Source organism: Neobacillus mesonae (assembly GCF_001636315.1).
In the GTDB taxonomy this organism is placed as follows: domain Bacteria; phylum Bacillota; class Bacilli; order Bacillales; family Cytobacillaceae; genus Neobacillus; species Neobacillus mesonae.
Map to the genome: position 1 here is coordinate 4,287,426 of NZ_KV440949.1, position 922,746 is coordinate 5,210,171.

Annotated in this window: 927 protein-coding genes, 3 tRNA genes, 12 pseudogenes, 6 riboswitches and 3 other annotated features (2 of these 951 running past the window's edge); of the genes and pseudogenes, 721 read left to right on the top strand and 221 right to left on the bottom strand. The window is 39.7% G+C overall.

Annotated features, from left to right (window positions below):
• The 5 genes and pseudogenes from A6749_RS20045 to A6749_RS20075 form a co-directional block, all read left to right on the top strand.
• Positions 1-590, top strand: partial view of an ABC transporter ATP-binding protein gene (locus A6749_RS20045; RefSeq protein WP_066395037.1) — the 3' portion only. Its footprint begins 478 nt before the window's first position; 590 of the gene's 1,068 nt are visible here — the last part of the coding sequence; its start codon lies off the left edge, out of view; it ends in the stop codon at positions 588-590.
• Positions 591-1,526, top strand: a complete 936-nt coding sequence (locus A6749_RS20050; protein WP_066395040.1) for an ABC transporter ATP-binding protein — start codon at positions 591-593, stop codon at positions 1,524-1,526.
• A 324-nt stretch (positions 1,527-1,850) separates the two neighbouring features.
• Positions 1,851-2,544 (top strand): annotated as a pseudogene (locus tag A6749_RS27805) (transposase).
• Positions 2,545-2,955: 411 nt separating this feature from the next.
• Positions 2,956-3,816 carry an ABC transporter permease subunit gene (locus tag A6749_RS20070; RefSeq protein WP_066395052.1) on the top strand — a complete coding sequence of 287 codons (861 nt, stop codon included), beginning with the start codon at positions 2,956-2,958 and terminating at the stop codon, positions 3,814-3,816.
• Positions 3,809-6,205 carry an ABC transporter permease subunit gene (locus A6749_RS20075; protein WP_066395058.1) on the top strand — a complete coding sequence of 799 codons (2,397 nt, stop codon included), beginning with the start codon at positions 3,809-3,811 and terminating at the stop codon, positions 6,203-6,205. Before A6749_RS20070 ends, A6749_RS20075 begins: the two co-directional genes overlap by 8 nt.
• 36 nt (positions 6,206-6,241) lie before the next feature.
• Here A6749_RS20075 and A6749_RS20080 read toward each other — a convergent pair whose 3' ends face one another.
• The gene (locus A6749_RS20080) at positions 6,242-6,427 is read right to left on the bottom strand and encodes a hypothetical protein (RefSeq protein ID WP_066395065.1); all 186 of its coding nucleotides are present in this window, start codon (positions 6,425-6,427) and stop codon (positions 6,242-6,244) included.
• A gap of 559 nt (positions 6,428-6,986) precedes the next feature.
• Here A6749_RS20080 and spxA point away from each other — a divergent pair.
• The 5 genes from spxA (at position 6,987) to pepF (A6749_RS20105) (ending at position 13,230) form a co-directional block, all read left to right on the top strand.
• On the top strand, positions 6,987-7,382 hold the full coding sequence (gene spxA / locus A6749_RS20085; protein WP_066395071.1) for a transcriptional regulator SpxA: 396 nt from the start codon (positions 6,987-6,989) through the stop codon (positions 7,380-7,382).
• A gap of 344 nt (positions 7,383-7,726) precedes the next feature.
• Positions 7,727-8,392: an adaptor protein MecA gene (gene mecA / locus A6749_RS20090; RefSeq protein ID WP_066395073.1), complete on the top strand. Its 666-nt coding sequence runs from the start codon at positions 7,727-7,729 to the stop codon at positions 8,390-8,392.
• A 74-nt stretch (positions 8,393-8,466) separates the two neighbouring features.
• On the top strand, positions 8,467-9,978 hold the full coding sequence (cls, locus tag A6749_RS20095) for a cardiolipin synthase (protein WP_066395074.1): 1,512 nt from the start codon (positions 8,467-8,469) through the stop codon (positions 9,976-9,978).
• An 84-nt stretch (positions 9,979-10,062) separates the two neighbouring features.
• A complete protein-coding gene (locus A6749_RS20100) occupies positions 10,063-11,265 on the top strand; it encodes a competence protein CoiA (protein WP_066395082.1) in 1,203 nt (400 codons plus the stop codon).
• A gap of 141 nt (positions 11,266-11,406) precedes the next feature.
• Positions 11,407-13,230 carry an oligoendopeptidase F gene (gene pepF, locus A6749_RS20105; protein ID WP_066395084.1) on the top strand — a complete coding sequence of 608 codons (1,824 nt, stop codon included), beginning with the start codon at positions 11,407-11,409 and terminating at the stop codon, positions 13,228-13,230.
• 584 nt (positions 13,231-13,814) lie between these two features.
• Here pepF (A6749_RS20105) and A6749_RS20110 read toward each other — a convergent pair.
• The 4 genes from A6749_RS20110 to A6749_RS20125 all read right to left on the bottom strand — a co-directional run bounded on the left by A6749_RS20110 (position 13,815) and on the right by A6749_RS20125 (position 17,776).
• The gene (locus A6749_RS20110) at positions 13,815-14,717 is read right to left on the bottom strand and encodes a nuclease-related domain-containing protein (protein WP_066395085.1); all 903 of its coding nucleotides are present in this window, start codon (positions 14,715-14,717) and stop codon (positions 13,815-13,817) included.
• A 1,014-nt stretch (positions 14,718-15,731) separates the two neighbouring features.
• Positions 15,732-16,616: a ClpXP adapter SpxH family protein gene (locus tag A6749_RS20115; protein WP_066395087.1), complete on the bottom strand. Its 885-nt coding sequence runs from the start codon at positions 16,614-16,616 to the stop codon at positions 15,732-15,734.
• Positions 16,597-17,010 (bottom strand): globin domain-containing protein, encoded by a 414-nt coding sequence (locus tag A6749_RS20120; protein ID WP_066395088.1) that lies wholly within the window; start codon positions 17,008-17,010, stop codon positions 16,597-16,599. The genes A6749_RS20115 and A6749_RS20120 overlap by 20 nt, the downstream gene beginning before the upstream one ends.
• A 175-nt stretch (positions 17,011-17,185) precedes the next feature.
• Positions 17,186-17,776 carry a CYTH domain-containing protein gene (locus tag A6749_RS20125; protein ID WP_066395091.1) on the bottom strand — a complete coding sequence of 197 codons (591 nt, stop codon included), beginning with the start codon at positions 17,774-17,776 and terminating at the stop codon, positions 17,186-17,188.
• A gap of 106 nt (positions 17,777-17,882) precedes the next feature.
• Here A6749_RS20125 and A6749_RS20130 point away from each other — a divergent pair, with 106 nt between their 5' ends.
• From A6749_RS20130 to A6749_RS20145, 4 genes are read left to right on the top strand one after another with little or no spacing between them, the layout of a single operon-like run.
• A complete protein-coding gene (locus A6749_RS20130; protein WP_066395098.1) occupies positions 17,883-18,242 on the top strand; it encodes a UPF0738 family protein in 360 nt (119 codons plus the stop codon).
• Positions 18,243-18,263: 21 nt separating this feature from the next.
• A complete protein-coding gene (locus A6749_RS20135; RefSeq protein WP_066395100.1) occupies positions 18,264-18,902 on the top strand; it encodes a GTP diphosphokinase in 639 nt (212 codons plus the stop codon).
• A 40-nt stretch (positions 18,903-18,942) separates the two neighbouring features.
• Positions 18,943-19,737, top strand: a complete 795-nt coding sequence (locus A6749_RS20140) for an NAD kinase (RefSeq protein WP_066395102.1) — start codon at positions 18,943-18,945, stop codon at positions 19,735-19,737.
• Between the two features lie 21 nt (positions 19,738-19,758).
• Positions 19,759-20,661 (top strand): RluA family pseudouridine synthase, encoded by a 903-nt coding sequence (locus A6749_RS20145; RefSeq protein ID WP_066395107.1) that lies wholly within the window; start codon positions 19,759-19,761, stop codon positions 20,659-20,661.
• A 27-nt stretch (positions 20,662-20,688) separates the two neighbouring features.
• Here the strand turns inward: A6749_RS20145 and prpE are convergent, their stop codons facing one another.
• The gene (gene prpE / locus A6749_RS20150; RefSeq protein ID WP_066395110.1) at positions 20,689-21,429 is read right to left on the bottom strand and encodes a bis(5'-nucleosyl)-tetraphosphatase PrpE; all 741 of its coding nucleotides are present in this window, start codon (positions 21,427-21,429) and stop codon (positions 20,689-20,691) included.
• Positions 21,430-21,491: 62 nt separating this feature from the next.
• On the opposite strand from prpE, the gene A6749_RS20155 reads away from it, so the two are divergent.
• The 3 genes from A6749_RS20155 to A6749_RS20165 all read left to right on the top strand — a co-directional run bounded on the left by A6749_RS20155 (position 21,492) and on the right by A6749_RS20165 (position 24,859).
• Positions 21,492-23,363 carry a monovalent cation:proton antiporter family protein gene (locus A6749_RS20155; RefSeq protein WP_066395120.1) on the top strand — a complete coding sequence of 624 codons (1,872 nt, stop codon included), beginning with the start codon at positions 21,492-21,494 and terminating at the stop codon, positions 23,361-23,363.
• A gap of 89 nt (positions 23,364-23,452) precedes the next feature.
• Positions 23,453-24,223, top strand: coding sequence for an enoyl-ACP reductase FabI (gene fabI / locus A6749_RS20160; protein WP_066395127.1), 771 nt, complete (start codon positions 23,453-23,455; stop codon positions 24,221-24,223).
• Between the two features lie 117 nt (positions 24,224-24,340).
• On the top strand, positions 24,341-24,859 hold the full coding sequence (locus A6749_RS20165) for a CotO family spore coat protein (RefSeq protein WP_066395132.1): 519 nt from the start codon (positions 24,341-24,343) through the stop codon (positions 24,857-24,859).
• Between the two features lie 40 nt (positions 24,860-24,899).
• Here A6749_RS20165 and A6749_RS20170 read toward each other — a convergent pair whose 3' ends face one another.
• Entirely contained in the window at positions 24,900-25,424 is a 525-nt protein-coding gene (locus A6749_RS20170; RefSeq protein ID WP_066395134.1) for a CotY/CotZ family spore coat protein, read from the bottom strand.
• Between the two features lie 144 nt (positions 25,425-25,568).
• Here A6749_RS20170 and A6749_RS20175 point away from each other — a divergent pair, with 144 nt between their 5' ends.
• The 7 genes from A6749_RS20175 (at position 25,569) to A6749_RS20200 (ending at position 29,196) form a co-directional block, all read left to right on the top strand.
• Positions 25,569-25,922, top strand: a complete 354-nt coding sequence (locus A6749_RS20175) for a DUF1360 domain-containing protein (RefSeq protein WP_066395136.1) — start codon at positions 25,569-25,571, stop codon at positions 25,920-25,922.
• 320 nt (positions 25,923-26,242) lie between these two features.
• The gene (locus A6749_RS20180) at positions 26,243-26,707 is read left to right on the top strand and encodes a YhcN/YlaJ family sporulation lipoprotein (protein ID WP_153043042.1); all 465 of its coding nucleotides are present in this window, start codon (positions 26,243-26,245) and stop codon (positions 26,705-26,707) included.
• A 15-nt stretch (positions 26,708-26,722) separates the two neighbouring features.
• Entirely contained in the window at positions 26,723-27,199 is a 477-nt protein-coding gene (spoVAC, locus tag A6749_RS20185; protein WP_066395145.1) for a stage V sporulation protein AC, read from the top strand.
• A complete protein-coding gene (spoVAD, locus tag A6749_RS20190; RefSeq protein WP_066395151.1) occupies positions 27,200-28,216 on the top strand; it encodes a stage V sporulation protein AD in 1,017 nt (338 codons plus the stop codon).
• Between the two features lie 14 nt (positions 28,217-28,230).
• Positions 28,231-28,587 (top strand): stage V sporulation protein AE, encoded by a 357-nt coding sequence (gene spoVAE / locus A6749_RS20195; protein WP_066395154.1) that lies wholly within the window; start codon positions 28,231-28,233, stop codon positions 28,585-28,587.
• Between the two features lie 107 nt (positions 28,588-28,694).
• Entirely contained in the window at positions 28,695-28,814 is a 120-nt protein-coding gene (locus tag A6749_RS27810; protein ID WP_084797914.1) for a YjcZ family sporulation protein, read from the top strand.
• A gap of 127 nt (positions 28,815-28,941) precedes the next feature.
• Entirely contained in the window at positions 28,942-29,196 is a 255-nt protein-coding gene (locus tag A6749_RS20200) for a sporulation-specific transcription regulator SpoVIF (RefSeq protein WP_066401067.1), read from the top strand.
• Positions 29,197-29,214: 18 nt separating this feature from the next.
• Here A6749_RS20200 and A6749_RS20205 read toward each other — a convergent pair whose 3' ends face one another.
• The 5 genes from A6749_RS20205 to A6749_RS20225 all read right to left on the bottom strand — a co-directional run bounded on the left by A6749_RS20205 (position 29,215) and on the right by A6749_RS20225 (position 33,739).
• On the bottom strand, positions 29,215-31,515 hold the full coding sequence (locus tag A6749_RS20205; protein WP_066395161.1) for a UvrD-helicase domain-containing protein: 2,301 nt from the start codon (positions 31,513-31,515) through the stop codon (positions 29,215-29,217).
• Between the two features lie 116 nt (positions 31,516-31,631).
• Positions 31,632-32,054 (bottom strand): GNAT family N-acetyltransferase, encoded by a 423-nt coding sequence (locus A6749_RS20210; protein WP_066395170.1) that lies wholly within the window; start codon positions 32,052-32,054, stop codon positions 31,632-31,634.
• A gap of 7 nt (positions 32,055-32,061) precedes the next feature.
• Positions 32,062-32,574, bottom strand: coding sequence for a YjcG family protein (locus tag A6749_RS20215; RefSeq protein ID WP_066395173.1), 513 nt, complete (start codon positions 32,572-32,574; stop codon positions 32,062-32,064).
• Positions 32,575-32,697: 123 nt separating this feature from the next.
• The gene (locus A6749_RS20220) at positions 32,698-33,420 is read right to left on the bottom strand and encodes an alpha/beta hydrolase (RefSeq protein WP_066395180.1); all 723 of its coding nucleotides are present in this window, start codon (positions 33,418-33,420) and stop codon (positions 32,698-32,700) included.
• A 100-nt stretch (positions 33,421-33,520) separates the two neighbouring features.
• On the bottom strand, positions 33,521-33,739 hold the full coding sequence (locus tag A6749_RS20225; protein ID WP_066395183.1) for a hypothetical protein: 219 nt from the start codon (positions 33,737-33,739) through the stop codon (positions 33,521-33,523).
• A gap of 189 nt (positions 33,740-33,928) precedes the next feature.
• On the opposite strand from A6749_RS20225, the gene A6749_RS20230 reads away from it, so the two are divergent.
• The 3 genes from A6749_RS20230 to A6749_RS20240 all read left to right on the top strand — a co-directional run bounded on the left by A6749_RS20230 (position 33,929) and on the right by A6749_RS20240 (position 36,193).
• A tRNA-Val gene (locus A6749_RS20230) sits at positions 33,929-34,001 on the top strand.
• A 203-nt stretch (positions 34,002-34,204) separates the two neighbouring features.
• Complete coding sequence (locus A6749_RS20235) at positions 34,205-35,500, top strand: LysM peptidoglycan-binding domain-containing protein (protein ID WP_066395200.1); 1,296 nt, start codon at positions 34,205-34,207, stop codon at positions 35,498-35,500.
• Positions 35,501-35,629: 129 nt separating this feature from the next.
• Complete coding sequence (locus A6749_RS20240) at positions 35,630-36,193, top strand: GNAT family N-acetyltransferase (protein ID WP_407937517.1); 564 nt, start codon at positions 35,630-35,632, stop codon at positions 36,191-36,193.
• A gap of 235 nt (positions 36,194-36,428) precedes the next feature.
• On the opposite strand, the gene A6749_RS20245 is transcribed toward A6749_RS20240, so the two are convergent.
• Both A6749_RS20245 and A6749_RS20250 read right to left on the bottom strand, forming a co-directional pair.
• Entirely contained in the window at positions 36,429-37,064 is a 636-nt protein-coding gene (locus A6749_RS20245; RefSeq protein ID WP_066395208.1) for an endonuclease III domain-containing protein, read from the bottom strand.
• An 18-nt stretch (positions 37,065-37,082) separates the two neighbouring features.
• Positions 37,083-37,937 (bottom strand): DNA-3-methyladenine glycosylase 2, encoded by an 855-nt coding sequence (locus A6749_RS20250; protein ID WP_084798095.1) that lies wholly within the window; start codon positions 37,935-37,937, stop codon positions 37,083-37,085.
• A 178-nt stretch (positions 37,938-38,115) separates the two neighbouring features.
• On the opposite strand from A6749_RS20250, the gene A6749_RS20255 reads away from it, so the two are divergent.
• The 4 genes from A6749_RS20255 (at position 38,116) to A6749_RS20270 (ending at position 42,267) form a co-directional block, all read left to right on the top strand.
• Positions 38,116-38,631, top strand: coding sequence for a methylated-DNA--[protein]-cysteine S-methyltransferase (locus A6749_RS20255; RefSeq protein WP_066395211.1), 516 nt, complete (start codon positions 38,116-38,118; stop codon positions 38,629-38,631).
• Positions 38,632-38,706: 75 nt separating this feature from the next.
• Positions 38,707-39,153 carry a carboxymuconolactone decarboxylase family protein gene (locus A6749_RS20260; RefSeq protein WP_066395222.1) on the top strand — a complete coding sequence of 149 codons (447 nt, stop codon included), beginning with the start codon at positions 38,707-38,709 and terminating at the stop codon, positions 39,151-39,153.
• A gap of 32 nt (positions 39,154-39,185) precedes the next feature.
• Complete coding sequence (locus A6749_RS20265; protein WP_066395227.1) at positions 39,186-40,112, top strand: aldo/keto reductase; 927 nt, start codon at positions 39,186-39,188, stop codon at positions 40,110-40,112.
• Between the two features lie 580 nt (positions 40,113-40,692).
• Positions 40,693-42,267, top strand: coding sequence for an LTA synthase family protein (locus A6749_RS20270; RefSeq protein WP_161487160.1), 1,575 nt, complete (start codon positions 40,693-40,695; stop codon positions 42,265-42,267).
• A 59-nt stretch (positions 42,268-42,326) separates the two neighbouring features.
• Here the strand turns inward: A6749_RS20270 and A6749_RS20275 are convergent, their stop codons facing one another.
• On the bottom strand, positions 42,327-43,496 hold the full coding sequence (locus A6749_RS20275) for a pyridoxal-phosphate-dependent aminotransferase family protein (RefSeq protein WP_066395235.1): 1,170 nt from the start codon (positions 43,494-43,496) through the stop codon (positions 42,327-42,329).
• 159 nt (positions 43,497-43,655) lie between these two features.
• Here A6749_RS20275 and cccB point away from each other — a divergent pair, with 159 nt between their 5' ends.
• The 4 genes from cccB to A6749_RS20295 all read left to right on the top strand — a co-directional run bounded on the left by cccB (position 43,656) and on the right by A6749_RS20295 (position 47,048).
• Positions 43,656-44,018: a cytochrome c551 gene (gene cccB, locus A6749_RS20280; RefSeq protein ID WP_066395239.1), complete on the top strand. Its 363-nt coding sequence runs from the start codon at positions 43,656-43,658 to the stop codon at positions 44,016-44,018.
• A gap of 226 nt (positions 44,019-44,244) precedes the next feature.
• The gene (locus A6749_RS20285; RefSeq protein WP_066395241.1) at positions 44,245-45,255 is read left to right on the top strand and encodes a Delta(5) desaturase DesA; all 1,011 of its coding nucleotides are present in this window, start codon (positions 44,245-44,247) and stop codon (positions 45,253-45,255) included.
• Between the two features lie 38 nt (positions 45,256-45,293).
• Complete coding sequence (locus A6749_RS20290) at positions 45,294-46,445, top strand: sensor histidine kinase (protein WP_236719707.1); 1,152 nt, start codon at positions 45,294-45,296, stop codon at positions 46,443-46,445.
• 3 nt (positions 46,446-46,448) lie between these two features.
• Entirely contained in the window at positions 46,449-47,048 is a 600-nt protein-coding gene (locus A6749_RS20295) for a response regulator transcription factor (RefSeq protein ID WP_066395254.1), read from the top strand.
• Positions 47,049-47,094: 46 nt separating this feature from the next.
• Here the strand turns inward: A6749_RS20295 and A6749_RS20300 are convergent, their stop codons facing one another.
• The gene (locus A6749_RS20300) at positions 47,095-47,940 is read right to left on the bottom strand and encodes an alpha/beta fold hydrolase (protein WP_066395260.1); all 846 of its coding nucleotides are present in this window, start codon (positions 47,938-47,940) and stop codon (positions 47,095-47,097) included.
• 206 nt (positions 47,941-48,146) lie between these two features.
• Between A6749_RS20300 and A6749_RS20305 the strand changes: the two genes are divergently transcribed.
• Positions 48,147-48,341, top strand: coding sequence for an IDEAL domain-containing protein (locus A6749_RS20305; RefSeq protein WP_066395264.1), 195 nt, complete (start codon positions 48,147-48,149; stop codon positions 48,339-48,341).
• Between the two features lie 95 nt (positions 48,342-48,436).
• On the opposite strand, the gene A6749_RS20310 is transcribed toward A6749_RS20305, so the two are convergent.
• A complete protein-coding gene (locus A6749_RS20310; RefSeq protein ID WP_066401070.1) occupies positions 48,437-49,045 on the bottom strand; it encodes a YczE/YyaS/YitT family protein in 609 nt (202 codons plus the stop codon).
• A 253-nt stretch (positions 49,046-49,298) separates the two neighbouring features.
• Between A6749_RS20310 and A6749_RS20315 the strand changes: the two genes are divergently transcribed.
• From A6749_RS20315 to A6749_RS27820, 6 genes are all read left to right on the top strand, one after another.
• Positions 49,299-49,751, top strand: coding sequence for a CoxG family protein (locus tag A6749_RS20315; protein ID WP_066395268.1), 453 nt, complete (start codon positions 49,299-49,301; stop codon positions 49,749-49,751).
• Between the two features lie 110 nt (positions 49,752-49,861).
• A complete protein-coding gene (locus tag A6749_RS20320; RefSeq protein WP_066395271.1) occupies positions 49,862-50,104 on the top strand; it encodes a hypothetical protein in 243 nt (80 codons plus the stop codon).
• A 2-nt stretch (positions 50,105-50,106) separates the two neighbouring features.
• Positions 50,107-51,147 (top strand): GerAB/ArcD/ProY family transporter, encoded by a 1,041-nt coding sequence (locus tag A6749_RS20325; RefSeq protein ID WP_066395275.1) that lies wholly within the window; start codon positions 50,107-50,109, stop codon positions 51,145-51,147.
• A gap of 154 nt (positions 51,148-51,301) precedes the next feature.
• Positions 51,302-51,727, top strand: a complete 426-nt coding sequence (locus A6749_RS20330; RefSeq protein ID WP_066395278.1) for a CotY/CotZ family spore coat protein — start codon at positions 51,302-51,304, stop codon at positions 51,725-51,727.
• A 134-nt stretch (positions 51,728-51,861) separates the two neighbouring features.
• Positions 51,862-51,963 (top strand): YjcZ family sporulation protein, encoded by a 102-nt coding sequence (locus A6749_RS27815; RefSeq protein ID WP_084797915.1) that lies wholly within the window; start codon positions 51,862-51,864, stop codon positions 51,961-51,963.
• A gap of 20 nt (positions 51,964-51,983) precedes the next feature.
• Positions 51,984-52,115 carry a YjcZ family sporulation protein gene (locus tag A6749_RS27820; RefSeq protein WP_084797916.1) on the top strand — a complete coding sequence of 44 codons (132 nt, stop codon included), beginning with the start codon at positions 51,984-51,986 and terminating at the stop codon, positions 52,113-52,115.
• A gap of 60 nt (positions 52,116-52,175) precedes the next feature.
• Here the strand turns inward: A6749_RS27820 and A6749_RS20335 are convergent, their stop codons facing one another.
• A complete protein-coding gene (locus tag A6749_RS20335) occupies positions 52,176-53,885 on the bottom strand; it encodes an AAA family ATPase (protein ID WP_407937535.1) in 1,710 nt (569 codons plus the stop codon).
• A gap of 193 nt (positions 53,886-54,078) precedes the next feature.
• Here A6749_RS20335 and A6749_RS20340 point away from each other — a divergent pair, with 193 nt between their 5' ends.
• From A6749_RS20340 to A6749_RS20350, 3 genes are all read left to right on the top strand, one after another.
• Complete coding sequence (locus A6749_RS20340) at positions 54,079-55,662, top strand: peptide chain release factor 3 (protein WP_066395284.1); 1,584 nt, start codon at positions 54,079-54,081, stop codon at positions 55,660-55,662.
• Positions 55,663-55,828: 166 nt separating this feature from the next.
• Entirely contained in the window at positions 55,829-56,575 is a 747-nt protein-coding gene (sigI, locus tag A6749_RS20345; RefSeq protein WP_066395291.1) for an RNA polymerase sigma factor SigI, read from the top strand.
• Positions 56,572-57,792, top strand: coding sequence for an anti-sigma factor domain-containing protein (locus A6749_RS20350; protein WP_066395294.1), 1,221 nt, complete (start codon positions 56,572-56,574; stop codon positions 57,790-57,792). The genes sigI and A6749_RS20350 overlap by 4 nt, the downstream gene beginning before the upstream one ends.
• Before the next feature lie 46 nt (positions 57,793-57,838).
• Here the strand turns inward: A6749_RS20350 and A6749_RS20355 are convergent, their stop codons facing one another.
• Both A6749_RS20355 and A6749_RS20360 read right to left on the bottom strand, forming a co-directional pair.
• On the bottom strand, positions 57,839-58,039 hold the full coding sequence (locus A6749_RS20355; protein ID WP_066395297.1) for an alpha/beta-type small acid-soluble spore protein: 201 nt from the start codon (positions 58,037-58,039) through the stop codon (positions 57,839-57,841).
• A 105-nt stretch (positions 58,040-58,144) separates the two neighbouring features.
• Positions 58,145-58,504 carry a DUF3905 domain-containing protein gene (locus A6749_RS20360; RefSeq protein WP_066395301.1) on the bottom strand — a complete coding sequence of 120 codons (360 nt, stop codon included), beginning with the start codon at positions 58,502-58,504 and terminating at the stop codon, positions 58,145-58,147.
• A 134-nt stretch (positions 58,505-58,638) separates the two neighbouring features.
• Here A6749_RS20360 and A6749_RS20365 point away from each other — a divergent pair, with 134 nt between their 5' ends.
• Positions 58,639-58,842, top strand: a complete 204-nt coding sequence (locus A6749_RS20365) for a hypothetical protein (RefSeq protein ID WP_066395304.1) — start codon at positions 58,639-58,641, stop codon at positions 58,840-58,842.
• A 113-nt stretch (positions 58,843-58,955) separates the two neighbouring features.
• Here A6749_RS20365 and A6749_RS20370 read toward each other — a convergent pair whose 3' ends face one another.
• Positions 58,956-60,704 carry a B12-binding domain-containing radical SAM protein gene (locus A6749_RS20370; RefSeq protein ID WP_066395314.1) on the bottom strand — a complete coding sequence of 583 codons (1,749 nt, stop codon included), beginning with the start codon at positions 60,702-60,704 and terminating at the stop codon, positions 58,956-58,958.
• A 319-nt stretch (positions 60,705-61,023) separates the two neighbouring features.
• Between A6749_RS20370 and A6749_RS20375 the strand changes: the two genes are divergently transcribed.
• The 9 genes from A6749_RS20375 (at position 61,024) to A6749_RS20415 (ending at position 71,470) form a co-directional block, all read left to right on the top strand.
• Positions 61,024-62,037 carry a 2-oxoacid:acceptor oxidoreductase family protein gene (locus tag A6749_RS20375; RefSeq protein WP_066395317.1) on the top strand — a complete coding sequence of 338 codons (1,014 nt, stop codon included), beginning with the start codon at positions 61,024-61,026 and terminating at the stop codon, positions 62,035-62,037.
• Positions 62,037-64,331 carry a transketolase C-terminal domain-containing protein gene (locus A6749_RS20380; protein ID WP_066395320.1) on the top strand — a complete coding sequence of 765 codons (2,295 nt, stop codon included), beginning with the start codon at positions 62,037-62,039 and terminating at the stop codon, positions 64,329-64,331. Before A6749_RS20375 ends, A6749_RS20380 begins: the two co-directional genes overlap by 1 nt.
• Positions 64,332-64,551: 220 nt before the next feature.
• On the top strand, positions 64,552-65,679 hold the full coding sequence (locus A6749_RS20385) for an ATP-binding protein (RefSeq protein WP_066395325.1): 1,128 nt from the start codon (positions 64,552-64,554) through the stop codon (positions 65,677-65,679).
• 210 nt (positions 65,680-65,889) lie between these two features.
• Positions 65,890-67,062 (top strand): pyridoxal phosphate-dependent aminotransferase, encoded by a 1,173-nt coding sequence (locus A6749_RS20390; RefSeq protein WP_066395334.1) that lies wholly within the window; start codon positions 65,890-65,892, stop codon positions 67,060-67,062.
• Positions 67,063-67,239: 177 nt separating this feature from the next.
• Complete coding sequence (locus A6749_RS20395; protein WP_084797917.1) at positions 67,240-67,482, top strand: aspartyl-phosphate phosphatase Spo0E family protein; 243 nt, start codon at positions 67,240-67,242, stop codon at positions 67,480-67,482.
• A 518-nt stretch (positions 67,483-68,000) separates the two neighbouring features.
• Positions 68,001-68,822, top strand: a complete 822-nt coding sequence (locus tag A6749_RS20400; protein ID WP_066395337.1) for an electron transfer flavoprotein subunit beta/FixA family protein — start codon at positions 68,001-68,003, stop codon at positions 68,820-68,822.
• A 44-nt stretch (positions 68,823-68,866) separates the two neighbouring features.
• Complete coding sequence (locus A6749_RS20405) at positions 68,867-69,898, top strand: electron transfer flavoprotein subunit alpha/FixB family protein (protein WP_066395345.1); 1,032 nt, start codon at positions 68,867-68,869, stop codon at positions 69,896-69,898.
• Positions 69,891-71,186, top strand: a complete 1,296-nt coding sequence (locus A6749_RS20410; protein WP_066395348.1) for an FAD-dependent oxidoreductase — start codon at positions 69,891-69,893, stop codon at positions 71,184-71,186. The genes A6749_RS20405 and A6749_RS20410 overlap by 8 nt, the downstream gene beginning before the upstream one ends.
• On the top strand, positions 71,186-71,470 hold the full coding sequence (locus A6749_RS20415; RefSeq protein ID WP_066395350.1) for a ferredoxin family protein: 285 nt from the start codon (positions 71,186-71,188) through the stop codon (positions 71,468-71,470). The genes A6749_RS20410 and A6749_RS20415 overlap by 1 nt, the downstream gene beginning before the upstream one ends.
• A gap of 152 nt (positions 71,471-71,622) precedes the next feature.
• Here the strand turns inward: A6749_RS20415 and A6749_RS20420 are convergent, their stop codons facing one another.
• From A6749_RS20420 to A6749_RS20430, 3 genes are all read right to left on the bottom strand, one after another.
• Complete coding sequence (locus A6749_RS20420) at positions 71,623-71,970, bottom strand: hypothetical protein (RefSeq protein WP_153043043.1); 348 nt, start codon at positions 71,968-71,970, stop codon at positions 71,623-71,625.
• A 165-nt stretch (positions 71,971-72,135) separates the two neighbouring features.
• A complete protein-coding gene (locus A6749_RS20425) occupies positions 72,136-73,380 on the bottom strand; it encodes an MFS transporter (protein ID WP_066395356.1) in 1,245 nt (414 codons plus the stop codon).
• A gap of 115 nt (positions 73,381-73,495) precedes the next feature.
• On the bottom strand, positions 73,496-75,007 hold the full coding sequence (locus A6749_RS20430; RefSeq protein WP_066395358.1) for a PAS domain-containing sensor histidine kinase: 1,512 nt from the start codon (positions 75,005-75,007) through the stop codon (positions 73,496-73,498).
• A 184-nt stretch (positions 75,008-75,191) separates the two neighbouring features.
• On the opposite strand from A6749_RS20430, the gene A6749_RS20435 reads away from it, so the two are divergent.
• Positions 75,192-75,632: a MarR family winged helix-turn-helix transcriptional regulator gene (locus A6749_RS20435; RefSeq protein WP_066395361.1), complete on the top strand. Its 441-nt coding sequence runs from the start codon at positions 75,192-75,194 to the stop codon at positions 75,630-75,632.
• A 104-nt stretch (positions 75,633-75,736) separates the two neighbouring features.
• Positions 75,737-77,431, top strand: coding sequence for a M3 family oligoendopeptidase (locus A6749_RS20440; protein ID WP_066395364.1), 1,695 nt, complete (start codon positions 75,737-75,739; stop codon positions 77,429-77,431).
• A gap of 33 nt (positions 77,432-77,464) precedes the next feature.
• Here A6749_RS20440 and A6749_RS20445 read toward each other — a convergent pair whose 3' ends face one another.
• On the bottom strand, positions 77,465-79,615 hold the full coding sequence (locus tag A6749_RS20445; RefSeq protein ID WP_066395366.1) for an ATP-dependent Clp protease ATP-binding subunit: 2,151 nt from the start codon (positions 79,613-79,615) through the stop codon (positions 77,465-77,467).
• A 190-nt stretch (positions 79,616-79,805) separates the two neighbouring features.
• On the opposite strand from A6749_RS20445, the gene A6749_RS20450 reads away from it, so the two are divergent.
• Complete coding sequence (locus A6749_RS20450) at positions 79,806-80,861, top strand: YkvI family membrane protein (protein ID WP_066395368.1); 1,056 nt, start codon at positions 79,806-79,808, stop codon at positions 80,859-80,861.
• Positions 80,862-80,903: 42 nt separating this feature from the next.
• Here the strand turns inward: A6749_RS20450 and A6749_RS20455 are convergent, their stop codons facing one another.
• Positions 80,904-81,518, bottom strand: a complete 615-nt coding sequence (locus tag A6749_RS20455; RefSeq protein WP_066395370.1) for a CPBP family intramembrane glutamic endopeptidase — start codon at positions 81,516-81,518, stop codon at positions 80,904-80,906.
• 139 nt (positions 81,519-81,657) lie between these two features.
• Between A6749_RS20455 and A6749_RS29010 the strand changes: the two genes are divergently transcribed.
• Complete coding sequence (locus A6749_RS29010) at positions 81,658-81,777, top strand: DUF6254 family protein (RefSeq protein ID WP_236719708.1); 120 nt, start codon at positions 81,658-81,660, stop codon at positions 81,775-81,777.
• A gap of 55 nt (positions 81,778-81,832) precedes the next feature.
• Here A6749_RS29010 and A6749_RS20465 read toward each other — a convergent pair whose 3' ends face one another.
• Positions 81,833-82,021 (bottom strand): YkvS family protein, encoded by a 189-nt coding sequence (locus A6749_RS20465; RefSeq protein ID WP_066395377.1) that lies wholly within the window; start codon positions 82,019-82,021, stop codon positions 81,833-81,835.
• 225 nt (positions 82,022-82,246) lie between these two features.
• On the opposite strand from A6749_RS20465, the gene A6749_RS20470 reads away from it, so the two are divergent.
• The 11 genes from A6749_RS20470 to A6749_RS20520 all read left to right on the top strand — a co-directional run bounded on the left by A6749_RS20470 (position 82,247) and on the right by A6749_RS20520 (position 92,399).
• A complete protein-coding gene (locus tag A6749_RS20470) occupies positions 82,247-82,441 on the top strand; it encodes a hypothetical protein (protein WP_066395383.1) in 195 nt (64 codons plus the stop codon).
• Positions 82,442-82,482: 41 nt separating this feature from the next.
• A complete protein-coding gene (locus A6749_RS20475; protein ID WP_066395391.1) occupies positions 82,483-83,031 on the top strand; it encodes a glycerol-3-phosphate responsive antiterminator in 549 nt (182 codons plus the stop codon).
• A gap of 199 nt (positions 83,032-83,230) precedes the next feature.
• A complete protein-coding gene (locus tag A6749_RS20480; RefSeq protein WP_066395392.1) occupies positions 83,231-84,058 on the top strand; it encodes an MIP/aquaporin family protein in 828 nt (275 codons plus the stop codon).
• A 32-nt stretch (positions 84,059-84,090) separates the two neighbouring features.
• Entirely contained in the window at positions 84,091-85,581 is a 1,491-nt protein-coding gene (gene glpK, locus A6749_RS20485) for a glycerol kinase GlpK (protein ID WP_066395402.1), read from the top strand.
• A gap of 229 nt (positions 85,582-85,810) precedes the next feature.
• Positions 85,811-87,502 carry a glycerol-3-phosphate dehydrogenase/oxidase gene (locus tag A6749_RS20490; RefSeq protein ID WP_066395404.1) on the top strand — a complete coding sequence of 564 codons (1,692 nt, stop codon included), beginning with the start codon at positions 85,811-85,813 and terminating at the stop codon, positions 87,500-87,502.
• A gap of 268 nt (positions 87,503-87,770) precedes the next feature.
• Positions 87,771-88,037, top strand: a complete 267-nt coding sequence (locus A6749_RS20495; RefSeq protein WP_066401072.1) for a phosphocarrier protein HPr — start codon at positions 87,771-87,773, stop codon at positions 88,035-88,037.
• Positions 88,034-89,746: a phosphoenolpyruvate--protein phosphotransferase gene (gene ptsP / locus A6749_RS20500; RefSeq protein WP_066395406.1), complete on the top strand. Its 1,713-nt coding sequence runs from the start codon at positions 88,034-88,036 to the stop codon at positions 89,744-89,746. The genes A6749_RS20495 and ptsP overlap by 4 nt, the downstream gene beginning before the upstream one ends.
• 115 nt (positions 89,747-89,861) lie before the next feature.
• The gene (locus tag A6749_RS20505; protein WP_066395412.1) at positions 89,862-90,647 is read left to right on the top strand and encodes an SDR family oxidoreductase; all 786 of its coding nucleotides are present in this window, start codon (positions 89,862-89,864) and stop codon (positions 90,645-90,647) included.
• A 95-nt stretch (positions 90,648-90,742) separates the two neighbouring features.
• Positions 90,743-91,219, top strand: coding sequence for a hypothetical protein (locus A6749_RS20510; protein WP_066395421.1), 477 nt, complete (start codon positions 90,743-90,745; stop codon positions 91,217-91,219).
• Positions 91,220-91,259: 40 nt separating this feature from the next.
• Positions 91,260-92,132, top strand: coding sequence for an NAD(P)-dependent oxidoreductase (locus A6749_RS20515; protein WP_269085706.1), 873 nt, complete (start codon positions 91,260-91,262; stop codon positions 92,130-92,132).
• Between the two features lie 87 nt (positions 92,133-92,219).
• A complete protein-coding gene (locus A6749_RS20520) occupies positions 92,220-92,399 on the top strand; it encodes a hypothetical protein (protein WP_066395422.1) in 180 nt (59 codons plus the stop codon).
• Between the two features lie 46 nt (positions 92,400-92,445).
• Here the strand turns inward: A6749_RS20520 and A6749_RS20525 are convergent, their stop codons facing one another.
• From A6749_RS20525 to A6749_RS20540, 4 genes are all read right to left on the bottom strand, one after another.
• The gene (locus tag A6749_RS20525) at positions 92,446-93,600 is read right to left on the bottom strand and encodes an aminotransferase A (RefSeq protein ID WP_066401074.1); all 1,155 of its coding nucleotides are present in this window, start codon (positions 93,598-93,600) and stop codon (positions 92,446-92,448) included.
• A gap of 64 nt (positions 93,601-93,664) precedes the next feature.
• The gene (locus tag A6749_RS20530) at positions 93,665-94,141 is read right to left on the bottom strand and encodes a YkyB family protein (RefSeq protein ID WP_066395423.1); all 477 of its coding nucleotides are present in this window, start codon (positions 94,139-94,141) and stop codon (positions 93,665-93,667) included.
• A 114-nt stretch (positions 94,142-94,255) separates the two neighbouring features.
• Positions 94,256-95,131 (bottom strand): metallophosphoesterase, encoded by an 876-nt coding sequence (locus tag A6749_RS20535; RefSeq protein WP_066395425.1) that lies wholly within the window; start codon positions 95,129-95,131, stop codon positions 94,256-94,258.
• Between the two features lie 136 nt (positions 95,132-95,267).
• On the bottom strand, positions 95,268-96,113 hold the full coding sequence (locus tag A6749_RS20540) for a C39 family peptidase (RefSeq protein ID WP_066395428.1): 846 nt from the start codon (positions 96,111-96,113) through the stop codon (positions 95,268-95,270).
• Positions 96,114-96,258: 145 nt separating this feature from the next.
• On the opposite strand from A6749_RS20540, the gene A6749_RS20545 reads away from it, so the two are divergent.
• The 12 genes from A6749_RS20545 (at position 96,259) to A6749_RS20600 (ending at position 106,374) form a co-directional block, all read left to right on the top strand.
• Positions 96,259-97,467, top strand: a complete 1,209-nt coding sequence (locus tag A6749_RS20545; protein WP_066395430.1) for an EAL domain-containing protein — start codon at positions 96,259-96,261, stop codon at positions 97,465-97,467.
• A 71-nt stretch (positions 97,468-97,538) separates the two neighbouring features.
• Positions 97,539-97,775 carry a hypothetical protein gene (locus A6749_RS20550; protein ID WP_066395433.1) on the top strand — a complete coding sequence of 79 codons (237 nt, stop codon included), beginning with the start codon at positions 97,539-97,541 and terminating at the stop codon, positions 97,773-97,775.
• Positions 97,776-97,997: 222 nt separating this feature from the next.
• Positions 97,998-98,234, top strand: coding sequence for a YkuJ family protein (locus A6749_RS20555; protein ID WP_066395438.1), 237 nt, complete (start codon positions 97,998-98,000; stop codon positions 98,232-98,234).
• Positions 98,235-98,347: 113 nt separating this feature from the next.
• Positions 98,348-98,803, top strand: a complete 456-nt coding sequence (cbpB, locus tag A6749_RS20560) for a cyclic-di-AMP-binding protein CbpB (RefSeq protein ID WP_066395445.1) — start codon at positions 98,348-98,350, stop codon at positions 98,801-98,803.
• A 49-nt stretch (positions 98,804-98,852) separates the two neighbouring features.
• On the top strand, positions 98,853-100,355 hold the full coding sequence (locus tag A6749_RS20565; RefSeq protein WP_066395448.1) for an MDR family MFS transporter: 1,503 nt from the start codon (positions 98,853-98,855) through the stop codon (positions 100,353-100,355).
• Positions 100,356-100,388: 33 nt separating this feature from the next.
• Positions 100,389-101,276 carry a LysR family transcriptional regulator gene (locus A6749_RS20570; protein ID WP_066395451.1) on the top strand — a complete coding sequence of 296 codons (888 nt, stop codon included), beginning with the start codon at positions 100,389-100,391 and terminating at the stop codon, positions 101,274-101,276.
• 72 nt (positions 101,277-101,348) lie between these two features.
• Positions 101,349-102,053, top strand: coding sequence for a 2,3,4,5-tetrahydropyridine-2,6-dicarboxylate N-acetyltransferase (dapD, locus tag A6749_RS20575; protein ID WP_127486255.1), 705 nt, complete (start codon positions 101,349-101,351; stop codon positions 102,051-102,053).
• A 54-nt stretch (positions 102,054-102,107) separates the two neighbouring features.
• On the top strand, positions 102,108-103,232 hold the full coding sequence (locus tag A6749_RS20580; protein ID WP_066395458.1) for an N-acetyldiaminopimelate deacetylase: 1,125 nt from the start codon (positions 102,108-102,110) through the stop codon (positions 103,230-103,232).
• 281 nt (positions 103,233-103,513) lie between these two features.
• Positions 103,514-104,062 (top strand): peroxiredoxin, encoded by a 549-nt coding sequence (locus A6749_RS20585; protein ID WP_066395461.1) that lies wholly within the window; start codon positions 103,514-103,516, stop codon positions 104,060-104,062.
• Between the two features lie 68 nt (positions 104,063-104,130).
• Positions 104,131-104,586 (top strand): TlpA family protein disulfide reductase, encoded by a 456-nt coding sequence (locus A6749_RS20590; RefSeq protein ID WP_066395463.1) that lies wholly within the window; start codon positions 104,131-104,133, stop codon positions 104,584-104,586.
• 140 nt (positions 104,587-104,726) lie between these two features.
• Positions 104,727-105,629 carry a DUF4349 domain-containing protein gene (locus tag A6749_RS20595; RefSeq protein ID WP_066395465.1) on the top strand — a complete coding sequence of 301 codons (903 nt, stop codon included), beginning with the start codon at positions 104,727-104,729 and terminating at the stop codon, positions 105,627-105,629.
• 43 nt (positions 105,630-105,672) lie between these two features.
• Positions 105,673-106,374 carry a potassium channel family protein gene (locus A6749_RS20600; RefSeq protein WP_280525599.1) on the top strand — a complete coding sequence of 234 codons (702 nt, stop codon included), beginning with the start codon at positions 105,673-105,675 and terminating at the stop codon, positions 106,372-106,374.
• Between the two features lie 304 nt (positions 106,375-106,678).
• Here the strand turns inward: A6749_RS20600 and A6749_RS28160 are convergent.
• From A6749_RS28160 to A6749_RS20610, 4 genes and pseudogenes are all read right to left on the bottom strand, one after another.
• Positions 106,679-106,863, bottom strand: a pseudogene (locus tag A6749_RS28160) (transposase); the annotation flags it as partial.
• Positions 106,862-107,013, bottom strand: a pseudogene (locus tag A6749_RS27825) (transposase); the annotation flags it as partial. The pseudogenes A6749_RS28160 and A6749_RS27825, both read right to left, overlap by 2 nt.
• A gap of 201 nt (positions 107,014-107,214) precedes the next feature.
• Positions 107,215-108,882 (bottom strand): ribonuclease J1, encoded by a 1,668-nt coding sequence (rnjA, locus tag A6749_RS20605; RefSeq protein ID WP_066395468.1) that lies wholly within the window; start codon positions 108,880-108,882, stop codon positions 107,215-107,217.
• A 6-nt stretch (positions 108,883-108,888) separates the two neighbouring features.
• The gene (locus A6749_RS20610) at positions 108,889-109,098 is read right to left on the bottom strand and encodes a DNA-dependent RNA polymerase subunit epsilon (protein WP_066395471.1); all 210 of its coding nucleotides are present in this window, start codon (positions 109,096-109,098) and stop codon (positions 108,889-108,891) included.
• 542 nt (positions 109,099-109,640) lie between these two features.
• Here A6749_RS20610 and A6749_RS20615 point away from each other — a divergent pair.
• Complete coding sequence (locus tag A6749_RS20615) at positions 109,641-110,411, top strand: Cof-type HAD-IIB family hydrolase (RefSeq protein ID WP_066395474.1); 771 nt, start codon at positions 109,641-109,643, stop codon at positions 110,409-110,411.
• Between the two features lie 81 nt (positions 110,412-110,492).
• On the opposite strand, the gene def (A6749_RS20620) is transcribed toward A6749_RS20615, so the two are convergent.
• Positions 110,493-111,047, bottom strand: a complete 555-nt coding sequence (def, locus tag A6749_RS20620; RefSeq protein ID WP_066395479.1) for a peptide deformylase — start codon at positions 111,045-111,047, stop codon at positions 110,493-110,495.
• A 155-nt stretch (positions 111,048-111,202) separates the two neighbouring features.
• On the opposite strand from def (A6749_RS20620), the gene A6749_RS20625 reads away from it, so the two are divergent.
• The 6 genes from A6749_RS20625 (at position 111,203) to A6749_RS20650 (ending at position 117,615) form a co-directional block, all read left to right on the top strand.
• Positions 111,203-111,865: a YkyA family protein gene (locus A6749_RS20625; protein WP_236719709.1), complete on the top strand. Its 663-nt coding sequence runs from the start codon at positions 111,203-111,205 to the stop codon at positions 111,863-111,865.
• A gap of 454 nt (positions 111,866-112,319) precedes the next feature.
• Entirely contained in the window at positions 112,320-113,435 is a 1,116-nt protein-coding gene (gene pdhA, locus A6749_RS20630; protein WP_066395482.1) for a pyruvate dehydrogenase (acetyl-transferring) E1 component subunit alpha, read from the top strand.
• A 3-nt stretch (positions 113,436-113,438) separates the two neighbouring features.
• Positions 113,439-114,416 (top strand): alpha-ketoacid dehydrogenase subunit beta, encoded by a 978-nt coding sequence (locus A6749_RS20635; protein ID WP_066395484.1) that lies wholly within the window; start codon positions 113,439-113,441, stop codon positions 114,414-114,416.
• Positions 114,417-114,502: 86 nt separating this feature from the next.
• Positions 114,503-115,825 carry a dihydrolipoamide acetyltransferase family protein gene (locus tag A6749_RS20640; RefSeq protein ID WP_066395487.1) on the top strand — a complete coding sequence of 441 codons (1,323 nt, stop codon included), beginning with the start codon at positions 114,503-114,505 and terminating at the stop codon, positions 115,823-115,825.
• 4 nt (positions 115,826-115,829) lie between these two features.
• The gene (gene lpdA, locus A6749_RS20645; protein WP_066395491.1) at positions 115,830-117,245 is read left to right on the top strand and encodes a dihydrolipoyl dehydrogenase; all 1,416 of its coding nucleotides are present in this window, start codon (positions 115,830-115,832) and stop codon (positions 117,243-117,245) included.
• Between the two features lie 127 nt (positions 117,246-117,372).
• The gene (locus tag A6749_RS20650; RefSeq protein ID WP_066395494.1) at positions 117,373-117,615 is read left to right on the top strand and encodes a hypothetical protein; all 243 of its coding nucleotides are present in this window, start codon (positions 117,373-117,375) and stop codon (positions 117,613-117,615) included.
• Positions 117,616-117,645: 30 nt separating this feature from the next.
• On the opposite strand, the gene A6749_RS20655 is transcribed toward A6749_RS20650, so the two are convergent.
• Complete coding sequence (locus A6749_RS20655; protein ID WP_174842917.1) at positions 117,646-118,080, bottom strand: DUF1885 family protein; 435 nt, start codon at positions 118,078-118,080, stop codon at positions 117,646-117,648.
• A 162-nt stretch (positions 118,081-118,242) separates the two neighbouring features.
• Between A6749_RS20655 and A6749_RS20660 the strand changes: the two genes are divergently transcribed.
• Both A6749_RS20660 and A6749_RS27830 read left to right on the top strand, forming a co-directional pair.
• Complete coding sequence (locus A6749_RS20660) at positions 118,243-118,548, top strand: DUF3055 domain-containing protein (protein WP_066395500.1); 306 nt, start codon at positions 118,243-118,245, stop codon at positions 118,546-118,548.
• Between the two features lie 154 nt (positions 118,549-118,702).
• Positions 118,703-118,825, top strand: a complete 123-nt coding sequence (locus tag A6749_RS27830) for a GapA-binding peptide SR1P (protein ID WP_084797918.1) — start codon at positions 118,703-118,705, stop codon at positions 118,823-118,825.
• Between the two features lie 57 nt (positions 118,826-118,882).
• On the opposite strand, the gene A6749_RS20665 is transcribed toward A6749_RS27830, so the two are convergent.
• A complete protein-coding gene (locus A6749_RS20665) occupies positions 118,883-120,355 on the bottom strand; it encodes an aminotransferase class I/II-fold pyridoxal phosphate-dependent enzyme (protein WP_066395504.1) in 1,473 nt (490 codons plus the stop codon).
• A 202-nt stretch (positions 120,356-120,557) separates the two neighbouring features.
• Here A6749_RS20665 and A6749_RS20670 point away from each other — a divergent pair, with 202 nt between their 5' ends.
• The gene (locus A6749_RS20670; protein WP_066395507.1) at positions 120,558-121,517 is read left to right on the top strand and encodes an NAD(P)H-dependent flavin oxidoreductase; all 960 of its coding nucleotides are present in this window, start codon (positions 120,558-120,560) and stop codon (positions 121,515-121,517) included.
• Positions 121,518-121,558: 41 nt separating this feature from the next.
• Positions 121,559-121,831: a UPF0223 family protein gene (locus A6749_RS20675; RefSeq protein WP_066395508.1), complete on the top strand. Its 273-nt coding sequence runs from the start codon at positions 121,559-121,561 to the stop codon at positions 121,829-121,831.
• 54 nt (positions 121,832-121,885) lie between these two features.
• Here the strand turns inward: A6749_RS20675 and A6749_RS20680 are convergent, their stop codons facing one another.
• Positions 121,886-122,518, bottom strand: a complete 633-nt coding sequence (locus A6749_RS20680; RefSeq protein WP_066395516.1) for a YktB family protein — start codon at positions 122,516-122,518, stop codon at positions 121,886-121,888.
• A 176-nt stretch (positions 122,519-122,694) separates the two neighbouring features.
• On the opposite strand from A6749_RS20680, the gene A6749_RS20685 reads away from it, so the two are divergent.
• Together A6749_RS20685 and A6749_RS20690 are read left to right on the top strand one after the other, a co-directional pair.
• Positions 122,695-122,889 carry a hypothetical protein gene (locus A6749_RS20685; protein ID WP_066395524.1) on the top strand — a complete coding sequence of 65 codons (195 nt, stop codon included), beginning with the start codon at positions 122,695-122,697 and terminating at the stop codon, positions 122,887-122,889.
• Between the two features lie 255 nt (positions 122,890-123,144).
• The gene (locus A6749_RS20690) at positions 123,145-123,942 is read left to right on the top strand and encodes an inositol monophosphatase family protein (RefSeq protein ID WP_066395527.1); all 798 of its coding nucleotides are present in this window, start codon (positions 123,145-123,147) and stop codon (positions 123,940-123,942) included.
• A gap of 276 nt (positions 123,943-124,218) precedes the next feature.
• Here the strand turns inward: A6749_RS20690 and A6749_RS20700 are convergent, their stop codons facing one another.
• A complete protein-coding gene (locus tag A6749_RS20700) occupies positions 124,219-124,404 on the bottom strand; it encodes a YlaF family protein (protein ID WP_066395535.1) in 186 nt (61 codons plus the stop codon).
• A gap of 141 nt (positions 124,405-124,545) precedes the next feature.
• On the opposite strand from A6749_RS20700, the gene typA reads away from it, so the two are divergent.
• Genes typA through A6749_RS20715 form a run of 3 tightly spaced genes read left to right on the top strand, consistent with a single transcriptional unit; the run spans position 124,546 to position 127,021 of the window.
• The gene (typA, locus tag A6749_RS20705; protein ID WP_066395537.1) at positions 124,546-126,384 is read left to right on the top strand and encodes a translational GTPase TypA; all 1,839 of its coding nucleotides are present in this window, start codon (positions 124,546-124,548) and stop codon (positions 126,382-126,384) included.
• A gap of 16 nt (positions 126,385-126,400) precedes the next feature.
• Positions 126,401-126,715, top strand: a complete 315-nt coding sequence (locus A6749_RS20710; RefSeq protein ID WP_066395540.1) for a YlaH-like family protein — start codon at positions 126,401-126,403, stop codon at positions 126,713-126,715.
• 15 nt (positions 126,716-126,730) lie between these two features.
• Positions 126,731-127,021: a hypothetical protein gene (locus A6749_RS20715; RefSeq protein WP_066395544.1), complete on the top strand. Its 291-nt coding sequence runs from the start codon at positions 126,731-126,733 to the stop codon at positions 127,019-127,021.
• Between the two features lie 63 nt (positions 127,022-127,084).
• Here the strand turns inward: A6749_RS20715 and A6749_RS20720 are convergent, their stop codons facing one another.
• Positions 127,085-127,285: a YlaI family protein gene (locus A6749_RS20720; protein ID WP_066395546.1), complete on the bottom strand. Its 201-nt coding sequence runs from the start codon at positions 127,283-127,285 to the stop codon at positions 127,085-127,087.
• A gap of 170 nt (positions 127,286-127,455) precedes the next feature.
• Between A6749_RS20720 and A6749_RS20725 the strand changes: the two genes are divergently transcribed.
• Positions 127,456-127,911 carry a pyridoxamine 5'-phosphate oxidase family protein gene (locus A6749_RS20725; RefSeq protein WP_066395550.1) on the top strand — a complete coding sequence of 152 codons (456 nt, stop codon included), beginning with the start codon at positions 127,456-127,458 and terminating at the stop codon, positions 127,909-127,911.
• A gap of 23 nt (positions 127,912-127,934) precedes the next feature.
• On the opposite strand, the gene A6749_RS20730 is transcribed toward A6749_RS20725, so the two are convergent.
• Positions 127,935-128,525, bottom strand: a complete 591-nt coding sequence (locus A6749_RS20730; protein ID WP_066395557.1) for a YhcN/YlaJ family sporulation lipoprotein — start codon at positions 128,523-128,525, stop codon at positions 127,935-127,937.
• 183 nt (positions 128,526-128,708) lie between these two features.
• On the opposite strand from A6749_RS20730, the gene A6749_RS20735 reads away from it, so the two are divergent.
• Positions 128,709-130,037 (top strand): PhoH family protein, encoded by a 1,329-nt coding sequence (locus A6749_RS20735; RefSeq protein WP_066395560.1) that lies wholly within the window; start codon positions 128,709-128,711, stop codon positions 130,035-130,037.
• A 59-nt stretch (positions 130,038-130,096) separates the two neighbouring features.
• Here the strand turns inward: A6749_RS20735 and A6749_RS20740 are convergent, their stop codons facing one another.
• A complete protein-coding gene (locus A6749_RS20740) occupies positions 130,097-130,594 on the bottom strand; it encodes a hypothetical protein (RefSeq protein WP_066395563.1) in 498 nt (165 codons plus the stop codon).
• A 169-nt stretch (positions 130,595-130,763) separates the two neighbouring features.
• On the opposite strand from A6749_RS20740, the gene A6749_RS20745 reads away from it, so the two are divergent.
• The 3 genes from A6749_RS20745 to pyc all read left to right on the top strand — a co-directional run bounded on the left by A6749_RS20745 (position 130,764) and on the right by pyc (position 135,944).
• Positions 130,764-131,045: an Fpa/YlaN family protein gene (locus A6749_RS20745; protein ID WP_066395566.1), complete on the top strand. Its 282-nt coding sequence runs from the start codon at positions 130,764-130,766 to the stop codon at positions 131,043-131,045.
• 181 nt (positions 131,046-131,226) lie between these two features.
• Complete coding sequence (locus A6749_RS20750; RefSeq protein WP_066395570.1) at positions 131,227-132,432, top strand: FtsW/RodA/SpoVE family cell cycle protein; 1,206 nt, start codon at positions 131,227-131,229, stop codon at positions 132,430-132,432.
• A gap of 65 nt (positions 132,433-132,497) precedes the next feature.
• The gene (gene pyc / locus A6749_RS20755; protein ID WP_066395573.1) at positions 132,498-135,944 is read left to right on the top strand and encodes a pyruvate carboxylase; all 3,447 of its coding nucleotides are present in this window, start codon (positions 132,498-132,500) and stop codon (positions 135,942-135,944) included.
• Between the two features lie 42 nt (positions 135,945-135,986).
• On the opposite strand, the gene A6749_RS20760 is transcribed toward pyc, so the two are convergent.
• Positions 135,987-136,892 (bottom strand): COX15/CtaA family protein, encoded by a 906-nt coding sequence (locus A6749_RS20760; RefSeq protein WP_066395575.1) that lies wholly within the window; start codon positions 136,890-136,892, stop codon positions 135,987-135,989.
• Between the two features lie 585 nt (positions 136,893-137,477).
• On the opposite strand from A6749_RS20760, the gene cyoE reads away from it, so the two are divergent.
• From cyoE to A6749_RS20795, 7 genes are all read left to right on the top strand, one after another.
• Positions 137,478-138,404: a heme o synthase gene (cyoE, locus tag A6749_RS20765; protein ID WP_066395578.1), complete on the top strand. Its 927-nt coding sequence runs from the start codon at positions 137,478-137,480 to the stop codon at positions 138,402-138,404.
• Between the two features lie 117 nt (positions 138,405-138,521).
• Positions 138,522-139,580, top strand: a complete 1,059-nt coding sequence (gene coxB, locus A6749_RS20770) for a cytochrome c oxidase subunit II (protein ID WP_066395581.1) — start codon at positions 138,522-138,524, stop codon at positions 139,578-139,580.
• A 30-nt stretch (positions 139,581-139,610) separates the two neighbouring features.
• Positions 139,611-141,479: a cytochrome c oxidase subunit I gene (gene ctaD, locus A6749_RS20775; RefSeq protein WP_066395585.1), complete on the top strand. Its 1,869-nt coding sequence runs from the start codon at positions 139,611-139,613 to the stop codon at positions 141,477-141,479.
• The gene (locus tag A6749_RS20780; RefSeq protein ID WP_066395593.1) at positions 141,479-142,108 is read left to right on the top strand and encodes a cytochrome (ubi)quinol oxidase subunit III; all 630 of its coding nucleotides are present in this window, start codon (positions 141,479-141,481) and stop codon (positions 142,106-142,108) included. The genes ctaD and A6749_RS20780 overlap by 1 nt, the downstream gene beginning before the upstream one ends.
• Before the next feature lie 2 nt (positions 142,109-142,110).
• Positions 142,111-142,446 (top strand): cytochrome c oxidase subunit IVB, encoded by a 336-nt coding sequence (ctaF, locus tag A6749_RS20785; protein WP_066395597.1) that lies wholly within the window; start codon positions 142,111-142,113, stop codon positions 142,444-142,446.
• 159 nt (positions 142,447-142,605) lie between these two features.
• A complete protein-coding gene (ctaG, locus tag A6749_RS20790; protein ID WP_066395600.1) occupies positions 142,606-143,508 on the top strand; it encodes a cytochrome c oxidase assembly factor CtaG in 903 nt (300 codons plus the stop codon).
• A 109-nt stretch (positions 143,509-143,617) separates the two neighbouring features.
• A complete protein-coding gene (locus A6749_RS20795) occupies positions 143,618-144,082 on the top strand; it encodes a DUF420 domain-containing protein (protein ID WP_066395601.1) in 465 nt (154 codons plus the stop codon).
• 45 nt (positions 144,083-144,127) lie between these two features.
• Here A6749_RS20795 and A6749_RS20800 read toward each other — a convergent pair whose 3' ends face one another.
• The gene (locus A6749_RS20800) at positions 144,128-144,490 is read right to left on the bottom strand and encodes a YugN family protein (RefSeq protein ID WP_066395603.1); all 363 of its coding nucleotides are present in this window, start codon (positions 144,488-144,490) and stop codon (positions 144,128-144,130) included.
• A gap of 185 nt (positions 144,491-144,675) precedes the next feature.
• Between A6749_RS20800 and A6749_RS20805 the strand changes: the two genes are divergently transcribed.
• The 9 genes from A6749_RS20805 to coaD all read left to right on the top strand — a co-directional run bounded on the left by A6749_RS20805 (position 144,676) and on the right by coaD (position 150,061).
• Positions 144,676-145,107, top strand: coding sequence for a CBS domain-containing protein (locus A6749_RS20805; RefSeq protein ID WP_066395606.1), 432 nt, complete (start codon positions 144,676-144,678; stop codon positions 145,105-145,107).
• A gap of 169 nt (positions 145,108-145,276) precedes the next feature.
• Positions 145,277-146,308: a CAP domain-containing protein gene (locus A6749_RS20810; protein ID WP_066395609.1), complete on the top strand. Its 1,032-nt coding sequence runs from the start codon at positions 145,277-145,279 to the stop codon at positions 146,306-146,308.
• A 104-nt stretch (positions 146,309-146,412) separates the two neighbouring features.
• Positions 146,413-146,820 carry a YlbD family protein gene (gene ylbD / locus A6749_RS20815; protein ID WP_066395612.1) on the top strand — a complete coding sequence of 136 codons (408 nt, stop codon included), beginning with the start codon at positions 146,413-146,415 and terminating at the stop codon, positions 146,818-146,820.
• A 21-nt stretch (positions 146,821-146,841) separates the two neighbouring features.
• The gene (locus tag A6749_RS20820; protein WP_066395620.1) at positions 146,842-147,081 is read left to right on the top strand and encodes a YlbE-like family protein; all 240 of its coding nucleotides are present in this window, start codon (positions 146,842-146,844) and stop codon (positions 147,079-147,081) included.
• Between the two features lie 99 nt (positions 147,082-147,180).
• A complete protein-coding gene (locus A6749_RS20825) occupies positions 147,181-147,609 on the top strand; it encodes a hypothetical protein (RefSeq protein WP_066395630.1) in 429 nt (142 codons plus the stop codon).
• A 58-nt stretch (positions 147,610-147,667) separates the two neighbouring features.
• Complete coding sequence (locus tag A6749_RS20830; protein WP_066395635.1) at positions 147,668-148,099, top strand: YlbF/YmcA family competence regulator; 432 nt, start codon at positions 147,668-147,670, stop codon at positions 148,097-148,099.
• A gap of 93 nt (positions 148,100-148,192) precedes the next feature.
• Positions 148,193-148,468, top strand: coding sequence for a YlbG family protein (locus A6749_RS20835; RefSeq protein ID WP_066395638.1), 276 nt, complete (start codon positions 148,193-148,195; stop codon positions 148,466-148,468).
• 531 nt (positions 148,469-148,999) lie between these two features.
• Positions 149,000-149,560, top strand: coding sequence for a 16S rRNA (guanine(966)-N(2))-methyltransferase RsmD (gene rsmD, locus A6749_RS20840; protein ID WP_066395640.1), 561 nt, complete (start codon positions 149,000-149,002; stop codon positions 149,558-149,560).
• A gap of 12 nt (positions 149,561-149,572) precedes the next feature.
• Positions 149,573-150,061 carry a pantetheine-phosphate adenylyltransferase gene (gene coaD, locus A6749_RS20845; RefSeq protein WP_066395642.1) on the top strand — a complete coding sequence of 163 codons (489 nt, stop codon included), beginning with the start codon at positions 149,573-149,575 and terminating at the stop codon, positions 150,059-150,061.
• 33 nt (positions 150,062-150,094) lie between these two features.
• Here coaD and ylbJ read toward each other — a convergent pair whose 3' ends face one another.
• Positions 150,095-151,315 (bottom strand): sporulation integral membrane protein YlbJ, encoded by a 1,221-nt coding sequence (gene ylbJ / locus A6749_RS20850; RefSeq protein ID WP_066395644.1) that lies wholly within the window; start codon positions 151,313-151,315, stop codon positions 150,095-150,097.
• 218 nt (positions 151,316-151,533) lie between these two features.
• Here ylbJ and A6749_RS20855 point away from each other — a divergent pair, with 218 nt between their 5' ends.
• Positions 151,534-152,319 carry a patatin-like phospholipase family protein gene (locus tag A6749_RS20855; protein ID WP_066395647.1) on the top strand — a complete coding sequence of 262 codons (786 nt, stop codon included), beginning with the start codon at positions 151,534-151,536 and terminating at the stop codon, positions 152,317-152,319.
• Between the two features lies 1 nt (position 152,320).
• Positions 152,321-153,343: a SepM family pheromone-processing serine protease gene (locus tag A6749_RS20860; RefSeq protein WP_066401078.1), complete on the top strand. Its 1,023-nt coding sequence runs from the start codon at positions 152,321-152,323 to the stop codon at positions 153,341-153,343.
• A gap of 18 nt (positions 153,344-153,361) precedes the next feature.
• Here A6749_RS20860 and A6749_RS20865 read toward each other — a convergent pair whose 3' ends face one another.
• Positions 153,362-154,579 carry a nucleotidyltransferase gene (locus tag A6749_RS20865; protein ID WP_066395658.1) on the bottom strand — a complete coding sequence of 406 codons (1,218 nt, stop codon included), beginning with the start codon at positions 154,577-154,579 and terminating at the stop codon, positions 153,362-153,364.
• Positions 154,580-154,807: 228 nt separating this feature from the next.
• Here A6749_RS20865 and A6749_RS20870 point away from each other — a divergent pair, with 228 nt between their 5' ends.
• The 4 genes from A6749_RS20870 to A6749_RS20885 all read left to right on the top strand — a co-directional run bounded on the left by A6749_RS20870 (position 154,808) and on the right by A6749_RS20885 (position 157,172).
• Positions 154,808-155,332 carry a YceD family protein gene (locus A6749_RS20870; protein ID WP_066395664.1) on the top strand — a complete coding sequence of 175 codons (525 nt, stop codon included), beginning with the start codon at positions 154,808-154,810 and terminating at the stop codon, positions 155,330-155,332.
• Positions 155,333-155,390: 58 nt separating this feature from the next.
• Complete coding sequence (gene rpmF / locus A6749_RS20875; protein ID WP_042456138.1) at positions 155,391-155,564, top strand: 50S ribosomal protein L32; 174 nt, start codon at positions 155,391-155,393, stop codon at positions 155,562-155,564.
• Positions 155,565-155,686: 122 nt separating this feature from the next.
• A complete protein-coding gene (locus A6749_RS20880) occupies positions 155,687-156,448 on the top strand; it encodes an enoyl-CoA hydratase/isomerase family protein (RefSeq protein WP_066395667.1) in 762 nt (253 codons plus the stop codon).
• A gap of 91 nt (positions 156,449-156,539) precedes the next feature.
• Positions 156,540-157,172, top strand: a complete 633-nt coding sequence (locus tag A6749_RS20885) for an RsfA family transcriptional regulator (protein ID WP_066395670.1) — start codon at positions 156,540-156,542, stop codon at positions 157,170-157,172.
• Positions 157,173-157,202: 30 nt separating this feature from the next.
• On the opposite strand, the gene A6749_RS20890 is transcribed toward A6749_RS20885, so the two are convergent.
• Positions 157,203-157,679 carry an N-acetyltransferase gene (locus tag A6749_RS20890; RefSeq protein WP_066395673.1) on the bottom strand — a complete coding sequence of 159 codons (477 nt, stop codon included), beginning with the start codon at positions 157,677-157,679 and terminating at the stop codon, positions 157,203-157,205.
• A gap of 236 nt (positions 157,680-157,915) precedes the next feature.
• Between A6749_RS20890 and A6749_RS20895 the strand changes: the two genes are divergently transcribed.
• The 48 genes from A6749_RS20895 to pyrE all read left to right on the top strand — a co-directional run bounded on the left by A6749_RS20895 (position 157,916) and on the right by pyrE (position 207,439).
• Positions 157,916-159,253: an acetyl-CoA carboxylase biotin carboxylase subunit gene (locus A6749_RS20895; protein WP_066395675.1), complete on the top strand. Its 1,338-nt coding sequence runs from the start codon at positions 157,916-157,918 to the stop codon at positions 159,251-159,253.
• A 13-nt stretch (positions 159,254-159,266) separates the two neighbouring features.
• Positions 159,267-159,479, top strand: a complete 213-nt coding sequence (locus A6749_RS20900; protein ID WP_066395677.1) for a biotin/lipoyl-containing protein — start codon at positions 159,267-159,269, stop codon at positions 159,477-159,479.
• Positions 159,480-159,493: 14 nt separating this feature from the next.
• Positions 159,494-161,035, top strand: coding sequence for an acyl-CoA carboxylase subunit beta (locus tag A6749_RS20905; RefSeq protein ID WP_066395678.1), 1,542 nt, complete (start codon positions 159,494-159,496; stop codon positions 161,033-161,035).
• A gap of 119 nt (positions 161,036-161,154) precedes the next feature.
• Positions 161,155-162,057 carry a 2-dehydropantoate 2-reductase gene (locus tag A6749_RS20910; protein WP_066395685.1) on the top strand — a complete coding sequence of 301 codons (903 nt, stop codon included), beginning with the start codon at positions 161,155-161,157 and terminating at the stop codon, positions 162,055-162,057.
• Positions 162,054-162,449 carry a DUF3397 domain-containing protein gene (locus A6749_RS20915; RefSeq protein ID WP_066395687.1) on the top strand — a complete coding sequence of 132 codons (396 nt, stop codon included), beginning with the start codon at positions 162,054-162,056 and terminating at the stop codon, positions 162,447-162,449. Before A6749_RS20910 ends, A6749_RS20915 begins: the two co-directional genes overlap by 4 nt.
• A gap of 91 nt (positions 162,450-162,540) precedes the next feature.
• On the top strand, positions 162,541-164,175 hold the full coding sequence (bshC, locus tag A6749_RS20920) for a bacillithiol biosynthesis cysteine-adding enzyme BshC (RefSeq protein ID WP_066395689.1): 1,635 nt from the start codon (positions 162,541-162,543) through the stop codon (positions 164,173-164,175).
• Between the two features lie 145 nt (positions 164,176-164,320).
• A complete protein-coding gene (gene mraZ / locus A6749_RS20925; RefSeq protein ID WP_066395692.1) occupies positions 164,321-164,752 on the top strand; it encodes a division/cell wall cluster transcriptional repressor MraZ in 432 nt (143 codons plus the stop codon).
• Positions 164,753-164,818: 66 nt separating this feature from the next.
• Positions 164,819-165,751 carry a 16S rRNA (cytosine(1402)-N(4))-methyltransferase RsmH gene (gene rsmH, locus A6749_RS20930; RefSeq protein WP_066395694.1) on the top strand — a complete coding sequence of 311 codons (933 nt, stop codon included), beginning with the start codon at positions 164,819-164,821 and terminating at the stop codon, positions 165,749-165,751.
• Positions 165,752-165,772: 21 nt separating this feature from the next.
• Entirely contained in the window at positions 165,773-166,135 is a 363-nt protein-coding gene (gene ftsL / locus A6749_RS20935; protein WP_066395698.1) for a cell division protein FtsL, read from the top strand.
• A complete protein-coding gene (locus tag A6749_RS20940; protein WP_066395701.1) occupies positions 166,132-168,360 on the top strand; it encodes a penicillin-binding protein in 2,229 nt (742 codons plus the stop codon). Before ftsL ends, A6749_RS20940 begins: the two co-directional genes overlap by 4 nt.
• A gap of 118 nt (positions 168,361-168,478) precedes the next feature.
• Positions 168,479-170,398 carry a stage V sporulation protein D gene (locus tag A6749_RS20945; RefSeq protein ID WP_066395704.1) on the top strand — a complete coding sequence of 640 codons (1,920 nt, stop codon included), beginning with the start codon at positions 168,479-168,481 and terminating at the stop codon, positions 170,396-170,398.
• 174 nt (positions 170,399-170,572) lie between these two features.
• Positions 170,573-172,033: a UDP-N-acetylmuramoyl-L-alanyl-D-glutamate--2,6-diaminopimelate ligase gene (locus A6749_RS20950; RefSeq protein WP_066395709.1), complete on the top strand. Its 1,461-nt coding sequence runs from the start codon at positions 170,573-170,575 to the stop codon at positions 172,031-172,033.
• 2 nt (positions 172,034-172,035) lie between these two features.
• Complete coding sequence (locus A6749_RS20955) at positions 172,036-172,485, top strand: hypothetical protein (protein ID WP_066395723.1); 450 nt, start codon at positions 172,036-172,038, stop codon at positions 172,483-172,485.
• Between the two features lies 1 nt (position 172,486).
• Complete coding sequence (mraY, locus tag A6749_RS20960) at positions 172,487-173,461, top strand: phospho-N-acetylmuramoyl-pentapeptide-transferase (RefSeq protein ID WP_066395734.1); 975 nt, start codon at positions 172,487-172,489, stop codon at positions 173,459-173,461.
• On the top strand, positions 173,462-174,814 hold the full coding sequence (gene murD, locus A6749_RS20965; RefSeq protein ID WP_066395741.1) for a UDP-N-acetylmuramoyl-L-alanine--D-glutamate ligase: 1,353 nt from the start codon (positions 173,462-173,464) through the stop codon (positions 174,812-174,814).
• A 133-nt stretch (positions 174,815-174,947) separates the two neighbouring features.
• Positions 174,948-176,012, top strand: coding sequence for a stage V sporulation protein E (gene spoVE, locus A6749_RS20970; protein WP_407937536.1), 1,065 nt, complete (start codon positions 174,948-174,950; stop codon positions 176,010-176,012).
• A gap of 144 nt (positions 176,013-176,156) precedes the next feature.
• Complete coding sequence (gene murG, locus A6749_RS20975) at positions 176,157-177,260, top strand: undecaprenyldiphospho-muramoylpentapeptide beta-N-acetylglucosaminyltransferase (RefSeq protein WP_066395752.1); 1,104 nt, start codon at positions 176,157-176,159, stop codon at positions 177,258-177,260.
• Between the two features lie 62 nt (positions 177,261-177,322).
• Positions 177,323-178,231, top strand: a complete 909-nt coding sequence (murB, locus tag A6749_RS20980; RefSeq protein WP_066395761.1) for a UDP-N-acetylmuramate dehydrogenase — start codon at positions 177,323-177,325, stop codon at positions 178,229-178,231.
• Positions 178,232-178,423: 192 nt separating this feature from the next.
• Entirely contained in the window at positions 178,424-179,194 is a 771-nt protein-coding gene (locus A6749_RS20985) for a cell division protein FtsQ/DivIB (RefSeq protein ID WP_066395764.1), read from the top strand.
• Entirely contained in the window at positions 179,195-179,890 is a 696-nt protein-coding gene (locus A6749_RS20990) for a DUF881 domain-containing protein (RefSeq protein WP_066395768.1), read from the top strand.
• A 6-nt stretch (positions 179,891-179,896) separates the two neighbouring features.
• A complete protein-coding gene (locus tag A6749_RS20995) occupies positions 179,897-180,628 on the top strand; it encodes a DUF881 domain-containing protein (protein ID WP_066395770.1) in 732 nt (243 codons plus the stop codon).
• Positions 180,628-180,990, top strand: coding sequence for a small basic family protein (locus tag A6749_RS21000; protein ID WP_066395772.1), 363 nt, complete (start codon positions 180,628-180,630; stop codon positions 180,988-180,990). Before A6749_RS20995 ends, A6749_RS21000 begins: the two co-directional genes overlap by 1 nt.
• Before the next feature lie 123 nt (positions 180,991-181,113).
• A complete protein-coding gene (gene ftsA, locus A6749_RS21005; RefSeq protein WP_066395774.1) occupies positions 181,114-182,406 on the top strand; it encodes a cell division protein FtsA in 1,293 nt (430 codons plus the stop codon).
• A gap of 41 nt (positions 182,407-182,447) precedes the next feature.
• Entirely contained in the window at positions 182,448-183,596 is a 1,149-nt protein-coding gene (gene ftsZ, locus A6749_RS21010; RefSeq protein WP_066395782.1) for a cell division protein FtsZ, read from the top strand.
• Positions 183,597-183,829: 233 nt separating this feature from the next.
• The gene (gene spoIIGA, locus A6749_RS21015) at positions 183,830-184,768 is read left to right on the top strand and encodes a sigma-E processing peptidase SpoIIGA (protein WP_066395785.1); all 939 of its coding nucleotides are present in this window, start codon (positions 183,830-183,832) and stop codon (positions 184,766-184,768) included.
• Between the two features lie 44 nt (positions 184,769-184,812).
• Positions 184,813-185,532, top strand: coding sequence for an RNA polymerase sporulation sigma factor SigE (gene sigE / locus A6749_RS21020; protein ID WP_066395788.1), 720 nt, complete (start codon positions 184,813-184,815; stop codon positions 185,530-185,532).
• Between the two features lie 159 nt (positions 185,533-185,691).
• Entirely contained in the window at positions 185,692-186,471 is a 780-nt protein-coding gene (gene sigG, locus A6749_RS21025) for an RNA polymerase sporulation sigma factor SigG (RefSeq protein ID WP_066395791.1), read from the top strand.
• An 89-nt stretch (positions 186,472-186,560) separates the two neighbouring features.
• Entirely contained in the window at positions 186,561-186,824 is a 264-nt protein-coding gene (locus A6749_RS21030) for a YlmC/YmxH family sporulation protein (protein WP_066395793.1), read from the top strand.
• Between the two features lie 54 nt (positions 186,825-186,878).
• Positions 186,879-187,709 (top strand): peptidoglycan editing factor PgeF, encoded by an 831-nt coding sequence (gene pgeF / locus A6749_RS21035; RefSeq protein WP_066395802.1) that lies wholly within the window; start codon positions 186,879-186,881, stop codon positions 187,707-187,709.
• Positions 187,706-188,383, top strand: coding sequence for a YggS family pyridoxal phosphate-dependent enzyme (locus tag A6749_RS21040; protein ID WP_066395806.1), 678 nt, complete (start codon positions 187,706-187,708; stop codon positions 188,381-188,383). The genes pgeF and A6749_RS21040 overlap by 4 nt, the downstream gene beginning before the upstream one ends.
• Positions 188,384-188,394: 11 nt before the next feature.
• Positions 188,395-188,844, top strand: coding sequence for a cell division protein SepF (locus tag A6749_RS21045; protein WP_066395814.1), 450 nt, complete (start codon positions 188,395-188,397; stop codon positions 188,842-188,844).
• A 6-nt stretch (positions 188,845-188,850) separates the two neighbouring features.
• A complete protein-coding gene (locus tag A6749_RS21050; RefSeq protein ID WP_066395827.1) occupies positions 188,851-189,114 on the top strand; it encodes a YggT family protein in 264 nt (87 codons plus the stop codon).
• A gap of 23 nt (positions 189,115-189,137) precedes the next feature.
• Positions 189,138-189,911, top strand: a complete 774-nt coding sequence (locus A6749_RS21055) for a YlmH family RNA-binding protein (protein WP_066395829.1) — start codon at positions 189,138-189,140, stop codon at positions 189,909-189,911.
• Positions 189,912-189,987: 76 nt separating this feature from the next.
• Positions 189,988-190,503, top strand: coding sequence for a DivIVA domain-containing protein (locus tag A6749_RS21060; protein WP_066395831.1), 516 nt, complete (start codon positions 189,988-189,990; stop codon positions 190,501-190,503).
• A gap of 49 nt (positions 190,504-190,552) precedes the next feature.
• Positions 190,553-190,782, top strand: a binding site (T-box leader).
• Between the two features lie 73 nt (positions 190,783-190,855).
• A complete protein-coding gene (ileS, locus tag A6749_RS21065; protein ID WP_066395839.1) occupies positions 190,856-193,627 on the top strand; it encodes an isoleucine--tRNA ligase in 2,772 nt (923 codons plus the stop codon).
• Between the two features lie 138 nt (positions 193,628-193,765).
• A complete protein-coding gene (locus tag A6749_RS21070) occupies positions 193,766-194,062 on the top strand; it encodes a hypothetical protein (RefSeq protein ID WP_066395842.1) in 297 nt (98 codons plus the stop codon).
• A gap of 138 nt (positions 194,063-194,200) precedes the next feature.
• Positions 194,201-194,692: a signal peptidase II gene (gene lspA / locus A6749_RS21075; RefSeq protein ID WP_066395845.1), complete on the top strand. Its 492-nt coding sequence runs from the start codon at positions 194,201-194,203 to the stop codon at positions 194,690-194,692.
• Complete coding sequence (locus tag A6749_RS21080) at positions 194,664-195,575, top strand: RluA family pseudouridine synthase (protein WP_066395848.1); 912 nt, start codon at positions 194,664-194,666, stop codon at positions 195,573-195,575. The genes lspA and A6749_RS21080 overlap by 29 nt, the downstream gene beginning before the upstream one ends.
• A gap of 175 nt (positions 195,576-195,750) precedes the next feature.
• On the top strand, positions 195,751-196,293 hold the full coding sequence (pyrR, locus tag A6749_RS21085) for a bifunctional pyr operon transcriptional regulator/uracil phosphoribosyltransferase PyrR (protein WP_084797919.1): 543 nt from the start codon (positions 195,751-195,753) through the stop codon (positions 196,291-196,293).
• Positions 196,294-196,461: 168 nt separating this feature from the next.
• Complete coding sequence (locus tag A6749_RS21090) at positions 196,462-197,775, top strand: solute carrier family 23 protein (RefSeq protein ID WP_066395851.1); 1,314 nt, start codon at positions 196,462-196,464, stop codon at positions 197,773-197,775.
• 167 nt (positions 197,776-197,942) lie between these two features.
• On the top strand, positions 197,943-198,881 hold the full coding sequence (locus A6749_RS21095) for an aspartate carbamoyltransferase catalytic subunit (RefSeq protein WP_066401080.1): 939 nt from the start codon (positions 197,943-197,945) through the stop codon (positions 198,879-198,881).
• Complete coding sequence (locus A6749_RS21100) at positions 198,841-200,127, top strand: dihydroorotase (RefSeq protein ID WP_066395861.1); 1,287 nt, start codon at positions 198,841-198,843, stop codon at positions 200,125-200,127. Before A6749_RS21095 ends, A6749_RS21100 begins: the two co-directional genes overlap by 41 nt.
• Positions 200,124-201,215, top strand: a complete 1,092-nt coding sequence (locus tag A6749_RS21105; RefSeq protein WP_066395863.1) for a carbamoyl phosphate synthase small subunit — start codon at positions 200,124-200,126, stop codon at positions 201,213-201,215. Before A6749_RS21100 ends, A6749_RS21105 begins: the two co-directional genes overlap by 4 nt.
• Positions 201,208-204,414 (top strand): carbamoyl-phosphate synthase large subunit, encoded by a 3,207-nt coding sequence (carB, locus tag A6749_RS21110; protein WP_066395865.1) that lies wholly within the window; start codon positions 201,208-201,210, stop codon positions 204,412-204,414. Before A6749_RS21105 ends, carB begins: the two co-directional genes overlap by 8 nt.
• Positions 204,411-205,184, top strand: a complete 774-nt coding sequence (locus tag A6749_RS21115; protein WP_066395872.1) for a dihydroorotate dehydrogenase electron transfer subunit — start codon at positions 204,411-204,413, stop codon at positions 205,182-205,184. The genes carB and A6749_RS21115 overlap by 4 nt, the downstream gene beginning before the upstream one ends.
• Positions 205,181-206,122 (top strand): dihydroorotate dehydrogenase, encoded by a 942-nt coding sequence (locus tag A6749_RS21120; RefSeq protein ID WP_066395874.1) that lies wholly within the window; start codon positions 205,181-205,183, stop codon positions 206,120-206,122. Before A6749_RS21115 ends, A6749_RS21120 begins: the two co-directional genes overlap by 4 nt.
• The gene (gene pyrF / locus A6749_RS21125) at positions 206,094-206,810 is read left to right on the top strand and encodes an orotidine-5'-phosphate decarboxylase (RefSeq protein ID WP_066395875.1); all 717 of its coding nucleotides are present in this window, start codon (positions 206,094-206,096) and stop codon (positions 206,808-206,810) included. Before A6749_RS21120 ends, pyrF begins: the two co-directional genes overlap by 29 nt.
• Positions 206,807-207,439, top strand: coding sequence for an orotate phosphoribosyltransferase (gene pyrE / locus A6749_RS21130; RefSeq protein WP_066395877.1), 633 nt, complete (start codon positions 206,807-206,809; stop codon positions 207,437-207,439). The genes pyrF and pyrE overlap by 4 nt, the downstream gene beginning before the upstream one ends.
• A gap of 27 nt (positions 207,440-207,466) precedes the next feature.
• Here pyrE and A6749_RS21135 read toward each other — a convergent pair whose 3' ends face one another.
• Positions 207,467-209,179 carry an Rqc2 family fibronectin-binding protein gene (locus A6749_RS21135; RefSeq protein WP_066395880.1) on the bottom strand — a complete coding sequence of 571 codons (1,713 nt, stop codon included), beginning with the start codon at positions 209,177-209,179 and terminating at the stop codon, positions 207,467-207,469.
• A 213-nt stretch (positions 209,180-209,392) separates the two neighbouring features.
• On the opposite strand from A6749_RS21135, the gene A6749_RS21140 reads away from it, so the two are divergent.
• The 17 genes from A6749_RS21140 (at position 209,393) to spoVM (ending at position 227,270) form a co-directional block, all read left to right on the top strand.
• Positions 209,393-212,071, top strand: coding sequence for a calcium-translocating P-type ATPase, SERCA-type (locus A6749_RS21140; RefSeq protein WP_066395883.1), 2,679 nt, complete (start codon positions 209,393-209,395; stop codon positions 212,069-212,071).
• 93 nt (positions 212,072-212,164) lie between these two features.
• Positions 212,165-213,040 (top strand): YicC/YloC family endoribonuclease, encoded by an 876-nt coding sequence (locus A6749_RS21145; protein WP_066395887.1) that lies wholly within the window; start codon positions 212,165-212,167, stop codon positions 213,038-213,040.
• A gap of 60 nt (positions 213,041-213,100) precedes the next feature.
• Positions 213,101-213,364, top strand: coding sequence for an extracellular matrix/biofilm regulator RemA (gene remA, locus A6749_RS21150; RefSeq protein ID WP_066395890.1), 264 nt, complete (start codon positions 213,101-213,103; stop codon positions 213,362-213,364).
• A 10-nt stretch (positions 213,365-213,374) separates the two neighbouring features.
• Entirely contained in the window at positions 213,375-213,989 is a 615-nt protein-coding gene (gene gmk, locus A6749_RS21155; protein WP_066395893.1) for a guanylate kinase, read from the top strand.
• 2 nt (positions 213,990-213,991) lie between these two features.
• Positions 213,992-214,213, top strand: coding sequence for a DNA-directed RNA polymerase subunit omega (gene rpoZ, locus A6749_RS21160; protein WP_066395895.1), 222 nt, complete (start codon positions 213,992-213,994; stop codon positions 214,211-214,213).
• Positions 214,214-214,371: 158 nt separating this feature from the next.
• Complete coding sequence (coaBC, locus tag A6749_RS21165; protein WP_066395904.1) at positions 214,372-215,595, top strand: bifunctional phosphopantothenoylcysteine decarboxylase/phosphopantothenate--cysteine ligase CoaBC; 1,224 nt, start codon at positions 214,372-214,374, stop codon at positions 215,593-215,595.
• A complete protein-coding gene (priA, locus tag A6749_RS21170) occupies positions 215,582-217,993 on the top strand; it encodes a primosomal protein N' (protein WP_066395910.1) in 2,412 nt (803 codons plus the stop codon). Before coaBC ends, priA begins: the two co-directional genes overlap by 14 nt.
• Positions 217,994-218,059: 66 nt before the next feature.
• Positions 218,060-218,545, top strand: coding sequence for a peptide deformylase (gene def, locus A6749_RS21175; protein WP_066395919.1), 486 nt, complete (start codon positions 218,060-218,062; stop codon positions 218,543-218,545).
• Positions 218,542-219,489: a methionyl-tRNA formyltransferase gene (gene fmt / locus A6749_RS21180; protein WP_066395923.1), complete on the top strand. Its 948-nt coding sequence runs from the start codon at positions 218,542-218,544 to the stop codon at positions 219,487-219,489. The genes def (A6749_RS21175) and fmt overlap by 4 nt, the downstream gene beginning before the upstream one ends.
• Before the next feature lies 1 nt (position 219,490).
• Positions 219,491-220,840: a 16S rRNA (cytosine(967)-C(5))-methyltransferase RsmB gene (gene rsmB / locus A6749_RS21185; RefSeq protein ID WP_066395928.1), complete on the top strand. Its 1,350-nt coding sequence runs from the start codon at positions 219,491-219,493 to the stop codon at positions 220,838-220,840.
• Positions 220,841-220,971: 131 nt separating this feature from the next.
• Positions 220,972-222,063 carry a dual-specificity RNA methyltransferase RlmN gene (gene rlmN, locus A6749_RS21190; protein WP_066395936.1) on the top strand — a complete coding sequence of 364 codons (1,092 nt, stop codon included), beginning with the start codon at positions 220,972-220,974 and terminating at the stop codon, positions 222,061-222,063.
• Positions 222,064-222,067: 4 nt separating this feature from the next.
• Complete coding sequence (locus A6749_RS21195) at positions 222,068-222,820, top strand: Stp1/IreP family PP2C-type Ser/Thr phosphatase (RefSeq protein ID WP_066395939.1); 753 nt, start codon at positions 222,068-222,070, stop codon at positions 222,818-222,820.
• Positions 222,821-224,797, top strand: a complete 1,977-nt coding sequence (gene pknB, locus A6749_RS21200) for a Stk1 family PASTA domain-containing Ser/Thr kinase (protein WP_066395941.1) — start codon at positions 222,821-222,823, stop codon at positions 224,795-224,797.
• A gap of 59 nt (positions 224,798-224,856) precedes the next feature.
• Entirely contained in the window at positions 224,857-225,738 is an 882-nt protein-coding gene (rsgA, locus tag A6749_RS21205) for a ribosome small subunit-dependent GTPase A (RefSeq protein WP_066395943.1), read from the top strand.
• A 2-nt stretch (positions 225,739-225,740) separates the two neighbouring features.
• Positions 225,741-226,391: a ribulose-phosphate 3-epimerase gene (gene rpe, locus A6749_RS21210; RefSeq protein WP_066395946.1), complete on the top strand. Its 651-nt coding sequence runs from the start codon at positions 225,741-225,743 to the stop codon at positions 226,389-226,391.
• 36 nt (positions 226,392-226,427) lie between these two features.
• A complete protein-coding gene (locus A6749_RS21215) occupies positions 226,428-227,075 on the top strand; it encodes a thiamine diphosphokinase (protein ID WP_066395949.1) in 648 nt (215 codons plus the stop codon).
• Between the two features lie 111 nt (positions 227,076-227,186).
• On the top strand, positions 227,187-227,270 hold the full coding sequence (gene spoVM, locus A6749_RS21220; protein WP_066395955.1) for a stage V sporulation protein SpoVM: 84 nt from the start codon (positions 227,187-227,189) through the stop codon (positions 227,268-227,270).
• Between the two features lie 141 nt (positions 227,271-227,411).
• Here spoVM and rpmB read toward each other — a convergent pair whose 3' ends face one another.
• Positions 227,412-227,600, bottom strand: a complete 189-nt coding sequence (gene rpmB / locus A6749_RS21225) for a 50S ribosomal protein L28 (protein WP_007087786.1) — start codon at positions 227,598-227,600, stop codon at positions 227,412-227,414.
• A gap of 281 nt (positions 227,601-227,881) precedes the next feature.
• Here rpmB and A6749_RS21230 point away from each other — a divergent pair, with 281 nt between their 5' ends.
• The 90 genes and pseudogenes from A6749_RS21230 to A6749_RS21680 all read left to right on the top strand — a co-directional run bounded on the left by A6749_RS21230 (position 227,882) and on the right by A6749_RS21680 (position 324,083).
• Positions 227,882-228,244, top strand: coding sequence for an Asp23/Gls24 family envelope stress response protein (locus A6749_RS21230; protein ID WP_066395957.1), 363 nt, complete (start codon positions 227,882-227,884; stop codon positions 228,242-228,244).
• 15 nt (positions 228,245-228,259) lie between these two features.
• Positions 228,260-229,942 carry a DAK2 domain-containing protein gene (locus A6749_RS21235; protein ID WP_066395963.1) on the top strand — a complete coding sequence of 561 codons (1,683 nt, stop codon included), beginning with the start codon at positions 228,260-228,262 and terminating at the stop codon, positions 229,940-229,942.
• Between the two features lie 127 nt (positions 229,943-230,069).
• Positions 230,070-230,732, top strand: coding sequence for an L-serine ammonia-lyase, iron-sulfur-dependent subunit beta (gene sdaAB / locus A6749_RS21240; RefSeq protein WP_066395969.1), 663 nt, complete (start codon positions 230,070-230,072; stop codon positions 230,730-230,732).
• Positions 230,733-230,765: 33 nt separating this feature from the next.
• Entirely contained in the window at positions 230,766-231,650 is an 885-nt protein-coding gene (gene sdaAA / locus A6749_RS21245; protein ID WP_066395972.1) for an L-serine ammonia-lyase, iron-sulfur-dependent, subunit alpha, read from the top strand.
• Positions 231,647-233,695: an ATP-dependent DNA helicase RecG gene (gene recG, locus A6749_RS21250; RefSeq protein ID WP_066395981.1), complete on the top strand. Its 2,049-nt coding sequence runs from the start codon at positions 231,647-231,649 to the stop codon at positions 233,693-233,695. The genes sdaAA and recG overlap by 4 nt, the downstream gene beginning before the upstream one ends.
• A 161-nt stretch (positions 233,696-233,856) precedes the next feature.
• On the top strand, positions 233,857-234,423 hold the full coding sequence (gene fapR, locus A6749_RS21255; RefSeq protein WP_066395983.1) for a transcription factor FapR: 567 nt from the start codon (positions 233,857-233,859) through the stop codon (positions 234,421-234,423).
• A 12-nt stretch (positions 234,424-234,435) separates the two neighbouring features.
• On the top strand, positions 234,436-235,425 hold the full coding sequence (plsX, locus tag A6749_RS21260) for a phosphate acyltransferase PlsX (protein WP_066395990.1): 990 nt from the start codon (positions 234,436-234,438) through the stop codon (positions 235,423-235,425).
• Positions 235,426-235,439: 14 nt separating this feature from the next.
• On the top strand, positions 235,440-236,387 hold the full coding sequence (gene fabD, locus A6749_RS21265; RefSeq protein ID WP_066395998.1) for an ACP S-malonyltransferase: 948 nt from the start codon (positions 235,440-235,442) through the stop codon (positions 236,385-236,387).
• Positions 236,384-237,127 (top strand): 3-oxoacyl-[acyl-carrier-protein] reductase, encoded by a 744-nt coding sequence (gene fabG / locus A6749_RS21270; RefSeq protein ID WP_066396000.1) that lies wholly within the window; start codon positions 236,384-236,386, stop codon positions 237,125-237,127. The genes fabD and fabG overlap by 4 nt, the downstream gene beginning before the upstream one ends.
• A gap of 54 nt (positions 237,128-237,181) precedes the next feature.
• Positions 237,182-237,415 (top strand): acyl carrier protein, encoded by a 234-nt coding sequence (gene acpP, locus A6749_RS21275; protein WP_066396001.1) that lies wholly within the window; start codon positions 237,182-237,184, stop codon positions 237,413-237,415.
• Positions 237,416-237,578: 163 nt separating this feature from the next.
• Positions 237,579-238,310, top strand: a complete 732-nt coding sequence (gene rnc / locus A6749_RS21280; RefSeq protein WP_066396007.1) for a ribonuclease III — start codon at positions 237,579-237,581, stop codon at positions 238,308-238,310.
• 54 nt (positions 238,311-238,364) lie between these two features.
• Complete coding sequence (gene smc, locus A6749_RS21285) at positions 238,365-241,931, top strand: chromosome segregation protein SMC (RefSeq protein WP_066396010.1); 3,567 nt, start codon at positions 238,365-238,367, stop codon at positions 241,929-241,931.
• 19 nt (positions 241,932-241,950) lie between these two features.
• Positions 241,951-242,940, top strand: coding sequence for a signal recognition particle-docking protein FtsY (ftsY, locus tag A6749_RS21290; RefSeq protein ID WP_066396018.1), 990 nt, complete (start codon positions 241,951-241,953; stop codon positions 242,938-242,940).
• 188 nt (positions 242,941-243,128) lie between these two features.
• Positions 243,129-243,461 carry a putative DNA-binding protein gene (locus A6749_RS21295; RefSeq protein ID WP_066396021.1) on the top strand — a complete coding sequence of 111 codons (333 nt, stop codon included), beginning with the start codon at positions 243,129-243,131 and terminating at the stop codon, positions 243,459-243,461.
• A 12-nt stretch (positions 243,462-243,473) separates the two neighbouring features.
• Positions 243,474-244,826: a signal recognition particle protein gene (gene ffh / locus A6749_RS21300; RefSeq protein ID WP_066396027.1), complete on the top strand. Its 1,353-nt coding sequence runs from the start codon at positions 243,474-243,476 to the stop codon at positions 244,824-244,826.
• Between the two features lie 108 nt (positions 244,827-244,934).
• A complete protein-coding gene (gene rpsP / locus A6749_RS21305) occupies positions 244,935-245,207 on the top strand; it encodes a 30S ribosomal protein S16 (RefSeq protein WP_066396030.1) in 273 nt (90 codons plus the stop codon).
• A 10-nt stretch (positions 245,208-245,217) separates the two neighbouring features.
• Entirely contained in the window at positions 245,218-245,448 is a 231-nt protein-coding gene (locus tag A6749_RS21310) for a KH domain-containing protein (protein WP_066396032.1), read from the top strand.
• Positions 245,449-245,529: 81 nt separating this feature from the next.
• Positions 245,530-245,910 (top strand): YlqD family protein, encoded by a 381-nt coding sequence (locus tag A6749_RS21315; protein ID WP_066396044.1) that lies wholly within the window; start codon positions 245,530-245,532, stop codon positions 245,908-245,910.
• 13 nt (positions 245,911-245,923) lie between these two features.
• Positions 245,924-246,442, top strand: a complete 519-nt coding sequence (gene rimM, locus A6749_RS21320) for a ribosome maturation factor RimM (RefSeq protein ID WP_066396046.1) — start codon at positions 245,924-245,926, stop codon at positions 246,440-246,442.
• Positions 246,439-247,182: a tRNA (guanosine(37)-N1)-methyltransferase TrmD gene (trmD, locus tag A6749_RS21325; protein ID WP_066396053.1), complete on the top strand. Its 744-nt coding sequence runs from the start codon at positions 246,439-246,441 to the stop codon at positions 247,180-247,182. Before rimM ends, trmD begins: the two co-directional genes overlap by 4 nt.
• A 143-nt stretch (positions 247,183-247,325) precedes the next feature.
• Entirely contained in the window at positions 247,326-247,670 is a 345-nt protein-coding gene (gene rplS / locus A6749_RS21330) for a 50S ribosomal protein L19 (RefSeq protein WP_066396060.1), read from the top strand.
• Between the two features lie 182 nt (positions 247,671-247,852).
• Positions 247,853-248,410 carry a signal peptidase I gene (gene lepB / locus A6749_RS21335; RefSeq protein ID WP_066396067.1) on the top strand — a complete coding sequence of 186 codons (558 nt, stop codon included), beginning with the start codon at positions 247,853-247,855 and terminating at the stop codon, positions 248,408-248,410.
• A gap of 19 nt (positions 248,411-248,429) precedes the next feature.
• Positions 248,430-249,281 (top strand): ribosome biogenesis GTPase YlqF, encoded by an 852-nt coding sequence (gene ylqF / locus A6749_RS21340; protein ID WP_066396072.1) that lies wholly within the window; start codon positions 248,430-248,432, stop codon positions 249,279-249,281.
• A gap of 41 nt (positions 249,282-249,322) precedes the next feature.
• Positions 249,323-250,108, top strand: a complete 786-nt coding sequence (locus A6749_RS21345) for a ribonuclease HII (protein WP_066396080.1) — start codon at positions 249,323-249,325, stop codon at positions 250,106-250,108.
• A 214-nt stretch (positions 250,109-250,322) separates the two neighbouring features.
• Entirely contained in the window at positions 250,323-251,483 is a 1,161-nt protein-coding gene (sucC, locus tag A6749_RS21350; protein ID WP_066396084.1) for an ADP-forming succinate--CoA ligase subunit beta, read from the top strand.
• Between the two features lie 23 nt (positions 251,484-251,506).
• Positions 251,507-252,409: a succinate--CoA ligase subunit alpha gene (gene sucD, locus A6749_RS21355; RefSeq protein ID WP_066396087.1), complete on the top strand. Its 903-nt coding sequence runs from the start codon at positions 251,507-251,509 to the stop codon at positions 252,407-252,409.
• Positions 252,410-252,500: 91 nt separating this feature from the next.
• Positions 252,501-253,379 (top strand): DNA-processing protein DprA, encoded by an 879-nt coding sequence (gene dprA / locus A6749_RS21360; protein WP_066396090.1) that lies wholly within the window; start codon positions 252,501-252,503, stop codon positions 253,377-253,379.
• Between the two features lie 340 nt (positions 253,380-253,719).
• Complete coding sequence (gene topA, locus A6749_RS21370) at positions 253,720-255,798, top strand: type I DNA topoisomerase (RefSeq protein WP_066396096.1); 2,079 nt, start codon at positions 253,720-253,722, stop codon at positions 255,796-255,798.
• A gap of 156 nt (positions 255,799-255,954) precedes the next feature.
• The gene (gene trmFO / locus A6749_RS21375) at positions 255,955-257,262 is read left to right on the top strand and encodes an FADH(2)-oxidizing methylenetetrahydrofolate--tRNA-(uracil(54)-C(5))-methyltransferase TrmFO (RefSeq protein ID WP_066396099.1); all 1,308 of its coding nucleotides are present in this window, start codon (positions 255,955-255,957) and stop codon (positions 257,260-257,262) included.
• Positions 257,263-257,605: 343 nt separating this feature from the next.
• A complete protein-coding gene (gene hslV, locus A6749_RS21380; RefSeq protein WP_066396102.1) occupies positions 257,606-258,148 on the top strand; it encodes an ATP-dependent protease subunit HslV in 543 nt (180 codons plus the stop codon).
• A 17-nt stretch (positions 258,149-258,165) separates the two neighbouring features.
• On the top strand, positions 258,166-259,569 hold the full coding sequence (gene hslU, locus A6749_RS21385) for an HslU--HslV peptidase ATPase subunit (protein WP_066396108.1): 1,404 nt from the start codon (positions 258,166-258,168) through the stop codon (positions 259,567-259,569).
• Positions 259,570-259,666: 97 nt separating this feature from the next.
• Positions 259,667-260,446, top strand: a complete 780-nt coding sequence (codY, locus tag A6749_RS21390; RefSeq protein WP_066396110.1) for a GTP-sensing pleiotropic transcriptional regulator CodY — start codon at positions 259,667-259,669, stop codon at positions 260,444-260,446.
• A 223-nt stretch (positions 260,447-260,669) separates the two neighbouring features.
• The gene (gene rpsB, locus A6749_RS21395) at positions 260,670-261,374 is read left to right on the top strand and encodes a 30S ribosomal protein S2 (protein WP_066396113.1); all 705 of its coding nucleotides are present in this window, start codon (positions 260,670-260,672) and stop codon (positions 261,372-261,374) included.
• A gap of 147 nt (positions 261,375-261,521) precedes the next feature.
• A complete protein-coding gene (gene tsf, locus A6749_RS21400) occupies positions 261,522-262,406 on the top strand; it encodes a translation elongation factor Ts (protein ID WP_066396116.1) in 885 nt (294 codons plus the stop codon).
• Positions 262,407-262,537: 131 nt separating this feature from the next.
• On the top strand, positions 262,538-263,263 hold the full coding sequence (gene pyrH, locus A6749_RS21405) for a UMP kinase (RefSeq protein WP_066396121.1): 726 nt from the start codon (positions 262,538-262,540) through the stop codon (positions 263,261-263,263).
• The gene (gene frr, locus A6749_RS21410) at positions 263,263-263,820 is read left to right on the top strand and encodes a ribosome recycling factor (protein ID WP_066396124.1); all 558 of its coding nucleotides are present in this window, start codon (positions 263,263-263,265) and stop codon (positions 263,818-263,820) included. Before pyrH ends, frr begins: the two co-directional genes overlap by 1 nt.
• Positions 263,821-264,030: 210 nt before the next feature.
• A complete protein-coding gene (locus A6749_RS21415) occupies positions 264,031-264,807 on the top strand; it encodes an isoprenyl transferase (RefSeq protein WP_066396132.1) in 777 nt (258 codons plus the stop codon).
• 79 nt (positions 264,808-264,886) lie between these two features.
• Positions 264,887-265,669, top strand: coding sequence for a phosphatidate cytidylyltransferase (locus A6749_RS21420; protein ID WP_066396140.1), 783 nt, complete (start codon positions 264,887-264,889; stop codon positions 265,667-265,669).
• A 26-nt stretch (positions 265,670-265,695) separates the two neighbouring features.
• Positions 265,696-266,838, top strand: coding sequence for a 1-deoxy-D-xylulose-5-phosphate reductoisomerase (dxr, locus tag A6749_RS21425; protein WP_066396143.1), 1,143 nt, complete (start codon positions 265,696-265,698; stop codon positions 266,836-266,838).
• A gap of 81 nt (positions 266,839-266,919) precedes the next feature.
• Complete coding sequence (rseP, locus tag A6749_RS21430; RefSeq protein ID WP_066396147.1) at positions 266,920-268,182, top strand: RIP metalloprotease RseP; 1,263 nt, start codon at positions 266,920-266,922, stop codon at positions 268,180-268,182.
• Positions 268,183-268,344: 162 nt separating this feature from the next.
• Positions 268,345-272,670 carry a PolC-type DNA polymerase III gene (locus A6749_RS21435; RefSeq protein ID WP_066396150.1) on the top strand — a complete coding sequence of 1,442 codons (4,326 nt, stop codon included), beginning with the start codon at positions 268,345-268,347 and terminating at the stop codon, positions 272,668-272,670.
• A 229-nt stretch (positions 272,671-272,899) separates the two neighbouring features.
• Positions 272,900-273,370 (top strand): ribosome maturation factor RimP, encoded by a 471-nt coding sequence (gene rimP / locus A6749_RS21440; protein WP_066396151.1) that lies wholly within the window; start codon positions 272,900-272,902, stop codon positions 273,368-273,370.
• Between the two features lie 45 nt (positions 273,371-273,415).
• Entirely contained in the window at positions 273,416-274,537 is a 1,122-nt protein-coding gene (nusA, locus tag A6749_RS21445; protein ID WP_066396152.1) for a transcription termination factor NusA, read from the top strand.
• A 17-nt stretch (positions 274,538-274,554) separates the two neighbouring features.
• Positions 274,555-274,839: an RNase P modulator RnpM gene (gene rnpM, locus A6749_RS21450; RefSeq protein WP_066401081.1), complete on the top strand. Its 285-nt coding sequence runs from the start codon at positions 274,555-274,557 to the stop codon at positions 274,837-274,839.
• On the top strand, positions 274,836-275,138 hold the full coding sequence (locus A6749_RS21455; RefSeq protein ID WP_066396155.1) for a YlxQ family RNA-binding protein: 303 nt from the start codon (positions 274,836-274,838) through the stop codon (positions 275,136-275,138). The genes rnpM and A6749_RS21455 overlap by 4 nt, the downstream gene beginning before the upstream one ends.
• A gap of 21 nt (positions 275,139-275,159) precedes the next feature.
• A complete protein-coding gene (gene infB, locus A6749_RS21460; protein WP_066396159.1) occupies positions 275,160-277,487 on the top strand; it encodes a translation initiation factor IF-2 in 2,328 nt (775 codons plus the stop codon).
• Positions 277,484-277,765: a DUF503 domain-containing protein gene (locus tag A6749_RS21465; protein ID WP_066396160.1), complete on the top strand. Its 282-nt coding sequence runs from the start codon at positions 277,484-277,486 to the stop codon at positions 277,763-277,765. Before infB ends, A6749_RS21465 begins: the two co-directional genes overlap by 4 nt.
• A 17-nt stretch (positions 277,766-277,782) precedes the next feature.
• The gene (gene rbfA, locus A6749_RS21470) at positions 277,783-278,154 is read left to right on the top strand and encodes a 30S ribosome-binding factor RbfA (protein ID WP_066396162.1); all 372 of its coding nucleotides are present in this window, start codon (positions 277,783-277,785) and stop codon (positions 278,152-278,154) included.
• Positions 278,155-278,222: 68 nt separating this feature from the next.
• The gene (truB, locus tag A6749_RS21475) at positions 278,223-279,143 is read left to right on the top strand and encodes a tRNA pseudouridine(55) synthase TruB (RefSeq protein WP_066396165.1); all 921 of its coding nucleotides are present in this window, start codon (positions 278,223-278,225) and stop codon (positions 279,141-279,143) included.
• Positions 279,144-279,174: 31 nt separating this feature from the next.
• Positions 279,175-280,131, top strand: coding sequence for a bifunctional riboflavin kinase/FAD synthetase (gene ribF / locus A6749_RS21480; protein WP_066396168.1), 957 nt, complete (start codon positions 279,175-279,177; stop codon positions 280,129-280,131).
• Between the two features lie 159 nt (positions 280,132-280,290).
• Entirely contained in the window at positions 280,291-280,560 is a 270-nt protein-coding gene (gene rpsO, locus A6749_RS21485; RefSeq protein WP_066396170.1) for a 30S ribosomal protein S15, read from the top strand.
• A 226-nt stretch (positions 280,561-280,786) separates the two neighbouring features.
• On the top strand, positions 280,787-282,904 hold the full coding sequence (gene pnp, locus A6749_RS21490; protein WP_066396173.1) for a polyribonucleotide nucleotidyltransferase: 2,118 nt from the start codon (positions 280,787-280,789) through the stop codon (positions 282,902-282,904).
• A 208-nt stretch (positions 282,905-283,112) separates the two neighbouring features.
• Entirely contained in the window at positions 283,113-284,060 is a 948-nt protein-coding gene (locus tag A6749_RS21495) for a polysaccharide deacetylase family protein (RefSeq protein WP_066396176.1), read from the top strand.
• Between the two features lie 95 nt (positions 284,061-284,155).
• Complete coding sequence (locus tag A6749_RS21500; protein ID WP_066396178.1) at positions 284,156-285,391, top strand: M16 family metallopeptidase; 1,236 nt, start codon at positions 284,156-284,158, stop codon at positions 285,389-285,391.
• 107 nt (positions 285,392-285,498) lie between these two features.
• A complete protein-coding gene (locus tag A6749_RS21505; RefSeq protein WP_066396182.1) occupies positions 285,499-285,744 on the top strand; it encodes a YlmC/YmxH family sporulation protein in 246 nt (81 codons plus the stop codon).
• Positions 285,745-286,087: 343 nt separating this feature from the next.
• Positions 286,088-286,987 carry a dipicolinic acid synthetase subunit A gene (dpaA, locus tag A6749_RS21510; RefSeq protein ID WP_066396189.1) on the top strand — a complete coding sequence of 300 codons (900 nt, stop codon included), beginning with the start codon at positions 286,088-286,090 and terminating at the stop codon, positions 286,985-286,987.
• A complete protein-coding gene (dpaB, locus tag A6749_RS21515) occupies positions 286,987-287,586 on the top strand; it encodes a dipicolinate synthase subunit B (protein ID WP_066396193.1) in 600 nt (199 codons plus the stop codon). The genes dpaA and dpaB overlap by 1 nt, the downstream gene beginning before the upstream one ends.
• 186 nt (positions 287,587-287,772) lie before the next feature.
• A complete protein-coding gene (asd, locus tag A6749_RS21520) occupies positions 287,773-288,828 on the top strand; it encodes an aspartate-semialdehyde dehydrogenase (protein WP_066396195.1) in 1,056 nt (351 codons plus the stop codon).
• Positions 288,829-288,855: 27 nt separating this feature from the next.
• A complete protein-coding gene (gene dapG / locus A6749_RS21525) occupies positions 288,856-290,124 on the top strand; it encodes an aspartate kinase (protein WP_066396198.1) in 1,269 nt (422 codons plus the stop codon).
• Positions 290,125-290,172: 48 nt separating this feature from the next.
• Positions 290,173-291,048: a 4-hydroxy-tetrahydrodipicolinate synthase gene (gene dapA / locus A6749_RS21530; RefSeq protein WP_066396203.1), complete on the top strand. Its 876-nt coding sequence runs from the start codon at positions 290,173-290,175 to the stop codon at positions 291,046-291,048.
• Positions 291,049-291,298: 250 nt separating this feature from the next.
• Positions 291,299-292,966, top strand: coding sequence for a ribonuclease J (locus A6749_RS21535; protein ID WP_066396212.1), 1,668 nt, complete (start codon positions 291,299-291,301; stop codon positions 292,964-292,966).
• Positions 292,967-293,109: 143 nt separating this feature from the next.
• Positions 293,110-293,865 (top strand): ClpP family protease, encoded by a 756-nt coding sequence (locus A6749_RS21540; RefSeq protein ID WP_066396221.1) that lies wholly within the window; start codon positions 293,110-293,112, stop codon positions 293,863-293,865.
• On the top strand, positions 293,862-294,098 hold the full coding sequence (locus A6749_RS21545) for a YlzJ-like family protein (protein WP_066396232.1): 237 nt from the start codon (positions 293,862-293,864) through the stop codon (positions 294,096-294,098). The genes A6749_RS21540 and A6749_RS21545 overlap by 4 nt, the downstream gene beginning before the upstream one ends.
• Before the next feature lie 112 nt (positions 294,099-294,210).
• Positions 294,211-296,556, top strand: coding sequence for a DNA translocase FtsK (locus A6749_RS21550; RefSeq protein ID WP_066396240.1), 2,346 nt, complete (start codon positions 294,211-294,213; stop codon positions 296,554-296,556).
• Positions 296,557-296,754: 198 nt separating this feature from the next.
• Positions 296,755-297,480, top strand: coding sequence for a GntR family transcriptional regulator (locus A6749_RS21555; protein WP_066396244.1), 726 nt, complete (start codon positions 296,755-296,757; stop codon positions 297,478-297,480).
• A gap of 82 nt (positions 297,481-297,562) precedes the next feature.
• Complete coding sequence (locus A6749_RS21560; RefSeq protein WP_066396246.1) at positions 297,563-298,648, top strand: BMP family lipoprotein; 1,086 nt, start codon at positions 297,563-297,565, stop codon at positions 298,646-298,648.
• Between the two features lie 207 nt (positions 298,649-298,855).
• On the top strand, positions 298,856-300,391 hold the full coding sequence (locus tag A6749_RS21565) for an ABC transporter ATP-binding protein (RefSeq protein ID WP_066396248.1): 1,536 nt from the start codon (positions 298,856-298,858) through the stop codon (positions 300,389-300,391).
• Complete coding sequence (locus A6749_RS21570) at positions 300,384-301,430, top strand: ABC transporter permease (RefSeq protein ID WP_066396250.1); 1,047 nt, start codon at positions 300,384-300,386, stop codon at positions 301,428-301,430. The genes A6749_RS21565 and A6749_RS21570 overlap by 8 nt, the downstream gene beginning before the upstream one ends.
• A 9-nt stretch (positions 301,431-301,439) precedes the next feature.
• On the top strand, positions 301,440-302,390 hold the full coding sequence (locus A6749_RS21575; RefSeq protein ID WP_407937537.1) for an ABC transporter permease: 951 nt from the start codon (positions 301,440-301,442) through the stop codon (positions 302,388-302,390).
• A 153-nt stretch (positions 302,391-302,543) separates the two neighbouring features.
• Positions 302,544-303,824 carry an EF-P 5-aminopentanol modification-associated protein YfmF gene (gene yfmF, locus A6749_RS21580; RefSeq protein WP_066396254.1) on the top strand — a complete coding sequence of 427 codons (1,281 nt, stop codon included), beginning with the start codon at positions 302,544-302,546 and terminating at the stop codon, positions 303,822-303,824.
• Positions 303,824-305,113: an EF-P 5-aminopentanol modification-associated protein YfmH gene (gene yfmH / locus A6749_RS21585; protein WP_066396263.1), complete on the top strand. Its 1,290-nt coding sequence runs from the start codon at positions 303,824-303,826 to the stop codon at positions 305,111-305,113. The genes yfmF and yfmH overlap by 1 nt, the downstream gene beginning before the upstream one ends.
• 68 nt (positions 305,114-305,181) lie before the next feature.
• A complete protein-coding gene (gene ymfI / locus A6749_RS21590; RefSeq protein ID WP_066396266.1) occupies positions 305,182-305,904 on the top strand; it encodes an elongation factor P 5-aminopentanone reductase in 723 nt (240 codons plus the stop codon).
• Between the two features lie 82 nt (positions 305,905-305,986).
• Positions 305,987-306,232, top strand: a complete 246-nt coding sequence (locus A6749_RS21595; protein WP_066396272.1) for a DUF3243 domain-containing protein — start codon at positions 305,987-305,989, stop codon at positions 306,230-306,232.
• A gap of 139 nt (positions 306,233-306,371) precedes the next feature.
• On the top strand, positions 306,372-307,163 hold the full coding sequence (locus A6749_RS21600; protein ID WP_066401082.1) for a YmfK family protein: 792 nt from the start codon (positions 306,372-306,374) through the stop codon (positions 307,161-307,163).
• 23 nt (positions 307,164-307,186) lie between these two features.
• Complete coding sequence (locus A6749_RS21605; protein ID WP_066396282.1) at positions 307,187-308,098, top strand: helix-turn-helix domain-containing protein; 912 nt, start codon at positions 307,187-307,189, stop codon at positions 308,096-308,098.
• 91 nt (positions 308,099-308,189) lie between these two features.
• A complete protein-coding gene (gene pgsA / locus A6749_RS21610; protein ID WP_066396286.1) occupies positions 308,190-308,774 on the top strand; it encodes a CDP-diacylglycerol--glycerol-3-phosphate 3-phosphatidyltransferase in 585 nt (194 codons plus the stop codon).
• 16 nt (positions 308,775-308,790) lie between these two features.
• A complete protein-coding gene (locus tag A6749_RS21615; RefSeq protein WP_066396292.1) occupies positions 308,791-310,041 on the top strand; it encodes a competence/damage-inducible protein A in 1,251 nt (416 codons plus the stop codon).
• A gap of 256 nt (positions 310,042-310,297) precedes the next feature.
• A pseudogene (locus tag A6749_RS21620) lies at positions 310,298-310,588 on the top strand (recombinase RecA); the annotation flags it as partial.
• Between the two features lie 836 nt (positions 310,589-311,424).
• Positions 311,425-313,302 (top strand): group II intron reverse transcriptase/maturase, encoded by a 1,878-nt coding sequence (gene ltrA, locus A6749_RS21625; RefSeq protein ID WP_066396301.1) that lies wholly within the window; start codon positions 311,425-311,427, stop codon positions 313,300-313,302.
• 128 nt (positions 313,303-313,430) lie between these two features.
• Positions 313,431-313,751 (top strand): annotated as a pseudogene (locus A6749_RS21630) (recombinase RecA); the annotation flags it as partial.
• Positions 313,752-314,083: 332 nt separating this feature from the next.
• Positions 314,084-314,515 (top strand): annotated as a pseudogene (locus tag A6749_RS21635) (recombinase RecA); the annotation flags it as partial.
• Positions 314,516-314,819: 304 nt separating this feature from the next.
• The gene (rny, locus tag A6749_RS21640; protein ID WP_066396304.1) at positions 314,820-316,379 is read left to right on the top strand and encodes a ribonuclease Y; all 1,560 of its coding nucleotides are present in this window, start codon (positions 314,820-314,822) and stop codon (positions 316,377-316,379) included.
• An 88-nt stretch (positions 316,380-316,467) separates the two neighbouring features.
• Positions 316,468-317,265, top strand: a complete 798-nt coding sequence (locus tag A6749_RS21645) for a TIGR00282 family metallophosphoesterase (protein ID WP_066396314.1) — start codon at positions 316,468-316,470, stop codon at positions 317,263-317,265.
• A 204-nt stretch (positions 317,266-317,469) separates the two neighbouring features.
• Positions 317,470-317,730, top strand: coding sequence for a stage V sporulation protein SpoVS (gene spoVS, locus A6749_RS21650; protein WP_038541258.1), 261 nt, complete (start codon positions 317,470-317,472; stop codon positions 317,728-317,730).
• A 499-nt stretch (positions 317,731-318,229) separates the two neighbouring features.
• The gene (locus tag A6749_RS21655; RefSeq protein WP_066396322.1) at positions 318,230-319,966 is read left to right on the top strand and encodes a 2-oxoacid:acceptor oxidoreductase subunit alpha; all 1,737 of its coding nucleotides are present in this window, start codon (positions 318,230-318,232) and stop codon (positions 319,964-319,966) included.
• Positions 319,967-320,833 (top strand): 2-oxoacid:ferredoxin oxidoreductase subunit beta, encoded by an 867-nt coding sequence (locus tag A6749_RS21660; RefSeq protein ID WP_066396336.1) that lies wholly within the window; start codon positions 319,967-319,969, stop codon positions 320,831-320,833.
• A 210-nt stretch (positions 320,834-321,043) separates the two neighbouring features.
• The gene (gene miaB / locus A6749_RS21665) at positions 321,044-322,588 is read left to right on the top strand and encodes a tRNA (N6-isopentenyl adenosine(37)-C2)-methylthiotransferase MiaB (RefSeq protein ID WP_066396343.1); all 1,545 of its coding nucleotides are present in this window, start codon (positions 321,044-321,046) and stop codon (positions 322,586-322,588) included.
• A gap of 1 nt (position 322,589) precedes the next feature.
• On the top strand, positions 322,590-323,036 hold the full coding sequence (locus A6749_RS21670) for a YlbF/YmcA family competence regulator (protein ID WP_066396346.1): 447 nt from the start codon (positions 322,590-322,592) through the stop codon (positions 323,034-323,036).
• A gap of 203 nt (positions 323,037-323,239) precedes the next feature.
• Entirely contained in the window at positions 323,240-323,785 is a 546-nt protein-coding gene (locus tag A6749_RS21675) for an outer spore coat protein CotE (protein WP_066396348.1), read from the top strand.
• A 97-nt stretch (positions 323,786-323,882) separates the two neighbouring features.
• Positions 323,883-324,083 (top strand): hypothetical protein, encoded by a 201-nt coding sequence (locus A6749_RS21680; protein WP_066396354.1) that lies wholly within the window; start codon positions 323,883-323,885, stop codon positions 324,081-324,083.
• A gap of 58 nt (positions 324,084-324,141) precedes the next feature.
• On the opposite strand, the gene A6749_RS21685 is transcribed toward A6749_RS21680, so the two are convergent.
• Complete coding sequence (locus A6749_RS21685; RefSeq protein WP_066396364.1) at positions 324,142-325,032, bottom strand: LysR family transcriptional regulator; 891 nt, start codon at positions 325,030-325,032, stop codon at positions 324,142-324,144.
• Positions 325,033-325,275: 243 nt separating this feature from the next.
• Between A6749_RS21685 and hpaB (A6749_RS21690) the strand changes: the two genes are divergently transcribed.
• From hpaB (A6749_RS21690) to hpaD (A6749_RS21715), 6 genes are all read left to right on the top strand, one after another.
• On the top strand, positions 325,276-326,757 hold the full coding sequence (gene hpaB / locus A6749_RS21690; RefSeq protein ID WP_066396369.1) for a 4-hydroxyphenylacetate 3-monooxygenase, oxygenase component: 1,482 nt from the start codon (positions 325,276-325,278) through the stop codon (positions 326,755-326,757).
• A 110-nt stretch (positions 326,758-326,867) separates the two neighbouring features.
• Complete coding sequence (locus A6749_RS21695) at positions 326,868-327,344, top strand: flavin reductase family protein (protein WP_066396374.1); 477 nt, start codon at positions 326,868-326,870, stop codon at positions 327,342-327,344.
• 15 nt (positions 327,345-327,359) lie between these two features.
• Positions 327,360-328,256, top strand: coding sequence for a riboflavin kinase (locus A6749_RS21700; protein WP_066396377.1), 897 nt, complete (start codon positions 327,360-327,362; stop codon positions 328,254-328,256).
• 294 nt (positions 328,257-328,550) lie between these two features.
• Positions 328,551-329,471, top strand: a complete 921-nt coding sequence (gene hpaI, locus A6749_RS21705; protein ID WP_174842918.1) for a 2,4-dihydroxyhept-2-ene-1,7-dioic acid aldolase — start codon at positions 328,551-328,553, stop codon at positions 329,469-329,471.
• Between the two features lie 79 nt (positions 329,472-329,550).
• Positions 329,551-331,077, top strand: coding sequence for a 5-carboxymethyl-2-hydroxymuconate semialdehyde dehydrogenase (gene hpaE, locus A6749_RS21710; protein WP_066396385.1), 1,527 nt, complete (start codon positions 329,551-329,553; stop codon positions 331,075-331,077).
• 61 nt (positions 331,078-331,138) lie between these two features.
• Entirely contained in the window at positions 331,139-332,122 is a 984-nt protein-coding gene (hpaD, locus tag A6749_RS21715; protein ID WP_066396389.1) for a 3,4-dihydroxyphenylacetate 2,3-dioxygenase, read from the top strand.
• A 79-nt stretch (positions 332,123-332,201) separates the two neighbouring features.
• On the opposite strand, the gene A6749_RS21720 is transcribed toward hpaD (A6749_RS21715), so the two are convergent.
• Positions 332,202-333,416 carry an MFS transporter gene (locus tag A6749_RS21720; protein ID WP_066396394.1) on the bottom strand — a complete coding sequence of 405 codons (1,215 nt, stop codon included), beginning with the start codon at positions 333,414-333,416 and terminating at the stop codon, positions 332,202-332,204.
• Positions 333,417-333,771: 355 nt separating this feature from the next.
• Here A6749_RS21720 and hpaD (A6749_RS21725) point away from each other — a divergent pair, with 355 nt between their 5' ends.
• From hpaD (A6749_RS21725) to A6749_RS21850, 26 genes are all read left to right on the top strand, one after another.
• Positions 333,772-334,758 carry a 3,4-dihydroxyphenylacetate 2,3-dioxygenase gene (hpaD, locus tag A6749_RS21725; protein WP_066396396.1) on the top strand — a complete coding sequence of 329 codons (987 nt, stop codon included), beginning with the start codon at positions 333,772-333,774 and terminating at the stop codon, positions 334,756-334,758.
• A gap of 115 nt (positions 334,759-334,873) precedes the next feature.
• A complete protein-coding gene (locus tag A6749_RS21730; RefSeq protein ID WP_066396399.1) occupies positions 334,874-335,722 on the top strand; it encodes a MerR family transcriptional regulator in 849 nt (282 codons plus the stop codon).
• Positions 335,723-335,841: 119 nt separating this feature from the next.
• Positions 335,842-337,281 carry an aldehyde dehydrogenase family protein gene (locus tag A6749_RS21735; RefSeq protein WP_066396409.1) on the top strand — a complete coding sequence of 480 codons (1,440 nt, stop codon included), beginning with the start codon at positions 335,842-335,844 and terminating at the stop codon, positions 337,279-337,281.
• A gap of 120 nt (positions 337,282-337,401) precedes the next feature.
• The gene (locus tag A6749_RS21740; RefSeq protein ID WP_066396424.1) at positions 337,402-338,196 is read left to right on the top strand and encodes a fumarylacetoacetate hydrolase family protein; all 795 of its coding nucleotides are present in this window, start codon (positions 337,402-337,404) and stop codon (positions 338,194-338,196) included.
• A complete protein-coding gene (locus tag A6749_RS21745) occupies positions 338,193-338,951 on the top strand; it encodes a fumarylacetoacetate hydrolase family protein (protein ID WP_066396428.1) in 759 nt (252 codons plus the stop codon). The genes A6749_RS21740 and A6749_RS21745 overlap by 4 nt, the downstream gene beginning before the upstream one ends.
• Positions 338,952-338,968: 17 nt before the next feature.
• On the top strand, positions 338,969-339,355 hold the full coding sequence (locus A6749_RS21750; RefSeq protein WP_066396430.1) for a 5-carboxymethyl-2-hydroxymuconate Delta-isomerase: 387 nt from the start codon (positions 338,969-338,971) through the stop codon (positions 339,353-339,355).
• A 139-nt stretch (positions 339,356-339,494) separates the two neighbouring features.
• Positions 339,495-340,178, top strand: coding sequence for a GntR family transcriptional regulator (locus tag A6749_RS21755; RefSeq protein ID WP_066396431.1), 684 nt, complete (start codon positions 339,495-339,497; stop codon positions 340,176-340,178).
• Between the two features lie 217 nt (positions 340,179-340,395).
• A complete protein-coding gene (locus A6749_RS21760) occupies positions 340,396-341,583 on the top strand; it encodes a cytochrome P450 (RefSeq protein ID WP_066396433.1) in 1,188 nt (395 codons plus the stop codon).
• Positions 341,584-341,613: 30 nt separating this feature from the next.
• The gene (locus A6749_RS21765) at positions 341,614-342,801 is read left to right on the top strand and encodes an ABC transporter substrate-binding protein (protein ID WP_066396443.1); all 1,188 of its coding nucleotides are present in this window, start codon (positions 341,614-341,616) and stop codon (positions 342,799-342,801) included.
• Positions 342,802-342,881: 80 nt separating this feature from the next.
• Positions 342,882-343,763 carry a branched-chain amino acid ABC transporter permease gene (locus tag A6749_RS21770; RefSeq protein ID WP_066396447.1) on the top strand — a complete coding sequence of 294 codons (882 nt, stop codon included), beginning with the start codon at positions 342,882-342,884 and terminating at the stop codon, positions 343,761-343,763.
• Positions 343,764-343,777: 14 nt separating this feature from the next.
• Positions 343,778-344,836, top strand: a complete 1,059-nt coding sequence (locus tag A6749_RS21775) for a branched-chain amino acid ABC transporter permease (RefSeq protein WP_066396458.1) — start codon at positions 343,778-343,780, stop codon at positions 344,834-344,836.
• Positions 344,833-345,624: an ABC transporter ATP-binding protein gene (locus tag A6749_RS21780; RefSeq protein ID WP_066396468.1), complete on the top strand. Its 792-nt coding sequence runs from the start codon at positions 344,833-344,835 to the stop codon at positions 345,622-345,624. Before A6749_RS21775 ends, A6749_RS21780 begins: the two co-directional genes overlap by 4 nt.
• The gene (locus tag A6749_RS21785; RefSeq protein WP_066396473.1) at positions 345,617-346,357 is read left to right on the top strand and encodes an ABC transporter ATP-binding protein; all 741 of its coding nucleotides are present in this window, start codon (positions 345,617-345,619) and stop codon (positions 346,355-346,357) included. Before A6749_RS21780 ends, A6749_RS21785 begins: the two co-directional genes overlap by 8 nt.
• A gap of 79 nt (positions 346,358-346,436) precedes the next feature.
• Positions 346,437-346,745 carry a Rieske (2Fe-2S) protein gene (locus A6749_RS21790; protein WP_066396475.1) on the top strand — a complete coding sequence of 103 codons (309 nt, stop codon included), beginning with the start codon at positions 346,437-346,439 and terminating at the stop codon, positions 346,743-346,745.
• Positions 346,746-346,822: 77 nt separating this feature from the next.
• Positions 346,823-348,160, top strand: a complete 1,338-nt coding sequence (locus A6749_RS21795) for an aromatic ring-hydroxylating oxygenase subunit alpha (protein WP_066396478.1) — start codon at positions 346,823-346,825, stop codon at positions 348,158-348,160.
• Positions 348,150-348,650, top strand: coding sequence for a 3-phenylpropionate/cinnamic acid dioxygenase subunit beta (locus tag A6749_RS21800; RefSeq protein WP_066396481.1), 501 nt, complete (start codon positions 348,150-348,152; stop codon positions 348,648-348,650). The genes A6749_RS21795 and A6749_RS21800 overlap by 11 nt, the downstream gene beginning before the upstream one ends.
• A 370-nt stretch (positions 348,651-349,020) precedes the next feature.
• Positions 349,021-349,857: an MBL fold metallo-hydrolase gene (locus tag A6749_RS21805; RefSeq protein ID WP_066396485.1), complete on the top strand. Its 837-nt coding sequence runs from the start codon at positions 349,021-349,023 to the stop codon at positions 349,855-349,857.
• Between the two features lie 149 nt (positions 349,858-350,006).
• A complete protein-coding gene (locus A6749_RS21810; RefSeq protein WP_066396488.1) occupies positions 350,007-350,867 on the top strand; it encodes an MBL fold metallo-hydrolase in 861 nt (286 codons plus the stop codon).
• A 42-nt stretch (positions 350,868-350,909) separates the two neighbouring features.
• Positions 350,910-352,169, top strand: a complete 1,260-nt coding sequence (locus tag A6749_RS21815) for an MFS transporter (protein WP_066396491.1) — start codon at positions 350,910-350,912, stop codon at positions 352,167-352,169.
• Positions 352,170-352,255: 86 nt separating this feature from the next.
• Positions 352,256-353,713: an NAD-dependent succinate-semialdehyde dehydrogenase gene (locus tag A6749_RS21820; RefSeq protein ID WP_066396494.1), complete on the top strand. Its 1,458-nt coding sequence runs from the start codon at positions 352,256-352,258 to the stop codon at positions 353,711-353,713.
• A 43-nt stretch (positions 353,714-353,756) separates the two neighbouring features.
• Positions 353,757-355,139 carry an aminotransferase family protein gene (locus A6749_RS21825; protein ID WP_174842919.1) on the top strand — a complete coding sequence of 461 codons (1,383 nt, stop codon included), beginning with the start codon at positions 353,757-353,759 and terminating at the stop codon, positions 355,137-355,139.
• Positions 355,140-355,370: 231 nt separating this feature from the next.
• The gene (locus tag A6749_RS21830; protein ID WP_066396498.1) at positions 355,371-356,726 is read left to right on the top strand and encodes an APC family permease; all 1,356 of its coding nucleotides are present in this window, start codon (positions 355,371-355,373) and stop codon (positions 356,724-356,726) included.
• A 67-nt stretch (positions 356,727-356,793) separates the two neighbouring features.
• Positions 356,794-357,627, top strand: coding sequence for an MBL fold metallo-hydrolase (locus A6749_RS21835; protein WP_066396503.1), 834 nt, complete (start codon positions 356,794-356,796; stop codon positions 357,625-357,627).
• 140 nt (positions 357,628-357,767) lie between these two features.
• On the top strand, positions 357,768-358,985 hold the full coding sequence (locus tag A6749_RS21840) for an ROK family transcriptional regulator (protein WP_066396506.1): 1,218 nt from the start codon (positions 357,768-357,770) through the stop codon (positions 358,983-358,985).
• A gap of 13 nt (positions 358,986-358,998) precedes the next feature.
• Complete coding sequence (locus tag A6749_RS21845; RefSeq protein WP_066396516.1) at positions 358,999-359,592, top strand: chromate transporter; 594 nt, start codon at positions 358,999-359,001, stop codon at positions 359,590-359,592.
• Positions 359,593-359,611: 19 nt separating this feature from the next.
• Positions 359,612-360,154 carry a chromate transporter gene (locus A6749_RS21850; protein ID WP_066396526.1) on the top strand — a complete coding sequence of 181 codons (543 nt, stop codon included), beginning with the start codon at positions 359,612-359,614 and terminating at the stop codon, positions 360,152-360,154.
• 13 nt (positions 360,155-360,167) lie between these two features.
• On the opposite strand, the gene A6749_RS21855 is transcribed toward A6749_RS21850, so the two are convergent.
• Positions 360,168-360,722: a GNAT family N-acetyltransferase gene (locus A6749_RS21855; protein ID WP_066396529.1), complete on the bottom strand. Its 555-nt coding sequence runs from the start codon at positions 360,720-360,722 to the stop codon at positions 360,168-360,170.
• A gap of 154 nt (positions 360,723-360,876) precedes the next feature.
• Here A6749_RS21855 and A6749_RS21860 point away from each other — a divergent pair, with 154 nt between their 5' ends.
• The gene (locus A6749_RS21860; protein ID WP_066396530.1) at positions 360,877-361,344 is read left to right on the top strand and encodes a flavin reductase family protein; all 468 of its coding nucleotides are present in this window, start codon (positions 360,877-360,879) and stop codon (positions 361,342-361,344) included.
• 52 nt (positions 361,345-361,396) lie between these two features.
• Here the strand turns inward: A6749_RS21860 and A6749_RS21865 are convergent, their stop codons facing one another.
• On the bottom strand, positions 361,397-363,103 hold the full coding sequence (locus A6749_RS21865) for a sigma-54 interaction domain-containing protein (RefSeq protein WP_084797924.1): 1,707 nt from the start codon (positions 363,101-363,103) through the stop codon (positions 361,397-361,399).
• A 350-nt stretch (positions 363,104-363,453) separates the two neighbouring features.
• Here A6749_RS21865 and hutU (A6749_RS21870) point away from each other — a divergent pair, with 350 nt between their 5' ends.
• The 7 genes from hutU (A6749_RS21870) (at position 363,454) to A6749_RS21900 (ending at position 373,251) form a co-directional block, all read left to right on the top strand.
• Complete coding sequence (hutU, locus tag A6749_RS21870) at positions 363,454-365,175, top strand: urocanate hydratase (protein ID WP_066396532.1); 1,722 nt, start codon at positions 363,454-363,456, stop codon at positions 365,173-365,175.
• A gap of 120 nt (positions 365,176-365,295) precedes the next feature.
• Positions 365,296-366,651 (top strand): YjiH family protein, encoded by a 1,356-nt coding sequence (locus A6749_RS21875; RefSeq protein ID WP_066396535.1) that lies wholly within the window; start codon positions 365,296-365,298, stop codon positions 366,649-366,651.
• 81 nt (positions 366,652-366,732) lie between these two features.
• Complete coding sequence (gene hutI / locus A6749_RS21880; RefSeq protein ID WP_066396537.1) at positions 366,733-367,986, top strand: imidazolonepropionase; 1,254 nt, start codon at positions 366,733-366,735, stop codon at positions 367,984-367,986.
• 19 nt (positions 367,987-368,005) lie between these two features.
• The gene (locus A6749_RS21885; protein ID WP_066396539.1) at positions 368,006-369,172 is read left to right on the top strand and encodes a M20/M25/M40 family metallo-hydrolase; all 1,167 of its coding nucleotides are present in this window, start codon (positions 368,006-368,008) and stop codon (positions 369,170-369,172) included.
• 227 nt (positions 369,173-369,399) lie between these two features.
• Positions 369,400-370,719 (top strand): Na+/H+ antiporter family protein, encoded by a 1,320-nt coding sequence (locus tag A6749_RS21890; RefSeq protein WP_066396549.1) that lies wholly within the window; start codon positions 369,400-369,402, stop codon positions 370,717-370,719.
• 53 nt (positions 370,720-370,772) lie between these two features.
• Positions 370,773-372,293: a histidine ammonia-lyase gene (gene hutH, locus A6749_RS21895; protein WP_066396553.1), complete on the top strand. Its 1,521-nt coding sequence runs from the start codon at positions 370,773-370,775 to the stop codon at positions 372,291-372,293.
• A gap of 160 nt (positions 372,294-372,453) precedes the next feature.
• On the top strand, positions 372,454-373,251 hold the full coding sequence (locus tag A6749_RS21900) for an ABC transporter ATP-binding protein (RefSeq protein WP_066396560.1): 798 nt from the start codon (positions 372,454-372,456) through the stop codon (positions 373,249-373,251).
• 37 nt (positions 373,252-373,288) lie between these two features.
• On the opposite strand, the gene A6749_RS21905 is transcribed toward A6749_RS21900, so the two are convergent.
• Complete coding sequence (locus A6749_RS21905; protein WP_066396562.1) at positions 373,289-373,918, bottom strand: LysE family translocator; 630 nt, start codon at positions 373,916-373,918, stop codon at positions 373,289-373,291.
• Between the two features lie 139 nt (positions 373,919-374,057).
• Positions 374,058-375,506 (bottom strand): 4-hydroxyphenylacetate 3-monooxygenase, oxygenase component, encoded by a 1,449-nt coding sequence (hpaB, locus tag A6749_RS21910; protein ID WP_066396566.1) that lies wholly within the window; start codon positions 375,504-375,506, stop codon positions 374,058-374,060.
• Positions 375,507-375,732: 226 nt separating this feature from the next.
• On the opposite strand from hpaB (A6749_RS21910), the gene A6749_RS21915 reads away from it, so the two are divergent.
• The 6 genes from A6749_RS21915 to A6749_RS21940 all read left to right on the top strand — a co-directional run bounded on the left by A6749_RS21915 (position 375,733) and on the right by A6749_RS21940 (position 378,457).
• The gene (locus tag A6749_RS21915) at positions 375,733-376,137 is read left to right on the top strand and encodes a hypothetical protein (protein ID WP_066396568.1); all 405 of its coding nucleotides are present in this window, start codon (positions 375,733-375,735) and stop codon (positions 376,135-376,137) included.
• 87 nt (positions 376,138-376,224) lie between these two features.
• Complete coding sequence (locus A6749_RS21920) at positions 376,225-376,785, top strand: hypothetical protein (protein ID WP_066396573.1); 561 nt, start codon at positions 376,225-376,227, stop codon at positions 376,783-376,785.
• A gap of 82 nt (positions 376,786-376,867) precedes the next feature.
• Positions 376,868-377,083 carry a hypothetical protein gene (locus A6749_RS21925; RefSeq protein WP_066396576.1) on the top strand — a complete coding sequence of 72 codons (216 nt, stop codon included), beginning with the start codon at positions 376,868-376,870 and terminating at the stop codon, positions 377,081-377,083.
• 14 nt (positions 377,084-377,097) lie between these two features.
• The gene (locus A6749_RS21930) at positions 377,098-377,484 is read left to right on the top strand and encodes a hypothetical protein (RefSeq protein WP_066396579.1); all 387 of its coding nucleotides are present in this window, start codon (positions 377,098-377,100) and stop codon (positions 377,482-377,484) included.
• Positions 377,485-377,657: 173 nt separating this feature from the next.
• Positions 377,658-378,191, top strand: coding sequence for a hypothetical protein (locus A6749_RS21935; RefSeq protein ID WP_066396580.1), 534 nt, complete (start codon positions 377,658-377,660; stop codon positions 378,189-378,191).
• Positions 378,192-378,211: 20 nt separating this feature from the next.
• Entirely contained in the window at positions 378,212-378,457 is a 246-nt protein-coding gene (locus A6749_RS21940) for a hypothetical protein (RefSeq protein WP_066396591.1), read from the top strand.
• 80 nt (positions 378,458-378,537) lie between these two features.
• On the opposite strand, the gene A6749_RS21945 is transcribed toward A6749_RS21940, so the two are convergent.
• Entirely contained in the window at positions 378,538-379,824 is a 1,287-nt protein-coding gene (locus A6749_RS21945; protein WP_066396592.1) for an MFS transporter, read from the bottom strand.
• Positions 379,825-379,940: 116 nt separating this feature from the next.
• Positions 379,941-381,158 (bottom strand): MerR family transcriptional regulator, encoded by a 1,218-nt coding sequence (locus A6749_RS21950; RefSeq protein ID WP_066396594.1) that lies wholly within the window; start codon positions 381,156-381,158, stop codon positions 379,941-379,943.
• Between the two features lie 199 nt (positions 381,159-381,357).
• Here A6749_RS21950 and A6749_RS27835 point away from each other — a divergent pair, with 199 nt between their 5' ends.
• Together A6749_RS27835 and A6749_RS21955 are read left to right on the top strand one after the other, a co-directional pair.
• On the top strand, positions 381,358-381,486 hold the full coding sequence (locus A6749_RS27835) for a YjcZ family sporulation protein (protein WP_084797925.1): 129 nt from the start codon (positions 381,358-381,360) through the stop codon (positions 381,484-381,486).
• Positions 381,487-381,594: 108 nt separating this feature from the next.
• The gene (locus A6749_RS21955) at positions 381,595-382,320 is read left to right on the top strand and encodes a ZIP family metal transporter (protein ID WP_066396597.1); all 726 of its coding nucleotides are present in this window, start codon (positions 381,595-381,597) and stop codon (positions 382,318-382,320) included.
• Between the two features lie 298 nt (positions 382,321-382,618).
• On the opposite strand, the gene A6749_RS21960 is transcribed toward A6749_RS21955, so the two are convergent.
• On the bottom strand, positions 382,619-383,857 hold the full coding sequence (locus A6749_RS21960; RefSeq protein WP_066396600.1) for a benzoate/H(+) symporter BenE family transporter: 1,239 nt from the start codon (positions 383,855-383,857) through the stop codon (positions 382,619-382,621).
• Between the two features lie 308 nt (positions 383,858-384,165).
• On the opposite strand from A6749_RS21960, the gene A6749_RS21965 reads away from it, so the two are divergent.
• The 21 genes from A6749_RS21965 (at position 384,166) to A6749_RS22070 (ending at position 404,174) form a co-directional block, all read left to right on the top strand.
• Positions 384,166-384,360: a hypothetical protein gene (locus A6749_RS21965; protein WP_066396603.1), complete on the top strand. Its 195-nt coding sequence runs from the start codon at positions 384,166-384,168 to the stop codon at positions 384,358-384,360.
• Positions 384,361-384,433: 73 nt separating this feature from the next.
• Positions 384,434-385,867 (top strand): MocR-like pyridoxine biosynthesis transcription factor PdxR, encoded by a 1,434-nt coding sequence (gene pdxR, locus A6749_RS21970; protein ID WP_066396604.1) that lies wholly within the window; start codon positions 384,434-384,436, stop codon positions 385,865-385,867.
• Between the two features lie 265 nt (positions 385,868-386,132).
• Complete coding sequence (locus A6749_RS21975; RefSeq protein ID WP_066401086.1) at positions 386,133-386,663, top strand: CBO0543 family protein; 531 nt, start codon at positions 386,133-386,135, stop codon at positions 386,661-386,663.
• Between the two features lie 279 nt (positions 386,664-386,942).
• Positions 386,943-388,886, top strand: a complete 1,944-nt coding sequence (locus A6749_RS21980) for a CoA-disulfide reductase (RefSeq protein ID WP_066396607.1) — start codon at positions 386,943-386,945, stop codon at positions 388,884-388,886.
• A gap of 323 nt (positions 388,887-389,209) precedes the next feature.
• Positions 389,210-389,593, top strand: coding sequence for a DUF302 domain-containing protein (locus A6749_RS21985; protein ID WP_066396609.1), 384 nt, complete (start codon positions 389,210-389,212; stop codon positions 389,591-389,593).
• Positions 389,594-389,790: 197 nt separating this feature from the next.
• Positions 389,791-390,171, top strand: a complete 381-nt coding sequence (locus A6749_RS21990) for a rhodanese-like domain-containing protein (RefSeq protein ID WP_066396613.1) — start codon at positions 389,791-389,793, stop codon at positions 390,169-390,171.
• 13 nt (positions 390,172-390,184) lie between these two features.
• Positions 390,185-390,448 (top strand): metal-sensitive transcriptional regulator, encoded by a 264-nt coding sequence (locus A6749_RS21995; RefSeq protein ID WP_066396616.1) that lies wholly within the window; start codon positions 390,185-390,187, stop codon positions 390,446-390,448.
• A 346-nt stretch (positions 390,449-390,794) separates the two neighbouring features.
• The gene (locus tag A6749_RS22000; protein WP_066396619.1) at positions 390,795-391,274 is read left to right on the top strand and encodes a DsrE/DsrF/DrsH-like family protein; all 480 of its coding nucleotides are present in this window, start codon (positions 390,795-390,797) and stop codon (positions 391,272-391,274) included.
• 47 nt (positions 391,275-391,321) lie between these two features.
• Positions 391,322-391,681: a rhodanese-like domain-containing protein gene (locus tag A6749_RS22005; RefSeq protein WP_066396622.1), complete on the top strand. Its 360-nt coding sequence runs from the start codon at positions 391,322-391,324 to the stop codon at positions 391,679-391,681.
• A gap of 83 nt (positions 391,682-391,764) precedes the next feature.
• The gene (locus tag A6749_RS22010) at positions 391,765-392,352 is read left to right on the top strand and encodes a sulfurtransferase TusA family protein (protein WP_066401087.1); all 588 of its coding nucleotides are present in this window, start codon (positions 391,765-391,767) and stop codon (positions 392,350-392,352) included.
• On the top strand, positions 392,349-393,485 hold the full coding sequence (locus A6749_RS22015) for an MBL fold metallo-hydrolase (RefSeq protein ID WP_066396624.1): 1,137 nt from the start codon (positions 392,349-392,351) through the stop codon (positions 393,483-393,485). Before A6749_RS22010 ends, A6749_RS22015 begins: the two co-directional genes overlap by 4 nt.
• A gap of 16 nt (positions 393,486-393,501) precedes the next feature.
• The gene (locus tag A6749_RS22020; RefSeq protein ID WP_066396627.1) at positions 393,502-393,729 is read left to right on the top strand and encodes a sulfurtransferase TusA family protein; all 228 of its coding nucleotides are present in this window, start codon (positions 393,502-393,504) and stop codon (positions 393,727-393,729) included.
• 213 nt (positions 393,730-393,942) lie between these two features.
• Entirely contained in the window at positions 393,943-394,287 is a 345-nt protein-coding gene (locus A6749_RS22025; protein WP_236719710.1) for a DsrE/DsrF/DrsH-like family protein, read from the top strand.
• 15 nt (positions 394,288-394,302) lie between these two features.
• Complete coding sequence (locus A6749_RS22030; RefSeq protein WP_066396631.1) at positions 394,303-394,683, top strand: peroxiredoxin family protein; 381 nt, start codon at positions 394,303-394,305, stop codon at positions 394,681-394,683.
• Positions 394,684-395,130: 447 nt separating this feature from the next.
• A complete protein-coding gene (locus A6749_RS22035; RefSeq protein ID WP_066396634.1) occupies positions 395,131-395,733 on the top strand; it encodes a YdhK family protein in 603 nt (200 codons plus the stop codon).
• A gap of 185 nt (positions 395,734-395,918) precedes the next feature.
• Positions 395,919-397,292 (top strand): sensor histidine kinase, encoded by a 1,374-nt coding sequence (locus tag A6749_RS22040; protein ID WP_066396637.1) that lies wholly within the window; start codon positions 395,919-395,921, stop codon positions 397,290-397,292.
• A 24-nt stretch (positions 397,293-397,316) separates the two neighbouring features.
• Positions 397,317-397,991: a response regulator transcription factor gene (locus A6749_RS22045; RefSeq protein WP_066396642.1), complete on the top strand. Its 675-nt coding sequence runs from the start codon at positions 397,317-397,319 to the stop codon at positions 397,989-397,991.
• Positions 397,992-398,425: 434 nt separating this feature from the next.
• Positions 398,426-398,791: a carboxymuconolactone decarboxylase family protein gene (locus A6749_RS22055; RefSeq protein ID WP_066396651.1), complete on the top strand. Its 366-nt coding sequence runs from the start codon at positions 398,426-398,428 to the stop codon at positions 398,789-398,791.
• 164 nt (positions 398,792-398,955) lie between these two features.
• On the top strand, positions 398,956-399,381 hold the full coding sequence (locus tag A6749_RS22060; protein ID WP_066396654.1) for a pyridoxamine 5'-phosphate oxidase family protein: 426 nt from the start codon (positions 398,956-398,958) through the stop codon (positions 399,379-399,381).
• A gap of 87 nt (positions 399,382-399,468) precedes the next feature.
• Positions 399,469-399,762 carry a DUF378 domain-containing protein gene (locus A6749_RS22065; RefSeq protein WP_066396659.1) on the top strand — a complete coding sequence of 98 codons (294 nt, stop codon included), beginning with the start codon at positions 399,469-399,471 and terminating at the stop codon, positions 399,760-399,762.
• A 332-nt stretch (positions 399,763-400,094) separates the two neighbouring features.
• Entirely contained in the window at positions 400,095-404,174 is a 4,080-nt protein-coding gene (locus A6749_RS22070; RefSeq protein ID WP_066396661.1) for a S8 family serine peptidase, read from the top strand.
• 182 nt (positions 404,175-404,356) lie between these two features.
• Here the strand turns inward: A6749_RS22070 and A6749_RS22075 are convergent, their stop codons facing one another.
• The 3 genes from A6749_RS22075 to A6749_RS22085 all read right to left on the bottom strand — a co-directional run bounded on the left by A6749_RS22075 (position 404,357) and on the right by A6749_RS22085 (position 406,873).
• Positions 404,357-405,586, bottom strand: a complete 1,230-nt coding sequence (locus A6749_RS22075; RefSeq protein ID WP_066396663.1) for a helix-turn-helix domain-containing protein — start codon at positions 405,584-405,586, stop codon at positions 404,357-404,359.
• 274 nt (positions 405,587-405,860) lie between these two features.
• Positions 405,861-405,934 (bottom strand) — tRNA-Arg (locus A6749_RS22080).
• 201 nt (positions 405,935-406,135) lie between these two features.
• On the bottom strand, positions 406,136-406,873 hold the full coding sequence (locus A6749_RS22085) for a YwaF family protein (RefSeq protein WP_066396669.1): 738 nt from the start codon (positions 406,871-406,873) through the stop codon (positions 406,136-406,138).
• Between the two features lie 197 nt (positions 406,874-407,070).
• Between A6749_RS22085 and mutS the strand changes: the two genes are divergently transcribed.
• Together mutS and mutL are read left to right on the top strand one after the other, a co-directional pair.
• Complete coding sequence (gene mutS / locus A6749_RS22090; RefSeq protein WP_180321142.1) at positions 407,071-409,692, top strand: DNA mismatch repair protein MutS; 2,622 nt, start codon at positions 407,071-407,073, stop codon at positions 409,690-409,692.
• 20 nt (positions 409,693-409,712) lie between these two features.
• Positions 409,713-411,656: a DNA mismatch repair endonuclease MutL gene (gene mutL / locus A6749_RS22095; RefSeq protein ID WP_066396671.1), complete on the top strand. Its 1,944-nt coding sequence runs from the start codon at positions 409,713-409,715 to the stop codon at positions 411,654-411,656.
• Between the two features lie 233 nt (positions 411,657-411,889).
• On the opposite strand, the gene mreBH is transcribed toward mutL, so the two are convergent.
• Positions 411,890-412,897 carry a rod-share determining protein MreBH gene (gene mreBH, locus A6749_RS22100; protein WP_066396672.1) on the bottom strand — a complete coding sequence of 336 codons (1,008 nt, stop codon included), beginning with the start codon at positions 412,895-412,897 and terminating at the stop codon, positions 411,890-411,892.
• Between the two features lie 348 nt (positions 412,898-413,245).
• Between mreBH and miaA the strand changes: the two genes are divergently transcribed.
• The 7 genes from miaA to glnA all read left to right on the top strand — a co-directional run bounded on the left by miaA (position 413,246) and on the right by glnA (position 420,082).
• Positions 413,246-414,202, top strand: coding sequence for a tRNA (adenosine(37)-N6)-dimethylallyltransferase MiaA (gene miaA, locus A6749_RS22105; protein ID WP_280525614.1), 957 nt, complete (start codon positions 413,246-413,248; stop codon positions 414,200-414,202).
• Between the two features lie 28 nt (positions 414,203-414,230).
• Positions 414,231-414,461 carry an RNA chaperone Hfq gene (gene hfq, locus A6749_RS22110; protein ID WP_066396684.1) on the top strand — a complete coding sequence of 77 codons (231 nt, stop codon included), beginning with the start codon at positions 414,231-414,233 and terminating at the stop codon, positions 414,459-414,461.
• 147 nt (positions 414,462-414,608) lie between these two features.
• The gene (gene spoVK, locus A6749_RS22115; protein WP_066396686.1) at positions 414,609-415,559 is read left to right on the top strand and encodes a stage V sporulation protein K; all 951 of its coding nucleotides are present in this window, start codon (positions 414,609-414,611) and stop codon (positions 415,557-415,559) included.
• 83 nt (positions 415,560-415,642) lie between these two features.
• Positions 415,643-416,899: a GTPase HflX gene (hflX, locus tag A6749_RS22120; RefSeq protein ID WP_066396689.1), complete on the top strand. Its 1,257-nt coding sequence runs from the start codon at positions 415,643-415,645 to the stop codon at positions 416,897-416,899.
• 15 nt (positions 416,900-416,914) lie between these two features.
• Complete coding sequence (locus A6749_RS22125) at positions 416,915-418,186, top strand: methionine gamma-lyase family protein (RefSeq protein ID WP_066396692.1); 1,272 nt, start codon at positions 416,915-416,917, stop codon at positions 418,184-418,186.
• 132 nt (positions 418,187-418,318) lie between these two features.
• A complete protein-coding gene (locus A6749_RS22130; protein WP_066396702.1) occupies positions 418,319-418,720 on the top strand; it encodes a MerR family transcriptional regulator in 402 nt (133 codons plus the stop codon).
• 27 nt (positions 418,721-418,747) lie between these two features.
• On the top strand, positions 418,748-420,082 hold the full coding sequence (gene glnA, locus A6749_RS22135) for a type I glutamate--ammonia ligase (protein WP_066396713.1): 1,335 nt from the start codon (positions 418,748-418,750) through the stop codon (positions 420,080-420,082).
• 96 nt (positions 420,083-420,178) lie between these two features.
• On the opposite strand, the gene A6749_RS22140 is transcribed toward glnA, so the two are convergent.
• Together A6749_RS22140 and lexA are read right to left on the bottom strand one after the other, a co-directional pair.
• Positions 420,179-420,466, bottom strand: a complete 288-nt coding sequence (locus A6749_RS22140) for a DUF4257 domain-containing protein (RefSeq protein ID WP_066396720.1) — start codon at positions 420,464-420,466, stop codon at positions 420,179-420,181.
• 180 nt (positions 420,467-420,646) lie between these two features.
• Entirely contained in the window at positions 420,647-421,270 is a 624-nt protein-coding gene (lexA, locus tag A6749_RS22145; protein WP_066396722.1) for a transcriptional repressor LexA, read from the bottom strand.
• A 157-nt stretch (positions 421,271-421,427) separates the two neighbouring features.
• On the opposite strand from lexA, the gene yneA reads away from it, so the two are divergent.
• From yneA to A6749_RS22185, 8 genes are all read left to right on the top strand, one after another.
• Positions 421,428-421,751, top strand: a complete 324-nt coding sequence (gene yneA / locus A6749_RS22150) for a cell division suppressor protein YneA (RefSeq protein WP_066396725.1) — start codon at positions 421,428-421,430, stop codon at positions 421,749-421,751.
• 12 nt (positions 421,752-421,763) lie between these two features.
• A complete protein-coding gene (locus A6749_RS22155; RefSeq protein ID WP_066396727.1) occupies positions 421,764-422,417 on the top strand; it encodes a YneB family resolvase-like protein in 654 nt (217 codons plus the stop codon).
• 76 nt (positions 422,418-422,493) lie between these two features.
• Positions 422,494-422,724, top strand: coding sequence for a DUF896 domain-containing protein (locus tag A6749_RS22160; protein WP_066396729.1), 231 nt, complete (start codon positions 422,494-422,496; stop codon positions 422,722-422,724).
• A 173-nt stretch (positions 422,725-422,897) separates the two neighbouring features.
• Entirely contained in the window at positions 422,898-424,904 is a 2,007-nt protein-coding gene (gene tkt, locus A6749_RS22165) for a transketolase (RefSeq protein WP_066396731.1), read from the top strand.
• A gap of 212 nt (positions 424,905-425,116) precedes the next feature.
• Entirely contained in the window at positions 425,117-425,557 is a 441-nt protein-coding gene (gene sirA, locus A6749_RS22170; protein ID WP_066396734.1) for a sporulation inhibitor of replication protein SirA, read from the top strand.
• A gap of 76 nt (positions 425,558-425,633) precedes the next feature.
• A complete protein-coding gene (locus tag A6749_RS22175) occupies positions 425,634-425,846 on the top strand; it encodes a YneF family protein (RefSeq protein ID WP_066396735.1) in 213 nt (70 codons plus the stop codon).
• Between the two features lie 163 nt (positions 425,847-426,009).
• Positions 426,010-427,761 (top strand): ABC transporter transmembrane domain-containing protein, encoded by a 1,752-nt coding sequence (locus A6749_RS22180; RefSeq protein ID WP_066396738.1) that lies wholly within the window; start codon positions 426,010-426,012, stop codon positions 427,759-427,761.
• Between the two features lies 1 nt (position 427,762).
• Positions 427,763-429,556, top strand: a complete 1,794-nt coding sequence (locus tag A6749_RS22185; protein ID WP_066396741.1) for an ABC transporter ATP-binding protein — start codon at positions 427,763-427,765, stop codon at positions 429,554-429,556.
• A gap of 73 nt (positions 429,557-429,629) precedes the next feature.
• On the opposite strand, the gene A6749_RS22190 is transcribed toward A6749_RS22185, so the two are convergent.
• Positions 429,630-429,806 carry an aspartyl-phosphate phosphatase Spo0E family protein gene (locus A6749_RS22190; protein ID WP_066401088.1) on the bottom strand — a complete coding sequence of 59 codons (177 nt, stop codon included), beginning with the start codon at positions 429,804-429,806 and terminating at the stop codon, positions 429,630-429,632.
• Positions 429,807-430,042: 236 nt separating this feature from the next.
• On the opposite strand from A6749_RS22190, the gene A6749_RS22195 reads away from it, so the two are divergent.
• Positions 430,043-430,750: a cytochrome c biogenesis CcdA family protein gene (locus A6749_RS22195; RefSeq protein WP_066396748.1), complete on the top strand. Its 708-nt coding sequence runs from the start codon at positions 430,043-430,045 to the stop codon at positions 430,748-430,750.
• 187 nt (positions 430,751-430,937) lie between these two features.
• Positions 430,938-431,417, top strand: a complete 480-nt coding sequence (locus A6749_RS22200; RefSeq protein ID WP_066396751.1) for a CcdC family protein — start codon at positions 430,938-430,940, stop codon at positions 431,415-431,417.
• A gap of 602 nt (positions 431,418-432,019) precedes the next feature.
• Here the strand turns inward: A6749_RS22200 and A6749_RS22205 are convergent.
• Positions 432,020-432,451 (bottom strand): DUF2621 domain-containing protein, encoded by a 432-nt coding sequence (locus A6749_RS22205; RefSeq protein ID WP_066396760.1) that lies wholly within the window; start codon positions 432,449-432,451, stop codon positions 432,020-432,022.
• Positions 432,452-432,661: 210 nt separating this feature from the next.
• Between A6749_RS22205 and A6749_RS28165 the strand changes: the two genes are divergently transcribed.
• The 8 genes from A6749_RS28165 to A6749_RS22240 all read left to right on the top strand — a co-directional run bounded on the left by A6749_RS28165 (position 432,662) and on the right by A6749_RS22240 (position 441,383).
• A tRNA-Sec gene (locus A6749_RS28165) sits at positions 432,662-432,758 on the top strand.
• Positions 432,759-432,972: 214 nt separating this feature from the next.
• Complete coding sequence (locus A6749_RS22210) at positions 432,973-433,257, top strand: hypothetical protein (RefSeq protein WP_066396764.1); 285 nt, start codon at positions 432,973-432,975, stop codon at positions 433,255-433,257.
• A gap of 346 nt (positions 433,258-433,603) precedes the next feature.
• Positions 433,604-434,188: a general stress protein gene (locus A6749_RS22215; protein ID WP_066396769.1), complete on the top strand. Its 585-nt coding sequence runs from the start codon at positions 433,604-433,606 to the stop codon at positions 434,186-434,188.
• Positions 434,189-434,556: 368 nt separating this feature from the next.
• A complete protein-coding gene (locus A6749_RS22220) occupies positions 434,557-435,384 on the top strand; it encodes an electron transfer flavoprotein subunit beta/FixA family protein (RefSeq protein WP_066396775.1) in 828 nt (275 codons plus the stop codon).
• A complete protein-coding gene (locus A6749_RS22225; RefSeq protein WP_066396778.1) occupies positions 435,385-436,419 on the top strand; it encodes an electron transfer flavoprotein subunit alpha/FixB family protein in 1,035 nt (344 codons plus the stop codon).
• Between the two features lie 640 nt (positions 436,420-437,059).
• Positions 437,060-438,313: an MFS transporter gene (locus tag A6749_RS22230; protein WP_066396779.1), complete on the top strand. Its 1,254-nt coding sequence runs from the start codon at positions 437,060-437,062 to the stop codon at positions 438,311-438,313.
• A 46-nt stretch (positions 438,314-438,359) separates the two neighbouring features.
• A complete protein-coding gene (locus tag A6749_RS22235) occupies positions 438,360-439,541 on the top strand; it encodes a M20 metallopeptidase family protein (RefSeq protein ID WP_066396781.1) in 1,182 nt (393 codons plus the stop codon).
• A gap of 600 nt (positions 439,542-440,141) precedes the next feature.
• Positions 440,142-441,383, top strand: a complete 1,242-nt coding sequence (locus tag A6749_RS22240) for an ATP-binding protein (protein ID WP_066396783.1) — start codon at positions 440,142-440,144, stop codon at positions 441,381-441,383.
• A gap of 70 nt (positions 441,384-441,453) precedes the next feature.
• On the opposite strand, the gene A6749_RS22245 is transcribed toward A6749_RS22240, so the two are convergent.
• Positions 441,454-441,570, bottom strand: coding sequence for a YjcZ family sporulation protein (locus tag A6749_RS22245; RefSeq protein ID WP_066396788.1), 117 nt, complete (start codon positions 441,568-441,570; stop codon positions 441,454-441,456).
• A 74-nt stretch (positions 441,571-441,644) separates the two neighbouring features.
• A pseudogene (locus tag A6749_RS27840) lies at positions 441,645-441,746 on the bottom strand (YjcZ family sporulation protein); the annotation flags it as partial.
• Between the two features lie 633 nt (positions 441,747-442,379).
• Between A6749_RS27840 and A6749_RS22250 the strand changes: the two are divergent.
• Complete coding sequence (locus A6749_RS22250) at positions 442,380-442,601, top strand: spore germination protein (protein WP_066396803.1); 222 nt, start codon at positions 442,380-442,382, stop codon at positions 442,599-442,601.
• Positions 442,602-442,652: 51 nt separating this feature from the next.
• Here A6749_RS22250 and A6749_RS22255 read toward each other — a convergent pair whose 3' ends face one another.
• Both A6749_RS22255 and A6749_RS22260 read right to left on the bottom strand, forming a co-directional pair.
• The gene (locus A6749_RS22255; RefSeq protein WP_066396812.1) at positions 442,653-443,981 is read right to left on the bottom strand and encodes a cation:proton antiporter; all 1,329 of its coding nucleotides are present in this window, start codon (positions 443,979-443,981) and stop codon (positions 442,653-442,655) included.
• A gap of 49 nt (positions 443,982-444,030) precedes the next feature.
• Complete coding sequence (locus A6749_RS22260) at positions 444,031-444,480, bottom strand: hypothetical protein (protein ID WP_127486466.1); 450 nt, start codon at positions 444,478-444,480, stop codon at positions 444,031-444,033.
• Positions 444,481-444,675: 195 nt separating this feature from the next.
• On the opposite strand from A6749_RS22260, the gene A6749_RS22265 reads away from it, so the two are divergent.
• A complete protein-coding gene (locus A6749_RS22265; RefSeq protein ID WP_153043079.1) occupies positions 444,676-445,029 on the top strand; it encodes a PepSY domain-containing protein in 354 nt (117 codons plus the stop codon).
• A gap of 136 nt (positions 445,030-445,165) precedes the next feature.
• Positions 445,166-445,597 carry a DUF2680 domain-containing protein gene (locus A6749_RS22270; protein WP_066396825.1) on the top strand — a complete coding sequence of 144 codons (432 nt, stop codon included), beginning with the start codon at positions 445,166-445,168 and terminating at the stop codon, positions 445,595-445,597.
• Positions 445,598-445,652: 55 nt separating this feature from the next.
• Here the strand turns inward: A6749_RS22270 and A6749_RS22275 are convergent, their stop codons facing one another.
• The 3 genes from A6749_RS22275 to A6749_RS22285 all read right to left on the bottom strand — a co-directional run bounded on the left by A6749_RS22275 (position 445,653) and on the right by A6749_RS22285 (position 447,641).
• On the bottom strand, positions 445,653-445,925 hold the full coding sequence (locus tag A6749_RS22275) for a YqhV family protein (protein WP_084797927.1): 273 nt from the start codon (positions 445,923-445,925) through the stop codon (positions 445,653-445,655).
• A 136-nt stretch (positions 445,926-446,061) separates the two neighbouring features.
• Positions 446,062-446,346 carry a hypothetical protein gene (locus A6749_RS22280; protein ID WP_066396828.1) on the bottom strand — a complete coding sequence of 95 codons (285 nt, stop codon included), beginning with the start codon at positions 446,344-446,346 and terminating at the stop codon, positions 446,062-446,064.
• Between the two features lie 50 nt (positions 446,347-446,396).
• Positions 446,397-447,641, bottom strand: a complete 1,245-nt coding sequence (locus tag A6749_RS22285) for an MFS transporter (protein ID WP_066396846.1) — start codon at positions 447,639-447,641, stop codon at positions 446,397-446,399.
• A gap of 168 nt (positions 447,642-447,809) precedes the next feature.
• Here A6749_RS22285 and A6749_RS22290 point away from each other — a divergent pair, with 168 nt between their 5' ends.
• Complete coding sequence (locus A6749_RS22290) at positions 447,810-448,577, top strand: phosphosulfolactate synthase (protein WP_066396857.1); 768 nt, start codon at positions 447,810-447,812, stop codon at positions 448,575-448,577.
• On the top strand, positions 448,562-449,110 hold the full coding sequence (locus A6749_RS22295) for a histidine phosphatase family protein (protein WP_066396864.1): 549 nt from the start codon (positions 448,562-448,564) through the stop codon (positions 449,108-449,110). Before A6749_RS22290 ends, A6749_RS22295 begins: the two co-directional genes overlap by 16 nt.
• Positions 449,111-449,133: 23 nt before the next feature.
• Here A6749_RS22295 and A6749_RS22300 read toward each other — a convergent pair whose 3' ends face one another.
• Positions 449,134-449,751 (bottom strand): YitT family protein, encoded by a 618-nt coding sequence (locus tag A6749_RS22300; RefSeq protein ID WP_066396867.1) that lies wholly within the window; start codon positions 449,749-449,751, stop codon positions 449,134-449,136.
• Positions 449,752-450,169: 418 nt separating this feature from the next.
• Here A6749_RS22300 and A6749_RS22305 point away from each other — a divergent pair, with 418 nt between their 5' ends.
• The 3 genes from A6749_RS22305 to htpG all read left to right on the top strand — a co-directional run bounded on the left by A6749_RS22305 (position 450,170) and on the right by htpG (position 454,645).
• Positions 450,170-451,639 (top strand): PAS domain-containing sensor histidine kinase, encoded by a 1,470-nt coding sequence (locus tag A6749_RS22305; protein WP_066396876.1) that lies wholly within the window; start codon positions 450,170-450,172, stop codon positions 451,637-451,639.
• 132 nt (positions 451,640-451,771) lie between these two features.
• On the top strand, positions 451,772-452,623 hold the full coding sequence (locus A6749_RS22310; protein ID WP_066396879.1) for a 2OG-Fe(II) oxygenase: 852 nt from the start codon (positions 451,772-451,774) through the stop codon (positions 452,621-452,623).
• A 141-nt stretch (positions 452,624-452,764) separates the two neighbouring features.
• Positions 452,765-454,645, top strand: a complete 1,881-nt coding sequence (gene htpG, locus A6749_RS22315) for a molecular chaperone HtpG (RefSeq protein WP_153043080.1) — start codon at positions 452,765-452,767, stop codon at positions 454,643-454,645.
• 76 nt (positions 454,646-454,721) lie between these two features.
• Here htpG and A6749_RS22320 read toward each other — a convergent pair whose 3' ends face one another.
• Positions 454,722-455,564 (bottom strand): MBL fold metallo-hydrolase, encoded by an 843-nt coding sequence (locus tag A6749_RS22320; protein ID WP_066396898.1) that lies wholly within the window; start codon positions 455,562-455,564, stop codon positions 454,722-454,724.
• A gap of 261 nt (positions 455,565-455,825) precedes the next feature.
• Here A6749_RS22320 and A6749_RS22325 point away from each other — a divergent pair, with 261 nt between their 5' ends.
• Together A6749_RS22325 and A6749_RS22330 are read left to right on the top strand one after the other, a co-directional pair.
• Positions 455,826-456,668, top strand: coding sequence for an aldo/keto reductase (locus A6749_RS22325; RefSeq protein ID WP_066396901.1), 843 nt, complete (start codon positions 455,826-455,828; stop codon positions 456,666-456,668).
• A gap of 176 nt (positions 456,669-456,844) precedes the next feature.
• A complete protein-coding gene (locus A6749_RS22330; RefSeq protein ID WP_066396910.1) occupies positions 456,845-457,738 on the top strand; it encodes a YitT family protein in 894 nt (297 codons plus the stop codon).
• 55 nt (positions 457,739-457,793) lie between these two features.
• Here the strand turns inward: A6749_RS22330 and A6749_RS22335 are convergent, their stop codons facing one another.
• Positions 457,794-459,029, bottom strand: coding sequence for an MFS transporter (locus tag A6749_RS22335; protein WP_066396912.1), 1,236 nt, complete (start codon positions 459,027-459,029; stop codon positions 457,794-457,796).
• Positions 459,030-459,054: 25 nt separating this feature from the next.
• Positions 459,055-459,510 carry a CBS domain-containing protein gene (locus A6749_RS22340; RefSeq protein WP_066396920.1) on the bottom strand — a complete coding sequence of 152 codons (456 nt, stop codon included), beginning with the start codon at positions 459,508-459,510 and terminating at the stop codon, positions 459,055-459,057.
• A 196-nt stretch (positions 459,511-459,706) separates the two neighbouring features.
• Between A6749_RS22340 and A6749_RS22345 the strand changes: the two genes are divergently transcribed.
• Both A6749_RS22345 and aspA read left to right on the top strand, forming a co-directional pair.
• Complete coding sequence (locus tag A6749_RS22345; protein ID WP_066396931.1) at positions 459,707-460,132, top strand: MarR family winged helix-turn-helix transcriptional regulator; 426 nt, start codon at positions 459,707-459,709, stop codon at positions 460,130-460,132.
• Between the two features lie 76 nt (positions 460,133-460,208).
• Complete coding sequence (aspA, locus tag A6749_RS22350; protein ID WP_066396938.1) at positions 460,209-461,633, top strand: aspartate ammonia-lyase; 1,425 nt, start codon at positions 460,209-460,211, stop codon at positions 461,631-461,633.
• A 36-nt stretch (positions 461,634-461,669) separates the two neighbouring features.
• Here aspA and A6749_RS22355 read toward each other — a convergent pair whose 3' ends face one another.
• A complete protein-coding gene (locus A6749_RS22355; protein WP_066396941.1) occupies positions 461,670-462,005 on the bottom strand; it encodes a hypothetical protein in 336 nt (111 codons plus the stop codon).
• 267 nt (positions 462,006-462,272) lie between these two features.
• On the opposite strand from A6749_RS22355, the gene A6749_RS22360 reads away from it, so the two are divergent.
• Positions 462,273-463,247: a VanW family protein gene (locus A6749_RS22360; RefSeq protein WP_066401090.1), complete on the top strand. Its 975-nt coding sequence runs from the start codon at positions 462,273-462,275 to the stop codon at positions 463,245-463,247.
• A gap of 70 nt (positions 463,248-463,317) precedes the next feature.
• Here A6749_RS22360 and A6749_RS27845 read toward each other — a convergent pair whose 3' ends face one another.
• On the bottom strand, positions 463,318-463,524 hold the full coding sequence (locus A6749_RS27845; protein WP_084797928.1) for a methionine aminopeptidase: 207 nt from the start codon (positions 463,522-463,524) through the stop codon (positions 463,318-463,320).
• A 184-nt stretch (positions 463,525-463,708) separates the two neighbouring features.
• On the opposite strand from A6749_RS27845, the gene A6749_RS28655 reads away from it, so the two are divergent.
• From A6749_RS28655 to A6749_RS22375, 4 genes are all read left to right on the top strand, one after another.
• On the top strand, positions 463,709-463,885 hold the full coding sequence (locus A6749_RS28655; protein ID WP_169809868.1) for a hypothetical protein: 177 nt from the start codon (positions 463,709-463,711) through the stop codon (positions 463,883-463,885).
• A gap of 135 nt (positions 463,886-464,020) precedes the next feature.
• Entirely contained in the window at positions 464,021-464,368 is a 348-nt protein-coding gene (locus A6749_RS22365) for a PadR family transcriptional regulator (protein ID WP_066396957.1), read from the top strand.
• Positions 464,349-464,987, top strand: a complete 639-nt coding sequence (locus tag A6749_RS22370) for an HAAS signaling domain-containing protein (protein WP_066396959.1) — start codon at positions 464,349-464,351, stop codon at positions 464,985-464,987. The genes A6749_RS22365 and A6749_RS22370 overlap by 20 nt, the downstream gene beginning before the upstream one ends.
• 73 nt (positions 464,988-465,060) lie before the next feature.
• Positions 465,061-466,521 carry a DUF4153 domain-containing protein gene (locus A6749_RS22375; protein ID WP_066396963.1) on the top strand — a complete coding sequence of 487 codons (1,461 nt, stop codon included), beginning with the start codon at positions 465,061-465,063 and terminating at the stop codon, positions 466,519-466,521.
• A 96-nt stretch (positions 466,522-466,617) separates the two neighbouring features.
• Here A6749_RS22375 and A6749_RS22380 read toward each other — a convergent pair whose 3' ends face one another.
• Positions 466,618-467,406, bottom strand: a complete 789-nt coding sequence (locus A6749_RS22380; RefSeq protein WP_066396970.1) for a TIGR00266 family protein — start codon at positions 467,404-467,406, stop codon at positions 466,618-466,620.
• Between the two features lie 336 nt (positions 467,407-467,742).
• Between A6749_RS22380 and A6749_RS22385 the strand changes: the two genes are divergently transcribed.
• From A6749_RS22385 to A6749_RS22405, 5 genes are all read left to right on the top strand, one after another.
• Positions 467,743-469,515, top strand: a complete 1,773-nt coding sequence (locus tag A6749_RS22385; RefSeq protein ID WP_066396972.1) for a SulP family inorganic anion transporter — start codon at positions 467,743-467,745, stop codon at positions 469,513-469,515.
• Positions 469,512-469,862 carry an ArsR/SmtB family transcription factor gene (locus A6749_RS22390; RefSeq protein WP_066396976.1) on the top strand — a complete coding sequence of 117 codons (351 nt, stop codon included), beginning with the start codon at positions 469,512-469,514 and terminating at the stop codon, positions 469,860-469,862. Before A6749_RS22385 ends, A6749_RS22390 begins: the two co-directional genes overlap by 4 nt.
• A gap of 395 nt (positions 469,863-470,257) precedes the next feature.
• Positions 470,258-470,458, top strand: coding sequence for a cold-shock protein (locus tag A6749_RS22395; RefSeq protein ID WP_042463935.1), 201 nt, complete (start codon positions 470,258-470,260; stop codon positions 470,456-470,458).
• A gap of 136 nt (positions 470,459-470,594) precedes the next feature.
• Positions 470,595-471,743, top strand: coding sequence for an exonuclease SbcCD subunit D (locus A6749_RS22400; protein WP_066396981.1), 1,149 nt, complete (start codon positions 470,595-470,597; stop codon positions 471,741-471,743).
• Entirely contained in the window at positions 471,740-474,877 is a 3,138-nt protein-coding gene (locus tag A6749_RS22405) for an AAA family ATPase (RefSeq protein WP_066396987.1), read from the top strand. The genes A6749_RS22400 and A6749_RS22405 overlap by 4 nt, the downstream gene beginning before the upstream one ends.
• Before the next feature lie 273 nt (positions 474,878-475,150).
• On the opposite strand, the gene A6749_RS22410 is transcribed toward A6749_RS22405, so the two are convergent.
• Positions 475,151-476,806, bottom strand: coding sequence for an FAD-binding dehydrogenase (locus tag A6749_RS22410; RefSeq protein ID WP_066396989.1), 1,656 nt, complete (start codon positions 476,804-476,806; stop codon positions 475,151-475,153).
• A 142-nt stretch (positions 476,807-476,948) separates the two neighbouring features.
• On the opposite strand from A6749_RS22410, the gene A6749_RS22415 reads away from it, so the two are divergent.
• The 7 genes from A6749_RS22415 (at position 476,949) to A6749_RS22445 (ending at position 481,569) form a co-directional block, all read left to right on the top strand.
• The gene (locus A6749_RS22415) at positions 476,949-477,515 is read left to right on the top strand and encodes a sugar O-acetyltransferase (RefSeq protein WP_066396992.1); all 567 of its coding nucleotides are present in this window, start codon (positions 476,949-476,951) and stop codon (positions 477,513-477,515) included.
• 81 nt (positions 477,516-477,596) lie between these two features.
• Entirely contained in the window at positions 477,597-478,106 is a 510-nt protein-coding gene (locus A6749_RS22420; protein ID WP_066396994.1) for a hypothetical protein, read from the top strand.
• Positions 478,107-478,122: 16 nt separating this feature from the next.
• Complete coding sequence (locus A6749_RS22425; RefSeq protein ID WP_066397001.1) at positions 478,123-478,704, top strand: uracil-DNA glycosylase; 582 nt, start codon at positions 478,123-478,125, stop codon at positions 478,702-478,704.
• 97 nt (positions 478,705-478,801) lie between these two features.
• Positions 478,802-479,410 carry a histidine phosphatase family protein gene (locus A6749_RS22430; RefSeq protein ID WP_066397004.1) on the top strand — a complete coding sequence of 203 codons (609 nt, stop codon included), beginning with the start codon at positions 478,802-478,804 and terminating at the stop codon, positions 479,408-479,410.
• Complete coding sequence (locus tag A6749_RS22435) at positions 479,397-480,614, top strand: MFS transporter (protein ID WP_066397006.1); 1,218 nt, start codon at positions 479,397-479,399, stop codon at positions 480,612-480,614. The genes A6749_RS22430 and A6749_RS22435 overlap by 14 nt, the downstream gene beginning before the upstream one ends.
• Positions 480,615-480,640: 26 nt before the next feature.
• Positions 480,641-481,102, top strand: coding sequence for a GNAT family N-acetyltransferase (locus A6749_RS22440; RefSeq protein WP_066397009.1), 462 nt, complete (start codon positions 480,641-480,643; stop codon positions 481,100-481,102).
• Positions 481,102-481,569, top strand: a complete 468-nt coding sequence (locus tag A6749_RS22445; protein ID WP_066397011.1) for a hypothetical protein — start codon at positions 481,102-481,104, stop codon at positions 481,567-481,569. The genes A6749_RS22440 and A6749_RS22445 overlap by 1 nt, the downstream gene beginning before the upstream one ends.
• 108 nt (positions 481,570-481,677) lie before the next feature.
• Here A6749_RS22445 and A6749_RS22450 read toward each other — a convergent pair whose 3' ends face one another.
• The 3 genes from A6749_RS22450 to hxlA all read right to left on the bottom strand — a co-directional run bounded on the left by A6749_RS22450 (position 481,678) and on the right by hxlA (position 484,459).
• On the bottom strand, positions 481,678-482,979 hold the full coding sequence (locus A6749_RS22450) for an Nramp family divalent metal transporter (protein WP_066397018.1): 1,302 nt from the start codon (positions 482,977-482,979) through the stop codon (positions 481,678-481,680).
• Between the two features lie 264 nt (positions 482,980-483,243).
• Positions 483,244-483,801 (bottom strand): 6-phospho-3-hexuloisomerase, encoded by a 558-nt coding sequence (hxlB, locus tag A6749_RS22455; RefSeq protein ID WP_066401091.1) that lies wholly within the window; start codon positions 483,799-483,801, stop codon positions 483,244-483,246.
• A gap of 16 nt (positions 483,802-483,817) precedes the next feature.
• Positions 483,818-484,459: a 3-hexulose-6-phosphate synthase gene (hxlA, locus tag A6749_RS22460; RefSeq protein WP_066397020.1), complete on the bottom strand. Its 642-nt coding sequence runs from the start codon at positions 484,457-484,459 to the stop codon at positions 483,818-483,820.
• A 302-nt stretch (positions 484,460-484,761) separates the two neighbouring features.
• On the opposite strand from hxlA, the gene zwf reads away from it, so the two are divergent.
• The 12 genes from zwf to selB all read left to right on the top strand — a co-directional run bounded on the left by zwf (position 484,762) and on the right by selB (position 500,882).
• On the top strand, positions 484,762-486,219 hold the full coding sequence (gene zwf, locus A6749_RS22465; protein ID WP_066401092.1) for a glucose-6-phosphate dehydrogenase: 1,458 nt from the start codon (positions 484,762-484,764) through the stop codon (positions 486,217-486,219).
• 39 nt (positions 486,220-486,258) lie between these two features.
• Complete coding sequence (locus A6749_RS22470) at positions 486,259-487,599, top strand: glucose-6-phosphate isomerase (protein ID WP_066397022.1); 1,341 nt, start codon at positions 486,259-486,261, stop codon at positions 487,597-487,599.
• A 19-nt stretch (positions 487,600-487,618) separates the two neighbouring features.
• Positions 487,619-489,037: an NADP-dependent phosphogluconate dehydrogenase gene (gndA, locus tag A6749_RS22475; RefSeq protein ID WP_066397025.1), complete on the top strand. Its 1,419-nt coding sequence runs from the start codon at positions 487,619-487,621 to the stop codon at positions 489,035-489,037.
• A 294-nt stretch (positions 489,038-489,331) separates the two neighbouring features.
• Positions 489,332-489,580 carry a ferredoxin gene (locus A6749_RS22480; RefSeq protein WP_066397028.1) on the top strand — a complete coding sequence of 83 codons (249 nt, stop codon included), beginning with the start codon at positions 489,332-489,334 and terminating at the stop codon, positions 489,578-489,580.
• A gap of 658 nt (positions 489,581-490,238) precedes the next feature.
• Positions 490,239-491,351 (top strand): histidinol-phosphate transaminase, encoded by a 1,113-nt coding sequence (gene hisC, locus A6749_RS22485; protein ID WP_066397030.1) that lies wholly within the window; start codon positions 490,239-490,241, stop codon positions 491,349-491,351.
• Positions 491,352-491,367: 16 nt separating this feature from the next.
• Positions 491,368-492,363, top strand: a complete 996-nt coding sequence (locus A6749_RS22490) for a C-terminal binding protein (protein WP_066397033.1) — start codon at positions 491,368-491,370, stop codon at positions 492,361-492,363.
• 98 nt (positions 492,364-492,461) lie between these two features.
• Positions 492,462-493,997, top strand: a complete 1,536-nt coding sequence (gene hutH / locus A6749_RS22495) for a histidine ammonia-lyase (protein WP_066397040.1) — start codon at positions 492,462-492,464, stop codon at positions 493,995-493,997.
• A 288-nt stretch (positions 493,998-494,285) separates the two neighbouring features.
• A complete protein-coding gene (locus A6749_RS22500; RefSeq protein WP_066397044.1) occupies positions 494,286-494,957 on the top strand; it encodes a hypothetical protein in 672 nt (223 codons plus the stop codon).
• 215 nt (positions 494,958-495,172) lie between these two features.
• Positions 495,173-496,825 (top strand): helix-turn-helix domain-containing protein, encoded by a 1,653-nt coding sequence (locus A6749_RS22505; protein ID WP_066397048.1) that lies wholly within the window; start codon positions 495,173-495,175, stop codon positions 496,823-496,825.
• A gap of 190 nt (positions 496,826-497,015) precedes the next feature.
• A complete protein-coding gene (locus A6749_RS22510) occupies positions 497,016-498,335 on the top strand; it encodes a Na+/H+ antiporter family protein (RefSeq protein WP_066397052.1) in 1,320 nt (439 codons plus the stop codon).
• A 148-nt stretch (positions 498,336-498,483) separates the two neighbouring features.
• Entirely contained in the window at positions 498,484-498,852 is a 369-nt protein-coding gene (locus A6749_RS22515) for a winged helix-turn-helix transcriptional regulator (RefSeq protein WP_066397058.1), read from the top strand.
• Between the two features lie 149 nt (positions 498,853-499,001).
• The gene (selB, locus tag A6749_RS22520) at positions 499,002-500,882 is read left to right on the top strand and encodes a selenocysteine-specific translation elongation factor (RefSeq protein ID WP_084797932.1); all 1,881 of its coding nucleotides are present in this window, start codon (positions 499,002-499,004) and stop codon (positions 500,880-500,882) included.
• A gap of 53 nt (positions 500,883-500,935) precedes the next feature.
• On the opposite strand, the gene A6749_RS29300 is transcribed toward selB, so the two are convergent.
• Positions 500,936-502,462, bottom strand: coding sequence for a TerD family protein (locus A6749_RS29300; RefSeq protein ID WP_066397065.1), 1,527 nt, complete (start codon positions 502,460-502,462; stop codon positions 500,936-500,938).
• 205 nt (positions 502,463-502,667) lie between these two features.
• On the opposite strand from A6749_RS29300, the gene A6749_RS22530 reads away from it, so the two are divergent.
• The 10 genes from A6749_RS22530 (at position 502,668) to A6749_RS22575 (ending at position 512,873) form a co-directional block, all read left to right on the top strand.
• Positions 502,668-503,492, top strand: coding sequence for a M55 family metallopeptidase (locus A6749_RS22530; RefSeq protein ID WP_066397068.1), 825 nt, complete (start codon positions 502,668-502,670; stop codon positions 503,490-503,492).
• 13 nt (positions 503,493-503,505) lie between these two features.
• Entirely contained in the window at positions 503,506-504,438 is a 933-nt protein-coding gene (locus A6749_RS22535) for an ABC transporter permease (RefSeq protein ID WP_066397071.1), read from the top strand.
• Complete coding sequence (locus A6749_RS22540) at positions 504,439-505,392, top strand: ABC transporter permease (RefSeq protein WP_066397072.1); 954 nt, start codon at positions 504,439-504,441, stop codon at positions 505,390-505,392.
• A 4-nt stretch (positions 505,393-505,396) separates the two neighbouring features.
• Complete coding sequence (locus tag A6749_RS22545) at positions 505,397-506,392, top strand: ABC transporter ATP-binding protein (protein ID WP_066397081.1); 996 nt, start codon at positions 505,397-505,399, stop codon at positions 506,390-506,392.
• Positions 506,393-506,422: 30 nt separating this feature from the next.
• On the top strand, positions 506,423-508,057 hold the full coding sequence (locus tag A6749_RS22550) for a peptide ABC transporter substrate-binding protein (RefSeq protein WP_066397089.1): 1,635 nt from the start codon (positions 506,423-506,425) through the stop codon (positions 508,055-508,057).
• Between the two features lie 72 nt (positions 508,058-508,129).
• The gene (locus tag A6749_RS22555) at positions 508,130-509,053 is read left to right on the top strand and encodes a S66 peptidase family protein (protein ID WP_066397093.1); all 924 of its coding nucleotides are present in this window, start codon (positions 508,130-508,132) and stop codon (positions 509,051-509,053) included.
• 14 nt (positions 509,054-509,067) lie between these two features.
• Complete coding sequence (locus A6749_RS22560; RefSeq protein ID WP_066397096.1) at positions 509,068-510,168, top strand: dipeptide epimerase; 1,101 nt, start codon at positions 509,068-509,070, stop codon at positions 510,166-510,168.
• Positions 510,161-511,081 (top strand): C40 family peptidase, encoded by a 921-nt coding sequence (locus tag A6749_RS22565; protein ID WP_066397102.1) that lies wholly within the window; start codon positions 510,161-510,163, stop codon positions 511,079-511,081. The genes A6749_RS22560 and A6749_RS22565 overlap by 8 nt, the downstream gene beginning before the upstream one ends.
• Positions 511,082-511,083: 2 nt before the next feature.
• Positions 511,084-512,094: an ABC transporter ATP-binding protein gene (locus tag A6749_RS22570; RefSeq protein WP_066397106.1), complete on the top strand. Its 1,011-nt coding sequence runs from the start codon at positions 511,084-511,086 to the stop codon at positions 512,092-512,094.
• Between the two features lie 2 nt (positions 512,095-512,096).
• Entirely contained in the window at positions 512,097-512,873 is a 777-nt protein-coding gene (locus A6749_RS22575; protein WP_066397115.1) for a serine hydrolase, read from the top strand.
• A 95-nt stretch (positions 512,874-512,968) separates the two neighbouring features.
• Here the strand turns inward: A6749_RS22575 and A6749_RS22580 are convergent, their stop codons facing one another.
• From A6749_RS22580 to A6749_RS29190, 5 genes are all read right to left on the bottom strand, one after another.
• Positions 512,969-514,426: an alanine/glycine:cation symporter family protein gene (locus tag A6749_RS22580; RefSeq protein WP_066397118.1), complete on the bottom strand. Its 1,458-nt coding sequence runs from the start codon at positions 514,424-514,426 to the stop codon at positions 512,969-512,971.
• Between the two features lie 255 nt (positions 514,427-514,681).
• On the bottom strand, positions 514,682-517,858 hold the full coding sequence (locus tag A6749_RS22585) for an MMPL family transporter (protein ID WP_066397121.1): 3,177 nt from the start codon (positions 517,856-517,858) through the stop codon (positions 514,682-514,684).
• A gap of 3 nt (positions 517,859-517,861) precedes the next feature.
• Positions 517,862-518,311: a MarR family winged helix-turn-helix transcriptional regulator gene (locus A6749_RS22590; RefSeq protein WP_066401094.1), complete on the bottom strand. Its 450-nt coding sequence runs from the start codon at positions 518,309-518,311 to the stop codon at positions 517,862-517,864.
• 152 nt (positions 518,312-518,463) lie between these two features.
• The gene (locus A6749_RS22595; protein WP_066397124.1) at positions 518,464-518,658 is read right to left on the bottom strand and encodes a hypothetical protein; all 195 of its coding nucleotides are present in this window, start codon (positions 518,656-518,658) and stop codon (positions 518,464-518,466) included.
• Between the two features lie 86 nt (positions 518,659-518,744).
• Positions 518,745-518,879 carry a hypothetical protein gene (locus tag A6749_RS29190; RefSeq protein WP_269085707.1) on the bottom strand — a complete coding sequence of 45 codons (135 nt, stop codon included), beginning with the start codon at positions 518,877-518,879 and terminating at the stop codon, positions 518,745-518,747.
• Positions 518,880-519,036: 157 nt separating this feature from the next.
• Positions 519,037-519,251, top strand: a binding site (T-box leader).
• 48 nt (positions 519,252-519,299) lie between these two features.
• Here A6749_RS29190 and proS point away from each other — a divergent pair.
• Complete coding sequence (gene proS / locus A6749_RS22600; RefSeq protein ID WP_066397134.1) at positions 519,300-520,730, top strand: proline--tRNA ligase; 1,431 nt, start codon at positions 519,300-519,302, stop codon at positions 520,728-520,730.
• A 48-nt stretch (positions 520,731-520,778) separates the two neighbouring features.
• On the opposite strand, the gene A6749_RS22605 is transcribed toward proS, so the two are convergent.
• Positions 520,779-521,366 carry a YdcF family protein gene (locus A6749_RS22605; protein WP_066397136.1) on the bottom strand — a complete coding sequence of 196 codons (588 nt, stop codon included), beginning with the start codon at positions 521,364-521,366 and terminating at the stop codon, positions 520,779-520,781.
• Between the two features lie 200 nt (positions 521,367-521,566).
• On the opposite strand from A6749_RS22605, the gene hmpA reads away from it, so the two are divergent.
• The 6 genes from hmpA (at position 521,567) to A6749_RS29195 (ending at position 526,525) form a co-directional block, all read left to right on the top strand.
• Positions 521,567-522,778 carry an NO-inducible flavohemoprotein gene (gene hmpA, locus A6749_RS22610; protein WP_066397137.1) on the top strand — a complete coding sequence of 404 codons (1,212 nt, stop codon included), beginning with the start codon at positions 521,567-521,569 and terminating at the stop codon, positions 522,776-522,778.
• A gap of 153 nt (positions 522,779-522,931) precedes the next feature.
• A complete protein-coding gene (locus A6749_RS22615) occupies positions 522,932-523,708 on the top strand; it encodes an SGNH/GDSL hydrolase family protein (protein ID WP_084797934.1) in 777 nt (258 codons plus the stop codon).
• Between the two features lie 14 nt (positions 523,709-523,722).
• Positions 523,723-524,637 (top strand): ABC transporter ATP-binding protein, encoded by a 915-nt coding sequence (locus A6749_RS22620; RefSeq protein ID WP_066397140.1) that lies wholly within the window; start codon positions 523,723-523,725, stop codon positions 524,635-524,637.
• Positions 524,630-525,610: an ABC transporter permease gene (locus A6749_RS22625; RefSeq protein ID WP_066397147.1), complete on the top strand. Its 981-nt coding sequence runs from the start codon at positions 524,630-524,632 to the stop codon at positions 525,608-525,610. Before A6749_RS22620 ends, A6749_RS22625 begins: the two co-directional genes overlap by 8 nt.
• A 150-nt stretch (positions 525,611-525,760) precedes the next feature.
• Positions 525,761-526,276, top strand: a complete 516-nt coding sequence (locus A6749_RS22630; protein WP_066397159.1) for a hypothetical protein — start codon at positions 525,761-525,763, stop codon at positions 526,274-526,276.
• 123 nt (positions 526,277-526,399) lie between these two features.
• Positions 526,400-526,525, top strand: coding sequence for a hypothetical protein (locus A6749_RS29195; protein ID WP_269085708.1), 126 nt, complete (start codon positions 526,400-526,402; stop codon positions 526,523-526,525).
• A 45-nt stretch (positions 526,526-526,570) separates the two neighbouring features.
• Here the strand turns inward: A6749_RS29195 and tatA are convergent, their stop codons facing one another.
• From tatA to A6749_RS22665, 7 genes are all read right to left on the bottom strand, one after another.
• Entirely contained in the window at positions 526,571-526,786 is a 216-nt protein-coding gene (tatA, locus tag A6749_RS22635) for a twin-arginine translocase TatA/TatE family subunit (RefSeq protein WP_066397161.1), read from the bottom strand.
• Positions 526,787-526,871: 85 nt separating this feature from the next.
• Positions 526,872-528,071 carry a D-alanyl-lipoteichoic acid biosynthesis protein DltD gene (dltD, locus tag A6749_RS22640; RefSeq protein ID WP_066397168.1) on the bottom strand — a complete coding sequence of 400 codons (1,200 nt, stop codon included), beginning with the start codon at positions 528,069-528,071 and terminating at the stop codon, positions 526,872-526,874.
• On the bottom strand, positions 528,068-528,304 hold the full coding sequence (dltC, locus tag A6749_RS22645) for a D-alanine--poly(phosphoribitol) ligase subunit 2 (protein ID WP_066397176.1): 237 nt from the start codon (positions 528,302-528,304) through the stop codon (positions 528,068-528,070). The genes dltD and dltC overlap by 4 nt, the downstream gene beginning before the upstream one ends.
• Positions 528,305-528,318: 14 nt before the next feature.
• Complete coding sequence (gene dltB / locus A6749_RS22650; protein ID WP_066397180.1) at positions 528,319-529,476, bottom strand: D-alanyl-lipoteichoic acid biosynthesis protein DltB; 1,158 nt, start codon at positions 529,474-529,476, stop codon at positions 528,319-528,321.
• Complete coding sequence (gene dltA, locus A6749_RS22655; RefSeq protein ID WP_066397185.1) at positions 529,473-530,990, bottom strand: D-alanine--poly(phosphoribitol) ligase subunit DltA; 1,518 nt, start codon at positions 530,988-530,990, stop codon at positions 529,473-529,475. Before dltA ends, dltB begins: the two co-directional genes overlap by 4 nt.
• A gap of 15 nt (positions 530,991-531,005) precedes the next feature.
• Positions 531,006-531,155, bottom strand: a complete 150-nt coding sequence (locus A6749_RS22660) for a teichoic acid D-Ala incorporation-associated protein DltX (RefSeq protein ID WP_066397187.1) — start codon at positions 531,153-531,155, stop codon at positions 531,006-531,008.
• A 226-nt stretch (positions 531,156-531,381) separates the two neighbouring features.
• Entirely contained in the window at positions 531,382-532,431 is a 1,050-nt protein-coding gene (locus A6749_RS22665) for a M42 family metallopeptidase (protein WP_066397188.1), read from the bottom strand.
• 222 nt (positions 532,432-532,653) lie between these two features.
• Between A6749_RS22665 and A6749_RS22670 the strand changes: the two genes are divergently transcribed.
• Positions 532,654-532,974, top strand: coding sequence for a hypothetical protein (locus tag A6749_RS22670; protein WP_066397191.1), 321 nt, complete (start codon positions 532,654-532,656; stop codon positions 532,972-532,974).
• Positions 532,975-533,041: 67 nt separating this feature from the next.
• Here A6749_RS22670 and corA read toward each other — a convergent pair whose 3' ends face one another.
• Positions 533,042-533,992 carry a magnesium/cobalt transporter CorA gene (corA, locus tag A6749_RS22675; protein ID WP_066397193.1) on the bottom strand — a complete coding sequence of 317 codons (951 nt, stop codon included), beginning with the start codon at positions 533,990-533,992 and terminating at the stop codon, positions 533,042-533,044.
• Between the two features lie 162 nt (positions 533,993-534,154).
• Between corA and A6749_RS22680 the strand changes: the two genes are divergently transcribed.
• From A6749_RS22680 to A6749_RS22690, 3 genes are read left to right on the top strand one after another with little or no spacing between them, the layout of a single operon-like run.
• Positions 534,155-535,489 (top strand): spore germination protein, encoded by a 1,335-nt coding sequence (locus tag A6749_RS22680; RefSeq protein ID WP_066397199.1) that lies wholly within the window; start codon positions 534,155-534,157, stop codon positions 535,487-535,489.
• Between the two features lie 24 nt (positions 535,490-535,513).
• Positions 535,514-536,584, top strand: a complete 1,071-nt coding sequence (locus tag A6749_RS22685) for an SLC5/6 family protein (RefSeq protein ID WP_066397201.1) — start codon at positions 535,514-535,516, stop codon at positions 536,582-536,584.
• Positions 536,581-537,681, top strand: coding sequence for a Ger(x)C family spore germination protein (locus tag A6749_RS22690; protein ID WP_084797935.1), 1,101 nt, complete (start codon positions 536,581-536,583; stop codon positions 537,679-537,681). Before A6749_RS22685 ends, A6749_RS22690 begins: the two co-directional genes overlap by 4 nt.
• A gap of 85 nt (positions 537,682-537,766) precedes the next feature.
• Here A6749_RS22690 and A6749_RS22695 read toward each other — a convergent pair whose 3' ends face one another.
• On the bottom strand, positions 537,767-538,915 hold the full coding sequence (locus tag A6749_RS22695; protein ID WP_066397203.1) for a TIGR04053 family radical SAM/SPASM domain-containing protein: 1,149 nt from the start codon (positions 538,913-538,915) through the stop codon (positions 537,767-537,769).
• A 225-nt stretch (positions 538,916-539,140) separates the two neighbouring features.
• Between A6749_RS22695 and A6749_RS22700 the strand changes: the two genes are divergently transcribed.
• A complete protein-coding gene (locus A6749_RS22700) occupies positions 539,141-539,770 on the top strand; it encodes a TVP38/TMEM64 family protein (protein WP_066397206.1) in 630 nt (209 codons plus the stop codon).
• On the opposite strand, the gene A6749_RS22705 is transcribed toward A6749_RS22700, so the two are convergent.
• Positions 539,767-540,117, bottom strand: coding sequence for a hypothetical protein (locus A6749_RS22705; RefSeq protein WP_066397209.1), 351 nt, complete (start codon positions 540,115-540,117; stop codon positions 539,767-539,769). The genes A6749_RS22700 and A6749_RS22705 overlap by 4 nt on opposite strands.
• A gap of 223 nt (positions 540,118-540,340) precedes the next feature.
• Positions 540,341-541,720: an MFS transporter gene (locus A6749_RS22710; protein ID WP_066397212.1), complete on the bottom strand. Its 1,380-nt coding sequence runs from the start codon at positions 541,718-541,720 to the stop codon at positions 540,341-540,343.
• A 203-nt stretch (positions 541,721-541,923) separates the two neighbouring features.
• On the opposite strand from A6749_RS22710, the gene A6749_RS22715 reads away from it, so the two are divergent.
• Genes A6749_RS22715 through A6749_RS22725 form a run of 3 tightly spaced genes read left to right on the top strand, consistent with a single transcriptional unit; the run spans position 541,924 to position 545,568 of the window.
• Positions 541,924-544,242: a xanthine dehydrogenase family protein molybdopterin-binding subunit gene (locus tag A6749_RS22715; protein ID WP_066397215.1), complete on the top strand. Its 2,319-nt coding sequence runs from the start codon at positions 541,924-541,926 to the stop codon at positions 544,240-544,242.
• Positions 544,242-545,069, top strand: a complete 828-nt coding sequence (locus tag A6749_RS22720; protein WP_066397216.1) for an FAD binding domain-containing protein — start codon at positions 544,242-544,244, stop codon at positions 545,067-545,069. The genes A6749_RS22715 and A6749_RS22720 overlap by 1 nt, the downstream gene beginning before the upstream one ends.
• Before the next feature lie 43 nt (positions 545,070-545,112).
• Positions 545,113-545,568 (top strand): (2Fe-2S)-binding protein, encoded by a 456-nt coding sequence (locus A6749_RS22725; protein ID WP_084797936.1) that lies wholly within the window; start codon positions 545,113-545,115, stop codon positions 545,566-545,568.
• A gap of 253 nt (positions 545,569-545,821) precedes the next feature.
• Here A6749_RS22725 and A6749_RS22730 read toward each other — a convergent pair whose 3' ends face one another.
• Positions 545,822-547,906, bottom strand: a complete 2,085-nt coding sequence (locus tag A6749_RS22730) for a peptidoglycan D,D-transpeptidase FtsI family protein (RefSeq protein ID WP_066397217.1) — start codon at positions 547,904-547,906, stop codon at positions 545,822-545,824.
• A 111-nt stretch (positions 547,907-548,017) separates the two neighbouring features.
• Here A6749_RS22730 and A6749_RS22735 point away from each other — a divergent pair, with 111 nt between their 5' ends.
• Entirely contained in the window at positions 548,018-548,434 is a 417-nt protein-coding gene (locus A6749_RS22735) for a hypothetical protein (RefSeq protein WP_236719711.1), read from the top strand.
• A 48-nt stretch (positions 548,435-548,482) separates the two neighbouring features.
• On the opposite strand, the gene A6749_RS22740 is transcribed toward A6749_RS22735, so the two are convergent.
• From A6749_RS22740 to A6749_RS22750, 3 genes are read right to left on the bottom strand one after another with little or no spacing between them, the layout of a single operon-like run.
• Entirely contained in the window at positions 548,483-548,971 is a 489-nt protein-coding gene (locus A6749_RS22740; RefSeq protein WP_066397220.1) for a (2Fe-2S)-binding protein, read from the bottom strand.
• A complete protein-coding gene (locus A6749_RS22745) occupies positions 548,968-549,804 on the bottom strand; it encodes an FAD binding domain-containing protein (protein WP_066397223.1) in 837 nt (278 codons plus the stop codon). The genes A6749_RS22740 and A6749_RS22745 overlap by 4 nt, the downstream gene beginning before the upstream one ends.
• Positions 549,801-552,146 carry a xanthine dehydrogenase family protein molybdopterin-binding subunit gene (locus tag A6749_RS22750; RefSeq protein ID WP_066397228.1) on the bottom strand — a complete coding sequence of 782 codons (2,346 nt, stop codon included), beginning with the start codon at positions 552,144-552,146 and terminating at the stop codon, positions 549,801-549,803. The genes A6749_RS22745 and A6749_RS22750 overlap by 4 nt, the downstream gene beginning before the upstream one ends.
• 237 nt (positions 552,147-552,383) lie before the next feature.
• On the opposite strand from A6749_RS22750, the gene A6749_RS22760 reads away from it, so the two are divergent.
• The 9 genes from A6749_RS22760 (at position 552,384) to katA (ending at position 563,203) form a co-directional block, all read left to right on the top strand.
• Complete coding sequence (locus tag A6749_RS22760) at positions 552,384-553,925, top strand: carboxypeptidase M32 (RefSeq protein WP_066397238.1); 1,542 nt, start codon at positions 552,384-552,386, stop codon at positions 553,923-553,925.
• A 276-nt stretch (positions 553,926-554,201) separates the two neighbouring features.
• Positions 554,202-554,987: a TerC family protein gene (locus tag A6749_RS22765; protein ID WP_066397255.1), complete on the top strand. Its 786-nt coding sequence runs from the start codon at positions 554,202-554,204 to the stop codon at positions 554,985-554,987.
• 158 nt (positions 554,988-555,145) lie between these two features.
• Entirely contained in the window at positions 555,146-556,630 is a 1,485-nt protein-coding gene (locus tag A6749_RS22770) for a sensor histidine kinase (protein ID WP_066397258.1), read from the top strand.
• Positions 556,602-557,288 carry a response regulator transcription factor gene (locus A6749_RS22775; RefSeq protein WP_174842922.1) on the top strand — a complete coding sequence of 229 codons (687 nt, stop codon included), beginning with the start codon at positions 556,602-556,604 and terminating at the stop codon, positions 557,286-557,288. Before A6749_RS22770 ends, A6749_RS22775 begins: the two co-directional genes overlap by 29 nt.
• 120 nt (positions 557,289-557,408) lie before the next feature.
• Positions 557,409-558,077, top strand: a complete 669-nt coding sequence (locus A6749_RS22780) for a phosphatase PAP2 family protein (RefSeq protein ID WP_066397261.1) — start codon at positions 557,409-557,411, stop codon at positions 558,075-558,077.
• A gap of 20 nt (positions 558,078-558,097) precedes the next feature.
• On the top strand, positions 558,098-558,799 hold the full coding sequence (pssA, locus tag A6749_RS22785; RefSeq protein WP_084797938.1) for a CDP-diacylglycerol--serine O-phosphatidyltransferase: 702 nt from the start codon (positions 558,098-558,100) through the stop codon (positions 558,797-558,799).
• Between the two features lie 139 nt (positions 558,800-558,938).
• The gene (locus A6749_RS22790) at positions 558,939-560,654 is read left to right on the top strand and encodes an ABC transporter ATP-binding protein (protein WP_066397264.1); all 1,716 of its coding nucleotides are present in this window, start codon (positions 558,939-558,941) and stop codon (positions 560,652-560,654) included.
• A 143-nt stretch (positions 560,655-560,797) separates the two neighbouring features.
• Positions 560,798-561,550, top strand: coding sequence for a Cof-type HAD-IIB family hydrolase (locus A6749_RS22795; protein ID WP_269085709.1), 753 nt, complete (start codon positions 560,798-560,800; stop codon positions 561,548-561,550).
• A 192-nt stretch (positions 561,551-561,742) separates the two neighbouring features.
• Entirely contained in the window at positions 561,743-563,203 is a 1,461-nt protein-coding gene (gene katA / locus A6749_RS22800) for a catalase KatA (RefSeq protein ID WP_066397268.1), read from the top strand.
• 496 nt (positions 563,204-563,699) lie between these two features.
• On the opposite strand, the gene A6749_RS22805 is transcribed toward katA, so the two are convergent.
• Positions 563,700-564,389, bottom strand: coding sequence for a nuclease-related domain-containing protein (locus A6749_RS22805; protein ID WP_066397270.1), 690 nt, complete (start codon positions 564,387-564,389; stop codon positions 563,700-563,702).
• 309 nt (positions 564,390-564,698) lie between these two features.
• Between A6749_RS22805 and A6749_RS22810 the strand changes: the two genes are divergently transcribed.
• The 19 genes from A6749_RS22810 to A6749_RS22900 all read left to right on the top strand — a co-directional run bounded on the left by A6749_RS22810 (position 564,699) and on the right by A6749_RS22900 (position 581,277).
• Positions 564,699-565,532 carry an oxidoreductase gene (locus tag A6749_RS22810; RefSeq protein ID WP_066397272.1) on the top strand — a complete coding sequence of 278 codons (834 nt, stop codon included), beginning with the start codon at positions 564,699-564,701 and terminating at the stop codon, positions 565,530-565,532.
• A 74-nt stretch (positions 565,533-565,606) separates the two neighbouring features.
• Entirely contained in the window at positions 565,607-566,938 is a 1,332-nt protein-coding gene (locus A6749_RS22815) for a CapA family protein (RefSeq protein ID WP_153043044.1), read from the top strand.
• Between the two features lie 239 nt (positions 566,939-567,177).
• Positions 567,178-567,657: a GyrI-like domain-containing protein gene (locus A6749_RS22820; protein ID WP_066397287.1), complete on the top strand. Its 480-nt coding sequence runs from the start codon at positions 567,178-567,180 to the stop codon at positions 567,655-567,657.
• 90 nt (positions 567,658-567,747) lie between these two features.
• Positions 567,748-567,894, top strand: a riboswitch (FMN riboswitch).
• A 119-nt stretch (positions 567,895-568,013) separates the two neighbouring features.
• Entirely contained in the window at positions 568,014-569,096 is a 1,083-nt protein-coding gene (ribD, locus tag A6749_RS22825) for a bifunctional diaminohydroxyphosphoribosylaminopyrimidine deaminase/5-amino-6-(5-phosphoribosylamino)uracil reductase RibD (RefSeq protein ID WP_066397297.1), read from the top strand.
• 12 nt (positions 569,097-569,108) lie between these two features.
• Positions 569,109-569,768: a riboflavin synthase gene (ribE, locus tag A6749_RS22830; RefSeq protein WP_066397300.1), complete on the top strand. Its 660-nt coding sequence runs from the start codon at positions 569,109-569,111 to the stop codon at positions 569,766-569,768.
• Positions 569,769-569,808: 40 nt separating this feature from the next.
• Positions 569,809-571,002, top strand: coding sequence for a bifunctional 3,4-dihydroxy-2-butanone-4-phosphate synthase/GTP cyclohydrolase II (locus A6749_RS22835; protein WP_066397302.1), 1,194 nt, complete (start codon positions 569,809-569,811; stop codon positions 571,000-571,002).
• Positions 571,003-571,019: 17 nt separating this feature from the next.
• Complete coding sequence (gene ribH, locus A6749_RS22840; RefSeq protein WP_066397304.1) at positions 571,020-571,490, top strand: 6,7-dimethyl-8-ribityllumazine synthase; 471 nt, start codon at positions 571,020-571,022, stop codon at positions 571,488-571,490.
• A gap of 76 nt (positions 571,491-571,566) precedes the next feature.
• Positions 571,567-571,760: riboswitch (cobalamin riboswitch) on the top strand.
• Positions 571,761-571,925: 165 nt separating this feature from the next.
• Positions 571,926-572,891 carry an ABC transporter substrate-binding protein gene (locus A6749_RS22845; protein ID WP_066397308.1) on the top strand — a complete coding sequence of 322 codons (966 nt, stop codon included), beginning with the start codon at positions 571,926-571,928 and terminating at the stop codon, positions 572,889-572,891.
• A complete protein-coding gene (locus A6749_RS22850; protein WP_066397319.1) occupies positions 572,857-573,915 on the top strand; it encodes a FecCD family ABC transporter permease in 1,059 nt (352 codons plus the stop codon). The genes A6749_RS22845 and A6749_RS22850 overlap by 35 nt, the downstream gene beginning before the upstream one ends.
• Before the next feature lie 2 nt (positions 573,916-573,917).
• Positions 573,918-575,384: a heme ABC transporter ATP-binding protein gene (locus A6749_RS22855; RefSeq protein ID WP_066397331.1), complete on the top strand. Its 1,467-nt coding sequence runs from the start codon at positions 573,918-573,920 to the stop codon at positions 575,382-575,384.
• Positions 575,381-576,340 carry an adenosylcobinamide-phosphate synthase CbiB gene (cbiB, locus tag A6749_RS22860; protein ID WP_066397338.1) on the top strand — a complete coding sequence of 320 codons (960 nt, stop codon included), beginning with the start codon at positions 575,381-575,383 and terminating at the stop codon, positions 576,338-576,340. The genes A6749_RS22855 and cbiB overlap by 4 nt, the downstream gene beginning before the upstream one ends.
• Entirely contained in the window at positions 576,321-576,905 is a 585-nt protein-coding gene (locus A6749_RS22865) for a bifunctional adenosylcobinamide kinase/adenosylcobinamide-phosphate guanylyltransferase (RefSeq protein WP_066397341.1), read from the top strand. The genes cbiB and A6749_RS22865 overlap by 20 nt, the downstream gene beginning before the upstream one ends.
• The gene (locus A6749_RS22870; protein WP_084797940.1) at positions 576,902-577,759 is read left to right on the top strand and encodes a cobyric acid synthase; all 858 of its coding nucleotides are present in this window, start codon (positions 576,902-576,904) and stop codon (positions 577,757-577,759) included. Before A6749_RS22865 ends, A6749_RS22870 begins: the two co-directional genes overlap by 4 nt.
• The gene (gene cobS / locus A6749_RS22875) at positions 577,756-578,523 is read left to right on the top strand and encodes an adenosylcobinamide-GDP ribazoletransferase (RefSeq protein ID WP_066397345.1); all 768 of its coding nucleotides are present in this window, start codon (positions 577,756-577,758) and stop codon (positions 578,521-578,523) included. Before A6749_RS22870 ends, cobS begins: the two co-directional genes overlap by 4 nt.
• Complete coding sequence (locus A6749_RS22880) at positions 578,481-579,092, top strand: histidine phosphatase family protein (protein WP_066397349.1); 612 nt, start codon at positions 578,481-578,483, stop codon at positions 579,090-579,092. Before cobS ends, A6749_RS22880 begins: the two co-directional genes overlap by 43 nt.
• Positions 579,044-579,484, top strand: coding sequence for a bifunctional adenosylcobinamide kinase/adenosylcobinamide-phosphate guanylyltransferase (locus A6749_RS22885; protein WP_066397352.1), 441 nt, complete (start codon positions 579,044-579,046; stop codon positions 579,482-579,484). Before A6749_RS22880 ends, A6749_RS22885 begins: the two co-directional genes overlap by 49 nt.
• Positions 579,484-580,068 (top strand): cob(I)yrinic acid a,c-diamide adenosyltransferase, encoded by a 585-nt coding sequence (locus tag A6749_RS22890; RefSeq protein ID WP_066397356.1) that lies wholly within the window; start codon positions 579,484-579,486, stop codon positions 580,066-580,068. Before A6749_RS22885 ends, A6749_RS22890 begins: the two co-directional genes overlap by 1 nt.
• Positions 580,058-580,564: an ECF transporter S component gene (locus A6749_RS22895; RefSeq protein WP_066397360.1), complete on the top strand. Its 507-nt coding sequence runs from the start codon at positions 580,058-580,060 to the stop codon at positions 580,562-580,564. Before A6749_RS22890 ends, A6749_RS22895 begins: the two co-directional genes overlap by 11 nt.
• Positions 580,561-581,277, top strand: a complete 717-nt coding sequence (locus tag A6749_RS22900) for an ATP-binding protein (protein ID WP_066397363.1) — start codon at positions 580,561-580,563, stop codon at positions 581,275-581,277. Before A6749_RS22895 ends, A6749_RS22900 begins: the two co-directional genes overlap by 4 nt.
• 143 nt (positions 581,278-581,420) lie before the next feature.
• Here A6749_RS22900 and A6749_RS22905 read toward each other — a convergent pair whose 3' ends face one another.
• Positions 581,421-583,523: a transglycosylase domain-containing protein gene (locus A6749_RS22905; RefSeq protein ID WP_066397371.1), complete on the bottom strand. Its 2,103-nt coding sequence runs from the start codon at positions 583,521-583,523 to the stop codon at positions 581,421-581,423.
• 177 nt (positions 583,524-583,700) lie between these two features.
• Between A6749_RS22905 and A6749_RS22915 the strand changes: the two genes are divergently transcribed.
• The 4 genes from A6749_RS22915 (at position 583,701) to A6749_RS22930 (ending at position 586,397) form a co-directional block, all read left to right on the top strand.
• A complete protein-coding gene (locus A6749_RS22915) occupies positions 583,701-584,393 on the top strand; it encodes an ABC transporter ATP-binding protein (RefSeq protein WP_066397376.1) in 693 nt (230 codons plus the stop codon).
• Entirely contained in the window at positions 584,390-585,736 is a 1,347-nt protein-coding gene (locus A6749_RS22920; RefSeq protein WP_066397379.1) for an ABC transporter permease, read from the top strand. Before A6749_RS22915 ends, A6749_RS22920 begins: the two co-directional genes overlap by 4 nt.
• A gap of 116 nt (positions 585,737-585,852) precedes the next feature.
• A complete protein-coding gene (locus tag A6749_RS22925) occupies positions 585,853-586,119 on the top strand; it encodes a phage holin (protein WP_066397382.1) in 267 nt (88 codons plus the stop codon).
• 62 nt (positions 586,120-586,181) lie between these two features.
• Positions 586,182-586,397, top strand: a complete 216-nt coding sequence (locus A6749_RS22930; RefSeq protein WP_066397385.1) for a hypothetical protein — start codon at positions 586,182-586,184, stop codon at positions 586,395-586,397.
• 12 nt (positions 586,398-586,409) lie between these two features.
• On the opposite strand, the gene A6749_RS22935 is transcribed toward A6749_RS22930, so the two are convergent.
• Positions 586,410-586,640: a hypothetical protein gene (locus A6749_RS22935; protein ID WP_066397387.1), complete on the bottom strand. Its 231-nt coding sequence runs from the start codon at positions 586,638-586,640 to the stop codon at positions 586,410-586,412.
• A gap of 153 nt (positions 586,641-586,793) precedes the next feature.
• Here A6749_RS22935 and A6749_RS22940 point away from each other — a divergent pair, with 153 nt between their 5' ends.
• Genes A6749_RS22940 through A6749_RS22950 form a run of 3 tightly spaced genes read left to right on the top strand, consistent with a single transcriptional unit; the run spans position 586,794 to position 590,734 of the window.
• Positions 586,794-588,386, top strand: coding sequence for a spore germination protein (locus A6749_RS22940; RefSeq protein WP_066401103.1), 1,593 nt, complete (start codon positions 586,794-586,796; stop codon positions 588,384-588,386).
• A 2-nt stretch (positions 588,387-588,388) separates the two neighbouring features.
• Positions 588,389-589,603: a Ger(x)C family spore germination protein gene (locus A6749_RS22945; RefSeq protein WP_066397389.1), complete on the top strand. Its 1,215-nt coding sequence runs from the start codon at positions 588,389-588,391 to the stop codon at positions 589,601-589,603.
• A gap of 18 nt (positions 589,604-589,621) precedes the next feature.
• Positions 589,622-590,734 carry a GerAB/ArcD/ProY family transporter gene (locus tag A6749_RS22950; RefSeq protein WP_066397391.1) on the top strand — a complete coding sequence of 371 codons (1,113 nt, stop codon included), beginning with the start codon at positions 589,622-589,624 and terminating at the stop codon, positions 590,732-590,734.
• A gap of 51 nt (positions 590,735-590,785) precedes the next feature.
• Here A6749_RS22950 and A6749_RS22955 read toward each other — a convergent pair whose 3' ends face one another.
• The 3 genes from A6749_RS22955 to A6749_RS27850 all read right to left on the bottom strand — a co-directional run bounded on the left by A6749_RS22955 (position 590,786) and on the right by A6749_RS27850 (position 593,003).
• Complete coding sequence (locus A6749_RS22955) at positions 590,786-592,081, bottom strand: ATP-binding protein (protein ID WP_066397393.1); 1,296 nt, start codon at positions 592,079-592,081, stop codon at positions 590,786-590,788.
• A gap of 105 nt (positions 592,082-592,186) precedes the next feature.
• Complete coding sequence (locus tag A6749_RS22960) at positions 592,187-592,690, bottom strand: GNAT family N-acetyltransferase (RefSeq protein WP_066397397.1); 504 nt, start codon at positions 592,688-592,690, stop codon at positions 592,187-592,189.
• Between the two features lie 160 nt (positions 592,691-592,850).
• Positions 592,851-593,003, bottom strand: a complete 153-nt coding sequence (locus A6749_RS27850) for a YpzG family protein (RefSeq protein ID WP_084797941.1) — start codon at positions 593,001-593,003, stop codon at positions 592,851-592,853.
• A 301-nt stretch (positions 593,004-593,304) separates the two neighbouring features.
• On the opposite strand from A6749_RS27850, the gene A6749_RS22965 reads away from it, so the two are divergent.
• Entirely contained in the window at positions 593,305-594,243 is a 939-nt protein-coding gene (locus A6749_RS22965) for a manganese-dependent inorganic pyrophosphatase (RefSeq protein WP_066397400.1), read from the top strand.
• Between the two features lie 58 nt (positions 594,244-594,301).
• Here A6749_RS22965 and A6749_RS22970 read toward each other — a convergent pair whose 3' ends face one another.
• Positions 594,302-595,048, bottom strand: coding sequence for a hypothetical protein (locus tag A6749_RS22970; RefSeq protein WP_066397403.1), 747 nt, complete (start codon positions 595,046-595,048; stop codon positions 594,302-594,304).
• A 204-nt stretch (positions 595,049-595,252) separates the two neighbouring features.
• Here A6749_RS22970 and A6749_RS22975 point away from each other — a divergent pair, with 204 nt between their 5' ends.
• Both A6749_RS22975 and A6749_RS22980 read left to right on the top strand, forming a co-directional pair.
• A complete protein-coding gene (locus A6749_RS22975) occupies positions 595,253-595,954 on the top strand; it encodes a pirin family protein (protein WP_066397406.1) in 702 nt (233 codons plus the stop codon).
• Positions 595,955-596,049: 95 nt separating this feature from the next.
• A complete protein-coding gene (locus A6749_RS22980; protein ID WP_066397417.1) occupies positions 596,050-596,640 on the top strand; it encodes a DNA-3-methyladenine glycosylase I in 591 nt (196 codons plus the stop codon).
• A gap of 21 nt (positions 596,641-596,661) precedes the next feature.
• Here A6749_RS22980 and A6749_RS28660 read toward each other — a convergent pair whose 3' ends face one another.
• Positions 596,662-596,817, bottom strand: coding sequence for a hypothetical protein (locus A6749_RS28660; RefSeq protein ID WP_164745639.1), 156 nt, complete (start codon positions 596,815-596,817; stop codon positions 596,662-596,664).
• 280 nt (positions 596,818-597,097) lie between these two features.
• Here A6749_RS28660 and A6749_RS22985 point away from each other — a divergent pair, with 280 nt between their 5' ends.
• The gene (locus A6749_RS22985) at positions 597,098-597,742 is read left to right on the top strand and encodes a TetR/AcrR family transcriptional regulator (RefSeq protein ID WP_066397418.1); all 645 of its coding nucleotides are present in this window, start codon (positions 597,098-597,100) and stop codon (positions 597,740-597,742) included.
• Positions 597,743-597,767: 25 nt separating this feature from the next.
• Positions 597,768-598,508 carry a GTP pyrophosphokinase gene (locus tag A6749_RS22990; protein WP_084797942.1) on the top strand — a complete coding sequence of 247 codons (741 nt, stop codon included), beginning with the start codon at positions 597,768-597,770 and terminating at the stop codon, positions 598,506-598,508.
• Positions 598,509-598,565: 57 nt separating this feature from the next.
• On the opposite strand, the gene A6749_RS28665 is transcribed toward A6749_RS22990, so the two are convergent.
• Entirely contained in the window at positions 598,566-598,730 is a 165-nt protein-coding gene (locus A6749_RS28665; RefSeq protein WP_164745640.1) for a hypothetical protein, read from the bottom strand.
• A 641-nt stretch (positions 598,731-599,371) separates the two neighbouring features.
• Between A6749_RS28665 and A6749_RS22995 the strand changes: the two genes are divergently transcribed.
• On the top strand, positions 599,372-599,716 hold the full coding sequence (locus A6749_RS22995) for a metal-sensitive transcriptional regulator (RefSeq protein ID WP_066397422.1): 345 nt from the start codon (positions 599,372-599,374) through the stop codon (positions 599,714-599,716).
• Positions 599,717-599,752: 36 nt separating this feature from the next.
• On the opposite strand, the gene A6749_RS23000 is transcribed toward A6749_RS22995, so the two are convergent.
• Together A6749_RS23000 and A6749_RS23005 are read right to left on the bottom strand one after the other, a co-directional pair.
• Positions 599,753-601,027, bottom strand: a complete 1,275-nt coding sequence (locus A6749_RS23000; protein WP_066397424.1) for an MFS transporter — start codon at positions 601,025-601,027, stop codon at positions 599,753-599,755.
• A gap of 77 nt (positions 601,028-601,104) precedes the next feature.
• Positions 601,105-602,412: an alkaline phosphatase family protein gene (locus tag A6749_RS23005; protein WP_066397426.1), complete on the bottom strand. Its 1,308-nt coding sequence runs from the start codon at positions 602,410-602,412 to the stop codon at positions 601,105-601,107.
• A 250-nt stretch (positions 602,413-602,662) separates the two neighbouring features.
• Here A6749_RS23005 and A6749_RS23010 point away from each other — a divergent pair, with 250 nt between their 5' ends.
• Together A6749_RS23010 and A6749_RS23015 are read left to right on the top strand one after the other, a co-directional pair.
• Complete coding sequence (locus A6749_RS23010; protein WP_084797943.1) at positions 602,663-603,139, top strand: CarD family transcriptional regulator; 477 nt, start codon at positions 602,663-602,665, stop codon at positions 603,137-603,139.
• Between the two features lie 206 nt (positions 603,140-603,345).
• On the top strand, positions 603,346-604,407 hold the full coding sequence (locus A6749_RS23015; protein ID WP_066397428.1) for an ATP-grasp domain-containing protein: 1,062 nt from the start codon (positions 603,346-603,348) through the stop codon (positions 604,405-604,407).
• A 97-nt stretch (positions 604,408-604,504) separates the two neighbouring features.
• Here A6749_RS23015 and A6749_RS23020 read toward each other — a convergent pair whose 3' ends face one another.
• A complete protein-coding gene (locus tag A6749_RS23020) occupies positions 604,505-605,575 on the bottom strand; it encodes a putative glycoside hydrolase (RefSeq protein WP_066397430.1) in 1,071 nt (356 codons plus the stop codon).
• Positions 605,576-605,787: 212 nt separating this feature from the next.
• Between A6749_RS23020 and A6749_RS23025 the strand changes: the two genes are divergently transcribed.
• The 4 genes from A6749_RS23025 to A6749_RS23040 all read left to right on the top strand — a co-directional run bounded on the left by A6749_RS23025 (position 605,788) and on the right by A6749_RS23040 (position 611,922).
• Positions 605,788-607,299 carry a helix-turn-helix domain-containing protein gene (locus A6749_RS23025; protein WP_066397432.1) on the top strand — a complete coding sequence of 504 codons (1,512 nt, stop codon included), beginning with the start codon at positions 605,788-605,790 and terminating at the stop codon, positions 607,297-607,299.
• Between the two features lie 185 nt (positions 607,300-607,484).
• A complete protein-coding gene (gene hutU, locus A6749_RS23030; protein WP_066397436.1) occupies positions 607,485-609,158 on the top strand; it encodes a urocanate hydratase in 1,674 nt (557 codons plus the stop codon).
• A 22-nt stretch (positions 609,159-609,180) separates the two neighbouring features.
• Positions 609,181-610,455, top strand: coding sequence for an imidazolonepropionase (gene hutI, locus A6749_RS23035; RefSeq protein ID WP_066397439.1), 1,275 nt, complete (start codon positions 609,181-609,183; stop codon positions 610,453-610,455).
• A gap of 183 nt (positions 610,456-610,638) precedes the next feature.
• Positions 610,639-611,922 carry a YjiH family protein gene (locus tag A6749_RS23040; RefSeq protein ID WP_066401105.1) on the top strand — a complete coding sequence of 428 codons (1,284 nt, stop codon included), beginning with the start codon at positions 610,639-610,641 and terminating at the stop codon, positions 611,920-611,922.
• A gap of 226 nt (positions 611,923-612,148) precedes the next feature.
• Here A6749_RS23040 and A6749_RS23045 read toward each other — a convergent pair whose 3' ends face one another.
• Both A6749_RS23045 and A6749_RS29200 read right to left on the bottom strand, forming a co-directional pair.
• A complete protein-coding gene (locus A6749_RS23045) occupies positions 612,149-612,733 on the bottom strand; it encodes a hypothetical protein (protein ID WP_066397442.1) in 585 nt (194 codons plus the stop codon).
• 178 nt (positions 612,734-612,911) lie between these two features.
• On the bottom strand, positions 612,912-613,046 hold the full coding sequence (locus tag A6749_RS29200) for a hypothetical protein (RefSeq protein WP_269085710.1): 135 nt from the start codon (positions 613,044-613,046) through the stop codon (positions 612,912-612,914).
• Between the two features lie 364 nt (positions 613,047-613,410).
• Here A6749_RS29200 and A6749_RS23050 point away from each other — a divergent pair, with 364 nt between their 5' ends.
• From A6749_RS23050 to A6749_RS23125, 16 genes are all read left to right on the top strand, one after another.
• Entirely contained in the window at positions 613,411-614,505 is a 1,095-nt protein-coding gene (locus tag A6749_RS23050) for a serine/threonine-protein kinase (RefSeq protein WP_066397444.1), read from the top strand.
• Between the two features lie 39 nt (positions 614,506-614,544).
• Entirely contained in the window at positions 614,545-615,678 is a 1,134-nt protein-coding gene (locus A6749_RS23055; RefSeq protein WP_330220452.1) for a glycosyltransferase family 4 protein, read from the top strand.
• Entirely contained in the window at positions 615,678-616,481 is an 804-nt protein-coding gene (locus A6749_RS23060; protein WP_236719813.1) for a HipA family kinase, read from the top strand. The genes A6749_RS23055 and A6749_RS23060 overlap by 1 nt, the downstream gene beginning before the upstream one ends.
• Positions 616,482-616,651: 170 nt before the next feature.
• Positions 616,652-617,539 (top strand): UTP--glucose-1-phosphate uridylyltransferase GalU, encoded by an 888-nt coding sequence (gene galU / locus A6749_RS23065; RefSeq protein ID WP_066397446.1) that lies wholly within the window; start codon positions 616,652-616,654, stop codon positions 617,537-617,539.
• Between the two features lie 234 nt (positions 617,540-617,773).
• Positions 617,774-618,019, top strand: a complete 246-nt coding sequence (locus A6749_RS23070; RefSeq protein WP_066397447.1) for a glutaredoxin family protein — start codon at positions 617,774-617,776, stop codon at positions 618,017-618,019.
• A gap of 133 nt (positions 618,020-618,152) precedes the next feature.
• Positions 618,153-619,127 carry a M20/M25/M40 family metallo-hydrolase gene (locus A6749_RS23075; RefSeq protein WP_066397457.1) on the top strand — a complete coding sequence of 325 codons (975 nt, stop codon included), beginning with the start codon at positions 618,153-618,155 and terminating at the stop codon, positions 619,125-619,127.
• Positions 619,128-619,234: 107 nt separating this feature from the next.
• The gene (locus tag A6749_RS23080; protein ID WP_066397460.1) at positions 619,235-619,951 is read left to right on the top strand and encodes a hypothetical protein; all 717 of its coding nucleotides are present in this window, start codon (positions 619,235-619,237) and stop codon (positions 619,949-619,951) included.
• A gap of 94 nt (positions 619,952-620,045) precedes the next feature.
• Positions 620,046-620,155, top strand: a riboswitch (TPP riboswitch).
• 70 nt (positions 620,156-620,225) lie between these two features.
• Positions 620,226-621,035, top strand: coding sequence for a hydroxyethylthiazole kinase (gene thiM / locus A6749_RS23085; RefSeq protein ID WP_066397463.1), 810 nt, complete (start codon positions 620,226-620,228; stop codon positions 621,033-621,035).
• Between the two features lie 294 nt (positions 621,036-621,329).
• Entirely contained in the window at positions 621,330-622,148 is an 819-nt protein-coding gene (gene thiD, locus A6749_RS23090; protein WP_174842923.1) for a bifunctional hydroxymethylpyrimidine kinase/phosphomethylpyrimidine kinase, read from the top strand.
• Positions 622,145-622,792 (top strand): thiamine phosphate synthase, encoded by a 648-nt coding sequence (gene thiE / locus A6749_RS23095; RefSeq protein ID WP_066397476.1) that lies wholly within the window; start codon positions 622,145-622,147, stop codon positions 622,790-622,792. The genes thiD and thiE overlap by 4 nt, the downstream gene beginning before the upstream one ends.
• Positions 622,785-623,306: an energy coupling factor transporter S component ThiW gene (thiW, locus tag A6749_RS23100; protein WP_066397479.1), complete on the top strand. Its 522-nt coding sequence runs from the start codon at positions 622,785-622,787 to the stop codon at positions 623,304-623,306. The genes thiE and thiW overlap by 8 nt, the downstream gene beginning before the upstream one ends.
• A 178-nt stretch (positions 623,307-623,484) precedes the next feature.
• The gene (locus A6749_RS23105; RefSeq protein WP_066397482.1) at positions 623,485-624,768 is read left to right on the top strand and encodes an acetylornithine deacetylase; all 1,284 of its coding nucleotides are present in this window, start codon (positions 623,485-623,487) and stop codon (positions 624,766-624,768) included.
• 1 nt (position 624,769) lies between these two features.
• A complete protein-coding gene (tenA, locus tag A6749_RS23110) occupies positions 624,770-625,441 on the top strand; it encodes a thiaminase II (protein ID WP_066397485.1) in 672 nt (223 codons plus the stop codon).
• A gap of 7 nt (positions 625,442-625,448) precedes the next feature.
• Positions 625,449-626,177 carry an ABC transporter ATP-binding protein gene (locus tag A6749_RS23115; RefSeq protein WP_066397488.1) on the top strand — a complete coding sequence of 243 codons (729 nt, stop codon included), beginning with the start codon at positions 625,449-625,451 and terminating at the stop codon, positions 626,175-626,177.
• Entirely contained in the window at positions 626,167-626,940 is a 774-nt protein-coding gene (locus tag A6749_RS23120; protein ID WP_066397489.1) for an ABC transporter permease, read from the top strand. Before A6749_RS23115 ends, A6749_RS23120 begins: the two co-directional genes overlap by 11 nt.
• 114 nt (positions 626,941-627,054) lie before the next feature.
• Positions 627,055-628,053, top strand: a complete 999-nt coding sequence (locus A6749_RS23125; RefSeq protein ID WP_066397490.1) for an ABC transporter substrate-binding protein — start codon at positions 627,055-627,057, stop codon at positions 628,051-628,053.
• Positions 628,054-628,131: 78 nt separating this feature from the next.
• Here the strand turns inward: A6749_RS23125 and A6749_RS23130 are convergent, their stop codons facing one another.
• A complete protein-coding gene (locus tag A6749_RS23130) occupies positions 628,132-629,397 on the bottom strand; it encodes a dicarboxylate/amino acid:cation symporter (RefSeq protein ID WP_066397491.1) in 1,266 nt (421 codons plus the stop codon).
• 237 nt (positions 629,398-629,634) lie between these two features.
• Here A6749_RS23130 and A6749_RS23135 point away from each other — a divergent pair, with 237 nt between their 5' ends.
• Together A6749_RS23135 and dcuS are read left to right on the top strand one after the other, a co-directional pair.
• On the top strand, positions 629,635-630,315 hold the full coding sequence (locus A6749_RS23135; protein WP_269085711.1) for a response regulator: 681 nt from the start codon (positions 629,635-629,637) through the stop codon (positions 630,313-630,315).
• A gap of 51 nt (positions 630,316-630,366) precedes the next feature.
• Positions 630,367-631,956, top strand: a complete 1,590-nt coding sequence (gene dcuS, locus A6749_RS23140) for a DcuS/MalK family sensor histidine kinase (RefSeq protein ID WP_066401109.1) — start codon at positions 630,367-630,369, stop codon at positions 631,954-631,956.
• On the opposite strand, the gene A6749_RS23145 is transcribed toward dcuS, so the two are convergent.
• Positions 631,951-632,679, bottom strand: a complete 729-nt coding sequence (locus A6749_RS23145) for a protein-glutamine gamma-glutamyltransferase (RefSeq protein WP_066397497.1) — start codon at positions 632,677-632,679, stop codon at positions 631,951-631,953. The two genes, dcuS and A6749_RS23145, sit on opposite strands and share 6 nt — an antisense overlap.
• 144 nt (positions 632,680-632,823) lie before the next feature.
• Positions 632,824-634,044: an MFS transporter gene (locus A6749_RS23150; protein ID WP_066397500.1), complete on the bottom strand. Its 1,221-nt coding sequence runs from the start codon at positions 634,042-634,044 to the stop codon at positions 632,824-632,826.
• 175 nt (positions 634,045-634,219) lie between these two features.
• Here A6749_RS23150 and A6749_RS23155 point away from each other — a divergent pair, with 175 nt between their 5' ends.
• Positions 634,220-635,017 (top strand): hypothetical protein, encoded by a 798-nt coding sequence (locus tag A6749_RS23155; RefSeq protein WP_066397503.1) that lies wholly within the window; start codon positions 634,220-634,222, stop codon positions 635,015-635,017.
• Between the two features lie 30 nt (positions 635,018-635,047).
• Here A6749_RS23155 and A6749_RS23160 read toward each other — a convergent pair whose 3' ends face one another.
• Positions 635,048-635,332, bottom strand: coding sequence for a hypothetical protein (locus A6749_RS23160; RefSeq protein ID WP_066397508.1), 285 nt, complete (start codon positions 635,330-635,332; stop codon positions 635,048-635,050).
• 186 nt (positions 635,333-635,518) lie between these two features.
• Here A6749_RS23160 and A6749_RS23165 point away from each other — a divergent pair, with 186 nt between their 5' ends.
• From A6749_RS23165 to A6749_RS23175, 3 genes are all read left to right on the top strand, one after another.
• The gene (locus A6749_RS23165) at positions 635,519-635,872 is read left to right on the top strand and encodes a hypothetical protein (RefSeq protein WP_180321143.1); all 354 of its coding nucleotides are present in this window, start codon (positions 635,519-635,521) and stop codon (positions 635,870-635,872) included.
• A gap of 129 nt (positions 635,873-636,001) precedes the next feature.
• Complete coding sequence (locus tag A6749_RS23170; RefSeq protein WP_066397512.1) at positions 636,002-637,360, top strand: MATE family efflux transporter; 1,359 nt, start codon at positions 636,002-636,004, stop codon at positions 637,358-637,360.
• A gap of 87 nt (positions 637,361-637,447) precedes the next feature.
• The gene (locus A6749_RS23175) at positions 637,448-638,347 is read left to right on the top strand and encodes a TraB/GumN family protein (protein ID WP_066397518.1); all 900 of its coding nucleotides are present in this window, start codon (positions 637,448-637,450) and stop codon (positions 638,345-638,347) included.
• Between the two features lie 53 nt (positions 638,348-638,400).
• Here A6749_RS23175 and A6749_RS23180 read toward each other — a convergent pair whose 3' ends face one another.
• Positions 638,401-638,598 carry a hypothetical protein gene (locus A6749_RS23180; protein WP_066397520.1) on the bottom strand — a complete coding sequence of 66 codons (198 nt, stop codon included), beginning with the start codon at positions 638,596-638,598 and terminating at the stop codon, positions 638,401-638,403.
• 159 nt (positions 638,599-638,757) lie between these two features.
• On the opposite strand from A6749_RS23180, the gene A6749_RS23185 reads away from it, so the two are divergent.
• Entirely contained in the window at positions 638,758-639,285 is a 528-nt protein-coding gene (locus A6749_RS23185) for a cupin domain-containing protein (RefSeq protein ID WP_066397522.1), read from the top strand.
• A gap of 92 nt (positions 639,286-639,377) precedes the next feature.
• On the opposite strand, the gene A6749_RS23190 is transcribed toward A6749_RS23185, so the two are convergent.
• From A6749_RS23190 to A6749_RS23205, 4 genes are all read right to left on the bottom strand, one after another.
• Entirely contained in the window at positions 639,378-640,481 is a 1,104-nt protein-coding gene (locus A6749_RS23190) for an AbrB family transcriptional regulator (protein WP_236719714.1), read from the bottom strand.
• Between the two features lie 196 nt (positions 640,482-640,677).
• Positions 640,678-641,694 (bottom strand): NAD-dependent epimerase, encoded by a 1,017-nt coding sequence (locus A6749_RS23195; protein ID WP_066397524.1) that lies wholly within the window; start codon positions 641,692-641,694, stop codon positions 640,678-640,680.
• A complete protein-coding gene (locus A6749_RS23200) occupies positions 641,691-642,935 on the bottom strand; it encodes an AarF/UbiB family protein (protein WP_236719715.1) in 1,245 nt (414 codons plus the stop codon). Before A6749_RS23200 ends, A6749_RS23195 begins: the two co-directional genes overlap by 4 nt.
• Positions 642,932-643,996 carry a glycosyltransferase gene (locus tag A6749_RS23205; RefSeq protein WP_066397526.1) on the bottom strand — a complete coding sequence of 355 codons (1,065 nt, stop codon included), beginning with the start codon at positions 643,994-643,996 and terminating at the stop codon, positions 642,932-642,934. The genes A6749_RS23200 and A6749_RS23205 overlap by 4 nt, the downstream gene beginning before the upstream one ends.
• A gap of 245 nt (positions 643,997-644,241) precedes the next feature.
• Between A6749_RS23205 and A6749_RS23210 the strand changes: the two genes are divergently transcribed.
• The 5 genes from A6749_RS23210 (at position 644,242) to A6749_RS23230 (ending at position 647,443) form a co-directional block, all read left to right on the top strand.
• A complete protein-coding gene (locus A6749_RS23210; RefSeq protein WP_066397528.1) occupies positions 644,242-646,236 on the top strand; it encodes an acetoacetate--CoA ligase in 1,995 nt (664 codons plus the stop codon).
• Positions 646,237-646,346: 110 nt separating this feature from the next.
• Positions 646,347-646,628 (top strand): hypothetical protein, encoded by a 282-nt coding sequence (locus A6749_RS23215; protein WP_066397532.1) that lies wholly within the window; start codon positions 646,347-646,349, stop codon positions 646,626-646,628.
• Between the two features lie 3 nt (positions 646,629-646,631).
• The gene (locus A6749_RS23220; RefSeq protein ID WP_066397535.1) at positions 646,632-646,862 is read left to right on the top strand and encodes a hypothetical protein; all 231 of its coding nucleotides are present in this window, start codon (positions 646,632-646,634) and stop codon (positions 646,860-646,862) included.
• Between the two features lie 43 nt (positions 646,863-646,905).
• Positions 646,906-647,139: a hypothetical protein gene (locus tag A6749_RS23225; RefSeq protein ID WP_066397543.1), complete on the top strand. Its 234-nt coding sequence runs from the start codon at positions 646,906-646,908 to the stop codon at positions 647,137-647,139.
• Between the two features lie 67 nt (positions 647,140-647,206).
• Entirely contained in the window at positions 647,207-647,443 is a 237-nt protein-coding gene (locus tag A6749_RS23230) for a hypothetical protein (protein WP_066397546.1), read from the top strand.
• A 124-nt stretch (positions 647,444-647,567) separates the two neighbouring features.
• Here A6749_RS23230 and A6749_RS23235 read toward each other — a convergent pair whose 3' ends face one another.
• The 8 genes from A6749_RS23235 to A6749_RS23265 all read right to left on the bottom strand — a co-directional run bounded on the left by A6749_RS23235 (position 647,568) and on the right by A6749_RS23265 (position 656,402).
• Entirely contained in the window at positions 647,568-649,511 is a 1,944-nt protein-coding gene (locus A6749_RS23235) for an FtsX-like permease family protein (protein WP_066397558.1), read from the bottom strand.
• On the bottom strand, positions 649,501-650,262 hold the full coding sequence (locus A6749_RS23240; RefSeq protein ID WP_066397561.1) for an ABC transporter ATP-binding protein: 762 nt from the start codon (positions 650,260-650,262) through the stop codon (positions 649,501-649,503). Before A6749_RS23240 ends, A6749_RS23235 begins: the two co-directional genes overlap by 11 nt.
• Before the next feature lie 100 nt (positions 650,263-650,362).
• Complete coding sequence (locus A6749_RS23245) at positions 650,363-651,367, bottom strand: sensor histidine kinase (protein ID WP_066397564.1); 1,005 nt, start codon at positions 651,365-651,367, stop codon at positions 650,363-650,365.
• On the bottom strand, positions 651,364-652,056 hold the full coding sequence (locus tag A6749_RS23250; protein WP_066401122.1) for a response regulator transcription factor: 693 nt from the start codon (positions 652,054-652,056) through the stop codon (positions 651,364-651,366). The genes A6749_RS23245 and A6749_RS23250 overlap by 4 nt, the downstream gene beginning before the upstream one ends.
• A 96-nt stretch (positions 652,057-652,152) precedes the next feature.
• Complete coding sequence (locus A6749_RS28670) at positions 652,153-652,305, bottom strand: hypothetical protein (protein ID WP_164745641.1); 153 nt, start codon at positions 652,303-652,305, stop codon at positions 652,153-652,155.
• The gene (locus A6749_RS23255) at positions 652,306-653,757 is read right to left on the bottom strand and encodes a carbon starvation CstA family protein (RefSeq protein WP_066397565.1); all 1,452 of its coding nucleotides are present in this window, start codon (positions 653,755-653,757) and stop codon (positions 652,306-652,308) included.
• A gap of 174 nt (positions 653,758-653,931) precedes the next feature.
• Positions 653,932-654,663 carry a LytR/AlgR family response regulator transcription factor gene (locus A6749_RS23260; protein WP_066397566.1) on the bottom strand — a complete coding sequence of 244 codons (732 nt, stop codon included), beginning with the start codon at positions 654,661-654,663 and terminating at the stop codon, positions 653,932-653,934.
• Positions 654,603-656,402 (bottom strand): sensor histidine kinase, encoded by a 1,800-nt coding sequence (locus tag A6749_RS23265; protein ID WP_066397568.1) that lies wholly within the window; start codon positions 656,400-656,402, stop codon positions 654,603-654,605. Before A6749_RS23265 ends, A6749_RS23260 begins: the two co-directional genes overlap by 61 nt.
• Before the next feature lie 198 nt (positions 656,403-656,600).
• Between A6749_RS23265 and A6749_RS23270 the strand changes: the two genes are divergently transcribed.
• On the top strand, positions 656,601-657,875 hold the full coding sequence (locus tag A6749_RS23270; protein ID WP_066397569.1) for an MFS transporter: 1,275 nt from the start codon (positions 656,601-656,603) through the stop codon (positions 657,873-657,875).
• 41 nt (positions 657,876-657,916) lie between these two features.
• Here A6749_RS23270 and A6749_RS23275 read toward each other — a convergent pair whose 3' ends face one another.
• The 3 genes from A6749_RS23275 to A6749_RS29025 are packed head-to-tail and all read right to left on the bottom strand — an operon-like array spanning position 657,917 to position 659,768.
• Positions 657,917-658,111, bottom strand: a complete 195-nt coding sequence (locus A6749_RS23275; RefSeq protein ID WP_174842924.1) for a hypothetical protein — start codon at positions 658,109-658,111, stop codon at positions 657,917-657,919.
• 53 nt (positions 658,112-658,164) lie between these two features.
• Positions 658,165-659,472: an aminotransferase class V-fold PLP-dependent enzyme gene (locus A6749_RS23280; RefSeq protein WP_236719716.1), complete on the bottom strand. Its 1,308-nt coding sequence runs from the start codon at positions 659,470-659,472 to the stop codon at positions 658,165-658,167.
• Positions 659,454-659,768, bottom strand: coding sequence for a hypothetical protein (locus tag A6749_RS29025; protein WP_236719717.1), 315 nt, complete (start codon positions 659,766-659,768; stop codon positions 659,454-659,456). Before A6749_RS29025 ends, A6749_RS23280 begins: the two co-directional genes overlap by 19 nt.
• 124 nt (positions 659,769-659,892) lie before the next feature.
• Here A6749_RS29025 and A6749_RS28675 point away from each other — a divergent pair, with 124 nt between their 5' ends.
• From A6749_RS28675 to A6749_RS28465, 3 genes are all read left to right on the top strand, one after another.
• Positions 659,893-660,033, top strand: coding sequence for a hypothetical protein (locus tag A6749_RS28675; protein WP_164745590.1), 141 nt, complete (start codon positions 659,893-659,895; stop codon positions 660,031-660,033).
• Between the two features lie 207 nt (positions 660,034-660,240).
• Positions 660,241-660,411 carry a Fur-regulated basic protein FbpA gene (locus A6749_RS27855; RefSeq protein WP_084797945.1) on the top strand — a complete coding sequence of 57 codons (171 nt, stop codon included), beginning with the start codon at positions 660,241-660,243 and terminating at the stop codon, positions 660,409-660,411.
• Between the two features lie 324 nt (positions 660,412-660,735).
• Complete coding sequence (locus A6749_RS28465; RefSeq protein ID WP_161487161.1) at positions 660,736-660,912, top strand: hypothetical protein; 177 nt, start codon at positions 660,736-660,738, stop codon at positions 660,910-660,912.
• A gap of 110 nt (positions 660,913-661,022) precedes the next feature.
• Here the strand turns inward: A6749_RS28465 and A6749_RS23285 are convergent, their stop codons facing one another.
• A complete protein-coding gene (locus A6749_RS23285; protein WP_066397571.1) occupies positions 661,023-661,946 on the bottom strand; it encodes an MBL fold metallo-hydrolase in 924 nt (307 codons plus the stop codon).
• Between the two features lie 266 nt (positions 661,947-662,212).
• On the opposite strand from A6749_RS23285, the gene pepF (A6749_RS23290) reads away from it, so the two are divergent.
• From pepF (A6749_RS23290) to cysI, 12 genes are all read left to right on the top strand, one after another.
• On the top strand, positions 662,213-664,000 hold the full coding sequence (pepF, locus tag A6749_RS23290) for an oligoendopeptidase F (protein ID WP_066397573.1): 1,788 nt from the start codon (positions 662,213-662,215) through the stop codon (positions 663,998-664,000).
• Positions 664,001-664,845: 845 nt separating this feature from the next.
• Positions 664,846-665,457 carry an NAD(P)-binding protein gene (locus A6749_RS23295; RefSeq protein WP_066397576.1) on the top strand — a complete coding sequence of 204 codons (612 nt, stop codon included), beginning with the start codon at positions 664,846-664,848 and terminating at the stop codon, positions 665,455-665,457.
• A gap of 60 nt (positions 665,458-665,517) precedes the next feature.
• Entirely contained in the window at positions 665,518-666,357 is an 840-nt protein-coding gene (locus A6749_RS23300) for a DUF4362 domain-containing protein (RefSeq protein WP_066397578.1), read from the top strand.
• A gap of 183 nt (positions 666,358-666,540) precedes the next feature.
• Positions 666,541-666,641: riboswitch (SAM riboswitch) on the top strand.
• An 89-nt stretch (positions 666,642-666,730) separates the two neighbouring features.
• On the top strand, positions 666,731-666,859 hold the full coding sequence (locus A6749_RS23305; RefSeq protein ID WP_407937538.1) for a YezD family protein: 129 nt from the start codon (positions 666,731-666,733) through the stop codon (positions 666,857-666,859).
• Positions 666,860-666,960: 101 nt separating this feature from the next.
• The gene (locus A6749_RS23310) at positions 666,961-667,677 is read left to right on the top strand and encodes a phosphoadenylyl-sulfate reductase (protein WP_066397592.1); all 717 of its coding nucleotides are present in this window, start codon (positions 666,961-666,963) and stop codon (positions 667,675-667,677) included.
• A gap of 13 nt (positions 667,678-667,690) precedes the next feature.
• Positions 667,691-668,743 (top strand): inorganic phosphate transporter, encoded by a 1,053-nt coding sequence (locus tag A6749_RS23315; protein WP_066397594.1) that lies wholly within the window; start codon positions 667,691-667,693, stop codon positions 668,741-668,743.
• 170 nt (positions 668,744-668,913) lie between these two features.
• On the top strand, positions 668,914-670,062 hold the full coding sequence (gene sat, locus A6749_RS23320) for a sulfate adenylyltransferase (RefSeq protein ID WP_066397596.1): 1,149 nt from the start codon (positions 668,914-668,916) through the stop codon (positions 670,060-670,062).
• A 13-nt stretch (positions 670,063-670,075) separates the two neighbouring features.
• A complete protein-coding gene (gene cysC, locus A6749_RS23325) occupies positions 670,076-670,675 on the top strand; it encodes an adenylyl-sulfate kinase (protein ID WP_066397600.1) in 600 nt (199 codons plus the stop codon).
• A 36-nt stretch (positions 670,676-670,711) separates the two neighbouring features.
• Positions 670,712-671,488 (top strand): uroporphyrinogen-III C-methyltransferase, encoded by a 777-nt coding sequence (cobA, locus tag A6749_RS23330; RefSeq protein WP_066397604.1) that lies wholly within the window; start codon positions 670,712-670,714, stop codon positions 671,486-671,488.
• Positions 671,489-671,639: 151 nt separating this feature from the next.
• The gene (locus A6749_RS23335) at positions 671,640-672,365 is read left to right on the top strand and encodes a sirohydrochlorin chelatase (protein ID WP_066397609.1); all 726 of its coding nucleotides are present in this window, start codon (positions 671,640-671,642) and stop codon (positions 672,363-672,365) included.
• Positions 672,366-672,405: 40 nt separating this feature from the next.
• Positions 672,406-674,211: an assimilatory sulfite reductase (NADPH) flavoprotein subunit gene (locus A6749_RS23340; RefSeq protein ID WP_066397619.1), complete on the top strand. Its 1,806-nt coding sequence runs from the start codon at positions 672,406-672,408 to the stop codon at positions 674,209-674,211.
• A 28-nt stretch (positions 674,212-674,239) separates the two neighbouring features.
• On the top strand, positions 674,240-675,961 hold the full coding sequence (gene cysI / locus A6749_RS23345; RefSeq protein WP_066397621.1) for an assimilatory sulfite reductase (NADPH) hemoprotein subunit: 1,722 nt from the start codon (positions 674,240-674,242) through the stop codon (positions 675,959-675,961).
• A 331-nt stretch (positions 675,962-676,292) separates the two neighbouring features.
• On the opposite strand, the gene guaD is transcribed toward cysI, so the two are convergent.
• The gene (guaD, locus tag A6749_RS23350; RefSeq protein ID WP_066397623.1) at positions 676,293-677,657 is read right to left on the bottom strand and encodes a guanine deaminase; all 1,365 of its coding nucleotides are present in this window, start codon (positions 677,655-677,657) and stop codon (positions 676,293-676,295) included.
• Positions 677,658-677,766: 109 nt separating this feature from the next.
• Here guaD and A6749_RS23355 point away from each other — a divergent pair, with 109 nt between their 5' ends.
• Positions 677,767-678,366, top strand: coding sequence for a dienelactone hydrolase family protein (locus tag A6749_RS23355; RefSeq protein ID WP_066397625.1), 600 nt, complete (start codon positions 677,767-677,769; stop codon positions 678,364-678,366).
• Positions 678,367-678,409: 43 nt separating this feature from the next.
• Here A6749_RS23355 and A6749_RS23360 read toward each other — a convergent pair whose 3' ends face one another.
• Entirely contained in the window at positions 678,410-679,225 is an 816-nt protein-coding gene (locus A6749_RS23360) for an EcsC family protein (protein WP_066397635.1), read from the bottom strand.
• Positions 679,226-679,510: 285 nt separating this feature from the next.
• On the opposite strand from A6749_RS23360, the gene A6749_RS23365 reads away from it, so the two are divergent.
• A complete protein-coding gene (locus A6749_RS23365; RefSeq protein WP_066397638.1) occupies positions 679,511-681,400 on the top strand; it encodes a Xaa-Pro dipeptidyl-peptidase in 1,890 nt (629 codons plus the stop codon).
• 408 nt (positions 681,401-681,808) lie between these two features.
• Here the strand turns inward: A6749_RS23365 and A6749_RS23370 are convergent, their stop codons facing one another.
• Complete coding sequence (locus A6749_RS23370; RefSeq protein WP_127486629.1) at positions 681,809-683,503, bottom strand: hypothetical protein; 1,695 nt, start codon at positions 683,501-683,503, stop codon at positions 681,809-681,811.
• 184 nt (positions 683,504-683,687) lie between these two features.
• On the opposite strand from A6749_RS23370, the gene A6749_RS23375 reads away from it, so the two are divergent.
• Complete coding sequence (locus tag A6749_RS23375; protein ID WP_066397644.1) at positions 683,688-684,548, top strand: gamma-glutamylcyclotransferase family protein; 861 nt, start codon at positions 683,688-683,690, stop codon at positions 684,546-684,548.
• 156 nt (positions 684,549-684,704) lie between these two features.
• On the opposite strand, the gene A6749_RS23380 is transcribed toward A6749_RS23375, so the two are convergent.
• Positions 684,705-685,220: a J domain-containing protein gene (locus tag A6749_RS23380; RefSeq protein ID WP_066397647.1), complete on the bottom strand. Its 516-nt coding sequence runs from the start codon at positions 685,218-685,220 to the stop codon at positions 684,705-684,707.
• Between the two features lie 145 nt (positions 685,221-685,365).
• Between A6749_RS23380 and A6749_RS23385 the strand changes: the two genes are divergently transcribed.
• From A6749_RS23385 to A6749_RS23425, 10 genes are all read left to right on the top strand, one after another.
• Positions 685,366-686,388 (top strand): threonine aldolase family protein, encoded by a 1,023-nt coding sequence (locus A6749_RS23385; RefSeq protein WP_066397650.1) that lies wholly within the window; start codon positions 685,366-685,368, stop codon positions 686,386-686,388.
• A gap of 202 nt (positions 686,389-686,590) precedes the next feature.
• On the top strand, positions 686,591-687,553 hold the full coding sequence (locus A6749_RS23390) for a S8 family peptidase (protein ID WP_066397653.1): 963 nt from the start codon (positions 686,591-686,593) through the stop codon (positions 687,551-687,553).
• A 210-nt stretch (positions 687,554-687,763) separates the two neighbouring features.
• Positions 687,764-688,255 (top strand): CDP-diacylglycerol--serine O-phosphatidyltransferase, encoded by a 492-nt coding sequence (gene pssA / locus A6749_RS23395; RefSeq protein ID WP_066397660.1) that lies wholly within the window; start codon positions 687,764-687,766, stop codon positions 688,253-688,255.
• Positions 688,256-688,337: 82 nt separating this feature from the next.
• On the top strand, positions 688,338-688,478 hold the full coding sequence (locus A6749_RS28470; protein WP_161487162.1) for a hypothetical protein: 141 nt from the start codon (positions 688,338-688,340) through the stop codon (positions 688,476-688,478).
• A gap of 437 nt (positions 688,479-688,915) precedes the next feature.
• Positions 688,916-689,845 (top strand): glutaminase A, encoded by a 930-nt coding sequence (gene glsA / locus A6749_RS23400; RefSeq protein ID WP_066397662.1) that lies wholly within the window; start codon positions 688,916-688,918, stop codon positions 689,843-689,845.
• Positions 689,846-690,157: 312 nt separating this feature from the next.
• On the top strand, positions 690,158-691,786 hold the full coding sequence (gene abc-f / locus A6749_RS23405; RefSeq protein WP_066397670.1) for a ribosomal protection-like ABC-F family protein: 1,629 nt from the start codon (positions 690,158-690,160) through the stop codon (positions 691,784-691,786).
• A 252-nt stretch (positions 691,787-692,038) separates the two neighbouring features.
• The gene (locus A6749_RS23410) at positions 692,039-692,704 is read left to right on the top strand and encodes a hypothetical protein (RefSeq protein ID WP_066397672.1); all 666 of its coding nucleotides are present in this window, start codon (positions 692,039-692,041) and stop codon (positions 692,702-692,704) included.
• A 116-nt stretch (positions 692,705-692,820) separates the two neighbouring features.
• Positions 692,821-693,456: a pentapeptide repeat-containing protein gene (locus A6749_RS23415; protein WP_066397675.1), complete on the top strand. Its 636-nt coding sequence runs from the start codon at positions 692,821-692,823 to the stop codon at positions 693,454-693,456.
• 163 nt (positions 693,457-693,619) lie between these two features.
• Entirely contained in the window at positions 693,620-694,606 is a 987-nt protein-coding gene (locus tag A6749_RS23420) for a ketoacyl-ACP synthase III (protein WP_066397678.1), read from the top strand.
• A 119-nt stretch (positions 694,607-694,725) separates the two neighbouring features.
• Positions 694,726-696,318, top strand: a complete 1,593-nt coding sequence (locus A6749_RS23425) for a WG repeat-containing protein (RefSeq protein ID WP_066397686.1) — start codon at positions 694,726-694,728, stop codon at positions 696,316-696,318.
• Positions 696,319-696,385: 67 nt separating this feature from the next.
• Here the strand turns inward: A6749_RS23425 and A6749_RS23430 are convergent, their stop codons facing one another.
• Genes A6749_RS23430 through A6749_RS23445 form a run of 4 tightly spaced genes read right to left on the bottom strand, consistent with a single transcriptional unit; the run spans position 696,386 to position 700,500 of the window.
• Entirely contained in the window at positions 696,386-697,483 is a 1,098-nt protein-coding gene (locus A6749_RS23430; RefSeq protein WP_236719718.1) for a GerAB/ArcD/ProY family transporter, read from the bottom strand.
• A gap of 22 nt (positions 697,484-697,505) precedes the next feature.
• A complete protein-coding gene (locus tag A6749_RS23435) occupies positions 697,506-697,727 on the bottom strand; it encodes a hypothetical protein (RefSeq protein ID WP_066397697.1) in 222 nt (73 codons plus the stop codon).
• Positions 697,724-698,923, bottom strand: coding sequence for a Ger(x)C family spore germination protein (locus tag A6749_RS23440; protein ID WP_084797950.1), 1,200 nt, complete (start codon positions 698,921-698,923; stop codon positions 697,724-697,726). Before A6749_RS23440 ends, A6749_RS23435 begins: the two co-directional genes overlap by 4 nt.
• Positions 698,920-700,500, bottom strand: coding sequence for a spore germination protein (locus A6749_RS23445; RefSeq protein ID WP_066397700.1), 1,581 nt, complete (start codon positions 700,498-700,500; stop codon positions 698,920-698,922). The genes A6749_RS23440 and A6749_RS23445 overlap by 4 nt, the downstream gene beginning before the upstream one ends.
• A gap of 195 nt (positions 700,501-700,695) precedes the next feature.
• Between A6749_RS23445 and A6749_RS29305 the strand changes: the two genes are divergently transcribed.
• From A6749_RS29305 to A6749_RS23455, 4 genes are all read left to right on the top strand, one after another.
• Positions 700,696-700,848 (top strand): hypothetical protein, encoded by a 153-nt coding sequence (locus A6749_RS29305; protein WP_330220453.1) that lies wholly within the window; start codon positions 700,696-700,698, stop codon positions 700,846-700,848.
• A gap of 24 nt (positions 700,849-700,872) precedes the next feature.
• Entirely contained in the window at positions 700,873-701,754 is an 882-nt protein-coding gene (locus A6749_RS23450; protein WP_330220454.1) for a beta-carotene 15,15'-monooxygenase, read from the top strand.
• 225 nt (positions 701,755-701,979) lie between these two features.
• Positions 701,980-702,123, top strand: a complete 144-nt coding sequence (locus tag A6749_RS27860; RefSeq protein ID WP_084797951.1) for a YrzI family small protein — start codon at positions 701,980-701,982, stop codon at positions 702,121-702,123.
• Between the two features lie 244 nt (positions 702,124-702,367).
• On the top strand, positions 702,368-703,138 hold the full coding sequence (locus A6749_RS23455) for an alpha/beta fold hydrolase (RefSeq protein ID WP_066397703.1): 771 nt from the start codon (positions 702,368-702,370) through the stop codon (positions 703,136-703,138).
• 32 nt (positions 703,139-703,170) lie between these two features.
• On the opposite strand, the gene A6749_RS23460 is transcribed toward A6749_RS23455, so the two are convergent.
• On the bottom strand, positions 703,171-703,695 hold the full coding sequence (locus A6749_RS23460) for a phosphatase PAP2 family protein (RefSeq protein ID WP_066397709.1): 525 nt from the start codon (positions 703,693-703,695) through the stop codon (positions 703,171-703,173).
• Positions 703,696-704,125: 430 nt separating this feature from the next.
• Between A6749_RS23460 and A6749_RS23465 the strand changes: the two genes are divergently transcribed.
• The gene (locus A6749_RS23465) at positions 704,126-705,172 is read left to right on the top strand and encodes a glycosyl hydrolase family 18 protein (protein WP_236719719.1); all 1,047 of its coding nucleotides are present in this window, start codon (positions 704,126-704,128) and stop codon (positions 705,170-705,172) included.
• Positions 705,173-705,247: 75 nt separating this feature from the next.
• Here the strand turns inward: A6749_RS23465 and brnQ are convergent, their stop codons facing one another.
• The 3 genes from brnQ to A6749_RS23480 form a co-directional block, all read right to left on the bottom strand.
• Positions 705,248-706,600, bottom strand: a complete 1,353-nt coding sequence (brnQ, locus tag A6749_RS23470; protein ID WP_066397713.1) for a branched-chain amino acid transport system II carrier protein — start codon at positions 706,598-706,600, stop codon at positions 705,248-705,250.
• Positions 706,601-706,929: 329 nt separating this feature from the next.
• Positions 706,930-707,127, bottom strand: a complete 198-nt coding sequence (locus A6749_RS23475) for a YwbE family protein (protein WP_066397720.1) — start codon at positions 707,125-707,127, stop codon at positions 706,930-706,932.
• Positions 707,127-707,321 (bottom strand): hypothetical protein, encoded by a 195-nt coding sequence (locus A6749_RS23480; RefSeq protein ID WP_066397724.1) that lies wholly within the window; start codon positions 707,319-707,321, stop codon positions 707,127-707,129. Before A6749_RS23480 ends, A6749_RS23475 begins: the two co-directional genes overlap by 1 nt.
• Before the next feature lie 269 nt (positions 707,322-707,590).
• Between A6749_RS23480 and A6749_RS23485 the strand changes: the two are divergent.
• From A6749_RS23485 to A6749_RS23525, 9 genes and pseudogenes are all read left to right on the top strand, one after another.
• Positions 707,591-707,957 (top strand): annotated as a pseudogene (locus A6749_RS23485) (alcohol dehydrogenase catalytic domain-containing protein); the annotation flags it as partial.
• A 182-nt stretch (positions 707,958-708,139) separates the two neighbouring features.
• Entirely contained in the window at positions 708,140-708,628 is a 489-nt protein-coding gene (locus A6749_RS23490) for a GNAT family N-acetyltransferase (RefSeq protein WP_066397729.1), read from the top strand.
• 143 nt (positions 708,629-708,771) lie between these two features.
• A complete protein-coding gene (locus A6749_RS23495) occupies positions 708,772-709,182 on the top strand; it encodes a GNAT family N-acetyltransferase (RefSeq protein WP_066397738.1) in 411 nt (136 codons plus the stop codon).
• Positions 709,183-709,429: 247 nt separating this feature from the next.
• Positions 709,430-709,900, top strand: a complete 471-nt coding sequence (locus A6749_RS23500; protein ID WP_066397744.1) for a GyrI-like domain-containing protein — start codon at positions 709,430-709,432, stop codon at positions 709,898-709,900.
• Between the two features lie 344 nt (positions 709,901-710,244).
• Positions 710,245-710,991, top strand: a complete 747-nt coding sequence (locus A6749_RS23505; RefSeq protein ID WP_066397753.1) for an alpha/beta fold hydrolase — start codon at positions 710,245-710,247, stop codon at positions 710,989-710,991.
• A gap of 505 nt (positions 710,992-711,496) precedes the next feature.
• Positions 711,497-711,952 (top strand): C40 family peptidase, encoded by a 456-nt coding sequence (locus tag A6749_RS23510; protein ID WP_066397757.1) that lies wholly within the window; start codon positions 711,497-711,499, stop codon positions 711,950-711,952.
• A 269-nt stretch (positions 711,953-712,221) separates the two neighbouring features.
• The gene (locus A6749_RS23515; RefSeq protein WP_066397761.1) at positions 712,222-712,488 is read left to right on the top strand and encodes a hypothetical protein; all 267 of its coding nucleotides are present in this window, start codon (positions 712,222-712,224) and stop codon (positions 712,486-712,488) included.
• Positions 712,489-712,693: 205 nt separating this feature from the next.
• Positions 712,694-713,083 (top strand): DUF5661 family protein, encoded by a 390-nt coding sequence (locus tag A6749_RS23520; protein WP_201787878.1) that lies wholly within the window; start codon positions 712,694-712,696, stop codon positions 713,081-713,083.
• 415 nt (positions 713,084-713,498) lie between these two features.
• Complete coding sequence (locus tag A6749_RS23525) at positions 713,499-714,014, top strand: DinB family protein (RefSeq protein WP_066397763.1); 516 nt, start codon at positions 713,499-713,501, stop codon at positions 714,012-714,014.
• A 430-nt stretch (positions 714,015-714,444) separates the two neighbouring features.
• Here A6749_RS23525 and A6749_RS23530 read toward each other — a convergent pair whose 3' ends face one another.
• Positions 714,445-715,143: a VIT1/CCC1 transporter family protein gene (locus A6749_RS23530; RefSeq protein ID WP_066397767.1), complete on the bottom strand. Its 699-nt coding sequence runs from the start codon at positions 715,141-715,143 to the stop codon at positions 714,445-714,447.
• Between the two features lie 428 nt (positions 715,144-715,571).
• Here A6749_RS23530 and A6749_RS23535 point away from each other — a divergent pair, with 428 nt between their 5' ends.
• The 3 genes from A6749_RS23535 to A6749_RS23545 are packed head-to-tail and all read left to right on the top strand — an operon-like array spanning position 715,572 to position 716,812.
• A complete protein-coding gene (locus A6749_RS23535; protein WP_066397769.1) occupies positions 715,572-715,895 on the top strand; it encodes an ArsR/SmtB family transcription factor in 324 nt (107 codons plus the stop codon).
• Positions 715,896-715,898: 3 nt separating this feature from the next.
• Positions 715,899-716,288: an SRPBCC family protein gene (locus A6749_RS23540; RefSeq protein ID WP_066397771.1), complete on the top strand. Its 390-nt coding sequence runs from the start codon at positions 715,899-715,901 to the stop codon at positions 716,286-716,288.
• 59 nt (positions 716,289-716,347) lie between these two features.
• A complete protein-coding gene (locus A6749_RS23545) occupies positions 716,348-716,812 on the top strand; it encodes a phage tail protein (RefSeq protein WP_066397773.1) in 465 nt (154 codons plus the stop codon).
• Positions 716,813-716,996: 184 nt separating this feature from the next.
• Here A6749_RS23545 and A6749_RS23550 read toward each other — a convergent pair whose 3' ends face one another.
• From A6749_RS23550 to A6749_RS23560, 3 genes are all read right to left on the bottom strand, one after another.
• Positions 716,997-718,514, bottom strand: coding sequence for a serine hydrolase domain-containing protein (locus tag A6749_RS23550; RefSeq protein ID WP_066397775.1), 1,518 nt, complete (start codon positions 718,512-718,514; stop codon positions 716,997-716,999).
• 753 nt (positions 718,515-719,267) lie between these two features.
• Entirely contained in the window at positions 719,268-719,672 is a 405-nt protein-coding gene (locus tag A6749_RS29030; protein ID WP_066397778.1) for a DUF6223 family protein, read from the bottom strand.
• A 115-nt stretch (positions 719,673-719,787) separates the two neighbouring features.
• A complete protein-coding gene (locus tag A6749_RS23560; RefSeq protein ID WP_084797954.1) occupies positions 719,788-720,240 on the bottom strand; it encodes a DUF6220 domain-containing protein in 453 nt (150 codons plus the stop codon).
• A 303-nt stretch (positions 720,241-720,543) separates the two neighbouring features.
• On the opposite strand from A6749_RS23560, the gene A6749_RS23565 reads away from it, so the two are divergent.
• The 5 genes from A6749_RS23565 (at position 720,544) to A6749_RS23580 (ending at position 724,205) form a co-directional block, all read left to right on the top strand.
• Entirely contained in the window at positions 720,544-721,230 is a 687-nt protein-coding gene (locus A6749_RS23565; RefSeq protein ID WP_066397780.1) for a response regulator transcription factor, read from the top strand.
• Positions 721,227-722,345, top strand: a complete 1,119-nt coding sequence (locus A6749_RS23570) for a sensor histidine kinase (protein WP_066397782.1) — start codon at positions 721,227-721,229, stop codon at positions 722,343-722,345. The genes A6749_RS23565 and A6749_RS23570 overlap by 4 nt, the downstream gene beginning before the upstream one ends.
• Before the next feature lie 341 nt (positions 722,346-722,686).
• The gene (locus tag A6749_RS23575) at positions 722,687-723,172 is read left to right on the top strand and encodes a DinB family protein (protein ID WP_066397784.1); all 486 of its coding nucleotides are present in this window, start codon (positions 722,687-722,689) and stop codon (positions 723,170-723,172) included.
• Positions 723,173-723,268: 96 nt separating this feature from the next.
• Positions 723,269-723,418 (top strand): DUF2975 domain-containing protein, encoded by a 150-nt coding sequence (locus tag A6749_RS28170; RefSeq protein ID WP_127486660.1) that lies wholly within the window; start codon positions 723,269-723,271, stop codon positions 723,416-723,418.
• A 166-nt stretch (positions 723,419-723,584) separates the two neighbouring features.
• Positions 723,585-724,205, top strand: coding sequence for an NUDIX hydrolase (locus tag A6749_RS23580; protein WP_066397786.1), 621 nt, complete (start codon positions 723,585-723,587; stop codon positions 724,203-724,205).
• A gap of 287 nt (positions 724,206-724,492) precedes the next feature.
• Here the strand turns inward: A6749_RS23580 and A6749_RS23585 are convergent, their stop codons facing one another.
• A complete protein-coding gene (locus tag A6749_RS23585) occupies positions 724,493-725,047 on the bottom strand; it encodes a cysteine hydrolase family protein (RefSeq protein ID WP_066397789.1) in 555 nt (184 codons plus the stop codon).
• 118 nt (positions 725,048-725,165) lie between these two features.
• On the opposite strand from A6749_RS23585, the gene A6749_RS23590 reads away from it, so the two are divergent.
• The 5 genes from A6749_RS23590 (at position 725,166) to A6749_RS23605 (ending at position 728,028) form a co-directional block, all read left to right on the top strand.
• On the top strand, positions 725,166-725,612 hold the full coding sequence (locus A6749_RS23590; protein WP_066397793.1) for an Lrp/AsnC family transcriptional regulator: 447 nt from the start codon (positions 725,166-725,168) through the stop codon (positions 725,610-725,612).
• Between the two features lie 85 nt (positions 725,613-725,697).
• The gene (locus A6749_RS23595; protein WP_066397795.1) at positions 725,698-726,228 is read left to right on the top strand and encodes a dihydrofolate reductase family protein; all 531 of its coding nucleotides are present in this window, start codon (positions 725,698-725,700) and stop codon (positions 726,226-726,228) included.
• Positions 726,229-727,062: 834 nt separating this feature from the next.
• Positions 727,063-727,206 carry a hypothetical protein gene (locus tag A6749_RS28685; protein ID WP_164745644.1) on the top strand — a complete coding sequence of 48 codons (144 nt, stop codon included), beginning with the start codon at positions 727,063-727,065 and terminating at the stop codon, positions 727,204-727,206.
• Positions 727,207-727,256: 50 nt separating this feature from the next.
• Positions 727,257-727,544: a GNAT family N-acetyltransferase gene (locus A6749_RS23600; protein WP_066397799.1), complete on the top strand. Its 288-nt coding sequence runs from the start codon at positions 727,257-727,259 to the stop codon at positions 727,542-727,544.
• A gap of 94 nt (positions 727,545-727,638) precedes the next feature.
• Positions 727,639-728,028, top strand: a complete 390-nt coding sequence (locus A6749_RS23605) for a cupredoxin domain-containing protein (RefSeq protein ID WP_066397802.1) — start codon at positions 727,639-727,641, stop codon at positions 728,026-728,028.
• Between the two features lie 136 nt (positions 728,029-728,164).
• Here A6749_RS23605 and A6749_RS23610 read toward each other — a convergent pair whose 3' ends face one another.
• Positions 728,165-729,589 carry a PQQ-dependent sugar dehydrogenase gene (locus A6749_RS23610; RefSeq protein WP_066397805.1) on the bottom strand — a complete coding sequence of 475 codons (1,425 nt, stop codon included), beginning with the start codon at positions 729,587-729,589 and terminating at the stop codon, positions 728,165-728,167.
• 319 nt (positions 729,590-729,908) lie between these two features.
• Between A6749_RS23610 and A6749_RS23615 the strand changes: the two genes are divergently transcribed.
• Entirely contained in the window at positions 729,909-731,144 is a 1,236-nt protein-coding gene (locus A6749_RS23615) for an ATP-grasp domain-containing protein (protein ID WP_066397808.1), read from the top strand.
• A 200-nt stretch (positions 731,145-731,344) separates the two neighbouring features.
• Here the strand turns inward: A6749_RS23615 and A6749_RS23620 are convergent, their stop codons facing one another.
• Positions 731,345-731,644, bottom strand: a complete 300-nt coding sequence (locus A6749_RS23620) for a DUF3243 domain-containing protein (RefSeq protein ID WP_066397811.1) — start codon at positions 731,642-731,644, stop codon at positions 731,345-731,347.
• A 267-nt stretch (positions 731,645-731,911) separates the two neighbouring features.
• Here A6749_RS23620 and A6749_RS23625 point away from each other — a divergent pair, with 267 nt between their 5' ends.
• Positions 731,912-733,468 (top strand): amidase family protein, encoded by a 1,557-nt coding sequence (locus A6749_RS23625; RefSeq protein WP_066397813.1) that lies wholly within the window; start codon positions 731,912-731,914, stop codon positions 733,466-733,468.
• A 122-nt stretch (positions 733,469-733,590) separates the two neighbouring features.
• Here the strand turns inward: A6749_RS23625 and A6749_RS23630 are convergent, their stop codons facing one another.
• Together A6749_RS23630 and A6749_RS23635 are read right to left on the bottom strand one after the other, a co-directional pair.
• Positions 733,591-734,418 carry a GNAT family N-acetyltransferase gene (locus tag A6749_RS23630; protein WP_066397816.1) on the bottom strand — a complete coding sequence of 276 codons (828 nt, stop codon included), beginning with the start codon at positions 734,416-734,418 and terminating at the stop codon, positions 733,591-733,593.
• Positions 734,419-734,811 carry an ABC transporter ATP-binding protein gene (locus tag A6749_RS23635; protein ID WP_236719815.1) on the bottom strand — a complete coding sequence of 131 codons (393 nt, stop codon included), beginning with the start codon at positions 734,809-734,811 and terminating at the stop codon, positions 734,419-734,421.
• Between the two features lie 231 nt (positions 734,812-735,042).
• Between A6749_RS23635 and A6749_RS23640 the strand changes: the two genes are divergently transcribed.
• Together A6749_RS23640 and A6749_RS23645 are read left to right on the top strand one after the other, a co-directional pair.
• Complete coding sequence (locus A6749_RS23640) at positions 735,043-736,950, top strand: 3'-5' exonuclease (RefSeq protein ID WP_066397818.1); 1,908 nt, start codon at positions 735,043-735,045, stop codon at positions 736,948-736,950.
• A 112-nt stretch (positions 736,951-737,062) separates the two neighbouring features.
• Entirely contained in the window at positions 737,063-737,518 is a 456-nt protein-coding gene (locus tag A6749_RS23645; protein ID WP_066397822.1) for an ASCH domain-containing protein, read from the top strand.
• Positions 737,519-737,544: 26 nt separating this feature from the next.
• On the opposite strand, the gene A6749_RS23650 is transcribed toward A6749_RS23645, so the two are convergent.
• Positions 737,545-739,605, bottom strand: coding sequence for an ATP-binding protein (locus tag A6749_RS23650; RefSeq protein ID WP_161487163.1), 2,061 nt, complete (start codon positions 739,603-739,605; stop codon positions 737,545-737,547).
• A gap of 88 nt (positions 739,606-739,693) precedes the next feature.
• Positions 739,694-740,383: a response regulator transcription factor gene (locus A6749_RS23655; RefSeq protein WP_066397829.1), complete on the bottom strand. Its 690-nt coding sequence runs from the start codon at positions 740,381-740,383 to the stop codon at positions 739,694-739,696.
• 142 nt (positions 740,384-740,525) lie between these two features.
• Between A6749_RS23655 and qhpC the strand changes: the two genes are divergently transcribed.
• From qhpC to A6749_RS23695, 8 genes are all read left to right on the top strand, one after another.
• Entirely contained in the window at positions 740,526-740,846 is a 321-nt protein-coding gene (qhpC, locus tag A6749_RS23660; RefSeq protein ID WP_066397831.1) for a quinohemoprotein amine dehydrogenase subunit gamma, read from the top strand.
• A gap of 16 nt (positions 740,847-740,862) precedes the next feature.
• The gene (gene peaA, locus A6749_RS23665) at positions 740,863-742,485 is read left to right on the top strand and encodes a quinohemoprotein amine dehydrogenase subunit alpha (RefSeq protein WP_066397832.1); all 1,623 of its coding nucleotides are present in this window, start codon (positions 740,863-740,865) and stop codon (positions 742,483-742,485) included.
• 17 nt (positions 742,486-742,502) lie between these two features.
• Positions 742,503-743,945 carry a radical SAM/SPASM domain-containing protein gene (locus A6749_RS23670; RefSeq protein ID WP_066397834.1) on the top strand — a complete coding sequence of 481 codons (1,443 nt, stop codon included), beginning with the start codon at positions 742,503-742,505 and terminating at the stop codon, positions 743,943-743,945.
• Entirely contained in the window at positions 743,942-745,024 is a 1,083-nt protein-coding gene (locus tag A6749_RS23675; protein WP_127486669.1) for a YncE family protein, read from the top strand. Before A6749_RS23670 ends, A6749_RS23675 begins: the two co-directional genes overlap by 4 nt.
• An 89-nt stretch (positions 745,025-745,113) precedes the next feature.
• On the top strand, positions 745,114-746,052 hold the full coding sequence (locus tag A6749_RS23680; protein ID WP_066397839.1) for a hypothetical protein: 939 nt from the start codon (positions 745,114-745,116) through the stop codon (positions 746,050-746,052).
• 18 nt (positions 746,053-746,070) lie between these two features.
• Entirely contained in the window at positions 746,071-747,066 is a 996-nt protein-coding gene (locus tag A6749_RS23685) for a peptidase U32 family protein (protein ID WP_066397840.1), read from the top strand.
• 8 nt (positions 747,067-747,074) lie between these two features.
• Positions 747,075-748,751, top strand: coding sequence for an ABC transporter ATP-binding protein (locus A6749_RS23690; RefSeq protein ID WP_066397846.1), 1,677 nt, complete (start codon positions 747,075-747,077; stop codon positions 748,749-748,751).
• Complete coding sequence (locus A6749_RS23695) at positions 748,723-749,454, top strand: S8 family serine peptidase (RefSeq protein WP_066397848.1); 732 nt, start codon at positions 748,723-748,725, stop codon at positions 749,452-749,454. Before A6749_RS23690 ends, A6749_RS23695 begins: the two co-directional genes overlap by 29 nt.
• Before the next feature lie 115 nt (positions 749,455-749,569).
• On the opposite strand, the gene A6749_RS23700 is transcribed toward A6749_RS23695, so the two are convergent.
• Both A6749_RS23700 and A6749_RS23705 read right to left on the bottom strand, forming a co-directional pair.
• Complete coding sequence (locus A6749_RS23700; RefSeq protein WP_084797956.1) at positions 749,570-749,959, bottom strand: hypothetical protein; 390 nt, start codon at positions 749,957-749,959, stop codon at positions 749,570-749,572.
• A gap of 11 nt (positions 749,960-749,970) precedes the next feature.
• Positions 749,971-750,165, bottom strand: coding sequence for a hypothetical protein (locus A6749_RS23705; RefSeq protein ID WP_066397870.1), 195 nt, complete (start codon positions 750,163-750,165; stop codon positions 749,971-749,973).
• Positions 750,166-750,417: 252 nt separating this feature from the next.
• Here A6749_RS23705 and A6749_RS28175 point away from each other — a divergent pair, with 252 nt between their 5' ends.
• Positions 750,418-750,534 (top strand): DUF4177 domain-containing protein, encoded by a 117-nt coding sequence (locus A6749_RS28175; protein WP_127486675.1) that lies wholly within the window; start codon positions 750,418-750,420, stop codon positions 750,532-750,534.
• A gap of 238 nt (positions 750,535-750,772) precedes the next feature.
• Here A6749_RS28175 and A6749_RS23710 read toward each other — a convergent pair whose 3' ends face one another.
• On the bottom strand, positions 750,773-751,777 hold the full coding sequence (locus A6749_RS23710; protein WP_066397872.1) for a DUF3231 family protein: 1,005 nt from the start codon (positions 751,775-751,777) through the stop codon (positions 750,773-750,775).
• A 248-nt stretch (positions 751,778-752,025) separates the two neighbouring features.
• Between A6749_RS23710 and A6749_RS29425 the strand changes: the two are divergent.
• A pseudogene (locus A6749_RS29425) lies at positions 752,026-752,224 on the top strand (flavin reductase family protein); the annotation flags it as partial.
• 98 nt (positions 752,225-752,322) lie between these two features.
• A complete protein-coding gene (locus A6749_RS23725; RefSeq protein ID WP_066397887.1) occupies positions 752,323-752,808 on the top strand; it encodes a peptide ABC transporter substrate-binding protein in 486 nt (161 codons plus the stop codon).
• A gap of 104 nt (positions 752,809-752,912) precedes the next feature.
• Here A6749_RS23725 and A6749_RS23730 read toward each other — a convergent pair whose 3' ends face one another.
• A complete protein-coding gene (locus tag A6749_RS23730) occupies positions 752,913-754,196 on the bottom strand; it encodes an MFS transporter (RefSeq protein WP_066397892.1) in 1,284 nt (427 codons plus the stop codon).
• 216 nt (positions 754,197-754,412) lie between these two features.
• On the opposite strand from A6749_RS23730, the gene A6749_RS23735 reads away from it, so the two are divergent.
• From A6749_RS23735 to A6749_RS23770, 8 genes are all read left to right on the top strand, one after another.
• The gene (locus A6749_RS23735; RefSeq protein ID WP_066401147.1) at positions 754,413-754,817 is read left to right on the top strand and encodes a GNAT family N-acetyltransferase; all 405 of its coding nucleotides are present in this window, start codon (positions 754,413-754,415) and stop codon (positions 754,815-754,817) included.
• Positions 754,818-754,981: 164 nt separating this feature from the next.
• Positions 754,982-755,830, top strand: coding sequence for a phosphotransferase (locus A6749_RS23740; protein WP_066397895.1), 849 nt, complete (start codon positions 754,982-754,984; stop codon positions 755,828-755,830).
• 1 nt (position 755,831) lies between these two features.
• Positions 755,832-756,296 carry a hypothetical protein gene (locus A6749_RS23745; RefSeq protein ID WP_066397898.1) on the top strand — a complete coding sequence of 155 codons (465 nt, stop codon included), beginning with the start codon at positions 755,832-755,834 and terminating at the stop codon, positions 756,294-756,296.
• 55 nt (positions 756,297-756,351) lie between these two features.
• Positions 756,352-756,909 (top strand): cysteine hydrolase family protein, encoded by a 558-nt coding sequence (locus A6749_RS23750; protein WP_066397901.1) that lies wholly within the window; start codon positions 756,352-756,354, stop codon positions 756,907-756,909.
• A 21-nt stretch (positions 756,910-756,930) separates the two neighbouring features.
• Positions 756,931-757,518, top strand: a complete 588-nt coding sequence (locus A6749_RS23755) for a DedA family protein (RefSeq protein WP_066397904.1) — start codon at positions 756,931-756,933, stop codon at positions 757,516-757,518.
• A 183-nt stretch (positions 757,519-757,701) separates the two neighbouring features.
• Positions 757,702-758,874 carry an MGDG synthase family glycosyltransferase gene (locus A6749_RS23760; protein WP_066397905.1) on the top strand — a complete coding sequence of 391 codons (1,173 nt, stop codon included), beginning with the start codon at positions 757,702-757,704 and terminating at the stop codon, positions 758,872-758,874.
• Positions 758,875-758,894: 20 nt separating this feature from the next.
• Positions 758,895-760,097, top strand: coding sequence for an MGDG synthase family glycosyltransferase (locus A6749_RS23765; RefSeq protein ID WP_066397906.1), 1,203 nt, complete (start codon positions 758,895-758,897; stop codon positions 760,095-760,097).
• A 1-nt stretch (position 760,098) separates the two neighbouring features.
• The gene (locus tag A6749_RS23770; RefSeq protein WP_066397908.1) at positions 760,099-760,785 is read left to right on the top strand and encodes a polysaccharide deacetylase family protein; all 687 of its coding nucleotides are present in this window, start codon (positions 760,099-760,101) and stop codon (positions 760,783-760,785) included.
• 133 nt (positions 760,786-760,918) lie between these two features.
• On the opposite strand, the gene A6749_RS23775 is transcribed toward A6749_RS23770, so the two are convergent.
• Positions 760,919-761,506 carry an undecaprenyl-diphosphatase gene (locus A6749_RS23775; RefSeq protein ID WP_066397910.1) on the bottom strand — a complete coding sequence of 196 codons (588 nt, stop codon included), beginning with the start codon at positions 761,504-761,506 and terminating at the stop codon, positions 760,919-760,921.
• Positions 761,507-761,764: 258 nt separating this feature from the next.
• On the opposite strand from A6749_RS23775, the gene A6749_RS23780 reads away from it, so the two are divergent.
• Both A6749_RS23780 and A6749_RS23785 read left to right on the top strand, forming a co-directional pair.
• Positions 761,765-762,478 (top strand): response regulator transcription factor, encoded by a 714-nt coding sequence (locus tag A6749_RS23780; RefSeq protein ID WP_066397915.1) that lies wholly within the window; start codon positions 761,765-761,767, stop codon positions 762,476-762,478.
• Positions 762,456-763,829 carry a sensor histidine kinase gene (locus A6749_RS23785; RefSeq protein ID WP_066397918.1) on the top strand — a complete coding sequence of 458 codons (1,374 nt, stop codon included), beginning with the start codon at positions 762,456-762,458 and terminating at the stop codon, positions 763,827-763,829. Before A6749_RS23780 ends, A6749_RS23785 begins: the two co-directional genes overlap by 23 nt.
• Positions 763,830-763,872: 43 nt before the next feature.
• On the opposite strand, the gene A6749_RS23790 is transcribed toward A6749_RS23785, so the two are convergent.
• From A6749_RS23790 to A6749_RS27870, 4 genes and pseudogenes are all read right to left on the bottom strand, one after another.
• A complete protein-coding gene (locus tag A6749_RS23790) occupies positions 763,873-764,511 on the bottom strand; it encodes a DedA family protein (protein WP_066397920.1) in 639 nt (212 codons plus the stop codon).
• Between the two features lie 134 nt (positions 764,512-764,645).
• Complete coding sequence (locus A6749_RS28690; protein ID WP_164745645.1) at positions 764,646-764,804, bottom strand: hypothetical protein; 159 nt, start codon at positions 764,802-764,804, stop codon at positions 764,646-764,648.
• 71 nt (positions 764,805-764,875) lie between these two features.
• Positions 764,876-765,178: a hypothetical protein gene (locus tag A6749_RS23795; protein ID WP_084797957.1), complete on the bottom strand. Its 303-nt coding sequence runs from the start codon at positions 765,176-765,178 to the stop codon at positions 764,876-764,878.
• Between the two features lie 58 nt (positions 765,179-765,236).
• Positions 765,237-765,365, bottom strand: a pseudogene (locus A6749_RS27870) (LysR family transcriptional regulator); the annotation flags it as partial.
• 128 nt (positions 765,366-765,493) lie between these two features.
• Between A6749_RS27870 and A6749_RS23800 the strand changes: the two are divergent.
• Both A6749_RS23800 and A6749_RS23805 read left to right on the top strand, forming a co-directional pair.
• Positions 765,494-766,071: pseudogene (locus A6749_RS23800) on the top strand (LysE family translocator).
• Positions 766,072-766,142: 71 nt separating this feature from the next.
• Positions 766,143-766,586: a cell wall hydrolase gene (locus tag A6749_RS23805; RefSeq protein WP_066397923.1), complete on the top strand. Its 444-nt coding sequence runs from the start codon at positions 766,143-766,145 to the stop codon at positions 766,584-766,586.
• Between the two features lie 197 nt (positions 766,587-766,783).
• Here A6749_RS23805 and ppsA read toward each other — a convergent pair whose 3' ends face one another.
• The 3 genes from ppsA to A6749_RS23820 all read right to left on the bottom strand — a co-directional run bounded on the left by ppsA (position 766,784) and on the right by A6749_RS23820 (position 770,616).
• Positions 766,784-769,399 carry a phosphoenolpyruvate synthase gene (gene ppsA / locus A6749_RS23810; RefSeq protein WP_066397926.1) on the bottom strand — a complete coding sequence of 872 codons (2,616 nt, stop codon included), beginning with the start codon at positions 769,397-769,399 and terminating at the stop codon, positions 766,784-766,786.
• Between the two features lie 165 nt (positions 769,400-769,564).
• Positions 769,565-769,981: a DUF1284 domain-containing protein gene (locus A6749_RS23815; RefSeq protein WP_066397929.1), complete on the bottom strand. Its 417-nt coding sequence runs from the start codon at positions 769,979-769,981 to the stop codon at positions 769,565-769,567.
• Positions 769,982-770,148: 167 nt separating this feature from the next.
• On the bottom strand, positions 770,149-770,616 hold the full coding sequence (locus A6749_RS23820; protein ID WP_066397931.1) for a DUF3291 domain-containing protein: 468 nt from the start codon (positions 770,614-770,616) through the stop codon (positions 770,149-770,151).
• Positions 770,617-770,880: 264 nt separating this feature from the next.
• Between A6749_RS23820 and A6749_RS23825 the strand changes: the two genes are divergently transcribed.
• From A6749_RS23825 to A6749_RS28475, 8 genes and pseudogenes are all read left to right on the top strand, one after another.
• Positions 770,881-771,405 carry a GNAT family N-acetyltransferase gene (locus A6749_RS23825; RefSeq protein ID WP_066397934.1) on the top strand — a complete coding sequence of 175 codons (525 nt, stop codon included), beginning with the start codon at positions 770,881-770,883 and terminating at the stop codon, positions 771,403-771,405.
• A 1,022-nt stretch (positions 771,406-772,427) separates the two neighbouring features.
• Positions 772,428-773,174, top strand: a pseudogene (locus tag A6749_RS23830) (phosphotransferase family protein).
• Positions 773,175-773,462: 288 nt separating this feature from the next.
• Positions 773,463-773,810, top strand: coding sequence for a PadR family transcriptional regulator (locus tag A6749_RS23835; protein WP_066397936.1), 348 nt, complete (start codon positions 773,463-773,465; stop codon positions 773,808-773,810).
• A complete protein-coding gene (locus A6749_RS23840) occupies positions 773,797-774,795 on the top strand; it encodes an HAAS signaling domain-containing protein (RefSeq protein WP_066397939.1) in 999 nt (332 codons plus the stop codon). Before A6749_RS23835 ends, A6749_RS23840 begins: the two co-directional genes overlap by 14 nt.
• A gap of 250 nt (positions 774,796-775,045) precedes the next feature.
• On the top strand, positions 775,046-775,408 hold the full coding sequence (locus A6749_RS23845) for a VOC family protein (RefSeq protein ID WP_066397942.1): 363 nt from the start codon (positions 775,046-775,048) through the stop codon (positions 775,406-775,408).
• A gap of 182 nt (positions 775,409-775,590) precedes the next feature.
• Positions 775,591-776,244: a DsbA family oxidoreductase gene (locus A6749_RS23850; protein ID WP_269085733.1), complete on the top strand. Its 654-nt coding sequence runs from the start codon at positions 775,591-775,593 to the stop codon at positions 776,242-776,244.
• Positions 776,245-776,465: 221 nt separating this feature from the next.
• A complete protein-coding gene (locus tag A6749_RS23855) occupies positions 776,466-777,347 on the top strand; it encodes a polysaccharide deacetylase family protein (RefSeq protein WP_066397951.1) in 882 nt (293 codons plus the stop codon).
• 150 nt (positions 777,348-777,497) lie between these two features.
• The gene (locus tag A6749_RS28475; protein ID WP_161487165.1) at positions 777,498-777,647 is read left to right on the top strand and encodes a hypothetical protein; all 150 of its coding nucleotides are present in this window, start codon (positions 777,498-777,500) and stop codon (positions 777,645-777,647) included.
• A 239-nt stretch (positions 777,648-777,886) separates the two neighbouring features.
• On the opposite strand, the gene A6749_RS23860 is transcribed toward A6749_RS28475, so the two are convergent.
• Together A6749_RS23860 and A6749_RS23865 are read right to left on the bottom strand one after the other, a co-directional pair.
• Positions 777,887-778,372, bottom strand: a complete 486-nt coding sequence (locus tag A6749_RS23860; RefSeq protein ID WP_066397953.1) for a C40 family peptidase — start codon at positions 778,370-778,372, stop codon at positions 777,887-777,889.
• A 193-nt stretch (positions 778,373-778,565) separates the two neighbouring features.
• Positions 778,566-780,521 carry a GTP-binding protein gene (locus A6749_RS23865; RefSeq protein WP_066397956.1) on the bottom strand — a complete coding sequence of 652 codons (1,956 nt, stop codon included), beginning with the start codon at positions 780,519-780,521 and terminating at the stop codon, positions 778,566-778,568.
• 177 nt (positions 780,522-780,698) lie between these two features.
• Here A6749_RS23865 and A6749_RS23870 point away from each other — a divergent pair, with 177 nt between their 5' ends.
• The 20 genes from A6749_RS23870 (at position 780,699) to A6749_RS23965 (ending at position 803,140) form a co-directional block, all read left to right on the top strand.
• Positions 780,699-781,436, top strand: coding sequence for a TerC family protein (locus A6749_RS23870; protein WP_066397960.1), 738 nt, complete (start codon positions 780,699-780,701; stop codon positions 781,434-781,436).
• Between the two features lie 254 nt (positions 781,437-781,690).
• Positions 781,691-782,929 carry a serine/threonine transporter SstT gene (gene sstT, locus A6749_RS23875; protein WP_066397962.1) on the top strand — a complete coding sequence of 413 codons (1,239 nt, stop codon included), beginning with the start codon at positions 781,691-781,693 and terminating at the stop codon, positions 782,927-782,929.
• A 173-nt stretch (positions 782,930-783,102) separates the two neighbouring features.
• A complete protein-coding gene (locus A6749_RS23880) occupies positions 783,103-783,882 on the top strand; it encodes an IclR family transcriptional regulator (RefSeq protein WP_066397964.1) in 780 nt (259 codons plus the stop codon).
• A 25-nt stretch (positions 783,883-783,907) separates the two neighbouring features.
• The gene (gene gucD / locus A6749_RS23885) at positions 783,908-785,374 is read left to right on the top strand and encodes an alpha-ketoglutaric semialdehyde dehydrogenase GucD (protein ID WP_066397966.1); all 1,467 of its coding nucleotides are present in this window, start codon (positions 783,908-783,910) and stop codon (positions 785,372-785,374) included.
• A gap of 96 nt (positions 785,375-785,470) precedes the next feature.
• Complete coding sequence (locus A6749_RS23890) at positions 785,471-786,421, top strand: U32 family peptidase (RefSeq protein WP_066397968.1); 951 nt, start codon at positions 785,471-785,473, stop codon at positions 786,419-786,421.
• A gap of 30 nt (positions 786,422-786,451) precedes the next feature.
• Positions 786,452-787,396: a fumarylacetoacetate hydrolase family protein gene (locus A6749_RS23895; protein WP_066397971.1), complete on the top strand. Its 945-nt coding sequence runs from the start codon at positions 786,452-786,454 to the stop codon at positions 787,394-787,396.
• 166 nt (positions 787,397-787,562) lie between these two features.
• Complete coding sequence (locus tag A6749_RS23900; protein ID WP_066397974.1) at positions 787,563-788,693, top strand: 2-keto-3-deoxygluconate permease; 1,131 nt, start codon at positions 787,563-787,565, stop codon at positions 788,691-788,693.
• 45 nt (positions 788,694-788,738) lie between these two features.
• The gene (locus A6749_RS23905; RefSeq protein ID WP_066397977.1) at positions 788,739-789,863 is read left to right on the top strand and encodes a UxaA family hydrolase; all 1,125 of its coding nucleotides are present in this window, start codon (positions 788,739-788,741) and stop codon (positions 789,861-789,863) included.
• Between the two features lie 19 nt (positions 789,864-789,882).
• On the top strand, positions 789,883-790,197 hold the full coding sequence (locus A6749_RS23910) for a UxaA family hydrolase (RefSeq protein WP_066397987.1): 315 nt from the start codon (positions 789,883-789,885) through the stop codon (positions 790,195-790,197).
• On the top strand, positions 790,194-791,351 hold the full coding sequence (locus A6749_RS23915; RefSeq protein WP_066397993.1) for a UxaA family hydrolase: 1,158 nt from the start codon (positions 790,194-790,196) through the stop codon (positions 791,349-791,351). The genes A6749_RS23910 and A6749_RS23915 overlap by 4 nt, the downstream gene beginning before the upstream one ends.
• A 373-nt stretch (positions 791,352-791,724) precedes the next feature.
• A complete protein-coding gene (locus A6749_RS23920) occupies positions 791,725-792,759 on the top strand; it encodes a TRAP transporter substrate-binding protein (RefSeq protein ID WP_066397995.1) in 1,035 nt (344 codons plus the stop codon).
• Positions 792,760-792,773: 14 nt separating this feature from the next.
• On the top strand, positions 792,774-793,289 hold the full coding sequence (locus A6749_RS23925; protein WP_084797959.1) for a TRAP transporter small permease: 516 nt from the start codon (positions 792,774-792,776) through the stop codon (positions 793,287-793,289).
• A 48-nt stretch (positions 793,290-793,337) separates the two neighbouring features.
• Complete coding sequence (locus tag A6749_RS23930; protein ID WP_066398019.1) at positions 793,338-794,612, top strand: TRAP transporter large permease; 1,275 nt, start codon at positions 793,338-793,340, stop codon at positions 794,610-794,612.
• A gap of 22 nt (positions 794,613-794,634) precedes the next feature.
• Positions 794,635-795,657, top strand: coding sequence for a C-terminal binding protein (locus tag A6749_RS23935; protein WP_066398022.1), 1,023 nt, complete (start codon positions 794,635-794,637; stop codon positions 795,655-795,657).
• Between the two features lie 27 nt (positions 795,658-795,684).
• Positions 795,685-796,734: a TRAP transporter substrate-binding protein gene (locus A6749_RS23940; RefSeq protein ID WP_066398025.1), complete on the top strand. Its 1,050-nt coding sequence runs from the start codon at positions 795,685-795,687 to the stop codon at positions 796,732-796,734.
• Positions 796,735-796,761: 27 nt separating this feature from the next.
• Positions 796,762-798,012, top strand: coding sequence for a nickel pincer cofactor-dependent isomerase, group 22 (locus A6749_RS23945; protein ID WP_066398031.1), 1,251 nt, complete (start codon positions 796,762-796,764; stop codon positions 798,010-798,012).
• A 34-nt stretch (positions 798,013-798,046) separates the two neighbouring features.
• Entirely contained in the window at positions 798,047-800,254 is a 2,208-nt protein-coding gene (locus tag A6749_RS23950) for a dihydroxy-acid dehydratase domain-containing protein (RefSeq protein ID WP_084797960.1), read from the top strand.
• 132 nt (positions 800,255-800,386) lie between these two features.
• A complete protein-coding gene (locus A6749_RS23955; RefSeq protein ID WP_066401151.1) occupies positions 800,387-801,160 on the top strand; it encodes an IclR family transcriptional regulator in 774 nt (257 codons plus the stop codon).
• An 82-nt stretch (positions 801,161-801,242) separates the two neighbouring features.
• The gene (locus tag A6749_RS23960) at positions 801,243-802,139 is read left to right on the top strand and encodes a fumarylacetoacetate hydrolase family protein (protein WP_066398035.1); all 897 of its coding nucleotides are present in this window, start codon (positions 801,243-801,245) and stop codon (positions 802,137-802,139) included.
• Between the two features lie 71 nt (positions 802,140-802,210).
• Positions 802,211-803,140, top strand: a complete 930-nt coding sequence (locus A6749_RS23965) for a dihydrodipicolinate synthase family protein (RefSeq protein ID WP_066398036.1) — start codon at positions 802,211-802,213, stop codon at positions 803,138-803,140.
• Positions 803,141-803,178: 38 nt separating this feature from the next.
• Here A6749_RS23965 and A6749_RS23970 read toward each other — a convergent pair whose 3' ends face one another.
• Positions 803,179-803,847 carry a hypothetical protein gene (locus A6749_RS23970; protein ID WP_066398039.1) on the bottom strand — a complete coding sequence of 223 codons (669 nt, stop codon included), beginning with the start codon at positions 803,845-803,847 and terminating at the stop codon, positions 803,179-803,181.
• Between the two features lie 290 nt (positions 803,848-804,137).
• On the opposite strand from A6749_RS23970, the gene A6749_RS23975 reads away from it, so the two are divergent.
• From A6749_RS23975 to A6749_RS24000, 6 genes are all read left to right on the top strand, one after another.
• A complete protein-coding gene (locus tag A6749_RS23975; protein ID WP_066398042.1) occupies positions 804,138-804,533 on the top strand; it encodes a VOC family protein in 396 nt (131 codons plus the stop codon).
• A 36-nt stretch (positions 804,534-804,569) separates the two neighbouring features.
• Positions 804,570-804,947, top strand: a complete 378-nt coding sequence (locus A6749_RS23980) for a VOC family protein (protein ID WP_066398044.1) — start codon at positions 804,570-804,572, stop codon at positions 804,945-804,947.
• Positions 804,948-805,085: 138 nt separating this feature from the next.
• Positions 805,086-805,415: a hypothetical protein gene (locus A6749_RS23985; RefSeq protein WP_066398046.1), complete on the top strand. Its 330-nt coding sequence runs from the start codon at positions 805,086-805,088 to the stop codon at positions 805,413-805,415.
• A gap of 136 nt (positions 805,416-805,551) precedes the next feature.
• On the top strand, positions 805,552-806,037 hold the full coding sequence (locus A6749_RS23990) for a GNAT family N-acetyltransferase (RefSeq protein WP_066398049.1): 486 nt from the start codon (positions 805,552-805,554) through the stop codon (positions 806,035-806,037).
• A 135-nt stretch (positions 806,038-806,172) separates the two neighbouring features.
• Positions 806,173-806,382 (top strand): helix-turn-helix transcriptional regulator, encoded by a 210-nt coding sequence (locus tag A6749_RS23995; protein ID WP_066398051.1) that lies wholly within the window; start codon positions 806,173-806,175, stop codon positions 806,380-806,382.
• Positions 806,379-806,840, top strand: a complete 462-nt coding sequence (locus tag A6749_RS24000) for a hypothetical protein (protein WP_066398054.1) — start codon at positions 806,379-806,381, stop codon at positions 806,838-806,840. The genes A6749_RS23995 and A6749_RS24000 overlap by 4 nt, the downstream gene beginning before the upstream one ends.
• Before the next feature lie 62 nt (positions 806,841-806,902).
• On the opposite strand, the gene A6749_RS24005 is transcribed toward A6749_RS24000, so the two are convergent.
• A complete protein-coding gene (locus A6749_RS24005; RefSeq protein WP_066398057.1) occupies positions 806,903-807,346 on the bottom strand; it encodes a GNAT family N-acetyltransferase in 444 nt (147 codons plus the stop codon).
• Positions 807,347-807,589: 243 nt separating this feature from the next.
• Between A6749_RS24005 and A6749_RS24010 the strand changes: the two genes are divergently transcribed.
• From A6749_RS24010 to A6749_RS24035, 6 genes are all read left to right on the top strand, one after another.
• The gene (locus tag A6749_RS24010) at positions 807,590-808,036 is read left to right on the top strand and encodes a GNAT family N-acetyltransferase (RefSeq protein WP_066398059.1); all 447 of its coding nucleotides are present in this window, start codon (positions 807,590-807,592) and stop codon (positions 808,034-808,036) included.
• A 355-nt stretch (positions 808,037-808,391) separates the two neighbouring features.
• Entirely contained in the window at positions 808,392-808,799 is a 408-nt protein-coding gene (locus tag A6749_RS24020) for a GNAT family N-acetyltransferase (protein ID WP_066398065.1), read from the top strand.
• A 96-nt stretch (positions 808,800-808,895) separates the two neighbouring features.
• The gene (locus A6749_RS24025) at positions 808,896-809,162 is read left to right on the top strand and encodes a DUF3949 domain-containing protein (protein WP_066398071.1); all 267 of its coding nucleotides are present in this window, start codon (positions 808,896-808,898) and stop codon (positions 809,160-809,162) included.
• A gap of 244 nt (positions 809,163-809,406) precedes the next feature.
• Complete coding sequence (locus A6749_RS29035; RefSeq protein ID WP_236719720.1) at positions 809,407-809,511, top strand: DUF2087 domain-containing protein; 105 nt, start codon at positions 809,407-809,409, stop codon at positions 809,509-809,511.
• A 525-nt stretch (positions 809,512-810,036) separates the two neighbouring features.
• The gene (locus tag A6749_RS24030) at positions 810,037-811,443 is read left to right on the top strand and encodes a M28 family peptidase (protein WP_066398073.1); all 1,407 of its coding nucleotides are present in this window, start codon (positions 810,037-810,039) and stop codon (positions 811,441-811,443) included.
• A gap of 124 nt (positions 811,444-811,567) precedes the next feature.
• Complete coding sequence (locus tag A6749_RS24035) at positions 811,568-812,974, top strand: M28 family peptidase (RefSeq protein WP_066398075.1); 1,407 nt, start codon at positions 811,568-811,570, stop codon at positions 812,972-812,974.
• A gap of 73 nt (positions 812,975-813,047) precedes the next feature.
• On the opposite strand, the gene A6749_RS24040 is transcribed toward A6749_RS24035, so the two are convergent.
• Together A6749_RS24040 and A6749_RS24045 are read right to left on the bottom strand one after the other, a co-directional pair.
• Positions 813,048-813,692 carry a GGDEF domain-containing protein gene (locus A6749_RS24040; protein ID WP_066398087.1) on the bottom strand — a complete coding sequence of 215 codons (645 nt, stop codon included), beginning with the start codon at positions 813,690-813,692 and terminating at the stop codon, positions 813,048-813,050.
• Positions 813,693-813,706: 14 nt separating this feature from the next.
• Positions 813,707-814,630 carry an HD-GYP domain-containing protein gene (locus tag A6749_RS24045; protein WP_066398094.1) on the bottom strand — a complete coding sequence of 308 codons (924 nt, stop codon included), beginning with the start codon at positions 814,628-814,630 and terminating at the stop codon, positions 813,707-813,709.
• Positions 814,631-814,855: 225 nt separating this feature from the next.
• On the opposite strand from A6749_RS24045, the gene A6749_RS24050 reads away from it, so the two are divergent.
• The 3 genes from A6749_RS24050 to A6749_RS24060 all read left to right on the top strand — a co-directional run bounded on the left by A6749_RS24050 (position 814,856) and on the right by A6749_RS24060 (position 818,599).
• Positions 814,856-815,149, top strand: coding sequence for a HesB/YadR/YfhF family protein (locus A6749_RS24050; RefSeq protein ID WP_066398096.1), 294 nt, complete (start codon positions 814,856-814,858; stop codon positions 815,147-815,149).
• A gap of 214 nt (positions 815,150-815,363) precedes the next feature.
• Positions 815,364-816,710, top strand: coding sequence for a glycosyltransferase family 2 protein (locus A6749_RS24055; protein WP_066398108.1), 1,347 nt, complete (start codon positions 815,364-815,366; stop codon positions 816,708-816,710).
• A gap of 185 nt (positions 816,711-816,895) precedes the next feature.
• Entirely contained in the window at positions 816,896-818,599 is a 1,704-nt protein-coding gene (locus A6749_RS24060) for a Na/Pi cotransporter family protein (protein WP_084797962.1), read from the top strand.
• Positions 818,600-818,636: 37 nt separating this feature from the next.
• Here A6749_RS24060 and A6749_RS24065 read toward each other — a convergent pair whose 3' ends face one another.
• Positions 818,637-819,029: a C40 family peptidase gene (locus tag A6749_RS24065; RefSeq protein ID WP_084797963.1), complete on the bottom strand. Its 393-nt coding sequence runs from the start codon at positions 819,027-819,029 to the stop codon at positions 818,637-818,639.
• Between the two features lie 167 nt (positions 819,030-819,196).
• Here A6749_RS24065 and A6749_RS24070 point away from each other — a divergent pair, with 167 nt between their 5' ends.
• Positions 819,197-820,072, top strand: a complete 876-nt coding sequence (locus tag A6749_RS24070) for a proline iminopeptidase-family hydrolase (RefSeq protein WP_180321144.1) — start codon at positions 819,197-819,199, stop codon at positions 820,070-820,072.
• A 105-nt stretch (positions 820,073-820,177) separates the two neighbouring features.
• On the opposite strand, the gene A6749_RS28480 is transcribed toward A6749_RS24070, so the two are convergent.
• Entirely contained in the window at positions 820,178-820,321 is a 144-nt protein-coding gene (locus tag A6749_RS28480) for a hypothetical protein (RefSeq protein WP_161487166.1), read from the bottom strand.
• A 186-nt stretch (positions 820,322-820,507) separates the two neighbouring features.
• Between A6749_RS28480 and A6749_RS24075 the strand changes: the two genes are divergently transcribed.
• Positions 820,508-821,833 carry an MDR family MFS transporter gene (locus tag A6749_RS24075; protein WP_066398123.1) on the top strand — a complete coding sequence of 442 codons (1,326 nt, stop codon included), beginning with the start codon at positions 820,508-820,510 and terminating at the stop codon, positions 821,831-821,833.
• 86 nt (positions 821,834-821,919) lie between these two features.
• Here the strand turns inward: A6749_RS24075 and A6749_RS24080 are convergent, their stop codons facing one another.
• The 3 genes from A6749_RS24080 to A6749_RS24090 are packed head-to-tail and all read right to left on the bottom strand — an operon-like array spanning position 821,920 to position 825,576.
• On the bottom strand, positions 821,920-822,954 hold the full coding sequence (locus tag A6749_RS24080) for an ABC transporter ATP-binding protein (protein WP_066398130.1): 1,035 nt from the start codon (positions 822,952-822,954) through the stop codon (positions 821,920-821,922).
• Entirely contained in the window at positions 822,935-824,518 is a 1,584-nt protein-coding gene (locus A6749_RS24085) for an ABC transporter permease (RefSeq protein ID WP_066398139.1), read from the bottom strand. Before A6749_RS24085 ends, A6749_RS24080 begins: the two co-directional genes overlap by 20 nt.
• Positions 824,518-825,576: an extracellular solute-binding protein gene (locus tag A6749_RS24090; RefSeq protein ID WP_236719721.1), complete on the bottom strand. Its 1,059-nt coding sequence runs from the start codon at positions 825,574-825,576 to the stop codon at positions 824,518-824,520. The genes A6749_RS24085 and A6749_RS24090 overlap by 1 nt, the downstream gene beginning before the upstream one ends.
• 303 nt (positions 825,577-825,879) lie before the next feature.
• Here A6749_RS24090 and A6749_RS24095 point away from each other — a divergent pair, with 303 nt between their 5' ends.
• From A6749_RS24095 to A6749_RS24125, 7 genes are all read left to right on the top strand, one after another.
• Complete coding sequence (locus A6749_RS24095; RefSeq protein WP_066398142.1) at positions 825,880-826,665, top strand: ABC transporter ATP-binding protein; 786 nt, start codon at positions 825,880-825,882, stop codon at positions 826,663-826,665.
• The gene (locus A6749_RS24100) at positions 826,649-827,410 is read left to right on the top strand and encodes an ABC transporter permease (protein WP_066398144.1); all 762 of its coding nucleotides are present in this window, start codon (positions 826,649-826,651) and stop codon (positions 827,408-827,410) included. Before A6749_RS24095 ends, A6749_RS24100 begins: the two co-directional genes overlap by 17 nt.
• Positions 827,411-827,440: 30 nt before the next feature.
• Positions 827,441-828,442 (top strand): ABC transporter substrate-binding protein, encoded by a 1,002-nt coding sequence (locus A6749_RS24105; protein ID WP_066398156.1) that lies wholly within the window; start codon positions 827,441-827,443, stop codon positions 828,440-828,442.
• Positions 828,443-828,625: 183 nt separating this feature from the next.
• The gene (locus A6749_RS24110; protein ID WP_066398158.1) at positions 828,626-829,204 is read left to right on the top strand and encodes an SCO family protein; all 579 of its coding nucleotides are present in this window, start codon (positions 828,626-828,628) and stop codon (positions 829,202-829,204) included.
• 71 nt (positions 829,205-829,275) lie between these two features.
• On the top strand, positions 829,276-829,821 hold the full coding sequence (locus A6749_RS24115) for a sigma-70 family RNA polymerase sigma factor (RefSeq protein WP_066398160.1): 546 nt from the start codon (positions 829,276-829,278) through the stop codon (positions 829,819-829,821).
• A gap of 1 nt (position 829,822) precedes the next feature.
• Entirely contained in the window at positions 829,823-830,467 is a 645-nt protein-coding gene (locus A6749_RS24120) for a helix-turn-helix domain-containing protein (RefSeq protein WP_066398162.1), read from the top strand.
• 154 nt (positions 830,468-830,621) lie between these two features.
• Positions 830,622-831,017, top strand: coding sequence for a GNAT family N-acetyltransferase (locus tag A6749_RS24125; protein ID WP_066398163.1), 396 nt, complete (start codon positions 830,622-830,624; stop codon positions 831,015-831,017).
• Positions 831,018-831,048: 31 nt separating this feature from the next.
• Here A6749_RS24125 and A6749_RS24130 read toward each other — a convergent pair whose 3' ends face one another.
• On the bottom strand, positions 831,049-831,561 hold the full coding sequence (locus A6749_RS24130; RefSeq protein ID WP_066398164.1) for a gamma carbonic anhydrase family protein: 513 nt from the start codon (positions 831,559-831,561) through the stop codon (positions 831,049-831,051).
• 162 nt (positions 831,562-831,723) lie between these two features.
• Here A6749_RS24130 and A6749_RS28485 point away from each other — a divergent pair, with 162 nt between their 5' ends.
• The 4 genes from A6749_RS28485 to A6749_RS24145 all read left to right on the top strand — a co-directional run bounded on the left by A6749_RS28485 (position 831,724) and on the right by A6749_RS24145 (position 835,645).
• Entirely contained in the window at positions 831,724-831,882 is a 159-nt protein-coding gene (locus A6749_RS28485; RefSeq protein ID WP_161487167.1) for a hypothetical protein, read from the top strand.
• Positions 831,883-832,279: 397 nt separating this feature from the next.
• Positions 832,280-832,530 (top strand) — a binding site (T-box leader).
• 71 nt (positions 832,531-832,601) lie between these two features.
• Positions 832,602-833,867: a threonine ammonia-lyase IlvA gene (gene ilvA, locus A6749_RS24135; RefSeq protein WP_066398172.1), complete on the top strand. Its 1,266-nt coding sequence runs from the start codon at positions 832,602-832,604 to the stop codon at positions 833,865-833,867.
• Between the two features lie 126 nt (positions 833,868-833,993).
• Positions 833,994-834,719 carry a sulfite exporter TauE/SafE family protein gene (locus A6749_RS24140; RefSeq protein ID WP_066398178.1) on the top strand — a complete coding sequence of 242 codons (726 nt, stop codon included), beginning with the start codon at positions 833,994-833,996 and terminating at the stop codon, positions 834,717-834,719.
• A 206-nt stretch (positions 834,720-834,925) separates the two neighbouring features.
• Positions 834,926-835,645, top strand: coding sequence for a YebC/PmpR family DNA-binding transcriptional regulator (locus A6749_RS24145; protein ID WP_066398188.1), 720 nt, complete (start codon positions 834,926-834,928; stop codon positions 835,643-835,645).
• A gap of 42 nt (positions 835,646-835,687) precedes the next feature.
• Here the strand turns inward: A6749_RS24145 and A6749_RS24150 are convergent, their stop codons facing one another.
• The gene (locus A6749_RS24150) at positions 835,688-836,614 is read right to left on the bottom strand and encodes a DMT family transporter (protein ID WP_066398193.1); all 927 of its coding nucleotides are present in this window, start codon (positions 836,612-836,614) and stop codon (positions 835,688-835,690) included.
• A gap of 176 nt (positions 836,615-836,790) precedes the next feature.
• Between A6749_RS24150 and A6749_RS24155 the strand changes: the two genes are divergently transcribed.
• Together A6749_RS24155 and A6749_RS24160 are read left to right on the top strand one after the other, a co-directional pair.
• Positions 836,791-837,309 (top strand): YbaK/EbsC family protein, encoded by a 519-nt coding sequence (locus tag A6749_RS24155; RefSeq protein ID WP_066398196.1) that lies wholly within the window; start codon positions 836,791-836,793, stop codon positions 837,307-837,309.
• Between the two features lie 261 nt (positions 837,310-837,570).
• Positions 837,571-838,026: a hypothetical protein gene (locus tag A6749_RS24160; protein WP_066398198.1), complete on the top strand. Its 456-nt coding sequence runs from the start codon at positions 837,571-837,573 to the stop codon at positions 838,024-838,026.
• Between the two features lie 53 nt (positions 838,027-838,079).
• On the opposite strand, the gene A6749_RS24165 is transcribed toward A6749_RS24160, so the two are convergent.
• The 5 genes from A6749_RS24165 to treC all read right to left on the bottom strand — a co-directional run bounded on the left by A6749_RS24165 (position 838,080) and on the right by treC (position 842,607).
• On the bottom strand, positions 838,080-838,484 hold the full coding sequence (locus A6749_RS24165; protein WP_236719722.1) for a hypothetical protein: 405 nt from the start codon (positions 838,482-838,484) through the stop codon (positions 838,080-838,082).
• Positions 838,485-838,615: 131 nt separating this feature from the next.
• On the bottom strand, positions 838,616-839,233 hold the full coding sequence (locus tag A6749_RS24170) for an RraA family protein (protein ID WP_066398200.1): 618 nt from the start codon (positions 839,231-839,233) through the stop codon (positions 838,616-838,618).
• Between the two features lie 211 nt (positions 839,234-839,444).
• Positions 839,445-840,122, bottom strand: coding sequence for an SOS response-associated peptidase (locus tag A6749_RS24175; RefSeq protein WP_066398202.1), 678 nt, complete (start codon positions 840,120-840,122; stop codon positions 839,445-839,447).
• Between the two features lie 85 nt (positions 840,123-840,207).
• Positions 840,208-840,924 carry a trehalose operon repressor gene (treR, locus tag A6749_RS24180; RefSeq protein WP_066398210.1) on the bottom strand — a complete coding sequence of 239 codons (717 nt, stop codon included), beginning with the start codon at positions 840,922-840,924 and terminating at the stop codon, positions 840,208-840,210.
• 15 nt (positions 840,925-840,939) lie between these two features.
• Entirely contained in the window at positions 840,940-842,607 is a 1,668-nt protein-coding gene (treC, locus tag A6749_RS24185) for an alpha,alpha-phosphotrehalase (protein ID WP_066398212.1), read from the bottom strand.
• Between the two features lie 36 nt (positions 842,608-842,643).
• Between treC and A6749_RS28490 the strand changes: the two genes are divergently transcribed.
• The gene (locus tag A6749_RS28490) at positions 842,644-842,784 is read left to right on the top strand and encodes a hypothetical protein (protein ID WP_161487168.1); all 141 of its coding nucleotides are present in this window, start codon (positions 842,644-842,646) and stop codon (positions 842,782-842,784) included.
• 39 nt (positions 842,785-842,823) lie between these two features.
• Here A6749_RS28490 and treP read toward each other — a convergent pair whose 3' ends face one another.
• Complete coding sequence (gene treP, locus A6749_RS24190) at positions 842,824-844,248, bottom strand: PTS system trehalose-specific EIIBC component (RefSeq protein WP_066398214.1); 1,425 nt, start codon at positions 844,246-844,248, stop codon at positions 842,824-842,826.
• Positions 844,249-844,739: 491 nt separating this feature from the next.
• On the opposite strand from treP, the gene A6749_RS24195 reads away from it, so the two are divergent.
• The 3 genes from A6749_RS24195 to A6749_RS24205 all read left to right on the top strand — a co-directional run bounded on the left by A6749_RS24195 (position 844,740) and on the right by A6749_RS24205 (position 846,749).
• Positions 844,740-845,456 (top strand): TerC family protein, encoded by a 717-nt coding sequence (locus A6749_RS24195; protein ID WP_407937539.1) that lies wholly within the window; start codon positions 844,740-844,742, stop codon positions 845,454-845,456.
• 444 nt (positions 845,457-845,900) lie between these two features.
• Positions 845,901-846,263 carry an N-acetyltransferase gene (locus A6749_RS24200; protein ID WP_066398233.1) on the top strand — a complete coding sequence of 121 codons (363 nt, stop codon included), beginning with the start codon at positions 845,901-845,903 and terminating at the stop codon, positions 846,261-846,263.
• Between the two features lie 66 nt (positions 846,264-846,329).
• A complete protein-coding gene (locus A6749_RS24205; protein ID WP_330220464.1) occupies positions 846,330-846,749 on the top strand; it encodes a VOC family protein in 420 nt (139 codons plus the stop codon).
• 73 nt (positions 846,750-846,822) lie between these two features.
• Here the strand turns inward: A6749_RS24205 and A6749_RS24210 are convergent, their stop codons facing one another.
• On the bottom strand, positions 846,823-847,215 hold the full coding sequence (locus tag A6749_RS24210) for a thiol-disulfide oxidoreductase DCC family protein (RefSeq protein WP_066398252.1): 393 nt from the start codon (positions 847,213-847,215) through the stop codon (positions 846,823-846,825).
• Between the two features lie 162 nt (positions 847,216-847,377).
• On the opposite strand from A6749_RS24210, the gene A6749_RS24215 reads away from it, so the two are divergent.
• From A6749_RS24215 to A6749_RS24240, 6 genes are all read left to right on the top strand, one after another.
• The gene (locus A6749_RS24215) at positions 847,378-847,749 is read left to right on the top strand and encodes a DUF2500 domain-containing protein (RefSeq protein WP_066398258.1); all 372 of its coding nucleotides are present in this window, start codon (positions 847,378-847,380) and stop codon (positions 847,747-847,749) included.
• Positions 847,750-847,960: 211 nt separating this feature from the next.
• Positions 847,961-849,040: an NAD(P)H-dependent flavin oxidoreductase gene (locus A6749_RS24220; protein WP_066398269.1), complete on the top strand. Its 1,080-nt coding sequence runs from the start codon at positions 847,961-847,963 to the stop codon at positions 849,038-849,040.
• 53 nt (positions 849,041-849,093) lie between these two features.
• Positions 849,094-849,741, top strand: a complete 648-nt coding sequence (locus tag A6749_RS24225) for a phosphatase PAP2 family protein (RefSeq protein ID WP_066398271.1) — start codon at positions 849,094-849,096, stop codon at positions 849,739-849,741.
• A 215-nt stretch (positions 849,742-849,956) separates the two neighbouring features.
• On the top strand, positions 849,957-850,679 hold the full coding sequence (locus tag A6749_RS24230; protein WP_066398274.1) for an amino acid ABC transporter ATP-binding protein: 723 nt from the start codon (positions 849,957-849,959) through the stop codon (positions 850,677-850,679).
• A gap of 25 nt (positions 850,680-850,704) precedes the next feature.
• Positions 850,705-851,493, top strand: coding sequence for an ABC transporter substrate-binding protein (locus A6749_RS24235; protein WP_407937518.1), 789 nt, complete (start codon positions 850,705-850,707; stop codon positions 851,491-851,493).
• 67 nt (positions 851,494-851,560) lie between these two features.
• The gene (locus tag A6749_RS24240) at positions 851,561-852,214 is read left to right on the top strand and encodes an amino acid ABC transporter permease (protein WP_066401158.1); all 654 of its coding nucleotides are present in this window, start codon (positions 851,561-851,563) and stop codon (positions 852,212-852,214) included.
• Between the two features lie 41 nt (positions 852,215-852,255).
• Here the strand turns inward: A6749_RS24240 and A6749_RS24245 are convergent, their stop codons facing one another.
• The 4 genes from A6749_RS24245 to A6749_RS24255 form a co-directional block, all read right to left on the bottom strand.
• Positions 852,256-853,587, bottom strand: a complete 1,332-nt coding sequence (locus A6749_RS24245) for a D-serine ammonia-lyase (protein WP_066398296.1) — start codon at positions 853,585-853,587, stop codon at positions 852,256-852,258.
• 115 nt (positions 853,588-853,702) lie between these two features.
• A complete protein-coding gene (locus A6749_RS27880; protein WP_084797967.1) occupies positions 853,703-853,807 on the bottom strand; it encodes a YjcZ family sporulation protein in 105 nt (34 codons plus the stop codon).
• 98 nt (positions 853,808-853,905) lie between these two features.
• On the bottom strand, positions 853,906-854,238 hold the full coding sequence (locus A6749_RS24250) for a DUF2642 domain-containing protein (protein ID WP_066398299.1): 333 nt from the start codon (positions 854,236-854,238) through the stop codon (positions 853,906-853,908).
• 139 nt (positions 854,239-854,377) lie between these two features.
• On the bottom strand, positions 854,378-854,806 hold the full coding sequence (locus tag A6749_RS24255) for a YugN family protein (protein ID WP_066398302.1): 429 nt from the start codon (positions 854,804-854,806) through the stop codon (positions 854,378-854,380).
• 140 nt (positions 854,807-854,946) lie between these two features.
• Here A6749_RS24255 and A6749_RS28495 point away from each other — a divergent pair, with 140 nt between their 5' ends.
• The 5 genes from A6749_RS28495 to A6749_RS24275 all read left to right on the top strand — a co-directional run bounded on the left by A6749_RS28495 (position 854,947) and on the right by A6749_RS24275 (position 858,462).
• On the top strand, positions 854,947-855,114 hold the full coding sequence (locus A6749_RS28495; protein WP_161487169.1) for a hypothetical protein: 168 nt from the start codon (positions 854,947-854,949) through the stop codon (positions 855,112-855,114).
• Positions 855,115-855,193: 79 nt separating this feature from the next.
• Complete coding sequence (locus A6749_RS24260) at positions 855,194-855,439, top strand: transcriptional regulator SplA domain-containing protein (protein WP_066398309.1); 246 nt, start codon at positions 855,194-855,196, stop codon at positions 855,437-855,439.
• A gap of 16 nt (positions 855,440-855,455) precedes the next feature.
• A complete protein-coding gene (splB, locus tag A6749_RS24265; RefSeq protein ID WP_066398312.1) occupies positions 855,456-856,481 on the top strand; it encodes a spore photoproduct lyase in 1,026 nt (341 codons plus the stop codon).
• Between the two features lie 231 nt (positions 856,482-856,712).
• Positions 856,713-857,288, top strand: a complete 576-nt coding sequence (locus A6749_RS24270; RefSeq protein ID WP_066398314.1) for a sulfurtransferase TusA family protein — start codon at positions 856,713-856,715, stop codon at positions 857,286-857,288.
• A 46-nt stretch (positions 857,289-857,334) separates the two neighbouring features.
• A complete protein-coding gene (locus A6749_RS24275; protein ID WP_066398317.1) occupies positions 857,335-858,462 on the top strand; it encodes an MBL fold metallo-hydrolase in 1,128 nt (375 codons plus the stop codon).
• A gap of 421 nt (positions 858,463-858,883) precedes the next feature.
• On the opposite strand, the gene A6749_RS28695 is transcribed toward A6749_RS24275, so the two are convergent.
• Complete coding sequence (locus tag A6749_RS28695) at positions 858,884-859,060, bottom strand: hypothetical protein (protein ID WP_164745649.1); 177 nt, start codon at positions 859,058-859,060, stop codon at positions 858,884-858,886.
• A gap of 289 nt (positions 859,061-859,349) precedes the next feature.
• Between A6749_RS28695 and A6749_RS24280 the strand changes: the two genes are divergently transcribed.
• The 7 genes from A6749_RS24280 to A6749_RS24310 all read left to right on the top strand — a co-directional run bounded on the left by A6749_RS24280 (position 859,350) and on the right by A6749_RS24310 (position 863,947).
• The gene (locus tag A6749_RS24280; protein ID WP_066398320.1) at positions 859,350-860,126 is read left to right on the top strand and encodes a sulfite exporter TauE/SafE family protein; all 777 of its coding nucleotides are present in this window, start codon (positions 859,350-859,352) and stop codon (positions 860,124-860,126) included.
• A gap of 202 nt (positions 860,127-860,328) precedes the next feature.
• Positions 860,329-860,724, top strand: a complete 396-nt coding sequence (locus A6749_RS24285; RefSeq protein ID WP_066398322.1) for a DsrE/DsrF/DrsH-like family protein — start codon at positions 860,329-860,331, stop codon at positions 860,722-860,724.
• A 110-nt stretch (positions 860,725-860,834) separates the two neighbouring features.
• Positions 860,835-861,224, top strand: coding sequence for an OsmC family protein (locus tag A6749_RS24290; protein WP_066398329.1), 390 nt, complete (start codon positions 860,835-860,837; stop codon positions 861,222-861,224).
• Between the two features lie 77 nt (positions 861,225-861,301).
• Positions 861,302-861,970, top strand: a complete 669-nt coding sequence (locus tag A6749_RS24295; RefSeq protein WP_066398332.1) for a hypothetical protein — start codon at positions 861,302-861,304, stop codon at positions 861,968-861,970.
• A 76-nt stretch (positions 861,971-862,046) separates the two neighbouring features.
• Entirely contained in the window at positions 862,047-862,613 is a 567-nt protein-coding gene (locus A6749_RS24300) for a peroxiredoxin family protein (protein ID WP_066398334.1), read from the top strand.
• 12 nt (positions 862,614-862,625) lie between these two features.
• Positions 862,626-863,315, top strand: coding sequence for a response regulator transcription factor (locus tag A6749_RS24305; RefSeq protein WP_066398336.1), 690 nt, complete (start codon positions 862,626-862,628; stop codon positions 863,313-863,315).
• Between the two features lie 23 nt (positions 863,316-863,338).
• Complete coding sequence (locus A6749_RS24310; protein WP_066398339.1) at positions 863,339-863,947, top strand: class I SAM-dependent methyltransferase; 609 nt, start codon at positions 863,339-863,341, stop codon at positions 863,945-863,947.
• Positions 863,948-864,070: 123 nt separating this feature from the next.
• Here A6749_RS24310 and A6749_RS24315 read toward each other — a convergent pair whose 3' ends face one another.
• From A6749_RS24315 to A6749_RS24325, 3 genes are all read right to left on the bottom strand, one after another.
• On the bottom strand, positions 864,071-864,415 hold the full coding sequence (locus tag A6749_RS24315) for a hypothetical protein (RefSeq protein WP_066398345.1): 345 nt from the start codon (positions 864,413-864,415) through the stop codon (positions 864,071-864,073).
• A gap of 66 nt (positions 864,416-864,481) precedes the next feature.
• Positions 864,482-865,636, bottom strand: coding sequence for an MFS transporter (locus tag A6749_RS24320; protein WP_066398356.1), 1,155 nt, complete (start codon positions 865,634-865,636; stop codon positions 864,482-864,484).
• A 408-nt stretch (positions 865,637-866,044) separates the two neighbouring features.
• Positions 866,045-867,595, bottom strand: coding sequence for an ABC-F family ATP-binding cassette domain-containing protein (locus A6749_RS24325; protein WP_066398359.1), 1,551 nt, complete (start codon positions 867,593-867,595; stop codon positions 866,045-866,047).
• Between the two features lie 167 nt (positions 867,596-867,762).
• Here A6749_RS24325 and A6749_RS24330 point away from each other — a divergent pair, with 167 nt between their 5' ends.
• Together A6749_RS24330 and A6749_RS24335 are read left to right on the top strand one after the other, a co-directional pair.
• Entirely contained in the window at positions 867,763-868,239 is a 477-nt protein-coding gene (locus tag A6749_RS24330; RefSeq protein WP_066398361.1) for a hypothetical protein, read from the top strand.
• A 90-nt stretch (positions 868,240-868,329) separates the two neighbouring features.
• Positions 868,330-868,512 (top strand): spore germination protein, encoded by a 183-nt coding sequence (locus tag A6749_RS24335; protein ID WP_066398364.1) that lies wholly within the window; start codon positions 868,330-868,332, stop codon positions 868,510-868,512.
• A 50-nt stretch (positions 868,513-868,562) separates the two neighbouring features.
• On the opposite strand, the gene A6749_RS24340 is transcribed toward A6749_RS24335, so the two are convergent.
• Both A6749_RS24340 and A6749_RS24345 read right to left on the bottom strand, forming a co-directional pair.
• A complete protein-coding gene (locus A6749_RS24340) occupies positions 868,563-869,873 on the bottom strand; it encodes a nucleobase:cation symporter-2 family protein (RefSeq protein ID WP_066398366.1) in 1,311 nt (436 codons plus the stop codon).
• The gene (locus A6749_RS24345; protein ID WP_066398368.1) at positions 869,873-870,466 is read right to left on the bottom strand and encodes a xanthine phosphoribosyltransferase; all 594 of its coding nucleotides are present in this window, start codon (positions 870,464-870,466) and stop codon (positions 869,873-869,875) included. The genes A6749_RS24340 and A6749_RS24345 overlap by 1 nt, the downstream gene beginning before the upstream one ends.
• 177 nt (positions 870,467-870,643) lie before the next feature.
• Positions 870,644-870,745: riboswitch (purine riboswitch) on the bottom strand.
• Between the two features lie 209 nt (positions 870,746-870,954).
• Here A6749_RS24345 and A6749_RS24350 point away from each other — a divergent pair.
• From A6749_RS24350 to A6749_RS24360, 3 genes are all read left to right on the top strand, one after another.
• A complete protein-coding gene (locus A6749_RS24350; RefSeq protein ID WP_066398371.1) occupies positions 870,955-871,953 on the top strand; it encodes an NAD(P)H-dependent flavin oxidoreductase in 999 nt (332 codons plus the stop codon).
• A gap of 494 nt (positions 871,954-872,447) precedes the next feature.
• A complete protein-coding gene (locus A6749_RS24355; protein ID WP_066398372.1) occupies positions 872,448-873,638 on the top strand; it encodes a glycine C-acetyltransferase in 1,191 nt (396 codons plus the stop codon).
• A gap of 31 nt (positions 873,639-873,669) precedes the next feature.
• Entirely contained in the window at positions 873,670-874,632 is a 963-nt protein-coding gene (locus A6749_RS24360; RefSeq protein ID WP_066398384.1) for an L-threonine 3-dehydrogenase, read from the top strand.
• Between the two features lie 34 nt (positions 874,633-874,666).
• Here the strand turns inward: A6749_RS24360 and selD are convergent, their stop codons facing one another.
• Positions 874,667-875,719, bottom strand: a complete 1,053-nt coding sequence (gene selD, locus A6749_RS24365) for a selenide, water dikinase SelD (RefSeq protein ID WP_084797968.1) — start codon at positions 875,717-875,719, stop codon at positions 874,667-874,669.
• Positions 875,720-875,865: 146 nt separating this feature from the next.
• Between selD and A6749_RS24370 the strand changes: the two genes are divergently transcribed.
• On the top strand, positions 875,866-876,105 hold the full coding sequence (locus A6749_RS24370) for an Rdx family protein (RefSeq protein WP_407937519.1): 240 nt from the start codon (positions 875,866-875,868) through the stop codon (positions 876,103-876,105).
• An 82-nt stretch (positions 876,106-876,187) separates the two neighbouring features.
• Here the strand turns inward: A6749_RS24370 and A6749_RS24375 are convergent, their stop codons facing one another.
• On the bottom strand, positions 876,188-876,589 hold the full coding sequence (locus A6749_RS24375) for an Hsp20/alpha crystallin family protein (RefSeq protein WP_236719723.1): 402 nt from the start codon (positions 876,587-876,589) through the stop codon (positions 876,188-876,190).
• Positions 876,590-876,689: 100 nt separating this feature from the next.
• Here A6749_RS24375 and selA point away from each other — a divergent pair, with 100 nt between their 5' ends.
• Positions 876,690-878,099, top strand: a complete 1,410-nt coding sequence (gene selA / locus A6749_RS24380) for an L-seryl-tRNA(Sec) selenium transferase (RefSeq protein ID WP_066398403.1) — start codon at positions 876,690-876,692, stop codon at positions 878,097-878,099.
• Positions 878,100-878,155: 56 nt separating this feature from the next.
• Here the strand turns inward: selA and A6749_RS24385 are convergent, their stop codons facing one another.
• On the bottom strand, positions 878,156-878,296 hold the full coding sequence (locus tag A6749_RS24385) for a small acid-soluble spore protein P (protein WP_066398406.1): 141 nt from the start codon (positions 878,294-878,296) through the stop codon (positions 878,156-878,158).
• A 111-nt stretch (positions 878,297-878,407) separates the two neighbouring features.
• On the opposite strand from A6749_RS24385, the gene A6749_RS24390 reads away from it, so the two are divergent.
• Entirely contained in the window at positions 878,408-878,680 is a 273-nt protein-coding gene (locus A6749_RS24390; RefSeq protein ID WP_066398410.1) for a hypothetical protein, read from the top strand.
• Between the two features lie 44 nt (positions 878,681-878,724).
• Here the strand turns inward: A6749_RS24390 and sspO are convergent, their stop codons facing one another.
• A complete protein-coding gene (gene sspO, locus A6749_RS24395; RefSeq protein ID WP_066398412.1) occupies positions 878,725-878,874 on the bottom strand; it encodes a small acid-soluble spore protein O in 150 nt (49 codons plus the stop codon).
• Between the two features lie 319 nt (positions 878,875-879,193).
• Between sspO and acnA the strand changes: the two genes are divergently transcribed.
• The 8 genes from acnA to A6749_RS24435 all read left to right on the top strand — a co-directional run bounded on the left by acnA (position 879,194) and on the right by A6749_RS24435 (position 886,900).
• Positions 879,194-881,899, top strand: a complete 2,706-nt coding sequence (acnA, locus tag A6749_RS24400; RefSeq protein ID WP_066398414.1) for an aconitate hydratase AcnA — start codon at positions 879,194-879,196, stop codon at positions 881,897-881,899.
• A 354-nt stretch (positions 881,900-882,253) separates the two neighbouring features.
• Positions 882,254-882,793: a redoxin domain-containing protein gene (locus A6749_RS24405; protein ID WP_066398416.1), complete on the top strand. Its 540-nt coding sequence runs from the start codon at positions 882,254-882,256 to the stop codon at positions 882,791-882,793.
• Positions 882,794-882,961: 168 nt separating this feature from the next.
• A complete protein-coding gene (locus tag A6749_RS24410; protein ID WP_066398431.1) occupies positions 882,962-883,093 on the top strand; it encodes an FbpB family small basic protein in 132 nt (43 codons plus the stop codon).
• Between the two features lie 67 nt (positions 883,094-883,160).
• On the top strand, positions 883,161-883,301 hold the full coding sequence (locus A6749_RS24415) for an acid-soluble spore protein N (RefSeq protein WP_066398434.1): 141 nt from the start codon (positions 883,161-883,163) through the stop codon (positions 883,299-883,301).
• 152 nt (positions 883,302-883,453) lie between these two features.
• Positions 883,454-883,690 (top strand): small acid-soluble spore protein Tlp, encoded by a 237-nt coding sequence (tlp, locus tag A6749_RS24420; protein ID WP_066398436.1) that lies wholly within the window; start codon positions 883,454-883,456, stop codon positions 883,688-883,690.
• 95 nt (positions 883,691-883,785) lie between these two features.
• Positions 883,786-886,134 carry an AAA family ATPase gene (locus A6749_RS24425; protein WP_236719724.1) on the top strand — a complete coding sequence of 783 codons (2,349 nt, stop codon included), beginning with the start codon at positions 883,786-883,788 and terminating at the stop codon, positions 886,132-886,134.
• Between the two features lie 22 nt (positions 886,135-886,156).
• On the top strand, positions 886,157-886,585 hold the full coding sequence (locus A6749_RS24430) for an acyl-CoA thioesterase (RefSeq protein WP_066398438.1): 429 nt from the start codon (positions 886,157-886,159) through the stop codon (positions 886,583-886,585).
• A gap of 24 nt (positions 886,586-886,609) precedes the next feature.
• On the top strand, positions 886,610-886,900 hold the full coding sequence (locus tag A6749_RS24435; RefSeq protein ID WP_066398447.1) for a hypothetical protein: 291 nt from the start codon (positions 886,610-886,612) through the stop codon (positions 886,898-886,900).
• A gap of 340 nt (positions 886,901-887,240) precedes the next feature.
• Here A6749_RS24435 and A6749_RS28500 read toward each other — a convergent pair whose 3' ends face one another.
• Both A6749_RS28500 and plsY read right to left on the bottom strand, forming a co-directional pair.
• Positions 887,241-887,408 (bottom strand): hypothetical protein, encoded by a 168-nt coding sequence (locus A6749_RS28500; RefSeq protein ID WP_161487170.1) that lies wholly within the window; start codon positions 887,406-887,408, stop codon positions 887,241-887,243.
• A gap of 145 nt (positions 887,409-887,553) precedes the next feature.
• Positions 887,554-888,153 carry a glycerol-3-phosphate 1-O-acyltransferase PlsY gene (plsY, locus tag A6749_RS24440; protein ID WP_066398449.1) on the bottom strand — a complete coding sequence of 200 codons (600 nt, stop codon included), beginning with the start codon at positions 888,151-888,153 and terminating at the stop codon, positions 887,554-887,556.
• Positions 888,154-888,428: 275 nt separating this feature from the next.
• Between plsY and A6749_RS24445 the strand changes: the two genes are divergently transcribed.
• The 12 genes from A6749_RS24445 to A6749_RS24500 all read left to right on the top strand — a co-directional run bounded on the left by A6749_RS24445 (position 888,429) and on the right by A6749_RS24500 (position 904,442).
• Entirely contained in the window at positions 888,429-889,253 is an 825-nt protein-coding gene (locus tag A6749_RS24445; protein WP_066398453.1) for a sensor histidine kinase, read from the top strand.
• Between the two features lie 73 nt (positions 889,254-889,326).
• Positions 889,327-889,746: a CoA-binding protein gene (locus A6749_RS24450; RefSeq protein WP_066398455.1), complete on the top strand. Its 420-nt coding sequence runs from the start codon at positions 889,327-889,329 to the stop codon at positions 889,744-889,746.
• Positions 889,747-890,021: 275 nt separating this feature from the next.
• Positions 890,022-892,001 carry a DNA topoisomerase IV subunit B gene (gene parE / locus A6749_RS24455; protein WP_066398460.1) on the top strand — a complete coding sequence of 660 codons (1,980 nt, stop codon included), beginning with the start codon at positions 890,022-890,024 and terminating at the stop codon, positions 891,999-892,001.
• The gene (gene parC / locus A6749_RS24460) at positions 891,998-894,442 is read left to right on the top strand and encodes a DNA topoisomerase IV subunit A (protein WP_066398461.1); all 2,445 of its coding nucleotides are present in this window, start codon (positions 891,998-892,000) and stop codon (positions 894,440-894,442) included. The genes parE and parC overlap by 4 nt, the downstream gene beginning before the upstream one ends.
• Before the next feature lie 120 nt (positions 894,443-894,562).
• A complete protein-coding gene (locus tag A6749_RS24465; protein ID WP_066398463.1) occupies positions 894,563-895,312 on the top strand; it encodes a hypothetical protein in 750 nt (249 codons plus the stop codon).
• Between the two features lie 327 nt (positions 895,313-895,639).
• Entirely contained in the window at positions 895,640-896,089 is a 450-nt protein-coding gene (locus A6749_RS24470) for a MarR family winged helix-turn-helix transcriptional regulator (RefSeq protein ID WP_066398470.1), read from the top strand.
• A gap of 15 nt (positions 896,090-896,104) precedes the next feature.
• Positions 896,105-897,832 carry an ABC transporter ATP-binding protein gene (locus tag A6749_RS24475; protein WP_066398479.1) on the top strand — a complete coding sequence of 576 codons (1,728 nt, stop codon included), beginning with the start codon at positions 896,105-896,107 and terminating at the stop codon, positions 897,830-897,832.
• Complete coding sequence (locus A6749_RS24480) at positions 897,829-899,715, top strand: ABC transporter ATP-binding protein (RefSeq protein ID WP_066398488.1); 1,887 nt, start codon at positions 897,829-897,831, stop codon at positions 899,713-899,715. Before A6749_RS24475 ends, A6749_RS24480 begins: the two co-directional genes overlap by 4 nt.
• Before the next feature lie 146 nt (positions 899,716-899,861).
• Positions 899,862-900,560 carry a response regulator transcription factor gene (locus tag A6749_RS24485; RefSeq protein ID WP_066398498.1) on the top strand — a complete coding sequence of 233 codons (699 nt, stop codon included), beginning with the start codon at positions 899,862-899,864 and terminating at the stop codon, positions 900,558-900,560.
• A gap of 2 nt (positions 900,561-900,562) precedes the next feature.
• Positions 900,563-901,603, top strand: coding sequence for a sensor histidine kinase (locus tag A6749_RS24490; RefSeq protein WP_066398500.1), 1,041 nt, complete (start codon positions 900,563-900,565; stop codon positions 901,601-901,603).
• Between the two features lie 123 nt (positions 901,604-901,726).
• Positions 901,727-902,491: an ABC transporter ATP-binding protein gene (locus A6749_RS24495; protein WP_066398502.1), complete on the top strand. Its 765-nt coding sequence runs from the start codon at positions 901,727-901,729 to the stop codon at positions 902,489-902,491.
• On the top strand, positions 902,481-904,442 hold the full coding sequence (locus A6749_RS24500; RefSeq protein ID WP_066398505.1) for an FtsX-like permease family protein: 1,962 nt from the start codon (positions 902,481-902,483) through the stop codon (positions 904,440-904,442). The genes A6749_RS24495 and A6749_RS24500 overlap by 11 nt, the downstream gene beginning before the upstream one ends.
• A 55-nt stretch (positions 904,443-904,497) precedes the next feature.
• Here A6749_RS24500 and ade read toward each other — a convergent pair whose 3' ends face one another.
• The 8 genes from ade to A6749_RS24540 form a co-directional block, all read right to left on the bottom strand.
• Positions 904,498-906,240 carry an adenine deaminase gene (gene ade / locus A6749_RS24505; protein WP_066398507.1) on the bottom strand — a complete coding sequence of 581 codons (1,743 nt, stop codon included), beginning with the start codon at positions 906,238-906,240 and terminating at the stop codon, positions 904,498-904,500.
• Between the two features lie 66 nt (positions 906,241-906,306).
• Positions 906,307-907,674, bottom strand: coding sequence for an NCS2 family permease (locus tag A6749_RS24510; RefSeq protein ID WP_066398511.1), 1,368 nt, complete (start codon positions 907,672-907,674; stop codon positions 906,307-906,309).
• Between the two features lie 295 nt (positions 907,675-907,969).
• A complete protein-coding gene (locus A6749_RS24515) occupies positions 907,970-908,284 on the bottom strand; it encodes an XdhC family protein (RefSeq protein WP_066398514.1) in 315 nt (104 codons plus the stop codon).
• Positions 908,281-909,081 (bottom strand): XdhC family protein, encoded by an 801-nt coding sequence (locus A6749_RS24520; protein ID WP_066401162.1) that lies wholly within the window; start codon positions 909,079-909,081, stop codon positions 908,281-908,283. Before A6749_RS24520 ends, A6749_RS24515 begins: the two co-directional genes overlap by 4 nt.
• Positions 909,082-909,095: 14 nt before the next feature.
• Positions 909,096-911,456: a xanthine dehydrogenase family protein molybdopterin-binding subunit gene (locus tag A6749_RS24525; RefSeq protein ID WP_236719725.1), complete on the bottom strand. Its 2,361-nt coding sequence runs from the start codon at positions 911,454-911,456 to the stop codon at positions 909,096-909,098.
• A complete protein-coding gene (locus A6749_RS24530) occupies positions 911,453-912,331 on the bottom strand; it encodes an FAD binding domain-containing protein (protein ID WP_066398518.1) in 879 nt (292 codons plus the stop codon). Before A6749_RS24530 ends, A6749_RS24525 begins: the two co-directional genes overlap by 4 nt.
• Positions 912,328-912,933, bottom strand: coding sequence for a nucleotidyltransferase family protein (locus A6749_RS24535; RefSeq protein WP_066401165.1), 606 nt, complete (start codon positions 912,931-912,933; stop codon positions 912,328-912,330). The genes A6749_RS24530 and A6749_RS24535 overlap by 4 nt, the downstream gene beginning before the upstream one ends.
• A gap of 4 nt (positions 912,934-912,937) precedes the next feature.
• Positions 912,938-913,423, bottom strand: coding sequence for a (2Fe-2S)-binding protein (locus A6749_RS24540; RefSeq protein WP_066398521.1), 486 nt, complete (start codon positions 913,421-913,423; stop codon positions 912,938-912,940).
• 243 nt (positions 913,424-913,666) lie between these two features.
• A riboswitch (purine riboswitch) is annotated at positions 913,667-913,766 on the bottom strand.
• Between the two features lie 135 nt (positions 913,767-913,901).
• Between A6749_RS24540 and A6749_RS24545 the strand changes: the two genes are divergently transcribed.
• From A6749_RS24545 to A6749_RS24600, 12 genes are all read left to right on the top strand, one after another.
• A complete protein-coding gene (locus A6749_RS24545) occupies positions 913,902-914,258 on the top strand; it encodes a Na-translocating system protein MpsC family protein (RefSeq protein ID WP_066398528.1) in 357 nt (118 codons plus the stop codon).
• Between the two features lie 233 nt (positions 914,259-914,491).
• The gene (locus tag A6749_RS24550; protein ID WP_066398531.1) at positions 914,492-915,820 is read left to right on the top strand and encodes a nucleobase:cation symporter-2 family protein; all 1,329 of its coding nucleotides are present in this window, start codon (positions 914,492-914,494) and stop codon (positions 915,818-915,820) included.
• Positions 915,821-915,901: 81 nt separating this feature from the next.
• Positions 915,902-917,371: an allantoinase AllB gene (gene allB, locus A6749_RS24555; protein ID WP_066398533.1), complete on the top strand. Its 1,470-nt coding sequence runs from the start codon at positions 915,902-915,904 to the stop codon at positions 917,369-917,371.
• 20 nt (positions 917,372-917,391) lie between these two features.
• Complete coding sequence (locus A6749_RS24560) at positions 917,392-917,994, top strand: cysteine hydrolase family protein (RefSeq protein ID WP_066398535.1); 603 nt, start codon at positions 917,392-917,394, stop codon at positions 917,992-917,994.
• 3 nt (positions 917,995-917,997) lie between these two features.
• On the top strand, positions 917,998-918,558 hold the full coding sequence (locus tag A6749_RS24565; RefSeq protein ID WP_066398544.1) for a UbiX family flavin prenyltransferase: 561 nt from the start codon (positions 917,998-918,000) through the stop codon (positions 918,556-918,558).
• Positions 918,555-919,892 carry a UbiD family decarboxylase gene (locus tag A6749_RS24570; protein ID WP_066398546.1) on the top strand — a complete coding sequence of 446 codons (1,338 nt, stop codon included), beginning with the start codon at positions 918,555-918,557 and terminating at the stop codon, positions 919,890-919,892. Before A6749_RS24565 ends, A6749_RS24570 begins: the two co-directional genes overlap by 4 nt.
• Before the next feature lie 37 nt (positions 919,893-919,929).
• A complete protein-coding gene (locus tag A6749_RS24575) occupies positions 919,930-920,193 on the top strand; it encodes a BMC domain-containing protein (protein WP_066398549.1) in 264 nt (87 codons plus the stop codon).
• A gap of 17 nt (positions 920,194-920,210) precedes the next feature.
• Positions 920,211-921,176 (top strand): hypothetical protein, encoded by a 966-nt coding sequence (locus tag A6749_RS24580; protein ID WP_066398554.1) that lies wholly within the window; start codon positions 920,211-920,213, stop codon positions 921,174-921,176.
• Between the two features lie 40 nt (positions 921,177-921,216).
• Positions 921,217-921,639: a BMC domain-containing protein gene (locus tag A6749_RS29310; protein ID WP_066398559.1), complete on the top strand. Its 423-nt coding sequence runs from the start codon at positions 921,217-921,219 to the stop codon at positions 921,637-921,639.
• A 31-nt stretch (positions 921,640-921,670) separates the two neighbouring features.
• Positions 921,671-921,952 (top strand): BMC domain-containing protein, encoded by a 282-nt coding sequence (locus A6749_RS24590; RefSeq protein ID WP_407937540.1) that lies wholly within the window; start codon positions 921,671-921,673, stop codon positions 921,950-921,952.
• A gap of 23 nt (positions 921,953-921,975) precedes the next feature.
• Positions 921,976-922,698, top strand: coding sequence for a hypothetical protein (locus A6749_RS24595; protein WP_127486802.1), 723 nt, complete (start codon positions 921,976-921,978; stop codon positions 922,696-922,698).
• Positions 922,699-922,713: 15 nt separating this feature from the next.
• Positions 922,714-922,746, top strand: the 5' portion of a protein-coding gene (locus A6749_RS24600; protein WP_066398569.1) for a EutN/CcmL family microcompartment protein. Its footprint extends 231 nt past the window's final position; the window shows 33 of its 264 coding nt (coding positions 1-33); its start codon is at positions 922,714-922,716; its stop codon lies off the right edge, out of view.

Genomic DNA, 922,746 nt, shown 5'->3' on the forward strand with positions numbered 1-922,746 from the left:
TGAGACAACGGGCCATGATTGCGATTGCGCTTGCGGCAAATCCAAGCTTGTTAATTGCCGACGAACCAACAACTGCGCTTGATGTTACGATTCAAGCACAGATTTTAGAATTAATGAAGGATTTACAAAAGAAAATGGATACGTCCATTATCTTTATTACCCATGACTTAGGTGTAGTTGCCAATGTAGCTGATAGGGTCGCTGTCATGTATGCGGGACAAATTGTTGAAATTGGTACCGTTGATGAAATTTTCTATGACCCGCGCCATCCATACACTTGGGGACTGTTAGCATCAATGCCAAGTTTGGATAGTGATCATAAGACAGAACTTGCCGCAATTCCAGGCACACCGCCGGATTTAACAAATCCTCCAAAAGGTGATGCATTCGCTGCTAGAAATCAATATGCAATGGCGATTGATTTTGAGGAAGAGCCGCCAATGTTCCAAGTTTCAGAAACTCATTTTGCCAAAACATGGCTGCTGCATCCGGATGCCCCTAAAGTAGAGCCGCCGGAAGCAGTTAAAATAAAGATGCGAAAATTATCCTCTACCTTTGAAAAACCAGTACTTGTGAAGGAGGGGAAATAAATGGCGGAAAAATTAGTAGAAATTAAACATTTAAAGCAGTATTTTAATATCGGCCGTCCCAATCAGGTAAAAGCTGTGGATGATGTTAGCTTCGATATTTACAAAGGCGAAACATTAGGGCTTGTTGGTGAATCAGGCTGTGGAAAATCGACAACCGGACGAACAATTATCCGCCTTTATGATGCGACAAGTGGACAAGTCTTGTTTAATGGTGAGAATGTCCACGGCAGAAAGTCTATATCGGAATTAAAAAAATTCAACCGAAAAATGCAAATGATTTTCCAAGACCCATATGCCTCCTTGAACCCAAGGATGACGGTCGCTGATATTATTGCTGAGGGTATTGATATTCACGGCTTGACTAAAAACAAAAAAGAGCGGATGGAGCGTGTATATCAGCTGCTTGAAACGGTTGGTTTAAATAAAGAGCACGCTAATCGTTATCCGCATGAATTTTCCGGTGGTCAAAGGCAAAGAATTGGAATTGCCAGAGCTTTAGCTGTTGAGCCAGAGTTTATCATTGCAGACGAACCAATCTCAGCTCTAGACGTTTCAATCCAAGCTCAGGTTGTTAATTTAATGAAAAAATTGCAGCGGGAAAAAGGGCTTACGTATTTATTTATTGCCCATGATTTATCCATGGTAAAATACATTAGTGACCGAATTGGGGTTATGTATTTTGGAAAGCTCGTAGAATTGGCCCCGGCTGATGATCTTTATAAAAATGCGATGCATCCATATACTAAATCGCTCTTATCGGCAATCCCGCTTCCAGACCCTGAGTCTGAAAGAACCCGCCGCCGGATTTTATATGATCCAGCATCACACCATTACGCTGAAAACGAAAAACTTGAAATGCGAGAAATTTCGCCAGGTCATTTAGTATACTGCTCCGAAAAAGAATTTGAACAATATAAAAAAGAATATAAAAAATAAAACGGTCTCCATGACCGTCAGGCTGTCGAAAAACTTTCGATAGCCTTTTATTTTATATAAATACTTTAATATTTCACCGCGTTAATTTATTATAATATTATTAAGATATATGCCTTTCAATAGGTCTGTTGATTTCCGCTCCAGGCGGCTTCGCTTTCCGCGGGCGTGCCGGGGAGCCTCCTCGGCGCTGAAGCGCCTGCGGGGTCTCCCCCTGCCCCGTACTCCCGCAGGAGTCTTCGCCGCCTTCCGCTCCAATCAACAGTCTGTTATTAATAAAGAGCTTCCGTTCAACTAATAAATAATTAAAAAGAAGTGGTGAAAACAATGTTTAAGCCAAAAGAGTTTAGCCAAAGTGAATATGAATTTGTGAGTATTGATGAGTTAGTTCCAGACGACCACCTCCTTCGCTTGATTGACAAATACATTGATTTTTCATTTCTTCTAGAAAAAGTTCGTCCTTATTATAGTCATGATAACAGACGCCCTACTGAGCCCCTTATTCTTTTTAAAATGATGTTTATTGGGTACATTTACAGCATTCGTTCTGAATGTCAATTAGAAAGGGAAATAAGGACAAACGTCGCCTACCGCTGGTTTATTTCCTAAATGGAAATTCTCGTATGATAAAGACCGTAATCTATATGTTTTTCCTAATAAGCAAGAATTAACGTACAAAACAACTAACCGGGAGGGACATCGAGAATACAAGGCAGATCCAAAGAAATGTGAAAACTGCCCACTTCTTTCCCAATGTACACGATCTAAAAATAAGGTCAAGGTAGTGACACGTCATGTTTGGGGAGAGCACAAAGAAAAGGTTAGATTAAACCGTTTATCAAAATCGGGAAAAATACTTTATAAATTTAGAAAGGAAAAAATTGAGCGAAGCTTTGCAGATTCAAAAGAACTGCATGGGCATCGCTACTGCCGGTTACGGGGATTGAAGAAAGCAAGTGAACAGGCTCTCCTTACGGCAGCCTGCCAAAATATAAAAAAAAATTGCAACACACTTAGCTAGGATAGAAAAAGTTTGTTGCAATACTTCAGGTTGATTTGCCCCCTGTTGATTGGAGCGGAGGGCACTCGACTCCTGCGGGATAGAGAGGTCACTGGAGACCCCACAGGCGCTAAAGCGCCGCGGAGGCTCCAGGAACCTCCCCGCGGAAAGCGAGTGCCCGGAGCGGAAATCAACAGGCCCGTTAGCATAGCTAATCTTTTAATAAAAAGCAGTATTTTAGGTCTGACAAAATGAAAAATTGTCGAGAAAAATACCCTTTCTCGACAATCTGACGGTCTCCATGACCGTTTTATTTTTTTATATTTAAATGCTTTCTAAATATATTGAAAATTATTGACAATATTGTGACAAAACAGGAAAATAATAAAGTAACTATGTATAGCAATATAGTATAAGCAAAGGGGGACAAGGATGAGAATTTTACAGCAAACTATTTTTATTTTCCTTCTAATCATCTTTCTTGCTGCCATGCCGTCGATCATCGTAATCAACCCAAACGGACTAAATATTTCTTTCGATGCTAGCCATCTTGGAAAATTATATGGCCAGTTTATAACGGAACTTGCAAGCGGGAGTTTAGGTACATATCAGCTTGGTGATCAAGTAAGGCTTATTTCCGAGGATATAAAAGGTAATGTCATGATTAGCTTATTTATATTGCTGATAGGGGTGCTCGCGGCAGTAATAATAGGATTATTATTTGGGGTATTTTTAAGCCGTTTTATCATTACGCGATTCTTTAATATGCTGCTAAATATTTTAGCTACCATACCCGATTTTATTTTAATTGTTTTTTCATTAGTTTTGGCAATCAAAATCTACGAGGTTACCGGTGTCAGAATCATTTCTTTAAGGCCTGATGCAGGAGCGCTAAATCTTTGGTATCCGATAGTACTAACGGGTATAGCACCAACTCTTTATATGTTTAAATTGCTTGCCGTGCAATATTATCAGACAAGCGGAGAAGATTATATCCGTACGGCAGTTTCAAAAGGAATGCGGGTAAATTACATAAACTTTCAACATGTGTATAAGAATATAGAGCCATTCATTATAGCGGAACTAACAAAGGTGGTTTCTTTAGCTATTGGTAACCTATTTATTATTGAATACTTGCTTAATGTTCCAGGTATAACGAAATTTATTTTCCAAAACAATGAATTTCAACCAATTTCTATCGGACTTTTTTCCATGCTATTGATTTCTTTAATCGTTTATTTTTCTATTAGATTACTACTTTATATCTTTAAACGAGGATTTATATATGAATAGATTATTTTCTATTAATTATTCTTTATATGCCGGGATATTATTATCAGCTATTCTAATCTTTCTTGCCATATTTGGACCTATTTTAGCGCCGCATACATTGACGGAGACTCTTAAGTTGCGCTATGAAAATGGGACCATATTTGCACCTCCGCTTGGTCCATTTAAATCAAATGAGTTCCTGCTTGGGACAGATCAATCAGGATATGATTTGCTATCAATGATTTTATATGGAATTCGATATACCATCATTATTTCGTTTACTGTGACGCTATTCAAAATGACAGCAGGAACGCTTATTGGGTTATATGTTGGTACTTGGAAGAAAACACCGCAATGGCTTGAGGCATTTGAAAATGCTTGGAGTTATGTGCCGCTTTTTCTGATTATGTTTTTCTTTCTTAGGCCGATTACGTTTAATGTAATGCTGGACCCAAATGTGCTGGTTTTCTACTTTATTATTATTGCATCAATTGTTAGTACTCCAAGTATTGTGTCCTCGGTCCGAAAAAAGTCAAGAGAAATCTCAACCGCAACCTTCATCGAAGCAGCACGGACTTTAGGTGCAAATCGTCATCGACTTGTTTGGAAGCATATTTTCCCACAGCTTAAGGAATCGCTCCTGGTAATGTTTATTTTGGAAATAGTGCAAGTGATTGCCTTAATGGGACAGCTCGCCTTAATGAAAATTTTTATTGGCGGTACCATATATAGACCTGATAACCAAATCTATTTATCAATCACAAAAGAAATTTCCGGACTGGTCGGAGCGGCGCGGGAAAGTATTTATAGTAATTCAACTTATATATTATACGTTCCATTAATCCTATTGTTAATTATCACTATTTCCTTTAGCTTATTAGCAAATGGCTTGAAAAATCGTTTTCAGTCTAATTATCAACGTACACCTTGGATAAAGACAGGCTTTGAACCCTTATTAAGGCCTAAGAGAAAGGTTTATAAAAAAAAGCGCAGCTTCTATCTAACCGGTGAAAGCCTAGCCTTCGTTGTCCTAATTCTCACTTTTGTGGGGTTCGGAACATATGTCTATATAACAAAGGATAACGATATCGGGGTGAAAAATTATAGCAGAGCAGCGTACTACTTGAATTTGAAAATGGGCAACGAAGGTAAATTTACGACCAATGCAAAAATTACTGTAACTAATGAATCCGATAATAAATGGGAAGATCTCGTTTTTTATTTTATTCCGAATGCATTTACAAAAGGTCATTCCATTAAATCTGTTAAAGGGTTTTCAGTTGTTGATATAAAAGAGATCAAAGTAAATGGAGAAAAAGCGGATTTTTCCTTGAATCATGATACATTAAGAATCCTGCTAAATAAGAAAATGGAAAGCAGGGAGCAGGCAAAGGTTGAAATAATCTATCAGTTTACTGTTCCGGGAGAAGGTAGCCGGTTTTCCAAAGTAAAGGATCATTACTATCTTGCACAGTGGTATCCTATGCTGGCAACATTTCAAAATGGAAAATGGAATAAAGAGGATTATCAGGATGGTTTTGAAACCTTCCACACCGATTTTTCCAATTATGTGGTTCATTATGAAATTCCAAAAGAATACTCCTTCATTTCTACTGCAGATAAAGATCCGGGATTAAACGAACACAAAGGTCAAGTGAAAGTTAAAAAAGTACGGGATTTCTTCATTGCTGTGGTTAAAGATTTCAAAATGTATACCACTGCTGTTAATGGAGTAGAGGTTCGCTTATTTACAAAAGAGGATCATGATAAAGCACCGAAGGATACTTTAAAACTTGCAAAAAAAGCTTTAGATTTTTATCAAAAAAATATTGGTGAATACCCGCTTTCACAATTAGATGTTATCTTAGATAATGGTCAGAATATGGAGTACCCTGGAATTATTACGGTAGACCCATACCATGACAATTCACAGTTTTTCAAAATTGCACTTGTTCATGAAATCGCCCACCAATACTTTTATGGTGTTGTCTCAAATGATCAGTATCATGAAGCATGGCTGGATGAAGGGTTTACTGAATTTGCCACAAATATGTATTTTTATTTAGCGGAACATCAAGGGCCATATCAGGCGCAGGCATTCTCCATGTACAGGATGAGGAAAATAGAAGAACTTGGATTGGGCAGTCAGATTTCCAATGTCCCATTATCTGAACATCCGAATGCAGGTTATATTTATGGTCAGCCGGCACTAAAGTTGTTCGAATTAATTAATCATAAACATGATGTAAGAAGGGAGGACTTAAATACATCAATTGTGAATTACTTGGCAGCTTACTATAACCGTTTTAAATATAAGGAAGTGAACACACCAGAGTTTATTCGATTTACAATGGATTACTATCAAGTGCCGGAAGAATACTTCAACGATTGGTTATCTATAAGAGAATAAGAAAAAGGACAAAACGCCAGCGTTTTGTCCTTTTCTTTATTTCTTCTTCCCACCAACAGCCTTCCAGCCGGTTTGGAAACGGGCATTCTGATCCACATATTCACTGCGGCGCTTTCCGCCAAACAGCCTTTCCCCGATACCATTTGTAATGTCACCCATAAATGCGGTAATTCCAATAATTAATAAGGCAACAACAACTAAATCCGTTATGTAAGCACCCATTAAAGTCCCTCCATTTATTATAATCAAATATTTGCAATGCAAAATATTGAATATCCCTCCCCCTTATTTTAAAAGAACTGAGACTTTATTTAAAGGGGAAAGTTTATTAAGTTTATGACAGTATTGTATGCGTTTTCATTTAGGTTTTATTATTGAGAAAATAGGGAAATTGTCTCTTGTTAAAAAGGTTTAAATTGTATATAACGGTGGTATAAGAAAAAATAACAAGAACATGCCCGCAAAAAAATATTTTAAGAAACGACATTATATGAAAGGACAAATGAAATCATTAAAAACTTTTTAGCAAAAAAGAATAAAAAAGTGAAACTTTTGCCCAAATTAAACGTTTAATATAGTAGGACTGGAAAAAGCGCTGCTTGTATGCTACTAAACAATATTTTTAGAAAAAGGGATACCCTTTTCAGAAACAGTGGTGTATAATAAACAATAGAAATTACTTATTTATAATAATTTTAATTATTGATTTTTCTTATCTATGCATATACAAAATTTCTATTTATATAGTGGATTGCAAATAAAAGAGGAGTGTGAAGAACAAATGGTAACATTATACACTTCACCTAGTTGTACATCATGTCGAAAAGCAAAATCTTGGCTGGAAGAGCATGAAATTCCGTATAAGGAAAGAAATATATTTTCTGAACCTTTATCCATGGAAGAAATTAAAGAAATTCTCCGAATGACGGAGGATGGTACAGATGAAATTATTTCAACGAGATCAAAGACATTCCAAAAATTAGATGTTAATTTGGATTCTATGCCTTTGCAAGACTTATTTAAATTAATAAAGGAAAATCCAGGTCTGCTTAGACGTCCAATCATTATTGATGAAAAGCGTCTTCAGGTTGGATACAATGAAGACGAGATTCGTCGTTTTCTCCCTAGAAAGGTTAGGACCTACCAGTTACGCGAAGCACAGCGTATGGTTAATTAATAGCAAAGCCTCTTATTAAAAGAGGCTTTTTTTTTATCAAACTGTTTGTGGTTTTTCCTTTTATTTGCTACAATTAAAGGAATATCCTTAATTAATTTCCTAAGACAAAATGCTTCTGTATACTGTAAATAGGCATTTTCACCGTTTTGTTTTATTTCGGATTTTTTATTTCCCTTAACAGTGATTTTGTCATAAAATGAGAGTACAGGGGTATTTAGTTTTCAGAAGGGGAGAACCCCTATATTAATGGAATAACCCTCTTTGTTGGAGTGAATACTAAGATGCATTATCTGCCTGGGGGTATTTTGTCCCTTCAATATGGACAATGGAGGGGAGAGGTAAAGATGGAAATTGAACGTATCAATGAATATACAGTAAAATTTTATATTTCCTATGTTGATATAGAAGAGAGAGGCTTTGATCGTGAAGAAATTTGGTACAATCGCGAACGAAGTGAAGAACTCTTTTGGGAAATGATGGATGAAGTTCATGAAGAAGAGGAATTCTCGATGGAAGGACCGCTTTGGATTCAAGTTCAAGCACTTGATAAAGGATTGGAAGTGCTTGTTACTAGGGCACAGCTTTCCAAGGATGGTCAAAAGTTTGAGCTTCCAATCCCAAATAGTAAAGTAAATGATTTGCCTGTCGATGAGAAAATCGAAGAAATCTTGGATCAGCATTTTAATCCGAACTATTCTGATGACGATATCCTTGATGATGATACTTTAGAATTCATCCTTGCCTTTAAAGATTTCGAAGATGTGATCAGCCTAAGCTCTAGGCCAGGTTTGGACGATATGATAACAAAGCTGTATCATTTTGAAGGTAAATATTATTTATACGTAGAATTTCCAGAAGATGAATTTGAGGAAGAGGAAATTGATGATATTTTAAGTGTTCTGCTGGAATACGGCTATGAAACCCAGCTAACGATTCATCGAATTCAAGAGTATGGAAAAGAAATAATAGCTGATAATGTTTTTGCTGAATTACGAAAATATTTTAGTTAACGAAAGTGCCGATTTCAAAATTGAAATCGGTATTTTACATATTGAAAATATACTATTGTCTGGTAGGTGAGGGTATGAAAAATACAGTAAGGGTGATCCTTTTCCTATTGGTACTATCCATCCTTTTGTTTTTCTTTCGGGACCGGTTGGAGAGCGGTGTTTTGGGCTTTCTTAGCGTGATGATTTCATTATCTGTTATTTTTATTGGATTTGTTATCTTTTTGGAGAATCGTCATCCATCCCAAACAATCACATGGCTTGTCGTACTTGGGAGCTTCCCGCTTGTGGGCTTTATTTTTTATCTCTTGTTTGGCCGAAATTATCGTAAAGAAAAAATGTACCGAGAAAAATATTTTCTTGATAAACAAGCATTTTTAACGGTTGAGGGTGATGATGACCCGAGAAGCGAGGAGAAGCGAGCTTTAATGGGAGAACATCACGGACAGTTATTTACCTTAGCACAAAAGCTTGGAAATAGTCCGATTTCCTTCGATACTGCGACAAATGTATTAACAAATGGGGAAGAAACCTTTCGTCATATTATTCAAGAATTAAAAAAAGCCAGGCACCATATCCATATGGAATACTATATTGTCCGGCATGACGAGATTGGTCAGGAAATTAAAAATATATTAATGGAAAAAGCAAATCAAGGAGTCAAGGTACGTTTTATGTTTGATGCGGTTGGTTCCTGGAAGCTTTCTAAGACATTTATCAATCAATTAAAAAATGCCGGAGTTGAAACTGTCCCATTTGGGCCGGTTAGATTACCTTTTTTAAACAATAAATTTAATTTCCGCAATCACCGTAAAATTGTTGTGATTGATGGCAACATTGGATTTGTCGGTGGATTAAATATTGGAGATGAATATCTTGGCCGGGATAAAAATATTGGTTTTTGGCGGGATACGCATTTAATGTTAAGAGGAGAGGCTGTCCGGAGTTTACAGCTAATTTTTCTGCAAGATTGGTACTACATGACAAATCACAGTTTTTTAACAGCGGAATATTTATCGCCACAAATTGATCATAAAAGCCATGGCGGTGTCCAGCTGATTGCGGGAGGACCCGATAATGAATGGAGTGTCATCAAAAATATCTTTTTCTCGATGATTACCGCGGCAAAAAAGTCAGTTTGGATTGCATCCCCATATTTTATTCCCGATGAGGATATTTTTTCTGCCTTGAAGGTCGCTGCCTTAAGCGGTATTGATGTTAGATTGCTTGTTCCTAACCGGCCTGATAAGCGAATTGTTTTTCATGCGTCAAGGTCATACTTTCCGGAACTGCTTGAAGCCGGGGTGAAAATTTACGAATATGAACGAGGTTTTATGCACAGTAAAATTGTTATTGTTGATGATGAATTGGCCTCAATAGGAACCTCTAATATGGACATGCGCAGCTTTCATTTGAATTTTGAAGTCAATGCCTTCTTGTTCAGAACGAAAAGCACGGAAAAACTTGTTGAAGAATATGTGAATGACCTGCAATACTCCAAACAAATGGACTTAAAAGCATTTGAAGAGCGGCATATAGGCTTTCGCCTGCTGGAATCGACCGCACGTCTTCTGTCACCGCTATTGTAAAAAACTCGTCACTTTTGACGAGTTTTTTTAAAAGGATTCCTGCTAAATTTGTCGAATAGTGTTTACATGAAAGGAGGGATTCACTTGTTAACAGCATCGACAAAAGCAGGGAAAACGATCTGTCTCGGAAATGAATATAGGAAAGAAACTCTTATTTCGCTTAGAGAAAAAGAAGAGTTTATCTGCCCGATTTGTGGTGAGGGTGTGATTCTTAAATTGGGAAACCAGCGAATTTTCCATTTTGCGCACAAAAGAGGGGGGACATGTGCTGATTTTTTTGATGGAGAAACCGAAAATCATTTGGAAGGAAAGCTGCAGTTGTATCGCTGGCTGATTGGTCAAAAAATTCCTGCCATCTTAGAGTATTATGACCGTGAGATTCAGCAGCGGCCCGATATAATGTTCAAGTATCAAGGACATAAATACGCATTAGAATATCAGTGTTCACCTTTACCAGAGCAGGTTTTTATTAAACGGACAAGGACATACTTACAAAATGGGTATATACCGATTTGGATAATCTCCAGTGAGCAGCTTCATTTTAAGAAGAATAATATCGTTTCTTTAGCAAACTTTCACTATTTATTTCTACGTTCATCTGAGAAGGGGAGTTTATATATACCTGCCTATTGCCCCGAAAAAAGATTTTTTCACTTCCTGGATTCCATCATACCTTTTTCAGTTAAAAATGCGTTTGCACACCATTCTGTCCATCGGCTTGATAACACCAATTTACAACATTTATTAGCCCCGGCTCGTTCTTTTTATAAGATTTCTTTTACAAAATGGGAAGCGGAAGTCAATCACTTTAAACTTCATTGGGGATTAAGTTCAGGGGCGCGCTCAAATCACTTTCTGTATGATTTGTATAATCATAATTTGAACCTGTTTTTATTGCCTTGCGAAATCGGTTTGCCGGTCCCGCATTCTTTATTTTTCCAAACTTCGCCTATTGTCTGGCAAACTTATCTATATTTTGATGTTCTGATGGGAAGAACTCAAGGTGATCTTTGCACTCTAGGTGAGATCAAATACCTGATTAACAGAAGAATCAAGCGAAAAGAACTGATTGTTCGGCATTTGCCGCAGCTTGACTCAGTGCCTTATATGGAGGCGGTAATGGACTATTTTTTCTTATTAGAGCGACTAGGGGTTTTAACTAAAATATCTGAAACGACCTTTCAGCTGAAGAAAAAATTTATTATACCAGGGTCGAATCGTGAGAAGGAAGAAATGAAAGATCTATTTCATCAAAAAATAAAAGCATTCTCCAGGAATAATAAATGAAAATTAAGCAATGGGTATAATAAAGAGGAGGGCTTCGTCTTTTTCTCGATTATAAAAGAGGAAAAAAGACTTAGTGAAAAGAATATATGTAATTGGAATACTATTCGTATTCCGAACTAAAAGTCGAATGGAGGATTAGTTATGACAAATGAATCGGCTGTAAAGTCACTACCGGCACGAAGTGAACTTCCCGCCCAGGATACTTGGAAATTAGAGGATATTTTTGCTAACGATGAAGAATGGGAAAAAGAATTTCAAGCAGTAAAAGGTCTAATCCCGGGAATTAAGGAATATGAAGGGAAACTCGGTGAAAGCGCAGATACATTTTATAAGGCGTTACAGTGTGAAGACCAGCTGCTTGAGCGTATTGGCAAGCTATATACATATTCACATATGAGATATGACCAGGATACCACCAATTCCTTTTACCAAGGCTTAGATGACCGGATGAAAAATCTTTATTCGCAGGCTGCCAGCGCGTTAGCCTTTATCGTTCCGGAAATACTCTCGATTGATGAAAGTAAGGTTTCCAGCTTTTTGAATGAAAAGCCGGAATTAAAGCTTTATGAGCATGCTCTTGAGGAAATTAATCTCCAGCGGCCGCATGTCTTAAGTGCTGAGCAGGAAGCACTTCTAGCGGAAGCAGTCGAAGTAATGGATGCCTCCAGCAACACGTTTGGGATGCTCAATAATGCGGATTTGGAGTTTCCCTCCATAAAGGATGAAAACGGTGAAGAGGTGGAAATTACCCACGGACGTTATATCCGCTTCCTGGAAAGTAGTGATCAACGGGTCCGTCATGATGCCTTTAAAGCTGTTTATCAAACATATGGAAAGTTTAAAAACACGTTTTCAAGTACTTTAAGCGGCAATGTTAAAAAGAATAATTTCAATGCAAGAGTACGGAAATACGACTCAGCCAGACATGCAGCACTATCGGCGAATAATATTCCAGAAAGCGTCTATGACAACCTTGTAAATGCGGTTAATGAAAACCTGCATTTACTGCACCGCTATGTGAAGCTGCGGAAAAAAGTTTTAGGGTTAAACGAATTGCATATGTACGATTTATACACACCGCTGGTAAAAGACGTAAAGATGGAAATTAAGTATGAAGAAGCAAAAGATTTGGTCCTTAAAGGCCTGGTTCCATTAGGAGAAGAATATGCAAAGGTTCTACAAGAAGGGTTTGAAAACCGCTGGGTAGATGTTCATGAAAATAAAGGAAAGCGCAGCGGGGCGTATTCTTCAGGGGCTTTCGGCACCAACCCATATATCTTAATGAACTGGCAGGATAATGTTAATAATTTATTTACACTTGCACATGAATTCGGCCACTCAGTTCATAGCTACTATACACGAAAATCACAGCCATATCCGTATGGAAATTATTCCATATTTGTTGCGGAAGTTGCTTCAACTTGCAATGAAGCTTTGCTAAATGATTACTTATTAAAAACAATAGATGACGAGCAGAAGCGGATTTATCTTTTAAACCATTATTTAGAAGGCTTCCGCGGCACGGTGTTCCGTCAAACTATGTTTGCTGAATTTGAACATTTAATTCATCAAAAAGCCCAAAACAACGAAGCGTTAACAGCTGACTCGTTAACAGAAATTTATTATGAGTTAAATAAAAAGTACTTCGGTGAAGAGGATATTGTAATTGATGAGGAAATCGGCTTGGAATGGGCACGAATTCCGCATTTCTATTACAATTATTATGTATACCAATATGCTACAGGCTTTAGTGCAGCCACTGCATTAAGCAAGCAAATCTTGGAAGAAGGCGAACCGGCAGTCAAACGCTATATAGACTTTCTAAGTGCCGGAAGCTCAGATTATCCGATTGAAGTTCTGAAAAAAGCAGGCGTGGATATGACCAGCGCCGACCCAGTTAAAAATGCATTGAAGGTGTTTGAAGAAAAACTTGGGGAATTGGAACAATTATTAGTACATCAATAATGCAAAAGGCTGGTACCCGCGGCGGCACCAGCCTTTCCTTGTAGGAAATGGTGTTGATTAAGTTTATTGGCGATAAAAACTCAGGTGGAAAGGGGGGAAAGTGTTTCTAATGAGGGTTATTGGCGACAAAACACTGTTGGAAAAGGGGCTAAGTGTTTCTAATGAAGGCTATTAGCGACAAAACTCGAGGAAAAATAAGGCGAAGTGTATCCAATGAGGACTATTGGCGACAAAACTCTGTTGGAAAAGGAGCGAAGTGTATCCAATGAAGGCTGTTGGCGACAAAACTCTGTTGGAAAAGGTGCGAAGTGTATCCAATGAAGGCTATTGGCGACAAAACTCTGTTGGAAAAGAGGCAAAGTGTTACCAATCGTGGCTATAGGCGACAAAACTCGAGGAGCAAGAGAGTAAAGTGTATCCAATGAGGGCTATAGGCGACAAAACTCGAGGAAAAATAAGGGGAAGTGTATCCAATGAAGGCTATTGGAAACAAATCTTAGGAAGAAAAGGGAAAAATGTTTCCAATGAAGCACAAAAAATAACCATTTGGAAAATGGTTATTTCTTCATAGGTAAATTCAGTATTTACACGTAATAAGTCCACTGACCATAACCAATAGCTTTGAAATGTCTCTTTAAAATTCTTGTAATCCGAATTTGACTCGTAATTACTTGACACCATTCTTGAACAACATTAGTAGTAATTTTTTTATCAGGAAAAAGCAATATAAGTTCTCTTACACTTCGAATGACAGCAGATTCGATATCTTCTTCAGAACCACAATCATAGCAAAATATTTTTCTACCATTAACCCCAATTGAAAATGACAGGCATGCTTTACATGTAAATCCCTTTTTCGATTGCTCATAATTATATTTTGGTAAATCCGTATAAGGGTTATCGGTTTGATGCAATGAAGATAATAGTTTAGCTATATCAAAGGCTCTGCTATTTAAATTCCTGGATGAAGTGCTTAATTTTTTTAATAAATAATCAAGTTGGGTAGGATAAATGATCGGTTGGTTCTTAGGTGCTTGATATAAAGTAAATGCTGGATTAATAAAAACAACCCATGACTCTATCGGGTTATTGTAGCCGTTTTTATGAAGCAATTGACTTACTAGGGATTCAGCTCGATTTAACTGGTGCAGTGGATTTTGAATTTTGCTTCCGTTCATTGTATAGAAATTGTCTGATTCGTAATAAAAGTCCCCTTCATAATTTTTTATTTCAAAGAGATAAGTAATTTCTTTAATCATGAACGAAACTATTTGAAAAGTGGAATTATTACTTTTAAGTAATAAATCGTTCAATATTAGCGATTCGCATTGAAGTTTTTCGATAAGCGTATCGAACATTACCTCTCCTTCAAAGCCTTTCTGAAGATTTAACAAATGCTGTTTGTCCGTTTCATTTAAAATCGTTCTTCTGTTTAAGGATCTTAAAATTTTTATCGTATCTGATTCAGTCCTATGCTTAAAGAACATACTAAGCTCCCCAATCATTTTTCGACTTCTGCGCCTATTAGTTCACCTGGATTTGCGTGCAATACCTTATTTAGAACAAGCGCCCCAATAAGCTATTAATTACATTTTAAATAAAAAATCGTTGTTTTTTGATTATAGTAATGAACATTTTGTTAACATTCAAAATTTTTCGGGAACCCTTCTTTTACAAATCTACAAAGTATCTAGAATTAGTGGGTATTGCAAAAAAACTAGAGAGAAAATGAGCAAAATGTTTCCAATCCGGGTTATTACCGACAAAACTCGAGGAGTAAGAGAGTAAAGTGTTTCCAATGAGGGCTATAGGCGACAAAACTCAAGGAGAAAAAAGGTGAAGTGTTTCCAATGAATGTTATTGGCGACAAAACTCAAGGAGAAAAAGGGAAAAGTGTATCCAATGAAAGCTATTGACGCCTAAACTTAAGTTCAATAAGGATGGGATGCTTCAAAATAATACAATGCAATCAGACAAAGAGAATACAATCACTATTTGCACCGTTGGCAAATAGTGATTACGAAGCAACTTTTAAAAACCCCTAAACCTTTTTCGGTTATTAAAGTGGAGCAATATGAATACTATCGATAGAAATAATAATGGTATGCTAATAAATAAAGAAAAAATCTTCATAATAGCAAGTATATGAAGAAAAAAGGCAATGACAAAAAAGAGGAGCATCATGATATAAGGTAACTTCTTCAATGCTTGTATGCCACCTTTAAAATCGGATTCACATACTATATGTGTATTGTCCATTTCGTGAATTTATGACTTTTTGACAATTATGTGAAATATAGCACAAACTTATTGTTCCAAATGTGCCTCCATGCTATATTTAAGACGTGAAGTTGATCACCAACAAACATATACCCCTTTGTTTGACCGTGAAAAATTTCTCCCATCCCCTTTGTTCGTATCTATAGAAAATACCTTGCAGACAATTTACTGCAAGGTATTTTTTTGACTGATAAAAAAATATGCCGGACTGCAGCCGACATTTATTTTCCTTCAATATACCTCCAAAATGTACCGTATTTTGCAGGAACCTGTTCTACCATTTGCTTCAATAGGAGCTTTTTCATTTCTTTTTCAATTTGCGAAATCGGCATATTATAAACGACTGCAATTTCTTTTGACGCCACAAACTTAAAGAACTTCAAAAACGCTTCAAGCGGCGGCGGCGGGGACTTGACTGGTTTGATGGTAAGCATCTCCTCCAAAATTTGCACGTATACCTCATAAGGATAAGTGCCGGTAATCTTGATTCCTTCATCCTCAACATTTTCATTAAAGAAAACAAGGGTCGGAATTTCGGTTACATCCATTTCAGAAGTGATTTGTAAGTCACATTGAAAGGCCTTCGCAGCGCTTTCCGAATGCATATCATTAATGAATTCTCCAACGTCAAGCCCGGCACTTATCGCACATTCCTGAAGCACCGCTAAATCAGAAATATTCTGCTTTTCTAAAAATACAACTTCCTGCATCCTTCGCAGGAAGCGGATCCCGGCACGCCTGCCTTGTAGTTCTGCCGCTTTCAGCGCTAGCGAAACGTTGTAGGGAGCGTCGACGGGATTTTCCAGCCAAAGACTGCCGTCACAGGACATTCCTGATCTGCTTGCAGTTTTTTCCCAAACCTTCGCGATATTTTCGTAATTTTTTTTGCTGCTAAGGTTTAAATTTGCGAGTCTTCCACTTAGAACATGTTTTATCGAAAAGTACCGTCCGTATTCAATCCGCAGCTTTTTAATGATTGGCTCCAGCGCCCAGCACTCAGGGCATAACGGGTCGATAAACATATATATTTCAATCGGCTTTTTATCATGGCCATAACAGTTTTTCTTTGAGCCAGGATACCAAGAGCTATTCACGAAAGTCACCATCAATTTCTTCACCCGAATCCGGGGTATTAATCATATGTTGGGCTGTTAAATATAAACGGGAATAGAAATCATCCCTTATCGGTCCAGTCATTCCAACCTTGTCCATCGCCTGATTCATACATGAAAGCCATGCCCTTGCCCTAGTGGGTGTGACCGGATGGGGCATGTGTCTAGCACGCAGCATTGGATGACCATGTTCATCTGTATAAAGCGGTGGTCCGCCTAAATATTGTGTTAAAAATTGCTTCTGCTTTCGAGCAGTTTCGGTTAAATCCTTCGGGAATATGGGAGCAAGATCAGGATGTTGTGCAACAAGGCCATAAAAAGTGTCGATAAGACGATGAAGAGTTTCCTCACCGAGACGATCGAATGGTGTCATATTGTCCTCGATCATGTTGACAACTCCTTTTAGTTTCATTGTATGTTTATTGTAGCAATGCCTTTTTCATATCACAAATTAATTGCTTGAAATGCAAATTAAATCATTTCATCAGTTATTAATGTGTACAATGTGATGGGTTTTAGTAGAATCACAACCTAAAAAAAGTAAGCTATAATAATGAAACAGGTTATTTACTGCTGCTTTGTACATATTTTTCCTGATAAAAACGACGAATTTTATTCATTGTCTTACGCTCTGGAATCCTATTGTCCTGGAGCAGTTTTATGAAAGCATCTTTCCCCGTTTGATAATCCTTAACCTCATACTCCAATTCATAATCCTCTTTATTCAAATAAAGGCTGTGGTCAAGGACTAGCAGCCCAATTTCATATTTCATCTCTACGCGTTTGGTAACAAGTGATCCGAAGTATTGAATAGCAGTAAAAGAGATTCCTTTCTCTTCAAGTATATTTTTAATTTTACCCGACGGCAGTCTGCCAAATTGAATTGCTTCGGCAGCTTCATCTTTATTTATTTGTTGATTGGTTTCCAACAGACCAATCGAGGCAGGCTGTTTTAAAGTCATTTCAAACTGATCTTTTTTTCTTCGTATTCTTAGTGCAGACTCGATATTTTTTAAAGCAAACTCCGGCGTATCGAAGTAATGGTTTTCTTGTATAAAAATTTGCTTTTCATCAATGCGAAAGGTGTGCAGCAGCTTTTCATACTCTTGTTTTGTCAGCATATTTTTGAATTCAATTTCTAGATTTTCCGTCATTAATCTTCAAACCTTTCGTTAAAGTTTCCTTTTGTGTCACCGCAACTCTTGGGTGAATGGTCCCCGTTATGCTAAAATAAGGGTGTTAAAGAATGGGGGGAAAAAGATGAAGCAAAGAATAACAGTCTCAAAAGCAAGTATAACCGAAACAAAGCTTCAATTAGAAGTTTCTGAAACGCTCACTGGTTTAATTCCTACAGGACAAATACTCGTGGATTCTGACCAATACTCCTTCATCTATTTAATGGAGGCCGAAGAGGATTATACATATATCGTTTTACCAGAACTAACATGGTCTGTTTTAAAAAGTGGTTTAGATCAGTCATTGCCTGTATCGCTAATAGGACCTGACCAAGAAGTAGAATTAGTCCAATTTTATGATGAATTAGACTATATCATTAGCAATATTAAAGGCAATAGCAATTACGGGAAAGAAATGGTCGTAAAGGTAGAAGAAATTTTTTAGATAGACATCGAGGTGGATTCAATGAAGCATTGGGACCAATTTTTAGCCCCATATAAACAAGCGATAGATGAACTGAAAGTTAAATTAAGGGGCATGAGAGGGCAATTTGATCTGGACTCGGACCATTCACCAATTGAGTTTGTAACCGGCCGGGTCAAACCAATCGCCAGTATTCTTGATAAGGCAAATCAAAAAGGAATTCCACTTGATAAATTAGAAGAGGAAATACAGGATATCGCGGGCCTTCGAATTATGTGCCAGTTCGTGGAGGATATCCATCTGGTTGTTAGATTATTAAGAAATCGTAATGATTTTGAAATTCTCGAGGAAAGGGATTATATCTCTCATAAAAAAACTAGCGGCTACCGCTCATACCATGTCGTCATTCAGTATCCCGTCCAAACCATTCACGGGGAAAAGAAAATTCTTGCGGAAATTCAAATCAGAACGCTCGCAATGAATTTCTGGGCGACAATTGAACATTCTCTTAACTATAAGTATAAAGGTTTGTTTCCTTCCGATATTCAAATGCGGCTGCAGCGGGCAGCGGAGGCAGCCTTCCGACTTGACGAGGAAATGTCATTAATTCGTGGGGAAATCAAAGAGGCCCAGGCTTTTTTTACTCGAAAAAAAGAATTAAAGCAGCAAGAGAAAAGCTAGTCAATCGTTTTGGACTATTTTCAAATGAGGAGAATATGAAATGAGATTTGCGATTACGTCAAAAGGAGATCAGAAATCGAATATTTTGATGCATAAGATTAGGACGTATCTACTCGACTTTGATCTCATTTACGATGAGGACCAGCCGGACATTGTTATTTCCATTGGCGGTGATGGCACGCTGTTATATGCATTTCATCGCTATAGCAGCCGTTTAAGCAAAACGGCATTCGTTGGAATTCATACCGGGCATCTAGGGTTTTACGCTGACTGGATTCCCGACGAAATTGAAAAGCTTGTTATTGCCATTGCGAAAACCCCTTATCAAGTGGTGGAATATCCGCTGCTTGAGGTTATTATCCGTTATTCGCATGCCGGTAAAGAAGCAAGGTATTTAGCTTTAAACGAGTCAACCGTTAAAAGTATTGATGGGACACTTGTCATGGACGTGGAAATCCGCGGGCAGCATTTTGAACGTTTCCGCGGCGACGGTCTATGTGTCTCCACACCTTCAGGTAGTACTGCATATAATAAGGCTCTTGGCGGGGCAATTATTCATCCGTCAATTTCCGCAATTCAGATTGCCGAAATGGCCTCAATTAACAATCGAGTGTTTAGAACAGTGGGTTCCCCGCTGATACTTCCAGCGCATCATACATGTTTGTTGAAACCAGTCAATCGCTCTGATTTTCAGATCACGATTGATCACTTAACGCTGCTCCATAAGGACGTGAAGTCGATTCAGTTTAGAGTTCCGGAGGAAAAAATCCGCTTTGCCCGTTTCCGACCGTTTCCATTCTGGAAGAGAGTACATGATTCCTTTATCTCTGATTAAGCAGCAGCAGGGGGGAATTCAATGTCATCACAGTTTCAACTGAACTGGGTTATGGATGATAGTAATGCAGGGCTGTTAATTAAGGATTTCTTGAAAAATGAAGAAATTTCTCGGACGGCATTAACGGATATTAAATTTAAGGGCGGCAGCATCCTTGTCAATGGGGAAGCGGTGAATGTAAGGTATAAACTGCAGACAGGTGACGAACTAACCGTCATTTTTCCGCCAGAAACACCAAGTGAAGGGGCAAAGGGTGAAGATGTGCCGCTTTCGATCTTGTTTGAAGATGAGTTTATTCTTGTGGTAAATAAGCCTGCCGAGATGAATACGATTCCTTCCAGAGAGCATCCTTCTGGAAGTTTAGCGAATGCCCTTGTCGGTTATTATGACAAATTAGGCTTTTGTGCGGCACCGCATATTGTCACAAGACTGGACCGGAATACATCAGGAATAGTTCTTGTGGCAAAGCATCGCCATGTCCATCACTTATTTAGTTTAATGCAGCGAAAAGGCCTGGTTCATAGAACATATGAGGCCTTCGCCAGCGGTGTGATTCTTGAAACAAGCGGGACGATAACGGCGCCGATTGGCAGGAAAGGGGACAGCATAATTGAGCGAGAGGTGAGGGATGATGGTCAATATGCTTGTACACATTATCGAGCATTACAAAGACATCATTCCTTTACCCGCGTTGAACTTAGGCTTGAGACCGGCCGAACGCACCAGATTCGAGTCCATATGGCCTTTCTTGGACATCCTTTGGTCGGTGATGATTTATATGGTGGTCCCATTTCCACTGTAATTCAAAGACAGGCACTTCATTGTAAAAAAATAAATTTCATACACCCATTTCTACGGGAGGAAATGACTTTCACTGCGTCATTGCCTTCCGATATGGAAAAGTTTTTAGAGGCTGACGTGTAATGTGTTCAGCCTATTTTTTATATTTTCTTAATCAAATCGTTTAAATTTTTCTTCGATGTATGGCATAGTAGAAGGAACAGAAATTAGTTCCTTTTCTGGATACCTTAATGCCGTCAGTTTTCCGCCAAAAACTGAACCAGTGTCAATGTTATACGTATTGTTAATAATCCGCGGTTCCTTTACCGGGGTATGGCCGTAGACAATACAAGCTGGTCCATCATAGTTTTTAGCCCAATCCCTTCTAACAGGGGAACCATCAGGGTGTTTTTCTCCGGTAATGTCTCCGTATAGGACAAACGTTTTTACCTTTGCATGCTGCTTTCCGATCAAGTCCTGTTTTATTCCTGCGTGCGCGATAATAAGCTTTCGATCATCCAAAACAGCATAAAGCGGAGCATTTTCATATAGCTGGATAAATTTTTTACGAATGGACTGCTGATCTACTTTATATAATGATTCATATTCTGCGACTGTTGTTTCTAGTCCATGAGTAACTTGGACCTTGTTGCCGAGAAAATAACGATATAGCTTATTGCAATGATTTCCTGGTGTATAAACGGCCTTTTTCCATTCGATTACTAATTTCCAGACAACATCAACCACCTTAAGGGATTCTGGCCCCCGGTCTGTTAAGTCACCAACAAAACCTAAAATCCTATTTTCTGAATGGAGAGGAATGCCGCTTTCCCAATCGTAACCAAGCTTAAGAGTAAGTTCGTGTAATTCCTGAAAACATCCGTGAATATCACCGATGATATCAATTTTCATAAATGATCACCTTTTATCTAAATTTATTACAATAATTCTCATTCAAAGGAGGAGGAAGAAAAATGGAGCAGAATGTTTCCGTCATTTCATTGCTTATTGTGGTCACAATGGCATTTTTAACACCAATAATTTTACATCGTTTGAAATTAAATTTTATTCCTGTTGTTGTTGCAGAAATTATTATGGGATTAATTATTGGGAAGAGCGGTTTTGATATCGTGCATGAAGATATGTGGCTATCCACATTATCAACTCTTGGCTTTATTTTCTTAATGTTTTTAAGCGGATTAGAAATTGACTTTACCGCCTTTACGGGAAGTAAGAAACGCGAAATTCTGCCGAACGGGAAAAAGGAACCGAATTCATTTGCTGTTTCATCCATTATTTTCGCTGGAATCTTTGTGCTTTCATTAGGTTTATCCTACTTATTTGTACTAGCAGGCTTTATTGAAAATGCCTTTTTAATGACACTGATTATATCCACCATTTCATTAGGTGTCGTTGTACCGACTTTGAAGGAAGCACACCTAATGAAGACGGTGATTGGACAGATTATTTTATTAATAGCTGTAATCGCTGATCTAGTGACAATGATATTATTAGCTGTTTTTGTATCCATTTATGAACCGCAGCATGAAAATACCTGGCTGTTATTGGTTTTATTTGCGGCCGGGATCGTTCTGTATTTTGTCGGCAAACGGTTTAAAAACCGTACCTTCGTTGAATCACTGTCAACCGGAACCGTGCAAATTGGCACGAGAGCGGTTTTTACGTTAATCATCGTGTTAGTTGGTTTATCCGAAACAGTTGGTGCAGAAAATATTTTAGGTGCCTTCCTGGCTGGGGTTTTAGTCTCCTTATTATCACCGAATCAAGAGCTGGTGCATAAGCTTGACTCATTCGGCTATGGCTTTTTAATTCCGATTTTCTTTGTGATGGTAGGGGTAGAGCTTGATATTTGGTCATTATTAAGTGAAAAAAAACTGCTAATGTTAATTCCCCTCTTGCTCATCGGATTATTAGTTTCGAAGATTATACCAGTGTACCTTCTGAAGATTTGGTATGACATGAAGACAGTTATCTCATCGGCATTTTTGTTAACCTCGACATTATCATTGGTCATTGCCGCTGCTACAATTGGGGAGCGTATTGGGGTTATTACAGAACAAATGAAAGGGACATTAATCTTGGTGGCCGTGATCACCTCGATTTTGACCCCAATCGTTTTTAAAAAGCTGTTCCCGAAAGAGGTGCTGGCAAATAGAAAAATTCCGGTTGCTTTCCTAGGGGCTAATCAAATCACCCTGCCTATTTCAAGAGAATTAAAATCTGGTTTATATGATCCAATTCTTTATCATCCGAAAATGGAAAAAGCAGAAAAGCAGGTTTCCAATTCGCTATTTGAAATCGAAGAGATCCCTGATTACTCGTTAGAATCAATTGAAAACACAAAGGTTTATCAGTCGGAGGTTGTTGTCATTTCTACCGGTGAAGAAGAGTTGAACGCGAAATTGGCAATTGCTGCGAAAGAAAAGGGTGTGCCGAGGGTCATTGTTAGAATTGAAAGCCCTGATTTAGAGCAGTCATTAAGGGAACATAATGTCGAAGTATTTTCTTCTTTCATGTCGACGAAAGCCTTGCTTCGGGCACTGATTGAGTCGCCAAATGTCATTAATATTCTAACAAACCAAGAGACCGGCCTTTATGAGATTGTGATGAAGAATGAACATTTTGAAGGGATGTCGCTGCGTAAATTCCCGTTTACAGGAGATGTCATCATCGTCCGGATATTCCGCGGCAAGGACTCGATCGTTCCGCATGGAGATACTGAACTCGAGATGTATGACCGTTTAATTGTAACAGGTACAAAAGAATACGTAGATGAACTGAAACGAGAATTGGAATTTGCCGAGGGTACGAAAAGTTTTTATTAAATTATACAGTACTTTTCATTTTTCAAGAATTGGTGTAAAATTAGTACCAAGTACTAATATCAGTTGATAACCTAGGAGGACTTTTTGAAATGAATTTTTCATTAGCTGGAAAAACATTTATCGTAATGGGAGTTGCAAATAAACGCAGTATTGCCTGGGGGATTGCCCGCTCGCTTCATAATGCCGGCGCCCGCCTTGTTTTCACATATGCAGGTGAAAGGCTTGAGAGCAGCGTTCGTGAACTGGCTGATTCTTTAGAAGCAGAAGGTACTCTTGTTCTTCCTTGTGATGTAACAAGTGATGAAGACATCGCAAACTGTTTTGCACAAATTAAAGAAGCCGTTGGAACAATTCACGGTGTAGCGCATTGCATTGCGTTTGCTAAAACGGAAGAGCTAAAAGGCGAGTATTTAAATACTACAAGAGACGGCTTCCTGCTTGCGCATAATATCAGTTCATATTCGTTAACAGCTGTTGCCAAGGAAGCACGCGGCCTAATGACAGAAGGCGGCAGCATTGTTACCTTGACATATCTTGGCGGTGAGCGTGCGATTAAGAATTACAATGTAATGGGTGTGGCGAAGGCTTCACTTGATGCAAGTGTCCGCTATTTAGCAGCTGACCTTGGAAAAGATGGAATTCGCGTAAACTCCATCTCTGCCGGTCCAATCAGAACATTGTCTGCAAAAGTTATTGGTGAATTCAATACAATCTTAAAAGACATTGAAGAAAATGCACCGCTTAGAAGAACAACTACGCCTGAAGAGGTTGGCGATGCTGCTGTATTCTTATTCAGCAACATGTCTCGCGGTATTACCGGTGAAAATATTCACGTTGATTCAGGATATCATATTTTGTAAGTTAAAAAGCCCGCACTTGCGGGCTTTTTTGCATGGAGAAGGGGAATTAGTCGTTAACCCGAATAGGCCTTTTGCATACATATAAAGTGTAGGAAGACGCAACTGGAGGTGATGTCAATGTCAAAAAGGAAAACGAAGGGGCCTCTGCTTTTTATTAATCAAACTTATAAACGCCCTTCATTCAATAATAATATGCAGGAAGTTTATACTATTAAGCCGGAAATAGAAGATGCAGTTGAAGAAATCAAAGCAGGTTCAGAAAAGAAGATCAATGCAGCGTCAAAAGCAGGAAGTTTCCGAGAACCTATACCGATTGAAATAAACAAGATGAATATTCGTCCAGCGGTTGAGGATACGGAAACAGAAACAAAGCCTAAAGCTTCTATCAATTCCACATTAAAGAGGGTAAAACCATTTAATGAAATGGATATTAGAGAGCGAATTGACTATTTGCTCAATATTCCAAAAGTACTTCCGCCAGTCCCATGTGTTTTTTACACCACTAACCAGAATTATCAAGGTTATCTCCTAAATCATGATGAAAACCAGATCACCATTCAATTTCATAATAAAACAACGAAAACGATATCGGTCGATGAAATAAAAAATATCATCATGATTGGGTTGAAAAGGTAAAAAAGAAATGGCCAGCCGTTTTTAACGACTGGCCATTTGATTAGTGACAAATTCCTAAATCTACATCAGCGATACATTGGATGGCACAGAAGCAGCTTAAGTCCACTGTTACGCAATCGTTTGTAGCTTGAAAGGCTGTTACTTCACAAACTGCCGAAAGATTAATGCAGCATCCAGAATCACCCTTGGTAGAATTAGAAACCAGATTTATTGGAACAAAGGCACCCGTAGAGTTTGTAGTTCCAGGTGCTAATACGCGAAGTGTGGCACAGCAGTTATCAAAAACTTCTTCTACGCGGAAATAGATGGATACGCAAGTAGGATTGTTGTTTTCGAAAAAGAATGCATTAAATGGAGTTCCATCTGCCGTTTTTAGAACAAACACCCTTGTATCTGCTTGTGTTGTTGTAGGTGATACTAGCGAACCAAGCGGCTCGTTGAAGCAGCTGGTACATGGCTGGCATTCTTCAGCAGCAACGGCTTGTTGGAGATCATTAATCGCGCGGACTACTTGGCATACACAGTTTCCACTGCTAAATTCGTGGTGAGATTTTCCACAACCCATTTATTTTTCCTCCTTAACCCGTAATATATCTTACATTACTAACATATTTCACGACAGCCATTTGGGTTACGGACAATTGCCTTATTTAGCAAAATTAGGCGGATTCAATACATTAGGCAAAGTTTAACAGGAAGGACGTTTCAAATGGAGAATATCACATTTTTGCAGCTGTTGACCTTGGCATTAGCCAGCTTCAGGCTGACAAGATTATTGGTGTTTGACAAAATAACTGAATTCATCAGAACCCCATTTTTTGATGAAATTGAAGAGGAAAATGAAGCAGGTGAACAGGAAATTTATTATATCCCCAAACAATCAGGGATAAAACGATTCTTCGGAGAACTTCTAAGCTGCTATTGGTGCACGGGGATTTGGGCGGCTATATTTATTGTGGGATTTTATCTATTTTTTCCAGTATATTCAGGCCCGATTATTTTGATTTTAGCAGTAGCCGGAATGGCGTCATTAATTGAAACAATTATTCAACAAATTATCTAAAAATGATGATTTTTGCCTCAGACAAGACTCTCACTCCTTTCATATGCTAACAAGAGAAAATAATCGGTAAATTTGAAGGGGAGAAGAGCATGAAGAAGAAAAAAACAGGTACAAAAACAGTAAAGGTTAATCAATCATCTAATTTAGCCAAGAAAAAAGGCTGCGGCTGTGGGAAAAAGACAAGTAAATAAAAATGTAACTGCTGGAGATTCTCTGGCAGTTTTTTATTTTTGATACCAGTTTAGTCATAATTTTAACCAATGTCGAAAAAACTATATGGTACTGATAGTCGATTTTATCGAAAAGGGGAAGGAATATCTATGCTCACGATTCGTCATTTATTGTTATTTGCATGCTTGCTGCTGCTTACCTCCTGCAATCAAAATCAAGATGCGAAGGATAGCCAATTAGCCCTTATGAAAACAACTAACCCTGGACCGGTGGTGACAGATCATCACAACCTAAACTTAGGGGAAAATGTAAAAAATGATGTAAGTTCATTGTCGGAGCTATATGACGTGGCTGTTGTAAAAGGCGAAAAAAATATCCTTGTTGTTTACAAGGTGAAACATATGCAGCGCTTTCGGATGAAAAAAATTGAGAAAAACGTAACTAAAATGCTGGAAAAAAAGTATCCGGATGAGAAATTTACAGTATCGAGCGATTATAAAATTTTTCTTGAAGCAGTCAGACTGGAGGAAAAAATAAAGTCCGGTAAATTCTCAGAACAAAGAGCAGAAAAACGTTTAAAGGAAATAGTCAAAATGACGGAAGCTAGGACGTAGGAAAGGAAGAAGAAGATGGCAAGCAAACAAAAGAAAATGACGCCGCAGCAGCAAAATTATCAACAGCTTCAGCAAAAGCATGAAATTAAAAGACCTATTCTTAAAAATTGTATCAAGGCTTTTTTTGTTGGCGGACTGTTTTGTGTTGTTGGTCAAGCTGTTAGTTATTTCTACATTTACTTTTTTAATTTTACCGAGCAGAGTGTTGGTAACCCGACGGTTGCTACAATGGTGTTTTTTTCCATGCTATTAACAGGTTTTGGTGTTTATGACCGAATTGGCCAATTTGCCGGAGCAGGAAGTGCGGTGCCTGTTACTGGATTTGGAAATGCGGTTATCTCTGCATGTATTGAACATAGAACAGAGGGTTTTGTCCTCGGAGTTGGCGGAAATATGTTCAAACTTGCCGGCTCGGTGATTCTATTTGGGGTATTTTCAGCATTTGTTGTTGCATTGATTAAGACGTTACTGAAAATCTGGGGGGTATTGTAATTGTTAAAGGGACATCAATCATGGGTCTTTGACAACCGGCCTATGATCACAGCAACGGGTGTAACGGGAGGTCCATTTGAAGCAAATGGAAAACTGGCCAATGAATTTGACCTCCTGTTTGAAGATCTATGGATTGGACAAGACTCCTATGAAAAGGCCCATAGGGTATTAATTGAAGAAGCGGCAAAAATTGCGTTAAAAAAGGGAAACATTCAAAAAGAACAGGTGCAGTTTATGTTTGCCGGGGATTTAATTAATCAAATTACACCAACTAATTTTGCCGCACGGACATTGCAGATTCCGTATTTCGGTCTATTTGGTGCTTGTTCAACATCAATGGAAGGTTTGGCGCTGGCATCCTTTGTTATCAATTGCAAAGGCGCAAACTATGTTTTAACCGGTGCAGCCAGTCATAATGCTGCAGCTGAACGGCAGTTCCGATATCCGACAGAATATGGGGGTCAAAAGCCGCCGACTGCTCAATGGACAGTAACAGGATCTGGCATGGCTCTCCTTCAGCCAAATGATCCGGAACAACATTTGCCAGTCACAACTTCGGCGACAATTGGAAAAGTAATTGATATGGGCTTAACGGATCCGTTTAATATGGGAGGGGCAATGGCACCGGCAGCAGCAGATACAATTATGGCTCATTTTCGCGACTTACAATTAGATCCATCTTATTATGATTTGATTATTACCGGAGATCTTGGTCGAATTGGTCATGATACAGCATTTGAACTGATTAACAAAAGCGGTCTGGCATTACAGCGGAAACAATTCCAAGATTGCGGCTTACTTATTTATAAAGAAGACCAGCCGGTGAGTGCCGGCGCAAGCGGTGCTGCTTGTTCAGCTACTGTTCTTTATGGTCATTTACTAAATGAAATGAAAAAGGGGACTTATAAGCGAATATTAGTTGTAGCAACAGGGGCATTATTATCCCCACTCAGCTTTCAGCAAAATGAGTCCATACCATGTACTGCACATGCTGTTGCTATCGAAATGAATCATTAATAGGGGGGATCTCTTTGTTTGCAATGTTTTTTTGGGCATTTGTTATTGGCGGTCTAATTTGCGTTATTGGTCAGCTCTTATTTGATGTGGCAAAATTAACACCGGGGCATACATTAAGTTTACTCGTTGTAGTTGGTTCAGTTTTGGATGGTTTTGGGTTATATGAGCCGCTAATTGATTTTGCCGGAGCGGGAGCGACTATTCCAATCACAAGCTTTGGAAATTCATTAGTACATGGTGCACTTCAGGAAACTGATAAGCATGGATTGATTGGTGTATTAACGGGAATGTTTGAAGTAACTAGTTCAGGAATTTCCGCCGCCATTGTGTTTGGTTTCATTGGCGCTCTAATATTTAAGCCTAAAGGATAAATGCTCATTTTTTATTCTATTGTTTGATATGCTTGCCCGTGCCTATACACATCGTTTAGTGATTTCATATGTTATTAATGAGATTACTAAAGTGAGGTGACTCTATTATGTGCTTCGGTGGATATGGCGGCTACGGATATGGTGGTGGCTTTGGTTACGGCGGTACTTTCGTGTTAATCGTTGTATTGTTTATCCTATTAATTATTGTCGGCGCAAGCTGGTATTAATTAATCTTCATGGGGTAGATTTAGAAAGGGTTGTCCAAAAGGGGCTGCCCTTTCTTTGTTCAAGATTCACCAAATTTCACTTTCTTCATAAAATAAAGTAGTTTATGAAGGAGTGTGAGTTTTGAACATGGATAATGGTTTCTTTAAGAATATAGAAAAGAAAACCGGCGTGAATATGAAGGATGTTTTTGAATTAGCCAATTCCTTACAACATGCAAATTTTAGGGACGAAAAAACGGTCCGCGGTGTTATTAAAAAAGTTTCACGACTTGCGAATAAACCAGTCAGTAAAGACCTGGAGGATCAAATCGTCAAAACAATCATCAATGATGGCAGTAAGCTGAACTTTGATACAATTTCAAAAATGATCAATAAAAAATAATCAAAAAGGCCGTTTTCCTTATTGGAAATTGGCCTTTTTGCGTGGGGTGAGCAAGGGTCTCAAAAATCTCGTGCGAGCGGCATTTTTTCCACGGCGATTGTCCGGAACGGAAATGAAGAGCTCATTTTGTGCCCGCGTCATTGCAACGTAAAAAAGTCTTCTTTCTTCCTCAAGCGGGGAAAAATCCCCATTCCTTGAGCTTTCTAATGCATGGTCATGCGGAAGGCTGCCGTCAACCGCTCCTAGAAGATAAACGGTTTTATATTCCAGGCCCTTTGCCCGGTGAATCGTACTAAGGGAAATGGCTTCAGTAAAATGTTTACTTAATTTTTTTATTTCTTTATTCATTGCTGACATATGCTCAGCATGTGCTATTAATGCATCGATAGTATTAAAGCTTTTTGCAGCAGTCTTTAAATCCTTTAGATCATCTGAGCCTTTTTCTAATTGATTTGATTCACTGCCGCGCTTTTTTAAATAATCGAGAAAGCCTATCTCTTTCTCAATTTTTTCAATGGCTTGAACAGGTGTTAATGTTTTAAGGCTTTGAATAATGGGAACCGTCTTTTTTAATTTCTTTTCCTGAAACGCATGAGTGGTATTCAAGAGTGATAACGTCTCAAGGAAACTGCAATCTTTGAGGATACTTAGCGCTTTGATTTCTTTTAACATCGTCTGTTTTATAAATAATATCGGCAATATATCTGACAGGCTTTCGGAATCATCCTCATTTAAGCTGAGCTTAAGAAAGGACAAGGCAGATCTTACTATATAGCGGTCATAAAATGAATCTGCGTCCTGGTCAATGATAAACGGCAGGTTTGAACTGGCTAATCGCTCGAATACTGCTCTAGAGGCTGCATTTGTCCGATAAAGAATCGCAAAATCAGATGGACTTGCCCCGTTTAAGATCCTCTCCTGTAGATCAGTCACAATCATCGTAGCTTCTTCCTCTTCATCATATGGAAAAAATAGAAGCGGCGGGCTGCTGTTTGAAAATTGTGCCTTCATTTGTTTCGGCCTTCTTGTTTTATTGGAAGCAATCATTTGATTGGCAGCTGCCACAATCTCATGCGCAGATCGATAATTTTGCTCAAGTGTAATCACCTTCGCTGACGGAAAATCTTTTTCAAAATCTAGTAAATAACTCGGGTCACTGCCCCTAAACGAATAAATGGCTTGATCATCATCACCGACAGCGCAAACATTTTGATTTTTACCGGATAATAGTTTCATTAGTTCATATTGTACTTTATTAATATCCTGAAACTCGTCAATTAAAAAATAATGAAAACGTTGTTGATAATAATCAAGAATCTCAGGAGAATTGCGCAACAGCTGATAACAGCCAAGCAGCATGTCATCGAAATCAAACAAGGTGTTTTGGCGCTTGTATTCCTCATATTTTTTATATAAAAATAAGGCATTTTTGTCCCAATCAGTTAAAGGTTTAACATCCTGTGGCATGATTAATGAGTTTTTCCAATATCCTATTTGCTGGAGTGCCGCATCATAGGCAAATTCCTTTTCTGATAAACCTAGCTCTTTACCTGCTTCCTTTAAGATCTTGTCGCGCTGCCATTCTTTCTTCAGCAGCTTGTCATTTGCCCAATTTCCGGAATCATGAAACATCAGAATCCGGTAAAAGATGCTGTGAAATGTGCCGGTAACAAGCCGCTGAATCTGGTCTCGTTTCATTTCAGGATAGGATAGCAGGCGATTCTTCATTTCAGAAGCAGCTTTCGAGGTAAAGGTAACGAGCATGATGGAACGCGGGTCAATTTGTTTAACCTTTAGCAAATAGGCTGTTCGTGCCGTTAATACCCTCGTTTTGCCGCTTCCGGCCCCAGCAAGTACAAGTAATGAACCTTCTGTCTGCGTAACAGACGCTGCTTGGTTTTCATCAAGTGTTACCCCGTTTTCAGCCAAAAGCTGAAGATAGGGAGAGTTAAATGGAAGTGTAACAGTACTGGTGCCCCTATTAAAGGTAACGGATGATTCAATTTTATTGGCATGTTTGAAAAGGTTGACCACAGTTGCTGCTCCAGAAATCGTTCTTCCTTTTGGAATTTGAAAACCGTCTCTCTCTATGTAGTGATCGCTAACTTGAGCCGGTGCAGGTCCAGGACATTTTTTTTCGAGAGCGTTGATATGATAGAAATGGGGCTCATGTTGAATACCTAGGTATAGCTGGACTGTTTCTTTACAGCTGGGACAATGCAATTGGCCGCTTTTTCCGAGTGTATATATTTTTTGGAATTCTTCTCGATTTAATTGTTCAAGTGAAATGGTCTGATTTCCGTAAATGGCTGTTTTCATATTAAATACCTCTTTTTAAAATGACACATATTCTATCATATCAAATCGCTAAGCAGGGGGAAAGACTATTTCGATATGAAAAAACACTTGCCGCTTAACACAGCAAGTGTCTGAACTTAAACATTTTTCATCATCGTTTTATGAGGGATGCCAGCATCCATAAATTCATCAGAGACCACTTGAAAACCAATTTTCTCATAGAATGGAATGGCGTGGGTTTGAGCATTTAGCTTCAGCTTTTGAATGCCGTTTTTTAAGGCATACGTTTCAATTGAATCCATTATGGCTTTTCCGGCGCCAAGTTTGCGTGCTTCCTCTAACACACAAATGCGCTCCACTTTCCCAATGCCGTCGATAATGCGGAATCTTCCGGCGCCGATTGGCATATCTTCGTGGTACATGACAAAATGAACCGCATCTTGTTCAAATTGGTCAATTTCTTCTTCAATCGGAACATGCTGCTCCTCAACAAAGACAATCTTTCTTACTTTATAAGCATCTTCTAATTCTTGCTTACTTTCAACTACTTTAACTGTCACTTTTAACCTATTCCTTTCCAAGACGAAATGTTTCAAAAACGGTCCAAGAACCGTTATCAAGCTGATAGAGCAGATGGAAGCGGTCAATCGTTTCTTCATGATCGATTTTTGTCATCCTTAGTGCACCAAATACATCCGAATGCTCATCATTGGATAGCTTCTGGCCGATTGTTATGTGAGGGACAAAAGCATATTCGGATTTAAACTCACTAAATTCAGTATGAATCTCAGCGTGTAACGAAATTAGTTCTTTAACCGGTTCTATTTTTAAATAAATTACATTGTTTACCGGATGAAAAGAACTGATTTTAGAAGTTTTTAAAGTGAAAGGGTTGGTACGATCGGCGATTTGCTGTAATCTTTCAGCAAATTCTCTTGCATCCTCTTCAGTTGCATCAAAAGCATTTAATAAAGTTAGGTGTGGAGTAATTAGGTCATAGTGCGGGTCATAACGCTTACGGTAGGAATTAGCAAAGTCTTGAAGATTTTTGGATGGAAAAACAACAACTCCGAATTTCATAGATTTACCTCCAATAAAAAATTTTCTATTAAAAGCCGGAAATTCCGGCTTGGTTAAACTTAAAAAAGCCTTCTTAATATTATAGCAAATTTTCGAAATATAAGGAATAAATATCTGTCAACCTTAAAACATCATTTTCAGTGCTCGTCTTAAATCAGGCTGCCAGTAAGTCCAGGTATGATTGCCTTGGAATTCTTCATAAAAGTAGGAAAAAGACCGGTCTGAAATTAGCTTTGTAAGTTCCCGGTTTGGAGTAAGGAAGTCACTAATTTTACCGTCCGTTGTTTTTACTTCTGTTTCTTGCTCCCCAATCACATGATAAATTTCCAGCAGCTCCGGCTCCTTAAAGCTCTTGACTAAATCGATGATCTTCTTGTCTACATAAGGTGATTGGAGCAATACTTTCCCAAAGGTATGGGGGTATTGAAGAGCTGTCATCAAGGAGACGGCAGCACCAAGCGAATCTCCAATAAGTGCTCTAGCCCGTCCCATTTGATAGGTAGGGAACTCCTTGTCAAGATATGGTGCTAATTCATATGCCAGGAAGCGAATATATTGCTTGTTTTGTGATCCCTCCGGATGATATTTCCGGCGGCGGTCTGCAACATTTTTATAAGGTATTCCAACAATAATTAGGTTTTCTATTTCTTTTTGATAAAGAAATTCATCGGCCAACCGTCCAATTCTTCCTAGTTGAAAATAATCGCGGCCATCCTGAGCGATTAATAATGAATATTTATAGAGCGGTGAGAAATTCGCCGGAAGATAAATGAGCAGCTGCAAATCTTCGTTTAGTTCTTGACTGTGAAAGGTTAATTCTTTGATGGTGCCTCTTGGATAGTCCATATGAAAATCCCCCTGTGTGCAATAGTTACAAAATGAATTTTAACATATTAAATGGGAAAATGCAGATGGGTGTCTTTCGGATTATAGGGGGAAAGAAGGATTAGTGCAGATATTTTGAATGATTTTCAGGCATAATGGAAAGGATGTTTTCACGTCTAAAGGTGCGGACTTGTTTTCTCAGCAGGCAGTATGCGCGAATGAACTCATTATTTACTTCTTTAATAATCAATTTTCGCTGCGTGATTTCCTGGTTTTTATTTAGGTAAATCATCTCTAACGGAATATGCTCTTCAATTGATCGGATAAATAGTCCATCCATTTGAATCACTCCTTTCTTAAAATATAATATCATTATAACCGAACGTTAGTTCTTTATTCAATAAAATTAAGAACGGACGTTCCTGTTGATTTATGTAAGAAATCCGTATTTTATTATTTTTGTTTTTTGTGATTTTTTTATTGACTTTTTTAGTTTTTTTACTATAATTAAATTTGTAGCTTAATAAGAGATCTGTTAGCTCAGCTGGGAGAGCGCAACCTTGACAGGGTTGAGGTCGGGGGTTCGAACCCCTCACAGGTCATAAATTAATCCTAACATTTGTTGTTAGGATTTTTTGTCGTTTTAATTCTAAGTCATGAAAATTTTCTTCTTTTATGCCAATTGTCCGATTAATTAATTTTTGTTTGTAGTAATAAGGACAGAAAACTATACTGAACTCCGAATATACTTTATGGGAGATAAGTTTGATAGTATACATATAGATTCGAGGAGAAATAGGTTACGATGACTAAAGAATTGTTTGTAAATGGTGAATTAGTACTAATGAGGAAGGATGTTTATGCTAAAAGCAGGCAGGTAAGAGAGGTACCCGTTTTCACCTCAAGAATGCAAAAACGGGAATATTATCAAAGCGTAAATCCCTTTGATATCAGAAATGCATTAGATATTAAAGGATTGCTAAAAGAAATTAGTGCAAATTGGAATACATATGTTTCACAGGTTCACCAGTGGATTCAAAAAATTCCAGTAAAAAGGCTTATTGTTACTGGTGTATTTACTGTTGTTCTAGGGTGTTTTGCGAGCACTTCAAATGCAGCGTTTATTCAAGAATACGTTTACCAGGTAAAAAGTGGCGAAAATATTGAAGTAATTGCGAAAGAACATGGTGTAACAGCACAAGAAATATTAGATGCCAATGGATTAACCTCAATTGATGGTAAAAAAATTCTATTACCAAAAGTACATAACAGAATTGTAACTGCAACAATACTAAATATTCGGTCTCTCCCAACCACTTCGAGCAGTATTATTGGAAAATATAAAAAAGGGGATGTTGTTAAGGTTGCATTCGTGGAGAACGGATGGGCGGGCATTCTGATTAAAGGGAGAGTTTGTTATATAAACATGGATTATCTTACTCAAAAACAAGAAAATGCTGTTACTACTGACAAAAATACTAAAACAATCAAATCTCAAGCAAAAACGATGTATGTAACGGCGGCATCATTACGAGTAAGGGAAGGAGCTTCAATAAATAGTACGGTAGCAGGTTCGTTAAATTTAAATGATCGTGTGTCTGTAATAAAAAGTTTATATGGCTGGGCTCAGATTAATTTCAATGGAAAAACAGCATTTGTAAATGAAGCATATTTAACTAGTGTCGAACCGAAAAAAATAATAAATGATTCAAATACAAACAGCAGTAAAACAATAAGTTCATCTGAATATGTAATTAAAAGCGGAGATACATATACAAAAATCGCTAAAGAATTAAGAACCTCTGTCTTATCAATTCAAGAACTAAATCCAACAGTAGATCCTTATAAATTGAAAATTGGACAAAAAATTAAAATCCCGACTTCAACTACATCTACTGATATTCATGTAAAAGTAACAGCACATATAGCAGGAATAGACTCTAAGGGAACTTTTCGTTTTATTGCGCTTGATGGGAAGAATTATGCTGCAAAAGCGTCAGGAGATTTGATAAATGAATTATTTAAACGCCAAGGGGAAATAGCAACACTAACACTTAAAGGAAAAAGAGGTCAATTGATGACTTTAATATCTCTTCAATAAATAGAGAAGGCACATGAAAAAAATCATGCGCCTTCTCTATTTATTTTGTTTTTCTTGCCATTGATTTTATAAACTAAAAGATTTATCATTGGAAAAATAAGAAATTTTTGAAAATATAAGGGAGTGATAATGTTGAACCCAATTTTAAAAGAATTTCCTGAAGAATTTTCTACAGAACGATTGCTAATTAGAATGCCAAGACCGGGTGATGGTAAAGTTGTATATGACGCTATTAAGGAATCCATTGATGAACTGAAACCCTGGCTGCCGTTTGCACAGCAGGAGCAGTCTGAACAGGACGTAGAATTAAATATTCGAGAAGCGCATATTGCTTTTTTAAAAAGAGAGGATTTGAGATTACTAGTATTTTTAAAAGAAACAGGCGAATTTATTGCATCTACAGGTCTACACAGGATCGATTGGACTGTTCCAAAGTTTGAAATAGGATATTGGATTGACAGCCGCCAAGGTGGAAAAGGCTATATGACTGAAGCAGTTAAGGGGATTTCCGACTTTGCGTTTCAGGAATTACATGCGCGAAGAGTAGAAATTCGTTGTGACGTGAAGAATTATAAGAGCAGGGCAATCCCGGAAAGGTTAGGATTCACGCTAGAAGGAACTTTAAAAAATGACGATTTAGCTCCGGATACAAAGGATATAAGAGACACTTGTATCTATGCAAAGACTGTTTAGGAAGTTCAATAAACACTAAAGGAAGAAAAACGTGCCGTGAAGTGTACTACATAGAGGGGTTCAATGAACACCTGAGAGAGGAAAAACGGCTGAGAAGTGCACATAGAGAGGTTCAATGAACACCTGAGAGAGGAAAAACGGCTGAGAAGTGCACATTAGAGAGGTTCAATGAACACCTAAGAGAGAAAAAACGGCTAGGAGGTGCACATAGAGTAATTAAACAACCAAGTATGTATTACAACCTCCGTTCACAAACCTCTAAAAGCGGGCATCCACCACAAATCGGTGTTTTTTTGCAATGCACCTTTGAATGCTCGACAAGCAGGGCATGGTATTCATTAAAAAGCACCAGATCCCCGGGCAGCTCAACTTCAATCTGCATTCTAAAGTCATCGTAAGTATCTGGCATATCATATCCAAGGCGGTAAAAAATCCGCCTTGCGTATGCATCGACGATGAAAATCGGGATGTCAAAGGCGTAGAGCTGGATTACGTCAGCGGTTTCCGGACCAATCCCCTTTATGCTAAGCAGTTCACCACGTAATTTAACCCGATCTATTTTTTTGACCTGTTGAATGTCATATTCATAGGTTTTAAACCATTCGATATAAGACTTAATCCGCTTCGCCTTTATATTGAAAAATCCACTTGGCCTTATTAATTCGGCCAGTTCCTCGACCGAAATCTTTTCAATCACATAAGGCTTTAAAAAAGGCATCAAATTAATCAGCGCCTTTTCCACATTACGCCAGCTTGTATTTTGCACAAGGATGGCACCAATCATCATTTCAAATGTCGTTTCCGCCGGCCACCACCCCTGCGGACCATAGTATGTAAATAATTTATTATATATCTTTAGAAAATCCTGCATTTTATAACTCCAATTTTTTTAGTAATTAACCCGCCATAAATAAAAGGTTGCATATGCCTGCCAGGGATCCCACTTTGCCGAAAACGCCATAAGCTCCTCTTTGGAAGGCTTTCTTTCTGCAGCAGTAACCTGTTTGATCGAGTTATGCAATCCGACGTCATCAATTGGAAAAGCAGAAGTAAATCGCAGGCAGCGCATTAGCACATAATTCGCCGTCCAAGGACCAATCCCGCGAATCTTAATTAAACTTTTTTCCGCTTCCTTAAGCGACCCCAATCCCAACAATTTCTCCTTAGATAATTCCCCGCTTGTCATTAATTGAGCAATGCCAATAATAAACTCGCTTTTTCTTCTGGTCATTTTAATTTCAGCCAAATCATCAGGCGTCAATTGCGCGATTTGTTCATAAGAGGGAAAAATCCAATACTTCCTTCCGCTCCATTCGATAGAATCACCATATTTTTCAACAAATTGCTTTTTTAATGTATAAGCAAACGCTAGATTAATTTGTTGTCCGAGAATCCCCCAGCAAAGCGCTTCAAATAAATCGGGAACACCGATAACCCGTAACCCATAAAAGTTTTGAACAGGCCCCTTTAGAAGCGGGTCTGCACTTGCCATTTCATAAAATGGTGTTAGATCTCTATTGAGATCGAACCATTCGCGGATGTAGGCGGCAACCTTAGCACTATCTAGTTTGCTAGTTTTAATACCATTAACAAACTGGACGAACATTTGATTTTGTTCGTTGACGTTTAACCGAACTAAGTGCCTAGTTTCCCCGACAACAATCACCCTTGTAACGGTCTCATTTTCAACCTCAAACATGCATTCATTCCTATTTCGCTCAAGATAGCCAAGGTTTGCCTTCATGTTAAAATCTGCCGGGAGGTCAATAATAATGCAGTCATTGTCAATATGCCAGCCATCAATAACGTTTGCTTCTATTTCCACAGGCGTTCCTCCATATGTTTGATAAAAATTATACTGTTAAAAGACATCATGTTATTTTAAATTTTACGTTATAATAAAAGAATGGGGGTGAATTATTATGTTAGAACAAAATCCGGTTCAAATCTATTGGTCTCTATTAAATCATAAAAATTGGAAAATGTATATCGCCGCCACTTCAAAAGGGCTTTGTTATGTAGGTTCTCAGAATCAACCTTTTGAGGAATTGGCAGAGTGGTCAGCAAAGCACCTTCCTGGAACTCCTCTTGTTGAAGAACATCAAAAATTAAAGCCATTTGCAACAGAAATAATTGATTATCTTGATGGAAAGCGAAAGAGCTTTACGATTCCATTTGATTGCCATGGGACAGAATTTCAAACAGCTGTCTGGAATGCTCTTTGTGAAATACCGTATGGTGAAACTAAATCCTATTCTGACATTGCAAACTCTATAAATAGACCATCCGCTGTCCGGGCAGTAGGGACAGCCATTGGGGCCAACCCGGTCTTAATCACGATTCCATGTCACCGTGTTGTCGGAAAAAATGGTAAACTGACGGGCTACCGCGGCGGCCTGGAAATGAAGCAGCAGTTGTTGGAAATAGAGAAGTCTTGACATAAGAAGTTTATTACCCCATTTAAGGTTTATCCTATTTAATGTGAAATTTTTTACACTTTGGAGGTAATTACATTGGAACAACGCCTAAATTACTATGATATTGCACCCGAAGCACTAAAAATCATGCTTGAAATGGAGAAATATCTTCAATCGACTTCATTAGATAAAAAACTTCGCGAACTCGTTAAAATCCGAGCATCGCAAATTAATGGCTGCGCATTCTGTTTAAATATGCATACAGTGGATGCTAGAAAGATAGGTGAGACCGAACAACGCTTATATTGTGTCAGCGTCTGGGAAGATTGCGATTTTTACACAGATGAGGAAAAGGCCGCATTAGAATTAACGGAATATGTGACGCGATTATCAACAAAACGTGTACCAGATGCATTATATAATCATGTTCGTCAATATTTTGGTGAAAAAGAATATGTAGATTTAATTTTTATGATTAATCAAATTAACAGCTGGAACCGTCTGTCTATTTCCATGGGAAACTTTGCGACATCCGAGAAATGATTCCCTAAATACTACTGAAAGAAGGAGTCCATATGAAATACATAAGCATTGCAAACACTGATATCGAAGCTTCTAACTTAATTATGGGCAATATGCGTTTAACTGAGCTCACAGTCCCGGAAGCGGAAAAATTAATTCGTACAGCAATGGAAGAGGGAATTAATTTCTTTGACCATGCCGATATATATGGAAAAGGGCGCTGTGAAGAAATTTTTTCTGAAGCTATTCAAATGAATCCAGCGATTCGCGAGAAGATGATTTTGCAAAGTAAATGCGGCATTGTCTCTTCTAAAGGTTATTTTGATTTTTCAAAAAAACATATCATTAGCTCTGTTGATGGAATATTAAAAAGACTAAGGACCGACTATCTTGATATTCTGCTATTGCACCGGCCTGATCCATTAATGGAGCCGGAAGAAGTAGCGGAAGCGTTTGAAGAGCTGAGAACAAGCGGCAAGGTTAAATACTTTGGGGTATCAAACCATAATCCGATGCAGATTGAACTGTTGCAAAAATATATAAAGAGTAAACTGGTGATTAACCAGCTCCAATTCAGCATTGCCCACACTCCAATGATTGACTCGGGGATTACGTTGAATATGAAGAATGACCAAGCGATTAACCGAGATAGCAGCATTCTCGAATATTGCCGGCTGAAAGACATCACCATCCAAGCATGGTCGCCGTTCCAGCACGGTTTCTTTGAAGGGACATTTCTTGGTGATTGGGAGAAATACCCGGAGCTTAACAAAACAATTGATAAGATTGCAGAAAAATATGGTGTCACGAATACAGCCATTGCTGTTGCGTGGATTACCCGCCATCCAGCTAATATTCAAGTAGTACTTGGAACAACTAATCCTAACCGCATGAAAGATGCCTGCAAAGGTGCAGAGATGTCCTTAACAAGGGAAGAATGGTATCAAATCTATAAAGCTGCGGGAAATATTGTTCCATAAAAAGTAAAATTATTCCTTATAACTTTTCTCATTTTGTAAATACTATAAATAATGAAATAACAGCAAAATTAAATGCTTAGGCACTCGGGAGAGAGTGCCTTATTTGATTTAAATATGTTATCGTGTTTGTTAAAATAGAAACAACCTATAAAAGGGGTGATTCCAAATGAGAAAGGTTTTGAAAGCGGATTCGTTATTTTTTTATTTCTTTATTTCTTTATTGTGGATGGAGGTCATCTTTCGAGTATCAGTGATGAAACAATCCTTTTCCTTTGGTATCCTCATCTCATGCGTTTTCTTACTCTCCTTAGCGTTCCTGTTTTTCTTCCTATGCAGTTTTTTTAAAAGGAAGGCCGGTTTTTTTCTATCTATATGTCTTCTTGGACTGTCATCATTTATTTACGCTTCACAATTTATATATTTCAAGTTTTTTAGGACTTACTATAGTTTATATTCCGTAAGCAATGGGGGTCAGATTGTTGAATTTTGGCGGGATATTGCGGCTTTTGCCGGTAAGCATTCAATTTTATTATTCCTTTTTTTCGCTCCGGTATTGTTTCTTGTAGTTTTCGGTAAAAAAATGCTAGTGTTTAAATCTTGCAGTACCGTTAATAAACTTTCCCTTGCCTGCTGTGCGCTCCTTGCGCATGGAACAGGTATTGCTGCTGTATATGCCGGGGGGAAAGCGCCAAATTCAGCTTATGATTTATATTTCAAAAATAGTTACCCACAATTGTCTGTCGAGCGTTTAGGCCTGCTAACGACGATGAGACTCGACCTGCAGCGGCTTATTACCGGCTGGTCTCCTGACATTGAATTAGCGGCACCTCGTGACTCTAAATATATTCCCGCACCCGCACCTTCCGACAAAGCCAAAGAAGATCCAAATGAGCGGGAAACATCCGGGAAAATCGTTGAATATAATACGATGGATATTGATTTTACCCAACTTGCCGCCAATGAAAAGAATCACCAGCTTAAAGAAATGCATCAATATTTTGAGCAAGTCCAGCCTACGGCCAAAAATGAATATACAGGGAAATATAAGGGCTATAATTTAATCCTCATTACCGCGGAAGGTTTTTCACCTTATGCAATCCATAAAGGTGTTACCCCGACATTATATAAATTGGTTAATAGTGGTTTTCAATTTACGAACTTTTATAATCCAATATGGGGGGTCAGTACCTCTGATGGTGAATATGTTGCCTGCACCGGGTTGATTCCTAAGAACGGAGTATGGAGTTTTAAACAGTCAGGTAAGAATTATCTTCCTTTTGTAATGGGGAATCAGCTGCAAAAGCTGGATTACAAAACGATGGCTTTTCATGATCACTCTTATACGTATTACGGAAGGAATATTTCCCATCCTAACATGGGTTATATATATAAGGCGTTAGGAAATGGACTGGATGTGAAGAAAACCTGGCCGGAATCAGACCTGGAAATGATGGAAAAAACAATCCCGGAATTCATTCATAATCAGCCCTTCCATACCTATTACATGACCGTAAGCGGGCATATGCAATATTCTTTTACGGGGAATTACATTGCCCATAAAAATAAAAATCTTGTGCAGGATTTGCCTTATTCGGAACAAGCAAAAGCGTATATTGCCACACAGGTTGAGCTGGACCGGGCATTAAAATATTTATTAGATCAGCTTGAGGAGGCAGGGGTTGCTGATAAAACCTTGATTGCCCTTAGTCCTGACCACTATCCATATGGATTGGATATGAAAACGATTAATGAACTGGCAGGGCATACTGTAGAAAAAAACTTTGAATTATTTAAAAGTACATTTATTCTCTATACAAAAGGGATGAAACCGATAACGGTGACAAAACCAATTTCGAGTTTGGACATAATCCCAACTATTTCTAATTTGCTCGGTCTCGAATATGATTCCCGGCTGTTAATGGGACAAGATGTTTTCTCAAATGCAAGCCCGCTTGTTATTTTTTCGAATAAAAGCTTTATAACCGACAAAGGGAAATATAATGCGGTAACAAATACATTTATAACGAATAATGGTGAAACAGCAGCCGACGAATATATAAAAAGAATGTCAGCAATCGTGGAAGGTAAATTTCATTATTCAGCAAAAATACTTGAAACTGATTATTATCGAAAAATATTTTCAGGGAATCAATAATGGATATAAAGAAGGCAGCTGATATCTTTTCCAGCTGCCTTCTTTATTTATGAAAAAATTTATTTGGTGCAAAGGGAAATGGCTTCGTTAAACCGCGCCGTTGCCTTGCTGGAATCAACATGAACCCCAAGCTCGTTCATTGTTTCACCAATCAAAACGATGGCTTTTTCGAGCATTTGTGCAGTTGTATTCCCCATATGGCCAATCCGGAATGCTTTGCCGGCTAAATGGGCAAGGGCTCCGGAAACGATCATCCCTTTTTCCGCTAGCGCAGCACGGAAAGCGGCATCATTTAGTCCATCCGGGTAAAGAATACAGCTTAAGGTAGCAGCCGCTACGTCTTCTTCCGCCAAGGCCATCATTCCGTATTCTTTCAGAGCTGCCCTGACGCCTTTGCCGTATGCTTCATGGCGTTTGTACCGTTCGTCCATTCCCTCGGCAAGCACGAGCCTCATGCCTTCATCATAGGCATAAATGAGGTTCACAGGCGGTGTGGCAAAATATTTTGAAGGGTCGTTCATAATTGGAATCCAATTATAAATATCACAATAGTAGGCCGGTACACCCTTGATTTTCTGCCTTGCTGCCAAGGCCGATTGGTTAAAAGCAACAATGGCAAGCCCCGGTGGGACACCAATTGCTTTTTGTGAACCGGTAAGAATTACATCAATCTTATAGTCAGGAGCTCCATATGTTTTACTCATATCCTCTTCCATCGCGGCAGTTGCGCAGACACCATCTAGAATAACGAGGGCACCGTGTTCTTTAATGACAGGCACCAGGGCATCAAGATCAGCAGCCACACCTGTTGAAGTATCGGCGTGTGTGATTGTAACCGCTTTAAATTCTCCTTCTGCCAGTCTCTTTTCAACTTCTTCAGGTGAAACTCGTTTACCCCACTCCGCTTGAAGGACTTCGACTTGAATGCCGAAGGCTTTGCCTAATTGGATAAAACGGTCGCCAAAATAGCCGTGGCTGATGACGAGCAGTTTTTCCCCGCTGCTGACAGTATTCACAAGCGCCATTTCCATTGCCAGTGTACCTGACCCGGAAATAACAAATACTTCGCCATCTGTCTTTAACATTTCTCTTGTTTTTTCAATTGCGCTTCGGTAAATAGCAACAAACCTTGAATCAGTATGACTTCTTGTTTCCTCAGCAAGGGCATCGTAGATAGAATCAACCACTGGTGTAGGCCCTGGAATAAGGAGCATTTCTGTATTCCTCATGATTAAATCCTCCTATCATATCGTTACACTATACGACTTCGATAATAAGCTTAAAAATCCTCTTTTATTTTTTTTGTTTTAGGAAATAAAACTATGGGTACCTTTATGAATATTGCAGGTTAAAATAACAAAATCTAAATTTTAACGGAGGTGAAATAAATGAAGAAAATTTTATATGGAGCGATTTGCTGCATGTTTCTTGTTTCTCTGACAGCTTGTGGGGGCGGGACTGATAAAGATACGACGAAAGATAAAGACACCACCACTAATAAAACAGAGCAGCAAGCCCCCGCACCTACGTCAGCTGATGGCGAAAAAGTGTATCAAGGAACATGTGCTGCATGTCACGGCGGTGATTTAAAAGGTGGCGTAGGTCCTAATCTAACCAAGATTGGCTCTGAGCTTTCAAAGGATGATATTTTAAATATTATTCACAAAGGTAAAGGACAAATGCCGGCACAAACTCAGCTTTCAGACGCTGATGCCGATGCCGTCGCAACATGGCTGGCAGCAAAAAAATAATAAAACAAAAAACCAGAATGGATTTCAATATCCATCTGGTTTTTTGTTGAACGGGGACGGTTCTTCTGTTTCATCAAATTCCGCAAGAATAATCGTGACAAGGGAAACGTATTTCGGCACTATATGACATTTGTCATATATATGCTATGACATGTATGACTAAAAATCATGTTTTTATTTCTATATAATTTGAGATATCAATAAAAGAAAGGGATTTCAAAACAAGATGGAAAAACAAAAAATTTTGCGAAAACAGATGACCCCTTACGAGAAGTCGGATCGTTTAGCCAGTGTATGGCAGATATTAAATACAATTGTGCCTTTTTTTCTCCTATGGATTTTAAGTTATAAAAGTCTTTCGATATCTTACACGCTTTCATTAGCTCTGGGTGTTATTGCGGCAGGATTTTTAGTTCGAACCTTTATCATTTTTCATGATTGCTGTCACTATTCTTTCTTTAAAAATCGAAATGCCAACAAAATTCTTGGAACGCTGACCGGTATATTAACAATGTTCCCTTTTAGTCAATGGCAGCATGATCATTCTGTTCACCATGCAACAAGCAGTAATCTTGATAAACGAGGGACTGGAGATATTTGGTTTCTGACGGTCGATGAGTATATGGCAGCATCCACATGGAAGAAGCTGCAATATCGATTGTACCGTAATCCTCTTGTTATGTTTGTTCTTGGTCCGATTTATGTCTTTCTTATCAAAAACCGGTTTAACCGAAAAGGAGCAAGGCTGAAGGAACGTCTAAACACGTACCTAATCAACATAGCCATTGCGGTTATTATTGGTGTACTATGCTGGACGATTGGCTGGAAAGCGTTACTATTAGTACAGGGTCCGATATTCTGGATTGCCGGAGCGGCTGGGATTTGGTTATTTTATATTCAACATACGTTTGAAGATTCTTATTTTGAAGAAGATAAAGAATGGGAATATGTCAGAGCTGCTGTGGAAGGAAGCTCGTTTTATAAACTTCCAAAGCTGCTACAATGGCTGACAGGTAATATCGGTTACCACCATGTGCACCATTTAAGTCCAAGAGTGCCGAATTATAAGCTTGAAGAAGCGCATAATAATACACCGCCATTGCAAAATGTACCGACAATTACCTTAAAAACGAGCTTAAGCTCATTGAAGTTCCACCTATGGGATGAACAGCAAAAAAAGTTTATCAGGTTTAAAGATGTTGGATTTTCCGTTAAAATAAATAGTGTGAAGGGATAATTCAACCTGTAACGGTTAGCGGGATGAAGGGGATTCATGTGAAAAGAGATGCGACGACAAAATTAAAAAAGTATATTACATTTCAAAAAAGCAACGGAATCGCTCCATATATATGGACGGTTCTTTGTATTTTACCTTTTTACTTTATCTTTCAAGCGCCGTCTACACTCCAAATTGTACTCGGAATTTTGCTTACATTAGCCTTCTTTATCCTTTATCGTATCGCTTTTATTTCAAAAGGCTGGCCTGTCTATCTTTGGACTTTGATATTAATCGCAATATCCATCACAGCGACGAGCCTTTTTAGTTATGTTTACTTTGCATTTTTTCTAGCCTATTTCTTAGGCAATATAAAAGATCGAATTGCCTTTTTTACGCTTTATTTTATTCATTTACTCAGCACATCAGCATCCATCAATTATGGAATTGTGATGCATGAAAAAATTTTTTTACAGCAATTGCCGTTTATTATCATTATTTGGGTTAGTGTTATACTTCTTCCTTTTAGCATTTATAACCGTAAGGAGAGGGGACAGCTTGAGGAAAAGCTGGAGGATGCGAATAAACGGATTTCGGAGCTTGTAAAATTGGAAGAACGTCAGCGAATTGCCCGCGACCTTCATGACACTCTTGGACAGAAGCTCTCACTAATTGGCTTAAAATCGGATTTGGCCAGGAAACTGATTACAAAAGACCCTGACCAGGCAAGAAGTGAATTAAAGGATGTTCAGCAAACTGCCCGGACAGCACTAAGTGAGGTAAGAAAAATGGTTTCGTCGATGCGCGGCATACGCTTAAAGGATGAGCTTGCACGCATCAAACAAATATTAAAAGCGGCGGAAATCAATTTGACGGTTGAAGGAGAATATTCCCCTAAAAATATTTCATTATTAACTGAAAATATATTAAGTATGTGTTTAAAGGAAGCGGTAAACAACGTCGTTAAACACAGCGGGGCGGAAAATTGTAAGATTATCTTTGAACAATCTTGGAAGGAAGTCGTAATGAAGGTAATGGATGATGGGGAATTTATCGTTCAAAATGGAGAACCGGTAGAAGGGAATGGACTTACTGGAATGAGAGAGCGGCTGGAATTCATCAATGGCAGTCTAGAACTTTATACCAATAAAGGAACCGCATTAATCATAAAAGTACCACATGATGTCAAACCGGGTGAGAAGGAGGGCTGAAACTTGATTAGAATAGTGATTGCTGAGGATCAGCAAATGCTCCTTGGGGCGTTTGGTTCGCTGCTCAATTTGGAGGAGGATATGGAGGTCGTCGGTCAGGCGACAAATGGTGAAGAGGCTGTATCTCTTGTAAAAAAGCTTCAGCCCGATATCTGTATCATGGATATTGAAATGCCGGGAAAGACCGGACTTGAAGCTGCCGAAGAACTAAAAGGGTTAGGGTGTAAACTAATTATCCTTACTACCTTCGCTCGTTCAGGATATTTTCAGCGTGCCTTAAAAGCAGGGGTAAGCGGTTATTTATTAAAGGACAGCCCCAGCGATGAACTGGCAAAAGCCATTCGAAGTGTGATGGGAGGAAGACGCATCTATGCACCTGAATTAATGGACGATGTTTACGGAGAAGGAAATCCATTAACAGACAGGGAAAAAGAGGTGCTCGAACTAATTGCAGACGGAAAAAACACTAAAGAAATTGCCGAGGAGCTTAGTATTAAAACTGGTACCGTCCGCAACTATATCTCTGTCATCCTTGATAAACTTGAAGTGAAAAATCGCATAGAAGCGATCACTCAATTTAAAGAAAAAGGCTGGTTTAAATGAGAAGTGTTTTATACGGTCACAGGCACCGCCAAAAACACTTCTTTTACTATTCAGCTGCCATTTGACTTTTTTCCATAAATCCTTTTATATATTCAAAAATCTCCATAGGCCGTTCCTCAGGGAGTGCATGACCGGTTTCTCTTATAACAATTAGTTCGGAATTTCTTAAATCCTGTTTTAGTTTTTCACCAAACTTCAGCGGTATTGATTTATCGTGATCACCCCAAATCAATAAACATGGAGTTTGGATTTGGTTAAGAATTTTTCGGGGAAGATCACCTTCACGGTCACGAATCATTCTTGTTAACGCCATAAATATTTCATCCTTCAGAAAAGGCTCCATGTAGCCATTAATCATCTCCTCATTAATAATCGAATGATTATATAGCGCATCTTGCAAATTCCTTTTTACCCCAGTTCTAGCAAACCAATATTTTACAAACCGGTGGAAATATGGAAGGTAGCTTGTGAGAACCAGCGGCATTTTTGCCCGTTTCAAATAGGCTGAACTGCAGAGCAAAATGGCTTTATCGGCGATTTCCTGTCTCATATGCAAAATATTTAAGACGATTTGCCCCCCCATGGAATGTCCGATAAACACCATTTTCTTAAGTCCAAATAATTCGGTTAATTTAATCACCGTTTCCGCTAAATTTTTATATGAGTAAACATAACGATTCGACTTAGCGCTTTTTCCGAATGGCGGAAGATCAACCGACAGAACCTGATAATCTTTTTTTAGTAAAGAAATCAAATGACGGTAGGTAAATGTTGATGAAAGAAAACCATGCAATAGGACAAAGGTTTTGTCGGATGATTGATTAGGGTAAAATTCATAATAAACATTTGTGTCATTTACCGGTTTATAGCCAGTCAATACATCTTGTTCCATTATTCCTTCACTCCTAGTCCTTCAATAAATAGATGAATTTAATGTTCCCAAATTGTTTTTTCTTACACCATCCTAATGATGGAAAGCAGTTGCAGGAAAAAGTAAACGGAATTTCCAAAAAAATTTTTTCAAAAAATCAAACAAAATGTTTGAATTGTTTGAAAACTACTAGTATAATTAAAAAAAGCTCAAGGAGTTGATTCCGAATGGAAAAGAAGTTACTTCGTTCACCACAACAGCCAAATGAGTACACAGATTCCGAGTTTGCCGAGATGATTTTAAATCATGCCCTTGTGCAGTTTAAAAGGGAGAAACTCCTAAAAGAAATCGACCTGACATTAGAAGAGGGCGATAAAGAATTGTTCCTTCAATTAACTGAGGAACTAAAGAAAATTTCTTAAGACAGCAGTCACTTTGACCTTACTCAATTAAGCAGCCCCGTCTCATTGGACGGGGCTGCTCTGCCTTTTCATCTTTTTTCAGAATAATATTCTGACTATATCACAATGCCTTCCTGAGTTTTGTTTTTCTTTTTTTGTAAAAATTCCACCAACGCCCTGAAGACTTTCAATGATCGTTGGAAGACAGGACTTTGAATAAATGTATAAACGAAAGTCGCAATGAACACAGGTCCTCCCAATAAAAATCCGATGATTAACACAAGGCTTTCAACAATGATTCGGGCATTGCTGACCGAAAGTTTTGTTTTATCGGATATAGACAGCATAAAACCATCCCGGGGTCCAGCACCGATTCCGGCTGCAACATACATTCCCCCGCCAATGCCTGTAATCACAATGGCCGAGAGCAGGATTAAATAGTCAATCCACGAATTCGTCGCCTTTGGTAATAAATCGAGCCAAAGAAAAAAGTCCATAATAGGTCCAATCAGCAGCGCATTTAAGAACGTTCCAATATTAATATACCGCCGGTCAATTAATAAGGATATGATAATGAGAACCAAACCGCATACAACACCCCAGGTGCCGATGGTTAATCCAAAATGTTGGTAAAGAGCCACATTAAGAACTTCCCATGGGTGCAGGCCCACATATTTCACTTTTATGGCAATAGCGTTTCCTAAGCCAAAAAAGGTTAACCCCATAAAAAATAATACATATCTATACAGTTTCAACTATGCAACCTCCAGTAAACGTATATACTTATCTGAATTTTCAAATCCATTTTATAATCTTAAAATATGCTTTCAAAATAATCAATGGTAAATTTACGATGCGGGATTTATTCTAATGGATAAAAGAGATTTCCTTCTATAATTCTCTTGCCTTTCATATCCTGTTAAAAAGACTTCCTTATTAGAGAAGGTCTTTTTATCCTGATATGGAAAGAGGGAAACTATGCCAAGCGGAATGCATCAAGTTGAATTTGATCTGCCTATTGAAGATATTTGGAATTTCGTGAAGGATATGGACAATTGGGCTCCTCTTGTCCCTAATTATATCTACCATGAAAAATTAACCGATCGAATGTCCACCTGGGAATTTAAAAGCGACATTGGTATTATGAAAAAGAAAATTAGTCTAATCATTGATATAAAGGAGTGGCTCGAGCCAACCAGAGTGAGTTTTGAGTTGAAGGGGAAGAGTGAAAAATATGGTGGGGAAGGCTATTTTGAAGCAAAGCCGATAAATTTGAATCGAACTAAGCTTACTGGGTTTTTAGAGGTAATTGCGATTGGAAAAATGTCGAATGCCGTTAATTCAAAGCTAGAAACAGCCCTTCCAAAAGCAATAGAGGAAATGTCACTGGCAATCTGTTCAAAGCTTGGAGAATTAAAGCGTGTAAAATAATATGAAAAGAAGCCCAACAATAATAATTGCTGGGTTTTTGTTTTTGTTATTGGATAAAATCTACTTTGTATTGGCAAAATAAGGTGACAAATTTATTGGGGATGTTTTTCATGGTTACATTGGCTTATTTTATACTGACTGTTCTTTTAACGTTGTTAATCGCCTTTTTTGATACAAGAATATTTGAATATTCATATGTGGAAGCGCTAAGAAATCTTTTCTTCACTGAAATTGCTGCCGGTAAATATATCGTGTTCGCGGGATTACTAGTTGGACTAATGATCAGTATGATTATTGATGTAAGAATCTTTTTATCGAAGAAAAATATTAAGACAAACGGGAACCAAGCATAGTTATGGAAAAGGAAAATATTTCTCTTAGCCAGCTGTTAACATTGTTAGTCAACTTTCTTTTAGGCAGTGCTATAGTTGTCGGGATTGGCGGAAATGCAAAAAATGATGCCTGGATTGCCATTTGTATTGCCGCCTTGCTGGGAATTGGCATCATGATGTTTTATCACTATATGATGGCTCGTTTGCCAGAAAGTAATTGGTTTCAATTACTTGAATTTTGTTTTGGAAGAAAGATTTCTATCGTTTTCGGTTTCTTATATGTTGTTTACTTCTTATATATTACCAGCAGGGTAGTGCGGGATTTTGGGGAATTAATTACCTCAGCTATTATGCCGCATACACCCATTGAGGTTATTTCCGTTACCTTTTCTCTTTTGATGGGTTATGTTGTTTATTTAGGTCTTGAAGTGCTGGCAAGGACATCGGAAATTTTCACGCCCTATCTGATGATTTTTTTTATTCTGCTGACCATTTTTTTATTTGTTAGCGGTAATACCGAATTTCAACAAATCCAGCCGATTCTTCGCGAAGGCTGGAACCCGATTTTAGCAACGGCCTTTAAGGATTTGGCATTTTTTCCATACGGGGAATTGATTGCCTTTACGGTAATTCTTACATATGTGACCAATAAGAAATACAGCATGAAGGTTTCACTGCTTGGAGTAGCAGCCGCTTCTTTCCTGCTTATCGCTTCTGCCCTTTTAATGTTAATGACGCTGGGGGTAGATTCGATTGTGCGTTCCAATTTTCCTCTGTTAAGCGCCGCCCGGAATGTTTCAATTGGTAACTTTATCGAACGAATCGATGCGCTTGCGGTTTTTATTATGATGCTGGGAATTTTTGTGAAGGGATCTGTTTTTTTATTTGGCGGGTTGAAGGGGCTGGAGTACATCTTTCGTCTTCCATTCCGCTATTTTGCTGTCCCGCAATCACTATTAGTGTCATTCTTTTCTGTTTTATATGCCATTGTTGATGTTCAGGTTAGAGTCAAGATCAGAAGATCAGGTATTCGTACAAAAAGCTTAATTAGTAATGAAAAATGAGGAATAGCCGAAAAAGCAACTTTCGGTTTTTAATCCTGCAGGGTACTTTGGCTAATTAGTAATTCGTTTTGACATGAAAGATGCCTATACCATCTATTCCGAATAGAATATTCTAAAATAGGGTGATTTTTGGTTTATAGAAAGGGGGATAGATATGGATAGACACAGAGAGAGTTGCTTTTGCATTGAATTGAAACAGCTTTTCGAGGAGCAAGAAAAACTATCATTTAAAGATTTTCGGTTTGTCTGTGATATGCTGGGATATGATACCATCCCCTTGATCATTTCCAATCAAAAATGTCCCTTAGAGGCATTTGGAAGGACCGTGAATGGAAAGTTTTTTGTGACGTCAGTATTTAGGCTGGAGAAGCTTGATACAAAGCATTGCTGTGCAACCCTTTCACTTCTTGAACCTGTTGATATGGATGGCTGCCCGATTGAATTTTTTTGTGACGAAATATATTCACTTAACAAAACCGATCAGTGCATTATTGTTGATTTAAGTTGTTTCTGTAAAATTGAACCGCTTTCCCCTAAATTAGTTAACCGGCCATTGCCCATTATTGAACCAAAATGTTGAATTTGCATGATAAAGCCCTGCCCGAGAATGGGCTTTTCTTTTTTATTATAAACAAGTAATGAGGATATGAGTCTATTGCACATTTTTATTTTACTGAATAGGATATATAGACTTTAAAAAAGGAGGTAGAGTAAATGACTGCAGCAGGTGGATATGGAGCTGGATTCGCGTTAATCGTTGTTCTGTTCATTTTATTAATTATTGTAGGTGCTGCTTGGGTCGGAGGATTTTATTAAAATATAAAGGAGGTAATTATATGTTTGGATATGGAGGCTACGGCTGCGGAGGCTATGGATATGGAGGATTCGGTTACGGTGCCGGCGGTTTTGTATTAATCGTCGTATTATTTATCCTCTTAATTATTGTAGGCGCTGCTTGCTACTATTAAAAATAAAAAAACCGCTTGGTACGGTGGCCAAGCGGTTTTTTTGCGTCATACGTCATTATTTTATTGCTGCCATACAATATTTTCTACTTCTGTGCCTTCCAGTGTTTCCTTTTTTAATAACGCATCGACTAAATGCTGGTATTGTTCATGATGACTGTTGATTAAGTTTTCGGCTTTTTCCAACCCTTTTGCAAATAATTCCTGCATTTTTGTTTCTTTATCTTTACTGCTGAATGTTAAAGTAAAACCGTCTTGCAGCATACCTGTATCAACCATTTGCTCAATAATCTGTTTCGCCTGCTGGACATCGCCGCCGACGCCAATACTATGCTCTCCTAAATGCATTCTTTCAGCAACGCCGCCCGCCAAAATCATCGCAATCCGGTCGAGCAGGTCACTTGTGGTTGATAAATGCATCTCTTTGGGAATCGGTGCAACATATCCCAGAGCTTCACCACGGGGAATGATTGTTGCTTTTCTAACTGAACCTGGCTTTGTTACCGAAGCTACAAGAGCATGTCCTGCTTCATGGATAGCTACACGATGTTTTGTTTCATGATCCTGCAGTGTGCGCGATGTACTGCCTAAGATGGTACGGTCCAATGCATAATCAAGATCTTCTTTTCGAACTGTTTCATGCCCATTGCGAACAGCTCTTCTGCTTGCCGTTTCGAATAAGGAATGAAGCTCAGCACCCGAGAAACCCGAAGTGCTTTCAGCTAAATCGTCTAATGAAGCAGCCACTTCAGGGGCAAGCGCTATTCCTTTAGTATGGATGTTAATAATCTCTTTTCTTCCTTTAGTATCTGGGAGCGGAACATGGAAACTAAAGTCAATTCGACCCGGGCGTAAAAACGCTTCGTCAAGCATGTCTTTGCGGTTTGTTGCGGCAATGAATAATATTCCGTCATTTGAATGACCGCCATCAAGCTGGACCAAAAGCTCAGTTAATGTCTTTTCAGCTTCTTCACCGCCGTGTGCCTTTCTTCTTCCCGCAAGTGCATCAACCTCATCAATGAAGATTACAGCGGGAGTCTGTTTTCTGGCCGACTGAAACAATGTTCGAACACGACTGGCACCGACTCCGACAAAGAGCTCGTTAAATGCTGAACCGCTCGCCGAAAAGAAAGAAGCGTTTAATTCATGGGCAATTGCTTGTGCCAATAAGGTTTTCCCAGTTCCGGGGGGACCATATAATAGGATGCCTTTCGGCGGTTTGATTCCTAATTGAATGGCCCGTTCCGGCTCTTTTAGAGTAGTCAATGTCTGCTGGATTTCCTCCTTCATTTCTTCACCAAGACCGCCGACATCTTTTAAGCTGATGTTTGGAAGCGGCCGGGATTTGGCCACGCTGTTCTTCATGGAATTTAGTCCGAAACTTCCTTTTGTTTTTTGAAGTGCAAATGCTGCACCCGCCAAAAGAAGGATTAGACCGCCTAAAATCCATTTGCCGTAACGGCTGCTTGTAGAGAAGGAGTAATCAATATTATATTTTTCTACTAATTTATTAATCATTTGACTATTTGGCGGAACATGTGAAATGTATTTTGCATTACCTGTTTCAATATAAATACTGCCGTCGGCTTGTTCAGTAAGGGCAATCTTTTTTCCATGCTGATTTTGAATCATCTTTTCAACTGAAGAAAAGGGAATGGAAATCTCATCTTTCGCAGACTGTATATACCAAATGCTGCCGGAAATGATTATAATTAACGCAATGATAAGCGGAATAAACTTCGATACAATGATTTTGCTTCGATTCAATGAAATCCTCCTCCTTGACCAGAGTACTATTCCATTATAAAACGACTTCCAGAAAAATGGATGTGGGAATTGGTGGAAGACTATATTGTGGCAAAAAGAAAAATATTAAGTCCGCTCATTGACATATTGCAAAGTGAAGGTTTCAGCGCTAAGATAAAAGTTATGGACAAAAACTTTTGTCAAAAGAGAGGAAGACATGATGGGTAACAATTTTAAAAATGAAGTATTATCGCGCCGGACATTTGCGATCATTTCCCACCCGGACGCCGGTAAAACGACACTAACGGAAAAATTACTGCTATTTGGCGGGGCCATTCGCGATGCTGGTACTGTAAAGGCAAAAAAGACAGGTAAATTTGCCACAAGTGATTGGATGGAAATAGAAAAACAAAGAGGGATCTCTGTTACTTCTAGTGTAATGCAATTTCAATATAACGATTTCCAGGTAAATATTCTTGATACTCCTGGTCACCAGGATTTTAGTGAAGATACGTATAGAACGTTAATGGCTGTCGATAGTGCGGTGATGATTATCGATTCAGCGAAAGGGATCGAGGAACAAACGATAAAGCTTTTTAAAGTTTGCCGCATGCGCGGAATCCCGATTTTTACATTTATTAATAAACTTGACCGTCAAGGTAAAGCGCCGCTTGAACTGCTTGCTGAATTAGAGGAAGTTCTTGGTATTGAATCATATCCAATGAATTGGCCAATCGGCATGGGAAAAGAGTTTCTTGGAATTTATGACCGTTATTATAATCGGGTAGAGCAGTTCCGCGGAAATGAAGAAGATCGATTTATCCCATTAAACGAGGATGGGGAAATTGAAGGAGAGCATAAGCTGAAAACTTCAGGCTTATATGATCAAACACTTGAAGAAATGATGCTCCTTAATGAAGCGGGGAATGAATTTTCCGAGGAGAGAGTGGCAAATGGGACATTAACCCCTGTCTTTTTTGGAAGTGCGCTAACCACCTTTGGTGTTCAAACATTTTTGGAAACTTATTTACAATTCGCTCCTGCTCCAAAGGCGCGTAATTCATCCATTGGTGAGATTGACCCGCTGTCGGATCAATTTTCCGGCTTTGTATTTAAAATTCAAGCTAATATGAACCCTGCGCACCGGGACCGAATTGCTTTTGTCCGCATCTGTTCCGGCAAGTTTGAACGGGGAATGACTGTCAATATACCACGGTTAGGGAAACAGCTTAAGCTTTCACAATCCACTTCCTTTATGGCTGAGGAACGAAGCACCGTAGAAGAAGCAGTCAGCGGTGATATAATTGGGTTATATGATACAGGAACGTATCAAATTGGCGATACGTTAACAACTGGAAAGAATGATTTCCAATTTGAGAAATTACCGCAATTTACACCGGAATTATTCGTTCGGGTATCGGCTAAAAATGTAATGAAACAAAAATCGTTTTATAAGGGAATACAGCAGCTTGTTCAAGAAGGAGCGATTCAGCTTTATAAAACGGTGAAAACGGATGAATATTTGTTAGGTGCTGTAGGTCAGCTTCAATTTGAGGTTTTCGAACACCGAATGAAAAATGAGTATAATGCAGAGGTTTTAATGGAACGTTTAGGGTCGAAGATTACACGCTGGATCGAAAATGATACTGTTGATGAAAATCTTTCAAGTTCTAGAAGCTTATTGGTAAAAGACCGTTATGACCACTATGTATTTTTGTTTGAAAATGATTTTGCCTTAAGATGGTTTCAAGATAAAAATCCTAATGTTAAACTATATAATCCAATGGATCAGCATGAACAATAATGGCGGGGCCCTTACCCGCCATTTTTTTTATTAAAAAAACATAAAATTTTAATTTCAACCCCCCTGAAATTGAAAAAGTAAACGTAACCTGTAGATGAACAGGAAAATGCTTACCTCCCAAAAAGAACCGAACATATGATATAATTGGTCGAATAGAGGTGAGCATATGCTGAGTTTATTGTTTATGGCTAAAAAAAAGAAACCAACAATAGAAGAAACAGTTGCCTTAATTCAAGCGGGTGACAATTCGCTGCTGAATGAGCTGATTGAGGCATATAAACCATTTATTGCAAAGACGGTTTCTTCTGTGTGTAAAAGATATATTTATGAGACCGATGATGAATTTAGCATAGGATTAATTGCCTTTAATGAGGCTATTGAAAAATACTCACCAGAGCGCGGAAGTTCTCTCTTAAACTTTTCAGAAATTATCATTAAACGTAGAGTAATAGATTATATTCGGAAACAGACCAAGAACCAACATATCAGCATTGACCTGACAAATAACACAATTGAGGAAGAAGCGTCTGGGAATGCAATTGTAAATGAGCTTTCCCTTGAAGAGTACCAAAAAAAGAATGATGAAGAACTTCGAAAAGAAGAAGTGCTGCAGTTTCAAAATCTTCTGGCTGCTTTTGACTTAAGTTTAAGTGATTTGGTGGAAAACTCCCCTAAACATAGTGACGCGAGAATAAATGCAATAATGGTCGCAAAAAAATTAGTGGACGACCAAGAGTTAAAAGAATTATTACTAGCAAAGAAACGGCTGCCAATTAAGCAGCTGGAAAAAAAGGTCGATGTCAGTCGTAAAACAATAGAACGGAATCGCAAATACATTATTGCCATTGCACTTATTTTATCCGGCGATTATCTATACTTACAGGATTATATAAAGGGGGTACTTGAAACATGAAAAAAGGAATTGTAATGGAAATAGAAGGTGCTTTTCTTACACTTCTGACCCCTGAAGGAGAATTTTTAAGGGCAAAAAGGCAGGATCAGCCATATATAATTGGCGAAGAAATTTATTTTTATCCAGTTCCGATTATCAAAAAAACTAACAATATTCAAAGAATCGGCGATTTATTTCGGTTTAAGCCGGTTTGGATTGTTACCCTAGCACTTATTATTATACTAGGGAGTTTATTTCCAATCATTCAAAATGATAAAGCGTATGCCTATATGTCCATAGATGTCAATCCAAGCATAGAGCTTGGGGTTAATAATAAAATGCAGGTTATTGAATTGACCGGTTTTAATGAAGCAGGGAAAAAGATTGTTTCCGATATGTCTGAATGGAAGAAACAGGATGTGTCTCAGCTTACAAAAACATTGTTATTAAAAATAAAACAGGCTGGTTTTCTGGATCAAAATCAGCAAGTCATTTTTTCAACTGTTCGAACTAAAGAAGAGGATAAGGATGCTGAAGAAAAGCTACAGGAACATATAAAGGAAATTAAAGCCGCTATTAATTCCCAAGCATTAGAAGTTACAGTTGTAAATTGTACAGAAAAAGAGTTAAAAAAGGCCCATCAACTTGGGGTCACTGCTGGAAAGTACGAAGCTAATAATCGTAATAAAGCAAAAATCAATGTGAAAACCAGTGAAAAGAAAAAAGCTGAAAATAGCTACCGGGCCGAGCTAAAGAAAAACCAGACTTCCCAAATACCTGGGCAATATAAGAAGCAATCAATCTTTTCTAGCGAGAACAAAGACGGGGAAAACGAGAATAAATCTTCAGGAAAAAAGATTCCGCCCGGGCAGCTCAAAAAAATGAATGGGGAAAAAGCCAAAAATTTCGGTCAATTAAAGAAGGAGAAAAATCAACAATTTCAAGCGGGACAAAAGGAAAAGCAGCAAACCAAACTAAAAGAAAAACAGCAGACCAAGCAACAAATCAAGAACCAGCAGACAAAGCAGCAAACCGAGCAGCAGACAAAGCAGCAAACCGAGCAGCAGACAAAGCAGCAAACCAAGCAACAAAAAAAGGATGCCGTAAAGCACCGAGGCAATAACAAAAAACATCCCCAGCAGAGAAACAAAAATAGAGAAGAACATCACAACCACAATCACAATCACAATCACAAACTAAAGCAAAAGCCATATGGAAAATATAAGGGTAAGAAATAAAAAGGAGTCCGGCAATATTCGCCGGACTTTTTCCATTTGTATTTAATTACTGGTTATTTCTGCCCGAGAGCTGGGCCTGAGCTTGCTGTACTAATCTTTTCGTAATTTCCCCGCCGACCGAGCCATTAGCTCTTGAAACGGTATCAGAACCCAATTGAACCCCAAATTCCTGGGCGATTTCATATTTTACCTGATCCAAGTATTGTTCAATCCCTGGAACCAATAGTTTATTTCTGCTGTTTGCCATTTTGCTTCACTCCTTTTTTACCAGAGAATTTATAAACCTCTGTACAAATATTATTGATTTGAAGCATTGTTTTCATAAGTGGTAATGTTTTTCGATATTGGATAATTAATCTGTTCCTTTACTGACATCCTTAGTTGGATGCATAAAAGGAGCTCCCTGCGGTTTTCTTTTACTTTCAAGCAGTTCCCGATTTTCTGTAGTATTCCAGCCAATATCGTTAGTTGGATGGACCCAATCATCTCCTGACATAATGGCCGGGTCGGTTTCATCTGACCAGTTTTCAAGCGGCGAATTTTCTGAAGCATAAAGGCTGTCACCAATCACGACTCCGTAATTGTTGACATATGGGGCTTCCATTTTTATGCCTGTGCCTTTAAAGCTTGGAGCGCTGATCTGATGTGGAAGCGTTTCGTTAATACTTACTTTTTTCTCTAATTGTGTTTGCTTATTCTTTTCCTTTTTCATATGATTTCACCTCTTTTAATGAGTATTTTTTGTAAGGGACTAAAATTTATTTATGAAAATATAGCCAGCGCATATTAAATGAAATTTGATTAACACTATAAACTGTAGTTCATCAAAAGGGGGGGAATATCTTTATGGCAAAGCGAAAGGCAGAATTTGACGCAGTTGAAAAGTATACAAAAACACCGCGGAAAAATATCCAGGAAAGTGAATTCTCTGCTGAATTCACCGATAATAATAACGCGATAAGGTTTGCTAATCGAAATTCTAAACAAGGTCAAAAAGGAAGAAGTAATAATGAAAAGACGTCGCAAAACACCTCCAAGTATACCGACTGAGGAATTTTCTTTTCGAATTTTGCGATGTAATCTACATTCCGCTTATAGAAACAAAAAATCGGAAGAAAAAGGATAAGGTAAAATAAAAAAAATAAGCCGGGGATTACTCCGGCTTATAAAGCTTCTACGTATGAAAAAATTAAGGTTTGTTCTTTTGCTGGTTCAAAGTATGCCAATAAACATGAAGGCTGCTTTTCAATTATTCCAGCTGACAAATATTTCTCCAAATTAAAGGCAAGTTCTTCTACCATCGTATGTTTGTATAAATCTTTTTCATTTAATTGTAGATCAAGAAACGTTTGTCCTAATAGCTTTGGATTGTTAATAACTTGATGATAGACGGCAGACCGTTCTGATTTATCAAATGTTGGGTTCCACCATGGCTTTCTCGGTTTATATTTATGACTTTTTAAATAATCATACTTCATTAAACCGCTAATGATATCAAGCTGTTCAATCGATTTTTCCTCTAAGAAAGAAATCAAACGGCGGAATAAATCCTCAAGCTGATGCCCAATTCTTGACCACCCCTGTTCATCCCAGTAAGTCCCAAATTCTTGGAAGAAATCAAACGGTGTTGAGAACACATTAGTAACCAAGTATTCCACTGTGGTGTCCATTCGATGGTCATTCCAATATTTCTCCAAGACATCCTCCACCTGTTTAATCCTAACAATGTCATCAAAGGATAATACATTATTGCTTAAAATTTCATAAGGAGAATGGTCCATATAAACATACTGATGTTCTTCGGCACGAATACGTACACCAGTGCCCCTTAGCATTTTCAGGAAGCCTAATTGTAATTCCTCCGGCCTCATGGCAAACACATCGTTGAACGTTTTACGAAATGATGAATAATCCTCCTCCGGCAGCCCAGCAATTAAGTCAAGATGCTGATCAATTTTCTTTCCTTCCTTCACCATTGTGACCGTTCTTTTCAGCTTCTCAAAGTTTTGTTTGCGCCGAACCAATTCATTTGTAAAATCATTTGTTGATTGAACACCGATTTCAAACCGGAATAACCCCCTTGGCGCATTTTGATTTAAGAATTCGATGACCTCCGGGCGCATAATGTCAGCTGTTATTTCAAATTGAAAAACAGTGTCTGGCAGGTGTTCATCGATTAGAAATTGAAACATCTCCATGGCATAGCTTCGGCTGATATTAAAGGTCCGGTCGACGAATTTTATTGTCTTTGCACCATTTGCCATTAAATAACGGATATCGTCTTTAATTTTCTCGCGCTCAAAATAACGGACCCCCACCTCGATGGATGAAAGGCAAAATTGACAGCTGAACGGGCAGCCGCGGCTTGTTTCGATATAGGTAACACGTTTTGCGAGCTGGGGTATATCCTCAGAAAAACGATATGGAGATGGAAGTTCTTTCAAATCCAGTTTATTTCTTTGTAATGTAGAATGGATCTGCCCATTTTTGCGATAAGCAATACCGGGAACATTTTCAAATGCCTGCGATGACTCCATTTCTGTTAGCAGCTGTTTAAAGGTTTGTTCCCCTTCACCGATAACAATAAAGTCAATTTCTGGATAGTTCTCCATCCACCAAGCGGTATCATAGGTTACCTCGGGTCCGCCAAGGACTATGGAGATGGAAGGATCAATTTTTTTCAGCATATTTACTACTTTAAGAGTTTCTTCGATGTTCCAAATATAGCAGCTAAAGCCAATGACGTCAGGTTTTTGTAGATAAAGGTCAGAAACAATATTCATAACCGGATCCTTAATCGTATATTCCTTAATCCGGATCTCAAATTCCGGGGCAGCAAATGCCTTAAGATATCGGATAGCAAGATTGGTATGGATATACTTTGCGTTCAATGTAGAACAAATAACATTCATAAAAAAAGCTCCTTTTTAAAGATAAACCATTTAAAATTATAGCCTATTTTAATTAAAAAAGACAAAAGAGAATAAAAAGTATGCTTTTTAACCCTGTTATAATACATTGGGGGTGCTGTTATATAAAAATAATATAAATATAAATTCAATAAAGACAAAGACTTTTTGGGATTGAGGAGAAGTGTGTTAAGGATTTTTTTATCGTGTTTGACTTTTGTCACAGCCAAATGATTAAAAATGACCTAAAATACGGATGAACAGGTATATTGTATTTCTTTTTCAATAACCGTTTTTGAACGAAAGTGGGGGAAAGGATCGTATGTCTATATTACCGAAAAAAAATGAACTGGGATTTTTTGAAATCCGCCTGGAGTCCATTGGCGGGCTTGGGGCAAATTTGGCTGGAAAAATGCTGGCAGAGGCAGGGGTGTTAAGTCTTGGTTTAAAAGGATCTAACTTCTCATCTTATGGATCGGAGAAAAAAGGATCACCCGTAAAAAGCTTTATCCGTTTCTGCGACCCTGAAGTTGAAATCAGAGACCATAGTCCGATAGAACAGCCGCACATTGTCGGCGTATTTCATGAAGCATTGTATAAAACAGTAAATGTTGTAAGCGGTCTTGATGCGGAAGGAATTGTCTTAGTCAACACATCAAGAGATTTTGATGATGTTAGAAGAGATTTGCAGCTCGAATATGGAACTCTTGCAATTATTGATGCATTATCCATTGCCGTAGAGGAAAAAACAAAAGTCAATACTGCGATGCTGGGGGCATTGTATCGAATTTGCGATTTTCTAGATCCTGAGTCCATGCGTGATGTGATTAGAAAAACCTTCACAAAAAAATATCCGCATTTAGTTGAGCCCAATATTCGTACATTTGACAGAGGATATAATGAGGTGCAATTTAAAACCTATGAAGTGCCTGAAGGAGCAAAAGGAAAAAACTTTACCCGGTCCAAGCCTCAGTTAGGGTTTCTAACCCAGGAAATAGGCGGGGTCATTACTGCTCAAGCCAATAGCATATTAAAAGATTTAAGCGGCTCAAGACAGGGATTTCTTCCGGAATTTAAGCAGGAAAAATGTATTCATTGTGCTGCATGTGATAATGTTTGCCCTGATTTTTGTTTTGTTTGGGAAGAAGGGGAAGATAAGCGCGGCAGAAAGCAAATGTTCCTTAAAGGGATTGATTATCAATATTGCAAAGGCTGCCTAAAATGCGTCGAAGCATGTCCGACCGACGCACTTGGCGACTTGCGAGAACTGCTCGGTTATGCAGATGAAAACCGGGTGAAGCAAAACTTTCCATTTGTAGCAGGAGGTAGGTTCTAATGGCAATTTTAGAAGATCAATTAACAGCCCAAAACGCCGCGGAGCAGGTTTTCACCTTTGAATCTGGAAATGAAATGGCTGCAATGGCTGCTGCGCAAATTAATTATCATATAATGGGATACTTCCCAATTACCCCTTCAACTGAAGTTGCCCAGTTTTTAGATCAAATGAAAACGCGCGGCGAGCATGATATTAAGCTTATTCCGGCTGACGGGGAACATGGTTCGGCAGGGATTTGTTACGGTGCGGCTGTAACTGGTGCACGTGTCTTTAATGCAACTAGTGCAAACGGATTCTTATACATGATTGAACAGATGCCTGTCCAATCAGGCACGCGTTTTCCAATGGTGCTTAACCTGGTTACTCGTTCGGTAAGCGGACCACTGGATATCCGCGGAGATCATTCCGATCTATATTATGCTTTAAATACAGGCTGGGTTATTTTAACAGCTAAAACACCTCAGGCTGTTTACGATATGAATATCATGGCATTGAAAATTGCCGAACATTCAAAAGTTCGTCTGCCGGTCATTGTTGCCTATGACGGTTTCTTTACTTCGCACCAAAAACGGAGAGTCGAGTACTTTAAAGACCGCCGTGTTGTACAACAATTTGTCGGCGAGTGCCCGACTGATTATAATTTTGCCAGGGATCCAAAAAAACCGGTAACCATTGGTGCTCATATGAGTGGTGATGATTTCATCAATAATCATTATCAGCAGTCGGAAGCAATGTACAATGCCTCAGATGTATTTAAAGAAGTTGCGGCCGAGTATCGGAAACTTTCAGGCAGGGAATATCCTGTTCTTGACCTATATAAAATGGAAGAGGCGGAAGTGGCATTATTCCTTTTAAATTCAGCAGCTGAATCCGCCAAGGATGTGGCTGACCAGCTTCGTGCTAAGGGAATAAAGGCCGGGGTAATCAGCCCTAATATCATTCGTCCATTTCCGGCACAAGAAATTCGTGAAGCACTTAAGGGTGTGAAAGCATTGTTGATTGGCGAGCGTGCAGATTCCTATGGTGCAAATGGTCCTAACTTAACACACGAAGTGAAATCTGCGCTTCAAGATGATAAAGATAATAAAACGATTTGCTTAAGCCGGGTATTTGGATTAGGAGGTAAAGATTTCTACGCAAGTGATGCCGAAAATCTGTTTGCAATGGCGATTGACGCAATGGAGAAAGGCTATGCTGAAAAACCTTTTGATTACTATGGCCATGTTCCAGGTGATCCGGAAAAAAACCTTAAGCCTGTGATTCTCCCTCAGCATGGAGATGTCTATAATTCAGGGATGATTGAGGTAAAAATGGATGAGGAAACAAATAAATTAAAAGTGAAAATCCCGCCGCTGCGCGCATTAACAAGCAAGCCAAAACGAATTGCTTCAGGACATGGGGCTTGTCCCGGATGCGGAATTTTTGCCGGATTAGAGCTTTTCTTTAAAGGGATCGAGGGAGATATTGTGACCCTGTTCCAAACTGGCTGTGCGTATGTAACAACAACCGGTTATCCACATACATCACATAAACAGACAATGATGCACAATTTGTTCCAAAACGGTGCCGCAACTCTATCCGGTACTGTTGAGGCATTTATGGAATTGAAGCGCCGCGGGGAAATTAAAGTTTCAGACGATGCTACATTTGTCATGGTAACGGGTGACGGAGGTATGGACATCGGTATGGGATCAGCTATTGGCACGGCACTAAGAGGACATAAATTGATTATGCTTGAATATGATAATGAAGGCTATATGAATACTGGTTCTCAAATGTCCTATTCCACACCAATCGGTCATATGACGAGCACTTCTGGTGTTGGGAAAGCCCAGCGCGGCAAGGCTTTCCATCACAAGGATACGGCGCAAATTATGGCAGCGACCAATATGCCATACGTTTTCACAGGGTCAGAAGCCTTTCCGCAGGATTTGGTCAAAAAAGGTGCAAAAGCACAATGGTATGCTCAAAATGTCGGAACAGTATACGGCAAGATCTTGATTACCTGCCCATTAAACTGGAAGTCTGATGACCGGTACGGAACAAAGATTGTCGAAGCAGCTGTAAATTCTTGTTTCTTCCCTCTCTATGAGGTAGAACAAGGAATCACAACCATAACTTATAATCCAGAGGAAAAAAATAAACGGATTTCGTTGTCAGAGTGGCTTAGATACATGGGAAAAACGAAACATCTGTTAAATGAAGAAAACAAGCCATTATTAGAAGAATTTGAAGAAGAAGTTGAAAAAAGATGGCAGCGCTTGAAAGCAAAGCATGAAAACCCAATGCTATAAAAAACAACAAACGCAAAGCGACAACGCTTTGCGTTTGTTATATTTGATGGAATTGCTTTAGATAATTTTGAATCTATGGTGCTTGGAATGGAATTCAACCAAGTTTAAAGTAGCTTTTTAATAAATAAAAATTTGATGAAAAGGAATTTTCCCGCTATATGTCGAATAGAGTTTATATTATTGCTTGATATGGATGTAAGCGAGGGGGCATTAAGAAAAAATGCAGTTCGATCAGGAGAATGCTATTCCTCTAAAACAAAAAGAGGAAAGTATTTTACAAGAAAACCAAGAAAGATATAAACGGGTTTTTGAGGACTCAATTGATGGACTGATCCTTTGGGATCACCATTCTCGGATTGTGGACATCAATCTCGCCGGCGAAAAGCTATTTGGCCAATCCAAAAAGGAGCTGCTCGGTCAATTTGTATATGATCCTTTTCATTCTAAAAAACAACTAATGCAAGAAATTATTCAACATCTCGAAATGACGTTAAAAAATCACCGTCATACCTCTACTATTATTTTTGATGATACAAATGGCAATAGCAGAAGTATAGAGTGTAATTCCAAAATTAATATTACTGAAGGATTAAATCTGACTGTTTTTAAGGATAATACCGAAAAAGCGGCTATGGAGGAACAGCTGCGCAAATCAGAAACTTTAAATGTCATCGGCGAGCTTGCCGCCGGAATTGCTCATGAAATTAGAAACCCGATGACGGCATTAAAAGGCTTTATCCAATTACTTGAAAGCAGTATTAAAAAAGAGCATGCAATGTACTATCAGGTAATAACCGCTGAACTAAAGAGAATTGACTCTATTATTAATGAGTTTTTGCTGCTGGCAAAGCCTCAGGCGATCAAGTTTCAGAAGAAAGATATCAGACAAATCATGCGGGAGACAATTGACTTATTACATGCACATGCCGTCCTACATAATGTACAATTCTTAACTAAATACGATGAAGACCTTCCACCTCTTTTTTGTGAGCCAAATCAACTAAAAAAAGTTTTTATCAATTTAATCAAAAATGCTATTGAAGTAATGCCAAAAGGTGGAAACATTTCTGTTGAAGTAAAGAAACTTGAAAATAATCGAGCCTACATTTCCATTCAAGATGAGGGGACTGGAATCTCAAAAGAAAAAATCAAAAAACTTGGAGAGCCCTTTTATACAACAAAGGAAAGAGGAACAGGGCTGGGACTAATGGTAAGCTATAAAATTATCGAAGAGCATCAAGGAACGATTAAAATTGAAAGTGAAGAAGGTAGAGGGAGTATTTTTCATATTATATTGCCGCTCAATTTCAAACTTGAAGCCAATCAAGCAGAAAATGATCTTATTTAAAAAAGTAATTCGAAAATCGAATTGCTTTTTTAGTAAGGCTATCTGTTAATTGCGCTAAAAAGTAACAGATGGATAAATATCAGTAATAAATTTTTAGAATTTTTGCTTTACAAGACTGGATAAAAGTAATATCATTTGTGACTAGAATTTCAAATTTTAAAAAAAGCCAATCATTAAAGATTCATGAGAAAAGATAAAGCAGGTGAAGACATGACGAAATTTCCGTCATCTGAATTATTAAATAGTCTGCCAAAGCAATTTTTTGCAGCGTTGACGAAGAAGGCTAGCCAGTTCATTGAGCAGGGATATGATGTCATTAATTTAGGACAGGGCAATCCGGATCAGCCAACCCCAAAGCATATTGTTGCAAAGCTCCAGGAAGCAGCAGCCAATCCACTAAACCATAAATATTCTCCATTTCAAGGGTTTAGTTATTTTAAGCAGGCTGCAGTCGATTTTTATATGAGAGAATATGGGGTTTCGCTTGACCCTGATAAGGAAGTGGCAATTTTGTTTGGCGGTAAGGCGGGCCTGGTAGAAATTCCCCAGTGTCTGTTAAATCCGGGCGATACAATTCTTGTCCCAGACCCGGGTTATCCTGATTATTGGTCAGGGATTGCCTTAGCAAAAGCGGAAATGGTAACGATGCCGTTACGTGAAGAAAATCACTTTCTGCCGAATTACCAAGAACTTTCCTCAGATAATTTGGCGGATGCAAAATTAATGTTTTTAAATTATCCTAATAACCCAACCGGCGCCGTGGCAACAAAGGAATTTTTCGAAGAAACCGTCAAACTTGCAAATGATCATAATATTTGTATAGTTCATGATTTTGCTTATGGGGCAATTGGTTTTGACGGAATTAAGCCGCTAAGCTTTTTGCAGGCAAAAGGGGCAAAAAATATCGGAGTTGAGATCTACACATTATCTAAAACCTACAATATGGCCGGCTGGCGGGTTGCTTTTGCTGTGGGGAATGAGAGTATTATCTCAAGCATTGAGCTCCTGCAGGATCACTTATATGTCAGTTTGTTTGGAGCGGTCCAGGAAGCGGCAGCAGAAGCGCTGACAGGGCCGCAGGAGTGTGTAAGGGAATTAACTAGATTATATGAACAAAGAAGGAACGTACTGATTGACGGACTTAAGGCAATCGGCTGGGAAGTAACTGCTCCAAAGGGCTCATTTTTTGCTTGGTTGAAGGTACCAAAAGGGTATACATCAGAGGAATTTTCCACGATTTTACTCGAACAGGCTCATATTATGGTTGCACCTGGGATAGGATTTGGTTCATTTGGAGAAGGATTTGTCCGCGTGGGTCTCTTGTCATCAGAAGAACGTCTTATAGAGGCTGTCAGCAGAATCAGAAGTCTACAAATTGTTTAAAAACGACTTTGTCGAAAAAACAAGAAATTTATTAATGTATTTGTCGAAACACAAGAGAAATAGAATGTTTTGTCTACTTTTGCGAAGCTATTTACTTTTATAAAAAATCTGTCATAATTCTTCAAGTAGTCTAATTTTTTCACTAAAAAAGTAGAAGCTTAAGAGGTAGGGATAAAAGTGTACGGATCCAGTAATAGTCAAACTGAAATGATTGAAGAGATAAAGGTCAAAAGAGAATTAATGATAAAAAGTGCGAATACATTTGGATTTACCAGTGATGAAACCATCAGGTATAGTCAGGAACTGGACGAACTGATTAACGAATACCATAGAATGATGGGACAAGCTTCTTCACCATGTGAAGAGGTAAGGCTGGCTTTTAAACAAACCATAATGATCTGGCCAAAAGTTCTTGTATAACGTATTTAAGCTTTCTTTACAGATTAATAACACTCATTTCTTAGGCTTTGGGAGCAGCAAAGAGGCCTTCTGATCCATTTTATATTAAATTGTTTGAGGGTCTCTTGCTGTTATTACAATTCTGCAGTGATCAATATGTAAATCATAAACCTCCATTCACAAAAATGTCATTTTCTCCACTTATAAACACTACTGTGATTTTTATCATTGTTTATATCCCAATATTTCATATAGTTATATTAATAGTATCTCAATTTTCACATCACAATTTAAGCATGCTCCAAAATAATAATTCTTGCTCCTTTGTCATACATACTGTATCAAAAGTCCAAAATCTTTTTTTAAGGTCATTATACTGTCTCATTTTTGCGTAATTTTTATTTTTATGTAAAGAAATCTTTTCCTGTTGGTCTATGCTTATATGGCGATTCATATATCGTTAATAAAAGCATTTTCTATAACCAAGCAAGGCAAACGCTTACAACATTCTAAGATCCTTTGGGGGAGGGAAGTCCTACATGCACATTGTCGTATGTGTTAAACAAGTACCAGACACAAAAATTATTAAAATTAATCCCAAAACCAACACGCTCGACCGCCGAAGTGCTCCTGCTATTTTAAATCCTTATGATGCACATGCTGTTCAGGAGGCTGTTAAAATTAAGGAAGAAACCGGCGGTACAATCTCCGTATTATCAATGGGACCGCCGCAGGCAACGGCAGTAATCAAAAAAAGCATTGAAATTGGTGCCGATAGAGGATATTTAATTTCAGACCGCGCATTTGCGGGTGCTGATACACTTGCCACAAGCTACGCTCTATCAAAAGCGCTTGAAAGGATAGGTAAAGACCTTCCTGTTGATATGATTATTTGCGGAAAGCACGCCATTGATGGGGATACAGGACAAGTTGGACCAGGAATTGCCCGCCGGCTGGATATTCCGCCGATTACAAGTGTTATAGAAGTAACGGAAGTGAATCAGCAGGAGAAAACGGTTCTAATCAAACGAAAACTCACCAGCGGGTATGAATTAATTCAGTCCGAACTGCCTTGCTTATTAACGGTTGAAAAAGAAATAAATGAAATTGAATATTCACCGATGCCAAATATGGTTAAAGCCGCAAGATACGATCCTATTATCTGGACGGTAAATGATTTAGAAAATGTTGATCTGTCTCAGCTAGGGTTAAAGGGCTCACCAACCATTGTTGGTAAAATGTTTACACCTCCACGGCCAGAAGGCGGTAAAAAGGTCGAAGGCTCTTCCGCCGAGCAGGTTAGCCAGCTAATGGAAATCTTGAAAGAGAAAAAAGACCTATTTACCTTACAGTCAAAATAAAACTGTGAAAATTAATGAGCTTGTCTTTTTAGGGAGGGGTACACATGAACTTAGACGATTACCGTGGAGTTTGGGTATTTATTGAACAAAACGATGGAAAAATCGAAGGGGTCTCATTAGAATTGCTGGGTGCCGGAAGAAAGCTTGCTGATAAATTAGAGGTTCCTTTGGCTGGCTTTTTACTTGGCGATGGGATAAAAGCTTTAGCAAATCAATTAATAGCTTACGGGGCTGATCAAGTATATGTGATAGATCATCCGGTATTAAAACATTATCGGACAGAGTCTTATATGAAGGGTGTCATCAGCTTAGCGCAAAACTACAAGCCGGAAATTATCCTATACGGTGCGACGCCTAATGGGAAAGACCTCGCCAGCGCGGTTGCAACCGATTTAAATACCGGTCTTACCGCTGATACGACAATGCTGGACGCGGATGAAAGCAATCGCTTGCTGGAGGCAAGCCGGCCTGCATTCGGGGGCAATATCATGGCCACGATTCTTTGTAAAAAGCATCGTCCGCAAATGGCCACTGTTAGACCAAAAGTGATGAAAGCGTTAGTGCCTGATTCAAGCCGAACAGGTCAAATTATTGAAGAGAAAATATCCTTAAAAGAAGAAGATATGCGTACAAAAGTACTACAAATTGTGAATGATGTAACAAAAAAGACGAATTTAGCAGATGCACATGTCATAATATGTGGTGGAAAAGGCATGGGCGATTTGCAAAATTTCCAATTAATCCATGAATTGGCTGAAACGATAGGCGCGGCCGTTGGCGGTACACGTGATGTGGTGGAGGCAGGGTGGCTGCCGCATGAACAGCAAATCGGTCAGACAGGTGAAACGGTTACACCTAAGATTTATTTTGCCATCGGGGTATCGGGAGCTATTCAGCATGTTGTGGGGATGAAGAATTCCGAGCTGATCATTGCCATTAATAAAGATCCCAATGCACCGATATTTGATGTCGCAACATTCGGGATTGTAGGCGACGCAATGGAAATAGTACCTAAACTTATCGAACAATTTAAAAGCTTGAGGACAGAAAAAGGCGGTGAAGTAAGCTATGCCTGAAAAGTTTGATGTAATTATCGTTGGAGCCGGCCCCGCAGGTACATCGTGTGCCTTAACTTGTGCAAGGAACGGATTAACTGTTTTACTTATTGAAAGAGGAGAATATCCTGGGGCTAAGAACGTAATGGGCGGTGTATTATACCGCCAGCAAATGGAGGAACTTATTCCTGAATTTTGGAAGGAAGCACCCCTGGAAAGGCCGGTAATAGAGCAGCGTTTCTGGATGATGGATAAAGAATCTGTTTTGTCATTCGGTTATAAAGGACTTGAATGGGCTGTAGAGCCGTATAACAATTTCACTGTGCTGCGGGCGAAATTTGATCAATGGTTTGCTCAGAAAGCAGTTGAGGCTGGCGCGCTGTTGATTAATGAAACTGTTGTTACCGAGTGTATCGTCGAAAACGGGAAGGTTGTCGGAGTTCGTACGGACCGCCCTGACGGCGAAGTTTATGCAGATGTTGTTGTTCTTGCCGATGGGGTTAACTCGCTTTTATCAAAGCAATTAGGCTTCCATAAGGAATTTCGCCCTGATGAAGTTGCGTTGACAGTAATGGAAGTAATTAATTTACCAAAAGATAAAATTAATGACCGTTTTAATCTTCAAGATAATCAAGGCTGTACAATTGAAATTTTTGGCGACTCTACAAAAGGGAACCTAGGCACAGCATTTCTTTATACGAATAAAGAAAGTCTAAACATTGGTGTTGGCACGACCCTATCAAGTATGATTAAGGCCAAATTGAAGCCGTATGAGCTGTTGGATTATCTGAAAAATCATCCGATGGTAAAGCCGTTAATTGACGGGGGGGAATCAGCCGAGTATCTCGCCCACCTTATCCCAGAAGGAGGCTTTCGCTCGGTTCCGAAAGTGGCTGGAAATGGCGTTCTCGTAGTAGGAGATGCGGCTCAGCTGGTTAATGCGATTCACCGTGAGGGATCGAACATGGCGATGCATTCAGGTCTTTTAGCTGCTGAGGCCGTCATTGAAGCGAAGAAGCGAGGCAACTATAGCGAGACTAGTTTAAATAGTTATCGCGAAGCCTTATATAATAGCTTTATAATAAAAGATTTAGAGAAATATAAGGATGCGGCCCATACCTTTGAAAAATATCCTCAATACTTTAAAGAGTATGTGCCGATGATGAATCAAGCGGCAAGTAAATTCTTTACAGTCGACGGAACACCAAAACGCGATAAACAAAAGGAAATCATTAAGAGTATGACTGCTGAAAGAGGAACACTCAGGGTATTACAAGATATTTATCGTGCTTGGAAGGCGGTGAAATAATGTCAACGAAGAATATTGAAGAAAAACAGTATCTTCTAAGATTCAAGTGTGATACAAAGTCCCATTTGACCGTACTTGACCATGACATTTGCATGACCCAATGCCCGGATAAAATCTGCACCGTCTTTTGCCCTGCCGAGGTGTACAAATGGGAAGGAACGAGGATGCAGGTTGGTTATGAGGGCTGCCACGAATGCGGCAGCTGCCGAATCGGCTGTCCGTACCAGAATATTAAATGGGAATATCCAAAAGGCGGACACGGAATTGTATTTAGGTTAGCATAGAAAATAAAAAAAGTGTTGTTTGCGTATTATGATAGCAAACAACACTTTTTTATTAATAATTTTAATAAATCATTATTAGAAAACAATATATGTATGTTTTTTCACAAGGGATTGTAAAAAGAAGGTGAAGCAGAAGGAATTGATGTTGAGGATTAACTTATTTTTTCTAACAATGTGGCTTCAGTAAGAGCATCTTTTTTAGCGAAGGAAACAAACGATGAACCAAGCGAAATGGCATGATCGATAACTTCCATATTTACAGAACAATAATAAGGTACTTTCCAGTTAAAATTACCATCACTTGTGGCCGGGTATATACTTACTTTCCAATGAAAATAGATTTTAGCTTGAGGGAGCTGCACACCTTCCACAGCAATCAGCCAATGTGTAAATGGGTATTCCAGGATAAATGTTTGAGATTCTTGGAGGGCTGTAAGGTCTCTATTGCCAATTGGTATTAATGCCATTTGATAAAAATCGTGATAATTCGGGGTTCTCATTTTATTTCCTCCCTTATTTATGTTGATACATTTATTATATGAAACTTTTAAAGTTTTTTGAGTGATAAATGTTAAAATTTTTTGAAAAATAGAGTAATTTTCATAAAATTGACAAAAATTATGCATTAAGTAAAAAAGATGAAGGCGTTGTGCCTCCATCTATCGTCATGATTTTTTATTATTCCATTCCCAAACTTTTTGGTCGGAAGGAAGCAGAAAAGCTGTTAAACCTAGGATTGGTAAAACTCCAAGCCAGGTAATCATCGTCTGAAGACCGATTAAATCCGCAATAACCCCAAGTCCTACTGAACCAATAGCGCCCATTCCGAACGCAAGCCCGACGGTCAGTCCTGACATAGTGCCGATTTTTCCTGGCACTAATTCTTGCGCATACACGACAGTCACCGAAAAGCTAGTCATTAGGATAAACCCTGTGAGAACGAGAAGGATAAATGCTGTAACAGGTGAAACATTAGGAAGCAGCATTGATAAAGGAAGAGTCCCAAGCATCGAAAATGAAATTACCTTTTTCTTTCCGAATTTGTCTGCCAGCGGACCGCCAAAGAATGTTCCAAATGCTCCCGAAACTAAAAAGGCAAATAAAAAAAGCTGGGATTGCTTGATCGTTAGGGCATATTCCTTAATTCCATAAAAAGCATAGAAATTGGTCATTCCGGAAATATACCAAGACCTTGCAAAGATTAATAATAAAATTAACACTAAAGCTTTTTTTATTTCCTTGGATAACCCCTTTTCATGAGACGCGCCGACATTCTTTTTCTTAACCATTACCGGGTTAGCCCTTAATCTTTCGCTGTACCATTTGGCAATGTAGATTAATAATAAAACAGCAAGAGCAGCAACAATTGAAAACCATGATGCCCCGATTTGCCCTAATGGTACAAAAATGAGAGCTGTAATCAATGGGGCCAATGCCTGGCCGGTATTCCCGCCGACTTGATAAATCGATTGTGCCAGTCCCCTTCGGTTTCCTGCGGCCATATATGCAACCCTTGAACCTTCGGGATGGAAAACGGCCGATCCTATTCCAATAAATAGTACGGAGATGACAATCATTCCAAAATTAGGCGCAAAGCCGATCCCCAATACCCCGATAAAGGTAAAGCTGAGCCCGATTGGCAAGGCGAAAGGCAGTGGTTTTTTATCAGTGAAGATCCCAACAACAGGCTGCATCACGGAGGAAACCATATTAAGGGCAAATGCTATAATTCCCAGCTGGGTAAAAGATAATCCCATCGACTTTTCCAGAATAGGGAACATTGCTGGTACAACTGCTTGTATTGCATCATTCAATAAATGGCACAGCCCAATAACGAAGAGAATTTTGTAAAGGGTTGCTTCGGATGTATTGGAAGCTTGCTGTCTAGGTAAAATTGCTTGTTGACTCATAGTAGTCTCCTTTTCTTCAAATATATACCTGAATTTTCTCTTACTATATATTACTACCATAATGCTTAATTGAGAAATATTTATTTCGGAACTGGAAATAAAAAACGGTACCGATTTAGGATCGATCCCGTTTTTTATTGGCAAGCGGTAAGGTAATGACAACGCTTGTTCCAATTGATTCCTTACTATAAATTTTAATTGTTCCTTCAAAGGAATTTATAATCCGCCTGCAAATGACTAGTCCAAGCCCGGTACCTGTTTCTTTTGAAGTGTAGAATGGACGGAAGATTTTTTCCAAAGCTTCTTCAGGAATTCCTTTCCCGTTATCGAGGATTTCGAGCTTGCATTGGTCATAAGATAGATATAATTTGATTTGGATAGTTCCACTAATTTCAAAAGAATCAAAGGCATTTCTGGTTAGGTTTAGAATAACCTGTTTTATTTGGTCTTTGACACATTTTACAATGACCGGTTCATGGGTAATCTGCCATACACATTCAACATTATGGGCATTTCCTTCAGAAATAATCAGCGGTTTAAGTTCAAGCAGTGTATCTGTAATATTGACTGCCTCAAGATGCTGTGCTGTAGGTTTACCAAGAACTAAGAATTCGCCGACAATTTCATTAATTCTTTTTAATTCTGAATTTATAACATCAAAATAATAGCGATCTTCTTTATCCGTATATTTTTCACTTAATAATTGAATAAGACCTTTTACCCCGGTTAATGGGTTTCGAATTTCATGGGCGGTGCTTGCAGCCAAGGTTCCAACTAACTCCAGTTTTTGAACCTCGTTTTCCTTGCGTTCCTTTAACGTCCGAATTCGCAATAAAATGTATTCAATTAGAAGAAAGAGAACATGAGTAACAATAAGCAGGATAAATAACGTTTGACCAAGATTTTTAGCAATCTCTTTTACAGCCCGATCAGCAATTTTCACCTTAATATTCCATGGTAATTTGTCCATTGGGTATGAAACCCATTGATCGTTTCTCTTCAGTTCCTTGTCATTGACATTCATTTTAAGCAGAATGGTATTTTCATTCACCACATAAAGCTTTGTATCGGGCGTCAGCACCTTCATCAGATTTTCCATATAATCGATTCGTAAGTCGGCAATGAAAATCCCTATTAATTTACGCTCATCATTTAATACCGGTGTCGCCAAACTAATAATTCTTTGGTTGTTTTTTAAAATTTCTACATGACTGGAAATAATAATATCTTTTGTCTTAATCACTTCTTTAATAAGAGTTTTTTCGGGGAATGCATCCTTATTGTGCAATGAAGCAGTTCCGCTCAGTAATTTCCCGTTATAATCCAGTAAAAAGAGACCGCCGTATCGCGGGTCATTCCGATTTACTTGGCGCAGCAGCGGTTCCATTTTTTCAGGTGTATCTAAATTTTCATTAGCTGAAAAAGAAAGGATTTTCAAGCTCGTCAGTGTTTCACCAATAAACTGGTCCCAGTTCTTTTGATAGATTGAGGCAATCCAAAGTGCATCATCTTTTCTTTTTATGTCATTTTCTTTTAAAATTTGATTATAAAAATATAAGCCTAATAGAATGACGGGGACAATTACAACCACGAAGTAAATGAAAATGTTACCTTTATGAATTTTCATGCCTATACCTCAAATGATAGTTTATATTAAAATTTATTATACAACATGAAAATGTTCAGTTCCTTCTTTTTTCCATCTTAAATTGACAGGAAGGTCGAAATTTTTTATAATAACTTTGAAATCGAGATAATTGCAATGTTTTAATTGTGGTAAATGTTTTAATAATCTTAAAGGATGCGTTAATATGGAAAAGGATTCAACAGCAACATCTTTAAAACTATTTATTGTCCTTTCTAGGGCTTATAAAGCAATAAATGAGCATGTGAATAAATCTATTCAGGCAAAAGGGTTAAATCCTACTGAATTTGCTGTATTGGAGCTTTTATACCATAAAGGGGATCAGCCTTTGCAGCAAATAGGTGCGAAAATATTGCTTGCCAGCGGCAGTATTACTTATGTAGTTGATAAGCTTGAACAAAAAGGACTATTAAAAAGGGTTGCCTGTCCAAAAGATCGAAGAGTTATTTATGCGCAAATTTCTGATGAGGGAAAAACATTAATTCAGGATATTTTTCCTGAACATGCACGACAAATTGATCAGCTCATGTCAAGTCTCACTGACTCAGAAAAGACAGCAGCTATAGACTTATTAAAAAAATTGGGAATTCCTGCAGGGAAATTCTAATACGGCCATCTGGTCGTATTTTTTTTGTTGTAAGGACTATATTAGGTTAGTATATAATAAGATAGATTGAAAAATTAGAAAAAATTTGAAAGGGGCTTAGAAATATGAGTTTTGAAAATTATACATACGTACGTCCTAATTTGGATGAAATAACGGCAAAATTCGAAGCGGCACTGGACCGTTTTTCAAAAGCTGCTTCTGTCGATGAACAAAGCAGTGTTATGAATGAAATCAATCAAATTAGAAATGATATTGGGACTATGTTTACCCTTTGTAGTATCCGCCATTCTATTGATACAAATGACGAATTTTATAAGGCGGAGCAGGATTATATGGATGAGCTTGGTCCGGAAGTGGAAGGGCTGGTAACAAAGTATTATCAAGCGCTGATTGATTCAAAATTCCGCTCAGAGCTAGAGATGAAATGGGGGCTTCAGCTTTTTGCGTTAGCTGAAAGCCAGCTTAAAACGTTTAAACCTGAAATTGTACCGCAGCTGCAGAAGGAAAATCGTCTTGTTACAGAATATACGAAACTAATTGCTTCGGCCAAGATTGAGTTTGAAGGTGAGGAGAGAACCCTGGCTCAAATAGATCCCTTTATTGAATCAAAGGATCGTGAAATGCGCAAGAGAGCCAGTGAAGCGAAATTCGGATTTTTTGCTGAGCATGAAGCGGAGCTCGACAGGATTTATGACGAGCTTGTCAAGGTAAGAACAGAAATTGCACATACACTAGGTTACAAAAACTTTGTTGAACTTGGTTATCATCGAATGATGCGGACAGATTACAATGCAGAAATGGTAGCTAACTTCCGCCAGCAGGTAAAGGATTTTATTGTTCCAATTGCAACAAAGCTGAAAGAACGGCAGCGGGAACGTTTAGGTTTAGATCAATTAAAATATTATGATGAAAGCTTTAATTACTTAACTGGTAACGCCGTTCCGAAGGGAAGTCCGGAATGGATCATTGAGAACGGGCAACAAATGTATGAGGAGCTTTCAAAAGAAACGGGCGAATTTTTTAAGTTTATGCAGGAAAATAACCTGATGGATCTCGTAGCGAAAAAAGGCAAAGCAAGCGGTGGTTATTGTACATATATTGAGAACTATAAAGCGCCATTTATTTTTTCCAACTTTAATGGAACCTCGGGGGATATTGATGTTTTAACGCATGAAGCTGGTCATGCTTTCCAGGTGTATTCAAGCCGTCATTTTGAAATTCCGGAATATTATTGGCCAACCTATGAAGCCTGTGAAATTCATTCGATGAGTATGGAATTTTTCACTTGGCCATGGATGGAATTATTCTTTAAAGAGGACACAGATAAGTATAAGTTTTCACACTTAAGTGATGCCCTATTATTCCTGCCGTACGGTGTTTCAGTGGATGAATTCCAGCATTGGGTATATGAAAATCCGGGAGCATCACCAAAAGAGCGGAAGCAGGCATGGCGGGAAATCGAGCAAAAATATTTGCCGCATAAAGATTATGATGGTTTTGAATACCTAGAAAACGGCGGGTTCTGGCAGCGTCAGGGACATATTTATAATTCACCATTCTATTATATTGATTATACGCTTGCCCAAATTTGTGCCTTCCAATTCTGGAAGCGTTCCAGAGAGAATCAAGAAGAAGCTTGGAGCGACTATGTTAAGCTATGTGGGCTTGGAGGCGGCATGTCGTTCACAAAGCTTGCAGAAGCCGCTAATTTAATTTCACCATTCGAAAATGGCTGTGTCGAATCGGTTGTTGGAGTCATCGAAAATTGGCTGAATACAATCGATGATAAGAACCTATAAAAAAAGCGAAGCCGCTTGGCTTCGCTTTGCTTATTACTGTACTGCTATTGCTTCGGCAGTAACTTTCAATTCACCATTTTCTACAATAGCCGTAATATTCTTGGTGTAAGGCTGGTCTAAAATAAAATCAGCAATTTGATCCTCAAGCTCCTCCTGAATAACGCGGCGGAGCGGACGGGCACCAAATGCGGGATGGTAGCCAAGTTTAGCTAATTTTTCCTTAGCTTCATCTGTAATCATTAACTCAATATTTTGCTCCCTTAGTGTATCCTTCAATTCGTTAATCATTAGGTTAACAATGCTTAAGATATGCTCTTTATCAAGTGATTTAAATTCAATAATACCATCGAATCGGTTCAGAAATTCCGGTTTAAAGAATCCGCCTAGGGAGTCAAGAATACTTGCTTCTTCAACCGCTTCATTTGTGCCAAAGCCGACATGAATTGGTTTAAATGAAACACCGGCATTACTTGTCATGATGATAACTGTGTCTTTGAAGCTTACGACCCTGCCCTGGCTGTCAGTAAGTCTGCCGTCTTCAAGAATTTGCAGGAACATATGCTGTACATCCGGATGTGCCTTTTCAATTTCATCCAGTAAAATAATACTGTATGGATTGCGGCGTACTCTTTCTGTTAATTGTCCTGCTTCATCAAAGCCGACATATCCTGGAGGTGCACCGATTAATTTAGATACACTGTGTTTTTCCATGTATTCGCTCATATCGAGACGAATCATCGAATCTTTTGTACCAAATAGTTCTTCAGCCAATGTTTTAGTAAGCTCGGTTTTACCAACACCTGTTGGACCGACAAATAGGAAGGAACCAATTGGACGGTTCTTTGCCTTTAAGCCGGCACGGCTGCGGCGTATGGCCTTAGCAATTTTTTGGACCGCTTTTTCCTGACCAATGACTTTCTTGTTTAAGTTTTCTTCTAAATGTTTTATTTTTAGCTGTTCGTCCTGCTGCAATTTACCAACCGGTATACCAGTTTTTTGCTCAATGATTGCTTGGATATGGTCAACTGTCACAACAGGTCTTTCGGAACTGAAATCATCGTTTAATGCCTTTTCTAATTTTGTTTCCTCATCACGAAGCTTAGCCGCTTTTTCATATTGTTCATTCTTAAGGGCTTCTTCTTTTTCAGATGCAATTTCTTTTAAGCGGCTTTCAATTTGGTCCTTACTCTTATAATCGGATGCAAGGTTTAATTTTGAGCCGGCTTCATCGAGTAGGTCAATCGCTTTATCGGGTAAGAAGCGGTCTTGAATATAACGTTTTGATAGCGTTACACAAGCGCGGACTGCCTCGTCTGTGTAACAGACATCGTGATAATCTTCATATTTCTTCTGAATGCCTTTTAATATTTCAATTGCTGACTCCGTATTTGGTTCTAATACCTGAATTGGCTGGAAGCGGCGCTCCAATGCGGCATCCTTCTCAATTTGGCGATATTCTTTTAAGGTTGTGGCCCCAACCACCTGCAGTTCACCGCGGGCAAGTGCGGGTTTTAGGATGTTTCCGGCATCCATTGAACCTTCAGCAGAGCCTGCACCTACTAATAAGTGAATTTCATCAATAAAGAGAATGACATTTTTCCGTTCCTGTAATTCAGAAATCAGCTGTTTCATTCTTTCTTCAAATTGCCCGCGTATGCCGGTGTTAGCAACGAGCGAAGCAACATCGAGCAGATAGATCTCTTTATTTTGAAGTTTGTTTGGTACATCGCCTTCAGCTATTTTTAATGCAAGACCTTCAGCAATCGCTGTTTTTCCGACACCAGGTTCACCAATTAATACAGGGTTGTTTTTGTTGCGGCGATTCAAAATTTCAATAACCCGTTTTACTTCCTCATCACGGCCGATAACAGGATCGATTATTCCGGCTTTTGCCGCATGTGTTAAGTTACGGCCGAATTGGTCAATAAAACCGCCGCCGCTTTGAGCCTTATGTTCTGTATCCGGAACAAATTGACCAGTCATATTCTGACCTTGATTTATATGAAAGAAGTTTTCGAATGGAAATCCTTGAAATGGATCCATCTTCATACCAAATCCTGAGTTTAACGACTGTTTTTCTTTAGCATAACATGTATGGCATAGTTTAATATCTCTTCGTTGTCCATTTACATTTACGGTTAATTGTACATTTGCTTGGTTTTGATTACATTTTTGACAAAGCATATAAAATAACCTCCTTGATATTAGCTTTTATCAATTTGACTTTGACTAACTTTGACCTTACGAATTTAGTATACTCTGACCTTCTTTGACTTTCAAGATATTTGTTTAAAGTAAATGTTAACAAATAAGGAAAAATGCTCGTCATTGTTTGTCCCTTTATTCATATATTTGATGATAAGGGGGAGATGGTGTGAGGAAAAATAGAAATTGGAATCAAGCCTTTCAAATTGCTGCGGTGTATGTTGGAACCGTAGTTGGAGCCGGATTCGCCACAGGGAAGGAAATCGTTGAATTCTTTTCACGATTTGGTTTCTTTGGCTTTATTAGTATATTAATGAGCGGTTATCTTTTTATTATGATTGGTTCTAAATTAATGAGAATGGCAGCGCAAATTGAGGCAAAATCCTATCAGGAATTTAATGAACATCTTTTTGGAAAATGGCCAAGTAAAATTATTAATTTTTCAATGCTTTTTATGCTCCTTGGGGTTAGTGCGGTAATGCTTGCAGGGGCTGGTGCCGTTTTTGAAGAACAGCTGGGACTTCCGAAGAATGTAGGTGTGTTTCTGACGATTTTTCTTTCCTATATTGTCATGCTTGTAGGTACAAAGGGACTGTTTGCTGTAAATACCTTTGTTGTCCCGATCATGATTAGTTTTAGCCTTATATTAATGTTTTTATCACTTCGAATCCCTAACTTTTTAGACCAATTTTTATTCATTCCGCATGCATCAGACGGCTGGAAAAGCGTAATTGCGCCGTTTTCTTATGCAGCCTTAAATCTGGGATTAGCCCAGGCCGTTTTGGTGCCGGTGGCAACGGAGGTAAAAGATGATTGGACAATAAAATGGGGAGGTATCCTTGGCGGATTAGGATTAACTCTTATTTTAATAGCCAGCCATTTTACTTTGATTATGCTGCCAAATTTGGAGCTTTATGAGATTCCGATGGCAATCATTATGAAAAATTTAGCACCGTTTTTTTATTGGATTTTCATTCTTGTCATTTACGGGGAAATCTTTACCTCGGTCATTGGTAACGTCTTTGGTCTTGACCGGCAATTGAAGCAATATATGCCAATTCCCACAATGATGTCGGTTACGGCTATTTTTGCCGTTTCTTATTTGATCAGCCTGGTCAATTATGGAACCCTTCTTTCAAATTTATATCCGTTATTCGGTTATATTTGTATGACCTTTTTCATTTTGCTATGGATGAAACCATTTGAACCAAATTTAACAGAATAATAAAAGCAGCTGCGCCATTCACATGGGCAGCTGCTTTTATTGTTAATTAAATGGTAAAATGATAAACAGCATTAAATCAAAGATAATATGTGAAACAATTACCAGCGGCATACTTCTTTTCCAAAAATATAGGCCTCCCCAAGCAAGCCCTGATAGAAAAGCGGCGAAAACTAATAAAGATGAACCTGAGTAAATTTGGACTGAAGCATAAAAAAAAGAGCCAATTAAAATACTTCCCATAGGTTTAAAATATTTTAGCAGTCTTTTTTGGAGAAAGCCGCGCCAGAATAATTCTTCACCCGGGGCAGCAACCAGGACTAGTGCAATGTATTGCCAAAAATACAAAGGGGCATACCATTTATATAATTTCCGAATTTCTTTATCAAACGGAAAGGATGTTAATTCAATCAACTGATGGCCTAACCAAAATATGGCGTACAATATCATTCCGGAAATTACACCTAAAAATATATATTGAATAAATGAAGACTCGTCGTCCACATCGCCCTGGAACATGGAATAAACGATTAAAACAAGAATTGACCCAGTAAAGATATACCAAAAAATAGCTTTATCATGGAATGCGAAATAAATAAGGATATGAGCAAGGATCAATCCAAAAATTAGCCGAAAATCAAGTGTTAGATTTTTTAACATGTTTAACTCCTTACAAAATCGATCACCTGTATTTTATCAAAAAAAGTTTCAAAAGGAAATGTCATCAATCATTTTATCCAATTCATATCATAAGAACCTGCAATTAGGAAAAAATAAAGGAGTGAAAGGAGTGAGAAGCATGAGTAAAGCGAAAAGACAAGAGGAACGGGAATGGACTGTTCGGAAACAGGATCAAAATCCGCATGGAAAAGTAAAATCTTTCAAAGAACTTGTCAACGGAACTGAAAAGAAAAGATAAAAAATAAAAAATAAAAAGGCAGACTATATTCTGCCTTTCAAACCAATTTAGGCCATTAATAAGCGCTTTCTTTTATAACCCGATAATTTTTATGATTGACTACAGTCCGTTGGTCTAATTCTAAATCACGGAAATTATCCATATATGTTAGGTCAACGATTACAGAATTTTCATTTACCTTTTCAACAATCCCTTGCAAACCGCCGTGAAATTCGATAATATTACCAACCTCTGCTTTCTTCAATTCGACCCTCTCCTTTTTCTACCAAACTTTTAAACTGTTTACATAACAGTTTGCACCAATTTTGCAAATTCGTAAAGGATTTTATTTGACAATTTGGTTAATTATTACTGATTATATGTTAAAAAACTAATAAAAAGTTGGGAAACTCTTTCGTGAGAAATAAATAGTTTTTTATGGCTTTATCAAACATTCCTAAGCTAAAATTCAATTAAAGGTGGTGTAGTAATGACGGAGGAGTTTATCAATGATATTTTGAATCGTTTAATGACTGGGGAGCTGTCTGAATACTATGTGAAAAATGAAGATTTTATGGATTTTCGCCGTGTGCTGGTAAAAAGAGAAGATTTTAAACATTTTCGAGGGATTAGCCAAAGAGGCGGCGATGTATTGTATAAATATTTAGAGGAACCTAGAAGCTAACTTGAAAAGAAGGGTAATTTTAAGAATAGGTGAATGAAACGATGAGACAAAAAATTTTACCTGTTTCAACAAATATGAAGGAATTTGAGCGCTTTTTGAAAAGCCCATATGAAATTGGCGTTTTTTTAGACATGCATATTGCTCAATTAAAAAATATCAACCAAATGTCAAGACAATATGGAAAGAAAATGGTTTATCATGTTGATTTAATTCACGGTATTAAAAATGATGAATTTGCTACGGAATATATATGCCAAGAATTCAAGCCTTTTGGTTTAATCTCAACAAAAGCAAGTGTCATTCAAAAGGCAAAACAAAAGGGAGTAATTGCTGTTCAAAGAATCTTCTTAATTGATAGTCATGCGCTTGAAAAAAGTTATAAACTGCTTGAGAAAACGGAGCCAGACTATATTGAGGTTCTGCCTGGGGCTATCCCTTGGATGATCACAGAGGTTAAGGAGCGTGTTAATATTCCTATTTTGGCCGGAGGGTTAATACGCACTGAAGAAGATGTGAGAAATGCCTTACAGGCAGGTGCCGCTGCAATTACAACATCGAAAAGAGAGCTTTGGGATATTTTTAAGGATTAAATTTCCACTATATTTTATCATTAGAAAGTTATTGACAACGTTTTCACTTATTTATATACTTAGAGCAAGTTAATAAATTGTGACGGAGACAAGGAGATTCACATAGAGACCTTATTTTAAAGGTTATTCTATTGTGAATCTCCTTTTTTTTCGTCATAAAAAGATAACTAATTTATCTTTTTTCGAGGAGTGGACAGAATTGACACCATTTGTGGGAGAATTAATCGGAACGATGATTCTAATCGTATTCGGTGCTGGTATTGGAGCGGGATCTTCATTAAAGAAGTCATACTCTAATAATCCTGGCTGGATTGTTGTTACTCTTGCTTGGGGATTAGCCGTTACTATGGGGGTTTTTGCTGTTGGATCAATTAGCGGGGCACACTTGAATCCAGCTGTAACCATTGCTTTAGCGATAAATGGGGATTTTCCGTGGACGGAAGTGCCTGGATATATACTTGCCCAAATGCTTGGAGCGATTATAGGGGCTGCACTTATTTACGTACATTACCTGCCACATTGGAAAGAAACGGATGACCCCGCAGTAAAGCTCGGGGTGTTCTCGACCAGCCCAGCCATTCCAAATACATTTGCCAATCTATTTAGTGAAATTTTTGGTACTTTTATTCTTTTATTGGGGTTATTATTTATTGGAGCAAATAAATTTTCTCAAGGTTTAAATCCCATAGCTGTAGGTTTGTTGATTGTTATCATCGGAATGTCTCTTGGCGGAACCACTGGATATGCCATTAACCCGGCTCGCGATCTTGGCCCGCGGGTTGCTCATTTCTTTTTGCCGATACCTGGAAAAGGAAAGTCTAATTGGGGTTATGCATGGATTTCCGTAGTCGGACCAATTCTTGGTGGCAGCTTTGGGGCCGTTTTTTATCAGGCAGTCTTTTTAGGAAAGCTCACAAGTAATTTTTTTGTAGTGGCCGCGATGAATATTTTAGCCTTACTCTTAGCTTTTATTCATAGTAAGAGAAATAATGATACAATCACAAAACTAACAAAGAGATCAGCATAAAAAATAATGCTGGATGATATGGAGGGGTAATGATGGAAAAGTTTATTTTATCATTGGATCAGGGGACTACAAGTTCACGGGCCATTCTTTTTAATAAAAATGGAAACGTTGTCCATTCTGCGCAAAAAGAATTTACTCAATATTTCCCAAAGCCGGGCTGGGTTGAGCATAACCCTAGTGAAATCTGGGGATCTATACTATCGGTTATCGCTGAGGTGTTAACCGAATCTGGAACCAAGCCTGAACAAATTGCCGGAATTGGGATCACCAATCAGCGGGAAACAACCGTTGTCTGGGACAAGGAAACAGGGCTTCCTGTTTACAACGCGATAGTTTGGCAATCAAGACAAACTAGCGAAATTTGCGAGGGGCTGAATGGTCAGGGGTATAATGATTTATTTCGAGAAAAAACGGGGCTGTTAATAGATGCTTACTTTTCCGGTACAAAAGTAAAATGGATTTTAGATAATGTTGAAGGGGCACGGGAGAAAGCAAATGCCGGAAAACTATTATTCGGTACAATTGATACATGGCTGGTTTGGAAGTTGTCAGGCGGCAGGGCTCATGTTACCGATTATTCCAATGCGGCACGGACACTTATGTTTAATATTCACGATTTAAAATGGGATGATGAATTATTAGAGATTCTTGGGGTGCCAAAATCAATGCTTCCTGACGTGCGTCCTTCATCGGAAATTTATGCAAATACGATTGATTATCATTTCTTTGGCAAAGAAATACCGATTGCAGGAGTGGCTGGAGATCAGCAAGCGGCATTATTTGGGCAGGCATGTTTTGACCAGGGGATGGCCAAAAATACGTATGGCACGGGCTGCTTCATGCTGATGAATACCGGAGAAAAAGCTGTAAGTTCAGAGAATGGTTTATTAACCACCATTGCCTGGGGATTAAATGGTAAAGTGGAGTATGCTTTGGAGGGCAGTATTTTTGTGGCGGGTTCAGCAATCCAATGGCTTCGTGATGGCTTAAGAATGTTTAAGGATGCAAAGGATAGTGAAGAGTATGCCCTAAACGTTGAATCTACAGACGGTGTTTACTTAGTTCCAGCATTTGTAGGTTTAGGCACACCATACTGGGACAGTGATGTCCGTGGAGCGGTATTTGGGTTAACGAGGGGGACTACAAAGGAACATTTTATTCGGGCCACACTTGAATCACTTGCCTATCAAACGAAAGATGTTTTATCTGCAATGGAAGCAGATGCCGGAATCCAGTTAAAAACACTACGTGTAGATGGGGGAGCAGTGAATAATAATTTCTTAATGAAATTTCAAAGCGATATCTTAAATGTTCCGGTAGAAAGACCAGTTGTGAATGAGACTACTGCATTAGGAGCTGCTTATTTAGCGGGATTGGCTGTTGGTTTCTGGGAAAGCAAGGAAGAGATCGCAAACCAATGGGCCATTGATCAGCAATTTAATCCATTAATGCCGGAAGCTGTTCGGGAAAACTTATATGATGGCTGGAAAAAGGCAGTTAAGGCGGCTATGGCTTTTAAATAATGAAAAGTATTTTCTAATAAAGCATTTTATGGTATAATAAAAACAAGTTAATAACTGTCAGGAGAATGGGAGAGACCACAAATACACTATTTTAACATAGTGTACTTTGTGGTCTCTTTTTTGTTTCTCCGCTGTAAATATTTTCCCTGACGAAATTAGGAAGTTTAAATATATATATCCTAGGGGAAATGGATGAAATATGGCTTCTCGATAATAGGAGGAAAAAACAATGAATTTTTCAAATTTAAATCGTCAAGAAATTGTTAAGAAAATAAACGCAGAAATTTTTGATGTATTGGTAATCGGCGGCGGAATTACAGGAGCAGGAATTGCGCTTGACGGACAAACAAGAGGTATGAATATGGCACTTGTGGAAATGCAGGATTTTGCTGCAGGAACCTCAAGCAGATCAACGAAGTTGGTTCACGGAGGATTACGTTATTTAAAACAGTTTGAGGTAAAAATGGTAGCAGAAGTTGGAAAAGAGCGGGCTATTGTTTATGAAAATGGTCCTCATGTCACGACTCCAGAATGGATGCTGCTTCCAATGCATAAAGGTGGTACTTTCGGTAAATTCAGTACATCAATTGGCTTGCGAGTTTACGATTTTTTAGCGGGAGTTAAAAAGTCGGAACGAAGGACTATGTTATCTGCGGAGGAAACATTAGCAAAAGAGCCACTTGTTAAAAGAAACGGCTTGAAGGGCGGCGGCTATTATGTTGAGTACCGGACAGATGATGCACGTTTAACCATTGAGGTTATGAAGGCAGCGGTTGAAAAAGGGGCTTTTGCTTTGAACTATACAAAGGTTGTGAAGCTTGTCTATGATAATGAAAAAGTTATCGGTGTAGTGTGTGAAGACATGCTGACTGGAGAAACCTATGAGATCTATGCGAAAAAGATTGTCAATGCAGCTGGACCTTGGGTGGATACAATACGTGAGATGGATCGTTCGAAAAAAGGAAAGACATTACAGCTTTCTAAAGGTGTTCACATTGTATTAGATGGTTCCCGTTTCCCTTTAAAACAAGCAATCTATTTTGATACCCCGGACGGCCGAATGGTATTTGCAATTCCTAGAGATGGTAAAACCTATGTGGGAACTACGGATACATTTTATAATGAAGATACAGTGAATCCGATGATGACGATAAGTGACCGTACCTATATTATTAATGCCATTAACTATATGTTTCCAGAAGTAAAAATTAGTGAAAAAGATATCGAATCCAGCTGGGCAGGTGTCCGGCCGTTGATTTATGAAGAAGGAAAAAATGCATCTGAAATATCTAGGAAGGATGAAATATGGGAGTCTAGATCTGGCCTGATTACAATTGCCGGCGGTAAATTAACCGGATATCGAAAAATGGCAGAAACAGTTGTGGATTTACTTACTGTCAAGTTTCAAGCAGAAGATGACAGGAGCTTTAAATCATGTCAGACAAAACATCTGCCCATTTCTGGCGGGAATGTGGGAGGCTCAGCAAAATTAAGGGCTTATGTTGCCGCCCATGTAGACAAAGGGATAGAAATTGGCCTCTCAAGCGAAGAAGCTGAAAAATTAGCCAAAATATATGGTTCAAATATTGATATAGTGTTCGAGCTTTTAAGGGAAAATAAGGATGATGCTTTAAAATATGGTTTGCCGATGGAGCTATTTGCAAAGCTTGTCTATGCAATGAAAAAAGAGATGATCGCCACCCCAATTGATTTCCTAAATAGACGGACAGGAGCCATTTTATTTGATATTCAGACAGTAAGAAAATGGAAGAGTCAGATTGCTTCCTACATGGCTGATGAGTTTGAATGGTCTGTAAAGGAAAAAAACAAGTATTTGCTATCAGTTGAAAAAGCATTAGAAGCTGCCATAATTCCTATTGATGAATGTAATGAATTTTCTCATACAGCCAGCGGCAATTAATCAAAAGAAAGCTGTCAATGAGGGCAGCTTTCTTTTGTAATTATAAATTAATATATTACAGATTTTTGAATAATTAGTGTTGATAAAAGAAATTTTCATAGAAATAGGTAATAATAGTATCCGTCAATGTTCCGCATATGAGGGGCTGATACTTGTATAGTCAGGTTAAAAAATGCTATTCTATCCTCTGTGAGAATTAAATATATTTTCAAAGCCAAAATATGAGGAAACAGTATACCTCAAATTCATTAAAGGAGTCGAATCAATGATGGCGGAAAAACAATTTAAAGTAATTGCGGATACTGGGATTCATGCTAGACCTGCAACACTTTTAGTACAAACAGCCAGCAAATTTGATGCTGAAATCAATTTGGAATATAAAGGTAGAAAAGTGAATTTAAAGTCAATAATGGGTGTTATGTCTTTAGGGATTGGCAAAGGCGCTGATTTCACGATTTCCGCTGAAGGCAGTGATGCCGAATCGGCTTTAAACAGTTTAGAAGAAACTTTAAGAAAAGAAGGTTTGGCAGAATGACATTCTTACAAGGAATTGCAGCGTCTAATGGTATCGCGATTGCCAAGGCTTACCGTTTGGTAGAACCTAATTTATCTTTTGAACAAAGAACAATTGAAGATGCGTCCGCTGAAGTAGAACGTTATCGTCAAGCACTAGCAAAAGCAAAATCAGAGCTGGAAACAATCCGCGACCGAGCCAAAGTCGATTTAGGACCGGATAAAGCGGCTATCTTTGAAGCGCATCTGCTTGTATTAAGTGACCCTGAATTAAATACCCCAATTGAAGATAAAATTACATCCGAAAAGGTCAATGCTGAGTCGGCTCTAAAAGAAACAGCCGATATGTTTGTGATGATGTTTGAACAAATGGATAATGAGTATATGAGAGAACGTGCCGCAGATATTCGAGATGTGACGAAACGCGTTCTGGCACACTTGCTTGGTGTCCAGCTGCCAAATCCAAGTATGATTGCTGAAGAAGTGATTATTGTCGCCGAAGATTTAACACCATCGGACACAGCCCAGTTAAACAGGCAATTTGTCAAAGGATTTACCACCAATATCGGCGGCAGAACATCCCATTCCGCGATTATGGCCCGTTCCTTAGAAATTCCCGCGGTTGTTGGAACGAAAACAGCTGTTGAGGAGATTCATAACGGCGATTTAGTCATTGTTGATGGGTTAAAAGGGGAAGTCCATATTAACCCTACACCTGAGTTGGTTGAACAATACCGCCAAGTTCATCAAGAGTATGAAAATCAAAAAGCTGAATGGGCAAAACTTGTAAATGAATCTACCGTTTCTAAGGACGGCCATCATGTTGAATTAGCCGCTAATATCGGTACACCAAATGATTTAAAAGGTGTAGCGGCGAATGGCGGTGAAGGGGTTGGACTCTATCGTACGGAATTCCTTTATATGGGCAGAGAACAGCTGCCTACCGAAGAGGAGCAGTTTGAGGCCTATAAAGCTGTCCTTGAAGGGATGAATGGAAAACCTGTCGTTGTCCGAACATTAGATATCGGCGGAGACAAAGAACTGCCTTATTTAGAATTGCCAAAAGAAATGAATCCTTTTTTAGGCTTCCGTGCCATTCGTTTATGTCTGGAGGAGCAGGGAATCTTCCGTACACAGCTGCGTGCGTTACTGCGTGCCAGCACTTTCGGTAATTTAAAAATTATGTTTCCGATGATCGCAACGTTGGATGAGTTCCGGTCCGCTAAAGCAATTCTCGAGGAAGAAAAGCAAAAGCTTATTTCTGAAGGGCAAAAGGTTGCCGATCAGATTGAGCTCGGTATTATGGTAGAGATTCCATCAACGGCTGTTTTAGCAGATCAGTTTGCCAAAGAGGTGGACTTCTTTAGTGTCGGCACAAACGATTTAATCCAATATACAATGGCAGCGGATCGGATGAATCAGCGTGTATCTTATCTCTATCAGCCATATAGCCCGTCGATTTTAAGACTGGTCAAAATGGTTATCGATGCTGCCCATGCCGAGGGAAAATGGGCAGGGATGTGCGGAGAAATGGCCGGAGATGAAACGGCTATTCCGATTCTTCTTGGTCTGGGACTGGATGAGTTTTCGATGAGTGCAACATCTATTTTGAAGGCTCGTTCCTTAATTAAAAATCTGAATAAATCAGATATGAAAAATCTCGCAGATGAAGTATTAAATATGCAAACGACCTCTCAAGTAGTGGACGCCGTTAACGCAGCTATTAAATAAAAAAAAGACCGGCCATAAAAATGGCCGGTCTTTACAAATTTGAAACAACTTTCGAGGTAATTGCTATTTTAATCCTGTATAATCTAAGGTAGACAATCATACGAGGAGTGAGATTATGGATTTAAATTTAAGCGGGAAAACTGCGCTCATTTTAGCCTCAAGCCAAGGGCTGGGGTTCGCTATTGCCGAACGGCTTGTGAAGGAAGGAGCGAATGTTGTTATCTCTGGAAGGGATGTGGAAAAGTTAAAAGCACAATGCAGGCAGCTTGAGGAAAATGGACTTGGCAAAGCAGCCTATCAAAAAGCCGACATTATGAATCCCGATGACATTAAGCGGCTTGTATCACATACTGTGGAAATCTTCGGCACGATCGACATGCTGGTCAATAACGCTGGCGGGCCACCTGCAGGTTCGTTTGAAGAATTGACAGATGAACAGTGGCAAGCCTCATTCGAATTAAATTTACTGTCTTTTATCCGGGCAATTCGTGCGGCTCTGCCTTACTTAAAAGAACGCGGCGGAAAAATTCTCAATATTGCCTCATCTTCCATCAAAGAACCGATTCCGGGTTTGATTTTATCAAATACGTTCAGGACGGGAATTATCGGCCTAACAAAGACGCTAGTTTCGGAATTGGCGCCGTATAATATCTTGATAAATACGATTGCACCCGGAAGAATTGCGACCGATCGGGTCAAGCATTTAGATCAAGTGAATGCAGATAAGCAAGGAATTGATATTGCTTTAATTGAAGAACAAATGAAAGCTAGTATTCCATTAAAGCGCTATGGCACCCCGGAGGAGTTCGCAAATGTCGCCGCATTTCTGCTTTCAGATGCCAATTCATATATTACCGGCAGTGCATTATTAGTGGATGGCGGTATGGTGAAAGCCATTTAATCAGCATCAGAGAGAAATTACCACAGGAGACCTCCATTTACGTTTATGACCAAATTTTTTTGGCTAAGGTAAACATAGAAAAGGAGTGTTTTTACATGCTTAGAAAAGTACATGTGGTTGTTGTTCTGCTGATCGTTTTAGTTAGTTCCAGTCTATTAAGCGGATGCGGTGCTATTTTGTCAAATGAATCAATTGTGAACCGCTATGCGGATGCTCTCTTAACAAAAAATAATGAAATCCAATTCCGCTTTCATATTAATAATGAAATAATCGAAGGAGAGCACCAAATATACAAGGTGAAGGTAATGATTCATGACGATAAATTAGCGGCCGCTATTGGAAAACGAGAGATTGTGTACGGTGAGGATCAAGTGCTAAATGGGGAATATTTAGATGTAAGAGGTAAAGGTGAAAAATATATTTACATGAATCCCATCCCATTAAAAGAGGATTTACATGTACAAGAATTACAAAATATGATCGAACAAAACAATGCTGTTTCCATTGAAGTTTTTAATAATAAAGAGGTATTTGGACGAGCCTATTTAACTAACTTTTCTTCGGAGCTTTAAGTTTTATGAAAAAATAAATATAAAGAGAGGGGAATTGAATTTGAGGGCAGATATTACAATCGGTTTTATTGGAACAGGCGTGATGGGGAAAAGTATGGCATCCCATTTAATGACCGCGGGTTATCCGTTGGTTGTCTATTCAAGAACAAAAGAGAAAGCAAAAGAATTAGTGGAAAAAGGCGCATATTGGGCACCAACACCAAAGGAAGTGGCGGAGAAGGCCACGGTAATTTTTACAATGGTCGGCTACCCTGCCGATGTGGAGGAAGTATATTTAGGAGAAAATGGCTTAATTCAGCATGGGGGTTCCGGAAGTTATTTTATTGATATGACGACCTCTGCACCATCACTTGCCGTTAAGATTTATCAAGAAGCTAAGAAACGGGGGATTCATGCAATCGATGCACCTGTTTCGGGCGGTGATGTTGGTGCCAGGGAGGCAAAATTATCGATTATGGCCGGCGGAGATTCTGAGGCCTTTGAAGCGGTACGTCCCATTTTAGCTTATTTGGGGACAAACATTGTTTACCAAGGTAAACCAGGATCGGGCCAGCATACAAAGATGTGCAATCAAATTGCGATTGCCTCCAATATGATTGGTGTTTGTGAGGCTATTATTTATGCTGAAAAGGCAGGATTAGATCCGGAAACTGTACTGCAAAGCATTTCAACCGGGGCAGCCGGAAGCTGGTCATTAAGCAACCTTGCACCAAGGATGTTAAATGGAAATTTCGAACCAGGATTCTACATAAAACATTTTATTAAAGATATGAAAATTGCCATTGATGAGGCAGAGCAAATGGGGATGGAAGTTCCGGGGCTTGCTTTAGCAAAGTCGCTGTATGACCAATTAGCGGAAAAAGGCGAAGAAAATAGCGGAACGCAGGCATTATATAAATATTGGAAAGACTAGCAAAAATCTATTGGGTGCAACTGGCAGGCATATATTCCTTCGTCTAGCTGAAAACTAGTAATAGTTTGTTGATAGGAGGAATAGTTAATGGCGAAACGAACGAAAAAGAATGATGCGAAACAAAAAAATAAAAAAGGCTTCGACTCAGCTGTTCTAAACGAAGAATTTGCTCATGAAATGGGTGCTGCTGACACTAATAAAATCCACAAGGATAAAGCGAAAAAAGTCAAAGCGGCAAAAAATAACGGTGAATGGACCGGACAATAAAACTAGAAACCCTTCAGGTTCGACAGCCTGAAGGGTTCTTCTATGGTTATCTCCACTTTTGCAGGTATTGTTCAATCCGGCCTAAACCGAGCTCTAACGTTTCTTTTGAACAGGCAAATGATAAGCGGAAATAGCCTTCACCAAACTTTGAAAACGCGCTTCCTGGCACCACAGCCACCTTTGATTCCTTTACAAGGTCAAGGGCGAAATCAAAGCTATTTAAAGGGATCGTATCAGGAATTTTGACGAAAAAGTAGAACGCCCCCTCCGGTTTAACCGTTTCGAGGCCCATCGCCTGCAAGCTTTGAAAAACATAATCTCTTCTGGCTTCATATTCTTTTCTCATCGTTACCGCGTCATTCAATCCGGCTGTAAGTGCTTCATAAGCCGCTTTTTGTGCAATCGAATTTGCACAAGACACGTTATACTGGTGAACCTTAAGAATATGCTTGGCGATATTCTCCGGTGCAAATAAAAAGCCAATCCGCCAGCCGGTCATGGAATGGGATTTAGACAACCCATTAATAATAATCGATTTCTCCTTTAAAAAACAGCCGATTGATTTGTGGGAACGGCCAAAGGTTAGTTCACTATAAATTTCATCCGCTAAAATAAAGATGTCGAGGTCTTTAAAATAACCGGCTATTTCCTTTAATTCCTCCTCCGTCAGACTTACTCCTGTTGGGTTAGATGGATAAGGAAGTACAATGCAGCGTGTTTTGTCGGTAATATAAGGTTTGATTAAATCTAATGTAAAGCGGAATTGGCTTTGACGGGTATCAACATGTACCGGAATCGCACCCATCATTCGGATAATCGGTTCATAGCCCGGATAAATTGGTCCAGGTAAAATAACCTCCGTTCCTTCAGTTAAAATGGTCCTAAAAGTGATATCAATTGCCTCGCTGGCCCCCATTGTGACAATCACTTCCGATTCCGGATTATAATCCAATCCATATTTTTCAGAGGCAAAATGACTAGCAGCTTTTCTTAATTCTAATGTCCCGGCATTATGGGTATATGTAGTGAAATCTGCTTCAATCGCTTTTATCCCTGCATTTTTAATATGCGCTGGTGTCGGAAAATCCGGCTGTCCTATCGTGAGCGAAATGAGGCCGTCCGTTTGTGAAACCATATTAGAGAATTTTCGAATTCCTGATATTTCGATGTCTTTTACGTGCTGGTTTAATAAGTGTTCCAATCTTGCCCATCCTTCCATTTTTTAAAGCCAGGAATTCTCCTGGCTTTATTTCAAAAGCTTAATATTAATACCTTTCGCCTAATTTTTTGAAGACCGGTTTTTGATACGTGCGCCCGGTTTTACGCTGAGATCTTGGCGAATCTTCATGCTCCATTATTCCGGTATAGGATTGTAAAATGGCTTTAGCGGTATTAAGAGACATAATGGTCTTCGGGTTTCTTACCTGGCCATCAAGTTTTCCTAAATGGGGCAGGTTAGTAAAGTCCGCTTTCGCAGGGGGGATATGAAAAAAGTATCTCCCGCATTCTACCAGACAATCAGATTGCTGCTGGCTATTCCTTGGGTTTTCGGAAAAATGAAGACCTACTTTTTTGGCTTTTCCTTCTTCGATTAATCTCTTTAATGATTCCTGCTTTAATTTGTATAAGAATTTGGGATTAATCGCTGTTTTAGCATGGCGATTAACGATAAAGACAGCTTGTGAGAGGTTTTCGATGGTTAGATTTTCTTTTTGTTGAGGGTGTTTCTGATCGGGATTCAAAATTTTTTCTCCTTTCTATTATTTCAACCATCTATATTATACCTTTTTTTTATAAGAATAGAAAAGTGTAAGTAAAATAATTATTGAAAAAAATGAAAGGAGAAAGCATGATTCTTATGCCTTCTCCTTGTTTAAGGTGAAAACTGTTAATTCTGGTTTGGATAAGAATCGAAAAGGGAGTCTGGTGGTCCCTAGACCTCGATTGACATATAGGGTTAATTTGTTTCCTTCCCCAAGGGTGTAAAGCCCTTCTAGATATTTTTGGGCAAAAGGCGGTTTGATCAGGGCCCCTATCAAAGGAATTTTTACCTGTCCGCCATGGCTGTGCCCGCTTAATTGCCAGTGAATTGGGTAGTTTTGGGCATCGTCGGCAAGGTCGGGTGCATGTGATAACAGGATGGTAAAATTATTTTTAGGAACATTTTTTAACGCTAAAGGCAAATCGGGGCTGCCTAACATCGCATCATCGATCCCCAGTAAATAGATTTTGCTGTGATCCTGAAGTTTAATGACAGATGACTGATTTAAAAGTACTGTAAAATTTGCTGCTTCCATAATATTACGGTACAAATCGGAGCCATAGCCGCCGTGGTCATGATTGCCAAAAATACAGAACTTTCCAAGAGGGGCATGCAGTTTTTCTAAAATCGGCACAAGCTTGTTCATTTCCGTATACCTATTCGGTTCATCCATTAAATCGCCGGTGAAAAAAATCAGATCCGGCTTTAACTGATTTATTTGATTGACAAGTTTTTTTAATTGATGAAGTGTATATTGAAAACCAAGGTGGGTATCACTGAATTGAACAATTCTAATGCCATTAAAGCTGTCGGGGATAAGCGAGTGTGTTATAGTGATTTGCTCAATTCCAAGCATCGAGGGTTCAATTTTATTTGCGTAATAGTATCCCCCTGAACTAAGGCCAAATAAGGTGAATAATGAGCCGATAGTTCGTTTTAAAAAGGTTCTCCTCGTCGTTTTTTTGGGCATATTTTCTACCAGCCTATACTTTATTAATTCATATGTATTGTCTTTAAAAATCCAAAATTTTGCAAGAAAAAAGGTCTTTGTAAATATATATGCGGTAAATTCATAAAAAAGCAGCCAGTCCGGCTGCTTTACTAAATTATTTGTAACTGACAGCCCGGCTTTTCAAGGCTTTCCATGAAGAAATAAATCGCTGTTTTTCTACTTTAACCTGCTTTCTACCTGACAGCGGGTCATTTAAATAAACATATTTGGCATCATATCCTACCAGCACCACTACATGCAGGTCAAGCGGTGTCTTAATAAATTCTTTTCCATGGTACCATCCTTCAGGGCGGTCTGGCGGACGGTAATCTCCGGTAGTCCAAATGACAACTGGATAGCCCGATGACACATGGGCTAAGACACGCTCGAATGGCTTATTGGTTAAATTGACAGCCCTGCCCGAAAGCTTCTTGTTAATTAAGTCAATCATTGGTTTGTCAAAAGCCGCATAGCCTGGTTCCTTTCCCGTCATATCACCGACAAAGCCATCGGCGGGATTCCCCCAGCGCAAGATATCTCCCTTTGTGGATTTAATAAGAGGGTCGGGATCTTTGGTAATTAAACGGTAAAGCTCCATTTTGTTTGTTTTCACGCCTGCGTAATTTAACATCATCGCCAGGCTGGTTACTTCGCAGCCATATTTTAACTCGGGGTTTTGTTTAATTAAATTCACATCAAGCATAGCTGAATCTTTTTTCGGCACGCCATTAACTGGCTTCTTGGTTTTAGTGGGACTGCCAACATTTATTAAATGGTCATTTAGATTGTTGGCTGTATATTGTCTTTTTTGTTCGCCGGGTAAACTTGTATGTCTTTGTTCCGCTGTTGTACCAGCATTATTTTGATTATTTATTTGTAAATTGGTTTGTTTGTTATCCTCATCTGTTGGGCTGCAGCCTAACATTGGCAGAACAAGGGCTAATATGCTGAGTCTTTTCATTTGACCTGATCCCCCTTTAGTGCGAACTGCCCTTATTGTTTGATTGTTTCTTCCCGGCTATAATGGTATCCTTTTGGCAAAGAACGCGAACCATTCGTTTAGCGTATGGTATAATGATGAATATTAAAATTTTGGAGGTACTTGGATGGATGCGTTGGAAATTCTCTCGGATTTAGAAAATTGTTTTCCTTATTTCCAGCCGATTTTTAGTGCCGATGAACAGTTAGTTATTGCTTATGAAGTATTGGGAAGATATCAATCAGAGGGGACAGTCATAAGCTTAGGACCTTTTTTTCAGGATGATCAAATTCCTGATGAATATAAATTAGAAGTGGATTTCCTTTTAGTAAATAAGGCCCTTGAAAAAGCACTGGAGCTCGACGAGGATATAAGTATTTGTTTAAACCGCAATGCAGAACTGCTCATGTACGGAAATGGTGAACCGTTTTTACAACAACTATTGGAGTTTGAAAAAAAAGGCTTGAGCTTAAATCGAATTGTCTTAGAAATATCCGATCGTCATTATGATGGCGATTTGGATCAATTTGACCACCTTTTACAATATTATCGGACATATGGAATTAAAATAGCACTTTCCAGCATTGTCAAAGCAAGCCATTTTGAGCGAATAGCCGAGCTAGAGCCTGATATTTTAAAAATTAATTTAGAGGCGCTGAAATCAACGGCAACTGGAATGAATTTTAATGATGTGTTATTTACTATTTCGCTTTTAGCCAGAAAAATCGGCTCAACTCTTTTATTTGAAAACATTGAAATGAGCTATCAGCTGCAGTTTGCCTGGAAGAATGGGGGCCGCTATTATCAAGGCTTTTATTTACATCCGCCTGCTGGTGAGTTTGTTCCACGTGATTTTTTAAGGCATCGTTTAAAGGAAAAATTCCATGACTTTATTTCCTATGAAAAACGAAAGCTGGAAGCGTTGTATTTAACGGCTGAATTCTTTCAGGCGAAAATTCACGATTTAGTACTTAAAAATAAAAAATTAGGCTATGAAGGTCTTTTTCAAGCAATTGTGAAGGAAATGGACCAAGTTGCTTTTAGAATGTATATTTGTGATGAAGATGGCTTTCAGAAATCAAGCAACTTTTTCAAAGGAGCGGAAGGATGGTTTTTACAAGAGGAATATAAAGATAAAAACTGGAGCTGGCGGCCGTATTTTCTAGAAAATATTATAAAAATGCGGAATGAACGGAAGGGAATTCTGTCGGATCTATATAGTGATATTGAAACAGGCGAAACGATCCGCACCTTTTCTTTTCCAATGAACGGTAACGAATATTTATTTATTGATATTTCCTATCATTACCTTTTTGAACATGATCAATTATTGTAAGAATGAACCTGTATAGAAAGATTCATGGAGTGGGATTTTAAGTATAAATCAAAATGAAGGAGAAAAGACTCATGAATCTATTTGAAATGACAATCGCCATTCTGATTGTAGCTATTTTGGCGTTTTCACTGTTTTATACATTGGTCGTTGGAAGGCAGCATAAAGCAGTTCAAGGGGGAGTTGATAAACAAATCCCAGACCATGTTCAGAAAAACGTTTATGCCAAAAATCCAGTCTTCCTCGCATACGGGATTTTTTTTGCGTTACTTTTATTCATCATCTTTTTCATTGCCATCACATTTTACTAAAGGTCTCAGCTAAAAAAGAGACCTTTTTTGTTTTTTGAAATAAAAAATTTCCTGTTTTCTTAAATTTTGTTTGGACAAATTAGAAGCATTATTTTATGCTTTTAATATTGGCATGTAACAAAAACCAAAAAATAACTAAATAATTCATTAGGATAGAAACATGTCTATTGCAAAACATAACGGTAGAAAGTTTGTTTGTGTTTCGAAAGGAGTCGAAAAGCTATGTCACAGCTTCAAGGAATATTAACAAGATTAAAAAATCTTCAAGAACAATCAATTAATGGGGAACCAGCCCAGCGTTATTTCGAAGTAAACGGGGAAAGAAAATGTCAGGTCACCTATCATCCCAAGACCGAAACATTTGAATTAGAAGTATACAATGAAAAGGAAAAGCCGAAACGTTATCAATTTGATAATATTGATATGATTACAATTGAAATTTTTGATTTAATACAATAGGAGCCATTTTGGTTCCTTTTTTTCTGGGTTTGGCGGATTAATCTTTTCACAGACAGCCGCTAACTATGATAAAATAAAGTTGAAGAAATACAAATATTGAGGAGTTTTCGGCGATGATCAGTCTTCCTAGCGGAGAGTTTTTAGAGTTGACCATTAAAGAATTATTGATCCCATCTGAGCGGGTTGCGCATGTCCAAGTTGGCAACAGCCTTGAACATGCCCTTTTAGTGTTAACAAAGAGCGGTTATACCGCAATACCGGTATTAGATCCGCATTACAAGCTTCATGGGCTGATTAGTACGCCCATCATCATGGATTCCATTCTTGGACTGGAAAGAATAGAATTTGAACAGCTGGAGAAAAAAAGGGTAGAAGAGGTCATGAAAGTATCCATGCCAAGAATCCAAATTTCCGCATCATTTCCAAATTGTCTTGATCTACTTGTCAATCATCCGTTTCTCTGTGTCGAGACTGAGGATGGTTATTTTGCCGGGATTTTACCAAGGAGCACGGTATTAAATCAATTAAATAAAATGGTCAAAAGATTTAAGTTGAATGAAAAATGTTAGGCTCCCTAAAAAGGGAGCCGTAATTTTTGATTGAGTTTGAGGTGTTGGTATGGGGGAGGAAGCTAAAAAAACATTACAACAAAGAAAACAAACGAAAAAGCCGCTGGTATTAGCCTCAGTCATGCTGGCGATGTTTATGGGGGCAATTGAGGCGACAATTGTTTCAACCGCGATGCCGGCAATAGTGGCTGATTTAGGCGGATTCACATTGTATAGCTGGGTGTTTTCAGCCTATTTATTAATGAATTCGATTACTGTACTGATTTATGGGAAATTGTCCGACTTATTTGGAAGAAGGCCGATTCTTACTTTTGGAATTATTCTCTTTTTAATTGGCTCCATCCTTTGCGGATTTGCCACTTCTATGCAAATGTTAATTATTTTCCGCTTAATTCAAGGATTTGGTGCCGGCGCAGTTGCCCCAATAGCCACAACAATTGTAGGTGATATCTATACGCCAGAGGAAAGAGCAAAAATTCAAGGATATCTTTCCAGTGTTTGGGGGATTTCGGCCATTACAGGTCCTGCTATTGGCGGTCTATTGGTCCAATATGTCAGCTGGAAATATGTATTCTGGATTAATGTTCCTCTTGGGATTCTTTCCCTTATTGGTTTATGGTTATTTTTACATGAAAATGTTCAGCAGAAAAAACATGAAATTGATTATGGTGGTGCTGTCCTCTTAACTATTACCATTTCCACTATTATGCTGCTCTTGGTTGAGGGAGGAAGCCGCTGGTCATGGGGGTCCTGGCAGGCTCTCGGGTTATTAGTTCTAGCCTTGATCGCGCTGTGCGCTTTTGTCTTTCAGGAAGGCCGGGCTAATGAACCGATGATGCCATTTTCAATTTGGAAACAAAAATCGATTTTTATTGCCAATATTGTTTCGTTGACAACAGGAATCATGTTAATCGGTATATCTAGTTTCCTGCCGACATTTGTACAAGGGGTAATGGAAAAGACTCCGATTGTAGCGGGTTTTACCTTAACAACGATGTCAATCGGCTGGCCGATTGCCTCAACGCTCTCAGGCAGAATGCTTATTTCCATTGGCTATCGTAAGACTTCCATTATTGGTGGTGTATTTTTAATCATTGGAAGTATCGCTTTTGTGACAATGTCAGCTTCCTCAGGTCCGTTATGGGCAGCTGTCGGTTCTTTTTTAGTAGGGGCAGGAATGGGGTTAACTTCAACGGCATTTATTGTTTCCATTCAAAGTACTGTCGGCTGGGAACAGCGTGGAATTGCTACGGCAGCGAATATGTTTATGCGGAATCTGGGAAATACCATTGGTGCGGCTCTTTTAGGCGGAATCTTAAATAACCGCATGATGAATTATTTTCATCAGAAAGCAGCAGAGCTTACTGTTGACGATGCTAATAAGCTGTTAAAGGCGGAAGAACGTGCCAATCTATCAAGCTCCATTAAAACAATCTTACAAAATGGGCTGACGAATTCCTTGCATTCTGTCTACTATGTGGTTCTCGCATTTGCCGTTATCAGCCTGTTGTTTATATTATTTATACCGAAAAGTAATGAACGTTCTGTATAAACTACATGGCTTTTTGGAAAGGAGTGCTTAAACATGTCCTCGTTATCCGAATTTCAATTACTTGCTGTTTTAGCGCAGGAAATGAATATGCGAAAAGCGTCTGAACGTTTATTCGTATCACAGCCAGCCTTGTCACAGCGTCTTCAGACAATTGAAAAAGAATGGGGGACGAAGCTGTTTATTCGTTCGCAAAAAGGGCTGTCATTAACCCCTGCTGGTGAGCTGGTTATCGAGTTTGTAAATGACGTCCTTAAAAAGGAAGAAAAGGTTCGCGAAACATTATATTCACTGCAATCGGGTGTTTCCGGAACATTAAGAATTGCGGTGGCATCAATTGTAGGCCAGAATTGGCTGCCGGAAGTATTAAAGAAATATGTTGATAAATATCCTCAGGTGAAAATTTCGCTGATGACCGGATGGAGCAGCGAAATATTAAATTGTTTGTATGATGATCAAGTACATATCGGGATTATTAGAGGCACTCCTGATTGGAAGGGAGTCAAAATTCATCTTTTCCAAGACCCGCTTTATCTCGTTGACAGGGAGATTACACAACAAGATCAGGTGTTAAAAACTGACCGTCCATTTATTCAATTCAAAAGCGATTCGAACTATTATCAGGAAATTCAGGATTGGTGGATGCGTAATTTTAAAACATCGCCAAAGAGAACAGTTGTTGTTGACCAAATTGAAACATGTAAGCAAATGGCGTTTAATGGTATCGGTTATGCCATTTTACCCGCGATAACGTTAACGAAGGCCGGGCAAAGTATTTTTAAAATCCCGCTTGTTGATGAGAATAATCTCCCAGTTGCCAGGGATACATGGTTATTAGGATATGAATCTGCCTTCCAGTTGAAACAGGTTCAAGCGTTTGTTGAACTGGTTAAAGAACATATTTCTGAATCCTCAGACCAATAAAATATTTTTTCTTGTTTTCACTGCCTTAGTTTGTTAAAGTATTTTTTAGTATGAAAAAAGGGGGAACTATAAATGATGGATGCACATGAAATTATTTCTTTTATCCAAAATAGCAAAAAATCCACACCGGTTAAGGTATATGTAAAAGGTGACCTAGAAGGTATTGAATTTGGAAGTAATTCAAAATCCTTTATCAATGGATCTACAGGTGTTGTTTTTGGTGAATGGTCAGAAATCGAAGCTGCTTTGGAAGCGAATAAAGCGAAAATAGAAGATTTTGTGATTGAAAGCGACCGCCGTAATTCAGCCATTCCATTATTGGATACAAAGCATATTAATGCTCGCATTGAACCGGGTGTCATTATTCGTGATCAGGTAGAAATTGGTGATAATGCTGTCATTATGATGGGTGCTGTTATTAATATTGGCGCAGTGATCGGTGAGAAAACGATGATTGACATGGGGGTCGTTCTTGGTGGACGAGCAACGGTCGGAAAGAACTGCCATATTGGCGCCGGTACGGTGTTAGCTGGTGTAATTGAACCGCCGTCCGCGAAACCTGTTATTATCGAGGATGATGTAGTAATTGGCGCAAATGCGGTTGTACTTGAAGGCGTGACTGTAGGAGAGGGTGCGGTTGTTGCTGCCGGTGCCGTAGTTACTCAAGATGTTGCACCATTTACAGTAGTCGCAGGTACACCTGCACGGAAAATTAAAGATATCGATGAAAAAACAAAATCAAAAACAGAAATAATGCAGGAACTAAGACAATTATAATAAACAAATAAGCGTGGAAGCTATTCCACGCTTATTTTTAAAGGAGTGACGAAAATGAATAGCTTAATTCAAATACGCCGGGACCTGCATCAAATTCCTGAACTGGGCTTTCAAGAATATAAAACTCAGGCCTATATATTAAATTACCTACATTCAATGCCTCAGGACCGGCTTACAATAAAAAAATGGAAGACTGGCTTATTTGTTAAGGTTCACGGTATGAATCCAAAGAAAACGATTGGTTACAGAACAGATATCGATGGACTGCCAATAACGGAAGAAACCGGGCTGTCGTTTTCCTCCACACATGAGGCCAAAATGCATGCTTGCGGTCACGATTTTCATATGAGTATAGCTTTAGGGGTACTAACCCATTTTGTACATAATCCGATTGACGATGACCTATTATTTATTTTTCAGCCGGCGGAGGAAGGGCCGGGCGGGGCGGAACCGATGCTGCAGACAAAAGAAATGCAGGAATGGATGCCAGATATGATTTTTGCTTTGCATATTGCTCCGGAATATCCGGTCGGAGCAGTGGCGGTCAAAGAGGGATTATTATTCGCCAATACTTCTGAATTATTTATTGATTTAAAAGGGAAAGGTGGGCATGCCGCGATGCCACACCAAACAAATGATATGGTGATTGCGGCATGTGCACTGGTTTCTCAATTACAAACAATTATTGCGAGAAATGTAAATCCTTTAGATTCTGCGGTTATTACGATTGGAAAGATTACAGGGGGAACGGTTCAAAATATAATTGCGGAAACGGCAAGACTTGAAGGGACGATTCGAACACTAACTCCGGAATCAATGGCAAAGGTGAAGCACCGCATTGAGGCCATTGTTGCCGGTATTGAGACAGGCTTTGAATGTGAAGCAAATATTGATTATGGTTCTATGTATTATCAAGTCTATAATCATGAAGAACTAACACGGGAATTTATGAGTTTTCTCAAGGAAGATCCGGAGGTTAAGCTAATTGAATGTAGGGAAGCGATGACTGGAGAAGATTTTGGTTACATGTTAAAGGAAATACCTGGATTCATGTTTTGGCTTGGCGTTAACACTCCATATGGTCTCCATCATGCAAAGTTAAACCCAAATGAGGATGCAATTGGAGCGGCGGTAAGAATTATGACAAATTATATAACATTTAAGGGAAATCATAAGTGAGAATAAGAGTCGTTTTATTTTATTGTTATGGTTAATTATGCTAAAATGATGGTGGATTAAGGGAAAATATGTTACATATCGTCGTTTATTCTTCCATAGTCAGGGCAAACTGATTAAGGGGAATTGAGGCAGAATATTATAATTAATATTTATTTAAATTAATTATAATTTAATATTGACTCAAAATAAGAATTAGCCTATAATGAAACATGTAAACAAGATAGCAAATGAGAATTGCTATAAAAACTCATTTTATCAATATACTATGGAGGGATTTTAAAATGCCAGAACGTATGGTAGGTAAACAAGCTCCACGTTTCGAAATGGACGCAGTATTACCAAATAAAGAATTTGGTAAAGTAAGCCTTGAAGAAAACATGAAAAATGACAAATGGACAGTATTGTTCTTCTATCCAATGGATTTCACATTTGTGTGCCCGACTGAAATTACAGCAATGTCTGACCGCTATGAAGAATTTGATGATCTAGATGCAGTGGTAATTGGTGCTTCTACTGATACAATTCATACCCACCTTGCTTGGATTAAAACAGATCGTAAAGAAAATGGTCTTGGCGATTTAAACTATCCTTTAGCTGCGGATACAAACCACGTTGTTGCTCGTGACTATGGTGTATTAATCGAAGAAGAGGGTGTTGCACTTCGCGGCCTATTCATCATCGACCCAGAAGGCGAATTAAAATACTCTGTAGTAAACCACAACAACATTGGCCGTGATGTTGATGAAACATTACGTGTTCTTCAAGCATTACAAACAGGCGGACTTTGCCCAGCAAACTGGAAGCCTGGACAAGCTACACTTAATGTGTAATTTTAAATGAAATTGATAGACCTAACCATACTGTGTTAGGTCTATTTTTAAAATAAGGGGGCGTTTAAATGAAGTTACGCGAACAGATGCCGGAATTAACAGGAGCAACCGAATGGCTTAATGGACAAGTAACGAAAGATGAACTGGTCGGCCAAAAACCAACACTAATTCACTTCTGGTCCATTAGCTGTCATTTATGTAAAGAAGCCATGCCGCAAATCAATCAATTCCGTGACCAATATAACGATAAATTAAACGTTGTAGCTGTCCATATGCCAAGGTCAGAAAATGATTTAAATATTGAAGAAATCAAGCAGGTTGCAGCTGAGCACGGAATTACGCAGCCGATTTTTGTAGATAGCGAGCATAAATTAACCGATGCATTTGAAAATCAATATGTTCCTGCATATTATGTATTTGATAAAGACGGTAAGCTTCGTCACTTCCAAGCTGGCGGAAGCGGCATGAAGATGCTGGAAAAACGAGTTAACCGTGTTTTAGACGAGTTAGAAAAAGCTGAATAACTTTTGAAGGTTTAGGACTGTTCGTTTTGAATAAACGAGCAGTTTTTTTATTTTCGACTTGGAACATATTGTAACCTCACCCTTTTTTTATCGTCGGTAATAGTAACCGTGATTTTAACACTAAAAAGGGGTGTCATGAGTTGAAAATACTAATAAAATGGCTGTCGATCGTATTCCTGCTTTTTACGCTTGCTGCCTGCAGTTCAAGTAATTCCGAAAGCAAAGAGGCAATGGATTCAGCAAAAAGTATGGCTGGGGAAAGTACAGGAATCATTGCAAAGAATGATGACCGCGCCGAAACAGATCAGAAAGCAACTGAAAATAATGTACAGGCTGAAAAAGTTGCCGCGCCTGCAAAGATGGTTATTTATCAAGCAGATTTACACCTTAGGGTAAAGAATTTCGAAAGAACTGTTCAAGTAATTGAGAAAAATGCGGCGAAATATGGCGGTTATATTGCGGAATCTAATGTCACAAGAGAGGGTAAAGAGCAATTAAGCGGTATGATAAAAATTCGGATTCCACAAACACATTTTCACCAATTTTTGGACGATGCTGAAGGAGAGGCAGCAGAGGTTCTCCAGCGTAATATTATCGGACAGGACGTAACTGAAGAGTATGTTGATTTACAGGCTAGATTGAAATCGAAACGGGTAGTTGAGGAACGATTATTGTCGTTTATGAAAAATGCCGTAAAAACCGAGGACTTATTAAAAATTTCTAATGATTTAGCTGCTGTTCAGGAGGAAATTGAAACGATTGAAGGGAAAATGAAATACCTGGAAAACCAGACCTCCTACTCAACAGTTACGATTACACTTTATGAAAATAAGGTGATTGTTCCGGAGATTGAAAATGATCAATTAAATACATGGGACAAAACGAAAAAACAATTCATGAAAAGTACCAATTTATTACTGTCCGCTGTTTCGAGTTTAGTTGTCTTCATTTTCGGAAACCTGCCAATCATCGTAACAATAATTCTTCTTGGATTCATTGGTTTTTATATTTATAGAAAAAGGAAAAGAAATAATCAAAACTAACCATGAGCGGTAAAAACTTAATATAGCAAAAAAAGGTACCGTAATGATACAATATGAAGTAATTGTAATTGTTGGGGGAGTTTTTGTGAAAAAGAGTTTTGCAGTCATAGGTTTAGGTCGTTTCGGAGGAAGTATTTGCCGCACCTTAACGGATGAAGGAATGGAAGTACTAGCAATTGACGTTAATGAAGAACGAGTGAATGAATTTTCCATGATTGCCTCCCATGCGGTAGTCGGAGATACAACCGATGAAGCAGTATTGAAAAGCCTGGGGATCCGCAATTTCGATCATGTTATCGTTGCTATAGGGGACGACATTCAATCAAGCATCCTTACTACATTGATCTTAAAAGAGTTAGGGGTAGCATGTGTTACCGCTAAGGCTCAAAATGATTATCATGAAAAGGTATTAAGAAAGATTGGCGCCGACCATGTCGTCCACCCGGAAAGAGATATGGGAAAAAGGATTGCGAACAATATGACTTCCAGTAATGTTGTTGACTATCTTGAACTATCAGATGAACATAGCATCGTGGAAATCGTCGCTAATGGAAAGATAGGCGGACATACGATCATGGATATGGATATTCGTAAGAAATATGGGTTAAACATCGTCGCTATTAAAAGGGGAGAAGACATCATTGTTTCACCGCTGGCATCGGAAATGATCCATATCAATGACGTTTTAATTGTAATAGGAACAGATAATGATATCGATCGATTTGAAAAAAAAGTTATGGAATAAGTGCAAAGCAAAACAGAGAAGCGATGCTTCTCTTTCAGATTGTCGAGAAAGGGTATTTTTCTCGGCAATTTTTCATTTTGTCAGACTTAAAATACGGATTTTATAATAAGATTGACCATGCTAACGGGGCCTGTTGATTTCCGCTCCGGGCACTCGCTTTCCGCGGGGAGGTCCTGGAGCCTCCTCGTTGCTTTGCGCCTGTGGGGTCTCCAGTGACCTCTCAATCCCGCAGGAGTCGAGTGCCCTCCGCTCCAATCAACAGGGAGCAAATCAACCTAAAGAATTGCAACACACCTTTTCCAACCTAGCTAAATGTGTTGCAATCTTTTTTTATATTTTGGCAGGCTGCAGTAAGGAGAGCCTGTTCACTCGCTTTCTTAAATCCCCGTAACTGGTAGTAAGAAGCCCATGCAGTTCTTTTGAGGCTGCAAAGTTTCGCTTAATTTTTTCCTTTCTAAATTTATAAAGCAGTTTTCCCGATTTAGATAAAAATCTCCTGGAAAATATTTGTTCCTTAAATCGATGTTGACGATTCCAGCTAATCGTGGAGTGATGTGGAACTGAATCCTTGAATTTTAAACCTAAAAACCAGCGGTAGGCTACGTTTATTCTTATTTCCCTTTCTAATCTCTTTTGGCTTAAACATTGATTTCACCACTTATTTAAATTATTTATTTGTTGAACGAAGGTCTTTATTGAAATCAACAGACCTGTTGAAAAGCTTATATATTAATATTATTATAACGAATTAACGCAGTGAATCATTAAAGTGTTAATATAAGATAAAAGGCCATCGAAAGTTTTTCGACAGCCTGAAAGAGAAGCGATGCTTCTCTTTTTTTATACTTCCATAATAATTGGTAAAATCATTGGTCTGCGTTTTGTTTTTTCGTAAAGGAAAGGAGCTAATGTATCAGTAATTTCATTTTTAATTTCCGACCATTGACTTGTTTTTCGTTCCATAATCTTATTTAAATGTTTAGTGATTAGATTTTGTGCATCATTAATTAAATCACCAGATTCGCGCATATAAACAAATCCGCGGGAAATAAGGTCCGGACCGGAAGCAATTTTGAATTCCTTCATATTAATGCTGACAACTACCACAACAAGGCCTTCTTCAGAAAGAATTCTTCTATCCCTTAAGACGATGTTCCCGATATCACCGACACCACTGCCATCGATATAAACAGAGCCTGATGGGATTTTCCCAGCAATTTGTGCTGAAGAATCAGAAAGCGCAAGAACTTCGCCATTATCCATAATAAAGCAGTTTTCTTCCTCAACACCGCAATCCACCGCAAGTTTAGCATGCATTTTCTGCATTCGGTATTCACCGTGAATAGGCATAAAGAACTTTGGTTTAATTAAACGAAGCATTAGCTTTTGTTCCTCTTGGCCGCCATGGCCGGATGTGTGGATATTGCTTAATTTGCCATGAATAACATCCGCGCCGGCACGATATAACAAGTTGATGGTGCGGCTGACACTTATTGTATTCCCAGGAATTGGTGATGAAGAAAATACGACAGTATCCCCTGGGATAATTTGAATTTGCCGGTGGGTCCCATTAGCAATTCTTGATAATGCCGCCATCGGCTCACCTTGACTTCCTGTACAAAGAATCGTTACCTTTTCGGCTGGAATGCGGTTAATTTGTCCCGCATCAATAAACGTATCCTTTGGGGCGCTAATATAGCCTAAATCCAGGCCAATATTAATTGCAGCCTCCATGCTCCGGCCAAACACGGCAATTTTTCGTCCATTTGCGACCGCTGCTTCGGTTACCTGCTGCAGGCGGTGAATATTAGAGGCAAAGGTAGCAAAAATAATCCGTCCGTTTACCTTGCGGAAAATATCCTGAATACTTTCACCGACTCGTCGTTCTGACATCGTAAATTCCGGTATTTCACTATTTGTACTGTCAGATAGCAAACATAGTACACCATCTCTGCCAATCTCAGCCATTTTAGTCAAATTCGCTGGTTCTCCCACAGGGGTAAAATCAAATTTGAAGTCACCTGTATGGACAATCTGCCCTGGAGGGGTCTTGACAACAATTCCGTATGAATCAGGAATACTGTGAGTGGTACGGAAGAACGTAACAGATGTTTTGCGGAATTTAATCACATCATCTTCTTTGATTTCAATCAATTTTGCACTCCGGAGTAACCCATGCTCTTCTAATTTATTTTTAATTAACCCAAGAGCAAGTTTGCCTCCGTAAATAGGAATGTTAACTTCCCGCAGCAAATAAGGGATTCCGCCGATATGATCTTCGTGGCCATGGGTAACAAACAATCCTTTTATTTTCTCCTCGTTTTTCACTAAATAAGTATAATCTGGGATTACATAATCAATCCCTAACAATTCATCTTCAGGGAACTTTATTCCAGCATCTATTAATATAATTTCATCCTGAAATTGTACCCCATAAGTGTTTTTGCCAATTTCGCCTAATCCCCCGAGGGCAAAAACAGCTGCTTGATCATTTTTTACAAATTTCATAAATTATCAAATCTCCAATACTTTAAAGTCTTCATTTTGTTGTTCATATTCTAAATAAGCCCCTTTTACTTCTTGAATTAATTCTATATTAAATCCTTTATCCGCAATTTTGGTATAGACCTCTCTAACAGATTCAGCATTAATAAAAATTGTTCTCGTTTTTTCCCTTACCGGTACTTCAGTTTTTGATTCCTGATAATATACTTTAAAAATCACTGTAATCTCGCTCCTTATAAAATCATAACTTTTTCTATTATATAAAAGATTTTCATCTTTTTCATTTATTTTATTGGAATTATTAGGTCTATTGTGAAAAACTATGTAAAAATAAAGTTACTGTTAATCACTTTACAATAACGAAGGAGCCCTTCGCAACTTTGAAGGGCTCAAAAAGTTTTTAATGTCCAGGAAGTAAACTTTTTTTAGGCAATAGATTTTTTTCGCAGTAAGTCTTTCCACTGTTTTAAAAGCTTTTTCTTTAGCTTCTTTAACATAGTGGATCATCTCCTTAAGTTTATTTTAAACGTTCCTTGTCCAAAGTAAAGTCAACAATGACAAATAATTGAAATTTTTTTACTTGCTTAAAAGATTTACCGTTCAAATTCATATTTTTACTATATATTATATGATGAAAATGCGGATTTTCTCATGGATAATCATGGAATTGAAGTGAAGGAAAATTGACTTTCTGTTGTATATGGTTTAGCTTTTTAGAGGATATAAACGAAGAGAAGAACCTTTTAGGAGAAGATGTGGTTATGAAAAAAATTGTTTTTTTTGATATAGATGGGACGTTGCTGGATCATCAAAAAAATCTTCCTAACAGTACAAAAGAGGCCATTCAAAAATTGAAGGAAAATGGTGTTTTTACTGCAATTGCTACTGGCAGGGCGCCGTTTATGTTTGAAAATTTGCGAGAAGAACTGGGTATTGATTCCTTTGTTTGCTTTAACGGGCAATATGTTGTTTTTGAGAATGAGGTCATCTATAAAAATCCATTATCACAGGAAGAATTAGAGAGATTTACTGAATGTGCAAAGGATAACAGCCACCCGTTAGTATTTATGGATGAAAAAACGATGAAAGGCAGTGTCAGGCACCATCAATTTATTGAACAAAGTCTGACAAGCTTAGGATTTCCCCATCCGGAAGAAGATTCCGATTTTTATCTGAATAAAAAAATATATCAAGCTTTACTTTTTTGTGAAGAAAATGTTGAGCAACAGTATTTCGACGAGTTTGAGCAATTTCGTTTCATCCGCTGGCATCCTTACAGTGTAGATGTGCTGCCTAACGGAGGATCGAAAGCAGAAGGAATCAAGAAGCTGATTGAGCGATTGGGATTCGATTTGAAAGACGTCTTTGCATTTGGTGATGGGTTAAATGATTTAGAAATGCTGAAAGCTGTCGGAACTGGCGTTGCAATGGGAAATGGCGTACCCGAAGCGAAAAAACAAGCCGACCTTATCACCACCGATGTATCCGAAAATGGCATCTGGAACGGCCTAAAAGAATTGGAACTGATATAAAGATCATTTTAATGGTGATTGAAGCGAAGAGCCTGGAGCGGAAATCACATAAAAAAACCCGGCTCAAGAGAACCGGGTTTTTTATCTATCAATCTCAACTGCATCCTCAATCGGTTTAAATGGATTATCTTTATTAATATGATCATAAAACATAATCCCATTTAAATGATCAATCTCATGCTGGAAACAAATCGCCGGCAACCCCTTTAAGCGAATCTTAACCTCTTTTCCATCTGCGTTGAATCCTTTAACAGTCACTCTAGCATATCGGGGGACATAGCCGGGAATCGACTCATCCACCGAAAGACAGCCTTCACCGGACTTTAAATAGGCCTTTTCAACAGAGTGGCTAATAATTTTTGGATTATAAAGAGCATAGCTGATAAGTTCGTCCCGGTCACCGTTAACATGAACGGCAATCATCCGTTTTGATACATTGATTTGCGGTGCTGCCAGCCCTATTCCGGGACGCAAACCATATTTTTCGGCAATTTCGCTATTTTGACTATTGATCACATATTCCAATAGACTGTTTAATATTTGTTTATCTTCTTCAGACGGCGGCAAAACGACCTCTTCGGCCATTTTTCGAAGTGTTGGATGGCCATCTCGAATGATATCATCCATCGTTATCATGACGTTCACTCCTGTGATTTAAATTTATGTAATATGAAAATAGTCTATCAAACAATCCGCAAAATGTTAACAAAAGTAAAACGGAAACTTTCCCATTTTGATTGTAAATCAGACCTTATGTCGGTATAGTTAAGAGTGGTAAGGGGGATTGTTAAGTGATTTTTTTAAGAAAAAGTCAAATCATGATTACCATTTTTGCGATTTTTGCTATTCTTTCAGGCTGTACTGAGAAAAATACGGCTGTTCAAGATATATATGATGTGTTGGAAAAGACGGTGGCTAAGGAAAAAGTATTTGAAGATCAGCAGGGGCCGCTAGTCGCATTGGAGAAAAAGGAAAAAGAGATTTATGACCAAATCATTTATTTAGGCATGAAACAATATGATCAGATTGTAAAGCTGTCCGATCAAGCTATTTCTTCTGTTGACCAAAGAAAAGAATTAATGGAAAAAGAAACAGCGAGCATTAAGGAATCAGAAAAGGAATTTCAAAAAATAGAGGCCCTAAAGGTGAAATTAGAGGACCCGGAATTAAGAAAAATTACTGATGAATTGTACGATATTATGATGAAAAGATATCAGGTTCATAATGAATTGTACAAGGAATATTCAGATGCATTAGAAAATGATAAAAAATTATATGAAATGTTTAAAAACAAGAATCTACCCATTAAAGACCTTGAGGAGCAGGTGAAAAATCTTAATCAAATCTACAATCGAATTTCCGATGCTAATGAAAGCTTTAATGGGCTGACAGAACAATATAATGAAAAAAAGCAAGCTTTTTATAAAAAAGCAGGTCTTACCGAAAAAAAATAATAGCATTCTTAAAAAATCGGCTGATTTGGCCGATTTTTTCTATATTATAACAACTGAGAAAAAATCGTGATTTTATATAACAGTTCTGCATTTTTGATTGATACAGTCGATCACAAATGCTGAATGATTAATAAGTTATTAATGGTGAAAAATTATTGCATTAAGTATTTGACGGAGTGAAATGAATGATGTAAACTCAAAATGTATTCAAAAATTGTATTAATATTTATTGGTATAAAATTGATACAGTATAATTGGTGGTAACATGGTGATTTTATGGTTTTAACTTGTCTTTTCTGTGAAAAGCTAACAATAAGTTGATCCTTGAATTCACTAAAATGGTCCAGAATTCCCCAGTAATAATGTAAATGCTTTTTATTTATATTTGGGGCATTCTATGCAAAGGCATATTTTAATTTTACTTAAATTTAAATAGAAAGGACGATGTGACAAAATGGCTTCAAAAACGCAAAACGCCTCTATTGATGGAAAAAAGACACTCGAAGTAGTTGAAGAGCAATTTCAAACACTGCAAATTCTTAATGAGGATGGAGAAATTGTAAATGAGGCAGCAATGCCAGATCTCTCCGACGAACAGCTTCAAGAGCTAATGCGTCGAATGGTTTACACGCGTATCCTAGACCAAAGATCTATCTCCCTGAATCGTCAAGGCAGACTAGGTTTCTACGCACCAACTGCAGGTCAAGAGGCATCACAGCTGGCAAGTCAATTTGCACTTGAAAAAGAAGACTTTATCTTACCGGGATATCGCGATGTTCCGCAATTAATATGGCATGGCCTGCCATTATACCAAGCCTTCTTATTCTCACGCGGACACTACCAAGGAAATCAAATCCCTGAAGGTGTTAACGTATTGTCACCTCAAATTATTATCGGGGCTCAATATATTCAAGCAGCCGGTGTCGCACTTGGCATTAAAAAGAATGGTACGAAAGCCGTAGCAATTACTTATACTGGTGATGGCGGTGCTTCCCAAGGTGATTTCTATGAAGGAATTAACTTTGCGGGTGCTTTCAAGGCTCCGGCAATTTTCATTGTCCAAAACAACCGCTTTGCCATTTCAACTCCTGTTGAAAAGCAATCAGCTGCCAAAACAATTGCCCAAAAAGCTGTTGCGGTAGGAATCCCTGGAATTCAGGTGGATGGTATGGATCCATTAGCAGTGTATGCGGCTACCCGACAAGCACGTGAACGCGCCATCAACGGAGAAGGTCCTACATTAATTGAAACATTAACATATCGGTATGGGCCACATACGATGGCTGGTGATGACCCAACTCGATACCGTACTGCTGACCTTGATAATGAATGGGAAAAGAAAGACCCTATTGTTCGCTTCCGCAAGTTCTTGGAAAAGAAAGGACTTTGGAGTGAAGAAAGAGAAAACGAAGTAATTGAACAGGCAAAAGAGGATATTAAAGAAGCAATCAAAAAAGCGGACGCGGCTCCTAAACAAAAGGTTACTGATTTAATGTCGAATATGTTTGAAGAAATGCCAAATTACTTAAATGAACAATATGAAATTTATCAAGCAAAGGAGTCGAAGTAAGTCATGGCTCAAATGACAATGATACAAGCAATTACTGATGCTCTCCGTACAGAGCTGCAAAATGATTCGAAAACATTAATCTTTGGGGAAGACGTTGGCGTAAACGGCGGGGTATTCCGTGCTACGGAAGGACTTCAAAAAGAATTTGGCGAAGACCGCGTATTTGATACACCGCTTGCTGAATCTGGAATTGGCGGTTTATCAATTGGCTTGGCGCTTCAAGGGTTCCGTCCAATCCCTGAGATTCAATTCTTCGGATTTGTTTTTGAAGTGATGGACTCTATTGCCGGACAAATGTCCCGTATGCGCTACCGTTCAGGCGGACGCTACCATATGCCAATTACTGTTCGTTCTCCATTTGGCGGCGGTGTTCATACTCCTGAGCTTCACTCAGACAGCTTAGAAGGCTTAATGGCCCAAACTCCTGGATTAAAAGTTGTTGTGCCATCAACACCATACGATGCAAAAGGATTGTTACTCTCAGCTATTCGTGACAACGATCCAGTCATTTTTCTTGAGCATTTAAAATTATACCGTGCGTTTCGTCAGGAAGTGCCGGAAGAAGAATATACAATTCCGCTTGGAAAAGCAGATGTAAAACGAGAAGGCACTGATGTATCTATTATCACATATGGTGCAATGGTCCATGAATCATTAAAAGCTGCAGATGAATTAGCAAAAGAAGGTTATTCTGCAGAGGTTATTGATTTACGTACAATCAGTCCGCTTGATATTGATACAATTATTGCATCTGTTGAAAAAACTGGCCGCGCTATTGTCGTACAGGAAGCACAGAAGATGGCCGGGGTTGCAGCAAATGTTGTGGCCGAAATCAATGATCGTGCCATCCTAAGTCTAGAAGCTCCAGTATTACGTGTGGCGGCACCTGATACCGTTTATCCGTTCTCACAAGCAGAAACTGTTTGGCTTCCAAACTATAAGGATGTAATCGAAACGGCTAAAAAGGTTTTAACATTTTAATGAAAGGGGAAATAGACAGAGTGGTCTGTTTCCCTATTAGGCTTTACTATATTAAATAATTTGGAAAAAATAGGAGGAAAAACCTAATGTCATTTCAATTTAAAATGCCTGACATTGGTGAAGGTATTCATGAAGGCGAAATTGTCAAATGGTTTATTAAACCAGGTGATAAAGTAAAAGAAGATGATGTACTTTGTGAAATCCAAAATGATAAAGCTGTTGTTGAAATCCCTTCTCCGGTAGAAGGAACCGTTATAGAAGTTCTAATAGGTGAAGGAACTGTTGCAACTGTAGGACAAGTTCTGGTTACTTTTGATGCTCCGGGCTATGAGGATCTACAATTTAAAGGCGATCACGGTGAAGAAGAGACGAAACAAGAAGCAGCACCTGAAGCTGCTCCAGCACCTGAAACAAAACCCGAAACAGTATCACAACCGGCTGCAGTAGAACCAGCGAAGCAAGCTGAAGTGGATCCAAACCGTCGTATTATTGCAATGCCGTCTGTAAGAAAGTATGCACGCGAAAAAGGCGTTGATATCCATTTAGTGGCTGGAACAGGCAACAATGGCCGGATTATGAAGGATGATATTGATGCATACTTAAATGGAGGCGCGCAAGCTGTTCAAACCGCCCCTGCTGCTGAAACGAAGGAAGAGGCGGGAAATACGGTTGAAACGACCCAAGCCGCTGCTGTTCCGCAAGGACAATATCCGGAAACTCGTGAAAAATTAAGCGGAATCCGTAAGGCAATTGCCAAAGCGATGGTTAACTCTAAGCATACAGCTCCTCATGTTACTTTAATGGATGAGGTGGATGTAACGAAACTTGTGGCACATCGTAAGAAATTTAAAGAAGTTGCAGCACAAAAAGGTATTAAGCTGACATTCCTTCCATATGTCGTAAAAGCTTTAACAAGTGCTTTACGTGAATATCCGGTATTGAATACATCTATCGATGATGCAGCAGGCGAAATCGTTCACAAGCATTACTACAATATCGGTATCGCCGCTGATACGGAAAAAGGATTATTAGTTCCGGTTGTTAAAGACGCTGACCGTAAATCGGTTTTTACAATTTCACAGGAAATTAACGAATTAGCTGATAAAGCACGCAGCGGCAAGCTGGCTCCAGACGAAATGAAGGGCGGCTCTTGCACAATTAGTAATATCGGTTCTGCAGGCGGTCAATGGTTTACTCCGGTCATTAACCATCCGGAAGTTGCAATCCTGGGTATTGGCCGTATTGCTGAAAAACCAATTGTCAGAGATGGAGAAATTGTTGCAGCACCAGTCTTAGCAATTAGTTTAAGCTTCGACCATCGGATGATTGATGGTGCGACTGCACAAAATGCAATGAATCATATTAAACGATTATTAAACGACCCAGAACTTTTGTTAATGGAGGCGTAATAACATGGTAGTTGGAGATTTCCCAATAGAAACAGATACTATAGTCATCGGTGCCGGACCTGGGGGATATGTTGCTGCAATCCGCGCGGCCCAGCTTGGACAAAAAGTTACCATTGTTGAAAAGGAATATATGGGCGGTGTTTGCTTAAACGTCGGCTGTATTCCTTCTAAAGCAATTATTGCAGCTGGTCACCGCTATGAAACAGCAAAGCATTCCGATAAATTTGGGATCACTGCAGAAAAGGTAACAGTTGATTTTTCAAAGGTCCAACAATTTAAAGCTGATGTCGTTAAAAAATTAACCGGCGGCGTAGAAGGTTTATTAAAGGGCAATAAAGTGAATATTGTCCGCGGTGAAGCTTACTTCGTTGATAATACATCCTTAAGAGTGATGGGCGAAAATTCAGCTCAAACCTATACATTCAAAAATGCGATTATTGCAACCGGCTCACGTCCAATCGAGCTTCCTGCATTTAAATATTCAAAACGTGTACTGGATTCGACTGGGGCACTTAATCTTCAAGAAATTCCGCAAAAGATCGTTGTAATTGGCGGCGGTGTAATCGGGGTTGAACTAGGTGGAGCTTATGCAAACTTTGGCAGCCAGGTTACCATTTTAGAAGGCGCGGACGAAATCCTTGGCATGGGTGTATTTGATAAACAAATGGCAGCCCTTGTTAAGCGCAGCCTGAAGAAAAAAGGCGCAGAAATTATCACGAAAGCTTTAGCTAAAGGCGTCGAAGAAACAGAAAACGGTGTAACTGTCACATATGAAGCTAAGGGTGAAGAAAAGAAAGTAGAAGCTGATTATGTATTCGTTATGGTTGGCCGTCGTCCTAATACGGATGAAATGGGTCTTGAACAAGCCGGCGTCAAAATGACCGAGCGCGGCCTAATTGAAATTGACAAGCAATGCCGTACAAACGTTAGTAATATTTATGCTATTGGAGATGTTGTAGCTGGCCCGCAGCTTGCACATAAAGCTTCTTATGAAGCGAAAATTGCGGCTGAAGCCATCTCTGGACATCCTTCAGAAATTGACTACCTAGGAATCCCAGCTGTTGTCTTCTCGGATCCAGAGCTTGCTTCTGTAGGCTACACCGAGCAGCAGGCAAAGGATGAAGACATTGAGATTACAGCTGCGAAATTCCCATTTGCGGCTAATGGCCGTGCCTTATCATTAGACAGCACTGACGGGTTCTTAAAGCTAATTACCCGCAAAGAAGATGGTCTAGTTATCGGTGCACAAATTGCCGGTGCTAATGCATCTGATATGATTGCAGAGCTTGGCCTTGCGATTGAAGCTGGCATGACAGCAGAAGATTTAGCCATGACCATCCATGCCCACCCAACATTAGGTGAAATCACCATGGAAGCAGCAGAAGTGGCACTTGGAACACCAATTCACATCGTTAAATAAATCAAAAAAAGTCCTCTTAGCACCATGCGTGGAGGACTTTTTTTATTTTTAAAAAACTAATTTGGAAAATACTACAGATGTCAATCATATATATTAAAATAATGTGCTTTTAAAAGTGGTGATTGAAGTGAAAAGCTATGTAGTTGTCCTGCTGCAGTTTATTATTTGGAGCGGTTATACATTTATTGAATGGCTGTCAAAACATGATCAGCTTATTTATAAAGTGATTATGTTCTTTGTCTTTTTTTATTTGGCCTTTATCATTGGTAATAAAGTAACACAATCTGCTGGGAAAACATTTTTTATCACGACGTTAAGCTTAGTTATCTATGCTTCAATTCATTATACGATGGCGATGTTAATCCATTAAAAAAAGCCCCATAAAAGGAGCATTAGAAAATTATTTTCTTGGGTAAAAGTACATGATTCTTCCGTTGAATAAATGAAGTTCGCCTTGAAGCTTTTTAGCAAGGAATTTACAAAATTCATTCGCCTTCCCCTTATCTCCAAAGGTAGATTGATCGGGAAGCGTCACCTGAATGTAAGCCTGTTCGTTCTCGCTGCCATCTTCGCCGCGAACAATTTCGGTGTCAATGCCTAATAAGATGACATTATAACGCTCGTGATTCGAGTGTAAATAAAACCACTTTCCTTCACTGTCTTCTGTTTCTTTCATTTCATAAGGAAAAGCAGCGTTTTCAAATTGCCAGTCTAATTGGTCGCCTGTTTTTGTTGTAATATTTTTATAGTAGTGGAATAATTCTTTTACTTCATCAGTTGATATTGTTTGTTTTGCAGATGAGGGCACAAGTTTAATAAATGCATTTTCCGCCATCATCATTCCCCCCTATTAGCCGATAATATACATCCTCTTTTATTCTAGCATTGAATAATAGAGGCTACAACTTATATAAAAATAATTTGGTTATTTTCTTGTACTTTTTGCTGAAATCAATTATAATAAAATTCTAAATATTATAATAAGTGGAGGGGTTAAATGGAATTATTTGAAAAGCTCTATGATGAGCATGAAAAAGTTAAAGTAAGATTTATTGGTTTCACAACAGAACATACACGCTATGACTTCGGTATTGTTTACACCAATATGTTCTTCGGTAAGCCTCTGGTCGTATGTATGCAAACTGGGCGTTCAACCCTCCTCGATCCTAAAGACATTGAAGATACTGATCACCTTCAAACCTTATTTCGTATCCCTGAACAACAGCAGGCGGCGGATTTAGCTGAATTTTTCAAAACAGCACTGCCGGAAATTCCATTTGTCACACAATATGATTATGATTAAAAAAAGGCTATTAGGCCTTTTTTTTATGTTTATTTTTTAATTGTGACATACAAATTAGGCTTGAAAAATTAAATGTGATATATTATTATATTCTCAAGGATGTTTAAACGCTTTCATAAGTGATAATATTCCATAATGAAAAGGGGATAGAACGATGGGTACTCTAGTATGTCAAACATGTAATTCAACGATTGATCATTTTGAGGATGAAAAGGTTACTGTCCTTTATTCAAAATGTAATTGCTGCTGCGACCATCATACAGACGAAGAAGTGTAATTTTGCTAATTGGAATAAAAACAGGATTCCTGACTGGAATCCTGTTATTTTTTTCTATTATAAAATTGCTTTGTATTCTTTAATGACATGAATCGTCTTTAGGTCATCATCTTCAGGGCCTTGAACAGGCAGACCTGCTTCTAGGTTTTTCTTAATGTAATGCAGATTTTCCTTCGTCATGATTTCACCAGGAATAATAATTGGTATTCCCGGCGGATAGACCATCACAAATTCCGCGATTATCCTGCCTGCAGATTCTTCAAATGGAACCACTTCAGTCTCTGAATAAAAAGCATCCCTAGGTGTTAAAGCCAGAACTGGGATTTCAGGAAGGAGAACTTCCACCGGTTCTGTTTTCGCGGCACTGTGTTCAAATTCAAGGGAAAGATCTTTTAATGCATTTACAAGTTGATCTGCTTCATACTCTGTATCGCCAAATGTTACGATACAAAGAATGTTATACAGGTCAGACAATTCAACTTCAATATTATGTTTTTCCCTAAGCCATTTTTCGACCTCGTATCCTGTTAAACCTAAATCCTTTACGGAAATTATGAGCTTCATGGGGTCGTAATCATAGGCGGCTTTTGAACCTAAAATTTCTTCACCGGCACAATAAAGATGATCAATTTCGTTTATTCTTTTGCGCATTGTTCCCGCTAAGCGAATTGTTTTATCAATTAAGTCCCGGCCTTTCACAGCTAATTGCTTACGGGCTACATCCAGTGATGCCAGCAATAAATAGGAAGTTGAAGTCGTCGTCAGCATACTGAGAATGGACTGTACATGCTTAACGGATACTAATCCTTCTTTTACATTAAGAACGGAACTTTGCGTCATTGAACCCCCAAGTTTATGAACACTTGTCGCCGCCATATCGGCACCGGCTTGCATAGCTGAAAGGGGTAGTTCATCATGGAAATGGATATGAACACCATGAGCCTCGTCAACAAGCACTGGGATATGATAGGAATGGGCAATTTCTACAATCTTTTTTAAATCTGCAGAGACGCCAAAGTAAGTAGGATTAATAACCAGCACCGCCTTGGCATCCGGGTGCTGCTCAAGCGCCTTTTCAACAGAATCTGTTGTAATCCCATGAGAAATTCCAAGCTTTTCATCGATTTCCGGATGAATAAACACTGGGATGGCACCGGAAAAAACAATAGCAGACATAACAGACTTATGGACGTTTCGAGGAACGATTATTTTTTCGCCGGGGCCGCATACAGCCATAACCATCGTCATAATAGCCCCGCTGGTACCTTGAACTGAAAAGAATGTATGATCCGCACCAAAGGCTTTTGCAGCTAATTCTTGAGCTTGTTTTATCATTCCTTTTGGATGATGCAGGTCATCAAGGGGGCCGATATTAATTAAGTCAATTGATAAGGCGTTGTCACCGATAAATTGACGAAATTCCGGATCAATCCCCGCACCTTTTTTATGACCGGGAATATGGAATTGAATAGGATTTCTCTTTGCATGTTGTAATAATCCGCTAAATAACGGTGTTTGGTTTTGCGACAATTTAGATCCACACCTCTTTATTTATAAAAATACATAATTTATTTGACGAAACAATAAACAAAAAACAAGTGAATTATAGCATTATTCTTATCTATTGCATAGGAGTTTTCCCTTTTTCTTTTTGATTAGTTTCTCAAACATAAAGGAAAAATAATCTGTTTAGCCGAAATAACATATAGTAACAATTATAGGAGGGTCTAAAGTGAACTGGCAAACACGTGTAACGGAAATTTTAAATATTCAATATCCAATCATTCAAGGCGGACTTGCTTACCTAGCCTACTCAGATTTGGCAGCTGCGGTATCGAATGCTGGGGGGCTCGGGCAAATTACCGCGATGTCGCTGGAAAAACCAGAACAGCTTAGGGATGAGATCAGGAGAGTAAGACAATTGACTGAAAAGCCATTTGGTGTGAACTTTGCTATAGGGCAGCACGGAAGATCGTTTAGTGAATTTTTACAAGTTGCGATTGATGAGGAGGTACCTGTTATTTCCATGACAGGAGGAAATCCTGCTCCAATCTTTGAGCAATTAAAAGGTACTAATGCCAAAACACTTGTCCTTGTTGCCGCAAGGAGACAGGCTGTTAAAGCGGAGGAGCTTGGGGCAGATGCGGTCATGGTTGTCGGGCAGGAGGGAGGGGGCCATTTAGGCCGTGATGATATTGGTACGATGGTATTAATTCCGCAAGTTGTTGATGCGGTCTCGATTCCGGTTATTGCCTCCGGAGGAATTGGCGATGGCCGAGGGTTAATGGCAGCCTTGAGCTTAGGTGCTGAAGGTATTGAAATGGGCACAAGATTTATTGCCACCCAGGAGTGTGTTCATGCAAGTGAAGTATATAAACAAGCACTTGTGGAAGGGACGGAAACGGATACCGTCGTCATTAAACGTACCCTTGGTTCTCCCGCCAGAGCGATTGCGAACGGTTGGACCGAAAAAATATTGGACATTGAAAAGAATAACGGCGGCTACGAAGAGCTAAAAGAGTATATCAGTGGAAAAGCTAATAAAAAATACATATATGATGGTGCTGTAGATAACGGCTTCGCCTGGGCCGGACAGGTGATGGGGTTGATCAGAGATATCCCAACAGTCGCCGAACTGTTAAACAGAATCATTTTAGATGCGGAACAAATTCGTACAAAATGGGGAAAATAATGATAAAATCATAAATATAAGTTTAGTGAGCAGGTGAGTTTATGGAATATCAATACCCAATTGATTACAGCTGGACAACAGAGGAAATTATTGATGTAGTTAAATTTTTCGAGGCTATTGAAAAGGCTTATGAAACAGGAATTGAACGTGATGGCCTGTTGCAGGCTTATCGCCGCTTTAAAGAGATCGTCCCAAGTAAAGCGGAAGAGAAGACGGTTTGTGGCGAATTTGAAGAAATAAGCGGCTATTCTTCCTACCGTACCATCAAAAAAGCAAAAGAAGCTGCAGCGGGTGAAAAGATCACGATGCCGTAAATAAAAAGTAGAACGAAGGTGTCAGGACCGCTTAGCGGTGCCTGACATCATTTACTATTTTATTCCCATAGCGAGTTTATATAACGGGACGACCTTTTGAAAAACATCATTAATCTGTTCAACCAGCCCCTCTGAACCTAGCTGAATGACTTGTTCTCGATCTATTGTATACCCGCATAACAGCTCGGCTTTTTTGATAGTACTGAGCCGTTCAAACATCTTCTTTAAGTCATCTTTGGCCATTTGTTGATGCAAGATTGTTTCCGGTTTTGTGTGATCAATTGACCAAACAAAATCTTTAGGGATTTCTTTATGTATTTTGGCGGTCTTTTTACTAAAGCGTTTCCCAATTTCACTCTTTTGTGGTGCTTCATATATAACCGCAAACCAAATAAACAAATGGGTGTTCCATAAGCCGATTTGAAAATGAGGCAGCATTTTATATCCTCTTTTGTTATTAGCAAAGGCAACCCACGTATCTTTAGGAGGGTTAATCGTTCTTCTGGCGTGCTTGGCAACATGGACAAACATTTCCTCGCCCGTAATCGCAGATAGGGTAGGTGCAAAATAACTTCCCAATCCCTCTAATTTTGGTCGAATTCGATCCTTTAATGCTTCCATCCTTGGCTCTAGGCCATCTATTAAAAAAACCTCAAAATCTTCATTTGTAAAGCCTATAAATTCCATACAATGAACCTCCTACATTATATGTCATTTATTGTAGCATAACCAAAAAAAATGACGTAATATGTTGCCTTTCTAGGTGAACGCACATATTTGTTCCAACATTTCTGAATCGCTCATAATATACAGTAAATAAATTATCAGAAAGTTAAGTAAATACTTGAAAGGGGAGGAGAAATGTGAAACAATTGATGAACACTTCTTTGAAAAAAGTTGGCGAAAAGGAAAGGACCGCGGTCTTAAGATTAGAAATGGACTATGAACTGGCAACATTATTTGAGGCTATTGAAGAAAATGATGAAAAGAAGATCAAACTTTGCAAACAAAAGCTTGAAAAGATTCGCCAAGAATTATTACGATTAAAGGCTTTTTAATATGAATAAAGTATTATAGCTAAGGAGCAGCAAAATAGAATGAATCGAAAGAAAAATTTGGTGATTTAAACGAACTCCATAGTATAAGGGGGAGTTCGTTTATTATTGAGCTTTTATGTTGAAATTGTTTATTAAAGACGCCAAAAAGTTGCCGCCGTCAGTGAATTTGATTAAGCTATAGATGTACATATTCACTCCGATGTGATTTAAACTATATACGAAGAAATGAAAGTTTGCGTTCAATGGAGGATTTTTATGAATTGGGAAGCAGTTTATCATGATGCTAAACAATGGGTTAAAGAGGCTGGTGAAAGAATTCGTTTGTCTTTTCAGCAAACTTTAACGATTAAAACGAAGTCAAATCCAAATGATTTGGTGACAGATATCGACCAAGAAATTGAGCAATTCTTTATTCGCAAAATTAGAGACGTTTATCCGGAACACAAAATACTGGGTGAAGAAGGTTTTGGCGATCAATTGGATCAGCTTAACGGAACAGTGTGGCTGCTTGATCCGATTGATGGAACCATGAACTTTATTCATCAGCAGAGGAATTTTGCCATTTCGCTCGGAGTTTATGAGAACGGTATAGGCAAAATTGGGATTATCTACGATGTGGTACATGATGAAATGTATCATACTCTCTGCGGCAATGGTGCTTATTTAAATGAGAGGCCGATTGCCCCATTAAAGGAAAGGGGAGTGAAGGAATCCATTATTGCCTTAAACGCAACGTGGGTGATGGAAAATCATCGAATCAACCATCAGATATTAATACCATTAGTCAGGGATGCCAGAGGCACGCGATCATACGGCTCCGCAGCCCTTGAAATGGTTTATGTAGCAACAGGAAGAGTGGACGCCTATATTTCTATGCGCTTATCCCCGTGGGACTTTGCCGCTGGAGCAATCCTAGTTGAAGAGCTGGGCGGGATTGTCACCAATTTACGCGGTGAAAAGCTTGATTTCCTGTCAAAAGATTCATTGTTTGCCGCAAAACCTGGACTGCATCAGGATATCTTAAAAAATTATTTAAAGAATGGAAATTGGTAAAAAAGAAGCCTTTTCGGCTTCTGAGGCTGTCGAAAAACTTTCGATGGCCCTCGACTCCTGCGGCATCGTGAGGTCACTGGAGACCCCACAGCCGCAAAGCGACGAGGAGGCTCCAGGACCTTCCCCGCGGAAAGCGAGTGCCCGGAGCGGAAATCAACAGGCCCCATTAGCAGGGTCAATCTTATTATAAAATCCGTATTTTAGGTCTGATAAAATGAAAAATTGCCGAGAAAAATACCCTTTCTCGACAATCTGAGAAGCCTTTTCGGCTTCTTTTTATAATTCTCCTCGTTCCCGTAATTTCTTTTTTGTTTTAAAACCCATACCCATAATGGCAATCAGGGCAATGATACATCCGGCTATTCCGATAAGACTTTTTTCGGCAATGGCGACCCCGATTCCCATAATACTTACTGCGGCTAAAATTGCATACATAAGTAAAGACCATTTTATTTGCTTCATTTGTTAACTCCTCATAAACTAATTTATTTTTATTTTACCGAAAAAGTTTTTAGTTTTCCACTACTAATGTGGTATAATGTTTTAGTTGTGCATGAAACTATAGACAACTGAAGAGTTTTTTATAAATAGGAGTGGGACACTTTGAAACTAAGAGAAGATATTAGAAATATTGCCATAATTGCACACGTTGACCATGGTAAAACAACATTGGTGGACCAATTATTAAAGCAGTCAGGTATTTTTCGTTCAAATGAACATATTGAAGAACGTGCCATGGATTCAAATGACATAGAAAGAGAACGCGGGATTACAATCTTAGCTAAAAATACCGCCATTCAATATAAAAATAAACGAATTAATATCTTGGATACACCGGGACACGCTGATTTCGGCGGTGAGGTAGAACGTATTATGAAGATGGTGGATGGCGTTTTACTTGTTGTGGACGCCTATGAAGGCTGCATGCCGCAGACTCGTTTTGTTCTTAAAAAAGCCCTTGAACAAAACTTAACACCAATTGTTGTCGTTAACAAAATTGACCGTGATTTTGCCCGTCCGGCTGAGGTGGTCGATGAAGTTATCGATTTATTTATTGAACTGGATGCAACAGAGGAACAATTAGAGTTTCCGGTTGTTTATGCTTCCGCTATTAATGGAACGGCCAGTTTAAATCCGGAAAAACAAGATGAAAACATGCAATCATTGTATGAGGCAATTATTGAACATATCCCTTCACCAATTGATAATAGTGAAGAACCGCTGCAATTCCAGGTAGCGCTGCTTGATTATAATGAATACGTCGGCAGAATTGGGATCGGCCGAGTGTTCCGGGGGACCATGCAGGTTGGACAGCAGGTTGCCCTGATGAAGCTTGACGGATCTGTCAAATCATTCAGAGTGACGAAAATCTTCGGTTTCTTTGGCTTGAAACGTCAAGAGATTCAAGAGGCAAAAGCAGGAGATTTAGTGGCTGTTTCAGGGATGGAGGATATTAACGTCGGTGAAACTGTTTGTCCGATTGACCATCAGGAAGCACTGCCGGTGTTGAGAATTGATGAACCAACGCTGCAAATGACGTTTGCCGTCAATAACAGCCCATTTGCCGGCCGTGAAGGAAAATATTTAACGGCTAGGAAAGTTGAAGAAAGACTGCTTGCACAATTACACACAGATGTCAGCCTGCGGGTTGAAAATACGGATTCTCCTGATGCTTGGGTTGTTTCCGGACGGGGTGAGCTCCATCTTTCTATTTTAATTGAAAATATGCGCCGTGAAGGTTATGAACTGCAGGTTTCAAAACCTGAGGTTATTGTAAAGGAAATTGATGGAGTACGCTGTGAGCCTGTGGAACGAGTACAAATCGATGTGCCTGAAGAGCATACCGGCTCTGTTATGGAATCGATTGGTGCCCGTAAAGGGGAATTGTTAGATATGGTTAATAATGGGAATGGTCAAGTCAGGTTAATCTTTAATGTTCCTGCCCGTGGATTAATTGGCTATACAACTGAGTTTTTAACCCTTACTCGCGGATATGGAATTATCAATCATACATTTGACAGCTATCAGCCAATGCTTTCAGGGCAAGTGGGCGGAAGACGAAATGGGGTTCTTGTTTCAATGGAATCTGGAAAAGCTTCCACTTATGGTATAATGCAGATAGAAGACCGCGGAACGATTTTCGTTGAGCCTGGAACGGAAATCTATGAGGGTATGATTGTAGGTGAAAATACTCGGGAAAATGATTTAGCAGTTAATATTACAAAAGTGAAACAGGCCACTAACGTTCGTTCTGCAACGAAGGATCAAACATCTGTGATTAAAAAGCCGCGAATTTTGACGCTAGAGGAATCTTTAGAGTATTTGAATGAGGACGAATATTGTGAGGTTACTCCAAAGTCAATTCGTTTAAGAAAGAAAATTTTAGATAAAAATGAACGTGAAAAGATGGCTAAAAAGAAAAAATATGCTGAAATGAGCTAAGTGGAGGTTAGATAACATGGATGTTGGAGAACATCTTTCATTCTTCGCTGCTTTATATAAAGTGAATGAACAGCCAAAAGTTGGTATGTGGCTCCTTTACCTTACCATTGTTGTTTTATCCATTATCGTTTATAAACTAGGATTTGCCAAAAAGCTGCCGCTTGGAAAAAACATAATCATCTATATAATTTTAGCTCTCGGTTGTTCGATCTTTACCTTCTTTGGAATCTTTCTGCCAGTTGCTGAAGGTTTAGTTATTGCGGCATTGATTTTAAGTATTTATAAAATTCGTCTGCATCAATCTAAAAAACAGCAAACAGAGGCAAAGTAACGGGGGGTAGGGGAAATGAGTTCGGTACAGGATGTTATATATAATTGGCTGACGATTAAGGTCGTTTGTGATGCACGTCCGGACGATACAGCCGCAGTGGAAACGAAAAAACATTTTGAAGAAATGCTCTCTGAACACAAAATTAGCAATATCGACATTACCACTGACGATGTTATGTATTATGTTACCTATAACCATGAAGATGAAAGTAAAAAAACACGTTTTCCTCGCGAATTAATAGAGATTATGCTTAATCAAATTAATTCGGAGCCTGATAAATATGTAAACTATCCGGAAGAAAAATAACAAAAAAGCCTCATGTCCTTTTAAAGACATGAGGCTTTTTTAAATTGTTCACGGTTGATTTAATCACCATTCGTCCTTTTCCGGTCGTGAGCGGTACAGCCGAAAATTACCAGATTCAATCCTGGCATTGGTTTTATCGCGGATTCTGTCATGACATTCTGTACACATATATGTATGGATTGGACGATTGCGCAGCCGTTTAGCAATCATTGATTCATTGTCAATATTTTCTACTTTATCACAAATTACGCATTTTACTCGCATCCTAAAGGCACCTCTTCATATTATTTGCATAAAAGATTATCTATACTATACCATGGGAACTCTATTCGGGGGAATCTGCATGTGTTTAAGTTGCTGAAAAAACGCCATAGTAGTAATATGAGAATAACTGTTTGTTACAGTATGCAGAATCGATAAAGGAGTTATGAAAAATGGCAAACCAAGTGGAACCAAGGCTGATCCAGCCTTTATATGATGAATTGCAAAAGGAAAGATTTGTGACATTAGCAACCATTGATTATGAAACAGGCGGGCCGAATGTCAGCGCCATTTCATGGGTATTAGCGAAAGATGAAAGTACTATTTATTTTTCGGTTGATAATCGTTCACGGATTCTTGAAAATATTGCCGCGAACAACAAAGTGGTAATTAATTTGATTGCAAATGAATCTACATACTCTATTGCCGGCGAAGCAATAATTAAAGAGGAAATACTGCAGGATGTTCCATTAAAGCTTGCTTTAATAGAAGTTTCCATCAATGAGGTCAGGGATGTTATGTTCTACGGCTCAAAAATTGTTTCTGAAATCCAATATGATAAAACGTACGATAAAAGAGCGGCGGAACGTCTAGATAAGCAAGTCATGGATGCAATGAAAAAAGCTTAGTTGGCACTAAGCTTTTTTCATTGTTATTTATGATAGTTCGATTGCTTTTCTTGTTCTTTTTTTAACCTTTTTTCTTCTTTGGGTGAAAGCTTTTTATCAGGCTTTTCAGTTGCTCGTTTCGGATTCGGTGTGATTAAGTCCCCAGGGATTTGTGGGATTAAGCGGCCGGCAACATCCGCAAGCTCCTCCATAATCCCTTGAATTGGTCTGTTGTTTCTAATATCGGCTTGTATTTCTTTTAGTCTTTGGGTTGTATCCGGGTCAGCTACGACGACCGCATTTGCGCCATACGGATCCTTCTTAAGGCTTTCGGCAACAGAATATTTAATGCTGCCCACCTGTGAACGTTCAAGTTTGGCGTTAACGTCAATCCCTACAATCGCATATCTCCCCAAAACAACGGCAGTTGCATCATTTACGTTGGGAATACTTGTCGCCAGTTCCACTAACCGTTTGGAAATTTCCTGTCCCGACTTTCGATCCACACTTTCAATGTAACTGTTTTTGACATTCACTAATGATTGCTGTTTGCCGTCTGTAATTTGTTTTTCGTTATTGTTATTGCATCCGGCCACAAAAAAACAGATGACCATTGCACAAAGAGTTTTTTTCATACATGATCGCCTCCAACTGCCTTTAAATTTAAAGCAAATTCTTATATTCGACATACATTTATTGTGCGGAATACCTTCTATCTTTATTCCAATAAACATATATTTTACCAATGTCCCATCTATCAAGAGGTTGGCTATATTCAATTAACTGGACTTACACCATGTGAAGCAGGAGGCGTTTCTTTGGGTAAAATATACGTCTTAGATACAAATGTATTATTACAAGATCCCTATTCCATTTTTTCCTTTGAAGATAACGAAGTTGTGATTCCAGCTGTAGTCCTTGAAGAAGTGGACTCAAAGAAAAGGTATATGGATGAGATTGGAAGGAATGCGAGGCACGTATCGAGATTAATAGATGGTCTTAGAACAACTGGAAAGCTTCATGAAAAGATCCCGCTGGACAATGGCGGTACGATTAGAATTGAACTTAATCACAGGTCGTTTCATGAGCTTCAAGATATTTTTGTGGAAAAAACAAATGATAATCGGATTCTTGCGGTGGCAAAGAATCTATTCTTAGAAGAGCAGACAAAAGAGGATGGGAAGCCTGTTATCCTTGTAAGCAAGGATGCCCTTGTTAGAGTGAAAGCGGATGCCCTGGGACTAACTGCGGAAGATTTTTTAAACGATCGTGTCGTGGAAATTGATCACATTTATACAGGCTTTTCCGAAGTTTTCGTTCCTGTTGAAAAGGTAAAGCAGTTCTATGACAAAGGAGAATTGCTGCTAGCAGAAATTGTGAAATATTCCTTTTATCCGCATCAGTTCCTGATTTTAAAAGATGCCCTTGGAAGTTCAGCTTCGGCTATTGGAATGGTTGATCAAACAGGTAAAAAGGTAAAAAAACTAATTCTTAATCAAGAGCATGTATGGGGCATTCATCCAAGAAATGTACAGCAAACAATGGCCATTGAATTATTATTGCGTAAAGACATACCGCTGGTTACCTTAATTGGAAAGGCCGGCACAGGTAAAACCTTGCTTGCTCTTGCAGCGGGGTTAATGCAAACGGAGGATTTTCGTGAATTTAAAAAATTATTGGTAGCAAGACCCATTGTGCCGGTGGGGAAGGATTTAGGTTTTTTACCAGGGGAAAAACAAGAAAAATTAAGGCCGTGGATGCAGCCGATTTACGATAACTTAGAGTACCTATTCAATACAAAAAAGCCCGGTGAGCTGGATGCGATTTTAGCAGGGATGGGTTCGATTGAAGTAGAGGCGTTAACGTATATACGAGGCAGAAGCCTTCCAAAACAATTTATCATCATTGATGAGGCGCAAAACCTTACGAAGCATGAGGTCAAAACGATTTTAACCCGTGTTGGAGAAGGTAGTAAGATCGTCTTAATGGGTGATCCTGAACAAATTGACCATCCATATCTTGATGCCTATAATAATGGTCTTACCTATGTTGTGGAAAGGTTTAAAGACCAGAACGTTTCCGGGCATGTGAAGCTTTTAAAGGGTGAAAGGTCAGGTTTGGCCCGATTAGCGGCTGATTTGTTGTAATATTCCGGATAACAAAGAAACGGGCGCCTGATGGGCTCCCGTTTCTGCTATATCGCCTTCTATTTGACGAAAAACCCGGTTACATTTTTGATTGGGTCATCTTGATTGGAACCATCCCCATAATAAATATGGACGGGTCCATCTGCCGTAATTGGTTTTCCGTTATCGGAAAATTTTAAGATAAGATCGACTGCTTCTTTGAAAGGCAGCTCTATTTCACCATTTTTTGTTTGGATTAGAAGAATAGAAGCATCTGCTTCAGGTTCGGAATTCATAAGGAAAGGTTTAAACAGCATTCCGAATGTGCCGGTTAATACTTTCTCTTTTTCAAATTTTTTCTCTGTTTTTAATGTTGGCGGAAAAACTGCGCCTTCCATTATTTCACGATCCCAATGTTTCGATACCGCTTTCGTATATTCTTCCAAAGAATTGTCTGCTTCTTTTTCTTTTATAAAATAGGTAGTTAAATCAAGACGGCGATCATCAAATATCCACGTAGTTGGATCAAGCGTAATCGAGTACTTAACCTTTCCTGAAATCATAATAATATTTTCCATCGTGTATACCCCCTAATGAATAACCACAATTAATTATAGCGTTTTTTGATCGGAATTCATAATCCTAACTGTTTTCAGTTACAATCCTCATAGTTCTTGCAATTTTCACGTGTAAACGGTAAAATTTATAGATAAGTTGAATAATCGCTCTGAAACGGGGGGATCAATGTTGGCGTCTGAAATGATCGTGAATCACCAAGAAAAAGCATATGCCTTATTACAGGCTGACGCTGAGAAAATTTTGAAGCTTATTAAAGTGCAAATGGACAATCTCACGATGCCTCAATGCCCTCTTTATGAAGAGGTATTGGATACACAAATGTTTGGCCTGTCTAGAGAAATAGACTTTGCTGTTCGATTGGGCTTAATAGATAGTAAGGATGGTAAAGCGATTATTGATACATTGGAAAAAGAATTATCTGCGCTTCACGATGCATCCCTAGGAAAGTAAAAGGGAAAAACTCAAACAATTCTCCTTGAATTGTTTGGGTTTTTTATTATTTTTTTACTCATCCTGTCTGAATATTCAATATTAAAATGTTGTAACAAAATATCTTTTCAGTAAGTCAAAGCGTTCATTTTCTATTATAATAGATGGATATAAAACCATTATGAAAATGAGGACGGCTTATATGGGTAAAAAAATATTGAAATCATATGATTATTCTTTAATCATCGCAATATTTTTATTGTGTGCGTTTGGTTTAGTCATGATCTACAGCTCAAGCATGGCATGGGCAGGTCCGCGGTATGGAGTGGCACCTGATTTTTTCTATCAAAAACAAAAGTTGTGGCTCTTAGGATTTCTGCTGATTTTTCTATTTACTGCCACCATTCCCTATAAGATCATGAAGTTCACAAACATTCTAGTGATTATTGTGGGGGCTTCAATTGTTACACTTTTGGGATTGTTTGTTTTTGGTTATACTGCAGGAGGCGCTCAAAGCTGGTATAAAATCGGCTCGTTAAAAATTCAGCCTGCTGAATTTGTAAAGCTTGCCGTGATCATTTACTTAGCGGCAGTTTACGCTAAAAAGCAGGCCTATATCAATCAATTTAATAAGGGTGTATTACCGCCGCTTGCTTATTTGTTTATTGTTTGCTTCTTGATTATCCTGCAGCCAGACTATGGAACAGCGAGCATTATTGCACTTATTGCCGGAACAATTGTTTTTTGCTCCGGTATGAATTTTAAAAATATCGCGAAATTATTGATTATGACGCTTGTAATTCTCTTACCGGTAGCGTTAGTTTTAAAGGGTCATTTCTTAACCGAAAAGCGATCGAGCCGATTTGCGGTATTGGACAACCCGTTTGCCGCGGAATATGTGAATGACGCGGGCTTTCACTTGGCCAATTCATATATTGCCATTGGATCAGGCGGCATCAATGGGTTGGGGCTTGGAAAAAGTATACAAAAGCTGGGCTATCTGCCGGAATCCCACACGGACTTTATTATGGCTGTCATAGCTGAGGAGCTCGGGGTTTGGGGAGTAGGGTTTGTGATTCTATTACTCTCATATATTGTTTTAAGAGGAATCTATATCGGGCTTCAATGTAAGGATCCATTCGGAAGTCTTTTGGCCATCGGGATTTCTAGTATGATTGGGATTCAATCCTTTATCAATCTAGCAGGTGTTTCTGGAATTATTCCGCTTACCGGCGTAACGCTTCCATTTATTAGCTACGGTGGTTCATCGCTCCTAATGCTTGCCGCGGCAGCAGGAATATTAGTAAATGTCTCAATGTTTGTGAGGTTTGAGAAAAAATACAAAAATAAACAGGGACAAGCTGATAATAGCAAGCAGCATCGTGATGGGAAAGTTTATTATATTTAACCTAAGCGACGGGACCTATTTAAGGTCCTGCGCTTTTAAATACACATATATAAAAGAGGTGCTTTCTGGTGACAAGACAAATCAATAAAGTGTTAGTTGCTAACAGGGGAGAAATAGCAATAAGGGTTTTTCGTGCTTGTACTGAACTGAATATTCGCACTGTTGCAATATATTCGAAAGAAGATTCCGGTTCATATCACCGCTATAAAGCAGATGAAGCATATCTGGTTGGCGAAGGAAAAAAGCCGATTGATGCCTATCTGGATATTGACGGCATTATTGCCATCGCCAAAAAAAGCGGGGCTGATGCAATTCACCCTGGATATGGTTTCTTATCTGAAAATATTCATTTTGCGAAGCGCTGTGAAGATGAAGGAATCATTTTTATTGGTCCGACAAGTGAACATTTAGATATGTTTGGTGACAAGGTTAAGGCGAGACATCAAGCTGAGCTTGCAGGTATTCCGGTGATCCCTGGGAGCGGGGGACCTGTTCAGGATTTGGGCGAAGTAGAAGAATTTACAGATGCTTTTGGATTCCCAATCATGATTAAAGCGGCATTAGGCGGCGGCGGAAGAGGTATGAGAATTGTCAGAAGCCGTGATGAAGTACAGGAAGCTTTTACCCGAGCAAAATCAGAAGCAAAGGCTGCATTTGGCAATGATGAGGTCTATGTTGAAAAATTAATCGAAAAACCGAAGCATATAGAAGTTCAAATTATTGGCGATAAACAAGGAAATATTGTTCATTTATATGAGCGGGATTGTTCCGTTCAGCGTCGTCACCAAAAGGTGGTCGAAATTGCACCTAGTGTTTCCCTATCGGATGAGTTAAGAAAGCGAATTTGCGATGCAGCAGTAAAATTAATGAAAAATGTCGGTTACGTCAATGCCGGGACTGTTGAATTCCTTGTTGCCGGTGACGATTTTTATTTTATTGAGGTTAATCCGCGTATTCAGGTAGAACATACTGTTACAGAAATGGTAACAGGAATTGATATTGTTCATACCCAGATTTTCATAGCGGAAGGTCATGAGCTCCATGGTCCAATGATCGGCATCCCTCAGCAAAAGGAAATTCCGTTATTTGGCTATGCGATCCAATCTAGGGTAACAACAGAGGACCCGCTAAATCAATTTATGCCGGATACCGGAAAAATCATGGCTTATCGTTCCGGCGGTGGTTTTGGTGTCCGTCTGGATGCAGGGAACGGCTTCCAAGGGGCAGTGATTACTCCATACTATGATTCATTGCTTGTGAAACTTTCAACATGGGCATTGACATTTGAACAGGCTGCGGCAAAGATGGTTCGAAATTTACAAGAGTTTAGAATAAGAGGCATTAAAACGAATATTCCATTTTTAGAAAATGTTGTTAAGCACGAGAAGTTCTTAAATGGCGAATATGACACTTCATTTATCGATACGACACCTGAATTATTTATTTTCCCTGTTAGTAAAGACCGTGGTACAAAAATGTTGAATTATATCGGAAATGTTACAATAAACGGCTTCCCGGGAATTGAAAAGAAAAAGCGTCCGGTTTTTACAAAGCCAAGGGTTCCAGAACTCCCATATGATTACCCAACAAAAGCAGGTACGAAACAAATCCTTGATACTCAGGGTGCCGAGGGACTTGTAAATTGGGTGAAAGGCCAAAAACAGGTATTATTAACGGACACCACATTCCGCGATGCTCATCAATCACTGCTCGCGACACGAATGAGAACTACGGATATAGCACATATTGCTGAACCTACAGCCAAACTTCTTCCGGATTTATTTTCCTTCGAAATGTGGGGCGGAGCGACTTTTGATGTGGCATACAGATTTTTAAAAGAAGACCCATGGGAACGTCTATTAACATTGCGGGAAAAAATCCCTAATGTATTATTTCAAATGCTGTTCCGCGGTGCGAATGCGGTCGGCTACAAAAACTATCCGGATAATGTTATTAGGGAATTTGTGAATCACTCAGCAGCAGCCGGAATTGACGTGTTTAGAATCTTTGACAGCTTAAACTGGGTAAAAGGAATGGAGACAGCCATTGATGCAGTAAGACAATCAGGCAAGATTGCAGAAGCTGCCATTTGTTATACTGGTGACATTTTGGACCCAGCAAGGACTAAATATAACTTGGAATACTATAAGAACCTTGCTAAAGAGCTGGAAAACCAAGGAGCACATATACTCGGCATCAAAGATATGGCTGGTCTTTTGAAACCAGAAGCAGCTTACCGCCTGATTTCTGAATTAAAGGAAGCTGTTGATATACCAATCCACCTTCATACCCATGATACTAGCGGTAATGGGATCTTTACCTACGCCAGAGCAATTGAAGGCGGAGTAGATATTGTCGATACAGCATTAAGTACAATGGCCGGTTTAACATCGCAGCCAAGTGCAAATTCACTTTATTATGCTCTTCAGGGCAGCGATAGGAAACCTGCAGTTAGGATCGAGGCGCTTGAAAAGCTTTCCTATTATTGGGAGGATATCCGTAAATACTATCAAGATTTTGAATCCGGAATGATGGCACCCCATTCTGAGGTTTATCAGCATGAAATGCCTGGTGGACAATATAGTAATCTGCAGCAGCAGGCAAAGGCGGTAGGTTTAGGTGATGAGTGGGATGACGTTAAAGAAATGTATTCCCGTGTGAATCAAATGTTCGGGGATATTGTCAAAGTAACACCTTCTTCCAAGGTTGTTGGGGATATGGCGTTATTTATGGTACAAAATAATTTAACGGAACAGGATGTTTTAGAAAAAGGAAACGCGCTCGATTTTCCTGATTCAGTAGTAGAATTATTTGAAGGCTACCTTGGCCAGCCGCATGGAGGATTCCCTGAAGAATTGCAAAAAGTCATTCTTAAAGGGAAGAAACCATTGGAGGTACGGCCTGGCGAGTTACTTGAGGCAGTGGATTTTGATCGACTTAAAGATGAGCTATATGGTGAACTTGGCCGACAGATAACTGACTTTGAAGCTATTTCCTATGCATTATATCCAAAGGTTTTCTTAGAATATATTAAAACTGTCGAACTGTTCGGGAATGTCTCTGTTCTTGATACACCGACCTTCCTTTATGGCATGAGATTAGGGGAAGAAATTGAAGTAGAAATTGAAACCGGGAAAACTTTAATTGTTAAGCTCGTTTCGATTGGACAGCCTCAGGCTGATGGTACGAGAGTAATTTACTTTGAATTAAATGGTCAGCCGCGTGAGATTATCATTAAGGACGAAAACATTAAAGCAACGGTAGTTTCGCGATTAAAAGGGGATCCAAAAAACGAAACACATATTTCCGCTTCAATGCCTGGTACGGTCATAAAGGTTATTGTGGAAAAAGGCGAAAAGGTGGAACGAGGCGACCATCTCATGATCACTGAAGCAATGAAAATGGAAACGACGGTTCAAGCTCCATTCTCCGGTGTAGTAAAGGATATTTTCGTTTCCAGCGGTGATGCGATTCAAACTGGGGATTTAATGATAGAACTAGTAAAAGCATAAATGAAAAAGCTGCCGGGCGAATCCGGCAGCTTTTTTACGTGTTTAATGATATCGTCTAGACCTGGAATATAACAGGATGAAATAACTTAATATCCCAAAAAGGCAAGTGATAAATAATGCATGCATCAAGGCGATATAAAGATTAAGTCTGCTGAAGATGATAAATGCTCCTGCAATGACCTGCATGGAAACGAGGATAAAGGAAATAATCCATCCCCAATATAAAACTTTTTCCTTTTTATAATGGCGAATTACTAAAAAAGTCACATAAGCAATCCAAAGAAACAAAATACCTGCCGCAGTCCTGTGTCCCATCTGTACCCATTCATATAAATTTCCTGGGAGGGAAGGACTATCGTTTAAGCATAAAGGCCAGTCACGGCAAATTAAACTTGAATTTGTGTGGCGGACAAGAGCCCCTGTATAAATAACGAGATAACTATAAATGCTAATAGCAATGATATGGAACCCCATTCTTTTATCGATAAAAAGACTTTCTGCATCAAACTTTTTATCAATTTCAAAAATAAGCAGTGTTAATAAGAAAACAGATGCGAAAGATATGAGCGATATGCCAAAATGCAGGGCAAGTACAAAGTCAGATTGTCCCCAGACAACGGCAGCGGCACCAATTAACCCTTGCAGTAGTAAAAAGAAAATGGAAAGAAAGGAGAGAAATTTTGTTTCTCTAATATGACCTATTGCTCTCCATGCCCAAATGGATAAAACTAACACCATGAGACCGCCTAAACCAGAGACTAGACGATGGGCAAGTTCAATGATTAACTCTGGAGTGATGTCAGTTGGAAGAAATTGTCCGTGACATAATGGCCAGGATTTGCCGCACCCCATACCTGAACCGGTCTTTGTTACTAGTGCCCCGCCTAATAAAATAAAAATCATGACAATCGTAGTGGCGACCGCCAACCACTTTAAAGTTCGACGCAAAAAAATTCACCTTCTTAACTAATAATTCAAAAGTTTGTATTTGGTTAATGTTGACAGTATAATGAACCCTAAGGAAAACCCCTATCCATCATAACTAATTCCACGTCAAAAGAACAGAATTTCTACCAATTATTTTTTGAAATAAAAGAGCTGAAAAAATAATTTTTATTTACCATCATTATTATAGTGAAAATAGTTGAAACTTTAATAAGAGTTTGTTAGAACTATAAATAGGAGTCTTATTTAGAATTATTACATAATTAAAATGAAACTTAATATAGGCAAAAAATCCCTTTTTATCCATAAAATTTTAATCTATTATAGAAAAGTATTAATAAAGTGGAAAAAACCATTAACAATAAGGGGAAAATTACTTCGTTCACAAATTAGACAAAAATTATTCAAAAAAAGTTCACAAAAATAACTCAAAGTGTGATTTAATATACAGAGAAAGTGTTATGAAATTCACTGGCATATTTTGACATCGGAAAATACATACATACTTTGAAATTAATCATTAATTTTTAGTATTGATTACTATATGTTTGAGAATATTGGTATTAAGTAATTTAGGAGGAGAAATGGATGTCTAACTCAAAGGCTGCCATCCAAAATGGAGCAGCAAGTTTGCCTGCGGACTCTTATAAAACTTCCGCATGGAAAGATTTTATGGCCCTGATTAAAATCGGGATAGTAAATTCAAACTTGATTACTACTTTTACGGGTCTATGGCTTGCATTGCATTTTACTGGTCAAAGCTTTTTAGATAATCTCGATATTATTTTCTATACAGTGGCAGGCTCCTCACTTATCATTGCGGGTTCCTGTGTGATCAATAATTATGTTGACCGCGACATTGATCATTTAATGGAAAGAACAAAAACCAGACCGACTGTAACAGGTAAGGTTATTCCTGCAAAAGTTTTAGGACTTGGTATATTTTTAATTGGTTTAGGAACATTGTTTTTATTTCTTACTACCGTAACTGCAACAGTAATAGGACTGCTTGGGGTTTTTAGTTATGTTTTCCTTTATACGTTGTGGTCAAAACGGCAATTAGTATCCAATACGATTATCGGAAGTATTTCCGGTGCTGTCCCCCCATTAATTGGCTGGGCAGCGGTGGATGCAAATCTTGATATGATGGCTTGGGCTTTATTTGTTCTAATGTTTGCTTGGCAGCCTCCACATTTTTATGCGCTGGCAATGAGACGGGTTAATGAATACCGAGCAGCAGGTATACCAATGCTTCCAGTTGTGAAGGGATTTAAAACAACAAAAATCCACATTATTTGTTGGGTAGCGGTACTCTTGCCGATTCCGTTTCTTCTTATTAAGTTAGGAATCCCATTTCTAATTCTAGCCACCCTATTAAATGTAGGCTGGCTTGTCTTAGGGATTTATGGATATAGGATCAAAGATGACATAAAGTGGGCAAAACTAATGTTTGTTTATTCATTGCAATATTTAACTATTATTTTTGTAGCGATGGTACTTGTTACATTAATTTAGTTTTGCCGACAGCTCTAACGTATGATTGCCGCTTGGCTGTTATGCGGGGGAGAACCTACATACTTCTTTGATCTAACTAAAAAGAATTTTTATGCGAAAGAGGGGTTTGATGAAGCTATGAAAAGGCTTGCGAATTGGCGTTTAGTTTCGTTATTTGCGATGCTGGCGCTTGCGCTTTCCGGATGCAGCGGGAAACCGTTTGTTTCGGCTTTAAGGCCTGCCGGTGAAGTTGCAGATATCCAATATGATTTAATGAAGTTAAGTACTTATATCATGGTTGGAGTAATTGTAGTAGTAATGGTTGTTTTCATCATTGTTTTTTTCCGTTTCCGGAGAAAAGATGACACTATTCCAAAACAGGTGGAAGGAAGTCATACTTTAGAGATTATTTGGACCGTTATTCCAATTCTTTTACTATTAATCTTAGCTGTACCAACAGTGGCAGCAACTTTTAAGCTTGCTGATGTAAAAGAAATGGATAAGAAGAACTCTGATGCATTAGTGATTAAAGTACGCTCTCATTTGTATTGGTGGGATTTTGAATATGAAAAACAAAAAATCGTTACCAGCCAAGACCTTGTTGTACCTACAAATGAAAAAGTTTATTTTGATTTAAAATCTTTAGATGTTAAACACTCATTCTGGATTCCGGCTGTCGGCGGGAAACTTGATACCAACACTGATAACGTTAATAAATTCTGGCTGGTATTTGACGATAAGCGGGCAAATGAAGCAGGCAACCTGTTCTATGGGAAGTGTGCAGAGCTTTGCGGACCATCACATGCTTTAATGGACTTCAAAGTAAAAGCAATCAGCCGTGATCAGTTTGATACATGGGTAAAAGATATGCAGGCTGTGAAAGCACCTGAAAAAGCACAAACAGATTTAGCAGCTCAGGGACAGGACATTTTTAATAAGAGCTGTATTGGCTGCCATGCTGTGACTCCTGATGTTAAACCTGAAGCAGCTCGTATTGCACCAAACTTAACAAACTTTGGTGAAAGATCACGTGTTGCAGGGATCCTAAAACATGATAAAGAAGAATTGAAAAATTGGATTAAAAATCCTGAAACCTATAAACCAGGCAACGAAATGACAGGTAAGTATCCTGAAATGACGGATGCAGAGCTTGATGCGTTGGCTGAATATCTAATGGGCTTAAAAGTTCAGGACTAAGGGGATTTGGAAAGAAAGGGAGGTTACATTGTGAGTACCTATGCTCAAAAAAAAGGAATTGGCGGAACTATTTGGGACTATTTAACAACAGTAGACCATAAAAAGATCGCTATCCTATATCTCATGGCAGGTGGATTGTTTTTCTTAATAGGTGGACTTGAAGCGATATTTATCCGTATTCAGCTTGCAGTCCCAAATAATGATTTTGTTAGTGCCGGCGCATTCAATGAAATTATCACAATGCACGGAACCACAATGATTTTCTTAGCCGCAATGCCGCTGTTATTTGCTTTTATGAACGCGGTTATGCCATTGCAAATTGGTGCACGTGACGTTGCATTCCCATTTGTCAATGCATTAGGCTTTTGGTTATTCTTTTTCGGTGGTATCTTTTTAAACCTTTCATGGTTTTTAGGAGGAGCGCCTGATGCTGGATGGACTTCTTATGCATCACTTGCCATTCATTCAAAAGGTCATGGTGTTGACTTCTATGTATTAGGGTTGCAGATTTCCGGTTTCGGTACGTTAATGGGCGGTATTAACTTCCTTGTAACGATTATTAATATGCGTGCACCTGGTATGACTTATATGCGGATGCCGCTGTTTACTTGGACAACATTTGTTGCATCAGCAATGATTCTATTTGCCTTCCCTCCATTAACAGTTGGCCTAACATTAATGATGTTTGACCGTTTGTTTGGAGCTAACTTCTTTGAAGTGGCAATGGGCGGTAACACGATTATTTGGGAACATCTTTTCTGGGTATTCGGGCACCCTGAAGTATACATTTTAATACTTCCAGCGTTTGGTATTTTCTCGGAAATTTTCTCGACTTTCTCTAGAAAGCGTCTTTTCGGTTACTCATCCATGGTGTTTGCGACTGTTTTAATCGGTTTCTTAGGATTCATGGTATGGGCACACCACATGTTTACAACTGGTTTAGGTCCTGTAGCGAATGCCATCTTCGCTGTAGCTACAATGGCAATCGGGGTTCCAACCGGTATTAAGATCTTTAACTGGCTGTTCACTATGTGGGGGGGGAGCGTTAAGTTCACCACTCCGATGTATTATGCATTCGGTTTTATTCCATCGTTCGTATGTGGTGGTGTTACCGGTATCATGGTTGCCACTGCAGCTGCTGACTATCAGTATCATGATACGTATTTCGTCGTAGCTCACTTCCACTATGTAATTGTCGGTGGTGTTGTATTAGCACTTCTTGCCGGAACACATTATTGGTGGCCTAAAATGTTTGGTACAATGTTAAACGAAACACTAGGTAAAATTGAATTTTGGTTATTCTTTATCGGTTTCCATTTAACATTCTTTATCCAGCACTTCTTAGGACTTTGGGGAATGCCGCGCCGTGTATTTACGTTCCTTCCAGGGCAAGGCTTTGACGCTGCAAATGCGGTAAGTTCTGTTGGAGCTGCATTCATGGCTGCAGGCGTACTGACTTTGTTAGCTAATGTTATTATTACGCAAGCTAAAAACGTTAAAGTGGACAATGACCCATGGGAAGATGGAAGAACTCTTGAGTGGGCAATCCCGTCACCGCCTCCATTCTATAACTTTAAACAGCTACCGCTAGTTAGAGGCTTAGATGCACTATGGTTAGAAAAAATGGAAGGCAAAAAAGGTATGACACCTGCTGAACCACTTGGTGATATCCACATGCCAAATGCATCATTTATTCCGTTTATGATTTCTTTAGGATTGTTTATTGCGGCATTTGGTGCAATGTATCATGTAAATGATAAGGCATGGGCAATTCCATTATTAATCTTTGGATTAGCAGTAACATTTGGATCTATGTTAGTTCGTTCGCTTAAAGACGATCATGGATTCCATATCCATAAAGAGGAATTAGTAAAAGATGAAAAGGGGGCTGGGGCATAATGCAAGCAGAAGAAAAAGTAACATATGAAACATGGCCTGCTTCGCCTGAAAAATCCACCCTTGAAGCGAAAAATAAATTTTTAGGTTTTTGGTTATTCTTAGGGGGAGAGACGGTTCTGTTTGCCTCTCTCTTCGCAACCTATCTTTCACTGAAGGATAAGGTGCCGGATTCAACCCATCATTTGGCAAAGGACATCTTTTCATTACCGCTGACACTTGTTGCAACAATGCTCTTATTAACAAGTTCATTAACAAGTGTATATGCTATGTATCATATGAAAAACTTTGCCTTTAAAAAAATGATGGTATGGCTGGCTGTTACCGTATTATTAGGTTTTGGCTTCTTAGGCCTTGAGATCTACGAATTTAATCATTACGTACATGAATACGGACATACTTTCACAAGCAGCGCTTTTGCTTCTGCTTTCTATACGTTGGTTGGATTTCACGGTGCTCACGTATGCTTTGGTTTAGGCTGGATATTGGCTTTGATGATCCGTAACTATAAACGCGGTCTTAGCCTTTACAATGCTCCTAAATTCTATGTTGCAAGTTTATACTGGCACTTTATCGACGTTGTATGGGTATTCATCTTTACGGTAGTATATTTAATGGGGATGGTGGGATAAATATGACAAATCAGCCATTAAGCTCAAGCAACCCTAGAGTTGACCTTGAATATCGCCGCAAGAAAAATGCGGAGGAAATGCGCCATCAAGTTATTTCCTTTACCCTTATGATTTTCTTAACATTCGTGGCATTCGCTGCTGTAGCTGTTAAAGGATTTACAGCATGGTTTATCGTACCATTTATTCTTCTTTTAGCAGCAGTACAGGTTGTATTTCAACTCTTTTACTTTATGCATATGAGCCATAAGGGGCATGAAGCACCAAGTATGTTTCTTTTTACAGGTTTATTCATGGGGTTAGTCATCGTATTAGCCTTTATGACGATCATTTGGTGGTAATTTCATAACTGTAAAAATGCCGCAAAAAGGCAATTAATAAAAAAGAGAGAATCGGCGTTTAGCCGATTTTCTTTTTGACCATTCTTCTTTTTTGTATCTTCTAAATAACACGGGTATAATAAAGACGGGATTCTTTATAATAATCGAGGTGAATGTAAGGTGCCGTTAAATATATTTGGATTTAAAGCCCTTTGGAGCCCGTATTTCTTAACGATCTTGCTAATAGTTACTGTCCTATTTTTTCTCATTACTACTAAATTTCGCTCAAGATTTCAGGACAGTGAGCCGTTAAAAACAAAACAGGCAGTTTTATTCCTTGCTTCTGTTTTCTTATTGTATGCTATTAAAGGCTCACCTCTGGATTTAATGGGACATTTAATGTTTTATATTCATGGGATCACGATGGTAATCTTAGTCTTATTGATTCCTCCAATGTTTATTAAAGCCGTTCCGCCATGGCTATGGAGGGCATTTTTGCAAATTAAACCGGTCAATTCGGTTTTCAATTTGGCGGTTAAACCAGTTGTGGCAGTACTTTTGTTTAATGGTCTGTTTTCGATGTACCATATCCCTACCGTATTTGATCAAATAATGCAAAATCGTTTTTATCATGGTGGCTATTCCATTCTCTTATTTGCCGCGGCCGTTTGTATGTGGTGGTCATTAGTTAGTCCGCTGCCAGAATATCAGCCTATTAGCGGGATTAAAAAGGTTGCGTTTTTATTTGCTAACAGCATGTTGCTGACACCAGCTTGTGCGATGATTATTTTTGCCGATACCCCGCTTTATGCAACATACTCCGACCCTGAGGTTTGGGGAAAAGTCATGAGCCTTTGTTTCGGGCCAGCTGCATTTTCCAATTTAAATTTAAGCGGTCCTGAATTGTTTACATCCATGCAGGTTGTAGATGATCAGCGTCTTGGCGGTGTTGTGATGAAAATCATTCAGGAAATCATTTATGCAGTTGTGCTGGCACAAGTATTTTTTGAATGGTACAAGAAAGATCAAGAAGAATCGGAAAAGGAAGTCAATCAAATCTTACATCCTACACCTTTAAAATAAACTCCCAGTTATCTTGGGAGTTTTTTTACGGAAAAAATGGTATGATTTGAATAAGAGTGGAAACTACTCTAAAATAATGGAAGAGAATATGATAAAGAGAGGACCTAAAATGAATACTTTGCCGATTTTACCGACGATTAGTACGTCATTTATAGTTTTAAGCGGTATTACTGTTGCAATAGGATGGTGGCAGATTAAACAAAAAAAGATAGAAGCCCATCAAAAAACTATGTTTTTAGCCGCTGTTTTTGCACTTATTTTCTTTATTATTTACGCATCTAGAACCATATTTATCGGAAATACGTCATTCGGCGGACCGGATCATATAAAAATTTACTATACTATCTTTTTAATTTTTCATATTACATTGGCGACAATTGGAGCAGTACTGGGGATTCTATCCCTTTATTCCGGTAATAAAAATAAACTCTCATTTCACCGTAAACTTGGTCCGGTTACAAGTATTGTCTGGTTTTTCACTGCGATAACCGGTGTAGCGGTATACTTATTATTATATGTCTTTTATAAAGGCGGAGAAACAACTTCGATGATTAAAGCAATACTTGGATTATAATGTTTAATAAAAAGACGCATGGATTGTCCATGCGTCTTTTATTGATTATTTTTGCGAAAACTTTTCTACTTCTGCTTTAACCTCCTCGATAATTTTCTTACATTGATTTACAAGACTTGCTGGATAGTTTTCGTCTGCCCCATATTCAACACCATGTGGATAATAATGTTTTCCTAAAACTGGTGTCATCAGTTGAATAGTGGCATTAAAGGTATCTACATCACCATTAAGTGCATAGCCTTGGATGCGAAGATAGTAGGTACCTTCTCTCAATTCAAATTTTCGATCGTATGTAACCCGTTCGTAGTCCCATTGGCCGGCACGAACTAAACCGTGTTGTTCCATCACTTCATCCAAACGGTTTAAATCCGCTTTGAACTTTTCAATACCGGTATTTTCAAATTTCATTATGAATCCCTCCTAAAAACAATGCCAATACCCCAATATTCATTATTTGGTTATATTGCAAGATTAATTCATTTTAATAATAGATGAAAACGCCATAACTTGCAATGGATTCATACAACGAATAATTCATTCCTGTTTGGAAAAGATAAGATTGTTTGAATTTAATTAATATAGGGGGTGATATGATGGAAAAAATTCGCGATATCATGACGGAAGATGTGGAGTGCTGCACCCTTTTAGATAATGTATACGAAGTAGCAGTAAAAATGAAAGAATTAAATGTTGGTGCGATTCCAATTGTAGATAACGAAAAATTAGTCGGAATGATAACTGACCGTGATATCGTCATTAGAGGTGTGGCCGAAAAAAATCCTCCATCATCAAAGGTAGAGAAAGTGATGAGTGATGAACTGATCACGATTTCGGCTGATGCAACTTCAAGAGAAGCGGCGCGATTAATGGCTGAACACCAAATTCGCCGTCTTCCGGTTGTGGACGATGGAAAATTAATTGGGATTGTTTCCCTTGGTGATTTTGCGATTCGCGAGTTAACGGATGATCAGGCGAAAGAAGCGCTGACACAAATTTCGGAGCAAACAGCTCCTCCTCAACATTAAAGTATTAGAAAACAGGTACAATCCTCCGTACCTGTTTTGTTTTTTATACGATTCCTATATCAAACATTAACAGAAATGATATAATTATTTTATCTATAAATTAAGAGGTTAGAGAGGATGATAGCCTCTGCGTACTTTATTTAGAATTTTAATTCTTTCGGCTGTATTTTTGACCGTAGGTTTTTATATCAGCCTTAATGATCAAGCGCAAGATAAGGTTCTTATAAAGGAAGACCATACGAAGGTAATGGACCAGCCATGGTCGAATAAACCAGATTTTAAACAAAACAAAACTACAGCGGTTGAACTGCCTAAAGAAGGCTTGGCCTTATTAATTGGAAAAAATATTGCAAGCGTAAAAAAAGTTTTAGGCACCCCGCAGCGGATAGATGACACTCATTATGGCTATCAATGGTATGTTTATAAACAGGATGATAAAAGATACTTACAAGTTGGAGTAGAAAAAAATCATGTAGTAACATTATTTGCTCTTGGGGAAAATTTGGATGTTGCTCCGTTTGAAATCGGCCAGCCTGTGGAGGAAATTTTTAATACTCAATATATTGATACAAACATTAACATTGAAATTAATAACAACTCCTACAGGTTTGAGCTTAACGATACCGATTTAAATCTTCGTCCAATTGTTCAGCTTGGAAATATCTATGCCCAATTGTACATAGATAAATTTACTGGAGTTTTATCAAGTGTCAGGTTTTTAAATGCCGAAACATTGATTAAACAGCGTCCCTACGAACTTGTATATAGCGGTCAGTTAATGGAGGCCGCGGCGCCTAGTGTGGAGAAATGGCAATTAATTGAAGCAGGAACTGCTAAAGAAATATTTGATATTACCAATGTTCTAAGAGTTAGATATCAAATAAATCCATTAACCTGGGATCAAAACACAGCAGATGCTGCCTTTTTGCATAGTAAGGATATGGCGGAAAATAATGACTTCTCTCATACCTCCAAAAAGTTCGGGAGCCTTTCTGACCGGCTTAATAAAGCTAAAGTAGTTTATCAAGCAGCAGGAGAAAATATCGCGGCAAAATATACAGACGGTCCTGAAGCCGTAGAAGGGTGGCTCAACAGTAAGAGTCACCGGGACACATTGTTAAATAATGAATTTACCCACATGGGAGTGGGAGTGTATCAAGAATTCTATACCCAAAATTTCATACAAAAAACGGCGGAATAAGGAGACCTCTTATTAAAGTAGGGAGTGTCTCCTTTTTACATTTTCACATTTCTTATTTTTTTTCATATTGTATCGTAGGTATGAATACGGCAGAGGTGAAAAAAATGACGCAAAAAAAATTACACCCATCCGTCCTAAAGTTTAAAGAATTTGTAAAAAATAATCCAACACTGATTCAAGAGGTAAGAAAGGGAAATTCTACATGGCAAGAATTATATGAAGATTGGTATTTATTAGGGGAAGACGACAAACGATGGGAAAACATTGGTACCGAGAGCAAGGCTGAGCCTGATTCAAGTACTGAATCATCAAAAGGGGACTTCATGTCCAATATCGTTGGTATGTTTAAAAATATGGACGCCAATCAAATGCAGTCACATTTAAATAATTTAAGTCAGGCAGTAGGTGCCATTCAAGGGCTTCTTGCGCAATTTCAAGGGTCTGGCGGCGGTGGGAATCCGGTAAACCCGCCTGAGGGGCCAAAGAACCCATTTTCATTTAGGCAAGATTAGCTAAGAAAGCGGGGTATCAATATGCGAAGAGAGGTATTTGATTATTTAGAACGCCAAAAGGATTTAAAGCGATTTGTACGTGAACAGCCACTATGGTACAGGAAATTATCGAGAAACCCATATGACCTGCAGTCACTTGAAATTGCATCATTGCATTATTATAAAAAAACAATTCCTCATCAAGTCGAAAAATTCTCTAACAGTGTACAAATGGCATCAATGATGTATTCCATGTTTCAGACAATGAAAGATCAAAATTAACGAAGGACACATTGATTTAATGTGCCTTTTTTTAATGGATGACAGTTAGACTAAAATTCAAATAGGAGGTGAAAAATACAACCATAAGGAGTGATCAACTTGTTAAAAGTACTTTATCTTTTTCTGGCAGCGGGTATTTTTTCCGGTACGTCAAATTTACATGGCACATCAAAGGTCACGGCGGAAAAGCAATTCGTTAATCGAAAAGAGCCAGCCGAGGTTTACAAACCAAATCCACAAGATCATCCTTTTCCCGCATTATTTGTTCAGCACAAAATAAAAGGTGATCATGTTTTCATTGAATGTATCGTAACAGGAATTACTTTCAGAGAGACTGAGCAAGCAACGCAAAAGGTTGGAAAAATGATTGTTTGGATTGATGGAAAACGAAATTCAGTCGTAGATTCCGCGGCATTTATCATTAAAGGGTTAAAACCAGGTAAACATAAAATAAAGCTGGAGGTAGTAAGCCTGCAAAATGTGCCATATGGTCTTGATAAGGAGTTTATGGTAAATATCCCAGAGTAATCGGATTCTCGCTTTCTCCCATTTTTCGTGCTAAAATGATGGTGGAGGTGGGCTTAAATTGCTTGCTACTTTAGAAAGAGTTCAATTATTGGAATATGCCGAAGACTTGGCCAAAATGGTCCTGGATTCTGACATTGCGGAACAATACCAGGATAGTTTATATAAAATGCAGCATAATCAGGAAACACAAAAAAAAATCAAGCGCTTTGTTGGTATGAAAGAGCTTTATGAAGAAGTGCAGCGGTTTGGTAAGTATCATCCCGATTACAAAAGGGTAATGAGCCAAATACGTGAGTATAAAAGGGAAATGGATTTAGATCCAAATGTTGCCGCATTTAAATTGGCAGAGAACGATCTTCAAACATTGCTTGATCAAATCAGCAAAGCGATAGGCTCGGCTGTCTCGGAGCATATCAAGGTGCCATCGGGAAATCCATTTTTCGAAACTGGCCACGGCTGCGGCAGCGGAGGCAGCTGCGGCTGTGGTTAAGGAAATTGAATTCAATTGAAGTTTGAATTGAAAAAGAATGTTTTATTATGCTAGACTTTATGTAATATGAGGTTTGATGAAGGGGAAAAGGGTATGTTTGTACAAAGGCAGGGACTGGTCATTTGGCTTTATTCTTTAAAACATGCGAAAATGCTAAGACGGTTTGGTAATGTCCATTTTGTATCAAAAAAGCTTAAATATGTTGTTTTATATTGTAATCAAGAGGATATCCAGGAAATAATGGATAAGTTGGATTCCTTTTCCTTTGTCAAAAAGGTAGAGCCGTCTTATAAACCTTTCTTAAAACTGGAATATGAGAATTCCTCACCGGATAAGGCAAAGGAATATGATTATAAAATGGGAATTTAGAAAGGTGGGGTTATACCTCACCTTTTTTATTTTTGAATAAAAAAAACCCCGTAGAAATCTACAGGGTCCTTCCAAATCCCTTATAAAAGGATAGAAGGCAAAGGGAGAGGAGAAACCGGAGGAAGAACTTATGGGGAAACGTAAGTCTTCTCCGCGGTTGGCAACAACATCCTCGAATTGATGTTGTTACTATCATTATTTCCACAACCCAAAAGCTTATACGTTTTTTTTAATTTTTTTCCTTCAGAATTGATTCACCTTCCCCATAAGTCTTATTTGTCTACCTTTATGGAATTATGATAGGATGTAGAAGATAATCTGTATGTATGGAAAAGGGGCAGATAGCCAAAAAAGCAAATTTTATAAGATAAAATTATAGTGGAAAATATATATTGCATACTCGATTAAAGTAAATCTGTGCTCTGCTCACACCGCCTTTATTGGCAAGGAAAGTTTTTCTGAATTAGTTTTGATAGTAAATGATGGCGTGAAACGCCAAATAAGTTTTGAGAAAAAATGTGGTGATGATTGATGAGGGTGGTTTCTGGCATTTGTAAAGGAAGACCTCTTAAAGCTGTACCGGGAAATACAACCAGACCAACAACTGATAAAGTAAAAGAAGCAATTTTTAATATGATTGGGCCCTATTTTGATGGCGGTATAGGCTTGGATCTTTTTGCCGGCAGCGGAGGGCTGGGACTGGAAGCACTTAGCAGGGGCCTTGAGAAGGTTATATTTATTGATCGGGATCCCAAGGCAATCCAAATAATTTACGAGAATATTAAAGCGTGCCGATTAGAAGATCAGACAGAGGTATTTCGAAATGATGCCGACAGGGCTGTTAAAGCGTTGGTGAAGAGGGGAATCGGTTTCGATTACATATTTATGGACCCTCCATATAAAAAACAGCATCTTATTTCTTTAATGGAAAAAATGGATGACCAGAATATGATAAATGATAACGGAATAGTTGTGTGTGAGCATAGTTTTGACGTAAAATTACCTCATACAGTGGGGAGACTGGGACAAATAAAATACGAACAATATGGGATTATAGCGGTTACAATTTATTCAGTATTAAATGGGGAATAAGGGGGAGATCATTTGGGTAGCATAGCCGTTTGTCCAGGTAGTTTTGATCCAATTACGTACGGTCATCTAGATATTATCCGCAGGGGTGCAAAGGTATTCGATCAGGTATATGTTGTCGTTTTAAATAATTCTGCGAAAAATCCATTGTTTTCGGTTGAAGAACGGATTAATCTGATTAAAGAAGCCACAAAGGAAATTCCAAACGTAATGGTGGATGAGTTCTCCGGTCTTCTCGTAGATTACGCTAAGAATGTCAATGCAACGGCTATTTTGAGGGGACTTCGGGCTGTTTCCGATTTTGAATATGAAATGCAGATTACTTCAATGAACCGATATTTAAATGACCATGTAGAGACCTTTTTTATAATGACAAACAATCAATACTCTTTTTTAAGCTCAAGTATGGTGAAGGAAGCAGCCAAATATAATGGGAATATATCTGGGCTTGTTCCAGCTGTTGTTGAAAGAGAATTGAAGAAGAAGTATAATGGGGAACAATAAGTATAAAACCGGAGGCATGATGCCTCCGGTTATTTAGATTCTAGCCTTTTTTAATCGGATAAATAGTATCCCAATGTATATGGTCAGTGAGAAGATGGTAATCAGCGGTCCCATTTCGAGCATCTTTTGATATGTATCATATGCCCATGATCCTTCTCCAAAAAAGCCGACTGGGAGCGCGTTTGTAGGCCGTTCTTGATCGCTCAAGCGCAGGTAAACTGAGTTCCAAAATAAAAGGGTGAAGACACTGGCAAAGATTCCTTGCAAAATCCTTGCGAAGAAAAATGGTTGAAAACGGATATCTGTTTGTGCCAGAATGCTTGCTACCTGGGCCTGAACACTTAAACCGCTGAAGCCTAAGATGAAACTTGTAATCATCGCCTGCTGCAGAAGAGTAGCATCCTGGACGGAACTTGTCAGCTGACTGCCTAAAGTGATTTCAAATATACCTGAAATAAATGGAATACTTAACATCTCCGGAAAGGCAAGGCTTGAGAACAGGAACTCCACCACCTTGCCTAAGGCCGCTGTAATGTGTAATAAGTATAGAATTTTGTTAATGACGGAAAAAATGATAATAAATCCGCCTACCATCAGTAACGTTTGAATCGATGAATTGACAGCATCCCCAAGCAGCTGGCCGATTGGACGGTTATCCTTCAATCTTGTTTGATGAAGTGCCGAAAACGCCCAGCGGATTGTGACTTTTTTATGTTTTTCCATTGTTCCCTTTGATGATTTCCCTCCATAAAACCTCATGACAATGCCTACGGAAAGATTGCCTAAATAATGTGCCAAAGCCAAAATGATTCCAAGCTTCGCGTTATGAAAAAAACCTACAGCAACAGCACCAAATATAAATAACGGATTGGAGGAGTTTGTAAACGAAACAAGTCTTTCCGCCTCTATTCGCGTTAGCTGTCCTTCTTCCCGCAGTCTGGCAGTAAATTTCGCTCCAGCCGGGAAACCGGAAGCAAGCCCCATCGCCCACACAAACCCTCCAGCCCCTGGCACACGAAATAGGGGTCTCATCAATGGCTCAAGCAGTACGCCAATAAACCTGACAACCCCGAAGCCAATTAATAATTCGGAAACAATGAAAAACGGGAGGAGCGAAGGAAATACGATCTTCCACCACATATTTAGTCCCCTTCTTGAGGCTTCAAGAGACTCTTGCGGAAAAAAAATCAGCGATGCTGCTAAGATTGTAACCGATATTGATAAAATGATGGTTTTAAGTTTAGACTGGAACAATCAAGAGTCCTCCCTCCTAGAGGTGCTACTAGAAAATTTATTTATTGAAATGGTAAAATAGGAATAATTCTTTGAAATTGTACAGCTGCAGCGCTTTTAGCTTTGCCTGTCCCCATATAAAAGAAATATACTCATAGAACATTAATTTAGACCATAAGATTGAACGAGATTTCCTAAATTAAACGAAATTTGTTTCGTGATCAGGTAGGAGGGTCCTTATGAAGCACCCTAAAATAGGCTTGGCGCTTGGCTCCGGGGGTGCACGTGGGTTTGCTCATTTGGGTGTCATTAAAGTATTAAAGGATGCGGGGATTCCGATTGACTTAATTGCCGGCAGTAGCATGGGGGCTCTTGTTGCCTGTTTTTACGGGGCAGGAATCGACCTTAACAGGCTATATACATTGTCGACGGCCTTTAAGCGAAAGTACTTTTTAGATTTTACGGTTCCCAAAATGGGTTTTATCACGGGCAAGAAAGTAACGGAATTTATCAGAATGTTTACCCATGGGAAGAATATTGAGGACTTTTCGATTCCAATATCCATTGTAGCAACTGATTTATTAACTGGGGAGAAAGTGATTTTTACAAAGGGATCTGCCGCTGAGGCGGTAAGAGCAAGCATTTCCATTCCGGGAATTTTCGTTCCGGTAAAATATAATGGAAGACTTCTAGTTGATGGCGGTGTGACAGACCGCGTACCGATTTCAGTAGCAAAGGAAATGGGAGCAGACATTGTCATTGCAGTGGATGTTTCACGGGTTAAGCAAAACGCCGAGATAACCTCCATTTACGATGTCATCATGCAAAGTATTGATATTATGCAAACGGAGATTATTAACATCCAGGAAAGTGCGGCAAATATCATGATTAGACCTCCGGTTGAGGACTTTAGCTCCAGGGCTTTTACAAATATCGAAGAAATTATTAAACAAGGGGAGGAAGAAACGAAAAAACACCTTGACCAAATTGCTGCTGAAATTGAACATTGGAAGGGAAGAAATTAGCTTGCGTAAAAAAATTTATGTTGGTTCCTTTATTTTACTCATCTTTTTGTTAATTGGGGGAATGTATTATTCTCTGCCATATTACGTTTCGAAACCGGGAATGGCGAAGGAGCTTGCCCCAATTATAACAGTTGATGATGGGTATCAAGAAAAAGGAAATTTCATGTTAACAACAGTTCGAATGGGCAGAGCCAATATTTACTCTTATTTAGAAGCAAAAATGCGGAAATATGAAGAAATATATCCTATTGAAATGATTTTAAACAAGGAGGAAACTGAGGAAGAATATAACGTCAGGCAGCTCCATTTAATGGCGGCATCGAAATTGAATGCCATTGAAGTGGCATATCGTAGAGCGGGACTGCCTGTTCAGTATAATTATAAAGGAATTTATGTTATGCAGGTTTTCCCGGGCATGCCTGCCGATGGTATCTTACAAGCAGGTGACCGGATTTTTAAGATTGACGGAAAGAGTTTTTCTTCTTCGGAAAAGTTTATTAGTTATGTAGGGAAAAAGCATGCAGGAGATCATGTAACATTAACCTTTACAAGGAAAAACACCGAAAAAACAGCCAAATTGACCCTCAAACCTTTAAAACAGGACCCTAAACGGGCGGGAATTGGCATTACATTAGTGGATGACAAAGAAATTGTTGTTAAGCCAAACGTAAAAGTAAAAACAAACGATATCGGCGGTCCATCTGCCGGGCTTATGTTTACGTTGGAAATATATAATCAACTGACAAAGGAAGATTTCACGAAGGGATATCAAATTGCCGGAACCGGTACGATGGATGCTGCCGGTAACGTTGGACCTATTGGCGGTATTGAACAAAAGATTGTTGCCGCCGACAAAGCTGGCGCGGAAATCTTCTTTGCTCCAAACGAAAAGGGGGCAAAAGACTCCAACTATCGCGCCGCGGTAAAAACGGCTCGCGATATTAACACAAAAATGAAGATCATTCCTGTTGATACGTTTAATGAAGCAGTAGAATACTTGAAGAAACTGCCTAAGAAAAAATAAGATGGTGCTTACACCATCTTATTTTTGTATAAAAATCGGCGGCTGGTTAAATTCCTGTCGGATCATTTGTTTTCTTATATGTTTTGGGAAAGCCATTGCATAAATTCGGGCGGCTTTAATATCCAATAAAATTTCTTTTTCTTTATATGCGGATAATTTCGATATGATTGGCAGGCTGAAATGTTTTTTCATTTTGTTTAAATAATCTTTTCCTGTTTGAGTCATCCCCAGCAGTCTTATATATTCCGCTTGTATGCTATTTTTCATATCGGTTTTCTTGGCATTGGTTAACACATGGACGGAAAGTCTTTGCAGTCTGGTCCATGTATATCGCTTTGTTTTGATATTATCCATATATTCCTTAAAGTCTGCTGACGTAAGGGCAGCATCAACTAATCTATTCTCTAAGCCTTCCTCCATCTCATAAATATTTTTTAATTCATCAGCAGATGAGGTAATAAGCTTGTATTGAAGAAGGTCCCAATAATTTTCCCAGTGGTGATAACTGCCAAATCGCTGTTTATATTCTTGTAATAATCGGTTCGTTGGTTCCGGAACATACTGTTCAATATTGGGTGAATGCATTTCCTCCTCCGCAAAAATAGCTTTTCTGATACTTGTTGCACTTGCAATTGTTTCGGAGGCAAAATGTTCATCATGATAGTCCGCATTTTTTCTGGCAACTGTTAACGGCTTGAGCTGGCTATTTTGCTCGAGAATTGCCTTCATATATTGAAAGCCAAGAATATTATTTGGTTTGGCCAAATTTAAAAATTGATCCGAGCCGGATAGTCCTTGATAAGAAAGGGCAATGGCTTTAGGATAACTGACGCCGTTTTCCATATGCTGTTTAATGCTTGCGTCAAAAAGCTGTTGATTCTCTTTCAAAAAGCTAATGGTTTGCAAAAAGGAAGTCAGATCCCCGCTTTCACTGCCAAAGCATAAAGCTTCACAGCCCGCCGCATCTAAGATGGATACCGCTCCGCTTGCGAATGTTTCCGCTTTTTGTACGGCAAATCTATAGGGCAGCTCAAAAACGAGATCCACTCCATTTAATAAGGCCATTTGTGTTCGATACCATTTGGAAACTAATGCGGGTTCCCCGCGCTGCAGGAAATTCCCGCTCATGACAGCGATGACCACATCCGCCCCCGCTGCTTCCTTTGAAGCCTGCAAATGGAAGGCATGACCGTTATGAAAAGGGTTATATTCGACAATTAGACCAACAGCCTTCAAATAGGTTCTCTCCTTACGTAAAATAATTTCTATTATAGCAAAAATAAATAAAAAATAAGCATTATATATGGAAAATGTTTGTAAATACATCAGATGGATAGACTATAATGGTAAAACATCGATAAAATGGATTTAAATTAAAAATCACCTATTTCGGTGTAAAGAAAAAATATTGACAAAAATATTATCGAAGGCTATAATTACCTTTGTTGCCTTGGGGTGATTCAAGTGAAATGGACAATCAGTCAATTACAAAAATATCGAAACAAGGAATTCTCGTTTGATGAGATAATTCAGCTGGATGATCTTAATCAAGATGATCCAACCATACGAGAAGTATCACCGATGCATATTAAAGGTCGCGGTGATATCGATTCAACGAAAGCAACTTTCCATTTTAACATTGATGGTTATTTAATCCTTCCTTGTTCTCGTACTTTAGTGGATGTAAAATTCCCAATTAATGTCGAAACAACAGAAACATTTCTCTTGCAGAATGCTGTTTATCAGTCTGAAGAGGAAGTCCATCAAGTAAAAGGTGAAGTAATTGATTTAAAACCGATTATTCGGGAGATTCTTTTACTTGAAATACCGATGCAGGTCTTTTGTGAGGACGTGAAGTCTCCTGATGCTGCACCACAGTCCGGAAAGGATTGGGAGGTCATCTCTGAAGAAGCGGAATCCAAAAGAATAGACCCAAGACTAGCTGGACTCGCAAAGTTTTTTGACAATGACAATCAAGGAAAAAAGTGAAGAACCAATTCCCGGTTTCTTTATTACTTTCTTTATACTCTTAAAGGAGGTGTTTGAAGTGGCTGTACCTTTTAGAAGAACTTCTAAAACTGCAAAAAGAAAACGTCGTACTCATTTTAAATTAAATGTTCCTGGTATGGTAGAATGCCCAAACTGTGGTGAAATGAAACTTGCTCACCGCGTTTGCAAAGCTTGCGGAACATACAAAGGAAAAGAAGTAGTTAACGACTAATAACAACTTCGTTTACAGAGCACAAGGAGCTTTTTAGCCCTTGTGCTTTTGTTGTTTTCAGATAGATTTTTTTTACTATTCATATTACGATAGTTATAGAATTTCTATGGGAAGGAAGAGGGATGTTGGAATTCTTAATTGAAAAAAAGGATAAAGGTTACATATTATTTACAATTACAAGAAATGAAAAACGTAATGCGATTAATTATGAAGTAATGGAAGGGCTGCAAAAGGCGATAAACGAAACAGCAGGAGCTCCTGATGTTAAGGCACTCGTCATAACCGGAGAAGGGGAAAGGGCTTTTTGCTCAGGCGGCGATTTATCTGTTTTTCATTCGCTATCTACTAAAGACGAGGCTTACACAATGCTCTCTAAAATGGCTGATATACTTTATTCCTTAACAACTCTTTCTAAACCAACAGTTGCCCTTGTCAATGGTACAGCGATTGGCGGCGGCTGTGAGCTTGCGTCTGCATGTGATTTCCGTCTTGGCAGACAAGGAATAAAGGCAGGTTTTGTACAAGGAAAACAAGCGATTACCACAGGATGGGGCGGGGGGTCTATCCTTGCGGAAAAACTGCCGCAGCATGCCGCGATGAAATTGTTAATGGAGGCAGAACCGCAGACAGTGGAATATTTATTTGATCTTGATTTTTTTCATGGTATTTATGAAGAAGAATCTCTTTCCGCCTGTGAAGCCTTCTTGGATAAAACTTTAGCCTGTGATGTAAATGTACTTGAGTCATATAAAAAAATATGGATTAATAAATGGGCTGCAGTAAATCTTCGTGAAAGAATGGAAGAAGAAGTAAAAAAATGTGCGGTGTTATGGGAAAGTGATGCCCATCATCAATATGTTAAAACTTTTTTAAACAAAAATTAACAAAAGACAAAAAACTCAGGGCTTTGTTTAAGTCTATCTTTTCTAGTAGTTGCATATGTATGATAAAAACACTACTAGGAGGGATGTTCTTATGTCATCAACCCGACAGGATGCTTGGTCCCAAGACGAGGATCTGCTGCTAGCGGAAGTGGTCTTAAGGCATATCCGGGAAGGCGGCACACAGCTGCAGGCCTTTGAGGAGGTTGGCAAACAGCTGTCAAGGACTGCTGCCGCATGCGGTTTCCGCTGGAATTCATATGTAAGGAAGCAATATAAATCGGGCATTGAGCTTGCAAAGAAGCAGCGTAAAGAGCTAAAACTGCAGCCTGTACCAAGTGAAACTATGGCAGCGGCGAATACTGAACAACCGAAAAGTGAACCTGCAGTTTTAGAAAAAGCTGTAGAAAATAGGAAAATCTCGTTTGCATCAGTGATTGAATTTTTAGAAGAGCTGAATAGAAAAGCGGTATCCCAAGAGGGCATGGAAGATGAACGGGATAAGTCTATTGAGAAGATAAAAGAATTAGAGAAGAAGACATACTATTTGGCTGCTGAAAATGAAAGACTCAGTAAAAATTTGAAGGCAATAGAAGAGGATTACCGCTCCCTTATTGAAATTATGGAAAGAGCCAGAAAAATGGTCGTACTTCAGGAGGAAGATAAACAGCAAAAGGTAAAATTCCAAATGGACAAAAACGGTAATCTCGAAAGAGTACAAAAATAGAAAAAGCGGACAATACGTCCGCTTTTTCTATTAATCATTATGCTGTGCTTCTACACCTTCAGGGTACCAGACTAGCGGATTCTCTCCGCGGTCACGTTCCATTTCGTAATCGACGCTGGTAAACTCCATCTTCTCCCAGAAGGTGCGTGATTGCATCCTAGGGTTTGTTTTAATTGGAAGATTCATACTCTTTGCAAATTTAACAAGCTGTGTGCCGTACCCTTTTCCTTGATAATCCGGAAGGACTTCAAGCTTCCATATTTCTACATAATTCTGCGGCGGGAAGAAATAACGGTCAAATTTTGCATCAATTTGATAGAGGCTCATACGGGCTACAAGTTTGTCACCAAAGTAAATTCCATAAAATGGTGACTCGCTGTCGTTATCAATTATATTCGCTTCAAGGTCTTCAAGCATAGACAGCTCTTGAAGGCCATATTCTTTAAATTTTTTAAACTCTTCTAAAGTTTTAAAGTTTATTTTTAATTTCTCCACTTTTGTTTCCATATTGCCCCTCCTAAGGTAAAATGCTGTATTTTTCGTATATATTTAAATACTATTGAATACCATGAAGTGAATAATTTTCGTATTATTCAAAATGGATTACATTAATTATATAACAAAATCAAAAAAATTTCTTCAAAGAAAGATTAGGAAGCGTTTTCAAAAAATGCAGGAATTTTTTCTAATCATGTAGAAACATATAAATGGAGGTTAATTGGGGTTAGGAAAGGGGAAGAACTATGCAAAGAATTTTAATTGCCAATAGGGGAGAAATTGCTCTTAGAATTATTAAAACCTGTGAAGCAATGGGAATTGAAACAATTGCTGTTTATTCGGAAGCCGATAAAGAATTGCCATTTGTAAAAGCTGCATCAAAAGCAGTTTGTATTGGTGAGCCTCCAGTTAACAAGTCCTATTTACAGGCGGAAAAAATATTAGAAGCTGCTATTGCCGAAGGGGTCGATGCCATTCATCCAGGTTATGGCTTCTTGTCAGAAAATGCAGCCTTTGCCCGGCAAGTCATAAATGCCGGAATGGTATTTATCGGACCTAAGCCAGAAACCATTGAATTGATGGGAGATAAAATTATTTCTAGACAAACAATGGAAAAAGCGGGCGTGCCGGTAGTGCCTGGAAGCGGTAACGGATTAAAGACAATCGAAGAGGCACTTGTCCTTGCAGCGGAAATCGGCTATCCGGTGATGCTAAAGGCGAGCGGCGGGGGCGGCGGGATTGGCATGGTTTTATGTGAAGATGAGCAAGCGCTCGTTAAGTCCTTCGCTTCTACAAAATCTCGGGCAATGACTTATTTTGGCTCTGATGAAGTATTTATAGAAAAATATATAGCAAATGCCAGACATGTTGAGGTCCAAGTATTTGGAGACCAGCATGGAAATATCGTCCACTTATTTGAACGGGACTGCTCTGTTCAACGAAGACATCAAAAGGTTATCGAAGAGTCCCCATCACCGTTTCTAACCGATTCAGTGCGAAAAATAATGTATGAAACAGCCGTAACAGCGGCACGGGCTGTCAATTATACAAATGCCGGTACAATTGAATTTATTGTCGATGAACAAGAAAATTTTTATTTTTTAGAAATGAATACAAGATTACAGGTAGAACATCCGGTAACAGAGATGATTACAGGGCTTGATTTAGTAAAATGGCAAATTCTTGCGGCAAAAGGGGAAAGCCTCCCTTTATTGCAGACGGAGATCAGTTCATCTGGCCATGCAATTGAATTTCGACTGTATGCCGAAGATCCGGTGCGCTTTTTTCCTTCTCCAGGGAAAATTACCTCGTTCTATTGGCAGCCCCAGCCGGGAATCAGAATAGATACCGGTTATGAAGCAGGCGACACAGTCACACCATTTTATGACCCGATGATTGCCAAATGTATTTTTTATGGTGAGACAAGGAAAGAGGCATTAGCCAAGGCTGAAAGTTTTTTCAATGACCTTGAAATTGAGGGAATCAAGACAAACGCCCCGCTTTTCAAAAATATCCTTAAAAATGAAGCCTTTATTAACGGGGATTATACAACAAGCTTTTTAACGAAAAAATTAGTGAACTAAGGAGTGGCAGAAGATGAAAGAAATCACAGCATCTATGGCAGGAACTGTTTTAAATGTATTTGTAAACAGCGGTGACGTAATCCGGCTGGGGCAGGAAGTTATTATGCTGGAATCCATGAAAATGGAAATACCGATTGAAAGCAGCGGCGAAGGGGTTGTAAAAGAAGTAAAGGTCAATGTTGGTGATTTTGTGAATGAAGGCGATACATTAATTGTTTTAGTATAGTGAGGTGAAAATGTATGGAAACAACAACCACATATAATCGTCAATTAAATGAAAATCGAAAGCAAATAGAAGCTGGTGGTCTGCCGAAATATCATGAGAAGGCAAAGGCGCAAAATAAGCTGTTTGTGCGTGAACGCCTGGCATTATTATTTGATGATGGGAAATATGAAGAGGACGGAAAATTCGCCAATTTTACCGCCGGTGATTTACCTGCTGATGGAGTTGTTACTGCGATTGGTAAAATTAATGGTCAGACAGTGTGCGTCATGGCAAATGATTCAACAATCAAAGCCGGTTCCTGGGGGGCGCGTACAGTTGAAAAAATAATCCGGATACAGGAAACAGCCGAAAAACTAAAGGTACCAATCTTCTATTTAGTAGACTCGGCAGGTGCCCGGATTACTGACCAATTGGAAATGTTCCCGAACCGCCGGGGTGCCGGAAGAATTTTCTATAATCAAGTAAAGCTTTCCGGAATGATCCCGCAAGTGTGTATTTTGTTCGGTCCATCCGCCGCCGGCGGTGCCTATATCCCTGCATTTTGCGATATCGTGATAATGGTGGATCAAAATGCCTCGATGTATCTAGGATCGCCGAGGATGGCGGAAAAGGTAATCGGCGAGAAGGTGACTTTGGAGGAAATGGGCGGTGCTAGGATGCATTGCACGACCAGCGGCTGTGGAGATATCCTGGCTTACAGCGAGGAAGAGGCCATTGAGTCAGCGAAACAATATATCCGCTTTATGCCGGCAAGCTTTAAAGAGATGCCAAAAATGATGGAAGGGTTCGTTCCGAAAGAAGGGAGAAAACTAGAGGAGATTATCCCTGAAAATCAAAATGCTCCATTTGATATGTATGAATGTATTGACCAACTAATAGATGCCGGGAGTTTTTATGAAATAAAAAAATTGTTCGCTTCAGAAATCATTACTGGACTTGCCCGGATTAATGGGAGAACAGTCGGCATTATTGCGAATCAGCCAAAGGTAAAAGGGGGGGTGCTATTTGTCGATTCTGCCGATAAAGCTGCGAAATTTATCCAGCTTTGCGACGCCTTCCATATTCCGTTGTTGTTCCTGGCCGATGTGCCTGGGTTTATGATTGGAACAAAAGTGGAGCGGGCTGGTATTATCCGCCATGGTGCCAAATTAATTGCGGCGATGAGCTCAGCCACTGTTCCAAAGATTTCCGTTATCGTAAGGAAAGCATATGGGGCCGGTCTTTATGCAATGGCAGGACCTGCTTTTGAGCCGGATTGCTGCATTGCCCTGCCAACAGCTCAAATTGCCGTTATGGGTCCAGAGGCAGCAGTAAATGCGGTCTATTCAAATAAGATTAATGAAATTGAGGATCCAAAGGAAAAAATCGCTTTTGTTCAGGCGAAACATCAGGAATATAAGGAACATATTGATATTTATAAGCTGGCATCAGAATTAATTGTCGATGAAATTGTCGCTCCTTCTGAATTACGCGATGTTCTCATCGAACGTTTCAATTATTATGAAACAAAAGAGCTAACCTTCAGTGTCAGGAAACACCCGGTATATCCAGTATGAAAAAGTCCCTTGCCGTAATTTTCGCGGCAAGGGATTTTTTTCTTCATAGTCATTAACACCAGCCTGACATTATTTGATAAAATACAATTAAAGACTTTCGGTAGAATGAGGGAGATCAAATGAAGGTTGGCGTAGTTGGTGCGGGATCAATTGGATTGCTATTCGCTGCCTATTTAAGCAGACGTTTTAATGTAACTGTTTATACAAGGACAGAGGCGCAGGCATCAGAAATTAATAAATTTGGTATTTTATTAAAAAATTCCGGCAGGACAATTTCTTTTGTCACCGCTTTGCCATTTTCAGAGTGGCAGGGGATGGAGGATTTGTCGATTATTACCGTTAAGCAATATCAACTGGACGATATTATTGGGCATATTTTGCAGATGCCTGCTGAACCTGAAAATCTGTTGTTTTTACAAAATGGCATGGGGCATTTAGAAAAACTACAATCACTTGCTGTTCCGAACCTATTTGTCGGTACGATTGAACACGGGGCGCTTAGGGAAAATTCCTATACTGTCAGCCATAATGGCTTCGGGGTAACCAATATTGCTGTTTTCAGGGGGGATAGCAATCAGTTATTTCGATTTATTTCATCTGCTCCTGAGGAATTCCCTTTTGTTTTCAAAGAAAGATACGAGGATATGCTGCTAAATAAATTAATTGCGAATGCAGTCATTAACCCATTAACAGCCATACTTAAAGTGGAAAATGGAGATTTAATCGAAAATCCTTATTACCTCAAGGTGTTGGATTCCCTTTTTACTGAAATTGCAGCTGTTTTGGAATTGGACAATGCACAAAGCGACCTAGAGCGGGTAATAAATATTTGTCGTACTACGGCAGAGAATCGTTCCTCGATGTTAAAAGATTTAGAGGCAAATAGATTAACCGAAATTGACGCAATATTAGGATATATTTTAGCTAAAGCGAACAAACAAGATAGGAAGGTCCCGCTTCTTGAAAGTCTTTATTATATCATAAAAGGGAAAGAAAACGGTGGAAGAGAGGTAGTAAAATGACCAGCATACTTTCCAACGTAATCACATTATTATTTTCGATGCCGATGATTGGATTTTTGTTTATTTTTTTTATCTACAAGCTAGTTTCTAAGAATACCCGTAAATCCGTACATAAGGCGCTTGATTATACGACAATTTTATTTATTATATCCGTCCATTTTTTAATTAAAACAATTTGGGGCCATTCATTATTAGGAATGATTCTTCTTTTCATCATTATGATCGCCATGGTATTTGTGATTGTTCATTGGAAAGTAAAGGGAGAAATTGATTTCAAAAAAGTAATGAAAGGATTTTGGCGGTTTAATTTTATCTTCTTTTTTCTTGCTTACATAAGTTTGACTGTATTTGGTTTAATATATAGGGCAATAATGTTTACATTTTCCGCTTGAAAAATTTCAGGCAAAGTTTTTTTTAAAACAGGCGGTGAATGGTATACTTCTAAAGAGAATGAATTTGGATGACCAGAAAGGAAGTACATGAATGGAGATGTTAAATCTCTCTTTACCAGCAACCAACCGGTTTGCTTCGAATTATTTAGAGCAATCAACGGAGATTTTACCGTTTTTTCATTATCGTTATAATGATGAGATTGAAGATGCAAATCGATTAACGGAGTTAAATGACCGGCAGTTTCAGAGGATCGAGGCAGCTAACCATATAAAGCACTTTATGGAGCGCTATCCTTCCTCGGATGCAGTAAATAGATCGATTGAAAAGTTGAAAGAACCAAATAGTGTTGTTGTCATTGGCGGACAGCAGGCAGGTATTCTAACTGGACCGCTTTATTCCATACATAAAATTATCTCAATCCTCAAGTTAGCGGAGCAGAAGGAAAAAGAATTAGGCGTTCCAGTTGTTCCAGTATTTTGGATTGCCGGAGAAGACCATGATTTTCAGGAAGTCAATCATGTGAATGTCCCAATCCAAAAAAAGGTCGATAAATGGACGTATCCGGAAAAAGTATGGCAAAAGAAGATGGTTTCAGATATCCAATTGGATAAAGATTTGTGTCTTTCTTGGGTGAAAAATGTCATCGAAACATTTGGTGAGACAGAGCATACCAATGCGCTGCTGGAATTTGCCCAGGAACAAATATTGAAATCGACAACTTTTGTTGACTTTTTCGCTCATATTGTTATGGAGCTGTTTAAAGAAGATGGCCTGTTAATCGTAGATTCCGGAAATGCTGATTTTCGTCAGCTGCAGAAGGAATTTCTCAAACAGCAAATCGATCAACACGATGCCATTACTTTTTCATTACTTGAGCAGCAAAAGGAAATCAGTAAAGCAGGTTTTCCACTTGCAATTGAAGCAAGCGAGCATTCGGCGAATTTATTTTATTACGACTCCAAACGCCAAGAGAGGATTTTACTTGAATATGATCGTGAATTGGAACGATTCGTGGGGAAAAGTGGAGCTGTTTCCTTTTCAGAGCATGAATTGGTGGAGCTTGTTAATGAAAATCCTGCATGTTTAAGCAATAATGTGGTAACCAGACCGCTGATGCAGGAATGGCTGTTTCCTGTCATCGCCTTTATCGCGGGGCCTGGTGAAATAGCATATTGGGCAGAGCTAAAGCTGGTGTTTGAGCATTTCAATATTAAAATGCCGCCAATAGTACCTCGTTTAAATATTACTTTTCTGGATCGGTCAGTTGAAACCGACCTAGTGGAATTAAATTTAGAGCTTGCTCACGTTTTACAATTCGGAACGAATCGTGTTAAGGAGCAATTTTTAGAGACGATTAAGGATCGGGAAGTTGAGGAATTGTTTTCAGCCGCAAAAGAAAAGCTGATAGAGCAATACCAATTTATTGAGGCGAAGACACAAGCGGTGGATAGCGGCCTTTTACCGCTGCTAAAGAAGAATGAGGCATACTTGCTAAAAGAAATTAGCTTTATGCAGGCAAGGATGGAGGAAGCCATAAAGCAAAAACATAATATCGTTCTCCAAAAGTTTGCCCGTGTTGACATGGAATTAAGGCCAGACGGATTTCCACAGGAGCGGGTTTGGAATATCTTTTATTATTTAAATCAGTATGGAATGAATTTTATTCAAGATTTAATGACATTAACCTATATATTCGATGGAAGTCACAAAGTAATCAAATTGTAAAGAAACTCCACCAAGCGCGGTGGAGCTTCTTTTTTTTTAAATAAAAAAAGAGGATTTTAAAGAAAATGGAGCGAATTGTATAAAAATAGGTGGAGGAAAGTGGGGGAATGTGGTACATTTTTAATAGAAAGTGGGGGTAGTGGGTATGTTCATGGGTGAATACCATCATAGCATTGATAATAAAGGCCGTTTAATTGTGCCCTCCAAATTTCGTGATGACCTGGGCGAAATGTTCATTATCACTAGAGGTTTGGATCAATGTTTGTTTGGTTACCCATTATCAGAGTGGAAGCATATTGAAGATAAATTAAAAGCTTTACCTTTGACAAAAAAAGATGCCCGTGCCTTTACCCGTTTCTTCTTTTCCGGAGCAACAGAGAGTGAACTTGATAAACAGGGAAGGATTAATATCCCAGCACCGCTTTTGCAATATGCGAAATTAGATAAGGAATGTGTGATTTTGGGTGTTTCCAATCGAATTGAAATTTGGAGCAAACAGATCTGGGAAGACTATTTTGCACAGTCTGAAGATTCTTTTGCGGAAATAGCAGAAAATATGATTGGCTTTGATATATAATGGGAAAGTTATATCAATATATTTTTCTGTTATGTATAGGTTTTGATTGGAAAAGGTGGTACGAACATGTTTAAACATACAACAGTGTTATTGGAAGAAGCTGTTAACGGCTTGAATATTAAGTCAGATGGAATTTATGTCGATTGTACATTAGGCGGAGCTGGCCATAGCTCTTACATTCTTTCGAAGCTTTCGGAGGACGGTAAGCTCTATGCGTTTGATCAAGATGAGGTAGCAATTGCTCATGCCAGCCAAAAATTAGCTGAATATGGCAGTAACTTTGAAATCATCAAAAGCAATTTTCTTCATCTGCGGGAAGAGCTTGAAGACCGCGGTATTTACAAAGTAGACGGGATCCTGTATGACCTAGGTGTGTCATCACCGCAATTGGATACACCGGAAAGAGGCTTTAGTTACCATCATGACGCACCTCTTGATATGAGGATGGATACAGACGCCCCTATTTCCGCTTACGATGTTTTGAATCATTGGTCCTATGAAGAGTTAGTCCGCATCTTTTTTCGCTATGGTGAGGAGAAGTTTTCGAAGCAAATTGCCAGAAAGATTGAAGCGGCAAGAGAGATTAAACCCATTGAATCAACTGGGGAATTAGTAGAACTAATTAAGGATGCAATTCCTGCACCGGCCAGAAGAAAAGGCGGACATCCGGCAAAACGGATTTTTCAAGCTGTTAGAATCGCGGTTAATGATGAATTAGCTGTATTTGAAAAATCTCTTAACCAGGCAATAGATTTATTGAATCCTGGTGGAAGAATTTGTGTGATTACTTTTCATTCTTTAGAGGATAGAATTTGTAAAGCAGCTTTTAAAAACGCGAGTACAACTCCTGATTTGCCTCATGGGCTGCCTATTATACCGGATGAGTACAAGCCTATTTTAAAGTTAATTACCCGGAAACCGATTCTGCCGTCTGAGGAAGAATTGGAACAAAACAATCGCGCGAGGTCGGCGAAGCTTCGAATTGGAGAAAAAATATAAAATTAACCGGAGGGGAAATGCGTGAGTAATCTTGCCAGGAAAATTCAACAACAACAGCAGCGAGTGGAACAGCCAAATCAAAAAGAAAGGCAAATAAAATTAAAAAAGTCCTGGCTGACTCCAGGGGAAAAAATAATGGGAGTCGCATTTGCCGGACTGGTTTGTTTTGGCGCTGTCCACTTAATAACTAATCAAGCGACAATTTATCAAATGAATAAGGAAATTCAAAACGTTGAAACAAAAATTAATGAGCAGAAAAAGGTCAATGCTGATTTGCAAGTTCAAGTTAAGGATTTAAGCAACTATGAACGAATTTACAAAGAAGCTAAAAAGATGGGTTTAGATCGAAATAATGATAACGTCAAGGTAGTGCCTGCACAATGAATAAGAAACAGCCATATATGAATGTTGGAGCAGCGATATTGTTTGTGATATTCGGTCTGCTCTTTTTTGTAGTACTTTTTAGATATTTCTCGATTCAATTTACGGGTGAAGCAGCAGGACAGCCGCTAGTCGCTAAAGCTCAGCAAAAATATGCCCATCAGACCATTCTGCAAGCATCGAGAGGGGAAATCCTCGACCGTAATGGCGAGATTGTTGCCGAAGATACTTCAGCTTATAAGTTAGCAGCGGTATTGAGTAAAAAGATGCCTAAACACGTAAAAGACCCGGAGAAAACGGCAAGAGAACTAGCAAAGTATCTTGATATGGATGAAACGGAGATTTATAGTAGATTAACAAATGGGATCAAGAAGAAGCGGTTTCAGGTCGAATTCGGTAAAGCTGGAAAAGACATCAGCTACGATACAAAAGCGAAGATTGAGAAATTGAAGTTGCCAGGAATCATTTTTCAGCGTGATTCAAAACGTTACTATCCTAATGGAGTGTTTGCTTCCCATTTGGTAGGATACGCCGACCAAATTAAGCAAGATAACGGAACTTATAAAACCGTAGGAAAAATGGGAATTGAAAGTGAATTTGATAAAGAGTTAACCGGAAAAAATGGCAAAGTAAATTTTGAAAGTGATGTATGGGGCTACATCCTTCCTGGTGATAAGCAAAAAATCACCCCGGCCAAAGATGGAGATGATATTTACTTAAACATTGATAAAAAAATTCAAACCTTCCTTGAAGACGCAATGGATAAGGTCGATAAGGAATATAAACCGAAAAAGATGATTGCGATTGTCGCCGACCCAAAGACCGGTGATATCTTGGCAATGGGGCAGCGTCCGACATTTCAACCAAAAACAAGGGAAGGAATCACTGACAGCTGGCATAATGAAGCAATCGAAACGTCTTTTGAACCAGGCTCAACAATGAAAATCTTCACCCTTGCTGCTGCCGTACAGGAGGGTGTGTTTAACCCTAATGAACAGTATATGTCAGGCTCTTATCGAGTTACGAATAAATCCCAGCCCATCCATGATCATAATTATTCAGGCTGGGGCAAGATTTCCTATTTGGAGGGTGTACAGCGCTCCTCCAATACTGCATTTGCGAAAATAGCCAAGGAAAAGTTAGGGTTTGATACATTTCGTAAATATTTAACAAAATTTGGATTTGATAAACCAACCGGGATTGAGCTGCCAGATGAAACTTCAGGGAAAATTCAATATACCTATCCAATTGAAAAAATAACAACAGCCTATGGTCAAGGGACGGCTATAACACCGATTCAGCAAATTCAGGCGGCAACAGCGATTGCGAACGACGGCAAGATGTTAAAGCCTCATGTGGTTAAAAAAATTGTGAATCATAATACGGGGAAAACAATCGAGGAAACGGTACCTGAAGTAGTATCAACTCCGATTTCCAAAGATACTGCCAAAAAGGTGCGGGATTATTTGGAAACGGTTGTTACCTCGAAAAACGGCACTGGCAGACGATATAAAATTGAAGGCTATAGTGTTGCCGGGAAAACAGGGACTGCTAGTATTCCAGGATCCGATGGCAAGTATCTAACGGGGGCCAATAACTATATGTTTTCCTTTTTAGGAATGGCACCAAAGGAAAATCCGAAATTAATTGTCTACGTAGCTGTGCAGCAGCCGGAGTTAACGGGGGAGAAAGCAGGTCAAGGGGCTTATCCGGTTTCAGAAATTTTTAATCCGGTCATGCAAAACAGCCTGCATTATTTAAATATTCAACCGTCTAAGGTTGAAAAAACAGCCCTAAATAAGCTGGCGGATTTCCAAGAGAAGTCAGTTGATGAAACGGTTAGAAGCTTAAAAGCTAAAGGACTCGAAGCAGTCGTGCTTGGAAAAGGAATGAATGTAACCGATCAGATTCCTAAGGAAGGAACAACTGTTTTAGAAGGTGAAAAGGTCATCATCCAAACTGATGGGGATTTAACGGCCCCTGATATGACGAATTGGTCGTTAAGGGATGTCATGAAGGTAGCCAACATGGCAGGGCTGAAATTGAGCACAAAAGGCAAGGGCTATGTGATTGGACAAAGTATTAAACCAGGAACCACTTTAACGGAAGGTGATTTCCTTATCGTAAATTTAAAAACCCCGGAAGAGAAGTGGACAGAAGAATCCTCTGCCGCAGGTAAGGAGAAGGGAACATCTAAAGAAAGTTCTAAAGATATTATTCAAGATTAACAGAGGAATCCCGCTATGATTAGCGGGATTTTTTCATGAACTGGATTTTAGGCACGTTCTAGATAAAAAAGTACAAGCATATAAATGAATGATACTGAAAAGGAGGATCGTTCATACTATGCGTGTTTCCAATGTAACTGTCCGAAAACGGTTATTGATTGCATTAATCACAGGAATTCTTATTTTCTTAATTATTGATGTCAGGCTTGGATATGTACAATTTTATTTGGGTGATATGTTGACAGCCCGGGCCAAAGACTCATGGAGCCGAAATATACCTTTTGAACCTGAACGAGGAAGAATTGTTGACCGTAACGGAATACCATTGGCAACAAATATTAGTGCCCCTACAGTTTGGGTTGTTCCAAGGCAGGTAAAGGACCCGGCGATGACAGCCGAGAAGCTTGCTTCCGTTCTAAATATGTCAAAAGAAAAGGCATATCGCGAGATCACCCAAAAAGAGCGGATTGTTCGAATCAAAGAAGGCAGGAAAATTTCCCATGATAAGGCGAAAAAAATTAGAGCTTTAGGCCTGGAAGGAATATATATCGGTGAAGATTCCAAGCGCCATTATCCTAATGGAAGTTATTTATCGCATGTCCTTGGCTTTGCCGGAGTGGACAACCAGGGCTTAATGGGCTTGGAGAAATATTATGATAAAGAGCTGAGCGGGGAACGTGGTTCCGTGAAATTTTACGCGAATGCTAAGGGTGAACGGATGAATGATATGGCAGATGATTATGAACACCCTGCGAACGGCCTTGACCTAAAGCTGACGATTGATTCGAAAATCCAAACTATTGTTGAAAGAGAATTGGATATTGCGGAAGCAAAATATAATCCTGATGGTTTAATTGCGATTGCGATGAACCCGAACAATGGTGAAATTTTAGCGATGTCGTCAAGACCGACATTTGACCCGGCAAAGTTTCAAAGTGTGCCGCAAGAAGTATATAACCGAAATCTTCCAGTATGGATGACCTACGAACCAGGTTCAACCTTTAAGATTATTACTCTTGCTGCGGCGTTAGAAGAGGGAAAAGTCAATTTGGAAAAGGAACATTTTCATGATTCCGGTTCTGTCCAGGTTGCCGGCGCCCGTTTAAAATGCTGGAAAAGAGGCGGTCACGGTGATCAAAGCTTCTTAGAGGTTGTTCAAAACTCGTGCAACCCAGGGTTTGTGGAGTTAGGCGAACGGCTTGGAAAAGAGAAATTGTTCAAATATATTAAGGATTTTGGATTTGGTCAGAAAACAGGTATCGACCTCCAGGGGGAAGGTACAGGGATTTTGTTTAATATGGACCGGGTAGGACCTGTGGAACTAGCGACGACTGCTTTCGGACAAGGTGTTTCCGTTACGCCGATTCAACAGGTGTCTGCCGTTGCTGCGGCGGTAAATGGCGGAACCTTATACCAGCCTTTTATTGCTAAGGAATTAATTGATCCGGTGACAAAAGAAGTCGTCATGCGTAACTCACCGGCCGCGAAAAGAAAAGTCATATCTGAGAAAACATCTAAAGAAATCCGCCATGCACTTGAAAGTGTAGTTGCCCAAGGGACAGGAGGAAAGGCTTTTGTTGATTCCTATCGTGTTGGAGGAAAAACAGGGACAGCACAGAAGGCCGAGGGCGGCCGATATTTAGAAAATGAGTTTATTGTATCGTTTATTGGTTTTGCTCCAGCAGATGATCCGCAAATCGTCGTATATGTGGCGGTCGATAATCCGAAAGGTGTTCGAGCGTTTGGGGGAACAATCAGTGCGCCGATTGTCGGCAATATCATGAATGACAGCTTAATCGCGCTGGATGTGGATCCACGGAAAAAACAAATTGAAAAAGAAATCAAGTACCCGGATTCACCATTAATTGAACTGCCGGATTTTGTCGGGCTGAAAAAGAAAGAACTTCAGGGGCAGCTAGTTAATTTACGAATTGATGCAAGCGGAGAAGGGGATGTTGTTGTCAGCCAATCTCCAGAACCAGGGACTAAAGTAAAAGAAGGATCAAAAATTAGGCTTTACTTTGGCAGTGGAGACTAATAGTACTAGAAAGAGGGCAGGCATTATGAACTATTGCCGCCCTTTTTTCATATAAAGTTGGTGAACAAATAGCAAAAAAATTTATTTTCATGTAAAATAAGGTGGAACTTTCGTCAGGCACATTTTTTGTCAGCCGGCAAAGTGATGTAAGGGCATGAGAGGATTTGAGAATAAATGAAATTACAACAGCTGCTTAAGTGTTTGCATCCAATAATCCCTTTTAAAGGGGAAGACCCGGAAATTACATCGATTGAAAACGATAATCGAAAGGTGCAAAACGGAAGCTTATTTATTTGTATTAAGGGGTATACGGTAGACGGTCATGATTTCGCGTCATCTGCAGTCAAAAATGGTGCTGCAGCGGTCTTAGCTGAAAGACCGCTGGACATTGACGTTCCGGTAGTAGTCGTAAAAGATACCAATAGGGCGATGGCGGTATTAGCAGATGCCTTTTTCGGGCAGCCAACGCAACAGCTGCGATTAATTGGAATCACCGGCACAAATGGAAAAACAACAACGAGTCATTTGATTGAAAAAATACTTGCTGACCGCGGTCAAAAAACTGGGCTAATTGGAACCATGTATACGAAAATAGGTGAGAAAACGATTGAAACGAAAAATACAACTCCAGAAAGCTTAACCCTGCAAAAAACCTTTCACCAAATGGTCGAGGAAGGTGTTGAAACAGCAGTTATGGAGGTATCTTCGCATGCCTTGGATTTAGGCAGAGTCCACGGATGTGATTATGATGTTGCCGTGTTCACCAATCTGACCCAGGACCATCTGGATTACCATAAAACAATGGAAGAATATAAGCGGGCAAAAAGCTTATTGTTCTCTCAGCTTGGCAATTCGTATGAGGTCGGCCGGCCTAAATTTGCTATTTTAAATGCCGATGATGCTGCCTCTGCGATGTTTAAACGTTCAACAGCTGCACATGTGTATACATATGGAATTGAAGAAAAGGCAGATTTACAGGCGGTCAATATTCAAATGACTTCCTCTGGAACGAGCTTTGATCTCGTCATTGGCCAGGAACAATATCGTGTTGAACTTCAGCTGATTGGCAAATTCAGCATCTATAATGTATTGGCGGCCTTATCAGCAGCCGTTGTTTCAGATGTACCGATTCATGAGGCCATTACCTCAATAGAAGCGGTAAAAGGGGTTGCAGGACGATTTGAACTCGTAAATGCGGGTCAGAACTTCACTGTCATCGTGGATTATGCGCATACGCCTGATAGTCTTGAAAATGTTTTAAAAACCATTCAGCATTTTGCAAACAAAAAGGTTTTTGTCGTAGTTGGATGCGGCGGCGACAGGGATCGGACTAAACGTCCGTTAATGGCGCAAATTGCCTGCCGTTATGCGTCCAATCCAATCTTTACTTCTGATAATCCAAGAAGCGAGGAACCAATGGCAATTCTTAAGGAGATGGAAGCAGGGGTCCAAGGTGAGGATTATATTGTTATTGAGGATCGTAAGGAAGCAATTCATACGGCTATAAAACAGGCAGAAGCCGGTGATGTTGTATTAATTGCTGGGAAAGGTCATGAAACTTATCAACAGATTGGTAACGTAATTCATGATTTTGATGACCGGCTTGTCGCAAGGGAAGCGATTGAGGAGAGATAAACATGTATTTGGCGTCAACAGATTTAGCCATATTATTTCCTGACAAACAAGGAATTAAGGACGATATTTTATTCCAAATAGTTTCCGATCAGGCGAATGTATTGCAGCCGAAAGGATTGTTTATCCCGCTTAATAATCAGCAGGATAAGCTGATTGAGGCTATTGCAAATGGAGCCGTAGCAGCTATTTGGACACAGGGAGAATGCCTTCCGTCCTATACGCCAAATCATTTCCCAGTGTTTTTTACCGCTGATTTGGCGGAAGCGGTAAACAAGCTGCTGCAGTTTTATTTAGAATATGTAAACGGAGAAAAAAATCACAAAATGGATACTACTAACTTTATTTTTTCAAATAAAAAACTTCTTAATAAAAATAATGAAACATATGATATTGCAGTAATGGTAAATAAAATCGCTGAAGTAAAAGCTAGAAATTCAGAAAGGAGGGGGTAATATGCTGGAGCAGGTTATCTTTTTCCCAATTATTATGGCATTTCTCATTTCTGTTTTACTTTCGCCAGTATTTATTCCCTTCTTACGCAGGTTGAAATTTGGACAAAGCATTCGTGAAGAAGGACCTAAATCACATCAAAAAAAATCAGGAACCCCTACAATGGGCGGTATTATTTTTTTATTTTCGATTGTGATTACGACGATTGTGATGACCGGAAAATTTTCTGAGCCGACCGTAAAAACGTATTTACTGCTGCTGGTTACACTTGGTTTTGGATTACTCGGCTTTTTAGATGATTTTATTAAAGTGGTAATGAAAAGAAATTTGGGACTCACATCAAGACAAAAGCTGTTGGGGCAGATTATTATTTCCGGTATTTTTTATTTAGTCTATAAACAAATGAATTTTTCTACCGAAATTAATATTCCATTTACGGATTCAAGCATTGATTTAGGCTGGTTTTTTGTCTTATTCATTATATTTTGGCTGGTTGGTTTTTCTAATGCCGTCAACTTGACGGACGGACTTGACGGATTGGTGTCAGGCACTGCGGCGATCGCCTTTGGAGCCTTTGCTGTTCTTGCCTGGAGTCAATCACAAATGGAGATTGCCATTTTTTCTGTAGCGGTGGTGGGTGCTGTTCTTGGCTTTTTAGTGTTTAATGCTCACCCTGCCAAGGTGTTTATGGGCGATACCGGGTCGCTGGCACTCGGCGGGGCAATTGCCACAATTGCCATATTGACGAAGCTGGAGCTGCTGCTAATCATTATTGGCGGTGTGTTTGTCATTGAGACATTATCTGTAATCCTTCAGGTTGCATCGTTTAAAACGACAGGTAAGCGAATTTTCCGGATGAGCCCGCTTCATCATCATTACGAGCTAATTGGCTGGTCTGAATGGAGAGTCGTTGTCACTTTTTGGAGTGTAGGATTAATCCTTGCCATTTTAGGAATCTATATCGAGGTGTGGTTGTAATTGAAGCAGATAAAGACTTATCATCATAAAAAAATTCTCGTATTAGGTTTGGCCAAAAGCGGTGTAACGGCTGCTTCCTTGCTACATAAGCTTGGTGCTTTTGTCACCGTCAATGATAAAAAGCCTTTTTCAGAAAATCCGGAGGCACAAGGACTCTTGGAACAAGGGATCAAAGTGATTTGCGGTGAGCACCCAATTGAACTTTTAGACGAAGGGTTCGAGCTGATTGTAAAAAATCCCGGAATTCCATATGAAAACCCAATAATCCAAAGTGCAATTGAAAAAGGAATACCGGTTATAACTGAAGTAGAGCTCGCTTATCAAATATCTGAAGCGCCTTTTATTGGTATAACCGGTACAAACGGAAAAACGACGACAACAACACTGCTTTATGAAATGATGAAGGCAGGAAATAAAAGACCATTAATTGCCGGGAATATCGGCACGGTTGCTTCTGGTGTCGCGGAACAAGCAGCAAAGGAAGATACTATTGTCATCGAATTATCTTCCTTTCAATTGATGGGAATAAAAACGTTTAATCCGCGGATCGCGATTATTACAAATATTTATGATGCCCACCTTGACTACCATGGAAGCAAAGAGGCTTATATTGCAGCAAAAGCGAATATTACTCAAAATCAAACCGAAGCTGAATATTTAATTATCAATGCGGACCAAGAGGAAACGATGGAAATCGCGCGACACTCTGATGCCAAAATTATCCCATTCTCAGCAAAAAGAGTATTGGAAGATGGGGCATTTATTCAGGATGGATGGATTTGCTTTAATGATGAAAAAGTGATGCCAATAGCTGAAATTGCATTGCCAGGCACACATAATCTTGAAAATATTTTATCGGCCGTTGCCGCTGTAAAGCTATCCGGTGTCGATAATCATGCCATTCATGAAATATTGACGACCTTTACGGGTGTCAGGCACCGTCTTCAATTCGTAGCAGAAGTGTCTGGAAGGAAATTCTATAATGATTCCAAAGCAACCAATATTTTAGCGACAATCAACGCGCTTGCCGCATTTAACAGCCCGATTGTGCTCCTTGCCGGAGGGCTGGATCGCGGGAATGAATTTGATGAACTAATTCCTTTTTTGAAGAATGTAAAAGCAATGATTACTTTTGGGCAGACTGCCCCTAAACTAGAACGAGTTGGTAAATTAGCGGGAATAAATGTAATGGAGCGTGTCGATAATGTTGACAAGGCCGTTCCTGCTGCATTAGCTTATTCACAGCCAGGTGACGTTATTTTGTTATCTCCTGCCTGCGCCAGCTGGGATCAATATAAAACTTTTGAAGTCAGGGGAGACATTTTTATCGAAGCGGTGCATAAGCTTAAATAGAGGCTTGTACCATAAGAAGCAAAAAGCGCTTGAGCAAAACAGCTTAGATTGGATTGGTGCATGATAGCCTGAAAACTTGTTAGTTGAGGTGTATAGTGTGCCGACAAAGAGAACAACTCCCGACTTTATTTTAATGATTGTAACCTTTACACTGCTCGCGATAGGACTCATTATGGTGTATAGTGCAAGCGCAATTTGGGCGGAATATAAATTTCATGATTCTTTTTTCTTTGCCAAACGGCAGACGCTGTTTGCTGTGGTTGGAGTAGTTGCGATGTTTTTTATCATGAACATTAACTATTTGACATGGAGAACATGGTCGAAAACAATTTTAATTGTTTGTTTTGTCCTTTTGATTCTTGTACTGATTCCCGGTATTGGAAATGTTCGTAATGGTTCAAGAAGCTGGATCGGGGTTGGCGCTTTCTCGATTCAACCCTCTGAATTCATGAAGCTTGCGATGATTGCCTTTCTTGCCAAATATCTTTCAGAACGGCAAAAGCTGATTACTTCCTTTAAAAAAGGTCTGGTCCCGTCACTCGGGCTAGCCTTTCTCGCTTTTGCGATGATCATGCTGCAGCCCGATTTAGGAACAGGCACTGTCATGATGGGAACGTGTGTAGTCATGATTTTTATCGCGGGTGCAAGGGTTAGCCATTTTGCTTTCTTAGGATTATTAGGAGTTGCTGGTTTTGTTGGACTGATTGCGTCCGCCCCGTATCGAATTAAACGGATTACGTCGTTCCTTGATCCCTGGTCGGACCCGCTGGGAAGCGGCTTTCAAATTATTCAGTCGCTTTATGCAATTGGACCGGGCGGTTTGTTCGGTCTAGGACTAGGAGAGAGCAGACAAAAGTTTTTTTATCTGCCGGAACCGCAAACGGATTTTATCTTTGCAATACTCTCTGAAGAGTTAGGCTTTATTGGCGGCTCATTTATAATTCTTTTATTTGCTTTGCTTTTATGGCGGGGAATCCGGATTGCTTTAGGGGCTCCTGATTTATATGGCAGCTTCCTTGCCGTAGGAATTATTGCGATGGTGGCAATTCAAGTGATGATCAATATTGGCGTAGTTACCGGACTAATGCCGGTTACGGGGATTACTCTTCCCTTTCTAAGCTACGGTGGATCGTCGTTGACACTAATGCTGATGGCGATTGGTGTTCTCCTGAATATTAGCCGTTATTCAAGATACTGACGTAAGCCCTGTTTTTGTGCAGGGTTCTTTTTATTTGAGATATACGCAAATTTCATTACATTTCCGTAACATTATTTTTTCATAGGCTTTTTTTCCTTTGTTTTTATAGTAGAATGTGTTTAGCAGAGTTTTAGGGGTGAAAGAATGAAGATTGCAGTCAGCGGCGGCGGTACAGGAGGACATATTTATCCTGCGCTCGCCCTTATTAGAGAAATTCAAAAACTAGATAAAGAAGCAGAGTTTTTATACATAGGAACGCAAAATGGATTGGAAAGCAAGCTTGTACCGCGTGAAAATATACCGTTTAAGTCTATTTATATCACTGGATTTAAACGAAAGCTTTCCTTCGATAATATTAAAACGATCTTTCGCTTCCTTAAGGGAGTAAAAGATAGCAAGAAATATTTGAAAGAATTCAAGCCGGATGTTGTCATTGGAACCGGTGGTTATGTGTGCGGACCCGTGGTTTATGCGGCTGCTAAGCTCGGTATTCCAACGATTATCCATGAACAAAACAGCGTTCCGGGACTTACAAATAAGTTTTTAAGCCGTTACGTGAACAAGATTGCCATCTGTTTCGATGAGGCTAAGCAATTTTTCCCAGCCAACAAGACCGTTTTTACGGGGAACCCGCGTGCTTCTGAGGTACTTGGGAAAGATGGGATTAAAGGCCGGCTTTCAGCTGGGCTAAGTACAACAAAGCCCGCGGTATTAATTTTTGGCGGAAGCCGCGGGGCAAGGCCGATTAATGAAGCAGTGGTGAAAGGATTTACGGAATTTTCCGGTAAGCCTTACCAAGTTCTTTATGTAACTGGAGATGCCCATTTTGAAGATGTCAAAAAGGAAGCGGAGCTTGTTGGAAATCCAGACAATGTGGTGATCAAGCCGTTTATTCATAATATGCCGGAGATTCTTGCCGGTATGGATTTAGTTGTATCAAGGGCGGGAGCAACTACGCTTGCGGAGTTAACTTCACTTGGAATTCCAAGCATTTTAATTCCGAGTCCTTATGTCACAAACAATCACCAAGAAAAAAACGCTCGTTCTCTTAGTGATCACGGGGCAGCAGAGCTTTTACTGGAAAAAGATTTAACCAGCAATACTTTAATCGGACATATTGATCGAATCATGTTAAATAAACAAACAAATGAGGAAATGAAGCTTCAGTCTAAGAAAATGGGTGTTCCGGATTCGGCATCAAGACTTTACAAAGTTATAGAACAGCTGATAAAAGAAAATCAAAAGTAGCCCAATTTCAATTCTTGCATAAATTAAAATTAGACGGATGGATGAAAGTAAGGGTGATATTTATGAATGAAATTATAAAGGAGTTAGAAGCTTTAAATGTCGGGAAAGTAAAGCGTGATGAACCGCTTGCAAACCACACGACAATTAAAATTGGCGGGCCTGCCGATCTGTTTATTGAACCATCATCAGTTGATAATCTAAAAAAGGTAATGACTGTTGTTGAAAAACACAATTTAAATTGGCGGGCAATTGGCCGTGGCTCTAACCTGTTGGTTTCTGATAAAGGAATTGAAGGTGTTGTAATTAAACTTGGCCAAGGTTTAGACCATTTAGAAATAAATGGGACTGAAATCATAGCAGGCGGAGGTCACTCGCTTGTTAGCTTATCAACTTTGATCAGCCGCAAAGGACTTTCAGGACTGGAGTTTGCCAGCGGCATCCCCGGGTCTGTCGGCGGGGCAGTCTACATGAATGCTGGGGCGCATGGGTCAGATATTAGTAACATTTTAACAAGGGCCCATATATTATTTAATGATGGATCTATGGAATGGCTTACCAATGAAGAAATGGAGTTCTCATACCGAACTTCCATTCTGCAGAAAAAACGCCCGGGTATTGTAGTTGAGGCAGTGTTTCAATTGACTGAAGGCGAACGTACTGAAATTGTTGCTTTAATGCAAAAAAATAAAGATTATCGTAAAGTTACGCAGCCATGGAACTTTCCATGTGCAGGAAGTATTTTCCGTAACCCGCTGCCAAACTATGCCGGCAAGTTAGTTGAGATAGCCGGTTTAAAAGGCTACAAAATCGGCGGAGCTGAAATTTCCCAAATGCACGGGAATTTCATCGTTAATGCTGGAAATGCAACCGCAGGTGACGTGCTGGCTCTTATCGAGCATGTCAAGGATACAATCTACAGTTTATACCAAATCAAAATGGAAACTGAGGTTGAAATTATTGGCAGAAGGTAAGAAGAAATAGGCACAAAATGTACAAATTTTGTGTTATAATAACTGATAATATTATCGGTTATTATCCAGAGAAAAGGCATGACGGCATGATTCATCGTGCCGTTGTTTTCTCTTTTTATGACCGGCTTCTATAAATATGGACAAGCTATTGAATTGATTTTTGTGTACCACTTGTAAGGTGGAGGAATTTTTATGGAAAACGGGAAAATTGTTGCACTTGAAGACCGCATACCCAAATTAAAGGAGCAAAGGCGCCGAAAAGCGAATAGACGGCTTGTAATCTTGTTGGTATTGTTTTTTATCATGATTGCGGCCATTGCTTATACACAATCACCCTTAAGCCATGTCAAAACAATCATGGTGAAAGGCAATGAAGTTTATACAAATAAAGAAATTATACGGAAAAGCAGTCTGACAAATCATTCGAATATTTGGAAAGTGAACCAAAAGAAGATTGCTCGAGACATCGAGAAATTGTCGGAGGTAAAAAGTGCTGAGGTTATGGTTCATTGGCCGAACACCATTGTGATTACAGTCAAGGAATTTAAAAGAATTGCTTATTTGAAAAAGGAGCAAGATTATATTCCGGTAATGGATAATGGTAAGCTATTAAATAACAAAAAATCTCAAATCATACCGGTTAATTCTCCGATTCTATTTGAATTTAAAGAAGGGCCAGCCCTTATTGAATTGATTAAAAGCTTAGAAACTCTTCCTGCGGAAATTATTAATTCAATTTCCGAAATCCATTATACTCCAACAAAAACAGACCCTTATCATATTTCCTTATTTATGAATGATGGCTTTGAGGTTAGTGCGACGTTAAGAAGTTTTTCGCAAAAAATGATACATTATCCATCCATCATAAGCCAACTAGATCCCAATAAAAAAGGAATTATCGATTTAGAAGTTGGTTCATATTTCAAGGCCTTTGAAGAAGCGGAGGGAAAAGAGGGTGAATAGATGAAGGTAAAGGGTAACCATCTTATTTTGTCCCTTGTCAGCCTTGTTCTTGGATTTATTATTGCTTTTTCCTATCATTTGACACAAATTGAGAATGAGAAGCCTAAGCTTTCAGATAAACAATATGAACAAACCCTGGCATTACGAAATCAATTGATAGAACAAGAGGAAACAAACAGGAAACTTCAATTAGAGTTAAAACAAAAACAGGATAAGGTTCAAAAAAATGAAAAAGACCTTGCGAAAGAAGCTCAAGTTTTTTCCAACTTAGCAGAGGATACTGAAAAGTATCGGTTGTTCACAGGGAGAGTAAAGGTAAAAGGTAATGGAGTTAAGGTGACACTTTCGGATGGGGCATATAATCCGAAGGAAGATAATGTTAACAACTATTTGGTTCATGAACATCATGTTTTTAAGGTAATTACTGAACTTTACATATCGGGGGCTGCGGCCGTTGCCATTAATGGTCAAAGACTGACAAGCCATTCTTACATTGTTTGTAATGGACCGGTTATTACAGTTGATGGGGTGCCATACCCGGCACCATTTGTGATTACGGCAATTGGTGATCCAGACGTGCTTTCTTCATCTTTAAACTTAACAGGCGGGGTAAAGGATCAGCTTGTAAATGATAATATTATTTTTAAATTGGAGAAAGCAGATAATATTATTTTTGATCCAATTTTAGGTGGTTAATCTATAGTGGACAAGAAAAAGGTGAATCTTAGTTTTACAATAATTGCGACAGTCATTGGTTTTATGATTGCCGTCCAATTTCAAACAATAAAAAAACCGGTTGACCGTGATACAAGAGATATCTGGGAGCTGCGCGCTGCTCTTTTAAAAGAAAAGGAACTGCAAAGCAATTTGGTAACTCAGATTCGATCAACTGAAGAAAAACTAGCAGCTTATGAATCAAAACGAAAGCAAAGCAAGGAGCAGGCATTGCGGGAAACTTTGGATGAATTAAAGAGTGAAGCTGGTTTAACGGAAATAACCGGGCCTGGAATTACCATAATGATTGAGCCGGTTATGGAAGATATTAAACTGGGCAAACCGTTGGCGAATGTTATCTCTCCAGATTTGCTGCAAAGGTTATTAAATGAATTGAATATGTATGAAGCGGAATATGTTTCAATTGACGGGCAAAGAATTATCAATACAACCGTGATTAGAGACATTAACGGGGAAACAAAAATTGACGGTCACTCCATAAAGAAATTACCGGTGGAAGTGAAAGTGGTTACAGCTGACCAAGGTACTGCCGAAAAGATTTATAATCGGATGAATGTATCAAAAGCAAGAGATGAATTTTTTATTGAAAGCTTACGGTTAAATATCAAAAAGCCAAACCCGAATATTACCGTTCCTGCTTATAGTAATCCAATAAGGATCCAGTATTTGGAGCCGGTAAAAGAAGGAAGTGGTTCCTAATGTGGCTGCCGTTTATTGGGTTGATTATCGGAGTCATTCTTGGATTGTTAACGGAGATTAGAATCCCTGAAGAATATTCCAATTATTTGTCGATAGCTGTATTGGCAGCATTAGATACATTATTTGGTGGAATCAGGGCCTATTTACAAAATATATATGATGAAAAGGTCTTTGTTTCAGGTTTCTTTTTTAATATAATACTAGCTGCAAGTTTAGCTTTTCTCGGTGTACATCTTGGTGTAGACTTGTATTTAGCAGCTGTATTTGCATTTGGTGTCAGGCTGTTCCAAAATATTGCCGTAATACGCAGAATATTATTGACGAAATGGACAACGAACAAAGAAAAATTAGAAAAAAGTTGAAAATTTTTAAAGGGAATCATTCAGTTGTGACGAATAATTTTATAAGATATGAATATAAGAACTTTCATTTAACTAAAGGAATTGTTGTTCGACTGAAAGGAAATATTAAGGAGGTGCCAGAGAATGAACAGCAATGAAATATATGTTAGTCTTGACATCGGTACATCCAGTGTAAAGGTAATCATTGGTGAAATGGTCAATGACTCAGGAAAAGGCTCATTAAATATAATTGGTGTCGGGAATGTTAAATCTGAGGGCTTGCGAAAAGGATCGATTGTCGATATGGACGACACCGTTCATTCCATTAAACGTGCAATTGAGCAGGCAGAAAGAATGGTAGGCTTAGAGATTAATGAAGTGGTGGTCGGGATTCCTGGACACAGTATCTTACTCCAGCCATGCCATGGGATTGTTGCCGTTTCCGGGCAAAATCGTGAAATAACTAACGAAGATGTAACACGTGTGATTGAAGCTGCATACGCTGGCTCCATCCCCCCTGAGAGAGTTAATATGGGGGTTATTCAAAGACAATTCATTTTAGATGGAAAAGATGAAATCAACGACCCGCGCGGGATGATTGGAGTTCGTTTGGAAATGGATGGGACGCTTGTGACCGGTTCTAATTCCATCCTTGCTAATATTATCCGCTGTGTTGAGCGTGCCGGGCTAAACTTCTCAGACATCATTCTTCAGCCGCTTGCGGCAGGGGACTATGCACTCTCACGGGATGAAAAAAATCTTGGTGTTGCCCTGATTGATATTGGCGGAGGGTCAACAACGATTGCTGTATTTGAAGAAGGGTATTTAAAAGCGACAAGTGTCATTCCGGTTGGAGGGGACTTGCTTACAAATGATCTTTCAAAGGTATTGCACACATCAACGGAGGATGCCGAAAACATTAAAGTGAAATATGGACATGCCTTCTATGATCATGCTTCGGAAGATGAGTTTTTCAGTGTTCCAATTATAGGCAGTGATCAGCATCAACAATTTAATCAGCTTTATGTTTCGGAAATCATTGAAGCCAGAATGGAAGAAGTATTTGAACTGGTTGCTAAAGAATTAAAACGATTAGGCGTAACAGAGCTGCCGGGAGGGTTTGTATTAACAGGTGGAACTGCCAATATGCAAGGTGTATTGGAACTAGCCCAGGATATGTTTAAAAATCCGGTCCGCATTGCCAGACCAGACTATATCGGTGTAAGAGAACCTCAATATACAACTGCGGTTGGTTTAATTAAGTATGCATACAAGAATGCTAGATTACCAGGCAGTACTGCCAGTTCTCAGGCTGCTGTTTCTGAACCGGCCGAAAAGAAAATACCAAAACAACAACCAAAAGCTAAAGTAGAAAAACATCCGGAAGAAAAAATGTCATCAAAAGTAAAAAAATTCCTTGGTTACTTTTTCGAATAAGATGAGCGAAAAGGAATATCGACGAATTAGGAGGATTTTTCATGTTGGAATTTGATACAAATTTAGATTCTCTTGCAACGATAAAAGTAATTGGTGTTGGCGGCGGCGGCAATAATGCGGTAAATCGAATGATTGAACACGGTGTTCAAGGTGTAGAATTTATCGCCGTCAATACCGATGCGCAGGCATTAAACCTTTCGAAAGCGGAAGTAAGAATGCAGATTGGTTCGAAGATTACACGTGGTCTTGGGGCCGGTGCTAACCCGGAGGTCGGTAAAAAGGCAGCAGAAGAGAGTAAGGAGCAAATTGAGGAAGCGCTGCGCGGCGCCGATATGGTCTTCGTTACCGCTGGAATGGGCGGCGGCACTGGAACAGGTGCGGCACCGGTAATTGCTCAAATCGCCCGCAATTTAGGGGCTTTAACTGTTGGTGTGGTAACACGTCCATTTACATTTGAAGGAAGAAAACGGGCAAATCAAGCTTCCGGTGGTATTGGCGCAATGAAAGAAGCGGTGGATACGCTGATCGTCATTCCAAATGACCGTCTTCTTGAAATTGTTGATAAGAGCACTCCTATGCTTGAAGCATTCCGTGAAGCTGACAACGTTCTCCGCCAAGGGGTTCAAGGTATTTCCGATTTAATTGCAGTTCCAGGCTTAATTAATCTGGACTTCGCCGATGTGAAAACAATTATGTCCAATAAAGGCTCAGCATTAATGGGAATAGGTATGGCAACCGGTGAAAACCGGGCAGCAGAGGCAGCTAAAAAAGCGATTAGCTCGCCATTACTGGAAACCTCAATTGATGGGGCACAAGGTGTACTGATGAATATTTCCGGCGGCACGAATTTGAGCCTTTATGAGGTTCAGGAAGCTGCTGATATTGTTGCTTCGGCTTCCGACCAGGAAGTAAATATGATTTTTGGCTCAGTGATTAATGAGGATCTGAAGGATGAAATTATTGTAACGGTCATTGCTACTGGCTTTAATGAGGAAGTTCTTCAGCCAAAACCAGCACGTCCAACCTTCGGACAAGCTAAGCCGCAGGTGACCCCCGTAAAACGGGAGCAAAAACGCGAAGAGGTGCGTGAGGAACCGGTTCGTACGAACAATAGTCCAAATAGCCACACACCTCAAGAAGAGACACTGGACATCCCGACTTTCCTACGAAATCGAAATCGCAGAAGATAAAATACTTTGAACTAATAATGGCATGGTCTCATTTAGAGCCCATGCTTTTTCTATTTTTATTTGACAAATTCCGTTGGTAATAGTGGAAATTTTCGCTGTTTTGGTTACAGAAAGTGACACACTTCAAGCCTAGAAGTAGGTTATACTTTTCCATAAACAGAATAGTAGAAATGCCAATGGACAATAGAAAAGCGGGCAGCCCTTGTTGGGAGGTAAATAAAGGGGGAAGCTTGGTGGTTGTATATTTAGATATAATCTGGATGCTGAATTTATTATTTGATAGCCTCCTTCTTTATTTAACAGCTATTTTTCTTAAAAGAAAAATTCGCTTTTGGAGGTTAGCAGCTGGCGGTATTATCGGGTCGTTAATTATTTTATTATCGTTTACACCGTTAAATGTTTATTCTAACCATCCCGTGGCTAAATTGTTTTGTTCCATCATGATGGTGCTGGTTACCTTTGGTTATAAACGCTTGTCATTTTTTTTGAAAGCTTTAATGACTTTATATGTTTCGACATTTTTAATAGGCGGAGCATTAATTGGCGCCCACTATTTTTCACAATATGATGCAAAACTAACTGAACAGCTCCTTTACTCCAGTGTGAAAGGGTTTGGTGATCCAATTAGCTGGTTGTTTGTTCTGATTGGCTTTCCGATTGCCTGGCATTTTTCAAGAAAGAATATTGAAAGCATGGAAATGACTAAAATTCAATTTGAACAAATTGTTCAAGTGCGTGTTGAAATTGAAAATGAAAAATTTATCTTTAAGGGGCTTGTTGATAGCGGCAATCAGCTTTATGACCCATTATCAAGGCTTCCTGTTATGTTTGTTTCAATTAAAAATCAGATGGAGGCATTTCCGGAACCAATTAAAAAAATAGCTTTTGAGCCTGATTCTATTTTAATGGGCAGTGATGAACTTCCAGGAGAATGGCAGGGACGACTGCGGATCATTCCATATACTGTAGTGGGACAAGAGCACCAGCTGATTGCCGCGATTAGACCAGATAATATAATAATCGAACATAATGGAGATGAATATGTGAGCGCAAAAGGTTTAATTGCTTTTACCATGCAGCAGCTTTCGAAAGACGACACCTTCCAATGTATTGTTCATCCGAAAATGCTGACAGGACCAAGGCAGGAGACAAAAAACGAGAAAGTAAGTTAATAATACTATACTCGAGAATTCACAATTTAGAAGGGGGAGCACTCATGATAAAGTGGAAAATTCGCTTATCCTACTATTGGTACAAATTATTAATTAAATTAGGTCTGAAAACAGATGAAGTCTTTTACATAGGTGGAAGCGAAGCACTGCCGCCTCCTTTAAGTAAGGACGAAGAGGAGATATTATTAAAAAAACTGCCGGACGGTGATAAGGCAGCAAGGTCCATCCTAATTGAACGGAACCTTCGTTTAGTTGTTTATATTGCCCGTAAATTCGAAAATACCGGCATTAATATCGAGGACCTCATTAGTATTGGAACGATTGGCTTAATTAAGGCCGTTAACACCTTTAATCCGGAAAAGAAAATCAAACTTGCTACATACGCATCCAGGTGTATTGAGAATGAAATACTAATGTATTTACGAAGAAATAATAAAATCCGCTCAGAGGTTTCCTTTGATGAACCGTTAAACATTGATTGGGATGGAAATGAACTATTGTTGTCAGATGTATTGGGGACCGATGATGATATTATTACCAAGGACCTAGAAGCCAATGTTGACAGGAAACTCCTATCAAAAGCTTTACATCAGCTGACTGACCGGGAAAAGCAAATCATGGAACTCCGCTTTGGTCTCACAAACGGGGAAGAAAAGACACAAAAAGACGTCGCGGATATGCTTGGAATTTCCCAATCCTATATATCAAGGCTTGAAAAAAGAATCATCAAACGCTTACGTAAAGAATTTAATAAAATGGTGTAAAAAAAGAAAAATTTTTCCACTATAAAACCCTTATTATGTCATGATTTCATCGGTATTTTTGAAGTGTATGCACCTATCCTTGCCATGGGACAGGTGCATATTTTTCCTTTCCAAGGAGATACTGTTTTTTGTACAGCAGCTCCTGAGGAGGGAACAGAATTGACTCGAAATAAAGTTGAAATTTGCGGTGTAGACACATCAAAACTTCCAGTATTAAAAAACGAAGAAATGAGAGTACTCTTCAAGCAAATGCAAGAGGGCGATATAACTGCCCGGGAAAAGCTGGTCAACGGTAATTTACGTCTCGTATTAAGCGTTATTCAAAGGTTTAATAACCGAGGTGAATTTGTTGATGACCTATTTCAGGTTGGCTGTATCGGACTGATGAAATCAATTGATAATTTCGATTTAGGTCAAAACGTCAAGTTTTCCACTTATGCTGTTCCAATGATTATTGGTGAAATACGGCGCTACTTACGTGATAATAACCCTATTCGCGTTTCCCGGAGTTTGCGTGATATAGCCTATAAAGCACTGCAGGTAAGAGAAAGATTGATGAGTGAAACATCACGGGAACCGACTGCCGAAGAGATTGCCAAGGTTTTGGAAGTACCGCATGAGGAAATTGTCTTTGCTTTAGATGCGATTCAAGATCCTGTTTCTCTTTTCGAGCCCATTTACAATGACGGCGGCGATCCAATTTATGTAATGGACCAATTAAGTGATGAAAGAAATAAGGACATTCATTGGATTGAGGAAATCGCATTAAAAGAAGGAATGCGCAGATTAAATGAACGTGAAAAATTAATTTTACGAAAACGATTTTTCCAAGGAAAAACCCAAATGGAGGTTGCTGATGAAATCGGCATTTCTCAGGCCCAGGTTTCACGATTGGAAAAAGCGGCAATTAGACAAATGAATAAAAATATTCAAAGCTAAAAGCTGCCTTAGGGGCAGCTTTTTTCAATGATATATTCCGAAACCCCATCATATATTTAGTTATAGTATGGAAGATGGGAGTGGTGAAAGTGGTGAAAATTTCGGAATTTCAAATTAAAGATGTAGTTAATGTATCGGACGGCAGACGGCTTGGAAATATTGGTGATATTGAGATTAACCTAACCACAGGAAGAATTGAAGCGGTCGTCATTTCCGGAAGCGGAAGGATGCTTGGCTTTTTTGGCAAAGAGGAAGAAATCGTCATCTCTTGGAAAAACATAATCAAAATCGGCCAGGATGTGATTTTGGTAAGATATAAGGGGTTCGAAGAAAAACTATCTGATGAAGGATAGTAGAAATGAGTTTTCCTTTCATGGTAAACTATAGAAAACAAAAGAGGTAGAAGAATGGAACCCTTTGTAAGAAACAATCAATCTTATTTGGCAATTGAAAGCTGGATGGATCAGTTTCCCGGGCTTGTAGCCGGCATCACTACGAAAAGCGGCGGTGTGAGCAAAGGGAATTTTGAAACATTGAATTTAGGCTTTCATGTCGGGGATGAAGTAACTGATGTTTGTGTTAATCGAAAAGAAGTCGCACGACAGCTGGATTTTTCATTGAACTACTGGGTCGGTGCTGAGCAAATACATGATATAGTTCTGAAGAAAGTGGGGCAGGAGGATCGCGGGAAAGGCTCGGATTCATATGATCAGTCGTTTAAAGGCACTGATGGGTTTTATACGAATGAAGATGGGGTTCTCCTAACTCTTTGTTATGCCGACTGTGTCCCATTATTTTTTATAGCCCCTAAATCTAGAATGATTGGCACGGCACATGCAGGCTGGAAAGGCAGCGTTGGGCAAATTGCCAGGCGAATGGTCGTAGCCTGGGAAGACGAAGGTATTGAAGCAAAAGATATTCATGTTGTAATTGGGCCCTCTATTTGCGAAAATTGTTATATTGTAGATAATCGTGTCGTTAAATTAATCGAAAATATACTAGAAGATGTCGATAGAAAACCATATAATTTAGTTAGTGATGGACAATTTTCATTAGATTTACGGGAATTAAACCGCATGCTTCTTATTGCGGCAGGAGTTCCGGAAGGGCAAATTATGGTGTCTGGTTTCTGTACCAGCTGCAACCGGGAATTATTTTTTTCCCACCGGCGCGATCAGGGGAGAACTGGAAGGATGTTAAGTTTTATTGGTTGGAAGGAGTTATCAAATCATTCATGAAAGTAGCAGCGAAACTTGAATTAATTCGACAGCAAATCAATCAAGCTTGTCAGATTGCAAATCGTAAACCTGATGAAATTACATTAATTGCCGTTACGAAATATGTTAGTATTGAACGGGCTTATGAGGCGTTAGAGGCAGGAATTAAAGATCTAGGTGAAAACCGTGATGAAGGGCTGCTAAATAAATGGGAGGCTCTCGGGGACAAGCCTGTTTGGCATTATATCGGTACATTACAATCAAGAAAAGTCAAAAACATCATCGATATTGTAGAGTATATTCACTCGTTAGACAGGCTTTCTTTGGCAAAAGAAATTAACAAACGAGCCAGCCGAAAGATCAAATGCCTGGTCCAGGTGAATGTTTCTGCCGAAGAATCCAAACACGGTTTAGCTCCTGAAGACGTCATTCCGTTTATTGAAGCACTCCATCCATTTGAGAATATTAGTGTTGAAGGCTTAATGACAATGGCGCCTTTTATAGATGATGAGCAGGTCCTAAGGGATTGTTTCCGTAAACTTAACAAGCTTCGCGGGCAAGTCCAGGCGCTAAATCTCGATTTTGCCCCATGTACTGAACTTTCGATGGGAATGTCCAACGACTTTTCAATCGCCATTGAAGAAGGTGCAACAATGATAAGGGTTGGCACGGCGCTTGTAGGTGAAGAAGAGTAGGGGAGAAAAAAATGACGATTAAATCAAAATTGAAAACATTTTTCTTTTTAGATGATGAATATGTTGAAAGCGAAGGTTTGGAAGAGCGAGCCGAGACTAAGAAACCACAGAAACAGCCAATAAATACACAAAACGTCGTCAATCTTCATAGTGTTCCAAAAATGTCAAACGCACAAAAGGCCTCAAAAGTGATTCTTGCGGAACCTGCAACCTATGCTGAAGCGACAGAAATCGCTGACCATTTAAAAAATCGGCGGGCCGTGGTCGTTAATTTGCAGCGGATTGATCAAGTACAGGGAAGACAGATTTTGGACTTTTTAAGCGGGGTTGTGTATACACTCGGCGGGGACATGCAAAAGATTGGCGTAAGTATTTTTTTATGTGCTCCGGATAATGTTGAAGTCTCAGGAAATATATCTGATTTATTTCCTGAACAAGATTTACATAAAGCGAGGTGGTAAACAAAGATGTACCTAGTTTTTTATTTTTTACAAAAGATAATTGAAATTTATTCTTGGGCCTTAATTATTTACATCTTAATGTCCTGGTTTCCGAATGCCCGGGAAACTTCTATCGGAAGGTTTTTATCTAGAATATGTGAACCATATTTAGAACCATTTAGAAGAATTATCCCGCCTATCGGCATGATTGATATTTCACCAATTGTTGCGTTTCTTGTGTTGAATTTTGCCCAAAGAGGCTTATTTAGCGTCTACCATTTAATTAGTTAATCATTCCATAGGTTGTGGTATACATGAATATTTATCAGCATTTCCGCCCTGAAGAACGGGAGTATATTGACCAAGTGCTGGATTGGAAGGACTATGTCGAGCAGCAATATACTCCTAAGCTGACTGATTTCCTTGACCCGCGGGAACAGCACATTTTAAAAACCATTATTGGTGAGAATGGCGATGTTAAATGTTCCCTTTTTGGCGGTACTTCAGACGGGGAAAGAAAACGGGCGCTTTTATATCCTGACTATCTAACACCAAGTGATGAGGATTTTCAGGTGAGTCTTTTTGAAATCCATTATCCGAAAAAGTTTGTTACCATTGAACATCGGCAGGTACTAGGAACACTTATGTCGTTAGGATTAAAACGGGGAAAGTTTGGCGACATTCTCCTCAGCGGGGAACAAATTCAATTTTTTGCTGCAAAAGAGGTTAATAATTATATTAAAAACCATATGGACTCGATTGGCAGGGCAGGGGTAAAGCTTTCTGAGAAACCGCTTAATGATGCCGCCATCCAAAAGGAACAGTGGGAAGAAATGAATGTAACAGTATCTTCTTTACGCCTAGATACTGTTATTTCTAGTGTATTCCATGTTTCTAGGCAAAAATCATTAACGTATATTCAACAGGGAGTTATAAAAGTAAATTGGTCGGCAATAGAAAATTCTTCGTTTCAGTGTGACGAAGGTGACATAATTTCTGTGCGCGGTTGTGGAAGAGTGAAAATTCTTCAGATTGAGGGAAAAACCAAAAAAGATAAGTGGCGAATTGTTGTCGGAAAGCAAAAATAAATTCGATTTTTTGAAGGAATTTTGAAAACCTTGTCGAATATTACCTAATACATATGAGATTGTTGGAGGTGGCATCATGCCGTTAACGCCGTTAGATATTCATAATAAAGAATTTAATAAAGGTTTTAGAGGGTACGACGAGGATGAAGTTAATGAATTCTTAGACCAAGTTATCAAGGATTATGAACTTGTTCTTCGGGAAAAGAAAGAGCTGGAAGAACGTTTGAATGATATGGATGATCGTTTAGGCCATTTTATAAATATTGAAGAAACACTGAATAAATCTATTATTATTGCTCAGGAGGCCGGCGAAGAGGTTCGCAGGAATGCCCAAAAAGAAGCCAAGCTGATCATTAAAGAAGCTGAAAAAAATGCTGACCGAATTATTAATGAATCGCTGTCAAAGGCGAGAAAGATTGCACTTGAGATTGAGGAATTGAAGAAGCAGTCCAAGGTATTCCGTACCCGTTTTAAAATGCTGATTGAAGCACAGCTCGATATGCTGAACACAGACGACTGGGATCACCTCCTAGAATATGAAGTGGATGCAACTGAGTTGAAAATCCACGAAGAAGAAGATTCCTTAGCTTGACGAAAGGTGCAATCGTAGCATATAATTTTTTAACAAGTTATATAGAATGGAAATGACGATGAGAGGGACAGTACAATTTTTCATGTGCTTTTGCAGCGAATCAGGGAAGGTGAAAGCCTGATAGAGCCGATTAATTGGAAGATCACCCTTGAGTTCCAGGTCGAACCTTTTTAAAAAGTAGACCTAGGCGTGTTATTCACGTTACGAATCAATAAGAGGATGGAATAATTCGGTTCCGTCTATCAGGGTGGTACCGCGGGAAACCTTCTCGTCCCTATCATAGGGATGAGAAGGTTTTTTTATTTACAAAAATGTCAATTCTATTCAATAATATGTATTTGGAGGCAGAAAGATGGAATACAAAGAAACGTTATTAATGCCGAAAACGGAATTTCCGATGCGCGGCAATCTTCCAAAGCGCGAGCCTGAAATGCAGGCAAAATGGGAAGAAATGAATATTTATCAAAAGGTTCAGGAACGCACGAAAGGACGGCCGATGTTCGTCCTGCATGATGGACCGCCGTATGCAAACGGGGATATCCATATGGGTCACGCCCTCAATAAAATCTTAAAGGATTTTATCGTCCGCTTCAAATCAATGAGCGGTTTCCATGCACCATATGTCCCGGGCTGGGATACACACGGCTTGCCAATTGAGCAGGCGTTAACCAATAAAGGTGTTAAAAGAAAAGAAATGACTGTTGCTGAATTCCGCAAGCTTTGTACCGAGTATGCGTATGAACAAATTGATAATCAGCGGACACAGTTTAAACGTCTCGGGGTTCGAGGTGACTGGGTTAACCCATATATTACTTTAAAGCCGGAATATGAAGCCCAGCAAATTAAGGTTTTCGGCGAAATGGCGAAAAAGGGCTATATTTATAAAGGTCTAAAGCCTGTATATTGGTCACCATCAAGTGAATCAGCGCTTGCTGAAGCGGAAATCGAATACAAGGATAAGCGTTCCCCATCTATTTATGTTGCCTTCAAGGTGAAGGATGGCAAGGGGGTGCTTGATCAGAATACGGAAATTGTAATCTGGACAACAACACCTTGGACCATCCCGGCAAACTTAGGAATTTCTGTTCATCCTGAGCTTACCTACGTTGTGGTCAGCGTGAATGGACATAAATATTTAGTTGCGGAGAGCTTGCTTGAAGCTGTTACAAAAGAAATTGGCTGGGAAAATCCAGAATTGGTACAAAAGGTAAAAGGTGCTGAATTAGAGAATATAGTTGCCAGCCACCCGTTATATGAGCGAGATTCATTAGTTATGCTTGGAGAGCATGTAACGACCGATGCCGGTACAGGCTGCGTTCATACCGCACCGGGACACGGGGAGGATGACTTCCTTGTTGGTCAAAAATATGGTTTGGATGTCCTTTGTCCAGTAGATGATAAAGGCAGTATGACAAGTGAAGCACCGGGTTTCGAAGGTCTATTTTACGAAGATGCTAATAAACCAATTGGGCAAAAACTTGAAGAAAATGGCGCGCTTTTAAAGCTTGCGTTCATTACTCACTCCTATCCGCATGATTGGAGAACGAAAAAGCCGGTTATTTTCCGTGCAACTGCTCAATGGTTTGCTTCCATCAAGGATTTCCGTGAACAATTGCTTGAGGCAGTGAAAGAGACGAAATGGGTACCTGCCTGGGGTGAAACCCGCCTTTTCAACATGGTACGTGACCGCGGTGACTGGTGTATTTCGAGACAGCGCGTATGGGGAGTACCGATTCCGGTTTTTTATGCCGAAAATGGTGAAGAAATTATTACAGATGAAACGATTAATCATGTTTCCCAACTATTCCGCGAGCATGGTTCGAATGTTTGGTTTGAGCGTGAGGCGAAGGACTTGCTGCCGGAAGGATTTACCCATCCGGGAAGCCCGAATGGCCGATTTACGAAAGAAACAGATATCATGGATGTTTGGTTTGACTCAGGTTCTTCACATCAAGCCGTCCTTGTTGAAAGAGAAGACTTAGTCCGGCCGGCAGATCTTTATCTTGAAGGTTCCGACCAGTACCGCGGCTGGTTCAACTCTTCGTTATCGACCGCTGTTGCTGTAACTGGAAAAGCACCATATAAGGGTGTATTAAGCCACGGATTTGTACTTGATGGCGAAGGCCGGAAAATGAGTAAATCACTAGGTAATGTTGTTGTCCCTGCGAAAGTGATGAATCAATTAGGGGCTGATATCCTGAGACTGTGGGTTGCATCAGTTGATTATCAGGCTGATGTGCGTGTATCTGATGCCATTTTGAAACAGGTTGCTGAGGTTTACCGCAAAATCCGCAATACGTTCCGTTTCTTGTTAGGAAACCTTGCTGATTTTGACCCAGCTAAGGATAAACTGCAGTATGAGAACTTGCGTGAAGTGGACCAATTTATGCTTGTTAAATTGAATAAACTGGTTAAGCATGTTCGCGATGCCTATGAAAATTACGACTATTCTGGTATCTATCATGCGGTTAACAATTTCTGTACCCTTGATTTAAGTTCTTTCTACTTAGATTTTGCTAAGGATGTATTATATATTGAAGCTGAAAACAACCATGAGCGTCGTGCAATTCAGACTGTATTATATGAATCTTTGGTTGCACTAACAAAATTGGTGTCGCCAATTCTTTCGCATACTGCTGATGAAGTTTGGCCATTCATTCCTGGAGTGACGGAAGAAAGTGTCCAATTAACAGATATGCCTGAATACCAAGAGCTTAATGGAGCAAAAGCGTTAGAGGAAAAATGGTCTGCATTTATGAAACTCCGTGATGATGTCCTAAAAGCACTCGAAGAAGCTCGTAATGAAAAGGTCATCGGGAAATCATTAACGGCTAAAGTTACTTTATATGTCAACGAAAAAACAAAAGCATTGTTAGATTCGATTAAAGAAAGTTTAACACAATTATTCATTGTTTCCGGTTTTGAAGTGGCAGGATTTTATGAAGCTGCACCTGAAAATGCGGTAAAACTCGATTCTGCAGCAATTGTGGTAAGTAAGGCTGAAGGGGAGACATGCGAACGCTGCTGGGTGGTTACACCAGATGTTGGCAAAGACCCTGAACATCCTGCACTTTGCCTGCGATGTGCCCATGTAGTAAAAGAAAACTATTCTCGAGAATTGTAAACATTTTGCTCCTGTGCTTTGCACAGGGGCTTTTTTCCTTCTCCGTTAATTGTTGTCCGTGATGTCAAATGTTTTACCGTGTTAGCTTATAGCTTGCGGACATAATAAAACAAATGATGAAACGGAGGTTACGACATAATGAATGCGCTGCAGGAAAAGCTGTATTTGGAACTCCGTCAAACAAAATATGAACTGGAACACTCATTGAAAAATAAAGCGAAAGACGACTGGATGGCAGCAATTTTAGCAGAGGAATTGAAAGATGTCGATTCCGCACTTGCCAAAATTGAAAATGGAAATTATGGTCAATGTGAAATTTCCGGTGAACTGCTGCCGGAAGAGCTGTTATATATGATCCCTACTTTAAAATCACTCAAAGACTCCGAAACCGTTGATATCTTTTACAAAAAGCCAATCCAAACACCATTTTCATAACGTCCCATTGTTGTTTTGTGAAAAAATATGCTAAAATTCTAAGGAGTATGGAGGAAGCGTCCGGTTTGTCGAGAACCTCTTATAGGGACGCTTATGCTTAAAAAAAAGAAAAGTCAGGCTATGGAGGGGTAATTCTTAGTGTTTTATTATTTAATCGCACTTTTTGTAGTTGCTTTAGACCAAGTAACCAAATGGTTAATTGAACACAAAATGTATTTAGGTGAAAGCATTCCGATTGTAGACAATTTTTTATATATTACCTCTCACCGAAATCGCGGAGCTGCTTGGGGGATTCTGCAAGGACAAATGTGGCTCTTCTATGTCATTACCGTCATTGTCATTATCGGCATTATGTATTATTTGCATAAAGCAGCAAAAGGTAAGCTGCTCTTGGGTGTGTCGCTGGCGTTAATGCTGGGCGGTGCCATCGGAAATTTCATTGATCGGGTTGTTCGCAAGGAAGTTGTTGATTTTATTCATACATATATTTTCAGCTATAATTTCCCTGTATTTAATATCGCCGATTCGGCATTGGTTATTGGCGTTGGGTTATTAATGATCCAAATGCTGCTTGAAGAAAGACAATCAAAGGAGAAAACATATGGAGAAAATGGAACACATCGTTCTTGATGAACAGCGGGGCGACCGCATCGATAAAGTCATCTCCGGGTTGGATGATGAATGGTCAAGAACACAGGTTCAGCAGTGGATTAAAGATGGTGCTGTCCTTGTAAATGGGAAATCTGTCAAAACAAACTATAAATGCAGTATTAACGACCATATTGAAATTTCTATTCCTGATCCAGAGGAACTTGATGTCATTCCTGAAGAAATGGATCTTGATATTTATTATGAAGATAAAGATGTACTAGTTGTTAATAAACCAAGAGGGATGGTGGTCCATCCTGCCCCAGGACATCTGACCGGAACATTGGTAAATGGGTTAATGGCCCATTGTAAGGACCTATCTGGGATAAATGGGGTTTTAAGACCTGGAATTGTTCATCGTATTGATAAGGATACATCGGGTCTTTTAATGGTCGCTAAGAATGATATGGCCCATGAAAGCCTCGTTAATCAGCTGGTGGAAAAAACGGTAACACGGAAATATAAAGCGATAGTCCACGGAATCATTCCACATGATTACGGTACGATTGATGCGCCGCTTGGGAGGGACGTCAAGGACAGGCAAAGCATGGCGGTTGTTGATAATGGGAAACATGCTGTAACTCATTTTCAGGTAGTTGAACGGTTTAAAGACTTTACCTTTGTTGAATGTCAACTAGAAACAGGAAGAACCCACCAAATTCGGGTCCATATGAAATATATCGGCTATCCGCTTGCCGGAGATCCAAAATACGGTCCAAAGAAAACATTAAATATTAACGGTCAGGCCCTTCATGCAGGTGTACTTGGTTTTATTCATCCAAGAACGCAAGAATATCTGGAATTTGAAGCGCCGCTTCCGGAAGATATGGAATATCTTCTAACACTATTGAGAAATAATCATTGACAAACATCCCTTAATAAAGTATGATTTCTTTAGTTGAATAGCCTTTAAGAACAGTCCCGTGAGGCTGAGAAGGTACGGATTAAATGGGTTTGACCCATTAAATGCATCTTACAATGTACCTCTCACTGCCCGCGGTGAGAGGTTTTTTAGTACGATAATAAGCAGGTGACAAAAGGTGAGCCAAAAAGCTATAGTACTTGATGAGCAGGCAATCGGCCGGGCAATGACAAGAATTGCCCACCAGATTATTGAAAAAAATAAAGGCATTAGTGAATGTGTTTTAGTAGGAATTCGTACACGGGGGATCCATTTAGCGAAACGACTTGCTGCTAAAATTGAACAAATCGAAGGAAACCCGATTCTAGTTGGTGAACTGGACATCACTCTTTATCGGGATGATTTATCTAAAAAGACGGATAATCAAGAACCGCTCGTAAAGGGGTCTGATATACCGTTTGAAATCAGCAATAAAAAGGTTATTCTTGTTGATGATGTCCTATATACCGGCAGAACGGTAAGGGCCGGTCTTGATGCGTTAATGGATATCGGACGCCCTTCCGCGATTCAGCTGGCTGTATTAGTGGACCGCGGTCATCGCGAGCTGCCAATAAGAGCAGATTATGTTGGGAAGAATATTCCTACATCCAGCATTGAAAAAATTGTTGTGGAATTGAATGAAGTCGATCAAGTTGATCAAGTAAGCATTTATGACAATTAAATAAGCACCCTTTTAAATGCAGTCCAGAGAGTCTGACAAAGGGGGAAAGACAAGGCCGATTTTATTCGGCTTTGCAAACCCTCTTTGTACATATTGGACATAGAGGGTTTTTAATTTTAAAAACTGAGAAAAATAAAAGAACCATTTATCAAAGCAGAGGAGATTAAAATGAACAATCAACCAATATTAGACGTCCATGATAAACCGAAAACACTTCAATGGTTGACCCTGAGTATCCAGCATTTATTTGCCATGTTTGGCGCAACCATTCTTGTTCCGTATTTAGTTGGACTGGATCCTGCCATAGCCTTAATCTCTAGTGGACTTGGGACATTGGCATTCTTACTGATCACGAAATTTCAAGTGCCGGCCTACCTGGGTTCTTCGTTTGCTTACATTATTCCAATCAAGTTTTTGAATGAATCATTCGGTCCTGGTGCGGCTATGGTTGGAACCTTCCTAGTCGGCTTTGTTTATGGTGCTGTAGCGTTGACTATCCGTAAAGCGGGTTACCGCTGGATTATGAATTTACTTCCGCCGATTGTTGTCGGGCCGGTCATTATCGTTATCGGTTTGTCTGTTTCCGGAACAGCGGTAGGAATGGCCATGAATAATCCGGCCGGGGAGTATAGTATGCTTCACTTCTCAATAGCTTTGGTGACATTAGCTGCAACAATCATTTTCTCGATTTTTGCCAAAAAGATATTAAGTATTATCCCGATTTTAGCAGGAATTATTGTCGGATATATCTATGCACTGTTTGTAGGGGTTGTTGACTTTAAACCTGTTATTGATGCGGATTGGATTGAGATTCCGAAATTCATTATCCCGTTTGTAAACTTTAAAGTAAAATTCACTTGGGATATCTTCTGGTTAATGGTACCGGTCGCAATCGTTACGATTTCCGAGCATATTGGACACCAGCTGATTCTTAGCAAGGTGGTTGGTCGCGACTATATTAAGGAACCAGGCTTGCATCGCTCAATTCTAGGTGACGGAACAGCATCGATTATTTCAGCGTTAGTTGGCGGTCCGCCAAAAACAACGTATGGCGAAAATATCGGTGTCTTGGCAATCACCCGCGTCTACAGCGTCTACGTGCTTGCTGGTGCCGCGGTGTTTGCGATTATCTTTGGATTTGTCGGAAAGATTACAGCATTGATTCATACCATTCCAACACCGGTAATGGGCGGTGTATCGATCCTTCTATTTGGAATTATCGCTTCTTCAGGGCTAAGGATGTTAGTGGACAGCAAGATTGATTTTGACGATAAACGAAATCTCGTAATCGCTTCTGTTATTCTGGTTATTGGAATTGGCGGTGCTATTTTGAAACTTCCGTTTAAAGATATCCAAATTCAAGGGATGGCTTTAGCCGCCATATTCGGTGTCCTGTTAAACGTAATCCTTCCCGGCAAACCTAATGTAAGTGAAAATATGTTTGAAACGGATGATTCGAACGACGATAAGAAAACAGCATAAAGAATGATTACCTTTTAAAAGAAGTCCAGTGAGGCTTATAAGGGTGTAAATCACGGATTAGAATGGATTCATTCTTTCCCTGAATTTTTAGCTTGCATTTTTACACCCTGATCCTATTGGTCAGGGTGTTTTTTTGAGAAAAAAGGATAATTGGGAGGCTAATGATGATTAAGCATTTACTAACCACTAATGAATTAAAAGTCGAGGAGATTTATCAAATCTTGGAAGATGCCAGAAAGTTTGCAGACGGAATGGTGTGGAAACCGGAAAAACAGTTTTTTGCTGCTAACCTCTTCTTTGAGGCAAGTACAAGGACAAAAAGCAGCTTTGATGTGGCCGAAAAAAGATTAGGTTTAGATGTGGTCCCATTTGAAGCGCTGACGTCAAGTGTTCAAAAAGGTGAAACACTATATGATACCGTTAAAACGCTTGAAGCAATTGGTGTCAACCTTGCCGTAATCCGCCATAATCAAGACCGTTATTTTGATGAACTGGTTGGCAAGATTGATATTCCTATTATCAACGGCGGTGACGGCTGCGGTCATCATCCAACACAATCACTCCTTGACCTGCTGACAATTTATCAAGAGTTTTCCCGATTTTCCGGATTAAAGATTGCAATTGTCGGTGATATTCGTCACAGCCGGGTGGCGCGCTCAAATGCTGATGTCCTGACAAGAATGGGAGCGGAGGTCGTTTTTTCCGGTCCGAAAGAATGGTATGATTCAAGTTTAAATTTAGCGAATTATAGTCCGATTGATGAAGTGATTGAAGAAGCTGATGTCGTAATGCTTTTGCGAGTACAGCATGAACGCCATGAGAAAAAAGGCGGATTTAGCGCGGGTGAGTATCATCAGAAATACGGGCTTACCTTGGAGCGGGAAAAAAGAATGAAGCAAGGCAGCATTATCATGCATCCTGCTCCAGTAAATAGAAATGTAGAGATTGCTGACAGCTTAGTAGAATGTGAGCGCTCAAGAATTTTCAAACAAATGCAAAATGGTGTGTACGTAAGAATGGCCGTGATTAAAAGATCAATTGAAAGCATACAAGGGGGAAATCAATATGAAACTGCTTATTCAAAACGCATCCTACATAGCATCTAATGGAGAAAAGAAGCAATCAGATATTTTAATAGAAGATGGTGTCATCACAAAAATTGAAGAAAACATTGAAACAGCGGTTGACCGCAAAATAGATGGCGCTGGACTGCTTACAGCACCAGGCTTTATAGACCTTCACATCCATCTTCGCGAACCAGGCGGGGAAAAGAAGGAAACCATTGCAACAGGAACACTTGCGGCAGCACGCGGCGGGTTTACCACTGTAGCAGCGATGCCAAATACGCGTCCGGTGCCTGACACCAAAGAGCAAATGGATTGGCTCATGCAGCGGATTGAAGATACCGCTAAGGTTCGGGTTTTACCTTATGCTTCGATCACAACCCGGCAGCTGGGGAAAGAATTGACTGATTTTCATGCCCTGAAGCAGGCTGGTGCCTTTGCTTTTACGGATGATGGGGTTGGGGTTCAGTCGGCCGATATGATGCTGCAGGCTATGCAGCTGGCTGCTAAGGAAAACATGGCCATTGTTGCCCATTGCGAGGAGAATACACTGATCCATAAAGGTTCTGTTCATGAAGGGAATTTTTCCAAACAACACGGTCTGAACGGTATTCCTTCTGTATGTGAATCCGTGCAAATTGCCAGAGATGTACTACTCGCAGAGGCTGCAGGGTGCCATTATCATGTTTGCCATATTAGTACAAAGGAATCTGTCCGCGTGGTAATGGATGCCAAACGCGCAGGAATTCATGTGACGGCAGAAGTTACACCACATCACTTATTATTGTCAGAAGATGATATTCCGGGTCTAGATGCCAATTACAAAATGAATCCGCCGCTTCGTTCCGTTTCTGACCGTGATGCGTTAATCGAAGGGTTATTAGATGGAACGATAGACTTTATTGCCACCGACCATGCTCCCCATACTGCGGAAGAAAAAGCTGCCGGAATGGAGCTCGCTCCGTTTGGAATCGTCGGCTTAGAAACAGCTTTCCCGCTGTTATATACGCATTTAGTAAAGAAAGATGTTTTGACGCTAGAACAGTTAATAGACTTTTTAACAGTTAAACCAGCGGAAGCATTCGGTCTTCCATTAGGAAAAATTGAGATCGGTGCAGCGGCTGATTTGGTCCTGATTAATCTAAATGAGGAACGCTCCATTAATCCGGAAGAATTTTTATCGAAGGGAAAAAATACCCCGTTTTCCGGTTGGGACGTGAGCGGCTGGCCTGAAATGACCATTGCCGGAGGAGAAATAGTTTGGGAAAAAGGATGTGTGACAGCATGAAGAGACAACTAATTTTAGAAGATGGAACAGTTTTTATCGGTGAAGGATTCGGAAGCAATACCGATACGATTGGAGAGGTAGTTTTTAATACAGGGATGACTGGGTATCAGGAAATTCTCTCTGACCCGTCTTACTGCGGACAAATTGTTACTCTGACCTATCCGTTAATCGGAAACTATGGAATCAATCGCGACGATTTTGAAACTATTAATCCTGCTGTGAAAGGTTTTATTGTAAAGGAAGCAGCCGATTTTCCATCCAACTGGAGAAGTGAATTTACTATCTCGGAATACTTTGAATTGAAGAAAATCCCTGGAATTGCCGGGATTGATACACGTAAATTGACTCGCATTATCCGTCAATATGGCACATTGAAAGGGGCAATCTGCAGTATAGAAGAAGATCCCCAAGAGGTCATCGCAAAATTGAGCCAGACAGCCCTGCCGATTGACCAGGTGAGACAGGTTTCAACGAAAAATCCTTACCCAAGCCCTGGACGTGGCAAAAGAGTAGTCCTTGTCGATTTTGGAATGAAGCACGGAATCCTTAGAGAATTGAACAAACGTGACTGTGATGTGGTAGTTGTTCCTTACTATACAAGTGCTGAAGAAATTCTCCAATTACGTCCTGATGGAATTATGCTGTCAAACGGCCCTGGGGATCCAAAGGATGTGCCGGAAGCTGTGGATATGTTAAAAGGTGTACTAGGAAGAGTTCCGCTCTTTGGGATTTGCCTTGGACATCAATTATTTGCCTTGGCGTGCGGAGCGGAAACAGTTAAAATGAAGTTCGGCCACCGCGGCTCGAATCATCCGGTGAAAGACCTTGCAACCGGAAAAGTGGCGATTACGGCGCAAAATCACGGCTATACCGTCGAAACAAATTCTATTGAACGGACAAGACTTGCCATCACCCATATTGCCTTAAATGATGGAACGGTTGAAGGCTTGAAGCATTTGGATTACCCAGCATTTACGGTTCAATACCATCCAGAGGCATCTCCGGGTCCTGAAGATGCAAATAGCTTATTTGATCAGTTCCTTCAAATGATGGAGGAGAATAAACAGGGGGTAACAGCACATGCCTAAACGTACAGATATTAACTCCATTTTAGTAATCGGATCTGGCCCTATTGTCATCGGCCAGGCAGCGGAATTTGACTATGCCGGGGCACAAGCTTGTATTGCTCTTAGAGAAGAGGGCTACAGAGTCATCCTGGTAAACTCCAATCCGGCAACCATTATGACAGATACAGAGATGGCGGATGCGGTCTATATTGAACCATTAACACTTGAATTTGTCAGCCGAATTATTCGCAAGGAACGCCCAGATGCGATTTTAGGAACACTTGGAGGACAAACTGGCCTTAATCTGACGGTGGAACTAGCCAATTCGGGTGTGCTTGAAGAATGTGGCGTGGAGATTCTCGGTACGAAATTATCGGCTATTAATCAGGCAGAGGACCGTGAGTTATTCCGCACCCTTATGAATGACTTAGGCGAACCGGTGCCTGATAGTGCGATTATTCATGATTTAGAAGAAGCGAAAACATTTACAGCCTCTATCGGCTACCCTGTTATTGTCCGCCCGGCTTTTACCCTTGGCGGGACCGGGGGAGGAATTTGCGGGAATCCAGAAGAACTGGAAGAGATTGTGACAAGCGGTTTAAAAAACAGCCCTGTTCATCAATGTCTGCTTGAAAAGAGTATCGCCGGATATAAAGAAATTGAATACGAAGTAATGCGCGACTCCAATGACAATGCGATTGTTGTTTGTAACATGGAAAATATCGACCCAGTTGGTGTACATACCGGTGACTCGATTGTTGTGGCCCCAAGCCAAACATTAAGCGACCGTGAATATCAGCTATTAAGAAATGTCAGCCTGAAAATTATCCGTGCTCTTGGAATTGAAGGCGGCTGTAATGTTCAGCTTGCTTTAGATCCATACAGCTTTAACTATTATATTATTGAAGTAAATCCAAGGGTCAGCCGCTCTTCAGCGCTTGCATCTAAAGCCACTGGCTATCCGATTGCCAAGCTGGCAGCCAAAATTGCCGTTGGGTTGACTTTGGATGAGATGTTAAATCCGGTTACCGGAAAAACATATGCAAGCTTCGAACCTGCACTTGACTATGTGGTGACAAAAATACCAAGATGGCCATTTGATAAATTCGAGTCAGGTAATAGATCACTGGGCACCCAAATGAAAGCAACCGGTGAGGTTATGGCGATCGGCAGGACATTTGAAGAGTCACTGTTAAAAGCGATCCGCTCTCTTGAAGCAGGGGTATTTCATTTTGAATTAAACGACGCTGATGAAATTACGGATGAGCTGATTGAAAAGCGGATAAAGAAAGCGGGTGACGAACGTCTCTTTTATATCTCCGAAGCGCTGAAACGAGGCATCACCATTGAAACCATCCATCAATGGAGTAAAATCGACCTGTTTTATCTAAATAAAATGCAGGGAATTATCGAGCTGGAACAACGGCTTGCAAGAAAACCATTTGAGAACGAAACACTGAAAGAAGCTAAGGAAAAAGGCATGACTGATAAAAAAATAGCTCAGCTTTGGAACATATCAGAAGAAGAGCTTTATCAGATGCGGAAACAAAACGGCATTATCCCTGTTTATAAAATGGTCGATACATGTGCCGCTGAATTTGAGTCAGAGACTCCTTATTACTACGGTACTTATGAGGAAGAAAACGAATCGGTTGTAACAGAAACGACGAGTGTGATTGTCCTTGGCTCTGGTCCAATCCGAATCGGTCAAGGGATTGAGTTTGACTATGCAACAGTGCATTCTGTCCAGGCCATTAAGGAAGCGGGCTATGAAGCGATTATTATCAATAACAACCCGGAAACCGTTTCAACTGACTTCAGTATTTCCGATAAGCTTTATTTCGAGCCGCTGACCATTGAAGATGTGATGCACATTATCGATTTAGAACAGCCGATGGGTGTTGTGGTACAATTTGGCGGACAAACAGCGATCAATCTTGCTGCTAATCTTGCTAAAAATGGGGTCAAGATATTAGGAACGAGCTTAGAAGACCTTGATCGGGCAGAGAATCGTGATAAATTTGAGCAAGCGCTTGAAGAATTAAATATTCCGCAGCCATTAGGTAAAACGGCATTATCTGTTGCGGAAGCGCTTGTGATTGCAAAAGAAATCGGCTATCCGGTATTAGTCCGTCCATCTTATGTACTTGGCGGACGGGCAATGGAAATTGTATACCGCGAAGAAGAACTGCTCCATTATATGGAGAATGCCGTTAAAATCAATCCGGAACACCCGGTACTCATTGACCGCTATTTAACAGGTAAAGAAATCGAAGTAGATGCCATCTGTGACGGAAAAGATGTTATAATCCCAGGAATTATGGAGCATATTGAGCGTGCCGGGGTCCATTCCGGTGACTCAATAGCTGTTTATCCACCGCAAACCCTGTCTAAGAAGATTAAGCAAACATTGGTGGAATATACAGAAAAGCTAGCAAAGGGATTAAATATTATTGGACTGTTGAATATTCAATATGTTTTATCAGAAGACCAGGTTTATGTTTTAGAGGTTAATCCGCGCTCAAGCCGGACGGTACCTTTCTTAAGTAAAATTACCAATGTGCCGATGGCGAAAATCGCTACGAAAGCAATCCTAGGTTCTCTATTAGTAGAACAAGGTTACACACCAGGACTTGTGGATGAAAAAGAAGGCGTATATGTAAAAGTGCCGGTTTTCTCTTTTGCAAAATTAAAAAGTGTCGATATTACGTTAGGACCTGAAATGAAATCCACAGGGGAAGTAATGGGTAAAGATTTGACGCTTGAAAAGGCTTTGTATAAGGGGCTGGTTGCTTCTGGAATGACGATTCAAAAGTTTGGTACGGTCTTGTTCACAGTAGCAGACAAGGATAAACAAGAAGCATTAAATCTTGCTGAGAGATTTGCCGCTAACGGCTACCGCTTAATGGCAACAAAAGGAACGGCAGCAGTTTTAGAAGCGGCCGGATTGAAGGTGAAAGTAGTCGAAAAAATTGGTGCTGAAGGAAAAACGTTATTGGATGTCATTCATAATGGGGAAGCACATTTCATCATCAATACGTTGACAAAGGGTAAGCAGCCTGAAAGAGATGGGTTTAGAATCCGCCGTGAGGCCGTTGAAAATGGTGTGCCATGTTTAACTTCATTAGACACAGCTGATGCTATTCTTAAAGTCATTGAATCAATGAATTTCTCAACCGAGGCCATGAAGGCAGAACAAAAGGTGGAAGTATTGGTATGATTAAAAAAGAGCTAGGCAAAATCATCAGCCAGAAGGAAATCGCTGCAAATATTTATGAACTTACTGTTAGAGCCGAATTAGTGAATGAAATATCGACACCGGGACAGTTTGTTCATATCCGCGTTAACAACGGGATAGACCCGCTGTTAAGAAGGCCGATCAGCATCTGTTCTTTTGATAAAAACACGAAGCAATTTACGATGATATATCGTAAAGAAGGTAGAGGAACCTCCTTAATGGCAGAAATGGAACCGGGGATGCAAATTGACATTCTCGGTCCATTAGGGAATGGTTTTCCGGTTGATGAGTCCGTCTGTGGTGAGACGGCGGTCCTTGTCGGCGGCGGAATCGGGGTCCCTCCGCTTTATGAACTTTCTAATCAGTTAACGGCAAAAGGGGTTAAGGTCATTCACATCCTTGGCTTTCAAACGGAATCTGCTGTTTTTTATGAACAACAATTTTCAAAGAATGGCCTAACCTTCATTACTACAGCCGACGGCACATATGGAAAAAAAGGCTTTGTAACGGATGTCCTTAAGGAAATAAGCTTTGATTGCTTGTATTCTTGCGGACCGACACCGATGCTAAAAGCAATTGAACAAGGATATGCTGATAAAAAGGTGTTCTTATCATTGGAGGAACGCATGGGCTGCGGTATTGGAGCTTGCTTTGCCTGTGTTTGTCAAAGCGGGGAGACTGCATCCGGATATTCCTATAAAAAAGTTTGCAGTGACGGTCCTGTATTCCGTGCCGGGGAGGTAGTGTTATGAGCCGTTTGAATGTAGAATTACCAGGTTTACAATTAAAAAATCCTATTATGCCGGCATCAGGCTGCTTTGGGTTCGGCCGTGAGTACAGTAAGTTTTATGATTTAAGTAAGCTCGGTGCGATTATGATCAAAGCAACTACTGTCGAACCAAGGTTTGGTAATCCAACACCAAGGGTTGCCGAAACATCGGCAGGAATGTTAAATGCTATCGGCCTGCAAAATCCCGGGCTGGAAAAGGTGGTATCAGAGGAGCTTCCTTGGCTTTCGCAATTTGATGTGCCGATTATTGCTAATGTTGCCGGTTCAGTAGAAGAGGACTATATTGTCGTTGCTAGAGAAATTTCAAAAGCAGCGAATGTCCATGCGCTTGAATTAAATATATCTTGCCCTAATGTAAAAACAGGCGGCATTGCTTTTGGGACGATCTCAGAAGTGGCCAAACAGCTGACCCGAAAGGTGAAGGAAGTTTCCGAAGTACCCGTCTTTGTAAAGCTTTCTCCAAATGTAACAAACATTGTAGAAATGGCAAAAGCGGTTGAAGCAGGCGGTGCAGACGGGATTACAATGATTAATACACTTGTCGGCATGCGGCTGGATTTAAAGACAGGAAAGCCGATTTTAGCCAATCTTACCGGCGGGCTTTCAGGACCAGCTGTAAAGCCGGTAGCGATTCGTATGATTTATGAGGTCAGCCAGGCTGTATCACTTCCAATCATTGGAATGGGCGGGGTTCAGTCGGCAGAAGATGTCATTGAGTTCTTTTATGCCGGTGCCAGTGCGGTTGCAGTAGGAACAGCTAATTTTGTAGATCCATTTGTTTGTCCTGACATTATTGACGAACTGCCTCATATTTTAGACCGCTTAGGATTCGAACACATCAGTGAATGTACCGGAAGGAGCTGGAACAAAAATGGACAACTCGCTTATCATCGCGCTTGATTTTCCGAGCGGCCAAGATGTCAGCAATTTTATCAAGCCGTTTGCCGGTCAAAAGCTATTTGTCAAAATAGGAATGGAATTATTTTACCAAGAAGGGCCTTCCATCGTATATCAATTAAAGGAATTGGGACATCGGGTGTTTCTTGATTTAAAACTGCATGATATACCAAACACCGTTAAGAGTGCGATGAAAGGTCTGGCGCGGTTAAACTGTGATCTTGTCAACGTCCATGCTGCAGGCGGCAAGGAAATGATGCAGGCGGCACTGGAAGGCTTAGAGGCAGGAACAGCTGCAGGAAGTAAGCGGCCGCTATGTATCGCTGTTACACAATTAACCAGCACATCACAGGAGCAAATGAATAAAGAACAGCTCATACCGGTTTCTCTCAATGAATCGGTCCTCCATTATGCTTCATTAACGAAGGAGGCTGGTCTTGATGGAGTCGTTTGTTCGGCGTGGGAAGCAGGGATGCTCCGAGAAAACTTGGGACAAGCGTTTTTAACAGTCTGTCCGGGTATCCGCATGGAGAACGACAATGTGCAGGATCAAAAGCGGGTTGCGACTCCGGAATTTGCAAGAAACTCGGGAGTTAGTTCAATTGTTGTCGGCCGTTCGATTACAAGGTCAGCTGACCCGCTTACAAGTTATCAACAATGGATGGAAGCATGGAAGGGTGTAAATAAATGAAAAAGTTAATCGCTGGAAGATTATTGGAGATTCAGGCAGTGGCATTAAAGCCTAATGAGCCGTTTACATGGACATCGGGACTTCGGTCGCCAATTTATTGTGATAACCGGCTTACTTTATCTTATCCCGAAGTAAGAAGAGAGATTGCTCAAGGTTTAAAGAAGCTGATCCTTGAACATTTTCCGGAGGCGGAGTTGATTGCAGGAACAGCAACAGCAGGCATTCCGCACGCAGCCTGGGTAAGTGAATTAATGAATCTACCAATGTCATATGTTCGTTCCAAAGCGAAAGGTCATGGTAAGGGCAATCAAATTGAAGGAAAGGCTGAACCAGGCCAAAAAGTTGTCGTTGTCGAAGACTTAATCTCTACAGGCGGAAGTGTCATTACCGCGGTTCAAGCATTAAGAGAAGCAGGCTGTGAGGTCCTCGGCGCTGTGTCCATTTTCACATATGGCCTTGAAAAAGGTAAGAAGGCCTTTGAAGCGGAAAAAATCAACAGCCAATCACTAACTGATTTCCCCACACTAGTAACAGTTGCGATTGAAAAAAATTATATAAGTGAAAATGATAAAGAAAGCCTGCTGTCCTGGAGCAACAATCCCGACCAGTGGAGCAAGAAATTTGAATAATAAAAAGCCCCTAAATAAAGGGGCTTTTTAGCTTTTCTTTAAATTAAGGACCAATTCTTCATCTGGTGTGACATAAACTGTTTGCTGATGATCATAAATGACAAATCCAGGTTTGGCTCCACTTGGTTTTTTGACGTATCGGACTTTTGTGTAGTCAACTGGTACGGAACTAGAGTTTCTAGCTTTGCTGAAATAGGCTGCAAGCATGGCAGCTTCTTTAATTGTTTGTTCAATTGGTTCCTTGCTTCGAATCACCACGTGAGAACCCGGAATATCCTTTGTATGAAGCCAAATTTCATCCCTTGCCGCAAGCTTATTCGTTAAATAATCATTTTGTTTATTATTTTTACCTACCAAAATTTCCGTGTGATCGCTAGATTGGAACAGATCCAGGACGGGCTTGGCATTCTGTACCTTTTTCCCGCCGCGCTTTTGTCGATCACGAATATAACCGCCTTCTGCGAGCTCTTCGCGAATCTCCTGTAAATCCTTTGGCGAGGCTGACTGCACCTGCTGCAGCAAATTATCAAAATAAGCGGCTTCATCCTTTGCGTGGGCAATTTGCTCGTTCACGATTAAAATGGCATTTTTTGCTTTTTGATATTTTGAAAAATACTTTTGCGCATTTTCTGACGGGGATTTCCTTTGGTCCAGCGGAATCTTGATCGTTCCGCCCGCTTCATCATAATAATTGAGCACTTCGATTTCCTTCATACCTTTTTTTACGGCATAAAGATTGGCCGTTAACAGTTCTCCATAGCGCTGAAAGGTATCCGCCTGCTGGGCATCCTTTAAAGTAGCTTCAAGCTTTTCAATCTTCTTTTCGTTTTTTTCCTTTTCATTGCTAATGAACCGCTCAATATCATGACCTTGCTGTTTAACCCGGTCACGTTCCGCTTTGCCGAAATAAAAGCGGTCAAGCATTTCACTGAGTGAGGAAAATGTTTTAACCATGCCTTTTATATGTTCCAGCGGAAACAAATAAAAAACTTCTCTGGCTTCTGCCGTCATGATGGCTGGCTGAAGCTCGTCCCCTTCAATTTTTTTCATTAGGGCAACAAATTGTTTTGGAACTGTTGTCCGGTTTGCCAGTCCGCTTGTATAAATGACTTCTTTGGCGAAAAGCGGTGAAACCCCTGCGAATTGTTGTACTAACTGCCTGTCCAGCTTTCCGGCATTGAAATCTAAACTTCTTAAGACATCTTCCTCATCCGCCATAAAGGGATTCTGCTTATGCTGCTCCGGTGGAAAAACATAGGCTTGCCCCGGTAAAATGGCCCGATGGCTGTTCACAGCAAAGGAGATATGCTTGATGCTGTCGAGAATTAGGTTCCGTGTTTTATCGACGACGATAATATTGCTGTGCTTTCCCATAATTTCAATGATAAGCTGCTTGTAACTAATATCGCCGATTTCATTGCGCCCCTTAATTTCGAAAATAATGATCCGGTCATTTTCTATTTGATACACTTCTTCTAATATATGTCCCTCGATATGCTTTCGTAAAAGCATACAGAACATTGGAGGCTCGCTCGGATTATCATATGCTTCAGTGGTTAACTGCACCCTTGCATAGCTTGGATGTGCCGACAGCAGCAGTTTATGATTATTACCCCCTGCCCGGACTGTTAAAATCACTTCATTTTTATATGGCTGATGCACCTTATTAATTCGTCCGCCTTTTAACAGTCGGGAAAGCTCAAGGACCATTGCTTTTGTAAATAAACCATCGAATGACATTGAAAAAACATCCTTTTCTAGATAACTATAATGCTTACATTATATCCTACTTTATTAAATTCTGTCTTATTTTACACTAACGAATGAATCCCTAGCATTTTTTTGGACGACCCTGAATAAGCTTTCTTTAGAGGTCAGCCTACAAGGATTAACGGAAACACATGTTTAATCCTTTACATTAGAGTCGATACAAGGGGGAAGTGAGATGGTCGGATGAAGTTCCATGAGATGGAGATCAAACAAGTAGAAAAGGCCTTAGAAACCGACTTTTCAACGGGGTTAACAACAGAGGAAGTGAAGGAAAGGACAAGGCGGCACGGGTATAATGAATTAGCGGAAGGCGAAAAGCAATCTGCTTTGCTGCTATTCTTCAGTCAATTTAAAGATTTTATGGTTTTGGTACTCCTTGCGGCTACCTTGATTTCCGGGCTGCTTGGCGAATATATCGATGCCGTTGCAATCATCGCGATTGTTATTTTAAATGGGATTCTTGGCTTCTACCAAGAAAGACGGGCGGAGAAATCACTTCAGGCTTTAAAGGAATTATCAGCTCCGCAGGTTTCTGTACTAAGAGACGGACATTGGACGAAGGTTCCGTCAAAGGAAATTGTCCTCGGGGATATTTTGAAGTTTTCTAGCGGTGATAGAATTGGTGCGGATGTCCGTGTTATAGAATCAAACAGTTTAGAAATTGAAGAGTCGGCGTTGACTGGTGAGTCGGTTCCGGTAGCAAAGCATACTGATTGTTTAACGAATCCAAATCCAGGGATTGGCGATATGGAAAATACCGCTTTTATGGGTACGATGGTAACCCGCGGCAGCGGAGTTGGCGTTGTCATGGCAACAGGAATGAAAACAGCAATGGGGCAAATTGCCGGACTGCTGCAAAGTGCTGAATCACAAGAGACTCCTTTGCAAAGGCGCCTTGAGCAGTTAGGGAAAATTTTAATAACCGTTGCTTTATTTCTGACAGTCCTGGTTGTTGTTATTGGGATTATGAGGGGCCATGAAATATATGAAATGTTCCTTGCCGGGGTATCATTAGCAGTAGCTGCCATACCTGAAGGACTTCCAGCAATCGTGACAGTGGCATTATCGCTCGGGGTTCAAAAGATGATCAGGCAAAAGGCGATCGTCCGGAAGCTCCCCGCTGTTGAAACATTGGGCTGTGCCTCTGTGATCTGCTCTGATAAGACGGGAACGATGACGCAAAACAAAATGACAGTTACACATTTATGGAGCGGTGAACAGACATGGTCAGTTGATGGAATCGGCTACCAGCCAACAGGTGATTTTTACCGGAATAAACAAAAAGTTAATCCGAAAGAGGAAAAAGCGTTACAGCAAATGCTTATTTTCGGGATGTTGTGCAACCATTCAGAAATTTACCAAGAGGAAGATGAGTATATTCTTGACGGAGACCCGACAGAGGGGGCATTGCTAGTAAGTGCTATGAAAGCTGGGTTCAACCGTTCGAGGTTATTGGAAGAATTTACGATTATAAAAGAATTTCCGTTTGATTCAGCAAGGAAAATGATGAGTATTCATGTGAAGGATAGGCAAGGAAGGCATTTTATCGTCACAAAAGGTGCCCCGGATGTTGTACTTGGGATTTGTGAATCAGTGCTCTGGGATGGAAGAAGCCAATTCATAAACCAAGATAAGCAGACTAAGGTTCAGAATGCCGTCAATCAATTGGCATCTAATGCTCTAAGAACGATTGCGATTGCGTTTAAACCGATTTCATCCAATACGATCATTTTAAGTGAGCAGGAAGCAGAGAATAAGCTGACGTTAATCGGGATACAAGGTATGATCGACCCGCCAAGACCGGAAGTGAAGGATGCAGTAGCGGAATGTAAGGCAGCGGGGATAAAAACGGTCATGATTACAGGCGACCATGTCATTACCGCAAAAGCTATCGCAACCCAGCTGGGGATCCTTACGAAGAAGAGCAAGGTAATCGAGGGGAAAGAACTATCACAAATGTCAGTGGATGAGCTTGAGGCTGTTGTTGAAGATGTATCCGTATTTGCCCGAGTTTCCCCTGAGCATAAATTAAAAATTGTAAAAGCACTGCAAAATCGCGGTCATATTGTAGCAATGACAGGTGACGGTGTAAATGACGCACCAGCCATTAAAGCGGCCGACATCGGCGTAGCTATGGGGATTACTGGGACCGATGTAGCCAAAGAGGCCTCTTCACTTGTTTTGTTGGATGATAACTTTGCTACTATAAAGGCTGCGATTAAAGAAGGCAGAAATATTTATGAAAATATCCGCAAATTTGTCCGTTATCTGCTCGCATCTAATGTTGGAGAAATTTTGGTGATGTTATTTGCGATGATCTTGGGAATGCCTTTGCCATTAGTACCGATTCAAATTCTTTGGGTCAATTTAGTGACGGACGGATTGCCGGCCATGGCTCTTGGATTGGATCAGCCGGAGGAAAATGTTATGAAGCGCGGACCTAGAAGTCCGAATGAAGGGGTCTTCTCCCGCGGTTTGGGCTGGAAGGTAATATCACGCGGGTTTTTAATCGGTATTGTTACATTAATTGCTTTCATAATCGCCTACCACGACGATCCGAATGAATTAGAGTATGCACAGACAATTGCCTTTGCAACCCTTGTTATGGCGCAGCTGATTCATGTCTTTGACTGTCGCAGTGAAATCTCAGTATTATCAAGAAACCCATTTGGAAACAAATATCTTGTTTGGGCTGTTATTTCTTCAATGGCCTTAATGTTTGCAGTTATTTATTACCCGCCATTACAACCGGTATTCCACACATTGCCAATAGAAGCAGAAGATTGGCTGTTAATTCTAGGTTTATCTTCAATTCCAACTTTTTTACTAGCAGGTTCATTTTTGTTAAGAAAAACAAAATAAAGTATGTTATAATCCAAAAGGTAATAGATTCATGCTATTACCTTTTGGATTTTTTACCTTAAATAGCCTTTCAAAGAATGGATGTGCAAGTAAATGGTAATTAGTATGACGGGCTTTGGAAGAGGAAAGGCAGAGTCGGATGCTTTTATAGTAAATGTCGAAATAAAAACCGTGAATCATCGTTTTTGTGAAATGAATATACGGATGCCAAGGCAGCTGTTAACGATTGAAGATAAAATAAAAAAGAAAATAAACGAACATATTCGCCGCGGCAGAGTAGAAGCATATGTCAGCCTGGAGGGTGAAGGAGTTGTTACCCGTAAAATCCATGTTGATTGGCAGCTGCTCGATGATTACTATCAATTTATTAAGCAAGCCCGAAGCATGTACGGAATTGAAGGAACAGTCACTATTCAAGATTTGCTCAGCCATAAAGAGCTAATACATATTGAAGAAAATGAAGCTGAAAATGAAGGGTTTGAGGAGTTAGTTCTGCGGGCAGTTGAAGCAGCTGTCATGCAGCTTAAACAAATGCGATTGTCCGAGGGGAAGGAACTAAAAATTGACCTGGAGGCAATAATAGCCGAGCTGGAAGCGATTGTGACGGAACTAGAGGAATATGCTCCAATTGTTGTCCAGTTGTATAAAGAACGTGTGACAAAGAGAATGCAGGACTATTTGAATGGACAATTAGATGACGCGAGAATTTTAACTGAGGTTGCCATTTTTGCCGAAAAGGCCGATATCAATGAAGAAATCATCAGGTTAAAAAGTCATATTGTGCAATTTCTTCAAACCTTGCATGTTCCGGAACCAATTGGAAGAAAACTAGATTTTCTTGTTCAGGAAATGAACCGCGAGGCTAATACAATCGGTTCGAAGGCAAATGATTCAAACATTGCTAAAAAAGTAGTGGAAATGAAAAGCTTGCTTGAAAAGCTGAAGGAACAAGTACAAAATATCGAGTAGAATGGTTTACAAACAGATTGACACGGTCAAAATATTATTATTGATGATTGGATGGTTACTATGGGGATTAAATTAATCAATATTGGATTTGGAAATATTGTTTCGGCTAATCGAATTATTTCAATTGTCAGTCCGGAGTCTGCGCCAATCAAAAGAATTATTCAAGATGCACGGGACCGTGGGTCATTGATAGATGCAACTTACGGGAGGCGAACCCGGGCGGTAATTGTGATGGACAGCGATCATGTTATTCTATCAGCTGTACAGCCGGAAACGGTTGCCCATCGTTTAACGGACCGTGATGAGACTATTGAGGAAGGGTAGGATTTTTTAAATGCAGGAAAAAGGATTACTCATTGTACTTTCCGGGCCATCTGGGGTGGGAAAAGGGACGGTTAGAAAGGAAATCTTTTCGCAGGAAGATACTGCGTTTGAATACTCGATTTCGGTCACTACCCGTAAACCACGTGAAGGCGAGGTGGATGGGATAGATTATTTCTTCAGAACGAGAGAGGAATTTGAGACCTTAATCAGGAATGGGAAACTTCTCGAGTATGCCGAGTTCGTAGGCAACTATTATGGTACACCGGTCGATTACGTTCGGCAGACGCTTGATGAAGGGAAGGACGTATTTCTTGAGATTGAAGTTAAAGGTGCTCGTCAAGTCCGTGAAAAGTTCCCTGAAGGCCTATTTATTTTCCTTATGCCGCCAAGCCTGTCCGAATTGAAAAATCGGATTGTCACCAGGGGGACAGAGACTGAAGACATCATTCATAATCGAATGTTAACTGCCCGTGAAGAAATAGAAATGATGGAATTGTATGATTACGTCGTTGTTAATGATCAAGTGGAGCTCGCATGTGAGCGGATTAAATCGATTGTGGTGGCAGAACATTGCCGCCGTGAAAGAGTAGAACATGTCTACAAAAAATTGCTGGAGGTTGAGTAAGAATGTTATATCCATCGATTGATTCATTATTAGAAAAGATTGATTCAAAATATTCGCTAGTATCTGTTGCGGCAAAGCGTGCCAGAGTCATGCAGGTGGAAAAAGATGAAAGGCTGCCAAAGTATGTTTCCTATAAATATGTAGGCAAAGCGCTCGAGGAAATTTATAGCGGGGAACTTACGTATCGAATTGCCAAAAAAGCAGAAACACCTGCAAACTCATAATTACATTTAATTATACTTAAACGATAATCAAGGTCTGACATCCTTCAACGTCAGCCTTTTTTATTTGGATTTTTATGTCGAATGCAAAGGAAAATTAGTGAAAAATTTTTTTTGTTCCATCATAATAGAAATAAGAAAGAAACGTGGGGGATTTGATGATGGTTATGGAAAAGAAAATATTATTATGCGTAACGGGGGGAATCGCTGTCTACAAGGCTGCAGCTTTGACAAGTAAGCTTATCCAAGCAGGGGCCAGTGTCAAAGTTATTTTAAGCGAATCAGCGGCAAAGTTTGTTACCCCACTAACCTTTCAGGCATTATCCCGCAACGAGGTTTATACGGATACCTTTGACGAAAAAAATCCGCAGGTCATCGCCCATATTGATCTGGCTGATTGGGCTGACTTGATCCTTGTTGCCCCGGCAACGGCAAATACAATCGCAAAATTAGCGGGAGGAATCGCGGATAATATGATTACTACGACGTTACTTGCGACCACCGCTCCGGTGTGGGTCGCCCCTGCGATGAATGTCCATATGTATGACCATCCTGCCGTTAAAAAGAACCTTTCCATATTGGCGGAGTACGGCTATCAATTTATTGAGCCAAGTGAGGGGTATCTTGCCTGCGGCTACGTTGGTAAAGGACGTTTAGAGGAGCCGGAGAAAATTGTAGAAATTATGAAGCAATATTTTACTAATAAAAACAACCAGCCTTTAAAGGGAAAAACAGTGTTAATTACAGCGGGACCAACACGAGAAAAAATTGACCCGGTGCGGTATATCACCAATCATTCCAGCGGGAAAATGGGCTATGCTATCGCCGAGGAGGCGAAAAAGCAGGGGGCCCGGGTTGTTTTAGTGTCGGGTCCTGTCCATTTAGAAAGTCCAAAAGGAATAGAAGTTATTAAAGTGGAAAGTGCTGAAGAAATGTACAACACCGTTCTTGAGTTTTTCGATCTAGCGGATCTCGTCATTAAGACAGCGGCAGTTGCTGACTACCGTCCTAAACAGGCGTACGATCATAAGGTAAAAAAACAAGCTGGTGACAGTATCCTTGAGCTTGAAAGGACAAAGGATATTCTGCTTGAGCTTGGGAAAAGAAAAAAGAATCAGGTGCTCATCGGTTTCGCAGCAGAAACAAACAATGTTGCGGAATACGCTCAGAAAAAACTAGAAAAGAAAAATGCTGACATGATTGTCGCAAATAATGTAAAGGCCGAAGGGGCCGGGTTTGGAACCGATACAAATATAGTTACCTTATTTAAACGCGACGGTACTGCTTTAGAATTGCCGATTATGTCAAAAGCGGCCGTTGCGGAGAGAATCATGATTGAAGCTACCTCACTTTTGAAGGAAATGGGAAGAAATGAAAATCGCTAATGTGATTGTCGATGTTCCAACAAAACAAACGGACCGGCCATTTGACTACATCATTCCAAAAGAATGGGAAAATGTGATTCAACCTGGGATGAGAATAGTAGTTCCGTTTGGTCCAAGAAAAATCCAAGGGTTTGTAACGGACATTAAAGCCGGCTCGGAGGTAAAACAGCTGCGGGAAATGATTGAACCGATGGACCTTGAACCGGTATTAAATAAGGAGTTATTGCATCTAGGTGAATGGTTAACGGAAACGACGTTATGTTTTAAAATTTTTGCTTATCAAGCAATGCTCCCTGCTGCTTTAAAAGCAAAGTATGAAAAAATGGTTAGACTTGCTCCGGGGATGAAGGCAGAATGCCTGCCGCAGAAGATTAAACCTTATTTTACCAACCATAAGAGTCTTGATTGGGAGGAAGCACTAAAGGATGGTTTAGTGTCTGTTTTGCAGCAGGAGGCAGCGAAAGGAAAACTTGAAGTCGTTTATGTTGTCAAGGAAAGGGTTAGGAAAAAGCAGGTGAAATTTGTCGGTCCGCTTTTTAGTGCTGCTGAGCTAGCTGTTGAAAAGGAAAAAATTCAGGCTAATGCTGAAAAACAAAAGCAGGTTTTAGATTACTTTATCGATCATCCTAATCCAATGGAATTACGAAAGCTGCTGCAAGAAACCAATGCCTCAGCCGCCACGGTTAAGGCTCTAGTTGCGAAAAAACTTCTTTTCGAAGAGGAAATGGAGGTATACCGTAATCCATTCGAGCATCGTACATTTGAGCACACATACCCATTGCCGTTAACGAATGCCCAAGCAGCTGCGATTAAACCCATTCATGCATCCATCGAGAGTCAGAAGCATGAAGTATTTTTACTCTATGGGGTTACAGGCAGCGGGAAAACCGAAATTTATCTTCAATCCATCCAAAAGGTCATAGAAAAAGGGCAGGAAGCAATTGTGCTTGTTCCAGAAATTTCCTTAACACCGCAGATGGTCAATCGTTTTAAAGGACGCTTCGGTGATTTGGTTGCAGTGCTGCACAGCGGTCTTTCCGCCGGGGAAAAGTATGATGAGTGGCGTAAAATTCAGCGCAAAGAAGTAAAGGTAGTTGTCGGTGCTCGGTCGGCAATTTTTGCTCCGTTTGAAAACATCGGCATTATTATTATTGATGAAGAGCATGAAACAAGCTACAAACAGGAGGATATGCCGCGCTATCATGCCCGCGATGTGGCGATTGAAAGGGCGAAAACATATCAATGTCCAGTCGTGCTGGGCAGTGCCACCCCTTCTTTGGAGTCATTTGCTAGAGCGCAAAAAAAGGTTTATCATTTGCTGACGCTGTCAAGCAGGATGAATGAGCGGCCGCTGCCTGCTGTAGACATTATCGATATGCGTGAAGAGCTTCGTGCCGGAAATCGGTCGATGTTCTCGCGAAAGCTTTTTGATATGTTGAAGGACAGGATTGAAAAGGGGCAGCAGTCCGTCTTATTTTTAAACAAGCGAGGGCACTCATCGTTTGTTATGTGCCGCGATTGTGGTTACGTCGTTAATTGTCCAAACTGCGATATTTCGCTGACCTACCATCGTGCCGGAAGCCGGATGAAATGTCACTATTGCGGTTATGAAAGTCATATACCTAAAGTCTGCCCGGAATGTTCAAGTGAATATATCCGTTATTTTGGCACTGGAACGCAAAAAGTCGAAGAGGAACTTGGGAAAATTCTTCCCGAAGCCAGGGTTATTCGCATGGATGTCGATACCACCGGGAGAAAAGGATCACATGAACGATTATTAAAGGAGTTTCAAGAAGGAAAAGCTGATATTTTATTGGGGACACAAATGATTGCCAAAGGATTGGATTTCCCTAATATTACCCTCGTTGGGGTTTTGTCGGCCGATACCATGCTTCATTTACCTGATTTTCGCTCATCGGAAAAAACCTTTCAACTATTGACACAAGTTAGCGGCCGGGCTGGAAGACATCAATTGCCCGGTGAAGTTGTGATCCAAACCTATACCCCAGAGCATTACAGCATAGAACTCGCCGGTACGCAAAACTATGATCTGTTTTATCAAAGGGAAATGATGATACGGAAACTTCATCATTATCCGCCGTTTTACTATTTAGCCCTGATTACATTAACACATGAACATTTAATGACGGTGGTAGCGGAAACAGAGAAAATAGTGCATTATGTTCGTTCGCAAGTTTCTAACCAAGCAGTGATTCTTGGACCGGCGGCATCACCAATCCCAAGGATTAATAATAGATATCGATATCAATGTCTGATAAAATACAAGCGGGAACCGAACTTAACCAGAATCTTGAAGAAAATACTTGACCAGTATCAAAAAGAGACAAAAAATGGTCTGCTGGTTTCGATTGATATTAACCCGTTTATCTTAATGTAATCTGGGCGAAAATGAAAATTAACCAGCCTCATATTATATATGATGGAGCATGACGGAGGAACTATTTTGGCGATACGAAAAATTGTAAACTATCCGGCAGAAATCCTTGAGCAGAAATGTAAAGAGGTAGTCAAGTTTGATAAAAAGCTTGCAAAAATGCTGGATGATATGTATGACACAATGATTGAATTTGACGGGGTGGGTCTTGCAGCGCCGCAAATTGGCTTGGATGCAAGAGTTGCGATTGTTGATATTGATGATGAATCAGGTACGATTGAAATGATTAATCCCCAAATATTACAACAAGAAGGTGAACAAACTGGGCCCGAAGGCTGTTTAAGCTTTCCCGGATTATATGGTGAGGTGACAAGGCCCAATTTTGTCAAAATTGAAGCGCTCGATCGGAAAGGCAGAAAATTTACGCTGGAAGCGGAAGGCTTCCTTGCCAGGGCGATTCAGCATGAAATTGATCATCTTAACGGGATCTTATTTACTTCGAAAGTCACCAGATATCTCGAGGAAGATGAGCTTGAAGGAGAAGATAGTGAATGACAAGGATAGTTTTTATGGGTACACCGGATTTTTCTGTCTCGGTCTTGCAGCAAATTATTCACGATGGCTATGAAATTATTGGGGTTGTTACTCAGCCGGACAGACCGGTCGGACGGAAAAAGGTTTTAACACCACCACCTGTAAAGGTAGAGGCATTAAAGCATAATATTCCTGTATTTCAGCCGGAAAAGATTCGTGAACACGAGGAACTGGAAAAAATCCTTGCCCTACAACCGGACTTAATTGTTACAGCAGCATTTGGACAAATTTTACCGAAGGAATTGCTTGATGCTCCAAAACATGGTTGTATCAATGTCCATGCCTCCCTGTTGCCTGAGCTTCGCGGAGGCGCTCCGATCCATTATGCGATTCTCCAAGGCAAGGAAAAAACAGGCATCACGATAATGTATATGGCGGAAAAACTGGATGCAGGCGATATATTAACGGTTATTGAGGTTCCGATAACTGAAGAGGATAACGTCGGGACATTACATGATAAGTTAAGCGCCGCGGGGGCAAAATTGTTATCAGAAACATTGCCAAAGCTTTTGGAAGGCAGTCTGACACCAATTCCGCAAAATGACGCACAAGCTACCTTTGCTCCAAATATAAAAAGAGAGCAAGAAAAAATCAATTGGAGCAAATCGGGTGAAGAAATCTACAATCACATCCGCGGTTTGAATCCTTGGCCGGTGGCCTTTACAACATTAAATGGGCAAGTGGTGAAAATTTGGCAGGCTGAGAAGTTGCGAAATGCCTCAACCGCAGGCGAGCCTGGGAAAATTATTGAAATAGCACCAGATGGATTGATTGTTCAAAGCGGAAATGATACCGCCATTAAAATAATTGAGCTGCAGCCTTCCGGAAAAACCAAAATGAAAACCGAGCAATTTTTACGAGGAGCTGGCGCAAAACTTACCGCAGGCAGTAAATTAGGAGAATAATATGACGATAAAAACAAAAAAGAATGTACGAGAGATAGCAATGGATCTCCTTGTCACTATTGAGAAAAACCAATCCTACAGTAATTTGCTGCTAAACAATGTAATAGAAAAAAATCAATTATCTCCTATCGACATTGGCTTACTAACGGAATTGACATATGGGACATTACAACGACGGATGGCGCTCGACTTCTTTTTACAGCCATTCATTAAAGACAATAAAAAGTTAGCAAATTGGATTCATCATTTATTAAGACTCACCTTGTATCAAATGGTTTACCTCGATCGCATTCCAGACAGGGCAGCTATTTATGAAGCAGTGGAAATTGCTAAAAGCCGCGGGCATAAAGGGATAGCCAGTTTGGTAAATGGAGTATTAAGAAGCATTCAACGAAAAGGACTTCCATCTTTTAATGAGGTTCCTGACCGAATCGAAAGATTGTCACTTGAAACGAGTCACCCATTATGGCTTGTGAACCGATGGGTTAACCAATTTGGTTATGACAAAACAAAAGAAATGTGTGAAATGAATTTAACAGCACCAATGCAAACAGCTAGGATTAATCTTACAAAGATTACCCGAGATGAATGTGCAGCGATTCTGGAAGAGGATGGTTTTGAAATCGAAAAAAGCTCGATCATTCCTGAGGCAATTAGGTCGTTAAAGGGAAATTTGGCTTCCACAATTGCCTTTAAATATGGAATGTTAACGATTCAAGATGAAAGCTCGATGCTTGCTGCCTATGCATTAGGGGCTATGGAAAACGAATTTATCCTTGATGCTTGTGCAGCCCCTGGAGGGAAAAGTACGCATATCGCTGAAAAAATGAATAATACTGGTGAAGTAATTTCGGTTGATCTGCATCAGCATAAAGTAAAATTAATTAATGAAAATGCCCGCCGGTTAGGGCTGTCCAATATAAAAACAAATGTTTCCGACTCAAGAGATATACAAGAAAAGTTCAAGGATGAGTCATTCAATCGAATCCTGCTTGATGCTCCATGCTCTGGCCTTGGGGTGATGAGAAGAAAGCCTGACATGAAATATACGAAAGCGGAAAAAGATATAGAACGGTTAAGCAGCATTCAACAAGAGCTGCTAACGTCAGTAGCGCCTTTATTGAAAAAAGGCGGCGTTCTTGTATATAGTACCTGTACAGTAGATAAACAAGAAAATGAAGACACAGTAAAGACATTTTTAGAAAATAATCCGGATTTTGAAGGAGATTTGTCATTTAAACAACGTATGCCAGAAGCAATTCAACCGCTAATTTCTGGATATGACCTGCAAATATTCCCGCAGGATTTTGGCTCTGATGGATTTTATATCGCAGCATTAAGAAAAGTGTAAGCGCCTTGCCCAGGGGCGCGGGGCTAGACGAGCCGGCGAGAAGGTTGTTCCATAACCTTCTTGACGGATTGGCTGTAGACCCAGCAAGCCCCTAGGCGCTGAAGCTAGACAAGAGAAAGAAGGTGTAACAGTTGGAACACTTACCTACAACTGAGACAAAGACAAGCGAGACAGAAAAGAAAAAATCAATCTATTCATTGCAGCTGCATGAATTAAAAGAATGGCTTCAGGAAAACGGCGAAAAGCCTTTTCGGGCAGAACAAATATTCGATTGGTTATATAAAAAGCGTGAAACTGCTTTCGAGGATATGAGCAACTTATCAAAGGGACTTAGAGAAAAGCTTGCAACCCAATTTGAAATCACGACATTAAATACAGTCATTCAGCAAACATCATCCGATGGAACCATCAAATTCTTGTTTGAACTTCATGACGGCTATTCGATTGAAACGGTGCTGATGCGCCACGAATACGGGAATTCCGTTTGTGTGACGACACAAGTCGGCTGCCGGATTGGCTGTTCCTTTTGTGCCTCCACTCTTGGCGGTTTAAAGCGCCATCTAGAAGCTGGTGAAATTGTTGCCCAAGTTGTTAAAGTACAAAAAGCACTGGACGAATCCGATGAGCGGGTTAGTTCAGTTGTCATTATGGGAATTGGTGAGCCGTTTGACAATTACGATAACATGATGGCATTTTTGAAAATCGTCAACCATGACAAATCGTTAAATATCGGAGCACGCCATATTACTGTCTCAACAAGCGGGATTATACCGAAAATCTATAAATTTGCCGACGAGAACATGCAAATTAACTTTGCAATCTCACTGCACGCTCCCAATACTGAATTACGTACAAGATTAATGCCGATAAATAAGGCATATAAACTTGATGACTTAATGAAAGCTGTAAGGTATTATATCGATAAGACAGGGCGCCGTATAAGCTTTGAATATGGCCTTTTTGGCGGTGTCAATGATTCAACCGAACATGCTGAAGAATTAGCTGACTTAGTTAAAGGCCTTAAATGCCATGTGAATCTGATTCCTGTGAATTACGTACCGGAAAGAGATTATGTACGGACTCCAAAAGAAAAGATTTTCGCATTTGAAAAGACATTAAAAAATCGCGGCATTAATGTAACGATTCGCCGCGAGCAGGGTCACGACATTGATGCGGCATGCGGCCAGCTTCGTGCAAAGGAGCGAAAAGAGGAGACGAGGTGAAGGTATGAAAGCGGTATTTAAAACGGACAAAGGGAAGGTTCGTCTTCATAATGAAGATGCCGGCGGGGTCTTTGTCAATCAGGACGGCTGCCGCCTGGCCATTGTAGCAGATGGCATGGGCGGTCACCGTGCAGGTGATGTTGCAAGTGAAATGAGTGTTTCCTATTTAAAAAAGGAATGGGAAGAAACGAAGGGGATTTTAACGGCAGATGATGCCGAAAAATGGCTTAAAGAGCAGATCACTTTAGTAAATGATGTGCTCTTAGAACATGCTGTAAATAATTCTGAATGTGATGGTATGGGTACTACAATTGTTGCAGCGATTACGACTGACCGCTTTGCAACGTTAGCGAATATTGGGGATAGCAGAGGATATATTTTAAATGAATCTGGATTTAAGCAGATTACAGAGGATCATTCGCTTGTAAACGAATTAGTAAGGACAGGGCAAATTTCAAAGGAAGATGCGGAGCATCACCCAAGAAAGAATGTATTACTCCGGGCTTTAGGAACTGAAAAAATGGTTGAGATGGATATTAAAACGATTATTTTTGAAGAGGGAGATATTCTGTTATTATGTTCTGATGGTCTATCCAATAAAGTTTCTGAAACAGAAATGGCGGAAATCCTGTTAAATCAAGATGAGCTTGAGGAGAAAGCCGAAACGCTGGTTACGATTGCTAATGACAGCGGAGGGGAAGATAACATTACCTTGGTGATTGCGGAGTTTTCCGAAGGCTTTCGGGGTGATGTTTAAATGATGATTGGTAAACGTCTAAGCGGCCGCTATAAAATCTTAAATATCATTGGCGGCGGCGGCATGGCCAATGTTTATTTGGCACATGATATGATTCTTGACCGAGATGTAGCTGTAAAAATGCTGCGGCTTGACTTTGCAAATGACGAAGAGTTTATCAGACGGTTTCATCGGGAAGCTCAATCTGCTACAAGCCTTGCCCATCCGAATATCGTTAATATTTATGATGTCGGGGAAGAAAATGAGCTCTATTATATTGTTATGGAGTATGTTGATGGCCAAACACTCAAGCAATACATACAACAAAACTCGCCATTAAGAGTAGAAGAAGCAATCGGGATAATGAGACAATTGGCATCAGCGATTTCCCATGCTCACCATAATCATATTATTCATCGCGATATTAAACCGCATAATATTTTGATCGACCATTCTGGAAATGTGAAAATTACTGATTTTGGTATTGCGATGGCCCTAAGCGCCACAGCGATCACACAAACGAATTCGGTTTTAGGATCAGTTCATTATTTGTCACCGGAGCAGGCACGAGGCGGTATGGCAAATCGAAAATCAGATATTTATTCTTTGGGAATTGTAATGTTTGAGCTGGTAACCGGCAGGCTCCCTTTTTCAGGAGAATCGGCAGTTTCGATTGCCTTGAAGCACTTGCAATCAGAAACACCATCAGTACGTCGCTGGAATCCAAACATTCCCCAAAGTGTCGAAAATATCGTGTTAAAGGCTACCGCTAAGGACCCATTTCATCGTTATAACACTGTTGACGAAATGGAAGAGGACTTAAGGACGGCCCTCGACCCGGAGAGGATGAATGAACCAAAATTTAACATTCCTGATGATGATGAAGCAACGAAAGCAATTCCGATCATAACAAATGATAAACCATTGAAAAATTTAGATGAAACATTAGTTCATAGCAATGATAAAGTACCAGATAAACCCGCCGATACAGAAAAGAGCAGTAAAGAGCAAAATAAAAATAAAAAAAGAAAGAAATGGCCTATTGTTATCATTTCTATATTTCTAATTTTAGGTGTTTTAGGAGTATTATCCGCATTATTTCTACCGGGAATACTCGCTGCGAAGGATGTTAAAGTTCCTGACGTCAGCGGAATGGCAGCAGATGATGCCATTTCAAAATTAAAGCTGGAAGGTTTTTCGATTGATGAAAAAATTGAAATAACCGATGACGAAGTGAAAGAAGGTTTGGTCATTAAAACCAATCCAGCAGCCGGTGAAACGGTGAAGGAAAAAGCAGCTATTTCTATTTATATCAGCTTGGGTAAGGAAAAGTTCGAATTGTCTAATTACGTTGGGCGTAATTATGACGAAGTGACTCGTTTATTGGCAAATGATAATTTTAAATATATAAAGAAAATAGAGAAGCATGATGATAGTGAACCTGGAACTATTCTAAGCCAAAATTACCCTGATGGAGAAAAGGTTGTCCCTGAAGATACAACCCTGGAATTTGAAGTCAGCCAGGGACCGGAATCCATAGTATTAAGGGATTTAACCCAATATAGTTTAAAAGGGGCCCAAGACTATGCCGCATCGGTAGGACTGACCTTGGATGCCACACAGGAACAATATGATGACAAAGTTCCATCTGGTATGATTATTTCCCAATCGCCAAAAGAGGGCACCGAGCTTAAAAAGGGTGATAAGGTAACTGTGGTGATCTCCAAAGGGGAAAAACCGCCTAAAAAGGTAGTGAAAGAAATCACGATTCCATATGAGCCTGACCCGGAAAACCCTGATAAGGAAGAACATGTTGTGGTTTATATTGATGATATGAACCGGACAATGACAGAACCTTCAGATACGTTTACGATGAAAGAAACGAAAAAAATAACTATTGAATTAACAATTCCATACGGCAAAAAAGCCGGTTACCGGATTATGAAGGATAATAGCGTCTTTACGGAAGAAGTTATAAATTATTCAGATATTGACTAAATTTCGCAGGTTATTTTATAAATTGAGTTTGATAGCAATCATTAGCAAGGAGGGGTGCTATGCCTGAAGGGAAAATTATCAAAGCATTAAGCGGTTTTTATTATGTTCTGCACGAAGACCAGTTAATTCAATGCCGCGGACGAGGGGTTTTTCGTAAAAATAAAATTACTCCTCTTGTTGGGGATGAGGTCGTTTTTCAAGCGGAGAATGACCAAGAAGGCTACATTTTAGAAGTGAAAAAGCGAAAAAACGAAATGCTGCGTCCGCCGATTGCCAATGTCGATCAGGCAATCTTGGTATTTTCGGCTGTGGAACCGGATTTTAGTCCGGCGCTGTTAGACCGCTTTCTAGTTTTGGTTGAATTCAATCATATTAAACCGTTGATTTGTATTACAAAAATGGATCTTACGACTGAGGAGCAGGAGGAAAGGGTTTTATCCTACGCAAAGGACTATACAGAAGCTGGATATGAAGTTATTCTGACATCTTCCGAGACCGAGGCAGGTATTGATAGATTAAACCCGCATTTGGAAAATAAAATATCCGTTTTTGCCGGTCAATCGGGGGTAGGCAAGTCCTCTTTGCTTAATGTCCTCAGACCAGATCTTGAGCTGAAAACAAACGATATATCCTCCCATTTAGGCAGGGGGAGGCATACGACAAGACATGTTGAACTAATGAAAATCGGCAACGGTCTTGTTGCCGATACACCAGGATTCAGCTCATTAGAATTTTTGAATATTGAAGCGGAGGATTTAACATCTTGTTTTCCGGAATTACTTAATGCTAGTAAAGAATGTAAGTTCCGCGGTTGTCTTCACTTAAAAGAGCCAAAATGCGCCGTGAAAGCAAAAGTGGATACTAGTGAAATTCCGGATTATCGGTATGAACATTATGTTGATTTTCTGCAAGAAATTAAAGATAGAAAGCCGAGGTATTAATTATGGTAAAAATAGCCCCCTCGATTCTTTCAGCTGATTTTTCCAAATTGGGGGAAGAGGTTTCAGCAGTTGAAGCGGCAGGAGCTGATTACATTCATGTTGATGTAATGGATGGTCATTTTGTCCCCAATATTACGATTGGGCCATTAATTGTTGAAGCCATCCGTCCTGTTACGAAGCTGCCGCTAGATGTTCACCTTATGATTGAAAATCCGGATCAATATATTGAGGCATTTGCCAAAGCAGGAGCCGATTATATTACGGTCCATGTTGAGGCTTGCCGCCATTTGCACCGCACGATTCAAAATATTAAATCGTTTGGTATTAAAGCAGGGGTTGTCTTAAACCCAGCTACACCTGCAGCAACAATCCAGCACATTATTTCAGATGTTGATATGGTGCTATTAATGTCGGTGAACCCTGGGTTTGGCGGACAGAAATTCATACCTGAGGTTTTAACGAAAATCAGTCAGGTGAAACAAATGGCAGATGAAAAGGGATTGAACATTGAAATTGAGGTTGATGGCGGTGTTAATCCCGATACAGCAAGGCAATGTGTTGAAGCTGGTGCCAATGTTCTTGTTGCCGGTTCCGCCATTTACAATCAAGAAAATTATGCAAATGCAATTTCACAGCTAAAAAGCCGGCTTTAAAGTCCGGCTTTTTGCATATGGAAAAGAGGTACAGTGATGATCATCAATATTCTTGCCGGAGGACCAGAAGACCATTTACCCGATTTATATCAATATACGGAGACCGATGCTATTTGGGTTGGTGTTGACCGGGGGGTCTATCATTTATTAAAAAAGAATATTAAGCCTGAGATTGCCTTTGGCGATTTTGATTCCGTATCCCAAAATGAATTATCCTTTATTGAAAGTCAGGTGGCTGAATTGAAACGTTACCAGCCAATCAAGGACGAAACAGATACAGAGCTTGCATTAAACTGGGCATTAGAGCAAAAGCCAAAGACGATTCGTTTATTTGGGGCCACAGGCGGCAGAATTGACCATTTATTTGCCAATGTACAGCTGCTATTTAATCCATTAAAATCCGGACAGGATGCTGATATACTTTTAATTGACCGCTATAATGAAATTTTCTTAAAGGCACCGGGCATGTATAAAATAAAGAAACAAGCAAAAAAGAAATACATATCGTTTGTACCATTAACCCTTGATATCACAGATCTTACGCTTACTGGATTTAAATATCCCTTGAAAAATCGTCATATTTCTCTTGGCTCTACACTATGTATTAGTAATGAACTTGTTAGTGATTGTGGTACTTTTTCATTTTCTGAAGGCATATTAATAGTGATAAGAAGTCACGATTAATAGGCTCCTGAAAGTTGGTACTGATTTCGTTCGTTTGAATAATATGGTATTGACGTTCGAAAGCATACGATGGATGAGAGAAGAGACGTGAGATTTGTGAGGAGGGACAGTATGAAATTTTATACGATTAAACTGCCGAAATTTCTAGGCGGAATTGTCCGGGCAATGATTGGCGTGTTTAATAAAAAAGAATAAAAATACTCGAAGCTTAAAGTTGCTCAATACCTTTTTATAAACGTGAAGTACCCAATCATTTGGGTGCTTTTTATTTTGCTTCTGGGGAATAATAATTGAGGACAAAATGAAAAGAGCATCCTGTATCAGGATGCCCATTAATTATACGCGTTCAACTTTACCGGATCTTAACGCTCTTGCAGAAACCCAAACACGTTTTGGCTTTCCATCAACAAGAATACGAACTTTTTGTAGGTTAGCACCCCATGTACGCTTATTTGCGTTCATAGCGTGAGAACGTGCATTACCAGTTGTGGTTTTCTTTCCAGTTACAACACATTTACGTGGCATATTATTTCCCTCCTTAACTACCGAAAGCTTAACAACGATTGTATCCAAAATGGATATAGAAAAATGTCAGCCAAATTTTCTAGCCTTCACATACTTTAATAATTTAACATACAACGAACATGAATGCAATAACTTGTATTAAAACCTTTCAAGAAAAAAACCTTGACATCACTTTATTAATAATGCTCTTATAGTTAAGTAAAGGTATGACTTTCAATATTAGTACCATTATAGTAAAATGACTGTAGCCAAGGAGTAAAATTCCAAAGGGGGAACGATCCATGTCCATTGAATTGCAAACAAAGTACGGACAAATTGATATTTCAAATGAAGTAATCGCTACCATTGCCGGAGGAGCGGCAATTGAGTGCTATGGAATCGTCGGTATGGCCTCGAAAAATCAAATTAAAGACGGAATAACTGAAATACTACGTAAAGAAAATTTTACCCGCGGTGTAATTGTTCGTCAAGAAAATGAGGAATTACATATTGATATGTACATTATTGTCAGCTATGGAACGAAAATTTCCGAAATTGCCCACAACGTGCAGTCGAAGGTAAAATACACCCTTGATAAGACAGTCGGACTTGCCGTCAGCTCGGTAAATATTTACGTTCAGGGAGTTCGTGTAACTCTAGCCTAGTGAGGAGGAAGGTTTGTGTCAATTACAGCATTAGATGGAAAACGTTTTGCCGAAATGGTTATACAAGGTGCAAATAACCTTTCGGCAAATGCCAAAATTGTAGATGCGTTAAACGTTTTTCCTGTACCCGATGGTGATACTGGAACAAATATGAATTTGTCCATGACCTCCGGGGCAAAAGAAGTAAAAAATAATGTGCAAGAACATATTGGCAAGGTGGGCAGTGCCTTGTCAAAAGGGCTGCTAATGGGAGCCCGCGGGAATTCTGGGGTCATCCTTTCCCAGTTGTTTCGGGGTTTCGCAAAAGCAATCGAAAGTAAAACGGTCATATCGGGCAGCGAGTTTGCCCATGCGTTAGAGGCGGGTGTCGAAACAGCCTACAAGGCAGTTATGAAGCCCGTAGAAGGAACGATTTTGACGGTAGCAAAGGATGCGGCCAAGAAGGCTGTTCAGACGGCCGATACTTCGGAAGATATCATCGTTATTATGGAGGCTGTTTTAAGTGAAGCAAAGGCATCTTTAAAACGGACTCCAGAGCTTCTGCCTGTTTTAAAGGAAGTTGGTGTCGTTGACAGCGGCGGCCAAGGACTTGTTTGTGTTTATGAAGGGTTTCTTGCCGAACTAAAAGGTGAAACAGTTTCCGGATCTGTAAGCTTTGCTCCTTCAATGGATGAATTGGTAAGTGCAGAGCACCATAAAAGCGTCCAAAGCCATATCAATACGGAAGATATCGAGTTTGGCTACTGTACTGAATTTATGGTGCGGTTTGAGCAAGACAAAACGGCCAAACATCCATTTAATGAAGAAAACTTCCGGAATGACCTTAGTCAGTACGGCGATTCCCTGCTGGTAATTTCCGATGATGAACTTGCAAAAGTTCATATTCATTCCGAGCAGCCCGGTGAAGTATTAACCTATGGCCAGCGTTATGGAAACCTCATTAATATGAAGATTGAAAACATGCGTCAGCAGCATTCCAATATTGTTGGGGAAACGAAAACTCCTTTAGCAGCAGACCGTACTAAAGTCTCTAAGGAAAAGCAGGAATATGGAATCATTGCTGTCTCCATGGGGGCGGGGATTGCTGATTTATTTAAAAGTATCGGCGCCAACGCGGTCATAGAAGGCGGCCAAACGATGAACCCAAGTACCGAGGATATCGTGAAGGCGATCGAGCAGGTAAGTGCCAAAAAGGTATTTATTTTACCGAATAATAAAAATATCATTATGGCCGCAGAGCAAGCTGTACAAGTTTCGGAAGAAGAAATTTATGTCATTCCGTCAAAGACAGTTCCGCAAGGACTATCCGCTCTGCTTGCCTTTAATCCATCGGCTGATGCAGAGACAAATGTGGATTCAATGAAAGAAGCACTTCAATCTGTGAAGACAGGGCAAGTAACTTATGCTGTCCGCGATACACAAATTGAAGGTCTTGAGATCGAAAAAGATGATTTCATGGGAATTGCGGAAGGTAAGATTGTTATTAAAGACAAGGATAAAGCGGAAGCGGCTAAAAACCTTCTGTCCCAAATGCTTGATGAGGATTCTGAAATCCTGACGATCATTTATGGTGAGGATGTAACAGAAGCGGAAGTGGAGGAGCTTACAGGGTTCGTGGAAGAAACTTTTTCCGATGTAGAAGTTGAAATCCATAATGGCCGACAGCCATTATATTCTTTTATCTTTTCAATTGAATAATGAACGTTTAAAATAGAAGGTGGATCTTTTAATGAGATTCGGCCTTCTTTTTTATATCAATAGACTTTTTTAAGTAAATGAATAGAAATGCTAATAGATATATTTGAAAACAGAGAGGAGAAAATGTATGAAATATAGGAGCGTGTTTGATATTATAGGTCCCGTTATGATTGGGCCGTCAAGTTCGCATACAGCAGGGGCTGCCAGAATTGGACGGGTTGCCCGCAGTTTGTTTGGCCGGGAGCCGAAATGGGCCAATATCTCTTTATACGGCTCATTTGCCGAAACCTACAAAGGGCATGGTACTGATGTTGCGATTGTCGGGGGCCTGCTTGATTTTGATACCGATGATGAGCGGATCATTCAAGCGATTGATATCGCAAAAGAACATGGCATGAAAGTCACATTTATCGAAGAAGATGCCGTTCCCGATCATCCAAATACTGCTAGAGTTATTATTGGCGATCACAATGGCGAGTTAGAATTAGTCGGCATATCGATTGGCGGCGGGAAAATTGAAATAACGGAACTGAATGGTTTTGAATTAAAGCTATCAGGAAATCACCCGGCGTTGCTTGTTGTTCATAATGATCGTTTTGGGGCGATTGCAAGTGTAGCCAATACCCTTGCTAAATACGAGATTAATATCGGTCATATGGAAGTTGCCCGAAAAGAAGTGGGGAAAATGGCATTGATGACGATTGAGGTGGATCAGAATATTGATGATCAGCTGATTGAGGAACTTGAACAATTGCCGAATATTTTAAAAGTAACAAAAATCGTCGATTAACCAGGGAATGGACAGCATAAAGGGGGTCTTTTGATGTTTCGTAATGTAGCAGAATTAGTAGAACTAGCCGTCAGTCAAGACAAAAAGATTTCTGATATCATGATTGAGCAGGAAGTGACGGTTTCCGGACGGTCAAAAGAGGAAGTAATGGCATTAATGGATCGGAATTTGACTGTTATGGAGGAAGCGGTGGAGCGTGGAATCAAGGGGGTTAGCTCCCATTCTGGTTTAACCGGGGGAGATGCCGTTCTTCTCCAAAAATATATTGAAGCGGGTAATTTCTTAACAGGCGAAACTATTCTAGATGCAGTTAGTAAAGCGGTTGCAACAAATGAAGTGAATGCTGCGATGGGAACGATTTGCGCGACCCCGACCGCTGGTTCTGCGGGAGTTGTTCCGGGGACATTATTCGCTGTAAAGAAAAAGCTAAATCCGACAAGGGAGCAAATGATTAAGTTTCTCTTTACATCAGGAGCGTTCGGTTTTGTTGTAGCTAATAATGCTTCTATTTCCGGTGCCGCCGGAGGCTGTCAGGCAGAAGTCGGTTCAGCGGCAGGAATGGCAGCGGCCGCCATAGTGGAAATGGCTGGAGGCACTCCGCAGCAATGTGCTGAAGCAATGGCCATTACGTTAAAAAATATGCTCGGCTTAGTATGCGACCCTGTAGCAGGTCTTGTGGAAGTCCCATGTGTGAAACGAAATGCGATGGGAGCAGCTAATGCCATGGTAGCAGCCGATATGGCGTTAGCCGGAATTACAAGCCGGATTCCTTGTGATGAAGTGATTGATGCTATGTATCGAATTGGTCAATCTATGCCATCAGCATTAAAAGAAACCGCACAGGGAGGGTTAGCGGCAACACCAACAGGCAGGGCCCTTGAAGCCAAGATTTTTGGTATGCCGCTAAATGAAAAGTGAATCAATATTTAAACCAATCAGTACAAGTATTAAAAGGTATTGGTGAAGAAACGGCTGACATTTTATCTGAAATGAAAATCGAAACGATTCAGGATTTATTGGAATATTTTCCATATCGTTATGAGGATTACCGCCTCCGTGATTTAGCGGAGGTCCAGCACGATGAGAAAGTGACCGTTGAAGGGAAGGTTCATAGCGAGCCTTCTCTTGTCTATTATGGCAGGAAAAAATCCAAGCTGACTATCCGGCTTTTAGTCGGCAGGTATTTGATCAAAGTCGTCTTTTTTAATCAGCCTTATCTAAAAAATAAAATAGTGATGAATGAAACTGTAACGGTAACAGGAAAATGGGATGCTCACCGTCAAACGATTACGGCAAACGGTATGCAGGTGGGTACAAACTCGAAGCAGCATGATTTTGAACCTGTTTATTCGTTAAAAGGCAAATTAACAACAAAAGGGATGCGAAAATTTATCAGCCTGGCTTTTCAGCAGTTTGGCGGATTTATAGAAGAAACTTTACCGGAATCACTTCTCCAAAAGTACCGCCTCTTAAACCGACGGGAATGCATTAAAGTAATGCATTTTCCGCAAAATCAAGCAGATTTAAAGCAGGCCCGCAGGCGCTTGGTATATGAGGAATTTCTCCTCTTTCAATTAAAAATGCAAGGCTTAAGAAAATTTGAGAGGGAGCATTCCCCGGGTATAAGTCAAAATTATGATCTTACAAGATTAAATGAATTTATTAATAGTTTACCCTTCCCCTTAACTAATGCCCAAAAACGAGTAGTTAATGAAGTGATGACGGACATGTTATCTCCATACCGGATGAATCGTTTACTACAAGGAGATGTAGGTTCAGGAAAGACGGTTGTTGCGGCCATTGCACTGTATGCCTCCTTAACAGCAGGTTTTCAAGGAGCCTTAATGGTTCCGACGGAAATTTTAGCGGAGCAGCATGCTGAAAGTCTGAAACAGTTATTGGAGCCCTTTCATATAAAATGTGAACTGCTGACCAGTTCAATCAAGGGGAAGCGAAGAAAAGAAATACTGCAGGAATTGGCTGATGGGGATGTCGATATATTAATTGGTACCCATGCCCTAATTCAAGATGAGGTTTCTTTTCAGCGGTTAGGGCTGGTAATTACGGATGAACAGCATCGTTTTGGTGTCGAACAGCGGCGGGTTTTGCGTGAAAAAGGAGAAAGTCCGGATGTATTGTTTATGACGGCAACACCTATTCCCCGTACGCTGGCGATTACTGTTTTTGGTGAAATGGATGTTTCGATTATTGATGAAATGCCGGCAGGAAGAAAAACAATTGAGACATACTGGGCTAAACCAGAAATGCTGGAGCGTGTCCTTGGCTTTGTAGAGAAGGAATTGGCAAAAGGGCATCAGGCCTATATTATCTGTCCATTAATCGAAGAATCGGACAAGCTGGATGTCCAAAATGCGATTGATGTTCATACGGCTTTAAGTCATTACTTTCAAAATCGCTACCATGTGGGCTTAATGCATGGACGTTTAAGCTCGGAAGAAAAAGATGCGGTTATGAAGGCGTTCAGTATGAATAATGTCCAGGTGCTTGTTTCGACAACAGTGGTTGAAGTTGGTGTAAATGTCCCGAATGCAACCATGATGGTTATTTATGATGCTGAGAGATTTGGATTATCCCAGCTCCATCAGCTGCGCGGACGTGTAGGGCGTGGAAGCGATCAATCCTACTGTATCCTGCTGGCAAATCCAAAGTCGGAAACAGGTCAGGAACGAATGAGAATTATGACTGAGACAAACGACGGGTTTGTCTTAAGTGAAAAAGATTTAGAGCTTAGGGGTCCCGGTGATTTCTTCGGAAAAAAACAAAGCGGTATTCCAGAGTTTAAAGTAGCCGATATGGTTCATGATTATCGGGCGTTGGAAACCGCTCGTAATGATGCAGCTGTTCTGATCCAATCAGGCTATTTCTGGACTTCACCAGAGTATAGTTTTCTAAGAAAACAGCTAGAAGATTCAGGGATTTTAGAAGGAGAAAAGCTGGACTAATTAGGAAAAGCATTAGTACCACTAGTCAGCGATATTTACAGCCTTTAACCGGGCTAGATAAAAAAGGCAGATGGCAGAAAGAAAGTTATTCTTGCAATCTGCTTTTTTAAATTTTATACTACTCATAGTACCTAGTCATAAGATCTCGGACGGTGTATGCAATGCGAAGAAATAAAAAAGAGCGGCAAGGTTTACTTGCGGCGACAATTCATGAAAATCCATTCATCACAGATGAAGAACTAGCGGAAAAATTTATAGTCAGTGTTCAGACGATTCGTCTGGATCGTTTAGAGTTATCGATCCCTGAGCTTCGGGAACGGATTAAAACGGTGGCGGAAAAACGCTTTGAAGATGAAGTGCGTTCATTGCCGCTGGAAGAAGTGATTGGTGAAATAATTGATATTGAGCTTGACCAAAGTGCGATTTCTATTTTTGATGTTAAAGAAGAGCATGTTTTCAAACGTAATAAAATTGCCCGCGGGCATCATCTTTTTGCACAAGCAAACTCCTTGGCGGTAGCGGTTATTAACGATGAGCTCGCCTTAACAGCCAAAGTAAATATTCAGTTTAAACGCTCCGTTAAGCTGCATGAACGTGTCGTGGCAAAGGCAAAGGTCAATAAAATTGATGAAAGTATTGGCAGAACATTTGTTGAAGTAACCAGTTACGTGAATAATGAACTAGTCTTTACCGGAAACTTTGAAATGTTCCGTTCGAATACTAACTAAAGGATGAGACAGATGAAAATTGCAATTGATGCGATGGGCGGGGACAATGCCCCGAAGGAAATCGTTTTAGGGGCGATGAAGGCAGTTGAATCCTTCGCTGATCTTGAAATAATCCTTGTCGGGGATGAAAATAAAATAAATGAGACGTTAACAGGTCATAATCGAATTTCTGTCATACATACTACGGAAGTCATCCTAGGCACAGATGAACCAGTCAGAGCGGTTCGCCGCAAGAAAACTGCCTCGATGGTATTAGCTGCACAGCAGGTAACAGACGGATTAGCGGATGCCTGTCTTTCCGCTGGTAACACCGGTGCCCTTATGGCCGCAGGTTTGTTTGTGGTTGGGAGGATAGAGGGGATTGACCGTCCCGCATTAGCGCCAACCCTGCCGACAATTGGCGGAGAAGGCTTTCTGTTATTGGATGTTGGTGCCAATGCCGACGCCAAACCTGAACACTTGCTGCAATATGCGATAATGGGTTCCATCTATTGCCAAAAGGTAAGAGGCATAACGAGCCCGAGGATTGGTTTATTAAATATCGGGACAGAAGAGAAAAAGGGAAATGAATTGACAAAGCATGCCTTTGAACTGTTGAAATCGGCGAATCTTAATTTTGTTGGCAACGTGGAAGCGCGCGATTTGCTTAATGGAGTTGCGGATGTAGTGGTTACCGATGGCTTTACAGGAAATATGGTGTTAAAAACGATTGAGGGAACTGCCCTTTCGATGTTTAAAATGTTAAAAACAACCTTAATGGCTAGCTTCAAGAGCAAGCTTGCTGCAGCTGTCCTAAAGCCTAATCTAATGGAACTAAAAAATACACTTGATTATTCCGAATATGGAGGAGCTGCGCTTTTTGGTTTAAAGGCTCCAGTTATTAAGGCACATGGTTCCTCGAACGCCCAAGCGATTTTTAGTGCTATAAGGCAAACAAGGGAAATGGCCGCAAATCAAGTTGTCGGCTTAATCAAACAAAATATTGAAGAATCAAAACAATAACAGGGAGTGATTCGATGAAGAAAATTGCATTTGTGTTTCCTGGCCAAGGTTCACAAACAGTTGGGATGGGGAAGGATCTGGCAGACAAATATCCTGAAGTAATGGCCTATTTTACTAAAACGGATGAAACCTTAAAGACCCCTTTAAGCCGTTTGATTTTTGAAGGTCCAAAGGAAGAGCTGACATTAACAGTCAATACCCAGCCCGCCCTGCTAACCACGAGCATTGCCCTTTTAGACTTTTTTCAAAAATCAGGTGTAAAGGCAGATTACGTTGCCGGCCATAGCCTCGGGGAATATACTGCGCTTGTTGCTGCCGGTGTTCTTACCTTTGAGGATGGGGTATATGCTGTAAGAAAACGGGGCGAATTTATGGAAAACGCCGTTCCGAATGGAGAAGGTTCGATGGCGGCAGTATTAGGACTTGAGCGGGATAAACTTTCCACTGTTACAAAAGAAGTGACGGAATCTGGTTCATCTGTTGCGTTAGCAAATCTGAATTGCCCTGGACAGATTGTCATATCTGGTTCAAAAGCCGGGGTAGAGGCAGCTGGAGTTAAAGCTAAAGAAGCTGGTGCCAAAAGGGTATTGCCGCTTGAAGTCAGCGGACCATTCCATTCACCGCTAATGAAGCCTGCAGCTTCTGAGCTGCGTGAAGTATTAGATGGACTTGAAATGAATGATGCAAGTATCCCAGTGGTAGCGAATGTGACAGCGGAGCCGGTGAGCGTAAAGACTGAAATTAAGAATCTATTAATTGAGCAGCTTTACTCTCCTGTTCTATGGGAAGATTCAGTGCAAAAAATGATTGCTTTAGGAGTCGACACGTTTATTGAAATTGGCCCTGGTAAAGTACTTTCCGGCTTAATTAAAAAGATTGATAAGGCGGTAACTACTTACTCCGTTTCGGATGAAGCGAGTGCTTTAGCAGTAATAGATGCGTTAAAGGAGGAAACACTATGAGTTTAGCGGGGAAAACAGCGCTGGTTACGGGAGCATCCCGAGGAATCGGCCGGGAAATTGCTCTTGAATTAGCAAGGCAGGGAGCGAATGTTGCGGTAAATTTTGCTGGCAGTGAAGCAAAGGCGAATGAAGTGGTAGATGAAATCAAAGCACTTGGACAAGATGCATTTGCTGTAAAGTGTAATGTATCTGATGCCGACGAAGTTGTCGAAATGGTGAAAGCAACTATCGACCATTTTGGCAGTCTCGATATTCTCGTTAATAATGCCGGGATTACAAAGGATAATTTATTAATGCGGATGAAGGAAGAAGAATGGGATGATGTCATTAATATTAACCTAAAAGGTGTTTTCTTGATGACAAAAGCGGTAACGAGACAAATGATGAAACAGCGAAAAGGAAGAATCATTAACATTGCTTCCATAGTTGGAGTCAGCGGCAATCCAGGACAGGCGAACTACGTGGCGGCAAAAGCCGGTGTCATTGGCTTAACGAAAACAACCGCTAAGGAGCTTGCTTCCCGTAATATTACTGTCAACGCAATCGCTCCAGGGTTTATTACAACAGACATGACCGATAAACTGCCGGAAGATGTGCGATCTGAAATGTTAAAACAAATTCCGCTGGCCCGCTTAGGCGAACCTAAAGATATTGCCAAGGCAGCTGCATTCTTATCCACTGATGATGCCGCTTATATTACAGGACAAACGCTCCATATTGATGGCGGAATGGTAATGTAGGTGTTTATTCTATAAGAAAAATCCTTTATAATAGCTTGAGGGGAGGTGAAAAGCATGGCAGAAGTATTAGAACGTGTAACAAAGATCATCGTTGACCGTTTAGGTGTGGACGAGTCCCAAGTAAAACTTGAGGCTTCATTCAAAGACGATCTTGGTGCTGATTCCCTTGATGTAGTTGAGTTAGTTATGGAATTAGAAGATGAGTTCGATATGGAGATTTCTGACGAAGACGCTGAAAAGATCGCCACTGTAGGTGATGCTGTTAACTACATAAATAGCAAAAAGTAATTTCGTTAGAGCCATTCACCAAAGCCCCGTTTTCAAACGGGGCTTTCTTCTGTAAAATAGACTTGGCATATCCCTATCAATTTGCCAAGTTTCTTTGCGTTTTTTAGCAGTTTTTCTTAAACTAACAATAGCAGGTTGAAATTAGAACAAGGTGGAGACATTCATGCGCTTTAACGGGAAGGAAAATCATCGCGAAAAAGAAGCTCAATTTAAAGAATTACAACAGTTAATTGGAGTTTCATTTCATAACGAAAAATTATTAAAACATGCATTTACACATTCATCATATGTGAATGAGCATCGAAAAAAGCCATTCGAAGATAATGAAAGGCTTGAATTTTTGGGAGATGCTGTACTGGAGCTTACTGTTTCTCAATTCCTCTTTAAAAAATATCCGACTATGACCGAAGGAGAACTGACAAAACTTAGGGCTGCCATCGTTTGTGAGCCTTCACTTGTAAATTTTGCGAATGAGCTGGAGTTTGGAAAATTAATCCTGCTTGGCAAAGGTGAAGAAATGACAGGCGGCAGGGAGCGCCCGGCATTGCTTGCAGATGTTTTTGAAGCGTTCATAGGCGCACTTTATTTGGATCATGGAATTGATACAGTGATTGAGTTTTTGGAAAAAACGGTCTTTCCTAAAATAAATGCCGGTGCTTTTTCTCATGTGATGGATTTTAAAAGCCAATTGCAGGAATTTGTTCAACGTGACAGCACAGGTGTAATCGAATATTGCATCCTTCAGGAGAAGGGACCTGCCCATAATAAAGAATTTGTTTCCAAGGTCATGTTAAATGGCAAGGAATTAGGAGTTGGGACAGGCAGGTCTAAGAAGGAAGCAGAACAGCATGCTGCACAGATGGCTTTATCTAAATTGAAAACAAAGACAACCTAGAACGGACAAATGTTTGAGAGGAGAAATCCCTTTAGCATTTAGGGAGGATATAAAATGTTTTTAAAACGGTTGGACATTATTGGCTTTAAATCTTTTGCTGACCGGATCAGTGTAGATTTTGTAACCGGAGTAACCGCGGTTGTAGGGCCCAATGGCAGTGGGAAAAGCAATATTACTGATGCTATCCGTTGGGTGCTGGGAGAGCAGTCAGCCAAGTCGCTTAGAGGCAGTAAAATGGAAGACATCATTTTCGCCGGAAGCGATACAAGGCGCCCGCTTAATTTTGCCGAGGTAACCTTGACGCTTGATAACGAAGATCAAGGACTTGCCATTGATTACAATGAAGTAAGTGTAACAAGAAGGGTATCCCGTTCTGGGGAAAGTGAATTTTTGATAAATAAACAGCCTTGCAGGCTGAAAGATATTGTTGATTTATTTATGGATTCCGGACTTGGACGCGAAGCTTTTTCGATCATCAGTCAAGGCAAAGTCGAAGAAATCTTAAATAGCAAGGCGGAGGAACGCCGGACCATTTTTGAAGAAGCGGCCGGGGTGCTAAAGTATAAAAATCGCAAGAAAAAAGCGGAGGGGAAGCTCTTTGAAACGCAGGAAAATTTAAACCGTGTAAACGATATTCTGCATGAGTTAGAAACCCAGGTTGAGCCACTTAAAATCCATGCCTCCATGGCAAAGGATTATTTAGAGAAAAAAGAAGAACTTGAAAAATTTGAAGTAGCACTAACGGTTTATGAAATCGAAGAATTAAACGGGAAGTGGGAAGGCCTTTCGAAACAGCTGGAAGAACATCAACAAGAGGAAATAAAGCTGTCCAGCGAACTGCAGCTAAAGGAAGCAAAAATTATTGAAATGCGTGATCAAATTTCTGCCGTTGATGAATCAATTTCAGAACTACAAAATGTCTTGCTGCATGCTAGTGAAGAACTAGAAAAGCTTGAGGGACGTAAGGAAGTATTAAAAGAGCGGCGGAAAAATGCAGCCCAGAATAAAGAACAGCTGAAAAACAATATTGATGAATTATCGGACAAAATTGCCGGTTTGGAGCAAAATCGAGAATCCCTGGCTGAATCTGTCGGCCAGCTTGAAATGCAGGTCCAAAAACTCCGGGCATTGTTAAAGGAAAAACAGGAACGGCTGTTATTATTTGGTGAAAATATTGATGAAACAATTGATGCCCTAAAGGGAGAATACATTGAGCTGTTAAACGAACAAGCAGGAAGTAAAAACGAATTGAAGTATATAAAGGAGCAGTCTCTCGCGCAACAGAGAAAAACCGTCCGTCTGGATGAGGAAAATGCAAAATTCCTTTTAGAAAGGCAGAAAGCGGAGGAGAAAAGGTCCGATATTGAAAAGCGGCTTGAAGAAATCGGACAAAGGCTCAATACTCAAGTGGTCAGTTATCGTGAACTGCAGCGGCAGCTTGAAGCATTAAAAAATAATTATCAAAAACAAGAAAAAACATTGTATCAAGCCTACCAGCTTTTGCAGCAGGCAAAATCAAAAAAGGATATGCTTGAAGAATTGGAGGAGGATTACTCCGGCTTTTTCCAAGGTGTAAAAGAGGTGCTAAAGGCACGTGGAAGCAAGCTTGAAGGGATTGAAGGCGCAGTTGCGGAATTGATTAATGTTCCAAAGGAATATGGAACAGCGCTGGAAACAGCTCTTGGCGGCTCGCTGCAGCATATTGTTGTTGATACCGAACAAAACGCCCGCACAGCAATTCAATATTTAAAACAACATTCTTTTGGCAGAGCAACCTTTTTGCCGTTAAGTGTAATGAAAGGAAGACCGTTATCTCAAGCACAGATTCAGTTAATTAAGGGTCATTCTTCATTTATCGGCACCGCAGCCAGCCTCGTGCAATTTGAGGAAAAATATACAGAAGTAATGAATAATCTTTTAGGCAGTGTCGTGGTTACAAGAGATTTGAAAGGCGCCAATGAATTAGCAAAGCTTCTTCAATACCGTGTTCGCTTAGTAACCCTTGAAGGAGACGTTGTTAATCCTGGCGGTTCTATGACAGGCGGTACGGTGAAACAAAAAACATCTTCGCTGTTAACTAGAAAAGGCGAGCTTGAGGACCTTAAAGCAAAGCTGGTTATTATGGAAGAAAAAACAGCAGCCCTCGAAGCAACCGTTAAATCGTTAAAAGAGAAGGTCCGGGAGGAAGAAGAGCAGCTGGAAGCTTTACGTAAAGCTGGCGAGGAATTAAGGATCTCTGAGCAAACATTAAAAGGCGATCTTCGTGAGGCAGAGCTCGAAGAAAAGAATATAAATGAGCGATTGTCCATTTATGACCTGGAAAAAAGTCAATACTCCGAGGAAATTAGTAATCTGGCAAAAAGAAAAGAAGACATAACTCAAGCATTAGCTGATTATCAAAAACAGATCGCTGAGCTTGATCAGCAAATCATCCAATTAACCGAACAAAAGACGCAAGATCTCTCATCTAAAGAAGCCCTTACCACGGAAATTAATGATTTGAAAGTGGAGTTTGCTTCGAAGAATGAGCAATATTCCCACACAAAAGAGCGGTTCACCGCAATAAAGGCGGAAATTGAAGAAAGTAAGCAAAAACTGTCCATTTTGACTGATGATTTAAATCTGTTATCGACGGAAATGTCAAGCAGCTCATCAGGCGAAGAACAATTAGAAACGGCTGCAAAAAGAAAGCAGCAGGATAAAGAAACAACACTAAAATTAATTACCTCAAGAAGGCAGGAGCGCTTGGAACTCCAAGATTCATTGGAAAACTTGGAAATGGAAGCCCGTGAATTGAAGCGGCTCCATAAAGGTATGACGGTCGTATTAAAGGATGAAGAGGTAAAATTAAACCGCCTTGATGTCGAACTGGAAAACCGACTGGCCCGCTTAAGGGAGGAATACCTTCTATCGTTTGAAGGAGCAAAGGAGCAATTCCTATTAACCGTTCCAGTTGAGGAGGCCCGGAAAAAGGTAAAGCTCATAAAACTTGCTATTGATGAACTTGGAAATGTAAATATTGGGGCAATCGAAGAATACGAGCGGGTATCGGAACGCTTTGAATTTTTAACTGAACAAAAGACGGATCTTCAAGAAGCAAAGGATACGCTATTTCAGGTTATTGATGAAATGGATGAAGAGATGAAAAAACGTTTCAAGCAAACGTTTGAAGGGATTCGCGAACATTTTGAACCTGTTTTTCGCGTTCTATTTGGCGGCGGCAGAGCAGACTTGATTCTAACCGAACCGGAAGATATTTTAAATACCGGTGTGGAAATAGTCGCACAGCCTCCGGGTAAAAAGCTGCAGAATTTGGGTCTGCTTTCAGGAGGAGAACGTGCGTTAACGGCCATTGCCTTACTGTTCTCCATCTTAAAGGTACGACCGGTGCCATTCTGTATTCTGGATGAGGTGGAGGCTGCGCTCGATGAAGCGAATGTTCAGCGCTTTAGCAAATATTTAAAACGCTATAGTACTGAGACCCAGTTCATTGTAATCACCCACCGTAAAGGTACAATGGAAGAAGCCGATGTTCTCTACGGCGTGACGATGCAGGAATCAGGTGTCTCGAAGCTTGTTTCTGTAAGGTTGGAGGATACAATAGAACTAATAGAAACTTAATATAAGGGAAGTGACGGCAATGAGTTTTTTTAAAAAACTAAAGGAAAAAATCACAAAATCAACGGACTCCGTAACGGAAAAATTTAAAGAAGGTCTATCAAAAACGAGAAATAACTTTTCCTCAAAAGTAAATGATTTGGTTGCGAGATACCGGAAAGTGGATGAAGAATTCTTCGAGGAATTAGAGGAGATCCTCATTCAAGCTGATGTCGGCTTTGATACGGTAATGGAGCTGATTGATGAGTTGAAAATGGAGGTGAAGCGGCGTAATATTCAAGAGCCGTCTGAGGTTCAAAGCGTCATTTCCGAAAAGCTTGTCGATATTTACAATTCAGGCGAGGAGTTATCCTCTGATTTGAATATGCAGCCGGATGGCCTGACGGTTATATTATTTGTCGGGGTTAATGGGGTTGGTAAAACAACGACAATTGGCAAGCTGGCCCACAAATTTAAGAGTGAAGGAAAGAAAGTACTGTTAGCCGCCGGCGATACATTCCGCGCCGGGGCGATTGAACAGCTTGAAGTTTGGGGGGACAGGGTTGGTGTTGAAACCATTAAGCAGGCTGAAGGCTCAGACCCTGCGGCGGTCATGTTCGATGCAATTGCTGCGGCGAAATCCCGAAAAGCGGATATTTTACTTTGTGACACGGCAGGGCGTTTGCAAAACAAAGTCAACTTGATGAAAGAGCTGGAAAAGGTAAAGCGTGTGATTGAACGGGAAATTCCTGGTGCCCCGCATGAAGTCCTGCTGGTCCTTGATGCAACGACAGGACAAAATGCCTTGATTCAGGCCAAAACGTTTAAAGAAGCAACAAGTGTCAGCGGGATTGTCCTGTCTAAATTAGACGGTACTGCAAAGGGGGGAATTGTCCTGGCGATTCGCAAGGAATTGAATATTCCAGTGAAGTTTGTCGGGCTAGGTGAAAAAATGGATGACCTGCAGGAATTTGATGCTGAAAAATATGTATATGGCCTATTTGCCGACCAAGTGGAAAAGACGGAAGCCTAACGCGGCCAAGAAGCAAACAGCAGCACTTCACTGCTGTTTTTGTGAAACAGACTGGCCTGCAGGTTCGATTAAATTTGAACAATATAGCAATGTAAAGATATTTTCTTGACAGAAACAAAATCGCTGTGTAAACTCATTCGTAAAGGCTTTTCACTTAACACAATCGAAGAGGAGAGGAGACGAGCAGCATGCTAGAAAAAACAACGCGAATGAACTATTTGTATGATTTCTATAATACGTTGTTAACACCGAAGCAGCAAAGCTACATGTCTCTTTATTATCTGGATGATTTCTCACTTGGTGAAATTGCCGAAGAGTATGAAGTCAGCCGTCAAGCAGTTTATGATAATATTAAACGGACGGAAGCAATGCTTGAAGAATATGAAGGGAAGCTTTCGCTGCTGCAAAAGTTTCAAGAGCGTTCAGGACTTATTAAACAATTGAAAACTATGCTTCAGGAGGAGACCCCTTCAAAGCAGGCAATGCTGGATGTCATTGCCGAACTTGAGAATTTGGAATAGGAGGCGGCGTTAATGGCATTTGAGGGATTAGCCGACCGACTGCAAAGTACGATACAAAAAATCCGCGGCAAGGGGAAAGTCTCTGAAGCGGATGTAAAAGAGATGATGCGTGAAGTCCGTCTGGCTTTGCTTGAGGCAGACGTTAACTTCAAGGTCGTTAAAGACTTTGTCAAAAAAGTCAGTGAACGGGCTGTAGGGCAGGAAGTATTGAAAAGCTTAACTCCCGGGCAGCAGATTATTAAAATCGTTAATGAAGAATTAACAGCGCTTATGGGCGGCGAACAAAGTAAAATTGCCGTTTCAAACCGCCCGCCGACGGTCATTATGATGGTCGGACTTCAAGGGGCGGGTAAAACGACGACAACCGGGAAGCTCGCCAATTTGCTGCGCAAAAAGTATAATCGTAAGCCGTTGCTAGTTGCAGGAGATATATATCGCCCGGCGGCAATCAAGCAGCTTGAAACGCTGGGAAAACAATTGGACATGCCGGTATTTTCCTTAGGAGACCAGGTTAGTCCAGTTGAAATTGCCCGCCAGGCCATTGCAAAAGCAAAAGAGGATCATCATGATTATGTTCTGATTGATACCGCAGGCCGTCTACATGTTGATGAAGCTTTAATGAATGAGCTGAAGGACATTAAAGAATTAACAAAGCCGGATGAAATTTTCTTGGTTGTAGATGCAATGACCGGACAGGATGCGGTCAATGTTGCCCAAAGTTTTAATGAACAGCTTGGGATTTCAGGAGTTGTGCTGACAAAGCTTGACGGCGACACCCGTGGTGGTGCGGCCCTGTCCATTCGTGCGGTCACTGAAAAGCCGATTAAATTTGTCGGTCTCGGCGAGAAAATGGATGCCCTGGAGCCGTTTCATCCGGAGCGAATGGCTTCGAGAATTCTCGGTATGGGTGATGTGCTGACACTAATTGAAAAAGCACAGTCCAATATCGATGAAGAAAAGGCGAAAGAATTAGAGCAGAAAATGCGGACTGCGACTTTTACGCTTGATGACTTTTTGGATCAGCTTGGTCAAGTCAAGAAGCTTGGGCCGCTCGACGAGTTGTTAAAAATGATGCCTGGTGCGAATAAAATTAAAGGGTTAAATAATATTCAAATTGATGAAAAACAGATTGCCCATGTAGAGGCTATCATCAGATCGATGACAAAGGAAGAAAAGCTTCGCCCTGAATTAATGAACTCAAGCCGAAAGCGACGGATTGCTAAGGGCAGCGGCCGTACAGTCGCCGAAGTTAACCGTCTGCTCAAGCAGTTTGAGGACATGAAAAAGATGATGAAGCAAATGACAGGGATGCAGCAAAAGGCAAAGAAAAAAGGCGGCTTTAAATTTCCGTTTAAACCGTTTTAAGTAATAAAAAAATGGTAATTCTATGTGTAAAGAAAAAACACTTTACAAATGAAAAATAAATTGATATTATACTATCTTGTGTGAAACTATTCGGAGGTGCTATTAATTATGGCAGTAAAAATTCGCTTAAAACGTATGGGAGCAAAGAAATCTCCTTTCTATCGTATTGTAGTTGCAGATTCTCGTTCACCACGTGATGGACGCTTCATTGAAACAGTTGGAACTTACAACCCAGTTGCAGAACCAGCGCTTGTTGACATCAATGAAGAGCTAGCTCTTAAATGGTTACAAAATGGTGCAAAACCATCTGATACAGTTCGTAACCTGTTCTCTAAACAAGGTATTATGGAGAAATTCCATAATGCGAAATTGAGCAAGTAAGAAACGAGCTATGAAGGAATTAATTCAAACAATTGTTAAGCCTCTTGTTGATTTTCCTGAAGACATCAAAGTAGATGCTATTGAGGATGAGACGCGTATTACGTATCATCTCTCCGTTAATAAAGCAGATATGGGTAAAGTTATTGGGAAACAGGGGCGTGTTGCAAAAGCCATTAGGACTGTTGTTTATGCAGCAGGATCTTCACAACATAAGAAATTATTTCTGGAAATTGGTGAATAGCTTTTTGCATCTAGATAAAAGGGAGGGAGAGATTCCTCCCTTTTTGCTATAGAAAAAGTTCAACCCTTGAGGAGGACCTTCATGCAGCTCATTCAAACTGTTGTAGTAAAACAAATACTAACGGAAAATAGCAAACAGCAGCTTTTTGATCAATATCATGCCCGCAAACAACAGCTTCAAAAGGAATGTGATCAGCTTCAATTTGAATTAAAACGCTTGGAAAAGACGAAAACCTTTCCCCCCACTACATTAAAAAAACATTTTGAAAAAGAAATTCAAATGCGGAAAGAAAAAATAAAGCTTCTAGAGTTTCAAATGGAACAGCTGCATATCCTACCATTAGGAAGTGAATTGAAAGAAAAGGAAGTTCAGGCATTGGTTGAAGTGAAAGTCGGCGACAGATGGAAGGACGATGCCGCGACAATTGTGATAAAAGACGGCATAATCGAGGATATTAGATAGCAGGTGATGCAAAATGGAAAAATGGTTTAATGTTGGAAAGATAGTCAATACGCATGGTATTAAAGGGGAAGTGCGGGTCATTTCAAAAACCGATTTCCCTGAAGAACGATATAAAGCAGGAAATCAGCTTTATTTATTTATGCCGAACTCCAGTACCCCTGTAGAATTGACGGTTAAGCAGCATCGGACACATAAAAATTTTGATTTATTGGTTTTTGAAGGGTATGAAAATATCAATTTAGTGGTAAAATTTCGGGATGGGATTTTAAAGGTGCCTGAGTCACAATTAAGCAATTTGCAAGAGGATGAGTTTTATTTTCATGAGATTATTGGCTGTAGAGTGTTCCTCTCTTCTGGTGATGAAATCGGGAAAATTATAGAAATTCTCACTCCCGGGGCTAATGATGTATGGGTAATAAAAGGAACAGGCGGTAAAGAGATTTTAATCCCATATATAGAGGAAGTTGTCAAAAAAGTCGATGTAAGGGAAAAAACGGTTTTAATTGAACCGATTGAAGGTCTGCTGACATGATGCAAATTGATATTCTGACGCTTTTTCCAGAAATGTTTTCCGGAGTATTTGGTCACTCCATTTTACATAAAGCAGCTGAAAAGTTCGCTGTCCAATACAATGTTGTCAACTTTCGGGAGTTTGCCGATAATAAGCATTCTTCAGTTGATGATTATCCATATGGCGGCGGTGCCGGTATGGTGTTAATGCCACAGCCAATCTTCGACGGTGTTGCTGCCCTGAAAGAAAGGGCAAAGAGTAAGAAGCCAAGAGTCATCCTTCTTTGTCCACAAGGGGCAAGGTATGACCAGCGGAAGGCTGAAGAATTAGCTAAGGAAGAGCATCTTATCTTTATTTGCGGCCATTATGAAGGATATGATGAGCGGATTCGTGAACATGTCGTGACGGATGAAATCTCAATTGGTGATTACGTCTTAACTGGCGGGGAACTTGGCGCCATGGTCGTCATTGATAGTGTTGTGCGCCTGTTACCGGAAGTGTTGGGAAATGAGGAATCTCATATGAAAGATTCTTTTAGTACCGGCTTACTAGAACATCCGCATTATACAAGACCCGCTGATTTTCGCGGCATGAAGGTTCCCGCTGTTTTATTATCGGGAAATCATAAACTAATTGAAGAATGGCGCAACAAAGAAGCATTAAGGCGGACATTAATCAGAAGACCGGATTTGCTGGGAAAAATGGAGCTCACATCGCAGCAAGAAAAATGGCTGCGTGAAGTAGAAAAAGAAGAGAACTAGTATTGCAGCCCTGAGATAATTATGGTATGATACATCTTGTGACTTTAGCTGGAATTATTTCAGACTTTTAGTCTTATAACGATGTTCCGCTGCAGTGATAGATTTTTATGTGCATGAGCATCTGTTGGAAGGAGTTGAAAACGATGCATAAATTAATTGAAGAAATCACTAAAGAACAACTTCGTTCTGACCTTCCTGCGTTCCGTCCTGGTGATACTGTACGTGTACACGTTAAAGTTATCGAGGGAACTCGCGAGCGTATCCAGTTATTTGAAGGTGTTGTGATTAAGCGTCGTGGTGGTGGAATCAGCGAAACTTTCACAGTTCGTAAAATTTCTTACGGAGTTGGCGTTGAACGTACTTTCCCTGTACACACACCAAAAATTGCGAAGCTTGAAGTGATTCGCCGCGGTAAAGTTCGCCGTGCGAAGCTTTACTACTTACGCAGCCTTCGCGGTAAGAAAGCTCGTATTAAAGAAATTCGCTAATATGAAAAAAAGAGCTTGCCATGCAGGCTCTTTTTTTATTCCAATTGATTTGCCATAAGGCAATCCGTGGTCGAAGAAAAATATTAAAATTTGATTAAAAACTAAGTGTCCGCCGTGTTATTTAGAGCTAAGTTATGTACAATATTCTTTATAAGACTTTTTCCAGGATTGGTGGGTAACGTATGACGAAAAAGAAGAATGAACTTTGGGAATGGACGAAGGCACTTTTAATCGCGGTAGCATTAGCAGCCATTATTCGCTATTTTCTCTTTGCTCCAATTGTAGTGGACGGGCTATCGATGATGCCGACGCTGAAGAATCAAGATCGGATGATCGTCAATAAACTAAGCTATGAAATTGGGGAGCCAAAACGATTTGATATTATTGTTTTTCATGCACCGGAACAAAAAGATTACATAAAGCGTGTAATAGGAATGCCAGGAGACCAAATCGAATACAAAAACGATATATTGTATGTAAATGGGAAGGCTTATAAAGAACCATATTTAGATGAATATAAAAAACAGGTGGAAGATGGCCCGCTTACAGACGATTTCACCTTGGAGGAAAAAATTGGACGGACCACTGTTCCGAAAGGTGAATTATTTGTAATGGGGGATAATCGCCGCTTTAGCAAGGATTCGAGGCATATTGGGACGGTACCAATGAGTAAAGTCATCGGCAAGGCCAGTATCGTTTTTTGGCCGTTAAAGGATGCCCATATTGTAAAAGTGAAATAGAAGCTAGGAGGTGACGTCTTTGACGATCCAATGGTTTCCTGGCCATATGGCGAAAGCCAGGAGAGAAGTCACGGAAAAATTAAAACTTGTTGATATCATTTTTGAATTGGTCGATGCTAGAATTCCTTATTCATCGAGAAACCCAATGATTGATGAAATCATTCAGCATAAACCAAGACTTGTTTTATTAAATAAGGCTGATATGGCGGACAAAGAAATGACAAAGGAATGGATGGCTTTCTTTGCGGAAAAAGGCATCAAGTCTCTTGCAATTAATTCGCAGGCCGGTGAAGGGATGCGCCAGATTACAGCTGCCTCCCAAGAAATTTTAAAAGAAAAATTCGACCGTCTAAAGGCAAGAGGGGTTAAACCACGGGCGATCCGCGCTATGATTGTCGGGATTCCTAACGTAGGCAAATCGACGCTGATTAATCGCCTTGCGAAAAAGAATATCGCCAAAACAGGAAATACGCCAGGTGTGACAAAATCACAGCAATGGATTAAAGTTGGCAAGGAAATGGAACTTCTTGATACTCCTGGGATTTTATGGCCGAAGTTTGAAGACCAAGAGGTAGGTATGAAGCTGGCAATCACAGGGGCGATTAAGGATACCCTATTAAACCTGCATGATTTGGCCCTCTATTCATTAAAGTTTTTGGAAAGAGCGTATCCAGAGCGCTTAATGGACCGTTATAAGCTCTCGGAACTTCCTGAGGATGCGGCAGCCTTGTTTGATCATATCGGCAAGCTTAGGGGCTGTTTGATGGCCGGAGGAGTAGTCGATTACGATAAAGTAGCAGAACTTGTCATCCGCGAGATACGTTCTGATAAATTTGGATCCATATCGTTTGAGAAGCCAAGCGAATATTAATGATTGTGTTTTATATTAAAAAAATATTTTAGGTGACCAACATGAAACGACCCTCAATTGCTCAAATTGAAGAACGATTAGCAGAAATATCCGAGGAGACAGATCCATATCTTCTTGAGCTTGAAAAGGATGAACGAATTGGCGTTCAAAAAAGTCTTGGCAAATGGAAAAAGCGCCGCGAAGAAGGAAAGCTTCTTGAGGGTAAATTCCTTGAGATGACCCAGTATGAGCGTAAATTTTGGACGCAGGGCTTTGACTATATCGCCGGTGTAGACGAAGTGGGAAGAGGTCCGCTTGCAGGGCCTGTTGTAGCTGCCGCAGTGATTTTACCACGTGATTTTTTCTTAGCGGGAATAGACGATTCTAAAAAGCTATCTGAAAAAAAACGCCTGGAATTTGACGAATTCATTAGAAGAGAAGCGATTTCCTACAACATAGCGATGATTCAAGCGGAAGAAATCGATGAAATGAATATTTTTCAGGCAACAAAAAAGGCGATGAAATCAGCCATTGCATCATTACATACTTCCCCTGATTTTTTACTCATTGATGCTATGAAGCTGGAATCACCGTATCCATCACAATCGATTATTAAAGGGGATGCGAAAAGTGTATCAATCGCAGCTGCTTCAATCGTGGCTAAAACGGCAAGAGATCAGCTGATGAAGGAAATCGCCCGGGAATATCCCGCTTATGGATTTGAACATAATATGGGCTATGGAACTAAAGAGCATTTACTGGCCATTCAACAATACGGGATCACAAAGTATCACCGAAAATCCTTTGCACCGATAAAGGAATTTATCGAACCAAATTTATTTTCATAATTTCTGTTTCCATTAGCATACTAAAAACAGGCACAGCCTGTTTTTTTATTTGGAAAAATGAATAACACCTTATTTTGAAATAATATTTTTTAAAGTAAGTTTTTGAAATAATCAGGAATATTATTTTAAACTAAATGGTGGACAAGGTTTATCTCATTATATAAAATGAAAACGGAGTCAGATTTTTGTAGAGTAAGATATAGGAGGATGGGAAATGAATATCCATGAGTATCAGGGGAAAGAGATCCTCAGAAAATATGGAGTAACGGTTCCAAATGGAAAAGTGGCTTTCACGGTTGAAGAAGCTGTTGAAGCGGCGAAAGAATTAGGCACGCAAGTATGTGTGGTAAAAGCACAAATTCATGCTGGCGGTCGGGGAAAAGCCGGCGGTGTTAAAGTTGCAAAAAACCTTGATGAAGTTCGTACATATGCAAACGAGATTCTTGGTAAAACCTTAGTAACACACCAAACAGGTCCTGAAGGTAAGGAAGTAAAACGCTTGCTTATTGAAGAAGGCTGCGACATTAAAAAGGAATACTATGTTGGATTAGTATTGGATCGAGCTACTTCCCATGTCGTGTTAATGGGATCTGAAGAAGGTGGTACAGAAATCGAAGAAGTGGCCGCTAAAACACCTGAGAAAATTTTCAAAGAAGAAATTGATCCAGTTGTTGGTTTAATGCCATACCAAGCACGCCGTCTTGCATTCAATATCAATATTCCTAAAGAATTGGTTAACCAAGCCGTTAAGTTCATGACAGGACTTTACAATGCTTATATTGACAAAGATTGCTCAATCGCTGAGATCAACCCATTGGTTGTCACTGGTGATGGAAAAGTTATGGCGCTTGATGCAAAATTAAACTTTGACTCCAATGCGTTATACCGTCAAAAAGATGTTTTAGAATACCGCGATCTTGAAGAGGAAGATCCAAAAGAAATTGAAGCCTCAAAATATGATTTAAGCTATATTGCATTAGATGGTAATATTGGCTGTATGGTTAATGGTGCCGGTCTTGCAATGGCGACAATGGATATTGTTAAACACTATGGCGGGGACCCTGCAAACTTCCTTGATGTTGGCGGCGGTGCAACTGCTGAAAAAGTAACTGAAGCATTTAAAATTATCCTTTCTGATCCACATGTTAAAGGTATTTTTGTCAATATCTTCGGCGGAATCATGAAATGCGATGTCATTGCTGAAGGTGTTGTAGAAGCAGCTAAGCAAGTTGGATTATCTATTCCGTTAGTTGTCCGCTTAGAAGGTACAAATGTTGACTTAGGTAAGAAAATTCTTGCTGAGTCAGGTCTTGACATTACAGCTGCTGAATCCATGGCAGATGGTGCACAAAAAATCGTTTCATTAGTGAAATAGGATCGAATGAAAGGGGAATTAACGTGAGCGTTTTTGTTAATAAAGATACAAAGGTTATTGTTCAAGGTATTACTGGCGGAACAGCCCGTTTCCATACAAAGCAAATGCTGGAATATGGCACCAAAATTGTCGGTGGTACATCACCAGGAAAAGGCGGACAAGAAGTAGAAGGTGTACCGGTTTTTAATACTGTAAAACAAGCGGTAGAAGCTACTGGTGCAAATGCATCTGTCATCTACGTTCCAGCTCCATTTGCTGCTGATTCTATTATCGAAGCAGTCGATGCCGAGCTAGATCTTGTTATTTGTATCACAGAGCATATTCCAGTACTCGACATGGTTAAAGTAAAACGTTATATGGAAGGCAAGAAAACTCGCTTAGTGGGACCTAACTGCCCTGGCGTTATTACAGCAGACGAATGTAAGATTGGTATCATGCCTGGCTACATTCATACAAAAGGTCATGTCGGCGTTGTTTCTCGCTCCGGAACATTAACATATGAAGCAGTACATCAATTAACACAAGCAGGAGTGGGCCAGACAACAGCTGTTGGTATTGGCGGCGACCCTGTTAACGGAACAAACTTTATCGATGTTTTAAAGGCCTTTAACGAAGACCCTGAAACATATGCTGTTATTATGATTGGTGAAATCGGCGGAACAGCTGAAGAAGAAGCAGCTGAGTGGGTTAAAGCTAATATGACAAAACCTGTTGTCGGCTTCATCGGAGGCCGTACTGCACCTCCAGGAAAGCGTATGGGCCATGCCGGTGCGATCATTTCCGGCGGTAAAGGTACTGCAGATGAGAAAATCCGCGTTATGAACGAATGCGGCATTAAAGTTGCTGAAACACCATCTGTAATGGGTGAAACTTTAATCGAAGTATTAAAAGAAAAAGGTTTATACGAAAAGTGTAAAACCCACTAATCATAATATAAACATCATGATTAACTTAAATAGTCCCTCATTTTATGAGGGGCTATTTCTGCTTGAAAAAATCAAAGGAGGAATGTGATCAATGAATGACTTTAATGAAAAATTAATTACCTTGCTGCATTATCCAAATTGTACGTGGAACAGTGTATTTCAAATGTTAAAAAAAGACCCTTTATTACATTCACTTAAGCATGTTCAAACGTCGAAGCAGCTTCAAATGGTCTTCCCCGCTAATGGAAAACCTTTCACAGTATCTTCAAACGAAACCATTCATCCCGACTCTATTCATGATCAAATACATCAATACAAAACAAACGATATAACCGTAATTACCTATTTTGACAAAAACTATCCAAATTATTTAAAAGAAATTTATCAGCCGCCATGGGCCTTGTTTGTAAAAGGTGACATCTCGCTGCTTGAAAAAAATCCAAAACTGGCTGTTGTAGGTTCCAGACAGCCTACCCAGTACGGAAAAAATGCGATTCGCGTATTGTTTCCGAAATTAATTGAACATAATGTACTTATTGTGAGTGGACTTGCCTACGGAATCGATGCTCTTGCACACGAATACGCAATCAAAAATAGCGGCAGGACTATAGGAGTGATTGCAGGTGGATTGTATCATATTTACCCAAAAGAAAATATCAATCTGGCATCTGAAATGATGCAAACACAATTAGTCATATCCGAATATCCACCGGATACAAAGCCAGAGAGATGGCATTTTCCGGCACGTAATCGAATCATTAGCGGATTATCCCAGGGTACATTTATTATAGAAGCAAAACGAAAAAGCGGCTCCTTAATTACAGCGAATTATGCGCTAAACGAGGGCCGGGAGGTATTCTCGCTTCCAGGAAGCATTTTTAATCCCTATTCGCTTGGAACAAATGATTTAATCCAGCAAGGAGCAAAACTGATTACGAAAGCGGAGGATATTTTAGAGGAAATAAGATAAAACTCTAATAAAAATAAAGGAAAAATTATAAAATATGAAGTAATATTGAATAAAAAACGAAAATTTAGTATAAAAAGGTTGAAATAATTTCTAATATGTTATACATTTTCCAACAGATGTTCGAAAAAAAGAATAAGTTACGAAAGAATAAATAATATTGTAAATAAATAATGTTTGAATATTTTTTGGGATATGAGAGTTTTGTAAAATTTTCTCTGTTAGAATAAATTGAAGATTGGACTTTAGAAAACTTCTCAAATTGTAAGCATCGTAGAAAAGGCTTTCACGCCATATTCTTGGCGCTTTCATATTTTCCCTCTTACATAAGGAGGAATTGAACATGACTGAATTTCTAGTAATTGTGGAATCGCCGGCTAAAGCGAAAACAATTGAACGATATTTAGGAAAAAAATATAAAGTAAAAGCCTCAATGGGTCATGTAATAGATTTACCGCGAAGTCAAATGGGCGTTGATGTTACGGAAAATTTCAAACCTAAATATATTACGATCCGCGGGAAGGGACCTGTTTTAAAGGAATTAAAAACCGCTGCTAAAAAAGCGAAGAAAGTTTTTCTCGCAGCCGACCCTGATCGTGAAGGGGAAGCAATTGCATGGCATTTAGCCCAAAGTTTAGGGGTCGACATTGGCTCAGAATGCCGCGTTGTTTTTAATGAAATTACCAAGGATGCAATCAAAGACTCATTTAAGCAGCCACGCCCCATTAATATGGATTTAGTTGATGCCCAGCAGGCACGGAGGGTTTTGGACCGCCTGGTTGGCTACAACATTAGCCCGCTGTTATGGAAAAAGGTAAAAAAAGGATTAAGTGCAGGCAGGGTACAGTCAGTTGCCGTACGATTAATTATCGACCGTGAAAAGGAAATTCAGGCCTTTGTACCGGAAGAGTATTGGACAATCGAAGGCGACTTTTTAAAAGGCTCAAATCAATTTAGCGCCGGTTTCTACTCTTTAGCGGGACAAGAAAAAACAGAATTAAAGTCTGAAGCAGATGTACAAAGAGTACTAAAGGAGATGGATGGAAATAAATTTAAGGTTATTTCTGTTACGAAAAGAGAGCGGAAACGAAATCCAGCTCCACCGTTTACGACCTCTTCGCTGCAGCAGGAAGCCGCAAGAAAATTAAACTTTCGTGCCAAAAAGACAATGATGCTTGCCCAGCAGCTTTATGAAGGAATTGAACTCGGCAGTGAAGGAACGGTTGGTCTAATCACCTATATGAGAACAGATTCAACTCGAATCTCGGAAGTTGCTCAAACAGAAGCAGCGAATTATATTAAGAGTGCATATGGGGAAAATTTTTTAAAAAACGAACAAAGAAAAGAGAAAAAACAAACAAACGCACAGGATGCCCATGAAGCAGTCCGGCCAACCAGCTCATTTAGGGACCCTAATAGTTTAAAGGAATTCCTATCGAGAGATCAGCTTCGCCTTTATAAATTAATTTGGGAGCGGTTTTTAGCCAGCCAAATGGCGCAGGCAGTAATGGATACAATGAGTGTTGATTTGCAAAACGGAAACACCATATTCCGTGCTACAGGCTCGAAAATAAAGTTTCCAGGCTTTATGAAACTTTATGTAGAAGGCTCAGATGATCAAGTCGATGAAATCAATAAAATGCTTCCCGACTTAAATGAGGGAGATGAAGTATTTCAAAAGGATATTGAACCAAAGCAGCATTTTACTCAGCCGCCACCAAGATATACGGAAGCAAGATTGGTAAAAACGCTAGAGGAGTTAGGGATTGGCCGTCCTTCTACTTACGCGCCGACATTGGATACGATTCAAAAGCGCGGCTATGTTGCCCTTGATAATAAACGTTTTGTTCCAACAGAGCTCGGGGAAATCGTTCATGAAGTAATGGTGGAATTTTTCCCAGAAATTATCGATGTGGAATTTACCGCTAGATTAGAAAAAGGCTTAGACTATGTTGAAGATGGAGAAATGCCTTGGATCAAACTGATTGATTCATTTTACAAAGAGTTCGAGACACATTTAAAAATAGCGGAAGAGGAAATGGAAAAAATCGAGATAAAAGATGAACCTGCCGGTGAGGACTGTGAAAACTGTGGCAGCCCCATGGTATTTAAAATGGGACGTTACGGGAAATTCATGGCTTGCAGTAATTTTCCTGATTGCCGCAATACGAAACCAATCGTAAAAGAAATCGGTGTCACCTGTCCAAGCTGTAAAGAAGGTACGATTATCGAGAGAAAGAGCAAGAAGAAAAGAATCTTTTACGGCTGCAGCCGTTACCCTGAATGTGAGTTTATTTCATGGGATAAACCATTACCAAGAAACTGCCCGAAATGTGACGGACTCCTGGTTGAAAAGAAATTGAAAAAAGGTGTCCAAGTTCAATGTGTCAATTGTGATTACAAGGAAGAGCCGCAAAGCTAAGAGTGGACAAAACGTCCACTCTTTTACATGTTTTTAATACTTAAAACTTTTTTGTTTGCAAACTGTGTAGTACAATGCAAGATGGACCTTAATGAGGGAAAGGTATACATATAGTCTCTATTTCAATTTGCATACAGAAAAAATCAGGAGGTCAAAATGAAAGAAGTACATGTGAATGTGATTGGTGCAGGGTTGGCTGGAAGTGAGGCAGCCTGGCAAATCGCAAAACAAGGTGTAAAGGTTCGCTTGTATGAAATGCGCCCAGTTAAACAAACTCCGGCACATCATACAGATAAATTTGCTGAGTTGGTCTGCAGTAACTCTCTTCGAGCAAACACACTTACAAATGCGGTCGGAGTACTAAAGGAAGAAATGAGGCAGCTTGACTCAGTGATCATCGCTGCTGCTGATGCCTGCTCTGTTCCCGCTGGCGGCGCTTTGGCCGTAGACCGGCATGAATTTGCCGCGAAAGTGACTGAAATGGTAAGGAATCATGAAAATGTCACGGTAATCACTGAAGAGGTAACAGAAATCCCGGATGGTCCTACGGTAATCGCAACAGGACCACTCACTAGTCCGGAGCTTTCTGAGAAATTAAAAGGTCTTACAGGCGAGGATTATCTTTATTTCTATGATGCAGCTGCACCAATAATTGAAAAAGACAGCATCGACATGAATAAGGTATATTTAAAATCGCGCTACGATAAAGGAGAGGCAGCTTATCTTAATTGTCCTATGACTGAAGAGGAGTTTAACCGCTTCTATGACGCGCTGGTTTCAGCGGAAACTGCTCCCTTAAAAGAATTCGAAAAAGAAATCTTTTTCGAAGGCTGCATGCCGATTGAAGTTATGGCAGCCCGCGGTAAGAAAACAATGCTGTTTGGTCCATTGAAACCAGTGGGCTTAGAAGATCCAAAAACGAATAAAAGACCTTTTGCCGTCGTTCAATTGCGCCAAGATGATGCTGCGGGCACATTATATAATATTGTCGGCTTTCAGACCCATTTAAAATGGGGGCCGCAAAAAGAGGTCATTCAACTGATTCCTGGTCTTGAAAATGCGGAAATTGTCCGTTACGGGGTTATGCATCGAAATACGTTTATTAATTCACCGAAGGTCCTGAAAGCCACTTACCAATTTAAAGAACGTGAAGATTTATTATTTGCAGGCCAAATGACAGGTGTTGAAGGCTATGTGGAATCGGCTGCAAGTGGATTAATTGCGGGAATAAATGCGGCAAGACTTGTAAAAGGACTGGAACCGGTGGAATTCCCTGCTGAGACAGCAATCGGCAGCATGGCTCGATATATTACAACAACGAATTCGAACAATTTCCAGCCAATGAATGCAAATTTCGGATTGTTTCCAGAATTGCCTGTTAAAATCAAAGGCAAACAAGAACGAAATTTACAGCACGCTAATCGAGCGCTAGAGACAATTCAGAACTTTGTGAAGGTTTTGTAAAGTATCTTGCAAGGGCTATTGAAGTGTGATAATATGTAGTAGCCCTTGCGAGGTGAATTGTTTGTAAATGTGAATTTTTTATTAACTTTAGTAAACGAGTGTTTACAATTCCTTTGGAATTATTCAAAATATACAATTGAACCATTATCAATATGGTTAAGTGAATTCCATTGTTCATATTTGCACAAGAGATTGTGGATCGTTATATGCTAGTCATTTATGGGATTAATTGAAACAGTTTTACTAAGAATTGTTAATGATATTTTGAAAATTTCATACATAAGTTAAACTGTACAAATTGTGTGCAAAGCAAATAATTACTCCAAAGGGAGGACCATCTTAAATGAATCAATTTCACGCAACAACAATATTTGCGATTCACCATCACGGCGAGTGCGCTATGTCAGGTGATGGTCAAGTAACATTAGGCAATGCGGTTGTGATGAAGCATACAGCGAGAAAAGTAAGAAAGATTTTTAACGGGAAGGTATTAGCCGGTTTTGCAGGTTCTGTAGCCGACGCTTTTACCCTTTTTGAACTGTTTGAAGGTAAATTGCAGGAATTTAACGGTAATCTTCAAAGAGCATCTGTCGAACTTGCTAAAGAGTGGAGAAGCGATAAAGTACTTAGAAAGCTTGAAGCCATGCTCATTGTCATGGACCGTGAAAATTTGTTGCTGGTCTCTGGTACAGGCGAAGTAATTGAACCAGATGATGGCATTCTCGCAATCGGTTCCGGCGGGAATTATGCGTTAGCAGCCGGCCGGTCACTTAAGCGATATGCGGGGGAGCAATTATCCGCCAAAGAAATCGCTAAGGCTTCATTAGAAATGGCTGCAGAAATATGTGTCTACACAAACCACAACATAATTGTTGAAGAGCTTTAATGGGAAGGAGACATAAAATGGCTAATACAACCAACTTAACACCTCGCCAAATTGTTGAAAAACTTGATCAATATATAATCGGACAAAAGGATGCCAAAAAGGCTGTTGCTGTTGCTCTAAGGAATAGATATCGAAGAGGTCTATTAAACGAAAAACTCAGGGATGAAATTATCCCAAAGAACATTCTTATGATTGGGCCGACTGGTGTAGGTAAAACTGAAATTGCCCGGAGGATTGCCAAACTTGTCGGTGCACCATTTATTAAAGTGGAAGCTACAAAATTTACGGAAGTAGGTTATGTTGGCCGCGATGTTGAATCGATGATTCGGGATCTAGCTGAAACAGCTGTTCGGCTTGTTAAAGAAGAGCGGATGCAGAGTGTTAAGGAGCGGGCTGAGGAAAATGCTAATAATCGGCTTGTTGAATTATTAGTTCCATCGGCTAAGAAATCGGGAGGCTACAAAAATCCGTTGGAGATGTTATTCGGCGGAGGCAATTCTTCAACTGAACATGAGTCGCCGCAGGAAGATTATTCGATTCAAGAAAAGCGTAAAATCGTAAGAGAAAAACTAGCTCTTGGTGAATTAGAAAATGAAGTTGTTACAGTGGAAGTAGAAGAACAAGCACCATCCATGTTTGATATGCTGCAAGGTTCAGGGATTGAGCAAATGGGCATGAATATGCAGGATGCGCTTAGCAGCTTAATGCCAAAAAAACACAAGAAGAGAAAATTAACGGTCCGAGAAGCCAGACAGGTATTAACGAATGAAGAGGCTTCTAAGCTGATTGATATGGATGAAGTTTCAACAGAAGCGGTTTATCGTGCTGAACAAACGGGTATTATTTTTATAGATGAAATTGATAAAATTGCCAGTAAAAACTCCGGCAGTTCTTCTGCAGATGTTTCAAGAGAAGGAGTACAGCGGGATATTTTGCCTGTAGTTGAAGGCTCAACAGTTGTAACAAAATACGGTCCAATTAAAACTGACCATATTTTATTCATAGCGGCTGGAGCTTTCCATATGGCAAAGCCATCCGACTTAATCCCAGAACTGCAAGGACGTCTGCCGATTCGGGTTGAGCTGACAAAGCTTACAGTTGATGATTTTTACCGAATCTTAGTTGAGCCTGATAATGCCTTAATTAAGCAATATCGTGCATTATTGGAAACTGAAGGTATACAAATTGAATTTTCTGACGATGCTATTCGTAGGATTGCAGAAATAGCTTTTGAGGTAAATCAAAATACCGATAATATCGGTGCAAGACGACTCCATACCATTTTAGAAAAACTATTGGAAGATCTTTCGTTTGAAGCACCTGATATCAACATGGATACAATTACGATTACACCACAATATGTTGATGAAAAACTAGGAGCTATCTCGAAGAATAAGGATTTGAGCCAGTATATTCTTTAATGTTGGTTAGGCATTTTTTCAGTCACCTAAAACAGGGCAATGATTGAATCAAACTAAAATTTAATAATGGTTGTAGTTATTTAGGAGGAAGAAACAAATGGATTTATTAACAAAATCAAGAAGAATTAATGTTTTATTGCAAAAAGCTGCTGGTAAACCGGTAAACTTTAAAGAAATGGCTGATACATTAAGTGAAACGATTGAAGCGAACGTTTTTATCGTAAGCCGCCGCGGCAAGCTTCTTGGTCTGTCTATCTATCAGCAAATTGAAAATGAACGTATGAAAAAGATGTTCGAGGAACGTCAATTCCCAGAAGAATACACAAACAAATTATTTAATGTGACTGAAACCTCTCCAAACATTGATGTAGAAAGTGAATATACGGCTTTCCCTGTGGAAAACAGAGATTTATTCCGTGAAGGATTAACGACGATTGTGCCGATCATCGGCGGCGGTGACCGCTTGGGAACTTTAATTCTTGCAAGACTTCATGATAAATTTGCTGATGATGATTTGATTCTTGCTGAATACGGTGCAACAGTTGTCGGTATGGAAATTTTACGTGAGAAATCAGAAGAAATTGAAGAAGAAGCAAGAAGCAAAGCCGTAGTTCAAATGGCCATTAGCTCATTATCTTATAGTGAGTTGGAAGCAATTGAACATATCTTCGAAGAGTTGAACGGACATGAAGGTTTATTAGTTGCATCCAAAATTGCTGACCGAGTCGGCATCACCCGTTCCGTAATTGTTAACGCACTCAGAAAACTTGAAAGTGCCGGCGTCATCGAATCACGCTCCCTTGGTATGAAAGGAACTTATATCAAAGTTCTAAACGACAAATTCTTAGTAGAACTTGAAAAACTAAAATCTCATTAATAATGAAAACTGAAGGGTGTCAGGCACCATGTGAATTTTTCACATGGTGCCTGACACCCAATTTTTTTAAAACTATAACTTGATTGTTCATTTCGTCTATGCTATATTATTTCTTGGTGTTAATACACACGCTTGTTGATTTAAACGGATGGTGCTGTTGAATCAGTTTCTGTTTAAAAATGAGATGAGCGGAGGAAATCAAACCATTAGGAGGAAAAGTTACATGTCAGTTATTTCAATGAAACAATTGCTTGAGGCTGGTGTACATTTCGGTCACCAAACTCGCCGCTGGAACCCTAAGATGAAGAAATATATCTTCACTGAGCGTAACGGCATTTACATTATCGATCTTCAAAAAACAGTTAAGAAGGTTGAAGAAGCATACAACTGGGTGAAGGAGCTTGCTGCAAACGGCGGTACAATGTTATTCGTTGGTACTAAGAAACAAGCTCAAGATTCAGTGAAAGAAGAAGCACAACGTTCTGGAATGTACTATGTTAACCATCGTTGGTTAGGCGGTACATTAACAAACTTTGAAACCATTCAAAAGCGTATCGGCCGTTTAAAAGACATTGAGAAAATGGCGGAAGATGGTACTTTTGAAGTACTTCCTAAAAAAGAAGTTGTTCAGCTGAAGAAAGAACAAGAACGCCTTGAGAAATTTTTAGGCGGAATCAAAGATATGAAACAGCTTCCAGATGCACTGTTCATTATTGACCCTCGTAAAGAGCGCATCGCAGTTGCAGAAGCAAAGAAATTAAACATTCCAATCGTTGGTATTGTTGATACAAACTGTGACCCAGACGAAATCGATGTTGTCATTCCTGCGAATGACGATGCGATCCGTGCGGTTAAGCTATTAACTTCTAAAATGGCTGATGCTATCCTAGAAGCAAAGCAAGGCGAAGAAGTAGCTGTAGAGGCTTAATTTAAATAGTCTAAACTAAAAAAAGGTGATAAGAGGGAGACCCTTTATCACCTTTTTTTAAAGAAATATAAACATGTTAAAGTTTTATCTTTAGCCCGAATGGCTATGATAGGTGTACATAGTATAATTTTAAGGAGGAACATACTCATGGCAGTAACTGCTCAAATGGTAAAAGAATTACGCGAAAAAACAGGCGCAGGTATGATGGACTGTAAAAAAGCATTAACCGAAACAAACGGTGATATGGAAAAAGCAATCGATTTCTTACGTGAAAAAGGTATTGCAAAAGCTGCTAAAAAAGCTGATCGTATCGCAGCTGAAGGTTTAACTGGAATCGTAACTGAAGGTAACGATGCGGTCATTTTAGAAGTAAACTCTGAGACTGACTTCGTTGCGAAAAACGAAGGCTTCCAAACTCTTGTTAAAGAGCTTGCAGCACATATTCTAAAAAATAAACCGGCAACTGTTGATGAAGCATTAGCTCAAACACTGGATAACGGTGCAAATGTTGCTGACCATATTAACGCAGCCATCGCAAAAATCGGTGAGAAATTAACTCTTCGCCGCTTTACAGTTTTAACGAAAACTGATAACGACGCTTTTGGTGCATACCTTCACATGGGCGGACGTATTTCCGTATTAACGGTATTTGAAGGTTCAACTGATGCGGATGCAGCAAAAGATGTTGCAATGCATATTGCTGCATTAAATCCTAAATATGTTTCTCGTGACCAAGTATCACAAGAAGAAGTGGAGCATGAGCGTCAAGTGTTAACGCAGCAGGCTCTTAATGAAGGTAAACCAGAAAACATCGTAGCAAAAATGGTTGAAGGCCGTCTTGGAAAATACTTTGAAGATGTTTGCGTTCTAGACCAAGCATTCGTTAAGAACCCAGATCAAAAAGTACGTCAATTTGTTGAGTCTAAGGGTGCTAAGCTTCGCGAGTTCATTCGTTATGAAGTAGGCGAAGGTATTGAAAAGCGCGAAGATAACTTTGCTGAAGAAGTAATGAACCAAGTGAATAAACAATAGTCAACTTTTCTCCAAGTAAAACATCATTGAAGTTTTAAGGGAATGTTACTGAAATATTTTGAATAGGGGACACAGTATGTGTTCCCTATTTTTAAAGAACAAAAGCATAGAAAATTAATACGGAGGTTTATATGAGTAGTCCAAAATACAAACGCGTGGTGTTAAAATTAAGCGGGGAGGCATTAGCCGGAGATGAGGGCTTTGGAATTAAACCTTCTGTAATTAAATCAATTGCCACACAAGTAAAGGAAATAGCTGAGCTTGGAGTAGAAGTAGCGGTAGTTGTCGGCGGCGGCAATATTTGGCGAGGTAAAATCGGCAGTGAAATGGGAATGGACCGGGCGACAGCAGATTATATGGGAATGCTGGCAACGGTTATGAATTCATTAGCTCTTCAAGACAGCTTAGAACATTTAGGAATTGAATCCCGCGTACAAACTTCGATTGAAATGCGTCAAGTAGCGGAGCCGTATATTAGACGGCGGGCAATGAGACATTTAGAGAAAAAACGTGTCGTCATTTTTGCGGCAGGTACTGGAAATCCATACTTCTCAACAGATACAACAGCAGCATTGAGAGCAGCAGAAATTGATGCAGATGTGATTTTAATGGCCAAGAACAATGTTGACGGTGTTTATTCGGCAGATCCTAGGCTTGATGCGAGTGCAACGAAATATGAGGACCTGTCTTTCCTTGATGTTATTAAAGAAGGCTTGGCTGTTATGGATTCAACTGCATCATCCTTATGTATGGATAACGATATTCCGTTAATGGTATTCTCAATTACAGAGCAAGGCAATATCAAAAAAGCAGTTATGGGTGAAAAAATCGGTACAATTGTTAGGGGGAAAAACTAATGCCAAAACAAGTCATTGATTCGGCCAAAGATAGAATGACTAAAGGAATTCAAGCATATACGAGAGAGCTTGCAAGCATCCGTGCCGGAAGGGCGAGCGCCTCTTTGTTGGACAGAATTACAGTAGATTATTATGGAGCACCAACACCTGTAAATCAACTTGCAGGGATTTCAACTCCAGAAGCTAGACTGCTTGTTATTCAGCCGTATGATAAGTCAATTCTGGGTGAAATTGAAAAAGCCATTTTAAAGTCAGACCTTGGATTAAATCCTTCCAATGACGGATCAATTATTCGCCTTGCCATTCCGCAGCTAACGGAAGAACGTAGAAAAGAACTTGTGAAATTGGTGAAAAAAGAATCAGAAGAAGCGAAAATTGCGATTCGTAATGTCCGTCGTGATGCTAATGATGATTTGAAAAAATTAGAAAAAAATGGCGAAATTACGGAAGATGCCCTTCGCGGTTACTCTGACGATATTCAAAAGCTGACGGATGATCACATTAATAAAATTGATCAAATTACAAAAGATAAAGAAAAGGAAATTATGGAAGTATAATGAAAAATAGACCCTCTTTTAAGGGGGTTTTTTTTCCTATTTAGCTTATTCTGAATTCCTTTTTATTTACATAGGTTATTTAATGAGATATCTTTAGGATTATTTGGTATGATAGAAGCATGCTAATTAATGGATATCCGATACATATTTGTATACTGATTAAAGGTTTATTTTCGGAGGCAATGAATAAGTATTTGGAGGAGCAATGTTATGTTAAATAAAATAAGGCTTTGGAAGAACCAAAATAACTCTTCCATACTCCGAGATAAAATAGAAGAAATAAAAAAATCACCGATTCCCGAACATGTTGCGATTATCATGGATGGAAATGGCCGCTGGGCCAAAAAACGGGCTTTGCCAAGAATTGCGGGACACCATGAAGGGATGAAGGTTGTCCGTAAAACGACTATGCTGGCAAATAATTTGGGCATAAAAACCTTAACACTATATGCTTTTTCTACAGAAAATTGGAAAAGGCCAAAAAACGAAGTCGATTATATTATGAAACTGCCAGAGGAATTTCTTGGCACATTTCTTCCTGAACTGGTAGAAAATAATGTTCAAGTAAAAATGATGGGCTATAAAAATCAACTTCCTGTACATACACTGCGTGCAATAGAAAAAGCTATGGAAGAAACAAAAAATAATGATGGGCTGGTTTTAAATTTCGCTCTAAATTATGGCAGCCGGGCCGAAATCATGGATGCTGTCAAGCAGATGATTTCGGATAGCAAAAGCGGCAAATTATCGGAAGCTGACCTTGATGAACAAGTTTTTTCTTCCTACTTAATGACTGCTGAATTCCCGGATCCGGATCTTTTAATTCGTACGAGCGGTGAAATCCGATTAAGTAATTTTATGCTATGGCAATTGGCGTATTCCGAGTTTTGGTTTACGGATGTGTTATGGCCTGATTTCAACGAGGAACATTTACTTGAGGCAATTGAGGTTTTCCAAAAACGGCAGCGCCGTTTTGGGGGGATTTAACAGTCAATTTATTTTTGAATTTAAAGAAGGCGGGCAATATTGTCAGCCTTGTATAATGACAAAGGTGTTGAAAAAATAAATGAAGCAAAGAATCATAACTGCCGTTGTTGCAGCGGCGTTATTCTTGCCAATTGTGTTTTACGGCGGTCTTCAGTTTCTGCTGTTAACTTATGCGATGGCAAGCGTTGGACTTTATGAGTTAATAAGGATGAAAAAATTAAATATTTTTTCACCATATGGATTTTTAGCGACTTTAATTCTTTGGGTTATTCTTCTGCCAAATGAAATACTTGCAGATTTTTATTATTCCAAAATGGAAATTAGCATCGTATTAATCTTATTATTATTGACTTATACAGTGATAACAAAAAACCGTTTTGACTTTGAAGATGCCGCCTTTTCTATTTTATCAGCCATATACGTAGGGATTGGCTTCTACTTTTTACTGGAAACGCGCCAGGCGGGACTTGTGTATATTTTTTATTCATTATTTATTATTTGGGCAACGGATTCAGGAGCGTATTTTGTCGGAAAAGCAATCGGCAAGAAAAAGCTATGGCCTGAAATAAGCCCGAACAAAACGGTTGAAGGGTCAATTGGCGGTATTGTATGTGCTGTGATTGTTGCCATCCTTTTCGGGCTGTTTTCGGAATTTAATGCAACGATTGTAACTTTAATTGGTATGACCATTGTCTTGTCTATTTTTGGACAAATTGGCGATCTTGTTCAATCGGCATATAAACGCCATTTTAATGTGAAGGATTCAGGCAATATTCTTCCTGGCCATGGCGGGATCCTCGACCGCTTTGACAGCCTATTATTTGTTTTGCCCTTATTGAATTTATTTCATATTTGGCAGTAAACCGAAATACTCAGGAGATGACATTATTGAAGAAAATTAGTTTACTGGGAGCTACAGGCTCAATTGGAATTCAAACGCTGGACATCATTCGCGAGCATCCTGGTGAATTTATATTAGCGGCAATGTCCATCGGGAAGAACATCGAATTAGCTCGTAAAATTATCGGTGAATTTCAACCAGAACTCGTTTCTGTCCAAAATCATAGTGATTTTCATACATTAAAAGCAGAATTTCCTCATACAAATTTCACATATGGGGATGAAGGAATCATTGAAGCAGCGACTTTCGAAAAGGCCGATATTCTTGTTAACGCAGTTCTTGGCAGTGTGGGGCTTAATCCAACGCTGCAGGCGATTGAAGCCGGCAAGACCATTGCCATTGCTAATAAAGAAACGCTTGTTACCGCGGGTCATTTAGTGATGGAGGCAGCAAGAAAAAATAATGTTTCACTCTTACCGGTGGACAGCGAACATTCTGCGATTTTTCAATGTCTGCAGGGAGAAAATGAGAAGAATATTGAACGCTTAATCTTAACAGCATCGGGCGGCAGTTTCCGTGACCGCTCCCGGAGTGAGCTGGAACAGGTTACTGTTGAAGAGGCGTTACACCATCCTAATTGGTCGATGGGAGCGAAAATTACGATTGACTCTGCAACCATGATGAATAAAGGCTTAGAAGTCATAGAGGCACATTGGCTGTTTGACCTTCCATATAACAAAATTGATGTTCTGCTGCATAAAGAAAGTATAATTCATTCAATGGTTGAATTTCATGACACTAGTATTAAAGCGCAGCTCGGAACACCTGATATGCGGGTCCCAATTCAATATGCACTCACATATCCCGATCGTATACCGCTTCCAACAGGAAATCGTTTAAATTTAGCGCAGCTTGGCCAATTGCATTTTCAGGAAATGGACTTAAACCGTTTTCGCTGCCTGAAATTTGCTTATGAAGCAGGCAAAGCTGGGGGCACTATGCCGACTGTTTTGAATGCCGCCAATGAAACAGCTGTTGCGGCCTTTTTGGAAGGCAGGGTTACTTTCTTACAAATTGAAGATTTGGTTGAAAAGGCTTTGGACAATCATCGAACGATTGAATACCCAAGCTTAAGTACAATCCAAGAAGTTGACAAGGAAACAAGACAGTATGTACAATCACTGTTATAAGTAGAAAGCGCTGCACGTAAAAAGAGGAAAGCATTTATTTATATTTTAGCTTTCCTACCCCAAAAAAAGGTGGTTTTATTTTTGAGTACAGTTATTGCCTTTATTGTGATTTTTGGTGCATTAGTCTTCTTTCATGAATTTGGTCACTTTATTTTTGCCAAAAGAGCCGGCATTCTTTGCCGGGAATTTGCGATTGGCATGGGCCCTAAAGTCTTTTCGCATAAAAAGGGAGAAACGACTTACACGATCCGGCTGTTACCGATTGGCGGTTTTGTCCGGATGGCGGGAGAAGACCCGGAAATGGTGGAAATCAAACCGGGATATCGCATTGGATTATTATTTAATAAAGAAGAAAAAATAACAAAAATCATTCTAAACAACAAAGATAAATATCCTAATTGCAGGATTGTTGAAGTTGAATATGCAGATATTGAAAAGGATTTAATTATCAAAGGGTATCCTGATGATGAAAATGATCAGCTGCAGTCTTTTTCTATTGATCCATCCGCAGTCATTGTAGAAAATGGTGTGGAATCGCAAATAGCCCCAATTGATCGGCAATTTGCTTCAAAATCTTTAGGTCAAAGGTTTATGACTATTTTTGCAGGACCTATGATGAACTTTGTTCTGGCCTTCATCGTGTTTATTTTAATCGCCTTATTACAGGGTGTACCAACAAATGAACCGAAATTGGGTGTTATTACCCCTGATGGTGCTGCTAAAGCAGCAGGGCTGCAAAAAGGGGATATCATTCAAAGTATCAATGGCTCGGAAATTACGAGCTGGAATGATGTTGTGGAAATCATTCGCAAAAATCCTAATGAGAAACTAGATTTTTCTATTGTTCGAAATGGACAAGAAAAGGAAGTCCAGGTGACACCGCAGGAAAAAACGGTGGATGGAAATAATGTGGGAATTATCGGGGTTTACAGTCCTGTTGAAAAATCCCCAGTTCAAGCAATTACCGCAGGTGCGAAAGAAACTTATTTTTGGACGACCCAAATCTTTGTGATGGTAGGAAAATTAGTAACCGGACAATTTTCGATTGATGCATTATCTGGACCAGTAGGGATTTACTATTCAACTGATGAAGTTGCTAAATCGGGAATATATTATTTAATGAAATGGGCCGGGATTTTAAGCATAAACTTAGGAATAATGAATTTATTGCCAATTCCTGCTCTTGATGGCGGCCGATTAATGTTTTTTGCGATTGAAGCTGTTAGAGGAAAACCAATCGACAGACAAAAAGAAGGAATGGTTCATTTTATCGGTTTTGCCTTACTCATGCTGCTTATGCTTGTTGTCACATGGAATGATATTCAAAGATTTTTCTTGAAATAATTTATTGGGAACCCCTCGAGCGGTTCCCAATTTTTTTGCCCTTATGTTAACGAAAATGGATAAAGGTTTTTGTCGAATAAAACCGAATTCGACAGGTTGATGTGTTATAATTATCTTTTGAAAGAATTTGATAGAGAGATTTTTTAGATGGGAGAGAGAACGATGAGCGACCGTGCCATAGGCAATAAAGAGCGATTCCAACTCTTGCTCCAGCAGCTGCAATTAGTTGAGGATGCTGTAGTAGTGTATTTCAACAATGCGCAAATTGAAAGGCTATTAGTTGAAAAGAAAACTAGGAAGTGGCATTTCCAATTTTCATTTGAAAAAATTCTTCCTTTTAATGTATATATCCAATTTGCAACTCGGCTTGAAAGAACCTTTTCGAATATTGCCATGATTTCCTACGAGATCCAGGTGGCAAATCCTGCATTTACACAAGAATTACTTCAACAATACTGGAGTCATTGTATCCAGCAGATCGATGGTATTTCACCGCCTTTAATCAAGCTTTTAAATGAGCAGGTTCCTGAGGTTAACGGAAATAAACTGAAAGTAGCAGTTCATCACGAAGCAGAAGGAATGACATTAAAAAGTAAATATGCTTCTATCATTGGAGATATTCTCCAGTCATTTGGATTTCCTTTGTTATCCTTCGAAACGGAAGTAAAAATGGAAGAGAAGAATGAAGAATACGAGAAGTTTATTCAAGCGAAAGAAAAGGAAGACCAGGAACGGGCACTGCTAGCCATGGTTGAAATGCAAAAGAAAGAGGCGGAAAATGACCAGGCTAATGGTGAAGCTAATGATGGGCCGCTTTCAATCGGTCTTACGATTAAGGATGACAGCGAACTTCGCAGCATAATTGATATTGTGGATGAAGAACGAAGAGTAGTGCTGGAGGGATATATTTTTGATGCTGAGATTCGTGAATTAAGAAGCGGGCGTTCACTGCTTACGTTTAAAATCACTGACTATACAAGCTCAATCATGGTGAAAATGTTCTCCCGCGATAAGGAGGATGCGAATCAATTTCAACGTGTCAAAAAAGGGATGTGGGTGAAAGTACGCGGCAGCATCCAAAATGACACATTTGTGAGAGACCTGGTGATGATTGCCAATGACATTCATGAAATTAAGCCGGTCCAAAGGAAGGATACAGCACCGGAAGGCGAAAAGCGGGTTGAATTGCATCTTCATACACCAATGAGCCAAATGGATGCTGTTACACCTGTAAGTACACTTGTTGCCCAAGCAAAAAAATGGGGCCATAAGGCAATTGCTGTTACTGACCATGCTGGTGCCCAGTCATTCCCGGAAGCATTTAGCGCCGGAAAGAAAAATGATATTAAAATTCTATATGGAGTCGAAGCAAATTTAGTTGATGATGGGGTACCGATCGCCTATAATGCTGCACACCGTCTGCTCGCTGAGGATACGTATGTTGTCTTTGACGTGGAGACAACTGGTCTTTCTGCCGTATATGACACGATTATCGAGCTTGCCGCTGTAAAAGTAAAAGATGGTGATATCATTGATCGTTTTGAATCGTTTGCTAACCCGCATCATCGATTATCGGCGACAACCATAAATTTAACGGGTATTACCGATGACATGGTCCAAAATGCACCAGAAGTGTCAGAGGTTCTTCATAAATTTCATGAATGGACTAAGGATGCTGTCCTTGTTGCCCATAATGCTTCATTTGATATGGGATTCTTAAATGTCGGCTATAAAAAAATAGGGTTGGACAAGGCAAAAAATCCTGTTATCGATACGTTGGAGCTTGGTCGTTTCTTATACCCTGAATTAAAGAATCATCGTCTTAACACGTTAGCTAAAAGATTCGATATTGAACTGACGCAGCACCACCGGGCGATATATGATGCCGAAGCAACCGGCTATTTGTTATTGAAAATGTTAAAAGACGCCAATGAAAAAGGAATTGAGTACCATGACCAATTCAATGAAAATATGGGAAAAGGCAATGCCTATCAGCGGGCTAGACCCTACCATTGTACGCTTTTAGCACAAACGGAGGCGGGATTAAAAAACTTATTTAAGTTAATTTCGATTGCTCACGTTGAATATTTTTACCGGGTGCCAAGGATCCCTCGTTCGATTTTGCAAAAATATCGTGAAGGGATTATTGTTGGTTCCGCCTGTGATAGAGGTGAAGTATTTGAAGGGATGATGCAAAAGCCCCCTGAAGAAGTCGAGGAAGCTGCCCGTTTCTATGATTATCTTGAAGTCATGCCCAAGCAGGTATATGCCCCGTTAATCGAAATGGAATTGGTCCGTGACGAAAAAGCTTTGGAACAAATTATCTCGAATATTGTTACACTCGGTGATAAACTGGGAATTCCTGTTGTGGCTACGGGAAATGTCCATTATTTAAATGAAAATGATAAGATTTATCGTAAAATCTTAATTAGTTCTCAAGGCGGTGCCAATCCGCTGAACCGCCATGAACTCCCGGATGTTCATTTTCGAACCACGAATGAAATGCTCGATGCTTTTTCCTTCCTTGGTGGAGAAAAAGCCAAGGAAGTTGTTATTACCAATACGAATAAAATTGCCGATATGATTGACGTCATTAAGCCGATAAAAGACGATTTATATACACCGAAAATTGAAGGTGCTGAAGATGAAATGCGGCAAATGAGCTATGATATGGCACATAAAATTTACGGTGATTCACTACCCGAGATTGTGGAAGCACGTCTCGAAAAAGAATTGAAAAGTATCATCGGTCATGGGTTCGCCGTTATTTATTTGATTTCTCATAAGCTCGTTAAAAAATCCTTAGATGATGGTTATTTAGTTGGGTCGCGTGGATCGGTTGGTTCATCATTTGTTGCAACGATGACGGAGATTACAGAAGTCAATCCTTTGCCGCCGCATTATATATGCCCTGACTGTAAACACTCTGAGTTCTTCAATGATGGGTCGGTTGGTTCCGGTTTTGATTTGCAGGATAAGGATTGCCCGAATTGCGGTGCTAAATACCGTAAGGACGGCCATGATATCCCGTTTGAAACCTTCCTAGGATTTAAGGGAGACAAGGTTCCAGATATTGACTTAAACTTCTCTGGCGAATATCAGCCACGGGCCCATAACTACACAAAGGTTTTGTTTGGGGAAGACTATGTATATCGTGCAGGAACAATAGGTACTGTCGCGGATAAAACAGCATTCGGTTATGTTAAAGCATATCAGCAGGATCATAATTTGCATATGCGTAATGCTGAGATTGAGCGGCTTGCTTCCGGCTGTACGGGCGTTAAACGGACAACCGGGCAGCATCCAGGCGGTATTATCGTTATTCCGGATTATATGGATGTATATGATTTTACGCCAATCCAATTCCCAGCGGATGACCGGAATTCCGAATGGAAGACAACGCATTTTGATTTCCATTCCATCCATGACAACGTCTTAAAGCTTGATATTCTTGGGCACGATGATCCGACAGTCATCAGAATGCTTCAGGATTTAAGCGGGATAGACCCGAAAACGATCCCGACGGATGATCCTGAAGTGATGAAAATTTTCAGCAGTACAGAATCATTAGGGGTAACAGAAGAACAAATTATGTGTAAGACTGGGACACTTGGTATCCCGGAATTCGGTACAAGATTCGTTAGGCAAATGCTTGAAGATACAAAGCCGACAACATTTTCGGAGCTTGTGCAAATTTCTGGGCTTTCACATGGTACCGATGTTTGGCTTGGAAATGCACAAGAGTTAATCCACAATCGAACCTGTACCTTAAGTGAGGTTATTGGCTGTCGGGATGACATTATGGTTTATCTAATTTATCAGGGGCTGGAACCTTCTTTTGCCTTTAAAATCATGGAGTCGGTCCGTAAAGGTAAAGGCTTATCAGAGGAAATGGAAGCAGAAATGCGCCGAAATGAAGTTCCGGAATGGTATATTGATTCTTGTAAAAAGATTAAATACATGTTCCCGAAAGCCCACGCAGCTGCTTATGTGTTAATGGCAGTGCGGATTGCTTATTTCAAAGTGCATCTGCCGCTATTGTATTACGCTGCTTATTTTACAGTTCGGGCGGAGGACTTTGATCTTGAAACAATGACGCGCGGCTCCGAAGCAATTCGTGCCAAAATAGAGGAAATCAATGCCAAAGGGCTGGATGCTTCTAATAAAGAGAAGAGCTTATTAACCGTTTTGGAACTGGCGCTGGAAATGACGGAAAGAGGTTTCAGCTTCCAAAATTATGACCTATACCAATCGGACGCATCGGAGTTTATTATCGATGGCAATTCGTTAATTCCGCCATTCAATTCCATTCCTGGTCTTGGGACGAATGCTGCCGTCAATATTGTCAAGGCACGAAAAGATGGAGAATTTTTATCAAAAGAAGACTTGCAGCAGCGTGGTAAGGTATCCAAAACCATTCTCGAATATCTAGACCGCCAAGGCTGTCTTGCCTCCCTGCCGGAACAAAACCAGCTTTCTTTATTCTAAAGCCCTAAAAACCTTGAGTTTGCATCTAAATCTTGGTTATGGTATAGTTTTATTGGAAATACTAATGATTACTCTCGTATTCAAAGAGTGGGGCTTCTCCCACTCTTTCGTGTGTTTACAACGGTTTTTTTATTGTCTAGCTCCCTAAAAGAAGGAGCATACGCATTTCTTGTTAGTATGGTAAAATCTCCGCGGGTACATAGCATATGGGTGGAAAAGGAGGTATGACATGAGCAAAGTAACTGAAGTGGTTGAGGAACTAGCTGCACCGATATGTCAAGAGCTCGGTATTGAACTAGTAGAAATTGAATATGTGAAGGAAGGAAAAAGCTGGTTCCTTCGCGTATATATTGATAAAGACAACGGAGTAGATATTGAAGATTGCGGGCTGGTTAGTGAGCGTCTCGGTGAAAAACTTGATGAGATTGATCCAATTCCACATAACTATTTTCTTGAAGTATCCTCTCCCGGAGCGGAACGACCTTTAAAAAAACAAAAGGATTTTGAAAAGGCAATCGGTAAAAATGTCTTTATTAAAACATATGAGCCAATTGATGGAGAAAAAAGTTTTGAGGGTACATTACTTGAATTTGATGGCCAAATCGTAAAACTGGAAATAAAAATTAAAACTCGAAAAAAGACCATCGACATTCCATATGAAAAAGTCGCAGCTGCAAGGCTGGCAGTAACATTTTCATAGTCTTTAAAAGATAAAAATTATATAGGATTAGGGGGATACAACCAAATGAGCAGCGAATTATTGGATGCTCTTACGATACTGGAAAAAGAAAAAGGTATTTCCAGAGATGTTTTAATTGACGCAATCGAGGCGGCGCTTGTTTCTGCTTATCGCCGTAATTTTAATCAAGCTCAAAATGTAAGGATTGATTTAAATTTAGAAACTGGTTCCATGCGTGTTTTTGCCCGCAAAGAGGTAGTAGATGAAGTTTTTGATCCGCGGCTTGAAATTTCATTGGAGGATGCGAGACGCATTAATCCAAATTACCAAGTAGAAGATGTAGTGGAAATGGAAGTTACACCGAAGGATTTCGGCAGAATTGCCGCGCAAACGGCAAAACAGGTTGTTACCCAGCGTGTACGGGAAGCGGAAAGAGGCATTATCTATTCGGAATTTATTGACCGCGAAGAAGACATTATGACAGGGATTGTTCAAAGGCTTGATTCTAAATTTATCTATGTTAGCCTTGGGAAAATAGAGGCGTTGCTGCCGGTAAATGAACAAATGCCTAATGAGCGCTATAAACCACATGACCGAATTAAAGTCTATATCACAAAAGTGGAAAAAACGACAAAGGGTCCGCAAATTTTTGTGTCACGTACACATCCGGGACTTCTAAAACGTTTATTTGAAATTGAAGTACCGGAAATTTATGACGGTACAGTTGAAATTAAATCAGTTGCTCGTGAAGCCGGAGACCGTTCAAAGATTTCGGTCCACTCTGATAATTCCGAGGTTGATCCGGTTGGATCCTGCGTTGGACCAAAAGGGGCACGGGTTCAGGCCGTTGTGAATGAATTAAAGGGTGAAAAGATCGATATTGTTAAATGGTCGGACGATCCAGTTGTGTTTGTTGCTAATGCCCTAAGCCCTTCAAAAGTATTAGATGTAATTGTCAATGAGGACGAAAAAGCAACAACCGTTATTGTACCGGATTATCAGCTTTCTTTAGCCATTGGCAAGCGTGGGCAAAATGCCCGTCTTGCTGCAAAGCTGACCAGCTGGAAAATAGATATTAAGTCGGAATCAGAAGCGCGTGAGCTGGGAATTTATCCGCGCGAAGAAATGATCAAGCTGTTTGATGATGATGTCGAAACCGATTTCGATTTTGACGAAGAGTTAGAGTAAAAGAGGGGTGAATGATCGTGAACACGAAAAGAAAAGTTCCTATGCGCAAATGTGTGGCTACAGGTGAAATGAAGCCGAAAAAAGAACTCGTTCGCATCGTTCGCTCAAAAGAGGGGGATGTATCGATTGATCTTACTGGAAAAAAATCCGGAAGAGGTGCATACCTTTCAAAGGATAAGGAAGCAGTCCTGTTAGCCAAGAAAAAAAATATCTTATCAAATCACTTAGAAGTGACGGTAAAGGATGAGATTTATGAGGAACTGCTTGAGTTAATTGAGAAGGAGAACTTGTCAACCAAATGAAAGAAAATCAATGGTTTTCATTGCTTGGATTGGCTAATCGGGCACGAAAAATCATATCGGGTGAAGAGCTAAGCGTAAAAGAAATCCGAAATGGGAAAGCAAAGCTTATATTATTATCCAGAGATGCTTCTGTTAATACAACAAAAAAGATTACAGATAAATGTAATTCGTATAATGTCCCATTGAAAATGGTGGAAAACCGTCATCTTCTTGGTCAGGCGATTGGAAAAGAAGCCCGCGTTGTTGTAGCTGTGCTGGATGATGGGTTTGCCAAAAAACTGGTATCGTTGCTCGATTAATTCTAGCGGGGGTGAAAAATAATGAGTAAACTACGTGTTTATGAGTATGCAAAAAAACATAATATTTCAAGTAAAGAAATCATTACAAAACTAAAAGAAATGAATATAGAGGTTACAAACCATATGGCAACATTAGAAGATTCGGATATAAAAAAGCTTGATGCAGCCTACAATAAAAAAGACAATAATTCCCCAGAGAAAAAACAGGTAAATCATAACCAGCAAAAACAGGCGAATAGTATGCAAGCAAAAGGTCAAAATAACCGACCAGGTCAGCAAAAACAAACGAAAAAGCCAAATGTGCAGCAGAAGCCGCCAGCTGGTAAGACAGCAACCAAGGCATTTGTTGAGGATGATGATAAGTTAGCGGTTCCTAATAAAGTTAAGGTTGCCTCACCTCCAAAAACTAAAGAGGGTAAGAAGCACGATCAGGAATATCAATCAAAAGAAAATAAAGCCTTCCAATCAGGGAAAGCGAAGCCTAGAACTCATCAAAATCAAAATCAAAATCAAAATCGAAATCAAAACCATAACAAGCGGAAAAATCAGCCGCAAGTGACTCAGGCTGCTCCGCAAAAGAAAAAAGAGAAAGAACTTCCAGCAAAAATTACTTTTACCGAATCTCTAACGGTGGCAGAGCTTGGAAAAAAACTCCATCGTGAGCCTTCAGAAATCATTAAAAAGCTCTTTTTACTTGGTGTAATGGCTACCATCAACCAAGATTTAGATAAAGATGCGATTGAATTGATTGCTGGCGAATATGGGGTAGAGGTAGAGGAAGAAATTAAAGTCGATACAACTGATTTAGAGGTGTATTTCACTGAGGAAGATCCAGGGGCATTGGTGGAAAGACCTGCAGTTGTGACAATTATGGGTCACGTTGACCACGGAAAAACAACATTACTGGATTCTATTAGGAATACAAAAGTAACAGAAGGTGAAGCTGGGGGAATTACTCAGCATATTGGTGCCTATCAAGTTGTTGAAAATGGTAAGAAGATTACCTTCCTTGATACACCTGGACACGCGGCATTCACAACAATGCGGGCACGTGGTGCACAAATCACCGATATCACTGTTCTTGTAGTGGCTGCTGATGATGGGGTTATGCCACAAACAGTCGAGGCTATTAACCATGCTAAAGCTGCGGAAGTTCCAATTATCGTTGCTGTGAATAAGATGGATAAGGAAGCTGCTAACCCTGACCGGGTCATGCAGGAGCTGACTGAACATGGTCTAGTAGCTGAAGCATGGGGCGGTGATACCATCTTTGTTCCGATTTCGGCGAAAAAAGGTGAAGGAATCGACAACCTTTTAGAAATGATTTTGCTTGTTAGCGAAGTGGCAGAACTTAAAGCAAATCCAAATCGCAAAGCTTTGGGTACCGTAATCGAAGCCCAATTAGATAAGGGACGCGGCTCGGTAGCCACATTACTTATTCAAAATGGAACATTAAAAATTGGCGATCCAATTGTAGTCGGCAATACATTCGGGCGTGTACGTGCAATGGTAAATGATAAAGGCCGGCGTGTAAAAGATGCTGGCCCATCTACTCCAGTTGAAATTACTGGCCTTAATGATGTGCCGCAGGCAGGAGATCGGTTCGTTGTTTTTGATGATGAAAAGACTGCTCGTCAGATTGGTGAAGTTCGCGCTCAGCAGGCATTGGTTGCTCAGCGTGGAGAAAAAACCCGCGTCAGCCTTGATAATCTGTTTGAACAGCTGAAGCAAGGTGAAATGAAGGATTTAAATGTTATTTTAAAATCTGATGTTCAAGGTTCTGCAGAGGCATTAGCTGCTTCACTTAGAAAAATTGATGTTGAAGGCGTAAATATCAAAATTATTCATAATGGCACAGGTGCTATTAACGAATCTGATATCACACTTGCAGCTGCTTCAAATGCCATCGTTATTGGATTTAACGTTCGTCCGGACACGAATGCGAAACGTGCTGCGGAAGCTGAGAAAGTAGATGTTCGTCTGCACCGTATCATTTATAAAGTAATTGAGGAAATGGAAGCAGCGATGAAGGGGATGCTTGATCCGGAATTCGAAGAAAAAATTATTGGTCAAGCTGAAGTTCGTCAAACATTTAAGGTTTCGAAGGTCGGAACGATTGCAGGTTCTTATGTAACGGATGGTAAAATTACCCGCGACAGCGGTGTCCGCGTCATTCGTAATGGAGTGGTCATCTTCGAAGGTGAAATCGATGCATTAAAACGTTTCAAAGACGATGCTAAAGAAGTTGCCCAAGGATATGAATGTGGTATTACCGTTAAAAACTTCAACGATATCAAAGAAGAGGATGTCATTGAAGCATATATTATGGAAGAGGTGGAGCGTAAATGATCATCGGCGTTGCCGACTGTGAATGTATCATTTATAACGCTCACTCTTTAAAAGATAAACGTGCGGTTTTGCAGCGTATTTTAACAAGGTTAAGGCAAAAATTTAATGTATCAGCCGCCGAGGTTGGCTATCATGATGTATGGCAAAGAACAAGGATTGCCATCGCAGCGGTATCCGGAGGCAAGGCAGGAGCTGAACATGAATTGCAAAACGCATTGAAATTAATTGACTCATTTCCAGAAATAGAAAGAACAATCACCGAAATTGAATGGCTTTAAGATAAGAGGTGAATGTGATGAGCCATAGACCAAACCGTGTTGGAGAGCAAATGAAGAAAGAACTTACAGATATTATTGGACGCAAAATCAAAGATCCACGGATCGGTTTTGTAACAGTGACCGACGTTCAAGTAACAGGAGATCTTCAACAAGCCAAAGTATTTATTTCTGTTTTAGGTGATGACGAGCAAAAGGAGAATACCTTAAAGGGCCTTGCTAAGGCAAAAGGATTTATTCGGTCCGAAATTGGCCACCGTATTCGGCTGCGCAAAACACCTGAAATTATTTTTGAATTTGATGAATCAATCGATTATGGGAATCGAATTGAGACACTTCTTCACCAGCTTCACACGGACGATAAACCGATGAAGACGAATGAAGAAGAGTAAAGGATAGTACAGGGAAATGGATAGACAATCGTCTATCCATTTTTTTCGGATAGAAGGAGCGAGGAAAAATGGAAGGGATTTTGCCGTTATATAAACCGAAGGGCATCACAAGTCATGATTGTGTCTTTAAGTTAAGAAAAATCTTGAAAACGAAAAAAATTGGACATACGGGAACATTAGATCCAGAGGTCACAGGTGTCCTTCCAATTTGCATTGGAAAAGCTACCAAGGTTGCCGAATACATAACCGATGCCGGGAAGACCTATGAAGCAGAAGTGACACTTGGGTTCTCCACGACCACTGAAGATGCCACAGGGGAAATAGTTGAAAAGAAATTAGTATCCCGTCCGATTTCACGTAAAGAAATCCTCAATGTGCTTGAATCGTTAACGGGTGAAATCATCCAAACGCCACCAATGTTTTCAGCAGTAAAAGTAGGCGGTGTTCGTCTTTATGAATATGCTCGTAAGGGAATAGAAGTTGATCGCCCTTCAAGAAAAGTAACGATTTATTCGATTCAACTGCTTGATGAACAGAAGGAATGGACGGGAGATACCATTACCTTTAGGTTTAAAGTAAGCTGCAGTAAAGGTACATATATTAGAACATTGGCTGTTATGATTGGAGAGAAATTAGGGTACCCCGCCCATATGTCAAACTTGGTAAGGGTTCAATCTGCCTCTTTTACATTAGATGACTGTTTTACGTTGGAAGAAGTGAACCAAATGGCGGAAGAAGGAACAGTTGAAGATGTTTTGAAACCGCTTGAGACAGCACTTTCTCATTTGCCGAAATTAAAAATTAATGATACAGTAGCAGAGAAAGTGAAAAATGGTGCATTATTAAACATACCAGAACATTTAAAAACTTGTAACGGACCTATTATTGCTGAAACAAATGATGGTAGGGCACTTGCTATTTATGCAAAGCATCCCAATAAGCCAGACCTTCTAAAACCTGTTAAGGTATTAAGAAATGAACTAGAATAAAAGGTTACGGTATAGAAAAGGTGAGTTTCAATTGGAAGTAAAGATGCTTGAGTTTCCATTAAAACTGGAGAAACAGGATATACCGCCATTATCCATGGCACTTGGTTATTTTGATGGTGTTCATCTAGGGCATCAGCAAGTCATTCTTGAAGCGAAAAAACTGGCAGTTCAAGCGGGGGTAAGCAGTGCTGTCATGACCTTTGATCCCCATCCCACAGTCGTCTTGGGCAAAGCAAATAAACATGTTCAGTACATTACTCCTTTACCGGAAAAAATTAAAATAATAGAGCAGCAGGGGATCGATTATTTATTCATTGTTCATTTCACGGCGGATTTTGCCAATTTGCTGCCGCAGGAATTTATTGATCAGTATATTATTGGCCTTAATGTAAAGCATGTCGTTGCTGGATTTGATTACACGTATGGAAGAATGGGCAAAGGTAATATGGAAACATTGCCATTTCATTCACGGGAAAAATTCACCTATAAGGTTGTTCCCGAGTTAACAGAGGGGAACGAAAAAGTAAGCTCAACAAGAATTCGGGATCTTCTTAAGGAAGGAAAAGCGGATCAGCTTCCGCATTTGTTAGGAAGATTTTTTACAACAACCGGGATTGTCATTCATGGGGATAAACGCGGCCGTACAATTGGTTTTCCAACGGCCAATATTGATGTCAATGAAGAATATATTATCCCCCCTACCGGTGTATATGCGGTTAGAATGAAGGTAAAGAATACGTGGTATCAAGGTGTTTGCAATGTTGGTTATAAACCGACATTTAATAAAGATGCTGTTAAGATTTCCATCGAGGTTCATTTATTTGATTTCAATCAAGATATTTATGGGGAAGAAGTTGTTGTCGAGTGGCATCTTTATCTCCGAAAGGAACAAAAATTTTCCGGGATTGACCAGCTTGTACAGCAAATTGAAAAAGATAAACAAAATGCCGTTAAATATTTTGAAGAAAATCGACAATCCTTTGATTAAAGAAAGGATATCATGGATATTCTTAAGGATAAAACTTGCATTTTGGCGTAAAACATTGTATTCTTAACTACGTATTAAAAATAACCTTTGCTTGGCAAGTCGAATCACCGACGCTTGCTCGGTAACAGGGGATTTGTAAATTTTAGGAGGTGAACATGGATGGCAATCACACAAGAGCGCAAAAACGAAATCATCAATGAGTATAAAACTCATGAGAATGACACTGGATCTGCAGAGGTTCAAATCGCTGTCCTTACTGAACAAATCAACAAATTGAACGAGCACTTACGCGTTCATAAAAAGGATCACCACTCACGTCGTGGTCTGTTGAAAATGGTTGGTAAGCGTCGTAATCTTTTAACTTACCTTCGTAACAAAGACGTTCAACGTTACCGTGAGTTAATCAATAAGCTTGGTTTACGTCGTTAGTTTTAAGAAGCGGGATTTTTCCCGCTTTTTTATTAGTAAAAAAAAGATATAGGAATATTATATACATATTTTTAAGTCAGAGCTTTTTTGTGCATACTAATAATAATTTGGATCGATAACATAAGCTTTTAATGGCTTTTTTTATATTTTCATTAGTAAGATGATCAAAGCGAAATTTTTATTTCGTATCATCCTTCTAAGTAGTTTAGATGAGAGGGGTAAAAATATGGACCACGAGAAACATGTGTATTCCATTGATTGGGCTGGTCGTAAGCTGACGGTTGAAATCGGCCAGCTTGCTAAGCAGGCCAATGGAGCGGTATTAGTCCGCTATGGTGATACAGCAGTATTAAGTACAGCAACAGCTTCAAAGGAACCTAAAAATTTGGACTTTTTCCCATTAACTGTTAACTATGAAGAGCGTTTATATGCAGTAGGGAAAATTCCAGGCGGATTTATCAAACGGGAAGGCCGTCCTAGTGAAAAGGCTATTTTGGCCAGCCGTTTGATTGACAGGCCAATTCGTCCGCTTTTTGCAGATGGGTTCCGAAATGAAGTTCAAGTAATCAGTATGGTAATGAGTGTAGACCAAGATTGCTCCACAGAAATGGCAGCAATGTTCGGTTCGTCTTTAGCACTTAGTGTATCAGATATTCCGTTTGAAGGGCCGATTGCCGGTGTTGTTGTCGGGAGGGTAGATAATCAGTTTATTATCAATCCGACTGTTGAACAGGCAGAAAATAGTGATATCCATTTATCGGTAGCAGGAACGAAATTTGCCATTAACATGGTTGAAGCCGGAGCTGATGAAGTGCCGGAAGAAACGATGCTTGAAGCCATCATGTTTGGCCATGAAGAAATTAAACGTTTAATCGATTTTCAAGAGAAAATTGTAGCTGAAGTCGGTAAAGAGAAGTTAAAGGTTGCACTTTATGAAATTGATAAAGAGCTTGAAGCGGAAGTACGAGAGCTATGTGAAGCGGACATGATTAAGGCGATTCAAGTTCAGGAAAAACATGCTCGTGAAGACGCCATTAAAGAAGTAAAAAATCAGATTTTAGCAAAGTACGAAGAAAAAGAAGCATCAGAAGACGACCTTAAACAAGTAAAACAAATATTGGACAAGATTGTTAAAGGTGAGGTTCGCCGTCTAATAACTGTGGAAAAAATCCGCCCCGACGGCCGAAAAATCGATGAAATACGTCCTTTATCATCACAGGTAGGTATTCTGCCGCGAACACATGGTTCAGGGCTGTTTACACGTGGACAAACACAAGCGCTTAGTATTTGTACTCTTGGTGCAATGGGGGATGTTCAAATTTTGGACGGCCTCGGAATTGAAGAAGAAAAGCGATGGATGCACCACTATAATTTCCCTTCCTTCAGCGTTGGGGAAACCGGACCAATCCGCGGCCCAGGCCGTCGTGAAATCGGCCATGGTGCACTTGGAGAACGTGCCCTTGAGCCCGTTATTCCATCTGAAAAAGATTTCCCATATACCATCCGTGTTGTTTCAGAAGTTCTTGAATCTAATGGTTCGACATCACAGGCAAGTATTTGCGGAAGTACCTTAGCGTTAATGGATGCTGGTGTTCCAATTAAAGCTCCTGTTGCCGGGATTGCCATGGGACTTGTCAAATCAGGTGAACATTATACTGTATTGACAGATATTCAAGGGATGGAAGATCATCTTGGAGATATGGATTTCAAAGTGGCTGGAACAGAAAAAGGTGTTACGGCTTTACAAATGGATATCAAAATTGATGGGCTGTCACGCGAAATTTTAGAGGAAGCCCTTCAGCAGGCTAAAAAAGGCAGAATGCAGATTTTAGACCATATGCTTTCGACTATTACGGAACCAAGAGAAGAACTTTCTAAATTTGCACCAAAAATTTTAACAATGAACATTAATCCAGATAAAATTCGGGATGTAATTGGTCCAAGCGGAAAACAAATCAATAAGATTATTGAGGAGACCGGTGTTAAGATTGATATCGAGCAGGATGGTACAATCTTTATTGCCTCCGCTGACTCTGAAATGAACCAAATGGCTAAGAAAATTATTGAAGATATTGTCCGCGAGGTTGAGGTTGGACAGCTTTACCTCGGTAAAGTCAAACGCATTGAAAAGTTCGGCGCGTTTGTTGAGATTTTCCAAGGTAAAGATGGTTTAGTCCATATTTCCGAACTTGCAGAAGAACGTGTCGGCAAGGTAGAGGATGTAGTAAAGATTGGCGATGAAATCTTAGTTAAGGTTACAGAAATTGATAAACAAGGCCGTGTCAACCTATCCCGCAAAGCTGTACTTAAAGAGCAACGGGAAAAAGCCGAAGAAAATAAATAGTGATAAAAACGAAAAGCTAGAGGACTAATTTGTCTCTGGCTTTTTTTATTCATATGGATTGTTACAACAGAAGTAACTAGGTTATTGTTAGCCGCAACGCAACGCCAATTGAAAGCAGAGCGCTTGGAGCGTAAGTCAACATATAATACTTAACATGTTCTACCTTGTCCCTTCGATACATAATCTGTAAGGAAGGGGGAAAGGTAGAATGAAAAAGGTACTCATCTTAAGTTTGATTTGTTTTACCGCATGGATGGTCGTTAACACATCAATCGTAAATAACTATATCTCAGGCATGAAGGACAAAGCCCTCCCAGCTGCGAAAGAATCAAACTCTTTACTTGAAAGTATCAAAAAAAATGCACCTACATATGAAAAACCACCTTCTGATGCCAAAATAGATCGCGTATGGAAAGCGATTCCCGGATATAGCGGCGTTAAGGTTGATATTGCTGCATCATTTAAAAATATGAAAAAACAGGGAGTTTTTGACGAAAAGAAATTAGTTTTTTCCGAAATAAAACCAAAAGTTCATTTAAATGATTTACCCGCATCTCCCATTTACAAAGGCCATCCGGATAAACCAATGGTGTCCTTCATCATAAATGTGGCATGGGGTAACGAATATCTTTCCGATATGCTCGCAACCTTAAAAAGACATAATGTTTCAGCGAGTTTTTTCTTGGAAGGAAATTGGGTCAAAAAGAATCCAGAGCTGGCGAAAATGATTGTAAGTGCAGGCCATGAGGTAGGCAACCATTCTTATTCCCATCCGGATATGGCCAAATTAACAGCAGCCCAGGCCAGAGAACAAATAGTTAAAACTAATGAAATCATCGAAGCTGCCACCGAAGTAAAATGTAATTTATTTGGCCCTCCAAGTGGAAGCTATCGGGATGAAACAGTGAAGGTAGCAAATGAATTGAAGATGAAGACCATTATGTGGACAGTTGATACAGTGGATTGGAAAAAGCCAAGCCCGGACGTCCTCATTAACCGTGTGATGGGCAAGATTGATAATGGTTCAATGGTCCTTATGCATCCAACTGAATCAACAGCCGCATCATTAGACCGTTTAATCACTTTAATAAAACAAAGGCATTTAAAAATCGGCACCGTATCCGATTTATTAAATGAAGAAAGGATTCTGAAATAATAAGCAAGATTAGCTAAAAGTTGGAGAAAATAGTGATAAAAGGTATAATTAACTTGGAATAGTAGCATCTGCTGTTTACAGACAGGAGGAAGTTGATGATAAACAAATATACATGCAAAAATGGAGTAAGAATTGTATTAGAACAAATTCCAACCGTTCGATCCGTTGCCATTGGAATTTGGATAGGAACGGGATCTAGAAACGAAATTCCGAAAACGAACGGAATTTCCCATTTTCTTGAACACATGTTTTTTAAAGGGACCACTACAAGGACTGCAAAAGACATTGCCGAATCCTTTGATAGCATTGGCGGGCAGGTAAATGCCTTTACTTCAAAAGAGTACACATGCTATTATGCCAAGGTATTGGATACCCATTCAAAGCTTGCATTAGATGTGCTGGCTGATATGTTTTTTAATTCAACATTTGATGAAACAGAGCTAAAGAAAGAAAAAAATGTGGTTCTTGAAGAAATTAAGATGTATGAAGATACTCCAGATGATATCGTTCACGATCTGCTTAGCAGGGCTGTTTACGGCGATCATCCACTGGGATACCCAATATTAGGAACAGAAGAAACATTAAATACTTTTAATGGTGATTCCCTAAGGGGCTACATTCATGAAAGATATACGCCTGAAAATGTCGTGGTCTCAATTGCAGGTAATGTCCCGGAAACATTTATCCAGGAAGTTGAACAGTATTTTGGTTCATATCAAGGGGGAAATAGGGAAGAAGAAGAGAATGTCCCATCATTTCATTCAAACAAAATCGCCCGTAAAAAAGAAACCGAACAAGCCCATTTATGTATTGGATTCGAGGGATTAAAGGTCGGTCATGAGGACATTTACAGTCTAATCACCCTTAATAATATTTTAGGGGGCAGTATGAGTTCAAGACTGTTCCAGGATGTCCGCGAGCAAAAGGGTCTCGCTTATTCTGTGTTTTCCTATCATTCTGCTTATCAAGACAGCGGGATTGTCACTGTTTACGGTGGAACAGGTGCTAATCAGTTAAATGTTTTGTTTGAAACCATACAAGAAACTTTAAATAAATTAAAGCAAGAAGGTATTACCGAAAAAGAATTAACCAATAGTAAAGAGCAGCTTAAAGGCAGCTTAATGCTTAGTCTTGAAAGTACAAACAGCAGAATGAGCCGCAACGGCAAAAATGAGCTTCTGTTAAAACGCCACCGCTCATTGGATGAGATTATTGAACAAATCGATGTAGTAACCAAGGAAGGTGTAAATGAAATGGCAAGAAGTATATTTACCGATAACTACTCCATTTCATTAATCAGTCCTGAGGGAGAAATACCCGATCATTATTAACCCTAAAAAACAGTTCGTGATTCGAACTGTTTTTTTCTTTAGTCTAATTGGGGACTTCCTTCTATAAACATATAGAAACGGGGTAGAGAAGGAGTGGAGTGTCTCACATGCGGTTAAGTGAATTAAGCGGGAAAGAAATTGTCGATGTAAAAAAGGCAGAACGGCTAGGTGTCCTTGGACAAACTGATTTAGAAATTAATGAAACGACGGGACAAATTCAAGCACTGCTAATTCCGTCGTTAAAATGGTTTGGTTTCCGTAAGCAAGGAGAAGAAATTCGGGTTCCCTGGAATCATATTAAAAAAATTGGCCCTGAAATGATCATTATTGATGTTCCTGAAGAAGAAGAATAGCAAGCTTTAAGCCCAAGCAAATGAACTTTTGCTTGGGCTAATTTTTTTCTTGTGGGTGGAAAACTCACAGAATGAAGCAATCATACATAAGATGGTGAAGTGATAAGAAGAATTGGTACTCCTTTTAAGGACTTGAATGGAAAAGGGCAGAGCGCCGCAAAAGTTTTTCTTTCTAACAGATTGCAGTTATAAAGATAAAACTTTTGATTCTAATTTTTTCACAGCTAATCTCTGCTTACACCGCCTTTTATTGGCAAGGTGTTGTTTTCTCGATAAATTTCCGTAGTAAATGGTGGCTTAGTTCACTATTAAAAGTTTAGGAAAAAAGAAGGTGAATGTTTTCATGCTGACAGGGATACAGATAGCCGTGATTGGCGGCGATGCCAGACAGCTGGAAATTATCCGGAAGTTAACCGAGTTAGATGCACGACTATCATTAATTGGATTCGAACAGCTTGACCATGCCTTCACAGGTGCTGTTAAGGAAAAACTGGATGAGGTTGACTTTACGAATATAGATGCCATTATTTTGCCGGTGGCTGGCACAAATTTAGAAGGACAGGTAGAAACAATATTTTCAAATGAAAAAGTAGTTCTGACAGAAGAAATTCTGGCGAAAACTCCCGAACATTGTACGATTTATTCAGGGATTAGCAACGCATTCTTAAATGAAATTGTCAAGCAATCTGGAAGAAAACTTGTACAGTTATTTTCAAGGGACGATGTAGCCATTTATAACTCCATCCCAACTGTGGAAGGAACAATCATGATGGCGATTCAACACACAGACTTTACCATTCATGGCTCCAAGGTAACAATTCTTGGATTAGGGCGGTGCGGAATGAGTATTGCAAGGGCATTTCATTCCTTGGGTGCAAAGGTAAAGGTTGGAGCAAGAAAAAGCGAACATCTTGCCAGAATTACGGAAATGGGACTTGAACCCTTTTCTCTAAGCAATATCCAAAAGGAGGTAATGGCAACAGATATATTAATTAATACCGTACCACAACAAATCGTCAGCGCAGGAGTTATTGCAAAATTACCGCCGCACACACTCATTATTGATATAGCGTCAAAACCAGGAGGAACTGATTTTCGTTATGCTGAAAAACGCGGGATTAAAGCATTGCTGGCGCCAAGTTTGCCGGGAATCGTAGCGCCAAAAACAGCGGGGCAGATTTTGGCAGATGTGCTTACACAGCTGCTCCAAGAATCTACCACTAATCGAAAGGGGAATGCATAATGAGTTTGAAAGGTAAAAGAATTGGTTTTGGATTAACCGGCTCACATTGTACGTATGATGCAGTATTTCCGGAAATTGAAAAACTCGTGCAAATGGGTGCAGAGGTTGTTCCAATTGTTACTTTTACTGTAAAAAATACAGAAACTCGTTTCGGTAAAGGGGAGGATTGGGTTCAGCGAATTGAAGATTTAACCGGCAATAAGGCAATTAATTCGATTGTGGCGGCCGAACCACTAGGCCCAAAGATGCCTTTAGATTGTATGGTCATAGCACCTCTTACAGGGGTATCAATGAGTAAATTTGCCAATGCGATTAACGATAGTCCTGTATTAATGGCGGCAAAAGCAACACTCCGAAATTTAAAACCGGTCGTTCTTGGAATTTCTACCAATGATGCGCTTGGGCTGAATGGTGTGAATTTAATGAGATTGATGGCAACAAAAAATATCTTTTTTATTCCTTATGGTCAAGATGATCCGGTAAAGAAACCAAATTCTATGGTGGCAAGAATGACCCTGCTGACAGAAACGGTAGAAGCTGCTATTGAAGGAAATCAGCTCCAGCCTGTCATTGTTGAAAAATATAAAGATAGCGAATAATTTCTTCTCCCTTTTCAAAAAAGGTTATTTCTTTAAAGGAATATGTTAAAATAAATTAATCGTTCATCAGTAGGTACAATATTGTATCTACTGATGAAATAAAAATAATGATGATGAATACTGGCATTGACAAATAGATTCTAATATAGAAATAACCAGCCAGTGTAATTGAAAGGGGAACTAGAAATGAGTCAGCAAAATGGATTTCATGTGGCTGTTGTAGGGGCAACAGGTGCGGTTGGACAACAAATGATTCAAACCTTAGTAAATGAGAATTTCCCTATAAAAAAATTAACCTTACTTTCTTCAGCTCGTTCTGCAGGAAAAGTAGTAAATGTTAATGGACAGGAAATTACCGTTCAAGAAGCTAAACCGGAGAGTTTCGAAGGTGTCGATATCGCACTATTCAGCGCCGGGGGCAGCGTATCTAAGGAACTGGCTCCTGAAGCAGTAAAACGCGGTGCGGTCGTTGTAGACAATACGAGTGCATTTCGGATGGATGAAAATACCCCGCTGGTTGTACCAGAAGTAAATGAAACCGATCTTCATGAGCATAACGGGGTCATTGCAAATCCAAACTGTTCTACTATTCAAATGGTTGTGGCTTTAGAACCAATCCGTAAGAAATATGGCTTGAAAAAGGTGATTGTTTCGACTTATCAAGCTGTATCTGGTGCAGGTGCAGCAGCAGTTGAAGAGCTAATGGATCAAACAAAAGCCATAATTAACAAAGAGGAGTTCGAAGCCAATATTTTACCAGTTGGTTCCGATAAAAAACATTATCAAATTGCTTTTAATGCGATTCCGCAAATTGATAAATTTCAAGATAATGGTTTTACATTTGAAGAAATGAAAATGATCAATGAAACGAAGAAAATTATGCATTTACCGGAGCTTCAAGTTGCAGCTACATGTGTCCGTCTGCCGGTAGCAGTAGGCCACTCAGAATCGGTATATTTTGAAGTTGAACAAGAAGGCGTTACGGCAAGTGAGATTAAAGCATTGTTAAAAGATGCTCCTGGTGTTGTATTGCAGGATGATCCAGATAATCAAGTCTATCCAATGCCGGCTGATTGTGTAGGCAAAAATGATGTCTTTGTAGGAAGAATTAGAAAAGATCTTGATGAGGAGCTAGGTTTTCATATGTGGGTTGTATCAGACAACCTGCTGAAGGGTGCAGCCTGGAACTCAGTTCAAATCGCTGAAAGATTAGTTGAATTAGGGATTGTAAAATCTAAGTAACATCAAAAGGCAGGTTTAGGTGTCACCATGAAAATCATTGTTCAAAAGTTTGGCGGAACATCTGTTAAAGATGCGGAAAGCCGCAAACATGCTCAAAAACACATTGAAAAATCATTAGCTGATGGATATAAAGTAGTAGTGGTTGTCTCTGCTATGGGACGTAAAGGAGACCCGTATGCGACAGATACACTTCTATCACTGGTTAGCACAAGTACCGGAATGCTTTCTAAGCGAGAACAGGATTTATTAATGTCTTGCGGAGAAGTAATTTCAAGTGTGGTATTCGCAAATATGCTCTCTGAAAGTGGAATTAAAGCTGCCGCATTAACTGGTGCTCAGGCAGGCTTCCGCACGAATAGCGATCATACAAATGCAAAAATTGTGGAAATGAAATGTGACCGTCTTCTCAGGGAACTAGAGCAAAACGATGTTGTGGTTGTAGCCGGTTTCCAAGGTGCGGCTAAAAATGGAGATACCACAACAATCGGCCGCGGCGGCAGTGATACCTCGGCTGCAGCACTTGGGGCTGCCCTAAATGCGGAGTGGATTGATATTTTTACTGATGTTGAAGGGATTATGACGGCTGACCCGAGAATCGTTGAAAATGCACGTCCGCTTTCTGTTGTAACGTATACAGAAGTATGCAATATGGCATATCAAGGGGCAAAAGTTATTCATCCAAGGGCAGTAGAGATTGCTATGCAGGCAAAGGTGCCGATTCGAATTCGTTCGACTTATTCGGAAGCAAAAGGAACTTTAGTTACCACTTTAAACCGAAATAACCGTGGAAGCGATATTAAGGAACGACTGGTAACAGGAATTGCGCATGTTTCTAATGTTACGCAGATAAAGGTTTTTGCCAAAAAGGATCAATATTACCTGCAGGCAGAAGTCTTTAAGGCGATGGCAAATGAAAAAATCAGTGTCGACTTTATCAATATTTCACCTAACAGCGTCGTCTATACCGTAACTGAAGAAATGACCGACCAAGCAATTCGAGTTCTTACCGAATTAGGTCACGAGCCGATTGTTGAGCGCCACTGTGCTAAAGTTTCAGTGGTGGGAGCCGGTATCGCAGGAGTCCCTGGGGTTACGTTTAAAATTGTTACCGCTCTTTCAAATAAAGGGATTCGTATTTTACAGTCTGCTGACAGCCATACGACAATATGGGTATTAGTGAAGCAGGAAGATTTAGTTCAATCGGTTAATGCTTTGCATGATGCTTTTCATTTACAGGAAGAATCAATTGAATTTGACCGTATGGATATAGAGGCCTCATTAAAAAACATGGACTAGTGAAAAGCTGCTTTGGGATAATCAGCAGATTCGAAGGGAGTAGAAAAAATGGTTCATTTCGGGCGCCTATCTACAGCCATGGTAACCCCTTTTAACCGAAAAGGTCATATTGACTTTACGAAAACAACAAAATTAATAAATTATTTAATTGAGAATGGAACAGAATCACTAGTTATTGCTGGAACAACCGGTGAATCTCCTACTTTATCAAAAGAGGAGAAACTGGCCTTATTTGGTCATGTTGTAAAAGTCGTAAACAAAAGAATTCCGGTGATTGCCGGAACAGGGAGCAATAATACGTATGCCTCGATTGAAATGACCAAAAAGGCGGAGCAGTTAGGCGTTGATGGGATTATGCTGGTTGCCCCGTATTATAACAAACCGAATCAAGAGGGGCTGTATCAGCATTTTAAAACAATTGCTGAGTCAACATCGCTTCCGGTTATGATTTACAATATTCCGGGCCGGACAGCCGTTACAATTCATCCTGAGACGGTTATACGTCTTTCCAAGATCGAAAATATTATTGCGGTGAAAGAAGCCAGCGGTGATTTAAATGCAATAACGCATATTATTGCTAACACTGATGAAGATTTTCTTGTTTATAGCGGCGATGACAGCCTAACCATTCCAGTACTTTCAATTGGGGGTACAGGGGTTGTCTCCGTTGCATCCCATGTAATTGGGAAGGAGCTGCAGGAAATGATTCAAGCCTTTTTTGAAGGTAATCCAAGAAAGGCATCCTCACTTCACCAAAAGCTTCTTCCACTTATGCAAGGCCTTTTTGCCGCGCCAAGCCCTGGACCTGTGAAAACGGCATTGCAGTTAAAAGGACTCGATGTCGGGTCTGTAAGGCTGCCGCTCGTAGGGTTGACAGAGCAAGAACGTACGGTGTTAATCTCTTTGTTAAATGCAATTGAATAAATCGCAAAAAGCCAATGACTCCGACGTCGTTGGCTTTTTTCTTTATGGTTAATCAAGGGGCAGGGCAGGATAACGAAGGAATTGAAAGAGCTTTCGGTAAATGGTTGTAAAGATTTTCGGATTTCAAGTATAATAATCATAACTGATTTCGATCGGACCAATTGGTAATAGTCGTAGTTTGAAGGTGTAGGAGCAGGACAAAAAAACGTTTAAAGAAAATTTGATAACTAGCATAGGAGGGGTTTAGGCAGTGGTAAAGAAAAAAAATAGTTCCATCAAGTTTATTGCACTTGGTGGTATAGGAGAAATCGGTAAAAATATGTACCTTGTAGAGGTGGACAAGGACATATTTGTTATTGATGCCGGCTTGATGTTCCCCGAGGAAGAAATGCTTGGCATTGATATGGTTATTCCTGATATTACATACTTAAAGGATAATAAAGACCGAGTTAAGGCGATTTTCTTAACTCATGGACATGAGGATCATATTGGGGCGCTCTCTTATGTTCTTGAAAATATCAATGTTCCTGTTTATGGCACGAAACTAACACTTGCGCTGGCACAGGCATTATTAAAGGAACAGGAATTTAAAGGGAAAACCAAGTTTATTGAAATCGATTCCAACACGATTATTGATTTAGAATCAGTTGAGGTTAGCTTTTTCAGAACAAATCATAGTATTCCCGATTCCATTGGAATCTGTGTTCACACTTCTGAAGGGATTATCGTTTACACTGGTGACTTTAAATTTGATCAAGCGGCAACAAAGCTTTATAGGCCGGAAATTGGCAAAATGGCCGCAATTGGTGAACAAGGAGTATTATGTTTGCTGTCTGATAGTACAGAGGCTGAGAAACCGGGATATACGACATCAGAGGCTATTGTGGCCCGTGAAATGTCTAATGCCTTTTATAATGCTCCTGGAAGAATCATTGCAGCTTGTTTTGCTTCGGACATCAATCGAATTCAGCATATTTTCGATGCTGCTAAAGAAAATAATCGTAAAGTAGCAGTAGTGGGAAAAAGTCTGGAAAGAATTTATCATATAGCCCTTGATTTGGGTTATTTAGAAGTGGATGATGAATTGATTATTCCAGTGAGTGAAATAAAAGATTACGAAGATCGTGAAATAGCGGTTTTAATGACTGGAAGTCAAGGTGAACCGATTGAAGCGCTACAAAAAATGGCAAAGCAAACCCACAAACTTTTAAATATACAGAAAGGGGATACTGTTCTAATCGCTGCTTCACCGCTTAAGGGAAGTGAATTGTTCTTATCTAAAACAGTAGATATGCTGTTTAGAGCAGGTGCGGATGTAATCGCCGGAAAACGGACAGTACACGTTTCTAGTCATGGAAGCCAAGAGGAATTGAAATTTATGATCAATTTGATGCAGCCAAGCTATTTTATTCCTGTTCATGGAGAATATCGTTCGCTCATGGCACATCGCAAACTTGCATTGGAATCCGGTATTGATGAGGCGCATATTTGTATCCCAGACCGCGGCGATACAGTCGAATGGAAGGATGGAGGTATTGCTATTACCGGTAAAGTTCCTTCAGGTAATATTCTAATAGACGGCATAGGTGTTGGAGACGTCGGAAATATTGTATTACGAGATCGAAAGCTATTGTCACAGGATGGTATATTAATTGTGGTAGTAACGTTAACGAAGCAAGAAAAGAAAATTGCCTCAGGCCCGGAAATTATATCCAGAGGGTTTGTCTATGTACGTGAATCAGAAAAATTGATGGATGACTCCACCAAATTAGTAAAGGATATTGTTGAAAGAACTATTAGTAAAAATTCATTCGAATGGTCGAGTATAAAGCAGGAAATCCGCGATGAATTGAACCGTTACTTATATGAACAAACAAAGAGACGGCCGATGATTCTCCCAATTATTATGGAAGTTTAACGGCAAATATAAATGATAGCATCCAGCAGCTAAAGAGGAATCCCCTTTAGTTACCGGGTGCTTTTATTATTGAAAAAAACGGGCATGAATTTACACCCCGAGTGAATACTAAAATATATCATGCTTGGAAAGGGAGTATTAGAATGGATCAGGAATTACGAAGAAATGCAGCCGACCAGCCGGAAGGCGGCGAACCTCAAAAAGAGGAAAATCCTTCTTCAGCCGTTATAGATAAAATCCAACAGCTTGGGCAAACCAATGTACCACAGCTATCAACTGATTCAAAAATACATTGCTTAACAATTATCGGGCAAATTGAGGGACATTTAGCACTTCCGCCGCAAAATAAAACAACAAAATATGAACATCTTATCCCGCAGCTTGTAGCAATTGAACAAAATCCAAATATTGAAGGTGTTCTCATCATTTTAAACACAGTTGGCGGTGATGTAGAGGCCGGGCTAGCTATCTCAGAAATGCTGGCGACTCTCTCAAAGCCAACTGTTTCAATTGTTCTTGGAGGCGGCCATTCAATTGGTGTTCCAATCGCGGTCTCTTGTAATTATTCTTTTATTGCCGAAACTGCTACAATGACTATCCATCCGGTCAGATTAACAGGACTAGTGATTGGGGTTCCGCAAACATTTGAATATATGGATAAAATGCAGGATCGTGTGGTTAATTTTGTTACAAAAAATTCAAAAATATCCGAAGAAACCTTTAAAGACTTAATGTTTGCCAAAGGAAATTTAACAAGGGATATAGGGACAAATGTGATTGGGGCCGATGCTGTTAAATACGGATTGATTGATGAGGTCGGCGGGATTGGCAAAGCAATGAAAAAGTTAAATGAATTGATTGACCTGAAAAAGCAAAAGAATGAGGGGTTGATTCAATGATTTTATATACGATGATGCCGCATGATTTGGTTTTTCCTCCAGAAATGGACAGCTTTGAAAAGCAGCAAATGGTCAATTTCCAAGGGATTCCATTGCTGGTCGAGCAGGTAGATACACAAAATGTACAAGTAATCAGAAATCTAAGCAGTGATCCGCAGCACTATATGGATGGAAGGGTTTGTCCAGGAGCAAAAATTTCTTTCGCCAGCCTTGACGGCGAAGTCTCCTACTAGGGAATATTATGGTATAATTAGGGTAGGTAGACAAGAGCAGCCAATCAGGCTGCTTTCTTCCTTTTGTGGAAAGAGGAAGACCTGAAACCATATTGAAACACTGGGTGATTAAATGGCCAAAAAAAAGAGAAGACAACCTAAAAGAAGAGAAAATAAAATGAAACGCACCATCCAATATGAGTTATCCGCACTTGCAATCTTAGCTTTAGCTATTATTTCAATTGCCAAGCTTGGGGCAGTTGGCAGGGCCACTGTAATGTTTTTCCGCTTTTGGATGGGAGAATGGTATATGCTTTGTTTAATAGGACTTGTGTTACTAAGCATTTATTTAATGTGGAAACGCGCCATTCCCTTTTTCTTTCATCTCAAATTAATAGGCAGTTATTTTATCATTTCTGCACTCCTCCTATTAAGTCATGTAACGTTGTTTCATCTTCTTACACAAAACGGGACTTTTAAAAATCCAAGTGTAATTAGAAATACATGGGAAATGTTTATGATGGAGGTCAGGGGGGAATCAAGTACAACTGACCTCGGGGGCGGAATGCTGGGAGCGGTGTTGTTTGCTTTATTCCATTACCTTTTTGCGGAAACTGGAACAAAAATTATTGCCTTTATCTTTATTATCATAGGATTTATCCTGTTAACAGGTAAATCAGTCGGAGATTTAGTGGCAAAAACATTAACAGCCATCTTTAGCTTTCTAAAAACTCAATGGGAAGCATTTAAAAACGATCTCGCGGAATGGAGGCAAAAGCAGCAGGAAAAGAAAAACGAGAGACATTTCCAAAGAAGACAAGCCCGGGAAAATCAAGATACCGCCAGAAATAGTAATCATGAGCAGGAACAACCATCAATAGAAGCGGCAAGAAATCCGGAACCGATTATATCCAGTTTTGCGGATCGTGCCTATATCGAAGAGAGTCCACAGGAACAACACCACACGGAAGCCTCTAATGGGAGAAAGAATACTGCTGCGGATGAAGATGATCTTACACCGCAGATTACTTTTACGGAAGTCGAAAATGTAGATTATGAACTGCCGCCATTTAGTTTGTTAAAATTACCAAAGAAAACAGATCAAACGGGGGAATATGAGCTTATTCACGCAAATGCCGCCAAGCTTGAAAGAACATTTCAAAGCTTCGGCGTCAAAGCCCGTGTTACCCAAGTTCATTTAGGACCTGCGGTTACTAAATATGAGGTCCACCCTGATGTTGGGGTAAAAGTAAGTAAAATTGTTAGTCTAAGCGATGATTTGGCGCTGGCTCTTGCAGCTAAAGATATTCGAATTGAGGCGCCGATTCCAGGTAAGTCTGCCATCGGAATTGAGGTTCCAAATTCAGAAATCGCAATGGTTTCATTAAGAGAGGTTTTAGAAGCGACTCAAAACGATAAACCGGATGCAAAACTTTTAATCTGTTTAGGCCGGGATATCACGGGTGAAGCGGTTGATACAGAATTAAATAAAATGCCGCATCTGCTGGTTGCGGGGGCGACTGGAAGCGGAAAAAGTGTGTGTATCAATGGCATTATTACCAGCATATTAATGCGGGCAAAGCCGCATGAAGTAAAATTAATGATGATTGATCCCAAAATGGTTGAATTAAATGTATACAATGGAATTCCGCATTTGCTTGCTCCTGTTGTAACGGATGCCAAAAAAGCTTCTCAGGCGTTAAAGAAAGTAGTCAGTGAAATGGAACGCAGATATGAACTATTTTCTTACACAGGAACACGGAATATTGAAGGCTATAATGACCATATTAGAAAACATAATCTCGAAGAAAATGACAAGCAGCCGCTGCTTCCTTATATCGTTGTGATTGTGGATGAGTTAGCAGACTTAATGATGGTAGCATCAAATGACGTTGAAGATTCGATTACCCGCCTTGCCCAAATGGCCAGGGCAGCCGGTATTCACTTAATTATTGCGACCCAAAGACCTTCAGTTGACGTAATTACAGGGGTTATAAAAGCAAATATTCCGTCCCGCATTGCATTTGCCGTATCCAGCGCCACAGACTCACGAACCATTTTAGATATGGGCGGTGCCGAAAAGCTGCTGGGCAGGGGAGATATGTTATTTATGCCAGTTGGGGCATCGAAACCGGTTCGCGTTCAGGGGGCATTCCTTTCTGATCAAGAGGTGGAGGATATTGTGGAATTTGTTATCTCGCAGCAAAAGGCGCAGTATCAAGAAGAAATGATTCCTGACGATACTCCGGAGGTTACAGGTGCTGTGGATGATGAGTTATATGATGAGGCGGTTGAACTCATTATTGAAATGCAAACCGCATCCGTGTCCATGCTGCAGCGCCGTTTTCGAATCGGCTATACTCGTGCTGCAAGGCTAATTGATGAAATGGAGGCTCGCGGTGTTGTAGGACCGTATGAAGGAAGCAAACCACGTGCCGTCCTAATCAGCAAATCAGGCAGTGACGAGCAGACATCGTAATTTGAAGACAAATTAAAATTATAACAAAAACTCCCTTCAATGCTATAGCAAATTTATGACAACTGCTTCTTCATGCCTTTTTTCGACAAATTCATGAATTTCTATTTATTTATACTTGAAAAGATGGTAATATAAATCTCGATTAGTAGGAATGATATCAGATGTCTGATGTCTTAGGAAAAAGGCTGGAGGAAGCAGATGTTTATTAAGTCAGATAACCGGCATTTATATTTACAAGTTATTGATCGCCTGAAGCAGGATATTGAACAAGGGATTTATAAAGAAAAAGAAAAATTACCCTCAGAATTCGATCTTGCCAAACAGCTTGGGGTAAGCAGGGCCACTCTTCGAGAAGCGCTTAGGATTCTAGAAGAAGAAAACGTCATCATAAGACGCCACGGTGTGGGCACCTTTGTTAACTCGAAGCCATTATTTACTTCAGGGATCGAGCAATTAAATAGTGTTACTGACATGATTAAACAAGTCGGAATGAAACCAGGTACTATTTTCTTAAGATCATCAGGTCAAGAACCAACCGATGAGGATGTTCGTCGTTTCTCATGTTCGGAGAATGAGGAAATGGTCGTGATTGAACGGGTAAGAACCGCAAATGGGGAACCAGTCGTTTACTGTATTGACAAGGTCCCGGCGCATATTTTACCGGAAACCTTTTCACATGAAGAAGAATCCATTTTTAATATTCTTGATGAAGAGGCAAACCGAAAAATTACATACGCGGTTGCTCAAATTGAGCCTGCTGGCTATCACGAGAAAATTTCCCCAATCCTTGAATGTGACCCAGAGACTGCGTTGTTAGTGCTGAAACAAATGCATTATGATGAAATGGATGAACCAGTCCTCTTTTCGGTAAACTATTTTAAAGCGGACAAGTTTCGTTTTCATGTTCTTAGAAAGCGAGTATAATTTTTTCACAGCTTTTGAAAACGCAAACATTTAAGCTTTAACATTTCTATTTAATCAAACAACAATATAGGGGGTAAATTCCTTGAGAAAGCGTAAACTTGGTATGGCGCTATCACTAGTTCTAGCTGCTGGGACACTTTTAGGTGCATGTGGAAAGAGTGATGACAACAAAGGGACCGACACAACAAAAGGCGGTGACAATAAAGCAGCATTTACTGTTGCGATGGTTACTGACGTTGGCGGTGTTGATGACAAATCATTTAACCAATCCGCTTGGGAAGGTCTTCAAGAATTTGGTAAGCAAAATAATTTGGAAGAGGGTAAAAAAGGATATACTTATCTTCAATCAACTTCCGATGCCGATTACTCTACAAACTTAAATACCCTTGCTCGTCAAGGCTTCAATTTAGTATATGGAATTGGTTTCTTAATGCATAAAGCAGTTGACGATATTGCGAAGCAACAGCCAAAAGCAAATTTCGCCATTGTTGACGATGTAGTTGAACAGCCGAATGTTGCAAGCATTATGTTTAAAGAGCAGGAAGCAGCATTCCTTGCTGGTGTTGCTGCAGCATTACAAACGAAAACGAATCATATCGGCTTTATCGGCGGGATGAAAATTCCTGTTATCGAACGTTTTGAATCTGGATTCTTAGCTGGTGTTAAAGCAGCTAAACCAGATGTAAAAGTAGATGTTCAATATTCTGGTGCATTTGACAAAGCAGAACTTGGTCAAACAATCGCTGCAAAAATGTATTCTTCCGGTGCTGATATTGTGTTCCATGCTGCTGGTGCAACTGGAAATGGTCTATTTAAAGAAACAAATGACTTAAAGAAAAAAGATCCTAGCCGTGAAATTTGGGCAATCGGTGTTGACCGTGACCAAAACGATATGGGTCCAGATGTTGTTCTTACTTCTGCTATGAAACGTGTTGACGTAGCAGTTGTGGACATTGCTACTAAAGCTAAAAATGGTGATTTCCCTGGTGGAAAGACTACCACTTATGGTTTACATGAAGATGGTGTGGGCTTAGCTCCAATTAATGGCAAAGCTGATAAAAAAGATGAAATTGAAAAAGCTGTTAAAGACTGGGTTGATAAAATCAAGTCCGGTGACGTAAAAGTTCCTGCTACACTTGAGGAATTAAAAACTTTTAGTGCGAAATAATAGGGATGAAAGAATAAGCGGGTTTTTAATCTGCCCGCTTATTCTTTGTAAAAAATCCTAATTGAAGTGTAGAATCCAGATTCTACTTTTCACTTAAGATTTTTTAGAGAGGGAGGAATTCCCTATTTTTTAAAAAAAATTAAAGGTCTGACCTCATACTTCAAATGGATATTTTTGTTAACTTTGAAATAGGGAGTGAGAAAAGAGATGGAATATGTAATCGAAATGCTTAATATTCGCAAAGAATTTGGTAATTTCGTAGCGAATGATAATATCACCCTGCAATTAAAAAAGGGTGAAATTCATGCCTTGCTCGGTGAAAACGGGGCAGGAAAATCTACTTTGATGAATGTCCTATTCGGTTTGTACCAACCGGAGCAAGGGGAAATCCGCGTTAAAGGAAACCCCGTTCAGATTACAAACCCGAATATCGCCAATGATTTAGGGATTGGAATGGTTCACCAGCACTTTATGCTAGTGGATAAATTTACGGTCACTGAGAATATCATTCTAGGTAAGGAAATTACCTCTGGGGGCAGAATTGATATAAAAAGAGCGGAAAAAGAGGTTCGTGAGATTTCTGAACGATATGGGTTATTAGTAGATCCGCAATCAAAAGTAGCAGATATTACTGTGGGAATGCAGCAGCGCGTGGAAATTTTGAAAACACTTTATCGTGGTGCGGAAATTCTTATTTTTGATGAGCCGACCGCCGTGTTAACCCCACAAGAAATCAAAGAATTGATGCATATATTAAAAACGCTTATTAAAGAGGGAAAATCGATCATCCTAATTACCCATAAATTAAGGGAAATCATGGAGGTTGCTGACCGTTGTACTGTTATTCGTAAAGGCAAAGGAATTGGGACAGTAAATGTCAGTGAGACGAATCCGAATGAGCTTGCGAACTTAATGGTGGGTCGTGAAGTTGTCTTCAAAACAGAGAAAAAACCTGCTGCACCAAAACAAGATGTGCTTGAAATAAAAGATCTTGTTGTTAAGGATTCACGCGGGATAACGGCAGTCAATGGGTTGGATTTAAGCGTCCGCGCTGGAGAAATAGTTGGGATTGCAGGCGTTGACGGAAATGGACAAGCTGAACTAATCGAGGCCATTACTGGTTTAAGGAAAGCGGATAGCGGCAGTGTAAAATTGAATGGGAAGGAATTATTCGGCCTTGCGCCGCGGAAAGTTACAGAAGCGGGTGTTGGACATATTCCTCAGGACCGTCATAAGCATGGACTGGTTCTTAATTATCCAATTGCCGAGAACATGGTTTTACAAACATATTATAAAAAGCCTTTCTCAAAAAATGGTATTTTAAATTTCAAAGAGATTTATAGCAAAGCAAAAAAATTAATTTCTGAGTTTGACGTTCGAACACCAAGTGAGTATACATTAGCACGGGCATTGTCCGGGGGAAATCAGCAAAAAGCCATTATCGGCCGTGAAGTGGACCGAAACCCAGACCTCCTGATTGCTGCACAGCCTACACGAGGCTTGGATGTTGGAGCAATTGAATTTATCCATAAGCGCTTAATCGAGCAGCGTGATAATGGAAAAGCGGTGTTACTAGTTTCTTTTGAGCTGGATGAAGTAATGAATGTCAGCGACCGGATTGCTGTCATTTATGAAGGGAAAATTGTCGCCATTGTGGATCCGAAAGAAACTTCAGAGCAAGAGCTGGGATTACTGATGGCGGGCTCGAATCGGAAGGAAGCGGGGGAAGGTACACATGTCTAAACGGTTACGCAATATATTAACACCGATTATTGCCGTTTTACTAGGTATTATTGTCGGAACAATTATTATGCTGGCAAGCGGATATGACCCTGTAGCAGCGTATGCGTCTTTATGGAATGGGGCATTTGGAAATGTTTATTATATTGGCGAGGTAATCAGACAAGTTACCCCATATATTTTAGCAGGTCTTGCGGTGGCATTTGCCTTCAGAGTCGGCTTGTTTAACATTGGGGTTGAAGGACAATTTATTGTTGGCTGGCTCGCATCTGTTTGGGTAGGGGTATCCTTCGATTTACCCACGATTATTCACTTGCCGCTGGCGATTTTAGCAGCGATGCTGGCTGGAGGAATTTGGGCGTTTGTACCTGGATTTTTAAAGGCGCGTTTCCGTGTCCATGAAGTAATTGTAACAATCATGATGAACTATATTGCCTTGCATACGGTCAACTATATTATTAATAATAAATTAAACCAAGGTTCATCTAAAACAGGTGTAATTCATGACACTGCTTCATTAAAAACACCTTGGCTTGAAGAACTAACAACACATTCCAGTATGCACTGGGGAATTATCATTGCCATTATTTGCTGTTTTATTATGTGGTTCCTATTAGAGAAAACAACAAGAGGTTACGAATTGCGCGCGGTTGGTTTTAACCAGGATGCCGCACATTATGCCGGGATGAATGTTAATAATAATATCATTCTTTCGATGGTAATTTCCGGCTTTTTTGCAGGGATTGCAGGAGCAATGGAGGGCTTAGGTACATTTGGATATATGGCTGTCCAAGGCGGTTTTACTGGGGTTGGATTTAACGGGATTGCCGTTGCGTTATTAGGCGGCAATACGGCCCTTGGGGTATTCTTTGCGGCGATTTTATTCGGTGTCTTAAAAATTGGCGCCCTATCAATGCCGCTTGATGCTGGTGTACCAAAAGAACTGGTAGACATCATAATTGCCATGATTGTATTCTTCGTTGCTTCCAGCTACATTATAAGAGTATTTCTTGACCGATTCAGTAAAAAGGGGGTGAAGTAAGTGAGCATTATGCAAATCTTAATGATTGTCGTGCCATCCACATTATTATGGGCCGCTCCACTTATCTTCACAGCGTTAGGCGGGGTTTTCTCTGAACGTTCAGGTGTAGTAAATATCGGGCTTGAAGGTTTAATGGTCATCGGTGCTTTTTCTGCCGTAGTCTTTAACTTAACCTTTGTTGATACATTCGGAAATGCGACTCCATGGATTGCCCTATTAGTAGCCATGGCGGCAGGCGCGGTATTCTCAATTTTACATGCCGTTGCTTCGATTACTTTCCGCGCCGATCATACTGTGTCTGGTGTTGCCATTAACCTTTTGGCAACCGGCTTGACATTATTTTTAATCAAATTAATTTATGGTAAAGGTGAAACGGATATCATTAAAAAAGGCTTCAGTAAAGTTGATATCCCGATATTAAAAGATATTCCTGTGATTGGAAAAATATTTTTCCAAAATACGTATTGGACTTCGTTTGTTGCGATTATCGTCGCTATTATTGCATGGTATATCGTATTTAAAACACCATTCGGGTTAAGGCTTCGCTCGGTAGGTGAACACCCAATGGCCGCGGATACAATGGGTGTTAATGTTACAAAAATGCGTTATTTGGGTGTTATCATCTCTGGAGCACTTGGCGGAATTGGCGGGGGCGTGTACGCTGAATCCATTTCTTCTAACTTTAGTCATGCGACGATCAGCGGTCAGGGGTTTATGGCCCTTGCGGCGATGATCTTTGGTAAATGGCATCCGCTGGGCGCTATGGGGGCAGCGATCTTCTTTGGTTTTGCCCAAAGTATCAGTATCATTGGCTCAAGCCTGCCTTTCTTAAAAACGATACCGGATGTATATCTGTTAATAGCTCCGTACGTGTTGACCATCTTGGCGTTAACTGGATTTATCGGACGTGCAGAAGCACCGAAAGCCGATGGCGTTCACTACATCAAAGGCAGCAGATAACATTAGAAGGACTCTCAGAAATTCTGAGAGTCTTTTTTCGCTAATTATTTGTGAAAATTATGCAAATTGTATAGGTTTTATTTTACGGGAAAAGATATAAAGAAAAATGTTTACATATCATTAAGTAATAGGCTGATTAAAGGAGGAACGTAGATGGATGCTGCGGCGGAAAAAATTACGGAAATGCAAGGATATAAACTACATGTAATTGAAACCGATAAATATAAAACCAATACAATTGTTTGGAGAATGAAAGCTCCATTAACAAAAGAAGATGTTACCAAGAGGGCCCTGCTGCCACAGGTGCTGCAAAGCAGTTCAGCAACATTTCCGACAACGACCAAATTGCGCGCCTATTTAGATGAACTTTACGGTGCCACACTGTTTGTGGATTTAGCGAAAAAAGGTGAATACCATATCATTAGCTTCTTGATTGAAATCGCCAATGAAAAATTTCTAAGTGACCCAAGTCCGCTATTAAAGAAAGGATTTGAACTGCTGGCTGATATTTTAACAAATCCAAATGTGTCCGGGAATGGTTTTGACCAAGAGACGGTCGAAAAAGAAAAGCGAACATTAAAGCAGCGAATCCAATCCGTATATGACGATAAAATGCGTTATTCCAATGTCCGTCTGATTGAGGAAATGTGTAAAGGGGAGCCTTATGCCCTGCAGGTAAATGGTGAAGCAGAAGAAGTGAATGCCATTTCTTCCGAGAATTTATACAGCTATTACAAAAAAGCTTTTTCCGAAGATGAAATGGATTTATATGTGGTTGGAGATGTAAATGAAGAAGAGGTAAAAGCAATTGCCTCACAGCTGCTTAACTTTGAACAGCGTACACCAAAGGATGCGACAAAACAAGAAGTACAAAAACGCTCTGTAGTAAATGAGGTAAAAGAAGAGCAAGATGTAAAGCAGGGAAAATTAAATATCGGTTATCGCACTAATATCGTCTATGGTGATCCGGACTATTTCGCTTTACAGGTCTTTAATGGGATCTTTGGCGGGTTTTCACATTCTAAACTATTCATTAATGTTCGTGAAAAAGCAAGCCTTGCTTATTATGCCGCCAGCCGTTTGGAAAGTCATAAAGGATTAATGATGGTCATGTCCGGAATCGATATTAAAAACTTTGATCAAGCGGTAGGGATAATACACGAACAAATGCAAGCAATGAAAAAAGGAGACTTTACGGAAGACGAATTGACCCAGACAAAAGCTGTCATTCGAAATCAGATTTTAGAAACTCTTGACACTTCACGAGGTCTGCTGGAAATTCTCTATCATAATGTTATTGCTAATTCGACTATCAAAATTGATGACTGGCTGACAGAAATGGAGAAAGCAACTAGAGATGAAATCATTAAGGTGGCAGGTAAAATCGACCTTGATACGATTTATTTCTTAACCGGATCGGAGGCGGGCAATTAATGGAACAAATCACTTTTGACCAGCTAAAGGAAGAACTCTTCCATGAAAAAATGACGAATGGGCTGGAAGTTTATATTTTGCCGAAAAAGGGCTTTAATAAAACGTATGCGACCTTTACGACTAAATATGGGTCGGTCGATAATACGTTTGTCCCGCTCGGTAAAAGTGAATTTGTAAAGGTCCCGGATGGTATTGCCCATTTTTTGGAGCATAAATTGTTTGAAAAGGAAGATGGTGATGTCTTCCAGCAATTTAGTAAACAAGGCGCTTCCGCAAATGCCTTTACATCCTTTACAAGAACGGCTTATTTATTCTCTAGTACTGCTGATGTAGAAAAAAATTTAGAAACATTAATTGATTTTGTTCAAAGTCCTTATTTTTCAGAAAAAACAGTGGAGAAAGAAAAGGGAATAATCGGTCAGGAAATTACGATGTATGATGATAACCCCGATTGGCGCCTTTATTTTGGCTTAATTCAAAATTTATATCAAAAACACCCGGTCAGTATTGATATTGCCGGAACGATTGAATCGATTTCTCACATAACAAAAGATTGGCTGTATGAATGTTATAATACATTTTATCACCCAAGCAATATGCTCCTGTTTATCGTCGGCCCAGTAGACCCGGAAAAGATTATGAAGCAAGTCAGGGATAATCAGGCTAAGAAAGATTATAAGGATATGCCTGAAATACAGCGGAAATTTGACGAGGAGCCGGTAAATGCGTCCGAGAAAAAGCAGGTTTTGCAAATGAATGTGCAAACCCCGAAATGTTTAGTGGGGATTAAGGCCCTTCATGTCGACCAAACTGGAACTGAGATGTTAAAAAATGAATTAACGATGAACCTGCTCCTGGACCTCTTATTCGGCAAAAGCTCAGAGCATTATTACGAATTATATAATGATGGATTAGTTGATGATTCTTTCTCCTTTGATTATACACAGGAACAGGGATTTGGTTTCGCGATGGTTGGCGGCGATACGAACGATCCTGACCATCTTGCGGAACGAATCGAAAAAATCCTGCTGGATGCAGTGAAAAAAGGGGCTTTTACTGAAGAACAATTAGAAAGAACAAAAAAGAAAAAGATCGGTGCCTTTTTAAGGGCCGTCAATTCGCCTGAATATATTGCCAATCAATTTACCCGTTACGCCTTTAATGAAATGGATCTCTTTGATGTGGTACCAACACTTGAAGGGATTTCCTTATCTGATGTAGAATCATTAGCAGAGGAAGTAATAGCTGAAGAACGTTTTTCAGTGTGTCAAGTTGTGCCTAAAAAGTAAAGGAGGGAGCGCCGCCGGACGGCGCTTTCCTGCGTTTTTTTTAGCTGAAGTCTTGGGGGAAGAGTAGAATGAAGAAATTTGTATTAATTACGGGAGCAAGCGGGGGAATCGGACAAGCAGCAGCTTATCATTTAGCGGAAAGCGGTTATCATTTGTATCTGCATTATAATCAAAATGAACAGTCCATTAAGGGGTTATTGAAAAGATTAAAGCATTTTGGCGGAGAGTATATCCCCATCCATGCTGATTTGTCGGATATCACTGGTTATAAACAAATCGTCTCGCAAATTTTTTCGCTTGACGGTATTATCCATTGCGGCGGTAACAGCCATTATGGTTTATTAATCGATTTAGAGCCTGACGCTTTGAAGAACTTAATGAATATCCATGTATTAAGCCCAATCATGCTTACAAAGGAATTGCTGCCTAAAATGCTGTCTAAAGGATCTGGAAGTATTATTATGGTCGCCTCTATTTGGGGCCAGACTGGTGCTGCTTGTGAAGCGGCGTATTCTGCAGCAAAAGGTGCGCAAATAGCCTTCGTAAAAGCGCTTAGTAAGGAAGTTGCCTTAAACGGGATCCGCGTTAATGCGATAGCCCCTGGAGCGGTTGAAACCCCCATGATGGAGGGATTTACGGAGGAAGAAGTAGACCGAATCCGATTTGAAATTCCGATGGGCAGGCTCGGGCAGCCTGAGGAGATTGCTCATGCCGCGGCATTTTTATTATCAGATCAGGCCGGCTATATTACTGGGCAGGTACTTGCGGTCAATGGGGGCTGGTATACATAAAAAAATTCCGCATTCTTCGTGCATAGTTTCAACCTCTAAATAGCAAAATAACCATGTACCATAATCAAAAGGAGGTTAAACAATGTCTGTTTTAGATAACTGGAAAGAGTGGCAGGATTTCCTTGGCGATCGTCTTCAGAATGCTCAAACTCAAGGTATGAGTGAAGGGGCTATTGGCAGCCTGGCACACCAAATCGGTGACTATTTATCCCAAAATGTGGATCCGAAAAATGAGCAGCAGCGGGTTCTTTCAGACATGTGGTCTGTTGCAAACGACCAAGAGCAGCAGGCGATCGCGAATGTTATGGTTAAGCTTGTTAAACAATAAGGCCAAGAGAGCGGAGGGCACCCTCCCTCTCTTTTTTTCTTGTTAACTGTGTTTTTTCTTTCATCTTCCAGTAAAATCATTTATGATAAGGGTTAGGAAATAATACGTGCAAATATTGTCGAATTTTCTTAGGGGGATAATCATGAAAAAAGAGTGGTATTTAGAATATGAGATTCAAAAGAACCGCCCCGGTTTGCTAGGCGATATTTCTTCTCTTTTAGGAATGCTTTCTATTAATATTATTACTATTAATGGTGTGGACGAAGGAAGACGCGGTTTGCTGATGTTAGCAAACGATGATAATCAAATTAAACGTCTTGAGTCAATTTTACATAAAATGGACACAATAAAAGTGATTAAAATAAGAGAACCGAAGCTTCGCGACAGACTTGCTGTCCGTCATGGCCGGTATATTCAAAGAGATGCGGATGATAAAAAAACATTCCGCTTTGTAAGGGATGAGCTTGGATTATTAGTTGATTTTATGGCAGAATTATTTAAACAGGAAGGTCATAAATTGATTGGGATTCGCGGCATGCCTCGTGTGGGTAAAACCGAGTCACTCGTTGCCGCAAGTGTGTGTGCAAGTAAACGCTGGTTATTTGTTTCATCTACTCTTTTGAAGCAAACGATTCGAAATCAATTGATTAAAGATGAGTACAATGCTAATAATTTGTTTATTTTAGATGGTATTGTGTCCACAAGGCGCGCGAACGAACGACACTGGCAGCTTGTTCGGGAAATTATGCGTCTGCCGGCAGTTAAAGTGATCGAGCATCCTGATATGTTTGTGCAGAACTCAGAGTATACTCTGGATGATTTCGATTATATTATCGAGCTTAGAAATCATGCTGATGAAGTGATTACATACGATGTCGTGGATGAGCATAGTATGTTCTCCGGATCCGATTTCGGGGATTTTAATTTTTAATAAAAAATTGGAAGGTGTTTTTAGTGACTGAATTAGGGAATCGATTAAAAGAAGCCCGTTTAGCCAAAAACTTAAGTCTAGATGATTTGCAATCGATGACAAAAATCCAAAAGCGCTATTTAATTGGAATTGAGGAAGGCAATTATTCGACAATGCCGGGAAATTTCTATGTGCGTGCCTTTATTAAGCAATATGCCGAGGCGCTGGAATTAAATCCTGATGAAATTTTTGAAACGTATAAGAGTGAAATTCCTGCTTCTTATTATGAAGAACTGCCGCAGCAGCTTTCACGTGTGAAAACACATAAGTCTATTTCAGAAGGAAATTCGAAAGTATTTGATGTCCTGCCAAAAATATTAATTGGTGTTTTTGTTATTGGGGTAGCCGGAATTTTATATTATTTTGTCGCTAATCATGCAGGCAGTGATACAAATGAATCAATGAACAAGAAAGCGGATCCTGTGAAATTAGAGAATAATATTGATAAAGCAAAAGCAAATGAAACAAAACCGGCTGAGGAAAAGAATCGGAATCAAGGAAAAGATGATGTTAATAACAGTTCAAATGAGGAAACAACAAAACCTTCGGAAGAAGAAACTAAGCAGGAGTTATCAGTTGTTAAAAGCCAAGGCAGGAAGTCAACTTTTGAATTGAAAAATGCAGAAAAATTTGTTGTGAAAGTAGTATCCACAGGAGAAACATGGGTCAGCATCAGAAACGGCAAGGGTAAATCCTTTTATTCTGGCATGTTAAAAAAAGGGTCAACTGAAAGCCAGGAAATTGATTTATCCTCGGAGGAAGAAGCTTATATTGTCGTTGGCAGAGCCTATGAGACTGATATCTTTGTAAATGACCAAAAGCTTAATTATGCAGCAGATCCGTCTAAACAGGTTCGGCAGGACATTACGATTCAATATGTTCCTAAGAACGAATAGTCATCAAGCGATGACTATTTTTCACTTCTGTTTCATGTTTCTAAGTGCCTAAAATGAAAGGCTTTTTCGTGTTTTTTAGGAGGAAAATTAAATGAATATACCAAATAGAATAACCGTTTCAAGAATTTTATTAATCCCAATCTTTTTGATTATTATGCTTGTCCCTTTTGATTGGGGTGAAATCCATTTGCTCGGAGCGGATATCCCGGTAACTCATTTTATCGGTGCGTTAATATTTATTATTGCATCCACAACCGATTGGGTGGATGGTCATTATGCGAGAAAGTATAATTTAGTAACAAATATGGGGAAATTTCTTGATCCGCTCGCGGATAAACTGCTTGTCTCCTCTGCGCTGATTGTGTTAGTGGAATTACAGGATCTATATGCACCTTCGTGGATTGTCATTTTGATCATCAGCAGGGAGTTTGCGGTTACCGGGCTACGCCTCTTGCTTGCCGGTGAAGGTGAAGTTGTAGCCGCCAATATGCTAGGGAAAATTAAAACATGGACGCAAATTATCGCAATTTCAGTTATATTATTACATAATATTATTTTTGCCATGATTCCATTCCGCTTTGATATTTTGTCATTATGGGTCGCTTTATTTTTTACGGTTTGGTCCGGCTGGGACTATTTTGCGAAAAATCTTCATGTGTTTAAAAATTCAAAGTAAGGAGGGAGCGGAATAGATGAATGCGGAAATTATCGCAGTGGGTTCAGAGCTTTTATTAGGTCAAATTGTCAATACGAATGCCAGGTTTATTTCACAACAGTTAGCCGAGGCGGGAATTGATGTATATTTTCATACGGTTGTTGGAGACAATCCTGCTAGGCTCAAGGCCGCTATTAAGATTGCCGAAGAGCGGGCAAATATTATTATTTTTACCGGTGGACTTGGACCGACGAAGGATGATTTAACAAAGGAAACGATCGCGAAGCATCTTGGGAAGCAGCTGGTAATGGATGACACAGCTTTAGCAGGGATTGAACTTTATTTTCACAGGACAAATCGGATCATGACAGAAAACAACCGAAAGCAGGCACTCATTATAGAAGGTTCCCATGTCCTTCCTAACAATCATGGAATGGCGCCTGGAATGTTGTTGAAAAAAGGCAGCCGCATATATATCCTCCTTCCGGGCCCGCCAAAGGAAATGGAACCGATGTTTTCACAATATGGAATAAAGGCGCTTTCTGCGGAGGTGGGTCTTAAGGAACAAATCGTGTCACGCGTACTCCGTTTTTTTGGAATTGGCGAAGCGGCATTGGAAACTGAAATTATCGACCTTATTGATGCCCAGAGCAATCCTACGATTGCACCGCTTGCCGGGGATGGTGAGGTTACCTTAAGGTTGACAGCAAAGCATACGGATGAAGCTGTGGGGGCCTCGATGCTGGATGAAGTGGAAGAAAAAATTAGGCAGCGGGTTGGACAGTATATATATGGTTATGATAGTTCTTCACTTTTGGAAGAACTAACGAAATTGTTAAAGGAAAAGAAATTGACGATTACAGCGGCAGAAAGTTTAACCGGAGGCATGTTTCAACAGGAAATCACCTCAATTTCAGGAGCAAGTTCGGTATTCAAAGGCGGAGTAGTCTGCTATGCGAATGAAATTAAGCAGCTGATGTTACAGGTCAAACCGGAAACACTCGAAGTCCATGGAGCTGTCAGCGAACAATGTGCTAATGAATTAGCGGAGAATGCAGCGCGGATTTTCGGCACTGACATCGGCATCAGCTTTACCGGCGTTGCCGGTCCCGATGAACTGGAAGGAAAGTCGGTAGGAACAGTTTATATTGGGATTGCGATAAAGGGCCGCCCGACTATGGTTGAGGAAATTATACTAGGCGGTACAAGAGCCGCGAATCGGACACGTGCTGTTAAATTTGGCTGTTATTTTTTAATCAAGACTATACGGGAATCACAGAATGCTTAAGGGTGTTCTGTGATTTTTTTTATTTTCATAGGATATCTGACAATTAAAGAAAAATTTGTTTTCTTGAGAAAAACATGTTGATAATCCTAAAAAACGGATGAAATTGGTCCTTTTCCCAGTAAATATTGATTGCAAACATGACGAATAGATGTTCGTGTTTTTGCTCGACAAATAGTCTAAAAGAGGTTATATTATTAGTAGGTTTCGTTTTGATAGATTCCAGCAATAATAAAATTTCTATAAAGGAGGTCTATTTGTGAGTGACCGTAAGGCCGCGTTAGAAATGGCGCTAAAACAAATAGAAAAACAATTCGGTAAGGGCTCCATCATGAGAATGGGAGAACAGACCGAAACAAAAATTTCAACTGTCCCAAGCGGATCCTTGGCCCTTGACGCAGCACTTGGAGTCGGAGGGTATCCTAGAGGGAGAATAATTGAGATTTATGGTCCGGAAAGCTCAGGTAAGACTACGGTTGCCTTGCACGCTATTGCAGAAGTGCAAGCAGCAGGCGGACAAGCTGCGTTTATTGATGCCGAACATGGTGTGTCTTGTTTCTAATCCAGATATAGCAGAAATGCTATATGAAAGATTAGAGGGACAGAGACCACGAAGGATACAAATCCCTTCACAAACTGGTGGTTATGTCCTAACTTCATTACTGAATTAAACGGTGAAATTCCGTTTCAAGAACTTTGGTTGGGTTCTTGCTCTAATACCCCGACGTGCGGTGATATAGCACAATATCATTGTGCGAAGCTCGGAGAGGTCGGCGAAAATCGGACCTGTGAAGTGGTTAGAGAAGTAGTCGGGAGTCCATAAAGTTTCTATGACTAAAGAATGCATTTGCATTGGAATGAACCTGCGGAAGTACGGCTCGTAATGCGTGGGAAATCGAACCAAGAAGATTTCCACCTCCAAGTGAGGTTCAGTCTCGGATACAGTATTCGTGTTTGCTGTTTTCTGAACTTATCCATTTAAGGATAAGAGTTCTTAGCCGACCAACCATTAGGCGAATGAATGGCTGACGGGTCAGAGTAGGGGTCTAAGGAAACTATGATAAGGATAGGTAATGAGGAACAAGAGAACCCCATCAGTGGATGTTAAAGTGAGTGCAAGCTGATGTCACTAAACAGTAGGAAATGACTGTTGAAGATGGGGGGCTTCAGCCCGTAGTAGTGTTGAAACAGGGTAATGCCTGTGGAGCGAAGGGGCATAGTCAAGAAAAGTTTATCGGAAGTAAACTAATTCATTACAAATTAACGAGTTTATGGAAGCCGTGAGAAAGGTTTTAAAAATAAAACCTTTGGTGAGCCTAACTGACTAAAGACATATAACCCTTAATGTTAATAAGATAACTTTCTTAGAAATAGGGTGAAAAAAATATGTCTCAAAAACTAAACGCTCCCACAGACGAAGCAGAGCTAAGAACCATCCTTGACAGACTCTATCAAAGCACTCGGAATTCTATTGAAGATGACGTGTTGCCGAGTTTTAAAGGACTCTTAGAAGTGGCGATTAGCAGGACAGTTATAATATCGGCAATTCATAAAATAAAAGCTAACAAAGGTAGTAAAACGGCTGGTACTGATAACGTCATAATGCAAGACATACTATCCAAACAATTTGCCGAGGTTATAGACTTAGTTCAAACAACAATGGAAAACTATAAACCAAAAGAAGTAAGAAGGGTTTATATACCAAAGCCTGGTAATAAGGAAAAACGATCTTTAGGAATCCCTGCGCTTATTGATAGAATAATACAGGAATGTATTAGAATGACAATCGAGCCGATTCTTGAAGCACAATTCTTTAAACACTCATATGGATTCAGACCTATGAGAGACGCCAAACAAGCAGTAGAACGGGCAATCTTCATTGGAACTAAGATTAAATATAACTGGGTGGTTGAAGGAGACATTAAAGGATTCTTCGATAATGTCAATCATAATATCCTCATAAAGCAACTTTGGCACATGGGAATCAGAGATAGACGAATCCTCATGATAATCAAAGAAATGCTCAAAGCAGGAATTATGAATGAGATAAAAAGAAACGAATTAGGAACTCCACAAGGAGGAATAATCTCCCCTCTTTTAGCGAATGTTTACCTCCACAAACTTGACGAATGGGTTTCAAGAGAGTGGGAAGACAAAGAGCTAAGAAATGGAACTAAATCAAGAATAGCGAAACTTAGTTCCTTACGGAATTATTCTTCCATAACAAGACCTGAATTCTTTCTACGGTATGCAGATGATTGGGTTCTCTTTACAAATAGTAAGGAAAATGCGGAAAAATGGAAGTACAGGATTAAAGAATTTCTTAACGACAAACTTAAACTTGAACTATCCGACGAGAAAACCTATATCACGAATATGAAAAAGAAACCTATTAAGTTCCTTGGCTTTCGAATTAAAATGATTCAGAAAGGCAACGGACATGTGGGATATTCATATCCAGATAGAGACAAACTCGAAAAGAAATTCAAGGAAATAAGTAAAGACTTAAAGAAACTCAAATTCTGTTCGGATGAAGAATGGTTGATAAATGACATCAATGTAATTAACAGCAAGTTTAGAGGCATTATCAATTATTACAACTCCTCACCAGGCATTAACTTAAGCATGAGAGATTTTAGAGAAAATCTAAAATACACTGCATATAAAAGTATAAAGAAATATGGTGGCGACTGGATTCCAGCAAATCAATGTCAAAACCTTAAAACCTTCTATCCCGAAAGGACTGAACAAGTCCCTGCGGTTAAATATAAGAACCATTGGATAGGATTTATTTCACTAAGTTTTGCAACTTGGGTAAAATACCCAAAGAAAAACCAAGACGAAACTCCGTACTCAGTGGAAGGAAGAGAGCTATACTTCAAAAGGTCGAAAAGTAGACCACTATTACTCAGAACAGAAGCTCTTTTGAACTCCGAACACCTTGCATTAATACTTGCAGGAAATAAGCGTAAACTTTACACCTACGAATATTTTATGAATAGATGTAATGCGTTTAACAGGGACAAAGGAAAATGCTCTATATGCAGAGAAACCTTAACAGGTTTCGGGGATACACAAACCCACCATATAGATAACAAATTACCTTTCGACCAAGTTAATAAAGTTCCCAATCTCGCCACGACCTGTAACAAATGCCATACTTTAATACATGCGAAGGAATTAACCGACAAGGAAACATTCCATTTGAAGAAGAATTCAATTCTTAAGCTTCATAAATATCGTAAATTGGCATTAAGGGAGTAAAGTTAATCACTGTAATGAATATATCTTGATGGAACGCCGTATGCGGGGAAACTCGCACGTACGGTGTGAAGCGGGGGAAAACAGCTCCTACAAGTAATGTTGAGGATGACTGTTACCTATCGCTAACGCTCGACCCAGCTTATGCACAAAAATTAGGCGTTAACATTGATGAATTATTACTTTCCCAGCCAGATACTGGCGAGCAGGCGCTTGAGATCGCTGAAGCATTAGTACGAAGCGGTGCAGTAGATATTATTGTTATCGACTCTGTTGCTGCGTTAGTACCAAAAGCTGAAATTGAAGGTGAAATGGGTGACTCCCATGTAGGTCTTCAAGCGCGCTTAATGTCGCAAGCACTTCGTAAACTATCTGGTGCTATAAACAAATCGAAGACAATTGCTGTCTTCATAAACCAAATCCGTGAAAAAGTCGGAGTAATGTTTGGAAATCAACTTGTAGTTGCTTAGTCTATTGATAGAGTAAGGAGTTTACACTGGGTTTCCCTTGCTAGTGATAGCATGAAAAATACCTTGTGAACCCTATTGCCTAGGGGTGTGATGGAAACATTGCTAACGGTGAAGCCCTCCAATAAAACTGGGTAATACCGTGCCAAGCCTTACAAAGTTGTGAGGAAGGTTTAGAGACTAGCGAAAGGGGCTTTAGAGCTAACCGAGTAGCGTACGGCAGGGGATAGGCTGCTGCCGGAAGTGCAAGGCTCTCTATTTTAAATAGAGATGAAGAGATAGTCCATACTATAGAGATGGTAAATCTATAGAGTTAGCCAGAGACTACGCCTGGGGGGCGTGCGCTGAAATTTTACTCGACAATTCGTCTTGAGGTCCGCCGTGCTGAAACATTAAAGCAAGGCAATGAGATGGTTGGTAACAAGACAAAAATCAAAGTTGTCAAAAATAAAGTGGCTCCTCCATTCCGTACTGCTGAAGTAGATATAATGTATGGAGAAGGAATTTCTAAGGAAGGCGAAATCATCGATTTAGGCTCAGAATTAGATATCGTCCAAAAGAGCGGTTCATGGTATTCCTACAATGATGAAAGACTTGGTCAAGGACGCGAAAATGCGAAGCTGTATTTAAAGGAAAATCCTGATGTCCGTCTTGAAATTCAGCAAAAAATCCGTGAGCATTACGGTTTAGATGGGGAGAAAACCGTCACTGAAACTAATGACGACGAGCAATTTGAATTACTAGATTAATTTGTATGGGCAAAGCCGAATATAGGTTTTGCCCTTTATGCTACTGGAATAATTATTCAAATATAACAGTAATTATACATAAACTGCATAAAATCAATGGTTTAATTTCAAAATATTTGAAAAAGCCTTATGGAGTAAGCCTTGACAATGAATATATACACCTTTACAATTAACATGTATATTTTACATTTTTGGTAATATTACAATGCGAAAAGCCTTAGTGCTTGCTGTATGTTGAGTCTAAACAATGTACATGCCGACACTTAAAAAACGTTAAAAGTTCATAGCAAGAGGAGGTGTAACGATGGACCCAATTACTATCATCTCCATTTTGCTTGGCCTTATCGTCGGTGCCGTTGTTGGCTATTTTGTTCATAAATCCATTGCTGAAGCAAAAGTTACTGGTGCAAAAAATGCTGCGGAACAAATTATTGAAGATGCGAAACGTGATGCTGATGCATTGAAAAAAGAAGCTTTGCTGGAAGCAAAGGATGAAATTCACAAGCTTCGCTCAGAAGCAGAACGTGAGGTTCGTGAACGAAGAAATGAAATGCAAAAACAAGAAAACCGTTTACTGCAAAGAGAAGAGAATTTAGATCGAAAAGAGGAAACGTTAAACAAGCGTGAAAATCTTTTAGAAAAGAAGGATGATTCTCTAAACCAAAGACAACAGCATATTGAAGAGATGGAAAGCAAAGTGGACGAGTTGGTAAGAAAACAACAAACAGAACTCGAACGAATTTCGAGCTTAACGCGTGATGAAGCTAAAACCATCATCCTAGAAAGAATGGAAAAAGAACTTTCCTATGAAACCGCGATGATGATTAAAGAAAGCGAAAGTCGTGCGAAAGAGGAAGCAGATAAAAAAGCGAAAGAAATTTTATCGCTAGCAATCCAACGTTGCGCTGCTGACCACGTTGCGGAAACAACTGTCTCGGTCGTTAATCTGCCGAATGACGAAATGAAGGGCAGAATCATTGGTCGTGAAGGCCGAAATATTCGTACCCTTGAAACATTAACAGGTATTGACTTAATTATTGACGATACTCCTGAAGCAGTCATTCTATCAGGTTTTGATCCAATCCGTCGTGAAACTGCCCGTCTGGCACTTGAGAAGCTTGTTCAAGACGGCCGTATCCATCCTGCACGAATTGAGGAAATGGTTGAAAAATCCCGTCGTGAAGTGGATGAGTATATTCGTGAAGTCGGAGAACAAACCACCTTTGAGGTTGGCGTTCATGGACTTCACCCAGACCTCATCAAGATTCTGGGCCGCTTAAAATTCCGTACAAGCTACGGACAAAATGTGTTAAAGCACTCAATGGAAGTAGCACAGCTTTCAGGGCTGCTGGCTGCTGAGCTAGGTCAGGACGAAACGCTGGCAAGACGAGCAGGTTTGCTTCATGATATTGGTAAAGCGATTGACCATGAAGTAGAAGGAAGCCATGTTGAAATTGGGGTTGAACTTGCAACTAAATACAAGGAGCACCCAGTAGTAATAAACAGCATCGCCTCCCATCATGGAGATACGCCGCCTACGTCGATTATTGCAGTGCTTGTAGCCGCTGCTGACGCTTTATCGGCTGCTAGACCAGGCGCTCGAAGTGAAACATTAGAAAACTATATTAGACGTCTTGAAAGACTTGAAGAGATTTCCGAGTCATATGAGGGTGTTGAGAAATCCTTTGCCATTCAAGCAGGGCGTGAAGTACGGATTATTGTTAGACCTGATGCAATTGATGATCTTGCGGCACATCGTTTAGCACGAGATATCCGCAAACGTATTGAAGAAGAATTGGATTATCCAGGACATATTAAAGTGACAGTCATTCGTGAAACACGAGCTGTTGAATATGCAAAATAAGCGGTGCGTCTGCACCGCTTTATTTAATTTCTGAAAAATTATGTTACAATCAAACAAGAATGATTTTTATAAATGAAAGGGAAATTAGATGAATTTACTTTTTATCGGCGATATTGTCGGCTCTCCCGGGAGAGATATGGTGAAAGAATATTTGCCAAAATTAAAAGAGAAATACAGCCCACAATTAACCATCATTAATGGGGAAAATGCTGCTGGGGGAAAAGGAATCACAGAAAAAATTTATCGTCAGTTTTTAGAGCAAGGTGCACAAGCCGTAACATTGGGGAATCATGCTTGGGATAACCGGGAAATCTTTGAATTTATTGATGATGCGAAATACTTGGTCCGTCCGGCCAACTTCCCAAAGGATACACCGGGGAAAGGACTTATTTTTATCAAAATAAATCAATTAGAAGTGGCCATTATCAATTTACAAGGCCGTACATTCATGAACCCGATTGATTGTCCATTTCAAAAGGCAGATGAATTAATTTCTATTGCCAGAGAAAGAACACCTTTGATCTTTGTTGATTTTCATGCCGAAGTAACGAGCGAGAAGCAGGCGCTTGGCTGGTATTTAGACGGTAAGGTTTCAGCTGTAGTCGGAACCCATACACACGTCCAGACAGGAGACCATCGAATTTTGCCCGGGGGCACTGCCTACTTGACAGATGTAGGGATGACAGGGCCGTATGACGGCATTTTGGGGATGGAGCGGTCTGCTGTCCTGAAACGCTTCTTAACAAGCCTTCCTGTCCGCTTTGAAGTCCCTACGACAGGCAGAAACCAATTAAGTGCCGTTAACATAGAATTAGACAACAAAACAGGACTGGCGAAAAAAATCAAACCAATCCTTATTAATGATGACAACCCATTCTTTTCATAAACAACAATAAAAAGCGGTGTCAGGCACCTTGTGAATTTTTCACATGGTACCTGACACCGCTTTTAGGCATTTATATTGACTTTTTTTGTCCAAGCCGGAATATGTCTTTTGTTTCTTGAATATAGTAGCAGTGGAATGTTATATACCTGATTTGTCCATGAAACTGATCATGCGGAATCGGGATTTTACAAGGGGGAGCTAGGAATGGAAATATTAAAAGTTTCAGCAAAATCTAATCCTAATTCTGTAGCTGGTGCACTTGCCGGAGTTCTGCGTGAAAGAGGTGCGGCAGAAATACAGGCAATTGGTGCAGGTGCATTGAATCAAGCCGTAAAGGCAGTAGCCATTGCTCGAGGATTTGTAGCACCTAGCGGAGTTGATTTGATTTGTGTCCCGGCGTTTACCGATATTTTAATTGACGGTGAAGAACGCACAGCTATAAAGTTAATTGTAGAACCACGTTGAAGCATTAAATTCCAACTTAATAACGTGGAAATAAAAAAAGAAATATTTACCTGCCTGGTTGTTAAAAACAAGCAGGTTTTTTTTGTGTTTAATACAGAGCATTCCTTTTTCTGGATAATATATCGCTTTCACGAAAAAATATTATTTTAATATATTAATGTCTGTATAAAATAATAAGCTATGAAACTAAATAGAACTAGATTAAAATATATAAGGATTCAGGAAATACTCTTTTTTAGTGGGGGGTTTTTCAATAAAGAAAGTGTTGAATTGAAATAATAAAAAAAGATTCATATTTTAGACACTAATTTGCTCTAAAGGGTTGCATTTTTTGAGACATAGGTCTAGAATTGAAAGCGTTTAGTAAGCATCCAAAATTCTAGTATTTAGACTATAGACAATATAAATAGACTAATTTCTAGTGATTTACTTGGAAAAGTGCTACACTAATACATGATTCAAGCTACTTATTTTTTACATATCCAAAGGGGTGTAAGTAATGATCAATCAACTTTCATGGAAAGTTGGCGGACAACAAGGGGAAGGTATTGAAAGTACTGGCGAAATCTTTGCTATCGCATTGAATCGCTTAGGATATTACTTGTATGGTTATCGTCACTTTTCATCACGTATTAAAGGCGGTCATACCAACAATAAGATCAGAGTAAGTACGACCCAAGTTCGTTCAATTTCTGATGACTTAGATATCCTTGTGGCTTTTGATCAAGAAACTATTGATTTGAACTACAAAGAATTACATAGCAATGGGGTAATCCTTGCTGACGCAAAATTTGATCCAAAAAAACCTGAAGACACAGATGCTGCATTATATGCTGTTCCATTCACTGAAATTGCAACTGAATTAGGAACATCATTAATGAAAAACATGGTTGCAATTGGTGCTACTTCAGCTGTTCTAGATTTAGATATTCAAGTTTTTGAAGTAGTAGTTCGTGAAATTTTCGGTAAAAAAGGCGACCAGGTAGTTGCGAAAAACATGGAAGCGATTAAAGCCGGTTTCAACTATACGAAGGAAAAAATGGATGGCAATGTGCCAACAATGCAACTTGAAAAAGCAGACGGCAAGCACCGTATGTTTATGATTGGTAACGATGCAATCGCATTAGGAGCGCTTGCAGGCGGTTGCCGTTTCATGGCTGCATACCCAATTACTCCTGCTTCTGATATTATGGAGTATTTAATTAAGAAATTACCTGCACTTGGTGGCAGTGTAATCCAAACGGAAGATGAAATTGCTGCATGTACAATGGCGATTGGTGCAGCTTATGGCGGTGTTCGTTCGCTTACAGCTTCTTCAGGTCCTGGATTATCATTAAAAACCGAGGCAATTGGCCTAGCAGGTATTACTGAAGTTCCGCTTGTCATTGTTGATACACAACGTGGCGGCCCTTCAACTGGTCTTCCAACGAAACAAGAGCATTCTGACTTGATGTCTATGATTTACAGTACTCATGGTGAAATTCCGAAGATCGTTATCGCACCAAGTACTGTTGAAGAAGCATTCTATGACACAGCGGAGGCATTTAACCTTGCTGAAGAATACCAATGCCCAGTTATTGTATTATCTGACTTACAATTATCTCTTGGAAAACAATCAGTTGAACCGCTTGATTTTTCTAAAGTAGAAATTCGCCGTGGTAAGCTTGTTACAGAAGAACTTCCAGAGATTCCTAATAAAGGCTACTTCAAGCGCTATGAAGTAACGGAAGACGGTGTTTCACCACGTACTGTTCCTGGTATGAAGAACGGTATTCACCATGTTACAGGTGTAGAGCATGCTGAAACTGGTAAACCATCTGAATCTGCAGCCAACCGTGTTGCGCAAATGGATAAGCGTTTCCGCAAGGTTGAAAATATTCGTTTTAACACACCTGTATATAAAAATGCACCCCACGAAGATGCTGACCTGTTAATCGTTGGTTTTAACTCTACTCGTGGTGCCATTGAAGAAGCAATTGGACGCATTGAAAAAGATGGTATTAAAGTTAACCATGCACATGTGCGTTTAGTTCACCCATTCCCAACGGATGAACTGCTTCCATTAATTCGTTCAGCTAAGAAAGTAGCTGTAATTGAAAATAATGCAACTGGCCAATTAGCTAATCTTATTAAGATGAATGTTGGGTATGCTGAAAAAATTAAAAAGATTGTTAAATATGACGGAAATCCATTCCTTCCTCATGAGGTTCATTCAAAATGTAAGGAGTTGTTCTAAATGGCCACTTTTAAAGACTTTAGAAATGATGTAAAACCTAACTGGTGCCCTGGCTGTGGTGACTTCTCTGTACAAGCAGCTATTCAACGTGCTGCTGCAAATGTTGGCTTAGAGCCGGAAAACTTAGCAGTTATTTCTGGTATCGGCTGCTCAGGACGTATTTCCGGTTACATTAACTCTTACGGTTTCCATGGAATTCACGGCCGTTCTCTACCAATTGCACAAGGTGTAAAAATGGCTAACCGAGACCTTACCGTTATCGCATCAGGCGGTGACGGCGACGGATATGCGATTGGTATGGCTCATACGATCCACTCAATCCGCCGTAACATTGATATTACTTATATCGTTATGGATAACCAGATTTATGGTTTAACTAAAGGTCAAACGTCACCGCGTTCGGCTGTAGGTTTTAAAACAAAATCTACACCGATGGGTTCAATTGAACAAACTATTTCACCAATGGAAATGGCTTTAACAGCTGGAGCAACATTTGTTGCACAAAGCTTCTCAACTGACTTGAAAGACCTTGTTGCATTGATCGAAGCAGGTATTAACCATAAAGGATTCTCTTTAATTAACGTATTCAGCCCATGTGTTACTTACAATAAGATCAACACATATGATTGGTTTAAAGAAAATCTGACAAAATTAAGCGATGTTGAGGGCTATGATTCGTCTAACCGCGAAATGGCTATGCAAACATTGATGAAACATAATGGCCTTGTAACAGGATTAATTTATCAAAACACTGAGCGTCCTTCTTATCAAGAACTTCTTCATGGTTATTCTGAAAAACCATTAGCAAAAGCTGACCTTGACCTTAACCAGGAACATTTTGATAAATTAGTTGCAGAATTTATGTAAGATTTAATAAGAAAATCCCGGCAGGCATATCTGCCGGGATTTTCTTATATATGTGTCAATTTTAGCACACCTAGATTTTCTATTGTTTTCAATGAATGAAACCTTTATACTATAATAATGTGCGGATAAAGCCTTATTTTTCACTGTGCAGGCAAAAAATTGATGTATTGATCGTATTTTTATTTTGATAAGAAAGGGGTTATTTCATACATGAATGAAAAACAACGTTTAGAAGGTCAACAAGTAAATACGGCTAATTCTTCGGACAAAAAATCCGCCAAGGATTACAGCAAGTATTTCACCCAAGTCATCACCGCGCCTTCATTAAAAGATGCAAAAAAACGTGGTAAGGAAGAAGTTCAATACCACAATGACTTTGTAATCCCTGAGGAATTTAAAGGGATGGGAGAAGGCCGCAAGTTTTATATTAGAACTTATGGCTGTCAAATGAATGAGCACGATACTGAAGTTATGGCCGGGATCTTTTTGGCACTGGGATATGAGCCAACCGATCGCACAGAGGATGCCAATGTTATTCTGCTAAATACATGTGCGATTCGTGAAAATGCGGAAAACAAAGTATTTGGCGAGCTTGGGCATTTAAAAGCATTAAAAATGGAAAAGCCAGATTTACTTCTTGGTGTTTGCGGCTGTATGTCCCAGGAAGAATCTGTTGTTAATAAAATTTTAAAAACGTATCAGCATGTTGATATGATTTTTGGTACTCATAATATTCACCGTTTGCCTCAGATTTTAAATGAAGCTTACTTATCTAAAGAAATGGTTGTTGAGGTATGGTCTAAGGAGGGTGACGTCATTGAAAACCTTCCGAAAGAACGCCGCGGCAAAATCAAGGCATGGGTTAACATTATGTACGGCTGTGATAAGTTCTGTACCTATTGTATTGTCCCTTATACACGAGGAAAAGAACGCAGCCGCCGCCCTGAGGAAATCATCCAGGAGGTCCGCCACTTAGCGGCTCAAGGCTATAAAGAGATCACACTGCTCGGGCAAAACGTTAATGCCTACGGGAAGGATTTTGAAGATATCAAGTATGGTCTTGGTGATTTAATGGATGAAATCAGAAAAATTGATATTCCGCGTGTTCGCTTTACGACAAGTCATCCGCGTGACTTCGATGATCACTTAATTGAAGTTCTGGCAAAAGGCGGCAACCTGATGGATCATATTCATCTGCCTGTTCAATCAGGTTCAACAGACGTACTAAAAATCATGGCTCGTAAATATACAAGAGAACAATATTTGGAGCTTGTCAGAAAGATTAAAGCGGCAATTCCAAATGTTTCGCTTACAACGGACATTATTGTTGGATATCCGAATGAAACGGATGAGCAATTTGAAGAAACATTATCCCTATATCGTGAAGTAGGCTATGAAATTGCCTATACATTTATCTATTCACCAAGGGAAGGAACTCCTGCCGCTAAAATGGAAGATAATGTTCCAATGGAAGTGAAAAAGGAGCGCTTGCAGCGTTTAAATAACCTTGTAAATGAGCTTTCTGCAGAGGCAATGAAGAAATACGAGGGACAAATTGTTGAAGTACTAGTTGATGGGGAAAGCAAGAACAATCCTGATGTTCTAGCAGGCTACACAACAAAGAACAAGTTAGTAAACTTTAGAGGCCCAAAATCTGCCATCGGTAATATTGTAAAAGTGAAAATTAATGAAGCGAAAACATGGTCATTAAATGGAGAAATGGTGGAAGAAATAGAACCAGCAGAGGTGAAATAAAGTGGCGAAGTATACAAAAGACGATATCGTCGCTCGTGCAGCAGAATTAGCCAGCATGATTGCAGATACGGAAGAAGTGGACTTTTTTAAACGAGCAGAAGCACATATTCATGAAAATCCGAAAGTAAAGACATTAATTTCTGATATTAAAGGATTGCAAAAGCAAGCAGTTAATCTTCAGCATTATGGCAAACCAGAAGCATTGAAAAAGGTTGAAGATAAAATTGCTTCTATCGAGGCGGAATTAGATGCAATTCCAGTCGTTCAGGAATTCAAGCAGTCCCAGCTTGAAGTAAATGAATTACTTCAATTAATTGCTTCAACAATCTCTAATACCGTAACAGATGAAATTATCACCTCAACCGGTGGAGATTTATTAAGCGGGGAAACGGGAGCAAGCATTCAAAATGGCGTCTCTTGCGATAATGGGTGCGACCACGAGCATTAATCTTATGAACCAGGCTGTACTTTGCAGTCTGGTTTTTGTATTTCTAACAAACTCCCTTGTCATTAGCGCAGGCACACCTCCATTCATCCCGCATAATATGTCATGACTAAACTTTTATCCTGTATTAGAAAAATTTCAACTCACACTAGTCTAGACATTCGCATAGGATGAAATGAAACAGAAATGAGGAGGGTTCGCGCGAAATGGGAGAATACAGAGAGATATTTGCAAAGGCCGTAGTCGCGAAAGGACGTAAATATACCCAGTCCAATCATACGATTAGCCCGGCACATAATCCATCGAGCATTCTCGGCTGTTGGGTTATCAACCATAAATACAACGCGAAAAAAGTTGGTAAAACGGTGGAGATTCACGGTTCATACGACATCAACACTTGGTATTCTTATAACGATAATACCAAAACGGAAGTCGTAACAGAACGTGTTCAGTACACGGATGTTATCAAGTTAAAGTACCGTGACCACGACAGCATGGATGATAACGAAATTATAGCAAAAGTGCTGCAGCAGCCGAATACCTGTGAAGCTGTTATTTCCCCAAACGGCAACAGAATTATCGTCCATGTGGAAAGAGAATTCCTTGTTGAGGTTATCGGTGAAACAAAGGTTTGTGTAAGAGTTAATCCAGATGGCTGCAAAGATGAGGATGAAGAATGGGGAATGGACGTCGATGACGAAGAATTCGAAGAACTAAACCCGGATTTCTTAGTCGGCGGCGAAGAGGAATAAAACTAACTAGGAGGTTTTTACTTCCTAGTTTTTCTTTTTTTAACCCGCATCTTTTGGTAATAAAATAAGCACCCTAATATTCGGAGGTGTGTGATAAATGGAGCCAAAGCAGCCTGGAAATAAAAAAATGCCTGATTTTGATAAACTGAATGACCGTATCATTGCAGAAATACCATCGCAACCGATGCTTGTCATTAAGACGAATCTCGATCCAAAGAATGTTACCGATAATAATCCGTATTATCAAAGCAGGGATATAAATGATCCGAAGGAATTTAAAGAATACTTTGAGGAATAGCTTAAGCCAGGGGAAAGCCCTGGCTATATTGTTAAGAATAGGTAAATATTTATTTTAGTTATTTTGCATCTTCCACAAATTGTATTTGAAATGTTTCAAGGAAACGGATGGCACTTTTGGAAAGGTACCGATCTTTAAGCCAGATTACGGCAGATTCTGATTCAATCTTACTTTCCTCAATTTCAATTATGTTTAAATTGTCTGTCGGAAACGAATTTAATGTGGATTTGGGCAAAATGGCGGCGCCAACTTCTGCCTGAACTAACGAGATCAGCATTGTGGCATCTGGGCATTGACAAACAACATTTGGGACCAAGCCTTGGCTTTTAAACTTATCCACCACTAATTCAAATAAACCTACACCTTTTAAACGATGTAATAATAGTAAGGGCAAATCGGCTATTTCATTTAATTTCATTGTTTTTTTATCTGACCATTTCTTGGGGATAACTAGCACAAACCGATCCTTTGGAAGAGGCAGAATTGAAAAATCTTTTAAATCCAGCGGCAGTCGAACGATTGCCAATTCAATGTCTCGATTTCTAACAAATGTTGATAAAAGGGAGGAATCCCCTTCTTGCAGCCTTATCGTGACTAACGGGTATTGTTTACGAAAATACTTCAGCCGCACTGGTATGTAAGAAAAACAGGTTTTAACAGAACCAATTGATAAATTTCCTCTAATTCCTTCACCAACTTCTTTCACTTCCGAAACAGTGTCTTCAAAGCTTTTTAATAAGTCTTGGCTTTTTTTATATAAAATCTTTCCTGCCTCGGTTAACTCGAGGTTTTTTCCGTTTCGATCAAATAGAACGGTTCCAAGCTCCTGCTCTAATAATTTTAGCTGCTGGCTTAAGGGAGGCTGGGCCATGTGAAGCCTTTTTGCGGCACGCGTTATTTGTCCCTCTTGAACGATGGTAGAGAAATAACGTAGTTGTTTTAGATCCATATGACTCCTCCTGGTTTCGTATATGATTTCATATATTTTAACATATACAATTTCGTATATACTTTTTTCGTATTGAAAACCAATTTTTTTTGTATTTTTCATATATGATAACACATGTTACATTGGTATTGTAAGTAAATTCAGATTATTCTTTTTTAAAAACGGTTACAAAAAGGGATGAGATTTCCTTCGTAACCAAATTTAAACCCATTGAAAAAGCTTTTTGAGAGGAGAAAACAAATAATGCCAGCAAAAACAGGAAAACAGTATATTGAAAGAGTTGACCAAGCTCAAGCAAATGTCTGGATTAATGGAGAACAAGTAAAAGGGAAGGTATCAGAACATCCGGCTTTTAAAGGTGTAATGAAATCACAAGCTGAAATGTATGATATGCAGCATGATCCAGCAAAAAGGGATTTCATGACTTACACATCTCCAACAACTGGAGAACGAGTTGGTACATCCTATATGACTCCAAGAACAAAAGAAGATCTTGAAAAACGTCGTAAAATGATGCAGGAATGGGCTAAATTTAACGGTGGGATGATGGGACGTTCTCCGGATTATATTAATGTAGGCATAATGGCTTACGGAAACGCATCAGAAATGTTCGGAAAACAGGATCCATTTTATGCGAAAAATATGCAGGCATACTATGAGTATTGCCGTGAGAACGACATTTCTTTAACCCATACATTAATCCAGCCGCAAGTAAATAGAGCGGTTAACGCCGCGCAATTACCAGACCCGTATATTGCTGCCCGTATCGTAGAAAAGACATCTGAAGGGGTTGTAATTCGCGGTGCACGTCTTCTTGCAACACAAGGGGGCATTACGGATGAAATCATGGTGTTCCCATCAACATTATTAAAGCAGGCAGAAGAGGAGAACCCTTACGCATATGCTTTTTCTATTCCAAATAACACACCAGGGTTAAAATTTATTTGCCGTGAATCATTAGATTATGGCAAATCCAATTTCGACCATCCACTTGGGTCACGTTTTGAGGAAATGGATACGATTGTTGTATTTGATGATGTGGTTGTTCCATGGAATCGTGTTTTTGCCTTAGGTGATGTAGGAGTGTGTAACCAGGCTTACAATGAAAGTAACGCTGTTATTCATATGACACACCAGGTTGTATCCAAGAACATTATGAAAACTGAATTTGTCCTAGGAATTCTACAGTTAATGGTTGAGACTATTAATATTGGACAATTCCAGCATGTTCAAGAAAAAATGTCCGAAGTCATCATCGCCTTAGAAACGATGAAGGCATATGTAAATGCTGCTGAAGCGAATGCAAAACTGGATAAGTGGGGCGTAATGACACCTGACTTTACTCCGTTGAATATTGCACGCCATTACTTCCCGAAAATCTATCCTAGATTTAGTGAAATTATGCAGCTATTGGGAGCAAGCGGCTTAATGGCGATTCCAAATGAAGCAGACTTTAATTCCGAAATCCGCCCTGATTTAGATAAGTATTTACAAGCTGCCAACGGAGATGCCTATAACCGTGTTAAATTATACCGTCTTGCATTCGATGTTTGTATGAGTGCATTCGGATCAAGACAGACACTATATGAGCGCTATTTCTTCGGGGATCCAGTAAGAATGGCAAGCAATTTATACAATGGCTATCAGAAACAGGATTATGTTGACCGTGTAAAAGATTTTTTAAATAAGTCTGGGAATCCGCAAAATAGCGAAATCAAGCTCTAAAATGTTTGGATAAAAAGGGGACTGTTTTCTATCGACAAATGAAAATGCTCCAAATGGATGGACATCCCCTTTTTCAATGAATACAAATTTTTAACGGAGGATTTATTAAAATGGATGATCGTATGTTTAGAAATGCCATGGGGAAATTCGCAACAGGTGTAACAGTTATTACAACGGAATTAGATGGAGAAGTTCACGGCATGACAGCCAATGCATTTATGTCAGTTTCCTTAAATCCGAAATTAGTGGTCATCTCCATTGGTGAGAAGGCAAAGATGCTAAATAAAATTAATGAATCGAAAAAATTCGCTGTCAACATACTGGCAGATGAGCAAAAGGAAGTTTCTATGATGTTTGCGGGACAAATCAAAGAGAAACGTGATATTGAATTTGACCGATTAGGGGACCTTCCAGTCATTAAGGATTCATTAGCGAATATTAGCTGTAAAGTGTACAGCCAGCATGTTGAAGGTGACCATACGCTGTTTATCGGAGAAGTAACTGATATTGTTTTACGCGATGGAGAACCATTAGCATTTTATGAAGGTAAATATCGCGAAATTGCCAAGCTGGTAGACGTTAACTAAGAGGAGGTGAAAGGGATGGAAATCATTCAAATTCAGCATCCCATTTCTGATTCATTGAAAAGTAAAATGGAGCCATGTGCCCTGGCCTTAGGATTTTTTGATGGAGTTCATAAAGGACATCAAAAGCTATTACAAAGAACGAAGGATATTGCGAAACGCAACAAACTTACATTTGCCGTGATGACCTTCTTTCCACATCCGCGTGAGATTATTAATCCAAAGCAGGGGAAGATGAAATATTTAACGCCCATGGTCAGCAAAGAAGAACGTTTTCTTGAGATGGGTGTTGAAAAATTATTTGTTGTTCAATTTGATCCGTACTTTTCATCCCTTTCACCAGAAGCGTTTGTCAGCCAATATATTATTGGAGTAAATTGTAAACATGTGGTTGCCGGCTTTGATTATCATTATGGACGAATGGGAAAAGGAAATATGGAAACGCTGGAGAAGGATGGGAAAGGCAAGTTTTCAGTAACAACGGTTTCAAAAATGGATCATGTTGGCGAGAAAATTAGTTCTACTGCTATCCGACAGCTGCTTTCTATCGGGAATGTTAATTTAATTCCACATTTTTTAGGAGATTATTATAAAGTAAAAGGCATGGTGCAACAATCTTCACTCTTCTACAAAAATAATCAATTTTTAAAAATAAAGATTGATGAATCATATAGGATTCCAGCGAACGGAGTATATAACGTATTTGTTGACATAGAAGGCAGCCGTTTTAATGGTGTTTGCCATCAAGTCACTTATAAAAATAACAATGCCTCATTATTAGTGCATTTATCAAATTGTTTTATCGATACATCCCTAAAACAGGTTAATGTAATTTGGCTGCAAAAAGTTTTTACAAAGCAAAAAGAACACTCTGATTTTAGAAAGTATTTTGTTTACGATGAAATCGTCATCTAGAGGGTGGCAAGAATTCGGGAGCTAATACTTGTAGTCATTTTACTAAGGGAGCCCATATTATTGGCTCTTTTTGTATATATTAATTGTTTAAAGGGATCATAGAAATTATAAAAATATAATGAGTTTATAAAAATCATATATGATTTTTGCGAAAGATTATTGAAATCATATACGATTTGGTATATGATTTAATTGTATAAAAAATAACTACTCTTTATGAAGGGTAAGGATTCTATTTTTTTACTTCAATAAGTCTGAAAATAGATAAAATTAAAACAAAGGATGGGAAGCATAATGTTTGAAGATGTAAAAAGACGCTTAAGAGGATCGATCGCACCAGTCATCACTCCATTTAATGAAGATGAGTCAATTGACTTTAAAACAATGAGCGATTTGATTAACTGGCAAATTGAAAGCGGCAGCCATGGTATTTCAGTAACAGGCACTTCAGGCGAACCTAGTTCCTTGACAGTAAAAGAACGTGAACAAGTAATGGAGAATGCAGCTAAAACTATTAACGGAAGGGTTCCATTTGCTCCAGGTACCGGATCTGTCAATCATCAAGAGACCCTTCATTTAACAAAGGTGGCACAAGAGTTAGGTGCAGATGCTGCAATGGTTATTGTTCCTTATTACAACCGTCCATCCCAGCATGCTCTTTATAAGCATTTTAAAGCGGTTGCTGATTCTGTAGATATTCCTATCATTATCTATAATATTCCAGGTCGTACAGCCGTCAATCTTGACGTTAAAACATATGCTAGATTAGTAGAAGATTGTCCAAATATCATTGGTTCTAAAGAAGCTAATAAAGACTTTGAACATGTTAATCGAGTGTTATTAAATTGTGGCAGAGACTTTCTCTTATATTCCGGTATTGAACTCCTTTGCTACCCAATGCTGACCATCGGAGGTGCTGGTTCGATTAGTGCTACTGCTAATGTTGCGCCGGTTCAAGTTGCTGAAATGCATAATGCATGGGAAGAAGGAAATTACGAAAGAGCACTTGAATTACACTATGATCTGATGCCATTAAACGATATTTTGTTTGCTGATACAAACCCTGCTCCTGTGAAAGCTGCCCTTGGAATGATGGGTAAAATTAAACCAGTTTTACGTAAGCCAATGGATCTTCCAACTCAGCAGCTTCAAAATGAAATTCGTGAAGTCCTAAAAAAATATGTTGATTTACCAGATCATCAGCCAGCTAGATAATCAGTAGCGTTAATCGATAGATAAACCTCCTAGATTTCTAGTGAGGTTTATCTGTATAAAAATAGAGGATGTGAATAAGATGAATACCCAATTAAAAGATTTTAAAGAGAAAGCAGTTCATAAAAGGGTTGAAGATATTAAATTATATATTAATGGAGAATTTGTTGATGCCGAAAGCGGTGTTACATTTGAAAACATTAATCCTTTTACAAATCAAGTAAACAATAACGTTGCTGAAGGCCGTGCAGCAGATATGGATAAGGCGGTTGCAGCTGCCAAATATGCTTTTGAAAAAGGTCCATGGGGCAGCTTAAAAGTTTCAGAGCGTATGAACTATATTAATCGGATTGCTGATTTAATTGATGAAGAAATTGAGGATATTGCAATTCTGGAATCGTTAGATACCGGCCTGCCGATTAGTCAGACTAAAAATATGACAGCTCGTGCGGCAGAAAACTTCCGCTTTTACTCAAGAATGGTTCAAGCAAAATTACATGGCGAAGCCTATCCGGTGGATAATGAGTTTCTTAATTATACAATCTATAAACCACTAGGGGTTGTCGGCTTAATTACACCATGGAATGCACCGTTTATGCTGGAGACTTGGAAAGTAGCACCAGCATTAGCGACTGGTAATACAGTCATCTTAAAGCCAGGCGAATTATCTCCATTAACAGCAAACAAACTTGCAGAAATTATTGATAAAGCCGGGCTCCCAAGTGGTGTTTTCAATGTAGTTCACGGTTTTGGTGAGACAGCAGGGGCTAGACTAGTTGAACATCCTAGTGTAAAGGCGATTTCCTTCACAGGTGAAACGACAACTGGATCTACGATTATAAAGAATTCGGCGGATTCCTTAAAGAAAACGTCAATGGAGCTGGGCGGTAAATCCCCGTTGATAGTTTTTAATGATGCTGACTTAGATCGTGCTCTTGATGCAGCTGTTTGGGGGATTTTCTCCTTTAATGGGGAACGTTGTACATCGAATGCCCGGGTATTCCTTCATAAAAATATTAAAGACAAATTCGTAGCGGCACTCAAAGAAAGAGTAGCCAATATTAAAATCGGTGACCCAATGGATCCCTCCACTGAATTAGGACCATTAATTGGAAAGGAACACTTCAATAAAGTTAAAAGTTACATTGAACTTGCCAAGGAGGAAGGCTGTGAAGTAGTTCAAGGAGTGGTTCCAGAAGAAGTAAAAGCAGGGAATTTTGTACCTCCTACCCTCCTGTTAAACGCCACTAATGATATGAGAGTGTGCCAGGAAGAAATTTTTGGTCCAGTCATGGCTGTCATAGAATTTGAAACAGAAGAGGAGGTAATTGCAGCAGCAAATGATGTCAAGTATGGCTTGGCTGGTTTTGTCTGGACAAATGATATTAAACGAGGCCACCGCATTGCCCATGCTGTAGAAGCTGGAATGATTTGGATTAACGCACAGAATGTCAGAGACCTGCGCATTCCATTTGGCGGTACAAAAGCAAGTGGGATTGGAAGGGAAGGCGGCCACTATGCCATCTTTGAATTCTATACAGAGCCTAAGGTCATTCATGTTGCCTTAGGAGACCATCATATTCCACAGTTTGGTAAAGTGAAGAAGTAGTCATTAACCTTTCCTGATTTAGTATCAAAGTTTATGAAAATGGTAATCGGAGGGGAACTGGATGGATTTTAATATTATTCGAATTGCTAGAGCTGTTATTAATGTAAGTGACTTAAACCGTTCACGTGATTTTTACGTTAATGCTTTAGGCTTTGTTGAAACAGAAAGTGATGACCAGCATATTTATCTAAGAGGTTTGGAAGAACATACACACCACAGTTTAGTGTTAAAGAAATCCGATAAATTGGGGGTTCATGCCCTTGGTTATAAAGTAGCAAAAGAAGAGGATTTGGATAAATTAGCAGCCTTTTTTGAATCAAAGGGGTTAAAAACAAAGTGGTTGGAAGAAGGAAGCCAGCATGCGGTTGGCAGAGCCTTACATGTTCACGATGTTTCTAGAATGCCATTAGAGTTTTTCTGCAAAATGGACGGTGCTGAGCGGCTCCTGCAACGATACGATTTGTATCGCGGGGCAAGAATTCAGCGGATCGACCATGTAAACTGTGCTGTTCCTGATGTGGAAAAAGCGTATGATTTCTTTATTAACGAATTAGGATTTGCCTGCTCGGAGTATACCTCTACTGAAGACGATCGTATTTGGGCTGCTTGGCTTCACAGAAAACAGGGAGTGCATGACCAGGCCTTTATGAACGGCGAAGGGCCTAGACTTCATCATATCGGCTTCTGGCTTCCTGATCCATTAGCCCTAATTCATTGCTGTGATGTTCTTGCATCATTAGGCTATGGGGACAGTATTGAAAGGGGTCCGGGTCGTCATGGGCTTTCGAATGCGTTCTTCCTTTACTTAAGGGACCCGGATGGATACCGGATTGAGCTTTATAACGGGGACTATTTAACTAGCGATCCGGATTTCAAACCAATCCGCTGGGATTTAGATGATCCAAGACGCCAAACTTTCTGGGGACATAAAGCTCCAGATAGCTGGTTTAATGAAACCTCTCCTTTTCTAGATATTGATACAGGTGAAGAAATAACAGTTTCTGAAGCAAAATTAGCAAAAATTAAGCCAGAGTTTATAATATAATGAAATAAAGTAGAGGAGTAACTATTTGGGGAATTTCCATCTGAGTTACTCCTCTTTTTTGTTTTAATGGACTGCTATATCAACCTCCTGAACTAAAACCGCTGTTTTCTTTCCCAATTCCACTCGCCGCCTTTTTTGCTTGATTACTATTGACTAAAAACAAAACAACCAGTATCAAAATAAAGATTGAAGAAAGGCCAAACATTGCCTGATATCCAATCTTGCCGGCCGTAAAACCCAAAACTGGAGCACCTACAGCCATCCCCAAATCCATCCCGGTTAGGATCATAGCGTTGGCCGTCCCTTTTTTGTTTGAGCTCACCTGGCTGACAGCCCATGATTGAAGCGTTGGCTGCAGAGTCCCGTAGGCGGTACCAAAAAACACAGCCGCTAAAATTAATAGCCATAGAGAATTAATTATAGATAAGAGGAGCAGCCCTATCATTCCGGATAAGCCAGCAGGTATAATAAGCCGTTTATGGCCCACCTTATCATATAATCTACCTGAAACAGGGCGGATAAATATCATCATAATCATAAAAACAAGAAAATAAATTGATATGCTTGCGCCTAACCCGGTTTCATCACCAAGACCATCAATAAAATTAAACACGCCTGTGAAAGTCACACAAAGGAGAAATACTAGAATGCTGGGAAACAGGGCTTTTTTATCAAAAATGTAATAGACTATTGAACTATTATTATTCTTAGATGGTTTTTCACCAGTACGATTGATTTCTAAATTTTTTACATAGAAGCTGCAGGTCGCAATAATAAGAATGATGATAAGTGAAAGGGTAAGGACCATATTAAAATTAAAGGCATGGAGCACAGCCAATCCAGCAAATGGTGCAAAGCTTGCTCCTAAACTTGTGGCCATACCAAAATATCCTACCCCCTCCCCGAGACGGCTCGTTGGGACAGTAGTAGTCGCAAGCGTTGCCAAGAGGGTGGTGATAATTCCAAAACCAATTCCTTCAAAGATCCGCAGCAAAATTATAAACGAATACGAGCTATTACCATAACTTAGAGCGATACTGACAATTATGAATAGCAATGTTATGCAAATTGTCTTTTTGATTTTAATTCTAGGAAGAAAGATACTCACAAGAGGACGTGTGAAAATAGAAGCCAGCATAAAAGCAGTTGTCATTGTTCCTCCAAGTGCCGGCTTATGAGTCAATTGTGTGATATAAACGGGGAAACTGGCATTTAACATGTGCAAGCTTAAGAAAAATAGAAAGGTAATCAAGATAATCAGAAAAAATGGTTTTGACCATAATCGGGGTTTCATTTCGCCTCAGACCTCCCAAATAGAAAAATCATGTATGATTTCATATACGATTTAAACTAACTATAAACAATAAATATATGTTAAATCAACATTTTAAGAATTACGTTTTTGAAACCTATTAACAATGTAAGTATTGAAAGTTGCGGGGGATCTAGTGATCTATTAATTGAAAAAAAGAAAGTTTGAGCCCTTGGCTATAGTAGGAAAAAGGGCTGCTTTTTTTAGATTTTTTTTTATAACACAAAAATTATTCGGATAAATATAAATATTCTTTAAAATTATATTGACTCTCCTGTTACTGGAAACTTTATGATGATTATACAAATTAAAATATATTTTTAGGAGGATGAAACATATGGATAAGAAAAATTTTGATATCGTCCGCCTGCATCATGCAGAAGTAACCGTAACGGATTTAGATCGTGCCCGGGAATTTTATGTTAATGGTTTGGGCTTTTTCGTAACGGAATCAGATGAAAACCATCTCTATTTAAGGGCGATTGAAGATGCAAATCATCATTGTTTAGTTTTAACAAAAGGGGAGCAGGCGAGCTTAAAGCATATTGCCTACCGCGTTAGTGCGGATGAGGATTTGGATGCGCTGGATGAATTATTTACAACTCTTGGTGTAAAAAAACGCTGGGTTGCCCCGAATGAGGAAAAAGGCCAAGGCCGTGCGCTTAAAATTCGGGACCCTGGCGGAATTCCAGTAGAATTCTTCTATGAAATGGATAAAGCGGAAAGAATGCTGCAAAATTACCATTTACAAGGGAATTCAAAAATAAAGCGAATTGATCACGCCAATTGTTTAATCACAAATATTGATGACCTTTATGCCTGGTATAGCGAGCATTTAGGATTTAAAACATCCGAATACACCGTAAATGGGTATGGTGAGGAGGAAAACATTTGGGCCGCATGGATGCATCGAAAGCCTAGCGTTCATGACTTAGCACTCATTAGTGATAAAGGACCACGGTTCCATCATATAGGTTTTTGGATGGATGATGCAAAATCGATTTTGGATGCGTGTGATCATCTAGCCGCATTAGGGTATTACGCTAATATCGAACGTTCACCGGGCAGACATGGAACTTCCAATGCATTCTTTGTTTACCTTCGCGACCCTGACGGAAACAGGCTTGAGTTATATACTGGTGATTACTTTACAAATGATCCTGATTGGGAGCCTGTTAAATGGCATCTTGATCACCCGCAGCGGGCCACATTCTGGGGGGCATTGCCGCCAGATAGCTGGAAGAAAGAGGCTGTACCTGTAGAGGATATTTTTACAGGAGAGCTCCTCCCAATTCATACAATTCGCCGATATGAAAAAATATAGTGAATGTAACATTCCCTGCCTATTTAATGTGTTAGGGGATGTTTTTTTGTGTTAACGTTTTCAATTTTGTCAAAATATATTAATTTTTTTGATAATATAAAAGAAGGTGATGCAAATGAAAAATAAATTGTCGATCGGACAAATGTCAAAGTTACATAACATTCCAATAAAAACGTTAAGATATTATGATGAAATCAACTTGTTTAAACCAATTGAGGTAAATGAGGAAAGCGGTTACCGTTACTATTCTACAGAACAGTTTAAACAATTGGATATCATTCATTATCTTAAAACTTTGGGTGTTCCGTTAAAAGAAATTAACCGTCAGCTGGGCAGCCGTGACATTAATGAATTTTTATCGGCTTTAAAACGACACCATCATACGATAGAAGAAAAAATTACGGAATTGGAAAATATCAAAAGACGGGTAGAAATAAGAATCAAAGAAATTGATGGGAGCATGGGAATTCAGAATATTGGTGTCCCGGAAATTAAACACCTTCCGAGCAGAAAAGTAGTGCAACTACAAGGGGAAATTCGGTCTGTTCAAGAATTGGAGTTATCTCTTAGAAAGTTAAAAGGTGAATTTAAAAATATATCTCCGATCTTCCTAGGGAAAGTGGGATTAACCCGTACTATTTCAAGAGTGAAACAAAATAATTTTTTAGAATATAATTCAATCTTCTTATTATTGGAGGAATTAGATGAACAGGAATATTTTCATGATTTGAGTACGATTTTTCCAGAAGGCGACTATTGCTGTATTTTTTACAGAGGAGTTCGGAGCGAGTCCCCGAAATATTATCAAATTCTATTAAACTATTTCGAAAATAATCATTTTGAGGTGGCTGGAGATTTTATCGAAAGGGCAATCATTGACCAATTTATTTCTAATGATGAAAATGCCTTCCTTACTGAAATCCAAGTTCCAATTAAGAAAAAGTTTGATATAAATCATATATGATATTATTAAAATACCCTTGAAATCATATATGATTTAATATATGATTTTGTTGTAGAAAGATTTTGAAAATTATTAAGAAAATATAATTAATTCAAAAACAGGTTAAGGGAGAGCTGAATATGGGCGTACAAACAGGATTAAAAAAGAAGCTGTTTATTGATGGAGAATGGATAGAGGCACAAAATTATACTTCGTTAATTTCTCCTTATTCTGAAGAAATCATTGGGGAAATTCCCACTGCAACTGAGGAGGAAGTAGAAAAAGCTATTGAAGCTGCATACCGGGCAAGAGAAGTGATGGCGAAAATGCCGGCTCATAAGCGGTCAGCAATCCTCGAAAAATTAGTCAGTTTATTAGAAGCACGGGCAGATGAAGCGGCGGAAATTATTGCCCTTGAAGCAGCAAAGCCTATTACAATAGCTAAGGGAGAGGTTGCACGAACGATTCAAACCTATAAATTTGCAGCAGAGGAGGCTAAGCGTATTCACGGAGAAACAATTCAGCTTGATGCTGCGCCAGGCGGGGAAAACAGAGTCGCTTATACGGTTCGCGAACCGCTAGGAGTAATTGGTGCGATTACACCGTTTAATTTTCCAATGAACTTGGTAGCACATAAAGTTGGTCCTGCGATTGCTGCTGGAAATACGATTGTTTTAAAACCTGCTTCCCAAACACCACTATCCTCATACTTTTTAGCTGATCTGCTACATGAAGCTGGTCTTCCATCCGGAGCCCTTAATGTTGTTACAGGAAGCGGCCGGGTCGCAGGTGAAAAATTAGTTACAGATCCGAGGGTTCAAGCTATTACTTTTACGGGAAGTCCTGCTGTCGGGATTGGAATTCGCAATAAAGCAGGATTAAAAAGGGTGACGCTGGAGCTTGGATCTAACGCTGCCTTAATTGTAGATAAGGGTGTAGATGTAGATAAGATTATTCCACGATGTGTAACAGGGGCATTTTCTTTCCAGGGACAGGTTTGTATTTCACTTCAACGCGTATACATTCACGAAAGCTTATTTGATACGTTTGTCGAAAAATTTGTTGAGGCATCCGCTAAACTTCAAATTGGTGATCCGTTAAATCCAAAAACCAATGTTTCTGCCCTTATTTCCAAGGGAGATGTCCAGCGTACATTAGATTGGATTGAGGAAGCAAAACAACATGGCGCGGAGGTTGCTGCAGGTGGAAGAGCAGAGGGTAATGTGCTGCTGCCAACAATCTTATTGAACGCTGACAAAGCACTAAAAGTATCCTGCCAGGAAGTATTTGCTCCAATCGTTATCATCAATAAGGTTCAGTCTGTAGAAGAAGCGTTTGAACTAGTAAATGATTCCCGCTACGGTCTTCAGGCCGGAATTTATACCGAGAACATCAATACAGCACTCCTTGCAGCCGAAAAATTACATGTTGGTGGTGTAATGATTAATGACATTCCGACGTTCCGCGTTGATAACATGCCATATGGGGGCGTTAAAGAGAGCGGTGTTGGACGGGAAGGAATAAAATATGCAGTTGAAGAAATGACAGAAATGAAATTAGTTGTATTCAATCGTAATTAATTTACTGGCAGGGAATTGATCCCGCAATGGCACGCTGCGGGATCGTTTTTTTTACTGCTATGATCATGAGTGTGCGGGTTTTTCATTTTGAACCACAGTAAATAGGAAGGTGTGAAATGAATGAGTAAGGCAAAGATCAAGCTTCAGGGATTGCTTCAAGAAGAAGAAGTAATCGTCGAGGATGTACATGGGGCGGTAAGTCTAAGAGGAAAAAGTTGTAAGATTGATAATCTTCGTTTAGATGCTCCTGTATCAGGAACAGTTTATGGGACTCTATTAAATTATGAAGGCGCATTGGAAAAGCTAGGGGATGCAGTAAACGAGCCTCCATATAAAGAAGCTCCAAAGGCACCGGTTTTATATATTAAGCCAGTGAATACGTTAAATGGTTATGGTATGCCCATTCCAATCCCATCGGGTGTTCCGGAATTGGAGATGGGGGCCGCACTAGGAGTAGTTATCGGCTGCACAGCTACCAATGTTAGGGTAGAAGAAGCACTTGAATATGTTGAGGGATATACTGTCGTTAATGATGTGAGCATCCCGCATGAAAGTGTATACCGCCCCGCCATCAGCCAAAAAGTCAGGGATGGATTTTGCCCGGTTGGACCATGGGTGATCGACCGTGACGCTGTAGGCAATCCAAACTCGTTGGGAGTACGGGTCTATATTAATGGAGAATTACGCCAGGAAAATACGACTGCCAACTTAATCCGTTCCGTTGAGCAGCTAATTGCGGAAATTACAGAGTTTATGACATTGCAAAAAGGCGATACCTTGCTTGTGGGGGTGCCAGAGAATGCTCCATTAGCCTGTGCAGGGGACAAGGTCCGCGTTGAAATTGATCGTGTCGGTAAATTGGAAAATACAATCGTTCATGAAGAGGAACTGGCAGCGGGGGGTACGAGAATATGAAACGAGCTCGAGTAGCATATTCAGGAGCAATATATGAGGCTATTGAAGCAGAAGGCCGTCTTAAACTGAATGATGGCCGCATTGTTGAAGAACATGAGGTAGTGTGGCTGCCTCCTGTTACACCGCGCACTGTGTTCGCACTTGGATTAAATTATGCGGATCATGCTAAAGAATTGGCATTTAATGCGCCGACTGAACCGCTTGTTTTCCTCAAAGGGCCGAACACGTTTGTAGGTCACCGGGCACAGACACGCCGGCCGGCAGATGTGACATACATGCATTATGAATGTGAACTAGCTGTTGTGATTGGACGTCAAGCCCGAAACGTAAAGCAAGAAAATGCTTATGAATATGTTGCCGGATATACAGTGGCAAACGACTATGCCATTCGCGATTATTTGGAAAACTATTACCGTCCTAACCTGCGTGTGAAAAACCGTGATACCTGTACACCAATTGGCCCTTGGCTTGTGGATGCTAAGGACGTGCCGGATCCTATGAATCTGACATTAAGAACATTTGTTAATGGGAAACTAACTCAAGAAGGTTCAACAAAGGACATGATTTTTGATATACCGTTTCTAATTGAATATTTAAGCAGTTTTATGACGTTAAATAAGGGAAATATTATTTTAACGGGAACTCCAGAGGGCGCTGTTGATACTGCTGTGGGTGACGAGGTAGTGACGGAAATCGAGGGAATCGGCCGTTTGGTGAATACAATTGCCGGAGATGAGACCTTTTTAAAAGCTTAATGAAAGGAGGGGCAGCCTTGCCTCACATCATTGTTGAATACACTGACAACATAAAAAATAAAGCAAGAATTCCGGAACTTCTCGAAAAAATAAATGGAGTGTTAATTTCAAAAAGTCCGCTGTTTCCAACAGGAGGTATCCGTTCACGTGCGATCGAGCTCCATGATTATCGTGTTGCCGATGGGAAAGAGGATGATGCATTTGTTCACATCACACTTAAAATCGGTGCAGGACGTTCGGTGGAGGACAAAAAAGCCGTTTGTGATGCATTGTTTGAGATGACGAAAGACCATTTTGCTGAGCTTTTCTCAAAACGTTACCTTGCTTTATCAATGGAATTATTCGAATTTAATGAAGCTGGAACATATAAGCATAATAATATTCATCAGCGATATAAAAAATAATTGTGGTATTAAAAACCGGTAAAGGGGACTATTTACAGCCCCCCTACCGGTTTTTATTTTGTGAATATTTCGATAATATAATATACGATTTCTTTAAAAAAATCTTGTAATCATATATGATTTAGTATATGATTCTTATATGAGACAAAATAACCAAAACCAATCAATCAGTAAAACTCAATATGCTTACGAATATCTTCGTACACAAATTTTAGATGGAGTCTATGGACCGGGACAGCGCATTATCATTGATCAGGTGGCTAAAGAATTGGGAGCAAGTACCATACCCGTTAGGGAGGCTATTCGCCAGCTAGAAGTAGATGGTTTAATTCAGTATAAGCCTTATAGTGGTGCAATAGTAAGTGTTATCAATGAGAATGAGTATATAGAAACCCTATCTGTAGTTGCCATTCTGGATGGTTATGCAACAGCTTTAAGTTCTCGTAATATGACAGAATCTCAAATTGAGAAACTTAAAGAGTTGAATAAGCAAATGGAAGATGCCCTTTACGAGTTTGAGTTTGAACAGTTTGGGGTATTGAACCGTCAATTCCACTCCATCATTTATCAAGAGTGCGGGAACTCTTTCTTACAAGAGGAAATTCGCCAAGCACAGCTGCGATTAGATCGTGTCCGCAGCTCTATATTTACCTTAGTACCACAAAGGTCCCGGCAATCAATTGAGGAGCATGCAAAGATAATACACTTGATCCAGGAAAAAGCTCCTATTGATGAGATTGAAAAGGCAGTCCGTCAACATCGATTAAATACCATTGAAGCCTTCAAAAACAGAATGAAACCGGGTAAAGACAAAAAAGAATAATATAAAAAAAGAAAGGAGATTTTTTTTACAAAAATATTTCGGAAAATAATCTATATTCAAAACAGATAATTAATTATGTAATGAGCTTTTGAAGTTTTTTGTTAATAACTGGTTGTGATCTTGTGCATTGGAATGATTCTTTATTATTAGAAATTTATAGTCTATATATTGTTTAGAATCTATTGAAATTATCCAATTTTTAAAAGGAGTGGAAGAAATGAGTGTCAATACGAATACCGAAATCACCCTCCAACAATTAAATGAAGATCCATACCCAATTTACGCTAGGTTAAGAAAAGAAGCACCCGTTTGTTTTATTAGCAGTTTAGACCGCTGGTTAGTGACTGGTTGGGATGACTGCAAATATATTGAGGAAAACCATCATATTTTTTCTGCAAATGAAAACCCTTCCATGATGACCAAAACAATGGGTTTAACGATGCTTCGTCAAGATGGTGCAAGCCATCGAAGGCTGCGAATGGCTGTTGAACAGCCGTTACGCCCAAAAGCTGTAAGAAATAAATGGACCAATATTTTTGAGGGAGATTCAGCAGAATTAATTGACCGTTTTATCGAAGATGGTGAAGCCGATTTGGTAAAGCAATTTGCGGGGCCCTTTGCTGGCAGGACATTGAAGAGAATGATTGGGCTTGAAAATGTTTCCGATCAAGAAATTCAGGATTGGTCTATTGCCTTTATGGATGGTATGGGTAATTACAACGATGATCCTGTGATCTGGAATCGGACAGAAGAGGTCAATCAAAGAATAAATAATGCCATAGACGAAGTACTTCCTTTTATAAAGAAGCAGCCGAATGATACGATTCTTTCGAGTATGATCCACACCTACACAGACTTAAAGGAGCAGCTGACGATTGAAGAAATCCGTGCAAATGTCAAGCTTATTATATCAGGAGGGCTAAATGAGCCACGAGATGGAATATCCTCAGCTGTATGGGCTTTATTGACATATCCAGATCAATGGAAGCAGGTAAGTGATAATCCCCAATTATATGCCAGTCTTTCAGAAGAAGCAATTCGCTACATAGCACCTGTAGGAATGTACCCGAGACAAGTAGCAGTTGATACTATATTAAATGGAGTGGAGTTGAAAAAAGGAGATAAAGTTATGGTTTGCTTATCATCTGCAAACCGAGATGAGAGGTTTTGGACCGATCCTGATCATTTTGATCTCACACGTGAAAAAGTGAAAGGTCACATGGCCTTTTCAATGGGTTCTCATTACTGTGTGGGGGCATGGATGGCCAGGTTACAGCTTGCTATTGCGGTACCAATGATTATGGAGCGTCTTCCCAATTTAAGATTTCATCCAAATAAGGAATCAAAATTTTGGGGGTTTGGCTTTAGAGGTCTATTAAATTTGCATGTACAGTGGGATGTCTAATCCATTTTAAAACTATTTAGGGGTGTTTATATGAAGAAAAGATCAATCATGACATTATTATTACTTATTAGCATGTTAGTATTAGGCGCTTGTAATTCCAGCACTGAAACAGCATCCAGCAAAAAGGATTCCGATACAATTAAAATTGCAGGAATCTTCTCTTCTTCCGGTGGTGCTGCACCTCTAGGTGAACCAGGATTAGAAACATTAAAAATGATCGTCAAAAAACAAAATGAAGCTGGCGGAATCAACGGAAAAAAGATTGAGTTAATTACCTATGATGATAAGTCAGATCAAAATGAAGCAGTATTAGCGATGAAGAAAGCGATTACGCAGGATAAGGTATCTGTCGTTATCGGTGGAACCATCAGTGGTAACGCTTTGGCAATGCTTACATTAGCGGAGCAAAATAAAATACCTTTCATTGCAACATCATCAAGTTATCAAATCTATCAAAAAGAAGATGGTTCTTCCCGTGAATGGATATTTAAAATACCTCACAATGATAGTCATGCGGTCGAAAGAATTTTGCAATACTTACAAGAAAAAGGCCTATCCAAAGTGGCGTGGCTGAATGTATCCAATTCCTTTGGAACCAGCGCACATACAGAATTTAAAAAGTTAGCTTCCAAATATGGCGTAGAACCATTAATTGAAGATGAATTCGAGGTAACTGTCAAAGATGCAAAACCGATGTTGACTCGTGTTCAAAAGGTAAATCCACAAGCCATTATCGTTTGGGGAACAGTTCAAGAATCTTCGGTTGTCATGAAAAATATTCGCGAATTAGGAATTAAATTGCCGGTATTAGGAAGTCATGGCATTGGCTCTGATCAATTAATTAGTTTAGGTGGAGATGCCGTAAATGATGTTGTGTTTCCTATCGGTAAATTGATTGTTGCCGATCAATTAGATGATGCCGATCCACAAAAGAAAATTCTGTTGGATTACAAAGAAATGTATGAAAAGGAATACAACAAAGGAGTCAGCTCATTTGGAGCACATTCATGGGATGCATTCTATATGCTTGTAAAAGCTATTGAAAAAGTAGGAAATGATCCGGCAAAGATTAGGGATTATCTTGAAAATGATCTTGGGGATTTTGTAGGTTTAAACGGAATCTTTAATATAACTAAGGAAAACCATAATGGCCTAAAAACAGACAGTCTTGTAATGGTAAGAATTAAAGATGGAAAATGGACAATTGAAGAAAAATAAATTTCAAGATTTTAAGATTGGTTTTTAAAAAGTAAAGATGACAAAATTCACCAGAATGTAAATCAAATCGGAGGGATACTATGGATTTTTCCAGCCAGTTTATTCAACTGCTATTTTCCGGATTAACGATTGGATCGATATATGCATTAATAGCCATTGGCTTTGTCATCATCTACAATGTTACGGGCGTTTTAAATTTAGCCCAAGGTGAATTTGCCATGTTTGGTGCATTAATCAGTATATCTTTTGTTAAGATGGGGCTGCCTCTTTGGGCAGCCATTATTTTAAGTATTTTAATAGTTTGTGTTATCGGGGGGGTGTTTGAAAGGACGGCCATCTATCCTGCGCGTAATTCATCGGTCCCAACCCTAATTATTATTACGATAGGTGTATCCATTGCTTTTAAAGGAATTGCGATCCTCATTTGGGGAACACAGCCGCAATCCCTGCCGCCATTTACAGATAATACTCCGATCAAATTTTTAAATGCTGTCCTATTGCCGCAAAATATTTGGGCGATCGGATTATCACTCGTTAGTTTAGTTGTTATGTTTTATTTATTTAATAAAACATTTATTGGGAAAGCATTAACTGCCTGCGTAGTGAACCAATTTGCTGCAAGATTAATGGGAATTAAACCTGAAAAAATGTCTCTGCTTGCCGTATCAACAAGTGCAGGCCTTGGAGCACTCGCCGGGATCGTTATGGCTCCAATTTCTGGTGCCACCTATGATATGGGAATGATGATTGGTCTGAAAGCTTTCGTTGCTGCAGTAGTCGGCGGTTTAACGAATGTTCCCGCAGCTATCCTAGGGGCATTCCTAATCGGTATTTTGGAGTCATTTGCTGAAGGTTTTTGGTCTGCAGGTTTGAAAGATGTTGTCAGCTTCTCGCTATTATTGCTTATTTTATTCCTTAAGCCAGAAGGATTATTTGCAAAAGCTTCCGGAAAACGGGTATAAGGGAGGAAGTTTGAATGAATAAGAAGGATCTAAAAAAAATATATAAAAGCAGCACCATGGCATTAATCATTCTCCCTATTCTGGTTGGTTTACTGCCTGTTGTTGTCCAGTCTAACTATATCTTTACTGTATTAATTATGATTGGAATTTATGCGATTGTTTGTAACGGCTTAACGATGTTAATTGGCTATGCAGGACAAATTTCATTAGGTCATGCAGCATTTTATGGCATAGGTGCCTATTCTTCAGCAATTATATCAGGGACATACGGTATATCGCCCTGGATTGGTATGATTGTAGGAATGATCATTGCCGCGATAGTTGCTGTCATTGTAGGGATTCCAACATTTAAATTAAAGGGGCATTATTTAGCATTAGCTACATTGGGATTCGGCATCATTGTTTTTACTTTGTTTAAAGAGTTTCGTGATTTAACCGGGGGATCAAACGGATTTTTTGGTATCCCATCCCTAAGTTTATTTGGATTTGAGTTCAATAGTGATGCACGATATTTCTATTTAGTTTGGTTTTTTGTAATTGTTGGTATTATTTTCTCCCGTAACATCATTCATTCTAGGATTGGCCGTGCCCTTAGATCGATTGAAGGAAGTGAAATTGCTTCGGATGCTGTTGGGGTAAATATCATGAATTATAAGCTGCAAGTGTTTGTGTTTAGTGCGATGTTTGCTTCTTTAGCAGGTTCCCTTTTAGCTCATTATGTCTCATTCATTAATCCTGATTTATTTGGGGTGATGACCTCTATTTATTTCTTGATTATGGTTATTATCGGCGGTTCCCAAAATATCTGGGGATCGATGATAGGAGCTGCCGCTTATGTAGCACTCGGGGAATTGCTGAAACATTACATCCCTATTATCCTTCCAAATGCAGGAGGAGAATTTGAAATTGTCTTCTTTGGGCTTTTATTAGTTGTAACGCTTATATACATGCCTAATGGACTATCTCCACAAATTGAGAAGGTGTTTAATAAGTTTAATAGTAAAAAGAAGGGCATCCAAGCTCCTTTGCAGGTAAGTAAAAAGCATATTGCCTCTGGAGGGGAGAACCAATGAGCGGGGATAAGGTAATCTTAAAAGTAGAGAATCTTACAAAGAAATTTGGGGGTGTTACAGCAGTTAATCAAGTATCCTTTGATGTGAAAGAAGGCGAAATTTTTGCTGTAATTGGACCTAACGGCGCAGGGAAAACGACGTTATTTAATATGATTACAGGTGTATTGCCTGTATCCGCCGGGGAAGTATTTTTTGAGAATAAAAAGTTAACTAGAAAAAAGCCATATCAAATTGCAAAATCAGGAATTACCCGGACATTTCAGAATCTAGAAGTTTTCAGTAACATGTCCGTAATCGAAAATGTCATGACGGGTGCGCATTTAACGATGAAAACCAATTTGCTGACTGCTGGTTTACGATTGCCTTCGGTCACAAAAGAAGAACTTAAGATTATGGAATTGGCGATGGAATGCTTAGACCGGGTAGGCATATCGCATTTGGCACACGAATTGTCCATCACTTTGCCGTATGGAAATCAAAGACTTTTGGAAATTGCCCGAGCGGCTGCATCAAATCCGAAACTAATCCTTTTGGATGAGCCAATGGCTGGGTTAAATCCAGAGGAATCTCGGAAACTGGTTGATGTCATTTTAAAAATGCGGGCAGATGGGATGACTTTTGTTTTCGTTGAACACGATATGGAAACGGTTATGTCAATTTCTGACCGAATTGTTGTAGTAGACAACGGTGTTAAAATTGGTGAAGGGACACCGGATGAAATATATCAAAACCCTAAGGTAGTTGCTGCCTATCTGGGTGATGAAGAGGAGGAGGAAGTTTTTGCTTAAAGTAGAAAATCTCCATACCTATCATGGCTTTCTTCACGTACTGCAGGGCATTGACTTTGAATTAAACGAAGGGGAGCTGTTAGCCATCGTGGGCTCCAATGGCGCCGGGAAAAGTACCTTACTAGGAACGCTTGCCGGCATATATTCACCAAAGGAAGGTTCTGTTACCTATAAGGGTGAAGATATTACTAAATATAACGTTCAAAAGGTTGTAGCGAAAGGAATATGTTTAGTACCGGAACGCCGGCAAATTTTTTCCTCTCTTTCTGTTAAAGATAATTTGTTATTAGGAGCCTATCATCGCTATCAAAAGGACAAAAAAAATATTCAAAATGAATATGAAGAAATTGTCGAATTGTTCCCACGTTTAAAGCAAATGTTGGATCGTCCTGGTGGTTTATTATCTGGCGGAGAACAGCAAATGCTGGCAATTGGCCGTGGATTAATGGCAAAGCCAAAGGTGTTAATGCTTGATGAGCCTTCTCTTGGATTAGCTCCTTTAATTGTAAAGGATATCATGAACATTTTAAAAAGATTAACTAAAGAAATGGGAACTACCATCATTTTAGTTGAACAAAATGTAAAGGCAGCATTAAAAGTTGCTGACCGGGGATGTGTGTTAGCACATGGAAAAATGGCCATTTCTGGAACAGCAGAGGAGCTATTAAAGAATCCTAAGGTTCAAGAAGCCTATTTTGGTAAGACAAATCAAACTGAAACACTGACTAGGTGAATAATAGTCGTCTATATCATTAAGGCATCCAAGCTTCTATATTAATGGAAGAAATCCGGTTTGAAAGGGATGAATCGGGATGAGTGAAATGAAAAAGTTAGGAAATATCAAAGATTTAATTGAAGGAGAATTATTTACTTATTTCGTAGACAACTCCTCAATAGCTGTAACAAAAATCGGGGAATCTGTTTTTGCGATTGAGAATCTATGCAGTCATGCGAAGTGCAGCTTGGATGAAGGGTTAATTGAGGAGGAGACGGTTGTTTGTCCATGCCACGGAGCTGTATTTGATCTACATACAGGGGATCCGCTTAATCCTCCAGCAACAAAGCCAATTAAAATATTTCAAGTTTCCATTTCAGGAGAAGAGCTTTATATCAAACTATAATGAAAATAGTTTGAGTGGAAACCGGATATTTATTCACTTCTAGTTCATTTAATTCACAAAAAGGGGTTGAATGCAACATGAAAATGGAAGATTTTCTGCAAATTAAAGAAAAAGTTGCAGAAGGGTATCTACCACAATGGGTAATTACAGACCCGGAAGTATATAGTTTAGAACAAGAAAAAATCTTTGCAAAAACATGGTTGTTTTTAGGGCATGAATCAGAATTAAAAGAACCTGGCAGTTTTGTCACTAGAATGATGGCTGATGACCCGATTCTTTTAATGAAAAATAAACAAGGTGAAATTAAGGCCTTTCTTAACTCTTGTACTCATAGGGGTACGAAACTATGTACTGAGGATTTTGGTAATAAGAAAACGCATACATGTCCTTATCACGGATGGAGCTACAATACGAACGGAGAACTAATTGGGATTGTTGCAGGTAATAAAATATACGGAGAATCGATGGATAAGAGTGAATGGGGACTTCGGATGGTTCCCCGTGTAGAAAGCTACCAAAGGATGATTTTCGGGAATCTTGATCAAAACGCGATTTCTTTAGAAGAGTATCTAGGTGAGATGAAGTGGTATTTTGATATCATGCTCGGGCGAAGCGATGGCGGAATGGAAGTAACAGGTGTTCCACAGCGATGGATTGCAAAGGCTAATTGGAAAATGACGAGTGAAAACTTTAACGCCGATCCTTACCATGTTCAGACAACCCATCGATCTGCAGTAGAAATGAAATTGACGCCGACAGATCCGTTATATGCATCTTATGGTCACCAAGTTGTGCTATCGAATGGTCATGGAATCAATGTCATAACGTCTGCCACTGGAAGAGGGGCAAACCAATATCAGGGTATGCCTGAAGATATGTGGCCGATGTTTGAAAAGAATTTAAGTAAGGACCAATTAGAGGTATTCTCAAGGGTAACAAACTTTGTAGGCGGGGTTTTTCCAAATCTATCTTTCCTAAGTTCTCAAAGCGGAACCGAGGGCAATAAGTATAATCATTTACAATTTCGTGTATGGCGACCACTCGGACCGGATAAGGTGGAAATCTGGGTGTGGCATATGATTGATAAAGCATTGCCAAAAGAATACAAAGAGAAATCATATAGAGGTTTTCTAGCAACATTTGGTGCAGCAGGCACACTTGAACAAGATGACACGGAAAACTGGGCACGGATTGTTGAGGCAAGCCAAGGCAGGATGGCACGAGATCGAAAATTAAATTATAACAATGTAGTAAACTATTTAATGGGCTTTGATAATATGGAACCGGATTCGGAGTTTCCAGGACCAGGTAATGCATATCCAACCTGTTACACCGACCATGTTGCTAGAAGTATGCATAAATATTGGCTGGAGCTGATTATGAAGGATCTAGAGGTGAAGGCTAATGGAAGCTGATTTACATTATGAGATCTCACAGTTCTTGTATAAGGAAGTATATTTGCTGGATCATCGTCAATACAGGGAATGGCTTGATTTGTTAGCTGATGATGTAGAGTATATAATGCCTTTACGTGTAACAGTAGAAAATAAACATGAAACAAATTTGTCGAAAGAAATGACATATTTTACTGATTATAAAAAAGATCTTACAATGAAAGTAGAAAGACTTTATACGAAGTCAGCCTGGGTGGAAAATCCGGCACCAAGACAGCGACATTTTATTAGTAACATCGTTATTGAACCAACAGAAGTGGAAGGGGAATATAACGTAAAAAGTTATTTTCTTTTTAAACGCAGCAGGGCCTCGGAACCAAATACAGAAGAGCTTTTCGGCGAGCGTGAGGATATTATCCGGAGAGCAGAGGACGGCTGGAAGCTGGCGAAGCGTACGATTCACCCTGATCAGGCTGTTTTGACCGTTATGAATTTAAGTATGTTTTTATAAAGGACCGATAAAACCCCGATACATGGACTTTAATTCCTTGTATCGGGGTTTTTGATTAACTTAGCATCGAATTAAATGTGATTTTTATTGTGCTCTTTTGACGAGAAACACTTAAGCTCCTATTAATAATTACAATAAGAAATTTCAAGATTATAAATTCAGAATATTGATAAAAGGGTATTGAAATCATATATGATTGGATATATAATTTTGTATATGATAGGAGCTAAGATAAACTCTGGCTTTGCCTCCTATTGTAAGCTGTCGCAACCTTCTGAAAAGAAATGACTCAAAGCGCTTTTTGATATTTCTTTTTAGCACTTTTGTCTAAAATGGTTAAAAGTTTATAAATACATAAGGAGTGAACTGAATGAGTAATACGAATCTATCTATTGTTATGTTGGGAACCGGGAGTCCTCGGCCGGATTTGGAACGATCGGGGCCTGCCCAAGTTCTATTCCTTGATGATCTTCCAATTTTAATTGACTGCGGTGAGGGCACAACAACGCAATTAATGAAAGCCAATATTCCACCGCAAAATATCAAGCACTTATTTTTCACCCATCTTCATTCGGATCACTTTTTTGGTTACGGTCAGTTTCTTTTAGGCGGCTGGGGGCTTGGGCGACGTGAATTAACCGTTATAGGTCCTAAAGGAATAAAAGAATTTCATGACACGTTAGTACGAATGTTTCATGATGACATTTCCTACAGAACATCATTAGGCAGACCGGGAAATGGAGTACTTGACGTCAAAATTATTGAAATCGACGAGCCTGGAATCGTTCCATGTGATATCCCTGCAAAGGTTACTGCATCTGAAATGGTCCATAATGTTCCAACATTTGGTTTCCGTTTTGAAACGGAAGAAAAAGCGGTTGTTTTTTCAGGGGATACTGCCCCGACTCCAGCTATTATAGAACTAGCGCGAAATGCAGATGTTTTAGTTCAAGATGCTTGTCTCGCAGCAACAGGTGTATATCGGAACACAAAAGACCCCGAATTACAAAAGATTTGGGAAAATTTACAGAAAGAACATTGCACACCACAACAAGCCGGAGAGATCGCCCAAGAAGCCGGTGTGAAAAAACTGGTTATGACTCACTTTTTACCGAATGTTAACGCGGAAGAAGTACAGCAGGAGGCTGCAAATTCCTTTGATGGTGAGGCTATCGTCGGGAAAGATTTACTGAAAATCACAGTTTAGTGCCGGGGAGGATTTTCCTCCTCCTGATGATGAAAGATTAAGATTATGATAAGTTTTATCCGAGTTGGTTAGAAGTTTCTGGAGTCTATGAAAAAATAGATTGTTCGAAATGAATGAAAAACCAAAAAACGTTTAAAGGAGAGTAAATGATGGGCAATGGTCAACTTTCAATCACAATGTTAGGAACTGGGAGTCCCCGCCCCGATTTGGAACGGTCCGGACCTGCCCAAGTTTTATTCATTGATGATCTTCCGATATTAATAGATTGTGGCGAGGGAACAACCGCCCAATTAATGAAAGCCGATATTCCGCCACAAAATATTAAGCATTTATTTTTTACCCATCTCCATTCTGATCATTTCTTTGGTTACGGCCAGTTTCTTCTTGGCGGATGGGGTCTAGGCAGAAGGGAATTAACCATAATTGGGCCCAAGGGAATAAAAGAGTTTCACGAAACATTAGTAAGGATGTTTTATGACGATATATCCTACCGAACATCGCTGGGAAGACCAGGGAATGGTGTCTTGGATGTCAAATTCATCGAAATCGACCAGCCGGGGAGAGTGGAGGTTGATATACCTGCACAAGTCATAGCTGCCGAAATGGTTCATAATGTCCCGACATTTGGCTACCGCTTTCAAACAGATGAGCAGGCTGTGGTTTTCTCAGGGGATACGGCCCCGACTCCAGCAATCATTGAATTAGCCCGCAATGCTGATATCCTAGTACAGGATGCAGGTCTTGCTCAGACGGCAGTTTATCGAAATACAAAAAGTGTTGAGTTACAGAATATTTGGGATAATTTGCAAAAGGAGCATTGTACTCCAGCGCAGGCTGGCGAAATCGCACAAAAGGCATGCGTAAAAACACTCGTGCTGACTCACTTCTTACCAAATATTGATGAAGAAGAAACGTATCAAGAGGCAGCTTGCACATTCAATGGGGAAATTATCGTAGGAAGGGATTTACATGTCATTCCTGTCGCCCAAGCAATAACAAAACAATATTAAACCTGTTTAAATAAAAAAATTTGGTCAAATAGGAGATGTTTTATGAGGTGGGTAATTGTTGTATTTCTGTTCCTTTTATACATTATCAATTATGCAGATAAGGCTATAGTTGGTTATTCGGCAGAACCGATTATGAACGATTTAGCCCTTAATTACACTCAATGGGGTCTAGTCGGCAGCAGCTTTTACTGGTTATTTTCAATTGCAGGTATTGTAGGAGCGGCGTTGACGGATAAAATAGGTACGAAAAAAATGCTGACGATTATGGCGATTGTTTGGACCATTTGTCAGCTAGGTGCTTTTGCTATTTATAGCTTACCTTTACTGATCTTTTCTCGTGTCTTGCTAGGTGCTTTTGAAGGACCTTATCTAGCTACTGCTGTTAGTCATATTAGTAAGTGGTTTCCTCCAGAACGACGGGCGTTTGCTATGTCTCTTGTAAATTGCGGCAGTATGGGTGCTAAATTGATGGCTCCGATGCTTATTGCAGTTATTCACACATACAGCTGGCGTATTGGTTTTGGGTTATTAGGTTCTCTTAGTCTCATTTGGGTTGTTTTATGGCTTATATTCGGTCGCGAACTGCCAAAAAATAAAGTGAATTATGAGGAATCTAATGAAAATTTACCAACAGCGAATTGGAAGGAAATCTCTAAAATACTGCTATCACCAAACTTCATTTTTACTACTTTAGCCTTCTTTTCCGCGTTTTGGGTTTTGACATGGTCATTTGTATGGATGCCGATTTACTTAACTAAAATAATTCACTTAACTCCGATGCAAATGGGCTATGTTATTTCAGCAATTGGCATTATCACTTCTCTCGGTTCAATTGCTGCGGCAGTGCTATCTGACAAAGTATTGAAAAAAACAAAAAGCCATCGAAAATCGCGCGTATTTGTTTCCGGAGGGGCTTTAGTTATAGGGGCAATCTCCTTATTTTTAATCACAATGGTTCAATCAACTGTAATGGCGATTATTCTGCTTTGTCTAGGTTTAACCTTAGTCAATACCATGTTCGCGATAGCACCACAAATTGCTGTTCATTTGCTCCCTGAAAGAAAGGGGCTAATTACTGGAGTATTAGTAGGACTTGCCAATACAGCTGGAATCGTTGGTCCGATTATTACGGGATTTGTCGTTCAATTTGCCGGTAAAAATGAGTCAATGGGTTTTAATTATTCTGTTATGCTCACTGCCGGTATCGTTGTTTTAGCAAATGTACTCTATTTGATTTTTACAAAACCTGACGTGCAAAAACAAAATAAAGATCAAACCCTTATAAATCAAGTAGCAAACTAAAAAATGCTTCTGTTGCAAAAGCTGGAAAGCGCTTTAGTGTGTTTTATCTTTAGAAAAAAAACGGTTTAATGAAAGGAGAATTTAATATGACGACAGTAAAATCAGTTAAAACACTTCAATTATATATCAATGGCGAATGGGTTGATGCCAAATCAGGAGAATTTTTTGATGTCATTAGTCCGGCAACCGGAGAGGTCATTTATCGGGCGGCCAATGGAAGAGCTGACGATGCTAAGAGGGCGATCGATGCATCTTACTCGGCATTCCCAAAATGGTCGAAAATATCATCGAAAGAAAGAGCCGCGATTTTATTTCGTCTATATCAGCTAATGCATGAAAATCTTGAGGATTTAGCACAGACTATTTCAAACGAGATGGGGAAACCAATCAAACAGGCTCGTGGGGAAGTAATGAACGCTGCTGAATATGTCCTCTGGAATGCGGAAGAAGGTAAACGAATCTATGGAACTACGATTAAAGGCTTTGAAGAAAACAAAAGATTACAAGTGATTAAACAGCCTGTTGGTCCGGTTGCTGCGATTACACCTTGGAATTTCCCGCTTGCAATGGTTACTAGGAAAATATCACCTGCTCTTGCATCGGGATGTACGTTGGTATTAAAACCGGCGGAACAAACACCAGGGTCTGCCGCAAAATTTTTTGAACTAGCTGAAAAAGCCGGAGTTCCTAAAGGTGTAATTAATTTAGTGACTGGTTCCCCGGCAGAGATTGGCGATGCCTTCTTGTCCGACAAACGGATTCGCAAAATAACCTTTACCGGCTCAACAAGAGTAGGGAAATTGTTAATGAAGAAGGCTACTGATCAAGTTAAAAGAGTATCGATGGAGCTGGGCGGTCACGCACCATTTATCGTTTTTGAAGACGCTGACATTGACCAAACCGTTTCAAGCATTATGAAAAGTAAATATTTTAACTGTGGTCAAACCTGTATTTCGCCAAATCGAATTTATGTTCAAGAATCAGTCAAAGAAAAATTCCTTACCAAATTAAAAGAGAAGGTAGAATCATTGCAAATTGGCTATGGATTAGAAGAACAGGTAGATTTAGGTCCGGTTGTTAGTCAAGCTGGATTAGAAAAGGTAAAAAGCCATGTAAAAGATGCTGTTCAAAAAGGTGCCGTCCTTATTAGCGGAGGAGATGAATTCCCAGTTCAAGGTTATGAAAACGGATACTTCTATTTACCTACCATTCTTGCAGATGTGAATGAAGAAATGCAGATTGCCAATGAGGAAACATTTGGTCCGGTAGCAGCTGTATTAACTTTTAAAACAGAAGATGAGGTAATTGAAAAGGCCAATAATAGCGATTACGGACTTGCAGCCTATTGTTTTACAAAAGACCTTTCAAGATCAGTCAGAGTTTCAGAAGCCCTGGAGTATGGAATGGTAGGAATCAATGATACAGTGATGTCCCAGGTACAGGGTCCTTTTGGAGGAATCAAGGAAAGCGGTCTGGGTAGAGAGGGCGGACCGAACGGGTTAGCCGATTTTCTCGAAACAAAATTTATTTCTACTATTATTTAAGGATATTTCTCATTTGGAAAATACATTTTAGGAGGGGCTTTTCATGATAAAGAATATCACACAAGAAGAAATTAATATTGATCATTTAAGAGAGTTAGATAAAAAGTATTTTTTACATCCAACCACATCGATTAAACAGCATCAAGCAAATGGTCCATCGGTTATTTTTACAGAAGGAAAAGGTATTTATTTAAAAGATGTAAAGGGTGATACGTATATTGACGGACTTTCATCCTTATGGAATGTAAACATCGGTCATGGCAGGGAAGAAATCGTTGATGTGATTAGTGAACAAATGAAAAAGCTTGCCTATAGCTCGACCTTTCAAAACTTTTCACATGAACCTGTCATTCAGCTTTCTGAGAAAATTGCTTCCCTTACGCCTGGAGATTTAAATGTAAGTTTTTATACTTCTGGCGGTTCGGAATCGAATGAAACGGCATTTAAGCTGGTGAGACATTACTGGAAATTGAAAGGTAAAGAAAAGCGTACGAAAATTATTGCCCTTGAACGCGGATATCATGGTATTACAATGGGCGCAACAAGTGCAACAGGGATCACACCATTTCAAAACATGGCGACTGCCAACGCCCCAGACTTTTTCCATGCAAAACCATTTCAATTAAATTGCGAATTAGGGGACAAAGTGGATGCAAATTATCCAAGAAGTATAAGGGGAATTATCGAGAAAGAAGGTTCTGAAACTGTTGCTGCTGTTATTTTAGAACCGGTCCAAGGTGCAGGAGGCATTAACATTCCACCTGATGGATATTTGCAGGCGGTAAGAAAACTATGTGATGAGTATGGAATCTTGATGATTGCCGACGAAGTGATCTGTGGATTCGGGCGAACCGGCAAAATGTTTGGTGTCGATAATTGGAATGTTGTGCCAGATGTCATGTCCGTAGCTAAAGGGATTACCAGCGCTTACATTCAACTAGGTGCAGTTATCATTACTGAACGTTTGCGGGACGAATTAGCAGAAATTTCAACCGATGTTTTATTCCATGGCTTTACTTATAGCGGTCATCCTAGTGCATGTGCGGCTGCCTTGAAAAATATTGAAATTATAGAAACCGAAAATTTAGTGGCAAATGCTAAAAATATGGAGGATGAACTTTTAAAAGGGTTTCAATATCTTGAAGAGAAACATTCAATCGTGACAAAAACAAGAGCGAAAGGTTTAATGGGGGCATTTGAATTATTCGTTGACCGTGATAGCGGTACACCGTTTGACCCTTCTGCTTTAGCAGCGCCAAAAGTGATTCAGGAGTGTTTTAAGAGAAAATTGATTGCCCGTCCTGTTGTATTTGAAGGATCTAACATTATTACCATCGCTCCGCCTTTGATTGCGAACAAGCAGGAAATTGAAAAAATCATCGTGATTCTTTCTGATTCCATTACAGCATTTGAAAAACAAATCTAGTTGGAATTTAAATGAGATTATCTAGATAATTTTAAAAAAACCATCAGATCAGTTAATAATTGAGGTTACAACTTGTCGCTTCCTATTCTGGGATGTTGGTGCGAGGAACCTTAATTATTCTTTAGATCAGGTGGTGGCATTTTTTTGCCTTTAAATCCCTAAAGACCACAAATTAGCAAGCTTTTGAAATAAAAAAGTTTTGACAACCAATTAACTAAGGAGGCTTGATTTATGGGGAAAAACGCAGCAGGGAAGCAAGAATTAAAAAAGGTGTTAAAAACGCGGGATCTTGTTATTTTTGGTTTGATATTTATTTCGCCGAATTCAGCTCAGTCATTATTTGGCGGCCTTACCACCTCCTCTCATGGTCACGGATTACTTGCTATTTTAGTAGGCCTTGTTGCAATGATATTTACAGCATTTAGCTATGGAAAGATGGCAAGTATCGTTCCAAAAGCCGGTTCCACTTACAGTTTCGCCACACATGCGCTAAATCCAACAATCGGTTTTATTGCTGGCTGGGCGATTCTTTTAGATTATTTAATCTTTCCTATGCTGGTTTACAAATTAGGTTCTAGTTTTGCTGTAGAAATGATGCCGTTTATGCCGTTATGGCTGATGCTTTTCATTTTTATTGTCCCAATGACTATTTTTAATTATTTAGGTATGAAGGTTTCTAAGCACCTTAATCTCATTATGTTACTCCTAAAATTATTGAGCGTTACTTTGTTCCTTGGATTCGCCATCCATGCCCTTACAAATGGTGTAGGTGCTGGACATGTCGTCGATTTGAAAGGGATTTTTGATACGCAAACATTTTCCATGAATGCTCTAATTGCAGGTTCATCGATCGCTGTACTTTCCTATATTGGGTTTGATGCAATCACCGCTTTATCGGAAGATGCGCAAGTTTCTGGGAAAACAGTCGGACGCGCTGTCATTATCACCTGCCTAATAAGCGCTGGTTTAATTGGTATTCAAATCTATTTCGCAACACTACTTCACCCAGATTTCACCACATTTAAAAATCCTGATACTGCTTTTTATGAAATAGCCCTTGCTGCTGGCGGAAGCAGTCTTGCCATTATGACTACAATACTCCTTAATATTACAGGAGCTGCTACAGCATTAGCCGGTCAGGCGTCCGGTTCGAGAGTTCTGTTTGGGATGGCGCGTGATGGAGTACTACCAAGCTTTCTAAGCCAATTACATCCAAAGTATAAAACTCCAGTTAATAGTGTTTTACTTTTAGCAGTGCTTGGCTATATTGGAGCCTTGCTAATCCCAATTAGATTGTTCTTTTTGATCGTAGTATTTGGAGCATTAATCGGCTTTATCTTTGTAAATTTAGCCGTCATCCTAGAATTTTATATCAAACGAAAAGAGAGAAACGGGGGTCAGATTTTTTTCAATTTTATTTCACCGTTATTAGGAATCGCAGTGTGTATTTATATTTTAATAGGCATGGATGCTACTGGGAAAATCGTGGGTGTTTCATGGCTGCTAATAGGGTTCCTATTCTTAGCGGTAAAAACGAAAGGTTTTAAAACAAGACTAAAATTGGATAGCTTAAGCGAAAATTTATAGTATGCAATAGAGGAAACGTTGAGAGATCGAATTCATACATTCCCCTGAATAAGAAAGGAGTTAAAGAATGTCAGAAATTGCATTAACCATGTTAGGAACCGGAAGTCCAAGACCAGATATAGAACGTTCCGGACCGGCACAAGTATTGACTATTGATGGAACACATATCTTAATTGATTGTGGAGAAGGGACATCGACACAACTGTTAAAGGCTGGCATTCCCTTAGAATCGATTAATCATTTATGGATCACCCATTTACATTCCGACCATTTATTTGGCTATGCCCAATTTTTGATTGGCGGTCAAGGAAACGGGCGGCGGGAATTGACCATAGTTGGACCAAAAGGGATTAAAAAATACCACCAAAGAATATTAGAATTATACGAAGAGGATCTCAATTACCGACTTTCATTAGGGCGGTCGCCGAAGGGATTACTGGATGTTAATATTATTGAAATAATAGAATCTGGTGAGATAAAAACGGATATTCCTGCTTATGTGACTTGTGCAGAAATGGTTCATAATGTTAAGACATTTGGATATCGGTTCTATATCGAGGATAAGGTAGTTGTTATTTCCGGTGATACGGCACCAACACCTAATATCGTTGAACTTGCTCGTGGTGCGAATTTATTAGTCCTTGATTCTGCTCTTACGACCACCTCTGTCTATACAAAGGGTGGAAATAAAGAATTTAGCAAAGTTTTTGAAAACCTAAAAAAAGAACATTGTACTCCAGTTCAATGCGGACAAATTGCCCAAGAAGCAGAGGTAAAAACTTTGGTACTTACTCACTTTTTACCTGAGGCGGATGGTGAGGAAGCCTTTGCTGAAACATCTTCAGTATTTGCAGGTGAAGTGATTGTACCAAAGGATTTACAAAAAATAAAAGTAGATTAACTAAAAAGTCCCTTTGCACCTGAAAAAATGCAAAGGGATAATAATTTAGTAAAGATTTTCTCTCTTCCTTTAAAAACTTTTTACCAAAGTGGATAAAAGTTGTATAATAAGGGTAATAGCGATAAAGGAAGATGAGTCTTATGCTAAAACAATTCCATAACCCCATGTCCCAAAAATTAATGAATACTAAATTGTTATATAAGCTAATTCGAACAAATGGTCCAGTAACAAAAAATGCACTTATTGAACTCACTGGTTTAAAGCAAACTACTTGCGGAAGAATCGTAGAGGAGCTTGTTCAGGAAGGTTTAATCATTGAAAGTGGTACTGACAGATCGAGCGGCGGACGGAAACCTATTATGTATGATATTAATTCCAAACTATACTATTGTATAGGGATTGATATTTCCCGTACCTTTACAAAAGTACTGTTATTAGATATTCATTTGAAAGTGAAGGACGAAGCAAAATTAAGGATGGACCATACGTGTAGCCCCGAGAAAACCATTTCTTTTATAATCAATGCCATCGAAAAAATGTTGAATAAAAATCAAATTCAACACGCCCAATTATTGGGAATCGGAATTGGGGCGATTGAACCGCTTGATCGGGAAAAGGGCATTATATTTAATCCGCTTTATTTTCCTGCAAATAATTGGAGAAATATCAGGATCTCAGAAATTTTGAGAAATCATTTCAATACAAGAATTCTTGTTGATAGCGGGGTTAATACGGCTATTCGGGCAGAATATGAAATAGGCTTGAATAGTGTGGTCGGCAATCTCGCTTACACGATTGCAGGTGTAGGGATACGACTTGGTTTGATGACCAATCATCAACTTTTTCATAGTCCTGCTACAGGTTTTGGAAAATATGGCAATGGACATATGGTGGTAAATACGAATGGAAGGAAATGTGACTGCGGCAATTATGGCTGTGTCCAAACTTATTCAAGTATATTAGCTTTAAAGGAGGAAATCATCCATCATTTAAAGCGCGGACATTCTTCAATTTTAACCGAAAAGATTGCCAATCCCGACGAAATTGAATTTGAAGATATTTGTTGGGCGCTAAAGAATGATGATCAACTTTGTTCCTTTATTGTCAAAGATTTTGGTTTTTACACAGGAATGGGCGTAGCGAACATCATTAACCTATTCCAGCCTGATATTTTCATCTTAGAGGGTCCAATGTATAGCCGGCTGGAATTATTTTATGAAACGGTAACGAAAACAGCGAGTGAAAGAATTGGAAAAATATATCCGGGCTATGAGGTGAAATTCAGTCATGGATACCTCGGTGAAAACGCAGCTGCAATCGGGGCGGGGAGTATGGTTTTAGGTTACTACATAGATTAAGAGGGGGATCGGTATGAACAGGTTTAAGAAAATGAAACTCTTATGGAGTCTCTTTTTTACCTTTATGAAAATAAGTCCATTTTCCTTTGGTGGTGGTTATGCCATGATTCCCTTACTAGAGAGGGCCGTGACGGAAAAGAAAAAGTGGGCTAAAAAAGAAGATATAACCGATGTACTGGTGATGGCACAGACAGTTCCGGGATCCATTGCTGTCAATACCGCAACATTTATTGGTTATCGGCTTGCTGGTTTATCAGGGGCAGTGGTTGGAACATTGGGGATTGTAACACCAACCTTTATTATTATTGTGCTGCTTGCTGCATTATTTTTGAACTTTCAGCAAAACCCGATTGTCGCCGCAGCTTTGATGGGGATTAGGCCGGCAATTGTTGCACTAATTATTTATGCCGCAATTAAAATCGGTAAGACCGCCATTTTTGATATAAAAACGCTTATTTTTGCAGTTATTTCCTTGATCTTATTTTTGTTTGTTCATATGCATCCTATAGTAATTCTAGTTGCAGGCGGATTAGGCGGTATTCTATTAAATATGAAAAATTTGATCAGTACCAATGAAAAGGACCAAGAAAAATCACGAGGGGCTTAAAGGAGAAAGGGGGAGTTAGGTGTATTGGGAACTATTTCTGTCATTTTTGAAAATTGGATTTATCTCCTTCGGCGGCGGTTATGCGATGATTCCAGTAATCGAATATGAAGTCCAATCACACGGGTGGATGACGACACAGCAATTTACTGATGCTGTAGCAGTTGCTGGAATGTCCCCTGGACCCATTGCTACCAATAGTGCTGTATTTGTTGGTTATAAGATTGGAGGATTGCTTGGCGCCATTGTTTCCGCCGTTGCAGTTTCACTCCCATCTATTTTGATTGTTGTGTTGATTTCACTGTTTATCAAAAAGATGAAAAACCAATCTGTTATTCAATATGCTTTTTATGGATTACGACCGGTAGTAACTGGATTAATTGTTTATGCCGCAATTAAATTTGCTGTTCAAAATGATATTATTGGCGACGTTAATTTATATGGATTTAATTTTACAGGTGTATTGTTTATTTTAAGCGGAGTTTGTTTGCTTCTTTTCACAAAAATAAATCCAGTCATGATTATTCTTTTGTCAGGGGTTTTTGGTGTAATTATCTATTCTTAATGAAAAAGCCAGGTTATTTTACCTGGCTTTTTTCCCATTCATGTTTTAACAGGGACAAAACATATGTATCATGTGATTGTTTGTTTTGATAAATATAATCCCGCAGCAATCCTTCATTTGTGAAGCCAAGCTTTTTAAGAAGATTCAGGGAAACTGTGTTTTCTGGATAAACAACGGCCCCAACCCGGTGTAAATCCAACTGTTCAAAACTAAAGTTAAGAACCTCCTTTAAAGCTTCAGTAGCGAAACCGTTCCGCCAATAGGATGGGTGCAATTCATAACCAATCTCAGCCCGTTTGTTATTCAGCTGCAGCGCATTCAAGCCAATCGTGCCAATAATTTTTTGATTCTCTTTTAATTTAATGCCCCAGCGGATCCCGCGTTTTTCATGAAAGTTTTTATGATACATATCAATTAATTTTGTTGCCTCGGCAGGCAATATAAATGGATCAGTCCCATAGTATTTTGTCACTTCCTCCAAGGACAAAATACTAAAGATACTGTCTAAATGTTGATGGGTAATTTCGATTAATTTCAGTCTTTTTGTCTCTAAAATTGGAAACCTCAAAACCGGCACCTCTTTTTTTCATCAATAAAGTTAAATATTTCACTAATTCTAGTGTATATTGGGTGATTATAAAAATAAAGTAAAACACATTCATTTCATTTGAATAAGGTACATAGTCTTATATTAACGGAGTAAGCAGAGAGGAGTCATGTGAATGGATGATCGTCAATTTCGAAATGCAATGGGGAAATTTGCCACAGGGGTAACGGTAGTAGCAACAGAAGTAGACGGTAATGTGTATGGGATGACGGCAAATGCATTTATGTCGGTTTCCCTTCAACCAAAGCTTGTGGTAATTTCCGTCGCAGAAAAAGCTCAAATGCTGAAGAAAATCAAACAAAGCGGAACGTTTTCGGTGAATATTTTAGCCGCTGAGCAAAAGGAATTATCGATGATTTTTGCTGGTCAGCTTAAAGAACACCGTGATGTTGAATTTGAGCATCTAGGAAAAATGCCAGTAATACCGGGTGCTATAGCGCAAATAACCTGTGAAGTATCCGTGGCTCATGTAGAGGGTGACCATACATTGTTTATTGGAAAGGTAACAAACATTCAATTAGAGGATGGGGAGCCGCTGATCTATTACAGTGGGAAATATAGAAAATTAGAAAATGATGATTAAAGGAAAATACCAGCATTATCCGGGAATTTCAGGATAAGCTGGTATTTTTGTTTTAAGGCTTAGCCAAGCCATGCTTTTTAATATGATACTGTAAGCTTTGCCTTGTAATCCCCAATTGTTTGGCTGCTTTTGAAATATTCCAGTTCGTTTCATCTAAAACTTTTTGAATGTAATGCTCTTGCGAATTGGCAAAGATTGATTTAAGCGGGTTCTTGATGACTTCCTTTTGATTACGGCCTTTAGACGAACTAGCTGTCACAATTTTATTTCGTAAATAAGCAGGAAGATGCTCGCTATTAATTTCCTTTTCTGTTTCATTTGATTGGATAATTAAATTCTCTATCAGATGCTCAAGTTCTCTTGTATTTCCGGGCCATTGATATTGCAGGAGCATTGCTCTTAGTGCTGACGATAGCGGAGGGACTGATTTATTAAATTTGTGTTGGTATTTTTCGATAAAGTGATCAATAAAAAATAAAATATCCTCGGTTCTCTCTCTTAATGGCGGAATGAAAATACTTGTATGAGCAATCCGGTAAAATAAATCAAGGCGCATTTTTCCTTCTTCGGTTAATTTCACCGGGTCCTCATTTGAGGCACTTATAACGGTGCATTCAACAGGAGAAACATCGTTTGAACCAACTCGGCGTACTAACCGCTCCTGTAATACCCTCATTAGCTTTGATTGAAGTGTCAGCGGCATAGAGTTAATTTCGTCTAGAAAAAGGGTACCTTTTTTGGCATATTCAAAAAGACCCATCTGGTTTGAAGCCCCCGTAAACGCTCCTTTCACAGTACCAAATAAGGTGCTCTCCAATAAGGTTTCCGGAATAGCCGCACAGTTAACGGCAACAAATGGCTGTTCCGCTCTCGGACTGTGATTGTGCATACTTTGGGCAAACAGTTCCTTCCCTGTCCCTGTTTCTCCGACGATCAGTACATCCGTATTATGAATGGCAATATTTTGGGCCTCTTGAATCAAATTTTTTAAGGCTAGGCTTTTTCCTTTAATATTTTCAAAAGTAAAAGAAGTCCCGTTTTTAAACGGCTTTGAGTCTGAATCAGGTTGAACAATCTGCCTTTTCATCTCAATTGTTTGATGCAGCCGATTTTTTAAATGAGATTCATTGGTACTTATGGAAAAGACGGCAATCGTCTCACCGTCTTTTTGAATCGGAAAGGTACTGTAATTGACGTATCTAGGAATTCCATTTACTGTCGAATGCGCCCGATATCTTGAGAAAATTGGCTTGCCTGTGTTAAATGTATGCCTGTGCTCTGAGTATTGCGGATTATAGTTATAGGCGGACCACAAATGTTTCCCGATAATTTCACGGTGGTCCAGGCCCTCTAGTTTTTCTTGAGCATGATTATACAACACAATTCTGCCCTCATGGTTACTCATCATGACCCCTTCATCAAGGGATTCGATAATTTTTTCAAGGCAAAATAATCTTGTATTTGGACTTTCCGTTATATTGGTAAGGTCTTCTATACACAAAACTGTGTAGATAACATCCGCAGTAAACTTTTTTACCTCAACCATGAGTTTTCTTTGATTCAATTTAATAGGAAAGCAACTGTTTTCGACTAAATTCTTCGCAAGACAGGGAAAAAGTACAGAAATATGTATCCCTTCATTGATCTCTAGCGGAAGGGTTGGATTAATGTCATAGGATAAAATATGAAAACTATCATTTAATACAATAACCCCGTCAACATAATTTTTTAAGATAGAACCGATGGATTTTGCAATCAAGTTAAAAGCCCCCCTTATTAAGATAAAGACCTTGCTAAGAATATAACACTTGTTTTGAATTTTTTAAATAGTCTGCACGCAAAAAATATCTGCACCCATCTAAATGTAATCGCTTTCGTAATTAACAGCCCGGAGAACTATTATTTCGACAAAAATAGTGCCAAATCCATCTGCACTCGATTTGCAGAATTTGGATTTTTTTGAGTGCAGGAGAGGGCTTTTTTATAGTTTAATAGGCTTTTTTGCAAAAAAAATAAAAATTTGTCCCTTTTTCTAATTTGGCACGCAACTTGCAATATATAAAAGCGAGTACAAACAATACAACTTTATCAATCTAGGAGGAATTGTACATGACAAAACCAGAAATCTTATATTCAGTAAAGGCGCAAAGAGGAGACGTCCTACGCTGTAAGGGCTGGAGACAAGAGTCGATCTTAAGAATGCTTGAAAATAACATGGAAAATGCTGAGAAGCCAGAAGAGCTAGTTATTTATGGTGGGATTGGTAAAGCAGCACGTAACTGGGAATCCTATCATGCAATTGTAGATTCTTTAAAAGAACTTGAAGATGATGAAACACTAGTTGTTCAATCCGGTATGCCTGTGGCAATCTTCAAAACTCATAAATATGCTCCAACGGTTGTTATGGCAACTACCAATATTATGAAAGCTGACTGGCCGACTTTCTATGATCTTCAAGATAAGAACTTAACAATGTATGCAAACTACACAGCTGCTCCATGGGAGTATATCGGGACACAAGGTGTTATCCAAGGTACATTTGAAACACTTTCGGCAATTGCCCGACTTCACTATAATGATTCCCTTGTTGGGAAAATCCTGTTAACTGCCGGTGCCGGCGGAATGGGCGGCAACCAGACAAGAGCGATGACAATGCATGGCGGGGTTGCCATTCTATGTGATTCTAACATTGAAATTATTAATCGCAGAATTGAAAAAGGATTTATTGATTGTATAGCAGATTCATTGGATGAAGCAATTGAAATGGCGAAGCAGCACGCAGCAGAAGGGAAGCCGCTTGGGGTTGCAGTAGTTGGAAACGCTGCCGATATTTTTGAAGAAGTGCTGCAAAAAGGCTGGCTGCCTGACATCGCAACATCCATGACACCTGCACATGACCCAATTTCTTATCTGCCGGCTGGTTACACGGTAGCAGAAGCAGAAGAGCTTCGTGACACAAACCGTGAGCTTTACTTGGATAAAGCCCGCGAGACAATGATTCGCGAGTTGAAAGCATTGATCAAATTCTTAGACCTTGGCGTTAAATCTTTCGAATACGGCACAAGTATCCGTAAAGAGTGTATTGATGCTGGATTTGATGAGAAAGAAGCGAAGCGCCTGCCTGGTTTCGTAGCTGAATACATCCGTCCATTATTCTGTGAAGGCCGCGGTCCTTTTCGCTGGGTATGTCTATCAGGTGAAGCAGATGACTTGCGCAAAATCGATGAAATGATTCTTGAAGAATTTGCTGATGACCTGCTTGTAACACGCTGGATCAAGCTTGCCATGAAACATATTCCAATTGAAGCACTTCCAGCACGTATTTGTTATATGGGCTTCGGTCAGCGTAAGAAATTCGCTTTAAAGGTAAATGACATGATCCGTAAAGGCGAGCTCGCCGGACCTGTGGCATTCTCACGTGACAACCTTGACTCCGGTTCAATCGTGAACCCAACATTCGAATCAGAAAACATGAAAGACGGCGGAGATTTAATCTCTGACTGGCCAGTATTGAATGGCTTGTTAAACGCTGTTGGTATGTGTGATCTAATCGCCCTGCAAGCAAACTACTCTATGGGTGAAGCCGTTCATACAGGTGTAACAATGATTGCAGATGGTACTGCTGAATCTGACATGAGACTTGAAGTAGCCATGACAGTGGACTCTGGTATTGGGGTTATCCGCCACGCTCAAGCGGGTTATGAAATTGCCCGTGACGTAGCAAACGGAAAAGGAAAACTGACAGACGAAAGCATTAAAGTTCCGTTATGGTGGTCACCAAAAGCGACATTTGGTCCAAAAGATTTAGAAAAAGAAAATGTAAAAGCATAATTTAACGATAATTTTGGCGGCTGTTCCTATGATTGACCTTTCAGGGGCAGCCTTCTTTTTAAAATTTGAGCGGGTGCCTGACACCATAAACATATCTCCCCATTGAAAGAGGTGGAACATATGAAAGAACTTCAAGGATCCGTTGAAACCCAGCAGTTCAATCAAAATGTTGATGTAAAGCCGTCCATCTATTCTATTTCCAACATTTTAAAATTTCTAATCTTTAGCATGATTGGAATCTTTATGTTTTTTATTCCGATTGAATGGAACGGAAAGAGTTCTATTCCACTAGACCATTTCGTAACATGGGTTCGCAACATTGTTGGAAAGGGTGCTTCTTATTACGTATTAATCTTAGTAATGTTAGGGGCAATACACCCTTTTTATAAAAAGACATGGAAGAAAAACGCTGTCGAAGCAGTCATAACCTTATTTAAGGTACTCGGGGCAATTGCTACCATTATGGTTATTTTTAATATCGGTCCTGCCTGGCTGATGGCTGAAGATATGGGGCCGTATTGGTTGAACTTTTTGCTGATTCCAATCGGCATGCTTGTTCCAATCGGTGCGGTATTTTTAGCCTTGCTAGTTGGTTATGGACTATTGGAGTTTATCGGAATATTTATGCAGCCGATTATGAGACCAATTTGGAAAACTCCGGGAAGGTCAGCAATCGACGCTGTTGCTTCATTTGTCGGCAGTTATTCAATTGGGCTGTTAATTACCAACAGAGTGTACAAGGAAGGGAAATATACGAAAAGAGAAGCGGTGATTATTGCTACTGGTTTTTCAACTGTTTCTGCAACATTCATGATTGTAGTAGCAAAAACTCTAGATTTAATGCATATATGGAACCTTTATTTTTGGTTAACATTAGTCGTCACGTTTGCGGTTACTGCCATTACGGTAAGGTTAAGACCAATTAGTAAAATGAGTGATGAGTATTATTCCGGCGAAGGGTATCCTGAGGAAGTAATAAAGAAGGACCGGATCAAAGTCGCCTGGAATCAAGCGATGATCACTGCGGAGTCTGCTCCAAAACTATGGAAAAATATCTTTGATAATGTAAAAGACGGTGTCCTAATGGCAATGGGAATTCTGCCAACCATTATGTCAATCGGTTTATTAGGCCTAATATTAGTGAATCAGACACCCGTTTTTGATTATTTAGGCTATATTTTTTACCCGCTGACAGCTATTTTGCAAATACCAGAGCCGTTTCTTGCGGCTAAGGCTGCAGCTATTAATCTAGTAGATATGTTTGTGCCGTCATTAGTTGTTTTGAAAACCAGCTTAGAGACAAGATTCATTATTGGATCCTTGTCCATATCGGTCATTCTTTTCTTTTCCTCGTTGATCCCGTGCATTATGTCTACGGAAATCCCGTTGAGGATGAGAGATATTCTTTCAATCTGGTTCATTAGAACAGTATTTTCCCTTTTGCTAATCACACCGCTTGCTTTTCTGTTTTTATAAAAGCGAGCTGTGATTTTTATAAAAGCTATATCACCTCTAGTGGAGCTAGATAAGTGAAAAATAATCATGGAGGTTTAATAAATGTCTGAAACGAAGGTGAAGACAAAGGTTGATTTAGTCATTGCTCATGCAGCAGAGGCTTTGACATGTGTGGGAGAAACTATGGAAGACATTGGTGTTATCACGAATGCCTGGATTGCCATTAAAAATAACAAAATTGCCGGGGTAGGATCAGAGGAAGAGATTAAGAGACATTTTGAATTTGATTCAAACAGTTTAATCGATGCTTCAGACAAAGTGGTTGTCCCTGGCTTTGTCGATTCCCATACACATTTAGTGTTTCACGGAACACGTGTTGAAGAATATGCGGCAAAACTGACAGGAAAACCGGAAAAGCTAGAGAAGCTTGCCATAACAACCGGACCAAACCGAACAATTGAACTAACAAGAAATACGCCGGCAGAAGAATTATTTCACCAATCAAAGAAACGTATGCTGACGATGCTTGAGCAAGGAATCACTACAGTTGAAAGTAAAAGCGGCTATGGGCTGACAACAGATAGTGAAATCAAAATTCTTGAGGTAAGCAGACGCCTCCAGAAAGAAACACCACTTGATGTAATCAACACGTTTTTAGGTGCCCATGGAATTCCAGAAAACATGACAAAAGAGGAATATGTTGATGTTATTGTCAACGAAATGATTCCGAAAGTCGCGGAACGGAAGCTTGCAGAGTTCTGCGATGTTTGGTGTGATGATGGTTATTTTACTGCGGAGGAATCAGAGAGGATTCTCAGAGCTGGCTTAAAGAATGGAATGAAACCGAAAATTCATGCTGATGCCTATTCTTACATAGGTGGTTCCGACTTAGCAGCAGAAATGAAAATGGTTTCCATTGACCATTTAAATTATACACCTATAGAGGCAATGGAAAAATTAGCGGAGGCAAAAGTAACGGCTGTCCTCATGCCTGCACTTGATTTTGCCGTTGGACATAAGCGTCCATTTGATGCAAGACAGATGCTTGATTTAGGAGTGGAAGTAGCACTTGCCACCGATTTATGTCCTGCCAGCTATACACAATCCATGCAGTTTGTTATTCAGCTTGCTTGCCGTTTGTATAAGTTTTCCGTTGAAGAAGCAATTAAAGCAGCGACAGTGGGCGGGGCAAGAGCACTTGATCTCGATGACCGTGGCGTTATTCAGGAGGGAAAACTGGCAGATTTACAAATTTGGGATGTTCCATCCTATAAGCATGTGGCATATGAGCTTGGAGTTAATATTGTAGAAACGGTTATTAAAAGCGGCGAAATAGTAGTTAACCGCAAAGCTTAAATTTTGGAGGGATTTATAAATGACGACCAAACTTTCATCACGTGCAGCAGAGCAGGTAAATGGAGAACGTCTATTGGATTTGTTTTTAGAATTAGCGAAAATAAACGCACCAAGCACGAAGGAGCAGCTAGTTGCAGATTACTTAAAAAAGGCACTCCCAGAGCTTGGTTTTACGCTGGAGTTTGACGATGCTCACAAAAATTTCGATGGTGAAGTAGGGAACTTGGTTGCCTGGCACGAAGGAACAGACCCATCGATCCCTCCATTATTCTTCTCGACTCACATGGATACGGTTCTGCCGACGGAAGGCCTAAAACCAGTCATAAAAGATGGTGTTATTCATTCTGACGGTACCACGATTTTAGGGGCAGATGATAGAGCGGCATTAGCGGCATATCTTGAGGCCGTGAGAGCAATCATCGAAGGCGGAATTCCACATGGTCCAATCGAATTTATCTTAACGGTAAATGAGCAGCCTGGATTAGTTGGTGCCCGTTATATGGATTATTCGAAAGCAAAGAGTAAAACAGGCTATATTTTCGACAGCAGCGGCGATGTTGGGCAAATCATTCTAAAGGGACCTTATAGCTCTCGTATTTGGATTGAAGTTGAGGGTAATGCAGCCCATATTGCCCTTAATTCAGAAGAAGGAAATAGTGCGATATTAATCGCAGCTGAAGGACTTTCTAATATGAAGCTTGGTGAAATCGATGAAGGCACATTGGCTAATATCGGAATCATTAATGGCGGCGAACTTACTTCGATTATTCCTGGCAGTGTAACGATTGCAGGAGAGGTCAGAAGTTTTTCAAAGGTAAAGCTGGATGCACAGCTAAAGCATATGGAGGAAGTGATGCAGCAAGCAGCTGAGAAAAAGGGCGGATTAGTAAAAGTCAGAGTTGAGAAAAAATATTTAGGCTTCGATATTCCAAAAGAAGACATCTTGGTTAAAACAGCATTAACGGCTGCTGGAAATATTCATGTAAGCCCATATTTAACTGAAACACTTGGCGGGGCTGATACAAACGTATTAAATGAGAATGGATTAACGTGTTTAACACTTGGTTTAGGGTTCCAGAATATCCATTCCTTCAGAGAATGCATCAGCGTTGAGAATCTAGTGAATACGGGAAGACTGACAGCGGCGCTAATTGAACAATGGTATGTAAACCATAAGGAAAAATAGAATCATTTGAACGAAACACCTCTGTAATGGCAGAAATAGTAGAATTAAATAGTAGAATTTATGGACTGAATAGGGCAGTCTCATTAATGCGTGACACCACATAAGTACAATGACAATAATTACTGTTCTTTAGAAAAAGTTCTTGGGGTCACGCATTTGTTTTGGGAATGCCCTTTTAGGCCGAAACAGTCTGTTTGAAAACTAAATATATTTGAAGAGGTGGTAAGATGCTAACGAATCCAGTAGTAGTTTCCGTCCTTGTTTTAACTGTCTTAAGTCTTTGCCGTGTACATGTTATTTTTGCCTTAATCATTTCAGCCATCGTTGCAGGGGTAACAGCAAACTTGTCAATAACAGATACGGTTAATACGATGATAGGCGGAATGGGCGGACAGGCCCAAACTGCTTTGAGTTATGTATTACTAGGAATTTTTGCCGCAATGATAGCGCATTCAGGTATTACTACTATCTTAATTAATAAACTGCTAGCTATGAAGAAAAAGAGCAAAATTTTGCTTTTGTTTATGTTTGCGGGTATTGCTTGTCTTTCGGGCACTTTAATTCCCGTTCATATTGCTTTTATTCCAATCCTAGTTCCGCCTTTATTGCTGTTCTTTAATTATTTAAAAATGGACCGCAGGGCAATGGCCTGTGCGCTGACTTTTGGGTTAAAGACACCTTATATTGTAATCCCTGCGGGGTACGGGATTATCTTCCATGGGATTATAACATCTGAGATGAATGCCAATGGTATGAAAATCGCCCAATCACAAATTCCGTTAGCCATGTTGATTCCGGCGATTGGAATGATTGTAGGCTTAATTATTGCAATTTTTATCTCTTATCGCAAACCAAGAAGCTACGGTGAGGATGACCCAATGGCTGCCTTTGCTGAAGTTAGTGCGGCATCAGAGGGGGATAAACGAAAGTTACATTTGAAGGATTATATAACATTAGCTTCCATTTTAATTGCTCTAGCAACCCAGCTAATGGCCGGATCGCTTGTATTAGGGGCTCTCGCCGGGATTATTGTTATGTTTGCCGGCAGAATAGCAACATTGGGTGAAGGTGAACAGCTCGTCCAGGATGGCGTAAAGCTGATGGGTGCGATTGCCTTTGTGATGCTGATTGCATCAGGTTATGCAACTATTCTAAAGGAAACAGGGGCGATTACTTCATTAGTGGAAGCTGTAGATTCGATTGTCGGAGGCAGCAAGCTGGTAGCGGCAATAGTTTTATTATTAATCGGTTTATTAGTAACCATGGGTATTGGGACTTCGTTTGGAACTGTTCCAATCCTGGCCGCTGTTTTCGTTCCGCTTTGTATGCTAATTGGCTTTAGTCCACTTGCAACAGCGGCTTTACTAGGGACCGCGGGAGCATTAGGGGATGCCGGCTCTCCAGCATCCGATAGTACGCTTGGACCAACATCCGGTTTAAATGCAGACGGGAAACATGATCATATTTGGGATACATGTGTGCCGACATTTATTCACTATAATATCCCGCTTTTTGTATTTGGCGTAATTGCAGCATTAGTTTTATAATAGTCTGATAGACGGAAAATTCAGCCAAGATATTTAAATGGAGTTGACGTAGAATGAGTAATAGTAAATTAGTAGATTTAGAATTGATTGAACTTGATGGGATGACTTTAGATCGTAAAAAGATTGAAAGAATTGCAAGAGGCATGGCCCATGTAACGGTACCAGAAGCAAATCTAATAAGGGTGCGTGCTAGCCGGGAACGAATTGAGAAGCAAATTAATGATGGAAAAGTAATATATGGTGTAAACACTGGCTTTGGAAAGTTAAGTGATATTGAAATTGAAAAAGATGACATTGCTAAATTACAGTTAAATCTTTTACGGGCAGATGCAGTTGGAGTGGGAGAGCCGCTGCCGACACCAGTTGTAAGAGCGATGATGACGCTTCGGGCAAATTCCTTGGTGAAAGGATTTTCAGGAATAAGAGAGGAAACGTTAAAGCTATTAATTGACATGATTAACGAAGGGGTCCATCCTATTGTTCCTTGCAAGGGTTCAGTTGGAGCCAGCGGTGATTTAGCACCACTATCCCATGTGGCCATCGTATTAGTAGGAGAAGGGAAAGCGGAATTTCAAGGGGAGACCCTGCCGGGAGGAGAAGCGCTTAAACGTGCTGGCCTTAAACCGGTGGCTTTAGAGGCAAAAGAAGGACTGGCTCTGATTAATGGAACACAGGCAATGACGGCTGTTGGAACGATTGCCATTAATGAAGCGGAACGTGTAGGATTAGCCGCTGATATGGCTGCATGCTTAACGATGGAAGCGCTTAAAGGAATCATTTCGGCCTTTGACAGTGACCTGCTTGCTGTCCGCCCGCATCCGGAACTGGAAATAGTGGCTTCCCGCATGAGAAAATGGCTTGAAGGCAGTAAACGAATTACTCACCAAGGGGAAATTCGTGTCCAGGATGCCTATTCCATCCGCTGTATCCCGCAAGTACACGGTGCTTCCTGGCAGGCGTTTCAGTATGTCGAAGACCGCTTAAAGGTAGAAATGAATGCGGTAACAGATAACCCGATTGTATTGGAAAGCGGCGAAATTATTTCGGGGGGGCACTTCCATGGACAGCCGATTGCGCTTGCTATGGACTTTTTAAAGGTTGCAACAGCAGAGTGGGCCAATATTTCAGAGCGCCGAATTGAGCGGCTGGTTAACCCGCAATTAAGCGGATTGTCACCTTTCTTGGCAGTTGATCCAGGCTTAGAATGCGGTTTGATGGTTCCTCAGTATGCTGCTGCTTCTCTTGTATCTGAGAATAAAGTACTGGCCCATCCGGCAAGTGTGGATTCGATTCCAACGTCAGCAAACCAAGAAGATCATGTTAGCATGGGTACGATTGCTTCACGCCAAGCGAGAGAAATTATTCATAATTCTGCACGGGTCATTGCGATTGAAATGATTTGTGCGTCTCAAGCGATTTACCTGGAAGGTGCCGAAAGAGACTTAGCGCCGAAAACAAGGGAGTTCCTGGAGAAAATACGTGAGATTTGTCCACCGCTTGAAAGTGACCGAGCGATTTCGGATCAAATGGAGGAACTGGCGCAGTTTATTTTAAGGGAAAATCTATTAAACTAATTGATATTGAAGGGGAGCCAGGATTCTGGCTCCCCTTTTTAAAATACATAAACGACATTTCTATTTTCCGAAAATTTTGATACCATAATATAATAAATAAACTAGTTATTGACACGCTAAAAATTCTGAAACAAGTCTTAGATTGAGAGGCGATAAAAAAATGGTACTACAGCTAGAAGATGTTTCGTTAAAACGAGAAGGAAAATGGATCCTACAAAACATTAACTGGGAAATTAATCAAGGTGAGCATTGGGTGTTATTCGGGTTAAACGGGTCCGGTAAGACAGCGATATTAAATTTATTAAACGCTTATCATTTTCCGACACAAGGGAAGATTACCGTACTTGGTTTGGAATTTGGGAAGACCTACTTAGGTGAAAAGCTGCGTAAACAAATTGGGTTTGTTTCTTCCTCCTTACAGGAAAAGCTTTACCCAAATGATAATGCGTTTGAGGTCGTGTTAAGCGGTGCATTTGCTTCCATTGGTTTATATGAAACACCGACAGATGAAATGAGGGAAAAGGCAGGTACATTGCTGGAGGAGATGGGATGTGATAAATATGCCAATCGGAGGTACGAATCATTGTCACAAGGGGAAAAACAGCGAGTGCAAATAGCCCGTGCCTTAATGGGAGAACCATCATTGCTTATTCTTGACGAGCCGACAAATGGATTAGACTTTATTGCACGCGAGAAACTGCTGGAAACGGTTGAACGAATTGCCGCAAAACCAAATGCGCCGTCAATCATTTACGTAACCCACCATGTAGAAGAAATATTGCCAGTATTCAATAAAACATTACTGTTAAAAGCAGGACAAATATTCGCCGCTGGCAACACCCAAGAAATGCTATCAAGCATACAGCTCTCGGAGTATTTTGACCTACCCGTTAGTGTTGTATGGGAGAACAATCGACCATTATTATCCAAAAAGCAAACGGTGTCAGGCACCATGTGAAATTTTCACATGGTGCCTGACACCGTTAAAGAAACCGTTAATGCGCCTTCTCAAATGCTAATTTAATACCGAAACCTAACAGTGCTATGCCTGTAAGTCCTTGGACGGCTTTTTCGGTAGAGGGGCGTTTCATAAAGGCGCTGATTTGGTTGATTAAATAAATATATGGGATAAACCAGATTAATGTTAATAACGTATAGGTTAAGCCCATGATTAGAAACGGGAGGAGCGGTTCTTGCCCATGATCTACGAATTGAGGTAAAAAGGTCAAGAAAAAAACCGCTACTTTTGGATTAAGCAGATTCGTTAGAAAACCTTGGCGAAAACAATTCATCTGCCCCTCTTCAAGTATTGATGCTGTTTCTAACACATCTGAGGCTTCTTTTTTTCTTAATGACCATAATGTTTTAAACCCAAGATAGCCTAGATAAACAGCGCCGACATATTTGAGGATAGAAAATAACATGGCTGATTTTACAATTAATGCCGAGAGCCCGATTACTGCTGCCGTAGTGTGGATTAATAAGGCGCAGCACGTTCCGAATAATGTTTTTAGACCGCCTGTTTTTCCAACTGTAAGAGTATTCTTAGTTGCAATTGCGGTATCCGGTCCGGGTAAAATAATAAGAAGAATGCACAAAACTATAAAAGGATAAAAATGCTGCAAAAGAATGCCCCCCTATTCAAAAAGGTTTTATAAGATTCAGATTATTTATAATGTATCATAGAGGACCATACTAATGGAATAGAAAAAAGCTGTTCTCAAAATATTTTGTGAGGACAGCTTTTTAAAGGAACAGCCAGTGCTATTCATTTTCATCTATTTCTAAAAAATCGGTAACCTGCTTAATATGTTCATCCATCGGATAAGTTTTATATAGGAGACTAGATAACCGTATAGGATCCCCAAAAAAATACCTTTCATATTGGGTTTGTCTGGTCCCAAATGAACTCATCGTCAGTTCCCATGCAAGGCGGAAAATTTTCACCCGGTCTTCAGCATTACGGCAAGCACCTTGCAGATATTGATCCAAATCTGGTTTAATCACCGATTTGAAATCCTCTTCCTTTGGAATTGTGACAATTCCGCTTGCACCAACTAATTGAATAATTTCACTGAACCGTGGATATATTCGTGGGAAAATATTCGTCGCAACCTGCAGAGTAGGCATATTTGGCCGTAAATATCCCCATTTATCCAATTCCGCTTCGACTTCCGATTTGATTAACAGTGCTTTGAGTGTTTCAAGGCCAATGATAATTTCCGATAACTTTTCCTGGATATGCTGATAGGTGCTGACATTGATCGTTTCAACCAGCAGTCCCGCCACTCCAAGCACAAATTCCGTTTTGGCGATTTGTCTTGTGACCGCCTGATGTGTAGCGTAGTGGTGGAAGGAGCTTTGCTGCATAAATTCATTTGCGGCATCGACATTATCATAAAAAAAGACACGGTCCCATGGTACTAACACATCGTCAAAAACTAAAATGGTATCCATTTCCTCATAGCGCGAGCTTAGCGGATAATTGTAGGAGGATTCACCGCCGACAAAAGATTCCCGACAAATGAATTTTAGTCCTTTTGTATTAGAGGGAATAGAAAAAGCATATGCTTCTTCTTCCATATAGACTCCACCAGCAGCATAGACCAGCACTTCATCTGTTAAACCGCCTTGTGTTGCTAACAGCCGTGCACCCTTCACGATAATCCCATCTTCCGTTTTATCAATAACTCTTGCAGATATCGGCTCTTTTGAAAAATTTATATTGAGCTGGGAACGGTTTACCTGGGGTGTAATGAACGTGTGTGTAAAGGACAGATCGTTTTCTTTAGCCCTTTGATAAAGGGATTGAATATTTTCGGGAAAACAGTTTTCTCTTCCTTCAAGCAGGGCGGCCGAAGAAGCAAAAGCCATGACAACGGAATTCATATAATCAGGGCTCCTGCCCATCATCCCATGGGCGTGCTTTGACCAAATCTCCATCATGGTTCTTCTTTTCAATAAATCCTCATATGTTTTAGGCTGCATATAGGAAAGCCCAATCCGTTTTCCTGTGTCCGGTGACTGGTAGGTCAGCTTGCTTTGGAGGTTTGGGTCATGCTGTAAGTCGTAAAGTGCTGCTTTGCTTTGGAGAAGTCCTTTAAAGGCGGGATGCTCAGAAATCTTTCCTTCAACCTTTTTTCCATCTAGCCATATATTAGCATGAAGTCTGTCAATACGATCAATAAATTCCTTTCCGTTAATGGCTCCCATATAATCACTCCTTAATTCGGGCCATTAAAATAATGATTTGACTAGTTTTATTTTATTGGATAACTTGGTGACTTGTTCATATATAATGGTGCATTTATCAATAAAAGGCGGATGCCTCAAACCCAGCCTTATACTTAAAAGGCCCTTTAATTAATGGTCTTTTCACTTCAAATGGGCTAATGACATAGTATGGATTTAAAAGATTTTGAGAAAGGGTTTGGAATGTATGAATCATCGCACAGATTACAGTTATTGGCCTTTTCCAGCAATTCAATTTCCATACTTTATATCCGGGTATATTACAAATGTAAATTTCAACCCGAATGAAGCCAAGCAGAAGATTGAGATAGAAAAAAAGGCAGAGGAAAATAAAAAGAATAAAAAGGACAAAGTGACTAAAGCCTTGATTCATATTGAAAACCTGCAAGCGGGGACAGTTTCGAATGCATCTGGGATTTTCACTGGTAAAAATATTCAAATAGGGTGGAGTTCTCATGGCAAATCTAATTCAGGATTTGGCTCTCTAGGGGGCCGTAATAATAAAGTAAACAAAAACACGAACGTTGTTTATGATAACGATCAAATCGATACCCCTATTGATGGCAGGGAAGTCCTTTATGAGAGAAAATAAATTAATAATTTAGTAATGTGAAACATATCATTCTAAAATAGGGATGGTTTGTATACGTTAGAAGTAATGGACGGGAGGGGGCAGTTGATGCTTGATGATAAAGAAAAGTTGGACAAACTTTACAATCAAGTACAAAAAATCCACTCCATGCTGGAAAAAATGACAAAGAATGAAAAGGTTTATTTTATTAATATAGAAAAAGTAGATTTTCATGGGCCGATATTGGACGAGCTGGAATTTATTTTTGATAAAATCGATGTCAAAGAGGTAAGCGGCGCGCTAAATATAGGCAATAATTTTGGAGTAAGTGTTGAAGGGAATAATGAGAATAAGAATAAAAATGTGAAAGCTTCGGGTATGAACATAAATTCAAAGGAAAAGGTTGAAAAAACCTCCAACACAAATACAACTGCTAATGAGGAAAATCCAAGCGGTGAAAAGTTTTCTGATCTTGAGAAAATATTAGAGAAGAAGCTTGAGCAGGCATTCCAAAAAGGCCCTAAAACAAAGAAAAAAAGTCACGATTCCCCCAAGAATAGGGAGCAAAACCTCCGTGTTCTTCCTGTTGAGAACTTAAAGCAACCCGGCCAGCTGCGCAAAATCAGCATAAATAATAAAACTATTGTGAAGCCGGATCATGAAAGCTAAATTTAATTCTTGAATATATAAGCTTCTAGTGAATATACCTAACAATATCTTGCTACTCCGTAATCAATTGGAGGGGATTACATTGAAAATTGTCCTTAAACAATTAAATGTAGAGAAGGTTAGTCATTCTTCAGGTTTGTTCTCAGGAGAAAATTTACAAATGGATTGGAAATCTTATAAGAAAATAAACGAAGGTTTTGGAACAATGCAAGGAAGTCGCAACGTGTCAACCAATAATCAGCATATTGTGAAAAAGGTTGATTTTGAGGGCAGAAAAGTAACTAAAGATGAGTCGTAACAGGAGGTGTACCTATGTCCAATAGTTTGTCTCCTAATTTTTTTATTAAGACGTTTACCATTCATTCGGTGGATGGTGCTTCGTGTGTAAACATTGGCACCAATCGTCCAATTGGTTTTACAAGCTTTAAAAAACATAATCAAGGCTTTGGATCTGTTAGCGGCAGTCATAATACCATTGATGGAATAAAAACATTATTAAACGATGAATCCCTATTTGATCTGTTTAGAGATTCAACGAATGAGGATATGGCGTGGGCGAAAGAAATAAGAGATCTGGTGATATCAAAAGTGATGAATTATTTGGAGGAGGCCGGGGAGGCAGAGGATTCCGAAATCGATGAAGAAAATCCTATTGAATTTTTTGATGATCATGGCATAGACGAAGATGAAGATAATTGACCAAAAGCAAAGAGAGCATTGGGTAACAAAATCCAATGCTTTTTTATATTTCTTTGGAAAAAATGAACAATGAAAATGTTCAATCATACTGTATTATGGAAGGGTTTTAGGGAGAGGAGTCTATTCACCTGGATTTGTCATTATAAAAAATGACCATGGTTCGGAGGCTGGAGATGGAAAATAAAATTATCCATGATGTAAATATAACGGGAATAACGGTCCATAACATTGATTCATCATCCGGTATTTTTGTGGGTATAAATAACGCTAATTATTGGACTTCACAACTTAAAGCTAATCAAGGATTCGGACCACTATCTTCTTCACAAGCCATTCAAAACATTAATGTTGTGGTCGATAATGATTGCATTGATGCCCCTATAGAAAATAATGTTCAAATCCCTAACAGACAAGATTTTATCGGTGTGGATGTCAAAAAGGCTGATGAAGCTGCATTAGTAAATCATCATAACATTATACAGGAAATTAATAATATTGATGTGGATGCAATAAATGTGTTCTCTATGGATACGAATGCAGCCATTTCCGTTGGAGAGAATGTATTAGACGGATGGTCCGCCCACTCGAAACGCAATGAGGGAACAGGGCGCTCAATGGGTATTACGGAGCAGATATTAAATACAAATATTATCATGGATCAGGACATCATTGATGCCCAGATGAACGATGTTAAGATTACAAAATAAATAAGAAAGAGGTGTCTTTCATGGCGATTCCTGTGGGAGTTGGAGCAATCAACATCATTATGCAGAATACGAATAGTTCTGTTTCAGTAGGCGAAAACCAGATTTCAGGTTGGTCTGCACATAGAAAGACGAACAACGGAGTAGGTAACCAGGCCGGATTTTATGTCAATATATCGAATCTCTCGCTTATCTGGGATAATGATTTAAATGACGGGCAAATCATCGATCCGGATATTATTCCTGGTCTTCAAACGCAAGCACTTTAAGTTTAACTATGCTATCTCTAAGAAGAAAAACGCAAGGAATCTCTTGCGTTTTTTTACATATTCCAAAATAAGTAAAATCTTTATACTTTTTGTGTCAATTCAATTTGAGCTCTTGTGGGTGACCCAATGTTAAACAAAAGAAATAATATTCCCCCACCTATAGGTAAAGCATAGGCTGGAATATGATTTAAGAGAACCCCGGCAGTAATCATTGCAGCTGGGAGCATCGTTTTTGCAATGCTAATGCCAATACTTAACACTCTACCCCGATATTCATCCGGTATTTCTTTTTGCATAATAAAAGCGATTGGAATATCAATCAATGCCACCGCTACGCCTAATAAGAACATCACTGAACAGTAAAAAGTTAAATAAAAACCAGGGATCAGCTTTAGCTCACCAAATAGTAATGGAATTCCAGCAATAATCAGTAAAAAAGAAAGCGAAAAACTAATATATTTTAAAAGTAAGGAATACGAAATATTTTTGATGACTTTTTTCACTACCATTGCCCCGATAATCATTCCTACTGGAAATGCAGCTTGGATCACACCGAATTCCTTTGGCCCAAGTTTTAGGACGGTATTAATAATGTATGGCATTGGAATGGTAATCGAAAAACCTAGAAAGAAATTTAATGAAATCAACAGTACAAATAACTTCATGATATTTTTCCTTTGGATTAAGTAGGAAAGGCCATCCTTAATATCCTTCAAAAACTGAATTTTTTTACTTGGCACATGGTCCATTATTTTTCTTTTAAATAAATCAAATTGAATAAATAGTAACGACACACCAGACAGGATAAAAGTTATACCGGTAATGATAATAAAAGTCTTTATGTCAAAAATGGCAAATACAATCCCGCCTAACATGGGCCCTGTTATGGAGGAAACGGAATCAATAATTTTACTTATTGAATTTATTCTCATTAGGTTCTGTTCCGATACGATGTTTGGTTTCCCGGCTTCGATGGCGACGCCAAAGAATGTTGAGAATACCGTCATGAGAAAGGTTGTCGAATAGATAAGGAAAAGGCTTAGTCCAAAAAACTGACTTAACAAATAAACCGAAATGAACAACATTCCGTTAACAAGATCCATTGAAACAACTAACCGTTTCTTATTTATTTTATCGGCAAGCACCCCGGCAAAAGGATTGATAATAATCATCGGGATGATTCCTAAAATTAGGGTTAGAGCAAAACTCAAGGCTGACCCCGTTTGTTTTAACACGTACAGCCCCAACGCAAATTGATAAATCGTTGTCCCAAAGCTTGAAACTGTCTTTCCGGCTGAATATAAATATAAATTTCTTAATTCTAATTCATTCTTTTTTCCTTGGTTGCTCATTGATAGTTCATTCATGATTGATTCACCTCAACAAAATTTCTTAAACTAAGCTTACACCGTCAGGTAAACCCCACAGCAATAGGCGTATTCAGGTGAATTTTGCGAAAAAAATAAAAAAGATAGGGTTAACCCTATCTTTTGCCGAAAAAACTATAGGAAACGACTTCTTCTCCTTCAACAAAGAAATCTTCGTATTTTCCTCCTCTGGTAATCGAATCCGAAATTTTTTCATCCAGCGTTTTATAACGTAAGCCGTTAATTTTTTTCTTTATATGAGTAAGTGTGAAATTATCTCGATAGCTGGAAGCTATTTTACTTTTTTGACTAAAATTTCTAAATGTTAAATAGGTCCCTAATAAGGATCCTTCCGGTTTGATAAGCGAATCAACTTGGCTTAGCAAAAATTCCTCATTTTCAAAGCTGTAATTACTTGTCCCCGTTCCATCAATTAGTAGATCAACAGAGTGATGGGGCAGCGGAATTTCAAGGAAATCTGCACAAATAAACAGAAATTTTCTTTTCGAATGAGATCGTTCCAGCAAGTTTTTTAAAAATTGATGGCGTTCAAGGTTGTGATCTACACAAATATAGAGGCAGTCCTCTGGCAAGGATTGATAAACATTCCTTAGAAAAAAACCGATTCCGGTGCCTAATTCCATTACTACTTTTTGATGCAAATCCATTTGCTCGAGCTTCCTTTTCGACCATTGAAGGCATTTATTAAGATTTTCCAGGAAGAGTGGGTCGGTTTCATGAATATATTTCGAGATACTATTTTCCAGTCGATTTCTATTTTTCGTTTTGAATTGCTTTCCTGCCATTAAAATGCCAGATTCAATCAAATATTCCTCACCACAGTTACATGGCAGCTTTCCGCTTATGATCTGATTTCTGTTGATCACGCCTTCTTTTAGAGTTAGCAGACTATTACAATGATGACATGTTAGCATGCCCAGCAGCGTAAGATCGATTCCCATTTTTGAAGAAGACTCCAATGTTTTGGCTGATAACTCATCTAATTTTAACTTTAGCTTTTTCTTTGCTTTCATTAAGTTATTAATTTCATGTTCCAGATTTTCATATTTATCTAAAAAAAGAGATTGATAGTACGTATCTTCTTCATAAGGGGTTAATTGGCCAAAGTTTTTATAATGGGAAATCGTTTTGATTTCGTTTAAACTAAAGCCCATTCCTTTCAGTTCCAAAATATGCTCCAAATCTTTTTGGCAGACCTCATCGAAGAAGTATTGTCCACCCTTCTTTTCGGGAACAATCAATCCTAAATCCATATAGTGCCTAATGGTGTCTATTGTTAGCCCATTTACTTGACCAAATTTGCCGATTCTCATCTTATCACTCCAGAACAAAATTCATTCCCTCATTAACTTATTCTCTTAGAAAATCGAAATCCCTACAACATTCCTTAAATATTACATGGAAAAGGCAGACGGGACAATTATCCATTTTTTCTAATCTATTATATTAGCATTTCCCCTGTTGGAGGGAGGCGCATAAATATAAGTAAACAATTAAGGAGGTGCATTTGTTATGTGCGGTTGGTGCGGATGCGGCGGTTATGGATACGGCGGAGGCTTTGGTTATGGCGGCTTTAGCCCGTTTGTTTTAATCGTTGTATTGTTTATCCTTTTAATTATCGTTGGAGCTAGTTTCTACTAAATAAATCAAAAAATGAGGCGATCTGAATAAGACCGCCTCATTTTTTAGTGTTAGGAACCATTTGATAATTTGAGGAATAAAAATGTAGGGATAAACTTATAAGGAGGGATGAAGCTGACTTTAGATATATTTCTTGTTGTTTTACTCTCATCTCTTGCCTACATTCTTGGGGGCTTTATAGTTTTAATCCGAAAAAATTGGTCCGAAAAGACTTTATTGTCATTAGTTGCTCTTAGTGCGGGTTTATTGTTATCGATCGCTATTTTGGATTTAATTCCGGAAGTACAAGAGGTTTTTCATCATAGCAGTTTGTTCGTTTTAATAGGATTTATTATTATGTATATAATCTTCCTGCCAGCATTAAACGGTAAAAACGGACTAGATCACGTTGAGCATGCTGCTGGAACCGGACTAACAATCGGGATGCTGCTTCATAATTTATTCGAAGGCTTATCGATTGGCATCAGCTATTCTGCATCTTTTGAATTAGGTGTTTTTGTTTCCATCGCATTGATCATTCATAAAATACCGGAAGGGCTTTCTTATACGTCAGTAATGCTTGCTTTTCTAAACGGCAGGAAAAAAACCACTATGTATCTAATCATTCAAGGGATTTTTACTTGGATCGGAGCAGGAATTGGGATTTTACTTGCGGGGCTTAAAGATTTTCAAGAGATAATTATCGCCGTTGGACTATCCGTAACAGCCGGGATTTTCTTATATCTTAGCGGAACATTATTACTGCCGATCATTAATCGAGGAACCTTTAAAAGTACACCGCTGTTCTTTATCGGCGGGATTTTACTTTATTTTATCTTACATGGTATTTCTTAGCTAAGGCATGTTTTTATAATAGTATCGCCTTATAGTATATTAATTTAGGGAACTGCGAATACAACTATAAATGCCAAAAGTTTTTGTTAAAAACAAGGGTAGGATGGCATTAGAGCTCTCAAAAAAGGCATCATTTATCCCTACAGGTATCTCCGCTTTTCAAACATGATTTCGGTCACTACTGTTGTATTTTTATCAACCATCTTATTTTTATCACAAAAAGAAGACCCTATCATTCGGTGATTGAGTCTTCTTTTTCCAAGGGTTATTTAGAATCAATGAATCCAGCAAGATAAAGCTACGCTGTTTTTTTTGATTGTTTCTCTCCTTGTGCAGCCGTAATACCTTCTATGTATCTTGCGATGATTGTTCCAATAAGCAGCGACCAAACGGGAGCGCTTATACTTGCTACGGTAATATTGGATAGGGCAATAATAAAGGCGAATAAAGTGCTCATTTTCATATCTTGTCTTGAAAAAGCCTGATACAGGCTAGTTCCAAATACGCCGAGTAGGGAAAAGCCCACGATAACGGAAATAAAATCTTTCGGCAACGCTTGAATCAGCGGTACGAGTTTCCACGAAAATAAACCAAAGACTAGCAGAAGAGTACCAGTTACGACAGCACCCATATATCTCTTTTCCTTTGGTCCGGCCGCATCATCTGAACAAATAACAGTCCCCATCCCGGCAATATTCGCGGATTGCCCTCCGAAAAAGTTGGTGATGATTGAAAATAAGCCGCTGAAGCAGATAATTTGTTTAATCGGAGTCCGATAATTGTTTTGTTCCAATGCACCAACTGCTACTGCGGCATCATTACTTAAAATAAGCAATGCTAGAGGGACTGATACAGAAAGGAAACTCAAAGGATTAAATTCAGGCAGCTGTATTGCAGGCATCATCATCGCATTAGTCCATTGAACGTTTTGTAAAGGGTGGAAAAGGATCAAGCCGAATACTCCAAATAATATGGCAGCAATGACAGGCGGGACTTTTAACTTCCATCTGCTAAAAATAAAAAAAGCGATTAATGGAATGAACCCAACAATTAATAATTCATTGATGGAAACGATAAAATTCACCATATACTTTGTGATCATTCCTGCCAGCATGGCTGAAATGATTTCTTTAGGCACCAGCTTCATTAACTTGGAGAAAAAACCTAAAGCGCCAATGAGCACCATCAATAGACCCGAAATCAGATAAGATCCAATTAATTCATGAAAGGTAAACTGCGATGTTACCGTTGCAAGAAAGGCAACACCGGTAAGCGTATGGCCGCCGACAATCGGTACGCGGCTGTATAGAGGGAGAAAGATTCCAAATAACCCTCCAAATACATATACAGCAAATATCCAAAGAATGGTCTGGGACGGACTAAAGTTTCCATTTTTTGATGCTTCCAATATGAGAGCAGTAGGTCCTGTGATGATGAAAATCCCCGCCACCAGCCCTGCAGAAAAATTTTTATAATTTAAATCCTTGAAAAATAAACAATTCCCCCAAAAACTGTTTTCTTTCGGAATACTGCCCATGTTTGATACTCCTTAATTGAATTGTAATAATATCTAGGATTTTACCAGTTTGAATATATTGTAAGATTAACTTTTTGGAAAAGCTATCCTTTCATCATAATAGAAATTACGTTTTTTTTAACCCCCAATTGAAAATTTTTTTACCCATCCATTTTGTAATTAGAGTTTGGAGATCAACTCTAGAAGTGAATTTTAAAAGTGGATGGTCTATTTTTATAAAAATTGGATGGTCATTAAGTGCATTTCCTATATTATAATTTTATTAAGTTAATAAAATTGGTACTTAATTAGGTTATAAGAGGTGTTCCATGGGAATTTTAACTACTTTGGTATTTGTAGTCATCATCATTGCCATTATTGCAACATTTTTAATTGCTGGAAAAAGCGACGAAAACTATAGAAGCTCCACGAAAAGAAACGCTAAAAATTTGACTTTAATTTATGCTGTTGTTATTCCGCTAAGTTTCATTGTTCTAGCGTTGTTTATCGTATTTTTTACCTAGCAGTCCCCTTAATAGCCTATTGTCGCAGGACGATAGGTTTTTATAATGAAAGATATAAAAAGGAATGTTGTTTATGGATTGGAAACCAGATCGAAAAGTCAAAAAAGCTCTATATAAGCAGCTTGCGGAATATATTGAAAACGGTATTGCGGATGGAACTTTTCCGCCTGATAAACCATTACCATCAGAAAGAAAATTGGCGAAGGAATTTAATATAAACAGAAGTACAGTGGTGGCTGCCTATGACGAGCTGGAAGCAAACGGACTGATCCAAAGAAATAGGGGGAGCGGGACCACGATCAGCAAGGATATTTGGGGAATCACTAAGAAGCGAATACCAAGCTGGAACAGGTATATCGAGGCAGGCTCGTTTTTACCTAATCAGCCTCTCATACAAAGAATACGTTATGAAACTGCTGGACATAAGCTGATCAATCTGGCCAGCGGGGAATTATCAGAAGACCTTTTTCCAAAGAAATTCTTACGAGCAATAACATCAACTAGATCGTTTGCCGGTAGTTTAGGGTACGACCATCCGCAGGGAAACAAGGAATTAAGAGAGACCATAACAAAGCATGTTAGGGAATATCGAAGGATTGAAACAAATCCTTCCTCCATCTTGATTACATCAGGGGCGCAGCAAGCACTGCACCTGGTTGTTCAATGCCTGTTAAAACCAGGGGATGCAGTGGCATTGGAAGATCCCTCATATAATTACAACCTTCCAATTTTTAAAACAGCGGGGATAAAACCATATTTTTTACCAGTGGATAAGGATGGTATTAATCCGGATGAGTTACTGGCATTATATAAAAAGCACCGAATCAGAATGATATTTTTAAATTCGGCTTTTCAAAATCCAACCGGGTCGACCCTTAATGAAACAAGAAGAAAATCTATTTTAGAAATCTCCTCAGAGTATGGGATTCCGATCGTCGAGGATGACCCATATAGTTTGACTTCTTTTACTGGGGAAGGAATCCCAACTTTAAAATCGATGGATGTTCATGGAAATGTTTTATATATTAGTTCGTTATCAAAGATCGTTGCGTCCGGGTTAAGGATTGGCTGGATTATTGGACCGGTTCCGGTTATTGAAAGGTTATCCGATGCGAAACAACAAATTGATTTTGGACATGCTAGTTTCAATCAGTGGATTGCCAATGATTTTCTAGAGTCGGAAAGTTTTCACACTCATTTTAAAAATTTGGTAAAGGAATTAGAGAAAAGAAGGAATCAAATCGTTACCAGCCTTAATCATTTTTTAGGAGACCAAGTGGAGTTTTCTGTTCCTCAAGGTGGAATTCATTTATGGTGCAGGGTGAAAAAAGATTATAATGAGATGCAATTGCTCGAGGAATCCATCAAGAGAGGAGTCATTTTTGTCCCGGGTTCCACGATGGGATCCGGAAAGGGATTTGTCCGCTTTACTTTTGCTAGGGAGGATGAAGATTCGATACATGAAGGAATTAAGAGATTTGCAGATGCGCTAAATTACCTTTCTTAACAGATAATAAAAGAAAAGGGGCTGTCCAAAAAGTTCGTAACAGACTTTTTGGGCAGCCTTATTTTTATTTTTAAATTTTCCCAGCCCTGTCCTTTTTCCACATTTTCTTTTTATAAAGGATAAAAAGATGGTGAGGAAATTTTTACTGTGATTGCAATCCTAAGAATATTCATTTCCCAATTCAATTGTTTATGCATAAAAAAGGGAGAAACAATGAATAATGGGAATGATTTTCCATTTATTTCAAGGATTAGGGGATATAGTAATGATCAATGCAATTTACGCTGCCATATGGCTCGGAGCGTTGTGGATATGGGGGGATTGGAGGAATTGGAGAACGTATTATCCAACCATTCTTTTTTTTATTCTCGGAGATTTCCTTTATTTACTATTGTTATCGGATTCTTATCCGATGTGGAGATACGTCCCGCCAGATGTGGATCAGAAAATGGGGGTGACTAATAAAATTGTTTCCTTATCAATTATAGCGATTAAGTATCCATCAACTGCCATTATTTATTTGTCTAGATTTCCGGAAAACAATAAACTTAAAGGATTCTTATATACCCTTTGTTGGGTATTAATATATTTGATGAATGAGTTTATTGATGTAAAATTTAATTTAATCAAATACTATAATGGGTGGAACTTATGGTGGTCAGCTTTGTTTAGTGCCGCAATATTCGTATTGCTACGAATACATTTCAAAACTCCAATATTTGCTTGGGTGTTATCTGCCATGGTTATAGTTGTTTTATGGAATATTTTTGATGTTCCTTTTTCAGTATTTAAATAAATAAAAAAGCTTGGATTCCAAGCTTTTTTATTTCGCTTAAACAAGATTTTGCTGATAAAAATAAAAAAGAAAAATAATAAGACCGTCACCTCATTAATTTAAATGTGAATAATCTGTGAAATTAAATGTGAAGAAAATGTGAAGATCATAAAAAAGGACTTCGCATTTTTTTATTACACTCTATAATACCCATATAGGTATTAAACCCATTGGGGTATATCTGGTAATCAATATTTTTCTTAATTGATAAGATTTACAAAATTGCTTGGAGGGAAAAACATGAGACAGAAAGTAATCATTGTAGGCGGAGTTGCTGGTGGAGCTACAGCAGCTGCCAGATTAAGAAGATTAAGTGAAGAGGTGGAAATAATTCTTGTAGAACGCGGGGAGCATATTTCATTTGCAAATTGCGGACTGCCTTACTATATTGGTGAAATCATCAAGGATCGCAGTAAATTACTAGTTCAAACCGTAAAAGGAATGTCAGAACGTTTCAATCTCGACATCCGCAATTCAAGTGAAGTATTGAGCATCTCTCCTGAAAATAAAAGTGTGACCATCAAGAATTTAGGAACTGGGGAAGTGTACGAAGAAACATATGAAAAATTATTATTATCTCCAGGGGCTAGACCGATTGTTCCACCAATTCCAGGACTAAAAGAAAATCAGTTACTATTTACTTTAAGAAATATTCCGGATATGGATAAAATCAAAAACTATGTTGAATCCAAACATCCTAAAAAAGCCGTTGTGATTGGCGGAGGATTTATTGGGATTGAAATGGCGGAAAATTTGGCAGATAGAGGAATAGAAGTGACCTTTATTGAAATGGCCAACCAAATTATGGCGCCAATTGACTTTGAAATGGCTAGTATTTTACATTCTCATTTAAAAGAAAAAGGCGTAAAGTTAATCTTGGAAAACGGTGTGAAATCATTTGCTGACCAAGGAAAGAAGGTTATCCTTTCTGATGGAACAGAAATCGAAACGGATATGACTATTTTATCCATCGGAGTCAGGCCGGAAAATGGATTAGCGAAGGCAGCAGGATTGGAACTGGGAGAGCGCGGAGGTATCATTGTTAACGAATACCTGCAGACCTCAAATAAAGATATTTATGCCGTTGGCGATGCGGTCGAGGTTGTTGATTATATTAGCGGAACGAAGACGATGATCCCGCTGGCAGGACCAGCAAACCGTCAAGGTCGGATTGCAGCAAATAATATGTTGGGTAAAAAAGAGAAGTATCAAGGAACAATAGGGACGTCGATTGCCAAGGTGTTTGATCTAACGGTTGCAGCTACAGGAAATAATGAAAAAACATTAAAACGTTTAGGGGTAACATATGAAGTGGTTCATATTCACCCAAGTTCACACGCAGGATACTATCCTGGAGCATCTCCAATTGCCTTGAAATTAATCTTTGATAAAGAAACTGGAAAAATATTCGGCGCCCAAGCAGTTGGAGCAGACGGCGTGGATAAGCGCATCGACGTGATCGCAACTGCCATTAAAGGTGGATTGACAGTAGAAGATCTGACCAACCTGGAATTATCGTATGCCCCGCCATATTCATCCGCTAAAGATCCAGTTAATATGGCTGGTTATGTGGCTTCCAACATCATGGAGGGCGAATTGGAAATAGTTCAGTGGCATGAAGTTGACAAAATCGTTGCAGGCGGAGGGCTATTAATCGACGTTCGTGAGCCAATGGAGCGTGAATTAGGTTTTATTGAAGGGTCCACCAATATTCCTTTAAATGATCTAAGAAAGCGATTAGAAGAGCTTCCGAAGGATCAGACCATTTATGTAAGCTGTCAGGTTGGTCTAAGAGGATATTTGGCAAGTAGAATTTTAAAAAACAACGGCTATCATGTTAAAAATGTGGATGGCGGCTGGAAAACATATTCCTCCGTGTTCGGAAGCAATGTAAACAAAAATGTTGAAACCTCAACTAACGACCTTGGGGAAACAACTGTAAACGATGTCAAGAAAATAAAAGTCGATTCGGTTATAGATGTAAGTGGTCTAACCTGTCCAATACCAATCATCAAATTAAAAAAAGGTCTTGAAGCATTGAAAAGTGGACAGGTTTTAGAGCTGCTTGTTACAGATAAGGGAGCCCTAAACGATCTTCCGGCTTGGTCAAAAAATGCAGGTCATACCATTCTAAAAACTGAAATGGAAAAAGGCTTGATCAAATTTTGGATAATAAAAAATTAAAAAGTAAGTTCAACTCTAATACTATAATTAGAAGATTACATTTGAGAATAAATCATTTTGTGAGTAAAGCATGACCTGATTTTTGAGGCCATGCTTTTTTCATAAACGTTTAAAATAATAATATGGGTAAATATGGAAGGTGGAGTATTGGAATGGAATGATTACGTAGAAAGATAATAAATCTGAAAGGAAGGAAAAAGGTAATAGAGGTTATAGTAAATATGGTGTTAAACGCTAAAGGCTTGGCTTGTCCCATGCGTGTAAGGGAAAAAAGAAGTGATGTATGTAATTTATAATGATATATAATTTTGGAGGAAGAAATTATGTTTGATTATACTGTTTCTACAAATAAAAATATGGACGAAGCGATACAAAGTTTAGAGGAATACTTAAAAGAAGAAAAATTTGGTGTATTATGGAGATTTGATATTAAAGAAAAGCTTCAGGAAAAGGGGCTGGATTTTCATAAGGAGTTTAAGGTTCTGGAAGTATGTAACCCTCAAGAAGCTCAAAGAGTTCTTAATGAAAACGAAATGGCGGGATATTTTCTGCCCTGTAAAATTGTTGTTTATGATGATCATGGAAAAGTTAAAATTGGGATGCCCAAACCGACAGCACTTATTAGTCTACTTAATGATGTTAAGCTGAAGCAATTTGCAAAAGACATTGAAAATCGGTTAATCGGTTGTATTGATAAATGTATATAAAATGGGAAGAAAGTGATTGTTCATAATAAAAATTTTTGTTCAGTCTCTTAAAAATTTCCTTCATTCTGACCGCCATATTAATGATTGCGGTCTTTTTTTTATACTGAAAAAATTTATTAAAATCCTATTGACATAATACCTATAGGGGTATAATATAAAGCCTGTCAATTAAATTTGTCTCATTGAAGGAGGCTTAGATGATTTTTCTAATTTTGATAACATTAATTATATCATTTATTTTATATAGAAGATATTTTCCGGTTCTTGGTGTTCGATTTATCAATTTGAAGAATCTTGAAGTAGGGAAAATAAAGATAATAGATATTAGAGACTATCATGAATCCTTCAAGGATCCAGTTAATGGTTCAATCAATATCCCGATTGCCTATCTAAATAGAAATATTAATCAGATCCCGAATGATGAGTTATTTGTTGTGTCATCCAGTTCACTTGAAAAAAATATTGGTATCCGTCTACTAAGACAAAAAGGTTTTCGAGTGGTCGGGTATATCATTTCCGACAGTAATGAAATTCACAAAAAGGATAACTCTATAAAAATGGAAAATAACTGTTGTTAAAGGGGTTAAGAACATGGAGTACAATGATCAAATTAAAAATAGAGTAAAACGTATTGAAGGACAATTAAGAGGAATTTTAAGAATGATGGAAGAAAACAAGGATTGTAAAGAGGTGATCACTCAGTTATCTGCATCTAGAACTGCCATTGATCGGACAATCGGTGTTATCGTAAGTTCCAACTTAGTAGAATGTGTACAAAAAGCGACTAACCAAGGGGAAAGAAGCATGGAAGAAATGGTTAAAGAGGCTGTCAATTTGCTTGTAAAAAGCCGATAATCATCCGGGGCTTGAAATATACTGTTATTAAGGAAACTATTATACCCAAAAAGGTGTTAAATTGATATTGAAGGGTCTATTATTTTTTTAAAACAAAAAACCCTTTTGTTATATGTGTGGATAAATAGAAATACGAATAGGGGAAATAATCCTTTGTAAAAAGGGGTTGACACACCCTTTGATTATATTTAGTATTATACCCGTAGGGGTAAGTTTTAATATTAAAACATGAAGAGGAAAATGCTGTTCTAAAGTTTTGGATTAAAAAGGATAATTTTTTTTGAACTATAAAATACCCATACGTGTATCGGTTTAATTAAATTTTATATATTCAGGAGGAAAATGCATGTCAGAAAAGAAAAAAACAACGATTGTCCTATTTAGTGGAGATTATGATAAAGCAATGGCTGCTTATATTATTGCAAATGGTGCGGCAGCTTATGATCACGAGGTCACCATTTTTCATACGTTTTGGGGATTAAATGCTCTTCGTAAAGATGAACATATTCCAGTAAAAAAGGGATTCATGGAAAAAATGTTCGGAAAAATGATGCCTAGAGGAGCGGATAAAATGGGACTATCCAAGATGAACTTTGCTGGCTTTGGTCCTAAGATGATTAAAGATATCATGAAAAAGCACAATGCAATGCCACTTCCACAATTAATTGAAATGGCTCAAGAGCAGGGTGTCAAATTAGTGGCTTGTACAATGACAATGGATTTGTTGGGTCTTCAACAAGAAGAATTATTGGATAACATTGAATATGCAGGTGTTGCAGCGTACTTAGCGGACGCAGAAGATGGTAATGTGAATCTGTTTATTTAACGATAGGGGGAATCCTCCCCTACATAACATCGAAGGAGGGACTACTCTTGGAATATGTTAATTATATCTTAATTGGGCTTTTCTTAATTTTGATCATACGACGAATTTTACCTGTAAAAGGAGTTAGACAGATTTCTGCAACAGAATTAAAAAATGAATTAAAAGACAAGAATAAGCAATTTGTTGATGTCAGAACACCTGGGGAGTTTAAAGGAAATCATATTAGAGAATTTAAAAATATTCCTCTTCATCAACTTGCTCAAAAATCAAATGAACTTTCAAAAGAAAAAGAAGTAGTTGTGATTTGCCAAAGTGGTATGAGAAGCCAAAAGGCTAGCAAGATACTAAAAAATCTGGGATTTACAAAAGTAACAAATGTTAAAGGCGGCATGGGCGGTTGGGCCTAAAAATGATGGCCAGGGAAGGAAGAGTGGAATGTTTTTTTAATAAAATCAATACCCATATAGGTATGTATATTGGAGGTTTTAAGATGGAAAACATGAAAGCTAACGTCATTTTGGACGCAAAAGGATTGGCATGTCCAATGCCAATTGTCAAAACTAAGAAAGCGATGAAGGATTTAGAGGCAGGTCAAGTATTAGAAGTGCAGGCAACAGATAAAGGGTCCAAAGCGGATATTAAGGCATGGGCTGAAAGTACAGGGCACCAATATTTAGGCACATTAAAAGAAGGAGAAGTATTAAAACATTATCTAAGAAAGTCTTCCGGCAACGAAACATTGGAACGTAAACATCCCCATGTCATCAATAACGATCAGCTTGAAGCAAAGCTTGAGAATGAAAACATTGTGGTCCTTGATGTAAGAGAAACGGCAGAATACGCCTTTAACCATATTCCAAATGCTATCTCCATTCCTTTGGGGAAATTGGAAGAAAGACTAATAGAATTAAACAAAAATGATGAAATTTATATCATTTGCCGAACAGGAAACCGCAGTGATATGGCAGCACAAAAGCTGGCAGAAAAGGGATTTTCAAAAGTCTTTAACGTGGTACTAGGAATGAGCCAATGGAACGGGAAAAGTACTGGTTTAGTCACGAAGGAGGTACAAAAATGACAGTGAAAAATGTGACGGCGAAAGAATTGACAGAAAGAGTATTAAATAAGGAAAAATTGTTTATTTTGGATGTCCGAAATGAAAGTGATTTTAGTGATTGGAAAGTGGAAGGCGAAAACTTTGATTATTTAAACATTCCTTATTTTGAACTTATTGACGGAATCAAACCAATTGCTGATAAAATCCCTAAAGATCGTGATGTTGTAACTATTTGCGCTAAAGGCGGTTCATCCATTTTTGTGGCGGAACAATTGGTGGAAGAAGGTTTTGATAACATCTACTCATTAGAAGATGGAATGAAAGCATGGAGCGAATATCTTTACAAGGTAAAAGTATACGAAGATGAAGATATTAAAGTATTTCAATTTGTACGAGTCGGAAAAGGCTGCTTATCTTATATGGTTGTATCAGATGGAGAGGCGCTTATCGTAGACCCAGCACGATTCACAGATGAGTATGTAAAAGCGGCAGAAGAAGAAGGGGCTAAAATTACCCATATTGTCGACTCTCATTTACATGCGGACCATATTTCTGGTGGAACTATTCTGGCAAATAGCACTGGCGCAAAATACTACCTCATGAAGAGTGAAGGAGCGGTATTTGATTTTGAAGCATTGGAGAACTATAAAAAAATTGAGTTTAACAGCGTTACACTTGAAGTGTTGGCGGTAAAAACACCTGGTCATACACCTGGCAGCGTATCTTTCTTTGTTAATCACAAACTACTGTTCTCTGGAGACACCATTTTTGTAAGTGGGTTGGGCCGTCCTGATCTAGGCAATAAAGTGCGTGAATGGGCAAATGATTTATACGATACCGTTCATACAAAGGTTGCAGAAATTACAGATGAAGTGATTGTACTTCCAGGACATTATGCTGATTTTGAAAGTGAAATCAACACAGATGGTGATATTGGAGACCTACTCGGAAATATCAGAAAGCGTAATAAAAAAATGTTTACCACACCGAAGGAAGAATTCCTAAATAATGTAGAAAAATCGGCTAGTTCGGTAAAACCGCCAAACTTTGAGGATATTGTGGCCATCAACCGCGGGGTAAAAACGGTAGATGTTGATACAATGCAAGAATTAGAAATCGGTCCAAACCGTTGTGCAGTTCACCATACAGAATAATAAGGAGGAATAATTTATGAATGTCGATAAAGTTTTAGATGCAAAAGGGTTAGCGTGCCCAATGCCGATTGTAAAAACGAAAAAAGCCATGAACGAACTTGAAAGTGGTCAAGTGTTAGAAATCCATGCAACGGATAAAGGGGCAAAAAATGACCTTGCTGCATGGGCTAAATCTGGGGGCCATGAGTTAATCAAGCATGAAGAAGATAACGGCTTGTTAAAGTTTTGGATTAAAAAGGGTTAAAAATAAAGGAACCATTTTTGGTTCCTTTTTATAAAACAGGAGGTCAACATGGATATTAGTTTTATAATTACGATCTTACTAATTGGATTTGTTGGCTCATTTATTTCTGGAATGTTAATCTACGCTACTGCAGCGAAAACGTGGATGAATATTTTATAAGCTCTATTCCGTAAAAAGTATAAATTATCGCCAACGAAAGATGGGGTAATAATGATGAGTAAGAAATTTGTATACTTTTTATCGTTAAGCTCAAATGTACCCTTTGCGCTGAAAGAAGCACTAATAAAAGTAAAACAAAACAATGAAGTGGCCATCTTTTTTGATCTTGATGGAGCACGAGTTTTAGACCGGCGGTATTTAAATAAAATGGATAAAATTCATGGTAAAGAACTTTCATTATTATTAAATTCAGCGATAAATGCAGGAATTAAATTATTTGGATGTCAGATGAACGTTTTAATGGCCGATGGATTAGAATTGATCAATGGAGCAGAACTAGCAGGAGTCGCAACCTTTTTGGAAATAGCCTATCAAGCTGATTCGGTTTTAAGTTATTGAGGGGGGATTTTCATTATGGAAACTAAAAAAGTTGTGGTTTTAGCACTTCACGATGAACTAGAGTCTGTCTATCCCCCATTAAATATTGCGGTAGGTGCGGCATCATCCGGGGCTGAGGTGATTTTAGCTTTTTCAAGAAAAGGTGTAAACATATTAGACGAAAACTATATACCAATTCCTTCTAAAGGTATAAAGTACCTTTCAAATGCCCTAAACGATTTTGGTGCACCCTCAATTCATGAACTTCTTGATATTGCTGTTGACTTTGGTGTAAGACTATATGTTGTTGATTTGGATATAAAAGACGAAACTAGATTTATGTTACCTGTTGAACAAGTACCAATCAAGTGGGTTTTAAATGAAGCCGTTTCGGCTGACCTTTTTGTTCATTTTTAAGTAGCTATGAACCTTCAGTAGATATGGACTAAGTTGGGGAATGAAATTGTCAGAGAACTAAAAACACAGAAATGACACCCAACAGAGGTTAGGTGTCATTTTTTTGAATTAGGTACAGGACAACAAAGGGAAATGGAAATTGTTCCTAACATCTGTGCGGTTGATAAATTTTGAATTAAAAGCGGTAAAATGTTTGAAACTAGTGAGATTCCCTTTTAAAAGAGAGGAATTCATGATATTCCTTGATGGTATTTATTTTGTTCATTTTAAAAAATATAGAGGAATTATTAAAAACATGGCTTCCTATAAGCCATGCTTTTTTAATTTGGGTCAAAAAGAAAAAGCTTATAAAATTAATAAAAAAGTCCCATAATATCTGCATAAAATCTCCACAAATTATTGATAATCTATTTTTAGACAATAGATACGTTAGAAAGGATGGTAATAGTGAAACATAAAAAAGCATTTTTAGGAATAGCTGCATTAATGTTGGTATTCTTTTTAGCTGCATGTGGAGGTAATGATAAGACATCCCCAAGTGATAATGCAGATCCAAAATCTAACACGCATGAAAATAGGAGTAAAAGTGATAATTCTGATTCTATGGAAGGAATGGATCACTCAGGTTCAGGAGAGGTTCCAGAAGGTTTAACAATGGCAGAAAATTCTTCCTATCCTGTTGGTAGTAAAGTGATTATTCATGCAGAACATATGCCGGGAATGGAAGGTGCTGAAGCAACTGTTTCTGGAGCTTTTGATACTACTGTCTATTCAGTAACATATACTCCAACAACTGGTGGGAAACCAGTCAAAAATCACAAATGGGTGGTTCATGAAGAAATTAAAAATGCTGGTGACAAACCATATAAATCGGGTGAAGAAGTTGTTTTAAATGCAGAACATATGAAAGGAATGAAAGGAGCAAAGGCAACAATTGATACGGCTGAACAAACAACTGTTTATATGGTTGATTACACTGATACAAAAACTGGTGAGAAGATCACCAAGCATATGTGGGTAACAGAAAGTGAACTTTCACCTGTGAAATAATATTTACAATAAAATATCTTTAAGTTTTAAAGGGATTGGCTGTAAACACCGATCCCTTTTTTTGGTTTGATTTTTTGAGTAAGCATTCTAGATAATTGCTTAATTAGATTTCTCCATAATTTCTCGATATTATTATTTTATGATGGAACAGAGGTTACTTTTTTGAAAAACCAAGGAGCAATTAAATGAAAAAAATAAAAAAAATAAACAGTATATCAACGAAATTGGGGCTATTATTCAGTGGGATTTTTGTTGTATTGCTTCTCATATTAGGATTCATATTATATGGGGTTTTTATTAATATATTCGGTGATTATGTTAAGCAGGATCTGCTGGTAAGGGGGAATAATCACGCAAAGGTACTGGAAGGACAATTTAATGAGGCAACAATAGAGCATGTAATCCGAATGGAAATAGGAGCAACAACCAAGGTTTTAATCACCAATCCTAATCAAAGTGTAATCGGTTCTTCGGTTCCCCTGGATGAAGATATGAAAAATCATTTATTACCTAAAGGAAAGCTACTAAAAAAAGGACTTCTATTAGAGAGTGATTGGAAGCACCACGATTATATTATTTCCGTTTCTCCTATTGGAAAAAATGAAGGTTACGTTTATATGTACTATCCCTCCTATATAATACGAGAAATCGTGGTTGTATTAAACCTATTAATATTAATAGCCAGCTTAGGGGTAGTATTGCTCGCATTCGGATTTATTGGGATTCTATCCAAAAGACTTACAAAGCCTCTTTTAATAATGAAGGATGCAACAAATAAAATGTCACTTGGCAGGTATCAACAAGAAATTCCCGTGAAGGGTGATGATGAAATAGCCCAGCTGGGAAGAACTATTCAGTCGCTAGGGGAGCAGCTTCAATACTTTGAAGATAGCAGGAACGATTTCCTTGCAGGAGTTTCACATGAGCTTCGCACCCCTCTAACCTATATTAAAGGGTATAGCGATATATTAATGAAGGGGATGTATCAAAGCAGTGAGGAACAGAAGCAGTATTTACAAATTATCAATAATGAAGCAAATAGAATATCGATTTTAGTAAATGATTTATTTGAAATGAGTAAATTACAGGTAAATGAATTTATATTAGATCGTGAGGTTTCAAATATTAATCAGATTATCGAAAAGGTAATAACAAATCTTAAGCCTGAAATATGGAAAAAGGGGATAAAGATAAACTCCAAACTACATGAAATCCCGTTAATCCGAATTGACCCAAAGAGAATGGAGCAAGTCTTGTATAACCTTGTTGAAAATGCAATGAAATATACACAGCAAGGTGAAATTTTAATCTCCTCTTATAAAGAAAAAGGTTTTATAAAACTGAAAGTAAAAGACACAGGGATCGGCATTCCAAAGTCAGAACTGACCAAAATTTTTGACCGTTTTTACCGCGTGGAACATTCCCGTGCCAGAATGACAGGAGGAACCGGGTTGGGACTATATGTAGTAAAACAGATTGTAAAAGCCCATGAAGGAGAAATTACGGTTGAAAGTCAAGAGAACGGAGGTTCTACTTTTACCATAACATTAAAAATCTAAATGTAACAAGGAGAAGAAAAAGTGATGATTAAAATATTGGTTGTCGATGATGAGTTTGAAATGAGACAGCTATTGCGGCTTTATTTAAAGCAGGCGGGTTTTGTTATAGAAGAAGCAGAGAATGGAAAGGAGGCTTATGAAAAAATTGTTAAACATGAATATCAGTTAATGATCCTTGATGTTATGATGCCATTGCTTGATGGCTGGCAGACACTGGAACAAGTAAGGCAGGTTTCAGATTTACCAGTCATTATGTTAACGGCAAAAGGAACAGTTAAAGATAAGGTTGCAGGATTTTCAAAGGGTGCAGATGATTATTTAGTTAAACCATTTGAAGCCGAGGAATTAATAGCCAGGGTACATGCATTGCTGCGAAGGACTCATCTAAGTGAGGAAAAGGAAAATTTATTAAAATATGAAGGTATCATCGTAGATTCAAATGCACGAAACGTTACTTATAATGATAAAAAAATTAGCCTTACACAAACAGAGTTTGACCTGCTAAAGGTTCTTTTAGAACATAAAGGAAATGTCTTATCAAGAGATCAATTGGTTGAGTTAATTTGGGGTTTAGAGTTTTCAGGGGAAGATCGAACAGTTGATTCTCATATTAAAAATCTCCGGGAAAAATTAAAGGCAGCAGGAGTCGATGAACAGCCTGTTAAAACAGTTTGGGGAATCGGATATAAAGTGGAATAGGTGAGAAAATGAATAAAATACTGTCCACCATATTTTTAATTTTGATTATCCTTCTTGGAATTTTGTCCTTGATATTTGTCATAAAAATGACTTGGTTTCCCCCAACTTCAATGGGGATGATGATGGGGAAAAATATGATGTTGCATCACATGTTCTTCTGGTTTTTACAAATGATTCTCATTTGCTTTCTTTTCTTAATGTTAATCATGATTATTTGGAGGGCAATGAACAAGAATAAAGATAAGAAATGAAGAAATAGAAAAACGAAAGGATAAGCTGACTACAAGTTCCTAAAATTCATTATTTAGCCGAATGTTCACTTTTTTATAATGAACTTATGATTTTTTACTACTGGTCTAAAGTTTTGATAAAAAAATGATTGGGTACTCATACTAAATTTGGGACTTAAAAATGATGAAAAGGAGACGATTATTATGGAAATGAAAGCTGGAAATTCAACTGAAGCAGCACTAATCAAATATAAAGAAGGTCTTGGGTTGTTTACTGAGAAGATGCCTGAATTTGCAAGGAGCTTTAATGAGTTTACGGAGGAGTGTTTTAAAGAAGGTACTTTATCTCAAAAACAAAAACAGTTAATTGCATTAGGAATCAGTATTCATGCTCAAGATGAATATTGTATTATCTATCATACAAAAGGTTGTCTTGATCAAGGATGTTCAGAACAAGAAATACTCGAAGCTGTAGGTGTAACGGCAGCGTTTGGCGGAGGGGCATCCATGAGCCAGGGAGTTACTCTTGTGCAGGAGTGTATCATGGAGATGAATCAATTAAAACAGTAATAATTTGTTATTTTATTATGAGATAGCAGATAGTAAAGATGAAATCGAAAAGGTTTCATCTTTTTTATATTCTGCTGATTATCTTGAGTTTTCCTGCAATATATATTTTTTGTATGGAAATGATAAGAGGGAATTTTAAATGACTAAAAAAGGAGTATGGAGCCATGAACGAAGAATTAAAAGATAAGGTGCTCAAAATTATCTCGAATCATAGAACAGGTATCCTGTCATCGGTAGAAAATAATAAGCCTCATTCACGGTTTATGACATTTTATAACGATGACTTGACATTATTTACTCCAACTAAATTAGATACAGAAAAAATAAATGAAATAAAAAAAAATTCAGCTGTTTCTGTGTTGTTAGGGTATGAAATGAATGGGCAAAATGATGCCTATGTTGAAATAGCTGGTACCTCAAATATAAATGATTCACAAACATTAAAGAATAAGTACTGGGAGGGTACATTTAGAAAATGGTTTGAAGGCCCGGACGACCCTAACTACGTGTTTTTGGAAATACAGCCTGAAACAGTTCGTATCTTAAATCTAAATGGAGAGACAGCGCAGGAACTTAATATAGAGAGTTAAAGTCTATAAGGAAATTGGACATATAGTGACTTCAAATGCATTAAAAAACTCCTCAATTCAAAAGATAATAAAAAGGAGGTGATTATTGTGAGAACTTTACAAAAGATTGCTTTAGCTTTAGTGATTATCGGTGCAATTAACTGGGGATTAATTGGTTTTTTTAGGTTCGATTTAGTAGCAGCAATTTTTGGCGGGCAAGGATCCTTTTTGGCGAGAGTTGTATATGGACTTGTAGGATTAAGCGGATTAGTTTGTTTAAGTATTTTATTTTCACCAATCCGACAAGAAGATCATAAGAAAGAACAATTAAATAACAGAAATCTAAAATATGCCACCGAATTTGGCGAGGAAAATGATTTGTCAGAATACAAAAAGGATTAAACCCCTTATCGTTAGGAATATTGCGGTATTCCTGACGATTTTTTTTTGAAGAAACACTTTTGCGTTTTCTCCCATTTGGGGTAATTTTTTCTTGAAAACTAGTTAATAGAGGGAAGCAAACTATATCAAATAAGACCAATATACCCTATTTTATTCCTAAATTTGTTAATTTTAAATATAACCCCGAACTTCTCACATCATTTATCAGCTTTAAAAACCCCAATAGTTGAATATTCGAAAAGTAAATATAATAGGATTATGTTACTCTATAACCTATTTCAATAGAAAAAGAGGAACTACATATTAAAAAAAATAATGAAAGTAGGGAGATTATGAAAAGGAAGACATTCTTTAAACAAGCTGCTGTGATTTCTCTATCCGTTGGTTTAATGCTGTCATCAATGAACTTCACACTTACACCGAAAGTAACAGCAGCAGGTTCAAAAGCAGAATCTATTCTTGCTTCACTTACACCGGAACAAAGAAATGCACTAAAGCGGCTGGAACTGACAGAATTAACAGGTCTGCAGGGATTCAACAAACAAGAATTAAACAGAGATGAAGATTTGGATGTCATCGTTCAATTCCACTCGATGCCGGGCAAAATTGCAGTTCTGGATGCAGAAGTAAAAGGAAAGAAACTATCACAAAAGAAAGCTGATGAGCAGGTAGCAAAGGAACACGAACAATTTAAAAAGGATATTCAATCGATTCTTTCAACTGGCAACATGAAAGCCAAAAAGACCAATCACAAGATTACTTCCAGCTATAAAACGGTTTACAATGGGGTAGCGATGAAATTGCCTGCCAAGCAGGTGGCAAGTCTATTAAAATCTGGTGTCGTAAAAGCTGTTTATAAAAATGAAACTTATAGGGTTGATCCGATTTATTATGTAGGAGATGGAGATAAAGCAGGACACACACCTGGCACAGCAGTGGAAAGTCTATCTTATTTAAAGGTGGACAAGCTTCGTGAAGAGGGACTGACAGGGAAAGGTGTGAAAGTTGGGGTAATTGATACGGGGATTGATTACAACCACCCTGACTTAAAGAAAGTCTATAAAGGTGGGTATGACTTCGTTGACCACGATAATGACCCGATGGAGACGACATATGAGGATTGGAAAAAATCGTTGTACCCTGAAATTTATAATAACTCAACCTATTATACTTCGCACGGAACACACGTCTCCGGAACGATCGCCGGGCAGGGAATGAATAAAGAAATTTCTGTCGAAGGCGTTGCGCCGGATGTCGATTTATATGCTTATCGTGTGCTTGGTCCATATGGTACTGGTACGGCCAATAATATCATTGCTGGTGTTGAAAAAGCAGTTGAAGAGGGGATGGATATCATCAACCTTTCATTAGGTTCAGGTATTAATGACCCATATTATCCAACCAGTACAGTTGTCAATAATGCCGTCCTAAGTGGGGTTACAGCAGTAGTGGCTGCGGGGAATTCTGGCCCGGGGGAATATACGATTGGTTCTCCAGGGGCAGCCGCGCTTGCCTTGACGATTGGAGCGAGCGATGTCCCAATGTCTGTTTCTACTTTTAAAGGAAAGATAGGCACGGAAACTGGTATTGAGCTGGTCAGCATGGCCCGCAATTATACTGATAAATTAAAAGACTTGGAAGGAAAGTTCTTTCAGGTGGTCGATGTCGGGGTTGGAGCGAGTGCCAACTATTCGGGTCAAGATGTTCAAGGGAAAATTGCCTTAATTGCCCGCGGTGATATTGCTTTGAGTGAAAAGGTCATACTTGCGAAGCAAAAAGGCGCAGCCGCCGTTCTTCTCTATAACAATGTAGACGGACAAATTGATGCTAACCTTGGTGAATCAACTAAATTTATCCCAACATTCTCTGTGACAAAGGATGCCGGGGAAAAGATAAAAGTTCAGCTTCAGGCGGGGAATACAGACTTTACCTTTTCAAACTATGGAGCAAGTCTAACAGAGGGCGACCGTCTTGCCGAATTTAGTTCACGGGGACCTGCCAGACAAACGTATGGGATGAAACCTGAAGTGGTTGCACCGGGTGTCAGTGTTCTTTCGACTGTTCCATCCTATATCGCTGATCCTAAGAATCAAGGAAACTATCAATTTGCCTATTCCCGCTATTCGGGAACATCTATGGCGACCCCATTTACAGTAGGAGTTGCAGCCTTAATGCTGCAGGCTAATCCGAAATTAATGCCCGAAGATATTAAAACGGTCTTAATGAATACAGCAGATCCGCTGAATGGGAACTACAGTGTGTTTGAAGTAGGCGCTGGAAGGATTAATCCATACAAGGCCGTCCACAACGGAGCGACCTTCCAAGTTCTAGACAAAACGCTTATTCCCGGTGTGGAAGATCTGGCCGAAGTGAAATCATTAACAGGCGGACTTAGCTTTGATCATGAGCTGGTTGATAACAATTTGCATATCACCAAATCTATGAAAGTAAAAAATAATGGAAATATGAAAAAGAAGTTCACGGTTGATATTACTGAAGGGAAAGGTTCAAATTCCCTTAAGCAAAACGGTATGGCGCTGATCATTGCCAATAATATTACTGTCAAGGGCAATGAAGAGAAAAAAGTATCTGCCAGCCTGCGTATTCACAAGAAAGCAAAAGAAGGCTACTATACAGGATATATTACACTCATTAATACGGAGAATTCCGCTGAGCAGTACAGACTTCCGTATAGTTTCCGGTTACTTAAAGAAGGATTCAATAAAATAGAAATAGAAAACCCTGTCTATTCACCAGTTTATTTAAACAATGGGAACTTAGACTTTTTCAGGGAGCCTTATGTCTACTCTCAGTTAAACATTAATGCGCCAATGAATAAATTGGATGTTGTCCTTCAGGATGAGAAGGGAAATGACCTGGGGCTGATCGGTACGGCAGACTTGAATGGTGCTTACGATAATGTTACTTATGGATTAACGTTCTTCAATGGAATGTACTATAAATTTACAGGAGATGCAAAAAAGCCAATCTCTTCAAAGTTCAGCTATGCACAGGAAGGACATTACCAAATAAAATTCATCGGTACGGGCCAATCTGGAAAAGTATTCACAGAAAACAGGCATCTATGGATCTATCTCAATCAGCCAAATTTTGAAAGCTCATTAGATAGGAACTCGCCATTTATTGAGTTTAAGCCTGGGCAAGAAACCTACCCATTTGAAATTAAAATAACAGATCCTATTATTGAGGAGATGAAGAAATACGGTGTTGATTACGCTCAATCCTCAAACTATATGGTGTATTATTGGGGCCCATGGGGCTATCCGTCGATGCCGATTTATATGGATAAGGATGGAAAGTTTGTTGAGGAAGTTGCCATGGACAAATCTGAAAAGGCTCTTTATTTTGGAATGGATGGCTATAATATCGCTGGAAATAAAATCAGTAAGTATTATTACTTTGTAAAGGAAGGAACACCGGTTACGTATCCGACAAGTGAGACAACAGAAGTTAATGCAGGCGGTATGATCAAAGCCACTATTATGCTGGATAACGTACAGGATATTTCTAAAGCAGAGTGGAACTTTAACGACCTTTATGGGACCAAGAGTGTAGAGCTTGTAGACGCTAAGCTTGTGGATGCTTATCTTGACCAAGCAGAGATCACAGTGAAGGACAATCGTGTAGCAGTCCAGTTTAACCATTCTAGCGGTACATTCGAACAACAGGCAGTTGCCGAAGTGACATTTAAAGTTTTAGATGACCAATATTTTACTATGGGTGACATCAATCCGTCTGTTGCTGTAACGAATGAAAAAAATCAAAAAATCCAGGTAATCAATGCCCCATATACGTTTAAAATTAACCCGCAATTTTCAAAGGTGAAAGGTACGATCGGACCAGAGGGATTTTATGTGGGGAATCCAGAGGATGAGGGAGGCTATCTTGGTAAAAGAGATTGGACTAAAGTCGGAGGATCGGTCAAGCTGATTGATTCAAAAGGTAAAGAGTTTGACGTTACTTCATCCATCAATGCGTATGGAACTTTCTCCGCTGAGAATCTGCCATTGTCGAAAGAGCCTTATACCGTGGAAATGAAGGCCCCAGGGCATTTCTTAACAAAGAGTGAAGTGCCATCCAGCATCATTCGTAACGGTGTTGCATATGGGATTTCCTTCAATATGTCGATGATACTTCTGGTTGCTGGTGATGTTAACCAGGACGGAGTGATCGATGTCTTAGATGCCCTAGCTGTTCAAAATACTTGGAAAACGAATGACCGGACGGCAGATATCAACTTTGATGGTGTAGTTGATGAGAAAGATATGGCATTTATCCAGAAGAATTATCTTAAACAAAATGAAGATTTTACAAATGGTCCGGAGCCAAAGACAAGCTACAATGGAAAAACGTTAAAAATGATTTTGGCTGAATTGGGAATTAACCCTTAAAAAATTCTAGTGATCATTTGAATAATTTTTGCCGCATAGCCAAAGCTATATGCGGCTTTTTTTAATTTTCGCTACCTTTTATACAGTGAAACTCCTTAGGAAACGGTGATACTCTAATAGAATCATCTAATCAAAACCCCATAATCCATAAATGTTGATTTGAGAACTAGGGGTGTATTTTTTTAACAGATTTTTAAAAGGGAGTTTGCAATTTCAAGCGCTTTTTCTAGTTGATTTGTTTCAGAATAATAGGTGAACAGTCGTTTTTCGTATTGGGTAACAAGCCAAAATAATTGATTTTCTTTAAAAAAAGGTATAGCAATTTCGTCTAAGAAATGATAAAGTTCCGTATTTTCTAGAATCTCGTAATTTAACATAGTAAACAAAATGGTGCTTAGCTGGTCATTTTTATTTTTTGCGAGCAAGGACATTCCTTCATTAACCAGTTTTGTTAATGTGTCTTTATCTAATAAGAATCCTTCAAAGGAGCAACGGATATAACCCTCAAATGACAAGAAGAAGAGGGAAGAATTTTTCTCACTTAGCTGCATAGCTTCAAAATATAATTTCTGGGCTTCAGCTAATTCCCTTCGTAGATAACGATTATAAGCAAAGTTATGAAGGAGTTTTGTCTTCTTATCAATAAAATGACATATGTCACAGGTTTGAAGCAGTGATTGATATTGTGCCACTGTCTCTTGAAAATTCAAATATTCATTATCCCCAATTTGTACAATCATTAAAGTCTCTGTATCGATGATTCTATTAAAATTATTTGTATCTTTGAAATAGTTTAAAGCCTTTTCTGCATAGTAGTAAGCCAGTACTTTTGAACCAATTGAATGATAAGAATAAGCAATGTTATAGTAAAATTCATGATTTTTATATTGATTTGGATCAATTGATTTTAAAATTTCAATAGCATTAATAAAATTTTTCTTAGTGAGGTAATAAATTCCTAAAACATGCTTCAACAAATTACTCTCATATGTAGGTAAGCGGTCCATTTCCTTTTTAATTGGTGATAGAATTTTCATGGCTTCTCGATGATTTTCTTGCGAGCAATAATATCGTGCAAGCAGCAGGTGAAACTGAATTTGAAATTTCGAAACAACAAGAATTGGGACATCCTTGAGCGCTGAAATAATGGATTCTACTTCATCAAACTTTTGTCTATCCATTGCGTTTTTCATTTGTTGAAGCAGGGATTCGACACCGTTAAGCCGTTTCAGTTCTGATTGTATATCAATGCCAAGACGTTTTGCTAAAAGAAAGGCTATTTCGGGTGAGTATTCTGTAATTCCACGTTCAATTTTACTTATATGCGTTACAGAACATATCCCTCTGCCAAGCTCTTCTTGGGTTAAGTTAGCCTTTTCACGGTAAAACTTAATGATTTTTCCTTCATTCATTTAGGATCCACCTTTCCGACTTGAGTGAATTACATTATTAATGTAAGTCTTCCAATATTCGTTATATATTTCATTATGTTATCAGAATATTCGGGGAGAATTGTCGAAATTTAAGGGATAGTAAAAAATATTGTAAATATTTTATCTTGAAAGGATGAAAAAATTATGTCACCTATTTATATTGATTCCAACGGTGCATCGAAGAAGGTAAGAAGCATATGTGTTGTTTAATATGAATATGAAAAAAACCCTTACAATGGTAAGGGTTTTTAGACGTCCCAGAGAGGATTCGAACCTCCGACCTACAGTTTAGGAAACTGTTGCTCTATCCTGCTGAGCTACTAGGACAAGTTAAAACAAAATATAAAGTTTTCTTAGAAAAAATCTAAAAATCCCATCCTGATCTCAGAAACCATATTCAAGAAGCTCTCGATCAGTACGCTTGATGTTAATTCATGAAAGATAATTCATTCGTGCTGAGCTACTAGGACAATTTAAGGAACGTTATTTATTATAATAAGTTAATCGAAAAAGGTCAAATAAAAATGTTCAATTTGCAAAATACTTTGGTTCTTGTTCTTGACTCCTTGTTTTTTCACGGAAGGCGAGCCAGACGATTAAACTTAGAACAATAAGCAGTCCTTCCATTGAAAGGATATAAATCGGATATGGGCCCAGAAAGTCCAACAGGCTGGCACTGTCTGGTTTGTGGCTTAGGAACATATAATTTCCACCAACTAGTTTATTAATTAACATAACCACTGGCATTAACACATTTATAAACACAATCAGTTTAAGAACAGACCAAATGGTTGGCCGGTATCCTTTTACCCATGTAAAATATAGCGGCACCCAAATCATCATTAAATGGGTATAGAAGAAGTGGAAAAAGCGAAAGTGCGGGAAGTCATAAGATAATAATGGAGTAACTAATGCCTGCGACGCCCCTAATATACCGGTGAATAAGAGAATTTCATAGTATAGCTTTTTCCTTGTGATTAACAGTAAAATGGTTAAGAAAAAGCTGATATTGCATAATTCTAACGGAATGGAGTGACTGCTATTCCAGATGCCGATATGTAACATCCAAAGATGATAAACCATTTCGAATATCATCAGCGATGCTGCTAAGCCAATTTCAGCAGCTCGTAAATTTATAGCTCCAAGTTTTTTTCTGAAAAGAAAAATCCCAATAGAAACAATTAATAGAAGCGCTAAAATAGCAAAATGGCTGCCTGAAAACATTTCAAACTGATAATTTTTATTGCTTCCGCCAAACCACTTCATACAGCCACCGTCCTTTTAAATATCATAACATGTGACATTAACGAAATAAATTTGAATATTACGACACCGTTGGACATCTTTTAGTCCATAGTGCTTATTCTTAATAGAAGATTTTTCATTCTGATAAAGTCAGTCTGGTTTATGTTATAATAATATGTCGAAGATACTCGAAGAATTAAAAGCAGTGGGGGTTCATGATGGCAGCTTACACGCCAATGATACAACAATACTTATCAGTCAAGGCAGATTATCAAGATGCCTTTTTATTTTTTCGTCTTGGAGATTTTTACGAAATGTTCTTTGATGATGCAGTTAAAGCGTCACAGGAATTAGAAATTACCTTAACTAGCAGAGAAGGCGGCTCCGAAGATCGGATTCCAATGTGTGGTGTCCCATATCATTCCGCCGCAAATTATATTGAACAGCTTATTTCAAAAGGGTACAAGGTTGCGATTTGTGAACAAATGGAAGACGCAAAGCAAACAAAGGGCATGGTGAAACGGGAGGTTGTCCAATTAATTACCCCGGGAACGCTGATGGAAGGAAAAGGGCTCACAGATAAAGAGAACAATTATATTGCCTCGATTACAGCATTTGAGGATCAAACATATGGTGTAGCTTATAACGATATTTCTACGGGCGAGAGTAAGGTTACGTTACTTTCAAACAATTTTGATGATGTGTTGAATGAATTGGCTGTTTTAGGTGCCAAGGAAGTGGTTGTGGCCAGCAGCTTTGACGGTGAACTTCAGAAAAAAATGCGTGAGCGTGATGTGCTGGCGATTTCATTTGAAGATAATAGTTCAATAGAAATGCAGTTTGCCCATCTATTAGAAGGGCTGAATCAGGAAAAATTAAAACAAGCTACAGCAAGGCTATTCAACTACTTATACCGATCTCAAAAAAGAAGTCTTGACCACTTACAGCCAGTGACCACTTATCAGATTCATCAATTTATGAAAATTGATTACTATTCCAAGCGGAATCTTGAATTAACGGAAACAATACGCTCAAAAGGGAAAAAGGGTTCTTTATTATGGCTGTTAGATGAAACCATAACCGCGATGGGCGGCAGAATGTTAAAGCATTGGATTGACCGCCCGTTAATTGACCGGGACGAAATTGAACAGCGACACAATCTCGTAGATGTGTTCATGAACCATTTTTTCGAACGTCAGGAACTGCGGGAAAAATTGAAGGAAGTATATGATTTAGAGCGTTTGGCAGGACGGGTTGCTTTTGGTAATGTGAATGCCCGTGATTTAGTACAGTTAAAGCGTTCGTTAATGCAGGTACCTTATTTAAAACAAATCCTTTTAAGCATGAATGATGAAGAGATGAATGGTATTGCGGGACATCTGGATCCATGTGAAGAGGTTACCGACTTATTGGAGCAGGCGATTGTTGAAAATCCTCCATTGTCATTAAAAGAGGGCAATATCATTTGTGATGGCTACAATAAACAGCTGGACCAATATCGCGATGCCAGCCGAAACGGTAAGACTTGGATTGCTCAGCTGGAGCGGGAAGAACGTGAAAAGACCGGGATTAAATCGTTGAAGATTGGATATAACCGAGTATTCGGTTATTATATCGAAGTGACAAGAGCCAATCTTCATTTGCTGGAAGAAGGCCGGTATGAACGAAAGCAGACATTAACAAATGCCGAGCGCTTTATTACACCGGAATTAAAAGAAAAGGAAGCGTTAATCTTACAAGCGGAGGAAAAAATCGGCGAACTGGAATATGCCTTGTTTGCGGAAATCCGTGAAATCGTGAAGGAATATATTCCGCGCCTGCAGGCTTTGGCAAAGACTGTAAGCGAGCTTGATGTCTTGCAATGCTTTGCGCAGGTCAGTGAAAACCGTCGCTATGTGAAGCCGCAATTTTCTAATGAGCGCCTGGTGATGATTAAGGATGGACGTCACCCGGTAGTGGAAAAGGTATTAAATTCACAGGAATACGTACCAAATGACTGCTTTATGGATCCCGACCGTGAAATCCTGTTAATCACCGGTCCGAATATGTCCGGTAAAAGTACGTACATGCGTCAGATTGCATTGACGTCTGTTTTAGCCCAAATTGGCTGTTATGTTCCGGCCACTGAAGCTGTGCTGCCGATCTTTGATCAAGTATTCACCCGTATTGGGGCTGCGGATGATTTGATTTCCGGGCAAAGTACGTTCATGGTCGAAATGTTAGAAGCAAAAAATGCGATTGCAAACGCCACCCAGAACAGTTTGATTTTATTTGATGAAATCGGGCGTGGGACCTCGACTTATGATGGCATGGCATTAGCACAGGCGATCATTGAATACATCCATAACCGAATTGGCGCCAAAACATTATTTTCCACACACTATCATGAGCTGACAGTGTTAGAGGAAGAATTAAGTAAATTAAGGAACATTCATGTCAGCGCGATTGAACATAACGGCAAGGTTGTGTTTCTTCATAAAATCAAAGAGGGACCGGCGGATAAGAGCTACGGGATTCATGTTGCACAGTTAGCTGAACTGCCAAAGGAATTAATCGACCGGGCGAACGAAATTTTAACTGCCTTGGAGCAGCCGGTAGTTGAAAGTATCCCAGTTGTAAAGGAAGCAGGACCGGCCACAGAAGTTGTCGAAGAACAAAAGCTTTCCGAACAGCCTGCTCAGCTGTCATTTTTTGATGAACCGAAAGATGTAAAGAAAGCGGAATTTTCCTCTAAAGAGAAAAAAGTGTTAGAAAAAATTCGTGAGCTAGATTTATTAGATGTCACACCACTTCAGGCAATTAATATGCTTTACGAGCTGCATAAAAAGTTAAAAGGGTAAGATAACGAGGAGGCGGAAAAATGGGGAAAATCATTCAATTAGACGATGCCCTATCGAATAAAATAGCTGCGGGAGAAGTAGTCGAACGCCCCGCCTCAGTTGTGAAAGAACTTGTGGAAAACGCGGTCGATGCTGGCAGTACCGTGATTGAAATTGAAGTGGAAGAAGCGGGTCTGGCTAAAATCCGCATCACTGATAACGGGAACGGGATTGAAGAAGACGATGTGCTGCTGGCGTTTCAACGGCATGCGACGAGTAAAATCAAAGATGAAAATGATTTGTTTCGGATTCGTACACTTGGTTTCCGCGGTGAAGCCTTGCCGAGTATTGCTTCCGTCTCAAGACTTGAAATGAAGACATCTACCGGGGAAGGTCCGGGGAGTTTAATAGTGGTCGAAGGCGGAAAGGTGGTAACGTATGAGAAGGCTTCGAGCAGAAGGGGAACAGATATAACTGTAACGGATTTGTTTTTTAATACTCCTGCTCGCTTGAAGTATATGAAGACGATTCACACTGAACTTGGAAATATAACGGACGTCGTGAACCGCCTCGCCCTGGCACATCCAGAGGTCGCTTTTCGGTTAATCCATAATGAACGTCAGCTGCTGCAAACAAACGGAAGCGGGGATGTCCGTCAAGTACTTGCGGCCATTTACGGTATGAGTATTGCCAAGCAGCTTGTCCCCGTTTCAGCAGAATCATTGGATTATAAAATCACAGGATATGCTTCGATGCCGGAAGTGACACGGGCCTCACGGAATTATATTTCGACGATGATTAATGGCCGTTTTATTAAAAATTATGCACTTGTTCGGGCGATTCAAGAAGGCTACCATACTTTACTTCCGATCGGGCGTTATCCGATTGCCCTGTTAAATATTGAAATGGACCCTTTGCTTGTTGATGTCAATGTCCATCCATCCAAAATGGAAGTTCGAATTAGTAAAGAACCCGAGCTTAATGAGTTAGTTACTACTACGTTAAAAAACGTGTTTAAGTCTAAAGTGTTAATTCCGACATCGTATTCTTCTGTGAAAAAAGAAACGGTGAAATCTGAACAGACTGCTCTCGATCTAAATGAAGCAACGCCTCCATTAACAAAGACAGTGGCGGCAGAAGAAAATGCGGGTGTTTTACATGAAGGAAAGCCAATATTAGAATCTAGTTCTTCCGATAGTTTCACTGAAGTAATGGTGAAAAGTCCAGCCGCAGCGTTTTTTGCTTTAAAGCAAAATGAAGTAGTAAGCACTGATGAAGGCCGTTTTGATGATGATGATGATGATGACGGGGATTCTTATTTAAATGATGTAATAAATGATAGTGCTGAAGAAACGGCTGAACCTGTTGTTGAACCTGCTTCTGCATCTGCGGAAGAGGAGAGCAGGGTTCCGCGGATGTATCCGATTGGGCAGATGCATGGAACCTATATCTTTGCTCAAAACGAAAATGGCCTGTATATCATTGACCAGCATGCAGCCCAGGAACGGTTAAAGTATGAGTACTTTCGTGATAAGGTTGGACAGGTTGCTTCAGAACTGCAAGAGATGCTTGTACCTTTAACCTTTGAATATTCGACGGATGAATACGTGAAAATTATGGAGCATCAGGAAGAACTCGAGAGGGTTGGAGTGTTTCTTGAGGAGTTCGGCTTGAATAGTTTTATAATCAGGTCGCATCCGCAGTGGTTCCCAAAAGGCGAAGAGAAGCAAATAATAGAAGAGATGATTGAGCAGCTGCTGGCAATGAAAAAGGTGAATATTAAAAAACTCCGTGAAGAAGCGGCAATTATGATGAGCTGTAAGGCATCGATTAAAGCGAACCGCCATTTGCGGAATGATGAAATCCAAGCCTTGTTAGATGACCTAAGGAAAGCGTCCGATCCGTTTACATGTCCGCATGGCAGACCGATAATTGTGCATTACTCGATTTATGAGATGGAAAAGATGTTTAAGCGGGTTATGTAACATATAAAAAAGTCCGATTCCACTTTGTGTGAATCGGACTTTCTTTTTTGAATCAAAAGTTTAAAAGGTTAATGAAAAACAAAAAATGTTGGAAATGGGTGGATTTTCTTTGATAGGCCCGATGAAGGACAAATTGAGTGAGAAATCACAAAAACAGTCTTTCATCATCACAAAATGAAAGACTGTTTTTAATAAAAAATACAAGTTTACAAATTTTCATCTCAAAGAATCTATTATTTCGCAACAGTTACCAGCTTACCCAAATATTTAAGTGCTTTGCCCGTACCTAGCACGACCGATTCAAGCGGGCTGTCAGCGAGCTGGACAGGAACAAAAATTTCCTGACTAAGCCAATCTTTCATTCCATTCAACAGTGCGCCGCCGCCGGTTAAGATGACACCGCGGTCAACAATATCACCGCTCAACTCCGCTGGACAATCTTCAAGCGTAGCCCGAATTGCCTCTAAAATATGCAAGAAATCCTCTTTCATGGCATTGCGAATTTCATAGGATGATAGTTTCACAGTTTTTGGCAGGCCGGTTACAAGATCACGGCCGCGGACATCCATAAAGACCTCTTCATGATCAACAAGTGCGTAGCCAATTTCCATTTTTACATTTTCAGCTGTTGGTTCACCAATCAACACATTGTACTCTTTACGGACATATTGGATAATATCGTCATCAAGTCGGTCTCCGCCAATTTTGATGGAATGATACGCAACAACACCACCGAAGGAAATAATGGCGACCTCCGTATTTCCGCCACCAATGTCTACAACTACATTGGCAACAGGTTCATCAACAGGTAGTCCTGCGCCGATCGCCGCCGCAACTGGCTCTTCAATCAACATAATTTTTTTGGCACCGGCATTTCTTACTGCATCCTGAATGGCTCTTCTTTCAACGCTGGTGGAACCGGACGGGATACAAACCACCACATTTGGCTTTCTAAGTGCTAAGCCCATTTTCTTGGAGGCCTTTCGCATGATGTGCTTGAGCATTTCTGTTGTCAGATCAAAGTCAGCAATCACCCCATCCTTTAATGGGCGGATGGCCATAATCTTTTCCGGTGTTTTACCGATCATTTCCTTTGCCTCTGCACCAACCGCGACGACATTTTTTGTTGCAGTATCAATGGTTACAACAGAAGGCTCATTGAGGACGACCCCTTTATTTTTGCTATACACCAAAATGTTTGCTGTTCCTAAATCAATCCCAATATCAAATGTTGATAACATGATTTTCACCTTTTTTCATATATTTTGCATGATGCAGAAGAACCGTCCTCATACATCATATGACAATTTTCGTGGTAATTTTACAAAATAGAGTACGTCTTAGGTTATCATGATTTTGGGGGTGGAAAGCTGTTTGTAAATGAACCGTTATAGTTTTGTAAATTTGCAGGTAAAAGATTCTAATTTTGTAATAGATGATAAAATAACTTAATATTTCTTTCATGAATAGAATCTGATTTTTTTGAGTATACTTGTTTGATGTTCAACTGCTTTTTAAAAATTGTGATACGATATGGATGGAAGGGTGTACTTTCCGTTGAAATTGAAAATAGAGGCAGTGTGAAAATGTTGGAAGAGAAACAAAAATTACTGGTTATTATCGGACCGACTGCAGTAGGAAAAACAAAGTTGAGTATTGAATTGGCTAAGCGGTTCAATGGTGAGATCATCAGCGGGGATTCCATGCAGATCTACCGTGGAATGGATATTGGTACGGCCAAAATACGGAAGGAAGAGATGGAAGGGATTCCCCATCACTTAATTGATATAAAAGAGCCAAATGAAAACTTTTCTGTAGCTGAATTTCAACAGCTTGTTCGAGGTACAATACAGGAGATTGCAGATAGAGGGCATCTGCCGATCATTGCTGGTGGAACAGGTTTGTATATTCAATCGGTTATTTATGATTATCAATTTTCTGATGTTTCCGGTGATGAAGATTTCCGCAGAGAGCTTGAACAGAAAGCAAAAGAAATCGGCCCCGATGCCCTGCACCAGGAGCTGATAAAAGTTGATCCGCAGAGCGCGTCGAATATTCATCCGAATAATGTCAGACGGGTGATTAGAGCTCTCGAAATTTATCATCTTGCAGGTAAAACAAGAAATGAGTTTGATAACACCGCAAATAAAGAAGAAATATATCAAACGGCCATTGTCGGATTGACAATGGATCGGGATAAGCTTTATGAGCGGATTAATGCCCGTGTTGACCTTATGATGGAGGATGGGCTTCTTGAAGAAGTTAATCGGCTTTACCAGCAAGGGTTACGGGATTGTCAAGCCATTCAGGCTATAGGATATAAAGAAATTTATCAATATTTAGATGGTGATCTTCCGCTTGAGGAAGCGGTGGACAAATTAAAACAAAATTCCCGGCGCTATGCTAAGAGGCAATTAACTTGGTTTCGGAACAAAATGGAGGTAAAATGGTTTGATATAACAAATGTGAACAATTTGTCAAAAAAAGAAGAGGAAATTTCACATTATGTTGAAGGAAAGCTTCAAATAAAATCGAATACATATTAGTAGAGATAAAAGAGGAGGATATACTAAAATGAAAACGACGATTAACATTCAGGACCAATTTTTAAACCAATGCCGTAAAGAAAATATTCACGTTACGGTTTTCCTGCTGAACGGATTTCAATTAAGAGGCCAAATCAAGGGCTTTGATAATTTTACAGTTTTATTTGAATCAGACGGTAAGCAGCAGCTGGTATATAAGCATGCCATTTCTACGTTTGCTCCGCAGCGAAATGTACAGCTTGAATTAGAGCAGCAATAATAATAAACTTTAGACGAACGGGCCCATTCTTGGGCTCTTTTTATTTCTCCATGAAATAATAATGATTTCACCCTCCTGTGAATACATATAAATTGAAGGATTATGCATACTTGACGCATGTTGTTCGCAGATTGAGAGGTGAAAGCTTTGGATCAACCAAATCGAATGAAAAGCAACGGCCAAATAAAGGTTGTTCTCAATTCCCCAAAACGAAAAAATATTAAAAAAGAATTACCTGACTTTCAAGTTGCTCCAAAGGTCATTCCCCCAGAGCATTCAGCCCTTAAGGAAATTGAAGAGGAGCTTGAATCTTTAGTTGGTATGGAAGAAATGAAACGAATGATAAAAGAAATTTATGCGTGGATTTATGTCAATAAAAAACGTGAAGAAATCGGGTTAAAAACAAAAAAGCAGGCTCTCCATATGATGTTTAAAGGAAATCCTGGTACAGGCAAAACAACGGTCGCAAGGCTCATCGGAAAATTGTTTCAAAAGATGAATGTCTTGACGAAAGGGCATCTTATTGAAGCGGAAAGGGCAGACCTTGTTGGGGAATATATTGGTCATACCGCCCAAAAGACAAGGGATTTAATTAAGAAAGCACAAGGCGGTATCTTATTTATTGATGAGGCTTACTCGCTCGGGCGCGGCGGCGAAAAAGACTTTGGTAAGGAAGCGATTGATACACTAGTGAAGCACATGGAGGATAAGCAGCATGAATTTATCCTCATTCTTGCGGGCTATTCCCGTGAGATGGATTACTTTTTATCGTTAAACCCTGGACTTCATTCAAGGTTTCCGTTAGTGGTTGATTTTCCTGATTACAGCATTGACCAGCTAATGGAAATTTCCGCGAGAATGCTTGTGGAGAGAGAGTATACGTTAAGTCACGGGGCGGAGAAGAAATTAAAGGACCATTTAATTTGGGTCAAGGCTGTATTGAGCCCCAATAGCTTTTCAAATGGCCGCTATGTTCGAAATATTATCGAAAAATCGATTCGCGCCCAAGCAATGCGCTTATTGTTGGTCAATAGCTATGACAGACATGATTTAATGACCATTAGGAGCAATGATTTAGTGTTTGAGGAAGATGGATAGAAATGGAAAAACGGCAGACATTTAGTTATCTGTCGTTTTTTGTTATGATGTGAAGTAGAGTTGGTGCGAAAGGATGATGTTGCTTGGAACAAAAGAATTCAAAAGAAACGGCTGTTCTAGTTGGCTGTCAAACATCTGATGATGATCTCCGTTTCAGTTATTCAATGGAGGAGTTAGCTTCCTTAACGGAAACGGCCCAAGGTGAGGTATTGGCCTCTATTGTGCAAAAACGGGAACGGGTTCATCCGGCTACATATATTGGAAAAGGAAAAGTAGAGGAGCTTAAGGTACTTGTGGATGAACTGGAGGCCGAGATCGTTATTTTTAATGATGAGCTGTCTCCCAGTCAAAAGCGGAATCTTGCCTCTGAAATCACTGCCCGGATTATTGACCGGACGCAGCTTATTTTAGATATTTTTGCCCAAAGAGCGCGTTCTAAAGAAGGGAAATTGCAGGTTGAGCTCGCGCAGTTACAATACATACTTCCGCGTCTTGCCGGACAAGGAACGGCTTTATCAAGGCTCGGCGGCGGTATTGGAACAAGAGGGCCGGGGGAAACGAAGCTGGAGTCTGACCGCCGTCATATCCGCCGGCGAATTGACGATATTAAAGGTCAGTTGTCCGTGATTGTCCAGCACCGTGACCGATATCGGGAGAGAAGAAAGAAGAATAAAGCGTTTCAAATTGCGATTGTCGGATATACCAACGCCGGAAAGTCCACTTTGTTTAATCGCTTATCTGAGGCCGATTCTTATGAAGAAAACCAGCTGTTTGCAACACTTGACCCGATGACGCGGAAATTAATCCTGCCAAGCGGATACCATGCGCTTATTACGGATACCGTTGGATTCATTCAGGATTTGCCAACCGCCTTAATTGCCGCTTTCCGCTCGACGCTTGAGGAAGTGAAGGAAGCGGACTTGATTCTCCATGTGGTCGATATGTCCAATCCGGATTATTATCATCATGAAAAAACCGTTCATAAGCTCTTGGAGGATTTAGAGGTAAAAAATGTTCCGCAATTAACGGCTTATAATAAAAGAGATATAAAGCATCCTGATTTTGTCCCAACAGCTGATACCCCGTCTGTTTTTATCAGCGCCTTTAACAGTGAGGACCGCCACACCTTAAAGGAAAAGATCGAACAGCGAATCATGGGGATTATGGCTGCTTATGAGGTGGAAATTCCATCAACAGAGGGCAAGCTTTTATCGCAATTGAAAAACGAAACAATTTTAAGGGAACTAAAGTTTAATGAAGATTCGCAAACATACAGCTGTAAGGGGTACACGTTGGAGGATCATTACATTACAGGACAAATACAGAAATTTAAAGGTTAGATAGGAGATTGCAACATGTTTCAACAATTAAAAAATGGGGAAAAACTTCAGCCGATTGTAAAGGAAGTAGAACAGCAAATAGCTGAAATCCATAAAAAAATCGATGAGCGCATCGAAACCAATCAATTTCGAGTTTTACAAAGCTTTCAAAAGCATAAAGTCAGCGATACGCATTTCATTCCTTCTACAGGCTATGGCTACGATGATATCGGCAGAGATACTCTTGAATTAGTATATGCCGATGTTTTTGGTGGAGAAGCGGGACTTGTCAGGCCGCAAATTATTTCCGGAACCCACGCGATTTCGACAGCCCTATTTGGTGTTCTGCGTCCTGGAGATGAACTGCTTTATATTACCGGTAAACCATATGATACACTTGAAGAAATCGTTGGAATCCGCGGGAATGGTGTAGGCTCCTTAAGGGAATTCGGAATTTCCTATGACAGCGTATCATTGACGGAGGAAGGCGGTATTGACTGGGAACAGGTAGCAAAGCAAATCAAGCCAAATACAAAAATGATCGGCATTCAGCGTTCTAAAGGGTATGCGACGAGACCATCGTTTAAGGTAAAAGAAATTGAGGAAATGATTAAGTTTGTAAAGGAAATTAAACAGGATGTAGTTGTATTCGTCGATAACTGTTACGGGGAGTTTGTAGAAGGACAGGAGCCTTGTCATGTCGGAGCTGATTTAATGGCTGGGTCGCTGATAAAAAACCCGGGCGGTGGCATCGTCAAAACCGGCGGCTATATTGTCGGGAAGAAAAGATGGGTGGAGGCCTGCTCTTATCGCTTGACTTCGCCGGGGATTGGGGCGGAAGCCGGGGCATCCTTATACAGCCTTCAAGAAATGTATCAAGGCTTCTTCCTAGCGCCGCATGTTGTCGGGCAGGCATTAAAGGGCGCCGTTTTTACGGCTGCCATGCTTGAAAAATTAGGAATGAATTCATCACCAAAATGGGATGCAGACCGGACAGATTTGATTCAATCCGTTCAATTTGATGACCGGGACAAAATGGTTGCTTTTTGCCAGGCCATTCAATTCGCGTCCCCAATCAATTCCTATGTTACTCCTTATCCAAGCTATATGCCCGGCTACGAGGATGATGTAATCATGGCTGCCGGCACCTTTATTCAAGGGGCAAGCATTGAACTGACAGCAGACGGACCAATCCGCCCGCCATATGTAGCCTATGTCCAAGGTGGCTTAACATACGCCCACGTAAAAATGGCAGTATGCCTAGCAATCAATCATCTACTTGAAAAACAATTAATTGAAATAAATTAATATTGGGGAACAGCTTTATGGCTGTTCTTTTTTTATAAAATTCCCATGTGAGGTTTTCTAACATGAACTTGACATCTTTTCTTACACCGTATAAAATGACAATATAATTTTTTTCGAAGGAGGAGAAATTAGGTGAACGGGAAAGAAATTCGCCGTTCCATGCCTCTGTTTCCCATCGGAACAGTCATGCAGCTCACAGAGCTAACAGCAAGACAAATCCGATACTATGAAGAACACCAATTAATTTCTCCGGCAAGAACAGAGGGGAATAGGCGATTATTTAGCTTAAATGACATTGACAGACTATTAGAAATCAAAGACTTAATCGACCAAGGAGTGAACATGGCTGGAATTAAGCAGCTATTCCTTGTCAAAGAACAGCATGCGAATCAACATGAACAACAGATGAAAAAGGAAAAACGGGAATTAACTGATGAAGAGCTAAGAAAGCTTCTTCGTAACGAATTACTTCATTCAGGAAGATTGAACCGCTCGTCATTGCGTCAAGGCGATCTTTCGCGGTTTTTTCATTAAATTTCAAAATTACACCGGAGGTATAACATGGCTAAGTATTCAAAAGAAGATATCAAACGAATGGCAAATGAAGAAAATGTAAAATTTATCCGCCTGCAATTCACGGATATTCTTGGGACAATCAAGAACGTGGAAATTCCAATTAGTCAGTTGGAAAAAGCGCTTGATAACAAAATGATGTTTGACGGCTCATCCATCGAAGGTTTTGTCCGTATTGAAGAGTCTGACATGTATTTATTCCCTGATTTAAATACTTGGGTCGTATTCCCTTGGACAGCCGAAAAAGGTAAAGTAGCCCGTTTAATCTGTGATATTTACAATTCAAACGGAACTCCTTTTGCCGGTGACCCGCGAAATAATTTACGACGTGTTCTAGAAGAGATGAAAGAACTTGGCTTTACGGATTTCAACTTAGGGCCTGAACCGGAATTCTTCCTATTCAAGCTAGATGAAAAAGGGGAGCCGACATTAGAATTGAATGATAAAGGCGGGTATTTTGACTTTGCCCCGACAGACCTAGGGGAAAACTGCCGACGTGATATCGTTCTTGAACTGGAAGAAATGGGCTTTGAGATTGAAGCTTCCCACCATGAAGTTGCTCCAGGTCAGCACGAAATTGATTTCAAATATGCAGATGCACTTACTGCCTGTGACCAAATTCAAACCTTTAAATTGGTCGTTAAAACAATTGCCCGTAAGCATGGCTTGCACGCAACCTTCATGCCAAAACCATTGTTTGGGGTAGCTGGTTCAGGCATGCACATGAATCTCTCTTTATTTAGCAATGGTGAAAATGCCTTTTTTGACCCAACTGGCGATCTACAAATGAGTGATACAGCCCGTCAATTTATTGCCGGAATTTTAAAGCATGCTCCAAACTTCACAGCGGTTACGAATCCGACTGTTAACTCATATAAGCGCCTGGTTCCTGGATATGAGGCACCGTGCTATGTGGCATGGTCAGCACAAAACCGTTCACCGCTTGTCCGAATTCCAGCTTCCCGCGGATTAAGTACACGTTGTGAGGTTCGCAGTGTCGATCCTTCTGCCAATCCATATCTTGCTATGGCAGTTTTGCTTAAGGCGGGGCTGGATGGAATTAAAAATAAACTAACACCACCAGCAGCTGTCGACCGTAACATTTATGTGATGAGCAAAGAGGAACGCTTAGAGGAAGGAATTATTGATCTGCCTGCAACTCTTGCACAAGCGCTAGACCTATTAAAAGCAGATGAAGTGATTGTATCCGCACTAGGCGAACATATCTTTGAACGCTTTCTTGATGCCAAAGAGATTGAATGGGATATGTTCCGCACTGTCGTTCATCCATGGGAACGCGAGCAATATATGAGTATGTATTAATTTAATTGCAAAACCGTCAAAAACCCCCCAGCAGATCATTCTAATTGGGGGTTTTTGATTTTTAATATTAGCCTTAAAAATATACATCCATTGACTTTAGTGCTCCTCATTTTTATGTCCAATTTGTTTGAATCCTGTAACGAGAGCATCACCTACAATTCCAGCAACGATTGAAAACATTATGCTTTCTACATATGAATTTGGATCAGCGTACAAGACCAGGAGAAGCGCAGCAACTGCACCTAGAAGCATTTCTTCTAGAAATCCGAGATAAATGAACTTTTTTGTTTTCCGCGGCATAATAAGTTTCTCGTGCTTACGAACATGTCCAATAATCCCAACCGTCCCACCAATTACTAAAGAGAAAATAATGTTTGATAACACTTGTTTCTCACTCTCCTTAAGCCTCCAGATTTTTTGACCTAAGGTAAATCTTGGTGTATTCTCATTATACTAAACTTGGAAACTAAATAGCATGGGCAAAAATTACTGAATTTCCATAATTTTCACTAAATAAAAAAGATAAGTAAACATAAAAAAACCAGCATTTTGTATGCTGGCATATTAATGGATGTGCCTGTATACTCCAATTACTTTACCAAGAATCGAAACATTTTTTAGTATAATTGGTTCCATAGTAGAATTTTCTGGCTGCAGGCGGATATATTCCTTTTCTTTGAAAAATCTTTTACATGTCGCTTCATCATCTTCCGTCATCGCAACAACGATATCGCCATTGTTTGCAGTTTGCTGCTGCTTTACAATTACGTAGTCTCCATCCAGAATACCCGCCTCAATCATACTTTCTCCCATGATTTCCAGCATAAATACATGCTCGTCTGCAGGTGCTAATCTTTCAGGAAGCGGAAAGTATTCTTCAATATTTTCAATCGCCGTGATAGGCAGCCCTGCGGTTACTTTCCCAACCACTGGTACATTTACAACCTGATTCCTCGGAATGTGGGCATTTTCATCTACTTCTAAAATTTCAATCGCCCGCGGTTTCGTAGGATCCCGTCTAATAAGCCCCTTGCTTTCTAATCTAGCTAAATGACCATGAACTGTTGAACTGGATGCAAGTCCAACCGCTTCTCCAATTTCACGGACGGAAGGAGGATACCCTTTACTCTTAACTTCATCTTTAATGAAATCAAGGATATCCTGCTGCCGCTTTGATATTTTTACCATGATAAAATGCACCTCGCCTGGGTTATGTTGCCTTTATTATATCACGTTCGTTCTAATTATACAAACATAAGTTCGAAAAACCATTGACACGAAACAAGTGTTCGGATTATAATAAAAATAAATAAACGAACATATATTCTCTGAAGAGGTGTTTTTAATGAAAAAACTATGGAATCGATACTCTTATGCTATTATTCTTTTACTTTTAAGTGTGTCTTTCGCTGCCATTCTATCGTTTCAGAACGGAACTAAGGAACCTGATCAATATTTAAAAGTAACTGTAACTGAAGGAGATTCACTTTGGAAGTTATCAGAACAATATGCTGCGCAGCACTCCCTATCCCATGCTGATTTTGTCAGCTGGGTGAAAAAGCACAATAAAAATTCCGAGGACAAAATATATCCGGGGGAAGAGATTGTCATTCCTGTTAGTAAGAATGATACCTTTCCAACAGAACTTGCAAGTGCCCCCGGAAAGTAGAAAGGAAATAAGATGAAAGCAATAATCTACTGCCGTGTAAGTACGAAAAAGGAAACCCAGGAAACATCGCTTGAACGCCAAGAAGAAGAATTGATTCAATTGGCGGAACGGAATCAATTTGATATTGACAGGGTTATCAAGGAGCGGGCAAGCGGATATGATTTCGATAGAGATGGTATTCTTGAGCTTTTAGAAAGAATTAAGGCTCCTGAAATACAAGCGGTCTTAATTCAAGATGAAACAAGGCTTGGAAGAGGCAATGCCAAAATCGCGCTGTTACATTGTATTTTAAAAGAAGGCGTTAAACTATTCAGTATTTCTCATAATGGTGAATTGCAGCTTTCAGAATCAGATTCGATGGTATTGCAGATTGTAAGTATGGTTGAAGAATATCAGCGAAAGCTTCACAACGTGAAAATAAAACGAGGAATGAAGCGTGCAGTACAGCAAGGCTACAAACCTGAGAAAAATTTAAAAAATCTTGGGGAGCATTCAGGCAGAGAGAAAATTGAAGTGCCAATCGCAGAAATTGACAGGCTTCGGAGAAACGGACTGACCTTTGCTGAAATTGCCGCGACGATGAGGGGATTTGGATATAGGATCTCCAAAGCAACAGTACATAGGCGGTACCAGGAATACATGGAACAAAAAGAAGAGGGGCTGTAGCTATTTCCTTGTCATGAAGCATTTTTTTTAGTAAATTAATCTCTATGCAATTAGTTTTTGGAAAGGATGTGCCTGAATGCTATCCAAAGAAAAAATAGCTAGAATTAATGAACTGGCAAGGAAAGCAAAAGCAACTGGCTTAACGGACATAGAGGCGAAAGAGCAATCTAAATTAAGAAGTGAGTATTTGGCGGCGTTCCGTTCGAATATGCTGGATACATTGACGAATACCAAGATTATTGACCCGTTAGGGAATGATGTTACACCTGATAAAATTAATGCCAGAAAAAAGAATAATCTTCATTAAATCTACCAGGAATACACTTGCATTGTATTCCTTTTTTTACATAATTAAAACTTTTCTGTGTCAAAATAAAGATTAACCGTTTTCATTCGGGGGAATTTGTTGAATAAAAGTTTGTTGCACTATATTATTAATGTTGTATTGATTTTCCTAGTGATAGAGAAAGGATGTAAACGATGTTTAGTACGATTGATGATTTATCTATTACCACCATCCGGACACTTTCGATCGATGCCATCGAAAAAGCGAATTCCGGTCATCCAGGCATGCCAATGGGAGCAGCTCCAATGGCGTATGCATTATGGACCAAATTTATGAACCACAATCCAAAAAATCCTCATTGGTTTAACCGCGATCGTTTTGTATTATCAGCAGGACATGGCTCAGCACTGTTATACAGTCTGCTTCATTTATCAGGCTATAATTTATCAATGGATGATTTAAAGCAATTCCGTCAATGGGGGAGCAAAACTCCTGGACATCCGGAATACCGGCATACAGAAGGGGTTGAAGCAACAACCGGGCCGCTTGGGCAAGGAATTGCAATGGCAGTTGGTATGGCAATGGCTGAACGACACCTAGCAAGTGTTTATAACAAGGATCAATATGAACTTGTGAACCATTATACATACAGTATTTGTGGTGATGGCGATTTAATGGAAGGTGTTTCTGCTGAAGCGGCATCAATGGCGGGCCACTTAAAATTAGGCCGTTTAGTCGTTCTTTATGATTCAAACGATATTTCCTTAGACGGTGATTTGGACAAATCATTCTCTGAAAGTGTCAAAGGACGTTTCGAATCATATGGTTGGCAATATCTTCGCGTAGAAGACGGTAATAATCTGGAGGAAATTGCCTCAGCCTTAGAAGCAGCCAGAAATGATCTTGACAGACCAACAATGATTGAAGTAAGAACGGTAATCGGTTACGGTTCTCCAAACCGTGCGGGTACTTCCGGTGTCCATGGTGCACCACTTGGCGCAGATGAATTAAAGCTGACAAAAGAAGCTTATAAGTGGACATTTGAAGAAGATTTCCATGTTCCCGAAGGTGTTTACGAAAATTTCAACAAGCTGATCGGCGAAAATGGCGAGAAGAAGGAAAAAGAATGGAACGAGCTTTTTGCTCAATACAAAGAGCAGTTTCCAGAACTTGCTGTACAATTGGAATTTGCATTAAAGGAAGAGCTTCCTGAAGGATGGGATCAGGATATTCCAGTTTATAGTGAAGGAAAATCTCTTGCAAGCCGTGCTTCATCCGGAGAAGCGTTAAATGGAATTGCGAAAAACCTTCCAATCCTAATCGGCGGTTCTGCAGACCTTGCCGGTTCTAACAAAACAATGATTAAAGGGACAAGTGACTACATGCCAGGGGCTTACGAAGGCCGTAACATCTGGTTTGGAGTACGTGAATTCGCAATGGGTGCCGCGATGAATGGTATTGCTCTTCATGGCGGAGTTAAAGTATTTGGCGGAACATTCTTTGTATTCTCTGATTACCTTCGTCCAGCAATTCGTCTTGCGGCGTTAATGGGGCTGCCTGTAACCTATGTATTCACTCATGATAGTATTGCTGTAGGGGAAGACGGACCTACGCACGAACCAATTGAACAGCTTGCGGCATTACGTGCAATGCCTAATCTTTCTGTTGTTCGTCCTGCAGATGGAAACGAAACTGCTGCTGCCTGGAAATTAGCAGTTGAATCTACTAATAAACCAACAGCACTTGTATTAACCCGTCAAAACTTGCCGACCTTAAAAGGGACTGACAAGAATGCTTATGAAGGTGTTTCTAAAGGGGCATATGTTGTGTCACCAGCAACGAAAGAAACTCCAGATGCACTTCTTTTAGCAAGTGGTTCAGAAGTCAGCCTTGCTGTTGAAGCTCAAAAAGTACTTGCAGGCGAAGGCGTAGATGTTTCGGTTGTAAGTATGCCTTCGTGGGATCGCTTTGAAGCACAATCTCAAGAATATAAGGATTCTGTCCTGCCTAAGAATGTAAAAAAACGTCTAGGCATCGAAGTAGGGGCTTCTTTCGGCTGGCATAAATATGTTGGTGATGAAGGTGAAGTACTAGCCATTGACCGATTCGGCGCTTCAGCACCTGGTGAAAAAGTAATGGAAGAATACGGCTTTACCGTGGACAATGTAGTATCACTAGTAAAAGGCCTTCTTCAAAAATAAGAAATTAAAAGGGTACGGATTTTACTCCGTACTCTCTTTTTTTGAACATAAATCCCTTGATAAATTTCAGATAATTTGCAAATTTAAGTAAATATAGGAGTTAAATTTCCTTTTCGACAAAATTAGTGAAAGTTTTCGCCACCTTAAGACAAACGTTTCGTGACATCCTTTTTATAATGGAACAAAGAGTTGTCTGCGAAGGAGAGGTCTATGTGAGAAAATATCTGCTTTATTTAATAGAAGATGAATTTGCCGCTCATTACTTCGGACGAGAACGATTGTTTTTTCAATTATTTTTAGAACATCAGGATGCAAATGGCGAGCTGAAATTTATTACTAAAAAACAAATTGACTATATATCTAAAAAACTAGAGGTGTTAAAAATCCATCAGCTGATTCAAAAACAGCTGGGAAGAATCAAAGGATTTAAAGCAGAACGTGGTGCATATACGATAGAATTAAGTGGAAAAATAAGCAGAGCTAAATTGGAAGTTTTTCAAGATTTTATCACAATAGAGGCCCAGGGGAGTTATGAAGCAGAGACTGCTTTTTTTGAAGTCCTTAGAAAATGCGAATCCTCCTTTTTAGCAGTTGACCTGGAGCACGAACGGTTTGGCTGGTTGAAGCCAATTAAAGAAAGAAAATTTGTCTAATTTCAATGAAATATTGTCTAATTCCGTTTTATTTAGTACACTGTAGTATGGTAGACAACATGAAGGAGGAAGTTGAATGGGATATTACATTCTAGTTGGTATACTGGCATTAGTCGCTGGTGTAGCACTAGGATTTTTCATCGCTCGTAAATATATGATGAGCTATTTGAAGAAAAATCCACCGATTAATGAACAAATGTTAAAAACAATGATGATGCAAATGGGTATGAAGCCTTCTCAAAAGAAGATCAACCAAATGATGCAAGCCATGAACAAGCAAATGAAATAAAACGGACAAGCACTCATTTTATATGGGTGCTTTTTTCTTTGGAAAAAGTTGTGTCTTAATCTTTATTATTTTACAAATATTTGATAAAATAAATCTTCGAAATGCTAAATAGTTTAATCATTTTTAACTTTTTAGTACTTCAATTGTTTTCGGGGGCGGTTAAATGAAAGTATTCTTACAATTGGGCTGGTTTTTTAAACAGGAGAAAAAGTCGTATATTACAGGTGTTTTTCTATTGCTGCTTGTCGCCATGCTGCAGCTGGTCCCGCCAAAAGTAATTGGCTTAATAGCTGACCATATAAACGAAGGAACCATGACAAAAGGGCTGCTATTTGAATGGATGGCGGTGCTGGTTGTAGTCGGGCTTGTGATGTACGTCTTGAGATATTATTGGAGAATTATGATTTTCGGATCAGCGGTAAAGCTAAGCAAGATTTTAAGAAATCGGTTATATCACCATTTTACCAATATGTCACCGGCCTTTTATCAAAAGAGCCGTATCGGTGATTTAATGGCTCATGCCACAAACGATTTGTCGGCCATTCAGCAAACGGCCGGGGCAGGAGTTTTAACTTTTGTTGACTCGTTATCTACAGGGGGCTTTGTGGTCATCGCCATGGCCTTTACAATCAGCTGGAAGCTCACATTAATTTGTTTGATTCCGATGCCTTTTATGGCACTATTAACGAATTGGTTTGGGACGATGCTGCATAAAAGCTTTTACAAAGCACAGGAAGCGTTTTCTTCACTGAATGACAAAACCCAGGAAAGTATCATGGGAATTAAGGTTATTAAAACGTTTGGACAGGAAAAGGAAGATATCGAGGACTTTCGGAAACAGTCGGAAGATGTGGTACAAAAAAATATGGTTGTGGCGAAAATTGATTCTCTATATGATCCAACGATATCGATTATTACGGGGATTTCGTTTTTCTGTGCGATAGTATTTGGTGGGAAATATGTCCTAAACGGAGAACTGACAATCGGGCAATTAATCTCATTTACTACATATCTAGGATTATTAATTTGGCCAATGCTGGCCTTTGGCTGGTTATTTAATATTGTCGAACGCGGCAGGGCTTCATATGACCGTGTTTCAGCGCTTCTACAGGAAAAAGTAGAAATCCAAGATAAAGAAAATGCTTTGGAGATTGTTCCGTGCGGTGATATCGAATATAGGCTGGCTGAATTTACTTACCCGGGAGAATCGCGGCCAATCTTAAAGGATATTCATTTTACCCTTAATAGAGGGGAAACACTTGGAATAGTCGGCAAAACCGGTTCTGGAAAAACCACTCTCTTAAAACTATTAATAAGAGAATTTGAAGGCTACCAAGGGGAAATTTTGTTTGGCGCTGCGAGGTTAACGGATTATAAGCTGAATAAATTGCGAGAAGCTATAGGTTATGTTCCGCAGGATCACTTCTTATTCTCCGCCAATGTTGCAGAAAATATTGCGTTTACGAAGCCCCATGCTGAAACAGAGGAGATTGAACATGCGGCAAGATTAGCCAATATTCACGAGGATATCCTTCAATTCACAGATGGTTATAAAACGGTAGTCGGCGAGCGCGGGGTCTCGTTATCAGGCGGTCAAAAACAAAGAATATCCATTGCCCGGGCTCTCCTTATGAATCCGGAAGTGTTAATTCTTGATGACTCGTTGTCAGCGGTTGACGCCAAAACAGAAGAGGCCATCCTCTCTTCGTTAAAACAGAACCGCGAAGGAAAAACAACAATCATTACGTCACATCGTCTAAGCGCCATTCAGCATGCGAGCCAAATTCTCGTTCTAGAGGACGGCAGAATTACCGAAAGAGGTACGCATGATGAGCTGATGAATATAGAAGGATGGTACCGAAATATGTATTTACACCAGCAGCTTGAAGAACTCGTTGAGCTTGGAGGACAGTAATATGGAAGAAAAAATAGAGCTCTCAGGTCGTGAACAGAGAAAGGTTTTATTTCGTCTGCTTTCTTATACGAAGCCGCATAAAAAAATAATCAGCTGGGCTTTCCTGCTTCTGTTATTAACAACAGTCGGCGACATTATCCTGCCGATCTTGGTTAAAATTTTTATTGATGATTACTTGCAGCCAGGTAGACTTGAATTTAAGCCATTGCTGCTTCTCGGTTCCACCTATATGGGAATTCAAATAATTAAATCCATTTTATTATTTTTTCAGTTAGTAAAGTTTCAAGAGATTGCCTTATTTATTATTCAGCAGCTAAGGATCGATGTTTTCTCTAAGGTACAGGCACTTGGATTAAGATATTTCGATAAAACACCTGCGGGCAGCATCGTATCACGGGTAACGAATGATACGGAAGCAATCAAAGATATGTTTGTGACGGTTATTTCAACATTTATTCAAAGTGGGTTCTTACTAACAGGCATCTTTATTACCATGTTTATTTTAAACGTCAAATTGGCATTGTTTTGTGTCGTGATCATTCCCATTTTAATCTTTGTCATGGTGTTATATCGAAAATTGAGCTCCAAATTTTATCTTGATATGCGTGAAAGACTCAGCCAACTGAATGCGAAGCTAAGCGAATCGCTCCAAGGGATGTCAATCATTCAAGTGTTTCGCCAGGAAAAACGCCTGCGCAAGGAGTTTGGGGAGATTAATGAGAAGCATTATAATGCTGGAATGAAAAATATCAAAATCGATGGGCTGCTGTTAAGACCTGCAATTGACCTGATCTATATTTTGGCGTTAATCATTGTTCTAAGCTATTTTGGGATAACATCTTTAAATCATTCCATCCAAATCGGTGTCATTTATGCGTTTATCAATTATTTAGATCGTTTTTTTGAACCGGTCAACCAAATGATGATGAGGCTTTCTTTATATCAGCAGGCAATCGTGGCCGGCTCCCGGGTGTTCAAATTACTGGATGAACAGGAGCTTGCCCCATCCCAAAATGAAGACCAGCCTCAATCAATTGTAGAGGGAAAAATTGAATTTAAGAACTTAAGCTTTTCCTATGACGGGAAGCGGGATGTACTGAAAAATATTTCGTTTACAGCGCATCCTGGTGAAACGGTCGCACTTGTGGGCCATACCGGCAGCGGAAAGAGCTCGATCATCAATTTAATGATGCGTTTTTATGAATATGAACGAGGTGATATCCTCATTGATGGGAAGTCAATTCGCGAATTCTCTAAAGAGGAATTGAGAAACAAAATGGGCCTAGTGTTACAAGATCCGTTCTTGTTCTTTGGGAAGGTAAAAGATAATATCCGCCTCCATAACAGCGAAATGACAGATGAGGGAGTGGAGGAAGCGGCAAGATTTGTTCAAGCCCATACCTTTATTGAACGCCTTGATGAGGGTTATGACCATAAGGTCGTCGAACGCGGTTCTACTTTTTCAAGCGGCCAGCGTCAATTGATTGCTTTCGCAAGGACAATCGCTGCTAATCCTAAAATTTTGGTTCTTGATGAGGCAACCGCAAATATTGATACTGAGACGGAGGAAGCAATTCAAACGGCGCTCGCTAAAATGCGTAAGGGCAGAACAACAATCGCCATTGCTCACCGATTATCCACAATCCAAGATGCAGAATTAATTCTAGTATTGCATAAGGGTGAGATTGTCGAGCGGGGGACACATCAGGAATTGTTGGCATTAGGGGGATTATATCATAAAATGTTTCTCCTTCAGAACGGGGCAGTTGAACACGTGGAGGATGTTGTCAATTAAAAGAAAAAGCCTGGAGTTTTCCAGGCTTTTAGCATTCAAAATATTAATTATTCGTTCTGAACTTGTCCGCCTACTAATAGGATGTAGAGGGGACCTTTTTAATATATTGTCGATTATATTCATTTATTAATTGGTCTAACTCTTGACTACAGCGAATGGCGACGGAGGAGGTTAAGCCGTTTGCATTAGCAGCTTTAATTAATTCAGCGCGTTTTTTTTCAATTAGGGCAACTAATTCTGTTTTGAGCACGGCCAATGTCCTTTCCGGATAGATTCCAAAACTTTGATGTAGATAGACATAAATTGACTTTTAACGTTATTTTACTAGTATAACCTAAGATGTAAATTTTTTCAAAGGTCTTTGTGGGAAATTTATCTTAATTCAAGATGTTTATATTGGACACAAAATATTCAAGTTTATTCAATATCATTAACTTGAAAGTTTTGTTAGAATGAAAGGGTATCGACTATGGTAGGAGTGTTAATATGTCTGATGTAAATATATTTTTAGCATTAGGAGCAGGTTTTTTAAGCTTTATCTCTCCTTGTTGTTTACCCCTATATCCAGCGTTTTTATCATACATAACGGGGATGTCTGTTGCCGAATTGCAAAATGACAATGCTTTACTGCAAAAACGTAGTTTGCTCCATACAATATTTTTCCTAATAGGTTTTTCTGCTATTTTTATTGCTATGGGATTCGCAACATCCTTTATTGGCAGCTTTTTCACAGAATATAAAGACCTAATTCGTCAGCTTGGCGGGATTTTTATTGTATTCTTTGGTTTAGTGATTGTCGGGGTGTTTAAGCCGGACTTTATGATGAAGGACCGCCGCTTCGAATTTAAAAACCGGCCTTCAGGTTACATCGGCTCAGTACTGATTGGGATGGCGTTTTCCGCTGGGTGGACACCTTGTACGGGACCAATCTTATCAGTCGTTCTTTCGCTTGCCGCAACAAACCCGGGCTCCGGTATGATGTACATGATTGCCTATGTTTTAGGCTTTGCCGTTCCATTCCTGATTTTATCATTCTTTATCGGACGGCTGAAATGGATTAAGAAGCACAGCGTGAAAATCATGAAGATTGGCGGCTACATTATGATTGTTATGGGGATTGTGTTATTCTTTGACTGGATGACAAAAATTATTGCTATTTTTCAAACGCTGTTTGGGGATTTCACTGGGTTTTAAGCTGTAATCCTATCATACGAATTAGGGACCATTTAACAATAAGCTTAAATGGTTTTTCCTTTTTTTGTATCTGATTCCTTCATTGATGTAAATTTGGGAATAGAATTGAGTAAAATTCTTTCTCATTTTCTCTGCTTTTAAAGTATAATGGGTAACGTAAATATGTTGATAAGGGAAGAATGAGGCCATGAACTATGTTGTTGTTTCTTCAATAGGTGCAGTATTAATGGGTATTTTTGCTCTGTTCGTTCGAATGAAGGCGGCGAAGAAGCCAACAAGTGGAAAAAAGATCTTATTACCGCCAGTCTTTATGTCAAGCGGGGCGCTTATGTATATTGTACCGCAATTTAGGCTGACACACATGGAAATTCTTGAGGCAGTCGTAGTAGGCATGTTGTTTTCAATCCTGCTGATCAAAACCTCTAAATTTGAAATTCGCGACAATGACATCTATTTAAAGAGGTCAAAGGCGTTCATTTTCATTTTAGTTGGATTATTGGTTGTCCGCCTTGTAATGAAAACAATCTTAAGCAGTACCATCGATTTCGGTCAGCTAAGCGGAATGTTCTTCCTGCTCGCCTTCAGCATGATTGTTCCATGGCGATTTGCAATGTACCGTTCATATATGAAATTGTATAAAGAGCTTCATGGGATAAAGCTTGTATAAAATAAGAAACACTGATCATTTGTGATCGGTGTTTTTTTGTGCATATTTTGGCGGATGTGTTCGAAGAGGGGCCAATGAACACGAACGGGAGAAGTTTTGGTTTGTAAGTGTATATTGAGAGGCCCAATGAACACGAAATGTCGATATTATAGTTAGAAAGTGTCCATAGAGAAGCTCAATGAACATGATTTGGTAAAATTTCCGGTTGGAAGTGTTCATAGAAAGGTTCAATGAACATGAATCGGCAAAACTTTAGGTGGGAAGTGTTCATAGAGAGGTTCAATTAACACGAATCGTCAAAATTTTAGGTGGGAAGTGTTCATAGAGAGGTTCAATGAACACGAATCAGCAAAATTTCAGTCAAGAAGTGTTCGTAGAGAGGTTCAATGAACACGAATCAGCAAAATTTCGGTCAAGAAGTGTTCGTAGAGAGGTTCAATGAACACAAATTGGCAAAATTTAATTCAGGAAGTGTCCATAGAGGAAGTCAATGAACAAAAACCAGAGAAATTAAGAGTGGAAGGTGTTTATTAATTTTATTGTTTCAAATTTGATATCATAAACATATAGTAGACAAAAAACCGTCCAAGAAGAAGGACGGTTTAAAATAAGTGCTCATACGGAGTGACATCAATCTTATTTTCAAATAGCTTTTTACGTAAAAATTTATGATCTCGTTTTGGGGTTGCTTGTATATAACCTCGGATAACCAGCTCTTCCGTAATTTTTGAGACATTCTCTTTAAGAGCAAGCTCGCCAATTTTTCCGGCAATTTTATGTCTGGCCACATCGCGAAAAAGTTCAGGAACAGGGCTGACTAAATCCTCAAGAAGATCTTTTTCATTCTGTCCCCATAGGTGCCGGGATTCATTAACATAATACTCTTCCCAATCCATGACAGATTTCCCATCTTCTTTTGGCATTTTCTTTAAGAACTTTCGGAACATAAAATAGCCGCCAATCCCCATGGACCCAGCTAGAAGTACAACCCAAAAAAGAATAAACCATAAAAACCAACCATGCAGCTGCTGCATCTGTATTCACCTACAAAACACAATTATTTCATCTTATTATTATAGTCTGTTTGCAGGGGAAAAGACAAGTAAAGGTCTTTAATAGAATACTTTTGAAAAAATTGTCGGATTATAGACAATGCATGCGTTTCTATTGATTTATACTATTTTCCATTGTAATATAGGGATTGCAATATCTATCCAATAGGGTTAAGTTAAATTACGTTTCATGGGGCTGGATGGGGTACTGGTGTCCTCCACAGTCTTCAAAACTGCATGAGACCTGCGTGCCAGGTCTGGTGGGTTCGATTCCCACGCAGTCCCGCCAAAAAGACAATTATAACAAGGGTTTAAACAGTTTTTCTTTGATTAAAGTTTTTACATATTCCTTCACAGGCTCAATCCTATTGACTGACAAGACTGTAGAGGGGCTGTTGGTGAGATTGTAGAGCACGTTTCCTTTAACCTCCAAATAATTATTTATCGGAGGTTATTTTTATGCAAAAAAAAGTTATGCCAAAAAAGGTTAGGAGATAAAGCGAGTGAACGTAAATAATCTTAATGTTGCGGAACAACGTTCAACTCAATACACGATTCCACCAAAAGAAAACTTACTTCCAATATTTATGGGACATGAAGTTGTACAAGCTTTAGGCCGATTAAGGAGCCGTTGGAATACAGTAACTCATGAGGAAACGATTAAACGTGCAATAGAAGAAAGGCACAGCCTAAAAGAATTGACATTTTCAAAAGTTAATCAAGGCATTATTTGGCTAGAAAAAGACGTACGGAAAAAATTAATAAAAGATGCTCTGAAGAAGGGCTGAATGTAGGTGATTATGTGCGAGGAATTCGTTATACCTGTGGCTTAATTTCAATCGCTTTTTCATCTTTAATTGCAAACTAATCCCCCAATCATTTGGCAGCTACTATAAATGTATCTGCTCTTTTTTTGGAGAGTTACGCTGGGAAATTTACTTGTGCCTGACACCAAAAGACTAACTTATCCAGAATGCCTTGAGAAATAAGGGTGTGTACCTATAATACCTAACAGATAAAAACGGTCCTGTTTGAAAAATATTGAAATTACCAAATCGATGAAAAAATGAATGTTTCATTCCTCCTCCGGGCGGGTAGCTAAAATAAGGACAACCAATCATAGGAGGAATTTCAATGTACGAACATGAAAAGCATTTGGTGGGAGTTTATGATACTGAACAAGCGGTTATTCAGGCGGTAGAAGATTTAAAACGACAGGGTTATGCTTCCGAAGATATTTCAGTTATCGGGAAAGACAAAGACGTTGTTAAAGACATTAATGATACTACTGGTACGACAACTGAAAAAAGTGCCATTACTGGAGCTGCAACAGGTGGGGCACTTGGTGGAATATTAGGATTGCTTGCAGGCGTAGGTGCCCTTGCTATACCAGGTATCGGACCTATTGTAGCGGCTGGGCCAATAGCTGCTACCCTGACTGGTGCGGCGGCAGGAGCAGGTGTAGGTGGCTTGGCAGGAGTTTTAATTGGATTAGGAATTCCTGAAGATGAAGCGGACCGTTACGAAGGCTATGTAAAAGAAGGTAAATTCCTTGTTGTGGTGGAACGCCGACAAAATCGTCTAGGTAAAGGACTAGGAGTGGATACAAGTTTGAACCAAAACGATACAGATGTAACCACCAGATCAAATGATCCATACAATACTACGGTCACTTCGTTGAATCAAACAAATAGGAACTTAGACAACAGAGAATTTTAAGGATTGAAGTGAAAAGGGTACTTGTCTCCAAACTGGAGACGGTACCCTCTTCAAAACTGCTTGAGACCTCCGGCCAGGTCTGGTGGGTTCGATTCCCACGCAGTCCCGCCAACCAAGTTATATTATGGATTCCAAGCAATTCTTTTTGTACAAAGACAAAAGCATATTCGTTCTTTTTTAGTAAGACAGCACTTAAAAACGCTGTCTTTTTTTATTTGCAAATTATTTGTCAGAAAAGTGAATGCCAGCCGGTCTCCTTTAATAAAGTGAATATAAACGGGCTTAAAAGGCTTTTTAGCCGGACAAGAGTCTGTGAGTTTTATACTGAGAAAATTGAAACCATGTCCATTTTTAAAAGGAGGGTTTAAATGCTGCATATTGTGGCCTGTATTAAGCAGGTGCCTGACACCAAAATTATTAAAATGAATCCAAAGACAAACACGATGGACCGGAGGACGGCGCCTGCGATATTGAATCCGTATGATGCCCATGCTGTAGAGGAGGCGGTTCGTTTAAAGGAACGATATGGCGGGATTGTATCTGTTGTTACGATGGGGCCTCCTCCAGCGGTCAATGCGATTAAAAAATGCATTGAAATTGGTGCTGATGAGGGCTATTTGATTACCGACCGCCGATTTGCGGGGGCGGATACATTGGCAACGAGTTATGCCGTGACAAAGGCAATTGAAAAGATCGCAAAACATAAGCCTGTCGATTTGATCATTTGCGGAAAGATGTCCATTGACGGTGATACAGGGCAAGTCGGACCCGGTATTGCAAGAAGGCTTGATATTCCGCCTCTGACTTCTGTGAACAAGGTAGAAGAAATCAATCAAGACGAAGGATATGCTATTGTCCATCGGAAGCTGGAGGACGGTTATGAGGTCGTTCGCTCCACATTGCCGTGTTTGTTTTCTGTTGAAAAAACAATCAATGAAGTGCCATATTCACCGTTTCCCAACATGATTAAAGCTGCCAGGTATCAACCGCATATCTGGTCTGTTGATGACTTGGAGGATGTGGATATAAAACAGCTTGGTTTGAAGGGATCGCCAACGATTGTCTCCAAAGTATGGGCTCCGCCAAAACCGGCAGGAGGAACGTTCCTTGAAGGGAACCCGAGGGAACAAGTGGAGCAGTTGCTTTCTGTTGTACTTGAAAAGAAAGAACTGTTTGAAATGAAGGAGGGAATGTAGTTGGATTTCCAGGATTACAAAGGTGTTTGGGTATTCATCGAACATAAGGATGGAGCGGTTGCGCACGTTTCCCTTGAGCTGCTGGCTGCGGGAAGAAAGCTTGCTGATAAACGAGGAGTGGAATTGGCCGGCATTTTAATCGGGGAACATGTTAAGGATTTAACGAAGACCGTTTTTGAATACGGAGCAGACACAGTGTATGTATATGATCAGTCGATATTCAAACATTACCGTACCGAATCTTATATGAAGGCACTGTTGGATTGCACGGATAAACATAAACCGGAAATAATTCTATTCGGGGCGACTTCAACGGGTAAAGACCTGGCAAGCGCGGTGGCAACCGACCTGCCGACAGGATTAACGGCAGATACGACAGAGCTGGATGTTGAGGAAGAAACAGGACTCCTGCTCGCAAGCAGGCCGGCTTTTGGCGGAAATATTATGGCAACGATTTTATGTAAAAAATATCGGCCGCAAATGGCGACGGTGCGGGCAAAAGTGATGAAGGCGCTTGAGCCTCAATCAGGGAGAACAGGCAAGCTTGTGGAAGAAACGATCTCCTTAAAAGAAGAAGATATTCGGACAAAGGTCTTGGAAATTGTAAAGGAAACTGTTAAGAAGGTAAGAATCGACGAGGCCGACATCATTGTTGCCGGTGGAAAAGGTATGGGAAGTTTAGAGGGATTTCAGTTAATTCACCAATTGGCGGAGACTCTTGGAGGGGCGGTTGGTGCCAGCAGGGATGTGGTAGAAGCAGGATGGATTGATCATGCTCATCAGGTAGGACAAACCGGAGTGACGGTCACGCCAAAAATTTATTTTGCGATTGGAATCTCGGGTGCGATTCAGCATATCGTAGGAATGAAAAATTCCGGTTTAATCATTGCCATTAATAAGGATAAGGAAGCTCCGATTTTTCAGTCCTGCCATTATGGAATTGTCGGTGATGCCTTTGAGATTGTTCCAATCCTCATCGAACAATTTGAAAAGGCTTTATCCAGAGAGAAGGTAGGCAACATCAGCAAAAGTTGAAATAAACAAATTGTGATTATAAAGCAATTAGAGAGAATAGTGTTAGTTTATAGGATGGTATTCTTTCCTAGATAGCGATTTAGACGAAAAAATGATAAAATAAAATTCCTTGGCAGGGGCATCAATATGAAAGAAGCAGGGGAGGCATGGCCTTAGTTCCCTGCTTCTTTTTTGTTATCAGAAGAAATGGGTGTTACTATTCCATTTTGTCGTAAAAAATTTTTTACATTAGTTAAAAATATTTTACAAAAATACATTGGTTTTAAAATTTTAAATGGCTTAACTTTGCGAAACGTTCCTATAAATGAAATTAATATACTAAGATATTAAAAGGTTTTGAAAGGTTTTAAAATAAAGTCACAAAATTATTTAAAGTTTTGGCACAATTATTGCATAATAGGGATAAAGAGAAAATTTAGATCATTCTCATTGTAAACGATTTCTTAAATAACCGATAGGGGGAAGAGGATACAATAAGCTTGCAACTAATGTGATATAGAAACATTTTTTAACAACCGTATTTTTATATCTAATCCTGAACAGCCATGACTAGTGACAGTGAAGTACCATTTGGTTGCTAACGTAGACTCGGGAACAAACAGCATGATAAAATGCGTATCTTATAAAAGGATGAGATAATATGAACAAAAAGGGAAAGATTTTTTATGGTTGGTGGATTGTAACCGCTACCTTCTTAATTATGACTTTGATCTATGCTCCGATTTCAAACTTGGTTTCACTATTTATCCTCCCCGTTACAAAAGAACTTGGATTTAGTCCTTCGCAATTTATGGTCTATTATACAATCATGGCCTTATCTGCCATGGCTGTCGGTCCAATCGCAGGAAGATTAATCAAAATAATGGATATTAGAGCATATTTAACTCTTTTCATTATGATTTCTGCCATTGCCTTTGTGGGCTTTTCATTTTCAACTAAACTTATTCATTTCTATCTATTTGCCGTTCTAATGGGTGCCGGTTTGTCAGGGGGGGCGATGATTCCCGCTTCTGTCTTGATTACAAATTGGTTTAATGAAAAAAGAGGTTTATGTTTAGGAATTGCTTTATCTGGGAGTGGTTTTGGCGGTGTTATTTTCAGTCCCGTCGCTAACTGGCTGATTACTGCTTATGGTTGGAGAACTGCTTATCTTGTTTTAGGAATTTTAATCGCTGTAGTTTTAATTCCATTGACAGTATTTGTGATTAGATTAACTCCTGCTGATAAAGGCCTGACACCGCTTGGCGAAGCAATGTCTGTAAATAGTACAAAGGAATTGACAGGTACGACCCTTGGACAAGCAATAAAGTCTGTCTCGTTTTGGTTTCTATGCATAGCCATATTAATTGGCGGTATTGTAGTGAACGCGATGCTGATCAACCTTGCTCCATATTTAGCGGAAATAGGAACATCGGCAAAAACAGCGGCATTGCTGTTATCGATAGGCTCCGCGATGGTGATTATCGGAAAATTATTAGCTGGGCGACTATTCGATAAGTTGGGATTAATTACAACATTGTTGATTATTTCGGGCTCCAGTTTGATTAGTTTTCTATTTTTAATGAAGGCGAACGTATTTCTCCCAGCTGTTATTTATACCGTGTTTTCAGGCATTGGTTCCACTGCCGTAACAGTGGTCCCGGCCTATTTGACAGGAGCGCTTTTTGGTGAGAAAGAATATGGAGCAAAATATGGGATCGTAGCCATTTTTATTTCATTAGGGGCTGCAATAACTCCAATTGTATCTGGAGCCATTTATAATATTAACCATTCCTATGGGATGTTGTTGAATGCTTTAATTATCCTTTCGGTTGTAGAATTTGTCTTATTTTTCATAGCAAGTAAAACCAAACCAAAATCTTCATACCCGGAACTGTCTGAAGAAGCAGCGTAAGAATTTTTTTAAAAGTGTAATTTATTCAAAAGAAGGGGAAATTGATATGAATCAAACAACCACAACGAATCCTGTTTTAACACGTGCAGAAGAAATAAAGGAAGAATTGATTGCACATCGCAGATATCTTCATCAAAATCCTGAACTAGGCTTTGATTTACCGAAAACGGTTGCCTATGTAGAAGGAGCATTGAAAAATATGGGGCTGGAGCCGCAAAAGGTCGGCAAAGCGGGACTGGTTGTCACAATTGGCAATGGGAAAGGGAAGACTCTTTTATTAAGAGGAGATATGGATGCCTTACCAATTAAAGAAAATACAGATTTATCGTTTAAATCGACAAATGAATACATGCATGCCTGCGGTCATGATATTCATACAACTTTCATGCTCGGCGCGGCCAAATTATTGAAGGGAAAAGAAAAGGAAATTAATGGAACTGTTAAAATCATGTTCCAGCCGGCAGAGGAAATTGGAGCAGGTGCGAAGGATATGGTGGCTAACGGGTTATTAGAAAATCCTAAAGTAGATGCTGCACTTGCCTTGCATGTGGATCCGGGATTGGATGTCGGGAAATTCGGATATAAGCCTGGAATTGCGGCGTCATCATTGGATGGCTTTTTCTTAGAAGTCCAAGGAAAAGGCGGTCACAGCTCTGAACCGCAAAAAGCCATCGATCCGTTAATGATTATTAATGCGGTCTATACTCAGTTAAATAGTTTAGTTGGGAAAGAAATTGACCCAAGAGAAATGGCCGTTCTGGTCATCGGTAAGATGGGAGGGGGAACTGCTGCAAATATTATTCCTGACACTGCCCACCTTGATGCCACATTACGTACATTTAATCCCGAGGTAAGGGAGCATTTATTCAAGAGAATACCGGAAATTATTGAAGCAACTGTTAAAATGATGCGCGGAAAGTATACACTAGAAACACTCTCAACTCCTTCTCTTTTTAATAATAAAGAGTTATGTGAACAAATCGCTCCGTTTGTAAAAGAAGTTGTAGGTGAGGATCATTTGGAGGTTAACGAGGATCCGTTATCGGGCACAGAAGATTTCTCCTATATCAGCAATCTTGTACCAACCATGTTTATGTGGGCTGGTGCTAACGGAATTGGCGATCGGAATTATCCGCTTCATAATCCGAATGTCGTCCTCGACGAAGGTGTTATTCCATTAGGGGTTGCAGTTGTAGTTAACTCCGCAATAAACTGGTTAAAGAAATAGAACATTTCTAAAGGAAAGATACCTTTTTCTAAAAAACAAGAAGGAAAAAGGTATCTTTTTTATGCTTTCATTAAATTTTTTTGGGGTAAAAATCAAAATATACAAAAATATTAAAGAAAATTCTATTACTATTGACAGGATGTGATTGGATATCGTGTATATGTAAACGGGCAGCCTATTAAACCGAATGGTGTTGAATTCACGCCAATAAAAGTGGAAATGACACAACTGAAACAAAATATACGGTAACAGGTCTTAAGCAAGGAAAAAAATATACATTTAAAGTGGAAGCAGTCGGGTGCGGCATCAAATACTCGAAACGGGAAAGACTTTCAGGCGTCCTCCAAAACGCCTTAACACAGGTATTTGGGTACCGCTGGAGTGGTTTTGGACCGAGCCCAACGGCAGAATGATTAAAGGCTCATTTTAAAAATGTTGAAAGAAGTACTAACGGTCAGTTAGTGCTTTTTCATTTGGCAAATCTAAGAAGGGATTATTTTGAATTGAAAGGATATCAATTTATGTTGTAAACTAGAAATCTAAAATATGATAATTAATATTTGTTTTTAATTGTTTACCCGCTGTGAAAGGAGTTTGACCTTGACCCAGTCCTTACTGATAAATTTCTTATTTTTACTTTTTCCTGTCTTAATTTTTCTTATTTTCTTTGAAAATAGACAACATACATATAATCGATATATTATAATGCTCCTTGCCTCCATTACGATGATTCTTTGTATGGTCTTCCCAATTAAGCTGAAGGTTGGGTTTATTGTTGATTTACGCTATATCCCTTTTCTAATCACATCCCTTTTTTGGGGGTATAAATATACGTTTCCACTTTATATTGTGTTAAATGTATTCAGGTTTCTGATTGGCGGAGAGGGCAGTTTTCAATCGTTTATATTCTCTACTGTTATTTTAATTTTGGCTCCGTTATTAAGTAAGTGGTTTGTCAAACAAAACGCTAAGAAGCGAATCATTTCTGCGGTCGTTGTTTCTTTTTTTACGATATTATTATATCTTGGCAGTCTCGCTTTCGTTTTACCTACATTAAATAAGGAATTTTGGATGTTAAGTGTTCAATCTTTGATCACTTATTCATTGGTAATGGCAGTCATCATGATTCTGATCGAACAAATAATTGCGAATAAAAAAGCACGAGACTCCCTGATGCAGTCGGAAAAATTGAACGTTATGAGTGATTTAACAGCAAGTGTTGCCCATGAAATAAGAAATCCTCTTACAGTAACGAATGGGTTTCTACAGTTGTTAAACAAATCTAAAAACATAACGGAGGAAGAAAAAAAATACGTTGAATTTTCATTAATAGAATTAAAAAGGGCTGAAGGGATTGTAAGTGATTTTTTGGCCTTCTCCAAACCTCAATCCGAAAATATGATTTATTCCAATCTAAAAGACGAAATTGAATATGTGAAGAATATTATTACACCTTTTGCTAATATGTATCAGGTTCACATTCAATGTAAATTTCAAAATTCGTTAAATATTTATTATGATAAAAATCAGATAAAGCAATGTTTCATCAATTTATATAAAAATGCCATTGAGGCGATGAAAGAAACCGGAGGCATTCTTTCCATAAATGTTTTCGAAAAAAAGAATGAGATTCTCATTAAAATCAAAGATACGGGCGTGGGAATGACTTCGGAGGAAGTATTGCAATTGAGAAGACCCTATTATTCTACAAAAACAGAAGGAACGGGCCTGGGTATGTTGATGATTTATAGTTCTATTAATAAAATAAACGGTAAGATTCAAGTGGAAAGTGAAAAAGGGAAGGGGACAACCTTTACTATTACGATTCCAGTACAAGATTAAACAAGAGAAGCCTTTAAATAAAGGCTCCTCCAATGATAAGTCCTCTAATCTAGAGAGGGTTTTTCATTGATTAATACCAACAGGCTGCCCCTACAATGATCAACAGGATGAATAGTACTACAATTAAAACAAACGTACCGCCGCCATAAAAGCCGCCGCCGTAGCCATAGCCGAATCCGCCGTACATATATAACTCCCTCCCCTCATAAGGGAATTAAATCTGGATTAATACCACCAGCCGCCGTAGCCACCATATCCACCGTAGCCGCCAACAAAGGATGCACCAACAATGATTAATAGAATAAACAACACAACGATCAAAGCAAATCCTGCTCCGCCGCCGTATCCTGCTCCATCAGACATTCATATAACCCCCTTTCCTATTCGTAATAATATGGTATGTAAAATAATAACCAGGTGGAAAGGCATTTAACCAACTTGGATCATTTATCAAAAAAATTGTATTTTTAACAAAGTGATTGTCCAGTACAGCAGTGTGTCAAAGCTATATTAGAACTTCTCTACGTGACCAAACAACCTCTTTTTCTTCCGTTACGGTCACGTAGAACCTCTCTACGTGACCAAACAACGCCTTTTTCTTCGGCTACGGTCACGTAGAACCTCTCTACGTGACCGAACAACCTCTTTTTCTTCCGTTACGGTCACGTAGAACCTCTCTACGTGACCGAACAGCCCCTTTTTCTTCGGCTAGGGTCACGTAGAACCTCTCTACGTGACCGGACAACCCCTTTTTCTTCGGCTAGGGTCGCGTAGAACCTGTCTACGTGACCGGACATACCCTTTTTCTTTAGCTAGGGTCACGTAGAACCTCTCTATGTGACCAAACAACGCCTTTTTCTTCAGCTACGGTCGCATCTGAAAATAAATTAACCGTAAATTAAGTTAGACACCAACCTAATGATAGGAACATATTGTAAAAATGATTAAATGAAAAATTAAAAAAGCATGTGAAGTCTTAAAAAAGGGTGAAAGCGAATGCCAGTAATTATAGGACCGATTGAAATTGTTACCGTATCGGGGGAGGCAATTCTAAATGTTGGAGATGCGGGTTTTGTAACACCGAAGTTAGTGGCTAAAACCTTTGGCGGGTCAGGGGGATTTAATACAGGTGGGTTTGTATCCTCAAGTACCCTAGCAAGCGGCACCAATATTCTAGATCCAAATATTGTAGATCAGCCAATTGGTGGTAATAATTAAATGAGGGTACAATCATAAGTAGTGGGGGCTTATCACCCCCACTTACTTTAGTTAAACAGACTGGTTTATTGACCTGACTTTGTCATCTTCATTTATTTTATGAGGAACTAAATTCTCATCCCCCGGCATCAGTCTCCAGCCTTTATTCACAACGATTCGAAGCCATGTTCCAGGAATCCATGAAGTAACAAGCGCCAGCATAACTAGTATGGCAAAGAACTCCTGATTAATGATACCGGTTGTGTAGGCAACGGAGGACAGAACGATTCCAGGGCCGCCGCGGTCATTGATGGCTACCCCTAAATTAAAGCTAGTGAACCGATCTTGTTTCATTGCACGTGATGTTAAATAAACAGCTAATGTTTGCGTCAAGGTTGCTAATAAGAAGTAGACGAGGAAGAATAGCGGGCTAAAATGTCTCACTAGATCTAATTGCAAACCAACTGTTGCAAAATATATTGGGATAAACCAGGAGAAGGAAATATTTGATACCCCTTGTTCAAGACGTTCAGACATCGGCTTCGGTAAAGCTACCTTAGCAACAATTCCAGCTAGCAATGCACCGAATATGGTTTCAACATGAAGGTTGCCTGCGATGGAAGCAAGTATAAACATAATAAATAAGAAGTAGCCTAAATTTGAAGACCTAAATAATAGGTTTTGTTTAATAATGGTCAATCGCTTGAATAGGATGTATCCAATAACAAAGGTGCCGAAAATGAAGGCAAAGGATATTCCCACACTTTTAAATGCAGTTCCGACAGTAAATACGCCACCCTGACTGGCAAGAGCTGTCGCAAACCCTAATGCTACCCAGAGGAGGATGTCATGAATCCCCGCACAAGCGATAACGATTTTGGCAAACCGAGTATGCATAATCCCCAGGTCATTAAAAATTTTCGAGATGACCGGTATAGAGGTTATCGCGATCGAGATGGCAATAACAATCTTCATTGCTAAAGGATTGTTTGCCGTACCCAAATATGGAGTAAGATTAAAAAGGTCTGCTGCAAACCAACCTACAATAAATGCTGGGATTGTTGCTCCAATAACCAGCGCGGATGTTAATTTAACATCATCCTTATTGAATCGAGTCTGAAATTTCAGACCTGATGTAAACATTAGCATAAGTAAGCCGAATTGATAGAGGAGCCCAAATAATTTGTCCTCTGTTGGAAATCCTAGAAACAACCATTTAAATGCATCTGGAAAAAAGTGACCTAAAAGCGTTGGACCAAGTACTAATCCTGCTGCAACTTCCCCAATTACCCGCGGTATGAAAATTCGTTCAGCAAGAAATCCTAATAAATGAGCAGTTGCAAGTAAGCAGCCCATGGCTAATAGAAAATGACTTATTTCTGCACCTGTTAAACTAAACACGTATTTCACTCCCTGATTTTATTTTTCCTTCATAAAATTAAAAGTAAGACTAACCGACTTTTAAATTATCTTTTTTTATCATTTTTACCTGTCCAGTTGAGTGGTATTTATAATAATTAAAAACCTCCAATTGATAATCCGTACCGTTAGGAATCGTAAAGGTATGATTAAATTCGTTGTCCGAATAATTTCCAAAAATAAGAACGCTGTCAAAACATTGAATCGAAGTCCCAAGTTTATTTGTTTTTACAATCGAATATTTAATTGGCCATGAATGGTTGTGGGTAGTCTGGCAACCGTTGATGGTGATGGATTGATGATCAATTGAAAATTTCGTACTGAGATAATATGGACTTTCGATCCCAAGCCCCCAATTTATATACAAATCCTCCTTTTTCGTCTTTTTTATTACTTGGGATTTACCGAACCATCCTTTAAATTTGTTTATTTTTTGGACAATCGATTTTAGAAAACCGAAAAATCCTGCCGTCTCCATCATCCTCTCTCCTAACCGAAAAAATTACTGATACTGTATTATTTGCGAGGTGCCGCCGAATCGTAACGGTATTTACCCAGCTTGTCAGTTTTTAGGGACAAAATTATTAAAATCTAAAATTTTTTTCGTAATATGAATAAGTTTTTCCCCATTACAAATGATATAAAAAAGTAAAGGAGTGTGAGATTGTTGAAAAGAATGATTTTATTAGCAGCTTTATTGATTCCGTTAGGCTTTAGTTTTCAGACTACATATGCTAATTCAGGCCAAACAGTAGAAGCCGAAAATAACCGTATCTCGGAAAAAGAAGCTGAAGAGATTGCCTTGAAGAAGGTAAAAGGTGAAGTTGTTAAAGTGAAGTTGGAAATGGACGACGGCAGAGAGTATTACGAGGTAATTATTAAAGGCTCGGATGCCAATTACGAAGTAGAAATTGATGCTAAGACTGGGCAGGTGCTGGAAGTAGAGAAAGAAGGTTCCCGTGATGATGGGAACCATGATGGTCATGATGATGATGACAATGATGGAGACGATGACCGTTATGATGATTAACGGTAAATAAATGGTTTGATATGATATAAACCCCCTAAGGTGGATAGATATATCCCAGCTTAGGGGGTTATTTTTCTTTAAGTGCATAAGTTTTTTACACAAACAAAAGATATAAGAAAACAAAGGAGAGAAAGAAATGATAAAAAAATATGTCATCCTTTTATTTTTTCTCATGGGTTATTTTAGTTTTTCCGTTCATTCCTATGCAGAATATAACCTACTAAGCAAGAACCAAAAAGTGGAGAAGAAGGTTCCTGAAGATAAGTCTGGTAAACCGAGAAACTTTAAGGAAAGAATGGAATTAGATTTAGACTGCACCCACGACATCCGCTATACAGAAGCACAGAAAAAACGCCTCGATGCCATTTACCATCGTATTTATATGGATTATTTAGAATTGATTGAAACCTATGCGTATGCAGGTGCTTTAACACAAGAACAGAAACTTGTACGAATGGCAATGTTGAAAAATTATATCCTAACATTTCAAAAGAGAAATTATAAATGGTGCAGTGAGTGGGAAGAGGATGAATGGGAAGAGGAATGGTATAATAGTGATGATGATTAAGAAGTAGTAATTGGCGAAGAAACGCAAAAGACACTCCTATCCACGGCGTGTCTTTTTATGATTTAACCCCAATTAAAATACAGCTGACTCCAAGGAAAATCCATAATATTTTGCCAAGTGAGATATTTCCTGCCATTCCAATTACCCCTATTGTCGTCGTTAAAATTAAGATGATCGGTCCGACCAATGCAAGCGAACTATTAACCACTAGAGCCTTTGCTACTGAATTAAATTTGATCATTAGGATTGCCGCAAAGATTTCGATACTGCCTGAAAGAACCCTCAATAATGCCATGCCCAATACTGCTGCTTCAATAATTATAAACATGTGCCCCTCCTAATACTACTGTTCACCAACAGTATATGTTTGTATCATCGATAGAAGGACAAGTTTTTAACTTCATTTTTCTCTCAAAAAAATGACTCCCGCTAATCCTTGAAAGGGGAGCCATACGAAACGCTTTTTAAGAATCTTCTTCTTCATCATTTAACTTTATTTTTTTGCAGCCGACATACAAACAGGCCAATATATCAAGACCAGGTTTGGCTTTCGCTAATCCTTTTATATAAGGAGTCACTAGATCCCGGAAATCGGCCCCAACTTCTTCTTCCTCTAAAATTCCATAAACATATAGCTTTTTTTCGGCAAATAAAAAGGCAACATTGCCAACACCTTTGTTTTTTGCATCAATGACATTTAATACTTGATATTCCGGTGTGATTACTTCAGGAGAAAAAAATATTGGCAAGCTGATCTACTCCTTTATCATGATCGTGCGAAGGCACCTTAGGGACCCCTTTAAGAAAACTGCAGTTTCTCAAACAATGTATCATTTTCTTTTTCCTGCTTCTTTTTCGCTACTTTAATCAGCACTAGACAGAGCAATCCACATAACAATGTTAAGCCTGCGGTCGTTAAAAACATACCAGAACGAGACCAATCCATTAATTTACTAAATATCGGAGGTCCGATTGCGACCCCTAGGAATCGTACCGAACCGTATAAAGAGGTAACGAAACCCCTGCGGTCAGTTGGTACCGATCCTGTAATAAAGCTATTAATGCAAGGAAGAACAAGCCCTGTTCCAATACTGCTGATGACAAGGACAGCAAAGAATGGAATTAGTTTTTGAAAGAAGATCAAGCTGGCAAAGGAAGCTGTCATTAATAACAAGCCAAAAATAATTAACCCCTTCATCAGCTTCATTTTTTTACCGATTTTACTTCCTGTAAAGTAGGAAGTGGTGGTCATAAATAGTAACGGAATGGCCAATATGGCACCTTTTAACAAACCGTCAATTTGGTGATCTTTCTCAAGAATATCGGAAATATAAAATAAAATGCCGAATAACGTAAATAGACAAGTGGCGCCTGTTAAGTAGGCGGCAAACAGCCAGCGCCCTTCTGTTTTAAATACAGATATCAGCCCTTTTATATACTCCCCGACTGGCGGCGGTTCCTTTTCGGCTTTCTTTTCTTTAATGAAAAATATGGTGAGCAGAATGGATATTAGGCAAAAAATTGGGAAGGCAAAAAATGCCGCATACCAAAACAAGAGAGCTAACAGCGAACCAAGAATCGGACTGATCACTTTTCCAAACCCATTTGATGCCTCTACTAATCCTAATATTTTACTTTGCTCCCCGCCTTTAAATAAATCCCCTGTTAAGGCCATTGCGATGGGTGCTGTACCCGCAGCACCCATTCCTTGCATGATTCTTCCTGCGAGAATTAACATATACGATTTCCCAAACCATGCCGCCGCAGCACCAGCAAGAAAACCGCCGCTGCCATATAAAATCAGTGCAGGAATAATGACGGCCTTACGTGAAAAACGATCCGATAAATATCCCAGCACTGGGATGGAGACTGCCGCAGCAATGGAGAAAACAGAAATCACCAGGCTGACTTGAAATTGTGAGATATCAAGTTCGGCTTTCATTTCAGGAAGAATAGGGATCAACATTGAGTTACCCAAAACTAAAATGAGCGGGATGGAACTAATGGCTAAAACCGTCAAGCCTTTACTTTTTTGCTTTGGCAATGATTGTACACCCCTAACTATAAAGTCAAGCGGTTATAGTTTTTGGAAGAAAGTTTAAGTTTATTCAAGTCATCAGCCTAATTTATAAGGAAAATGCCTAGTACTTACACATTCACCCAGTAATTGAATATCCTATCCTAGAAAAAAGGAGGAGGCGAAGGGTTCCCTATGGATTTTTTAACCTTACCAAAAAGGACTTCAGGAAAAAGAACCTACGGACTAACTTCAATTATCGATTTAGGTACACCGATGGGTGAATTAATGAATAATTTAGCTGATTATAGTCATTTGATTGATTTAGCAAAGATCGGCATCGGTTCAGCATATGTAACTCCAAATATTAAAAAGAAAATCGAACTTTATAAAGAATTTGGTATTAAGCCGTATTGCGGCGGTACCTTGTTTGAAAAGTGTTTTTACCAGAATAAATTACCTGAGTATAAAGGCTATTTACATGATTTAGGAGTTGAATGGGTTGAAATTTCAAATGGGACAATTGATATTCCATTGCGTGAACGCCTCCATATCATTTCCCATTTTAAAGAGGAGTTTAAAGTAATTTCTGAGGTGGGGTCAAAGGATTCTGATAAGATTATGCCCGTTGAAGAATGGAAGGAGGAAATCAACCAATTATTAGAAGCAGGGTGCGAGTACGTCATTACCGAGGGACGAGATTCAGGCACTTCGGGAATTTATGAGAAGGGTGGTACAGTTAAATCTGAATTAATTCATGAACTGTTAAAAGAAATCGATCATAATAAAATTATTTTCGAGGCGCCTTCACCAAAGCATCAAATGTACTTTATTAAAGAAATTGGTCCTAATGTAAATTTAGGTAATGTCAAGCTTCAGGATGTACTTGTATTAGAAACCCAGCGCTGTGGCCTTAGAAGTGAAACATTCTATATGGAGGATCTTGAATGCAAATTACCCTAATCAGGCATCTTCCCACTGAATGGAATAAGAAACAATGGCTGCAGGGAAAAAGGGATATTCCCATTTTAGAAGTTACACCTGAATTTCAGCTTGAGATTGATAAAAATCGGCAAGTGCTTCATCAGCTGGCACCATTCGAATTGGTGCTCGCAAGTTCCTTAATGCGGACTCAGCAAACTGCTCGCCAATATGGGTTTTATCCTGAAACGGAAAGACTGCTTGATGAATTGGATTTTGGGGTATATGAAGGCAAGTCCAAAGAAATTCTTATGAAAGAGCAGGGATATGAGTGGCAGGAAAACCCATTATCTTTAGTTTTGGGAGAGAGAATCAACCATTTTGAAAAAAGGATTAAGTCGTTTATTAAGAAGTACCAACCATTTTCCAATCTTTTGGTGTTTGGGCATGGCTCATGGATTCGGGGACTCATTTCCTATTCACATGATGGGCATATAAATAGGATGAATAAAATAACTGTCGCAAACAATGAGTGTATTACCCTATATTTAGAGGAAAAAAGGAAGATCTTATGATTAGGATCTTCCTTCTTATATGATTATCTTCTTCTCCAATTTGCGGATAATATTAACAGCCTTTGGAATTTTAACTGATAGATAAAGTCAATAATATTAGTAGAGAAAAATTGGCAAATAATCGCATATATAACAATTCTTTTATCGATGACCAATGCAGTAAATAAAAAAATGAACAAATTAATACCCATCATTACTTTACCGGGGCTCCACCGTTTATAGGAAGCAATCATTAATGCCGGAATGACCATACCTCCGCTGGAGGCCCCGGCACGGATCAATAAACCAACACCAATTCCGAAGAACAGTGCCCCGGCTGCAATATCCACCAATAAATGGACATGTAAATGTGGAACATGTGCAGTTATAAAGGTTACAGTTGTGGAGGTTGTCGCGACCGAAAGAATGGTCCTGAATGTCCATGTATAGCCGAAATATTTTAAGGCAAAAAGCAGAAACATAATATTAGCCAGCCACAAGGAAAATCCGAGTGATAAACCAAACCAATGATTCAGCAATATGGCAAGACCTGCAGCACCTCCGGAAGGAATGGAATGTGGAAATAGAAATAGAGACATGGATATGCCTTGGAGCACTGCGCCAAATAATAAACAGGTGTAGGTGGCCAAAAGTCTTTGCATATTATGGAAAATGAAACCCTATTGAATATTTTAGAATTTTGATGTTCACTTGCTCTTCCTCCCAAGGACGTGCCTTCTTGTCCATATTATGTGGCGGAATGAAAAAATATGTGGGAAAGACTCACGTAGTAAGAATATTAGCCATAATAGGGTAAAATCTGGTTGATAAGATAAATTTGGAAAATAAAAGAAAAATTTTATTGAAAATTAAATCAATTAACAGTAAAATTATATTAGGATAAAAGAAATAATACGTTAATGAAAAATTTGATATTTACGAATAGAAGAATCTGGTAATAACCTGGTGGGATTGGCTAGACAATTTTTAACCTAGGCATGAGTCAAATTAGAAATAGAATATGTCTATCTCTAATTTGGCTTTTTTTAAAAGTATAAAGAAAGGAACTTGTAGAGATAGATGAATAGTTCTATATCAAATATTAAGAGAGAAAAACGGATATTACTGGAAAATTATATAAACGAAAGCCTGGCAAAATACAATCCACTTTTTGCTTGCGATTCGGACGCGATTTTTGTCATGGATTTGGATGGCTTTTTAATCCCATTAAATCCGGCGTGCAGGGAGTTATTTGGATATGAGACCAAGGAATTTGTACAAATGACATATATGAAAGTAGTTTCTCTGGAACATTTGGAGCGAGCATTATCAATCTTTTATAAATCCTTAGAAGGGAAACTGCAGAATTTTGATTGTCAAATCACCCGAAAAGATGGGGAAATCCTTGATGTAAACATTACGAATTATCCAATCCTGATTAATGATGAGATCGCTGGTGTCTATGGCGTGGCTAAAAACATCACGGAAATCAAACAAAAACGAAAACTATTTATTGAAGAAATACGCCATCGTGAGGAAACATACAGAGAGATTGTCGAACATTCTCCTGATGCGGTAATTATTGTAAAGGAGAACAAGATTCTATTTGCGAATGATACTGCTGTATGTTTATTTGGTGCGGTAAGCAAGGATGAATTAATCGGAATGGATGTGATGGGTTTTCTGCATCCTTCTTATTTGGAGATTGCAATTAAGCGAATCCGGGAAGTTGAAAACGGTCATCCGGTTGATTTTATCGAAGAAAAGATTATTCGGATTGATGGGAAAATAATCGAAGTGGAAGTCAAATCGATCCCCACTATCTTTCAGAATAATCCAGCCAGGCATATAATTGTCAGGGATATAACGGAAAAGAAGAGAACACAACAACTGCTATTGGAATCCGAAAAATTAACGGCAGCAGGGCAGCTTGCGGCGGGAATTGCTCATGAAATCCGCAATCCGTTAACAGCGATCAAAGGCTTTCTACAATTGATGGAGAATAATGATCAAAATAATCGTTCCTATCTTGAGATTATAAATGCGGAAATGAATCGAATTGAACTTATTTTAAGCGAATTATTGGTCCTCGCAAAACCGCAGGAATTGAAGTTTGAAAAAACATGCTTGATTACGATTTTAGAGCATGTTAAGGCGCTAATCGATACACAAGCAAATTTAAATAATATCAAAGTATACATTCAATACTTATCCGATATACCTGAAATCTGCTGCGATGAAAATCAATTAAAGCAAGTATTTATTAATTTTCTCAAAAACTCTATTGAAGCAATGCCAAATGGCGGTGAAATAACGATTAACGTGGAAAGACTAGAAGCGAATTCGATACAAATTTGTTTTATTGACCAAGGCTGCGGTATCCCAGAGGATGATTTACAACGAATCGGCCAGCCGTTTTTTTCAACAAAAGAAGGCGGTACCGGGTTAGGACTGATGATTAGTAAGCAAATCATTGAAAACCATCATGGCCGTTTCCAAATTTCCAGTGACCATACTGGAACAATAATTAAGATAACATTCCCATTATAATTATTGACGGACAGGAAGATAACTGTTCGCTTTTTTTTTTCAATTTAGCAAAACGGAATAATCATCCATAGCTATGATCCTGCCAAATTATGATAAAATATTGTCAAACGGATGAATGAAGAGGGGATTATAATGGAAAAGATTGCCCATATCTCAAATGAATTAAAAGACTGGATCTTAAATACCCTCAAAACGGGTGTTAATCCCGAAGCAATTGCCAGCGCGATGATTAAAAAAGGCTTTGATCCGGTGTTTGCTTATAAAACATTGCTTAATCTAGTGAATAATAAGCCTGTTGAAACCGTGGTAAGAGAGCAGCGCCCCTTTAGGTATGAGGTGCCGGAAATAGCCAAAACAGGCAGCGTAATATCCACTTCGGACCGTGAAATAAAAGTGCTGATGAGGATTGAAAAACCGTTCATTCTTTATTTGGATAATGTATTAAGTCATGAGGAATGTGATATTTTAATAGAAATGTCTAGAAAACGGTTAAAGCCATCCAAGGTGGTTGATTCTGTTACTGGCGAAATTAAGGCAGCAGCTGGCAGGACAAGCTCCGGAACCTATTATCAACTAAGTGAGGCGCCATTAATTGGTACGATTGAAGGAAGAATCATGCAATTAACCAATTTCCCAATCGAAAATGGGGAAGGGCTGCAAGTGTTACATTATAAAGTAGGCGAGGAATATAAACCACATTTTGATTATTTTCCTGAAAACAAAATTCAAGCGAGCACCGGTGGACAGCGTATTGCGACGGTTTTAATGTATTTAAACGACGTTCCGGAGGGCGGAGAAACAATATTTCCAAAGGTTGGGGTATCTGTCACTCCGAAGAAGGGATCAGCGGTGTTCTTCCACTACGGGAACAGTCAAGGACAAGTTGACCGGTTGTCGCTGCACAGCAGTATTCCGGTTGTTGACGGAGAAAAATGGGTCGCAACGAAATGGCTGCGTGAGAGTGAAATCTTAGAAAGATTTTAACTCCATGTATTGACTCGGACTGGATTTTATGATAATAAATAATTGTTAGCACTCTTGTCTTGAGAGTGCTAATTGTTTGCTTAACAGGCATTTATACGATTATAATAACATTGTCAAAATGGAAGGAGAGATAGGATCATGGTGGAAACAAAGCAATTTAAGGCAGAATCTAAAAGAATTTTGGACATGATGATTCATTCTATTTACACACATCACGAGATCTTTTTACGAGAATTGATTTCAAATGCCAGTGATGCGATTGATAAAATTTACTATAAGGCATTAACAGATGAAGCATTAACTTTTGATAAAGACAGTTATTACATAAAAGTGGCCGCTGATAAAGAAAACAGAACACTAAAGATTATCGATACCGGGATTGGGATGACTAAAGAAGAGATGGAAAATAATCTTGGCACGATTGCCAAGAGCGGTTCTTTAGCATTTAAGTCCGAAAATGAACTGAAAGACGGGTATGATATCATTGGTCAATTTGGTGTGGGCTTCTATTCTGCCTTTATGGTGGCGGATACAGTTACGGTCATCAGTAAAGCATTGGGCAGTAACGAAGCCTATAAATGGGAGTCAGAGGGTGCTGATGGCTATACAATTGCACCATGCGAAAAGGATTCCGTCGGAACAGAAATTATTTTAACAATCAAAGAAAATACTGAAGATGAAAATTATGATGAATTCCTTGAGGAGTACCGTTTAAAGTCGATTATCAAAAAGTATTCTGACTTCATTCGCTATCCAATTAAAATGGATGTCACTTCCAGAAAGCTAAAAGAAGGCAGCGAGAATGAATACGAGGATGTACTCGAAGAACAAGTCATCAACAGCATGGTGCCAATCTGGCGCAAAAACAAACAAGAACTGACCCAGGAAGATTATGATAACTTTTACGCGGAAAAGCGGTACGGTTTTGACAAGCCGCTTAAATCTATTCATATCAGTGTGGATGGTGCGGTAAGATATAATGCGATTCTTTATATTCCGGAAAAGATCCCATTTGACTATTATTCGAAGGAGTATGAGAAGGGGCTCGAGCTTTATTCCAGCGGTGTATTAATCATGAATAAATGCGCCGACCTGCTTCCTGACTACTTCAGCTTTGTGAAAGGGATGGTCGATTCTGAAGATTTATCCTTAAATATTTCGAGGGAAATGCTGCAGCATGACCGCCAGTTAAAGCTGATTGCTAAAAATATAAATAAGAAAATTAAGAGCGACCTGCAAAGCCTGTTAAAAAACGAACGTGATCAGTATGTGGAATTCTATAACTCTTTTGGCAGACAATTAAAGTTCGGGGTGTATAGTGACTTCGGAACACATAAAGAAGAGTTACAGGATCTGTTAATGTTCTATTCTTCTAAAGAGAAGAAGCTGGTAACATTAGATGAATACGTGTCAAGAATGCCGGAGGAGCAAAAGTATATTTACTATGCTGTCGGAGACACAAATGAAAGAATTGAAAAGCTTCCGCAAACTGAGTTAGTGGCGGATAAAGGTTACGAGATTCTTTATTTCACCGATGATATTGACGAATTTGCGATTAAAATGATTATGAGCTATAAAGAAAAAGAATTTAAGTCAGTATCAAGTGGAGACCTAGGCATTGAGGCTGATGAAAGCGGCAAGGAAACTGCCGCCGAAGAAGCAGAGAATAAAGATTTGTTTGAAGCAATGAAGGAGGCCCTTGGTGACAAAGTAAAGGCTATCCGAGTTTCCAAACGATTGAAATCCCATCCAGTATGTTTAACCGCTGACGGGGAAGTCTCTATTGAAATGGAAAAAGTCCTGAATGCAATGCCAAATAACCAGAACGTAAAGGCAGACAAAGTATTGGAAATAAACGTAAACCACGAAGTATTCCAATCACTAAAAGAAGCATTCGCAAACGACAAAGAAAAGCTGGCACTATACACCAGCCTCCTATACAATCAAGCACTGCTAATCGAAGGTCTCCCAATCGAAGACCCAGTCGAATTCACCAACAACATCTGCAAGGTGATGGTGTAATAAAACGTAAATAGGTGTCAGGCACCATGTGAAAAATTCACATGGTGCCTGACACCGTTCTATTTTTATCAAATAATCAAATATATTTTCCATAGTCCGGTATAGCTAGTTTGTCAAAATTGTCTACCAGGTTTTTTAATCCAGAGGTCAGTGGCTCACCGGATATTGGGGCTCCATGTCCTGTTACGGCGGAGGAGGGTTGTAGGTTCTGGAGTTTTTTTACTGATTCCCACGCAGCCTGCCAATCGGTTGTAAGGTATCTTGGCGGCCCGTTAATTTCCTCCTGCTGCGTTAACACTTTATATAAAGAATCTTGTCTGACCGTAATAAATGCATCTCCGGCAATTAACATTCGATCTTCCTCTCTAAAGAAGGAAACATGTCCTGGAGAATGCCCTGGCGTATGAATCCAGCGGAAACCCGGCAGCTCTGGGCAGCTCCCATCTGAAGGGAGCGGTTGAACGGATGTTCCCAAATTAATTGGCTCATTAGGGAACATCGGCGACATTTTCGCTACCATACCACCCTCGACTGTTGAATCGGGCTCCGGATACCTTGTTTTTCCTGTCAGAAACGGCATCTCCAGTTCATGAGCATAGACAGGAACCTGCCAATGTTTAATTAACTCAATAATCGCTCCTATATGATCAAAATGTCCATGTGTTAGAATGATTGCCTTCGGACGGCTCCCAGGTCCATATCTTTCTTCCGTCAAAGTAATAATATCATCAGCTGAACCAGGCATTCCAGCATCAATTAAGACAAACTCATCCGAGTCTGGTTCTCCTATTAAACAGATATTGACAATTTGTATTGTATGGCAATATACATCTGGTGCAACGGTTATCCCTACACCGCTACTGATCGAGGTAGCAGGTATAAATTTATAGTCACTCCCATAAGACAGCTCTTCATCCATTAGTTACACTCCTTTTTAAAAAGCATTTGTGTAAGGAATAGTTTACCCCGAATAGTTTTTGAATATTCCACTCCAAGTGATAGATTAGTAAGATTTCCACTTTTAGATAATAAGGAATTCAGAGAATTTGAGTTACACAATATAAACAAAAGCACTCATTTAATAGGGTGCTAATTGTACTTTTTTGAATGTTATTTATTGGATAGTTGAAAAATTTTGCTGTACTATTAATATAGGCGGAAAAAGAAAGGGGTTATAAAGATGTCTAAAAGTTTAACCGATACAACCACATTACATAACGGTGTAAAAATGCCTTGGTTTGGGCTTGGGGTTTTTAAAGTCCAGGAGGGTTCTGAAGTAATTGAATCCGTAAAAGCCGCGATTAAAAACGGCTATCGCAGCATCGATACTGCTGCCGTATATAAAAATGAAGAAGGTGTAGGAAAAGGGATTCTGGAATCAGGAGTCCCAAGAGAAGAATTGTTCATCACTTCAAAGGTGTGGAATTCTGACCAAGGCTATGAATCAACCCTCGATGCTTTTGAAACTAGCTTAAAGAAACTTGGTTTAGACTATTTAGACTTATACCTAATTCACTGGCCAGGGAAAAATAAATTTAATGAGACATGGAAGGCTCTTGAAAAGCTTTATAAGGATGGCCGTGTCCGTGCAATTGGTGTAAGTAACTTCAAGGTTCACCATTTGGAAGAACTGATCAAGGATTGCGAAATTAAGCCAATGGTTAATCAAGTGGAATATCATCCGCATTTGACTCAAAAAGAACTGCTTGCATTCTGTCAAAAAGAAGGGATCCAGCTTGAGGCATGGTCACCGCTGAAGCAAGGTCAAATTCTATTAGATCCAGTTATTAATCAGCTTGCTGAAAAATATGGAAAATCAGCTGCCCAAATTGTTTTGCGTTGGGATTTACAATCCAAAGTTGTGACAATTCCAAAATCAATTAAAGAGCAGAGAATCATCGAAAATGCCAACATTTTTGATTTTGAATTGACAGCCGAAGAAATGCAAACCATTGATGGTTTAAATAAAGATGAGCGGGTCGGCCCGGATCCGGATGATTTTATGAATGGATTTACCGAGTAGGAAAGGTCTTTTTAAAACTAGCGAACAGTTCATGCTGTTCGCTGTTTTTCGTGGTGAAACATGAACTGTAGTTCATGTTTATTTAAAAAAATGTTATAATGTCATTATGGACAAATAATAAATGATGAAATTTACAAACTAAGTTTCTGCAGAGAAAAAACATAAAGGGTGATCTTGTGACAGAACAAACCGATCAATTAATTGCAACCATTCAACATCGTAAGCTGCCGCGAACAAAGATTATACTCCGTATCATTGGCATCACAATCGGTGCTATTTTAATGGCGACGGGGTTAGAAATTTTCTTAGTCCCCAATAACGTTGTTGATGGCGGGATTACTGGTATTTCGATCATGATCTCTTATATTTCAGGCTGGAAATTAGGGATCTTCCTCTTCCTCTTAAATATGCCATTTGTTTATTTAGGCTACAAACAAATGGGCAAAACTTTCGCTTTTTCTACTGTTTACGGAATTATTATTTTATCGATTTTTACAGCTGTTTTTCATCCAATTCCACCATTTACAGATGATATCCTTCTTGCCACAGTGTTTGGCGGCATGATTCTAGGCATTGGGGTAGGTATGGTGATCCGTAATGGCGGGGCCTTGGATGGGACGGAAATTTTGGCGATTGTAATTAACAATAAGGTGCCATTTTCAGTCGGCCAAATCATTGTGATTATGAACATCTTTATTTTAGGTGCTGCCGGATTCGTCTTCAGCTGGGACAGGGCGATGTATTCACTTCTTGCCTACGTTATTGCCTCAAAGGCCATTGATGGGGTAGTTGCTGGATTAGAAGGCTCTAAATCTGTTTGGATCATTAGTGATGTTGCCGAAGAAATAGGGGAAGCAGTTAATGCCCGGCTGGGAAGGGGAGTGACGTACCTGCAAGGAGAAGGTGCCTACACTGGGGATAACAAAAAGGTTATTTTCAGTATTATTACCCGCTTGGAAGAATCAAAACTGACGACAATTGTTGAAGAAATTGATCCATCTGCCTTTTTAGCGATAGCTGATATTTCGGAAGTACGCGGCGGCCGTTTTAAAAAGAAAGGGATTCATTAGCATGAAAGCATAAACAAAAAAGGGGCTTTGTCTTTTCGACATAGCCCCTGATCTATTAATGTCCGGCACCAGCTTCATCGACATGCTGGATATGTCGGGTATTGAACCAAATAAATATAACGGCTAGAAGTACAAATCCAGCTCCAGTAATGAATGGAACAGAAGGATTATAGATTTCTGCCAGCCTGCCGGCGAAATATGGAGCAATTGCACCGCCAATGAACCGCAAGAAGCTGTAGGCGGCAGAAGCGGTTGAACGCTCAACAGGTGCTGAGTTCATAACAGCGGTGGTAATTAATGTATTGTTATTTCCCAATAATGCTCCCGCCGCGATAACGGAAACAATAATGACCCATTGAGTCTGAGTCCAAATACCCATGGCCAACAGGACTAAAGCAAATAAAATCAGCATCGCGCACATCGATTTAATTGTACCAAATCGTTCTTGAAGTTTCGGTGCCATGAAGACAGAGGTAAAGGCTAATAGAATCCCCCATCCAAGGAAGACAAAGCCCAAACCATGTTCATCTAATCCCATGACAAATGGTGCATAGGCAAGCAGGGTAAAGAAGCCGAAGTTATAAAGTGCCGCAGCAATTCCAAATACTAATAAAGAACGATGTTTTAAAGCTCGAAAAGGATCCAGCAAGGATGTTTTAACCTGATTTTTATTTTGATTTTCCGTTTTTGGCATTAACAGTAATAATCCGAAAAAGGCAACAACCATTAATGCTGCGACCCCTAAAAATGGTCCTCTCCATGACATGGCGCCTAACCATCCGCCAAGTAGCGGGCCAACAGAGATTCCAAGGCCAATTGCCGCTTCATACAGAATAATTGCTTTGGCGGTTCCGCCGGTTGAAAGTGAAACAATCGCTGCTAAAGCAGTAGCCACGAACAGAGCGTTACCGAGCCCCCAGCCCCCGCGGAGACCGACAAGCGCCCAAATCCCATTTGATAATCCGCCTAAAGCCGAAAATACAGCGATGATGATAATACCTGTGATTAACGTCCATTTAATCCCAAGTCTTGATGATATCATCCCCGTAATTAGCATAGCTACAGCCATGACCGCATTATAGCTCGTAAAAAGCAAGGTTACTTGGCTTTGGGAGGCATGCAATTGTTTGGCAATTGCCGGTAAAATCGGGTCAACCAGCCCTAATCCCATAAAGGCAATAATACAAGCAAAAAAAACGGCCCAAACAGATCTGGGCTGATTTAGAATACTTGATTTTGCTGCTGTCAATTCATTTGCTGATGATGTGATAGATTGTGATGATGCTGCCATTCTCATTTCCCCTTTTTTTTATTTTTTATAATAAATTTTTGAAGCTATTTCTGATGACATCCCCTCGGCTAATAATTCCTACTAATACACCATTACGCTCCACTGGTACTTTTTTTATCTGTTTTTTCCCTAAAATAGCCGCAATGTTTTCAATAGGTTCATTCCAAGGAACCCGAAATACTTTTCGTTTCGCAATCTCGAGAACATTCAATTGGAGGAGGCGCTGCTCTCTTTCTTCAAATTCTTCCTGATCCCCTTTAATGACAAATGCGTAGTAAAAATTATCCACAACCCGATCCTCATGCTTCCCTATATATCGCATAATATCGCCATCGCTGATAAAGCCAACAATTTCATTTCTGTCGTTCACTACGGGAAGACCGCTAATTCGATGGTCGATGAATTTTTCAATTACAAATCGGACTGTGTCGTTTTCTTTAACTTTATGAACTTGATGAACCATAATTTCGTGAGCTAGCATGATGGCCTCCTTTGATAACTGTGGATATAAATGGGATTAGTTGTATTAGGAAACTATATATTTGTATTATACAACTATTTTTTCTATCGTCAATAGTGTTTATCATTTTTTAAAAAATTATGCCAAAATACCAAAGCAAACATGGTTGTGATATGATGTTTATAGGAAATAAGCAATATGTGAGGAAGTTATAGCGATGGATAATTCTTTAGAGATGATTGAACTAGAAATGGCCATTCTTATTCGACGAATTACATCAGCAACCGGAAATAAGAAAATTGGAAAATTGGATCGCTCTGCTTATTTGATTCTTCATCAAATTGCGACAAATGGAGCAGCAGGAGTAAAGATGCTGGCTGGCGAATTTCAATTGGATATCTCCACGGTCAGCAGGCAGGCAGCCGCTTTGGAGCATAAAGGCTATCTGTATAAAATTCCCGATCCAACTGATGGAAGGGCCTACCACTTTCAAATTACTGAATTAGGCTTGAAGGAATTAAAGGAAGATAAGCAGGCACGAATGGAAAGAGTTGCAGAGGTAACCAAGGATTGGCCCGAAGAAGAACGGGAAATATTTGGTAAACTTTTAAGAAAATTTAACCATGCGGCAATATCAATATAAAAGGGATTTCATTTTCCTGTCTTTTTAGGTACTATTATTATGGTATGAATAATATTAGGGTGAGGAGTATCAGCACATGATAACGGATACAAAAAGAATTGAAAAAGATTTCTTGGGTGAAAAGGAAATACCGGCTGAAGTTTATTATGGAATTCAAACATTAAGAGCAGTCGAAAATTTTCCGATTACGGGGTATCGTATTCATGAAGAATTAATTAAGGCTCTAGCAGTGGTGAAGAAAGCGGCTGCCATTGCCAATATGAATACAACGCGCTTATATAGCGGGCTTGCCGAAGCGATTGTCCAAGCAGCCGATGAGATTTTGCAGGATAAGTGGCATGACCAATTTATCGTCGATCCAATCCAAGGCGGCGCAGGCACCTCAATGAATATGAATGCCAATGAAGTCATTGCCAATCGCGCGCTTGAAATCCTGGGTCATGAAAAAGGGGATTATTTTCATTTAAGTCCAAATAGTCATGTGAATATGTCACAATCTACAAATGACGTATTTCCAACAGCGATTCATATTGCTACACTTAAGCTTTTGGAAAGACTGCTTGAAACAATGGAATATATGCATAAAGTATTCAAGGATAAAGCAAAGCAGTTTGAGAAGGTCATCAAAATGGGCCGGACCCATCTTCAGGATGCAGTGCCGATTCGGCTTGGTCAAGAGTTTGAGGCCTACTCTAGAGTCATTGAACGTGATATGAAGCGTATTAAGCAATCACGTGAGCATCTATATGAAGTAAATATGGGAGCAACAGCAGTAGGTACAGGATTAAATGCTGACCCGAAATATATTGAGGATGTAGTCAAGGAGCTAGCTAATATTAGCGGACTGCCGCTGGTAAATGCGGAACATCTTGTGGATGCCACGCAAAATACCGATGCTTACACCGAAGTGTCTGCAGCCTTAAAAGTATGTATGATGAATATGTCCAAAATTGCCAACGACCTGCGTTTGATGGCTTCGGGACCACGTGCCGGGTTAGCTGAGATTTTCCTGCCTGCACGTCAGCCTGGTTCTTCAATTATGCCTGGGAAAGTAAATCCAGTCATGCCTGAGTTAATTAACCAAATCGCATTCCAAGTAATCGGCAATGACCATACGATTTGTTTAGCTTCTGAAGCGGGACAGCTTGAGTTAAACGTTATGGAACCGGTGCTAGTCTTTAATTTGCTGCAATCAATCAGCATAATGAATAATGGTTTCCGTTCCTTTACCGATTATTGTCTTGCTGGTATTGAGGCAAACGAGGCACGTTTAAAAGACTACGTGGAGAAAAGTGTCGGCATCATTACTGCCGTTAATCCGCATTTAGGCTATGAAGTGGCAGCAAGAATTGCAAGAGAAGCGATTACAAGCGGCAAGTCCGTTCGCGAATTATGCTTGCAGCATGATGTATTGACAGAAGAAGAACTTGATCTAATTTTAAATGTTTATGAAATGACAAAGCCGGGAATTTCTGGTTCTGAACTTTTGGACAGAGATTAATAAGATGAGGATAAGCGTGCATTTTTGCACGCTTTTTTACTTTTTGTCTTTTTCCTTTGGCTGGTCGCGCAGTGTCCGATAAATTTGAGTATATAAACTGTTTTCAACAATATTTTCTAGAAAAAATGGACCGATCAGTTCTAAGTATTCTTCATCATCAAACATTTTTTTGTTTTGCAATTCCATTTCCGCTAACCCATCATAAGTGGAAAGCAGTGCATATGTATGATCCTTGCCGGAAATAGGTGTTAAGATTTCTACCTGATGACTATAATTTTCTATTCGAAATTTTTTTATTTCTCTTAAATTCTCAATTCCCTCTTTGAATTTTTCCTGCTTAATGATGAATGTTTGATACACGATGACAGACAAACAAATTACCTCCACATGATTAAAAAGTTACTATATAATATGGTTTTATTCTGCGAATTTATACGAAATAAACCGAAAGAAAAATGAGGATTTTTTCCTATATTAATTAATGGTTTTTTACATTTTGGAATAGTAGAATAAGAAACTAGGGAATTATAAAATAGTTTGCACGGGACAGTGATGAAGATAGGATAGATTAGGAGATTGTTTGTAACAATTTTAATAGGAAAAACGTCTAGAAATATAAAAAGGGAAAAGTGGGGAAAAATGAAAAGGTTAAAAGGGGTACTGATACTTTTTTTGGCGGGAAGCATATTAGGGGCGGCTGGGTGTTCGGAAAATAACCTGCAGCAAAAAGAAGCAAAAGCAAGTGAAACAGCACATATAAAAGCGGTTAAGAAAAAAGTAGAGAAGCCTGTGTGGGTCCGTATCATCGATCCTGAAACGAAAAAGGAAATAAAATCCATTATCCCAAAGGATTATGGATTTGGAACGGATGATGACAAATATAAGGCCGCGATAGCTGAGTGGGCTAGAGAAATGGCTCGAGGCACGAATGAAACCCCTGGATATGATAAGCGGATGATTCTCGATAAACTAAAAGCGGATGGACAGGTCATAAAAGGCTCTCCACAGACTATTTTGGAAGAACAAGAGCTAATCGAAAAGGTACTCCAGGCATCCGTTAAGGGTGGTGATGTTGAGGTACCGCTATATGTTTCTGACAGCGGCTATAGCCGTGATGAAGCGTCACAGTTAAATGAAGTGGTTGTTGCTTCCTTTACGACTTACTTTAACAACGGTGTAACCGGGAGAACAACCAATATCGCTTTGTCTGCACAGGCCATTAATAATACGATAATTGGTAAAGACGACCCATTTTCCTTTAACACTACGGTCGGTCCGAGCGATGCGAACCATGGCTATCAAAAGGCACCGGAAGCCCTTAATGGAAAGTTAGTAGAAGGAATCGGCGGGGGCATATGCCAGACTTCCTCTACGTTATATAATGCGATTGACCAATTAGCTGTCAGCTATATTGAGAAACATCACCATTCACTACATGTTGGCTACGTTCCAAAAGGCAGAGATGCCACAGTGTCCTATGGCGGGAAGGATTTTCGTTTCAAGAATACAACCGGGGTGCCGCTCCTGTTGAAGGCATACATGGGAAACGGAAGTTTAACCGTTGAGGTTAGAACCTCCCGTGCTTATCAAACGCTTATAAAAAAAGCACTATAAGTATGAAATCCCCTTATTGATTCCTTTAATGTGGAATTAATAAGGGGATTTTCATTTTATTAAAATAGAATTATCTCATCTCTTCCCAGTCGCTAAAGGTGCCGCTTCCTTGACAGCCCGGACAGTCAAATGAGTTAAAGTATGCAAATTCATTATAGGGATAAACAGTATAGCCGCGTCCTTGGCAGTCAGGACACTTGCCCTGGTCCTTCATATTGGAAAGATGGGTTTGATACCTTGATTCTCTCCACTGATTAAATGAGCTGAGCAGTCCCATTTTTTTCACCTCATTGGATCAATTTTCTTATAGTATGGGGGAAAAATGGAAGATTTATGCTTATTCTCAAAGAAAAATACTATTATGTAATAATAATTTTATGTAAAAACAGTAAAATCTGTGAGTAATTTTGCTATTGTGATGCAGTATAAATAACAAAATAATTATTGAAGAGGTGACCAGCATGGCAAAATGGAACGAACAAGCAGCACCAAACAACAACCTTTCTCCCAAAACAATCAAAACAGGAAACCTTCTAGGAAAACACGAATTTTCAGAAGAACTATCCGACGGCGGCGAACGTAACCAATATATAGAGGAGCAAGGGGACGGTTCTTCTGCCTCATCGAAGAATACTTAAGGTGCCAGGCACCAATAAAAAAGCGGCGACTTGAATGAATTTCGCCGCTTTTTTATTTTTTGAAGAAGTACTTTACAAATGGTGGTTTCCAATGTAGAATTTCTATGTACCTAATAAGTCTAGGTAGGTGATAAAATGTTTAATCGTGAATTGGTAAAGGGAAGCACGTCTTTAATCTTATTGCAGTTATTAAACGAAAGGGATATGTACGGCTATGAGCTGGTGAAGGAGCTCGAGCAGCGAAGTGACAATGGCTTAAGTGTCAAAGAGGGGACCTTGTACCCTGCGCTCCACAAGCTTGAAAAACAGGAGTACATCGAATGCTACTGGCAGGAACAGGAAAAGGGCCCAGCACGAAAATATTATAAAATTACTGACGCTGGAAAAGAGCTGCTTGGTGAAAAAACGCGCGAATGGCAGGATTTTGTTAAAGTGATGAACAAGGTGATTGGGAGATCGAAGCGTGGAACAGCCGAAGAATAGATTTTTAAGTGAACTAGCTGATGGTTTAGGGGATCATCCTGATAAAGAAAATATTCTTCGCGAATATGAGGCACATATTGAGGAAATTCTGCTGGAGTCTTTTGATTGTAAAAGTGAAGAAGAGGTCGCTGAGCGAATTTTGACTCGGCTGGGAAGCCCGGAGGAAATTGCCGGCCTTTGGCAAGAAGAGCTTTCAGTGACACCGAGTAATATGAAGTGGCTGTTTATCCTATTGAATATTGTGTTTTTCTTGGGAGGAAGCTTCCTGACATTAGCGCATAATCTTTTTCATTGGGATTGGCTTGCAGCGGTCTGGAGCAGCCTAACAGCGATTCCTACCATTATAGCCTTTGTTTACATGTTCTTTTGGGCATTATTAGGCTATGAAATTGGTAAAGGGTTCGGTCATGGCGGGCGGAAGCTGCTTCGAAAAACGTTTTTACTTTCGCTCATACCAAACCTAATCTTAATGCTCCTGACGGTATTTCGGGTTATCCCGCATTCCTGGTTTGCACCATTATTAACAAAGGAATTTATTACGGTCTGTATTATTTTTACCATTTTTCTTTATCCCATCAGTGTTCTAGGCTATCGCTGGGGGAGGAAAGCCTCAATTTGAGCGCTTTTTTTTACCAATATACCTAGTAAAACTATATATATAGAAAATCTACTTAAAGGTGAGGTTCAATACAATGGAAATAAAAATTAGCAAATCAGATTGGTTGTTTTTGTTTACCTGCTTACTCCTTGGGATAGTTGCGGAGGAATCATTTTTCCGCAGCGAAATCGGCATTTCGTACATGGTATTTATTTTCGGCTTTTATGCCGTGTTCTTTTTCCGGTACCGCCGCTTTTCATTTACCCATCAGCGAATAGGTTATCTAATCCTCTGCACTATTTGGCTCTTAGCGGCAGGTTTTTTTCTTAATGACAACGTTCTGTTTCATTTATTAAATATTTTAGTTATACCTGGTTTAGTTATTTTTCATTTAGTTTTAGTCACAAGCCCGAAAAATTCCCGCTGGGCACAGCCGCTATTTGTATTGTATCTATTTTCTAGGATTTTTGAAATGTTTAAATATAATACAGGGTTTGCCAGGGCAGCGAGCAAGAGATTGAAGCAGGGGAGAGACGAGGATAAATTGCTTGTGTGGAAAAAGATTGCTCTTGGAATTGCTATTTCTTTACCTGTGTTAATCATTGTCCTGACCTTGCTTATGTCGGCAGATTCACAGTTTGAACGGATTATTGGCGGAATTCCGGATTGGTTCCGCGTTATAGATGCTGAAAGTTTTATCCGTTTAATCATCATTCTCATTTATACTTCGGCATTTTTCGGATTTATGCAAGTGCTTTTTCATAAACAAATACAAGTAATCCAACAAGAGGTAAAAGAGAGTGCGGGAGTTCTCGATGCTATCATTACCATTACGGTTCTTGTTTTAATCAATGCTGTATATGTTCTGTTTACGATGGTGCAGTTTAAATATTTTTTTGGCGGGCAGCTGCAGGGCGATTTTACGTATGCTGAATATGCGAGGAAAGGGTTTTTTGAACTTTTGTTTGTGACGCTGATCAATCTGTCAATATTGGTGGCAGCATTAACCTTGGTTCGGTTTACCTCTAAAACAATCAAGCGCTTGACGCAAAGTCTGCTGACCATTCTTGTGCTTGTCAGTTCGGTTATGTTGTGCTCAGCCTTCTTGAGGTTAAGTATGTATGAAGATGCTTATGGCTTCACGCTCACAAGAGTCCTTGCCCATACGTTTATGGTCTTTTTGGCGGTGATTTTCACGTATACGCTGGTAAAAATTTGGTTTGAAAAGCTGTCATTGTTTCATTTTTACTTTATTGCCTCGTTGCTCTTTTACACAGCGGTTACTGTTTTGGATGTCAATCAAATCGTTGTTGGAGAAAACATCCAACGATTTGAAAAAACAGGCAAAATTGATGTGCAATATTTAAATAGTTTAAGTTATACGGGTGTATTAGGTTTAATTGAGTTGTATGAAAAAAATAAAAGTATCCCGGGATTACAAACCGTTTTACAAGAGAATAAAGAGGAGAAACTTTCATCGGAGTATCCTTGGCAGTCTTATAATTTACAACGGGAACGGGCCATTAAGGCGTTGAAAAAGCTAGATTTAAACTAGGCAGTTCATTGGAAAAAGTAAAAAAGAGACAGGGCTGTATACAGGTCCTGTCTTAGTTTTGGATGAGACATAAGCACGGTCCACATGTCTTTTTGATTAATCTCCATTAAACATGTCGAATAGGCCGCGGGCAATGCTGCCTTCGTCTTTGGAACCGCCTCTTGAAGGTGCTGCGGCGAATACTCTGCTCGCTAGTCTGCTGAATGGAAGGGATTGAATCCATACTGAGCCTGGCCCTCTAAGGGTTGCGAAAAATAGGCCCTCACCTCCAAATAAGGCTGTTTTAACCCCTTTCACAAATTCGATTTCATATTGAACATCTCTCGTCATCGCTACTAAACAGCCGGTATCAACCTGTAATGACTGCCCCGGGAGAAGATCCTTTTTGATAATCGTGCCGCCTGCATGGATGAAGGCCATTCCATCGCCTTCAAGCTTTTGCATGATAAACCCTTCTCCGCCGAAGAAACCGACCCCCATTTTACGTTGGAATTCGATTCCAACTGAAACCCCTTTTGCTGCAGCAAGAAAGGCATCCTTTTGGCAAACAATTTTCCCGCCATATTCGCTCAAATTCATCGGAATGATTTTCCCCGGATATGGTGATGCGAATGATACATGTCTTTTTCCTGCGCCCATATTTGTAAATGTTGTCATGAACAAGCTTTCACCGGTCAGAACACGTTTTCCGGCGCTAAAGAGTTTCCCCATCAAGCCGCCTCCGCCCCCGGAACCGTCCCCAAATATAGTTTCCATATGGATATCATTTTCCATCATCATGAAGCTTCCCGCCTCGGCGACAACCGTTTCCTGCGGATCAAGTTCTACTTCGACGAACTGCATATCATCCCCATAAATCTTATAATCGATTTCGTGATTGTACATCACAATCCCTCCACATGTTCGATAAGTACGTTAATATTTTAATTATCTGGGAAAAAAGTGCTAATTTAAGCGTGAAAATTGGTAATAAAAAAAAGACGCCTGTGTATAAACAGACGTCTTTCGCGTATTGAGGCGAAAAACCGCACTCCACATTGTGCGTTCCGTAATGGAATGTTTTTCGACTTACACAATTCAGCTCATCGCTTGATTATTATAACACTTCTTATTTTTAATGTAAAGTGAATAATTTTTGACAAAACACCTTGAATATCCTAGACTATTATTATATATTCAAATAATCATATATACAAAAATAAGAAGATAAGAAGGGTGAATATGTTTACTGACAAAAGGTTCCATCAGTATTCGTTAAGCAGCTTGCGACAGGATCTAGTTTCGGGCTTGATTGTGGGGGTCATCGCGATTCCTCTTGGTATGGCTTTTGCAATTGCTTCTGGGGTGAAGCCAGAGTACGGAATCTATACGACCATCGTCGCCGGGATTCTCATCTCCTTATTTGGCGGGTCAAAGTACCAGATTGGCGGGCCGACAGGTGCCTTTATTCCAATTTTGTTCGGAATTGTGATGACGTACGGCTATGAAAATTTGTTGATAGCCGGCTTTATGGCAGGTGTCATTCTTCTATTCATGGGGATCTTTCGCCTCGGGTCACTGATTAAATATATCCCGCGACCTGTTACGATTGGCTTTACTGCCGGGATTGCGGTTACCATTTTTACTGGGCAGATTGCTAGTTTCCTAGGATTAGAGGGGATAAAGAGACACGAGGAGTTTATCAAGAATATCCAGGAAATCATCATTAATTTAAATACAACCAATTTTTATAGTATTTTAACAGCGGCAATTTGCTTAGGAACTATTATCATCACTCCAAAGATTGCACCAAAGGTTCCAGGACCATTAATTGGATTAATTGTTTCCACCCTTGTTGCAACCATCCTATTTCCACAGCATGTCGCAACGATTGGAACGGCTTACGGGCAAATCCCAAGCACATTACCAAAGCTTCATATTCCAGAAGTCAATATGGAAATCATTATGAAATTAATCAAGCCGGCATTTGTGATCGCAATGCTTGGAGGGATTGAGTCATTGCTTTCCGCAGTGGTCGCAGACGGAATGACAAATAGCCGCCATAACAGCAATAAGGAACTTGTTGGACAAGGGATTGCCAATATGGTGACACCGTTATTTGGCGGAATACCCGCAACAGGGGCACTAGCGCGAACCGCCACTAATATTAAAAATGGGGCTGTTTCCCCTTTGTCAGGAATCATCCATGGTGTAGTTGTGCTGCTTGTATTGGTGTTTTTTGCCCGTTACGCTTCTTTTATTCCTCTTGCTTCTATGGCACCGATTCTTATGGTCGTGGCCTGGAATATGAGTGAGAGAAAAGTGTTCGCCCATATTTTAAAAACAAAATCGACAGATGCACTTGTACTGGTGGTGACCTTTTTATTAACCGTGTTTGTCAATTTAACGACCGCGGTGCAGGTCGGGCTCGTAATGTCGGCTATTCTATTTGTCAAACGAATGAGTGATATAATGATTACCGCGAAAGCATTGCCAAATTATGAAGCAAAACGGAAAAAGGTTGAAACCGGTATGGTCTCGGACACCCATGATTGTCCGCAAATCAGTATTTTTAATATTGAAGGCCCGTTGTTCTTTGGTGCTGCCCTTACGTTTGAAGAAACCATTATGAGTACGATCAATTATAAGCCGAAAATTTTGCTGCTTCGCATGGGCCGGGTTCCGTTTATGGATACAACCGGTGAAGCGAATTTAGCCAGGATTGTTCACCATTTTTCGAAAAATGGTATAGTAATTATATCGGGTTTAAATCCGCAGCCGGAAGCAGTTCTTAAAAAGACAGGGCTGTACGAAACGATTGGCAAGGAACATTTTTTTACACACACAGGTGAAGCCATTCAGTTTGCGCTTGAGCAAATTAACAAAAATAAATGTCTTGGCTGTAAACATTTCGCCTTTAATGAATGCCGGGTGTTGTCCGGTTCTGAGGGAGCAGAAAGCAGCAAGCAAAGGATTCGTGCTCTTTCTAACGATGCAAAGGAGTTGATGAATTGAATTTAGAAATGCAGCGATTTAAAGCAGAATTTTTTAAAGCACTCGCACACCCTCTAAGAATTCGTATCTTAGAGGTCCTTGCTGAGGGGGATAAAAGTGTTAACGAAATCCAAACCCTTATTGGCAGTGAGGGATCCGCAGTTTCGCAGCAGCTGCAGGTACTAAGGGCTAAAAATATCGTATCCGGAACAAAAGATGGTAATAAGGTGATTTATACCCTGAAAGACCCGATGATTATAGAACTTTTAGCCGTAGCCAAGCAAATCTTTAATAATCATCTTGTCGATACAATTACGATATTAGATAAATTTAAAGAAGATGAAGAAGTGCCAATGCCGAAGAATTAATTTCTTCGGTCTTTTACTTTTCGGAAAAAAGTATTACGAAATAATTTTCTTCATATTCTGACAAATTGTGCGAAGGATTTTAAGGCGCAAAGAACATTCACAATTCATACGAATATATATAGCCAATTTTGAGGGTCTATTTTTAGGGAAAAGGTTCATTTTTCAAGAGGAGATGGGCAGAATGCTGTCAGTTTATGTCGCCCGCCATTTCTTGACATAACTTCGTAGAAATGATAAATTTTAATCAGCCGTTACACGTTTTTAGATTTATGCTATAAGCTTGTTCAAGGTTTTTAACAATGTTTGGATAAGGTAATGAAAGTAAAGCTAGGTACGTTGTAATTTGGTGAATTTTAAACATGGCTGGTTCTTAGCCAATAGGAGGATTTTTTTACATGAAAAACGGTAAGGTTAAATGGTTTAACTCAGAAAAAGGTTTCGGATTCATCGAAGGAGAAGACGGTAACGACGTATTCGTTCATTACTCAGCTATCCAAACTGAAGGTTTCAAAACATTAGAAGAAGGTCAAGAAGTTTCTTTCGAAGTAGTTGAAGGAGCTCGTGGACCACAAGCTGCTAACGTAACTAAGAAATAATTTCTCATACAACCATTCAAACTGTCCGGTTTACATACCGGGCTGTTTTTTATTGTCTTATTAATTACCAGAGCTTGTTTAAACTTTAATTTGCTATAATAGAGATATTGAAAAATCGTAAAATAGGGTGATCAAGATGAAGTTTATTCACACAGCCGACTGGCATTTAGGAAAATTAGTCCACGGGGTTTATATGACGGAGAATCAGCGGGAGGTCCTGAATCAATTTGTTGAAGTGGTTGATGAAGAAAAGCCGGATGCGGTGATTATTGCCGGCGATCTTTATGACCGCTCCGTTCCGCCGACTGATGCGGTCGAGCTATTAGATGAAATTTTATTTAAAATCAATGTTGAATTAAAAACACCGATCGTGTCAATTGCCGGAAATCATGACAGCGCCGAACGCCTGTCATTCGGTAGTTCTTGGTACAAGCACAGTCAATTCTATTTATCAGGTAAACTATCAAATAACTTCGAGCCTTTCCGTATTAATGGAGTGAACTTTTATCTTGTGCCATATGCAGAACCGGGTGTGGTCCGTCAGCTGCTCGTGGATGATTCGATTCATTCCCATCAGGATGCGATGAAGGCGATAATTGGAAAAATTGAAGAAAACATGAATCCTAATGAACCGAATGTACTTGTTGGTCATGCCTTTGTATTGGGGGGACAAACATCAGATTCCGAACGTGTATTGTCAGTCGGCGGTTCTGGCTGTGTTGGTGCTGAATTGTTTGAACCATTTTCCTATACTGCCCTTGGACACCTTCACAGTCCTGATGCAATCCGTCACGACAAAGTAAAATACTCCGGCTCTCTATTAAAATATTCTTTTTCAGAAGCAAAACAAAAGAAATCGATTTCAATTATTGAAATGGACGAAAAAGGGCAATTTACTCATCGGTATCGATCTTTAACCCCGACCCATGATATGCGCGAGCTTGAGGGCTTTATGGAGCAATTACTGGACCCGGCATTTTATGAAAAAGAACGAACCAATGATTACTTGAAAATCACTTTGCTGGACGAAGGAGCGCTAATCGACCCGATAAATAAATTACGGCAAGTCTACCCGAATGTTCTCCATCTTGAGCGAAAAATCGATGTCACCGATATGAAAAAGAAACAAGTTCTTAATGCTGTCCGCAGTGAGAAAAAATCTGAAATTGAATTGTTTGAACAGTTTTATACAGATATGACTACATCTGAATTTACGGGTGATAAAAAAGCGGCAATGACGGAAATCTTTGACAAGGTATTAAGAGGGGAGGCCGCGGTAAAATGAGACCGTTAAGACTAACGATGCAGGCATTTGGCCCGTATGCAGAAACGGAATGTATCGATTTCACGAAGCTTGGTAACCGCACCATGTTCGTTATTTCCGGAAAAACCGGTTCCGGAAAGACGACCATTTTTGACGCAATCAGTTATGCGATATATGGAAAGGCGAGCGGCGAGGATAGGAATGGCCCTGAACTGCGCAGCCAATTTGCCAGCGATGACCTGGTGACAGAAGTGTCGCTTGATTTTTCATTACGAGATCAAGTTTATTCCATCACAAGATCACCGCAGCAGCTGAAGAAAAAAGAAAAAGGTGACGGCTATACGCAAATCGGGGCAAAGGCTGAAGTTTATAGCTGGGGGCCTGATGGCGAGAGAAAGCTGTTGGCTTCAAAAATAACGGATGTAGAAGAGAAGATTAAAGAAATCATGCTGATTGATGCAAATCAATTCCGGCAGATCCTGATGATTCCCCAAGGAGAATTCCGTAAGCTGCTAACATCCGACAGTAAAGATAAAGAAGTCATTCTGCAGCGGCTGTTCCATACACAAATGTATAAAATGGTGGAGGATAAGCTGAAGGAAGAGTCTACAGAGCTGAAAAAAACGGTAGAAGCTCAAGTTCAATCCCGTAATGAAGCCATTCGTCGAATCCATGCTGTGACAAACGAAGAACTGCGGGAATACCTAGAAGCAGACAGTGTTAACGATACGATCATCATGCCGCTGCTGCTTGAAGAAATTACCGGGCTGGCTGAGTTGATTGAGAAATTAGATGGACAATTAAAAGAACATACCGGTCTTCAGGACAAATTGAAAAACCAGCTTTTTGAAGCGGAAACCATTCTCAAACAGCTGCAAACCCGTGAAGAGTTAAAGGTACAAAAGACCCAGCTTGATTCACAGTCGGAAATTTTTGTGGAAAAAGAAAAGCAAATCCAGCGGGCGCAAAAAGCAGCCCTCCTAGCTAAACAAGAAGAGCTCTGCCACCGCTTAAAACGCGAGGCTGATCAAGCTGAGCATAATGTTCAGACGATTAAAGAGGCGATTGAAAAATTGAACGAGCTGGGTGCAGAGTATAACAAGCAGCTCCAGCATGAGCATGATCGCGAAACCGAGCGTCAAACAGCGCTAGATAAAATCAATCGTTTAGTGGGGATGAAGGAGGATGTGTATTCCTTTGCTTCGTTGGTAAAGGAAACGACCTCATTAGAATCTGCATTAAACAAGGTGAAAAATAATCATTCTCAGACTGAAAAGAATCTTGCCGGATTAGAAGAAAGACTACTTCTGCTGCAGCAGCGAAAGGCGGAGATTGAAAAGGGCCAGCTGCTGTATGTTGAAAATGAGAGAAAGATAGAGAAGCTGCAAACCGAACTTGAGCGGCTGGATAAATTTCAATTGCTGCAGGTCCGTTATAAAAAAGCAAAGCAAGACTTTGAGACAAGTGGCGGGCGTTTTGAAAATACATTGGCTAGATTAAAGGATGCGAAAGCATTAGTTGAGGATTTGGAGCGAAAATGGCTGAATGGCCAAGCAGCGCTTTTAGCGGCAACACTTCAAGCTGGTGAAGCCTGCCCTGTTTGCGGTTCGGAGCACCATCCGTCCCCAGCTGTTGATCATGGCGGCAGTATTCCAAATGAGGACGATTTGAAGGCCGCTAAAGCACAAGCGGTAAAATTGGAAGAAGAAAAATCGGCTGACGAAACAAAATTATATCAATGCCAGTCTGCGGAAAAGATGCAGCGCGAAGCCTTAGCTGAATTGCTGGCAGAAATTCGGGTTCATAGACCGGATTTTGCGGAAACAGATGCCATTTCTTTAAAAACAGAAATTTCATCAGCAAAAAATAATCTTGTTGCGGCGCAAAGGAAACTGGCCGAACAAATTAACCAGCTTGAAGAGATCAAGCTGGAACTTGAGAAAAGGGATTCAGATAAGCATGAATTACAAAGGCTGCTTCAGCAATTGGCATCAGATGTAACTGAATTAACCGTTCAATTTACCGAGAAGAAAACGAATCTGTCTAGAATGATGAAGCTGATACCGGAAAATCTTCGCACTGTGACGGAGTATGAACGAACACTTTTTGAATTAAAGGACATGTATGCTTTAATGGTAAAACAATTAGAGGATGCCGAGAAGCGTATTCAGGGAGTGAAGGAAAAGCAAGCTGCCGCAGCTGCAAGATTAATAGATGCTGAAAAGTTTTTCACGGACAAGCAGCAGGAGCTCGCCTTTGAACGTGATACGTTTAAAAACAAATTAACCGAACAAGGTTTTGAAAATTACACCGTTTACCATGGCTCCAAGCTGATGGAGGGCGAGATCCAAAAACTTGAGGCAGAAATTCGCGGCTATCGCGAGGAGTTACGTTCTGTTTCTGACCGTCTTGCTGAGCTGACTGAAATGCTAAAAGAGGTAAAAACCCCCGATATGGAAGGACTTCAACAGGAGTTAGGTAAGCTTGAGAATGAGATTGGAGATTTATCTGGAAGACGCACAGATCTTTTTGTGAAAAAGCGTGATAATGAAGAGATTTTTAAGCGTGTCGAGCAGTTGAATGATTCGATGAAGGCGCTGGAGGAACGCTATAAGCTCATTGGTCATTTGTATGAGATTACAAAGGGACAAAACAGCTTCAGGATTACTTTTGAGCGCTATGTACTTGCAGCCTTTTTGGATGATATTTTACGAGAGGCAAATGTCCGCCTGCGAAAAATGACATCCGGGCGATTTCAGCTGCTGCGTAAAACAGACCGGGCTAAGGGAAACGCCCAAAGCGGATTGGAGTTATTGGTATTTGACCAATACACTGGACAGGAGCGCCATGTGAAAACTTTATCCGGCGGCGAAAGCTTTAAAGCATCGTTATCATTGGCGCTTGGTCTTGCTGATGTCGTGCAAAATTACGCTGGCGGTGTTTCCTTGGAAACCATGTTTATTGATGAAGGGTTCGGTACTTTAGATCCAGAATCTCTCGATCAGGCGATTGAGGCATTAATGGATATTCAAAACAGCGGCCGTTTGGTAGGGATCATTTCACACGTTCCTGAACTTAAGGAGCGGATTGATGCAAGGCTTGAGGTTATTGCCGGCCAAACAGGTAGCCGGACGGAGTTTGTGTTTTCGAATTAAGATAGTATGAGGCGGGGCATGAGGATTGCTCCGCTTTTTTTGTTTTGAAGATGTGGATAGACGTGGATAGATGTGGATATTGCCCAAGTGTGTGAAGGAATAAGTGCTGGCGGTAAGAATAAGGGTGTGATTTTGCCCTGAAGGATCCCAAGGGGTAGTAACGGTAAAAAGAACCGGTTTCTATTGCCCGAAAGCACGCCTAAGGTATCCCCGACGGTAAAAAGGATAAAACACATCCCCATTTAAAGTGAATTCCCTTAAAAAAACGTCACTCTACATTAATTCCTTCACTATCGCCCTTCCCGCCTGCCTTCCACTAAACAAACAACCACCCAGAAACGTACCTTCAAGTGACCGATAACCATGCACACCACCGCCGCCAAAGCCAGAAACCTCCCCGGCAGCATAAAGCCCAGGTACAGGATTTCCATCCGCGCCAATTACCCTACCAGATAAGTCCGTCTGCAAGCCTCCAAGCGTCTTACGAGTAACAATATTTAACCGAACGGCAATTAACGGTCCCGCTTTCGGATCTAATATTTTATGAGGCGGTGCGACCCTAATAAGTTTGTCACCTAAATAATGACGGGCACCACGCATGGCGGTAATCTGCAAATCCTTCGTAAACTTATTATCAATTTCACGATCTCTCGCTACAATTTGCCGTTCAATTTCTTCAAAACTAAGCAAATTGTCTCCTGTAAGTTTGTTCATTTCGGCAACAAGCTCTTCCAAGTTTCCCGCAATCACAAAATCTTCCCCATGATCCATAAAGGCTTTTACCGGAGCAGTAGGGCCAGGCAGAACTCGTGATAACACCTTCCTAATACTTTTTTCAGTCAAGTCGGGATTTTGTTCGGACCCCGATAAGGCGAATTCTTTTTCTATTATTTTCTGAGTTAAAATGAACCAGGAATAATCATAGCCGGACTTCGAAATTGCTTCCAGCGTGCCGAGTGTATCGAAGCCTGGAAAAGTAGGCGTCGGGAAGCGTCTTCCTGTTGCGTCAAACCAAAGGGAGGAAGGACCGGGCAGGATGCGGATGCCATGCATGGGCCAAACTGGATTCCAGTTTTTGATGCCCTCGGTATAATGCCACATTCGGTCACGATTAACGATTCGGCCGCCGGCTTTTTTTGAAATAGTAAGCATTCTGCCATCAACATGTTCAGGGACACCGGAAATCATATTTTTTGGAGCTTTCCCAAGTCTCGAAGGCCAATTTTTCCGAATCAGTTCATGATTACCGCCAATGCCGCCGCTTGTGACAATTATAACTTTAGCATGAAACTCAAATTCACCTATTACTTCACGTGAGCTTGCCTCCCCGCGAGCTGCATTGCTTGGAACGAGAATATCACCGCTAACGCCAATGACTACTCCTTTTTCCGTTAACAACTCATTGACCCGATGACGCGGGCGATAATCAACAAGTCCATTAGCTATTGCTTTCCGCACTCGAGCTTCAAAAGGTTTTACGAGACCAGGACCCGTTCCCCAGACGATGTGAAATCGGGGTACCGAATTGCCATGACCTTCCGCAAGATAACCGCCGCGTTCAGCCCATCCGACAACCGGAAAAAAGCGGACCCCCATATCGTGTAGCCATTGCCTTTTTTCCCCGGCGGCAAAATCAACATAGGCTTCAGCCCATTTTTTTGCCCAGTAATCTTCATCTTCATCGCGGTCAAAACCAGCCGACCCCAGCCAATCCTGCCAGGCGAGTTCGCGTGAGTCTTTGATTCCCATTCTGCGCTGTTTGGGGGAATCGACGAGGAACAATCCGCCAAAAGACCACCATGCCTGTCCACCCAATGAAGCCTCGGGTTCTTGGTCCAACAGTAAGACTTTTTTTCCAGCATCCACAATCTCAGAGGCTGCAACGATACCTGCAAGCCCTGCTCCTACTACAATCGCATCAAAACTCAAATTACTCCCCCCAATCTAAATTGTTGTCTTTTACCCAGATGTTATGGATTATTTGCTGAAAAGTCAATATATTTCATTATTATGAACTTCCTATTAAATAAATGGTACAATTTGTCTTAAACGACGATTAAAAAGGAGAAAAATTATGACTGAAAAAGAAAAAATGCTAAATGGTGAATTATATAATCCCGCTGACCCAGAATTGGTAAGAGGACGAGAAAATGCAAGAAGGTTAACTCGACTCTATAATCAAACTTTAGAAACAGAATATTCAGAGAGAACGAACATTTTAAAAGAACTCTTAGGTTCAACTGGTGAATCTATTTATATCGAACCAAATTTGCGCTGTGATTATGGAAGCAATATTAATGTAGGCGAAAATTTCTATGCAAACTTTGATTGCGTTTTTCTGGACGTTTGTGAAATCCGTATAGGAGATAACTGCTTTATTGCTCCTGGAGTACATATTTACACAGCAACTCATCCTATTAATCCAATTGAGAGAATTTCAGGTGTTGAATTTGGAAAGCGGGTCAATATCGGTGATAATGTATGGATTGGAGGAAGGGCTATTATTAACCCAGGTGTGAATATTGGAAACAATGTCGTCATTGCTTCGGGGACGGTGGTTACAAAAGATGTCCCCGATAATGTCGTGGTTGGCGGCAATCCGGCAAAAATCATTAAACAAATAGCTATTCCATCATAAATCCTTTCTTATAATAAAATGAATACCCACCTCTAACTTGAAGAATACTATCCGAAAACATGGTTAGGGGTGGAAAAGCATTTGAAAAAATTACCCTTTTTAGTATTTCTGCTGCTTTCTACATCTTATCCCCTGAATCTAAATGCCGAGATGCCAAGGTTATCGTCCGAATGCCTGGAAAAAATAAAAACACGTAACGAGCGATTTAATCGAATAATTATGAAGGATATTATCCGAGACCTTGAACTGGATATTGATGAAACCAATTATTTTAAAGTAACCGAAAGAGAGCTAGAGGCTGCTCATCTTATTTACGGCGGTAATGAAAATGATGATTATTACGAATCGCTGCATAAACAATTCATGGTCGCCTCGCGAGGCAAACCTACTCTTTTGATGGGGGCGGGAGAAGCTTACTTCCTGTTTAAAAGGCCGGACCATACAAATGTCGCCTTGCATTTAAAACTTTCCAATAGTAAATGGGAAGTAGATGATACCAAGGAGAATAAAGGGACGTCAATCCGCTTTAAACTTTTAAAATGTGAGAAGGACTATTTGCAAAAAAAGACCGAGTATTACAAAGTAGATTAAATTTGGGGGGAATAGGATGACAGACTTTTGTCCAGTTCTTTGGCCGGAGGAATCGACGCCGGAGCATCTGCTAGATTGCAATGAATGCGGTTTGGGTCAGCATGGGTCGCGCATGGTATGGGGTGAGGGGAATCCGCTTGCACCGATTATGATTATCCTCGATAATCCGGGTGCCCGTGAAGACCGTGAAGGAAGCCCGATTGTTTGCGGCACAAGGCAGACACTGCAGCAGGCGGCTAATCTGGTTGGTTTAACAATGGAAGATTTATATGTAACGTTTATTTTAAAAAGAAAGCCTGTCAGGGCCTATGATAAACAGCAGGTTCGCCAGATTTGCATGACTCATCTTAAACAGCAGCTGGAAGAGAAACAGCCAAAGCTGATTTTTTGCCTTGGAAATGTGGCTGTGCAATCTTTTTTTGAAAATGCCGAAGCAGAGGTAAAGGCGCTGCGTGGAGAAATACACGAAATACATGGATTGCCAACAGCAGTTGGCTACCACCCGCTTGCGGTAAGAAGACGCCCCAATCTTTTGTCTGTATTTATAGAGGATTGGAACTTCTTAAAGGATCATTACAACAGGATAAAGTCATACTAGCGAACTATTTATTCGGAAAGTTCGCTTTTTTTATGGAATATTATGGAGAGATTTTGTACAATAGAAAAAATAAAATATTCTGAAAGGACCGTAATAAATGACAACAATATGCATTGTACGCCATGGAGAAACCGATTGGAATGCAGCAGGCCGATTACAAGGCAGCACAGATATTCCATTAAATGCAAAAGGCGTTCAACAGGCTAAGGAAAGCGGCCGATTTTTGCAAAATTCCCATTGGGATGTAATCATTACAAGTCCATTATCAAGAGCTAGACGGACAGCGGAAATAATAAATGAGAACCTGAATATTCCTCTAGTTGTGATGGAGGAATTTAAAGAGAAATATTTTGGCGATGTAGAAGGAATGACGTTTGAGGAAAGGCGTGTGGCGTTCCCAGACCGGCAATATCCCAATCAAGAGGAAGATTCTGCTTTTTCAAACCGGCTAATGGCAGGTCTTGAAAAAATCAATCAAACCTACAAAGATCAAAAGGTTTTACTTGTAGCACACGGTGCAGTTATTAGTGCGATTTTGGCCAAGTTGTCTAATGGCGGATTAGGGGATGGAATGACAAAAATTGAAAATGCCTGTATCAACGAAATCCAATTTTGTGACAGCTGTTGGCAAATTAATTCCTACAACCAAGTTTCACACTTAACTGACATCACCGAAAAAAAGGAGATGTACCTTGAAGACAAATAAAAGAAACTCATTTTTGTTGCTGTTCGGGGTGGGCATTTCAACTTTTGGGGATTTTATTTATTTAATTGCGATAAATATATTAGTTTTAAAATTAACGGGGTCACCAGCGGCGGTCGCTGGATTATGGATTATCGGTCCAATTGCAACGATTCTCACGAAGTTTTGGTCGGGCAGCATTATTGACCGGATGAGTAAACGCAGGTTGATGATTTTAACTGATATTTTTCGAGCCATTCTAGTAGCAATTATTCCTTTATTACCTTCCGTTTGGCTGATTTATATTTGTTTATTTGTGCTTTCCATTGGAAAGGCTTTCTTTGATCCGGCTTCGATTTCGTATATTACCAGCTTGATTCCAACTGAGAACCGTAAGCAGTTTAACTCCTTCCGGAGCTTGATCACTTCCGGTGCCTTCTTGATTGGCCCGGCTATTGCAGGGGTTCTCCTCTTAATTGCATCAGCGAAAGTGGCTATTTGGATTAACGCTGTTTCCTTTTTAGTTTCAGCATATATGCTGTTTTTATTGCCTGAAACAGAGGTACAAAGGAGTCAAGCCAAGGCACTCACTCTTTCTATGATTAAGGACGATTGGAAAAAGGTTATCATGTTTTCACGTGATCAATCTTATATTGTCATCATTTATTTTTTGGCACAGTTTTTTTGGATTGTAGCATTGGGCATGGATGCGCAAGAGGTTGTTTTTACACAAAAGGTATTGGGGTTATCAGAAGCGAAGTTTGGTTTGCTCGTAAGTATTATGGGGATTGGTTCCATTATCGGATCTTCAACCGTTTCTATTTTTGCTAAAAAAATGTCAATCCGGCTATTAATGGGGTTAGGCTACATCATGGTTGCCGGCGGGTATCTTATTTATGCGTTTTCATACTCATTTTTAACAGCAGCAATCGGTTTTATTGTCCTTGGATATTTCAATTCTCTAGCCAATACCGGGTTTTTGACCTTTTATCAAAACAATGTACCGCTGGAAATTATGGGTCGTATCTCAAGTGTGTTTGGAACATTCCAGAGTATGCTGCAAATTGCCTTTGTGCTGTTAATCGGGTTTACGGGTGAAATCATACCATTAAGGTATAGCATCATTGGTGCATCAAGTTTTGTATTGACCATAAGCGTTTTATTAACTCTTTTCGTCTATCGACCAGCAAGAAAGATTTATTTTCTTGAAAAAAGTCAGGGAGCATAAATTATTTTGAATACAGGTGAGGTTTTATGATAAAAAAGCTAGATTTACAGAATAAAAGCATATTAATGGACCTCTTTGACGTTCAAAAGGCTTCCTATCTGGTAGAAGCAAAATTAATAAATTTTTTCGAAATCCCCCCATTAGTAGAATCGATTGAGGATTTAAAGAATAGTATGGAGGTTTTCTATGGTTATTTCGAAGAAGAGGAACTTGCAGGTGCAATTTCTTGTACGGAAGAAGGGGAAGAACTAACGATTTGCAGGTTAGTCGTGGACCCGAAACACTTTAGAAAAGGAATTGCACAAAAGCTACTATGCGCCATTGAGGAAAATCATCCTGAAATCAGGGTGTATAAAGTTTCAACCGGGAAGGAAAACGGACCAGCTAAGAATTTATATTTAAAAAATGGTTTTAAAACTGTGAATCAAGTTGAGGCATCACCAGGATTATTTCTAAGTATTTTTGAAAAAAGAAAGGTTGAACAATAATGACTGCTGCAAGTGCACCAACCTTCTCACACAAGCAATTGGCTGCTAATTGTTTTAATGCCGTTTGGGAGCTGCTTGATTTAAACGTGAGAACAAAAGAAGAGGAAGAAAAAATGATCCATCTTGCTCATGCTTCATTTTGGAATTGGACGCAAGTGCAGGACCATACACCAAGAAACATTTCAATTGGGTATTGGCAGTTATCCCGTGTATACGCAACATGTAGGAACGGGGAACGGGCTGGGTATTATGCAGAAAGATGTTTGGAAGTAAGCTTAGAAAACAAACTAGAACCATTTTATATTGGATATGCTTATGAAGCATTAGCAAGAGCAGATGCACTTTTGTCTCAGAAAGATCAATTAAGGAAGCATATTCAATTAGCAATGGAATACATCCAAATGGTACAAAATCAAACTGAAAAAGAAATGTTGATGAAGGATTTACATGGCATTGATGCAGATTGATTTACCCGCAGATATAATTCATATTATATTGATGTAACTTGAAAATATTATGGATCCATAAAAAGCCGAAGTTTTGCTAATTTAAATGCAAAACTTCGGCTTTTTCTATCATATTAACGTTTGAACCACCAGCCATACGTTTAAACCTAGAATAATAACGGCAAACAGACTGGATAAGATGGTAGTGATGCGTTTATTGGTCAGAACGCCCATCAGTTCTTTCTTTTGCGTAAAGTAAATTAACGCAATGATTGGAAACGGCAGGACAATGCTTAAGATGACTTGGCTGATCACAAGTGTCATCGTTGGGTCGACGCCAAGGGCAACAATAATGACACTTGGAAGCATGGTTACCAATCGGCGGACCCATACAGGAATCGTAAATCCGACGAAGCCCTGCATAATTACCTGCCCAGCCATTGTCCCAACAACAGAGCTTGAAATCCCGGATGCTAATAGAGATATCAAAAACACGCTGGCAGCTGCCGAACCGAGAAGCGGTGTGAGCGTATGATATGCTGTCGTTAGGTCAGCAATATCACTATTACCAGATGTATGAAAAACAGATGCTGCCATATACATCATTGCCAGGTTCACAAATCCGGCAATGGCCATGGCAATTAAAATTTCCATCGTACTATATTTTTGGATTTTTATTTTTTCCATATCATTACGCGGGATAATTCGACGCTGTGTTAAGCTTGAATGCAGATAAATTGCATGTGGCATAACGGTTGCTCCGATTACCCCGACTGCTAGCAAGATGCTTTCTTTATTGCCCAGCCATGGTACAACACTATGATACGCAATTTGACCAAAATTAGGTTTGGAAAGCAAAGTTTCTACTATATAACATAAACCAATTAATATCGCGAAAGCGGCAATAAATTTTTCTAATGGCCGGAAGCCGTATTTTTCCATTAGTAATATTAAGTAGGTGACAACACCTGTAATAATTACTGCATAGAACATCGGAATGCCGGCTAATAAATTGAGCGCAAGGGTCGCACCTAAAAACTCAGCCAGGTCTGTCGCCATGGCAGCAAGCTCTGATACGACCCACATAATCATCGTCAGCCAAGGTGACATATATTCCCGGCAAATCTCCGGCAGGCTTTTTCCAGTAGCAATACCTAGTTTTCCAGACATGTTTTGCAGGAGCATCGCCATCAGGTTCGCTAATACCACAACCCATAGCATTTTATAACCAAAGCTTGCACCGCTTTGAATGTTGGTCGCAAAATTTCCTGGATCTACATAGGCAATGGATGCAATAAACGCTGGCCCGATAAACGGCAGCAATGCGCGGATGCCTTTTGTTTTTCCGTTAATGGCATCCCTGGCTGCTGAAACGGTACGTTGCTCCGCAGCTCGAGCCTTGCGAGCAGCAAATGAATTTGGTTGGCTCATAAGACACCATCCTTTTTTATTTTGACGTGTACAATGATTGTTCGTTAATCAACAAAAGTTTCCTTAAGGAAACTTTATAAATATATTATAGTATATTTTTTAAAAGTTGTGAATGATTTTGTTTGGAGTTTAAGACAATAGGAAATGATCAGGGGAGGTGAGGTTTGAGGTTAGTAAAAGAGAAAAGCCATGCAGGCAGCAATACGAAAACAAAAAAAACACCTGAATCCTTTCAGAAAGATCAGGTGTTCCAATAGTTTTTATTTACTCAAGGTTGGCATGTTTTCCATACATAGTATATGAATTTAAACCTTTTTTCTCCATAATTCTCAGAATCATAGCATCATAGAAAAGCAGAAGAGTTTGTTCAAATAACGAGCCCATTGGCTGTATTGTTTTATATTCACTTTGTGTCTGATCCTTTGGAGCACCTGGCAATTTAACCGTTATATCTGCTAATTTTCCGATTGTTGACTGAGGAGCAGTCGTAATAGCTGCAACAGTTCCACCGATGCTCTTGGCTTTTTCAACCATCGAAATCAAGCCCTTTGTTTCACCAGAGCCGGATCCTACGATTAAAATATCACCTTCTTCAAAGTTGGCAGTAACGGTTTCTCCCACAACATAGGAATCCAATCCCATGTGCATCAAGCGCATAACAAAGGATTTGGCCATAAAACCAGAACGCCCTGCACCCGCTGTGAAAACTTTTTTTGCTTCAGAAATGTGATTAACCAGTCTTTCTGCGTCTTCGTTAGCTATTTGGGCTGTTGTATGGCTCAACTCTGTAATCACTTCATTTAAATAGTCTGTCGTTTGCATAATAATCGTGCCCTTCTTATGCATGAATTTTTTGTTTTATTAATAACTCCATTTCGGCAGCAACAGCCTTTTTATCTTGCTGACCAGTAATACCTCCTCCAACAATAACAAGGTCAGGCTGTGTTTGGACAACCTCCGGAAGTGTGTTTAATTTGATGCCCCCTGCAATTGCTGTTTTGGCATTTTTGACAACGCGTTTAATAGTTTGTAGCTGTTGGAAAGAGTTTTCTCCTTCTGCTTGAAGGTCGTAACCTGTGTGTACGCAAATATAGTCAACGCCCAGTGCATCAATCTCTTTTGCACGCTGTTCAAGGTCTTTTACATTAATCATATCTACAAGGATTTGAGTTCCTTGCTTTTTGGCTTCTTCTACAGCCCCTTTAATTGTTGCGTTGTCTGTGGCGCCAAGAACTGTGATAATATCTGCACCTGCTTCGGAGGCTTTCATTACCTCATAAGCTCCAGCATCCATAATTTTTAAATCGGCTAATACCTTTAAATGAGGATATGCTTGTTTGATTTCTTTTACGGCTTTTAGGCCTTCGTTGATCACAACTGGCGTGCCAATCTCGACGATATCAATATGTGCTTCAACCTCTTTTACGACTTCCTTTGCTTCTGGAATATTGACAAGATCTAATGCTAATTGCAGTTCCATTACAACGTCACTCCTTAAAAATTTTTAGTTTTGGTGAACCTGAAACCAATTCTAGTATGGTTCTTGTCAAAAAAGAAGTACGCACTTAAAAGTCAGATAGTAACAAAAAGTATACCGTGGTACAGTATACTTTTTGTTACTATCTGATTAAAAAGTGCGTACTTACAATCAAATTTTTTACACGATATACTGGCATCAATAAAAGATGATCAGAATTAGGAGGGGATCGAATGAGAGAGTTAACGATTCCGCGCAGTGGTCTTTCAGAAGAAAACACTCACAGCATGTTTACCACAGTAAAGCTGGATTCATTTAGCTTTGTTTTGTTTGGTGCAACAGGAGACTTAGCAAAAAGGAAAATTTTTCCCGCTTTATACAATTTATTTCTTGATAACAGGCTTACCGCCCCATTTTCAGTCATCGGGTTAGGCCGACGTAATTGGACGGATGAAGTATTTCAATTTCATGTCAAGAACTCTTTAAATCATTTCTCCAGACGGTTTAAGGAACATGATGCCATGCTGGATGATTTTCTTCAAATATTTCGATATTGTGCGCTAGACGTCACGAACAGTGAAGGTTACAAAGCAGTGCACGAATTAATTCTAAGCCGTGAGAAGGAACTAGGAATACTTGGGAACAGAGTGTTTTATTTATCGGTGTCTCCTGAGTTTTTTGGTATCATTACTTCTAATATCGAGAAGAGCGGGATAGGTGTTTCAAAAGGGTGGAAGCGTCTTGTGATTGAAAAGCCGTTTGGCCGTGACATCACATCTGCCAGGGAGTTAAATAAAAAACTTGGTCAGGTGTTTGAAGAGGAAGAAATTTACCGAATTGATCACTATTTAGGAAAGCAAATGGTACAAAATCTAGAAGCATTGAAATTAGCGAATCCTATGCTTCAATCATTGTGGGATAATAAAAATATTTCGAATATTCAAATAACAGCAAGTGAAACAGTCGGTGTGGAAGAGAGAGCTGCTTACTATGAACAGGCAGGAGCTATCCGTGATATGTTCCAAAATCATATGCTGCAAATGCTCATGATGGTTGCCATGCAGTCTCCGGAACATATCAATCCTGAAAATATACGAAAGAAGAAAAGTGACATTATGAAACATCTCCGGCCGTTAAATAAAAAAAATACAGCTTTTCATGTAGTCCGTGGTCAATATGGTTCTGGAGAAATTAATGGGGAACAAGTGGCGGCTTACATAGAGGAGCCGGGAGTTGAGAGCTCCTCAAGGAATGACACCTTTGTCGCTGCTCGTTTATGGATAGATGACTATTGCTGGTGTGGTGTGCCGTTTTATATTCGTACAGGGAAAAGAATGAAGGAAAAGTCTACGAGAGTTGTGATTGAATTTAAAAGTCCAATACGCGATTTGTATGAAGACAATAAGAAAACAGCAGTACCTAACTTATTAATCATCGAGATAAGTCCAAATGAATCGGTATCCTTACAGTTAAATCTTAAAAATCCAGCTAAGTATGGTAAAACGGAACCGGTTATACTACAATTTTCTGCTCCAGGAAAAGAGGCACCAGAAGCCTATGAATCATTAATTTTTGATACGTTACGGGGCGACCCTACATTTTTTTCCCATTGGGAAGAAGTAGAGCTTTCATGGAACTGGGTACAGCCCATTCTAGAAGCATTTAAGGATAATACTCTTCCACTGCATTCATATCCGGCTGGCTCCATGGGACCGGAAGCAGCCCAACAGTTATTGGCGGGAGACGGATTTATTTGGTGGTAGGGGACATTAGAAGCTTTATATAGAAAGGAGAGCAACAAAATGACTGTTTCATTCAATTATTCTAATGCTTTATCGTTCATGAAAAAAACTGAACTTGACAATGTAAGTGAATTTGTCACTGTCGCTCATAACAGATTGCATGAGAAACGAGGTCCAGGTTCTGATTTTCTCGGCTGGCTTGATTTGCCCATTCACTATAATAAAGACGAATTTAGGCGTATTAAAGAAGCCGCAAAAAGAATCCAAGACCAGTCAGACGCCCTAATTGTCATTGGTACCGGCGGCTCATATTTAGGGGCTAAAGCAGCAATTGAGGCGTTATCCCATAGCTTTTATAACCAAATGCGAAATACCACAAATGTATATTTTGCCGGCCATAATCTCAGCCCAGCCTATATTACTCATTTGTTAGAGCTATTAGAGGGGAAAGATATTTCTGTAAACGTTATCTCTAAATCCGGAACGACAATGGAACCAGCTATCGCGTTCCGGATTTTTCGCAAATTTCTTGAAGAGAAATACGGTAAAGAGGAAGCAAGAAAGCGAATATATGCAACGACCGATCAGGAAAAAGGTGCACTAAAACAGCTTGCCGATGAAGAAGGCTATGAGATGTTTGTGATTCCAGATAACATTGGCGGGAGATATTCGGTACTGACAGCTGTCGGACTGCTGCCAATCGCATCGGCCGGACTGAATATTGATGAAATGATGGCAGGGGCCGAAGAAGCTTACTATCAATACAATAATTCAGATTTATTAAAGAATGAATGTTACCAGTATGCTGCTGTGCGCAACTCTCTTCATCAAAAAGGAAGAGAGGTTGAGTTACTCGTTAATTATGAACCTTCATTACAGTATGTTTCTGAATGGTGGAAACAGTTGTTTGGAGAAAGTGAAGGAAAAGACCAAAAAGGACTATTTCCGGCATCGGTTAATTTTCCGACGGATTTACACTCCATGGGCCAGTATGTGCAGGAAGGCCGCCGCCATTTAATCGAAACGGTGATTCAAGTAAAGAAGCCGGCTGTTGATTTCACAATTCAAGCGGACCCGGAAAATATAGACGGATTGAACTTCCTAGCCGACAAGACAATGGATGAAGTGAACAAAAAAGCTTTTCAAGGGACGGTGCTGGCCCACGTAGAAGGCGGCATTCCGAACTTACTTATTGAAATGGAAAAATTGGATGAATTTAATTTCGGGGAATTGGTTTACTTCTTCGAGAAGGCTTGTGCTGTAAGCGGGTACTTACTTGGAGTCAATCCGTTTGATCAGCCAGGGGTGGAAACATACAAGAAAAATATGTTTGCCTTGTTAGGAAAGCCAGATTATGAAAAACAAATGCCGGAATTAGACGGCTTTTCCATCGTTAGGTAATTAAAAGGGGCGGTTCTTTATGACACAACAACAAGTTGGCGTAATCGGTTTAGCAGTGATGGGCAAAAACCTTGCATTAAATATTGAAAGCCGCGGCTATTCTGTTGCTGTTTATAATCGATCTTTTGAGAAAACTGAAGAGTTTTTACAAACAGAAGCGGCAGGCAAGGATTTTATTGGTGCATGTGCCATTGAGGAGTTTGTGAATTCACTTGAAAAGCCGCGAAAAATTCTGTTAATGGTGAAAGCGGGGGCACCGACCGATGCTATTATTCATTCGTTAAAACCTTTCCTCGAAAAAGGCGACATTTTGATTGATGGAGGAAACACCTTTTTTGAAGATACCATCAGACGAAGTAAGGAATTAGAAGCATTGGGCATTCATTTTATAGGGACTGGTGTATCAGGTGGGGAGGAAGGAGCTTTAAATGGGCCTTCTATTATGCCGGGCGGGCAAAAAGAAGCATTTAAACTGGTCCAGCCAATTTTAGAAGCTATTTCTGCAAAAGTGGAAGGAGATCCTTGCTGCACATATATTGGTCCTAATGGAGCCGGGCATTATGTAAAAATGGTTCATAATGGGATCGAATATGGAGACATGCAGTTAATTTCAGAGGCCTATTTTATCATGAAGCATTTGCTGGGCATGGAGGCGCATGAACTGCATGAGGTGTTTGCTGAATGGAATAAAGGCGAGTTGAATAGTTATTTAATTGAGATTACCGCAGATATTTTTACGAAAATAGATGAGGAAACAGGGCAGCCGCTAGTAGAGGTAATCTTAGATAAGGCAGGACAAAAGGGAACGGGTAAATGGACGAGTCAAAGTGCTCTAGATTTAGGGGTTCCGCTGCCTATTATTACTGAATCAGTATTTGCCCGTTTTATTTCTGCTATGAAAGAGGAGCGGGTACAGGCAAGCAAAATCTTGCACGGACCAGCAGCCAAAGCATTTTCCGGAAATAAAACAGCTGTGATTGAAGCCATTCGCAAAGCGTTATATATGAGTAAAATTTGCTCTTATGCACAAGGTTTTGCGCAAATGCGTGCCGCGTCTGAAGAATATAATTGGAATCTTAATTATGGAAATATTGCAATGATTTTTAGAGGAGGCTGTATTATCCGCGCTCAATTTCTGCAAAAAATTAAAGATGCGTATGACCGGAATCCCGACTTACCAAATCTATTAATAGATGAATATTTTAAGGGAATTGTAGAAAATTATCAATCCGCCTTGCGTGAGGTACTTTTGCTTGCGATTGAACAGGGGATTCCAGTGCCATCCTTCGCTAGCGCTTTAGCTTATTATGACAGTTATCGCACGGAAAAGCTTCCTGCTAATCTTCTGCAAGCACAGCGTGATTATTTTGGTGCACACACATATGAACGGTTAGATCGAAAAGGCGCCTTCCATTCGGAATGGGTATCAAAAGATTAACATTAATCACAATAAATGTATGAATTTTTATTATATTGTGAATATTATTTACCTTGCCAGTGAAACCCCTTAGATTTTTTGAAAGGATGCTGTATAAATAATTTAAGGAGTGGTCAATCATACCACGCTAAAGCTGGGAGGAATGTAAAATGGTTTTGTGTAGAGATTCAAATAAAGAGAGCTGTCCGGCTTGCCGGATGTGTAGTTTCGCTTCTGTAGGAAATTCAATATCATTTTATGAGAAGAACACACTAGTTGAAAATGAGAAAAAAGAACCTATTGGAGGTAATGGCAATGGCTAAATACACGATTGTGGATAAGGAGACTTGTATTGCCTGTGGAGCATGCGGAATTACTGCCCCGGAGGTCTTTGATTATGATGAAAACGGACTGTCTTTTGTGACGCTTGATAATAATCAAGGAACGGTTGAAATACCGGATGACCTTTATTATGAGGTTGAAGATGCTAGCTACGGGTGTCCAACAGATTCTATCAAAATAGCAGATGAACCGTTCAATCGGACTCCAGTAAAAGCAGGTTAATTCTTGGAGAATAAGTATATAAATGAGTAAGAAAAGAATCTATTAATTGGAGGAAACCTTTAGTGTGGGTAATCACTGTTCATTCCAAGAATAACGTGAAAATGTTCGAATTTGATACCGAGAAAGAAGCTAGAAACGCATTTTGCGAAATTCCGGGTTATAAAATACTTACCCAAGTTATTTATTTTAATGATTATAATTAGCTAAGGTTTTAACATTACATTCCGGCATTCAGTTAAGCAGATTCTTTTTTCTAGAAAAATACTAATAGAACCTTGATCTTTTATTAGAGACAGTCCTAAAAAGTCAGTCGATAACTGGTTTTTATGACTGTCTTTTTATTTTGGATCGACACCTTTTGTTCTTGTAGTAAAAGCAAAAAGCATTTCTTTATTCCGAATACCAATTATTAGCAGCTTTTTAAAAAAAACATAGTGTTGTATAAAAAATTGATAAATTAATTTGAATATACTAATTTTTTGATATAATGTGAATATTTTTTACCTTGATAGGAAAACCCCTTAGTTTTTTTAAAAGAATCGTGTATAAATAAATCTAAAGGTTTACCAAAACAGTATAACCTACAAAAAGTTGTACAACACCCCTCAAAAACGGTATAAACCGTTGCTATTTTCAAGGGGAAAAAGGAGGATGTAAAATGTCAGAACATTTATGGCGGAGCAGTGTTAAGGATTTAGAACCTTTCATCCCTGGTCAAGCGGCTAAGGATGCTAAAAAACAAGAAAAAGTATCTGAAGTTATTCGTCTTGCCACTAATGAAAATCAATTAGGTCCGTCACCAAAAGCGGTAGAGGCGATGATTAATGCAATTCAACAAGCGCACTTTTATCCCGACCTGACCTGCTTGGAGCTTCGTTCTAAGCTTGGAGAATTACACGGAATCGATCCAGAAAATTATGTCGTGGCAAATGGAGCAGATAACATTATTAATCTAGTAATTGCTTCATACATCAACCCGGGAGATGAAGTAGTCTATTGTACACCGACATTTTCTGAATATCACAAGAACACATTGCTAATGGGCGGAGTACCTGTAGAGGTACCAACGACAAAAAGTCATAAGTTTAATCTTGAAGCCATGCTTGGAGCGATAACGGAAAAGACAAAGATTGTCATTGTATGCAACCCAAACAATCCAACAGGTACCATTGTAGATGAAGAAGAACTGAGAGCGTTTTTCAAGAGATTGCCAAAACATGTTGTTGCTGTACTAGATGAAGCTTACGGGGAATTTATTAATCTAGAAAAATACTCAACCGGAGTAGAGTATATCAAAGAAGGATTTCCTGTCATTACGATTCGGACTTTTTCAAAACTATATGGGTTAGCTGGCATGCGTGTAGGATATGCGATGGCGAGCCAAGAACTGATCCAGCCTCTGCAAAGAGTACGCGAGCCATTTGCCTGTAACCGGGTGGCTCATGCAGGAGCTTTAGGAGCTTTAGAAGATATAGACCATAAAAATAAAACGCTTTTAGAAAATAAACGTGAAATGGAAAAGCTCGTCAAAGAATTCCGCTCTTTTGGGTACGATGTGGAAGCGTCCCATACGAATTTTCTATTTGTCGACATGAAACGAAAGACTGCAAGGATAGCAGAAGCGTTAGCTTCCCAAGGTATCATCATCCGACCAGCTGCAGCTTGGGGCTATCCAACATATGCTCGCATCAGCATTGGAACAGCAGAACAAAACAATAAGCTTGTGAAAGCGCTGCAAGAAATAAACGCAAAATCTCTGCACCACATATAAAAGGAGGCAAATAACATTGAAAAATGGAAAGAGATTAGTCTGGATTCTTGATGATGAATGGACTGACCACAGCATAGAAAAAGCTTTGTATGAAAAAAATGGTTTTGATGTCAAAGTTACACGTTCTGAGAATTTTGTAGAAGATTTTCCTAATTATGCGCCTTACGCTGAAGCGGTTGTGGCCCAGGTAGGATTTCAATGTACGGCGGAAATCATCGATAAGTTAGATTCATGCAAAATTATTTCTGCATCAGCAGTGGGATTTAATCACATTGATGTAGAAGCGGCGACAAAGAAAGGCATTCTTGTGTCCCATGTGCCAGAATACTGCTCAGAGGAGGTCTCTGATCATGCAGTTACACATATACTGACGCTTTCACGCCGTTTTCCAGCTTATAACGAGCAGGTCAAACGGGGCGAATGGGATCCAATGGATACGCTTCCGATTAAGCGCTTTAGCAATAACACAGTAGGTCTGCTCGGATTTGGCCGAATCGCCCGCAAGGCTGCCCAGAAGCTAAAGGGTTTCGGGGTTCGATTAATCGCCCACGATCCTTATGTGTCCAAAGAGGTTTTTGATAAATATTCGGTTGAAGGGGTGTCATTCTATGATCTATTGAACCAATCTACCTTTTTGACTCTGCATGTGCCGCTTAATCCTGATACAAAAAATATTATCGGCTATGAGCAGTTGAAAATGATGCCTCAGGGTGCTTTCGTCATCAATACGAGCAGAGGCGGTGTGATTAATGAGGAAGATTTGTATCGGGCAATACAGGAGGGACATATCGGGGGTGCCGGTCTCGATGTTCTTCTCAATGAACCACCGCATCTGGACGATCCTCTTCTGAACACGGATAAGGTGTATGTGACGCCTCATTCTGCTTATATCTCGGAAGAGGCGATTGTGGAACTGAAAACGAAGACAAGCCAGAATGCCATCGATGGTGTGACAGGAAAGCCGATTGCCCACCTTTTGAACCCGAAAGTATTAAAGGCAGTGAAAATATAAAGAAGGGTAGTCATTTCAAAAGGTCTTTGCTTCCTTTTGTATGAGACATCATTTCCTCTAAAAGACGATAACGCATAATACCAAAGGAGTGAGTGTTAATGTTATTAAATAAAGAAAAGGTTCAAGTTGGCAGTTTTCCCTTGACGTTAGAAGATGTTGTTCTTGTTGCCCGTAATAAACATAAAGTGGACATTGCTGAAGAACAAAAAGAGAAAGTGAACCGCAGCAGAGAATATGTTGAAAAACTGCTTGATGACAAGAAAGTAGTGTATGGATTGACGACCGGGTTTGGAAAATTCAGTGATACGTATATTCCAAATGATCAAGCCAAAAATCTTCAAATCAACCTAATACGCAGCCACGCATGCGGAATCGGTGAACCGTTTTCTGAAGATGTGGTAAGAGCGATTATCCTGCTAAGGGTAAATGCACTTCTATACGGACACTCCGGTATTCGTTTAAAAGTTGTGGAAACAATGGTCGAAATGCTGAACAAAGGAGTGACCCCAATGATTCCTGAACAGGGGTCTTTGGGCGCAAGCGGAGATCTCGCTCCACTTTCTCACCTGGCTTTAGTCATTATGGGAGAAGGGGAAGCCTATTTCAACGGGGAACGAATGGATGGCGGGAAAGCCATGAGGCTGGCTGAAATATCTCCTGTTTCCTTAGAAGCTAAGGAAGGACTAGCGCTAATTAACGGAACACAAGTTATGACAGCTGTAGGCGCTTTAGCATGTTGGGATGCATTAAACCTTGCAAATTGGGCGGATTATACTTCTGCTTTAACAACGGAGGTTCTTCGCGGGGTGAGACAAGCATTCGAACCGGAGACCCACAGAATTCGTCCGCATGCCGGCCAACAATTGGTCGCCAAAAATATTACAAAGATTACTAGAGGCAGTCAGCTGATGACTAATCAAGGTGAAATTAGAGTGCAGGATGCCTATTCTCTACGCTGCGTGCCTCAAGTTCACGGTGCTTCAAGAGATGCGCTCCAGCATATTCATGATAAATTGATTGTTGAAATGAATTCAGTAACCGATAATCCGCTGATCTTTGTTGATGAGGATAAAGTTATTTCCGGGGGGAATTTCCACGGACAACCGATGGCACTTCCGATGGATTATCTTTCTATTGCGGTAGCAGAACTGGCTAATATATCCGAGAGAAGAATTGAAAGACTTGTAAATCCGCAGTTGAATGACCAGCTTCCTGATTTCCTAACGAAAGAGGGAGGAATGAATTCCGGATTGATGATTGCCCAATATGCGGCGGCAAGCCTTGTGTCAGAAAATAAATCCCTGGCGCATCCTGCAAGTGTAGATTCGATTCCAAGTTCGGCTAACCAGGAAGACCATGTAAGCATGGGAACTATTGCAGCACGGAAAGCGGCAAAAATTGTTCAAAATGCTTATCATGTTATGGCGATTGAATTGTTTAGTGCGGCACGTGCGGCCGAATATAAGGGACCTGAAAAATTAGGCATAGGCACAAATTGGGTTTACTCGTTCTGCCGTCAACATGTACCGCATCAAGAAGAGGATCATGTGATGTATAACTATTTTAAGCAGCTAGCAGATGAAATGAAAGATATTGAAGCAGTAAAAGCATTAAAAGAGCAGCTCGCTGTATAAGAAAAAGGACTCTAAAGAAAAACAATGTCAAAGCAGTAATAGTAGAAAAAATAATAGGACTATAAATTATTGTTATTAATCAATTGATAGAGTGGTTTTATAACAAGTAGTTATAGTATAAAAAAATTATGATTATAAATATTTGTCGTTAATCAATCAAATTGGTGAATTTATGACAAAAAAGTATACTATATGTAAAATATGAGTACTTAAATATTGGAATTAATGATTATATAATTTTATTGTAAATATTCAAAATAGTAAATTTTTTAATTGGAGGGTAACAAAATGACAAAAGAAGTATTAACACAAGAAGAATTTTTAGCGGAGTTCAATGGTATTAAGGAAGAGCTTAAAGCGTACGCTGAGAAGAAAGCCTATGATTTCTGGACTAGGGAAGATCTGACGCAATCGGAAGTATTTACCGCAATTGAGCAAAGAGTTTGGCTGGAAATCGCCTATGTTTTTTTCCTTGGAAAACAAATCAACGATTACTGGAAAGAGTTTGATAGACCAACAGTTACATCACTGTGCAAGCATATGTGGGAGGAAGCTCATCACTATGAAATCATTTGTAGAGTTCTTGAGAAGCATGGTTACACTGCTCCAACTACACCACCTGAAGCTCACATGGGTTGGGAAAACTTACACTGGGAAGCGCTTCAAAAAGACCGTGCTTGTGCTGTAGCGGTTTGGAACTGTTCTGAAACATCAACAACAACAACACATGACATCGTGATTGAGAACTGCCGCCGAATCGGTTTAGATGATTTAGCAAGATGCTACGAGCAGGTGAAAAAAGACGAAGAATTCCATGCTAGACTTGGAGATATGATTGTTAGAAAATATGTGGTGACTGATGAGCACCGTGCAAACGCAATTTGGGGTGCCCGCCGTCTCCGCGAAGAAATGCTTCACTATTACGATACAATTTACGCTGTTCCTGAACAGACTGTATAATTTCCCTTAGTTAGTGAGAAGTTCAGGAAATTAAGGTTAACAAACCTAAACAGAAAAGCTACCAATCTATCCGTTGAGACTGGTAGCTTTTCGTTATTAATACCTCATAAAAATAAGCTTATAATAATAGTAGAAACTTGTCTTAGTTTATAAGAAAATCGAACAAAAAAACACCTAAGGCAAAAAAGCTGCTTCTATGGAAAGGCGTGATGACATTGGGAAATCTCTTACTCTTAGCAACACATGATTTAGACATCATAAATCAGGTCCATCAAATAAATAATGATTTCAAATTTGGTTTTACTATAGAAGTAAGGGATAGCAAGACGTTTATGAAGGAAGATCTAGCGTTAGAAGCGGATATTGAAGCAGTTTTTCTTGATTTTGATGAAATCCCAGGGGAAATGCAAGATTTTGTTTACCATCAAATTAAAAAGATAAATCCTGCCTTGCCTTTGGTTACATTAAAAAGCAGTTATGATCACTATGAAGTTAGGAGTCTTTTCAAAAACGGTGTTTTCGATTGTTTGAGCAAACCACTAGAAAAGGAAATCATTTATCAATTGCTGCAAGAACTAAAAAAGACAGTACAGCAATCGATACAGATACTCCAGCAAAAGAAGGACGACCCGTTGCAGATCATGTCCTCTTTGCGATTAAGTGTCATTTATAATTTGTTATACGGAAATATCCAAAATCCAAAAGATATCTGGGATCAGTGCCGATTGGTTGGGCTGTCCGCAGTCCCAAACATAGCTGTCACAGTTCAGATTGATGAGTTTTTTTCATTAAATAAGGATAAGAGTAAGCAGAAACAGGATACTATTCGCAATGAAATTATTACGATTACTCGTTTATTTCTTAAAAATGAGCTTGATGAGGTCCTGGCCATGGGAACAGGAGCAGATAAATTCGCTGTCATATTCTCCCTCCCCTTGTTAAATAGTAACGCTGAGTATAAGAGATACGCTATAAAGTTATCGGAAAAAACGAAAGAATATATTAAAGAAAAGACAAATTATAGCGTAACGATAGGTATTGGAAACCTTTGTGAAGATGTAAGGTCTCTATACGTATCCTATCAAGAAGCAATATATGCCCAAAAACATAAGTTTTTTGGGGGGAAGGATACCGTCATTCATATCGATGATGTAGAACCATTTACAAATGAAGTGCACTTACTGCAGAACCAAGACATCGCCACATTAGCTAGTAAATTAACGGTTGCTGATATACCAGCCGTCAAAGAAAATATGAAAAATTTATTTAAAGAGTTATTTTCAAAGCAAAAGGTTGATCCAGAAGTATTAAAACTTCAAATTTCAGAAATATCCACCGTTCTTGCCCGGGCAGCGATTAATGGAGGAGCCGATATAAAAGAAATCCATTCGATTCTATTGGACTATACAAAAGAGTTAAATATCATCGAAAACTTGACGGAAATGGAGCAATGGTTTGAAAATATGATTTATCGCTTTACGGATCTTGTATTCAAAAATAAAAACGAATACAGTCTTAAATCAGTTCAAAAAGCGATGGATTATATTGAGAAAAATTATTTAAACTCTATTACACTAGAGGATGTTGCCACCTTTGTTCATTTGAGTCCAACTTACTTCAGCCGTCTTTTTAAAGGTACTACAGGAAAGAATTTTATTGAGTATATTACTTATTTACGCATAGAAAAAGCAAAGGCTATGCTGATGGATTTAAATTATACTGTTTATCAAATTGCATCTGAAGTAGGCTACAGTAATTCTCATTATTTCAGCCGTGTATTCAAATCATTAGTAGGCAAAACACCAAGTGATTACCGCAATTCTATTTTAGGGCCGATTGAGGTCCCGAACGAAAAAGGATTGAATTAACTACAAACCAGATACCGACATTCTTCGGTCTGGTTTTTTTATTTCAATCATTTCAATGACTGTAAAAAAAATAGAGAAAATAGGGAAAAAAAGTGATATATATCACAAAAATAAGTATTTAATGTGGGGCAGTAAAAGGGTTAAAATTATAAATATTCTAATTATTAAAAGTAATTAAAGGGGGTAAAATATGATAGCAGTTATAGTTTCTGTATTTCTGATGATTGTATTAAGTATGTTAAGGGTGAATGTATTATTAAGTATTTTAATAGCAGCTTTAAGCGCAGGTTTAATTATGGGACTTTCCATTATGGATTCAATGAATTTGCTCATATCAGGAATGAGCGGACAAGCTGAAACTGCTATAAGTATTATTTTGTTAGGAGTTTTTGCGGTTGCGATTAAATATACCGGAATCACTGGGATACTGGTAAATAAATTATTAAGGTTCATGAAAGGCAAACGAGGAACGATCCTTTTAACCATAGCGGGGTTATCTTGTTTTTCGCAAAACCTGGTGCCGGTGCACATTGCCTTTATTCCAATTCTAATCCCCCCTTTACTGCACTTGTTTGACCAAATGAAAATAGATCGTCGTGGAGTAGCAGCAGCTCTGACGTTTGGCTTGAAAGCCCCTTATCTTGTCATTCCAGCGGGTTATGGATTGATGTACCACCAAATTATAGCTACTGAAATGAAAACGAATGGGATGTCTATTGCGATAAGCTCGATTCCATTAGGCATGATTATTCCAGGTCTGGGAATGGTGGCGGGGCTATTGTTCGCGGTGTTCGTCACTTATCGTAAGGAAAAAGAAACAGGCACAATATTAGGAGGGCTGGCACAGTCCCAGGCATTAGCGGAAACTTCTGCCTCGTTAGAAGAGATTCCCTTTAACAAACAGCATGTCATCACGTTAATGGCTATTCTTTTAGCTCTTGTCATTCAAATTTTTACTCATTCCCTGGCGTTAGGAGCACTTACAGGAATAATTGTTATGTTTTTATGTCGGGCTGTTCCTTTTCTTAAGGGAGATGAATTGGTTGACGATGGAATGAAAATGATGGGAACTATTGCTTTTGTTATGTTAATAGCTGCGGGTTATGCAACCATCTTAAAGGATACTGGGGCAATCAATGAATTGGTGACGCTTACAAAGAGTTTTATTGGCGACAATAAATTAATTGCTGCTATGACAATTCTTCTAATTGGCTTATTGGTAACAATGGGAATTGGCTCTTCTTTCGGTACGATTCCTATTTTAGCAGCAGTATATGTACCTTTATGTGTTTCAGTCGGCTTTTCTCCGTTAGCAACGGCAGTGTTAATCGGAACCGCAAGTGCTCTAGGAGACGCTGGCTCACCAGCTTCGGACAGCACGATTGGTCCCACGATGGGATTAAATGCTGACGGCAGACACAATCACATTTGGGATACGTGTGTGCCTACGTTTATGCACTATAATATTCCTTTGTTTATATGTGGTTTAATTGCTGCCTTGATTCTTTAAAGCGAGGAAAGAAGAAGCGGATCCATTAATTAGATTGACATTTATGTTAGTGTACATATAGCAGTCTATCCCTATTTCACAACCTTTATATTTTCAGATTCGACATTTTAAAAGAAAAATACAACAATGTTAAGGAGGTATTTATAAAGTGGGACATTTTAGTAATAAGGTGTTTAACTGTGAAAAGGAACTAACCCTTTCAATTATTGGGGGTAAATGGAAAATGTTGATTTTATGGCATCTTGGCAAAGAAGGAACAAAACGGTTCAATCAGCTGAAGGTGATGATGCCTGGTATAACACAAAAAATGCTGGTAAATCAATTGAGGGAACTGGAAGAAGATTTAATTGTTCACCGTAAAGTTTATCCTGTTGTCCCTCCCAAAGTAGAGTATTCGTTAACGGAGTTCGGAGAAAGCCTAATCCCTGTACTTGACGTTATGTATGAGTGGGGGAAAGGTTATAAAAAAATGATTGCAGATGAAATAGAGATAAAGACCATTAAAGCTGTAAAATAAGTCCGATTTGATTGCCGATTATTCGCCGTATTGTATACGGACAATAATCGGCTTTTTATATTTGTATATTTATTAAGAATTGTTCACTTGAACAATCCCCCTATAAAAGCTACAGTAAAGGGAGAAGTTCGTTAAAGAAGGTGGCTAGCTTGGAAAAACGATATTTTACCATTGGCATGGCGGGACATATTGACCATGGAAAAACCTCGCTGACAAAGGCGTTGACTAACGTGGATACAGACCGTCTAAAGGAAGAGAAAGAACGACAGATTTCAATCGAACTAGGATTTGCTCCATTATATGAAGATGCCGAATTACAAATCTCAGTTATTGATGTGCCCGGCCATGAACGATTTATCAGGCAAATGATTGCCGGTGTCGCAGGTATTGATCTTGTTGTCCTTGTTGTTGCAGCCGATGAAGGGGTTATGCCGCAGACACGGGAACACCTCGAGATTTTAAAATTTTTAGGGATTAAGAACGGTATCGTTGCGATTACAAAAATAGATCGCGTTGATGAAGAATTCATTGAACTAGTGAAGGATGACATTTTAGGAGAACTAGACGGAACCGTATTTGGAGACGCCCCATTTGTTCTCATTGACAGCCTTTCCAAAAAGGGAATCGAAGAAATCAAACAGCTGATTATTAAAACGCTGAAGGAACAAGAAATGCGCGATGCAAAGGGCGCGTTCCGTTTGCCGATTGATCAGGTTTTTACCGTAAAAGGGCAGGGGACCGTTGTCCGAGGAACGGTTTACGAAGGGACAGTTGAGGAAGGGCAGATGTTAAAAATAATGCCTAAAGGACTTGAAGTTCGCGCCCGGCAAATTCAAGTTCATCATCAGCCGTCGGCAAAAGCGTATGCTGGACAGCGTGCGGCAATCAATCTTTCCGGAGTTTCTAAAGAAGACTTGGAGCGCGGGGATGTGGTCGTCTCCTCTGAGCATTTTATTGTGACGAAAATTATCGATGTAGCCATCCGTGTTGTTGATGAGCTGGAGCATTTGATCAAACAAAGAATGCCGGTCAAGCTTCATATTGGAACAACAGAAGTAATGGGCAGGATTGTATTTTTCGACCGCAATGAGGTGAAAGCGGAAAATGGTGAAATTTTATGCCAGCTCAGGCTTGAGGAAGAGATTTTGACGAAGCGCGGCGACCGCTTCATTTTACGGAGGCCAAGCCCGCAGGAAACAATTGGCGGCGGCTGGGTAATAGACCCAAGAGGTGACAAATACCGCTTCGGTAATCAAACCATTGAAGAGCTGGAAAAGAAAAAGGTCGGTTCGCCAAAAGAGCGGATTACCGCTGCTTTATTGGAGGCCAAAAGCCTGTCGCTTGATGAGTTAATTAAACGGACCGCAATTGATGAAGCGGTAATAGCAGACCAGCTTCTTGACGGGGAATTCGTACTATACAATGGGAAAGAATACACGCTTCGGGTGATCATTGATTCAATTGAAGAGGATCTCATTGACCGTCTGCAGGAGTTCCATCTTCAACACTCGCTTAAAGCCGGGGTGAACAAAGCGGAGCTGCTTCAAACGATGCAAAAAAAATTCCCGAAAAATCTTTTAGATTACGTGATCGAAAATGGGATTGCAAATCAAGTTTTTAAACGGAAAGGGCAATTTGTTTCTTTGGCAGAGTTCATTCCGCATGTTCCAAAAAGCTGGGCAAAACGGACGGAGAATATGTTAGCGGATTTGAAAAAGGATGATTTAAAAGTTCGTTATTTGAAGGATTATTTTACCGCTGCGGGAATCCCCGACCAGTTGGAAATGGATTTACGCCGATTCTTGGAGGATCAGGGACTCATCGTGATGCTCGATGATCAATTTGCTTATTTTGGCGATGTGTTTAACGAAACGGTAACGAAACTGCGCGGTAACACAGGTTCAGAGTTTGAGGTTGGAGAAGCAAAGGATATATTGGGACTGTCCCGGAAATATATGATTCCATTCCTAGAACGATTGGATGCAAAAGGATTAACGAAAAGGGTGGAAAACAAGCGGGTGTGGCAGTAAAAAAAGTAAAAGCCTCAATTCCAATTCAAATAGGAATCGAGGCTTTCATTGTATTACGACAAAAATTCCGCAGGATTTAATCCAAGCTCGTGGCAAATATCGACAACCGTTTGTTTCTCACTATGGTCAAAGTTACCGTCCGCATAGCCGATAGCGATACAATAACGGGCCACCAGCCTTGCGATATCCGGCTTCGATCTAATTCTACCAAGGGCACGGAAGGACTCGGCACGGCCGACCACACGATCATTTTCAATTCGTGATACAAAGAGATTAAACCGTTGGATTACTTTCGTAGTGTCAAATACTCGTAATTCTTCACTTTGGTGGACAAATTCAATCATCTTTTGCCGTTCTGACGCATCCAAGTACCCATCTGCCATCGCCACTAATGCACAAGCGGCGACCACCGCATCAAGCACATCTTGACTCTTATAACGACTAAATAATCCTTGCGCTTTTCTTTTTTGATTATTGGCCCATTCGGCATAATCAGTCTGTGACGGCGACCAAGTGCTGCCGCAGCTATTGCAGGTGAATTTCAATTGATTTTTACCGATAAAGCCCCCGAGCAGTCCAACCGGACCAAGAATTAAGCCGCCAATCGCTGCCTTTCCTAAGCCAAACCCTTTCTTCCCTGTTCGGACGTTGGAAGAATGACAGCGCGGGCAAATAATGTCATCACCGCTATAAGTACTATTATTATGTTGGACGGAAGGAGACGCTGCCCCCGGGTATCCATAAGCAGGCTGTGTATAAGACGGATCAGGCTGCAAGTGCACCGGCTGTTGATAACCAGGCTGTCCGCTTTGGCTTTGACGATATGGGTCATACGTGCCTTGAGATTGCTGGTTAGGGCTGTATGAGCCAGAATTCTGCTGATAGGATGGTTTCATATTCCGATTTTGCTGGTAATGAGTCTGTTGATTCTGCTGATTACCAGATTGAACATTAGATGGTTGATATTGCTGGTAACTTGGCGTCGCTGAAGCAGTGCCTGCAGGAGGGTCATCTACTGTCACTCCAAAGTTTCCGCATAAGGCCGCTAAGCCACCCTGAAATCCGCTGCCAATTGCATTAAATTTCCACTCTCCGTTATGACGGTAAATTTCTGCAGCAACAATCGCTGTTTCCACCGTAAAATCCATACCTAAGTTGTAGCGTAATAGTTCTTCACCCGTTTGTTCATTAAAAATCCGAACATAAGAATCTGATACTTGTCCAAAATTTTGCCGTTTTGCTTGGGCATCGTGAATGGTAATCGTAAAGGCAACCCGGTGGATATGAGCTGGAACGCTATTTAAATTGATCCGTATTTGTTCCGCATCCTGCGCCCCAGACCCAATTCGGTTATCCCCGCTATATAGAATCGCGCCGCCGCCGCCCGACGGATTATTATAAAAAACAAAATCCTGATCGCTCTGAACTTTGCCGTTTTGACCTAATAAAAAGGCTGAAGCATCTAAATCATAATTAGCCCCGAGATTGCTATTCCACCCGAGACCGACAACAACGTTTTGCAAACCAGGGTGTGACTTGGTTAAATCTACTTTTTGTCCCTTGCTAAGAGTAACCCCCATTGCTATTCTCTCCTTTCATCTATACCAATTATAATTTGTTAATTACATCAAGAAAAATTTCATCTCACCATACTAATGTACGGAAGAATAGGGAAAAAGTTTCAGTTATTTTTCTTTTTTGAAATAGAATTTTAAGAACAATTTGAATAATTTATCATTTTATTTTATAATAAAATAGTAATTTAGTAGAGGGGAGAGAAAAACGATGAAAATATATATTTCAGTTGATATGGAAGGAATAACAGGACTTGTTGACCATACCCATGTCGATTCTGATAAGCATAATTATGAGCGCAGTCGTATAATTATGACGGATGAGGCGAACCATGTGGTGACCTCCGCTTTTAAATCAGGAGCGGAAGAAGTCATCGTTAACGACAGTCATTCTAAAATGAATAATCTGCTTATAGAAAGATTGCACCCGGAAACACAATTGATTACTGGCGATGTAAAGCCTTTTTCGATGGTACAGGGATTGGACGAGTCGTTTTCCGGAGCGATTTTTACCGGTTATCATGCCCGTGCCGCGCAGCCAGGAGTGATGACACATTCGATGATTTTTGGTGTACGCAATATGTTTATAAATGATGTGGCCATTGGGGAATTAGGATTTAATGCTTATGTTGCTGGATATTTCGGTGTTCCTGTGATTATGGTCGCAGGTGATGACTGCGCTGCAAGAGAAGCAGAACAACTCATTCCAAATGTTACAACGGCTGTGGTTAAGGAGGCAATCTCCCGCTCCGCTGCTAAATCTCTTACACCAGCCAAGGCCGGACAGCTTCTTCAGGAAAAAACAGCCCTGGCGATTAAAAATCGCGATAAAGTGAAACCGCTAACACCGCCGGAAAAACCTCTTCTTAGTATTGAATTTACAAATTATGGTGAAGCCGAATGGGCCAATTTAATGCCGGGGACAGAAATTGTACAGGGAACCACCATCGTCCGCTTTCATGCCAAGGATATTCTAGAAGCCTATCAAGCAATGCTGGTAATGACGGAGCTCGCAATGAGAACAACATTCTGTTAGGAAGTGGTCATGGATGAATACATATTTTATCAAACGGCTTGTAGCAATGATCATCACGTTATGGCTGATAATCACCGGGACATTTTTCTTAATGCACTCGGTGCCGGGATCACCTTTTAATGAGGAAAGAACAACGAATGAGAATATCCAAAAAAATCTTGAAGCATATTATCAGCTGGATAAGCCCCTTATCGTTCAGTACGGAAACTATTTAAACTCGCTGGTTCAGGGCGATCTAGGCCCATCTATCAAAAAACCAGGTCAAACGGTTAATGATCTGCTTGGCAGAGGATTCCCCGTATCGTTTGAGTTAGGACTATACACGTTGATTTTGGCAGTAATTTCCGGAATTATCCTAGGGGTTTTAGCTGCCCTGAGGCATAACGGGTGGATTGACTACCTGGCGATGAGTATCGCTGTTCTCGGCATCTCAATTCCTAACTTTGTCATGGCGACAGTGTTAATTCAGCAGCTTGCGGTGAACATCCCGATTTTTCCAGTTGCGACTTGGTCAAGCCCGAAGCATATGGTGCTGCCGATCCTGGCACTGGCAACAGGTCCAATGGCGATTATCGCCCGGTTAACCAGGACCAGCATGCTGGAAGTGTTAACCCAGGACTACATCAAAACGGCGAAAGCAAAAGGGCTGTCACCGGTAAAAATCGTCATAAAGCACGCCTTACGAAATGCACTTTTGCCGGTCGTCACTGTTCTAGGTTCACTGGCAGCTAGTATTTTAACTGGTACGTTTGTGATTGAAAAAATCTTTGCGATTCCCGGTATGGGAAAATACTTTGTCGACAGCATTAATAGCCGTGATTATCCAGTTATTATGGGTACAACCGTATTTTACAGCGCCCTATTAATCCTAATGTTATTTTTAGTAGATTTAGCATACGGATTCTTAGATCCAAGAATCAAGCTTCATAAGAAGGAGGCGAAATAAGTGGAATTACGTAAACAGGAAGAATGGGTTATTTCGCCTGAAATACCGGATGAATGGTTTGTCCCGAAAGTCCGCGATCACAAAGAAGCAGAGGCGGTTGTCAGACCAAGCTTGTCATATTGGAAGGACTCTTGGAATAGGCTGTTGAAAAATAAGTTAGCGATGGCCGGTCTAATCTTCCTGATATTCCTTGCGCTGCTCGCTATTTTTGGGCCAATGTTTTCACCATATTCAGTTGAAACGCAAAAATTGACGCAGCAAAACCTTCCTCCTTCAAGCAAGTATTGGTTTGGTACAGATGACCTAGGCAGGGATGTATTTACAAGGACATGCTATGGAGCAAGAATATCCTTATTTGTCGGATTAATGGCGGCACTGATTGATTTTTTAATCGGGGTTGTTTATGGTGGGGTCGCCGGGTATAAAGGCGGCAGGACCGATAATTTGATGATGCGGATTGTGGAAATTTTATATGGATTGCCATATTTACTAGTAGTTATTCTTGTGATGGTCGTAATAGGCCCAGGCTTAACGACAATTATTCTAGCACTCTCAATAACGGGCTGGGTAGGGATGGCGCGGATTGTCCGCGGGCAGGTACTGCAAATTAAAAACTATGAATTCGTTCTTGCTTCCCAGACGTTTGGAACAAAAACATCAAGAATCATAAGGAAAAACCTATTGCCAAACACGATGGGTCCGATCATTGTCCAAATGACATTGACCATTCCTTCTGCCATCTTTGCCGAAGCATTTTTAAGCTTTATCGGACTTGGAATTCAAGCACCGCATGCCAGCTGGGGAGTAATGGCCAATGACGGGTTATCTACCATTCTATCAGGCTATTGGTGGCGTTTGTTCTTCCCAACATTGTTTATTTCATTAACTATGTTCGCATTTAATGTTTTAGGTGACGGGCTTCAGGATGCCCTGGATCCAAAGTTGAGGAGGTAGCAGCATGGAAAAAATCCTTCAGGTTAGGGACCTACACGTATCCTTTTCAACATATGGCGGCGAAGTTAAAGCTGTCCGCGGCGTAAACTTTGACTTGCATAAAGGTGAGACATTGGCGATTGTCGGCGAGTCCGGCTGTGGAAAAAGTGTCACCTCGCAAACGATAATGAGACTGATTCCGGAACCGCCCGGCAGGATTACAGGCGGGGAGATTATTTTTAAAAATATGGATTTAATTAAGATGAAGGAGACTGAAATAAGAAAAATCCGCGGGGCAAATATCTCGATGATTTTTCAGGATCCAATGACAGCATTAAATCCAACGATTACAATTGGCGAACAGATTATGGAAGGAATTAGGCAGCACGAGAAAGTTTCACGTGACGAAGCCAAACGCAAAGCGATTGAGATGCTTTCGCTCGTCGGAATTCCGAATCCGGAAATCCGCCTTAAGCAGTATCCCCATCAGTTTAGCGGCGGGATGCGGCAGCGAATTGTGATTGCTATGGCACTCGTATGCGAGCCTGATGTACTAATCGCCGATGAACCGACAACTGCATTGGATGTTACAATTCAAGCGCAAATTTTGGAATTATTCCGGGATATTCAAAAGAAAACCGGAGTTTCAATCGTATTAATTACCCATGATTTGGGCGTAGTGGCCCAGGTGGCTGACCGGATTGCGGTCATGTATGCCGGTAAAATTGTGGAACTTGGAACAAGGCGGGAAATTTTTTACCAGCCGCAGCACCCGTATACGAGAGGTCTGCTGCAGTCTGTACCGAGATTGGATATGAAGAAGGGGGATTTAATTCCGATCCCAGGGACACCTCCTGATTTATTTTCACCGCCGGTTGGCTGTGCCTTTGCCGCCCGATGTCCGTATGCCATGGAAGTGTGCGATCGCGTTTACCCGCTTAAAACATACTTGAGCAATCATCATCAAGTCGATTGCTGGCTGCAGGATGAACGGGCAAAGAAATTGGTTTCAACCTATTAATATAAAAAAACTTTTATGAGGGGGAAAATCATGAAAAAGCTTACGATTTTGTTAGCTGCTGTCATGCTGGTGTTATCATTAGCTGCTTGTACAGCAAACAAGGATGCAGGCAGTGAACCGAAGGATGATGGCAAAGGGAAGAAGGAGGAGAAGAAGACTGAGAAGGTCTTATACCTAAATAATGGACAAGAACCGACCTCCTTGGATCCGCCCATTGGTTTTGATGCTGTTTCCTGGAATGCCTTGAACAATATTATGGAAGGGCTTACCCGATTGGATGAAAATCATCAGCCTCAAGCAGCTATTGCTGAAAAATGGGATCTTTCCGAGGACGGGAAAACGTATACGTTCCATCTCCGTGAAAATGCTAAATGGTCAAATGGTGATGATGTAACGGCAGATGATTTCGTCTATGCCTGGAAACGTCTATTGGATCCGAATACTGGTTCATCAGCCGCATTTTTAGGTTATTTCATTCAAGGCGGCGAGGAGTATAACAATGGAAAAGGCTCTGCCGACGATGTCAAGGTCAAGGCAGTAGACAAAAAAACGTTTGAAGTAACACTTGTCAGTCCGCAGGCTTATTTCTTAAGCGTAATTGCCAATCCATGCTTCTTCCCAATTAATGAGGGTGTTGCAAAGGAAAATCCAAAATGGTTTAACGAAGCAAGTACCTACGTAAGCAATGGTCCTTTCAAATTATCTGAATGGAATCATGACAGTGATTTTACGATGGTAAAAAATGATCAATATTGGGATGTAAACAATGTTAAGTTGGATAAAGTTCACTGGGCTATGGTGGATGACGCCAATACCGAATACCAAATGTATACAACTGGCGAGCTTGATACTTCTGATGTCCCTTCTGAATTAGCAGATAAGCTATTTAAAGAAGGAGACGTAAAGGTTGAGGATCAAGCAGGTCTTTATTTCTATCGTTTTAACGTAACAAAGGAACCTTTCCAAAACGAAAATATCCGCAAGGCATTCGCATTAGCAATTGATCAAAAGCAAATGGTTGAACTGGTAACGAAAAATCAAGAAAAGCCTGCTTACGGCTTCGTCTCTTACGGCTTTAAGGACCCTGAAGGAAATGACTTCCGTGAGCATAGCGGCGATTTAATTAAGACTGATGTAGCGAAGGCAAAAGAACTATTGAAAAAAGGAATGGAAGAGGAAGATTACAAGAAGCTTCCTGAAGTAACATTAACATATAACACGCTTGATACTCATAAGAAGATTGCTGAAGCCCTGCAGCAGATGTTTAAGGAAAACCTAGGTGTTGATGTGAAGCTTGCCAATATGGAATCAAGTGTATTTGCAACTGATCAGAAAGCACTGAAGTTCCAATTTTCACGAAGCTCGTTCCTTGCTGACTATGCAGACCCAATCAACTTCTTAGAAAACTTTATTACTGGCTCACCGATGAACCGTACTGGCTGGAGCAATGCTGAATTTGACAAAATGATTAAAGAAGCTAAGCATGAGAAAGATGAAAAGAAACGTTACGAAATGATGTATAAGGCAGAAAAAATCTTGTTAGATGCTGCACCAATCGTTCCGATTCATTTCTACAACCAAGTATATTTACAAAATAAAGATGTCTCTGGCATCGTCCGTCACCCTGTAGGTTATCTAGAACTTAAGTGGGCAGATAAGAAATAATTTGATGAAGGGGTGTTCGTACTGAACATCCCTTTTATCCACATATAATGGAATAAGAAAGGGGTGCGTATGATGACATTTGTGAAACCAAACCGCTTAAAACAAGGGGATACTGTAGGGGTGATTGCCCCGGCAAGCCCGCCAAATCTTGAAAACCTTGAACGGGGGATTCAGTTTTTAACCGAGCTTGGATTAAACGTTAAAAAAGGCAAGAGTGTGGAAAGAATTAACGGCTATCTGGCAGGGACAGATCAAGAGCGCCTTGACGATTTGCATCAAATGTTTCTCGACCAAGAGGTCAAAGCGATTATTTGTGCCTGCGGCGGCTACGGTACCGGCAGAATTACCCCTTATATTGATTATGAAATCATCCGGAATAACCCGAAAATCTTCTGGGGCTACAGTGATATTACTTTTTTACATACCGCATTCAGACAGGAAACGGGGCTGGTTACCTTCCACGGCCCAATGTTAGGGTCGGACATTGGTAAGGAGGACACCCATCTATTATCAAAAGAAGGATTCTCGCAATTATTTCAGCCAACAAAATTATCCTATACGGAACAAATTTCTTCATTAGAGGTGTTAATTGAAGGGAATGTAAGCGGTCAGCTTGTCGGTGGAAATCTTTCTCTTCTTGTAAGTACACTAGGAACAAAATTTGAAATTGATACGAAGGATAAGCTTTTATTTATTGAAGATGTAAATGAGGAACCGCGTGCAGTTGACAGAATGCTGAATCAGCTGTACATGGCCGGAAAGCTTGCCGACGCAAGCGGCATTTTAATCGGCGATTTCTGCGATTGTCTTCCAAAACGAAACTTATCATTAACGCTCGATGAAGTCATTGAACATTATGTTAAGCTTGCTAAAAAACCGGCACTAAAAGGGCTGCAAATCGGCCATTGCAATCCACATATTGCAATTCCCTTCGGAGTTGAGGCAAGGTTAAACACATTTGAAAAAAGACTTATTGTCGATTCCGGCATCATGTAAAGGAATGATAAATCATGAAGATTGAACAAATCGAAACATATAAAGCGGCCGTCCCACTGATAAAGCCTTTTAAAACAGCATTGCGAACCGTTACGGTGGCAGAGTCTGTGATTGTTAAAATAACCTGTGATAACGGGATCATCGGCTGGGGAGAGGCACCTCCAACCGTTGTGATTACCGGTGATAGTATGAGCAGCATTGAATTTGCCATTAAGGATGTGATTGCGCCATTTTTAAAAAATAAAAACCTGATAAACTATGAATTTATTTTTCAAGGGCTTAAAACGATATTAGTTGGGAATTCTAGCGCCAAGGCAGCTGTTGATATGGCATTGTATGACTGCCTCTCACAATATTGTAAGCTGCCCCTTTATCAATTTCTCGGCGGTCACAAAAGAGAATTAGAGACTGATTTTACTGTCAGTGTGAATGGGCCGGAAGAGATGGGTGATGATGCAGTTTCCTATACTCAACAAGGCTTTAATGTCCTAAAGGTAAAGGTTGGAAAAGACGATATTGCCACCGACATCGAACGAATTAAAGAAATCAGAAAACGTGTGGGCAGCGGAATTAAAATCCGCCTTGATGCGAACCAAGGATGGGCCCCGAAGGATGCCGTAAGAGCCATCCGAAAGCTTGAGGACAGTGGTTTAAATATTGAGCTGGTGGAACAGCCAGTGAAAGCGGACGATATTGAAGGGTTAAAACAGGTCACTGACAATGTAGAAACCTTGATTATGGCAGATGAGAGTGTGTTTACACCAAAGCAGGCATTTCAAGTGTTGAAAACGAGAAGCGCTGATTTAATAAATATTAAGCTGATGAAGGCAGGCGGAATCTATCAAGCACAGATTATTAATCAATTAGCGGAAACATGCGGGGTGGAATGCATGGTGGGCAGTATGATCGAAACTCATCTTGGGATTACAGCTGCCGCTCACTTTGCTGCCAGTAAGCAAAATATAACCCGTTACGATTTTGATGCGCCGTTGATGCTTTCGAAAAATATTATTGACGGGGGAATTCAATATCATCAGCGGTTTATTACGCTTTCAGAGGAACCAGGGCTTGGGATTAAGCAGGTTAATGTTGAGGGGAGAGTTTTACATGGATAAATATCTGGTAAATGTTCCGGTCGCTACCGTTTGGACATCTTATGATTCTGCTAGAGAAATAGATTGGGATGCGGTGACAAACCCGGCTGATATTTCATCTTGGTTACATCATTTGACTTACGAAACAAGATTGGGGCTTTGTGAAGATAACCTAGTCCAAACACAGGTTCTATATGGCCAGGAAGTGCTGTTGGTGGGGGAAAAAGATGAATGGGCACATGTCATCGTGCCGGAACAGCCATCTTCTAAAAATGAAATAGGGTATCCTGGCTGGGTTCCTAAAGCCCAGTTAGTACAAAGTAAGCCAGACTGGAACATCCAAGTAGGACCAGTGGTGGTTGTTACAAAAACAAAAGCAAGATTACATCAGGAAAAGGATTTAGAGCTTTCTTTTCAAACAATCCTGCCGCTCTTACGAGAGGAAGACGACAAAGTGATTGTGAAGACACCTGATGGGGGACAAGGGGGGCTGGCTTGGGAACATATAGTAGTCTGCGAATCTCTTGTGGACAGGTATAAAGGAACAGGCAGTGATATCGTGGCTGCCGGGGAACAATTCCTTGGCCTTCCATACCTTTGGGGCGGGATGAGCAGCTATGGCTACGACTGCTCAGGCTTTAGCTACTCTATGTGCAAGGCAAACGGCTATACGATTCCCCGTGATGCCCATGATCAAGCAAATGCCGGGAAACAGGTGGATATCCATTCAGGCTTAAAACCGGGAGATCTTTTATTCTTTGCTTATGAGGAGGGGAAAGGGCGGATTCACCATGTGGGAATCTATTATGGCGATGGCAAATTGCTTCACTCGCCCAATACCGGCAAAACCATCGAAATTATTCCTTTAGCCGGAACGATTTATGAACAAGAGCTTTGTGCAGCACGACGCTATTGGCTCGAGACGGAGGCGTAAGGATGGAGAATAAACCATTATTACAAGTAAGCAATTTAAAAAAGCATTTTCACCTTGGCAACGATGAAATTTTAAAAGCGGTTGATGGTGTTACTTTCCATGTTAATAAAGGGGAAACCTTTGGGATTGTCGGTGAGTCCGGCTGTGGAAAGTCTACCGCCGGAAGAACGATTATTGGTCTTTATGACCGGACAGATGGTGAAGTGATTTTTAACGGAAAAAACATTCATAACCTTAATCAAAAAGAACGCTTTGCTTTTCACCGGCAAATGCAAATGATATTTCAAGATCCGTATGCATCGCTTAATCCAAGGTCAACGGTTAGTGAAATTATTTCGGAACCAATGGAAGTTCACGGGATGTTTTCGAATAAGCAGGACCAATTGAAGCGTGTTTATCAATTATTGGAGGATGTTGGCCTGCATAAGGACCATGCAAACCGCTATCCCCATGAGTTTAGCGGCGGCCAGCGCCAGCGGATCGGAATTGCCCGAGCCCTTGCGCTGGACCCGGAATTCATTATCGCTGATGAGCCAATTTCCGCATTAGATGTGTCCGTTCAAGCACAGGTTGTGAACTTGCTGAAGCGGCTGCAACGTGAGAAAGGGTTGACCTATCTGTTCATCGCTCATGATCTTTCGATGGTGAAACAAATCAGCGACCGGATTGGTGTAATGTATTTAGGGCATTTAGTCGAGCTGACATCTAGTAATGAACTTTACCAAAATCCAATGCACCCGTATACCCAGGCATTGCTTTCAGCGATTCCGATTCCCGACCCGGATGTGGAGGATAAACGTGAACGGATTATCTTAAAAGGGGAAATCCCTAGTCCGATTAACCCGCCAAGCGGCTGCGTATTTAGAACACGCTGCCCTGTGGCCATGGAGGTTTGCGGGTTGGAAAAACCAAAATGGCTGGAGGTTCACGAGCAGCATTTTGTTGCCTGCCATTTATACGACAATCATAAAACCAGCGGGCAGGATTATTCGCAAGTTGCTGCCTCGAGGTAGAGATGTTGAAAATTAAAAAAGAAATAATGACTGTCTTGGCTGGTATAAAAGGGAAGGCCGGCGTTGCTATTGAAATAGACAATGAGTGTTTTTATTATCATAATGAGGAAGTTTTTCCGTCCGCAAGTGTCATTAAGGTTCCGATATTAATCGAAGGGCTTAGACAGGCTGAAAACGGAACAATAACCTTGAACGATATGCTCCCCATTCGTGAGAGGGTGGGGGGCTCAGGAGTTCTACAGGCGCTTTCTGACCAATCTTCCATGTCGGTTAAAGACCTCTTGACCTTGATGATTACTGTTTCGGACAATACAGCAACAAATATGATAATCGATTTACTAGGACTGGATTCAATTAACAAGACAATGGAAACCCTGGGATTACAAAAAACAGCACTACAACGAAAAATGATGGATTTTGCTGCTGTTAAACGAGGACTTAACAACATAACTTGTGCTTCCGATTTGATTATCTGTCTTAAAGTGATTAATGAAGGGGAGTACTTGTCAGAAGAGAGTCGAACGCTTGCATTAACGATGATGAATTATCAGCAGTTCCATGATAAACTGACGGCAAGAGTAGATCCTGATAAGGTTTTTGTCGCCAGCAAAACAGGCAGTCTGCCGGGTGTGGAGAATGATTGTGCGATTTTTAAATACCGGGGCAAAACGGCCTATGCCGCGATTCTAACGGAGAAACTGGAAGATGAGTATAGCGGCAGACAGGTAATCAGTCAAATAGGAAAATATTTATATGATTATTTAACAGAAATGAACTGATCCTAAATGCGGGATCAGTTATATTTTTTTGTATTAATAAATAAAAAGACTAACTCCGAAATTAGAGTCAGTCTTATAAAAAATTGCTTTACTAATCAACCAGTCTTTTCTTCTTTAATAGGATTATATTCATTCTCCCAGAAGTCAGCATTTTTTATACCTAGTTTAACTGGGTCGAATACCGGGTCCTTACCGGCTTTTAGCTGCGCTTCATAGTCTTTAAGGACTTTAAGGGCAGGTTTTGTGAGGAGAAGAATCGCGATAATATTTAACCAAGCCATACTTCCAACACCAACGTCCCCTAAGGCCCAAGCTAGAGCCGCAGTCTTAACGCTTCCGTAGTATACCATCGCGCAAATTACAATCTTTAACAGTAATCCTGTCCATGGACGTTTGGCACCTCGATTAATATAGGCAAGATTCGTCTCTGCCATATAGTAATAGGCCATAATCGTGGTAAACGCAAAGAAAAACAGTGAAAGTGCTACAAATGGCGCGCCAAAGCCAGGCATTACAGCTTCAACAGCAGATTGGGTATAACCAGGCCCAGGCTGCATGTCGCCAAGATTATTAACAATGGCTGTTTTTCCTTCAGGTGTAACATTATACATGCCGGTAATCAGTATCATGAAAGCTGTCGCTGAACATACCAACAGTGTATCAACATAAACCGAAAACGCTTGCACAATTCCTTGTTTTGCAGGATGTGAAACTTCAGCTGCGGCCGCAGCATGCGGTCCGGTACCTTGCCCTGCTTCATTGGAATAGATACCACGTTTAACTCCCCATGAAATCGCAGCACCCAGGATACCGCCAAACGCTGCATCAGCACCGAAAGCGCTTGAGAAAATCAGCTTAAGAACGTGAGGCAATTCACCAATATTCATGAAAGTAATGATTAAAGCTACTAAAATATAACCTAAGGCCATGAAAGGTACTACAAGCTCAGCAACACGAGCAATCCGTTTAACACCGCCAAAAATAATGGAGGCAAGCAGAACCACAATAAGGGCTCCCGTAATCGCCGGGCTAATACCGAAAGCGTTTTCAACACTAAGCGCAATACTATTTGCCTGAACACCAGGCAATAGGAATCCTGTAGCGATAACAGTAACGATCGCAAATAATACAGCATACCACTTAATATTTAGCCCTTTTTCAATATAGAAGGCAGGGCCGCCGCGGAATAGGCCATCTTGCTTTGTTTTATACACTTGCCCTAAAGCAGATTCAATAAATGCGGAACCCGCTCCCAAGAATGCCATTACCCACATCCAGAAAACAGCACCTGGGCCCCCAAAGGCAATAGCTGTCGCAACACCGGCAATATTACCGGTACCGACACGGCCTGATAATGCAAGTGTTAATGCTTGAAAGGAAGAAATCCCGGCTTCTGATTTTTCCCCTTTAAACATAAGTTTAAAAATGTCTTTCATGTGTCTTACTTGAAGAAATCTTGTTGTGATTGAATAAAACAAACCTACTCCTAAACATAAATAGATAAGTGCTTGGCTCCAAATAATGTCATTAAGCCAGTTTACAAAAGCTTCCATAAATTTCCCCCTTTAGTCCTTGATGGTTTCATTATATAACAGATTTTAAATAATAGAAAGAATTTTTTCTATTTTTGCAATACTTTTTAGTATAATTTACTTTAGTGCTTTAGAGGAAATGAATGCGTTTTCAATACCCATTTTATGGGATGAGTTCTTCTTTTAGGCTATCGAAATATTTTAATAGATATAGTAATTTATTTTAATAGAATATAAAACACACGCTGATTCTAATATTCAGCGTGTGTTTTTATTTTAATTGGAATGATCGGTTGTATCATTATTTTTCCTAAATGGCCACCAGTTCGCTTCACCAAAAGTTTTGACCATGACTGGTATAAATAATGGAAGAACAACTAAAGCGTATAAGGCCAGGCCAATTAGAAGAATCGTTGCAATTTCCAGTAATGATAGAACGCCTGAAGGCATCATCGCGGCAAAAGTACCGCCTAAGATAACGGCAGCGGAAATAATCACCGTACCCATCTTTTTCATCGATTCCAGAATGGCTTGTTCAACTGACAAATGACGGTACTCGTTAAAACGATCCATCAGGAAAATACTATAGTCAATACCGAGCGCGACTAAAATGACAAAGGCAAAGAATGGTACGGCCCAGCTAATTCCAGAGTAACCTAACCAATTAATAAAGATGACTTCCGAAAGCGACATCGACGTATAGTAGGTTAGTACCAATGAACCGATTAAGTAAACTGGCATGATGAATGATCGAAGCAGGATCACCAAAATGATAAAAATCCCCGTAAGCATTAACACAACCGTTCTTGAATAATCACCTTCGGAAATGGTATCAAGATCATTATGCATGCTTGAAACACCGCCTATGGCTACTTTTGCATTTTCAAGCTTCGTATCCTTCACAGCACGGTTTACAGTGTCTTTAATTTCCGGAATTTTGTCAATTGCTTCATTCGAATAAGGATTTTTGTTAAAGATGACATCAAGAGTCATTACTTTACGGTCCTTAGACAGGTACGTATCCATGACTTTTGCAAAATCCTTGCTATCAAGTACATCTTGCGGAATGTAAAAACCATTTTGTTTTTGCTTGGATACATCTGCAAGATAATCTTGGGCAGAGTTCAGTCCTTTTGATACTTCATGTAAACCATCTGCGCTTTGGGTTAAGCCATCAGACAGCTGGGTAATCTGTCCACCCATATCTTGAAATCCTGTTAGAATTTGCTCTTGCCCATTTTTTATACCATCTAATCCGTTAGAAAACTGCGGCAGCTTGGAAACAATTTGCCCTTGGCCGTTTTCCATTTTAACTAGTCCTTCTTCTAGCTGTTTCATGCCGGCAACCAGTTTTTCCATCCCATCGATCAGCTGACTTTGGCCTTTGATTGCCTCGGAAAATTTACTATTGGCAAAACCTAATCCCTCTTGTGCGTTTTGGAGACCGGCGTTCAACTTGCTCAAGGCTCCTGCTAACCCTTTGGTTGCTTCAGCGGCACCAGGTGAATCAGGAATTCCCGGAATACCTTTAACCCCCTTAATAGTCATTTTAATAGCTTGATAGTCTGAGTCAGCCATAATCTCCGGATGACTTTTCTCTAGTGCTGCAAAATGAGAATCTAAGGCTGCTAGGCTTTGATGTAATTGCACAAGGTTATTGGCAATTTCATCATAATGTCCCTTAAGTGTGGCAAGACCGCTGCCAGCCTCTTCATAGCCTGTTAAAAGCTGCTTATACCCAGCTAAAAGTTCCTTCGAATGGGACACAACTTGTTCTAAGCCTTTGCGGGCATCCCGGGCCCCAAGTGAGCCATCTTTCAGCCCATTCTCAATTTGGCCTAATCCATTTTGAAGCGAGCCCATTCCCGTTTTTAAATCGGAAGTCCCTTTAATCAGTTTGTTTATGCCGTTTGTTGCTTCCTGCATTTTTGGCTGATTGGCTGCCATTTGGGTGCCTGCTTCGGAAAGTCCGTCACTGATTTTTTTTATGCCGTCATTTCCTTTCCCGAGTCCGTCGTTTAGGTTTGTAACCTGCTTGGAAAGATAGAAATCATCTATTGGATTACCCATTGGCATGGTTAAGGAGCGAACCGTTTTAACATCGTCTACTTTTTTGAGTTCTTGGCTGATTTTTTCCGTCAGAGCAATATACTCGGATGTATCCATTTGATCATCGTTTTTAATGACTATTTGTGTCGGCATCGATTCACCTGGTCCAAACGAATCAGCGATCAGATTAAAGCCTTTAATAGAAGGGTAATCGTCGCTGATTTCCTCAAGTGAGTTAAAGGATAACTGGTCTTTATAAGTAAATAAAAATGGAACAGATACGATGACAACGATAATAAAGGCGATGAGTGGGCGTGCAAGTGAAAAGCGGCCCATAATGCCCCAAATTTTGCTGTCGCCATGTTCCAATTTACCTTTTGACGGCCAAAATAGCTTTTTGCCAAGCACGGCCATGAAGAAGGGAACAACAGTTACGAGAGCAACTAATAGAATCGCAACACCAACCGCAACAGCAGCTGCCGATTTGTATAGCTGGAAGGTGGAAAATCCAATCGACGCAAACCCGATGAGCACAGCGATCCCGCTGAAAAGTACAGTTTTACCGGCAGTACGGTAGGTAGTAACGATGGCTTCCGTAATATTTTCGTTTTTCGATAATTCTTCCTTAAAGCGGCTTAATAGCAAAATACAATAGTCTGTTCCAATCCCGAAAAGAACGGCAACTAAGAAAATCTGTGTAAACGTTGATAAAGGAAAATCCACTTTATCTACTAATATCGCCACAATCGACTGAGCTGTTAAATAGGTGAAGCCGACGGTAATTAACGGGATAATCGGCGCAACGGCTGATCTAAATACTAGCAGGAGCACGGCCAGAATGAAAACTAATGTAATTCCTTCGGTTTTTTTCAAGCCTTCCTGGGAATTGGTTACGAGATCCTCGCCAATAACCCAGCTGCCAGTATAATAGTGATCAAGCTTAACGTTATCGATTGCATCATATAGATCCTTTGTAATCTCTTTCGCTTCGCGGCCATTTGCTGTGACCTTTATAGATACCAGGATGGTTTTCCCGTCCTTTGACACAAGCTGGTCCTTTAGTTCCTTTTGCTGAAAGTGAGTAAGGAGATCGGTGATGCCAAGCTCTTGTTTATGCTTTTCCAGTTCGTTAACCGCTTTTTCCGCGTCATTATAATCGTTCACTGTCAGCTTTTTCTCACTGTGAAAGACGAGGGCGGTTTGAAGGTCTGTGCCTTTATTTTCACTAGATTGCACATCCTTGAGAATTTGTTCCGCTATGGTTGACGAATAGCCGTCTGGGACAGAAATTTGTCCTTTTTCACGAACGAGGTTCTCCATATTTGGCGCCGCCATAAATAGACCAATGATGATGGCGATCCAGGCGATAAGGATGAACCATTTTCCTTTAATGATTGCACGCACCTTTTATTCCCCCAGTTCTTCCTTTTTCTTATTGTTTAGAATTTCTGCAAGTTTATCATACGTGTTAATAAAAGCTGTGATTTCTGGTTCCTCAAATTGAGTAATGATAGATTCAACTAAAAGACGGATTTTTTCCTGAGCCTTTTGATAAAGTTCGATTCCTTCTTCCGTTAAGGTTAAGTACACAACTCTTCGGTCATTTTCATCGCGGGTTCTTTCAATTAGATTCCTGTCCGCCATCCGGTTAATAATGGCGGTGATGGCACTTTTATTGACTTCAAATACCTCTGCTAGTTCAGTTGATGTACAGCTGCCCGCCTGATGGATATATCGTAATATGTAGTGCTGATCATTTGTTAAGTCATTGCCGATCTGGCATTTAATTAATGATTCGGCTTTTTTGTGTACTTGAAAGGAAATGCTGATATAGCGGTTAATTAATTCTTGAATCATATTGTTGTCCAACTCATTCTTCACCTCGTTTGTTTAGAAACTAGTTCAACTATTTAACTATTCATGTGATAAACTATATAATGAAATGGGGAATAGTGTCAATTAAAAAAAGCTGCCGAGGCAGGGGAAATATCCCGCTGTCGGCAGCCTGTTTATCCTTCGATTGTTTTCTTCTTTTTCTTTCTTTTTGCGATGTTTTTAATGATATATACACCGGCAATTAATGCGAGCAAATTCAACGAATCACCAAAATTAATCGTTAAACTAAATTGATTATTTACCTTTACATCGTTTTTATTGTTGTTGGTAGTTGAGCGGGATTGAATGTCTTTTTCACTCTTAGACACTCGTACCACCTCCGTTAGATTAATAGATTCCTACATTATCATATTCGGGATGGTAGATTTTCATGAGTAATCTATCAAAATGTCTTTTAATCATCATTCTTTTTTTCAATCACATTGTTATAAATTCGCTTTAGGGCCTCATTTTGCATTCTAATACAGTCTAGAAGGAATTCTTTTTCTTCCTCCTCCAGTTCAATTTCATCCTTTTTTTCATTCTTCATACAAAATCACCCCAATAGTTGCTAATACCAGAATTTTAATCGATTTCCACTCAATTTGAAAGTGGCGATCATGGTTTTTTAAAAGATAAGAAAAATATCCCACCAGAGGAATTGACTTTTTCCATTGAGAAATATATAATTTTGTCAAAATATATACATTGAAACAATGACGGGGATTAGTAAAATGAAGCAGTCTTACCAAGAGAGGAAACCATTGGTGCGAGGTTTCTTAAGACAATTATTTGAACCTGCCTCACGAGTTCTGTATCGGATAGTTGAAGATACATGCGGATCAATTCCGTTATCATGCAAAGAGTATAAAGCACAAGCTTTATAAATTTAGGGTGGTACCGCCAGGCCTTGGTCCCTTTTTGAGGATCAAGGCCTTTTTATATTTATTATGATTAATGAGGTGTCAAAATGGCAAAAGAATTTGTAAAAGACGTAACCAGCATGGACGAAGACTTCGCCCAGTGGTATACAGATGTTGTAACGAAGGCAGATTTAATTGATTATTCAAGCGTTCGCGGTTCAATGATCATTCGCCCGTACGGTTATGCTTTATGGGATAATATTAAAAACGAGCTTGACCGCCGCATTAAAGAAACAGGGCACGAAAATGTTTACATGCCATTATTTATTCCAGAGAGCCTGCTGCAAAAAGAAAAGGATCATGTCGAAGGCTTCGCACCTGAAGTGGCATGGGTGACACACGGCGGTTCCGAGGAACTTGCCGAAAGATTAGTTGTACGCCCAACATCAGAAGTGCTTTTCTGTGAACATTATAAAAATATCATTCATTCCTACAGAGATCTGCCTAAACTATATAACCAATGGGCTAACGTTGTCCGCTGGGAAAAAACAACTCGCCCGTTCTTACGGACATTAGAGTTTTTATGGCAGGAGGGCCACACAGCTCACGCAACCGATGAAGATGCAATGGAAGAAACCATCAGAATGCTGAATGTGTATGCCGAAGTCCTTGAAGATATTCTTGCCATTCCGGTTGTCAAAGGACAAAAAACGGAAAAAGAAAAATTTGCTGGTGCCAAAGCGACCTTCACTGTTGAAAGCTTAATGCATGACGGTAAAGCATTACAGTCCGGTACGTCCCACCACTTTGGAACAGGCTTTGCTGAGGCATTTGGAATTCAATATACCGATAAAGACGGAAAGCTGCAGCACGTACATCAAACATCATGGGGCTTTACAACTAGAGTAATCGGTGCGTTGATAATGGTTCACGGTGATGACCGAGGCCTTGTCATTCCGCCGAAAGCAGCACCAACTCAAGTGATGATTGTACCAATCGCTCAGCACAAAGAAGGCGTTCTTGATTTCGCTTATGATTTGAAAAACTCACTTGGAAAAGTTGCGCGCGTGGATATTGATGCTAGTGACAAAAAACCAGGCTGGAAATTCAACGAATATGAAATGAAAGGGATCCCAGTCCGTCTGGAAGTGGGACCAAAGGATATCGAAAATAAACAAGTGGTATTGGTTAGAAGAGATACAGTGGAAAAAATAGTTGTGCCAATGGATCAATTAGAAACGAAGCTAGTTGAACTATTAAATGAGATTCAATCTAACCTATACAATAAAGCATTACAGCATCGGGAAGAAAGAACCTCCGTTGCTTTGACAATGCCAGAATTAAAAGAAACATTGGATGCTAAACCAGGGTTTATCAAAGCCATGTGGTGCGGCGAATTAGCATGCGAAGAAAAGATAAAAGAGGACACAGGTGCAACCTCACGTTGTATTCCTTTTGAACAAGAACAGCTGTCCGAAAAATGTGTTTGCTGCGGTAAAGAAGCAAAACACATGGTTTACTGGGCAAAAGCATACTAAAATGAAAGAACCCTTCGGATTTGAAGGGTTCTTTCATTTTGACATTTTTTAAAAAATATATTTCACTAAATAATACTTCGTAATCGCCAAATATTCCCGAATATAGGATTTCAAAATCGCTTTCGCAGGCGTTTTGGCAGGAAGTCCTTCCACCTCAAGTCCTTGGTCGCGGGCAAGAGACACAGCCCGATATATATGAAAGGTATTTGTCACGACCAAGCCGAGCTTGGCATCAGAAGGCAGCAGTTTTTTTGAAAACTGGATATTTTCGTTTGTATTTGTGGATTGATCTTCTAAAAAAATCCGCGATTTGTCAATTCCGTGTGAGACCAATTCTCTTTTAACCGTTTCCGCTTCAGAAATATCCTCTCCAGGCCCTTTGCCGCCTGAAGCAATCACGATTGCCTTTTCATTTTTCTTTAAATATCCGGCAGCTGCATCAATTCTGCTGGCAAATGCGAGGGATGGAATGGTTCCTTTTACTCTAGCGCCCAAGACAATTAAATATTCGGCGTTATTTGGAACTTTCTCTTGATTATATTGGCTTATTTTGTATTGTAAGAACGCAACATAAATAAAACCCAAAATGATTATAATTCCCATGACCGATAACACTTTCTTTCGCGGTTTCTTCATAAACGTACCCTCGCCCTAATCCTTTTTTCCATATTATACTAGATATAGGCGGCATTAGGGTAACGTTTTACTGTAATGAGACCTAAGTAATAGTGCGAATTATTCAAATATAAGAATATGTGATTTAAATCACTTAATCGATGTGGTTAATTTCATATAATATCCCTATAAACATAGTGAATATATAAGGAGTGTTTATTTTGTTAGATCAAAAAACAATTGAAATCGTAAAGTCAACAGTACCTGTATTGGAACAACATGGAGAAGCAATTACAACAAAATTTTATCAGTTAATGTTTGGCAATCATCCTGAATTATTAAATATTTTTAACCATGCGAATCAAAAGCAAGGCAGACAGCAAAGAGCATTGGCAAGTGCGGTATATGCGGCGGCAGCATACATTGATAATCTTGAAGCAATTCTTCCAGTAGTGAAGCAAATCGCTCATAAACATAGAAGTCTTGGCATTAAACCAGAACATTATCCAATTGTCGGTAAGCATTTGTTATTAGCGATTAAAGATGTACTTGGCGATGCTGCAACAGATGAAATCATCGATGCATGGGCAAAAGCCTACGGTGTCATTGCTGATGCTTTTATCGGTGTAGAAGCAGAAATGTATGCTGAGGCTAAAAACCAAAAAGGCGGCTGGGAAGATTTCCGTAGATTTATCGTTGACAAGAAGATTGCTGAAAGTGATGTCATTACATCCTTCTATTTAAAGCCTGTTGATCACAAGCCAATTGCTGATTTTAGGCCTGGCCAATACATCAGTATCAAGCTTGAAATTGAAGGGGAAAAATTTACTCATATCCGTCAATACAGCTTGTCGGATGCCCCTGGTAAGGACTACTACCGAATTAGTGTAAAACGTGAAGCAGGTATGCTAAATCCAGATGGCAAAGTCTCTAACTACCTGCATGACAGTGTAGAAGAGGGCGAAATTCTTCAAATCAGCGCACCGGCTGGTGACTTTGTGCTTGATACGAATAAGGAAACACCTGTTGTTCTGTTAAGCGGCGGTGTCGGCTTAACACCGATGATGAGCATGCTGAAAACAGTTGTTGACGTTCAGCCTGAACGAAAAGTGACGTTCATCCATGCAGCACAAAACGGTAATGTTCATGCCTTAAGAGATGAAGTAGAAGAGCTTGCACAGCTGGAAAACGTGACATCTTATTTCTTCTATGATTCACCGACGGAGGAAGATCGCGAGAACAATCGTTTTGACGTAGAAGGCTATGTAACCCGTGAATGGCTGGAAGAGAAAGTTCCTGTCGGAGAAGCAGATTTTTATTTCTGCGGTCCAGTACCATTCATGAAAGCTATAAACGGCTTCCTATTAGACTTGGAAGTAAATGAAGATTGCATCCATTTTGAATTCTTTGGACCAAAAGCAGCCTTAGTATAATAATAACAAACCCGGTTCCGCAGTTAAACGGAATCGGGTTTTTTAATTCTTAGTATTTTCCATATAATATATTATTTGTAAAGCTAAAAGTTTGAATCCGTTAATGTTTATGTTTAAATAAAAGTAAGAATAGGCTGGAAGGGATTGAGCTTTTTGAGTAAAAATATGATCCGTTCAATTACCATCATTGCGATATTTTTCTGTCTTCTATGGCTTCTTGGACTTGGCTGGGCGGTTGGTGATTATTATGCAGGAAAACCCGACAAGCCCCCGCAGACGACTGGTGTTGTCACAAAGGCGGAAAATAAAAAGGGATTAACGGTTGTTGCCTTAGGAGATTCGCTTACACGTGGAACGGGTGATGAGACGGGAAAGGGTTATGTTGGAGTTTTAGTGGATGAAATCAAGGAAAAAACAAAACAGCCTGTACAGTTGACCAACCTTGGTATTAATGGCCAACGATCCGATCAGTTAAAAAGGCAAGTCGTGCAAACAGAAGTCGGCCGACAGCTGCAAAAAGCAGATGTCATTTTGGTGACGATTGGTGGAAATGATTTATTTCGCAGTGGACAAGGATTAATGGATTTCCAGACAGGCGATATTGCAGCGATTGAGAAAAAATACTTAAATAATTTAAAATTTATTTTTGAACAAATCCGCAAACAAAATAAAGAGGCAAATGTATTTTTTATTGGTCTGTATAACCCATTTATAAATTTAGGTCAAGGTAAAGAAATGTCGAAGGTGGTCCGCCACTGGAATTATGACAGTGCCGAGGTCAGTGCTGAATTTCCCAAGGTTGTGTTTGTTCCAACATTTGATTTGTTTGAGTTGAAGGTGAATGACTATTTGTATTCTGATAAATTCCATCCCAATACTAAAGGGTACCGGCTGATTGCAGAGCGTGTCGCTTCATTGCTTACCTGGTAAGGAGATTTTTACTTATGGAGAAAAAAATCACATTAGCTGTTAAGGATTTAAGAAAAGTAATTGGAAGGCGGGAGATTATTAAGGGCCTGACTTTTGAGTTGCGCGAAGGGGAAGTATTTGGCTTCCTTGGGCCAAATGGTGCGGGGAAAACGACAACGATCCGTATGCTTGTCGGATTGATTAAACCGACATCAGGAAGCATTCAAATTTGCGGCAGCAACATTGCAGCGGATTTTCAAGGGGCCCTAAAGAACTTAGGTTGTATCGTCGAAAACCCGGAACTATACCCATATCTTTCGGGCTATAACAATCTCTTGCATTTTGCACGTATGCTAGATGGTGTTGGGGAGGATCGGATTAAAGAGGTTACCGAACTTGTCGGTTTATCGGAACGAATCCATGATAAGGTTAAAACCTATTCGCTTGGAATGCGTCAGCGTCTAGGCATCGCCCAGGCACTGTTGGGAAATCCGAAAGTGTTAATTTTGGATGAGCCGACAAATGGATTGGATCCGGCGGGAATTCGCGAAATGAGGGAATTTATTCGCTATCTCGCCGAGCATGAAGGTTTAAGTGTCCTTGTATCAAGCCATTTATTGAGCGAAATTCAGCTTCTATGCGACCGAGTGGCAATTATTGCGAAAGGTGCGATCATTCGTACAGATACCGTACATAAGCTTTTAGCGAATCGGGAAAAGATGGTGTGGCGTATGGAACCCGCTATGAAAGGAAAAGAGGTATTAGGTGCACTAACGGCAATTGAAGTCAAAGAGAATGGGGCGGTCTGGACTGAATTTAATGAACAAATGACACCCCAATGGAATAAACAGCTTGTCGATGCAGGGGTGTCCGTACTGGAAATGCACCGCAAAATGCCTGTGCTGGAAGATTTATTCCTCGAACTGACCGGGGGTGAAACAATTGAATAAATTAGTTCAAAATGAAATGATGAAGCTAATTGCCAAGAAACGCCTGGTTGTTATTGCCCTTATTATCGGTGTGCTCGTAGTCCTGTTTACCTATGCGCAATATAAACAAGTCCAAACACAGCGGGAAAAATTAGGGACAAGTGATTGGCGCACGATTTTGCAGCAGCAAATCGTCGATACAACCAACCGGCTCAGCAGCAGCCGAATTTCTGACGAGTGGAAAAAGCAGTTGCAAATATCGCTCCAGCAGCAACAGTATTATTTGGACCATGATATTAATCCAGCTGAGCCAGGGGCACCGACCTTTATGCGTATTTTTCTGGAAAACTCGATTGATTTATTTATCCCATTAATGGTGATGGTGATTGCGAGTGACTTGGTCTCGTCGGAGCATAGTCTTGGTACCATTAAACTTTTGCTCACACGGCCGGTAAGAAGGTGGCAGGTACTGCTCAGTAAATATATCACATTGTGCTTAGCAGTATCCTTAATCATTGCCATCGCCGGCTTTCTATCTTATGCCATTTCAGGCTTTGTATTTGGCTACAAGGGTTTTGGGACTCCGATTTTAACAGGGTTTAATGTAACGGATGAGGGGCTCAATACCTCAGATGTAAAGCTGTTAAGTTTATGGAAGTTTTTATTAATGGACTTTGGACTTGTTTGGTTTGTCGCAATCGTGGTTGGTACATTATCGTTCATGCTATCAGTGTTGATTCGGAGTACTGCCGCGGGCATGGGTGTGATGCTAGCCGCGTTAATATCCGGAGCAATCCTAAATAATATGGTTTCTTCTTGGGAATCAGCGAAATATTTTTTCATGGTCAATCTCAGGTTGACCGATTACATGAAAGGGAACGCACCACCGATCGAAGGGATGAATCTTTCGTTTTCGATGTCGGTCCTATTAGTATGGTGGGCAGCTGCATTATTTGTTTCCTTTATTGTTTTCACGAAAAAAGATGTTTATTAGGGATTAGACCCCTTTCAGGAGATGGAAGGGGGTCTTTTTTTTACCCTAGAAAAAATTTGTCGGAATGGTAAATTTTTTTTGCATAACTGGGCATGATAACATCTTGTGAAGCATTTTAATTTTACAAAGGAATATAGGAAGGTGAAAGACATGAAGTTAAAAGTTTTCTTTCTAGCGCTAGGAATTGTATTGTCATCAGCAGGGGTAGCAGCGGCAGAGCCGACGGTGCCTGACACCAATAGAGATCACCACCACCACAAGGATTGGCATGCAAAGATGTTGAAACGGGAGCAATTGCTTCTATCTTGGGTTGACCAGTACACTCCTGAGAAGAAAGCTGAGTGGACCAGAGCTATTGCGGAAAAGAAGGAGTTACGCAAACAGTGGATGAGTCCGGAAAATGCCCAAAAGCGTGAACAATGGAAAAAGGAAAAAATGGAGAAGATGCAGGAGTTAAAGAAGCAGCTGGAAGAAGGGAAGATTACGAAGGAGCAATTTATGAAAGAGGTTCATGGTGGTAAAAACATGGCCCATTGGAAATCGTTCCGCGACCTGAAAACAGCTGTCGATAATAAGGATGACAAACAGGCTAGGGAAATTCTGAACCGCCTGTTAGTACATTATAAGGCTCATAATGCCAAGATGAAAAAGATGTTGGCAGAATAAGAAACGAGATGTCTAAGCCAATCATTGGGGATTGGCTTTTCTGCCTTTTAGGCAAATGATAACAATTGTAAAACATGAACCCAGCGGGAAGTGTAAGAATGATACATTTTAAGGAGGGTCAGTATGAAGCGTAAGGGATTAATGATGACAACGGCCGCATTAGGGGCAGCTTATTTACTTCGTAACAATAAGTCACGGAAAAAATTAATGGGTCAATTCCAGGCGTTAGCTGATAGAACGAGAAGATAATCAACAAAAAGCATCCCCCGTAAATGACACAAGGGATGCTTTTTCTTATTTTTTTAAATCAATTGCTTCTTTTTTAGCTTCTTGTATATCGCTTTTTATTTCTTCTTTAATATCATCGGCAATTCCATCAGTAGCACGTTTAAATTCGCGGATCGATTTGCCAAAAGCACGGCCAATCTCCGGCAGCTTATTTGGACCAAATATGATAAGGGCAAGTACTAATATTAAAATTAATCCAGGCATTCCAATATTAGAAAGCATAAGTTCAGCTCCTAGCAATGAGTAGTTTCTTCAGTTTTAATTATAGCCGTTACACCATCATTATTCTACCATTATAATGTGAATTTTAGTTCACAAGTGTATTTAAATTTTTGGTTTTGCCCTCATAAAAATCTTGGATTGCTTTATCTGTATAGACCCAGCCCTTCCAGCCAATATGAATCGTATCCTTAAGGAAATACGGGTCGTATTCATGCTCGGAGAAATCGGCAACGGCAAAGCCTTCAGCCTCTATTTGTTTTTTGATCTTTTCATAATACACAGTACGGCCCTTTTTAGGGAAACCGGTATAGTCGTACCATTTTCCGTTCACAGGAATAGAGATAAATAACGGTTCTGCTCCTGCATCTTTTAAAAGGTCAAGCACCATTTGAAAATCTCGATATTCAATCGACTTGCCATAGGAGGCGCCGGCCTTCTGATCTTTCATGGACGGAACCATTTCTCTAATTTTATTATACTGACCATTTGTAACGTAGAATTCATTATTTGTTGATCTTCGTTTTCCATATCGCTCGGCTTGGGCTGCTAATCGTTTCCATGTTCTATGTTTCACTTTTGGACTTAATGCTCTTTTATGAGGTTTTCCGCCCGCCAGCGTATAGTAAAGATCCTTTTTTACCAATATGTCTCGATAAACACGGGCAATTGGACGGACAAGGGCACTTTTTCTTTTCGTCCAAGGATTATTGGAAATCTCCGCCTTATACATCGTTGACAAAATTGGGTCTTTTCGTATTGGCGAATACGTTAATAACCGCTTAATCGCTGCTCTCTTAAGCTTCGGGTCAATCGTGTTGTTGAATGCTAAATCATACCCCTGCAATGAAGAATAGTTGGGAACAAAATGAGTTTCGTCTGTCCCTTTTGGTTGAAACCATTGCGGTGATACGATAAAAATGATTTTTTTCCCTTTTAGCTGTTTCGTATGTTCAGCAAAATTTAAAAAATGTGTAATCGATGTTGTTCCACCGCGGCCGATAAGAAACGGGGTAAAATCAGCGCCCGTTTCTTGGAAATAATTAGAAGGGTGGAAGCGATCAAGCCTGGCAAGCTCAGAGGAGCCATACATTGGCAAAAAATGCTTATCCTCAAGCATTTTTTGCTGTACATATTTCCCTTGAAACATAAATGGATTTAATTCTGTTGCTGCTTCTTCAACCCTGTTTTTCGGAATTATACGCTCAACCCACTGATTTGGAATAGCTGCCAAAATGACCAGAACAAGAAAGGCCGCGATTATGGGTGAGAATATTGCCTTTTTCATCTTAAATCAGCCAGCTGCATGGCGATGTTATTTGGTGTATTCCAAGTATCACGGTCAAATTCGGTAATCGGAACAAGGATTCCAAAACGCTCCTCAAATTGAACCAATAATTCAACTGTTCCAAAGGAATCAAGTAATCCGGCATCGAATAAATCAATATCCGGATTTTCTTTTACAACATCATCCTGACAAATTTCCGCTAATAGTGAAATAACTTCATTTTTAAAATCCATCTTAATCAAACTCCTTAATTAAAATAATACCCTGAGAAAATATAAAAGCCTAGGCAGATAAAGTGAAACGTTATAATAACAGAAATAGCATGTGTCCATTTGTTTTGCGGCCACCACTTATGCTTTTTATTAAAACGTTCAAATGTATTGTATCCTACCATTAATAAGGCATGATAAATACCATAAATAATATATTGTGCTTCAAGCCCGTGCCAGAAGCCCATTAACAAAAACAAAAGAATATAACCAAGGTTTGAAAGTGTGTTACGGTTTTTAATCCATTTCTTCTTAGTCATCCAAAAAATAAATCTCATATATACATAGTCCCTAAACCAGAAGGAAAGGCTCATATGCCAGCGATTCCAGAAATCTTTAATATTCCGGCTGATAAATGGCTTATTAAAATTCTCCGGAGATTTGATTCCCATGATATAGCTGACACCAATCGCAAACGCACTATAGCCGGCAAAATCGAAAAAGAGATACAAGCTGTAGGCGTACATATAATAGAGATGATGTTCAAACGGACTATGGGCAATAAATTTTAATTTGCTAATGAAATAGTAATTAATAGAATACCCGATAATGTACTTATATAAAAATCCTCGAAAAATCTTATTGATTCCTTCATACAAGTATAACTTGTATTCTTCTCTCGAAATTTCGATTTCCAAATCCTTCGCAAAACGACGGTAACGGTCAATTGGACCTGACGAGATGGTCGGGAAGAATAGAATAAAATATAGCAATCGATAAAGGGGAAGGTCTTGTTTGATCAGTCCGTCCCTTGTTTCCATCACCAATTGTGTTCCCTTGAAGGTTAAATAAGAGATACCCAGGAAACCAATAAACGTGATGGTTGAAAAATACGGCAGCAGCTTCGAAAGTATTAATGGAACAAGTGATAAAACCACTGTTAAATAAAAGATGAAATCACTATTGCTCTTTTTTCGGTAACGGATGTATGACTTGATTAATACTACTTGCCAGATGGTAAAGGCAATTAAAGCAATCGCCTGCTGCAGTGATGAAGCAAAGATGATGCCAAGCGCAATCACCGTTACAAACATATTGTAGCTATGAACTTTTTTTCCTAGTAAGCCAAGGATGACTGTTGGTGCTAATAGAATTGCCAGAATGAAAAAGAATGTAAAAGAACCATAAGGTGTCATTGCAATACCATTTCCCTAAATTTTTTTCGGTCCATTTTTCCGTTCGCTGTCATTGGAAGCTCCTCATAATAGGCGAACTTTCTAGGAATCATATAAGCAGGGAGGACATCGGCAAGTTCCTTTTTAATCGCGCTTGTCAGCTGATATTCTTTTTCAAATTCATGGCGTTCCGGAATGATCGCTGCCAGTAGATATTCCACCTTTTCATCTTGATAAATTGGAATAACGGCTGCTGATTTGACATATTGACAATTGGCAATATGGTGTTCTATCTCTTCAAGCTCCATTCGATAGCCATGTAGTTTGATTTGAAAATCGATTCTCCCTTTGTAAAAAATCAGCCCGTCCTCATTTATATAGGCAGCATCACCTGTTCGATAAGCTTGTTCACCGTTGTAGAGATAAAAGGATTTATTAGTCAGCTCTGGCTGTCCTAAATACCCCTTACTTACGCTCGGCCCAACAATCATCATTTCGCCTTTTTCTCCCGGCTGAACAGGCAGGCCATTCTCATCCACAATTAAGATGCGGGTATCTCCTTTTGTTTTTCCAATCGGCAGATTTTGATAAGTTTCCAGCATCCCAGCTGTAACCTCGATAGAAGTGACAGCAACTGTTGCTTCTGTCGGTCCGTAGGTATTGAAAATTTGGGCCTTGGGAAATCGTTCGTTCAATAGACGGCAAATTGAAACTGGTAAGATTTCACCGCAAAATAAAAATACCCGAAGCTCCGGTAATAGTTCTTCCTTAAATGTTGGATCCATTAGGCACATTTGCACAAAAGATGGCGTCGATGTCCAAACCTGTGTTTTTGAAACAGCAAGTGCATCAAATAATAGTTTCGGTTTCGCAATCATTTCTTTTGTAATCGCAAAAATCGTACCCCCGCTTGCTAGAGCAGGATAGAGGTCCATGACTGATAGGTCAAACGAATACGGCGCCTGATTTAAAAATCTAAGGTTTCCTTGGATTGGAAAGTCGCCAACCATCCAATCAACAAAGCTTTGCAGATTATTGGCTGAAATCTGCACACCTTTTGGATTACCGGTGCTTCCGGATGTATAGATAATATAAAAATTATCATCACCTGATACCCATGAAGCTGGGCCCATTTCCATTTCTGAAAGTTGTTTTGCTAGAATAGTTTCATAATGCAGGGTGGAAATTGTAAAATTATCCAAAGTCAGTTCTTGGCTAGATGTATTGATGATCAATTCGGCCTGTGAACTATTAAGTATTTTTATGATTCTTTCAATTGGAATCGAAAGATCGACGGGAATATAAGAAAATCCCGCTTTTACACAGCCTAAAAAGGATGTAATCATCGAAGCATTCATATGTCCATAAACTAAAATAGGCAAGTCTTGATTAAGATTTTCTTGTAATAGAAATGCGGCTATTTGATCTGATTGCTGCCAAAGGCTGCCATAAGTGATTTCTTCGGTTGGAGAAATATAGGCAAGCTGATCAGGATTTGAAGTTGAGAAGCTTCTAATTGAGTTTAATAGTTCCATAGTAACCGCCTCCCTCTAAAAGTCGTTGTAAATATAGGAACCTGAGCTTGCATCATTAAAGCCATACATAAAAAATAATAAAAGTAAGATGAGCAAATAATAACCAAACCTGCCCAGCCACTTTACATTTTGATTGTTAAAGAACCCTATTATTCTTTGAAACATTGTTAAAGCCCCCAAATTATTTAGCTACAAGTCGATTTTCGTCGAAACTGTCTGTCATAATATCCAATTAATTTACATATATTCCCCTTTAAACTGACTTTTTTATCATACTGGGATTTTCTGTTTATTGCAATGAAAAAAAGATTAAAAATGTCTTAAATATATTTTTGTAAAAAAATAAAGACTGTCCGGTGAACAGTCTATTTATACATGAAATTATAAAGGGTTATTGAATTAAATCAGACTGAATGTAATGATATAAAAGCTTTGCTGTATTTTCTATTGATGTTTGATGAGTCCGCTCAAATGCGTGAGACGAATCGATACCAGGTCCTATTAACCCATGAATAATGTCATGACCTGAACGAATGGCTGCGGAAGCGTCGGAGCCATAGAAAGGGTAAATGTCCAGCTTGTATTCGATGTTATGTTCTTCAGCAAGGCGGACTAGATGTTTGCGCAACTCATAATGGTACGGGCCGCTTGCATCTTTTACACAAATAGAAACGGTATATTCATCGGTAGATTGTCCGTCACCCATTGCCCCCATATCAACAGCCAGGTATTCAACCGTTTCCGGTGTAATATTGGAGTTACCGCCATACCCTATTTCTTCATTATTTGAGATTAAGAAATGGGTTGTATATGGTAAAAGGATGTTTTCCGCTTTGATTTGTTTTATTAATTGCAGCAAAATCGCCACGCTTGCTTTATCATCGAGGTGCCTAGATTTTATGTATCCGCTTGGTGTAATTTCAACACGCGGGTCAAATGAGACAAAATCACCGACCTCAACACCAAGGGCGCGGACTTCTTCAGCAGTATGTACTTTTTCGTCAATGCGGATTTCCATGTTTTCTTGGTTGCGTTCTTTCTTGCCGGCATCTTTATATACATGGACAGATGTCTGATGCATAAGAATTGTCCCGGTATATTTTTTGCCGCTGCTTGTTTCAATTTGGCAATATTCGCCCTCTATAGAGTTGTACTTGAAGCCGCCAATTAAATCAATTTTTAATCTGCCGCTTGGTTTGATCTCCTTTACCATTGCCCCAAGTGTATCGACATGAGCCGTTAACATCCGGTGCCTGCTGCTATCCTTACCTTCAAGTGTGGCAATTAAGCCGCCTTTACGGTTTCTTCTTGTTTGAATTTCAAGCTCAGCAAGGAATTTTTCGACATAGGTAATCACTTCTTTGGTGTTACCTGATGGGCTTGGGATGGATACAAGGTCTTTTAATAATGAAAATGTTTCTTCCGTATTTGGGTAAGCCATTATTCTTCTCCTCTCAAAATTTATTCTTTTCTATTATACATCTAATGGAAAAATTCATGTTAATAAAGCTTGAATGAGCAACTTTTTTCATTTGCCGCATAGGATAGGTAGTGATTGATTTTTTAAGGAATAAAATGGTTAGAATCTGGAGATAAATGGGAGTATTCAAACTATTTTAAATAGTAGTTGGAAAATCTCCAATGAGCAAGGGAGAGGGGAAAAGTGACCAGAACTGAATTATACCGCCAAAAGCCGAAGCAATTGCCATGGAAGGGTCTATTTCTTTTCATCGTTACATGCATGATTGTAGCATCAGGGGTTTTGGGATTATGGCATTTCTATCAGGATTCAATCAAAATTGAAGCACCAACAGAGGAACTGGGAAAAAAAGTAGTGATTAACCTTCCAAACGGTCAAAAGGTGTATACGTTTGACAATTTAATCGTTGAAAAGGATGGAAAAATGTATTACGAAGGTGACCTCAATACGATTGACTTAACCGGCGGCACCGTAGTCTATGAAAATTGGAGAGAACCGAAGTAAATAAAGAAAATATTGAAGGGTGTCAGGCACCATGTGAAAAATTCACATGGTGCCTGACACCCTTTTCCTATTTAAACCAGCCTTTTTTATAAAACCACCAGGACATTCCTAAAGCAATTAAAAACATGACAATTAGTGTTCCAAAGTAGCCGTATCGCCAGTTTAATTCGGGCATATAGTGAAAATTCATTCCATATAAGCCGACGATAAAGGTTAATGGCATAAAGATTGTGGTAATCACAGTAAGGACTTTCATTACGTGATTTGTTTGATGTGAATTGATGGATATATAACTGTCGCGAATATCTGTTGTTAACTCGCGGCTTGCCTCGATCATTTCCGTTAATTTAAGCAAATGGTCATGAATATCGGAGAAATACTCCTTTTTTCCATGGATATAAGTCATTCGCTGTGAGTTGAGAATTCGGTATACTAGATCTCTCATTGGTGTAATCGTATGCCGTAATGATAGAAGATCATGCCGGGTATCAAATAAATCCTCAAGCAGCACTTCCATCGTTCTTCCTTTTGAATTCTCATCAATTTCATTTAACTTATCTTCAATTTGGTAAACGGGGGGGAAATAATTATCCACCATTTTATCAATTATATTATATAAGACATGTGAGGGGTCCCATTTCTTTGTATCACCAGCTTCACTTAACCGGACCCAGACCTCATTAATTTCCTTTGATGGTTTATGATGAAAGGTAACAACGTAATGTTCACTGAGGAAGAAATCTATTTCCTCTCTAGTTATATCCCCCTGATTAAGGGCTTGGGTGACAAAGAAGGTGTAGCCATCATAATAGTCAAGCTTTGGCCGCTGTAAAGTAAAGATACAGTCTTCAATCGCTAACGGATGGAAATTTAACGGTTCCCGAAGAACGTCTATTTCCGCTTCTGAAGGCTCATTAAAATCAATCCAGTACCAAAGATAGTCCCCGCCTAGCAGCCTCTCAATGTCGATATCTTTAATAACCTCATGATCTTTTGTAATTGCTAATGTTCTAATCATAAATACTCCCCGAATCAGTTAAGTAAATCAAGCATAACAACATTATGAAATCGATGTCAAATAACAGTCCTAAGTGATTGTTATAGCAATCAACTTTTTGCATAAAATACCAGATGATGAGGGAAGGTAGAAAGACAAGCTGGTATTTGAGAGGTTGTAGACATGCCGACAATTGAAGTGGAACAAATCAAAGAAAAATTGAAAAGCAAAATTCCAAAGGCGGTAGATGTAGTCTTTAAGGAATTGCACACAAAAGAAAAATATATGGAATCCTTCTATATTAAGACCATTAGTGATGAGGCTGTCCTGCATGATAAATTATTCAAGCCTTTTTTTGAGCAGCAGCATCCGGATGAATTCAAAAACTATCTTGAATCCATTCCGCAAATAAAATCATACGAGACGGAAGAAAAGGCGATTAATGATTTTTTAAATGGTGTGGCAATCCTTTTTTATCAGGATTCCGTTTTGCTTTTTGATAGTAAAGTAGACCGGAATAATTCGGTTTTAGATACGACGGTGGAAACAACAATTCAAGGGCCGCAGTCAGGATTGAGTGAAAGTCTTCCGACCAATTTGGGACTGATTCGGAAACGGTATCCGGAGCCTTATTTAAATGTTGAAGGATTGACAGTTGGAAAGATTTCAAAAACAGAGGTAATAATTCTTCATGATACACGATATGCAGATCCCGATACGTTGAAGCGGATAAAAGCTTTTTTATCTTCGCTTGATATTCAAATGTTTCAATCAGGTGAGCAACTTTTGGATTCAATTAAAAAAAGCAACAGGGCGCTGTTTCCGTTAATGCTGGTAACGGAGAGGCCTGATAGGGTAGCTGTCAACCTTGCAACTGGAAAAGTGATTTTGCTTGTTGCGGGCTCGCCTTTTGCCGTTGTATTGCCGACGGTTATGAAGGATTTTATGGCATCGATGGCGGATATTTACCAAACCTATTGGGTTGGGAGATTTCTGCAGCTGCTTCGTTACATCGGATTTATTATTAGTGTTTGTCTGCCGGGGCTTTATGTGGCAACAACAAGCTATAATCCGGAGATTTACCGGGTGCAGCTGGCATTATCAATAGCCGGGAGCAGGAATGCGGTGCCCTATCCATCATTCATAGAAGTGCTGTTGATGCTGTTTATGATGGAGATGCTGACTGAAGCCAGTATTCGCCTGCCGAAAGCGATCGGTCCGACGGCAACAACGGTAGGCGGTTTAATCCTAGGGCAGGCCGCAACTGAGGCCGGACTCGTTAGTAATATCATGATTATCATTGTATCGGCGGTGGCTATCTCGAACTTCGTTGTACCGATCAATGCCTTTAGTTTTTCAGTCAGGGTTGTAAAATATTTCATTTTGGCGTCTGCAACCTTTTTTGGCTTAGTTGGCGTTGTGATTGGTTTTTTTATCTTTATTGCTTACTTAGTGAAGCTTGATAGTTTTGGTGAGCCGTTCCTCACTTTAGTACAAAGTAAACCTCATAAGGAATAGGGAATAATTAAGGAGGGAGGGCGCATGAATCGTTATTATTTATATTTAATTCTGATAAATATGCTGATCAATGTCATTATGTTTGTGCCGAAAATCTTGCTTGAGTATCGCTACAATGGTGCAGTAATGGGGGTGCTGATTGCTATCCCTATCGGATTCGGTTTAAATATAATGTTCACTAAAGCAATTACAAAGTTTCCTGAAAAAGGATTTCCGGAGATTTTTGCCGCTGCAGTAGGGAAACGCTGGTTAATCACTCTTCTTTTTGGAATTATTTCGCTGACGACATTCTCAGCAGGTTTAATATCTTTATTGGGATTTGTTGATATCTTAAGAAGATTTGTCAATCCCGAAATGCCATTTCTATTTATAATATCGATTTTTTTATTTGGAATTTTACTGATCATCCGGTTTCCAACAGACAGGGTCATGTATTTATTGGAAATTGTTCTTTTTTTAAACACACCATTAATTGTATTTATCATATTTAAGGCATTTACAAGTGAGTATTTAGTTTGGGACTCCATCCTAGAAGTTGGAACTCATCTGTTTGCGATGCCAAGTCTAAGATCGATTGCAGCGGCGGTGTATGTCTTTTCTGGCTATACTAATCTCCTTATTTTCAATCGGATAATTAAAGGGAAGTTAAAAGCTTGGAATTTTTTTGTTGTTATTTTTATGGGTCTGTTTAATTTGTTTACGACCTTTTTTATTCCAATCGGATTTCACGGGGCTGACGGTGCTCAGGAATATCTTCATCCATGGATTTCAACTGCCGATTCTCTTCGGCTTGTCTATAGTCCAATTGAACGGGTGATCTTTATCTTTTTAATCTTTTATATGGGGATTACGCTGATGAGCGTTTCTGTCTATTGGCATGTTGCTTATGAACTGCTAAAGGGCACTTATAAAAAAAGTATAAAAAAGGACTGGATCATGTTGTCAGTCTTTGCTTGCTGTGCTATTGCAGGTGCGATATTTTTCAATACGCTACTGTTAGATAGAATTACGAATTATTGGATGATTGTCCGCTTTAGTTTAGAAATAATTGTTGTGGGGGGATTTTTCTTTTGGGCAAGGAGGAAGACAGGATGATCACTATTCGTAAATGGAAAATGTTTTGCCTTGTTTTAATGGCTGTTTTTTTAGCAGGCGGCTGCGGCTTTAAAGATATTGATAAACGTCTGTTTGTTGTCAGTATTGGTGTGGATCTAGCCAAAAACAGTTCAAAAAAATACCTTGTCAGTCTCAAGTTTGCGATCCCCAGCGCCTCAAAGGATCAGCCGAATGAATTCAGTATTGTTTCGGAAGCCGCGGATTCCATGTCTGAAGCGGTAAGGATTCTGAAGACAAAGGTAGATAAAGAAATTGATTTCAGCCATGCCAAAGTGATTGTCCTTAGTGAAGATGTTGTAAAAACCACAGGAAATGCCGGAATATATTATTGGTTCCCAAGAAGACGTGATATTCAGGGGATTGCCTGGGTCGCAATTGGCAAACCGAGCGCGCTTGAGGTTTTAAAAGTAAAACCAAAATCTGAACAGCTCCCATCAAACGCCTTATTTCTGGCGTTGGGAAAAGATGGATCGGAAACACCCTACATCATTCCATCCTTATTATTTGATTTCAAATACCGGTTAATTGAACGGGGGATTGACCCTATTTTGCCGATTATTGAAGCGCAAAAAGGGTTATTTGAAATTAATACAGTCGGTTTGTTAAATAAAAGTAAAATGATTATACATCTTGCTCCGGAAGAAACAAAGATGTTAAATTTTTTAAAATCAAAAGAAGAAAAAAGCGCGATTAAAATTACGAAAGGGAAAACAAAAGTAGTGATTGATACTAATAAAGTAAAAGCGAAATATAAAATCATCCGACCTAAAGGGAAAGAACCTTATATTTCGGTGAAGATTTCTGTTCAGGGAAAACTTGAGGAGACCAATAGGTTTGTTTCAAATAGTCAATTATGGGAATTTGAAAAAGCTGCTGAGAAAGCGATGAATAGGGAAATGAAGGATTTATTAAAAAAAATCCAAGCTGCAAATGTTGACCCGCTTGGTTTTGGACTTCGGTACCGTGCCCGTTCCTTTAATAATGATGATTGGGAGCAATGGAAGAAAATTTATCCGAATATTACCTTTAAGGTTGATACGAAGGTGCAAATAACCGATACGGGGTTAATAGAATAGAGAAATTGGGAAAGGCATTCCCAAAATAAATGTATGGAATGCCTTTTATTTAGGTTGAATAAAAAACGAGAACCATCCCCATGCCTCAATGCCGCAGCGCTTGGGGGATGTAAACACAGAATGGTTCGCTTTCCAGGTAGTCGCCTGTGACGGCATAGGTTCTGGAGCGGGAGCCACCGCAGATATTATTATATTCGCAGACGCCGCATTTTCCTTTATAGTTGTCGGGACGGCGGAGCTGCTTTAATACATCTGATTCCCGGTAAATCTGCGCTAGCGGAGTTGCTCTGACATTGCCGCAGACAATTGGCAGCAGCCCGCTCGGCATTACCTCGCCAATATGAGAAATAAAGATGAACCCGTTGCCGTCATTGACTCCCTTTGGAGCACGCTTTAAGCCGTCATGCATTGAGGCAAAATCAGTTGTAATACTATCCTCATAATGAATTTCGCCTTTAGCGATTACATGTTCCCTCGTTTTTTGCTGCAGAACCACCCTGCGATAATGCTGTGCCGCTGTTGTTTTGATATCGTATGGAGCTGTTTTGCTTAGTTCATATAACCAGCGGAACACCTTTTCATGTTCTGCCGGTGAAATGCAGGCGTCCAGCTGCCCGCGTCCGGTTGGGACAAGCAGAAATATATACCACATGACCGCCCCAAGTTCAGCAACAAGCTTGGACATTTCTTCAAGAGAATCATAATTATAGCGTGAAATTACAGTATTAATTTGTAATGGCATTTCCAGTTCATTTAAAAATTTTATTTTCTCAAGCGTAAGTGCAAATGAACCAGGTGTCCCGCGAAAATGGTCATGAATTTCCGGTGTAGGTCCATCAAGGCTAAAACCCCAGCGGGAAAGACCAACCTCTTTTGCCTGTTTCATTTTTTCAATTGTCACATTTGGTGTTGCGCTCGGTGTCATCGATACCCGCATGCCTTTTTTAACTGCATAATCGGCCAAGTCAAATAAGTCTTCCCGCATCATGCAATCGCCGCCGGTAAACACAAGCATCGGATTATCCATTTCATATATTTGATCAATTAATTGAAGGCCTTCTTGATACGTCAGCTCGCGCGGGTCAGCGGCAAGCTGGGCATCGGCGCGGCAGTGGACACATTTTAACTGACAGGCCCTTGTTACTTCCCAAATTACAATAAACGGATTTTGGTCATAATCAATTGCTTTTCCTGCTCCATGAGGGTGTCCTTTACCAATTCCTTGCATGTTCATCACCAAGCTTCTTATGTATTTTTAAACCTATTTGAGTTGATTCTATAGATTTATTATAATTTGGACTATGATTCGTGCATGGAATGAATGTTACAATATTTCTACAAAACTATAAATTTTTTCCTATTATAATAGTGTTAAAAGTACTTATCAACTATCCGTTATTTTCCACAATTTTTAAAAAATATAGTATGATTAATAGAAAAGAACTTGGCGGGGGAAGAGATGATTAAAAGATTTACAACGATTGCGGTGTTTCTATTAATTGTAACAGTTGGATATCTTCAAAAGGATGAATTACTCAATTTAATCAACGGGGGCGGAACAATAGCAATCACAATCAGTATGTTATTTGTGGCGATTTGTGTCTTTTTTCCTGTTGTCCCCTTTCCAGTGCTAGCCGGAGTAATTGGTGCTGTCTTTGGGACCGCGCAAGGAGCGGCTATCTCTTTATCCGGAGCGATGGCAGGGACCATGGGGTTTTACTTACTAAGCAGATATGGGTTTAGGGATTTTGCCCAGGAGAAGCTGCTAAAATATCCTAAAGTCCAGGAATATGAAAAGCTGTTGACCCGAAATTCATTTGTTGCCATTTTAACCTGCAGATTGATTCCAATCATTCCTTCACCGGTGGTCAACCTGATTTGCGGACTGAGCCACGTGAAATGGCTGACGTTTTTTACTGCATCGACACTTGGCAAAATCCCTAATATTTTGATTTTGTCCTATGCGGGGGCGGCCTTTCATGAGAATAAGCTTTATTCATTAGGATTATATGGTGTCTACCTTCTGATTCTTTTTCTAATTAATTTAGTCATTGTTTATCGCCGCATGGAGAAAAAGTCCTCAAATTAGATAACTCTTTGAATGTTCAGGTCGTTTTGATTTTCAACAGCAATGACTTCATTAAAAAAACTTTTTAAAATCACCCATTTTGCTGGGTATGTATAAATAAAATCCTCTACAACATGATCAGAGTAATACAGGAAACAGTCCCACTGCTTTTGCTTCATTTTAAGGTCATATAGTAAGGCATGAAAGTTAGTATAATAATCATTTAACTGGTACGGATTTAATGTTAAGATCTCTATATTTTTTTGCGACATATAATTTAGAATCGCTTCCTTTTGTAGTGAAATACTTTCTTCTTGGGAAAACCCATTCAAGATAAGACGGTCATTTATTAAATATATTCCCTTCATATACAACACCTCATTACTGGTATTGACAGGGATTGGAAAAAATATTCATTAGTCATGACGGCTAACACATCAAAAAAATAACCCGGCTTCTCAGGCCGGGCGTTTCCAAAAAAATCTATATAAAGGGGGTGGAGGTTGAAAGGTTCTTTTCTGAACCATGTTTATATCATAACGAATAAATATGAACAAACTATGAACGAAGGATTAATAGTTTAAGAAAAAATCATGCGCGTTTTATTTTTAAGGTCACAATTCTCCCTCTTGAAAACCACAGACTCATGAAAAAGCTTACCAAGCCGGTAACGATTAATACTTCCCCAATGATGATCATTTTCTCCGCTAAAATTTCTTCCCCGAAAATTAATCCAAGGATGATAGAAGAGAAAATCGAACCTAAATATCTGCAGGTTTGAAATAATCCCGAAGTGGTACCGATAATGGGCTTCGGACTTTCATTCAGCATTGCTACTTGCAGGACCACATTTCCAATCCCGTAGCTTAACCCCATAATCGCTAAAATGAGGCCAATCAAAAAATAAGCGGCGCCAACAAAGAAAAAGGTAAACAATAGTCCGCCGATTACCGATATACCTGCACCGACGATCACCGGCTTGTTAACACCTGATTTGTCTACCCATTTTCCTGTAACGGTTGAAATGATGATGCTGACGCCGGACATAAATAACATCATCAGCCCGCTTTTTTCAACACTCAGCCCCATGACTTCCTGAAAATAACTTGGAAGTCCAAAAAATAAACAGTAGAAATAAATATTTAAGATGATGAATTGAACATATACCAAGGTAAGCTTTGGGTGAGATTTAAAGATTTTAACATCAATGAAGGGCTCTTTTACCCGTAATTCCCAAAAAATAAAAAGAAGAAAAAATATGATCCCGGCAATTCCTGACAGATAGTGGACTTTCTCTTCAAAGGATAATAAAAACCAGAGGAAAAATACCATTCCGAAAGCAAATAATCCGATGCCTAGGAAGTCGAGATGAGAGAATAATTTTTTGATTGTGTCCTTGTCCTTTTTTACATCTTTAGGAAACATGGTCCAGCCAAGTATGAAACTGATAATAACAAACGGAAAATTCACCCAGAAAATCGCTGGCCAATTGCCCCAGACAATTAAAAAGCCGCCAATGGTCGGTCCAAGCGCCACCATCGCCGAGGCAAAAATCGATAATACCGCCAAGGCGGAAGCCTGCCGTTCCTTAATATGGTTACGAATCAATGCCATTCCGGATGGATAAATAGCGCTGCTGCCAATAGATTGTACAAGACGCATAACAAGCAGCATGAGAAAAGTGGTGGATAGGGGGGCACCAAGAGCGGACAGTGCGACAAGGGCAAGACCGAATAAAAAGGTCTTTTTTCTGCCGAAGATATCACCGAATTTTCCTGTTACCGGCTGGGCAACAGCACTGGCTAAGTAAAAGGATGAAATTAACCAGGAAACAGTCGTAAAAGACAACTGGAAGTCCTTTTGTATGCTGTGCAGCGCCAGTGAAATCATCGATGAGTTCAGGGGATTTAACATCGTTCCCGAAGCGACAGCGGTAACAAACAATGCACGAGTTTTTTTCAAGATGTTCATTCCTTTATAATTCTTTTCCTACAACTAATTGTTTCCATAATCCTGACATCTATTATTTTTTCAAAAAAATTTAAACGTAAATAGTCATTCTAGGAATAGCCTCCCTTTTAATATAAATAAAGTAGAAATGTTATGTCTAATATGGGTTAAAGTTGATCTGCTGAGGTTTTTCCCAGCTTGTTTGCAGCGAGGGGGATATTCTTATGGAGGTAATAGGAAAAAGCGTTATTCGGAAGGAAGCAGCCGATAAGGTGACAGGACGGGCGGTCTATACAAATGATGTTCATACCGGCAAAATGTTGTCAGTCCAAATGGTGATCAGTCCTTATGGTCATGCGAAAATCGTTAGCATAGATACGTCTCACGCATGGAAGGTGCCTGGAGTTAGAGCAATTATTGCCGGTAAACGTTATCCGCTTACGGGTGAAGCCATCCGTGATCGCCCGCCAATCGCGGTAGATAAGGTCCGTTATCACGGGGAGCCCGTTGCTCTTGTAGTGGCTGATACACCGGCGCAGGCCCAAACAGCGGCTGATTTAATCAAGATTCAATATGAATTACTGCCCGTCGTCAATTCACCAACACAGGCGTTTCAAAAGGGAGCGCCTTTGGTTCATGAACGCTTGGGAGAATATAAAAAGGAAGCCGATTCCCATCCGGTGCCAGGCACCAATATCGCCACCCATTATAAAATACGCAAGGGGCATATGGATAAAGGTTGGGCGGAAAGTGAAACAGTGGTCGAGGCAAGCTATTCCTTTACACCTTCGGATCATGTGGCAATGGAAACCCGATGTTCGACGGCGGAAATTTTGCCCGATGGCACCATCATCATCACCACATCATCGCAGGCTCCATTTATGGCAAAAAGATTAATTGCCGATTACTTTGGTGTGGATATGGGAAAGATCATCGTCCGTACACCCCTGGTTGGCGGTGCATTTGGCGGTAAGGCCTCCGTCCAGCTTGAGGTGCTTGCCTATATAGCCTCGAAGGAAGTTGGCGGAAAGCCTGTCAAGCTGCTTAATTCAAGGGAAGAAGATATTCTTACATCTGCCTGTCATATTGGATTGGATGCGACGGTTAAATTGGGGGTAGACCGCAATGGAAGGATTAGGGCAGCTGAAATCAGCTATTGGTGGGATGGCGGCGCATATTCAGATAAAGCGGTGGATGTATCGAGGGCGGGCCTTGTAGATTGTACTGGTCCTTATGATATAGAAAACGTTTGGTGCGATTCGTACTGTATGTATACAAACCATACTTATGCCGCTCCTTTTCGAGGTTTCGGACATTCCGAGCTGTCGTTTGCAATTGAACGGACAATGGATTTACTGGCACAAAAACTAAATATCGACCCGCTTGATCTTAGATATATTAATGCCATAAAGCCAGGGGATACCACTCCGACAAGGGTAAAGCTAAATAAGAGTAATGTTGGAAACCTTAGGAAATGTATTGATAAGCTTAAGGAATTAATACGCTGGGAAGAAGGGGCTATTAAGGAAGTAGACGAACGTTTCATCCGGGTAAAAGGAGTCAGTTGCAGCTGGAAAACCTCTACGATTGATACCGATGCACCTTCAGGGGTTATCCTGACGTTTAATCGTGATGGCTCGATTAATTTAATGTCAGGTGTTGTAGAAATTGGCACAGGCACGAAAACCATTCTGGCTCAAATTCTATCAGAGCGTTTGAAGATGGATGTCGATCAGATTCATGTCAGGATGGAAGTCGATACGCAGACGACACCTGAACATTGGAAAACAGTTGCCAGCAGGGGAACGTTTATGGGTGGAAGGGCTGTGTTACGGGCCGCAGAAGATGTTATTCAGCAATTAAAAGAAATAGCCTCCTGCGTGTTGAAGGCACCAAAGGAAGACTTGGAAATCGCTAACAGCCGCGTTTTTTTAAGAGATGACCCTTCTATCGGCCTGCATTTTAAAGAGATCGGTTATGGCTACAAGTATCCTAATGGGGAAACAATCGGCCAGCAAATTATAGGCCGGGGCAGTTATATTTTGCGGCATCTTACCTATTTGGATCCTGAGACAGGAGCGGGGAGACCTGGCCCGGAATGGACGGTTGCAGCTTACGCTGTGGAGATTGAGTTTGATAAAAGAGATTACACCTACAGGCTGATAAGGGCCTGCACGGTGGTCGACATCGGAAATGTGATGAATGAGAAAGCGGCCATCGGTCAGGTAATGGGGGCAATGAGTATGGGGCTTGCCTTCGCCGGGAGGGAAACATTTTATTATGATGAGCTTGGCCGGGTGCTAAATCCTCAGTTTCGCACCTACCGGCCGCTTAGATACGGGGAAAATCCAGAATATTTGGTTGGCTTTGTTGAAACTCCCCAGCTTGATGGACCATATGGCGCCCGCGGTGTCGGGGAACATGGCTTAATGGGGATGCCGGGGGCGCTCGGAAATGCCCTGTCCATTGCTGCGGGTGTGTCATTGCACCATTTACCGTTAATTCCGGAGTTGATTTGGCGGGCAAAGGAGGCGGCTAAATAATGCTTCCGTTTGACTTTGATTATTTTCAGCCAGGCTCCTTAAAGGAGGCAATAGATTTATATCAATCTTTAGATCAGCAGGGGAAGAAGACTATCTTTTTTTCCGGTGGCACGGAGTTAATTACGCTTGGCCGCATTGATTTAACCTATGCAGAAGCCGTGATTGATATTAAGAAAATTGCCGAATGCAAGATGATGCAGTTTCAGGATGATTATTTGGTGATAGGAAGTGCCTTATCGTTAACGCAAATTGAGGAGGCGAATCACTTTCCGCTGTTAACGAAGGTTGCCAGTGAGGTGGCGGATCATACGGCACGGGGAAAAATAACTTTAGGCGGCAATATATGTGCGCAAATATTTTACCGGGAAGCAGTATTGCCATTGCTGCTTGCCGACAGCTATGTTGTGATAGTCGGTCCAGAAGGAGTAAAAACGGTTCCAATCAAGGAAATTTTTCATCAGCAGCTAAGATTGGAAAAAGGAGAGCTTCTTGTGCAGACAGCAACCGAGCGCATGTATATTGAAGCCCCGTTTTATGCTGTTAAACGTCGTCAGCAATGGGATACCGGCTACCCGTTAATTACCATTGCTGCTTTAAAAAATGATGGGGCAATCCGGGTTGCAATCAGCGGCCTTTGCCCATTTCCATTTCGATCCCTTAAGGTTGAGGACTATTTAAACAGACAGGGCTATTCGATGGAGGAAAGAATTGACGGAGCATTATCGGTGCTGCCAAAACCTATTTTAGATGATGTCGAAGGATCGGCGGAATATCGCCTATTTGTGTTACGGAATTTGTTGGAAGATGCACTTGAAGCATTGGAGTAAGAGGAATTTTAATCGACTGTGAGTAAGGGATGGTGAGACAAACTTGGCTCCACAAACAATCACCTTAGATGTGAATGGGGAAATTCATACCGTTACGGTCCGTGCTTCGGATACCCTTCTTTTTACCTTAAGAGGAAAGCTTGGCCTGACAGGGTCAAAGCCAGGTTGTTTAAATGGGGACTGCGGTGCCTGCACGATAAATGTGGACGGCTGGCCAATGAAATCCTGTTTGATGCTGGCAGTCGAAGCTGAGGGCAAAAAGGTGATAACGATTGAAGGTCTGCATGATACTCCGATCCAGCGGGCTTTTGTTGAAGAATTTGCTTTTCAGTGCGGTTATTGTACACCGGGATTTATCATGAATTGTCACTCATTGTTGAAGCAGCATCCCGACGCGGACAATCGAACGATCAAAGAATGGCTGGAATCAAACATTTGCCGTTGCACGAGCTATATAGAGATTGAAAAAGCAGTGAAATCGGTGCTGAGAAAAGGTTGAACAGGCGGTTGGGGTGGTGTTACTGTCGGATAGAGGGATGTTATTGTCAGAAGGGCGACTAATTGTCGTATAGGGTTGCGTAACTGTCGGATAAGGGTGTTTAACTGTCGGATAGAAGGATGTTACTGTCAGAAAGGTGACTAACTGTCGTATAGGGTTGCGCAACTGTCGGATAACAGTGTTTAACTGTTGGATGGCACTATCTAATTGTCGCATAACCACCTCCAATTGTCACATAAACGTAAAACAGGGCTCAATCTGTCAAGGATGAGCCCTGTTTCATTTTGAAATACGTATCTAAAACTCTGCGCCCGATTTTCAGGTTGGCTTTATTGTCCTCTTTCCCTTGGTATGCCCAAGGTACAAGGACAGCCATTGCTACTTCGGGATTTGTGCTCGGGGCATAGCCGACCAAGCTTAAATTGATCACAGGCGGCGGCACCTTGCCGAACCGATGCCTTAATGGGCCGTCATAAAAAGCTTCGGCCGTTCCTGTTTTTCCGGCAGGGGCATATTTTGCCCCCTTGAAAAATTTGTAAGCTGTTCCGCCAGGCTCCTGCATTACTTTGTGAAAGCCGATGTGAACCCGGTGCAGCCACTCTTCTTTCGCATCAATTGTATTAAGAACAGTGGGTGAAACTTCCTTCAATATCGGACCAAGTTTTTCCTTACCTACAGCAGGGCGGCGAATTTCTTTGACAATATGCGGCTGCATTCGGTAGCCCCCATTGGCTATGGTCGACACATATTGGGCAAGCTGCAACGTGGAATACGTATCATACTGGCCAATCGCAAGGTCAAGTAGATATCCTGGCAGCCTGCTTTGTCCTTTAAACCCGGTTTGTTCATTTGGCAAATCGATTCCGGTACGTGTTCCAAGACCAAAAGAAGCAAAGGAATTACGAACGGTTTCAAATGCCATTTTATTTGTCAAATTAAGCGGTTTATCATATTCATAATTCCCTTTACCAATTTGAATTGCTGTATGAAACATATAAACATTGGAAGATTTCTTTAAAGCGGTAATTTCATTTAGTCTTCCTAAATAGGCATACGATTTTTTAATCGGTGTGTCTTTAATTTTAATTCCGGCATCATCAAACACTGTCCCGGGAACAATGGCTCCCGTTTTGTACCCGGTTAGAATGGTAGCTCCTTTAACCGTGGAACCGACACTATAAGTGGTGGTAAAGGTGCCAAGGGCATCATCTTGCATTTCCGGCCTGCCGGTTTTCCCATTTCGAACTAATTTTTTTCCCGACATGGCCAAAATATCACCGGAATATGGTTCCATTAAGACCACATATGCCCTGTCAGTCAGCCATGTACCAGGCCAGCGTTTAGCCTTCGTGAGTTCTTCTTCGACAATTTTATCTACCGCCTTTTGTAAATCCATATCGATGGTCAGGACAAGATCCTTGCCTATTCTACCATCGATCACCGGTTGAGTTTCAATAACATTTCCGGTTTTATCGGTGATATTTTTAATTTTTGCTTTGTACCCGCGGAGAATTTCTTCATATTGAGATTCCAGCTGGCTTTTGCCGACCCGGTCATTTCGATGGTAGTCTCTCGCCAAAAAATATTGCAATTGTTCCGCCGGCAGACCCTCCTCGGATCTTGTCACTTTTCCTAATACGGACCTGAGTGTCGTATCAAATGGGTATGAACGCTCCCAGTCGGTAGTTGTATCCACACCAGGGAGGGATTGAAGGTTCTCACTAACAAAGGCAAATTCCTTTGCGGTTACATGGTCATTTTTGACAATTTGCGGAATGAATTTATAACCGCTGGTAAATTCCTTGAATATTGCAAGCACCTCTAAGTCCTTTTTGGTAAACTTGTTTAATTCAACATCGGTAATCCGCTCCAATTTAAGTTTATACAAATCGTAATCAGATAATTTTTTTGCGGCGTATAAGTCCTTTTCTTGTTTTGTAATTTTGGCATCGGCAAGGGTAGGATTCTTAAGGATCCAAAAATCCCGTTTATCTCGGTTTGTGATTTTATCGGTGTTTTTTTCAATTAATTGGGCTAATCGTTCTGCTGTTTTGAGCATCTCTGCTTGGCTAAACCCTTGATTTGTAAAGGTAATTGCGCTTTTAGGGACATTACCAACAATCACCCGAAAATGACGGTCATATAACTTTCCCCGGGGAACAGGGTTGCTGACCGAAATATCCTCTTTTCTTTCTAAATCCTTTTTATAATTTTCCCCATGGACAATTTGAATAAAGCCGAGACGTAAGATTAAGATAGAAAACAGCACGAATACTGTAAAAAATAGAATGTTTAACCGAAAGGGAAAATGGGAAGTCTTCTTCTTCTGTTTGTCCACCAGTTTCACTTCCTTTACATGGATACGTGGTGATGAATGGATAAATTTCAATCCGTTTAAAAAAACTAAACATGTAGTTATAAATTCTTATGGTCACCGAAAGGGGGAACAATGATGAATAACCAGCGGCAATCGCAGAACAGCCAAGCACAATTGAAGCAACAATCACAAACCTTTCAGCAGCAGAAAATGGTTCAGCAACAGCAGCGGCTTCAAGAAAATCAGACGATGATGGAGCAGCAATTCGAAGCACAGAAAAAGCAAGCACTACAAACGATGCAGCAGGCTACAACTACCATCCAGCAAAATGCTCAGACGGGGAGTTTCCAAGGCTTGCAGCAGGCACAGCAGCAGCTAAGCCAGGTTACCCAGCAATTAAATCAAATGCAAGGGATCGCCGTTACGCAAGCAACGACCGCCCAGCAGCAGCAGTTAGAACAAGTTCAGCAGCAGATCGAACAGGCCTCTCAAACCCTCAGTCTCATTGAGTCTCTAAGTACCAGTAATAATAGTTTTAAAAAAGGATAACGATGCTAAAACCTCCAGCTTGCTTGGATTGGCAAGCTGGAGGTTTTTTTATGAAACAAAACCATTCTCTTGATTTTGCAGCACGGCTTTAACAGCTTCTTTAATTTCATGATAACCGGTACAGCGGCAAAGATTGGACTGCATCCATTCCTCGATCGTCGAATCATCAGCGTTTGGATGTTTATTAGCCAAGGCGTGGCAGTTTAAGATAAAACCGGGAGTACAAAACCCGCATTGAATCGCCCATTTGTCCACAAACATCTGTTTCACGGTTGAATTGTTTAGTCCTTCAATGGTGGTAACTGGCTGGCCGACCGTTTCAATTGAAAGAGAAAGGCACGAGTGCATCGGCTCCCCGTTTACTAAAACAGTACAAGCCCCGCAATCTCCGTTTTGACAAGCACTCTTTGCTCCTGTTAATCCAAGCTGAACACGTAACGTTTGCAATAAGGTATCCCCCGAACGAATCATCACGTCTTTGGTCTCTCCATTTACATGAAGCTTTATTACTGTTTTTGATGTACCGTTGGAAATCATGATTTGGCCTCCAGTGCTTCGATTGTTTCTTGTAAGGTATTTTTAAAGACAAATTCACGGTAATCACGCGATGCCTGGATATCTTCAATAATTGGTGCAGGTAAAAGCGTCATCGCTTTATTAATTCTTTCCTTCACCGATAACGATGAATCGTTCAGCGCCGCCTCTAATTCATGCGAACGAAAAGGGAAATCACAAACACCGCTTAGTGCCGCTTTAATTTGCTTGTCCTTGATTAAGGCTGCTATGGAGACGATTGGATAGCCAACCTTGGACATTTTTGTTTTTTTTAGGCTGGCAAATGGCAGTTCGGTATAAGCTTTAGGCACAATAATTTGCACTAAAAATTGACCTTCAGGGATTTTTAGCTCTTGATTAAATACATCCTTTAAAGGAACAGTTACTACACCTTCGTTTCCTGCCAATTTAATCTCTGCCTCTGCAATCAAAAGCGGTAATACAGCTTCACGGTAAATGAGCCGGCTATGAAGATTTCCGCCAATCGTAATTTTATTTCTGGATGTATGGTCAGCGATTTTTTTGATCGTCTGTCCTAATAATGGGAACAAATTAGATTCCGTAATTTTATTTAAGGAAACAGCCGATCCAATCATTAATTGTTCGCCTTGCAGTTCCAGTACGTTACATTCCGGAATAGCTTTAAGGTCAATAACAGCATCTGCATAAAGCTGATTCATCCTCGAAAAGGTGATAAATTCCGTTCCGCCGCTATACAACAAGACCTTTTTTGTATGTTTCGTCAATGTCTCATATGTTTGCACCGCTTCTGAGATGCTATCCGGCCCGTAATATTCAAATTCAAATGGAATCATTTTTGCATCTCCTTCCGCGTCTTCCAAATTAGTTCAGGAATAAGGGGCAGATGATTTAACTCCACTTCTGCCGCTCGTGACAGGGCATTTGCGAGTGCTCCGGCCATTCCAATTACTCCGTATTCACCAATCCCCCTTGCGCCGTATGGACCATCGGCTGCCGGAGATTGAATAAAATCAACAATGTAGTCCGCTGGCTGTTCGCCAAACCTCATGATTTGATACGTCCTAAGCTGCGGATTTAATACTGTTCCATTGGAATCAAATAGGAACGCTTCCTGGCTGGCGAAGCTCAAGCCTAGGTACATCCCGCCGCGCATTTGCTGGGCTGCGGTCATCGGATTAATGATTTTTCCGCCATCAAGGACAGTAACGGCTTTCAAAATTTTATACGTGCAATCTTTCGGATTCCATTCAACTTCAACAGCCTGAGTCCCGACCGACCACCATGGTCCTGGTTTACCGAACCCGGTATCTTTATCCATTGGGGTGAGATGACGTTGAATATATCTGCCGTGACCGACAACTTGTCCTTCGACTGCATGACCGTTCGGGTATTTATAGCCAAGCGCTATCTCTTCGATTTTTACCCCGTACTCAGGACTGGGCTTTAGATAAACCCGTCCGCCGCCAACCTCCAAATCCTCCATAGAACATTGAAGGGCAATGGAGGCTGTTCGCTTTAATTGGGAAATCGCGTCATCGGCAGCATTCATTACCGCTCTGCCGGCTAAAAAAGTCGTGCTGCTGGCAACCGTCCGCCATTGATGGGGGGCGGTTTGAGTATTCACCTCCATCGTCACATGAACCTTGTTTATATCCATTTTCAATCGTTCCGCGACCATTTGTGCAAGAATTGTTTTCGTACCTTGCCCTAATTCAATAGCCGCACAGTCCACATTGACGCTGCCGTCTGCTTCAAACTTTAAGACAGCACCTGACTGGGCATTGGTTGCTGTGGTCGATGTTTTCCAAAAAGTACTGATGCCCTTTGATTTAATTTTTCCATCTGCCGTTTCTTGGCGGGCTCCGTCATCCCACCTGATTAACTCCTTGGCCCTGTTAATACATTGACCCACGTCCCCGATATTATTGGCATTAAGCAGCGTCCTTGTTGGTGAACTGTTCCCAGGCTTAATCGCATTGATTTTTCTCAGCTCAACGGGATCTAAATTGATCATTTTCGCGAGCTGATCCATCGTCCGCTCGACCGCAAAAGTCAGTTCGGGATGGGCGTAACCGCGGAAGGAGGTGGCATACGGATGATTCGTATACATGCAGTAGGAATCACACCAGACATTTGCAATATCGTATGGACCCGTACAATCCAGGGCCATTGCACGTGTAATCCCCGCCGCTTGATCGGTGTAGGCACCTGAATCGATTAAGTAAGTATATTGTGCGGCGATTAGTTTCCCAGATTTATTAGTGCCCAAGGCAATGGTTGCTTCAAGGCCGATATGTCCCGGAGCTGTAATAAGATCTTCCTCACGGTCATATTCCAATTTCACCATTTTTCCACCGACAGCCTTCGATGCCAAATAGGCAAGCGGTTCAAGCTGAACGGTACCTTTTCCGCCAAACGCTCCGCCAATCAATGGGACATGAACGATAATATTTCCGACATCGATATTAAAAAATTGGTTTAATACCTTTTTAATCGTGAATGGCGATTGGGTGGTGGAGTGAACGACCACCTTTCCGGCCGGGTTAATTTCTACTCGCGTACATCGTGGTTCCAAAGCCACATGATCAGATAAATTAAATGAATACGTTTCTTTAATCTTATAGTCGCAATTTTCCCAAGCCGTGATAAAATCGCCTTTACGAATTTTAATATGACTGCCTATATTGGTCCCTTGTACTGGATAAACATTACTGATGATTTTTATATATTGTCCGGAATTTTCATGGATTAACGGGGCATCTGATTGAAATGCCTCACGGACTGAGTTCACGACCGGAAGGGGTTCATATTCTACTTTTATCAGTCCTGCGGCAAGCTTTGCCACATGTTCTTGGTCAGCAACAACAATGGCCAGCGGCTCACCGTAATAACGTACTTTTTCAAACGCCAGCGGGGGACGGTCGGCTAAAATCGGTCCAATATGAAACGGGAACATTTTTCCCGTCACAATGGCCCGGACACCTTGGACCTTCCAGGCCTCTTCTATATCAATCGATTTGATTCTAGCGTGGGCTTGAGTGCTCGTGGCAAGCTTAGCATACAGCAATCCGGGAACATTGTAATCCGCTGTATAACGTACGGTGCCAGCCGCTTTTTCAACCGCGTCAATTCGTTGTTCAGGATGTCCGACCGAGAACCACGGATTTTCTATCATATGAAAAATCCCCTCCTGGGAGAAAATGATATTATTACTATCTTTATTTCTTTCTGCTTAATTTTTCCAAGTAATAGGGGTTTTTATGCAAAGAATAATATTTTTTGGGTCGCACCGGGCACTCAAATCATAAGTTTGCATTCAAAATTTTCCCCATCATTAGAATTTTTATTTTATAATGGATAAGGATGTAAACGTTGTTTATTTACATTCTTTAGGATGAATGGGGGGCTAACAATGGAATATACAGAGAAGAAACCACCTTTACAGGAAGCTTTAGAAAAATTCCGGGTATTGGATGAAAAGATTACGCATTATTCGAGCCTCATTGGCTTGGCTGACTGGGACCAAAAGGTGATGGCGCCGAAAAAAGGAAGAAATGTGTTTGCCAAAGCAGCTGGTTCATTAAAAACAGAAGTATTTAAGCTTTCCGTTTCAGAGGAAATGGGGAGTTTATTGGAAACGCTTTCTGAACAGGAGAATGAGAGTGTTTTAGACGTAGTTACAAAGGCAAAGGTAAGAGAATACAAAACATTTTATCAAAAATCAAAGAGTATCCCAGCCGATTTATTCCAAGAATACGCTATTATTACTGGGCAGGCTAATGATGTTTGGGAAGAGGCGAGAGATGGAAATGATTTTGCCAAGTTCCTTCCCTATCTTGAAAAAATTGTTGAATATAAGCGGAAATTTGCCGAGATTTATGGATATGAGAATCATCCATATGATGCTTTATTAGATGAATTTGAACCGGGATTAACGGTGGAAATACTTGATCCGTTGTTTGCCAAGCTGAGAGAATCGAGCGTCAACCTGTTAAACCGGATTCAGCAGCAGGGAAAGCCGACGAGACACGAAATTTTTGAGCAGTCCTTCCCCATTGACAAACAAAAGGAATTTAATCGACTAATTCTGCCGCTGATTGGCTTTGATCTGGAGGCTGGCAGGCTGGATGAAACCGTACACCCCTTTGCGCAGTCGGTTAATATCGGGGATGTTCGGCTGACTACTCGCTACTTAGAAAACAATGTGCGATCTGCCCTTTTTGGTACGATTCATGAAGCTGGACATGGAATTTATGAGCAGCAGATTAATCCTGAATTTGAGGAATCGGTTTTGCAAAGCGGGACCTCCTTTGGGATTCACGAGTCGCAATCACGTTTTTTGGAAAATATGGTCGGCCGCAGCAAAGAGTTTTGGACCTATTTTTATCCAAGATTACAGGAGCATTTCCCGGCGCAATTAGCCAATGTTTCGCTGGATGAATTTTACCGTGCCGTGAATTCCGTCAGCCCATCCTTCATTCGGGTGGAAGCAGATGAATTAACGTATAATTTACACATTATGCTTCGCTATGAGATTGAGAAGGGGTTAATTGCCGGTGAGATTGAAGCAAGGGATCTCCCGGAGATTTGGAACCGAAAAATGCAGGATTATCTTGGAATTACTCCTTCGACAGATACCGTGGGCGTGTTGCAGGATGTACACTGGTCATTTGGCGGGATCGGTTATTTTCCATCGTATTCTTTAGGAAATCTTTACGCTGCCCAAATTTTACGCACGATTGAAAAAGATCTGCCTGAATTTAAGTCGCATATTGAAAACGGCCGCTTTGATGTGATTCATGGATGGTTAAAGGAAAAAATCCATCAATACGGTAAGCTTTACACGCCAAATGAATTAATTGTCAGGGTTACCGGGGAAGAATTAAACGCTGATTATCTTGTCGAGTATTTAGAGAAGAAATATTCAGAGGTTTATGGATTGGAAGAAAAATAGAAATGAAAGGAACTATTGACAGTAAAGCAAATTTATAATATATTTATAGTAATAAAATATTTCCTTTTAAAGGGGAGTAGCTGCTACAATAAAGTCGTCATTCTCGAGAAATATTTTCTCCGGCTTTATTGGCAACACGTACGTTGTTAGCAAGACCTTTACTTTTTACAGTAAAGGTCTTTTTTACGTTTTTGGGCCTTTACTGTACAAGTAAAGGCCTTTTTTCATTGTGATAGGAAATATTTTAGAAAAATTAGACCTGAGGGGGATGTATGAATGGATTTATCTTTAATTTTGGAGTATGGATGGGTTTTACTAATTCTGGTTGCATTAGAAGGGCTTTTGGCTGCCGATAATGCACTCGTTCTGGCTATCATGGTGAAGCCGCTCCCTGAAGAGCAGCGAAAAAAGGCATTATTTTACGGATTAGCCGGGGCATTCGTGTTCCGCTTTGCCTCGTTGTTTGCAATTTCATTTCTTGTTGATGTATGGCAGGTCCAGGCGATTGGCGCGGTTTATTTACTATTCATGGCGGGGAATCATATTTTTCGCAAAGTTGTTAAAGGGAAGGCAGCTGAAAAGGCTTCGAAAGAGAAAGAGTCCAAGAAAGAGAGCGGTTTTTGGATGACCGTTTTAAAGGTTGAAATTGCGGATATTGCGTTTGCGGTTGATTCGATTCTTGCCGCTGTTGCAATGGCCGTTGTTCTTCCTAACACTCCGCTGCCGAATATCGGCGGTCTTGATGGCGGCAAATTTTTAGTGATTTTTGCTGGGGGGGTAATTGGATTAGTCATCATGCGTTTTGCCGCTAATCTATTCGTGAAGCTGCTGGAAAAACGACCAGGCTTGGAAATTGCCGCGTTCACCATTGTCGGCTGGGTTGGTGTAAAGCTTGCGGTCTATACACTATCTCACCCTGAACTAGCGATTCTGAGTGAGGCATTTGCCCATTCAACTGAGTGGAAGGTAACCTTCTATCTTGTGCTTGTTGGGATTGCGGCAGCAGGCTGGTTTTTCTCAAAGGACCAGACGGAGAAAAGAGCTTCAAATGTCTCTTCCTAAACTCCAAGATTTAAGAAATTATTAATCATTCATTAATGGTTCGTTTAGTATGTGAATGTATTCTTAGTTTATGTTCCATAGAAGTGTGCAATAATTTTTACATTGGGTTACGATAAGATTATTGAAAAATATTTTTAGATGTGAAAGCGGTGGAATAGATGTCTATTCGTTTAAGGCTGATTTTATCCTATCTGGCAATGGTTTTGGTGCCGATTCTTTTTGTTGTTATTAGCGCACTTCTAGTGGCATTGCTGTTTAGAGGGGATATAAATGAACTGCGAAACATCTATTTACCGCCTGAGCATCACAAACACCTATCAGAAAAAGATCAACTATATATCAATATACACAAGGTAGCATTAAAGCAACCTGAACGTCTGTTAGACCAAAACAATTTAAAGAAAATCGATAACCAATTAAATCATACAGGTGATACGGCTCTTGCAGTCAGAAAAGGGAATCAAATAATTTACCTGTCACCGAAATTAAAAGGATTGGACACGAGGGATCTCCCAGTGTTTGGCTTATACGGTGATGCTGAGCCGCTTGAACAAATCGATGAACAATTTGTGTCGATAAAAAAAATGGATTTCTATTTTCCGGATGATGCAGAAGGGTCATTGTTTGTTGTCACAAATGCTAACAGATTAGCCACTTTTGTCCGTTCATCCTTCCCAATCTTATTCGTTGGTTTAATTTTAATACTTATTGTTACCAACGGTCTGTTAACTTATTTTGTCTCAAAAAGTATCATTCTTCCGGTCCGGGAATTGCAGAAAGCAGCAAAACATATGAGAGACGGAAACTTGGCGGTACCGATAACAGTAAAGTCCAAGGATGAATTGGGCCACCTAGCTCAAGGATTTGAGGAAATGCGAATTAGGTTAAAGGAGTCGATTGAGAAATTAATTGCCTATGAGGATAATCGGAAGGAATTGGTTGCTAATATTTCCCATGATTTAAAAACACCGATTACCACCATCAAAGGTTATATTGAGGGAATCCGCGATGGTGTGGCAAATAGCCCTGAAAAGCAAGAGCGCTATATTCAAACCATTTATTCAAAGTCGATTGAACTCGATAAAATGATTGATGAATTATTTCTCTATTCTAAACTGGATTTGCAGCGGCTGCCGTTTCATTTTGAGGAGATTCGATTTGACCACTATTTAGAGGACTTTGTCGAGGAGCTCCGCTTCGAGGTAGAGGGGAAGAATGTGGTGGTTAACATGGATATTGACAAATCAGAGGATTATTGCATTGTTGCTGATAGGGAGCATTTGAAGCGGGTCATTACCAATGTGGTAGAAAATTCCTTGAAATATATTGATAAAGAGCGTAAAATATTATCTTTTCGGTTGTCCTCTCAAGGAAGGAATATCCTATTTAAAATGAGTGATAATGGCCCAGGGATTTCACCTCAAAATCTGCCCCTAATCTTTGAACGTTTCTATCGTGCCGATCAAGCAAGAGGAACAGCCATTGGCGGGAGCGGTCTCGGTTTGTCGATTGCCAATCGAATTATTGAGGAACATCACGGCGCCATTTGGGCTGAAAGCAAGCTTGGGCAGGGAACAACAATTCTTTTTACTTTAAAAAAAGCAGGTGAGCATCATGAAACGGATATTGATCATAGAGGATGATAAAAGCATTGCCGAGCTTGAAAGGGACTATTTGGAGATCGAAGGGTTTTCTGTTGAGATTGCTTTGACAGGAGATGCTGGATTAACAAAAGCCTTAGCCGAAGAGGTTGATCTCGTCTTGTTGGATCTTATGCTGCCAGGGATAGACGGCTTTCAAATCTGTAAGGCGATTCGAAGCGAAAAAGATATCCCTATTCTCATGGTGTCCGCCAAAAAAGAAGACATTGATAAAATCCGTGGACTTGGTTTAGGGGCGGATGACTATATTGTCAAGCCGTTTAGTCCAAGCGAGCTTGTGGCCAGGGTAAAAGCACATATAGCCCGCTATCAAAGGCTGATTGGCAAGGAAAATCAATCTGGGACGATAATGATCCGCGGCCTGCGGATTGATCAGGTGGCAAGGCGTGTATACGTAAATAACCATGAAGTTGTTTTTACAGCAAAGGAATTTGATGTATTAACCTTTTTAGCCTTACATCCGGACCATGTGTTTAGTAAAGAGCAATTATTCGAGCGGCTGTGGGGCTTTGATTCATTTGGCGATATTTCGACGGTAACGGTTCATATTCGGAAAATTAGGGAAAAAATTGAAATTGATCCGTCTAATCCCCAGTATATCGAAACCGTTTGGGGTGCAGGATATCGATTTAAAGGGTAAATTGTATATGAGGATGGAATGCAGGCTGATCAAACAAGACAGCCTTATTTCATTGTTTTGTATGAAATAAAAATTTTTTTCAAATAATAAGCTTTCAGTTTAGAGTGTGAGGTATTATCCATGAAATTAAGAATGTATCTTATCATAGCCTTTGTTATTAGTGTAATTTGCGTCGCTGGTTTCGCTTTCATTTCGACGCTAATAAGCGACCAGCAAATTATCGGTTTTGACCGGACAATCATATCTGTCGTCCAGGGAATGGAATCACCTGGATTAACGACGGTGATGAAAATTTTTACCTTTATTGGTTCCACAAAATTTGTTATCATTCTTAGTGTGTTTCTTATCTTTTTCCTTTATAAAGTACTTAAGCATCGTCTAGAATTAATTCTGTTTGTTATGGCAATTGCAGGGACTGCCATTATCAATGTGTTATTGAAACATTTTTTTCATCGTGTTCGTCCTGATTTTCATCGATTAATCGAGGTAAGCGGTTATAGTTTTCCAAGCGGTCATGCAATGAGTGCGTTTACTGTCTATGTAATGATTTCGTTCTTATTATGGCGTCATATTACCAATAGGGCCGGCAGAAGTATTTTAATTTTGTTTAGCATTATGATGATTTTGGCAATAGGAATAAGCCGGATCTATCTGGGGGTACATTATCCTAGTGATATTGTTGGCGGTTATCTGGCCAGCAGTGTATGGGTGTCAATGGCCATATTCTTTTTCCAATATTATAAAGAAAGAAGGTATAATAAACATAATAAGTTGTTGAGAAATAGATAGAAAAACCGTTTTAAACAGGAGTGATACATATTATTAGGAACAGTATTCCGAATTTATTTACCCTTTTTAATTTATTTTTTGGATTTTTGTCAGTTATGTATTCGGCGGTGGGGGATTACAAGAATGCGGCGATTCTCATCTTAATTGGGATGATGCTCGACAGTATGGACGGACGGATTGCCAGGATGCTGCGGGTGCAAAGTGATTTTGGAAAAGAGCTGGACTCGCTTGCCGATATTGTTACCTTCGGGGTTGCTCCCGCAATGATGGCGTACTATGCTTATTTTTCAGCGTTTGGTGTTTTAGGGATGGCCATTGCAGGCCTCTTTCCGCTTTTTGGCGCCTACCGCTTGGCAAGGTTCAATATTAACGCCGTAAAGTCATCGCTGAAATATTTTACCGGTGTTCCCATAACAGCCGGCGGTGGAATTTTAACCTTTTTAACTTTTTTTCACGGCAAAATGCCTAGTATTATTCTTCCTATTGCATTTTTTATTATTTGTATCTTAATGGTCAGTACTGTGAAAATTCCAAGTCTAAAAGAAGTACCGCTGCCTAAATACGGCATACTCATTACCATCTTTCTAGGATATGCCATATACATTGTATTCAAAAAAGAACACCATCGCTTCCCCTACTTCATCTACGTCGCCATCCCGTTGTACATAGCCTTCATCGGCTACCAGCTGGTTAGAACAAAAAGGAAAAACAATCCAAAATAAAAGTTGGGTTTCAGTTAGGTGTCAGGCACCATGTGAATTTTTTACATGGTGCCTGACACCTTTTTCAAAATACTTGAAATAGTACGTATAATTTTCATATAATCCTAGTATTGCTAATTTTTATTTAAGGGGTACTTTTATGATTCGGCGTTTTTTTTCTTATTATAAACCGCATAGAAAGCTGTTTGTTTTAGATTTCAGCAGTGCGGTGGTTGTTGCTATTTTGGAATTGGCTTTTCCGCTGGCGGTGCAGTGGTTTATTGATGATCTTCTGCCTGGGGAAAATTGGCAGGCGATTGTATCGGTGAGTCTTGCTCTTTTCTTGCTCTATTTACTGAGTACCTTTTTGCAGTTTATCGTCAATTATTGGGGACATAAGCTCGGAATTAATATCGAAACCGACATGAGGCAGGATCTATTTGAACATGTCCAGAAGCAATCGTTCCGCTTTTTCGACAATATGAAGACAGGACATATTATGAGCAGAATTACCAATGATCTCTTTGACCTTGGGGAACTTGCACATCACGGTCCAGAGGATGTCTTTATTGCCATCATGACCTTTATCGGTGCGTTTTGGATTATGTTCACCATCAATGTAAAGCTGGCGCTGGCAACAATTTTAATCCTTCCGCTTTTGATCGTTTTAGTGGTCATCTGCAATTTAAAAATGAATAAGGCATGGGGGCAAATGTACTCCAGCATTGCTGACGTGAATGCACGAGTAGAGGACAGTGTTTCCGGAAGCCGCGTTGTCCAGTCTTTTACCAATGAAGAATTTGAGATTGCTAGATTCAAGAAAAACAATCAGCGGTATCGTGCCTCAAAGCTTGGCGGCTACCGTGTCATGTCCTTCAGTTTATCAGGTATTTACATGATGACCCGGCTGATTACCATCATCGTTTTAGTATACGGTGCGTGGTTAAGTTTCACCGGGCAGCTTTCCTACGGCGAACTTGTCGGCTTTGTGCTTTATGTGAATGTTCTCTTCAAGCCAATTGATAAAATAAGCGCCATTATGGAATTATATCCAAAAGGAATGGCCGGCTTTAAACGATTTATTGAACTGCTTGACTCAGAGCCAGAAGTAATGGATACGTCAAATGCGGTCGAAGTTGCTTCACTTAATGGAAATATCAGTTTCTGTAATGTGTCTTTCCGTTATGATCAACAAAAAACTGTATTCGAAAATATCGACTTATCCATCCGCGCTGGTGAAACGGTTGCCTTTGTTGGTCCGTCTGGTGCGGGCAAAACGACAATTTGTTCCTTGATTCCACGATTTTATGACGTCAATGAAGGGGTTATTTCCATTGATGGAATTGACATCCGCAATATGACCAAAAAATCGCTGCGCTCGCAAATTGGCATTGTCCAGCAGGATGTCTTCTTGTTCACTGGGACCATCAGGGAAAATATAGCGTATGGTAAGCAGGATGCTACCTTTGAAGAAGTAGCAGAAGCTGCTCGCAAGGCACATTTAGAAAAATTAATCGCCTCACTGCCGGAGGGATATGAAACACAAATTGGCGAAAGGGGATTAAAGCTTTCCGGCGGGCAAAAACAACGGCTGGCGATTGCCAGAATGTTTCTAAAAAACCCGCCGATCCTAATTTTAGACGAAGCAACCTCAGCGCTTGATACCGAAACAGAAATGGTCATTCAAAAGGCATTAAATGAGCTGGCACAAAATCGAACAACTTTGATCATTGCCCATCGTTTGGCAACGATCCGTAATGTAGACAGGATTATCGTCGTTACGGAGGATGGAATCGCCGAAGAGGGACGGCATGATGAATTAATTGAACAAGGGGGCGTATTTGCCAAGCTCCACGCCGTACAATTTCAGCAATAAAAATTATAGAAAAACCTCTATAAATATATCATACAGGTTTTTCTATAAAAATATTATGTAAACTAAAAAAGCCAACACCTTTGTTTCCCGCAATGAAACATGGTACTCTTATAAAAGTTAAATCTAAAGGGGGAGCAGGCACAGTGGCTGACAATCAGGTTGAAATTAAGCTCATCGCATTAGATATGGATGGTACTCTTTTAACGAATAATCATGAAATAACTGAGGAGACCCGCCTGGCAATCAAGGAAGCGCGGGAAAAGGGTGTCAAGGTGGTGCTTAGCACTGGCAGGTCATATAAGAATTGTCATGGACATGCCGATGCCTTAGGGCTGGATTCCTATTTGGTAACGGTAAACGGGAGTGAAATATGGGATGAAAGCCGGAATTTAGTTAAAAGAACAGTGATGAAGCCGGAGTATATCGAATGGATGTGGGGACTTGCGCAGCAATATCAAACAGCCTTTTGGGCGATCAATACGGAAGAGACTTGGCGTAACGACATGCCGAAGGACCTATATGAAGCAGAATGGATGAAATTCGGATTTAATATTGCTGATGTTGGAATTAGAGAGACTATTTACAACAAACTTAAAGAAAAGAATGAATTTGAAATTAGCAACTCGGCACCCGATAATATAGAAGTAAATTGCCGCGGGATTAATAAGGCAAGAGGACTTGAATTGGTTTGCGGCCGGCTTGGAATTGAGTTGAAAAATGTCATGGCCGTCGGTGATAGTTTAAATGATATGGTGATGATTAAAGAAGCTGGAATAGGTGTTGCCATGGGCAATGCCCAGGAGACTTTAAAGAAAGAGGCGGATTGGATTACCTCTTCAAATGAAGATGATGGTGTTGCAAAAGCCATCCGAAAATGGGTATTAACAGAAGCATAGAAATTTTTTAGGACATTATTCCTTCAATTTGGAATAATGTCCTTTTTTTTAAATAGTTATTTAATAGTGAGCTTTTATAAGTTTATGTTTAAAATCAATACTATTTTATAATTATTATAATTTAGTATTGATTTTTATAAGATTTATATTATAATTTAATTAAAGTTTTAAAAAAGCTTATGAGGTGATGTAATGAGTAATGTAAACAAACATTTGACAACAGGAACTGGAGTACCAGTTGGGGATAATCAAAATTCAATGACAGCTGGAGGACGCGGGCCAACGTTAATTCAAGATGTCCACTTGCTAGAAAAATTAGCCCATTTTAACCGTGAACGAGTACCTGAACGCGTGGTACATGCTAAAGGCGCTGGGGCACACGGCTATTTCGAAGTGACGAATGACATGTCCAAGTACACAAAGGCCAAGCTGTTTAATGGTGTTGGAAAAAGAACACCGATGTTCATCCGATTCTCGACGGTTGCCGGTGAACTTGGCTCCGCCGATACAGTTAGAGACCCGCGCGGCTTTGCGGTTAAGTTTTACACAGAAGAAGGCAACTATGACTTAGTCGGAAATAATACACCGATTTTCTTTATCCGGGATGCCATCAAATTCCCAGATTTCATTCATACGCAAAAACGAGATCCGAGAACTCACTTGAAAAATCCAAATGCCGTTTGGGATTTTTGGAGTCTGTCACCGGAATCGCTCCATCAAGTAACATACTTAATGGGTGACCGCGGTATTCCCGCAACTTTACGTCATATGAATGGCTACGGCAGCCATACCTTTAAATGGGTGAATGCAGAAGGGGAAGCTGTTTGGGTAAAATATCACTTTATCACTGAACAAGGTGTTAAAAATATGGCAAATGATGTGGCTGCTAAGTTAGCAGGTGAGAATCCGGATTATCATACAGAGGATTTATTTAATGCAATTGAGAATGGCGATTACCCTGCATGGAGATTGCATGTACAAATCATGCCGATTGAGGATGCCAATACGTATCGTTTCGATCCGTTCGATGTCACAAAGATTTGGTCACATAAGGATTATCCATTAATTGAAGTAGGGCGCATGGTTCTAGACAGAAATCCTGAAAACTATTTTGCTGAGGTGGAACAGGCTACGTTCTCACCTGGCACCATGGTTCCAGGTGTGGAAGCATCACCTGATAAAATGCTTCAAGGACGTTTATTTGCTTATTCTGATGCCCATCGTTACCGCGTTGGCGCTAATCACAACCTGCTGCCGATTAATCGCCCGCGTGTTGAGGCAAATAACTATCAGCGTGACGGTGCGATGCGCTTTGATAACAACGGCGGCGGCTCTGTTTACTATGAGCCAAACAGCTATGACGGACCAAAAGAAGCACCGCAATTTAAACAAACACCATTTGATATTTCCGGTGAAGCTGCTCAGGTAGCATATGATCACAATGACCATTACACTCAAGCTGGCGACCTGTACAGATTAATGTCCAAGGATGAGCGCGGACGATTAGTTGAAAATATTGTCGCTGCAATGAAGCCGGTTGAAAGAGACGACATCAAGCTCCGCCAAATTCAGCATTTCTACAAGGCGGACCCTGAATACGGTGAGCGGGTAGCCAAAGGTTTGAACTTGCAGGTCCCACAAGAGGTAAAGTAATCTAGTAAACTAATGAAATGCCGCTCTTTATCAGGAGCGGCATTTTTAATTTTTTTTAGTAGTTGGGATATCTGCAGTTTTGGGCAAGATATCTGCAGTTTTTAAAATATATCTGCAATTTTTATAATGATATCTGCAGTTTTTGAATTATATCTGCAAATTTAAGAATATCTTAAATTTCTAGAATTTTTTCTTCGAATTTGAGTTGTTAATTTTTCTAATTGGTTATTATCCACATAATAATATCTTCCTTTATTTGTACCAGAGTATTTTATTTCTGCTGCTCTAAGTAACCTTCCTGATAAATCTGGTGAATTTATTAATGCAAACTCCCGAAACTGTTGATTTGTCACTTTTAAATCATACAAAAGAAAATAGTCTAATAATGTATAAATATATGCATCTTTCGAAAATGATTGGCAATTAGGGCAAAACCAACTAGCTTTTTGTCGATACAGAGGCAGATAATCACAAATTGGGCAATGAACTCCGAATCTTAGCTCTGTTTTTTAATACCATAATTTTGTAGAATGAATTTTGTTGGAGGTGTATTCAATTTAACTAGGAGTTTACTTATTTTCCGAAGTTCTTTAGGAGTCAAGATTTTTTTTTCATATTTCTGTTCGTACAATGAAATCCTCTTTAGCATACTGTGTGATTTACATACTCTTTTAATGACTTTATAGTTATTGCCTTTGAATTCTAAAATAGCGTTTGGATTACTGATAACGACTAGGTGATCGACGGGAACTGGCGGCAAATTATGTTCAGCGAAAAGCTTTTGGATAAACTTTTGATGCCTTTCAGCTTGGGCAATGGGATCAGAATAACCTTTTTCATTTCCGTCTTTAATTTGGAAAAATTGCTCATTTTCTATATCAAAAGTTAGTTTTCCGGTCATATTTTTAATTTCTAGGATTAAGGCAAAACGTGAGGTTAATAGAAGGGTGTCGATTTGGCAATTGAAGTCTCCGTCGGGGAAATTTAAATCGTGGAAGATTATGTATTCCTTTTCAGGCAGGGATCGTAAATAATAGTCCAGTGATTCTTCTCCGCGAAAGCCAGCCCGTCTTCTTTCCAGTTCTTCGGCAATTAAAGGATATTTCAAATGGTTCTTTGGAAGTCGCCGCAAAATGGCTTCCAAAATTAAAATGACAATAGGTATACTACGTTCTTTTCCAATCAAGACATATCACTCCTTTTATGAATTCCTTATTATTTTAAAGGAAAAAAACAAATTTTTTCTGCGGAATTTGTGGAAATTTAGCGAAACTTTTATAAATTTGTTCATGCTAATGAAAAATATATCAGCATTTTTGCATAACCTATCTGTAATTTCTTAGAGAAAACTAAAGCCAAAATATATCTGTATTTTTGCATAACATATCTGCAATTTTTAAATTATATCTGCAACATTTTGAATATATCTGCAGATTTTACGATAAATCTGCAAATTCATCTGATATATTGATAAAAAGGGGGCAACAACAAAATTATGAACCAACCAATTGCGATTGTTACTGGTGCATCGAGCGGGTTCGGGCTTTTGACAGTAATTGAGCTGGCGCGCTCCGGATTTCACGTCATTGCCACCATGAGAAATCTAGATAAAGCTGCCAATCTATTAAATGAAACAAAAAATGACCAACTACAAATCACTATTCATGAGCTGGACGTCACTTCAGAAACGTCCATCAACAATTTCAGCGAATATCTCAAGACATTAGGCAGGGTGGATGTCTTAGTTAACAACGCCGGGTACGCTGCCGGTGGTTTTGTAGAAGAAGTCCCATTGGAAGAATACCGCAAGCAATTTGAGACGAATGTATTCGGTGTTATTGCCGTCACTAAAACGGTTCTTCCATACATGAGAAAACAGGGCAGCGGGAAGATTATTAATCTAAGCAGCATTAGCGGCAAAGTGGCGTTCCCCGGTTTATCGCCATACTGTGCTTCTAAGCATGCACTTGAGGGCTGGAGTGAAAGCTTGCGACTCGAAATGAAACCTTTCGGCGTGGACGTAGTCTTAGTTGAACCGGGGTCATTTAAGACAAATATTTGGACAACGGGCCGTCAGGTAACCTCTTCACACGAAAACTCCCCCTACTTTAAACAGATGGGAAAACTGGAAAACTATATATTATCAGGAGAATCGGGTTTCGGGGACCCGAAGACGGTGTCACAGAAAATAGCGAAAATCGCGAAAATGAAAGAGCCGTCCCTTCGTTTTCCAATTGGAAAAGGCGTCAAAATGACAATCCGTTTAAAAAATCTCATCCCGTGGAAAAAATGGGAAAGCATCGTGTTGAAAAATGTAAATAAAAAATAGCTTTCGACAAATTCCAACATCTATTTTAATACCTTCTCGATTAAACTGTTCTTAGTAGCTAGAGGGGGAAGGTTATGAGGAAAAAGAATGTCCTAATTTTCATAATGGTCATCATCTTAATTTTACAAGGAAGCTTAACGCAGACAGTTAAAGCAGAACAAAACAAACAAAGCTTAACGCAGACAGTTAAAGCAGAACAAAACAAACAAAGCTTAACGCAGACAGTTAAAGCAGAACAAAACAAACAAAGCTTAACGCAGACAGTTAAAGCAGAACAAAACAAACAAAGCACATTCTTCTCCAGTTTTATTGAAATGAAGCTGTTCGGGAAGTTTTTCAAACCGGTCAAAGTAATTCCAGCGGGCAGTTACGCAATTCTTGCGGCTTTTGAATCAACTGCGATTGAAAGTCATGGAATTGTGCCCGAAGCGGTACAAACTATAGATGGGCCGATTCGGCTTTCATTTGCTGGGGATGCCATGTTTGATTGGTCCGTTAAACAGACCGTTAAGCAAAAAGGGCCTGATTATCCCTTTCTCCACATTAAATCGGAGCTTGCTTCGAGCGACCTGAATGTAGTGAATTTGGAAACCTCCATTACCACCGGCGGAAGCAAGCAAAATAAGCAATATACATTCCGCTCTGACCCGCAAGCATTAACCGGGTTGAAAAATGCCGGTTTTCAGCTTGTCAGCTTAGCCAACAACCATTCGCTCGACTTTGGGCAAGTAGGTTTTACTGACACTATTGCCAATTTAAAAGAATATAATATCGATTATGTCGGCGGAGGGTTAAACAAGGAAGAAGCATATTCCGCAAAGTCTTATGACATAAAAGGGAAAACGGTAAAAATTTTAGCTTTCTCAAGAGTTTTGCCTGATTATTCTTGGGTGGCAACTGACATAAAACCGGGTTTAGCAAATGGCTATGATATTGAACTGATTGAAAATATAATTCAAAAGGAAAAAGCAGATGCCGACCTTCTGTTTGTCTTTATACATTGGGGAGTTGAAAAAAATCGAACTCCGGAACCGTTCCAGCGTGAATGGGCACAGAAGATGATCGCGTCTGGTGCAGACGGGGTTATTGGCAGCCATCCCCATGTCCTGCAAGGATTCGAATACTATAAAGGAAAGCCGATTGCTTATTCATTGGGGAACTTACTGTTTCCTAATTATATTAGAGGTAACACAGCGCAGACAGGTATTTTACACTTAGATATTGAAAATGACCAAATTGAGATGTCTTTTGTCCCGTTTCGAATTTCGCAGGATCAAATTATAAAACAATCCAATTTTGAAAAAAGCAGGGTCTGGAAGGAACTGCAAAATCTTTCCTATGGAGAGCTGGAAATTCAAAACGGTAGAATTAATGACTTAACTTCTGTTACAAATAGCAACGATTAAACTCGACAGAGGAAGAAGGATCCTCTGTTTTTTTGTCGAAAAAAAGATATAGGAAAATAATGTAAGATTAGTCGAAAAAGGTAACAAACATTTATTTACAAAAGATTAAAAAAATTGAATTGTTTATAAAAATTTTTTAAAAATAACAAAAATTAAACTTTTTGTTAAAATATTTTGCAGGAATTTCAGGGATATTATGAGAATTATAGAAATATGATAGATTGAAGGAGGGGGTTTGTTTGGGTATTAAGGTAGTTGAAAAAGAAGAAATAAAAGTAGTGGGGATTTCCTGGAATGGTTCTTATTCACAATTGGACGTCATTCCAAGGCTATTCTATTTGATGGAGGAACGTCTCGAGGAAGTCCCTTTTCAGACGAAAGAACCAGTGCTGATTGCTCCGTTCCATAGCCGTGAATCCGAGATTACCTATTATGTAACAACACCGGTTGAAGAGGTTAAAGATATCCCAAAAGGTATGGTCGGTTTTTCGATTCCACGTAAATATTATGTTTGCACCTCACATAAGGGGAGCCTTAAGGAGATTGAACATACATATCGCAGGCTGCATGCATGGATGGAAGATTATGGGTACGAACAGGACCATCAAGCACTTAGTCTTGAAATCTACAAAGAAGAGCATAAATGGCAAAATGCTGTGGGAGATCTTCATTTTGATATCTATTTGCCGGTAAAAACCTATAAAACACAAGCATATTAGGGAAGTGCATACTTCTCTTTTTTATATAAATAGAGCATGCCATTTCCCTTTTTAAATTATTTTCTGTATAATAAATATTATTTCAATTGAATATTCCTTCGGGGCAAGGTGAAAGTCCTTACCGGCGGTGATGAAGCTGAGGCTTCTTAGTCCGTGACCCGGTTAACAATTTGTTAAACGGTGGATCTGGTGAAACTCCAGGGCCGACAGTTACAGTCTGGATGGGAGAAGGAAAAGTGCAGGTTTAATCCAAGGGAAAAATTCCCTGTGTTTAAACCTTATTTTCCTATTGTCTTTTATTGGGCCCTGAATAAATATTCAGAGCCCTTTTTACGTTTTTAGAAGGAGAAAAAATAATGAATGATGTGTACTACATGAATTTTGCTTTAAACCTTGCCAGAGGGGCAGCCGGGCAAACTTCACCAAACCCGGTTGTCGGGGCGGTGCTGGTTAAGGACAATCAAATCATTGGCATGGGTGCCCATCTAAAAGCCGGGGAGCCTCATGCGGAGGTCCATGCCATCCGAATGGCTGGCGAGAAAGTACAAGATTCGACCTTGTACGTTACACTGGAGCCCTGCAGCCATTATGGAAAAACACCGCCGTGCTCGGATTTAGTGATTAAATCGGGAATTAAAAAAGTATTCGTCGCAACAACGGATCCCAATCCGCGGGTGTCCGGAACAGGAATTGAACGAATGAAAAAGGCCGGAATTGAGGTTGAAACAGGTCTGCTTGAGGAGAAAGCGAGGGAGGTCAATAAAGTCTTTTTCTATAACATTCAAACGGGACTGCCCTTCGTAACATTGAAATCAGCTGTTAGTTTAGACGGAAAAACGGCGACGGTAACAGGTGACAGCATGTGGATAACCGGAGAGGAAGCGAGAGCGGATGTACACCAATTTCGGCATGAGCATGACGCTATTTTAGTTGGGGTGAATACGGTCATCACAGATAATCCATCCTTAACGACGAGGCTTCCAAATGGCGGGAAAAATCCAATCAGAATTGTGCTTGATACCCATCTTAGAACGCCGGAAAAGGCAAAAATAATAACAGACAATGAAGCGCCAACATGGATTATAACAGGTTCCAATGCGGACTCTGATAAAGAAGCTGCCTTTCGTAATGCCGGAGTTGAAATTATAAAACTGAACACTCCGTCCATTTCCATTAAAGGAATACTAAAAGTGTTGGCTGAGCGCGGAATTACTTCACTTTTTGTGGAGGGCGGCGCAGAAGTGCACGGAAGCTTTTTAAAGGAGCGCGCTTTTCAGCAAATCATTACCTACATCGCCCCGAAGTTAATTGGAGGCAAGCTCGCTCCAGCCTCATTTGGCGGTGCAGGGTTTGATACAATGGCTGAGGTGCCGGGGTTACATTTCAAACAGGTTGATCTTATTGGCAAAGATGTAAGAATTATTGCGGAGCCAAGATAAGGGGTATGGATTATGTTTACCGGAATTATTGAAGAAATTGGAACCATAGCCAATATGAAGCGAACAGGTGAATCCTTTGTTCTAACCATTGAAGCGAAGAAAATTCTTGAAGATGTTCATCTTGGCGACAGTATTGCAGTAAATGGCGTGTGTTTGACGGTAACATCTTTCACATCGTACCAATTTACCGTCGATGTCATGCCCGAGACGGTCAAAGCGACGAGTTTAAAGGATTTGAAGCGTGGTTCTAGAGTCAATGTTGAGCGGGCAATGGCAGCAGGCGGCAGGTTCGGCGGTCATTTTGTTTCTGGACATATTGACGGAACCGGTGTGATTAAGGGCAAAAAGGCATTTGAAAACGCAGTCTATTATGAAATTGAGGCTGCCCCAGAGATGATGCGATACATCATTCTTAAAGGCTCAATTGCTGTGGATGGGACAAGTCTGACTGTGTTCGCGGTGACAGAAAAAAGCTTTACGCTGTCACTGATTCCCCACACATTAGCGGAAACCGTCCTAGGGTTTAAGGGTCCTGGTGATATTGTCAATCTTGAGTGCGATATGATTGGAAAATATGTCGGCCATTTTTTCAGGCAGCTTCAAAATGAACAACAGCCTGCAGCCAAAAATGGCATTTCAGCGCAATTTTTACAAGAAAATGGATTTCTATAATCGCTAAGTACCAAACTTATAATAAAGGAGTGAGGTAAAGATGTTTGATACGATCGATGAAGCAATTGCTGATTTAAAAGCGGGAAAGGTTATTATTGTGTGTGATGATGAAGACCGCGAAAATGAAGGGGATTTTGTCGTATTGGCTGAAAAAGCAACCCCTGATGTGATTAATCTGATGGCTACTCATGGCAGAGGACTTATTTGCGTCCCTATTGAAGAAGATCTAGCCCACAAGCTGGACTTGCTGCCGATGGTCGCGATTAATACAGACTCACATGGGACAGCGTTTACCGTCAGTATTGATCATAAATTTACCACAACAGGCATTTCAGCATATGAAAGGTCAGCAACTGTCCTAAGTATGTTAGATCCGGATGCCAAACCGGATGATTTCAAACGCCCGGGACATATCTTTCCGCTGGTTGCTAAAAAAGGCGGCGTTCTTCGCAGGACAGGACATACAGAAGCGGCAGTTGATTTTGCAAAAATTTGCGGTGCTAAGCCGGCGGGTGTGATATGCGAAATTATGAACGATGATGGGACAATGGCCCGAGTTCCCCAGCTTCGCAAAATTGCTGATAAGCTTAACTTAAAATTGGTAACCATTAAGGACCTAATTGAATACCGCAACAAAAAGGATAAATTGGTGAAGCGCGAAGTGGAAATCAAGCTGCCAACGGAATTTGGCGATTTTAAAGCAATTGGCTATTCCAATTTAGTGGATGATAAGGAGCATGTAGCCTTGGTTAAAGGGGAAATAGACCCGGAAAAGCCAATTCTGGTAAGGGTCCATTCCGAGTGTTTAACCGGAGATGTGTTTGGTTCCTACCGATGTGATTGCGGTCCGCAGCTCCATGCCGCATTGTCGCAGATGGAACAGGCTGGTAATGGAGTACTGTTATATATGCGTCAAGAAGGGCGCGGTATCGGGCTGCTCAATAAATTAAAGGCGTATAAGCTTCAGGAGCAGGGCTACGATACAGTCGAAGCAAACGAACAGCTCGGCTTTAAGGCGGATTTACGGGATTATGGGATCGGTGCGCAGATCTTAAAGGATTTGGGAGTACGAAAAATGATGCTGTTAACGAACAATCCGCGCAAAATCAAGGGACTTAGAGGTTATGACCTAGAGGTTGTTGAAAGAGTACCACTGCAAATGGAAATAAGAGCGGAAAATGAGAAATATTTGCGGACAAAGCATGATAAACTGGGGCATATGCTCCATTACTAATAACTGGGGGTAAAATCATGGGACATATTTTTGAAGGAAATTTAGTTGGAACAGGCTTAAAAGTCGGAATCGTTGTTGGTCGTTTTAATGAGTTTATTACAAGCAAATTATTGGGCGGGGCAGAGGATGCCTTAAAAAGACATGGTGTTAATGAAACAGATGTAGATGTTGCATGGGTGCCTGGAGCGTTTGAAATTCCGTTGATTGCCCAAAAAATGGCGGAAAGCGGAAAATACGATGCGGTAATTACGCTAGGTACAGTAATTCGCGGTTCAACACCACACTTCGATTATGTCTGTAATGAAGCAGCAAAAGGAGTTTCTGCTACTTCATTAAAAAGCGGCATTCCAGTAATCTTTGGTGTATTGACGACTGATTCGATTGAACAGGCAATCGAACGCGCAGGCACAAAGGCTGGAAACAAAGGCTGGGAAGCGGCTTCAGCAGCAATTGAAATGGCGAATTTGTGCAGAAATTTGGCACAATAAGACAACAAAAGAAAGCTTTTGTCGAAAAAGTCATATACAAATCTACTAACATTTTCTATAATGAAATAGACAAAAAATATTTAAAACGAACATAGGTGCTTAAAAATCTGTTAAAAGGATTTTTAGCTTAAAAGGGAAGTTTGGTGAAAAGCCAACGCGGTCCCGCCACTGTAATTGGGAGCACCCTATACAATGTCACTGTCGATGGATGGGAAGACATAGGATGCGATGACCAAAAGCCAGGAGACCTGCCTATTTCAAATGCGCCAAGAAACCTACGAGGATAGGGAGGTGTGGAAGACTAGACGGCTTTTACTTTTATTATGGTAAATGAATCTACTCATACCAACATCCTCTTAATTTGGGGATGTTTTTTTTCGTTTAGCTGGCGAAGGACGTATTTTTTGTTACATTATGAGAAAGCAGGTTGGAAACATGAAGAAATTGTATTCGCTGTTGTTCGCACTCATGTTAATTGTGGGAGCATTAGCGGGATGTGCTGAAAAGAAAGAACAAAGTAAAGAAGAAAACAAAACAAATGTTGAAACCAAAACGGAACAAGCTGAGTTTCCGGTAACCGTTAAAGATGCCTTAAATCAAGATGTTGTCATCGATAAGAAACCGGAAAGAATCGTATCGTTAATGCCAAGTAACACCGAAATTGCCTATGCATTAGGCCTAGGCAAGGAAGTCGTCGGTGTTTCTGATTTTGATAATTATCCGGAAGACGTAACGAAGAAAGAAAAAATTGGCGGCCAGGAAATTAATCTTGAAAAAATTATTTCGTTAAAGCCGAATTTAGTATTGGCACACGCATCTTCCGCCCATAACTCGGAAGCAGGACTTAAGCAGTTAAAGGATGCCGGCATTTCCGTGTTAATTGTCAATGACGCGCAAAATTTTGACCAAGTATATGATTCGATTTTAATGGTTGGGAAAGCTGCAGGCGAAACAAAGAAAGCGGAAGAGCTTGTAGCAGAAATGAAGAAAAAATTAGATGAAATTAAAACGAAGGTAGCTGGAATCAAAGATAAGAAGAAAGTATTTGTTGAAGTATCACCTGCTCCAGACATTTATTCACCAGGAAACAATACATTCATGAATGAAATGTTAACAACAATTAACGCTGAAAACATTACAAGTGATTTAGACGGCTGGGCAAAGGTTGATCAAGAAGCCATGATTAAACGTAATCCAGATGTTATTCTGACTACATACGGCTACTATGTGAAAAATCCAGTCGAGCAAGTATTATCAAGAAAAGGCTGGGAGAATGTAACTGCTGTAAAAAATAAGCAAGTAATCGATGTTGATTCTGACCGTGTGACCCGTTCAGGTCCAAGAATCATCGAAGGAGTAGAGGATCTTGCTAAGGCCATCTATCCGGAAGTTTTTAAATAATAAATTCGCTGCCTATAGTGCAGCCGGAATATTTTTATTCATTTCGATATTATTGGGAATTGGCATTGGCACCGTTTCAGTGCCAGTTCCCATTATTTTAAAAATTATTGGGGCTAAATTATTTGGTATTTCGTTTGATGATATTGAACCGATGTATAAAAGTATCGTTCTCAATATCCGCCTTCCAAGAGTGGTCTTATCAGGTCTTGTCGGGGCGTCGCTTGCGATTGCTGGGGCTGCCTTTCAAGGACTGCTACGCAACCCGTTGGCTGATCCGTATACATTAGGTGTATCGTCAGGGGCATCTGTTGGGGCGGTCATTACGTTATTTTTTAAACTGTCGATTCCTTTTATTGGCTTTTTTACATTGCCATTATTAAGTATTCTTTTTTCCTTTATCACAATTTTTTGTGTCCTGACGTTTGCCCGTAAAATAGAGCGCTCAATGAGGGTCGAGACGATCATTTTAACCGGAATTATTTTCAGCTCCTTTTTGGGAGCATTGATTTCGCTGATGATTGCGTTAACAGGTGATGAACTGCGGCAAATTATCGGCTGGCTGCTCGGCAGTGTCTCGATGCGCGGCTGGGAATATATTAAGATTATCCTGCCATTTTTTATCATTGGCTCAGGAATTCTTCTTTTAAATGCCAAAGAACTAAATGCCATGTCATTCGGTGAGGAACGGGCACACCATTTGGGAGTCAACGTCCAAAAAAGAAAACTGGTCGTCTTGACTGCTGGTTCGATCTTAACAGGGGCGGCAGTGGCGGTGTCAGGCACCATCGGTTTTGTTGGTTTGGTGATACCGCATTTAGCAAGAATTGTTTGGGGACCGGATCATAAGCACTTGCTGCCATTATCGATTTTAATTGGAAGCGGCTTTTTAATTCTAGCTGATTTAATTTCAAGGACGATTATCTCACCGACGGAACTGCCAATCGGCGTTATTACGGCATTAATTGGCGCGCCCGTATTTGCAGTTATTCTATTACAAAGAAAAAGAGTGGAAAGAAGTGGTTAGGGATGCTTAGTGTTCAAAACGTCTCGGGTGGATATTCGGGTGAACCAGTAGTAAAAAATATTTCATTCAGTGTTCAAAAAGGCGAACTGTTCGGCATCCTTGGTCCCAATGGCAGCGGGAAGACGACACTGTTAAAAATGCTTAGCGGCATCCTGCCAATCAAGCAAGGTGAGATACTTATCGGGGGCAAAAGGCTTGATGCATATAACTCAAAACAGCTGGCGCAAAAGGTAGCCGTGCTTTCGCAGCATTCCTCACAGTCATTTTCCTATAGTGTAAAAGAAACGGTATCCCTTGGCAGGTATGCCCATCAAAAGGGCTTGTTTCAGACTTGGAGTCAGGAGGATGAAAATGTTGTCCAACGAGTGATGAAACAGATTGGTGTGTCCTCATTTCAGGATAAAAACATTCAGGAATTATCAGGCGGCGAAAGGCAAAGGGTGTTTCTTGCGCAGGCGTTAGCACAAGAACCGGAAATTTTGTTGCTGGATGAACCGACGAATCATCTTGATTTATCCTATCAAAAGGAATTACTGGATTTATTAAAAGAATGGACGACAGAAAATGGACTGACGGTAGTATCGATTTTTCATGATTTAAATCTTGCCGGCCTTTATTGCGACCGCCTGCTCCTGCTTGAAAAAGGGGTCATTAAAATCAATCACGTTCCGAATGAGGTACTGCGTGAAGAAACCATTCGCGAGGTGTATCAAACAAATATCCAGAAGCATCCGCATCCAAAAGTAGCCGCTCCCCAAATGGTGCTTCTGCCCGAAATTCAAGGACAGAACAATTCAGAATGTATTCATGAATCATTACTGCAGCAATCAGATGAAGTCATATCTTTAAGATCGTCAATCCCTTTACGTACCATGTCATCAGGAGTAATTGGGGCTGGAACTGGCTGGCATCAAACATTTGTTAACCGCCATGTGAGCAAAGATTATGACTGCACCGACCACCGTTCAGAAATGGCGGAATTCCTGCGAGCTAGAGGGTTTGAACCATCCGAAACTGTCGGTATGATGACTGCGGTAAGATTAGAGGATGTCGACTATGGGATGTACGAAGCCGACGAATTTTCCCTTTTTGTAGTCGTAACTGCAGGAGTCGGAAATGCCGTAGATGCCTCAAGAAGTGAAAAGCATAGATTGGAAATGGTGCCTGGCACTATCAATACCTGGGTTTTTGTCAATAGTGAATTGAGTGAAGAAGCGTTTATTCAGAGTATAATGACTGCAACGGAAGCAAAGGTTAAGGCATTGCATGATCTAGCGGTTACGGATGAGATAACAGGGACGATTGCTACTGGGACTTCGACCGACAGTATTTTAATCGCCGCAACACAAAGTGGAAAGCTCTTGGATTATGCCGGAACGATTACTCCGCTAGGGAAATTAATTGGTAAAGCTGTGTATCAATGTACAACGAATGCTGTTCGAAAATCACGAAAGAGGAAAAAGTCGTGATCATTTATCATTTAATCGCCATAACGGTTGCCTATATTCTTGACTTGCTGATTGGCGATCCGCCTAATTGGCCGCATCCCGTACGCTGGATTGGCAGGCTGATCTCTAGTTTTGATAAGCTTTTAAACAAAGGAAGATATAAAAAACTGAAGGGAGTTTTGCTGCTCCTTTTTGTCGTTTTCATTGTGTTTATCGTTTGCGCTGGTTTAATTTTCATAGCTTATGAGATTAATACAGCAGCTGGTGTGGCAGTGGAAGGCATTATCATTGCAGCAGCCATAGCGCAAAAAAGTTTAAAGGATGCCTCCTTAGAGGTGTACCAGCCATTAAAAACAGGCGATATACCAGAAGCGAGAAAAAAGCTGTCCTACATTGTCGGACGTGATACCGCGCATCTCGATGAATCAGAAATTTCGCGGGCCGCGATTGAAACGGTGGCGGAAAATACGAGTGATGGGGTCACCGCGCCATTATTTTGGGCACTAGTTGGCGGGGCGCCGCTGGCAATGGTTTACCGGGCTGTGAATACATGTGACTCGATGGTTGGGAATTTTAGTGAACGCTATAAAGAATTTGGCTGGGCATCGGCAAAATGGGATGACGTCATGAACTGGATTCCCAGCCGGTTGACTGGAATAATCATGGTTATTGCTAATCGGTCAATTCACTCCAATTACCGAAAGGCGTGGATGATTTTGTTTCGTGATGCTAGAAATCATCCCAGTCCCAACAGCGGCTGGGGGGAAGCGGCTGTCGCGGCCATTTTGGGAATCCAACTCGGCGGCACCAATTACTATAAAGGAATGGTGTCCAACCGGGCGAAGATGGGCGACCCTATGCATCCCATCTTGGCGGATCATATTTTGAAGGCTAATACAATTTTAAGCAGAACGGTATTGTTATTCATGTTGTTTTTATGGATAGGAGGAATGACTTTTGCACTCGCTCTTACATAATCATTCATTCCTTTTTGTCACTGGCGGAGTTAGGAGCGGTAAAAGCAGTTTCGCGGAAAGACTGGCTGAAAAGATAGCGCTGGAAACCGGGGGACAGCTTCACTACCTTGCAACCGGAGTCCCATCTGATCCTGAAATGGCAGCACGGATTGAAAAACATCAGCAGGACCGGGCTGCCGGCAAACATTGCTGGAGGACGGTAGAGAGGTCTATTCAAATCGGAGAAATTGTCGATTACTTCGATGAAAATGATATTATTCTTATGGATTGCATCACAACACTTTTGAATAATGAACTGTTTTCCACTGAGCAGACCTGGGATGAAGCGTTTCTTCGTCATATTAAGGAAGAGCTTGTCACCGGGGTTATTAAACTTAAAAACCGCGCGAAAGCAGTAATTGCGGTAAGCAATGAAGTGTTATATGAGCCGTTAATTAGCAGTGAACTTGTTTTTACATATGGAAAACTACTGGGGCAAATCCATCAGCGATTAGTAAAAGAAGCGGACGAGGTATTTTTAATCGAGGCGGGGCTGCCGCTTGAAATGAAGGGGATAAAGCAATGAAAGGAATTATGATTCAAGGAACGGCATCTGATGTTGGCAAAAGCTTTATCGTAACGGCTCTTTGCCGAATTTTTGCTAATGAAGGTGTGAAAGTGACCCCATTCAAGTCACAGAATATGTCCAATCATTCAACCATGACTCCGGATGGAAAGGAAATTTGCATTGCCCAGTCTGTACAGGCAGAAGCGGCAAAAATAAAAGCAACGGAATGGATGAACCCAATTCTTTTAAAACCGCGTCCTAACCAGCAGGCAGAGGTAGTGTTTTTAGGAGAAACCATCGATACGTTTTCTGGAATTCATTATCGGGATTGTTTTTATGAGAAAGCGATTAAGGTCATTGAAGCCTCTTTGGCTAAGTTGGCAAAGGACTATGAAATGGTTGTGATTGAAGGGGCAGGCAGTCCGGTAGAAATCAATTTGAAAGACCGCGAGATTGTAAATATGAAAGTGGCAGAAATGGCAGATGTCCCGGTCGTCCTTGTGACCGATATCGACCGCGGCGGCGCCTTTGCGAGCATCGTCGGCACACTTGAACTGCTGGAGCCGAAAGAACGTGAACGGGTTGTCGGTGTTATTATTAATAAGTTTCACGGAGATGTTAGTTTATTTCAAGATGGGATGAAGTGGCTTGAGGAAAAGACAGGAATTCCGGTGCTTGGGGTGCTGCCGTTTGTGGAAAATCATCTGATTGATGTAGAGGACTCACTCTCCTCTAGCGGCCTATCTGCTCAAAGGGTGAGTGATGTAAGAGGGCGGGGACATAGATTGGATGAAGTCGCCGCCCAGATAAAAAGCCTGCTCAATTGGGAGTTATTAAAAGATACCATCGATCATTGGGGCAATAAAAAATGAAATTTTTAAGGGGATTCTTGATAGGGCTGCAATTTTTCACCGCCATTCCGATCTCAAAACAATTTCCAATGGATAAAGAGCATCTGAAGAGGACGATTCAAGCATTCCCTTTATTGGGATTGTTTCAAGGGCTGATCTATTCCGTCCTATTATTTATTCTTCTTGAATATACGCCTTTTTCCCATTTGGCTGCCGCATTTCTGCTATGGATTATGACGATTTTGTTATCGGGAGGCATCCATCTCGATGGCTGGATGGATACCAGTGATGCTTATTTTTCCTATCGCGATAAGGTAAAAAGACTGGAAATTATGAAGGACCCAAGGACAGGGGCATTCGGCGTCATTTCCATAATCGTTTTATTGAGCTCCCGGTTTCTGTTTATCTATGAGATTACTGACAATGCATCTTTAAATTCTTTTATATTGATTGCGGCCATTCCTTTTTTCAGCAAGGCGCTCATGGGGGTCCTGCTGCTTACCGTTCCATCTGCGAAGCAGGAAGGGCTAGGCTATCTATTTCAAAAAGCTGCCACCTTGAAAGCTTTACGGATTTACCCGGTATATTTACTGGCTGTCGTTATTCTTTTTCCTAATACATGGGTCTTGCTCGCTACTGCTGTGGTTTGCTTCTTTTTTGCCCGTGTTAAAGTGGTGAAATGGTTTGGCGGCATTACCGGTGATGTGCTAGGAGCAGCTGTGGAAGGGACGGAGTTGATTCTATGGATGACATTGTGGTTATTGCATTATTTCGTCATGGCCTGACCGAAGCAAATAAGCGAAAGTGCTATTTAGGCTGGACTGATTCAGCGTTATGCCCCGAATCAACGTGGATTGAACCGCTTACGGCATATGATGGTTATTTCTCCAGCGATTTAGAACGATGTCTTACGACGGCGAAATTATTGTTTCCTAATGGCACACCTGTGCAAATGAGGGAATTTAGGGAAATGAACTTCGGTGATTGGGAAGGCAAGACATATGAGGAGTTAAAGGAAAAGACGCTTTATCAACAATGGCTGTCAGATCCTTTGCGTTACAGTCCTCCGCATGGGGAGTCATTTGAACGATTCTCGGAAAGAGTAGATGCCGGCTGGACCAAGCTGTTCAATGAAGTATTGTCAAAAAACCATCAACGCTGCGCTGTAGTCACCCATGGCGGGGTCATTCGATATTTATTAACGGCTTATGGACCGGAGATGAAAGATTTTTGGAGCTGGCAGGTGCCGCATAACATTTGTTTTGAACTTACTTTTACACGCGAAGCGTTCAGGAGGGGAAGACGATGCACTTTGTTACAGGAGGTGCCTTTAACGGAAAACGGGCATGGGTAAAAAAGAGATATCAGGAGGCACATTGGATTTCCGCTTATAACCACGATCCTATGCCGGCAGATTTCCAGAAAATAGACAAAAATTTAATTGTATTAGAAGGAATTGAAATCTGGCTTAGAGAATTAACAAAACAGTATGATGCCAAAGAGTGCCGCGAAAGATGGAATCAATTTTTAAACTACTGGCTGGCATGGGAGAATTTGAAGGGCCCCCGTAAGGTAGTGATCATTGGTACGGATATTACGAAAGGGATTGTCCCAATGGAGAAAGAAAACCGTCTTTGGCGCGATGTAACCGGATGGTCTTATCAAGATTTAGCGGAAATGGCGGAAAAAGTGGATCTGATTTGGTATGGTATCAATCAAACAATAAAATCAGGAGGAGATTGTTAATGCGAATTTATACTAGAACAGGTGACAAAGGACAAACGAGTATTATTGGCGGAAGAGTGGATAAAGATGATATCCGTGTCGAAGCGTACGGTACAGTAGATGAGGTAAATTGCTTTGTCGGCCAGGCGGTAACAGAGCTTGATCCAGTTGTTTTCGAGGATGTACTTAATGACCTTGAAAAAATTCAGCATGAATTATTTGATTGCGGCGGAGACTTGGCAAATGTTACTGAAAAGCGTCCAGTAAAGCTCCAGCAGGAATCTATTGATTATTTAGAAGCAAAAATCGATGAGTATATTAAAGAAGCTCCAGAGCTAGAAAGATTTATTTTACCTGGCGGAACAAAACCGGCTGCCTCGATCCATATCGCGAGAACGGTGACAAGAAGGGCTGAGAGATTAGTTGTTTCACTTTTAAAGGCTGACACTAAAACTCCTGAACTTGCCCTGCAGTATTTAAACCGGCTGTCGGACTATTTCTTTGCCTTGGCAAGGGTAATCAACTGCCGTTTGAATGTGAAGGATGTAGAATACGTCCGCAGTGCCAAAGTGTTTAGGGACGGGAAGCGGAAGGATGAAAAGTAAGCATAACGGGAAATTCATCAGCATGTGTGCATTGTTTACGGCTTTATCCGTTGTGGGCGCTGCGATTAAAGTGCCCGCGGTGGTTGCCAGTGTTGCCTTGGATGCGTTTCCTGCCCTTTTGGCTGCTGCGTTGCTAGGCGGCGGAGCCGGTGCTTTAGTAGGAGCACTAGGACACTTGATTTCAGCACTGTTAGGTGGCTTTCCGCTTGGACCGATGCATTTTTTGATTGCAGGAGAAATGGCGGTACTAGTTTGGCTGTTTGGTGTTGTATATGAAAAGAAACATAAGCTGTCAGCCGGGGGACTTTTTGTGCTGGGAAATTCCTTTGCTGCCCCGTTTCCATTTATTTTTTTAGTCAGCAAAGCTTTTTACATAGCGATGGTTCCATCGCTTTTGATTGGTTCGATATTGAATACCGTTGTTGCGTTGGCGGCGATTCCACGTCTGGCTGCCTTTGTTTCACATGGCTTTACGAAGGAATCGGTTAAACGATGAGGAATGTGCAGCTGATTCCTTTGGATGGAGAAAACTCACTGGTTATTGCAAGCGACAATAGCGGCGGTATTGGGATAAAGGGCGATGACCATGTTCAGGTGCCATACGAAACAGTTTCTTACTATTCATTTCGGGTGGCAGCAATGGAATGTATAGCGGCAGGAGGTGAGCTTGTTTCGGTAGTGCTTCAAAACTTTTGCGGCAATGAAGCGTGGGAAGAACTTGTTATGGGAGTCAAGAAAGGCTTGTCTGAACTTGGTTTGTCCGATGTGTCTATTACCGGAAGCACCGAAAGTAATTTTCCTTTAATACAGTCAGCACTCGGAACAGTGGTAGTTGGTAAACAGACAGTGAATCAAAAATTAGAGATTCCTAATTTTGAGCAGGTGAACCTCGCCGTAATTGGACTACCGTTAGTTGGTAATGAAGTGGTCGGACAGGAGAAACAGGCCGTGCCTTTATCAGTCTTCTTAGAAGTTAGTAAATTGAATGATGTCATCTGTTGGCCGGTTGGCTCGAAAGGCGTCTTTCATGAACTCCAGCAATTGTTCCCAAATTTGGAGTTAACAGAGGAAATGGTCGAATCGAATGTGAATATATTCAAATCATCAGGACCAGCGACATGTTTTATTTCAGTCTACCAGAATCAGCATACCGAAAGTTTGATCAACTTAGCGGGGAAATATATGCATTCATTAAAAATTAATTGGTAAAGTGCTCATTTTTGGAGAATTGCAGATATATTAAAAAAACTGCAGATATATCCGGAAAAATACAGATAAAACGAAATAACTGCAGATAACCCTCCAAAAGTTGCAGATATAATTAAAAAAAAGCACGCCATAAACCTGGCGTGCTATTTTGCTATTTCCTTTACTTTATTAACAATGGAATCAATTGTTTCACCTATCGTGTAAATGGTCTTATCCAAACCTTCCTTCCACTTAGGTGCCTGTTCTTTAATGGTGTTACCAAACTTTTTGGCATTATCATTTAATTCCTTGCTAATTTTCTTCGCCTGCTCCTCAAAGTTTTGATCTTCCTTCGATTTACCAGCCAGTTGATCATTAACCGAAACGACGTCAAAATGCTTCTTAGGCAGATAGCCAGAAGATGTCTTCATCATTTCTCTAAATATCGGTACGACATTGGACGAGCTTGCGCTTGGCAAATAATGCTGGCGGTCTGTTTGGTCATAGCCAATCCAAATCGCTCCGACGAGATTTGGGGTATACCCCACCATCCATTGGTCCTTAGTACCGGAAACACCACCGAATGGCAGCTGGGTTGAACCCGTTTTTCCGGCCAGCTGTACACCTGGAATTTGTGCCCGCCGTCCTGTCCCGCTTTCGACGACATTGAGCAGCATCGAGGTCATTTCATCGGCAGTCTCTTTCGAAGTAACCTTTGTTGTGACTGGATCGCGTTCAGCTATGACATTTCCAGTCGGTCCGACTATTTTCGTAATCAAGTGGCTTTCCTGGCGTTTTCCTCCATTAGGGAAAACGGAGAACGCATTAGCCATTTGCATCGGTGATACTCCAGTATCCATACCTCCTAGGGCGATGGCTAGGTTCTTGTCGCCTTTTTCATATGGGATACCGAACTTGTCTAACTTTGCAAGCCCTTTAGCAAGACCAACTTTATCAAGAAGCCAAACGGCCGGAATATTCAGCGATTCCTCAAGTGCTTTGTACATCGGAACTTCACCTTGATAGTTTCTTGAGAAATTTTCCGGCTTATATTTGCCAAATGTCATCGATTTATCCTCAAGTTCAGATGAATAGCTATAGCCATTTTCCAATGCCGGTGTATAGACAACAAGCGGTTTGATGGATGAACCTGGCTGTGCCCGTAATTGTGTGGCACGGTTGAAACCGCGGAAGGTGTGCTCGCCGCGTCCGCCCACGAGTGCCCGGGCACCACCTGATGCCGGATCCATAAGGACGGCACCGCTTTGAACAATCTTGCCTTCCATTCCTCGTGGGAACAAATAATCCTTTGCATAAACTTTTTCAAGTCCAGACTGCAGGTTTTGGTCCATCTCGGAATAAATGCGATATCCTCGCGTTAATATTTCTTCCTGTGTTAAGCCGTATTTATAAATCGCTTCATTTAAAACCGCATCGACATAATATGGATATTTCCGCTCAATAAAGCTGCCGCCGCCATCCTTTAAACGGATTTTCTCTTTTATTGATTCCTTATACTCAGCATTTGTAATCATGCCGAGCTCCTTCATTTTGCCTAGCACGACATTTCGTCGTTTCATCGCCAAATCGTAGTTATTATAAGGATTGAGATAGTTTGGCGAGTGCAGTAATCCAGCAAGCATCGCTGCTTGACTGATGGAGACGTCTTTTATATCTTTATCAAAATATTTCTTTGAGGCGTTGGCAATTCCCCAGGCACCGCCGCCGAAATAAACCTGATTCAAATACATCTGCAGAATTTCGTTCTTTTTATAAACCTTTTCGATTTTGACAGCCAGAAATAATTCTTCTGCTTTCCGCTTATACGTACGTTCCGGTGATAATAGTGCATTTTTTGTCAGCTGCTGGGTGAGGGTACTGCCGCCGCCGGTAATTCTGCCGGAGAGCAGGTTGCCAAAGAAGGCCCGGGCAATCCCTTTAACATCAAAGCCACCATGTTCATAAAAACGCTCATCCTCAATCGCGACGACCGCATTTGGAACATATTTTGGCAAATCTTCAATCTTTACACCTTTTGTCCGATTTGTCGCAACATTCGTCGCTACATCGCCGTCTTTGTCATAAATAACGGTTGGCTGGCTTAAGCCTTCCTTCAATGATTGGACATTCGCCCGAGAAGCAAGCCAGGCAAAATATAGAATGGTTACAAGGACCACAACTAGAATAATTAATAATAGAATTTGTGTTAAATGTCGTTTCTTCCAAAAACGAACAATGAATTCCCATATTGGACGTAACTTTTCCATTGTTATCTCCTTACCTTCATCAGGATTTTAACTTTTTATATTATAAGTTTTCTCGGCGGAAAAGACCAATCAAAACCATTTTCGACAAGACTTTAAAAATTTTTTCAAAAAATTTGAAGGGGATTTGCGGCTGGTTATCGTCTATTAAGGTGAAGCAGGTAAATTTAGGAGGAAAAAATGATTACAATCAATAATTTAAGTCATGAGTTTGTTATCGGTAAAAAAGGCAGGCAAACGATTATTCCGGTGTTAAGGAATATATCGTTTAATGTTGAAAAAGGAGAGATCGTGACCATCGTAGGCCGGAGCGGTTCGGGAAAATCCACGTTGCTCAATTTAGTCAGCGGTTTTATCCGGCCAACAGAAGGTGAAATCTGGTTGAATGGTACAAAGGTAACTGATCTGAATGAAGCTAAGTTTGCTGATTTCCGGATTCAGCATCTGGGGTTTATTTTTCAAAGCTTTCAATTAATCCCCAGTATGACTGCCTTTCAAAATGTGGAGCTGCCTTTGATTTTAAAAGGGGTAAGCGAACGGGAGCGCAAACAGCAAACGGAGGAAATGCTGAAAAGAGTTGAATTACTAGATTATCAGGACCACTATCCTAGTGAGTTATCCGGAGGCCAGCAGCAGCGGGTCAGTATCGCCCGGGCGTTGATCGTTAATCCGCCTATTATTCTTGCCGATGAACCGACAGGGAGTCTTGATAGTGAAACGGAAGAAAGTTTACTAGAATTTATTAAGGAATTAAACCGGGATTTAGGAATTACGTTTCTTATTATCACCCACGATAATAAAGTGGCACAAATCGGCCATCGTACAATTGAGTTAAAGGATGGCCGGATTGTGGAAGGGGTGGCAATAGTATGAAACTAAGAGATCAATTTCGGTTCGTTCAACAAAATATGAAGAAAAATAAAACACGGGTATTTATGACTATTCTAGCAACCGCGATGGGCTGTGCTTTTTTGATTGTGCTTGCTTCGGTTGGATTTGGCCTGCAGAAATCAGTCGTAAAAGAAATGATGGAACAACGGGTTGTGACTCAAATAGATGTCCATGGAAAAGAGGTGAAGGAAGGCGGATTTCGTCCAATCAACAAAAAAGATATTCCGACGCTTGAAAAGATTAAGGATGTTAAGGCGGTAACAAGAAGGATCAGATTGGAGCAGGAGAGCAATTATAAGATTGGCAATTATCAAGGCGGGCAAGAAACGTTTGTGACGAACTTTCCGGCCGAGATCATGGCCGGTTTTGAATTATCAGCTGGACGTTTGCCAAAGGCCGACAATGAAGTGGTAGTCGGTTATGATTTTCCGTTAAATCTAGGGACAACCGATGAAGTTGATGATTTGTATGATAACAAAGGTCATGTAAAGAAAAAATATCGTTACCCCGAAACACTAATTGGAAAAAATCTTGAAATGACCGTTAAGCAATTGAAAAAAGGCAAAATAGTAGAGAAAAAGATTAACGTTACAGTTGTGGGAATTGGTAAAAAGCCAACAAGGGAATGGATGCAAGACAATAGTGTGTTTATTTCCGAAAAGATATTAAAAGAGATTGAAAGATTTACCGGGACACCAAGAGGAGCCATGCTAAGTGCGGATGAAAAGCTGCTGGAAAATCCCGATTCCTATGAAGGCATTTATGATGAGGTCAAGATCTATGCCAATAATATGGAAGCTGTTCAGGGAATTGTCGATCAGCTAAAAGAAAATAAATTTGAGAATTATTCCATTGTCAATGAATTAAAGCAAGTTAATACGATGTTCACGATTGCGAAAGCTGGACTTATTTTTATCGGAACAATTGCCATTTTAATTGCTTCTATTGGAATATATAATACAATGACGATGGCAGTAACGGAGCGGGCACCGGATATTGGCATCATGAAAGCAATTGGGGCACATCCAAAAACAATTAAACGGATTTTTCTGCTGGAGAGCAGTTATATCGGCTTAATTGGAGCTGTTATAGGGACTGTTGTTTCCTATGGAATTAGCTATGCCGTGAATTTTGTGATTCCGCTGATTATAAAACAGGCATTCGGCGAAGAGCTTCCGGCGGGAATTACATTTAGTGATATTCCATTCATCCTGCCAGTCATCTGCTTTGTCATTTGTTATTTCGTCACCATTCTCTCCGGATACCGGCCTGCACAACGCGCTGTTAGAGTCGATGTGTTAAAGGCAATGAGAAGAGAAGTATAAAACAGGTAAGGGTGCCTGACACCCTTTTTGGACAGCCTTTTTTTTAATAGTGGACAACCCTTTGCTGCCCCTAGCATATATTAATAGAAAGATAGGTAAGAAATGGGGTAGGGAGAATGATTAACTGGAAGGTTCGGTTTCAAAATCGTAATTGGGTTATTGCGTTTATATCGCAGCTGTTTATTGTTGCACAAATGATTTTGACTGGACTGCATTCACTGGGTGTAACAGATTTTCAGCTGACAGATGCGGTTAAGGATTGGCTTCTCATGTTTGCCAATGCCGTATTTGTATTGTTATCAATGCTTGGGCTCGTCCAAGACCCAACAACAAGAGGTTATCGTGACAGTGTCCGGGCCATGAATTATAAAAAACCAAATTAAGTAATGCTCGTAAGGACTTTGGAATAGGATGAAGTAACTTGGTAGAAAAGGAGTCCTTACGAATGTCGGATTGGATCACGATTTTCGCAATCGTAATCATTATGATCGCTGTTGTAGAAGAATTAATCTATTATATTTGGAACCGTTATCTATATGGAAAAAAAGAGAAAAGGCAAAGAAGATGGCTTCAAAAACTGGTGTTATTGATTTCACGAATAAAAAAGAAACGTGTTCAGGAGCCAAAGTCCAATATAACGAATGATGTCGACTCGCCATAATGGCGGGTTTTTTTATTGGGCATTTTCCTGCTGCTTTTTCTTAATGAAACCGGAAATCCCTTTTATAACAAAATAAAGGGCAAAAAGCATCAAGATGACTAGCTCAGTTTGTTCGGTAACACGAAAAGATCTTAATTGTTTCCTAATAATTCCATAGGGGCTGAATCCTAGAGCCAAATCTAAAAAAATAATGAGTGTAAACATCGAAATCGATAGAAGTAACATAACAAAAATGGTTTTCAACAGGTTCACCTCACAAAGAAATTTTTCCAATGATGCCGTTAATTATTCAGACTAAATGATCTTCAATGGATAAAATCAGTCCTTTTGGATAACATAACCAAAACAAAAGCAGGTATAAAAGTGGGGCGTTTGTTTGTGTCAATATTAACCAAAATGTTAAAAAAGAAACAAGCTCACAGAAAAAATGATAATTTTCGGCAAAATTTAGACCCCTTAAACCCAGAAGAATTGTCCATCCATAAAGATTATCAAGAAAATATTAATAGGATTAAAGGAGAGTTAGGCAATAGTACCGATCTTGTCATTAGAGAACTAAATTTCGGCCCGGTCCATGGGGCCTTGGTGTATATGGACGGGTTGGTTGATGGGAAATGGATCAGCGAATATGTACTGGAAACGTTGATGAATAAGGCGCTTCCAGATGAACATCCTGATCTTTTTCAAGTTATATTGGAAAAAACAGTGGCTTTAGGTTCAGTGAAAGTCATCAATAACTGGAATGAAGTGTATGATTTGTTGTTATCAGGATGTTCAATTATTTTCCTTAACGGCTATAACAAAGCAATTAGCGGCGAAACAAAAGGCGGGGAAACACGTCCGATTCTTGAACCCACACAGCAATTATCGATTCGCGGGCCAAAGGATGCTTTTACCGAGACACTAAGAGTGAATACGGCTTTAATTCGAAGAAGAATTAAAAGCCCGAATCTTTGGGTCGAGTCGATGAAAATTGGTAAGGTAACGCAAACGGATATTGCCATTATGTATGTAAAAGGGATTGCGGATGATGAAATTGTCAAAGAGGTAAAACAACGATTAAATCGGATTGATATTGACGCAATACTTGATTCCGGTTACATTGAGCAGTTAATTGAAGATCAAACCTTCACCTCCTTCCCGACAACTTATCATACAGAGAGACCAGATGTTGTAGCTTCCCATCTGCTTGAAGGCAGGATCGCCATTGTTTCTGACGGCAGTCCGTTTGCCGTAACCGTTCCGGCCATTTTTGTGCAATTCTTCCAAGCACCTGATGACTATTATTCCCGTTTTGATATTTCATCAAGTATTCGGCTGCTGAGGATTTTATCGTTTTTTATTGCTTTAATTGGCCCATCGCTATATATTGCGGCGACAACGTTTCATCAAGAAATGATTCCGACAACGCTGGCAATTGCCATTGCTGCGCAGCGGGAAAATGTCCCGTTTCCGGCCTTTGTGGAAGCGTTGATCATGGAAGTAACGTTTGAAATCCTTCGTGAGGCGGGCTTGCGTCTGCCGAGAGCGGTAGGGCAGGCTGTTTCCATTGTCGGTGCACTTGTTATTGGGCAGGCAGCCGTACAGGCAAGTATTGTATCACCGGTAATGGTCATTGTTGTGTCCATTACCGCCATTGCCAATTTCTCCACACCAGTCTTTGCGATGGCAGTTTCCGCCAGATTACTGCGCTTTACCTTGATGGTCTTGGCCGCACTTGTCGGTTTTTTTGGCATCATGGTTGGCCTAATGGTAATGGCGATTCATTTATGTTCATTGCGGTCTTTTGGGGTACCTTATATGGCTCCATTATCACCATTTAGCGGTGAAAATCAGCAGGATGTATTCATCCGCTATCCAATATGGGCCTTTAAAGACCGTCCGAAGCATATCAGCAAAGGCAATATCATAAGAACGGGAGAACATCAAAGACCGACGCCGCCCAAGCATGGCAGCTCCCATGAATCGGATGATACGAAGGGGAATTAGCTATGAATAGAATGTATCGAGCTCTGCTACTATTGGTTTTCGTCATTCCGCTGCTCGGCGGCTGCTGGAATCAGCGGGAGCTGACTGATTTAGCCTTTGTTATGGCGATTGGAATCGATAAGGGCACAGGAAATGAGAAATTTGATGTTACGTTTCAAGTGGTGGTGCCGGCAAATGTTTCGTCCGGTCAAAATGGCGGAGGAGGCGGTCAAGGACCTCCCGTCGTGGTTTATAAAAGTACGGGGAACAATATTACAGCGGCGAGCAGAAAAGCAACGAAAAAGATTCCGAGGGAAATTTACTATTCTCATACAAGTATTGTCATAATCGGTGAGGAGCTAGCAAGGGAAGGAATTATGGATGTTTTAGACGGTTTTGACCGCGATCCGGAGTTTCGTACAACAACAGCGGTTATTGTTGCAAAAGAGCGAAAGGCGGAAGATTTAATTTCAATCCTAACCAATCTTGATAAGCTGCCAATGAATAGATTTACGAAGACACTGGAAGCGACTGAAGCTATGCTTGGTGAAAATATCAAAGTAACCATTGATGATCTTTTAGAGGGAGTTACTAGTTCTGGGAAAGAACCGGTATTGAGCGGCTTTATATTGGAAGGCAGTCCGGAGAAGGGGACTTCCCCGCAGAATATTAATACAACAAAACCTCCGGCAATGATTACTGCCGATGGGCTGGCAGTGATGAAAGATGGGAAATTAGCAGGCTGGCTGACTCATAATCATGTCCGCGGTGCTGTTTGGCTGATGAATAAAATGAAAGGGACAGATATCGATTTTAATTATAATGGAAAAAAGGATGCGATTAGCACCACACCTTATTTATCAGATACTGATATTAAGATAACGTATAAAAATGGAAAACCATTTGCCAATATTAAAATTGAAACGGTTTTTAAGTTAAGTGAGATTAATACAGAATTTGATAATGAAAACCCAAAGAAAATTGATGAGCTGGAAAAATTAGCATCTGCTCAAATAAAAAAAGAAGTGGAAGACGCGATCAAACAAGTACAAGGATATAAAGCAGATATCTTTGGTTTTGGCGAAAGAGTCCATCGCAGCAACCCAAAGCTTTGGAAGAAAATCAAAGCTGACTGGAATAACCAGTTCGCCAGCATGGATTATCACGTCGAGGTAAATACCTTTTATCGGGAATCAGGTTTAAGAGGAAAGCCATTTTGGACGAATTTGAAAAAATAATCGGAAGGGGGATGGATCGTGGAGAAGGCGAAAATCAGTACAAAACAGCTATTTGTGTTAGTCGTCTTGTTTGAGATGGGCAGCTCAATCCTTGTTGGATTCCCACTGAATTTAAAACAAGATGCATGGATTTCCGTTCTGCTCGCAATGGCCTGCGGAGTAATGCTATTTTTCGTTTATTACCGCCTGTTCCTATATTATCCAGACCTTCCTCTCACTGGTTATTTAGAAAAAATAATTGGTAAATGGCCAGGGAAAATAATCGGTTATTTCTATATGATCTATTTCGCCTATCTTGCAGCAAGAGTGCTGCGCGATTTCGGAGAATTATTGACATCAACTATTTACACCCATACACCGTTATTTTTTCTTATGACTTTATTGATGGTTACAAATGCCTATGCCATCCAGAAAGGATTTGAAGTCATTGCCCGGGTGGGAGAACTGTTTTTTGCTGTTGTTTATTTAATGGCGATTGTCGGTTTTTTTCTAATCATCTTTTCCGGCTTAATTCATTTGGAACACTTGAAACCTGTTTTGGAAAATGGCTGGCTGCCGATTATCAAGACGACATTGAAAGGGCCGCTGACATTTCCTTTCGGCGAGATGGTTGTATTTACCATGCTGCTTCCATATCTAAATAAGGCAAAGAAAGCAAAAATAGTTTGTATTACAGGAATGGTATTGAGCGGGATAAATTTTACAATCGCGACCGTTATTAATATTGCGACATTGGGGATTGATTTATTTATCCGTTCGCCTTATCCATTGCTTTCTACCATTAGTAAGATCCAGCTATTTAATTTTATAGAGCGGCTAGATGTCATGTTCATGCTCTATTTAATGATTGCTGGTTTTATTAAAGTAGCCATATTTTATTACGCAGTTGTCATTGGAACAGCAAACTTATTTCAATTTAAAGATTATCGAAAAATAAATTTACCTATTGGAATATTTATTCTCGTAACTGCATTGATGATTGCCCCTAACTATACGGAACATATAAAGGAGGGGCTTGAGATTGTCCCGATTTATTTACATTGGCCATTCCAAATTATTCTGCCGTGTCTATTTTTAATGATTGCATTCATACGAAATCGCAATAAAAAGTCAAAGACTGCTGCATCGTAAGTAAATAAAAAAACTGCCCTAAGCATTGAGTAAGGCAGTTTTTACTGTAATTTAATCTTCTTTAGATGGCCGTTCATGGACGATAGGTAATTCAATAAATACGGTAGTTCCCTCGTTCTTTTGGCTTTCAAAACGGATAGTCCCTTTATGTGATTGGACGATTTTAAAGCTGACAGTTAAACCTAAGCCGGTACCTTTTTCTTTGGAAGAATAAAAGGGTTCGCCGATTTTCTGCAGCCGTTCTTCTGAAATTCCGGAGCCATTATCTTCAATCATGATTAAGATCCTGTTTCCGTCCTCTTTTTTAAGAGTAATCGTCACTTTGCCGCCTTTCGTAGAGGCTTCAATAGCATTTTTAATAATATTGATAAATAATTGCTTCAGCTGGTTCGGCTCGCATTCAATGAAAAGGTCTTCATTAGGGAAAGAAGACTCGATTTGCACATTATATAAACTGGCCTCAGTTCCTAATAATGAAATCACATCATGGAGAAGTTTTTGAATCCATGCTTTTGAAAATTTAACATGCTGCGGCTTGGCTAACAATAAAAGCTCACCGACAATATGGTTTATTCGGTTTAATTCATCGAGCATTATTTGGTAATAATATTGGTGTTTTACATCCTCTACCTGAAGGATCTGCACAAAACCTTTTAAGGATGTAAGCGGGTTGCGAATCTCATGGGCAACGCTTGCTGATAATTCACCAACAACCGATAGCTTTTCTGTGCGTCTTAAACGTTCTTCTCTTTCCTTTAATTCCTTCAGCATTTCTTTTCGCTCAGTGATGTCGCGTCCCATCACAACCAAACCTTTTCTTGACCCATCCGAGTTAAACAGAGGAACTTTGATGGTTTCAAAGGTTTTTATTGATCCATCCGGTATCGGAAGAGATTCTTCCACTCGGGTAATTTCCCCATTTCTCCATGTCTCCTCATCTGAAATCTCGCATTGTCTTAATGCTTCTGCATAAAAATCCGTATATTTTGCAAGCTCTGAGTCTTTTTTGCCGCGATAATCGACATTTTCCAACTGGAATAATTGGAGACCGAAATTGTTTGCTTCAATCCATCGGCCTTCCCCATCTTTAAAATTTACAAAGTCCACCATCGAATTAATTAAAGTAGAAAGACGCTGTTGATCTTCTTTAGAGGCATGTAGTTCCTCTGTCTTATGGATAAGAAAATAAAAAAATCCGCCGGTAATGATGACGTATATAACCTCTTTAATCCTCGCTGCTATATCATTTAAAGAACTTGGCAAAAAGTGATAAATTAAAGAATTAGATCCAAAAATCCAAACTATACTTATGATAATGTAAAGGAGGATAAGCTGTTTTTTCTGCATAAAAGTCTCCTGAATATACTTGGGATATTTATAAAACATTAGTCCTAATATATAGTACAAGAAAATCAATAACTTTGGAATCTAATTTTTACTTTTAATAGGAATTCAGTAGATTCTTTTTCCAAGAATCACAAGGTCACGCTCGATTCCATCTAATTCAGCTATATTGGGAAGATGGGCCCATTTTTCAAATTCAAACCGAGAAAAGAGCTTTATACTTGGCACATTATGAGCAAAAATAAAGCCGAGCAGTGTTTTAATCCCCAGCTTAGGGCATTCATCCAACGCTTTTTCAATTAAATAGTTGCCTAATTTTCTCCCGCGGTAATCCTGGTGGATATAGATGCTGATTTCAGCTGTGCCGTTATAGGCAGGGCGGCCGTAAAATGATTGAAAGCTGACCCAGCCGCAAATAATACCGTCTTCTTCCACCACCCATAACGGCCGGAATGAAGGGGAATGCTCTTGAAACCACTGAAGCCTGCTTTCAACGCTTACTGGTTCTAAATCGGCCGTTACCATTCTGCTTGAAATGGTTGAATTGTAAATCTCGATAATCGCTGGTAAATCCTTCATCTCTGCGTTTCTTACAGTGAACATGATCATCATTCCTTATTGTGTCTGATTTTTACTAATATTTATCGTAAATTTCAATCATTTGAAAATCAATACCTAAAAAGAAAAACCTTCTCCATTTAAGCGGAAAAGGTTTTTCTGGTTTTGGAAGTAGGTATTGTCTGCCTCCAGATTTCGTTTCTGTGCCGTATCCTTACCAGCGGTGGGCTTTGGCATTACTCCTTAGGATGATATCGTTTTGCGACCTTTGCGTTTGGCCATTTACCTGGGAACTTTGACGTTTCGGTCTTGTCCAAGTGTGGTTAAATAGCTCTGACTTTTCATCTAAACGCTCTCTGTAGCTCATCAAATCACCTCTATAAAGGATTTTGAAACGATGATATTCGTAGTGGAATATCAGTTTTATTATTTGTTAATAGGTTTAAAAATAGTCAGAAAAGGTCATAGAATATTGTGATCTGCCTTTTTAAAACATTGTGAAAAGGAATAAAAACCAATCACAATTTTTTGTTTTTGAAATATAATAATAAGGTGATTTGCAAAAATCACTTAATTTTTTTTGAATCCTAAAGCATAATCATATATAATTTCCATTAGGGTCCGTTTTTGAATGACCTTCATACTTTACAACGATTGGGAGTAGTAACATGGAAAAAGTATTAATTTTCGGTCATAAGAATCCTGACACAGATTCCATTTGTTCAGCGATTGCTTATGCTGACTTGAAGAAACAATTAGGATTGAATGTGGAGCCTGTCCGCCTGGGTGCCGTTAATGGCGAGACACAGTATGCACTTGATACCTTCAAGGCAGAAGCACCTCGTTTAGTTGAAGCAGTTGCAAAAGAAGCAAAGTCTGTTATCTTAGTTGACCATAACGAACGTCAGCAGAGTGCTGATGATATTACCGAGGTACGCATCCTTGAGGTAATTGACCATCACCGTATTGCAAACTTTGAAACAAGCGACCCGCTTTATTATCGCTGTGAACCAGTTGGCTGTACTGCTACGATTCTAAATAAAATGTACAAAGAAAATGGCAAGACCATGAGTAAAGAGATTGCCGGCTTAATGCTTTCTGCGATTATTTCTGACTCTTTATTATTTAAATCACCAACCTGCACACATGAAGATGTGATTGCTGCTCATGAATTAGCGGAAATCGCAGGTGTGGATGCCAATGTTTATGGGTTAGAAATGCTAAAAGCAGGTGCTGATGTTAGCAGCAAAACAGTTGAGGAATTATTGACTCTTGATGCGAAAGGCTTTGATATGGGTTCGAGTAAAGTTGAGATTGCTCAAGTTAATACAGTCGATCCATCTGATGTGCTTGCGCGTAAAGCGGAATTGGAAGCTGCCATCAATCAAAAAATTGCTGATAAGAACCTAGACTTGTTTTTATTTGTCATTACTGATATTTTAACAAATGATTCCGTTGCCCTGGCGCTTGGCGGAAAATCGGCAGCGGTTGAAAGAGCCTACAATGTAACATTATCCGACAATACGGCAACATTAAAAGGTGTTGTTTCTCGTAAGAAACAAATCGTTCCGGTATTAACTGAGGTTTTTAATAAAGTGGAAATTTAATAAAAAAATGTCCATGTGTTCATGACATGGACATTTTTTTATTTTTCATGCTAGGCGTCTATTCCCGCTTTTGGTGATTGTCGTCTTTTTGGTTTAACATGAAAAAGGTTAACGGCTGATCGGAGCCGGTCATCAGTTTGTACACATACGATGATGTCAGCTTATAGCCATCTTCAATTTTTGACGCCAAAAAGTTTGTCCGCTCAAAAATAATCGAACGAAAATGATTTAGCTGACGAAGGATTTTTTCCGTTAATGCCTCTTGATTGTCCAGCCGCTCGAGGACATCCATTTGAAATTCTTCCTGTTTTGCTGACGTTTCCTTTTGCAATACCAGCTGCTCCTGTAATTGCTGGTTAAGCTGCTGATTCGTTTCCTCTTGTTTTTCCAGCCTGTTAGAAATCTCCTGAAGGCTGGTACTTAACCGATGGACATTTTCAATAATGTCTTCTTTCAGCACTGCTTCATTTTGCAAAGCCTGTTGGAAAAATTCATTTTTTTCTTGAAGGCTTTGTAAGAACTGAACCATTTGGGCTTCAAAATCCTTTTGTTCCAAATTGCTTTTTCTTAGTTCATACAGCTGGTGGCCGACCTTGTTCCATTGTTGGAAATGACTTTTTTCTTGTTCTAAGGAACGGGATTTTAATTCGTTTAAGGAGCTTTGTAAAGCGGAATTAGTCTTTTCCTGTTGCTTCATTAATTCTGTGAGAAAATCCTGCCTTGCGAACGACTGATTCGGTTCTTGGAGGATAGAATTAGTTTTATAAACACCCAGATGCTGTTTCTTATTGATATATAAGCCCATATCACACTCCACCTCGTTATTTTTTTGTTCTTGATATCTTATGTATGAAAAATAAATGTGGGGACAATATTGGGCGAGGGATGAGGTAAAAAAGGGGAGTTCCGGGTGATTTGTGCGGCTGCTTTGACAAATGCAGATAGATGGTATATTATTATCTCGGATTCGAGATAATAATATTTGAGATTTAAAAAGGAGAACATGATCATGCTAAGAAAAATAGATAATGAAAACATGGGCAGAAGTAATTTGGGTTGGTTAAGTAGCATTTTCCACTTTTCTTTTGCCGAATACTACAATCCAAAAAATATCCATTTTGGGATGTTACGCGTGCTTAATGATGATATGGTGGCTCCGGGCACGGGCTTCGATCTTCATCCACATCAAAACATGGAAATCATCTCCTATGTTGTCAATGGCGAACTGACTCATGGTGACAGCATGGGGAATAAAAGTACTATTTCCCGAGGTCATGTTCAATATATGAGTGCTGGAACTGGGGTGTATCATAGTGAACAAAACCTAGGCGAGCAAACATTGAGATTTTTACAAATCTGGATCGTTCCTGATAAAAACGGTTATACACCAAGCTATGGCGACCATCGCTTTAATTGGGAAGATAGGCATAACCAATGGCTCCATATGGTGTCAAGTAAAGAAGGGGATGCCCCAATCAAAATAAACCAAGATGTTAATGTCTTTGCATTGGAACTTAATAAGGGGAATGAAATCAGCTTTCCTATCGGTGAAGGAAGACAGGCATATATGGTTCAGGTAGAAGGCGGCTCTACAGTTAATACGATTGACTTAAACCAAAGAGATGCATTAGAAATTGTGGAAGAGGACATTTATATTACCGCAGTTGAACATACCCATGTTGTCATCCTGGAGATGAAAAAAATTGATTAACAAAGCCATCGCTCCTCGCTGAAGGAGCCTTGGCTTTTTTCATTTCCTTGTTCCGAATAGATAGGATAAAATGAAAGAGAAAAGAGGTGCATTTCATGGAAAACAAAGCTGTCAGCCGCTGCGGCTGGGTCAACCAAGATCCGTTATATATAGACTACCATGACAATGAATGGGGTGTTCCGGTATATGATGACCGTTTGCTGTTTGAGTTGATAAATTTAGAAGGTGCACAGGCGGGGTTAAGCTGGTACACGATATTAAAAAAGCGGGAGAATTATCGTAAAGCGTTCGACCACTTTAATGCCGAAAAAATTGCAGCATTTGATGATTATAAGATTGAAGCGCTTTTACATAATGATGGAATCGTCAGAAATAGACTGAAAATCAATGCTGTCGTGACTAATGCTAAGGCGTTTCTCAAAGTAGTAGAGGAATTCGGTTCTTTTGCTGATTACATTTGGTCATTTGTTGGCGGCAAACCCATCCAAAATCATTTCAAAGATTTAAGCGAGGTACCTGCTACAACTGAAATCAGCGACCACTTAAGCAAGGATTTAAAGAAACGCGGCTTTAAGTTTGTCGGCTCCACGATTTGTTATGCCTTCATGCAGGCGGCTGGATTGGTGAATGATCATATTGAAACCTGTTTCTGTTATCAAAAAAGCAGCAAAAAAACGATGTCTTAACAGGAAGACATCGTTTTTTATTTATTTTTTATCAATTGCAAATTCAGATGCAGGAATGGGGATTACCTTTCCTCCAATTTGAACATGAACGGTATCGTTAAAAATGGCTTTCACAATTCCTTTTAAAGAAATAGTAGAATTTACTGAGATTTTTTTTGCTTCAGATTGGTTGGCCATAAAATTCAACACCTTTCAAATTAGTAAAAGAAAAATTGTTAAAGTTTACATTATATTATTCGGAGAATCTCCTCGATATCCTTCTTAGTTTGTAGGCATTTTGGAAAAAATGAAAAAACGGTCATGTTATGAATTAATTTTTCAAGGGGTGTTTAAAAGGGATACAGCATAACATGAACCGTAGTTCAAGTATTACATGTTATGGGCAGGTTGTCAACGGAAAGGTGAACTGTAGTTCATTTTTGGGGAGTATGGTATGATGTGAAATGAGGTGGTAATCATGTCGGAAAAAGAAGATTTGCTTGTTGGCGAATTTCCATTTATTCCAAGACAAGTTAGGGCCCAGCAGAAGAGAGAGGCACTGCTTGAGAGCGGGCAGGCTCTATTTACATTAAATGGGTATGAACAGACAACTGCGAAGGAAATAGCGGCACATGCCGGGGTGGCAACAGGTACATTCTATCGTTATTTTTCGGATAAACGGCAGCTTCTTATGGCCCTTTTGGAAGATAAAATCGATAATTTTCTAGCGCCGGAGCCACACTGGTTTTCCAGTAATCCTGAATCAGTATTGGCTTCTCTTTTAGAAGTACGTGCCAGGCGATTGCAGCAATCTGGACTCTACCGAGTGTTACCAGAAATTTTATCGAAAGACATGGAACTTGCCGAGGTTATGAAGGAAGCAAGATTGAAAATCCATGAGAGAATTTTATTTGGTTTAAAACAAATTAATGAAAAAGGTTTAACATGGAACGATTTAGATTTAGATACTGTTACCTGGTCCATTATGGTATTGGTCGAAAATGGACATGAAAAAGAAAAACAAAGTGGAAATAGGGTAAACTATTCCGAAATGGCAAAAGTGATTTGCCGCATGGTTTTTCCGCCAGACATTTTAGAACAATTACAAAATCATAATGAGTAATGTTTTTAGGAAAGGACGTTCATTCGTGGATCTTGAACAAGTGATTGATTTAAAAGAGTTAAGAGCGTTAAAATTTGAATTAACAAGATTTATGATGGCATATAAATTTGCGCTAGATGAAATGAACACCAAAATTAACATATTAAAAGAAGAATTTAATTATATGCATGACTATAACCCAATCGAGCATGTCAAATCACGGCTCAAATCTCCTGAAAGCTTGTTAAAGAAGGTTCACCGTAAAGGTTATGAATTTACTTTAGCTTCTATTAAGGAAAATGTAAGGGATATCGCTGGGATTAGGATCACCTGTTCTTTTATATCTGATATATATGAACTGGCCGAAATGATTGCTAAGCAAAAGGATGTTAAGGTGGTTGAATACAAGGATTATATAAAAAAACCTAAGCCGAATGGTTATCAAAGCTTGCACTTAATTCTCCAGATCCCAATTTTCATGTCGGACCGGGAAGAATTAACGTATCTAGAGGTTCAAATCCGGACAATTGCGATGGATTTCTGGGCAAGCTTAGAGCATAAAATTTATTATAAGTATAATAAAGAAATCCCCGGCCATATGACGGCTGAATTGAAGGAAGCAGCTGTCATGGCTGCGCAGCTCGATCAAAAAATGGAACGGCTGCATAATGAAATTATTGAAATTAAACAAGCCAATGAAGAAACTCAAGACTGCATGCTAATTGACAGCAAAAACAGCAGCTGGAATATTCCATTACTGGAGAATTTATTACCAAAAAAGGATTGATAAAAAAAGAAGGTCCCTCATAGGATAAACATGATGAACCTCCTGAGTAATCAAATGTTACTGTGCCGGTTTTTCAACCAAAAATTCAGATGTTGGGATTGTAATAACCTTTCCGCCGATTTGCACATGAACGGTATCGTTGAAGATGGCTTTCACAATTCCTTTTAACGAAATCGTGGAATTTACAGATATATTTTTTTTTGATTCAGTTTGGTTTGCCAAATTAACCAACACCTTTCAATATTATATGAAGATATTATATAGGATTCCGAGCCTTAATTGCGAATAAAATGAACGGTAATTGAGTATTTTTTGTTAAATAATTGTATTCAGCTTTTCCCCAATTGTTATCATTTTAAACCTTTTTTTATAAAAAAAGCTAATCCAAATGGACTAGCTTTTTTGAAAGGAATTAATAATGCAGTTTTTTCTCGATATTTGTCAAAATGTGCTGGCTTTGTAGGTATTCCCGTTCACGTCGTTTTTCGACCTTCATACGAACGTCCAGCTTTCTGCTGTAGTCGGCAAAGCATACTCCATGGGCATTATACATGGCTTTTTCCATATCGTGTGTGTAATTCAATTTTAACTGATTGATATAAATCCCTCCGGTTATGATTGTTTCACAGCTTCTTATTTTTCATAGTTTTCATCTTAACATCATGTGTTAGATTGAACAAAGTCGAAAAATGGTGATTATAGGCCATATAAGTTAATAAATCCGAAAAATTTAAAAATAACTCACTGTAGCTTAAAATAATAAAATATTTCGTACAATAAAAGCATGTTTTAGTTTTCATAATAACCTTCGCCTTACGGTGGGGGGGTATGTTATAATCAAGCAAAGAGAGGAGGCCGTTTACATGTCAAATGAATTGAGTCATGAAGAAGTCTTGGATTCGTCTTGTTGCAATCATGAGGACAGCCACCGTAAAAGCCATCATTCCGATAAAATAAAAAGCAATCTCATTACAAGATTAAATCGTATTGAAGGTCAAATTCGCGGTATTAAAGGGTTAATTGAAAAAGATACGTATTGTGACGATGTCATCCATCAAATTTCCGCTACTCAATCAGCTTTAAACAGCGTAGCAAAAATTCTGCTGGAAGGCCATATGAAAAGCTGTGTGGTTGAAAGAATTCAAGAAGGCGACTTAGAGGTTTTGGATGAGGTCCTTGTGACAATCCAAAAGTTAATGAAAAAATAAGAAAAAGACTCCTGCAGTTTGGAGTCTTTTTTGTGCTTATTGTGATATTGAATTAGAGTGAGGGATTTCGGTTGTTTCAGGCACTCGTAACAGAATAACGGCGCCTATGATGAATAGGATTATTAAGCTGAACACACCGCTGTTCGTATTGCCGGTCGTTTGTGCCGTGACGCCAACTAAGAACGGTCCTAATATCGCGGCGAATTTATAAAAAATACTATAGAAGCCGAAAAATTCGTTTGCGTTTTCTTTCGGTACCAGCTTGGCGAAATAGGAACGGCTTAATGCCTGAATTCCACCTTGTGAGGAGGCTACCAGCATCGCCAAAATCCAGAAATCCAATACTGTTTTAAGGAAATACGCATAGCTGCAAATTATAATATAAATGATGATTCCGACGAGCAGCATTCTTTTTGCCTGAAATTTGTCAGCAAGCTTTCCGTAAAGGTAGGCAAATGGCGCCGCCACTACCTGGGTCACAAACAGGATAATTAATAGATTGGTCGAGTCAATACCAAGATCTGACCCGTAGGCTGTCGACATCGTGATGATGGTGTTTACACCGTCAATATAAAAAAAATAAGCTAATAGGAAGAGAAACAACGGGCGGTAAAGTTTGATTTTTTTAAACGTTTGAAACAGCTGTTTAAAGCTATTCGAAATTGGATTCGGAACCTGTTCCTTGTAATAAATCTGATTCACATTCTTCAGCATGGGAATCGTGAACAATCCCCACCAAAGCGCTGTTATTGCAAAAGCCAGCTGGCTGGCTGTGGAAACGGAGATGGGAAGTATGTGCTGCTGTGATAAAATGATTAACGCGATGCCAAGGATAAAGGGGATCGTGCTGCCAATATAACCCATCGCAAAGCCGTTGGAGGAAATCCGGTTCATTCGTTCTTCGGTTGTGACGTCGACAAGAAAGGCATCATAAAAAATATTAGTGCCGCCGAAGCCAATGACGGTGAGCATATAACAAATCAGCAGAAATAGCCATTGGCTGCTCGGAACGACCGCGAGCAAAAAGGTAAAAATAATTCCTAAAGCAAAGAAGAAGGTAAAAAAGCGTTTTTTAAAGCCTTTGAAATCGGCAATACTTCCGAGAACGGGTGCGCAAATGGAAATCAGCAGTGTTGCAAACGAATTGGCATACCCCCAGTAAGCAGTAGAAGTAGTGGCACTGACCCCGGCATCTGTTGCAGCCGCTTTGAAATATAACGGAAATACCGCGGTGGTAATCAGGATTGAATATGCTGAATTGGCCCAGTCGTAGAATACCCAGCTCTTTTCTTGCTTGGACATCCGGGTCATCTTGAAGCCCCCTTTATTTTTGTGATGGTGGTTACGGTTGGATACGCGTCATTACAGTCGTATACAGAAATAACTACTTAAATTGTTAATAATTCCTCCATTACTCGGCCGTCGGTTTCTCCTAAACTTACACCCAGCAGCCGGGCAAAAGTAGGTCCTTCATCAATAAGTCGGCAGAAAGGGATGGTGACGGGATTTATTCCTTTTCCGGCCGCCATTAAGATGGTTTCATAATTTTCTTTTTCCGGTGAATAGCCATGGGTGGCAAGCGTGTACTTAGGATCAGCCATCACATCATCCGCAGTAATTTCTTTGATGTATTCCCCCTCTATATCTTCTAAAAAGTAATAGCCACTTTTGGCATCTAACATAAAGGAACACGAGCCGTCAGCACCTTTTTCAGCTGCTTGTGCTCCTGTTAATATCGTTTCAATTCCCGAGTCGGTATCATTGGCTAATGAAGTTAAAAGCTGTTCGACCTTGGCGAGTGTTGTTGTGTCGTTCGAATCTTTAAGATAAATATATGCTGAGCCATCACAGCTTTTACAATAGGCCATCCAATTTTTTATTTTTCCCCTGGCGTTGGCCGTAATCAGTTTATGCTTCCGGAAAAGAACATTGGGCTTGATCGCTTTGTTTTCATCGAGGGCACTGTGATCTCCTAGCAAGACCACTGTAGAACTTTCATATATATCACTATAATTTAGCGCATCAAGAATTCGTCCAAGGCGGATATCATGGCGTTGTAATACTGCAAGAGCTTCATTGGAAGAAAATCCGTGATGATGGCGCTGAGTATCAAGGTCCGTGAAGTGCACCATCAATAAGTTAGGCTTTTTTGTTTTGATGGTATGGACAGTTGATTCTAGAACAAAGTCATCCAATGCTGGCTGATTCAGCCCCTTCCGGATATGACCGAAACGCTTGTTTAGCTCCCATTGAAAACCTGGTGTTCCATTTATCAGGGAGACCAAAATTTGATGATGCCATGGACGGTTGGCGAAAATTTCCGGCATATTATAGTCAATTTTTGCTTTGGCTGTAACCGGCCATAATAAGGAGGCTGTAACCAATCCAGCTTTTTTTGCTTCATCGTAAAGGGTGGTTCCATTGATATAATCCCGGTGCCAATTCCAATCAGGCGACCTCCATCCAGGCTGCACCAAGGTATTATTTATGATGCCATGCCGATTCGGATAATTTCCTGTCACAATGGAGGCATGGCAGGCATAAGTCACGGATGGGTAAACGGTTTCAACTTTTTCGACATAGGCTCCGGGCTTTAGAATTTTTTGAAAATGCGGCAAGTCTTTTAAAATAGGAAAGTCTAAAGCTGATAGGCAATCGAATGAGATGATAATGAGATGGTCGGTAAGTCGTTCCATGGAAACCTCCGTTAATAGTTGTCCAGTTAATTTTATTGTACTATATGCAGCGGGAATTGGAATAATATTCCGAAGTTTTTTATAAGTATAGAAGGCGATTTATAACAAATTTCTTTGTTAAAAAAAAACATAAATATCCCTAAAAAATATATTGACTGGTTTTATTTATTGATGTTATAATAATAAATTTGATAAAAAATTGCATATGTGTTATACTTATTATGGTTTCAAATTTTGGAGGTGTTTTTAATTGTTTCAAGTTGGTGATTACGTTGTGTATCCAATGCAGGGAGCTGGGGTTGTTGAGGCTATAGAAGAAAAGGAAGTTTTAGGCGAGAAACGAAATTATTATGTAATTAAAATACCTAGCAGTAAAATGCGGGTCATGATTCCTGTTGGAAAAGAAAGAAAAGCACGGATTCGCTTGGTTTCAGATAGACCTACACTTGAAAAGGTATTAAATATTTTCCAACATGGACAAACCGATACTACTCTTTCCATGAAAGAAAGATACAAAATTAACTCAGACAAATTGAGAACAGGAAATTTTAAAGACGGAGCCGAAGTTGTACGTGATTTAATGCGTATAAATCATAATAAAGCACTTAATCAGAGCGAGAAGCAAATGCTGGAGAGTGCACGGAAGCTGTTCGTCGGTGAATTAGGCTTAATAAAAGGGATATCTGAAAAACAGGCAACGGAATGGTTAAAAAACAAGGTGGTTTAAGTACATTATTTTGAAACTGTATTCCTTAAAAAAACAGCGCTCTTGTTTCCTAGAAGCGTGTTTTTTTTGTCAAAAATCAAGTTTACATAATAAATGTAATGTATACTTATTTTTAACAAATTTGATTTTCAATATTTTCATGATATAATATTTCCTCGACTGGAACATAGTGGGAATTCGACAACTAATTATGAAAGAGGATTTATATGAAAATTTGGTTTAACAGATGGTTTACGACTGTTTTGCATTATCTGGAAATGATACGTAACAATGAAGATCAGCGAAAATTTATTATATACGGAAGTCATCCAAACCGAGATGCGCTTTATTTACAATACTGTGACTTTGTATTTGAGGAACCTGATCTTACAGGGGATGAATATGTAGATTTTTGCCTTGATTTTTGTAAAACCCACGCCATAGATATTTTTGTTCCGCGAATGGAAAATGTCTTAATATCTGAGCGGCTGGCAGATTTTGAAGCGATTGGGGTAAAGGTGCTGGTTTGTCCTAACGCGGGCTTGATGAAAATGATGGAGAACAAGGCTGTCACTTATCAGGAGCTTTTGAACAATACTAGCAGCCCTATTTTTTCAATTCCAGACTATAAAATTGTTAATAATGTTGCTGATTTTAAACAGGCTTATATGGCACTAAAGGAAAAAGGACATAAGGTTTGTTTTAAGCCAGTGGTCGGCGAAGGAGCGAATGGCTTTCGTGTCCTTAAAGATGAGATTGATTCAATTGAGCAGCTCATGCGACATGGCACTAGTTTTCGCATGCCTTTCCTTTATGCTTGCGACATTTTAGGACAGCAGGAAACTTTTCCAGACTTAATGGTAATGGAATATTTAGAGGGAAGGGAATACAGTATTGATTGCTTGGCGTCACAGGACAAATTATATGCCGCAATTCCAAGAATGAAAGGTGACGGCAGGGTGCGGGAGCTTGTGGATCATCGTGAACTCATACAACAAGCACATGAATTTCACCGCGAGTATAAAATTCCCTATGTGTTTAATATTCAGGTGAAATATAACAACGGTATCCCAAAACTCTTGGAAATCAATCCACGCATGAGCGGCGGCATGCATATAAGCTGCCTCTCCGGCATCAACATGCCATACCTCGCCATCAAAATCCTGCTTGAAGAACGGATAGATGACAAGCAGCTAAAACCAAAATTCGGCATCCGCGCCAGCCATATTGAAAAGGAAATGATACTAGGGTCAAATTTGGTGTCAGGCACCACAAAAAGACAAATGTAGGCTTTTGTCCACGTGAGGCGGTGATTTTATAAATATATATAATAAGTAAAAAGGGACCAATACGATCCTCCTGGAGAGGTGTATTGGCCTCTTTTTATTAATACGGTTTGTAGTTGACGTTTGGGGTATAGTTGTTTTCGGCGTTCCAAATTAAAAATTCATGGATTCCTTGGGAATTTAGAGCGCGGATTTGGTCTTCAATTTCTTTCTTCCCGTACACTTTAAAATTCCCTTTGCCAAGATAGGAGGCTGTGAAATCTTGCAGCCATGGCCGGGAAATCGGCGGTTTGGATAGTTTCTTAAGCCGGGAATTCTCAATCTTGGCGTACTCTGAAACAAGTCGATACGGTTCTAAATCAGGTTTTTTTATCCCAAATATGCCGGTCCAGTGGCTTGGATAAATCATCGCAGAAATCACGTCTACATGCTTGGCAATCTCCGAAAAATTCTGGCCGATCCCAGGAGCTTCCGGAATGACGGTGGCGTTACCGAAAATATCTACTGACATTTTTACACCATATGGCTTTAGACTTTCGTGTGCCGTTTTCACAAATTCACTCACGGCCGAAACACGGCTTTTCTTCTTAGATTGCCCCATATACTGGAGTGAGGCTTCAAATGTTTCAAACTTCTCAGGGAATCGTACATAATCGAATTGGATCTCCTTGAAGCCGATTTTTGCGGCTTCAATCGCTATGCCAATATTATAGTCCCACACCTGCTTAACGAAAGGATTGGTAAAAGAATCACCCCGTGCATTCTTCCAAACGCCTTTAGCCGATTTAAATGACCAATCTGGTCTAGACTTAGCTAATACATTATCTTTAAAAACAACAATTCTAGCGATTGGGTAAATATTGTGCTTATTTAAGGTATGGATTAATTTGGCAGGGTCTTTAATATAAGGCTGACTAATGGCTTGATAAGGTGAATCCGTTGTTGGTCGGAATGTTAACGTGCCATGGTCGTCTTTTACATCGATTACCATAGCATTTAAGTCAGATTGATTTACAAGGTTTAATAATTTGTTAAACTTCGGTCCATGAGTGTTGGCTGCTTGGACATAGATCCCCCTAACTGGAGATTTGTTCTCTAGGGGGTTCGCATGTGCAGAGTTAGGAAGAAGAAAACCAGCCAGGAAAATAACAAAAATAAATAATTTCCGCATCGAAAATCACTCCTAATTTATTTTTGATTAGCGTTTACAACTAGACCAATAATCATGCTTATAAGATCAAAGCGAGAAACGAAAAGGGTGATGGATAAAAATTACAAATTGTCCACCTCAGGAGTACAAATGTCCACGAGTGGTGTCAGGCACCAAAATCTATGATAAAGTAGAAGAAAATGATGTAGGTGTCCAAGGAGAGGGAAGCTTGTATGGATGGTAAGTGGTTGATTGCGGATCGGGATTTGAATGAGCGGGAGGGGTTGAAGTGGCTGTTGAAGTCGTCGGCGATTCCAGTGGCGAATATTTTTTTAGCGGGGGATTTTCAGGAGTTTGTTGTGTTGTTTGAGCGGGAGTCCCCTGAGGTGGTGCTCCTGGAGCTAGACATGGTCGGCAGAAACGATTGGCTTACCTTTCGCGATTTGATACAGATATATTCGCCCGTGCTGCTGTTAACCAGTGCCGAGGCAACGTTTGAAAAGGCCCGGCTGGCGATCGATATGCAGGCCTTGGATTTAATGATTAAGCCGTTTTCAACCGCTAAGGTCAAATCTGCCTATCAAAAAGCATCACGTGAGCTTCAGTCAAAAAACAGTGTCACAGGAACGAACATTCATAACTCTTACAAAAACGTATCATATGAAGCATTGTTTATGGAGCAGGTGGGCGGGAAAGAGTATTTTCAACTGGCTGCCTTTCAAACGGAGACCAGCGAGGCCCTCCCTACGCTGCAGACGTTTTTAACTGAATTTCCATTTAAAAACCTGCATGGCGTTTTCCCACTAAGTGATTTGGTCCTGCTTCTCTTCACGGATCAATGCCTGAATACGAAAGAACAGTGTCAAAAAGCGATGAGGCGCTGGGAAGAGGAATTCACAGAACCGCTTGCCATCGTGATTCATTCGGGGCGTTCTTCTATGATTTCACTGAATCAAAAATATTTGCAAACTAGAAAAATGCTCGAGCTAACGTATTATAAAGGATACCGGCAGGTGTTGGAGTCTGAAACCATATTGGAATGGTCCCATATTGACCCGTTTTTAACCCCTCCCGAACAGCGTACCTGGGTTGATATGCTGACCAATATGGATATCGAAAAAATCAAAAAGTGGCTCTATGATGAATTCCTGCAATCGCAAGTCCCGTATCCGGATCCAGGGCTGGTCAGAATCAGGCTGACGAGTATCCTTGCGCAAATAAGAAGATATATGAAGACTTATAATCTTGATGAAAACCCTCATTTTGAAAGGGAATATCGTTATATTTTTAATTCAATCTTGTATGATGCTGTTCTTTACCGAACGGTCCAAAACCTAATTTTATTTAGTCAAAAAATTTTCCATGGGGCTGAGTCCAATATCCGCAATTTCAAGCAAGATCCAATCGAACGTGGGATTGCGTATATGGAGGCGAATTTTGTCAACAGTGAATTAAGACTTGAGGATGTCGCCTATTATGTGGACCGGAACCCCTCATACTTCAGCCATTTATTGGTGACAAAAACGGGATCGAGCTTTACCGATGTGTTGACAGGGATTCGAATGAAGGAAGCGAAACGGTTATTAATTGAGTCAAACAAGCCAATTAAAGAAATTGCTGAATTGACAGGATATCAAAATGCAAATTACTTTAGCCGGATCTTTAAAGAATTTGTTGGGATGTCGCCAAGAGAATTCCGCAGTCAAAAAGTTGATATGGTGAAAAATGAAATGGACTCCATCTAAGGAGTCTATTTTTTTCTAAAGAAATTATTGATTTCGAAAAATATTGCTATTATTTCTTAATAACAGACCCATAATATCTAGCCTAATATATAAATAATATCCATTTTCTATTTATTATCTATATTTTTCAGAACATTTACATTTTATAATAAAGGTAAGTTAAATCATCAAAAGGAGTGGAAAGAATGGAAACTAAAGTTTCTCAACCAAGAGTCGTTAAAAATTATAAAGGAACAGAATTACATGCAAAGGGCTGGATTCAAGAGGCCGCGCTCCGAATGTTATTAAACAATCTTGACCAGGAGGTTGCGGAAAGACCAGAGGATTTAGTCGTATACGGAGGTATTGGGAAGGCGGCACGTAACTGGGAGTCGTTCGATGCAATTGTGAAAACGCTTTTAGAATTAGAAGAGGATGAAACACTGTTAATTCAATCCGGGAAGCCGGTGGTGGTGTGGAAGTCACATAAAGACGCACCTCGCGTTCTATTAGCGAACTCAAACTTAGTACCTGCTTGGGCGAACTGGGAGCATTTCCATGAGCTTGATAAAAAGGGATTAATCATGTATGGCCAAATGACAGCAGGAAGCTGGATTTATATCGGCAGCCAGGGCATTGTCCAAGGAACCTATGAAACATTTGCTGAACTTGCCCGTCAGGAATTTAGCGGTTCACTGAAACATACTATTACATTGACAGCTGGTCTTGGCGGCATGGGCGGGGCTCAGCCATTAGCGGTTACGATGAATGACGGAGTTTGTATCGCAATCGATGTCGATGAAACAAGAATCGACCGCCGGATTGAAACGAGATACCTTGATGTAAAAACACATGATTTAGATGAAGCGTTGAAAATGGCCCACGAAGCAAAAGCTGCCGGCAAAGCTTTATCAATCGGCTTGTTAGGAAATGCAGCTGAAATTTTACCGTTAATGAATGAAAAAGGCTTCAATCCTGATGTATTAACGGACCAAACATCAGCCCATGATCCGTTAAACGGATACGTACCAGTTGGCTTCAGCCTAGAACAAGCTGCAGAATTACGTAAAGAAGATCCAGAAAAATACGTAGAGCTGTCAAAGCAAAGTATGGCAATCCATGTAAAGGCAATGCTTGAAATGCAGCAAAAAGGCGCAGTTACTTTCGATTACGGCAACAATATCCGTCAGGTGGCAAAGGATGAAGGCGTTGAGAATGCATTCGATTTTCCTGGATTCGTTCCGGCCTACATTCGTCCGTTATTCTGTGAAGGAAAAGGTCCATTCCGCTGGGCAGCATTATCTGGCGATCCAGAGGATATCCGTAAAATTGATGAGGCATTACTTCGTGAATTTAAAGATGATGAGCATCTTTGTAAATGGGTACGCATGGCACAAGAAAAAATCGCCTTCCAAGGGCTCCCAGCACGAATTTGCTGGTTAGGTTATGGTGACCGTGCACGTTTCGGAAAAATAATTAACGACTTGGTGGCTTCGGGTGAAGTGTCTGCACCAATTGTTATTGGCCGTGATCACTTAGATGCTGGCTCTGTTGCTTCTCCAAATCGTGAAACAGAAAGCATGAGAGACGGAAGTGATGCAGTTTCCGACTGGCCAATTTTAAATGCGATGATCAACGCAGTCGGCGGCGCCAGCTGGGTTTCACTGCACCATGGCGGCGGAGTAGGTATGGGATATTCACAGCACTCCGGTATGGTTATTGTGGCGGATGGTACAAAAGAAGCTGAAGCCCGTCTGCAGCGCGTGTTAACAACTGATCCTGGAATGGGAGTTGTCCGCCACGCAGATGCTGGTTATGAACTTGCAATTAAAACAGCGAAAGAAAAAGGCATCCATATGCCAATGCTGAAGCAAGACTAATAGACTGAGAGGATGTTGGAACTTGAGTAAAGCAGTTTTTATTAGAAATGCTGCTCAGCTTGTTACTCTTCAGGGGAGCTCCGATGCTCCCCGTGTGAAGAGTGAGATGTCTGAGCTTGGGATCATTAAAAACGGTAGCGTCTGGATTGAGGACGGCGTCATCCAGGCAGTAGGACCAGACGCTGAGCTGGCTGCAAAATATGAAGGACGTCTTTCCGAAGCGGAGGTTGTGGATGCAGCAGGGAAGCTTGTTACTCCAGGGCTCGTTGATCCACATACACATATTGTTCACGCCGGCAGCCGGGAGAATGAATTTAATATGCGCCTGCAGGGTGCCACTTATATGGAAATCATGAATGCCGGCGGCGGAATCCATGCGACGACAAGAGCAACAAAGGCAGCTACTCATGAGGAGCTTTTCGAGCAAAGCTATGGGCGTTTAAATCACTTTTTACGACATGGTGTAACAACAGTAGAAGCAAAAAGCGGCTACGGAATGGACTGGGAAACCGAGCTTAAGCAGCTGGAAGTAGCAAAGCAGCTAAATGAATCGCATGTTATCGATATCGTTTCAACCTTTATGGGTGCGCATGCGGTCCCTAAGGAGTATAAAGAGAGACCGGATGAATTTGTACAGCTATTAGTAGAAGAGATGATCCCAAAGGTAGCGGAATTAGGTCTTGCCGAATTTAATGATGTTTTTTGTGAAAAAGGGGTATTTACGCCGGAACAGTCACGGGTGATTTTAGAAGCTGGGAAGCGTCATGGGCTGATTCCGAAAATTCATGCGGATGAAATCGAACCGTATGAAGGGGCGGAGCTGGCGGCTGAAGTTGGCGCGATTTCCGCGGACCATCTTTTGAAAGCATCCGAAAAAGGCATGAAGGCGATGGCGGAAAAAGGAGTGGTCGGTGTTCTGCTGCCGGGTACAGCTTATTTCTTAATGGCGGAATCTGCTAATGGTCGGAAGATGATTGATCTTGGTGTACCTGTAGCATTGTCTACCGACTGTAACCCAGGCTCATCGCCAACTGTTTCATTGCCATTTATCATGAGCCTAGGTTGTTTGAAAATGGGCATGACACCAGCTGAAGTAATTACGGCTGCAACCATTAACGCTGCACATGCGATCAACCGCGAACGCGAAATCGGCAGCCTGGAAGTAGGCAAAAAAGGTGACGTCACCATTTTCAACATTGAAAACTATATGAAGCTTCAATACTCATATGGCGTCAATCACACGGACACCGTCGTAAAAAATGGCCAAGTGGTCCTTAGAGGCGGACAGCTGGTTTAGTCTATTTTTGATTTTGTGTCAGGCAACACAAAAAGATATTTCGGGAATTTGTCCATCCCAGATGGACAGATTCCCTTTTATTACTAATTACGAGCTAGAATAGACAAAAGGGGAGATACATGTATGGCAAATCATTCTTTAGAGAGAGCAGTTAGACCGGAAACGGAACTGCCCAATGGTAATATGTTGAATGTGGTAAAGTTTTTTATTTTCAGTGCTATTGGTATTTTTGTATTTTTTATTCCGATTACATTAAATGGAAAGTCTTCAATTATGCTTGACCATATCGTTTCCTATATTCAGACGGCTGCTTCGGGTGCCCTGCCTTATTATGCCTTGCTTGTCATATTGCTAGGGGCGGTGTATCCTTTTTATACAAAAACATGGAATAAAGATAAAGTAACTTTTGTATTTTCAATTTTAAAAGTCTTTGGATTTATTACTGGTGCTATGTTAGTTTTTAACATCGGGCCGAAATGGTTTTTCGCTCCAGATATGGCGCCATTCCTATTTAATAAACTTGTCATCTCTGTTGGCTTACTCGTACCGATTGGTTCTGTTTTTCTTGCCTTATTGGTCGGCTATGGTCTGCTTGAGTTTGTCGGAATATTCATGCAGCCGGTGATGCGACCTGTATGGAAAACACCAGGCAGATCGGCCATTGATGCAGTTGCTTCCTTTGTTGGCAGCTATTCTATCGGTCTATTAATAACAAATCGTGTATTTAAAGAAGGAAAATATACGATTAAGGAAGCTGCCATTATTGCAACAGGATTCTCGACCGTATCAGCAACGTTTATGATCGTCGTTGCAAAGACGTTGGATTTAATGAATATATGGAATGCCTACTTCTGGGTTACCTTCGTTGTTACTTTCATTGTAACCGCTATCACCGTCCGTATTTGGCCATTGTCAAAAATGAGTGATTCTTACTATGAAGACATGGAAGGAGCCCCGGAGGTTATTATTAAAAAGGACCGTGTGAAGACGGCATGGAAAGAGGCAATGGATACCGCTAATGGAGCACCAACTCTTGGCAAGAACATTTGGGACAACTTAAAGGATGGCTTGATCATGACCATGGGAATTTTGCCATCGATTATGTCAGTAGGTTTATTAGGTCTTATACTGGCAGAATTTACACCTGTGTTTGACTGGTTAGGTTATATTTTCTATCCGTTCGCAAAGCTTGTTCAGCTTCCCGATGCAATGCTTGCTTCAAAAGCAAGTGCTGTGGGAATCGCGGAAATGTTTTTACCAGCACTATTAGTAACAAAAGCAGCTTTGGTAACCAAATTCGTGATTGCTGTGGTTTCCGTTTCATCGATCATTTTCTTCTCCGCAGTGGTACCATGTATCTTATCAACAGAAATACCGCTCACAGTAGGTAAATTAGTCATCATTTGGTTCGAAAGGGTAGTCCTAACCATTTTATTAGCAGCACCATTGGCATATTTAATCCTATAGGTTATAGTTGGTTATATTTTGGTGTCAGGCACCACAAAAAGACATTTTCATAGATTTGTCCTTCTTGGGCGGACACTTTTTTGAATCAAGCGGCACCGTTCTTTTGCAGGGCGGTGTTTTTAAGTTGATTTGTGTAAATATTTCCTTTGGTTAAACATATAAAAAAACCTTGAAATTCTTTTCAAGGTTTTTTTAATCCCAAAAAACGTCCGCAATAGCGATTCATTTACTTTTTCTTCTTTTGTTTTTTCTCTGCTTTATTTGACGCCTTGGAGGGTTTTAAATCTTCTTTTTTTAATGCTTTAAGGTCATTCTTTATTTCCATAATATCCTTTGCTATTTGTTCCAGCTGCTTGCTGATGACGGCATACTCGGAAATATCCGACCCAGTTGGGCTTTGATTTTCTTCGGTTGTGGCAATTGGATGATTTTTATCCATTTCCGGTTCAAGGTTCATCAGTGCCTCTTCAGCTGATAAGGCCGAAGCGGCCAGCTTGGCAAGCTGATCGACCAGATTATTATCAGGGAAAGTATTTGTATTACCTTCCAATTCCTTTGAAGTAGCACTTGACGTGGTTTCCTGAACAGGTTTGCTCATTTCGGTATGTGCTTGTGCGGGAGCAGGATTTGACTGCCCGATTGCCTGGACTGAGTTCATCAAAGCATCATTAGACAGTAAATTTGTTGCCATTCTCATGATGGAAGAAAAATCAAAGGTGTTTTCATTTTTAAATAAATTATTGGCTAAATTCATAACGGCATCTTGATTGATGGAATTCCCCTTGTCTTGGTCCATATGATCGTTTCCCATTGTTTAACCTCCTTTTTTACACTTCGTTATTTGTCTAGGGTATGATATTTGCCCCAAATGGGTGTGTGCAAAAGTCATGTAAAAAAAGTAAAATAGACAAAAATTTACCCTAGAAGATTTCCGAAGCGAAGTCATCTTCTAGGGAAGCGGGTTGTTCATCTAAAATGATCCAGTCTGTCTAACAGTTTAATAATGCACGGATTGCGGCTAATAATGGCATTGTGTTCACATTAAGTGCAGTAGCTAAAAGTAATGCAACTAACAGAACAAGAACGATCATCAAAATGGCGATGTTAAACATATTAAAATCCACCCCTTTCTTCCCCAGAATAGGGGTCCTTCAAGAAATATAGTATGTTAACATGGCGGACAAGCGCGGACGTTTGTCCTATTTTAAAAAAAAGGGCGGTATAAAGCCAATAATTGATTAGTAGGTTTTGTTTTTCCAAACCTTCTTGTCTAGCTGAAAATTATATTAAAAAAATAGGCGAAGTTATTATTTCATTTATGAATCTGGATATTTGCCTTTACAATTTGCCCCATACTTGAATTAACTATAGGAGACGGTATGAATTACCATTTATGTAACTGCTAGATTGGAAAAAAGGGTTGGCCTAACATTTATACCGAAAACCAATACCTATTTTCCAACATATAATGTGGAAAGGGGGAACATCATGGATACACAAAAGCTTGAAAAATTAATGAAAAAAATTAAAGTGAAAAATTTACTCAATGCCGATGTAGAGGTAGAAAATAAATCACCATTAAAAATGATTGGAAAAGGGCGGCAGGGAGCTGTATTTCATTATACAGATGTTATTTGTGTAAAGGTATTTGGCAACCAGGAGGATTGTGACCGGGAGCATTATGCACTGTCTCTAGGACAGCATACGGACCTTTTTCCTAAGGTACATGCAAAAGGAAAGCTGTATATCGCAATGGATTTTGTAAGAGGGGTAGATTTAAGAGAATATTTGCAATCACAGCCATTATCTGAGGAACTATCCAATAAGTTAATTCAGATGCTAATCGTGTTTAAAGAAATTGGATATGAACGGATTGACCACCATAAGCGGCAAATTTATTTGCAGAAGGATGGCAGTTTAAAGGTAATCGATGTGGCAAGGACCGTATGGCGCGACCGGGTCTATCCTTATCCACGGAAATTATTAAATTCTCTTGGCGATGACAACAAGGAAATTTTTCTCTCACATGTACAAGCATTATCACCACAATTATATGAGGAATGGCTCCATTACATCCGTATGGAGGAATTGTCTAAAGAAATTTACCAGGTCATTCTGAATGAAGAACCTGACGACGCGAAGAAAACGGAAAAAAAGAAGGCATTGAAAACGGAAAGTAATAAGCTGTTAACACGGGACGATGAAAAAAATTATGTTGTGTTGATGGAAGGATTAATGCACAAGGTGTTTAAGGAAGAATGGGTTAAAACAATGCTTGCACGTGGTGCAGATCCCGAAGCCGTAAAAGAGGAAATCGACAAGTATTGGGATGAGCGCGAATTAAAAAGCTTAGGGCAGGGGAACCCACTAACAACACCAAATTCTGTAACAAATCAGGAGGCAGGAAGAAGATTTGCCGGCTTCCGTGAAAAAAACAGCCATCTTGAAACAAGTACAGCAAAGAAAACGAAATCTGAGTCAAAATCAAAACCGAAATCAAAAGATGATAAAAAAGAAGTGAAGGTAAAAGACAAAAAAGTCGGCGGCGGCCGCAAAAAATATACCGGCGGGAAAAAGAAATAAGTTTTATTAAAGAAAGATTCCTGAGGAGGACCCGAAAAAATGAGAGGTGAAACGAGGATGAAAGTACTTGTCATCTGGCGTTTACTTACAGTTGGCGGAGTAAATGCCGGCTGGCGAAATCGTTCCATATATTTTAAAAAGCATGGCATTGAAACCGAGTTCCTTTATACTACCGACCATGGCGGACTTCATATTATGCAGGATGTAGCCAAAGTGTATTTAACGAAGGATGAAGAAGAAATAATCAAAATCATTAAAAAAAATAACTATGAGGCCATCATTGTGTGTGATACGAAAGCCGCTTATAAATGGATTCGTAAGGCACAATTTAAAGGTCCTATTTTAATTGAGGCCCGTACACCGGAGTTAATCAAGCTTACACCCCATTTAAAATCCTTTAAAAGAGTTGAACCCCAGCTGATTATTGTACCTTCGAACTATCAAAAGAGGTTAGTTTCTATTTTGGTCGAGAATATCCCTACCCAGGTAATTTATAACGGGGTTGATACCTCTTTTTTCCATGCGATACCAGATGAACAAATTAATCACACTGACCTTCCTATTTTACCTAAGGATAAGAAAATTATCGGGTGGATCGGGCGCGTTGATAAACGGAAAAACTGGCCGATGTTAATCGAGGTTGCTAAGAAAATCAAAAACGAGCGTAATGATACTGAATTTTGGTTAATTGGCGGGGCCCAGAGTGTCCAGCGGGAAGAATTTGCCACAGTTTGGAAAGACGAACAGCTTGAGGATATCATTAAATGGCATCCGGTTATTCCCTATCAGCAAATGCCTCATGTTTACGCCAAAATCCGTCAGTCAGGGGGCTGTACATTAGCAACAACCAAGTCTGAATCCTTTGGTAATACTTTTATTGAATCGATGATCTGCGGGGTGCCTGTTGTTGCCTCAAATATTATGCCCATCAATGAGATCGTCGTTCATGGAGAAACCGGGTTGCTATTTCGCGGCCAAAATATTGACGATGCAGTGAAACAGCTTTATAGCATTCTGGATGACCACCCATTCCAGCAACAAATGTCGGAGGCGGCGATTAGGCGGGTGGAAGAGAAGTTTGCGATTGAAGTTGTTGCCCAGCAATATGTAGAGCTTCTAAAAAAGGTTGTTCCCTTGAATGTGATTGAAGAAGTGAAGGGGGATACACCGTGATGGAGCCAATTGCCTATAAAAGAAAACTTGAAGGTAAATCGAATGCACATCTCATTACGTTTAATGACGGCAAGGATTATGTTGTAAAGTATTTTCAGGCTGGTTTTGAAAAATCATTACCGAATGAATGGGTTGGTTACTGTCTGGGACGTTATTTGGATCTTCCGATTCCATTCGCCAAGATTATTGATATCCCTCAGGAATTTTCCTCCAAATTTCCTGAACTGGTGGAAATGAGTAAAATCCCGTACCAATTTGCATCGGTTTATGTGCCTGATTGCTTGGATGGGCACCGGGCCTCCAATATTTGCCGAATCACAAATCATCAGTCGCTCGCCGGAATCATCTTGTTTGATTATTGGCTTAATAATCACGATCGGACCCGGAAGAATGTTCTGCTTCGTAAAGAAGCGCTTCATACGTACAGATTGTGGGTCATTGACCAGGCTGAGGTGTTTGGCGGTTATGCCTGGCAGCTTGAGGAAATCGAAAATCTTTCGGCAGGCCTGATCAAAAGTGCCACTCACCAAATGATGGCCATGTTTATTGAGGATGAACAGGAACTTTATGAACAGCTGGAGCTTATTCAAACGATTCCCATTCTATTAGTAGAAGAAATCGTCACATTAATTCCTGATGAATGGAATGTTTCAAAGGAAGAAAGGAAAGCAATGGTTACTGCTTTGGTAACAAGGCGTAACAAAGAACTGCCGGATATTATGAAAAATTTTATTAAAAAAGTTTATCGTCCTTTGCATGATTGTATAGAAAATTTAAAAAGCCTTAAAAACTCCCGGCCATAATTTAGTGGGAGTTTTTAAAGTTTTATGCCAGACAGCCTGTTGCATACTCTCCGACTTGAAAAAATTGTTTTTTATCAAAGGGAAAGTGTGTGAAATAGGTTTCCGTCGTGACCGGGGGTTGTCCTTTTGCATATAAAAGAGAATAAGGAGTTGTTGAAAGGTGGGAGTTTATGAAAGTCCGAAAGGCCATTATTCCAGCAGCCGGTCTCGGAACTCGTTTTTTACCAGCCACTAAAGCGCAGCCGAAAGAAATGCTGCCCATTGTTGATAAACCAACAATACAGTACATTGTTGAGGAAGCGGTTGCATCTGGGATTGAGGAAATCATTATGGTGATCGGCAGAGGGAAGCGGTCGATTGAGGACCACTTTGATAAATCCTATGAGCTGGAAGATACTTTATTAAAAAAGAATAAATTAGAAGTTTTAGAGGAATTACAGAAAATATCAGATTTGGTAAAAATCTATTATGTTCGTCAAAAGGAGCCTAAGGGATTAGGAGACGCGATTCTATGTGCCAAGAGCTTTATTGGAGATGAACCGTTTGCGGTTTTATTAGGGGACGATATTGTAGTCTCGGAAGTACCTTGTTTAAAGCAGCTGGTAGATGTGTTTGATTATTACCAGAGCTCAGTGGTGGCCGTACAAGAAGTGCCTAAAAAGGATGTTCACAAGTACGGAATCATTAAGCCAAGGGGTGAAATGGAAGAAGGAAATTTGAAATATATCGATGCCCTGGTAGAAAAACCGAATATAGCGGATGCTCCATCAAATTTAGCCATCATGGGGCGTTACATCCTGCACCCGGAAATTTTTGCAATTTTAGAGAGAATTCCAATTGGACAAGGCAACGAACTGCAGCTAACCGACGCCATCAACGAACTAAACCAACACCAAGCCGTCCTCGCCTGTAATTTCCAAGGAAAACGCTACGACATCGGCGACAAAATCGGCTACATCAAAGCAACCATCGATATCGCCCTCCAAAGACCAGACACGCAAAAAGCCGTCGCGGAATACCTTGAGGAAATAAAAGGGAAATGGTGTCAGGCACCATAAAAAGACAATCCCGCCAATTTGTGTCCCGCTGGGTGGACAAATTGGCGGGAAATGTGGTTTGTAACTTATTTTGCAGGGGATATCGGTGGAAATATTCCTTGGGAAAGCGCAGGATCAGACATTTCTCGATTAACAGTGTCGGAATGAAGCGAAATGTGGAAGTGTGTTATATAATGTAGGGAACGATAGAGGGCATTGCCCTGAAAGAGAAATTGGATCGGAGGAAGGTTTATTATGGCAAAGAAAGTAATTGTTTATACCACCAATGACTGTATTGAATGTACCATGGTAAAAAAGGTTCTGACAGAGGAAGGAATTGAGTTTGAGACAAAAGATATTTCGATTCACCCGGAGTACCAAAAAGAAGTGGAAAAATACGGATTTCTAGGGGTGCCGGTCACCGTCGTTGAAAACCGAGCGGTCAAAGGATTTACGAATGAATTGAAGGAACTGATGGAGCTAGCTAAGAGAGAGTCCTAGTTGGTATGGCAAGTGACTTATTTTAATATTTTTAGATAATGGTAGACTTTATTTATAGGCTGGGATAAAGGTATATTGCCTATGGACAAGACATACATATGTAAGGATTATCTAGTATTAATGGGGGATGAAGATGAGACTGAAATTGATTGGAAATATTGCAATGGCAAGTGCATTATTGATTGGCGGGGTATTTACGGTTTCAAATGAAAAAGTAAATGCTGAAAAACCGACTGCAGGAACAGAGGCCTATCAACATGTTTACAATTTAACAGAAAGTATTGGACCAAGGGTGGCTGGCAGTGAAAATGAAAGCAAAGCTGGGGACTATATTTATAGGGAACTTGAAAAACTAGGCTATCAACCTACGAAACAAAGTTTTTCTTACACTAGAAATCGGGTAACTGTGAATTCAGCCAATATTATCGGCACCAAACTCAGTCATTCCAATAAGTATAAATCGGATAAACAAATCATTGTGGGTGCACACTACGATTCCGTAAGCGTAGGTAAAGGGGCTGATGACAATGCCTCAAGTGTAGGCGTTATCCTTGAAACAGCAAAGGCCCTTCAGAAAAAAGAACTGCATTACGATATTAAATTTGTCTTCTTTGGAGCAGAAGAGCAGGGATTACGTGGTTCGAACTATTACGTGTCACAAATGACTCAAGAGGAAAAAAATAATACAATTGCAATGATCAATCTCGACAGCCTGCTAGCCGGTGATAACATCTATGTCTACGGCAGCCCGGGAGAAGACGGCTGGATTCGCGATCTTGCTTTAAACATTGCCAATAAGAAAAAGATTCCTTTACAAACAAACCCTGGTATAAATCCTGATTATCCTGAAGGAACGACGGGAGACTGGAGTGACCATGCTCCGTTTCAAAAGGCTGGGATTCCTATTGGATATCTTGAAGCAACTAACTGGGAAATCGGTGATTTAGATGGATATACACAAACCGTGAAACACGGAGGAATCTGGCATACTAAAAATGATAATTTAGAATTTCTAGAAGAGCAATTCCCTGGAAGGGTACAAGAGCACCTACATGATTTTACTGTGGTCCTAACTGATTTGTTGCAGGATATAAAGAAAGTTAAATAATTACTTTATAAACCCCTATCAAAATTCATTTGGCAGGGGTTTTATTTTTAAAAAAAGGGTTTTTGAAAAATATGAAGAATTAAAAGAGTAATAGGAGGTTATGTTAAATGAATCCTAAAGGCTCTGTAACCAAATCAGATGTTTTTATTTTTGATAGTTATAAAGATAATATCATCATTGATAAATATAACCGTGTTTTTCTTAAAATGAGGGCCCATAAGCTTGATGCCATCCGCAGTGAAAATAGTGAGGATGCTGTGACATGGAATGTCTTTCGGACGCTCCAGAAAATAGACCCGGAATTGTGGCTCCCGGAATTGTTTCAAGTGTCCTTCCAAGAGAAGCGACATGACATCATTAAAGACATGAAGATCTCTTTGTGGAAAAAATTTAATCAACCAGCATCACTAGAGCAGCCTGAAGGGATGACCGAAGTGGATGTCATGCTGGAGAATGATCGTTTTGTTTGGTTTATGGAAGTAAAGTATAAAAGTGATATTAGCATGGGTACGACGCATGATGCGCACCGAAATCAAATCTTGCGAAATATTGATATTGGGTCTAATTATGCCGGGCATAAGGATTTTTATTTTTCCCTGTTAATACTAGATGAAAAATTTACTCCAAAAGGCAAAATGTTAATGGATTCATATATGAATGAGCGCTTTTTAGATTATGGGAATTTAAAGGGAATCTCTTTAATAACATTTAAGGATGTTCGAAATCTATTCAGCTTTTGTGAGGAACAGGTTCAATACGAAGACGAACAGTATCTTGCGCGGTTAGCGAAAAAAGATTTGGAAAAAAGAATGGTCCGAATTTAAGTATGGTCTGCTCCCTTTTCACCCGGGATAACTGGAACAATTTTCTTTACTTTTAAACTTCATCGGAGTATGATGAATTTAATTTCATATGAGTTGTATCTACTAGGGGTGCCCTGTGTGCGGGCTGAGAGAAAATGAGCGAGTTTTTAACCCTTCGGACCTGATCTGGATCATACCAGCGTAGGAAAGTAGCCGTGGGTTTTAATTTACAGCTATCAAGCCAGGTCCAATAATAGGGTCTGGTTTTTTTATTTTTATTAGAGGAGAGATTAGCATGGAAAAAGAACAGGTTTGTGAAATGCTGCGAAGGGTAAGGGAGGCAAAACCCTTAGTACATAATATTACCAATACAGTGGTAACAAATTTTACAGCGAACGGGCTGCTGGCGCTGGGAGCCTCTCCGGTTATGGCATCAGCACCCGAGGAAGCAGCAGATATGGCAAAGATTGCTAGTTCCTTAGTTTTAAATATTGGGACATTAAACGCACAAACTGTTGAATCTATGATACTAGCGGGAAAAAGTGCAAATTTACATGGTGTTCCGGTCATTTTCGACCCGGTTGGTGCCGGAGCAACTCGATTTAGAACGGAAAGTGCGCAAAAAATTATGTCTGAAGTGAAGGTTTCTGTAATTAGGGGGAATGCAGCTGAAATAGCCAATGCGGTAGGAGATAAGTGGGAGATTAAAGGAGTTGATGCGGGGGCGGCAGAAGGAGATGTATTGGCTCTTAGCATGAAGGCTGCTTGTAAATTAAATTGCATTGTGGTGATTACCGGAAAAGAGGATGTGGCTACGGATGGCAGCATAGCCTACGTTGTGGCAAATGGAGATCAGCTTTTAACGAAGGTAACGGGAACAGGCTGCTTGTTAACCTCGGTCATTGGCGCATTTGCCGGTGTAGAAAAGGATGTACTAAAAGCATCTGCTGCTGCTTTAACCTTTTATGGCGTTGCCGCAGAAAAGGCTGTGAAAAAAACGAATGGTCAGGGACCGGGGAGTTTCCAGATTGAATTTTTGAATCAATTATCTATTGTAACTGATGAGGATCTTAATCGAATGTGTTCATTTGAAATAGTTCGATAATCTTACCGGCTTGTGTTGTGAAAGCGTCTACGTGCCCGAATAGAGTAGAAAGCAGGGTTCAAGGTAACGTAGAGGGTGTCTACGTGCCCGAAGATAGAAAATCTAAGGTACAAGGTAACGTAGAAGGCGTCTACGTGCCCGAAAGAAGGAAAAACCAGGGTAAAAGGTAACGTAGAAGGTGTCTACGTGACCTAATAGAGGAAAAACCAAGGTTCTCGGTCACGTAAAAGGGGATTCCTCTAAATTCGTTCTAAGATTCTAGTAAATATACCAATCAAAAAGGAGACGATTCCTATGAAAAGAGCATTAACAATTGCCGGTTCCGATTCCGGCGGCGGGGCAGGGATTCAAGCAGACCTAAAAACATTTCAAGAATTAGACGTATTCGGAATGTCCGCCTTAACGGCAGTCACAGCACAAAATACATTAGGAGTCCACGGCGTCTATCCTATGACAGCCGAAGCAGTCATAAACCAAATTCAAGCAATCGGCGAAGATATTGGTGCCGATGCAGTCAAAACAGGCATGCTGTTTAATGCCGAAATTATCGAAGCGGTTGCGGAACAAATAAAAATATACAACTGGGAAAATGTAGTAGTCGATCCCGTCATGATAGCCAAAGGCGGCGCTTCCCTGCTACAAAAAGAAGCCATTTCAGCGCTAAAGAAATACCTATTGCCGCTGTCAAAAGTAATAACTCCAAACATTCCGGAAGCCGAGGTACTAACGGGAATGTCCATTCAAACTGATCAAGAGAAAAGGGATGCTGCCAAAAAACTATATGACCTAGGCGTTAGCAATATTATCATCAAAGGCGGCCATGATGAAGATCCATCAGAATCTACCGATGTTTTATTTGACGGACAACATTTTTACAAGTTTACAAGCAAACGAATGAAAACGAAAAACACCCACGGTACTGGCTGCACATTCTCTGCAAGCTTAACCGCTGAGCTGGCAAAAGGAGCAAGTATTCAAGAAGCAGTAGAGACTGCGAAGCAATTTATCCAAGCAGCAATTGAAGACCAAATCCAAATAGGTAATGGCCATGGACCTACAAACCATTGGGCATATCAAAAAAGAAATGCCGTAAAGGAGTATGCACCAAGATGAAAAATCTACAACAGGCCTTAAAAGTTTACTTTATAATGGGCAGTCCGAATTGCCGAAAATCACCTGCAGAAGTATTAACAGAGGCAATCGAAGGCGGTATCACTCTTTTTCAATTTCGTGAAAAAGGTGAAGGGGCCTTAACAGGTAACGCAAAATACAAGCTGGCGAAAGAACTGCAACAAATCTGTCAACAGCATCAGATTCCTTTCATTGTGAATGACGACCTCGAGCTGGCACTCCAACTCGATGCAGATGGGGTTCACATTGGACAGGAGGATGAACCTGTCCATATAGTCCGGGAAAAAATTGGTGCCGAAAAAATCCTGGGTGTTTCTGTGCACACTATGGAGGAAGCAGTGGCTGCCAAACAAGAAGGAGCCGACTACTACGGAATTGGTCCTGTTTTTCCAACTGCCACAAAGAAGGATGCCAAACCGTCCCAAGGAACAAAGCTGATTGAAAAATTGCGTATAGAAGGATTTACCATTCCGATTGTCGGGATTGGCGGGATTACAAGTGATAATGCTGCATGTGTGATTGAAGCGGGGGCCGACGGTGTTTCGGTCATCACCGCTATCAGTCATGCTGAGTCACCATTGGAAGCAGCTAATGCCTTAAAGATGGAGGTCTATCGAAATGAATAAAACGTATAAGCTGACCTTAACCGCCATGATGATTGCTATCGGCACCGTCTCGAGCAGCGTGGTAGCGATTCCAATCGGTTTTACCAAGGTATTTCCGATTCAGCATTTTCTAAACGTCCTATCTGCCGTTTTATTAGGCCCTGTTTATGCGGTTTCTCAAGCCTTTTGTGTTTCGGTTCTAAGAAATCTAATGGGGACTGGATCGATTTTCGCCTTCCCCGGCAGTATGGTTGGAGCTCTATTGGCAGCCCTGTTATTTGCAAAAACAAAGAAAATTTATCATGCCGTTATCGGTGAGGTAATTGGTACAGGAATTATTGGTGCTATTTTATGCTACCCAATCGCCGCCTTTTTCCTTGGTCAAAAAGCAACGTTATTCGGGTTTATCCCATTGTTTATTTTTAGCTCATTTGCAGGAGCGCTGCTTGGGTTCATCATTTTAGTTGTGTTTTTACGAAAGAAAGTTGTCCAAGTTGGTGCTGCCGACGAAGTCAATATTTTAAAAACAAAATAAGTATTTCACTAGGGGAAGTCTGTATGACTTAAGTTGGAGTGTTATCCGAACCCTTTGAACTTGAACTGGATGAAACCAGCGGAGGGAAGTTGAAACTACATTTGCATTTCAATTCAACCCGCTGTACTCTTTCAAATCAGTGGGTTTCTTCGTACGAAAGGGAAATGGAGGAGAAAAAATGGATCGTCTTGTTGAAAGCATTTCACGGCAAGTGGAGGATAGAAAATCGGAACTAATAGATCTGCTCGGCCAATTAATTTCCTATCCCACGGTAAGTCCGCCTGCCCGGAATACTAATGAAATCCAGGACTTTATCAAAGATTATTTAGACAAGCTGGGGTTTAAAACTGATAAGTGGGAAGTGTATCCTGGGGACCCAAACGTGATTGGAATTTTAAAAGGTGAAGCTTCAACAGAATTTAATAGTTTAATTGTCAATGGCCATGTTGATGTCGCAGAGGTTGGGGATGAAAAGGAGTGGCGTTCTTCCCCTTTTGCAGCGAGAATTCAAGATTCCTATCTATACGGACGTGGAGCTGCCGATATGAAAGGCGGTATTGCCGCCTCTTTATTTGCTATAAAGCTTTTACAAGAACTCGGCATCACCCTAAAGGGGGATCTTCAATTCCAATCGGTTATCGGTGAAGAGGTCGGTGAGGCCGGGACACTTGCATGTACCGAGAGAGGATATACAGCTGATTATGCAGTTGTGGTGGATACAAGCGATTTACATATCCAAGGCCAGGGTGGTGTGATTACCGGCTGGATCACAATTGAAAGCAAAGAAACCTATCATGATGGCCTAAGAAGGAAGATGATTCATGCTGGCGGCGGAGTTAATGGAGCCAGCGCTATAGAGAAAATGATGAAAATCATCACGAGCCTGCAGGAGCTTGAACGCCACTGGGCAGTGACGAAAGGGTACGATGGCTTTCCGCCGGGGACGAATACGATAAATCCTGCGGTGATAGAAGGGGGCCGGCATGCCGCTTTTGTCGCCGACCGCTGTGCCCTGTGGATTACGGTTCATTTTTACCCAAATGAAGATTATCAAGAGGTCATCAAGGAAATTGAAGAGCATATCACTGCGGTTTCTGCCGCTGACCCTTGGCTTCGTGAGAACCCGCCGCAATTCAATTGGGGCGGTAAATCGATGATTGTCGACCGGGGCGAAATTTTTCCATCATTAGAATTGGATTACGGTCATCCAGGCATGAACGCACTAACAAACTCTTACGAAAAATTGCTGGGGCAAGCACCCGTTGTAGGTATGTCAACGACCGTAACAGATGCGGGCTGGCTTGGTCGAGCGGGCATTCCAACAGTTATTTTTGGACCAGGAAAACTAGAAGATGCTCACGCTGTAAACGAAAAGGTGGAAATCCAGCAGCTGGTAGATTTTACAAAGGTCATGGCTGTGTTTATTGCTGAATGGTGTAATTCAAAAAAGGGGGAAAAGTAACATGAAATTTTCACAAAGACTGTTTGAAAAAGTAGGAGACATTTGGGAAAAAACACATCAGCATCCATTTGTAGTCGGTTTGGGAACGGGGGAGCTGCCCGTTGAATCATTTATCCGTTATATGAAACAAGATTATGTGTATTTAATAGATTATTCCAAGATGTTTGCTTACGGTGCTGTGAAGGCACACGACGTTGAAACGATGGCCGCATTTGCAAAACTGCTAGACGAAATCTTACATGGCGAAATGGACCTTCACCGCCAGTACGCTGAAAGATTCGGCATTACCAACCAAGAACTTGAAGAGACAAAGCCGCTTCCGAACAATTTAGCTTACACAAGCTATATGCTGAAGGTTGCACAAAACGGATCGCTTGAAGAATTAATTTGTGCCCTGTTGCCATGCATGTGGAGCTATTGGGAAATTGGCAAAACATTAGCAGAAACCAATCCTAGCTCAAAGGAGCATCCATTATATGGCGATTGGGTAACAATGTACTCTTCAGATGAATTCGGTTCTTTGTCGTTATGGCTGATTGATATATTAGATCGTTTGACAAACGGAAAACCTGAGCGTGAGTTAGCGATTTTAGAAGAACATTTCCTGACTACATCAAGGTTTGAATATATGTTCTGGGATATGGCATACGCTGGGGGCGATTGGCCTGTCTGATTCATCGATGTTATCCATTAAAGACTTAACATACGCCTTTCAAGGGTCGAAGTCTATTTTTCAAAAAATCAACCTTACCGTTAAACCTGGAGAATTTGTTTCGCTGATTGGTGCAAGCGGTTCGGGGAAAAGTACGTTGTTTAAATTAATTACTGGATTGCTGGAGCCGGATCAAGGACAAATCGGGATCAATGGGAATTTTACCGTCGACCGGTTAGGAAGAGTGGGCTACATGCCGCAAAAGGACTTGCTCTTGCCATGGAGAACCGTTCTTGATAATGTCCTGCTCCCTTTGGAAGTAGAAGGGAAGCGGGGCAGTCTTTCCGAGGTACGGGAATGGTTAACCCGCTTCGGCTTATCGGGCTTGGAAAAAGCTTTCCCGGATGAGCTTTCCGGCGGAATGAGGCAGCGGGCTGCTTTTTTACGAACCATCATGACAGGGAAAGAACTGTTATTACTTGATGAGCCATTTGGGGCATTAGATGCCTTAACGAAACGGAATATGCACAGCTGGTTGCTTGGATTATGGGAGGATTTGCAGAAGACGGTATTGTTTATTACCCATGATTTAGAGGAAGCGATTCTATTAAGTGACAGGATTTACCTGCTTGGAGATGCCGACATTCGTGAATGGAAGGTTAGCTTGCCAAGGCCGCGAAATGCGGAGCAAATCTATCAATCAGAGTTTATTGAGTTAAGAAAAGAATTGGAGCGGCTGATTCATCATGAAAACTAAATGGAAAAAGTGGACAGCAGATTATGGCTTGTTCCTCCTTGTTGTGATTGGCCTCGTCGCTATTTGGGAGTGGGTTGTTCTGGCGGGGGGAGTTCCAAAGTTTATATTGCCATCGCCATCGTCCATTTGGGGTTCGCTGGTGGAAAATCGGGATTTGCTGTTAGGAGAGCACTTACCAGCGACACTTTTGGAAGTTTTGATTGGCTTCGGTTTTTCCCTTGCAGGAGGTCTTTTGTTCGGGGTCGGGATGCATTTCTCCCGTACATTAGAAAAAATTCTTTACCCGTTTCTCGTCATCTCACAAACCATTCCATTAATCGCGATTTCGCCAATTTTTATTCTCTGGTTTGGTTATACGATTTGGAGCAAGGTGGCGGTGACGTTTTTAATCGCCTTCTTTCCAATTGTCGTCAGTACATATGATGGGCTGAAGGCGGGAGGCAATGAATATGGTGAGCTTCTAAAGACAATGGGCGCAGGGCGCTGGATGATTTTTAAAAAAATTCAAATACCGATGGCATTGCCTTCGTTTTTGTCAGGCTTAAAGATGTCAGTTGTCTATAGCGTCACGGGGGCAACAATCGGCGAATGGCTAGGGGCGAGTGAGGGCTTAGGATACTTTAGCCGGCGAATGTCTGGAAACCTGCAAGCCGACGCCGTATTTGCAGCCATCCTCCTATTATCATTAATGGGCATCGCCCTATTTTTAATAATTAGTTTTATAGAGAAGCGATTATTAAAAAATGTAATGCGAGGGCGATGAGGCATGGGGATGGGCTTTTGCCCCACCTAGGAATTTTGGAAAAAATGCTGCCTAGGAAATCTAACTTATCTATAAAAACTTTATGTAAACCTTCGAGAAAGGAAGTACATTTTCATGAAAAAAACACTATTGATTATATTTAGTCTATGCTTAGTTATATTAGGAGCCTGCGGGAAGGAAGAGGCAGCATCAACATCTGGAAAGGATAAGGGCCTGCAGAAAGTCACGTTAATGCTTGACTGGTATCCAAATGCGGTCCATTCTTTTCTTTTTGCTGCTGAAGAAAAGGGGTACTTTAAGGAGCAAGGCTTGGATGTGAATATTGAGATGCCAGCTGATACAAATGATCCACTAAGACTGGTTGCTGCTGGAAAAATTGACATGGCGATGAGCTATCAGCCGGAGGTTCTTGTGGCACGGGGCGAGGATATCCCTGTCCAATCCTTTGCAGCCATTGTCCGTCATCCGTTAAATCAGGTTATGGTACCTGCGAATGCTAAAATTCAATCGCCGAAAGACTTAGTCGGAAAAACAGTCGGTTATCCTTCGATTCCATTGGATGAGGCGATTATTGAAACGATGGTGAAGGCAGCCGGCGGTGATGCCAAGAAGGTAAAAATGGTCGATGTCGGCTGGGACCTGATTCCAGCAATGGCGACGAAGAAAACGGATGCTTTAATCGGCGGGTATATCAATCATGAGAAATTATTGCTTGATAAAGAAGGGCACCCAATGCGGACGCTAAACCCAGCTGATTTCGGTGTTCCGGATTATTATGAATTAGTTATGGTAGGCAGTGAAAAAGGGTTGAAAGAAAAGCCAGAAGTATTTAAAAAGTTTGTGGCAGCGATCACGAAAGGACAAAAATATGTAGCGGAGCATCCAGAAGAAGGACTGTCTATACTATTGAAGCATGAGGAAAAATCATCACCGCTAGAAAAAGACATCGAAACAAAAAGCTTAGACATCCTTCTGCCGCTCATGGACGCCAAAGACCAACCTTTCGGCTACCAAGACCCTGCGACATGGGACAAAGTAGCCAGCTGGCTAAAAGATACCAACGTCATCAACCAAAAAGTAAATCCAGCCGATTCGTTTATAAATATTAAATAGTAGAAAGTTGTTTCAGGCACCAAAATATAAAAAAAGAAGATGTGCGATTCCATTGTCCGCACATCTTCTTTTTTATTACTAAGCACTAATCGACATGTCTTTATTATCACTTTTACCTTCAGAATCCGGATGGAATTCATTTTCCATTTTAGAAACAACAACTGTTGCCACACCATTACCGATTAAGTTGGTGATGGCGCGTGCCTCTGACATGAACCGGTCAACCCCTAGCAATAAGGCAATTCCTTCAACCGGAATCACTGGGAATGCTGAAAGGGTAGCAGCAAGAGTAATGAAACCGGAGCCGGTTACACCAGCTGCACCTTTTGAAGTCAGCATTAGAATTCCCATTAAGGTAATTTGATGCCAAATAGTGATATCTACATTATAAGCCTGGGCGATGAATAGTGCCGCCATTGAGAGGTAAATGGCTGTACCATCCAGATTAAAGGAATACCCGGTTGGAACGACTAAACCAACAACCGATTTAGAGCAGCCGTATTTCTCCAAACGCTCCATCATTCTTGGCAATGCTGATTCCGAAGAAGAAGTTCCAAGTACTAATAGGATTTCTTCTTTAATATAAGCAATAAATTTAAAGATATTGAAGCCATATAGCTTAGCCACTGCACCGAGGACCAATACGATGAACAGGAACATAGTCAAGTAGACACTACCCATTAACTTTCCAAGCGAAACGAGTGAACCAAGCCCGAAGTTTCCAATTGTATAGGCCATTGCACCAGATGCTGCAATTGGAGAGAATTTCATGACGATGTTAACAATTTTGAAAAATACCTCTGTTAATTGTTCAAATAAATGAACAAGTGGTTTTCCTTTTTCACCGAATGAAGCTAAGGCAATTCCGAATAGAACAGAGAAGAAAAGAATTGGCAGCAAATCGCCCTTGGCCATTGCCCCAACGAAATTATCTGGTATGACGCCGAGGATAAAATCGATAAATCCATGGCTTGATTCATTGGCTGCGGTGGTGTATTGCGAAATATCGCCGCCTTTTACGTTAGAAGTATTAAACCCGGAACCTGGTTTAATAATATTAACAACGATTAAACCAATTGCAAGTGCAAAAGTTGTAATGATTTCGAAATAGATGAGTGCCTTACCACCAATGCGTCCAACCTTTTTCAAATCTCCCATGTTTCCAATACCGATGACAATTGTGAAAAAGACAATTGGCGCGATCACCATTTTAATCAGCTTGATAAAAATATCAGCTAAGAACTTTAATTCCGCCCCGAATTTCGGAAACAGGAATCCGATGACGATCCCAAGAATGATACCACAAATTACTTGGACGGTTAAATTTTTAAAATTAATCCTCATTTTTTCTAGCCCCTTTGTTTGAGTTTGACAACGTTTTCATTCCCCTGAAACAATGATAATAAAAATTCAGAAAATGATGTTATTTTGGTCATATTGTTCTTATTGTTCCTTTTGTTATAGTACAAAACTAAAGGAATTCTATGAAGATATAGTACAGATTCATTAAAAATGTTGAGATAATAGAGTTCATTCTATAAAATTAAATTGGATTGCTAGAAGGGACGGGGGAAGAATAGAGTGTTTCCGATTAAAGTAATTTTAGTAGAGGACGATCCGATGGTTAGGGAAGTTCACCGCCAGTTTATTGAAAAAATTGAAGGATTTTTGATTATCGGGACAGCCTCAAATGGAGTAGAGGGAATTGAATTGGTACGTGAATTACGGCCGGACCTTGCGATCATTGATTTATATATGCCGCATTTAGGCGGTGTTGAAATGCTAAGAGGGATTCGCTCCAAGGGTTTGTCCGTAGATGTAATTGCCATTACCGCAGCAAATGATGTCGATACGATTCATCAGGTTTTGCAGCAGGGGGCAATTGATTACATTATGAAACCTTTTACCTTTGAGCGGATTAAAAAATCAATGGAAACCTATAAGGAATATCGCACCAAATTGGCTGAAAAAGAGTCTATTTTGCAGACGGAATTAGACGAAATTATTTTTAAAAACAGCCGGGAAGGCTCTGAGGAAGAAAGTTTGCCAAAAGGTCTTAATTCCAATACGCTGTCAAAAGTCCTGATGTTTATTTCGCAGCAGACAACACCGGTATCCGCAGAGGAAGTGGCAGAAAATATCGGCATTGCCCGGATTACGGCCCGCCGCTATTTGGATTATTTAGAAAAGGAAGGAAAAGTGAAGCTTCATATCCAGTATGGCGGGGTAGGGAGACCTGTAAACCGATACGCAATGAATTAAGGATTCATTCCTTCAGGAGGAAAAGTTGTGATACTGATAGTTTTTAAATGGATGAGCAAATCTGGGTTTACATTACAGAAAAAGATTATTTTGCTCGTAATTTTAGTCCTTGTCCTGTCGTTACTGGTAACCGACCTGTTAATAACAACTTGGATCTCAGACAGGATTGAGAACAGCCAGGCCGAGAAAGCAACTGACATTTCACGAATCGTGTCGCGGTCGCCGGTTGTCATCAATGCTCTCAGCACTCATGACGGTGAAGACCGGATTCAAACGTTCACCAATGAAATTAAGCACGTGACGAAGGTTAATTTTGTCGTCGTAATGGATATGAACGGTATTCGAAAATCACATCCAAACAAGAGCGAGATCGGGAAGCACTTTGTCGGCGGTGATGAGGGGCCGGTATTAAACGGAAAAGAGCATGTTTCGATTGCAAGAGGAACTTTGGGAATGTCATTGCGGGCATTTACCCCTGTATATGATCAAAATAACAAACAAATTGGCGCTGTCGCTGTCGGGATTTCGTGGATAAAGGTCAATAAGGCAATTGGACAAGCGCGGATGTATATTTATATTGGTGTCGGTGCGGGATTAGTTGTTGGAATTCTCGGTGCACTTTTTCTGGCCAGAAAAGTAAAACAAATATTATTTGGGCTCGAGCCGAGTGAAATTGCTAAATTGTTAGAAGAACGAAGTGCCATGCTTCAATCGACGAAGGAAGGAATCCTAGCTGTCGAGCAAACCGGGACAATAACACTTGTGAATACGGAAGGGATGAGACTGTTCCATAAGGCGGGTAATTATGGGCGGCCTATAGGGACCAACATTAAGGAATACATGTCTCATTTTCAGCTCGATGCAGTGATAGAAAAAGGGATATCATTATTAGATCAAGAGCATGAACTAAATGGCATTACGATTATTACAAACTCAGTTCCGGTTAAGGTAAATAAAAGAATTGTAGGCGCAATTACCACCTTCCGTGAAAAAACAGAAATCAAACTGCTTGCAGAACAGCTTACCGGTGTCAAGCAATATGCTGAAGCACTACGTACCCAGGCACACGAATTTAAGAATAAATTACATGCAATTTCAGGATTAATTCAAATGAAGGACTATCAGGCGGTCTCTACTTATATTGCAAAAGTCGCCGATCAGCAGCAAAATGAGGTTGAATTTGTAGTCAGCCGCTTTAAGGATCCTGTACTTGCTGGATTTATTTTAGGAAAGCTGAGTTATGCCAGGGAAAATGGCTGTGAATTGATGATCGAAGGCGAAGGCAGTGTTTCTAAACCGGAAAGGCCAGAAATTACCCACGAAATTATAACGATTTTGGGCAATCTGATTGATAATGCCTTGGACGCGGTACAGGAACGCCCGGTAAAAAAGGTTATTTTACGATTTGATTATTTTGAAGAGGTCCTTGTGATGGAAGTGCATGATACAGGCGGCGGGATAGCTGAAGGGATTGTGGAGCAAGTATTTTCTAAAGGCTTCTCGACGAAGGGGACTGACCGTGGGCATGGGTTATTTTTAGTCAAGCAAAGTTTAGGAAAAATAAATGGATCGATTGAAGTGCATTCAAAAGAAGGAAGCGGGACGACCTTTATTGTGACCATCCCGTACACACAGTTATAAGAATGCCTTATAATCGGGCCTGGTAATCATGTTCATAAGATAAGCTGAGGTCTTCGGATCAGGCTTTCTTTTTGAATTTAAGAAGTTAATGATGGTGCTGGAATTACGGATCCCGACTCCATGGCCGTAATACTTGTCATCGCCAAAATAAACGACATTTTCGGCGCGCCAATGCGGCTGTTTCGGATCAAAGTCAGGGTTGTTGAAGTGGAGGACATCCCCGGGCAGATAGTCATTCCCTGTTTTTTGATGAACCGGGAGATCGTCATCAAATTGCCAGTCCATCAGATAGAGGCGGGTGAATAAGTAATCGAATCTGGATTTGCCGATGGAGTAGAGGGTGGCAATATACAGGACGATGGCAATTCCGGTAGAACACTCAAAGGCATACAATTTCCCATTTTTAAGGATATCGAGGATAGCGGTGGACGGGCTGATCTCAGGTTTAAGAAGAAAACCGCCATTGCCAAGCCGGTCCCAATACTTTTTATTTGGAAAAGCATAGCGAAATGTGGTAAACTTTGCGCCGCTGTTATTTAATTCCCGCGCAGCTTTCATGGTATTGGAGCGAAACTCTAGTTCAAATTTTAATTGCTGAATAGTTTGGTATTGATAGACTTGGTGGTAGGCGCCCATTTGCTTAATGATCATATTGTCTTCAGAGCTGATAATCTCGTGTGACAGGTCCTCCGGTTTTACAATCTGCTGGTTAATTCTAATCATAGATGTTACCTCCGGATTAGATAATTGGGTACTATAAACAAAATATGAATGGACGGAGGATAATATTTATCCAAAGGCGAATTCTTTTGTGGAGATTTAAAAGTAAGAGGTCAAATCAAATGTCCACCTCATGTGGACAAATTGCTACATTTGTCCACGGGTGGTGCCTGACACCGAGGAGGATTTCATATACATCACGAAGAACACGACGGCGCTCATGAATCGGAGGAGGCTGCTGATGTTCATGGATGTGCGGATTCCGGTGGTTTCGAGGAGCCAGATTCCGATTTGCGGTGCGATGAAGGCGACAAAGGAGAGCAGGACGTTGTAGGTGGTGATGCAGTAGGTCCTTGTTTCCTTTGGTGACTTTTCTAATAATAGATTGAATAATAATAGTGTTGTTCCCGATACGAAAAAGCCGGATGTCATTTGAACAAAGGTAAGATAATAAAGATTGGTAGAAAGCACTGTCATAGACGGCGCGGTTGCCATTCCGACCGCAACCCAAACGAACACCAGCGTATTGGATTTCTTTTCAGCCCATTTTTTCCATAATGGGAAGGAGAAAATTTGCACCAGTTGGCTGCCAACTGAGAAAATACTAATCCAAAGAATCGTCGCGTGGGCATATTTGACATTATAAATATTGAACAAGCCCCATGCCATCTGCCACGTAAAGTTAAAGCATAAAGCAGCAATGAGAAACAATTTGTAATTTCTATTCTTAAAAATCGACCAGTCCATATACGATTTTTTTTCGTCATTATTCGCTTTTGGCTGGACCGTTTCCTTATGCTTAAACAAGAAAACCATTTCCATTAGTCCAAATCCAAATGCCAATAAGAATAACATTTGATAGGCTGCCGCGTTGTCGGATTGCTTTTTCATGACAATTCCAATTACCAGCATTGTCACCATTCCGACAATCGTTAATAACCGATTGCGGTCACTGAAAAAGGCCCCTCTTCGTTCCTCGCTGATCATCCCGCTGATCAGGGTCTGCCACCCAATAGTAGAAATGGTCCCAGGTACATTCATTAACGCAATGATGATTAAAAATACCCATGCCTGATAAGAGGGGGGAAGAAATACGACGCCCACCAATAGCAAAAACATGGCCCTGGCACCAAATGCATTCAAGGCAACGGTTTTCTTTTGCTGCTCCAGCCGATTTAATAGAATAGCGGCCGGAATCGTTACCATTAGCGCAACCAGCGGCGGCAGGGAACTGATTAAGCCAACCTGGTAGTTGGTGGCCCCTAAAACGGAAATAGCGAATATCGGAAAATAGTTACTAGCCAAGTTTAACGCAATGGTTGAGACCATCCCATGATATATACTAATTTTTTCATTATATGTTCGCATGTTTTCCACCATTTTCTTATGAGATACAAAGCTATTATACTCGGAAAAAATATAATTGCACGCAAAACTTTTGCAAAATAATGAAATAAAAAAAAGAATAGTTTTATCGTTTTTATCTTCAATTCACGAACATGCTATAATAGGTTCAAACTACAAACAGAAGGGTGTGCGAAAAATGACGACGGAAGCACCTCAATCGGAGCAAATACAATATCTGCCGCCAAAGAATGAATATGAAACATTTCGTGACGAGGCTCACTTCAAGGAAAAGCTGAAGGAGTGGGGTCTGTCCACTGCAAAGAAGGAATTTTGGTATAAAGACCACCGTTTTCAACAGCCGGTTTTAATTAAAGGATATGAAACATATGGGAATACGGCTGAATTTAATACGGTTATCATCGAGTTTCAGGATGGAAAGCTAAGCAGCATCCATCCAGCCTTTTTAAAGGAAATGCAGCAAGCTAGCTTCGGCAAAGAAAGCTTAATCACGCCTCTAGAAGAAAAGGATTCAAAGGAGCCGGCAGCAAATAAAGCAAGAGACACTAAGGGTGAGGATGTTAAGGATAAGCAGGCGGTCAAAAAAGAGGAGGCCAAACCTTCCAAACCAGCTGAACAGAAGCCGAAAAAAACAAAAGCCGCTAAATTAGAGCTGCCTGTAGATAAGGTCCATTTCACAGCAAATGTGAAGCAGTTCGCAATGACCTACAATCCTTTCAACGAGGAAAATGATGAGGTCGTTGTCTTTGAAAACGTCATAATCGTTCAAGAGGAACCGCTTGAGGTCGGACTTTCCTGGTGCAGCCACAGTAAAACGCTGAAAAAGTTTGAGCTGGCACTTGGGGATATGCTTGAATTTGATGGCAAAATAGTGGCGAAGAAATTGGCAAAAGGAAAAGATGTGGAAGAGGAATTTATCGTAGAAGAACCTGTTTTGTATAAAATCAATAATCCATCCAAACTGGTGAAAAAATAACTGGGATTCCGATTACGGGTCCCAGTTTTTCTATCCATGCGGAAAATATATTTCCAATCGGCATTTGCCATTTTTAAAAATATAATAGTTTTGAAAATCACTATTAATAGCAGCAGCCGTAAATTCTGTTAGTGGAAGTTCAACAGTACGGCCATCTTTTTTTAAAAATAATAGAATCTTGCCTTTAACATGGATCGTTTCAAAATGAAAGCCGTCGCGTTTCCATAAAAAGTCATCCTCTTGATAATAATTCAAAACAACCTGCCTGTTTCGATAATCTTCAAAAATTGTGAAATCGTGTAATGATTTTTCCATCTGAGTGTCACCTGCCCCCTTTGGTACTATTGTAAAAATTCACAGCGGAAGATGTTGTGACAGCGGTCACATATTTTTAAAATAATACTAAAAATAGCATGGGGTTATTAAAATGGGCCAACACCTATTCCGTTTTTACTATGGACACATACACTATTGTGCAACCATATGAGGAGGAGATGTATAATGGATAGACAAAATATAGGAATGCCTGGCGGTTTTCCTGGAATGGGTATGAATCTTGGAGCAGGTGCCGGTATGCCTGGAATGGGTGCAAATGTTGGTGCTGGGACTCCGGGTATGGACTATTATCATCATGGTCAAGGGGGGTATCCAGGAATGGGGTACCACCACGGACACGACGGTTATTATCCGGGGATGGGATATCACCACGGCCATGGCGGCTACTATCCGGGAATGGGGTACCACCACGGACACGGCGGCTACTATCCGGGCCACGGATACCACCACGGCCATAGCGGCTACTATCCCGGCCATGGCTATCACCATGGACACGGCACATATAGTCAAGGACATTAAAACCTCTGAAAGTGGATAAGGCAGGAGTATTCCTGCCTTTTTGGGTTTGTTTAAAGTTTTTTGCAGAAAATTGGTCAAATTTAGCTTATAATGATATTTTGAACCATATTTTCCAAGGAGCAGTCAATCATGAATCAAACTTTTTCATTAAAAGGAAAAACAAAGCAAATTTTTGTTTTGTTAATACCAATTTTAATTACCCAGCTTGGCATGTTTTCGATGGTATTTTTCAATACAATCATGTCAGGCAAATATAATTCCGCGGATCTTGCCGGGGTTGCGATTGGCTCATCGATTTGGAATCCGGTTTTTACGGGACTGAGCGGCATCCTTCTTGCTGTTTCACCAATCGCTGCACAGTATTTCGGAGAAAAAAGAAGTAATGAGGTTGCCTCAATAGTCAAGCACGGAATTTATCTGTCCTTTTTCATCACTGCAATTATTATCGTTTTTGGCTTGTTTCTGCTCGACCCGCTCTTAGGCAAGATGGGTTTGCCGGGGAGAGTTCAAAACACTGCCAGAGGCTATTTGATTGGATTAAGTTTTGGTATTTTGCCGTTATTTTTATTTAACGTTTTGAGATCGTTTATTTACGCTTTAGGAAGAACGCGTGTAGTGATGGTCATTATGATTTCCTCGCTGCCGGTTAATTTCTTTTTAAATTATGTGTTGATTTTTGGCAAATGGGGAATTCCAGGGCTTGGCGGAGCAGGGGCAGGCTATGCGACATCGATTACATACTGGGCAATTTTGGCCTTTACCACTTACATTGTGAAAGCAGAAGAACCGTTCGCCGCCTATCGGGTATTTGCCAATATGAAGGAATTCTCTTGGGGACGATGCAAGGAAATTTTAAAAATTGGTGTACCAATGGGGCTATCGACTTTCTTTGAAACAAGCATGTTTGCAGTAGTAACTATTTTGATCAGTAAGTTTAGCGTAACAACTGTAGCTGCGTATCAATCGGCGTTAAATATTGTCTCATTCCTCTATATGATCCCGATTAGTATATCGATGGCGCTCACCGTACTCGTCGGATATGAAGTGGGCGCAAAGCGCTATAAGGACGCCCGTGACTATAGCTGGCTCGGGATTGTTTTAGCGGTGTTGATTGCGGTGGTAACCGGGTTGTTTGTAGTCGGCTTCCGTTACCAGGTCGCAGGATTCTATTCCAATGAAGCTGCAGTTATTAACTTAACGGCATATTTCCTAATATTTGCTCTGTTTTTTCAAATTTCCGATGCTATACAGGCAACAGCCCAGGCTGCTTTAAGGGGGTATAAAGACGTCAATCTAGCCTTCGTTATGACATTGTTCGCCTACTGGGCCATTTGTCTGCCTGTCGGCTACGTTCTCGCCCATTACACGCAGCTTGGTGCCAGAGGATACTGGATTGGCCTGACCGTCGGCCTTCTCGCCGCTGGAATCGCCCTATCCATCAGGCTCCTCTACATCCAAAAACGAAAATTCGTTGCTCTTGGTGCCTGACACCACAAAAGACAAACTGCCCATTTTGTATGCCTGGGGTGGACAAATTGGATGTTTGTGGAAATTAGAAAGGTTGTGTAATAAAGCATGAAACGTTTTGTGATTTTGCTTGTTTCGCTTATTACGAGTGCTTCTTTGGTTGGCTGTTCGTCTGTTAATCAAGCGAAGGAAAAGCCGCAGCTTCATGTAAAGTGGCCGTTTTATAAAATCAGCAAAGGCAATCAGTATATGTATTTACTTGGAACAATCCATATTGGGAAAGAGGAAATGTATCCTTTTCCAAAGCAAATAAAAGAGGCTTTAAAGGATTCACAATATTTGGTGACTGAAACAGACGGTGAAGGGATTGATCGGGGGGATTATCAAAAGTCTATTGATGATAAAGTATTTCTACTCGAAAACGGCAAAAAGTTAAATGATTATCTATCAAAGGATTCTCAAGCCTATCTCATGGAAAGAGCAAAGGAATATGATGTTGATTATCAATCCCTCCAGGATTATAAGCTTTGGTATGTGGTGAGCCAGTTCCTAAACGCTGAAACTGCCGATTTAAGTATCGAATATGGCGTTGATCATCAAATATCGCAGCTTGCCAATAATTATTATGTGAATGATAAATTCTTGGAAACACCGAAGGAACATTTTGAAATAATTCAACAGGCATATCCTGAAAAAGAAGCGGATCAATTGATTAAGGAAATTCCCCCGATAAAAGAAGCAAAGCAGCAGCTTTTGCAATTATTTGATGATTTTGTACAAGGGAAGATTCCCTCCGCAGAGGATACACCTATAACCGATTTTGAAAAAAGGCAGAATCAGATTATTGTTGTGGACAGAAATAAGCGGTGGATGAAAAAGTTTGAAACCTATCTAAAGAGCGGTGACGTTTATTTTGCAGCGGTTGGTGCCGGTCATTTAGAAGGGAAAGATGGCCTGCTGACTTATTTTAATGAAAATGGCTATGTTGTAGAAAAGGTAATAAAATAAAACAGATCAAACATAAATTAGACGCCGTTCCAGAAGGAATGGCGTCTTCCAATTTAAAATAATTTTTTAGGTTTAAATAGTTTTAATAATGGGTGCTGGTTTTTGTCGGTAATGTTTAACTCATGCATGATTAATTTTTCCTGGTTTTCGGTAATCCATTTTTTTAATTCATGTTTATCTTTGCATTGTGTATAATATGTTTCCCCACCCTTACCAAGAGCATTGACAACATATCTACATGTGTTCCCCATAGTGCCCACCTTTGTAAGTGTAATATATTCATATATTGCATTATAACAGGGATTTAAAAATAGTCCATCGTTATTTTTTATCAAAATAAGCCAAAATTTTTAAAAGGGCTTATTTTTACGGATATAATAATAAATGATAAAAAAATGAAAGGATTTTGAATGGTGAAAATAAGCGAATTAGACTACTGGACATCAAAACTTGGGTTAATTCCCCATCCGGAAGGCGGATATTATAAAAGGACATTTGAGTCAGAAGAGCAAGTGAGTGACGTAGAGTTGAGTGTACAATACGAAGGCCGAAGAAAATTGTATACGAGCATTTACTTTTTACTAACCTCAAACGATATTTCTCATTTACATCGTTTGAAGTCGGATGAATTATGGTATTACCATGGGGGAAGTTCATTGACGATACATGTCATTCATGAAAATGGGGAGTATGAGGAAATCCAGTTAGGAATGGATTTGGAAAAGGGCGAGGTTCCTCAAGCCTTGGTTCCGAAAAACTCTATTTTCGGTTCATCCGTGAAGGAAGAAGGGACATGCTCTTTGGTAGGCTGCATGGTTTCTCCAGGTTTTGATTTTCAAGATTTCGAGCTGTTTACCCAAGCAGAGCTGCTGCAAACATATCCGCAGCACCGGGAGATAATCATGAAAATGGCATACAAGGAAATACCGGAGTTCTAAATTAAAATAATCGGCTCTTTTGCCCAAGAGATGTGATAACTACATAAACGGGCAAAAGAGCGTAACAAAATGACTGATGCTTTCGGTCGGAACTAACAAGTTTTTACCTGCTGATCCCCCTTATTCCTTGGCCGTTTCAAGAAAAATAACCTAAGCAGCGGCGGCACAGCAAAATAGATAAAAAACAGGCGAAATAATTGATACCCGGTCACTACAGATAAGTCAGCGTTCACTTCATGAGCCAGAATCGCCATCTGGTCCATTTCACCGGGAGCAACCCCTAAAAAACTAGTGGACGGTGTGAGCTGATTATAATAAACAAGAATCAGGCTTAAGCACCATGATCCTAAAATCATGACCATCCCGCTGATCAAAGCAAGTGAAATCACCCGTACCTTATGGTGTAATTTCTCAGGCTGCAGAAGTAATCCTATATAGCCGCCAATCATAAATTGCGAAAGATCCAACAGCGGAGGAGTCAGGGAGGGGCCCTCTAGACCGGAAATACTGCAAATTGCCGTTGCTAAAATCGGTCCAAGCATAAATGGTGTTGGAAATTTGAGCCTCTTTGCTATAAAAGCACATAGAACACAAATAACCCCAAGCAAACAAAGAATGCTTAAATTCCCTTGCAAAGGATTTCCTACGCTATAAACTGCAGGATCGCCAGACACCGGAGCTGCTGAATGATTAAAAAATGGTCCTAAAATAAGAAATGGCACAAAGAAAATAATCATCATCAACCTTGCCACCTGCAAAAACGTAACGGTGGTGAGGTCTATGCCCTTCATTTCTTCCGCAAAAATAATCATTTGCGACAGACCTCCGGGAATACTGCCGGTAAGGACGGTTGGATAATCCACACCTGACAGTTTCGAGACGACCCAAGCAATCCCCGCACAAAAACAAACCAATAATACAGTCATCAGCATCATGGACGGCAATTTACCGATGACGACAAAGAGAGCCTCTCTCGTAAATGAAAGCCCGACCGAATATCCTACAATGATCAAGCCGGCATTGCGAATCCAGCTTGGCCAATTATATGAAATGCTGCCAAATCGCGAACCGATAAAAACCGCAGTCATTGGACCGAGAAGCCATGGAATCGGAGTATGTAAGGCTGAAAATAAAAGCCCGCCAATAAAAGCATACATAAGTGTGACAAAAAAACCGATTAGATTTAAATTCTTCAATGATAACCCTTCTGTCTATAAAAAACTTTATTTCATTTTATCACGTAAAAAATATATTTTAAAAAGAAATACAGCAAATGGAAAAAAGCGCATAAAGCGCTTGTGAAAGGATTCATTGTTCTAGGTGATGAATCACTGCTAGAGCTCCCTATTTCGCTGAAAAAAATCCGCCACATTTTGAAACTTTCGTAACAGGCTAATCAGCTTTATTCCATTCCTTATTCCATTCCTTATACCATTTTACAAACCTGGATAGGCCCTCTTCAATCGGGGTAGTCGGATAAAAGCCTGTATCCGCTTGTAAATCATCAATTTCAGCATATGTGACCCTCATATCTCCAGGCTGCATCGGCAATGATTCGATGATCGCTTTTTGTCCTATCAGGCTTTCTAATACTTGAATAAATTCAATTAATTTCACTGGTTTATTGTTACCGATATTATAAATCTTGTAAGGAGCACCGCTTGAACTCATCTTATCAACTAAAAGAGGCTGCGGTTCAGGCGGCAGTTCAAGCAAACGGGTGATCCCTTCGATAATATCATCAATATAGGTGAAATCTCTTTCCATGTCGCCATAGTTAAACACTTTGATAGGTTTACCTTCGATGATACTTTTCGTAAAAGTATAATAGGCCATATCCGGACGTCCCCATGGACCATAGACGGTGAAGAAACGGAGGCCAGTAGTAGGCAGCTGATACAAATGGCTGTAGCTATGCGCCATCAGCTCATTCGCCTTTTTCGTGGCGGCATAAATATTGATTGGAAAGTCGACACAATCCTTCGTCGAGTAGGGGAGATTTTGATTTGCACCATAAACCGAACTAGAGGAGGCATAAATTAAATGCTTCACCTCGTAGTGTCTGCATGCCTCCAGCACATTCATAAAGCCGACAAGGTTTGACTGAACATAGGAATGAGGATCTTCCAGACTATAACGGACACCGGCTTGTGCAGCTAAGTTCACGACAACATCCACCGAATTCTCCGCAAACAAATGATTTAAATTCTCCCGATTCGTCAGGTCAACAAGATAAAAGGTAAATTGGGGGTGATTCTTGAGAATCCTTAGCCGTTCCCTTTTAAGACGGACATCGTAATATTCATTTATATTATCAGCCCCAATCACTTGATAGCCTAACGATAGCAGCCGTCTGGACAAGTGAAAGCCAATAAAGCCAGCCGCCCCAGTAACTAAAATAGTCGTCATGTCGCAGCTGTTCCTTTCCCATCAAGCGGAATCGGAATTTTTGTCCATGTTTTATAGGTTTCCGGATCCATGACCTTGACATGCTCGAGAAAAGTCCCTAAAAATCCTCGTTCATGAAGATTAAGAAATAATTCTAGGGGCAGCTCTTGTTCACGGACGAAAGCATACACGTGATCCACCATTTTAAATCCGTTTTTAGTAATAATGATATGGCGCAAAGGGGCATCAATTTGCTTGAAACCAAACTTTTTCATCTGCGTTAACATCTCCAGCAGCTGTCTTGTGATGGCCTCAGACAATTTTGTTTGCTTTTTTAAAAACGTATTTAAATCAGGTCCATCCAAAAATTCCATTACAACATAATTTTCACCGGTTTCATATACTTTTGGAATAAATGGTAATTCTTTTCCGGATAATAGAACTTCTTGTTCCTGTTCGGCATGATTTGTTTTACTATAAATTTTGACACATTTTGTTTCAGATATGCGGAATACTGCACCCTGATGCCCTTTTCCAATTAGATTTTGGGCATCGATGTGACTAACCTTTACAGATTCTCCTGAACCGCCGGAATTAATGAGTGCAGTCCGGAAATCAAACTTATTTCTTCTAAAATAATTCTCCCATTCGCGAACAGTATCGGGCTCAAGCTTTTTTGCCTGGGACAAAAAAGCGTCTTTTAATAGAATAATTTTTAGATCCCGTAATAACTTTAATGGCACAGGGTGATCTCGTTTAAAGGCATTTACGTGATCGATTGCTTTCAATTTTTTATTTTTAAGAACAATGATATGTCTAAGCGGGGCATCAACCATGGTAAACCCTGCTTTTTTAAATTCTTGTAAAATCGTAAGCAGTCCTCTTACGATTGATTTAGGGATATAGCTAGCATTTTTAAGGTATTCTTTTAAAGTAACCCCTTGTAAATACTCCATTACGACATAATTTTCACCCGATTCATATATTTTGGGAAAAGATGATAATTGTTGACCAGCCAAAAGTGCCTCTGCTTCCATTTTTGCTTGTACCGGATCTTCATAAATTTTGACACATTTTTCTTCCGAAAGTTTAAAAACAGCTCCTTGTGTACCTATTCCAATAAGAGGATAGTCTGTCGGGTTATCAATCTCTAATGTTTTTTCGCCTTTTGTAACTTTAATGAATCGGAAATCCTTCGGGGTGAAACGATGAACCTGACCGTTCTTTAATTTTTGCTTCTTAACTCCAGTAAAATTTCTCATCGCCATCCTCCTAACAGCTCGTCATAGAATTCCGCCTGCTTCTGCAGCTGTTTTTCTAAATCAAACATTTGCTCAACCTTTTGACGTGCGGCAGCGGTATAGACTTCCCATTTGTCCCGGTTCAACAGCATGAACTCCAGTGCAAGAGCCAATTCATCGGCATCATTTTCCTTAACCAAAATCCCTTCTTGTTCGTGGGTAACTAATTCCGGAATACCGGCATGAGTGGTCGAGATGACAGGCACTCCGGTTGCCATCGCCTCTTTTACCGTATTAGGAATTCCTTCAACATCACCATTTGGAGCAACAATGCTTGCGGCACAAAATAAATCTGCATTCACCATATGTTCGCGTACCTTTTCTTTCGGAAGGTGATGAAGGAGCTGAAATGAATCACCCAATCGGAGCTGGGAAGCAAGAGATTTCAATTGTTGTTCCATATCACCTCTACCTATAATTGTCAGAGTAGCATTTGGAAATTTCTCCTTTATTTTATGAAAGGCTTGGATTAAGACGTGGTGGCCCTTTTTTTCAATTAATCTGCCGACGGATATTATATTTTGTGAGTCTGATTGTGTTGGCGGGCGGTAATGGTATTGACTCAGGTCGACTCCGCCGTACAATACCCTTATTTTTTCGTGTGGGCAGCCCCACATATTGATACGGTCTGCTAAATACTGACAAACCGGGAAAAACACTTCCCCTTTTCGAAAAAGCCGTTTCATTCCCTCTAAATAACCTACGGGCTGATTTGCCAGCGTGGCATCCCGGCCGCGAATGCTGGTAGCAAGCGGGAGTTTCGTTTTATCTTTAAATGGCAGCAGCAACATCCCTAATTGTCCGTGATGGGCATGTAAAAGGGAGATATTGTTCTTTTTTACAAATTTCTTTGGCGAGAAAATTTCGCTAAGATAGTACACTTTGTTGTTTAAAAGAGAGAGATCTACCATATACTTCGGCTGTCGTACCAGATGAATATAGTCGTATCCTGGAACTTCACGAATTTGGGAAATATACTGGGTGGGATCCACTCTTAAATTTAAATGCATGACAGTGTCCACAAAAATCCTCCTATCATTAATGACTACAAATGATCACATCTGTTCTAATAAAATATGCCTTGCTGGCTGCATGAGCATGGACAAAACGGCAGTAAATGTGATGTATTTCCCAAAAATTGTGGACTACCCACGAACGAAAATTTTTTTCCTAATAAAGAAGGAAAATAGCATTCTTAAATCGTATATGGTAAGTATTAGACTTTTCGAAATATGATGACAACAATTCGGGGATGGGGGACTAAACAATGACAGTTGAAAAAATGGATGGCAAGCTGATGTGGGAGCCTTCCCAAGAATTGCAGGCTGGATCGAATATGAAAAAATTCATGTCGTGGCTCAAGGAAACGAGGGGGCTTCATTTTAAAACGTACGATGAGCTATGGCAATGGTCCGTAACAAGCGTTGAAGGATTTTGGTCGGCAATTTGGCATTTTTATGAGGTTCAAGCAAAAACTCCATATGATGCGGTATTAATTAACAAACGAATGCCTGGTGCAAAGTGGTTTACTGGGGCCACGTTGAATTATGCAGAGCATATTTTTCGTCAAAGTACTGAAGGTAAAGCTGCAATTATTTATGAAACAGAAATACGCAAGCAAGGAAAATTGACCTGGGATGAATTAAAAAAGGAGACATCAGCAATCGCCGCGTATTTAAAATCATTAGGTGTCGGCCCGGGGGACCGCGTTGCTGCATATGTTTCAAATATACATGAAGCGATTACCGCTTTTTTGGCATGCGCAAGCATCGGTGCAATCTGGTCAAGCTGTGCGCCGGAATTCGGCATCATGAGTGTGATTGACCGGTTTAAACAAATTGAACCAAAGGTGTTAATTGCAATTGATGGTTACCGCTATGGAGGAAGGGACTTTGACCGGATGGAAATGGTGGGGAAAATCCAGGCGGAGCTGATAACACTTGAAAAAACCATTATTATTCCTTATTTACATAATGATCCTAATGTAAGCGGTTTAACTGAAGCGGTGATATGGGATGAGGTGGTCGCTGAAAATGAAGGTGCTGTCCTTCGTTTCGAGGCTGTTCCATTTGACCATCCGCTCTGGATTTTGTATTCGTCAGGCACGACCGGCAAGCCGAAAGCGATTGTCCAAAGTCAGGGCGGCATTCTGCTGGAACATTTAAAAATGGGCGGTCTGCAAAATGATTTAAAGGCAGACGACCGCTTTTTCTGGTACACGACGACCGGCTGGATGATGTGGAATGTTGTCGTAAGCGGCCTCCTGGCGGGATCCACCATTCTGTTGTATGACGGAAACCCAGGTTATCCAAACTATGAAACGCTTTGGAAGTTTGCCCAATCCTCGAAAATGACTGTGTTTGGCACAAGTGCCAGCTTTTTAACAGCGTGTATGAAGGCCGGGTTAAAACCGAGGGAACAATTTGATCTTTCTGCTTTGAAAAGCATCGGGTCAACCGGCTCGCCGCTCCCTGTCAGCGGTTTTGAATGGGTCTATCAAGATGTGAAGGAGGATGTCTGGCTGTTCTCGACAAGCGGGGGCACCGATCTTTGCACGGCATTTGTCGGAGGCTCGCCATTATTGCCTGTGCATGCTGGCGAATTGCAGGCCAGAGCACTTGGTGCCGCGGTAAGGGCGTTTGATGACCATGGTGAAGAGCTGATGGATGAAATCGGGGAACTTGTCATCACCGAACCAATGCCATCGATGCCAATTTTCTTCTGGAATGATGAAAACGGCGAACGCTACAGGGACAGCTATTTTGATTTGTATCCTGACGTTTGGCGTCACGGTGATTTTATTAAAATTACCTCTAGAGGAAGTGCGGTGATTTATGGCCGCTCGGATGCTACGATTAACCGCGGTGGCATCCGGATGGGAACGAGCGAGATTTACAGTGCCTTAGAAAGCATTCCAGAAATACTTGATAGTTTAGTAGTGGATATTCCTATATCCAGTGAGCTTTCATATATGCCATTGTTTGTTGTCTTAAAGAAAGGGGCTGTGCTTACGGATGAGGTGAAGGCACGAATCAATGGAGTGATTCGTCAGAATTGTTCGCCGCGCCATGTCCCAAATGAAATTTTCCTAGTTGAAGAGCTGCCTAATACATTGAACGGCAAAAAGCTAGAAGTACCAATTAAAAAGATTTTGATGGGGACGCCAGTGGAGAAGGCGGTTAATGCAGGTTCATTAGCCAATCCTGACTCACTAAATTTTTTCGTTGAATTTAAAAAAAATATGGATAGTACTCAAGATTAATGAAGAAACCGCCCGCATTTGCAGGCGGTTTGTTTTGTCTTCTTCATTGATTGTACATAATTTCAATTTTTTGCACATAACAATAATAAAGGCGAAAGGAGAGGGTGTTGATGGCTCGAGTACCAATCCCTGCTCAGTTTAATATTAATATCCATATTATTAAAGTGAATTCTTTTGAAAATGCCTCTGCCATAAATGTCGGTAACAACTTATTGGCTGAATGGCATAATTCGGATAAGAAAAACATGGGACTGGGACAGAATATGGGGGACGGCAGCTGTTTTTTAGGAACGAGAAGTATGGTAGACGACCGCGATCAAATCGACTCAGCATCATCCTTTGAATCGGAATGGCTTCCCATGCCGGATATTATTCATAAAGGGGATGAATAAACCATGTTTTTTAAACCAATAAATTTAACCATTGCCGATTTCAAGGTAAACAACCAAGATCATTTGAGTTCTATTTCTTTTGGAACAACTGTGAAAGTCGGAAGAAATGTTAGTGCTAAAAAAACACAAGGGTTTGGCCAGCAACATGCAGACTTTTGCGTTCGGCCTTTTAATTCTCATTATGTTTTAGATGATGATGTGGTGGATCAATATTCAGTTAAATTAAAAAAATAAATCCTTTTCGGCGCTTTATCCATTATTTTGGGGAGGCGGGTATATGTATTTTGGACCGGTCAATATTAATCTATTATCCTTTAAAATCAATTCCATCGACCATTCCGCAATCGTTAATTTAGGTCCAAGTAAACATCTTGATATATTTGTCTCCTATAAACGGAGCCAGGGAATTGGTGAACAAAATGGAGACTTCTCCCCCATATTACTAACCTATTCTAACGTAATTGACAATGATATTAGTGATAGTCCTACTGTTAAAAACAGCATAATATAAGGGGTGAAATCTCCTTTCGGTAATCGCTCGAAATCTGTACGACGAAAAATACTAAAGGAGTGGTAACATGGTCTTTTTTACACCATTAGCCGTTAATTTACTAGGCTTTAAGGTCAATTCCCTGGATAACGGGGCTGTGATAAATGTTGGTTCTTTTCTTTCTATTGATGAATTTCTTTCTTACAAACGAAACCAAGCCGTTGGAGAGCAAAACGGAGATTTTTCCCCTATAAACATCCCAATCGCAAGTGTCATCGACCCAGACATCGCCGATAGCCCATCCGCCAAAAACAGCATTATTTAATGCATGGGGATCCTTCTGTTTCATGGTGGGGGAGAAGGGTCTAGGGGTTTATTGGTATAATAAGAAACGGTCACCAACTGGTATTGGCGACCGTTTTATTATTAAAAAGACTATTCAGCTGGTCTTAAAGTGCTTCCCGAATCACCTTTTTATAATTAAGTACTGAAAGTAAGCCGAAAACCGAGTACAATGCAGCATACACAATCATCACGATAATCATCGGTGTCCAAACCTCGGTCCCAAATAAAAACCAGCCGGACTGGACCGCGAAATAGCTATGCGATAAGCCAACCACCAATGGAATCCCAAAGCTGAAGAGCTGCTTGCCGCGAATCCCTTTTAACAAATCCCATTGGGTAAAGCCAAGTTTTCGTAAAATCATATAATTCGGCTTTTCCTCTTCACTTTCACCCATTTGTTTAAAATACAGGATGCATCCGGACGTCACAAGGAAAGTTAAACCTAGGAATCCTACAATAAACATCATGAGCCCCATAACATGTTTTTGCTCGTTACTAATCTTAAGCCGCGATTCCGTCCAATCAGTATCAATAAATTTTATCTCTTTAAACAGCTCATTCGCTTTTTCGATTTGCTCCTCATTTTTCAAATTAATTCCAATAAACAAGGGAGATTTCTTTTGAATCGCTGGATCTATATCCTTTTTCAGCCTATCAAAAATAGTCTTGTCAACAATCGCAACAGGCTGCCCGAAATTTGAGAAATAGCCGGAAACGACGAATTCCTTTTTTAACCCTAAATAGGTGAGGGGAATGACCTCTGTTTTACCTTTTAATTCAATCTTTCCAGTATCGGCAAATGTCATAAATTTCTGCATGAGGTCGCTATAACCAGTAAATACCGCTTCTTCAGGAGTAACATTGATTTCGACTGCATGTTCACTTATAACCGGAATCGCCGTGATCGCTGGATCAAAGTTTAATTCTTCTAAATTAGACTCTAATATATTCTTAAGATTAGCATCTACCTGAAGCACTTCGATTTTTCTCTCGGTAATTGTAACTCCTGCCTTAGTTAAGGCTTTAGAAAATTCCCTAGCATCCATTGCGTTTGTAAAAGCAAAATCACCTGCAACATTATTTTCTGCCATTTTTTCTGCTGAATAGTAGGAGATATAACTAAGCGACAGCAGTCCAATTGCCAGCGCCGAAACGGTGGTAATAATCGTCAATAGCAATGCGTTTGATTTCATCCGGAACATAATGGAAGAAAGTGATAATACTTCATTGATATTGAGATAACCATCTTTCTTTTTCCGAATGATATTAAAAATAAAGCTAACCGACCCTTTATAAAACAAGTAGGTACCAAGAATAACGGCACCCAGGATAAAGATCATCGCCATAAACAATTCATTCATCGTCTTGAAGTCCCCGCTGAACAGCTTCGAGGATACGTAATAACCAGACAGAATCATGATGATACCGGCAGCTCCGATAATGATTTCCCAGATCGACATTTTCTTCACTCTAGATTCAGTAGAAGAAACCACCCTAAACAATGCTAAAATGCTTTGTCTTTTGATAAACAGATAATTCATCAACATGATCAACAAGTAGATAACGGCAAATACAATTAACGTCTGAACTAAGGCTTCGAGTGAAAAATGCAGTTTAGCGATTGCATGAATATTTGTTACTTTAAATAAAATCATGATGATTAACTTCGAAATTGAAAAACCAACCAAAATACCGATAAGTAAAGACCCAAAATAAAGTATAAAGTTTTCGGCAGTTAAAATGCGAAAAATTCGGTTCTTGGTCATCCCGATTAATTGAAATAAACCAATTTCTTTACTTCGTCGTTTAATAAAAATCGTATTGGCATACAACAAGAAGATGGAAACAATCCCGACAAGCAGAACAGATGCTGTCCGGATCGCCGCTGCACCTTTCACGGACCCTTCTGCTTTATCCAACGAAGGGTCGAATTGCAAGGTGACAAAGGCAAAGTAGAGCGAAACGCTAAAAACCAACGCAAACACATAAAGATAGTAATTTTTAATATTCTTCTTCAAATTGCGAAAGATTAGGTGTTTAATGCTCATATTGCACACCGCCCAGCACGCCTTGGGTTTTCATAACATCCTTGAAGAAAGTCTGGTGCGACTCTTCGCCTTTATTTAATTGGGTATAAATTTGACCGTCTTTAATGAAGATCACCCTATTACTAAAGCTTGCTGCAACAGGATCATGAGTAACCATGATAATTGTGGCATTCCGCTTTTGATTTAACTGGCTCAGTTTGTTCAACAAGTCAGAAGCAGCCTTGGAATCAAGCGCTCCGGTCGGTTCATCGGCAAATATGAGGCTCGGTTCGTGAATAAATGCCCGTGCTGCAGAAGTCCGCTGCTTCTGTCCGCCGGAAATTTCGTTCGGGTATTTATCCTTCACTTCATAGATCCCTAGTTCCTGTGCTATTTCTCTAAATCTTTGTTCTGCCTCTTTTTTTGCCGTTTTCGTGATGGTTAACGGCAGAAGGATATTTTCCTTAACTGTTAAAGTGTCCAATAAATTATAGTCTTGAAAAATAAAACCCAAGTGACTCTTGCGAAATTCCGCGAGCTGTTTTTCCTTCATCTGGGTAATTTCGCTGCCTTCAATCCTGATAGACCCTTTACTTACTTTATCAATGGAAGACAGGACATTGAGAAGGGTGGTTTTCCCAGAGCCAGATGCCCCCATAATGCTGACAAACTCTCCTTTATCAATCGTAAGATCAAGACCTTTTAACACTTCTTGCTTATTAAATTTGTTTCCATAGTTTTTATAAAGCTTGGCTGCTTCTAAAATCTTCATGTCAGACACACTCCTTATTTCGATAGTTCTATTATAAAAGTGAGTGCATACGGCTTCCTTCGATTGGGCGAACAATTCATAAAGGCATGTGACATTTTTGTCACATGCCGGTTATACGGACAAAATCATTTTGTTTAGGAAAAGTTAAGCTGAAGATGGAGCCCGCTCCAGGCTGTGACTTCACATCGAACTTAATCAAAAGCGGTCGGGCCGCTTTCTTTGCTAAATATAGGCCCATACCGGTGGCTGCATGATCTTGATGATCAGTTGTAGACGTGAAGCCTTTATCAAAAATCCGCGGCAGATCTTTCGGGTTAATCCCGCGTCCAAAGTCCTCGATTGTCAGAACTGTCTGCCCGCTCCGTTCAAAGCTTTGAATCATAATATCCGAGTCTTCGCTATATTTTACGGCATTTGTAAGAAGCTGCCTGATAATAAATGACAGCCATTTTCCGTCCGTCAGCACTTCAGCTGCTGCTAATTCTATTTCAAAGCCTATTCCTTTTTGCATACACCATGACTGTAACGCTTTAATCTCTCGAAAGATTAACACCTTTAAATCCGTCATTTCAATATATAAATCATTCTCCATGAAAGGGATTCGCTTTTGATGCAGCTGCTGGTCCAGCAAGTGGTGAATCCGCAGCCACTCATAGCTTATTTTCGCCTTAATAGGACCATCTTCTAAATCATTGATCATTAACTGCAAGGCTGTAAGCGGTGTCTTTACTTCATGAATCCATGACAACAAATCGTCTTTTTCCTGCTCTAACGCAGTTTGGTTTTGTGCAGCTTTCTGTTTCAGCCGTTCCGTTTGGTTAATCACACTGTCTTCAATAATTTTTTCAAATGGGCTAACGGCATCGGCTATAACGGTTAAGTCAAGATTATTTTCCCATTCTTCAAGGCTTTTATAAAATTTCGTTTCTTTATGATAGCGGATGACGATAAACATTCCGAAAATGATGACTGACAGAAATACAATATAGAGCAGGGAAGTAAGCGGAATTGCTGCATCAACATAGCCGATAAAAAGCAATAACAGCTGAAGTAAGAGAAAGAGAAAAATCCAGCTGTTTCTCTCAATTAGAAATTTTTTGATCATAATGGTTCTGCCTTTTCAACTGCCATATAGCCTTGTCCAACCTTCGTTTCAATAAAATGTCCGAGACCAAGTGCGTCTAGTTTTTTACGAAGCCGGTTGACGTTGACGGTTAACGTATTGTCGCTGACGAAGCGTTCATCATCCCATAGGCTTTTGATTAAGCTTTCGCGGCTGACAATTTTATTTTTTTGTTCAATCAAATGTTTTAAAATAAACATTTCATTTTTTGTCAATTCGACCGTTCCTGCATCATTCGTGACCGTGTTTTTTTGATAATCAATGGCCGCGCCGTACCAGGTTTTCAGTTCGATTTGGTCTGTATTATAATTGTAAACGCGGCGGAGAATCGCTTGGATTTTTGCAATTAGCACATCAAAATGAAATGGTTTTTGAATAAAATCATCGGCACCTAGCTGCATCGACATGACTATGTCGGAAGGGTGGTCGCGGGATGAGAGAAATAGAATCGGCACGTTGGAATGAGAGCGGATCATCCGGCACCAATGAAACCCGTCGAATTTCGGAAGCTGGATATCGATAATAACCAAATCAGGTTTGATTGCAGTAAATTCTTGCAGCACTTCACTAAAATCGGAAATCCCATATATATCATAAGACCAGCTCAATAAGCGGTCTTTAATTTCTTGAAACAAGCTCGCATCATCTTCAATCAGCAACAGTTTAAACATTGTCTTACACCACACTTTCCTGAAATCTATTGTAACGGAAAAATTTTCCGCAATCCACATAAAAAGTGCACGCCCTAAAGAGCGTGCACCCCGTTTCTACAGTTGAAAAGCCAAAATCGTAATAGCTGCAACCGTTATGATACTAAAGATGATTTTTGCCAAAAGGGGGATGGAATCCTTTTCCTTCTGGTTAATCTTTGCTTCCTGTTCATTGACAACCTTCCGATATTCCGGACTACAGCAGCCCACTTATGCCACCTGATTCCAGTCGGAAACGTCAACTTCGAGCGGAAGGTTATTGGCACGGGCCTTCGCAGCTGCACGGAAGAATAAGGCGATTAACACCGCAGCACCTACGAAACCGCCAATCCAGGCAACGTTCATCGGGAGTCCAAAACCGATTTGCGCATTCAGGATGTAAGTAATAACCATTACTAGCATAAATGAACCAGGAACAAGCGAAATCCAGTAATTCTTTCTAGCAATATATAAATACATCGCACCGACGAATAGGGCAATAACGGCAGTCGCTTGGTTTGCCCAGCTGAAGTAACGCCATAAAATGTTAAAGTCGATTTGCGTTAACACTACGGAAATCGCAAATAACGGAATCGCAATCCATAGACGGCTGGAAAATTTCTTTTGTGCAATATTTAAGTATTCCGCAATAATCATCCGAGCAGAGCGGAATGCTGTGTCACCAGAAGTGATTGGCAGAACCACAACACCAAGAACAGCAAGCGTACCACCAATCGCACCCATCATTTTTGTGGAAACGGCGCTGACAATCGCACCAGGACCGCCGGCAGCAAGCAGGTCGTTCAAGCCGTTATAACCATCGAATAAGCTCATCGCCGCAGCAGCCCAGATCATCGCAATGATTCCTTCTGCAATCATCATACCGTAGAAGATTTTGCGTCCTTGTGCTTCCTTCTGTGTCGTACGAGAAATAATCGGTGTTTGTGTTGCATGGAATCCTGAAAGCGCACCGCATGTAATCGTAAAGAAAATTAATGGGAAAATCGGTGCATTTGCAGGATGGAAATTTTGGAATGAAAGCTCCGGAATTGGTGCACCGGTTGCGACTAGTCCGATTCCGACACCAACTGCACTGATGACCAACAATGCACCAAAATATGGATATAGGCGTCCGATGATTTTATCAACCGGAAGCAATGTTGCCAAGATGTAATAAAGGAAAATGGCAGCGATAATAATCCCAAGGGCAATCTTACCGTTCATTAATACGTTTAATAAAGCAGCTGGTGTTGAAACAAACACCGTACCAACTAATAATAATAATAGGACAGCAAAGGCATTTACCACGTGTTTCATCACTTTGCCTAAAAATTTGCTCGCCAGCTCAGGTAGATGAGCACCTTTGTTACGGATGGAAATCATGCCTGTTAAATAGTCATGTACGGCTCCGGCAAAAATACAGCCAACCACGATCCAGATAAATGCAACGGGTCCGTAAAGCGCACCCATTATTGGACCGAAAACTGGGCCTGTTCCGGCAATGTTTAATAGCTGAATTAAGGAATTCTTGGAGGTGCTCATCGGCACATAGTCAACACCGTCGTTATTCACATAGGCTGGTGTTGCTCGCTCTTCCTTTACTCCGAATATTTTTTCTACAAATTTACCATAAGTAAAATAACCGATAACTAATAGGGCAATGCCCGCTAAAAATGTATACAATTTTCTTCCCCCTTTAAAAAGAATAATGAATGCGGTTACATAGTTTAGTATAAAAAAGAAGCAAGGAAAGGGGGGGATTTGAGATTAAAAGGTAGAAATTCAAGGTTATGATGTTTGTTAGAAGGACTAAAATGCAAAAAATTAAGAAAATGTTCACATTTAATAGGAACAAAGTCATATTTCCAATTTAGCCCTCAGTGCTTTAACATAATTTCTGCTGACCGACAGCATTTCTTTTCTTCCTTCTATTTGTAATTGATAAGCACCGTTGAACCACGGTGAAAGTCTTGTAACATGTTCGAGATTAACGAGAAAGCTTTTATGAATACGGAAAAAACCATAGCCAATCAAACGGCTCTCCAAGTCCTTAAGCGGTGTTTTTGTTTCAAATTCGCCACTCTTGGTCATCAGTTTCGTAAGCTTTTCATCCCTGACAATATAGAGAAGATCTTTTGGTTCCAGATAATAAATTTCCCCATCTGATTCGACAGCAAGCTTTCCCGTTGATTTTCCGGGATCAAGATCTTTCGCGGGATGGAGCTTCTTTTCAATCCGTTTAATCGTTTCTTGTAATTGTTCTTCATCATAAGGCTTCAGCAAATAGTCAACGGCATCATAGCGAAAGGCTTCAGCGGCAAACTGCGGATAGGCCGTCGCAAATACGACTAATGGTGCCTTTTTTAACTCCATCAATGCTTTGGCTGCCATCATCCCGTTCATTTTCGGCATTTCAACGTCGAGAAAAACAACATCAGGCTGCATCTGAATCGCCTTCATGATGGTTGCCTCTCCTGATTCAGCTTCGTCGATAATCTGAATCGATGGATATTCTCCCAGCAAGTGTTTTAATTCATCCCGGCTGTACGGCTCATCGTCGGCAATGAGTGTTCGGATGGGTTGTTCCATTGGGTTTCCACCTCCGTATAGGGGATAGAAAAGGAAATTTCTGTCCCTTGCTCCAGTTCACTTTTTATTTTAAGGGCGGCATGGTCGCCAAACATGGTGGTCAGCCTGCGGTTAACATTATATAGTGCTACGCCGCTCCCTGTTTCAGAAGAAATAGGTGTTTTGCAAATTTGCTCAGACCGCTGCTTGCTCATTCCATGACCATTATCCTTTATTTTTACATAGACGGCATGGTTTTGAGTGAAAATCGTGATTTTAATTATACAGTCACTTTCCTTATCCTTCATGCCATGTTTTACCGCATTTTCAACTATTGGCTGCAGGGTAAGGGGTGGGATTCCTTGCATAAGGGCATGGTCCTCAATCTCATAGATAATTGTCAATTTATCTGCGAATCTAGCTTCTTCAATTGCAAGATAGGCCTGTACCTGCTTTAACTCCTGCTCTAAGGTTGTTAAACTTTGCGTCGTCACCGATAAATTTTGCCGTAGAAAATGCGACAAATAAACAAGCAATTTCCGGGCCTTGGTAGGATTGACCCTTATTAATGAAAGAATCGTATTCAATGTATTAAAAAGAAAATGAGGGCTGATTTGTGCTTGCAGCGCCTTGATTTCCGCTTCTTTAGCCAACTGGTGAGCTTTATCGGAATCAGCTAATTCCAGCTGGTTGCTAAGCAGGGCACTGAGACCGGTGATCAATTCCATGATGACAGGAGTAATTTCCTTCTCCGAACGGAAATAAAATTTTAAAGTTCCGATCGTTTTTCCCCTCTGTTTTAACGGGGCGATGACCGCAGCCCCCAATTTGCAGCCTTTGACACGGCAGTTAATGGACTCGTGGTCCGCTGTGACAATTTCCCCTTTATGAATAACATCCCAGGTAATTTGGGTTTGAAACGGATTATTCGAACGATGATGATCATCGCCGAGCCCGACATGAGCTAATATTTCCGACGCGTTGGTAATCGACACAGCGATTGTATTCAGTTCTTTATGAATGATTTGACAGGCAGCTTGGGCAGATTCTGTGTTTAGACCGTTTCGCAAGTGGGCCAGTGTTTTTTTCATAATCAAGAGTGTCTTTTGTGCTTGAATTGCCCCGACCTTTTCCTCTTCGTTTATCACACTTTTGATAATTAATAGAAATAATGCACATCCCAGTCCGTTTGCGATGATCATCGGCAGCCCAATGATTTTTACCAAAGTCCAAGCCTTTTCAAACGGGTGGGACAGCAGTAAAATAATCAGCATTTGCATCGATTCGGCAAGGGCTCCGATGAAGAAGGCGGAGCTTAAGTTTACATGCTTATTTTTTCGGTAAAACAGCCCTGCGAGGATTCCTGAAATAATCGTTGCCGAGCCGCAGGAAATGGCAGTAAAGCCGCCTAGAGTAAACCGGTGTATTCCTGCTAGGAGTCCGGCGCCGATTCCGACCCGGTAGCCGCCGAGAAGTCCGGCCAAGACAACGCCGATCACGCGGGAATTGGCAATCGCTTCATCGCTGTTAAGGCCCGAAGTCCATTTATTAAATTTCAGGCTATCGGCACTGAGGGTTAACCCAGAATAGGTACCAATGATGCCGAAAAAACCAAAAAATAGAATGGCAGTGATTTGCTGCTTTCGGTTTAATTGATTCTCGTAAATCATACTGCGGAAAAAGGGGAATCTCGTTAACACGAAGGCAATCGTCACCAGAATTCCCAGCCGTTCCACCATCGTTACCAACAATTCCAGCATACTGGGCTCCCCTCCTCATTGTTCAATGAAAGCAGTTTCTTTACCTATTATTCTAGCAGTTTTTTGAAAAATCGTAAATTGAGGGCGGGGTGAAAAATATAGGCCAACAAGAAAACGCCTACATTAATATTTACCATTCCCATAGGAAAAATAAAGAGTATAATAGGAAAATACAATAGTTAGCAGGAGTAGTGAAACGTGAATAAACAAAATAACAAGTATCGTTGGGTCGTGTTTGCCAGCGTGCTGTTTGCCTACTTTATTATCGTAAGCCAAAGAACGGCGCCCGGATTAATTTCTGACCAGCTAATGAAAGAATTTAATATAACTGCATCGATGATTGGATTACTCACTAGTATTCAATTTTTAGCATATGCCGGCTTGCAAATTCCAATTGGGATCTTATCCGACCGATTTGGACCGAATTATTTCCTAATTATAGGAACATTACTTAACGGAATCGGGACGTTGATTTACAGCATTGCCCCGAATGAATTTATTCTTTTAATTGCCAGGTTGTTGGTGGGGGCGGGGGATGCAGCCATTTGGGTCAACCTTGTTCTGATATTAAGCATTTGGTTCAAGGTAAATGAATTTGTGGGCTTACTCGGTGTGGCCGGGATGACCGGGAGCTTTGGCTTTCTGCTTGCGACGGTTCCGTTTTCCAAATGGATCTCTGATTTTGGATGGCGCCCGCCGTTTTTAACAACAGGAATCCTCTTATGTCTGATTGGTATTATACTTTATTTTATACTAGTAAAAATACCGCAGGGAAACGCCTCAACCACTTCAAAAGCAAAAGTAAAAGCTGTAAAGCAGCGGGAAAATCCACTTGTTCTATTACGCCGTATTTTTTCCACCCGCCAAGCTTGGGCCACTTTCTTTTGCCACTTTGGCGCGGTCGGTACATATGTAGGTTTTATCGGCTCATGGGCAGTGCCATATGGGATGCATGTTTTTGACATGTCCCGCTCCGGTTCAAGTCAGCTGATTATGATTGGGCTAGTCGGGGCAATCATTGGCGCACCGGCAGGAAGCTGGATTTCGGGTAAATTACATTCTATTAAGAAAACGTATGTTGCCGTTCATATTATTATTTTTACAAGCTGGGCTGCATTTTTATTATTTAGCGGGAAACCGCCATTTTTCTTACTGGTTACGCTTTTCTTCTTGATTGGATTTGGGAATGGTGCGAGTGCTTTAACCTTTGCGGTCGTGCGCCAGTCGTTTCCAATGAAGGAGGTTGGCGTCGTCTCAGGATTTGCAAATACCGGCGGCTTTATTAGTGCCGTTCTTTTGCCGAGCCTATTTGGAAAAGTACTAGACCACTTTCATGGTGCCCCTAGCAGTGTCGGCTATTACTATGGTTTTATCATTCCGGTCGTCTTCACCTTAATAGGTTTTATTGGGGGAATCCTTATAAAGGAACAGCGGCAGGGGGCAAGCCAAACGGAGTTCAGTATATCTAATTAATAAATAAAAAATGGCTTGGAATCTCCAAGCCATTTTTAAAATTAAAAGCCGCCACCGTGACTGTTAAAGTCATTTTTCATATTGTGCATATATGATTCTGTATAGATTCGTTCGGAATTCGAAACGTGTTTAGCATTTTCTTCGGGGTCGATTTGTTGAATCCCTTTCTTCTTATACCACATGTCAACGACAAAGCCAAAACCTAATAGTCCACCTATTATTATCAATAGCCACATAATGGTTCACCCCTTTATAAATAATAATCCCTAATTCTGGATATTATTTACTTTTATTGTACCATAATTTTCGGTGCCTGACACCATGATTTGTATGCCTGATGGAATAAATAGGCCATTTTCTCAATTTGTTCTTTAGAGTAGTCTTCGATGCAGGCGATTTGTATCCAGTTTTGCTGCCGTAAATATTCGCTTTCGTAATGAAGCAGATATCCGTTGCAGTAGAGCAGTTCACCGACAGTAGAGGATGGCGTGGTTTTAGGCAGTGGAACCGTCACAATGATTGGCGAGCTGTTTTCCTCAGCCGTTATAAGCTGGAAACCATACTTCGATAACTTTTGACGAATAGACTGATGTATCGCGGCAATCTTCGCCAAACGTTCTTGTGTAACGCTATTGATTGCTGTTAAAAGGGCTTCCACTAGGTTAGAAGACTGTGAGAATGGGATGCTTTCCTTCTCTGCATATGTCCCGAGATCAAGATATGTCGGTAACAGAGGTGATGGAGCCACCTTGTGATGATGAAAAACAAACGAAAGCCCTGTATAGGATTTAAGCGCCTTTCCGCTGACACCAGTAGCTAAAAACACCCCCGATAAATCAAGATCGACCGCCCCGATTGAGCTAATGCAATCAAGACAAAGCTTCAGCTGATGTTCTTGTGCCACAGCTTTAAGAATATTTAATTTATTAAGCATTCCAGTCGAGGTTTCGCTATGAACGGCCCAGATCCATGCCGTTTCATCAGTAATACACGCAGCTATTTCCTCATGTGAAAAAGGAAGGCCCCATTCTTTATCTAATACATCAAAATCAAGCCCAGCTCTTTGTGCTTGTTCCACTAGACGGCTTCCAAACTCGCCGTTTGTTAAAATAACACCTCTGCCAGTTTCCAATGAAAGCTGTGCAGCCACCAAATCATTTGCCAGTGTTCCCGTACCAAGCAATACTTGGGTATACCGGCAGTCCACCAGCCTGCACAATTGTTCTTTAACATGATCCATTTTGTCTTTGAAAAACGCCGAGCGATGAGAATAAGGGTCTTTGTCAAATGCTGCTCTTACTTCATCTGAAATCGAAACGGGTCCCGGTAAAAAGGCTGTCGGCGGGCGGAGCAATCTGCCTGCAATGGATGCTTCAAAGGTTTCCTTTGTTAAATACATGGGCTGGTAACTTGCTTCAATTGCCCCAGTAAGCATAGCGAAGGGCTGGAAACCCATCTGTCCATATAGTTTTAATTGCCGGACTGTACCGGATATCAAGGCAATATCATAGCCGTTTTTTAAGCAATATTTGATTAAAAATTGGACCAAACCAAGAAATACGCGCCCTTGGCGATAGTCTATTTTAACTGCGAGCAATCTGATTTCACATGGCTTCTGAATCGTAAAGGGAAGTGATTCTTCAACGGGACCGATTTTTCGATCGAGCGAAAACGGAGTTGTGCACGGATGGCAATCATGCCGATCACTTCCTCTTGTTTCAAACAAATAATATATGTATTTTCTTCATGAAACGAATCTATTAGCTTTTTTTCCAAATTTTTTGGATGCTGCGGGATTTCTTCAGAAAACGTATGGTAATTTAGTTCATGGATTTGCGTAAATTCCGCGGGTCTGTCGGCAATTTTGAAAAAGTAATCATGATTTTCTCTCAATGACCTTCAATCCTTTCTACGATTATTTCTTTAGTTGGAGAATATTTACTTTTATTATAAAGGAAATCTGGTTATTTTTTGAAAAAATAAGCAAAATAAAAAGGCTGGTAAAGGAGGGATGATTGTGGCAAAGAAAAAACATGTGACATCGATCGTTGCTGATCAAAAGAAATTATTGGACGACAAGGTAGAAGCTGCTCGTGAGGATCACTTTAATAATAACCAAATAAGAAAAGTAACTCAAAATGGCGCAGACGGGCAGTAAACGAGGGAGAGGTCTCCTTCGTTTTTATTTTTAAAATAACAAATATAACAAAATGATTAAATTTCACTCCTTATATCTTGGCGTTCATTAAGGATCTTTAACAATTCGGTTATCATCTGTTTATTCGACATTTTATGGGGTAAACATTATGTATAATGGCGATGTGTAGGAAAGGAGTTTGCGTTAAAATGAATGGAGGGATCCTGAATGAATGATTTTCTTCAAGATGCTGTCCAGGATGAAAGACAAATTTTGATTGAAAAACTAATAAAATCAGGCATATTTAAAATTAATGATAAGCACCTGTACGAAGGCAGCTTATCAGAATTAGAAACGGTTTATCAAGAAATCCGCAATTGCGAGGCGGTTACTTTATAATACTTAGAAAACAATTTGAAAGGTACGGCTTCTGGAATTAGGAAAAAACTTTCTAAATATTAAATAGGTAAAACAAAGAGCTTGGACAAATGCCAAGCTCTTTAATATTATTTAAAAAATATTTATAAGGTTATTGCGGATTTTTTCAAACTTATTGATGCTTGTCCAAACTATTTTAAAAAAAACAAATATAAATAGATTGAGGAGAGTAATCTCTCTTCGCATAATCATCGTAGGAACTTCTTTTATGGGCTATTAAAAAGATAATGGAAAGTAATGCCCTTTTTTCTAAAATATCTCGTATTGAAAGGAGGTTATTCTTTTATGTTTATATTCCCAAGACGTTTTGTACCAATCGAAGTCGAAATTGAAATTGAAATTGAGAGAAGAAGAAGAATTGAAATTGAAATCGAAATAGAAAGAAGACGTCGATTTGAAATAGAAAGAAGACGACGCTTCGAATTTGAAAGACAAAGAAGATTACGCGGCGGTTTATTCTAAATAATAATAGAAAAAGTGTTTTTCATGAGCCTCAGGGCTCTTTTTTTCTCCGAAATTTAGAAGTTAAGGCTCATGAAATCGCTATTTGGATATAGAAACAAACTTTGGTGTCAGGCACCGCCCTCGAAAATTGTCCCGCCAATTAACAGCACCTTTAGCTGTTCTTCAGGCAGGCCATGCTTTTTCCAGGCTAGATGCAGGCGCTCTAATGCCTCAGGTCCGGTGTCGTCCGCTAATCGGTATGTACCATAGTGCATCGGAACGAAATATTTTGCCTCCAGCTCGATAAACGCTTTAACACTGTCCTCTGGAGAAATGTGGGCAGGCGCCATAAACCACTCCGGTTCGTAAGCTCCGATGGGCATAAAAACGGTATCAATATTAAACCGTTCGGCAATTTGTTGAAATCCGGGAAAGTAACCGGTATCGCCGACAAAATAATACGTTTCTTTCCAAGATTGAAAAATAAACCCGCCCCAGTGGGAGGTATTGATATCAGTCAGCGTTCTCCTCGTCCAATGCTGCGCTGGAACAAAATGAATCGTGATTCCTTGGTGTTCGATGCTGTCCCACCAATTCATTTCAGTAACATTTCGATAGCCTCTTCTAATCAATGGCCGTTTCAAGCCGGCAGGAACAAAAAAGTGCGGATTTCCTTTTAACCGTTTTAACGTTGGAAAATCCAAATGGTCATAATGGCCATGAGAAATCACGACAACATCGATTTCCGGCATGTCGTCCATGGCAATCCCCGGCTCCGTCGAGCGTTTTTCATAACCCATGCGTTTAGCCCACACTGGATCGGTCAAGATATTAAGTCCATTCATTTGGATGAAAAAAGTGGAATGGCCAATCCATGTAAAGGAAGTTCGGCTTCTATTTACTTGAAGTTCGTTTATTTTTTTGTCCGGGGATTGTTCAATTTGTTTTGTTAAATCCTTTACCTTGCTACGCCTTTCCTTACTCCAGCGCAGCATATCCTTCATCGATTTATTGCTTCTAACCGCATCTAAATTTTCATATCTTTTTCGCATATTTCCACCTTGATATTGGATTTTTGCTTAAATTATACGACATTCAATCACTATCGGCAAAAATACGATTCCGACCTAAATAATTCCAATATTTGAAGAATTAATTTGGAATTATGTATAAATGACCGTGGTTTTTGTAGAAAAAAGCTCCATTATGTAAAATTGCGCTGTAATTACGTAGAAATCACCCTCAATTATGTAGAATCGAGATTTCGTGTCTGGGTTAATGGTAAAATAAAGTATGGATATAATTGGAGGGGATAACAATGACGGTTACATATCAATCAAGAGCAGATGTACCAGAGATAGAAAAGTGGCGCTTCGAGGATCTTTATGTCTCCACCGCCGATTGGGAAAAAGATTATCAATTTATTGAAACGATGCTGCCAAAATTAAAACAGTTTGATGGGGCAATCCATGACGGGGCTTCGCTTTATCAGTATTTATCCGAAAAAGAAGAAGTTTCGAGTAAATTCAATCTTGTGTATGTTTATGGGATGCTTCAGGCCGATGTCGACACACGGGATACAGCAGCACAGTCTTTAGTCGACCGTGCCAAGCAGCTGGCAGTCAAAATGAGTGCAGCATCTTCGTTTTTCATGCCATTTTTACTAAGCTTGGAAGAAAGCACATTGAAGGAATATATCGAACAGGAGCCGCGTCTGAAATATTTTGAACAGGATCTCTTCGATTCATTTCGCTATAAAGCACATGTGTTGAGCAAGGAAAAAGAGGAAATTCTTTCTCAGCTAGGTGAAGCCCTATCTTCTCCAAGCCATACGTTTAATATGTTGAACAACGCCGACATTAAGTTTGGTGAGGTTACAAAGGACGATGGTGAAAAGGTAGAATTAACCCGCGGGATGTATTCCAAATTAATTGAAGACGAGAACCGAGATAAGCGGCGGGAGGCATATAAAGCCTATTACAAACCATATCTGCAATTGAAAAATTCGATCGCTTCGACACTTGCTTCGAATATTAAAACGAATGTGACCCTTGCACGGCTGCGAAACTATCCGTCCGCTTTAGAAAAAGGGCTGTTCGGTGACATGGTTCCGAAAGAGGTTTATGAAAATCTAATTATGTCGACAAAGGCAAATATTACTCCCCTTCACCGTTATACTGCGTTAAGGAAAGAGAAGCTCGCCGTAGAAGAGCTTCGTCAATACGATTTGAATGTACCGCTTGTTAAGGGTGTTAAATTGGAGATTTCCTATGATGAAGCTTATGAAACAATTTTAAAAGCGTTGGCGCCGCTTGGAGAAGAGTATGTTTCGACTTTGAAAACATTCAAGGATACCCGCTATATTGATATCAGGGAAACACCGGGTAAGCGTTCCGGTGCCTACAACTTGGGAGTTTACGGCGTTCACCCGTTTGTTTTACTGAATCATCATGATGATTTGGACAGTATGTTTACAATGATTCACGAGTTCGGTCATGCGATGCATTCGTATTATTCCAGCAAGCATCAGCCTAGAATCTCGGCCGGGTACAGCATTTTCGTCGCCGAGGTCGCTTCTACGGTAAATGAAGTGCTCTTGATCAATTATTTACTGAAAAACGAGACAGACGAAATGGTCCGAAAGCATTTGCTGAATCATTTTATTGATCAATTTAGGGGAACATTTTTCACCCAAGTGATGTTTGCCGAGTTTGAAAAAATAACCCATGAATTGGCGGAAGCCGGTACACCGCTAAACGCTGAGGCGTTTAATAATATCTACGAATCACTGTTCAGACAATACAACGGTGATGAAGTGGTGTTTGATGAGGAAGTGAAATACGGCTGGTCGAGAATCCCGCATTTTTATCGTCCGTTTTATGTGTATAAATACGCTACAGGCTTCGCTTCAGCGATTCATATTGCTGAAAAGCTGTTAGCCGGCGATGAAACGACATTGGCTTGCTATTTAGTGTTTTTAAGAAGCGGAGGCTCGGATTATCCGCTGGAATTGTTAAAGAAAACCGGTGTCGATTTAACAACATCTGAGCCGATCGCCGACGCATTGAAGCGGTTTGATCAGCTGGTTACGGAGTTTGCCGAATAGAAAGCGGGGAAGTATTTTGGGAAGCTCAATTGCCCAAAAATCGGTGATTAGATGGAAATTGGTCAATGGACGGGGCCTGCATTGCCCAAAAATCGGTGATTAGATGGAAATTGGTCAATGGCCGGGGCTTGCATTGCCCAAAAATCGGTGATTAGATGGAAATTGGTCAATGGCCGGGGGCTGCATTGCCCAAAAATCGCTGATTAGATGGAAATTAGTCAATGGATGGGGCTTGCATTGCCCAAAATCGGTGATTAGATGGAAATTGGTCAATGGCCGGGGCCTGCATTGCCCAAAAATCGGTGATTAGATGGAAATTGGTCAATGGCCGGGGCCTGCATTGCCCAAAAATCGGGTGATTAGATGGAAATTGGTCAATGGACGAGGCCTGCATTGCCCAAAAATCGGTGATTAGATGGAAATTAGTCAATGGCCGGGGCTTGCATTGCCCAAAAATCGGTGATTAGATGGAAATTGGTCAATGGACGGGGCTTGCATTGCCCAAAAATCGATGATTAGATGGAAATTAGTCAATGGCCGGGGCTTGCATTGCCCAAAAATCGGTGATTAGATGGAAATTAGTCAATGGATGGGGCTTGCATTGCCCAAAAATCGGTGATTAGATGGAAATTGGTCAATGGACCGGGCTTGCATTGCCCAAAAATCGGTGATTAGATGGAAATTAGTCAATGGATGGGGCCTGCATTGCCCAAAAGTCGGTGATTAGATGGAAATTGGTCAATGGACGAGGCTTGCATTGCCCAAAATACAGCAGTTTCACAAATTTTCGTCAATGAACTTTCTCTAAAAGTGTAATAGAAAAGTAAAGGCAAGTGGTAAAAAGTATGCAGCCGTTTTTTATCAATTTAACCGGGAAAAAAATAGTCATTGTTGGCGGGGGCAATATTGCGGCAAGAAAGGCCAAGACGTTGGAAACGGAACATCCGGAGATTACCTTTGTTGCACCAGATTTTAGTGAAGCTGTGCTGGAGTTATCCAAGAGAAAAGGATATACGGTCATCCAGAGAGAAGCAAAACCAGCTGACTTAAATGATGCGTTTGTTGTCATTCTGGCAACAAACGACGGCCAAATCAATACCGCTTTGGCGAAGCAGCTTTCACCTAATCAATTAGTATGTGTGGTGGATGAAGCAGAGAACGGGAATGTAATTTTTCCGGCAGTCCTCGAGCGGGGACAGCTGCAAATTGCGATAACCACCAATGGAGCAAGTCCGAAGCTAACACGCAAACTAAAGCAAGATTTGGCATTCCAATTTGATCAGACATGGGGAACTTATGTGGAATTCCTGTCACAATGCAGAACCAAGCTGAAAAAGCTCAATATTTCGCCTGAAGAAAAAAATAAGCTCTTAGAAGAGATTTTAGATGACCGGTATCGGATAAATGAGCAGGAAAGAGCGGAGTTCCTTAACCGTATTGAATCATTAGGGGAATAATACTGATTTGAAACCTTTCTTTTCCATTTTCGTCACATTTTTTAAAAGGGTGTGGCTAAATTGGATAGAAAGGTTTTTATATTTATTTTCATATTGATACTCTGTGCTATTTTTTCTTCTTGCCAAACAGCGGGAATTCCGCTAAAGGACAAGAGGTTAACGGCTAATAATGAGATAGTCGAAACACATGGCCAATTGCAAAACATTGTGCGCTTGGATGCTTTTATTAATAATGTGAAGAATGAGATGAAGGATAAGGTGAGGCTGACACGTTATACGACCGAAGGCGACCCGATTTACCACGATTTAGATTACGCTGATTCTAAATTAACATTTACCATGGACACGAGAGAGGATGAATTTGGTCAGGGCGCCGTAACAAAGTCGATTTGTAAAGGAATTCAAAAACAAGATTTAGAGACAGAAACTAATTACATATTAACCGGGTGCGAGAATGAGTCGATGAAGGGATTGCTAACGATTTTTCATGATGTGGACAAAGAGGACAATTTTGCTTTCGAGTTAAAATATGGCGTCGGCAAGAAAAACGAGATTAATACTAAAGAGGAAAGGTTAATCAAGGACTTACAAAACGGTGAAACCGTTGCAGTAAGTGACTTTCAATTTTCCAAGAAGGAAATGAATCAAATCTACAAGCTGCTGAAATTATCAAATTACCTAGGTGATAAAAACTTAACAACAAAATGTAATAAAAAACCAAATAAGAGCTATGAGCTAAATGTCTGGATTAATTCAGGTGAACGCCACTTTGAATGGACTGAGTGTGATCACAGCCCGGAAGGTAAAGAAATGACAAAACTTGTTCATGACATTTTGACAATCCTAAAGAAAAATCCAACTTATGAAACACTTCCTAAAGTTAAGGGAAATGATGAATAGAATCCTACGACAGCTGGAAACGACAATTCCTTTGAAAAGGTAGTCCTTCCAGCTATTTTTTAGTCCCTAATTAACCTGGAAGTGAGTCCAATGGCCCAATTTTATATTTTTTCAAAAAATTGCTCGTTTACTAATTGCAGAAAACCTATAGGTATGGTAGGATTAATTTCATCAAATAACTAATTCTTATCAAGAGTGGCTGAGGGACTGGTCCAATGAAGCCCGGCAACCTGCCCAGCAAGGTGCCAATTCCAGCAAAATGACGTCATTTTGGGAGATAAGGTAATTACTGTGTAATTCCTTTCCCAACTGGAGAGGATTTTTTTACGAAAAGGAGGCGAATCAACTGAACATAGAGGATCGAGAGGAACTAATATCACATCTTGAGAAAATGCTGGAATCTTTAAAATTTGGATCCATCACTCTGGTGGTTCAGGATGGCAAGATAGTCCAAATTGAAAAAAATGAAAAGGTTCGTCTTCAATCAAATAAAAAACGCTGACTAGACAAACTAGAGGCGGTCTCCATGTTAACAAACGTGGCAGACTGCCTTTTTTTATTGAAAAAGGCGGCCCGCCGAAAAAATAAAGGAGGATTACCGCAATGTCAACTACCGTAACATATGAAAATTGGCGGTCAATATCAGGTACCTTTCCCATCGAGGATGAAACTAAAGGTGCTAGGGCTGTTTTGGAATGGGCCTACAATTCCTATTCAAAAAATCAAATTGTTTATGCCTCCAGTTTTGGCGCTGAAGCGATTGTACTGATTGACTTGATCCAACAGGTGAAGCCGCATGCCCATATTGTGTTTCTCGATACAGGGTTACATTTTTTAGAAACCTATGATGTGATTGACAAAATTGAAGCACGATTCCCGAGCCTGAGAATCGAGCGCAAGCAGCCGGCCATTACCCTTGAAGACCAAGCTGCACAATACGGTTCGGCCTTATGGAAACGAGAACCGAATAAATGCTGCGAGCTTCGAAAGGTGATTCCGTTAAGGGAAACGTTGGTGACGAAACAGGCGTGGATCTCCGGGCTTCGCCGAGAGCAATCGCCGAATAGGGCAAACACCGAGTTTATTAATAGGGATGAAAAATTCAAGAACGTTAAAATTTGCCCGTTAATTCATTGGACGTGGGACGATGTTTGGTCCCATATTCGAAAAAATGATCTCCCGTATAATATTTTGCATGATCAGCAGTACCCGAGCATTGGCTGCTTTCCTTGTACTCAGCAAGTTCTAGCTGATGGGGATTCTCGTGCAGGACGGTGGGCAGGCAGCAGCAAGACGGAGTGCGGCCTGCACACCCGTTAAGGAGGAAATGACAATGCTTTTGATACTCGCTATCATCATCGGTTTGTTTTTTGCCATGAATATTGGCGGAAGCGGTGCAGCCGCATCCATGGGAATTGCCTATGGATCAGGCGTAGTCAAAAAAGGTATCGCTTTACTGCTATGTAGTGTTGCAGTATTTCTAGGGGCTTGGCTTGGTGGCGGTGAGGTCGTGAAAACAATTGGGAGCGGCATTGTTCCCTCACATACATTTACCGTTCCGATAGCCCTAATTGTTTTGGCATCCGCGGCATTGTCGTTATTTCTCGCTAATATCTTCGGCATCCCGCTGTCTACCAGTGAAGTGGCGGTGGGTGCAGTTGTCGGCGCGGGAATTGTTTATCAGTCGGTATTTGTCGGGAGTCTTTTGTGGATTATGTTGTTCTGGCTATTGACACCATTTGCCGCTTTTATCATTGCCATCGCTGCCTCCTACCTGTTAAAAAGCAGGCTAGTGCAAAGGCTGGTGTCGGTCCGAAAAACTGTTCCATTTCTATCGTTGCTGGTTGTCTTTATGGGGCTGTTCGAAGCCTTTTCTGCAGGGATGAACAATGTGGCAAATGCTGTAGGCCCGCTTGTCGGGGCCGGGATTCTCACGAAAGACAAGGGCATTCTCTGGGGTGGACTATTTGTAGCGCTCGGTGTTTTGCTGCTAGGAAGGCGTGTCCTTGAGACGAATGGCAAAAAAATAACAAATTTGAAGCTTGAGGAAGGGTGCGTCATTTCCGGCACAGGCGCAAGTATCGTGACAGTTGCTTCGATGTTTGGTATTCCAGTTCCGCTGACGCAGATCACGACATCCTCGATTATCGGAATCGGCTATGCAAAACATGGGAAGAGTGTATTGAAAAAAGATATTGTCGTCCAGCTGCTGACAGTTTGGCTTGTTTCACCGGTTTTATCGATGGTGCTGTCGTACACCTTGATTCAAATGGTGATTGAACATAATTTTTACCCGATCATCGCGATGGTGGGGGTGTTGATTTCTGTATTCGGGATTCTGTCCTTAATGAAACGAACAAAGCATCCGAAACAAGAGCTTCTTTAAAAAATTGCTTGAGCCTTTATTGGAAATTCAATTCGCTAATAAAACAGTGGAAATCGCTAATAAAGGCTCCTAATTCGCTAATAGAATCGAGGAAATCGCTAATAGAACAATGAAATTCGCTAATAAAACGATATACACAACTAAAAACAGAAAAGAAAGGTCTGATTTAAATGTCATTTTTACCCCAGCCTCATGGAGGAAAACTAGTTCAAGCATATGATCCAAACTTTGATTTTTCCCATATCGAAAAAGAACTGGAAATCGATGTGATTGCTCTTAGTGACCTGGAATTGATCGGTGTCGGTGTGTTCAGTCCGTTGACTGGTTTCCTAGGAAAAGCCGATTATGAATCCGTTGTGGAAAATATGCGCCTTACTGACAAGATTATTTGGTCGATACCTGTAACCTTACCCGTATCATATGAAACCGCAAAAGCATTAACAATTGGCGAAGAAATCAAATTAGTTTTTCAAAATGAGGTTTACGGCGTGATCAAGGTTTCCGAATGGTATGAGCCGGATTTGGAAAAAGAGGCGCTTCAAGTATATAAAACAAACGAACTTGCGCACCCGGGAGTGAAACGGCTATTTGAAAGAGGCCCTGTATATTTGGCAGGGGATATCATCTTAGTAAAAAAGTCAGAAAAAGGGGTTTTTGGCGACGTCTGGTTTGAACCACACCAAACGAGAGCCCTTTTTGAAGAAAAAGGCTGGAAGACAGTGGTCGGCTTCCAAACTCGTAACCCGATTCACCGCGCCCATGAATACATTCAAAAGGCCGCGCTTGAAACAGTTGATGGATTGTTCGTGAATCCGCTTGTCGGGGAAACAAAGTCTGACGACATCCCTGCCGATGTACGTTTAAAAAGCTATCGTGCTTTACTGGAAAACTATTATCCTGCAGACCGCGTCCAGCTTGGGGTGCATCCTGCTGCCATGCGCTATGCCGGTCCAAGGGAAGCTATTTTTCATGCGATTGCCCGTAAAAACTATGGCTGCACCCATTTCATTGTCGGCCGCGACCATGCCGGTGTCGGCAATTACTATGGAACGTACGATGCCCAGCTAATATTTAACGAATTTTCAGAGCAAGAGCTGGGGATCAAGCCTCTGTTCTTTGAACATAGCTTTTATTGCACAAAATGCGAAGGAATGGCTTCCGATAAAACCTGCCCGCATACAAACGAAGACCGCGTCATTCTTTCGGGTACAAAGGTAAGAGAAATGCTGCGTTCCGGCGTTCTGCCGCCATCCACCTTCAGCCGTAAAGAGGTTGTCGAAGTGTTGATTGAAGGTCTAAAAGAAAACGCAGTGGTGTAAGGGGGATACAACAATGGTGAAAGCAACAAATATTACTTGGCATAATGCTGCTGTCACAAAATCTGATCGTCATTTACAAAATGGCCACGGAAGCTGTGTCCTTTGGTTTACCGGCCTCTCCGGCTCTGGAAAATCAACGATTGCCAATGCTGTTTCAGCGGAACTGTACCGAATGGGGATCAATGAATATGTGTTAGATGGCGATAATATCCGCCACGGATTGAACCGCGACCTTGGTTTTTCCGAGGCTGATCGAACCGAAAATATTAGAAGGATCGGCGAGGTGGCCAAATTGTTTGTAGATAGTGGAACGATTGTAACCACCGCCTTTATCTCCCCGTTTCGGACAGATCGTGATCAGGTCCGCGCCTTGTTTGAAAAGGGTGAATTTATCGAAGTCTTTGTTGATTGCCCGCTTGAAGAATGTGAACGCCGTGACCCGAAACAGCTTTATCAAAAAGCGCGACGTGGCGAAATAAGGGATTTTACTGGGATTGATTCTCCGTACGAGGCGCCAGATCAGCCGGAAATCATCATCCGTTCCGATCTTTTAACAGTAGAAAAAGCGGTTAAAGAGATACTGGGTTATCTTCGGGATAAAAATGTAATTTAGCTTTTTCATAGAAAAATAGAGAGGATGTGTCAACCTATGGTCGGGAAAGTGTATTTAGTAGGTGCGGGTCCGGGCGATCCGGACCTGATCACCGTAAAAGGATTACGTTGCATTGAGCAGGCTGATGTCATCCTTTATGATCGGCTGGTCAATCCGGAGCTGTTAAAGCATGCGAAAAATGAGGCGCAGCTTGTCTACTGTGGTAAGCTGCCGCATTATCACACCATGAAGCAGGAGACGATTAACCGGTTTTTGGTGAAGTATGCGAAGAAGGGTCTCCAGGTCGTACGCCTAAAAGGGGGAGACCCGTTTGTATTCGGCCGCGGCGGGGAAGAAGCCGAGGAATGTGCGAAGCATGATGTACCTTTTGAAATAGTCCCTGGCATCACAGCTGGAATTGCGGCCTCAGCTTATGCGGGGATTCCGGTCACACACCGAACGTTGAGCAAAAGCTTTGCCTTTATTACCGGCCATCAAGCAGGTGATGAAGCAGCGGAACACCAATGGGCTCACTTGGCTAACGGCGTTGATACCATTTGCGTCTATATGGGGGTTTCACAACTTTCCACAATCATCAATCAGTTAATCCGTCATGGTAAATCACCGCAAACACCAATCGCTTTGATTCACTGGGGAACATTAGGTGTTCAAAGGACGGTAACTGGGACATTGGAAACAATTGTGGGGCTGGTGCAGGAAGCGCAGATCTCAAACCCAAGCATGATTGTCATTGGTGAGGTCGTCCGGCTGCATGAAAAATTAAACTGGTTTGAGGATGAGATTGTGGCGAAAATGCCGGTTGTTCATGGGTAATTGATGCTTTGCAGATATATTGCAAAATTTGCAGATATTTTGGTTAAAACTGCAGATAAATCTCAAAAATTGCAGATATATCATGAAAAATTGCAGATAAAAAGTTTCGGGGGGATCAAAATAGTTGGTCAAATAGGAAAGGAGCGTTTCAATGAAAGCAATTCTATACATTGGTCATGGAACACGTTCCAAAAAGGGAGCTGAAGAGGCAAAGGCATTCATCAATAGGGTCATGCAGCGAGTTGTTGACGTCCCTATTCAGGAAATTAGTTTTCTCGAGCTGACTGAACCGCTGATAGAGGACGGTTTTGGGCGGTGTGTCGAACGTGGTGCGACGGAAATTATCGTTGTTCCGCTCTTCCTGCTTGCGGCTGGTCATATTAAACAGGATATCCCTCAGGTATTGGCATCATTACGAGAAAAATATCCACATATTCGAGTGGTGGTGAAGGATCCGTTTGGTGTGCAGGAGAGAATTTTGGATGCAGTGGCCGAAATTGTTACAACTGTCAGCAATCCCTTGAATCCGCTAGACCGTCTATTGATAGTCGGCAGGGGTAGCAGCGATCCCAGTATTCTGGACGATTTCGTCAGAATTCAAAACGGCCTAAAGGAGCGTCTCGGACTTGAAGAGGTATCTGTTTGTTATTTAGCGGCCGCTGAGCCGAGACTTCAGGAAGGCCTTAATACCGTCTTAGAAAAAACATCCGGCAATATCATTGTCGTTCCCTATTTATTATTTTCCGGGCTTCTTAGTGTAGAGGTAAGCCGCGAAGTCCAGAAATGGAAAAGGCAGGGCCGGTCTATAAGTGTGACGGAGCCGTTGAGCCGCCATCAGGTAATTGAAGATGTAGTGATGGAACGAGCAACCCTATGATTTATTTTTTTAAAAATAACCCATTGTGAGGTGGATTTCTTTGCAATTACAGGTAGTAAACAGTCCGTTTAGTCAGGAGCAGGCAGAGCTCCTTAACCATCTTCTGCCAACCTTAACCGAACCGCAAAAAGTCTGGTTGAGCGGGTATTTGGCAGCGGCCATACAAGCAGCTTTCATTCAAGGAAATACAGCAGAGCAGCCAATATCACAAACTACAAATCAAGCAATTTCCAAAGAAGTAACCATTTTGTACGGATCGCAATCAGGAAATGCCCGCGGTCTTGCGCAAAAAGCTGCCAAGACCCTAGAAGGCAGCGGCTTTCAAGTGACGGTCTCAGCGATGAGTGATTTTAAACCAAACAATTTGAAAAAAATACAAAATCTTCTCATTGTCGTAAGTACTCATGGCGAGGGGGATCCGCCGGATAACGCCTTGACTTTTCATGAATTTGTTCATAGCAAACGTGCACCAAAACTTACCGATCTAAACTTTTCCGTTTTGGCTCTTGGCGACAGCTCATATGAATTTTTCTGCAAGACCGGAAAAGATTTTGACGAACGCTTGGAGGAATTAGGCGGAACAAGGCTGTACCCGCGTTTTGACTGCGACGTTGACTTTGACGAACCAGCTGCCGAATGGCTGCAAGGGGTGCTTGGGAGTTTAAAGGAAACACAAGGCGAAACAAGCCACCCGATACAAAAGGGAGCACTGCAGACGGCGGAGTCTGTTTATTCAAGAACTAACCCATTCCAAGCGGAAATATTAGAAAATATTAATCTTAACGGACGCGGCTCCAATAAAGAAACGCACCATTTGGAAATATCATTGGAGGGTTCCGGACTGACATTTGAGCCTGGTGACAGCCTGGGAATCTACCCAGAAAACGATCCGGCACTGGTAGAACTCATTTTGCATGAATTGAAGTGGGATCCAGACGAACCGGTCACGGTGAAAACCGGGGACGTTCGTCCGTTAAAGGATGCACTGCAGTCATACTATGAAATTACTGTTTTAACAAAACCGCTGCTTGAAAAAGTAAGCAAACTTTCAACCAATAAAAACTTGCAGGATCTGACTGGTCATGAAGGAAACATAAAAGAGTATCTTAAGGGCCGTGATTTATTAGATTTAGTGCGTGATTTTGGACCATGGGGTGAAACAGCGCAAGAGTTTGTCTCAGTGCTTCGAAAAATTCCGCCGCGACTATATTCGATTGCCAGCAGCATTACAGCAAATCCGGATGAAGTCCATTTAACCATAGGCGCTGTTCGTTATGAGGCACATGATCGAAAGCGTAATGGGGTTTGCTCTATCTTGACAGCTGAGCGCTTGCAGCCGGGGGATACGCTGCCGATTTTTATTCAACGTAATGAAAACTTTAAGCTGCCGCAGGATTCGGATGCGCCAATCATTATGGTTGGACCGGGTACCGGAGTTGCGCCGTTCCGTTCGTTTATGCAGGAGCGTGAAGAAATCGGAGCAGAAGGGAAGTCCTGGCTATTTTTCGGCGACCAGCATTTTGTAACAGACTTCCTTTACCAAATTGAGTGGCAGAAATGGCTGAAAAACGGTGTGTTAACAAAAATGGATGTTGCTTTTTCAAGGGATCAGGAGGAAAAAGTGTATGTGCAGCACCGTCTGGTTGAGTACAGCAAGGAAATATTTGAATGGCTGGAAGCAGGAGCCTATTTTTACGTATGCGGTGATGAGAAGAACATGGCTCATGACGTGCACGATACATTACTTAAAATTATTGAAAAAGAAGGCGGCATAAGCCCTGAACAAGCAGTTGAATACTTAAGCAATCTGCAGCAGCAAAAACGTTACCAGCGGGATGTTTATTGATACGTAAACAGAAAGGAGTTTTTCCAATATGGATTTGAAACAAATTTTAACAGCACCGGACGGACCGCCGAGTGATGTCGAGCGGATCAAACAAGAAAGCAACTATTTAGAAGGAACATTAAAAGACTCGATTCAGGACCGACTAAGTGCGGGGATTAATGATGATGATAATCGGCTGATGAAGTTCCATGGAAGCTACTTGCAGGACGACCGTGATTTGAGAAATGAGCGGCAGAAACAAAAGCTAGAGCCTGCCTATGGATTTATGCTGCGTGTGCGGGCGCCAGGAGGAGTGGTTACATCTGAGCAATGGCAGGTGCTTGATGATATTGCCGAAAAATATGCTCACGGGGCGTTAAAGCTGACAACCCGTCAGTCGTTCCAAATGCACGGCATTTTAAAATGGGATATGAAACAAACTATCCAGGAAATTGATGAGGTTCTTTTAACCACGTTAGCAGCATGCGGGGATGTCAATCGGAACGTAATGTGCAACCCCAATCCATATCAGTCGGAGATTCATTCTGAAGTATATGAATATGCTTCAAAGTTGAGTGAATATTTGTTGCCCCAAACAAGGGCCTATCATGAAATTTGGCTGGATGAAGAAAAAGTGGCAGGCACTCCTGAGAAAGAGGAGGTAGAGCCGATTTACGGCCCGTTATATTTACCTCGTAAATTCAAGATTGGTATTGCTGTTCCGCCATCGAACGATGTAGATGTTTTTTCACAGGATCTTGGCTTTATAGCGATTGTAGAAGAAGGGAAATTGCTTGGTTTTAATATTGCCATTGGCGGCGGCATGGGCTTTACGCATGGTGACAAAGCTACCTATCCGCAGGTTGCCAAAGTAATCGGCTTTTGCACGCCTGAGAAAATTGTCCAAGTGGCAGAAAAAACGATTACCATCCAGCGTGATTACGGCAACCGCTCTGTTCGTAAAAATGCCCGCTTCAAGTACACGATTGATCGGCTGGGACTGGATGTTGTGAAAGAAGAGCTTGAAAACCGTCTTGGCTGGGAGCTTGAAGAGTCGAAGCCATATCAATTTGAAAATAATGGCGACCGCTACGGCTGGGTGGAAGGTGTTAACGGTAAGTGGCACTTTACTTTGTTTGTCCAAAACGGGCGTGTGAAAGATTTTCCGGATTACAAGCTAAAGACCGGTTTGCGTGAAATTGCCAAGATTCATACCGGTGATTTCCGGTTAACTGCCAATCAAAACCTAGTGATTGCCAACGTTTCAAGTGAGAAGAAAGAGGAGATAAGTGCACTGCTTGATCAATATGGTTTGACGGATGGCAGGTTCCATTCAGCACTGCGCCGCAGCTCAATGGCATGTGTGGCGCTTCCAACCTGTGGATTGGCGATGGCTGAAAGTCAGCGCTATTTACCGGATTTAATAGATAAAATTGAAGAAATTCTTGATGAAAATGGCCTGCGTGATGAGGAAATCACCATTCGCATGACTGGCTGCCCCAATGGCTGCGCCCGCCCGGCATTAGCGGAAATTGCTTTTGTGGGGAAAGCTGTTGGAAAATATAATATGTATTTAGGCGGTGGGTTCGATGGCAGCCGTTTAAACAAAATGTACCGTGAAAACATCGGCGAGGATGAAATTTTAAGCGAACTGCGGGTACTTTTCTCGCGCTATGCTAAGGAACGCCTTAATGGGGAACACTTCGGCGACTTTGTTATTCGCGCTGAGATTATTAAGGCTGTAACAGATGGTACCAATTTTCATGATTAATCTTAGCGGAAAGTCCTATGGGACAGTTTTGTGGTTGGTCTAAAAAGGTTTGTCCCATAGAAGGGGTCTATGGGACAGATTGCTAGAGAAGTAAGCATGTTCTGTCCCAGTAGGAATCCGCCAAGACATTTTTTTAAGTAGGAAAATAATACATTTGTAGATAACCTTTGAAAATTTGTAGATAAAAGCTTGTTTTATGTAGATAAAGTCATAAATAATGTAGATAAAAGCTTGTTTTATGTAGATAAAGTCATAAATTTTGTAGAAAAAATAAACGGTCTTTGCCTTAATTTTATTAAAAGCGAAGACCGTTATTTTTTTCGTAAATTTACTAACGTGAATGCACTTTTTCCCCTTGCACCCAAACCTCGCGAATGTTCTCCGGCTGGACTAGGTACATCATTTTTTGAAAAATATCATGTAAATTTTCATTGGCGTCGTAAATTGGCAATTTGGACGACCCTAAATTTGTATCGATGATCTGTGCGTCCCATGCATAGTTTTCCGCCAAACGGCCGATTGGCAGGCTTAAGCTTTCACCGCCGCCAGCCGTTGCAAAATAAAATGCCTCGTCAATCGTGATACGGGAATTTGGCACACCTCGTTCATCAGCAGGAAGGCTCGGATTGACCCCATCCTCCAGCATCCTAGAAGACATCACGGCTTGTCTGGCATTATCGAAAAGACTTGGTGAAAAGCCGCCAGATATATCAGAACCTAAGCCGACTTCAATCCCTTTTGCATGTAAATGAGCGAGTGGCAGAACACTATTGGCAAAATAGGCATTGGATATTGGACAATGACCTATAGCAGTGCCCGTTTCAGCAAATAATTCGGCATCTTGATCATTTAAAAAATTGCAATGGGCCATCACCGATTTCTCACGCAATAGGCCAAAATCATGTAAGGCAAAGGCATCATTTTTATCAAAGCGGTCTTGGACATACCCATGCGCCCAATCACTTTCACTGCAGTGTGATTGGACATATGTATCATATTTAGCGGCCAATTCGCCCAACCCTTTCAACGCCTCGTCGGTACAGCTTGGGATAAAACGCGGCGTCACGACAGGGTAAACCCCTTGTTTCGTTGATTTTGCCAATTCCTGAACGGCTAAAATAAATTCTTCTGTTTCCGCCAGAGCAGTCTCGGCATCAGCATCACGATAATATTCTGGGGTTTGTTCCGGAAGATCCATCACAACTTTCCCTACTAAACCGCGCTGACCCTTCGCCGAGCAGATCTCAGCTAGCAGCAGGCTCGCTTCTTTATGGATGGTAGCAAAATAAAGCGCCGTTGTAGTGCCATTCCCAAGCAGCGTGCTGACAACATCCTCGTACACATTCTTGGCAAACTCCAAATCGGAAAATTTGGATTCAATTGGGAAAGTATAAGTGTTTAACCAATCATAAAGCGGGATATCTAAAGCCGTCCCGGACTGAGCCCACTGCGGTGCGTGAACATGTAAATCAACAAAGCCCGGCAGCAAATAGTGACCATCCGCTAAACGATGGAAGTTTTCCTCCCCCTGATATGTATCCAATAATGGATGATAATCGGCATCTTTCGGAGCAACAATTTTTTCAATCATCCCCTTAGAATTAATGCAGAAGAGGTGGTCTTTTAAGATCTCTACTTCTTTTGGCGATTTGCTTGAAAAAGCAGTCCCGAGAAAAACATGCGTATATTTATTCATGATGATCTCCTAATGTTCGTTTTTTAAAAATTATAAGCTGTATTAAAAATTAAGTCTAGATGAAATCAAATTCATAGTAGAATAGAACTAAAACAGGAGGAGAGGTCAATTGTACACCATACAAAATAACTCCAATACATTAGTGATTGTGCTGCATGAAATTTATGGAATAAACCAGCATATGAAGCAATTTTGTCAGTTATTATCTGCTGAAAAGGTGGATGTTATTTGCCCTAACTTATTACAGCTGGAAGAACCATTTGAATATACCGAAGAAAATATTGCTTACAGTCATTTTATGGAGAACATTGGTTTTTCTAATGCTGCCGAAAAGGTAAAAAATATCCTAAATGATGTGAAAAACAAATATGAAAATGTATTGATTGTTGGCTTTAGTGTTGGGGCAACGATTGCTTGGCTGTGCAGTAAAGAAGACGGTGTGGATGGAATTGTCGGGTATTATGGTTCAAGAATCAGGGATTATACCGAGGTAAAACCGAAATGCCCTGCCTTGTTATTTTTTCCAGAAAAAGAAGTTTCCTTCGATGTTGACCAATTGATTTCATCTTTATTAACAAAAAATGTTGAGGTGTTGAAATGGAAGGGAGAACATGGATTCAGCAACCCTTTCTCGACAAAATATAATGAAGAGTCGGCAAACGGGGCATTTAATACGATGGTTTGTTTTTGTCAAAAACTAAGGAGTTAAAAGTCAGGCAGCCACGAAGGGGATGACTGCCTGATCATATCAATTAAGCCTCGCCTAAACCTTCCTTTTGATGCAGGCGTTCCAAAATTCTGCGTTTTCGATACATCATGATTCCTGTTTCCGCCACATCTTGAATGGATGAACGATTGATAAAAGCACCGAAAATGACACCGGCAATCGGTACAAGTTGAAATAACTTTTTCCAGCCGAAATTATCACGATATGTCATTACAACTTCGCGCCAGCCTTGTAGCTGCGAGATGATCCGGCTGTTTTTATTTTCTGTATTAAAATCGGTCAGGTCTTCTAAGATCGCTTTTTTTCCGACTATATCGGAGGAGGTAAATTGCAGGCACTTAACGATAAAAATTCGTTCCGCCTTATCTTTCGGGTTATAGCCATAAGATAAGGCAATTTCCTGCAGTACTTTGAGAGATAGTCCCAATAATACCGGAATATCAATCGCAAGGGTAAAAATCCCGCCAATTCCGGTGGTTGCACCCTGGATGGCAGCAACTTTTTTTCGAGAGTTCTTTAGTTCATCCGCGATCTCATCCATTTTGGCAAGCGGCAGCTGCTGCACTTGTTCTAAACTTGTCACTTCATTGTCTGGTTTAAATTTTTTAAAAATCGTTTTCTCGCTGATTAAGTATTGACCGCCGGTTTGAATGTAGCTTCCTAGTTCATCAATCGCAATGCCGATTTTTTCCTGGATAAATTTCGGTGTGAGTTTATCTAGCAAGGCGAAGGGGATTCGTCCAATTTTTTCCCAGAACCATAATCCTTTTTGACTCTTTTCCCATTTTTCAATTTTCTTTAGTTCCTCTTGTAAAAATTCAGCTGATTCAGTTGTTGGCAAACTTGTTCGACTCCTTCAACGAATATTAAAACTACTTCTATATACGATTACAATGGTGGTAAGTTTCAAAAAATCTTCCAATTAGGTCTATTGTATGGAAAAATAGGGTGTTTCAACCGTGTGTTTGATTAGGGAATAAAAATAGATATTTGGTTGAATAGAATAGAGCATAAGTCTTTATTCCTACATAATTGCAAAGAAATATTTGGAATATTAGGAATTTTATCTCTATTGGACAGCTCCTTTATATCCTACAATTAGGATGAATAGGGGAGGAGGAAACCAATGAAGAAGAGGAAGTTTTTTCAAGTTGCCACCATTGCAACGACATTAGCATTAACTCTATCATCTATGTACAATGCAAAAGCGGAAACAGTAGATTCAAAGAAAGGGCAAACAGTAAATTCAGCATCCATTATTAAGTCCGAGCCGAAATATTCCTATCGAGATGCGATTAGAGAAACAGTTTACGTCCAATCGACTCTCGACACAGATGAAAACGGAGTGCCTGATAAAATTGCGGTTGACATCATTCGTCCGAAAGAATCGGAAACAGGACTCAAGGTTCCTGTTATTATGGATGCAAGCCCATATTATGAGAGTTTAGGACGAGGAAATGAGAGTGAAGTAAAGGACAAAAATAAAGACGGGATCAACGAGAAGTTTCCTTTATATTATGATAATTACTTCGTCCCAAGAGGGTATGCTGTTGCATTACCAGACATGGTCGGGACAAACCAATCCGATGGCTGCCCAACTACCGGCGGGTATGAAGAAATTGAAAGTATTAAGGTTGTGATTGATTGGCTCAATGGACGAGCAAAGGCATTTGATAAAAATAATCTAGAAGTTAAAGCAGATTGGACAACCGGAAATGTCGGAATGATCGGAAAATCCTATGACGGAACATTAGCCAACGGAGTAGCTGCAACAGGCGTAGAAGGATTAAAAACGATTGTTCCGATTGGGGCTATTAGTAATTGGTATAACTACTATCGTTATGCCGGGCTTACTTATTATAATAATGGACCTGGGGGGCTGGCGAGCCGAGTGGTTAATAGTTCCCGCAAAGCAGCTTGTAAACATGTATTTGACCGTCTCAATAAGCATGCAGATGATGCGACAGGGGATTACAATAAGTTTTGGGATGAAAGAAACTACGTGAAAGATGTGAAAAACGTCAAGGCAAGCGTATTTGCGATTCACGGCTTAAACGACTTAAATGTAAAAATGAATCACTTTGGCGAATGGTGGGATTCATTAAATAAGGAGAAGGTTCCTCGTAAATTATGGCTGACACAAACGGGACATGTCGACCCATTTGACTTCAGAAGAGCAGAATGGGTAGATACGTTGCATCGTTGGTTTGATTACTGGCTAATGGGAATCCAGAACGGTATCATGGACGAGCCGCAGGTGGATATCGAACGGGCAGCGGATGTATGGGAAACCCGTGCCGCATGGCCTGACACTAGTGCAAAAGAATTTAAAATTCGCTTTGCTCCTGGTGAAAACGAAGATGGAGCAGGAGTATTGACAACTGGTCCAGTCAGAGGAAACTTCAGCCAATCATTTACCGACAATCCGCGCCAAACTGAAACACAAATGGTGACGAATGAAACAACAGTAAAAAGCGACCGCTTAGTATTTTTATCGGAACCGTTAAGCGATGATGTCAGGTTAAGCGGTGCACCGGAAATTTCCTTACGGGCAACGGTAGATAAAGAGAATTCTAATTTAACAGTGATGATTGTTGATTACGGTATGGATACGAGGGTCAATCATGGCAGCAGCGGAGAAGGAATCCGAACACTTACTGAAAGAACGTGCTGGGGTGAAAGTACGGAAACTGATAGCGCCTGTTTTAAAGAGACGGAAAAAACAACGCGCACCGGTCCGTATGAAATTGTCTCCAGAGGATGGTTTGACCCGCAAAATTGGAAATCATTGTTAAAGACTGATCCGTTGAATCCAGGCAAAAACTATAAATTTGAATGGGAAGCACTGCCGCATGATTATGTCTTCAAAAAAGGACATCGAATTGGCGTAATTGTTGCTGGCAGCTCCTATCAACGGACTATTCCCTCCACAACAGGCGCAACCTTCCAGGTCCATCTAGGACAAAGCTATATTTACCTGCCTATTGTTGAAGGGAAAAAGGCGGTTAATTTTTAAAAAAATAGCTTTCAAACCAGCATTCTCTTATTCGAGGGTGCTGGTTTTTAATATTTCAATTGGAGACAGCAATCCCACGATGTAATCAGATGCCGAAATGAACCTGAAATGGTAAGCAAAATGATTATTGATAGCTGCTTATTATCCACCAATGCTTCTTATGGAAGATTAAGAACATCATAATTTAAGTTTTAGTATTTAATTTTTTCTTCTTCAACTAATGGCTAATAATTAAAAAATTAATGGAGAATATAAAATAAAAACAGGTGTAAAGTATATGAAAAACTCTCCCTCAATAAATACCATTAGGCGCAAGTAAAGAGGGCGCTAGCACAAGGAATCGCTGCTCCCGAAAATAATAATAGATTCACTTCGGTGTCAGGCACCAAAGTGAATCTATTACATACATCAAGATTGAATAAACGGGCTGTTATTTAAGTGTCCGGTATGTTCTTTCATGTACAGATAGAATAGCTCGTAGCGGACCCATTTTTTCGGGAATTTGAAGGCAAGTTCATTTTTAAGATTGTAGACTAGGACATGTTTATTATCGTATGATACTTTTTTGATCTGGGACATGCCAATGCTATTTTGTTTCGTGCCATCCGTTTTTACAAGCTGCTTGCCGATGATCATAATCTTTCTTTTTTTATTTTTCGCCACCTCATAAAGACAAAAGCCGCCACCTATGACGGTAAATAGCACCGAAATAAGAATGGTCCCGTTGTTAAAGCCAGTGAAGAGTTCACGGGCCCAGTGAGTAATGAGTAAGGCCAGGAAGAACCAGGCGCCTCTGCTTAATCTCGGGGAGCTTTCATAAAACACACTATTTTCGTATTCCTCTATTTCTTCCGCTCGTTTTTGGAGAAATTGCTGCTTATGACCTTCAATATTAGCAGAAGTAAATTCTACAAAATCAGTGTAGCTGCCGTCCCAAAGATTGGCGGTATCATCGCCATCCTCGAGGGCATACCCGCCAGCCCAGCCGGCATAAACAACGTTATGCTCTGAAAACTTAAGCAAATAATAACGAAGTGGCTGACCATAGGCATTTTCTGTATCGACCTTATCGATGATCTCGATGTCCTCAGGATAACGAATTACTCCATCCTCTTCCTCCGGCAAATTGATAATCGTAGAGAACAATCTCGTTTTTGCCAAGTGCGGCTGTTTGGCCTCTTTAATCGGATACAGATGCTCCAAATTCTTATCTTTTAACTCCCAAAAAACCATTTCCGCTGTTTCAATATCCTCTGCACATTGTAACAGTGTACCATTTTCATAGGGTAGATTTTTCGAAATACAAACTAGTATTGCCTCAGTTTTAAGAAAAGGATCCAGAAAATCCAGTGCTTCTTGAAGCTCTTGGGCAATTTCGGTTGAAAAATAAAACTCCATTAAATGTAAAAATAATCTCATACGGCTGCGGACTATTAAGTAACTGTCCTTCCAAGCGGTATAAACGTATTTCGTAGTATAGTCTTGATTAAATTTCAAGTATTCCAGTTTTTCAGCTTGATAGTCTTTGAGTAGTATTGGCAGAACCACTTCTTTACGATATCCTTGTTCGACGCCTGCCGTATTAAGTGACAACAGCATATCGTAAATCGCAAATTTATAATTCTTGAAATCTAGTTTTTCAAGAGTGGTGTCTAGAATCCCTTTTATTAACATCGGATAAGAGGTTAACTCGCGATACGGAATGAGGAAATCCTCTGTCTGCATCAACCCAATAATTTTTTCCTCGAGGAAATAGAAAATCTCCTCTTCCTCGGTTAACAGCAAAACTTCTATAGCCCGTTCCTTCGCTTGAATATCGAAGCCGTCAAAATGCTTAATTAGGCCATCGATGACCTCCGGCTGTGGAAAATCGCAAACAAAATCAATTAAATAGTAGGAAGGATTGTCCCAGTTGTCGACGCGCTCGGGAAATGGTGAAGCTGCCGTCTTAATCATGTCCTTCAAGACATCCATTTGGATCTCCATTCCCTCTTCCTGCTTCAATTGAAACAACTGTCCCAGTGCCTCATGTCTCGTTTCCGGGTTTTCATTTTTCGCTTTTCGTAAAATACCGCGCAGCTTTGACTCGTACAATTTGCTCACCCTGTCTCCAAACTCTTGGGAATATTTAGTTCATTTTATTTCATTAATCGCAGGTAGTCAAAGGTATTTTTTTCGAAAACGATTAATAGAAATAGAAGCAAATATTGATTTTTTAGTAGCATCCGTGGAGCATCTATTGGTACCATCTAAAATAGATGAAATGAAGGAAGAGGAGGGAAGCATATTGACGAAACATCTAGTATTCGTCTACGGCACATTAAGATGGCACGAAAGTAATCATCACTTGCTGTTCGGGGCGGAGTGTGTTGCACAGCAGTGCTGGACAAAAGGGAAATTATATGATTCCAACTTGGGGTATCCCTTTCTTGCTGCCTCAGAAGACAACAAGGTATACGGTGAATTATATCAGGTCGAAGACGATGAGATGTTGGAAAAACTTGATGAGCTAGAAGGCTATTACGGTCCTGGAGAAAATAACTATTATATTCGGTACAGCCAACAAATTCATACGGATAAAGGAAGTTATCAAGCATTCGTATATATCTTGCCTGAAGACCGAGAGCCGCAAGATATGAGATTTATCGATGGCGGCGATTGGTGTGTCGATCAGCTTCTGCGTAAAGAAAGACAATCATATTATTATTTCGCCTATGGCAGCTGCATGGACCATGAACGATTCAAGATAGCTGGTGTGGATCATTTTTTTCAAAAAACCATCGGCAGGGGCGTCTTGAATGGGTTCCAATTGCGGTTTACAAAAAAGATGCATGATGGGGGAAGAGCTGATATCATCGAGGACTACGGTACCGTAGAAGGCGTTGTATATGAAATCCCGGCAGAAGCGCTTGACTATTTATACATGAGAGAAGGGGTAGGTGTAGGATGCTACCGGCCAGCGGTTATACACCTTCCTGTTAATGGAAATCTATTAACGCAAATCTTGACATTTATCGTGGTAGATAAAGAACCGGAATCGGCACCTCCTAACCATTATAGTGAAGAAATACTCCGTGGCGGAAGTGGTTTTCTAAGTGATGGCTATCTATCCAATTTGAAAAAACATATTGATGAACTTCACAATTAGAAAAAGGGGGGCTTTAGTTGTCATCGACAGCCCCTTGAGCTATGTAGTATTGTTCATTTTAAAATCATTTGAAACCCGTAAATTAGTAGAGAAAATCTGATAAAGGTAAAAAATATATGCTTTGGGCGAAAATGAATCAGCTTGGAAAATGATGCTCTATTTCGCCTTTGTGTAATGCTCATAAAACACCCGAAATAGCCGGTCATCGCCGCCTCGGTCCGGATGCAATGCTTTAAGCAGTTTTTTAAATTCTTTTTTAATGACTTCTCTGTCAGCATTTGCTTCTAAACCAAATAAATCTGCATAGTTAACGGACGGGGAATCGGCAAGGGCGTATTCCGCCTGCAACATTCTTTTTAAACTGCGGACTTTCGATTGCTCAATGCGTATCATAACCTTTAATTCTTCGTTTTCCTCTTTTAAACGTTTATTTTCTTGAAACGTCTTTTCCCAATGCTTATAATCGATGCCATATTTTTTGCTTTGCTCCGCCAGCTGCTGGTACACAATAAAAGCGGCTAAATCAATAGGTTGAATAACGTAATCTACGTTTAAACTTTTACTTCTTTTTGCTTTCAGTTTACTATCAAGAATGAAGCGGATGACATCCTGTTCAGAATGTGTGATACCTTCGGCTTTTAAAAGTTCAGTCGCTTCCTTTAAATTTAACATGTTATCATCTCACAGTTACTAATGCTAAGAACAATCTATCATATAAAAATCTGCATTTGTTTTACTGAAGTATGTTATTTTTATTAAAAATTCATTTCGGGAAAAATGGTAAGATAAAAGAAAAAGAAAAACAGGGGGAAAGACCATGTACAGCTTTAAAAATGATTACAGTGAAGGTGCACATCCTAAAATACTAAAGGCTTTAATCTACTCCAATCTAGAACAGGAAGACGGCTACGGAGAAGATCGATTTTCACAAATAGCAGTGGAATTGATAAAAAAAAGACTTGGACGAACGGATGTAGATGTTCATTTGTTGGCAGGAGGAACACAAACAAACCTTACCGCTATCTCCGCATTTCTAAGGCCGCATGAGGCTGCCATTGCCGCCAGTTCAGGGCATATTTATACACATGAAACAGGGGCGATTGAAGCAACAGGCCATAAAGTGCTAGCGATTGATACCGAAGATGGAAAATTAACACCAGCGCTGATCCTGAAGGTACTTGACTATCATACGGATGAACATATGGTAAAACCGAAACTCGTTTACATATCGAACTCTACCGAAATTGGAACAATTTATCGGAAGGGTGAGCTACAGGAATTAAGCGATTTCTGCCATGAGCATAATCTAATTTTGTATATGGACGGTGCAAGACTCGGATCCGCGCTTTGTTCCGAAGAAAATGATCTAGGGTTAAGCGAACTAGCTGAATTAGTGGATGCTTTTTATATCGGTGGTACCAAAAATGGGGCACTCCTTGGCGAAGCATTAGTCATTTGCCGTGATTCACTCAAAGAAGATTTCCGTTTCCACATTAAGCAAAAAGGTGGAATGCTAGCAAAAGGAAGAATTCTAGGGATCCAGTTTCTTGAACTATTTCGTGAAAACTTGTTCTTTGAATTGGCTGACCACGCCAATAAAATGGCTGGATTGCTGACAGCTGAATTCTGCAAAATGAACGTACGCTTTCTAACCCAGTCAACGACAAATCAAATCTTCCCAATTCTATCGAATTCTGTTATTAAGGAATTACAAAAGACCTACGGTTTTCATATTTGGGAAAAAATCGACCCTGACCACTCCGCCATCCGATTGGTCACCTCCTGGGCAACGAAGGAAGAAGCGATACGAGAATTCATAGAGGATATAAAAAAATATTAAATCTATTGGTGCCTGATACCCATGTTGGTGTCAGGCACCTTTTGGCAGAAGAAGGGAATTAGGAAGTTAGCCTATAAGACTTTAATAAATTGTTTGTAAAAATTGAAAAATAATCCAATTGTACCTTTTTTGTTACATTCAGAATTGATAGACTATTATTAACATCATGGGTGACTTCGAAAAAACCTTAGGAGGGAAAGAGATGGAGCAGAAGATGCGATTAATTCCGTACCGATTTATTGCAGAGGTTGAAGAAGCAGCCGAGGTGCCAACAGGGGTTGAGATGATTCAAGCCCCGCAGGTCTGGGAAAAAACAAAAGGTCAGGGGATTACCATTGCGATCTTAGATACGGGATGTGATGTAACCCATCCAGATTTGAAGGACCGGATCATTGGCGGGCGCAATTTTACCAATGATGACAAAGGAAATCAAGATATTTATATGGATTACAATGGACATGGAACTCATGTGGCTGGTACCATCGCGGCGACAGAAAACCAAATGGGCGTTGTAGGGGTAGCTCCTGAAGCGAATCTACTAATTGTTAAGGTGTTAGATCGTCATGGCTCCGGCCAATATGAATGGATTATCAAAGGAATCCATTTTGCTATTGAACAAAAGGTAGATATTATCTCTATGAGCCTTGGCGGGCCTGCAGATGTACCTGCATTACATGAAGCCATTCAAAAAGCTGTTACCAATAATATTTTGGTTGTTTGTGCTGCGGGGAATGAAGGGGATGGACAAGATTCTACGGATGAATTGGGCTATCCTGGGGCCTATAACGAAGTCATTAGCGTAGGTGCGATAAATCTTGAACGGAGCATCTCGGAATTTAGCAATTCAAATAAAGAATTGGATTTAGTAGCCCCTGGTGAAAACATCTTATCCACCTACCTTAATGGTAAATTTGCACGGCTTAGTGGAACATCAATGGCTACACCGCATGTCAGCGGTGCACTAGCCCTTATTAAGGCCATCTCCAACGAAGCCTTTGAAAGGGAACTAACGGAGCCCGAACTATACGCCCAACTGATCAGAAGGACCATCCCCTTAGGAAACTCACCAAAACTCGAAGGAAACGGAATGATCTACCTAACCCTCCTGAAACACCTAGAAAAAATATTCGAACAAGAAAAAGCCAGCGAGGCGTTAAAAATTTAAATGGAATTTAATGGTAATCGGTGTCAGGCACCATAAAAATACACGATTCCACCTTAGGTGGAAACTTTGAAACCTTGATTGATTTTTGATCAAGGTTTTTTTGTGTACATTTGGTTTTATTGGTCCTACTAGTTACGGTAAGTTCTAGAATAAAGGAGGTATTGATAGAAAATGCTATAAAGAGGATTGTCAATGTTTGGGAGGTCTAGTATGTTTAATCAGATTGTGAAAGCTGTCCCTAATTTATTTACTCTAGGAAATTTATTGTGCGGTGTTCTCTCGATTACTTTGAATATGAGTGGCTTTATAGAACTTGCATCCATATTTATTTTCTTATCAGCCTTTTTTGATTTTCTTGACGGAAGGGTCGCAAGAAGGTTAAAGGTGAACAGCGAATTAGGAGTACAACTGGATTCCTTGGCAGATATTGTTAGTTTTGGGGTTGCCCCGGCACTATTATTTCATTCGATTGCGCCAACTTCCATTTTAACTTCCTTAGCATTTATTCTGTTCCCGCTGATGGGCGCTTTAAGGTTAGCAAGATTTAATGTCAAACCGACCATTGGTTACTTTAAAGGGCTCCCTATACCTGCAGCTGGGCTGCCACTGGCTGGGATGGGGTTCTTTTCATATAGTAATGCATGGGTTACGTTAATTCTTGCTTTGTTAATGGTAAGTCCAATAAGGGTGAAAAAGCTTTGATTTTTTGATTCTAATAAATTTGCTACGCGACTGAAGAGCCGGAAAAATTAGGAGCTGGGTCGCATAGAAGGTGAATACGCGATTGAAGCGGCGAAAAAATCGTGAGCGCGGTCGCGTAGAAGGTGTATACGCGACTGAAGAGCCGGAAAAATTAGGAGCTGGGTCGCATAGAAGGTGTATATACGACCGAAGCGGCGAAAAAATCGTTAGCTGGGTCGTATAGAAGGTGTATACTCGACCGAAGAGCCGGAAAAATTAGGAGCTCGGTCGCATAGAAGGCGCATACGCAACCGAAGCGGCGAAAAATCGGGAACTCGGTCGCATAGAAGGCGCATACGCGACCGAAGCGGCGAAAAAATCGTGCCCCCGGTCGCGTAGAAGGCGTATATACGACCGAAGCGGCGAAAAAATCGTGAGCTCGGTCGCATAGAAGGCACATATGCTACCGAAGCGGCAAAAAAACCGTTCACTCAGTCGAATAGAAGGCGTATACGCGACTGAAGCGGCAAAAAAACCGTGCAGCGGGTCGCATAGAAGGCGCATACGCGACTGAAGCGGCAAAAAAACCGTGCCCGGGGTCGCATAGAAGGTGAATACGCGACTGAAGCGGCGAAAAAAATCGTGCCCCATGTCGCATAGAAAACTATTGGGGTGATGTTGATGCTCTGTCAATCAAGTGATGAATTAAAAGAATTAGTCCGGGAAGCGAAGAAATGTGCTAAAAATGGAAGGGTTGCCAATTATATTCCTGCCCTAGGAAAAGCAAATCCAACCGATTTATCAATTGCCATTCACTATCCTGACGGAAATTGTGTCCAGGCAGGCGATATCGAGAAAAAGTTTACGCTGCAAAGTATTTCAAAAGTAATCAGCCTGGCTCTCGTTCTAATGGACAGGGGATCAAATTATGTCTTTGAACGGGTAGGGATGGAACCGACGGGAGATCCGTTCAATTCGATTGCAAAATTAGAAACGATGGTACCTGCAAAGCCGTTAAACCCTATGATAAATGCGGGCGCACTGGTTGTGACCCATATGATCAAAGGAAACACAGTGGAAGAACGATTTCAGCGGCTGCTTTTATTTATACAGGATATGGTCCGTGATTCAAATATTAGTTATTGTAAGGAAGTAGCACTGTCCGAATTTGAAACGGCCAACCTCAACCGTGCACTAGTCTATTTTTTGAAACAACACAACATCATTCAGGAAGACGTCGAACATTTAATTGATTTATACACAAAGCAATGTGCAATTGAAATGAATTGTTTTGATTTGTCAAAAATCGGAATGGTGTTTGCAATGGACGGGGTGGATCCTGAAAGCGGGAAAAGAATTATGCCGGTAGATGTTGCTCGTATTTGCAAAACCTTCATGGTTACATGTGGAATGTATAACGCTTCAGGGGAATTCGCCATCAAAGTAGGGATTCCATCCAAAAGCGGTGTCTCTGGTGGAATAATGGGGTCAGTTCCTGGCCGATTTGGAATCGGCATCTTTGGCCCGGCTCTGGACGAAAAAGGTAACAGCATTGCCGGTATAAAATTATTAGAGCTTTTATCACAAAATTATCAATTAAGTATGTTTTAATTTTCGTGAAAATGCAAAGATAAATAGGCTGTTTCTTTTAAAATAGAAATGGTATAATAATGCCAACTTGTGCAGAAGGGAATGTGGGTGGCCGATGATTAACTAATCTTATTTTTACACGATCAATCACATAGAACGATCAATGAAAAATAGGATTAGTCTGCCCAATTTTTATATTTTGAAAAAAGTCTGTTTTAAACAGGCTTATTGATTCACGAAATTTGTAGACTAATCCTTCCAATTAACATTGGGAGGATTTTTTGTGTTGTAAATTACGATATCTGTGTATCCTCCCGGAAAGCAGGGATTAGAATGAGAGAATGGTTAAATGTACAAAATTTTCAATATTCAATTGATGAAAAAACACTATTTCAAGCGGATGCTTTAAATGTGAAAAGCAATGAAGTCATTGGGATTATTGGAAAAAATGGAGCCGGAAAGTCAACCTTGATGCAAATTATTTCAGGCGAACTGGTGCCAAGCTCAGGCATTTTAGAATGGAAACAAAGCCTTTCGGTTGAATTTGTCATACAAGAACAAGAAACGTTTGAAAATAACCAAATAAATGCTACTGAACGTGAATTACTAGCTCGATTTTCGGTACCGTTAAAGGATTATGAATCGTTAAGCGGAGGGGAGAAGCTAAAAGCACGGTTGGCAAAAGGTTTTTCAACAAATGCCGAGATTTTGCTGCTGGATGAACCAACAAATCATTTGGATCAAGCTTCGGTTCAATTGTTAATGAACCTGATTCAGAGCTACAAGGGAACAATCATGATAGCTTCGCATGATCGATATTTTTTAGATCAAGTGGCAACTAAAATATGGTCGATTGAGGACAACAAAATAACTGAGTTTGAGGGGAATTATACATCCTATTTCTCGTATCGAAATGAAAGGCGGCAGGCCCAGCAGCATGCCTATGACATGCAGGAAAAGCGGATTAAACAAGTTGAAAACCAGTTGAAAAACCTATCCTCCTGGTCTGAAAAAGCGCATAACCAATCGACGAAGCAAGAGGGATTTAAGGAATTTTACCGTGTTAAGGCTAAACGAATGGATGCTCAAGTTAAATCGAAACGGAAACGGTTAGAAAATGAGCTTGAGAAAACAAACATAGAACGGGTAACACCTGAATATACCGTTCAATTTTCGCTTCCACCAAATCAGAAGAGAGGAAAACGAGTGCTTGAGGTAAGGGATTTACGAAAAACCTTCGGCAATGAGCTATTATTTGAAAAAGTAAACCTTACGATTCAATCTGGAGAGAAAATTGCTTTAGCGGGCCCGAATGGCAGTGGTAAAACAACCTTGTTGAATATTTTATTGGGAATAGAAACGGCAGAAGGGACCATTTGGGTATCTCCGGCAGCAAAAATCGGCTATTTGACACAAGAAGTGTTCGATTTACCATTAGAACTTACTCCGGAACAGTTTTTTTATCAAGAAACGTTCGAAGCACGAGGGAAAGTACAAAATATGATGAAGCATTTAGGCTTTGAGGCAGCCCAATGGAAGGAACCGATTGGGAAAATGAGCATGGGGGAACGGGTCAAGTGCAAGCTGATGCAATTCATCCTGGAGGAAAAAGATTTATTAATTTTAGATGAACCAACAAACCATCTTGATTTGCCATCGAGGGAACAGTTGGAACAGACGCTCATGGAGTATAATGGCACAGTCCTCGCTGTATCCCATGACCGCTACTTCGTTGAAAAAATAACCAATAAAAAATGGAGGATAGAAAATAAGCAGGTCAGGACTTCTGTTATAAAACGTTCTACGGCAGACGATTTGGCATTACGCCGTCTGCAGCTAGAAAACGAAAAACAAGAAATACTAGGAAAACTAAGTTTATTGACAAAAAAAGACGAAACCTACACCAAACTCGACAAAAGATTCAACGAAATCATAAAAGAGCTCCGGGAAATAAAATCTTAAAATTTGGTGCCTGACACCATTCGTGGACATTTGTCCATCTGTGGCGGACACTCCGGCCGAAAATAAAAAGTGTCCGTCCTGGGTGGACAAAATAGCTGATTTGTCTTTTTGTGGTGCCTGACACCATTTTTCTGGGTCTTTTTTCCTGAATATCCATAAGTAGTTTATGGTACTTCCTTTTTATGGTATTATCTCTAATGTTATGTCTTGATACAGAGATATAGAATAATGCCAGGGGAGAGGTTTAGTTTGATGAAGAGATTTGTTTTAAAAGGTTTGGTGCCGGTAATGCTGGTAGCTGGCTTGATTGCTTGTTCCAATCAAGAGGATGTGAAAAAGGACGTCAGCACTAATACGAAAGCTAGTGCCACAGCGGAAAATAATGACACAGGGAAAAAAGAAGAGAATAGTAGTGTTGTAGAGACTCCTGAAAACAACCTCGAAAAGGATGGGAATAAAGAAACTGAAAGTCCAAAAACTGAATTGGACATGGCAAACATGAAAAAGGTTGGAACCAAGGAATACGGATACGTGAATGTACCAAAGGAATGGGTAAATTTCAAGGACTTGAATCCAAATACCAGTTTTCAGGTAAGCAGTAAGGACGGATCTCAAATTATTTCATTAAATATATTTAAAGATGCAGGTAAAGATGCTGATGTTGAAACGTATGCGAATATTGTAGCCACCAACATGGAAACTCAAGGCGCGAAGGATCTCAGAGGGGCAAAAGTCTCCCTCGGAAAATACCAGACACTCCAGGTATATGGAGCTTACAAAGAGGGGAAGTATTTCGTTGTCGCGTGGATATTCAAAGCTGAAGATGGAAAATATCATTATATCAGTGCAGAAGGTGGAATTGACAGGATAACGGACGTCGTTAGTTACATCGAAAAGGGCGGCTGGTCTTTAAACTAAATTCTTAAAATTTGGTGCCTGACACCCAGGTTGGTGTCAGGCACCATTTATTTTTTTTACTGCAATCTGTACAATAGGCTTAGAATATGAAAATATTGATGAAAGAGGCATACTGTATGAAAATTGATGTACCTAGGGTTTCTGATGAGTTAGATTTAAGGAATTTTCATGATATTTATGATGAAGAGGATTCGGAGCTAGAAGACTGTAAAGTGGTAGATTCTGTTTTTGAAAATCAGACACCGGGCAGGGTTCGTTTATCCAATATGGTGATTAAGAATTGCCGGTTTACAAATACTGATTTTCAAGCTATCGACATAACTGATGTGATATTTGAAAACTGCGATTTATCCAATGCCAATTTAAGTAAGTCATCCATTCATCGGGTTATTTTTAATAACAGCAAATTATTGGGTGTGAATTTTGCTGAATCAAGTTTTGGAAATGTTCAGTTTGCGAATTGCGTCTTAAATATGTCGGCATTTGGTGAATCAAAGATGGAAAAAGTTAAATTTCATGAATCTGGATTAAAAAGCACGGATTTTTATGACTGCAAACTAAAGAAAGTTGAATTTCAATCATGCAAGCTTGATGGCGCAAACTTTGACCAAACTCCACTAAAAGGAATTGATATCAGCACCTCCACTTTTGACACATTTACAGTTGCGATGAATGATTTAAAAGGCTGCAAAGTCTCATCCTATCAAGCCATTCAATTTGCGGCCCTATTGGGATTAATTATTAAAGATTAAGGGATTTTTGGTGCCTGACACCCAAGTTAGTGTCAGGCACCAATTTTTAGACTTTTTGCCAGCAAAGAAAAGAAAATATTTTTTTACCTTAAAATTAGTACCTAGTGCTAATAATAGATGATAAAATAAAGAAAAATAAAATTTTTCACAAGGTGGTTTTTAAATGCATACATCTAAGGCTCGTATCACGGCCATCGGTTCTTATGTTCCTAAAAGAACGCTAACAAACTATGATTTAGAAAAGTTGGTTGAGACAAATAATGAATGGGTTTTACAACGAACTGGGATTAATGAACGAAGAATTGCTCATCAATATGAATATACAAGTGATATAAGCTATCAAGCCGTAAGAAACCTCATGGAACGTTATAATAAATCAATCGACGATGTGGATATGATCATCGTCTGCACAATGACACCTGATTTCAAAACGCCAAGTGTAGCCTCATTGCTTCAGGCAAAGCTCGGTATTAAAAATGCTGGAGCAATGGATGTAAACACAGCTTGCTCTGGGTTTACGTATGGCCTGCATGTTGCTAATGGTCTTATCACCTCCGGCTTGCACAAAAAAATCCTTGTAATTGGAGCAGACACCATGTCGAAAATTACGAATTTTGAAGACCGTTCGACCTGCATTTTATTTGGCGACGGCGGGGGAGCGGTGCTGGTTGAATACGATGAACAGCAGCCAAGCTTTCTGGCAGCACATGTTGGTTCCGAAGGGGAAAAAGCAAAGAACCTATATTGTTCAAACCTCGCGTATCGCATGTTTGACGAAGATTTAATGAACAGCGGGAAGCTGGTACAAAATGGCCGGGAGGTATATAAGTGGGCGGTTACCACGGTGCCAAAAGGAATTCAAAAACTAATGGAAAACGCCCCGATCCCATTCAGCGGAGTAGATTGGTTTGTACCACATAGCGCCAATTTGCGAATGATCGAATCCATCTGCGAAAAAACGAACTTTCCAATTGAGAAAACACTGTACAGCCTTGTTGAATATGGAAATACCTCAGCAGCTACCATCCCGTTATCACTAGATAAAGGTGTACTCGAAGGAAAAATAAAAAATGGCAACAAGCTTCTGCTTTACGGATTTGGCGGCGGTTTGGCACATTCCGGCGCATTGATAGATTGGAATATTGGATAAAAAGGTTAACGCTTGAGATGGTCCCTTAGAGGGCCATTTTTTTAAGCTCAAAAAATGAAAACCAGATGGATAATCATTGGGAAAATTGCTATAATTTTGGTAAAAAGAGGGGGGACTGTATGAATAAATTTTTAAAGGTTGGGCTCATCGGTGCGATCCTATTTAGTTTAGTGTTGGGTACATTGAAATCAACAACATTTGCAGCAAGTGGAAAGATTTTCATAGGGAAAGAATTTTATCATGGTTTAGTTAAGTTTAAGCAAAATGGTAAATATGGAATGTTGGATAAGAAAGGCAAAGTTATAGTTAATCCACAATATCAAAACATTGATCAATCAAAGCGAACAAATGTTATACGTGTTCAAAAGAATAAGAAATACGGTTTTATTAATCAAAAGGGAAAAGTCATTTTCAAACCTCAATATGATTTTGCGGAGCTTGGAAATACAGATCCGATCGTCGTTACCAAGAATAAAAAATACGGGTTCATTCATTCAGGCGGTAAAATAATTGTTAAACCAAAGTATCAAGAGATTGGTAAATTTCAAAATGGAGCGGCTTATTTCAAAAGCAATGGAAAATATGGAATTATTAACACAAAAGGAAGAATCGTTCTTCCTCCAACTTATGATAAAATCACACAAAATACGGATGGTGTGTTCACTGTTCGGCAAGACAAGAAGTATGGTCTGATCAATAAGCAGGGGAAAGTGATTGTATCCCCAATCTACCAGTCTATTGGTTCCTTTGATAATAGATTGGCGAAATTCAAATATGAGGGAAAATACGGGGTCATTTCAACAGAAGGTACGCTAATAACAGAACCAAAATATGATTGGATCTCAACGTTTTATAATGGTTTTGCCCAAACAAGGTTAAATAATAAGTTCGGTTTTATTAACACAAAGGGTAATCTCATTGCTGAACCAGTCTATGACATGGTCTACCTATATAGAAATGGTTTAGCTCCCGTTGTAAAAGATGGTAAGCTTGGTTTCTTAGATACAACCGGAAAAATGAAAATACAGCCGCAATATGAGGAAGCCTACGACACAGACGGGAGCGCGCTCTTTGAATTTTGGCAAAATGCCGCAATCATCATGAAAGATGGGAAGTATGGGATTATTAATAAAGAGGGTCAAGTGCTTCTCGATTTCAACTATGATTTGATTAATATGTATAGAGGCGGACTTGCTATCATCATCCAAAACAATCAATATGGTGTTGTAAATGAAAAAGGGAAGGTTGTAGTTGAGCCGTCTTATAAATATTTAAGACCTGCAGTCTACCTAGATGGTGAGTTTACAGGTAATTTTGTTATTTTTAAACAAAATAACAAAGAAGGTGTAATTAACAGTAAAGGCAAAGTCATAGTAAAAGCGAAATATGACCGAATAGACCCGTTCGGATATAAAGGCTTAATTCAGGTAAAGCAAGGCTCAAAATATGGGGTATTATCTTCAAGCGGCAAAGCGCTTGTGAAGCCAAAGTATCGGGAAATTGGTCCCTTTTACAAAAGCAATTCTTATTTAGCTGATGTCAACTATAATGGGAAATATGGGTTTATAAACGACAAGGGGAAAGAGGTCATCGCGCCAAAATATGATCAAGTAGGGTCTTTCAAAGAAGGCGTTGTGTATGTAAGGAAAAATGGTAAAGCAGGATTTGTAGATCAAAAAGGAAAAGTCGTATTGAAATTAATTTATTATTAAAATGCAGAACAGGCTTGAGGCTAACAGCAAGCCTGTTTTTTTCCAAAGAAAAATGTTTATCCCTGTGCTAATTCGCCAATTTCCTTCTAATGATGGCAACACATAGCAGTAAAATAGGGATGAGCAGCTGAACCGTTAAGAAATAAAATGGTACGGTGGTGCTCATCCCTCTAATCATGTCCTGGAACGATGGAACAGTCCAGACGGAAAATAGAATGATTAGAAAACCGATTGGTAATACAAATGGTTTATAACTAGGTAATGTCAGCCATTGTGAGGTTCCAAGGACAAGCATATAAAAAAAAGCGGAAAGCTGAACGAAACCGCCTAGTACCCAGACGGCAATGACGATGGACTCAACATGTTCAAAAAATGAACCGACGTTAATAAATCTCGCAGCTTCAAATACTGGAAATTGAAGGTTGATAATAATTCCACCAAATAAAAAAAGGTTCCCAAGGTTAATAAAGACCATCGTCAAGACACTGGCAATGACCGAGAACAATCCCCATTTCATCCCCTTTTGTTGATTTGTTAAAAATGGCAGCAGGAACGACATCAATGAAAATTGACTTAACCACGCATGTGGGGCCAGGGACCCTTTAATGGACGGCATCACCCCGTCTTGCATGATAGGAAAAATATTTTTTACATGCAAGTCGGGAATTAGAAAGAGATAGATTAGGATATAAAGGGCCACAACAACCGGCAGAAAAATCATCGCGCACCGGCCAATCGTTTCAACGCCCCCATGAACGGCGATCGCGCATGAAAGAGCTATGCTTGCAGTCACTAAAATCATCGGCGTTTTATGTAAAAATGCACTTTCAATGAACTCACCATATTCCCTAAAGGCAATCGCTGTATCGTGTAATAGAAAAAATAAATAAAGGAACGCAATGATTTTTCCAAGCGTCCTGCCGAGAATAAGTTCACTATATTCAATTAGTGTTTTTCCTGGAAACAGTTTCGCGAGCTTAATAATAATCACGACGATGAGAAAGCCGCTCAAAGAACCCCAGATGGGAGACAGCCATAAATCACGCTTGGCATGCTGTGCCGTGACATATGGAATGTATAGAATAGCCGTTGCGACAACGGTGGCATACATAATGAGCGCTAGTTCCACATGTGAGATTCTGCCTTTTTCAATCACTTTGTTCATTCCTTTTCTAAAAGGAGTCTCATTACCAAAATAGCTCAAAAGGTTTGTAGATGAAATCAATTATTTGCCCAGGACCTGGCATATCGGGAAAGACAACAAGCAAAACAGCAAGGCACCAGTTAAATAGCATCAGCGAAACAAAAGCCAGCTTTACCTTTTTCTCTTGTTTTTTTAGCTTTGGCCATTGGAGCATAGTGATGAGTACCAGTATAACAGTTACACCTAAGACCCCACCAATGTTCATCGTTCGACACCTCGTATACGTTTTTCTTTTGCCATCCCGGTTCTTTTAATTTTTACCTTCGTATCAAAAGAAACAGCTACGTCCGGGAATATTTCATTCCACTGATTTTTGTTTTGTTTCCATATTTGTGGATATTCCCTCTCGAATTCATCCGCGAAGCCGAAAATATCGGCTTTTAACTGATTCTGAACCTCTGAAAAAGCTGACCGCTCTCTTTGTTCAATTTCATACTCAATTTTTTGTTGAACTTTTTTTACAACTGTAGGATCAAATAAGTTGAGTTTTGTCGTATTTTGAATAACTTCCAGATCTGCCTTTGTTTTAATATGCATACGCCACTTGCCTTTTTTAATGGACGGGACCAATTCAGATTTGCTCCTTAGAAGATTTAAGGAAACGTAGCCTTTTTCGGTTTTAAAAGAAATTGTAATGACGCCGTGTTTAATTTCATTTCTTGGCCAAAGAATCCCCCTTGTCTCCTTATCACTTAAGATTCCTGCCAGTTTGCCTTGCTTGAATATAGCAGCTCCGCTAATGACCGGAACGACCTTTTTTGTAGTATCCATTTGAGAGCGGGACAGGTTGACAACCCATGGCAATACGGCCGCATCGGATGCACCTGATAACATCTGCGATAAATCCTTCACCGTTACTTTTATTCCAATATGGGTTTTTACGATCTTTCGCAACTGTTTGGAAGCATCTTGTTCCAATTGCGGCATGGCTTTCAAAACAGTCTTCGCTTCTCCTTTTGAAACAAATACGTCAGCACGGATCCGCGGTTCCGAGTGCCGCATCCAAAAATCAATCTGATCGTTGATTCCCTCCTGGGCTAATTTCTCGCCAATCAGGAGAACTTCATTTTGCCCCCAAAAAATCTCCCTAGTGAGGGCCTCTTGAAGCCGAGCCATTGCATCTGCAACGGTTTCTCCTTCAGCAGATCTCACAAATGACTTACCGCTGCTGCTTCCGCTCGAAATCCCAGATTCTTGCCCGCTTTGTTGGGGGCTCGGAATAAAGATGAGAGCTGAGAGTTCGATATTCTCGTTTTTTCCTTTATCTATACCCGCTGCCAAAATAAGTGCCAAATCATTTACCTCAGCACGATCCCAACATCCTGTCAGAAACGTCGAGGTCAGACCAAACAGAAGGAATATAGTGAACGCCTTCTTTATTGCTCGAAATTTACATCTCAAGTTCCACCGCCACCTTTGCTTGGACCGGGCATTTGATTCCCAGACTCACGTCTTAGGTTAGTAGGATTTTTTGAATAAAACTCCGGCCGTGTATCCATCGACCACCACGGGGCGCGAACCAGGACATCCTTTAAATTCTGAATCTTAAGCGGAGCTGTTGAATTGAAATAGGGTACACCAAATGATTTGAGCGTACACATATGTGCGACAATCGCGGTAATCCCGAGCATCACGCCTAATAACCCCAGCATGCCGGATAAAATCATGATCGGAAAGCGGAGAACCCGAATGGAAATGCCGGTCGCATACCTTGGCATTAAAAACGAGGCAACTCCTGTAATGGCGACCACCATGACCATCGGTGATGAAACAAGTCCGGCCGCCGTCGCTGCTTGCCCGATGACGAGCGCCCCGACAATACTGACAGCCGCCCCGACTTGCTTTGGCAGCCTGACTCCGGCTTCCCTTAACGCCTCAAAGGTGATTTCCATTATAAATGCCTCCACTAATGCCGGAAAGGGGATTTTTTCACGACTTTCGGCGATCGTTAAAAGCAATGAAGTTGGAACCATTTCCTGATGAAACGTTAAGATCGCCACATAGGCTGATGGTGCAAGTAAAGCGATAAAAAAGAAGATATATCGCAGCCAACGGATAAAGGTACTGATATAAAATTGATTATAGTAATCTTCAGGTGCTTGCAATAGACTTGCGAACGTACATGGAGCAATCAACGTGATCGGGGTGCCGTCAATTAAAATCACAACCCGTCCTTCCAATAGACAGGCTGCAGCGACATCCGGGCGTTCCGTTGTTAGAAGCTGCGGGAAAGGTGAAAATGGGTAATCTTGAATCATTTCCTCAATATATCCGCTTTCTAAAATGCCATCTATTTTGATTCTCTTTAATCTTTTAGTAACTTCATCAACTAACGTGCTGTCAGCGATTCCTTCGATATATGCTACGATGACTTGTGTTTCGGTGTAGCCGCCAATATCCATTTGTTTCATTTTTAATAATGGATGCCGAATTTTCCTGCGTAGCAGGGAGGTGTTCACTCGTAAAGTTTCAATAAAACCTTCTCTAGGACCGCGAATGACGGCTTCCGCGTCTGGTTCCATAATACTGCGTTTTTCCCACTTCGGCAGGCCAATTGAAATGCCCTTTGTCTGTTCTTTAATCAGAATGACGGGGTTGCCGATTGAAATTTGTTTGAAAATGTCATTGATCGTGGAGATTTCTTTGAGATCTGAAACCGTTATTTCCTTTTTGGTACTTTCAAATACGGTGGACTCGTGTTCAAGGTTGTTCATCTGGATAAGCGGCATCAGCACATGCTGGTCAACCTCTTCGATATTGGACAGGCCGTCGATGTAAAGGAGTACCGCATCGGTCTTGCCACCAATGCTAAATTCGCGAAATACCACATCAGAGCAATCTTTATAGACTGTTTTAAGTATTTCAATATTTTTATGTAAATCCGGATCAAGCGGAAACTCCGGCAACTGATCCAACGACTCATTCATTTGTTGAAACGGAAAATCCCCTCGCTTCTTCCCAAACCCCAAGAACTTCATCAACTGGTTCCCCTTGCCACATATTTACGACTATTCTTTACATATTCAAGGATGATTATGCGGTAACTTTGGTGCCTGACACCATCTGTGGACATTTGTCTTTCTAAGTTAGACACAAAAAATATAAGTCATTTGTTTTCATGTCTAAGAGGGAAAATATGGTATAATCAAAGAAAAAGGTAAAGGGAGAATTGTATGGTTGTAAAAAGGACTCTACACCGTAATATTTGGCTGTTCTTACTTTTAATGGTTTTGTCGGCCAATTATTCTTTGTACCATACGCCTTTTGGAAATCAAATATTGCCTGAAGAACCCCATGCTGTTGTCATTGCTTCTATGATTGATTAAGCAGTAGTTGCTCCAATTTTATTAATGGCGTGGAAACGAAAATTAGAGTGGAAAAATCTAATCATCGGAATTGCGGGAGGTCTCATCTTAGTACGCTTTCTTATTCCGATGGAGTATTTAGCTCCGTTTGAAGCGGTAACCTGGATTGGTTTTGCAGTTGAAGGGGGCTTGCTCTTACTAGAATTCTTGCTGATTGTGACAATAGTAAAGTTTGTACCCAAATTGATCCGCGCGGTTAAAAGCAGCTCACTGCCAGTGACCTTTGCTTTTTCCAAAGCTGTGGATGAACAAATGAAGCCACATCCACTAATTCGAATTATTTGTTCCGAAATGCTGATGTTTTATTATGCTTTTGCGACATGGAGAAAGAAAACTCCAACCAGTACCAATGAGTTCACATTGCACCAAAAATCAAGCTTGATCGCGATGCAAATCATGCTGATTCATGCCGTCGTCTTGGAAACGGTAGGTTTGCATTGGTTCTTTCATGAAAAATCTATTATTTTATCCATCGTATTATTGATCCTTAATCTTTACACCGTGCTTTTCTTTATCGGCGATATTCAAGCTGTTCGCCACAATCCTATAGTTGTATCAGATGAAAAGCTGTATCTTTCGCTCGGATTGATGAAGCGGATGGAAATTAAATGGACTGAAATTGAAAATTTGATCGAAAATCCCGAGCAGTTAAAACAGAAGCTTTCAAAAAATACGATTGATTTCATAGCACGTGATTTTGATGAAGTTCATCCGGATGTCATCTTGAAATTAAAACAGCCAAGTCCAGTGACCCTTATTATGGGAATGAAAAAAGAATTTGATCAGGTTGCGATTCGGGTGGATGAACCGTTAGAGTTTAAAGCGTTATTGCGTGAAAAATTAGGTTCTGTCAGCGAGAGAGGGTAATTTACACCGTTGATAACAAGATAAAAACTTAGAAAAGATTCCGCTGTTGGGGTCTTTTTTTTATGTGTGAAATACATCCAAAGTATGAGGCTTTGCACGTTGATGTATAGACCAAATATCGAGGGAAAGTTCCACCGTACTTATGATTAAAGTGTTTTCCGATTCTTCTATACTAAAGGCAGTTAATAAGGAACCTTGAAAAAGGGATTAAAGGGGGAATTGGAAATGACCATTAATATTCTTTTTCTAACCATTACAATTAAAAAACGTGAGATCAGTTTTGAAGAAGCTGTCAGACAAGAGACAATTGAACATCTATATGAGCAGCACAAAAGTCGGCAATTTTCGATGTATCGGATGACTATATAAACATTTGTAGTTCAGCTAGATTTATCCCAAATCCAGCAAGTGCTATGGCTATGGGACAAATAAGCTTTAGAATCGAATAAACCGTCCCATAGAAAGGATCTATGGGACAAATCCATCCCAGAATCCAAGAAACTGTCCATAATGCTCACGGGATTCGTATAAGAAAGTCCAGACGTGTAAAGATTAATGAGGATGAATACAGTTCACTTCCAATTCTATTTACTATATAAATAAGGTGATCAGTTTGCCAATGTTGCCAGATGTAGGGAATGGCCTTTACTATAATGTGAAAGGTAAAGGCATACCTCTTGTTTTTATTCATCCTCCATTACTTACAAGCGCGAATTTTAAATACCAGGTGGAAGAATTATCTCGAAAATATAAGGTTATTACCTTTGATATCAGAGGCCATGGGCGTAGCGCTTTTTCTCAGGAGCCAATCACTTATCAGATGATTGCAAATGATATGAAACTGCTTTTAGACCATCTTGAAATCGACAAAGCTTTTATTTGTGGCTATTCAACGGGAGGTTCTATCGTATTAGAATTTTTGCTAAATCATAAAGAACGAGCAGTAGGGGGCATTATTATAAGTGGGATGTCCGAGATTAGAGATTTCTATAACGAAAAGAGACTGATCATCGCTAGGCTGCTATCAAAAATAAAAGCGAAAAAGCTCCTAGGGCTTGCTATTTCATTTGGAAATGCGAATACCTTTGAAATATTTAAAATGATGTACCAAGAATCCCTAAAAGGGGATATGAGGAATATAAAACAGTATTATAACTGTAGTCTGCATTATAATTGTACACATCAATTACTAAGTATTGATCTGCCGATATTATTAGCCTTTGGCAGTAAGGATAAAGCCTTTCATCGTTATGCAAAAATTCTGCATGAGAAGCTCCCACAAAACGAATTAAGAGTCATTCACGCCAAGCATCAACTCCCAACAAAAGCAGCAAAAGAATTAAATCAAATGATTCATGACTTTGTGGTGAAAATCCAGCAATAAAAAAGGGGTCATTCCGAACTTTGGAATGATCCCTAATTTATAATACGCAAAAATCGGTTTATCGGTTTCAATTGCTTAACCAAGTACGCGGTAACATTCCCAATAATCGCGCTACCAACAATATCTGACGGGTAGTGCTGTCCGGTCCAAATTCGTGAAACTCCAACTAGAACGGACAATAGCCACAACAATGAACCAGCTAACCGGTGATAAACAATTACTGAAGCAGCCATAGCAAACGCCAGTGTTGTATGTTTACTTGGAAAAGATGAATCCTTTTTTGATGGAAACGGCGGAAGTAAATGAACGCTATGTTTTACATAAGGCCGAGGTTGAAACGAGAAGAGCTTAATTAGAAAGCAAATAATATAGGCCACTCCAACCGATACGCCTGTATATGCTGCCATTTTCCTATAGGCATGACGTCGAACACAAAGGATGATAACTACCAACAGATACACATACCGAGCTTTTCCAGAAATAAGTACCATTAAGAAATCTAAGAGCCTTGATGTGCCAGCATATTGGTTAATGCCCTTAAACATTCTCTCGTTCATAGCAAAATTCTCCTTCTCTCTACGTTAAACGAACATTCCTAGTTTTACCGAAAGACTTTAAAAAATGTAGAATCTACATAAAGAAAGCATTGCTAAACAGATACAATACCTGCTAGCAATGCTTTGTTTTTAAAAAAGGTAAACAAACTTTTAAAATCTCATCGCCAAATTTGACTTCAATTTACTATTGGGAATAGTTTTGCTCAGAAAAATGAATCTGGTTAACGTGTGCATTTTTCTTCATAAAGCATGCATACGGTTGTCTTTAATAGTTCGGGACAAAACACGACCAAGTTGGAAAGTCAATTCGTGAATAAGTTTCAACTTTTCTCATCACCTTAAGAATATACAAAATAGAAGTAGGTGTACTATGGCGAAAAATTCTTTTCGGACTTTCACCATCATTTCATTAAGCATAGGATTATTCCTAATGACATCCTGTAGTCAGTTCGAAAGTAAAGAGGATAACAAAAAGAATAAAACTCCTCGTGAAGTATTAGGTTTCTACACTGAACAGGAAGGAACGTATCCAGGGTCTCAACCTACAGTTAACTCGCAATTCGCCAGTTTAAGCATCATTGCTCCTTTTTGGTATAAACTTGATGAAAAACGTCCAGGCAGTCTTATAGATTCCGTTACTGCAGATCATAAGAGACAGGTTATTCAGAGTGCTCATAAAAAGCAGCTTAAGGTATATATGGTGGTACATAATCTGTTTTATGAAACCGTGGAGATGGGCAAGCAGGTAGCGGGAAATGTACTTGATAACGATAAAAACCGCAATGTTTTCATTCAGAACATACGCAATGAAATAAAGCAGTTTAATTATGACGGTATTAATATAGATATGGAAAATTTGTATTCGAAAGACCGTAATTCCTTTAGTCTACTGATAAAAAAACTGTCAGATGCACTGCATCGTGATGGAAAGGTAGTTACAGTTTCAGTCCCTGCAAACACAGGTGATTCACGTGCTAATCCCTGGTCACCATGGTTTGATTACGAAAAGCTTGGCCAATATTCAAGCGGGTTAATGATTATGACATACGATGAACACAACCCAAGAACAAAACCTGGGTCAACCGCATCCGTCAATTGGACAGAAGCAACCATTCGTTATGCCATGAAACAGAAAGTACCACCATCAAAAATTTTACTGGGTATCGCTGGTTATGGATGGGACTGGGATACAACAGCAGACAAAGTCGTGTATAGTTCCTATGCACAGTTAATGGAAAAGAAAACAAAATTTAAATCTAAAGTTCTATGGGACTCCCGTTCGCAAACCCCTCATTTCAGTTATGTTGATGAAGCACATCATAACCATCAGGTTTGGTATGAGAATAGCGACAGTCTGCGGTTTAAGCTAAATCTTGTAGAAAAATATAACTTACGAGGAATCGGGATTTGGCGGCTGGGCTTAGAAGACCCAAAGTACTGGAAGACTATAACCGAGAATATTAAAGTAAAAAAATGATCGAAGGGCCCTCCAAATCCTTAACTTTTGGGGCCCCCTTTTTTTGTATGAAGAATGTAATTGGCGGTTTCTAATTTATTGAATGGCAGTATTTTTGGAGCGCATTGGCCAGAAAAAGCCAATCATCGCACCAACAACTGCTGGTAATATCCATCCAAGACCAATACTGTAAAGTGGCAAATATTCCATGTACGCAGCTTTAATGGAATCGAATAATGAAATGGTCGCCTCCGGTAAGCTTCCGGCTAACGTACTGTAGCCATCGAAGAAACTTACACAAAAAGTGAGTAACATTGACGCTGCGTATACACTTTGCTTATGTTTAAAAAATGAAGAGCTGAGCGCCAATATAATCAGAACGATCGCTAAAGGATACAATAGCATTAATACTGGAATAGCGTATTGAATAATATTATTTAAGCCGAAGTTAGCGATGATAAATGATGCAAAGCATAGACCAAGTACGAACTTTTTATAGCTTACTTTTGGAAAAACGCTATTGAAAAATTCACTGCAAGAGGTAATCAGTCCAATGCTAGTTTTTAAACAGGCTAGAACAATAATAATGGCAAGTAGAATGGCACCGAATGGTCCAAAGTAATGCTGGGCGACCTTAGCAAAGATTAATCCGCCATTATCGAACGTACCAATGGCAGATAAGCTTGATGCCCCCATATAAGTAATAAGGCCGTAAATCAGCATCATTAGGGCCATGGCAAAAATACCTGATTTCCACGTTGCTTTTGCAATCAACTTCCTATCGGTAATCCCTTGACCTTTTATGGCATTAATAACAACAATTCCAAATGCCAATGAAGCAAGAGCATCCATTGTGTTATATCCCTCTTTAAAACCAGTTATAAATGCCAATTGGCTGTAATCACCCGTTGGCGTACCAAAGTGTCCCATAGGCTTAACAATCGCGATAATAATTAAAAAGAATAAAAATACTAAAAATGCAGGTGTTAGGTATTTTCCTATATAGTCAATAATTTTTGCAGGATTTAATGAAAAATAATAAACAATGGCGAAAAATACGAAGCTAAAGAGCCCGAGATATAAACTAGTATGGTTTGGACTAATATATGGTTCGAACCCGACCACGAATGGTACTGTTGCTGTACGTGGAATCGCAAAAAACGGTCCAATGGTTAAGTAAAGGGCCATGGCGAAGACGATTCCAAATTTGGGATGAACCCGTCCTCCTAAGTCACGCAGTCCATTACTACCGGAAAGACCGAATGCTAAAATCCCCATAAATGGCAGCCCGATTGCTGTTACTAAAAAGCCTATTAAAGCTGGCCAAAAATTCGTACCTGCTATCTGTCCCATTTGAATAGGAAAAATCAAATTTCCTGCTCCAAAGAACATACCAAACAGCATCGTGCCAATGACTGCGTATGTTGAGAATGATATTTTATTTTGCATATCTGTTGTCCCTTCTAGATGAATTTCATCAATTTTAACATCTTTTTAAATAGTTTACTATACTACAATATCATTTAGGTGAGTTGGATGCTGCTGTTAGCTAGAAATATACTATTGTAAAGGATGAATAAATAAAAGTGCCAGGCACCAACCAGAAATCTGGAGGGTACCTGGCACTTTATTATTCATTGACGTGATTATACTATTACTGTTGGTTATGATCAGTTTTTGGCTAATATCGATAGAGTTTAAAAAAACATCAAGCCCTTTTTTTAAAATATAAAGGTGTAGAGCATTTCTGAAGGTGATTAGAATGCTTTACATTTTGTTTATTCTGTGTATATTTTTTGAACGCGACCGATCTTTCCATCCGTTAGTCTTACCTTGAAGCCATGTGGATGGGTACTTGATTTAGTGAGAATATCTTTCACAACTCCACGCGTAAGTTTTCCTGTTTTTTGGTCTGCTTTTAAAACAATATCAACCAATATTCCGGGTATTACATCTTTACGAAATTGTCCGTTCATTACACACCCATTTTTCTGCGGGTATTACTTGTTTTTTTTGTTTGCTGGCTTTTCATTTTTTTAGTAGAAAGGTCGGTATTTTTCTGCCCGTTACTAGTAGAATTCTGTTTCTTTTTATTTTCTAGCTGCCGCTTCATGGCCTCTTGCAAGCTGACTTTCTTTTTTGGTTCTCCGGTTTGATTATTTTCATTCATAGGAATTCCCTCCATAAAATACATCTTAGTTAATCAAGTATAATCTATTTTAGGGTATTTGGGAAAGCGGGTTTGCAATAGATTACAACTTTTAGGAAGTGTAATTTGTTCAAAGGACGGACTGGCAATGGAAAGTTGAAACAATAAAGAATCCTTCCCAAGCTTTTGGGATGATCCTTGTAAATTTACTTGCAATTGACCATTCTTTAAAAAGCTTTTCTGGTGATATACTTAAATAAATCTGTTTTTGATGAAGGAGACATATAGTTTTGGATGCAAAATGTGTTAAATTCCACAAATTTGGACGTCCTCAAGATGTGTTGAAAGTTGAAAATAAAAATATCGAACCACCGAAAGAAAATGAAATCCTAGTTCGAATGCTGGCTTGGCCGATCAATCCATCAGACCTGCTGCCAATCAGAGGGTCCTATTCACATCGAATTTCCTTACCAAATATTCCGGGTTATGAGGGAGTAGGGATTGTAGTGGATGTAGGCTCATCCTTCTCATCATCTGATAGGTAAACGTGTGCTTCCTTTACGCGGTGAAGGTACCTGGCAGGAATATGTTAAGTCACCAGCACAATTTGCAGTTGTAATTCCTGATAAGATGGATGATTTTACAGCTGCGCAGATGTAAAAGCCAATATGTTTCATTTGCGGCATTGGAATAAAAATGTCACACCAGAGAAGTGGCAAGCAGCTTTTAATAGTGTAATTGAGCTGATTAATGAAAATAAGCTGAGATTGATGTGGTTGAATCTTCTAAAAGAATCAAAGGGAAAGTGTTTTTAACTAGTTATTAGGGGAGTAGGTGACATGAATCAATTATTCATTAGAGATATGAACGAGGCCATTGCAACTGAAATTCTAAACTGGAAATATGAAGCACCTTATGATTTTTATGACATTGTATTTACAAGCGATGCTTTAAACGAAATACTTGAGAACCCTTATTATGCAGTAATCAATCATACCGGCGAACTAGTTGGCTTTTTTTGTATCGGTGAGTCTGCACAAGTACCGATAGGTGTTCAATACGGTGCCTATCAAGAAAATTACGTCGATATTGGAATCGGGATGAAGCCTGAATTAACGGGTAAAGGTAAGGGAGCTGCCTTTTTAGCGTTGGTTATTAACCATATTAAAGAGCAACACCATACACCGATGCGTTTAACCGTCGCAACATTTAATAAACGAGCGATTCGCCTTTATGAGAAATTTGGGTTTGATAAAGTACTGGAATTTAATAGTCGGGGAATAGATTTTACCACGATGGTTAGAGATCATCTAGAGTATGAAGGTTAGAACTAGGGATTTTAGCACCTTAAAAATCTTTTTCTATAATCAGCAGCATTCCTTGAATAGCCGGTCTGCCATAGCCGGCTGTTTTTTCACAAGAAAAAGGAGACAGGTTCAATATTGGTTTATAGAAAACAAAGGAGCGAACTATGGAAACCACGATTAGAAAAATAGATAAGGGACAGGCGTGGGAAATAAGGCATGAAGTCATGTGGTCCGATAAACCCTTTGATTATATAAAATTGGAAGATGATGATTTAGGTATTCATTTTGGTCTTTTTAAAGAAAAAATGCTGATTTCTGTCATATCGTTATTTATCGCCAATGAAGAAGCTCAATTTAGAAAATTTGCAACTCTTCAAAAAGAACAAGGAAAAGGATATGGAAGTAAATTGTTAGAAGCTGTATTGGAGGAAGCGAAGATTCACGGCGTGAAAAGAATTTGGTGTAATGCCAGGCAGAATAAGGTGGACTTTTATAAAAAGTTTGGTTTACGAGAAACCAATTCCAGCTTTATAAAAGATGGGAAATCTTACGTAATTATGGAGAAAAATTTGTAGTGGGAACTACCTGATTGGAAGTATTTGAAAAAAGGAACTTTAGATTTAGAATATTTTTTCCATGGCGCTATCCTGCAACAGGGAAAAGCGCTATTTTTTCATCTTAAGGCTAAATATCCTTTAAGGCTTATTGATTTATAAATTTAAAATTCCGTGTTTTCTGAATTTTCTACCCCTCGATTTACTTTAACCGTTATAATAACTAGTGGTGAATGTTTACAGAAATCTTATTATAGGGGTTGTTTATATGGGCAAATTAGTTTTAAAAGATTTCAAAGCAGTAGTGACAAGAAACAGGGGTTTATTTAAGGATTATGCAAAATTAGTACCACATGCAGCAAGACACTTCTTAGAACGAGCTAAAGATATACCTATTAACATGGGGATTGAAGTTTCTATTTATGAACCTCCAACAAACCCAAATCAATTAGAGGGTACATTTTACGTAGGTATTTTAGTTAATTCAGAAATAGAAAACCTACCAGATGGAATGGAATATAAGCATATTCTACAACATTATGCAGTGATTAAAGGAAAGATAACAGAGATAGCTAATCTATACTCAAGAATAGATCAATGGATTGTGGAACAAGGGTATAAGCGTGATACCCCTGAACATTATATTATTGAAGTGTATTACCCTGAGAAAAATGATCAAGAGGAAGTGGAAGTTTACATTCCTATTAAAAATGAAAGATTTTTAAATTTAAGAGTATGAAAATTTAAGTTGTACTTCAATTAGTACAGTGGGAAAAAAGGGATTGTTTTTGCAATCCCTTTCTTTAAATCTTAAGAACTCATAGGACAAAACATAAACTGTTATCTTCAATAAGCGGGCCAAATAATGGAGGAGGCTATATTAATTAAAGAAGTTAGATAGTTTGAATAAAAGGGGAATTTATCCAAAAATTCAGCGTGCTTACTACTTTGTTGTGGTAAAATATGTAATGAGAAGGATTGGGGGAGGGTGTGGATGAAAACTTAATTTCAATTATTATTTTTTTGTTAATCTTATTGGGCGTTCAAATGAAAATATTAAATTGAATAGGTGGAGGGATTTCAATGGATTTGTATTACGAAGTTAATGGAAATGGTCATCCTATGGTTCTCCTCACTGGTGGTGCGGATGTACGGAATTGGACATTGGTCGCACCTCTTTTAGCCAAACACTACAAAGTCGTTGCTTTTGACGGACGTGGGACTGGGAAATCACCGTCCCCTTTAGAAGATGTCAACCATGTGGAAGATTTGTTGTCGCTGCTTGATCATCTAGATATCAATCAGGCAACACTCATCGGTCACTCAATGGGTGGCCAAATTGCCACTGAATTCGCTCTAAAATATCCTGAAAGGGTTTCAAAACTTGTTTTGCTTGCGCCTGGATTATCTGGGTTTAGCTATTCAAAGGAATTTGAAGAGAGTATGAAGAAGATTCATGAAGCTGCCCCCGATATCGAAAAGATGATTGAGCTTTTGCTCTGTGATCCATCGTATCGTGTTGTAACGGTGAGTCCTCACCGAAATTTGATGGTTCAAATGCTACGGCATCATATGAATCGAATGTTTGAATGGCCTGCTGTTAAATTCATTTGGCCACAGCCACCAGCCATTGAAAGATTGGAAGAATTGACGGCCAAAACATTATTGATAATAGGTAAGGAGGATTCACCCGATAACCTTCGTGTTGCCAATTACTTTCGAAAGCACACAAAAGCTCAAATCATAGAAATTCCGGATGCTGACCATATGGTTAATCTCACCCATCCCGAAAAGCTGTATCGCCAAATTACTGATTTTATACTTATCTAATTTATAAAACGGGCGACAATATAATTTTACAGTTCAATTAAACCAGCAAATAGTTTATCAATATTTTCAATAAAAACTTAAAATATTTCATGCTATATTCAATTTATGCATACCAAATAACCTTCCAAAGTTCGGTGAATGGAGAGTTTTAGACTGTTTTGTTGTATTTTTAAACTAGGCTAGATCCTGGAAAGCCGATTTGCTTTTTAAAAGTGAATATATCCAATGTAAAAGTTTATTAGCACAATCTGTATTAGTCTACTAGAGCCTCGTTTAGTAATTCGATTTAACTTAAAGTACCTTTTTATGATGTATTTTATGGTAATCCTATTCGCTTCTTATTAATTAAAAAATGCAACAAAAAACACTTATTAAGCTTGGATATAATTCCGATGAATTATTATATTAGAATTACTTTGTAATGGAATTGTAAATTGGCTGTGATACCCCTGTTATACCCTCGTAGTATATTGGAATTAACAAATCACACTAGGAGGTAACAAGCATGCTAAAGAAATTCATCGTAGCCTTTACCATTTTAGCTTCTTGTGGCTCTTTGTTTGCCGCCAAGGGTGAAAAAGCTGAAGCAGCAACTTATGATTATCATACAGCAGCGATTTCAATCGCGAAATCTAATATCGGGGTTCCTTACCGATGGGGTGGTATGGCGCCAAGCGGATTTGACTGTTCAGGACTTGTGAAGTATTCTTACGGAAAAGCAGGAAGAACATTAAATCGCACTGCTGCCCAAATGTTCTATAGAGACGGATATCGACCATCTAATTTGCAGATAGGTGATTTATTGTTCTATGCTCCATCTAAGGCAAGCAGCCCAACACATGTTGCTATTTATATCGGGTACGGTAAAATGATTATGGCTTCTTCATCAAAAGGAGTTATCATTACAAGAACAAACAACCCATACTGGCATCCAAGATATATTGGAGCAAAACGAGTGTAAAGATCATCGTGAACGGTGGTCTTTTTTTATTTATTAAAAAAAATTTTCTTCTATCCCCTCAAAAAATTTCCCTAAAAAATACTTTATTAAAAGTAATGGAAAATCTTGATGGTTAAGCGCTTATTCAACAAATTGGCGCTATTCTTAAATAAGTCCTTTTTTAATAAAGCCAAATATTATTCTTCAACTTACTAGCAGTAGTCTTAATTTTAACTTAACATTTTTGGTTAAACTAACAGAAAATAACCTTTTGGTTTAGGAGTGATTACATGTTGCTGACTGGGAACATTATTTCGGGAGAGTTTGATGAACTCATGAACGAATTTTCTTTACAGAAAGTAAAACATTTTACTACAGAATCGACTATTAAAGAAAAACAGTTAAAAAATATTAATGATTATTTGAAAAAGCACCGGAATGATATAGATGGTCAAATCATTACTTTATATGATCAAATGCCTATACGGTTGAGCCAAGAGGAGATTAACCTCTTAATAAGTGATCTTGAAAAAGTTCAGTTAATGTACCGTCAATGAGATTAAATAAAAATTCAAAAAAAAGTATATTTAGTTACACCCTAAAATATTTACTATTTTAAACTGCAGATTCAAATTTAATTAGTTCAATTTGCTAAGTTGTTTTTTTATTGTATTCATTATTTATTGAACGTTTAGAAGACATGCTCATAAAAAGGTAACGAACGTATATTGTTAATAACTACCTTTTTAGGAGAGATGTGTTTTGTACAACTATAATAACCCGTATTTGAAACACTTCAATAACGGTTATAACTATGGTAATCAATATCTATATCCAATTCCCGGAGGTTCAACAGGGTATATGAAGAATCGTTCTGCAACTAGGGTTAAATCTTTTACCAAAGAGGAAGCAGCAGCAATTGCTTTGCTTTTAGGCATTAATTTTAATAAAAGCAAGTTTGATTTAGATGAGTTTTGGATGGGAGTAAATACAGAGCTAGAACATGGAAAAATATCCAGTCAAACGAATGTTACAAACGACGATCCCATTATTACTGGTAAAATTGCACTGGCTCATCTTAACGAATTTCCTGATTATTATAAAAGATTAAAGGTGCTTGAAGAAGAAGCAAAAGCCTATTGGAATAAATAATTTATTGGATACTTAAATGATAAGAATCTGGAGCGAGTTTGTGACTTAGGCTAAAGAATAAGTTAGTGAAATGTATCGAGGCTCATTTTGCAATTCTAATGCAATTTTTTCTTCTAGCATCGTGCGCAATCCTAAGGATTATGATTATAGAAGATCTATAAAATCCAGCTAATCAATAAAGTTTTTCATACGGGTTCAAGAGCTAAAGACACGGCTGCCATTGTAGGCAGTTTTTCTTATGTCACCAATAGGGAGGATTGTTTAATCATTTATCGAATATTTATAAATATGCTTAAAGATGTAAATATGTAGGTATAAATAGCAGAACAATTCGATACGATATTTGTGAAGCTGAAAGAGGTGACAAAGATCAAATATTTGATGTGTATTACAGTGATAAAGGAGTGATCATTTTTTGTCTGATATAAAAGTGATTGAAACATACAAAAACAATTTGCAAAACTATACTATTGAGCAACTTAGATATATTACAGCTGAAGGAATCTGGTCTATCGGTCAAATGTATGATCACTTAATCGTCGTTGCTCATGAGTACCTTGACAATGTGGAAACTTGTGCATCGTCAAAAGAAGAGCAATTGCTTGGGAAAACCGAGTTTGGGGAGAATTTATTTAAAAATGGAGGTTTCCCACCAATTAAAATCAAGTTACCAAACGAATTAAATAGCCCGCCAAATAATTCGGATAGTATAGAAAACCTTATGAGCAGGCTTGATCAGGTAATACACAGAGTGAGACATTGGGAAACTAAAGTTGGTACTATAGATCCAAATTACAAAGTAAAACATGGTGGCTTTGGTTGGCTAAACGCGAAGGAGTGGTACGATCTTGTCAGTATGCATTTCGTTCATCACTTACGACAGAAATGTGAACTTGATCATAAACTTGTTAATGTTCCAAACAACATTTAAAGAAAGGGTTATACAAATTCAACCAGTTTAATCAGAACATTGATCAAAATTGGTGTTTTATTATGGATAAAATAAATGCGCAACACGAATTGGAGATATAGATACAGTCAATCGAAATGTAGAAATAGGTTGGACTTGGATCTCACCTACATATTGGAAAGCAAGGATAAACACAGAGTGTAAGTTTTTATTACTTCAATATTGTTTTGAAGAGTTAAAAGTGATTTGTGTCCAATTTTCAGTTAGTGGACAAAATTAGCGTTCTCAAAAAGCAGTAGAACGGATTGGAGCAGTAATGTCATTTTTGTAACTTTTTCATATTGAAAATCAATGCCACTTCCTAGAAATAATACATTTCCTCCATACAAATTGCCCCCCATTAGGCGGGGAAGATTGTATTTTTAGATTTCCACCTACGAAAATTCACCCGTTAGGTGAGAATTCTCGCTAGACCAAACGCAACTGTAGCAGCAATTCCTCCAGTAATCATCGTTTGAAAAGCACTCTTCATCGGAGAAGTTCCTGTGAACCTTCCTTTTATATATCCAAATATCAGCAAGGCAATAAGTGTAACAATCACAGAAACCATTAATGCTGTTGAAGGTTTATGGAAAATAAAATAAGGAAACAATGGAATTATCCCTCCGACAATATAAGAAATAGCAATAGTAATCGCACTTTTTCTCGCTCTGCTCGGCTCAGGCTTCTCTAATCCCAATTCAAATTTCATCATAAAATCCACCCATTTTTCAGGGTTCTTTTTCATGGTTTCTGTAATAGATATGATTTGTTCTTCTTCGAGCCCATATTTACGGAAAATTTCGGAGACTTCTTTTTCTTCGAGCTCCGGAACTTCTCTTACCTCGCGCTGTTCACGGGCAAGTTCAGATTCGAAATGTTCCGTATCTGTCTTCCCTGCCAAGTACCCGCCGAGCCCCATTGCAATTGAACCTGCTGCAATTTCAGCACCTCCGGCAGTGAGAATCAATGTTGTTGTATCAACAGCACCGGACAAACCAGCAGCTAATGCAAAAGGTACGGTTAGTCCGTCTGACATACCAATGACAACATCTCGAATAAAGTCAGATCCTAAAAAATGTTCTTCCACATGATTCAGGTGTTGATCCATTATTTTACCTCCAATTTAAAATACTAATAAAGGAATTTTGCACACCATATTAGAAAAAAGAATTATTTATTAAACAAATAACAGGTATGACTAATACTGTCTGTTTGGTTTATTATTGCCTTTATTTATTTTCTCAATTATAGTATCCATTTTTTTGAATTGAGAATCCTTATTTATGTGGTAATCGGCCGAATTAGCTTTTTTGTATCAGCGAGTTATATAAAGTATACCCTTTACTTCTTAACATACTATTCTATTTTGCCACCCCTAAAAAGAACTGGTAGATCAGTAATAATGAAAGAACTTACATACTTGATGATGGGAGAATAAAACAAATCCATTTTGTCAAAAATAAGATTGACTGGACACCAATTAGTGTCATATAATTAAGACACCAATTGGTGTCTAATTTATAAGGAGGGGGGATTTTGAACGAGAAAAATCAAGAGCGAGATGTTTATGTAGCTATCGCTGACCCAACAAGACGTAAATTACTTCAATTGTTGGCAGATGCAGAGGAGTTGCCTCTATACGAATTAACCGGTCAATTTAAAATGGGTCGTACTGCCGTTTCTAAACATTTGACTATCCTAAAAGATGCTGGTCTAGTGGTTGACCGAAAAGTTGGTAGAGAAACAAGGTACCGACTAAATGCAGCTCCACTAAAGGAAATCAAAGATTGGGTATCCTTTTACGAGAAATTCTGGAGTGATAAAGTGGCAATATTAAAAAATTTATTATCGGAGGAATAAATAATGGCAGATGTATTATTAGATTTTCAGTTTCCAAACTCAATCAATAAGGTGTGGAACGCATTAACAAATTCGGATACCCTTGCAAAATGGGTCATGGAAAATGATTTTAAGCCAATCGTAGGACATAAATGTCAATTCCGAAATCCGCAGTGGAATTTAATTGTAGATTGTGAAGTATTAGTAGTGGAAGAGCCTTATAAGTTATCTTACACATGGGTAGGCGGTCCGATCAATACAATCGTCACATGGACATTGAAGGAAGAGGATGGAACAACCTACTTACATCTTGAACAAACAGGATTCGAAAAAGAAGATCAAGCGTTCAATGGGGCGAAATATGGTTGGGCTAATATGGGCGAACAACTTAAAAATGTGTTAGCGGAAATGTAAGATTTGGTGAAATATGAATTCCTGAAGCTAGGAAATAAAGAGTAAAAGGAGCAATGAAAGTGTCCTATATCGTTGATTTTAAAAATGTGTCCACAGTTGGTTTAGAGACTTCACCTGTAGTAGATGCGCTTGCTGGTTTACGTGCTAATGAAGCCCGTTACTTTATGAACAAATACAAGCATGAATTTACGGTTGTACCAGCTAGCGAAAGCCAGGATACCCTTGATTTTGTCAACCGAATTTTGAAAGAAGAACGTGATATTGAGTTTGCGGCCAAACCTTTGGAAACGTCGCGTTTTCAAGTAGAAAATATCAAAATGGCCTACGTTTTTTATGAGGATGGTCTTTCTGTTAACGTCATGTACACGGTTGATGATCCTAAGAAGCGGGCTGTTGGCTTTAAGCTTTCTGATGGGATGGAAGTACCAAAGGAGTTAGAGGGGAAGTTTAAGTTTGCTAGGCAGAAGTCTAAACTTGCTGGAACAATTCGGGGTTCGTACTTTGTAATTAAAGGAGAATATTAAAGTAAGCAAAATAGTAAGGAGTAAATCCTGCCATTTTTCAGAATTTAGTCTTTTTTTCATTGAAATGAGTGAAATCTATTTTTCACATTAGGTAAAAAATAGATTTCACTGGCGGGAATCCTATTTTAAAGTGAAAATCCTCTCTGGTTCCCCACATTTTCCTAATACTTCAACCTTGATGTTTTTAATGCCATATCGAACGAACCAACCGAATAATTTCCATGCTTCCCTTCAGTGCCATCAGAACAGTCATCATCTTCAACCAAAGGATTACGTCAGGCTGAAAGATTGTTGCCATATGCCATATCGGTACAATTTGAGTCGTACTCAACAACAGGATAATAAACAGACCTGCAAAATTCTGAATAATTCTTGTAATAACTTTAATTGATCTTTCAGTATGGCTAGATTTGTCAGGACTCCACGGCCCAAGGCAGCGCTTAGCAGTTCTAGCGGTCGTATATAATAAACATGCGCTGAGTATGATTATTAATCCATTTATAAGCAGATATTTCTGTGAAATGCTTAGACCGGATGCTTCAATCGATTGTTCATTTAGTAAGTTTATTACCCCTGAGGCGATGTGGGTAGTCGTAATGACGTGTGTTTCAGGCCATTCGGCATCGATTGCGTCAAGTACGTTAGAGAATACGATAACTCCCAGTTGTTGTTCTGGAACCATAAAAGTTTGGGCTTGGAAGCCTAATGAGCCACCCGGCGAACCGATCACCCGTAAACCGTTAATGTAATTTGACGACCAGCCCATGGCATACGTCCCCGGAACAGGTTCGGTCTGCATTAGACGTATGCTTTCCGAAGTGAGCACGGAATCATCTTCAAATCGGCCGCCGTTCATCTGGGCAATCAAGTAATGGCTCATGTCCTTCACGCTGGAATACATGTAGCCCGCGGGCGCATCTCCTGCTATATAAACAAAGGGGCCATTGTAGGCAACGTTGTATCCAAATATCCGACGGTATGGCGTAGCCAGTCCGTGTGCAGATGCTTCATTGAGCGTAACGTAGCTATCATGCATAGACAGGGGATCGAAAATATGTTCCTTCACATAGTCGCCATAGGACTGTCCGGTTACTTGTTGCACAATATAGCCAAGAATTACATAATTTGCGTTCGAATAAGTGTAGGGATGTTCTGTTTGCTTGGTTTGGTTTAAAAACTTTTCCGCATAAGACAATGCGTTTTTCTCTATAGCATCTTGAACTTGATCGTTGACACTTGCCAGCGTGTTGCTAAAAGTTGAGATTTGGGTGAAACCACTTGTTTGATTAAGCAACTGACGTACAGTAATGAACTCTGCACCTTTATACTTGTTGGGGATATAGCGCTGTATAGGTACATCTAAATCAATTTTTCCTGATTCGGCAAGTTGCAGAATGGCAATAGCAGTAATCGACTTGCCGATTGATCCTATTCCGAAAGGTGTCTCAGGTCTTACAGGACGACCTGATGAATCGGCATGACCATATCCCTTAAGATAAAGAATTCGATCACCCTTTACAATCCCTAGAGCCAGCCCCGGGAGACGTTGTCGTTTCATTTCACGAGCAATATAGGCATCCACCTTTGAAAAGACTGAAGATTCAAATCGTTCTTCTTGCTTGCTTTCATTACTCAGTGCTAAACCGAATAAGGGAAAGATGAACAGACCACACAGGATTATGGCTATTATTGTCACTTTCATTTCATTCCATCCCATCCCTAGTTATTTTCTGTGACTATCCAAAGTTTGTTCGATCTCTATATCTGACCGGTAGTCCATATTTCATGAATGAATTATTAAATTTATACATTCATAGTTAAAAAAGACCAACTTGAATCATTTATGAGGATTTGTTTGGTCTTGCATTTCAACGTAAAAAAGATTCCTCTGGCTGCTGTTTCACCCGATCCTGTTTCACCTGATGTGTGTTACTAGCAACCTTTGAAGCAGTTTCACGGTTGATAAAGCTGCCACGAAGATCATCGTAAAGAAGCCTACAGTAGCTTCCGCCTCAGCAATGCTTCTGGTATGCCAGACCACTCCCATCGCGTCAGTGACAAGCGTATTGCTGCTGTCTGATAGATAGGCCACAACAAATCCCAACCCAGTCACAGCATACATGATGATAGCCTGGGAAGAGTGGAAACATTTGATTCGCCAGTTTAACCACTGTATAAAACACAGCTAGAATCCAAAGAACGTAGGTCGATACGTTTCTCGCGGTATAACGAAAGTTTACAGTCAAGGGAGGTTCTCCTTTCTGTTTGAGGTATACGTGCATGTTCATGGTTAAATGTTACTGATGTAAAGATGTTTTCCGGACGTTATTCGCAGTCATTTGCTTGTAGGCTCAAAGAGTTCTGTTCGATAGGATTAACTGCTGGATCATGTCTTGGAATAAAAATAAAGAGAACAAGGGTAAAGGACATTCTATATAGAACATTATAAGAAGTGTCAGCCGGTGCGGCGGGAGCGGGCCAAAGTTAACCCAGCGAGGACCATGCTAGTCAGCCCAAACACTATAGCAAAGATAGCCCCGATTCGCCCGTCACCGGTGCCGGGACCTCCAGGGAATATGGTCACATGCACTCCAGCGTAGGCTATGACGACCAACCCCACCACCATGGCCACGATGGCCCCACGTCGCCCGCTACCTGTACCGAAACGACCGGCGGACCGAGCCAGTGACAGCCCAGCGAGGATTGCGCTGATCAAACCCAACACCGCGTCCATCGTGGCCCAGAGTCGGCCGGGGGTAAATCCGTATCCGATATTACCGTTGCTCACTTCAGCAAAGGCTATAGTGGGTAAAAGTAGAATTGTACAAAGTATTACGGATGAAACTAGCTTCATTTTCATTTGTTCATTACTCCTCTTTGTTGTTTTTAATTAAAATTTGGGTGGCATATTTTCCTCTCCATCCATGGCGAAGATGTGATCAAAATTCAATTCAAACGCTTTGTTCCGCAGATTCTTACTTCTTTTCTTTTTTGAGGGCATCAGTCCTCCGTGCGAGGGATACAGTTCCGAAAAACAACATCAGAGCGAGTACCGGATGAAGAGCAGATAAATATCCAATTTGATGTGGTAATTTGGCGCTGACCGCTATCAAAATGATGATGCCTATTAACCCCGCACTACGTAATCGAAAAGAAATCGGCAGCCGTGCAATAAAAGAAATCACGAGAATTAGGATCGAAATAATGATCAGCAATTTGCCAAAGCCTAAATGGCTGGTCCATTGGGCCGCATCCCAAAACAGAGCAAGACCGGCAAGAAACACTTGGATCAAAATGCAAATCGCAAATATCCTTACCATTGCTTTAAACACCATACGGGCCATGATTACGAACGGTGAAAGATTGGTTACTTCCTCCTCGCGACCCCCAACTTCAGGTTCATTGCGGTTTACAGATAGATTGCTCACCTATAATCATCCCTTTCGTTAAAATAAGATCATTCAGGTTTTTAATTTAAGATCGTACAAACGCTTACTCGCCTTCGGGCTCTTTGTTGTTAAATAGGCTCTGCAACCTCTCAAGCCATTTAGCTAAAGAAACGATCTCGTTGTTTTCAGGTTCACAGTCAGTTTAAACTATAAATGTCGAGAACTTATGCAGATCTTCCTCTTTTTATATGGATTTTTTCATGGACATGTTAAATTACGGTATAATTTTCAATAAGTGGTGTAATCTCGCACTGGAAGCACACTAAAGAGGATGTGATTGGAATGGAACCGAAATTGTTACTTGTGGAGGACGAACCGGGCATGCTTGAGGAGATGTACACCTATCTGCAACGTGAAGGCTTTCGAGTATTGACGGCCCGGACTGGCAATGAAGCGCTCACCATTGCCTGTTCTGAACGACCTGATCTCGTTGTGCTTGATTGGATGCTCCCCGAAAAAAGCGGCATAGACGTATGCCGTGAAATAAGGCAAACATCGAATTGCGGTATTATTATGGTGACGGCCCGATCGGATGAATCAGATAAAATCGTCGGTCTCGAAATCGGTGCGGACGATTATTTGACGAAGCCATTCAGCTTGCGCGAACTTGCATCGCGCATCCGTGCTTTACTTCGCCGTATGCGCGGACCTGAAGACAGGCCGATGTTCTTGGAAAGGGACAACCTGATGATTTTCGAGGCCAAATGTCAGGTATTCAAGGACGGTAAGGAGATCCAACTGACACGAACGGAATTCAAAATACTGTACACGTTGGCTGCGCGTCCTGGAATGGTTTTCAGCCGTCTGCAATTATTAAAAACTGCGCTTACGGATGAATATATGGGATACGAAAGAACAATGGATTCCCATATCCGGAATCTTCGCCGTAAGCTGGGAGACGACCCGGCCAATCCTCGTTATATTCAAACTGTATACGGCTTCGGTTACCGATTTGGTGAGCAATCATGACGTTGACAGTACGCAAAAAAATATTTGTCTCCATGGGACTGCTCGTTCTTATTATCGGCGGTGCTCATGCAGTAACTAAACAGGCATACATGGAGTCTTTGTTCGATCAATTTCGTAAGGAAGAAATCAATGCATCTTATTTAAACGCACTGCCCGGGGAACAAATCGAGATTTTGAAGACTTACGTTTCGGGTAAGATGCAGAAATTTTGGCTTGGAAATTGGGTGTTTTTCATAGCAACTGGGCTGATATTCAGTTTATGGATTTCGGGGGTACTGACGATCCCGCTTAGAAAGCTAGTTACCGCTATCGAACGCGTTGCTCAGGGAGATCTGGACGTGAATGTTCCTGTCCAATCAAAAGACGAATATGGTAAAGTAATCCAGACATTCAACGATATGACGCTTCGCCTCCGAGAAGCTGAGGATGCCCGCAGGCGGTTAGTAGCTGATGTTGCTCATGAGCTTCGAACTCCGCTGTCCATCATGCAGCTAAAATTAGAAAATGCTCAACAGACAGGTCAATTCATCCCTCCGGAAATGCTGCTTAGACTCCATGACGAAGTGATTCGCTTAGGTCTGCTTGTGGAAGATCTTCATGTCTTGTCGTTAGCTGAAGCGGGCCGCTTGGCATTGGACTGCAAACCGCTCGATCTGTCGGCAAAACTTGAACAAGTCGTTGATGATGTGAAAATGGAGGCAGAAGAGAATGGACTGGAAATACGCTTCTATTCGAACACGAGGTCGGTAACGGTGATAGCCGACGCGAGACGGATCACCCAGGTGTTCATCAATTTGTTGACTAATGCAATTCGCTATACACCGGAAGGAGGAGTGATTTCGGTTGTAATGGAAGACAGGGCCCTGGACCGGAATGCAGTCTATACATGTGTCTCAGTAATAGACACCGGAATCGGTATTCCATCCGAAGAGCTCCCCCACCTATTCGATCGATTTTATCGCGTGGAAAAGGCCCGTTCGCGTCATACAGGCGGAACGGGGCTCGGATTATCGATCGCTCATCATTTAGTCAGAGCCCACGGCGGATTCATCCAAGTGATGAGTGAGCCTGATCAGGGTACGACATTTACCGTTTATTTGCCTTTGGGTAAATGATATTAACAAAGCTCATTTCTAAGTTACTTCAAATATGTGTCTTTAAATCAGAATTTTGCATTAATGTGAGCCATTGAGTTGCAAGGATTTTCGGGCATAAAAAGGACTTTCAAGTGACCAAACCATAAAACATCCAGATTATAAGGTTCTAATTCCTCTATATAATTCAGGCTTCCAAAAGGATGGAGTTTGTTAGTGATTTTATTTCAACTAACGAAAGGCAGGTTTAAGAAGGAAAATATTCAAGATTAGTTGAATAAATAATACTAATCTCAATTTTGTTTTATTCTCAAAATCATTTAACATATTTCCTAAAACTTCGTAAAACGGGAGGGCTTTCATTGCAAACATTTTTTCAATATAACTGGATGGTCAGAGAAGAATGGTATCGGTGGTGTGAAGAGTTAAGTGAAGAGGAACTTTTACAAACTAGAACTGGCGGAGTAGGCTGTATACTACATACACTCTTCCATATTGTTGATGTGGAATGGAGTTGGATACGACTTATACAAGGTAAACCTGACTTTGTAGGGAGTTTTGATGATTATAAAAGCTTGAATCAGGTTCGAAAATTGGATTCTGAATTTCGTTCGGAGGTGGAAAATTTTGTGAGCAACTGGGATGATGGTATGGAAAATCGACTATTTTACGATACCCTGCCCGATGGAAGAATTGTAACTGACACTTGGGGCGAGGTAATACGACATGTTATTGCACACGAAATTCACCATATAGGACAATTATCAATCTGGGCAAGGGAAGTAGGGAAAAAGCCTATATCTGCAAACTTTATTGGACGGGGTCTTATCTCTCATTCGAATAAATAATATAAAAAGTAATTAATATAGTTTTTATGATAGATGTCATATTTCATGTATTCCACTAAAGGGTGCAGTTCAGAGTAAGAATTGTGCTCTTTTTTTATGTTAAGGGCTAATCTCTATTCTGAATTAGCTGTAATTTCGTTAGAACGAATTAAGGGCTGTGCAGTTATAATAATAATCTTATATTTAATTGGGATGTTCTTCCTTGCTGCACTAAACGCTTTATACCCTGGCATAGTGATATTTTAGAATATCGTGAGGAAAAGCCAAAATAACTAGGTTGTGAAGGTTTCCATTTAAACTCAAGGGTGCGTTTCTGAAGAAAAATCAGGAACGCTTTTCATTAAAGAGCTATTTAGTAGTATATAAGCTTTGAGAGGGAAGGTAAATTAATAGTTTACGGGAGATGTGTTTTATGGAAGGTGAACAATTAAAAATTTTTGATAAGAACAGAAATCAAATAGGCGTTGCTACTCGTGAAGAGGTACATAGACTTGGATATTGGCATGAGACATTTCACTGCTGGTTTATTAGCAAAGAAAGTGGAACTCATTATCTTTATCTACAACTCCGTAGTAATACAAAAAAAGACTATCCAAACCTTTTGGATATTACGGCCGCTGGGCATTTACTTTCAAATGAAACAGTTCCTGAAGGTGTAAGAGAAATTAAGGAAGAGATTGGGATAGATATTACATTTCAGGAATTAATACCGTTGGGAATAATTGATTACTGCTTAATAAGAGGAGATTTTAAAGATAGGGAATTAGCAAACGTTTTTTTGTATAAAAGTAATAAATCCTTTGATGACTTTATTCTTCAAGAAGAAGAAGTCGCAGGTATTGTAAAAGTTGAATTTAACCATTTTGTTGAACTCTGGTTTGGTAAAAGAGAAACAATTAACATTAAAGGATTTGAAATAAAGAAAGATGGAAAGAAATTTTTAATTGATGAGAATGTAGGAAGGGAGAAATTTGTACCACACCAAATCAATTTTTATAAAACAGTTATCGAAAAAATGAAAGAACAGTTTTAATTCAACTTCCTCTTCAACTACCGGTGACAAGAGTTTGGATCAAAGTTATTATTGAGGCAGCTTATCTTTTTGTGAAGGTGCAGGATACTTCAATTATAAAGTTTGAATCATAAGGGAGGATTAAAAAAATTTGAGGTTTTTATTTGCAATCCCACTTATTCTTATAGTTCATTTTGATTGGGTTATCGATTGAAGATATTGGCGATTTGTAACCTAAAATGGGGGGGAATTGTCTTGAGGGGACCCTTGGAATAAGCCAGGTTCCCCTTTTTTCCTATTAGATGTTTTTAGAAGCCTGTTTGCTGCAGGAAATCTTCAGTCGAAACAACATTGGCATAGATCCCGTTAAGCGCACTAATAAAGGCATAGTGAACGTGGTCAGCCGGCACTTTCTTTTCTTGATAAGATAAGTCTCTTGTCGCACATGCATCCTCAATTAGGGTACACTCAAAACCAAGATCTTTTGCAGCTCTTACAGTGGCATCAATGCACATATGTGTCATCATACCGCAGATCACGAGCTTGGTTATGCCATTTTCTCTTAATTTGCTTTCTAATTCCGTTTTGAAAAAACTGTTAGGTCTATGTTTGATAATAATATTTTCATGTTCCAATGGTAAAACAGATTCATTTATTTTTACTCCCTCCGTGTTTGGAAGGAAAAAGCCTGCTCCTTCTTGAAGCGAGATATGCTGAACATGAAAAATATGACCTTGTTTCTGTCTAAACCATTCAAGTAGTTTCCCAGCATTTTCTGCCGCTGTTATAGGATTGCTCAATTCCATCTTCCCATTAGGAAAATAGTCATTTTGAATATCAATTAAGATTAAAGCTGTGCTCATTTTTTTCACCTCATCAATAATAAAATATAATAAAATTATAAATAATCTTTGGTTGATCATCGATACTTTGATGAAACGTTTTTAGATCAAACCATTTCATGGTGAAAGGAATTTGTGTATGGAGCTTGATAAGATTGATCTTCAAATTCTCCGCATTTTAACGGGGAATTCGCGTATTCAATGGAAAGACTTAGGGGAACAAATTCATATGACCGGGCAGGCAGTCGGGAATCGTATCAAGAAACTGGAGGATAGCGGCATCATTAGAGCCTATACTCTAATAATCGATGAAATGAAATTAGGACTTACCTATACCGGTTTTGTCGTTGTTTTTTTGAAAACAGCTAATCATGATCCGTTTATTCGCTTTATTCATGAGAAAAAGGAGGTAGTGGAAGCTCATCGAATAGCGGGGAAAGGCTGCTACCATTTAAAAATTATAGTGGAAACCCAGGAACAATTGAATTATTTTCTTAATAAACTTCTTGACTATGGGAATTATAGTTTAAATCTATCAATTCAAGAGATTAAACAACGCGGCCCTTTGGCTGCCAAATTTCAGTGAATGTTTTTCGCTATGCAAATGGATCAAAATTGGTATTTCATTATTGGTAAAAAAATATAAAAATTGTTATTAGGAGCGGAATTCAATGAGTCAAAGAAAGGTAGTATTATTTATTGCTCAAAGCTTGGATGGCTATATCGCCACAAAAGATGACTCTTTAGATTGGTTATTTAATGTTGAAGGAGAAGGAGATAATGGATATTCAGAATTTTTAGCAACGATTGATACCGTCTTCATGGGGAAAAGAACTTATGATTGGTTAATGGAAGAGGTAAAAGATGACTTTCCTTATAAAGATCAACAATGCTATGTTTTTACTAGAAAACCATTAGAAAATAAAGAATATGTAACATTCATCAACGAAGATATTGTCAAATTCACTTCGAAATTAAAGAAAGAACAAGGGAAAAATATATGGATGGTTGGCGGCGGAGATTTATTACATACATTTTTAAAAGAGAAACTAGTGGATGAACTGTATTTAACGATTGCACCAACAATCATAGGTGATGGTATTCCTTTATTTAAGGAAGGTGATTATCATTTAGATCTTACTCTCAAAGGTACAAGAACCTTTAATCAATTTGTTGAATTACATTATGTCGTAAAAATATAATTAACGGTGTATTGTACGGTAAGACTGTAATCTGTTAAAGACTGCTAAGAAAAACAGGTGAACAGGAAAATACTTCAATGTTAAAATCAAATGATATAATGAAGTATATTTTTCGAAAGGTGTGGACAAATGTATATCACAGATCAAGCTCGTGATGTCTTGAAGCAAGTGTTTCAAGAAAACGACACAAATAACATCCGTGTTTATTTTGCTGGCTATGGCTGAGGCGGACCAAGTGTAGGACTGGCTCTGGAAGGGCCAGATGAAAAGGATAAAGTATTGACTATTAATGAAATATCAGTTTCAATTGAACCAGAAATTGAGCCATTTACGGAAGACCTTACTCTCGATTTCAATCAAGAGGCTAATGCCATTGTATTAGTAGGCAATGAAAGCGAATGCTGTTAGCATGGATTAAAAAGAGAAGTTGGCTGCATATGATCAACTTCTCTTTTTTTGTATTATGTTTTATCAAAATAATTTTTTTGAAAATCAACGCTTGTCCAATCATCTTTATTCTCTATGCATATTTTATTATTGAGAGACAGAGATCTCTCACACCATAGCCTGCACCAGTGTTTCACCTCCTGTAAATAGGGATACCTCCTGAGAAGCGTATCGTTCGGTTGATACGCTTCTTTTTATTTCATCAGACACTAAGTAATGGTAGAAGTTTAAAACGAAACCAGATTAGCATAAAGAAATCATGTGCTAGTAAAAAATAATGCAGAATCCAAAAGGATTTCTGATTTTTTTTACTAAATAATCCTTTAGCTTTAGGGGAGTCTAAAAATGATAAATCATAAATGATGATTATTCAGGAGGTCCGAAAAAATGAAAACAAAGGAAAATTTTTTAGAGGGAGCCAAGGTAACAAAGGACAATCAAGTTTTTGCACCTGATAGCAAAAGCAAAAACGGAACTGATGATTCCCAAAATAATCATGTTGGTAAGAGTAAACTGGAACGTAACCGTTAATAAACTTAGTCATCGCATTAATAAGGACTTGAAAGAAAGAAGAGTGAAAAGTGGAATTTGAAAAAGAAGGATATCGTTTTTACAAAAATGATGAATCTGGAAAGCTGCTGGCTGAAGTCACTTATGAACCAAACGGAGAAGATAAAGTTAGTTTAACGCATACCTTTGTCGATGCAAGTTTAAGAGGACAAGGAGTTGCTGAGCAATTGGTGGATCGCTTAGCAGCCGAGATGAAAGAAGAAGGTAAAAAAATCGTCCCGGTTTGTTCATATGCAGTTGCACTGTTTAAAAGAAAATCGGATAAATACAAAGATATCATTGCAAAGTGTAGCAAATAAAAAGAATTCCATTTGATAAGCCGTGGAATCCAAATTCTAGTGATAATAATTTATGAAATGAAGAAAATAGAACTTATGAAAGGAGGGATTGCAAATGTCTGTGAAAAAGTGGTTAACAGGATTATTCGTTTTGCTTGCGATGCTTGTGGTTGTATCAGCTCCAGGCTGGGTCGCCGTATTTGCCGAATCCGAAGCCGTAAAACAGCCTATAGAGACGGTGAAAGCGAATGAAGTCGAGTTAAACGATGATTATTTTAACCCGAATGTCATCACTATTCCTAATGGAAAAACGACAACTTTGATATTGAAAAACAAAGGTAAGAAAGAGCACACCTTTACGGTGGAAAAGCTCGGAATTGACGCTGAAGTCCAGTCGGGAAAAGAAACAACCATTACCGTAAAACCGAATATGCCCGGTACATATGAATTGATATGTCGATACCATTTAAACAAAGGAATGGTTGGGAAAGTAATAGTTAAATAACGAGCAGGGCCCAAATCGGGTCTTGCTTTTTTAATAGGTGCGGTATTTGGCTTATTGTCAAAACCGCGACAACATTATAACAGATTAAATCCCAGAAAGTGTTTTTTCTGGGATGAAGGCAAGTATATAATTTGAATCATAAAACGATTTCAAATACAGACCCTTGATTAAAATCAGTCACTTTCATAGAACCGTAAACTCCCAAAAATAATCTGGTTTGATTAAGATTCGTTCCCAAACTAACATAATAAGCTGATTGTGACCCAAAATTATAATCGGTTTCAATAACACTAAAATCACTTAGTTTACCATCTGTTCTAACCCTGGTATAAGCTAAAACCCCTTTGGCCGGGGATTCACCATCGCGGGCAAGGTCGGTAAACACCACGCCTCCCGTTAAATCGGGGATTCCATTCCCCATATAGGCTTGCACGCCTGTAAGGGCAGTGCCGCCAAATTTATCCGGACGGGGATCTTTATGAAAATAACTAGTTAGAGGCTGAAGACGACTTACTGAAGTTTTTACTGCTTCATTGTAATAAGCAATTGTTTTCTCCACCAAAGTCGGATTTTGCGTGCAGCCTCTTATAGTCGAAGTAGGGAAAGCACCTTCCCACCCCCGCCAGCCAAAGTTTATTAATCCTTCTAGCTCAGGTTCAGTGTTTCTTAAAGAAGCTTGAATAAGCTGAGTAATCGGTATGGGTTTGTAATGAACAAATGAAAATATCGACTCTGCCAAATCCTGTCCAACATTTCCAACAAATTTAATAAATTGGTTATAAACCCTTTGAAATTGAATGCCTGGTATATTGCGAACCCCTTTGGCAATTACCGTAAGCGTTTCCTGAATCGGGACGGGAAGTTCATTAAAACGTGTGACTACGGGTGGATTATCGAAAAATGTATTCTTATCTACGTCAATTTCAATTATTTTACCTGCTATTTCCATATTGTCCTGACTTAAATTAAATGGATCATAGCCTGCTCCACCATCTCCGGTTGTTAAGACAAGTTTTCCGGTTTCGGGTGAAAAATTTAGGGTATTGACACCATTATGATTGAAAAAAGGTCTTCTTAAGTTGAGTAATGTCCGTCGTTTTTGTGGCTGCCCATTCGATTGTAAAATCCATTCTTCAACTGTATCAATATGATCATATTGAGTTTCTCTATTGATCCACCTAAGGTTTAAGGTTCCGGGATCACACGGGTCAGGTTTAAAATGTTCAGAAAGAGCGCCTGGCCCTTGTGTTCCGGCTACTGAATAATGTAGATAAAACAAACTGTTATAATTAAATTGGGGATGAAATGCCATCCCTAGCAATCCACGCTCGTCATAACCACGACCAGAAACGCCTGGCTCAGAAGACCCTAGTTTAATGATCCGCGAGCGAATATCTAAAAAGGTCCTTACACTTGAGTTTCCTATGTAAAAGATCTCTCCTACTTGAGTTGCAATAAATAATCTTTCCATTGAGTCACCCGGAGGTATAGTTGTTTTCAAAACAGTGGGTAAATTGATCTTACTAACAACCGGCCGTAATCTAACCTTAACTTTAATCAATTCACTTTCCACTCCTTCTAATCGTTTTTATAAGAATATGATTGGAACTGTTCCATTAGTACCAGGATGCCATTGCGGATATGGAAGCAAAAAACCGTACATACTATGTTCCTGAAAATAGAAAGTCTTATATAACCTAAGTTTCATAGAGTCATATTACCTGACACGGAAAAGCTTTAAGCTACTAATCTAGGTTTCGAATTGGCAAAAAACGTCTATATAAGAAATACCAAAGCTTTATCCTTTGTAATGTAGTAATTAATTGTCTTGAACATTTTATTTTTAAAAATCAAATATTTTAACACAGGAGGTATTTTTTATGGAAGAAGCTTTAGCACGAAACTTTTCAGTATGGGACAAATCCATGGTCCAACTTCGTCCTTCATTTTCCCTCGAAGATATATATGGTAAGGGGATTATTTATAATCCTAAACTATATGACACAGATTATTCACATTTTTCTCAAGACCTTGTATCATTAGAAGTGCTTACTGGAAGAGAATTTTGTGTGATGGGAGAAACACCGATTATATGCCATGCGGCAACAGCTGCACCAGAGACCATATCCCTGTTAGAAGCAGGGGGAGTAAATGTTCCGCCAATACGATATATTTACTCCAATGATGACGAATATAAAAGGCTGCTAGATAATCTTAAAAAGCAAAATAAGAAATTAATCTTTCAGTATCCACATCCTTCGAAGGATATCTCAAAAGAGATTTCTTGGATTGAACCTGAACTCCACGCCTATTTGTGTGATAAAAGAAATATTCCTAAACTTGTTCCGGAGGGTCATTTTCCTAAAAGGAGAACGATAAGCCTTGAGCAAATTCTAAATGAAAAACCGGAGCTTCCATTTGTTTTAAAAACAGGGGACGGCCGAGCAACATCAGGTGGATTCGGCGTATTGCTTGTGAATGACAAAAAGCAGCTTCAAAAAGTAGATGATACCTTTGGTGACTTATCTCAACTCATTATCGAGGAATTCATAGAGTATGATCAAAATATATCTGTTCATTATGTTGCAGATCAGTATGGTGAAATTCATTTTCTAGGCATGTCCGAACAAATCGTCAGTAATGAAGGGAATTTTCGAGGAAGCTGGATTTCAACAGATATTGAAGATAAATTTGCTGAAATTGTGTCGGTGGGTTATAAGGTGATGGAAAATATAGCAAAGAAAGGTTATGTTGGTTTTGCTGGTTTCGATGTCCTCATAAAGGGTGATCAATTTTATTTTATTGATTTAAATGTTCGTTTTAACGCATCAACTTGTGGGCTACTATTGATGGAAGATATTCAGAATAAATTAGGAAAAGATGTTGTTCGCCTCTGTAACTTTGAATGGACGAATGACTTTAATGGTCTAATTCGAGTGTTAAAAAAATATGTGTCCAATCAACAAATAATCCCATTAAGTCTATTAAATTCCAATCAGTTTCAGCAAGGAAAACTAGTAGAAAAAGCAATCGGACTAGTAGCGGGACATTCTATCGATGAAGTTGAAAGCATTCTTTCAGAAATGAGTTCCGAGGGACTTATTGTAAAAGAGTAGGGGGTATTTTTCATCGAAAGAAGAGTTCCAGCTCAAAGTATGATAAGGACGAAGCTCATTGTAATATTTACTTTACCCGTTAGGATAAGAATCCTAACGGGTTATTCTAATCTGTGAAAATATCCGTATAATAAGTTTAATAAAAAAATAAAGCCCCTAAAGTAGGAGCTTTATTTTTTAGAAAAAAGTTTTTCCTAAATCTAAGATTGTTGCACTAAGCGGACAAGCATGTGGGCCAGTTTATGCTGCTCTTCCTCAGTCCCTACTTTCCAAAGTTCCTGCAATAAACGCTCTTCAGAATTTTTTGGTGGTTCCTTCTCCGCAAGGTAAGCTGCTACTTTCTGAGCTGAGTTGGCTAACTGTTCTTCATCCATTCCTAGTTTTCTTCCTAAATTAACTTTTCCACTAAGATATTCCCTGAAATCATCAAAACTTGTTAAGGCATCTCCGTGTTTGTTAATCTGGTTTTCTATCTTCTCCTGATCTAACTGATTATCCATGAATATCACTCCTTTTTAATGTTAACCAATGGGTTAAATGTGCTTGTCTAATACATTCCCTGTATCTTTCAGAATAAAACCTTATAAGCAATTATTCTTAAAAAGTTAAACCTGGGTTTGACTGTTTGTCCCAATAATAAAATGAAATGGTTCCTTTTGTTTGGTGATTACTTCCTATAAAAAATAGTATTTCATGACCTTCCTCTTATTTACAATTTGTCTGTAGGTTAGTATATTCTAATTATTCCGAAAATAGGGGGGGTTCAAATGAAAAGAGTGTATAACAAATTTTTCGTTTTCTTAACTGTATTAGTACTGGTTTCAGGCCTGTATGCAGCTCCAGCAGGCGCTGTTTCTAAATCAGTGAGTCCTGTCGCAGAAAGAGTTTTATCAGTTGAAATTGAGGAATCTACGATATTTGAATTGCAGCATGCAATGCAAAGAGGAGGCTTAACCTCTGAGGAATTGGTTCAATTCTATCTAGACCGAATTGAGGAGTATGATGATAGACTTAACTCTATCATTACAGTAAACGAGAATGCTTTAGAAGAGGCAAGACAGCTGGATAAAGAGCGCAAAGCAGGAAATGTCCGAAGCTCCTTGCATGGAATTCCGATTATTTTAAAAGACAACTATGATACATATGATATGCCTACTACTGCAGGTTCACTGTCTCTTGAAGGTTCGATTCCATTAAAGGATGCGTATCAAACGAAGAGATTGAGAGAGGAAGGTGCCATTATTTTAGGGAAGGCAAACCTGCACGAATTTGCTTTCGGATTCCAAACGATTAGTTCCCTTGGCGGCCAAACCTATAATCCATATGATGTAACCAAATACCCTGGTGGTTCAAGCGGGGGTACGGCAGCAGCGGTTGCTTCCAACTTTGCCACTATCGGTTTAGGAACAGACACTGGAGGATCGATTCGAATTCCTTCTTCCTTTAATAGCCTTGTTGGACTTCGCCCGACTATGGGACTGGCCAGCCGTGCTGGAATTATACCGCTTGCTCTATCACAAGATGTTGGCGGGCCAATGGGACGTACGGTTGAAGATGTTGCTGTGGTGCTCGATGCCATTGCCGGCAATGACTCGGAAGATCCAGCTACTGAAGCGAGTATCGGAAATGTGCCGAAAACCTATACTCATTATCTTAAGAAAAACGGATTAAAGAACGCGAGGATTGGTGTTATTCGTGCCTTGTTTGGGAATGATCCTCAAGTCAATAATGTAATGGATCGAGCAATTGCAGATATGAAAGCGCTTGGAGCGGAAGTGTTCGAGGTAACGGTTCCGAATCTTAATCAAATTCTTTCTTATCCAAGCTTAAGCGGATATGAATTTAAGTTTCAGTTAAATGAATATTTGACAAGACTAGGGCCGGATGCACCTGTAAGAACGCTAACAGATATAATCGAAAGCGGGAAATTCCATCCTAGCTTAGAAAGTGGATTAAAATCCCGAAATGAAATAGAATCACTCGAAAATAATGAGCCATACCAAGAAATAATTACGAATCGTCCAAAATTGACAAAGGAAAGCTTAATGGCGGTGTTTAATGAACAAGACCTTGATGCGCTGCTCTACCCAACCTCCAGCGCATTACCTGCACTGGTGGGTAAAAGCCAGGGTGCCGGCAATGCCAATCGTTTAAGTCCATATTCTGGATTCCCATCGATGTCGGTTCCTGCGGGCTTCAGTGACGACGGGCTCCCGGTAGGGCTCGAACTATTAGGAAAAGAATTTGACGAGCCCACTTTAATTAAGCTGGCTTACGCATATCAAGAAGGAACGAAGCATCGAAAAGCACCTGAACTCGAATAAGAACCTACTTGAAATAATGTTAGTCCAACTGATCTTATAAACCTTAATAACCTACCTACTTCAGAAATTTGAAGCAGGTAGGTTTTTACGTGTCATATCGACGAACTAGCTAAAATCCAGCGTTAATCTAAATATTGATAATAATCCTGCGCGTGATAACTCCTAAATCCACAAGATTCATAAAGTCTTAGAGCATGGGCATTTTTGGCTTCGACTTCTAAGAAAATCGGCAGCCCTTTTTGATGTTCCATTTTAACCACTTTTGATAAAGCTCTTCTGCCAATTCCTTTTCCTTGGAGTTCCGGAAAAACGGCAAAACCGAAAATCCATGCTTCTCCATTCATTTCGGAAACACGCATTTTACCGGCGATGTTCCGATTTGCTTCAATAATTAGCCTTTGATCATAGCTGTTCTCCCTAACCATTGCCGCAAAATCCCGAGCTTCTTTTTCAGTAAATCCAAAGCATGCGATGTCAAGCAGGATCTCCGCTTCATCATCCTCCTTTGTGGCAGTAGGTCTGATTGTAATGGCCTCATCTTCAGTTAATTCCGTTTCATGCCATTTCATTTGATATTCAGCAAACTGAAACGTACAGGAGGTATTTTTCGAAAACTCCTTAGCAGATTGGGATGCGGCTGGCGCATTCAACAAAATGGTCCTGACATCCCGTTTTTTCGCTTCTTCTAATCCTTTTTCAAGCAGCTTTGAAAAGATCCCTTTACGGCGGTTCTCTGGGTGCACCATACCGCAAAGCTCAACTTTATTGCCAAACCCATAGCTGCCAAGGAATCCAACGAGCTTGCCGTCTTCATAATGGAAGAAGTCTTCCTGGTAATTTGCTGTCCGGTTTTCCAGCATATCGAAATTAAGCTTTAATTGAAATCCGGCATCTTTTTCGCAAATCTCTTGAAGTGCTTTTATTTCGGATAATTCTTTTTTTGTCAGCAATCATTTCACTCCTATCAATTTTCTCTTTAAAATGCCTTTTTTAACAAGATTCACTAGTATTCCTTTATTTTTATATTTCTGATAGCCGATTAAGCGGTTTAAGTCTTTTAAGGTCAATTCCGCGGGAGCAATTGCGAGTTCGAATTCCGAGCTTATCTTATCTATTAAAGCCAGGGCGTATTCCATTTGCTTTGCCGTTAATTTAAAATCTTCTTGATTTGCCAGTTGTTTTTCGATTTGATCCGCATCTGTTGCAGGATGTATTGCCGCTGCATGCTCTTTCAGTTTGGCTTCAATTAACGCTTCAATTTCGGCAGGGCTTATTTGTTCCGCCTTTGGCGGGACGGACTGCGGAGTGGGTTTGAATAATTTTTCAAGAATACCCTTTAACATTTTATTCACATCACTTTCTTCAAATTCGCTATTTAGTTTTATAAAAAGTAGTAAAATTCCCTCAATTCTATTATTAAAATAATTATCTAGAAAACACAATATCTTTTTGGTGCATTTTGTTCTGTTTGGTAGATTAATGTAAAAAAATAGGTAGAACGGTGTGGAAATTATAAGGTCTTTTTCCTTATTTGTTGTATAATGGAGAAAAATCAATTTTTTGGAGCGGTTGTTATGGCTATCACAGTACCAGAAAATATTCGATCAACGGCGACTGCTGGTGAGCGGTTATTTTTTCGAACCTTAAAAACATTTCTGCCAGATGATTATATTGTATATTTTGAACCGGATATTCAAGGAAAGCGTCCTGATTTTGTGATTATTGGACCTGATTTAGGTATTGTTGTATTGGAAGTGAAGGATTATACAAAAAATACCCTGTTTCAAATAAATCATGATCAATGGCATATCGTCACCACAACTGGCGATCAAGCGGTGATCAAAAGCCCGATGAAGCAGGCAAGGGACAATATGTTTCATGTCGTGGATGTATTGAAAAAGGATAAAAGCCTCGTTCAATTAGACGGGAAATATAAGTTTCAGCTTAAGTTCCCATTTGGCCACGGTGTTGTTTTTACGAGATTGTATTCTAAGGACTTTATTCAGGAAGGTCTCTATAGCGTGATTGAACCCCACTTATGTTTCACTAGGGATGAAATTGATCCGGATAAAGAGGAGTTTTCCGAAGAGGTCCTAATGGAAAAGATTTTGAATATGTTTGTGGTTCCATTTCGATTAAGGGAGCCCCTATCGGCTGAAGATATTAATGCAATCCGTTATCATTTGTTTCCTGAGGTCCGGATTAGTGCAGAATTCAAACCCCCGGTGCCTTATCAGGATCAACTGCTTTTGTCTTTACATGACATTAAGACGATGGATCTGCATCAGGAGAATTTAGCAAAGCAAATTGGTGACAAGAACCGGTTAATCCGCGGTGTAGCGGGGAGCGGGAAGACAATTATTCTTGCCAGCCGAGCCAAGATGTTATCGAAACAAAGCCCTGATTGGAAAATACTAATCTTGTGCTATAACATTTCTTTGGCCAATGCGATCCAGCAAATGATTGTCCATATGTTAAATGAACCGGAGGACTTGTTCGATTTTGATGCAGCAGAGAAAGAAGTTCAAAATCAAAACATCATTGTCCGGAACTTCCACTCCTGGCTGAAGAATGATTTGAAAATAAAGGAATATCAGCTACCGGAAATTATTGAAAAAATTGAAAAGGGCGAGACGATTCTTCCAACCTATGATGCGGTATTGATTGATGAGGGACAGGACTTTGGAGCAGATTGGCTGCGATTAGTTAGTTTATTAATTAACGCTAATACTCAATCGCTATTATTGGTTGAGGACCGCGCTCAAACTATTTATAAACGGAAGCGTTCCTATTTACAGGATACCGGTTTAAGCTTTCAGGGAAGGTCGAAGGTACTGACAATTAATTATCGGAATACACATCAGATTGTCAAGTTTGCCTGGGATTTTTTCCGTAAACATTCCGTGTTTAAAAATAAGGTGGTCAGCCGTGATTTGGAAGGCGATATCATTGCTCCGCAAAGTACCAAGCGTAAAGGTCCTGAGCCTGGAATCATAAAAGCGGCGAATTTCTTTGAAGAAATGCGGCTGGTGGCGAGACAAATGAAGAAGCTGCATGAGGAGAGGAAGGTTCCTTTAGATGAAATGCTAATCCTGTATCGGGTAAAAAGAACACATAAATTCCCGATCGTGGATATCATCCAGCGATCATTGAAGGACTTAGAGCTTCCATATTTCTGGATCACAGAAAATGATGTTTCGAAGCGGTCGTTTAAAAAGGAAGATGGCAAGATCAAAATTAGTACCATAGATAGCAGCAAAGGACTAGACTTCCAAGCTGTTTTTATTGTAAATGTAGACTCAATGCCGTTTCCGCTGGAGGAAGATAAGGAGAGGGAAGTGTCCCTTCTTTATATTGGGATGACAAGGGCTAAGCAGTTTCTTTGTTTATCATACTCGGCGGACTCCGAGTTTACACAGTATTTTGCCAGGGTATTGCTGGAGAGGAAACAGGAGAAGAGCGGGTTGGAGAAGATCAATTAACATGGGGGTGTAAAGAAATATAATAATATGAATAAATGGCCTGCTCCTATATATCACAATAGTTCTATAGTTCACGTCTTTAGGAAATAGATCCGATTGGAGAGAGGAAAAAATGAACAAAGCAGCACAAATATATTGGGACGAATTTTGGAAGTCCCAAGAACAAGAAAAACCAAAATCAGTTAGTGCGTGGCAATTTGGGGATAATCCAGACTATTTGGCACAATTGGTAATAGATGGCGTGAAAACAGCCACTTGTTCTGGTCTTGTTTTTTATGAAATTGAAAATGAGCCACTACCTTCGATTGAGGATTTTAGCATCGTATTAAATAGTCAAGACGAACCTTTAGCCATTATTAAAACAATAGATGTTCAAATTATGCCCATGAATGAGGTTCCTGAGGAATTTGCTATTGCGGAAGGGGAAGGAGATAGAACCTATCAATATTGGAAAGAAGCTCATGAAAAATTCTTTACAGAAGAATTAGGTAAAGTAGGACTTGAATTTTCAGAAGATATGATGATAGTGTGCGAGCGTTTCAAATTAGTAGATGATAAATATAAGTGAAAAAACGCTTGGGACCGCCAAGCGTTTCAATATATTTTTGTGGGGCTAGGATTCTTAATAGGTAAAGAAATCGTAACAATGGTTCCTTCATTTATTTTACTCTTCACATCAATGGTCCCACCATGACCCGTAATAATCTTTTGGACGATACTCATGCCCATCCCGCTGCCAATGATTTCATGCTTTATCCGTTCATCACGATAAAAAGGGTCAAAAATCTGGCTAACATTCTCATTGGATATTCCAATCCCATTATCCTGGAATATAAGGTAACAGTGATCATTTTTCATAAAGATACTACATTGAATAGAAACGTCTCCATTTGGCTTAGCGTATTTAACGGCATTAGAAAGAATGTTAGTGAATGCGCGATTCATTTTCTTTGGATCAATAAATAGTAATGGAAGCTCTTCTTCGTAAGTTTTTGTTATATTAATAGAATGATCTGAATGTACTTTACACTCCATCTCAATCGCATGATCAACAAGAAAATCAATTGGATACCATTCCTTTTCAAAATGTAAATCGTCAACATGCAACGAAGACAACTCAAATAAATCATTGATTAGACCAATAATGTGATTTGTTTGTAATAACACAAGTTCAACATATTCCTTCTGTTTTATTTCTGATAAATCATATTCTTTGATAACCTGCAAGAAGCCTTTTATTTTCGTTAATGGTGTCTTCAGATCATGTGAAACATGCAAAATAAGTTCTGTTCGGGCTTGTTCAGAGTGTTTTAACCGTTCAAGTGTATGTAATAATTGTTCATTAATGTGAGCTAATTCCTTTGTACGTTCGGAAACTTTTTCCTCTAGCATGTCAGCACGTAATTTTAATTGTTTTACTAATTGATGAATGGTCGAGCTCATTTCATTGAAAGTCAACGTAAGCTGTCCAATTTCATCATATGAATGAACCTGAATTTGACTTCCATGCATTCCACTTGCGTTTTGTTGAATGGCTTTTGTTAATTGTTTAACGGGCCGAATAATTCTTCTAGAAAAAGCGTATGACAAAATAATTAACAGTCCACTTGTACAAAGAAGAAAAAGAACTAAACGATGAATAAATTGATTTAACTTATTGGAAAGTTGTTGATCAGTTTGAAGTATAATTGGCTGAATCATATCATTTTTAGGTATGCTGAAATGTAATGTCCATTTCGTATTTGGAATTTCTGCTGAAAGAATATAATACTGTTCACCAGCATCATCGGTCCATATTCGTTGGGTGCCATTTGATGTTTTTTCGTGATGTGGTAATTTTAAAGGAAATGTAGATTGAAATTGGCTGTTAAATCGATCCTCATTCCCTGCGACAAGGGTTCCGTCTTGGTCCACGATAAATGCGTAGGCATTCTGAGTATCAAGGGAAAGGCTTTCAATCCTGGTTGTTATTTTATTTATTGGAACGTCTGCGCCAATTACTCCTCGGAATGTACCGTCAGGCAAATAAACCGGCACAAGAGCAGTAATTACCCTGCCCCATTGAGTGACATCGTTATAATTTTTTGTCCACTTCACTGTTTTTTCTGGATTATGGGATTTATCAGCCATGTAATAAAACTCATGTTCTTGCACAATGATATCTGGCGGTAATTTATTGATTGCCACTTCATATGGCGCGTCCATTGCAGGATAAATAATCCATGCAGATTCTGAAAGAATAAAGAAAACCGCCTTTAATGTGGACTCGTTGTCGATTGTTTGTTTAAGCAAGGGTTCTAGTTGTTTTGTTTTCTGCAAATCTTTATAAATGAGGCCTGTTTTTGCTTTGGCATGAGCACTAATAAAAATATTTGCCCTATCGTTATGGCGGTCTACTGGTTCCCAATAAAAACCCAATGGATGATTGACTAAACTAATTTTAGGAAGACTATTTAACTGACCTGGTGCCTGTGAAAATACATATTCTGACTGTTTTTGCAGCAACAAAAGATTCTTCTCTACTTTTTCAAAATCCTGCTGGATCAAGGTTGCTTCCATTTCAAGGTAAGCAAGATTCTGGTCAAGTGTTTCCTTAGTTGTTTTTTTTATTTGTTCATCCGTTAACTGATGATAAATAGATTTTACTTCTATCACATTATAAATCCCAAACACAGCAAAAGAGATGAAGCATAATAAAAGCATAACGAATAAAATTTTCAAAAATAGAGATTTTTTTATCATTCTAATCAAGGACAAATTTATAACCAACCCCTCTTACTGTTATAATATGCCTCGGATTTAATGGATCCTCTTCAATCTTTTTCCGTAAACTCGAAATGTGAACGACTACTGTTCTTTTTTCGCTTAATGTATCAAAACCCCAAATTTTTTCTAGCATCTGTTCGGCGGTAAATACTTGGTCCGGTTGTTTCATAAGAAAAAGTAATAGCTCGAATTCTTTTGAGGTTAAGTGAATTTTTTCGTTATTACGGAAAAGTTCTCTGGCTTGAATATTGATCCTAAGATTGCCGAAATCAAGGTAACGATTGATCTGTTCTTTTTTCATTAGCAGTCTGTTTCTTCGTAAATGGGCGCGTATCCGGGCAATTAAGACCTCAATATTAAACGGCTTTTCTATATAATCATCGGCTCCGATGCTTAATCCAAGTATTTTATCGTTGTCGGTGTTTTTACAACTTAGAAACAAAATTGGATTATTGGTATACATACGAATCATTTTGCAAAGTTCAAACCCATCCATATCAGGAAGCATAACATCAAGAAGAATAAGGGAGGGTGTGTGTTTTTTTACCATTTCCAATGCTTCACCGCCATATGAAGCAATCGAAAAAGGCATAGCTTCACGTTCGAAGCAAAACGTCAGCAGATTCTGGATATCAGGATCATCCTCAATAATTAAAATTTCTTCCATTATGTAAAACCTCCTTAATTAATGATGTCAAGATCAATTGAATTTGATGAAAACTTTATCTGCTTTTTACAGATTGTTGACTTGAATTTGAATAAAAATTGTTAAAATTCTGATAAATGAAACGGAAAAGGGGGACCTAAGCGTGAAACATTCAAAATCCTTAAATAAAAAAGGAAAATATTTAGAGTCCATCATACAGCAATCAAAAGAACCAGAAGTAGAAGGGTTAGCATTTTTGCCGATGGGGTGTACAAGTTTATTTGATCCTGGTTGGGAAACTGATTTCTCTGGAACTGGCCATGATGGATTATGTCAACCACACTACCGAGATATTTATGGCTGCTATGGTGATTGCTGGTGGGCAGCACAAGTTCCTGATGGATTAACGAATTATGGCTCTTGGGCTGATGAATGCCCGGTCGCTGCAAATGACTGGAAAAAATTAAAATATGTAAATCCATAAAGAGAGTGGTGAAATTGTGAAAAAGAGCAAATTACTCTTATTTTTTTTACTTTTAATTATAGCAATTATCTTTACAGCTTGCACGACTAAAGAAGTTGAAAATACCGAGAGGAAACCTCCTGGTAAGGATTACGTCATTAGTGAGCAAGTGGATCAAACATGTATGAGTTGTCATGCGGTGAATGAAGGAAAGCTTGAAAGAATTAGTGATGTAAGAAAAACTCCGGAAGGATGGCTCGGTACAGTCCAGAGAATGGAAAGGATTCATGGGGTGAAATTAACCGATGAACAGCGTGAACAAATCATTAAAGATTTAAGCCGAGTCCAAGGCTTATCACCAGAGGAAGCGGAGCCTGTACAGTATTGGATGGCGAATAAGCCTTCTTATTCTGAAGCGAATACGGAAAACGACGCTGTCAATAACAGTTGTATCTCTTGTCATGCCGGTGGAAGATTTGAAGCACAAAGAAGAACAGAACAAGAATGGAAAAATCTTAAAGATTTCCATTTAGTTATGTTTCCGTCCATTTATTTAAACCACCGTCATATGGATTGGCCAAAAGAAGCAGAAGAAGCGATTGCATATTTGGCAGCACAATATCAATATGACCAAGAAGAATGGGAGAATTGGAAAGGGAAAGATTACGACCCGTCTGGAAAATGGAAAGTAGTGGGATTCCAGGCCACGAAAGGTTTTTATATTGGTGAAAGTGAGTTTTCGAAAGAGGGGAATAAATTTAAAGAGACTAAAACCATTCAATTTTTGGATAGCGGTAAAAAAATGACACAGACAGGTCCGGTGGAGATGTATGGAGGATTTATGCTTCGCACACAATTCACAGATGATCAAGGAAGCAAACAACGTGGAACGTATAATATCTTAAAAAATGGCACCCTTATCAAAGGGGATTGGTCTCAAGCGAAGGATTTAGGTATAAGTGCTGAAGAGACGTATTTTAAAGTCCAAACAGATGTACCAGAAATTATATATATGGAAGAAAAAGCATTGAAAATTGGCTCAACAGCTAAAATCCATATATACGGCATGAATTTAACCAAAGCAAAAAAAGAAGCTATATCCCTCCCTAATGGGGTAACCGTAAAGAGTTTTGTGACGGAGTCAGATGAAAAAGCTGTACTTACTATTGAAGTAAATAGAGAAATACTGCCAGGGCAATATGAAATCAAAGTCGAGAATAAAGCTGTGCATGATCAGTTAACGGTCTATCAAAATATTGATTATCTCAAAATTGACCCTCCATATGGTGTAGCCAGGGTCGGTGACAGGGGGCCAATGCAGAAGGTGAGTACGCAATTTACAGCGTATGCATACAGCAATGGTAAGGACGGTAAAAAAGGTACTGAAGATGACCTAATGCTTATGCCTGTCAAAGCAGAATGGACTTTAAACGGATATCCGGACGAAGCGAATGCGGAAAAAGTAAAATTTATCGGAAGCATTGATGAAAATGGTTTATTTACTCCTCTTGGTGAGGGAATTAACGAAAAAAGAGAGTATACGCAGGAAAATGTCGGAGCTGTCACTGTTCATGCAAAAGTCACTATTAATGGAAAAACGTTGGAAGCAGAATCGCACCATATTTCCACTGTGCCTGACTATGTAAATAACGTTCATTAAACGAATGGAGGAGACCAATGCAACTTTCTAATTATCTTCGTTTTGAAACCGATAATCAACACTATTTATATCACGGATTGACGGGTAATATCATTCATATAGATAAGGAAGCGATGGACTTTATCGATTTTTTTGAAACGAACGGCGAGAGAGAAGGTGACTCATACACACTATATGATGAAAAGTTGAAAGATCAAGTGTTAGAAAGCTATCAATCTATCGTTACGGAATTTTCAGAGTTAGAAATCCTAACAATTGATCGAAATGAAAACGTTGGCCGCTTTTCCCAAACACCGGGTGCACCGCTCAATACGGAAAATATGCCGGTAAAGACGCTTGTTTTCCACTTGGTAAATGAATGTAACCTTCGCTGTACGTACTGTTATGCAGATGGGGGTGAATATGGTGCCCCTCAAAAGTACATGTCACAGCAAACGGCAAAGCAAGCGGTTGATTATTTGCTGGAACATAGCTACAACGAAAAATCAGTGACAATCGTCTTGTTTGGCGGGGAACCATTTTTGAACTGGGATGTACTGAGATTTATTGTTGAGTACAGTTCAGAGGAGGCTGAAAAGAGAGGTAAAAAGGTAACGTATTCACTTACTACAAATGGCACATTATTATCCCAGAAAAAAGTTGAGTTTCTAAATAAATATTCAGTTGGGGTTTCCGTAAGTATGGACGGTTCAGAAGAGTATCATGACAGAAATAGACCATTTGCGGGCGGTCAAGGTTCCTATCAAACGGTAAACAAGAATGTATCCCGTTTGATTGAAAGTGAACGCACAGCACCAGTGGGAACACGTGTTACGGTTGCGAAAGGATTTGAAGAGATCGAAGCTTCGTTGAAACATTTATTATCGAAAGGTTTTTATGAAGTTGGCTTTGCACCGGTTACAGAATCTAACATGAGTCTAGCGCTGAATGACGTTGATCTACAAAAGCTGCTGGATCAATTTGAAGAGATTTCGGATGTGTATGTTAAACATGCCATCCAAAACGAATACCTAGGATTCTCAAATTTAACCAATCTATTAAGGGAACTTCATAATGGTGAAAATAAAGCTTACGGCTGTGGAGCAGGTTTAGGATTTTTTGCTGTTAGCCCAGAAGGCAACCTTTACTTGTGTCATCGCTTTAATGAAGATGACCGTTTTAAAATGGGTGATATTTATAAAGGGGTCAATCGTAAAAAGCAAAAGCAAATGCTTGAAGAACTTCATGTGGATAACAAAGTATCTTGTAAAACATGTTCGTTAAAACACATTTGTTCGGGCGGCTGTTATTACGAGGCGATGGAAAGACAAGGTGATTTCCGCAAGCCTAATGCTCATTACTGCAATTGGATGCATGACTGGATTACGATTGGGTTAAAGGCATATGTCCGTATAGCGGAGCAAAACCCAGGCTTTTTAGAGGCAATAGCCGGTGACAAAGTGAGGTGCTCAACAAGTTGATGAGATACAAAAAATTCCCCATCCTATTACTTTCGCTTGCCTTGGTTATATTAATCATTTTTCCGGCACATGCTGAGCAGAAACAAGCCTATACGGAGCGGGTCTTCGTCTCCGGTTATGGAGAGGTTACTGTTATTGATCCTGCTGTCCCGAAAGTTGTGGCAAGTATAAAAGTCGATGGTCCGGTAAGGGATATGAGTTTTACAAAGGATGGAAAGATGGCGGTTGTTAATGCGAATGATCGCAAGACATTGTATGTGATTGATACGGTCGAAAACAAGGTAATTGACTCCATTACCTTAACAGGAAGAACCGATAAAGGACTGCTTGACAGACGTATTTGGGGTGCCGCGATTTCACCAGATGGTTCAAAGGCTTATGCTTTTGTGACACAGGGTGAAAAACAAAAAAATATTTTCAAGTCGCTGCCCACAAAAATATTGGAAATTGATCTAAAAACGAAGGAAGTAACAAGAGATATTGAGGCGCCATATGGGGTCCATGTTCTCCAATTTAAAGAAAATGATCCAAATACCATCTTTGTCTGGGGCTATGACCTCTACACACTTGATTTGAAAAATTGGAAGATTTCTTTAAAGAAGGGAATCAAAAATTCTAAAAACCCTGAAAAAGAAGGCGTTGGCGGATTCCTATTGTTATTCCCGCGTGGACATGAAAATGGGTTTAACTCTTTTCCAATTATAAAGTCTTATCCTGATGGCAGAGTGACTGAAGGCATAATGTGGATGAACATGAATACTGGAAAAGTGAAAAGTGTTGAATTTGACCAGGAACCTGTCGGCATGTTCTCAGCAGTGATTGATAAAGCCGAAACAACAGGCTATGTCATATTGAACGACTGGTACAAAGTAGATTTAAAAACAGGAAAGGTGTTAAAAAAATCCAAACCCCCGACGGGAAGTATCTATGGGATAAATACAAGTACTGATGAGAAAAAATTATACCTTGCAGCTGCAGGAAATCATTTTGTGGTGGCAGATCGGGAATTGAATATTGAAAAAATAATAGAATTACCGACAGATGGTTTTGATTTACGAGTTGTAAGAATCCAGAAGTAAATGGTAGGGGAGGAGGCTCCCCTGCTGATTTTTTATCTATTACACATAAAGATTAGAATTAAGCAATTAAATAGAAACGAGGTGTTTAGGTGACGGAGTTTGCAATTGCAGTACAATCTATAAATGAAATTATCAATATTAAAGAGCCCTGGAATAGTTTACCCCAATTAAATCAAGTAGAACAAGAAATGCAGCAATTATTTTTTGAGGAATGGGAAAAGGTTTTTTCTAAATATAAGAAACCAACAAGAATATATTTTGGTTCGGAATTTTGCCAGTATCGTTTAATGCCATTATCAGTCGTTAAAAGAGCACTTGATTATTGTTGGACAAATGGTTTTGAATTTACGTTTGCCACCCCTTATGTCCATGGTGCTAAATACGAAAAATTAGTAGAAATTCTTTTCTTTTTAAATAAAACAGCTGAAGAAACCGGTAAAACGATTGAGGTTGTGGTGAATGACTGGGGCATTTTCCATATTACACAAAAAAAACATCCGCATTTGAAGATAGCGGTTGGCCGCCTATTAAATAAAAACATACGCGATCCTCGGGTTGCAAATTTTTATAATGACGAAAGAGCACCGGAAAAAGGCAAACAATTTTTTAAACAATCTGGATTATTGTCCCAAAATTTTAGTAAGTTTTTAAGTAAGGGCAATCTTGCTTCCATAGAATTTGATGAACTAATTCAAGGGTATGAGTGGCCTGATGAAGTAGAAAACTCGTATACAACTACCTTCCATTATCCATTTGGGACGGTTGCCAGCGGCAGCGCCTGTATGGTTGGCTTTATGGATTCTGAAAAAAAAGATAAGTTCCGCGGGGACCCTAACTGTACACAGCAATGCCAAAAATATGTCTTTGAGTTGAAAAACAGAATGATTCCTGAAATGGATACCGGAATTTATCAAAAAGGGAATACAGCGTTTTATACGTATAAAAAAGAGATGATTCAAAAGGGATTGCAGCAAATTAATGAAATGAAGAATAGCAGGGTTGTTTATAGTTTGCGAATACCTGTTTAAAAGAAAGGGGAGAGAAACATGAATATTTTGGCTCCATTGGGTGCTTACAGTGAGGTTGAAATGCTGGCAGAAAACGGGGCGAATGAATTCTACTGCGGAATCACACCGACAGAATGGATTGATCGATATTCACCAGGTGTTTGGCTAAACCGCCGCAATCCGTATGCGGGCTTTCCTTCTTTTCAAGAGTTAAAAAAAGCGGTGGAAGCTTCTCATTCATACGGCATACCTGTATTTGTGACATTAAATGCCCCTTATTATATCGATGATCAATACCCGCTCTTGCTTGACTTGGTGAAATATTGTTCAAGGGAAATTGGCGTTGATGCTTTCATTATCAGTGATATCGGACTAATGACGGCTGTTAAGGAACAAATTCCTGATGCCAAAATTCATGTCAGCAGTCTAGCAGCTTCGATGAACGAAGGAAGTATTGAGCTCTATAAAGAAATAGGTGTGGACCGGATTGTATTGCCGCGTTCTGTGCAGCTTGATGAAATAACTGCCTTAAAAAAAGCAGCGGGTGAGATTGAAATCGAAGTTTTTTTATTAAATGATGGCTGTGTCTATGAAGAAAGCTTTTGTATGACGACCCATAACAGGGTAAGTGCTTTTTGTTCGCAGATACAATGGGATTATCAATATTTTTCTGCGAATGGAAACAAACAAATAAAAGACCTAGAAAAAGATAAATTAGATGCGCAAATCAATGATTATCGGGAATATGTGTGGTTTGTTAATGATTGTGGCGGCAAGGTCGCCAATGATGGCTTACCGTTGGGACCATGCGGCTTGTGTGCTCTTCCTAAATTAAAGGAAGCGGGTGTGGATTCCCTGAAAATTGTCGGCAGGGAAGGGGCTGCATACCGGAAAATTGCTAGCGTGCAAATGGTAAAGGCTGTGATAGCTAAGATGGAGTTAACCAAGAATCAGTCTAAGGTGATCGAAGCGTGCAAAGAAATTAGGAATCAGCCGCAATTTTGTGAATCCGGTTTAATGTGCTATTACCGATAGGTGATTAAATGGAATTAAAACTTGTGAAGTTTATAATACCGTATTGGCGACGTTTGCTGCTCGTTTTGCTATTAAGCATTGTTGGAACTGTTCTCTTTATCCTTCAGCCGCTTATTGGCAAATTTATTATTGATGAAGTATTTGTGCAGAAGCAATATCCGTTCGAAAGAGCACTTGGAATAGCTGTATTGCTGCTTTTTTCAACTTATCTTATTTCTGCTATAACTAGATTTATTTATATGAAAACTAGCCTTCAAATGGTTACTCTTATGCGGACTGAATTTTATCATCATTTATTAAATTTACCGATACAATTATTTCGAAAAAGAAGAATTGGAGATTTAACTACCCGTCTAAATGAAGATATTAGCGAAATACAGCGTTTATATACAGATATTATTTTGCAAATTATTAATCTGTGCCTCACTTTATTATTCAGTTTAATTGTATTATTTCTATTTGACTGGATGATGACACTTTTTTGTATGATTTTGATGCCGATTTTGCTTTGGGGTACTCACAAATTCAGAAATTTATTATTCAAGGAAAACCTAGAAATGAAAGAAATCGGTTCAAGGATTCAAAGCTTTTTATTTGAGTCACTATCATCGATGAAATTTATTCGATCAGGAAGCTATAATCCTTGGATGCAAAATAAATATACGAGCCTCCTTGAAAGTGGGAATAAGCAATCGATTAAATTAGCCGTTATCAATACATGTGCACAAAGTGTACCGCAATTCATGATTTGGTTTTCGACCATAACTCTTGTGTGGTTTTTAGGGATAAAGGTATTGGAAGGTTCATTAACACTCGGAGCATTATTAGCATTTACCGCATACCAGGCAAATTTATATAGTTCCGTACAAGGGTTTGCCCAGGTCTACATCCGTATTCAATCTGGAAAGGCAGCAGTTAATAGAATCAATGAATTTTTTAGCATTCCAAAAGAAACCGATGGAAATGGGGAAATATCTGCCTTTCATTCTATCATTGACTTGAAAGGGATCCATTTTTCCTATGATAATTCCAAAAGAATTCTTGAAAACCTATCGTTCTCTATTGAAAAAGGGGAGAAAATAGCCATAATTGGCGAGAGCGGATCTGGAAAAAGTACTTTAGTCTCTTTATTAGCAAGAATTTATCGTCCTACCCAAGGTACTATTTATTGTGATGGTGTTGATATACAAATGGTCAAAAAGGAAAGCTGGCATAAACAAATTTGTTTTGTCTCTCATGATGATCCGATTTGGTTTGGGACAATCGAGGAATTTCTCCAGTCTGGGAAAAAGAAGTTCTCACTAATGGAAATGGAAAAGGCTCTAATGGATGTAGATTTATGGAATACAATAAAACAACTTCCTGGTATGCTAAAGGCCGAACTCAGTGAACGGGGTGTGAATTTGTCGGCAGGTCAAAAGCAAAGGCTGCTTTTAGCTCGGGCCATTTTACTTAACCCTGAAATTCTTGTCCTTGATGAGGCCACATGTCATCTTGACTCAGTAGCGGAACAACAAATTTTTAAGATTTTACAAGATAAAATGACTGATAAAACAATTATTGTTATAACGCACCGTCTACAAAATATTGGCTGGGTAAATCAAGTAGTGCGAATGGATCAAGGACAGATTGTTTATGAGGAGGGAGTCTTTGCAAATGGGAGGCTGGCGAAGATGTCAAACTAACAAGGATTTAGGAATTGGTAAGGGGATTAAAATTGCTCATGTTGATAGTGGAATTAATCGATGGCATCCCCATATTAACAATGTTGCAGGCGGGATTGCTTTGAAGGTTACGCGGGAAGGCAAGATTGAACTAAGTAATGACATCACAGATCGTTTAGGGCATGGTACTGCTGTAGCAGGTGTTTTTTCGGAACAGGTTCCTGAAGCTCAAGTGTGGGCAGTTAAAGTTTTTGATCAAGAACTCTTTACTCATATCGAGGTTTTGTGCGCAGCTATGGAATGGTGTATACAGCAAGAAATGGATATTATCAATTTAAGTTTAAGTGTAAAAAAAGATATAAAAGCTTTTCAGGAAATTTGCGAGGAAGTAGAAAAGGCGGGAATTATTATTGTGTCTTCGTGTGATAAAAGACGTGGATTAAAGTGGCCGGGAAGTTATCAATCGGTATTTGGTGTTGAAACGGGAGAATTAGCCCGACCGGATTTATGTTTTTATAATCCTGATGAAGAAATTTCATTTCAGGCTTATGGATTGCCACGACAGCTTGAAGGACCAATGCAGAAATATAATTTGAATGGCCATAGTTTTGCAGCTGCCTATGTTTCATCTTATATTGCAAAAATAAAGGAGAAATATGAGGTTAAATCAAAGAATGAAATAATGATGAAGTTAAAAGAAATTTGTTTAGAAGAAGTTCTATAAGATATAATTGTCTGAAAAGAATGATAACCATTGGGCCTCTGAAGATAAAATTAAATAGGAAAAATCATTCAAAAAAAGCATCGAAATGATTCGATGCTTTTTTTGAATACCATCCTTAACCTTCGACCAATACTAAATAATACTTTTCTTCCCCATTGTATTCAACAATTAAAATACCTGGTTTTTCTTTAGCGGAATAAATTTTTGTCCCAATAGGTAATTTGTTTGCCATACCGTTTTTAAATGATTTAGGATTTCCATTTGTAAAGGGTTCTGTAATCTCTCCAACCAGATCACCCTTGGTAAGTTCTAACTCATTTACCCAATCAATATTCGTTGTATAAATTAATCCTTCCCATTGAAAAATATTGGCGTTTTTATTGAGACGCAGTACTTCTTCTGCATCTGGATTTTTCGAAACTGCGCTTTCGGTGTCGAAACCAACACAACCTACTAAATAGAAGAAAGATCCCATAAGAGTGAGGCTTAACATAAATTTTTTCATTTTGTACTCCATTAATTAGTACATTGCGAAAGCATTAAAATGCCGCAAACAATTATGACTAAGGTTATTATTTTTGTCAAACAGCCGCCTTTAGCTAATGCTCCTAAATCCCCAACCATTGAACGGTTAACTGAGTCTGAGAAGTTACTCATTGGATGTTTTTTATGTCCTTCTATCTGTCTTCTATCTTGGTCTTCTTTAGTCATAAAGTCACCCCTAAAGTTTTTTCGTTCCTCCATAATTGTGCAAATAACTTCTTAGCTTTATATTTCAACTTATAATAGATTTTTCCTTTGAGCTGAATGGAAATTATTTTGCCATCAAACAGTAAAAACAGATCTCGCATTATAAGAATTGTGTTACGGTTAGATAAATGCCTTGAGAGGGGAATAGTGGAAAAAATAATTATGTGTTTCGGTAATCTTAAAGTCATGCGAAATTTTTGGGAGGTAATTTCAATGTATGAACATAAATTTGTAAAAATTAAATTATCTACATTTAAACTTACTCCTGAGGAAGATTACCATCAAGTTGTTCATGAACACGAAAAAGAGGGTTGGGAGTTAGTAGGATAAATCAAGATTAAGAAACCAATTAATAGCGAACCAAAAATAATATCAAACAATACCAATTCCCCCAAATAAATTTTTGTATCATTTGATAATTTTACCATATGATAATGCTTTTTACCTATATATATCCGAGTCAGCAGATTAATTTTTTGGGGGAATGAGTTATTTTGGACTCAAATATAAAATCAAATAGGGAGACGGACTCGCCCCCCTCGTTAAAAATATGCACCTATAGTTATTTCTAAGATTTATAAAATTCATTTCGATCGATCGGTTGCGGGGGTTTTTCCATCCATCCTCGTTCAACTAAAATTTTTATTCCATCCCCGCCGAATCCCATAATCTCCGCCATGATAAGAGACCACTGGGCGGCTAAGTCCTTTCTCATTGTGATGGATAATGCATATCCAAGGGTAGAAATAGCAATTTGGTTGGAAGAACAAATAAAAAATAGCATTAATTTTTCAGAAAAAGGAGACGTGGTTGAATTGGTCACCTCTAGATTCAATGGAAACCCAATAAAATTGTCATTTTCTCTTATCAATTTATTAAATGTATGTATTTGTTTTTCAGCAAGTTTTTTTCCTTTTAGGAAGTAATCCTTAATTTCTTTATCCTTCGTTACCTGTATTAATCCCATCAAAAGGATTAGGCCTATTGCATTTCTTTCAATACAACCATAGACTTCTCCGATTTCTAACGTGTTTAGCGGTCTTTTATCACCTAATAAGGTATTAATTAATGATGGAAAATGTGAAACAAACTCCACATTTTCGGGGTAGACCATTTTTGGCGGCCTATCCATTAACCCTTTTGTAAGCATAAGATTTAACGCTTCCTTATGCAATTGTGTTTCCCTATGTAAACAACTTTCAAAAAAACTATAAATATCCTGTCGGGAAACTTTTCCAAGAACATTTGCATAATAAGGCATGACAACCTGACCACTACGATATACAAAACTTAATGCAAATAAATCGGTATAGAGCGCAGGTGCAGTTAAATCAACATCTTTGTCTGAAAATCCTACTGGGATTGGGATCTTTTCATTTGAAAAAATTGATTCAATTGTATTTATTTGTTTTTCAATCATATTTAACGTTTCTTCAGTTATCGCTTTGATGTCCGTATCCTGAAGATATTGATTAAAATGTCTGTAAAAGCACTGTGCTGCGGTCATTTCAATGTATGACGACCAGAGAACTGCTATTTCAGGAGTGGTGAGTTTAATATTACTTTCATTCATTATTAGAAATTCCCTTTCCGCTTTTTCAATAGGATTGGAAAAAATAGTCGTTATTATTCGAAAGGAAAGAAAAAATCTCTATTTTTTAAAGTCTATTTCATTATTTGCCATTCCTTATTTATTGGCTTGGCTTTTCAATATCACCATGAAAAATCAATATAAAAATATTGCTTAAACGGACCAGTTTAATATTGAAGAAGGAGGAATATTTAGAGGATTTTGCCTTAATCAAATGCAAGGGAATGTAACTGGAGCAGTCTTTAGAATTAGGAGGGGAGATTCACCCGCCTGCGATCTAATTTTTGGAAAGTTGTTCAATTTCATGTTGAAAGTGATCTTTAAGAATCGGAAAAAATTAACCCTAAAGGACTTGCTGCCGTCAGCCGATTGGCAGGAAATAATTATGCGAAAATCGGAGAAATCCTTGAAATTGAAAGGCCGAAATAGTTTCTATAAGAATCACTTGGAATATAATTCAAGCAAGTGGTTTTTATTTGCAATCTTTTTCAATGTTTGACGTCTTATTTACAAAAGGGGGCGTTAAAATGAAAGTAAGATTGATGTTAAATCTTTTTATGGTATCAATGCTTCTTTGTGCTTGTAGTTTTGGGGAAAATCCGAAGGAACACATGGGTGAAATATATACCATTGCATTGGACTCGATTATGGAAAAAGATAAGGCTTTAAACAGTGATATGGAATTTATAGCAATTGATATGAGTAATTTTGAGGAGGTAAGTAAAAAGCAGGAAGAGGAAATTTTAAATTTTTTCAAAGCTAAATATAAAGTGAATGTAATGGATGCCACGTTCGAGGAACTTAAGGAAAAAGGATATTATAATCCAGACACTTTAGCATTGGATGGTGTACTACTAAGAATTGAAAAAGTGGATTTTAAATTTAATCATAATGTTTTCTTTGAAGGTTCTAAATATAGGTCGGGGAAAGGTGCCATTGGTGTAGAAATTACGGTCCACTACAAAGACAGGGAGTGGAAAATCAAAGAATCAAAAAATACGTGGATAAGCTAATTTACTTACTAATTGCCTTTCTTATAATCTAGAAAAAGAGGTGACGCATTGCACCTTTTCTGTGGTTAATTTCCCCTTAGATTTCAAATCGAAGCTGTTTGTTACTAGATTTTGGTGATTTGTTTTTTCAGATTAGAATCAGTTATTGGTTTTACCATGATCTTGACGCTTTCTTTTAAAAGCATCACTCCAAACAATCCAAACATGGAGAAGATAACAGGAGTGATGAAGCCATAGTAATATCCATCAGCAATGCTGCTAGAAGCGGACTGAAAATGATCTAATATTTTTCCAAAAATGCCTGGCAGCAAGACGGCACTTAAAAACCCACCGGTATTTGCAAACCCGGAGACAATGCCGGATTCCATGATCGGAAAAGATTGACGAACAGCGGCAAATGTTAAGGCGTTTGCCCCGTAGGAAAGGCCAATGATAAAAAACAGTATATTGAGCAATGGCAAAGGCGGATTCCCATGAAATAAAAGAAAGCTAGACCAACATAAAAAAAGAATGATATGAAAAACAATATACAGCCGTTTAATCAAACCCAACCGGCTTGAAATCCAACTGATGAGAGGAGAGCCAATAAGCGCCCCGACAAGCCCAATCAAAATTAGCTGGCTCGCATCTGATCGTGTCATTCCATACACATTCATTCCAAAGGGCACGGCCCATGAGCTGATAAATCCTACATACGTGCCGACAATCCCAAAGTGACACAAAAATAAAGCCCATGCCTGCCGATTCGAAAATATTCTTTTTAATAAAACAAATGTTTTTTCCCGTTGTGACTTGCTTGTTACAAATACTGATTGGTGAGGTTTTTTGATAAGGACCAAATATAGAAGAATGCTGCATAAACATAATAGCAGGCCTGTTGAAAAAAATGCTGTCCGCCAGCCAAGTAGGTCAATCCATAAGGAGAAGGGGACTGTCGCTAAAAGGAATCCAAGGCTGCCAGTCATGGCAGCCACACCAATTAAGCGGGTAAATTCCTTGGCATTAAACCATTGGCTCAAAATTAACACCATATTGACCCAGATTGTAGCATCCCCCGTCCCCGTCAGTATTCTGGCGAAAAACAGAACAAATGCATTGGTGCTTAGACTATAAATGACGGTACCTATTCCAGTAAGAATCGCCCCGATAATGAGAAAAAAATTTGGCCCATAACGATCGGCCAGCATCCCCATCGGAATTTGCAAACCAGTGTAGACAAAATATTGAATACTTGTTAGCAATCCGATTGTTGTGGCCGTTACGTGAAAGTCACTCATAAGCTGCTCTGTAATCAATCCCGGAGCAGTTCGCTGACTCGACATGAACAAATACGTAAACAATACTAAAGCAAAGACAACCCATCTAAAGCTTCTATTTTGTTTGTCCAATGGTTTCTACTCCTGTTGGTTTTTATTTATATGTATATGGGGATGGGGTAAGGGGATAAACCATTTTTTAAATCTTTACGTTAATATGAAAAGGATTTTTAGATTATTTGGTGAATATATTATAGTAGTCGAAAAATGTTTGGAGGTCACTTTATTGTTACTTTATTTTTGATAGATAATCATCTCCCCAAAAAGAATTTAGGAGTTGATTGAATGATTATTTATAAAAATTCTCTTGAAGGTATTTCGTCTGATATGTTGAATGGATTTTTTGTAGATTGGTTAAATTCGCCAAATCCAGAAACTCATTTAAAACTTTTAAAAAACAGCTATAAAGTAGTAATTGCATTAGATGATAGAGTAAATCGTGTGGTCGGATTTATTACCGCTATTAGTGATGGAGTTCTTTCTGCATATATTCCACTTCTTGAAGTTTTACCAGAATATAAAAATGCAGGTATAGGTAAAGAATTAGTAAATCGGATGCTAAATGAGCTTAGTAACATATATATGATAGATTTATGTTGTGATGATGACTTAGTTCCGTACTATGAAAAGTTCGGTATGACGAGGGTAAATGGTATGGTTTTGAGAAATTATAAAATGCAATCTGGAATATAATTTGGAAAAATACAATAGGTCAAAAACGTTTGGGAATCCCAAGCGTTTTTGTGTGCTTGGGGACACAAATACTTGTAAATACATAGGTATTATCTAGTAAGTTTGTTTGAATATAACTAAAAGGGAATTAGTTTATTTCCATAGGAGAGTGAGAAGGGAATCATATGGATATACAAAAGATTATAAATCAACTAATTAGTAATAATATCATTGATTCAGAACCTACTGAATATAAACAATTAAACGGAGGTACAGTCAGTGAGTTATATCTTATAAGCAATAAGTATGTGGTCAAGTCTAATGAACCGCAGGTTATTGAATCGGAGGTCAATTTTCTTCATTCTTACAAAGAATCAAATTTGTTACCAAGAGTTTTATTCGCGGAAAAATCATATAATTACATCGTATATTCCTTCATCAGTGGTTCTACAAATTATGATCGAAAAAATAAAAAGGAAATGCTCAAGGGACTTGTTCAAGGATTGCTAAACCATTATAAGTCCGTTCCTAATCATATGGGTTGGGGCTGGTCGGACCAGCCTTGTGATTCCTGGCAGAGTTTTTTAATAGACGAAATCATGGAAGCAAAGAAAATTATTCATTCAAGTTTAGATCATCATCATCATGACTTTATATTAAGTATTGTCCAAAAAATTAACTATAGGAACGTGCCTTTCTTATTGCACGGGGACTGTGGAGTGCATAATTTCATTTTCAAAGAAGGGAAGTTATGCGGTGTGATTGACCCAACACCTGTTATTGGAGATCCCCTTTATGATTTAATCTATGCTTTCTGCTCATCCCCAGATGAATTAACAAAAGAAATCATAGATGAAGCGGTAGGTCATTTGACAATTAAATGCGAAGAATGTAATTCTTTTTTATATGAAAAAGTTCTTATTGGTTTATACCTTAGAGTAGGTGCCTGTATAAAACATCATCCACATGATTTTGAGCGATACCGTCAAGCGTGGAACTACTGGTTTAATTTACTCCAAAACAATGAGGTATGAGATGAAGATATTTATTAAATTATTGATAGGATTGCTCTTCGCTTTTACACTAACAGGGTGTTTTGCCGAAGATTATGACGTGGGAGTTCCTACTGCTCAGTTACATTTCGATATCTCATCTGTTCAATTAACAGAAGCAAATATCAGTTGGAAAACAGCAAGTGAGGATGTACAAAACACCATAGAAGATATTGAAGAATTCGCATCATCACTGAAGGAAATAAAGGTTTTTCCAAATGAGAAAGTGTCATTGGAATTTAAAGAGAATGAAAAAAATGGAGGAGATATTTGGACTGACCCAAAGATCACGGTTTCACTATTACAAGCTGACAAACGAATCGAGCTTCCATTGGATGATTCTGGAGAATTTCAATTCCCAAACAAAAAAGGGAAATACGTTTTAGAAGTTGAATTTATTAATTCAGCAGGTAGTGCCCAATATGTAGCGAATGTTCTCATTCATTAATAAATATAACTATTTGTAGAACAAACAAGGTTTTATTAGAAAGGGGATAATGATTTTGAAGCAAACATTATTAATTATTGATGCACAACAAGAATTAATTGATGGAAGCCAAGAGGAAAGTGCGGTTTTTAATAAAGAAAAGCTGATCGGAAATATTAATGTAGTAATAGAAAAGGCAAAAAACGCTAATGTTCCAATTGTTTTCGTAAGAGATCTGGATGTAGGGGGAGGTAAAGGGAAAGGATTTGAAGTTCATGATGAAATTAATGTCCCTTTGAATGCTAAGATCTTCGATAAAAAGGCAACTAATTCTTTTCATGGGACTGGACTTCTAGAGCATTTACAGTCTCAGGAAATTGAGCATGTAGTTATTATGGGCTGTGCAACACAATACTGTATCGATTCCGCTGTTAGAACAGCCACTATAAGTGGCTTGGATGTCACATTGGTTGGTGATGGGCATTCAACAACGGACAGTGAAGTTCTAAGTGCAGAACAAATTATCAAGCATCATAATAAAACACTTCATGGTCATTACAACGTTGAACACTTTTCAATGGTCAGAAATGCAGATGAAGACTTGTTTCATCCAACCCATGATTCATATAGGTAAAAAATGGAATAAAGAGGAATTATGAATATTGACACCCTTTTACATTATATAAACACATATGGCTATTTGATGATTTTCATCTTTTTATTCTTTGGTATTATCGGCATTCCCGCACCGGAAGAATCGCTCTTATTTCTAATCGGCTTGTTAATTGATCAGCATAGTCTGACATTCCTCCCCGCTGTATTGTCGGCTTTTTTCGGAGCATTTACTGGAATGCTTTCTGCCTACGTTGTTGGGAAATATATAGGCAGTCCTTTTATCCACAAATATGGAAAATATGTCGGCATAACGGAAGAACGATGGTTTAAAGTGAAAAATAAATACATGAGAAATGTCCGTAAAACGATTGTCTTTGGATTTTATATGCCTGGCTTACGGCAGATCAGCCCGTACTTTGCCGGTATTAACAAAATTTCATTTTTGGATTTTCTTCTTTCCTCCATTTTAGGAACTGTTTCATGGATACTTCCGTTTATTTTAGCGGGCTACTATGCTGGAAGCGCCTTTTACATTAATCCAAAGTATGTTCCTTATTTAGGATTGGTCCTTTTACTGATTTTCTTGAATGTTGTTTTCGTGAATTTTTTAAAAAAAAGAAAGGCTTAAAAAAAGAGCCGCATCCAATAAAGACTGGGTGCGGCTCTTTTTATATTGGTGCACTGAACTTAAAAATCTCCTGTCCGTATCATTAAAAATTGATGAAAATGAAAGGTTAAAAAAAAATCGGTGGTAGATTAAAAGGGTAGTAATTATGTAAAAGATTCCTGCAGAACAGGAGATGAAACAGAAATGAAAAAGATTTTGTTTTTACCCTTTTTACAAATGCGCTCAGGACATCATCAAGTTGCCGAGGCATTAATGGATCTAGTGAAAAAGCAATTAAAAGGAATAACAGTAAAAAAAGTCGACCTATTAAGCTATGCGAATCCTCAGCTTGAGAAAATGATTACGAGCGGATATTTAAAATGGATTCGTTATGCGCCGGAAACATATGACTTAGCGTATAAGAAATTTTTTTATGCATCTACTGAAAATGAACAATCCTTTAAATGGTATCATTATTTCTTTTTGAAAAAAATGGAGCATTTGCTAATCGAAGAAAAGCCAGATTTAATTGTTTGTACACATGGTTTTCCATCCTATCTTCTTAGTCAGTTAAAAAGAAAGAGGAAATGTGATGTATCCGTTATGAATGTATATACGGATTTCTTTATTAACAATGTTTGGGGGAGAGAAGAGATTGATTATCATTTCCTTCCAAGCCAGGATGTAAAAGCTGAACTACTTAAAAACTATCATATACCGGAACAAAGGATGATTGTCACTGGTATTCCTGTGCATCAGGAAATTACCCAAAAAACAATGTCAAAAAAACGAGAAAGCAGATCAAAAATATTAATTTCCGGCGGAAATAATGGTTTGGGAGGAGTTGTCAAGATGTTAGAAAAATCAAAGCAATCCTCACAATCCGATTTCTATGTGTTATGTGGAAACAATCAGAAATTGTACCATGACATCAGTTCCTGGCGCGTGGACCATATCAAACAGCTGCCATACATTTCATCAAGAGAAGAAATGAATCAATTGTATGAGGAAATGGATGCAATTGTTACAAAACCAGGTGGAGTCACCATTAGTGAAGTGCTGCAGAAAAGACTGCCTGTTTTTGTCCAATCTGTGCTTCCCGGACAGGAAGAAATCAATCTTCAGTATTTAACAAATAAAGGTCTTGTTTTTCAGCTACAGCAAAAAAATTCCTTTGAACAGGAACTGCTTAGTATCTTGAGAGACCCTCATAAAATGAATGGTTGGGAACAATCCATCGATGCCTATCAAAAGGGAATCGAAATCGAGGGACCTACGATAATAGCAGAAATCATGAACGGGATATTGGAACACAAATCTCTTATGCCTGCAAGCCATGGTGAACAGTCAAAGGTTTACCGTTTCGCAAGAGCATAGACTTTGAGGAGGGAAAAGGCATGAATAATCGTGAAAAGGATAAATACCTAATTCTTTCAGCCAAATTTGGCGAGGGGCATAAACAAGTGGCAAATGCGATAAGTGAGGTAATAGATTACATGCTGGACGATGCTGAGCCTATCACGATTGATATCATGGAGTGGACTCATCCCTATCTTTATCCGATCAGTCATTACATTTATAAAAGGGGAATTAATAAGTTTCCTCAAGTATACAGCTTTTTGTATAGGAAAACCCGTGTAAAAAGTTCCTTTTCTGTCAAATTAAATTCGGTCTTTTTATTGGGATTGCAGACCATGCTTAAAATTATACAGGAAATTAAACCAAAAGTGGTGGTCAGCACCCATCCATTTGCTGCTGGCATCATATCGAAATTAAAAGAGCAGGGATTAATTGATATCCCAGCGGTAACCATCATAACGGATTATACGGACCATTCATATTGGATTTATCCCCATACAGATCAATATGTGGTAGGTTCGACACAGGTGCGTGACCGTTTGATTGATTTAGGGGTAGAGGAAGATAAAATCAAGAACACTGGAATACCTGTGCGGAAAAGATTTATGGAGGTTCCTCCAAAGGGATTTCTCTTAGACAAATATATGTTGAATCCAAATATGTTCACCATTCTTATCATGGGAGGGGGAGACGGCTTCTTTGGAAAAGGACTGACAACCTTTCGGGCATTGGAATCTATCTCCACACCGATTCAAATCTTCGTCGTTTGCGGTAAAAACAATAAGTTAAAAAAACAATTAGAGTGGGAATTAAAGGATTTAAAGCATGATGTGAGAATTTTTGGCTATTGCGAAAATATTCATGAATTAATGGCCATATCAGACTTAATGATTAGCAAACCGGGGGGAGTCACAACCTCTGAGGCAATGTCCATGGACTTACCATTACTAATTTATCATTCGCTGCCTGGTCAGGAAGAAGATAATGCGGAATATTTATATCGTTCAGGATTTGCTTTCATTGCCAAATCAGAGAAAGATGTGATTAGGCAGATTGAAAATCTTGTCTACAATTCAGCACCGTTAAAATGGATGAAACAAAGAATCAAAAAATATCAAACCAAAAATTCGTCAATAGATGCCCTTCGTGTAATTGTCGGGGCGGTGAAACGTGTTCAATCACCTAAAGCATCAAATTATAGAACGATTCAAAAGCGAGAGGAAATAGAGGTGAGTATATAATATGGGCTTCATTATTTCAGCTATCATCTTTTTCATTTTATTTTACACTGTTGTCCCATATTTTCTATCACGTGGTTTAGGGCTGAAGGTATTGAAAAGGGTAAATGATCCTTCAAAGATAGCCTTCACGTTTGATGACGGACCGGACCCAATTTATACTCCAATTCTTCTTGATTTATTGAAGAAAAATGACGTAAAGGCAACCTTTTTTGTGGTTGGTTCCAAAGCTGAAAACCAGCCTGACCTAATCCAGCGAATGCATCAAGAAGGCCACTTAATCGGGATCCACAATTATGTTCACCATTCGAACTGGTTCATGTCCCCTTGGAAGGTTTGCAAGGGGCTTGAGGATACAGCAAAAATTATCGAAACGATCACTGGGGTAAGACCTGTGTATTACCGTCCGCCCTGGGGAATGCTTAATCTTTTTGATTTTGTCAAAAAAGCCAAATACAAAATTATTCTTTGGTCGATTATGGCGGAAGATTGGCGGACCTCTGGCGGCAGTGAAAAGATCAAACATCGACTATCAAACATAAAAGGCGGGGACGTCATCTTGCTCCATGACTGCGGAGATACACTAGGAGCAGAGTTAGATGCTCCTAGAAATACAATTAATGCTTTAAAGGATGTATTTAAAACAGTGAAAACAAAGGGATATACATGTGTCCGTGTGGATGAATTATAAAGTAGTTGCGAGTCTTGAATTACTACATGTTTTTATCAAAAGAAATGTATTGAAAGAATTTTTTACAAGGTAATATAAATAGGAGTTAACAAAAACACCAGCTTTTAACTTAAGCTGGTGTTTTTGTTGTGAATTAAAGGTTTTTGCTGTTTCCTTTTGCAGTCGTTTTCGGAACAAGAGGGATTCGGTTATAAATGTGAATAATGGCGTTTGCAACGGGTTCAAGAAACGGGCTCAGTTTGAAAACAACGGTACTAATGACTAACGATACGATAATGCTTCCTAAGATATCAAATGGATAATGATGCCCCACATAGATTCTGGATAAACCTGTTAGGAAGGCGAACAATAGCATGCCGATTCCAATTTTTCGATGAACGAAAAGGACTGCCAGTGCTAAGGCGAATGCTCCTGTTGTATGGTCACTTGGAAACGAAGCGTCCGCCGCATGGTCAACTAATAGATTGACCTTATGTGATACAAATGGCCGTGGTTCAAAGTACATATGACCAATGATGAAGTTTATCAGCAATGCAAAGGCACCGGTAATTGCTGCATAAACGACCGTTTTCTTATACTGATCTTTTCCGAAAAACCAAATGAGCAGTAAAACAATGGCATAGATCATTAAGGCGTTGTTCGTTACTCCGGCCATCAATCCATCTAAAAATGGATGGTGACCCGCAAATTGATTAATGGATTTAAATAAATCGTAATTCATAATAAGCTCCCTTTGTTTGACATATGTTGACCTTGTAATGAAAAAGTCTCCCACCAGTTTTCATATTGAGATGTTGAATTTTAACAAGTACTTTTAGCCACAAGTGGGTACCTTAACTATAAAAAAGAAAACTAAACAGGCTATGAAAAAAACATTAATATTCCATTAAAAAATGAAATCTTCCAATTGTAATGGTACAGTTTAATTGTAGATAATGTTATATAAGTTTTTGTTCATGATACTGCAGGGGGAATCAATATGAAAACTCATATATTAGTCGTAGAGGATGAAATTCAAATTGCGCGTGTATTAAAGATGGAGTTGGAATATGAAGGATACAATGTGACGGTTGAACATAATGGGAAGGACGGTCTGGAGAAGGCCTTACATAGTGAAATTGATTTAATCTTACTGGATGTAATGCTGCCGAAATTAAGCGGGATTGATGTATTAAGGAGATTACGAAAGGAGAAAGAAGACCTTCCTGTGATTCTCTTAACTGCCCGTAATACCACGTTTGATAAGGTAGCTGGCCTTGACCAAGGCGCGAATGACTATGTGACAAAGCCATTTGAGATTGAAGAATTATTAGCAAGAATTCGTTCCTGCCTCCGTCATTATACGAAAAATGGACTAAAGGAAGATAAATCCATTCTAACAGTAGAGGATCTAGAGATTGACACCGATACAAGAGAAGTGACAAGGGCAGGTACTTCCATCACCTTAACTCCGAAGGAATATGACCTGCTGGTGTATTTAATTTTAAATAAAAATAAAGTGGTCACACGAGAAAATATTCTTTTAAATGTATGGGGCTATGACTATGAGGGAGAAACGAACGTGATTGACGTGTTCATCCGGCATTTGCGAAAAAAAATAGAAGACGATTTCTCTTCTTCACTTATCACCACGATTAGAGGCATTGGCTATACGATAAAGGAGAACGCAGATGAGGATCACATTAAAAATTAATCTATTAACGACAGCTTGGATGCTGTTTATCTTAATTTTGATCAACATTGTCGTTTATTTATTATTTATGAAAACGACTGTCAATATGGAAGAGGACATGGCGTTTCAAAAGGCAGGGGATATTATAAAAAATATCCGAGACAATGATTTATCTGATCAAATTGAAAGTGATCTGAAGAATAATTTAACCGAAAATTCCTATATTCGTATCCTGCAGCCTGATGGACGGATCCTTTTTGAGGTAACGAATGAAAAGGAGCTAACCAAAAAAGTCAAAGGGAAATATGTGAATACACAGGAATCTGAAAGACGATTACTAGTGTTAGAGCACGAGGAAAAGCAAGTGTTAATTGTTCGTGTCCCAATTCAAAATGGAACCCTGGTAAATGGCAGCCTGGAGATTGGGCAGGAATTAGCTGGCCTCGAATCAAGGAAAGATATCCTATTATGGATTCTTGGGGTCAGCACGGTGTTAGCAGCTATACTATCATTGCTCAGCGGTAGATGGCTATCGAATATCATTATGCGGCCTATTTCCAATATGATTAATACGATGGAAGATATTGAGCGAAGCGGAGTGCCAAAGAAGATTTCCATTCATAATGATACGAAGGATGAACTTCAAACATTAGCGAATACATTTAACAGAATGATTGACAGGCTGGAGGATAACTTTGAAAAGCAGTCCCAGTTTGTTTCTGATGCCTCCCATGAGTTGAAGACGCCGTTAACTGTGATTAAGAGCTATGCAAATTTGTTAAGACGGCATGGGCTTGAAGATAAAGAAATGGCAGATGAAGCGATCCAAGCGATTCACTCTGAAGCTACCAGAATTCAAAAAATGACAGAAACTTTTTTAGATGTAGCTTCATTAGAAAAAGAAGTAGAATTGGACATGGATGTAGTCAATCTTGTATCGTTATGCCAAGCAATTTTAAAACAGCTTAAAGAGGTATATAAAAGAGAAATTACCCTTCATTTCAAGCAATCACCCATCCTTATTATGGCGGATGAATTAAAAATCAAGCAGGTCATCATTATTTTACTCGATAATGCTATTAAATATAGTAATGAAAAAATTGATGTTTTTTTAGAAAAAAATGATGTGAATGCAGTTGTTCGCGTGAAAGATTACGGTATAGGCATTCCGGGGGATGAAATTAAGAATATTTTTGAACGATTTTACCGGGTGGATAAAGCGAGGAGCCGCGAAACTGGGGGTTCTGGTTTAGGTCTTCATATTGCGAAAAGAATCACGAAGTTACACAAGGGGGAAATAAAAATAAAAAGTAATGAAGGGGAAGGGACGGAAGTAGAATTACTTTTACCTGCGAGTTTGGAAATAGTATAAATATAAAACACGACTTCGAACACCGGAGCCGTGTTTTTAGTATTTAAATATTTTTATCCGCCATTTTATTTTTAATATATGTGAACACTATTGGCAACAAAGAAACCACGACGATTCCAAGAACCACGATACTGAAGTTGTTTTTGACAATCGGAATGTTGCCGAAGAAGAAGCCAGCGAACAAGGCGATGCTTACCCAAAGAATCCCGCCGATGGCATTGTACGATAAAAATTTACGGTATGGCATTGTGCCCACTCCGGCCACGAAAGGCGCAAAGGTCCGAATAATCGGTACGAACCTTGCTAGGATAATGGTAGAAGAACCGTGCATATCGAAGAATTCTGTGGTCCTGTCCAAGTATTCTTTTTTTATGAACCGAATGTTTTCACGGGCAGAAACTTTATCCCGTAAAAAGTGGCCAATGGAGTAATTCACCGTATCGCCGAGAATGGCAGCTAGGCAAAAAATCAGGTAAATAGGCATTAATTTGATGGAACCGGCTGCCGCTAAAGCTCCAGTTGCAAATATTAAAGAATCGCCAGGTAAAAATGGCATAATGACAAGGCCCGTTTCGCAAAAAACGATGATAAACAGGATGAGATAAATATAGATCCCATATTCATTCATATAAAGATTCAAATGCTTATCGAGATGCAAAAAAATATCAATTAAACTACTCACTTAATTTTTCCCCTAACATAAAATTTTATATTTCTACTTTAAGCTTGGAGTGTAAAGTTCTTATTAATTTATTATTAACAAACGATTAAATTTTTGATGCGAAAAAATAAAAAACCACTTAAAATAGTGGCTTTTTAATCACGCATAGCTCCTGCCTCTCGGGAGGTCATTGCACCTTGCCCTTGGCTTACATCCTTTTGAATTTCTTGTTTTACTTTTTGGGGATTAGTCCCGGTAAATTCTGGCTTCAAATTAGAATTCAAATCCTCAGTAGGTTGTTGTTCTCGCTGCATACAAATCCTCCTCAATTCAGGTTAACAATTCTATTATTTACAAAAATAAAAGATATATCCGAGGATTAATTTTAATCATAGCGAACTCGGTCCTGTCCTTCAATGATTAATTCAAGTTCTGTATAGAAGTTAAGTTCAAGCGGTGCAGGCAGGCGCTCCATAATTTTTTTAATTTCCATTAGATTTTCAGCTTCTTCGACCGTTGCTGGCGGCTGTTCTAACTGCTGATACCAAAGCTTTAATTCATCAATAAACTGATAAAAATGCATCTCAAACCGTTCCGCACATTCTTCACTTTCATCTTCTGAAGCCGTCTTCATCATTTCCCAATCATTAAGGGCTGCCTCCAATTTCTCGTTAACACGATTAATCACAATATCACTCCTAATATTTTAAATATTGAGCAGGAATTTCCCTAAGTGTGTAAGCTGCAAGTTTCTTTTTACATGCTTGAATATGAAATGTGATAGTGGATTGTGTGTATCCTAACTTCGATGCAGCCCCTGAGTAACTACCGATTTCGACAATCGTCTGAAACGTTATAAGGTGTCTAATTTCCATGAATTTCTCCTAAAGTTTTGTGATGTATCGAAAAAAATGATAATGATTTTATAAATTTCAATTTTATTTATAGTTAATATCATCTTACAATAAAGGTCATTTAATAGTAAATTATTGAAGGTGAATTTATGAGTTTAGTTGCATTTCTTTCTTATGTTATTATTACATCCATTACACCAGGTCCTAGTAACATCATACTGATGAATGAAGCGAGAAGTTTTGGTTTTATAGGCTCATGGCGATTCATTAGCGGCATTTTGGCAGGATTTGCGGTCCTTGGAATTATGAGCGGCTTGTTTACAACAGGTTTATACAATTTCATTCCTATTGTTGAGCCATATTTTAAAGTGGCGGGTGTAATATATCTACTATATCTGGCTTGGCAGGTGGGGTTAAACAAAAGTTCAGCGGTGAGCACTCATAATATGCATTCCTCTTTTCTTTCCGGTTTTATTTTTCAAATTATAAATGTTAAAAGCATTTTGTTCTTTTTATTGGTAATGAGTGCTTCATTTTGCCATTTCATGATTCTCTTGAGTTCGTCGCAATTTATTTAGCTTAGACTATTTTTCTAGGATGGTTAGCATTGCTTTTGTGGTCTGGGTTTGGTTCGATTTTTAAAAGTATTTTTGCAAAGCATGATAAATCATTTCGGTTGATTATGTGTTTGATGTTGATTTACTCTGCGGTAAGTATCTTTCTGTGATCCGCTATCATATGTATAAACAAAGACATCAATGCAGGCTTTTATTCATACAATAATTTTGGGGTGAGAAAATGCCAAGAGTAAATTACCGAAGTTCGGATGTTGCCTTAATGGCAAGGATGATGAGGGCGGAAGCCGAGGGTGAAGGAAAACTGGGAATGTTAATGGTCGGAAATGTTATTGTTAATCGAGTCAAAGCAGATTGTTCAGACTTTAAAGGTTTAAGAACCATTCCACAAGTCATTTTTCAAGTACAAGGCGGGAATTATTCGTTTGAGGCAGTACAAAAAGGAAATGTATTTTATCAAAAAGCAAGAACCTCTGAAAAAAGATTAGCAAAACAAAATTTAGAATATTGGAGACAACACCCATCAAAATATTCCCTTTGGTATTTTAATCCGTATGCTCCATGTCCTGGAACATGGTACGGTCAACCTCATTCTGGTCAATTTAAAAATCATTGTTATTATGAACCAAAAGCTGGAGTATGTGATGCTGTATATACTGGTGCTTAAGAGCTTACTCTTTGAGTAAGCTCTTTTCCCATATTTCATACTGATATATTAAGTAGTGTTGGATCAGTAGAGATCATTTGTATGTATGCATCGCCGAAAATTTTGTTCAACTTCTTGTCCCAATGGAAGGATTGTAAAACACCGCTCTGGTAAGCACTGGAGCGGTGCTGCTAATTAAATATAGAAGTATACAACAATTACAATGTTTCGATATATCCTTCTGTTCCATTCACGCGAATTCGCTGACCATCTTTTATCAGTTTGGTAGCATTTTCTACTCCAACAACTGCTGGTAAGCCATATTCGCGTGCGATAACTGCTCCATGTGTCATCAGTCCTCCAACTTCGGTGATCAAGCCTTTTATGGATACAAACAATGGTGTCCAGCTAGGATCAGTAAAGGAGGTAACTAATATATCTCCATCTTCTAGATCTGCATCTTCCATGTTTAAGATGACACGTGCTCTTCCCTCTATAACTCCGGAAGAAACAGGTAATCCTACAATAGCTTCGGCTGGGAGATTTTCTCGTTTGTACTCACCTGAAATGATTTCACCATCAGATGTGATAACACGTGGGGGAGTTAGTTTTTCATATAATTTGTACTCTTCTTTTCGTTTGCTGATGATTTTGTAATCCAATTTATTGGTGCGTATGACTTCACGGAGTTCTTCAAAAGTGAGATGGTATATATCTTCTTTTTCATGAATGACACCCGCTTGTATGAGTTGTTCAGCTTCTTTGAGTAAGGCCTGCTTATAAACGAAGTAGCGATTGATCATGCCGTATTTTGGATATTCACGATACCCGATGAAATTCCGGATTAGGTCAATCATTCGTTTTGTTTCTTTGGCCTTTTGTTCACCCTCCGGTAATTGTTTCAATCGGTCTAATAACTCTCTTTCTTTTTCCAAAGCTTCCTGTCGCCCGTTCTCGAATTTGCGCTTGCCAGCATTAGGTTCAAAGTTTTTGATGTTACCAAGAATCATGGGGACAAGTATAATTGGTTTTTCACTCCAACGAGTTTTCGTAATATCGATTTCTCCGGCACATCGCATTCCGTATTTGTTGAGATAAGCTATTATTGCGTCTTTGGTTTCCTGCCCGCCATCAAACTTAAACAGTTCATCCAAAAAGTTATCATCTTTTACATGTTGTAAATAATCAATTACTTCTGGATAAGGACGAATCACATCTGCGACATCCAAAAGTGCAAGACCCATTTCAGAAGTAATATTGTTTGGTACAGATTGAGAAAGCGTGTCTGATGCGCTTTTTTCACCTAACCACTCGTTCATTTTTTCATTAATCCATGTTGAAGCATTTATAGCAGTCATAAATACAGCTGAACTTTGTGGGTCAAATAATATTTTCTTTAATTCCTGAATATCTTCTAGAATAAAATTAAATAAATCTGATCCTGATTTCGTTTGGATGTTATGTTTTAGCTCTTCTATGGATGTTTGACTGCGCTTAATCAAATCAGAAACGATTGTCGGGTCGTTTTCAATTTGTGCTTGAGAATTTGCAGACGACATACTTTTATTGCTTTTACCGGAACTCTGTTGTTGGGTATCATTTGTTAACGATTTTATGAAATCTCTTCGCTCTATTATGGTAATAAGTGCATCTTTCATGAGCGGATCGTGTTGTCCCATGGCATCTAATAACATTTTTCTACTGTTAGGTGAAGCCAGTTGATGTGTGACATCCACAAACAACCTTCCACTGGCTTTCCGCATGGGGGCAGAAGTCGTTAACAGGAAAAATGAAAGTCCCAATGGTTTCATTGGGTCAGTCATCATTTGCTGATGACCAACAGATACATAGACATGATTATCTTGATCATTCGCTTCAGGGATGGGGAAAAGAGTAGTGATTGGCCGGCTCTGGACAATGTAAATTGTATCATCAACCAAGCACCATTCGATATCTTGTGGGCAGCCAAAATAAGCTTCGATCTGTCTTCCTATGCGTGCTAATTGTAAAATTTGTTGTTCAGTAAGTGTTTGCTTCTTTTGCTGATCAGGGTCGATCGGCACGGTCTCTGTTCCGCCTTCCTTTCGTGCATAGATAGCCAATTTTTTAGTTGCTATCATTTTATCGACGATTTGATCTTTCTGTACTTTATAACAATCGGCTGATACCAAGCCTGAAACCATTGCTTCACCAAGCCCAAAACTGGCATCGATTGATAGTAACTTTCGGTTGGAGGTAATCGGATCAGCGGTAAATAAAATCCCTGAAGCCTGAGGAAAAACCATCCTTTGGACAATAACAGATAAATAAACTTGTCTGTGGTCGAATCCATTTTGTATTCGGTATATTACCGCTCGATCCGTAAATAGAGAAGCCCAACATTTTTTGATGTGATGCAAGATGGCTTCTTTTCCTACGATATTTAAATAGGTGTCTTGTTGACCAGCAAAAGAGGCATGTGGTAAATCTTCAGCAGTTGCACTAGAACGCACTGCATAAGCATGTTGATCGCCAAACTGGGTGAGATAGTCAGTAACTGAGCATGCAACATCGGAAGGAATTTCTACTTCCATAATAATTTGTCGAATCTTCCTGCTGATCTCACTAATTTGATCACGATACTCTACTTTTAGCTTTGTTAGTTGATCCAACAATGCTTGAAACGTTTCGTTTTGTTCGATGGCTTTTTGATATCCTACTGTTGTAATACAAAATCCTTCCGGTACTTTTATTTCTTGAATTTTTGATAACTTTCCTAAATTTAACGCTTTCCCTCCAACGAGCAAAAGCTGAGTTTTTTCTATTTCCCGAAAGCCGAGAGCCAAAGAACTCATTCCACATCTCTCCTAATCATTAAATGTTTTATTGATTTTACCAGCAGTGAATAGAAATAAATAGTCTATAATTACCATTTTTTATATGCTATAATTAAAATAGGAAGAGTATAAAAAATATGATTCATTAAGACTTTTAAATAAATATAATAAAAAGGGGAAGGCCTAATTAAGTTTCCTTAATCCCTTCCCTGCATGAATTTCCTGAATTCCTTCCTCACAAACTCCATAGGATCGCCAGGAGCAAGTTTCGCAAAATATTTGAATATCGGAGGGGACGACCAACTTTCGCACTCGAGATTCGATGTCCTCCCACCTGAGAATTTGTCCAATTTTCAGCCCCATTTTAGCTAAAATAGCAGCATCTTGATCATAAATACTCTGTTCTTGGCAATGGTATGCTCCTGAGTTGGGATATTTTTCGCACAAGTGATCGGGCCCCTTAATCAGCTGAATTAACGTCTCAGGATTTTCTCTCAAGGTTTGATGCAGGCGTGTCATATTTTCCACATATTCTTCAGAATAGCCCATTCCCCGGTATCCGAGTAGGCAAAAAAGATGATGGCCACGCAGCTTATACATATTTCTTCCCCCAGTTTTGCAGATTTAACTTAAAGAGTTAACCTTGTTTTGTTTGTGGTTAACTCATATAATTTATCATAACAGATCGTAATTATCGATTGGGAGATTTTTTGTTTTGGTAACGGTGAATTTTTCAATGGTAGGTAAGGAAAGAGAGCTGTCCTTTGCTAATTAACCAAGAACGTCTCTCCGAATTCATCAAAAGAGTGTTTAAAGTCAAACGCGAAAGGAGTTGGCCCATGCTTAATGTAATGATTGTATCTCTTGAAAGCCCCTTCCCAGGAAACATCCTTCACCGTTTCCGTCCACCACACAACATATGCAGGTTCATTCTCTTGATGAGGTTCAATCCACTTGCTCCTCTTTTGTAATGCTCGCTTATGTTGACCAGAATAGGTAAAACGATATAAGGATTGAAGACTTTTCCATACCGTTAGTGTAAGAATAGGAAACTCCTCCCCTTTAATTACATTTTCAGGGAATGGCACTTCAATAGAGGAAAAATCCTTAATAAGATGCCCTGATTTACCAGCCTGCTGAAATACTTCATAACCCACTTCAAAAAATTCACGAGAAGCAGGATGTTCATATGGATGTTTTAGCCTGCCAACAGTATAAATCGCCACAAAGGCCATAATTATCTCTCCATTTACACTTTTTACCTACTTATATTCAAGAAAGACTGAGCTGATTCCAATAGGAATTAAATTTCTACTTTTATATCGATAGAAGGGTGTATTAGATAATTTTGTTAATCGAGAATTATAAAAATGAAATCATTTTATTAAACATAATGTAATAAGAACAAATATTAAAACACCGATGCGTTTTAGTGTAAGAAGGGGATTACTTATATTAGTAGAATTTATAGTGTTATGTAAGGTAAAGGGGGATTAAAAATGAACAAGAGAAATATCCAAGTATCCCTAAGACAAGGAAACATAAATGATGCAGAAGCTATTTTAGAACTTCAAAAGGAAGTTCTTTCAGAAAGTAAATTTATGATTTCGATAATAGAAGAATATCAAGAAACTACGGAGCAATTAAGAAACTGGATTGAAAAAATCTTAAATAATAAAAGAGAAAAGCTAATTGTAGCGGAAAGCAAAGGGCAGATTGTTGGTTTGATTGTTTTTCGCTCAAAAAGTACTAAAAGGCTTTCTCATACAGGTTCTTTTACAGCAATGGTCAAAAAACAGTACCGCAATCAAGGCATTGGTAAACTACTAATTAAAGAACTTTTAAACTGGGCTGAACATAACCCTTTAGTAGAAAAAGTAAGTTTAGGTGTTTTATCAACAAATCAACGTGCAATCGAATTGTACAAAAGTATGGGATTTGTTGAAGAAGGACGAAAAATTAAAGAGGTTAAGTTTAGTGATGACTTGTATGTAGATGATATTCTTATGTATAAACTGGTTTAACTCCAACCTTTTTATCTAACAGAGTGCGACTTATAAGGTATGATTTTGTTTGCTAAGAAAAGACTCATAGTACTCATAGTAGCGCGTATTCATGATTTTATCTCACAGATGCGCATTATGAAAGGATCATTGTGCATGTATTCAGGATTTATTGCCTCAGATGCGACTATGAAAAACGCATAGTGCGGCGGGCTGTTTTTTAATTTGATCGAGCAAGTCAGTAAATAAGGATATTTTTAAAACATGATGAAAAAAGGTAAATCAAGTTTTCATAGAATAATTATAGAAAAACTACAGGAGATTCGAATGTCTAATAAAAGCTGGGGGCATAGAAAGGGTATACGCGAACGAGCGGTAGAAAAAGAAGAGAGGCCGGTCGAATAGAAAGAGTATATGCGACCGAGCGTCAGAAAAAGAAGGTCCACCGGTCGCATAGAAAGAGTATATGCGACCGAGCGCCAGAAAAAGAGGAGCCGTCGGTCGCATAGAAAGGGTATATGCGACTGAGCGGCAGAAAAAGAAGAGAGGCCGGTCGAATAGAAAGGGCATATGCGACTGAGCGGCAGAAAAAGAAGAGTAATTGGTCGCATAGAAAGAGTATACGCGACTGAGCGGTAGAAAAAGAAGAGCCGTCAGTCGAATAGAAAGAGTATACGCGACCGAGCATCAGAAATAGATGCACTTTCGGTCGCATAAATAAAAACCGCAGCTATTTTTTATTGTATTAAGGGAAAGGGGGATCCCATTGGCTTTTAATGATACGTTTAATATTGGTGCACATGCAATAATATTTAATTCAGAGGGTGAGGTCCTTCTGTTAAAACGGACATATGGGAATATGGGGTGAGGTTTGCCAGGTTGGGGTATTGACCTGGTAATCAAGCGTTATATCGAGAATGTAGTGAAGAACTTGGGTTAGATGTCCTAATATTCATTACTAAGTAAAGGGAATTTAGATGCTTTTTTTATTGAAGTAAGGAGTAGCATACATATTGAAAAAATTAGTTCAGGAGAGTTAACCAATGAAATTGGGGGAACCAATTGCTACTGGAAATACAGCAAAAATATATCTTTTTGAAAACAAGATTATCAAAATATTTAATGACTTTTTGCCAGATACGGCAGCATTATATGAAGCAAATAAGCAAAAATTTGTTTATTCGTGTGGACTTTCCGTTCCTAAAGTATTAGATATTACGAAGATAGATGGCAAACAGGCAATAATTATGGAATATATTAAGGGAAGAACATTTGGCGATTTATTATATGAAAACATGGAACAAGCAGAGCTTTACCTGAACATTTCAGTTGATATCCATCAAAAAATCCATAACGTTGCAGCTGATTCGTTGGAACCTATGTCCGAGAAATGGAGAAGGCAAATTGAATCTGTACAAATGCTAAAAAAAAGATAAAAGTCATTTTTATTAAACAAACTTGAATCAATGTCATATACCAGCAGGCTTTGTCACGGGGATTTTCATTTGTTTAACTTAATTATGTCAGAGAATAATGTGACAATAATTGATTGGGTAGATGCAAGTTCGGGTGATATACGTGCAGACATATGCAGAGCGTATCTTTTGTATTCACAATTTTCAATGGAATTAGCGGATCAGTACTTAAGGCTATATAGTGATAAAAGCGGCTTAGCAAAAGAGGACATATTTCAATGGGCTCCAATAATAGCTGGGGCAAGATTATCTGAGATTGTTTGTACAGAAAAAAACGAACGACTAATTGAAATAATAAATTTTTACTGCCCATAATAATGAACACTGGCTAAAGGAGGAGCAGCCTCCCTAGACCGGAAATGAAAGAAAGAGTAACAAAGCTTTTATTATAAATAGTGAAGCAATAAACAAAAGTAAACCGCATTTTAGACATATCTAATTTGCGGTATTTTTATTTCAATTTTATACCCGCCGATTATACTAATTTTGGAAAATGATTTTAAAATTAAAGTAATTTCGTAACAACAATACTGTACGATACATAGTATAAAACAAATACTGTATGACATATAGTATTAAAAATACAAAAATGAGGTGGGTGAAATGAGTCAATTATTAAATTCATTAGCAACAGAGCTTAGGCGTGGAACGTTAACATTAGCGGTTTTAAGTCAGTTAAGAAGTCCCCAGTATGGATATTCGCTTGTTCAGTTATTGGAGGCATCGGGGATTGCCATAGATCAAAGCACTTTGTATCCATTGCTTCGCAGATTAGAAAAACAGGAGCTAGTGTCGAGCAGCTGGGATACTTCTGAGAGCCGGCCCCGTAAGTATTATGTGTTAAGTGAATACGGGTTGGAGATATTTTTGCAGTTAAAAAAGGAATGGATTCAGAATTCGAAAGAACTTTATAACTTATTAAAGGGAGAGGAAGATGATGAATCTAATTGATGTATATATTCAGGAAGTTACTCGAAGACTGCCTGAAAAAAACCGTGAGGATATTGCACTGGAGTTACGGTCGACTATTGAGGATATGCTGCCGGAGGAACACAACGAGCAAGATGTCAAGACAGTTCTTGAAAAATTAGGGAGTCCTGTCACATTGGCTGCTGGCTATCTAGATCGGCCAATGCACTTAATTGGTCCACGCTATTTTGATGTATATATGACACTGCTTAAAATGATTTTACCGATTGCGGCTGTCATTTCGTTAATTTCGATGATAGCTCAATATTTTATTGGCAATGGGGGAGAAGAGGCGGTAATAAATGTTGTTTTGGGCTTGATAGGCGGGGGAGTAAAGAAAATCATTGAAGTAGGAATCCAAGTATTCTTCTGGCTAACACTTGTGTTTGCTGTTATAGAACGAACAGTTAAAGGGAAAGATTGCGAGCCACTAACCGCTAGCCTAAAAAAATGGACGCCTGATGATTTGAAGAGCATCGCTTATATTCCTAAGAAAAAGGCGATTTCAAAATGTGAAGTATTTGGAAGTTTGATGTGGACAGCAATCTGGGCAACACTTTATTTTTATGCGAATCAGCTTGTAGGTGTATATGAGGGAAGTGGAGACAGACTAGATTTTGTAATACCAGCTTTCAATCAAGAGGTTTTGCTTCGGTATTGGCCAATCGTTGTGATTGTAATTGTTTTCGAAATAGCAGTATCTCTTTATAAATTGATAAAAAGACAATGGACAAAAAGAATGGCGACTGTTAATTCTGTCCTCCAGTTCATTGGCACCATTGTATTTATTGTCATATTATTAGATTCAAATCTGTTTAACAACGATTATATTACGTATTTGTCGAATTTATTTGCGACGACTACTAATCAATTAAAAACATGGATGGTTGGCGGTGGAATTTTCATCTATATGATATCTGCCGCAATCAGTGCGTTTGATGGATTCCGCAAGGCAAGAATTCGTTAAACTGTAGTGCTTACTAGATTAACCGTGAACCGTACTGATAATCAATTTGATTATCAGTTTTTTGGTTGGTGAAATATTCCAACATAAAATAATTGAAATTACAGGTGATTGTGATGGCCGGTATCTTTTCAAAACAATAAAAATTTAGTAAATGAAGGAAATTATCTATTAATACTAGAATATCTTATGAAAAACATCTTAAAAACTGCCGGTGGGAATAATTTTTTAATTATCAATGGGAGGGATTTTTATGATTCTTGGTTTACATCACGCTCAGATTACGATTCCAAAGGGTGCTGAAGAAGAGGGGAAAAAGTTTTATTGTGGAATTCTCGAATTACCTGAGAAAGAAAAGCCCGAATCACTAAAGGGGCGTGGAGGATTTTGGTTAGTAGTTGGTGATAAAGAAGTACATATTGGTACAGAAGATGGTTTTGACCGATTAAAAACAAAAGCCCATTTAGCTTATCAAGTAGAGGATATATCGTTTTGGAGAAGTAAATTAGAACAAAATAATATTCAGATAATGGAGGGAGTTCCGATTACTGGATTTAAACGTTTTGAGTTTAGAGACCCATTCGGAAACAGGGTAGAAATGATTCAGGAAATTTAGTTATTACGCTAAATTTATGTTAACATTTTAAAAATATTAGAAATAACTGAGAGTAGAAATGAACAGAATCATATGTTGTGTAAAATAACTGGCCAACACTTATACTAAAGTAGAATAAAGAAATTGGAGGGATATAAGTGCAAATTGAAATGTGGACTGACTTTGCTTGACCATTTTGCTATATTGGCAAAAGGCATCTGGAGGATGCAATTAAACAGATTGATCACCCTATTGAAGTGACGTATCGATGCTTCGAGCTTGACCCGAACATGGGTAAAGATATAAAGGAAAACATTTATGAGGCGCTGGCTAAAAAATATGGCATGAGTATTGCTCAAGCAAAAGCCAATACTCAAAACATGGTACAAATGGCCAAGAATGCTGGGCTGGATTATCATATGGATACTCTTATTTTAACGAACACCTTTGATGCCCATCGTTTGACGATGTATGCAAAAACTAAAGGTTTAATGAAAGAAATGACGGAACGAATTTTGCATGCTCATTTTACTGAATCTAAACACATTGGCGATCATCAAACATTAATCGAGCTGGCAGTAGAAGTAGGCTTGGATCGTGAAGCTGTCGAAAAAATGCTTACCAGTAATGAGATGGCGGATTCCGTACGTGCTGACGAGCAGATGGCCCAGCAATATCGAATTACAGGGGTTCCATTCTTTTTGATTAATAAAAAATACGCGCTATCTGGTGCCCAGCCAACCGAGATGTTTGTTCAGGCATTACAAAAAGTCATTGCAGAAGATGAAATTGTCGTATTAGAGAGCCAAGATGGACTGAACTGTGATGAAAATGGATGTGAAATTCCTAAAAATTAGGTCTTCTTAATATAAAGTTTTAGCTTAACGACTGCCAAACAGGGCAGTCGTTTTTTTATCATTAAAATTGAAATTATTACAAACTTTTTTCGTCATTATTACGTCAAATTTATGGACTATCGTTAGACGAACTTTATTATAATCAGTTAACAAAACTTTGACTTTTTAGGGTTCAATCTAATGTTAGGGGGAATACAGATAAAAATTACTAGGGGATTAAGATGAAAATTAAGAGAAAACGGATCAGAAGAAATGTAGAGAGAGGAATTATTGGATTTATTTTACTTATTATGGCCAGCTTTGTTTACATGAAATCAGAATATAACATTGTGGCGGTGGCGAAAAAGCAGCCATCCACCAAAAATGCATCAACTGTCCATCATGCGCCAATACATAAGCAGTCTATCAAAGGTTCACCATTGGCTGCATCGATTGCCAAAAAGGAAAAAGAAGAGAAGAGTAAAAAAATTGTTTATTTAACATTCGATGATGGACCATCGGCTGATGCTGCTGAATTACTTGATACATTAGACAAATATGGGGCGAAAGCAACTTTTTGTATGTTAGCACCTAATATTGAAAGGCATGCGGAAGTCGTTCAGCGGATGGTCCAAGAGGGTTACGGACTAGGATTACATGGTGTAACACATGACGCCCATCAATTCTATCATTCTAAAACCAGTGCATTACATGAATTGCAAGAGGCTCAAGCCGTTTTAGAGAAGATCGGCGGGGTTAAAACAAATCTTGTGAGAACCCCTTATGGAAGTGTCCCTTTTTTGCTTGATTCCTACCGTGAAGTAATGGAGTCATCTGGATTTCAAATTTGGGATTGGGATATAGACAGTGAAGACTGGGACAAGGGAAGTGCATTTGTTTCACATGTTATCAATAGAATTGACCTTTTAGCAAAGGGAGGAGAACATCCGATTATATTAATGCATGATCGCGGCCATACCATTAAGTATTTGCCGACTTTATTAAAATGGTTAAATGATAATCATTATGAAACCGGAGATCTTGATGGAAGCATGGAAGCTTTCCATTTCAACTGTAATAACAGATGTCGTCCCATCGATGGTGATCAGAAAGCAAAATTATGAATGGGAACTGAAACTTTTTTAACATTTTAAACTCTAAATATGTAATGATGTTGACCTATGAGGGATTTGGCCTTGTAGGTCGTTATTTTGATAATTTGATAAATACTTTTCCTCTCCTGAGAAATAATAATACCAAAGGAGCGATGATGTATGGATAGTGAAAAAGAATTTGTTGCAGCTGATTTATCATCAAATTTAATTAACGAAATTAAATCATTTGAACAGAAATTAAGCGAACAAAGCCAAAAACAGGTCGTGGTAATCGCGTATGAAAAGGATGAACTTCCAACGGAACGATAAAACTTGGTAAAAAGCTTCGGTTATTTCCGGGGCTTTTTACTTTTTCTCAGATAACAGCGAGAATAACAAGGACAATACGGCCTTTAGGTTAGGTGTATAATTGTAGTACCGAATATAAGTGTCATTCGACTTCAACTCTCCGTTTAAGATTCAGAGATATTTTACCTCCTGCATATAATGGTGATTTAAGAAAGGGCAAAAGAAAAAGGACCTAGAGCGGCCCTTTTTCTTTGAGGGAATTAGTATTTTAATACACGTTTTGCCCCCACATAACGTTCTTTCCAGTATTTCGTGTTCAGGGATTGGTATTTAACGCCTGACGATGTTGCAGCTATGAATTTGCCATTTCCGTCATAAATGCCAACGAAAGATACGTTTTTGCCGTTTGTTTTAAAGAAGACTAAATCGCCTTGCTTTAATAGTGACTTCTTTACGGTTTTACCTAGTTTATATTGAGCGCTGGATGAATGAGGAAGGTTGATTTTGGCAGCGGAGGTCTTGAATACATACTGTGTATATCCCGACGCATCGAATCCGGTTTTCGGAGAGGTGCCACCCCATTTAAATTTTGTTCCAATCGAACGCTTCCCAACTTCAATTACTTCCTGCCCCCATGAAACAGATGCTTCTGCTTTTAATAACGGTGTCAATAACAGCGCAAATCCCATAATGAACGAAGTGACAAGTAACAATAGACGTTTTGGCAGACGAACAGACATGGACATTGAAATTCCCCCATTTAATTATATTTGTTAGGTGTGCACACATATAGATAGACGTGATTGGAATTAACGAGTTACAGTTTATGGAAAATATTTTTATAAAAAAAGACGGTTCTTTGCTTCACAAATGAAGCAGAAGAACCGTCCCCGTGTATTCTTTGCTTCACAAATGAAGCAGAAGAACCGTCCCCGTGTATCATAGACAGTGCATCTCGGCTTCAGCTTGATTCCAGGGTACGGAGTAGCCTTGACCTTTGGAGCAGAAGATGGAGGATGAGGTGTATTCTGGATCGGCGTCTTTGTTGTACTGGATTTTTTCGATTACTTCGGCTTGGTTGTGGCAAGGGTAGTAGCCGCCAACCACCAGATTCAGCATTCCTTTCCCCTGGGTAAGGGAAGCAAATTCAGAACCATAGTTCATAAATGTGGAGACAGGAACCTTTCCGGTTATCAGTGCCTTATTTCCTTCGGTGATAGGTGTATCAAAGCTTCCATGTGCCTGCTGGATATCGGTTAGCACTTTCCCCAAAAGATCTAAATTCATCTTAATTTTAAAATCATAAAATGGTTCAAGAAGAATGTTTTTTGTTTTTTCTAGGCCTTGACGGAATGCTCGGAAAGCAGCCTCTCGAAAATCACCACCAGTGGTGTGCTTCACATGGGCTCGTCCATTTAGTAAGGTGATTTTCACATCAGTAAGCGGGGAGCCAGTTAAGATTCCGTGATGTTCTCGTTCAAATATGTGCGAGCGAATGACGTTTTGTGTTCCGACTAGCAAATGATCGGTGTGGCAGACACTTTCAAATGAAATTCCGCTGTTTCGTGCTGCTGGTTCAATTTTTAAATGGACCTCTGCATAATGACCTAACGGTTCGAAATGGCCGTACCCGTTAACCGAAGAACTGATGGTTTCTTTATATAAAATTTCCGGTTCCGCAAATGTGACTTCTAGGTTAAACCTTTCTTTTATGATAAGCTTCAGCACTTCAAGCTGAATCGTTCCCATCACATGAATGTGAATTTCCTGCAGCTGTTCAACCCAAGTGACGTTCAGGGCAGGGTCTTCGGCATCCAGCATTTTAAAATATCGCAATGCCTCTTTAATATTAACTGACGGATCGAAAATAACTTTCGACTTTAACGCCGACACCATTTCGTACTCGACTTTTTCTTTTAAAGTCCCTATACAGTCCCCAGCAGCTGCCGCTGTCATTCCTGTTACGGCAAATAGATCTCCAGCAAAAATTTGGTTCACCGTTTTGAATTTCGTCCCATTGTACAAACGGATTTGGGTAATTTTTTCAACAATGTACTCCTCGTCAACACTGCTGCAGTTGATTTCATCTCGGACCTTTAGATTTCCGCTTAGAGCTTTAATAAACGTCAGTCTTGTCCCATTTTCATCATAACGAATTTTATATACACGACCGGCAAAGGCTCCATCTGCAACATAGCTCGTTTCTGTTAGTAAATCTAATTTTTCCAAAAAGCCCTTCACCCCAACATCCTGCAGGGCAGAACCGTAGAAACTTGGGAAGATTTGATTTTCTCGGATTAGCTGTTTAAGTGTTTCCAACCAAAGTCCCGCCTCGTATCCATGATCCATGTAAGTTTCCAGAAGGCTTTCGTCTCGTTCTGCAATAAATTCAATTAAATCTTCATTCATTTCGCCGTTTCTAAGCCTCTCGGTAAAATCAAAAATATTACCTGTAAGATTTATCCGAATTTCCTCGATGACCTTCCCGGGGTCAGCCCCGATCCGGTCGACTTTGTTGATAAAGAAAAAGGTAGGCACTTGATACTTTCTAAGTAACCGCCATACCGTTTCTGTATGTCCTTCAATTCCTTCCACCGCACTTATAATAACGATGGCATAATCCATTACCTGAATCGCCCGCTCCATCTCAGGAGAAAAATCGACATGCCCTGGCGTATCAATTAAAGTGTATTCAGAATCGCCTATGGTGAAAATTGCCTGGTCGGCAAACACCGTAATGCCGCGCTGTTTCTCAATTTCGTGGGTATCAAGAAAAGTATCCTGATGGTCAACCCTCCCCCTTTGTCTAATCGCTTTCGTATGATAAAGCAGCTGCTCAGAAAGCGTAGTCTTGCCCGCATCTACATGAGCTAACATACCAATTATCTTCTTCATACCCGCACCTCTACTAGTCATTCTTTAAGAATAGTATATCAAAAGAATGAAACATGGGACGTCTCTTCTGCCTCATGATTGAGACAGAAGAAACGTCCCATGCATCATAATATCTGAAAGGTGGACATACATTGAGAGTAGGTTTAAATTCCATAGGAAAGGGTTTTGGATAGACGGATGGAGTTTTTGAATGAGATTTTGAGGACTTATAGTTCGTTTTTTTCGTTAGAGATGTTGGAGCAGGTGTTGACAAGCCCTAGCAGCTGGGGGATTATTGGGACGCTGATTATTTTGGAGGGGCTGTTGTCGGCGGATAATGCCCTTGTTCTGGCGGTAATGGTCAAGCATCTGCCGCCAAAGCAGCGGAAGAAGGCTCTTTTCTACGGGATTTTCGGGGCTTATTTCTTTCGTATTGTAGCAATCGGTTTAGGGGTAACCTTAATCAACATTCCTTGGATTAAAATTGTCTGCGGTCACTATTTATTGTTAATTGTTTTTCAAAACCTATTGATGAGGAATGATGAGGAAGGCACGGTTGCTAATAAGAAAATGGGATTTTGGCGGACCGTTTTAACCGTCGAGCTTATGGATATTGCCTTTAGTATTGACAGTGTGATTGCCGCGTTTGGGGTGTCGAACCAGGTATGGGTTTTATTTCTTGGGGGCGTGTTAGGAATATTAATGATGCGGGGAGTCGCGCAATTATTCCTAAAATTGATTGATAAGGTCCCTGAATTTGAAATCACGGCATTTGTTCTGATCGCCATTATCGGCGTCAAAATGATTACCGGAGCATTCGGCTTCCATATGCATCAGGCGGTATTCTTTGGTATTTTAATCACTATCTTTCTTGGCACTTTCGTTGTCCATTTTTTCAAAGGAAATTCAGGAAATGAACCGACGTACAAAAGTTAAATATATAATCATGAATGGCGGAGGATCATTTCCGTCATTTTTTTGGATATTATTTTTTAACAGAGTATATTATTAAAATGATAATATATCTGGCGTTATTTTTGAGTTTTAAGACTATTACGATATTTTTAATAACCCTCAAAACATTATTGTAAAATATCTAAATTTTCATTATAATATTATTTAGTGAAAGAGAGTTTTAAGTGAAGTATTTATCGTAATAAAAATTGTTCTGCACAAAGAGGGGGGAACTTATGAAAAATCTATTGAAAAAATGGAATCAAATTAGCTTAGTAAAACAAATTATTGTCGGTCTTATTCTAGGTATTATTCTTGCTTTAACAATCCCGGAAACAGCTAAACCTATCGTCATTTTTGGCTCACTATTTGTCGGTGCTTTAAAAGCCGTAGCACCGGTTTTGGTGCTCTTCTTGGTTATGTCGGCCATTGCCCAGCACAAGAGCGGTCACCAGACAAATATGAAATCAATCATCGTGTTGTATCTTTTAGGAACATTTTTAGCTGGACTGATCGCCGTTATTGCAAGTTTTATTTTCCCTGTAACGTTAAAACTGGGCGCAGGTGCTGAGGATGTGACAGCGCCAGGTGGTGTAGCAGAGGTTCTAAAAACTTTGCTGCTGAACGTAGTCGATAACCCGGTAAAAGCCATCTTTAATGCTAACTATATCGGTATTCTAGCTTGGGCAGTCGTTCTTGGGTTTGCATTAAAAAATGCCCCGGATACCACAAAAACCATGATTTCGAATTTTTCTGATGCCATCTCAAAAGTCGTGACTTGGGTAATCAAGCTGGCACCGCTGGGAATCATGGGTCTGGTATTTGATTCTATTACTACCAATGGACTAGAGTCACTGAAAAGCTATGGAGATTTACTTATCGTTTTACTTGGCTGCATGCTTTTTGTTGCTATAGTTGTCAATCCATTAATCGTTTTTGCAGCTACACGTAAAAATCCTTTCCCGCTTGTATTTAAGTGTCTAAAGGAAAGCGGCATTACCGCCTTCTTTACACGCAGTTCAGCGGCGAACATTCCGGTTAACATGAAATTATGTGAAAAATTAGGCTTGGATAAAGATACGTATTCAGTGTCCATTCCATTAGGAGCTACCATCAATATGGCTGGAGCAGCCGTCACCATTTCCGTGCTGACACTTGCAGCCGTTCATACACTTGGCATTCAAGTGGATATCCCAACAGCGATCATCCTAAGTGTGCTGTCAGCGGTTTGTGCCTGCGGGGCATCGGGGGTTGCCGGCGGTTCTTTATTACTGATTCCGCTTGCCGCCAGTCTTTTCGGAATTTCTTCCGATGTAGCCATGCAAGTTGTGGGTGTAGGCTTTGTTGTTGGAGTACTACAAGACTCTTGCGAAACAGCCCTTAACTCATCAACAGACGTTCTATTTACTGCAACAGCCGAATACCGTAAACGCCGCAAAGAAGGCAAGAAAATCGGTGTAAATAATGTTGCTTAATTAATATTTCTAACCAAAGACCAACTTGCATAAGTGCAAGTTGGTCTTTTTAATGAAAGAAACCTATTTAACATAAAAATTATTTGAAAATTTAAACTAATATGATAAAATGAATATAGTTTATCATTAAAAACTTTGTTTATTATAGTAAACCTCAGGAAGTGACAGTATCTATGAAAGAGAAGTATTGGGTTCCAGCAATTGAGAGGGCTGATAAGGTATTAAAAGAAATTGGTGAATATCCAAAGCAGCTGCGTTTGATGGAATTGTCCAAAAGAGTTGACATTAATAAAAGTTCGTTATTCTCACTGTTAAATACATTGGAAACTTTAAAGTGGGTTACGAAGGAGGAGGGTGATACATATTCATTAGGTCCGGCGTTAGGAATGATTGGTTCTGCGTATTTCCGTCAGTTTAATATCATTCAATCGTTTTATAAAGAAGCCAGTAAATCTGTTGCCAAAATTAATGAGCACATTCAATTGGGAGTTTTAGAAGAAGGGGATGTGATTTATTTAGGAAAAATGGAAGGGGATTCAAGAGTCCGCCTTATCACCGACCCAGGGATGCGATTTCCTGCATATGCCTCAGCAATAGGAAAAATTCAATTAACGCAATACTCTAGAGCTGAACTTGAGACTATATATTCGAACCCTTTGGAGCAAAAAACAGCTTTTACCATCTCAAACCTGGACGTACTCTATGTGAATGTCCAAGAGGCTAGAAAAAAAGGCTACGCCATTGAGAACCAGGAAGCTGCTTTAGGATTTCATTGTGTAGCAGCTCCTATTTATAATTTTGAAAATAAAATCATTGCGGGAGTCAGTTTTACCATGATGACCAGTAGCTGGGAAGATAAAAAAGATTCAGCAACGGAAGAAATTATCAATCTGGCAAATCGGCTATCGCACTTAGCCGGCTGGACTGGGGAGAAACAAATTAGTATAGATTAGCAATTCCAAAAGGAGTGGTGATGTCATGAGAATGGAAACTAAAGAAAATACGTGCAAAAACTTTATTAACAACTCGTGGGTTGATTCCGCCTCAGAAGAAATAATCAAGAGCATCAATCCTGCAAATAAAGAAGAAGTAGTAGGTTACGTTCAAAAATCCACACCTGTGGACCTTGAAAAAGCAGTACAGGCAGCTTATAAGGCAAAGAAAAACTGGCGGAAGCTTGGCCAGGTTGCAAGAGGTCAATTGTTATTCAAAGTTGCTAATATTCTTGAAGAAAATTTAAATGACATTGCGGAAACCATGACAAGAGAAATGGGAAAATCACTTCCGGAAGCAAAAGGGGAAACAGCCAGGGGAGTTGCTATTCTTCGCTACTATGCTGGGGAAGGGATGCGGAAGGAAGGGGATTTAATCCCCTCAACTGATCAAGCGGCGCTAATGTTTACTAAAAGGACACCACTCGGAGTAGTCGGGGTCATTACTCCTTGGAATTTTCCGGTTGCCATTCCAATTTGGAAAATTGCTCCTGCTCTTGTATATGGAAATACAGTTGTATTTAAGCCTGCAACGGAGGCAGCTGTAACTGCTGCCAAAGTGGTTGATTGCTTTGCTAAAGCTGGACTACCGGAAGGTGTATTGAATTTTGTAACGGGTACGGGTTCTGTTATTGGACAGAAATTAATTGATCATCCTCTGTTAAATGCAATTACATTTACTGGCTCTGAAACCGTTGGTGAAGGTGTCGCCAAATCAGCTGCAGCCCGTGGAATCAAATTTCAGCTGGAGATGGGAGGGAAAAACCCAGTCATAGTGACGGAGGATGCTGATTTAGATGCGGCCGTGGAGGCAGTCATAAGCGGTGCCTTCCGATCAACTGGCCAAAAATGTACTGCATCAAGCCGTGTCATTATTGAATCAGGGGTTTACGATGCCTTTAAGGAAAAGTTGATTCAAGAAACAAAAAAAATTACAGTTGGACCTGGATTGAATGAGGGAATTTGGATGGGGCCATGTGCCAGTGAAAGCCAGTTTAAAACAGTATTAGAGTATATTGAAAAGGGAAAAGCAGAGGGGGCATCGCTTATTTACGGAGGCGAACCTTTAACAACCGGTGAGTATGTAAAAGGATTTTTTGTGTCACCGACAATTTTTGAAAATGTAACAGTGGATATGACGATTGCTCAAGAGGAAATTTTTGGTCCGGTGATTGCCCTTTTTAAAGCAGATAACTTAGAAGAAGCGATTGCCCTTGCCAATAATACCAAATATGGCTTAAGTGCCTCTATTTTTACAACAAATATTGCAAATCTTCTTGAATTTATCGATGAGGTCGATGCTGGACTTGTCCGAATTAATGCCGAAAGTGCTGGCGTGGAACTGCAGGCGCCATTTGGGGGCATGAAAGCATCAAGTACTGGTTCAAGAGAACAAGGAGAAGCAGCGAAGGAATTCTTTACCTCCATCAAAACAGTGTTTATCAAAGGCTAATAGGTTCATATAGGGAGTTTCTGATTAAAAATTCTCCCTATTTTTTCTTTAATAGCAAGAAAACGCTATATTTATTAAAGGAAAGAGGGAAAACAGATGAAAGAATCTAGAGAGTTATTAGAGAGGCTCGGTTATCCATCCACTGATTTTACAAGACTTCCTGATTCGACAAAAAGATTTCCTGATGGAGCACAATATCGGATTGAACTGCCTAGTGTGGAAGGACCAGTTGCATTAAAAGAAATGTTAGATGAAATCGACCGATATGGGTTAGCCATTCACCGGGTCTCGCAGGGCAGCGGGATTATGCTGTTAACAGATGAGGAAATACGTGAAATGTGCCGTTTGACTGCTGAAAGAGGAATGGAACTCAGCTTATTCGTCGGACCACGGGGAACATGGGATATTAGTGCCCAGCCATTTACAAGCAGCGGACAATCCATTGGCTTGCGACATGAAGGAGCAGACCAGCTTGTTTATGCAATGGAAGATTTAAAGCGGGGGGCCAAATTAGGGTTAAGAGGAGCATTAATTGCCGATGAAGGACTGCTGCTGCTAACGAAGGAAATGAAAAAATGCGGTCAGCTGCCAGAGGACATTGTTGTAAAAGTATCTGTACAAATGGGAGCTGCCAACCCAGTTTCTGTGAAATTAATGCAGGACCTTGGTGCCGGAACGTATAATGTTCCAACAGCGCTTACACTCCATAAACTTGCATCGATTCGTCAGGCAATAGATATCCCGATAGATTTATATGTTGAGGTACCTGATAATTTTGGAGGCTTCCTCCGTTATTATGAAATCCCGGAAATCATTCGTGTACTGGCGCCGGTTTATATTAAATTTGGATTGCGAAATCATCCGGATGTGTATCCGTCTGGAAAGCAATGGGAAAATACGAACATCTCATTAGTCAAAGAACGTGTACATCGCGCAGCACTTGGTATACAAATGATTGAGCGTTACTATCCTGATGCTATAACCTCCAAACTTGGTGCTGAAGGATTAGGGATTCCAAAGATTGTTACTGGTTCGGTCACTAATTAAGATTAAGAACTTGATAGGAGGGGTTTGAAAATGAGATTAGTATCTTATAGTTCCGGGTCGGACATACATCTCGGTGCTTTAATAGGAGAAAAACAAATTTTAAACTTAAGTAGTTTACAAGATTTTTACAAGGATCGTATACAACACACTTTTAGGTTACCTAATGATATGAAGCAATTTATTGAACAAAATGAAAGGGCATTGCCTTATGTTGAAGCGTTGTTAAATTGTTACGATGAAAATGATTTTCCGGCCGGCAATATATCAGATGTTGAGGTATTAGCACCTATCATCAATCCAGAGAAAATTATTTGTGTTGGATTGAATTATCTTGATCATTGTAAGGAAACGAATATGGAGCCGCCTGCAACGCCAGTAATTTTTTCAAAATATGCAAACGCCATTATTGGAGATCAAGCAGCGATTGAACTACCTGTCAACTCAAGTCAAGTGGATTTTGAGGCGGAATTGGCAATTGTAATCGGGAAAGAAGCGAAGTGTGTGACAGCGGCAGAAGCTGAGGACTGTATATTTGGCTATACAATCATGAACGATGTGAGTGCCAGAGATCATCAATTTACGGATGGTCAATGGACAAGAGGGAAATCGGCTGATACATTTGCGCCAATCGGTCCTTCTATTGTCACCAAAAATGAAGTTGGCGACCCTCATAAGCTGGATATTTCCTTACGATTAAATGGTGAAATTATGCAACAATCTAACACTGAAAATCTTATTTTTAAAATTCCATACATTGTATCCTTTCTTTCACAGACCATGACATTGAAGCCCGGTGATTTAATCGCAACTGGTACTCCTCCTGGTGTAGGGATGGGCAGAAATCCGCAAGTCTGGTTGAAAGAAGGTGATCATTTGTCAATTACAATTGAAAACATTGGAACCCTGTCAAATGTTGTTAAAAAATATAATACTTATGCAAATTCAAAAAACAACTCACTTCAAACTTCTTCGTAAATTCTTATCACAGCATGACACCCTACGACTTTATTAAAATAAACAAACACTCTTCTAAGTGAGGACAGAATCTTCTGCGAACATATTACAACCGATTATTTTGGTAAGTGATGATATTAGGTTTTGTTTTTCCATTATATTAAAAATTTTGTAGGAGAGTGGATATATGAAAATTAAACAAACGATTGATAAAGTTCCTGGTGGTTTAATGGTTATCCCGTTATTACTGGGCGCCTTATTAAATACGGTAGACCAGTTGCACCTTCCGTTTATTATGAATTTCCTAAAAGCGCTCGGTGTCGCCGCAAATCAGGATGGATATTATGAATTCTTAAAGATAGGCGGTTTCTCCCAGGCTTTGTTTAAGGATGGAGCCCTAACATTATGTGCGCTGTTTTTGTTTTGTGCAGGCAGTCAAATGAATCTCCGTGTTGGCGGAAAGGCGTTAAAAAAGGGCGTATTATTAACCGTTTCAAAGTATTTAGCAGGATTCATTGTAGGAATGATCTGGGGTTATTTGTCTGATCCGGTGAATGGATTCCTTGGTTTATCGACCATGGCTATTATCGCCGCGATGACGAATGGGAACGGCGGAATGTTTGCTGCTTTAACGGGACAATACGGAAACCGTTCTGATGTAGGAGCGACAGCCGTTCTTTCTCTAAATGATGGACCATTTTTCACTTTAATGGCCCTAGGAATGATGGGTGCTAATTTCCCGTTAATTGCCTTTATTGCGGTTTTATTACCTATATTAATTGGTATGATTTTAGGGAACCTGGATAAAGAAATCCGAACCTTCTTAGCTGCAGGAGAATCACTGGTTATTCCGTTCTTTGCCTTTGCTTTAGGTGCCGGGATGAATCTGGCAAGCTTTTTTAATCCTGAGGTTGTTGGAGCTGGTATCGTCCTTGCACTCATGACGATTATTTTTTCCGGAGGAGCGATGGTGCTCACCTTTAAACTGTTCCGTGAAAAAAGTTATATTGCACCATGGGCAGAAGCCTCTACAGCAGGAAACGCAGTAGCAACACCTGCTGCCATTGCAGCTGCAGCAACAGTTGCGGCCGGATCGGGGTTAATGACTCAGGCGGAGGCCGACGTTTATCAAGGACTAGTGGCTGTCGCTTCAGCACAGATTTCTATCTCAACTATCACGACCGCATTATTGGTGCCGATTGCTGTTATTTTAGCGGATAAGTACCAACGTAAGCGTGGAATTGACGGGAAACAAGAGAATCATGTTGAGGTGGATAATCCTAGTAGTACTGATTCTATAGAAAATACAATCGTTTAGTATTTGTTTTCATCCATTTTAATAGAAACGAAAGGGGAATTTCAGTTGGATTATTCATTTGAGGGATATAGAAGAAATGATGGAACTGTTGGTATAAGAAATTATATAGGAGTCATCTGTTCCGTTGTTTGCTCCAGTGTAGTCGCCAGGGAAATTGCAGAAAAGGTACCGGGCGCCGTTCCATTTGTGCATGGAAATGGCTGTGCACAGCTTGGCGATGATTTCCAAGTAACCAAAAATATGCTTGTCGGTATTTCGTCAAACCCAAACCTCTATTCCGCTCTTCTTGTAGGATTAGGCTGTGAAACAAACCAGATCGCTGGCTTGCTTGAAAGTATTCCAGAAACAAAACCTATAAAAGGAATCGGGATTCAACAACTGGCTGGAGGCGAAAATACGAAGAAAAAAGGTGTAGAAATCGTTGAACAATGGTCAAAAGAAACCGCCAATCAAAAAAGGGAGCGCTTCCCAATTTCGGCGTTGACAGTTGGTATATTACCTGTAGATTTGGATGAAGCTGCTGCTATTAAAATGGCTCGGGTTATTGGATTACTTATTAATAGATTGGTAGAAAATAACGCCAAAGTTTTGTTTGGACTATCTCAAACACTGGAGCCAGCAGGTGAACTATTGTCAGAGCGTTCTGAAGAAGAAGATATAAAAAGTAGATTGAAGTCAATGGGTGCGGGATTGCAGCGGAAACGCTGGAAGGAAGTAGGGAATGCTTCTTTGGATCATGCTGAATTTTCAGAACAGGAAAAAGCACTTGCACTTCTTGAAGCTGACATGACCGGGACACATTTGATACGCAGTGTCTTGGGGTATAGCGAATCAGCAAGAGAGGCTGGTTTCCATTTCATAACTGTTCCAACAAATATAGTTGAGGCATTATCAAATATGGCTTCAAGCGGCTGCAATCTAGCGATTATTGTAAGCAGCAGAGGGGTACTGACAGGTTCACTCGCTCTCCCTTGCATGACAATTGCACCGCAAAACCCTAATGAGTCATTTGATGAGCTAATTGACTATACCGTTACAACAAGGGAAGCTGGCAGCCAAGTGGAACAAATCCTTGCGGAACTGATGGAAATCTGCTCTGGCAAGCAAACAAATCTTGAAAAACTGGAGCTGGGTGAATTTTCGATACCCCATATAGGTACCACATTTTAACATGAATGGAGGGATTAGAATGAACAAAAAGTACAATGCGCTTAAATTGAATCAGAAAGATAATGTAGTGGTGGCACTAAGAGGAATTAAAGAAGGCAACTGGCTTTCCATCCAAGGAGATACGGATACCGTGCAAGTATTGCAAAAAATCCCTTACGGACATAAAATAGCAGTTGGTTTTATTCCGAAAGGTGGAAAAATCATTAAATACGGAGAATGCATGGGGATTGCGACTGACGATATACAGCCTGGATTCCATGTTCATGTTTTTAATGTCCGGGGATTAAAAGAGGAAGAACGATTAAGTATTCATAGGGAGATGCAATTGCCATGAGAACTTTTGAAGGATACCGCAGACCGAATGGAACGATTGGTGTTAGGAATCATGTCATTGTTATTAATATAGTTGGTGAATTGGCCAGTCTTACAAAAAAATTAGCACAGCTGGTACCAGGGGTTATTCCGGTAGCCCACCAAGCAGGAAAAGCGCAATACCCCGAAGATTTAGAACAGACCATTCGAACACTGAAAGGGACAGCTGGGCATCCAAATGTTAGCGCTGCACTGCTTTTAGGGATGGGTGAAGATGATCCAGCTGAACAAATGGTTGAAGCCCTTCGTCAGGAGGGTTGTTTCGTCCATTCCATTACGTTTCAAAAGGATAAAACAATAACTGACATTCTTCGAGAAGGTAAGCTTTGGCTGGAAAAAGCCGTAGAGCGCAGTAAAGGACAACAGAAGGAAATTGCAGATGTAACGGAATTGATTATCGGGTTAGAATGCGGCGGGTCTGATGCATGGTCGGGTATTACGGCTAACCCAGCAATTGGGGCTTGTTCTGATGCAATTGTTAGGGACGGGGGTACAAGTATTTTAGCGGAAACGACGGAAGCAATTGGCGCGGAACATATTTTAGCCAATCGGGCGGTAAACCCTGCTGTCGGTGAAGCCTTCTTAAAAATTGTAAAGGAGTACGAGGAAAGAATACGGGATACAGGCGAAGATATTCGCTCTGCCAACCCTACACCAGGGAATATGGCCGGAGGGTTGACGACGCTCGAAGAAAAATCATTAGGCTGTATAAAAAAAGGAGGAAACTCCACATTAATGGAGGTTATTGCCTATGCCGAAAAACCAACAGAAAAAGGTTTTATCTTTATGGATACACCGGGATATGATGTGGAATCAGTAGCTGGTCTTGCTGCAGGCGGTGCACAAATTGTTTTATTTTCAACCGGCAAAGGGTCCCCAACCGGTTCGCCAATTGTCCCCGTCATCAAAATTGGAACCAACCCAAGGCTCTATGAAATCATGTCAGAACATATTGATGTAAATGCCGGCAAAATTATCGAAGGCAAAAATACGATTGATGAAATTGGTCAGGAAATCTATAAGCTAATCATAGATACCGCCAATGGGGGACTAACCGCTGCCGAAAAACACAAAAATCAAGAATTCGCGATTTGGAGATTAGCTCAAACCAAATGAAGCATAGGAAGGTTCTCCTGTTTCATTTTTATGAACAGGAGAACCCCACCTCTATGTTTAAATCGTTCAGCCAATATTCTAAAAGATAAATATTTAAGGCCAATCGATCAGTAGGTAAATAGGCACAAAATCAGAAAATTTATTGACAAGTCTGAAAATTATTTATTATTATAAACTATAGAAAGTTTTACATTATGAAGTTGAGTTTTATATTATAAAACGATTTAAAAAAAAGATATTTTTTTCACAATAATCCAAAACTGAGTTTTATAATATAAAACAATTTAATAAGTGGAGGTGAATATGATATCAGGATTTCTATCCTTTGTAACCGCTTACTATTGTTCCTAATTTAATGATAGGAGTTGGTCAGATGAATAAAAAATTGTCAATTGGCGCAGCTATTGTCCTCGGTGCCTCTTTATTCCTTTCTGCATGCAGCGGTACAGAAAAATCAGCTTCTGATGAAATGTCAGGAGAAGGGGCTGCGAAAACGATTAAAGTGGCCAACTATTTTGCGGAAGATCATCCGCAAAATATAGCGCTAAAGGAAAAATTCAAAAAAATAGTAGAGGCAGAATCAAAAGGAAGCTTAAAAGTTCAAATATTCCCTAATAGTACGCTTGGCGCCGAGAAGGAATTTTATGATGGCGTCCGAAACGGAACGATTGAAATGGGTATCCCTGGATTAATTATGCAGGCCGACATCCCCAAAATGGCGGTACCAGAGTGGCCATTCCTGTTAAAGGACTTTCACCATGTAAAAACCGTATTAAATGGCCCTATTGGGGAAGAATTAACGGCTGACCTCGAAGAGGAACATGGTGTAAAACCTTTAGCCTGGAGTGCAAATGGCTTCAGAATGATTTCTTCCAATAAACCAATTAAAAGTATGGAGGATTTTGATGGCCTCCGTTTAAGAATGCCAAATATCCCAAACTATATTTCCCTTGGGAAATTACTTGGGGCGAATATAACTCCACTCCCAATTTCAGAAATATTTACGGCTTTGGAACAAAAGGTTGTTGATGGTCAGGACAATCCGATTGCAACCCTTCGTGCATCGGGCTGGTATGAAGTTCAAAGCGACGTTCTGGAATCTAAGCATATGTTCAGTCCAAACATCTACATTATTAACAGTCAATTCTGGAAGGGCTTATCAAAGAATCAGCAGCAAATCATCGAAAAAGCATCAAAGATTGCTGCGGAATATGAATTTCAATTGCTGGAAAAAAGCTATGAAGATGATAAAAAATTCCTCGAAAAACATGGTATTAAATTCACTACTCCATCTAAAGAATTCTCTGATGATATGCAAAAGGCAGCACAGCCTTTATATGATGAAATTTATCAAAAATTTGATTGGGCTAAAGGTTTAGTTGAAAGAATTAAATCTGAAGCTGATTAAGGAGGGGATCCTTGTTGCAAAAAATAAGCAAAATATGTAATAAAATCCTGAACGTATGCATCTCTTTATCACTTGCTTCAATGTCAATAATGGTTTTTGGAAATGTTATTCTCCGCTATATTTTCAATTCAGGGATAACATGGTCGGAGGAAATGTCTAGATTCCTATTTGTGTGGATGGTATTTCTTGGTGCAATTGCTTGTCTAAAGGATAATATGCACCTTGGGGTTGATCTTGTGGTAAATGCCCTGCCGCCAAAATTAAAAAAAATAGCATTTGTAATTAGTAATTTATTAGTTTTATATGTTTTATGGCTGCTTCTTGTCGGCAGCTGGAAAATGACGTTATTAAATATGAATAGTACGGCACCGGCAACGGGACTTCCACTTGCCTATCTATATGGAATTGGAATTGTTACTAGTTTGTCAATGGCTGCTATCGTTATTATCAGAATGTTCCAAACATTTACTTCAAAAACCGATTCAAATCTTACCATGATTTCTTCCACCGAGGAAGTATTTAAACAATAAGAATCATGACATTTAAAAGATTTCATTCTGCAAAGGGAGGAAAACCAATTGGTTGGTGTATTTCTTGGATCACTGTTTGGATCATTGGCATTAGGAGTTCCAATCGCTTTTGCTTTAATTCTTTGCGGCGTTTCTATCATGTTTGCCTTAGATATGATGGATGCTCAAATTGTTGCTCAAAATCTTATTAATGGAGCAAATAATTTTTCGCTGATGGCCATTCCGTTTTTTGTTCTGGCTGGGGAACTGATGAACGCAGGTGGTATCTCCAAACGGATTGTCGGATTTGCTATGTCACTTGTCGGACATATAAGAGGCGGACTAGGGTTTGTTGCTATTATTGCCAGTGTTTTGTTCGCCGGTTTGTCAGGCTCAGCAGTGGCTGATACGGCTGCTCTCGGTGCAATATTGATTCCAATGATGATTGCCAGGGGATATGATGTTAATCGTTCCACCGGCTTAATTTGTGCATCTGGCATTATTGCTCCGGTTATTCCACCTAGCATTCCAATGATTATTTATGGGGTAACAGCAGGTGTTTCGATCACTCAGTTATTTATGGGAGGAATTATTCCGGGCATCATGATGGGATTTGGGCTGATTATCGTTTGGGCATTTATTGCTCGGCGTGATAAAAGTGAACTTCCGAAAAAGCATTCATTAAAAGAAATTATGCAGGCTACTAAAGAAGCGCTTTGGGCCTTGTTTCTCCCTGTCATTATTATTGGCGGTTTAAGAGGAGGAATCTTTACCCCTACTGAAGCAGCTGTGGTTGCAGCTTTCTATGCCTTGTTTGTCGGACTTGTTGTTTATCGAGAATTAAAATTGAGCGATCTGCATCCCGTTCTTGTAGCTGCAGCAAAGACAACCGCTGTCGTAATGTTCGTTGCAGCTGCAGCAATGGTTTCTGCTTGGCTGATTACCGTGGCAGATGTTCCAGGTCAAATGGCCGAACTTCTGGGTGGATTAATCGATAACCCATTATTGCTGCTGCTTTTGATTAATTTGATTTTATTGGCTGTCGGGCTTGTCATGGACCTGACGCCAGCCATTTTAATTTTTACACCTGTGTTTTTACCACTTGTAAAGCTTGCGGGAATTGATCCAGTGTATTTCGGAATTATTATGGTAATTAACTTGTGTATCGGTTTAATTACGCCGCCTGTCGGAACAGTTCTATATGTGGGCTGCGGGGTCAGTAAAATCAATATCGTCCAATTAACCAAAGGAATTTGGCCATTTGTCTTACTTCATATCCTTGTTCTGGTGCTATTGATCCTGTTCCCATCCATCATTATGGTTCCACTAAAATTTTTAACTTAAATTATGATTGGAAGTGAAAAGGTTGCGGAAATTCAAGGTTGTTGTGACTGATTGGGAGTTTGAGGACCTTCGGTATGAAGAAGCCGTATTAAATCAATCATCTCATATAGAACTTATTGCAGCTGATTGCCGGACGGAAGATGAAGTGATTTATACATGCAAAGATGCGGACGGAATCATTAATCAGTATGCACCGCTAAGCAAGAAGGTAATGGATGCGCTCGAAAACTGTAAGGTAATTACAAGATATGGCGTCGGTGTCAATACAATCAATATAAAAGCGGCTACAGAAAAAGGAATTTGTGTAGCCAATGTACCTGATTACTGTATGGATGAGGTTTCGGATCATGCCTTGGCATTGATCCTTGCCTGGGTACGCAAAGTGGTTGTTGCAAATGATCAAGTAAAAAAGGGGAATTGGGATTTTAAAGTGACTAGGCCAATCTATCGGCTGCGTGATAAAACGCTTGGTCTTGTTGGCTTTGGAAGGATTCCCCAAGCACTTGCGAAGAAGGCAGAGCAATTTGGGTTTCATATCATTGCATTTGATCCCTATTTTCCAGCAGTGGAAGCAACGGAAAAAGGTATTACTCTTGTTTCACTAGATACGCTGGCGGAACAGTCAGATATTATTTCGGTTCATGCCCCGTTAACTCCAGCTACAAAAGGCATGCTGGGCAAAGAACTGTTTGCAAGGATGAAAAAGACTCCTTTGATTATAAATACTTCAAGGGGACCTGTTATTGATGAAGATGCATTATTGGAATCGCTTAAGCGCGGAGTAGTATCTGGCGCAGCATTAGATGTGATGACAGAAGAACCAATTAACAAGGAGCACCCATTTTTAACGATGGATAATGTTATCTTAACACCACATGTTGCATGGTATTCCGAGGAAGCAGAGGCCGAAATGCGGACAAAGGCAGCGATGGGCATCATGGATGTTCTAATCAATATAAAATATCCAAAATACCTGGTTAATCAAGAGGTAAAGAATCATACAAACTTGATGAAAAACGTTAGTCAAGAAACTATTTCAAAATAAAAGGATCAAGATAAGGGGGAAATGTAGATGAAGAGCTGGCTAAAAAAATTAGGAGTTGGAATAATCATACCGGGTATGCTGCTGCTGAGTGCATGCAGTTCTGCTTCAACCAGCAGTAAAGCAGGCGGTGAAAAAGCCTCAGGCATTCAAGAAAGAACCATTAAGGCTGGAATCGGATTGAATGAAGACCATCCGGAAGGTCTTGGACTTAAAAGGTTCAGTGAAATAGTTGCTGAGAAAAGCGGAGGGAAGTTAAAAGTTAAGCCGTTTTACAGTGCGACTCTTGGAGATGACCAAAAAATGACGGAGGCACTTCAGGGGGGTCTTCAAGAAATTACCATTCCATCTACATCTCCTTTAGTTGGAATGATTAAGGAATTTGGAATATTTGATTTCCCATTCCTATTTAATACTCCTGAAGAAGCAGATGCGGTCTTGGATGGACAGATCGGCCAAAAACTCCTTGATAAGCTGCCTGAACATGGATTAATTGGCCTAGGGTACTGGGAAAATGGTTTTCGTCAGCTAACAAATAGTAAACATCCTGTTGAAACAGCCAACGATTTCAAAGGGTTAAAAATCAGGACGATGCAAAATGAAGTTCATCTCGATGCATTTAAAAAATTGGGAGCAAATCCGACACCGATGGCATTTTCAGAAGTATTTACTGCTTTGGAAAGTAAAACGGTAGATGGCCAGGAAAACCCGCTTGCAACGATCAAGTCAAACAAATTTAACGAAGTCCAAGATTACTTAAGCTTGACAGGCCATGTATACACTCCGTTTGTCTTCCTGGTCAGCAAGAAATTCTGGGACGGACTCTCTGAAAAGGAACAAACGATTTTACAGGAAGCAGCTGTTGAAGCAGGTATTTATCAGCGCCAGCTAAGCCGTGAAGAAGATGTAAAAGCTGTTGAAGAGCTAAAGGCTGCTGGAACAAAAGTAAACGAAGTTTCTGTTGAAGAAAAACAAAAAATGAAAGAGATTATTCAGCCAGTTATTGATGATTACGCCAAAAAATTCGGTCAGGATCTCGTAAATGAAATGATGGCGGAAATTGAGAAAGTTCGTAAATAGGGAAGAGATTTTTGGGAGATGAGGTAAGTGAAGATTATTGAAGAGCTCCTGCATGACATTGAAATTCCACGAATGGTGAAGATAAGACAACATTTTCATGCACCGGAGATTGAAAATGTACCACAGGCTGTACATGAAGCGATACATTCAGCCGGAGTCCTTAATAGAATTGGCGCAGGAGAAAGAGTAGCCATTGCAGTTGGCTCAAGGGGAGTAGCAATGCTCCCCCTCCTGGTAAGGGAAACCGTTAACGTTGTAAAAAGCGTGGGGGGCATTCCGTTTATTGTTCCGGCAATGGGGAGTCATGGCGGTGCCACGGCTCAAGGTCAAATGGATGTGCTAGAACAGCTGGGAGTAACAGAGACGGCAATTGGTGCGCCTATTCAAGCAACGATGGAAGTTGTCGAGATTGGCAAACTGCCTAACAATCTTCCAATCTATATGGACAAATATGCTTTTGGAGCAGATAAAGTAATTGTTATAAATAGAATCAAGCCCCATACAGCTTTTCGCGGACCAGTGGAGAGTGGATTAATGAAAATGATTACGATCGGTCTCGGAAAACAAAAAGGGGCAGAGGCCGCCCATGCTTTTAGTTTTAAATATATGGCAGAGCATGTTATAGAAATGGCAAAAATAGCTATCGAACGAGTCCCGATTATTTTTGGCTTAGCTACTATGGAGAATGCTTACGAGCGACCGGCAAAAATAGTGGCCATACCAGCTGAAGAATTAATCCATCGTGAGCCGAAGTTATTAAAGGAAGCAAAAAGCCTCATGCCGAGAATTATGTTTGATCCCATTGATGTTCTTGTAGTAGATGAAATTGGCAAGGATATTTCGGGCGATGGAATGGATCCAAATATTACTGGTCGTTACGCAACACCATATGCTAGCGGAGGACCTGCAGTAGCAAGAATTGCGGTCTTGGGATTAACCAAGAAAACACATGGCAATGCAAATGGAATAGGAATGGCCGACATATCTACAAAAAAAGTAATGGAACAAACTATTTTGGAAAAAGGGTATGCTAATGCCTTAACCAGTACAGTTACCCAAGTTGTTAAGCTGCCAATGATTTTACACAATGAAAAACTGGCGGTAAAAGCAGCCATTAAAACGTGCAATGCCTTTGATTTGAGCAAAGTAAGATTGGTTCGAATTAAAAATACGTTGGAAATACAGGAAATCTGGGTCTCCGAAGCTATGCTGGAGGAAGCGAAAAGCTTAAAATCTATTGAAATATTAACCGAACCAGCCCTTATGGAATTATCGTAATAGAAAAATGGGAAAAATAGGAGGTTTTGAATCGATGGTGAAATTCCCCAATATTGAGAACAAGGTAAATCCATATCGAGATAATGTTCAAGGTAAAGCAAATGAACCAATCTGTGTTGCTGGATTGTTGGACCGTTCCAAACAAATCCTCCATAGCGAAATGAAAGGAGTACAGCCCGACTGGTCTTTAGAAGAGATATATGACCGCCTTCATCATAATGCACCAAGAATTGCGATAATTGGAGGGTCGCAGGATCATCCTGCCCATATTATGGACTTTCAAACAACTGCAAGAGCGGCCATTCGAATTTGGCAAAATGGCGGTGTTCCTTTTCAATTTGCAACCCCAGTCATGTGTGATGGTACGGCTCAGAGTAATCAAGGCATGAGTTATTCCCTGCAAAGCCGGAACGCTGTGGCGCAAATGGTTGTAAACCAAATCGAAGCTCATAGCTATCATGGTGCATTTGTTATTCAGGGATGTGATAAACAACCTTTAGGTGTTGTTAGTGCTCTTGCTCATTTGGATCGGATTCGCAGATATCGAAATGAGGCACCGTTTTTTGCTACATTTGCCCCTGCCCATGTACTAAAAGGTGGAACCATACCGGGAGACCTTTTCACTGAACTGGAAGAGGTTGCACTTTTGGCAGAAAGACAGGGAGTAGAGGACATTGCGTTTGATTTACGTGATGCCCTATCATATATTTTACAATGTTCTTCTAATACGGCATTTCAAGGTGTACTTGAGAGAGCGAAAGATAGGGGAATTATTTCGGAGCAACAGCACGAATATTACGAAAAGAGATTAGCCGTTGCCACCTGCGACGGACATGGAGGAGTGTGTGCTTTTAACGGAACAGGTAACAGCTCCCGCCATTTAGTGGCTGGGATGGGTCTTGTGCATCCAGCAGTTGAACTGCTAACTGCCCCGCCAACACAGGAAGAAATTAATGAGGTAATTGATTCTTTTTCTGTTATGATTAATAACCCCGCGTTTGGCACTGCTAATATAATGGCTGCGAATATTAAAAATGCTATTAGAATTCATAGCGCATCCGGGGGCTCCACAAATCTAATGATGCATATCGTTGCAGCCATGCTTTACGGAGGATATAAATTTGATTTATGGGAATACGATAAAATTCACAACGAGGCACCAATCCCGGATTTGTTTAACTACAGCTTAACAGAAGACAGGGATATTTATACTCTTGCCATGCAATGCTGCAGCGGAAAAATTAAAGGGATGGAAACGTTATTCTATGAACTGTTGGAAAATGGGGTTCCGATGGTTATTGATGCACCTACTGTTACCGGGACAACCTGGAAGGAACGGCTCATTCATAAACAAGGCTTGCCAGCTGCAGGAGTAGAGAATAATCCTATTATTCTTTCAAAACCAAGAAGGTCATTCAGCGGTGTAGACGTGTTAAAAGGAAATTTTTTCGAAAGTGCAGTTGTAAAGATCAGCGGAATGACGACACCTCAATTAGACAACTTTGATCAAAAAGCATCATTTATCCTCTTTTACGATGATGAACACAGTGCCAATGAAGGTCTTTTAGAAGAAGACCTATTAGATAAATTAAAACATAATCGCAGCTTTAACTTACAAACAATGCAGGCGATGTTAAAGCATAACGCTCCTGAACTGTTTGATGAAGGAAGCGATTTGGATTATGATCAGCTATTTGATTTTATGGCGGATAAGGGTGCTTTAAAAATTTCCGTGATTGTCTCTGGGCAGGGACCTGAAGCATTTGGAATGCCGGAAATGTTTACGCCGATGCAGCACATAAATGCCAACCGTAAATTGAAGAGATTGGCAACGCTAATAAGTGATGGGCGTTATTCCGGGGTTACTTATGGCGCCGCAATCGGACACATGACACCCGAAGCAAAGAATGGAGGCGGTATTCTTTATCTGAAAACAGGGGATGTGCTGTATTTGAGACTTCGTAACAAACGCATTGACTTTTTGTCTGAAGAGGAATTTCAAAAAGGGAACCTTTCTTTTCAATTCGACGAGATTAAAAACGTTAGAAAAGAACTTGGTGAAAAGAGGCTGCAATCCATTCGGAAGCGCCAGCGGCGTGTTGCCCCAAGCAACCGGTTGTCAGGACATACTGATGCGGCAAATGGTGTAGTTCCGCTTCCAGTGGCGGAGGAAGCCGAATATGACTATAAAGTAAATTCAGCTGACCTATCAAGCACCAAACTTCAGGATATACAAAATTAGGTAGGAGTGATGGTCAATGGCTGCTATCGAAATGCGGAAGTGCCCCATTTAATCCCTTGGAAAACACATATTACTATTCCTATCAGTATGGTAAAATATATCATACAAAAATTGATTGGAAGGGCGAGGAACATGTTAATTATTCAATCAGTAGACCGTGCACTCCGTATTCTGGATTTATTTGATGAATTCGAACAGGAAATAAAAATAACTGATATTAGCGAGAAAATGCAGCTTCACAAAAGTACGGTTCATTCATTATTACAAACACTTAAGCATAGAGGATATATCGAACAAAATCCTGAAAATGGTAAATACAGACTTGGAATGAAATTATTCGAACGCGGTAATCTTGTCATACGAAGACTGGATCTTCGTACTGTATCTAAAAAGTATTTAATTGAATTATCCGTAAAGTCAGGAAACACGGTTCATCTTGTGATTTTAGATGGTAAAGAAGGAATTTATATTGATAAGGTGGAGGGGACTTCTGCCACAATTCTATATTCTCGGATTGGAAGAAGAATTCCAGTTCATTGCAGTGCAGTAGGAAAGGCACTTATGGCAAATAAAAGTAGTAAGGAACTTCAAGAAGTCCTTAAAGATTATGACTATGTCCAGCAAACACCTAATACGATAACAGATGAAAAGCTGTTTTTGACAGAGCTTGAAAAAGTAAAAGAAAATGGCTACGCAATTGATAAAGAAGAAAATGAACCGGGCATTACCTGCATTGCTGTCCCAATCTGGGACCACACGGGTACTGTCATAGCAGCCATGAGCATGTCCCAGCATTCAGCAAGTTTAGATCAAGAAAAAATTCAAAGGACAGTTGAAATGCTTAAAGATGCTTCGGTAAAAATATCGAGAGAATTAGGATATAATATGCATTTACCTATAAAGTAGCGGCTATATTAAACGAGCACGTCTCAATTTTTTGTTTAAATAATAAAACAGAGTTTTATCATATAAAACTGGAGGGGTTAATATGAGAATTATTCGTTATTTAAATAAGAATTCATCTTCCGTACTCGGTGCAGTCACCGATCAAGGGGAAATTTATCCATTACCTTATTCAGGCTTCATGGAACTTGTGAATCAAGCGGACTTAGTTGGGGTTACAGCACTTAAACTGATTGAGAGCTTAATAGCGGTTATGGAACCTCTTGAGGAAAAGATTGATGAACTGGAGCTTCTTGTTCCAATTGTTGCTCCCGAGGTATGGGCTTCAGGTGTTACCTATGAAAAAAGCAGGGATGCTAGAAACTATGAAACTTCGAGTGAAATATTAGATAACGGAACATGCTATGACAAGGTATACGATGCCGAAAGACCGGAACTCTTTTTCAAGTCAACTGCTGCCAGAACCATCGGCCCGAATGCACCTGTATATTTAAGAAGCGATTCTACTTGGCAAATTCCTGAACCGGAGGTGGGTCTTGTCATTTCAAAGACCGGACGGATTGTTGGATATACTATTGGGAATGACATGAGCTGCCGGGATATCGAGGGAGATAACCCTCTTTACCTTCCACAAGCGAAAATTTGGAGAAATTCTTGTGTCATTGGTCCTGCTATTCGCCTCGCCGAAACGGTTGAAGATCCCTATAATTTTCAACTTATCTGTCGTATTTTTAGGGCTGATCAGCTTGTGGTTGAAGGAACTGCTAATACTTCTCAGTTAAAAAGGAGATTTGAAGAATTAGTTTCTTTCCTGATTAGAGACAATGAAGTATTTGATGGTACCGTACTCCTAACGGGTACTTCGATTGTACCTCCAAATGAGTTTACGCTTAAAGAGAATGACCAAATAGAAATTGAGATTTCCTCAATCGGTAAATTGTCCAATCCGGTAAAGTTGCAGCATAGCAAAGAGGTCATGTAACCAGAATTAGATTCCTGTGCCAATATATAAAATGGTTTTTCAAAAACATTTTTTAAAAGGGTGATGTTGAAGTGAAACCGGAGAAGGTCAGTTTTCACGGGATAATCCCGCCAGTGGTAACTTTATTTAATAATGATGGAGATTTCAACTGGGAAGCGAATAAACAGCTCACAGATTTCCTGATTACAAAGGGAGTTCATGGCATTTTATATATGGGAAGTACTGGAGAATTTTCTTCCTTAACCATTGAGCAGAGAAAGAGATTTGTAGAAAAAATGGTTGCTTATGTTAATCATCGAGTCCCTGTGTTAATCGGTACTGGGACTACTTCTCTGACAGACACAATCGATTTATCAAAGCATGCACAGGAATCAGGGGCAGACGGGGTACTCGTTGTTTCTCCGTACTATTGGAAATTTAATGAAGTGCAGCTTTTTGACTATTATACCGCAGTTGCTAAAAGCATTGAAATATCTGTCATGATTTATAATATTCCTATGCTTACAGGTCAAAGTCTTTCTCCGAAATTAGTAGCCAAACTTGCACAAAACTGTGAGAATATCATTGGAATTAAAGATACGATTGAAAACTTAGGACATATTAGACAGCTCATTTCAGAGACGAAAGAAATAAGGGAAGACTTTGCCGTATTTGCAGCATTTGATGATTTGCTCTTTCCTTCCCTGCAAATTGGCGCAGCAGGTGCAATTAACGGCACAGCTGTATTTGCTCCAGAATTTTCTGTTCAACTATACAGTTCATTTAAAACAGGAGACTTTAAAGGTGCACTCAGCTTACATCAAAAGATTTCATCCCTCATGTCCATCTATGAATTCAGCCAGCCGCTCTACCTAGCAATAAAAGAAATCGTCAATAAATCCATACTAGGATACAAAACAGCCAACCTACCACCTACAGCTACACTAGACCATGAATTAAACATAAAACTAGAAGAATATATAAGAAAGCATGGTGACGGTTTTCCTGTTTCAATCATCTAAAAAACAAATAGAAAAACAGCCGAGAAATGGCTGTTTTTCTAATTATTTTTATAATAGACATCAAAGTATAACTCTTTTTTGGATGCAACATATTCCGTCGTCAGTTCTAGGTCGCTTGACTCATATGAAAAGTTGATTTGCTCTACTGGTTTTCCGTAACCAAGCTGAGTAAGGATATCAGTGAGTACATCTTCTGTAACGTTTCGGTCAATATACATGAGAAGTACAGCGGCTGATTTATATAATTTATCGTAGTCCGCATTACTTGATATTACGGAAACAATGGAAAATACCTTCACTTTTTTCGTTTCTTTCACTACCACCATACCCAAGCCATTTCCGTTTGATAATGTGATGGAGAAGGTTGCGTAGTCAGCATCCTCGGTGTACAGCTTTGCTTTCTCCATGGAAATCCCATGCTTATTTCCTACTAAATTATTATATTCCTCCATTAACCCGTAAATACCGTATATTTCAGCAGGGTCAGATGATTCTTGGGCAGGTGGTGGTGTAGATGGTGTAGATGGCGTTGACGGCGGCGGAGCTGGTAATGGCGAAGCCGGTGTCCCTTGGTCTGATGGAGTATTATTTGATTGGTCACTTGGGTTTGTGGCAGGTGCGGTTGTTTGATTATTAGATGTATCCTTTTCGGATTCTTTCTTTGCTGATGACCCGAAAAGCTGACAGCCGCTCAAAACGAACAGCATAGCAACAAATAAAAAAACGGAAATAACTTTCTTCAGATCTATCCACTCCTTTCATATCTTGATATCTTATGAAGGAACAAGTAATTATGACTCCAATAAATTTTATTATCTAAAGTGATGCACGGGGACGGTTCACTTGCCTCATGAAGCAAGTGAACCGTCCCTGTGTCTCGACAATTTTGTGCTTCACCAGCAACCCGGTATTTTGGCATTGGATTAAAAATTAGTAAATGTGTTAAAATTTAGTGAGACAAGTCGCAGTTTGTTGATAATTAAAAGGAGATGTTGTCATGTCAAAGGTTACGCCGTTTTTGATGTTTCAAGGACAAGCAGAGGAAGCGATGAATTATTATATCTCTGTTATCGATAATTCAGAAATTACCAGCATCACTCGTAATGGTGGTAATGAATCAGGTGAAGCGGCCAGTATTTTACAAGCCGTTTTTACATTAAAGGGACAGGAATTCATGTGCTTGGATAGCAACATAAAGCATGAATTTACCTTTACTCCGTCCTTTTCCATCTTTATTACTTGTGATACAGAGGATGAATTAGATCGATATTATGAGCAATTAATAAAGGGCGGACAGGCACTCATGCCGCTTGGTGATTATGGTTTCAGTAAAAAATTCGGCTGGATTGTTGACCAGTTTGGAGTTTCATGGCAGTTTAATCTTCCTGAATAATTGCTAAAATTTTAAAAAAAGAACGGAGTGTAATTAATGATCAATCAAGTAGGTCAAATTATGGTGTACGTAAACAATCAGGATGAGGCAGTGAAGTTTTGGACGGAAAAAGCTGGATTTACAGTTATTTCTGAACAAAATAACGGACAAGGTTTCAGATGGGTCGAAATAGCTCCATCAAAGGAAGCGGCAACAAGCATTGTTCTTCATAATAAAGAATTAATTGCCAAAATGCAGCCAGAATTAAACCTCGGCACACCATCCTTGATGTTTTTCACAAAAAATCTAGATCAACTATATAAAGACTTTACAGAGAAAAATGTCACCGTTGGCGAAATCGTAACCATGCCAGGCGGCAGAGTATTCAACTTCGCCGACAACGAAAACAACTACTTCGCCGTAATGGAGAAATAATAATTTTATTATCTAGAGCTTTTCTATCTTGATTTGCTTTTTAATGAAACTCTCATTTCTTTCTCAGTAATCTCTCATCTAACTCCTTTAGGATGTAATTAAGCAAGAAAAATATTCCACTAAAGGAGAGATTTGATCATGAAAACATTTTTAGTAACAACAGTAGGTGCAGTGATGTTAGCTGGAGGGGCATATGCAGTTAATGGAAATCATGCAGATGCTGCAGTGCAAAATAAGACGTTTTATCAACAAGACTACAAGGCCTATTACAACAACCAAGTGGATGTAACAAAACTTCCAGAATATCAAACACTTGCCGCTAAAGTTGACTTAACAAAATATCATACGCAGATAGTGGAAGACAATTTTAACAAACGCATCGTATTATACAAAGACCCAAACGGCAGCGCCCAGTACAAAACAATTTTCATAAAAGAAACGGAATATGTAAAAATAATTAAGCTATAAAATGTAAAGAAGCACAGGGGCATTTCAGTTCCAGTGCTTCTTTTTCTTGATTAAATGAAAATTTGCTAAACTATTTTAGGAACATTGTTTAAAATTAAAATAGAGCAGAATTTTCACAAAAATAGGAGATAGGATTATGACAACTATTCGCAATGTAAAAATGACAGATTTGCCGGAACTAGTAACGATTGAACAACTTTGTTTTACAGAAGAGGAAGCGGCGACGAGGGAGGCGTTTGAAAAGCGAATTCAAATGACTCCGGATAGTTTTTTCGTAGCTGAGGAAGAAGGGAAGGTCGCTGGTCTGGTAAATGGCCCGGTCATTGCCCAAGAATACATAACGGATGATCTTTTCCATGAAATAAAGCGAAATCCTGCAACTGGCGGCCATCAAAGTATTTTAGGCTTAGCAGTTTCACCTGCATTTCAAAGCCGCGGGATCGCTTCCATGCTACTGAACCATATAGAAAAAGCAGCAAATCAAAACAAACGCCAAACCATTACACTTACCTGTAAAGAAAACTTAATACCATTCTATGAAAAGCACGGCTACACCAATAAAGGTATATCTGCTTCTGAGCACGGCGGAGTAAAGTGGTACAATATGATTAAACAATTATAAATAATTCAAGTCATTCCCAAGTTACGAGGTTGAAATTTGGGAATTTTTTTAGCGGAAAAATGTAAAGTTCACTTTACAAAAAGAATACTTTACTTTACAATATAAAGTAATTAAATGGAAATAGAGGTATCTTTTATGATGATTAAAAATCGCGTAAAGGAATTACGGGCCAGACATGACTTAACACAAGGGGGGCTTGCGGAACGTGTAAATGTAACCAGGCAAACGATTGTTGCTTTAGAGAAGGGAAGTTACGTGCCATCATTGATGCTGGCCATGAATATTGCTAGAACCTTTCAGCTGCCAATTGAAGAAATATTTTATTTGGAGGATGATGAAGAATGAACACTGTACGCAGTGGTTCCATTATGATTGTTTTGTTGGTTTTATTTGGCTGGGTGATGTCGTCATTTTATAATGCATCCCTCGATATCGCTTCATTTTTCAAAGATACAACACAGGGTTTTCTTTTTGAGGTCAATATCTTTCCTTTCATTCTCTTTGTTGTAATTGGTGGATTCTTGACAGTATTGTCTAACCGGAAAAAGAAAAAAGATACGAAGTCGTTTTGGCTGCCTGATGAATTTGAGGAAACTGATGAACGTGAGCAGTTAATCACAGCTCGAGCTTGCAGGGCTGCATATATCAGCATGATGTATTCATTTCCGGTCATAACTGTATTGCTGCTCTTTTATCCATTTATTTTAAAAACAGTTCCGTATTATCCCATTATTGTCTTTTCACTGCTCCCACTCATTCAAATTATGACCTACATGATTTCATGGCATAAAAATTATAAATGATTTTTTTGGAAAAAAGAGGCTTTCTTCGAATATGGATCCTTCAAAGAAAGCCTTTCTAATAATCAACTAATCACGTATTCATACAAAAGCTCACCGTGTTCTCTCCGCCCGGTATCTTTAAAGCCGAAAGTTTCGTAAAAACGCTGTGCATCCATATTGGATTCATGAACACCCAAAATTATCGATGGGCTGCAATCAGGTAAACTCTTTAACAGTTTAATGGACTCAGTCAAAGCCATTCGGCCATAGCCTTTTCCCTGCATCGTCTCTTCAATCATAAGCCGAATAATCCAATATGTTCCATCCTCAGGATCCTTTCCATACATAAGAAACCCTATCATTCTGTCATCCAAATAAATCCCCATAGGAACAAAGGACGGTTCATATTTCGACTCCGCCAGCGAATAAACATTAGGAGCAATAAACGACCTCTGATGTGACGCAACCCGCAGCCCTATACACTCCTGCCAATTTTCTTGTGTAATCTCTTTTAACAAAATGGACAAATTAACCATGCTCCTTTTTGATGCACGGGGACGGTTCACGTGCATCAATATATTGTAATAGTAATAGTAATAGTAATAGTAATAGTTAGTAAGGTTTTCATGCAGTTATCTTTCAATATTATACATGAATAGTTGTTATAATTTTTGTATTTTTCAAAAGAAAAAATGATTAATTCCAAAAACAGGAGAACATACCATGATATAATGATTTTATAATAATGCTAATTTTCGGAGGATTAATAAATGACCAAGATTAGACCAGCCGTAAATCATGATACTAATCAATTATACGAATTGATGAGACAGTACATCGTTGATTTTTATCAGCGTCCGGAACCAAAGGAAATCGAGTTAAAGGGATTGATTCAGCATTTGCAGGAGAATCCATCAAGCGGTCTGCAGTTTGTCGCTGAGGAGAATGGGGAATTAATCGGATTTGCCACGTTATATTTTACGTTTAGTACGCTGAATGTAAAAAGACAAGCTGTATTAAATGATTTATTTGTGCTCCCGAATGCAAGAGGTAAAAAAGTGGGCGAAAAGCTCTTTCAAACATGTTTGGATTACGTTCGAGCGAATCATTTTGCTGGAATGACATGGCAGACGGCTAAAGATAATACGACTGCTCAAACCCTCTACAAGAAAATGGGCGGGGAAATATCGGATTGGTTTTTTTATGAAATTTACTAAGGAAAAATTCTATGCTGCTTTTTAACATAACTGCCTTTTTGCTATTTACCATTTATTTTTTTTATGATTTTTTTAAGGAATTTGATTGGAATGAACTAAAGACTTCCTTTAAGCAAAAACCATTAAGGGTATTATCGGAGTTGTTAACTGGAGTATGTCTTTATGCATTTGCCGTGAACATTATTTTCCATATTCCATACCTATCTCAGATTGCGGTCCTTTTAGTGATTTTAACAGTGGTCCCAGTCATAAGTTACATGTGGAAGAGAAATAAATTTAAGGTTATTCTTGCTTTTTCACTGTTTATTTTATATTTTTCTTTACCGAATATATTAAGATAATTTGGAGAGTCTTTATGGAAGAAACAATTAACTATACAGCCCAACCGCCCGAGGATTTTCAACTTGTACAGACTTTATATGAATCATTAGGATGGAATTCTTTAAATTTAACCGTTGAAGAGTTAGAACGCATGTGCAAACAAAGCTGGTACGCCGTCTATGCTTTCGATGCCCAGCAATTGGTGGGGATGGCACGGGTTATTTCCGATGGTGTCATTACTGGAGTGATATGTGGAGTAGGCGTTTCACCACCTTATCAATCAAAAGGGATCGGCAAAGAGCTGATGCAAAGAGTGATTGCCCATTGTGAACAGCATCGGGTCATCCCGCAGCTAATGTGTGTGGAAAACTTGGAGCCTTACTATGAAACGTTGGGATTTGAACAATTTTCCACGGGCATGGTAATCAAAATAAACCGCTGATTTTTTAAAAAATAAATAAGGGAGAAAGCTCTATTCTCCCTTTGGATAAAATATTATAAGGAACTCTATTTGGGAAAGGGGAAAGGGGAATGCGGTATGGATTTGGTTCTGCTTGTCTGCCTCTCCGTTTATGCTGTTTATTGCCTTATTATGATTCCGATACAATACGCTAATATTGGAGAAACGAAGAAACGGTTTAAGAAACTTAATAAATCGCATAATGAAATTTATGATGAGATGACATTTGAGGAGCAGCAGCTGCAACTTAATCTTCAGGGGAATTTAATGAATCTCGTGCCGACTTTAATTGCAACTTTTATTTATAAGATACGTTTCAAATTTAATAAGGTTTCACAATTTTGAAAAGAGGCTATCTATTATTCTTTTTGATCAGTGGGAAAAAGGTAATGGGGGTTTTATAAATTTTCATAAGGGGCAAAAATGGTGGATGAGCGATATGCTATTACTTTAGAAGAAAAAGAGAAAAGGGTATGGAAGGTCCATTGGATTCGTTTCCGAGTAAGGAAAAGCGTAAGATTATTGTGTTACAGCATATTTTAACCGATTCGAACCGAACGAGAAGTATTTCGAAAAAGAGATTAATTAGGTGTTAAAATCGATTTACGCAGATTTTGCTACAATTCGAAGATATTTAATCGAGTATGGGTTTATGGATCGAAGTAAGGATTGTATGAAATATTGGGTGAAATAGTTTTTATATATGAAGTAGGCAGATGCAAGTAGTATCTGCTTTTTTGTTTGTAAAGAATAAGCGAAATGGAATATTGAGCGAACAGGAAGAGGAGAGGGTCAACTGTCAAAAGTGAGGGTGATTTTACCCAAGGATGGATATGAAGAGTTGGTAATGGTCAAAATAAACGGCTGATTTTGCCCGGGAAGAGGAAGGAAGTGGTTCGACCGGTCAAAATGATAGACGGGTTCTGTCTAAGAAAGCCGATATAAAGCCTCTAGTTCTAAAATACATCAAGTTCTTTTTCATCGAGCCGCTTCTACCCAAGTTTTACACCTTCAACTAAGCACAATTACCTATTTTTAATCGAAAATTCTACCTTTTTCAACAAATGGAATAATAGTTTCCACTATCGAGATAGTAAAAAAGATATAATATCGGTAGAATGCCGTCATTTTTTGTCTAACTCTTAAAGTTTACGAAACTAGGAATATCACCGATAATCAACTGAGAACGCTTACAATTAATAAGAATAGGAGTGGTTAAATGGCGAAGAAAAAAGTAATCTCGGCATTATTAACGGCGGGGCTGGTGTTAAGTGTAAATGGAGCATATGCCCAGGGACCAGTAAGTGGAGCACCAAATCAGAATGCAGCATCAGCATTCGACAACAAAATCATCAAGAAAATTAACGCAGACAATATGTACAACACTGTTGCTTACTTATCAGAGGTACCCCGTCAAGCAGGGACACCTGGTGAGCTAAGAGGGGTTCAGTACATAGAGGGCAAGTTTAAGGAGTATGGCTATGAAACTGAAATCCAGCCTTTCAAAATCTACTCTGCTATTCGAAACAATGTTAGCGGCTTACTAGAAGTTGGTGGACAAGACCTAAAACCTTATGTAATGACAGGATCCTATAGTGGTGATGTAACAGCAGAAGTGGTCAATGTGGGCCTCGCAAAAGCTGGTACGGTGCCTGACTCCGTAAAAGGGAAAATTGCCCTAATTGAACGCGGCGATATTACTTTCGTTGAAAAAATCCAAAACGTATTCGATAAAGGTGCAGTCGGTGTAATCATGTACAACAACACCGGGACATCAAATGGATTTGGACAAGCAGCTTACGGACAAAACATTCCTGCTGTTTCAATTACAAGAGCCCAAGGTTTGGCATTAGTAGACCAAGTAAAAAATGGCCCGGTAACAGCACATATTAAAGTAACCGGTTCCGGTATGGAAGAAAAAACTTCTTACAACGTCATTGCCAAAATGAAACCGAACAAAAACAAAGATACCGGCCAAGTAGTCATGATCGGCGCTCACCATGATTCCGTTCCAAACGGCCCTGGCGCCAATGACGATGCCTCTGGGGTTTCAGCAGTATTAGAGCTTGCTAGAGTAATGGCCAATATGCCAATTGATACAGAACTGCGCTTCGTCACTTTCGGATCTGAGGAGTTGGGTCTATTAGGCTCCTATCATTATGCTGGAACATTAAGCGATGAGGAAGCTGATAAAATCGTCGCTCACTTCCAAATGGACATGATCGGAAGTAAAGATGCCGGTGGCGATAACAAAGCAAACGGGTTGATTATGTACACAATTGATGGCAAGAAAAACCTAGTGACGGACCTTGCTTCTGCGGCAGGTGCTAGAACTGCTTTAGGTGAAATTGTTCCTTATGGCCAGCTAGGACGAAGTGACCACCAGCCATTCCATGAGCTTGGCATTCCAGCAGCCTTATTCATTCACTCACCGCTTGAGCCATGGTATCACACACCTGCAGATACGATTGACAAAATCGATAAGCAAAAATTACAAGAAACAGCTGAAATTGTTGGAGCATCAGTCTATCAAATTGCTCGTCCAGATACTCCAGCATTAGAACATTCACGAGTAGCTCCACAACCGGTTGATTATGATTTCGAAAATCGCCCGCCTGGTGCTTAATTAAGTTGAGATGTAACAATTCAGGTGCTTTTCCTGCTGAAACTACTAGTGTTCAGCTTTGGAAAGGCACCTAGTTTTTAAGATGACTATATTCTAAATGGTAGAATAGGAGGAGGTTTATTTAATGAAAAAGAAACAAGTTTTATCAGCTTTATTAACGGCAGGGCTGGTTTTAAGCGCTAACGGTGTTTCAGCTCAGGGACCAAACAATGTACAAAACACCCCTAACATCAACTCAATATCAGCATTTGACAACAAGATTATTAAAAAAATTAGTGCAGATAACATGTATAATACGATTAAGTTATTATCTGAGCAGCCACGTGTGGCAGGTACTGATGGCGAGCTTAAGGCGGTCCATTACATACAAAGCCAGTTTGAGCAATACGGCTATGAGACTGAGATACAACCGTTTAAAATTTATGACTCCGTCCGAAATAATGTAAGTGGAGCTTTAACTATTAACGGACAAGACCTTAAGCCATATGTATTTACCGGATCCTACAGTGCTGAAGTAACTGCAGAAGTAATCGATGTAGGCAAAGCACTTCCCGGTACGGTGCCTGACACCGTAAAAGGCAAAATTGCCTTGATTGAACGAGGTGATAATCCTTTTGTAGATAAAATTAAAAATGTAATCGAAAAGGGTGCGGTTGGGGTTATTATGTACAACAATTCTGGCACATCTAACGCGTTTGGTTCAGCAGATCCTGGTCAAAATATTCCTGCTGTCGCCATTACAAGAGCGCAAGGCTTAGACTTAGTTGGGCAATTAAAATCCGGAACGATCTCTGCTCAATTGAAAGTATCAGGCTCTGGATTTGTCGAAAAAACCTCCTATAACGTCATTGCCAAAATGAAACCAAACAAAAACAAGGACACCGGCCAAGTCGTTATGGTGAGTGCCCATCATGACTCGATACCGGGAGGTCCTGGTGCCAATGACGATGCCTCTGGGGTATCCGCTGTCCTAGAGCTTGCTAGAGTAATGGCCCAGATGCCGATTGATACAGAACTGCGTTTCGTTACATTCGGTGCTGAAGAAAAAGGATTGTTAGGATCCTATCATTATGCTAGGTCATTAAGCGAGACGGAAGCGGATCGAATCGTAGGTCAATTCCAAATCGAAATGATTGGAAGTAAGGATTCTGGCGGGGATCATAACGCCAACGGACTGATTATGTATACCGTTGACGGAAATAAAAATATCGTTACCGATCTTGGTGCAGCAGCTGGAGCTAGAACTGCTGTGAAAGAAATCCTAACGTATGGAAAGGTAGGACGGAGCGACCACCAGCCGTTCCACGAAATTGGCGTTCCAGCGGCCGTATTCTGTCATGCACCTCTAGAGCAGTGGTATCATACCCCACAAGATACGATTGATAAAATTGACAAAAATAAGCTGCAGGAAGCAGCCGAAGTGATTGGTGCAGCCGTGTATCAAATTGCCCGCCCAGATACACCAGCGTTAGAACATTCACGAGTTGCTCCAAAGCCGGTTGATTATGATTTTGAGAATCGTCCATTATAATCAATAAATCAAGAAAGGTGCTTTTTCCGCCGACTTAAATTCTGCAGGAAAAAGCACCTTCTTATATTCAACCTCACTCCGCCATGTGGCGAATCTTCATATTATACATTTTTTTATCAGCCATGCGCAGTAAGGCATCGAGTGAGGTTCCTTCATTTGGATAAATGGCCGATCCGACTGAAATGCTGAGTTCAACTCCCGGGAAAGGGATTTTTTTCAGGTTTGAGTGGATACGATCCGTCATTCCATCCAGATTTTCGCTGTTCTTGATATTGGAACAAAAGAGAATGAACTCGTCACCGCCCCAGCGGGCAACCAAATCTGATTTTCTTACATTTTTTACCAATACATCAGCAAGAAGCTTTAATAATTCATCTCCCGTTTGATGCCCAAATCGATCGTTAATGGTTTTGAAATGATCTACATCAATCAGCAGCACGGCTACATTTTGTTGGTTCCGTTCCGCGATGGACGTTATTTTTGCAAAAAACGGCTCGATAATTCTTCTATTATAAACCTTGGTAAGAGTATCTTTCTCGGAGTAATACTTGGCTTTATCGTATTGTTTTCCAAAAAACCAGGCAATTGTGAGCATTACAGGTAATCCGCCAATTTCCATCCAGCTTACATAACCATCCCGATGATAATAAAATAAGATATAAAAGGAATTACAACATAAAAGGAGAAGGGACGTTAACACTCTACCAGTCTTTTTCATATTTTAGACAGTCCTTATACTATATTTCTATTACATTGATTATTTCGATCAAAGAGGCTGAGGAAGACATCGGTGATTTCCGGGTCAAATTGCAACCCTTTATTTTTTTCTATTTCTACTAAAGTACTTTCTAAATCAATTTCATTCCGATATACACGCTTGGAGGTCATGGCGTCGAACGTGTCAGCAATTGCAATAATCCGAGCGCCCAGCGGAATCTGATCTCCCTTTAACCCAAATGGATATCCTTTACCATCATATCTTTCATGGTGGTGAAGAACAATCTCTAAAATACCATTTTCAATAAAATCGGAAACATGTTTAATCATATCATATCCAATCACCGGATGCCTCTTGATCACGCTGTATTCTTCATTCGTCAGCTTGCCTGGTTTTAATAAAATATCTTCGGAAATGCCAATTTTGCCAATATCGTGCAGCAGCCCTCCTTTGTGAATCACATCAATTTCTTTATCTGATAAGTGCATTTTTCGAGCAATTTCGACTGCATAACGGGAAACATTATTCGAATGATAGGATGTGTAAGTATCTCTAGAATCAAGTGCCTTCGAAAGGGCAAGGATTAACTCTAAATTGTCGTCTTTTATTTTTTGAGTACTGCGCATGATTCCAACAGAAATAGCCATAGTAATCAAATAGGTTAATTCAAGTAAGAGGACAGCGGACAAATGCCATTGATTTTTGTCCATTAACAGCCTTAAAGTGACGATAAATGTCGTGCTAACGATTAAAAACCAAGAGGTTCGATTGTAAAAACCAATACCAAAGAATATCGTCGCAATAATAAAAAAAGAAAATAATTGATCCTGTTTAATTTGAAGAACGAAAAGTAGTATGTTGAATGCCATCACAAAATAAAATCCACAGCGGAAATAGACGGGATTATTCAACCAGTTAATAAACGTTTTGGTGTTCATTCCTATTCCCTCCAGAGTGTGATGCCTTTCGCTAGAATATGCCAAGTGTATTCTACTATAAATTAAGGGTAACCAAATCAATTTTTTGTTTAAAGTCGAAAATTTGACAAAAACCGATGCGAGCAGACAAATTTCTGTTGACCTGGACTTGGATGCTTGATAAACAATTACACAATTGCTTATGATAGTATTAAAAGTAATTTGGAAGCTAAAGGTGAGAAGTGTATGAAAATTAACATTAGTGAGCAGGCTTTACGTTGGTTTAAGGAAGAGGTCGGACTAAGCGATGGAGGGAAAATTAAGTTTTATTCACAAATATATGGCTGCAGCCCCGTGCAAGAAAATTATTCGCTTGCATTTACGGTTGATAACGAGCCGCTCGATATGGAGGTAAGTACAGAAATAGACGGGATTACCTTTTACGTGGAAGGTTCTGATGTATGGTTCTTCAACGGCCATGATTTGCATGTCGATTATAATGAAAAGAAAGATGAATTGGAATATCGTTATACCAAATAAACTTTAGATGACTTCGGCGCTGACCGGGGCATCTTTTTTGTTTGGATCAAACTGTTCTTTTTCTCTAGAGCGATGGAAAATTACACTATTTATGAACTTTTTGTGGAAATTATATTTCTTAATAGAAGTGAGATAAAAAATAATATAAAATAAGTGAAAATATGAAGTATTGCTGGAGTGCAGGTATTTTTATTTTATTTCAGGAGGAAATCCATTGAATCTAGCAAATCCTACTCCTTTAAATCCTACACCTTTACAAAAACGTCGGTATCTGCCTGTCTTATGGAAATTTTGGCTTAGTCATGGAATTTCACTGGGGTGGATGATTTTCTCCATCATCATTTCAATTCCTTGGGTGAAGGAATTGGGGGAAATTGTTACACTGCCAGCAGCCATTGCGATTATAACAGGGATTGCCTATATACCCGGCTACTTAAATGCCTTTTTGGTGGTAAGTTTACTGTTTGACCGGCAGCCGGCTTTTAAAACAACGGCCCCCACAGACCCGATCAGCATCTTAATCGCCTGCCGAAATGAGGAACAGGGAATAGCTGCGACCTTAAAACAAATTGCCAAGCAAGATTATCAGGGCGATCTCTATATTTATGTCATAGATAACAATTCAACAGATGCTACGGCCCAGGTTGCCAAAAAATTAGGGGAAGAATTAGGGCTTAATGTCCGCATTCTGTTTGCCAAAAAGCCAGGGAAAAACAACGCCTTAAACAAAGGACTCCAATTTGTTGAAACGAAACATGTGATTACACTGGACGCTGATACATTGCTACACCCGCAGGCCATCCGCCGGTTAATGAGCCGCATGAACTCTGCACCGAATAATGTATGTTCCGTGGCCGGTGCTATTTTAGTTCGGAACAGCCGGGAAAACTGGCTGGCAAAGATTCAAGAATGGGATTATTTTTTAGGAATCGCCTCGATCAAACGGCTTCAGGGGTTGTACCAGGGAACGCTGGTGGCACAAGGTGCGTACAGCCTGTATTTAACAGATGTTGTGAAGGAAGTCGGAGGCTGGCCGGATGCAATTGGCGAAGATATTGTTCTTACATGGGCTTTTTTAGAAAAAAACTACAAAGTCTATTTTGAGCCAACTGCGATTGCCTTTACAGATGTACCGACGGGCTTTATTCATTTTGCAAGGCAGCGAAGCCGCTGGGCTAGGGGCATGATTGAAGCCTTGAAACGGGTTAAGCCGTGGCAGCAGCCAATGGTGTTTACCCGCTATTTGACAGGTTCTAATTTGGTTATGCCGTATCTGGACTTTGTGTACACCTTTGTTTGGATACCTGGACTTATATTAAGCTTATTCGGAATTTTTTGGATTGTCGGGCCGCATACACTATTAGTACTGCCGCTTACTCTGCTAACCAATTATATTTTATATCGCTACCAAAAAGGCGTATTTTCCGAACTAGGATTGCGCATCCGAAGGAATATCGGCGGATTTTTCCTATATGTCCTGTGTTATCAAATGATAATGGCCCCCGTGTCAGTATGGGGTTATCTTCAGGAATTTATGAGACTGCGAAGAATTTGGAAATAGTAGATTGATAGATTTAACGCCTAGTCGAAATTACTAGGCGTTTTCATTTCTGGAAAATATCACTTCAATTGTTAAGAGATTGTAAATTTAATGTTAAGTTCTTCCTGAACCGGTTTACGTGGCTTGGACAATCGAATATCTTAGTAGTGTATGGACAAAGATTGTCGAAATAAGGGGTTGATTTTTTGAGTTTCAATGTCCAAGAGATGATCTTCACTTTTATTGGCGGGCTGGGGATCTTTCTTTTCGGTATAAAGTTTATGGGGGACGGTCTGCAAAAATCGGCTGGAGATCGACTGCGAGACATACTCGATCGGTTTACATCCAATCCGTTGAAGGGTGTACTGGCGGGGATGTTTGTAACGGTGTTAATCCAATCTAGTTCCGGTACGACTGCGTTAACGGTCGGACTCGTAAGCGCCGGCTTCATGACGCTGAGACAGGCAATTGGTGTGATTATGGGAGCGAACATCGGCACTACTGTAACCGCCTTCATTATTGGAATTAAGATTGATGAATACTCTTTGCCGATAATTGCTATTGGTGCTGGGCTGCTGTTCTTCTTTAAAAATCAAAAGGTGCAATCATTCGGCCAAATTGTCTTTGGCTTTGGTGCCTTATTCTTTGGGCTAAAGTTAATGAGCCAAGGAATGAAACCGTTGCGCTCGTTAGAAATGTTTCAAGATTTAACTTTAAGCATGAGTGATAATCCACTGCTTGGGGTCATTGTTGGTACAGTGTTTACTCTGATTGTTCAAAGCTCGAGTGCCACAATTGGTATATTACAAGAGTTGTTTGCCCAGGATGCGATTCAATTAAATGCCGCACTGCCAGTGTTATTTGGTGATAATATTGGAACGACCATTACCGCGGTACTGGCAAGTATTGGGACTTCTATTGCGGCAAGGCGGGCAGCACTTGTTCACGTATTGTTCAATGTGATTGGTACGATTATTTTTATGATCTTCCTTATTCCCTATACCAAATTTATTGGCTTGCTACAGCATTCAATGGGATTAAATCCGGAGATGACGATTGCGTTTGCGCACGGAACGTTTAACGTGACGAATACGATTATTCAATTTCCGTTTATTGCCGTACTGGCATGGATTGTGACAAAAGTAGTGCGCGGCGAAGATCAGGCGATAGACTTTAAGCCGATGCATTTGAATCCTATTTTTATAGAGAATTCCCCATCACTTGCATTAGGGCAGGCAAAGGAAGAAGTAGTGCGTATGGCCGAGCTATCCTTATCTGGCTTACACGAGGCCAGTGCTTATTTCCATACGAGGCAAAAAAAGCATGCCGACACAGCTATTCAATTAGAAAAAGTAATTGATAATTTAGACAAGCAGATTACCAATTATCTTGTGGAAATTTCAGCGAAGCCGCTTCCAGGAGCGATTTCACAGAAACATGAAATTCTTCTTGATTCTGTCCGCGGGATTGAACGAATTGGCGATCATGTGGAAAACATAGTAGAGGCGATTGACTATCAAATTCGTAATCGGGTAGCAATTTCGGATGAGGCTGTAGGCGAATTAAATGAAATGATAACACTCGTTATTTCTACCTTAACCGATGCCATCAGCGCTTTGAAAACTTTTGATGTTGATTTGGCTCGGCAGGTGATTACAAAAGAGCAGCAGATCGATATGATGGAACGTCAGCTGCGAAAGAATCATATTGTCCGTCTTAATCAGCGAATTTGTGATGGGGAAGGCGGGGTAACGTTTACCGAAATTATCAGTAATCTTGAGAGAATTGGTGATCATTCCGCCAATATCGCCGAGGCTGTCATCGGAGAGGAACTATTGCATCATGGAAAAACTTCGAACGGAAAAATCCGCATTCATTTACAAAGCGGTCCAATTGAAAATGAAGTATAGTTTTGGTAATCCCCGAAATCTGTTTTTCGGGGATTTTTTAATAGATTCTTTTAGCACCGACCAACATTTTCTTCCAATAGGAGTTAAGTTTAGATATTTTCACCATTTTCCCTTTTGGAAAGGTGTGCAGGATTTGACCATGTCCAAGGTAAAGCGCCACATGGCCAATTTTCTCAAGGCCTCGTTTAAATTTTCTGCTTTGGGTAGTGAAAAATAGTAAATCTCCTTTTTTAATTTTATGAAAAGGTATAGATTTGCCTGCTAGAAATTGTTGGCGTGAATTCCTTGGGAGCGGTACACCATTGACTGTGAAAATATATTGCATGAAGGAACTGCAATCAAAAAACTTTGTTTGAAACGACGGGGCATTGAACACATAAGGTTTCCCGAGCTGTTTAAGTCCTGTTTGAATGATTTTATTAATCAACATGTTTCCTCCACAAAAAGTTCATCATAATCTAGCATATTGATCCTAACAGGAAATGCTTGTATAAAAAGAATAGGATATCGTACAATTTTTACAATGCGCGGTGTCAGGCACCATGTGAATTTTTCACATGGTGCCTGACACCGAGTGGTTAGAAGGGAGAAATGAAAATGTATAAAGAAGGTTTTGTTGAGGTAACTGGCGGCAGGGTTTGGTATCAGAGATTTGATGAGGGGGCGGCTGGTACACCTTTGATAGTGCTCCATGGGGGGCCGGGATCTTCTAGTTATTCGCTGCAGGGGTTAAAAGAGTTAGCAAAGGATCGTCCGGTAATTTTATATGATCAGTTAGGCTGTGGGCGTTCAGAAAGGCCGACAGATGTATCACTGTGGCATGTTGACCGTTTTGTGGAGGAACTTAGGCAGATTCGTGCGGCCCTTAACCTCGACGAAGTACATATTCTTGGACATTCTTGGGGAACGACGCTCGCGGCGGCGTATTGCCTTTCAGAACCAAAGCCCAATGGTGTGAAAAGTGTTATTTACTCAAGCCCATGTTTAAGTGCGCCTTTATGGGAGCAGGACCAACGCCGAAATTTAAAGAAGCTGCCGTTGGATGTACAGGAAACGATTAAACGCTGTGAGGAAAACGGGACAACCGATTCACCGGAATTTCAAGCTGCCATTGAAGTCTTTAGTAAACATTTCGTCAATCGATTAGAGAAAAATCCGGAATGGCTGGAAAATAGACCACGCGACTACCGGAATCCCGAAGTGTATAACATCATGTGGGGACCATCTGAATTCACCGTAAAAGGTAATTTAAAGACTTTTGACTGCACTGCGAGGCTGAAGGAAATAACTTGCCCAACACTCTATACCTGCGGCCGTTATGATGAAGCGACACCGGAAACAACTGAATATTACAGCAGTCTGACGCCGAACTCCAAATTCCATGTGTATGAGAACAGCGCCCATATGCCGTATGTAGAAGAGGAGAGGGAATACATACAGGTAGTCGGCGATTTCTTAAAATCGGCAGGATAATCGGCAAAACCCAACACTTTAAGATTAACGTGTTGGGTTTTACTTCTTTATCGGGGACAAAACCCGCCTAAAAAATAAAGTCTATAAAATAACGACATAAATGCGTTAAGTAAGTTGATTATCATTTTGCTGGTCGTTTTGTTGAATCATATCTTTCACATCTTGTGTAATCTTATCAAGGGTTTGATTCACCCGGTTCATAATTTCCTCGTTATTTACACTGTTTTCCTGATTCATATCTTTTTCCATTTCCTCACCTCCGATTTTTAGAGTTTGTTAAATTAGCCCAATTTATTACTGGAAAAGAGGAAATAAGTTAATTTCTCACTATATTTCCCTATAAAAAGTATTAGATAATCGAATTGGAATTTTGCTATAATGGGAAAGATGCAAAAAAAGGAATTCATCATTAGGGGTTTTACACAGGAGGTTATTATGGGGAAAAATAAGTACGTATTCTGGGGGTTGGTCATTACCACTCTCATTTCGGCACTCGATGCCAATATCATGCAAACGGCAAGCCCGACGATTGTCAAGCAGCTCGGCGGCATGCAATTGTTCGCCTGGATTTTCGTCGTGTATATGTTGGCAAGCACCGTCACCGTACCGTTGTACGGGAAATTATCGGATATGTACGGACGGAAAAAGTTATTAATAATTGCGGTCGGTATTTTTACACTTGGTTCGATCCTTTGCGGCATGGCCAATTCCATGGTTACATTAGTCATTTATCGAGGGATACAAGGCCTTGGAGCAGGCGGGATGATTCCACTTTCGATGATAATTGTCGGTGATTTATTTACAATTGAAAAGCGCGGAAAAATTCAAGCTGTATTCAGCTCTATATGGGCATTATCATCGATTGTTGGACCAGTATTAGGTTCTTTTTTTGTGGAAGCATTAACTTGGAGATGGATCTTCTTTATAAACATCCCGATTGGTATTGCCACAGTGCTTTGTCTGATTCCATATAAAGAACAGGTTCAATTTAAAAAGACGTATATTGATTATAAAGGGTTTTTCTTATTTGGAATCGCCATTACGCTGCTGCTACTCGCAACAAATGTCAGTAATCCGTTATGGTATGCTGCAGCCGGCCTAGTTGTTCTGCTTATTTTTATTCTAGTCGAACGGAGGGAAAGCTACCCATTTCTGCCGGTATCGTTGTTTAAAAATAAGGGGATTTTCCGAACAAATCTGTTCATGCTTGTTTACTGTGTTTCATTTTTTGGGACATCGAACTTTATTCCGTTGTTCCTGCAAGAAGGGAACAACATGAGTATTTACAAAAGCGGGCTGATCCTTTTAAGTATTGCAGTCGGCTGGATGTTCGGCAGTACGCCGGCAGGAAATTGGATAATCCGCTTTGGGTATAAAAAATTATTTATTATCGGCAGTTTCATTACCGTATTTTCAGGATTAGCGCTTTATATTTTTGTCCAGGATATTTCTTATGCTTCATTATTCATGATTCTTACCGTGCAAGGTTTTTCATTCGGATTATTGTTTGCGGTAGGGACGATTGCTTCCCAGGAGTTTGCTGATGCAGATATTAAAGGGATCTCAACATCGCTGCAAATGTTTTTGCGGAACATTGGGACATCTATCGGGGTAACCATTATGGGAGTTTTAATCAATCAGGCAGCAAATGTGGTGATCGGCATGCAAAACGTATTCCTGTTTGCTCTAATTTTTAGTATTATCACCGTGATCCTTAGCTTTTTGATTCCGGCAAAAACACCAGCCGCCCAAGCAATCTAATCAATTCGCGAATAGTTTTTTATAAAATAATTATGTAAACCAGAAACAACAACTAAAAAAGGCGCCATCACTTTTGGCGCCTTTTTTCAATAAACCATAACATTTCCATTTACCTGAAGCCCCACAATATCTCCAGTTTTCACTTGCGGTTTGCCGAGTACGCGGATGGATACTTGGCATGAGTTTTCATGATCTCCAATTTGTAAATGAACCAGTGAGTCATGGCCAAAGTAGGTTGTCTTAATGACTTCTGCCGAAATGCCGCTATTTCTTTCGCCTAATGTGAGCTGTTCCGGGCGAATCATCACGGTAGCATTTCTGCCATCCGAATGGATTGCCTGATGAATGACCGGGAGCGACCCAAGAGGACATTCCACACAATCCCCGTTTAAACAACCATCAACCAATACTGTGTCCCCAACAAATGTCGCCACCTTTAAATCTTTCGGTGTGGTATAAATATCATCCGGTTCAGCAAATTGGACGATCTCACCATTTCTCATCACCGCAATTACGTCTGCCATTGACAAGGCTTCCTCCTGATCATGGGTAACCATAATGGAAGTGGCATTTGTTTTTTCTAATGCAAGCCGAATATCATCACGCAGTTTCGCCCGTAAGCCGGTATCAAGAGCGCTAAAGGGTTCATCCAGCAAGATGAGCGATGGGGCAGGGGCGAGTGCTCTGGCAAGCGCCACCCGCTGCTGCTGGCCGCCGGATAATTCATGCGGCATTCTTTTTTCAAAACCTTCCATCCCAACGAGAGCGAGCATTTCACGGACACGTTCATTCCGTTTTAGTCCCCGTGGCAGTCCGAATGCGATATTTTGGGCAACCGATAGATGCGGGAATAAAGCACCTTCCTGCGGCACATAACCGATCCGGCGTTTTTCAGGGGCTAGGTAAACCCGGTTGGAGAAGACGGTTTCGCCCCCAATTTCAATCGTGCCTTCATTTGGTATCTCAAATCCGGCTATGCTGCGTAATAATGTTGTTTTGCCGCATCCAGATGGTCCTAACACCGCCAGCATTTGTCCTGGTTGTAACTCGAAACTGACATCTGTCAGTGCCTTCACAGAATTATATGATTTAGACAGATTTTTAATCGATATTGACTTCATGCTTCTTCCTCCTTGTGCCTGAAAACGAACGCATGGTTAAGATGTAAACCGGTAGACTTGAAATGATGATTAGCAGCGCTGCATAAGGGGCAGCCGCAGCGAACTCCGCGTTTGTAGTATGCTGCCAAATTTTAATTGCTAGTGTATCTACTCCGGTGGGTCTTAATAAAAGAGTTGCCGTTAATTCGTTCATAATTTTTAGAAAGACAAGGGCCATTCCTGCGCCGATGCCGGGAATAATCAAAGGAAAAGTTACCGTGAAAAATACATTCAGCGGCCGTTTTCCAAGAGTTCGCGCCACTTCCTCGATTCGTTCAGGAGCCTGTTCATAGGATGCCCGAATGGAAGATTGGGCGAGCGGTACAAATAAAACTACGTAAGCAATCATTAATAACACAGTTGTTTGATAGATCGGATTGGCATAGCGAACCGCAAAGAATACTAATGTTAATCCGGTCACCAATCCCGGCAGACTATGAATGATATAAGGGACACGTTCCGCCGCGACGGATAAAAGACCTCGATAGCGAATCGACAGCATCACTAGCGGCAGGGCAATCAATGCTGTTAAAATCGAACCGCCAAACCCGTATGATAGGGTGGTCACTAATGTTGAACCTAATTCTCCGATGGGGAACGCGGCGGATGTACCATAAAACAGCCAGTAACCCAGCCTGCCGAGCGGAATCCCAACAGCGATGACTGTTAGCAGAGTAAAACCAAGTAAGGCAAACGGTGCGGTACCTTTTAAGGTGATCCGCCTTTGGGTGCGGGAGACACCACTTCCGACCGCAGTATATTTGGCTTTACCACGGATGTAAAGTTCAAGCCCGATAAATATCAAACATAAAAATAACAGAACGGTTGTTAACATGGCTGCTGAAGCGCTATTAAAGACCAGTTGATATTGATCGTAAATGGCCGTTGTAAATGTGTCGAAGCGGAGCAATGATAATGCTCCGAATTCGGCTAATGTATGAAGCGCAATTAACAGTGCTCCGCCAAATAAAGCAGGTCGGAGATGCGGAAAGGTAACCCGCCAAAATGTTTTCCACGGGCCATATCCCAATGATTGGGCGACCTCCTCCAATGACGGGTCCATCCCGCGAAGCGCCGCTGCTACCGGTAAATGAATGAGCGGGTAGCTATAGATGGTTAACACCAAAAATGCACCGAAGAATCCTTCAAAAACAGAACTCAATGATACCCAGCTATAACTGCTGACAAAGGCAGGAACCGCAAACGGAATCGTAACGAGCACGTTCCACAGCCTCCGACCCCACAGATTGGTTCTTTCAATAAACCATGCTGTTGCTACCCCAATAATCATTGATGCAATTGTAACAGATAGGTCAAGCAAAAAAGTATTTTTTAAAAGTTCATATACTCTCGGTCGAAAAATTAATTGAATGGCTGTCTCCGGACCGGCTTCATAGGCTCGGATAAAAATATATAAGAGGGGGAGACCGGCGATAAAAATAAATAAAAAAACAGGTAAAAGGAGCAACAGCGAAGGTCTTTTTCGCTGCGGCTCCTTTCCTTTTCGTATATCTTTTAATTGCATTACAAAAGACCTACCTCTTGAATGAGTTCAATTGCTTGCTGGCCGTCTGAATACTCTCCTAAATCAAGAGCTCCTTCTGGCGGAGTAAGTTCAGAAAAAGGTTTTAGTCCTTTTGCTTCTGCTTTCGGGTTTAATGGATACTGGGCGCTCACATCCGTTAAGACTTGCTGTCCTTCGGCACTTGTTGCATATTCCATGAATTGCTGTGCTTCTTTTTTGTGGCTGCTGGCTTTGACAATGGCTGCCCCAGATAATGAAATCATATCACCAATGTCCCCATTACCGAAGTAATAAAGTTTAGAATTCATGTTATCTGCGCCTTTTTCTTTTGCTTCTAAATCCCAGTAATAGTTGTTGATCAGTGCAGCTGCAACTTCGCCTTTTTCAACTGCATCTAAAGCCATTTTGTTCTTTTTATAAACTTTTCCGTATTTTTTTAACCCTTCGAGCCATTTTTTAGCTTTCTCTTTACCATCCAATTTCATCATTGCTGCAACCTGGAGTGTGAAGGCGCCGCTTGTGGGCACAAATGCGACACGATCCTTCCATTCTGGGGCGGCAAAGTCATAAACGGTCTTTGGTAAATCGTTTTCGGCAACCACTTTCGGATTGTACGCAACAACGCGTGAACGAGAGATTAACCCAGTCCAGGTTCCGTTTGCATCACGATACTTAGGTTCAATTTGATCTAGAGCTTTGCTGTCAATTTTCTCGAGTAATCCTTTTTCGCTTAACATCACAAGAGGACCGGTTTCCTCGGTGAAGATGATGTCAGCTGGTGATTTCTTTCCTTCTTCGGCAATCTGATGAGCTAGTTCACTGCTAGAGCCTTCTCGAGAGACCACCTTAATTCCTGTTTTTTCTTCAAAAGCTTTTGCTAAGGCATTTGTTGTTTCTTCGTGCTGGCCGCTATAGATGGTGATCTGCTTGGTTTCATTTTTTGCTGGTTCCTTCGCAGCGTTATCCTTAGCAGTATCTCCACATGCAGCAAGCGCTCCAACCAACATAACAGACGCTGCCGTTAACGAAAACTTCTTCATATATGTATGGACCTTCATTTTCTATTTCCTCCTTAGATGTGTTGGGGAGTGGTAGTGAACCTTCCCGATAACTATTAATCTTTTAATAATGAGAATCATTTTCATTTATGAGTATAACGGAACTTCTCAAACTAGTCAACACTAATTGCGAAAAATTCTCAATTAGTTTTTTAAGGTAGGTGTCAGGCACCAAAATGACACCCAAAACATAATTTTTAGAAAAATGATTGACATTAGGCTGATTAGATTTATAATATATTTTAATTAACATTATTCCGATTAAATTAATGCGAATTATAGGTGAAGTGGGTGAGGGTGAAAATGTTTCTTCAAATTCGGGATGTAAATAAGCAATTTGTGAATCAAAATGCGGCAAGTACAGTACTTTCTGATATTAATCTTGACATAAAAGAGGGGGAGTTTGTTTCCATTCTTGGGCCCTCTGGGTGTGGAAAGTCGACATTGCTTTCGATTGTTGCCGGATTGACTAAGACCACAAGCGGAGAGATTTTACTGAATGGGCAGCAAATTACAAAGCCGGGAAAGGACCGGGGGATGGTTTTCCAACAAGCGGCACTGTTTCCGTGGATGACGGTAGAAGAGAATGTGATGTTTCCTCTTCGTAAAGAAATGAAAAAGAAGGAAGCAAGAGAGGTGGCACATCAGTATTTACAAATGGTGCAATTGAGTAATTATACGAAGCATTCCCCTCATGAGCTTTCTGGTGGGATGCAGCAGCGGGTAGCAATTGCAAGAGCACTGTCGATGAATCCAAAGGTTCTGCTAATGGATGAACCGTTTGGTGCACTGGATGAACAGACCCGCTCTAGGCTTCATCATGAATTAGAGAAAATTTGGCTGGAGACGAAAAAGACGATTCTGTTTGTAACCCACAGTATTAGTGAATCTATCAAACTTTCGGACCGAATCGTCGTAATGGGGACCCGGCCAGGTATCGTCCTTGAGGATATACAAGTCCGGATTCCTAGACCGAGAGCGCAGCACCCGCAGATGACTGCCAAATTAGAGGAGAGAATAATGGGGCTCCTGCAGACTGAGATTGATAAAGTGGTGAAAGAGGAATTAGCATATGCGGCCAACAATTAAACGGATTATTTTTGTCGTACTGATTTTAGCCGGATGGCAAGGGGCTGTGAGAATCTTTGGAGTCTCTCCGGCACTCATGCCGGCACCAACAGATGTGTTCGATGCCCTTGTGACAGGTTTTGCTGATAAAACATTAATCTATGATATTATTGCAAGTTTCCGCAGGCTGGCAATTGGCCTGGTGATTGCGATTGTTCTCGGCGTAGGTCTAGGCATTCTTTTAGCGAAAAATAAAACAGCCGATGAAACGCTTGGAACTTTGATTTTGGCACTTCAAAGCGTGCCGAGTATCGTATGGCTGCCAATTGCCATTATGTGGTTTGGTTTAAACGAAAAAGCTGTAACGTTTATTGTCATTCTTGGGGCAACCTTGGTCATGACGATTAACATGAGAATTGGCATTAAAAATGTGTCGCCTCTTTATATTAAGGCAGCACAAACAATGGGTTCGAGAGGCTGGGATTTGTTTATAAAAATTATTTTTCCAGCCTCGGTTCCTTATGCCGTCACCGGGGCAAGGCTAGGCTGGGCATTTGCTTGGCGGGCGCTAATGGCCGGTGAGATTTTAAGCACTGGTCCTGGTCTTGGTTATACTCTGAAATATGCCTCTGATTTCGGCAATATGAAGCTCGTAATCGGGATTATGATCATCATCGGTGTCATCGGCACAATTGTCGATATCGTACTCTTCCAGCGAGTGGAACGTAATGTTTTACGACGCTGGGGCCTAGAAACAAATAATTAAGATGTTTTTTTAAAGGGGAGAAATTAGGAGATGAAAAAGAAATTAACTATCATGGGCTCAGCTATTGTACTGGCAGCGGGGCTTTTAGCTGGCTGCGGCAGTTCGGAAAGCGCCGGCTCTAGTCAAAAAGAGAAAACAGTAGTCATTGGCTACTTCCCGAACATTGACCACGCACCAGCGATGGTAGCGAAGGAAAAAGGCTACTATGAAAAAGAATTGGGTAAGGGTGTGAAGGTTGAATACAAAACCTTCCCGGACGGCGGTGCGTTTATGACGGCCCTAAAAACTGGGGATATTGATGCTGGTTTAGTTGGACCAGGCCCAGTGATGAACAATTTTACAAATGGTGCTGATGTGAAAATTTTAGCGGGAGCGTCCTCCGGTGGTACCGCTATCGTTGCCAGCAAAAAAAGCGGTATCAATTCTGTAGAAGATTTCAATGGAAAAACGTTCATTACGCCTGGCGTTGGCTGTACACATGACGTACAGATGGAAACTTTTTTACAAGATTATGGCATCTCATCAGCAAGAATTGGCGGTACGTTGAAGCATGTAACAGGAAACCCGGCGCAATATGCCAACATGTTTGGGTCTGGTAAAGTGGATCTAGCGGCTGTTCCCGAGCCTTGGGCTTCTCAATTAGTCAAACAGGTTGGGGCAAAAGTGATTGTTGACAGCTCCAAAATCTCTTATGGTCAAACATTACCAAACACGATTCTAGTGTCTAGCGGCAAGAAAATTAAAGAGGACAAAGATGTTATTGCTAAAATTGTAAAAGCGCAGGAAGAAGCGATTGCATTTATTGAAAAGAACCCTGAAGAAGCTAAAGAAATTACGGTTAAAGCCATTAAAGATATCACCAAGCAGGAGCTTGATAAAGATGTAATCGATCAAGCATGGAAAAATATCCATTTCACGTCCGATGTTAACGAAGAAGTCATTCAACAGTTTGCCAATTCTTCGGTTGAGCTAAAATTCCTAAAAGAAAAGCCTGATTTTGCGGCTTTAATTGATACACAGTTTATAAAATAATTACAAATTTGTTGAGTATGTGATATTTATCTGCGGGTCTTTGCGATATATCCGCGATTTTGCGGAATATATCTGCGACTTTCCGCAATATATCTGCAAAATATTTTTTAAAGTCGAAGCTAAATAGAAAAGCAGGGTGCTGAGTCAATGCTCAGCACTTTTTTGCTAGAGAGGATGTTTAAAATGAAAAAAGTCATACTCCTGCTTATTTGTCTAGGCCTTTTAAGCGCATGTTCAAACAACGAACAGAAAGAGAAAGTGGTTTTTCCATTAAATATGCAAATATCGAAGTTTGAAGGTGTTAATCAGGACAACAAGCCAATTAATCTAGCAACATTAAAAGGGAAGGTGTGGATTGCTGATTTTGTGTTTACCAATTGCGATACAGTTTGCTCGCCCATGACGGCCAATATGGCAGAACTTCAGAAGAAACTGGCATTGGAAGGAGTAAAGGCACAGCTCGTTTCGTTCAGCATTGACCCGGACCATGACAAGCCGATTATCTTAAAACAATATGCTGGCGGAGTCGGGGCTGATTTTTCAAACTGGAATCTCATCACCGGGTATAAGCAGGAGTTTATTGAGAGCTTTGCCAATAAATCCTTTATGGCCCCGGCCGCAAAATTAGAAGGTTCCAATCAATTTGTGCACAGCACGAATTTTTATCTAGTTAATCAACAAGGGGTTGTTGTGCAAAAGTATGAGGGGGTCTCCAATCCGCCCTATGAACAGATCATAAAAGATATTTTATATTTACAATAATTTTTGCAAAATTTGAAACCATCTATCCGTTACAATCGTTATAGGGGTGCAGAACTAAAGGTGGTGATGGTATGGGAGGGCAAAACGAAAACCGGGCCGAGCTTAGGACTTCAATTGAGTACCGGGACGAATGGCTCGAATGGTTCATGAATGAATATGGTGAGAGACTCACCAAACTTGCTCACGGCTATGTGAAGGACTGGGGAATAGCGCAGGATGTCGTACAAGATGTGTTTGTTATTTGTTATCGGCAATACAATCAAGCAATAAATGTGGAATTCCTTAAAGCGTGGGTATACAGGATTACGATTAACCGCTGCAAAGATGTGTTGAAAAGTTCTTTTATTAAACGGATTCTATTAAACAATCATATTTCTAAAATAGATCATGACTCGTCGCCGGAAAGGGAACTGCTGGCGAGGGATGAAAAGGAACAGCTTGCCCAGTTTGTCCTTAAGCTGCCATTAAAATATAGAGAAGTGATTATTCTATGTTATTACGAAGAACTCTCCGTAACGGAAATTGCCGCGCTTTTAGACCTTAATCAAAATACGGTTAAGACGAGGTTAAAGCGGGGCAGGGAACTGTTAAAAAAAAGCTGGGAAGGGAGCGAATAAGATGGAGGAGAAGCTACGTAATCTTCGGCAGGCAATGGATGATACGGTTTTTTCAGGAACCTATTTCACAGAGCAGCAAAAAAGGAACATCAGAGCAGCGGCAAAAAAGCCGATAAAAAGCGGGGATTGGTTTCCAAAGCTTTTGACTGTTATCGTTTCAATGTGTTTCCTGCTATTTATTGGAAATTTGGGTTTAGCTGCTTGGCAGGAACGGTATGGATCAAATTCAGCAGAAACACAAAACTGGGAAGTAAGCCATGTATTTACGGTACCAAAGCCAGGGCCTGACGGGAAAGACGTGCAATATGGCCTATGGGGCGTCAAAGGTAAGTGGGCGATCCTTGACGGTCCAGTCCTTGCAGGCGAAAAGAACAAAGAGCTGGTCCATATTTGGGGTGCATCTCACGAAGAAACCGTACAAGGTTTTGGAAAAATGGTGAAAATCATTGGAACCAGCAAACAGGACGGTACAAAGGTAACTGCATTTGAAGGTTCAATCGGAATCCCAAACAGTTATTATGTCAAACCGCCTTATGAATACGCAGAGGCCGTTGGTTATTTAATTCTTCCGTCAAAGGGGATATGGAAACTGGATTGTTATGTGGAAGACAAATTCCATGGCACGATTGTAATCGAGGTCCAATAAAAAAGGGGTTTTTGCCTAAAGTCATCAATACGAATCCATTCATATACTGATGGCAAATAACCTCGAGGTGAGTGAATGGACATCAAGATCTCCAAGTCAAGCATGAAGGAAGCTGGGTCTTTGGTAAAAATTCAAACGGACATTTAAGGAGGATTTGAAAAAGTATAAGGATTATGATTCAAGCCCAGCGGCAGAATCACTTGATTTTTTCAAGTATCGAATGGAAAATTCCCTTCATTACACCATCTTTGTTGATAGAGAAATGGCCGGCGGTATCTGTCTGGTGAAAGTGTCAGATGCCCATTATTATCTGTTTCGTATCTTTTTAAGGCCGAAATATCAGAACAAGGGATTGGGGACAAAAATTCTTTCAAAAATAGAAAAGCAATTCCCAAGAGTAAGAAAATGGAGTCTTGACACACCTAGGGATAATGAACGAAATCGTCATGTATACGAAAAATTTGGCTATAAAAAAACTGGAGAGTTGAAAGTAAATGAGATTTTGACGCTAATAAAATATGAAAAAAAGATAAAACGTCAACCACCCTAAAGAAAGCAGGGTGGTTTTTGGATGATGATATTTATTTCAAAATCTCTCTATATTCCTTGCCCTTTTGGACATAAGATTCGCTTGACATCTGCAGCATTTGCAGGTCTTTGTCTGTCAGTTCACGGACAACTTTTCCAGGAGAACCGAGCACAAGTGAGCGCGGGGGGATTTTGATGCCGCCTGCAAGTAAGGTGTTGGCACCGATGATACATTCTTCACCGACTTCCACATTATCTAAGAGCGTTGAACCCATCCCAATAATGGAACGCTTGCCTACTTTGCAGCCGTGCAAAACCACATTATGGCCAATTGTTACATCATCTTCAATAATGACAGGGAACCCTTCGTATAAATGAAGCGTGGAATTATCCTGAATACTGCATCTTTCACCGATAATAATCGGGCCGTCATCACCGCGGATAACAGCGTTAAACCAAACGGTCGATTCCTTACCAATTTGTACATCGCCAATTACATAAGCACCTGGAGCCACAAACACCGATTCATGGACAGAAGGAGATTTCCCCTTGTATGGAATAATCATCATAACTCGCTCCTTTAAAATTCTGAATTCATTCACTGTTTGTAATTATATCAAAATTGCTTGTGTCAGGCACCAATAAAAAACCCATCCCGGGAAAGTGGGTTCCCTAGATGGATTTTCGTTAGCATAACTTAAATTAACAACACGGATTATACATTGGCATTGGTTGGCAACAAGGGTTTTGAATTGGCATTGGACAGCAGCAAGGATTTGGCATTGGCATTGGACAGCAAGGATTCAGCATTGGCGGCGGACAACAAGGGTCGTACATTGGGTAACAACAAGGGTCATACATTGGATAGCTGCAATCTTGAACCATAGGGTAATAGGCTTGCGGTGCAGCTTGAGGGGCTATATAGGGCATAGTAGGCATGACGTTCGTTGGCATAACGTTTGTCGGCATCACCGGCTGGTTTGGCATTACATTAGCACCCTTATATGGCTGATTGGTTAGGACAACAGAACTGGGGTATTTCTTTTTTTCCACACTGATCTCTCCTCATCAATAAATTCAAGATAGTGTATGTGACCATAGGGGAGTGTGTATAGACGTTTCCCTATGGTCAAAAGTACTCTGATTTTTCATCATTTTATTTAAACAATAGGTTATTCTAATTGAATTAAAAATGTAAGCGCTTTATTAATTATCTAAAAATAGTAAATAGTCAAAAAATATTGACATGTAAATTTTTCAGTGGTAACCTAATAAAAAATTAATCATGAATCGATGAAGAGAAGAGTAGGGTAGTTGCAAGTCTAAAGAGAGTCGGCGGTTGGTGGGAGCCGATGACGGAACTATTTGAAGATCATCTCTGAGATGCATAGCTGAACACAAACAAGTAAGCTATGCCGGGTGAGTCCGCCGTTAAAGGAACACGTACTGTACATCAGTACGTCGTTCGAGAGCTGCAGCAAGGGATGGTCTTGCTGTGGAAGTAGGGTGGTAACGCGAGCTAACTCGTCCCTATCTTTTAGGGGCGGGTTTTTTGTTGTTTATATAATGAGAACAAAGCTTGAAAATTGAAGGAGGAATCATGACCATGAGTCAACAAGTCGATAACAAAACATTACATGTGGAGGATATCATCATTGCCAGCCACAATATTAAGGATGTGATTTCTCCAACGCCTCTGCAATATAATCATCTATTATCAGAACGTTATGATTGTCATGTCTATTTAAAACGAGAGGATATGCAAAGTGTTCGTTCCTTTAAAATTCGCGGTGCTTATAATTGTATTAAAAAATTAAGCTCGGAAGAAATGGAAAATGGAATTATTTGTGCAAGCGCTGGGAATCATGCTCAAGGGGTAGCATACTCCTGTCATTTATTAAACATTCACGGAAAAATTTTCATGCCTAACACGACACCGAAACAAAAAGTCAATCAAGTGAAATTTTGGGGCAAGGAAGATGTAGAAATCGTTTTAGTTGGGGATACGTTTGATGATGCGTATGAGAAGGCGATGGAATGCAGTCTTGAAGAAAATCGAACTTTTATCCATCCATTTGATGATTTCGACGTGATTGCCGGTCAAGGAACGGTCGGTGTCGAATTGCTAAACGATTGTCCAGAAAAAATTGATTATTTATTTGCGGCCATCGGCGGCGGCGGGCTAATGGCGGGAGCCGGAACCTATTTGCGGCATTATTCTCCGGAAACACAATTAATTGGAGTTGAGCCTGAAGGGGCACCGGGAATGAAGGAATCGATTGTAAAAGGCGAAGTAACCTGCTTAGGGAAAATTGATCCGTTTGTCGACGGTGCTGCAGTAAAAAAAGTGGGCTATAAAACATTTGATATTTGTAAAGAAATCGTAGACGATATTGTTGTTGTGGCGGAAGGGAAGGTTTGTACAACGCTGCTTTCACTTTATAATGAAAATGCCATTGTTGTTGAGCCGACAGGTGCCTTATCCATTGCTGCCCTTGATACATATGCAGAGGAAATTAAGGGCAAAACAGTCGTTTGCGTCGTCAGCGGGGGAAATAATGATATCGGCAGGATGCAGGAAATTAAAGAGCGCTCTATGATTTACGAAGGACTGCAGCATTATTTCATCGTTCAATTCCCACAGCGGCCAGGGGCATTGCGCGAGTTCTTGATGGATGTACTGGGACCCAATGATGACATCAGTCATTTTGAATACACGAAGAAGAACAATCGTGAAACCGGTCCGGCATTAGTTGGAATTGAACTAAAAGATAAAGCGGATTATGGCCCGTTAGTGGAGCGAATCAAAGCAAAAGGTTTCCTGCACCGTGAAGTGAATAAGGACAGCACACTGTTCCAGATGCTTGTTTAACAAAATTAATCCACATCAAGGCACACGTTCATTTATAGAGGTTAACGTGTGCCTTTTTATTTAACGGGAAAAATTCTGCTGGGAATTCATAAAATGATATGAATACAAATTATTAAGGGGGCCATTTTGGGGACTATTGTTATTTTCATATCGATTATTCTAGTGGCATCGATCTTGCAAACCAGTACGGGTTTCGGCTTCTCCATAATGGCAACACCTTTTTTATTGATGATTTTTCATCCTCATGAAGCCATTCAGATTAATATTATTTTAACTTTTGTGATCTCAGTTTTACTATTTAGGAAGATCAAATCGGATATCGATTATGCATTGTTAAGAAGGTTTATATTAGGCAGCTTAGCAGGGGTTCCTTTTGGAATTATACTGTTTATTTCGATCAACCTTAACACATTTAAATTAGGTGTAAGTATTCTTCTTTTGCTCTTAACATTATTGCTAATTTGTAAATTTAAGGTGAAGCCTACGAAATTTAGGGATTTTATCGTTGGCTGGATCTCCGGCCTTTTAACAACCAGTATTGGAATGGCCGGTCCGCCGCTATTACTATATTTTACAGGGACAGATACGGAAAAAAGGGAATTACGAGCAACCACATTAGCGTACTATATTTTTATTTATTGTGTTAGTTTAATCACCCAAATTATCTTTACCGGAACGGACAAGATCATTTGGCAGTCAAGTCTTTATGCAATGGTTATTGTCATTTTAGGCTTGTTTATTGGTCAAATCATATTTCATAAGCTGAATCAGCGAACTTTTAGATTATTTACCTATATTATATTAAGCTGCACGGGGGTCTATCTGCTTGTTGATAGTCTGAGTACATTGTGAAAAGTGATTGGAACCGTCCTAGTTGAAAGGAATAATTTCTATGCTTTGGAAATAGGTGGGGAATAGAACGGTTGAAAAGGAACTCTTCTTGATTTTTTTATCATCCATACTTAACAAATGTCCCATTTAATGTATAATATTAAATGGTTAAGTCCCCTCGAAATCGGGGCAATGTTTTTGATTCAATTCAGAAAGAGAGTGTTCATATGGGACGTAAGTGGAATAATATCAAGGATAAAAAGGCAGCAAAGGACGCTAACACAAGCCGTATTTATGCCAAATTTGGACGTGAAATTTACGTAGTGGCAAGACAAGGCGAGCCTGATCCAGAAGCAAACCAAGCGTTAAAATTTGTGCTTGAGCGTGCCAAAACGTACAGTGTCCCTCGTCATATCATCGACCGTGCGATTGAGAAAGCAAAAGGCGGTTCAGACGAGAGCTATGATGAGCTTCGCTATGAGGGCTTTGGTCCAAACGGTTCCATGATTATTGTTGATGCGTTGACAAATAACGTAAACCGTACGGCTTCAGAAGTTCGCGCTGCCTTTGGTAAAAACGGCGGCAACATGGGGGTCAGCGGTTCCGTTGCTTACATGTTCGACAAAACCGCAGTTATTGGTATTGAAGGAAAGAATGAAGAGGAAGTGCTTGAACTACTAATGGAAGCAGACATTGATGTCCGTGATGTGGTGGAAGAAGACGGACAAGTTATTGTTTATGCTGAACCAGACCAATTCCATGCCGTTCAAGAAGCCTTTAAAAATGCTGGAATTACTGAGTTTGCCGTTGCTGAGCTTTCCATGCTGCCACAAAACGAAGTAACTCTTCCAGAGGATGTCGTTCCGAAATTTGAGAAGCTAATTGATGCATTAGAAGAATTAGAAGATGTCCAGCAAGTGTACCACAATGTGGATTTAGGGGAATAATAAAAGAAGGTGTCCAGCCGGGCACCTTCTTTTTATGAAAGGTTATCGCTTTACTGTCGATAAAATAAAAATTGTTGCGATGATGGCGAATGAACCAAACCATTCTGCCGGACTAAATGAAACATGCAACCAGGCAACCGCCAAAAACGCCGCGGATAACGGCTCCGCACAGGCAAGTAAACTGGCTTCAGATGCACGGATGTATTTCATACTTTCCATATAACAGTAAAAAGCGATTAATGTCCCGAAAATAACAACAAAGACAACGGCCATAAAGGATGAAAAAGACCATGTTCCTTGAAATTTCCACGGTGGATGAATAAAGCTGAATCCAATACCGCCAATGATCATTCCCCAGCCCACTGTGATAAGCGAGCCCCATTTTGTTAGTAAACCACCGGGATAAAGTGTATAAAAAGCGAGCGCAAATGCGGATAGAATTCCCCATATAAAGCCCGGAACAGAGATCGCCAATGAATGAATATCTCCTTTCGTGACAAGCAGAAAGGTTCCGGTCAAGGCCAAAATAATGGCTATGGATTCCTGCTTTGTCGGCAAGGCTTTACTTTTAAAACAGAGGTAGCAGGCGATCATCACCGGCGCTAAATATTGAAGGACTGTAGCAGTGGCTGCGTTCCCATGTTCAATAGCGGCAAAGTAGGTATATTGAACACCTAGCATACCAATGATTCCGAAGATCACCAGCTGGAAGATTTCTTGTTTATTTTTCCAGATGCTCCAAATGTTTTGTTTTCCAACAGTTTGAGCAAAAAATAACAAGCCCGACCCGGAAATGAGCAGTCGCACAACGACCAGCCAGCCAGTGCTGAAGCCTTGCCGATGAAATAAAAATTGAGCCACCGTTCCGGATACACCCCAAAAAATGGCCGCAATTAGTACTAATATAATTCCTTTTGTTCTTGGATAAGGCAAAACCGCCCCATGTGACTCCAAACTGTCTCCCCCCATTGAAGTATTTACGTTATATATATACCAAAGCGATTATAACATTTTTTTGCTGAACAGTTTATGTAATTTTCTAAAATAAACTCCATTGCTTTATCTCTTTAAAGCAAAAACGTTGTATATTGATGGAAAATTGTGTAGTATTTACAACAACGAATCACTTTGAAAGGATGAAACTTGTGTCATTAGAAAATGTTAAAGCACATTTTAAACAATGGAAACGGGAACAGGACATAATGGAGTTTGAGACTTCAAGTGCAACTGTAGATCTTGCCGCCCAGGCTATTGGTGTAGAACCGGCTCGTATTGCCAAGACATTATCCTTCCGCGGGGAAGGCGAAACGGCCATTTTGGTTGTTGCTGCCGGTGATGCCAAAATAGATAATAAGAAATTTCGTCAAACATTCGGGTTTAAAGCAAGGATGCTTTCGCCGGAAGAGGTATTAGATCAAACCGGTCATGCTATTGGTGGAGTTTGTCCGTTTGGTTTAAAAAATAAGCTCGATGTCTACCTTGATGCGTCGATGAAACGCTTTGAAACACTTTATCCGGCTTGCGGCAGTTCAAATTCTGCGATTGAATTAACCTGTGATGAAATAATGGAATATTCATCTGCACAGGGCTGGGTCGATGTATGTAAGTGCTGGCAAGCTGAAGAAACTAATGCGGACATAGTCATGTCGAACGATACAATTTAAGATTAGCTGCCGCAGTTAAATGGCAGCTGTTTTTAATTTCCAGTTAAATTGAAATTATGGGCTTTTCTAGAAGTTGACTACTATAATTTTGGGCTGAAGCGGAGATATTAACCTTATAGATATTTTCAGGAGGAATGTTTATGGGTCAATATTGTCTGTTTCAAATCAAATGGGGGGCCTGTACATTTAAATTTAGTCTGGATTGGACCGTAAAGGCTGCCACATCGCTAGAACAAAGTTTTTCTAGCTGGTTTTAGTGCAATGGATTCAAAAGAAGCTCTTTTTTGGAGCATTGCGCTCCCAGGATTCGGGCAGCTATTAAATGGGAAGTGGATCAAAGGGATTGTATTTGTGGCATTAGAATTCCTCATCAATGCCCAGGCCAATTTTAACGTTGCCATCATATCAAGTTTTCATGGGAATATTGATTTAGCGATACAGCAAATCAACTTTCAATGGCTGATGTTTTATCCATGTTTATATTTTTTCGCGATGTGGGATGCGTTTAAGGATGCGGGTGGAGGGAAAAAACGTTATTCCTTTCTTCCATTTGCGTTTTCAGCTTATTTTGTTACAGTAGGATTAATTTACTCGACCAAAGTAAGAATATTTGGTGTACTGTTAGGCCCTGTTTGGCTCCCAATGCTCTCTGTCATCCCAGGTGTTGCGGTAGGGCTCCTGCTGCAATGGATGCTCAAGGGGAAAAGCGTGATATAAAAAACGACTGCAAAAAGGTATGCAGCCGTTTTTTTATTCAACAAATTATTTGTTTAACGAGGTGTTAATGGTTTAACGGTGATGGCAGGAGAGTAAGTTGTTATAATACAGCTGTCTAATTGTTCGGCATTTAATAAACCTAAATTGACGGCAGCTTTAATTTTTTGCTCATCAGGCTTTTTAATCACCTGGATGAGGTCGTTTAGCTTCAGGTCTTCTAGCATTTTTACAGTTTCTTCGTCCTTGTATTTTTCCGTTTTTCGGATTTGCCGTTGTAATTTGTAGCCATTGACGATGATTTCACCTTTTCGATCCGCTCCGATTAATTGATTAAAATACTCCTGAAACATGTCTTTTAAGTTGTTCATTTCTAGCTCAATTTCTTTTTTCTGCTTGTTTAGTTCGTAATACTTGATTAACATCTCACCTGTAATTAAGGACTCATTACTTTTTAGCAACAGCCTCTCCTCCTGTACGAACGTATATTCTATTTTATGCTGAGCTTTTAGAAATAGTACCTTAGAGAAGGGAGGAAAGTAATTTTATTAAAAATCCCCCTATTGCCTATAACCAAAGGGGGAATGGACGATTATTTTGAGAGAAGGTCATCCAGATGTTTAAGAATTGCTTCGCGGTTCCCGGAAATTTGATCTTCACGAATCTGGTCTTTATTTAATTTTTCAAGTGCTTTTGTTAAGATTTCCTGTTCGATGGCTTGAGGAACAACTACTACGCCGTCGACATCCCCGATTATAAGATCCCCGGGATGCACCGTCATACCCCCGCAGGAAACTGGAACATTTATTTCGCCGAAACCAGCTTTGCCGCTGGCTGCCACAGCCGTACCTTTACTAAAGACTGGAAAGTTCAATTCCTTAATTCCAGCGAGGTCGCGAATGACTCCATCGACGACAAGCCCCGCAATTCCAAGTGTTTGCATCATTCCGACAACAAAATCGCCGGCAATAGCCCGGTACTGATCACCCTTAGCATCCACCACCAAAACATCACCAGGCTTTGCATTCCGGATAGCCTTTAAGACTGCAAGATTGTCACCCACCGGAATTTTCACTGTAAAGGCTCGTCCAACTACTTTGTATTCCTCTTTCAGCGGCTTAATCGCTGGGTGTAGGTTATTTAAGCCATCCATTGCATCTGAAATACATGTTGTGGGAATATTCATAAAATCTAAAACATGCTGATCCATTAAGAAAACCCCTTTCCATATGTAATCTACTTCTCATTATAACTCGAATGAACTAGAAAAAGTTAACAAAAAATGACGTAAATAAAACGCAAAAAAAGAAAGTGGCAAAAAGCCACTTTTAAAAGAAGGAAAAACTTAATGGGTTACTTTAATCTATGTAAAAGCGTGGACGTGCATGTAGTCATCTTGTCCAATTTTAAAAAAATGTGCGTTAACATAATTTGCGAATCAGATCAATCGTGTTATTTCTTGGTGAGTTAACGAGAGGGGATACCTCATATGCTTCCATTTGTGCCTCATCATACGGAACAAAAAATTGTTGTAAAAACTTTGTATCAGTGATGGCAGGGTTTAACCATGTTTTTTCATTTTCAGGATGTAAAATGACCGGCATCCGGTCATGAATATCGGTCATAAGCTGGTTGGGTGTAGTCGTAATCATGGAACAAGAGAAAATCGCTTCTCCCTCCGGTGATTTCCATTGTTCCCAAATTCCTGCCAATGCGAATAGCCCATCCGATTTCAATTTTATGCGCATGGGAGTCTTGGTTTTATCTTCATGCCGCCTCCATTCGTAAAAGCTGTCGGCGATAATCAAACAGCGTTTTTTTCGAAAGGCATTTTTAAAACTTGGCTTTTCAGCAAGTGTTTCTGCACGTGCATTGATTAGCCTATTCCCGGTTGAAAGATCCTTAGCCCATGGTGGTATAAGTCCCCATTTTAGATATCCCATCCGATTTGCTTTCCCATCATTAATGACAGCCAGTACCATTTGAGAGGGGGCAATATTGTAACTTGGTGTGAAATTTTCTTCATCTAAAAATGCCTGAATATCAAATCGATCGATGATTTGTCCAATAGAAGCAGTCAATGTAAAGCGGCCGCACATATTATTTTCACCTCATGACTATTGTAGCAAAATTGGTTTAAGGCACAATAAGAGAAATGAAGCTTGGAATTGATCCAAGCTCCATTTAGTGTTTCCTTCTCGCAAAGTCAACAAAGCGGAATTTATCAGGACGGTGCCGTGATTCGGTATATTGAAACAGGCTGGCATCCTCTAAAAAGACGTAACTTTTAATGACGACCACATTATGAAAACCTTCTAGATTTAATAACTCGCGGTCTTCGGATGTAGGTTCCTCAACGACTATTTCCTTTTTCGCAAAGCTGATATTAAGGTTTAATTCATTCTCCAAGTATTCATAAATCGAGTTTTCACAATTTTCTTCCGTTAGGCTGGGAACGTATTTTTTATTTAAAAAATCCTTATCCAAGATTATTTTATTTCCACCAATTTCTCGAGTTCTAATAACCTTCCAGACCTGGTCTTTAGCGGTCAATTGGAGCTGCTGGCGAATGAAATGATCGGGTTTGATAATTAAAGATAGCTCATGGACGTTGGTTTTTGGTTTGCTTTCCATTTTATCGGCCAGTTCTTTGAAACTCACAAGACCTGAAACTGGGAAATCAAATTTGGTGATGTCAATGACAATTGACCCTTTTCCTCTAACTTTTTGAATATAACCATTTTGTGAAAGCAGGTTTAATGCTTTTCGAATTGTCTCCCGTGACGTTTGGAATTGGTCGGTCAATTCATGCTCAGACGGGAGCAATGATTGCGGCGGAATTGCACCGTTCTTTATTTGCTCTACAAGTGTGTTATAAATCGTTAGGTACTTACTGGTCACTACAGACATCTCCGTTCACTTTTTCAAATGGTACACGATCGACTCGTATGGTCTTAAACTTAGCTTCCCTGCAAGCGGCATCGAGTCTTCATAATTAGAGATTAACATTTCACTATGATACCCTTCAAGGTTAATCTGGTGGCTGAGGACCAGTTCCTTATTTTTGCCGTAAAAATTGTTGATAACTAATAATTTTTCTTTTCCTAATGTTCTTACGTAGGCAAATACATCAGAATCTGCTTTCAAGATTGGTGTGTAATCGCCCTCTGTGATAATGGTATATTCTTTTCTTAACTGAATCAGCCTTTGATAGTGGTAGAAAATAGAGTCTGGGTCGCTTATTGCCTTTTCAGCATTGATTTCTTGATAGTTCGCAGCGGTATCTATCCACGGGGTACCAGTGGTAAATCCGGCGTTTTTCTCTGAGCTCCACTGTACTGGGGTACGTGAATTATCCCGTGATTTTTGCTTTAGAATCTCGAGAATTTCTTCTTCGCTTGAGCCTTCTTGTTTTTTCAGTTCGTACATATTGATCGATTCGACATCACAGTATTGTTCAATCGTATGAAAACCAGGATTGGTCATTCCAAATTCTTCCCCTTGATAAATATAAGGGGTGCCTTGCATCATATGAATAGTCGTAGCCAGCATCTTAGCTGATTGCTTGTGATAATTATTTTCATCACCAAAGCGGGAGACAACCCGCGGCTGGTCATGATTGCACCAGAATAGGGCATTCCAGCCGCCGCCTTCATGCATCTTAACCTGCCAGTTCGATAGAATCGTTTTCAATTCCTGAAAATCAAATGGCGCCTTTGTCCATTTTTCGCCGTTAGGGTAATCAACTTTTAAGTGATGGAAGCTGAAGGTCATATTTAATTCATTTCGCTCTGGTTTTGTATATTTAATGCAATGATCAATGGAAGTGGATGACATTTCGCCGACCGTGATTAAATCATATTTTGAAAAAACCTTCTCGTTCATCTCATGCAAAAATTCATGAATCCTTGGTCCATCGGTGTAAAATTTGCGGCCATCGCTGTCATCCTGAGGAAATTGCTGGTTCTTAGAAATTAAATTAATAACATCAAGTCGAAAGCCGTCAACACCTTTTTGCAGCCAATAATGCATCATTTCGTATAAAGCCTCGCGTACTTTTTCATTTTCCCAATTGAGATCAGCTTGGGTAACATCGAATAGATGCAAGTAATACTGATCTGTAGTTTCGTCATATTCCCAAGCGGAACCGCCAAATTTGGACTTCCAATTGGTAGGCGGTTCTCCGTTTTTGCCATCTCGCCAAATATAAAAATCGCGGAATGGATTGTCTTTCGAAGAGCGTGCCTGCTTAAACCACTCATGCTCTGTCGATGTATGATTAATGACGATATCCATCATGATTTTTAAACCGCGTTTGTGGGCCTCGGACAGCAGCTTCTCAAAATCTGCCATAGTCCCGTATTCTGTATGAATTTGATAATAATCGCTGATATCATAGCCATTATCACGCTGGGGCGATTGGTATATAGGGGTGAGCCATAAAACATCTACACCCAGCTTTTTTAAATAATCGAGTTTTTTTATGATCCCTTGAAGATCTCCGGTCCCGTTCCCGGTCGTATCGCAAAAGCTTTTTGGATAAATTTGATAAACAACGGCATTCTTCCACCATGCTGTTGACATTTTAACCACCTGCCTAAAATTTTCTTGATGCTGATTATGCTAATTGAAGGAGCATTTCCGCCAATTAAAACATGCCATGCGCCAATTGGAGTGCGTTATCCGCCAATTGATACAAGCCATGCCACAATTGGAGAGCATTATCCACCAATTAACAGCGCATATCCGTTAGTGACGTAAAGTATGAAAGGAGGGAGATAGGCTCCCTCCTGAATGGAGTTATTTTTTAAAAGCAATTTTTTTCATGCCGGTCTTGGCAAAAATGATTGTTAACAAGAATGGAACCACGATGGCCACTACCATTGCTACGGCAAACATTGCCATATGCTGTGGCTGAATCGACAAGATCCCGGGAAGGCCGCCGACACCGATAGAGTTCGCCATGACGTTCGTTCCCACAGAAATGACTGCTGCACACATCGAACCTAGCATTGCAGCTAAGAATGGGAAGCCGTACTTCAAGTTAATCCCGAACATCGCAGGCTCTGTTACACCTAAATAACAGGAGATACACGCTGGAATGGAAACCTGTTTTTCTTCCTCGTTTTTACGATTGATATAAATCATTGCAAGTACTGCTGACCCTTGTGCGATATTGGATAGAGCAATCATTGGCCACAAGTTGGTACCCTTAAGCTCACTCATCAGCTGCAAGTCAATAGCGTTGGTCATATGGTGCAGCCCTGTAATAACAAGCGGGGCATAAGCAAAGCCAAAGATTGCCGCGAATAGCCATCCAAAGGCAGAAGTGAGACTTGTATAGACAACATTAGAGATTGCAGAGCCAATTGTCCAACCGATTGGTCCTAAAATAGTGTGTGCAATTAGAACTGTCGGAATAAGTGCGAAAAATGGCACAACTATCATCGAAATGGAATTTGGGACGATTTTTCGCAGTCTAGTTTCTAAGAATGCTAACAAGAGACCTGCTAAAATGGCTGGAATAACCTGGGCTTGATAGCCGATCATTTCCACCTTCGCAAATCCAAAATCCCATACCGGAATGTCTTTGGCATCGGCAACGGCATATGCATTTAGCAATTGCGGTGAGACAAGAGTAATACCAAGAACAATACCAAGAATTTGCGACGCACCCATTTTCTTGGCAATCGACCACGTGATTCCTACAGGGAGGAAGTGGAATACCGCTTCACCAATCAACCATAGGAAGGAATGGACTCCGGCCCAGAATTGTGAAACTTCAATAATAGTCTTTGTACCATGATCAAGTAATTTAATGTCACCTATAACGTTTCGGAAACCGAGAATCAAACCGCCGACTACAAGGGCGGGGATTAATGGTGTAAAAATATCGGCAAGATGGGCCACCATACGCTGAAGCCAGTTCATGTTCTGCTTCGCTGCAACCTTAGCATCATCCTTTGTAGTGCCATCCACATCGGCAAGCTTAATAAAATCGTTATAAAATGATGCGACCTCATTTCCGATAATAACCTGAAACTGTCCGGCCTGAGTAAAAGTACCTTTTACAAGCTTAATAGATTCAATTTTTTTAATATCAGCCTTGCCTGGGTCGCTGAGCACGAAACGCATTCTTGTGGCGCAATGAGTTACGGCCGCAATATTGTCTTTCCCGCCAATGTACTCTAATAATTCTTTAGCAGGTTCTTTGAACTTAGACATTGTTTTTCCCCCTAACATTTGGGTTTCACCCTATTAATTTTTTTCCGCTGTCCCAATTTATACAGCGTTTTCAATTCTACAACCAAACATGTCTATACAAGTTTATGATTACGTTTTCATTTTATGCTGTATATACAAGTTTGTCAATTTTTTTTATAGGACATTTTATAACTTTGTAAATCTTTGGTCAAAATTAAAATAAATTTTCTGAATTTTAGTGGTATGGAGCGAATATAAAAAAATTTGTTGGATTAATGAAACCTATTAGTCTAAAGAACGTATGAATAATGAATTTGCGTGGAAGGAGTAGATTAATAAAAAGATTTTGGCTCTATATATTGTAAAAATTTATATGTTTTTATTTTCATTAATTTTTAACTTGCTAGCTCTACAATTGGTCAGTGACCTCTGCGCTGGTAAAGAAAGGGGAATATTTGTTGAATATTTTGAATGAAATTTGGTCAACCTATGCGTCATTTTTTGATTGGGGGATGTGGGTCGAGGTTTTGTCTGATCCGGTTTCCTGGGGATACATAGGCTCGTTGGTAATCCTAGAAGGGCTGCTTTCAGCTGATAATGCGCTGGTCCTTGCGGTCATGGTGAAGCATCTTCCGCCAAATCAGCGTAAAAAAGCTTTGACATATGGTTTGTTTGGTGCATATTTCTTCCGCTTTGTTTTCATCGGACTAGGGATGCTGCTGATTAAGTTTTGGTGGATTAAGGTCTTGGGTGCCGCTTACCTAGCATGGCTCGTAGTGAAACATTTCTGGTTAGGCGAGAAGGAAGACGATGTAGAGGGAGTAAAGAAGGAAAGCTGGCTCATCCGTACTTTTGGTGTGTTCTGGGGAACGGTTATTTCCGTGGAGTTAATGGATATTGCTTTTTCTGCCGATAGTATTTTGGCTGCGTTTGCGGTATCTGAACAGGTATGGATCCTTCTTGTCGGTGGAATGTTGGGAATTTTGATGATGCGTACAGTTGCCAAGTTTTTCTTAGTGTTAATTGATCGAGTTCCAGAGCTTGAGAACACGGCGTTCATTTTAATCGCAATCATCGCGGCAAAGATGTTCGCGAGCGTGTTAGGGTTCCATTTGCATCACCTTGTATTCTTTGGAATCTTAATATTGGCATTTGCCGCTACGTTTATTGTCCACAATATTAATAAGAAAAAATCCGCTTCAGAGGTTGCAGCTTCAGACGATAAGTAATCCAGCCTTTCTGTTAAAGGGATGTACAGGTCGCTATAAGTTTATCAGTAGCGGCCTTTTTTTAGGAGAATTTTATTTTTTGTTATAGGAAAAAAGTTATATATATATATTACTACTTTTTCACTTTACCGCTTTAAACTATTGTTAGATGGTTTCTATCATGATAAAATGGACTTGTTTAAATTCTTCTGAGTTTAGACCTCCTAAAGTGGGTTCTTTACAGTATTCTGTATAGGACTCAATTAACCTTTGACCTTTGTTCAAAGGTTCTTTTTTGACTAAAAAATTGGATAATTGTATTTTGTGTTGGTGCGATTTGGTAGTGTGGTATCATCATATTAGGGGTAATAACTGTTTGTTGGACTGAATTTCTATGAAAATAACGATTTTGGTTGATTTTCAAAACGTACTTACACATGCACCAAGATGGAAGTATGTTTACGCTTGAAATTGAACAGATTGATAAGGAAAGCTTTTTGGTGTTGGGGTAGTGCTCGTTTTCTGTTGGATATTCAAGGCAAAAACATGGTTGCCAGGATTAAAGATTGGTGTAAAAACACAGGAAGTTTTGAGCGGCTACTAATCGAAGTGGAAGCCGATCAAAGCCCAGAAAACCTTGCTCGAAAACATTTTTGGCAAACATCCGGTTTCGTTCTAACGGAATATATTCATCATTATATTTGGGTCCCTGAAAAGTATCAGGCTATGTATTTGGATTTGGTGCCTGACACCAATCAACCAAAAGATGGAAAAGAGTTATTCAAACATATTAGTAATTTTCACAAAGATTCATATCAAGGTGTATAACTAGAAGATGTAGGTTCTATTTTAGTATGATAGTCTTTAATACATATGATTCATTTTATTAAAGGAGTGTTAGCTTTGAGAGGACAAGCAACACCATATTTTATGTTTGATGGGAATGCGAAGGAAGCGCTGGAATTTTATCAAAGTGTATTTGGCGGGGAAGTATTCGAGCTAAAAACGTTTGTTGAAGCAGGGTATCAAATGCCGCCTGAAGCAAAAGACCGCTTAATTCACGGCCGGTTTAAAAAAGATGATTTATTTATCATGGTTTCGGATTGCTTCCCAGGATCCGCTGTCGTTGTCGGAAGTAATATTTCATTGGCTCTTAATTTTGAAAGCGAAGAAGAAATTCAATCCATTTACAACGCTTTGAGTGAAAAAGGTGCTGTTTATATGGAGTTGCAAGATACCTTTTGGGGAGCAAAATATGCCAAAGTGAAAGATCCGTACGGTGTTATTTGGGACCTAAACTATCAAAAGGCATAATAAAAAACGGCATTCTCCATACAGTGTGGATGCCGTTTTTTTGTTGCGGGTAAACGAGCCGCAAAACTGATTTTTAATCTAAAAATCTATTTCTCCATTCCGGCCGCGGCAGCATGCAGCTGTCTTTTTTGCCGAACCATTTATAGCGGTTTTTGGCGATGATTTTATAAATAGAGTTTCGCAGCGGGCTCGGAACGATGAATAAACCGGCAAGCAGCTTCCAACCACCCTTCAATTTGCGGCAAACACGGAGCGCAGCTGTCGATTCGAAAAAAATGTTGTCATCCTCAATTAGCACAAAACTGTCCATTTTAGAGTTTAAACCGTGCTGATTAAGCAGCTGCTGGCCAATCTCTCCTTGGAGGGAGGCAAATTTAAAATGGCCTTTTGGGTCCCTTTTTATTATAAATTGCACACTGCTGTTGCAAAAATTGCAGACCCCATCAAACAATATGATTCGTTGCATAAAAACCCCTCGTCTTTTCCACGATCACTTAATAGTAAAAGTTTAACATAATTTTTCTCCCTTAAAAAATTTTAATTTCACAGGAAAACTCCGAAACAAATAATTAAATATGTCGTATGATTATTTGAGATAGATATACAGTGTAACAATAGGGGGGACGGTATGGATTTTGATAAAGGGTTTGATATGTTTAGTATGATGGAAGTCCTTTTTCCAATCTTTTTTATCCTTATTATCGGATTTATTATTTTCGTCATATTCAGCGGGGTTAGACAATGGAGCTATAATAATAAGCAGCCACGCTTGAATGTGGCTGCAGTGGTGGTTTCTAAACGGACCGAGGTTAGCGGCGGCGGGGCGGACCATCATTCGAGCACTTGGTATTATATTACCTTCCAAGTGGAAAGCGGCGACAGGATGGAATTAAGTGTTACTGGGCGTGATTTTGGACTAATCGCGGAAGGGGATGCCGGAGAACTTGATTTCCAGGGAACGCGATTTCACGGATTTAACCGTAGACAACTGCCAAGCTAACTAGCTCTACCCCATATTTCCCAAACACAACGATGAAGAGAAACGCGCCTTCTAATGTTTCTCTTCCTTTTTATTACAATGTGTCCACTGGATACGTACAAATGTCCGCGAACGGTGCCTGACACCAATTAATAATTAGAGAAAATCTTGTCAAATTAAAGGGAAATTCATAAAAAAATAGAATAAAGATAGGAGAAAGGTGGTAATTAACATGTTACAGAACGGTTTAACCAGAAGGTTGAAGATAGATTATCCGATTATTCAAGCTCCAATGGCGGGAGGAGTGACCACATCTGAATTAGTGGCAGCAGTATCGAATGCCGGGGGGCTGGGGATGATTGGGGCGGGCTACTTAAGTCCGGATCAGTTAAGAAATCAAATTATGGAAATTAAGGCATTAACGAGAAAAAACTTTGGTGTTAACCTATTTGTACCGAATCAATATGCAGTAGATGAACAAAAGCTCAAACACTCTGAAAAATATCTCCAAACAATCGAATCAGAAATAGGGATCCCTACCGTGACCCCTTCACTTCCTAACTACAAGCAGGACAAAGAAACGTTTCAACAAATGGTGAATATCGTACTAGAAGAAAATATTCCAATTTGTTCATTTACTTTTGGAATTCCTTCAGAAGAAATAAGAACCAAATTAAAGGAAAATGCGTCTATTATTATTGGAACGGCCACTACCGTTCAGGAAGCAATTATGAATGAAGAAGCGGGAATGGATGCTGTTGTTGTGCAGGGTTCTGAAGCAGGCGGACATCGCGGGACCTTTGCAGCAGGGGAGCAGCAAAGTCTGATTGGCTTGATGTCACTGATTCCTCAGGTTGCGGATTGTCTTTCAATTCCGATTATTGCCGCCGGCGGCATAATGGATGGAAGAGGCTTGATGGCGGCACAATGTTTAGGGGCAATGGGAGTACAGATGGGCACAGCATTCCTCGTTTGTGAAGAAAGCGGGGCGAATACACTTCATAAAGATGCTATATTGGAAGCATCTGAAGACCAAGTGGTCATAACAAAGGCTTTTTCTGGAAAAATGGCGCGTGGTGTAAACAACCTATTTATTGAAAGACTGCAAGAAACAGAGGATGACCTACCAGAATATCCATTACAAAATGCATTAACAAAAGGAATCAGAAAAGCAGCCGCTGCCAGTAAAAATCCGGAATATATGTCACTGTGGTCGGGCCAAAGTCCAAGATTAGCGAAAAAGCTTACGGCCCAGGAATTGATTGAAAAAATAATCAATGAAACTTTAAAACTTAAAAATGTACTTTCTTAAAATTCAACAAAATCTAACGTACTACTAAATGATTGTTAGGGAGGGGAGAGTATTTGAAAGTATTTGTAAAGAGAGCTCCCTATTTATTATTTTTACTGATTATGCCAGTACTTGGCGGGCTTTACCAGCTGTTAAATGAACGTTCCCATAAAGCGGTGGATTTCATTTCTCCGCTCGACCAAGCGATTCCTTTTGTAGCGGTGTTTATTATTCCTTATATACTCTGGTATGCCTATATTTTTTGCTACTTGGTATACTTTTGCTTTAAGGATCCGAAAGTATACCTGAAGACTTTGTCGCTGATTGTCGTTGGCGAGCTGATCTGCTTCGCCATCTATTTCTTTTTTCAAACAACTGTCCCAAGACCGGCAGTTAACGACGATGGATTCATGTCTATGCTCGTTCAGTGGATTTATGCCAATGATGAACCATATAATTGTTTCCCAAGCATTCACGTCTTAACAACATTTGCCATCATGCTGGCATCGCTTCATATTAAAAATAAACATATCGTAAATAATTTGCTGATTCATATCGGCGGCAGTCTTATTATCATTTCTACGCTATTTGTCAAACAGCATGTTGTGTTTGACATGATTGGTTCGATGTTTCTTGTGGCGTTTCTATACGGATTCACGTTTGAATTACTATCACTTCGTGTACCGAATAAGTCGGAAAGCGTATATGTGAAGAATAAATAAGAACTAAGGATTTGATTGTTCAGCACCTAGGCACAAGCTAAAAAGTTTGTGTCTTTTTGGTGTCTAAAAAATATAAATTTCGCTCCTTAATGACAAACATTCCAAAAGTTTCGAATAAAATGCAATCCCAAATAATACGATTTACTAAAGAAGCCGTATGGAACGTAAGCAAATAGAATGAAGCGAAAATCAGGACTACATACAAGGAGGGTGCCGTGATTACGATTAAAAACCTAGTGAAATCGTTTGGTTCACAAACAGTTTTACAGGGAATCGACCTAACTGTATCGGAGAAAGAAGTTGTTGTCATTATTGGAGCAAGCGGGTCTGGAAAAAGTACATTACTTCGCTGTATAAATTTTCTTGAAATGTTTGATGAAGGCGAAATCTTGATTCAAGATCGGAGAATTATTCCTAAAGAAACAAATTTAAACAAAGTCCGGGAGGAGGTCGGCATGGTGTTTCAGCATTTCAACCTTTTTCCGCATAAAAATGTGTTGGAAAATATTATTGAAGCGCCGGTTCATGTCAAGAAGGTGGACAAGGCCCAAGCAACGGAAAAAGCCCTTCAATTATTGGAAAAGGTCGGGCTCCGTGATAAGGCAAATGCCTACCCGGAAAACTTATCCGGCGGGCAAAAGCAACGGGTAGCCATCGCCAGAGCCCTTGCGATGGAACCGCGAATTATGCTTTTTGACGAACCCACCTCTGCTCTTGACCCGGAACTAGTCGGTGAGGTGCTTCAGGTTATGAAGCAGCTGGCGAAGGAGGGGATGACAATGGTCGTTGTTACACATGAGATGGGCTTTGCCCGCGAAGTTGCCGACAGGGTTGTCTTTATGGGGGATGGAAAGATATTAGAAGAAGGCCCGCCGAAACAATTTTTCACCAATCCGCAGCATGATAAGGCAAGGCAGTTTTTAAACAGAGTGCTTTAAAAAACACATAGGGGGATGATGGAACTTGAATAGAATGTGGAAGTCGGGAATATTGGCGGCTTTGTTAATATTGTCCTTGGTACTTAGTGCCTGCGGGCAGGATAAAGACAAGGATTCAGGAAAAGCAGCAAATCAAAAGGAATTTCATTATGCAATGAGCGGACTGTATAAACCATTTAATTTCAAAGATGATGGAAAGTTAAAGGGGTTTGATGTCGAGATTGGTGAGGCGCTAGCCAAGAAAATGGGGATGAAGCCGGTGGCGGTGACAAACCCATGGGAAACATTAATCCAAGGCTTACAGGCGAAAAAATTCGATGCCATTATTGGCAGTATGACGATTACGGAAGAGCGGCTTAAATCGGTTAATTTCACCGAACCATATTACCGCTCAGGTGCCCAAATCTTTGTTGCCGAAAACAACAATGATATTACTGGACCTGGAGATTTAAAGGGGAAGAAGATTGGGGTAGTCAAGGCCAGTACGTATAAAGAGTTGGCTTTGAAAAATACAGATAAGGCAAATATCGTCGAATATGACAGTGATATTACGGCGTTAATGGACTTGCCTACAGGAAGATTAGATGCTGTCATCACTGACCAAATGGTGGGACTTCCGATCATAAAAGAGGGCGCCATCAAAATTAAGGATGTTGGCGAGCCAATGACACATGATGATCAAGGTATTGCTGTCCGCAAAGATGATCATGAAATGTTGAAACAATTAAACAAAGCTCTTGATGAAATTATTAAAGACGGAACATACGAAGAAATTGGTAAAAAGTGGTTTGGGCGCAATATCTTAGGAGAGTAAGAGTTTCATATGGGTGTCGTCTTATGTATGACACCCATTCCATATTTTAATAGGGAAGGTGATTCTTATCCTTGATATTTTTCTTAACACATTAGATGTCTTTCCTCGCGCTGCATTGCTAACCTTACAATTAACACTGACTTCATTATTAATCGGAAGTATGATTGGACTTATTATCGCTTTTTTCCGGATCTCTTCAAAAAAATTATTAAATTATATCGCGACCGTATATATCGGCCTTATCCGCGGCACCCCCTTAATTGTCCAAATTGCCATTCTTTATTTTGGAATTGCTTCAGTTGTTACATTTTCGCAATTTTGGGCAGGTGCCTTAGCTTTAGCGATTCATAACGGTGCCTATATTGCTGAAATTTTTCGTGGCGCAATCCAATCCATTGACCGCGGGCAGATGGAAGCCGCGCGTTCTCTTGGAATGAGTTATCGGCTTGCGATGCGGCGAGTTATATTGCCTCAAGCGTTCAAGTTTTCTATTCCGCCGCTAGGTAATCAATTTATAATTGGACTCAAGGATTCCTCTTTAGTTGCCTATGTAGGAATGGCCGAGCTTTGGGGTTCGGGGTTAAGTGAGGCCGCCTCGAATTATCGACAGCTGGAATCCTACATTGTGGTAGGTTTTTATTATTTGGCTCTCGTCATGCTGTTTTCTTTCTTGTTGAAAAAATTAGAAAAGCGCATGAGTTTGGATTCAAAAACTGTGTGAAAAAAGGTCAGATTCCGATGAAACGGATCTGACCTTTTTAATTAGCCTTTTTGATAAAAGTTGTCCATCTCGTCTTTCGGCACCATACTGCCGCCTGTCGCCCAAACGATATGGGTTCCTTTAGCCGCTATGTTTAAAAGCTGGTGCTTTTGCAAATAGTCGGTGCCTTCCTTACATAATTTCACCGGGCCGACCATTCCTGCAAGGGCAGAGGGCTCAAGATAAATATTTTCTGTATCCGCCAGGTTCTTTAAAAGCTTATACATTTGTTCATCGCTGATCGTATAATTCCCGCTTAAGAATGGTTCTAAGACTTTGCCGACAAAACCGGACGGCCTGCCAACCGCCAGTCCATCTGCAGCGGTTTTATTGTCGATTCCAAGATCCTGGACAGCGATTTTGTCATGCAGGCCGGTCATTAAGCCGAGCAGCATGCAAGGGGAGTGGGTCGGTTCTGCAAAGAAACAATGTACATGATCATGAAATATCAGCTTAAGTCCAAAAGCGACACCTCCAGGTCCGCCGCCGACACCGCAAGGCAGGTACACAAATAAAGGATGTTCCTCATCGACTGTGACTCCTGATTGATCCAGTTGTTTTTTCAGGCGAATGGCTGCCACCGCATAGCCTAAAAACAGGTCACGGGAATTTTCGTCATCAATAAAATGGCATGCCGGGTCAGCCTCCGCTTGTCGTCTTCCTTCCTCGACTGCCTTGCTGTAATCCGAGGCATATTCGATTACTTTGACGTTTTTACTGCGAAGTAGATCTTTCTTCCACTGTTTAGCATCCGCCGACATATGTACAGTGACTTTAAAGCCTAATTTTGCACTCATAATCCCAATGCTGAGGCCTAAATTTCCAGTTGACCCTACTGCAATGGCATATTGGGAGAAGAATGTGCGAAACTCATCGCTTGCTAAGATAGAATAATCATCTTCTATTTTGAGCATTTGGTGATTAATTGCTAATTCTTCCGCTTTTTTAAGGACTTCATAAATACCCCCGCGTGCTTTAATCGATCCCGAGATTGGCAGGTGACTGTCACATTTTAACCAGAGTTCGCCTAAAATCTCCTGCTTATAAACCTGTACCAGGTTTTCCTGCATTTTTGGAATTTTAACCAATGGTGATTCAATAATCCCTTTCGTTTCTTGTGTTTCCGGAAAAACCTTTGCAATATAAGGCGCAAACCTTTCCAGTCTGGCTTCTGCCTCCAAAACATCGTTTAGTGTCAGCGGACAGTTTACGATTGCTGTCTTGAAGGACTGAAGATTTGGATTAAGCCAAAAAGTTTCTTCTAAGGATACGAGTTTATCTGTTAGCGGATGTTGGTGATTTTTCAGCCATGTCTTTACTTCATCGTTATTCATATTGAAACCTCCAGTGTAAGTTAAGACAAGTTTATCATATAGTTATTCAAATTTTTCAAAAAAAGCAGCCATGTTTTAGTCCATGGCTGCTTTCCCAAGAATAAACTGTTAGATCCTAGTAATACAATCCGCCCATGAAGCTTGCGCCCACGATGATTAGCAGAATGAATAGAACAACAATAAGAGCAAATCCTGCTCCGCCTCCGTATCCGCCACTCATATTTTTCACCTCCATACACTTTACTTACAGCGTATGTCGGTAGAATTTATGAGTATAGACAAACATGTAATTTTCGGCTATTTTTTTATCAGGTTATCTTACCTGCTTTCGTGTATATTATGACTTTCGTGTCGATCGTGACTTTCGTGTCTTTCATGCCTTTCACTGGATTCCTCAAATTCTTCACCCATTGGCATGAAACCGAATGGTCCCATAGGTCGTCTGCGTTCAGCGCGGCGGATCGCTATCACTTCCTCTATACGAATAAATAATTTGAACGGGCGCCCTCCTAAGCGATGATCTTCCAGAACTAGCACATCTGTTCCAACACTAAGAAGCTTACCTTCAAAATTGCCTTGTCTGGTTATAACCACCACTTCACGATGCAAAAGTTCAACCGCAGCTTGATGGAACGTTTTTTCATCCTTCATTTACCATCCCCTCCTCTCAGAAATAGTAAATGCAAAACTTAAGAAAATGGGAGTGTTTTTGCCATTAAATTTTAAAAATTTGGCTTGTTTTAAAATAAAAAAGCAAGAGCAAACTTTTTCAGTGCTCTTGCTTAATGAACTAGGAGCTAAGTAATCCGGTCATAGAATTCAAAATTCGTTCAACCGTTTCTTTACCTGCTTGTTCCCATCTGCTTTTATCATAAATATATCCATCCTGGTCCACTGGATCTTGAAATTGAGCAAGTCCGGTTGTGGCGGTCACAAATGAATTTTCATCGTGGTCCAGTCCTACATTTACGACGTGTTTAATGACGAATGGTGCGCCAAATTCGATTTGCGCACTAGAATGGTCCAATTCCCCATCTACGACATAAATCGGAACACGCAAATAGATGGATTCCCCGCCATCCCGCCATAAAAGGGCATCAAATTTTCCTTGATGGTAATCAAAATTACTGCAAAAACTACAGCCGAAGGAATCAAATACACTTCGCGCTGCCCCAAAATTAGCTTGTTTCCCTTCAATAGGCGTTTGTAATAAAATCATTACGATTCACTCCTGTATTTAGTCTGGTACTATTATTTACCAAAATATAATTCCCATACAGGTCTAATGGATGTCTTTTAAAAAAGGTCGAATAACTTTCCAACGATAACGAATCCTATTTAACAGAGGGGGTGAACAACTTGAAGGAAAAGAATAATAATAACTCAAAAGCTAAAGCCGTCTATCAATCTGGTTCAGGCTCGGAATATCATGAAGAACACGCTGGAAATGTTACTGGATATGGAGAAATAGACCCAAATGCAGAGGGATTAACTAATATGAAGGACAAAAATTCCTCCTCCTCTTAATTTTTACGCCCTTTTGCGGCGTTTTTTCTTTGTGTTAAAGGTACTGTTTTTTCCAAAATACGCTAGGATGGTGAAGATCATGGAAGTAAACAACAATGGCACTCCCTACAATCCGGGAGATATTGTTTATGTTTTTTATCGCAACCCACATACACAGGATGTGGCCAACGTTCAATCAGCCGCAGTTGTGAATCATCCGGATCAGCCGGATCAATTGGCATTATTTTTATATGAGACCTATTATCCATTGACAAATGATACAGCTGTTTATGCTAGTGAGGCTGACGCTATTCAGGCTTACGAGCATTATTTCGGTGAGTTTTAATGGAGGAATGTCTTTCATGAAACCATTTATACCTCAACTCGTATACTTTGAACCGAAAGCTTTAGAATATCCGCTCGGTGCCGAACTTAAAGAAAAGTTTGAAAAAATGGATGTGGAAATTCGTTATACAACATCCCATAATCAAGTAAGAAACCTGCCAGGGGAAAATGATTTTCAGAGGTACCGGATTGCCAAGTCCACTTTAGTCGTGGGTATAAGAAAAACGCTAAAATTTGATACCTCAAAGCCATCCGCAGAATATGCGATTCCGTTTGCGACCGGATGTATGGGGCATTGTCATTATTGTTATTTACAAACGACGATGGGAACAAAGCCATATATACGAACGTATGTGAATGTGGATGAAATTTTGGAAGCGGCTGATCAATACATGGAAGAACGAGCTCCCGAAATCACGAGATTTGAAGCCTCCTGTACCTCGGATATTGTTGGGATTGATCATTTGACACATTCGTTAAAGCGGGCAATCGAACATTTTGGGAAAACAGATCTGGGCAGGCTCCGATTTGTTACCAAATTTCATCATGTAGATCATTTATTAGATGCCAAACACAACGGGAGAACAAGGTTCCGCTTTAGCGTTAATGCAGACTATGTTATTAAAAATTTTGAACCTGGTACATCACCATTGGCTAAACGGATTGAAGCAGCTGGGAAAGTGGCGAGGGCAGGGTATCCATTAGGGTTTATTGTCGCGCCAATTTATTTGCATGAGGGATGGGAAGAGGGCTATTATCATCTATTTGAGCGTCTGGATGCTGAACTGCCGATGGATGTCCGTAATGATATTACATTTGAATTTATCCAGCATCGCTTTACCAAACCAGCGAAAAAGGTAATTGAAAAGAACTATCCCATGACTAAATTGGAATTAGATGAAACAGCAAGGAGATACAAATGGGGAAAGTATGGAATCGGCAAATATATTTATCAAAAAGAGGAAGAAGAGGATATCAAACAACATCTTCATTCTTACATGGAAAAGTTCTTTCCAAAGGCTAAATTGGAGTACTTTACGTAAATCACCGATGAACACACGATCTTTCAGATGAAAAATTGTGTGTTTATTTTCTCTTAAAGATACTTAATAATATGGATCTTTATTAATAAAGAGAGGCTTTTACTTTTTTTATTGACAATATACCTATCTGGGTATATCATAAGTGTTGTTCGAGGTTTTACTATACAATTCCTCAGATAAATTTTTTTAATGTTAACAATACCCTCGTGGGTATATAAATAGGAGGAAAAAATGAAGAACATAGAAGCAAATGTAGTATTAGATGCAAAAGGTTTGTCTTGTCCAATGCCAATCGTGAAAACAAAAAGGGCAATGGATCTTCTCGAATCAGGTCAAGTATTAGAAGTTCAGGCTACAGATAAAGGCTCAAAAGCTGACATTAAAGCATGGGCTGACAGTACAGGAAATCAATATTTAGGAATCATTGAGGAAGGCGAGGTGTTGAAGCATTATCTTCGTAAATCCTCAAACGAAGAAACAAATGACAAGAAACACCCTAATATGATCAATAATGAAGAGTTTGAAAAAAAGCTGGAAGAAAATGATAACATCGTGGTTCTGGATGTTAGGGAAACAGCGGAATTTGCTTTTAATCATATACCTAGTGCTATCTCAATACCATTAGGTGAATTAGAACAGCGAATTGGCGAATTAAATAAAGATGCTGAAATCTATGTCATCTGCCGTACAGGTAACCGTAGTGATTTAGCGGCACAAAAATTAGCGGATAATGGATGTACAAATGTAATCAATGTGGTGCCAGGTATGAGCCAATGGACTGGTAAGACAAAAGGGATTGATCAATAACCAATTTTTTTTAACAAAAATAATACCATAGGGGGTAAAGTGGAAAATGACTGTAAACGTAATGACGGCAAAAGAAGTAACAAAAAAGATTTTTAATAAGGAAGAATTGTTTATTCTGGATGTACGGAATGAAAGTGATTTTCAAGATTGGAAAATAGAAGGGGAGAACTTTGACTATTTAAATATTCCTTATTTTGAACTATTAGATGGAGTGGAAGGGATTCTCGACCAAATTCCTACTGATAAAGAAGTTCTCGTTGTTTGTGCGAAGGAAGGCTCATCTGTCATGGTTGCAGATATGCTGTCTGAAGCTGGATTAACTATTTCTTACTTAGAAGGCGGCATGAAGGTATGGAGTGAGTATCTTGAGCCTGTTAAGGTCGGCGATTTGAATGATGGAGGAGAGATCTATCAGTTTGTTCGAATCGGAAAGGGCTGTTTATCCTACATGGTTGTTTCTAATGGGGAAGCTGCACTGATTGATGCAACACGAATGATCGAAACCTATATTCATTTTGCCGAAAAGCTCGGCGTGAAAATCAAACATGTATTTGATACACATCTTCACGCAGACCATATTTCAGGTGGACGTGTAATCAGTGAAAAAACTGGGGCGCAATATTGGCTGCCACCAAAAGATGCAACTGAAGTAACTTTTGACTACCAGCCATTAGAAGATGGCAATGATGTAATAATTGGAAAGACAACTATCAATATTCATGCTTTATATTCCCCAGGTCACACAATCGGCTCCACTTCCTTTGTAGTCGATGAAAAATACCTGCTTTCTGGTGATATTTTATTCATTGATTCCATCGGAAGACCTGACCTGGCTGGAAAAGCAGAGGATTGGGTCGGGGATTTGCGGGAAACTCTTTATAAACGTTATAGAGAATTATCAGAAGAGCTTCTTGTTCTTCCTGCACATTTTATGATTATCGATGAGCTTAACGATAATGGTACCGTTGCACAAAAATTAGGTACATTGTTTGCGAAGAACCATGGCCTTAATATTGACGATGAAGCGGAATTTAAAAAATTAGTAACCGAAAACTTACCGCCACAGCCAAATGCTTATCAAGAAATTCGTGAAACAAATATGGGTAAAATAAATCCAGACCTCGACCAGCAGCGGGAAATGGAAATTGGACCAAACCGTTGTGCTGTTCGATAAGCTAGGCAATTTTAAAAGGAGTACCGGTGCTAGAGTACCCTTACTGTGAACTTAAATAAGTGGAGGATCGTTATGCTTAAAATTACACCAGCGGCTATATCAGCTATAACCAATGAAGTGCAGGATCTTATTGATGAAGGTAAAAAGCCGCTTATCCGTTTATCTATGGGGATTGGCTGAGGGGGACCACAGCTTCGTCTGGCTCTGGAAGAGTCAGCTTTAGATAGTGATGAAATCACTGAACAAGAAGGAATTCAATTTTTAGTTAACGAAAGAGACAAAGTTTATTTTGACCATACAAAACTTGATTATGTTAAAACCTTATTTGGTGGCGGACAATTTAAATTGCTCCGAGTGTAGGGATTTTACAATCATAAATAAAAGAGGCAGACCAACATCTGCCTTCTTTTTTGGGAAGTTTTTAAGAAATCTTATAAGTTTCAATATATGTTTCTAATGCCGGATGAAACTCTTTGTGGTAATGGTTTTCCGGGCATGATTTAATGACAATTGATTGTAAAGGTTTTGAATGTTTTGTTTCCAATACTTTTTTACATTTAGGGCAATGTTCCATAAAGAGGTTTTTAAAAATGCTCATTTTTATCCCCCTATCCCTCTAATTCCTATAGTTATACTATGAATTATAGTCTATTTACGGAAATTTACAATAGATTATTGAATTATTTTTATAGTATTTATTGAAAAAGGTAAGGGTGAGAATTTAATATTTACTTGGTATCGAATGACTAAGTCGGCACGAGTCCCTGGAATCAATTATAATGAATGTGTATCTCAAATTTTAAATACAGTTTATAATAGGTTTGTGAAAACTTGTGGTGGGGGAATTAGAAAAGTTCCTTTTCTACAGAAAGAAGGTAAAGGACAACATGGATATTAGTTTAATCATAACGCTCTTCCTGCTTGGCTTTATAGGATCCTTCATTTCAGGAATGTTAGGCATAGGCGGAGCCATCATCAACTTTCCGATGTTGTTATATATTCCTGCAATGCTTGGAGTTGGACATTTTACAGCGCATGAAGTTTCCGGAATTACCGCTATACAAGTTTTCTTTTCGACAATCGGCGGGGTTTTGGTCTATCGTAAGGGCGGTTTTTTAAATAAAACCCTTATCGCCTACATGGGAGTCAGCATTTTGCTTGGCAGTTTCATAGGTGGATTCGGTTCAACCCATATGCCGGAAAGCGGCATTAATATCGTCTATGGCATTTTAGCATTGATTGCCGTCGTTATGATGTTTGTTCCTAAAAAAGGAATTGATGACATTCCTTTAGACCAGGTAAAATTTAATAAATGGCTTGCAGCGCTTTTAGCCTTTATTGTGGGAATTGGGGCAGGTATTGTCGGGGCAGGCGGCGCATTCCTGTTAGTACCGATTATGCTTACGGTATTAAAAGTTCCTACAAGAATGACGATTGCTTCTTCTTTAGCAATTACCTTAATTTCATCCATCGGTTCAGTTGCCGGAAAAATTTCTACTGGGCAAGTTGAAATTCTTCCGTCGCTAATTATCGTGATTGCCAGCTTAATAGCTTCACCAATTGGAGCAAATACAGGGAAAAGGGTTAATACAAAAGTATTGCAAATGGTAATGGGAGTATTAATTTTCGCTGTCGCGGTTAAGGTATGGCTGGAAATTTTATAGGGGCACGGCAAATTTCGTTCATGTCATTTGCAGACGGTTTTTCTTTAATCCTTATTCCGGTCTTTTTATGGCCACCAAAAAAAAACAAGAAAAAGTACCAGTGAACATATAGAGAAAAATGCTTTGACAATATAATTTTTTTAGTTTACTATATACCTATAGGGGTAGTGGTAATAAAAAATCTCTGAGGAGGATCTAAACAATGAATAAGAAAGTAGCAATTATCGCAAGTAATGGTGGGTTATTTGATGCATATAAGGTGTTTAACATCGCAACGGCGGCTGCAGCAACCGATCAAGAGGTAGCGATTTTCTTTACTTTTGAAGGATTAAATTTAATCCATAAAGAAGCACATAAACAGCTTTCAATGCCAGCAGGTAAAGAACATTTCGCAGAGGGTTTTGCTAAAGCAAATGTACCTTCCATTCCGGAGTTAGTCGCAATGGCTCAAGACTTAGGCGTTAAATTTATCGGCTGCCAAATGACTATGGATGTCATGGGATTAGATACGAAAGACTTTGTAGACGGTGTCGAGGTTGGCGGAGCAGTTACATTTTTAGATTTTGCGAAAGATGCTGATGTTACACTTACATTTTAAAAAGACGAGCGCTTGGATGAAAAAAATGCCAAGCGCTTTTTATATGCTTAATACAATCTTAACAATTGTATGAGAGGATATAACCATAAATTTATGAGGGGGAATTAAGAATGTTAAAGTACTCATATAAAAATGGTGTTACGATTCTTGAAACAAATTACAGTCCTTTACATGTTTCGTCTGATCCTTCAAAGGGGCACAGGCCATTTGAATTATTGATTTCTTCCATTGTCGGGTGCAGCAGCGGAATTTTATATAAAATTTTAAAAAAGAAAAGGATGAAGGTTGAGGCAATTCAAATCCAATCAAATGTTGAAAGAAACAAAGAAGTGGCTAATAAAGTAACCGAGATTAGTCTGTTTTACATCATTGAAGGAACAGATCTTAAGGAAGAACAAATTAAAAAATCTATGGAGCTGGCTTTTAAAAATTGCGCGATGATTCAATCAGTTAAAGATAGCATTAAAATAAACGAGTCATTTGAAATCATTAATCAATAAGATCACCTTCGCTTATTATACCCCTTGTAGTATAATAAGCGAAAAGGAGCTTTAATAATGTATTAAAGGGGGGCCTTATGCAAGTAATTCAAATAGGTTCTTTTGCAATTTTGCTTAAATGGCTGCTGCTAGGGTCAGCCGTAATTGTTGGGCTAAGCATAATGTGGCTGTGGCTAAGGCGGACTCAAAAAAGAGAACTACATAAAAAAATAATGGACCTATTATATAATAGTTTATTTTCAGGATTTGTAATTTGGAAAGTGAGCTTAATTTTTCTTGAACCATCGTTAGTAATAAAAAGCCCATTCTCATTACTGTATTTTACAGGCGGAAGAACGGGGCTGGTTCTAGCTATTATCGGCTCCATCCTTTTCTTTCTAATCCAAGGAAAGAAAACAAATACTCCAAATCTGTTAAACCTGCAATCCGGATTCATTTTTAGCTTTTCTGTCGTTAGTGTGTATCACATCTTTGCCTTAATTTTTCTAAACGAGAACAATATTAATCATTACGCTTTAGGATTGCTTATTGCTTTAATCGTAATGATCTTCTATTTTAAGACACATTTATTGACCCAGCAGCGAATATTCTCCATTGTCATTTTATTTTCTTTTTTAAGTCTTTTTTTATCTTTTTTCGGAGGTAATTCATCCGCCAATTCATATTTATTTTCAGCCGAGGAGTGGTTTTACATTGGCAGTATAATTGTTTCAGTAAATATGTGGGATAAAAAGTCCATCGCTTAACCGTTTCTTAACAATTATATGAGAAAAATATTGAAAACATTTGAAGCTGATTTTTCCATCTTAAGGAGTGAAATAAGTGTTAAAGAAAATAACTGCCATAATTATTCTTTTCGGATTGATAGGATGGGCTATTTACGATCAAGCCTCTAAAACAACAGAAGCTGAAAAAAAAGTTCATGTCAGTAAGCAAGATGTTCAAAAATCTGTGAAAATTGGATTTCAAGAGGGTAATAAAGCTCCTAATTTTCAATTAAAGACGTTAGAGGGGAAAGATGTACAGTTATCTGATATGAAGGGGAAGAAATTGATTCTAAACTTTTGGGCGACCTGGTGTCCGCCATGTAAAGCGGAAATGCCCCATATGCAAAAGTTTTATCAGGACAATAAAGGAAAGAATGTTGAAATCTTAGCTGTTAACTTAACAACAGCGGAAAAAAATCCAAATGGGATTGATAAGTTCGTAAAGGATTACGGTCTGACTTTTCCAGTCTTACTTGACAGTACGGGAGAAATAGGAGATGCCTATCAGGCCTTCACGATTCCAACAAGCTATATTATTGATACGAATGGTATAATTTATAAGAAAATAGTAGGTCCAATGGATAAAGAGATGATGACCGAACTTATGAAAAGTATAAATTAAAGTGGTGTTTTAATGAAAAGTCGGGGGAAATCTATCCTTGTGGTTGATGACAATAAAGACATTCGAAATAGGATAAAGCAAGAGCTGGAGAATGCTGGTTTTCAAGTGATGGAGGCAGCTAATTGTAAGGATGCGAAAGAGATTTTTCTAACTTATGATCCCTGCTTTGTAATTAGCGAGGCTGAGCTGGATGATTTGAACGGCTTTGAACTATGCAGCTGGATTCGCACTAAGCAGAAGAGTGCCATCCCGATTGTATTTGTTTCGCAATTAACTAGTGATGAAGATAAGATCAATGGGTTGAAAATTGGCGCCGATGACTATGTGACTAAGCCATTTAACTCGCGCGAACTGTTAGTAAGGGTTGAAACGGTGCTAAGAAGGACCGCTCATCGATGCAACAAAATCACATTTAGAGAAATTACGCTGAAACCCCTTAAAGGTGAGGTGAAATATCAAGGAATAGCGATTTCTTTAACCCTTCACGAATTTAAGCTGCTTTACTTTTTAATGCGCCATCCAAATCAAACATTATCAAGGCAGCAGATTTTAGATGAACTTTATCCGAATGATCATAAAATGGTTTCAGAACGAACGGTGGATGTTCACATTTTAAAGCTAAGGGAAAAGTTCAAAAATCATTTAGAAGAAGAGCTAATTGAAACAGTAAGAGGTATTGGGTATCGGTTTATTGCATTTTAATTTTATAAAAAGGTGAGGTTAAAATGAATCATTGGAATGATCGTTTCTCAAATGAGAATTACATGTATGGAACGGAACCTAATGTGTTTTTAGCTGAGATGCAAAAAAAGCTGCAATTAAATGGTAATGCATTGGCGATTGCAGAAGGCGAGGGGCGGAATGCCGTTTTTCTTGCACAGCAGGGAATGAATGTCACGACATGGGACTATGCGGAATCAGGACTTCAAAAAACAAAGAAGCTAGCGGCATTAAAAGGGGTAACGGTTAATACAAAACTTGTTGATTTAAACGAAGCAGAGTGGGAATCCAATCAGTGGGATGAAATAGTTTGTGTTTTTGGTCATTTTCCAACTGATTTACGTAAAAAAACTCTTCAAGGTGTGAAGGGAGCTGTAAAGCCTGGTGGGTATTATGTGACGGAGGTTTATTCCCACTGCCAAATTCCTTATAAGAGTGGCGGCCCTAAGGAATTGGATTTTTTATATCGTCCTGAGGAATTTATCGAGACTTTTTCTGATTGGCGAATCGTTCATTTTTTTATGGGTGAGGTTATACGTCATGAAGGCGAGCTGCATAATGGATTGTCACATGTTATTCAATTTGTTGGGCAAAAACCAGAAAAACAGCCTTAATTGAAGAGGTTTTTTGTTTTGTTTGCTGTGTATAGTCTTCAATAGAGTTGATTGAGGACAATAACCTAAATAAATGAAGAAAAGGCTTTTGGGTTATCCCAAAAGCCTTTTCTTATTTAAGCTTTAATTTTCGACAGAAGGCGAGGTCGCGCTTTCATCCCAATATTTCAACATGTCCATTTTAGATGTGGGGATTTCTTCTGTAATATTTCCCTCTTGGTCCCTATAGACCTCATATTCCTGATACGTTTCCACGATATAGCCGTCGATCTTTTCGGTTTTCTCCAATTTTTCCACAAGCTCCGGTTCTTCCTCGGACGGCTGAATGCTGGCTGGCTCTGCTATTACCGGCTGGTCAGCCGTATAGGAATAGTTAATATTCAAAAATGAGTACGGCGAATCAAGATAGGCAACAAAACCGATTGTGAGCAAAAGACCCAGTATACTTGTAAAGGTAGTTAATTTCATTCTCCCGGCTCCTTTAACCAAATGAATATTCGTACTCATTCTATGCTAGTCCATTTCGTAAAATTACTAGTTCGTGGAAATTACCTTGGGCCGAAACAACAGAAATAGAACAAAGGCCACGATCGTAATAATCGCACCAGAGATATACGGAAAGCCAATCGAGATTGAAAACAGCCAGCCCCCGAGCGGCGGACCAATAATCCGTCCTAAAGAATCGAAGGAAGATAACAGTCCTGTTGAACTTCCATGACCAGTAGTAGATGTTTTCGTTAACAGGGAAGAAACACTTGGTCGAATGACGCCGTTTCCTAGTCCAAAAATCGTTAAATAAATCGCGGCGGTGGTAAAGTTATGTACGAGTAAAATTAGCCCGAAACCAATCGCCGAAACAATCATCCCGCCTTGAATAACGACATTTTCCCCATATTTCTTCGTCCATTTTCCAACTAAGCCACCTTGAACAATCGCGCTGCCAAAGCCCATAATCATGAAAATATAACCAAGCTGTACGGATCCAAGTCCTGCTTTTTTTGCGGCAAAATAAGCGAATGTTGCTTCCAAACCTGAAAGGGATAAGGATATAAATAATTGCACAATGAATAACACCGAGCTCGTCCCACTAAACGCACTCCAAAACGATGTCTTCTTATTCTCGGAATTGCTTTTTCCATGTTTGGATTCCTTTAATAAAATCATAACTAGAAACAAAGTGATAAATGATGAGGCACTGGCAATATAGAATGGCATACTTAAGCTAATCTTCGAAAAGATTCCGCCTATTGCTGGTCCAAATACAAAGCCTAACCCTGTTGCCGCACCGACAATCCCCATTCCTTTTCCACGGTTTTCTTCAGTCGTGATATCAGCAACATAGGCCATCGCGGTCGGCATATTGGCGGACGAAAGAATTCCGCCTATAATTCTAGCGACAAATAGCATCCAAAGTTGAGTAGAAATCGCTTGGATAAAAAAAGATAGTGCCAATCCTGCGATTCCAATCATCATCACCGGTTTTCGTCCAATTCGGTCAGAAACCCGTCCCCAAATTGGAGCAAAGATGAGCTGCATAAGAGAATATACGGACATGAGCAGGCCAAGTTCCGTCGGATTTGCCCCGATTTCTTCAGCGTAAAACGGCAGTACGGGAATAATTATACCGAAGCCCACCATTACCAAAAACATGACCACAAATAAAATCGGTAAAGCTGATTTTGTCTGCAAGGGAAGATCCCTCCTTAAAAAAATACTAATAGATAACTATACACTTCTTTTAAAAGCCCATTTATAATTATCACCTAGCTTGCCAGGACTATGCAACCCCGAAAACTTAGTTGCTTATATTATAGCCGTATAAAACATACAAATGTGGTAAGAGACAAATTAGACAAGGGGTCCGTACATTTATGCATGAAATCATAAAGGTATTTTCATCAATTTAATCAGTGATATTGACAACAAGTTAATATTAGGGACTGTTTTAAGAAGGTATTCCCATCTAAATATCACCTTTCTAGCTGTCATTGTACTAACCATCATTGTGGTGATAACCGGCCTTATTTCCTATTTAAACTACCGCCGGATTACAATTAGGTAAAAAGGGCTCCAATTTGTATTGGAACCCTTTCCTAATTAATTCGCATTCGCCCATTCTTCCACATTCCAAACCTTCGTCACCCAATCCTCATAAAAGTCCGGTTCGTGGCAGACGAGAACAACCGTTCCTTTATATGATTTTAATGCTCGTTTTAATTCTGCCTTGGCATCGATATCAAGATGGTTTGTCGGTTCGTCGAATAAGATCCAGTTGCTTTCCGTCATCATCAGCTTGCAGAGCCGCACCTTAGCTTGCTCGCCTCCGCTCAACTGACTCAATGGGCGGGAAATGTGTTCGTTCTTTAAACCGCAACGTGCGAGAGCAGCTCGTACCTGATGCTGATCCATATGCGGGAAGGCATTCCAAACATCATCAATCGGTGTGATATTCTCAGCTTTTACTTCTTGCTCGAAATAAGAAGGGAATAGAAAGTCACCGTGTTCTATTTTTCCGCCGAGAGGATCAATTTTTCCAAGCATGGTTTTTAGCAATGTTGATTTACCGACCCCGTTGCAGCCAATAATGGCGACTTTTTCCCCGCGCTCAAGTGTCATATCCATTTTCGGAAGAAGCGGGTGGGAGTAGCCGATTTGCAGTCCCTCAGCTTCAAAAACGTAGCGGCTGCTGCTGCGGGATTCCTTAAATTCAAAGGTTGGCTTCAAAGCAGTTTCTGGACGGTCAATCCGCTCCATGCGGTCTAACTGCTTTTGCCGGCTTTTAGCACGGCCGGTTGTGGAGTAACGGGCCTTATTTCGGGCTATGAAATCCTCTTGTTTCTTGATGAAATCCTTCTGCTTTTCATAGGCGTTAATATGCTGATTTTTTGTAATTTCCGCTAGCTCAAGGAATTTCTCATAGCTCGCCGTGTAGCGGGTAAGTTTTGAGAACTCTAAATGAAAAATTACGTTTGATACTTGGTTCATAAACTCGGTATCATGCGAAATTAAAAGAAATGCATATGGGTAATCCTTTAAATAGGATGCCAGCCAGCGAATATGTTCGACATCCAGATAGTTTGTTGGCTCGTCGAGAAGTAATACTTTTGGCTGCTCCAGAAGAAGCTTTGCCAGGAGTACCTTTGTCCGCTGACCGCCGCTTAGCGCTGCGACATCCCGGTCCAAACCAATGGCATCAAGCCCAAGGCCTCTTGCTGCTTCTTCAATCTTAATATCTAATTCATAGAAACCGCCAGCATCTAGGGCATCTTGAATTTCTCCCATTTTTTCAAGCAGAACCTCAAGTTCTTCTGGTGAGGCATCAGCCATCTGGGCTGCCACTTCATTTAATTCTTTTTCTTTCTCAAACAAAGGAAGAAAAGCGTCGCGAAGTACATCACGCATCGTTTTTCCTGGAGTCAAGACAGTATGCTGATCAAGGTAACCGTAATGAACACTAGGCGTCCATTCCACACGGCCGCTATCGTGAATCAGCTGTCCAGTTATAATATTCATTAGTGTCGATTTACCAACACCGTTAGCTCCAACAAGACCAATATGATCCTCAGCCAATAAACGGAAGGAGACGTTTTTAAACAACGTTCGATCCCCAAATGTATGTGATAAATTTTCTACATTTAATAAGCTCATTTTTTCTTCCTATTCCTCGCTTTACTCAAAAGTCAATCATTCTTTCATCATACTAAAATTTTGAAACTTCGACTAGATTTTTTCGCGGAAAAAATATTGGGAATTCAAATGGATGAATAAGTTTTCTAGTGTTTAGGGAAAGTTAAAGAAAAAAAGGATAAAAATTTATGATCGGATTAATCGTCGCGATTCTTGTTTTTAACTTCATAGCCTTTAGGACCAATAAACTTCTATCGGCCAATCAAATTGTTCATATTTGGACATTTTCAATTGCTTTGCAAACGAGCTTTGACATGTATATGGAGTGTAAATATCAAGGTTATTGGTATTTTAAGAAGGAAATTGAATTTTTAGGGCTGCTTCCACACTTATTTTTAATTCCTCCGGTAAATATCATTTTTTTAAATTGGTTTCCGTATAAAGCCAAACGGTCCAAACAAATTATGTATCTTGCCGGGTTCGTAATCGCCATACTGATGTATGAGGTGATAACCCTGCTCCCGGAACCATGGGGGTATTTTCATTATGGTTGGTGGGGGCTTTGGCATACAGCCATTATCGATCCTTTGTTATTAATTATTTTATTACGATATTATAAATGGATATGCCGTTTGGAAAAAACAGCTGTTTTGAATGGTAAATAACTATATTTTTCGCTTCTAGTATAGCCGTTTAAACAATTGGCTGCGCTTGTACATATGATATAAAAATAAACAAGAAAGGAGGAATGATGATTGGCACGAACTCCATTTGGGGTAAATATTGGCACTATTTCCGGTGGGATTGTGAATTTTGATGGGGCAGTTGCCATTGCTCCGATTGAGGTTTCAAAATCGGTATCAGGTTCAGGTGGAGGAAATTCCGGCTTAATTATAGTCACCACTAACGGAACTAGCACTACTATCAAGAAGCCATAGAAATAAAAGTAGACGGAGCCTTATGCCAGCTCCGTCTACATTAATTGTTATTAAGATACTTTAAGAGATTGTTCAGGCTGCTGTTTCATTTGTTTAACCGGTTTTATTACGTTAAAGACAATATTCAGAAAGATAGCTGTTAAACTTCCGGCAACAATCCCGCTGTTTGTGAAAATTTTTACACTTTCAGGAAGCGCATCAAATAAATTGGGGACGGTAGTAACGCCTAAGCCAACACCAACAGAGCAAGCAATGATTAATAAATTTTCCTGTGATGAAAAGTCCACTTTGCTCAGCATTTTAATACCTGAAGCAATCACCATACCAAACATCGCTACCATCGCACCACCAAGCACCGCAGTCGGGATGACGGTTGTTAAGGCGCCGATTTTTGGCAAAAAGCCTAGAAAAACAAGCATGCCGCCCATAAAATAAATTACACTTTTGTCCTTAACACCAGAGAATTGCACTAAACCTACGTTTTGAGAATAGGTAGTGTAAGGGAAGGAGTTAAAGAACGCTCCAATAACACTTGCTAATCCTTCTGCACGGTAACCTTTGACTAGATCTTGTTCACTTAATTTACGACCGGTTATATCCGCAAGAGCAAAATAAACCCCAGAGGATTCAACAAGACTAACAATCGCCACAAGCGTCATCGTAAGAATTGGCGCCAGGTCAAATGTAGGTGCAGCAAAATGCAATGGCGTCACCATATGGAACCATGATGCATCGTTGACAGATGTAAAATCAACTTTTCCCATGAACGCTGCGGCAATGGTACCAGCGATTAAGCCGAGTAAAATGGAAATGGCACGAATAAATCCTTTAAAGAAACGGTATAAAACAATAATAAATAATAATGTTCCAAATGCTAAAGCGATATTAGAAACAGCACCGAAATCAGGGCTTCCTTGGCCGCCAGCAACATTGTTCATCGCCACGGGGATAAGGGTCGTTCCAATAATTGTGACAACAGATCCAGTAACAACCGGAGGGAAGAAGCGAATCAATTTCCCGAAATATTTCGCAATCAAAACAACGATGATGCCTGAAACTAGAATCGATCCGTAAATGGATGAAAGTCCGTATTGCTCGCCAATCTTAATAATGGGTCCTACAGCGGTGAACGTACAGCCAAGAACAATTGGCAGGCCAATCCCAAAGAACCGATTCTGCCAAACCTGCAAGAGGGTTGCAATCCCACTTGTTAAAATATCTAGTGAAACTAAAAAGGCTAATTGTTCATTCGTAAAATTCAGAGATTTACCGATAATTAAGGGAACAATAACAGCTCCGGCATACATTGCTAAAACATGCTGAATCCCAAGAGAAGCGGTTTTAAATGGATGTTGTTTCATTAGATCAATTCCTCCGCTTTTTCATGTTTAAAAATCACTTTACCATTGGAAAGGGCGGCGATTTGCGCCAATGATTCCACTCTAATGCCAAGCTCCTTCAATTTTTCAGCACCATCCTGGAAGGACTTCTCAATAACAATTCCTATCCCCGCTACATGAGCTCCACTCTTCTTCACAATCTCGATTAATCCAAGTGCCGCCTGCCCATTTGCTAAAAAATCATCGATAATTAAAACATTGTCATCTTCGTTCACATATTTTTTTGAAATAGAAATCTCGTTTGTTTCGTTTTTTGTAAAAGAATGTACTGAAGCAGTAAGCAGCCCTTCAGATAATGTCAGTGATTTTCTTTTTCTGGCAAAAACTACCGGAACGTTTAAATATAACCCGGCCATTACCGCTGGGGCAATCCCCGAAGACTCAATCGTAACGATTTTAGTAATACTTTCATTTGAAAATCGGCTGGCAAATTCCTTTCCAATTTCCTGCATTAATTTAGGATCAATCTGGTGGTTTAAGAATGAATCCACTTTTAACACATGCTCGGATAATGCTTGACCATCTTGTTTAATTCTTTCTTCTAATAGTTCCATATTAACCTCCAAAAGTTTTGCTGTTGTAGAAACCTTTAGTTACAGCACATATAAACATTTATCATGTACAAAAAAAGCCCAAAGGTATTGCTTCACTACAAAATTGAGTGAGGCAATGACCTTCGGGCTTTATCCGAAAGGAATAGGAAGGAAGACCGCTGAAAAAATAATTCAACGGAATTTTCATTACCCACTCATAGTCGGATTGTTAACGGCAATCCGGTAGAAACTTGCGAGCCATATTCCCGCGATTATATGAGTGAAACATATGAATTTGATATCCACATTATAAAACCCGATGAAGCGTAAATCAATCCTTTTTTAGCAAAAAACGAATGCAGACTTTTAAAAAGATGGTTTTGTTCGTGTTTTGCAAACATTTTCAATATTGATAGAATGCGGTTTAAAGAACGATTGAATACCCATTCATTTTTGTGTAAAATAAAAATATAGTTTGTTCTGAAAATTCTAAACGAAGAGGTGTTGTTATGAATAAATCAATTCCCGGTACCTGGTTAGAACAATTACGATTGCCCGTCATTGCTGCCCCGATGTTTTTGGTGTCAGGCACCGAATTAGTAAAAGCTTGCTGTTTGAATGGTGTCATCGGATCTTTTCCGGCACCGAACGCTCGGCCGATAGAAGTTCTTGATCAATGGATGGGAAGATTGAATGAAGAATTACAAGAAGCTCGAGCGCAGGAACCTAGCCGTAAGATTGCGCCGTGGGCGATGAACATGGTGGTACATAGTTCCTACAGTCGTCTTCAAGAAGAGTTAGTCTTAATAAAGAAACATCAGCCGCAATTAGTGATTACATCATTAGGGAGTCCGAAGCAGGTTGTCGAAATTGTTCATGAATATGGTGGTCTTGTATTTTCCGATGTGAGTGATGTGAAATTTGCAAGAAAAGCAGCTGAAGCTGGGGTGGATGGGCTGATTTTGGTAGCCAGCGGTGCAGGCGGGCATGCCGGACAAATTAATGGTTTTGCGTTTGTTGATACGGTTCGCAGCTTCTGGAACGGGATTATCGTGTTAGCCGGATCGATTTCCACAGGAAAGGGGATACTGGCCGCGCAAGCAGCCGGTGCCGATCTCGCTTATATGGGCACACGGTTTATTGTGGCAACAGAGAGTATGGCTAATGATGAATATCGAGAAATGCTGGTTAACGCAACACAAGAGGATATCATTTTAACCGATGCTTTTTCTGGCGTAAATGCCAATATGCTGAAACCTAGTATCAGGAAGGCAGGGCTTGATCCTGAGACATTAGTACGTAAAGAGAAAGTAGATTTCAATGATATGCAAAGGGACACGAACGCAAAGGCCTGGCGCGATATTTGGTCCGCGGGCCATGGAGTCGGAGCGATTGACTCAATCGAATCTGCCGCAGATATAATTTTTCGGTTAGAGGATGAATATAAAAGGGCTTTAGAAACAATCAATCAAAACGCGGCAAGAATAATTGGGATTCAAGCTAAATAACGAAGTGACGGAGGCAGTCTAATTTTTAGGCTGCTTTTTCTTATTTGTGGTGTAGGCGGGTAAAATTTTTAAATTGACGGGTAAATCCCGTATTTAGACGGGTAAAATCAATTAATTGACGGGTAAATCCCAAATTCAGACGGGTAAATTCGGAAATCGAGTAGAGATTAAGATAATCGAAGGGTAAAAACAAAAAAGTGATGGGTAAAATCGAAAAGTTGACGGGTAAATCTCCTTATTCAGCGGATAAACAAAATAATCAAACTGAAAAATGAGGCATTTACAACCGTTAAAATGGGATAACCTAATAAATGAAAAAAATTTGCAAATTTGTCCTCTTGACATGAACATTTTTAAAATAATATGATAAAGTATAAGTAAGAAATCCTTATATATTGCGGTTTTTTGAAAAAGAAACTGTCCGCCTGAGGTGGACAATTGTTCTTTTGGCAACGACACAATGGAGTACATAGAGAAAAAAGGAGGATTTGACCATGTCAAGTCATATTCTAGAGCAATTTTTAAATGAAAATCTCGAAGATTTAAAGGGAAAAGGCCTTTATAACGTGATTGATCCGCTTGAAAGCCCAAATGGCCCAATCATTACAATTAACGGTAAAGAGCTTATTAACCTATCATCAAATAACTATCTTGGATTAGCGACAGACGACCGTTTAAAAAAGGCAGCAGCCTACGCCATGGAACAATACGGTGTTGGAGCCGGTGCCGTTCGTACGATCAACGGAACTTTAAAGCTTCACGTAGAACTAGAAGAGAAATTAGCAGAATTTAAGCATACCGAAGCGGCAATCGCTTATCAATCTGGTTTCAACTGTAATATGGCGGCCATTTCCGCTGTCATGGACAAAAACGATGCCATTTTATCCGATGAATTAAATCACGCATCGATTATCGACGGCTGCCGACTTTCCAAAGCGAAAATCATCCGTTTTAATCACTCCGATATGGATGACCTTCGTGCAAAAGCAAAGGAAGCAAAAGAATCTGGCCAGTACAACAAAATCATGGTCATTACCGATGGCGTTTTCTCAATGGATGGAGACATTGCATTATTACCGGAAATCGTTAAGATTGCGGAAGAATTTGACCTAATCACTTATGTTGACGATGCCCATGGGTCCGGTGTTCTTGGCGATGGGGCAGGAACTGTGAAACATTTCGGACTTTCCGATAAAATTGATTTCCAAATTGGCACATTGTCAAAAGCAATCGGTGTTGTTGGCGGTTACGTAGCAGGTAAGAAGAATCTAATTGACTGGTTAAAAGTGCGCAGCCGTCCATTTTTATTTTCTACATCGTTAACACCAGCCGATGTCGCTGCAAGTAAACGGGCAATCGAAATTCTAATGGAAAGCACAGAGCTCAATCAAAAACTGTGGGAAAACGGCAACTATTTGAAAAAAGGCTTAAAGGAGCTTGGCTTCAATATTGGCAACAGTGAAACTCCGATTACTCCTTGCATTATCGGGGAAGAAACGAAGGCGCAAGAATTTAGTAGGCGTTTAATAGAGGAAGGGGTTTACGCTAAAGCCATCGTTTTCCCAACTGTACCTAAAGGAACAGGAAGAGTCCGCAACATGCCGACAGCTGCCCACACAAACGAAATGCTTGACCAAGCCATTTCCATTTACGAAAAAGTCGGTAAAGAAATGGGCATTATTTAAATAGATTATCTAACAAGGACGGGGAACATCGATGAAGCGAATACTAATCACAGGAGCGCTGGGACAAATAGGCTCAGAGCTCACGTTAAAACTTAGAGACCTTTATGGTGCCGACAATGTTATTGCCACAGATATTAAGAAAAATGACAGTGAAGCGGCTTTAAGCGGTCCGTTTGAATTATTGGACGTAACCGACGCGAAAAAAATGGTAGACATCGCAAAAAAACATAAAGTTGACACCGTCATGCATTTAGCCGCTCTATTATCTGCTACAGCTGAATCAAAGCCGGTATTTGCGTGGAATTTAAATATGGGCGGGCTGTTAAACGCTCTTGAAACAGCTAGGGAAGTAAAAGCTCAATTTTTTACCCCAAGTTCCATTGGCGCGTTTGGTCCTTCTACTCCTAAGGACAGTACCCCACAGGATACAATTATGCGTCCAACAACTATGTATGGGGTAAACAAAGTAGCAGGTGAACTATTGGCTGACTACTATTATCATAAATTCGGCGTTGACACTCGCGGTCTCCGCTTTCCTGGGCTCATTTCCTATGTGGCATTACCAGGCGGCGGAACAACTGATTATGCAGTTGAAATTTACTATGAAGCGGTGAAAAATCGCAGGTACACTTCTTATATTGATAAAGGCACTTACATGGACATGATGTATATGCCAGATGCCTTAAATGCAATTGTCGACTTAATGGAAGCTGATTCAACCAAGCTTATTCACCGCAATTCTTTTAATGTCAGCGCGATGAGCTTTGATCCGGAGGAAATTGCCGCGAGTATCGCAAAATATATTCCTGGGTTTAAAATTTCATACAATGTTGATCCAGTAAGACAGAAAATTGCCGAAAGCTGGCCAAATTCGATTGATTCCACTGCCGCGAAAGAGGAATGGAGCTTCAAATGCGATTACGATTTAGATAAAATGACACAGGACATGATTGATAAATTAAGTCAAAAACTAAGGTTAAGAATTTCCGGCTGACGAAAAAACAGCGAAGCACTTCAATGCTTCGCTGTTATCTTTTTACATAAATCAATTTGTCTTGTTTTTCTAATACACGTCCGATAATAGAGGCATGGGCTAATCCTTTTGAACGAAGCGCTTGTACATAAGGCTCAGCAGCTTCAGCAGGAATCGAAATCAGAAGCCCCCCGGATGTAATGGCATCACATAAAACTAATTCTTCTTCAGGTAGAATATCCTCATATACTACATCGTTCTCCAGCCATTTTTGATTTGACTTGGATCCACCAGGAACAACACCATCTTTGGCCAACCCTACGGCACCTTCAAGTATCGGCACTTGTGAGAAAGAAATTTCAAAGCTGACATTACTTCCCCTAGCCATCTCGCTGCCATGGCCAAGCAGTCCAAATCCGGTGACATCAGTAACTGAATGCGGCTGGTAAGCAGTCAGCGTTTCAGCTGCCGTTTTATTGAGCATCGCCATCGTTTCAGTAACAAGCTGTTCTTGTTCTGGTGTAACAGCACTCCGTTTGATTCCGGTCGTTAATATTCCGACGCCGATTGGTTTTGTTAATACAAGGACATCACCAGGTTTGGCGCCAATGTTTTTCCAAAATTTGTTCGGATGAACAATTCCTGTAACGGACAGGCCGAACTTAGGTTCTTGATCATCAACTGAGTGTCCGCCAACAGTCAGGGCACCGGCTTCTTTTACCTTGTCAGCGGCTCCCCGCAAAATGTCCGCCAGCATATCCGCTCCAAGCTTCTTAATAGGATAACCAACAATATTCAAAACTGTTTTCGGCTCGCCGCCCATTGCATACACATCGCTCAAAGCATTGGCTGCGGCAATTTGCCCGAACATATATGGGTCATCGACAATCGGGGTAAAATAATCGACTGTTTGGATCAGGGCAATGGAATCAGTTAATTGATATACTCCGGCATCGTCACTCGTTTCATTTCCAACAAGCAATTCAGGGACCGGGTCTTGTTTTGGTAATTGACGCAAAACTTGCGTCAGGTCTTCAGGACCAATTTTACAGCCTCAACCAGCTTTCGTAGATAACGAGGTTAGGCGAATTTTCTCTAATTCACTCATTATATGTACACCTCCACTCTTAGTAGTATACCTTTAACTAAGTGAAACTGCACGACAGATGCAAACAATTTGCAAATGCTTATTTACCTGGGATACAATAATCACAACTAAATACATATATAATTACAAAGTTTGGAGGACTTACCATGAAAAAATTTCATGTCGTTGTTGAATTTTGCATGATGTGAAACTACGCACCGAAAGCCGCGAGTTTCGCGGAAGAATTGATTACACATTTTAGACAGAATATTGAAAGATTCGAATTGATTCCAGCTTCCGGCGGAATTTTTGAAGTCACGGTTAATGGAGAGAAAATATATTCTAAAGACGAAACAGGTCTTTTTCCGGATGAAGATGAGATTATTCAAAAAATGGAATCATTATAAAATGGAGGTCCTCAGAATAAACTGGGGATCTTTTTGGTAATCTGTAAAAATATTATGTAAACTGAATTCAAAAAAAGAATTGCTACGGCAAGGTGATATAGCGATTTTTTCCTAAGCCATTCTGTGTCTTTGATATAAAAATTTCTAATATACCATTTTGAAAAAAAGCAGTTACACAATGATGGATAATCTTGAAAGGGAAATGAATCGTACGTTCCTTTTTTGGAAATGGGGAAGTTAGAGATGCATGTTTTTGTGCGGTAATCAATAAATTTGTATTTTCAATCCTCACTTTGATTTCGGAACTAACGTAATCTTTTAAGACTGCTTCGACGATCCAGTGATCATCTGTTTCATATATATCAATTTTAAATAACGTATGGTCATCGTGCTCCGTTTTCGGGTCAAGAAAATAATCACGTAACCACTGATCCATGCTATCAAAATCAGGTGAATGATTGTGATTTATATTTTTCTCATCCAAAGCCAGCGCCTCCTTGCTCGTTTCAGTTTATTCATACAGTAAGAAAACGTGAAAGATGGTATAATAGGTCGAAAGAAGGATTTGTAAAGGAGTTTTGTTTGTGAAGGAAACCCTACGATCATTACCGCCAGTTCACGAACTGCAACATCATCCTGCATTTCTTGCCCTCTTAAAAGAAACCGGCCTCGAAGTTGTGCAGCTGACGAAATATTTAAAGGAAAAAATAGATCAAATAAGGCAGAAAATCATACATAACCAATGGACAGGTACAATGCCTGGAACAGATGCATTTATTGACGAGTTATTCATCCTGTTGCACCAATCTGTGACAAAACAGATGTCCTATACAATTGAAAGAGTTATTAATGCTACTGGAACAATTTTGCATACAAACCTTGGCCGGGCCCGGCTTAGTGAATCAGCGATTAATCATGTCATGGAAACGGCCCGAAGTTATTCGAATCTTGAGTATAAACTTCTTGAAGGGGAACGCGGTTCACGTCACAGTCATGTAGAAGAGCTTATAAAAGAAATTACTGGAGCCGAAGCCGCGATGGTTGTCAATAATAATGCGGCAGCCGTTTACTTGGTGCTACGGGCACTAGCTAATCAAAAAGAAGTAATCGTTTCAAGGGGACAATTGGTAGAAATCGGCGGTTCCTTCCGAATTTCTTCTATTATGGAGGAAAGTGGTGCGAGACTGGTGGAAGTTGGAACAACCAATAAAACTCATCTTTATGATTATGAAAATGCACTAACAGATGACACGGCGATGGTCATGAAGGTTCATACAAGTAATTTCAAGGTAATTGGTTTTACTCATTCAGTATCAACAGAAGACCTTGTTCAACTTAGTAAATCAAATGGTAATATCATTTTTTATGAAGACCTTGGAAGCGGTGCTTTGTTTGACTTTAGGAAGCATGGTATTGGTGAAGAGCCGGTTGTCAAAGAGGTAATTGAAATAGGGGCAGATATTGTAACCTTTAGCGGCGATAAGCTGCTTGGAGGCCCTCAGGCTGGGATTATTGCTGGAAAAAAAACATTCATAGACCTCCTAAAAAAACATCAGTTAGCGAGAGTGGTTCGGGTAGATAAAATGACGCTTGCTGCACTGGAGGGTACATTACTAGATTATGCCCGTGGTGAAAATGCAATGCGTCATATCCCGACAATCCGTGATTTATTAGTAACTGTTAATGAATTAGACGAAAGATCTCATATTTTTGTTACAAAATTGTTACAAAAAACTAAATCCTTTGGGGCAAGAATTTTTTCAGATGTGAGTCAGGTAGGCGGGGGAACAATGCCTGATGTTGAGCTGCCGACTATGGTAATCGCACTAAGGCATCACTCTTTGACTGCCGAACAGCTAGGAAGAAAATTACGAACGGACGTTAAACCGGCCATTGTGGGCAGAATCCAGAAAGAGGATTACCTTATTGATTTAAGGACGGTTGCGGTGGAGGAAGAAGATTTGCTTCTTGAAGCGTTATTCAATATTGCATAAAGAAATCGGCTGCAGAGCCGATTTCTTTCATGTCTAGCTCCAGCGCTTCCGCTTTTCTACATATCATGACTGGAGTTATGCTTTGCACGTGTATGGTTAGCATTTTTTACTTTTTTTGATCCGCTGAGAGGTTCCGGCTGACCGGAAATTTTCGGAGCATTTTTACGCATATCTTTACTGTCATTTTTATTAGTCATTTTTCATCCCTCCTCATTTTTTAGGATGCAATCAATCCCCCTTTTTATGCTGAATATTTTTTCTAAGGTTGTGCAATTTAAAGGGTAAACTAAATTGAAGGAGGAAGAAAAGTGACACAAAGAAACCCTTATAACAAGAATAAACAGGAGGCGTTCCAAGCGGCTCAGCAAGGCTATGAGGACGCACAAGGACTATTTGAAACAATCGTCAGTGACAGCGCAAACTACGGTCATCAATTAAAGCATTTAAAAAACGAAGTCAATGAAGCATACCAACAAATTGAAAATGCATTGGAAGTTGCCTCGGAAAAACAACGGGCACAATTAGAGCAGTTCCAGCAGGATTTGCAGCAAATGGTAACAGAAGTAAACCAGGTTGAATAAGAAATAAAAGAAGGGTCCTCACCGCTGGGGACCCATTTCTTATTTTATTGATTTTTCTTCCGTTTCTTATTATTTCGTTTTTCCATTTCTGTTAATGGTTCATTTGCCAATTCCTCATGAAAACCTGCACCATTTCCTTGAGCCTTGGCAGCGTTCATTCCCGGAATTACATGATTCGCCTTTTGTTTTGCCATCTCAATCACCTCCTATGACTTTTACTATTTCCACTGGAATAAAATAAATGACAAATAAATATTTTTTTGACATAATAATAAAGATGACCATTCAGTTTTGAAACAATTCATTACATATGTTAAAACAAGATTATCAAAATATTCTGAACAAGTTACATATTTTTTGATAAGGAAAACTTATCAAGAACAATAACTTTCTTGTTATTTACTTATGTAATCGCTTGTTTTAATATTAGAATTGAAGCTGGATGGAAAAAATCATATTTTAAATTTTTATGTGAAATTCGGTTTTTTAATGTCGAGTAAGGGGGTTTATTGAATGGTAAAAAACGATGTATTTAATGCCCGTTCTTCCTTTGATGTGAACGGCAAAAGCTATCATTACTACCGTTTAAACGCTTTGGAAGAAGCAGGCATTGGCAAGGTATCAAAATTGCCATATTCCGTTAAAGTATTACTTGAATCTGTGCTCCGTCAATATGATGGTCGTGTCATTACAAAAGAGCATGTTGAAAATTTAGCAAAATGGGGAACTAACGAACTGAAAGAGGTGGATGTTCCATTTAAACCATCCCGTGTTATCCTGCAAGACTTTACAGGTGTACCAGCAGTCGTTGACCTTGCCTCATTAAGAAAAGCAATGGCAGACCTTGGGGGCGACCCTGATAAAATCAATCCAGAAAAAACTGTTGATCTAGTTATCGACCACTCTGTACAAGTTGATGCATATGGTTCAGCTGATGCATTGAAAATTAATATGGATTTTGAATTTGAACGTAACGCAGAGCGTTATCAATTCTTGAGCTGGGCGCAAAAAGCATTTAACAACTATTGTGCTGTTCCGCCGGCAACTGGTATCGTTCACCAAGTTAACCTTGAATTTTTAGCAGATGTAGTTCACGTTGCCGAAGTTGACGGTGAATTAGAAACTTATCCTGATACATTGGTAGGAACTGACTCTCATACAACCATGATCAACGGTCTTGGTGTTCTTGGATGGGGCGTTGGCGGTATTGAAGCAGAAGCAGGAATGCTTGGTCAGCCTTCATACTTCCCAGTTCCTGAAGTAGTTGGGGTTAAATTAATCGGCGAGCTTCCAAATGGTGCAACTGCAACTGACCTTGCTTTAAAAGTAACTCAAGTTCTTCGTAAGCATGGTGTGGTTGGTAAATTCGTTGAATATTTCGGTCCTGGTGTGTCTTCTCTTCCACTTGCTGACCGTGCAACAATAGCTAACATGGCTCCTGAATATGGTGCAACTTGTGGATTCTTCCCAATTGATGAAGAATCACTTGCATACATGCGCTTAACAGGCCGTGATGAAGAGCAAATTAACGTTGTAGAGCAATATTGCAAAGCAAATGGCTTATTCTTCAACCCTTCTGAAGAACCAGTTTATACAGATGTAATCGAAATCAACCTTGCTGAAATTGAAGCAAATCTTTCTGGTCCTAAGCGTCCGCAAGATTTAATTCCACTTTCAAAAATGAAGGAAGAATTCGTGAAAGCTGTATCTGCGCCACAAGGCAACCAAGGATTCGGCTTACAAGCTGATGAGCTTGAAAGATCAGCAACCATTCAATTTAACAATGGTGATGAAGCAGAAATCAAAACTGGCGCGGTAGCAATTGCGTCTATCACAAGTTGTACAAATACTTCTAACCCATATGTTCTTGTGGCTGCCGGCCTTGTTGCGAAAAAAGCAGTTGAACTTGGCATGGAAGTACCAAAATTCGTGAAAACCTCTTTAGCACCAGGGTCAAAGGTTGTAACAGGATATCTCCGTGATTCCGGATTACTTCCATATCTTGAGCAAATCGGCTTCAACCTTGTTGGTTACGGCTGTACAACTTGTATCGGTAACTCCGGTCCATTAAAAGAAGAAATTGAAAAAACAATCGCAGAAAACGATCTTCTCGTTACATCTGTTCTTTCAGGGAACCGTAACTTTGAAGGACGTATTCATCCGCTTGTAAAAGCAAACTATCTTGCTTCACCACCATTAGTTGTTACTTATGCGCTAGCTGGTACAGTGAATGTAGATTTTGCTTCTGAGCCGATTGGCAAAGATAAAGACGGCAACGATGTATTCTTTAAAGATATTTGGCCATCAACTGCAGAAGTAAATGACGTAGTTAAACGTACAGTTACTCCTGAACTATTCCGTAAAGAGTACGAGAACGTATTCGGAGACAACGAGCGTTGGAACGAAATCAAAACTAGCAATGAGCCATTATACACTTGGGATGAGGATTCAACTTATATTGCGAACCCACCATTCTTTGAAGGCTTATCAGCAGAACCTGGTACAGTAGAACCATTAACTGGTCTTCGTGTAGTAGGTAAGTTTGGTGATTCTGTTACAACTGACCATATCTCGCCAGCAGGAGCAATTGGTAAAAATACTCCTGCCGGAAAATATTTATTAGAAAAAGGCGTTCAGCCTCGTGACTTTAACTCTTACGGTTCTCGCCGCGGTAACCATGAAGTTATGATGCGTGGAACATTCGCAAACATTCGTATCCGCAATCAAATCGCTCCTGGCACAGAAGGCGGCTTCACTACTTATTGGCCAACAGGCGAAGTTACATCTATTTACGATGCTTGCATGAAGTATAAAGAAAACGGAACTGGATTAATGGTTCTTGCAGGTAAAGATTACGGAATGGGCTCTTCCCGTGACTGGGCTGCAAAAGGTACAAACCTATTAGGCATTAAGACTGTTCTTGCTGAAAGCTTTGAGCGTATCCACCGTTCAAACCTTGTGTTAATGGGTGTGCTTCCACTTCAATTTAAAGATGGAGACAGTGCTGAGACACTTGGTTTAAATGGTAAAGAAACATTTGAAGTTCAAGTGGACGAAAATGTAAAACCACGCGACTTAATTAAAGTAACTGCTACTGACGAAGCTGGCAACAAGAAAGAATTTGAAGTATTAGTACGCTTCGATTCTGAAGTTGAAATTGACTACTATCGTCACGGCGGTATCCTACAAATGGTTCTTCGTGAAAAATTACAAGGCTAATTTAAGCCTTGAAAAACACCATGCGTTTGTCGCATGGTGTTTTTTGCTTTAGTAACTCTATTTTTGGGAATTATCTAGCTGCAGCGCCCAGCGACTAGTGTCCTTCGGTCTTCTCCTTACGATAAGTTAAGCACGAATGCGCTGTCGCTCTTCGTGTTTCCTTTATCACAGTAACAGCCCTCCACAAGGAAGGCTCCGACTGCATAAGCATTTTCGAGGTGGCCATACGTCGCTAAACGGGCGCTTTAGCTTTTATAATTGTCACAGAATCGGCAAAATGCAATTTGGTTTTAAATGAGTTTATAGTGTAAAATCAAATATGGTGAGTATGAATGAAAGGAAGGGGGATTCGGGATGATCAAGAAAGTCATTGCTGCTGTTGCTTTGATTGCGTTATTAACGGTAGCGATTGTACAGGCAGTTGATAAAAAGTCAGAAAAGCAGCCCGATACCGCAAAAGAGGTTTCAGCTAATAAAACTGCATTAACCATTGGAGCAAAGGCACCTGATTTTGAATTAAAGACGCTGAACGGTGAAACCGTTAAACTTTCTGATCTTAAGGGTAAGAAAGTGATGTTAAATTTCTGGGCAACATGGTGCGGTCCATGTAAAGCAGAAATGCCTGAGATGGAGGAATTTTTCAAATCCGCCGATAAGGATATTAAAATTCTTGCAGTTAATATCGATCCACAATTAGATGTGAAAGGATTTGTGGACGAGTATAAAATAACGTTCCCTGTTCTTCTTGATACTGAGGATGCAGTTAACACGCAATATAAAGTATTAGCGATCCCGACAACATATTTTATTGACAGTAAAGGTGTCATTCAGAACATTGAACGTGGTACAATGAAGCTTGATGATATGAAGGATTATACAAGCAAGCTTAAATAACCATAACGGGCGTTGGTCAACTGAACCAGCGTCTTTTTTTATGTAAAGACTATATCCAACATTTTTATGCTATTTTAAAAAACGCTTTAATTTTCAAAAAGTTGTAATAATTACAACCGTTTTTGGGAATAATACCTGTTACAATAGTAGATAAGGAAGGTGATAAACATGAGAAGACCAAGAAAACGTTCCTTTGCGGAATTAGTTTCAGAAAATAAATCACAGTTGTTGAAAGATAATGCAGCGTTGGAGAAAATTGAAGAACGTTTAGAGCAAAAACGACTGGGTAAGGCTGAGTAAGACAAAAGATTTCCAATCATGGTTCCCTGCTTAACAGGACAAAATAGTTATCAAGGGGGGATTATTGATGGGTAAAGGTTATCAAACAAAACGTTTTAGACCTGATCATATTGGTACGCAGCCACAAGGATTTGGCGGGAATAAAGGGAAACAAATGCAAGATAAATCCGGCCAGCAAGTCCAAGTGATGCAAACAAAAGGTGAATAACATAATGGTAAGACCCGATGGCTATTACAGCCAACGGGTCTTTTTGCGTGCTGGCAGTAGGACTACTTTTTCTATTTTTTTCATCTGATATTTTTTTGCCACTGATACAAACTATATCTGTACCAAGTACAATTGTTTAGGAGGAATCTTAAATGGCCTATAACAACAAACCGAAACCGGATGATCGCAGCGATAACGTGGAGAAGCTTCAATCCATGATCCATCATACGATTGAAAATATGGAAGCAGCGGAAGAATCAATGGCGTATACCGATAGTGAAACACAACGTCAGCAAATTGAAGCGAAAAATCAGCGCAGACGCGAAAGCATTGAATCTTTCCGTTCTGAAATCAAAGACGAAGCCAATGCCAATAACTCTCAAGAATAATATCGATCAAGGACCCGCCCATTTCGGACAGGTCCTTTTTTCAATCCTTCTGTTTAGTATCCCGTGTTTCCTTATGGTAAGATAAAGGGGAATTTTTGAAAAGATGTGATAAAAACATGATACAGCATAATCAGAATTCAAACATGTCTGAGCAAATACAGCAATGGGAACAAGAAATACTCGAGAATGGTACGGTCAAATCTGAAAACCAGCTTGTTTCAGCAATAAGCGAGGAAAAGAATCCTTTTGTTTTATCTAGTTTATTGACATTGGCTGCACGTTTAAGAATCAACCGTCGTAAAGAAGATACTCTTGCTTATAAATGGCTTGATCAAGCCGTTAAGCTTAATCCTAATAATCACAAAGCAACGGAACTCATGCTCCGTTCGGATTGGGGTAAGCTTAGAAACCTGCTTTCACCGCTTACGTTTCCTTCCATAAGAGAAACGGATAACCGAACAGCTAAAAAGAAAATAGCAGAGGAATACATAGCCATTTGCCAGCAATTTTTAGCGAATGCTGGAGATGAACTTCTAGAATTACAGGATAAAGTAGATCTTGTTTCAACGATGATGGATCAAGAGCTATTTAAAAAGCTCCAGCAGCTGTACAATTTGCTCACTTCCATCATTGAAGAAGCAGACAATTTATTAAAGGCTGCCGAGGAATATGAACAATCCATTATTGGGGTGTTCCATACTGCCGTTTACTATGAAAGTTTAAAACAGCATTTAACGCAGCTTGGTAAACTAAAGCAGGCATGGGAACAGCTCTTTATTGAAACAAAAGCGCACACTTCAGCTGCTGCTCCAACTGCCTTAGAACTGATGAACGAAATGATTGGGATGGAATCCGTTAAAAAGAGAGTGAACGATTTTTATCAATTTTTAAAATACCAAAAGCAACGAAAAGAATTAGGCTTTACGATTAAGGATGAACTTAGTCTGAATGTCGTCTTAACTGGAAACCCCGGTACCGGGAAAACCACTCTCGCGCGGCTTATGGCAAAAATCTATCATGAGCTTGGCGTCCTGCCGCGTGAAGAGGTAGTTGAAACGAACCGTTCCCAGCTCGTGGGTGCGTTTGTTGGTCAAACAGAGGAAAATGTTCGGACCATGGTAGAACGTTCTCTAGGCGGGGTTCTGTTCATTGATGAGGCATACAGTTTAAAGCGGGAGGGGCAGTCAGGGAATGATTATGGACAAACGGCCGTTGACACGCTTGTCTCCCTTATGACAAGTAATGAATATGGCGGGAAAGTTGCAGTGTTCTTAGCCGGGTATCCTGATGAAATGCGTACGTTTTTAGATGCGAACCCAGGGCTCAGGAGCCGCTTTCCACAATCCAACTTCATTCATTTGCCAGATTACACCAACGATGAGTTAATTGAAATTGGAGAAAAAACAGCCCGGGAAAATGACTATTATTTAACAGAGGAAGCCAGGATTGAGTTAAGACACCGTCTAGAACAAGAACGGGTGGACGATACATTTGGAAACGCCCGTACCGTAAGCAATATAGTGTTGGATGCGATTTTTAAAAAAGGTTCGGAAAATAAAGGCAGCCAAGAGCTTATGGACTACATGATTTTAAATAAAGCAGACTTCATTGTTGAGCAGCAAGAAACAGCGGATTCACCGCTTGAGCAGCTTAACAGGTTAGTGGGATTGGATTCTTTAAAGGCGGAACTTTTGACTTTGTTTTCATTTGTCAAAATGCAGCAATTTAGACGCAGCAAAGGCTTGCCGGCAGTGCCAATTCAGCTGCACTCGGTGTTCACTGGGAACCCCGGAACCGGAAAAACAACAGTTGCGAAAATTTATGCAGAATTATTAAAGGAATGCGGAATTTTAAAAAGAGGGCATCTTGTTGTCACTAGCAGAGCCGATTTTGTGGCTGGATATGTTGGCCAGACAGCCGGGAAAACAAAGAAAAAAATCAGGGAAGCGCTCGGAGGAGTGTTATTTATTGATGAAGCCTATTCCCTTCTCGGGTCAACAGCTGGTGATTTCGGCAAAGAGGTTATTGATACTTTAGTGGATGAAATGACGAAGCATAATGAAAATCTAGTCGTAGTCCTGGCAGGTTATCCCAATGAAATGGATCAGCTGCTTGAAAGTAATCCCGGGCTTCGTTCGAGGTTTAAAAAGTTCTTATTCTTTCCTGATTATTCTTCTCAAGATATGCTCGAGATAATGATTTCTTATGCTGCAGGCTATCAATATCAAATAACGGCAGAAGCAAAGAATCTGCTTCTTCATTCAATGGAAAAAGAACAATTTAAGGGAAATGGGCGGTTTGCGGTAAATTTGGTTGATGCCATGATTCAAGCTCAGGCGGCTCGATTAATGGAAAGCGGAGACAATTTCCAGGACCCTCAACTTTTTGAACAAGCGTTACTTTTAGAAGCTTCGGATGCTTCGGCAGCATTGGCTAAAATTTAATAGAAAAAGGGGAAAACTTGGAATGGAAGACTTTTTTGTATCAACAAGAGAAATACAGCTTTATTATGCGGATACGGATATGATGGGTGTCATTTATCATGCCAATTATTTAAAGTATTTTGAATTAGGCAGAACCGCACTAATTGAAGACATTGGCTATAGTTATGTGGCGATGGAGGAAGCTGGTTATTTCGCACCTGTGTATGATGTTCAAGTTACCTATAAGAAGGCGCTGCGTTACGGTGATCAGGCTTATGTGAAGACTTGGGTGGCACATAATGACGGGATTAAAACAATATACGGTTATACAATCATTAATGGTAACGAGGAAGTATGTGCAGAGGGAACGACAACTCATATTATTGTAAAGAAAGATAACTTTAGACCTACCTCATTTAAAAAGGCTTTTCCGGACTGGTATTTGAAATATGAGGATATAAAGAAAAAATAGATATTGGAATAAGGGGTGGCCCGGTTGGCATTCGGAATTAAAAAACGGGATGTAAACGAATGGAAAAGGAAAATTGACCGTGGTGAAATTGCCTTTTTAACTCATTACTGGCTTGATGACCGGTTTCCAGGCTGTAAAACGGTTACGAAGGTCGGATGTAATGATCTTCAGAAATTAGCATCTTGGGGTCGGAAATATGGTCTTAAGAAAGAGTGGATTCACCATCGAAAGGATGGCTACTCACATTTTGATTTACTAGGGGAGCGGCAACGGGAAATTTTACAGCGGGAAGGATTACTTGAATATATTTGGTGATAGGTTGTGATGAAATGTTCAAAATGACAGAACCGGCTTATAAGGTTATAAAAAATGCAATGGAAACCGAGAAGAAAGCAAGCGACGAAGTCTTATTTGTACGGCTTAGCATGGGTGTTGGTTGAGGCGGGCCCAAATTAAATCTGTCTCTGGAAGAGCGGAAAATACAAGGTGATCTTACGTTTGATTTCGAAGACATCACCGTTTTAATTCATGAAAAAGACTATGTGTACTTTGACCATACGAAACTTGATTATGTTGAAGATGTTATGGGCAGAAGGAAATTCCAACTTTTAATAATCTAAAAAAACGGAGCGTTCCCATAAGGAAAGCTCCATTTTCACGTCAATTTCTCAAGAAAATCAATCAATTCATCAAAATTTTTCGTAACCTGAACCAATGTATTTCCGTCTGCATCAGACGAAAATAACTCTATCATAAATTCATTGGGATCCTGACTATCAGTCACATATGTTGTAAATAAGTACTCCTGTGATACAGTTTTCATTTGGAACCCCCCAGTTGAATGCATTATCTTACTTTCATTTTAAAATAAAATATACGGATTGAATGGGAGGATTATGAACTTTTTATGAAATTAATTTAAGTTTTTACCTACTAAAAAAATAGTAAAAAAATAGCCGTAACATTCGCTACAGCCATTTGATCTTTGGTTCTGTTTTATTGAGAATTCGTTTAATATTGGTGCGGTGCCGGTATATCACAAATGATGCCATTAGGATAATCACAATGAACAGCGGAAAATCCCATTTGTGGAAGATACCATCAATCAGCACATAAAGAACGCCTACAACTCCAGCGATCATCGAGGATAAGGAAACATATTTACTTATGTATAAACTAATAAAGAATGCCAGAACCAGCGTAATAAATAATAACGGTTCGTAGCATAAAATGACACCTCCGGAGGTTGCAACTGCTTTCCCGCCGCGAAAACCGGCAAAGATAGGATAGGTGTGGCCAATAACAGCGAACACTCCCGCTAACAATGGGTGCATATCAACCGCTAATAGGGCTGGTAATGCGGTTGCAAGCGTCCCTTTTAGAATATCAGCAAGTGTCACCGCTAATCCGGCTTTTACGCCTAATGTACGAAACGTATTTGTTCCCCCTAAATTTCCGCTCCCGTGTTCCCGGATATCGGTTTTATAAAACACTTTCCCGACAATTAAGCCTGAAGGAATGGATCCTAGTAAATAAGCAAGAACTAAGATAGCGATAAATTGAATCATTGCGAAATAACTCCTTTAACTAAAGATCAAGCTATTTTATTTTACACCATGAAATAAGGAAAATCACCATTTGATTTTTCGTATATCATTTACGGAAAAGAAAATTTGTATGTTTAGGGTCAAATTTATTACAAAAGTATGGAGAATTTTCAAACCATTTGTTACATCGTTCCAACCTTAGTATCGTGATTCCCAAAATTAGGCTAAAATAAAAGCAAAAAGCAGGTCATTTCCCTAATAAGAATGATCGGTTTGGAGAAAAAGAGGTGATTTTTATGAATACTCAACATGATATTGATTATCGTGCATTAGCGGAAAAATATGAGGCAATAAATCGATTGCTAGAAGAACGAATTCAGGAAGAAATCGCTAAGAATCGTGAGAAGGAACAAATTATCATCCAGCATGCCCGACTGGCGGCAATGGGGGAAATGATGTCCTGCATCAGCCATCAATGGCGCCATCCGTTAAACAGATTATTGCTTTTAGTTGAGGATGTCCGAGATGCTTTGGAATTTGGGGAAATTAATGAATCTTACATTGACCGTTTTACACGGGAGAGTATAATCCAAATTCAGGATATGTCACAAACCATCAATGAGTTTCGCAAATTTTACAAACCAAACATAGAAAAAAGCACTTTTTCAGTCGGTGATGCCATTGAAGAAGCTTTATCAATTTTTTCACAAAGCTTAAAAAATCATGGAATTACTGTAGCGTTTGAAAACAGGGGCCAGCAGATTGCTTACGGATATCCGAATGGTTTCAGCCAGGTGGTACTGAACATTTTAGCCAATGCCCGTGACGCATTCGTTTTGAAAGAAATACCTAATCGGCAAATCCAAATTACAATCAACGAAACGAATGAGCTTATTATCGCAGAATTTACGGATAATGCCGGTGGAATTGAATCCGCATTTATGGAAAAGGTGTTTGATGTTCATTTCACAACAAAGCCGCACGGATCAGGATTAGGGTTGTATATGACACAGATGGTTTTAGAAAAAATGGACGGACATGTGTCTGTCGAAAATATCTGCGGCGGTGCTCGTTTTAGTCTATCGCTCCCAAAGGCAGTCTCTATGGCCAAACAGGCATGAGCTTATAATTTGAGTAAATTTCATAGATTCAGGTAAAATATAGTAAAATAGACTGTATTAGGAGATGGAATCTATGACGATTAAAAATCCAAGCCGCGAGGAAATTAAAGATATTTTGCAAAAAGCCAAAGTGATTGCTGTGGTCGGCTTAAGCAGCAACCCTGACCGAACCTCCTATCAAGTATCTGCCGCAATGCAAAAAGCGGGCTATGAGATTATTCCGGTCAATCCTACAATTGATGAAGCACTTGGGGTAAAAGCTGTTGCTACATTGAAGGATATCGAAGGCCATATTGATATTGTGAACGTATTCCGTCGTTCCGAGCAGCTGTTCGATGTGGCGAAAGAATTCGCTGAGATTGACGCCGATGTTTTTTGGGCTCAGCAAGGACTTGTGAATGAAGAGGCATATCAGTACTTAAAAGAAAAGGGTTATACTGTGATTATGGACCGCTGCATCAAGGTGGAGCATGCCATAACAAGGGCGATATAATGTTTGAAAAGCTGCCGGAAATCGAGGTAGCTTTTTTTATATATCCGGCAAAAATACCTGAAAAAAGACGGTAAAAACTGTGTGCTTTTAAATTATCTATTTGCCAAATCGAAATAAATCGCTAAAATAAAGCATAGACTCGCTTCAAAGATATGATAAAATAAAATTGGCAAACATTCGTTCTGGAAGGAATAAAGAAACATCTGGCGAATGATTAATTGAGACAGTATGTATTTAGTGTTAAGGTTTTTGCGTTGTATGAAAGGGGAATTTTAGTGGCACGAAATCAGCAAGCTTTTGAATATAATGATGATGCCATTCAAGTACTCGAGGGACTGGAAGCTGTTAGGAAACGTCCCGGTATGTACATTGGCAGCACAGACTCACGGGGGCTTCATCATCTCGTTTATGAGATTGTCGATAACTCCGTTGATGAAGCGCTTGCAGGATATGGCGATCAGATCATTGTTAAAATACACAAAGATAACTCCATCAGCGTCATCGATAAAGGACGCGGATTTCCTACAGGAATGCATAAATTGGGAAAACCGACTGCGGAGGTCATTCTCACGGTACTTCATGCCGGCGGGAAATTCGGCCAGGGCGGTTATAAAACGAGCGGCGGCTTGCACGGTGTCGGCGCCTCTGTTGTTAACGCGCTGTCTGAATGGCTGGTCGTCACGATTAAACGAGACGGCTTCATCTACGAGCAGCGTTTTGAAAATGGCGGTAAACCGGTCACAACACTTGAAAAAATCGGAAAAACCAACCAAACCGGTACGACCATTCACTTTAAGCCTGATCCATCTATTTTTTCAACCACCACCTTTAATTTTGAAACATTATGCGAGCGTCTGCGCGAATCAGCATTCCTGTTAAAAGGGTTGAAAATGGAAATTATCGACGCACGTAATGACTTTCATGAAGTATTTCATTATGAAAATGGGATTGAAGCATTTGTCGAATATTTAAACGAGGAAAAAGATGTCCTTCATCCTGTAGTCAGCTTTGAAGGTACGCAAAATGACATTGAAGTAGAGTTTGCTTTCCAGTTTAATGACGGCTATTCAGAAAACATGCTCTCCTTTGTTAACAATGTCCGCACCAAGGATGGCGGTACACATGAGGTAGGCACGAAAACTGCAATGACTAGGGCATTTAATGATTATGCCCGAAAAGCGGGACTTTTGAAGGAGAAGGATAAAAACCTGGACGGGTCAGATATCCGCGAAGGTTTATCTGCCATCGTTTCGGTCCGTATTCCGGAAGAACTGCTGCAGTTTGAGGGTCAGACCAAGGGGAAACTTGGAACAAGTGAGGCAAGATCCGCTGTTGATGCCATTGTTTCAGAGCATCTATCCTATTTCTTAGAGGAAAATCCGGATATTAGCTCGCTCTTGATTAAGAAATCAATTAAAGCCTATCAAGCCCGCGAAGCAGCTAGAAAAGCACGGGAAGATGCCCGAAGCGGAAAGAAACGCAAACGCTCTGAGGCCTCCTTATCAGGAAAATTAACTCCGGCGCAGTCACGGAATCCACAAAAAAATGAACTCTACCTCGTTGAGGGTGATTCCGCGGGCGGATCGGCAAAACAAGGCCGTGACCGCCGCTTCCAAGCCGTATTACCGCTAAGAGGTAAAGTTATCAACACAGAGAAGGCCAAGCTGTCCGATATTTTTAAAAATGAGGAAATCAATACGATTATCCACGCGATCGGTGCTGGCGTCGGGTCTGATTTTTCAATAGAAGATATTAACTATGATAAGATTATTATCATGACAGATGCCGATACGGACGGAGCCCATATTCAAGTCCTTTTGCTTACATTCTTTTACCGGTATATGAAGCCGTTGGTAGAGGCCGGTCGAGTATTTATTGCCCTGCCGCCGCTTTATAAGGTTAGCCGCGGAACTGGCAAGAAAGAAATCATTGAATATGCTTGGAACGAAGATGAATTGCAGGCGGCGATTAAGAAGGTCGGCAGAGGCTATATAATCCAGCGTTACAAAGGATTAGGTGAAATGAATGCCGATCAGCTTTGGGAAACAACAATGGATCCCGAAACTCGTACGCTGATCCGTGTGAAAATCGACGATGCCGCACGTGCCGAGCGTCGGGTGACTACGCTGATGGGTGATAAGGTTGAACCCCGCCGTAAGTGGATTGAAAGCAATGTGGCCTTTGGTTTAGAAGAAGATGATACGATTTTAGAAAATGAGAATATAAGTGTTTCTGAAGGAGGTTATGAAGGATGAGTGCAACGGAAAAATTTCGTGACCTCCCGTTAGAAGATGTCCTTGGTGACCGCTTTGGCCGTTATAGTAAATATATCATTCAAGAACGCGCCCTACCTGATGCCCGCGATGGGTTGAAACCGGTACAACGTCGGATTCTGTATGCGATGCATGTGGAAGGCAATACGCATGAAAAGGGCTTCCGGAAAGCTGCAAAAACTGTTGGTAACGTTATTGGTAACTACCATCCTCACGGTGATTCTTCGGTGTACGAAGCCATGGTACGGATGAGCCAGGACTGGAAGGTTCGCAATGTATTAGTGGAAATGCACGGCAACAACGGGAGCGTCGACGGCGACCCGCCAGCAGCAATGCGTTATACGGAAGCTCGTCTTTCAGCGATCGCCGCAGAGCTTTTGCGTGATATTGAAAAACAAACTGTTGATTTCATACCGAACTTTGATGATACGTCGAAGGAACCAACAGTTCTCCCGGCTATGTTCCCGAACCTGCTCGTCAATGGGTCCACGGGGATTTCTGCCGGATATGCGACTGACATTCCGCCGCATCACCTAGGCGAGGTTATCGACGGCGTCATTATGAGGATGGATCAGCCGAATACATCGGTTGACGAACTGATGAACGTTATTAAAGGACCTGATTTTCCAACCGGTGGAATCATTCAAGGTATTGAAGGAATTAAAAAGGCCTATGAAACCGGAAAGGGAAAAATCATTGTCCGCGGTAAGGCAGATATTGAAGACATTCGCGGCGGTAAGCAGCAGATTGTCATTACAGAAATCCCATATGAGGTTAATAAAGCGAATCTCGTGAAAAAAATGGATGAATTCCGCCTCGACCGTAAAGTTGAGGGAATTTCCGAAGTGCGTGATGAAACGGACCGTACCGGCCTTCGGATTGTCGTCGAATTGAAAAAAGATGCCGTTGCTGCTGGTGTATTAAATTATTTATATAAAAACAGTGATCTCCAGGTAACGTACAATTTTAATATGGTGGCGATTCACAACAAGCGCCCTAAGCAGATGGGCTTGCGCGAGATGCTTGATGCCTATATCGACCATCAAAAAGAAGTTGTGACTAGAAGAACGAAACATGATTTGCAAAAAGCGCAGGAACGTCAGCATATTGTAGAAGGATTAATGAAGGCTTTATCGATTCTGGATGAAGTCATTGCCACTATCCGTGCATCGAAAGATAAGCGTAACGCCAAGGATAATTTAATCGCTAAATTTGACTTTACCGAAGCTCAGGCAGAAGCGATTGTTTCATTACAGTTATATCGCTTAACCAACACAGACATTACTGCATTAAGAAATGAAGCGGAAGAATTAGCGAAGAAGATTGCGGAGTTAACCAGTATTTTAGAAAGCGAGAAAAAGCTTCACTCCGTAATAAAAAAAGAATTGAAAGATGTGAAAAAACGCTTCGCTGATGAGCGCCGTTCAAAAATTGAGGCAGAAATTGAAGAAATCAAAATTAATCTTGAAGTTATGGTGGCAAGTGAAGATGTCATCGTTACGGTCACAAAGGAAGGCTATGTAAAACGGACAAGTCAGCGTTCATATGCCGCTTCAAATGGCCAAGATTTTGCCATGAAGGAATCTGACCGTTTGCTGGCACAGCTTGATATGAATACACAGGATGTCCTCCTGCTGTTCACGAATAAAGGCAATTACTTATATTGTCCGGTACATGAACTGCCTGATATCCGTTGGAAAGACCTTGGTCAGCATGTTGCCAACATCATTCCAATCGAACGCGAGGAGGAAATTGTGAATGCAATTCCGGTTAAAGATTTTGAAACTGATGCCTTCCTCGTATTTGTCACGAAAAATGGCATGGTGAAGAAAACCGAGTTAAAGCTGTATAAAGCACAGCGCTACTCCAAGCCGCTCGTTGGGATTAATTTAAAAGACGATGACCAGGTGGTTGATGTTCATCAAACCGACGGCTCAAAAGGATTATTCTTAGTAACCCATTTAGGTTATTCTCTATGGTTTAATGAGGAAGAAATTAGTATAGTGGGTATCCGGGCTGCTGGTGTTAAAGGCATAAACTTGAAAGACGATGACTATGTGGTCGGCGGCCAGCTCATTTCCACTGATGCCGGTGAAGGCGAATCAATCGTTATTGCCACCCAGCGCGGCGCATTGAAACGGATGAAATTATCCGAATTTGAAAAAGCAACGAGGGCAAAACGCGGCGTAGTTATTCTGCGTGAATTAAAAACGAACCCGCACCGGATTGTTGGCTTTGCTGTGGCGGCTAATCAGGATGAAGTATTCATCCAAACAGAAAAAGGCCACATCGAATCAGTTAAAACGGCTGAAGTTCACTTTAGCGACCGCTATTCCAACGGTTCGTTTATCTTAGATGAAGCAGAAACCGGAAAAGTGAAAGAGCTTTGGAAGGTAGAAGCAAAGGAAACAATTTCTGAATAAGACTGCTTTGAATGGCAGCTGGTTTTTAAGACTCTCTTGAAAAAAAGAGAGTCTTTTTTTTCATCTTTTTTCCAGAATTGGTTATACTAGCTGGTATCAGTTTTTTGGGGAGGTTTTAAGATGAAAAAAGAAACATTATTAGCTTTTGTCAGCCTTTTGCTATTGTCGATGACAACCGTGGTATATGCTGTCGAGGAAAAAAACAAAACAATTACCATTTCCGAACAGAAAGCTGATATTACTGGAGATGGAAAACTGGAGACGATCTTATTAAAGGGTGTCCCTTACCAGGACGATGAAAATTTTTTAAAGGAAATTTACATAGATGTTAAGGCATCTAATGCAAAAAACTATACGATTCCAATGGAAAGTGGTGCAAAAGCATCTTTTCAATTAGTGGATATGAACAATGACGGCGTAAAGGACGTATTTGCAACTGTGCAAACCGGCGGCAGCGGCGGAATTGTTCTCAGCTTCCTGCATTCTTTGAAAGGCTTTGTTCATACCGATTTAACGGTGCCTGAACCGGTTGAAATGGAAAGCCGCTTTTTAAATGATTATCAAGCCGAAATTAAAATCAAGGAAACCGGCAAAACCTATCATTTTGATTTGAATGAGCGGAAGCTTTATTACAAGAAGCTCGGGCTTTATTACAAGGGTAAGCTGAATGAACCAACAGAGCTGATGGTCAATTCCTATTCCAGTCTAAAACCGGTTGAACTTGCGGACGGAAAGTTAGGCCTAAAAGGAGTACAGCGAGTAGCGGGAATTGCCAACGCTGATACGATTGCGTTTGTGGAATCTACTTGGGGTTATTTGAATGGGAAGTGGAATTTGGTTCAGGTTGAGGTAAAGAAGGCGGAGAATTAATTTTCTTTTATGAGAACAGGTTGTTAGGAAATCGGATTTGGTAGTTCTCATGGAGGGTACATGAGGACAAATTGATGAAAAATTGTATCACGCTTATTCTCAAAAAATAAAATTTGCAAAAATAGAATTATTTCTTTTATTGGCGACCGGAAGCATAAACTTTTCAGCACTAGGGTCGCCAATCCTCTCTTCTCACCTACAAAACAAAATCATATCCATCCAGCAAAAAAAATTGACAGCCATTTTTCACCTAGAATATAATTAGGTATTCAAATATATTAGTAACCTAATTATTAATTAACCTAACTAAAAAACGAGGTAAAAATGATGGCAAACATCGAAAGTCCAACATCCCAAAAACTACTACATGCCTTTATGCAATTTCGTAAAACGGGATGGCATGATAAAAAAATTGCCGGTTACAATCCTAGCGAATTTAAAGTTTTAGCCACCATCGAACACGGTGCGAACAAACATCAAACAGAAATGAAGGTATCGGAAATTAGCCAGCAATTGAAGGTGACTCCCCCTACAGTTACACAAATCATCAATACTTTAGAAAAAGACGGCTTGGTGGAACGAACCATTGATCCTAATGACCGCCGCGCTGTAAAAATCAAATTGACACCTAAAGGTTTGAAAGCAGCTCAAAAAGCAAGAGAGGCTTTCACTGAAACTTTCCTTGGACTAATTGACTATCTTGGAGAAGAAGAAAGCGAACAGTTAGCAGATTTACTCTCCAAGGTCCATCAATACTTCCAACAATTAAACCGTTAAGGGAGCGGAGAACCAATGAAAAAACTGGTGAAATTTTTAAAACCGTTTCAAATCCCAATTTATTTCGTCCTTGTCCTTATTCTGCTGCAATCTTTAGCGGAACTTTACCTCCCAACCTTAATGGCCGATATCGTCGACAAAGGTGTTGTGACCGGCGATACCAAATATATTTGGAAAATTGGCGGCTTCATGTTGCTTGTTGCCGCCGGCGGAGTGATTTGTTCTGTTACTGCCAGCTTTTTCTCTGCAAAAGCGGCTTCAGGATTTGGCAAACTTTTACGCAGCAAAATTTTCTCTCATGTTGGAGATTATTCTTTACATGAGTTCGATCAATTTGGCACTGCTTCATTAATCACCAGAACTACGAACGATATTACACAAGTCCAGCAAGTGTTAATTATGATGCTGCGGATGATGGTGATGGCGCCGATGATGTGTATTGGCGGGATCATCATGGCGTTGTCTAAAGATACAAAACTAACATTAGTACTAGCGGTGTCTATACCGGTACTGATTATTATCATTTTAATCGTCCAGAAAAAGGCCATTCCGCTATTTAAAGCAATGCAGGTAAAACTTGATAAACTTAACCGTGTTTTACGAGAAAATTTGACCGGAATCCGTGTTATACGTTCCTTTAACCGGATTGATCATGAGAAAAAACGATTTGATGAAGCGAACTGGGACTTAACGAAAACGGCGATTAAGGTGAATAAAATTATGGCGGCAATGATGCCGACGATGATGATCATATTAAACCTTACAACCGTCGCGATTATTTGGTTCGGAAGCATCCGCATCAGCAACGGCCATATGGAAGTAGGCGATATGATGGCATTTATTCAATATGCGATGCAAATCATGTTTTCTTTCTTAATGCTTGCGATGATGTTTGTGATGATTCCCAGAGCATCTGTTTCTGCCAGCAGGATTGTAGAAGTACTCGACACAATTGCCGATATTAAAAATCCAGAAAAGCCTATGAAGCCGGCAGCGAAACGCGGTGAAGTAGAATTCCAAAATGTTAGCTTCAGCTATCCTGGTGCTGAAATGCAGGCGATTTCCGATATATCTTTTAAAATGATCCCGGGTGAAGTAACCGCGATTATTGGCGGGACCGGCTCAGGTAAATCAACGCTTATAAATTTAATCCCACGCTTTTACGACGTTGATCAGGGCAAAGTGCTGGTTGATGGGATTGATGTCCGAGAAATGACTCAGGAAAGCTTACGGCAAAAAATAGGATTCGTTCCGCAGCAGGCAGTTTTATTTACCGGGACAATTGAGGAAAATATTCGTTATGGCAAAGAAGATGCGACGGAGGAAGAAGTACGGCATGCAGCTGAAATTGCCCAGGCGGCGGATTTTATTGCAGAAATGTCGGCGGATTATGATACGGAGATTGCTCAAGGAGGAACAAATGTTTCTGGTGGGCAAAAACAGCGCCTCTCGATTGCGCGTGCTCTTGTGAGGAAACCGGAAATCTATGTTTTTGATGATAGTTTTTCCGCCCTGGACTTCAAAACGGATGCCAGGCTGCGCGCCGCTTTAAAAGAAGAAACCGGAAATGCCACGGTATTAATTGTCGCTCAGCGCGTCAGTACTATTATGGATGCGGACCAAATTATTGTCCTTGATAACGGTAAAATAGCTGGTAAAGGCACACATAAACAGTTAATGGAAACAAGCAAGGTTTACCGTGAAATTGTGATGTCACAGCTGTCCGAGGAGGAAATCGCATGAGCCAAGATAATAAAAACCATAAAGCTGAACATCGCCAGCCAGGACGTGGACCAGGCTTCGGACCACACGGAATGGGCATGCCAGTCCAAAAGGCTAAAGACTTCAAAGGAACGCTGAAGCGATTAATCACTTATTTAATACCCTACAAAGGACAGCTGATAGCGGTTTTTATCACCGCCATCATCAGTACCGTGTTTTCGATTGTCAGCCCGAAAATTATGGGTAAAGCGACAACGAAACTTTTTGAAGGACTGATGATGAAACTAAAGGGTGTTCCTGGTGCAAAAATAGATTTTGATTATATCGGAAACATAATCCTGCTGCTAATTGGTCTCTATCTTCTTAGTGCCGCCTTCGCCTATGTACAGCAGTACATTATGGCAGGAGTAGCACAAAAAACAGTTTACAATTTACGGAAAGAGGTTGAAGAAAAACTCAACCGTCTGCCGTTAAAATATTTTGATGCCCGGACGCATGGAGAGATTCTAAGCCGTGCGGTCAATGATGTAGACAATATCAGTACCACACTACAGCAAAGTTTGACGCAGTTGATTACATCTGTTGTCACCTTAATCGGTGTCATTGTAATGATGCTGTCTATCAGTCCACTGATGACCTTAATTGTAGTTGTTACGTTACCGCTCAGCTTTATTGCAACCGCCAGTATTGCCAAAAAATCGCAGCGGTATTTTAAAGGTCAGCAAAAAACACTTGGTCAGTTAAATGGCCATGTTGAGGAAATGTATACCGGCCATAAAATCATTAAGGTGTTTGGACGCGAAAAGAAATCAATAGAAGAATTTGAAGAGATTAATGAAAAATTATATGATGCCGGCTGGAAGGCACAATTTGTTTCGGGGATGATTATGCCGATCATGTCGTTCATTAATAATATTGGCTATGTGCTTGTTTCAGTTGCCGGCGGGATTCTTGTAACGAAGAAGGCAATTGAAATTGGCGATATCCAGGCATTCATTCAGTATGCGCGGCAATTTTCTCAGCCAATCACGCAAACAGCACAAATCGCTAACGTAATTCAGTCGACAATTGCCAGTGCAGAACGTGTATTTGAAATTCTTGATGAAAGTGAAGAGGTTCTAGAAACTGCATCACCTAAGGTGATTACTGCGCCAAAAGGTGATGTAGAATTTAAGCATGTATCATTCGGTTATAAAGAAGATGACTTATTAATTGAAGACATGAATATTTCCGTCAAGCCTGGTCAAAAGATTGCGATTGTCGGGCCAACTGGTGCAGGGAAAACCACTTTGATCAATTTATTAATGCGTTTTTACGAAATCAATTCTGGTCAAATTTTAATCGATGAAATTGATACAAGAGAAATGAGAAGAGCTGATTTACGCGGTTTGTTTGGGATGGTGCTGCAGGATACATGGCTCTTTAATAGTACAATCCGAGATAATATCGCCTATGGCCGTGAAGGTGCAACAGAAGAAGAAATTATTACGGCGGCTCAGGCGGCAAATGCTGATCACTTTATTCGGACACTCCCTGAGGGTTATGATACGATATTAAACGAAGAAGCATCTAATATTTCTCAAGGACAAAAGCAGCTATTAACCATTGCCAGGGCGATTCTTGCCAATCCGCCGATGTTAATCCTTGATGAGGCGACCAGCAGCGTTGATACACGGACAGAAGTACAAATTCAAAAGGCAATGGACCATCTGATGCATGGCCGTACAAGCTTTGTCATCGCCCACAGGTTATCAACCATCCGTGATGCTGATCTCATTTTAGTCATGAATCATGGGAAGGTCATAGAAAAAGGAAATCACCAAGAACTGCTGAAGCAAGGCGGTTTCTATGCCGACTTATATAATAGCCAGTTTACAGGCGGTGGTATAAAAAATGCAGGGTAAATAGATCATATTATGCTTAGAGAAGTTACATACTCTCTAAGCTTTTTTATTTGAATTTTTCACAATCAGGTCTGACAAAAATGTTATTATAAGGAAGAGAAAATATACTTAACCCGTTTAATTGTGTATAAAAAGGAGTATCAACCATGTACAAGCTTATGCTAATTGAGGACGATGCACTGCTTGGTGAACTAATTCAAGATCATTTAGAGCGTTATGGATATGTGGTGAACCAACCTGTGAGTTTTACCAATATTGTAGAGGAGTTTACTAGATTACAACCTGATCTAGTGTTATTGGATATTAATTTGCCGTATTATGACGGCTATTATTTATGCCGGAGCATTCGCAAACAATCGACCGTACCAATCCTTATTACCTCAGCACGCAGCCAGGAACTAGACCAAATTATGGCGATTGAGCTCGGAGCGGATGATTACATTACGAAGCCGTTTACGTTTGAAATGCTGCAATCGAAAGTCAAAGCAACTCTTAGGAGAGTATACGGGGAATACGCCATAAAGGAGTCAAGTAATACCTGTATAGGCGCGCTTTGCCTTGAAGCAAATACCCTTACAATAACGTACGACGAGAAAAAAAGAGAGCTGAGCAAAAACGAATATAAACTTTTAAAAAAATTAATGGATCAGCACGATTCGTTTGTATCAAGGGAAGAACTGATTGAAGAAGTGTGGGATTCGGTTACATTCGTAGATGACAATACCTTAACAGTTAATATGACAAGAATTAAATCTAAGCTTGCCGAACTGGGGATAGAAGATGCTATTAGGAGCAAAAGGGGAGCGGGATACATGTTTTACTCAACTGCTGTGGCAGAGGATTAATTATGCTTAAACACGTTCTTAAAAATTTTCTAAAAGACCGATCTCAACTGATTGTGTTCTATTCGCTAAGCATGATTTGCATTATTACTTTTTTTCATCTGAGTGAACCGGCAAACACAGAGGTTTTTTACCCTCTATCCATAGGAATATTTCTATTAATCATCTATTTGTTGGTCGATGTAATTCGCTACTATCATACAAATCGGGCTATACAGCTGATGCTGCGCGGTGAATTTGTGGAATTTCATCCGCAGACCGAAGAGCAAAAAGCATTTCAGCAGTTATTACATAAAATCACCGGTGAACACACTGGCAAATACAATGAAATGAGAGAACAGAATAAGGAAAGGTTATATTTTTTATCCCATTGGATGCATTATTTAAAAACACCCGTTTCCGTTATCGAACTCATAATTAGTAAAGAGGAGAAAACCGCGGAAACAGCTGTGTTTTCTGAAAAGCTGCAGCAAGAAAATAAACGGCTGCTTACATCGATTGAACAAGGACTAACGATGATCCGAATGGAAAGCTTTGAAAATGATTTGGAAGTAAAATCTGTTGATTTGCTTGTTTCTTTAAGAAAGGTGATCAATGGGCGAAAGAGGGAATGTATTTACCAATCTATTTTTCCCTCTATTGAATTTGAAGGAACGACTGCCTATGTTGTCACTGATTCTAAATGGAATGAAATTTTATTAGACCAAATCCTCTCCAATGCGATTAAATACTCCAGCTTAAAAAGCGGAAACAAAAAAATTATTTGCCGCATCAAGGAAAAGGAAAATTATACAACCCTATCGATTACAGATGAAGGTGCAGGCATTCCACCCTATGATCTGGAAGGTGTATTTCAGCCATTTTTTACAGGAGAAAACGGCCGGAAATTTGCTAACTCGACTGGCATCGGACTATATCTTTGTAAAAAGATAGCAGACAGACTCGGTCAAACTATTACGATTGAATCCAAAGTCTCTGAAGGTACTACCGTTATAATCCGCTGGATGACAGGAAAAGGACCAATCACCAAAAATGAAACGGACTAAACTAAAGATACCTTACAAAAATGTAAGGTATTTTTAGTTTATACGATGGCTGTTAAAACTTGTGTAATTTAGAATGTGATTAAAGCTCGACAGCGGCCTTTTTGAAAGAATGGAGGAACAACAATGGTCATATTGGAAGCTAGTAATATCGTGAAAATTTATGGGGAAACAAGCGGCGAGGGTGCAACGAAGGCACTGGGTGGTGCAAACCTTTCTGTAAATAAAGGAGAGTTTATTGCTATTATGGGCCCTTCGGGGAGCGGTAAAACGACATTGCTTAATGTGTTAAGCGGAATTGATCGACCTACATCCGGCGAGATTATGATCAACGGTCAAGAAATAAGTAAAATGAAAAGAGATGAACTGGCGCTGTTTCGCCGAAGACAATTAGGCTTCGTGTTTCAAGAATTTAATTTATTAGATAGTTTAACAGTAAAGGAAAATATCATTCTGCCTATGGTTCTGGAAAAGAAACCTGCGGCTGAAATGGATGAAAAGGTCCAAAACTTAGCGGGGCTATTTGAAATAGAATCGATCTTACATAAATATCCCTACAACATTTCGGGCGGACAGCAGCAGCGAACCGCTGTCAGCCGTGCACTTGTGAACGATCCGAGTATTATTTTTGCTGATGAACCAACAGGCAATTTGGATTCGAAATCGTCGACGGCAATCATGGAATGTTTTGAAAAAATTGTTGAAGAGCTTAAGGCAACAGTTCTTCTGGTTACCCATGACGTTTTCGCCGCCAGCTACTGTCAGAAGGTTGTGTTTATTAAAGACGGACTCATCCATTCCTACATCGTAAAAAAAGGGAGCAGGAAGGAGTTCTTAAATCAGATTATGGATAATCTTGCTGTCTTAGGAGGAAGAACCTATGACATTTAATCACATTATCTGGAAAATGGCAAAGGTCCAATATAAAAAATATATCTTTTACTTCCTATGCAACAGTTTTGCTGTCATGTTTTTCTTTATGTTTTCAACCGTATATTTTAACGAGCGGATTGTTGAAGTGAAAAAGTTAGAGGGGATCAAGGATGCCTTAGCCATTCCCGGTGTTGCCCTTGTTGTGTTTACCATATTTTTCATTAGCTACGCCCACAATGTATTTATGAAAAAAAGGAAAAGCGAGTTTGGACTTTTCATGACACTCGGGATGTCGCATCGCGATATTAGCAAATTGTTATTGCTGGAAAATGGACTCATTGGCATATTGTCAATTATTTCTGGTCTTGTCGGGGGTGCAATATTCTCCAGATTATTCTTTTTACTATTAATGAATAGTGTGGGATTAAAGGAAATTCCATTTCATTTCAAAAGCAATATGTTTATGTACTCCATAGGCGCCTTTGCGATCGTATTTTTAATTGCAGTTGGAAAATCACTCTTTTTTACACTAAAACGAGATGTGATTCAAAGTTTTAGGAGCAATAGGACTGCTGAAACAATCAAACTTAAAAGCCCGTTATTCGGCGCCTTCGGGCTGGCAATTATGACAGGGTCTATCGTGATGCTGTATCAGACCTATTCGAATGCAACAGGAGCTTACCTGCTGCTTTGGACACTGGCAGTGTTAATGGGCTTATATATTAGTCTATATCAGTCCGTAAGTTTTTTTATCGAGCTTGCAAAAAAAAGTAAACCATTCTATTATCGTCGATTGGTGTTACTAACGAATCTTGATTACAAGTTTAAACAGCTGACATCCATCCTTATGCTCGTGACTGTGATGATTATGGTAACGATCATTTATACCACCTTATTGTTGACAATCTATAAATCTGCTGAAAAAGATGCACTCAATCAAAATCCTTATGATATGGCATTTCTGCAGACTGAAACGAAAAATAACTTATCTGTGGACAAAATAAATTCAATCATTGATCAAAAAGAACATCCTTTAAAAGAGCATCTTGAAATACCAATCTATTATTCGATTCAAAAGCTTACTGGGGTAGATGGGTATTTTACAAATGTCATTATGTCGGTGGATGATTTTAATCAGTTAACAGGTCAGCGGAAGAGCCTCCGGGACAAGGAGTATATCAATTATATCAATGAGGATATGGAATACGTGGAAACTGATGATATTAAATATGACTTACCTTTTGATATCGGAAATGAGGAGCGGGTGTATAAAGAGACGGAAACTATTGCAGCAAAGACGATCAATAGTTTAAGTTATCTTCATGAATTTATTATCGTAAGTAATGACGAATTCGAACTGCTGAAACAGAACGTGAATGGCTTTGCGGGAAATATTCATTTAATCAAGGTGACCAATTGGAAAAACACGTCTGATGTAGTTGAGGAATTAGATAAGCAGTTTAAAAGCTATAATGATTCTACAACGGCAATAACAGATACCTTAGATAAATTTACTTCAGAGGAGGAGCTTCTTCAGATCGCCTCAAAAGTGATGGATTATTATTCCAATAAAAATTCCAGCGGCATAATGTTTTTTGTGATTTCATTTTTGAGCGTAATATTTTTCTTTGGAACATTCATTCTACTTTACTTAAATCTTTTTTCCGAAATGGATCAGGAAAAATCTAAATATAAAAAGTTATATAAAATTGGCATTACCTTTAAAGAGGTAAGGGGCATCATTTCGAGGGAGTTAGCGACCCTATTCTTTCTCCCAACGATCCTTGGAACGACAATCGCATTTCTCTATGTCGCTATTTTGGCGACAGATGTCGGCGGGATCATGAAAAATCCCGAAATACTGGAGCATTTTAGTATCGTTTCAGGTGTTTATTTGTGCATTCAGGCGGGGTATTTCTTGTACGCTAGGAAGAAGATGAGTTTCTATTTAACTGAAGAAACTAGTTAAAAGGCAAGCATAAAAAGAAGCGGCATACCCGCCGCTTCGTCTTTCTATTTCACACTTATTTTACTGAGACATCAATATGCCTGAAGTTTTTTACATCAAATAAGCCTATGTCGGTAACTTTTATTTCGGGAATAACTGGCAGAGCCAAAAATGACATCGTCAAAAACGGATTAAAGTTTCCATTAAAACCAATTTCTGCGAGGGCTTGATTGAGTGAGTCAAGTTTCGCATTGATTTCTTCGTAACCCATATTCGCAATCAATCCCGAAATCTTTAAAGGCAGGGATGCAAGTATGGCACCGTCTTGGATAACAGCCATACCTCCACCCATTTCTCCAAGCACATCAATTGCAGTTAACAAATCTGCATCATTTGTTCCAACTGCCACTAAATTATGGGAATCGTGAGCAACAGTTGAAGCAATAGCACCGCTTAACAGACCGAATCCTTTTACAATTCCTCTCCCGATATTTCCTGTCATTTTATGTCTTTCTATCACAAGCAGTTTTAAAAGGTCAGTTTCAGTGGAGGGGACAAACTTACCATCCTTCTTGGAAACAGACTCTACAATATGTTTCGTGACAATACTATTCGGAATAATTTGGATTACATTAGCCATTGGCCTGTCATCTAATGCTATCGCTAGATCATCCAATGAGGGAGGATGGAACTTTACAGTTTCTAGCAGTTTTGCAGGCGGGGGAATTTGTACTCCCAAATCCCCTCCAAAAAGATATTTTCCTTTTTCTGCCACAAGTACTCCACGTGCAAAAACCTGGTCAATCTCAAGCTTCTCTAAGTGATTTAACAAAATAAAATCAGCATCATAACCAGGTGCAATAGCTCCTTTGTTTTTCAGTCCAAAACATTCTGCAGCATTTAATGTGGCCATTTGAATGGCTAATATAGGGTCAAATCCTTTTGAAATGGTCAGGCGGACATTGTGATCAATGCTGCCCTCTGCCATAATGTCATCCAAATGCTTATCATCAGTTACAAATAGACATCGCCGAGCGTTTTTTTCGGTTACTGCATCGAGCAAATTGCCCAAGTCCTTTGCTGCCGAACCCTCTCGCAGCATCACATACATTCCGCGTTCCAGTCTTTCTCTTGCCTCCGCAGCAGTAACACACTCATGGTCGGTCCGAATACCTGCCGTCATATAGACATTGATTCCCGTCGAATCAATCCCTGCGGCATGCCCGTCGATTTTTTTTCCTGCATTTTCAGTCATTTCAAGCTTTTCAAGCAAAGGCTCGGCACCTTGAAAAACGGAAGGGTAGTCCATCACCTCACCTAGTCCAAGGACCCGGCCATGTGAATAAAATGGAGCTAAATCTTTAGCTGACAATGCTGCGCCTGCATTTTCAAATGGTGTTGCCGGAACACAAGAAGGGAGCATAAAGTATACGTGAAGCGGAAGGTTCTCGGAGGAATCCAGCATAAACTTGATCCCGTCCAAACCTGAAACATTTGCAATTTCGTGCGGGTCAGCAATAATGGTTGTGACGCCATGCGGTAAAACGACCTTGGCAAATTCTGGAGGAGTAACCATAGCAGACTCAATATGAACATGTCCGTCAATGAATCCCGGCGCTAAGTATTTACCCCCAGCATCAATCACATTTTTGCCTTCGTATTCGCCAATCCCGACAATGACACCGCCTTCAACTGCAATATCTGCTTCCATAATCTCTTGGTTAAAAACATCAATGATTTTTGCATTCTTAATGACAAGTTCAGCAGGGGAATGCATACCAGCAGCAGAAATTTTCCTTTTAAACTTTTCCCGATTCATCGTCTAAAAACCTCCCCTGAATATTTTTCCCCCTCAAATTCATACTTTATTTTCTTAGCTTTAAAATTAATTACCTGCCATGATGAAGTTGATGATAAATGCGATACTTATAATGTACATAATCCAATGAAGCTGTTTTCCCTTACCAGTTAATAGCTTTAGGATTGTATAAGAAACGAAACCAAAAGCCAATCCCTCTGCAATGCTGTAGGTTAAAGGCATTAAAATAATAGTTAAAAACACAGGAATGACATCTGTAAAATCATCAAAACTTATTTCTTTTATTTCGCTGAGCATCAATGCTCCAACGAGAATTAATATTGGTGCGGTTGCAGCATTCGGAATAAAGTTAATAATCGGTGCAAAAACCAGCATCACGAAGAAAAGAATCCCTGCTGTTAAAGCAGTAAGTCCTGTTCTTCCGCCTTCTGCAATCCCTGTTGCGTTTTCAACATACGCATTTAATGCAGTACTGCCAACAGCAGCGCTTGCCATTGTACCAATTGAGTCCGCTTGTAAGGCTCTGTCTAAGTTCTCGATCTTACCGTTTTTATCAACTAATCCAGCTTTTTTAGTTAAACCGATCAAGGTTGCCAGGTTATCAAATAATTCAACAATTGTGAAGGAGAAGATGATTGAAATAATCCCATACTTTACAGCGCCGACAATATCCATCGCAAGGAATGTTTCGGAAAGACTTGGTAACTTTAAAGAAATTACATCACTAACAGCAGTTGGATGTCCTACGACACCGACAATCATCGCCAATATCGTTGTTACAATAATACTAATTAACAGGGAGCCCTTCACTTTTTTGGCCATTAAAAAAGCTGCTAAAACAAGTCCGATAATTGCAACAAGCGGTCCTTTGCTTGTAATATTACCAAGGGCTACTGTTGTTGCATCACTGGCAACAACGATTCCTGCATTTTTAAAACCGATAAATGCAATGAACAGCCCAATCCCAACCCCTATGGCCGATTTGAGCACATTCGGTATGCCATCAACAATCATTTGCCGAATACCTGTTATGGTTAAGAGAAAGAAGACAATACCAGAAATGAAGACAGCACCTAATGCAGTCTGCCAGCTTAACCCTTCACCAAGTACAACCGTATATGCGAAAAATGCATTTAAACCCATCCCCGGAGCAACAGCAACAGGGAAGTTAGCCCATAATGCCATAAGAATTGTACAGAATACACTAGCATAAATCGTAGCCGCTAAAGCAGCTTCTTTCGGAATTCCCGCATCGGAAAGAATTAAAGGGTTGACGAAGATGATATAACTCATCGTCATAAAAGTCGTAATGCCTGCTAGTATTTCTGTCCTTACAGTAGAGTTTCGTTCCGTTATTTTGAAAAAATGATCAAGTGAGCCGTTTTGCCTTGGAGCAGGAGCTTTACCTTGTACAACCTCTTTTCCAGTAGTCATAAAATCACTCCCTAAAATTTGATAAGATAAGCCGTAAAATACATGGCCTTACAGTGTAATGTAAAAATTCACCCCCTTACCAAGGTTAAGTTGTTAGTAAAAAAACCGCAGAAAGGAAACATATTTGTTCCAATCTGCGGTTTCATACTAATCCGTTTAACAGATTATTAAGAACCGACCTTTTAAGAAGAGGAATAGATGGATCCTTCGTTTAACGAAAAGACATCATCTAGTTTTTTAAAAATAATTGTGTGATCCTAAAAACATATTAATATTAATCAGACATATCAACCCGTTATACTGGCTCAATAAATACATCCATGATCCCGCCGCAAATTCCGCCATCCTCATAGAAAAGTCCTTTAGTTAAATCGACTTGATACTGAGCGGGTTTCTGGCTGCTGATTACAACCATCGCAGTTTCAATTACTTCTGCCTCTCCACAGCCGCCGCCAATTGTGCCAATCAGTTTCCCGTCTTCAATAATGATCATCTTGGAACCGGCCTTTCTTGGAGTCGAACCTTTTGTTCGAATGATTGTTGCCAGAGCAGCTTTTTTTCCTGCATTTTTTATTCCTAACAAACTATCCAAGATGTCGAGGGATTTCATTTCCTGTTCATCTCTCTAAAACCGCGTGAAGCTAACGGTCTGATGTCCTTACTAATCGATTCCCCTGACATTCCATTTTTTACTTTTAAAATTTCCGCCATAATGCTGACGGCAATTTCCGCAGGTGTTTCTGCTCCAATATCAAGCCCAACAGGTGTATAAATTTGATTAAGTCTTTCAAAAGGAAATTCCTCTTTTAACTGCTCAAAAACACCGGAAATCCTTCTTCTGCTGCCAATCATTCCAATATAAGCAGGCTCGACATTTCGCCCTAGCAACTCCTGCAAACTCAAAACATCGAAGCGATGTCCCCTTGTAAGCAGCAAAATATAAGTTTTACTGGTAAGAGGTACATTATTAAAATAACATAGGAAAGGCTTACAAATTACTTCGTCAACACCCGGAAACCGATCGGTATTTGCAAATTCAGGCCGATCGTCAATAACCGTCACATAAAACCCAAGCATGCCTCCAAGCTTTGCAACCGGTTCACAAACATGGCCAGCCCCAGCAATAATCAAGTGGGGAGGGGAGGGGTATACATCAATAAAACATTCAAAATTCACACCTTTCACCTCAAAATCCACTGTCTTCGATTTCCCTCTTTTTAACAGTTCTATACATTTCTCTGATACGCTATTCGTAAGGGAAAGTGGAAACCTTTTATCAGGAAAGCAGCCCCCATTTTCAATATAAACCGCTTTGGAACAAATGAAGTTCGCATTACTTGAATTTGTAATGGTGACTAAACAAGCATCATTGTATTCTGTAGTCGCTTTCTTTAATATATTAAGCATATTTAGCAAATTATTCACCTCGTTTGCGGGTGGACCTTCTCTTTTAAAAACTTCATTTCTTTAAAGATTCTTTCAGGTGTTGCCGGCAGGTGTTTGATTCTAATTCCAACTGCATCATAAAGAGCATTCATGATTGCCGGAATGATTGGTATCATGACTACCTCACCGATTCCCTTCGCGCCTAATGGATTGGAAGGCTCCGGTTCCTCAACCGGAATCGTTTCAATTATTGGTGTCTCACGAATAGTAGGGATGATATAGTCCGTAAAATTCTTTGTTTTATGAATACCGTTTTCAATGATTACATCTTCGTAGAGGGTGTAACCAATTCCCATTATTGCGCCGCCTTCTGTCTGTCCCTCAAGCCCCTGAGGATTTATGACCCTGCCGGCATCAGGAATGGAAACAACTCGCAGTACATCTGTTTCACCCGTCAATGTATCTATCTCTACAAGGACAACATGCGTTAAATAACCATAGATATGATGTGGCGCTCCTCCAGAATTTTTTATTTCACCCTTTTCCTTTGGTAAAATAAAATGACCTTCAACTTTGGTATTTAATCGATTTTCAAATAAGTATTCGTAAATTTCCGCATGAGTTAAGGAAAGCTCAGGTCGCATCTTAACATATAACAGACCATTTAAATGAGTGATCTCATGAACTGGAACGTCAAACATATCCGCTGCCGTTTGTGTGAGCAGCTTATTCATATTCGGCGCAGCTGAAGCAATTGCCCTTGTGCCTGCATAGGTCGAACGGGAGGCTGTAACTGTACCGCCATCGGGTGTTTCCTTAGTATTTCCTTGGACAACTTTTATTTTATTTATCTCACATTTAAGAAGCTCGGCTGCAGCCTGAGCATACACGGTACTATTGCCGCCGCCGATTTCCTCACAGCCGACCCCAACTTTAAAATAGCCATCTGCTAAAAGTTCTATGGAAGCAGCACCATAGTCAGGGACGCCAATTCCCATGCCGATACCGTGAAAGGAGGTAGCAACACCGATCCCACGTTTTTTCCACGGCTCACTTGGTTTACTTTTATATAAGTCCTGGTTTACCCAAAGTTCGCAATTTTTTGCCGCTTCTAGTGTTTTATGTGTACCAACACTTGATTTAACTAGATGACCAAGGCTTGAATATTCACCTTGTTTGTAGGCATTTTTCTGTCTAATTTCGATTGGATCCAGATGAAAATACCTGGCAATCATATCAAGATGGGTCTCAATTCCAACACAAACCTGGTTCACCCCAAATCCTCTAAAGGCTCCGGAGATTCCGTTATTGGTATAGACACAAAAGCCTTCTAAATCAATGTTGGGAATTTTATATGGACCTGTTGCGTGTTCTATTGCAAGCGCAATGACAGCACCGCCTAGTGATGCATATGCCCCAGTATCGGCAACCGCCCTCACTTGTTGAGCAACCAATGTGCCATCCTTCATTGCTGCTGTTTTAACATGTACTTTAAAAGGGTGGCGCTTAATCCCGGCAACAACTGATTCCTCTCGGCTAAGGTGAATTTTTACGGGGCGTCCATTTGAATGTAGAGCTAAAAGGGCTAAATAAATTTGGACTGTTATTTCGTCCTTTCCGCCAAAGGCACCACCAAGCGGACTAGAAATAACATGAATTAGATCTGGGTTATAGCCAAGTGCCCGTGCAATTTGCAGTTTATCGCGGTGTGCATATTGTCCGGGGCATTGGATTGTTAAAATACCATTTTCACCAAGGACTCCCCAGCCGCCTTCTGTTTCAATGAAAGCATGCATCTGTCTAGGGGAGTAAAACGTATTTTCTAATACCAAATCCGCTTCTGCAAAAGCTTTTTCGACATCTCCATTTCTTATTGCCACATGACTGTGAATGTTCCCGCTTGGGTGAAGGTGGGCAGCTTCCTTTGACATAGCATATTCCGGATCTGTTACAGGTTCCAGTGGTTCATAATTCACTTCGATTAATCCAAGTGCCATCTCAGCCATTTCTTTTGTTTCCGCAGCAACAAGTGCGACTGCGTCCCCAGTGCAGCGAACAATATCTTCAGCAAGAACCGGTTGGTCAGGAATGATAATGCCAAAACCATTAAACCCTGGAACATCCTTATGTGTTAAGACCGCTACAACACCTTCTAAAGCCTCTGCCTTTGATGTATCAATTCCTTTTATTTTTGCATAAGGATATTTCGCGCGGAGGATCTTGCCCCAAAGCATATTGTCATAATGAATGTCTGTCATGTATTTTAGTTCACCTGTAACTTTAGGTTCGCCATCAATCCGTTTCACAGGTTTACCAATCCATTTAAAATCAGTGGAATTTTCTTCTCCGGACGTTGTTTTTTCTTTTACTTGAATCTCATTATTCATGACACTCATTTTCTATCCCACCTTTTCATTAACCGATAAAGACCTCTTTCTAATAGGGAACATGCCATATCGCGCCGGTATTCAGCAGAGGCTCGAATATCGGATATTGGCATAACCTCTTTCCAAGCAACTTTAGCGATATTTTGAATGTGGGGGGCAGTCAAAGGATTCACTGTAAGCATTGCCTCACATTTTTTGGCCCTAATAATAGTTGGTCCAACAGAACCATAGGCAATTTTTCCGGCTACACATTTGTTAGTTCCCTTTTCCATAGAGAGTGAGATTGCCACATTTACAATTGAAATAGATTGTGCTTTTCTTGGCCCAAGTTTTTGAAAAATACTAATTTCATTTTCCTCTTGGGGCTGAATAATAATATTCGTTATCATTTCATAATCCTTTTTAACAGTTCTTCCAGGACCGATGAAAAATTCTTCGATTGGTATATAACGCTTATGATCGACAGAGCTTAATTCAATGACAGTGCCAAGTACATACAAGGCAGGAATAGTATCCCCGGCAGGTGATGCTGTTCCGATATTTCCCCCAATCGTCCCGGCGTTTTGGATTTGGGCAGCACCAACCTCACGAGCGGCATCAATTAGTACATCAGCTTTCCCTTTTAAAATTGCTGAATGTACAATGTCCGAATGGGTTGTAAGCGGTCCGATATGAATTTGTTGATCAACCTTTTTGATAAAGCGTAATTCCTGTATGCCTTTAATATTTATCCAAGTCTTTGGGCGCCACTTACCTTCCTTCATGCGAACGACAGCGTCTGTACCACCAGCAATTATCCGAAAGTCACAATCGATATTAGCAATCATTATAAGACAATCCTCAACTGTTTTAGGGGATTTGACTTCCGTTTCATAAACACTCATTGCTGACGCCTCCTTTCTAAATGATCTTTTAAAGAAATGTAGTCTTCTCTTGTATTGAGATTATATAAAACATGTTCTTTATTAACATGAAGTTCGCTCGTACTAGATTGATATTTTCGTAAGAGCTCCTTAAGTCCCATTTTTTCCTCAGAGATGGATAAAATATCATTTCGTAAACTTCCATTTAATAAAATTGGATGACCTCTTTTACCTGAATAAACTGGAATAACAATATTTGAATTATTACATAGTAATTGCTGTATCATCATTTCGATCATTTGTGATTCAATAGGAGTATCTACTGGAACAATTAAGTATGTCCTTGAGTAATCTTTTAAAGCATTTATTCCAGCTTTGATTGAGCTCGTTTTACCGTTTGAGTAATTAGGGTTATAAATGATTTGTACTGGATATTTCACAATAACCTTCTTAATTTCATAGGCTTTATACCCTAAAACGATAACAATATCCTTGATCGACGTTTTTAACAATTGCTGAACCTGGTGTTCTATCAATGGTAGTCCATTCCAAGGAAGTAATGCTTTAATACCACCCATTCTGGAAGAATAACCAGCGGCCAGGAGAATGGCTGTTTGTGACATCAGGTTATAACCTTTCAACTAACATTTTTCTTTTCGCGGCGGTTTCAACGGCTTTTATGATCTTAGAATATCCGGTGCATCTGCATAAATTACCGCCTAAAGCAATCTGTATTTCCTCCATTGATGGGACATGGTTTACTTTATTCAGATAAGAATGGGCTGAGACGATAAAACCAGGTGTGCAATAACCACATTGGGTAGCACCTTCGTCAATAAACGCCTGCTGGATCACATCCATATTGCCCGATACCTTAACTCCTTCAACCGTTTTAATTGTTTCGTTGCTAACTTGGCAGACCAGCACAAGGCATGAGCAAACACTTTCTCCATTAATATCAACAGTACAAGATCCGCATTCTCCTTTCCCACAACACTCTTTACTTCCAGTCAACTGTAAATCTTCGCGTAAAACATCCAATAATGTTTTTGTAGGTGAACAGGAAACGGCCACTTCACGACCATTAACAGAAAAACGGAACTCGTTAATCATATTTTTACCTCCTAAAAGTTTGATAGGCATGTCAAAATTTGCAGATAGATCTTGATGGAAATTGTCATTAATTGTAGGTGCTTACAAACTTACAAAAATAGTTCGACAAAAGCAGGATTTCTTTAAGTGAAAATGTAATAGAAGGATAATAAAATAATGTAGTTTAAAATGAATACTGAATTTAATTGAGAGATGATTTACTTGGTAGTGTAAAAAAAAGAAGGCTGCGAAAAGATTTTCTTATGCATAAGAAAATCTTTTCGTAGCCAAGGAATTTACGGTTCCTCGTAGATACCCCCAAACCGATTATTGGGGTTATACGAAAGTAATGATGATTTATTTCATGGAAAATTTAGTCATGATTCAATTATGAAGTTTAAGGAGATATAGTTCGTTTGTCAAGTCCCAATTTTCTGAAAACTAAGTTGACAAAATGGATTTTTATAATTTAATATATTTAACAAGGGGAGTTAGATACATGTATTCGACTTCTATACAGCAATTATCAAATTTCAAAAAGGATATTGCACAACTGTACAACAAGATTAACCAGGAAATTTATGGAGTAGGAGTAAAAAAGCAGCGTATAGAGATTTCCCACAACAAGTTACTAATTTTTGCTCAACACAAAAGAGTTCCAGCCTTACTTACTTTAAGTAAAAATCATCATGAATTAACCGCAGCGGTTGATGCGGCATTAATTACAGAATACAAAGCAAAGTTCAAGGAGCAGATTGAACTTATTTTCAGACTTGGGGTTATTACGATCCTTAAGGACTATGATCCTATTACTGAGAATGCCTGTACAATTGTTTATTTTAAAGATGCTTTATAGAAAAAGGGAGCAAGTATTAAATTCGTTCATACGCTTTTAATATCTTGTTGAATATGAGAGCGGTGTCATAAACTTCTGTTTATCGGACGTATACTGAACCGTAGTAAAGAATCCTAATTCGTTATCGGAATTTGGTTCTTTTACTACGGTTTTTTTATTTGCTGATTTTAAGGAGGTGAAGGAAACATATTTTAAAGTTTCATTAAGAATCATTCTATATATGGGGGGATAAGATGGAAAAGTTAGGTGCATGGAAGGTTGGGACACTTGGTCTACAGCACGTATTGGCGATGTATGCAGGAGCTGTCATTGTTCCTTTAATTGTAGGACCTGCCATCGGAATGACACCAGAACAATTAGCCTATTTAATATCAATTGACTTATTTACTTGTGGTATTGCAACCCTCATTCAGGTAATAGGAGGGCGGTATTTTGGAATAAAGCTCCCGGTTATTTTGGGTTGTACCTTTACTGCAGTTGGTCCAATGATTGCAATCGGGAATCTTCAAGGAATAACTGCAATATATGGGGCAATCATATCTTCCGGAATTATAGTGGTTATTTTGGCTCAGTTTATGAACAAGGTTATGAAGTTTTTCCCTCCGGTTGTTACGGGCTCAGTTGTTACAATCATTGGTGTTTCGTTAATACCGGTTGCGATGAATAATGCTGCTGGCGGGCAAGGGGCGCCAACATTCGGTAATATTGAAAATTTACTTCTTGCACTGTTAACTTTAGTCATCATCATTGTGCTTAATCGATTCTTTACTGGATTCGCCAGAGCCATCTCGGTATTAATTGGATTGATTGTTGGAACTCTCGTTGCATCATTCATGGGATTGGTTAATTTCTCAGCTGTCTCTGAAGCATCTTGGTTTCATATTATCCAGCCATTCTACTTCGGCCTACCAACTTTCAATTTTTCAGCCATCCTAACCATGACACTTGTTGCTATTGTTAGCATGATTGAATCTACAGGTGTATTTCTTGCCCTTGGTGATGTCTGTGAAAGAAAGCTAGATTCTAAGGATATTAAAAAAGGACTAAGAGCTGAGGGTCTTGCGGTCGCACTAGGTGGTATTTTTAACTCATTTCCATATACAACGTTTTCACAAAATGTTGGGCTGGTGGCTTTAACAAAAGTCAAGACAAGAAATGTTGTTATGACTGCTGGTGTAATGCTAATGATTTTAGGTCTTTTACCTAAGGTTGCTGCATTAACGACAATTATCCCAACAGCGGTATTAGGCGGCGCAATGATTCCCATGTTTGGGATGGTTATTGCTTCGGGAATCAAAATGCTGTCAGCCGTTGATTTTAGTAGAAATGAAAATTCATTAATTGTTGCTTGTTCAATAGGTATTGGTTTAGGAGCGGCTGTCGTTCCGGTAATGTTCGAGCAGCTTCCAGATAATCTCCGGTTATTGGTTGAGAACGGAATCGTTATTGGTAGTGTTACAGCGGTCATTCTAAATATTGTTTTTAATCATAAACTATTGAATGTAAGTGAAGAAGAACGTTATGAGCAGATGAAGGGGGATCATTCAGCGGATTTAATTTGAGCTGATGATAATAGATTTATATAGAGGGCTTGACATAAGACACTCTATATATTCAAAACACTTTATAAAGGAGAGAGAAATATGGATCTAATTTTAAAAAATGCAAGCATTCCACAAGGGGACCGACAAGTACTAACCAATATTTTAGTCGATGAAGGAAAAATAGTTGGTTTTACAAACGACATCAACTTCCTGCATGCAGATAAAATGATTGATATTGAAGGGAAGTTGGTTGTACCTGGTTGTATTGACCCGCATACACATTTTATGGATCCTGGATTTACACACCGTGAAACATTTGAAACAGGTCATCGTTCTGCTGCAGCTGGGGGCCTTACACTTCATATCGATATGCCTTGCTGTAGTGTACCGTCTGTTCGCGATGGGGAGAGCTTTTTCAAAAAATTAAATCCAATCAAGGAAAAAGCCTATATCGACTATTGCTTTTGGGGCGGTATGACTGGTGAGGATGCAAGAGAAGGATGGCTTGATAATATTTATCCGCAAATTGAGCAGGGAGTTGTTGCGTTTAAAGTGTATATGACTCCTTCTGTCCCCACATTCCCGAAGGTTTCTGACGGTGAAATGTTTGAGATTTTCAGGAAGATAGCACCTACTGGATTACCAATTGGGGTGCACGCGGAGAATTACGATATCTGTACTTTTAATACGGAAAGGCTAAAGAAGGAAGGCCGTCAAGATGGTCCGGCCTGGGCTGAAGCTAGAAGTTCATTAGCAGAAAAGGTAGCAATTGAATTAATTATCAGTTATGCAGAAGCAGTAGATGCCCGCGTCCATGTTGTACACATGAGTACAAAAGAGGGTGTTGAATTAGTCCGCAGAGCGAAGGAACGCGGCATTAAAGTAACTGCTGAAACATGCCCGCACTACTTAATGCTAAATGCGAAAGATTCCATGACTGAAAGAGGGACTTTTGCGAAAATTGCTCCTCCGCTGCGAGGAAAAGAAGATAATGAGGCACATTGGCAGGCACTTGCTGATGGGACTATTGATTTCGTTGGTACTGACCATGCCCCATATGAGATTGCAACAGAGAAAGATGCTCCGGATTCAGATATTTGGAATAGCTTCCCTGGAATTCCTGGTGTAGAGACCATGGTGCCAATTTTAGTCAGTGAAGGATTGAATAAAGGCCGCCTTTCTTTATCTAGATTTGTTGAGGTAACAAGTACGAATGCTGCAAAGCACTATGGTATTTATCCGAAGAAAGGTGCCCTGGAAATTGGCAGTGATGCTGATTTCACCGTTATTGATCTTAACCGCGAATATGAAATTGATGAGCAGCAAACAGAATCGATGGCAAAGTATAATCCATTACATGGCTTAAAACTAAAAGGGAAGCCCGTTCAAACGATAGTAAGAGGAAATCTAATTTATGATGAGGATCATGGCGGCATCGTTGGGGAAGCTGGATACGGTGAGTATGTACCGCGACAATCGATCCAACGATTAGAAAGAGTACTAAAGTATGAAAAATACGAAGCCTCTGTCGTTACAAAGAAATCTGAAGAGGCAGAAATCGCGAAATAATTTCGAGAGGGGTTCAATAAATGGAATTACGTGGTAATAAACATGCAGTTGTTATCATTGATATGCTAAATGATTTTATCGGGGAAAAGGCAGCACTCCGCTGTGAAAATGGTGAAAAAATCGTACCGCAAATTCGTGATTTGATTGACTTTGCTCATGAAAACAATATCCAGGTCATTCACGTTCAGGAAGCTCACAGAAAGAATGACCGCGATTTCAGAGTACGGCCGGTACACGCAATTAAAGGAACCTGGGGCTCGGAATTTATCCCTGAGCTAACTCCTGAAGAGGACAAAGGGGATTATGTGGTTCAAAAGCGCCGGCATAGCGCCTTCAGTTATACAGATTTTGATCTGTTCTGCCGGGAAGAAGAAATTGATACGCTTGTTCTTACTGGGGTTTGGACAAATGTTTGTGTAAGAAGTACAGCCTCTGACGGCTTATATCACGGATACAATATTATCTGTATTTCCGATGCAACAGCATCACAGGATGATGATATGCACCGGTCGGGACTGAGAGATATCGATATTTTTGGGGATATTATGACCACTGATGAATACAAGGAAGCTGCAAAAGAGAAATTCTCCCAGAGTGAACAGGAAAACGAACAGGCTGTTTAATTTATGAAAATAATTGTTGGAATTACTGGGGCCAGCGGGTCATTGTATGGCTATACATTGATCCGCGCCCTTTATCACCTAGGAATTGAAACACATGTAATTCTTACTGAAATGGGAGAAAAAGTGATGCAATTCGAATGTGCTGTGAGCATGAATGAGCTTAAAAATTATGCCACCATATATAGCAATCGAAATCTATTTGCATCCATCGCAAGCGGTTCCTTTAAAACAGACGGTATGGTCATCGTCCCAAGTTCCATGAATACATTAGGCGCCATTGCAAATGGTGTCGGTGATACGCTCCTTAGTCGTGCAGCCAGTGTGGTGCTGAAAGAAAATCGAAAACTAATCATTGTCCCAAGGGAAGCTCCTTTTCATTTAATTCATTTGAAAAATATGACGACGTTGGCAGAGGCTGGTGCCTGTATCATGCCGGCATCCCCTGGCTTTTACCATCGTCCAAAAGAAATTTGGGAATTAGTCAATTTTATGGTTGCAAGAATTCTAGATATGTTAGATATCGATCATGAACTATTGGAGAGGTGGGGTGAACCTAAGCTATGAATCCCACAACACTAAGAGCATTGCTTGACAACTGGGAACAAAGAGGTTTGCTTGCCAGAGTCAAAAAGGAAGTAGACCCCAAATATGAGTTAGGTGCCGTCATACGACATTTCAACGGTGCGAAACCATTATTATTTGAGAAATTAAAGGGATATAATACGCCAATGGTTGCTGGTCTTGGCGGCGATCGCGGTTTAATGGCAGATAGTATGGGGATTATGGAGGCAGAATTAATACCAAAATTAATCGAAGCAATCGTTAATCCGATTCCAACAAGAAAGCTCGGTACGGGCCCTGTTCATGAAAATGTAGTAATGGGAGAGTTTGATTTAGAAGACCTTTTTCCAATCCCCACCTACCATGCGGAGGACTCGGGTCAATATTATGTTGCCGGGGTTATGGTTGTTAAAGATATTACCGGTAAAAAACGTTATACATCTATTAGAAGGATGCAATTTTTAGAAGCAAATAGGACTAATATATTAATCACTTCCCCAGAGTTGTTTTCTCAATATGAGTATTTTGAAGAGCGAAATGAGCCTATGGAAATTGCTGTGATGTTCGGTGTTGTTCCAGCGGTTATACTGAGCTCGCAGGTAAGTACCCATTTATACCATACGGATAAATTGGATATTGCAGGTGCTTTATTAGGGCAATCCTTAGATGTTGTTCAATGTAAAACAGTTGACCTAGAGGTATTAGCCGAGGCTGAAATTGTATTTGAAGGGAAAATGCTTCCCCATATTCGGGAAACAGAGGGGCCATTTGGGGAGCTGGCGGGCTACTACGGCACGATATCACAGCAGCCGATTGTAGAAATTACCGCAGTAACCTATCGCAATAACGCCATCAATCAAACCATTTTTCCATCCAGTTATGAAGAAAGACTTCCTATGGCACTTGTCCGCGAGGCTACATTACTTGGTACAGTCAGGCAGGTAGTTCCTAAGGTAAAAGCTGTCCATATCACAATGGGTGGAGTTGCAAGATATCACGCTGTAATCCAAATTGAAAAACAATCTGATGGTGATGGTAAGCAGGCTGCGCTTGCTGCATTTGCTAGTGATAAAGATTTGAAACATGTTGTTGTTGTAGATGAGGATGTGAACATTTGGAATTCGGATGATGTTGAATGGGCCATTGCTACAAGGGTCCAGGCCGATCAGGATATCTTTATCGTCCCAGGGGCAAAAGGTTCTCCACTTGAATCATCCCATAACCTTAGGGGTGTTTCAGCAAAGATGGGGATTGACGCCACATATCCATTAACACATGCGAAAGATTTCAAAAGAACATCTGTCCCTATAAAAATCGATATAGCTCAATATTTGTAAAGAACATGGCTCAGGCAGGCAGAGGAGGTTCTACTAAATGAAAGCAATTGGATTAATTGAAACAAGAGGGCTGACAGCGGCGATTGAGGCGCTGGATTCAATGGCAAAAGCCGCAAATATACGCCTTGTTGATTTGAAAAAAGTAGGATCAGGTCTTGTTACAGTAATAGTAGAAGGTGATGTATCAGATGTTACCGCAGCAGTGGAAGTTGGGAAAGAGGCGCATCTTCGGACTGGCGGAGAACTTGTTTCTTACAACGTAATCGCAAGACCGCATTCAGAAATAGCAAAGATTTTGTAACAGCGGGGTGTTAAAAGATGTCAGAGTTCATGAAAAGTATCGTTCAGGAGGTTTTGAATAACCAAGGAAAAAGTACAACATCTATTCAAACACAAACTGTAAGCAGCCCTTCCGTTTCCAAGGTACAACCCAATACACAAAGTAATGGGAAGGATTCATTAACCAGTTTAAATCGTCCTAACTATCAAAGGATGAAAAAGGAGCAAAGACTTTCTGTCTCGGGACAGACTACCCCTTCCGGCCCAAATCAACATGCAGTAAAACCGACCCAACATGAAAACAGCAGCAATAAATTAAAAAAAGATCTATTTTCACAGCTTAGCACAGTTGCCCTTGGGCAAGGAAAAATTGAAAGGAATTATGGCAGTTATCATATTCCGAAATCAATAAAGCCGAAGCAGCCTCCAAAACTATTGGGGAAAACAAAAGATGAAAGTTATGTTTGGTATTTCCCAACTGTTACAGACCAACTAGCTCCCAAATTCAAACGAACAACGAACGGAGCTGGAGTTGGAGTCATTACTTCCAAAGTGTGTCTGCCAAGTCAGTTACTCATAGTAAATGACGTCATGCGTGAAAATACAGATGCAAAATACCATCTTAGCTGGGATCGAAACAATAAAGATTCATTTGTATGGGAATTATACGACCATGATTCAACAAGATTAGAGAGAAAACTTCAGGCTATATTACAAATACTTCACAGGAAATCTTCAAAAACAATTGATTCCTATACGGTTGTTTCACCAAGTGCCTGGCTGTCCACACAATTAAATATAAGTACATCGGTAGAAGCAATTTCGATATTGGAAGGGGTACCGTATTATGCTTCACTACTATTATTAGAACAATATTTTAGTTCTGAGGAGCAAAAACCATTTCAATATAGTATTGAAAATAATTATTTAATCATTAGCGGACCACATCAAGTCATTTCAAAGGTAATTCAAGTTTTTAGAAAAAAGGCGGAAAGTTTACTTTAAATGATAAACACAGGTTTGATGGCAAGGGGGTATAGGATCATTGCGTGCATTAGGACTAATTGAGACGGTTGGCTATACTACTGCTGTTTCAGCGGCGGATGCAGCCGTAAAAGCTGCAGCTGTTGAAATTATCGGTATAGAAAAAGTTATCGGGGTAAGTGGATACCTTGGAGTTACCATCCAGCTCGGCGGCGATGTAGGTGCAGTTCAAGCAGCGGTAGACGCCGGTAAGGCTGAAGGAGAAAGAGTAGGGAAAGTCATTTCAGCAAACGTCATTGCCCGGGCGCATGATGATGTAAATGGAAAATTACTCAGCCTTTTTAATTTAAATAAGAAAACAGCACAAGAAGAATTAGAAACTATTAACAATCCAAAAAGTAAGAAAACCACTAAAACAAAAAATCAAGAAAAAGACAAAGCAATCGATGAAGTGAAAAAAGAAACAAAGCCAAATGAGGAATAGGTTTATTACATTTAATTATTAGGAGGAACAGATCATGGGAGAGGCCTTAGGATTAATCGAAACAAAGGGATTAGTTGGTGCTATTGAGGCGGCAGATGCAATGGTTAAGGCAGCTAATGTTGAAATATGCGGATATGAAAAAGTCGGCTTTGGACTTGTTACAGTTATGGTTCGAGGAGATGTTGGCGCTGTTAAAGCGGCTACAGATGCAGGGGCAAGTGCGGCAAGCAGGGTTGGAGAGTTAGTTTCCGTCCATGTGATACCGAGACCACATAGCGAAATTGAAAGAGCTCTTTTATCCAAAGCTGAATAATGTTGTCTAAAGCAAACCGAAGTATGGTTGTAAAGAATGTTGTAAATGAAGTTATGAACGGCTGCTTCCCGATTCATAACAAGGAAGCATCTACACGCATTCTAGCCCTATTAGCATTTAATGAAATAGGCGTGGAACAGGGCATTTCAACACTAAAGCATTTAAATAAAACAAGTGCCTGCACTCGTATTTTTGCGGAGGAAGGCTATTTTAGTTTTGGTAAACTCCATTCATTTATCGAGTTAAGTGAAAATGATGATTGGACACCTGTAGATCATTTCACAAAAGAAATCGAGGATGAATTTGACCAGTTGTTTATTCCAGTTGCATCATTTTCCCTTGTTTCAGAATTAGTTCACTTTTTTGATTCTCGGCCGCTGGCCAGAATCATTCAGCGTTCCTTATTAAAAGGGATAAAAGTGACGATGGTTGAAGATATTGTCAATCCATATAGTCAATCAATAAGGGAAAGAGATTGGGATAAAGGCACGAGTTTTTTAAAAAATGAACTTTTTAATCAAATAAAAAAGTTACAGGGGTTTGGTGTAACGCTTATCCATTCAGATCAAGTGAAATCGTATTTTCAAAGACAAACCGCAGGCCGAAGAGCCCTCTTAACCGAAGAAGAAGTTATCAAAGCAAACCGAAATCATCAAATAGAAATCTTTTTATCTAGTGGAACGTTGATCACACCATTGGCTCGGGATACTGCGAGGAATTTAGGAATACGATTAACCTTAAGGTAAGGAGTAGATTGGATAATGGAAATGGGGATTGTGGTTGGAAGATTAACA

Bases quoted from the DNA above. Each gene is read 5' to 3' on its own strand.
- A6749_RS20050 (WP_066395040.1), top strand. From the start codon at position 591: ATGGCGGAAAAATTAGTAGAAATTAAACATTTAAAGCAGTATTTTAAT.
- A6749_RS20070 (WP_066395052.1), top strand. From the start codon at position 2,956: ATGAGAATTTTACAGCAAACTATTTTTATTTTCCTTCTAATCATCTTT.
- A6749_RS20075 (WP_066395058.1), top strand. From the start codon at position 3,809: ATGAATAGATTATTTTCTATTAATTATTCTTTATATGCCGGGATATTA.
- A6749_RS20080 (WP_066395065.1), bottom strand. From the start codon at position 6,427: ATGGGTGCTTACATAACGGATTTAGTTGTTGTTGCCTTATTAATTATT.
- spxA (WP_066395071.1), top strand. From the start codon at position 6,987: ATGGTAACATTATACACTTCACCTAGTTGTACATCATGTCGAAAAGCA.
- mecA (WP_066395073.1), top strand. From the start codon at position 7,727: ATGGAAATTGAACGTATCAATGAATATACAGTAAAATTTTATATTTCC.
- cls (WP_066395074.1), top strand. From the start codon at position 8,467: ATGAAAAATACAGTAAGGGTGATCCTTTTCCTATTGGTACTATCCATC.
- pepF (WP_066395084.1), top strand. From the start codon at position 11,407: ATGACAAATGAATCGGCTGTAAAGTCACTACCGGCACGAAGTGAACTT.
- A6749_RS20110 (WP_066395085.1), bottom strand. From the start codon at position 14,717: ATGTTCTTTAAGCATAGGACTGAATCAGATACGATAAAAATTTTAAGA.
- A6749_RS20115 (WP_066395087.1), bottom strand. From the start codon at position 16,616: ATGGTGACTTTCGTGAATAGCTCTTGGTATCCTGGCTCAAAGAAAAAC.
- A6749_RS20120 (WP_066395088.1), bottom strand. From the start codon at position 17,010: ATGATCGAGGACAATATGACACCATTCGATCGTCTCGGTGAGGAAACT.
- A6749_RS20125 (WP_066395091.1), bottom strand. From the start codon at position 17,776: ATGACGGAAAATCTAGAAATTGAATTCAAAAATATGCTGACAAAACAA.
- A6749_RS20130 (WP_066395098.1), top strand. From the start codon at position 17,883: ATGAAGCAAAGAATAACAGTCTCAAAAGCAAGTATAACCGAAACAAAG.
- A6749_RS20135 (WP_066395100.1), top strand. From the start codon at position 18,264: ATGAAGCATTGGGACCAATTTTTAGCCCCATATAAACAAGCGATAGAT.
- A6749_RS20140 (WP_066395102.1), top strand. From the start codon at position 18,943: ATGAGATTTGCGATTACGTCAAAAGGAGATCAGAAATCGAATATTTTG.
- A6749_RS20145 (WP_066395107.1), top strand. From the start codon at position 19,759: ATGTCATCACAGTTTCAACTGAACTGGGTTATGGATGATAGTAATGCA.
- prpE (WP_066395110.1), bottom strand. From the start codon at position 21,429: ATGAAAATTGATATCATCGGTGATATTCACGGATGTTTTCAGGAATTA.
- A6749_RS20155 (WP_066395120.1), top strand. From the start codon at position 21,492: ATGGAGCAGAATGTTTCCGTCATTTCATTGCTTATTGTGGTCACAATG.
- fabI (WP_066395127.1), top strand. From the start codon at position 23,453: ATGAATTTTTCATTAGCTGGAAAAACATTTATCGTAATGGGAGTTGCA.
- A6749_RS20165 (WP_066395132.1), top strand. From the start codon at position 24,341: ATGTCAAAAAGGAAAACGAAGGGGCCTCTGCTTTTTATTAATCAAACT.
- A6749_RS20170 (WP_066395134.1), bottom strand. From the start codon at position 25,424: ATGGGTTGTGGAAAATCTCACCACGAATTTAGCAGTGGAAACTGTGTA.
- A6749_RS20175 (WP_066395136.1), top strand. From the start codon at position 25,569: ATGGAGAATATCACATTTTTGCAGCTGTTGACCTTGGCATTAGCCAGC.
- A6749_RS20180 (WP_153043042.1), top strand. From the start codon at position 26,243: ATGCTCACGATTCGTCATTTATTGTTATTTGCATGCTTGCTGCTGCTT.
- spoVAC (WP_066395145.1), top strand. From the start codon at position 26,723: ATGGCAAGCAAACAAAAGAAAATGACGCCGCAGCAGCAAAATTATCAA.
- A6749_RS27810 (WP_084797914.1), top strand. From the start codon at position 28,695: ATGTGCTTCGGTGGATATGGCGGCTACGGATATGGTGGTGGCTTTGGT.
- A6749_RS20200 (WP_066401067.1), top strand. From the start codon at position 28,942: ATGGATAATGGTTTCTTTAAGAATATAGAAAAGAAAACCGGCGTGAAT.
- A6749_RS20205 (WP_066395161.1), bottom strand. From the start codon at position 31,515: ATGAAAACAGCCATTTACGGAAATCAGACCATTTCACTTGAACAATTA.
- A6749_RS20215 (WP_066395173.1), bottom strand. From the start codon at position 32,574: ATGAAATTCGGAGTTGTTGTTTTTCCATCCAAAAATCTTCAAGACTTT.
- A6749_RS20220 (WP_066395180.1), bottom strand. From the start codon at position 33,420: ATGGACTATCCAAGAGGCACCATCAAAGAATTAACCTTTCACAGTCAA.
- A6749_RS20225 (WP_066395183.1), bottom strand. From the start codon at position 33,739: ATGGATGGACTATTTATCCGATCAATTGAAGAGCATATTCCGTTAGAG.
- A6749_RS20235 (WP_066395200.1), top strand. From the start codon at position 34,205: ATGACTAAAGAATTGTTTGTAAATGGTGAATTAGTACTAATGAGGAAG.
- A6749_RS20240 (WP_407937517.1), top strand. From the start codon at position 35,630: ATGTTGAACCCAATTTTAAAAGAATTTCCTGAAGAATTTTCTACAGAA.
- A6749_RS20245 (WP_066395208.1), bottom strand. From the start codon at position 37,064: ATGCAGGATTTTCTAAAGATATATAATAAATTATTTACATACTATGGT.
- A6749_RS20250 (WP_084798095.1), bottom strand. From the start codon at position 37,937: ATGAAGGCAAACCTTGGCTATCTTGAGCGAAATAGGAATGAATGCATG.
- A6749_RS20255 (WP_066395211.1), top strand. From the start codon at position 38,116: ATGTTAGAACAAAATCCGGTTCAAATCTATTGGTCTCTATTAAATCAT.
- A6749_RS20265 (WP_066395227.1), top strand. From the start codon at position 39,186: ATGAAATACATAAGCATTGCAAACACTGATATCGAAGCTTCTAACTTA.
- A6749_RS20270 (WP_161487160.1), top strand. From the start codon at position 40,693: ATGCTAGTGTTTAAATCTTGCAGTACCGTTAATAAACTTTCCCTTGCC.
- A6749_RS20275 (WP_066395235.1), bottom strand. From the start codon at position 43,496: ATGAGGAATACAGAAATGCTCCTTATTCCAGGGCCTACACCAGTGGTT.
- cccB (WP_066395239.1), top strand. From the start codon at position 43,656: ATGAAGAAAATTTTATATGGAGCGATTTGCTGCATGTTTCTTGTTTCT.
- A6749_RS20285 (WP_066395241.1), top strand. From the start codon at position 44,245: ATGGAAAAACAAAAAATTTTGCGAAAACAGATGACCCCTTACGAGAAG.
- A6749_RS20300 (WP_066395260.1), bottom strand. From the start codon at position 47,940: ATGGAACAAGATGTATTGACTGGCTATAAACCGGTAAATGACACAAAT.
- A6749_RS20305 (WP_066395264.1), top strand. From the start codon at position 48,147: ATGGAAAAGAAGTTACTTCGTTCACCACAACAGCCAAATGAGTACACA.
- A6749_RS20310 (WP_066401070.1), bottom strand. From the start codon at position 49,045: ATGGGGTTAACCTTTTTTGGCTTAGGAAACGCTATTGCCATAAAAGTG.
- A6749_RS20315 (WP_066395268.1), top strand. From the start codon at position 49,299: ATGCCAAGCGGAATGCATCAAGTTGAATTTGATCTGCCTATTGAAGAT.
- A6749_RS20320 (WP_066395271.1), top strand. From the start codon at position 49,862: ATGGTTACATTGGCTTATTTTATACTGACTGTTCTTTTAACGTTGTTA.
- A6749_RS20325 (WP_066395275.1), top strand. From the start codon at position 50,107: ATGGAAAAGGAAAATATTTCTCTTAGCCAGCTGTTAACATTGTTAGTC.
- A6749_RS20330 (WP_066395278.1), top strand. From the start codon at position 51,302: ATGGATAGACACAGAGAGAGTTGCTTTTGCATTGAATTGAAACAGCTT.
- A6749_RS27815 (WP_084797915.1), top strand. From the start codon at position 51,862: ATGACTGCAGCAGGTGGATATGGAGCTGGATTCGCGTTAATCGTTGTT.
- A6749_RS27820 (WP_084797916.1), top strand. From the start codon at position 51,984: ATGTTTGGATATGGAGGCTACGGCTGCGGAGGCTATGGATATGGAGGA.
- A6749_RS20340 (WP_066395284.1), top strand. From the start codon at position 54,079: ATGGGTAACAATTTTAAAAATGAAGTATTATCGCGCCGGACATTTGCG.
- sigI (WP_066395291.1), top strand. From the start codon at position 55,829: ATGCTGAGTTTATTGTTTATGGCTAAAAAAAAGAAACCAACAATAGAA.
- A6749_RS20350 (WP_066395294.1), top strand. From the start codon at position 56,572: ATGAAAAAAGGAATTGTAATGGAAATAGAAGGTGCTTTTCTTACACTT.
- A6749_RS20355 (WP_066395297.1), bottom strand. From the start codon at position 58,039: ATGGCAAACAGCAGAAATAAACTATTGGTTCCAGGGATTGAACAATAC.
- A6749_RS20360 (WP_066395301.1), bottom strand. From the start codon at position 58,504: ATGAAAAAGGAAAAGAATAAGCAAACACAATTAGAGAAAAAAGTAAGT.
- A6749_RS20365 (WP_066395304.1), top strand. From the start codon at position 58,639: ATGGCAAAGCGAAAGGCAGAATTTGACGCAGTTGAAAAGTATACAAAA.
- A6749_RS20370 (WP_066395314.1), bottom strand. From the start codon at position 60,704: ATGAATGTTATTTGTTCTACATTGAACGCAAAGTATATCCATACCAAT.
- A6749_RS20375 (WP_066395317.1), top strand. From the start codon at position 61,024: ATGTCTATATTACCGAAAAAAAATGAACTGGGATTTTTTGAAATCCGC.
- A6749_RS20380 (WP_066395320.1), top strand. From the start codon at position 62,037: ATGGCAATTTTAGAAGATCAATTAACAGCCCAAAACGCCGCGGAGCAG.
- A6749_RS20385 (WP_066395325.1), top strand. From the start codon at position 64,552: ATGCAGTTCGATCAGGAGAATGCTATTCCTCTAAAACAAAAAGAGGAA.
- A6749_RS20390 (WP_066395334.1), top strand. From the start codon at position 65,890: ATGACGAAATTTCCGTCATCTGAATTATTAAATAGTCTGCCAAAGCAA.
- A6749_RS20400 (WP_066395337.1), top strand. From the start codon at position 68,001: ATGCACATTGTCGTATGTGTTAAACAAGTACCAGACACAAAAATTATT.
- A6749_RS20405 (WP_066395345.1), top strand. From the start codon at position 68,867: ATGAACTTAGACGATTACCGTGGAGTTTGGGTATTTATTGAACAAAAC.
- A6749_RS20410 (WP_066395348.1), top strand. From the start codon at position 69,891: ATGCCTGAAAAGTTTGATGTAATTATCGTTGGAGCCGGCCCCGCAGGT.
- A6749_RS20415 (WP_066395350.1), top strand. From the start codon at position 71,186: ATGTCAACGAAGAATATTGAAGAAAAACAGTATCTTCTAAGATTCAAG.
- A6749_RS20420 (WP_153043043.1), bottom strand. From the start codon at position 71,970: ATGAGAACCCCGAATTATCACGATTTTTATCAAATGGCATTAATACCA.
- A6749_RS20425 (WP_066395356.1), bottom strand. From the start codon at position 73,380: ATGAGTCAACAAGCAATTTTACCTAGACAGCAAGCTTCCAATACATCC.
- A6749_RS20430 (WP_066395358.1), bottom strand. From the start codon at position 75,007: ATGAAAATTCATAAAGGTAACATTTTCATTTACTTCGTGGTTGTAATT.
- A6749_RS20435 (WP_066395361.1), top strand. From the start codon at position 75,192: ATGGAAAAGGATTCAACAGCAACATCTTTAAAACTATTTATTGTCCTT.
- A6749_RS20440 (WP_066395364.1), top strand. From the start codon at position 75,737: ATGAGTTTTGAAAATTATACATACGTACGTCCTAATTTGGATGAAATA.
- A6749_RS20445 (WP_066395366.1), bottom strand. From the start codon at position 79,615: ATGCTTTGTCAAAAATGTAATCAAAACCAAGCAAATGTACAATTAACC.
- A6749_RS20455 (WP_066395370.1), bottom strand. From the start codon at position 81,518: ATGTTAAAAAATCTAACACTTGATTTTCGGCTAATTTTTGGATTGATC.
- A6749_RS29010 (WP_236719708.1), top strand. From the start codon at position 81,658: ATGAGTAAAGCGAAAAGACAAGAGGAACGGGAATGGACTGTTCGGAAA.
- A6749_RS20470 (WP_066395383.1), top strand. From the start codon at position 82,247: ATGACGGAGGAGTTTATCAATGATATTTTGAATCGTTTAATGACTGGG.
- A6749_RS20475 (WP_066395391.1), top strand. From the start codon at position 82,483: ATGAGACAAAAAATTTTACCTGTTTCAACAAATATGAAGGAATTTGAG.
- glpK (WP_066395402.1), top strand. From the start codon at position 84,091: ATGGAAAAGTTTATTTTATCATTGGATCAGGGGACTACAAGTTCACGG.
- A6749_RS20490 (WP_066395404.1), top strand. From the start codon at position 85,811: ATGAATTTTTCAAATTTAAATCGTCAAGAAATTGTTAAGAAAATAAAC.
- A6749_RS20495 (WP_066401072.1), top strand. From the start codon at position 87,771: ATGGCGGAAAAACAATTTAAAGTAATTGCGGATACTGGGATTCATGCT.
- ptsP (WP_066395406.1), top strand. From the start codon at position 88,034: ATGACATTCTTACAAGGAATTGCAGCGTCTAATGGTATCGCGATTGCC.
- A6749_RS20505 (WP_066395412.1), top strand. From the start codon at position 89,862: ATGGATTTAAATTTAAGCGGGAAAACTGCGCTCATTTTAGCCTCAAGC.
- A6749_RS20510 (WP_066395421.1), top strand. From the start codon at position 90,743: ATGCTTAGAAAAGTACATGTGGTTGTTGTTCTGCTGATCGTTTTAGTT.
- A6749_RS20520 (WP_066395422.1), top strand. From the start codon at position 92,220: ATGGCGAAACGAACGAAAAAGAATGATGCGAAACAAAAAAATAAAAAA.
- A6749_RS20535 (WP_066395425.1), bottom strand. From the start codon at position 95,131: ATGCCCAAAAAAACGACGAGGAGAACCTTTTTAAAACGAACTATCGGC.
- A6749_RS20540 (WP_066395428.1), bottom strand. From the start codon at position 96,113: ATGAAAAGACTCAGCATATTAGCCCTTGTTCTGCCAATGTTAGGCTGC.
- A6749_RS20545 (WP_066395430.1), top strand. From the start codon at position 96,259: ATGGATGCGTTGGAAATTCTCTCGGATTTAGAAAATTGTTTTCCTTAT.
- A6749_RS20550 (WP_066395433.1), top strand. From the start codon at position 97,539: ATGAATCTATTTGAAATGACAATCGCCATTCTGATTGTAGCTATTTTG.
- A6749_RS20555 (WP_066395438.1), top strand. From the start codon at position 97,998: ATGTCACAGCTTCAAGGAATATTAACAAGATTAAAAAATCTTCAAGAA.
- cbpB (WP_066395445.1), top strand. From the start codon at position 98,348: ATGATCAGTCTTCCTAGCGGAGAGTTTTTAGAGTTGACCATTAAAGAA.
- A6749_RS20565 (WP_066395448.1), top strand. From the start codon at position 98,853: ATGGGGGAGGAAGCTAAAAAAACATTACAACAAAGAAAACAAACGAAA.
- A6749_RS20570 (WP_066395451.1), top strand. From the start codon at position 100,389: ATGTCCTCGTTATCCGAATTTCAATTACTTGCTGTTTTAGCGCAGGAA.
- dapD (WP_127486255.1), top strand. From the start codon at position 101,349: ATGATGGATGCACATGAAATTATTTCTTTTATCCAAAATAGCAAAAAA.
- A6749_RS20580 (WP_066395458.1), top strand. From the start codon at position 102,108: ATGAATAGCTTAATTCAAATACGCCGGGACCTGCATCAAATTCCTGAA.
- A6749_RS20585 (WP_066395461.1), top strand. From the start codon at position 103,514: ATGCCAGAACGTATGGTAGGTAAACAAGCTCCACGTTTCGAAATGGAC.
- A6749_RS20590 (WP_066395463.1), top strand. From the start codon at position 104,131: ATGAAGTTACGCGAACAGATGCCGGAATTAACAGGAGCAACCGAATGG.
- A6749_RS20600 (WP_280525599.1), top strand. From the start codon at position 105,673: ATGATACAATATGAAGTAATTGTAATTGTTGGGGGAGTTTTTGTGAAA.
- rnjA (WP_066395468.1), bottom strand. From the start codon at position 108,882: ATGAAATTTGTAAAAAATGATCAAGCAGCTGTTTTTGCCCTCGGGGGA.
- A6749_RS20615 (WP_066395474.1), top strand. From the start codon at position 109,641: ATGAAAAAAATTGTTTTTTTTGATATAGATGGGACGTTGCTGGATCAT.
- def (WP_066395479.1), bottom strand. From the start codon at position 111,047: ATGATAACGATGGATGATATCATTCGAGATGGCCATCCAACACTTCGA.
- pdhA (WP_066395482.1), top strand. From the start codon at position 112,320: ATGGCTTCAAAAACGCAAAACGCCTCTATTGATGGAAAAAAGACACTC.
- A6749_RS20635 (WP_066395484.1), top strand. From the start codon at position 113,439: ATGGCTCAAATGACAATGATACAAGCAATTACTGATGCTCTCCGTACA.
- A6749_RS20640 (WP_066395487.1), top strand. From the start codon at position 114,503: ATGTCATTTCAATTTAAAATGCCTGACATTGGTGAAGGTATTCATGAA.
- lpdA (WP_066395491.1), top strand. From the start codon at position 115,830: ATGGTAGTTGGAGATTTCCCAATAGAAACAGATACTATAGTCATCGGT.
- A6749_RS20655 (WP_174842917.1), bottom strand. From the start codon at position 118,080: ATGGCGGAAAATGCATTTATTAAACTTGTGCCCTCATCTGCAAAACAA.
- A6749_RS20660 (WP_066395500.1), top strand. From the start codon at position 118,243: ATGGAATTATTTGAAAAGCTCTATGATGAGCATGAAAAAGTTAAAGTA.
- A6749_RS27830 (WP_084797918.1), top strand. From the start codon at position 118,703: ATGGGTACTCTAGTATGTCAAACATGTAATTCAACGATTGATCATTTT.
- A6749_RS20675 (WP_066395508.1), top strand. From the start codon at position 121,559: ATGGAATATCAATACCCAATTGATTACAGCTGGACAACAGAGGAAATT.
- A6749_RS20680 (WP_066395516.1), bottom strand. From the start codon at position 122,518: ATGGAATTTATAGGCTTTACAAATGAAGATTTTGAGGTTTTTTTAATA.
- A6749_RS20690 (WP_066395527.1), top strand. From the start codon at position 123,145: ATGAATTGGGAAGCAGTTTATCATGATGCTAAACAATGGGTTAAAGAG.
- A6749_RS20700 (WP_066395535.1), bottom strand. From the start codon at position 124,404: ATGAAGCAAATAAAATGGTCTTTACTTATGTATGCAATTTTAGCCGCA.
- A6749_RS20710 (WP_066395540.1), top strand. From the start codon at position 126,401: ATGGATGTTGGAGAACATCTTTCATTCTTCGCTGCTTTATATAAAGTG.
- A6749_RS20715 (WP_066395544.1), top strand. From the start codon at position 126,731: ATGAGTTCGGTACAGGATGTTATATATAATTGGCTGACGATTAAGGTC.
- A6749_RS20720 (WP_066395546.1), bottom strand. From the start codon at position 127,285: ATGCGAGTAAAATGCGTAATTTGTGATAAAGTAGAAAATATTGACAAT.
- A6749_RS20725 (WP_066395550.1), top strand. From the start codon at position 127,456: ATGGCAAACCAAGTGGAACCAAGGCTGATCCAGCCTTTATATGATGAA.
- A6749_RS20730 (WP_066395557.1), bottom strand. From the start codon at position 128,525: ATGAAAAAAACTCTTTGTGCAATGGTCATCTGTTTTTTTGTGGCCGGA.
- A6749_RS20740 (WP_066395563.1), bottom strand. From the start codon at position 130,594: ATGGAAAATATTATTATGATTTCAGGAAAGGTTAAGTACTCGATTACG.
- A6749_RS20750 (WP_066395570.1), top strand. From the start codon at position 131,227: ATGGGTAAAAAAATATTGAAATCATATGATTATTCTTTAATCATCGCA.
- cyoE (WP_066395578.1), top strand. From the start codon at position 137,478: ATGTCTAACTCAAAGGCTGCCATCCAAAATGGAGCAGCAAGTTTGCCT.
- coxB (WP_066395581.1), top strand. From the start codon at position 138,522: ATGAAAAGGCTTGCGAATTGGCGTTTAGTTTCGTTATTTGCGATGCTG.
- A6749_RS20780 (WP_066395593.1), top strand. From the start codon at position 141,479: ATGCAAGCAGAAGAAAAAGTAACATATGAAACATGGCCTGCTTCGCCT.
- ctaF (WP_066395597.1), top strand. From the start codon at position 142,111: ATGACAAATCAGCCATTAAGCTCAAGCAACCCTAGAGTTGACCTTGAA.
- A6749_RS20795 (WP_066395601.1), top strand. From the start codon at position 143,618: ATGAATACTTTGCCGATTTTACCGACGATTAGTACGTCATTTATAGTT.
- A6749_RS20800 (WP_066395603.1), bottom strand. From the start codon at position 144,490: ATGAAATTTGAAAATACCGGTATTGAAAAGTTCAAAGCGGATTTAAAC.
- A6749_RS20805 (WP_066395606.1), top strand. From the start codon at position 144,676: ATGGAAAAAATTCGCGATATCATGACGGAAGATGTGGAGTGCTGCACC.
- ylbD (WP_066395612.1), top strand. From the start codon at position 146,413: ATGACGCAAAAAAAATTACACCCATCCGTCCTAAAGTTTAAAGAATTT.
- A6749_RS20820 (WP_066395620.1), top strand. From the start codon at position 146,842: ATGCGAAGAGAGGTATTTGATTATTTAGAACGCCAAAAGGATTTAAAG.
- A6749_RS20835 (WP_066395638.1), top strand. From the start codon at position 148,193: ATGTTTGTACAAAGGCAGGGACTGGTCATTTGGCTTTATTCTTTAAAA.
- rsmD (WP_066395640.1), top strand. From the start codon at position 149,000: ATGAGGGTGGTTTCTGGCATTTGTAAAGGAAGACCTCTTAAAGCTGTA.
- A6749_RS20855 (WP_066395647.1), top strand. From the start codon at position 151,534: ATGAAGCACCCTAAAATAGGCTTGGCGCTTGGCTCCGGGGGTGCACGT.
- A6749_RS20880 (WP_066395667.1), top strand. From the start codon at position 155,687: ATGTTGGAATTCTTAATTGAAAAAAAGGATAAAGGTTACATATTATTT.
- A6749_RS20885 (WP_066395670.1), top strand. From the start codon at position 156,540: ATGTCATCAACCCGACAGGATGCTTGGTCCCAAGACGAGGATCTGCTG.
- A6749_RS20890 (WP_066395673.1), bottom strand. From the start codon at position 157,679: ATGGAAACAAAAGTGGAGAAATTAAAAATAAACTTTAAAACTTTAGAA.
- A6749_RS20895 (WP_066395675.1), top strand. From the start codon at position 157,916: ATGCAAAGAATTTTAATTGCCAATAGGGGAGAAATTGCTCTTAGAATT.
- A6749_RS20900 (WP_066395677.1), top strand. From the start codon at position 159,267: ATGAAAGAAATCACAGCATCTATGGCAGGAACTGTTTTAAATGTATTT.
- A6749_RS20905 (WP_066395678.1), top strand. From the start codon at position 159,494: ATGGAAACAACAACCACATATAATCGTCAATTAAATGAAAATCGAAAG.
- A6749_RS20910 (WP_066395685.1), top strand. From the start codon at position 161,155: ATGAAGGTTGGCGTAGTTGGTGCGGGATCAATTGGATTGCTATTCGCT.
- A6749_RS20915 (WP_066395687.1), top strand. From the start codon at position 162,054: ATGACCAGCATACTTTCCAACGTAATCACATTATTATTTTCGATGCCG.
- bshC (WP_066395689.1), top strand. From the start codon at position 162,541: ATGGAGATGTTAAATCTCTCTTTACCAGCAACCAACCGGTTTGCTTCG.
- mraZ (WP_066395692.1), top strand. From the start codon at position 164,321: ATGTTCATGGGTGAATACCATCATAGCATTGATAATAAAGGCCGTTTA.
- rsmH (WP_066395694.1), top strand. From the start codon at position 164,819: ATGTTTAAACATACAACAGTGTTATTGGAAGAAGCTGTTAACGGCTTG.
- A6749_RS20940 (WP_066395701.1), top strand. From the start codon at position 166,132: ATGAATAAGAAACAGCCATATATGAATGTTGGAGCAGCGATATTGTTT.
- A6749_RS20945 (WP_066395704.1), top strand. From the start codon at position 168,479: ATGCGTGTTTCCAATGTAACTGTCCGAAAACGGTTATTGATTGCATTA.
- A6749_RS20950 (WP_066395709.1), top strand. From the start codon at position 170,573: ATGAAATTACAACAGCTGCTTAAGTGTTTGCATCCAATAATCCCTTTT.
- A6749_RS20955 (WP_066395723.1), top strand. From the start codon at position 172,036: ATGTATTTGGCGTCAACAGATTTAGCCATATTATTTCCTGACAAACAA.
- mraY (WP_066395734.1), top strand. From the start codon at position 172,487: ATGCTGGAGCAGGTTATCTTTTTCCCAATTATTATGGCATTTCTCATT.
- spoVE (WP_407937536.1), top strand. From the start codon at position 174,948: ATGATTGTAACCTTTACACTGCTCGCGATAGGACTCATTATGGTGTAT.
- murG (WP_066395752.1), top strand. From the start codon at position 176,157: ATGAAGATTGCAGTCAGCGGCGGCGGTACAGGAGGACATATTTATCCT.
- murB (WP_066395761.1), top strand. From the start codon at position 177,323: ATGAATGAAATTATAAAGGAGTTAGAAGCTTTAAATGTCGGGAAAGTA.
- A6749_RS20985 (WP_066395764.1), top strand. From the start codon at position 178,424: ATGGAAAACGGGAAAATTGTTGCACTTGAAGACCGCATACCCAAATTA.
- A6749_RS20990 (WP_066395768.1), top strand. From the start codon at position 179,195: ATGAAGGTAAAGGGTAACCATCTTATTTTGTCCCTTGTCAGCCTTGTT.
- A6749_RS21000 (WP_066395772.1), top strand. From the start codon at position 180,628: ATGTGGCTGCCGTTTATTGGGTTGATTATCGGAGTCATTCTTGGATTG.
- ftsA (WP_066395774.1), top strand. From the start codon at position 181,114: ATGAACAGCAATGAAATATATGTTAGTCTTGACATCGGTACATCCAGT.
- ftsZ (WP_066395782.1), top strand. From the start codon at position 182,448: ATGTTGGAATTTGATACAAATTTAGATTCTCTTGCAACGATAAAAGTA.
- sigE (WP_066395788.1), top strand. From the start codon at position 184,813: ATGATAAAGTGGAAAATTCGCTTATCCTACTATTGGTACAAATTATTA.
- pgeF (WP_066395802.1), top strand. From the start codon at position 186,879: ATGGAACCCTTTGTAAGAAACAATCAATCTTATTTGGCAATTGAAAGC.
- A6749_RS21040 (WP_066395806.1), top strand. From the start codon at position 187,706: ATGAAAGTAGCAGCGAAACTTGAATTAATTCGACAGCAAATCAATCAA.
- A6749_RS21045 (WP_066395814.1), top strand. From the start codon at position 188,395: ATGACGATTAAATCAAAATTGAAAACATTTTTCTTTTTAGATGATGAA.
- A6749_RS21050 (WP_066395827.1), top strand. From the start codon at position 188,851: ATGTACCTAGTTTTTTATTTTTTACAAAAGATAATTGAAATTTATTCT.
- A6749_RS21055 (WP_066395829.1), top strand. From the start codon at position 189,138: ATGAATATTTATCAGCATTTCCGCCCTGAAGAACGGGAGTATATTGAC.
- A6749_RS21060 (WP_066395831.1), top strand. From the start codon at position 189,988: ATGCCGTTAACGCCGTTAGATATTCATAATAAAGAATTTAATAAAGGT.
- ileS (WP_066395839.1), top strand. From the start codon at position 190,856: ATGGAATACAAAGAAACGTTATTAATGCCGAAAACGGAATTTCCGATG.
- A6749_RS21070 (WP_066395842.1), top strand. From the start codon at position 193,766: ATGAATGCGCTGCAGGAAAAGCTGTATTTGGAACTCCGTCAAACAAAA.
- A6749_RS21080 (WP_066395848.1), top strand. From the start codon at position 194,664: ATGGAGAAAATGGAACACATCGTTCTTGATGAACAGCGGGGCGACCGC.
- A6749_RS21090 (WP_066395851.1), top strand. From the start codon at position 196,462: ATGAACAATCAACCAATATTAGACGTCCATGATAAACCGAAAACACTT.
- A6749_RS21100 (WP_066395861.1), top strand. From the start codon at position 198,841: ATGAAACTGCTTATTCAAAACGCATCCTACATAGCATCTAATGGAGAA.
- A6749_RS21105 (WP_066395863.1), top strand. From the start codon at position 200,124: ATGAAGAGACAACTAATTTTAGAAGATGGAACAGTTTTTATCGGTGAA.
- carB (WP_066395865.1), top strand. From the start codon at position 201,208: ATGCCTAAACGTACAGATATTAACTCCATTTTAGTAATCGGATCTGGC.
- A6749_RS21115 (WP_066395872.1), top strand. From the start codon at position 204,411: ATGATTAAAAAAGAGCTAGGCAAAATCATCAGCCAGAAGGAAATCGCT.
- A6749_RS21120 (WP_066395874.1), top strand. From the start codon at position 205,181: ATGAGCCGTTTGAATGTAGAATTACCAGGTTTACAATTAAAAAATCCT.
- pyrF (WP_066395875.1), top strand. From the start codon at position 206,094: ATGGACAACTCGCTTATCATCGCGCTTGATTTTCCGAGCGGCCAAGAT.
- pyrE (WP_066395877.1), top strand. From the start codon at position 206,807: ATGAAAAAGTTAATCGCTGGAAGATTATTGGAGATTCAGGCAGTGGCA.
- A6749_RS21135 (WP_066395880.1), bottom strand. From the start codon at position 209,179: ATGTCATTCGATGGTTTATTTACAAAAGCAATGGTCCTTGAGCTTTCC.
- A6749_RS21140 (WP_066395883.1), top strand. From the start codon at position 209,393: ATGAAGTTCCATGAGATGGAGATCAAACAAGTAGAAAAGGCCTTAGAA.
- A6749_RS21145 (WP_066395887.1), top strand. From the start codon at position 212,165: ATGGTAATTAGTATGACGGGCTTTGGAAGAGGAAAGGCAGAGTCGGAT.
- remA (WP_066395890.1), top strand. From the start codon at position 213,101: ATGGGGATTAAATTAATCAATATTGGATTTGGAAATATTGTTTCGGCT.
- gmk (WP_066395893.1), top strand. From the start codon at position 213,375: ATGCAGGAAAAAGGATTACTCATTGTACTTTCCGGGCCATCTGGGGTG.
- rpoZ (WP_066395895.1), top strand. From the start codon at position 213,992: ATGTTATATCCATCGATTGATTCATTATTAGAAAAGATTGATTCAAAA.
- coaBC (WP_066395904.1), top strand. From the start codon at position 214,372: ATGGTTATGGAAAAGAAAATATTATTATGCGTAACGGGGGGAATCGCT.
- priA (WP_066395910.1), top strand. From the start codon at position 215,582: ATGAAAATCGCTAATGTGATTGTCGATGTTCCAACAAAACAAACGGAC.
- fmt (WP_066395923.1), top strand. From the start codon at position 218,542: ATGACAAGGATAGTTTTTATGGGTACACCGGATTTTTCTGTCTCGGTC.
- rsmB (WP_066395928.1), top strand. From the start codon at position 219,491: ATGACGATAAAAACAAAAAAGAATGTACGAGAGATAGCAATGGATCTC.
- A6749_RS21195 (WP_066395939.1), top strand. From the start codon at position 222,068: ATGAAAGCGGTATTTAAAACGGACAAAGGGAAGGTTCGTCTTCATAAT.
- pknB (WP_066395941.1), top strand. From the start codon at position 222,821: ATGATGATTGGTAAACGTCTAAGCGGCCGCTATAAAATCTTAAATATC.
- rsgA (WP_066395943.1), top strand. From the start codon at position 224,857: ATGCCTGAAGGGAAAATTATCAAAGCATTAAGCGGTTTTTATTATGTT.
- rpe (WP_066395946.1), top strand. From the start codon at position 225,741: ATGGTAAAAATAGCCCCCTCGATTCTTTCAGCTGATTTTTCCAAATTG.
- A6749_RS21215 (WP_066395949.1), top strand. From the start codon at position 226,428: ATGATCATCAATATTCTTGCCGGAGGACCAGAAGACCATTTACCCGAT.
- spoVM (WP_066395955.1), top strand. From the start codon at position 227,187: ATGAAATTTTATACGATTAAACTGCCGAAATTTCTAGGCGGAATTGTC.
- rpmB (WP_007087786.1), bottom strand. From the start codon at position 227,600: ATGCCACGTAAATGTGTTGTAACTGGAAAGAAAACCACAACTGGTAAT.
- A6749_RS21230 (WP_066395957.1), top strand. From the start codon at position 227,882: ATGTCCATTGAATTGCAAACAAAGTACGGACAAATTGATATTTCAAAT.
- sdaAB (WP_066395969.1), top strand. From the start codon at position 230,070: ATGAAATATAGGAGCGTGTTTGATATTATAGGTCCCGTTATGATTGGG.
- sdaAA (WP_066395972.1), top strand. From the start codon at position 230,766: ATGTTTCGTAATGTAGCAGAATTAGTAGAACTAGCCGTCAGTCAAGAC.
- fapR (WP_066395983.1), top strand. From the start codon at position 233,857: ATGCGAAGAAATAAAAAAGAGCGGCAAGGTTTACTTGCGGCGACAATT.
- plsX (WP_066395990.1), top strand. From the start codon at position 234,436: ATGAAAATTGCAATTGATGCGATGGGCGGGGACAATGCCCCGAAGGAA.
- fabD (WP_066395998.1), top strand. From the start codon at position 235,440: ATGAAGAAAATTGCATTTGTGTTTCCTGGCCAAGGTTCACAAACAGTT.
- fabG (WP_066396000.1), top strand. From the start codon at position 236,384: ATGAGTTTAGCGGGGAAAACAGCGCTGGTTACGGGAGCATCCCGAGGA.
- acpP (WP_066396001.1), top strand. From the start codon at position 237,182: ATGGCAGAAGTATTAGAACGTGTAACAAAGATCATCGTTGACCGTTTA.
- rnc (WP_066396007.1), top strand. From the start codon at position 237,579: ATGCGCTTTAACGGGAAGGAAAATCATCGCGAAAAAGAAGCTCAATTT.
- smc (WP_066396010.1), top strand. From the start codon at position 238,365: ATGTTTTTAAAACGGTTGGACATTATTGGCTTTAAATCTTTTGCTGAC.
- ftsY (WP_066396018.1), top strand. From the start codon at position 241,951: ATGAGTTTTTTTAAAAAACTAAAGGAAAAAATCACAAAATCAACGGAC.
- A6749_RS21295 (WP_066396021.1), top strand. From the start codon at position 243,129: ATGCTAGAAAAAACAACGCGAATGAACTATTTGTATGATTTCTATAAT.
- ffh (WP_066396027.1), top strand. From the start codon at position 243,474: ATGGCATTTGAGGGATTAGCCGACCGACTGCAAAGTACGATACAAAAA.
- rpsP (WP_066396030.1), top strand. From the start codon at position 244,935: ATGGCAGTAAAAATTCGCTTAAAACGTATGGGAGCAAAGAAATCTCCT.
- A6749_RS21310 (WP_066396032.1), top strand. From the start codon at position 245,218: ATGAAGGAATTAATTCAAACAATTGTTAAGCCTCTTGTTGATTTTCCT.
- A6749_RS21315 (WP_066396044.1), top strand. From the start codon at position 245,530: ATGCAGCTCATTCAAACTGTTGTAGTAAAACAAATACTAACGGAAAAT.
- rimM (WP_066396046.1), top strand. From the start codon at position 245,924: ATGGAAAAATGGTTTAATGTTGGAAAGATAGTCAATACGCATGGTATT.
- trmD (WP_066396053.1), top strand. From the start codon at position 246,439: ATGATGCAAATTGATATTCTGACGCTTTTTCCAGAAATGTTTTCCGGA.
- rplS (WP_066396060.1), top strand. From the start codon at position 247,326: ATGCATAAATTAATTGAAGAAATCACTAAAGAACAACTTCGTTCTGAC.
- lepB (WP_066396067.1), top strand. From the start codon at position 247,853: ATGACGAAAAAGAAGAATGAACTTTGGGAATGGACGAAGGCACTTTTA.
- A6749_RS21345 (WP_066396080.1), top strand. From the start codon at position 249,323: ATGAAACGACCCTCAATTGCTCAAATTGAAGAACGATTAGCAGAAATA.
- sucC (WP_066396084.1), top strand. From the start codon at position 250,323: ATGAATATCCATGAGTATCAGGGGAAAGAGATCCTCAGAAAATATGGA.
- dprA (WP_066396090.1), top strand. From the start codon at position 252,501: ATGAATGACTTTAATGAAAAATTAATTACCTTGCTGCATTATCCAAAT.
- topA (WP_066396096.1), top strand. From the start codon at position 253,720: ATGACTGAATTTCTAGTAATTGTGGAATCGCCGGCTAAAGCGAAAACA.
- trmFO (WP_066396099.1), top strand. From the start codon at position 255,955: ATGAAAGAAGTACATGTGAATGTGATTGGTGCAGGGTTGGCTGGAAGT.
- hslV (WP_066396102.1), top strand. From the start codon at position 257,606: ATGAATCAATTTCACGCAACAACAATATTTGCGATTCACCATCACGGC.
- hslU (WP_066396108.1), top strand. From the start codon at position 258,166: ATGGCTAATACAACCAACTTAACACCTCGCCAAATTGTTGAAAAACTT.
- codY (WP_066396110.1), top strand. From the start codon at position 259,667: ATGGATTTATTAACAAAATCAAGAAGAATTAATGTTTTATTGCAAAAA.
- rpsB (WP_066396113.1), top strand. From the start codon at position 260,670: ATGTCAGTTATTTCAATGAAACAATTGCTTGAGGCTGGTGTACATTTC.
- tsf (WP_066396116.1), top strand. From the start codon at position 261,522: ATGGCAGTAACTGCTCAAATGGTAAAAGAATTACGCGAAAAAACAGGC.
- pyrH (WP_066396121.1), top strand. From the start codon at position 262,538: ATGAGTAGTCCAAAATACAAACGCGTGGTGTTAAAATTAAGCGGGGAG.
- frr (WP_066396124.1), top strand. From the start codon at position 263,263: ATGCCAAAACAAGTCATTGATTCGGCCAAAGATAGAATGACTAAAGGA.
- A6749_RS21415 (WP_066396132.1), top strand. From the start codon at position 264,031: ATGTTAAATAAAATAAGGCTTTGGAAGAACCAAAATAACTCTTCCATA.
- A6749_RS21420 (WP_066396140.1), top strand. From the start codon at position 264,887: ATGAAGCAAAGAATCATAACTGCCGTTGTTGCAGCGGCGTTATTCTTG.
- A6749_RS21435 (WP_066396150.1), top strand. From the start codon at position 268,345: ATGAGCGACCGTGCCATAGGCAATAAAGAGCGATTCCAACTCTTGCTC.
- rimP (WP_066396151.1), top strand. From the start codon at position 272,900: ATGAGCAAAGTAACTGAAGTGGTTGAGGAACTAGCTGCACCGATATGT.
- nusA (WP_066396152.1), top strand. From the start codon at position 273,416: ATGAGCAGCGAATTATTGGATGCTCTTACGATACTGGAAAAAGAAAAA.
- A6749_RS21455 (WP_066396155.1), top strand. From the start codon at position 274,836: ATGAAAGAAAATCAATGGTTTTCATTGCTTGGATTGGCTAATCGGGCA.
- infB (WP_066396159.1), top strand. From the start codon at position 275,160: ATGAGTAAACTACGTGTTTATGAGTATGCAAAAAAACATAATATTTCA.
- A6749_RS21465 (WP_066396160.1), top strand. From the start codon at position 277,484: ATGATCATCGGCGTTGCCGACTGTGAATGTATCATTTATAACGCTCAC.
- rbfA (WP_066396162.1), top strand. From the start codon at position 277,783: ATGAGCCATAGACCAAACCGTGTTGGAGAGCAAATGAAGAAAGAACTT.
- truB (WP_066396165.1), top strand. From the start codon at position 278,223: ATGGAAGGGATTTTGCCGTTATATAAACCGAAGGGCATCACAAGTCAT.
- rpsO (WP_066396170.1), top strand. From the start codon at position 280,291: ATGGCAATCACACAAGAGCGCAAAAACGAAATCATCAATGAGTATAAA.
- pnp (WP_066396173.1), top strand. From the start codon at position 280,787: ATGGACCACGAGAAACATGTGTATTCCATTGATTGGGCTGGTCGTAAG.
- A6749_RS21495 (WP_066396176.1), top strand. From the start codon at position 283,113: ATGAAAAAGGTACTCATCTTAAGTTTGATTTGTTTTACCGCATGGATG.
- A6749_RS21500 (WP_066396178.1), top strand. From the start codon at position 284,156: ATGATAAACAAATATACATGCAAAAATGGAGTAAGAATTGTATTAGAA.
- A6749_RS21505 (WP_066396182.1), top strand. From the start codon at position 285,499: ATGCGGTTAAGTGAATTAAGCGGGAAAGAAATTGTCGATGTAAAAAAG.
- dpaA (WP_066396189.1), top strand. From the start codon at position 286,088: ATGCTGACAGGGATACAGATAGCCGTGATTGGCGGCGATGCCAGACAG.
- dpaB (WP_066396193.1), top strand. From the start codon at position 286,987: ATGAGTTTGAAAGGTAAAAGAATTGGTTTTGGATTAACCGGCTCACAT.
- asd (WP_066396195.1), top strand. From the start codon at position 287,773: ATGAGTCAGCAAAATGGATTTCATGTGGCTGTTGTAGGGGCAACAGGT.
- dapG (WP_066396198.1), top strand. From the start codon at position 288,856: ATGAAAATCATTGTTCAAAAGTTTGGCGGAACATCTGTTAAAGATGCG.
- dapA (WP_066396203.1), top strand. From the start codon at position 290,173: ATGGTTCATTTCGGGCGCCTATCTACAGCCATGGTAACCCCTTTTAAC.
- A6749_RS21540 (WP_066396221.1), top strand. From the start codon at position 293,110: ATGGATCAGGAATTACGAAGAAATGCAGCCGACCAGCCGGAAGGCGGC.
- A6749_RS21545 (WP_066396232.1), top strand. From the start codon at position 293,862: ATGATTTTATATACGATGATGCCGCATGATTTGGTTTTTCCTCCAGAA.
- A6749_RS21550 (WP_066396240.1), top strand. From the start codon at position 294,211: ATGGCCAAAAAAAAGAGAAGACAACCTAAAAGAAGAGAAAATAAAATG.
- A6749_RS21555 (WP_066396244.1), top strand. From the start codon at position 296,755: ATGTTTATTAAGTCAGATAACCGGCATTTATATTTACAAGTTATTGAT.
- A6749_RS21565 (WP_066396248.1), top strand. From the start codon at position 298,856: ATGGAATATGTAATCGAAATGCTTAATATTCGCAAAGAATTTGGTAAT.
- A6749_RS21570 (WP_066396250.1), top strand. From the start codon at position 300,384: ATGTCTAAACGGTTACGCAATATATTAACACCGATTATTGCCGTTTTA.
- A6749_RS21575 (WP_407937537.1), top strand. From the start codon at position 301,440: ATGCAAATCTTAATGATTGTCGTGCCATCCACATTATTATGGGCCGCT.
- yfmF (WP_066396254.1), top strand. From the start codon at position 302,544: ATGGATGCTGCGGCGGAAAAAATTACGGAAATGCAAGGATATAAACTA.
- yfmH (WP_066396263.1), top strand. From the start codon at position 303,824: ATGGAACAAATCACTTTTGACCAGCTAAAGGAAGAACTCTTCCATGAA.
- ymfI (WP_066396266.1), top strand. From the start codon at position 305,182: ATGAAGAAATTTGTATTAATTACGGGAGCAAGCGGGGGAATCGGACAA.
- A6749_RS21595 (WP_066396272.1), top strand. From the start codon at position 305,987: ATGTCTGTTTTAGATAACTGGAAAGAGTGGCAGGATTTCCTTGGCGAT.
- pgsA (WP_066396286.1), top strand. From the start codon at position 308,190: ATGAATATACCAAATAGAATAACCGTTTCAAGAATTTTATTAATCCCA.
- A6749_RS21615 (WP_066396292.1), top strand. From the start codon at position 308,791: ATGAATGCGGAAATTATCGCAGTGGGTTCAGAGCTTTTATTAGGTCAA.
- ltrA (WP_066396301.1), top strand. From the start codon at position 311,425: ATGTCTCAAAAACTAAACGCTCCCACAGACGAAGCAGAGCTAAGAACC.
- rny (WP_066396304.1), top strand. From the start codon at position 314,820: ATGGACCCAATTACTATCATCTCCATTTTGCTTGGCCTTATCGTCGGT.
- A6749_RS21645 (WP_066396314.1), top strand. From the start codon at position 316,468: ATGAATTTACTTTTTATCGGCGATATTGTCGGCTCTCCCGGGAGAGAT.
- spoVS (WP_038541258.1), top strand. From the start codon at position 317,470: ATGGAAATATTAAAAGTTTCAGCAAAATCTAATCCTAATTCTGTAGCT.
- A6749_RS21655 (WP_066396322.1), top strand. From the start codon at position 318,230: ATGATCAATCAACTTTCATGGAAAGTTGGCGGACAACAAGGGGAAGGT.
- A6749_RS21660 (WP_066396336.1), top strand. From the start codon at position 319,967: ATGGCCACTTTTAAAGACTTTAGAAATGATGTAAAACCTAACTGGTGC.
- miaB (WP_066396343.1), top strand. From the start codon at position 321,044: ATGAATGAAAAACAACGTTTAGAAGGTCAACAAGTAAATACGGCTAAT.
- A6749_RS21675 (WP_066396348.1), top strand. From the start codon at position 323,240: ATGGGAGAATACAGAGAGATATTTGCAAAGGCCGTAGTCGCGAAAGGA.
- A6749_RS21680 (WP_066396354.1), top strand. From the start codon at position 323,883: ATGGAGCCAAAGCAGCCTGGAAATAAAAAAATGCCTGATTTTGATAAA.
- A6749_RS21685 (WP_066396364.1), bottom strand. From the start codon at position 325,032: ATGGATCTAAAACAACTACGTTATTTCTCTACCATCGTTCAAGAGGGA.
- hpaB (WP_066396369.1), top strand. From the start codon at position 325,276: ATGCCAGCAAAAACAGGAAAACAGTATATTGAAAGAGTTGACCAAGCT.
- A6749_RS21695 (WP_066396374.1), top strand. From the start codon at position 326,868: ATGGATGATCGTATGTTTAGAAATGCCATGGGGAAATTCGCAACAGGT.
- A6749_RS21700 (WP_066396377.1), top strand. From the start codon at position 327,360: ATGGAAATCATTCAAATTCAGCATCCCATTTCTGATTCATTGAAAAGT.
- hpaI (WP_174842918.1), top strand. From the start codon at position 328,551: ATGTTTGAAGATGTAAAAAGACGCTTAAGAGGATCGATCGCACCAGTC.
- hpaE (WP_066396385.1), top strand. From the start codon at position 329,551: ATGAATACCCAATTAAAAGATTTTAAAGAGAAAGCAGTTCATAAAAGG.
- hpaD (WP_066396389.1), top strand. From the start codon at position 331,139: ATGGATTTTAATATTATTCGAATTGCTAGAGCTGTTATTAATGTAAGT.
- A6749_RS21720 (WP_066396394.1), bottom strand. From the start codon at position 333,416: ATGAAACCCCGATTATGGTCAAAACCATTTTTTCTGATTATCTTGATT.
- hpaD (WP_066396396.1), top strand. From the start codon at position 333,772: ATGGATAAGAAAAATTTTGATATCGTCCGCCTGCATCATGCAGAAGTA.
- A6749_RS21730 (WP_066396399.1), top strand. From the start codon at position 334,874: ATGAAAAATAAATTGTCGATCGGACAAATGTCAAAGTTACATAACATT.
- A6749_RS21735 (WP_066396409.1), top strand. From the start codon at position 335,842: ATGGGCGTACAAACAGGATTAAAAAAGAAGCTGTTTATTGATGGAGAA.
- A6749_RS21740 (WP_066396424.1), top strand. From the start codon at position 337,402: ATGAGTAAGGCAAAGATCAAGCTTCAGGGATTGCTTCAAGAAGAAGAA.
- A6749_RS21745 (WP_066396428.1), top strand. From the start codon at position 338,193: ATGAAACGAGCTCGAGTAGCATATTCAGGAGCAATATATGAGGCTATT.
- A6749_RS21755 (WP_066396431.1), top strand. From the start codon at position 339,495: ATGAGACAAAATAACCAAAACCAATCAATCAGTAAAACTCAATATGCT.
- A6749_RS21760 (WP_066396433.1), top strand. From the start codon at position 340,396: ATGAGTGTCAATACGAATACCGAAATCACCCTCCAACAATTAAATGAA.
- A6749_RS21765 (WP_066396443.1), top strand. From the start codon at position 341,614: ATGAAGAAAAGATCAATCATGACATTATTATTACTTATTAGCATGTTA.
- A6749_RS21770 (WP_066396447.1), top strand. From the start codon at position 342,882: ATGGATTTTTCCAGCCAGTTTATTCAACTGCTATTTTCCGGATTAACG.
- A6749_RS21775 (WP_066396458.1), top strand. From the start codon at position 343,778: ATGAATAAGAAGGATCTAAAAAAAATATATAAAAGCAGCACCATGGCA.
- A6749_RS21780 (WP_066396468.1), top strand. From the start codon at position 344,833: ATGAGCGGGGATAAGGTAATCTTAAAAGTAGAGAATCTTACAAAGAAA.
- A6749_RS21790 (WP_066396475.1), top strand. From the start codon at position 346,437: ATGAGTGAAATGAAAAAGTTAGGAAATATCAAAGATTTAATTGAAGGA.
- A6749_RS21795 (WP_066396478.1), top strand. From the start codon at position 346,823: ATGAAAATGGAAGATTTTCTGCAAATTAAAGAAAAAGTTGCAGAAGGG.
- A6749_RS21800 (WP_066396481.1), top strand. From the start codon at position 348,150: ATGGAAGCTGATTTACATTATGAGATCTCACAGTTCTTGTATAAGGAA.
- A6749_RS21805 (WP_066396485.1), top strand. From the start codon at position 349,021: ATGAGTAATACGAATCTATCTATTGTTATGTTGGGAACCGGGAGTCCT.
- A6749_RS21810 (WP_066396488.1), top strand. From the start codon at position 350,007: ATGGGCAATGGTCAACTTTCAATCACAATGTTAGGAACTGGGAGTCCC.
- A6749_RS21815 (WP_066396491.1), top strand. From the start codon at position 350,910: ATGAGGTGGGTAATTGTTGTATTTCTGTTCCTTTTATACATTATCAAT.
- A6749_RS21820 (WP_066396494.1), top strand. From the start codon at position 352,256: ATGACGACAGTAAAATCAGTTAAAACACTTCAATTATATATCAATGGC.
- A6749_RS21825 (WP_174842919.1), top strand. From the start codon at position 353,757: ATGATAAAGAATATCACACAAGAAGAAATTAATATTGATCATTTAAGA.
- A6749_RS21830 (WP_066396498.1), top strand. From the start codon at position 355,371: ATGGGGAAAAACGCAGCAGGGAAGCAAGAATTAAAAAAGGTGTTAAAA.
- A6749_RS21835 (WP_066396503.1), top strand. From the start codon at position 356,794: ATGTCAGAAATTGCATTAACCATGTTAGGAACCGGAAGTCCAAGACCA.
- A6749_RS21840 (WP_066396506.1), top strand. From the start codon at position 357,768: ATGCTAAAACAATTCCATAACCCCATGTCCCAAAAATTAATGAATACT.
- A6749_RS21845 (WP_066396516.1), top strand. From the start codon at position 358,999: ATGAACAGGTTTAAGAAAATGAAACTCTTATGGAGTCTCTTTTTTACC.
- A6749_RS21860 (WP_066396530.1), top strand. From the start codon at position 360,877: ATGGATGATCGTCAATTTCGAAATGCAATGGGGAAATTTGCCACAGGG.
- hutU (WP_066396532.1), top strand. From the start codon at position 363,454: ATGACAAAACCAGAAATCTTATATTCAGTAAAGGCGCAAAGAGGAGAC.
- A6749_RS21875 (WP_066396535.1), top strand. From the start codon at position 365,296: ATGAAAGAACTTCAAGGATCCGTTGAAACCCAGCAGTTCAATCAAAAT.
- hutI (WP_066396537.1), top strand. From the start codon at position 366,733: ATGTCTGAAACGAAGGTGAAGACAAAGGTTGATTTAGTCATTGCTCAT.
- A6749_RS21885 (WP_066396539.1), top strand. From the start codon at position 368,006: ATGACGACCAAACTTTCATCACGTGCAGCAGAGCAGGTAAATGGAGAA.
- A6749_RS21890 (WP_066396549.1), top strand. From the start codon at position 369,400: ATGCTAACGAATCCAGTAGTAGTTTCCGTCCTTGTTTTAACTGTCTTA.
- hutH (WP_066396553.1), top strand. From the start codon at position 370,773: ATGAGTAATAGTAAATTAGTAGATTTAGAATTGATTGAACTTGATGGG.
- A6749_RS21900 (WP_066396560.1), top strand. From the start codon at position 372,454: ATGGTACTACAGCTAGAAGATGTTTCGTTAAAACGAGAAGGAAAATGG.
- hpaB (WP_066396566.1), bottom strand. From the start codon at position 375,506: ATGGGAGCCATTAACGGAAAGGAATTTATTGATCGTATTGACAGACTT.
- A6749_RS21915 (WP_066396568.1), top strand. From the start codon at position 375,733: ATGAATCATCGCACAGATTACAGTTATTGGCCTTTTCCAGCAATTCAA.
- A6749_RS21920 (WP_066396573.1), top strand. From the start codon at position 376,225: ATGCTTGATGATAAAGAAAAGTTGGACAAACTTTACAATCAAGTACAA.
- A6749_RS21930 (WP_066396579.1), top strand. From the start codon at position 377,098: ATGTCCAATAGTTTGTCTCCTAATTTTTTTATTAAGACGTTTACCATT.
- A6749_RS21935 (WP_066396580.1), top strand. From the start codon at position 377,658: ATGGAAAATAAAATTATCCATGATGTAAATATAACGGGAATAACGGTC.
- A6749_RS21940 (WP_066396591.1), top strand. From the start codon at position 378,212: ATGGCGATTCCTGTGGGAGTTGGAGCAATCAACATCATTATGCAGAAT.
- A6749_RS21945 (WP_066396592.1), bottom strand. From the start codon at position 379,824: ATGAATGAACTATCAATGAGCAACCAAGGAAAAAAGAATGAATTAGAA.
- A6749_RS21950 (WP_066396594.1), bottom strand. From the start codon at position 381,158: ATGAGAATCGGCAAATTTGGTCAAGTAAATGGGCTAACAATAGACACC.
- A6749_RS27835 (WP_084797925.1), top strand. From the start codon at position 381,358: ATGTGCGGTTGGTGCGGATGCGGCGGTTATGGATACGGCGGAGGCTTT.
- A6749_RS21955 (WP_066396597.1), top strand. From the start codon at position 381,595: ATGAAGCTGACTTTAGATATATTTCTTGTTGTTTTACTCTCATCTCTT.
- A6749_RS21960 (WP_066396600.1), bottom strand. From the start codon at position 383,857: ATGGGCAGTATTCCGAAAGAAAACAGTTTTTGGGGGAATTGTTTATTT.
- A6749_RS21965 (WP_066396603.1), top strand. From the start codon at position 384,166: ATGGGAATTTTAACTACTTTGGTATTTGTAGTCATCATCATTGCCATT.
- pdxR (WP_066396604.1), top strand. From the start codon at position 384,434: ATGGATTGGAAACCAGATCGAAAAGTCAAAAAAGCTCTATATAAGCAG.
- A6749_RS21975 (WP_066401086.1), top strand. From the start codon at position 386,133: ATGATCAATGCAATTTACGCTGCCATATGGCTCGGAGCGTTGTGGATA.
- A6749_RS21980 (WP_066396607.1), top strand. From the start codon at position 386,943: ATGAGACAGAAAGTAATCATTGTAGGCGGAGTTGCTGGTGGAGCTACA.
- A6749_RS21985 (WP_066396609.1), top strand. From the start codon at position 389,210: ATGTTTGATTATACTGTTTCTACAAATAAAAATATGGACGAAGCGATA.
- A6749_RS21990 (WP_066396613.1), top strand. From the start codon at position 389,791: ATGATTTTTCTAATTTTGATAACATTAATTATATCATTTATTTTATAT.
- A6749_RS21995 (WP_066396616.1), top strand. From the start codon at position 390,185: ATGGAGTACAATGATCAAATTAAAAATAGAGTAAAACGTATTGAAGGA.
- A6749_RS22000 (WP_066396619.1), top strand. From the start codon at position 390,795: ATGTCAGAAAAGAAAAAAACAACGATTGTCCTATTTAGTGGAGATTAT.
- A6749_RS22010 (WP_066401087.1), top strand. From the start codon at position 391,765: ATGGAAAACATGAAAGCTAACGTCATTTTGGACGCAAAAGGATTGGCA.
- A6749_RS22015 (WP_066396624.1), top strand. From the start codon at position 392,349: ATGACAGTGAAAAATGTGACGGCGAAAGAATTGACAGAAAGAGTATTA.
- A6749_RS22020 (WP_066396627.1), top strand. From the start codon at position 393,502: ATGAATGTCGATAAAGTTTTAGATGCAAAAGGGTTAGCGTGCCCAATG.
- A6749_RS22025 (WP_236719710.1), top strand. From the start codon at position 393,943: ATGAGTAAGAAATTTGTATACTTTTTATCGTTAAGCTCAAATGTACCC.
- A6749_RS22030 (WP_066396631.1), top strand. From the start codon at position 394,303: ATGGAAACTAAAAAAGTTGTGGTTTTAGCACTTCACGATGAACTAGAG.
- A6749_RS22040 (WP_066396637.1), top strand. From the start codon at position 395,919: ATGAAAAAAATAAAAAAAATAAACAGTATATCAACGAAATTGGGGCTA.
- A6749_RS22045 (WP_066396642.1), top strand. From the start codon at position 397,317: ATGATTAAAATATTGGTTGTCGATGATGAGTTTGAAATGAGACAGCTA.
- A6749_RS22055 (WP_066396651.1), top strand. From the start codon at position 398,426: ATGGAAATGAAAGCTGGAAATTCAACTGAAGCAGCACTAATCAAATAT.
- A6749_RS22060 (WP_066396654.1), top strand. From the start codon at position 398,956: ATGAACGAAGAATTAAAAGATAAGGTGCTCAAAATTATCTCGAATCAT.
- A6749_RS22070 (WP_066396661.1), top strand. From the start codon at position 400,095: ATGAAAAGGAAGACATTCTTTAAACAAGCTGCTGTGATTTCTCTATCC.
- A6749_RS22075 (WP_066396663.1), bottom strand. From the start codon at position 405,586: ATGAATGAAGGAAAAATCATTAAGTTTTACCGTGAAAAGGCTAACTTA.
- A6749_RS22085 (WP_066396669.1), bottom strand. From the start codon at position 406,873: ATGAAGTGGTTTGGCGGAAGCAATAAAAATTATCAGTTTGAAATGTTT.
- mutS (WP_180321142.1), top strand. From the start codon at position 407,071: ATGGCAGCTTACACGCCAATGATACAACAATACTTATCAGTCAAGGCA.
- mutL (WP_066396671.1), top strand. From the start codon at position 409,713: ATGGGGAAAATCATTCAATTAGACGATGCCCTATCGAATAAAATAGCT.
- mreBH (WP_066396672.1), bottom strand. From the start codon at position 412,897: ATGTTATCAACATTTGATATTGGGATTGATTTAGGAACAGCAAACATT.
- hfq (WP_066396684.1), top strand. From the start codon at position 414,231: ATGAAAACGACGATTAACATTCAGGACCAATTTTTAAACCAATGCCGT.
- A6749_RS22125 (WP_066396692.1), top strand. From the start codon at position 416,915: ATGTTTCAACAATTAAAAAATGGGGAAAAACTTCAGCCGATTGTAAAG.
- glnA (WP_066396713.1), top strand. From the start codon at position 418,748: ATGGCTAAGTATTCAAAAGAAGATATCAAACGAATGGCAAATGAAGAA.
- lexA (WP_066396722.1), bottom strand. From the start codon at position 421,270: ATGGTAAAAATATCAAAGCGGCAGCAGGATATCCTTGATTTCATTAAA.
- yneA (WP_066396725.1), top strand. From the start codon at position 421,428: ATGAAAAAACTATGGAATCGATACTCTTATGCTATTATTCTTTTACTT.
- A6749_RS22155 (WP_066396727.1), top strand. From the start codon at position 421,764: ATGAAAGCAATAATCTACTGCCGTGTAAGTACGAAAAAGGAAACCCAG.
- A6749_RS22160 (WP_066396729.1), top strand. From the start codon at position 422,494: ATGCTATCCAAAGAAAAAATAGCTAGAATTAATGAACTGGCAAGGAAA.
- tkt (WP_066396731.1), top strand. From the start codon at position 422,898: ATGTTTAGTACGATTGATGATTTATCTATTACCACCATCCGGACACTT.
- A6749_RS22175 (WP_066396735.1), top strand. From the start codon at position 425,634: ATGGGATATTACATTCTAGTTGGTATACTGGCATTAGTCGCTGGTGTA.
- A6749_RS22180 (WP_066396738.1), top strand. From the start codon at position 426,010: ATGAAAGTATTCTTACAATTGGGCTGGTTTTTTAAACAGGAGAAAAAG.
- A6749_RS22185 (WP_066396741.1), top strand. From the start codon at position 427,763: ATGGAAGAAAAAATAGAGCTCTCAGGTCGTGAACAGAGAAAGGTTTTA.
- A6749_RS22195 (WP_066396748.1), top strand. From the start codon at position 430,043: ATGTCTGATGTAAATATATTTTTAGCATTAGGAGCAGGTTTTTTAAGC.
- A6749_RS22200 (WP_066396751.1), top strand. From the start codon at position 430,938: ATGAACTATGTTGTTGTTTCTTCAATAGGTGCAGTATTAATGGGTATT.
- A6749_RS22205 (WP_066396760.1), bottom strand. From the start codon at position 432,451: ATGCAGCAGCTGCATGGTTGGTTTTTATGGTTTATTCTTTTTTGGGTT.
- A6749_RS22215 (WP_066396769.1), top strand. From the start codon at position 433,604: ATGTACGAACATGAAAAGCATTTGGTGGGAGTTTATGATACTGAACAA.
- A6749_RS22220 (WP_066396775.1), top strand. From the start codon at position 434,557: ATGCTGCATATTGTGGCCTGTATTAAGCAGGTGCCTGACACCAAAATT.
- A6749_RS22230 (WP_066396779.1), top strand. From the start codon at position 437,060: ATGAACAAAAAGGGAAAGATTTTTTATGGTTGGTGGATTGTAACCGCT.
- A6749_RS22235 (WP_066396781.1), top strand. From the start codon at position 438,360: ATGAATCAAACAACCACAACGAATCCTGTTTTAACACGTGCAGAAGAA.
- A6749_RS22245 (WP_066396788.1), bottom strand. From the start codon at position 441,570: ATGTACGGCGGATTCGGCTATGGCTACGGCGGCGGCTTTTATGGCGGC.
- A6749_RS22250 (WP_066396803.1), top strand. From the start codon at position 442,380: ATGCCAGTAATTATAGGACCGATTGAAATTGTTACCGTATCGGGGGAG.
- A6749_RS22260 (WP_127486466.1), bottom strand. From the start codon at position 444,480: ATGATGGAGACGGCAGGATTTTTCGGTTTTCTAAAATCGATTGTCCAA.
- A6749_RS22265 (WP_153043079.1), top strand. From the start codon at position 444,676: ATGATTTTATTAGCAGCTTTATTGATTCCGTTAGGCTTTAGTTTTCAG.
- A6749_RS22270 (WP_066396825.1), top strand. From the start codon at position 445,166: ATGATAAAAAAATATGTCATCCTTTTATTTTTTCTCATGGGTTATTTT.
- A6749_RS22275 (WP_084797927.1), bottom strand. From the start codon at position 445,925: ATGTTTATAATTATTGAAGCAGCAGTATTGGGCATGGCATTATTGAGG.
- A6749_RS22290 (WP_066396857.1), top strand. From the start codon at position 447,810: ATGGATTTTTTAACCTTACCAAAAAGGACTTCAGGAAAAAGAACCTAC.
- A6749_RS22295 (WP_066396864.1), top strand. From the start codon at position 448,562: ATGCAAATTACCCTAATCAGGCATCTTCCCACTGAATGGAATAAGAAA.
- A6749_RS22300 (WP_066396867.1), bottom strand. From the start codon at position 449,751: ATGCAAAGACTTTTGGCCACCTACACCTGTTTATTATTTGGCGCAGTG.
- A6749_RS22305 (WP_066396876.1), top strand. From the start codon at position 450,170: ATGAATAGTTCTATATCAAATATTAAGAGAGAAAAACGGATATTACTG.
- A6749_RS22310 (WP_066396879.1), top strand. From the start codon at position 451,772: ATGGAAAAGATTGCCCATATCTCAAATGAATTAAAAGACTGGATCTTA.
- A6749_RS22320 (WP_066396898.1), bottom strand. From the start codon at position 455,564: ATGGATGAAGAGCTGTCTTATGGGAGTGACTATAAATTTATACCTGCT.
- A6749_RS22325 (WP_066396901.1), top strand. From the start codon at position 455,826: ATGTCTAAAAGTTTAACCGATACAACCACATTACATAACGGTGTAAAA.
- A6749_RS22335 (WP_066396912.1), bottom strand. From the start codon at position 459,029: ATGGCAGCATCATCACAATCTATCACATCATCAGCAAATGAATTGACA.
- A6749_RS22340 (WP_066396920.1), bottom strand. From the start codon at position 459,510: ATGCTAGCTCACGAAATTATGGTTCATCAAGTTCATAAAGTTAAAGAA.
- A6749_RS22345 (WP_066396931.1), top strand. From the start codon at position 459,707: ATGGATAATTCTTTAGAGATGATTGAACTAGAAATGGCCATTCTTATT.
- aspA (WP_066396938.1), top strand. From the start codon at position 460,209: ATGATAACGGATACAAAAAGAATTGAAAAAGATTTCTTGGGTGAAAAG.
- A6749_RS22360 (WP_066401090.1), top strand. From the start codon at position 462,273: ATGAAAAGGTTAAAAGGGGTACTGATACTTTTTTTGGCGGGAAGCATA.
- A6749_RS27845 (WP_084797928.1), bottom strand. From the start codon at position 463,524: ATGGGACTGCTCAGCTCATTTAATCAGTGGAGAGAATCAAGGTATCAA.
- A6749_RS28655 (WP_169809868.1), top strand. From the start codon at position 463,709: ATGGCAAAATGGAACGAACAAGCAGCACCAAACAACAACCTTTCTCCC.
- A6749_RS22365 (WP_066396957.1), top strand. From the start codon at position 464,021: ATGTTTAATCGTGAATTGGTAAAGGGAAGCACGTCTTTAATCTTATTG.
- A6749_RS22375 (WP_066396963.1), top strand. From the start codon at position 465,061: ATGGAAATAAAAATTAGCAAATCAGATTGGTTGTTTTTGTTTACCTGC.
- A6749_RS22380 (WP_066396970.1), bottom strand. From the start codon at position 467,406: ATGTACAATCACGAAATCGATTATAAGATTTATGGGGATGATATGCAG.
- A6749_RS22385 (WP_066396972.1), top strand. From the start codon at position 467,743: ATGTTTACTGACAAAAGGTTCCATCAGTATTCGTTAAGCAGCTTGCGA.
- A6749_RS22395 (WP_042463935.1), top strand. From the start codon at position 470,258: ATGAAAAACGGTAAGGTTAAATGGTTTAACTCAGAAAAAGGTTTCGGA.
- A6749_RS22400 (WP_066396981.1), top strand. From the start codon at position 470,595: ATGAAGTTTATTCACACAGCCGACTGGCATTTAGGAAAATTAGTCCAC.
- A6749_RS22405 (WP_066396987.1), top strand. From the start codon at position 471,740: ATGAGACCGTTAAGACTAACGATGCAGGCATTTGGCCCGTATGCAGAA.
- A6749_RS22425 (WP_066397001.1), top strand. From the start codon at position 478,123: ATGACAGACTTTTGTCCAGTTCTTTGGCCGGAGGAATCGACGCCGGAG.
- A6749_RS22430 (WP_066397004.1), top strand. From the start codon at position 478,802: ATGACAACAATATGCATTGTACGCCATGGAGAAACCGATTGGAATGCA.
- A6749_RS22440 (WP_066397009.1), top strand. From the start codon at position 480,641: ATGATAAAAAAGCTAGATTTACAGAATAAAAGCATATTAATGGACCTC.
- A6749_RS22445 (WP_066397011.1), top strand. From the start codon at position 481,102: ATGACTGCTGCAAGTGCACCAACCTTCTCACACAAGCAATTGGCTGCT.
- A6749_RS22450 (WP_066397018.1), bottom strand. From the start codon at position 482,979: ATGAGCCAACCAAATTCATTTGCTGCTCGCAAGGCTCGAGCTGCGGAG.
- hxlB (WP_066401091.1), bottom strand. From the start codon at position 483,801: ATGCAAACGACAGACTATTTAAATGAAGTGATTACAGAGTTGAGCCAT.
- hxlA (WP_066397020.1), bottom strand. From the start codon at position 484,459: ATGGAACTGCAATTAGCATTAGATCTTGTCAATATTCCAGAAGCAAAG.
- A6749_RS22470 (WP_066397022.1), top strand. From the start codon at position 486,259: ATGACTGTTTCATTCAATTATTCTAATGCTTTATCGTTCATGAAAAAA.
- gndA (WP_066397025.1), top strand. From the start codon at position 487,619: ATGACACAACAACAAGTTGGCGTAATCGGTTTAGCAGTGATGGGCAAA.
- A6749_RS22480 (WP_066397028.1), top strand. From the start codon at position 489,332: ATGGCTAAATACACGATTGTGGATAAGGAGACTTGTATTGCCTGTGGA.
- hisC (WP_066397030.1), top strand. From the start codon at position 490,239: ATGTCAGAACATTTATGGCGGAGCAGTGTTAAGGATTTAGAACCTTTC.
- hutH (WP_066397040.1), top strand. From the start codon at position 492,462: ATGTTATTAAATAAAGAAAAGGTTCAAGTTGGCAGTTTTCCCTTGACG.
- A6749_RS22500 (WP_066397044.1), top strand. From the start codon at position 494,286: ATGACAAAAGAAGTATTAACACAAGAAGAATTTTTAGCGGAGTTCAAT.
- A6749_RS22510 (WP_066397052.1), top strand. From the start codon at position 497,016: ATGATAGCAGTTATAGTTTCTGTATTTCTGATGATTGTATTAAGTATG.
- A6749_RS29300 (WP_066397065.1), bottom strand. From the start codon at position 502,462: ATGGGGGTTACTCTTAGCAAGGGACAAAAAGTAGATTTAACCAAGTCA.
- A6749_RS22530 (WP_066397068.1), top strand. From the start codon at position 502,668: ATGAAAATATATATTTCAGTTGATATGGAAGGAATAACAGGACTTGTT.
- A6749_RS22535 (WP_066397071.1), top strand. From the start codon at position 503,506: ATGAATACATATTTTATCAAACGGCTTGTAGCAATGATCATCACGTTA.
- A6749_RS22545 (WP_066397081.1), top strand. From the start codon at position 505,397: ATGGAAAAAATCCTTCAGGTTAGGGACCTACACGTATCCTTTTCAACA.
- A6749_RS22550 (WP_066397089.1), top strand. From the start codon at position 506,423: ATGAAAAAGCTTACGATTTTGTTAGCTGCTGTCATGCTGGTGTTATCA.
- A6749_RS22555 (WP_066397093.1), top strand. From the start codon at position 508,130: ATGACATTTGTGAAACCAAACCGCTTAAAACAAGGGGATACTGTAGGG.
- A6749_RS22560 (WP_066397096.1), top strand. From the start codon at position 509,068: ATGAAGATTGAACAAATCGAAACATATAAAGCGGCCGTCCCACTGATA.
- A6749_RS22565 (WP_066397102.1), top strand. From the start codon at position 510,161: ATGGATAAATATCTGGTAAATGTTCCGGTCGCTACCGTTTGGACATCT.
- A6749_RS22570 (WP_066397106.1), top strand. From the start codon at position 511,084: ATGGAGAATAAACCATTATTACAAGTAAGCAATTTAAAAAAGCATTTT.
- A6749_RS22575 (WP_066397115.1), top strand. From the start codon at position 512,097: ATGTTGAAAATTAAAAAAGAAATAATGACTGTCTTGGCTGGTATAAAA.
- A6749_RS22580 (WP_066397118.1), bottom strand. From the start codon at position 514,426: ATGGAAGCTTTTGTAAACTGGCTTAATGACATTATTTGGAGCCAAGCA.
- A6749_RS22590 (WP_066401094.1), bottom strand. From the start codon at position 518,311: ATGATTCAAGAATTAATTAACCGCTATATCAGCATTTCCTTTCAAGTA.
- A6749_RS29190 (WP_269085707.1), bottom strand. From the start codon at position 518,879: ATGAAGAATGAAAAAAAGGATGAAATTGAACTGGAGGAGGAAGAAAAA.
- proS (WP_066397134.1), top strand. From the start codon at position 519,300: ATGGCAAAAGAATTTGTAAAAGACGTAACCAGCATGGACGAAGACTTC.
- A6749_RS22605 (WP_066397136.1), bottom strand. From the start codon at position 521,366: ATGAAGAAACCGCGAAAGAAAGTGTTATCGGTCATGGGAATTATAATC.
- A6749_RS22620 (WP_066397140.1), top strand. From the start codon at position 523,723: ATGGAGAAAAAAATCACATTAGCTGTTAAGGATTTAAGAAAAGTAATT.
- A6749_RS22630 (WP_066397159.1), top strand. From the start codon at position 525,761: ATGAAGTTAAAAGTTTTCTTTCTAGCGCTAGGAATTGTATTGTCATCA.
- A6749_RS29195 (WP_269085708.1), top strand. From the start codon at position 526,400: ATGAAGCGTAAGGGATTAATGATGACAACGGCCGCATTAGGGGCAGCT.
- tatA (WP_066397161.1), bottom strand. From the start codon at position 526,786: ATGCTTTCTAATATTGGAATGCCTGGATTAATTTTAATATTAGTACTT.
- dltD (WP_066397168.1), bottom strand. From the start codon at position 528,071: ATGAAAAAGGCAATATTCTCACCCATAATCGCGGCCTTTCTTGTTCTG.
- dltC (WP_066397176.1), bottom strand. From the start codon at position 528,304: ATGGATTTTAAAAATGAAGTTATTTCACTATTAGCGGAAATTTGTCAG.
- dltB (WP_066397180.1), bottom strand. From the start codon at position 529,476: ATGACACCTTATGGTTCTTTTACATTCTTTTTCATTCTGGCAATTCTA.
- dltA (WP_066397185.1), bottom strand. From the start codon at position 530,990: ATGGAACTATTAAACTCAATTAGAAGCTTCTCAACTTCAAATCCTGAT.
- A6749_RS22660 (WP_066397187.1), bottom strand. From the start codon at position 531,155: ATGTTTCAAAGAATAATAGGGTTCTTTAACAATCAAAATGTAAAGTGG.
- A6749_RS22665 (WP_066397188.1), bottom strand. From the start codon at position 532,431: ATGGCTTACCCAAATACGGAAGAAACATTTTCATTATTAAAAGACCTT.
- corA (WP_066397193.1), bottom strand. From the start codon at position 533,992: ATGATTAGAACATTAGCAATTACAAAAGATCATGAGGTTATTAAAGAT.
- A6749_RS22680 (WP_066397199.1), top strand. From the start codon at position 534,155: ATGCCGACAATTGAAGTGGAACAAATCAAAGAAAAATTGAAAAGCAAA.
- A6749_RS22685 (WP_066397201.1), top strand. From the start codon at position 535,514: ATGAATCGTTATTATTTATATTTAATTCTGATAAATATGCTGATCAAT.
- A6749_RS22690 (WP_084797935.1), top strand. From the start codon at position 536,581: ATGATCACTATTCGTAAATGGAAAATGTTTTGCCTTGTTTTAATGGCT.
- A6749_RS22695 (WP_066397203.1), bottom strand. From the start codon at position 538,915: ATGAACATGCAAGGAATTGGTAAAGGACACCCTCATGGAGCAGGAAAA.
- A6749_RS22700 (WP_066397206.1), top strand. From the start codon at position 539,141: ATGATTAAAAGATTTACAACGATTGCGGTGTTTCTATTAATTGTAACA.
- A6749_RS22705 (WP_066397209.1), bottom strand. From the start codon at position 540,117: ATGAAGGGAATATATTTAATAAATGACCGTCTTATCTTGAATGGGTTT.
- A6749_RS22710 (WP_066397212.1), bottom strand. From the start codon at position 541,720: ATGAACATCTTGAAAAAAACTCGTGCATTGTTTGTTACCGCTGTCGCT.
- A6749_RS22715 (WP_066397215.1), top strand. From the start codon at position 541,924: ATGGAGGTAATAGGAAAAAGCGTTATTCGGAAGGAAGCAGCCGATAAG.
- A6749_RS22720 (WP_066397216.1), top strand. From the start codon at position 544,242: ATGCTTCCGTTTGACTTTGATTATTTTCAGCCAGGCTCCTTAAAGGAG.
- A6749_RS22735 (WP_236719711.1), top strand. From the start codon at position 548,018: ATGATGAATAACCAGCGGCAATCGCAGAACAGCCAAGCACAATTGAAG.
- A6749_RS22740 (WP_066397220.1), bottom strand. From the start codon at position 548,971: ATGATTTCCAACGGTACATCAAAAACAGTAATAAAGCTTCATGTAAAT.
- A6749_RS22745 (WP_066397223.1), bottom strand. From the start codon at position 549,804: ATGATTCCATTTGAATTTGAATATTACGGGCCGGATAGCATCTCAGAA.
- A6749_RS22750 (WP_066397228.1), bottom strand. From the start codon at position 552,146: ATGATAGAAAATCCGTGGTTCTCGGTCGGACATCCTGAACAACGAATT.
- A6749_RS22760 (WP_066397238.1), top strand. From the start codon at position 552,384: ATGGAATATACAGAGAAGAAACCACCTTTACAGGAAGCTTTAGAAAAA.
- A6749_RS22765 (WP_066397255.1), top strand. From the start codon at position 554,202: ATGGATTTATCTTTAATTTTGGAGTATGGATGGGTTTTACTAATTCTG.
- A6749_RS22770 (WP_066397258.1), top strand. From the start codon at position 555,146: ATGTCTATTCGTTTAAGGCTGATTTTATCCTATCTGGCAATGGTTTTG.
- A6749_RS22775 (WP_174842922.1), top strand. From the start codon at position 556,602: ATGAAACGGATATTGATCATAGAGGATGATAAAAGCATTGCCGAGCTT.
- A6749_RS22780 (WP_066397261.1), top strand. From the start codon at position 557,409: ATGAAATTAAGAATGTATCTTATCATAGCCTTTGTTATTAGTGTAATT.
- A6749_RS22790 (WP_066397264.1), top strand. From the start codon at position 558,939: ATGATTCGGCGTTTTTTTTCTTATTATAAACCGCATAGAAAGCTGTTT.
- katA (WP_066397268.1), top strand. From the start codon at position 561,743: ATGAGTAATGTAAACAAACATTTGACAACAGGAACTGGAGTACCAGTT.
- A6749_RS22810 (WP_066397272.1), top strand. From the start codon at position 564,699: ATGAACCAACCAATTGCGATTGTTACTGGTGCATCGAGCGGGTTCGGG.
- A6749_RS22815 (WP_153043044.1), top strand. From the start codon at position 565,607: ATGAGGAAAAAGAATGTCCTAATTTTCATAATGGTCATCATCTTAATT.
- ribD (WP_066397297.1), top strand. From the start codon at position 568,014: ATGAATGATGTGTACTACATGAATTTTGCTTTAAACCTTGCCAGAGGG.
- ribE (WP_066397300.1), top strand. From the start codon at position 569,109: ATGTTTACCGGAATTATTGAAGAAATTGGAACCATAGCCAATATGAAG.
- A6749_RS22835 (WP_066397302.1), top strand. From the start codon at position 569,809: ATGTTTGATACGATCGATGAAGCAATTGCTGATTTAAAAGCGGGAAAG.
- ribH (WP_066397304.1), top strand. From the start codon at position 571,020: ATGGGACATATTTTTGAAGGAAATTTAGTTGGAACAGGCTTAAAAGTC.
- A6749_RS22845 (WP_066397308.1), top strand. From the start codon at position 571,926: ATGAAGAAATTGTATTCGCTGTTGTTCGCACTCATGTTAATTGTGGGA.
- A6749_RS22855 (WP_066397331.1), top strand. From the start codon at position 573,918: ATGCTTAGTGTTCAAAACGTCTCGGGTGGATATTCGGGTGAACCAGTA.
- A6749_RS22870 (WP_084797940.1), top strand. From the start codon at position 576,902: ATGAAAGGAATTATGATTCAAGGAACGGCATCTGATGTTGGCAAAAGC.
- cobS (WP_066397345.1), top strand. From the start codon at position 577,756: ATGAAATTTTTAAGGGGATTCTTGATAGGGCTGCAATTTTTCACCGCC.
- A6749_RS22880 (WP_066397349.1), top strand. From the start codon at position 578,481: ATGGATGACATTGTGGTTATTGCATTATTTCGTCATGGCCTGACCGAA.
- A6749_RS22885 (WP_066397352.1), top strand. From the start codon at position 579,044: ATGCACTTTGTTACAGGAGGTGCCTTTAACGGAAAACGGGCATGGGTA.
- A6749_RS22890 (WP_066397356.1), top strand. From the start codon at position 579,484: ATGCGAATTTATACTAGAACAGGTGACAAAGGACAAACGAGTATTATT.
- A6749_RS22895 (WP_066397360.1), top strand. From the start codon at position 580,058: ATGAAAAGTAAGCATAACGGGAAATTCATCAGCATGTGTGCATTGTTT.
- A6749_RS22900 (WP_066397363.1), top strand. From the start codon at position 580,561: ATGAGGAATGTGCAGCTGATTCCTTTGGATGGAGAAAACTCACTGGTT.
- A6749_RS22905 (WP_066397371.1), bottom strand. From the start codon at position 583,523: ATGGAAAAGTTACGTCCAATATGGGAATTCATTGTTCGTTTTTGGAAG.
- A6749_RS22915 (WP_066397376.1), top strand. From the start codon at position 583,701: ATGATTACAATCAATAATTTAAGTCATGAGTTTGTTATCGGTAAAAAA.
- A6749_RS22920 (WP_066397379.1), top strand. From the start codon at position 584,390: ATGAAACTAAGAGATCAATTTCGGTTCGTTCAACAAAATATGAAGAAA.
- A6749_RS22925 (WP_066397382.1), top strand. From the start codon at position 585,853: ATGATTAACTGGAAGGTTCGGTTTCAAAATCGTAATTGGGTTATTGCG.
- A6749_RS22930 (WP_066397385.1), top strand. From the start codon at position 586,182: ATGTCGGATTGGATCACGATTTTCGCAATCGTAATCATTATGATCGCT.
- A6749_RS22940 (WP_066401103.1), top strand. From the start codon at position 586,794: ATGTTAAAAAAGAAACAAGCTCACAGAAAAAATGATAATTTTCGGCAA.
- A6749_RS22945 (WP_066397389.1), top strand. From the start codon at position 588,389: ATGAATAGAATGTATCGAGCTCTGCTACTATTGGTTTTCGTCATTCCG.
- A6749_RS22955 (WP_066397393.1), bottom strand. From the start codon at position 592,081: ATGCAGAAAAAACAGCTTATCCTCCTTTACATTATCATAAGTATAGTT.
- A6749_RS22960 (WP_066397397.1), bottom strand. From the start codon at position 592,690: ATGATGATCATGTTCACTGTAAGAAACGCAGAGATGAAGGATTTACCA.
- A6749_RS27850 (WP_084797941.1), bottom strand. From the start codon at position 593,003: ATGAGCTACAGAGAGCGTTTAGATGAAAAGTCAGAGCTATTTAACCAC.
- A6749_RS22965 (WP_066397400.1), top strand. From the start codon at position 593,305: ATGGAAAAAGTATTAATTTTCGGTCATAAGAATCCTGACACAGATTCC.
- A6749_RS22970 (WP_066397403.1), bottom strand. From the start codon at position 595,048: ATGGGCTTATATATCAATAAGAAACAGCATCTGGGTGTTTATAAAACT.
- A6749_RS22975 (WP_066397406.1), top strand. From the start codon at position 595,253: ATGCTAAGAAAAATAGATAATGAAAACATGGGCAGAAGTAATTTGGGT.
- A6749_RS22980 (WP_066397417.1), top strand. From the start codon at position 596,050: ATGGAAAACAAAGCTGTCAGCCGCTGCGGCTGGGTCAACCAAGATCCG.
- A6749_RS28660 (WP_164745639.1), bottom strand. From the start codon at position 596,817: ATGGCCAACCAATCTGAAGCAAAAAAAATCTCAGTAAATTCTACTATT.
- A6749_RS22985 (WP_066397418.1), top strand. From the start codon at position 597,098: ATGTCGGAAAAAGAAGATTTGCTTGTTGGCGAATTTCCATTTATTCCA.
- A6749_RS22995 (WP_066397422.1), top strand. From the start codon at position 599,372: ATGTCAAATGAATTGAGTCATGAAGAAGTCTTGGATTCGTCTTGTTGC.
- A6749_RS23000 (WP_066397424.1), bottom strand. From the start codon at position 601,027: ATGACCCGGATGTCCAAGCAAGAAAAGAGCTGGGTATTCTACGACTGG.
- A6749_RS23005 (WP_066397426.1), bottom strand. From the start codon at position 602,412: ATGGAACGACTTACCGACCATCTCATTATCATCTCATTCGATTGCCTA.
- A6749_RS23015 (WP_066397428.1), top strand. From the start codon at position 603,346: ATGAAAATTTGGTTTAACAGATGGTTTACGACTGTTTTGCATTATCTG.
- A6749_RS23020 (WP_066397430.1), bottom strand. From the start codon at position 605,575: ATGCGGAAATTATTTATTTTTGTTATTTTCCTGGCTGGTTTTCTTCTT.
- A6749_RS23025 (WP_066397432.1), top strand. From the start codon at position 605,788: ATGGATGGTAAGTGGTTGATTGCGGATCGGGATTTGAATGAGCGGGAG.
- hutU (WP_066397436.1), top strand. From the start codon at position 607,485: ATGGAAACTAAAGTTTCTCAACCAAGAGTCGTTAAAAATTATAAAGGA.
- A6749_RS23040 (WP_066401105.1), top strand. From the start codon at position 610,639: ATGTTGAATGTGGTAAAGTTTTTTATTTTCAGTGCTATTGGTATTTTT.
- A6749_RS23045 (WP_066397442.1), bottom strand. From the start codon at position 612,733: ATGGGAAACGATCATATGGACCAAGACAAGGGGAATTCCATCAATCAA.
- A6749_RS23050 (WP_066397444.1), top strand. From the start codon at position 613,411: ATGGATACACAAAAGCTTGAAAAATTAATGAAAAAAATTAAAGTGAAA.
- A6749_RS23055 (WP_330220452.1), top strand. From the start codon at position 614,545: ATGAGAGGTGAAACGAGGATGAAAGTACTTGTCATCTGGCGTTTACTT.
- A6749_RS23060 (WP_236719813.1), top strand. From the start codon at position 615,678: ATGGAGCCAATTGCCTATAAAAGAAAACTTGAAGGTAAATCGAATGCA.
- galU (WP_066397446.1), top strand. From the start codon at position 616,652: ATGAAAGTCCGAAAGGCCATTATTCCAGCAGCCGGTCTCGGAACTCGT.
- A6749_RS23070 (WP_066397447.1), top strand. From the start codon at position 617,774: ATGGCAAAGAAAGTAATTGTTTATACCACCAATGACTGTATTGAATGT.
- A6749_RS23075 (WP_066397457.1), top strand. From the start codon at position 618,153: ATGAGACTGAAATTGATTGGAAATATTGCAATGGCAAGTGCATTATTG.
- A6749_RS23080 (WP_066397460.1), top strand. From the start codon at position 619,235: ATGAATCCTAAAGGCTCTGTAACCAAATCAGATGTTTTTATTTTTGAT.
- thiM (WP_066397463.1), top strand. From the start codon at position 620,226: ATGGAAAAAGAACAGGTTTGTGAAATGCTGCGAAGGGTAAGGGAGGCA.
- thiD (WP_174842923.1), top strand. From the start codon at position 621,330: ATGAAAAGAGCATTAACAATTGCCGGTTCCGATTCCGGCGGCGGGGCA.
- thiE (WP_066397476.1), top strand. From the start codon at position 622,145: ATGAAAAATCTACAACAGGCCTTAAAAGTTTACTTTATAATGGGCAGT.
- thiW (WP_066397479.1), top strand. From the start codon at position 622,785: ATGAATAAAACGTATAAGCTGACCTTAACCGCCATGATGATTGCTATC.
- A6749_RS23105 (WP_066397482.1), top strand. From the start codon at position 623,485: ATGGATCGTCTTGTTGAAAGCATTTCACGGCAAGTGGAGGATAGAAAA.
- tenA (WP_066397485.1), top strand. From the start codon at position 624,770: ATGAAATTTTCACAAAGACTGTTTGAAAAAGTAGGAGACATTTGGGAA.
- A6749_RS23115 (WP_066397488.1), top strand. From the start codon at position 625,449: ATGTTATCCATTAAAGACTTAACATACGCCTTTCAAGGGTCGAAGTCT.
- A6749_RS23120 (WP_066397489.1), top strand. From the start codon at position 626,167: ATGAAAACTAAATGGAAAAAGTGGACAGCAGATTATGGCTTGTTCCTC.
- A6749_RS23125 (WP_066397490.1), top strand. From the start codon at position 627,055: ATGAAAAAAACACTATTGATTATATTTAGTCTATGCTTAGTTATATTA.
- A6749_RS23130 (WP_066397491.1), bottom strand. From the start codon at position 629,397: ATGAGGATTAATTTTAAAAATTTAACCGTCCAAGTAATTTGTGGTATC.
- dcuS (WP_066401109.1), top strand. From the start codon at position 630,367: ATGAGCAAATCTGGGTTTACATTACAGAAAAAGATTATTTTGCTCGTA.
- A6749_RS23145 (WP_066397497.1), bottom strand. From the start codon at position 632,679: ATGATTAGAATTAACCAGCAGATTGTAAAACCGGAGGACCTGTCACAC.
- A6749_RS23150 (WP_066397500.1), bottom strand. From the start codon at position 634,044: ATGCGAACATATAATGAAAAAATTAGTATATATCATGGGATGGTCTCA.
- A6749_RS23155 (WP_066397503.1), top strand. From the start codon at position 634,220: ATGACGACGGAAGCACCTCAATCGGAGCAAATACAATATCTGCCGCCA.
- A6749_RS23160 (WP_066397508.1), bottom strand. From the start codon at position 635,332: ATGGAAAAATCATTACACGATTTCACAATTTTTGAAGATTATCGAAAC.
- A6749_RS23165 (WP_180321143.1), top strand. From the start codon at position 635,519: ATGGATAGACAAAATATAGGAATGCCTGGCGGTTTTCCTGGAATGGGT.
- A6749_RS23170 (WP_066397512.1), top strand. From the start codon at position 636,002: ATGAATCAAACTTTTTCATTAAAAGGAAAAACAAAGCAAATTTTTGTT.
- A6749_RS23175 (WP_066397518.1), top strand. From the start codon at position 637,448: ATGAAACGTTTTGTGATTTTGCTTGTTTCGCTTATTACGAGTGCTTCT.
- A6749_RS23180 (WP_066397520.1), bottom strand. From the start codon at position 638,598: ATGGGGAACACATGTAGATATGTTGTCAATGCTCTTGGTAAGGGTGGG.
- A6749_RS23185 (WP_066397522.1), top strand. From the start codon at position 638,758: ATGGTGAAAATAAGCGAATTAGACTACTGGACATCAAAACTTGGGTTA.
- A6749_RS23195 (WP_066397524.1), bottom strand. From the start codon at position 641,694: ATGACGACTATTTTAGTTACTGGGGCGGCTGGCTTTATTGGCTTTCAC.
- A6749_RS23200 (WP_236719715.1), bottom strand. From the start codon at position 642,935: ATGAGAAATTTTACTGGAGTTAAGAAGCAAAAATTAAAGAACGGTCAG.
- A6749_RS23210 (WP_066397528.1), top strand. From the start codon at position 644,242: ATGACAGTTGAAAAAATGGATGGCAAGCTGATGTGGGAGCCTTCCCAA.
- A6749_RS23215 (WP_066397532.1), top strand. From the start codon at position 646,347: ATGGCTCGAGTACCAATCCCTGCTCAGTTTAATATTAATATCCATATT.
- A6749_RS23220 (WP_066397535.1), top strand. From the start codon at position 646,632: ATGTTTTTTAAACCAATAAATTTAACCATTGCCGATTTCAAGGTAAAC.
- A6749_RS23225 (WP_066397543.1), top strand. From the start codon at position 646,906: ATGTATTTTGGACCGGTCAATATTAATCTATTATCCTTTAAAATCAAT.
- A6749_RS23230 (WP_066397546.1), top strand. From the start codon at position 647,207: ATGGTCTTTTTTACACCATTAGCCGTTAATTTACTAGGCTTTAAGGTC.
- A6749_RS23235 (WP_066397558.1), bottom strand. From the start codon at position 649,511: ATGAGCATTAAACACCTAATCTTTCGCAATTTGAAGAAGAATATTAAA.
- A6749_RS23240 (WP_066397561.1), bottom strand. From the start codon at position 650,262: ATGAAGATTTTAGAAGCAGCCAAGCTTTATAAAAACTATGGAAACAAA.
- A6749_RS23245 (WP_066397564.1), bottom strand. From the start codon at position 651,367: ATGATCAAAAAATTTCTAATTGAGAGAAACAGCTGGATTTTTCTCTTT.
- A6749_RS23250 (WP_066401122.1), bottom strand. From the start codon at position 652,056: ATGTTTAAACTGTTGCTGATTGAAGATGATGCGAGCTTGTTTCAAGAA.
- A6749_RS23260 (WP_066397566.1), bottom strand. From the start codon at position 654,663: ATGGAACAACCCATCCGAACACTCATTGCCGACGATGAGCCGTACAGC.
- A6749_RS23265 (WP_066397568.1), bottom strand. From the start codon at position 656,402: ATGCTGGAATTGTTGGTAACGATGGTGGAACGGCTGGGAATTCTGGTG.
- A6749_RS23275 (WP_174842924.1), bottom strand. From the start codon at position 658,111: ATGTGGCTATTGATAATAATAGGTGGACTATTAGGTTTTGGCTTTGTC.
- A6749_RS27855 (WP_084797945.1), top strand. From the start codon at position 660,241: ATGAATGATTTTCTTCAAGATGCTGTCCAGGATGAAAGACAAATTTTG.
- A6749_RS28465 (WP_161487161.1), top strand. From the start codon at position 660,736: ATGTTTATATTCCCAAGACGTTTTGTACCAATCGAAGTCGAAATTGAA.
- A6749_RS23285 (WP_066397571.1), bottom strand. From the start codon at position 661,946: ATGCGAAAAAGATATGAAAATTTAGATGCGGTTAGAAGCAATAAATCG.
- pepF (WP_066397573.1), top strand. From the start codon at position 662,213: ATGACGGTTACATATCAATCAAGAGCAGATGTACCAGAGATAGAAAAG.
- A6749_RS23295 (WP_066397576.1), top strand. From the start codon at position 664,846: ATGCAGCCGTTTTTTATCAATTTAACCGGGAAAAAAATAGTCATTGTT.
- A6749_RS23310 (WP_066397592.1), top strand. From the start codon at position 666,961: ATGTCAACTACCGTAACATATGAAAATTGGCGGTCAATATCAGGTACC.
- A6749_RS23315 (WP_066397594.1), top strand. From the start codon at position 667,691: ATGCTTTTGATACTCGCTATCATCATCGGTTTGTTTTTTGCCATGAAT.
- sat (WP_066397596.1), top strand. From the start codon at position 668,914: ATGTCATTTTTACCCCAGCCTCATGGAGGAAAACTAGTTCAAGCATAT.
- cysC (WP_066397600.1), top strand. From the start codon at position 670,076: ATGGTGAAAGCAACAAATATTACTTGGCATAATGCTGCTGTCACAAAA.
- cobA (WP_066397604.1), top strand. From the start codon at position 670,712: ATGGTCGGGAAAGTGTATTTAGTAGGTGCGGGTCCGGGCGATCCGGAC.
- A6749_RS23335 (WP_066397609.1), top strand. From the start codon at position 671,640: ATGAAAGCAATTCTATACATTGGTCATGGAACACGTTCCAAAAAGGGA.
- cysI (WP_066397621.1), top strand. From the start codon at position 674,240: ATGGATTTGAAACAAATTTTAACAGCACCGGACGGACCGCCGAGTGAT.
- guaD (WP_066397623.1), bottom strand. From the start codon at position 677,657: ATGAATAAATATACGCATGTTTTTCTCGGGACTGCTTTTTCAAGCAAA.
- A6749_RS23365 (WP_066397638.1), top strand. From the start codon at position 679,511: ATGAAGAAGAGGAAGTTTTTTCAAGTTGCCACCATTGCAACGACATTA.
- A6749_RS23380 (WP_066397647.1), bottom strand. From the start codon at position 685,220: ATGTTAAATTTAAAGGAAGCGACTGAACTTTTAAAAGCCGAAGGTATC.
- A6749_RS23385 (WP_066397650.1), top strand. From the start codon at position 685,366: ATGTACAGCTTTAAAAATGATTACAGTGAAGGTGCACATCCTAAAATA.
- A6749_RS23390 (WP_066397653.1), top strand. From the start codon at position 686,591: ATGGAGCAGAAGATGCGATTAATTCCGTACCGATTTATTGCAGAGGTT.
- pssA (WP_066397660.1), top strand. From the start codon at position 687,764: ATGTTTAATCAGATTGTGAAAGCTGTCCCTAATTTATTTACTCTAGGA.
- glsA (WP_066397662.1), top strand. From the start codon at position 688,916: ATGCTCTGTCAATCAAGTGATGAATTAAAAGAATTAGTCCGGGAAGCG.
- abc-f (WP_066397670.1), top strand. From the start codon at position 690,158: ATGAGAGAATGGTTAAATGTACAAAATTTTCAATATTCAATTGATGAA.
- A6749_RS23410 (WP_066397672.1), top strand. From the start codon at position 692,039: ATGAAGAGATTTGTTTTAAAAGGTTTGGTGCCGGTAATGCTGGTAGCT.
- A6749_RS23415 (WP_066397675.1), top strand. From the start codon at position 692,821: ATGAAAATTGATGTACCTAGGGTTTCTGATGAGTTAGATTTAAGGAAT.
- A6749_RS23420 (WP_066397678.1), top strand. From the start codon at position 693,620: ATGCATACATCTAAGGCTCGTATCACGGCCATCGGTTCTTATGTTCCT.
- A6749_RS23425 (WP_066397686.1), top strand. From the start codon at position 694,726: ATGAATAAATTTTTAAAGGTTGGGCTCATCGGTGCGATCCTATTTAGT.
- A6749_RS23430 (WP_236719718.1), bottom strand. From the start codon at position 697,483: ATGAACAAAGTGATTGAAAAAGGCAGAATCTCACATGTGGAACTAGCG.
- A6749_RS23435 (WP_066397697.1), bottom strand. From the start codon at position 697,727: ATGAACATTGGTGGGGTCTTAGGTGTAACTGTTATACTGGTACTCATC.
- A6749_RS23445 (WP_066397700.1), bottom strand. From the start codon at position 700,500: ATGAAGTTCTTGGGGTTTGGGAAGAAGCGAGGGGATTTTCCGTTTCAA.
- A6749_RS29305 (WP_330220453.1), top strand. From the start codon at position 700,696: ATGGTTGTAAAAAGGACTCTACACCGTAATATTTGGCTGTTCTTACTT.
- A6749_RS23450 (WP_330220454.1), top strand. From the start codon at position 700,873: ATGGCGTGGAAACGAAAATTAGAGTGGAAAAATCTAATCATCGGAATT.
- A6749_RS27860 (WP_084797951.1), top strand. From the start codon at position 701,980: ATGACCATTAATATTCTTTTTCTAACCATTACAATTAAAAAACGTGAG.
- A6749_RS23460 (WP_066397709.1), bottom strand. From the start codon at position 703,695: ATGAACGAGAGAATGTTTAAGGGCATTAACCAATATGCTGGCACATCA.
- A6749_RS23465 (WP_236719719.1), top strand. From the start codon at position 704,126: ATGACATCCTGTAGTCAGTTCGAAAGTAAAGAGGATAACAAAAAGAAT.
- brnQ (WP_066397713.1), bottom strand. From the start codon at position 706,600: ATGCAAAATAAAATATCATTCTCAACATACGCAGTCATTGGCACGATG.
- A6749_RS23475 (WP_066397720.1), bottom strand. From the start codon at position 707,127: ATGAACGGACAATTTCGTAAAGATGTAATACCCGGAATATTGGTTGAT.
- A6749_RS23480 (WP_066397724.1), bottom strand. From the start codon at position 707,321: ATGAATGAAAATAATCAAACCGGAGAACCAAAAAAGAAAGTCAGCTTG.
- A6749_RS23490 (WP_066397729.1), top strand. From the start codon at position 708,140: ATGAATCAATTATTCATTAGAGATATGAACGAGGCCATTGCAACTGAA.
- A6749_RS23495 (WP_066397738.1), top strand. From the start codon at position 708,772: ATGGAAACCACGATTAGAAAAATAGATAAGGGACAGGCGTGGGAAATA.
- A6749_RS23500 (WP_066397744.1), top strand. From the start codon at position 709,430: ATGGGCAAATTAGTTTTAAAAGATTTCAAAGCAGTAGTGACAAGAAAC.
- A6749_RS23505 (WP_066397753.1), top strand. From the start codon at position 710,245: ATGGATTTGTATTACGAAGTTAATGGAAATGGTCATCCTATGGTTCTC.
- A6749_RS23510 (WP_066397757.1), top strand. From the start codon at position 711,497: ATGCTAAAGAAATTCATCGTAGCCTTTACCATTTTAGCTTCTTGTGGC.
- A6749_RS23515 (WP_066397761.1), top strand. From the start codon at position 712,222: ATGTTGCTGACTGGGAACATTATTTCGGGAGAGTTTGATGAACTCATG.
- A6749_RS23530 (WP_066397767.1), bottom strand. From the start codon at position 715,143: ATGGATCAACACCTGAATCATGTGGAAGAACATTTTTTAGGATCTGAC.
- A6749_RS23540 (WP_066397771.1), top strand. From the start codon at position 715,899: ATGGCAGATGTATTATTAGATTTTCAGTTTCCAAACTCAATCAATAAG.
- A6749_RS23550 (WP_066397775.1), bottom strand. From the start codon at position 718,514: ATGAAAGTGACAATAATAGCCATAATCCTGTGTGGTCTGTTCATCTTT.
- A6749_RS29030 (WP_066397778.1), bottom strand. From the start codon at position 719,672: ATGAAAATGAAGCTAGTTTCATCCGTAATACTTTGTACAATTCTACTT.
- A6749_RS23565 (WP_066397780.1), top strand. From the start codon at position 720,544: ATGGAACCGAAATTGTTACTTGTGGAGGACGAACCGGGCATGCTTGAG.
- A6749_RS23570 (WP_066397782.1), top strand. From the start codon at position 721,227: ATGACGTTGACAGTACGCAAAAAAATATTTGTCTCCATGGGACTGCTC.
- A6749_RS28170 (WP_127486660.1), top strand. From the start codon at position 723,269: ATGTTAAGGGCTAATCTCTATTCTGAATTAGCTGTAATTTCGTTAGAA.
- A6749_RS23580 (WP_066397786.1), top strand. From the start codon at position 723,585: ATGGAAGGTGAACAATTAAAAATTTTTGATAAGAACAGAAATCAAATA.
- A6749_RS23585 (WP_066397789.1), bottom strand. From the start codon at position 725,047: ATGAGCACAGCTTTAATCTTAATTGATATTCAAAATGACTATTTTCCT.
- A6749_RS23590 (WP_066397793.1), top strand. From the start codon at position 725,166: ATGGAGCTTGATAAGATTGATCTTCAAATTCTCCGCATTTTAACGGGG.
- A6749_RS23595 (WP_066397795.1), top strand. From the start codon at position 725,698: ATGAGTCAAAGAAAGGTAGTATTATTTATTGCTCAAAGCTTGGATGGC.
- A6749_RS28685 (WP_164745644.1), top strand. From the start codon at position 727,063: ATGAAAACAAAGGAAAATTTTTTAGAGGGAGCCAAGGTAACAAAGGAC.
- A6749_RS23605 (WP_066397802.1), top strand. From the start codon at position 727,639: ATGTCTGTGAAAAAGTGGTTAACAGGATTATTCGTTTTGCTTGCGATG.
- A6749_RS23615 (WP_066397808.1), top strand. From the start codon at position 729,909: ATGGAAGAAGCTTTAGCACGAAACTTTTCAGTATGGGACAAATCCATG.
- A6749_RS23620 (WP_066397811.1), bottom strand. From the start codon at position 731,644: ATGGATAATCAGTTAGATCAGGAGAAGATAGAAAACCAGATTAACAAA.
- A6749_RS23625 (WP_066397813.1), top strand. From the start codon at position 731,912: ATGAAAAGAGTGTATAACAAATTTTTCGTTTTCTTAACTGTATTAGTA.
- A6749_RS23635 (WP_236719815.1), bottom strand. From the start codon at position 734,811: ATGTTAAAGGGTATTCTTGAAAAATTATTCAAACCCACTCCGCAGTCC.
- A6749_RS23640 (WP_066397818.1), top strand. From the start codon at position 735,043: ATGGCTATCACAGTACCAGAAAATATTCGATCAACGGCGACTGCTGGT.
- A6749_RS23645 (WP_066397822.1), top strand. From the start codon at position 737,063: ATGAACAAAGCAGCACAAATATATTGGGACGAATTTTGGAAGTCCCAA.
- A6749_RS23655 (WP_066397829.1), bottom strand. From the start codon at position 740,383: ATGGAAGAAATTTTAATTATTGAGGATGATCCTGATATCCAGAATCTG.
- A6749_RS23670 (WP_066397834.1), top strand. From the start codon at position 742,503: ATGCAACTTTCTAATTATCTTCGTTTTGAAACCGATAATCAACACTAT.
- A6749_RS23685 (WP_066397840.1), top strand. From the start codon at position 746,071: ATGAATATTTTGGCTCCATTGGGTGCTTACAGTGAGGTTGAAATGCTG.
- A6749_RS23690 (WP_066397846.1), top strand. From the start codon at position 747,075: ATGGAATTAAAACTTGTGAAGTTTATAATACCGTATTGGCGACGTTTG.
- A6749_RS23695 (WP_066397848.1), top strand. From the start codon at position 748,723: ATGGGAGGCTGGCGAAGATGTCAAACTAACAAGGATTTAGGAATTGGT.
- A6749_RS23700 (WP_084797956.1), bottom strand. From the start codon at position 749,959: ATGAAAAAATTTATGTTAAGCCTCACTCTTATGGGATCTTTCTTCTAT.
- A6749_RS23705 (WP_066397870.1), bottom strand. From the start codon at position 750,165: ATGACTAAAGAAGACCAAGATAGAAGACAGATAGAAGGACATAAAAAA.
- A6749_RS28175 (WP_127486675.1), top strand. From the start codon at position 750,418: ATGTATGAACATAAATTTGTAAAAATTAAATTATCTACATTTAAACTT.
- A6749_RS23710 (WP_066397872.1), bottom strand. From the start codon at position 751,777: ATGAATGAAAGTAATATTAAACTCACCACTCCTGAAATAGCAGTTCTC.
- A6749_RS23725 (WP_066397887.1), top strand. From the start codon at position 752,323: ATGAAAGTAAGATTGATGTTAAATCTTTTTATGGTATCAATGCTTCTT.
- A6749_RS23740 (WP_066397895.1), top strand. From the start codon at position 754,982: ATGGATATACAAAAGATTATAAATCAACTAATTAGTAATAATATCATT.
- A6749_RS23745 (WP_066397898.1), top strand. From the start codon at position 755,832: ATGAAGATATTTATTAAATTATTGATAGGATTGCTCTTCGCTTTTACA.
- A6749_RS23755 (WP_066397904.1), top strand. From the start codon at position 756,931: ATGAATATTGACACCCTTTTACATTATATAAACACATATGGCTATTTG.
- A6749_RS23760 (WP_066397905.1), top strand. From the start codon at position 757,702: ATGAAAAAGATTTTGTTTTTACCCTTTTTACAAATGCGCTCAGGACAT.
- A6749_RS23765 (WP_066397906.1), top strand. From the start codon at position 758,895: ATGAATAATCGTGAAAAGGATAAATACCTAATTCTTTCAGCCAAATTT.
- A6749_RS23770 (WP_066397908.1), top strand. From the start codon at position 760,099: ATGGGCTTCATTATTTCAGCTATCATCTTTTTCATTTTATTTTACACT.
- A6749_RS23775 (WP_066397910.1), bottom strand. From the start codon at position 761,506: ATGAATTACGATTTATTTAAATCCATTAATCAATTTGCGGGTCACCAT.
- A6749_RS23780 (WP_066397915.1), top strand. From the start codon at position 761,765: ATGAAAACTCATATATTAGTCGTAGAGGATGAAATTCAAATTGCGCGT.
- A6749_RS23785 (WP_066397918.1), top strand. From the start codon at position 762,456: ATGAGGATCACATTAAAAATTAATCTATTAACGACAGCTTGGATGCTG.
- A6749_RS28690 (WP_164745645.1), bottom strand. From the start codon at position 764,804: ATGCAGCGAGAACAACAACCTACTGAGGATTTGAATTCTAATTTGAAG.
- A6749_RS23805 (WP_066397923.1), top strand. From the start codon at position 766,143: ATGCCAAGAGTAAATTACCGAAGTTCGGATGTTGCCTTAATGGCAAGG.
- ppsA (WP_066397926.1), bottom strand. From the start codon at position 769,399: ATGAGTTCTTTGGCTCTCGGCTTTCGGGAAATAGAAAAAACTCAGCTT.
- A6749_RS23815 (WP_066397929.1), bottom strand. From the start codon at position 769,981: ATGTATAAGCTGCGTGGCCATCATCTTTTTTGCCTACTCGGATACCGG.
- A6749_RS23820 (WP_066397931.1), bottom strand. From the start codon at position 770,616: ATGGCCTTTGTGGCGATTTATACTGTTGGCAGGCTAAAACATCCATAT.
- A6749_RS23825 (WP_066397934.1), top strand. From the start codon at position 770,881: ATGAACAAGAGAAATATCCAAGTATCCCTAAGACAAGGAAACATAAAT.
- A6749_RS23835 (WP_066397936.1), top strand. From the start codon at position 773,463: ATGAGTCAATTATTAAATTCATTAGCAACAGAGCTTAGGCGTGGAACG.
- A6749_RS23840 (WP_066397939.1), top strand. From the start codon at position 773,797: ATGAATCTAATTGATGTATATATTCAGGAAGTTACTCGAAGACTGCCT.
- A6749_RS23845 (WP_066397942.1), top strand. From the start codon at position 775,046: ATGATTCTTGGTTTACATCACGCTCAGATTACGATTCCAAAGGGTGCT.
- A6749_RS23855 (WP_066397951.1), top strand. From the start codon at position 776,466: ATGAAAATTAAGAGAAAACGGATCAGAAGAAATGTAGAGAGAGGAATT.
- A6749_RS28475 (WP_161487165.1), top strand. From the start codon at position 777,498: ATGGATAGTGAAAAAGAATTTGTTGCAGCTGATTTATCATCAAATTTA.
- A6749_RS23860 (WP_066397953.1), bottom strand. From the start codon at position 778,372: ATGTCCATGTCTGTTCGTCTGCCAAAACGTCTATTGTTACTTGTCACT.
- A6749_RS23865 (WP_066397956.1), bottom strand. From the start codon at position 780,521: ATGAAGAAGATAATTGGTATGTTAGCTCATGTAGATGCGGGCAAGACT.
- A6749_RS23870 (WP_066397960.1), top strand. From the start codon at position 780,699: ATGGAGTTTTTGAATGAGATTTTGAGGACTTATAGTTCGTTTTTTTCG.
- sstT (WP_066397962.1), top strand. From the start codon at position 781,691: ATGAAAAATCTATTGAAAAAATGGAATCAAATTAGCTTAGTAAAACAA.
- A6749_RS23880 (WP_066397964.1), top strand. From the start codon at position 783,103: ATGAAAGAGAAGTATTGGGTTCCAGCAATTGAGAGGGCTGATAAGGTA.
- gucD (WP_066397966.1), top strand. From the start codon at position 783,908: ATGAGAATGGAAACTAAAGAAAATACGTGCAAAAACTTTATTAACAAC.
- A6749_RS23890 (WP_066397968.1), top strand. From the start codon at position 785,471: ATGAAAGAATCTAGAGAGTTATTAGAGAGGCTCGGTTATCCATCCACT.
- A6749_RS23895 (WP_066397971.1), top strand. From the start codon at position 786,452: ATGAGATTAGTATCTTATAGTTCCGGGTCGGACATACATCTCGGTGCT.
- A6749_RS23900 (WP_066397974.1), top strand. From the start codon at position 787,563: ATGAAAATTAAACAAACGATTGATAAAGTTCCTGGTGGTTTAATGGTT.
- A6749_RS23910 (WP_066397987.1), top strand. From the start codon at position 789,883: ATGAACAAAAAGTACAATGCGCTTAAATTGAATCAGAAAGATAATGTA.
- A6749_RS23915 (WP_066397993.1), top strand. From the start codon at position 790,194: ATGAGAACTTTTGAAGGATACCGCAGACCGAATGGAACGATTGGTGTT.
- A6749_RS23920 (WP_066397995.1), top strand. From the start codon at position 791,725: ATGAATAAAAAATTGTCAATTGGCGCAGCTATTGTCCTCGGTGCCTCT.
- A6749_RS23940 (WP_066398025.1), top strand. From the start codon at position 795,685: ATGAAGAGCTGGCTAAAAAAATTAGGAGTTGGAATAATCATACCGGGT.
- A6749_RS23950 (WP_084797960.1), top strand. From the start codon at position 798,047: ATGGTGAAATTCCCCAATATTGAGAACAAGGTAAATCCATATCGAGAT.
- A6749_RS23955 (WP_066401151.1), top strand. From the start codon at position 800,387: ATGTTAATTATTCAATCAGTAGACCGTGCACTCCGTATTCTGGATTTA.
- A6749_RS23960 (WP_066398035.1), top strand. From the start codon at position 801,243: ATGAGAATTATTCGTTATTTAAATAAGAATTCATCTTCCGTACTCGGT.
- A6749_RS23970 (WP_066398039.1), bottom strand. From the start codon at position 803,847: ATGCTGTTCGTTTTGAGCGGCTGTCAGCTTTTCGGGTCATCAGCAAAG.
- A6749_RS23975 (WP_066398042.1), top strand. From the start codon at position 804,138: ATGTCAAAGGTTACGCCGTTTTTGATGTTTCAAGGACAAGCAGAGGAA.
- A6749_RS23980 (WP_066398044.1), top strand. From the start codon at position 804,570: ATGATCAATCAAGTAGGTCAAATTATGGTGTACGTAAACAATCAGGAT.
- A6749_RS23985 (WP_066398046.1), top strand. From the start codon at position 805,086: ATGAAAACATTTTTAGTAACAACAGTAGGTGCAGTGATGTTAGCTGGA.
- A6749_RS23990 (WP_066398049.1), top strand. From the start codon at position 805,552: ATGACAACTATTCGCAATGTAAAAATGACAGATTTGCCGGAACTAGTA.
- A6749_RS23995 (WP_066398051.1), top strand. From the start codon at position 806,173: ATGATGATTAAAAATCGCGTAAAGGAATTACGGGCCAGACATGACTTA.
- A6749_RS24000 (WP_066398054.1), top strand. From the start codon at position 806,379: ATGAACACTGTACGCAGTGGTTCCATTATGATTGTTTTGTTGGTTTTA.
- A6749_RS24010 (WP_066398059.1), top strand. From the start codon at position 807,590: ATGACCAAGATTAGACCAGCCGTAAATCATGATACTAATCAATTATAC.
- A6749_RS24020 (WP_066398065.1), top strand. From the start codon at position 808,392: ATGGAAGAAACAATTAACTATACAGCCCAACCGCCCGAGGATTTTCAA.
- A6749_RS24025 (WP_066398071.1), top strand. From the start codon at position 808,896: ATGGATTTGGTTCTGCTTGTCTGCCTCTCCGTTTATGCTGTTTATTGC.
- A6749_RS24030 (WP_066398073.1), top strand. From the start codon at position 810,037: ATGGCGAAGAAAAAAGTAATCTCGGCATTATTAACGGCGGGGCTGGTG.
- A6749_RS24035 (WP_066398075.1), top strand. From the start codon at position 811,568: ATGAAAAAGAAACAAGTTTTATCAGCTTTATTAACGGCAGGGCTGGTT.
- A6749_RS24040 (WP_066398087.1), bottom strand. From the start codon at position 813,692: ATGAAAAAGACTGGTAGAGTGTTAACGTCCCTTCTCCTTTTATGTTGT.
- A6749_RS24045 (WP_066398094.1), bottom strand. From the start codon at position 814,630: ATGAACACCAAAACGTTTATTAACTGGTTGAATAATCCCGTCTATTTC.
- A6749_RS24050 (WP_066398096.1), top strand. From the start codon at position 814,856: ATGAAAATTAACATTAGTGAGCAGGCTTTACGTTGGTTTAAGGAAGAG.
- A6749_RS24065 (WP_084797963.1), bottom strand. From the start codon at position 819,029: ATGTTGATTAATAAAATCATTCAAACAGGACTTAAACAGCTCGGGAAA.
- A6749_RS24070 (WP_180321144.1), top strand. From the start codon at position 819,197: ATGTATAAAGAAGGTTTTGTTGAGGTAACTGGCGGCAGGGTTTGGTAT.
- A6749_RS28480 (WP_161487166.1), bottom strand. From the start codon at position 820,321: ATGGAAAAAGATATGAATCAGGAAAACAGTGTAAATAACGAGGAAATT.
- A6749_RS24075 (WP_066398123.1), top strand. From the start codon at position 820,508: ATGGGGAAAAATAAGTACGTATTCTGGGGGTTGGTCATTACCACTCTC.
- A6749_RS24080 (WP_066398130.1), bottom strand. From the start codon at position 822,954: ATGAAGTCAATATCGATTAAAAATCTGTCTAAATCATATAATTCTGTG.
- A6749_RS24085 (WP_066398139.1), bottom strand. From the start codon at position 824,518: ATGCAATTAAAAGATATACGAAAAGGAAAGGAGCCGCAGCGAAAAAGA.
- A6749_RS24090 (WP_236719721.1), bottom strand. From the start codon at position 825,576: ATGAAGGTCCATACATATATGAAGAAGTTTTCGTTAACGGCAGCGTCT.
- A6749_RS24095 (WP_066398142.1), top strand. From the start codon at position 825,880: ATGTTTCTTCAAATTCGGGATGTAAATAAGCAATTTGTGAATCAAAAT.
- A6749_RS24100 (WP_066398144.1), top strand. From the start codon at position 826,649: ATGCGGCCAACAATTAAACGGATTATTTTTGTCGTACTGATTTTAGCC.
- A6749_RS24105 (WP_066398156.1), top strand. From the start codon at position 827,441: ATGAAAAAGAAATTAACTATCATGGGCTCAGCTATTGTACTGGCAGCG.
- A6749_RS24110 (WP_066398158.1), top strand. From the start codon at position 828,626: ATGAAAAAAGTCATACTCCTGCTTATTTGTCTAGGCCTTTTAAGCGCA.
- A6749_RS24115 (WP_066398160.1), top strand. From the start codon at position 829,276: ATGGGAGGGCAAAACGAAAACCGGGCCGAGCTTAGGACTTCAATTGAG.
- A6749_RS24120 (WP_066398162.1), top strand. From the start codon at position 829,823: ATGGAGGAGAAGCTACGTAATCTTCGGCAGGCAATGGATGATACGGTT.
- A6749_RS24130 (WP_066398164.1), bottom strand. From the start codon at position 831,561: ATGATTATTCCATACAAGGGGAAATCTCCTTCTGTCCATGAATCGGTG.
- ilvA (WP_066398172.1), top strand. From the start codon at position 832,602: ATGAGTCAACAAGTCGATAACAAAACATTACATGTGGAGGATATCATC.
- A6749_RS24145 (WP_066398188.1), top strand. From the start codon at position 834,926: ATGGGACGTAAGTGGAATAATATCAAGGATAAAAAGGCAGCAAAGGAC.
- A6749_RS24150 (WP_066398193.1), bottom strand. From the start codon at position 836,614: ATGGGGGGAGACAGTTTGGAGTCACATGGGGCGGTTTTGCCTTATCCA.
- A6749_RS24160 (WP_066398198.1), top strand. From the start codon at position 837,571: ATGGATTCAAAAGAAGCTCTTTTTTGGAGCATTGCGCTCCCAGGATTC.
- A6749_RS24170 (WP_066398200.1), bottom strand. From the start codon at position 839,233: ATGGATCAGCATGTTTTAGATTTTATGAATATTCCCACAACATGTATT.
- A6749_RS24175 (WP_066398202.1), bottom strand. From the start codon at position 840,122: ATGTGCGGCCGCTTTACATTGACTGCTTCTATTGGACAAATCATCGAT.
- treC (WP_066398212.1), bottom strand. From the start codon at position 842,607: ATGTCAACAGCATGGTGGAAGAATGCCGTTGTTTATCAAATTTATCCA.
- A6749_RS28490 (WP_161487168.1), top strand. From the start codon at position 842,644: ATGCTAATTGAAGGAGCATTTCCGCCAATTAAAACATGCCATGCGCCA.
- treP (WP_066398214.1), bottom strand. From the start codon at position 844,248: ATGTCTAAGTTCAAAGAACCTGCTAAAGAATTATTAGAGTACATTGGC.
- A6749_RS24195 (WP_407937539.1), top strand. From the start codon at position 844,740: ATGTGGGTCGAGGTTTTGTCTGATCCGGTTTCCTGGGGATACATAGGC.
- A6749_RS24210 (WP_066398252.1), bottom strand. From the start codon at position 847,215: ATGCAACGAATCATATTGTTTGATGGGGTCTGCAATTTTTGCAACAGC.
- A6749_RS24215 (WP_066398258.1), top strand. From the start codon at position 847,378: ATGGATTTTGATAAAGGGTTTGATATGTTTAGTATGATGGAAGTCCTT.
- A6749_RS24220 (WP_066398269.1), top strand. From the start codon at position 847,961: ATGTTACAGAACGGTTTAACCAGAAGGTTGAAGATAGATTATCCGATT.
- A6749_RS24245 (WP_066398296.1), bottom strand. From the start codon at position 853,587: ATGAATAACGATGAAGTAAAGACATGGCTGAAAAATCACCAACATCCG.
- A6749_RS27880 (WP_084797967.1), bottom strand. From the start codon at position 853,807: ATGAGTGGCGGATACGGAGGCGGAGCAGGATTTGCTCTTATTGTTGTT.
- A6749_RS24250 (WP_066398299.1), bottom strand. From the start codon at position 854,238: ATGAAGGATGAAAAAACGTTCCATCAAGCTGCGGTTGAACTTTTGCAT.
- A6749_RS24255 (WP_066398302.1), bottom strand. From the start codon at position 854,806: ATGATTTTATTACAAACGCCTATTGAAGGGAAACAAGCTAATTTTGGG.
- A6749_RS24260 (WP_066398309.1), top strand. From the start codon at position 855,194: ATGGAAGTAAACAACAATGGCACTCCCTACAATCCGGGAGATATTGTT.
- splB (WP_066398312.1), top strand. From the start codon at position 855,456: ATGAAACCATTTATACCTCAACTCGTATACTTTGAACCGAAAGCTTTA.
- A6749_RS24270 (WP_066398314.1), top strand. From the start codon at position 856,713: ATGAAGAACATAGAAGCAAATGTAGTATTAGATGCAAAAGGTTTGTCT.
- A6749_RS24275 (WP_066398317.1), top strand. From the start codon at position 857,335: ATGACTGTAAACGTAATGACGGCAAAAGAAGTAACAAAAAAGATTTTT.
- A6749_RS28695 (WP_164745649.1), bottom strand. From the start codon at position 859,060: ATGAGCATTTTTAAAAACCTCTTTATGGAACATTGCCCTAAATGTAAA.
- A6749_RS24280 (WP_066398320.1), top strand. From the start codon at position 859,350: ATGGATATTAGTTTAATCATAACGCTCTTCCTGCTTGGCTTTATAGGA.
- A6749_RS24285 (WP_066398322.1), top strand. From the start codon at position 860,329: ATGAATAAGAAAGTAGCAATTATCGCAAGTAATGGTGGGTTATTTGAT.
- A6749_RS24290 (WP_066398329.1), top strand. From the start codon at position 860,835: ATGTTAAAGTACTCATATAAAAATGGTGTTACGATTCTTGAAACAAAT.
- A6749_RS24295 (WP_066398332.1), top strand. From the start codon at position 861,302: ATGCAAGTAATTCAAATAGGTTCTTTTGCAATTTTGCTTAAATGGCTG.
- A6749_RS24305 (WP_066398336.1), top strand. From the start codon at position 862,626: ATGAAAAGTCGGGGGAAATCTATCCTTGTGGTTGATGACAATAAAGAC.
- A6749_RS24310 (WP_066398339.1), top strand. From the start codon at position 863,339: ATGAATCATTGGAATGATCGTTTCTCAAATGAGAATTACATGTATGGA.
- A6749_RS24315 (WP_066398345.1), bottom strand. From the start codon at position 864,415: ATGAAATTAACTACCTTTACAAGTATACTGGGTCTTTTGCTCACAATC.
- A6749_RS24325 (WP_066398359.1), bottom strand. From the start codon at position 867,595: ATGAGCTTATTAAATGTAGAAAATTTATCACATACATTTGGGGATCGA.
- A6749_RS24330 (WP_066398361.1), top strand. From the start codon at position 867,763: ATGATCGGATTAATCGTCGCGATTCTTGTTTTTAACTTCATAGCCTTT.
- A6749_RS24340 (WP_066398366.1), bottom strand. From the start codon at position 869,873: ATGAAACAACATCCATTTAAAACCGCTTCTCTTGGGATTCAGCATGTT.
- A6749_RS24345 (WP_066398368.1), bottom strand. From the start codon at position 870,466: ATGGAACTATTAGAAGAAAGAATTAAACAAGATGGTCAAGCATTATCC.
- A6749_RS24350 (WP_066398371.1), top strand. From the start codon at position 870,955: ATGAATAAATCAATTCCCGGTACCTGGTTAGAACAATTACGATTGCCC.
- A6749_RS24355 (WP_066398372.1), top strand. From the start codon at position 872,448: ATGTCAAGTCATATTCTAGAGCAATTTTTAAATGAAAATCTCGAAGAT.
- A6749_RS24360 (WP_066398384.1), top strand. From the start codon at position 873,670: ATGAAGCGAATACTAATCACAGGAGCGCTGGGACAAATAGGCTCAGAG.
- A6749_RS24385 (WP_066398406.1), bottom strand. From the start codon at position 878,296: ATGACTAATAAAAATGACAGTAAAGATATGCGTAAAAATGCTCCGAAA.
- sspO (WP_066398412.1), bottom strand. From the start codon at position 878,874: ATGGCAAAACAAAAGGCGAATCATGTAATTCCGGGAATGAACGCTGCC.
- acnA (WP_066398414.1), top strand. From the start codon at position 879,194: ATGGTAAAAAACGATGTATTTAATGCCCGTTCTTCCTTTGATGTGAAC.
- A6749_RS24405 (WP_066398416.1), top strand. From the start codon at position 882,254: ATGATCAAGAAAGTCATTGCTGCTGTTGCTTTGATTGCGTTATTAACG.
- A6749_RS24410 (WP_066398431.1), top strand. From the start codon at position 882,962: ATGAGAAGACCAAGAAAACGTTCCTTTGCGGAATTAGTTTCAGAAAAT.
- A6749_RS24415 (WP_066398434.1), top strand. From the start codon at position 883,161: ATGGGTAAAGGTTATCAAACAAAACGTTTTAGACCTGATCATATTGGT.
- tlp (WP_066398436.1), top strand. From the start codon at position 883,454: ATGGCCTATAACAACAAACCGAAACCGGATGATCGCAGCGATAACGTG.
- A6749_RS24430 (WP_066398438.1), top strand. From the start codon at position 886,157: ATGGAAGACTTTTTTGTATCAACAAGAGAAATACAGCTTTATTATGCG.
- A6749_RS28500 (WP_161487170.1), bottom strand. From the start codon at position 887,408: ATGAAAACTGTATCACAGGAGTACTTATTTACAACATATGTGACTGAT.
- plsY (WP_066398449.1), bottom strand. From the start codon at position 888,153: ATGATTCAATTTATCGCTATCTTAGTTCTTGCTTATTTACTAGGATCC.
- A6749_RS24445 (WP_066398453.1), top strand. From the start codon at position 888,429: ATGAATACTCAACATGATATTGATTATCGTGCATTAGCGGAAAAATAT.
- A6749_RS24450 (WP_066398455.1), top strand. From the start codon at position 889,327: ATGACGATTAAAAATCCAAGCCGCGAGGAAATTAAAGATATTTTGCAA.
- parC (WP_066398461.1), top strand. From the start codon at position 891,998: ATGAGTGCAACGGAAAAATTTCGTGACCTCCCGTTAGAAGATGTCCTT.
- A6749_RS24465 (WP_066398463.1), top strand. From the start codon at position 894,563: ATGAAAAAAGAAACATTATTAGCTTTTGTCAGCCTTTTGCTATTGTCG.
- A6749_RS24470 (WP_066398470.1), top strand. From the start codon at position 895,640: ATGGCAAACATCGAAAGTCCAACATCCCAAAAACTACTACATGCCTTT.
- A6749_RS24475 (WP_066398479.1), top strand. From the start codon at position 896,105: ATGAAAAAACTGGTGAAATTTTTAAAACCGTTTCAAATCCCAATTTAT.
- A6749_RS24480 (WP_066398488.1), top strand. From the start codon at position 897,829: ATGAGCCAAGATAATAAAAACCATAAAGCTGAACATCGCCAGCCAGGA.
- A6749_RS24485 (WP_066398498.1), top strand. From the start codon at position 899,862: ATGTACAAGCTTATGCTAATTGAGGACGATGCACTGCTTGGTGAACTA.
- A6749_RS24490 (WP_066398500.1), top strand. From the start codon at position 900,563: ATGCTTAAACACGTTCTTAAAAATTTTCTAAAAGACCGATCTCAACTG.
- A6749_RS24495 (WP_066398502.1), top strand. From the start codon at position 901,727: ATGGTCATATTGGAAGCTAGTAATATCGTGAAAATTTATGGGGAAACA.
- A6749_RS24500 (WP_066398505.1), top strand. From the start codon at position 902,481: ATGACATTTAATCACATTATCTGGAAAATGGCAAAGGTCCAATATAAA.
- ade (WP_066398507.1), bottom strand. From the start codon at position 906,240: ATGAATCGGGAAAAGTTTAAAAGGAAAATTTCTGCTGCTGGTATGCAT.
- A6749_RS24510 (WP_066398511.1), bottom strand. From the start codon at position 907,674: ATGACTACTGGAAAAGAGGTTGTACAAGGTAAAGCTCCTGCTCCAAGG.
- A6749_RS24515 (WP_066398514.1), bottom strand. From the start codon at position 908,284: ATGAAATCCCTCGACATCTTGGATAGTTTGTTAGGAATAAAAAATGCA.
- A6749_RS24520 (WP_066401162.1), bottom strand. From the start codon at position 909,081: ATGCTTAATATATTAAAGAAAGCGACTACAGAATACAATGATGCTTGT.
- A6749_RS24525 (WP_236719725.1), bottom strand. From the start codon at position 911,456: ATGAGTGTCATGAATAATGAGATTCAAGTAAAAGAAAAAACAACGTCC.
- A6749_RS24530 (WP_066398518.1), bottom strand. From the start codon at position 912,331: ATGAGTGTTTATGAAACGGAAGTCAAATCCCCTAAAACAGTTGAGGAT.
- A6749_RS24535 (WP_066401165.1), bottom strand. From the start codon at position 912,933: ATGTCACAAACAGCCATTCTCCTGGCCGCTGGTTATTCTTCCAGAATG.
- A6749_RS24540 (WP_066398521.1), bottom strand. From the start codon at position 913,423: ATGATTAACGAGTTCCGTTTTTCTGTTAATGGTCGTGAAGTGGCCGTT.
- A6749_RS24545 (WP_066398528.1), top strand. From the start codon at position 913,902: ATGTATTCGACTTCTATACAGCAATTATCAAATTTCAAAAAGGATATT.
- A6749_RS24550 (WP_066398531.1), top strand. From the start codon at position 914,492: ATGGAAAAGTTAGGTGCATGGAAGGTTGGGACACTTGGTCTACAGCAC.
- allB (WP_066398533.1), top strand. From the start codon at position 915,902: ATGGATCTAATTTTAAAAAATGCAAGCATTCCACAAGGGGACCGACAA.
- A6749_RS24560 (WP_066398535.1), top strand. From the start codon at position 917,392: ATGGAATTACGTGGTAATAAACATGCAGTTGTTATCATTGATATGCTA.
- A6749_RS24565 (WP_066398544.1), top strand. From the start codon at position 917,998: ATGAAAATAATTGTTGGAATTACTGGGGCCAGCGGGTCATTGTATGGC.
- A6749_RS24570 (WP_066398546.1), top strand. From the start codon at position 918,555: ATGAATCCCACAACACTAAGAGCATTGCTTGACAACTGGGAACAAAGA.
- A6749_RS24575 (WP_066398549.1), top strand. From the start codon at position 919,930: ATGAAAGCAATTGGATTAATTGAAACAAGAGGGCTGACAGCGGCGATT.
- A6749_RS24580 (WP_066398554.1), top strand. From the start codon at position 920,211: ATGTCAGAGTTCATGAAAAGTATCGTTCAGGAGGTTTTGAATAACCAA.
- A6749_RS24595 (WP_127486802.1), top strand. From the start codon at position 921,976: ATGGTTGTAAAGAATGTTGTAAATGAAGTTATGAACGGCTGCTTCCCG.